Source organism: Methylobacterium sp. Ger2507 (assembly GCF_055231875.1).
Genome location: NZ_JBUYVC010000001.1, coordinates 4,293,177 through 5,097,982, shown reverse-complemented (window position 1 = coordinate 5,097,982; position 804,806 = coordinate 4,293,177). Strand labels below are relative to the sequence as shown.

Here is an 804,806-nt window from a genome sequence, read left to right as displayed (position 1 = left end):
GGTTCGTCCACGCCCATCCGCGTCGACCCACATTCCCTCGAAACGATCCCAGGTGGCGCGGGGTGGAGCAGCCCGGTAGCTCGTCAGGCTCATAACCTGAAGGTCACAGGTTCAAATCCTGTCCCCGCAACCAAACACAAAAGCCCGCCCCGGGAACAACAGGGCGGGCTTTTTTGTGTCTGGGACTGCGCTTCAGGCTAATGCAGCCAGGACGTGAAGAAATAAATCGCCAGGATCACCGGGATCGGAATACCGATCAACCACAGCAGACCGCCTTTCATCATGAGATGGTTCCCTCCTCACGCCTTGTTGTTCACCAACCAGGTGGTGCGGGAAGGAGTTCCACCTGCGGGGCTTCGTACTGAGGCTTGGCTATAGAGTTTCGCGCTGCGGCTTGCCGATGCGCTCATAGTAGTACGGAATCGGCAGGTAGGGCGCGAACCCGCCTCGGACCTGGATCTCGAGATCGTCGAGGATGACGCGGGTGATCCGCGGCAGGTCAAGGGCGCGGGCCTCGACGAAGGTGACCCAGGCCAGTTCCACCAGTTCGGATTCAGCCGAGACGATGCCCGGAACCTCGTGCGCGATGGCGGTCCGGTCGGCGGCGAAGAAGCGGGTATCGAAGCGCCGGGCGCGTCCGGGTGGCGTCACAGCCCGGGCGATGAAGCGTAGGGATTCGAGATCCGGCATCACCGCCGCCGCGCGAAACGCATCCCAGGTCCCCTCCGGGGTGGTCTCCGGCGGTCCGTATTCCCGAGTTCCGAGCAGCAGGCCGGTCTCCTCGTAGGTCTCGCGGATGGCCGCCAGGGCGAGGGCGCGCCCCAACCCGTTGCCCCCGCGCGGGACGCGGACCGCCAGCGCGTCGGACGCCCGCGCCGAGAGGGCACCGGCCACCGTCATGTGGCGATCGCACGGCTCGATCCGGCCGCCCGGGAACACGAACTTGCCCGGCATGAAGGCAAGCCCGGGATGGCGCCGGCCCATCAGAATTCTGGGAATGCGCCGGGTACGGTCGAGGATGATCAGAGTCGCGGCATTGCGGGGCCGGAGCGCTGGCTTGCGGGCGGGCGCCTCAGGCGGGGCCGAAGCCGGCAGCTCGGTCGGCACTGCGCCCGTCACCTGATCCATGCCGTGTCTCCTCGCCCTGCGGTTCGGTGCCCGCGCGCGGCACCGGTAGCTTGGCGAAGCCGTGCATGCCAAGCGCATATTGCAGGCCGACCACGGCGCCCTTCACAGGCTGCAGCAGCGCCAACGACCCAAACAGCGTCACCAGGGGCCAGAAGCTGAGCTGAAACCACAGGGGAACGTCGTAATTCATCTCGGTTTCGAGCAGGAAATACCCGACGATGTGACCGACGATGAAGATGACGATGTAGGGCGGCAGGTCGTCGGCCCGGTGATGCGCAAGTTCGAGATCGCAGACGTCGCAATGCGGCCGGACCTTGAGGAAGCGGCCGAAAATCCGGCCCTCGCCGCAATGGGGGCAGCGGCCGATGAAGCCGCGCGCCATCGCCCGCACCAGCGGGGTGCGTTCGTGGTGGCCCGGTTCGATTCCGTCCGTCATCTCGGCTCCTCGCATGACCCCGCAGACTAGCCCCTTCCGCTCAGCGGCGCGAGCCGCGGTGACGCGACCCGGTGCTGCGGATGCCGGGCGGGCGCCCGGGCGCGCCGGGCTTGCGGATGGCGCGGTTCGGCCCGGGGCGTGCGGCACGCTCCGGCCGGGCCTGCCCCTCGGACAGCAATTCGAAGCGCAGGGCCCCGGCCACGGCAGCGGCTTCCACCAATCGGACCTCGACCCGGTCGCCGAGGCGGTGGGTCTCGCCCGAGCGCTCGCCCACCAGGGCGTGCTTGGCCTCGTCGTGCCGGTAATAGTCAGCCCCGATGGTTGAGATCGGCACGAAGCCGTCGGCCCCGGTCTCGTCGAGCTTGATGAACAGGCCGGAGCGGGTCACGCCGGAGATCTGGCCGGTGAAGGTGGCGCCGACCCGGTCGGCGAGATGGTGGGCGATGAGGCGGTCGATGGTCTCGCGCTCGGCCGCCATGGCCCGGCGCTCGGCGGCCGAGATCTGCTCCCCGATCTGGTCGAGGGCCGCCACCGTGACCTCCGACGACAGGCCGTCCGGGCCGAGACGGCAGGCCGCGATCAGGGCCCGGTGGACGATCAGGTCGGCGTAGCGCCGGATCGGCGAGGTGAAGTGGGCGTAGCGACGGAGGTTCAGGCCGAAATGGCCGAGGTTCTGCGCCGCGTAGACGGCCTGGGCCTGCGAGCGCAGGACCACCTCGTTGATGAAGATCGCGTGCTCGGTCTCGGCCACCGTCCCGAGGATGCGGTTGAACAGGGCCGGACGCAGGATGCCTTCCTTGGGCAGCTTGATCCCGATGGAGGCCAGCACCTCGCCGAGCGCCCGCATCTTCTCCAGGGCCGGCTCGTCGTGGACGCGGTAGATCAGTGGCTGCTTGGCCTGCTCCAGGGTTTCGGCCGCGGCGACGTTGGCCTGGATCATGAACTCCTCGATGAGCCGATGGGCATCGAGACGGGCCGGCACCACGACGCGGTCGACCGCGCCGTCGGCCGTCAGCAGCACCTTGCGCTCCGGCAGGTCGAGGGCGAGCGGACCGCGGGCCTCGCGAGCCTCGCGCAGAGCCGCGTAGGCGGCCCAGAGCGGGCGCAGCACGGGCTCGAGCAGGGGAGCGGTGATGTCGTCGGCGAAACCGTCGATGGCGGCCTGGGCCTGGGCGTAGCTGAGCTTGGCCCGCGAGCGCATCATCACCCGGTGGACGCTGTGCCGGCGCTTCGCCCCATCGGCCGCGATGACCATGCGGACAGCCAGGGCCGGCCGGTCCTCGCCCTCACGCAGGGAGCAGAGATCGTTGGAGATGCGCTCGGGCAGCATCGGCACGACGCGATCCGGGAAATAGACCGAGTTGCCGCGCACCAGGGCTTCGCGGTCGAGGGCCGAGCCCGGGCGCACATAGGCGGCGACATCGGCGATCGCGACGGTGACGATGAAGCCGCCGGCATTGGCCGGGTCGGGATCGGGCGTCGCCATCACGGCGTCGTCGTGGTCCTTGGCGTCCGGCGGATCGATGGTCAGCAGCGGTTCGGCGCGCCAATCCTCGCGGCCCGCCAGGCCCACCGGCACCACTGCATCGGCCTCCGCCAGGGTGGCCGCCGCAAACACGTGCGGGATGTGGTGAAGGTGAAGCGCGATCAGGCTGACGGCCTTCTCCGACCCCAGCGACCCGAGGCGCTCGCGGACCCGACCCTGGGGCAGCCCGAAGCGGCTCTCGCGCTGGAGGCTGACGCTGACGAGGTCGCCATCGCGGGCCTCCCCCTCCTCGCCGGCCGGAATCGCGATCTCGCGCCCCTGTGCCCGCTTTTCGACGGGGATGATGCGTCCGCCGTCGGGACCGGCCCGGAAGATGCCGATGATCTCAGCCTTGTTCTTTCCCAGAACCTTGATGACGCGGCCGGTGTAGCGGCCCGGCTCACCGGCGCTCGCTTCGACGCGCAAGAGCACCCGGTCGCCGATACCGGGCGCCGGCTGGCCCGGACGCTTGCCGCCGCGCGGCGAGGCGACCGTGATCTTCGGGGCGGGGCCGTTGCCGACGTCCCACTCGGCCGGGCTCGCCAGGAACTCGCCGTCGCGATCCCGTGCGGTGATGTCGGTCAGAACCACCGGCGGCAGACGGCCGGACGGCGCCAGCCCGCCGCGCCCGCGCGCGATGGCGCCGTCCTCCTCGATCTCTTTCAGGATGCGCTTGAGACCGATGCGGTCGGCGCCCTTGATGTTGAAGGCCGCCGCGATCTCGCGCTTGCCGACCGTCTCGGTCGAGGCGGCGATGAAGGCGAGGATCTGCTCGCGGGAGGGGAGGCCGGCAGCGCCGGGATTCGGATTGATGCGTTTTGCCAAGGGATCCGGCTCGCTGCGCGGGCGCGAGGCCATACGCGGTAGAACGTGTCTCGCCGGGAGCGGAAGCGCCGCCCGGCTGCTCTTGCTAACATGGGCGCTGGACGCCGCCCCGGCAACGGCATCCGCGAGGGCATCGGATCCGCCGTCGACAGGATTCAGCCGGTGGCTGCCGACTTGCGCAGGTGCTCGACGGCCGCATCGACGTCGAAGCCGGGCGCCGTAATCTCGTCGAGGGTGAACGGAGACAGAGCCGGGAAGCCGAACTGCACCTGGTTCTCGGCCTCGCGATACTCCGGCGCCTCGGCATCGCGGACCGCCAGGGTCCAGAATCCCTCGATGTTGAGGCTCGCCACCCGCGTCGGTTCGGCGGCGAGCGTCGCCTGCACGTCCCGGGCGGCCGCCCGCCAAGCCGTGCTCGCGTGATCGTCCGACATTAGGGCGGCCCGCACCAGGGCGGCGAGCAGGGTGCGGATCTCCGCGCCGGGAGATTTGTGTGTCGTGGACGGATCGGGCGTGGCGGCGATGGTGGACATGGTGGACATGGTGGACATGGGGGCCTCGGCTCGGGTGGTTCGGGTCGGGCGTCACACGGGCAAGCCCTGCGCCAGGGCCTCGTGATTCCGGTCCCTGCGACAGCGGGTCATTCCCACGCTTGGGCCAAACCGGGTCCGTCTCAATAGGGCGTGCCCTTGGCGCGCTGCGCCCGAAGCGCCTCGGCGTACCAGACCAGCTCGTCGAGGAAGCGTTGGGCCCCCCTGGGCAGCCACTCATCCTGTGCGACGCCGGCCTCGTCGAGGGCCTTGCCGACGCGGGGGATGGGCAGCAGCGAGGGAATGCTCGATGCGCCGAGCTCGGCCAGCATGGCGCGCAACGGCATCGCCGCCCGCACGCCGCCATATTGCCCGGCCGAGTAGCAGACGATGCCGGAGGGTCGCCACGCATACTCCTCGAGGAAGTGGTCGAGGGTGTTCGCGAGGGCCGGCGGGATCGCATGGTTGTATTCGGCCGAGACGACCAGGAACGCATCGGCGCGGCGATACAGGGTCGCGAGGTCTTCGAGCACGGCCGGCGCGGTCCCCGCCGGGTATTCCTTGTACATCCGGTCGAGGAGCGGGAGGTTCAGCACGGCCGGGTCGACCAGCGGCGCCTCGATGCCGCGGCTTTCCAGGGCGGCGATCACGAAGCGGGCGGCGCGCAGGCCCTGACGGTCGGCGCGCACGGAACCGAGAATGACGGGGACGACGAGGGGCATCGGGATCTCCCTGACGGTTGCGGCCCATCGGTCCGCCGGATCGACGGCCGCGAGCGCTCTCGCTGATGGACCAAGATCGACCCGGTTGTGCAAGCCGAGCCGCGGGGCCGGCGATGCGCCGCCGCCGCCTTCAGGCTGACGCCTGTCGATGCCGCAGGGCTTCGACCACCACGGCGAAGGCGGGGGCGTGCTGGCGCTGGCTCGGATAGTAGAGGTGGTAGCCGGGAAACGGCTCGCACCACGGGTCGAGAACCCGCACGAGCCGTCCGTCCGCCACATCCGCCAGGACCTGGTCCTCCGGCAGGTAGGCCAGCCCGAAGCCGGACAGGGCCGCCCGCCGGATCAGGCGCAGGCTGGTGAACACCAGCTGGCCCTCGACCCGGACGTTGATTTCGCGGCCCGCCTTCTCGAACTCCCAGGGGTAGAACCCGCCCCGGGTCGGACGGCGCAGGTTGATGCAGCGATGGGCCGTCAGATCTTCCGGATGGGTCGGCCTGGATCGTCCGGTGAAGTAGGCGGGGGTGCCGACCACGGCCATGCGAAGATCGGGACCGATCCGCACCGCCACCATATCCCGCTCGATGTGCTCGCCGAAGCGCACGCCCGCGTCGAAGCGCTCGGTGACGATGTTGGTCAGGCTGCCTTCCGTGACCACCTCCACGGCGATGTCGGGGTAGTCCGGCAGCAATTTCGCAAGAGCCGGCCACAGCACGGTCTCGGCTGCGTGATCGGGTGCGGTGATCCGCACGAGTCCGGCCGGTTTGTCCCGCAGGGCGGTCAGTGCGGAGAGGCCGGCCTCGATCCCGTCGAGATGCGGCCCGATGCTGTGGATCAGGCGCTCGCCGGCCTCGGTCGGGGCGACGCTGCGGGTGGTGCGGCTGAGCAGGCGGATGCCCAGCCGCGCCTCCAGGTCGCGGATGGTCTGGCTGAGAGCCGGCTGCGACACGCCGAGCTGCGCCGCCGCGCGGGTGAAGCTGCGCTCGCGGGCGACTGCCAGGAAGGCGACCAGATCGTTCACGCTGCCGCGCGCCATTGATAACCCAGACTTATGAACCCATGCGGGTTTCAGCAGCTAATCGCTGATCCGCCGAGGCGCTAGGTCTCTTGCAGCATCCTCGGTCCCCGATCGAGGCGGAATCAGGAGACCCGCAGTATGACGATGAATCGAACCGGCGCTGACAACCGGAAGGTCGCGTTCGTGACCGGGGCGACGAGCGGCATCGGCCGCGCCACGGCGCTGGCCTTTGCCCAGGCCGGCATCAGCGTGGCGGTCGCCGACGTCGCCGAGGAGGCCTGCCGCGAGACGGCGCGGCTGATCGAGGCGACGGGTGCCCGGGCGATCGCCGTCCGGTGCGACGTGACGCGGGCGGACGACGTGCGGGCGGCCCTCGATCGGACCGTCGACACCTTCGGGCGGCTCGACTTCGCCTTCAACAATGCCGGGATCGAGCAGCCGGTGACTGCCATGGTCGATCTCAGCGAGGAGACCTTCGACCGGATCGCCGGGGTCAACCTGCGTGGCGTGTTCCTGTGCATGAAGTACCAGATCCCCCTGATGCTCGCGAGCGGGGGCGGCTCGATCGTCAACACCGCCTCGGGCGCCGGGGTGAAGGGCATCGCCGGTCAGGCGGCGTATTGCGCCGCCAAGTTCGGCGTCATCGGCCTGACCAAGGCGACGGCTCTGGATTATGCCGCGCAGAACATCCGGGTGAACGCCATCTGCCCGGGCATGATCGACACGCCGATGATGCAGCGCTTCACCGGAGGCACGCCCGAGGGCATCGCCCGGGTGATCGCGCAGGAGCCGATCGGCCGTATGGGCCGGCCCGAGGAGATCGCCTCCGCCGTACTCTGGCTGTGCTCGGACCCGGCCGCCTTCGTCATCGGGCATGCCCTCGTGATGGATGGGGGCCAGACGGTCTAGGGACCGCGCTGGAGCCGCCCGAACCAATCGATTCCCGAGCGGCGCACCGGGGCGCGGCGTCAGTACCGCGTCGTCAGCCGCGTCAGCCATTCGGGCGAGGCTTCGACGAGGCGGGTTTCCAGCGCCTTGTCGTAGCCGAGCACGATGGCGAGGCCAGTCACCACCAGGACAAGGCCGAGGGCGGCCTTGAGGCCCTTGCCGAGGCCCATCATCCGGTTGCGCCAGCGCACCAGCGTCGCGCGCGACAGGGTGCCTAGCAGGACCAGCGGCAGGGCGGCGCCGAGGCCGAACAGCACCATGGTGAGGGCGACGGACCCGAGATCGCGGCCCTGCGCGGCGAGGAGCGAGGCCGCCCCGAGGGTCGGCCCGACGCAGGGGCTCCAGACCGCGCCGAGGAGGAGCCCGACGCCGAACTGCCCGGACAGGCCCGCGGTGGAGAGGCCCCCGAAGCGGGCCTCGGTCCAGTCGCTCACCGGCCCGGCCGCGACCGCGAGCCGCGTCTGCGCCGCCGGCAGCATCAGCACGCATCCGAGCAGGATCATCAGAATCGCTGCGCCGGTGCGGAACAGGCCGGTGTCGAGGCCGAGGCCGAAGCCGATGGTGGCCACGAACAGCCCGATCGCCACGAAAGAGAGAGCGAGTCCGGTGGCCAGGGCCAGGGGGCCGTAGCGGTGCTCGGACGCGGCCGCGCCGAGGACCAGCGGCAGGAGCGGCAGCACGCAGGGCGACAGCACCGAAAGCAGGCCGGCGAGGAAGGCGAGTCCGAGGCCGTTGCCCATGGGGGTGCCCTAGAGGGTCTTCTCGACGAGGCCCTCGATCCATTCTGGCTGGGTCTCGCCGACCGAGCGGCCGGTCTCGGTCTCGCCCTTGAAGGCGATCAGCGTGCTCTGCATGCGGGCGTCGAACCGGCGCAGCACATCCTTGCGGGTGTCGAAATCGACCTCGAAGATCACCAGGTCCTTGAAGCGGGCCTGCTCGCCGAGCTTGGCCAGGATCGGCTTCTGAGTCTTGCAGATCGGGCACCAGGGGGCGCTCACCTCGATGAGGATCGGCTTGCCCGCTTTCTGCGCCGCCTCGAAAGCCTCCGGCGTGTAGGGCAACGCGTCGGCCGCGTGAGCCGGGACGGCGAGGCCCAGCGGAGAGAGGGACACGGGGGCGAGAGCCAGGAGCGCGAGGATCGAGCGGCGGTTCGGCATGGGTGGCGTAACCTTCGGCAGGGAGAGGGTGTGATTCTAGGGCCCGCCGCCCGTCTTCAGGGCGCGCGTCCAGGCGGCGTCGGGCCGGATCGCCCCCGTGTCATGCTTCTCCTGCCAGCCCTCGATCCCCGCCGGGAACCAGTGGACCGACCGGTAGCCCAGGGTGACGAGGCGCTTCCCCAGGTTCCAGCTGCCCCAGCAATCCGGGTGGCAGTAGGTGACCACGGGGCGGGTCCGGTCCCCTTGCGTCAGGGTCTCGATCCGCTCGGCCAGGGCGGCGGCGTCTTGGGCCGAGAGAGTTCCGGACCCGGCGCCCGGCAGCCAGATGCTGTCCGGGATCGCCCGGTGGATCGGCCGCCACAGGCGCCCCGGCGCGAGATCGCGCGGCGTCGGATCGGATTCCGAGACGTCGATCAGGAGGGTGTTGCCAGCGCCGATCAGGGCCTCGAGGGCCTCGGCGTCGATCACCGTGGCACCCGCCAGCGTCTTCGGCGTGTAGCCCTGCAGCGCGCCGTCCCAGTAGCCGGCGGGCTCGGGCACAGCGACGGGCGAATCCGCCGGCGCGGCGGCGCCCAGGAGGGTGGCGACCAGGACGAGGCCCGCGCGGCGTCGCAGGGCGTCAGTGACTGGCGGCCGGCACATCGAAGCTGCGCTCCCAGCGTCCACCCTGGTTGTCCTGCGTCACCACCGTGACCGGTCCCTTGCCGGCGGGCCGCAGGGCGAAATTGATCACCGGATTGGCCGAGATCGAGATATCGCCTTCCATGACGAAGACGTTCTGGGTGCCGTAGGTGACGCTGATCCGGTTGATGTAGCGGGCTGGCGTGTACTCGCGGCTGACCTGGTTCATCTGGAGCCCGGTGAAGTTGGGATGGCGGATCATCAGCGTCGCGGCGATCGGCTTGCCGGAATCGGTTGCGCCGGGAGAGGCCGCGCCGGAAGCCGGGTCGGCGAATTTCAGACGCATGTCGCCCATGCCCTTCATCGCCTCGTCGTCGGTCATGCCCATCGGGGCCGAGCACCCGCCCGACGCCTTCACGAACTGGGTGGTCTGGATCAGGGCGCCGTCCTGGGTCTCGGCCACCGCGTGGACGTTGCTGTAGGTGTTCACCCGGATGCGCAGCTTCAGTTCCTCCGGGTCGGCGGCGGGACCGAAGGTGAAATGCGCGGCCAGGGGCGCCGGGTTGTCGTCGATGACCAGGTAGAGGCCCTTGATCCGGTCCTTGTCGGTCATGGTCATCGTCAGCGGCACGAGCGCGGCGTCGTTGGCGCGGTCCGGCAGGTCCATGCGGACCAGGGGCTTTGCGGTTTCGACCGCGCGATCCCCGAAGAGCGATTGCCGCAGATCCTTCCAGCGCGCCTCGCGCTCGGCGACGTCGTCGCCGGCCGCGGCCCGGGCGGCGCCCGATGCCGCCAGCCCGGTGAGCAGCAGGCCGGCCAGGGCGGCGAAGGCGCGGTGGGACATCCGCATGGCGTGTTCTTCCTCGCACGATGGTGCAGGCTTTTTCGCCGGATGCGGCGGCCCTTCGGCGAATCTTACGCCAGGAGCGCGCGAATGTCCGCAGATCGGGGGTTCGGTGTGGCGATATCCTGCGCAAGTTTGCGTGACGACGGGTGACGCGCCCGCCTTACCCTCTCAGGGCTCGCGGTAGGCCCCGCCATTCTCCGCCGTCGCCGGAGCGTCGACGTAGCGGCCCTGGCTCGGAACCGCGATGCGGTCGAAATCCTGCGCCAGCGCGTCGAGGGCCCGACGCATGTCGGGACCCGCCAGCGGGCGTCCGTGCCCGGTGATCACCCGCTCGGGCTTGAGCGCCGCCAGGGTGTCGACGGAGCGCCGGGCGGCCGGCCAATCGGTGGTGAGGTACATCGGCGGGCCGTGCAGCTCGGGTTCCTGCATCATGACCGCGTAGGCGGATTCCTGGGCCGTTGTCACGAAGGCGTCGCCGACGATGAGCGACCGATCGGCTTCCCGCCACAAGGAGATGTGGCCGGGCGAATGCCCCGGGGTGTGGAGCCAGCGCCAGCCCGGCATCGACGGCACGCTGCCATCCTGCGGCAGGGCGTGCAGGCGTTTGCGGACGTCGACGGGGCGCGTCGGGTAGAGCGGCGCGATCCGTGCCATGACGCCGCCGCCCACGCTCGGGTCGGGCGCCGGATAGGCGGCGGACCCGTCGAGATAGGGGTGCTCCGCCGCATGGGCGTAGACCGGTGCGTCCCAGGCCTCGGCGAGATCTTCCAGCACCCCGACATGGTCGAAATGCCCGTGGGTGAGAACGATTGCCGCTGGCCGCGCGCCATTGCCAAAGCGCGCAGCGGCGGCCTTTTCGATCCGTCCCCGGGAGCCCGGGAGGCCGGCATCGATCAGCACCCAGCCGCGGTCGCCGGCGTTGGGTGAGCCGAACAGCACCACGTTGACGATGGCGAGGCGCCGATAGGCGAGATCGTCCGTCACCGCATGGACCTCGCCGGCCTCGTCCCCGTCGAGCCCCAGATCCTGAATGACGGCCTCCCGCGAGACCGGAACCTGCTGTGCCATGTTTGCTCTCCCGGGTTGATGCGAAGGGGACTCAGCGGAGTAGGGATCCGGCGAAGCGGCGATCCGGCCGATCAGCTCCGCAGCAGGTGAAGGCTGAAGCCGCCGCCCGTGCCGAGCCAGTGCGTCTCCGGATTCCAGCCACTTCCGGCCGCCAGGAGCGCGAAGACCTCGGGCGTGTACTTGTGCGAGGTGTCGGTGCGGATGCTGTCGCCGACGGCGAAGTCGATCCGGGTCGGGCCGAGTCGGACGCTGGTCGGCGCGGTCGCGGTCAGATGGGCCTCGACCCGGAACGGATGTTCACACAGGCGCACCTCGTGCCGAAAGGTGTCCAGGTCGAAGTCAGCGCCAAGTTCCCGGTTCATCCGAGCCAGGATGTTGCTGTGGAAGGCGGCCATGAGTCCGTCGGCCCCGCCATAGGCCGCCTGCAGCGCACCCCGCTCGATGGTCGGGTCGGCCCCGATCAGGAACAGGCAGGAGCCGAGGGCCTCCCGGGCGCGGGCCAGGAAGGCTCCGGCCTCGTCGGGCGTGAAATTGCCGATGCTGGTTCCGGGGAAGAAGGCCAGCACGGGCCCGCCCGACCTTGGCAGGGGGAGGCGGAACGGTTTGCTGTAATCGGCGCAGACCGCCTGCATGGCGACCTGCGGGTAATCCGGAGCGAGTCTCCGGATCGCCTCGGCGAGGTAATCGCCCGAAATGTCGACCGCGATATAGGCGGCCGGACGGTCGAGAGCGTCGAGCAGGGTGCGGATCTTGCGGCTGGCGCCGCTGCCGAACTCCACAACGGTGGCGCCCGGTCCGATCCGGGCCGCCACCTCCAACGCCACGCCCGGCAGCAGCGCGATCTCGCGCCCGGTCGGGTAGTAATCGACGGTGTGGCAGATGCGGTCGAACAGCTCGGACCCGGCTTCGTCCCACAGATACTTGCCCGGTAGGGTCCGGGGCCGTGTCTGCAGGCCCGCCAGGGCATCGCGCAGGAACTCGGCGCGGTCGGTGTCGGCGATCTGCGGGGCCGCCGCCATGCTCAGCTCCGCGTCGCCGTCAGGACGACGAGCGCGATGCGCTCGACATCGCCATAGGCCGGGTCCGCGAGTTCCTCGCCGTACTCGTCGGGATCGAACTCGCGATAGGTCCAGCTCAGGCCGGCCTCGGCGCAGAGGGCGGTTGCCGCTTCGCGGAAGGGGTCGCGCCCCTCGACGATGGCGGACCCGGTGAACAGCACGAGACTGCCGCCGGGAGCCAGACGTGCGCGGGCCGCCTCCACCACCGCCAGGGACAGGCCGGCCCCGAGAGGGCCGCCACCGTGGCGGTAGGCGCGGGCGCCGCGATCGATCATGAAGGGCGGGTTCGACACGATGAGGTCGAACTCGCCTTCGACGGCGGTGAGCATGTCGCTCCGGTGCAGGCGCACGTTGCCGACGCCCGCCGAGCGCGCATTGACCGCCGCCGCCCGCAGGGCCGCCGGGTTGATGTCGACGAGGGCGACCTCCGCGTCCGGCGCCCGTTTGGCGATGCAGATCCCGGCCGCTCCGGAACCGCAGCCGATATCGACCGCCCGCCGGACAGGGGCTTCGCGCTGCGCGAGATGAGCGACGACAGCCGCCGCAAAGCGCAGGGTGTCGGGGCCGAAGAACACCGCGTCGGCTGCGCTCGGCGGATAGGCCGAATGCAGGAAGAGTTCGCCGTCGAGGCTGGAGAGGCGGACGTTCGGGGTCCGGACGTCGCCCTTCGCCGAGACCGCTCCGGCACGCTCCAGGGCGGTCAGCACGACCTCCGGCAGGATCTCGGGCGAGAAGGGGCGGCTCCAGCCGAGCACGTCCCGCAGGTTTCGGGCACGGGCGTTCTGGGGCCGCGCATTGACATGCGCGTGGGTGGCGGGCGTGACCGTCGTGAAGCTGTAGCCGGTCTCGCGCACGGCCCGCACCAGGGAGGCGAGGCTGTCGGGATCGGTGTTCGGGAACGGGATGGCCTGGGCGGTGACGGCGTCCATGCCTTAACCCTCCACGCAGTCGGCGAAGAAGGCGCCCTTGCGCAGGGCGGCCAAAACCTCCGCGCCGTCCCAGCCGGCGGGCTTGGAACGGCGACGGAACGGGCAGGTCCAATCCTCGGGGACGGCCCGGCCGCTGAACTGGCGCGCGGCCGAGCGCTCGCCATGCCCGGCCAGCATCGGGTTGGGCGACCCCGCGAACGCGACATCGCGCTCGACGATGCTGTCGCGCAGTCGCTCGTAACGGCCCTCGGCCCGCAGACGCTGGAACTGGTCGTGCAGATTGAACACCAGGGCGGGGGCCGCGAAGCGCCGGGCCGGGCGGCTCGCGGCCGGATGCAGCCCGACGATGAAGAAGCCCTCGCCGCCGAGGCTCACCGAGAAGTGCGGATCTTCGGGATCGGCGGCGACGCGGTCGTCATGCGGCTGGCCGAGATGCCCGTCCCGGTCGGACAGGGCCTGGACCCGCGCCCATAGGTCGGTCTCGAACCCCTCCTCGGAGGTGGGTGCGGCGCCCTCGAACAGGACGGCGAAGCTGCGGAACATCTCCGGCGACTGGCGATAGCGCGAGATGAAGGCCAGGAGCGCGGCGTAGATCCGGGCATCGTCGGATGCCTGGCCGATGCCGCGCGCCACCACCACCGTCATGCCCCCGCGCAACAGGGCCGATTTGGCGCCGACACAGGGGAAGGGCCGATGCCGGATGAAGTCGCGGAACCGTTCCGCCAGGGGGTGATCCGTATCGACGGGAGGAAACAGCATGGCCACTCAAGATCAGGAACAACAACGCGATGCTGCCGGACGCGACTCACCGGTTCCAACGGCAAGCAACGCATGTGTTTTTCAAGACCAGGCTGGTACGGATGGAGCGGAGATACGCCTGCAGCCTCAAGTGAAGGTGCCACGATAGCCTCGTGTTCCCTGAAAAACCGTCGCAGGCATGCACCATGAGAGGACATGTCGCGGCTCGACGACGGCTCGCGCCACCTGGCGGGGTCGGATCACCAGAGCGAGAATTCGGTGGCGAAGTCGGTTGTCTTCAGGCGCGCGCAGATTTCGGGTTCGGTCCGGCAATCGGCGCGCGGGCGCAGCGCCAGGGTGCCGTTCGGCTCCGTGACGAAGCGAAGCTGCACAGCCGGATCGTCGCCCCGCGTGTAGGCAAGGCCGACCTCGAAGCGCACGAAGTCGAAGCGGTCGCGATCGGCATAGACGATCAGGTCGCGCGAGACGGATTCGCCGGGATTGAGGTCGGAGGGTTCGCCGCCTGCCTCGGTGGCGCCGGCGAACAGGCGGCTCTCGCGCAGGATCGCCTCGCCGGGGCCGTCGAAGGTGTAGGCGCGCGCCGTGGTGGTGCGGTCGGGCGCCGTGGCGCCGTCCCGCGTCTGCGCCTCGAAGCGCACGCGCACGCCGGTCACATTGTAGACGAGACCGAGCACGCGGACGCCGGTCTGGCCGACATTTCTGCGCATCACGGTGGAGCGGATGGCCACGTGCTGGCCGCGCTCGCCCGCCCGCACCAGGTTCGTGGTGACCGAGACGGCGGGCGGCTCAAGCGCCGGCTTGATCCGGGCCTCGTAGATGAAGGTGTAGACGGCCCAGGCCCCGGCCGCGAGGATCGCCAGGGTTTGCACCAGGGCATTGGCGCGCTCGAGGCGGTCGCCGCGCCGGAATCCGGTGTCTCCGGCGTCGTCCTTCGGCATTTCCTGTCCTGGTTCCCTCTCCGGCCGCTTCCCAGGCCCCCTGTCGGGGCGGCAAGCCGAGTGGATCGGTCATGGTTCCCCAGGACGCATCCATCTCCGGGCAGTGGCAACCTGAGACAGCACGGAGCCGAATCAGAACCGGGCGCCCGAAACGCGAGACGCCGGAGCCCCTCGCGGAGCCCCGGCGTCTCGGATCGTTCCGGGCGAGCCGGGCACGAAGCCCGGCCCGCGCGCTCTCAGAGCGAGTAGTACATCGTGAATTCGACCGGGTGCGGGGTCATCTCGTAGCGCATGACCTCGGTCATCTTCAGCTCGATGAACGAGTCGATCTGGTCGTCGGTGAACACGTTGCCGGCCTTGAGGAAGGCGCGGTCGCGGTCGAGGTTCTGCAGCGCCTCACGGAGCGAGCCGCAGACGGTCGGGATCTTCTTCAGCTCGCGCGGGGGCAGGTCGTAGAGATCCTTGTCCATGGCGGCGCCCGGATCGATCTTGTTGATGATGCCGTCGAGGCCGGCCATCAGCAGGGCCGAGAAGGCGAGGTAGGGATTGGCCATCGGGTCGGGGAAGCGAACCTCGACGCGCTTGGCCTTCGGGTTCGTGGTCCACGGGATACGGCAGGAGGCCGAGCGGTTGCGCGCCGAGTAGGCGAGCAGCACGGGAGCCTCGTAGCCCGGCACCAGGCGCTTGTAGGAGTTGGTCGACGGGTTGGTGAAGGCGTTGAGCGCCTTGGCGTGCTTGATGATGCCGCCGATGTACCAGAGGCATTCCTGGCTGAGATCGGCGTACTTGTCGCCGGCGAAGAGCGGCTTGCCGTCCTTCCAGATCGACTGGTGCACGTGCATGCCCGAGCCGTTGTCGCCGAAGACGGGCTTCGGCATGAACGTCGCGGTCTTGCCGTAGCTCTGGGCGACCTGATGGATGCAGTACTTGTAGATCTGCATGTGGTCGGCGAGCAGGGTCAGGGTGTCGAACTTCATGCCGAGCTCGTGCTGGGCGGACGCCACCTCGTGGTGGTGCTTCTCGACCTTCACGCCCATCGACTGCATGGCGGCCAGCATCTCGCCGCGCATGTCCTGCGCCGAATCCTGCGGCGGCACCGGGAAATAGCCGCCCTTGGTGGCGACGCGGTGGCCGAGGTTGCCGCCCTCGTAGTCGGTGAAGCCATTGGTCGGCAGCTCGGTCGAATCGAGCTGGAAGCCGGTGTGATACGGGTCGGAGCCGAACTTCACGTCGTCGAACACGAAGAACTCGGCCTCGGGACCGACATAGATGGTGTCGCCGATACCGGTGGACTTGAGGAAGGCTTCGGCCAGCTTGGCGGTGCCGCGCGGGTCGCGGCTGTAGGGCGCGCCGGTGGAGGGCTCGAGCACGTCGCAGACGATCGACATGGTCGAGGCCGAGAAGAACGGGTCCATGCAGGCGGTGGCCGGGTCCGGCATCAGCAGCATGTCGGATTCGTTGATGGCCTTCCAGCCGGCGATCGACGAGCCGTCGAACATCGTGCCTTCGGAGAACATCTCGTCGTCGATGAGGGAGACGTCGAACGTGACGTGCTGCCACTTACCGCGCGGGTCGGTGAACCGAAGGTCGACGTACTTGACGTCGTTGTCCCTGATTTCCTTCAGGACGTCGGCTGCTGTCTTGGCCATCCTCGGAGGTCTCCTTCATGTCTCGGCCCGTTGCGGCCGTGGTTTTGCCGCAGCGGGCATCGGCACGCCGCAGAGCGGAAGGGTATTGGGCGCCGAGCGTTTAGCGCAGCTACGGCGCCTCGGCCAGCGCAATTTCTCCGCGCCCGTGACTTGGCGGCTGTCAGAAGAGACGCAAAAACAGAAACTTAGATCTGTCTCTGGTGTTTCCGGGGTCGCCCCCGGGCCCTGTCTCCGGTCCTGGCTGCCGTCAGAGCGGCAGGAGCTTGCGCATCTGGACGCAATCGGCGGCGTCGCCAACCAGCTCGGCGGCGTCCCACCCGAAGCGTTCCCAGTCCATCGCCTCGTAGAAGCCCACCGCGCCCTGTGCCGCGTTCACGAACGGCGTGTGGATGCCGAGTCCCCGCGCCTTGGCTTCGACCTCCGCGCCCAAGCTGCGGCCGAGGCCTCGACCCCGGCGGTCCGGCGCGACGGCCACCAGCCGGACGATGCCGGTTCCATCGCGGCGATCGTCGAGGCGTACGACCCCCACCGCTTCGTTCCCGGAAGTCAGGAGGAGCGGATGGTGGTTGGCACGGCGGTCGTCGGGGTGGTTCTCGTCGTAGCCCGTCCGCCCGCGCGCCGTCCAAAGGTTGTCGCGCCGGAGGGTATGGTATCGGCGCCAGTCCGAGGGGCTGGTCACCGGATCGAGCCGGCAGGACGTCTCGGTCACGGGACCTGGCGCTCGCCGCTCAGATCGCGTCGGTGCCGGTCTCGCCGGTGCGGATGCGGATCGCTTCCTCGATGGTCGAGACGAAGATCTTGCCGTCGCCGATGCGGCCGGTCTGGGCCGATTTGCGGATCGCCTCGACGGCGCCCTCCACCAGCGCGTCCGACAGCACGATCTCGAGCTTCACCTTGGGCAGAAAGTCGACGACGTATTCGGCCCCGCGATAGAGTTCGGTGTGGCCCTTCTGGCGTCCGAAGCCCTTTGCCTCGATCACGGTGATGCCCTGGAGGCCAACCTCCTGCAGGGCTTCCTTCACCTCGTCGAGTTTGAAAGGCTTGATGATCGCTTCGATCTTCTTCATGCCGGGCGGGCCTGACCTCGATGCTGCTTGATCCATCGTTGGTATCATCGCCGTTCGGCCTTCGCCACGCCGATTTCTTCGGTGACGCCGGAAAACTGCACAAGGAATATGCACGCACCGCAAATCGTTTAGGCGATGAGCGAACCTGAGGCTGTCGCGTGAAGCCCAGAGGTGCATTCCAGAAGGGATTCCCCATGACCACCTTGCGACTGCTCAAGGTCGAGGCGATGCGCCGGGTCGATGCGGCCGCGATCGCGGGCGGAACATCCGGATTCGCCCTGATGGAGCGGGCCGGAGCCGCCGTGGCGGAGCGCGCCCGCGCCCTGGCCGGTGGGGGACTGCGCATCCTCGTCCTGTGCGGACCGGGCAACAACGGCGGCGACGGCTACGTGGCGGCGCGCCTCCTCGCCGAGGCCGGCCACCCGGTCGACCTCGCCGGGCTGGTGCCCCTTGGTGGTCTGTCCGGCGATGCGGCGCAGGCGGCCCAGGGCTGGAGCGGCCCGGTCCTGGACCTCTCCGCGATCGTCGACCTGGCGGCTTACGGCCTCGTCATCGATGCGCTGTTCGGCGCCGGTCTGGCCCGCGACCTCGAGGGCGAGACGGCCGCCTTGGTAGACCGCCTCGGGCAGGCGTCCTGCCCGATCCTCTCCGTCGACGTCCCGAGCGGAATCGATGGCGATTCCGGGGCCGTGCGCGGCGTCGCGGTGCGGGCGACCGAAACCGTCACCTTCGTTGCCCTGAAGCCGGGGCACCTGCTGCAGCCCGGCCGCGCGCATGGCGGCGACCTGCACGTCGCCGATATCGGCACCGGCCCGGCAGCGCTGGAGGCCGGCCTCGCCGGGGGAGCGCCGCTCTGGCGCAATGGACCTGGCCTGTGGGAGGCGGCGTTTCCGCGCCTGACCGCCGCGAGCCACAAGTACACGCGCGGGCACGCGGTCGTCCTGTCCGGGCCGGCCACCCGCACGGGGGCCGCCCGGATGGCGGCGCGCGCAGCGTTGCGGGTCGGGGCCGGCCTCGTCACCCTTGTCTCGCCGACCTCGGCGCTGGCCGAGAACGCCGCGCATTGCACCGCCATCATGCTGCGGGCCTGCGACAGCGCCGACGACCTCGACGACCTCCTGGTCGATGAGCGCCTCAACGTGGTGCTGGCCGGTCCCGGGCTCGGGATCGGCGCGGCCACCCGCGATCTGGTGGCGGTCGCCGCCGCCGCCGGGCGCGTCCTCGTCCTCGACGCCGATGCGCTGACGAGCTTCAAGGGCCAGCCCCACCTGCTCGGCGCCCATCTGGCCGATGGCGACGCTGCGGCGGTCCTGACGCCGCACGAGGGCGAGTTCGCGCGCCTCTTCGAGGGCACGGAAGCAGTCGACCCGGAGGCCGACAAGGTCGAGCGCGCGAGCCGGGCCGCCGCCCTGGTCGGGGCCGTCATCGTCCTGAAGGGTGCCGATACGGTGATCGCCGCCCCCGACGGACGCGTGGCGATCAACGATCACGGCACGCCCTATCTCGGCACCGCCGGCGCGGGCGACGTGCTCGCGGGGCTCATTGCCGGGCTGCTGGCCCAGGGGATGGCGCCGTTCGAGGCCGCGGCGGCGGGAGTCTGGGTCCACGGCGATGCCGGCCTGCGCCACGGCCCCGGCCTGATCGCCGAGGACCTGCCGGACATGATGCCGGCGGTGCTGCGCGCCCTCGTCCCGGTTTAAGTCACCTCGAACAGCGTCCACAGGCCGGTATCGAAGCGCTCCAGCACCGTCGCGCTGATCAGCCAGCGCCCGGGATTGTCGGCCTTGAAGGCGATGCGCGCGGTACGGCCTTCGAGAAGCTGGAAGGTGTCGAGCCAGTAGGGCTCCCAGCCGTCGTCGAGGGGGTGGAGCAGCCGGAACGCGTGGCCGTGCAGGTGCAGGGATTGCGGGAACGCGGTCTCGTTGCGGATGGCCAGCACCACCACCTGCCCGCGCTTCACCGAGAACAGCGGCGCCATTCCGGCCGTGCCGGGGGCGCCGTTGACCGCCCAGATCCGGGTGGGATCGCCGGTGTAGCTCGGCTCGGCGGCCGGCTTGTCCTTGTCGATCCGGGCGCCGCCCGTGAGGGTGATGTCGCGCCGGACGGCATTCTGCAGCTTGACCTCGGCCGGCAGCAACGGGTTGTCGCCGATCTTCGTGATCGGCGGCCGCGGCGGCGCGGCGGCCTCCGCGGTGAGGCCCAGAGTGGCGAGCGCGATGCCGTTGCCGATCAGCGCCGTGATCGCACCGGTGGTCCAGGCCTCGGTCGGCATGTCGAGCATCAGGTCGTAGCGGGTGCCGGGCGGGAACGGCAGGGTGGCGCGAAGGGGCTCGAAGGTGTCGGTCGGCTGGCCGTCGACCGCCAGCACGTAGACCTTCACGCCGTCGAAGCGGATGCGGGTCGCCCGCGCATTGCAGACGTTGCCGAGGCGCAGGCGCAGACGGCTGCCGGGCCGGGCCGTGATCGAGGCCGGGACCGGCACGCCGTTGAGGGTGACGAGGCTGCCGAGGCGGCCGGAACTCGCCGCGAAGGCCGGCTGGCCGAAGGGCAGCAGAGCGTCGGCGTCGTCGAGGCGCCAGTCCTGCATCAGCAGGGTCAGGTCCTGGTCGACGGCGGGCGGGGTCGTCTCCTCGACGACGAGGGCACCGGCGAGGCCGCGCCCCGAGGGCTCGCTGGAGCCGCCCACCACCAGGGGCCGAATCAGGAACGTGCCGGCATCGGGCGGTACGAATGCGTAGGTGAAGTCGCTCCCCGGGGCGATCGGCGCCTGGGTCACCCCGCCGACCCCATCCATGGGGTTCTGGTTGCGCACCCCGTGCCAGTGCAGGCTGAGGGGTTTGTCGGTCCGGTTCTCGACCTTGAGCCGGGCCGTCTCGCCGCGCCGGACCCGGACCACCGGCGGCGGCGCCTTGCCGTCGAACGACCAGACCGGCGTCGGGACGGCGGGTTCCGGCTTCAGCCGCAGCGTGTTCGGCGCGGCCGACAGGGTGCGAGCCGGGCCGTCGGTGGCCGGTGCGGGCGCGGACGGAGGTGCGGAAGGGGGAGACGTCTTCGTCCCTTGCGCCCGTGCGCCGCTCGGCAGCAGCGCCAGGGCCGCCACACCACCGAGCCAGGTTCGCCGCGAGGCCGAGACCGGATCGTTCGGGCCGAGCGATCGGGGGTTCGGCAGGGGATCTCGCAGCATAGAACCTCGCAGCATGAGACTTCGGCGGAAGACCGGGACGTCCGGGCAGCGCTTGTAGAATGCGGAATCGGCGGATGCCAATTCGGGGTCGCCCGGCCCGTCGCGGCGATCCGAACGGCCGCCTGATTTTTTTGCTGCGGCCCGTGGCGCGCGTGCTATAGGACCCCGCTCTGGCGGCGGAATGCGCGCTGGGCGTTGGCGCTTGCGGGCGTGGCGGAACTGGTAGACGCGCTGGATTTAGGTTCCAGTGTCGCAAGACGTGGGGGTTCGAGCCCCTCCGCCCGCACCAGTCCATCGCCGTCGGGAACGGATTGGCTCACAGCGATGGCCGGTCGGCCCGCCGCAGGGAGCCGGCCTTCAGCGGCGCGCAGTCCTGGCGCCGACCTCGTCGTGCCCGCCCGGGCGGGCCGCGGGGGACCGACCGAATTTGCGCGATCACACGGACGACAGCGGAAAGACGACCATGCAGGTGACCGAGACACTCTCCCAGGGACTGAAGCGCGAGTTTCAGGTCCTGCTCGCCGCGAACGAGCTCGAGGAGCGCCTGACCAGCGAGCTGTCGACCCTCAAGGACAAGGCCCAGATCAAGGGCTTCCGTCCGGGCAAGGTGCCTGTCGCGCACCTGCGCAAGCTGTATGGCCGCTCCGTGATGGCCGACGTGCTGCAGAACGCCGTCAACGAGGCGAACCAGAAGATCGTCACGGACAACAACCTCAAGCTCGCTCTCGAGCCGAAAATCGAGTTCCCCGGCGAGCAGTCGATCGTCGAGCGCGCCCTCGATTCGAAAGCCGACGTTTCGTTCAACGTCGCCCTCGAGGTTCTGCCGACCTTCGAGCTGGTCGACCTGTCCGACGTCAATCTGACCAAGCAGGTGGCCAAGCCCTCCGACGAGGAGGTCGACGAGGCCATCACCCGCATGGCGTCGTCCAACCGTGCGTTCGCGCCCCGCGAGGAGGGTGCAGCCGCCGAGACCGGCGACCGTGTCACCATCGACTTCGTCGGCCGCATCGACGGCACCGAGTTCGACGGCGGCAAGGGCGAGGGCATCGACCTGGAGCTCGGCTCCGGCTCGTTCATCCCGGGCTTCGAAGAGCAGCTCGTCGGCGCCAAGGTGGGTGACCAGCGGGTGGTCAAGTCGACCTTCCCGGAGGCCTACGGCGCCGCGCATCTCGCCGGCAAGGATGCCGAGTTCGACGTCACCGTGACGGCGATCCAGGCTCCGGGCGAGACCAAGATCGACGACGAGCTCGCGAAGAACTTCGGCATGGAGTCCCTCGACAAGCTGAAGGAGGCGGTCTCCACCGCCATCGGCAGCGACTTCGAGGCGCAGTCCCGGCGCAAGCTCAAGAAGGACCTCCTCGACGCTCTCGACACCAAATACGCCTTCGAGCTGCCTCCGAGCCTGGTCCATCAGGAGTTCGCCGCCGTGTGGGCCCAGGTCGAGCAGGACCTGAAGACCCGCGAGAAGACCTTCGAGGACGAGGGCACCACCGAGGAGAAGGCGACCGCCGAGTATCGCAAAATCGCCGAGCGCCGCGTCCGCCTCGGCTTGGTGCTTGCGCAGGTCGGTGAGACCGCCGATATCAAGGTGACGGACGACGAGGTGAACCAGGCGCTGATCGCCCGGGTGCGGCAATATCCCGGCCAGGAGCAGCAGGTCTGGGATTTCTACCGCAAGAACGCCCAGGCGCTCGCCGAGCTTCGTGCGCCGATCTTCGAGGAGAAGGTCGTCGATCACGTGCTCGCGCAGGTGACGCTCACCGAGGAGCCGGTCTCGAAGGAGGCGCTGTTCGCCGACGAGGACGACGCTTCGGCCGAGGGCGAGGCCAAGGCCGAGACGACCGAGTCGGCTTCGACCGGAACCGACGAGGGCCTGCCCGCCGTCGCCAAGGCCGACTGAGCCCGGCTGCTCCCACGAGGGCGGCGGGCTTGAGAGTAAGGCGATGTTCACCATCGCCGTAGTTCGCTGAAACGTCCGGTGCGCGCCCGATTCGCGGCGCGGCCGGACCCCTTGTAGCTGGGGCACGTGATGATGAGAGATCCGGTCGACTATTATAACAGCGCGCTCGTGCCCATGGTGGTCGAGCAGTCGAGCCGCGGTGAGCGTGCCTTCGACATCTACTCGCGCCTGCTGCGCGAGCGCATCATCTTCCTCACCGGTCCGGTGGAGGATTACGGCGCGTCGCTGATCGTGGCGCAGCTGCTCTTCCTCGAAGCCGAAAACCCGAAGAAGGAAATTTCCTTCTACATCAACTCGCCCGGCGGCGTGGTGACCTCGGGCCTGTCGATCTACGACACGATGCAGTTCATCCGCTGCCCTGTGACGACGCTCTGCGTCGGCCAGGCGGCGTCGATGGGGTCGCTGCTGCTGACTGCCGGCGAGCCCGGCCACCGCTTCGCCCTGCCGAACGCCCGGATCATGGTCCACCAGCCCTCCGGCGGCTTCCAGGGCCAGGCCACCGACATCCTGATCCATGCCCGCGAGATCGAGGCGCTCAAGAAGCGTCTCAACGAGATCTACGTGAAGCACACCGGCCGCGACTACGACACCATCGTGCAGGCGCTGGAGCGCGACAACTTCATGACGGCCGACGCCGCCAAGGAGTTCGGGCTCATCGACGAGGTGATCCAGAAGCGGCCCGAGCCCGCCGCCGCCTGATCACGGGCGCCACATCTCGCAACGACCGCCGGACTCGTCCGGTCCGGCGCGTCGTTACGAGGCGGCTGCATTTCGCCGCCCCGCCTTGATCCCGTCGCGGTCGCGTGCTTGCATCGCCAGTCTGATCGAAGCCGGCAGATGCGCGCAGGTGACTGTTTCTTTAGGCGGACGCCATTAAATTCGAAGGATGCGTGTGCGCCCCGGACCGGCGCCATGCCCGCGAACGGAGACCGATATGAGCAAGACTGGCGGCAACGACTCGAAGAGCACGCTGTACTGCTCGTTTTGCGGCAAGAGCCAGCACGAGGTCCGCAAGCTGATCGCGGGCCCGACGGTGTTCATCTGCGACGAGTGTGTCGAACTGTGCATGGACATCATCCGCGAGGAATCGAAGTCCTCCCTGGTGAAGTCGCGCGACGGGGTGCCGACCCCGAAGGAAATCCGCCGCGTGCTCGATGACTACGTCATCGGCCAGGATTTCGCGAAGAAGGTCCTCTCGGTCGCGGTCCACAACCACTACAAGCGCCTCGCCCACGCCTCGAAGCACAACGACGTCGAGCTGGCGAAGTCGAACATCATGCTGATCGGGCCGACCGGCTCGGGCAAGACGCTGCTGGCCCAGACCCTGGCCCGCATCCTCGACGTGCCGTTCACCATGGCGGACGCCACCACCCTGACCGAGGCCGGCTACGTCGGCGAAGACGTCGAGAACATCATCCTGAAGCTGCTCCAGGCCTCCGACTACAATGTCGAGCGGGCGCAGCGCGGCATCGTCTACATCGACGAGATCGACAAGATTTCGCGCAAGTCCGACAACCCGTCGATCACCCGCGACGTCTCGGGCGAGGGCGTGCAGCAGGCCCTCCTGAAGATCATGGAAGGCACCGTCGCCAGCGTTCCGCCGCAGGGGGGGCGCAAGCACCCGCAGCAGGAGTTCCTGCAGGTCGACACCACCAACATCCTCTTCATCTGCGGCGGCGCCTTCGCGGGCCTGGAGCGGATCATCTCGGCGCGCGGCAAGGGCACCTCGATCGGCTTCGGCGCGACCGTGCAGGCTCCGGACGACCGCCGCACCGGCGAGATCTTCCGCAACGTCGAGCCCGAGGACCTGCTGAAGTTCGGCCTCATCCCCGAGTTCGTCGGCCGCCTGCCCGTGCTGGCGACCCTCGAGGACCTCGACGAGACCGCGCTGAAGCGCATCCTGCAGGAGCCGAAGAACGCCCTGGTCAAGCAGTACCAACGCCTGTTCGAGATGGAGAATGTCGACCTCACCTTCCAGGAGGAGGCGCTGTCCATGGTCGCCCGCAAGGCGATCGAGCGGAAGACCGGTGCCCGCGGCCTGCGCTCCATCCTGGAGACCATCCTGCTGGAGACGATGTACGACCTGCCAGGCCTCGAATCCGTCGAGCAGGTGGTGATCGGCCCCGAGGTGGTCGAGGGCAAGGCCCGGCCGCTCTACATCCACGGTGACCGCAACAAGGAAGCCCCGGCCAGCGTCAGCGCCTGAGGCCCCGCGCGGGTCTCGTCAGGTCTGGGTCGAGCCTCGGGGCGGATGCTTGAAAACATCCGCCCCGATTTCCATCTCAGGCTCAGCGCGATGGCCGCACGCTCACCCACCGAGGTGCGGTGTCCCGCCACCAGCCGCATTCCTGAACACGGTCCTCCGAGGGACCGTTTCTTCCCAACACGCTTCCGACCCCCTCGCGGCCCGGTCGGCCCCTGGCAGGATGCTTGCTCCCTGGGAGGAGCGACTGCCCGGCGTCCATCATGAGGAAGTCCGATATGACTCAATCGAAATCGCGCCAGCCGGTCGTTCCGGGCTCGACGGGCTCTTATGCCGTCCTTCCCCTGCGCGACATCGTCGTTTTCCCGCACATCATCGTGCCGCTGTTCGTCGGTCGCGAGAAGTCGATCCGCGCCCTCGAGGAGGCGGTCCGCACTGACCGTCACATCCTCCTGGCGACGCAGATCAATGCCAGCGAGGACGACCCCTCGCCGGACGCGATCTACAAGATCGGCACCCTGGCCAGCGTGCTGCAGCTGCTGAAGCTGCCCGACGGCACCGTGAAGGTGCTGGTCGAGGGCGCCGGCCGCGCCAAGATCTCGCGCTTCACCAAGTCCGACACCTATTACGAGGCCGAGGCCGAGACCCTCACCGACGAACTCGGTGACAGTGTCGAGGCTGAAGCCCTCGCACGCTCGGTCATCGCCGAGTTCGAGAACTACGTGAAGCTCAACAAGAAGATCTCGCCCGAGGTCGTCTCCGCCGTCACCCAGATCGACGAGCCCTCGAAGCTCGCCGATACCGTCGGCTCGCACCTCGCGGTCAAGATCGCAGACAAGCAGGCGATCCTGGAGATCCCCACGGTGGCGCAGCGCCTCGAGCGCGTGCTGTCGCTGATGGAGAGCGAGATCTCCGTGCTCCAGGTGGAAAAGCGCATCCGGACCCGCGTCAAGCGGCAGATGGAGAAGACCCAGCGCGAATACTACCTCAACGAGCAGATGAAGGCGATCCAGAAGGAGCTGGGCGACTCCGAGGACGGCAAGGACGAGCTGGCCGAGCTCGAGGAGAAGATCGAGAAGACCAAGTTCACCAAGGAGGCCCGCGACAAGGCGGTGGCGGAGCTGAAGAAGCTGCGCCAGATGTCGCCGATGTCCGCGGAGGCGACCGTGGTGCGCAACTACCTCGACTGGATGCTTGGCATCCCGTGGGGCAAGCGCTCGAAGATCAAGAAGGATCTGCTCGGCGCCCAGGTCATGCTCGACGAGGACCATTTCGGCCTCGACAAGGTGAAGGAGCGGATCGTCGAGTACCTTGCCGTGCAGCAGCGGGCGAACAAGCTCACAGGCCCGATCCTGTGCCTCGTCGGACCTCCGGGCGTCGGCAAGACGTCGCTCGGCAAATCCATCGCCAAGGCGACGGGTCGCGAGTTCGTGCGTATGTCGCTCGGCGGCGTGCGTGACGAAGCCGAGATCCGCGGCCACCGCCGGACCTATATCGGCTCGATGCCGGGCAAGATCGTCCAGTCGATGCGCAAGGCGAAGACCTCGAACCCGCTCATTCTGCTCGATGAAATCGACAAGATGGGCATGGACTTCCGGGGTGATCCGTCGGCCGCCCTGCTGGAGGTTCTCGACCCGGAGCAGAACGCCACGTTCAACGACCATTACCTGGAGGTGGATTACGACCTGTCGAACGTGATGTTCGTCACCACCGCCAACACCCTGAACATCCCTGCGCCCCTGATGGACCGTATGGAGGTGATCCGCATCGCCGGCTACACCGAGGAAGAGAAGCTCGAGATCGCGCGCAAGCATCTGATCCCGGGCGCCGTGAAGAAGCACGGTCTCGACGCCAAGGAGTGGCAGATCGACGATGCCGGCCTGCTGATGCTCATCCGCCGCTACACGCGGGAGGCGGGCGTCCGCAACCTGGAGCGTGAAATCTCCAATCTGATCCGCAAGGCGGTGAAGGAGATCCTTATCACCAAGGTGAAGGCCGTCGCCGTCACCGAGGAGACCCTGCCGGTCTTCCTCGGCCCGCCGAAGTTCCGCTACGGCGAGATCGACGAGGAGGATCAGGTCGGCGTGGTGACGGGCTTGGCCTGGACCGAAGTCGGCGGCGAGTTGCTGACGATCGAAGGCGTCATGATGCCCGGCAAGGGTAAGATGACGGTCACAGGCAACCTGCGCGACGTGATGAAGGAATCGATCTCCGCTGCGGCGAGCTACGTCAGGTCGCGGGCCGTCGATTTCGGCATCGAGCCGCCCCTCTTCGAGCGTCGGGATATCCACGTCCACGTTCCGGAGGGGGCGACCCCGAAGGACGGTCCGTCCGCCGGCATCGGCATGGCGACCGCGATCATCTCGACGCTGACGGGCATTCCGGTGCGTCGCGACGTGGCGATGACGGGTGAGGTGACCCTGCGCGGTCGGGTGCTCCCGATCGGTGGCCTGAAGGAAAAGCTGCTCGCGGCTCTGCGCGGCGGCATCAAGACCGTCCTCATCCCCGAGGAGAACGCCAAGGACATCGCCGAGGTGCCCGACAGCGTGAAGAACGGGATGGAGATCATCCCCGTCTCGCGGATGGACCAGGTGCTGCAGCACGCCCTGGTCCGCGTCCCCGAGGCGATCGAATGGGAGGAGCCTGCCCCGAAGGTCCGTCCCGTGATCGCCGACGAGGAATCCGCGACGGTGATCGCCCACTAGGGCGCTCATGCTGACCCCTCCGGGGCTGAGCAGACCCTGATGCGACACGAGGCCTCGGCGGATACGCCGGGGCCTTTTCTCTGCTGTGAGGGCTGCGATGCAGGCAAGAGGGTTGCGCCCGATCCTCCGCTTCCGCTACGAAGCGGCGCATCGGGCGGTTAGCTCAGTTGGTAGAGCGTCTCCTTTACACGGAGAGGGTCGGCGGTTCGAGCCCGTCACCGCCCACCAGACACCTGTCGCTAGGTCTGCTGCCCCAGGAGGGGTGCAGGCGCGCACGTCATCGCGTAGGACTCTCGGGCGAGCGACGATTTCTGCAGGGGGGCATCCGTGAGCGACGAAGCCGGAACGGATCTGCAGCCCGCGCGGGGATTCCCGCCGCCCTGGATCGTGGTCGAGCGGGCCGAGAGCTTCTGCGTCGAGGACGGCGAAGGGCTTGCGGTTGCCTGGACGTACTTCTCCGACGATGCCGATCGGCGGGCCGCGACTGGGGTGATGACCCGGGACGAGGCGCAGCGCATCGCCAAGGCCATCGCGATGGTGCCCGAGATGCGGACGATCATCCGGTCCCTGCAGGATGGGCTGGCCGAGGCGGATACCGACGGCGCCTAGTCAGCCGCCGGTCATGACCAAGGCCCAGAAGCGCTTGTAGCGGGTGCCGGGTGCGTCCACCCGGGCGATGCCGACGCGCTTGAGTTGCGGCATCAGCATGTTCCGGTTGTGCTCGGGTGAATTCTTCCAGCGGGCCAGCACCTCGTCGAAGGTGGCCGAGCCGGCGCTGAGATTCTCGGAGGCGTAGGCGCGGCCGAACCCGGCTTCCGCCATCCGGGCATTGAAGGTGCCGCCGATCTCGTGGCTCAGGCGCCCGGCCTTCGCGTTGGAGGCGGCCTGATAGGATGCAGCCCGGATCAGGCTCGAATCGATCACCACCGGGCCGAGGCCGTGCTGGGCCCGGTAGCGTGAGATCGCGGCGGCAGCCGCCTGTTCGTCGAGGATCACCACGCTGGTCGGCTGATCGGGTGCGAGCAGGCTCGCCGGCGAGCCGCAACCGGCCAGCACCAGAAGAAGGGACAGGGCGGCGATCCGCGCGCCGGCCTCGGACCCGGAGAATCTCGACCGAGGACAGGGGCGGGGGGTGGCGTGAACGGATGTCGCGATTTCGGGGGCCAGAGTTTCGGACGGCATGGTTTGGGACGGGACTCGCGGCAGGCTTCGGGTGTGAAGGCCTTCCCGGTCCGATGCGGCGAAAACGCGGCGTGCTCCGAGTTGGGGCGCGCCGTCTCACGCCTGTGGTGCGTCGGCCACGGTCGGTGAAGCGATCAGATCCGCGTGCCGTGATCGCGGGGCGGCGCGCCGCAGCGCCAGGCCATGATGCGAAACTCGGGATGCGTGCCGATCCACTGGGCCAATTGCGGCTGGGCCACGTGCAGGCAGGCCGGGGCGTCCTCGACATCGAGGGCAAGCTTGCGCGACTCGCAGGTGTCCGGCGCGCGCGCGAGGCAGACAGTGAAATAGAGGAAGAAGACGCCCGACATCCGTCGCTCTCCGGTCCGATGACAGGAGAAGGGTAGCGCGGAGGAAGGCAAAAGCGAGAGAACCGTGTCGCGAACACGATGGCGCGGGCGACGGGACTCGAACCCGCGACCTCCGGCGTGACAGGCCGGCACTCTAACCGACTGAGCTACGCCCGCATCCTAGATTCGGAAGAGAAGTGACGTGGCGCGGGCGACGGGACTCGAACCCGCGACCTCCGGCGTGACAGGCCGGCACTCTAACCAACTGAGCTACGCCCGCTTGACGTCCCGCCCCGTTTCCGGCGGTGTCGGGGGTGTAGGTTCCGGGCCGGGGGCTGTCAAGCAACCGCGCGCCGCAATTCCGAGGGAATTTCCAGCTGCCGACGTTGCGCGGGATCCCGCCCCGGGTCTGGCGCAGGACATTGCCGAAACTTGGGCCGGGGCATGGCTCGCGGCATGGCCCAGAGCAGGGCCCGGAAGCTCGGCGCCAAACCCGGCATTGAACCCGCGTCGCTTTTCTGTCATAGCCCCCTCGCGTTGAACCGCCCGGCCGATAGGGCTGCCGTGGCGGTTCGTGCTGCTCCATCAGAAGCATCAACCGAGCGCATCTCTTCGATCCGAACCGGATCGGAGCCGCTGCGCGTTCAGGAGAGCCAAATGCCCAAGCTGAAAACCAAGTCGGGCGCGAAGAAGCGCTTCAAGATCACCGGCACCGGCAAGGTCATGTATGCCCAGGCCGGCAAGCGCCACGGGATGATCAAGCGGACGACGAAGCAGATCCGCAACCTGCGCGGCACCACCACCCTGTTCGAGGGCGATGCTGCCAACGTGAAGAAGTACTTCCTGCCGAACAGCCGGTAAGCCTTCACGACGCCGACACTGCTTTTTTCGTAATCCAGGAGAACACCCATGGCCCGCGTCAAGCGCGGCGTGACCAGTCACGCGAAGCACAAGAAAGTCCTCAAGGCCGCCCGTGGTTATTATGGCCGCCGCAAGAATACGATCCGGATCGCCAAGCAGGCGGTCGAGAAGGGCATGCAGTATGCCTACCGCGATCGGAAGAACAAGAAGCGCACGTTCCGCGCGCTCTGGATCCAGCGCCTCAACGCCGCGGTCCGGGAGCATGGTCTGACCTATTCGCGCTTCATCAACGGCCTGTCGATCTCCGGCATCGAGGTGGACCGCAAGGCCCTGTCCGAGCTTGCCATCCACGAGCCGGCCTCCTTCGCGGCAGTGGTCGAGTTGGCCAAGGCCGCCCTTCCGGCCGCCAAGGCCGCCTGAGGCGAGCCCGGCTCGCCCGCGAGCCGAGCGCCCGGTTCGCCCGAGCCGAGCGCTGTTCTTCACGAAAGGCGCGGCGCCCCCGGGGAGCCGCGCCTTTCGTCTTTTCGTACCACACGGGTGTTTTCCGGCTCCCCGCCGCTTGCATTGCGGGCGCCGCCCGGGAAAACCCTCGCCCCAGGCCGATCGAGCCCGCCCGGCCCTCTCGGGGTCGGCGCCGCAGCCGGTGAGTTGAATCGATGACCGATCTCGATACCCTCGAAGGCGACCTGCTGCGTCAGGTCGCGGACGCGTCCGACGAGGCCGCCCTCGATGCGGTGCGCGTCGCGGCCCTCGGCAAGAAGGGGTCGGTCTCCGAACTCCTGAAGACCCTGGGGTCGATGACGCCCGACGAGCGCAAGACCCGCGGTCCCCTGATCAACGGTTTGCGCGACCGGGTGCAGGGCGCCCTCGCCGCGCGCCGCGATGCGCTGGCCGAGGCGGCGCTGTCCGCCCGTCTCGCGGCCGAGCGCATCGACGTGACTTTGCCGGTGCGCGAGGCGCCGGAGGTACGCGGCCGCGTCCACCCGATCAGCCAGGTCATGGACGAGATCACGGCGATCTTCGCCGATATGGGCTTCTCGGTGGCCGAAGGTCCCGACATCGAGACCGACGACTACAACTTCACCGCCCTCAACTTCCCGCCCGGCCACCCGGCCCGCGAGATGCACGATACCTTCTTCCTGGCTCCAGACCGCAACGGTCAGCGCAAGGTGCTGCGGACCCACACCTCGCCGGTGCAGATCCGGACCATGCGGGCCCAGCAGCCGCCGATCCGGGTGATCTGCCCGGGCCGGACCTACCGGCACGATTCGGACCAGACGCATACGCCGATGTTCCATCAGGTCGAGGGACTGGTGATCGACAAGGCGGCCAACATCGCCAATCTGAAATGGGTGCTGGAGGAGTTCTGCCGCACCTTCTTCGAGGTCGAGTCGGTGAAGATGCGGTTCCGGCCGTCCTTCTTCCCCTTCACCGAACCGTCGGCCGAGGTCGACATCCAGTGCTCGCGCAAGGGCGGCGAGATCCGCTTCGGCGAGGGCACCGACTGGCTCGAAATCCTCGGCTGCGGCATGGTTCACCCCAACGTGCTGCGCAATTGCGGCCTCGATCCCGACAGCGTCCAGGGCTTCGCCTTCGGCGTCGGCATCGACCGGATCGCGATGCTGAAATACGGCATGCCCGACCTGCGCCCGTTCTTCGAGGCGGATGTGCGCTGGCTCGACCATTACGGGTTCCGGCCGCTCGACATCCCGAGCCTGGTGGCCGGTCTGACCAGTTGAGTCGACATTTTCGCGGCCCGATCCAGCCGGGCCTGCCTTCTCAATCCTGATGGGCGACCGATCACCCCGCGCGGCGTGGTCGTGGGACGCCGAGGGACGCAAGCAATGAAATTCACCCTCTCCTGGCTCAAGGACCACCTCGATGCCGAGGCCTCCCTGGAAACCATCGCCGAGACGCTGACGCGGATCGGCCTGGAGGTCGAAGGCATCGAGGACAAGGCCGCCAGCCTGAAGCCCTTCGTGGTGGCGCATGTCCTCACGGCCGAGCAGCACCCCAATGCCGATCGCCTGCGCGTGTGCACGGTCGACGCCGGCGATGGCCAGCCGCTCCAGGTGGTGTGCGGTGCCCCCAATGCCCGGGCCGGCATGAAGACGGTGTTCGCGCCCCCCGGCACCTACGTTCCGGGCCTCGACAAGACCTTGGCGGTCGGCACCATCCGCGGCGTTGAGAGCCACGGCATGCTGTGCTCGGGCGCGGAACTCGGCCTCGGCGAGGAATCGAGCGGCATCCTCGACCTGCCCGAGGACGCGCCCACGGGCCAGCCCTACGCCCTCTACGCCAAGCTCGACGACCCGGTGGTCGAGATCAACCTGACCCCGAACCGGCCGGATTGCACTTCGATCCACGGCATCGCCCGCGATCTCGCGGCGACCGGCCTCGGCGATCTCAAGCGGCCGCCCCAGCCGCCGGTCCGCGGGGAGGGCGCCTGTCCGGTGCCCGTCACCCTCGACTTCGCGGCGCCCGATGCGGGCCTCTGCCCTTACTTCACCCTGCGCCTCGTGCGCGGCGTCACGAACGGCCCGTCGCCCGATTGGATGCAGGCGCGCCTGCAGGCGCTCGGCCTGCGCCCGATCAACGCGCTCGTGGACATCACCAATTACCTGACCTTCGATCGCGGCCGGCCGCTCCACGTCTTCGATGCCGCCAAGGTGGCGGGCGGCCTCGTGGTGCGTCGTGGCCGGGACGGAGAGACGCTGAAAGCTCTCGACGGCAAGACCTACGCGCTGAGCGAGGATACCGTCGTCATCGCCGACGACAACGGCGTCGAGTCGATCGCCGGCATCATCGGCGGCGAGGCCTCGGGCTGCGACGCGTCGACGACCGATGTCCTCATCGAATCGGCCCTGTGGGACCCGGTGAACATCGCCCAGTCCGGCCGCCGGCTCGGAATCATCACCGATGCCCGCTACCGCTTCGAGCGTGGCGTCGATCCGGCCTTCACCCTGCCGGGCCTCGACCTCGCCACCCGCCTCGTGCTGGAGATCTGCGGCGGCAGTCCGAGCCAGCCCGTGATCGTCGGCGAGCCGCCGCAGACGGAGCGCGTCATCGACTTCCCCTGGACCGAGACCCGGCGGCTGGCCGGCATCGAGCTGTCCCGGGCCGAGATGAAGGTGTCCCTGGAGGCCCTGGGCTTTCACGTCGCCGGCTCGGGCGACCGGGTGAAGGTGCTCACTCCGTCCTGGCGCCCGGACGTGGAGGGCAAGGCCGACCTCGTCGAGGAGATCATCCGCATCGCCGGGCTCGACCGCATCGAGCCGAAGCCCCTGCCGCGTATCGAGGCGGCGGTGGGCAAGCCGGTGCTGACCGTGCTGCAGAAGCGCACGCGCCTCGCCAAACGGGCGCTGGCGAGCCGAGGCCTCGTCGAGGCCGTGACCTGGTCGTTCATCCCGCACGACGACGCGGTCCTGTTCGGCGGCGGCGGGGCGGACCTGGCCCTGGCCAATCCGATCGCCGCCGATCTCTCGGACATGCGCCCGAGTCTGGTGCCCGGCCTGCTCCGCGCCGCCCAGCGCAACGCCGACCGCGGCAGCGCCGACGTCGCCCTGTTCGAGGTCGGCCAGTGCTTCGCCGACGACCAGCCGGAGGGCCAGACCATCCGGGCCGCCGCCATCCGGCGCGGGACCGCGACCCATGCGGGTGCGGGACGCCACTGGGACGCGCGGACTGACGCCGTCGACGCCTTCGACGCCAAGGCCGACGCCCTGGCCCTGCTGGCCGCCTTCGGCATTCCCACCGGCGGCCTGCAGGTCGTGGCGGGCGGGCCCGGCTGGTTGCATCCGGGCCGGTCCGGCACGCTCCAGTTCGGCCCCAAGAACCCGGTCGGCTTCTTCGGCGAGGTGCATCCGCGCGTGATGAAGGCCCTCGACCTCAAAGGACAGCTCGTCGCCTTCGAGATCACCCTCGACGCCGTGCCGCTTCCGAAATACCGTCCCACCAAGGTGAAGCCCGCCCTCGGGCTGTCGGACTTCCAGCCGATCTCGCGGGACTTCGCCTTCGTGGTCGGACGCGATGTCGCTGCCGGCGAGGTGGTGAAGGCGGCGCAAGGAGCGGAGCGCAAGCTCATCACCGGCATCGACGTCTTCGACATCTACGAGGGTGTCGGCATCCCCGAAGGCTCGAAGTCGGTGGCAATCGCGGTCCGGCTCCAGCCGGTCGATCGGACCCTCACCGATGCGGAGATCGAGGCGGTGACCGCCCGCATCGTCGCCGAGGTCGGACGCAAGACCGGGGCGACTCTCCGCTCCTGACAGGACACCGCACGCATGCTCGATCCGGCTCTCGTCTCCGCGCTCTCGGCGGCCAAGCACCTCCCGGTCCGCGAGATGCGCGAGGCCCTGGCGGAGCCGGACCGGATCGCCGAAGCGGTGCTCGACGTCCTCGATCGGGCGGCCGGGCCGCCGGACCTCGCGGAGGCCGAGGCCGACCTGCTGTTCTGGGGCCTGCATGTCTTGGCAGCCGCGCGCGACACGCGGGTGTTCAAGCCGCTGGTGCGGCTGTTGCACGCCGACGGGGAGGCCCTCGACATCCTGATCGGCGACGCCGTGACGACGACGCTGGCCAAGATCCTGGTCAGCGTCTTCGACGGCGGGGTCGATCCGCTCTCCGCCCTGCTGGTCGACAGCACCACGGACGGCATGGTCCGGCACGAGGGCTTCGCCGCCCTGGCCTATCTGACGCAGACAGGCCGGATTCCGCTGCCGGTGGCCCGCGACCTGCTGGTCCGCTTCGACGACAAGCGGACCGCCGTGGAGGGGGATGTCAGCTGGGCCGGCTGGGAAGAGGCCATCGCCCTGCTGGGCCTGCGCGAACTGGAGCCCCGCGTCCGCGCCGCGCGCCGCGACGGGCGGCTGACCGACGAGTTCAGCGATCCACCCTGGTTCGCCAAGACCCTGCGCCACGCGGAGGCGCGCCCCGACGACCTCTCGCGCTTCGACCCGGAGCGGTTCGGACTGATCGAAGACCCGGTCGCGGCTCTGGCCTGGACGGCCGAGGATGTCGGCCAGCCCGTCCGCAACCCGTTGAAGAGCGTCGGCCGCAACGACCCGTGCCCCTGCGGCAGCGGCAAGAAGTTCAAGAAGTGCTGCCTCGACAAGGCGGCGGCCTGATCCGCCGCACAGGCGCGCTTGGTTCCGAAGACCAGACCGGGGCACTGTGCCTTGGTTAACCGGGCCTCGTTCAATCCTCACCTGTCGACGGACGGATTTAATCCCCGACGAAAGTAGGAAAATAGCAGCACAGGCGGGTGCGATTCAGCCCTTTCAGCCTTGGCTGGCCCCTTGTGCAGGGCAGCGTGACCGAACATATTTCGTCCTGAGGCGCCGCAGGGTGCCAGAGGTCCTGTGCGTGAGCCTCCTTCCGAAATCACACGCTGAGAGAGCTTCCAAGGGAAACTCCCATGGCATTCGATAACAGCCCCTTCCGGTACGGCGCTCAGCCGACCGGGTACGCCGGCAGCCAGGTCGAGATCGACCAGGGCCTGCGCAGCTTCATGCTCGGCGTCTACAACAACATGGTCGTTGGTCTCGGGATCTCGGGTCTCGTGGCGCTGGGCCTCAACATGGCCGCCGTTGCGCAGACGGCGGCCGGCGGCCTTGCCCTGACGCCTTTCGGCCAGCTGCTCTACACCAGCCCGCTGAAGTGGGTCGTGATGCTGGCGCCGCTCGCCTTCATCTTCATCTTCTCGATGCGGATGGACCGGATGTCCGCCTCCTCGGCGCGCCTGACCTTCTTCGCCTTCGCGGCGGTGATGGGCGCCTCGATGTCCTCGCTTCTGCTCGTGTTCACGGGCGCCAGCGTGGTGCGGGTGTTCTTCATCACGGCGGCGACGTTCGGCGGTCTCAGCCTCTACGGCTACACCACCAAGCGCAGCCTGTCGGGCATGGGCTCGTTCCTGGTGATGGGCCTGATCGGCCTCATCATCGCCTCGCTGGTGAACATCTTCCTCGCCTCTTCGGCGCTTCAGTTCGCGATCTCGGTGATCGGCGTCCTGATTTTCGCAGGCCTCACCGCCTACGACACGCAGAAGCTCAAGGAGATGTTCCTCTATAGCGGCGCCGATGCCGAGGGTGCGGCCAAGCTGTCGGTCAACGGTGCCCTGACGCTGTACCTGGACTTCATCAACATGTTCCAGATGCTGCTCTCGCTCCTCGGCGACCGCCGCTAAGCGAACCGAATCTCCGACGAAGAAAAGGCCCCGGTGGGACACCGCCGGGGCCTTTTTCATGTCGAACGGGTTGGTCCGGCTGACAACGTCTGGGGAGCAGCGCCCCTTGCCCTCGGTGTATCGTCCCCCGCGTCACACCGCGCGCAGGGGCGGCTCCAGCACGGCCAACACCCGGGCGAGATCGGTGCCACGCTTCATCACCAGCCCGGAGGCCGCCACCACCGCGTAGGCGCCCTGACGCCGGGCCAGCTTCGGGTCCTTCTCGACCCGGTACAGTGGCATCTCCGAGCTGCGCCGATAGATCGAGAACACCGCCTTGTCGCGGCGGAAATCGAGGGCGTAGTCGCGCCATTCCCCCTGCGACACCATCCGGCCGTAGAGATTGAAGATCACGCGCAGCTCGGCACGGTCGAAGGCGATCTGAGGGGTGACCGGCACGTTCGGGAAGGGGATGACCCGGGCGGCAGGCTCGGGCAATCGCGGATCGGCACCGGTTGTTTCGCTCATCGTCGCTCCTGTCCGGGGATTAATCCCTCATCATGGTGCCGTGCCTTCCCACCCGCAAGGGCGGCGATTCGGCCGGGCGCCGGCAAGACTCATCATCACGATTTTGCCGCCGTCAGGCCCAGGGTCGGCCTTGATGAGCGCCGATACCTGTGGCCGAAACTTCGTCGATCCCGTGCCGGTGCGGCGTCCGATCTTCACGGCTCCCCAGCTCCTCGGCCGGCGCCCGGGTCCACAGGACCGACATTCCAGAGGTTTCGAGACCCAAGGACTTCAGGCCGCCTCTTCGGAGCGCGGCCCTTTTTTTGAAGTTTGCCTGCGAAGCCCGCGCCGCGACGAAAATCTTCTGCCGCGGCGGCAAAGTCCGGCTAAGAAGACTGAAATGTACCGCGGGGACGGATCGTGGCCAGCTTCGATGCCGATTTTCGTGAGACGCTCACGACCTTGTTCGCCTGGCGCCGCGACGTGCGCCGCTTTCGGACCGACCCGGTGGACGAGACGCTGCTGCAGCGCTGCCTCGACCTGGCGGCCTTCAGCCCCTCGGTCGGCAACAGCCAGCCCTGGCGCTTCGTCCGCGTCAGCGATGCGGACCGCCGCGCCGCGGTGATCGCAAGTTTCGAGCGGTGCAACGCGGCCGCGGCCGAAGCCTATCAGGCGGAGCAGCGCGAGGCCTATGTGCGGCTGAAGCTCGCGGGCCTGCGGGAAGCGCCGGTGCACCTCGCGGTGTTCTGCGACGAGGCCACGGTGACCGGCCACGGCCTCGGGCGGGCGACCATGCCGGAGATGCTGCGCTACTCCGTCGTCACCGCCGTCCAGACCTTCTGGCTCGCAGCCCGCGCCCATGGACTGGGAGTCGGCTGGGTCTCGATCCTCGAGCCTGGAGCCGTCTGCAAAACGCTGGACGTTCCGTGTGCCTGGAGCCTCGTGGCCTATCTCTGCGTCGGGTTTCCGGTCGAGGAGCACGAAGACCCGGAGCTTGTCCGTCACGGCTGGCAGCAGCGGCTCGCATCCGGCATGACCCTGATCGAGCGCTAAGGACCGTTCGGATCAACGGAGTCAACGAAGTCTAAAGATGAACGCTCGGATTTAGCTTGATTGTGGTCGCGGGACTTTACCGCGCTTGCTGATTTCCGGGTCATACGGCACGCTCAGCACTTCGCTTTACCGGAACGAGACCTTGGATGCGCGATTGATGATCGGGCAAACGGTCACGCTTTCGGAAGGCACGGGTCATGGTTCGGCACGGCAGATGGGTTTTGGCGCTCGCAGGGGCGGTCCTCGGGGTGAACGGCGGGGAAGCAAACTTCCTGGTGGCTTCGGCCCAGGCGCGCGAGGTCGTCGCCTTTCATGAAGGCGTGATGCCCGGCTCGATCATCGTCCGCACCTCGGAGCGCCGTCTCTATCTCGTCAACGGCGACGGCACCGCGATTCGCTATCCGGTGGCCGTCGGCAAGCCCGGCAAACAGTGGAGCGGCGCCACCCAGATCGACGGCAAGTATGTCGAGCCGGCCTGGTCGCCGCCGCGCGAGGTCAAGCGCGACAACCCGCGTCTGCCCTCGGTGATCGCCGGTGGATCGCCGTCCAATCCCATGGGCGTCGCCGCCATGACCCTCGCGGGCGGCGAGTACGCCATCCACGGCACCAACCGGCCGAATTCCATCGGCACTTACGCCTCCTACGGCTGTATCCGCATGTACAACCAGGACATCACCGACTTGTATGAGCGCGTCTCGGTGGGCACGCAGGTCTACGTGACGCGCTGACTCCGTCGCGCGCCGAGCGCGCGGCGCGTCGAAACTGGCGCACGGCGCGTCGAAACAGGCGCGCGGCGCTGGCTGGATAAGCGTGCCGGCGCCGCCAGGGTACGCCGCTCCAGCCTTGCGAACGCCGCCCCTCTCTCAGATCCGACGAAGAGCGCCGTCCCGCCCAGCCGGATCGGCTCCGACGCGACCATCCGATCGACGAGGCGGTTCTCGATCGGCATCCGCGAATCCGACAGTCCCGAGACGCGCAGCGCGGCCGTTCGCCGGGCAAAGGTCCCCTGTGCGAAGCCATCGCTCCGCCATCTCGCGTAGGCGGTTCGAGGCCGCCCCTGGCGTGACGCCACCGGACGCGCGCTGGCGTCCGCCGCATCGCTGGACCCGTCACTTGCGCCCGCCGTGCCTGTCCCGACCCCGCCATTTGTGCGCGACTTGCGCAATTTCATTGACGAACTGCGCAAAATGCGCAGATGATTGTCGTCGTTCCGGGAGGAAACGTGTTCGTTGCCGATTGTTCGGCAGATCCGGGATGAAATCAGAATCAAAATTGCGCAAAATGCGCAGGGAGATCATCCGACATGCAGATCCCGATCAAACGGACCATCGAATCCGTGCCTGGCGGCATGATGGTCGTGCCGTTGCTGGCCGGCGCCCTGATCGCCACGTTCTTCCCCGGCACGCCGAAGCTGTTCGGATCGTTCACCGGAGCGCTGTTTTCCGGCGCTCTGACGATCCTGGCGGTCTTCTACGTCTGCATGGGCGCCAGCATCGATTTCCGCGCGACGCCTTACATCATGAAGAAGGGCGGCACCCTGCTGATCGTCAAGGTCGGCATCGCCATGATCCTCGGCCTGATCTTCGGGCAGGTGCTCGGCGAAGCGCCGGTGGCGGCCGGCATGTTCGCGGGGCTGTCGACCCTCGCCATCGTCGCCGCGATGAACGACACCAATGGCGGGCTCTATATGGCGTTGATGGGCCAGTACGGGCGCCCGCGGGACGTCGGCGCCTACACCGTGATGTCGCTGGAGAGCGGGCCGTTCCTCACCATGGTGACTCTCGGGGTGGCGGGGCTCTCGGCCTTCCCCTGGCAGACGCTTGTCGGTGCGATCCTGCCGCTGCTCGTCGGCATGATCATCGGCAACCTCGACCGTGAGATGCGAGCCTTCCTCAGCCGGGCGATTCCCGTGATGATCCCGTTCTTCGCCTTCGCGCTCGGGGCGGGCCTCGACCTGTCGAAGGTCTGGCAGGCCGGCCTGCTCGGCCTCGCCATGGGGGTCGCCGTGGTGGTCTTCACCGGCATCCCGCTGTTCTTCGCCGATCGCCTGACCGGGGGGACCGGCGTCGCGGGCGTCGCCGCGGCCTCGACGGCGGGCAACGCGGCGGCGGTGCCGGCGATCGTCGCCTCCGCCAACCCGGCCTATGCCGATGCGGCCGGGCCGGCGACCATCCTGGTGGCCGCCTGCGTCGTCGTCACGGCGATCCTGGTTCCGATCCTCACCGCCTGGGTGTCGCGGCGCTTAGGCGATCCCGAAGTGGTTGGCGCCGAAGTGGCTGGCGCCGAGGAGGCTACAGATTCCGCCGCCGCGCCGACCGTTGCCGGCCGCTGATGATGTCCGGCCGCTGGCTCATTCTCGCCGATGACCTGACCGGCGCCGCAGATTGCGCCATCGCGTTCGGGCGCCGCGGCCTCGCGGCCGCGGTGACCTGGGACGTCACCACCTCGGGCGATGTCTCCCCGGATGACTCCAGGCCCCTGCCGGTGCTCGCCTACGACGCGGACAGCCGCGGTCTGTCAGCGTCCGCCGCCGCCGAGCGCCATCGCGGCCTCCTCGAACGCTGGTTCGAACCGGACAGGGTTCTGTTCAAGAAGATCGATTCGACGCTTCGCGGACAACCCGCCGCCGAGACCGCCGCCACGATGGCCCACCTGATGGAACGGACCGGCGCCGCCTTCGGGATCTGCGCCCCCGCCTTCCCGGCGACCGGCCGAACCACGCTGGCGGGCCACGTCCATGTCGCCGGACGTCCCTTGGAGGATGCCGAGGTCTGGCGCCGGGACCACACCTACGCCAGTGCCAATTTAGGCTTCGTGCTGGGTACGGCCGAGATCGAGACGACGCTGGTTCCGCTCTCCGCCATCCGCAGCCCCGATCTCGCGTCCCGTCTCGCCTGCATTGCCGAGGGCGGACCGGGCGTGGCGATCTGCGATGCCGAGACGGACGGGGATCTGGCGCGGATCGCGGCGGCGAGCCTTGCCGTGGCGCCGGTTCCCTTCTTCATCGGCAGCGCCGGGCTGGCCCACGCTCTCGCGGACACCCTTGCGCCCGCCCCGACGGGGGCGGTCCACATCCCCCCGAGCCGATCCGGCAGCCTGATCGTCGTCGGGTCGCTCGCGGCGGCCTCGCGCGCGGCCATGCGAAGGCTTGCGGCGCAAGACCACGTCGTCCATCTGCCGGTCTCGCCCGATACGCTGCTCGGCGATCTGGCCGGCCGGGCCGATCTGGCCGCCCGCGTCGCCGCCGTAATCGCGGCGGGGGACGACGCCCTGGTGGAGATCGCCATCGGCGACGCCCTCGACATGAGCCTCGGACCGCGCCTTGCGCGGGCGCTCGCCGAGGCCCTCGATCCGATCGCGACGCGGATCGGCGCCGTCGCGGCGACCGGCGGCGAGACCGCCGCCGCGCTCCTCGCCCGCTTCGGCATCGACGGGATTCGCCTCGTCGACGAGATCGAACCCGGCGTTTCCCTCGGCCTGACCCTGGGCCGTCTCTCGATTCCCGTCGCCACGAAGGCCGGCGCCTTCGGCGACGCCGAGAGCCTCATCCGTATCAGCGAGCGCCTGCGCGCCGTCCGAACCCAAGGAAGCTTCTCATGACCCGTCCGACCATCGCGATCACCATGGGCGATCCCGCCGGCATCGGCCCGGAGATCATCATGAAGGCGCTGGCGCACGCGGATGTCCGAGCCCTGTGCCAGCCCCTGGTGATCGGCGATGCCGAACGTCTCCGGCAGGCCGGCCGGCTCGTCGGCACCGACATGTCCGTCGAGTCCCTGTCCGATGCCGGCGCGGCGGACTTCCAGAAGACGGCGGTTCAGTGCCTGGACCTCCAGGTCGTCCCCGCCGACCTGCCGTTCGGCCAGGTCTCCCCGGTCGCGGGCGAGGCGGCCTACCGCTACATCGAGAAGGCCGTCGAGGTGGTCCAGGCCGGGCAGGCCCAGGGCATCTGCACCGCGCCGCTCTCCAAAGAGGCCCTCCACGCCGCCGGTCACAAGTTTCCGGGCCATACCGAGCTGCTCGCGCATCTCACGGGTACGCCCGAAGTCTCCATGATGCTGGTTTCGCCCAAGCTCCGGGTCATCCACGTCACGACCCATATCGGGCTCATCGACGCCATCGCGAAGATCGAGCCCGGCCTGGTCGAGCGCGTGATCGCACGCGGCCACGGCGTCCTGGTCAAGGCCGGGATCGCCAACCCCAAGATCGGCGTCTGCGCGATCAACCCGCATGCCGGCGAGAACGGCCTGTTCGGCCGGGGCGAGGAAGCGGCCAAGATTACGCCGGCGATCGAGGCCTGCCGCGCCAAGGGCTGGGACGTGCGCGGCCCGCTGCCGGCCGACACCCTGTTCTTCCTGGCCGGACGTGGCGATTACGACATGGTGGTGGCGATGTACCACGATCAGGGTCACGGCCCGATCAAGGTGCTGGGCCTCGAGGCCGGCGTGAACATCACCGTGGGGCTGCCGGTGATCCGTACCTCCGTCGACCACGGCACCGCCTTCGACATCGCCGGGACCGGCATCGCCGACGAGCGCAGCCTGATCGAGGCCCTGCGTCAGGCCGTCGACCTCGCTCCGAAGGCGCAAGCCGCCTGAGACACGAGGCTTTCCGGCGGGGATGGCTGAAACCTCCTGGCCAGCGCCGCCGGGCTCAGCCATGACGCGGGACCGAAGGCCGGAGGACCGCCCCATGTCGATGCGCAGCCAGGAGCGCCGGAACCTGCTGCTGGAGGCCCTGAGCGTCGGCGAGATCGACGTCGACGAGGTCGCCCTGCGCCTGAACGTCTCCGCCTCGACGGTGCGGCGCGACCTTCAGCACCTCTCGGCCATCCGCGCCGTGCGCCGGACTTATGGCGGCGCGATCCTGGCGAGGCGCCCGCCGGAAACCACGCTGGCCGAGCGGCTCGCGGTGAACGGCGCCGAGAAGCGGGCGATCGCGCGGGCCGCCCTCGACCTGGTGGCGGATGGCGACACGCTGATCCTCGATGCCGGCTCGACCGTGGCCGCCTTCGGCCAGCTTCTCGCCAAGCGGCGGCTTCGGATCATCACCAACAACCTGGCGCTCCTGCCCTTCCTCACCGAGGCACCGGGGCTCGACCTCGTGGTGCTGGGGGGGGCGCTGCGGGCCACCAGCATGAGCACCATCGGACCGCTCGCGGTCGAAGCGCTGCGCTTGATGACGGCCGATCGCGCGATCCTGAGCGCGGACGGCGTCGTGGCGGGACGCGGCCTGTGCGAGGCCAGCCTGGATCAGGTCACGCTCAAATCGCTCATGATGCGGCAGGCCCGCGAGGTGATCGTGCTGGCCGATGCGAGCAAGCTCGGTCGGGCGGAGCAGACCGCCTGGGCGCCGCTCCCCCGGAACTGGACCCTGGTCACGGATTCGCACGAGCCGGCGGAGGAATTGCAGCGCCTCTCCGAAGCCGGCGCCGAACTGCGCATCGCGACCGCCTCCGTGACGTGAATCGGAAGCCTCCCGGGCGCTGGCGCCTGCGGCCCGAAGACCTCGTCTCCGCAACCCTCATCCCTGAAAGCCTTTCGCCTATGACGCGCGACACCCTTGCCCTCGGAATCATCGGCGCCGGCATCATGGGCGAGCGTATGCTCGGCGTTTTGTCCGGTCCGGATGCCGATCCGGATGCCGGGTCCGTGCGGGTCGCCGGGATCTGGGACCCGTCCGAAGCGGCGTTCGCGCGCATTGCCGCCCGATATCCGGCGGTTCCGAGGCTGGCGGATGCGGATGCGCTCATCGCGGCCAGCGCCTGCGTCTACGTGGCCTCGCCGCCCGCCTCGCATCTTGGCTATGCGCGCCGGGCCGCGGCGGCCGGCCGGAGCCTCTTCCTGGAGAAGCCGCTGGCCGTCGATGTGGCGGAGGCGCGCCGCTTCGTGGATGAGGCCGACATCCGGGGCGCGGTCAATTTCCCGTTTGCCGCCGCGCCGGCCGTCGCCACGCTCGTGCGCTGGATCGCCGAGGGTGTCGTCGGGACGCCGCGCCGCCTCACCATCGCGGTCGCCTTCGCGCAATGGCCCCGGCCCTGGCAGGCGGATGCGGTGAACTGGCTCGATGCACGCGCCGAGGGCGGTTTCACGCGCGAGGTCATCTCGCACTTCCTGTTCCTGGCCCGGCGTCTCCTCGGCCCTTTGGCATCGCTGGAGGGTCATGCCGACTTCCCGCAGGCCGGTCGGGCGGAGCGGGCGATCGAGGCGACGCTGTCGGCGGGCGGCGTCCCGGTCCGCCTTCGAGGCCAAGTCGGCGGAACGGACCTCGCCGACCACAACACCTGGACCCTGGAAGGCGACGCCGGCACCATTCGCCTGCGCGACTGGTCCATCGCCGAGCGGATGGGACCGGACGGGCATTTCGTAGCTGCGGAGGACGCGTTACCCAACGATCGCGCCCGGCTGATCGCCCTTCGGGGTCAACTGGACGGCGTCGTCCGGATGGCGCACGGCGAGCCGCATCCCCTCGCCACCTTCGCCGAAGCGCTGAACGTTCAGGAGATCGTCGAGAGCCTGATCGCCGCGTGAGCCCGTCCCCGGGAGACATCGACGGCCGGGATCGACGGGTCCGAACCGCCGGCACTCGCGCGCGGTCTTCAGGCCGGGACCGGGATGCGCAGGGGTTCGTAGGTGGCCCGGTAGCTGCGCGGCCCGATGACCGAGAGCAGCAGGTTCCGGGCCCATCCGGGCAGCTGGGCGGTGCGTGACAGCCGGTCGGTCATGGCCTGGACATGGGCCACGCGGGGCCGGCGCAGGGCCTCGTAGGCCGCGCCCACCGTGCTCCAATCCGTCCGCTCGGCCAGCAGCGCGGCGAGCACCAGTGCATCCTCGAGACCGAGGGCGGCGCCCTGGGCCCAGACCGGCGCGGTCGCGTGCGCGGCGTCGCCCACCAGCACCACGCGGTCCCGGGTCCAATGCGGAATCCGAACCTCCTCCAAAGGCGAGTGATAGAGCGCGCCCGGCCGGGCCAGGACTGCCTCGAGGGTGTCGCGCACGAGGCGTGGGAACGACGCGAAGCGAGCACGGGAGGCGGCCAGGTCCGGCCCCGGATTCGTGCTCGGCGCTTGGCCGGACGCGGAAGCGCCCGAGATCGAGATCCAGCCGTAGACCTCATTCCGATCGACCGGGATCATCAGGAACAACCCGCCCGATCCGGCCCACAGCGTCCAGGCGTCGAGGCCCGGGTTCGGCGCCATGAAGCGCCAGCTCGCCGGTGCCAGCATCGCCGCGCCGAGCGCCGCATCGCCGAACACGTCGCGGCGAACCCGGGAATGCACGCCGTCGGCGCCCACCAGGAGCCCTCCGGTCTCGACCTTCCCGTCCCGGCCCTCGACCGTGACGCCCCGCGGCTCCGGCCGCACTGCGCCGATGTCGAATCCCAGCCGGAGATCGGCCGGGGGAAGGTCGCGCGCCAGCAGGCGCAGAAGGTCGGCGCGGCGCAGGCAATGCGGACGCATCTCGTCTCCCCAGAACGCCACCTCGTCGACGGCGAAGAGGAGGCGTCCGCTCTCGGTGCGGTACTCGCGTCGCCGCACCGGCGAACCCACCGTGCGCAGGGCATCGCCCAGGCCGAGCTGCGCGAGGGCCTGGACCGCGTTCCCCGGCAGGTTGATGGCGAGGCCCGCATCGGCCGGCTCGTCGCGCCGTTCCAGGGTCAGCGTCGGAATGCCGTGCCTGTGCAGCGCCCGCCGGGTGGCCAGACCCGCGATGCCGCCCCCGGCGATGAGCACCCGACTCGTTGCGGTGTGGTCCATCCGGCCTCGCCTCGTATCCTGTGTCGTGCTCATTGCGGTCGTGCTGATCGGGGGTCGTGCTGATCGGGGGTCGTGCTGCTCAGGCGTCGTGCTGATCGCGACCGGGATGGCGTCAGGCGCAGGGCCATGCTGGCGAAGACACCGTCCCGGCGGATCAGCCCGTGCATCAAAGCCGCCCCGAGATGGGCCAGGATGAGGCCGAACAGGGCGTAGGCCAGGACCGTATGCAGCGGCCGGAGCCAGGCATAGAGGCCGGGATCGCGCGGCAGAATCGGCGGAAGCACCAGCGCGCCGGCGAGTCCGATCGGATACCCGGCCGCCGACAGCATCGCCCAGCCGATCAGCGGCAGCCCGAGCATCAGCCCATAGAGCAGGATGTGGGAGGCATGCGCCGCCTGCCGCTGCCAGCCCGGAAGGTCGGCCGGCAGGTCCGGCGGCGGATGGCGCCAGCGATTGGCGAGGCGCAGCACCGCCAGGACCAGGATGCCGATCCCGAGGGGGCGGTGCAAAGCCACGAGGGCCTGATAATGCGCCAGCGAGGTCACCATCGCGACGCCGATGAACAGCATCGCGAGGATCAGGCCCGCCATGGTCCAGTGCAGCAGCCGTGCCGGCCGGTTGAAGCGTGCGGGGTGGCTCACAATCCGGCTCCTGACGCGGGGGTGTCGTGGACGGCGCTGGGCGACTTCGGCTCGCCGGCGCGGCGCGTGAAGGATTGGGAATAAGCCGCCGAGCGGGCGCTGAGCAGCGGATCGTCCGAGCCCGCGATGCCGGCGGGCAGCACCAGGGGGTCGAAATTGACGTCGCGGCAATTGCCGTCGGCCTCCGCCTCCGTCGCGGTGACGACGACGCTCCCGAGATCGACGGTCGCGCGGTCGGAGGGCCAGGCGACCGTCGCGTCCGCCATGGGATCGCCCGTTTCGCCGAGCGTGGCGATGAGGTGCCAGCGCACGGGCGTCCGACGGACCGCGGACGCGAAGGCGTCGAACAGGAAATTCTTGTCCGCACGTGCGCTCTGGGCCGCGCTTTCGGCCGTGGCGGCCTGATCCGGCACGAACGCCCAGCGCACGGGCGTCTCCGTGCCGTCCCGGGCGACGAACCGGAAGGCGTTGAGGCTGCGGAAGGTGTCGTCGGCGAACCCGGCGGTGATCGTCCGCGCCTTGATCAGGGCGGCCGCCTTCGCGCTCTCGGGATGCCCCGCGAAGAACGCCTTCAGCGCGTCGGGGTTCGGCTTGCCCGTGCCCGGGTCCGGTTTGGCGGCGAGGAGCTGTTCGTAGAACGCCTCCGGGGTGCGGACCGGGAAGACCGGGATGTCGTTGTTACCGGTGCGCCATTCCTCGCCGTTGGGCAGGTGGAATCGCAGCGCGAGGCTGCGCACCGTGGTGGCTGCATCCGCCGCATAAGGCTGGCCGCCCGCCAGCGCGATGCGCCCGGTGACCGGCGTGACCTGCCCGGCGCCGAACAGCGACGCCTTCGACAGGCGCGCCCCCCGGCCGCTGCTCTCGAAGCGGCCGGCGAGGCAGAGCCCCTTGGCATGGTTGCGCCGGAATCCCGGATGCGGGCCGTTGACCCGCTCGAAGCGGTCGACGATCCGCGCCTGGTCCAGCGCGCCCGGCGAGAGCCAGCCGCCGACGGCGGCGAAGGCCCCGGCGGTGCCGGCGAGGAGGCCCCCGATGGCGCCGAGCCGGAGGAGGACGGCGCGTGGGGTCAAGCCCGGATCGGCGCCCGTGAGGTCGTTCAGGATGGACATGGCGGACCTTCAGATGGCCTTCGCGGTGGCGCGCCGGATCGCATCGGCGAGGGGGTGCAGGATTGCGGGATCGGCGGCTCCGACGAGGCTGTAGCCGAGCCCGTCGTGGGCCCAGGCGTAGCCGTTCGCGGCTGCCGTCGCGTAGGGCCGCATCGGCGCGTCGCCGGGCACCGACATGGGCCGCATCAGCATCACGAAGCGCGCGCCGTGGCCGTCATCGTACATCAGGAGCCCGGCCGGCCCCTGCGGCGTGGCAACGAGGCGCCCGCCCATGAGGCGGTAGCCGGCGCCGCTCAGGTCCGGCACGCCGACCGGCCGCTTGAGCCGGGCCGAGAACCAGCCCGCGATCTCGTCCCGGTTGGTGGCTGCCAGCTCGACCGGACGGGTGTGGTCGGGGGCATAGACCGCGTAGTTCATGCTCGCCGACTGAGCCAGGGCCTCGATGCCGGTCGGCACCGGCGAGACCGCCTCGCGCAGGCCCCAGCCTCCGGCCCCTCCGACCAGGAGCAGAAGCCCGGCCGCCATCGCGTGCCACGCCGGACGAGATGGATGGCGGCGCGCCTCGACGATCCGCGCCAGGTTCAGCCGGGCCGGCACCGGCTCGGCCGCGACAGGCGCGAAGGCGGCGCGCATCTCGGCGCGCAGGGCGACCAGACGCTCGACCCGTGCCCGCGCCTCGGGATGGTCATCGAGAAAGGCCTCGACCTCGCGCTGCCGGGCCGCCTCGAGCCGCTCGTCCACGAGGCCCTGGAGATCGTCTTCGCCGATCGGACGCATGGTCATTTCACCCTCCGCAGGAGCGGGCGCTTAGCCGGAACGGTCGCGTCGGCGCCGTCCATCAGTTGGATCATCCGGTCCCGCGCCCGGGACAGGCGGGACATCACGGTCCCGGTCGGGATGGCGAGGATGTCGGCGGTCTCGGCGTAGGACAGGCCCTCGACCGTCACCAGCAGGAGGACGCTGCGCTGCTCTTCCGGCAGGGCGTCGAGCGCGCTCATCAGGTCCCGGTGGCGCAGGCCGCTCTCCTGCGTCGGCGCCACCGCGAGGTTGGCCTCCGCGGTGTCCTCGATCGGCAGGTGGGCGCCGCGGCGGGCGCGTCGGCGCATCTGCGTCACCGCGAGATTGTGGACGATCGCGAAGAGCCAGGTCCGGGCGTCGCCATCGGCCCGGCGCTGGTGCCAGCGGCCGACGGCGTGCTCCAGGCAATCCTGCACGAGATCGTCGGCATCGGCCGGGTTGCGCAGCAGAGCCCGCGCGTAGCGGCGCAGGGCCGGAATCAGCGGCTCGATGAGGCGCATCATGTCCGTCATGTCCGGTCTCCTGGCATGGGCGGGGCTCCGCTTCGTTTCGGGCCGGACGCGCTTCGGAACCGGCTACGGGGGCATGGACGCGGCCGAGTCCCGATTATTCCACGCGCGCATCGAAATCTTTCTCGCATGCCTCGCGTCTTGCCCCTCGATGGTCTGATCTCGGATACGAAGTCCGAATTCTTTAGTGGCCGGTGGAATAAGCAACCGAACACATCGTCTGTCCGGCATCCCTGCTTGACGCTGTTGGATCAGGCAGGATCCACAGGAGGCCCGACATGACGATGTTCAAGACCGTTTCCGCCGTCGTTCTCGCATCTGCCGCCAGCATCGCGGCCCTGACCGGCGCCTCTCAGGCTCGGACCGTCCCGCACCCGACCGAGAGCCCGGCGATCACCGGCTCGATCCTGACGCCGCCGCGTTCGGCGGACTGGCTCGGCGGCCCGGACAGCGACAGCGGCAATGCCCGCAACCCCGCCCTGCCGGGCTACGCTCAGGCCCGCGGCCAGGAAACCGGCGGCCCCGCCCGTGAGCTGATCCCGAATTAGAACGCCCCGGTCCGGGGGCGATTGGGTCGCATCGGCCACGGACCGGGCGGCCCTAGCTCAGGGCCATGTCCCACATTGGCCCCCTCACCCGCGCCGCCGGCCTTGCCCGCCTCTCCGAATTTCTCGGGGGCGCGGGCGTGGCCTATGCGGCCGACCGCAACACCGACCGGGGGCCGGGGGCTGCGCCGACCACGTCGGCACTGTCGCCCTACCTGCGTCGGCGTCTCATCACCGAGGCGGAGGTCGTGGCGGCGGCCGACGCTGCGTTCGGCGACGGGGGCGCAGAGAAGTTCGTGTCCGAGGTGTTCTGGCGGACCTATTTCAAAGGCCACCTCGAAACCCATCCCTCCGCCTGGACCGACTATCGCGCACTGGTCGCGGACGGACATGCGCGGATGGCCGCCGACCCTGGTCTGCGGCGAACCTACGAGGCGGCGATCGACGGACGGACCGGCATCGACGGCTTCGACGACTGGGCTGGCGAACTCGTGGCGACGAACTGGCTGCACAACCATGCCCGGATGTGGTTCGCCTCGATCTGGATCTTCACCCTGCAGCTGCCCTGGGCGCTCGGGGCGGATTTCTTCCTGCGTCATCTGCTCGACGGCGATCCGGCCAGCAACACGCTGTCCTGGCGCTGGGTGGCGGGCCTGCACACCCGAGGGAAGCCTTATGTCGCCCGCGCGGAGAACATCCGCCGCTACACGGACGGGCGCTTCGATCCGGTCGGGCTCGACGAATACCCGGATGCGCTCGACGAGCCGATGCCGCCGCGCGAGGTTCCGCTGCCGCCGGCCGACACGGCGCCGGAGGGCGAGGTCGCCCTGTTGCTGCACCTCGACGATCTCCACCCGGAGAGCCTGCCGCTGGGGACCGCGCGAGTCGTGCGCATCGGCGGCCTGATCGTTCATGCCGATGCCGCCGCCGATCGGGTGAAGGCGGCGGACGACGCCGCGATGGCGGACGCCCTGTCCCGGGCGGAGGCCCATTTCGGGTGCGCGGCCGGTCCGGCCGGGGCCGATTGGGCCGGCGACCTCCCGGTGGTCACGGCCTGGGCGCCGGTCGGACCCTCGGCGGCGGCCCTGCCGGATGGCTGCCGCCGCGTCCGGCGCCCGTGGGACGAAGCCGCCTGGGCACGGTCGACGCGGGGCTATTCCCGCGTGCGGTCCGTCATTCCCGCCCTGCTGGGACGCTGAGTTCTCGCGCGCAGGCCGCGGAGGGGACGTGTCGGCAGTAGGGCACGTCCGACGCCGCCCTCAGGCTTCCGGATTGGTCCGGACCGAGAACCGGTCCCGCGCCGTGATGCGGTCCGCTACGAGGTCGTGGACCTCGCGCTGGTAGATCTCCCGGCACAGGAAGGCGCGCTCGACATCGAGGCGGTCCTCCGCGATGTCGATGTACCAGCAACGGCGTCGGCCGCTCCAGCGATAACTGCGGCCTTTCAGAACGTCCTTCTGGGCGATCGGCGAGCCGGCGGCCCAAACCCGCACCGTCGGCTTGCGGGCGGTCTCCAGCAGGCACGACAGGGCCAGGCGTTTAGAGGTCTTCAGCGGGGCGGCCAACAGGGCAAGCAGCGCCCGGCAATCGTCGATGGCGCGATGCCCTTTGTGGAAGACGCCGTAATCCATCAGCAGGTAGCCGAGCTTCAGGCCCTCGTGTCCCTCGTCGCGCCAGGGCACCTGATGGCAGGAACAGGCCCAGTTCTTCTCCGCGAAGACCGGCCAGCGGGTCTCGCACATCTGCCGGTCGAAGCTGGCGTTGTGGGCGATCACCACGGCGGCGTCGGCCACCATGGCGTGCACCGCCGCATCGTCGATGGCCTGCCCGGCCACGTCGGCGTCGCTGATGCCGGTGAGGCGCGTGATCTCGGGCGGGATCGGGCGCCCCGGGTCCTGGAGCTGGTTCAGGGTCTCGAGCACCCGGTAGACCCGCCCGCTGGCACCATACGCGAACTTGATCATGCCGAGTTCGATCACGGCATCGCGGCTGTGATCCACTCCCGTCGTCTCGGTGTCGACGATCAGGCCGATGAAAATCGGCTCGTCCGGCGGCTCGGCGCTGTCCACGAACGGCCTGATCTGGCGCAGCACCCGGTATGCCCCCGTGGTCTCGAGGGCATCCGCGATCGCATCGAAGGCGTGTGTCGGTTCCACGGCGTCCAGGCTCGGATGGTCTCCGGCCGCTCAGGCCGATGGGGCCGAGCGGGTTCGGCGGAAACCTAGGTGCAGAGCCGATCCGTTCGATAGCGGTTACGCCGCGAAATCCCCAGCAAAGTGCGAGGGCGGATGACGATGATCGGTGGTCCGTCCAGCAGGGTCGATGTCTTCGCAGGGTGGATCAGCGCTCAGGCTTGTCGAGGCCCAGGTATCCGTGCGCCTCCGCCGGCGTCATCGTCCGGATCGCCGCATCCGAAAACCCCAAGCTGCGAAGCGCGGTCCTCTGGCGATTGGTGATCATCAGCGAAATGGCGGGCGATGCGACGGCAGGTTCGGCGCGGAACTCCGGATCGTTGTCCTGTGCCCGGCGGCGGCGTTCCCCGAACACCGCGTCCGCTGTCTCGCGGTCCAGGAATCGGAACAGATCGTCATCCGATTCACCCGCCATCCGGTCCGCCCTCCCAGTCAATCGTCCTGTACCCATACCGGAGGTCGCAGCAAACCGGACGTCGATTCAAGCACGCGGGAGGACCGAGAGGACATGACGCGACGCCCACTCGACCGTCCGGCGGCCGGCGCAGGTCCGGGCTCCGTTTTAGAGAACCCGACCCCGCGCGGCCACGGCGACCGCGCGGGACCTTCAGGCCCTCAGCGGGCCGGCGGCGACGTGGCCTCGACGGCCGTGAAGGCTTCGAGGATGCGGTAGGTGTGCTCGGCACCTTCCGGCACCAGCCAGGAATCGCCGGGCTCCAGCAGGACCTTCTCGCCGTCCACGATCAGCTCGGCGCGGCCGGCGATGACGTAGCCGACGGTCTCGTAGGGGCGCTTCGCCATCGGCTTGTCGGCGCTCGGCGCCTCGTCGCGCCACATGCGCATCGCCACGGTCTGTCCCCGGGCCAGGGCGACCTCGCCGTGCGGGCCTTCGCCTGCGTTGTTGCTCGAAACCTTGGTGGCCATCGGGTTGTCCTTCGGTGCTGACGCGGTGGCCGGAACAACGGAGGGGGATGCCGGACGTTCCGGCGGCAACGCGTCCTCAGAAATCGACCGCGATGCCCTTGATCTCCCAATCGTCGTAGCGCACCGGCTCCAGCCCGCCGCGGCCCTGGCGCTCGCGCTGGGCCGCGATCTCGGCGGCGTGGGCATCGATGGCGTCCCGGCGTTCAGCCGCCTCGGCCAGCGCCCGAGCCGCCTCCGGCGTCAGGCGCCTGTTCGCCTCCGGCTGGGGCTCATCCGCGCGGTTTTCCGTCGGTTCCGGGCTCGTCATGGCTTGCATCTCGGTGTGGTGGGTGGAAGGGCATCGCAGACAGGTCCGCCGCGAGCGGGCTCAAGAATTCAGGAAGTGGCATTCATGGCGACAGGTCGCAATACGGATGCGCCGACGGCGCCGATCGACCGCACCGTCGCGGGCCTCGCCGCCCGTCAGGTCGCTCACAGCGCGGTGGCCGACCTCATCGGCAAGACCCGTGGCTTCGCCCTCGAGGACGCCCTCGCGCAGGCCGGCCGGAACGCCGGTCTCGACGCCGCCGATGCCGGGCTGGCTCGCGCCATCGCCACCGCCACCTTCCGGCGCCTCGGCTTCCTGCGCCGGGTCCTGGCCGAGCGCATGGCCCAGGGTCTGCCCGAGGATCAGCCGCGCCTCGTGGCGCTCCTGGCCACCGGGGCCGTGCAGATCCTCGATCTCAACGTGCCGGATCACGCCGCCGTCGATCTCGGCGTACGCCTCGCCAAGGCCGATCCGCAGCTCCAGCACCTCACCGGACTCGTCAACGCGATCCTGCGCCGGATCGTGCGCGAGCGCGAGGCGATCGTCGCCAATCCGGGCGACCCGCTCTCCGACAACACGCCGGACTGGCTCGCCCGGCGCTGGCGCGCGGCCTATGGCGACGAGACCGCGCGGGCCATCGCGGCCGCCCATCTCCAGGGCGCCGCCCTCGACATCACCGTACGGGGATCGGCCGCCGAATGGGCCGAACGCCTCGGCGGCGTCGCCCTGCCGACCGGCAGCGTGCGCCTGCACGAGGTCCGCTCCGCCGTCGCCGACCTGCCGGGCTATGCCGAGGGGCAATGGTGGGTGCAGGACGCCGCTGCCGCCCTGCCGGCGCGGCTCCTCGCGGTCACGCCCGGAGAGCGGGTCGCCGATCTCTGCGCGGCGCCCGGGGGCAAGACTGCGCAGCTCGCCGCCGCCGGTGCCTCGGTGCTGGCGGTCGACCGGTCGAGCCCGCGCCTGGAGCGTCTGTCGCAGAACTTCGCCCGGCTCGGCCTGGAAGCGGAGATCCGGGTCGGCGATGCCCTCTCGATGCCCGAAGAGGGCGCTTTCGACGCCGTCCTCCTCGATGCGCCATGCTCGGCCACCGGCACTCTCCGGCGCCATCCCGATGTGGCCTGGACCAAGACCGAGAGTGACATCAGCCGCCTCATCGGCCTGCAGAAGCGCCTGTTCGACAAGGCCGCCGCCCTCGTGCGGCCCGGCGGCCGCCTCGTCTACTGCACCTGCTCTCTGGAGCGGGAGGAGGGGGAGTACCAGGTCGCGACCTTCCTCACCCGCAACCCGGACTTCGAGCGCGTGCCGGTGCAGGCCTCGGAACTCGGCGGTTTGTCGGAGCCGATCGACGCCGCCGGCGACCTGCGCACGCTGCCGGCGCATCTGACCGGTGAGGCCCCGGAACTGCGCGGCGGCCTCGACGGGTTCTTCGCCAGTCGTCTGCGCCGGAAGGGTTGAGGATGCGTCCCGGCCGGATCGGAGGCGCCATCCGGGCGGCTGTCCGGTCGGGCGTCCTGTCGTGCGCCCTGGCGGGCGTTCTGCTGTCCTCCGTCACGGCGGCCCGGGCGCAGGTCGATCCGCGCATCCTGCCGCTCCACCCGGCCTATGCGCGCAATCCCACCTGCGCGCCGGTCGCGGCCACGATCCCGTTCGACGTCCATGAGGGCACCCGCGACGTCGCGCTGTCGCCCTCGCCGCGCGAGATGCCGCTGAACCAGGGCGAGAGCGCGATCTGCTTCGCCTACGCCACGGCCGACATGATCTCGCACCGGCTCGGGCGTCAGATCTCGCCCCTCGACGTGGCGACCAAGACCTACTTCGCCGATCCGGAACGCCTGACCGCGATCCCGGCCCTGCGCGCCCATCTGAAGGCCCATCCGAACTGGCGGGCCGACATCGCCTGGAGCCGCAACGCCGCCGAGATGTCCAACATCGGCAACCCCAAGCTGCTGCCGTACTTCGACAAGATCGAGGGTGGCGAGGAGGACACCGCCGCCCTGCTCTACAACATCGGCGGCCTGTGCGAGGATCGGGACCTGCCGTCCAACGACGGCTATCGCTACGCCGACCGGACCCTGCGGGCGCTGCGCTACCGCAGCCGCCTCGCGCCCCGGCCCCTGTGCTTCCGCAGCCTTGCCGGAACCGTGCCCCATCTGCGCGATCCCCGCACCGACACCTTCAACGCCGGCTGGATCGCCCACGTGGAGGCGCGCTGCCGCCGGGTCCCCTTGCCGGTGCCGCTGCTGCCGGTCTCCTATCGGGTCGCCGCCAATCAGGCGGAGTTCGCCGCCCTGCGCGAGGCCGGCCGGCCGCCGGGCCGCCGGGCGGTCGCCCGCATCCTGGCGATGATCGATTACGCCCTCGACCACGGCCGGGTGCCGACCATCGGCTACAGCTGGTACCTCCTGGAGGACCGCGACCCGAAGGACCCGGACCTGCACGCCGATCACGCCAGCCCCGTCATCGGCCGCCGCAAGGTCGGCGGCAGCTGCCAGTATCGGGTCCAGGACAACACCGGCGAATACTGCGCCCGGATGCGCGAGGGCATGCGCGAGGCCTGTGACAACGGTCGGGTCTGGGTCGATGAGGAGGCCCTGCGGCGCACGCTCTACAGCGTGACCTATCTTCGCTGACGGCGTCGCGTTTCGGCGCGGGAACCCAGATGCGGGTCCGGAGTGGACGAGGCCTGCGTCGGAGGGATGCGAGTCCCGGCTGGAGTTTGGCTGGGATCGGGGGAAACCGGTTATTCCGACAAGCCAAAGGAACCTGACGGACTCCAGTGCCTTGGAGCCGGGCGGTCAGAGCAGGCGCCGGTCCAGGCGCAGGATGCGGCAGGGCGCACCGGCCTTCGCCGCGGGGGCGTGCGGCGCGCGGATCAGCAGCGCTTCGGCCGATCCGAGGATGCGCAGCATCGACGAATCCTGGCGGTTCTCCGGATACACCACCGGCAACCGGTCGGGCGCCGTCTCGATGCGGGCGCGCAGGTAATCCTGGCGCAGGTCGTTCTCCGCGAGGTCGCAGCCGAGGATGGCCGGCTCCGAGGCATCAGCGGCCGCGTGCGGGTTGCCCAGGAGTGCCCGGATCGCCGGAACCACGAACAGCAGGCCGCACACCACCGACGCGACCGGGTTGCCGGGCAGACCGAGCACGGCCATGCGGCCGAGCCGGCCATGCATCAACGGTTTGCCGGGGCGCAGGGCCACGCGCCAGAAGCCAAGGTCGAGGCCCCGGGCGTGAAGGGCCGATTGCACGAGGTCGTGGTCGCCGACCGATGCGCCCCCGAGGGTGATGAGCAGGTCCGCCTCCGCCGCGACGGCACGGCCGATGGCATCGTCGAGGGCCGCCAGTGTATCCCCGGCGATCCCGAGGTCGATCGCCTCGGCGCCGGATTCCCGGACCAGGGCCGCGACGGCGAGGCCGTTGGAGGCGACGATCTGGTCCCAGCGCGCCGGTTCGCCCGGCGCCACGAGTTCGTCCCCCGTGGCCAGGATCGCCACGCGCGGGCGTCGCCGCACGGGCAGGACGGCGTGCCCCCCGGCGGCCGCGAGGGCGATGCGGCGGGGATCGAGGACGTCGCCGGCCTTGAGCAGGGGGTCGCCGGCCCGGAAATCGAGTCCGCTCGGGCGGATGAAGCGTCCGGCCGGCACGGATTCCCGTGCCGTCACGGTTTCGGGGGCTGCTTCGGCGTTCTCCTGGATCAGGATCGCGTCGGCGCCCTCCGGGACGGGCGCGCCGGTGAAGATGCGTACGGCCTCGCCGGCCCCCACGGCGCCGGCGAAACCGTGGCCCGCCGAGCTGGTGCCGACGAGCCGAAGGGCGACGGGCGCCGCGTCGAGGTCGGCGCTGCGCACCGCGTAGCCGTCCATCGCCGAGGCCGGGAAGGGCGGCTGCGTGCGTAAGGCGGCCAGATCGGCGCCGAGGGTCCGGCCGGCGGCCTGCCCGATGGCGATCGTCTCCGCCACGACGGGGCCGGGGATGCCGGCGAGAACCCGCGACAGGGCCTCGGCGACCGAGATCATGCCGGACCCCTTCCGACCTGAACCTTTGCCGCTCGGATCCTTGTCGCTCGGATCCTTGCCGCTCAGATCCTTGCCGCTCGATTTCCGGCCAGGCGCGTCCTGGCCGCTCAAGCGTGATCCTCGGCTCGGTAGGCGCCGGAGCGGCCGCCATCCTTGGCCAGCAAGCGGATGCCCTCGATCCGCATGCCGCGATCGGCTGCCTTCACCATGTCGTAGATGGTCAGGCAGGCGACGGAGACGGCGGTCAGCGCCTCCATCTCGACGCCGGTCGGCCCGAGCACCTTCACCTCCGCCGTCACGCGCAGGCCGGGCAGGCTGTCGTCGACCTCGCAATCGACCCGGACCTTCGAGAGCAGCAGCGGATGGCACAGGGGGATCAGCTCGTGCGTCCGCTTCGAGGCCATGATGCCGGCGAGCCGCGCCGTGCCGATGACGTCGCCCTTCTTGGCGTCGCCCTCGCGGATCAGCCGCAGGGTTTCGGGCAGCATGACGACGCTTCCCGTCGCGCGGGCGGTGCGGGTGGTCGCGTCCTTGTCGGACACGTCGACCATGTTGGCCGCGCCGGTGGCGTCGAGATGGGTGAGTTCGGCCATCGTCGCGTCCTCAGGCCTTCGCGTCGCCGAACAGCAGGCGCCGGGTGGCTGCCGTCACGTCGGCCTCGCGCATCAGGCTCTCGCCGACCAGGATGGTGTCGAGGCCGGCCTCCGCCAGGCGGACCACGTCGGCATGGCCGGCGATGCCGCTCTCGGCCACGGCGATCCGGTCGGCCGGCACGCCCTCGGCGAGGCGGATCGCGGTCTCGAACGAGACCTCGAAGGTCTTCAGGTTGCGGTTGTTGATGCCGACCAGCCGGGTGCCGAGCGGCAGGGCGCGGGTCAGCTCCTCGGTGTCGTGGACCTCGACCAGCACGTCCATGCCGAGATCGTGCGCGGTCTCCACCAGGGCGGCGGCCTCGTCGTCGTCGAGGCAGGCCATGATGACCAGGATGCAGTCGGCGCCCCAGGCCCGCGCCTCGAACACCTGATAGGGCTCGAACAGGAAATCCTTGCGCAGGACCGGCAGGGCGCAGGCGGCCCGCGCCTCGGTGAGGTATTCGGGCTTGCCCTGGAACGAGGGCGTGTCGGTCAGCACCGAGAGGCAGGTGGCGCCGCCGGCCGCGTAGGCGGCGGCGAGCACGGCCGGGTCGAAATCGGCGCGGATCAGGCCCTTCGACGGCGAGGCCTTCTTCACCTCGGCGATCAGCGCCGGGCGCTTCTCGGCGATATGCGCCGCGATCGCATCGGCGAAGCCGCGCGGGGGCGAGACGTCGGCGATGCGCTTCTCGAGCTTGGTCTGCGGCACCCGCAGCTTCGCCTCGGCGATTTCACGCCGCTTGTAGGTCTCGATGCGGGCGAGCACGTCCTTGCGCTCGGCGGGGGCGACTTGCGCGACGGACCCGGATTTGGGCTCGGACATGACGGGCTTTCAGGCGTGCGAGCGAAGGTTCGAGAGGCGGACCAGCCTGTGGAGTGTGGCGCGCGCGGCGCCGCTGTCGAGGGCCTGTCCGGCCCGGACGACGCCTTCCGCGAGGGAGCCGGCGGCCTCGGCCACCACCAGGGCGGCGCCGGCATTGAGCACGGCGATGTCGCGATAGGCGTTGCGCGCCCCGTCCAGCACCTCGGACAGGGCGGCGGCGTTGTGCGCGGGGTCGCCGCCCCGCAGGGCTTCGAGCCCGTGCAGCGGCAGGCCGACCTCGCGCGGATCGATGGTGAAACGCGAGATCCGGCCGCCCTCCAGCGCCACCACGGCGGTGGGGCCGGTCACGGTGATCTCGTCGAGGCCGTCGCTGCCATGTACGGTCCAGACCCGGTCACTGCCGAGTTCGGCGAGCACGCCGGTCAGCGGCTCGGCCCAGGCCGGCGACGAGACGCCGAAGAGCTGGCGCCGCACGCCGGCCGGGTTCGCCAGGGGACCCAGCATGTTGAAGATCGTCCGCGTCGGCAGCTCGGCCCGCACCGGGGCCACGTGGCGCATGGCGGCGTGGTGCGTCTGGGCGAACATGAAGCACAGGCCGGCCTCGGCGAGGCAGAGGCTCAGCTCGTCCGGTGCGAGGCCGATGCGGACGCCGAGCGCCGCGAGCACGTCGGCGGCGCCCGAGCGCGAGGTGGCGGCCCGGTTGCCGTGCTTGGCCACCGGCACGCCGCAGGCGGCGGTGACGATCGCCGCCAGGGTCGAGACGTTGTAGCTGCCCGAATGGTCGCCGCCGGTGCCGACCACGTCGATCGCGCCCGGAACGCTGCGCACCGGCACCATCCGCGCCCGCATGGCCTCGACGGCGCCGATGATCTCGTCCGGGGCCTCGCCGCGGACCTTGAGCGCCATCAGGAAGGCGCTGGCCTGGACCGGCGTGACCTCGCCCGAGAGCAGATCGTCGAAGGCCTGCCGCGCCTCGGCACGGTCCAGGCCCGCGCCGGTGGCGACCTTGGCGAGGAGGGGCTTGAAGGATTCCATGTGGCTCGGGCGTGACGGTCCGGCGCGGAGAACCGGAGTGATTCCAGACAGGCGACGTAACCCGTCAATGCACGCCGTCGCGGTCCTTGTCACGCGCCGCATTCCACGTGGCCGCGATATCCAGGAAATTCCGCAGGATCTGCGATCCGTGATGCGACAGGATGCTTTCCGGGTGGAACTGCACGCCGTGGACGGGGAGATGCGCGTGGGCGAGCCCCATGATCAGGCCGTCGGCCTCCGCCGTCACCGTCAGGTCCGTCGGGCAGCCGTCGCGCTCCACCACCAGGGAATGGTAGCGCGTGGCGTCGAAGGGGCCGTTCAGCCCCCGGAAGATCCCGGACGCCCGGTGCCGGATGCTGGAGACCTTGCCGTGCATCGGGGTGGGCGCCCGCACCACGTCGCCGCCGAAGGCCTGGCCGATGGCCTGGAGCCCGAGGCAGACCCCGAAGATCGGGATCTCGGCCGACAGGTCCTTGACCACATCGAGGCAGATCCCGGCCTCGTTCGGCGAGCAGGGGCCGGGCGAGAGCACGATCGCGTCGGGCCGGCGCGCGCGGATCTCCGCGATGGTGATCGCGTCGTTGCGCACCACGTCGATCGAGCCGCAGAGCGGGCCGATCAGGTGGACGAGATTCCAGGTGAAGGAATCGTAGTTGTCGATGACGAGGACGTCGGACATCGGAGCTTCGCGCGCGGGCATGGAGGCGGTGTGGCGCGAGTCCGGCGACCCGTCAACCGGTGCGCTATTGCCCCCGTCGCGCCCGGCTCGCGAACACCACCGCGTCCTCGGCCGCCCGGAACAGCGCCTTGGCCTTGTTGACGCATTCCTGCTGCTCGGAGGCCGGGTCGGAATCGTAGACGATGCCGGCACCGGCCTGGACGTGCATGCGGCCGTCCTTCACCAGGGCGGTGCGCAGCACGATGCAGGTGTCCATCTCGCCGCGCGCGCCGAAATAACCGATGCAGCCGCCATAGGGGCCGCGCTTCTCGCGCTCCAGTTCGTCGATGATCTCCATCGCCCGCACCTTTGGCGCGCCCGAGACCGTGCCGGCCGGGAAGCCCGCCGACAGCGCGGCCAGCACGTCGTGCTTCGGGTCGAGCTCGCCCTCGACGTTCGAGACGATGTGCATGACCTGGCTGTAGAACTCGAGGAAGAACGAGCCCGTCACCGTGACGCTGCCGATGCGCGAGACGCGGCCGACATCGTTGCGGCCGAGGTCGAGCAGCATCAGGTGCTCGGAACGCTCCTTCGGGTCGGCCAGCAGCTCGTCGGCCAGCGCCTGGTCCTCGGCCGGATCGGCCCCGCGCCGGCGCGTGCCCGCGATCGGCCGGATGGTGACGCGCCCGTCGCGCACCCGCACCAGGATCTCGGGTGACGAGCACACGAGCTGGAAGTCCTCGAAGTCGAGGTAGCACAGGAACGGGGCCGGGTTGGTCCGGCGCAGCGAGCGGTAGAGCGCCAGGGCCGGCAGGGTGAAGGGCGCCTCGAAGCGCTGCGACAGCACCACCTGGAAGACGTCGCCGGCGACGATGTACTCCTTCGCCCGCGCCACCATGGCGAGGTACTCCTCCGGCGTGGTGTTCGAGACCGGCTCGGGATGCGCGATGGCGCGCGGGTCGATCCGGGCCTCGACGGGCAGGGGGCCTTCGAGGATTTCGGCGACCCGCTCCAGGCGGTCGAGGACGGCTTCGTAGGCGGCACGCGCGGAGTTCCCTTCCGTCGGGCGTACCGGGCCGACGACCGTGATGAGGTCGCGCACCGAGTCGAACACCACCATGATGCGGGGGCGCACCAGGATCGCGTCCGGGACCCCGAGGGGGTCGGGGTTCGGCGAGCCGAGGGTCTCCATCGTCCGCACCATGTCGTAGCCGAGATAGCCGAACAGGCCGGCGGCCATGGGCGGCAGCGCATCGGTGGCGCCGTCCACCCCGATGGCGCTCTCGGCGATCAGGGCGCGCAGGCTGGCGAGGGGGTTCGCCTCTTCGGGCGTGAACGCCGACAGGTCCGGGCCGCGCGCCAGTTCCGCCCGGCCGTCCCGGCAGCGCCAGGCGAGGTCGGGGTCGAGGCCGATCATCGAGTAGCGCCCGCGCACGACCCCGCCCTCGACGGATTCGAGCAGGAAGGCCGTGCCGGAATGTTGCGCCCGCAGCTTCAGGAAGGCAGCGACCGGCGTCTCCAGGTCCGCCACCAGGGTCAGGTTGAGGAGGGTCGGGCGACCCGCCGCGTAGGTCTCCGCGAAGGCCGTGAAGGCAGCGTCTTCGGTCATTGCCGGCTCAGTACTCGCCGCCGCCGATCGCCCGGCGGACGGCCGCCTGGTTGACCGTGACGCCCACGGAGGTCTGCACGTCGCCGATATACTGGCCGAGCACGTCGTCGGCGATGGTCGGCTGGAAGCGCTTGGTGATGGCCTCGTCCTCCGGTGAGCCCGGCACGAAGGCCGGCATCGTCGCGGCCGTGACCTTGAACAGGGCGCGGCTCTCGCCGGCCTCGGCCGAGGCCGCCTTGTTCACCGGCGTGGCGAAGGCGCGGTTGACCACGTCGGCGGTCATGTCGCCCTGCGGCTGGTTGCGGGCGAGATCGGTCACGGTCTGGACGTTGAGTCCGGCTTCCGCCGCCACGGTCTCGACGGCCTCCCCCTTGTCGAGGCGGGCGGTGAGGTCCTTGGCCTTGGCGATGAGGCGGCTCTGCGTCTCGGCCGCGCGCCAGCGGGCGACGACCTCGTCGCGGACCTGGTCGAGGGGCTTGTCGTGGGCGCGGTCGATGTTGGTGATGTCGTACCAGACATAGCCGCCGGACTTGGTCCGCAACGGCTCGTTGTCGCTGCCCATCTCGGCCCGGAACAGGGCGGACAGGGTTGTGTCGCGGTCGGGGATGCCGTCCACGGTCTTGCCCTCCGGGTCGAGGCCCTGGGCGGTCACGGCCGGGATGGTGCGCAGCGGCAGGTCGCGCTCCTTGGCGATGTCGGCCAGCGGCTTGGTGTTGGCGCGCTGATCCTCGATGGCGTCGTGGGCCGCGTCGATCCCGCTGGTGGCCCGCTCGAGGGCGATGGTCTTGGCGATCTCGGCGGAGACGTCGGCCAGGGGCTTCACGGTCTCGGGCTCGATGGCGGTGACGCGCAGGAGCACCGTGCCGAAGCGGCCCTTCACGGGGGCGCTGACGCTGTTCACCGGCAGCGCGAAGGCGGCGTCGGCCACGGCCGGATCGAACAGCTCGGCCTTCGTCAGGGTGCCGAGCGACAGGTCCTTGGCATCGGCTCCGGTGCCGGCGGCCACGGCCTCGAACGGCTTCTCGCCGGCCTCGATCACCTTGCGGGCGGCCTCGGCGGCCGCGGCGTCCGGGAACACGATCTGCTGGATCGTGCGGCGCTCGGCCGTGCCGTAGCGGCCCTTCTCGGCGGCGTAGCGCTTGGCGATGTCCTCGGCGCTGACGGCCTCCGGCTTGGCCATCGCCTGCGGATCGAGGACCAGCAGGGTGACGGACCGGGCTTCGGGGGCGCGGAAAGCGTACTTGTTCTCCTCGTAATAGGCCTTCACGGCCTCCTCGCTCGGCGCCGGGATCTCGCCGGCCACGGAGGGCGGCAGCATCATCAGGGCCACGGAGCGCCGCTCGGTGGTGTAGCGATGCACCGCCTCGCGCAGGGCTTCGGGCACGTGGAGGTCGGCCGCGACCGCCTCGGCGAGCTGGAGGCGGGCCGCCACGGCGCGCTGCTCGCGCACGAAGGTGGCCTCGTTGATGCCGGCGCGCTGGAGCGTCTGGTAGAACAGGGCCGGCTCGAACTTGCCGTCCGCGCCCTGGAAGCTCTTCTCCTCCTGAATCGCCCGCAGAACCGCCGCATCGGGGATGCTCAGGCCGAGGGCCGCGGTCTGCTGGTCGAGGGAGGCCTCGCTGACGAGCTGCGCCAGCACCTGCCGGTCGACGCCGAGCCCCCGGGCCTGGTCCGGCGTCAGGGTGCGGCGGGTCTGGCTCTGATAGCGCTGAAGCTGGTTCTGGTAGGCGGTGCGCAGGGTCTCGGCCGAGATCTGCGCCTTGCCCACGGTAGCCACGCTGCTGGACGAGCCGGCGCGGAAGAACTCCTCGACGCCGAAGATCGCGACGCCCGCGATGAGGAAGGTGAAGACCACCGTGAGGATGATCTTGCCGAGCCAATGCTGGCTGGCCTTGCGCATGTTCTGCAGCATCGAACGTCCGGGTACCCGTCGGGTGGGCGTCGGGGGACGCCCGTCATTCCAGGGAAAGCCACCCGCGATAGACCATCCGGGCTGTCACCGCAAAGGGCGTCCGGCGTTTGCGCCGCCTCCGAGCCTCTGTTACGGGCGGCGCAATCGCCAAGCGAAGCCATTTCTCGCCACGCAAGGTTTTATTGCCAGGCGAAGCGATGCAGCGCCGAGCGAAGCCGCAGAAGCCGAAACCACATCAGTGAGGAACGGGATGACGAAGTCGGGGCGACGGCCTCTAATTGCCGGCAACTGGAAGATGAACGGCCTGCGCAGCTCGGTCGCCGTGGTCGAGGCGGTCCGCCACGGCCTGACGCCCGACCTTCTCGATACGGTCGACGTCCTGATCTGCCCGCCCTCGACGCTGATCGCATCCTGCGTCGCCGCGGCCTACGGCTCGCCCATCGCCATCGGCGGCCAGAACCTTCATGCCAAGCCGAACGGCGCCTTCACGGGCAGCATCTCGGCCGAGATGCTGGCGGATCTCGGGGCCTCCTACGTCATCGTGGGTCATTCCGAGCGCCGGGCCTACCATCACGAGACCGATGACGGCGTCCACGCCAAGGCGCTCGCGGCGCGTCGCGCCGGCCTGTGCGGCATCATCTGCGTCGGTGAGACCCAGGAAGAGCGCGAGGAGGGCCGGACCCTCGACATCGTGCGCGCGCAGCTCGCTATCGGCGTGCCGAAGGGCGCCACCGCCAAGGATACGGTCATCGCCTACGAGCCCGTCTGGGCCATCGGCACCGGCCTGACCCCGACCCCGGCCGACATCGCCGAGGTCCATGCCTCCTTACGCGAGATGCTGGGCCAGCTCATCGGCGCCGAGGCGCAGGCCGTCCGCATCCTCTACGGCGGCTCGGTCAAGCCGAGCAACGCGCGTGAGCTGATGGCGGTGGAGAACGTCGACGGCGCCCTGGTGGGCGGCGCCAGCCTCGTCGCCGACGACTTCCTCGGCATCGCCCGCGCCTACATGCGCTGAGGTCCCGATACGCCGAGCCGGAGCGCCGGACGTCCGCTCCGGCTCGGGATCGCCTTCACGGCACCGAAAATTTGGACGTGTGAACCCGATAGGCCCGGCTCGGCAGGGGAGGGCGGACATGTCCTGGACGTCGGATGCGGATCTGCACTGGTCCGTCGAGGAGGCCTGTGCCAACGCCCGACCTTCGCCGAACCAGATCGTGTTCGGGGGCTGGCTTCTGCGAGCCTCCGGCGGGCCGACCCGGCGCACCAACGCGCTGAACCCCCTGCGCGGCCGGCGCGACGATCCTGCGGCGGTAATCGCTGCGGCCGACGCGGTCTATCGCGCCCTCGGCCAGCCGCTGATCGTCCGCGTTCCCGATCTCGCCCCCGAGATGGATGCGGCCCTGGACCGCCTGGGCTTCCGGGCCGAAGGCGAGACCGACACGCTGTTCGCCGCCGGCGCGGCGTGCCACGCGCCCGCGCCGGCCGATCTCGTCCTCACGCCCGAACCCGATGCGGCCTGGTTCGCGGCGCAATCCGCCTGCGAAGGTCCCGTCTCCGCCCTCGCCGCGCAGACCTACCGGGCTTCGCTCGCCAGCCTCCTCCTGCCGCGCGTCTTCGCACGGCGCATGCGGGACGGGCGGCCGGCGGCAGTCGGCTACGGTGCCCTCGATCGTGGCCTACTGGTGCTCGAATCGGTGGTCACCCATCCGGAGCATCGCCGGGCGGGACACGCGACGGCGCTCGTCGCCGGCCTAATGGCCTGGGCTCGGGCGCGGCAGGCGGAGGGGGCCTGCCTACAGGTCGTCGCCGACAACGGTCCGGCCCGGGCGCTCTACGAAACCCTCGGATTCTCGCGTCGGTTGTACAGCTACCGCTACCGGCGCCGCGACTGAGCCGGCCGGCCGGGCGCCGGTTGGCGCAGGCAGCCATCTGGTGTATGGCCCCACGACATTGTCGGCGGCGCCAGGACTCTCCGGCCCGTGGCGCGCCCGCGTCCGACCCGATGCCCGACCGGGCTCGGGGCCGGCGCGCATATGGTGAAGATTCCGGATTTTCGATGCAGACCGTTCTGATCTCGATCCACCTCATCGTCGTCCTCGGCCTGATCGCCGTGGTCCTGCTCCAGCGCTCCGAGGGCGGTCTGGGCCTCGGTGGCGGCGGCAGCGGTGGGGTCGCGGGCTTCATGACCGGTCGCGGTCAGGCCAATGCGCTCACCCGCGCCACCGCGATCCTCGCCGCCCTGTTCTTCACCACCAGCATGGCCCTGGCGATCCTGTCGCACCGCAGCGCGGCGCCGCGCTCGATCCTCGACGGGACCGGCACCAGTCAGCCCGCGACCCAGCCGAATGCCGGCAACCTGCTCGACACCCTGCGGAACCAGGGCGGCGCGCAGCCGGGCACTCCGGCGCAGGTGCCCGAGACCGCGCCGGCCCAGCCGGCCGTGCCGCAGGCGCCGCAATCGCGCTGAACGTGTTGAGCCGGGGCGTTCGCCGCACCGGATGATTGTGAAGAGCGCGGCGTCCGAGGCATCGGGCGCCGCACAGCGTTCCACCGCCACGCCGAAACGAGTGTCTCACCGCGCCTGCGACCGCATGGCGGGGGACAAGCGTTTTTGTCGTTTGGCGAATCGTTCTCCCTTGTTTATGGACCGAGGCCCATGACGCGGTACGTATTCATCACCGGCGGCGTGGTTTCCTCGCTCGGCAAGGGCCTCGCATCGGCGGCCCTCGCGGCCCTGCTCCAGGCACGGGGCTACAAGGTCCGCCTGCGCAAGCTCGACCCCTACCTCAACGTCGATCCGGGCACGATGAGCCCGACGCAGCACGGCGAGGTGTTCGTCACCGACGACGGCGCGGAAACCGATCTCGATCTCGGCCATTACGAGCGCTTCACCGGCGTCGCCGCGACCCGGGCCGACAACATCACCACCGGCCGGATCTACCTCGACATCATCACCAAGGAGCGGCGCGGGGATTACCTCGGCGCGACGATCCAGGTGATTCCGCACGTCACCAACGCCATCAAGGACTTCGTTCTCGAGGGCAACGAGGCCTTCGACTTCGTGCTGGTGGAGATCGGCGGCACGGTCGGCGACATCGAGGGCCTGCCGTTCTTCGAGGCGATCCGCCAGCTCGGCCAGGAACTGCCGCGCGGCGCCACCGCCTTCGTGCATCTCACGCTGCTGCCCTACATCCCGTCCGCCGGCGAGCTGAAGACCAAGCCGACCCAGCACTCGGTCAAGGAGCTGCGCTCCATCGGCATCCAGCCCGACATGCTGCTGTGCCGCTGCGACCGGCCGATCCCGAACGACGAGCGGCGCAAGCTCGGCCTGTTCTGCAACGTGCGCGAGACGGCCGTGATCGAGGCCCGCGATGTGGATTCGATCTACGACGTGCCGCTGTCCTATCGCGAAGCCGGCCTCGACCGCGAGGTGCTGTCCCATTTCGACCTGCCCTCGCAGGACGAGCCGGACCTGTCGCGCTGGCGCACCATTTCCGAGCGGGTGAAGAACCCCGAGGGCGAGGTCTCCATCGCCATCGTGGGCAAGTACACCGGCCTCAAGGACGCCTACAAGTCGCTGACGGAGGCGCTGACCCACGGCGGCATCGCCAACCGGGTCAAGGTCAACCTCGAGTGGATCGAGGCCGAGGTCTTCGAGCGCGAGGACCCGGCACCGTTCCTCGAAGGCATCCACGGCATCCTGGTGCCCGGCGGCTTCGGCCAGCGCGGGGCCGAGGGCAAGATCCGCGCGGCCCGCTACGCCCGCGAGCGCAAGATTCCGTATTTCGGCATCTGCTTCGGCATGCAGATGGCGGTGATCGAGGCGGCCCGCTCGCTGGCCGGCGTCACGGGAGCGAACTCCACGGAATTCGGCGAGACCCCCGAGCCGGTGGTCGGCCTCCTGACCGAGTGGCTGAAGGGCAACGAGCTGGAGCGGCGCGCGGCGGCCGGGGATCTCGGCGGCACCATGCGGCTCGGCGCCTATCAGGCGAGCCTGCGGCCGGACACCAAGATCGCCGAGATCTACGGCACCACCGACATCTCCGAGCGCCATCGCCATCGCTACGAGGTCAACATGGCCTATCGCGAGTGCCTGGAGGCCAAGGGCCTGCGCTTCTCCGGCCTCTCGCCGGATGGCCTCCTGCCGGAGACCGTCGAGCATGTCGGCCACCCGTGGTTCATCGGCGTGCAGTTCCACCCGGAACTGAAGTCCCGCCCCTTCGAGCCGCACCCGCTGTTCGAGAGCTTCGTCGGCGCCGCCATGGTGCAGAGCCGGCTGGTCTGAGGCAGCGCGTGACCCGGCCGAAGGGCTCGGCGGCGACTCCGAGATCCGGCGGCGCGGAACATCCGCTCCCGCTCTGCCATTGACAGCGGCCCGAGGCGTTTAACCGCCTCTTCGGGAAGTCCCCGCACCGGAGCCGCCGCATGCCGCCGACCTTCACCGCCGAATTCGAGACCCGTCGCGACGCCGAGATGAGCGTGGAGCATCTCGTCCAGGAGCATGGGCTCGACCGGAAGGCGATCATCGTCGTTTCTGCGGGCGACCAGAACAGCGCCGGGGTCGAGCAGGCCGGCGCAGACCTGGAGGACGGCCGCAACAAGACCGAGACCGAGGGCGAGCCCGCCCTGACCGGTGCGATCCAGGTTCGCGTGGAGGCCGACGACGCCCAGCGCGGCGTCATCGACGAATCGTTCTCGACCTTCGGCGGCAAGATCCGCCAGGTTTGATCGGACGTTTGCGTCTGATCGGAGCCCCCGGTCGGGGGGCGCCCTCAGGCGGCGAGCTTGACCTCGACCGGGGCCACGGACGCCCGCGGTCCGAACAGGTGCTGATGCAGGGCGTTCGGGCAATGCGCCCGACCGGCCGCATCCGTGATGACGACCTCGGTCATCCCCGCCACCATCAGCGACCAGCCCTGCTCGACGGCGCCCAGGATCGAGCTGTGACGAAAGCTGAAGCGGCGCTCGGACACGCGCGCGCTGACGGTGAAGTTCACGGGGGATATCCTCATGTGATCGCGGCGCGGCCCGATCTGGGGCACGTGCGCCGATGAACGGATGAAAGGGCAGGGGAGGCGTCGGCGATCCGCAGGCCGGGTGCGGCTGCGAACAGATCGTGTGTGCCCTGCAATAATGGCTCTTGATTGACGAAGCCTGAGGAGAATCCGGCGGCCGGCGATTTCTTTTCAGGCCTTTTCGTGGCCCTGTCCGACGATGGCCCGCGTGGCCGCCAGCACGGCCTCCGGGTGCTGGTGGTGCAGCATGTGCCCGGTGCGCGCGAGCCCGCTGAAATGGGCGCCCGGAATGCGGTGGGACGCCCAGAGCCCGTGGCGCGGCGTGCTGACCACGATATCCGAATCACCCCCGAGGATTCGCACCGGCACCCGGCAGGTGTGATAGGCGAGGGCGCTCCGGATCAGGCCCGCCAGGAGGCCGGCCGCGTCCTCGCCCTCCGCCACCAGCTGCTCCGCGTTTCCCGCGAGCCCGAACGGATAGGCTTCGGCATAGGCCTGCGGCATCGTCCCGGGCAGGAACATGGCGTTCCACAGCAGCGGCAGCAGGGCCGGATCGGACGAGCGTTCGAGTAACCCCGACAGCCAGTTGCCGCCCGGCACCGCCCGGGGGCCGAACAGCAGATGTTCGAGGCGGGGTTCGGGGAAGCAGATCGGCGCCAGCGCCACAACGCCTGCGATCGTATCGGGGAATTGCAGCCCGTACGCGAGGGCGACGGCGGCGCCGAACGAGTGCCCGACGATCACCGGCCGCTCCAGGCCGAGGGCCGCGATCCCGTCCCGGATCAGGGCGGCCTGTCGCCAGGAATGGGCATCGGCTGGCCCGCTGCGCCGGCTGAAGCCGTGTCCCGGCCGATCGACGGCGATCACCCGGAACTGCCTGGCCAGCATCGGCACCGGGCCGAGCCACATGTCCTCCAGCGACATTAGCGTCCCGTGGATGACGACCACCGGCGGTCCCGCGCCGGTCTCCGCATAGGCGAGCGTCCGGCCGCCCCCAAGCTCGAGGGTGGAGCGCGGCACCAGGCGCGCGGCAACGGTGGGCGACAGCACCCCGATAGGGCTGGCGATCGGCTCAGGCTCGCTCACAACGGGCGCCGGCGCCGACGGCTCTGGCTGGCGACGAGGGCGGTCGCGGCGAGGCCGAGGCCGATGCGGATGGCCGTCGCGGCGGGATGCAGCGAGGCTCGGGTGTAGGTGCTGGTGCGCCGGACATAGCCCGGCTGGTCGCCATGGGCCTCGCCGTCCTGGCCCGGATTGTGGAGCGCCCCTTTCGGATCGCGCGGCGTCTCGCTGCGCTTTTGAAAGGCGATGATCGCCGGGGCCAGCAGGTCGTAGGCGCCGGGCGAGAATTCCTTGAGGCTGGTTAGGGCCTTGCCGCCGCCGCCGACCACGATGTCCCGCTCGGAGTGCACGGCGGCATGCAGGATCGCGTGCGCCACCTCCTCCGGCCGGTAGACCGGCGGCGGCAGCATCGGCTCGTGGTCCATGTAGTTGCGAGCGCGGTGCGGCAGCGGCGTATCGATTGAAGTCGGCTTGATCAGCGTCACCGAGATCGGCGCGCCCTCGTGGACCAACTCCATGCGCAAGGCGTCGGTGAAGCCTTTGATGGCATGCTTGCTGGCGCAGTACATGCCCTGGAACGGGAAGGCGAGATCGCTGGCGACGCTGCCGATGTTGATGAGACTTCCGCCGCGCTCGCGCAGGTGCTCCACCGCGATCAGCGAACCGTAGACAGTGCCCCACAGGTTGGTCTGGAGCAGGCGCTCGTGGTCGGCATCGGTGACCTTGCCGAGCGGTCCGTAGATGGTCAGGCCGGCGACGTTGACCCAGGTGTCGAAGCCGCCGAACGCCGCGATCGCCCGGTCGGCGATGGCCTGCACGTCGGCGCGCTTGCCGACATCGGCCGCGACGGCGATAGCGTGGCCGCCCTGGCTCTCGATCTCCTGCGCGATGCGTTCCAGGGTGTCCCCGCTCCGGGCCGCCAGCACCACCCGCGCGCCGGCCTGCGCCGCCATCCGGGCCGTCGCGAGACCGATTCCGCTCGATGCGCCCGTGATGACGATGACTTGGTCGCGCAGCTTCTTGCGATGGTGCATGGTGGTGGCTCCCCGGGTGGTCGGTTCGGATCGCCCGAACGCCTGTTGGTACGGTTACTCACCGAACGCCCGAGGGTTCTGTCGTGGAAGGGCCTGCGCGGTTTTCACGCGCGCGTTTTCCGGGGCTCGCCCGGGTGGGGCGGGACGGACCGGCTGGCAAAGGCGCGCGATAGGACTACCTTGCAACCTGTGACCGAGATCCTGTTCTACCATCTGCAGCACCGGCCCCTCGAGGCCGTCCTGCCGAACCTGCTGGAGCGCTCCCTGGAGCGCCAGTGGCGCGCGACGATCCAGGCCGCCAGCGAGGAGCGCCTTCAGGCCCTCGACGACCAGCTCTGGACCTACAGCGACGACAGTTTCCTGCCGCACGGGACCGATCGCGATGCCGATGCGGCGAGCCAGCCGGTGGTGCTGACCCTGAAGGACACCAACCCCAACGCGGCCTCGATCCGCTTCCTGGTGGAGGGGGCCGACCTGCCGCCGGATGCCGCCGGTTACGCCCGCATCTGCGTCCTGTTCGACGGGACCGACCAGGAGGCCCTCCTGCGCGCGCGCGCGCAGTGGAAGCAGGCCAAGGCAGCCGGTCACACCATTGCCTACTGGCAGCAGGACGAGGACGGCCGCTGGCAGAAGAAAGCGTGATCCGCTGTTCGGCCAATCGGCCCGGAGGATCTGACCCGGCGGCGCCTCCGCTTTCGGACTGCTTTCATCCTCACGCAATACAGCGCAACACCGCCCCTCTTCCCAGCGAACCTCGGGTTCGTGGAGAGGTCTTGGTAGTGCCACCACCCGTTGTCATCCCGGGGCCGCGCAGCGGAACCCGGGAACCAGAAACTGCAATTTTGCGGAGTCTTGCACGGTCAGCGGCGCTGGACTGCACGCCTCCGGCGCGCGCCTTCGGGTCCGGGTGCGCCTGCGCCGTCTCTTCCCCTGCGCCGTCTCCGAGTCGCTGGGTCGGGGCCGGTCTGACCCCGCCGCCGCATCGCCACCCGTCGCCGAGAGGATCCCCCATGAGACGACACGCCAAGAGACGACACGCCCTTAGAGGTTGCGCCATCGGCCTCGCGTCCCTGATGCTTGCCGCGCCGTCGCTCCAAGCCCAGCCTGCCCCGCAAGCCCAGCCTGCCCCGCAAGCCCAGCCCGCCCCGCAAGCTCAAGCGGCGGAAAAGGCGCAGCCGAGCGACAAGCCCGCAGAGGCGCGCAAAAGCCCGGACAAAGGCGCCGAGACGCGTGGCATCCCTGGCGGCAAGCTGCCAGCCGATGCCGTGACCGAGCACAGCGTCACCTTGCCGGGTGGCCGCGTCCTCGCCTTCACGGCCCGGGCCGGCAGCCTGCCGCTGGTGGACGAGGCGGGGAAGCTTCAGGCCGAGATCGCCTACATCGCCTACACGCTGAAGGGTCAGGATGGGGCGGCCAACCCGGGCGAGGGGGGGCGCCCCGTCACCTTCGCGCTGAACGGCGGGCCGGGTGCCGCCTCGGCCTACCTCAATATCGGGGCGATCGGCCCCTGGCGCCTGCCGGTGGAGGGCGCCAGCATCAGCCCCTCGGCGCCCATCGGCCTCGTACCGAACGACGGCACCTGGCTCGATTTCACCGACCTCGTCTTCATCGATCCCATCGGCACCGGCTACAGCCGCGCCGCCGACGGCGATGCCAAGCGCTACTGGAGCATCGACGCCGATGCCTCGGTGCTGTCCTCCGCCATCGCCCGGTGGCTGCGCACCAACGACCGCATGGCCGCCCCGAAGTTCTTCGTCGGCGAGAGCTACGGCGGATTTCGCGGCCCCCTGATCGCGGCGAAGCTCCAGGAGGAGATCGGGGTGGGCCTGTCCGGCATGGTGCTGCTCTCGCCCGTGCTCGATTTCGCCTGGCTGCAGGCGCCGCGCACCACGCCGTGGGGCCACGTCATCAAGCTGCCGTCCTTCGCCGCCGCCGCCATCGAGCGGGCGGGCGGCACGCCGACGCGCCAGACCATGGCCGACGCGGAAGCCTACGCCACCGGCCCCTATCTCGCCGACCTGCTCAAGGGTCCGTCCGACAGCGCCGCGGTCGCGCGGCTCGGCGACCGGGTCGGTGCCCTGGCGGGTCTCGACCCGGCCTTCGTCCGCCGGCAGGCCGGGCGCCTGTCGGGACAGAGCGTCCAGCGCGAGATCGGCCGCGACACCGGTCGGGTCGCCAGCGCCTACGACACCGGCGTGACCGGCTGGGACCCGGACCCGAGCGCGGCCTATTCAGGCTTCGAAGACCCACTGCTCACCGGGCTCCAGGCGCCGCTGACCAGCGCCATGCTGGCGCTCTACACCGAGAAGCTGAACTACCGGGTGCCGGACCTGCGCTACGAGCTGCTCAACAGCGCGGTGAACCGGGGCTGGACCTGGGGCGGCGGCCGCTCGGCACCCGAGGCGCTCGGTGCCCTGCGCGGCGTGCTCGCCCTCGACGGCAACCTCCGGGTGCTGGTCGCCCATGGCTACACCGATCTGGTCACGCCGTACTTCGCCTCGAAGCTGCTGATCGACCAGATGCCGGCTTTCGGCGGCGGACGCCTCGATCTGGCCGTGTACCCCGGCGGGCACATGTTCTATTCCCGTCCCGATTCGCGCGCCGCCTTCCACACGGATGCGGCGGCTCTCTTCGCGGCCGCGCTCAAGGCGCGCAACGCCGCGCAGCGCTGAGGACCTGTCCGTGCCTGCTTCCTTCCGCCCGCGTCTGCTCGCTTCCATCGCTGTGATCGCGCTCGGCCTCTCGGCCTGCACCAGCACCGAGGAGGCCCGCGCGCCGGCGCCCGCTCCTGCGCCTGTCCCGGTGGCCAAGCCTACCCCGGTGGCGAAGCCTGCCCCGGTGGCGACCTTCTCAGGGCCGGTCCTGACCCAGGAGGGGACCTGCACCGCCCCGGCCCCCGTAGGCGCGAGCGCCATCGAGATCGGCATCGGCGAATGCGATTTGGTTCGTCTGAAGGGCAAGCCGCCCACCGACGTCCTGGTCGGCGAGGGGCGTTCGGGACGCGAGGTGCAGGTGCTCTACAACGAGCCGGGCGCGAAGGAGCTGTACTTCTTCGTCAACAACCGTCTCGACCGGATCGTGAAGTGAGGCGCCGCCTCACCGTTCGGTGAGCTTCATCTCGATCCGGCGGTTGCGCGCATAGGCCTCCTCGGTCGTTCCGGCCTCGATCGGCTGGAACTCGCCGAAGGCGGCGGCGAGCAGGTGCTGGGGCGGGATGCCCTTGGCCACCATGGCCTGCACCACCGCGATGGCGCGGGCCGCCGAGAGTGCCCAGTTCGAGGGGAACTGCGACGACGCGATCGGCCGCGCATCGGTGTGGCCGTCGATGCGCAGCACCCAGGGAATGTCGGCCGGGATCTGCTTCGACAGATCGAGGATGGCTCCGGCGATCCGGTCGAGTTCCGGGCTCGCCTCGGGCTTCAGGCTGGCGGAGCCGGCGGGGAACAGCACCTCGGATTGCAGCACGAAGCGGTCGCCGACGATGCGGATGTCCGGGCGGTTGCCGAGAATCTGGCGCAGGCGCCCGAAGAAGTCGGACCGGTAGCGCGCCAGTTCCTGGACCTTCTGCGCCAGCGCGACGTTCAGGCGGCTCCCGAGATCGGCGATGCGCGCCTGACTCTCGCGGTCGCGATTCTCGGAGGCCGCCAGCGCATCCTCCAGCGCCGCGAGCTGCCGGCGCATCGCCGCGATCTGCTCGTTCAGAAGATCGATCTGCGACGCGGCCCGGGCCGTGTTGGCGCGCTCGGCCGCCAGCTGCCTGTCGACCTCGCCCTGGCGCCCGGCGGAGCCCTGCGCCGCCTCGGCCTCGGCCTTCAGGCGATCCCGCTCGGCCTGCGCGCCCAGAAGGGTGCTGCGCAGCGACGAGGCCTGCTCCTCCTGGGTCTTGCGGGTCGAGCGCTCCAGCGCCAGCAGGTCGGTGAGATCGGCGATCTGGCGATTGAGCCGGGTCAGTACCGAATCACGGCCGCTGATCTCCTGCGACAGGAAGAACTGCCCGACGACGAAGATCGTCAGCAGGAAGACCACCGCCAGCAGCAGCGTCGCCAGGGCATCGACGTAGCCCGGCCAGACGTTGAGGCTCCGGTCGCGGCGGACGCGGGTCGAGGCCATCTCAGTTCCGCTCGCGGGCCAGGCGCTCCAGCACCAGCTTCAACTCGCGCTCGCGATTCGCCTGGGCCTCGACCCAGTCGCGAATCATCTGCTGCTCGGCGCGCATGTGCTGGACCAGCCCCTGGATGCCCTCGGCCAGATTGGTCATCGCCTGCGTCGCCACCCGACCGTTCGCACCCTCCGCGACCACCGCGGTCAGCCGGTCGACGGCATCCTTGAGCTCCCGGGCATTGGCGGGGTCCTGGACCGGAAGCGGCGCGGCCTGCGGCTTCGCGAAGGCCGCGACCTCGACGCGACCCTGCGGTATATCGCCGGACAGCAGCCAGTCCTCCAGCTCGTTGTGGAAGCGGGCATGGGCCTGCCCCGCCTGCAGGTCGAGGAAGCCGATGATCAGCGAGCTCGCCAGGCCGAACAGCGAGGCCGAGAAGGCGAGACCGATGCCGGAGAGCGGCACCGCGAGCCCGTTCTTCAACTCGTCGAACATCGCCGCGGCCTCGCCGCCGCCCCGCATGGTCCGGATCACGGCGCCGACCGCGCTCAAGGTGTCGATCAGGCCCCAGAACGTGCCCAGCAGGCCGAGCAGGATCAGGAGGCCTGAGACGTAGCGCAGGATCTCGCGTCCCTCGTCGAGGCGCGCCGCCGCCGTATCGAGGAACGCGCGGGACGTCGGCAGCGTGACGCCGTCGTGCCGGGCCGCGATTGCGGGTGCCAGCGGCGCCATCAGCGGCGGCGCCCGGCTCGGGCTCTCGCCGGCCGCGACCGCGTTGACGTAGGCCGTCTCGCGGTAGAGCCGGATCACCTGTCCGAAGGCCAGCAGCACCGCGATCAGCAGGACACCGAGGATCAGCCCGTTCAGGCCCGGATTGGCCAGGAAAGCCGGCGTGATCTGCCGGAACAACACGAAGGCGAGGAAGCCGACGAGGATCAGGAAGACCAGCATCCGAACGAGGTAGATGCCGGGCTTGGCGATCGTCGCGGGTGCGGTGGGGGTCGCCATCGTTTCGGGCACACTCTTCGACGCGGAACTGGCAGCCCGCGCGCGGCGGACCTCGGGACGAACCCGGCGGCACATTGCAGGGTGGTTCGGCCCCGATCAAGTCGCGGGAGGCGCCATCCCGTGGAAGCGCACGGCGTTGCGGCCCCTAATCCCAGTCGCGCGGCCAGGTCTCTTCCAGGTGCGGACCGAGCCGGACGGCCGCGACGCTCCTGGCTAGGCCGGTGGCATCGTCGGTCTCGACCGCGATCCCGCACAGGGTTCCCTTGCCCTGAGCGGCCTCGAGGCGGGCGCCGGGCGTCTTTTGAAGGAAGCGGCGCAGCGGCTCGTCCTTCTGCATGCCGAGGATCGAATCGTAATCGCCGCACATGCCCGCATCCGAGAGGTAGGCCGTGCCGCCGGGCAGGATGCGGTGGTCGGAGGTCGGCGTGTGGGTGTGGGTACCGACCACGAGGCTGGCCCGCCCATCGAGGAAGTACCCGAAGGCCTGCTTCTCGCTGGTGGCCTCCGCATGAACGTCGACGATGATCGCGTCCGCCACCGCGCCGAGGGGGCAGGCGGCCAATTCCCGTTCCGCCGAGGCGAAGGGATCGTCGAGCGCATCCATGTAGATGCGCCCCATGACGTTGAGGACCAGGACGCGCGCCCCCTTCCGGGTCTCGACGACGGTGGCGCCACGCCCCGGCGTCCCCGCCGGATAGTTCGCGGGCCGGACCAGGCGGGTTTGGCGCTGGATGAACACCAGGGCTTCGCGCTGATCGAAGGAGTGATTGCCGAGCGTCACCGCATCGGCACCCGCCTGGAGGAGTTCATCGCAGATGGCTTCGGTGAGCCCGAATCCGCCAGCCGCGTTCTCGCCGTTGATCACCACGCAATCGAGGCGCCAGCGCTCGCGCAATCCGGGCAGGCGGTCCGTGATGACGGTCCGGCCGGGGCGGCCGACCACGTCCCCGAGGAAGAGAATGCGCATCGCGAAGGGTCAGGTCCGTATCAGCGGGATGGCGCCCGCTTCGGTCACGAGATGATCCAGGGGCTGGTCATGCGGCTCGGCGGGGACCTCGTCCACCGCCTGAACCGAGAAGGCGATTCCGATCGTGAGCACAGGCCCGTTACGCGACAGGCGCTCGATGGCCTGATCGTAGTAGCCGCGACCGTAGCCGACGCGATGGCCGCGCCGGTCATAAGCCGCCAACGGAACGATCAGGGCAGTGGGATCGAGCGGGGGCAGATCGTCGTGCGGTTCGCTGAGGCCGAACCGTCCGGCCACCAGGGCTTCGCCCTCGCGCCACTCCCGGAACACCAGTCCGGCGGGCGTGACCTTGGGCAGAGCGATCCGTTGACCGCGGGCAAACAGCAGGCGGGCGAGGGGACGCGGGTCGACCTCGCTGCGGATCGGCCAGAACGCTCCGACGATGGCGGCCTCAGCGAGGGACGGAATGCCCATGACGATGCCGGCGATCCGCTCGGAACCGATCCTTCGGTCCTCGGACGGCATGGCGTCGCGTCGGGCCAGGGCCGCGTTACGCAGAGCCGCTTTCCGGGCGGAGATCGCGATGTCGGGGGGGGAAGAGTCTGAGTGCGGAGCCACGTGAGCCGTTGGAGTGTCGATCCCGGGAAACCTACAGTGTAGGTGGGCGCCGTGTTGGCCAAGTCCAGGGACAGGGCCAGGGACAGCTCCCTTGGGAGTCGATAAGGCCCCGGGGAAAAGTTCTCCTGACGGACCCGGCAGCCCCGCATCCCCCATGTAGCGTCGGCAGGGGAATGGCGCCAGGGGGTGCGGTCGCGGTCCGTCGAAATACCGGCGGATCGGGGTCTCAGCCGGCGGAAACCAGGTGTGCCAGGCGTTCGATCCGGTCCGCGCATCGTTCGAGGCCCGCAGCCACCTGCGCCTCCTCATCGGCTCGAACCGCATCGGCGGATTCCACTCGGGCTCGCAGAGCGGCCGTCTCCTGTTGCAGGGCCGCGAGGCGCCCTTGCGCCTCCTGCAGTTCGTCGGCCTGCATCAGCGCGGCCATGACGTGCAGCCGCATGTCGCCGATCTCGCCGAAGGCCCGTCGCATCTCGGTGATGCGGGCGTCGAGGCCCTGCGCCAGCGCGGTCAGGTGCGCCTCCTCACCATCGGCGCAGGCCATCCGGTAGTTCTTGTCGTCGATGGTGACGTTGATCTGGGGCATCGGGCTTCGGAGTGATCGACCGTGACGCGTCAGGAGTTAGCGGCTGGCGCGCGAGGGCGCCAGCACACCCTCGACCGCATCGATCGCCTGGCCGAGCCGATGCTCGACATTCGCCGAGGTCGCCTCGACTTCGGCCAACCGGGCGCTCGCGGCGTCGAGTTCGGCTGCGAGCCGCGCTCTGTCCTCCCCCATGATCGCCAATTCGGTTTCCAGGTCGCTGGGATCGCGCTCCGCCTCGAAGCGCTGGGTCACCGCACCTTCCAGCCGTGTCAACACGGATTCGAGGCGTTGCAGCGCGTGGTCGATAGCCTGGCTCACGGACGGTCGCTCTTCATGGTCCACATCTTTCTCGCGGGTGCCGATCCGCTGTTTCCGCGGGGTGTGGAGCCGCAGATCCACTGACGGAGGGCTGTCGGAGGACCGGGTTCTGCATTCGCACAGCCACAGCGTACCCGCATGCAGTCGTCGATCCAGCCCTCCGAGTACGCCATGTGACCTTTGCCAGGATTTGTCACCATGTTAGAGACCGGCCGCTCGCAGACCGGTTATACGGCATCCCGAGACACTTACAGGCAGCTTGTCAGGAGATCCGGCGATAGCCCGGGTGATCCGAGGAGCCGCCTGATCAGGGTCCCGCCGCACGCTTCCTCCGGTCTCCGGCCGCACATGACGGCCTGCATTGGCGCGACAATTCATCTGTCGTTCAACCGGGGCGGGCTGAGAGCGGACGACAGATCGAGGCCTGCCCGTCGGGCGCGCCGCGACGATCAACATGCTGAAGGGTGCCGCGAAGCCGGCGCCCGAATTTGGGAAGGACTCACGCCGTGTCGGTGAAGGTTGCCATCAACGGGTTCGGACGCATCGGCCGCAACGTCCTGCGCGCCATCCATGAGGCCGGCCGCCAGGACATCGAGGTGGTGGCGATCAACGATCTCGGTCCGGTCGAGACCAACGCCCACCTGCTGCGCTTCGATTCGATCCATGGCCGGTTCAACGCCAAGGTCGAGGTCGATGGTGACTGCATCGTCGTCGATGGCAAGCGCATCCGGGTCACGGCCGTGCGCAACCCGGCCGAACTGCCGCACCGCGAACTCGGCGTCGATATCGCCCTCGAGTGCACCGGCATCTTCACCTCGAAGGACAAGGCCAAGGCCCACCTCGACGCCGGTGCGAAGCGCGTCATCGTCTCGGCCCCCGCCGATGGCGCCGACCTGACGGTGGTGTACGGCGTTAATCACGACCAGCTGACCGCCGACCACCACGTCATCTCCAACGCGTCCTGCACCACCAACTGCCTCGTACCGGTGGCCAAGGTGCTGAACGATCTCGTCGGGATCGAGCGCGGTTTCATGACGACGATCCACTCCTACACCAACGACCAGCCCTCGCTGGATCAGATGCACAAGGACCTCTACCGGGCCCGTGCCGCCGCGCTCTCGATGATCCCGACCTCCACGGGGGCTGCCAAGGCCGTCGGCCTGGTGCTGCCGGAGTTGAAGGGCAAGCTCGACGGGACCTCGATCCGCGTGCCGACCCCGAACGTCTCGGCCGTCGACCTCGTGTTCACGGCCAAGCGCCAGACCACGGTCGAAGAGATCAACAACGCGATCCGGGCCGCTGCCGATGGTCCGCTGAAGGGCGTGCTCGCCTATACCGATCAGCCCAACGTCTCGATCGACTTCAACCACGATCCCCACTCGTCGACCTTCCACCTCGACCAGACCAAGGTCATGGACGGCACCTTCGTGCGCATCCTGTCCTGGTACGACAACGAGTGGGGCTTCTCGAACCGCATGGCCGACACGGCTGTGGCCATGGGCAAGCTGCTCTGAGCCACGCCATCGTGTGCCGGATCGCCCGTTACGGACGATCCGGCGCAGTTCCAGGCAAGCGCGCTACAGGCTGGTGTTCCTGACATGACAGAGACTTCCCCTACCGGACGCGACTTCATCCCAGGTAACCCAGCGTCGCCGCCCTCGACGGCGGCGACCGGCCCGGGCGCGACCCCGCCCGTGGTGGTCGGCAAGGCGGAACCCCTGCCGGCCCAGAACGGCGCGCCCGGCGGCGACCAACTTGCCCGGATCGAGGACAAATGCGCCCGGATCGAGGACAAGTACGCCCGCTCCGAGGCCTTGCTCTCGCGGGTCGAGGAGAAGGTCGAGGGCGCAGCCGGCCGCATGAACGAGGCAGCCCGGCAGAGCGATCTCTCGGCCCTGCGTAGCGAAGTGCGCGCCATCGCCGACCGCACGCGCGGCCTGCCCGGCTCCGGCGCCTTGGTGTTGACTGCCGTGATCACCGCTGTGCTCACGGTGGCGCTTACCATCGCGGCGCAGCGCTTCCACCTTGACGCTCTGCTGCCCCCGCGCTGACCGCATCCCGCTCCGATCCTTCCAACGCTCAGGCCCCGATGACCGCTTTCCGCACCCTCGACGATGCCGGCCCGCTTCAGGGCAAGCGCGTGCTCCTGCGCGTGGACCTGAACGTGCCGATGGAGGCCGGGCGGGTCACCGATGCCACCCGTATCGAGCGGATCGTACCCACCATCGAGGATATCGCTGGCAAGGGCGGTCGTGTGGTGCTGCTGGCGCATTTCGGGCGCCCGAAGGGCAAGCCGGTGGCCTCCGAATCCCTGAAGCCGGTGGTCGAGACCCTGAGTCGAAAGCTTGGTCGCCCCGTCGCCTTCGCCGAGGATTGCGTCGGTCCGGTCGCCGCCGAGGCGGTCTCTCGCCTGAAAGACGGTGAGGTCGTGCTGCTCGAGAACACCCGGTTTCATGCCGGTGAAGAGAAGAACGACCGGGCCTTCACCGAGCAGCTTGCCGCCAACGGCGATCTCTATGTGAACGAGGCGTTCTCGGCCGCGCATCGTGCCCATGCCTCCACCGAAGGTCTGGCCCATCTGCTGCCCGCTTATGCCGGTCGCCTCATGCAGGCGGAGCTCGAAGCGCTGACCAAGGGACTGGAAGCGCCGACCCGCCCGGTGATCGCGCTGGTCGGCGGAGCCAAGGTCTCCTCCAAGATCGATCTGTTGCAGAACCTCGTTGCCAAGGTCGACATGCTGGTCATCGGCGGCGGCATGGCCAACACCTTCCTGCACGCGCAGGGCAAATCCGTCGGCAAGTCCCTGTGCGAGAAGGACCTCGCCGATACCGCCCTGCGCATCATCGAGGCGGCGAAGGCGGCCCAGTGCCGGATCATCCTGCCCGTCGATGCCGTCTCGGCCTCCGAGTTCAAGGCGAATGCCGCTCATGAGACCGTTCCGGTGGATGCCGTACCGGAGAGTGGCATGATCCTGGATGCCGGCCCGGCCTCGGTCGCCGAGATCAACGCGGCCATCGACGAGGCCGCGACTTTGGTCTGGAATGGGCCGCTCGGTGCCTTCGAGTTGACGCCCTTCGACGCTGCGACGGTCGCAGCCGCCCGGCACGCGGCCGAGCGCACGAAGGCCGGGAAGCTCGTTTCGGTGGCGGGCGGCGGCGATACGGTCGCGGCCCTCAACCACGCGGGTGTGGGCGAGACCTTCTCCTACGTTTCCACCGCCGGCGGCGCCTTCCTCGAATGGCTGGAGGGCAAGGCCCTGCCGGGCGTCGAGGCCCTTCGCGCGAAGGCCTGAGCGAACGGGGCGCGGCAGACCGGGCGTAGGCGGACGAGGCTCCCAGACGCGGGGCTGCCTCCCCGGATTGCTGTCCCGCGAGAGTTGCAACGGATCGCCAAAGGTCCGAAAAGACGAACCAAATTCGAATGACCGTGCGCTTCGGCGCAACAATTGACGGATCGCCTCGGCGGCGATCGTATCTGAGGAGAAATCCATGGCCCGCATCACCCTGAGGCAGCTCCTGGACCATGCCGCCGAGCACGAATACGGTGTGCCGGCGTTCAACCTGAACAATATGGAGCAGGGGCTCGCCATCATGGCGGCGGCGGATGCCACGGATTCGCCCGTCATCCTCCAGGCGAGCAAGGGCGCGCGCGCCTATGCCAACGACATCGTGCTGGCCAAGCTGATCGACGGTCTGGTTGAGATCTACCCTCACATTCCCGTCTGTATGCATCTTGACCACGGCAGCGACGAAGCGACCTGCGCCACGGCGATCCAGTACGGCTTCACCTCGGTGATGATGGACGGGTCGCTGAAGGCGGACGGCAAGACTCCGGCGGATTACAACTACAACGTCGAGATCACCCGCAACGTCACCAAGATGGCCCACTGGGCCGGCGTCTCGGTGGAAGGTGAGCTCGGCGTGCTCGGCTCGCTCGAGAGCGGGCAGGGTGAGGCCGAGGACGGCCACGGCGCAGAAGGCGTGCTCAGCCACGACCAGCTCCTGACCGATCCGGACGAGGCGGTGAAGTTCGTCGAAGCCACCAAGGTCGACGCCCTCGCGGTGGCGATGGGCACCTCGCACGGGGCCTACAAGTTCACTCGGAAGCCCGATGGCGACGTGCTGGCCATGAACGTGATCGAGGAGATCCATCGCCGGCTGCCGACGACCCACCTCGTGATGCACGGCTCCTCGTCGGTGCCACAGGACCTGCAGGACATCATCAATCAGTACGGCGGCGAGATGAAGCCGACCTGGGGCGTGCCGGTCGAGGAGATCCAGCGCGGGATCAAGCACGGCGTGCGCAAGATTAACATCGACACCGACAACCGCATGGCGATGACGGGCCAGATCCGTAAGATCCTGGCCGAGAACAAGGCGGAGTTCGACCCGCGCAAGTACCTGAAGCCCGCCATGGAGGCGATGACGAAGCTGTGCCGCCAGCGCTTCGAGGAATTCGGCACCGCCGGACAGGGCTCGAAGATCCGTCCGGTCTCCGTGGCGACCATGGCGAAGCGCTACGCCAACGGCTCCCTCGATCCGAAGATCGGGGCGGCGGGCTGAGGCCCGCGAAAGGACCCTCGATGTCGGAACCCCGCACCCGCCTCGCCCTGCTCAGCCCGCACCGGGTCGAGGCCGGGGACGCCGACGCGCTCGCTGCCGCGATCACGGCGGCCTGCGCGGCCGGCGATGTCGCGGCCGTCCTGCTGCGACTCGCCCCCGCTGACGAGCGCAGCCTCGTCAATCTGGTGAAGCGTCTGGCACCCGTGGCGCAGGAAGCTGGGGCCGCCGTTGTGGTGGCCTGCACGGGCTTTGCCGGCGATCTCGTCAGCGTCTCGGCACGCGGCGGGGCCGACGGCGTGCATCTCGACAAGGCGCGAGACGGCGATTTGCGCGACCTGCGCGAGCGCCTCGCCGATGGGCGCATCCTCGGCGCAGGCGGCCACGAACAGAAGCACGCCGCGATGGAGGCCGGTGAAGCCGGCGTCGACTACGTGATGTTCGGCGGTCTCTACGCCGATGGAATCGCGCCCGAAGCCGCGACGGTCATCGAGCGTGCGAGCTGGTGGACCGAGATCTTCGAGACGCCCTGCATCGCAGTCGCGCATACGCACGACGAGGTCGGCCCCATTCTCGAGACCGGAGCCGAATTTCTCGGCCTCGAGAGCGCGCTCTGGATCGGCGATCAGGCTGATGTGGGCGCGATCCAGGCCGCGGTCGGTCAGGCTCGGATCGCAGCGGCAGCTCGGGACGCCGCCTCGTGAAGCTGGCGCTCGGCTTCCTGGCCCTGGCGCTCTGCGGCTCCGAGGTCCGCGCCGCGTCCTCACTCTCGCCCGAAGCGGCCAAGCCCGCGACGCGCGAGATTTTCACGGCGCCCCTCAAGGAATTGCCGACGCCCTACTCGCCGAACGCCGCCCGGGTGGTGCCGTTCACGTCCAAGCCGAGCGACAAGCCGGTGGATACCGCCTTCGGCGCCTACCAGCGCGGACAGTATACCACGGCCTTCCGCGAGGCGACGAAGCGGATCGCCGCCGACCCCAAGGACGCGGCAGCGATGACGCTCTTGGGCGAACTCTACAACCAGGGGCTTGGCCTAAAGCAGGACCCCGTAAAGGCGGCCGAGTGGTATCGCCTCGCAGCGGCGCAGGGCGATGTCCACGCCATGGCCTCCCTCGGCCTGATGTCGATCGATGGGCGCGGCGGTGCCAAGGATCTGAAGGCCGGGCGGCAATGGCTGGAGAAGGCCGCCGACAAGGGTGACACCACGGCGGCCTATAACCTCGCCCTGATCCTTCTGGGGACCGGGACGGAACCCGATCAGGCGCGGGCTGCCACTCTGTTCCTCAAGGCCGCCGAGGGCGAGATCGGCGCGGCCCAGCATGATCTCGGCGTTCTCTACCTCCAGGGCCGCGGTGTCCCGAAGGATCCGACCCAGGCGGCCGAATGGTTCCGCCGGGCCGCCGATAACGGCGATCTCGCCGGCGAGGTCGAGTTCGCCATCCTGCTCTTCAATGGCATCGGTCTGCCCAAGGACGAGGGTCGGGCCGCACGCTACTTCCAGCACGCGGCGGCGCGGGGCAACGCCATCGCGCAGAACCGGATTTCTCGGCTGTTCGTGGTCGGGCGCGGCGTCCAGAAGAATCTGGTCGAAGCGGCGGCCTGGAACCTCGCGGCCTCCGCGCAGGGACTCTCGGACCCCTGGCTCGACGACAACCTGAAGACGCTGGATGCGGCCGAACGCAGCCGGGCAGAAGCCCTCGCCGCCGAGCGCGCCAGGGTGAACTAGCTTCACCCGGAGGACGCCCCCGCCATGACCGGGGGGTGAGTCCGCGCGCAAACGTGCTATGGCCGCGCGAAATCTCCCGGACTGCAGGGTCTTCGTACCCACGGTCCGGGCATCAACGTTCTTTGAACCGACTTGGACCTGCAGATCGATGATCAGCTCACCCCTCATGACCGTGATGGTCGACGCCGTCCGCAAGGCGGCCCGTGGCCTCAAGCGCGACTATGGCGAGATCGAGAACCTTCAGGTCTCGCGCAAGGGCCCGGGAAACTTCGTGTCGGCGGCCGACCGCAAGGCCGAGGAAGTCCTGAAGGACGCGCTGATGAAGGCGCGCCCCGGCTACGGACTGATCCTGGAGGAGACCGGCAACATCGAGGGTGCCGACAAGAGCCACACCTGGCACGTCGATCCGCTCGACGGCACCACCAACTTCCTGCACGGCATTCCGCATTTCGCGATTTCGGTGGGCCTGGAGCGCGAGGGTCAGATCGTGGCCGGCGTGATCTATGATCCGGCCAAGGACGAGCTGTTCGTGGCGGAGCGCGGCAAGGGCGCCTACCTGAACAATCGGCGCCTGCGCGTCTCCGGGCGGATCGACATGGCCGACGCCCTGGTGGCCTACGGCTCGCCCTATCTGGGCCGGGGGGATCACCCGAAGCTCCTGCGCGAGGTCGCGGCCGTGATGGCGGTGACCGGCGGCGCCCGCCGCTTCGGTTCGGCGGCCCTCGACATGGCCTACGTCGCCTGCGGCCGGTCCGATCTGTACTGGGAACGCGATCTGCAGACCTGGGACTTCGCAGCCGGGATCATCCTGGTGCGCGAGGCCGGCGGGTTCGTCACCAGCGCGGATGGCGGCGCCGAGCCGCTGGCCGCCCGCTCCGTCGCCTGCGGCAATGAAACCCTGCATGGCGAACTCGTGAAGCTCCTGCGACGTGCCAACGCCTGAGGGCACCGTCCCGTCGCGCTTCCCACTCCCTCGACAAAGGCCGCCCGCATGGAACCCCGCCGCCATATCGCGTTGAAGGATTCGATCCGCTCGATCCCGGACTATCCGAAGCCCGGGATCGTGTTCCGGGACATTACCACGCTGCTGAGCGATCCGCGGGCCTTCCGGCGCGCGGTTGATGCGCTCGTCCATCCCTTCGCCGGCGGCCGGATCGATCAGGTGGCCGGGATCGAGGCCCGGGGCTTCATCCTTGGCGGGGCCGTGGCGCACCAGCTGTCATCCGGCTTCGTGCCGATCCGCAAGAAGGGCAAGCTCCCGCACACCACCGTGTCGATCGCCTACGCGCTCGAATACGGGACCGACGAGATGGAAATCCACGTCGACGCCATCAAGCCGGGCGATCGGGTGTTGCTGGTGGACGATCTCATCGCCACGGGCGGCACGGCCTGCGCTGCGGTGAATCTGCTGCGCCAGATCGGGGCCGAGGTCGTGGCGGCCTGCTTCGTCATCGACCTGCCGGATATCGGCGGCGCGCAGAAGCTGCGCGATCTCGACGTTCCGGTGCGAACCCTGATGGAATTCGACGGGCACTGAAACGCCCGTGTTTCGCCCTCGAGTCGAGGGCGTGATTTCTCTGAAGCGAGCGGGAGCGCCGTCGCTCTTGAATCGAGTCCGAGAGACCGCCCGATATCCTGGACGGTCGCTCTCAGCAGGGGTACAGAATGGCGCGGGCTAAGCCGCCAAGCTGGCGAAGAGCCCTCGCCCGTCGGTTCCGCCCACGAGACCCTCCACGAAGTTCTCCGGATGCGGCATCAGCCCGAGCACGTTGAGCTGCTCGGAATAGATGCCCGCGATCGAATTCAGCGAACCGTTGCGGTTGGCATCCACCGTCAGGTTTCCAGCGGCGTCGCTGTAGCGGAAGGCGACCCGGCCCTCACCCTCGAGGCGGGCGATCGTGTCCGGATCGGCAAAGTAGTTGCCCTCGCCGTGGGCGACGCAGACGTCGATGACCTGGTCTTTGGTATAGGCCGAGGTGAAGCGGGTGTCGGCGCGCTCGACCCGCAGAAGCTGGCGGTGGCAGATGAAGCGCCGGTCGACGTTGCGCATCAGGACGCCCGGCAGAAGCCCCGATTCGCACAGGATCTGGAAGCCGTTGCAGATGCCGAGCACGAGGCCGCCGCGGGCCGCATGGGCGCGGACCGCATCCATCGCGGCCGCGCGGCCCGCAATGGCGCCGCAGCGCAGATAATCGCCATAGGAGAAGCCGCCCGGCAGCACCGCCAGATCGGTTCCGGCCGGCAGCTCCGTGTCGGCGTGCCAGACCTTGACGACGTCGGCGCCGGCCTGGGTGAGGGCCCGGGACACGTCCGCATCGCGGTTGGAACCCGGGAAGACGATGATGGCGGCGCGCATCAGGCGATCTCGATGGCGTAGTTCTCGACGACGGTGTTGGCGAGCAGCTTTTCGCAAGCGCTCTTCAGCGTCGCCTCGGCTGCCGCACGGTCGTCACCCGCGATCTCGACGTCGAAGACCTTGCCCTGGCGCACGCTATCGATACCGGCGAGACCGAACGAGGTCAGCGCCGCCTCGATCGCCTTGCCCTGCGGGTCCAGCACGCCGGTCTTCAGGGTGACGATGATGCGTGCTTTCATGGGGTCGAACTCATCTCGTGTCGGGGCACCCTGCCGATAATCGGGAAATGCCGGACAGGCAACGCGAAACGGCCCCGGAGGGGCCGTTCAGGGTCGTCGAAGCGATCGGATCGGTTCAGCGCGTCGCCGATTTGCGATCCCGAAGGGGCTCGATGGTGGTGGCGCGGCGCCAGAGCTGCAGCATCACCCAGGCGGCGAACAGGCTGAACACCGCCATCAGGACATGCCCCACGGTCTCGCCGAGATCGAACATACCGGCCAGGGCCCAGCCCGCCGCGATGGCGACCGCGAACACTTCCGTGCCGACGAGCACCATCATGCTGAGAATGGTGATGAGGTTGCGCGTGTTCAAAGCTGTCTGTCCCGTTGCGGGCGTCACGCCGAGAGACTCGGCGCTCCCATCAGAAAGGGCGACGTAGCGCGAACCGGGCTGGTCGCGCAACGTCGCCCCTGTTGACCCTTCGGGTCTTACGAGCAGCGATGTTCAGCGCGGCGCGCGCTTGGCCAGGATGCGCTGAAGCGTACGACGATGCATATTGAGCCGGCGTGCCGTTTCTGAAACGTTCCGTCCGCAGAGTTCGTAGACCCGCTGGATGTGCTCCCACCGCACCCGGTCGGCCGACATCGGGTTCTCGGGAGGATCGGCCCGTTCCCCCGGCTGTGCCATCAGCGTTCCATGGATTTCGTCGGCATCGGCGGGCTTCGCGAGGTAGTCGAACGCACCGAGCTTCACCGCGGTCACCGCGGTTGCGATATTGCCGTAGCCGGTGAGAATGACGCCGCGCGCTTCGGGGCGACGCTCCTTCAGGCGCGCGATCACGTCGAGCCCGTTGCCGTCGCCCAGGCGCATGTCGATCACCGCGAAAGCCGGCGGGCGGACGTCGACGAACGACACGCCTTCGGCGACGCTCTCGGCCACCTGGACTTCGTAGCCGCGCATCTCCATGGCGCGGGCGAGGCGCGTGGAAAAGGGCTTGTCGTCATCGACGATCAACAGCGTGCGGTCCGTAAAGGCCGCCAAGGGATCGTTGTCGGCAAGCTGCGCGATATCGGCACTCGGCGCCGTTGTTCCGGTATGCGTCAGCATCCGACGCTCCTCCGTCTGTCCTGAACCAATTGCGATCGGGTTTTCGTCTGACGTTTATATAGGTGTCGCACCGGTTTCGGTTAGGGGTTGCCCACGATTCAATTGCGCATGATGCAGCGCGATGGCGTCCCGCTCGAAGATGTGGCGTGCCCAGCTGATGCGGACGACTGCGCCGGTCGCCTCGTGTTGCGAGACGTTCGACAACGTCAACTGCGCCCCCGAGCGTTCGATCAGTGTCTTGGCGATGAAAAGTCCGAGTCCGAGCCCCGCACCCGTACTGTCCGGGCTGCGCGACCGATCCGGGCTGCGGGTGGTCACGTAAGGCTCGCCCGCCCGCAGCAGAACCTCGCTGGAGAAGCCCGGTCCGTCATCGCGGATCTCGAGCCAGACCCGTTCGAGGGTCCAGCGCGCCTCGATGATCACCCGCGACGTGGCGAAGTCGACTGCGTTGTCGACGATGTTGGCGAGTCCGAACATCACGCCGGGGTTGCGTCGGCAGGCCGGCTCCGAGCCTTCGCCCTGATTCGAGACGTCGAGAATGATCCCCATGGCGCGCTGAGGCTCCACGAGCTCTTCGACGAGGTGGCTCAGGCTCACCGTCTGCAGAATACCGGTCTCGTCGCTGTCGAGGGACGTCAGCTTGGAGAGGATGCCGCGGCAGCGATCGACCTGATCGCGCAGCAACGCCAGATCCTCGCGCACCGCCGGGCTGGCGGTCGTGGCCAATTGGCGCGTCAGCTCCTTGGTCACCACCATGATGGTCCCGAGGGGCGTTCCCAGTTCGTGGGCCGCCGCCGCCGCCAGGCCGTCGAGCTGCGACAGGTGCTGCTCGCGCGCCAGGACCAACTCGGTGGCGGCGAGTGCCTGGGCGAGCTGGCGCGTCTCCTCCGCCACCTTCCAGGCATAGACTCCCGTGAAGGCGGTTCCGAGCAGGATCGCGGTCCAGATGCCCGAGATGTAGAGGAACGGCAGTTCGAGCCGGCCGTCGGCGAACCAGGGCAGGGGGCGGTGAACCAGCGCCAGCAGGGTGGCGAGGCCGATGGCCAGCAGGCCGAGCGCCAGCGTCCGCTCCGGTGGCAGCGCCGTCGCCGAGATCAGGACGGGAGCGAGGAACAGGAGCGAGAAGGGGTTCTGCAGCCCGCCGGTGAGGAACAGCAGGGCGGCGAGCTGAACGATGTCGAAGGCCAGGAGCAGGGCCGCCGAATCGTCGCTGAGGCGATAGCTCGCCGGAAACCGGATGCGGAGCGCGAGATTGAGCCAGGACGAGGTGGCGATGACCAGGAAGCACCAGCCGAACGGAAGCGGCAGGCCGAGGCCGAACTGCGCTCCGACCACCGCCGCACTCTGCCCGGTAATGGCGAGCCATCGCAGCCGGACGAAAGTATCGAGACGCAGATGCCTGGCGTCACGGACGAAGCCGTTGGTGCTCATGTCGATCATGTCAGAAGAACGATAGGGCCGGGTTGTCTCGCGTCTATCCCTCTGGGGTCAGCAGATCGCTCTTGTCGACCGGGCATTTGCGCTAGTTCGGACCGGGTGGATCGGCGCCAAGCGAATCGCGGACGAGCCGGGCGGCGCACTTCGGCCCATGGAAGGCTCGTAAGACGCGCGGCCCGAAGGCGGGGGAGCAGATCATGAACCTGTCCTATTTCTGGTACGAAGCGGCCCGACTCATGACGGCGCCGGCGCGTCTGGCCGCCGACATGGCGCGGCACAGCCTGCAGAATCCGGCCAACCCTCTGGCCTATTCGCCCTATGCGCGCTCTATGGCGGCCGCTTGCGAGATGTTCGAACGTGTCACACGGCGCTACGGCAAACCGAGCTTCGGTTTCACCGGCACCATCATCGACGGCGTGTCGGTGCCGGTGAGCGAGCGCGTGGTGTGGGAGCGCCCATTCTGCCGAGTCGTCACCTTCGATCGCGGCTTCGTCCGCGGATCCGCCGAGCCGCAGCCCAAGCTGCTGATCGTGGCGCCAATGTCGGGCCACTATGCCACGCTCCTGCGCGGCACCGTCGAGGCGTTGCTGCCGCATCATCAGGTCTTCATCACCGATTGGACCGATGCCCGCATGGTGCCGCTCGCCGCCGGGCGCTTCGATCTCGACACCTACATCGACTATCTCATCGACCTGTTCCGCGACCTCGGGCCGAACCTGCACGTGATGGCCGTATGCCAGCCGGCCGTGCCGGTGCTCGCCGCCATCGCGGTGATGGAGGCGCAGGGCCACGCTCCGGTGCCGGATTCGATGACCCTGATGGGCGGCCCCATCGACACCCGGCGCTCGCCCACCGCCGTGAACTGCCTGGCCCAGGAGCGCGGCACCGCGTGGTTCGAGCGGAACTGCATCACGACGGTTCCAGCCGCCTATCCGGGCGTCTGGCGCAGCGTCTATCCGGGATTCTTCCAGCTCTCGGGCTTCATGGCGATGAACTTCGACCGCCACGTCAACGCCCATGCGGAGATGTTCGACCATCTCGTCACCGGTGATGGCGATTCGGCCGAAAGGCATCGCGAGTTCTACAACGAATACCTCGCTGTGATGGACCTCACGGCCGAATTCTATCTCCAGACCGTCAAGACGGTGTTCGTCGACCATGCCCTGCCGAAGGGGACGATGATCCATCGCGGCACGCGGGTCGATCTCGGCGCCGTGCGCAGCTGCGCCATCCTCTGCATCGAGGGCGAGAACGACGATATTTCGGGCGTCGGCCAGACCCAGGCCGCCCTCGACCTGACGCCGAACCTGCCGCCGGAACGCAAGGCCTATCACCTGCAGACGGGCGTCGGGCATTACGGCGTCTTCAACGGCTCGCGCTACCGCACCATCATCGCCCCGCGGATCGCAGCCTTCATCCGGGATATGGGGCGATCCGCGGGCGCCGCGGACGGGAACGGCGCGGCAATCGACGGAGCGGGCCCCGAAGCTCAGAGCTGAGGATTGCGGTGCGCGGATCGATGGCGGAGGCCCGCGACAGCGGTTAAGCTGGCGTCATGCGATTGGCGTTGCTGCGCGGGGCGGACCCGGATCACCTCGACATCGTACACGAGGGCGAGAGCCTGCGTGTCCTGCTGCGGCGTCGGCCGACGGCCCGCCGCCTGACCCTGCGCGTCTCCAGCGCCACCGGCGAGGTGGTGATGACCCTGCCGACCCGGACGTCGGTCGGCGTCGCCCGGACCTTCGCGGTCAGCCACGGCGGCTGGATCGCCGCACGCCTCGCCCGGATGCCCGAGAAGGTGGCCTTCACGCCCGACGCGGTGCTTCCAGTCCGCGGCGTCCCGCATCGGATCGTCCATCGCGACCAACGCAGCGGCATTACCCGCCTGGAGCATGCCGGCGGTGAGCCTGTGCTGTCCGTGGCCTGCGACGCGCCGCATATCGGGCGACGGGTCGGGGATTTCCTGCAACGGGAAGCCCGGCGCGACCTCACCGAGGCCGTCGCCCGGTATACCGAGGCCCTCGGGCAGGGGCCGACGCGCATCACCCTGCGGGATACCAGGAGCCGCTGGGGCTCCTGCACGGCCCGGGGCGAACTCAACTTCTCCTGGCGGCTCATCCTGGCGCCGCCGCTGGTGCTCGATTACCTCGTGGCGCACGAGATGGGTCACCTGCGCGAGATGAATCACTCGGCACGGTTCTGGACCCTCGTCGGATCACTCTGCCCGCACGTGGACGAAGCCGAGCGCTGGCTGAAGCGCAACGGAGCCACCCTCCACCGTTACGGCTGAGGCAGCCGCAAGCCTCAGCCTCTTGCGCGCAGGACGCGGCCGCGAACGACCTGCTCGGCCGGCCAGGTGGGGCGGGGATCGACGTCGCCGGGGTTGAGGGTGCGCGGCGCGACGTTATCGCAAACCTCGCGCTGGCGCAGGATCACCGGCTGGCCGAATTCGTCCCGTCTGCGGATGATGCCGCCGTCCCGGCAGAACCCCGCCAGCTCGGCGGCGTTTCCGGCCCGGCGTCCGCCCGGCGTCCGGGCGATTGGCCGGTGCTCGATCACCAGCGGACCGTCCCGGTTCAGCGAGCGTTCGATGTAGGTCGTCTCGCCCACGGGCAACGGCTCGGCGACGGCCGGTCCGGCGAAGACAAGAGTGGCGAACAGGAGTGGGGCGCGCAGTCGCATGGATTCGTCCGTTGGCGAGCAAGCTTGGCGGTCAAGCGTGGCGGTCAGCACTAGAGGCTGTACGCGCGGCGCGATAGTCGGTTCCCGTGGGCCGGCCTTCGCTTGACAGGCAATGGCCCAGCATGGTCGGAACACCCGTGTTTTCGGTTAACGGCTCGCGGGGCATCGGGCCAGACGAAAGGGTCGACGCGTGGGGTTTCGTGGAATGGTGCAGCGCGCACGCGGCCTGGTCGCCCGGGGTGTCGCGGCAGGCGCGCTTGGCGCGGCGATGCTGATCGTCGTCTTCGCCCCGCAGGGTGCCTCCGCCCAGGGCATGGTCCGAAACACCTTCGGCGATTGGCAGTTGCGCTGCGAGACGCCGGCCGGCGCGAAGGCCGAGCAATGTGCCCTGGTGCAGTATCTCGCGGCCGAGGATCGGCCGAACCTGACCCTCGTGGTCATCGTGCTGAAGACGGCCGACAATCGCGGCTACCTTCTGCGCGTCGTCGCCCCGCTCGGGGTCCTGCTGCCGTCCGGTCTCGGGCTGAAGATCGACAAGACGGATGTGGGCCGGGCCGGCTTCGTGCGCTGCCTGACCACCGGCTGCGTCGCCGAAGTCGTGATGGATGACGGCTTGATCAAGCAGTTCAGCGCTGGCGCGCAGGCGACCTTCATCGTCTTCCAGACGCCCGAGGAGGGTGTCGGCATCCCGCTCTCGATGAAGGGCTTCGGCCAGGGCTTCGACAGCCTGAAGTGATGCGCTTCACAGGGGGCGGGCGTGCGATGCCGGTTGGATTCGGAAAGCGTGCCGGGCAATCAAGTTGGATCTGGGCAATGGATCTGAGCAAACGCATGGATAAAAGCCGACGCGCGGGCGGGCCGCGTCTCGGGCTCCTCCTGGCGGCCGCTCTGGCGGCGAGCCTCGTCGGCGCCGACACGGCTCGGGCGGAAGAGGGCAACATCTTCACCAACATGTTCAAGTACGGGGGGACCACCGTGCCGCCGTCTCAGCCGGACGACAGCGACCCACCCTACTGCCCCACGGTGGCGGTGCCGGAGGGCGGCGCGGCGACCCAGGCCTATGGCGGCCGCAGCGGCGACAGTGCGAGCCTTCGCCATCAGGTAACGCTCGGGCGCCTCGCCCGCGAATGTGCGAGGCTCCAGGACGGATCGATCTCGGTCAAGGTCGGGGTCGAGGGGCACGTTCTGCTCGGCCCGCTGGGCAAGCCCGGCCGCTTCGATGCGCCTGTCACCATCGCGATCAAGGCGGGGGACAAGACGGTGACGTCGCGCGTTCACCGGGTGTCGGTGACGGTATCGCCCGGGGAGGCGCAGGGGCTGTTCTCCTTCGTCGAGGACAACCTCACGGTTCCGGCCGCCCTGGCGCGCGACTACGACATCGAGGTCAGGCTCGGCGCCGCACCGCAGCGTGCGGCACCCCGCAAGAGAAAGCCTCCCGTCGCCGCCGCGACGTCCGAAGACCGTGTCGCCACGCCCAACAAGGACGCGGCAGAGTGAAGAATGAACGCGTGCGGGGGATGTCCTGACCGAATTGGGTCGCTCCGTCGCCTTCACGCTCGATCCCACGCAGGATCCCGTCTTCAACCGGCGTCTCGGCCTCTCGGCGCCGGCGCGCGGACGCTGGATCGTGCTGACCTACCGCGGCGACCCGGTGCCCCGGCCGCTGTGCCCGCTTCTGCGCCTCACCCGTGACGACGGCCGCCGTGAAACCTTCGTGCTGCCGGCACCGGTCCAGGGCGCAGCCGTCTGGCTTGGCTACCTGCCGGCCGATTGCGCGGCGGTGGACCTCGCCATCGATGGGCGCGGCTTCGAGCTGGAACGGGTCGGCCTGCGCTCCGAGGCGAGCCTGTTCGGCGAGTGCCTGCGCAAGCGGCCCCTGCGCGCCATCGCGGCGGGCTATAACCGCCTGAGGCGCCACGAGCGGCGCTATCGCGACATCCTGCGCGGCAGCTGTGCCGTCACGCCGCGCGGAGCCTTCGATGCCTGGGCGAGGGACCGAACGCGCGCCGATCTCGGCCCCGTTCCGGCAGGCCCCACGCTGCAACTGATCCTTCCGGCCCGGCGCGAGGAAGGGGAACGGGTCGCCGAGACGATACGCAGCCTCCGGGCCCAGCGGTTTTCCGCGTGGCGCCTACACGTGGCCTGGGATCACGCGGGCGCCGATCCGATCCCCGCCGATGCCCGCATCGTAGAGGGCCGGTGGCCGACCGCAGGGTGTTTCGGCGATCTCGTCGGGCTGGCCGAGGTCGCGGCTCTGCTGACTCCCGGTGACAAGCTTAATTCGGACGCTCTCGCGATCCTGGTCCGCACCCTGTCGGACGCGCCGGCGTCGGAGATGATCTATGCCGACGCCTGCATCGGAGCCGGGACGCCCGAGAGCGCGCGACTGAAGCCGGACTGGAGTCCCGATCTCGCCCTCACCACCGCCTATATGGGCACACCCACGCTCTATGCCGGCGCGTTGCTGGAAAGCCTGCAGGCCCTGCCCCTGGACGCTCAGGACACGTTCCCCCTTCGCCTGGCTCTGAACGCCACCGGCGCGGTCTCCTGTGCACGGGTCTCGCATGTACCGCGAATCCTCTCGGAGGGAGAGGCGCCCGACTCGGATGCCGGGCAACGCCACGCCGCCGTTCTTCAGAGGTATCTCGACACGCACCGCCTCCCGGCGCGGGTCGAGGCCCATCCACGCGGCTTCGACCTCCTCTGGGCCCTGCCGGAGCCGCCACCCCTGGCCAGCGTGATCATCCCCTCGCGGGATCGTCTCGATCTCATCCGGGTCGCGGCGGATGGAGTGCTCAACGGGACGGCCTACCCGGCGATCGAGCTGGTCATCGTCGACAACGGCTCCGTCGATCCCGCCGTCCTCGCCTATTACGACGGCCTGAAGCAGGATTCGCGCGTCCGCATCCTGTCCCATCCGGGCCCTTTCAACTTCTCAGCGATGATCAATGCCGGCGTGGCCGCTGCGCGCGGATCGGTGGTCGTCCTCCTCAACAACGACGTGGCGGTCCTGCGTGAGGATTGGCTGGAGGTTCTGGTGCGGCAGGCCTGCCGGCCCGAGATCGGCGCGGTCGGTGCCAAGCTGCTCTACGCGGACGGAACCCTGCAGCATGCCGGCGTCGTGGTCGGTCTCGGAGGCAGGGCCGGCCACATCCTGCGTCGCCGTCCGGCGGACAGTCCGGGCGTCCTCGGCCGAAAGCGGGTGGCTCATGAGGTCTCCGCCGTGACCGCCGCCTGCCTCGCCGTCGAGCGGCGCAAGTTCGACGCCGTCGGCGGCCTCGATGCGGAGACCTTCGCCATCGACTTCAACGATGTCGATTTGTGCCTGCGCCTCGCCGCCGCCGGCTACCGCACGATCTGGACGCCCCGTGCCGTCATGGCCCACCTCGAATCGACCAGTCGTGGCCCGGCGATCGGCGCGGCCCGGCTCCGCTTCGAGCAGGAGGCCGAGCGCTTCGTGGCGCGCTGGGGCGGGACCATCCGGCACGACCCCTATTACCATCCGGCCCTGTCGCTCACGACTTTCGGGGAAGACCTTGAATAGGCCGGTGGCGGGCGAGGCGTCGCCCGCCCTGGCCTTCGCGACGGCCGCGCGGGAAGCGGCGCCTGTGCGCTGGCTGAGGGCCGCCGCGATCCTCGCGCGATCTCCCCGCGAGGCTGTCGCGATTCTGCGCGCACGGTTGGCGGGCAAGCGGGTCCGGGCGCGGCAGGCGAGAGCGGCCCTGTTCGGCCTCGATCATGGATCGCTCCAGGCTTCGCCGGCCGTCCAGGCGCGGCTCCTCGCCGGAACCGCGGCCGAGTCTGCCCGAACCGACGTCGCGGATGTGGCCATTCTCCTCCCGGAAGATTTGGCGCGGTGGGACGCTGCGGCGGCTTCTCCGGGCCTTGCGGCGGCTTGTCCGGGCCGTGCAGCGGCTTTGGCCCCAATCCTTGTCCTGACGGCACCGGGGCATGCCCTCGTGCCGGGCGCGACCGAGCGTCTGACTGAGCTTTTCGCACAGGCTCCGACGATCCAGCTCGTCTATGGCGACGCGCTGCTCGGGCCGGTGACCGGTGCCGCGACGCCGCTGCTGCGCCCTGCCTTCGATCCCGAATACCTGATGGCCGTGGACTATATCGGACCGGTCCTGGCGATCCGCCGAAGCGCCCTCGCGGCCATCGTCGGCCCGGACGACGCCGCCAGCGGGGCCTTCGAACTCGTGCTGCGCACGGCCCGGCATTTCGGGCGCCAAGCCATCGCGCATCTGCCCGGCATCCTCTCCCGAAGCGATCCCGCGGAGAGCCCTCCGGCCGGCGACCCGGATCAGGCCGCAATCCTGCGTCGAAGCCTGGACCGGAGCGGTGGACACGCGATCGCGATCACCATCGAGCCGGACGGCATCCGGCGGCTGTCGCATCCGCTGCCGGAACCACATCCCCTGGTCAGCCTGATCGTGCCGACTCGCGACCGCGTCGACCTCCTCCGAACCTGCCTGACCAGCCTGATCGACCGCACAGACTGGCCGCGGCTCGAAATCCTCATCTGCGACAACGACAGTCGCGAGCCCGAGACCCTGGGGTATTTCCGGGATCTGACGGCGCGGGGCGTGGCCCGGATCATCCCGTGTCCGGGCCCCTTCGACTTTGCCGGGATGAACAACGCGGCCGCCGGCGCCGCACGGGGCCGGGTTCTCGCCTTCATCAACAACGACGTGGAAGCGCTGCATCCGGACTGGCTCGAACGCCTCGTGCGCGAGGCCCTGCGGCCCGATGTGGGGGCGGTGGGCGCCAAGCTGCTCGATGGGCAGGGCCGGATTCAGCATGGCGGCGTGCTGCTCGGCCCCGGAGGCCTCGTCACGCATGCGCATCGCTTCTTTGCTGGGAATGCCTTCGGCTACCTCGCGGGCCTGCGGGCGACGCGCGAGGTCTCGGCCGTCACGGCAGCCTGCCTCGTCGTGGAGGCCGCCAAGTTCTCGACGGTCGGGGGCTTCGATTCAGCGGCTTTCGCGGTCGATTTCAATGATGTCGACCTGTGCCTGCGCCTCAACGCGGCCGGGTATCGCACCCTGTTCGTCCCGGGGGCGGTGCTGCGGCACGACGAGGCTGCGAGCCGGCGCTGGACGCTCGCTGCGCGTGCCCGCCACGGGCGCGAGGTCGTGGCCTTTCAAAAGCGATGGGGGCCGCTGCTGGCGCAGGACCCCCATTATCATCCCGGGTTCGACCCCGATCTCGGCACCTATGCCCGCCTGCGGCCAGGCTGGCCCGGGGCCGGCCCGATACGCGCGCGCTGAACGGGCCTACTGGACCAGGCGCGGGCCGCCGGTCTGGACCTTCTCGTTCTCGGACATGATACCAAGACGCTTGGCGACCTCGGTATAGGCCTCGATCAGGCCACCGAGATCCTTGCGGAAACGGTCCTTGTCGAGCTTGTCCGACGACTTGATGTCCCACAGGCGGCAGGAATCCGGGGAGATCTCGTCGGCGACGACGATGCGCATCATATCGCCTTCCCACAGGCGGCCGGTCTCGATCTTGAAGTCGACCAGACGGATGCCGACGCCGAGGAAGAGCCCGGACAGGAAGTCGTTGACCCGGATGGCCAGGGCCATGATGTCGTCGATCTCCTGGGGCGTCGCCCAGCCGAAGGCGGTGATGTGCTCTTCCGACACCATCGGATCGTTGAGCGCGTCGTTCTTGTAGTAGAACTCGATGATCGAGCGCGGCAGCTGCGTGCCTTCCTCGAGGCCGAGGCGCGTGGCGAGCGAGCCGGCGGCGACGTTGCGCACCACGACTTCGAGCGGAATGATCTCGACTTCGCGGATCAGCTGCTCGCGCATGTTGAGGCGGCGGATGAAGTGCGTGGGTACGCCGATGTCGTTGAGATGCTGGAAGACGAACTCGGAAATCCGGTTGTTCAGCACGCCCTTGCCGTCGATGACGTCATGCTTCTGCGCGTTGAAGGCGGTAGCATCATCCTTGAAGTGCTGGATGAGCGTTCCCGGCTCGGGACCCTCGTAGAGGACCTTCGCCTTGCCCTCGTAGATGCGACGGCGGCGGTTCATAGGCGTGTACCGTGGTTTGAGGAAGTCCATGGGCCGTGACTCCTTGCGAGCGAACGATGCGGAATCCGCGGCGTGGCGGCCAGAGAGAGAGGCCGGGCCGAGAGACACGTCGTACGTCGAAAGCCTCCGCGACCGTGGCGCAAACTACCCGAAGCAAGCTGGCAGCACAACGCGTTGGCCGGATGGGTCCCATGCCGCCTGGGGAGAGCCGGGCGAGCGATCGGAGGCTTTTCGCGCGCGGCCGATCGGAGCGTCAGGCTGATGGCGTCGGGGGAGCCGGTGCCGAGGGAGCCGGTGTCTTGGCCGGGAATCGGCACAGGTCGGTGATCGGACAGCGATAGCACTCGGGCTTGCGCGCCTTGCAGATGTAACGTCCGAAGAGAATCAACCAATGATGGGCGTTCAGCCGGTAGGGCGCTGGCACGATCGCCTCCAGTCCGGCCTGGACCTTGTCGGTGGTGGGCGCGACCACCAGCGGGATGCGGTTCGAGACCCGGAAGATGTGGGTATCCACCGCGATCGTCTCCTCGCCGAAGGCGACGTTGCGCACGACGCTCGCGGTCTTGGTGCCGACTCCCGGCAGCACCTCCAGCACCGCGCGGTCGCGGGGCACCTGTCCGCCATGGCGCTCCACCAGGAGGCGCGACAGCGCGATCACGTTCTTCGCCTTGGTGTTGAACAGCCCGATGGTGCGGATGAAGTCCCGCACACGCTCCTCACCCAGGGCCAGCATCGCCTCCGGGGTGTCCGCGATGGCGAAGAGCGGCGCGGTGGCGAGGTTGACGCTGCGATCCGTCGCCTGCGCCGAGAGCACCACAGCCACCAGCAGGGTGAAAGGGTTCTGGAACTCCAGTTCCGCCCGCGGTTCTGGGTTGGCGGCGCGCAGCCGCGAAAAGATCTCCGTGACCGTCTCGGGTCCCACCGGTTCGGGCGTTGCGGGTACCGCTGCGACGATCGGCGCGGCGAGGCGCGCGGAGATCGATGATTTCCGGGGTCTGGTCGGCTGTCGGCTCGGCATCTGCGCGTTATATTCCCTGCATGGCGAGCGGCAATCATCACGTTCCACGGATCGGCCGGCATCCGGACGGCCTCGATCCCGACAGCATGGATCGGCCCGTGTTCCAGGCCACCATCCGGCCGCACCAGTCGCTCGGCCCCGACGGCTTCCGCATCGTGATGGGCCTGTGTTGCGCCGTCTCCCTCGTGACCTCGATCGCCTGCGTGCGGGCGGGCTTTTGGCCTGTGGCCGGGTTCTTCGGACTCGACATGATCGCCCTGTATGTCGCCCTCAAGGCCAGCTTCCGGCGCGGACGCTCCTTCGAGGAGGTGGTAATCACCCCGATTGAAGTGATGCTCGCCCGCGTCACCCATCGCGGCGAGCGGCGGGAATGGCGCTTCAATCCCCTTTGGACCAAGCTGACCCGGGTCGAGGACGAGGAGTACGGCATGCAGAGCCTCACCCTCGAATCGCGTCGCGAATTCGTCGTGGTGGCGCGCGACGCCTCGCCCCCGGAGCGCGAGGTGATTGCGGAGGGTCTGACGCGCGCCCTCGCGCAGGTGAAGAAGGGATACTGAGATGGCTGCCGGCGGACGGGCCAGACTGGCGATGCTGGTTGCCGTCGGTGGACTCGGTCTCATGGGTCTCGCCCTTCCGAGCCTCAGCCTCGCGGGTCCCGCTTCGGCCACCCCCGCGCAAGCCCGAGTCACGGTCCGTTTCGTGGCACCGGAGCGCTACACCGATGCCGACGACCGGTACGGTTCGGGACCGGCCTTGCGCGGAACGTTGACCGAGATCCGCCGGATCATCGAGGCGTCTGCCCTCCGGGTGATGGGACGGGACGACACGCTCGTCGTCGACGTCCTCGACATCGACCGGGCCGGATTCGTGCGGCCGGACCTCAACATCCCCTCCGGCCTGCGCGTGGTCAGCGATGTGACGCCGCCCGCCATCCGCCTGCGCTACGATCTGCGCCGCGGGAAAAGACGGATCGCTTCCGGCGAGGAGCGCCTGACCGACATCAACTTCCTGTTCGGCGCGCGCGGCGCGGCGGCCACCGGCAGCTTCGGCTACGAGGAAGAGCTGCTGCGCCGCTGGGCCCGCGAGCGGCTGTCCGCCCGCGACGGCGCCTCCGCCCCGGGCCTGCGCCCGCAGTAGGACGCGGCGTCCTCCGGCCGTCCGTCTCATCCGCGTTCCGGTCCGCACATGACCAAAGCGTCATGTTGCCGCCAGCCTCGCGCAACGGTTGCGCTCCTACCGTCCCGGTCTTCGATCGCGGACGGAGGGCGCAGCATGAACGTGACCGGACAAGGCGGTTTCGTAATCCCGGGCGAGCCCCTATCACTCCGTCCCATGCGTCTGCTCATCATCGAGGACGACCGCGAGGCGGTCGCGTACCTGGTCAAGGCCTTCCGGGAAGCCGGCCACATCGCGGACCATGCCTCCGATGGCCTCGATGGCTACGCCATGGCGCAGGAGGGCGATTACGACGTGCTCATCGTCGATCGCATGCTGCCCAAGCTCGACGGCCTGTCCCTCATCCGCTCCCTGCGCGAGCAGGGGGTGACCACCTCCGTCCTCATCCTCTCTGCCCTCGGCCAGGTGGACGACCGCGTGAAGGGCCTTCGCGCCGGCGGCGACGACTACCTGCCCAAACCCTACGCCTTCTCCGAACTGCTCGCCCGAACCGAGGTGCTGGCCCGGCGCCGGGCCGGTTCGGGCGCGGCGGCGGAGGCGACGGCCTACCGGGTCGGCGATCTCGAACTCGACCGCCTGTCCCATCGCGTCACCCGGGCCGGACAGGAGATCGTGCTGCAGCCGCGCGAGTTCCGCCTGCTCGAATACCTCATGCGCCATGCCGGCCAGGTGGTGACCCGGACGATGCTGCTGGAGCATGTCTGGGACTATCATTTCGATCCGCAGACCAACGTCATCGACGTGCATGTCTCGCGCCTTCGCGCCAAGGTCGACAAGGATTTCGAGCACCCGATCATCCACACCGTGCGCGGGACCGGCTACGTGCTGCGGGTCGACGAGGGGCGCGGGAACGGCACGGCGCCGTGACGACGTTCGACGACGCCCCCGGCGGGCGCCTGCGCAACCTGTTCCGCACCACGGCCTTCAAGCTCTCCGTCGCCTACCTGCTGGTGTTCGCCACCTGCGCGCTGGCGGCTCTGGGCTACGTGGCCTGGAATGCGAGCCGGGTCCTCGACGACCAGATGGTCTCCACCATCGAGGCCGAGATCAACGGCCTGTCCGAGCAGTACAAGGTCGGGGGCCTGCGCCGACTGATCGCCGCGGTGGAGCGCCGGGCCGGCGAACCCGGGGCCTCCCTCTACCTCGTCACCAACGCGGCCGGCGAGCGCCTCGTCGGCAACATCGCGGCGCTTCCGACCGGTCTCATCGTCGATCCGGGGCAGACGGAAGCCGACTACGCCCGCAACGGAGGATCGCAGAGCCTCGATCACCGCGCCATCATGCAGATCTTCGTACTGCCGGGCGGTTTCCGGCTCCTGGTCGGGCGCGACGTCGAGGAGCGCGACCGCCTGCGCTCCGTCATCGGGCGGACCTTCGGCTCCTCGGTGGGTCTCGTCGTGCTGCTCGGCGTGGTAGGCGCCTGGTTCATCGCCAGCCGCGTGCTGAAGCGGGTCGATGCCATGACGGAGACCACCCGCCGGATCATGGCCGGCGACCTCGACGGACGCCTCGCGGTGGCGGGCAACGGCGACGAACTCGATCGCCTCGCGCGCAATCTCAACGCGATGCTGGAGCGGATCGGCGAACTGATGCGGGGCCTGCGCGACGTCTCAGACAACATCGCCCATGACCTGAAGACCCCGCTGACCCGCCTGCGCAACCGGGCCGAGGAGGCTTTGCGCAGCGCCGAGTCGCCCGAGGCGCTGCGTACCGCTTTGGAGGGCGTGATCGAGGAGAGCGACGGCCTGATCCGGGTCTTCAACGCCCTCCTGATGATCGCCCGCCTCGAAGGCGCGAGCGCCCGCGAGGAGTTCCAGGTCTTCGACGTCGGTGCGGTGGTGCAGGCGGTGGCGGAGCTGTACGAGCCCCTGGCCTCGGAGCACGGGCTCGCCCTCGTGGTGGTGACCGAAGGCGACCCGCTGACCCTGCGGGGCAGCCGCGAACTGGTCGGTCAGGCCGTGGCGAATCTGGTCGACAATGCCGTCAAGTACGGAGGTCCGGACGGCGAGATCCGCGTGTCGGCCGTTCGGACCGGCGACACCCTGCGCCTCAGCGTTTCGGATTCGGGACCCGGCATTCCGTCCGACGCACGGGGGCGGGTGCTCGACCGCTTCGTCCGCCTGGAAGAGGCCCGCTCGCAACCCGGATTCGGTCTCGGCCTCAGCCTCGTCAACGCGGTGGTGCGGCTGCATCAGGGGACATTGGCCCTCGAAGACCATGCCCCCGGCCTTTCCGTCGTGATAACCCTGCCGGCGGGAGACGCGGGAGGATAGGGCATGTCGCAGGGGGCCAGCACGCCGAGGGGCACCCTTCGGGCGCGTCTTACGGCCGCGCCGGTGCTGTCCGATCCCGAAAGTGCGGCCGCTCGGCTGGCCGATCTGGAGTCCACGCTTCCAGCCGGGTGCCTCGATGCCCCCTTACGGGCGCTGCTGGCGGGACTGGCCGACCACGCGCCGTTCCTCTGGCAACTCGTGCTGCGGGAGCCGGACCGCTTCGCCGCCCTGGTCGAGGCGGAGCCCGATGCGTCCCTCGCGGCGATCGTGGCGCGCCAGCGGGTGGCGGGGCGGAGCGGCGGTCTCGACGCCGTCGCGAAGGCCTTGCGGCGGAACCGGGCGGAGCATGCCCTGCTGGTGGCGCTCTGCGATATTGGCGGTCTGTGGCCCCTGGCGAACGTGACCCAGGCCCTGTCCGACTTCGCCGATGCCTCGGTCCTGGCCGCCGCCGACGCGATGCTGCTGCAGGCCGCGGCGGCGGGGCGTTTCCTGCCGCGCGATCCGGACGATCCGCAAGTGGGCTCGGGCCTCATCGTCCTGGCGCTCGGCAAGCACGGCGCGGGCGAGCTTAATTATTCCAGCGACATCGACCTCGTGGTGTTCTTCGATCCTGAGGTGGCGCCCCTGAAGGCGGACCTGCCGCCGACGCCGTTCTTCACCAAGCTGGCGCAGGGCATGGCCAAGCTGCTGCAGGAGCGGACCGCCGACGGCTACGTCCACCGCGTCGATTACCGCCTGCGTCCGGACCCCAGTTCGACGCCGGCGGCGCTCTCGCTGAACGCAGCCTACGTCTATTACGAGAATCTCGGGCAGAATTGGGAGCGGGCCGCCTACATCAAGGCGCGCGCTATCGCGGGCGATATCCCGGCGGGCGAGACCTTCCTGGCCAACCTGCGCCCCTTCGTCTGGCGCAAGTATTTCGACTTCGCCTCCATCGCCGACGTGCACGCGATGAAGCGCCAGATCCATGCCGTGCGCGGCCACGACACGATCGCGGTGGCGGGCCACGACATCAAGCTCGGGCGCGGCGGCATCCGGGAGATCGAATTCTTCGTCCAGACCCAGCAACTGGTCTTCGGCGGACGTCGACCGGAACTGCGTGGCCGTCGCACCGTCGCGATGCTCGACGGCCTGACCCGGGACGGCTGGATCGACGCGACCGCCCGCGACGATCTTACGGCGGCCTACGACTTCTTGCGCACGATCGAGCACCGGCTCCAGATGCTGCGGGACGAGCAGACCCAGCGCCTGCCCGCCGACACCGACGAACTCGACCGGTTCGCCCGCTTCGCCGGTTTCGCGACGCGCGAGGCTTTCGAGGCGGCGCTGCTTCACCACGCCCGCCGGGTCCAGGGCCATTACGCGCTGCTGTTCGAGGCTGAGCCCGACCTTTCCTCCGACGTGGGCGATCTCGTCTTCAGCGGGACGGGGGACGACCCGGCCACCCTCGCAACCCTGCGCAAACTCGGGTTTCGCGAGCCCGAGCGCGCGGTGGAGACCGTGCGCGGCTGGCATTTCGGGCGGCGCCCCGCCGTGCGCACGCCGCGCGCGCGCGAAGTGCTAACGGAGTTGGTCCCGGCCCTGATGCAGGCGCTTGGTGGCACGGCGCATCCCGATACGGCCCTCGACACCCTCGACCGGGCCTTCGCCCGGATGCCGGCGGCCCTCGAACTCCTGACGATCCTACGCTCGAACGAGCGACTTCGGCTGCTCTTCGCCGATCTCCTCGGTACGGCCCCGCGCCTCGCCGAGACCGTGGCGTTCAGCCCCCATGTTCTCGATGCGGTGATCGATCGCGATTTCGCCGAGGCCGAAACGGATGCCGGTGCCCTGGCGACGCAGTTCCGGGCGCGCCTGGGCAATCCGACCGATCATGAGGATTTCCTGGACCGGAGCCGCGACGCGGCGCGCCAATTACGCTTCCTCACCGGCGCGCGCCTGCTCTCGGGCGTCCTTTCTCCGGAAGAAGCCGGTCGCGCCTTCGCGGGCATTGCCGACGCGGTGATCGCCGCCACGGTGGAGCGCGTCTCCGCGGGCTTCTTCGCCGAGCACGGTGCGGTGCCGCAGGGGCGCTTCGCGGTCCTCGGTCTCGGCCGGCTCGGCTCGCGCCAGCTCACGGCCGATTCCGATCTCGATCTCGTGCTGGTCTATGATTTCGATTCCACCGACCGGATGAGTGCCGGGCCGAGGCCTCTGGACGCGGCGGTGGCCTACAACCGCCTGGCCCAGCGCATCGTCGCCGCCCTCACGGTGCCGACCCGCCGCGGGCATCTTTATGAGGTCGACCTGCGCCTGCGGCCCGGCGGTGGCCAGGGACCGGTGGCCGTGCAGTGGCGTGGCTTCCGAACCTATCAGGCCGAAGACGCCGAACTCTGGGAGCACATGGCTCTGACCCGGGCGCGTGTCATCGTCGGCGATGCGAGCCTCACGGACGATCTCGACGGGGAGATCCGCGCCCTCGTGAGCCGTCCGAGGCTGGCGGCCGAAGTCCATCGCGCGGTCCGGGACATGCGCCGCCTCGTGGAGGCGGAAAAGGGTCATCGGGGGGCCCTCGACCTCAAGCTCGCCCCCGGCGGTCTGCTCGATCTCGACTTCCTGGCCCAGGCCCTCGTGCTCGGGCAGGCGCATGCGACGCCGGATCTCATCGGACTCGGGGCCTGCGCGGTGTTCAGCCGCGCGGCCGATCACGGCCTGCTTCGACGATCGGACGCCGACCGGCTCGCGGAGGCCTACCGCCAGTTCGACGATGTCCTGCACTGGCAGAGACTGATGGTCGAAGGCGATCCGGCCGAGGCCGCGCCGGTGGCCCTGTCGCGACTGGCGGTGGCGATGGGGGCGCCCGATGCAGCGCGACTGGTCGCAGCCCTGGACGAGACTCGCGCCGAGGTGCGCGCCCTCTTCGACCGTCTGCTCGGTGCCGGCGCGGCGGACTGATCCGCCCACTCGACCGCAGCGGTCAGATCTGCTCGGCCTGGGGCTCCATGCGCCGGGCGGTGGCACCGGCCGCGTCGCGCAGGGAGGCGACGGTCTCCTGGGCAGCTTCGATCGACAGGCTCCGCAGGTGCTCCGGCGTCGGGATGGGCATCCGGACCAGCACGATGGTGCCGAGACCTTCCTGGGAGCGGATGCGCAGGCCGCCGCCGTGCAGCTCAGCCATGGAGCGTGCGATGGCAAGGCCGAGCCCGGAGCCCTTGTGGCTGCGGGTGAGATTGGTCTCGACCTGCTGGAACGGCGCGCCGAGGCGGCTCAGGTGGGTCTTGGGGATGCCGATGCCGGTATCCTCCACGAAGATGTGGACGTGGTCGCCGGCGGGACGCGCCTTGATGATGATCCGGCCGTCGCCGGCCGGCGTGAATTTCACTGCGTTCTGCACGAGGTTCGTGAGGATCTGGTGCAGGGCACGCTCGTCGGCCAGCACCGTCAGTGCCTCGACCACGTCGACGCAGACGGTCAGAGACTTGGCCCGGGCGGCGTCGCCGACCAGCTTCAGGGTGCCCTCGATGGCGCCCGCGACCGCGATCTCGCGTGGGGCGAGCTTCACCGTCTGCGCCTCGATGCGCGACATGTTGAGGATGTCGTCGATGACCGAGAGCAGGTAGTCGCCGCTCGACCGGATGTCGCGGCAGTAATCGGTGTAGCGCGGCGAGCCGAGGGTGCCATAGACCTCGCTCTCCATCAGCTCGGCGAAGCCCATGATGGCGTTGAGCGGCGTGCGCAGCTCGTGGCTCATATTGGCCAGGAACTCGGACTTCGCCTGGTTGGCGCCCTCCGCTTGGGCCTTCTGGTCGAGGTAGCGCTCCGCGAGATCGGCGAGCTGCTGGGTCTGGAGTTCGAGGGTGCGGCGCGAGCGCTTGAGGTCGCGAACCGTCTCGATCAGCTCGCGCTCCGACTGGACGAGCTGTTCCTGGTGGCGCTTCAGGTTGGTGATGTCGGTGCCGACCGAGACGTAGCCGCCGTCCTTGGTGCGACGTTCGCTGATCTGGAGCCAGCGCCCATCGGTCAGTTCGGCCTCGAAGGTGCGGGCGGTGGCGCCGCTCGGCTCGAGGTCGCGCAATTCCCGCCGCACCGGGGGCAGCACGCCCCGGCCCATGATCTCGGCGTAGCGCTTGCCCGGCGTGGCGTCCTCGGAGCTGAGCGCGTGCAGGTGGCGGAATTTCGAGTTGCAGAGGACGAGGCGGTTGCCGGTATCCCACAGCACGAAGGCCTCGGAGATCGCCTCGACGGCGTCACGCAGGCGCATGTCGGCGGTGGCGTTCAGCTCGGCGAGGTTGCGCTGCTCGGTGACGTCGAGGGCGATGCCGACGAGGTGGCGTCCGCCGTCGATGGTATCGGGCACGATCTCGGCCCGCATCCGCATCCAGACCCAGTTTCCGTTGGCGCCGCGGACCCGGAACTCGTGGTCGACGGTCGACTGGCTGGCGGCGAGGTGCCGGGCGAGGCTGTAGAGGTCGCCGTCGTCGGGATGCACGAGGGCGTTGACGTCGCCGAAGGAGAGAAATTCCCGCTCGCGGTGGTAGCCCAGCAGGGCGTACATCGAATCCGACCAGTAGATGCGCCCACGTGGGATATCCCAGTCCCACAGGCCGCATCGGCCGCGCCCGAGGGCCGTATCGAGGCGCTGCTTGATCTCCTCGCAGACCCGGTCGACGGCGTGGGCCCGGCGCGTCTGCAAGGCGTAGGCGATGCCGGTCCCGATGATCACCAGGGCGGCGGCCCCGAGCAGGATCGCCTGGTTGCGCATGCGCAGGGTCCAGGCGGCGGTGATGCCGGTGAGAGGTTGCAGCACCGCCACCTGGCCGCGCCCGCCCGGCAGGCTGCGCAGGGCCGCGATCACCACCGAACCGTCAGACAGGGTCACGGTCATCACGCCGGCGCTCTCGCCGAGGGTGCTGAGGGCCTGCATCTCGCCGAGATGCTCGGTGAGCGTCCGCCTCGGGCCGGGGAGGGGCGGATTCGCCGCCACGATGACGTCGTTGGGGGAAATCAGCAGGATCTGGCGCCCGGCATGGAGCAGGCCCGGCGGCAGCAGGGCGCCGAGATTGCGATGGGCCTCGTTCGCCTTGGCCTCGCCGTCGATGTCGATGTTCGCGAAGGCTGCCGCGGCGAGCCGGGTCACCGCCTCCACGTCGGTGGTCGCCGCGCGGATCACTTCCGCCCGCTGCGCCTGGAGCAGCATGGCCGCCACGGCGCCGAAGCAGATCAGGAATGTGGCGAACAGCGCCGGCAGGGCGAAGCGCAGCCAGGTCTCCGCACGGACGAACCGGACATGCGCGGCGTGTTGGGGCCGGTGGATGCCGAGAATCGTATCCGCACGCGCGGAGAGGGAAGCGGAATCCGCCTCCAGCATGAACGAACTCCGCAATTGGGATTGTCTGGCCTGGAGCGCGGATCAACCCGCGTTCCGAATCGTATACGATTCAACATTTCCGCCGGGGGTTTGTCCACGCGTTTTTTCCGGCCACGCTTGACTCCCCGCGCGAATCGAAGCGCGGAAATCCGTCTCCGATCCGTCTGAAAAACTGATTCCCGCCAAACACTTGCTAGCCGGCAAGCGTCCGCTGGAGGATGTCCGAAACGTCCCGTGACAGACCCGCAACACCCTGAATTTTCGTCAGCGCGGCCTTTGCCCGGTCGCGGCGTTCCGGCTCCATCATCCGCCACGATCCAAAAGCCGTCAGCAGGCGTGCGGCCACCTGCGGGTTGGTCGAATCGAGTGCCAGAACCGCGTCTGCCACAAGAGCATAGCCGGTGCCGTCCGGCCGGTTGAACTGAGTCGGATTTGCCATCCCGAAACTACCGATCAGGGACCGGACGCGGTTGGGATTGGTCATGGTGAAGGCCGGATGCTCCTGGAGCCGGCGGATGCGCTCCGGCGTGCCCTCGTCGGGAATCGTCGCCTGGATCGCCAGCCACTTGTCGAGGACCAGGGGCTCCGACCGGTAATCCGTGGCGAAACGCTCGAGCGCATCCTCGCGGGCCGGGCCGGAGACCTGGGCCAGGACCGCCAGGGCCGCGAGACGATCGGTCATCGTGGTGGCGGCCTCCATCTGGGCGAGGGCGAGACCGGTCGCGGCCTCGGGATCGGCCGCCGACATCAGGTCGAGGGCGGCGTTGCGCAACGCCCGCCGCCCGGCTGCCGCCGCATCGGGGCTGAAGGGCATGCCCGCCGGCTCGGCAAGCGCTTCGCGCAGGCCGGCGAGCCGGTCGCGAAGGCACGCTCCGAGGTGCCGCCGCAGGGCATGGCGTGCGCGATGGATCGCGTCCGGATCGATGTCCGCCGCGATCTCGTTGGCCACGTCGGCCTCGCTCGGCAGAGCGAGGATCAGGGCGGCGAAGGCCGGATCGGACAGGGCCTCGGCGTCGAGGAAGGCGGTGAGCGCGGTGCCGAGGCCCTCGGCGCCGGCGTCGGAGACCGTGCCCGAGCGCGATCCCTGGATCAGCAGCCGCATGGCCACGCCCTGGGCCGCCTGCCAGCGGTTGAACGCATCCGGGTCGTGGCGCAACAGGGTCAGCGAATCGGCATCGGTCATCTCGATCTCGACCCGGACCGGGGCGGAGAAGCCGCGGAACAGCGACGGCACCGGGCGTTCGCCGACGTTCGTGACGACGAGGGTGTCGGTGTGCCGTTCGAGCACGAACACGCCGTCCTCCATCCGGTCGCTCCGCGCCGCGACGAGGGGACCGTCCGGCCCGACGAGGCCGAGCCGGATCGGAATCACCAGGGGCGGGCTGTCGGACGCGCCCGGCAGGCTCTGCCGAAAGTCCAGGCGGTAGGTCCGGGCCTGCGGATCGTAATGCGCCTGCACCGCGACGCGCGGCGTGCCGGGGCGTTCGTACCAGCGCGCAAAGGCGCTGAGATCGCGCCCGGAGGTCGCCGCGAAAGCGGCGAGGAAATCCTCCACCGTGGCGGCCGTGCCGTCGTTGTCGGTGAAGTAGCGGTCCATCCCGGCCCGGAAGGCTTGCGCGCCCAGGAGCGTGCGCAGCATCCGTACGATCTCGGCGCCCTTCTCGTAGACCGTGGCCGTGTAGAAGTTGTTGATCTCGGTGTACTGCCTCGGCCGAACCGGATGGGCGAGGGGACCGGCATCCTCGGGGAACTGCCGGGCGCGCAGGGTGCGGACCTCGCCGATGCGATGGACGGCGCGCGAGCGCATGTCGGAGGAGAATTCCTGGTCGCGGAAGACCGTCAGGCCCTCCTTGAGGCAGAGCTGGAACCAGTCCCGGCAGGTGATGCGATTGCCGGTCCAGTTGTGGAAATACTCGTGCGCGATGATCGCCTCGATGGCCGCGTAATCCGCATCCGTCGCGGTCTCGGGCGAGGCGAGCACGTAGCGGTCGTTGAAGATGTTGAGGCCCTTGTTCTCCATCGCTCCCATGTTGAAGTCGGAGACGGCGACGACGTTGAATACGTCGAGGTCGTAGGCGCGGCCGAAGGCGGTCTCGTCCCAGGCCATCGAGCGCGCGACCGCGTCGAGGGCGTAATCGGCACGGTCGGCCTTGCCGGGTTCGACGTAGACGGCGAGTTCGACAATGCGGCCCTCGCTGGTGGTGAAGGGGCGCCGCACCAGATCGAGGCGCCCGCCCACGAGAGCGAAGAGATAGGCCGGCTTCGGGTGCGGATCGTGCCAAATCGCGAAGTGGCGCCCGGGACCGGCCTCGCCGCGCTCCACCGGGTTGCCGTTGCCGAGGAGCACCGGCGCCTCGTCGCGGTCGGCCTCGATCCGGGTGGTGTAGACCGCCATCACGTCCGGCCGGTCGAGGAAATAGGTGATCCGGCGGAAGCCGTCGGCCTCGCACTGGGTGCAGTAGACGCCGTTGGAGCGATACAGCCCCATCAACTTGGTGTTGGCCGTGGGATCGACCCGTGTGGCGATGCTGAGGGTGAACGGGCCGGCCGGGGGATGCACCAGCGTGAGGCTCGACGGGGTGAGGCTGTAGGCCTCGGGCGGAAGGGGCTGGCCGTCCAGGGCGAGGCCGACGAGGGTCAGGTCCTCGCCATCGAGCACCAGGGGCGCCCCGGGCCGCCCGGCCGGATTGGGATGGAGGGTCAGTTCAGCCCGCACCGTCGTCGCGCTCGGGTGGAGCGCCACGTCGAGAGCCACCGTCCCGATCAGGTAGTCGCTCGGGCGGTAATCCTCCAGGCGGATCGGGATGGGCGTTTCGGTGCGCATGCGGGGTCCTTCGGCTGCGGCGCCACTGTGCGGGCGGGGCGGCGCCGGCGCAACGCGCCGTCTGACAGGCGCGTTGACGCGCACCCACCTGGGGCCACATAGGCGCTATTCCTCGGAGAGCACCAACCCATGCGATTCCTTCACACCATGGTCCGCGTCGCCGACCTCGACCGCGCCCTCGACTTCTACGTCAACACCTTCGGGCTTCAGGAGGTGCGCCGCGTCGACAACGAGAAAGGCCGCTTCACCCTGGTCTTCCTGGCGGCCCCCGACGATGCCGGCACCGCCAAGGAGACCCAGGCCCCGGTCATCGAGCTGACCCATAACTGGGACCCCGAGACCTATTCGGGTGGCCGCAACTTCGGGCATCTCGCCTACGAGGTCGATGACATCTACGCCTTCTGCGCCAAGCTGCAGGCTGCCGGAATCACGATCAACCGCCCGCCGCGCGACGGCAACATGGCCTTCGTGAAGTCCCCCGACGGCATCTCGATCGAGCTGCTGCAGAAGGGGCCGGCCAAGCCGCCGCAGGAGCCCTGGTCCTCGATGGAAAACACCGGCACCTGGTAAGCTTCCAGCCTCCGACCGTGAGGGTTTGCAATCGCGAGAGCCGCCTGCACCGAAAGGTGCGGGCGGCTCTCGACCTTCGAATCAAGGCTCGGGCACGGGTGTGATGCCGAGTTGGCTGAGCTTGGCCGTCACGGTCTCGATCGGCCGACGCAGCTTCAGGCTCATCACCGAGACGGGGATGCCCTCGCGCGCCATCGCGGTGAGTTGCTGGACGGATTCGAGCGTCCAGGCCGTGTCGTTCGTCGCCATCGCTTCCTCCTGTTCCGAACGTCGTCTGCGGTGCGGGTCTGCCCGCCTCGCCCTTCGAGACGTGGCACTGACGAGGATGTGGACAAGGGGGCGGGCAAAGGGGCGGGCGAGCGGGCGGGCAAGTCCTCCTTCGAGATGCCAGCAAGCCGGGCGCCGGAAATCTCGCACCCCCGTGCGGAACATCGCGCCGGAAGTCCCCCGCGCCTTCTCACTCGGGCCTTGACCCTCGGCCCGCGCCCGGCGCACACCCGCGCCGGATCAGTCGGCCGGGCGGCCGCTCCGGGCCTCAGGCCCGGGGAGGAAAGTCCGGGCTCCATGGAGAGACGGTGCCGGATAACGTCCGGCGGGGGCGACCCCAGGGACAGTGCCACAGAGAGCAGACCGCCACGGATTGGCGTGAGTCGATCCGCGGTAAGGGTGAAAGGGTGCGGTAAGAGCGCACCGCGGACGCGGCAACGCGGACGGCACGGCAAACCCCACCGGGAGCAAAACCGAATAGGGGCGACACGGCGGGCCTCGCGGCCCGTTCAGGCCCTCTCTCCAGGCTCGTCGCCCGGGTTGGTTGCTCGAGGCGGTCGGTAACGATCGTCCCAGAGGAATGGCCGCCACGTTCGGATGCCGTCAGGCGTCCGGGCCCTACAGAACCCGGCTTAAAGGCCGACTGATCCACCTCGCGCTTTCGGGAGCTGCCCAAGAGGATACCGGCATGTCCGGGCTGCCGCGTCAAAATGCGCCGGACCGATTTCATGCGTGACGGCCGGGGTTCCGCCTCCGGGATCGTTCGTGCTCCGAGCCGGCGCAAGCATTTGGACGCCATGCCGTAAGTTATCGGACCGAATCCTTGGCGGAAATTTCGGTTTCAGATCAAGAACGAACCCTTCGAGCCGGATGACTAAGGATTTCGATCGGATACGATCGCGCCAGAACGCCTGGCATCCGAAATTGTCTTCCTGACCCAACGAAGGACTTGTTTCGGAAGTGCCAGAGACAGATGGAAAACATGGAATGAAGATCCGTCGTCCTTCAATTACATGGCGGAATCTATTGGTTTTATAAAATATTCAGGCAAAGAAATATTTAATTCAATTCCCGTATTTGGGCTTCCTCAAGTCGAGATTTGTTTCTTTCGACTATTGGCGGAACCGGTCCGAGGTTAGGCAATGGCTTTTCTGCGCGGGGTGATGATGCTGGCCGTCGGCATGGTGTTGTATGCGGGCGACGGAGCGACTTCGGCAGAATTGGACGATCTCAAAGCGCGTTACAAACGTCCGACCGCGATCCCGTTTCCGGAGGCCGCGCCCTATTCGCCGCAATTGGCGACGCTGGGCAAGATGCTGTTCTTCGATCCTCGTTTGAGCGGCAAGCAGAACCTGAGCTGTGCCAGCTGCCACAATCCCTCCTTCGGCTTCGAGGTCCCGGTCGCCGGTGCCATCGGGGCGACCAACACGCCGCTGGGCCGCAAGGCCCCGACCGTGCTGAACGCCGCCTGGATTCCGACCCTGTTCTGGGACGGGCGCGCGCCGGACCTCGAGACGCAGGCGATGGGGCCGATCACCGCGGATGCGGAGATGGACGGCAAGTTTCCCGAGATCATCGCCCGCCTGAAGGGCACGCCGGAATACGCGGCCTGGTTCGCCAAACTGTTTCCCGGCAAGGGCGTGACACAGGAGGCGATCCTCACCGCGATCGCGACCTATGAGCGGACGGTTGTGTCCGGGTGGGCCCCGTTCGACCGCTGGGTGGACGGCGATGAGGCGGCGATGGCGCCAGCCGCGCAACGGGGCTTCGCGCTGTTCAACGGGAAAGCCGGTTGCGCCGGCTGCCACACCGGCTGGAACTTCACCGACAACCAGTTCCACGACCTCGGCCTCCCGACCAAGGATATCGGGCGCGCGGCCTTCGAACCGGATGCGCCCCTGGCGCGCCATGCCTTCAAGACGCCGGGCCTGCGCAACCTGACCTACCGCGCCCCCTTCGGCCATGCCGGCCAGTTCGCCAACCTGGAGTCGATCGTCGACTTCTACGAGACCGGAGGCATCGTCCGCCCGTCGAAGTCGCCGCTGATGAAGCCCCTCCGGCTGGCGCCGGAGGAGCGCGCCGACCTGATCGCGTTCCTACGTTCCCTCACTGCGGAGCAGACCCGGACGGCGCTGCCGAATCTTCCGAACTGAAACCTGCCGAACGGCGCCTGAACCAAGTCCGATACGAGAGCCACCGCGATGTCGATCCGCTACACGATCCTGCTTCCGCTCCTCGGCTTCATGCTCCTGGCCGGTCTTCTCTCCGGCGTGACCGGCTGGGTCGGCCTCGGAGCGGTCGGCGACCTGTCCCTGCTCGGCTCGCGCACCACCGAGACCAACGAGGCGAGCCGCATCGCGCGTGACCGCTTCAACCGCGCCGAGGATCTGATCGCCCGCGTCAGCGCCATGACCGATCTGGTCGACATGGGCCCGATCAACCGCGAGTTCACAGCGGCGAGTGATCAGATCATGGCTCTCCTGGGCCGGCTCGAGGCTCTGGCCCAGTCCGATCGGATGCTGATCCTGGCCCGCAGCGCCCAGGCCGAGGCCCGGCAATGGCGCGCCGATGCGGAAGTCCTGCTCGGCCTCCGGCCCTCCGCCCAAGTCCCGACTCTGGAGCGGATGGCACAGGAGAACCAGCGCCTGCGGCAGCGTTTCGACGAGGCCGTCGCGCTGGCCGCCGAGGATGCGCGCGCCCAGATCCAGGCCACGCATGCCGGCACGGTCTGGAAGATCTGGGCCATGCTCGGCCTCGTCGGCGGCGTCGTCTTCGTCGGCTCCGGCACCGCGTGGTGGCTGGCCGGAACGCTGGCCCGTCCGCTGGAGCGCCTCACCGAGGACACCACCCGCCTCGCCAACGGCGACACCGACGTGGCCCTGGCGGCGACCCGGCGCCGGGACGAGATCGGCGACATCGCCCGGGCGGTGATGGCCATCCGCGACATGTCCCTGGCGGACGCCGCCGAGCAGCTCCAGACCACCGAAGCGGCGCGGCTGCGCGAGGATCAGGCCCGGCGCACCCTGCTGCGCGACCTCGCCGACCGCTTCGAGCGCTCGGTGGGCGGCATCGTCACCCACGTGGCCGAGGCGGTCACCGGGCTGCAGTCGTCGTCGGACACTATGCGGAGCGCGGTCGAGGGCACCGCCCTGCGCTCCACCAGTGCGGCTGAGGCCGCGCGGCAGACGTCCGGCAATGTTACCGCCGTGGCGGCCGCCGCCGACCAGCTCGGCTCGACGGTGGGGGAGATCGGGCGGCAGGTCGATCAGGCCAGCGAGATCTCCGCCGCCGCCGTGCAGGCCGCATCCCGCACCGGCGCGACCATGGCGGCGCTCTCCGCCGCCGCGACCCGGATCGGCGACGTCGTCGGGCTGGTCTCGACCATCGCCGGCCAGACCAACCTCCTCGCCCTCAACGCCACCATCGAGGCGGCCCGCGCGGGCGAGACCGGCCGCGGCTTCGCCGTGGTGGCGGCGGAGGTGAAGGAGCTTGCCTCCCAGACCAGCCGCGCCACCGAGGAGATCCGTCAGCAGATCGGGGCGATCCAGGCCGCCACCGGCGGCGCCGCGCTGGCGATCGAGGAGATCACGTCCCAGATCCACGCGATGAGCGGCGTCACGACGAGCATCGCCGGCGCGGTCGAGGAGCAGGGGGCCACCACGCAGGAGATCATGCGCAGCATGATGCAGGCCTCCTCCGGCACCGACCGGGTGACAACCGACATCTCCGAGGTCGCCCGTTCGGCCGACGCTGCCGGCCAGGTCGCCCAGTCTGTGGCGACCGCCGCCGATGCTCTCGCAGGTCAGTCACGGACCCTGCGGGCCGAGATCGAGAACTTCCTCGGCAACGTCCGGGCGGCCTGATCGCGATTGCTTGGCGACGACGGCCGAAGCCGCGTCCTCCGCGCGAGAAGTTCTGCCGCCTCGACGCCGACATCGAGGCGCCGGCGCGCATCCCGGATGTGCCTTTGACGCCCGATCCTTACGCTCGGTTAACCTTGCTGAGGTCTGATCGACGCTGGCCGCTTCCCCTCGGCCAGGTTCGTTGACGGCGCTCAGAGGCCCATGGTACCCCGATTCATCCCGTCAACGGCGAATTTCGGATCGACGGACGCAGCCTGTCCCAGGCAGGCCGGTGTCCGCATGCGCGGTCGCGTCTCGCGTCGACCCGGAGACGCCCCGTCTCTCCGAGCCGCGCCTGCGTGCTCCAGCCCCGTGGAAGGGACGCATGCGCCGCTTCACTCCCGTCGATTTCCGGCTCCGCTTCGGAGCGCAACGGCGGCACGCCGAGGCCATCCGATGATGCGTGCTCCTCGCGAAGCGCGGGTCCCGCGCGCCCTCGACGGCGCGCCGCACGTCCCCGTCCTCCTCGGTGAGGTGCTGGCCGCCCTCGATCTGCCCGGCCGCAGCCTCGCCGTCGACGGCACCTTCGGGGCCGGCGGCTACACCCGCGCGATGCTGCAGGCCGACCCAGGCGTTCACGTTCTGGCGATCGACCGCGATCCGGGCGCGATCGCGGGCGGCGCCCCCCTGGTCGCCGAGGCGGCCGGACGCCTGACCCTGGTGCCGGGCCGTTTCGGCACCCTTGACGCCTGCGTGGAGGGCGCCGGCCATGCGCTGGCCGATGCCGTGGTCCTCGATATCGGCGTGTCGTCGATGCAGATCGACCAGCCGGAGCGCGGCTTCTCCTTCCGCAACGACGGCCCCCTCGACATGCGCATGGAGCGCGCAGGCCCGAGCGCGGCCGACCTCGTCAACGAGTCCGAGGAAGCCGACCTCGCCGACATCATCTTCCATTACGGCGAGGAGCGCCGCTCGCGCGCCGTCGCCCGGGCGATCATCGAGGCCCGCCGCAAGGGGCGCATCGAGACGACCGCGGCGCTGGCCGACATCGTCGCCAGCGTGGTCTGGGCCGATCCGGCGAGCGGCATCCATCCGGCGACCCGGACCTTCCAGGGCCTGCGCATCGCGGTGAACGACGAACTCGGCGAGCTGGTCCAGGCGCTGCACGCCGCCGAGCGCATCCTGCGGCCCGGTGGCCGCCTCGCGGTGGTGACCTTCCACTCGCTCGAAGACCGGATCGTGAAGCAGTTCTTCTCGGCCCGCAGCGGCCGGGCGGCTCAGGCCTCCCGCCACCTGCCGAGCCTGGAGGCCCCGGCGCCCCGGAGCTTCGGCGCCGTCACCAAGGGACCGGTCCTGCCGAGCTCGGCCGAGACCGCCGCCAATCCCCGGTCCCGCTCGGCCAAGCTGCGCGCGGTGGAGCGCACGGACGCGCCCGCGCCCGAACCCTTGGCGGCCATCGAGACCTTGGCGGCGCTACCGGCGCGGACGGGTCGGAGCGGAGGGGCACGCCGGTGATCCGTTTGCTCAACCTCATCGCGGTGCTCGGGCTGATCGGCTCGGCGATCTACGCCTACTCGATCAAGTACGACACCCTCTACCAGGCGGGACAGGTCTCGAAGGCCCAGACCCAGCTCAAGAAGGAGCGTCAGGCCATCGCGGTCCTGCGCGCCGAGTGGCAATTGCTGACGCGGCCGGACCGGCTTCAGGCAGCGGTCGATCGCTATCTCGCCCTCGAGCCCATCGGCACCGCCCATCTGGGGCGCCTGGCCGACCTGCCGGCGCGTCCCGATCGCGGCGACGAGATCGGGCGGCTCCTCGCTGCCACGGCGACGCCCAAGGAGAAGCCGGTGGCCGCTCGCGGGTCCGATGAGCCGCGCATCACCGGCAGCATCACGCCCCGCACCACCACGACCAGAACTCCGACCACGCCTTCGAGGTAGTGCCCGTGTCCGAAGTCCCGACTCACGACGCAGCCGAGTCGACCGGCGCGCCCGCCCGCGGGGAATCCGTCGCGTCCGTGGAAACCGTCGCCCCCCAGGGGCCGGCCTCCGCGCCGGGCGCCGCCCAGGTCGAACGGACGGTACTCGAGCCCGCGCCCGAGGCACCGGCCGCACCGCCGGTGTCGCGGGCCGAGTGGGTGCTCCGGCACGCGAAGGCGATGTTCCACCTCGCCATCGAGCGGTCCTATACCCGCGTCGGGCTCGTCGGTCTCGCCTTCGCGCTGGTGTTCGCCACCATCGCCGGGCGCCTGATTTTCGGGGCGGCCTTCCCGGAGCCCGATAACGGCGATCGCCGGATCGCGGCGGCCGCCACGACGGCGATCCGCCCCGACATCGTCGACCGCAACGGCGAGATCCTCGCCACGGATATCCGCACGGTCTCGATCTTCGCGGAACCGCGCAACATCTACGACAAGGACGAGGCGGTCGAACTGCTCACCGCCGTGCTTCCGCAGATCAACGCCACCGAGTTGCGCGCCAAGCTCTCCACCAAGAAGGGCTTCGTCTGGGTCAAGCGCGAGATCACCCCGAAGCAGCAGGCCGAGGTCCACCGTCTCGGCATCCCGGGCATCGGCTTCCTGCCCGACCACAAGCGCGTCTACCCGAACGGCGTCGCCGCCGCCCACATCCTCGGTGTGACCAACCTCGACAACATCGGCATCGCCGGCATCGAGAAGTACATCGACAACCAGGGCAACAAGGCGCTCAACGATTTCGGCCTCGTGGCGAAGCAGACCGACCTCGCGCCGGTCCAGCTTTCCATCGACCTGCGAGCGCAGTTCGCGGTGCGCGATGAACTCGCCTGGGGTCTGGAGCACTTCAAGGCCAAGGCCGCCGCCGGCATGATCCTCGACGTGCAGACCGGCGAGGTGATCGCGCTCGCCTCCCTGCCGGATTTCGACCCGAACGATCCGGCCGACGCGCTCAACCCCGACCGCATCAACCGCATGAACGTCGGCGTCTACGAGATGGGCTCGACCTTCAAGGCGATGACCCTCGCGATGGCGCTCGATTCCGGCAAGTACAACGTCAACTCCACCTTCGACACCCGTGGCGGCGTGCTGAACTGGGGCCGCCAGAAGATCCACGAGTATCACGGCACCAACCGCGTCATCACCATGCCGGAGGTGTTCACGCACTCGTCGAACATCGGCTCGGCCAAGATGGCGCTCGGCATCGGCGTGCCCGGCCACAAGGCCTTCCTGAAGAAGATGGGCCTGACCGACCGCATGCGGACGGAACTTCCCGAGAGCGCCGAACCGCTGGTGCCGCCGCGCTGGACCGAGATCAACACCATCACGATCGCGTTCGGCCACGGCCTCGCGGTGGCGCCGATCCAGGCGACGGCGGCGGTGGCGGCTATCGCCAATGGCGGCTTCCTGATGACGCCGACTTTCCTGAAGACCACGCAGGCGGACGCCATGGTGAAGGCCACCCGCGTGCTCAAGCCCGAGACCAGCGAGGCGATGCGCTTCATCATGCGCCTCAACGCCGTCGAGGGCTCGGCCAAGAAGGCGTCGATCCCGTACTACTTCGTGGGCGGCAAGACCGGCACCGCCGAGAAGGTCATTCACGGCCGCTACGTGAAGAACCGCCTGTTCACGACCTTCATGGCCGCTGCCCCGATGAACAACCCGAAATACCTCTTCGTCACCATCATGGACGAGCCGCAGGGCCTTCCGGAATCCGGCGGTTACGCGACGGCCGCCTGGAATTCCGGTGTCGTTACCGGCCGTGTGATCGAGCGGGTCGCGCCCATCCTCGGCCTGCCGCCGCAATTCGATCCGCCGGTCAAGCCCTTCCCCCTCATGGTGAAACTCGGCGCCTATCACGCGACGCAGGTGGACGGGCGATGAGCGGGCCGACCCTCGGCTCACTGTTTCCCGAGGCCGAGGCGGCCTTCGCCGGCCTACCCGTCTCCGGGTTGACGGCTGATTCGCGCAAGGTCGCGCCCGGCATGGTGTTCGTAGCCGTACCCGGCACCGTGGCGGATGGAAGGCGCTTCGTGGCGCAGGCCGCGCAAGCCGGTGCCGTGGCGGTGGTGAGCGAGGGCGCGCGGCCGGCCGATCTCGACGGAGCCGTGCCCTACATCGCCGTCGCCGATGTGCGGCGCAGCCTCGCACGCGCCGCCCGCGCCTTTTCGGGCCGGCAGCCGGCCCAGGTCGTCGCGGTGACCGGCACAAGTGGGAAGAGTTCGGTCACGGATTTCGTGCGCCAGATCCTGGCGCGCCTCGGCGTCGAGGCGGCGAGCCTCGGCACGGTCGGCATCGTCACCAGCCGCGGCGCGATCTATGGCTCGCTGACCACGCCCGATCCCGTCACGCTCCACGCCACCCTGGCGCAATTGGCCGATGACGGCATCGGATACCTCGCCATGGAGGCGTCCTCCCACGGCATCGAGCAGCGACGCCTCGACGGCGTCGATCTCGCGGCGGTGGGCTACACCAATCTCGGGCGCGATCATCTCGACTACCACGCCACCATCGAGGACTACCTCGCCGCCAAGCTCCGCCTGTTCACGACCCTGGCGCAGCCCGGCATCCCGGCAGTGATCAACCTCGACGGCGCCTATGCCGACGTGGTCGTGGCGTCCGCCGCCGCGCGTGGGCTCGACATTCACACCACCGGCACCAAGGGTGACACGGTGCGCCTCATCGCGGCCCGCACCGAAGGTTTTCATCAGCACCTCACCCTCCTGGCGCCGGGCACCAGCGGCGTTCTTGAGGAATACGGCGTCCGCCTGCCCCTCGTTGGCGGCTTCCAGGTGGAGAACGCGCTGCTCGCCGCCGGTCTCGTCCTGGCGACTCCGGCCGGTCAGGCGGATCGCCCCGGCGTCATCGCCGCCCTCGAACATCTCACCGGGGTTCCGGGCCGGATGGAGCGGATCGGCGAAGTCAGTGGCGGGCTCTGCCTCGTCGATTACGCCCACAAGCCCGAAGCGCTGGAGGGCGTGCTGACGGCGCTGCGCCCGTTCGCGACCGGGCGCCTGCGGGTGGTCTTCGGCTGCGGCGGCGATCGCGATACGGGCAAGCGCCCCATCATGGGCGCCATCGCGGCACGGATGGCGGACGCCGTCATCGTCACCGACGACAATCCCCGCAGCGAGAACCCGGCCGCGATCCGCGCCGCGATCCTGGCCGCTGCCCCGGGAGCGATCGAGATCGGCGACCGGGCCGAGGCGATCCGGACAGCCGTGCGGGCGCTCGCGCCCGGTGACGTGCTGGTGGTGGCCGGCAAGGGCCATGAAACCGGCCAGATCGTGGGGTCACAGGTTCTGCCCTTCTCGGACCACGACGTCCTCCGGGCTGCGATCGCGGAACGCTCACGATGACCCAACCGAACCCGCTCTGGACGCAGGACGCCTTGGAGGCCGCCACCGGCGGGACCGTGCACGGCGCGCCGAGGGCCATCACCGGCGCCTCCATCGACACCCGCACGCTGCAGCCGGGCGACTTGTTCTTCGCCATCAAGGGCGAGGCACGGGACGGGCACGATTTCGTCCGCGCCGCCCTTGAGCGCGGCGCCGGCGCGGCGGTGGTCGCCGCCGAACGCGCGCCGGACTTCGCCGGGGCCGGTCCCGTCCTGGCGGTTTCCGGCAAAGCGTCCGGCTCGGGTGACGATCCCGTTCTCGACGCCATGCGGGCCTTGGGGGCCGCCGCCCGGGCCCGCAGCCGGGCCGGCATCGTCGCGGTGACGGGGTCGGTCGGGAAGACCGGCACCAAGGAAGCGCTGCGTCACGTCCTGTCGGCGCAGGGAATGACCCACGCCTCCATCGCCTCCTACAACAACCACTGGGGCGTCCCTCTGACCTTGGCGCGGATGCCCGCCGATGCGCAGTTCGGCGTGTTCGAAATCGGCATGAACCATCCGGGCGAGATCGTGCCGCTGACCGCCATGGTGCAGCCGGACATCGCCCTGGTGACCACCGTCGAGCCCGTGCACATCGAACACTTCGCCTCGCTCTCGGCCATCGCCGACGCCAAGGGCGAGATCTTCTCCGGCCTGAAGGCCGGCGGCACTGCGATCATCAACCGCGACAATCCGAGCTATCCGCGCCTGCTCGCCCATGCCCAGGCCTCCCGCGCGGGTCGCGTCATCACCTTCGGCGAGCATCCGGAGGCGGATATTCGCGCTCAGCGCATCGTCCCGCGCCCCGACCTCTCGGTGGTGGACGCGGTGGTGATGGGCATCCCCGTCACCTATCAGCTCGGCACGCCCGGCCGGCACACGGCGATGAACTCGCTCGGCGTGATGGCGGTGGTGCATGCGCTGGGGGCCGATCTCGCCCTCGCCGCCCTGTCGCTCGCCGCCCTGCGGCCGCCGGTCGGTCGCGGCGAGCGCACCGCGCTGGCGATCGGGGCGGGCGAGGCCTTCCTGGTCGACGAGAGCTACAATGCCAATCCGGCCTCGATCCGCGCCGCGCTCGCGACGCTGTCGGCCATCGAGACCGGCCCGCGTGGACGCCGCATCGCCGTGCTGGGCGACATGCTCGAACTCGGACCCGAGGGCGAAGCCCATCACCGCGACTTGGCCGGACCGGTGGAAGCGGCCAAGGTCGACCTCGTCTTCACGGCCGGTCCGCTGATGCGCAACCTCTTCGAGGCGCTGCCGGTGAGCCGGCGCGGCGCCTGCGCGGCCACCTCCGCCGACCTGCTTGAATCCGTGCTCTCGACCCTGCGCCCCGGCGACGCCGTGATGGTGAAGGGCTCGAACAGCATCCGCATGGGCCGGATTGTGGAAGCGCTCAAAGCCCGTTACGCGAACGCCCTAGCCGAACCGCCTCACGCCGCCGCGCGCTGAGGCGACCTTCATCACGGCCGGGGAGGGGACGCGTACCCCGTGCCTTCGGCCGAGTTTCGAACTGAACCACGGCCGGGTGCTGGATGCTGTATCTCCTGTCGGACTTGAGCGGCACCGTCTCCGCCCTTAACGTCTTCCGCTACATCACCTTCCGTACCGGCGGCGCGCTGTTCACGGCGGGCCTGTTCGTGTTTTGGTTCGGGCCGCTGATCATTTCGCTGCTGCGTCTGCGCCAGGGCAAGGGCCAGCCGATCCGCGAGGACGGCCCCCAGTCGCACCTGCTGACGAAGCGCGGCACGCCCACCATGGGTGGCCTGATGATCCTGGCCGGCTGCGTCGTGGCGATCCTGCTCTGGGCCAATCCGCGCAACCATTATGTCTGGGTCACCCTGGCGGTGACCCTCGGCTTCGGCGCCATCGGCTTCTACGACGACTATCTCAAGGTGACGAAGCAGTCGCACAAGGGCTTCTCAGGCAAGTTCCGCCTCCTGCTGGAAGCGGGTATCGCCCTCGCGGCCTGTGTGCTGATCTCGGTCTACTCGGCCCCGACCCTGCAGAACCAGCTCGCCTTCCCGGTGTTCAAGGACGCGCTCCTGAACCTCGGCTGGTTCTACGTGCTGTTCGCCGCCTTCGTCATCGTGGGAACCGGCAATGCCGTGAACATGACCGACGGCCTCGACGGCCTCGCCATCGTGCCGGTGATGATCGCCTGCGGCACCTTCGGCGTCATCGCCTACCTCGTCGGCAACGTGTTCACGGCCGGCTACCTGCAGGTGAACTACGTGCGCGACACCGGCGAACTCGCGGTGGTCTGCGGCGCGGTGATCGGGGCGGGGCTCGGCTTCCTGTGGTTCAACGCGCCGCCCGCGCAGGTCTTCATGGGCGATACCGGCTCGCTGGCGCTCGGCGGTCTCCTCGGCACCATCGCGGTGGCCACCAAGCACGAGATCGTGCTGGCGATCGTGGGCGGCCTGTTCGTGCTCGAGATGATGTCGGTGATCATCCAGGTCGCGTCGTTCAAGCTCACGGGCAAGCGGGTCTTCCGCATGGCCCCAATCCACCACCATTTCGAGCAGAAGGGCTGGAAGGAGCCGCAGGTCGTGATCCGGTTCTGGATCATCGCCGTGATCTTGGCGCTGGCCGGCCTCGCCACTCTGAAGCTGCGCTGATCCGCATGACGCCCGTCACCACCTTCGCCGGCCGGAAGGTCGCCTTGTTCGGCCTCGGCGGCTCCGGCCTCGCCACCGTGCGCGCCCTGATCGCCGGGGGCGCCGACGTGCTCGCCTGGGACGATTCCCCGGAGAGCACGGCGCGGGCGCGCGACCAGGGCATCACCGTCTTCGACCTGAACGAGGCCGACTGGACCGGCTTCTCCGCCCTGATCCTCGCCCCCGGCGTGCCGCTGACCCACCCCGTTCCCCACTGGACCGTCACGAAGGCGCGCGAGGCCGGCATCCCGATCATCGGCGATATCGAGCTGTTCGTCCGGGAGCGCCGCGCCCTTGCGCCGGGCGCACCCTTCGTCGCCATCACGGGCACCAACGGCAAATCGACCACCACGGCGCTGATCGCCCACATCCTGACGGCGGCCGGCCGCGACGTGCAGATGGGCGGCAATATCGGCACCGCGATCCTGTCCCTGGCGCCGCCGGCGCCCGACCGCATCCACGTGATCGAGCTGTCCTCGTTCCAGATCGACCTGACGCCGAGCCTCGACCCGAGCCTCGGCATCCTCCTCAACATCACGCCGGACCACCTCGACCGCCACGGCACCTTGGCCGACTATGCGGCGATCAAGGCACGGCTGGTGGCGGGGGCAGACCGCGCCATCGTCGGGGTCGACGACGATCTCAGCCGGGCCATCGCGGACGCCCGGACGGGGCCTTGCGTCCGCATCCATGTCGGAATGCCGGATGCCGATTTCGACGGCCTGTCGGCCCGCGACGGAACGGTGTTCGATGCGGACGGCACCCCGATCGCGGACCTCAACGGCATTGGGTCCCTGCGCGGGGCGCACAATTGGCAGAATGCCGCTGTGGCGGCCGCCTGCGTCCGGGCTCTCGGAATCAGCGATGCCGAACTGGTGGCGGGTCTCCGGAGCTTCCCCGGTCTGCCCCACCGCATGGAAGAGGTCGGCCGGCGCGGGCGCGTGCTGTTCGTCAACGATTCGAAGGCCACCAACGCCGATTCCACCGAGAAGGCCCTGACCGCCTTCCACGACATCCACTGGATCCTCGGCGGCAAGGCCAAGGAGGGCGGCATCGCATCCCTGGCGCCGCTGTTCGGCCGCGTCGCCCACGCCTATCTGATCGGCGCGGCGAGCGACGCCTTCGCCGCCACCCTGGAGGGCCGGGTGCCCTACACCGCCTGCGGCACCCTCGCGGTCGCCACCGCGAAGGCGGCCGAGGCCGCTGCGGCGTCGAAGGCGGCCGAGCCCGTGGTCCTGCTCTCGCCGGCCTGCGCGTCCTACGACCAGTTCCGAAGCTTCGAGGATCGCGGGGATCGGTTCCGGGATCTGGTGCGCGCGCTGACCTGAGGACAACCGCTTCTCGAAATCTCAATCATTCCCGCGCCTGATGGAGAGCAGGTAGCGCGCGCTCGCCCCGTCGGCGGCGCGGGGATGGGTTGAGTGCATGGCGTCCACGATGGCACCCGGCGCGGCGCGCTGGCAGGCGGGAGCCTGGGCCCGTATCCCCGTCCTCAGCGTCCTGCAGCGCCTCGCGACGCTTCTCCTCGTCGCCTTCATCTTCTTCGCCTGCTTCGCCTTTTCCGACACCTCGCCCTACGATGTCGTGGCGATCCCCACCATCGTGCTGTGGCTCTGCCTCGGCCTGCGCCTGCATCGGGGCATGGTGCCACTGCTCTGGCTGCTGATCCTCTACGTCAGCGCCATCACGGTGGCGCTGATGCCCTTCGTCGACCAGCCCCTGCCGGTGACCTGGACGATCCAGCTCGCCTATCTCGCCATCACCGGCGTGTTCTTCGCCATGCTGTTCTCCGACGACACCGAGGCGCGGATGGAACTGGCGCTCAAGACCTTCGTAGCGAGCTGCCTGCTCTCGAGCGCCTTCGGCATCGTGGGCTACTTCGGATTCATCCCGACCGAGGACCTGTTCTATAAGTACGGCCGTGCCTCGGGCACCTTCCAGGACCCGAACGTGTTCGGCTCGTTCCTGACGCTGGGCGCGCTCTACCTGATGCATGGCCTGCTGCTCGGTACCAGCCGGCGGCCGGTCCTCTCCTCCGCGATCCTGATGGTGATCGTGGCGGGCATCTTCCTGTCGTTCTCGCGCGGCTCCTGGGGCGGCACGCTGATCGCCGTCGCCGTGATGGTGGGCAGCGTCTACACCACCACGCCCTCGGCGCGCTTGCGCCGCCGCATCGTCATCCTGACGGTGCTGGCCGTGGCCGCCACGGCGGTCGCCATCGTGGGGTTGCTGTCGATCGGCGACACGGCCGAGATGTTCTCGAAGCGCGCGGCGGTCACGCAGGATTACGACACCGGCGAGACCGGCCGCTTCGGCAACCAGATGCGCGGCCTCGCCATGCTCCTGGATGAACCGCTCGGGATGGGGCCCCTGCGCTGGCGACTGATCTTCGCGCTGGAGCCGCACAACACCTATATCGGCAGCTTCGCCAATGGCGGCTGGTTCGCCGGCGTGACCTTCATCGGCCTCGTGCTGACCACCAGCGTGGTCGGCTTCCGGTTGATGCGCCGCGACACGCCCTACCGCCGCCACGCCCAGATCGTCTGGCCGGCCCTGCTGATGTTCTTCCTGCAGGCGGTCCAGATCGACATCGAGAAGTGGCGCCACGTCTACATGATGCTCGGCATGGTCTGGGGCCTGGAGGCGGCCCGCCTGCGCTGGCTCGCGCGCGAAGAGCGCGGCTGAGGCTGCGTTTCAGCCGCCCTCGGGCTTCGACGCGTCCGTTTCCGGCTCCCCAGTCTCCGAATCCTGACCTTCCGGCTCCGGGTCGGCCGTCCAGGCCGTGGCGAAGGCCGCGAGGTGGCGGGCATCCGCGAAGGCCAGGACGGTGACCGCCCGGTCGACCGGCATCGCGCCCGGATAGGGCGACAGCAGCACCTTCTCCTCGGAGAATCGGGCGCCCGGGGCGTGCTCGGCGAGCCAGGCTTCGGCCTCCGGGGAGAGGCGGCTCGGATCGGCCGCGTCACGGGCCCGCGAATCGCCACGCAGGACGAGGACATAGGAGCCGAGCGCCGGATTGCGCTGCTGCACCGCTTTGACGATGTCGAGAAACATGCCGATCGGGTCCCGGTTGTGCTCAGTGCAGTTTCACGCGCGACTCGGTGCGCCGGGTCAGCGCGCGAGCCACCGCGTCGAGGGTCGTCTTCACGGTGCCGTGCAGGGCCTGCTCGTGCATCTTGTACAGGGAACGGTACATCATGCGGGCGAAGAGCCCGGCAATGAACATGTTCTTGCCCTTGATGAACCCCATCAGGCTGCCGACCGTCGAGTATTCGCCCAGCGACACCAGCGAGCCGAAGTCGCGGTATTTGAAGGCTTTCAGCGGCTTGCCTGCCATCTTGTCGGGGATGATCTTGATGAGGTGCGTCGCCTGCTGGTGAGCCGCCTGCGCGCGGGGCGGGATCGGCGTATCCGACCCCTTCTCCACGAGGTAGGCGCAGTCGCCCATCGCGAAGATGTCCGGGTCGCGGGTGGTCTGCAGGGTCGGCGTGACCACGAGCTGGTTGTTGCGCGTGGTCTCGAGGCCGCCGATCTCGTGCAGGAACGGCGGCGCCTTCACGCCGGCGGCCCAGACCACGAGTTCGGAGGGGATGAAGCCGCCATCGGCGAGTTGCACGCCCTCGGGTCGGACCTCGGTCACGCGGGCGCCGGTGCGAACCTCGACGCCGATCTTGTCGAGCAGCACCATGACGTCGCGGGACATCCGCTCCGGAACGGCGGGCAGGATGCGGCTCGCCGCCTCGACGAGGGTGATCTTCAGGTCCTTGGCCGGATCGATGCGGTCGAGACCGGTCGCCGCCACGTGGCGGGTGGTGCGATGGAGTTCGGCGGCGAGTTCGGTGCCGGTGGCCCCGGCGCCGATAACGGTGACGTGGAGCTGGCCGGGCCGCACCGGTCCCGGCTGGGTGTGGGCGCGCAGCATCCCGTTCACGAGGCGCTGGTGGAAGCGCACCGCCTGGCTCTGGGTGTCGAGCGCGATGGCATTCTCCTTCACGCCGGGCGTACCGAAATCATTGGTGGTCGAACCCACCGCCATCACCAGGGTGTCGTAGGCGATCTCGCGGACCGGCGTGACCTCGCGGCCCTCGGTGTCGTGGCTGGCGGCCAGGTGAATCACCCGCTTGGTCCGGTCGAGCCCCGTCATCTCGCCGATGCGGTAGCGGAAATGGTGCCGGTGGGCGTGGTGCAGGTAATCGACCGCATGGTGCCCCACATCGAGGCTGCCGGCGGCGACCTCGTGCAGCAGCGGCTTCCAGATGTGGGTCCGCGCCCGGTCGACCAGGGTGACGTGCGCCTTCTGCGTCCGACCGAGCTTTTCGCCGAGCTTGGTCGCGAGCTGCAGCCCCGCCGCTCCGCCTCCGACGACCACGATGCGGTGCAGATTGTCCTCGGATTCGGCCGGTACCATGACGCTCACACCCTCGATCTTGTCGTCTTGTGTCGAAGTCTTGTCTGATGCTGAAATCTTGTCGAAACCTTGCGGCGGCGTGCCCCCGATGCGGAGCTACGCGACGAGATCCGAAAGCTTAGTTTAGAAGGATTAGAAACCGACCGCCATTCCTATCAGGCAGGGCTCCCCAGGAGAGAGGGCTGCCCAGGAGACAGGGCTGCCCAGGAGACAGGGCGACTTATCAGACCGGGGTGCCTCGCGAACCCGGTCCATGCGTCACGCCGGTGCGCCCGGCTGGCGCAGGGGATGGGCGCGGGCGAAGGCGTCCTGGGCCAGGCAATCCTCGGCGATCCGCTGCACCGTCGGGAACGGTGCCGTGTCGACGCCGAAGATGCCGGTGCCGACCCAGAGGCTGACGAGGCAGAGATCGGCATGGCTGACCGCATCGCCCTGGGCATAGCGGCCGGTGCCGGGCTCGCGGGTCAGGCGCGTCTCCAGGGTCTTCAGCCCGGTCGCCATCCAATGGCGGACGAAGCCGAGCATGCGCTCGCGCGGCAGGTCGTAGGTCTCCATCAGGAAGTTGCGCACCCGCGGCACGTAGAGCGGATGAGTGTCGCAGGCGACCACCTGGGCCAAAGACCGCGCCCGCGCCCGCGCCCGCGGATCGCTCGGCAGGAGCGGCGTCGCCGGGTGGATGTCCTCCAGGTAATCGAGGATCGCCAGCGACTGGATCAGCGGCGGCCCGTCGCCGTCGAAGAACGCCGGGACCGCTCCCTGCGGATTGATCGCAAGGAATTCCGGCTTGAACTGCTCGCCGGCATCGAGGTCGAGGAAGGTCTCCTCATAGGCGATCCCCTTGAGGTTGAGGGCGACGCGGACCCGGAACGCGGCGGCCGAGCGCCAATTGCCGTACATTTTCATGCGCGCACCGTTTCCTTGCTCCGCGGTTTCTTGTCCGTCTCTCGTGCGGGACGACCACACCCGACATCGCGCCGCCCCGCAAGTGCGTTCTGCCGGCCAGCATTGCGGGGCGTACGATTTGGCAGCGCCGTGTTCATCGCGCATAGACAGGCCCCGAGGCCCCCATCCTCGGACGGTGAGTGACGCGATGCAGATCGAAACGCCCTACCTGATGTTCCTCGGCGACGTGCCCGATCGGCTCGCCGCCAAGACCGCCTACGGCATCAAGGATTGGCGCCCCGAATGGTGCGTCGGTCAGCTCCGCCTGCCGGGCTGCGCCGCCGATCTCGGGATTCCCGATCTCACCCTGGCGGAAGCGGTGGCGCAGGGCTGCCGCACGATGGTCATCGGGGTCGCCAATGCGGGCGGCGTCCTGCCGGAGCATTGGATCGCCGAGGTGGTGGCGGCGCTGAACGCCGGTCTCGACATCGCCAGCGGGCTGCATGCGCGCCTCGGCGCGGTGCCGGCCATCGCCGAGGCCGCCGAGCGCAACGGCCGCCAGTTGCACGACGTCCGCCACACCGCGGAGACATTCGCCACCGGCAAGGGCACGAAGCGGCCCGGCCGCCGCCTGCTCAGCGTCGGCACCGACTGCTCGGTGGGCAAGAAGTACACCGTGCTCGCCCTGGAGCGCGGTATGCGCGAGCGCGGGCTCGATGCGGATTTCCGTGCCACCGGACAGACCGGCGTCTTCATCTCCGGGCGCGGCGTCGCCATCGACGCGGTGGTGGCCGACTTCATCTCCGGTGCCGTCGAGTGGATCGCCCCCGCCGCCGCGCCGGACCATTGGGACCTGCTCGAAGGACAGGGCTCGCTGTTCCACCCGTCCTTCGCCGGCGTCAGCCTCGGGCTGCTGCATGGAGCCCAGGCCGATGCCTTCGTGGTCTGCCACGAGCCGACCCGCACGACCATGCGCGGCGTCCAGCATCCGCTTCCCACCATCCGTCAGGTCATCGACCTGACGGTGCAACTCGGCAGCCTGACCAATCCGGACATCCGCCCGGTCGGCATCGCGGTGAACACCCAGGACCTGGAGGAGGGGGCGGCCCGCGCGCTGCTGGTCGACCTCGCCCGCGAGCACGATCTGCCCGCCACCGATCCGGTGCGCTTCGGCGTCGAGGCCATTGTCGACCGGATCGTCGCCGAATTTCCCCCCGCCATCACGGGGGCGAGCGCGTGACCCGGCGGCTCGACGTCGCGGTCGAGCGCTTCCCGATCGCGGGAGCCTTCACCATCGCGCGGGGCAGCCGCACCGAGGCGGTGGTGGTGCTGGCCACGATCACCGACCCGGAGGGCCGCATCGGGCGCGGCGAGTGCGTGCCCTATGCCCGTTACGGCGAGACCGTCGAGAGCGTCACCGCGCTGATCCGGGATCAGGCCGAGGCGATCGCCGCCGGAGCGACCCGGGCCGACCTTCTGCTTCGCATGACGGCGGGAGCGGCGCGGAACGCCCTCGATTGCGCCCTGTTTGACCTGGAGGCGAAGCAGCTCGGGCGGCCCGCCTTCGAGATCGCCGGCCTGTCGGCGCCGGCGGTCGCCACCACGGCCTATACCCTGAGCCTCGGAGATCCCGAGAGCATGGAGGAGGCCGCCCGCAAGGCCGCGCACCGGCCGTTGCTCAAGGTGAAGCTCGGCGGCGTCGGCGACCCGGAGCGCATCGCCGCCGTTCGGCGCGGAGCGCCGGATTCCCGTCTCATCGTCGATGCCAACGAGGCCTGGCGAGCGGAGACGATCGAAGCCAACCTGGCAGCCTGCGTCGCGGCCGGCGTCGGCCTCATCGAGCAGCCGCTGCCGGCGGGCGAGGATGCGCTTCTCGCCGATCTCGCCCGGCCGATCCCCATCTGCGCCGACGAGAGCCTGCACGACCGGGCCGGCCTCGACGCTCTGAGCCGGCGCTACGACGCCATCAACATCAAGCTCGACAAGGCCGGCGGTCTCACCGAGGCGGTGATGCTGGCGCACGAGGCGCGGGCGCGCGGCTTCTCGCTGATGATCGGATGCATGGTCGGCACCTCGCTGGCGATGGCGCCCGCCATGCTGCTCGCCCACCATGCCGACTACGTCGACCTCGACGGCCCACTGCTCCTGGCACGGGACCGGGAGCCGGGTCTGCGCTTCGACGGCAGCCTGATCCACCCGCCCGAACCCGCGCTGTGGGGCTGAAATCTCAGCCCTTCACGATGAAGCGCAGGGCGTAGACCAAAGCCGTGAAACTCACGAGGCTGAAGGCATAGAAGGCGACGAACCAGAGCAGCCGCTTGCCCGTCATCCGGGTCTTGGGCAGGGGCGCCGGATCGCTCAATGCCCGTAGCCTCCGATATCCTCGGCCACCTTTCCTCGGAAGACCCAGTAGGCGTAGCCCGTATAGGCGAGGGTCAGCGGCATCACCACGGAATACCCCACGAGGGCGAATTGCAGGGCGCTGACCGCGTTGGCGGCCTGCCAGATCGTGAAGTGCGGCGGCACGATGTAGGGGAACAGGCTGATCCCGAGGCCGAGGAAGCCGAGCAGGAACAGCACGATCGTCAGGAGGAACGGCGCCACGTCGCGCCCGCTGCGGATGCCCCGGAAGATGCCCCAGGCGACCAGGGCCGTCACCACCGGCACCGGCGCCACGTAGAGGATGTTCGGCCACGAGATCCAGCGCCACTGAATGTCGAGGCCGAGGAACGGCACCCAGGCGCTCACCACCGCCATCGACACGATGGTGGCGGCCAGGAACTGCAGGCTCTTGCGCCGGGCCCAGAACTCCAGTTCCCCGGAAGTCTTCATCACGCACCAGGTTGCCCCGAGCAGGCCGTAGCCGCAGACGAGGCCGATGCCGGTGAGCACGCTGAAGGGGGTCAGCCAGTCCATGGTGCCGCCGGCGAAGCCGCGACCCTCGACCTTGAAGCCCTGGACGAAGGCCCCGAGCACCATGCCCTGCGCGAAGGTGGCCACCAGGGAGCCGTAATGGAAGGCGTTGTCCCAGACGAACTGCGAGCGATCGGCCTTGAACCGGAACTCGAAGGCGACGCCGCGGAAGATCAGCGCGATCAGCATCAGGATGATCGGGATGTACAGCGCCGGCAACAGGATCGCGTAGGCGACGCTGAAGACCGCGAACAGGCCGCCGCCGCCCAGCACCAGCCAGGTCTCGTTGCCGTCCCAGATCGGGGCGACGGAGAGCATCATCCGGTCGCGCCAATTGCCCTTCCGTGCCGCCGTGAACAGGATGCCGACCCCGAGGTCGAACCCGTCGATCACCACGTACATCGCCACCGCGACCGCCAGGAGGCCGGCCCAGACGAGAGGCAGCCAGAATGCGGCACCCTCGTAGTCCATTCCGAAGCCGAACATCGTCTAGCCCCCTGTCGCCTCTCGCAACATGTACCGCATCAGCGGCCCAGCCGTTCCCCGCTTTCGCCGAGCCTAGCGCGATCGGCGTGGGATTGCGCGCCGCGCCACGGGACTTTTCGATCGATCTCCGCCAGCGTGTCCCGGGATGCCGGCAGCGGCGAGGCCGCCATCCGGGCGATCTCGGCCGCGCCCTCCCGAAGCGCCGTCTCGCGAAGCGCGTCCGGCAGGGCGCCCCAGACCGCAGCCGCGGCGAGAGCCGGGTCCGGTGCGGTCGGGCGACCCATCTCGGCGGAGCGCTGCAGCGCCAGCCACGACAGCACGCCGATGACCAGGCCGGCGCGGATGAGGAACGACATGGGTCCGGTCCGGGCGCGCACCGGCAGGGAGCCGGGCAGGCGCGCCCGAACACTCCGCGCTCACCGGTAAACACCCCCTGACGCCGGCGGGGTCGTTCGTCGAAATGGTAAACGCAAGCTTATCCAGGCATCGTTACGGCTATCTCAGCCTAGTGACCCGAAAACGACTATCGCACCGACCGATGATGGTTACGACCCGGAAAGCATGACGAGACAATAGGGCCGTCCTGCGCAAGACTCGCTTAAGTCGCGTCTGCGAGGTTCGGATCAGTCGAGTTTTCGTCGAGCCAAGGGGCGTCGGAGTGGCCGGTCAGGTCCGTCTCCGCGCTGTGCGTGTCGGTATTGCGTATCTACAGTGCCCTGGCGTCCCTCATTGATATCCGCCTCGCCGGACTCGTCCACGAGTCGGTGAGCGAGGAGAGCGGTGTCCGCTTCCGGCACGAGCGCTTTCTCGTGTCTCGTCTGGCCACCGGCCTGATGATGATGCTCTGCCTGCCGCCCTATCTCGTCCTGCGCGGCGTCCCGACCGGCATCGAGGCGCTCGCGATCGCGGGCCTGCTGCTGCCGATCTTCGCCGCGGTGCTGCTGTCGCGGACCGGAAGCCTGTGGCTCGCCCACGGGATCTCGTCGGCCGGTCTCACCGGGGTCGTGGTCTGCCTCGCCATGATGACGGGCGGCGCGGAATCGGCTGCCGCGATCTGGCTGGTGGCGATCCCCCTCGAGGCGGTGGTGTCGGGCTCGCGCCGGGCCACCCTGGCGGCCGCCATCGTGGCCGCCCTCGGTGCCCTCGCGGTGGCGCTGCTGCCGCCGCTCGCCGAGGGAACGCCGCTGCCGGAATGGTCGCGCGCCCTGGCCATGCCGGTCTTCGCCATCACGGCCATCGGCCACATCGCCGCCCAGGCCCTCGAACATTTCCGCCATGAGGGCCGCTGGCTCGCCCGGCTGCGCGACAACGAGCGGCGCGACCGGATGCTGCTCTCGGCGATCGACGACCTGGTGACCTGGCACGACGAGAACGGCCGCGTGCTCGAAGCCAGCGCCTCGGCCACCCGGTTCGTCGGTGCCGAGCCGACGCTGCTGCACGGCCACGGCCTGCTGGAGCGGGTCCATGTCGGCGACCGTCCCCTGCTGCTCCAGGCGCTCAGCGATGTCGCCGCCCACGGCCGCCCCGCCACCGTCCAGTTTCGCCTGCACCTCGACGCCGCCGCGATCCGCCCGGACGGGATGCGCGGCGAAGGGGTTCGCGGCGAAGGGGTTCGGGCGGACAGCCAGCGCGACGGCGCCCCGCGGGTGATCTTTGCCGAGATGCGCATCCACCGCATCGAGGGCCCGGCGACCGGCGTCAGCATTCCGGGACGGCTGCAGTCCAGCGTCGTCGCGGTAACCCGCGACGTGACCGAGCATCGCCGCCACTCCGAGGAACTGGAGCAGGCGCGGGCCGAGGCCGAGCGTGCCGACGAGGTGAAGAGCCGCTTCCTCGCCAATGTCAGCCACGAACTGCGCACCCCGCTGAATGCGATCATCGGATTCTCCGAGGTCCTAGCGGGGGAGGGCGGCCTCGCGACCGATCCCGAGCGGACGCGCGAATATGCCGGCATCATCCGCAATTCGGGCCAGCACCTTCTCGAAGTGGTCAACACCCTCCTGGACATGTCCCGGATCCAGAGCGGCCACTTCGACTACGCGCCGGATACGCTCGATATGCGCGCCCTGGTCGAGGCCTGCTGCGATCTCATGCAGCTGAAGTTCGATCAGGCCGGGGTGATCCTGGTGCGCGATGTCGGTCCCGTGCCGGTGGAGATCACCGCCGACCTGCGCGCCTGCCGGCAGATGTTCATCAATCTGCTGTCGAACGCGCTGAAGTTCACCCCGCGCGGCGGGCGCGTGGAAGTCGGCCTGCGCTGGTCCGGCCAGAACCTCGACCTGATCGTGGCCGATACCGGGATCGGGATCAGCGCGGCCGATCTGCCGCGTGTGGGCAGCCCGTTCTATCAATGCGCCGGTGGCTATGAGCGCACCCACGAGGGCACCGGGCTCGGCCTCTCGGTGGTTCAGGGTCTCGTCGGCCTGCACGGCGGCGCCATCACTCTGGAGAGCACCCGCGGGGAGGGGACCACCTTCACCGTCACCCTGCCGCGCGCCTGCCGGGTCGCCGGCGGCAGCATCCCGACCGCGGCGATCCGGGCTCGTCCGCGCCCGCCGATGGTCGGCGGCAGCCTCGTGGCGGCCGCAGGGGCCGGGCCGGTACCGAAGCGCCGGACCATGGGACTGTTCGAATCGAGCCCGGAGCCGGTGCGCGAGAGCTACGTCCCCCTGCGGCGGGCCGGATGAGCCGCCGCCCGGATCCCCGTCACGCCGAATGTGTCGGGCATCGCGCCATGCGGTGCCCGTATCCCGTTGCGATCCAGACCGAGGAGCCATGATGCGCGAGCCGCAAGCACGCCGCGACCAGCGAGAGATCGTCGTCCCGTCCCGGAGCCGCGAACCCCGCCCCGCCGGTCATCGGCGCCCGGCGGCCCGGGCTTCGGGCCGCTTCACGGCCTTCGGCGCCCTGGCCGCCGGTGCCGGCCGCGCCTTCCTGCGCCATCCGGGAGAAGTCGTCGGGGTCGTCGTCGTGCTCGGCGCCGTGTCGATGATCTGCCTGAATGCCCTCGGCTACCAGATGGGCCGGCACCCGGCGCCGATCTTCCCGAAGGTCGCCGCCAAGCCGGCCTTGTCCCGCGTGGCCGAGGCACCGAAGCCGGCGGTCCCGGCCGTGAAGCCGCCGGTAACGGCCTCCGAGGTCGCGCGCCCGGAGACGGTTCGGGCCGAGCCCGTGAAGGCGGAGGCGGCTCCCCGGACCCCACGCGACGGCATCGGCGATCTCATCAAGGCCGGCGAGCCCGCGGGCGCCGAGACCACCGCCTCGGTGGCGAGCCTCGGCGGCCTGTCGATCGCCCAGGCCCAGCGCGCCCTGGTCAAGCTGGGATACGGTCCCCTGAAGGCGGACGGGCTGATGGGGGCGAGCACCCGCGCGGCCCTCGAGCGGTTCGAACGGGACCGCAAGCTGCCGGTCAAGGGCGAGCCGTCCCAGCGGACGTTCCGCGAACTCGCGACCCGCGCCGGCGTGACCCGGGGCTGATCCGCCGGAAGGGCGTGCTATAGCCTCCGGCATGGCACGCCTGCGATCGGATTTCTGGGTCTCCGCCCATCTGCGCCGTCTCGGCATCGAGGGCATCGCCGCCGTCCAGCGCCGGCGCGGCTCGGCCGAGGCCGGAGCCATCTTCGTGAAGGTCGATCGCCTCGACGGCCGCGCCGATCTCTACGGCCCGGCCCCGCAATCCCTGGTCGATACGGAGGCGGATGGTGACCGGCGCTTCGTGTCGCTCCTGCAGGAGGCCATGCCGGCGGACGTGGAAGTCCGCCTCGGCAAGGAGCTGCGCTTCGACGACGATCTCTGGATCATCGAGATCGACGACCGCGCGGGCCGCCACTGCCTCGATCTCGCGGAATAGCCGGCGCTGCCTTCGTGCGGACCGGGCGGCCTCCCGATCAGCTCGACTGGCGCAGCCGGGTCGGCAGAAGGGTGCGCAGGGGCGGTCGCTCGGACGCGACCTGCTGCTGGCGCAGGCGCGGCGCGTCGGGGGCTGCGTAGGGCTGATGCGCCGTCGCGGCGGCGCGTTCCTGCGGCGTCCAGTCGAGGATCGCCGCCAGGACGTCGCGCGCGGCGGCGCGGGGCAGGGTCCGGAACAGCTTGACCAGATTGAACACTCGGTCGACCGAGCTGGCGACGGTCTCGTTCAGGGTCAGGTAGATGTACACCGCCTCCTCCTCGTGGAGGCCGGCCGCGCGCAGTGCCACCGTCAGCAATTCATAGCGCAGTGACGGGTCGGGGGTGGCGGTAAGAAAGCCCTTGGGCAGTCCGAGCAGCTGGGTGATCGCCCCGATGAAGCCGGAAATGTCGCCGCGGGCCGAGAACTCGGTGAGCACCGTACCCGCCTCGCGGGGTGCGGGCGGGAGCGGCCTCAGGGCTGCCGTGGCCATCATGGCGTGCCCGATCGCCTCGCGACGGGACTCGTCGGCGTAGAGGAACAGCGGGGCGACATCGGCATGCGCCAGGTCGCGCCGGGCCAGGAATACCCGGGCGAGATCGGGCCTGCGCCGGGCGCGCCCGACGAGGCGGGCCAGCATCTCGCTCGGCAGGTTCGCGGCCGGGTTCTGGGCCAGCGCCTTGTCGATGGCGGGATCGTCGCGGGCGATCAGTTCGGCGAGGGTGGCGCGGCTGAGATCGTGCCGGCTTGCGATGGCGGCGCCGATTTCGGCGCCATCGCTCAGGGCCGCGTCGATCATGGGCTGGATCAGGATGGGGGCGCCGGCGATGACGGCGTCCCGGGCGCCGCCGCCCCGGGCGATCAAGGCCGCCAGCAGGGCGGGCGGGGTGTCGGGAAACGGCGCGAGCTTGCGGGCGACCGCCTCGGCGGTCTCATCGTCCACGATCGGGATCAGGCCGCCTGCCAGGGAGGCGAACGACGACATCGTCTTCCGGTCGCGAACCGACGCGGACAGAAAGAGGTCCGTCTGGACACGAAGGATGACGGGTTTCAGATCGAGGTTGTCGAGACGCGACAATTCGATCAGGCCGGAGAGGTCCGGCGCATCGTCGAAAGATGGGGACATGGCACTTCGGTTACGCAGAACTCGCTGATCCCGAGGATTAGCGGAATTGCGTGAACCGACCTTTAAGCACGGCGCCCCGGGAGCGTCCCTGCTTGCGCCATCCTGCTCAGGTCATCCTTGCTTGTGCTTTCGTGGATTGGGCCATGTAATTGGGCCATGCGATCGGACCATGATCGCCAAGAAGCCCGACCGCGGGGCCGGGCTTCTGAAACCCGGCCCGGAGTTTTGGGCCGCCGAGGTTGATCCGACCCGCCGAGGTTGATCCGGCCCGCCGGGGCTTGTGAGGCCCGCCGGGGCTTGGCTATCCGGCCCGCCGGGGCTTGGCTATCCGGCCCGCCGGGGCTTGGCTATCCGGCCCGCCGGGGCTTGGCTATCCGGCCCGCCGGGGCTTGGCTATCCGGCCCGCCGGGGCTTGGCTATCCGGCCCGCCGGGGCTTGGCTATCCGGCCCGCCGGGGCTTGGCTATCCGGCCCGCCGGGGCTTGGTGGTGTCGCTCTGCGATTTCGGCGAAGGGAAAACGACCGGGGTCGCCGTGTTTCCGACGAGCGGACCGGAATCCGGCTTTGCCGCGGCTGCCGCCATTCCGGCGGCTACGGGCGCCGTGCCGTTGGGGGCACTCGACGGGAACAGCACCGTCGCGGTTCGAATCTCGGTCGACGTTTCGGACTTCGGCACCGGCGTTGTGGCCGGGGACGGCGTGGACGGGGCCGGGATGGTCCCGGGTGCCGAAAGCCTGCCCTCCGCCATGGCTGGGTCCGCCTTGGGCGCGGATTCGCCGTTCGCATCGCCCTGTGCCTCTTCGGGACCGGCGAGGAGTTCGGTCGGCGTCTTCCACACGAATGCGTCCAGGCGGCCGCTGACCGGCGAGACGGGAGCCCAGGTCTCGGAGGCGATGCCGTCGGCGATCCACAGCGGGTCGCGCGGTGCGTGGGCGGCGCGCGACAGCCACTCGCGGGCACGGCCCGAGCCGCTGCCGTGCTCGGCTTCCTCGATGCGCGCCATGGTCAGGCAGGTGCGTACGGTCGGACGGTCGGCCAGGAGCGGCGCCAGGGCATCGCGGGCCTGTCCGAATTCGCGAGCCTCGTAAGCCGCTTGCGCCATGGCGAGACGGGCTTCCGGGTGCCAGGAGGAGATCTTGGCCAGGGTTTCTGCCCGGGCCATGCGGTCGCGCACGGAATCGCCGGTGCGCAGGTTGAGGTAGGTCTTGGCGAGGTCCGGGTGCGGGCCGGTGCGCCAGGTCGCCTCGAGGATCTTGGCCGCTTTGCGCAGGTCGCCCCGTCGCACCATCAGGCGCGCCGCGAGAACCGAGGCCGGAACGAGATCCGGTGCGAGCTTGACCGCCTTCAGGACCCGCTCGGTGGCTGCTTCCGGCTCGCCCGCCTCGCGCTCCTGCGCGGCGGCGGTGAGCAGCACCGCGCGCTGGCGCCGGGCGGTGGTCTTGTCGATGAGGCCGAGGGAAGCGCGACGCTCAACCGTCTCGTTGGCGCCGCTCCAGTCGCCGTCGGCGCATTGCGCTTCGAGAACGGCCTCGTTGGCCCAGGTGACGCTGGGGGCGAGGCGGGCGGCCTCGGCCGCATAGGCGCGGGCGGAGGCATCGTCCTCGCGACGGCGTGCCTCGACGAAGAGGCCGCGCAGGCCGAGCACCCGTGTCTCGGGATCGTTGACCATGCGCTGGAAGGCCTGCTCGGCCGCCTCGCGATCGCCCGAGATCTGAGCGGCCTGCGCCTTCAGCAACAGGGTCAGCGGCTCGGCGCCCAGCAGGCGCTCGGCATCGCTGGCGTGCCGGCGGGCGGCCAGCGGATCGCCCGACCCGACCGCCACCATGCCACGCGACAGGGCCGAGAAGCCCTTGGCCCGGCGCCGGTCGCGCGAGCCGCGCACCAGGGTCTCCGGCAGGGTGATGAACCCGCGCACGATGGCCCAGATGAAGCCGATCACGATGGCGGCGATCAGGACGCCGATCAGCCCGATGGCGAGGCTGGTGGCCACCTCGTAGCCGTTCCACACGATGGTGACGGTGCCGGGATGGTCGGCGACCCAGGTCGCGCCGTAGGCGGCAACCGCGAGAAGGGCCAGGAAGGCGAGGGCGCGCCACATGAGATCAGAAGCTCCTGGGAGGGGCGTCGGCGGATCCGGCGACACCGAGAGTCGGGGGCGGGAGCGCGTGGCGCTCCCGCGCGAAATAGGTGAGGCCGCCGGTTCGATGGATCGGCGGCCGCCGGATCAACGGTACGCGCCGGTGGCCGGCAGGCCCTTGAAGGCGTCGGCAAGCAACCCCTGAGCCGCATCCGCAGCGGCAGCCCGCGACGTCAGCTTGGTGCCGAAGTCGCCCGCGACCGCCCGGTCGGCCTCGGGCAGGGCCGCGAAGGCGGCGGCCGCCTCCTTGATCGCGCCGCGATCGAGGGCGTCCTGGACCTTCGGAGTCTCGTCCGCCGCGGCCGCGTTGGCTCCGCCGCCGGTCGCCGGTGCATCGACCCGGCGCACCTGCACGATCGACTCGGCCATGCTCATCAGCTTGGTGCCGATGTCGCCGCTCTCGGCCACGGCCTTGCTCTGGGCCGCCCGGCGCTGTGCCGCGATCTTCTCGGCGATCGGCCGGAACTCGGCCGCCAGGGTCCGGGCCGTCGGCGCGCCCTTGTCGGCGAAGACCGCCACGGCGGTCAGGCGGGCCGGGTCGCCCGGCTCGAGTCCACGCAGCGCCGCAAGCGCGTCCGCGTAGGGCGCACCGGTGTTGAGGGCGGTGGCGATCCGGTCGGCCGAGACGACCCGGAGGGCCGCCTGCAGGGTCGCGGTCTCAGCCCGCTCCGAGACCGCCTTGTCGAGCCCGGCGATCTTTTCCGATTGGGCCTGAAGTTGGCGCTCCACGGCCTTCGCCGCTTCGGTCGCCTGGGTCTTGGCGGCGTCGGCCACTTTTTCGCTGGCCTGGGTCGCGGTCTGGACCGCTTCCGTCGCGGCCTGGACCCGCGCTTCGAGGGATTGCTGGAGCGCCGTCACCTTCTGGCTCAGGGCCTGCGCGGCCTCGGCATTGGCCTTGGTCCTGGCCTCGACGTCGCCCTGGAGCGCGGCGAGCTTGGGGGCGAGATCGGGGGTCGCGACCGGCTTCGGCGCGGCGTCGACTTTGCCTTCGATCGCCTTCATGCGCTGCTCGAGGGCGCCGATCTGCGGTGCCACGGCGGGCATCGCCGCCATCCGCGTCTCGCCGCCCTGGTCCCGCCCGGGCTCCTCCTGGAGAGCCGAGACGCGCTGGTCGAGGGCATCGAGACGGGCCGTCAGCTCGGCGGGTACGGCGGCCGGAGCCGCCGAACCCTCGGCGGGTGCGGTTGTCCCGCCCTGGGCCGCGTTGGCCTTCTCCAGGGCCTGACGCGCCGTCGACAACGCCTCGGGCACTGCCTTCAGGGCGGTCTCGTTGGCGGCCACGCGCTTGTCGAGGCCGGTGATGGCATCCTTGGGCGCCAAGGCGGCCACGCGCTGGTCGAGGGCGTTCAGCCGCGCGTCGTCGCCAGCGGGCAGCAGGCCGCTGCGGGCGACACCGAACAGGAGACCGGCGCCGACGACACCGCCGAGCAGGCCGGCGGTGGCCAGCGATCCGAAGCCCGGACGGCGCGCGGCAGCCGGCGCCGCCGCTGCGGCGGGGGGCGCGGGCGTGATGCGCGGCGTGGTGGAACCGGCCGGCTTCGGCGCCTCGCCCTTCGAGGGCTCAGTTTTCCAGGCGTTCGGCTTTCCGGCGTCCGGCTTCCCGGCGTCCGATTTGCCCGCCTCCGACGCGGATTTCGGATCGCCCGGCTTCGCCCCGGCGGCCTGGGCACCCGACGCGGCACCGGCCATCCCGGCCGCGACCGTGGCGGCTGCGGCGGGCTTCGCCGGCGGCGCCTGGTCGGGGAGGCGCTTGGCCTTCAGGTCGATGATCGGCCCGTCGGTGACGGACGAACCGGGACGCCCGCCGGGCGGCGTCGAGCCGAATGCACCGGACTTCGGCGCCTCGGGCTTGGCCGTGTCCGGCTTAACGGTGTCCGATTTACCGGCCTCCGGCTTCAGGATCTCGGCCTTGGCCGCTTCGGTCTTCACGGCGTCGGTCTTGGTGCCTTCCCCAACGCTCTCCCGGGCGGCCTCCGTCTTCGGAGCCTCACCCTTGGGGGCATCCATCTTCGGCGGCTCGGACTTCGGCGGCTCGGACTTCAGCGGCTCGAACTTCGGCGGCTCGGATTTGACGGGGCCGCCGGCGGACATGTCGGGCTTGGCCGACGCCTCGCCCTTCGGCGGCACGGGCTGGCCCGGCGTCGACGGCTTGGCGGGCTCGGGCGGCCGGTTGCCGGTGGGAGATCCCGGACGGTTGGCGTCGCTGTTGGGTGGTTTCACGGTTCAAGGCTCCCTTCCCGTCTCCCGCCGCCCGGCCACGCCCCGTTCGGCGCATCCGGCGCCCGGTGGGTCGTGGCTGGCGGCGCAGCTTGTTGCGCTCGTCCTAGCATCAGGGCCGCCGCCGGAGCGAGGCCCTTATCGGAATCCTGTTGGCCCGGAGGCCGGCAGACCCGCGAGGAGCGCGTCCTCGTCGGGTCGATCGGCCACGAAATGAACCGTGATCCCGGCCGACGCCAGGGGCACGGCCACGTCTGCCGACAAGCAGTAATGCATCAGAGCTGCGAAGGCTCCGCCGAGGCCGGCCGCCGTAGCGAGATCGTGCGCCGCCTGCGCACTGCGCCGCGAATAGTGAAGCACGGCGTCGAGCGCGTCCGCGCCGAGCGCCTCCGCCACGGCCTCCGGCAGCGCCGCCGCGATCCGTGCGGCATAAAGTTCGCGCGCTGCGAGCCGGTAGCCCGCGGCGATCAGGGAGGCCGCCGGCTCCGCCTTGCGCTCGGCGCCCGCCGCGTGAAGCAGGGTGGCACCCGGCTCCAGCACGGACCGGACCAATTCGGCGAGGGTGCGCGCATCGCCCGCCGCCACCCGGACATCGCGGAATCCCGCCTGCCTCGCCAGCGCCCCGGTCCGCGCGCCCACCGCGAAGATCGGGACCGCGCGCAGCCTGTCCCGGTCTTGCGCGGCGAGGGCCTGCACCGCGTTGGCGCTGGTGAGGATCAACCCGGCGAACGCGCCCTCGGGCAGCTGCGCCCCGGTCGGCATCACGGCCAGGACCGGCGCCACCAGGGGGCGATGCCCGAGCCCGGCGAGACGGTCGCCCGTCCGCGTCGCTCCCGGTTCCGGCCGCGCCACCCAGATCCGCATCCCGCCTCGCATGTCTCGAAAACCCGGATGCATCCAATGCCGGTCCGGCGCCGGGAGGCAACCCATCGTTGCCGCGACGGGAGGCGGGCGTTAGGGTACGGGCGACCGGACGGGCCGGCGCGACCACCTTCGGCGCGCGGTCCCGTGCCTCGCTGTCCCCTCTTGCCCGCATCCCCACCTGATTCCCGCCCGCGAAACGGAAACGACCCGCCGTCCATGATCGTCCTCGGCATCGAAACCACCTGCGACGAGACCGCGACCGCCGTGGTCATGCCCGGAGAGGGCGGCCGCGGGCGCATCCTGTCCAACGAGGTCCTGAGCCAGATCGCCGAACACGCGGCCTATGGCGGCGTGGTGCCCGAGATCGCGGCCCGCGCCCATGTGGAGGTGCTCGACCGGCTCATCGAACGGGCGCTCGGCAGCGCCGGGATGAGGCTGTCCCAGGTCGACGGCATCGCGGTGGCGGCCGGCCCCGGCCTGATCGGCGGCGTCCTGATCGGCCTCGTCACGGCCAAGACCTTGTCGCTTGTCGCGCGCAAGCCTCTGATCGCGGTCAACCACCTCGAAGCGCACGCGCTCACGGCCCGGCTCACCGATGGCATCGGCTTCCCCTATCTCCTGCTCCTCGCGTCGGGCGGCCACACCCAGCTCGTGGCGGTGAAGGGGGTCGGCGATTACGTCCGCCTCGGCACCACCATCGACGACGCCATCGGTGAGGCGTTCGACAAGGTCGCCAAGCTGCTGGGCCTCGGCTATCCGGGCGGCCCCGAGGTGGAACGGCTGGCCGAGACCGGCGATCCGGAGCGCTTCGCCCTGCCGCGCCCGATGATGGGGCGGCGCGAGGCCAATTTCTCCCTGTCCGGCCTGAAGACCGCCCTGCGGATCGAGGCCGAGAAGCTGGCCCCGCTCTCCTCTGTCGACGTGGCCGATCTCTGCGCCAGCTTCCAGGCGGCGGTGGTCGATGTGGTGGTCGACCGCCTGCGGGTGGCGATGCGCGACTTCGCCTCGGTGGCCGGCCATCCGACCGCCCTGGTGGCGGCGGGCGGTGTCGCCGCCAACGGGGCGATCCGCCGGGCGCTCACCACCCAGGCCGGCGAGGCCGGCCTCGCCTTCGTGGCGCCGCCCCTGGCCCTGTGCGGCGACAACGGCGCCATGATCGCCTGGGCGGGCATCGAGCGCCTGCGCCTCGGCATGGTCGACGACCTGACCGCGCCCGCTCGCGCCCGCTGGCCCTTCGCGGAGCCCAAGGCGGTTGCCTGAGGCCGAACGGGCGCGCTGGCGCGACCTCGTCGAGCGGCGCCTGCCCGAGGCCGTGCGGCCCGGCTGGCCGGTACGCGCCGATCACTGCTTCGCCCGCATCCTACTCGACAACACCTGCGGCGCACCCTGGCGCGAGAGCGTCAAGGCTCCCGCCTGGGCCAACCTGTCGGGCGACCAGCTCGGTGCCGCCATCGATCTCGGCGAGGCGGTGCTGGCGGGCCGGGCGGATCTCGGCTGGCTGAACCGACGCTCGCTGGCCCTGCGGGACAAGCTGCGGGCGCCTGGGCCGGACACGCCGACGATCGCGCCGCCGCCGGAACAGCTTCGCGACGGAGGCCTCGTTCTGCGCCGCTGGCAGGCGGGCGACGAATCCCGCCTCGCGGCCCTCAACGCCGATCCCGAGGTGATGCGCCATTTCCCGGCGCTCAAGGATGCAGCCGCCAGCGCGGCCGAACTGCGCTCGTTCGAGCGTCGGTTCCGCGTCGACGGGTTCGGTCCCTGGGCCGTCACGATCACGGGGGGCGCCTGCATCGGACTTGTCGGCGGCGCCCGGCTGATGCGGCCGATGCCGTTTCCCGGCGGCGATCGGCCCGGCGAGACCGTCGAGATCGGTTGGCGCCTCGTGCGCTCGGCCTGGGGCCAGGGCGTCGCGACCCGGGCGGCCCGGCTCGCCCTCGGCGATCTGTTCGGCCGCTGCGGCCTGTCCGACATCGTGGCTTTCACGGCCGAGGGGAACGTCGCCTCGCGGCGGGTCATGGAACGCCTCGGCATGCGGCCAGCGGGCGGCTTCGCGCACCCGGCCCTGCCCGAGGGGCATCCGCTCCGGGCGCATCGCCTGTATCGTCTGTCGGCGGTGGTCGGCGAAACGCCGGACCCGGGTGCTTGAAGAGGTTTTGCGCATGAGCGGGCTCGACACGGCGACCCACCGCGACTCCGGCCCCGGCCCTGACGTCGGCGTCGTGGGCGGCGGCGCCTGGGGCACCGCCCTGGCCAACGCGGCGGCGGCGGCGGGCCATTCCGTCACCCTATGGCTGCGCGACGCCGCCATGGCGGCGCGGCTGGAGCAGGCTCGGGAGAACGCGCGCTACCTGCCCGGCGTACCCCTGCACCGGCGCATCGTCGCCACATCCGATGCCGGCGCCCTGGGGGCAGCCCGAACCGTCCTGATGGTCACGCCGGCCCAGACCCTGCGCGGCGTGCTCACCGAACTCGGCGCGGCCTTCGCGCCGGGGGCCGCGATCGTGCTCTGCGCCAAGGGCATCGAGCGCGGCAGCGACGCCTTCATGAGCGAGGTGGCGGTGGAGGTGCTCGGCGTCTCGGCGCCGGTGGCGGTGCTGTCCGGCCCGAGCTTCGCCGCCGATGTCGCCCGCAACCTGCCCACGGCCGTGACCCTGGCGGCCTCGGATTCGCGCTTGGCGGCCCGCCTGGCCGGCACGCTCTCGGGGCCGACGCTGCGGGTCTATCACACCGACGACGTGCGCGGCGTCGAGATCGGCGGGGCGGGCAAGAACGTGCTCGCCATCGCCTCCGGCATCGTCGCCGGGCGCGGTCTCGGCGACAGTGCCCGCGCCGCCCTCATCGCCCGGGCCTTCGCCGAACTCATGCGCTTCGCCCGCGCCTATGGCGGCCGGCCCGAGACCCTGATGGGCCTGTCCGGCCTCGGCGATCTGGTCCTGACCGCCTCGTCGCCGCAATCGCGCAACTTCGCCTTCGGCGAGCGCCTCGGCGCCGGCGCCTCGCCCGAGTCGGCCTCCGGCGGCAAGCTCGCCGAGGGCGCCTTCACCGCCGCCGCCCTGGTCGATCTCGCCCGTAAGCGCAGCATCGAGATGCCCGTGGCCGAAGCCGTGGCGGCCATCGTTTCCGGCGGGGCCAGCGTGGACGGCGTCATCGCCGCCCTGCTGGCGCGGCCTTTGCGGGGAGAAGCCGAATGAGCCAGTACCCGATCCTGGCCTTCCTGGCCGGCACCGGCCGGGATGACCCCGGCAGAGACGGTGCCGGACGCACCCTGCGCGACATCCTGGCCTTCGACGACGCCCATATCGAGGGCGTGCACGATTACATCCAGTGGTGCTTCCCCCTGCACGAGGCGAGCCTGGCGGTGCCCGGCGCGCCGGTGCTGAGCCGGGCCGAGGCGGAGGCGATCCGAAACGATCCGGCGGCCCTGTCGGGTCTGCGCGCCGCCCTCGGGCGGATGACGCGGTTCTATGCCGAGACGGAGGGCTGGCTGCGCAGCAACGACCACAACCATCTGCGCATCACCCGCATTCTCTCGGCGGTGTCCGACCTTCTCGGTCCTGAGGCGGCGGCCGAGTTCCACGCCTTCGTCAACGCCCGCAACGTCGGGGCCGGCGCGCCGGTCAACGGGCCGAGCCTGCGCTACTGGGACAACGCCCTGCGCCGGGCCTGACGGCCACGTTGAGAAAAGCGCCGGGCCTGACGGCCACGCTGGTAAAGCGGGCGGGCCTGACGGCCACGCTTGTCTCGTGTATGGAGCCGGCGTCTCCGGAGAAGCGCATGGCCTATTGGCTCTACAAGTCCGAGCCCTCGACCTGGTCCTGGGATCAGCAGGTCGCGGCGGGGGCCACCGGCACCCACTGGAACGGCGTGCGCAACCACGTCGCCAAGAAACACCTGATGACCATGGAGGTCGGCGAGCGCGGCTTCTTCTACCACTCGAACGAGGGCAAGGCGGTGGTCGGCATCGTGGAGGTGATCCGGCCCTATTACCCGGATGATTCCGACGAGACCGGCCGGTTCGGCATGGTCGACCTGCGCGCCGTCGAGGCCCTGCCACGAGCCGTGACTCTGGAGGCGATCAAGGCCGAGCCGCGGCTCGCCGCCATGGTGCTCGCCAACAATTCGCGCCTCTCGGTCCAGCCCGTCACCGAGGCGGAATGGGCGATCGTCCGGGAGATGGGCGGCCTCGGCTGAGCGTCCGGGGGGACGCGGCCTTCAGCCCTGGCGCTGCGCCTGCGTCACCGCCACGTGGATCAGCTCCGCCAGCGTGCGCAGACCGAGCTTCTGGCGCATCAGCGAGCAGGCGTTGGTGATGGTCTTGTAGCTCACCGACAGGTCGCTCGCGATGGCGCCGTACGACTTGCCCTGGGCGAGGCGTTGCAGAATCTGCAATTCGCGTGGCGTCAGCTGGGTCTCGGGCGTGCGCTTCGGGTCGGTGCGCAGCATCGCCACTTCGGTGGCGAGGCGCGGGTCGAGGTAGGGCCGTCCGGATCGGACCCGCTGGAACGCCTCGAACAGCTCGCCCGAGGCGTGGTCCTTCAGCACGTAGCCGAGGGCGCCGGCTTCGAGCGCACGCGAGACGATCACCGGATCGTTGTGCATGCTGAAAACGAGGATGCGGACCGCCCGGTTGGCGTTGCGCATCCGCCGGATTAGTTCGAGCCCGGCAAGGCCGCTGCCCTGGAACGTCAGGTCACAGATCACCGTGGTGGGACGCAGGCGCAGGAAGCTGCGATAGGCCGCGACCACGCTGGTGGCCTCGATGATCCGTTCGATCCCCGCATCCTCGAGCACCCGGCGGCAGCCCTGGAGCACGATCGGGTGATCGTCGATGACGAGGGTCGGCGCCTCGGCGGTGGTGGCGATCGCGTTCATGCGCTGGGAATCGGACTCGGGTCGACGTCCCGCTCATCATCGAGCGGAATCATGATCCGCACAACTGCGCCGGGCTGGTCATTGTCAAGCCTGAACGTGCCCCCGAGGGCTTCCACCCGCTCCCGCATCCCCGAAAGACCGAGGCCGAGGCTGTGGTCGGCCGGGATGCCGGTGCCGTCGTCATGCACCGTCAGGCGCAGGACCCGGCCGACCGGCGCCGCCTCGTCGCGAACCTGCACGGTGACGTTCCGGGCCCCGCCGTGCCGCACGGCGTTGGTCATGCTCTCCTGCATGCAGCGGAATACGGTCAGGTCGGTCACGTCGCCGTAGCCGCGCGCCAGGCCCTCGAAGGTTCCGGCAAACCGAGTCCCGGTGTGGCGGCGCCGGAAATCGCGCAGCAGCAGATCGAGGCACTCGGTCAGCGGCACCTGCCCGAGGGCGTGCGGCCGCAGCCGGTTGAGCAGTTCGCGGTTCCGGGTCTGGACCTGACCGACGATGCTGGCGATGTCCTGGGCGCGCTGCTTCAGCCGCCCCCGGTCCGGTGGGGCCTCGGCCTCGGCCATGCGGACCACGGAGGCGGCGGTCGCCTCCAGGGCGAAGAGACAGGGGCCGAACTCGTCATGCAGTTCCAGCGCGGTGCGGCGGCGCTCGTCGTCCTGCGCCGACAGCAGCTGGCGGTTGAGCCGCCCGTTGGCGGCCCGGGTCTCCGCCAGCGCCTGGGCCACCCGGTTGAACCGGGTGGCGATGGCGGCGAGTTCGCGCGAGGCCGGCGGCTCCATCCGCACGGTGTAATCCTGCTGTTCGAGCTGGATCAGCCCCTCGGCGAGGTCGGTCAGCGGCGCCAGCACGCGGCCGAAGGCGACCGTGAGGGCGGCGAGCAACCCCAGGCTGAGGCACAGGCTGGCGAGCGACAGAGAGAGCGCATAGACCCAGACCTCGTCGATCTCGTCGTGCGGCTGGGTGGTGATGCGCGCGGTGCCGATGCGCTGACCCTGGGCCACGATCGGCAGGTCGTGCTCGCGAATCGCCGGGGCGATCAAGGCGGCGAACCAGGCCGGCGCCGCGTGCTGTTCGTGCCGGACCCGGCCGAGGCCGCCGGTGACGACCTTGCCGGCGGCGTCGAGCACCGTGACCCGGACGTGGCGCAGGTCGTGGATGCGCAGGTTCAGGGTCTGGAGGATGCCGGCCGGCGGCCCCGCCTGAGCGAGATCGATGGTATCCGACACCAGAAGCTCGACATTCGTCATCGCGGCCTGCATCTCGACCTCGACGGCGGAGCGGGCGTTGACGACGATCACCGCGCAGGACACCAGGGCGGCCAGGACATCGATCGCCAGCACCAGCACGATCATCCGGGTCCGTGTCGGCCAGGAGGCCCAGAACGGACGGCGGCCCTCATCCGCCGACGCTGCGGGCGAGGCGGCGTTGCGGTGGGTCAGGCCCCATCGGGACCGGGGCGCGGAGGCGGCGTCGTGAGGCATGGAAACCGGGGTTCGACCGTCGGACGGGTGGCGCGGAGCCGCCCCGCCCTGTGTAGCCGACCCGGAGCGCGATGGCATGGGGCCGATGCCGATGTCTGAACGGCCAGATCTTGACGGGGTCGCCGAACTCGTCACGGGCGCGCTGGCCGATCCCACGGCGACCTGGACCCTGGGCGGGTTCGGGGCGCTGGCCCGCTTCAGCCGCACCGGCGACGAAGCCGCGACCCCGCTTGCATCCGGACGCCTCGGCCTCGTCACCCCGCGGGGCGGCATCGCCCTCGACCCGGCCGGAGCGATCCCGGTCGCCTACGAGACGGCCTTCGCCGGGGCCTGGAGCCATGCCGTCGCCTTGTGCCGGCCGGCGACGCTCCATCCCCGGCCGGGGCCCCGCCCGATCGCCGAGGCGGGTCGCGACCCGAATGCACTCCGGCCCGAAAATCTTGGGGACAACTGGTTCGACCTCGGCCTCGACCTCCCCCAGGGGCGACTCCGCCTGCGCTCGGCCGATCCGGATGCGCTCAGAATCCTCCGCGCGGCGGTCGGCCGAAACCTTCGTGACGATCCCGAATTCTGGCGTGACCTCGACGCGATCCCGATGGTCGACCACGTGGTGATTACGCCCCTCGGCCGCATCGAAATCTTCGGCGGGTCGGCCAGCGCGTCCGACGGACCGCGCGTCTTTCTCGTGCCGAAGATGCTCGCCCTCGGGCGAACGCACCCCGCCACGGCCACGATCCCGGCCGGCCTGCTGCCGGTCGCTCTCCTGGTGCCGCCCCATCCCTGCGCCTCGCCGAAGCGGGCCTTCGATCCCGCTCGCCACGCGGCCTTCCAGGCGATCCTGGCCCGCTGGGGCGCGCCCGATCTCGTCGCCCTGAAAGCGCGGCTCGCCGCCGGCGAGGCTCCGGCGACCGGAACCACCAATCGCATCACCCGGAACATCGCCCGGGTGGTACGGCTCCAGGCCGAGGCGATGACGATTCGGCACGGGACCAAATTCTGATCTGAGAAGTTCTGGGTCGATACGCGTCGTTAAACCTCTTCAGGTTATTCAGATTCGCTACGTGTCCCGTCCTATCCTCTGCAAGGCGGAGGCTCAGGACATCTTCATGCCCCATTGCGCGGTCTTCTTCGTTGCACGCCGGTGCCGTTCGTCTGCGGTCGCCGCGCGGATCGCGTCGCGTGATCGACCGGCCACGGTCAACACCTATGTTCCCCAGCGTGCGAGATGTCTGAGACCATGATGTCCGTGACGATCGACCCTTCCGAGACGCGGCGCCCCGCGAGTCCGGCGCCACGCCAATCCCACGTGAACCTCCGCCTCGTGCTTCTGTCGAGCCTCGGCATCCTCGGCTTGGCGGGTTTCGGGGTGCTGGCCTTCACCACCCTCGGCGATCTCGCCGGCCCCCAATTCACCCGCCCGTCGCTGGCGAAGATCTCCGCCGCTTCGCCGGTGACCAAGCACTCCGCGTCCGAATGGCCGGACCTGCGCGACGGCGTTCCGGCACTGGCCCCGTCCCAGCCAAAAGCCGCCGCACCGGCCCCGACCCTCGCCGTCGCGGCGCCCGCGAAGGTCGAGCGTCTTCCGGCCGCAGCAACGCCTCCCGTGGTTCAGGCCGCCGTCAAGCCGCCGGAGCCGCCGTCCTTGCCGGCCTTGGCGCCCGTGGTTCAGGCCGTCGAGGTCAAGATCCCCGAGAAGCGGTTGGAAGTCGCCGCCACACAGAAGCCGGTCCGTCTACCGTCGATCGAGAACGCTGCGGTGCTGCCGCCGGCTCGTCCGGCCTCGCTGATTCCAGCGACGCGCACGGCCGCGATCATCGCGCCGCTTTCCACGGAGACGACCCGGTCACGGGCGACGAACGGCATCTTCACCGCGCTTCCGCCCGAGCGTGAGACAACCCCGCGCAAGCCCGTCGCCACCGCGGCCGCACCGCATGCCAAGCCTGCCGCTGCCAAGCCCGCCGCCGCCAAGCCCGCCGATGCTAAGATGGCGTCGGCCGCCGCGCCTGAGACGATGCCTGCCAGTGCAGCCGCCGAGGACCCGGAGCAGACGGAACTCTTCGGCCTGAAGGTGCCGTCCCTGGCCCCGGCCGGACGAAAAATCGCCGAAGGCGTCGAAGCGCTCGGGAACGCCGTGAAGAGCCTGCCCGATCACTTCTAAGGGCGATCGCCCGGATCTTGCTCTCACCGGGCGACTGATCTGGTCCCGGTCAGGACCGATGAGAACCCCGATCGAGTCAGCCGCCAAGCACCCACAGGGCGCCCATTTCGTATCGTACGAAGCCCTCGGCCCGGCATGCCTGATCGTCACCGGCAGGAGGCGCCCAATGGGCGCCTCCTGCCGGTTCAGCGAGGCGCGCGGCTGGTCCGCGGCTTCTTGGCGATCTCGCGCTCGTGGCGGGCGCCGCGCGGGCTCTTGAAGGACTTCGTCGCCTTCTCCTCGCGATCGGGCTCGCCGCCTTCGAGCAGCGGCTCCACCTGAATCTCGGGCGAACCGTTCTTGGCGAAGGTCTGTGCGAAGCGCGAGGCGGCACCGCCCCGGACCTCGAACTTGGTCTCACGGTCGAAAATCCGGATCGCTCCGATTTCCTGGCGGCCGATATTGCCGCGCCGGGTCAGCATCGGCAGGAGCCGGCGCGGATCGGCATTGTCGCGGCGGCCGAGATTGAGCCGGAACCAGACCGATGGTCCCTCGGCATCGATTCGCGCCGTATCGGCGGGATCGTAGACGGGCCGAGTCTTGCGCTCGGGGCCGGCGCCCGGATCGGTGACATCCTCGGGGGCCGGCAGGCGCGAGCGATAGATCCGCGCCAGGGCGGCGGCGAGCTCCTGAGGCGTACGCTGGCCCATCAGGGTCTCGGCCATCGCCAGATCTTCCTCGGCCGGAGCCTCGGTAAAGATCGGATCCTGCCACATGCGTTCGCCGTCGAGCCGGCGGATCTCGTCGGCGGTGGGCGGACCGGCCCACTCGAACGAGACCTTGGCGATCATCAGCATCTGCTCGGCCCGGCGCCGCTTCGAGGCCGGGATCAGCAGGAGGCTGGTGCCCTTGCGGCCGGCACGCCCGGTGCGACCCGAGCGGTGCTGCAGCACCTCCGCATCGTGCGGCAGGTCGGCATGGATCACCAGGCTGACGGTGGGGAGATCGATGCCGCGCGCGGCGACGTCGGTCGCCACGCACACCTTGGCTCGGCCGTCGCGCAGGGCCTGAAGAGCGGCGTTGCGCTCGCCCTGGCCGAGTTCGCCCGAGAGCGCCACGGCTGAAAAGCCGCGTTCGGTGAGCACCGCCTGGAGATGGCGCACCGCGTTGCGCGTGTTGCAGAAGATGATCGCGGTCGGCGCATCCATGAAGCGCAGGGTGTTGACCACCACATGCTCCAGCTCGCGCGGCACGACGCGGATGGCCTTGTAAGTGATGTCCGAGTGACCGCGCTCCTGACCCTTCACGGCAATGCGCAGGGCGTCGTTCTGGTAGCGCTCGGCGAGCGTCGCGATGGCTTTCGGCAGGGTCGCGGAGAACAGCAGCGTGCGCCGCTCCTTCGGGGTCACCGACAGGATAAATTCGAGGTCGTCGCGAAAGCCGAGGTCGAGCATCTCGTCGGCCTCGTCGAGGACCACGGCGCGCAGATCCTGGGTCGCGAGGTTGCGCCGCTCCAGGTGGTCGCGCAGGCGCCCCGGGGTGCCGACGACGATGTGGGCGCCGTCGTTGAGCTGGCGGCTCTCGCGACGCGGGTCCATGCCGCCGACGCAGGAGATGACGCGGGCGCCGGTCTCGGCATAGAGCCAGCTGAGTTCGCGCTCGACCTGAATGGCGAGCTCGCGGGTCGGCGCGATGACCAGGGCAAGGGGAGCACCGGCCGGGCCGAAGCGCTCGGCCCCGTCAAGCAGAGTCTCGGCGAAAGCGAGGCCGTATGCCACGGTCTTGCCGGAGCCGGTCTGGGCCGAGACGAGAAGGTCTCGGCCCTGGGCTGCCGCCTCGATGACGGCGCTCTGCACGGGCGTCGGGTCTTCGTAGTCGCGCGCGGTCAGCGCTCGGGCGAGCGGGGCCGGCAGGGTGGGGAAGGGCACTGTGACGGAAGCCTTAGGGGGCAAGCAGGCGAAACACGCGCCAGGGAGGGCTCGCGACAGGGCGCGATCGTCTCCGAGCCGACGGGATTCCGACCTCGAACGGTTACGGATGGTTCGCCTTGTAGCGGGAACTGGGTCGCAGCGCCATGACCGTGCGTGCATGCCCGATGCTGGCTCCGCGCGCGTCGGCGCCCGAGCAGTCGCGCGCCTCCGTGCTCAGGCAGTTGCCCGGTGATCATCGATCGCGATGACCCGAGGGTAAATGGCCCGAGGGTATCTTGTGCGGAGCGGATCGATCGGGCACCTGAGAGCCTGTACGGACGATGGGTCGAGGGCCAGCGTTCCGCACTCTGTCCCTGGCGTCGACATCGTTCTGGTGGACGTCTTCCCCGTCGATCTTCGCTTCATCGGCTGGCCGTGATGGAAATCCTTGTCGTCGGTGCCGGTATCGTAGGACTGGCCGTGGCCCGGGCTCTGGCGATCCGCGGCCATGCCGTGGTCGTGGCCGAGTCCGAGGCGTCGATCGGCACTGGCATCTCGGCCCGGAATTCCGAGGTGATCCACGGTGGGATGTACTATCCTCCCGGCTCGCTGCGGGCGCGCCACTGCGTGGCCGGGGCGGCGATGCTCATGGCCTTCTGCGATAGTCACGGCGTGCCCTATCGGCGTTGCGGCAAGCTCATCGTCGCCACCGACGAGTCGGAGCGAGCGGCCATCGCCACGATCCGCGACCGCGGTGATGCCAACGGCGTTCCCGGTCTGGCACTGATCGACGGCGCCGAAGCCCGCGTCCTCGAACCGAATCTCGCCTGCGTCGCCGCCCTGCACGCGCCGGGCACCGGCATCGTCGACAGCCATGCCCTGATGCTGGCCCTGCAGGGTGACCTGGAGGATGCCGGCGGGGCCGTCGCCTTCAGCAGCCCTGTGACTCGAATTCTCCGGATTCCCGAAGGCTGGCGTGTGACCGTCGCCGGCGAGGATCTGGTGTTCGACGCGGTGATCAACGCGGCCGGACTTGGCGCCCAGGCACTTGCCCAGCGGATCGAGGGCTATCCCAAGGTGCAGATCCCCCGTCAGGTTCTGGCGAAGGGCAGCTATTTCGGCTGCACCGGGCGACCGGCCTTCTCGCGCCTGATCTACCCGGCGCCCGTCGAGGGCGGCCTCGGCATCCACCTGACGCTCGATTTGGCCGGGCGCATGCGCTTCGGCCCCGACGTGGAATGGGTCGACCGCCTCGATTATGGGGTCGATCCCGCCCGCGCCGAGGCGTTCGCGCAGGCGATCCGACGCTACTGGCCGGGTCTTCCCGATGGGGTGCTGACGCCGGATTACGCGGGCATCCGCCCCAAACTGACCGGACCCGGTGAGCCGGCCGCCGATTTCCGTATCGACGGCCCGGCCGAGCACGGATTTCGCGGCCTGGTCCATCTCTTCGGCATCGAAAGTCCGGGCCTGACCTCAAGCCTCTCCCTCGCGGAGGACGTGGCCGACCGTCTCCTCAGGGCCGAAAGCCGCGATCTCGTCTAAGGACTGGTGGCTAAGCCTCCGGGACGAAACGGAGCGTTCCGGCGCGGCGAGTCGTTCCGCCGGTGTCGCTCGGATGGTTCACGCCGTCGAAGACCGGCATTTCGGGAAAGTCGAATGGGCTGACTCCGTCGAGGCAGGCCACGTTGACGCCGTACTGGTGCGGGTTCGATCGGCGTTGATGATGCGTATAGATCCCGCAGCGTGAGCAGAAGAAGTGCTGCGCTGCGCCGGTGTTGAACCGATAGCGCGTCAGCAGGTCCGCCCCTTGCAAGATCTCGACGCCGCCGCCCTCAGCCGAGACCACCGCGGCCCCGCGCATCCGACAATACGAGCAGGTGCAGCGCCGGATTGTGTCAAAGCCGTCGCTCAGCGTCGCCGCGAAGCGGACGCCTCCGCAATGACATTGCCCGAAAAATCGATCCGAACCATCCGGCATGTTGATTCGATCCTCGACCGCCGGACGCGATCTACACCCGCTCTCGGCTGTCGGACAAGACCATCACGAGGTCAGCTACCGAAGCGCTCGGTCCGGATCAGGGGCGGGTCCACCCCCGCATCGACGAGCAGGTCCGCCGTCCTCCCCACAAAGGCATTGCCGCCGCAGATGTAGACGTGACCGGGCTGTCCCAGCCGCTGGAGCGCTTCGCCGATCATGTTAGCATCGACGCGCCGGCCGCCGGCGCGAGTCAGGGTCAGCATCAGCGCGAAATGCGGTTCGTCCCGGGCACGTACGACCAACTCCTCGGCCGCGATCGCCTCAGCCGCGTCGCGCACCGAGTAAAGCAAAAGGGCCGGGACCTCGGGAACCGCCGCCGCACGGTGGCGCAGCATTGCCAGCAGCGGCACCACGCCGGAACCGCCGCCGACCAGAAGGAGCGGTCCGCCATCCTCCGGCCGCCAGACGAAGGCGCCGCCGATCGGCCCGCGCAGTTCGATCGTGTCGCCGACCTCCGCCACCGTCTCGAAGAAACCCGAGACCTCGCCCTCGGGCAGCCCCTCGATCATCAACTCGATGGTGCCGTCCGGGCTCGGCGCCGAGGCGATCGAGTAGCTGCGCTGGGCTTGATAGCCATCCGGAGCGGTCAGGCGTACGTCCACATGCTGCCCGGCCAGCACCGGCCGATCAAAGGCGACCTGGAGGCGATAGCTCTTCACGCGCCCGGTGACGGGCCGGATGGCCGTGAGGGTCGCGGACTGCCAGGGGAGGGGGCGCGCGGTCGGCTCAATCACCGGTAAAGCGCTGCTCGCGCCAGGGATCGCCATACATGTGATAGCCGCGCAACTCCCAGAAGCCGCCCTCGTCGCGCTGGGTGAAGCGCAGGCCCTTCACCCACTTGGCGCTCTTCCAAAAATACAGGTGCGGAACCAGCAGACGCGCCGGGCCGCCGTGGTCAGCTGGGATTGGCGCCCCGTCGTAATGGGTCGCGACCATACCTTTGCCTCCGACGAGGTCCCCCACCGGAACGTTGGTGGTGTAGTCGTCGTAGCCCTCGGCGAGCAGGAAGGCGGTCGGCGCGGCGATGCCCGCATCGGCCAGGATGTCATCGAAGCTGACGCCTTCCCAGGCCGTGTCGAACTTCGACCACTTCGTCACGCAGTGAATGTCGCCGCTCCAGCGTGTGCGCGGAAGGGCGGCGAACGCCTCCCAGGTCCAGGATTTCAGCGGGCGCGAACCCTCGCGCAGGGTGAAGGACCACGTGTCGAGATCGAGACGGGGATTTGGTCCGATCTGCAGGACCGGAAAATCCTCCGTGAGGTACTGCCCCGGAGGTAGGCGCTCCCGAGTCGCCTCCGGGGGTTTTCGCCCGGTGAAGCCGCGTGTGCTCATCCTGACCTCCCCTCCATCATTCCGCACGACTTGGGTACCAGCCCGGCGCTCAACCCTGGCGGACGGATACCATCGGCTCAGCGATCGCGCAGCACCAGCCACAGGGCATGGATGGTGCCGGGCAGGACGCCCATCAGCGTGAGCAGAATGTTGAGCAGAAACTGCAGGCCGATACCGGTGGTCATGAGGACCGCGATGGGCGGCAGGAAGATTGCGAGAATGATGCGGACGAGGTTCGACACGGTCGCTCCGAGAACAATGCGGTCGCAGGATCGCGGCCGCGACGGCCCAACCGCAACACGATCGCGGCGGACAGGTTCCCGCTGCGCTGGAACGACGGCTGGTTTTCTGCCGCAACGAGTACAGATTGCCGCAGTGAATCGTCTCCGTTGCTGATGTTCGGCCGGCTCTTCGCTATGCCGTGTGAAAACGCGGGCGATCCGCGTGCCGATCGCTTGGCTCGAGATCCCCGTGCTGGTCGAACTGTTTCATCTGCTCGTGACCCCCGTTCCCCTGCGCCTTCGGCGGCTGGGATACCTGCGGGAGAGCGTGCTGCTGCTGTCGCGCGGCCGGCGCTGCCACGCTGCCTGGGCGCCCCATCTTGCGGCGTCCCGGGCCGCGATCCTGGACGCCTGCGCGGGCCTAGATCAGACCCGCATCGCTGTCGTTCTCGGGTCGGGGCTGCTCCAGGACGTGCCGATCGCGGATCTGGCCCGCCGCTTTCGTGAGGTCCACCTTGTCGATGCGGTGCATCTGTGGCCGGCGCGCCGCTTGGTCCGACCTTATCCCAACGTCCGGTTGATCACTGCCGACCTGAACGCCGAGCCGGGCCGGGTCGATCCGCTGCCGGCGCTCTGCGGTGGCGCCGAGGTCGACTTCGTGGTGTCCGCCAACCTCCTGTCGCAACTGCCGATCCTGCCGCTCGACCGACCCGGCCTGTTGCCGCCCGATCTCGGCGGTCGCATCGTCCGGGCGCATCTCGAAGGCCTCGGGCGGTTGCGGGCACGCGTCTGCCTCCTCACCGACATCGAGCAGCTCGAGGAGGACCGGACCGGCCGGATTACCGACCAGATCGATCTTCTGCACGAGGTGCGCCTCGATCCTCCCGACCGGGACTGGATCTGGGAGATCGCGCCCTTTGGCGAGGCCGCGCGCCATCACCGCCTGCGCCATCGGGTTCAGGCCTTCCTGAATTGGCGCACCGCCTGACACGGCGTGCCAGCCCAAACGCAAGAAGCCGCCCGATCGGGGCGGCTTCCTGTGAGGTCTGTCGAAGGTCGCGCGACGCGCGGGTTTTATTCGGTGACGGACGACGGATCGTCACCGCCGACGCCGCCCTCGGGGGCTTCAGAGCCCTCGAAGCGGGCGCGGCGGCGCCGGCGCGGCTTCGGGGTCGCGGGCGTCCCCTCGTCGGAACCGCCGGGGCCGGTACCAGTGTTCTGGGATTCTGCCGAGGCTGCCGGTTCGGCCGTCCGCTCGACGGCCGGAACGGGACGCGGCGGCGTCATCAGGAAAGCCGGCAGGGCGGCGACGTCCTCGGGATTACCGACCGGTTCACGCTCCTCGCGACGCCGGCTGCGACGCGGTGCGGCATCGTTCGTCCGGCTCGCCCGAGGCGTCTCCTCGCGGCTCGAACTCGGCCGAGCCGCGTCCTGGCCACCGAACTCCGATCGGTTGGCGTCCTGACGCGGGGCCTCGTTCACCGGCTGATCGGTTCGCCCGTTTTCGTAGCGAGGCGTTTCGGACCGGACCGGGGCAGGGCGGTTGAAATCCTGGCGCGGCTGATCCTGCCGGCCCGCATCCTGGCGCCCGTAATCCTGACGCGGATTGTCTTGGCGCGCACCGTCCTGGCGGTTCTGATCCGGCCGGAAATCCTGTCGGTTGGAATCCTGTCGGTTGCCGTCCTGACGACCGAAATCGTCACGTCGGTTGTCCTGCCGGTTGGAGTCCTGCCGGTTGTCCTGTCGATTGTTGTAGTCCGGCCGGTTGCCATCGCGCGGGTTGTCGAAGCGCTGGGGGCGGTCGCCTCGATTGGCGAAGCGGTCGCGGCGGTTCTGCCGGTTGTTGTCCGAGCCGGAATCCTGCCGGTTGGAATCCTGTCGATTCGAATCCTGGCGGTTCGCGTCTTGCCGGTTGGAATCCTGCCGGTTGGAATCCTGTCGATTGTAATCCTGGCGGTAATTCTCAGCCCGCGTCTCCTGTCGCGCCTCCGGCCGGCCCTCGTAGGCCTGCGGCTGAGGCTGCTGACCCGGATCGCCGTATTCCTCGTTGTAGGAATTGGCACCGTAGCTGGAGGCAGCGTAGCCCTGCGGGGCGGCCTGACCCTCGTCGTCTCCCTCGTCGCCGTCGTCGTCGAAGCCGCGAGCGTAACCGCCCACCTGTTGACGGGTCTGTTCCTGAGCGCCCGAGATGATCCGGAAATAGTGTTCGCCGTGCTGGAAGTAGTTCTCTGCCGCCACCGGGTCGCCACTGGCCTGCGCGTCGCGGGCCAACTGGGCGTACTTGTCTGCGATATGCTGGGCAGTACCGCGAATCTTGACGTCGGGGCCGTTCGATTCGTAGGAACGCGTAAGCGGATTGGGACCTTTGGGGCGGTTGCGACCGCGCATCCGTCTATTCTGGTTTGGTCTCATCGGTCTCGATTGACCCTCGTTCGTCTCGGAGCGTCTGATGATGCGGCGGGTTCTGGGCGGTCACGACACCGCCTGAGGCAGGCTCGTCGCTGGCGCCGCGTGATCCGGGTCCGATGTGTCCGTGATCGCTTTCGCCGTGCTTTGCCGTCTCTGTCCGTTGACCAAGGCCCGCTCTGAGCGTCCAGGCGTCCTTCGGTTTTCAGGCACGAAGTTGACCAAGCTCCAGCGCGTCGTCCCGCGCGCACCAGCCTGATCGTGGGGAGATCTTCTAAGGGTGTCGCAGACCGAAGCCACAACCCGCCTTACCTCAGTCCATTTTGATGGACCGTTCGCGATCTGCCGGCGAGACTAGCCGTTCGCCGAGAGGTCAACAAGCGTTTTTTGTCCTCTCGCCGGGTGAGACCTCAGTTTTTCCGATTTTCACACCCTCCCGGCCGGTTCTGACCGTCTCGTCAGGGGTGAAGGTCACCACCCGGGCATGTCCAGCGAGGTCGTGAGTGATCCGCCCAATCCCGAGCCCGGCCTCGCGACCGAGAGTGGCCACCGCGTCCGCCTGGTCGTAGCCGACCTCGAAAACAAGTGCGCCGCCGGCAGCGAGCCCGGCCGGGCCGTCCGTGAGCGCCGCGATGATCGACCGGTAGGCATCGAGCCCGTCCGCCCCCCCGTCAAGCGCCACAGCCGGATCATGCTCACGCACCTCGACGTCGAGGTCCGGGATCGTCGCGCTCGGGATGTAGGGCGGGTTGGAGACGACGAGGTCGAAGGAGCCCGCGAGGGCTGCTGTCCAATCCGCCACCACGAAGGTGGCGCGGGCACCGACGCCGTGCGCCTGCGCATTCGCGCGGGCCTGAAGCAGAGTCGCCTTCGAACGATCGACGCCGATGGCGGTGCTGTTGGGAAGCTCGTTGAGCAACGCCACGAGAATGCAGCCGGAGCCGGTGCCGAGATCGAGGAGACGCAACGGCGTGCGGCGGTCGGGATGCAGCACCAGGGCCGTTTCCACCAGGGTCTCGGTGTCGGCGCGGGGAACCAGTGTCTCGGGGGCGAGCCCGAAGGACAGGCCCCAGAACTCCCAGGCGCCGACGATCCGGGCCACCGGCTCGCCCCCGAGCCGGCGATCCAGAGCAGCCGAGAGTTTGGCCGCATCGTCCGTTCCCAGGGGAGTCCGGCCCCTGAGGACGAGATCGGTCGAGGTCAGGCGCAGCACGTCGAGCAGGAGAAATCGGGCGTCGCTCGCCGCGATGCGTTGAGCGGCGAGCCGGTCGGTCATCACCCGCAGGGCCTCGGTCCGGCTCATGGCCGGATCGAACGGAGGCGCCTCGGCGTCGCCGACCCGTTCCGGCGCGGCCCCGTCCGTCATCGGTCCGAAGCAACGATCATCAGGCCATACCCTCGGCCGCCAGCAACTCGGCCTGATGCTCGGTGACGAGGGCGTCCACCAGTTCATCCAGGGCCTCGCCGGCCAGAACTTCCTCCAGCTTGTAGAGGGTCAGGTTGATGCGGTGGTCGGTGACCCGGGCCTGGGGGAAATTGTAGGTGCGGATGCGCTCCGAGCGGTCGCCCGAGCCGACCTGCGACTTGCGGTCGGCGGCGCGAGCGCTGTCCTTGGCGGTCCGCTCGGCGTCGTAGAGCTTCGCGCGTAGCAGCGACATCGCGCGGGCCCGGTTCTTGTGCTGGGAGCGCTCCTCCTGGACGAAAATCACGATCCCGCTCGGAAGATGCGTGATGCGGATGGCCGATTCCGTTTTGTTGACGTGCTGGCCACCGGCACCCTGCGACCGCATCGTATCGATCTTCAGATCCGCATCGTTGACGACGATGTCGACCTCCTCCGCCTCGGGCAGAACGGCCACGGTGGCGGCGGAGGTGTGGATGCGCCCCTGCGCTTCGGTGTCCGGCACCCGCTGGACCCGGTGGGCGCCGCTTTCGAACTTCAGGCGGGCGAACACGCCCTTGCCCTTCACCTCGGCGATGACCTCGCGATAGCCGCCGACGGTGCCCTCGCTCTCCGAGATGACCTCGACCTTCCAGCCCTTGGCGTCGGCATACTTGCCGTACATCCGGAACAGGTCACCGGCGAACAGGGCCGCCTCGTCCCCGCCGGTGCCGGCCCGGATTTCCAGGATGGCGCTTTTCTCATCGGCGGAATCCTTCGGCAGCAGGATCAGCTGCAATGCCCGGTAGGCGGTTTCCAACCCGGCCTCGGCCTCCGGCTTCTCGTCGGCGGCGAGCGCCCGCATCTCGGAATCGCCGCCGGGCTCGTCGATCAGCGCCTGGATGTCGGCCAGATTCTGCGCGGCGGCGCGATAGGCGTGGATCGCCGCGACGACGCCCTCCAGTTCGGACAACTCGCGTGACAATTGCACGAAGGTGTCGGAATCCGCCGAGCCGGCGCTCAGCGTGGCCGTCACGATGTCGTGGCGCGTCAGGATCGCGTCGAGGCGTTCTGCAGGAATAGGGGTCATCGCCCGTCGAAAACTCTCACCAGGAACAAGGGCTCGTCGGACCGGAAGCCAGATCGACGACGGGGTCGCGGCACGACCCAGTTAGATAGGAACCCCGTGCGCCTTCGCGAAGGCCGCCAGGGCTGGCCGCAGGGTGGCACCGTCGCCGGCCCGGGCCAGTTCGGTGTGGATCAGGTCGGAGACCGCGTTCACGTCGAGCCCCAGCACCATGGCCTTGACCGGGCCGATGGCGGCCGGAGACATCGAGAGGTGTCGGAAGCCGAGGCCGATCAGCGCCATGGCTTCCAGCGGGCGACCGCCGATCTCTCCGCACACGGTGGCCGGGCAGCCGGCCGCGGCCGCCCGCTCGGCGATGATCCGGAAGGCCCGCATGGCCGGAACGCTCAGGGTGTCGAAGCGGTCCGCGACGCGCCGGTTCTCGCGGTCGACCGCGAACAGGAACTGCATCAGGTCGTTGGATCCGACAGACAGGAAGTCCGCTGCCTTGGCGATCTCGTCGATCTGGAACAGCAGCGAGGGCACCTCCACCATCACGCCGAGCTTGCAGTCGCTCGGCAGGGCGTGGCCGTGGCGGCGCAGATGCGCCTTCTCGCGCTCGACGATGGCCTTGGCGCGGGTGAACTCGTCCACCGTTGCCACCATGGGAAACATGATCTTCAGCGGTCGGCCGCCCGAAGCCTTGAGCAGGGCGCGCAACTGAACCCGCAGCAGGGCCGGGCGGTCGAGCCCGATGCGAATCGCACGCCAGCCCAGGGCCGGATTCTCCTCCTCGAGAGCCGGCATGTAGGGCAGGATCTTGTCGCCGCCAATATCGAGGGTGCGAATGGTCACCGGAAGGTCACCGGTCGCGGCGAATACGGCCTCGTACAGCGTCTGCTGCTCGGCCGCCGACGGCATGCGTTGGGCCACCATGAACTGCAGCTCGGTGCGGAACAGGCCGATGCCGTCCGCGCCGGTCTCGTGCAGATGGGTCAGGTCGATCAGCAGGCCGGCATTGAGCTGCAGGCCGATCTTGGTGCCGTCGAGGGTGACGGCGGGCACGTCGCGCAGCGCCCGGTATTGTTCCTGCCGGCGGGCGCGCAGGCGCACCATCTCGGCATAGGCCGCCTCGATCTCGGGCCCCGGCCGGACCTGGATCTCGCCGGTGGCGCCGTCGACGATGATCGCGTCGCCAGCATCGCACAGGGCCGTGGCGTTGGCGATCTCACCGACCGCCGGAATGCCGAGCGCCCGGGCCACGATGGCGATGTGGCTGGTCGGGCCGCCTTCCTCCAGCACGACGCCCCGCAGGGCCGTGCGGTCGTAGTCGAGCAGGGCTGCCGGCCCCATCGAGCGGGCGACCAGGATCGCGTTCTCGGGCAGCACGCGCTGCGCCCCGTTGCCCTCGGCACCGATCAGGGTGCGCAACAGGCGGTTGGCGAGGTCGTCGAGGTCGTGCAGCCGGTCGCGCAGGTACGGGTCGCTCTGGCGCATCATCCGGGCGCGGTTATCCGACTGGACGCGCTCGACAGCGGCCTCGGCCGTGAGTCCGGAATGCACGGCCTCGCGCATCCGGCGCAGCCAGCCCTTGTCGTGCGCGAACATGCGCACCGTCTCCAGCACCTCGCGCGATTCCCCCGTGCCGATGCTGTCGCCGCGTTCGACCAGATCGTCGATGGCCGACCGGACCTCGCCGATGGCAAGCTCCAGCCGCTCGACCTCGCGCTCGACATTCTCGGCGATGAGCTTCTTGATGACGATGCGTGGCTCATGCAGCACCACGTGCCCGAGGCCGATGCCATCGGCGAGCGCCACGCCGCGCTGGCTCACCGGCCGGCGCGCCGCCGAGCCCGCGCCCGGCGCCAGGGCCTGAAGCTCGCCCGAGGCGATCATCTCCGACAGCACCATGGCGGTGGTCTGGAGCGCTTCGATCTCCTCCTCGGAATAGACCCGGTAGGTCTTGTTCTGAACGACGAGGACGCCGAGCGTGTTGCCGGCGCGCAGGAGCGGCACGCCGAGGAAGGCGTGATAGGCCTCCTCACCCGTTTCCGGTCGATACGAGAAGGCCGGGTGCGACTGCGCGTCGGAGAGCGACAGCGGCTCGGCCGTCTTGGCGATGAGGCCGACGAGGCCCTCGTCCGCCCGCATCCGGGTCAGGTGGACCGCTTCGCGGTTCAGGCCCTCGGTGGCAAACAGTTCGAGGATATTGTCATCGCTGAGCACATAGACCGAGCACACCTCGGCGATCACGTTGGCGGCGATCAGCGTGACGATGCGGTCGAGGCGAGCCTGTGGACTGACCGGCTCCGCCATCGCTTCGCGGAGGCGGCGCAGAAGCAGGCGCGGGCCTCCGGGCGCAGCGGGCATGGTCTCCTCGATCCGGCTTCGGCCGCGGGCTCCGGTCCGCGCGCAGGCGTGCGCGCGCTCCGGCTCGTCAGGCCTGGTCGAGGCCGTATAGCGAGTGGAGCGTGCGAACGGCAAGCTCCGTATAGGCGGCATCGATGAGGACGGAGAACTTGATCTCCGATGTGGTGATGGCCCGGATGTTGATGCCTTTTTCGGCCAGCGCCCGGAAAGCCTTGGCGGCGACGCCCGCGTGGCTGCGCATTCCGACGCCGATGGCCGAGACCTTCACCACGTCGGTGGCCCCCTCGATCTGGGCGAAGGCGATCACACCGCTCTGCGCGTCGAGGATCTTGCGGGCGCGATCGTAGTCGGCCGAGGGGACCGTGAAGGTCATGTCGGTGGTCGACTGATCGCCCGACACGGTCTGGATGATCATGTCGACGTTGATGTTGGCGTCCGCCAGGGGGCCGAAGATGGCGGCGGCGATGCCGGGGCTGTCCTTCACGCGACGAAGCGTGATCTGCGCCTCGTCCCGGGAGAAGGCGATCCCGGTGATGATCTGCTGTTCCACGATGTCGTCCTCGTCGCAGATGAGGGTGCCGGGCCGGGCATTGTCCGGCGGATCGAAGGAGGAGCGCACCGTGGTCGGCACGCGATGGACCATGGCGAGTTCGACGGAGCGAACCTGCAGGACCTTGGCGCCGAGCGACGCCATCTCGAGCATTTCCTCGAAGGTCACGCGCTCCATGCGCTTTGCCTTCTGCACCACGCGCGGATCGGTGGTGTAGACGCCGTCGACGTCGGTATAGATGTCGCAGCGCTCGGCCCCGATGGCGGCCGCGATGGCGACAGCGCTGGTATCGGAGCCGCCGCGCCCCAGGGTGGTGACCCGGCCGGTGGCCTCGTTCATGCCCTGGAAGCCGGCGATGACCGCGACTTCGCCGCGCTGGAAACCGGCATCGAGGCGCGCGCCGTCGATGCCCTCGATGCGGGCCGAGCCGTGCGCGTCCGAAGTCAAGATCGGGATCTGCCAGCCCTGCCACGAGCGGGCCTGGATACCGATCTTCTGGAGAGCGATGGCCAGGAGCCCGGCGGTGACGAGTTCGCCCGAGGCCACCACGGCGTCGTACTCGGCCTCGTCGTAGATCGAATTGGCGTCCTTAACCCAGGCGACAAGCTCGTTGGTCTTGCCCGACATCGCCGAGACCACGACGGCGACTTCGTAACCGGCTGCGACCTCGCGCGCCACGTGGGCGGCCACGTTGCGGATGCGCTCGACATTGGCGACGGACGTGCCGCCGAACTTCATCACCAGACGGGGCATGTTCTCACCAGATGGAGCCTGTCGCGTGCGCGACGCGTCGCAAGAGCCAGGGGTAGTGGCAAGAGCCAAGGATAGCGGCAGGAGCCAGGGGAAGCGCAACAGCTAGGGATTCGGCCGGTCTCGGGTCGAAATTTCCACGCCCCGTACCGCCTGCCGCGTCGCTTGGCTGCTGTACCGGACAGGGCTTCGGCGGGTACAAGGGCCGCCCGGGCGTGTCAACAAGGGGGTACGCCCACCCCGCACGAGACATGCCGAGACGATGACCGGACCCACAGGCGCCTCCATCGACCGCGACGAGGTCGCCCGCTTCGAGGCCATTGCGGCCACTTGGTGGGACGAGGCCGGCCCGATGCGGGTCCTGCACCGCTTCAACCCGGTCCGCCTCGCTTACGTGCGGGATGCCGCCGCCCGCCATTTCGGGCGCGACCCGAAGGCGCCTTTTCCCCTCGATGGCCTCGCCCTTGTGGATATCGGCTGCGGCGGCGGCGTCCTGTCCGAGCCGCTGGCGCGCCTCGGTGCAATGGTCACGGGCCTCGATCCGGCTCCCACCAACGTCAAGGTGGCCCAGGCCCACGCCGATGCCGAGGGCGTGCCGGTCGATTATCGGGCGCGCACCATCGAGGACGTGGTGGTCGGCGGCGAGCGCTTCGACATCGTGCTCGCCATGGAGGTGGTGGAGCACGTAGTCGATATGCCGGCCTTCGTGGCGCAGGCGGCCCGCGCGGTGAAGCCGGGCGGCCTGCTGTTCGCCGCCACCATCAACAGGACGCTGCGGTCCTACGCCCTGGCCATCGTGGGGGCGGAATACGTCCTCGGCTGGCTGCCGAAGGGCACCCACGACTGGGACAAATTCGTTCGGCCCGACGAACTCACCCGCGCCGTCGAGGCCGGCGGACTGCGCGTGACCGACACCACAGGCGTGGTCTTCAACCCGCTCGACGGCTCGTGGCGCCCGAGCCGGGACACCGCAGTCAACTACATGATCGCGGCGCAGCGCCCGGCCTGAACCTTCGGTCTGGCAAGGGGTTGGTCGGCGTATCCGCCGGGAGATCGCCGTTGCTCGAGAAAATTCCGCATGCCGTGGGCGCCGCCCTGTCTGGCCTTAAGGCCGGGCTGGACAGGACCGCCTACCGGACCGATTTCGCCGCGGCGCCGGAGGGCCTGACGCTCACCAGTCCCGCCTTCGACGACGGCGCTGCGATGCCGGCGCGCTTCACCGCGGACGGGGAAGGCACCTCGCCGCCGCTGGCCTGGACCGGCCTGCCCGCCGGCACTGCCCGCGTCGTGCTGCTCGTCGAGGATGCCGGAAGCCCGACGCCGAATCCCCTCGTCCACCTGATCGCCTGGGACCTCGATCCCGATGCGCCGCTATCGGAAGGCGCGGCGAGCCAAGCCGGTTCGTGTCTCGCTCTCGGCAAGAACAGCTTTCTGAAATCCGGCTGGCTGCCGCCCGATCCGCCCATTGGCCACGGGGCGCACGTCTACCTGTTCCAGACCTATGCCCTCGACCGGGCGCTGGATCTGCCCCAGCATCCCGGCCGAGGTGCCTTGCTGGAGGCGATGGCGGGACGCGTGCTTGCCAAGGGCTGTCTGGTGGGAACCTACGAACGCCCCTGACGGCCGCAGCGCCTGCACTCTGGATCGCGGTGCCTGCACTTTGGACCGCAGTGCTTGCGCAGGCCGCCGTGTCGGTGCAAGCGCCGATGCGAACATCAGGGAGGTGTGGGCATGAAGGCGCTGCTGTGTACCCGACTTGGGGGACCTGAGGATCTGGAACTCGCCGATCTGCCGGACCCGGTGGCCGGTCCGGGCGAGGCCGTGATCCGCATCACGCTGGCGGCGCTCAACTTCTTCGACACCCTGATCATCGCCGGGCGCTATCAGGTGAAGCCTGAACTCCCGTTCTCTCCCGGCGGCGAGGCCTGCGGCGTGATCGAGGCTTTGGGCGAGGGGGCCGAGGACTTTTCGGTGGGCGACCGCGTCATCGTCCACCAGAAGTTCGGCACCTGCCGCGCGCGGATCGCCGTCGCCACCCGGCACCTCACCCCCGTGCCGGACGGCGTCTCGGACGAGCAGGCCGCCGGGCTGACCATCACCTACGGGACCTCGCTCCACGCCCTGCGCGACCGCGCCCGGCTTCAGCCCGGCGAGACCCTGGCGGTGCTCGGCGCCTCGGGCGGCGTCGGCCTCGCGGCAGTGGAACTCGGGGCGATCCTGGGCGCCCGCATCATCGCCTGCGCGTCCTCGCCGGAGAAGCTCGCCGTGGCCGAGGCGCACGGCGCCACGATGGGCCTCGATTACGCCGCCGACAACCTGCGCGAGGGCCTGCGCCGCCTCACCGAGGGGGAGGGGGTCGACGTGATCTATGATCCCATCGGCGGCGACTACGCCGAGCCCGCCCTGCGCTCGCTCGGCTGGAAGGGGCGCTACCTGGTGATCGGGTTCGCTGCCGGTGACATCCCCCGCATTCCCCTCAACCTTGCCCTCCTGAAGGGCATCGACATCCAGGGCGTGCACTGGGGCGTCTTCGTCGAGCGCGAGCCCGAGGCGCATCGGGCCAACCAGGAGCAGTTGCTGGCCTGGGTGGCGGAGGGACGCCTGACCGCCAAGGTCCACGGCGTCTATCCGCTCGCCGAATACGCCGAGGCCCTGGGCATCCTCAAGCGGCGCGAGGCCGTGGGCAAGGTGTTGCTGCGGATGTGAACGGCACGCCTCTTACTCGTCAGTCCTGGCGCCCGTAACTGTGCGACCCTACCCAGGGGGCCGCCGCGCGACGCGCGTCGCTCCCGCTTTGACAGGGGGATCGCACAGGCGTGCTCCACGAGCCGGAAAGGCTCGTGGAGCACGCCGTCACCCCGGGGCCGCTCAGCGGAGCCCGGGACCCAGAAGCACTGGTATTGCAAGGCTTTCCACGGTCGGCGGCTCTGGATAGCCCACCGTCGGCGTCTCTGAATTCCGGGTTCGCCTGCTGCGCCCCGGAATCACGCGCGGTTCAGACGCAATCATCGCCCCACACAGGCGGAGCGAAGAGACGGCACCTCGGCTTTCAGCCCCTCAGAGCAGGCCCTGGGCCTTGGCCAGCGCCACCAGGTCGTGTTGGGGCCGGGCGCCGATGTGCTGGATGACCTCGGCGGCAGCCAGCGCACCGAGGCGGGCGCTGGCGACGTGATCGAGGCCGCGGGCATGACCGGCAAGGAAGCCGGCGGCGAACAGGTCGCCGGCGCCGGTGGTGTCGACGAGTTCATGCACCGGGGAGGCGGGGACCGATTGCACGTCGCCGCCCTGGATCACCAGGGCGCCCTCGGCCGAGCGGGTGACGAGGCCGAGCAGGTCCTTGCCGCGCGCGGCGCTCTCGTCGCGCAGCGCCCGGATCGCCGCATCGGCGTCCTCGGTCTCGTACAGGCTCTGCAATTCGGCCATGTTGGCGAACAGAATGTCGACGCTGCCGTCGCGGATCAGGCCCAGGAATTCCTCCCGGTAGCGTCCGACGCAGAAGGCATCCGACAGGGTCAGGGCCGCCGCGTTTCCGGCCTTGTGAGCGATAGTCACGGCCTTTCGGAACGCGTCCTTGGCGGCCGGCGGGTCCCACAGGTAGCCTTCGAGATAGACCACGCGGGCGGATGCCACCGTCGCCTCGTCCACATCGGCCGGGGACAGGCCCTGGCAGGCGCCCAGATAGGTGTTCATGGTGCGCTCGCCATCCGGCGTCACCAGGATGAAGCAGCGGGCGGTGGCCGGCCCGTCGGTGGCGGCGGCGATCGGGAAGCGGACGCCCGTGGCCTTGAGATCGTGGGCGAACAGGCCGCCGAGTTCATCGTCGCGGACCTTGCCGACGAAGCTCGTCCTGGCGCCCAGCATGGCGGCGCCCACCGCCGTGTTGGCGCCGGACCCACCCGACACGATGGTGGCCGGACCCATGGCGGCGAACAGGGACTCGGCCCGCGCCTCATCGATCAGTTGCATCGCACCCTTGGGCACGCCCTGGGCCGCGAGGAAATCCTCATCGGTCTGGGCGATCAGGTCGACGATGGCATTGCCGAGGACGAGGAGGTCGAGGGATTCGGACATCGGGCCGTCCAGTCTGGCGTGCGGGATAAAAACTGCGCTGCGCTGTGGCATCGCCCCTCGCGGGGGTCAACCCGCGGTCCGACGCCAAGGGTTCACTGGAAAATCTTGACCTCGCACTGGGCGTACTCGTTGCTCGCCTTCACGTAGTTGGTCAGAGCCTGGATATAGGCCTCCAGCTTGGGTCGGAACGCGGCGATCTCGACGTTGTAGGCCTTGATCGCGTCATTGTAGCTGTAGGCTTCCCAGCCCGGGCATCCACCCTTTGCGTCCAGGCAAGGCGGCTTGGCGGGCAGCGTCGGCTTGATCGGACGCGTCGCGGTCGACGGGGCCTCCGGCGGCGTGCAGGCCGCCGAAGCCGCATCGCTCATCAGCAGGCACCCGAGCGCGAACGCCCCGAGCGGGCCGCGGCCAATCCACTTGCGCATGCTGGGCGTTCCTTGCGTGTTGCTGGTTCGGTTCATGCCCGCGGGATGACGGGTCGACAAGCGCCACACTGGTAAACGCCTGTGCGCCGAGCCGACGCAACGCGTATCGGACCGGCTCGGCTTGTCATCGAGGGCATCCCGCTGGAACAGACCTGCCGCTGACGGGAATTTTCGATCGAAACGATCATCACGCAAAATTCTGGGTGCTCGGGGCTCAGCCGGCAGCCACCGGCCGGCGCGCGGGCATCGCCGCGGCCGACTCCGCGACCGGACCCGCAGCGGCTTTTCCGGATGCCCCCCGCCCCTTGCCGCCCAGGCCTACCCGCACCGCGTTGACCACCGGTACGCACAGCCCGAGGGCCAATACCCACCAAGCCGGTCGGATGGTATCCGGAACGTCGAGGTTGGCCGCAAGCACCAGGCTCGCTGGGATGCCGCTGGCCGCGCCGTACCAGGCTGCCTCGAGCAGGGCGGTCAGGAGAGCGGCCGCCAGGGCTAAGCCGAGCAACGTCAGCGGGTTGGTGGGCCACCGGAGCCGCTGCATGGCGCGATGGCCCATCAGCAACAGGAAGGCGCCGGTCCAGAACACCGGGTCGGAGACGTCGATCTTGGCCTGGAGATAATAGTGGATCAGGCCGAGGACAGCGATCGCGTAGACCATCCTGTGAAGGCGCGGCCAAGCCTTGCCGAGCCGGCGAATCATTCCGTCCGTCGAGGTGACGCCGAGCACCACGAGGCCGAGGAGCGCCACGAAGCCGATGGTCAGGTAGATCCGGGTCAGGATCTCCGTGACGACCTTGGTGAGCACGAAGTTCTGATCGACGACGTAGAGCATCAGGTGGATCAGCCCGTAGGCCAGCACGGTCAGCCCGAGCATGCGCCGCACCAGGATCAGCTTCGGCAGGTTCGCCACGCGCCGCAGGGGCGTCACCGCCAGCGACAGCATGAGGAATCGGACCGCCCATTCCCCGGTGCCGTGCAGCAGGGCGGTGATCGGCTTGGCCCCGAGCGCATCGGCCGCGTAGGCGCCCGCGAGCCAAAGGCCCGGCACCAGGGCGAACAGGAAGGTGGCGAGCTTCAGGCCGGAGACGCGACCGGCGCGGTCGCGCCAGGGCGCGGAGAAGGCGGGCGGGGCTGGCATGGCGATCCGGAATCGTTGATCGGTTGCGTGAAGAGATAGGGTCTGGGTGGACCCGGTGAGGCGGCGCGGCGTCGCAGGCAGGCAGGCGGGTCACGGCGATGCGACGGCACCAGGGACTCATTCGCCAGCGGCGCGCGCGGGTTACAGGCTGTGGAGGGCGGTGCGTCAGCCGGAACCTCTTCCCGTGCGGCGGCGGTTTCCGATTGCTATAAGCGCACCCCGCACCCGACCACGAAGCCGCTTCATGTCCGCAGACAACGCCGTCGACAGCCTCGAGACGATGACGCCGGAGGCGGCGCGGGCCGAGCACGCCGATCTCTCCGAGCGGATCGCTGAAGCCGACCGGCTCTATCACCAGGAGGACGCGCCCGAGATTACGGATGCGGAATACGACGCCCTGCGCCGGCGCCTGGAAACGATCGAGGCGCGGTTCCCGGATCTCGCCGGGACGGGCGCTGCCAGCACATCGGTGGGTGCCAAGCCATCCGAGAAATTCGCCAAGGTCCGGCATGCCGTGCCGATGCTCTCGCTCGGCAACGCCTTCGCGGACGAGGAGGTGACCGACTTCGTCGCCCGCGTCCGGCGCTTCCTGAACTGGCCGGAGGCGGAGCCGCTGGCCTTTACGGCCGAGCCGAAGATCGACGGGCTCTCGCTCGCACTCCGCTATGAGGACGGGCGCCTCGTCACCGCCGCGACCCGCGGCGACGGCGAGGTCGGCGAGGACGTCACCGCCAATGCCCGCACGGTGTCGGACATCCCGCAGCGGCTTGCAGGTCACGACGTGCCGCCGGTCTGCGAGGTGCGGGGCGAGGTCTACCTTTCGCACGCGGATTTCGCCGCCATCAACGCCCGTCAGGAGGCTGCCGGCAAGGCGCTGTTCGCAAACCCGCGCAACGCCGCGGCCGGTTCGCTGCGGCAACTCGACCCGGAGATCACCCGGTCGCGTCCGCTCAAGTTCTTCGCCTATGCGTGGGGCGAGGTGGTGCCGGCGCTCAACGGGACGCAGCATGGCGTGCTGGAGCGGTTCCGCGCCTGGGGCCTGCCGGTCAACGACCGGACGAAGCTGTGCCCCGACGCCGAGGCGATGATCGCGCATTACCGCAACATCGAGGCGGAGCGCGCCAGCCTCGGCTACGACATCGATGGCGTGGTCTACAAGGTCGACGACCTCGCATTGCAGCGCCGCCTCGGCTTCGTCTCGCGCTCGCCGCGCTGGGCGCTCGCCCACAAGTTCGCGGCCCAGAAGGCGCTGACGGTGGTCGAGGACATCGAGATCAATGTCGGGCGTACCGGCTCCCTCAATCCGCTGGCGAAGCTCAGGCCGGTGACGGTGGGCGGTGTCGTAGTGTCGAACGCCACCCTGCACAACGAGGGCTATGTCCAAGGTGTCGGGGCCGACGGCGAGCCGATCCGCGACGGGCGCGACATCCGGGTCGGCGACACCGTCGTGGTGCAGCGCGCCGGCGACGTGATCCCGAAGGTCATGGACGTGGTGCTGGAGAAGCGCCCGCCCGATGCGAAGCCCTACGCCTTTCCAACCCACTGCCCCGCCTGCCGCAGCCGGGCGGTGCGCGAGATTAACCCGCGCACGGGTAAGCCCGACGCCGTGCGACGCTGCACCGGAGGGCTGATCTGTCCCGCGCAGGGAGTGGAGCGCCTGAAGCACTTCGTCTCGCGCAACGGCTTCGACCTCGAGGGCTTCGGCCAGACCTATATCGAGGTTCTGTTCGAGGCCGGGCTGGTTCGCCAGCCGGCCGACCTGTTCCGCCTCGACTTCGAGCCTCTCAAGGCCGCCATCGTGGCCCGCCGCGAAGCCCTTTCGGCCGAGCGCCGGACGGAGGGCGCGCCGGCCCCGAAGAAGCCGACCAAGAAGAAAGGCGAGGAGGAGGACAAGGCAATCAAGAACCTCCTCGCCTCGGTGGAGGATCGCCGCAGCCTGCCGCTCAACCGGTTTCTCTTCGCACTAGGCATCCCGGACATCGGCGAATCCACCGCCAAGGCGCTGGCCAAACGGTTTTCCGACATGCCGGCGCTGATGGAGGGCGTTGCGGCTGCGAGCCGCGATCAGGCCGGACCGGACTGGATCGAGCTGTCCGCGCTCTCGCGCATCGGGCCGACCACCCGCGACCGGCTCCTGGAATTCGGTTTTCCCCGCGACGGGACGGTGGTTGACGCGGTCGAGGGGGACGAGGCGCAGCCGCAAGGCCATGTCCGCCTCTCCGCCCCCCAGCGCGCCAGCCTTGTGACCCATTACGGCGACGCGGATGCCATCGCGGCGGGCTTGGCGCGGGCGGCCGGGCAGCGCCCCGGCGATGCGTATCGCCACTTCGCCGACGATGGCGAGATCGGCCCGGTGGCGACGGATTCGCTGATCGCTTTCTTCGCCGAGCCCCACAACGACGCGGCGGTCCGGGCCCTGCTCGCCGAAGTGAAGACCGAGCCGATGGCGGCCCCGGCCTCCGCCACGGCCTTCGCTGGCAAGACGGTGGTGTTCACCGGCAGCCTCGAACAGATGACCCGCTCCGAGGCGAAGGCCACCGCCGAGCGCCTGGGTGCCAAGGTCTCGGGTTCGGTCTCGGCCAAGACCGACCTCGTGGTGGCGGGCCCGGGCGCGGGCTCCAAGCTGAAAGACGCCCAGAAGCACGGCGTCGAGGTCATCAGCGAGGAGGCATGGCTGGCGCTCGTCGCCAGCGCTTGAGCCGGGAATTGCGGGCGCCTAGACTCCGGTGATCATCTTTCCGAGAGCCTGGCTGCGTTCGGCCGGGACAGGCCCCCGCGACCCCCGCATGACCGTCATCGCCATCGATTTCGAGACCGCCAACGAGCGGCGCGACAGCGCCTGTGCCGTTGGGCTCGCCTGGATCGCCGGCGGCCGGGTGGTGCGGCGGGAATCCCGCCTGATCCGTCCGCCAGAGCTGCGCTTCTCGCCCGGCAACATCCGGGTCCACGGAATCGTGCCGGCCGACGTGCGCCACCGGCCGGACTTCCCCACCGTGATGGCGGAGTTTTTGCCTGACCTCGCCTCCGGCCTGATCCTCGCGCACAATGCCGGATTCGACATGGGCGTGCTGCGCGCCTCGCTCGCGGCTTATGGCGTGCAGCCGCCGGCCTTCGCCTATCTCTGCACCCTGCAGATCGCCCGGCGGGTATTTCCAGCGGAGGAGGGCTGCGGCCTCGGCAAGGTGGCGGCGCGCCTCGGCATCCGCTTCGAGCACCACGATGCCGGCGAGGATGCCTATGCCTGTGCCGAGATCGCGCTTGCCGCCGCGCGGCAGACCGGCGCGCCGGACGTGCCCGCCCTGGCGCGGGCGATCCACCTGCCGATCACTCGGTTGCCGGAAGGGCCCGATGCGGCCGCGCGCGCCCCGAGCCGCCCGGGCTCGCTTACGGACCGCGCCCGGATGGCGGCGGGTGCGCGCTCCGCTTCGTCGCCAGGCCTGCACTTCGCGGTGCGCGGCAGCAGCGGCAACCGCTACGCCGTCACCCTCGAGGATCGCAGCACCGGGCCGCACCTGCGCTGTACCTGCATGGCCGGGCGCTACGGCACTCGCTGCCGCCACGTGAAGGCTCTGCTCGATGGCGACATCACCGACCTTCTGTCGAGCAACCACGACGACGTCGCAGTGCTGCGGGTTCGGATGACGGCAACTTCATCGGGGTGAGGCGCGGCGTCCGCCTCACCCGTCGTGGGGTCCGCCCGGAGATATGCCGGGCGGTAGTCTGCGGCCTACGCCGCCTTCTTCGCCGCCGCGTCGCCATAGAACGTGCCGCCCCGGGCGGCCATGTCCAGGAGGTTTTGCGGCACGGCGAAGCGCGGGCCGTGCTTGGCTTCCAGCCCCTGCGCCAGCGTCACGAAGGCCTGCGCGCCCATGAAGTCGATGTAGGACAGGGCGCCGCCGGTGAAGGGGGCGAAGCCGAAGCCCAAAATCGAGCCGACATCCGCTTCGCGTGGATCGGTGACCACGCCCTCGCCGACGGTGCGGGCGGCTTCCAGGGCTTGCACCACCAGCAGGCGCTGCTTCAGCTCCATGAAATCCACCGCGTCGGGATCGACCTTGGTCGCCTGCAGGGCGGTGAGCCCGGGCCACAGGCGCTTCGGCGCGCCTTCGGGGTAATCGTAGAACCCCTTCTTGTTCTTGCGCCCCAATCGTCCCTCGCCCTCCACGAGGGTGGTGAGCAGCGCCTTCTGGGCCGGGTCGATGCTGTCGGCGCCGAGCTGCGCCTCCGTCGCCTTGACGATCTTCAGGGCGAGATCGACCGCGACCTCGTCGGTCAGCGAGAGCGGGCCGACCGGCATGCCCGCCTGGCGGCCGGCATTCTCGATCATCGCCGCCGGGATGCCTTCGTTGAGCATGGTGTGGCCCTCGAGCAGGTAGGCGCCGACGCACCGGTTGGCGAAGAAGCCGCGCGCGTCGTTGACGACGATCGGGGTCTTCTCGATCGCCCGGACGTAATCGAGGGCGGTGGCCAGCGCGGCGTCGCCGGTCTGGTCACCCTTGATGATCTCGACCAGCATCATCTTCTCCACCGGCGAGAAGAAATGGATGCCGACGAACTGCTCCGGCCGGGACGACGTCTTGGCAAGCCCGGTGATCGGCAGGGTCGAAGTGTTCGAGGCGAAAATCGTCTCCGGCCGGATCGCGGCCTCGACCTTGGCGATGACCTCGGCCTTGACCTTCGGGTCCTCGAACACCGCCTCGATGACGAGGTCGCAGGCGCCGAGATCGGCATAGTCGGCGCTGGTGCGGATGCGACCCAACAGGGCGTCGCGATCGGCGGTCTTGGCCCGGCCCTTGTTGATCTGGTCGGTGACGAGCTTGTGGGCGTAGGCCTTGCCCTTCTCGGCCGCCTCGATCGACTGGTCGACGAGCACCACCTCCATCCCGGCATTGGCGGAGACATAGGCGACGCCCGCGCCCATGAAGCCGGCGCCGACGACGCCGACGGTCTTCACCACCATGGCGGGCACGTCCTTCGGGCGGCGCGCGCCCTTGTTCAATTCACCCATCGAGAGGAACAGCGTGCGGATCATCGCCGCCGCTTCCTTGGTGCGCAGAATATGGGCGAAGTAGCGGCTCTCGACGCGCAGGGCCTGATCCATCGGCAGCTGCAAGCCCTCGTAGACCGAGGCCAGGATCGCCTTCGCGGCTGGGTAGTTGTCGTGCGTCTCGCGCCGATAGATGGCGTTGGCCGGGGGCCAGATCATCATGCCGGCCGGCGAGTAGACCTTGCCGGAGGGCGCCTTGAACTTCGGCTGGTCCCAGGGGGCTACGGCCGAGCCACCGGCGGCGATCCAGGCCTTGGCCCTGGCGACGATCTCGTCCCTGGGCGCGACCTCCTGCGCGAGGCCCATGTTCTTGGCCATCGCGGGGCGGATCTGCTCGCCCTTGAACAGCATCTGCAGGGCGTCCCCGGTCTGCATCAGGCGGGCCACCCGCTGGGTGCCGCCGCCGCCCGGGAACAACCCGACCTTGATTTCCGGCAGACCGACGCGGGTCTTCGGGTCGTCCGAGAGCACGCGGTGATGGCAGGCCAATGCCAGTTCGAAAGCGCCGCCGAGACAGATGCCGTTCACCGCCGCTGCGAAGGGCTTGCCGCAGGTTTCCAGCTTTCGGAATACCAGGGTGAGCTTGCGCGACTCGTCGAAGAAGTGGCGCATCGCCGCCTCCTCGCCACGTTCGGCCTTCAGCGCCTCGTAGGCGCGGCCGAGGCCCTGCAGCATCGTCAGGTCGGCGCCGCCCGAGAAGTTGTCCTTGCCCGAGACGATGACGCAGCCCTTGATGGCGGCATCCGCCACCACGGCGTCGATGATCTGACCCAATTCATCCATCACCGCGTCGGTGAAGACGTTCATGGAGCGGCCCGGCATGTCCCAGGTCGCCAGCGCGATCCCATCGGCATCGGTTTCGAGTCGGAAATTGGTGAGATTCATCGCTGATCCTCGGATTCGTGACCGGTGGGCGGCTTTGGCTTGCGCGCTTAAGCCAATGTCAAAACTTGCGGATGCATGCCGAATTGCCGGGGGGCATGCTGCTGGGACAGGACAAGACCATGACCGCTCGGATCGGCTGCAAGGGCTGCAGCGAAGGAGCCGAACTCGACTTCAGCTTTACCATGGCGTTCCAGCCGATCCTCGACCTCGCCGAACAGCGCGTCTGGGGCTACGAGGCCCTGGTGCGTGGCGCGGGCGGAGAATCCGCCGCCTCGATTCTCGGGCGGGTGACGCCCGAGACCGTCTACCGCTTCGATCAGGCGGCGCGGGTGAAGGCGATCGAACTGGCCGGGCGTCTGTTCCCGGCCGACGACGCGACCCGGCTGTCGATCAACTTCATGCCGAACGCGGTCTACGAGCCGGCGGCCTGCATTCGTTCGTCCCTGGAGGCGGCGCGCAAGGCCGGCTTCGCCCATGACCGGATCATGTTCGAGTTCACCGAGAACGAGAAGTTCCGCGACACCGCCCATGTCACCCGCATCGTGGCCGAGTACCGCCGCCAGGGCTTCCTGACCGCCCTGGATGATTTCGGCGCCGGCTTCGCCGGGCTGAACCTGCTGGCGAATTTTCAGCCCGACCTGATCAAGATCGACATGGACCTCCTGCGCGGCATCGACAGCGATCAGCGCCGCCAGATCATCGTGGCGGGCATCATCGGCATCGCCCGCTCGCTGGGCATTGCGGTGATCGCCGAGGGTGTCGAGACGGCGGCCGAACTCGACACCCTGCGGAGCCTCGGAGCGAATCTGTTCCAGGGCTACCATTTCGCCAAGCCCCATCTCGAAGCGCTGCCGCAGGTGTCCGGCTTCCCGGTGGCAGGCACCCCGAGACCCGCTTTGCAATGACCGGTTTGGCAATGACCGGTTTGGCAATGACCGGCTCTTCCGGGGGCGGGCTCCCCCGCGCGCAAGTGGCTTGAGCCGGCCATCGGGACGCCCGCCTTTCCGCCTCAGCGCGCCGGCATCGGCATCGGCGCGCCCGGCGCACCGGTGCCTTGCGAATCCCCGGCCGACGCGATCGCCAGCATGTTGAGGAGCTTGGTGACCGAAGCCTGCGAGACCGCCGTCACCGTGGAGGCCGGATCGGCGTTCACCGCCTGGAACTTCTGGTAGGTCTTGTCGCCGTAGATCTCGGAGAGGTGCTTCAACTCGTCGAGGCTGAACTTCTCCGCATAGGCCTTCGACAGGCCATCCAGCATGGTCTCGCGCTGCTTGTCGAACTCGGCGCGGATCTCCTTGCGGACCGCCTCGGCCTTGTCTTCCTTCATCGGCGCCACGGTCTTTTCGAGGGCCGCCGAGAAACCGACTTCCAGGTTCTTGAGCGTGGTCTTCTGAACCAGGTCCTTGGCAGCGGCGACCCGATCGGCCGCATCATCGGCGCGGGCGGCGATCGGCAGGCACAGGGCCGTGGTCAGGCAGAGGGTGGCGAGCAGGCGCGTCATCGTGGCGTGTCCTCGGAGTTTTTCGGAAGCTTCTTGCTTGTGAGCCCATCGTCGAGCGACGGCGGGCGCCGCCGTCTAACCCACTTGGCCCCCCTTGGGGAGGCGACTCCCGCATCCGCGTGGTCACGGCCCGGTGTTCGCCAAACCCGCCGCATCCCGGATCGCCGCCCCGCTCACACCCGTTCGATGATGGTCGCGGTGCCCATGCCGGCGCCGATGCAAAGCGTGACCAGGGCGCGCTCCTTGCCGGTGCGCTCCAGTTCGTCGAGGACGGTGCCGAGGATCATGGCGCCGGTGGCGCCCAGCGGATGGCCCATCGCGATGGCGCCGCCGCAGACATTGATCCGTGCCGGATCGACATCGAAGGCCTGCTGGAAGCGCAGCACCACTGCGGCGAAGGCCTCGTTGACCTCGAACAGGTCGATGTCGGACAGGCTCATGCCGGCGCGGGCCAGGACCTTCCTGGTCACGTCCACTGGCCCCGTGAGCATCAGGGCGGGGTCCGAGCCGATATTGGCGAAGGCGCGGATGCGGGCGCGGGGCTTCAGGCCAGCCGCGCTGCCGGCCTCGGCCGAGCCGATCAGCACCGCGGCCGCGCCGTCGACGATGCCGGATGAATTGCCGGCGTGGTGGACGTGGTTGACGGTCTCGACATCGGGATGCGCATCGACCGCGACCGCGTCGAAGCCGCCCATCTGTCCCATCTGGACGAAGGACGCCTTGAGCTGGCCGAGAGACTGCATGTCGGTCGAGGGCCGCATGTGCTCGTCGGTGGCGAGCAAGGTGATGCCGTTGATGTCGCGCACCGGCACCACGGCATCGGCGAAGCGGCCCTCGGCCCAGGAGGCGGCGGAGCGCTTCTGCGACTCGACCGCGTAGGCGTCGCAATCGTCCCGGCTGAAACCGTATTTCGAGGCGATGAGATCGGCCGACACGCCCTGGGGCATGAACCACGACTTGATCGCGATGGCGGGATCCACCGGCCAGGCGCCGCCAGAGGCACCGAGGCCGACGCGGCTCATGGATTCGACACCGCCGCCGATGGTCATGTCGTGCTGCCCGGCCATGACCTGCGCGGCGGCGAAGTTCACCGCGTCGAGGCCCGAGGCGCAGAACCGGTTGATCTGCACGCCCGGAACGTGATCGCCGTAATCGGCCACCAGGGCGGCCGCGCGGGCGATGTCGCCGCCGGCCTCACCCACGGGATCGACGCAGCCCAGGATTACGTCGTCGACGCGCCGGGTGTCGAGATCGTTGCGCTCCTTGAGCGCCCGCAGGGCCACTTCGGCGAGACGCAGGGCGGTCACCTCGTGCAGCGAGCCATCGGGCTTGCCGCGTCCCCGGGGGGTGCGGACGTGATCGTAGATGAAGGCCTCGGGCATGCGCGCTTCCCTCTGGGTCGCTCCGATCGGGCGACGGCATTCAAAATCGTTCTCGTATCTCCGTCATTCCGGGGCCGCGAAGCGGAGCCCGGAATCTAGAGCCGCAAACAGATCCAAGGTTTGCCGCGTCGGCGGTTCTGGATTCTGGGTTCGCTCTGCGAGCGCCCCGGAATGACGCGGTAGCCTGAAGGACTGTCGGTCCGGTCTAAAACGCCTCGGCGCCAAGCGCCATCGTCGTCTCGGCCCCGGCCTTGATCCGGACCAGCCGGGTCGCGGTCTCCGGCAGCATCCGTTCCATGTAGAAGCGCCCGACCACAAGCTTGGCGGCCATCGCCTCGGACGGCGCCTCGGCTTGGCGCGCCAGGGCGGCCTTGGCGATGCGGGCCCACATGTAGCCCAAGGCGACGAGGCCGAGCAGGTGCATGTAGTCGGTGGCACCCGCACCAGCATTGTCGGGCTTGGAGAAGGCGTTCTGCATGAACCACATGGTGGCGCCCTGCAGGTCGTTGAGCCCGGCCTGGAGCGGCGCGACGTAGGGCTTCATCGCCTCGTCCTCGCCGTGATCCTTGAGGAAGGTCTGGACCTCGCCGAGGAAGCTCATCATCGCCCGGCCGCCGTCCTTGGGCAGCTTGCGGCCGATCAGGTCCATGGCCTGGATGCCGTTGGCGCCCTCGTAGATCATGGCGATCCGGGCATCGCGCACGAATTGCGACATGCCCCATTCTTCGATGTAGCCGTGCCCGCCGAACATCTGCTGGGCCTCGACCGCGTTGGCGAAGCCGCGGTCGGTCAGCACGCCCTTCACCACCGGAGTCATCAGCCCCATGTGGTCTTCCGCCGCCTGGCGCTGCTTCTCGTCATCCGAGCGATGGCCGATATCGGCCTGCAGCGCGGTCCAGAGCACGAGGGCGCGGGCGGCCTCGTTGAAGGCGCGGATGCCCATCAGGGTCCGGCGCACATCGGGGTGGACGATAATCGGGTCGGCCGCCTTCTCGGGAGCCTTGGCGCCGGTGAGCGCGCGGCCCTGGAGGCGATCCTTCGCGTAGGCGACGGCGTTCTGATAGGCGACCTCGGACTGGCCCAGTCCCTGAATGCCGACCGCGAGGCGGGCCTCGTTCATCATGACGAACATCGCGTTGAGGCCGCGGTTCTCCTGGCCGACCAGCCAGCCCTTGGCGCCGTCGTAGTTCATGACGCAGGTCGAGTTGCCGTGGATGCCCATCTTGTGCTCGAGGGAGCCGCACGAAACCGGGTTGCGCTCGCCCACCGAGCCGTCCGCGTTGACCAGAAACTTCGGCACCACGAAGAGCGAGATGCCCTTGGTGCCGGCCGGGGCGCCTTCGATGCGGGCGATGACGAGGTGGATGATGTTCTCGGACAGGTCGTGCTCGCCGGCCGAGATGAAGATCTTCGTGCCGGTCAGGCTGTAGGAGCCGTCGCCGTTGGGCACCGCCTTGGTCTTGAGGAGGCCGAGATCCGTGCCGCAATGGGGCTCGGTGAGGTTCATGGTGCCGGTCCAGGCGCCCTCCACCATCTTCGGCAGGTAGAGCGATTTCTGCGCCTCGGAGCCGTGCACCTCCAGGGCGGCCATCGCGCCCTGGGTCAGGCCCGGATACATGCCGAGTGCCAGGTTGGCCCCCGAGGCGAATTCCTGGATCGCGCTGTTGAGGGTGTGCGGCAGGGCCTGGCCGCCATAGGCCTCGGGCATCGACAGCCCCATCCAGCCGCCCTGCGCGTAGGCGTCGTAGGCGGCCTTGAATCCCTTCGGTGTCGTGACGCTGCCGTCCGGATGCCGGGTGCAGCCCTCCCGGTCGCCGACGGCGTTCAGCGGGGCCAGCACGGTCTCGGCGAGCTTGGCGCCCTCGTTCAGCACGGCCTCCATCACGTCGGGAGAGGCGTCCGAGAAGCCGCGCAGGTTGTCGTAGCGGTGAAACCCGAGCACGTCGTTCAGCAGGAACAGGACGTCCTCGACCGGTGCCTTGTAGCTGGGCATCGCGCATCATCTCCCGGAAACCGCTGCGGTCCTGACCGACCTTCCGGCCGCCGGCGCACCTGATGGTTCATATCTAAACTATTCTTTGACGAGTGCAATGGGCATGAGCCGGGGCCGCGCACAGATGCGGAGTGCGAGCCGGTAGCGTTCCCCGGCTGTAAACCCGCAATCGACGGCATCTTAACCGGCTGTTTACCAAGACTACCAAATGTCACGGATGATGGATCTGACGTTAACCCGCCGTGTCGGTTCCAGCGGCGGGAGCATTCGCGGATCGAGCCATGGACTTCGCCAGTCAGGTTTGACGATGACACGCAACGCCACGCTCAACCTCGAAGGCTTCGATCCCGACGTTCTCGAGGCGGCGCGCGACGTCGCACGCCGCGCGGGCGTTCCGGTCGAGACTTGGATCGCCTCCATCGTCGAACCCGGCGCCCTCGTCGCGTCGCCGTCAGCCATCCCTTCCTCTGTCCACGTGCCGGCGCCCGAAAAGCCCCGTCAGGCCGAACCGGTCGACAGCCCGCACCCGATTCCACCGGCGGAGGAATCACCGGCGTCGCCCCCCGGCATGAACGCGGCCCTCGCGGAGATGATGCGGCGTCTCGACGGCATCGACCAGCGCATCGCCTCGGAGACCAAGCCGTCCCCGGACATCCAGGACTGGCCCCCCGCGCGGCCCGAGGAGCCCCGCATCGCTTCGGCCGAGACCGGTAGTCCCCCGGGCGACGCGATGGCCGAACGCCTCGCCGCGATCGAGCGCCGGATGAACGAACTCGGCGAGCAGATCGCCACGCCGCGTCCCCTCGGCCGTCGCGGCCGGCCGGCCGTCACCGAGGTCCGCGAAGCGGTCAGCGAGATCCGCCAGCGCCAGCGCGAACTCGCCGGTGGCGTCGTCGCATCCGCGCCGGTCGTCGCCCCCGAGCCCCGCTCCGACGCTGCAGTCGATTCCGTCGCCATCGCCGAGTTGCAGACAGAGACTCTGCGGCTGCGTGAATCGATCGGAAGCCTCGCCAGCGGCCGTGATGTCGGCGCCCTCGAGAAGGCGATGCACGCCCTCGCGGCCGACGTCCAGAAGGTCCAGGCCCCGTCCGACCTCGCCGCCATCGCGGCCCCCATCGAGGCCATCCGGGCCCAGGTCGAGCGCCTGGCCGAGGATGTCGCCGAGAACGTCCACGCCCGCGTCGCTGCCGATGTCGAGCGCCTGGCCGCCAAGATGGACGGCGTCGCTCCCGGCTTCGCCGAACAGGATGTGCTGGCCGGCCTGTTCCGCGAACTCGACGAGATCCGCCGCCTGATCGGGTCGCTGCCCGGGCTCGAGCGGATTCAGAGCCTCGCCGTCGGCCTCCAGTCGATCAGCAACCAGATCTCCCAGCTCCACGAGGGGATGCCGGGCGAGACCACGGGGCTTGCCGAGCTTCGTCCGCTCCTGGAGGAGATCCGCCTCGGGCTCCGGTCGCGGTCGGATGCCGGCATCGGCGAGCAGATCAAGAAGATGAGCGTCAAGCTCGATGCCCTCCGGGGCAGCGGCGAGACGGTGTCGTACAATGATTCCGACGCGATCCTTCATCGCATTGATGCCCTGGCCGAGACGGTCGAGCGGGTCAGCATCAACCCGGTCGGCGACCTGATCGGCCGCCTCGAAGATCTCGGGGCGACCCTGCGCCGACCCGCGATGCCGGACGAGAATCTCGCCTCCATCCACGGCATGCTCCACGAGCTGACCGTCAAGCTCGATCGCATCGGCACGAGCGAGGGTCCGCGCGACGAGGGCCTCGACGCCCTGGAGCAGCAGGTCCTGGCCCTGGCCGGACGCATCGACACCCGCGACGCAGACCCGGCGCTCGCCGGTCTTCAGCGGACCATGACCGACCTGCTCGATCAGGTCTCGGCCCTGCGGGCCGAGGCGCCGATCGAGGCCGCGGTGGAGCGCGCAGCGCGCAATGCCGTCGCCGAAACCATGGGGTCGGCGGCCGAAACCGGCGAAGTCGCCCTACTGCGGGCCAGCCTCGCCGACCTGCGCGCCCATCAGGTCGCGTCCGAGCAGCGGATGCAGTCGACGCTTACCGGCGTCTACGCGGCTCTGGAGCGTCTCGTCGGCCGCGTCGGCCCGACGGATGCGGAGATCGCGGCCCCCCGTTCGGGCAAGGACGCGCCGGACACGGAAACAACCGAGACCCTTGCCGCCGCCGCTGCGGCGAGACCGGTTCGGCGCCCGGCCGAGATGCGCGCCGGCCGCCCGGCCTCCGCCGGTCCCGACCTGCCGCTGGAGCCGGGAGCGGGACGTCCGGGCCGCGAGCGCCCCGCCGATCGGCTCGGCACCGACGAGGCTCAGAGCGCCGGCGACAGCGACATCAAGACCAGCTTCATCGCCGCGGCCCGGCGGGCCGCCCAGGCCGCCCAGGCCGAGGCTTCGGGACAGTCCGCAATCTCGGCGGCTCAGGCGCAGCGGGACAACACCCAGGCCTCCGATCCGCGCGGCCGTCTCGCGCGCTTCCGCAGCGGCATCGACCGCCGCCGCAAGCCGCTCCTGCTTGGACTGGCCGCCGTGGTGTTGCTGCTCGGCGCCCTCCAGGCCCTGACCGCCAAGAAGACCGCCGGCACCGATCAGCTCGCGGGCGAGCCCGTCGCGGCCGTATCCACACCCCAGGGTGGCCCCGCCGGCGTTGCCGCGAAGACCACGCAGGGCGCGGTCAACGCCGATGGGGTGGCGGCCGCATCGAAGCCGCAGGACGGCCAGGGCACGGCGGCGGCGATCCCCGATCCCCAGACCACGCAATCCCTCGGCGACAGTCGAGCGTCCCCCGAGAGTTCCGGCGCCAAGCCCGCGAGCCCGATCGGACCGGGCGCGGCCCGCCCCCCGCTGCCGCGCGTCGCCTCCATGGCAACCCTGTCCTCCGAGCTCGGCGTCGTTCCGGCAACCCTGAGCAAGCTGCGCCAGGCCGCCCTCGAGGGCGATACGGCTGCCGCCTACGATCTCGCCAGCCGGGCCAGCGAGGGCCGCGGCATGGTGCGCAACCCGGTTCTGGCCGGGAAGATCTACGAGCAGGTGGCCGCGAGCGGCTTCGCGCCGGCCCAGTACAAGCTTGGAAACCTCTACGAGAAGGGGATCGGCGTTACCCGCGACCTCGCACAGGCGAAACTCTGGTACGGGCGAGCGGCGGACCTCGGCAACGCCCGCGCCATGCACAACCTCGCGGTCATTCACGCCGAGAACCCCGCTGCGGCGGGCAAGCCCGACTTCGCCACCGCATCCGGCTGGTTCAAGCGCGCCGCCGCATTCGGCCTGCGGGACAGCCAGTACAATCTGGCGGTGCTCTATGCCCGCGGCATGGGCGTGCAGCAGGATCTGGTCCAATCCTACCTCTGGTTCTCCGCCGCTGCGGCGCAGGGCGACGAGGACGCCGGGAAGAAGCGTGACGACGTGGCGGCCAAGCTGGAGCCGAAGGATCTGGCCGCCGCCCGCGCCCAGGCCGAGGCTTTCAAGGCGAAGGTGCCGGAGCCGAGCGCCAACGCCGTTCCAGCGCCGGCCGTGACCGAGAACACCATGAGCCTTCTCGGAGCACCGCCACCGACCACGGCGATCCCGCCCGGCCGCCGGACCTGACGCTGCATCTCGCTTCCGAGCCCATGCTTCAGCCCGGCTGCCGCTGGGCGCACGCCACGGTGCCGGGTTCGGGGGGCCTGCGAGCTTCTGCCGCCGTCTCGCAATGCAGCGAACCGGGCTTTTCGGGCGTTGAAAAGTCGGTGATCCTCTAAAAGGAGACCGGTGACGGAGCTGCACGCCAGACCCGGCCCGGCTTTCCCATCCTGGTAAATCCACTCCGGAATCATCCATCCCGGAGATATCCATGCCGGAATACATGCCGCCGGTCGCGGCGTTCGGAAGAGCGGAGAACTGATGGCGCGCCTGACGTCGGTCCCACCGGCCGCCCTCATCCTGGGGATCGCCGGGCTGATTCCCTTCCTGGGGTTCGCGCTGCTCTCGGTCAGCGGCTCCGATGGCGGTCTCAGCACCATCGGCCTCAGCCCACGCCTCGTGCTCTCGACCTACGGCGCCGTGATCGCGTCCTTTCTCGGCGGCATCCGCTGGGGAGCGGCCGCCGCACGGAATTCCGGCAGCGCCGACTATGCCATCGCCATCCTGCCCTCGCTGATCGCCTGGGCGGCCTTGGCCGCACCGGCCCCCTGGGACCTGCGCATCCTCGGTATCCTGGTCCTGGCCTGGGGCTTCGTCGACCAGGACTTGCCCCGCCGCGGCCTGGTCCCGGTCTGGCTCGGGCGCCTGCGCCTCGTCCTGTCGGGCGTCGCTGGCGCGTCGCTGCTGATCGCGGCCTGATCGACCGGCCCCCGCCTCAATCCTTGCTGAGCATCGCCTTGCCGATGGCGAAGACGCGGCCGTCGCCGAGGAGATGGGCGGTGAAGCCGGCGGGAAACAGCGGCTCGAAGATCGGGTTGCGGACGTTGAGACCGCCCGCGTAGGCGCCGAAGGCCGGCATGATCATGCGACGGCCATCGGTGACGAAGCAGCGGCGGCGCACCGCCTGGCCGCGCATCGCGACCTTGCCGCAGGGGTGGAGATGCCCGGCGATCTCGCCCTCGGGCGCGTCGGGGGTCGGCTCGTGACGCAGGGTCAGCCCGCCGAGAATCAGCGTCTCGGCGTAGCGTCCGCCGACGCCCTCGCTCACCGCGTGATCGTGGTTGCCGGCGATCCAGACCCAGTCGCGCCCGTCCTGGAGCGCGGCCACCATGGCGCGGTCGCCGGGCTCCATCCGCTCGGGGCCGCGCGCATCGTGGAAGGAATCGCCGAGCGCCACGACGCAGGCTGGATCGAGGCGGACCACCGCCTCGTGCAGGCACGCCAGGGTTTCGCGGGTGTCGTAGGGCGGCAGGAACTGGCCCGAGCGAGCCGCGAAGGCCGAGCCCTTCTCCAGGTGCAGATCGGACACGATCAGGGTCCGGTGAGCGGCGAGCCAGAGACCGCCGCAGAGGTCGAGGGCCAGGGTTTCGCCGGCGAGGGTCAGGCCGGGGGCCTTCGTGGTCTTCTCAAGTCTCTGGCCGAGCGCCAAAACCGCATCCTCTGTCTTCGGGAAGGGGGGCCTCACCCGCTCAAGCCAGCGCTTCTTCAAGCAACTGCGCCTCGGCTTCGGCCAGGATCTCGTCCGCGCCCTCGCCGTAGACCCGTTCACGCCCGATTTCGAGCATCACGGAGACGGAGAGCGGCGAAACGCGATCGAGTCCCTTGTGGATGATTCGCCCCTGGATGCGCCTCAACATCATACCGAGGCGCTTCACGTCGAGGAGTCCGGTTGCCGCATCCTGGCGCGCGGCCCTGAGCAGAAGGTGGTCCGGCTGGTGCTTGCGCAGCACGTCGTAGACCAGATCGGTCGACATCGTGACTTGGCGTCCGGTCTTGGCCTGGCCGGGATAGCGACGCTCGATCAGACCGGCGATGACCGCGCATTGGCGGAAGGTGCGCTTCATCATGGCGGATTCGTCGAGCCAGGCTTCGAGGTCGTCGCCCAGCATGTCCTCAGCGAACAAACCCTCGAGAAAATCGGTTTCGCGCCCGATGCGCTCGCCGACATCCCGGTTGAGCCAGATCGCGATGCCGTAATCGTTGGCGGCAAAGCCGAGGGGCCGCATCCGCGCCCGCTCCAGGCGCCGGGTCAGCAGCATGCCCAGCGTCTGATGCGCCAGTCGCCCCTCGAACGGAAAGGCCGTGAGATAGAAGCGCCCGGCCCGCGGAAACGTCTCGACCAGCAGGTCGCGCGCGCCCGGGAGGATCGAGCGGCTGCGCTGCTGCACCAGATAATCGGCCACCTGCTTCGGCAAACGGTCCCATTCCAAGGGATCGGCAATCAGCGCCCGGACCCGGTCGGCGAGGAAGGTCGAGATCGGGAATTTGGCGCCGGCATAGGACGGGATAGCGGGGTCGGTGCCGGGACCGGCGCGGGTCGCCAGCGCCTCGTCCTCGGCGAGGCCCTCGAAGCGCAGGACTTCGCCGGCGAACAGGAAGGTATCGCCCGGGGTCAGGGTGTCGGCGAAGTCCTCTTCGATCTCGCCCAGCACCCGGCCGCCCTTCGGCAGGATCGCCCCGGGCTTGCCGCGCACCCCGCGCGCCAACCGGACCTTGACCTTGGCCGATTCGACGATGGTGCCGACGTTCATCCGGTACTGCTGGGCGATGCGGGCATCGCGCACCCGCCACAGGCCGTCCGGCCCCCGCAGGATCTTGGCGAAGCGCTCATAGGCGCGCAACGCGTAGCCGCCGGTGGCGACGTAATCGACCACTGCCTCGAAATCCTCCCACGACAACGTCGCGTAGGGCGCGGCCGAGGTGATCTCCTCGTAGAGCCGGACCGGATCGAAGGCGTCGGCGCAGGCCATGCCGAGGACGTGCTGGGCCAGGACGTCCGGGGCGCCGAGGCGGGCATCCGGCGTGTCCTGGGCGGCCGCTTCCACGGCGTCGAGGGCCGCCTGGCACTCCAGCATCTCGAACCGGTTCGCCGGCACGAGGTAGGCCTTGGAGGGCTCGTCCATGCGGTGATTGGCGCGGCCGATGCGCTGCATGATCCGGCTGGCGCCCTTCGGGGCGCCGATATTCACCACGAGGTCGACATCGCCCCAGTCGATGCCGAGGTCCAGGGTGGCGGTGCAGACGATGGCCCGCAACTGCCCGGCCGCCATGGCGGCCTCGACTCGCCGGCGTTGCGTCGCATCGAGCGAGCCGTGGTGCAGAGCGATCGGATAGTTCTCCTCGTTGATCCGCCACAACTCCTGGAAGGTGTACTCCGCCTGAAGCCGGGTGTTGACGAAGACCAGCACGGTCCTGTGCTGTCCGATGAGGTCGTAGATCGCGGGCATCGCCTGCCAGGCCGTGTGGCCGGCGAGCGGCAGGGTCAGGCCCGTGTCGAGCATGCGCAGGTCGGGCGCCGCGCCGCCCTTGACGACCACCAGTTCGGCCATGGCCGGCCGTGACCCGCCCTCCCTTCCGGGGCAGGGCGGTCGCGGAGCGACCGGGAGAGGGGCCGCGCTGATCCCTCCGGATGGGGTGGTGCTTCCCTCTCGCGAATCCACCCGTGGGTCACCCTCTCCCGCAGAGGGGGGAGGGTTGGGCGCCTGCGGGACCAGATAGCGACGCAGCTCGTCCGGCTCGCGCACGGTCGCGGACAATCCGATAGCGGTCAGGCCCGGACTGAGCCGATGCAGCCGCGCCAGGGCGAGGGCCAGCAGATCCCCGCGCTTCGAGGTCACCAGGGCGTGCAGTTCGTCGAGGACGACGCAGGACAGATTGGCAAACAGGTCGGCCGCCTCGCGATGGGCGATCAGCAGGGCGAGCTGTTCCGGTGTGGTCAGCAGGATATCGGGCGGACGCGCGATCTGCCGGGTGCGCTTGTGCGAAGGCGTGTCACCGGTTCGCGTCTCGACCTGGATGCCGAGCCCCATTTCGGCAACCGGCGCGTCGAGATTGCGCGCGATATCGACCGCCAGCGCCTTGAGGGGCGAGATGTAGAGCGTGTGCAATCCGGACCGCTTGGCCGAAGGCGGTCGCTCCGCCAGGGCGGTCAGGCTCGGAAGGAAGCCCGCCAGGGTCTTGCCCGCGCCGGTCGGCGCCACCAGGAGCGCCGAGCGCCCACCCCGCACGATGTCGAGCAGGTCGAGCTGGTGCGGACGCGGCGTCCAGCCGCGCGATGCGAACCAAGTCGCGAAGCGCTGCGGAAGCAGGGACCTAGCCGGGGGCTTGCTCAGGCCAGGGCCATCAGGAAGCGGTCGATCAGTTCGAGGGCGCGCTCCGTCATGGCCCCCGGATACCGGACGAAGACGTGGCATCCGCCGGCATAGATCGCCGTGTGCCCGCCATTGCCGGCCGCGGCCCAGCGCGCTGACATGTAGAGCGTGTCGTCGAGGAGCGGATCGTGGGTGCCCACCGTGAACAGCGCCGGCGGCAGGCCCTTCAGGTCCGCATAGACCGGCGACACGTCGGGTCGACGCCGATCGATGCCGTCGCGGACGTAGACGTCGGCGAAGCGGGTCAGGTCTTCGGTGTTCACCACCAGGCGCTGGTCGCCCCAGTTGCGCACGCTCGGGGTCAGCCCGAGATCGAAGAAGCCCGCGTTGAGGTTGGCACCCCGAAAGGCGCGCGGCAGCCCGTGCCGGTCCCGCAGGCGCAGCAGCACCATCACGGCGAGTTGCGCGCCGGCGGACTCGCCGCCGACGGTCAGCGCATTGACGCCGAACTCGGCGCGGCCCGGGCCGGCCAGCCACAGGGCGGCCGCCTCGCAATCCTCCAGGGCCGCCGGGTACGGGTGTTCCGGCGCCAGGCGATATTCCACCGACAGGCAGACGAAGCCGCACACGTCGGCGATGCGCTCGAGCCACGGGTCCTGCTCGTCGGCCGAGCCCCACACCCACCCGCCGCGATGGATGTGCAGGTAGGCGCCGCGCAGCTTCGTCCACTTCTTCGGATCGGGGCGGATGACGCGCAGCGCCAGGGGTCCCGCCGGTCCGTCGATGGTTAGAATTTCGGCCCGGGCGCTGCGGGGCATGGCCGGAGAGGCCTGGGTGCCCTGGCGGCGGCGGGCGCGGACCTCGGTGATCGGGATCGTCCAGGGATCGGCCTGCGCCGCATGCGCCGCCACGATCTCCTCGTTGAGACGCTTGGTCTCGGGATCGATCATCGCCGGATCGAACAGGGCGTGGTCGATCATGAATCGGTTCGTTTCATTGACGCGTCAGTCGGTAGGGCGAAAATCTGATCGTAAGATGGGACCGTGCATGGAGCGGTGCCATCCATCCCATGTGCGAAACCGCCTAACGCGCGCATACGCGATGGGTTTCGTCGGACCTGTGTCGCTTCCGTCACGGTTCCGCCGGCTTCCCCGCGTTGGACAGGCGGCACAGCCCCGTCTCAGGACAGACCGCATGACCCTCGACCACGATCCACGGCGCCCGCCGCCCTATCCGGGGCAACCCTATGCCGGCGCGCCTTTCCCGGCGCACGACCGACGCTCGGCTGTGCGGCGCTTCCTCGGCGGCTCACCGGCGGCCGTATTCCTGAAGCTGCTGTTCCTGTCCGTCCTGGTCGGTGCCGTGATGGCGATGCTCGGCGTCACGCCCGGCCTGCTGTTCTGGCACGCCTACGACGCGATGCGCCGCCTGATCGACCTCGGGCTCGACACCTTCCACGATTTCGGACGCTGGATCCTGGCCGGAGCGGTGGTGGTGGTGCCGCTCTGGCTCCTGTCGCGCTTCTTCGCGGTCTCGAAATAGGCTGGGCCGGCGCGTGAACGAAACAGGGGCCGGCGTTTCCGCCGACCCCTCGTTCCACCGAGCCCGTGAAAGGTCGCTGACGACCGGAGTCGATCAGCGCTGGACGATGACCTTCGCGCCGACCTTGGCGCGGGTGTAGAGGTCGGCCACGTCGTCGTTGGTCATGCGGATGCAGCCCGACGACACGGCGGTGCCGATGGTCTCCGGCTCGTTCGAGCCGTGGATGCGGTAGATCGAGTTGCCGAGATACATGGCGCGGGCGCCGAGCGGGTTCTCGATGCCGCCCTTCATGAAGCGCGGCAGATCGGGGCGGCGACGCAGCATCTCCGACGGCGGGCGCCAATCCGGCCACTCGCGCTTCATCGTGATGGTCTGAACGCCACCCCAGGTGAAGCCCGGACGACCGACGCCGACGCCGTAGCGCAGGGCCTTGCCGTCACCCAGCACGTAGTACAGGCGGCGCTCGGCAGTGGAGACCACGATGGTGCCGGGCGCGTAGCTGCCGGCGAAGGCGACTTCCTCGCGCTGGATGGCCGACATCTGCGGCACCGCCGAAGCCGGGCTCATCGGGTCGGCAGGCAGGGAGGCGTTGGCGGTCGGCAGGGCGACGGGCTCGTTCTGTGGACGCACCCGGATCACCAGGGCGTTGTCGAGCGGCTGCCGGGTCAGGGGGTCGATCTCGTAGGCGGCAGCGGGCGACGCCCACGCGCCCAGCGCGCAGACGAGCCCGGTCAGGGCGGGGGCGAAACGGCGCATCGGAGCCTCTCGAAGGCGAACGAAATCTATGGAAACGATCTGGAAAACTTGACGCACGCTACGGCGCGAAGTGTGCCCAAGACGTAAACGCTCACGCTTCAAAGCCAAGCTCTATTCGCACCGCAACGACGCTTGCGCGCGCGTCGTGATTTCATGGCAACACCGTGGCGTCGTTGCTGCTGCGCGAGGTGGCTCAGGCGGCGTCCAGGCCCAGATCGATGATCGGTGCGCTGTGGGTGATCCAGCCGCAGGAGATCAGGTCGACGCCCGACGCCGCGACAGCCCCGACGGTGTCGCGGTTGATCCGGCCGGACGCCTCGGCGATGGCCCGCCCGTCGATCATCGCCACGGCCTCGGCCAGTTGCTGCGGCGTCATGTTGTCGAGGAGCACCGCATCGGCGCCGACCGAGAGCGCCTGGGCCAACTGTTCCAGGGTGTCGACCTCGACCTCGATCTTGACCAGATGGCCCGCATAGGCCCGCGCCCGCTCGATGGCCGGGACGATCCCGCCGGCCACCGCCACGTGATTGTCCTTGATCAGCACCGCATCGTCGAGGCCGTAGCGGTGGTTGGAGCCGCCCCCGGCGCGGACTGCGTGCTTCTCCAGCGCCCGCAGCCCCGGCGTGGTCTTACGGGTGCAGACGATGCGCGCCTTGCCGTGGGGGCGGGCCGCCTCGACGAGCGACGCGGTGGCGGTGGCGACACCCGACATCCGGCACAGGAGGTTCAGGGCGACCCGTTCCGCCGTCAGGATGGCCCGGGCCGGCCCGGCGAGGCGGATCACCACATCGCCCGGCTTCACCCGGGCGCCGTCGCCGCGCTCGACGCTGACCGATACGCTCGGATCGATCAGCCCGAAGGCGATCGTCGCCGCATCGACGCCGGAGATGACGCCATCCTGGCGCGCCGCGATGACGCCTTCCAGCCGCGCGCTGGACGGGACGATCGCGTCCGTGGTGATGTCCCCCGCCCGGCCGAGGTCTTCGAGCAGGGCCGCCCGGACGATGGGCTCCACCATGATGTGGGGCAGGGGCACGAGGTTGGTGCGGTCGGCGTTGGTGCGGTCGGGCATGATCCAGCTTCCGAAGAGGGGAACGAGGCGCGCGACCGCCGCGTCGTGGCAGGGCGGAGCGCGCCGGTGTCAGGCGGCGACGACGTCCCGGCCCGGTTCGAGGGCGTCCGCCATCGTCCAGAGGTCCGACAACGACATCTCCGTGTGCGCCGGCGCCATCTGCTGGGGATGATCGCTGCGCCAATGCGCGCCGCGGCTCTCCCGCCGCGACAAGGCGGAAGCCGCGATCGCGAGGCCCGTCAGGGCCGCGTCGCAACCGGCCCTGGCCGCTGGCGCAAGATGGCGGACCGCCTCGGTGAGCCCGTCCGCGTCGCGCACCACGCCGGCCTGACGCTCCAGGATGCGGCGCAGAGCCTCGCGATCCGAGTCGACACGCCGCTCCATCGGTTCGGCGCGGGCATAACCCGGCGCCGCCACACCGGAGACCGCCTCGGCGATCCACGGCGCGAACGCCATCGCTTCGAGGAGGGAGTTGCTGGCGAGGCGATTGGAGCCGTGCAGCCCCGTCGAGGCGACCTCGCCGCAGGCGAACAGTCCCGGTACGGTGCTGGCTCCGCTGCCGTCCACCTTCACGCCGCCCATATGGTAGTGGGCGGCCGGTCGGACCGGGATCGCTTGTGTCCGCGGGTCGATTCCGGCCTCGGCACAGAGGCCGGCCACGGTGGGGAACCGCAGCGGCATCCGGGCACCGAGATCGCCCCGGCAATCGAGGAACACCCGGGCGCCGCGGGCCAGGGCCTGGAAGATCCCGCGTGCCACGACGTCCCGGGGCGCGAGATCGCCGCCGGCGATACCCGCCATTACGGGCGCGCCGGTCTCGTCGATCAGGCTGGCGCCTTCGCCGCGCAGGGCTTCCGTCGCCAACGGCATGGGATCGGCGCCGGTGGCGATGGCGGTGGGGTGGAACTGCACGAACTCCATGTCGCGCAGGATCGCCCCGGCCCGGGCCGCCAGGGCGAGGCCGCGCCCGGTGGCTCCCCGTGGATTGGTGGTCGAGGCATAAAGCGCGCCGACGCCGCCGGTCGCCAGAACCACGGCGCGTCCCGGCAGGGCGAAACGCGCGCCGTCGCGTTCGCAGATCACACCGGCCACGGCCCCGGACGAATCCCGCATCAGATCGCGGGCCGAGGCCGCCAGGACGGAGATGGACGCTGTCCGGCCGACCGTGCGCACCAGCGTCTCGAGCACGATCCGACCGGTGGAATCGCCACCCGCCCGCACGATGCGGCGCCGGGAATGGGCCGCTTCGAGTCCGAGGGCGAGGGCACCGGCGGCATCCCGATCGAACGGCGCCGCCAGTGCGACCAGCCAGTCGATCAGGCCGGGGCCGGCGGCGGCCACGCGCAGAGCCACGTCGGATTCCGTCAGTCCGGCGCCCGCCGCGACCGTATCCGCCGCATGGAGAGCCGGCGCGTCGTCATCGCCCATGGCGGCGGCGATGCCCCCCTGGGCCCAGCCCGTCGCGGTGCCGATCCCCAGGGGAGCGGCGGTGACGAGCGTGACGGGGCGCGGCGCGAGGCGCAGCGCCGTGGCGAGACCGGCGATCCCGGCGCCGACCACGATGATCCGGTCCGAGGCCGGCAGCGTGAAGGAGAACGGGGCGTGCGCGTTCATCGCGTCCGCACCGCGAGCATGCGTTCCACCGCCATCCGGGCGCGCTCGGCGAGTTCGGGCTCCACCGTGACCTCGTGCGTCATGGTCTCCAGGGCGTGGCGGATGTTCTTGAGGCTCATGCGCTTCATGTGCGGACACAGGTTGCAGGGCTTGATGAACTCGATGTCGGGATTGGCCGCCGCGATGTTGTCGCCCATCGAGCACTCGGTCACGAGCACCACCTGCTTGGGGCGCTTTTCCAGCACGAAGTTCATCATCATCGCGGTGGAGCCGGAGAAATCAGCCTCGGCGACGACCTCGGGCGGGCATTCCGGGTGGGTGATGACGGTGACGCCCGGATAGCTTTCGCGCACCTCGCGGATGTCGGCGGGCGTGAACTGCTCGTGCACCTCGCAATGGCCGGCCCAGGTCAGAATCTCGATCTCGGGCACCATCGCCTGGACGTTCTGGGCCAGGAACTCGTCCGGGATCATCAGCACGCGCGGTGCGTTCAGCGAGCGCACCACCTCGACCGCGTTGCCGGAGGTGCAGCACAGGTCGGATTCCGCCTTCACGGCCGCCGAGGTGTTGACGTAGGTCACGATCGGAACGCCGGGGTACTGGGCTCGGAGGCCGCGCACATCGGCTGCCGTGATCGAATCGGCCAGCGAGCAGCCGGCGCGCGTATCGGGAATGAGGACGGTCTTGCCGGGGTTCAGAAGCTTGGCCGTCTCCGCCATGAAGTGCACACCGGCGAGCACGATCACGTCGGCGTCGACCGTCACCGCCTCGCGGGCGAGCGCCAGGCTGTCGCCGACGATGTCGGACACCGTGTGGAAGATCTCCGGCGCCTGATAGTTGTGGGCCAGGATGACGGCGTTGCGGGTCTTCTTCAGTTCGAGGATCGCGGCGACATCCTCGGCCAGGGCCGGCCACTCGATCGCCGGGATATGACGGCTCACGCGGGCGTAGATGTCCGGCAGTGGGAAGCCGGCGGGGAGAGGTTGATTCGCAGGAACGCCCTGGCTCCCAGGAAGCCCCTGGAAAGTCGGCGTGATCGGGAAACTGGTCGCTGCCATTGCGCGTCCTCACTTATGCTCAATCTGAGCATTGTGCCGACTAACGTAGGCGGCGCCGGACCCGTTGTCCAGATATGCAGGGTTTGAGCATAACGTTTTTGCGGCGCGAAAATGACGCTGCACTGCAAATGTCATTGCGGCCTGTCGGGGGTCAGGCGGGGCGACGAACCGCGCGTAGACGGAACCCGGGGGCGGGGCGTTCGAGCAGGACTTCCCTCCGGAAGCGCACCAATCGGGCGGGTCGACCGGTCGCCCCGCTGTTGATCGCGTCCGTCTCTTCGACGAGTCCCTGCTGGGCCACGAGCCGTCGGAAATTCTGCTTGTGCAGGTTCGTGCCGGACAGGGCCTCGACGGTCCGTTGAAGCTGGAACAGGGTGAAGGTGGGCGGCATCAGCTCGAACACCACGGGTCGATACTTGATCTTGCCGCGCAAGCGCCCGATGGCCGTGGCCAGCACCCGGCGATGATCGAGGGCCATGGGCTGGCCCGTCGTTCTCCGGTCCCCGTCCTGCGCCTCGCCGGACTGGCCCTGGGCTTCCGGGATCAGCCCGGCCTCGAACAGGAGTTCGTAGCGCTCCAGCACGCGCTCTTCGTTCCAGGTGCCGCCGCACAGCCCGAAGGTCAGGGCGAGCCGGTCCTCGCGCCGGCGGCGCAACTTCGGATCGGTGGCCGTTTCCATCCAGGCCAGGAGCTTGGCCTCGATTTCGCCGAGCGATTCGGGACGGCCCTCCCGCCAATCCTCCCACGGCAGGTAGCGGTACCAGTTCCGCCAGGACGCCTCGGCCAGGCCCCCGGGGCGGACCTCGCGCACCAGGGCGAGATAGGCGACCGAGAGCGAGTGCAGTCCCCCGGCATCGTCCCCCTGCCGGTCGCGGTCTCCGAAGGTGTAGAGTTGCTCGACATAGCCGAGCCGCTGATGCGTCTGCCGCTCGACCCAGGCCCGCAGGCCACGCTCCAAAGTCGGGTGTTCCGGCACGAGCGGCCCCGCCGGCAGCCCATCGGAGCGGCCCTTCGCCTGCCCGCCGACCTGGACGGTGAGGGCGCGCGGTTCGCCATCGGTGGCCGCGATGATGACGGCCACCAGTCCCACGGCCGACGGATTGGAAAGAGCCCCCTCCTGGTGCCGCTGGGTCTCCTCCGCCGTGGTCACGCCGTCCGATCCTCGCCCGATCCGATTGGTCCGCAGTGCTCATCGCATATCGGGGACGCGTGATGAACGTGGAAAATCGACCGCGGACGGGCGGTCCCTGCGTGACCGGCCTTCGAGGACAGGATTCAGCCCTGAGGGCCGGGGAGCGCGCGGGCCGGGTTCCCGACGACGGTCGCACCCGGCGCGACGTCGCGGGTCACCACGCTGCCGGCCCCGACGATGGCGTGGTCGCCCACCGTGATCCCCGGCAGGATGATCGCGCCGCCGCCGATCCAGACGTTGCGACCGATCCGGATCGGCCGGGCGAACTCCAGGCCGGCTTCACGCGGACCCGGCTCCCGCGGGTGATCGGGCGTGAGGATCTGGACACCGGGACCGATCTGCGTGCGGTCGCCGATGCTAACGGGCGCGCAATCCAGGATGACGCAGCCGAAATTGAGAAACACATGCGCGCCGAGGCTGATGTGCAGCCCGTAATCGCAGTGGAACGGCGGACGGATCACCGCGCCCTCACCGACGGCGGCGAGGCGTTCGCGCAGGAGATCGCGTCGTATGGCGGGCGTTTCGGCGAGTGCCGCGTTGTAGCGCTGCATCCACGCCTTGCAGGCATGAGCGTCGGCGTGAAGCTCCGCGTCGTCCGGGTCGTAGATCTCTCCGGCCAGCATCTTCTGCTTCTGGGTTCGGCTCATGCGCGGATGCATCTCCAGGTCAGGCAGGATTGAACGCCAGCTGCGACGGAAAGGCTCCGCATCGCGGTGGGACCCCAGAGCTTCCGATGATCCGGTCCCGGTCCTACAATGCGGCATCGAGCGATGAAACGAGGACTCTCAGCGTGATCGGACGGGACGAAGCCATCGGCCGGGGGCGGCCGGTCGACCTGCGCCTCTACGGCCTTCTCGATACGGGGGTGTCCGGGCTGGATGGTTCGCGGCTGGCGGCGATGGCGGCTGAGGCGGTGCAGGGTGGCTGCACCCTGCTCCAGTACCGGGAGAAGGCGATCGGGGACGCGCGCGCGGCGCTGGGCCGCATCCGTGCGATCCATGCGGCCCTCACCGGTTCGGGCGTGCCGCTCCTCGTCAACGACCGCATCGATCTGGCGCTCGCCGCCGGGGTCGAAGGCGTGCATCTCGGCCAGAGCGACCTCCATCCGGCCGACGCACGCCGCCTGCTCGGGGGCGACGCGCTGATCGGCCTGACGCTGAAGACCGGCAATCAGGCCGACGAACTCTACCGCCTGCCCGTCGACTATGCCTGCATCGGCGGGGTCTTCGCCACGACGAGCAAGGACAATCCCGATGCCCCGGTGGGCCTTGACGGCCTCACCCGCATCGTGTTTCGCGCTCGGCTCGCCCGCGGCGCCGCGTTCCCGCTCGGCGCGATCGCGGGGATCGACGCCGGCAACGCGGCATCGGTGATCGCGGCCGGTGCCGATGGCATCGCGGTCATTTCCGCCCTGTTCGCGCGCGAGTCCATCGCCGACGAGGCCCGCCATCTTCGCAGCCGGGTCGATTCCGCTCTCGCCGCCCGCGGCGTGGCAGCCTAAGCTCCGCCGGCGCCGAGGACAGACCATGACACCCATTGCCGTCACCATCGCGGGATCGGATTCGAGCGGCGGCGCCGGCATCCAGGCCGACCTCAAGACCTTTGCGGCCCTGCGCGTCTACGGCGCCAGCGTGATCACCGCCCTGACGGCGCAGAACACGCGCGGGGTCCAGGCGATCCACGACGTGCCGGCGGACTTCGTCGCGGCGCAGATCGACAGCGTCTTCTCGGACCTCGCCGTGGGTGCGGTGAAGATCGGCATGCTGTCGCAGGTCGCGACCATCGAGGCGGTGGCGGCCGGTCTCGCCCGGCATGCGGGATCGATCCCGATCGTCCTCGACCCCGTGATGGTCGCCACCTCCGGCGACCGGCTGATCTCCGAGGCGGCGGTGGAGGCCCTGCGCCGGCACCTTCTTCCCCTGGCCGACCTTGTCACGCCGAATCTGCCCGAGACCGCGACCCTGATCGCCGAGCCCGATGCGACGAGCGAGAACGCGGCCGTCGCCCAGGGCCGTCGCCTTCTGGCGCTGGGCGCCCGCGCCGTCCTGGTGAAGGGTGGACACGGCGACGGTGACGAGAGCGTCGATCACCTCATGGGCGCCGACGGGACGCTCCGTCGCTTCGCGGCCCCGCGCATCCGGACCCGAAATACCCACGGCACCGGCTGCACCCTGTCCTCCGCCGTGGCGGCGGGGCTCGCCCGCGGCCTGTCGATGGTGGAGGCGGTCGCAGAGGCCAAGCGCTACGTCTCCGCCGCGATCGCGGCCGCGGACGGGGTCGCGATCGGACACGGGCACGGCCCGGTTCATCATTTCCACGCGGTATGGCGATAGCCGAAGCCTCGCGCGACCCTTGCGCCGACCCGCCGTTTGCGTTTGAAGTACCGTACAAGCGTCCGGTTAACGGAACGGGTGCGCGGAAGTCAGGGACAATGGACGACCAGTTGACGACGCCCGAGCGCGGGCGGCAGCGTGATATCCTCACCGGTGCGCAAGTGCTCTCGGGCCAGCTCGGCAAGACGATCCAGCGCCTGCGCAAGGCCTACAACCTGTCGCTGTCCGAATTGGCCGAGCAATCCGGCGTCGCGAAATCGATCATCAGCCAGATCGAGCGCAACGAGACCAACCCGACGCTGGCGACGATCTGGCGCCTGAGCCAGGCCCTCGACGTGTCGATCGAGCGGGTTCTGGCGACCAGCGACGAGGAACCCTTCATCGAGAAGACCTCGCGGGCCGATACGCCAATCCTGGTCTCCGACGACGGCAAGGTCCGCCTCGCCATCATCGGGTGGATCAAGACCGTCGAGTGGCTGCAATGGTACGACGTCGCGGCCGATTTCGGCGGCGTGCTCGATTCCGATCCGCACCAGCGCGGCTCGGTGGAATCCCTGACCGTGACGGCGGGACAGTTCGAGGTGGAGGTCGCCGGAACCGTCCAGCGGGCGCGCGCCGGCGAGACCCTGCGCTATCGCTGCGACCGTCCCCACACGGTCCGCTGCATCGGACCCGAGCCCGGCAAGGCGATCATGGTGGTGATCATGAAGGCCGCCGTGATGGAGTGATCGGGCGTAAGACGAGGCGCCGAGATCGCCTCAGCGTCCCGAATTCACCCAGGCGACCATATCGGCGAGCACCCGGGCCAGGGCCGCATCGAGGCCGACGGCCGCATTGGCCGCGTCGACCTTCGACACCGGCAGGCGTGCAGTGAAGATGCGGGCGGCCACCACCTTGCCAGTGCCCTCGGCGATGATCTTGGCGGAGATGTCGACCACGGCCTCGCCCGAACCGGCGGCGATGTCGAAGGCCCGGATCTCGCTGATCAGCTGATACTCGGCCGTGATCTTGTCGCCGGGCCGGCTCACCGATTTCAGACGGCCCGAATTCTCCAGGCTCTGGATCAGGCGGGCCTGGATCAGGCGTGGCAGGCGATCGGCCCATTGGCCGCCGCCCAGGAACGACAGGGCGCCGCCCGGCTCGCGCACGATGATGCGATCCGCCTCGAAGGGCTGGAGGCCGGTCGGCTCCGTCACGACGAACGAGCGCGCGGTCCCGCCAACGCGTCCATTCGGGGGCAGAGCGGCGAGGTCGAAGGTGAGCGGCACGGCGCCGCCTCCACACCCACCGAGACCGGCCGCCAGAAGCATCACGGCGAGCAGGCCGCGGGCCTGCGCGGGCGCCGCCCTGAAGCCCCTTGCCGTGTTGGTGATCGACATACGCATTCTGGAAAACCCATCGCTGCGCTGGAGCGCGGCGTGGCGGTAAACTAACCTAGCGCAGGATTGGTGGCGTGTGGCGCAGCACCGTCGGCTGCGGAAAACGCCGATCACCGGTTGCCGTTGTATTCCGGCAACGATGGCTTTCCGCCGAAGATCACCTGCGAAGGGTCGCGCTCGAGGCTCTTCACCGTTCGGTTCAGGGTGTTGAGCGTCCGCTGGCCATCGGTCGACAGGGCCTCGACCTCGCGCCGTCCCGTCCCGCTCAGGCGATTGAAGCTCGTGGCGATGTTGGAGGTGCGCTTGTCGAGGTTCTCGGACAGCGTGCGGAACGCGCGTCCCGCATCGCGAACCGAGATCGCGGCCTCGCGCACTTCGGTGAAGGTGCTGGTCCCGGCGGAGCCCGAGGCCGAACCGAGGAAGCCTTCCGCGCCCTTGAGCACCGCGTCGACGCGATCCGCGGAAGCGTTGAGCTTGGCGGCCAGGGAACGGGCGTCCTTCAGGGCCGCTTCGATGTCGCCGCTGCCGGCGGCGAGCGCGCCGGTGAACCGGTCGGTGTTGTCGATGACGCGATTGAGCTTCTGGCCGTCGATCGCCTTGACGAGACCGCTGACGGCGGGGCCGGCATCCGCCAGCGTCTTCGAAAAGGCCTCGACATTGGCCAGGGTGCGGTTGATCGCGCCCTCGTTGCCGGCAACCACCTTGTCGAGGCGCTGGAGCACGTCGTCGGCGCGTTGCGCGATCTGCTTGGCCGCCGCCATCATGTCCTGGATGTCGGAGCTGTCGGCGAAGATCGTCGGGATTTGATCGCCCGAGCCCGGCGTAAGGGCCGGCGCATCGGCGTTGCCGCCGGAAAGTGAGATCGTCGAGACGCCGGTCAGCATCGCCGAGTCGAGGCGCGCGCGGGTGTCGGCACGCAGGGGCGTGGTCCGCTCGACCTCCACGATGGCGACGACGCGGCGCGGGTCCTGCGGCAGAAGCCGCACATCGGTGACTTCGCCGACCTTGATGCCGTTGAAGGCCACGGTCGAACCCTTGGCGAGGCCTCCGACGCTGCCGGAGAAGACGATACGCACGGCCTGACGGACCTGGCTGCGGGAACCGCCCTGGAGCCAGAACACGAAGCCGAAGGCCGCCACCAGCACCGCGAGGGTGAAGGCGCCGATGAGGGCGTAGTTCGCGCGAGTCTCCATCGGATCAATGATACCTTGGCGGGATGGGTCTGGTGCGGTGCGAGGCCACACGCCGCGCGTCGCTGGTCTCAGGCGGGCGCATGATGCGGACCCTTGGTGACGACGGCACGTCCGCGTTTGCCATGAAAGTAGGAGCGCAACCAGGGATGGTCGCTCTCCAGCATCTCCTCGATGGTCCCCTGCGCGATGATCTGCCCATCGCCGAGGGCCGCGATGCGATCGCAGGCGGTGTAGAGGCTGTCGAGATCGTGGGTGACCATGAACACCGTCAGCCCGAGGGTCTGCTTCAGCGTCGCGACGAGTTCGTCGAACTCGCCGGCACCGATCGGGTCGAGCCCGGAGGTCGGCTCGTCGAGGAACAGGATCTCGGGGTCGAGGGCCAGGGAGCGCGCGAGGGCGGCCCGCTTGATCATGCCGCCGGAGAGTTCGGACGGCAGCTTGTCGGCCGCATCCGGCTTCAAGCCCACCATCTCGATCTTGAGGCGGGCGAATTCGTCCAGCAGGCGCTCGGACAGGTCCAGGTGCTCGCGCATCGGCATCTGGATGTTCTGCTTCACGGTCAGGGCCGAGAACAGGGCGCCTTGCTGGAACAGCACGCCCCAGCGCTGCTCGATCTGCCGCCTGCGGGCCACGGTCAGGCCATCCATGTCCTCGCCGAACACCTCGATGGTGCCGGCCCGCTTCGGAACCAGCCCCAGAATCGTCCGTGTCAGGACCGACTTGCCCTGGCCCGACGGCCCGACGAAGCCCAGGATCTCGCCGCGCCGGATGTCGAGGTCGAGGCCCTTCATCACGATCTTGCTGCCGAAGCCCACGACGAGGTCGCGGACCCGGATGATCGGCTCGGGCGCGGCGGCGCTCGCCGTGGCGGGACTGGCCGTGGTGGGAAGGGCCTCGGCGGGAAGGACCTTGCCGGGACTGGCCGTCCTGACGTTTGCCGGCGTGTGGGGGGCGGAAGCGGTCTGCATGGCCTCAGAAATCGATCGCGGCGAAGAAGACGGCAAACAGTCCATCGAGGACGATGACCATGAAGATAGACTTGACGACTGAGGCCGTGACGTGGCGCCCCAGAGACTCGGCCGAACCCTCCACGGCGAAACCCTCGATCGTCGCAATGATCCCGATGATGAGAGCCATGAACGGGGCCTTGATCAGCCCGACGGCGACGTGATGGAGCGACACGGCCGCCTGCAGGCGGGCCAGGAAGGCGTCCACGGTCATGCCGCCATAGAGGGAGGCCGTCAGGCCGCCGCCGGCCAGCGCCGCGAGTGACGCCAGGAAGGTGAGGATCGGCAGGCCGATGACCAGGGCGAGGATGCGTGGCACGATCAGGATCTCGATCGGGTCGAGCCCCATGACCCGCAGGGCATCGACCTCCTCGCGCATCCGCATCGAGCCGATCTCGGCCGTGAAGGCCGAGCCCGACCGGCCCGCCACCATGATCGAGGTGAGGAGCACGCCGAGTTCGCGCAGGATGAGCAGCCCGATCAGGTTCACCACGAAGCTCTGGGCTCCGAAGCGCTGCAACTGAAAGATGCCTTGCTGCGCGACGATGCCGCCCACGAGGAACGAGATCAGCACGATGATCGGCACGCCCCGGAAGGCGACCTGTTCGATCTGATTGATCAGCGCGGTGCCACGGAAGGTGCCGGGACGCGCGGCGACGCGGATGCAGGCGAGCACGACCTCGCCGAAGAAGGCGAGACCGGTGACGAGGTCCGACTTGGCGCCGACGACCCGCCGGCCGAGATCGTCCAGGAATCCGGCGATGCGCCCGCGCGACGCCGGGGCGGGCTCGGCGACCGGGAGCTTCACTTCGCTGAGGAGGATACGATGTTCCGGTGCGGCCCCGGCATAGGCGACGTGTCCGCCCGCGGCCTCGACTTCGGCCCGGGTCCGTTCGAGCACCCACGCGCCCAGCGTGTCGAGACGTGCCACGCGGCTCAGGTCTATGAGCAAGGTGATGCCCGGGGCGCTGGCGGCGATGCGGGCCGCTGCCCGTTCCACGGCCGCACCCTGGTCGGCGGTCCAACGTCCGGACAGGCCGATATGCCCGTTCTCGAGGAACGCGGCGTCGGCCACTTCCGGATTGGTCCTGATCTCGGCTCTACCCAATGACGCCGCACTCCCATGCCGCGATCATCTATCACCGCGTACGGTTACCGGACGGTCAAGGTTGATCCCGCGATCCGGTGTGCTGGCCCACAAACGTGGTGGTGTGAAGGCCGAAAGCGCGGGCGGATCGCGCGGCGCGTGCCACGAGGCACAAGCCGAGTCCGGCCAGCGGGGCCATCAGCGCGAAGGTGAGCGGGCCGCCTCCGGCCTGATAGGCGACCCCCGTCATCAGCGTGGCGGAGGCCGAGGCAAGGGCGCCGGCCGAGCTCACCGTGCCCTGCGCCCGGCCGCGCGCTCCGTCCGGTGCGAACCGGGACACCGCCGCCATGGCGCCGAGCTGGGTCGCCCCGAAGGTGAGGCCGTGCAGCATCTGCAGGACGATCACCGGCCCGAGCCGGTCGCCGAACCAGGCGAGGCCGAGCGCGCGCACCAGCGCGGCCCCGCCCCCAAGGGCGAGAAGGACGAACGGGTTGCGCCAGCGCGCCGGAAGGCGGCCGATCAGCGCGAACAGCACGATCTCCGATGCCACGCCGATCGCCCAGAGCGTGCCGATCCAGGCCGTCGAGATGCCGTGGGTCGTCCAGTGGATGCTCCCGAACGCATAGATCGCCGCATGGCTCGATTGGATCAGCGCGGCGGCCCCGATGGACAGCCACAGCACGCCGGGTAGGCGCGGGCGGCCACCGTCCGGGTGAGGCGGCGGCGTCGGTGGAGCATCGACACGCGCCAGCACCACGACCGCGGCGGCGATCAGCGCCAGGACGGTGAGCAGGAGCGGGACCGCCAGGCGCTCGCCCAGCGCCCCGAGGGCGGCACCGCCCGCGAAGTTCGCCAGCAGGAAGCCGATCGAGCCGGCCATGCGGATGCGGGCATATTCGAGGTGCTGGCTCCGCCGCACCGCGCTCAAGGTCAGGTAATCGATACTCGGCACCAGCGGCGCCGCCGCCACGGCATTGAGCGCGATCAGGAGCGCGAGCAAAGGCCATCCGATCGCTGCCCCCGCCGGCATCAGCACGTAGGTCGCCGCCAGGACGAGGCTCCCGACCAGGAGGATGCGAGGGGCCGCGATGCCCCGGTCGATGAGACCCACCAGCGGCGCGGTCGAGACGATGCGGATCGCGATCGGCAGAGCGAGCAGGGCGCCGATGACGGTGGGGTCGAGCCCGAGGGCGTTCAGCCAGACCGGCATGAACGGCATGGCGATGCCGATCTCCACGAAGACGACGGCGTACAGGACCGAGAGCCGGGCGGCGTTCGGCTCCGGATGGGCCTGGCGGGTGTCGGCAGAGGCGGTGTCGGACAAGTCGACCGGATCGGGGCGAGGGGGCCTGTGGATACGTCGCGTCAGGCGGAAGCTGCGTAAAGCCGGCGTTAAAACGATCCTGTCAACCTGCGGTGGCTTTGACCCAGGCACCACGTGCCGGTCACAGCACCGGCAAGGACGAGTGCTTGATGTCGAGTTCCCAATCGCTGACGTCGATCGACGTCTCCGAATACGACCGTATCGAAGCGGCGATGACCGAGAGCGAGCGTGGGCGCTGGTTTCTCGACGCCTACCTGCGCCGCAACCGCACCAGCGACACCGGAATTCTCCTCGACGCCATCGCCCGGCTCAAGGCTGCCGTGACCAGCGACCGGGACACCAGCCAGATCGGCCGGGTCCGCGGCGACCTGATGGACATGGCCCATGCCATCGCCCGCACGAAAGCCGAGATCGCGGCGATCAAGTCGCCCGATCAGGACCAGAGCAGCCTGGGCGGGGCTTCGGCGGCCCTCGACGCCATCGTGCGCTCCACCGAGCGGGCGACCTCGGACATCCTGAGTGCCGCCGAGAACGTCCAGGAAACCGCCTGGAACCTGCGCGAATCCGGCTCCGACGCAGCGGCCTGCGACGAACTCGACCGGCGGGCCACCGCGATCTACACCGCCTGCTCGTTCCAGGATCTCACGGCTCAGCGCATCGCCCGCGTCATCCACACATTGCGGTATCTGGAGGAACGCCTCGCCGCCATGATGGCGATCTGGGGCGATGCGCTCGATCCGGTGCCGACGGCGCCCGGCGGCTCCGCGACACCGGAGGTTCCGGCCGATCTCTGTCAGAGCGATGTCGACCGCTATATCGCGATGGACACCTCCGCCGCAGAACCGAGGGCGTCGACCCCCGTACCTCTGCCGGATGGACCGATGGCGGACGACATCGTCTTCCTGGAGGTGACCGATGCCGTCATGGAGCCCGACCGGGAGCCGGATGCAGTGGAGGTGCCCGATCTGGAAGCCTCCGATCTTGAAGCTTCCGATTTGAATGCCTTTGAAGCGGACGCTCCCGAGATGGATGCTTCCGAAGGAGACGCTCCCGACGTGGATGCCTCGGGTCTCAGCACCGGGCTTCCCGATGCCGCCGCCTCGTTCGACAAGCCCCTCGATGCCGATGAGGGGCGCGGCGACGCGCAGATCCGGCCGGACGCGGAAGACCAGCCGCAAGTTGCATCGGTCGACGATGTGGCCGACCGGATGAGCCCCCCCACGGTTCAGGTCTCGGAGAAGGCCCAAACCGATATCGCCACGGCCTTCGCCGAGATCGACGCGCTCACCGATGACGAGAAGCGGGCGCTGTTCTCCTAATCCGGAGAGGCCCGAGCGACGCGGCGTCGCGCGCCCCAACCAGCGCGCGCCTCGAAACCGGATGGCTGGTACAACGCCGCCATGGCCGCCCCTCAAACCCTCCACCTGCTGAAACTCTGCGTCGGCCCCGCCAGCATCGCGGAGCTGGAAGCGCGGATCGCACATCATCGCGAAGACGCGCTGCGCCAGGGGCGTGATCCATCGCCGGTGCACACCACCCGGATGGTGCCGACCCGGGCCACCGACATCGCCGGACGCGGCTCGATCTACTGGGTGATCAAGGGGACGTTGCTGTGCCGGCAATCGGTCACCGCCATCACGCCGTTCACCGATGCGGACGGCATCGGCCGGTGTCGGCTGGTCCTCGAGCCCGCCGTAACCGCCGTCTCGCCACGGCCGTGCCGGCCGTTTCAGGGCTGGCGCTATCTGAAGGCCGAAGACGCGCCTGCGGACCTCGATGCCGGCACCGCCGGGGGCCTCGCCGAGATGCCCGAACCCCTGCGCCGTGAGCTTGCGAGCCTCGGCCTGATCTGAAGGCCGCATCCCGGTTCTCGGCTCGAAAAACAGAAACCCCCACCGTCCCGGAGGAGGGTGGGGGCTGCCGCTCCCGGCCGTGCCTGATCGGGGCTCAGGCCCCGTCGAAGCGCCCGCTGGCATGGGCCAGCATGGTGTAGACCTTGCCGGTCTCCGAGGTGAGGTAGGCATCGGCCCGCGACGAGTCGCGGTCGTTCTTCGAGACATCCCCGAGCAGGCGCTCGAACTCGCCCACGTAGCGATCCACCGTGCGCCGGAAATCCGCGTCGCCGGCGTAGCGGCGACGGACCTCCTCGAAGGTCTGCCGACCCTGCGCCGTGTAGATGCGGCGGTCGAACAGGTTCGGCTCACCCCGGCGATAGCGCTCCCACAGGTCCACCGCGGTCTGGTGGTCGATCATCTTGGCGATGTCGCTGGAGATCGTCTCCAGGGCGGTCCGGCCGCGCTCGGCCGCATTCTTCTGCGCCTCGCCCTGCGGGGTCGGCGTCGCCTTCACGGTGGGGCTTTGCGAGCCCAGCCCTTGCGTGCCGAGCCCTTGGGTGCCGAGCCCTTGCGCGTCCGTCTCCGGGTCCGCGTCGTCGTCGAGGGAGGCGCGCGTCAGCAGGTCGGAGAGCCAGCCGCGGTTCTCGGACCCCCGCGCATCCGGGCGTGGGGCGGTGCCGGGACGAAGCACTTCGCCGGTCCGGGACGCCGGGGCGGAGACGACGTTGATCGACTGGCCGGGACGAGAGGCGGGCGCCGGCTTCGCCGGGGCCGGGGCCGGGGCCGACGCCTTGGCAGGCGCGACCTTTGTGGGCGCGGACTTGGCCGGCGCGATCTTGACCGGTGCGGACTCGGCCGGGACGGGCGCCGGGGCCTCGGGGCGTCGCGGCTCCGAGACTTTCGGTGCGACCGCATCCACCGCCCGCCCCGAGCTCTGCACCAGGGTGGACAGCTCGGTCAGGGCCTTGAGCTGCTCGGAGACCACGCGGCGCATCGCGCCGGTCGCCTCCTGCGTGTCGCGCGGGATCTCGAGGACGCCGCGCTGGAGATCGGCGCGGGTCGCGTCGAGCTCGCGCCGGATCTCGGCCGCCATCTCGCGCAGGCCCGAGACCGACTCGCCAAAGCGGCTGGAGGCCGTCTCCAGGACGGTCATCATCTGCTGCGAGGCCGCCTCGATCGCGGTCCGCACGGCCTGGGCCGTCCGCTCGCTCTCGGTGTCGGCTCCGGCGCGCAGGCCTTCGAAGGCCTGGGTGACGGTGGCGCCGGCGCCGGTCGCTGTCTCGGACAGGCTGGCCCCGAGGGCCTTCGTGCGCGCCTCGGCCGACCGCAGGGTCTGGCCGATCAGGGCGTCGAAGCGCGCGGTCTGCTCTTCCAAGGTCCCGGAGCGCTCCTCGATGCGCGACAGCACATCGGTGATGGCGCGCTCGCGCTCGGCGAGACGATCGCCCAGGCGCCCCTCGACGCTCTCGAGTTCGCCGGTGGCGCCCTTCAGCTGGCCCGCAGCGCCTTCGAGCTGGCCGACGGCCTGACGCAGGATCCCGGCCTGGTTGCGGCCGATCTCGTTGAGCGCGCGACCGCGATCGTCGAGGGATGCGGTCAGCTCCGCCGCATCCTGCAGCGCCCCTTCGGCGACCGCCTTGAGCTGCGCGACCTGCTCGGCCACGCCGGTGCTGGCGCGCTCGGTCTCGCTGGCGATCGCCGAAAGCCCTTCGCGAATGTCGGCGATGCGACCCGACAGGCCCGCCTCAATCCGCCCGAGGTTTTCACCCGTTCCGGCCAGCAATTCCCTGAGTCCGTCATTCGCCCCGTCGATCCGCTCCAGGACCTTGTAGAGGTCGCCGCGCATCTGATCGTTGGCGTTGGTGAGCGCCGCGATCGCCCGCGCCGCGCCGCCGTCGATGGCCGACAGCAGGGCCTCGGCGGAGGCCCGGGACTGGGCCGCCAGGGCGTCTGTCCGCTCGCGGATGGCTGCGACCAGCGGGGCGCCGCTCTCGTTCAGGGCCCGCTCGATGGCGTCGCCGCGCAGGGTCAGAGCCTCGGCCAGCTGCGCCGCCGGCCCGTCCACGATCTCGCGCAGGCGCTCCGACTGGTCGGTGAGCGCGGTGACGACGGCCTTGCCGCGTCCGTCCAGGGTGTCGAGGAGAGCGCCGCCGCCCTCCTCGATGGCGCGCGTGATCGTCTCGGCACTCTCGGCCAGACGCCGGGCGAGAGACTGCCCGCGGGCTTCGACCAGACCCGCCAGCGCTGTCGAGCGCCGGTCGAACGCCTCCGTCATGGCGCCAGTGCGGCTGTCGAGCAGGGACGCCACGGCCTCGTTGCGCTGATCGAGCGTCGCGGCCAGGGCCTGACTGTGGGCTTCGGCCAGGGTGGCGTGACGCGCGACACGCTCGTCGAGCGCCGTGAGCATCGCCGCGGTGCGCTCGTCGACCAGGGTCGCATAGGCATCCTGGCGATCGTCGAAGGCCGAGGCCAGGGCGTCGCCGCGCGAGGCGACGAGGGTCGCAAACACCTTCATCCGGCTGTCGATGCGGCTGGTGAAGGCGTCGGCGCGGCTGTCGACCGCTTCCACCAGGGCATTGCCCTGCGTGTCGATGGTGCGGGAGAGTTCGGTGGCCCGGGCTTCCACGAGGGCATCGAGGGCCGACAGGCGCTCGTCGAACAGCGTGGCGAGGGCGCGACCGCGGATCTCGGCCTGCTCCGCGAGACCGTCCGCCCGATGCTCCACGGTCTCGTCGAGGGTCCGCAACTGCGTATCGAACACCGAGGCCAGGTGCCGAACCCGCTCGTCGACCCGGTCGGTGAGCGTGCCGGTACGACCGTCCACGACCTGCGCGAGCGTGGTGAGGCGCTCGTCGAGGATCGCGACGAGAGTCCGGGTCCGGTCGTCCGTCTGGGCCACCAGGGAGGTGGCCCGATCCTCGACCAGATGGTCGAGATTGCGCAGCCGCTCCTCGAACAGCGAGACGAGGGTGTGGGTAAGGGCTTCGGCCTGCTGGCGCAGAGCGCGCGCCCGCTCGTCGACGAGCTGATCGAGGTGCTCGACCCGCGTGTCCATGAGCGAGACCAGCGCCTTGGCGCGAGCATCGACCTCGTCCGACAACGTGCCGGTGCGATGGTCGACCAGTCGGTCGAGGGCGCCGATCCGCTCGTCGAACAGCGTCGTCAGGCCGCGCGTCCGGGCCTCGACCCGATCGGTCAAAGCGTCCGTGCGGGTGTCGACCACCGAATCGAGGGTGCTCAGAACCTCGTCGAACAGGCTGCGCAGGCCATGGGTCCGCGCATCGAGGGCCTGATTCAGATGGGCGCCGCGACCGCCGATGATCTCATCCAGGGCGCCGATGCGTTCGGCCAGGAGATTGGCGAGGATCTCGGTCCGGTTCTCCAGGGTCTCGGTCAGGGCCGCGCCGCGGTGGTCGACGAGCTGGCCGAGGATGTTGATGCGATGGTCGAACAGGTTGGCCAGGGCCCGCGTCCGCTCGTCCACGGCCTGTGCCATCTCCCCGCTGCGGCGATCGGTGAGTTCGTCCAGGGCACCGATGCGCTGGTCGAAGGTCTCCGCCAGCGCCCGGGTGCGCGCCTCGACGGCGTCGGACAAGGTGCCGCCACGGCGATCCACCACTTCGTCGAGGTGTTCGATGCGCTCCTCGAAGAGCGTGGCCAGGGCCTGGGTGCGGGCCTCCACGGCCTCGGCCGCGCTGCCGAGGCTCGCCGTGATGGTGTCGACCAGGGCGCGGCCACGCTGATCGAGCGTGTCGTGCAGCGGAGTGAGGCGGTCGCTGAAGCTGGAGCCCAGGCTGTTAGCGTGGGTGTCGAGCAGAGCGCGGATCTCGCCGGTCCGGTCGTCGAGGAGCTGGTGAACGGTGCGAACGCCCTCGTCGAGCAGCGAACTGATGTCGAGGGTGCGGCGATCCAGGGTCGAGCCGAGGCGGCCTTCGCCGTCGGTGAGCTGGCGATCCGCCTCCGCCACCATCTCGCGCAGGCGGGCCAGGATCGACTCGCCGCGCTGCTCCAGCACCTCGCCGAGCGAGTTGCTGCCGAGATCGAACAGGCGCGCCAGTTCGGTGATCCGGCCGCCGAGGGCGCCGAACACGGCCCGGCCCTTCTCGTCGAGCTCCGAGCCCATCGCCGCCGTACGGGCGTCGATGAGGCGGACGAGTTCGTCGGCGCGCTCGGCGAAGGCCTGGCGGATGGCGCCGGCCTGGGTGTCGAGGGCCGTGTTGGCGCCGTCGGTCCGGGCGACGATCATGTCCACGAGTTCGCGGGTGCGGTTGGCGAGATCCTCGTCCACGGCCCGGGTGCGGCTCTCGATCAGGCGGATCGCTTCGAAGGCCTGCGCCCCGAAGGATTCCTCGATCAGGCGGCTGCGCTCTTCGAGCGCGGTACCGATCGCCTCCAGGCGCCCGAGCACGCCGGCATCGAAGCGCCCGGCCCCCTCCTCGAGGCGGCGGGACAATTCGAGGGTCTGCTCGTCGAGGCGGCGGGCGATCTCGGCGGAGCGCTCGCCGAGCACGTCGCCGAGATCGGCGCTGCGCTGCGCGAGATCGAGCGCCATGGTGTCGGCGCGGGCATCGAGGGTCTGGACGAGGTCGCGGCCGCTCTCGACCATGACGCGCGCCATCTCGGCGGTGCGCACGATCAGCGCTTCGTTGAGGGCCGTGGCGCGGCCGCCGAGATGGCCGTCGATCTGGGCCACCAGGTTGGCGAAGGTCTCGCCGATCTCGGTGGAGCGACGGTTCGAACGCTCCTCGAGGGCGCCGAGCTGGCTTTCCACGGCCGCCTGCGCTTCGCGCGTCCGCTCGGCGATGCGGTCGGCGACGGCGTTGCCCTGCACGGTGATGACGCGGTCCATCTCCTCCAGCCGCCCGGAGACGGATTCGGTGAGGGCGGCGGTGTCGCGCGAGATGCGGTCGGCGAGGATGTCGCCGCGGGCGATGGTTTCCTGGAGGGTGGCGAGCCGATCGTTGAGAACGCGGTCGATGGCCTGCACACGCGTCTCGGTGGTGTCGGCAAAGCTCGCACCGGTCTGGCTCAGCGCATCGTTGACGCGGGCCCCCTGAGCGGTGACGGCCAGCACGATGTCACGGCCGGTATTCGCGAGCTGGGCCTGAGCCTCCTGGGCCTGGGCGGCAATCAGCTCGCCGAGGGTCTGGCCATGGCTTCCGAAGGCGGATTCGACGTCGCGAACCCGGGCGGTGAGATCGCCGCCCAGACCATCGGCCGCACGGGCGATCAGGCCGGCCGCTTCCTCGGCGCGCCGGACCAGTTCGTCGTTGACCGCGTCGAGCGTGGTCCGAAGGGCCTCGATCGAAGCCGTCGCGCGGGCGCCCACGGCGCCGCCGACGCTATCGGCGGCATGGCGCAGGAGTTCGGCGGCCTCGGCCGTCCGAGCCGCCAGATCCGCCGAGGTGGCGGAAAGCCGGTTCTCGAAGATCTGAACGGCTTCGACGGTGCGGGCTTCGAGTTCGCCCGTGGCGCTCGCCGAGGCGCGACGCAGGGCCTGCGAGGCTTCGGTCGTGCTGGCGCCGAGGGAAACGGTGGTCTCTTCGGCGCTGCGCCGGAAGGTTTCGGCGGCCTCCGAGGTCCGGCTGCCGATCTGCTCGTCGAGCGTCGCGGCGGTCGAACGCAGGCTTTCGAGGGCGCCGAGGGTCCGCGTCTCGAAGGCCTGACCGAGCCCGCTCAGGGCGCCGTCGAGAACCTCCGTCGCCTCCTGGGTCCGATGGCGGATGAGATCGCTGACCCGATCACCCGTGGCGCCGAGGGTGGCTTCCAAAGACTGCCCCTCGACGGAGACCGTTTGATGCAGTCGGTTCGCGACCGACTCGATGCGGTTGGCCAGGGCGCCGCCATGCTGGTCGAGGCCGGTGGCAATGCCTTCGACGGACCGGAGCAGGGTTTCGCGCAGGGCGTCCGCCCGCGTGCCGAAGGTCTCCACGATGGCGCTCGCCGCGAGGGCCAGCCCCGCCTGCGTGTCGCGGCCGCGCGTCTCGAACAGGTTCGAGATTTCGGAGCCATGGACCGTGATGGTCTCGTGCAGACGTTCCGCCGCCGTCTCGATGCGTCCGGCCAGGGTCCCGCCGTGATCGTCGATGCCGGACGCGATGCTCTCCACCGACCGCATCAGGTCGTCGCGCACGCCTTCGGCGCGGTTCGCGAAGGTCTCGACCACGGCGCTCGCCGCCAGGGCGAGGCTGGCCTGGGCCTCGCGGCCCCGGGTCTCGATCAGGTCCGACACCTCGGTGCCCGCCGTCTCGATCTCGCTTCGCAGAGCGGCGCCGCGGGCGGTGATCTCCTGAGTCAGGGCCGCGCCGGTCTCGGCAAAGCGGGCGGTGATCTCGCCGCCGGTGTTGGAGAACTGCGCCGTCAATTCGGAGCCGCGCGTGAGGAACGCGTTTTCCAGGCCGCGGGTGGATTGCTCGAAGGTCTCGCGAACCTCGCCGCCCTGGCGGTTGAGGGCTTCGATGACCTCGGAGCCGGTCTGGGCCAGGGTACGGGCGACCTGCCCGGCGTTTTCCGCCAGCGTAGTGGTGAGGATGCCGCCGGTGCGCTCGAAGGCGCGGGTGACTTCCTCCGCCCGGGTCTCCAGGGACTGGGTCAGGGCCGTGCCGACCTCCGCGAGGCTGCCGCGCACGCCCTCGCTGGTCGAAGCCAGGCGCTGAACGAGATCGTCGCCACGGCCGGAGACCAGTTCGACGACGCGGTCGCCGGCCTCGCCGAGGGCCGCCGTGATCGCGTCGCCGCGCTCGCCGAGCGCCGAGGTGATCGCTTCGCCGCGCGCGTCCAGGGCGGTGGTGACCCGGTCGCCCGCGCCGTTCACCGCCGACACGATGCGCTCGGCGGCGCCGTCGAGCTCCGCCGTGAGGCTCTGATGCGTGCCCGTGATGGCCCCGCGGACGCGCTCGGCATTGGCGATGATCGATTCCCGCTGGGCGATCAGCTCGTCGACCAGGGAGCGGATGCGGATCTCGTTGTCGGAATAGGCACGCTCCAGGGTGGCGATCTCGCCGCGCACCAGGGTTTCGAGCTCGCCGGCGCGCGCCAGTGCCCGCTCGACGCCGTCACCGACCGCCGCCACCTCGCGACGGACCGTCTGCGACATGGTGAGCACCGCGTCGGTGGAGAAATTCTCGGGCTCCGCGAGCCGGATCGCGACCTCGCCCACGGCGCGGGCGACGAGGCGCATTTCCTGGGCGCGGACCGCCAGCATGGCCATGATGGCGAACAGGACGACGGGGCCGACCAGCGTCGTCGCCGCAACGGCGCTCTGGATCGCGGTCAGGCCCTGGAAGAAGCCGCGCAGATCACCGCCGGACTGGCTCCAGGCGAGACCCAGCAGGCCGGCGATCCAGAGCGCTCCGGCGCCCGCCGCGACGAGGTAGGGGGCGCCCGACGGACGGACACGCAGGGTCTGTTGCAGGATGCCGATGTTCTGCCGGTCGTCGTTGGCGACCATGGAGCGGTCGGGCGGCAGCAGGCCGCCCTCCCGGCGCGGCCGGTTCCGGTCCGGCGGCGGCAGGTCGGAAGCCAGGGGCTGGTCGAGATCGAGGCGGGGCGGAGCCAGGCGTCCGGTGGGATCGCGCAAAGGATCGCCGTCGCCGACGTCGGGGAGCCGCGGCTCGACCCGCGATGCGTCGTCGCCCTGGGCGAACGCGTCGAGGTTGAGAGCCTGCTCGATCGCCGACAAAGCCGCCTCGGCCGGGTCCTTGAGCTTCTTTTCCGTGGCCATACAACGCCTCGTTACGCGTATCCCGACCGCCGGCCGCACCCGGCGATCAAGGTTACTTTTACCAATTTACCAAGGAACTTTAGACTTCGGCACAGGGCTCGGATACCCGAGCCCGCCGCGGCGCCCAAAAAACCTTAACGGAATGGTTACCAAGCCAGGGGCCGGCGCCGCTCCGTCGTCTTTCCGCATGATGCCTCAACGCTTAAACGGAAGCGAACGGCCCCGAGCCTGAGCTGTGGATAGCCGGGAGGGCGCACAGGCGCGGTCTCGTTCGATCCCCGGAAGCCGAAGGACCCGACGTGCCGGATACCGACGCAGCGATGCTGATCGACCGCGAGTTCCTGGCGCGCCAGACTTTCGGGGATCTCGAACTCGCATCCGAACTGCTGGGCCTGTTCGCGGACCAGTGCCGTCGTCTCCTGCCGTTGATCGGTGAGGCGGCGCGTCCCGTGGGCGAGCGGGCCGATTTCGCCCACACCCTCAAGGGGTCGGCCCTCGGGGTCGGCGCCGGACGGGTCGCCGCGCGGGCCAGTGCCGTCGAGGACGCCCTGCGGGCCGGAGACGCCGCCGTCTCCACCGAGGCGCTCTCGGAAGCGGTGGCTGACACCCTCGCGGCGCTGCCGGCAACCTTCTGAAATCGGCACGCGGACGTCGCGTCGCGGAGGTCCGATGGAACGGGGCGGCCTCTGCGGCGTAAGCGCAAGAATCCTCAGCCGGCCGGCGAGCGCGCTTGCATTCGGAGGCCTGCCCCTTCAAGGCAGGCGATGCGCCGCACAACCGGCTGTTCTACGCGTTGTCCGAGCCCGGAGCCCCCGATGCCCAAGATCACCTACGTCGACCATGCCGGAACGGCCAGGACCGTGGAGGGCGACGTGGGATCGACCGTGATGGAAGCGGCGATCCGCAACAACGTCCCGGGCATCGATGCGGAGTGCGGCGGCGCCTGCGCCTGCGCCACCTGCCACGTCTACGTCGATGCGGCCTGGGCGGAGGTCGTCGGCCCCGCCGAGGCGATGGAGCAGGACATGCTCGACTTCGCCTCCGATGTGCGCGCGACCTCGCGCCTGTGCTGCCAGATCCGGATCACGCCGGACCTCGACGGGCTCAGCGTGACGACCCCGGCACGACAGGGCTGACCGGCCGGACCGCAAGGCTTTCCTGGAATCGCAGCAGATAGCCGTCCGGGTCCTGGATCAGGAACTGCCGGCAACCGACCTCCCGGGCTCCGACCCGATACCAGGCCTCGTGCGCCGGTCGGAAGAGCGGCCAACCGAGCGTTGCGAGGCGTTCGAGCATCGGGTCGATGTCGCGCATGGTGATCTGAAGGTTGATGCCGCGTCCGAACGGTCGGGCGAGCGGACCTGTTTCCCAGGCGCCGTTGATCCGGTTCAGCATCACCTGGCTTCCCGCGTGCTCGAGATAGGCGAAGCCGTTCTCGGGGCGCTGGTAGGCGATGTCGAAACCGAGGCCTTCGCACCAGAAGGCGAGGCTTCGTCCGAGATCCGTCACATCGAGTTCCGGGACGAGGGGGGCGAACCCGCCCTCCGGCATCCGGTCGAGCATCCGTCAGCCTCCCGCTCCCGAACCGATTCGACGTTCCGGCGTCACCCTATCGGATCAGCGCCCGCATGGCTGCGTCGATGCCCTCGAGGTTGAGGGGGAACATGCGGTCGCCCACCAGCCGCCGCACCATGCCGATCGACTGGGTGTAGGCCCAGTGCTCCGGCGGCACCGGGTTGAGCCAGACCGCCCTGGGGAACCGCTCGAGGATGCGGCCGAGCCAGACCGCGCCGGGCTCCTCGTTCCAGTGCTCGACCGAGCCTCCCGCCATGGCGATCTCGTAGGGGCTCATCGAGGCATCGCCGACGAAGACCACGCGATAATCCGGCGGGTAGGTCCGCAGCACGTCGAGCAGCGGCAGCGTCTCCTCGTGCCGCCGGCGGTTCTCGCGCCAGACCCGCTCGTAGGGACAATTGTGGAAATAGAAGTGCTCGACATGCTTGAACTCCGAGCGGGCGGCGGAGAACAGCTCCTCGGCGAGCGCCACGTGCCCGTCCATCGAGCCCCCGACGTCGAGGAACAGCAGAACCTTCACGGCATTGCGTCGCTCGGGCCGAAGCTTCACGTCGAGATAGCCCTTCGCCGCCGTCTCCCGGATGGTGCCGTCGAGATCGAGTTCCTCGGCCGCGCCGGTGCGGGCGAAGCGGCGCAGGCGGCGCAGGGCCACCCGCATGTTGCGGGTACCGAGTTCGACGGTGTCGTCGAGATCCTTGAAGGTGCGCTTGTCCCAGACCTTCACCGCGCGGAAGTTGCGGTTGCCGTCCTGGCCGATGCGGATGCCCTCGGGATTGTAGCCGTAGGCCCCGAAGGGTGAGGTGCCGCCGGTCCCAATCCACTTGTTGCCGCCCTGGTGCCGCTCGCGTTGCTCGGCCAGGCGCTGCTTGAGGGTCTCGAACAGCTTGTCCCAGCCGAGCGCCTGAAGCTCCGCCTTCTCGGCCTCCGTCAGGTATTTCTCCGCGAGCTTGCGCAACCAGGCTTCCGGGATCGCTGCGGGGGCCGTCGCCTCGCCGAGGGTTTCGAGACCCTTGAATACGGTCCCGAACACGCGATCGAACCGGTCGAGGTTGCGCTCATCCTTCACCAGGGCGGTCCGGGCGAGAAGGTAGAATTCCTCGACGCGCTTCTCGGCCAGATCCCGGTCCAGGGCACCGAGCAGGGTCAGGAACTCCCGGAGGGTGACCGGAACCTTGGCCTCGCGCAGGGCGGTGAAGAACTGGAGCAGCATGGGACGACAACGGAGGAAGCGATGCCCGGGGTCAAGGGGCCGCCCGGCCGGCGCGACGGGCCGACTGACATAGGTTAAACTGGGTATAACCCGGAATTTCTGTTGATAGCTCCTGTGGGAGGTTATTCCGGCGGAGAGGACTTGTCATCTGAATCGAACATCTTGGTCCCACGGTCTCGTGCAAGTCAGGGCAAGTCGTCAGGGCGCATGGTCTTTGGGTAGAGTAAAGGAGTGACCGACATGGCGCTCGCGCTGCGCTCGTTGAGCGATTTCAAACGGTTCCTGTCCGAGCCGGGCGCGACGATTCAGGTGGTGCGCAACACCTTCATCGATCGCCAGCCCGCCTCCTTCGCCGACGCCTATCGGGCCAAGGGGATGTACGAGCCGCGCACCATCCGGGCCGTCTCGAAGAAGGCGGCGATCTTCTCGGTCCAGGGCCACCCGACCACGATCTGGTTGTATTGGGACAAGGGCACGCGCAAATGGCGGTTCAACGACGATACGGTGACCATCCCGCTCGACACCGGTCTCGGGCCGCCCGACGAGATCGTGTATCGCTGTAGCTACGCGCCCGGCATGGACCCGAGCCTGAATCCGCCCGTGCGCCGGGCCAAACAGCGGACCCCGAAGCCGCCCGACGCCCTGAAGCCTGCCACTCCGAGACCTCCGCCCGCGCTCAAGACCGCTCCGGGCGGCACGTCGCCGTCGGCGGGCGCCACCGTGCTGCCGGCTCCCATGATGCCCCTGCGCGGGCAGGGCCGCCTGCTCTGAGTGATTCGTCCGCCCGCATGCGTCTCAGGCGCTCTTGATCGCGGGCTTGATGGCGGACTCGTCTGCGACGGCCGGCGTCTCCCGTCCCTCCTGGCCCTTGCCGACGGTGCGGCGCGCCCGGAACGCAGGACGGACCTCGGTCTCCTTCTTCCGCAACATCGCCCGGTACTCGTCGCGCCGCTCGTGGATCGAGGCGATCACGAGGCCCATCGGCACGCCGACATCGACGAGGACCGCCTCGGAGAGTTGCAGCGACGCCTCGATGGTCTCCGGGACCGCATCGTCCACACCCATTTCGTAGAGGGCGGTCGCGTGGCGGGCGTCGCGCGCCCGGGCCACGATGGTGATGTCGCGCCGCTCGGCCCGGGCCGCCTCGACCACCGCTTCGACGGCACGCGGCGTATCCAGCGTGACCACCAGCGCCCGCGCATTGGCGATGTCGCAGCGCCGCAGCAATTCGGGATTGGCCGAATCGCCGAAATAGACCGGGTTGCCGAGGCGGCGGTGTTCCGAAACCCGGGCGGCATCCGCGTCGAGCGCCAGGTACGGGATCTTGTGGCGGGTCAGCATCTCGCCGACGAGGCGGCCGACCCGGCCATAGCCGGCGATGATGACGCGGTTCTGCTGGCGATCGGGCACTGGTTCGGCCCGGGCGCGACCCAGCTGCGCGGTGGTGAACCGCTTACCGAGGCGCCGGCCGACGACCGCGAGGGCGGGAATCGCGATCATGGTCACGGTGGTGACGATGAGGGCGGCCTGTCCGACCTCCTCGGGCACGAGCCCACCGGCGAGCGCCCCGCCGATCAGCACGAAGGCGAACTCGCCGCCCGGTCCGAGCAGGAGGGCGGCCTCGATGGCCACCGATCGGGAGAGTTTGAGAAAGCGAGCGGCCGCGACGATCACCGCGCCCTTGATCAGGATCAGCGCCATCGCCAGCCCCAGCACGGCACCGGGCGCCGACATCAGATGGGCCGGATCGAGGTTCATGCCCACGGAGACGAAGAACACGCCGAGGAGCAGGCCCTTGAACGGATCGATCGTGGCCTCGATGGCGCGGCGATACTCGGTCTCGGCCAGCAGCAGGCCGGCGACGAAGGCGCCGAGCGTCATCGACAGGCCGGCCGCCGCCGCGGTCACGGCCGTGCCGATGATGACCAGGAGACAGGCCGCCATGAACAGTTCGGGTGACCGCGTCCGGGCGACGAGCTGAAACAGCGGCCGGAGGGCGAGACGCCCCACCACCACGATCACCACGATGGCGATGGCCGCTTGGCCCAGAGCGAGGGCCAGGGCGCCGCCCACGTCGGAGCCGTCGTTGCGGCCCAGCACCGCGATGGCGAACAACACCGGGGCCACCGCGAGATCCTGGAACAGCAACACGGCGAAGCTGGCGCGGCCCGCCGGCGTGTTCAGTCGCTTCTGGTCGGCCAGGACCGGCAGGACCACGGCGGTCGACGACAGGGCCAGGGCGAGGCCGACGATGATCGCGGCGGCCAGGGGAACCGAGAGCGACAACAGGATGGCGCCGATGACGGCCGATGAGGCCAGGACCTGGATCGAGCCGAGGCCGAAGACCAGGCGGCGCAGCGTCCGCAGGCGTTCCCAGGACAGCTCGACCCCGATCATGAACATCAGGAAGATGACGCCGAATTCCGCCAGATGGGCGATCTCCGACCGGTTCGCGATCGTGAAGGTCGAAACCCAGGGATACGTCTCGGCGAAGCGCCCGAGACCGAAGGGGCCGAGCAGGGCGCCGGCTCCGATGAAGCCGAGGACCGGGCTGATCCGCAGGCGATGGAACAGCGGCACCACCACGCCAGCGGTGACGAGGAACAGAATCGCTTCCTTGTAGGAGCCGGCGTGCACGTCCGTCATCGGTTCGAGATGTCTCCTGAAGCGCGGAACCGCCGGGCGGCGTCGCGGAGAGCGGCCGGGTTCCTCGCCGCACGGTTCTTCGCAGCACGATTCCTCGCAGGACCATGGCCGCTGGCGACCGGTCGACGCAACCGTGCACGGGGCGCGAAATCACGAATTGGCTGGCTGCGGCAATTGGAATGGGGGCGACCGTACCGTCGGCGTCTCTGATGCGGCGCAAAAACGGCACAATGCGCGCATAAGGCGAAGCGTTAACGAACGGTGAAGCGCGCGATGGCGCGTTTCGAGACACGAGTGCCCCATGCGAAAGACGCCGCCCAACCGGGACGTGCAGCGGGAAGCCCGCGAATGGCGCCGGGAATCCGAGCGCTGGACCCACGAGCGACACATCGAGAAGGGCTACCGCATCAAGTGGGGCTACGTCTCGATCGCCTACCTCGTCGAGTTCATGGTGATCGGAGCGTCGCTCTGGGGCGCCTGGCTGTTCGCGGGCGTCTACAGCGACGGTGATTCCAAGGCGTTCTACTTCATGCTCCTGGCACCGCTGGTCTATGCGGCGGTGGAGCTGTGTCGCGTCCCCCTCGGCATCCTGGCGCGGACGCAGCGCTCGTACGTGATCCGAATGCTGGCGATCGTCGGCATCATCTTCGCGGCAGGCGTGACCACCAAATCGGTGTCGCAGCTCGGCGAGATGATGTTCCACCCCCGCCTGATGGATGCCGCGAAAGCCAAGACGGCGCTCAAGGATGCCCAGGCCGATCGCGGGACGATCGACAACCGGATCGCCGCGGCCGATGCTCGGGTGGCCCAATATACGACGGAACTGGATCAGATCGAGAAACGCAGCGCCGAGAATGCCAGCCAGCTCGCCGGCCTGCCGCCGCAGCGCTGCGAACGCGTCTACGGCACCAACAGCCGGGGCCAGCGCTACTCGAACATGAAGTGCGTCACCGATCCGCGGACCGCGACCCTGAATGCCAGCGTCGCCAAGGCTGGTACGGACCGCGGCGCGGTGATGAAGCTGCTGGAGGACGCCCGCAAGGCGCGCGGCGAACTCGACCGCGGCGCCGCCGAGCGCAAGGTCGCCGATGCCGAGCAGGCTTACCGCAATTCGGTCAACCGATCGCAGCTGCATTCCTTCACCGCGATGGTCTACGGCGTCGATCCGATCGACGTGAGCGAGGCGCAGGTCCACGCCTTCCTGCGGATCTTCGTGTTCGTGCCGGCCCTCTGCGCCGCCTTCGCGTCGACGATCCTCGCCCTCTGCGCCGTGTCGGTGCGCAAGACCTTCATGGACGAGGACGATCTCGGCGCCACCGTCGATCCGGCGGCGACGCCCTACATGCTGGATTCGATCACGGACGCCCTACGCCAGGAAATGGCGCTGACCCAGCCGCGCCCCGTTCCGGAGGAAGCGGCGGTGCAGCCTGCGGCGGCTAGCGTCGCCCCGGTGGTGGCCCCGGCCCCGGCCCCGGCCCCGGCCCCGGCCCCGGCCGCAGCGCCGGGCGGCGCGGTGATCCCGATGGATCGGCGCCCGCCCGCCCAGGCCGTCAGCGCGGGAGCCGGCGCATGAGCATTCACACGCCCGGCACGCCGGAGAATGTCGTTCTCGCCCAGAGCGTGAACGGCCGCCTGCGGGCGGAAGCGCGGATCATCGCGGCGCGGGCCTTCCTGTTCCGCGCCCTCGGGGCAGGGGCCTTCACGCTCCTCGCCGGAATGGGGATCGGCGCGGCATCCTACGGCTACGCCTATATGAACCAGTTCGACTCGGCGGCCGAGAAGATCGCTGCCGCGATGCAGGCGGCCCTCTCGGATGTGACGCTGAAGACCAAGGGCGAGGTCACGCTGACCGACAACGTTCTGAAGCTCGAGGGCGGCCTGCCCAAGGCCGGCGGGGCTCCGACTCCGACCAAGGCCCAGCTCGGCGCCGATGCGGCGCCCGCCTCGAAGGCTCCCGTGAACACCACCTTCACGGTGTTCAAGCAGGTGCCCTACATGGATGGCCAGATCGTCACCGGCTGGAACTTCCGCGCCAACGAGGAGCAGCCGTTCCAGCAATATTGCTATTTCTCTCGCCGCCAGAACGAGCAGAAGGGCCAGGTCGAGATCAAGATCGACCTTGCGATGGATGGCAAGACCCTGCCGCAGCCGCAGAAATCGGACGTCAACCTCGGCATCCTCGCGTCGAACTGCGTCTGGCACGACGGCAAGACGCTCTGAACGGCAAGACGCCCTGAACGGCGAGACGCTCTCGGCAGCAAGCCGCTTGAGGCACCAAGATGCTTGAGATCGTCAGCGCTTCGAAACGGCTGATCTCTCAAGGCGCATCGTCCCATCTCGGCTGCGCCGGGTGCCTTGCGGGGATGGCGGCCGCGCACTAACCCGGACGTGTCCGCGTCCTGTTTCCGGCCCCCCTCCCGCGAGTTCCGCCATGCGCTTCACCGGCACCGCCGACTACGTCGCGACCTCCGACCTGACCACGGCGGTCAATGCCGCGATCGTGCTGGAACGGCCGCTCCTGGTGAAGGGCGAGCCGGGGACCGGCAAGACCGTCCTGGCCGAGGAGATCGCCAAGGGCCTCGGCGCTCCGCTGCTGACCTGGAACGTCAAATCGACGACCAAGGCGCAGCAGGGTCTCTACGAGTACGACGCGGTCTCGCGCCTGCGGGACAGCCAGCTCGGCGACCCGCGCGTGTCCGACATCGGCAACTACATCCGGCGGGGCAAGCTGTGGGAGGCCTTCACGGCCCCCGAGCGGCCCGTGCTGCTGATCGACGAGATCGACAAGGCCGACATCGAGTTTCCGAACGATCTCCTGACCGAACTCGACCGGATGGAGTTCCACGTCTACGAGACCGGCGAGACGATCCGGGCCGAGCGGCGCCCCATCGTGATCATCACCTCGAACAACGAGAAGGAACTGCCGGACGCGTTCCTGCGCCGTTGCTTCTTCCACTACATCACCTTCCCCGATGCGGAGACGCTGAAGGCCATCGTCGAGGTGCATTACCCCGGCATCAAGCACCGCCTCGTGGAGGAGGCTTTGCGCGTCTTCCTCGAGACCCGCGGGGTCCCCGGCCTGAAGAAGAAGCCCTCGACCTCCGAACTGCTCGACTGGCTCAAGCTCCTCGTCTCCGAGGACGTGACGCCCGAGACCTTGCGCGAGCGCGATGGCCGGAAGCTGATCCCGCCGCTGCACGGCGCGCTCCTGAAGAACGAGCAGGATGTCAGCCTCTTCGAGAAGCTCGCTTTCATGATGCGCCGGGATCAGCGCGGCGGCTGACGTCCAACGCCGTCGGGCATGGGCACGGCGCCGGACCAGGACGGGATTCTGGTTCTCGGCAGCCCTCGATCCCGGATCCCGTCCTCTCCTCGCGCCGAAAGCTGCTCCCCGCATGCGTCGCTTGATCCTCCTGCGTCACGCCAAGTCCGACCGCGCCCCCGGGGTGACCGATCTGGACCGTCCGCTCAATCCGCGCGGCCAGCGGGCCGCACCGCGCATGGGCGCCTACCTCGTCGCGGAAGGCCTGACCCCGGATGCCGTCGTCGTCTCGCCGGCGCTGCGCACCCGCCAGACCTGGGACGCCGTCCAGACCGTCCTGAAGGGTCCGGAGCCGAAGATCGTCGCGTCGATCTACGAGGCCCCGGACTCCGCGCTTCTCGCGGTGGTGCAGGCGACTCCCGACGAGGCCGGAAGCCTCCTGATGATCGGACACAACCCGGGGCTTCAGGAACTCGCACTGCGCTTGGCCGGCACCGGCGACAAAGCGGGTCGAAAGCGCCTGATGCTGGAGTTTCCGACCGCGGCCGTCGCGGTGATCGACTTCGACGCGGCACGCTGGAGCGCGATCGGCTCCGGCACCGGTCGCCTGGATCGGTTCGTCGCGCCGAAGGATCTCGACATCGACGATTGATTCCGGGCGGCCCGCAGTGGGAGCGGCTGCGCCAAGCGCGCGCGGTTGAACGGGTGCGGGCGGATTGAACCCTTGCCGTCGGATTGAACCCTTGCCGTCCGCCGCTCGTTTCACTGGTCCCCGGCAAGCTTCGCAGATCCCGTGCTCCTCACCACGCTTCTCGTTCTCACAACGTTGCTGCCGGGCCTCGAAGGGCCGGTGCGAAGCGTGTCGAAGAATGTCGCGAACTTGAGCGCCCGTTTGGCGCCACCTCCACGCGTCCTTCCGGTATACGAGGCTGAAACGCGCGTCGTTTCCAACTGGCAGTTCGAGGCCGGGGCCAGCCTCCAGCCGACGTCCCTCGCGCTCGTCGCGCGCTACGCCACCGCAGCCCCCGCCTTTGTGGCGCGCTGCGTCAAGCTGAACAACTACTGGTGCATCAAGCGCGCGCGCTGGTCCGGCGAAATCGGCGGTGACACCGAGGGGCATACGGGCTTCGCGACCGCCAGTGATGGGGCAGACGCCGCTGCGCAGTTACTGCGTCGTTACTATCGCGAATACGGACGCCGTACGGCCCTATCGATCGTAAGACGCTGGGCGCCGGCGGAATGTCGGATCGGCGGCGCTCCTCTTGCTGGACGTGTACCATCGACCAAGGTCGCCACCGACCTCGCACCGCGCGGCATCAAGCGAACGCTGCGGGCCCGGTTCCTGGCCCGGCATCCGCGCGGTGGCGCGTCGCGGCCCGCGAATACCAGTCGAGGCGGCCCGCTCCGCGTCCAGCCCTGGTCCCCCCTGGCTCGGATGGCCCGTCCGAAAGCGCCACAAAGCGGCTTATTGGTCAGGCACTCCGAGCTTCTCGTTAAGCCCTCCACACTGATTGCAAAGCCATCGGTCCTGCTCGTGGAACCCGCTGCCGTTCTCGGTCAGTCTGTGCCTGGCAACAGGGCGGCGGAGAAGGGGGCGATGAAGAAGAAGGGGCGCCTGACTCCGGTTTCTCCATCCCGTGTCGCGTCGGATATTGGGCTGCAAGAGCGTTTCGTGATCGAATCTGCTCAGCTGCCGCCGATCGTGGCAGGCTCTAACCTCCTGGATCTCAGCCCGCCCACACCGCTTTGCGGGAACGATGAGACGCGGATACGGAATTATGCCGCTCGGATCGCCGCAAGCGTCGGCCTGAAGGTCGAAGACGACCTCAAGCTCTTCGGTCCCGAGGGGCAGCCACTGATCAATCTACAGCCTGTCATGCTCGCCATGTCGAGCGTCGAACTTGGAACTCTGCGTGCCAGCCCAACCCTGGTGGGGGCTGCCATCGCTCGCATGAACGTGAATACACACTCGGCAATTGCGGTCTCGCCGCCCTAACCATACGAGCAACCAGGACCGTCTTCACGCCGAGTCTTGCGCTGATCGGGGCCGGCCGCCACCTCAACGCCACGCTCGGCGCTTTCTTCGCATCGCCGTCTCAGGAAGCACCGTTACGCCATGAACAGGTTGCCATGAACAGCTTTGCCGCGCGCGCGGGTTCCGCGGTCAAGGCCTTCGCCGAAGCGTCGAGTGATCTTCTGATCCAGCCGACCCTTCGGCTCGGCGTCACCGGACTGGCGCGTTCGGGGAAGACCGTGTTCACGACTGCGCTGATCCATCATCTCGTGGAAGCGCATGCTTTGCCCGCCTTCGCACCCGCGCATGAAGGGCGGCTGCGCCGGGCGCGCCTGGTGCCTCAGCCGGACGACGATATCCCGCGCTTCCCCTATGAGGAGCATTACGCAGCGCTGATCGAGCAGCGCCTGTGGCCTCGCTCCACCGACCGGATCAGCCAGTTCCGTCTGGCCATCGAGTACGAGCGCGCAGGCTCCTGGCGTTCCGGGCCGGGGACGTTGATGCTCGACGTGGTGGACTATCCGGGAGAATGGCTCCTCGACCTTGCGCTGATCGACCAGACCTACACCGCCTGGTCACGGGCGACGATTGCGGGCACACGGCGCAGTGGACGTGCCGCGATGGCTGGACCCTGGCTCGAAACCCTCAAGGGCCTCGATCCACTGGCGCCCCTCGACGAGGTCGTGGCCGAGCATGCCAGCACAGCCTTCAAGACCTATCTGTCAGCCTTACGGGCTGGCCCCGAAGCGGTCGCGACCACGCCGCCAGGACGGTTCCTCATGCCGGGCGACTTGGCAGGTTCGCCGGCGCTGACCTTCGCGCCGCTCGACCGTCTCCCGGAGACCTTGCCTTCCGACAGCCTCGCCGGGCTGATGGAACGTCGCTTCGAAGCCTACAAGGCGAAGGTGGTGGAGCCGTTTTTCCGGAATCACTTCCAGCGTGTCGATCGCCAAATCGTCCTGGTCGACGTGCTTGCTGCCGTCGACGCCGGGCCGGCGGCCCTCGCCGAACTGGAGGAAGCGCTGGACTCAGTGCTGCTCACCTTCCGCATCGGTCGCAACACCATCCTGTCGCGCCTGTTCGCGCCCCGCGCCGAGCGTATCCTGTTCGCCGCGACCAAGGCGGATCATCTGCATCAGACCAGCCATGACCGGCTCGACGCGTTGTTGCGGCTCCTGGTGTCGCGTGCGATGCGGCGAACCGAGGCGGCCGGCGCCCGGGTCGGGACGGTGGCACTGGCTTCCGTCCGGGCCACGCGGGAGACGACAATCCACGATGGCGACGAGAAACTCCGCGCGGTATCCGGGACACCAGAAGCTGGTGAAACGGTCGGCGATGACGTTTTCGACGGCCTGAGTGAAGCGGCGATCTTCCCGGGGGAACTGCCGCAGCGGCCGGAAGCGGTCCTGGAAGGCGCAGTGCCACCGGGTTCTCTGCGCTTCCCCCGGTTTCGACCACCCTTGGTGAAGGCCGATGCCCTCGGCCGGTCCGGTGACCTTCCGCAGATCCGCTTGGATCGTGCCATGCAGTTCCTCATCGGCGACAAGCTCGCTTAACGCTCGCCAGGACGCCCCGCCATGAGTTCGACCCAACGTCCCCGCGCCTTCCGAATTCCGTCCTCGACGACGGTCGACGCGGACGAGGGCGCGGTGCCACCGTCGCCGCACGTACGGATTGTCGACGAGCCGTTCGAGATCGTGGAGGCTGCCGATGGTGTCGCGGTGCCGGTGGCACCACGGAACCGGGCTCCGTGGCTCAGCCTGCTCCTGGTCGCTCTCGGTGGCCTCGTCTCCTTAGGGGTCGGCCTCTCGGTCGAGCGCATGATCGCCGATCTGTTCAGTGCTGCACCCTGGCTTGGCGGCGTGGCTCTGGTTCTGCTGGCGATCGCCGCGGTCGCGTTCCTGGTCATCCTCGCCCGCGAACTCTCCGGCATCTGGCGAGAGCGGCAGATCGAGCGGGTTCGGGCCAAGGCCGTCGCTGCCATCGCCACGCGCGATCATTCCTCGGCTCAGGCCGTGGTGCGCGACCTGTCGGCGCTCTACGCCGATCGCAGCGCTCTGAACGCCGGCAGGATTCGGCTCGATACGTTGGGCGACGCCATTCTCGATGTGGACGATCGGATCGGCCTTGCCGAGCACGAATTGCTCGCCCCCCTCGACCGACAGGCGCGCAACGCCATCGCATCAGCCGCGAAGCAGGTCTCGGCGGTGACGGCTCTGAGCCCGCGCGCCATCGTCGACGTCGCCTTCGTGGTTTTCGCCGCCGTCCGTCTCCTGCGCCGTATCGCAACGATTTATGGCGGGCGGCCTGGATTCCTGGGATTCCTCCGGCTCGCCCGCTCGGCCTTCGCGCATCTCACCGTCACGGGCGGCATGGCGGTGGGCGAAAGTATGGTCCAGCAAGTGCTCGGCCTCGGCATCGCGGCCCGCGTATCGGCGAAACTGGGCGAGGGAGTTCTTAACGGATTGATGACCGCCCGCTTCGGCCTCGCCGCTATGGCGGTGTGTCGGCCTCTGCCCTTCGTCCGGGAAGCGCCACCTCGCCTGACCGACGTGGCCGGCGAATTGCTCAGACCCCTCGCTGAATCCGAAAAGCCCTGAACATCAGAGGGATTTCAGGAAACCGGCGAGCCGCATCAGGCCTTCCGGCCATGGGCCATGTCCGCTGGCGACATTGATGTGGCCCGACTCGCCGGCATCGACGACCACCGCGCCCCAGGCATAGGCGAAATCCTCGGCCCGCTCGTAACTACAGTACGGGTCGTTTCGACTGGCAACCACAAGCGATGGGAAGGGAAGGGGCTCACGCGGAACGGGCGCGAAAGCCGTGACACTGGTGGGAAGGTTCGGCGTCATCTCCACGTCCGGAAACGCGACCAGAAGGGCTCCGCGAACGACACCGGGACGGAAATGCGGTGACGCCTGAACGGCTGCAACGACACCCAGACTGTGAGCGATCAGGATCACGGGACGAACTGCCGCATTCACGGCCTCCACGATCCGCGTACGCCATGCGTCGGGATCCGGGTAATTCCAGTCGTCCTGTACGATGATCCGCCCCGTCGAGAGCCGGTCCGCCCACCGCGCCTGCCAATGGTCGTCTTCGGACCCCGCATAGCCGGGCAGGATCAAAATTTCGCAATCGGCAATCTTCATGCAGTCAGTCGATAGTGGCTCTGCGAAGCGGCGTCGAGCCGAGATGCAGGCCCCCCCGACCGATTGCGTCACATCATGTCTCAAACGAAGACGAGGACAGCGCCAAGCGGCACTGTCCTCGTCTGAGGTTTAGAAGCGCGCCCGACGATCAGTTCGGCGCTGAAGTCCGATCGTGAGGGGTCGCCGAAGGGGTCTGATCACCCGAGCTGGCACGCTGGACGGCGGCATTCAGATTTTCAGGATCGAGTGCGCTCGCGACGAATTCGCGGCCGCGGTGGGTTACGTCACGGGCGTAACGCAGCCCCTGGTCGCGGACCTCATCCGCCCAGGGGCCGACATTCTGGTCCTCGGTTCGGGTTCGCGGCAGCAAGGCTCCGATCAGAAGACCGGCTGCAAGGCCGACGACGCCGACGAGAAGAGGATTCTCCGCCACGAAGTCCTCGACTGCAGACTTGCCGTCCTGGAGGCGAGCACTGCTGCGATCGCTCAAATCATTGACCCGGCGAAGTCCTTCCCGGTGCGTTTCCGAAGCCCATCCCCGTGCATCATCGTACACGTCCGAGGCGCGCTCCCGAAGGTCCTTTGCGGTGTCCGACAGACGATCGCGGGTGTCGCTCGCCGCGGTGGCAGCCCGATCCCGAAGGTCGCTTGCCCGCGCTGCGGCTTCGTCCGCCATGGACCCTTCATTGAAGCCACCCGTATGGATACTGTGAGTCTGGGTTCCCGTGTGATGGCTCGGGCTCGGGATGTCGTGCAAGGATCCTTCCGTTTGATGGCCGCGCGGCATCCCTGCGGCGAGAGCGATATCATCCGGAAGCGAACGATGCTGGTCGCCGGGTTTCTGGGTCGAACTCATGGGAAACTCCTGATGGTCGGCGATGGTCTCTGAGGATCGGGTCACGGTGCCCACGAGGAGCAGATCAGCGTGATCCTTGGCTCAGGACCTCAGATCTGCGTTTCGCTCGACAGGGAATGGGCCGGGCGCTGTGTCGGAAGGTCGGGATCGTAGACGCGGTCGGCTCCGGTCTTCGTGACCGGAAGACCTTCGACGGCGAGGCGTCCCCGCCGACGCACCGCCGGGGCGGTCTGGTTCGTCGACATCCGGTGGAGCAACCAACCGATTCCGGCTGCAATCAGTAGAACCGGGACCGGATTGCGCCGCACGGCTTCGAGTGCGCCATCATAGGCACCGCTCAGAGGAGTCTGCCGGGCATTGCCCAGCATCTCGTCGACGATGCTGGAGACCGATAGTCTGTCCTGGATCTGATCGATCGTTTGATCGAGGCGAGCCCGGCTCGCTTCGATATCCTTCTCGAGGTCGTTCAACGACTCGGTCATCCTGATACCCTTTCGGACAAGGTGCGGGCATCCTGGCGGACCTGACGGGAGGTACGAACGGGCGCGAGGGTCGACAGGGACATCGCGTTCTTGCCGAACAGAGCGAGAGCGACGGCCACGATCAGCAGGACGCCGCCAACGATAAGTGCCGCGAGGGCTTCCGATTGCACGACGGTGGCCAGCCATTTCACGAGCGCGTCCACTAGGACGAACAAGGCGACGACCCCAAAAACGGCGGCGCCGACCAGGAGTCCGAGCCCGATGAAGAGCGCGCGGACATTGCTCGTCATCTCGTTTCGGAAGAGGGCGATCTCCTTCCGAGCCAGTTCATTCGTTTCGCGCAGGGCATCGCCGATGAGGCCCTGAATACTGGATTGCGGACCGGTGGTCATATCCCGAACCTCACAGTCGATGGTGCGTCGGGTAGGTTTCGTTCAGGGGCGCAGCGCTCGTCGATTTAATGAAGCGCGCGACCACGAAACCGGTCAGGAAGGTGGCGACCGCCACCGCGACGGGAGAGCGGCGAGCGAACGCCTCAGCGTCCTCGTAGAACTCCGAGAAGCTGCGCTCCTCGATCGACGCTCCCAGGTGTTCCAGTCCGTCTGCGGCGCTGTCGAAGAAGGCGCGGATGTTGGGCTGAGCCTCGAAGGTCTTGCTCGACTCCCGCACGGACTTGGCGAGGTCCGTGACCGAACGGGCGGCGTCGCCTTTGCGCTGATCGACGTAGTCAGTGGCATGGGAACGGGCGGCATCGACGAAGCTGCGTCCGCGCTCGGCGGCGACGTCTGCGATCCCCTCGACATCGCCGCGCAGCGCTTTCCAGTCGGCCGTCGGGTTCACCGGCTCCGCACCCGTTGAGGGCCCTGGGGATTGATTTGCGGTCACGGAGACACTCCTCGGCACGGGTTGGGCAGATTACCAATTTGCCACGGTTCAACAGCCTCGGGAGAGGCAGGGTTCCGCTCTTCGTAACACCCTCGACAGCAAGAGCCTCAGCCGCCGTTCAGGTCGAACTCGTTAAACCGTCTAAGCTTGACCGTTGTAAACCGGCGGTCATGCATCTTATGCGCCGAAAGGCATCGCTGATCAGGGCGAGGTGAGGTTCAAGCTGCCGTTGTTCGCCGTGAACCCGAGGCATTCAGGCCTTGACCCAGATGCATCGAACGCGCTTGGCTGCATCGACGGATCGCGCTTGGCTTCCGCGCGTTCACCCAATGTATCATTTCGGTCGAACGCGCTTGTGCGTAAGACCCGTGAGGACCGGAGCCGGCTTCGTGGCACGTCTCGTCATCGTATCGAACCGCGTTGCAATCCCCGAGGAAGGGGGCAAGGCCGTGGCGGCCGGTGGTCTCGCCGTCGCCGTCAAGGAAGCGTTCACCGCTTACGAGGGGTTGTGGTTCGGCTGGAGCGGAAACGTCGTCGAGAACCCTTCGAGTGAGCCGACCCTGATCGACCGGGGGCATATCAGTTACGCCGTCGTCGATCTGTCACCCCAAGACCATCGCGAGTATTACAGCGGTTTCGCCAACCGCGCCCTTTGGCCGATCATGCACTACAGGCTCGGCCTCGGTGCATTCTCGCGCTCGGATTACGCCGGCTATCAGCGGGTCAACCGCATCTTCGCGCGCGCCCTGGCGAATCTCGTGGAGCCGGATGACATCATCTGGGTGCACGATTATCATCTTCTCCCCCTGGCTTCGGAACTACGTGGCCTCGGGATCGCAAATCCCATCGGCTACTTCCACCACATTCCCTGGCCGGCGGCCGACGTGTTCAACACGCTGCCGGCGAGCGGCGATCTGCTGCGCGGGATCGCCGATTACGATCTCATCGGTTTGCAGACCGATCCCGACGTCCACAACCTGACGCGTAATCTCATCGACGAACTCCGGGCGATTCCCCTCGGCGGCGGCTCGCTGATGGTGGATGGACGCCGTACCCGAATCCGCAGCTTCCCGATCGGCATCGATGTCGCTGGGTTCAAGGAAGCTGCCGAGAACGCTGGGTCGAACCGCACGGTTCGCGAAACGATGGCTGGATTGCGGACGCGAAAGCTTCTGATCGGCGTCGATCGGCTCGATTATTCGAAGGGCGTGCCTGAGCGGATGGAGGCCGTCGATCGGTTCTTCGCTTCCAACCCCGATCAGCGCGGTAACGTGGTCTATCTGCAGATCACGCCGAAATCTCGGACCGAAGTCCCCGAGTACGAAGATCTCAGCAGAGAGGTGAACGAGACCGTCGGGCACATCAACGGAACCCTCGGTGAACCGAACTGGACGCCGATCCAGTACGTCACCAAGGCCTATCCGCGCCCTGTCCTGGCGGGCCTCTATCGTGCGGCGCGGGTCGGGCTGGTGACGCCGATGCGCGATGGCATGAACCTCGTCGCCAAGGAATACGTCGTCGCTCAAACCGAGGAGGATCCTGGCGTCCTCGTGCTGTCGAAATTTGCCGGTGCCGCGCGACAGTTGCCCGAGGCTCTTCTGGTCAATCCCTACGACCGGTTCGAGGTGGCGGAAGCGATCCGGACGGCGCTCTACATGCCGCGTGGCGAGCGCCTGGAGCGGTGGAAGCCGATGTTGGAGCGCATGACGCGCGAGGATGTCGATTGGTGGGCCCGCAACTTCATGGCGGAGCTCGAGAATTTTCGGACGATCGAGCGTGAGCCACCTCGCACGGCGGCCGCTGCGGAATGATCATCCGGCGTCGTCCTTCGGCGCCTTGAACCCGGGACGGCACCAACTTCTTGATGGCTACGGATAACATGATCGGCGTCGAAGACGGCGTGCCGGCGCCGTTCGGCGCCCATTTCGATGGGCGCGGCGTCAATTTCGCGCTCTTCTCGCAGCACGCGACAGCCGTCGATCTCTGCTTGTTCGACCACGGCGAACGCCATGAGACGCGCCGCATCCGCTTGCCCTGTCGAACGGACGACGTCTGGCACGGCTACCTGCGCGGCGTCTTCCCCGGGCAACTCTATGGCTACCGCGTCCACGGACCCTGGGACCCTGCGAACGGTCATCGGTTCAATCCCGCCAAATTGCTGCTCGATCCCTATGCGCGGGATATCCAGGGACGAATCCGCTGGCACGATTCGCTCTACGGCCACCGGCGGGGGCTTCAGCGGCCCGACCAGATCGATCGACGCGACAGCGCGGCGTTCATGCCCCGGGGCATCGTGACTCCGCCTGAAGTTCCCGACCTCGCCGTCAGCCCAGTCCGGCGACCCTTGTCGCAGACCGTCATCTACGAAGCGCACGTCAAGGCCCTCACTCAGACCCACCCGGACGTTCCGGAAGCGGCGCGGGGTACCTACGCGGCCCTGGCCCACCCGGCGATCATCGAGCATCTGCTGAAGCTCGGCGTCACGGCGATCGAGTTGCTGCCGATCCAGGCCTTCGCCGACGATCGGTTCCTGGTGGAAAAGGGGTTGGTCAACTTCTGGGGCTACTCGCCGCTGAACTACTTCGCTGCAGACCCGCGCTATCGCGGGCCAGCCGGCATCGGGGGCCTGCGCGCCGCCATCCGGGAACTCGCAGCCGCCGAGATCGAGGTGATCCTCGATGTCGTCTACAATCACACGGCGGAGGCCGACCACAGCGGCCCGTCCCTGTCGTTCCGCGGCGTCGACAACGCCACCTACTACAAACTCGATCCGAGCAATCCTCGCGACACACTCGATTGCACCGGGTGCGGCAATACCCTGGACCTCGACCATCCGCGCGTCATGCAGTTGGTCCTCGATTCCCTGCGCCATTGGGTGACCGCTTACGGGGTTGCGGGCTTCCGTTTCGATCTCGCGAGCAGCTTGGCGCGCAACCCGCATGATTTCAGCGCAAAGGCCGCCTTTTTCCAGGCCGTCGCCCAGGACCCGATCCTGGCGCACGTCAAGATGATTGCAGAACCCTGGGACATCGGTGCCGGCGGCTATCAGCTCGGTGGTTATCCCCGAGGCTGGAGCGAGTGGAATGACCAATTCCGCGATAGCATCCGGGGTTTCTGGCGTGGGGATCGCGGAACGCTCGCAAAAGTCACACAGGGACTCTCCGGTTCACGCGAGATCTTCGCCGCCTCCGGTCGCTGGCCCCTCGCCAGCATCAACTTCGCGGCGTCCCATGACGGCTTCACCCTGGCGGATGTCGTCGCCTACGAGGAGAAGCACAACCTCGCGAATGGCGAGGACAACCGTGACGGACACGGGCATAACCTCTCTCGCAACTACGGAGTCGAGGGTGGAACCGACGACCTTGCCATTCTCAACCTGAGGAACCGCCAGAAGCGCAATCTCCTGGCGATGGTGTTCCTGGCTCAGGGTGTTCCAATGCTGCTGATGGGCGACGAGCGATCCCGCAGCCAAGGCGGCAACAACAATGCCTATGCGCAGGATAACGCCACCAGCTGGATGGATTGGGAGACCGATCCCGACCCGAGCCTCGCCACGTTCATCGGCAACCTCACACGGCTTCGCCGGGAGCAACCGGCGCTTCGCCGTCGGGCCTATCTCACCGGTGCGTTCACCGAGAGTGAATCCCTGCGCGACGTTCACTGGCTCGCGCCCCAGGGGGCAGAAATGGGGGATCAGGATTGGGTCGACCCTGAGCGCCAAACATTCGGGATGCAGATCGGCAATGATCTACCGCAGGCCGATCGGCTCCTGATCTTGGTGAACGCGGCCGATACGCCGTGCGACTTCACCTTGGCGCCGGTCATCGGCGGGCCGTGGACTTTGATCTTCGATACCACCCGTCAGGCTGGCTCCGTGCCCGCCGGACAGCCCCTGTTCCCAGTCGGCGCCGGCGTCCACCTCGAGGCTCAGGCGGTCTACGTTCTGCGGGCCCGCCCGGCATCGGCTTACCGGACTTAGGTCGGACAGCCGTCTTCTCGGCACGATTTTTCACCGGCTGAGCCGGTGAGGGAGCGATTCCGACCGCCTCTGCTGTGGGCTCCGGTCTGCTTGCAGAGAGATCTCGGACGCTCATGCGCCGGAAAGCTGTGACGTCCTGCGCTTCTTTGGTGACGCACCCCACCGCTGCTGCGGCGCCGAAATTTCGATTCCTGCGCAGCCATTGAAGAGGCGCGGGCGCGGTCATCCGCAGACCCTGATGGTCTACCAACCGGTGCGGCGCACAAGAGATCGATGCCAGATGGTTGTCGCTTCCGGGCCACGCTTCGTCGCGCGGTCGAAGCCGAAGGGAACAAGAGGCGGCGGCCCGGCTTCTGCAAGGTGCGACGGACGCTCACTGACCCCTGGCGAACGCGAGACACGGAAGATGACAGTCTGATGCGGCGCGCCCACAGCATGGCCTTCGGCAGCGAAGTGATGAAGGATGGCGTCCGGTTTGCCCTCTGGGCGCCGACGGCGAAGGACGTGGCCCTCGTCCTGGACGGAACAGATCACGCGATCCCGGATGCTGGCGAGGGATGGCGTGAAGTGACGGTGCCGGGGACCCGAAGCGGCGCGCGATACGGCTACCGCATCGATGGCGACCTCGTGGTGCCGGATCCTGCATCGCGTTTTCAACCGGACGACGTTTCGGGGCTGAGCGAGGTCATCGACCCGCGAGCCTATGAATGGACCGATTCCGACTGGACCGGACGTCCGTGGGAAGAGGTGGTCCTGTACGAGGTGCATGTGGGCACCGCGACTCCCGAGGGCACTTACGCGGCCCTTCAAGCCAAGCTCGACGATTTGCGCGACCTCGGCGTTACGGCGATCGAGCTTCTGCCGCTCGCCGACTTTCAGGGCACGCAAAACTGGGGCTACGACGGTGTGCTCCCCTATGCACCGGACGGTGTATACGGTCGTCCGGAAGATCTTAAGCGTCTGATTGATAAGGCCCATAGTCTTGGCCTGATGGTGTTTCTGGATGCGGTGTACAACCACTTCGGCCCGACCGGGAACTATTTGAACGCCTACGCGAAGACGTTCTTCACCGAGCGCCATCAAACCCCGTGGGGCGCTGGAATCAACTTCGACGGTGAGACGAGCGGTCGTGTGGTCCGCGACTTCTTCATCGAGAATTCGATCTATTGGCTGGAAGAGTTTCACTTCGACGGCCTGCGCTTCGATGCCGTTCACGCCATTCTCGATGATTCCGATAAGCATTTCATCGGGGAGCTCGCGGAGACCATTCGCGCTCGACTTCCAGGGCGTCACATTCACTTGGTGCTGGAGAACGAGGCCAACCAGGCCCGGTGGCTGGAGCGGAACGCCGATGGGCAGCCGATCCAGCACACTGCCCAATGGGCCGACGACCTTCATCATTGCTGGCACGTGCTGCTGACCGGCGACGATGCCGGCTACTATGCCAGCTTTGCCGACAAGCCGGTGGCGCATTTGGCTCGCTGCCTGTCAGAGGGCTTCGCCTATCAAGGGGAGCCGTTCCCCACGCTCGACAATCACCCGCGCGGCGAGCCGTCCGCTCACCTGCCTCCCTCGGCCTTCGTCACCTTCCTGCAAAACCATGATCAGGTCGGTAACCGGGCGTTGGGCGAACGTCTCAACACTCTCTGCGACCCTGAAAAGCTTGCGCTTGCCCGGGCTGGGCTGTTGCTCAGCCCCCAGATTCCCATGCTGTGGATGGGCGAGGAGTGGTCGGCGACGGCTCCATTCCTGTTCTTCGTCGATTTCGCGCCGGACGAAGACCTGAACAAAGCCGTCCGCGAGGGGCGGCGTCGGGAGTTCAAGAGCTTTGCAGCCTTTGCCGACGATACGTCGGTGATTCCCGATCCGACGGAGGAAAAGACCTTCACGGATTCCCGTATCGATTGGGCCGAGCGCTCCCAGCCTCCGCATCGCGCTGTGCTCGCGGACACGCGAAACCTCCTCCAGATCCGCCATCAATCCGTCGTGCCTCTCACCAAAATCCGCTACCTCGGTGCCAAAGTGACGCTCCCTCGGCCTGACGTCGTCGACTGCACGTGGAGATACGAGGGTGGCTTCCTGCGGTTCGTCGCCAATGTTGGGACGGACGACTTCGCGGTGGAGCGCGACGGCGGCCAAGTTATCTGGTCGAGCGGGACCGGAAACGGATCGATCGAACTCCCGTCCTGGACGGGTGTCTTCCTGACGGGTGTGAAGTGATGAGCCGCGACCTCGAACGCCTCGCCGACCTCCTCGGCGTCGCTGCCGGCTATACCGATGCCTTCGGGCAGCCCGTCGACACCTCGATCGAAGTTCGGCGCGGCATGATTGCGGCCCTGGGTTTCCCGGTCGGGTCGGACGCGGAGATCGCCGCGAGCCTTGCCGACGTCGAGGCCGTGCGCCGTAGCTTGATCCCGCCATTGATACCCGCGGAGGCACGCCGCGCTGCCAATGTGCCGATCCAAGTGCAAGGTGCCGCCGGAACATTGTCCTGGCGCCTCGAAGATGAGCGAGGACATCACCGCGAGGGTCGCGTCGCCGTCACGGGTCCGAGCTTCGAGCTGCCTCCCCTGACGCCCGGCTATCACCGTCTGAGCGTTCATCTCGGCGACCATCGGGCCGAGGCCTGGGTGATCTCTGCGCCGCAGCGATGCTGGCGTCCCCGGGCTTACGCAGACGAGGGCGCGCGGGACTGGGGACTGGCGGCCCAACTCTACGGATTGCGATCCCCCCACAATCTCGGGATCGGGTCCTACGTCGATGCCGGGCGCGCAGCGCGCGACGCCGGCCTGCGGGGCGCCTCGTTCCTGGGGCTCAGCCCCGTGCATGCGTTGTTCGCGACGGATCGCACCAAGATATCGCCCTACTCACCGTCGTCGCGGCTGTTTCTTGAGACCCTCTTCATCGAGCCCGGCGCGCTTCCGGGCTTCGTCGGGTCAAAGGCTGCGGAACTGCTTGCGTCGATGGCGGACCGGGTCGAGGCCCTGCGCGAGGCCAAGCTCGTCGAACATGCGGGCATCTGGGGTGTCCTTTCCCCGGTCCTGCGCGCTCTTTGGCAGGAATCGGCGGCGCGCGACGGCACGGATGCCCGGTTCGCGGCCTTCCGTGCGGCGGGAGGCAAGGACCTCGAAGCGCATGGGACCTTCGAAGCCCTCGCCGAGCATTACCAGGCGGACGGTGCTCAATGGCTCGGAGACTGGCCTGAGGAGATGCGCCGGAACGGCACCGAAGCGGTGCGCGCTTTCGCGTCCGAGCGGGCGGACGCGGTCACCTATCATATCTGGCTGCAATATCTGGCGGATCGACAGCTCGAAGACGCCGCCAACGCGGCATTCGCCACCGGCATGCGCCTGGGACTCTACCGGGACCTCGCCGTCGGCGCCGATCGCGGAGGCTCCGAGATCTGGTCGCATCCCGAGCGTTTCGCCAACGGCGTGTCGATCGGTGCGCCGCCGGATCTCCTTGCTCCGAAGGGCCAGGATTGGGGCTTGCCTGCCTTCCATCCGTTGGAGATGGAGCGTGACGGGCTCGCCGCCTTCCGCGCGCTGGTGGTGGCGAACATGCGCCATGCCGGCGCGATCCGCATCGATCACGCTTTCCAGCTCGCGCGCCTGTTCCTGATCCCGGTGGGACGTTCGGCGAAGGAGGGCGCGTATGTCACCATGCCGTTCGAGCCGATGCTCGCCGTCCTGCGCCTGGAGAGCCATCGGGCCAAGTGCCTCGTCATCGCCGAGGATCTCGGTACGGCCCCGGAGGGGTTCTCCGACGCACTGATGCTGGCTGGCATCCTGAGCTATCGTATCCTCGCTTTCGAGCGGGAGGAGGGTGGTCGCTTCAAGCCGCCGGCTGCCTACCCGCGCGACGCCCTGACGGCGATCACCACCCATGACCTACCGACCTTTGTCGGTTGGTGGCGGGGTGTCGATACCGATACACGGCAGTCCCTGGGCCTGTACGATGCCGAGCGCGCCGACGCTGAGCGTCGCGAGCGCGTGGAGGAGCGCGCCCGTCTGACAGAAGCTCTTGCCGGCGAGCAGTTGCTCCCGAGCTACGATCCGCCCGAGGCGGCACCCTTCGAGGCGGCTGCGCGCTATCTCGGCCGCGCGCCATCGATGCTGACGGCCGTGCAGTACGAGGACGTCGTCTCAGAACTGTCCCAGGCCAATGTCCCAGGCTCCACCGAGGGCTACCCCAATTGGCGGCGCAAGCTCGATCGCACGTTGGAGAGCATCGCGGCGCCGGGCGGCCCGCTGGCGAAGCTCGCGGCTTCGCTCTCGGCCGAGGAACGCGGCCCTCGGTCCGGTGCCGCACGGCTTGCCTCCGCACCACCGCGCGCGACCTACCGCCTCCAGTTTCACAAGGACTTCACGTTCGCGGACGCGGAGAAGATCGTCCCCTACCTCGCCAAACTCGGTATCAGCCACGTCTACGCGTCGCCGATCCAGAAGGCGCGTCCCGGCTCGACGCATGGATACGACATCGTTGATCATTCGACGATCAACCCGGAACTCGGTGGAGAAGAGGGGTTCGCACGGTTCAGCGACGCCCTCCACGGTGCCGGCCTGAAGCTCCTTCTCGATATCGTGCCGAACCACATGGGCGTTGGCGGTGCGGACAATCCCTGGTGGCTATCGGTGTTGGAATGGGGTGGCCTCTCACCCTCGGCCGAAGCGTTCGACATCGATTGGTCGCGCCTCGGTGCCAAGAACAAGCTCGTGGTGCCCTTCCTGGGCGACCGCTACGGCGAGGCCATGGAGAAGGGAACGCTGGAGCTGAAGTTCGACGCCGACAAGGGCGCGTTCAGCGTCTGGCATTACGAGCACGAATTCCCGATCTGCCCGCTGCAATACCCGACGATCCTGAATCGGTCGCTGGCGGCGCTGGGTGATATCGAGGATGCGGCGGCCCTGGAGGTTCTCGGGATCTCCGAACGTCTGCGCTTGATGGGCGAGGAGACCAACGACGAACGCCGTCGCGCCTTCCCGGCGGAAGCCGAAGAGCTGAAGGAACGCCTCGTCGAAGCCGTCGAAGCCTCGCCGGCCATCGCGGCGGCCATCGGGCGAACCCTGAAGCTGCTGAACGGCGCCAAGGGCCACCCGGACAGCTTCGGTCCGCTGCACCGGCTGCTGGAGCAGCAATCCTTCCGGCTCGCGCATTGGCGTATCGCGGCCAGCGACATCAATTACCGCCGTTTCTTCGACGTGAACGGTCTCGCTGGCTTGCGCGTCGAGAAGTCCGACGTGTTCCAGCGCTCGCACGAAACCATTTTCCGCCACATCGCGGCCGGACGCATCGACGGATTGCGCATCGATCACATCGACGGCCTCGCGGACCCTCTCGGATACGCCCGTGCCCTCCAGGCCGCCATCGGACCCGGCTTCTACGTGGTGGTCGAGAAGATTCTCGAGCCCGGAGAGCGCCTGCGCCCGTGGCCCGTGGCCGGCACCACCGGATACGACGTGCTCAACCATCTCGACGGCATCCTCGTCGACCAGGGCAAGCGCGCCGAAATTCGCAAGCTCTACGAGAGCCGGACGCAGTTCGACGAGCCGTACAAGTTCATGCTTCGGGCGGCGAAAGCGGAAATCCTGGAGATCAGCTTCGCCTCCGAGCTCGAGGTGATGACGTCCGATCTCAAGGCCGTGGCGGATGCCGACCGCCGCACCCGTGATTTCTCGGTCAACGCGATCCGGCGGGCGCTGATCGAGATCATCGCCCGCTTCCCGACCTATCGCAGCTACCTGCCCGGCGACCTCGACGAGAGCGATGTCGAGGACGAGGACGTCCGCCTGATCGAGACGGCCGTGAAGAAGGCCAAGCGCTGGAGCGCCTTGCCGGACCGCTCGGTCCACGACTTCGCCGCAGAGGCCATGCTCGGACGCATCGACGTGACGGGGCCGGGTCGGCCCGATCCCGAGGTGATCCTGCGCTTCCGCCGTCGCTTCCAGCAGCTCACCGGTCCGGTCATGGCGAAGAGCCTGGAGGACACGCTGTTCTATCGGTTCGCCGAACTGCTCGCTCTCAACGAGGTTGGCGGCGACCCGGGCGAGTACGGTATCGATGCCGAGCACTTCCATGCGCTTCAGGCCGCGCGGGCTCGCGACTGGCCGAACGCGATGATCACCACCGCAACCCACGACACCAAGCGTGGCGAGGATGCCCGGTCGCGTCTGCTCGCCCTGTCGGAACTACCCGAGGACTGGGCTGCGGCCTGGGACATCTGGACGACGCTTGCCCAACCGCATCTCACCGTGATCGACGAGGAAGCGGTGCCCGATGCCAACGATCAGTGGATGTTCTTCCAGGCCATTCTCGGAGCATGGCCGCTCGAACTGCTGGAACACGACGATGCCGGCGCCATCGAGGACTTCCGAAGCCGCCTGGACGCCTATGCCGAGAAGGCGCTTCGGGAATCGAAGCGTCGATCGAGCTGGGTCAACGTCGATGAAGGGTACGAGGGGGCCGTCCACGCTCTCTTCTCCAAGCTGATCGCGCCCGGCTCTGCCTTCCTGACACAGATGCGCCCCTTCGCCGGTCGTCTGGCCCACCTCGGCATGATCGCCGGTCTGGGGCGGACCGTTCTGAAGGTGACGCTGCCCGGCCTCCCGGATACCTACCAGGGCACGGAGTTCTGGGACTTCTCCTTCGTCGATCCCGATAATCGCCGCCCGGTGGACTATCCGGCCCTGTCCCGTGCGCTCGATCAGGAAACATCGGCGGTCGACCTGTTGGCGCATTGGCCGGACGGGCGCGTCAAGCAGGCGACGCTCGCCAAACTGCTGATGGACCGTGCCGCGCGTCCGAGCTTCTACGCGGATGCCGATTATCAGGCGATTCAGGGTTCGGGCCCCCGCGCGGATCATGTCATCGCATTCATACGTTCCGATGCGACAACGGGGGAGGGTGACCTCGTGGTCGCCATCCCGCGCCTGATTGCGGGGTTCGTCGGCGATGCGGTTTGGTCGAGCGAGCCTTTTGCCGGCACGAGCCTTTCGGTGACGCCGGGATCGGCCTGGGTCGATCTCGTGACAGGTGACGAGATCGTCTCGGATGACGGCCGGATCGAACTTGGACGGGCCTTTGCGCGTCTGCCCTACGCGGTCCTGAAGCGGACCCGCTGAGGATCGATTCAGTGCGTCCCGCAAGCGTGGGGCGCACTGCACGGATGAATACGGGGAAGCGTTCGGTCTTCGCCGTCACGGTTGCGCATCCTTCGGACTCGCCTCAAGCGCGTCCCCAAGTCCCTTCACGATGGGGCCTGGATGGTGATCGCAGGAACGAAATGGAGCACGCATGAACGCACCGAGCCCCGCCACGACCGCCGCCGCGCGGACCGCAGCCGGTCAGGTGCCGCTACCCGCCAGCCTTGCGCCGCGTGCAGAGGGGCCGCGGATTTATAACCTGTTCCCCCTCCTCGTCGGGCACGTCTCGGCGTGGACCGCAGAGCTTCCGCGCATCGCCGCCCTGGGATTTGACTGGGTCTATCTGAATCCCTTCCACCAGACGGGTGGCTCGCGGAGTCTCTACGCGGTGGCCGACCCGGACCGCCTCGACGAGCGTTTCCGCGATCAGGACGGCACCTCGGACGATGAGCAGATCCGTCGCTTCTGCGCCGCGGCCAGCGCGCAGGGCCTGAGTGTGATGACCGATCTGGTCATCAATCACACCGCCATGGATGGTCCCCTGGCTGCCCAGCGGCCGGATCTGTTCGTCAAGGATGCGGAAGGCAACATCGAAAGTCCCTACGCCGTCGATCCGGATGATCCGTCGAAGCGCACGGTCTGGGGCGACCTTGCCGAACTCGATTACCACGCGGAGGCATCGCGCCGGGAACTCACCGGCCTGTGGTCGGCCTACGTCAACCGCCTGCAGGATCTGGGCGTGCGGGGCTTCCGCTGCGACGCCGCCTACAAGGTTCCGGCGACCGTCTGGCGCGACGTCATCGCGGCCGCGAAGGCGCTGGAATCCGATTGCCTGTTCGCTGCCGAAACGCTTGGTTGCACGTTCGAGGAGGCTCAATCGACGGCCGGAGCGGGCTTCGACTATCTCTTCAACAGCTTCGCCTGGTGGGATCTGAAAGCCTCGTGGGCCCTCGAGCAATACGAACGTCTTCGCGTTATCGCGCCGTCGATCGCTTTTCCCGAGAACCACGATATGGCGCGTCTCGCGGCCGAGCTTGGCGATGATCCGACCCTCATCGCGATGCGGCTGAAGGCGCGCTACGCCTTGTCGGCGTTCTTCTCGGCCGGCGTGCTCATGCCGATTGGGTACGAGTGGGGCTATCGTCGATCCCTCCACGTGGTTGAGACGACCCCGGACACCCGTGAAACCGATACCGGGATCGACATTTCCGGATATGTCGCGGCGATCAACGCTTTGCGCGCGGAACTTCCCGCCGCCAATGTCGAGGGCGCCCAGGCCCGCATCTCATCGCCGGACGCGCCCTATGCGGCGCTGCTCCGCTTCGATACCGGCCACGGCGCATCGGCTCGCAGCGCCACGCTGATGCTCTACAATCCGACCGACACCTCCGTGGCGGTCGAGCCCGGTGTGTTGCTTGCCCGCGTGGGCGGCCGGCTCGGCGATTTCATCGACCGCACACCGGAGGTGGCACCGATCACGTTCCAGCCCGGCGTCGCCATGGCCCTTGCGCCCGGTGAGGTCAGGATCCTGGCCGCCGATCTCGCTGGGGCGATTCAGGCCCCGGAGCTTTCCACGCCCACGGGTGAAGGGCGGGTTGTGATCGAGGCCGTGATGCCCGAGATCGATGGCGGTCGCTCCCCCGTCAAGCGTGTCGTCGGCGAGAGTGTCCAGGTTACAGCCGACATCTTCAGTGACGGACACGAGATCATTGATGCCGAAATCCTGTCCCGCGTGGTCGGTCAAAGCGATTGGCGCGCCGATCGGATGGTGTTCGTGGACAATGACCGGTGGGGCGGGCACTTTCCGCTCCTCCGTAACGCCCGCTACGAGTTCACTATCCAGGCATGGCGTGACGGGTACTCGTCGTGGGTTCGCGATACGCTGAAGAAGCGCAATGCCGGCGTCGACGTCCGTCTCGAGACGATCGAAGGCGTGACCTTCGTGATGGGCGCGGCGGAAAATGCGCGGGGCTCCGACGGCGACAGGCTGAAGGCCCTCGTCGCAGATCTCGATGCGCAGGAAAGTGGCTCAGCCGCGCAGCTCGACCTGATGCTGGAGCCTGAGAACGCCAGTCTGATCCGCCGCCATGCACCGCGGATCAATCTCTCGCGCTACCCGGTGAACGTGCCGGTGATTGCGGACCGTCTCGCTGCGCGGTTCTCGGCTTGGTACGAAATATTCCCCCGCTCGCAATCGATGGATGTCAACCGCCACGGCACCTTCGACGATGTCATCCGACGGTTGCCGGAGATCCGCGAACTCGGCTTCGATGTGCTCTACTTCACCCCGATCCATCCGATCGGAAAGACCAATCGAAAGGGCAAAAACAACACCCTGACGGCTCTGCCGGGCGATGTCGGTTCGGTCTACGCGGTCGGTTCGGAGGAGGGCGGGCATGAAGCTGTTCATCCGGACCTCGGCACGCTCGACGATTTCCGTCGTCTCGTGGCCGCCAGTCACGCCTACGGCATGGAGATCGCCCTCGATTTTGCGATTCAGTGTTCGCCCGATCATCCCTGGATCAAGAACCACCCGGAATGGTTCGAGTGGCGCCCGGACGGGACGCTCAAGTTCGCCGAGAATCCGCCCAAAAAGTACGAGGACATCTCGAACGTTCACTTCTACGGCGGGGCACTGCCGTCGCTCTGGATCGAGCTGCGCGACATCGTGCTGGGGTGGGCCAAGCTGGGAGCCCGTATCTTCCGGGTCGACAATCCGCATACCAAGCCGATCCCGTTCTGGGAGTGGATGATCGCCGAGGTCAATGCCCGCTATCCGGATGTCATCTTCCTGGCCGAGGCCTTCACCCGGCCGAAGATGATGAAGAAACTCGCCAAGGCCGGCTACCAGCAGAGCTATACCTACTTCACTTGGCGTGACACCAAGCCGGAACTCATCGCTTATTCGACCGAGCTCGCAGGCGACATGGGTGAGTATTATCGCCCGAACTTCTTCGCCAACACGCCGGACATCAATCCGATCTATCTCCAGACGAGCGGACGTTCGGGTTTCGTCATACGAGCCACCCTGGCCGCGACTCTCTCCAGTGTCTGGGGCATCTACAACGGTTTCGAGATGTGCGAGGCCGAGCCCTATCCGGGGAAGGAAGAGTACCTCAATTCCGAGAAGTACGAGCTGAAGGCCTGGGACTATCACCGGCCCGGCAACATCCGCGATCACATCATCAAGCTGAACCACATCCGGCGCGACAATCCGGCCCTGTGGGATTTCCGGAACGTTACGTTCACGGGCGCTTACAACGATCAGATCATCGGCTACGCCAAGACCACGCCTGACGGCGACAACTGCATCTTCGTTCTCGTCAACCTCGATCCGCGGAACCGGCAGGAATGCACCTATGAGGTGCCTCTGTGGCTGCTGGGCCAGCCCGACGACGGCGCCGTCGAGGTCGAGGATCTGCTGCTCGGATACAAGTTCGAGCTGCGTGGGAAATCGCATCGGATCGCCCTCGATCCCGCCGAGCGTTCGACAGTGATCTGGCGCCTTCGGGCACCAACCCGGATCGCCTGACTCGCGTGGCGCCAACAGCAAAAAACCCGGCGATCGGATTCGATCGTCGTGGTATCGCCTCAGTGTCGGCGCCTACACACGCCGTGGACGGTACGCATGGTCGCCTCTTTCAAGTGGCCGGTGCGGAGACTCCGAAGACGCCCTTGAACTCGACGTATGAGGCAACGACGCGATGATCGATCGCAGCGATCCGCAATGGTACCGTGACGCCATCATCTACCAGATCCACGTCAAGTCGTTCTTCGACTCCAATAATGACGGGATCGGCGATTTCGAGGGCCTGACGCAGAAGCTTGACTATGTCCGTGACCTTGGCGTCACGGCGATATGGCTGATGCCGTTCTACCCCTCGCCGCTGCGTGACGATGGGTACGACATCGGCGACTATCGCGAGGTGAATCCGTCCTACGGGACGATGGAGGAGTTCCGGAAGTTCGTGGACGCTGCGCACGAGCGTGGCCTGCGCGTCATCACGGAGCTCGTCATCAACCACACCTCGGATCAGCATCCTTGGTTCCAGCGCGCACGGGAGGCGCCGGCCGGCAGCCCCGAGCGCGACTTTTACGTCTGGTCCGATACCGATACGCCGTACTCCGACACGCGCATCATCTTCCTCGATACCGAGGTTTCGAACTGGACTTGGGACCCGGTCGCCAAGCAATATTTCTGGCATCGCTTCTACAGCCACCAGCCCGATCTCAACTTCGACAACCCGGCCGTTCTGGAGGCCGTGATCGAGGTCATGCGCTACTGGCTCGACATGGGTGTCGACGGCCTGCGTCTCGATGCGATTCCCTATCTCATCGAGCGCGACGGCACGAATTGCGAGAACCTGCCGGAGACCCACACGGTCATCAAGGCGATCCGCGCCGCCCTCGATGCGAGCTATCCGGATCGGATGCTGCTGGCGGAAGCCAATCAGTGGCCGGAGGAAACCGCCCAGTATTTCGGCGACGGTGACGAGTGCCACATGGCATTCCACTTCCCGCTGATGCCGCGCATGTACATGGCGATCGCCCGCGAGGACCGGCACCCGATCACCGATATCATGCGGCAAACCCCGGAAATCCCGGAGGGCTGCCAATGGGCAATCTTCCTGCGCAACCACGACGAGCTCACCCTCGAGATGGTGACCGCAGAGGAGCGCGATTACCTGTGGTCGTTCTATGCCGCGGAGCGTCGCGCCCGGATCAATCTCGGCATCCGGCGTCGTCTTGCACCCCTGCTGGAGAACGATCGGCGCAAGATCGAGCTGATGAAGTCCCTCGTCCTGTCGATGCCGGGCACGCCCGTGCTCTATTACGGCGACGAGATTGGCATGGGCGACAACATCTATCTCGGTGACCGCGACGGTGTGCGCACGCCGATGCAATGGTCGCCGGACCGCAATGGCGGCTTCTCCCGCGCCAACCCGCAAAAACTGTTCCTGCCTTCGGTGCAGGACCCGATCTACGGCTTCGACGCCATCAACGTCGAGGCGCAGACCCAGTCGCAGACCAGCCTGCTGAACTGGACGCGCCGCATGATCGCGATCCGCAACAATTCGGTCGCCCTTGGGCGCGGCGGGATGCAGTTCCTGTATCCGTCGAACCGGAAGGTGTTGGCTTGGATTCGCGAGTTCGAGGGTGAGCGCGTGCTGTGCGTCGCCAACCTGTCGCGCGCGCCGCAGGCGGTGCAGCTCGACCTGTCGGAACTGCGCAATGCCGTGCCGATCGAGTTGACCGGAGGTTCCGAGTTCCCGGCAATCGGCGAGCTGCCCTATCTGCTGACGCTGCCGTCTTATGGCTTCTACTGGTTCTCGTTGAGTGCCGCGAATACCGGCACCATCGGTCCGCAGCCGGAACTGCCGGAGTTGTTCACGCTGGTGCTGACGGGCGGCATCGAGACCCTGATGGCGGGCCGCGAGCGGACCGCCTTCGAGCGTACGGTCGCGCCGCGCTTCATCGCCACCCGGCGCTGGTTCGCCGCCAAGGGCTCACGCATCAAGTCGGTTCAGGTCACGGACAGCGCGGCCCTGAAGGACAATGCCGGCGAGGCTCGGTTCCTTCTGCCGCGCGTTGCCGTCCATCTCTCGACGGGCGAGCGGCAGGATTATTTCGTGCCGGTCGCGGTCGACGAGGGCCGTGAGGAGGAGGCGATGCTGCAGCATGCCGTCGCGCGGGTTCGCCGCGGGCCGCGCACTGGCTTGCTGCTCGGCGCGGCCGCCTCGCCGTCCTTCGCCATCTCGATGATCGAGGGTATGCGCGAGGGACGCGAGATCGCCACCGAAACCGGGCGTCTGGTGTTCTCGACCACCTCGGCCTTCGATCCGGACATCACCTTCGAGGCCAGCGAGGTTCGCTCGCTGAATGCCGAGCAGAGCAACACGTCGATCGCCATCGGCTCGAAGATGATGCTCAAGCTCCTGCGGCGCCTGCAGACGGGTATCCATCCCGAGATCGAGGTCGGGCGCTTCCTCACCGAGACCGCGCATTTCACCAATACGCCCGCTTTGCTCGGCGTGCTCGAGCACGTCGATGCCAAGGGCACTCGGACGGCGCTCGCGGTGCTGCAGAAGTTCGTCCCGAACCAGGGCGATGCCTGGACGCTGATGCTGGAGGGCCTCCGGCGCGACTTCGACACGGTGGTGCTCGCGCCCGAGAGCGAGGCTCCGTCACCCGCCGAAGCCTTCGAGACGCATCTGCGCTGGGCGATCCTGCTCGGACGTCGGACGGCGGAGATGCACAACGCCTTCGCGGTCGAAACCGACGATCCGGCCTTCGCGGCCGAACCGTTCGACCATTCCGACCTGTACGCTCTCGGCGATGACACCCGTCGTCAGGCCGAGCGAGCGTTCCGCGGTCTGGATGCGCTCGCCGGACGCGCCTCGAACGCGGCCAGCACCGAATTGGCCGGACGTCGGCACGAGGTCGAGGCTGCGATCGAGACCCTGACCGCGCGGCCGCCGCTCGGTGCGATGAAGACCCGCATCCACGGCGACTACCACCTCGGTCAGGTGTTGGCGGCCGAAGACGACCTCATCATCGTCGATTTCGAGGGCGAGCCCTCGCGGCCGTCCGAGGAACGCCGCATCAAGTCGACGCCCCTGCGCGATGTCGCCGGTATGCTGCGCTCCTTCGCCTATGGGGCCGAGACAGTCACCCGTGGCATCGCCGCCCGCTTCTCGGATTCCGAGGAGAGAGCGCGACGCGCCTCGATCGCATGGCGCGACATGATCGATGCGGCCTACCTGGACGGGTATCGCGAGGCAGTTTCGGTGAGCCGGGCTGCTGTCACCGATCCGGAGACCGAGAGCCGGCTCCTCAAGCTCTCGATCCTCACGAAGGCGCTCTACGAAGTCGATTACGAAGCCAACAATCGTCCGGACTGGATCGAAATCCCCGCCCGTGGGGTTCTCAACATTCTGGATGAAATCAAGAGAGGCGTTTGAATGATGGGCATCGACGAGACGTTCGCGAGCAGGACCGGCCAGATGTCCGGCACCTCCGGATCGACGGACGTTACGCCCGTTGCCACCCGGTCGCCGCACGCAGCGGCGTCCGATACTGGGTCTCTGCACCCGGACGCCATCGCCGCCATCATGGCGGCGAACCACGGCGATCCGTTCTCGATCCTCGGCCCACATCAGGCCGGAACCGGACAATGGGAAGTGCGCGCGGTTCTGCCGGAAGCCAAATCCGCGACCCTTCTCGTCGGGGGGCAGCGGATTCCCTTCGAGCGCAAGCACCCGGATGGCTTCTTCGTCGCGCGCGTGCCGAGCGAGGGCCGTCCGCTCTACGAACTGATCGTGGAGACCTGGGATGGTGTCGAGCGCTCGCGCCATGATCCCTACGGGTTCGGATCATCGTTGCGCCAGGAGGATATCGACAATCTCCGTGAGGTCGGCAGCAATGTCACCTACCGCATCCTCGGCGCGCAGCTTCGCTCGGTCGATGGAATCGATGGCTTCCGTTTCGCCGTCTGGGCTCCGAATGCACGGCGCGTCAGCGTCGTCGGCGATTTCAACAACTGGGACGGCCGGCGCCATCCCATGCGCCTGTGGCAGAATGGCGGAATCTGGGAATTGTTCATTCCCGGTCTGACCGCAGGCGTTCACTACAAGTACGAGATTCGCGGCGCCGACGGGTCCGTCTTGCCGCTCAAGGCGGACCCGGTCGCCTTCGCGGCGCAGAAGCCGCCGGAGACCGCGTCTGTCCTTCAGGGGACGAATGACCCGGATTGGCAGGACGCGCATTGGATGGCGACCCGGGGCGAGAAAGACCCCCGCCATATCCCGATCTCGATCTACGAGGTGCACCTCGGCTCCTGGGCGCGGGTCGCCGAGGAGGGCAATCGCTACCTCACATATCGGGAATTGGGCGAGCGCCTGATCCCCTATGTGAAGGAGATGGGCTTCACCCATATCGAGATGCTCCCGATCACGGAGTTCCCGTTCGACGGATCGTGGGGATACCAGCCGGTCTCGCTGTTCGCGCCGACCAGCCGTTTCGGCACGCCGGACGATTTCGCGGCCTTCGTGGACGTCGCTCACGCGGCCGGCATCGGCGTGATGCTCGATTGGGTACCGGGGCACTTCCCGCTCGACGCCCACGGGCTTGGCCAGTTCGACGGAACGCACCTTTACGAGCACGCCGATCCGCGCCAGGGATTCCATCAGGACTGGGGAACCTACATCTATAATTTCGGTCGGACGGAGGTTTCGAGCTTCCTGGCCGCCAATGCGCGGTTCTGGCTCGAGCACTATCACCTCGACGGACTGCGCGTGGATGCGGTCGCGTCAATGCTGTACCTCGACTATTCGCGCCGGCAGGGCGAGTGGATCCCGAACCGCTACGGCGGCAACGAAAACCTCGATGCCATCGACTTCCTGCGCAAGACCAACGAGGCGACCTACGCCCATGCCCCCGGGACCCTGACGGTGGCAGAGGAGTCGACCTCATGGCCGGGTGTGTCACACCCGACCTATACCGGCGGTCTCGGCTTCGGCTTCAAGTGGAACATGGGGTGGATGCACGACACCCTGAACTTCGTGTCCAAGGAAACCATTCACCGGCGCTACCACCATCACGACCTGACTTTCGGTCTGCTTTACGCGTTCTCAGAAAACTTCATCCTGCCGCTGTCCCATGACGAAGTCGTCCACGGGAAGGGCTCGCTCCTCGGCAAGATGCCGGGGGATCGCTGGCAGAAGTTCGCGAACCTGCGTGCCTATTACGGCTTCATGTGGGGTCACCCCGGGAAGAAGCTCCTCTTCATGGGCTGCGAGTTCGGCCAGGAAAAGGAGTGGAACCACAACCAGAGCCTCGACTGGCATCTCCTGAACGATGGGATGCACCAGGGCGTCAAGGATCTAATTCGCGATCTCAACCACCTCTACACCGCGACGCCTGCCCTGCACGAACGCGACACCGAAGCGGGCGGATTCCAGTGGTTGGTGGCCGACGACCAGGACAACAGCGTGATCGCCTGGGCCCGCAAGGGTCGGGAGCCCGATGCGCTCGCGATCGTGGTGTCGAATTTCACGCCGGTGCCCCGTGAGGGCTATCGCATCGGCGTTCCCGCCTCGGGGTTCTATCGGGAAGCAATCAACTCCGATGCGGAGCGCTATGGCGGCTCGAACGTCGGCAATATGGGCGGTGTTCATGCGGAAGCGGTCGAGAGCCACGGTCAGCCTTTCTCCGTGACGCTGACGATTCCGCCCCTGGCGACCACGATTTTCGTGCGCGAGTCGGCTTAGACCGAAATCGGGCGCCGGCCTCGGGTCCTGGCGCCCGGCCGGCGTGTGACGTGTCGCTTCACGCGCCGGCGGACGAAACTCGAAGGGGAAGACCGCCTGCCGCCGGTCGGTTGCAACCAAATGAACAATCGTGTCCGGGCTGCTGAGGCGCCACCCGACGCGACCAACTGGGTGTGCCGCTCTGCGAGGGGCCACTTACCCTCGCCAACCGAGGGCGTGTGGCCGTGAGGAGGACGAGCGCGGAGACGATGATGATCGGGTCGAAGTCCTCGCCCAGGATCGCCGTCGCGGGTCCGTTGCCGAGAACTGGCGTCGTGGGGAGGCCAAGAGAAACCTCTGCCGCGGGCAACCGGCGTTTCCCGATTGTCATCGCACATAAGCTTAGCGCCGCTTAGGTTATTCTTCCCTGCGTTCGCGGATAGGTTGCCGATGCAGGTTGGACATCACGATGCGGTCTGTAGACTGAGCACGTCTGTCCGACGGGTTCAGTGAATGACCTGCCTCACGCGTGGGTTCATCCGACGATGTGACGAGGACGGATCGTTGCAATTCAGGAGGAACGAGGCGCGCCATGACCGATGACACCCCCGAAATCGCCCTGGTGCGGCTGTTCTTTCAACGCGTCAATGACGATCGCTTCGATGATGCAATCAACCTCCTGGCCGAGGATGTATTTTACCACAATATCCCGTTGCCGGAGATCCGTGGCCGGGAGAACGCGCGCAGCTTCCATAAGGCCTTCGGTGTCGGAAGCCGCATTCGCGTCGACTGGCAGATCCTGCGCATGGGGCAGGATGGCGATACTATTCTGACCGAGAGACTGGATTTGTTCATGGATCGGAACGGCGGCCGCATCACGCTCCCCACCATGGGCAGCATGCGCGTCAATGATGGAGCAATCAGGGAATGGCGTGACTATTTCGATCTGGCCAGCTTCGAGCAATAGGCCGCGGCCCTAGACGCATAATCCCTGACGTACCGCTCAGACGCCGGCGTGCGGCGCCTCGCGTTCCGACACAGAGAGCGCCGCAATCAGGCCGTTGAGCCTGGCGAGCGTCCGCCGGCACAGCAAGCTCTCGCAAGGTGATCGGTCCGCGCGCTGCCCCACTCGGACGTTCGATGCGGGTATCACGCGTCAATTTCCGTGACGCTACGTCTCAGAAGTCGATCCATTCAGATTGATAGACTGTTTAACGCGTCAAAATGTCGGTTGCGTGAAGGATTTTCCCTCGATTGGCCCCGATCCGCGTGCGGTTTGCGGTCCACTCATTGGACGCTCCCCGCGCAAGCGAGAACCGGCGAAGGGAGGTTCGCCGGTTCTCGCGTCGGTCCTTATCTGAAAGGGTCAGGCTGCGCGAAGTCGCAGGCCGACCGCGTTGCCGAATGCCCGCGCGTAGAGCGACGAGTAGTTCTGAGCGGCCTGGTCCCAGGTGAAGTCACGCGACATGGCGTGGCGCCGCATCGCGTTCAGGCGCTTCTTCTGCGCGAAGGTGTCGAAGGCGCGTCGGATCGCACCGGAAAACCCACGCGGCGACGCCTCTCCGAAGGTGAATCCCGTCACGCCGTCCTCGACCGTATCGGCGAGGCCGCCTGTTCGATGAACGATCGGAAGCGAGCCGAAGCGCTGCGCGTACATCTGAGCCAATCCGCAGGGCTCGAAGCGAGATGGCATGAGTAGAAAATCGCTGCCGGCAAACATGCGGCGCGCATCCTTTTCCGCGAAACCGACATGAACGCCGACGGATGACGGATGGCGGCGTGCCAGATCCCGCAAGGCGCCCTCGAACCGACCTTCGCCTTGACCGATGACCACCAGCTGGCCCCCTTCGGCGATGATCGACTCCGCAGCCCCCAGGCTGAGGTCGATCCCTTTCTGATGAACGAGCCGGGATACGATCGCGAAGAGCGGTCCTCGTGAGACGGCGAGCCCGAACTGACGGCGGACCGTCTCCGCATTGGCTCGCTTGCCCTTCCAGTCATCGACCTCGAAACGGGCTGCGAGATGCGGATCGGTGCGCGGATCCCAGCTCTCGTCGATGCCGTTCAGGATGCCGGCGAGGCGCCCCTGCGCCGCGCGGGTCCGCAGCAGGCCGTCGAGACCACACCCCGCTTCCGGTGTGATGATCTCCCGGGCGTAGGTCTGACTGACCGTCGTGACGTGGGAGGCGTAGTACAGGCCGGCTTTGAGGAAGGAGATCTGGCCGTAGAATTCCACCCCGTCCATCTGGAATGCGTCTTCCGGTACACCGAGGCGTGCCAAGCTTTCCCGCGGAAACACGCCCTGGTACGCCAGATTGTGGACCGTCAGGATGCTGGGCACCTGCACGCCGCCCCAAGCGAGATAGGCTGGCGCCAAAGCGGCCTGCCAATCGTTCAGATGAAGCAGGTCGGCCGCCCAGACCGGATCGATCCCACGGGCGATCTCCGCGGCGGCGAGGCTCAAGCGCGCAAAGCGAATATCGTTGTCGTCGAAGTCACCCTGCGCAGTGCCGTAAGGGGTCCCGTCGCGCTGATAGAGATCGGCGTTCAAGATCACGTAAACTTGAAGTCCGTCCCCGGTTTCGACGAGGCCGAGTTCGCAGGGGGGAACGCCGGCATGACCTGGCAGGTGGGCGACGACAGGAATGTGTTCGAACTGATCGACAACTTGACGATAGCCGGGGATCAGTACGCGGACGTCGTAATGCTTGCGGAGAGCCCTCGGAAGTGAGCCAGCAACTTCGCCAAGACCACCCGTCTTGACGAAATCGGCCATCTCTGGCGTGGCAAAAAGAATACGAGGCTGAAGATGATGGCGGGATCGGAGATAAGCGTGGGCGTCGAAGTGATCGGAGCGATCCGATAGGTTCATAAAATCGTTCCCGCGTCGAGCGGTGGGCGGGAACGGACAAGAAGAGCCCAGCATCGACGTTACCCTCGCGAACGCCCGAGAACAGCCTTTGTTCCGTTGCGTCGCACAATTCAGGCCAAGTTCAGAAGTTATTTTGAACCTGCCGATGGATTCGGAGGAATACGGGGTCTTTCCCCATCGGGTCCCCTTCGGATGGAAGCGATGCAGGCACCGGTCTTAAGAAGCGGTTCACGGTCATAGCGTGCCGCTCCGAGGTGGATCTCACGATCGTTCCCACCGTCTTTCGGCGATGCAAACGGGTTTGCGCACGCCGGCTTGATGCACTGCATCGACGATCGCCAGCGTGCTGGTTCTTGCAACCACGGTCGGGAATTCTGCCGCAAGAAAGGCCCCTGTCGGACGATCGATCCGCGTCGCTTCCGGTGCTCTGCCGTGCTGCCCGGCGCAGGCCCGCGTCCGGCACCGCTGACCTCGTTCAGACAATATTCCAACGTTGTGTCGTCTCATTCCCATGCGGACTAAGTCTTGCCGACGCAGCCGGGGTCTCGCAGTCTCGCACGTGCGGTCTGGCTGGAAGGCTGGAGATCGGCATGGGACTGGATCGGACGTCATAGGGGGGCTGGATGAGGGCATGCTCGGACAAGCCACCGTCTGCATCCTGAGGGCTCAATGTCGGCGCTGTGTCTGAACAGGTCCGGGGAACCCTAGATGGCCGGATGCGCGCGGTTCTTCTCGCGCGGTCGACGAAGTCGGGATGGATCATCGGACACCACGAAGGAACGAGGCCGCGCACAGAACGGGACGGGGAGGCGGCATGATGGCCACGGGCGTCGCGCCGAAGCATCTGTCCCCTGTGAACGGCTAAGATGGGGGGCTAGACACGTGTTGAATGACAAATTGATCCAACGGGATACTGGTGAGATCGGCGTACCGGTCGACGCCAGAGAAATGACCGGCCGAACGGAGAGGACGGGCGTCCCGGACCGCCGTTCGCCGACGGCGCGGCTTTCGGGCGATCCCGTCGCCGACCTGCGCGAGGCGATTCTCGCCAAGCTGACCTATGTCATCGGCAAGTCACCCCGGACCGCCCGCGACCGGGATTGGTTTGCGGCGACGGCCCTGGCGTTGCGTGATCGCGTCGTCGACGCGTGCATCGACGGTGAATCCAGCACCCCGAACAAGCGCGTCTATTATCTGTCGCTCGAGTTTCTCATCGGACGTCTTCTCTCCGACGCCATGAACAATCTCGGTCTCGTCGAGACAACGCGCGCGGCTTTGCGCGACCTCGGCATCGACCTCGGAAACGTGGAGGCGGCGGAGCCGGATGCCGCACTTGGCAACGGCGGTCTTGGACGCCTGGCGGCCTGCTTCATGGAAAGCATGGCGAGCCTGTCGATTCCGGCTATCGGCTACGGCATCCGCTACGATCACGGCCTCTTCCGGCAGACGTTGGAGGACGGCTGGCAGAAGGAGGCGCCCGAAACCTGGCTGGCCGAGGGAAATCCCTGGGAGTTCGCGAGGCCCGAGGCGACCTACACGATCGGATTCGGCGGCCATGTCACCATGTCGTCGATCTCCGAAGGGATGATCCGCCGCCAGTGGCATCCGGCCGAGACGGTGAGGGCCGTGGCACACGACGTGCCGGTGGTCGGATGGCGCGGCCGTCACGTCAACACCCTGCGCCTGTGGAAGGCCGAGGCCGAAACCGCCCTCGAGCTCGAGCGCTTCAACGGTGGCGACCATGTCGGTGCCGTGGCGGGTCGTGCGCGGGCCGAGGCCATCTCCCGCGTCCTGTATCCGAGCGATTCGTCCGCCGAGGGACAGGAACTGCGTCTTCGCCAGGAATACTTCTTCACCTCGGCCTCGTTGCAGGATCTCGTCCGCCGCCATGTCGTCGAGCGGGGCGACGTGCGGTCCCTCCCGGATCATGCGGCGATCCAGTTGAACGACACGCATCCGGCCATCGCCGTACCGGAGCTGATGCGCCTCCTGCTGGAGGACCATGGTCTCAACTGGGAGGACGCCTGGTACGTCACCACCCATACGCTCGGCTACACCAACCATACCCTCCTGCCCGAGGCGCTGGAGACGTGGCCGGTGGAACTGCTGGAGCGTGTCCTGCCGCGTCACATGCAGATCATCTATCTGATCAACTGGATGCATCTCGAAGAGCAGGGCAAGCAGGGCCGCGGCAGCGCCGAGCAACTGGCCGCCGTCTCCCTCATCGACGAGTCCCATGGAAAGCGTGTGCGCATGGGGCATCTCGCCTTCCTCGGCGCTCGCCGCGTAAACGGCGTTTCGGCCCTTCACACCGATCTCATGCGCACCACGGTCTTCAAGGAACTGCACGCCCTCGACACCGACAAGATCGTCAACAAGACCAACGGCATCACCTTCCGACGCTGGCTTCACAATGCCAACCCGGAGCTGACCGCGCTCGCCGTCGAAGCGCTGGGACCCGAGGTTCTCGACACGCCCGCACTCCTGTCGACGCTGGCCGATGTCGCTTCGGACGCGAATTTTCAATCGCGCTACAGCGCCATGCGCAGGGCCCGGAAGATCGCGCTCGCCCAGGTGGTCGCCGATCGCACCGGCATCGCGATCGATCCTTCGGCTCTGTTCGACGTTCAGATCAAGCGCATCCACGAATACAAGCGCCAACTCCTCAACGTGATCGAGACGGTGGCGCTCTACCAGGCCATCAAGGCCGATCCGAAGAAGGATTGGACGCCGCGTGTGAAGATCTTCGGCGGCAAGGCGGCGCCGAGCTATGTCCAGGCCAAGCTCATCATCAAGCTCGCCTGCGATGTCGCCAAGGTCGTCAACGCGGACCCGGACGTGGCCGGTCGCCTGAAGGTGGTCTTCCTGCCGAATTATTCCGTCAGCCTGGCCGAGACGATCATCCCGGCGGCGGACCTCTCGGAACAGATCTCGACGGCGGGGATGGAAGCCTCCGGCACCGGAAACATGAAGCTGGCGCTCAACGGCGCGCTCACCATCGGCACGCTGGATGGGGCGAACATCGAGATCCGCGACCATGTCGGGCCCGAGAACATCTTCATCTTCGGGCTGGATGCGGCCGGCGTGCAAGCGCGCCTCGCCGAGCCCGGCTATGCCGCTGCGGCCATCGACGCGTCACCGCGGCTCAAGGCAGCGCTCGACCTCATCGCGGGCGGGGCCTTCTCTCCCGAAGAACCCGCACGCTTCCACCCGATCGTCGAGGATCTGCGCCACAACGACCGTTACCTGGTGACCGCGGATTTCGACGATTACTGGCGGGCGCAGCGGGCCGTCGACGGAGCCTGGAGCAATCCATCGCTCTGGTGGCGGACGGCGATCCTCAACACGGCCCGGATGGCGTGGTTCTCGTCCGACCGTTCGATGCGGGAATATGCCGACGACATCTGGGGCATCCGCGTCCCTTGAGCCGCGTCCCCTGAGCCGTGTGCGTCCAGCCCTGCCACGCAGCGCTGGACGCGCAACCGCCGGATCGGCTCGTCAAACGCCACAGGGCGCATCCTTGCACGGGATGCGCCCTGTGGCGTTCAGGCTTCCGGATCGCGGCGCCGGTCAGATGCCGGCGTCGATCAGGATGGGATGACAGCGGGCGCCCATCTTGGCAGCCAGAACCTCGACCGCCCCGACCGTCGAGGCATCGCCGGCGACATGGACGACGTCCGTGCTGCGCAGCGAGGGCAGGTGCGCCGTCAGCGGACCGGGCCGCACTTCCGGGGGGCGTTGGCGGGTCCGGTCGGACACCGAAACGATCTGCGTGACTCCGGTGGCACGAAGCCAATCGAGCGCGGGGCGCATGTAGAGGTCGAGGGGATTGCGGGCACCGACGAGGAGAACGATGTCGCGGGCCGGCTCGATGTAACGAGCCGCATGCGCGATCGACCAGATCGGGCCGAAGCCGGTCTCAGCGGCCACAAGCACCAGACGTCCGCCGCCGGACCGGTAGAAGCCGCGCCCGACCGGGCCCTTGATTTTCACCGGCTGATCAAGCGCGAGGGCTTCGATCAGTTCATGCCCGAGGCCGAACCCATCCCGTTCCTGGCGGATGTGAAAAACGAGCTCGTTCAACTCGGCCGAGCCGTCGACGCGAAGGGTCGGGCTCAAGGTCACCGGGGCGAAGCCCGCGAAGGTGATCTCGACCCCGTGCCCCGGCTCCAGAGCCAGTCGGCGGGTGATCGTGACGACGACCTGGAAGGTCTGAGGACCGACGGCGGAGATCTCCGTCACGGTTCCGGCACGCTTCTGCACGGCGGCCGGTCGCGTCGGCAAGGCGAACCGTTGCGGTGGATCGATCGCGGCGGCGCGGGGCAGAGAGAGCTTGAGCGCCTCACCCCGATGCGCACGGCTCTGGGCGCGACGCGGGGCGGGGCCTGCACCCTGACCGCCGAGCCCCGGGGCAGGGGCGATCATTCCATCGGCAAGGGCTGCTTCCAGCGGCGTATCACCCGTGGATACGCGGACGGACTTGCCGTTGACGACGAGCGAACAACGGGCGCTCATGGTCGTCCTTCGTTGAGAGAAATAGAGAGGGAGAGGCTTGGCGGGGTCCGCGAACCGACGCGTCAGCGTAGTTCGGTCAGGAGATGATCGACGAGGGCCGCCCAGCGATCGCGCACGGCTTGCGCCTCCGGTGTGAGAGGCTCTGCGGCATCGATCCGGCTGATACAGGCGCGAAGCCGCTCGGCTTCGCGGCGCTCCGCGCCGAGAACCGCTTTCATCACCATGACTTCGGCCTTGAGCTGGGACGTCTCGGCGGAGGCCGAAACGCTCCTGCCCGCGGCCACGGCCGGGATGGACGTCGCAAGGGCCGGAGCGACGTCCTCGACGACGCGGATCGGACGCGCCATCAAGCGCCGAACGATGCCCGTGTCGATCTCATCGTCCACGATCCGCAACGCAGCTTGCGCCATCACGCCATCTCCTTCGGCTGGCTCATCGAGCTTCGCCGCCACTCTCTCGAGCGTGAAGGTGCCCGATCATGGTTAAAGGAGATTTAATTCGATCAGACGCATTTCGCGGAATTGAAATGCGGTTGTGATCAGGCTGCTTCTGGTGCGGCACCCAACAATTGTCGCGCCTGCAGCATCGACATCGGTTCACCGAAGGCGAAGCCTTGGGCGTATTCGCATCCGAGTTCGAACAGGACCTGTGTGTCCACTTCCGACTCGGCACCTTCTGCGACGATCGACAGGCCCAGCTCCTGTGCCATCTTGACGATCGAGCGCAGGATCGCCGTTTGCCCGGACGCGATCTGCCGCACGAACGACTGATCGATCTTGATGGTGTCGAAGGGAAAGCGCTGCAGGTAGGACAGGGCCGAGTAACCGGTGCCGAAATCATCGAGCGACAGACCGGCGCCGAGATCGTGAATCCGGTGCAGCATCTGGGCCGCGTATTCCGGGTTCTCCATCACCAGGCTTTCGGTCATCTCAAGCTTGAGCGAACCCGGGATGACACCGGACCGGGCCAGGATCGTCTTGACGTCGTGCAGCAGGTCGTGCCGCAGCAGCTGACGCGAGGACACGTTCACCGAGGCGAAGATCGGTGGCTCGACGTCGAGCGAGCGTTGCCAGGCGGCAAGTTCGAGCGCGGTCCGCTCCAGGGCGAAGATGCCGAGATTGACGATGAAGCCGCTCTCTTCGGCGATCGGCAGAAAGGTCGCCGGCGTGATGCGACCGAGTTTGGGATGGTCCCACCGCAGAAGCGTCTCGAAGCCCGCGACGGTCCGATCTTCCAGGCGCACGATCGGCTGGAACAGCACCTTCATTTCGTTGCGTTCCAGCGACCGGCGCAGATCCGCTTCCAGCATCAAACGGTCGCTGCGCTCATTTCGCATCGTGGCGCGGAAGACCTCCGTGCGATCTCCGCCGCCGCGCTTGGCCTGGATCATGGCCATCTCGGCGTTCTTGAACACCTCCTCCCGCTTGAGATTCGCCCCCCCCTCGTAGAGCGCGAGTCCTACCGACACCGTGAGGAAGATCTCCCGGTCGGCGTAGGTGATCGGTGTGGCGATCGCTTTGCGCAACATTTCGGCGAACGCCAGAATGCGATCGGGTTCGCGCTCGGACAGCAGGATCAGGGCGAACTCATCGCCCGCGACCCGCGCCAGGGTGTCTTGCGGCCGCAGCAGGCGCCCGAGCCGGCGGGAGAGCGTCAGCAGGATGGAATCGCCCGCCGAGAGACCGATCGCGTCGTTGATCGCCTTGAAGCGATCGATGTCGAGCACGATCGTGGTGGGGCGCAGGCGCGCATCCTGGCCCGCGAAGGCGAGGGCGGCATCGAGCCGGTCGTAGAACAATTCGCGGTTTGGCAGGCCCGTCAGACTGTCATGAACGGCATCATGGAGCAGCCGCTCCTCCGCGGTTTTCACCTCGGTGACGTCGCTGATGGTTCCGACGACACGGATGACCTCGCCGTCCGAGCCGATCACCGGGCGGGCTTTCAGGCGGTACCAGAAATACGGCCCGCCGGCGGAGCGGAGGCGAAAATCGTGAACGATCCGGCCGCGGCGCTCCTCAATGATCGTATCGAGGGCTGCGGAGTAGCGCTCGACATCGAACGGATGGACGAGGCCGAGCCAATTCGCGGCCGGACCTTCGAGCGTTCCGCGCTTGAGGCCGAGCTGCCCCTCCATTTCCTGCCCGGCGAAAACCCGGTCGCTCGACACATCCCAGTCGAAGACCACGTCCCCTGCGCCCGTGAGTGCGAGGGCGCGACGCTCCGTATCCGAGACGAGCGCATGCGTCAGACCACCGCCCGCGAAGGCGTGCTGCATCACCGTGAAGCCGATCAGCATGACGATGAGGACGAGGCCGCCGATCAGCGCGGGCTGGACGAGGTCACTGCCGATCTGCCCCGTAATGGCAAAGCCCGCCGCCACCACCCAGACCATGAGCAGGCACCAGGTCGGGATCAGCAGGATGGCTCGGTCATAGCCGTTATGCGCCGCGAGATAGACGATCAGCAGCAGCCCGACGCCCGCCACGGCCGCGATCGAGATGCGCGCGACGCCGGCCGCCACGGGCGGATCGAACACCGCAAGGCCGACGAGGCAGGCGAGAAACAGGAGCCAGATGATTGCCACGTGGCTGTAGCGGACATGCCAGCGGCTCAGGTTGAGGTAGGCGAACAGAAACACCAGCAGGGTCGCGCCCAGGACGGCTTCCGTCGAGGCGCGATAGACGCGCTCTGCGACCTCGGTGATGGGGAAGACGCGCTGCAGAAATCCGAAATCAATGGACGCATAGGCCAGCACGGCCCAGGCCAAGGACGCTGCAGCCGGGAAGATGATCGCGCCTTTGACGACAAAGATGATCGTGAGAAACAGAGCCAGGAGACCGGCAATGCCGATAATGATGCCCTTATAGAGCGTCAGTCCATTGGTCTTCTTGCGATAGGCTTCCTGGTCCCAAAGGTAGACCTGCGGGATGTTGGGTCCCTGAAGTTCGGCCACGTAGGTGACCGTCGCGCCGGGATCGAGCGTAATTACGAACTGGTCGGCTTCCGGGTTTTCGTCGCGTTCCGGCCGGATACCCTGACTGGCGGTGATCGCGGCGATGCGGGAGCCCCCGAGATCCGGCCAGATCACGCCCGAGCCGACGAGCCGGAAATGGGGCGCGACGAGGACCCGATCGACCTGCTCGTCGGTATCGTTGGTGAGCGCGAAGACCATCCAGTCCGGACGGGCGCCCGTGTCGCGGGCCTTCACGACGATGCGCCGAACGATGCCGTCCTTTCCGGGAGCGGTCGAGATCTGAATCAGATCGCCATCGGAGCGGTACCGCTCGATCATCGGTGTCAGATCGATCGCGGGTGCGTCGAGGGTCACCCGCACCGCCTCCACGGCGCACGCGGGCCCGCCCAGGATCAGAGCACCGAGGAGCGTCGCGACGAGAGCCGGAACGAAGGCGGCGAGGACAGAAGCGATTCTACGCAACGGGCGAGTGTTCCGGCCGGGCGAGGCATGATCGATGGAAGCAGGCGAAGGATTACGGCTCAGCTGTGCGTCCAGTCGTATCGGTGAGAACCTCGGCGAGCAAGGCGAGGAGCCGACCTGCGCGGAGACGTTCACCGTTTCCTAACCGTGACGCCATGCGGTTTCGATCGCCCGTCTTTGCGGCCAAAACAAGCCGCACGGGGCGGGCTCACCCCGCCTTCAAGGCCGCGCTGATCTGCTCGAGCCTCGGCAGCTTCTTGATCGGTCCGATCGCCGCCAGGGTCGGCGCCCCTTCGAGCAGGCGCTTGCCGGCCCTGCGCACGTCCTCGACGGTGACGGCATCGACCTTCGCGATCACTTCGCTGGCGGGGATGACGCGCCCCCAAGCCAGGATCTGGCGCGCATTGCGCTCGATGCGCCCGCCCGGCGTCTCGAGCGCGGAGAGGAGCGCGACCTTGAGCTGCGCCTTGGCGCGCGCGACCTCGACGGTGTCGGCCTCGGCAGCGGTCTTGATCGTGGTCTCGACGGTGACGTTCATCAGGTCGGCAAGATCGCCGCTGGAAGTCCCGGCGCCGATGCCGAACAGGCCGCAATCGTAGAACGACCAATGGAAGGACTGGATTTCATAGGCCAGGCCCCGCGTTTCACGCACCTCGTGCCAGAGGCGCGAGGTCAGACCGCCGCCGAGCACCTGGGCGAACATGTGGAGCGCGTAGTAATCGTCGTCGCGAAAGGAGATGCCCGGCAGTCCGAGGACGACGTTGGCCTGCTCCAGCTTCTTCTGCAGCCGCTTCTCGCCGCCGCCGTAGATTCCCGGCACGGTTTCGGGCGGCTGGCTCGCTTTCAAACCCCCGAAGTAGCGCTGGGCAGATTCGACGACCCGCTCGTGCCCGATCGCGCCGGCGGCGGCCAGCACGATCCGGTCCGGGGTGTATTCGCGCGCGAGATACGCCTCGATCGCGTTGCGGTCGAAGCTGTTGATGGTCTCGGGCGTGCCGATGATGGGACGACCCATCGGCTGATTCGGAAAGGCAGCCTCGGTGAAGGCCTCGTAGACGACGTCGTCCGGCGTGTCCTCGATCGCCGCGTATTCCTGCAAAATGACGCTCTTCTCGCGCTCCAGCTCGCCGGCATCGAACACCGAATCCGTCAGGATGTCGCCGATCACATCGAGGGCGACGCCGGCATCCTCGCCCAGCACACGCGCGGTGTAGCTCGTGCCTTCGGCGCTGGTGGCGGCGTTGATGTCGCCGCCCACATTCTCGATGTCTTCGGCGATGCGCCGGGCCGACCGTGTCTTGGTGCCCTTGAAGGCCATATGCTCGATGAGGTGGCTGAGGCCGCCCTCGTCGGCGCGCTCGTGGCGCGAGCCGGCGCCGACCCAGACCCCGAGGGTGGCGGTCGCCACGCCCGGCATCGCCTCGGTCACGACGGTGACCCCGTTCTCCAGCTTGGTGATCTTCAGGTCGGGAGAGGCGCCGTGCGTGGCGAAGTGCTGGTTCATGAGCGCTCAGGCTCCCCTGGTGATGCGGGCACGCTCGCGGATGAATGTCTCGACCGCAGCCTGATCGTTGGCCACGCGGGAGAAGCTTTCCGGGCGATCCATGAGATCGGCCAGATGCGGCGGCAGTTCCGGGCGCCGGCCACCGATCGCCTCAGCGACCGCGTCCGGAAACTTGGCCGCATGCGCGGTGGCGAGCGCTACCACCGGTGTCCGGGGATCGCTGCGGAGCAATCCGCGGGCCGCATGGACGCCGATGGCACTGTGCGGGTCGAGGACGTGGCCGGTCTCCGCATGGGTGCGGGCGATCTCGGCCTTCACGTCGGGCTCCGATACCGCCGTCGCATCGAATTCCGCGCGTACCGTCTGGAGCACACCCGGATCGAGCTGGAACCCGCCCGACTGCTTGAGACCGGCCATCAGGCGGCCCAGGCTGGACGAATCGCGCCCGAGGGCTTCGAACAGCAGGCGCTCGAAATTCGAAGAGATCTGGATGTCCATCGACGGCGAGGTGGTCGGATGAACGCCGCGGACCTCGTAAGAGCCGTGCTCCAGGGTACGGGCCAGGATATCGTTGGCGTTGGTTCCGATCATCAGGCGTTCGATGGGCAGGCCCATGCGCTTGGCGACCCATCCGGCCAGGATGTCGCCGAAATTCCCGGTCGGGACCGCGAAGGAGACCGGCCGGTGCGGCGCGCCGAGGGCGACGGCGGCGGTGAAGTAATAGACCGCCTGTGCGGCGACGCGGGCCCAATTGATCGAATTGACGCCGGACAGCCGGACCTCGTCGGCGAACTCGGCGTGCTGGAACAGCGCTTTGACGATGTTCTGGCAATCGTCGAAGTTACCGTCGATGGCGATGGCGTGGACATTGTGCGCCCCCACCGAGGTCATCTGCCGACGCTGCACCTCGGACACCCGGCCCTCGGGGAACAGGATGAAGACGTCGACCTGATCGAGGCCGCGGAAGGCCTCCACGGCAGCGCTGCCGGTATCGCCCGAGGTCGCCCCGACGATGGTCGCCCGCGCGCCGCGCGCCCGGAGCACGTGGTCCATCAGGCGTCCGAGCAGCTGCATCGCCACGTCCTTGAACGCGAGCGTCGGGCCATGGAAGAGTTCGAGCAGGAACAGGTTGTCGTCGAGCTGCACCAGCGGGCACACGGCCGGATGCCGGAAGGTGGCGTAGGAATCCTCAATCATCCGATCGAGATCCGTGTCGGCGATCTCCCCATCGATGAGCGGACGCAGCACGGTCTTGGCGGCGTCGGCATAGCGGACGCCCGCGAGACCCGCGATGGTCGGTCGGGCGATCTGCGGCCAGGTTTCCGGCACGTACAATCCGCCGTCGCGGGCGAGGCCGGCGAGCAGGGCATCGGAAAAGTTGAGGGGCGCCGCGGCGCCGCGGGTCGAAACGTGAAGCAAGGGGGCCTCCGGGAAGGCGCCCCGTCTACACGATGTCGACGGGCGTGTCGAAAGGGGCCACGGCGGTCAGGCCCGGCTGCCGGGCACTTTCAGGAGGCGGCAGCCGGTGATGCGCCACGCGCCGTCCGGCTGCTTCTCGAGACTGTACAGAGCAGCCCAGTCGACGCCGTCCTGATCCTGCAGGCTGACCCCGACGGAGAGACCGGCGTCACCCGCGTCCTCGATGCGGTCCACGCTGTAGCGCCGGGCGCGGTAGATCGCAGCGTAACCGTCCCGGACCATCGCCACGAAGGTGTCGGACGACGGGAACAGGCCTTGGATGGCGGGCGCGGCCTGGGCGTAGGCCGTGGCCGCATCGTCGCGCCGGAAGGCGTCGATCTGGCGCTCGACCGTCGCTTTCGCGGCCTCACGCGCCGCGTCGTCGGCGGCCTGCGCGAAGCGCGGCATCAGCAGGAGGACGGCTAGCAACAGGACGCAGCGCATGACCCACCCTCCGGATCGTGATCGACCCACCGGATGCTAGACCGGATCGTCGGGGCCGACGAAGCGGGTTCTGGCCCGCGCCGATCACGATCGTGCGGGCTGCGGATCTTCGTGGAGGCGCCGCCAGGCGAAGACGCCGAAGACGCCGACGAGGCATGCGGCGATGCCGAACCACGTGAAGGCGTATTGAAGATGGTTGTTCGGCAGGTCGACGCGCAGCTGCCCGCCCTTCGGCCACCCGCCCGGATTGGGCGTCGCATCGGCCTCGACCAGGTAGGGACGGGGATCGGCGATCCCGCGCGAGGCGCTGATGCCGGCGATGTCGCGATTGAACCATTCGTTGCGGACAGGGTCCGGCGCGGGAACGAACATCGTCCGCGGCTCCGAGCCGCGCAGGATGCCGGTGACGGTCGTCTCCCCCTCGATCTGTCCGGCGGCGCGGCTGGCGGGCGCCTTCAGGGCGGTCGGTACGAACCCGCGGTTGATCAGGACGGTGCCGCCCTCCGTCAAACCGAACGGCGTCAGAACGTAGTAGCCCTGCAGGGCCCGGCCCGGAACTTCGCCGGCCGCAAGGCCGTGGACCAGCGTCTCGGCCTCATGCCGGAAGGTGCCGGTGATCCGGACACGCCGGAACTCGTCCCGCGCCGGGTCCCAGATCTGAGGTCCCGGGAGGGGCGCCGGTGGCTCGACCTTCGAGCGCTCCAGGATTCGGGCGATCAGCGCCTCTTTCTCGCTCTTCCGTTCGAGCTGCCAGACGCCGAGGCCGAGGAGGATCGCGAGGCAGATCAGGGAGACGAGACCGGGCGCCAGGATGCTGCGCCAGGCACCGGGGCGGAGGGTCGAAGCCATGGCTAGCGGAAACGTCCCTGTTCGGCTTTGTTGGTATATTGCAGCGCTGCCAGGACACCTTTCAGAGGGCGCACCAGCGCGAGACTCAACCCGATCGACAGGGACCCGGCCACCAAGGCGTGAACCCAGATCGGCGGCTCGTAGGTGATCTCGAGCCAGAGGGCGAGGCCAACCACGATGATGCCGACGATCGACATGACGAAGAAGGCAGGTCCGTCCCCGGAGTTGAAGCTGCCGTAATCCAGTCCGCAGACCTCGCAGGACGGCCGGAAGGTCAGGAACCCGTCGAACATGTGCCCCTCGCCACAGCGCGGGCAGCGGCCCCGCAAGCCGACGGAAACAGGGGATGGCGTCGCCCGCGATGCGTCCAAAACTGCAACTCCTCGACCGACTGGATGCCGGTCATCACGATATGGGCAGCGGGGAGACAGCCGAAACGCCGGAGCCATGAAAAAGGGCGGCTCGCGCCGCCCCTTCAACCCAGGCATGCAGCCGGTGACCGGCTCAGGGACCGTCTTAGTGAGCCGCGTGTCCGACGCCGGCGCCCCAGACGTAGATGGACGCGAACAGGAACAGCCAAACGACATCGACGAAGTGCCAGTACCAGGCCGCAAACTCGAAGCCGAGGTGCTGACGGGTGGTGAACTGGCCGAGATAGACGCGATAGAGGCAGATCGCGAGGAAGATCGTCCCGATGATGACGTGGAAGCCGTGGAAGCCCGTCGCCATGAAGAAGGTCGACGAGTAGATGCTGCCCGAGAAGCCGAAATGCGCGTGGGCGTACTCGTAGGCCTGGCAGGCGGAGAACAGGACGCCGAGGGCGATCGTCAGCCAAAGGCCGTACTTCAGGCCCTTCCGGTCATCGTGCAACAGGGCATGGTGAGCCCAGGTGATGGTGGTGCCCGAGGTGAGCAAAATGAGCGTGTTCAGCAGCGGCAGGTGCCACGGATCGAAGGCTTCGATCCCCTTCGGCGGCCATGTGCCCCCGGTGAAGTCGATGCGCGAGGCCTGGATCGGATCGGCGGTGTAGAGGGCGGCCTCGAAATAGGCCCAGAACCAGGCGACGAAGAACATCACCTCGGAGGCGATGAACATGATCATGCCGTAGCGATGGTGCAGCTGAACCACGCGGGTGTGATCGCCGGAATTGGCCTCGTGAACGACGTCTTTCCACCAGGCGAACATGGTGTAGAGCACGCCGAGTGTGCCTGCGCCGAAAATGTAGGGACCGGGGGTGAGCGTGCCGATCTGGAGGCTCTTCATCCAGAACACGGCACCGAAGGCCATCAGGAAGCCCGAAAACGCGCCGATCAGCGGCCACGGACTCGGGGCCAGAATGTGGAAGTCGTGATTTTTGGCGTGCGCCTCGGCCATTGAACTGTTCTCCTACCCCCGACCGGAGGGCCGCTGCCGGCCCTCGATCCACTGAATGGCGATCTCGACCGGGTAGCCCCGGATTGTTGTGCCCCACCCTTAGCCAGGGTCGCGCGCTGTTGTCACGCTTGCGCGGTCAAAAATTCGACTTCGTCCCCGTGCCACCCGTTGTCGCAAGCGCGGCCGTAGGCTGGCCGTTCTTCGACGCGAAGTAGGTGTATGACAGCGTCATCTCGGAAAGATGCGCCGTGTTCGAATCCTTGCGGACCTCGGGGTCGATGTAGAACACCACTGGAAAGTCCATCGTCTCGCCGGGCTGAAGCGTCTGCTCGTTGAAGCAGAAGCACTGCACCTTGACGAAGAAACCGCCCATGAGGCCCGGCTGGACGTTGAAGGTCGCGATTCCCGTCGACGGGGTGGATCCGGTATTCTTCACCCGGAAGAACACGGTCTTGGTTTCACCGAGGCGCGCCTCGACCTTCGGCGACTCGGCCTGGAAGCGCCACGGCAGGGTCGACGACACGTTGGTGTCGAAGCGAACCACCATGCTGTCGTTAATTGCGGCCGCGGTCGGCGCGAGGCCGGTCCGGGGCGTGCCGTCGTAGCCGGTCGCCTTGCAGAACATGTCGTAGAGAGGCACCGACGCGAAGGCGAGACCGATCATGCCGAACGCGAAGCCGGCGCAGGCCACAGCCGTGATGCCGGCTCGGCGGCCGGGTCCGCGCGGCGGATGTCGGGGGTCGACCATCAGAGGCGTCTCCGTGTGTGACGCGATCAGATCGGACGGTTCAGGACCTGGGGCCCGAGCTTCGCGATCGTCAGCACGTAAAAGATGGTCACCAGCGCGAACAGGACGGCCGCGATCGCGATGGAGCGCTTGCGGCGGCGCTGTGCCTCCTCCGGCGTCAGGGGGCGGGGCGTACCGGGAAGGCCGGGTCGTTCGCTCACAGGCTCACCGCGCGGAACAATCCAAGGCTCTGCTCGGCGAGGAGGGCTGCGAACATGAGGAACAGGTGGAGGATCGAGAAGCCGAACATGCCCATGGCGGCCTTACGCTCGGGCTCGCCGTCACGGTTGCGGAACACGTGAAGGCTGAAGGCGAGCATGCCCAGGCCCCCGAGGAAGGCGGTGACCGCGTAGAGCCATCCGCCGAAGCCGAGGACGACCGGGGCGAGGCCGAGGGGGAACAGGACGGCCGAGTAGGCGATGATCTGGCGCCGGGTCGAGTCCGGGCCGGCCACGTTCGGCATCATCGGGATGCCGGCCTTGGCGTAGTCGGCGGACTTGATCAGCGCGAGCGCCCAGAAATGCGGCGGAGTCCAGATGAAGATGATCAGGAACAGCACCAGCGATTCGATGCCGATCGTGCCGGTGACGGCGGCCTGGCCGACCATCGGGGGGAGGGCGCCGGCGGCGCCGCCGATGACGATGTTCTGCGGCGTGGCCCGCTTCAGCCACATCGAATAGACGACCGCATAGAACACGATGGTGAAGGCGAGGAGCCCAGCCGCGAGCCAGTTCGACGCAAGTCCCAGCACCAGCACCGAACCCACCGACAGGACGATGCCGAACGTCAACGCCTCGTCGGGACGAATCCGGCCGTCCGGGATCGGGCGCTTGGCCGTGCGGGTCATGACCGCATCGATGTCGGCGTCCCACCACATATTGAGGCAGCCGGAAGCGCCAGCGCCGACCGCGATCATCAGGAGCGAGATCGATCCGACGACGGGCTGGATGTGGACGTTCGAGACCACCATGCCGACCAGCGCCGTGAAGATGACGAGCACCATCACGCGGGGCTTGAGCAGGGCGAAGAAGTCCGAAACTTCGCCGCCCACCGGCGACAGAACTTGCGGCTCGGCGCCAGCGGATAGGCTGTTCGACAGGCTCGTCATGGGTACCTGAAAGGGTTTCGTGCTCGGGGGGGCTTCGGATCGCGCCGTCTGGCGCCGCCCTTTGCGGGAGGTCACGGTCTCGTTCGATGGAGCGAGATCGGGGTCTCCGGGAAAGAGCGAGGACCGCTCGCGCGGCCCTCGCAATCCTTGAAGCGACTTCGTGTCTTAGTGGTGGCCCGGCTCGTCGATGATCCGGGGAAGGGTCTCGAACTGGTGGAAGGGCGGGGGAGAAGACAGCGTCCACTCCAGGGTCGTCGCACCCTCGCCCCACGGATTGTCGGCGGCGCGCTTGCTCGAACGGAGCGCCAGAACGACGCCGATGAAGAACACCACCATGCCGAGCGCGAAGATGTGCCCGCCCCAGGTGGAGACCTTGTGCCAGCCGGCGAACGCCTCCGGGTAGTCGGCGTAGCGGCGCGGCATCCCGGCGAGGCCGAGGAAGTGCATCGGGAAGAACAGGACGTTCGCGCCGATGAAGGCGAGCCAGAAGTGCAGCTTGCCGGCCCACTCGGGGATGATGTGCCCGGTCATCTTCGGGAACCAGTAGTAGACACCGGCGAAGATGATGAACACGGCACCGAGCGAGAGCACGTAGTGGAAGTGCGCCACGACGTAATAGGTGTCGTGCAGGTACTTATCGACTGCGGAGTTCGCCAGCACCACGCCGGTGACACCACCGACCGTGAAGAGGAAGATGAAGCCGACCGCCCAGTGCATCGCGGCCGTGAAGCGGATCGAGCCGCCCCACATCGTGGCGATCCACGAGAAGATCTTCACACCCGTCGGCACCGCGATCACCATGGTGGCGAAGACGAAGTACGACTGCGTCTGGAGGCTCAGACCGACCGTGTACATGTGGTGCGCCCACACGACGAAGCCGACGACGCCGATGGCGACCATGGCGTACGCCATGGCCAGGTAACCGAACACAGGCTTACGCGAGAAGGTCGAGATGATGTGGGAGACGATGCCGAAGGCCGGCAGGATCATGATGTAGACTTCGGGGTGACCGAAGAACCAGAACAGGTGCTGGTAGAGGATCGGGTCGCCACCGCCGGCCGGATCGAAGAACGTCGTGCCGAAGTTGCGGTCGGTGAGCAGCATCGTGATCGCGCCGGCAAGGACCGGGAGCGAGAGGAGCAGCAGGAAGGCGGTGACCAGCATCGACCAGGCGAAGAGCGGCATCTTGTGCAGCGTCATGCCCGGCGCGCGCATGTTCAGGATGGTGGTGATGAAGTTGATCGCGCCGAGGATCGAGCCGGCACCCGAGAGGTGCAGCGCGAAGATCGCGAAGTCGACCGACGGTCCCGGGTGGCCCGAGGTCGACAGGGGCGGGTAGACGGTCCAGCCGGTGCCGGCGCCGTTCGCGCCGGGCGCACCCTCGACGAAGAGCGAGCAGACGAGGCTCAGAAAGCCCGCCACCGTCAGCCAGAACGACACGTTGTTCATGCGCGGGAACGCCATGTCGGGCGCGCCGATCATGAGGGGCACGAACCAGTTGCCGAAGCCGCCGATCAGCGCGGGCATCACCATGAAGAACACCATGATGAGGCCGTGGCCGGTCACGAACACGTTGTAGGTGCCTGGATTGGCGAAGTACTGCAGGCCCGGCTCTTCCATCTCCATCCGGATACCGAACGAGAGGAACGCGCCCATGATGCCCGCGCAGAAGGCGAACAGCAGGTAGAGGGTGCCGATGTCCTTGTGGTTCGTCGACAGGAACCAGCGGGAGAAGAAGGACGGCATGTGGTGGTCGTGGGCATCGTGGTGCCCCGTATGTGCAGCGGCATTCGCCATGGATTGCAGACCTTAGTCCAGGTTTCTCGTGATCATCTCGAAGGAAGCGCCGGGCGCCGCTCAGGGCCCGGCCGCGCGGTCCGCGCCCTTACCGGGCGTCGGCGAACTTGGAAGGGTCGTCGATACGGGCGAACTTCGTCTTACCCTCGGCAAGCCACTTGGCGTAGGCCTCCTCGCTGACGACCTGGACGGTGATCGGCATGTAGGCATGACGCGCGCCACACAGCTCCGAGCACTGACCGTGATAGGTGCCCTCGCGCTCGGCCTTGAACCAGAACTGGTTCAGGCGGCCCGGAATGGCGTCGATCTTGAAGCCGAAGGACGGCATCGCCCAGGAATGCATCACGTCGGCGGCGGTGACCTGGATCTTCACGATCTTGTTCACCGGGACGACCATGTCGTTGTCGGTGCCGAGAAGCTTCGGCTGCTTATCCTCGTCGAGGTTGGCGTCGAAGGTGAAGCCGCCACCGTTCTCCACGGCCGGGTACTCGTAGGACCAGTACCAGGCATGGCCGATGACCTTCACCAGGACGTCGGCCTTCGGATCGGAGAGCTGGGTGCGGAGCAGGCGGAACGACGGGATCGCCACGGCCACGAGGATGAGCACCGGAACGATGGTCCAGGCCACTTCGATCATGGTGTTGTGGGTGGTCTTCGAGGGCGTCGGGTTGGCCTTCTCGCTGAACCGGAAGACGCAGTAGAGAAGCAGCCCGAGCACGAAGAGCGAGATGCCGAACGACAGCCAGTGCATGCCGTGCTCGAACGAATGGATGTCCCGTGCGTTCTCGGTGACGGCGACCTGACGGTCCATCTGCCACGGAACCGGCTGGCCGATGCCGGCAGCGAGCGAAGACGACGTAGAAACGAGGAACGCGCCGAGCGCGGCAAGCCCCCATGATGTCCGGTGTTGCGCCTGCGACGTCCGCATGTGCCTCTCTTGGCTCCCCGTGATAATGATCGCCGATGCCGCGCGTCTTGCTGGGTTTGGTCTAAATCGCAAGTGCATTTCGCGGATCGCGGGCCGTTCGCGGGTTTGAGCCCACGTCTGGCCGATTGGCGTGTCAGACCACAAGGCCGGGAGGTGTGCAACCGCAACAGCGTCGCATCACACGGCTTCTTGGACGCGACCTGCCGGTTTTTCCATCGCTCTGCGGTCGCATCGCCGATGATTCAGAGTGATGCCGTGGATGGCCGCGGAGATGCTACAGGCTCCCGGCTCGCGTGTTGAGGTGAGGTTTTCGCGTGATCGACCGGTTGGAGTTCATCCTCGCCCTGGCGCGCGAACGTCACTTCGGACGAGCGGCCCAGGTCTGCAACGTGTCGCAGCAGACCCTGTCGGCCGGCGTCAAGCAGCTCGAGGAACGGCTGGGCGTGCTCCTCGTGCAGCGCGGCTCCCGCTTCCAGGGGTTCACGCCGGAGGGCGAGCGGGTTCTCGAATGGGCACGCCGCATCGTCGGCGATGCCCGCGCCATGCGGGAGGAGGTCACGAGCCTGCGCCGTGGCCTGTCGGGAAATCTCCGGCTCGCCGCGATCCCGACCGCGACCCCCATCGTGGCCGCGTTGACGACGCCGTTCCGGGCCCGCCACCCGAACGTACGCTTCTCCGTGCAATCGACGACGTCCGGCGAGATCGGGCGCCTCATCGCCGACCTCGAGATCGATGCGGGCATCACCTACCTGGAGAACGAGCCGCTCGGCCGGTTGACTGCGGTCCCGCTCTACCGGGAGCGCTATCGTCTACTGACGGCCGTCGACGGCACCTTCGGGTCGCGGGACACCGTCACCTGGGACGAAGTCGCGAGCCTGCCGCTCTGCCTGCTGACACCGGACATGCAGAACCGCCGCATCATCGACCGGCAATTGCTGAAGGCCGGGACGGAATCCGCGCCTTTGCTCGAATCCAATTCGATGATCGTCCTCCTGACCCACGTGCGTACGGCCAAATGGGCGAGCATCATGCCGGCGGTTCTTGCGGATACCTTCCGGCTGAGCGACCGCGTCCGGGCGGTGCCGATCGTCGACCCGGATGTGAGCCACCTCGTCGGCCTCGTCGTCCCTGAGCGCGAGCCGATGACGCCGCTCTGCGCCGGCCTTATCGTGGAAGCCAGGAACGCGGCGACCGGCATCGAGCAGATGATCGACGACCTCTAGAAAAATTTGAGATGACTCGCAAAACTTTTCAGTCGCTATGGATTTTTGCGTTGCAGCATCGGTTTCTGACAAAAAATCGTTGTCGGCCGACCGAACAGGGCGATTGATCCTCGGGTGGCGATATACCACCTTGGAACCAGAACAAGATAAGTCTGGGTAGGAACAATGGTGCCGAACGAGCCCTGGAGCGAGCCCCGCGCCGCCGGGATAATCGCCGAACATGTCCACCTCGAGGGTGCGACGCTCCCCATCCTGCACGCCTTGCAGGAAACTTTCGGCTACGTCGACGAAGGGGCGGTTCCGCTGATTGCGGACGCTTTGAATCTGTCGCGCGCGGAAGTCCACGGCTGCATCACCTTCTATCATGATTTCCGCAGAGCGCCGGCCGGGCGACACCAGGTGAAGCTGTGTCGGGCCGAAGCCTGCCAGGCGATGGGATCGGACGCGCTGCACGCGGAGATCCTCGGGCGGCTCGGGATCGACTGGCACGGGACCACCCCGGACGGACAGATCACCGTCGAGCCGGTCTATTGCCTCGGCCTCTGCGCCAACGGTCCGGGCGCTTTGGTCGACGATGAGCCGGTCGCCCGGCTGACGGCCGATTCCCTCGAAGCTGCTCTCACGGAGGTGAAGTCGTGAGCATCACGATCTACGTTCCGCGGGATGCGGTCGCGCTCGGTCTGGGCGCCAATCGGGTCGCGCGCGCGATCTTCGCCGGCGCCGAACGCCGCGGCCTCGACGTCACCATCGTGCGGACCGGCTCGCGCGGGCTGCTCTGGCTCGAGCCGATGGTCGAAGTCGCGACCGACGAGGGCCGGGTTGCGTACGGGCCGGTCACGGTTTCCGATGTCGACGCTCTGCTGGATGCCGGGCTGGCGACCGGCGGCGACCATGCGCTTCGCCTGGGCGACCCGGAGAAGATCCCCTATCTGGCCCGCCAGCATCGTCTCACCTTCCAGCGCTGCGGCGTGGTCGATCCGGTCTCGGTCGACGACTATCGGGCGCATGGCGGTTACAAGGGCCTGGAAGCCGCGCTGAAGCTCGATGCGGCCGGCATCGTCGCCGAGGTGCGGGAATCCGGTTTGCGTGGACGCGGCGGCGCGGGCTTCCCCGCCGGCATCAAGTGGAACACGGTGATGCTGGCGCAATCGCACCAGAAATACGTGGTCTGCAACGCCGACGAGGGCGATTCCGGCACATTCGCGGACCGGATGATGATGGAGGGCGATCCCTTCAATCTCATCGAGGGCATGACCATCGCGGGGATCGCGACCGGGGCCACCCGCGGCTACATCTATCTGCGCTCCGAGTATCCCCAGGCCTTCGCGACCCTCAAGGAGGCGATCGCCAACGGGATCAAGGCCGGATTCCTGGGCGACAACGTCATGAACTCGGGAAAGGCCTTCCACCTGGAAGTCCGTCTCGGGGCGGGGGCCTATATCTGCGGGGAGGAGACGTCGCTGCTGGAGAGCCTGGAAGGCCGTCGCGGCATCGTCCGCGCCAAGCCGCCCATTCCGGCTCTGAAGGGCTTTCTCGGCCAGCCGACCCTCGTCAACAACGTGATGACCTTCACGGCGGTGCCCTACATCCTGGAGCACGGCGCCAAGGCCTATGCGGAGTACGGCATGGGCCGCTCCCTCGGCACGCTTGCGATCCAGCTCGCCGGCAACATCAAGCATGGCGGCCTGATCGAGTACGCGTTCGGCATCACGCTGCGTGAGATCATCGAGGATTTCGGCGGCGGTACGCAGAGCGGCCGTCCGGTCCGCGCCGTGCAGGTTGGTGGCCCGCTCGGGGCCTACTTCCCCGACCACCTGCTCGACACGCCGCTCGATTACGAGGCGATGGCGGCGAACAAGGGCCTCGTCGGACACGGCGGCATCGTGGTGTTCGACGACACCGTGGACATGGCCAAGCAGGCCCGCTTCGCCTTCGAGTTCTGCGCGGTCGAATCGTGCGGCAAGTGCACGCCCTGCCGCATCGGCGCGACCCGCGGCGTCGAGACCATGGACAAGGTCATCGCCGGAATCCGGCCGACCGAGAACCTCGCTGTGGTCGCCGACCTCTGCGATGTGATGACCGACGGTTCGCTGTGCGCCATGGGCGGTCTGACGCCAATGCCCGTCATGAGCGCGATCACCCACTTCCCCGAGGATTTCCAGCAGCGCGGACCGATGTCCGTCGCCGCCGAATAAGGAGGCGCGATCCATGGCCCTCATCAAAGAGATCGACTACGGCACCCCGATCCGGGTGAACGAGCAGACCGTGACGCTCACCATCGACGGGATGAGCGTGACGGTACCGGCGGGCACGTCCGTGATGGCGGCCGCCATGCATGCCGGCACCCAGATCCCCAAGCTCTGTGCTACCGATTCGCTTGAGGCCTTCGGCTCCTGCCGTCTCTGCCTCGTGGAGATCGAGGGACGGCGTGGCACGCCGGCCTCGTGCACGACGCCGGCCGAGAACGGCATGGTGGTCTCGACCCAGACGGACAAGCTGGCCAAGCTCCGCAAGGGCGTGATGGAGCTCTACATCTCCGATCACCCCCTGGACTGCCTGACCTGCGCCGCCAACGGCGACTGCGAGTTGCAGGACATGGCCGGCGCGGTCGGCCTGCGGGACGTGCGCTACGGCTATGACGGGGCCAACCACGTCAAGCCGACCTCCGAGCAGTACCTGCCGAAGGACGCGTCCAACCCGTACTTCACCTACGACCCGTCGAAGTGCATCGTCTGCAATCGCTGCGTCCGTGCCTGCGAAGAGACGCAGGGCACCTTCGCGCTGACGATCTCGGGGCGCGGCTTCGACAGCCGCGTCGCCGCCGGCCCGACCGATTTCTTCAACTCGGAATGCGTCTCCTGCGGCGCCTGCGTCCAGGCCTGCCCGACCGCGACCCTCCAGGAGAAGTCGATCATCGAGCACGGTCAGCCGGACCACTCGGAGATCACCACCTGCGCCTATTGCGGCGTCGGCTGCTCGTTCAAGGCCGAGATGCAGGGCACCCGCATCGTCCGCATGGTGCCCTACAAGGGCGGCAAGGCGAACGAGGGCCATTCCTGTGTGAAGGGCCGGTTCGCCTACGGCTACGCCACCCACAAGGACCGCATCACCAAGCCGATGATCCGCGACAAGATCACGGACCCCTGGCAGGAAGTCTCCTGGGAGGTCGCGATCGATCGCGCGGCGTCCGAGTTCAAGCGCATCCAGGCCAAGTACGGTAAGGATTCGGTTGGCGGCATCACCTCGTCCCGCTGCACCAACGAGGAAGCCTACCTCGTTCAGAAGCTGGTCCGCGCGGCCTTCGGCAACAACAACGTCGACACCTGCGCCCGCGTCTGCCACTCGCCGACCGGCTACGGCCTGATGTCGACGCTCGGAACTTCGGCCGGCACCCAGGACTTCGCGTCCGTGGCGCATTCCGATGTCATCCTGGTCATCGGCGCGAACCCGACGGACGGCCACCCGGTCTTCGCGTCCCGCATGAAGAAGCGCCTTCGCGAGGGTGCGAAGCTCATCGTCGCCGATCCGCGTAAGATCGACCTGGTGAAGTCGCCTCACATCAAGGCCGATTATCATCTGCCGCTGAAGCCGGGTTCGAACGTCGCCTTCATCAACTCGATGGCGCATGTCATCGTCACCGAAGGCCTCGTCGACGAAGCCTATGTCCGTGAACGGTGCGATCTCGGCGACTTCGAAGCCTGGGCGCGCTTCGTGGCCGACGAGCGTCATTCCCCCGAGGCGCAGGCCACCTATACCGGCATCGATCCGGCCGAGCTGCGCGCCGCCGCCCGGCTCTATGCCAAGGGCGGTGCCGCCGGCATCTATTATGGCCTCGGCGTCACCGAGCACAGCCAGGGTTCGACCATGGTCATGGGCATGGCCAACATCGCCATGGCCACCGGCAACATCGGCATGCTGGGCGCCGGCGTGAACCCGCTCCGCGGCCAGAACAATGTCCAGGGCTCCTGCGACATGGGTTCGTTCCCGCACGAGCTGCCGGGATACCGCCACGTCTCGGACGATGCCACCCGCGAGACCTTCGAGGCGCTCTGGGGCGTGTCCCTCGACCAGCATCCGGGCCTGCGCATCACCAACATGCTCGATGAGGCCGTCGATGGCGCCTTCAAGGGCATGTACATCCAGGGCGAGGATATCGCCCAGTCCGACCCCGACACGCACCATGTGACGGCGGGCCTGATGGCGATGGAGTGCATCGTCATCCAGGACATCTTCCTGAACGAGACCGCGAAATACGCGCACGTCTTCCTCCCGGGCGCTTCGTTCCTGGAGAAGGATGGCACCTTCACCAATGCCGAGCGCCGCATCTCCCGCGTGCGCAAGGTGATGCCGCCGCTGTCCGGCGTCGGCGATTGGGAGGGCACGATGCTGCTCTCCAACGCTCTCGGCTACCCGATGAACTACAGCCACCCGAGCGAGATCATGGACGAGATCGCGTCCCTGACGCCGAGCTTCTCCGGCGTCAGCTTCGCCAAAATCGATGAACTCGGCTCGATCCAGTGGCCGTGCAACGAGGCCGCGCCGCGCGGGACCCCGATGATGCATGTGGACCGCTTCGTGCGCGGTCTCGGCAAGTTCATGATCACCGAGTACGTGCCCACCGAGGAGCGGACCGGACCGCGCTTCCCCCTGATTCTGACGACGGGCCGCATCCTGTCGCAGTACAATGTCGGCGCGCAGACCCGCCGGACGGAGAACTCGCGCTGGCACGAGGAGGATGTGCTGGAGATTCACCCCTTTGACGCCGAGGTTCGGGGCATCGTCGATGGCGACCTCGTCGCCCTCGAAAGCCGGTCGGGCGATATCGCCCTAAAGGCCATCGTCTCCGAGCGCATGCAGCCTGGCGTCGTCTACACGACCTTCCACCATGCCAAGACCGGCGCCAACGTGATCACCACCGATTACTCGGATTGGGCCACCAACTGTCCCGAGTACAAGGTCACAGCGGTCCAGATCCGGCGGACGAATCGCCCGTCCGATTGGCAGGCGCGATTCTTCGAGGAGGACTTCTCGTTGACCCGGATTGCGACCCAGCTGAATGCGGCCGAGTGATCCGCAGGGCCTGACGGCGAACGAAGAGGACGTGCCGGTCGAGACTGCCCGGCGCGTCCCTACCCTGGTCGTCGCCTACGACGATCCGGAACCCCGGACCGGAACCCGTCCCCTCGCGGTCGAGATGCCGGTCAATCTCGTCTACGGCACGGTGCCCTATGCCGTGATGATGACGACGCCGGCCGACCTCGTGGATTTCGCCTACGGGTTCAGCCTGACCGAGGGCATCGTCGCCTCGGCCGACGAGATCCGCTCGGTACGGGTCGAAGCGGACACGGCGGAAGGCGGAATGCGCCTTCTCGTCGACCTGGTGCCCGGGCGCTTGCGCGAACATCTCTCCCGCAAGCGCGCCATGTCGGGACGTACCGGCTGCGGCGTCTGCGGGATCGACGATCTGGCCTCGCTGCCGAAGGCTGATGCGCCTCTGCACGGGGCCGGACAGGTCACGATCGCGGCGATCCAGCGGGCGCTGCTGGCCATGGGCGACGCGCAGGTGCTGAACGCGGAAACCCGGGCGGTTCACGCGGCCGCCTGGGCCGACCTCGACGGCACCCTCGTGGCCCTCCGCGAGGATGTCGGGCGCCACAACGGCCTCGACAAGCTGATCGGCGCCCTGATGCAGCGGGGGACTGATCCGGCGGACGGCTTCATCGTGATCACAAGCCGCTGCTCCTTCGAGATGGTGGAGAAGGCGGCGAGTCTCGGTGCCACGGTGCTGGTGGCGATCTCGGCGCCGACCTCTCTCGCCATCGACCGCGCCCGCCTGCACGGCATGACGCTCTGCGCCATCGCCCGCTCCGACACGCTGACGGTGTTCACCGGCCGCGAACGCCTCGTCCTATCCACGCTGCCCTGAAGGCGCGCGAATCTCGTTCCTTCGCGCATTCTTTCCTTCGCGAATCCCAGCCCTCACCGAATTCCGTGCCCCCGAGAGAGTTGCCGACCCCATGAGCGCCCTGACATCCGACCAGAAGCTGGTTCGCATGGCGAACCAGATCGCCACCTTCTTTCGGTCCTACCCGGACGAGGAGGCGGTCGCCGGCATTCACAAGCACATCGTGGCGTTCTGGACGCCGAAGATGCGCGCCGCTCTCGAGGCCTTCGGCCCGAAGCCGGAGAGCGGACTCGACCCGCTCGCGCTGCGCGCTCTTCAGGATACGCCACAGGCCGAGAGCCCGGTCCGTGCGGGCACCCGCGACCCTCATCTGCAGGGAGCGGGCGCCAGCGACGCCGGCTGAGCCCTTCGCGTCCGTGCTCCCGAAGGCTGGCGGGTTTCGAGTCCCGTCGGCCTGGGGCCTATTCGGGCTCCTTGGCGGTGGTGCCGGGAACGATCGTCGCGCCACCGATGACCCGGACCGGGCGCTTGGCGTCCGACGGAACATCCTTCCAGTTCTGCGCCACCGGCTTCTCGGGCGGCGGTGGCTGAACGGAGGCCGGCGTCAGGCTGCTGGGTGCTTCGACCTTGGGCGGTGTGGCTGCAGCTGATGCGGGAGCCCCGTCCGACTTCGGCTCGTTTTTCGCCGCCGCCGGCGGCACCTCCGAAAGCTTGGGCGAAAGCTTGGGTGCGTCCGGCATCGCGACGGGAGCGGCGGCCTTGGGCGGAGGGCTCAGGCGCACCACCCGTCGCGGACCCTCGGACTTCGGCTTCGCTTCGGACCCACGGGCATCGGGATTCAAGCCCATGATGTTGGAGTCCACCGATTCGGGTCGCGCCCGTCGGATAGACTGCTGTCGTTCGGCCGGATCGGGGCGCAGCCGACGCGCCGACTCCTGCGGGAAGGGGATATCCCCGGGTGGAATGATCCGCTCGGCCTCCCGGATCGGGCGGCGGGGGGACTCGTCCTCCTCGGTCCAGCCATAGCCCGGCGTCCGGCGCACGATTCGGGCGGGCGCTTCGGGGACGATGTCGAGACGCTGCCGTCCGAGAATCCGGCCGTCCCGCGCGTCGACGAACAGACGCAAACGGTCGCCATAGGGATTCGAGGCTTCGACGATATACGCCTGCCCGTCGAATCGCGGCCGCGTCACCGCCGTGAAGCCGCGGTCGTTGAGGCGCCAGACGACGGCCCGTGGTGGCAGGAGAATGTCGGGCTCATAGGCGTATTGCGCCCGCGCCGTGTCGGCGCCCGTTATCGTGATGAGAATCGCCAGGCCCGCGAATCGAGCACGCAGGGATGGGGATGCACGCATGGAAGTCCTGCGAGACGAAACCATCGATCTGAGATCCCGAGTGAGGTCGGTTCGGAGGCCTGCTGTTGGCGCAGGTCCTCCGCTCCACGATCCGCCAGGGTCCAGGGAACCCCGCATGCCGCTTGTGCTCGGCCCATTGGGTAGACAGCCGGATTGGGGCAAGATTGCGGGCTCGTCACCGATCAGGGATCGCAACGATGCAATGGTCGTGTCATCATCGTGGTATACAGCGGCATGGCGGCACCGACGCGCGCAGGGAACCATGCGCTGGAAAACCGCAGCGCGGGCACGGACGCGCTCTTGCTGGAGCCTTTAGAATCTGTCACTTTCTGCGGGTAGGACAGTAGAGCTGTCCCATTCCCGGCGGGATACCTGTCCGGAAGGCTGTGAGGATCTCGCTCAGGTGACGTTGCCGGCGACCAAACGAGATTCGAAGCCGGTCGCCATCGCGGCGATCCGGGCCCGCACGGCTTGAGATCAAGCCGGCGTCGAGCCCGCGAGTTGCGGGCGCTTCCTGACCGAAGAACCCGCCAAGAGCCGACGCTGTCGAGAGATGAAACCCGGATCCTTTCAGGATTTGGGCATGAAACATGCTCGCATGCGAGCAGGTCGGAGGCGAGAGATGGTGGACGTGGTCGCATCTTCTGAGTTCGGGGCACTCCAGGCGTCGGTTCCTGCGACCCGCGACGGTACCAATCCGCTGATCGTGCGTGATACTGCTCTGCCGAAAGCTCAGGGCCTCTATGATCCGGCCCGCGAAAGCGATGCGTGCGGCGTTGGTTTTGTTGCCGACATGCACGACCGCCGCACGCACGCCATCGTCCAGCAGGGTCTGCAGATCCTGAAGAACCTCGACCATCGTGGCGCCGTTGGTGCCGATCCAAAGATGGGCGACGGCTGCGGCATCCTTGTCCAGATCCCCCACGCCTTCTTCAAGGCAGAGTGCGAGGCCCTTGGCATCGCACTCCCGGAGCCAGGTCACTACGGCGTCGGTCAGTTCTTCATGCCCAAGGACGCGGAGGCGCGTTCGCTGGTCGAAGACATCGTGGAGAAGGCCCTCGGCGACGAGGGCCTGCCTTTCCTCGGATGGCGCGATGTACCGGTCGATCCAAGCGATCTCGGCGTCATGGTCAGAGAGACCGAGCCTTGCCACCGGCAAATTTTTATCGGCCGACCCGCATCGGTGTCCGAGGAAGACGCCTTTGAGCGCCGCCTGTTCACCGCTCGCAAGGTCATCTCGAACAAGGTCTACGGACTGAAAGACGAGCGCGCGAACACCTATTATCCGGTTTCGCTCTCGACCCGGACCATCGTCTACAAAGGCATGGTACTGGTCGACCAGCTTGGCGAGTATTACCGCGACCTTCAGGATGAGCGCTTCGTCTCGGGGCTCGCCTTGGTGCACCAGCGCTTCGCGACCAACACCTTTCCGACTTGGCGCCTTTCGCATCCCTACCGCATGGTCGCGCATAATGGCGAGATCAACACCCTGCGTGGCAACGTCAACTGGATGGCGGCTCGTCAGGCCAGCGTCGATTCGGAGCTGTTCGGCAACGACATCTCGAAGCTTTGGCCGATCTCCTACGAGGGTCAGTCCGATACCGCGTGTTTCGACAACGCTCTCGAGTTCCTCGTGCAGGGCGGGTACTCGCTCGCGCACGCGATGATGATGCTCATCCCTGAGGCCTGGGCCGGCAACCCGCTGATGAGCGAAGAGCGGCGTGCCTTCTACGAGTACCACGCCGCTTTGATGGAGCCATGGGACGGCCCGGCCGCCGTATGCTTCACCGACGGCCGGCAAATCGGCGCTACGCTCGACCGCAATGGTCTGCGCCCAGCCCGCTACCTCGTTACCGACGATGGCCTCGTGGTGCTCGCCTCCGAGATGGCCGTGCTGCCGATCCCGGACGATAAGATCGTCGAGTCCTGGCGCCTGCAGCCGGGCCGGATGCTGCTCATCGACCTCGAGAAGGGCCGGATCGTCTCGGACGAGGAAATCAAGAGCGAGCTCGCAGCGGCACACCCCTATGCCGAGTGGGTGAAGAACACGCAAATTGTCCTGGAGGACTTGAAGCCGGTCATCCCGCGTGCGTCGCGCTCGGACGTGTCGCTCCTCGATCGCCAGCAAGCCTTCGGATATAGCCAGGAAGACTTGAAGCTGCTCATGGCGCCCATGGCGGTGACCGGGCAAGAGGCAGTGGGCTCCATGGGCACCGATACGCCGCTTTCGGCGCTGTCGGACAAGCCGAAGTCGCTATACTCGTACTTCAAGCAGAACTTCGCGCAGGTCACCAACCCGCCGATCGACCCGATCCGCGAGGAGGCCGTAATGAGCCTCGTTTCGTTCATCGGCCCGCGTCCGAACCTGCTCGACATGGAGGGAGCCTCCCGCAAGAAGCGCCTCGAGGTCCGCCAGCCAATTCTCACCAATGGCGACCTCGAGAAGATCCGCTCCATCTCCCATTTCGAGGATCGGTTCGACACCAAGACCCTCGACATGACTTTCCCGGCAGAGACTGGCGCGGCAGCCATGGAGGGTGCCGTCGACCGCCTATGCGATCGGGCTGAGGTTGCCGTGCGTGGTGGCTATAACATCATCATTCTGTCGGACCGCGGCATAGGACCCGACCGCATTGCGATTCCGGCTCTCCTGGCAACGGCCGCCGTGCATAACTACCTGATCCGCAAGGGACTTCGCACCTCCGTCGGACTCGTAATCGAATCGGGCGAGCCACGGGAGGTGCATCATTTCGCGTGCCTTGCCGGCTACGGCGCAGAGGCGATCAACCCCTATCTCGCCTTCGAGACGCTGATCGCGATGAAGGATGAGTTCCCGCCGGACCTCACGCCCGACGAGATTGTCTATCGCTACATCAAGTCGATCGATAAGGGGTTGCTGAAAGTGATGTCCAAGATGGGCATCTCGACCTATCAGTCCTACTGCGGTGCGCAGATATTTGACGCCATCGGTCTGAACTCATCGTTTGTCGCGCGGGATTTCTTCGGTACGGCAACGACCATCGAGGGCATCGGCATGGCCGAGGTCGCGCAAGAGACTGCGCGGCGTCACACCGATGCTTTCGGTGACTCGCCGATCTATCGCACAGCCCTCGATGTCGGTGGCGAGTATGCCTACCGCTTGCGCGGCGAGAGCCACACCTGGACTCCGGATTCGGTCGCGACCCTTCAGCATGCCGTGCGCCTCGGCCTGCCCGATCGCTATCGCGAATATGCCCGGCTGGTGAACGAGCAAGAAAATCACCTTAAGACGATCCGCGGCCTGTTCCGCATCAAGCAGGCGGCAGAACTCGGTCGGCCGCCGGTGGACATCGATCAGGTCGAGCCAGCAGCCGACATCGTCAGGCGCTTCGCAACCGGTGCCATGTCCTACGGGTCCATCTCGAAGGAGGCGCACGAGACCCTCGCTATTGCGGTGAATTCGTTCGGCGGCCGGTCGAACTCGGGAGAAGGCGGCGAGGAGGTCGAGCGCTTCAAGCCGATGGCGGACGGCCGCTCGCGCCGTTCGGCCATCAAGCAGGTGGCTTCAGGCCGCTTCGGCGTCACAACGGAATACCTCGTCAATTCCGATATGATGCAGATTAAGGTCGCTCAGGGTGCCAAGCCCGGTGAGGGCGGTCAGTTGCCCGGTCACAAGGTCGACGCCAAGATCGCCAAGGTCCGCTACGCCACTCCTGGCGTCGGCCTGATCTCACCGCCGCCGCACCACGACATCTACTCGATCGAAGATCTGGCTCAGCTGATCTTCGACCTGAAGAACGTGAACCCCGAAGCGGACGTTTCGGTGAAGCTCGTCTCTGAAGTCGGCGTCGGCACGGTGGCTACCGGCGTCGCCAAGGCGAGAGCCGACCACATCACAATCTCGGGCTTCGATGGCGGTACCGGTGCCGCACCCCTGACTTCGATCAAGCACGCGGGCGGTCCCTGGGAGACGGGTCTTGCCGAGACCCAGCAGACTCTGGTGTTAAGCCATCTGCGTGGGCGCGTCGTGCTCCAGGCCGATGGCGGCATCCGGACGGGCCGGGACGTCCTCATCGCAGCGTTGCTCGGTGCCGATCAGTTTGGCTTCTCGACAGCTCCGCTGATTGCCGCCGGCTGCATCATGATGCGCAAGTGTCATTTGAACACCTGCCCGGTTGGCGTGGCGACTCAGGATCCCGTTCTGCGCAAGCGCTTCAAGGGAACGCCCGAGCATGTGATCAACTACTTCTTCTTCGTAGCCGAGGAACTGCGCGAACTAATGGCCTCCATGGGCTTCACCAAGCTCGAGGATCTCATCGGCCGGGCCGATTTCCTCGACACGCTGGAGGTGATCAATCATTGGAAGGCGCGCGGCCTCGATTTTTCAAAGCTGTTCCACCGTCCGGAGGTGCCCGAGCACGTCGCCATTCGCCATACCGAGAAGCAGAAGCACCCGATTGACACGGTTCTCGACCGTCGTCTGATCGCTGGCGCTCAGTCGGCTCTCGACGGGGGTGAGGCGGTCGTGGTGCAGGACGTGATCAAGAACTCGGACCGTACGGCCGGTGCCATGCTTTCCGGCATGGTTGCTAAGCGCTATGGCCACGAAGGCTTGCCAGACGATACGATCCGGGTCGAACTCGCCGGCACTGCTGGCCAGAGCTTCGGTGCCTGGCTGGCTGCCGGCGTGACCATCGTGCTCACGGGCCATGCCAACGACTATGTCGGCAAGGGGCTGTCCGGCGGCAAGCTAATCATCCGGCCATCCGACGCCTTAAAGGCACCGGGCTCACACCTGATCATGGCGGGTAACACGGTGTTGTACGGAGCGATTGCAGGAGAGGCCTACATCCGTGGTTCAGCCGGTGAGCGTTTCGCGGTTCGCAATTCGGGCGCCATCGCGGTGGTCGAGGGCATGGGCGACCACGGCTGCGAGTACATGACGGGCGGTGTCGTCGTGTCGATCGGCGAAACTGGACGCAACTTTGCGGCCGGCATGTCGGGGGGCATTGCTTATGTGCTCGACGAGGACGGCTCGTTCTCCGCCCGCTGCAACCTCTCCATGGTCGATCTGGAGCCTGTTGAGGAGGAGGACGATCTCATGCGCCGCTTCCATCAGGACGGTGACCTGGAGACGAAGGGACGCGTCGACATCCTCGCTGACATGTCCGGCCATGACGAAGAGCGACTGTCTCAGCTCATTACTAACCATCTGAAATACACCGGCTCTCCGCGTGCCAAGGCGATCCTCGATGACTGGGCCGGTTACCGTACCAAGTTCGTCAAGGTGATGCCGGTCGAGTACCGCCGGGCACTGAGAGAGATGGAAATGGCGCGGATGCCAGTGGCAGCCGAATAGGGTTGAATCTTAGGCCGGTACACGAGGCTACGAACCGGTAATCAGAACGGGCTTCCAGGCTGGCGGTCGGCACTAAGACGCAGTCTCGCACGGGTAACTAGAGGGTGGATCGGACGATACGGCCGATCAATCCTGTTCAATAGCGGAATAGGCCGATCCGGCTGCCTTCCGCGCGACGGATCAGACAGACTCGCGAAAGACAGTCAGACGATGGGCAAGGTCACGGGTTTTCTCGAATTTGACCGGCAAGAGCAGAAGTATCAGCTCGCCGCCGATCGCGTGCGGCACTTTCGCGAGTTCACGCTGCCGCTCGACGAACATGATCTGAAGAAGCAGGCGGCTCGTTGCATGGATTGTGGCATTCCGTTTTGTCATGGCCCAACCGGTTGCCCGGTTCACAATCAGATCCCGGACTGGAACGAACTCGTTTACCAGTCGGATTGGGAGGAGGCGGCGCGCAACCTCCACTCCACCAACAACTTCCCTGAATTCACTGGCCGCATCTGTCCGGCGCCGTGCGAGGAAGCGTGCACCCTGAATCTTGAGAACCAGCCGGTGGCGATCAAGACCATCGAGCAGGCGATTGCCGATCGTGCTTGGAACAATGGCTGGGTGAAGCCCGAGCCAGCGGAGCACAAGACCGGCAAGAAGATCGCGGTCATTGGGTCCGGTCCCGCGGGCATGGCAGCTGCGCAGCAACTTGCCCGCGTCGGACACGAGGTTCACGTCTTCGAGCGAGAGCCGAAGGCTGGTGGTCTGCTTCGCTACGGCATCCCCGACTTCAAGATGGAGAAGCGCCACATTGACCGGCGTGTGAAGCAGATGGAAGGAGAGGGCGTTCAATTCCACTACGGAGTGAATGTTGGAGTAAACAAGCCGCTCCACGAACTCTCCTCCGAGTTCGACGCTGTGCTGTTCGCTGGCGGAGCTGAGGATCCGCGCAATCCGCAATTGCCTGGTCAAGACCTTCAGGGCGTGCATTACGCCATGCCGTTCCTCGTACAATCGAACCGCCGTGTTGGTGCTGAGCCAATGCCGGGGAATGGCGAACCACCAATCCTTGCTACAGCAAAGAATGTAGTCGTGATCGGCGGCGGCGACACAGCCTCGGATTGCGTCGGAACCTCGTTCCGGCAGGGCGCCCTCTCGGTTACCCAACTTGACATTCGTCCGCGTCCGCCAGAGCGCGAGGATAAGCTTTCCGTTTGGCCCTATTGGCCTACCAAGATGAGAACCTCATCGAGTCAAGCAGAGGGTGCGGAGCGCGAGTTCCAGGCTGCGACGCTTCGCCTTGAGGGGAAGAAAGGCAAGCTGACCGGCGTGGTCTGTACCCGCGTCGATGAAAACCGTCAGCCAATCCCGGGAGGGGAATTTATCTTGCCTGCAGATCTCGTCTTCTTAGCGATCGGCTTCGCCGGCTCGATCCGCCAGGGGTTGTTGGAAGACTCTGGCGTTGCCATGGACAGGCGTGGCAACGTCACTGCCAACGAACTGGATTATCGGACTTCAAACGAGAAGATCTATGCGGCTGGTGATATGCGCCGTGGCCAGTCTCTCGTGGTGTGGGCGATCCGCGAAGGCAGGCAGGCTGCCCGTTCGATTGACGAGGCGCTGATGGGCGGAAGCATCCTGCCGCGTTGACATAGAAGAGCCTCGCTGTACCAATGATGGTGTTTCAGACAATGACGGCTCTGCCGACGCAGTCTGAAACATCTTTGATAATCTTGTCATTACCTCTTGAAAAAGATCAAGGTTGGACCTGCGCATTACAAAGCCGATGACGGAGCCGAAGATCAAACGTTATGATGGTCTGGGAGGAGGCTGAAGTCGGCTAGATCTTTGACTGAATCCGACTCCCGAAGGATTTCCATCTTGAGGGCAGCACTGCTGATGAAGAAAACTTGGGCGGCAAATCTAGCTGTAGGGCGAGGCGTTCGAGGGCGGTGAGAGCAGCGTCGGGATCGCGTCGGAAGCGGGTTCGTGCGACGCGGGCTTGACGCTTGGCGTCGCGGGATCTGCGCAGGTCGAGCCAGCGCGTCCGAACGAACCGGCCGAGATCGGGTCCGGACAGGACGTGCGCCCGGGTGCCGATGCTGGCCACGCGTCGGACGGACCCGCGCAGCACCGCTCCGGTCAAGGCCGTCTTGCGTCCGGTGGCTCGGCGCGCGTGATAGCGCTGCGAGCCGAACAGTTGCTCCAAGGCATTGGTGGTGCGGGGCAGACCGGGGACGTCTGCGGCATGGAACAGCCCGGGCCGATAACGCTGCGCGACCTTGCGGAAGGGGTCGAGGGCCACGCCGAGATCGACGACGCGTCGACGGTGGTGCTGCATTGCGGCGAGCAGGCCGTCGAAGCGCCGGCGGACCTTGGCACCTGTCTCCGCGGCGGGATTGGCCAGCAGACGGGCGGCATGCACGAAGACGAAGCCTTGGCTGACGGCCGGCCAGAGCGCGGCGGTACCGGCGAGCGCCTGCACGATCAGGAGCGCGAGCCGCGCAAGCGGTCGCTAGGCCCCCCTTTGGAGCGCACCCGTTCCAGGCTGCCGGCGACCTTCTCCCATCGCTCCTTCAACCGCAGCCCTGCCGCATCGCTCGGACACCTCGCAGAACCCCGTAATTGCGGGGTTTGGCCGTCGATTTGACGCCACTCGCAGCTTTGGCGTGATTGGACTGGCGTTCTGGTAATCTGGCGGTGGCCGTGAACGGGCTCAGGGGGCTATCCCGAGCGTCCCTCAGGCCGCCACCGGCCGGGTTTCGATCCAAAGGAAGCGCTTGAGGTTGTAGGCGAGGTTGGCGAGCCCGATCTTGGTCCGGGCTCGGGCCAAACCGATCGTGCGCACGAACAGGCCGAAGCGGCGCTTCTGCCCGGCGAAGACCGTCTCGATGGCCGAGCGGACCTTGGAGCGGGCGCGGTTGGCCTTGCGCTGCGCCGGCGTCAGATCGAGGCCGGGCTGCCGCCGAAAGTGGACCTTCGAGCGCCGGCCATTCTTGGCAAGATGCGCTTCGTTGGTCTTCGAGCGGTAGGCGGTGTCGGCCCAGACGTCGCTCGCCGTGTTGGTCGCGTCGAGGACGTTGGCCAGTTGTGCCCCGTCGTGGGCGGCCGCGCTGGTCACGGTGAAGCGGCGGACGAACCCGTGCTTGCGGTCGATCGAGACGTGGGTCTTGTAGCCGAACATCGGAACGGCGATCTCAACCTTGGCCCTGGTGCCGTCCGCCTTTGCGGGCCGCGCCTTGGCCCGCTTTAGGGTCCAGCGGGCATCGCGGTCTCATCTCGCGCGAGCTTTTTTGGTTTGGCCGCCCACGCGTCAGGGATCTTGCCCTCCCTGAGAGCCGCCTTCTCCGCATCGGTGTTGCGCTGAAGCGGAGCCGCGATGATCGAGGCATCGATGATCTGCCCCGACATCGCGAGGCAACCCTTACCCTTCAACCAGGCGTCGAAGGCGGCAAACAGCTCCTCGATCGCGCCGGCCCGGGTCAGGTGCTCCCGGAACAGCCACACCGTCTTGGCGTCGGGCACGCCATCCTCGAAGCCGAGATCGAGGAAGCGCATGAACGAGAGCCGATCCCGGATCTGGAACTCGGTGGCGTCGTCCGACAGCGTGTAGAGTGTCTGAAGGACCAGGATCTTGAACATCAGGACCGGATTGTAGGGCGGGCGGCCCCCCTTCGACCCATCGGACCGCTTCAGTGCGGTGGCCAACTTCGGGCGGAAAGCCTCGAAGTCGATCAGGGCCGCGAGCTTCACCAGCGGGTCGCCGTTCTCCGACAGACGCTGATAGCGCTCATCCAGATCGAAGAACCTTGGCTGACCCATCCGAGCCTCCCCAACGCCGACAGCATCAGGGAATCACGCCACCGCCCCGTACGGAAGGGGGTATTTCGAGGTGTCCTATCGGTATCTATCACGGAGCAAGCGGATGGAATGACCGGACGGATGACGGTATGGCCGAATCTTGATCGACCGCTAAAACCGTTATACCGTCAGGTACACAAGAGCCTTGACGGTATATCGTCCGGCCATACTGTGTTGAGATTAAAATGATAATTCATCTTCAGAGAGGATAATTTTGGTGTGACTGTATAGTCCTAGCCTATTACTGAGGAATAGCCCATTTTCAGGGCGTTATGCTGATGGATGCTGCTCTTGAAAATTTGAAACAGAAAGACAAATTGGTCAAGATTGCCGACCGTGACGTTATGTACGCACTTGTGCAGCCATCAGGCAAAATCGTGTTGCACTACAACTATCGCTTGAACGGTCGGCGTGAGACCGTCACGCTCGGACGATACGGCCCAACTGACCTTTCTCCGGCGCGGGCGCGCGAGAAGCTGATCGATGCAAAGCGAGCGATCCGCGAGGGGCGTTCTCCGGCCCATGAGAAGCAGCGCGAGAAGCGTCGCCTGGAGGAAGCCAAGAGCTTCGGCGAGTTTGGCGAGCGTTGGATGTAGGAGGCGAAAAATGGCCTACAGCACCAGAGCCATGCGGCGCGCGATCCTCGAGCGTGACATCCTCCCGACGTTCCGGAACCGCCGGCTGACGGAGATCGATCCGAACGATCTGCGGGCGATGTGCGCGAAGGTCAAAGGGCGCGGGGCGCCGGCTACCGCGGTTCATGTCCGTGACATCATCAAGCTGATCTATGCGTTTGCGATCATGCACAGCGAGAAGGTCACCAATCCGGCCGACGAGGTTGGGCCGGACTCAATCGCAACCTTCGTCCGCAAGGATTGCTCTCTTTAACCTGCGGAAATTCGGGTGATACTGGGGCAATTGGAACATGTGCCGACACTGCTCACGATGGTCCGCGAGAGCGAACTCCAGGATGCGACATGGGACGAGATGGATTTCGAGAACGCCGTCTGGTCAATCACCAAGGACCGGATGAAGCGCTTCAAAGCGCACAACGTCTATCTGCCCCAGGAGGCGATCGACATGCTCATCGCCCTGAAGACCTGCGCGAGTAACTCGAAATATCTGGTCCCTTGCGCTATGACGCCGATGCCCCGATGTCGCGGGCCACGTTCAACCGGATCACGACCGCTGTCGTGGTGGGCGCAAAAAAGGAGGGATTGCCGCTGGAGCCGTTCAAGGTTCACGATCTTCGGCGAACCGGCTCGACGCTTCTCAATGAGCTGGGCTTCAAAAGCGATTGGATCGAGAAGTGCCTGGCCCATGAGGACGGTCGTTCGTCGCGCGGTATCTACAACAAAGCCGAGTATAAGCATCAGTGTCGTCACCTGATGCAGGAATGGGCCAACCTCGTCGATGCCTGGGTGGTCGGTCAGAAGTATGCCACGGCGCTTTATCCGCCGTCGATGGACCTGCTGGTGCCGGAACCTACCGTGTAACCGGCCGGGTTTCCCTCAGATGGACGTCGAGAGACGGTGCACGTTTAACGGCTTTCGCATTTGAAGCCCGACGGCGCATCGCCAGTCAGGCTTCGACTTCCGCGAGATCCCATACGAAGCAGCGGAACGTCACATAGAACCTTTGTGAAAACTCATACCAACTTTAATTTATCAGCACTCATGTGCCCATTGGCGCAGTCCGATGGACATGATGCGCCAGGGCTGGGCGATAAGCTTGTTCCAAGCGTCGCAACACTGGTCGAGGATGTCGGCATAGGATTGGAAGATCCGGTTGCCGAGCCAGTTGTCGCGCATGAACTGCCAGAGGTTTTCGACTGGGTTGAGTTCGGGTGAGCGAGCTGGAAGAGGCAGCAGGGTGATGTTGCCCGGAATGCGCAGCTTCTTCGTGGTGTGCCAGCCGGCCTGATCGAGCAGGAGCACGGCGTGGGCACCCGGAGTGACGGTCGCTGCGATCCCTTCGAGGTGGTGGGTCACGGCTGCCGTGGTGCAACGGGGCATAACCAGGCCGGCTCCTACGCCTCGGGCCGGGCAGATCGCCCCGAAGATGTAGGCTGACTGCGTACGTTGATCCTTGGGGGCCGAGGGTCGCGTTCCGCTTGCCGCCCAACGCCGGGGCAGGGTATTTTTTTGCCCGACCCGCGCCTCGTCGCAGAACCAGATCTCTACGGGCTTGGCCCCGACAGCCTGCGCGATCTGCGCCAAACGGTCGGGGAAGCTTTTTTAAAAACAGCCGCGGCGTCCGGGTCCTGGGCGTGATGGCGCGGGCGGGCTGAGAGCGTGCGGTAGCCCATCGCCCGCAAGACGCGGCTCAGCGTCTGATCGGAGGCCGACACGCCGTGATCCTCGCATAAGATCCGGGCCAGATCGCACAAGCGCCAGCGGACCACACCGTGAGCGGCGGGCGGCGGCCCCTGTTCGATCAGGGCCCTGAGAACCTCGCGCTGGTCGGCATTCAGGCGCGGACGGGCACCCGGGGGCTTGCCGTCGATCAGCCCGTCCGGGCCATCGGCGTTGAAGGCCACCACCCAATCACGCACCGTCTGCAGCCCGATCCCGCCGATCGCGGCCGCCTCCGAACGCGAGCCACCCGCGGCAATTACAGACATCGCCAACAGGCGGCGGGTCTGGGCCGGATCACGTGACCCCTTGGCCAGACCGCGCAGGGCCTCGGCATCAAAAGCCGATCGCAGCGGCACCGGAGCAGCCATCGCATCCTCCTCAGGCTCCAAACCTAAGGACAGAATCGCCAGCCGGATGTCGATGCTACCCCGCGTGAGTCCTGCTCAGCGGGGCCGGGTATAACCGCAGTTTGACATGCGAAGAGCTTGAGAGGTCGCTACCACGTTGGAACATCGCGATAGATGGTCTTGAGAATGTCTTCTGGATTTTGTCCGAGCATGGAATTTCTATCGAAGACGGTCGTCCGTCGCGTAATCAAAAAAGCATCTAAAGTGGACGGTGATTTGGGCCTGCGCTATGGAGCCGGTACGCGTAGCTCGAATGTCTGCTGCGTCTCATCCGTCTCTCGCCACCATGGAAGAACCGCTCTATAAGCCGCGCTTTACGTGGGGTTTGTTGCCACGCGGAGCCGACCGAAAGGCGGAACGGAGAACGACCATGGCTGAGCGTTGGACACCGAAGACCTGGCGAAATCTGCCGATCCAGCAGGTTCCCGCTTATCCGGACGCCGCTGCCTTGCACTTGGTCGAATCGCAGCTCGCAAGTTTTCCTCCGCTCGTTTTTGCAGGGGAAGCTCGGAAGCTGAAAGCCGCCCTGGCGCGAGTCTCGTCAGGCGAGGCGTTCCTTCTTCAGGGCGGCGACTGTGCAGAAAGCTTCGACGAGCACTCCGCCGACAACATTCGCGATTTCTTTCGCGTATTCCTTCAGATGGCTCTGGTGCTTACCTTCGCAGGCGGCTCTCCCGTGGTGAAGGTCGGTCGTATCGCTGGTCAGTTCGCAAAGCCTCGCTCTTCGCCTACCGAGACGATGGATGGCGTGACACTGCCGAGCTACCGAGGTGACATCGTCAATGGACTGACATTCACGGAAGAGGCACGCGTTCCCGAGCCGCGCCGACAGCTTGAGGCGTACCGGCAATCTGCAGCGACCCTCAATCTTCTTCGGGCGTTTGCGACCGGCGGTTATGCAAACCTGGAGAACTCGCATCGTTGGATGCTCGGGTTTGTGAAAGATTCGCCGCAATCGTCACGATATGCTGATTGTGCAGAGCGGATGACTGAAACTCTAGACTTCATGCGAGCGATCGGCATCAACCCGGAAACACATCAGGAAGTTCGCACCACGGACTTCTATACAAGCCACGAGGCCCTCCTGTTGGGTTATGAAGAGGCTTTGACACGGGTCGATTCTACCAGCGGGGACTGGTATGCCACCTCTGGTCACATGTTGTGGATCGGCGATCGCACGCGCCAGCCCGATCACGCCCATGTCGAGTACGCTCGCGGCGTCAGAAATCCGATCGGCTTGAAATGCGGGCCTTCAATGACCGCAGAAGGTCTGATAACGCTGATTGACAAGCTCAATCCGTCGAACGAGGCGGGACGTCTTACACTCATTTGCCGTTTCGGGGCCGAGAAGGTTGGTGAGCATTTACCGGGTTTGATCCGAGCAGTTGAGCGCGAGGGGCGCAGCGTAGTCTGGGTTTGCGATCCGATGCATGGCAACACGATCTCCGCCGGAGGCTACAAGACTCGTCCCTTCGAACGTGTGATGCAGGAGATCGAGAGTTTCTTCGGCGTCCATCGTGCCGAAGGTACAGTCGCTGGTGGCATCCACCTGGAGATGACCGGGAAGGATGTGACTGAATGCACCGGTGGCGCCCGGGCTTTGACGGCGGAAGACCTACGTGATCGGTATCATACCTATTGTGATCCGCGGTTGAATGCCGAACAGGCGTTGGAAGTCGCGTTCCTTACGGCGGAACTCGTAAAGCGCGAACGCACGATGATTGAACGTCCGCGCCTTGATGCTGCTGAATAGTAATTGTGGTAGAACAGGATCGATCAGTCCTATTCGGTCTAGTCGATCCTTTTTTGAATCACTTGGAATCTCGAAGCATTGCATCGGCGAAATGATGCACAAGGCTTGCCTCCAGCTTTCCTGTCATGCTGGTTAGGATGGAAATCGCTTCGCGCGCTGGCATCGGCTCCTTGTAGGACCTTCGCTCGGTCAATGCCGAGTAGATGTCGCAGATCGTCAATAATCTGACTGTATCGCTGATCTCGTTGCCGATCAGACCATCTGGATAGCCGGAGCCATCGAGCATTTCATGATGGTGGCGCACCGCACCTAGGGTCATGGCGTCACATCCGCTCTTACAGAGGATATCATAGCCGATCACTGGATGAAGACGCATGATTGCTACTTCGTCAGCGTCGAGACGGCCGGGCTTGTTGAGGATTTCGAGAGGGATTTGTGCCTTCCCGACATCGTGCAAAAGTGCCGCTCGGATAAAGTGTTCGCGATCTTTGGCTCCAAAACCGAGATGCAAGACGAATTGTGCAGCCACGCCGGCGACGAGGAGGCAATGTTGATAGGTCGCGTCGTCGTGCGTCCACACAGTCTCTAACCACCGGGTCAACCCGTTTTTTTTCACGGCCGCAAGAATTGGATCAAGGCCTGCATCGACTTTGACGAGCGAGATTGGTCCGCCGGTCCGGACCCCTTCGAAAAGGTCGGTTAAAACTTCCCGTGCGCGCGATACATTTTGGATGATGGGGTGAGCGGGGACGTCATTCTCCCTCTCTGTGATTTCCGCGAGAAGAGCTTGAACGACAATATGCGGAGCGGTGTAAGCAGGGAAGCAAATAGTAGCGCCGAGGTCCCGTGCTTGACGGAGATCTTGATCTGTTGTCGACCGCAACAAACAAACAACCGGTATCGCGCTATCACCCTTCCGGCGTAGGACGGCCCGGAGTCGATTTGCCGCCTCGCGTCGACTCAGTGTCATGTCCGAGACAATGGCGCGGGGCGCCACGTCTAAAGGCTGCTCCTGACCACTGCTCAAGACTTCGCAGCGCCCAATCGTTTTGATCAGTGTTTCTAAAGCAACGCTACGGTCTGGCCGGTCGGTAAGTAGATAGATGGCACCATCCACCATGGCGTCCTAATTTCCCAGCTCAATTTTCAATTTCTGAATTGCTCATCGATTTGAGACGAACTGGTAAAAAATCTTATCAAATTAGCTAACCCCAAACATAAACAATAGAAAATGGGTCCGCTAAATTATGATGGAGCGAGTATATTTATATCGGTAAAATTTGATTCATAAAGTATGGTAGGGGTCTCCGTCTGTGATCGTATCCAGTAAATATACAAGAGTCGTTTTCAGAGTGTGAATCGTTTTGCATGCGCCGACACAAAAAATGATATTCCATTCAATCTGGCAACCTGGAATGTGCCAATAAAAATTGGTGATCAATAAATATAAAAACATATTAATTCAATGTAATATAGATATTTTATCTACAAAATTAAATATTTTATATCTATGCAAATTAGGTTTATAATGTTTTATGATTGATTTGTGTTACTTATACCGGTTATATGATTCGTAATATAATGACCACCAAGTTATACCCGCAGTAAAGTCCCTTCATTATTAAATAACGCAGTAGCAACATTGAAAATACATCGATTAATAGTAGGTAAAACCATTTATATTGTGGTCACGTCTTCGCCGGCGACATACGCTGCCCACGAAATTTCAGCGGTGGGCCACCACATACCGATGTTGCTTTTTGTTCACGTTACGTTGTGGTTCGGCATGGCCTAGTACGCCTCGCCGACATCCAAGTGATGCGCAAAAACCATGGTGCGGGTGAAGTTTCATTCTCACACGTCAATTCCTCGAACATCGCGTCCGCATCCTGTGAAGATCGCCATCATTGCGCATCTCAAGTTTCCGATCGCCCAACCATTTTCGGGAGGGCTGGAAATGCACACACATCTACTCGCATCTGCGCTTCAAGCCCGAGGACATGCGGTCACGTTGTACGCATCGGAGGGGTCCGTCGGTAGCTTCGCCCTTGTTCCGGTATGTGCGCCGACGGGTTGCGCGTTCGACGATGTCTCGGAGGCTCGCATCGATGCGACAGAGCACGCAGCTTACGTCCGGATCATGGATGCGGTCGCCGCAGAGGGCTTCGACCTCGTGCATAATAACAGCCTGCACTTCTTACCGCTTCTGCGAGCTGGCGAACTCCCGTGCCCCATGGTGACAGCCCTCCATACCCCTCCGTTCGAACCATTTGTTCGGGGTGTACGGGCGCGGGCGCGAGACATGGCGTTTGCTGCGGTTTCGCCCTCGCTCGCGCGGGAGTGGTACGATATCATCGGTGAGCCGCATGTCATCGGAAATGGTATTGATCTCAGCGCCTTCGCCTACTCCGCGCGCCCTTCGGGCGAGCCACACGCGATCTGGATGGGGAGGCTCGTTCCCGAGAAAGGAACGCACCTCGCGATCGACGCTGCTCGAGCTGCAGAGCTGCCGCTGAAATTTGCTGGTCCACGCTCGAATCCGGCCTATTGGGATGCGGAAATTGCCCCCCGGCTCGGAGACGACGTCACTTATCTCGGTCACCTCGGACACGGTGATCTCGCACGTTGCGGAGGAGAGGCCCACGTCGCTTTGTGTACGCCTCGTTGGGAAGAGCCTTTCGGGCTCGTGCTAGCTGAATTTCTCGCGTGCGGAACGCCGGTTGCAGCGTTCCGTCGTGGTGCAATTCCAGACATCCTGGATTCCTCGTGTGGGGTGCTGGCCGCTGCGGATGACGTTGCAGATCTCGGCCTTGCCGTGACGCGAGCGATACAGCTTTCGCGGACCGATTGCCGCCACCGAGCGGAGCAACTGTTCAATGCAGAGACGATGACCGATCGCTACGAGGGCCTTTATAGAAGCGAGCTTGAACGGATTCCGAAGGCCACGATCGCTGCCCGTGTCAGCAATGGCTGAGCTTGAAAGCTCTTTGGCGCGAGCTGTGGTGTGCGTGCCCGCTCGCAACGAGGCCGATACGTTGCCCCGCCTTTTGCGATCCCTTGATCGACAGAAGGGTGTCCGTGATGGCGCACGCCTGCGTGTCATCGTCGTGGCCAATAACTGTACAGACTCCACCGTCGAGACCTTAAAGGCTCTGTCAGCGCGCTCTGAGCTGGTTCATATCGAGTTGCGGGTTCTTGAGGTTACCATCCCATCGGAACAAGCACACGTAGGCACTGCGCGTCGTCGAGCTCTCGATGCTGGTATGGACTGGTTGGACCGGGACGGTGTCAAGAACGGTGTTCTTCTAAGTACCGATGCTGACGCGATCGCGCCGGAAAACTGGGTGATTTCCAACATGCGAGCGCTGCAGACAGCGGAACTCGTGGGCGGCCGTCTCGTCATTAACAGCGACTTAGCAACCGAAGACCCGCGTCTGAATCAAATCCATGCGGAGATTGAGCGATATTGGTATGCTGTTCGCCAACTCGAAGAGGTCCTTGATCCACCGTTTCACGATCCAGCACCCCGGCACGGTGATCATGTCGCTGCGAGCCTGAGCTTAGGTGCGGATTTATATCGTCGGGTTGGAGGCTTGCCGACGCTTCCCTACGGCGAGGACAACGCTTTGGTCTCGCGGGTGCGCTGGTTTGGCGGCCGGGTTCGGCATTGCCCAGACGTCTGGATTTCGGTCTCCGATCGCGGCGTTGGGCGTGTGATCGGTGGAATGGCCACAGAGATGATACGCCGCTCGCGTGTTGCCGACGGCCGTGAAGCCTATCTTCTGCCGGATGCAAACCATTGGCGAACCTTGATTCAGAGACGCCAGAAGTTAGCTCAATGCTTCGATGATCCTGTCCGCATGGTCCCAGCCTTGAAAGCGTTCGGGCTCTCTCAGGACGATGTCGCATCTCTCGATCTCGTAGAATGTCCCAACGCGATTGCGCTTGTGGAACGGGTCGAAGCCGCGATTGGGGAGGGAATTCCCCCAGCGGTTCCAGTGCCTCTGGAAATAGCGCTCGCAAACCTAGAGAAGATGCTGGCCGAACTTCGATCATTGTCCGACCCGCGAATGTCATGAGTAGGAGACCAATCGGCTATTATGTTCATCATCAGGGCGCTGGCCATTGGCAGCGTGCATGTCTGATCGCGAGCGCGCTTGACCGTCCTGTGACATTGATCGGAACGTTTGCCACGAATGACACAGAGGCCGCGCCTGTTCCCGTCCTCGATTTGCCGGACGATCGCGTTGGCGTGTCCTTTGACGGGCAAGACGGAGCAGATACCCGTCCCCTAGGTCTGCACTATGCACCTGTCTGTGCTGACAATGTCCGGACGCGAATGGGTCAGTTCGCTTCGTGGGTTGCTGAGGCCAATCCAGCTCTAATCGTCATTGACGTCTCAGTTGAAATCACCCTTTTCGCCCGCCTGATGTCTGTCCCGACATTGGCGGTTCGCCTAGCCGGAACGCGCAGCGATATGCCCCATCTGGAGGCTTTTCGCGCTGCCGATCGATTGCTGGCGTTTTTTCCGGTGGAACTCGACTCGCCTACAGCACCTGACTGGGTTCGTGCGAAAACATTTTACGCCGGCCTGCTCACATCGGAGAGGCCCACAACGCCAGCTGCAGACGAAGATGGTTCGATCTTGGTCATCTATGGGCGCGGTGGCGCTGGCGGTAGCCTGAGAGATCTGGCGGCCGCAGCTCGAGCGGTACCCGATCGTCCATGGCATGTGCTTGGGCCGACAAGTGGAAGCGCATCGGATTTGCCACCGAATCTCCACCATCACGGATGGGTTGCCGACCCGACTCCATTCATAGAGCGGGCCACTCTGGTCATCGGCGGTGGTGGCGATGGCGTGGTCTCCGCCGTCGCTGCAGCGGCCAAGCGTTTCATCTGCCTTCCCGAACCCCGACCTTTTGACGAGCAATTTGAGAAGTCTCTCGCGCTGTCAGACATGGGGGCAGCCATCCATTGTCCGATTTGGCCCAGCCCCGAAGCATGGCAGGAACTCGTCAGGGCTGGCCTCGACCTGAATCCAGCCGTGATTGGTGGACTTGCACGACCGGGCGCGATTTCGCGAACTGCTGCCTTCATCATGGAAGCGGCTGAGCGAGCCGACAAGAGGCGCCGTTAGGCCGAGGATCGCTGATTCAGAAAGGCTGGTCTGACGCAACACGCGCGGCGACGATCTCGTCCGCTGTCGGCAGGCGCAGAACTGTGATGGCATTGCGCCAATCGGGGTTAATCAAGCCGCAACCTGCGAAGCTATCGAGCCAGCCATCCATCGGCCAGAGCCCGTGCCGCGCTCGGAAGCGCGACGCGTTGCGGATAATGTCGGCAAAATACTGGAGGGGTGGATCGCAGGCGCCGTGGTGCTGGTGAAAGGCTTGTCCGCTGGCGCTGAACAGCACCGGAATACCCAGAGCATCGGCGCGAAAAGCAAGATCCGTATCTTCAGCGCCGTAGCCCTCGAAATCCTCGTCGAAGCCGTTCAGGCGATCGAAAGTGGCCGTCCGGACCCCGAAGGCGAGCGACCAGAACAATCCGGGATTGTCGCTGCGTGCCATTCCGTGGGCTGGAAAGTGTCGGACGGGATGAGGATGGCCCGCCGCCCGCAGTCCGACCTCGGTCCAGCCATCCATGACAGATCCAGCCGGTAAGTATCGGATTTCACAACAGATTAGGCCATCAGCCTCGCCCAGATCAGCGCTCAGCCGCGGGACGAGATCCGCCGAGGGGATGCAGTCGACGTCGAGGAAGATCAGGTTGCCGGTCGCAGCGGCCTGCCGTCCAGCATTGCGTGCCCGAGCCAGCGGCAGGCCTGGGCTGTTCAAGACGATGCGGCGAATTGGGAAGCCGTAATCAGGCAGGGGCGGGGGCTCGGCGCCCATTTCGACGACAACGCAGGCCTCAGGGTGAGGGCCCCGGGCAACGCCTTCGAGAAGGCGGGCGAGATGGGCGTCGCGACCCTTGTTCAGGGTGATGAGGGTGGTGCCGGCGATCACGGGGTGAGGCCGTCCATGGCGACAAAGATCTCGTAGGGACCAGTGAAACGCGCGATTATCTCGGGTTCGAGGCGAAACCCGGTGGGATCGTCGGCGATGAGATCGGTGGTTTGGGAGCGGTGAGCGCCGATTGCGGCCGTCTTGGCGGCGCGGTGGACTGTGACATCGACCCGGAAACCGGTCGGGCCGGGGCCGACCTCGGTTCCTTCGGGAAGGGTCCAACCCCATACAGGATAAGCGAAAATCCGGATCGGGCCGAGCGCTGGCCGGGCGAGGCGGACGAGGGCTGCGGAGGCCTGATGGTCGCAATGGGGATCATGTCCCCAGGTGACGCAGACGGCGCCGGCATCGGCGTCTTGGGCGATCGCGGCGATCCGCTCGGCAGCGTCTTCTGCCACCGGACCGGTGCTTGGGACCCCGGCATCGGGCAGGCGCAGGAAGGTCACGGCTTCCGCTGGAACGCCCAGTATACCAGCAGCGTCGACCAACTCCGTTTCGCGGAGGTCACGCAGTTTATCGGGGGGATACAGTGCCGAGTGCGTATGCGAGCCGCAGCCGTCGCTGACGATGACAATCCGCACGTCGCGTCCCCGGGCACGAGCCTCGGCGATGATGCCACCGCAGCCGAGGCTCTCGTCGTCCGGATGGGGAGCCACCACCATGAGGCCCTTACCGCCGATCAGAGCGTCAAGATCCGCGACCGGCAGGCGCTCGGCGGCGGCGAGGAAGGCATCGGCATGCATCGGTTGGCTCGAGGTCGGCGACAGCGTGAGCCGTCCCTTTAGCGGCGCCAGCCTGATCGGTGGCTGAACGGACCCATCACGCGACTCTTCACAGGGCCGTTCCGCTGTCTTCGGAGAAGCCAGCGATGCCGCCGGCGGTGGTCAACCAGATCTCCTCGCGCCGCGCCGCGATATGGGCGAGCGCCCGGCGCAGGGGACGCAGACGGTGCGGCTGGCCGACGATGTAGGGATGAAGCGCGATGCCCATGACGAGGGGGGCGGTGCGCGACTGCTCCAGCATCTCGTCGAAGGCCTCGACGAGGGCGTCGGCGAATTGCTGGCCGGTCTCCTTGCGCGCGACGATGGCGGGGATGTCGTTGAGTTCCTGGGGGTAAGGCACCGCCAGGATGCGGCCGCCGTTGCGGGTCGCGAACCAGGTCGGCTGATCGTCGTGGCACCAGTCGAGGAGGTAGCGGTAGCCGGCCTCCGCGAGGAGATCCGGGGTGAACCGGCTCTGCGAGATCCAGGGACCGAGCCAGCCCCTGGGGGCCTGGCCTTCCTGAGCGGTGAGGATGGCGGTGGCCTCGGCGATGAGGGCGCGTTCGTCGGCCTCGACGCGGTCGCCCTGGCGCTCGGCATTGGTGCGGCCGTGGCCGACGATCTCGTCGCCGCGCGCCCGGAAGGCCTCGATCAGCCCGGGGCAATCGGCGTAGAGGCGACTGTTGACGAGGACGCTCGCCGGCATCCCGAGCCCATCGAGGGTGTCCTTGATGCGCCAGGCCCCGATGCGATTGCCCCAGTCGCGCCAGGCATAATTGAGCACGTCCGGCTGCGGACCGCCGGGCGCCAGTTCAGCGCCGAGGCCGCCTCCGAAATCGAACCCCTCCAGATTGAGGGCCAGGTAAACCGCCAGGCGCTTGCCCCCCGGCCAGTCGTAGACCGGCCGGTCGGGCAGAGCGCTGTAGGCGTAGCGGCCGTGATGCGGCCGGGCGTTGTCGGTCATGGGGAATCTCGAACGGATCAGGAGAGGTCCAGCAGCGCAGGTCTGCGCGTCGACACCCAGTTCGTGGCGGCGTCGTAGGCGGCCCCGAGCTGCAGGCAGGCACGCTCGCCGTTGTTGGGGCCGACGATCTGGATGCCGGAGGGGCGCCCGGCCGGGTCGAAGCCGGCCGGCACGTTGAGGGCCGGCAGGCCGCTCATGGTCACGGGAATCGTCACCTCCATCCAGCGATGGTAGGTGTCCATGGTCCGGCCGCCGACGGTCCTGGGCCAGCGTTCTTCGATGTCGAAGGGGAACACCTGGGCCGAGGGCATGAGGAGGAAGTCATAGCGCTCCTGGAACCGGCGCACGGCCTCGTACCAGGCGGTGCGGCCCTCCTGCGCGGCGGTGACCTGATCGGCGGAGAGCGCCAAGCCGCGCTCGACCTCCCAGACCGCCTCCGGCTTGAGCAAATCGCGATAGGCCGGCTCGTCGTAGAGGGGTCGCAGGTTGGAAGCGGTCATCCAGGCACGCAGGGTCAGCCAATCGCGCCAGACCTTGGCCATATCGAAGCGTGGGCGGTCCCACTCCACCTTGGCGCCAAGCGCCTCGAAGGCCGACAGCGCACTGCGGTCGAGGTCAAGCACGCCCGCTTCGAAGGGCAGGTAGCCGCCGAGATCGTCGAACCAGGCGATGCGGGCGCCGGTGAAGTCCCGCTTCAGATCGTCGGCGAAGATCGCGGGGTCCTGCGTATTCGAGTACGGCACCCGCGCGTCGTAGCCGGCCTGGACGGAAAGCAGCAGGCCGAGATCCGCGGGCGAGCGCCCAATTCCGCCCGAGACGCCGAGTCCCGCCGTGAAGGCGTCCTTGGTCTCGATCGGGATGCGGCCGTAGCCGGTGCGCAGGCCGAACAGGTTGTTGAAGGCGGGCGGGTTGCGCAGCGATCCGGCATGATCGCTGCCATCGGCGACCGGCTGCATGTGGAGCGCTACCGCCACCGCCGCGCCGCCGCTTGAGCCCCCCGAAGTCTTGGTCGGATCGTAGGCGTTGCGGGTGGCGCCGTAGACCGGGTTGAAGGTCTGCGAGCCAAGACCGAATTCCGGCATGTTGGTTCGGCCGGTGAAGATCGCGCCGGCCTTGCGCAGGCGCTTGACCATGATCGAATCCGCCGCCGCGATCCGGTCGCGGAAAATCGGCGACCCTTGCGTGAAGGGCAGGCCCTTCACCGCATCGATGTCCTTCACCGCGTGGGGAAACCCGTGCAGCGGCCCGAGGAATTCGCCGCGCGCGGCTTGCACGTCGCGCTCTTCGGCGGCGGCCATCAGGTCGGCCCGGTCGCGCAGGGCCACGATGGCGTTGACGGTCGGGTTCACCCGGTCGATCTGGTCGAGACAGGCGGACATGACCTCGACGCAGGAGATGCGCCGGGCGTGGATCGCGGCCGAGAGGTCGACGGCGCCGAGGCTGAGGATGTCGTGGTCCGAAGCCGTGAGAGCCGCCGTTTTGGCCACGGCGATCGATGGGTCTGTGCTCATGCTCTGGCTCTGGAACGCGCCCGCGCGAAAAACCGGCCGTCAGGCCGGCAACCGCCGCTCCTGAAAGGCGTGGCAGGCCACACCCTCGACCAGGGTCGGGACCTCAGTGCGGCAGCGCTCGTTTGCGAAGGGGCAGCGCGGGTTGAAGGCGCAGCCCGTCGGGGGGTCGATCGGGTTCGGGATCTCGCCGGAGACGGGGATGCGCTTGCGCCCGGTGAGGCCGATATCCGGCACCGAATCGAGCAGCATGCGCGTGTAGGGGTGTTTCGGAGCACGGAAGAGTTCCCGTCCGTCTGCGATCTCGACCACCCGCCCGAGATACATCACCCCGATCCGGTTCGCCATGTGGCGAACGACGGCGAGGTTATGGCTGATGAACAGATAGGTCAGCCCGAGGCGGTCCTGCAGGTCGCGCATCAGGTTGAGAATCTGAGCCTGGACCGAGACGTCCAGGGCCGAGGTCGGCTCGTCGCCCACCAGGAACTCGGCTTCCGAGGCGAGCGCCCGCGCGATGGCAATGCGCTGGCGCTGGCCGCCGGAGAACTCGTGCGGGTATTTGACCCCGTCGTCGGGGTGCAGGCCGACGAGGCCGAGGAGTTCGCCGACCCGGCGCCCGATGGCGACGTCGCCCTGCAGGAGATTGAAGGCCCGGATCGGTTCGGCGATGATGTTCCGCACCCGCCAACGCGGATTCATGGACGCGTAAGGGTCTTGGAAGATCATCTGGATTCGGCGGCGCAGCCGGCGCCGGGCCGCGGCCTCGCGTGGATCGGTCATCGACACGCCGGTGATCCGCACATCGCCGGCGCTCGGCGGCAGCAGGCCCACCACCATGCGGGCGACCGTCGATTTTCCCGAGCCCGACTCGCCGACGAGCGCGAAGGTCTCGCCGCGGCGAATGGCGAAGCTCACGCCGTTGACGGCGCGCAGGATCTGCCGGGGCTGACGCTCGATGACCCGGTTGAGCCAGGGGCGAGATACGTCGAACGTGCGGCGCAGGCCTTCGATCACGACGTAAGGCGCATCGCCGGGGCGGGTGTCGGGCTGGGGCAGGGGCATGACGGGCGCGTTCATGCGGCGGAGGCCTCCGATCGGTCGTAGAGGTGGCAGGCCACCCGGTGCGCGCCGACCGGGATCGGATCGGGTCGCTCGACACGGCAGCGTCCGAAGACGGAGGGACAGCGCGGATTGAAGGCGCAGCCCGGCGGAATGTTGGAGAGGCGCGGCATCGATCCCGGGATCTGGGCGAGGCGGTCGGTGTCTTGAGCCAGCGTCGGGATCGCCCCCATCAGGCCCTTGGCGTAGGGATGGAGCGGGTTCTGCACGACATCGCGGACGGGGCCGATCTCCGCGATGCGCCCGGAATACATCACCGCCACCCGGTCGGCGGCTTCCGCGATCACGCCCATGTCGTGGGTCACCAGCATCACGGCGGTGCCGCGCTCGCTGCCGAGGCGCTTCAGGAGCGCGATGATCTGGGCCTGGACCGAGACGTCGAGGGCCGTGGTCGGCTCGTCGGCGATGATCAGTTCCGGCTCGGCGGCGAGCGCCAGGGCGATCACCACGCGCTGGCGCATGCCGCCGGAGAATTCGTGCGGGTAGCCGTCGATGCGCCGCTCCGGGGCCGGGATGCCGACCTCGGCCAGGAGATCAATGGCGCGATGCCGGGCCGCCTTCTCGGAGAGGTCGGTATGGGTGCGGATCGTTTCCACGATCTGCCGGCCGACCCGATAGAGCGGATTGAGGCTGGTGAGGGGGTCTTGGAAGATCATGCCGATGCGCCGGCCCCGAATGCGCCGCATGGCCTCCGGCGACAGGTTGTCGATGCGTTCCCCCTTGAGCAGCACCTGACCGCCGACGATGCCGCCGGGCGGATCGATGAGACCGATGACGGCGGAGCCGGTGACCGACTTACCGGCGCCTGACTCGCCGACCACGCCGAGGATTTCACCCGGCGCAATGTCGAACGAGACGTCGTCGATGGCGGTGAGCGTGCCGCGCCGACCCGCGAAGGCGACGCGCAGGTTGCGAACCGAAAGGACGGGCTCTGTCATGGCGTTGCGATCATTGCAGCTTCGGGTTCAGGGCATCGCGCAGCCAGTCGCCCAGCAGGTTGATCGCCAGGACGAGGCCGGCGAGCGCGAGGCCCGGGAAGGCGACGATCCACCACTCGCCGGAGAACAGAAAGCGGTTGCCGGTCCGGATCAGGGTGCCGAGGGACGGCATCGAGTCCGGCAGGCCGGTGCCGAGGAAGGACAGGGTCGCCTCGGTGATGATGGCGAGGGCGAGATTGATGGTGGCGATGACGAAGACCGGGCCGAGCACGTTCGGCAGGACATGCCGGACCATGATCACCGGCGAGGACAGGCCGATCAGGCGCCCGGCCTGGACATAGTCCTTGTTCTTCTCCACCAGCACGGAGGAGCGGACGGTGCGGGCGTACTGCACCCAGAACGACAGACCGATCGACAGCACGATCAGGCCGATGGCGGCATCGGTGTCCATCTGGCTTCCCAGCGCCGCCTTGGCGACGCCGTCGACCACCAGCGCGATGAGGATGGCCGGGAAGGTCAGCTGTACGTCGGCGATCCGCATGATCAGGGTGTCGACGAAGCCGCCGAAATAGCCCGCCACCAGTCCGAGCACGATGCCGAGGAATCCAGAGACCACGACCCCGAGCAGCCCCACGATGAGGGAGAGCCGGAGGCCGTAGAACACCGCCGAAAGGACGTCCCGGCCCTGGTCGTCGGTGCCGAGGGTGAAGGGCGCGACCCCGTCGGCGTACCAGAGCGGCGGCAGGTTCGAGTTGATCAACTCGAGTTCGGCCGGATCGTACGGATTCTGCGGCGAGATCCAGGGCGCCGCCACCGCCAGCACGACGAACGCCAGCGTGACCGCGAAGGCGCCCATCGCCAGCTTCGACCGGCGGAAGCTCGCATAGACGTCGGAATCGAGGAAGCGGGCCAAGGTGGAGCGCTTCGCCGGCATCGGTGGCGTGAGGGGAGCTTCCCGTGAGGTTTCCTGCACGGATACGCTCATGTGGCCCGTCCGGTGGAGAGGCGCAGGCGGGGATCGACGATGGTGTAGAGCACGTCCACCACAAGGTTGATGACGACGAAGATGGCGGCGACCAGCAGCAGGTAGGCCGCCATGATGGGGATATCGACGTTCTGCACGGCCTGGACGAAGAGCAGGCCCATGCCGGGCCACTGGAACACCGTCTCGGTGATGATCGAGAAGGCTATGACCGAGCCGAGTTGCAGGCCCGCGATGGTGATGACCGGCACCAGGGTGTTCTTCAGGGCATGGCCGAGATGGATCGAGCGGGTGGTGAGCCCCCGCGCCCGGGCGAAGCGGATGTAGTCCGTGCGCAGCACCTCCAGCATCTCGGCCCGCACCAGCCGCATGATCAGGGTCATCTGGAACAGCCCGAGGGTGACGGAGGGCAGGATCAGGGCGCGTAGCCCCGAGCCGGTGAGAAATCCGGTCGTCCACCATCGGAGGCGCACGGTGTCGCCGCGCCCGAACGAGGGCAGCCAGCCCAGCGTCACCGAAAACAGGAAGATCAGCAGGATGCCGATGAGGAAGGTCGGCAGGCTGATGCCGATCAGCGAGATGGCGAGGAAGACCTTGGCGAGCCACGTGTCCCGCCGAAGGGCGCAGTACACCCCCATCAGAATGCCGACGGTCAGGGCGAACAAAGTGGCGCAGAGGGCGAGTTCCAGGGTGGCGGGCATGCGTTCGGCCAGCAGCGCCGAGACCGGCTGGCGGAACTGGTATGAGGTGCCGAACTCGCCGCGCACGACGTTGCCGGCGTAGCGCAGGAACTGCACCGCCACCGGATCATCGAGCCCAAGATCCTTCCGGATGGCGACGCGCTCGGCATAGGGCGTGTCGACGCCGACGATCTGGTTCACCGGATCGCCCGCGAAGCGGAACATCGAGAAGGCGATCAGGCCCACCGCGAACAGCACCGCGATCGACTGGAGCAGGCGCTGGAGGATAAAAGCGATCATCGGTGGGTGCCTCGCGCGTCACCGAAAGGTTGATGTTCGTTCGCGTATGACCCGGACACACATTGATCCTCGACGCGGCCCTCTTCCCGAGCGGAACTCGGGCCTGCCCGAGATCCGTCGCGCTCGTGGGAAGGAGGTGGGGGTGGTTGGGCGACCCTCCGCCGACTGAGGCGAGCGGAGCCACCCCCACCCCTAGCCCCACCCCGCAAGGGGGAGGGGGACGCGTTCGGAACCCGCACCGCCAAAATGATCACGGCTGCTTCGAGACCCAGTACAGCATCAGCATGTTGTCAGGCCGCGCCGTGAGGGTGACCTTCTTGGAAACGCCCCAGGCGAGCGCCTGCTGGTGCAGGGGAATGAAGCCCCAATCGGCCTGGATGGTGTCGAAGCCCTCCTTGATCTCGGCATTGCGCTTGGTCTGGTCGGTCTCGGCCTCGACGGAATCCGCGAGGGCATCGACCTTCGGGTTGCAGTAATTGCCGAGGTTCCAATTGCCGCGGCCCGGCTTGGAGCCGTTCCGGCAACCGGCGATCTCGAACAGGATGTTGTGCGAATCCTGGGAGGAGGGGGTCCAGCCGACGAGGTAGAAGGAGGTGTCGTAGGCCGGTGCCAGCACCTTGGCGAAGTATTTGGCCTTCGGCTGCGCGTTGAGGTTCACCTTGACGCCGACCCGGGCCAGCATCGAGACCACCGCCTGGCAGATCGCCTCGTCGTTGACGTAGCGGTCGTTGGGGCAATCCATGCCGAGCGAGAAGCCGTCCGGATAGCCGGCTTCGGTCAGGAGCTGCTTGGCGCGCTTCGGATCGTAGTCGGGCCGCTTGAACTCGGAGGCGCGCGGAAACAGCACCGGTGCGATCAGCAGGGCGGAGGGCGCCGCTTGGCCCCGCATGACGCGCTTGGCGATGGTCTCCTCGTCGATGGCCCGGTAGAAGGCCTCGCGCACGCGCACGTCCTTGAACGGGTTCTTGCCCTTGACGTTCGAGTCCTTCAGCTCGTCGCGGGACTGGTCCATGCCGAGGAAGATCGTGCGCAGTTCCGGCCCCGCCATCACCGTCGCGGTGCCGCTGCCATTGACCCGCTGCGCGTCCTGCAGCGGCACCGGGTCGATCCAGTCGACCTCGCCGGAGATCAGGGCGGCGACGCGCGTGGCGTCGTTCTGGATGGTGGTGAAGACCGCCTCGTCGAGGTTCGACTCGATCTTGCCCCAGTAGTTCGGGTTCTTCTTGAACACCGTCCGCACGCCGGGCTGGTGCTCGGTGATGATGAACGGCCCGGTGCCGTTCTCATGCAGGGCGGCGTAGCTGGTGGAGGTGGCGCTCGGCAGAGTCGGGGCGACGGCGCCGTTCTTTTCGGCCCAGGATTTCGACATGATGTACCAGGTCGAGAACTGGTACAGGGCGATCGGATTGGGGCTCTTGAGTTTCATGTCGACGGTGTGGTCGTCGATCTTCACCCACTCGGCGTCCGACGGCACGTTGGTGGTGAAGTTCGAGCCCGGCGCCCGTACGCGCGTGGCCGAGAAGATCACGTCGTCGGCGGTGAAGTCGGAACCGTCGTGGAACTTCACGCCCTTGCGCAGGTGGAAGCGCCAGCGCGTCGGCTCCGGATTCTCCCACGATTCCGCCAGCATTGGCGCCAGCTTGAGGTCCTTGTCGCGGGTGATGAGCGAGTCGAAGACCGCACCATGCATCCCGATGGTGAAGCTTTCTTTCAGCGAGTAGGGGTCGAGGGACTTGATGTCGCCCTGGAAGGCAAAGCGGAAAACGTTGGCGGCCTCGGCCGGAGCGACGGTTCCGAGGCCGAGACACCCCGCCAAGGCGGTTGCCGACACGAACGCTTTCACGGTGGACTTCAACAAGGCAGGCATCCTTTTCAAGCCGACTTCCCACGCTGGCGTGAGCACCTTGGCACGGATCGGGCCAACCTCGAACGGTCTTTCGAATTCAATCCACTCCGATACGCCGCCGCGGATTTCACGCCCGGCAGCGCCTATCTGATTCGCGCAGTGATGCCCAAAAATCGGTCAATAGCCACGAAACGGTCAAGTCCCGCATCGCCAGCCGGATACCGCAGGGCCGACGGCCTCGTGGGAACGGCTGAACACGGCGAGGTCTGCACCGGTTGAACCGGCAGTCCCGATCGAACCGACGCTTTCAGGAGACCGGCCGCATGTTCGCCACCCGTAAGCCCCTCGACCAGCAAGTCATCGTCATCACCGGCGCTTCGAGCGGCATCGGCCTCTCCACGGCCCGGATGGCCGCAGCGGCCGGCGCCAAGGTGGTGCTCACCGCCCGCAACGGCGACGTCCTGGCGGAAATCGCGCGCGAGATCGAAGCGGCGGGCGGCGAAGCGACCCACGTGGTGGCGGATGTGGGCGAGCGCGCGCAGGTTCAGGCCGTGGCCGACCGGGCGATCCAGCGCTTCGGGCGCATCGACACCTGGGTCAACGATGCCGGCCTGTCGATCTTCGGGCGCCTGGAAGAGGTCAGCGACGCCGATCACCAGCGCCTGTTCCAGACCAATTTCTGGGGGTTGGTCTACGGTTCGCTGGTGGCCCTGCTGCACCTCAAGCGCTCGGGCGGCGTGCTGATCAACCTCGGCAGCGTCGCCTCCGACATCGCCTTTCCGTTGCAGGGCATGTACTGCGCCAGCAAGCACGCGATCAAAGGCTTCACCGATGCCCTGCGCATCGAGTTGGAGGAAGAGGGCGCGCCCGTGGCGGTCACGCTGATCAAGCCGGCCTCGATCGACACACCGTTTCCCCAGAATGCGCGCAACTACACCGACCACGAGCCGAAACTGCCGCCGCCGATCTACCGCACCGAGGAGGTGGCCAACGCCATCGTGCAAGCGGCGGTGCATCCCCAACGCGATATCTATATCGGCGGCGGCGGACGGGTGATGAGCGCGTCGAAGCGCATGGCGCCGCGTGCCTTCGATCGTATCGCACGGACGATGACGGCGCAGCAGCAGCGCGACGAACCCGCCCGCAACCGGGGCGGCGCGCTCTACGAGGCGGGCCTCGGCGGGCGCGTCGCCGGCGATCATCCGGGCTACGTGATGCGGCGCAGCTTCTACACCCGCTCCGCCCTTCATCCGCTGACCACGGCAGCCGTGGTGGCGGGCGTCGGGCTCGCGGCCGCGAGCCTGCTCGGCGCGGGGCGTCGACCGTGAGCGCCTGCGAGCCGAACCCCCTCCGCCCTCGGGCCAGTGGGACCGCCGTGTCGGGATGCATCCACGGGGGATCTCGCTGATGGCCGATCTCGAGCACACGCTGCAACGCTTTCAAAGCCTTATGCTGGCGGAGCAACCCGTCGATGTCGGCGAGGCCGAGGACGCGATCTGGGCCTATCTCGCGCAGGCTCAGGGGCTGAGCGCGCAGATCGGAGCCCTGGACCGGCTCCAGGCAGCGGTGACGCGGTGGGACAACCGATCGGTATTCCTGCCCCAGTTACGCGCCGCACTCGATCGCCATCGTGCGCGTCTCGCCGAGCCGTCGGCCTGAGGGCGCTGGGGGGTACTGGTCCCAGTCCTCGTGGCGCTTCGGGGGCTTGCCGAATGAAATTCGATTGCGACAGGGGAATGGCACTGGATCGTGCCGTTCCCCTGTGGCATTGCGATAGGGTTATCTCGGCGGTGCAGCATCGTGTGTTCGCCCGACACGGCAACGCGCGAGCTTGGCATGAACCTACACGCTGTTCATCGCTCGATCGCCTTCGCGAAACCATTCAGGACGGTTGAGACCGACATCATTTCACAGGATAGCGAGATCACTTTTCGTGGGCGCGGTCTCGCGACCCTCCGGGACGGACGCCTTCTGCTCACGGTCTGTCCGCTCTGCTCTCAAGCCAATACGACCCGTGGGACAACGAACGGCCAGTGCGCTTGGTGCGCCTACGTTCCCTCTCTGGCAGATGCCGAGCCGACCGCATCGACGCAGGCCACGGCCGACGACACCTGACGCGCCGGTGGTCACTGCGGATCAAACGAGGCGTGGGATGCTTGATGGAGCGTCTGGCTGACGGGCCGCTCGCAGTCTCGCATCCCGGGCGTTCGAATTCTAACGTTGCTCTTATCCCACGGACGCCTCCTCACCGTCAGTTCGACGGATTTCGGGCAGTTCGACGGATTTCGGGCAGTTCGACGGATTTCGGGATCGACAGCGCTGAACGTCCGGTCACTGCAGACGGGAAGGCGGGGCGGCCCCGCGAGACTTTTGTTCTCGTTTGCCGTGCCGGGATAACCGGTTTCCAGTGATCCCTGACAAACTCTAGGCTTTGGCGAACAGGCGCTCGTAGGTCGCTTCGGCAACCCCGTAGCTTTCGCCCGCCGCGACACGCAACTGAGTCCGATCCAGGATGGTGATGCGGCCGCGACGAGCGCGGATCGACCCAGCGCCTTCGAGATTCTGGACTGCCAGAGTCACTCCGGGGCGCTGTACGCCCAGCATCACCGCCAGCACCTCGTGCGTCAGGAGGAGTTCGTCGCCGTCGACGCGGTCGTGGCACATCAGCAGCCAGCGGGCGAGCCGCGCCTCGATGCCGAAACTGGCATTGACGAAGGCGGTCTGCCGGGCCTGGAACAGTTCGGCCTCGAGAAAGCGTAGCACTGGCTTGCGCAGGCCGGGCCCTTCCGCGATCGCTGCGGCCATGTCCGCCACCTCGATCGCCAGTGCTGACCCTGCAATCTGAACGATATGCTCGTAGGGCGACGTCTCCGCACCCAGCATCAGGGTCGAGGCTCCGATGAGGCCCTCCGGTCCGATCATCCCCACTTCGAGCCGGGTCGATCCGATCTGCATGATGATCGAAATCAGTCCCGATTCCACGAAGTAGACCCGATCGGGCGCCGTGTCGGGATGGACCAGGACTTGACGAACCGTCAACGCGGCCGGACGCAGCCGCGGCTGCAGCAACGTCCAGTCGCCCACCGAGAGCATTCGCAACAGACGGTTACGAGGTAAGATTTGCATTCGTAAAGGCCCGAGTCCTGCTCTCCTGGGGAAGAGAACAGAGCCCCACCCTCCACTGCGCGGCCATATCCAAAGATCAACATTAGATCAATGAAAGATGGTGATCTTCCAATCGGCGCATGAAAACGATCTTGGATAATCTGATAAACATAGGTTAAGTGTTTGAAATCATACAAATGCGTTGGCGGTGCTTACAACCGCTCGTTCCGCGAGTTAGAACGAGATTGATTGTGGGCGACCTATCTGCACGTGCGTGGCATGGAAGACCGTGACCTGGACTCTCTGGATCGACGACGCGCCTTGTATCGGCGGCGATCGCCTGGGGCTTCGCTCCGCCCGTTTTCGTCCCGGATCGCAGGGCAACCGCTCAGCCGCTGATCGCCGCACCTCGGGACTCGCGTAAGCGAAATCCGACACCCGTTGCCAAGATTACGGACACCGTCTTGTCATCACATTCCTCGACCCCGCCTCTCGACGCCATGAACCCGTTGATCCGGAAGCTCGAAGGGTTCGGTCCCCTCTCGGATCAGGACCGAGCCATCCTCACGAGCGTCAGTGCCAGCGGCCATCTGATCGGGCCCCGCGTCGACCTGATCCGGGAGGGCGACGCACCGGATGGCGTCATCCTCATCATGGAAGGCATTGCCTGCCGGCAGAAGCATCGGGCGAACGGCGCTCGGCAGATCACCGCCTATCTGGTGCCGGGCGACGCCTGTGACCTCGATGTGGCGCTGCTCTCGCGGATGGACCACACCATCACCACCCTGTCCGCCTGCCGCGTGGTGCGCGTTCCCCTCGACGTGGTGAAGCGCCTGATGGAGGAGCATCCGGCCATTGCGCGCTCGTTGCGGATGTCCACCCTGGTCGATGAGGCGACCTTGCGCGAGTGGCTGGTCAATGTCGGGTGCCGGTCGGCGATCGAACGCATCGCTCACCTGTTCTGCGAACTGCTGCTCCGGTTGCAGGTCGTGGGATTTGCGAGCGAGGACACCTACGAGTTTCCCGTGACGCAGCTCGACCTGGCCGACACGGTCGGCCTGTCGAACGTGCACGTGAATCGGTCGCTTCAGGAACTCAGGCGCCAGGGCGTGATTGAACTCAAGGGGAGGACCCTGAGGATTCTCGACCGTCAGCGACTGAAGTCGATCGCCGAATTCGATGCCAAGTACCTGCACCTGGGAACGCGGGCCGCAGCATGACCCTGAAACTTCAGCCCGTGCAGATTGCGACGGGCAGCAACGACCGCGAAAGCCGTCTGGTTTTCGAGGACGGCCGTCTCGTTGCCGTACTGGTCCAGCTCTCCAGCGAGCATGATTCCCATGCGGGTCACTGGTTCCTGGAGGCGGGGTTCGGACGCGTCGAGGATCCGCACGCGCCCATCTTCGCCGACCTCCGAGAGGCGCAGGCCTGGATTGCCCGACAGCTGGCGGATGTCGATCCCTCGTACTGACTGCACTCCGTCGCGCCGTGACGGCAAGACCTGAGAGGTCTTCCTGCAAGCCCCAGACGTTTTCTGAGCAGACATCGCGAAGACGATTGATGTGTGTGAATGCATCATCCGCGGGTCTGCGTCACGATCATTCCCGTTACCCCTTCATGGGTGTGACCGGGGTCTCGCCGATGCCTTACCCCCCGATTGTGTCGGCGAGACCACGCTCAAAACTCCTTGTATCGTCGTGGTTCAAGTATTATCATTCGTTTTCCATAATAGCTTAAGTTCGGTCAAGGCATCGCTTGAATACGTTTCAGCATGAATTCTTGTAGATGAACGCGTCGTACTGATCAAAACAACAATTGAAACATTTTTCAATCGCTGATTTCGATCTCAAAACATCTTTATCGTAATATTCGAAAACTGATCGTTTACTTCTCGGTGGCATCCATGGCTCGCGGACATGCTGTGCGTAGGCCGATGGAGCATCACGACCATGCGTTCGGTTTCGAGTCTCACGGCCTTTTCTTCGCCGGGCCCTGCGCCTTGCCGCTCCGAAGCCGCCGTCCTTGCCTCTTATCTCGACGTGGTCCGACAGGGATTTCTGCTGTTCGAGGGTGGGCGAGTGATCCTCTGCACGGACCCGGCCCGCGATATTCTCACCGCGTTCGATCTCTCCACCGATCCCACTGCCCGGTCGGCCCTTCGCACCCTGTGCCGCCTCCTCGCCCTTCATCCGCGTGCTCTCTTCGCGCAGGTACGGCAGGCCTTCGAACGCCACGAGCCGGTCGCCTTCGAGGTCGCACGTCCGGCGATGACGGTGGACATTCGATTGCATCCGGTCGGTTGCGGGAATGCCGCCGCCACGCGTTGGACCGTCACCCTCGAGGACGTCACCACCCGCCGTGCCGCCGAGGCTGCGGCCAGCAGCCATGCCCGCCTCGATCCGCTGACCGGCCTGCCGAACCGGCGCCATCTGCGCGAGCGCCTTGAGGAGGCGCTGGCGCGAGTTGGCGCCTCCGCCGCCAGCTGCGCCGTGCTGCTGGTCGATCTCGACCGCTTCAAGCCCGTCAACGACACCCTCGGCCACGCCATCGGTGACGCCCTGCTGGCGAAGGTCGGCGACCGGCTCAGCGCCACCCTTCGACCCGGTGACACCGTCGCGCGCATTGGCGGCGACGAGTTCGTCGTGGTCCAGAGCGCTCCCGCGAACGTCGAGGAGACGCGCGCCCTGGCCCGACGGATCGTCGATCTCGTCGGCCGCACCTACATGGTCGAGGGTCACCTTCTGACCATCGGCGCCAGCGTCGGTGTCGCTCTGGCTCCGGAGGACGGGATGGATGCCGACCGCCTCCTCAAATGCGCCGACCTCGCTCTCTATCGGGCCAAGCTCGAGGGGCGCGGGACTTTCCGTTTCTTCGAGGCGGAAATGGATGCGCGCATGCAGGCCCGCCGTCGCCTCGAACTCGACATGCGCCAAGCTCTGGGGCGGCGGGAGTTCACGCTGCATTACCAGCCGCAGATGAATCTCGGCAGTGACCGCCTGACCGGCTGCGAAGCGCTGCTGCGCTGGCAGCACCCGGAGCGGGGTACCGTTTCGCCGGCGGATTTCATCCCGCTCGCCGAGGAAATCGGCCTGATCGTTCCCATCGGTGAATGGGTGATCCGCCAAGCCTGTCGCGACGCGGCAACCTGGCCGGCACCGATCACCGTCGCGGTGAATGTGTCGCCGGCGCAGTTCAAGGGCGACCGGCTCGTGGAGGTGATCGTCTCGGCCCTGGCGAGCTCGGGCCTGCCGGCCGAGCGCCTGGAGATCGAGATCACCGAGGGCGTCCTGCTGCAGGAGAACGCGCGCACGCTGCGCATCCTGCATCGCCTCCGCGCCCTGGGAATCCGCGTCTCGATGGATGATTTCGGCACCGGCTACTCGTCGCTGAGCTACCTGCGGTCGTTCCCGTTCGACAAGATCAAGATCGACCGCTCCTTCGTGGCCGACATCACCCGCAAGCCGGACGGCGATGCGGTGATCCGCGCCATCGCGGGGCTCGGGCGTAGCCTCGGGATGACGACCGTGGCCGAAGGGGTCGAGACCGAGGACCAGATGCGACGCATCCGGGCCGAGGGCTGCACCGATGTCCAGGGCTACCTCGTCAGCCGACCGATCCCCGCCGAGGCCCTGCTCACGTTCTTCGCGAGCCGGGGTCAACACGGCCTTGCCCACGCGTAGGGCCTCGAACCACGACGCTCTCCCGCTTTCGGAAATCCGCCATGACCCAGCTCTATCGACTCGTCTATGCCAGCAAGAACCTGTTGGCCGTGCCGGAGGCCGAAGCGAACGCCGCCGTCAGCCAGATCCTCGCCGCGTCGCAGCGGAACAACGCCGCGGCCGGAGTGACCGGCGCCCTAATGTTCAACGGCGGCGCGTTCGCGCAGGTGCTGGAGGGGCCGCGCCAGGATGTCGAGCGCACCTTCGAGCGAATCCAGCGCGACGAGCGGCACGGCGACGTCACCGTCCTCGAATGCGGGCCGACCGAGGCCCGCGGCTTTGCCGACTGGTCGATGGCCTATGTCGGGCGAGCCACGGCGGGGGAGGCGCTATGGAGCGACCTCGGGCGCGAGAGCGGGTTCGACCTGTCACGGCTCGACGGCGATGCGATCTTCCGGATGCTGCACGGTCTGGTCCTGGAGGAGGAGGGACTGACTTCGCCCGCCCCGGCCTTCGACGCCGACCGGGTCCGCGCCGAGGTTTCCGAGCTTCGGCCTGACCTGCATGCGCCGCTCGAGAGGGGGGTCGTCGAGCGGGACGCTTCCGCCCTGGCGGTGCTGCGTCAGGCCCTTGCCGAGGAGCGTCGCCGAACCACTGAGCTGCGCGGTGCACTCGACGACGCGCGCATCGCTGAGGCACAGGCGCAGAATCGGTGCGAGTCGCTTTGTCGGGAGCGCGACCTGTGGGTCGAGCGAGCCCGCAGCCTCGCCGCCGCTTTGTGCCGGGAAGCCGAGGCGGTCCGCCGGGGCCCCGCGCCCGATCAGGATGCGGCGACCCGCGCCGCCTGACCGGGCGGCCGCTACACCTTGAAGTTCATCAGCAATGCGCCGGCCGCAGCCGAGACCGTGCGGGCACCAGTGGCACCGTAGGACGCCCCCTGGTCCTGCCGGACCTGCAACTGCTTCACGAAAGTGGCGAGCAGATCACCGGTGCTCTGGCCGGACGGACCGACCGTTGCGGATTCCGATGCCACCCGAGGCGCCCCATCCGTTTGGGACGGGTCGGGGTCGCCCCGCAGGACCGAGTTCAGGGTTCGGGCTTGGTCGCCGGTGAGCGCTCCGCTCTCGACTTGCCGGCCGATCAGGTCATCGATGCGCGTTCGCAGGCCGGACGGGTCCAGGCGCGCCGCCTCAGGGCCACTGCCGATGCCCTGCGTCAGCGCGGCATCGATCGAGTCGACCGCGGTGTTCAGGGCGGTCTGATCGGCGCTGCTGAGGGTGCCGGCTGCCGTCCGCGCCGCGATGTCCTCGTGTGCACGAAGGCGCGGCGATGGCGGAAATGTCCCGGCCTGTGCGGAGATCGACGTCATGTCCTGGCCCTGGCGGGACCTTATCCCATCCTCCTGATGGCGCGGATCCGGTTAATGTTCGGTGAGAAGCCGCCCCTGTGATTTGACGCACCGTGAGCCCGACCGATCAGCGAACGGCTTTTGCCGACCTTGTCTTCGGTGCGAAAGCCAGCCGACGAATTGTCTCCCAGCCTACCCCGGCAAGGGCAGCCCCCTCCCAGACGTGCGACAGCTGGTTCTCTTCGCAGGTCCTGTGTCTATCGCGGGACAAGACGCGTGCCGTCCGGGACCCCGAGGGCGGTGCCGAGGCGGGTGCGGCAGTGCTTGAGGCTCCGGAAGGCACGTCCGGAATCGCGGGCGAGCCGGATCAGGGCACCGACTTGGCCGGGCTGGCGCGCGACGGCGCCGAGAACGGCGAGGATATCGGGCTCACCGTTCGGCTTCAGGGCCGTGGCGGCGAAGGCCGGGATCGCCCGCTCGGCCGGGTCGCAAACGACCCGGAGAGCCGCGAACGGCAACCCGTGCGCCTGCGCGAAGGCCGCTGCCGCGTGCGATTCCATGTCGACCGCGGCGCAGGCGGTCGCAGTCCGAAGCGAGGCTTTCGCCGCGACGCTGAGCACGGCGGCATCCACCCCGGCGATGGCAGCGGTGCGGACCGATACGCCAATTCCCGCAAGGGCCCGTTCCCAGGCGGCCACGATGGCAGGATCGGCCGGGTAGCGTGCCTCGGCGGTGACGATGGCGCTCGCAATCAGGACGTCGCCCGGCTCCAGGTCGGGATCGAGACCACCAGCGATACCGATGCTGACGACCGCGCGGCATTCCGGGGATAGACGATCCGCCAGCATGCGACGCAGGCGTTCGGGATTCCCGCCCGCACCGATGGCGACAACGTCGTCGCCTGAGGCGAGGCGCGCCTCCTTGGCCAGCCCGGTCACGGCGAGTACGGGCTGTGCGCCGGATGCGGAGTTTGAAACCATGCCGTCACCCGACCTGTGTTGCCTTGGCGTTCATCGCTCGACGCCTTCGGATGCCGGATGGATCCGGCGAGGCCGGCGATCCGATTCCCGCATCCCGTTCGATGCTTATCGCTCCCTCACCCCTCTGTGAGTCGCGGGAACTCACCCCTCCGCGCTCTGCAAAGCAGAGCGCGGTTCACTTTGCACAAGCTCAATAGATTTCGGACAGGCTTGAGGTCCGCCTTGGAGGAGAGTGCGACCGTCGGTAGGGGAGGGCGCGATACAGCGGGAGACTCACCCGTTTCGCAGGATCAAGCCCCTGCCCAACGGGCACGCCGTCCGACCCATCGCTGCGCCCATCACATCCCGAAGGCGACCTTGCGGGTGTTGCTGCGCTGGAGGTTCCGGTAGCGGGCCATAGCCCAGAGGGGGAAGAACTTCGGGTAGCCGTGATAGCGCAGGTAAAACACGCGCGGGAAGCCGGTTGCGGTGTAGCGCTCCTCGGACCAGAAGCCGTCCGCGCCCTGAGTGCGGGTCAGATAGTTGATGCCACGCGTCACCGCCGGGTCATCGGCTTCGCCCGCTGCCATCAGGGCGAGCAGCGACCAGGCCGTCTGCGAGGCGGTGGAGTAGCCGGGCTCGAAAGCAGGGTCGATCTTGTAGGACGAGGCGTCCTCGCCCCAACCGCCGTCCGGGTTCTGGATGCGGATCAGCCAGGCGACCGCCTTGCGGATCTCCGGCGCAGCCGGATCGACGCCGGCGGCGTTGAGCGCGCACAGCACGGACCATGTTCCGTAGATGAAGTTCATGCCCCAGCGGCCATACCAGGAGCCGTCCTCTTCCTGGTCGTTCAGCAGGTAGGTGACGCCGCGATCGAGGGCCTTCGAGCTTTCCCGAGTCTCGCCAAGCTGGGCCAGCATCGAGACGACGCGGGCGGTGACGTCGGCCGTCGGCGGATCGAGCAGGGCGCCGTGATCCGAGAATGGGATGTGGTTGAGGTAATGGTGGTTGTTGTCCGCGTCGAAGGCAGCCCAGCCGCCGTCGCTCGACTGAAGACCCTCGACCCACTCGCGCGCGCGGGCGATGGCGTTGCCGTAATCCGGGACATCGGCGACGAGGCCGTGCTGGCGCGTGGCGCGATCCATCGCCATGACGACGACGGCGGTGTCGTCGAGGTCCGGAAAGTGCGGGTTCGCGTATTGGAAAGCCCAGCCGCCGGGACGCACGTTCGGCCGACCGGCCGCCCAGTCGCCCTTGATGTCGAGGACCTGGAGCGGCTTCAGCCAGTCGAGGCCTCGCCGGGCCTGATGTTCGGCATCCGGGCCGCCGGCTTCCAGCAGCGCGTGGCCAGCCAGCGCCGTATCCCAGACCGGGGATAGGCAGGGCTGGACGTAGGCCTCATGCTCCTTGACAACGACGAGCTTCTCGATCGCCTCGCAGGCGATCCGCACTTGCGGATGGTCCGCCGGGTAGCCGAGCACTTCGTACATCAGCACGGTGTTGACCATGGCGGGGAAGATTGCGCCGAGACCGTCGTCGCCGTTCAGGCGCTCGCTGACCCAGGCCACGGCCTTGTCCATCGCGCGCGCCCGGCGCTTCTTGGGGAAGTAGTCCTGTGTGACCTGGAGCATCCGGTCGATGGCCCCGAAGATCGGCGTCCACGGCCAGGTCGCGTGCGGGCTCCCGGGCCAGGTGCGGACGGTCTCAGGCGGAGCGACGAACAGCTCCGGAATGCCGATTCCGCGCGGGTTGCGGGCGCGCGGCTTCTTCGCCTGAATCACCAGCATCGGCACGATGACGCAGCGGGCCCAGTAGGAGACCTTGTCGAGGTGGAAGGGGAACCACTTCGGCAGGTGCATGATCTCGACGGGCATCACCGGCACGGCACGCCAGGGCACCTCGCCGTAAAGCGCGAGCAGGAACCGGGTGAAGACGTTGGAATTCGCGGCGCCGCCGCGGGACAGGATGGCCTCGCGGGCGCGGCGCATATGGGGCGCCTCGATCGAGTCGCCACTCATCTTGAGGGCGAAATAGGCCTTCACGCTGGCGCTCATGTCGAACGGCCCATCATGGACCAGGGCCCAGCCACCGTGCTTACCCTGTGTGCGGCGCAGGTAATTGCCGATCTTGTTTTCCAGCTCGGGCGCGATCTCGGTGGCGCGGAACTGGTGGAACATGATGTATTCGGACGGAATGGTCGCATCGGCTTCGAGCTCGAAGCACAGATGGCCGTCCTCGTGCGACAGCGCCGTCAGGGCCTGGGTTGCACGCACGACGCCACGATCGACGTCCTCGAGGGAGATCTCCTGCGTTTTCGGGCGCTGCAGCGCCTCGACCTTCCTGTATGCGTCCCGCATCGTCCTCGCCTCACAGGCCGCCCAGGCGGCCGCCTTATCTCACGCCGCGCCGCGCGCTCGTGCTTGTCCGCACGTGTCTGTCCTCTTGGCGAGGGCCAGCGCGGCGGTCGTTCCTGAACGGATGGCTCCCTCGATCGTCGATGGCAGGCCGGTCGCGGTCCAGTCGCCTGCCAGGACGAGATTTTCATGAGCCGTCACGGCGCCGGAACGCCGCGCGGCCTCGGCGGGCGTTGCCGCGAAGGTCGCCCGCTTCTCCTTGACGATCTGCCAGCTTGGCAGTTCGGGTGCAAGTCCGGTTAAAGTTACGATCTCCGACCAGATCTGACGTCCCAAATCCTCGCGCGGCACATCCAAGAGACGATCCGCTCCGCTGATGGTCACGGACAGACGATCCGGATAAGCAAACAGCCACTCCGTGATACCGTTCACCACACCCAGAATTAACGGCGCACCCGGCGGCGGGACCACAGCAAAATGCGCGTTCACGATCGAACGGTGGCTCTGCGGGGCCGGCAGGCCCGGCAGCAGGTCGCACGCGATCCACGGCGGCAGCGCGACGACGACCGCATCCTCCGGTGCCAGGGTGATAGTTTCGTCGCTGAAGACGAGGCCGTCGATGCGGCCGGCGCCGAGGACAAGGCTGCGCAGGCGGTGGCCGAAGCGCAACTCCGTCCCCCGCCGGGTGAGATAATCGATGGCGGGATCGACGAAGGCGGCCGACAGGCCACCGACTGCAACGAGGGGCCGGCACGCCTTGCCGCCGGCGCCCAGCGTCTCGCGCAGGATGGTGGCCGCAAGGCCGGTGTCACTTTCCTTCGGGTCGGTGTTCAGGGCCGCGAGCAGGACGGGGTGCCACAGCCGATCGTAGAGCGTGCCTTCGCAGGTCATGCTCTCGCCGATGGTGCCACCCTGGCCCGGCGCCTTGCCGGCCGCTGCCTTCAGGATACCGAGAGGCGCCAGGTAGTCGCGCGCTGCGGTGCCGGGCACCCGGCGGGAGGCCTGAAGCACCCACCACGGCACCCGGCCGGCATTGGGGCGCAGGGTCCAACGCTCGCCGGTCTTCAGGTCGGCGAAGGGAAACGCCGCTTCGTCCGGCCCGGACAAGGCACTCTCCGGGGCGCCGATCGTGCGCATGAAGGCGAGCGCCGAGGTATTCCCAGACAGCAGCAGGTGGTTGCCGTTGTCGATGGTAAGGCCGAGGGTCGGATCGTAGTACGAGCGGCAGCGGCCGCCAGCTTGCTTGGCCGCCTCGTGCACGACGACGCGCGCCCCGCGATCGACCAGCGAGACGGCGGCGGACAGCCCGGCGAGACCCGCCCCGACGACGTGGACCGTTCCGACCATCAGACGATCCCGTGCCGGAGGACGACGCCGAGAAGCACGAGCTTGCCGGGCTTGACCCGCGCCCGCGGCTTGGCCCAGCCCCGGGCCAGGACAGCGTCGAGGTAGAGCCGATAGGCCGCCGCCATCAGGCGCGGCGCCTTGGTGACCTTGCGCGGGCACTTCGCGATGATGTCCCAGGTCTTGGCGTAATGCGCCTCGGCCTCTCGGGCAACGGCGATGCAGACCTCGCCGATTCGCGGATGATCGATGGCGGCCTGGGGCGTCGGCGCGTTGAGACCGATGGCGGCCAGCTTCTCGCGCGGCAGGTACAGGCGATTGCGCGCGGCGTCCTCGTCGATGTCGCGCAGAATGTTGGTGAGCTGGAGGGCGCGGCCCTCGTGATGGGCGAGCGCGATGCCCTCTTGCTCGGACAGGCCGAAGATTCGGACGGAAAGGCGACCGACCGCGCTGGCGACCCGGTCGCAATAGAGGTCCAGGGTCGCCTCGTCGGGGGCGATAATGTCTTCGAAGGCATCCATTGCCATGCCGTCGATCACCGCCTGGAAATCTTCGCGCAGGAGGCCGTAGCGGCGGATGGGTACGACGAGGTCTTGCACCCGCGGCGTCGGGCGGCCGGCATAGAGTGCATCGATCTCGGCGCGCCAGCGGTCGAGTTCGGCGGCGCGGACGGGCGCGGGCCCGCCGTCGTCGGCGACGTCGTCGACAGCCCGGCAGAAGGCGTAGACCGCGTACATCGCCGCGCGGCGATCGGGCGGCAGCAGGCGCATCGCCGTATAGAACGAGGACGACTTTGCCGGGAGGGCGTCGACCTGGGGAGACGCGGTTTCGGCGGCGGGGGACAGGGTGGCGCTCATGCCCGGCTCTCCCGTGCCACTTTCGCGGCTTGAACCCGCAGCGTTCGGCCGCGCAGGGGACGACGCGCGAGGGTGGTGGCGATGCCGCCGAGCGCGGTCAGCGCGAAGGCGGCTTTGCCGTGGTGCACCTTCTCGCTCAGAGGGTCGCGCTCCATCAGGCCCCGGCACAGCACGACGGCGAGGCGGTGGATCGCAGCGATCTCCAGGCTGAGGCGCAGATCGGCGATGAGATCGGGCAGCACCGCGCCCTCCTCGAGCAGCCCCATGGTGCGCTCCGCCAGTTCCCGGATCGCGCCCCGGAGCGCCGGCGATGCTTTGTCGGCAGACAGCTCCGAGATCACAGCGCCATGCGCCTCGAGGGTCTCCTGCGGCAGGTAGACCCGATCGATGGCGCGAAAATCCTTCCCGCAATCCTGCAGGTGGTTGATGATCTGAAGGGCGGCGCAGATCGCATCGGACGGCCCCCAGACCACGCTGCGGTTTTCGCCATGCACGTCCAAGAGGAAGCGGCCGACCGGCATGGCCGAGAGGCGGCAATAGGCGATCAGCTCGTTCCAGTCGGCGTAGCGGTTCTTGCGCGCGTCGAGCCGGAAAGCCTCGAGGAGTTCGAGGGCATGCGTTGGGGGAAGCCCGCGCGCCGCCAGTTCCCGCCGCAGGGGCTCGGCAGCCGAATCGGTCGGACGGGTGCCCGTCAGGTCGTCGGCCAGGGCGTCGAGGAGTTCGATCTTCCGCTCCGGATTCAGACCGGTATGATCGGCGACGTCGTCGCCGGCGCGGACGAAGTCGTAGAACGCCAGGATCGCACCGCGATGCTTGGGATGGATCAGGTGCGAGGCGACGGGGAAGTTCTCGTCGCGATAGCCCTTGCCGGTCCGCGCCTCGGTGGCGGTGTGGATCGTCGCGCTCATGGCAGGCGTCCCTCCTGGCGGAACCAGGCGATCGCGTCGGACAGGCCCTGTGCGTAGGGCCGGGCGGTGTAGCCGAGTTCGGCCCGTGCCTTCGCGTCGGAGAAGAACATCCGGTAGCGCGACATCCGGATGCCGTCGATGGTGGCGAAGGGGGCCTTGCCGGTGAACCGCGCGATCTGCTCGGAGACGAAGGCGATCGGGTAGACCACGGCGCGCGGCAGGTTCACGGTCGGGGCTTTGCGGCCGACCATGCCGGCGATGTCGGCCAGCATCTGCGACAGAAGCACGTTCTCTCCGCCGAGGATGTAGCGCTCGCCGGTCCGACCGTGCCGGAGCGCCAGCAGGTGCCCGGCCGCCACGTCGTCGACATGGGCCAGGTTCAGCCCGGTATCGACGAAGGCCGGCATCCGGCCGAGCGCGGCTTCGAGGATGATGCGGCCGGTCGGGGTCGGCTTGACGTCGCGCGGGCCGATCGGAGTCGACGGATTGACGATGACCACAGGCAGGCCGTTGCGGGCCGCCATCTCCTCGACCACGCGCTCGGACACGACCTTGCTACGCTTGTAGGCGCCGATGGCCGTGCCGGGGGTCAGGGGCCGGGTCTCGTCCGCCGGAGTGCCATCGTCGTGCGGCTTGATGGTGGCGACGCTCGACGTATAGACGATCCGCTCGATGCCGGCGCGCAGAGCCTCTTCCATCAGGATGACGGCACCGTCGCGGTTGGTCGCTACGATCTCTTCCGGATCGGGTGCCCAGAGGCGGTAATCGGCGGCGGCGTGGATAAGATAGCGCTGCCCCTGGAGGGCCCGTGCGACGGCAGCGCGATCGCGCATGTCGCCCTCGACGATTTCGACGTCGGTCCAGGTCAGGTTGGTGCGCGGGGAGGTGGCCCGCACCATGATCCGCACGGGAAAGCCCGCCTTGCGGAAGACGTCGACCAGGGCCGCTCCCAGGAAACCGCTCGCGCCCGTGATGAGAACCGGGCCGGCATCGAACGGGCCGGAAGGGGTCGCCTGTGGCATTTCTCTCGTAAGGGTCTGAGGATCTTATGCGAGCGCCGGGCCCGAAGCGAACTTCGAACCCATGGATGGCGCGCTTTTGTCATCGAAATCGCTGCCGGACAAGCGCAACGGAGACACACCCGGGACGCAAAGCCCGGGCGGCCGTCATACGCCGGCAGCGGATCAGGCGAGGCGCAGGCGACCCGACTGCCCGGCCTTCCGTTCGGGCAGGGCGGCCTTGACGGTGTTGAGGATGCCGGCGGCGTCGAGGCCGGCCTCGGCGTACATCGCGTCTGGCGCATTGTGGTCCTGGTAGCTGTCCGGCAGAGTGAGCGTGCGGACCCGCACCCGGCCGGCATCGAGCGCACCGCGCTCGGCCAGCAGATGCAGCACCATGGCGCCGAAGCCGCCCACCGAGCCCTCCTCCAGCGTGACCAGAACCTCGTGGTTCGCCGCCAGGTCCAGGATCATCGCCGCGTCCAGCGGCTTGGCAAAGCGCGCATCCGCCACCGTCACGGCGATGCCCTCGGCCTCCAGCAGATCGGCCGCCTTCAGCGCCTCGGACAGGCGCGTGCCCAGCGCCAGCAGCGCCACCCGCGCCCCCTCCGGCGCACGCACGATCCGCCCCTTGCCGATCTCCAGCACCGAGCCGCGCTCGGGTAGGTCGACGCCCACGCCCTCGCCGCGCGGGTAGCGCAGCGCGATCGGGCCGGTGTCGTGCGCGTGGCACGTCGCCACCATGTGCACCAGTTCGGCCTCGTCCGAGGCCGCCATCACCGTCATGTTCGGCAGGCAGCACAGATAGGCCAGATCGAAGGCCCCCGCATGCGTCGCCCCGTCCGCCCCCACCAGGCCGGCCCGGTCCAGGCAGAAGCGCACGGGCAGGTTCTGCAGCGCCACGTCGTGCACGACCTGGTCGTAGGCCCGCTGCAGGAAGGTCGAGTAGATCGCCACGAACGGCTTGTAGCCCTCCGTCGCCAGCCCGCCCGCGAAGGTCACCGCGTGCTGCTCGGCGATGCCGACGTCGAAGGTCCGGTCCGGATGCGCCTTGCCGAACAGGTCGATGCCGGTGCCGCCCGGCATCGCGGCGGTGATCGCCACCACCCGGTCGTCGGCATCCGCCGCCTTGATCAGGCTCTCGCCGAACACCCGGGTGTAGGCCGGGGCGTTGGGCTTGGCCTTGGCCTGCACGCCGGACAGCACGTCGAACTTGACCACGCCGTGGTAGCGGTCGGCCGAGGCCTCGGCCGGCGCGTAGCCCTTGCCCTTCTGGGTGACGACGTGGAGCAGGATCGGGCCCTGCTCCGAGTCGCGCACGTTCTTGAGCACCGGCAGCAGGTGGTCGAGGTTGTGACCGTCGATGGGCCCGACATAGTGGAAGCCCATCTCCTCGAACATCGTGCCCGAGCCCACCACCAGGGAGCGGGCATATTCCTCGGCCGCGGCCGCGCGCTGGTAGAGTGCCTTGGGCAGGAGCTTGCCGAGCTGCTTGGCGGTCTCGCGCAGGGACTGGTAGGTGTCGCCCGAGGCCAGCCGCGCGAAATAGGCCGACATGGCGCCCACGGGCGGGGCGATCGACATGTCGTTGTCGTTGAGGATGACGATCAGGCGGGATTTGAGCGCGCCGGCATTGTTCATGGCCTCGTAGGCCATGCCGGCCGACATCGAGCCGTCGCCGATCACCGCCACCATGTTGCGGCGCTTGGGGGCGGGGGCGCCCTTGGCCTGGGCGGCCGCGTCGTCGAGGTCGCGCGCCACGGCCATGCCGAGGGCCGCCGAGATCGAGGTGGACGAGTGGGCCGCGCCGAACGGATCGTAGACGCTCTCCGAGCGCTTGGTGAAGCCCGACAGGCCGCCGGGCTGGCGCAGGGTCCGGATGCGGTCGCGCCGGCCGGTGAGGATCTTGTGCGGATAGGCCTGGTGGCCGACATCCCAGACGATGCGGTCGTCGGGCGTGTCGAACACGTGATGCAGGGCCACCGTCAGCTCGACCACGCCGAGCCCGGAGCCGAGATGCCCGCCCGTCACCGAGACCGCGTCGATCATCTCGGTGCGGACCGCATCGGCCACCGCCTGCAGCTCGCTCTCCGGCAAAAGCCGCAGGGCCGCTGGCTCGGACAGACCGTCCAGGATCGACGGACCCTCCGACAGCCCCGACGCGGACGCGGAGGACGCTGGCGAGGTTTCGCCCGTGGTTTCTTGCCGTGACACCGATGCACACCCGTTCGTTTGCTGAACATCGGTTCGATTTCGCCCACCCTCGCTGGATCGAGAGCCGGCCGATCATCAAACGATGCGTGCTCCGGTCTGAAACCGAAGCCATTCATTCGCACTTATAACGCCATTACGCAGCTTTGCCACGTTGCGGAACGTTTGTTCGCGTCCACAGCCTGGACCGACCTGCAATACGATTCCGCTGCACGGGGCCAAGCGGTGAATTCCGGATCGTGATTCGGCTGCGATGCTGGCTGGTACGCATGAACTCCGCTGGCTCTTGCGCACGAAGTCCGGCAGTTAATCCTCCGGTTCGTTCGGATCAACGGTGCGTTCCACTTTTCCCAGCCGCCGCTCGTGCCTTAAGGCAGGTTCATGGTTCTCCTTCGATCCCTTGGCAGCCTCGTGCTGGTCCTGGCCTGCTTGAGCGAGGCGGACGCTGCAGGGCGGCTTGAGCGCGATCCCGCCCTGGTGCTCAGACACCGGCCGGTGGAGCCCTTCACGTTCCCGAGCGAGCCCCCCGGACACTGCGGCGTCCAGGCTGGTCCAGGCCCGGCCGACCGATTGGTCTCTCCGTTCGACGGAACCCTCGGACGACCCTGCGGCTATCGCACCCGCATCACGCCCGAAGGAACCCGGAAAGTCCGCGTGTGCTTTTGACGGACCGGCGATGAGGAACCGCGCATGCGTCCGGGTGCTCATTGCCGGGATGCTGGCAAGCCACGGGACGGCGAAGGCTCGGGATTGCTCGGCCTTGTTCGCCGAGGGCCGACGCCCCGAAATCATCAATGTCAAGCTGGACCAGCGCTTGGTACCGCTGTGTTACGACGCATTCGCGGTGCTGCATTCCGGAGTGGCGCGGACACCACTCTACGCGGCCGAACGCCTGACGCGGGAAGGCGTATCGGCCGCGCGCGGCATCGACCGGATCGACGCCTTCCACGATGAGGACGCGCTGCCGCCCGATGATCGTGCCCTCCTGGAGGATTACGTCCGCAGCGGCTTCGATCGCGGTCACATGGCTCCGGCCGGCGACATGCCGACCGAAGCGGCCCAGGCACAGTCGTTCAGTCTTGCCAACGTGGTTCCACAGGACCGCGCCGTGAACCGGGGGCTCTGGGCCGCCATCGAGGAGAGCGTGCGCCTCCTCTCGACTCGCCGCGGAACGCTCTTCGTCGTCACCGGCCCGGTCTATTCCGGGGGTTCCGTCCGGGCGATTAACGGGCGGGTGCTGGTGCCGACGCAACTGTTCAAGGCGCTCTACGACCCGGCTACCGGAGAGGCGGGCGCCTATCTGGTGCCGAACGCCGACGACGCGTCCTGGCGCGCGGTGTCGCTGGATGTCCTTCGCCAGGAGACCGGGCTCGATGTTTTCCCGACGCTAACCGCCGCCGCCAAGGCAACGGCCATGGCATTGCCGGAACCCCGCGCCTATTCCCGGGGTCCGGCGGAAGGCGATGGGTCCCCACACCGCCGACGCCCGGACGCGGATTCTTTCGAGGCCTGGGCCAAGCGGGAGTTGCATCGTGCCCTCAGACGGCTCTGGCGCGACCTGATGCGTGCGATCTTCTAAACGGATGACAGGTTCGGACCTGATGGTCGAAATGGCTCCTCCGCGGCGCAGCGGGACGCCTTATGGATTCTGCTGAGGACAGGTTTCGATGTCGAAAGGGATAACGCCGACGGACACCTCCCGATTCGTGCCCTTTGCCGACGATGCCGCCGTGCAAACCATCGGCGGTCTGTCGATCGAGAACGGGACCGACCGGATCGGCATCCACGGAACTGTCGACCTGACGCGCGATGCCCCGGGCTTGGCGCGGGCGCGGGCGCTCGCTTCGACGCTTTCGGCGATCGTCACCGCGCTCGAGGCGGTCTCGCTGCCCGAAGAGACCGCAGATGGGGCGCGTTCGCCCGAGACGGTCAAGAATCCGTTCGCCTGATGTGGGTTCGACCGGCGGCGGCAGTTCCGTCGTGCGCTTTGTCCGGGTTCTTGCCGGTCCGGCGTCGCCCTGATACTCCGGCGCAACACTCTCACGCGAAGCGGTTCGACCACGGCGAGCGCCAGAGGTCCGGCCGCATCGGCGCATTCCGCGCGGTACGCCGACCGGCTCGAACAGGTGCCGGCGCGGGACCACGCACACGAGGATTCCGGGGGTCGAGGCGCAAGGCGCGCCGGGCCACCGACACGACAGGGATACCATCATGGCGCGCGAATTCATCTACCACATGAAGGGTCTGACCAAGACCTATTCGGGTGGCAAGAAGGTCCTCGATAACATCAACCTGTCCTTCTACCCGGATGCCAAGATCGGCGTTCTCGGCATCAACGGCTCGGGCAAATCGACCCTGCTGAAGATCATGGCCGGCATCGACAAGGATTGGACCGGCGAGGGCTTCGTCGCCCAGGGTGCCCGGGTCGGCTACCTGCCGCAGGAGCCGCAGCTCGACCCCAACAAGTCGGTCCGCGAGAACGTGATGGAGGGGGTTGCCGAAAAGCAGGCGCTGCTCGACCGCTACAACGAACTCGCCATGAATTATTCCGAGGAGACGGCGGACGAGATGACCGCGCTCCAGGATAAGATCGAGGCCGCCAACCTCTGGGAGCTGGATTCCAAGGTCGATCAGGCCATGGAAGCACTCGGCTGTCCCAGCGATGAGCAGCCGGTTGCAACGCTCTCAGGTGGCGAGCGTCGCCGTGTGGCCCTTTGCAAGCTGCTCCTGTGGGAACCGGAACTGCTGCTCCTCGACGAGCCGACCAACCATCTCGACGCCGAGACGGTCAACTGGCTCGAAGGCCACCTGCGCCAGTACCCAGGCGCCATCCTGATCGTGACCCACGATCGCTACTTCCTCGACAACGTCACGGGCTGGATTCTCGAACTCGACCGCACCCGCGGCTACCCCTACGAGGGCAATTATTCGGCCTGGCTGGTGCAGAAGCAGAAGCGCCTTCAGCAGGAGGGCCGTGAGGACATGGCCCGTCAGCGCGCGATCAACCGCGAGCAGGAGTGGATTGCCGCCTCGCCGAAGGCGCGCCAGTCGAAGTCGAAGGCCCGCATCACCCGCTACGAGGAGCTGGTGGCGAAGTCCCAGGACAAGATCGACGCCTCGGCACAGATCGTCATTCCGATCGACGAGCGCCTTGGCAACAACGTCATCGAGTTCGAGCACCTGAACAAGGCGTTCGGTGACCGCCTTCTCATCGAGGATCTGTCGTTCAAGCTGCCGCCCGGCGGCATCGTCGGCGTCATCGGCCCGAACGGCGCCGGCAAGACGACCTTGTTTAAGATGATCACCGGGGCCGAGACGCCGGACGGCGGCACCATCTCGGTCGGCGAAACCGTTCATCTCGGTTACGTCGACCAGTCGCGCGACGCCCTCGATCCGAACGCCACGGTCTGGCAGGAGGTCTCCGGCGGCAACGACATCATCTATTTCAACAAGCGCGAGATCAATTCCCGCGCCTATTGTGCCGCCTTCGCCTTCAAGGGCTCGGATCAGCAGAAGAAAGTCGGCACGCTCTCGGGCGGTGAGCGCAACCGCGTCCATCTCGCCCGGACGCTGAAGGGCGGCGCCAACGTGCTCCTGCTCGACGAGCCGACCAACGACCTCGACATGGAGACCCTGCGGGCGCTCGAAGAGGCGCTGGAGGATTATGCGGGCTGCGCCGTGATCATCAGCCACGATCGCTGGTTCCTGAACCGCATCGCCACCCATATCCTCGCCTTCGAGGGTGAGAGCCACGTCGAATGGTTCGAGGGCAACTTCTCGGATTACGAGGAGGACAAGAAGCGTCGCCTCGGAGCCGACTCGCTGATGCCGAAGAAGATCAAGTACAAGAAGTTTTCGCGGTAAGGCGAAGCTTCGGCGCCCGCCTGGATGGGACGGGCGCTTCTTCAGGCCTTGGCGCTCAGCGCCAGGGCCTCCCGCAGGTCCTGCGCGTCGGTCAGCTTCCGCCCGCGACGGCGAAGGGCCTTCAGCAAAGCCCGATCGGGGAACGGGCAATAAGGCAGGATCGGAACCGTCTCGCCGGCGGGTAGACGGCCCTCTGCGAGGTCGACAAGGACGCCGTCGAGCAGCACCCGCCCGTGCTCGTGCAGCCTGATGGCTGCCCGTGTCGCAGTGGTGTCGCCCGGAAGGCGCACGGCCTGCTGAGCCAGGATAGCCCCGGCATCGATCGTCACCGCGAGGCGGTGGATCGTGACCCCGAAGGCCGGCTCGTCCTCAGCCAGGGCGTGGATGGTCGGCACGGGGCCGCGATGATGCGGCAGCAGGCCCGGATGGACGTTCAGGCCGCCGAGCGGCGCTCGCATCAGGGTTGTGCCCGAGAGAATCTGATCGAAGTGGAAGGTGACGATGAGGTCGGGTGCATGCTCGGCAAAAGCCTTCGCCACCTCGGGTCCGTTGACGTCATCGACTTTGAGAGTAGGGATGCTCACCTGTCGGCAGAGTTCCCTGAGCGGCGTTGCACGCGAGGCAGGACCCGACCCCGTCAGGCGGCGCGTCAGGGGCGATAGCGGGGCCAGCAGATCGGGCAGGCCGAAATTGACGCCGAGATAGGGCAGGATCGCCGGACCGGAGCGCGTCAGGTGGCGCCTAACCTGTCCGACGAGGCCGCCGGAACTCGGCCGCTCCGCGTTGGAGAGGCCCACGAAGGCAATGTCGGCGGCGTGCTCGTCGACGAAGCGGCGTACGGCGCGGGCGTTCGGCAGGGCTTCCAGCACGAACAGGGCAATGCGCGGGCGAGTCACCGGTCGGCCCGGATCTTGAACGTGAAGCCGCTCATCCCGAGGCGCCGCAAAAATTCCGGGAGCAGGGCCGCGCCGCGCGCCGCTGCCGCGAGAATCCACGGGAAGGCGACGATGTCCTGGTTCCGGGCGAGACCCCGGGCGATGCGGCGGGCCGCATCTTCAGCGCTGATCTCCAGGGGACGCCAGCCCTGGTACTCCCCGCCCATCGCGGTCTTGACGTAGCCGGGCGTCACCACGTTGATGCGCACGCCATGCGGCTTCAGTTTCTCGCGCAGTGCCAGTCCGTGAGCGAGAAGCGCCGCCTTGGTGCCGCTATAGGCGGGTGCGTCCGGCAGCGGCGCGAAAGCGGCCAGGGATGAGACCAGTGCGATCTGCCCGTGTCCCCGGGCGCGCATCAGGCTCACGCAGGGCAAGGCGACGTTGAGAGCGCCGACGAGGTTCACGTCCACCGTTTCAAAGGCCATCGCCTCCGTCTCGACGTCGCCGCCGGGATCGCCGCCGTTGATCGCCGCATTGACGATGACGAGGTCGATGGCGCGACGCTGGTCCGCGGCCGTCAACCAGGTGGCCACGGCCTCACGCTCGCGGATGTCGAGGCGCTCGGTCTCGACCGCCGCACCCTTCGTGCGACAGGCCTCAGCGATCGCTTCGAGGCGGGAACGATCCCGGCCCTGGAGGATCAGGGTCGTGCCGGGGGCGGCGTAATGACGGGCGAGGGCCGCGCCGATTCCGCTCGACGCGCCGGTGATGAGGATGACGGGCATCGGGTCTGCTAGCCCGGCAGGCGCGACCGGATCAATAGACCGGCGCCAGTTCCTGGGGCTCGCTGGCCTGTTCTCGGATCGCACGCGCTGCATTGAGGGCGGCGGCCGGCAGCGTGGCCTCCAGGCGCGGGACGGTGCCAGTGATGGCGCGCTCGATGGCGGCGCGCGAGAAGAACCCGCCATTGACCTGAGAGCGGTGGAGCACGACGCGTCGGAAATCGGACATCAATTCGCTATCCGGCGATGTCGGCGCCGTCCAGAACGTGTTCAGTCCGCCCTGATGGGTCAGGCCGGGGAAGTTGTAGATCGCATTGCCGGCCGCACAGGTCGGGCGTCCGAGTTCCAGCGAGAGCATCCCGACCGTGCTGTTGACCAGCACGACGCCGCGGCTGCCGGCGATCAGGCTCGGAAGGTCGCCGCCATCGATGATGTCGAGGCGGTCGTTGACCCCGTGGCGCTTGGCCGAATGACGCGCGTATTTGCGCCAGTTGATCAGCCCGCTATCGAGGGGATGCAGCTTGATCAGCAGGCGCGTCGGCGCCGGCGCATGGGTCGCGAAGGACGCGATGGTGCGGTCCATGAACCCCTCGACCCCGAGGAAGGGGGAGTGGACGCGGATCTGGTAGTCGCTGTCGAGTTGGAGGGGTAACAGGAAGTAATCCACCCCGATGGCCGTATAGGCCTCGTTGAGACGCGCCGCTTCGCGACGAGTCTGAGCGCGCCGGGAGAATTTCCTGATCCAGCCGGCATATTCAACCGCGATGTGGTGCGGCCGGTGGCTGCGGAAATGCGGGAAGAAGTAGGGAAACCCGAAATTCGCGATGTTATAGGCGACGTCCCACAGGCTGCGCCGGGCCATGTCTCCGCTCGACGGCATCGCGCGGCCGGGCTGGGGCAGGCGCCGTGCGATCGCCCGGATCTCGTCCGCCGTCTTCGGTAGGGTCGAGTGGCCGTTCACGCCGCCGAGTTCGCAGGTGATCCAGTTGGGGCGCAGGTAGCCTTCTTCGAAGACGTGGAAGCGGACACCGAACGGCTGGGCCGCCGCAGTGGCGGCCACATGATAGGGCCGGCAATCCCCGAACAGCACGATATCGGTGATACCGTGCTCGCGGATGTAGGCCGCGACGTAGTCGCCCCACTTGGCGAAGGTCCCCCGGTAATTGTCCGAGGGGAGACGCCAGAACAGCCAGTCGCCCGATGAGAAGTTGATCCGGCGCACCCGGTGTCCGCGCGCCTGGAGGGCGCGCCCGAGTTCGGCGAAGAAGGGAGACGCGAGTCCCTGGAGGAAGAGAAAGGTTGCCTGTCCGTCGCGAGACATCGCTTGTCCTTCGCGAGCCATTGACTGACGTTCGCGAGGCGTGGCCTGTCCTTCGAGCGGCAAGGCCTCTCCGGAACGAGGCATGTCTGCGCGGGGCTGAAGCATTCTCGAGCGACGCCTGCTCCTGCGCCCGTTCGAACGCGGGCCACCGTGACGGCCGATTCCGTCGCACGCCTCAACCACCTCAGCAATTGGGCGCTCGTAGGGCCAATGACGAATTCCCCTCATCTGTGATCGCGCGGCAACAGCGCGTCCGGTGAACTTACCGGCCGAAATCCCGATTTGCTCCCGATCCATGTCCTATTCGGGCGGGAAGATGCTAAGGCAGCGGCCGGTTACGTCGGTCGAAAGCGTTCATGCCCCCGAACCTGCCGCCATCCTTTTTGTCCACAGGTTCGCACATCCGGTCTCTGAAATCGGAGATCACGGCTGCGACGGGCGTTCCCTTCGCACGGCGCTGGCGGCCCGGTGCGGCACCAGCCGTATGGGCGGATGGACTGCTCGATCGCGGGCTCAACATCCTCGACCACCCCGCCTGCACGATCGGCCCGGGGCCGCTGCTCTCACCCTACGACACGCCGGAAAGTGGCATGGCGAGCCTTCGCGTCCGGTACGCGGGAGGCGACCTCGGTGGCGGCATGCCGATCGACTCTACGGCCTTGCGCGAGGCCCAGACCTTCGGGCGTAATCGCTTCGCGCGCGATCATCGTATGGCTGCGGAGGTTCTGGCCGGGCTGACCGACCCTGCCCTCATCCTGGCCGAGGGTGCCGTCGCGCGCTCCGGCGCGCGGCTGACCGCCTTCGTCAAGCGCGTTTTGGCATCTGACCCGAAAGGCAGCTTCATCGTCGCCGGGTCAGGCGGCTGTCCGGCCCTGTCGATCAGCGAGACGACCCGGCTCCGGGTCATGGCGCGGCCGACCAATCCTTGGGCGCTTTTCGAACGGGTCCGCACCGTCTTCGTCGATGACTGGGCTTCGGCCGCCGAAGCGAGGCTGGCCGGATGCGCGGTCGCTCGACCGGGCGATGACGCGCCCGCTCTGACGGCCGCCGATCTGGTTGCGCTGCGCTATGGCGCCGGGGTGCATTACTTCGATCCCTGGACGCGTGCGCCCATCGCCCCCGCGGAGTGCTTGGCACGCGTGGCGTGGCTGCGAGACAGGTTCTGCGACAACGATCGGCGAACGGTCTTCGTCGGGATTTCGCGCTGGAAGCGTCCGGCCCTCGACGCATTCCTGGTCGGACCGGAGGGGGCGCCGCTTCACACCATGACGGCGGACGATGCGGTGGCGAAGGCCCGCCGGCACGGAGCCCAGGTCCGCGTCTGGGCGACCCGAATGCCGGAACGTCTGGAGCCACTCTGCGCAGGAGCCGGCGTGCCGCTCGCCCGCATCGAGGACGGGTTTTTGCGTTCCGTCGGCCTCGGTGCCGGCCTTGCCCCTGGGGCGTCGATCGTGATCGACGATCTCGGGATCTACTATGATCCGCGCACGGAGAACCGCCTCGCGGTGATCCTACGGACCGCGACCTTCTCGGCGGACCTCCTTGCCCGGGCCAAGGCTCTGCGTGACCTCGTCGTGGCGCGGCGCCTCACGAAGTACAATGTCGGCCTGTCCGATCAATCCGGGCCCTGGCCGAAGGACCGGCGCATTGTTCTGGTGCCGGGGCAGGTGGAAGACGACGCGTCGGTCCGGCACGGGTCGCCGGTCGTGCGCTCCAACCGGGCACTGCTCCAGGCGGCCCGAGCGCGAAACCCGGATGCGTTCCTGCTCTACAAGCCGCATCCCGATGTCGAGGCCGGGTTCCGCACGGGCGCGATCCCCGAGACCGAGGCGCTGACGCTCGCCGACCGGATTGTCGGCGGCCTGTCCATCGTCGACCTGCTCGATCGTGTCGACCACGTGGAGACGATGACGTCACTGGCCGGATTCGAAGCTCTCATCCGTGGCCGCTCCGTCGCGGTTCACGGACGCCCCTTCTATGCCGGCTGGGGCCTCACCGAGGATCTGGCGCCCGGGGCAGATCGCGGCCGGCGCCTCGCCCTCGACGAACTGGTCGCTGCGGCGCTCTTGCTCTATCCGCGTTATCTCGATCCAGTGGCGCTGAAACCGTGCTCGGCCGAACAGTTGCTGGACCGTCTCTCGGCGGCGCGGGATGCGGTCGGTCCATCGCGGCTGGCCCTGAGTCCAATGGCGATCCTGACGATGCGAGCCCGGTACTGGGTGGTCAACCCGATTGTGCGGCGCCTGCGCGCCAAGCGCGGAATCGAACGGTTCCGGGATCAGAGGCGCTGAAAGGCCTGATGACGCTGCTCTCTAGTTTCGCTCTCGCCGTCCTGCTCAGTCTTGCCATTGAGGCCGGGGAGGGCTCCGAGGCACGCCCAGTCAGCAGCCGACCTCGCGATCTGGCCATCCGCTGCGCCGGCTATGCCCTGGTGATGGGGTTCTGGTTTCAGTTCTCGTGGCGACCTTGGCTCGCCGGCTTCTCCTGCGTGCTGACCGTCGCCATTCTCACGGTGATCAGTCGCCTGAAACGCACCCTGATCGGCGAACCGCTGGTCTTCAGCGACTTCGCACTGTTGCAGCAGGTGCCGCGCCACCCGGAACTCTACTATACGCGACCACTCACCGACCCGCGCATGGCCGTGCCGATCGTCGTATCCCTCGCCCTCGTCGCCGCATGGTACGCGATCGAGCCCACGGTTCTGCCGGCTGAACCGAGCGTGGCTATCATTGCGATCCTGGCCCTGCCGCTTGTGCTGATCAGTGCCGTCGCCCTCGCCGGGGAGGGAGCAATGGCGGCAGCGCTTGCGCGCTTGTTTCCGGTGCCTGCGCTGGAGACCGATGTCGCTCGCTACGGACTGCCCGCGACCCTGATCGGGTATGCCCTGCGCTGGCGCACCGACCGTCGGACGGAGGTCGTAGCGAGGCTGCCGGTTGCGCGGACGCGCGCTGATGTCCCCGTTGTCGTAGTCATGCAGCTCGAATCCTTCGTCGATCCCGATCGTCTCGGCGGCCCCGCGCTGCCCCTGATGGACCTGATCCGTACGCGCGCCACCCAGTATGGCCGCCTGCGCGTCCCAGCCCACGGCGCCTACACGATGCGGACCGAGCACGCCTTGCTGACGGGATCGGACGCCGAGGACCTCGGGTTCGGCGTATATGATCCCTACCTGACCCATGGCGGTCGTGAGCCGACGAGCCTTTCCCTTCGAGCTCGGGATGCCGGCTTCGAAACCGTCTTCGTGCATCCCTTCCATCGTGACTTCTTCAACCGCGCCGAGGTGGTGACCCGCCTGGGCTTCGACCGCCTGATCATGGAGGATGCATTCGGTACGGCGGCGCGGATTGGTCCCTACGTGAGCGATGCCGCGATGGTGGAGCGGGTCCTGTCCGAAATCCGGGCTCGCACCGGCCCGTTGTTCCTGTTCGGCGTCACGATGGAGAATCACGGCCCGTGGAAGCCTGGACGCCTGCCCGGCATCGACGATCCTCTGGACCAGTACCTGACTCACGTGGGCCATACCGGCAGCGCCATGGAGACCCTGATCGCCGGGCTGGCGGAAGTACCGGCAACCCTGTGCTTTTTCGGCGATCACGCGCCGGCTCTCCCGAGCAGCCGCCCGGGTTTTGGAGGCACCGCGACCGACTACGCGATCTTCGAGTTCGGCGAGCCTCCGGCAGGGACCGAACCGGTCCGCCGGGATCTCACCGCCGCCGCACTCGGACGCCAGTTGCGCGACAGCCTGGAGCGATGACCGGTCGAGGCCACGCAACGCGGCACTTGAGCTTGGCCTTGCCTCCGTCGTGACGCATTGGTGATCGAGAGGACGGGTCATGGTGAGGTTCGGGTCGCACCGCAAAAGCAGTGCATGGTCCGTTAATCCGATCGCAGCGTTTTGCCGCTAACGTTGGACGCGGCCAGCGCCTGAAAGCGCACGTCCTGGTAAGGATCGCTTTGATAGGCGGACCTCACCCGGCAATTCGACAAGAGTAGAGTGGCGCCGCCCATGCGCCCCGCAGCCGATGGCCCTGCCATCCGGTCGCGAGCCGGATGGGCGACGGCCCGGACCGCACATGTGCGCGGTCCGTTCAGGAGAGTAATCATGCTTCGCAAGGCGTCCTTGGCCGTCCTGACGGCCTGTCTCGTCTCGGGCTGCTCGTCGCTTCTTCCCGGTGCCGGTCCGACGACGGGTGCGGTGGTGGACGGGGCCGACATCGCCACGAGCGAGGGGACCTTCGCGCGCTACGAGATCGTCGACCTGTCGGCGGCCACCATCGAGGCCCTGCGCGGACGCGCCCTCGACAGCCTGCTGGCCTCGTTCGGCGACCGACGGCCCTCCCTCGAACCCGTGATCGGGGTCGGCGACTACGTGGCCGTGTCGGTGTGGGAGGCGGGCTCGGGCGGCCTGTTCTCCGGGCCCCTGGTGGCCGACCGCTTCTCGGCCGGCTCCAAGTCGGCCCTCATCCCCGAGCAGGTGGTGCCGCGCGACGGAGCCATCAGCGTGCCCTATGCCGGGCGCATCCAGGTGGCCGGGCGCCGGCCCCAGGACGTGCAGGCGCTGATCGAGACCGAACTCGCCGGCAAGGCGATCCAGCCCCAGGTGCTGGTCTCGGTGACCAAGGCGGTGTCGCAGACCGTGACGGTGACGGGCGAGGTCGTGGCCGGCGCCCGCGTGCCGCTCTCGGGCAAGGGCGACCGCCTGCTCGACGTGGTCGCCACCGCCGGCGGGGTGCGCGCGCCGGTCAACGAGACCTTCGTGCGCCTCTCGCGCGGACCGCAGACCGCCACGGTGCCGCTGACCACGGTTGTGTCGAACCCGGCCGAGAACATCTTCCTGCGCCCGGGCGACACCCTGACCCTGGTGCGCGACCCCCAGACCTTCCTGGCGGTGGGCGCGCTGGGCAACGCCTCCGAGATCCCGTTCCAGGCCGAGGGCATCACCCTGGCCCAGGCCCTGGCCAAGGCGCGTGGCCTGTCCGACTTCCAGGCCGACCCGTCGGGCACCTTCATCTTCCGCTTCGAGCCGGCCGCGGTGGTGCGCCGCCTCAAGCCGGGCAGCCCGCTGCTGGGCACGCCCCTGGTGCCGGTGGTCTACCGCATCAACATGCGCGACCCCAACAGCCTGTTCCTGACCCAGGCCTTCCGCATGCGCAATCGCGATCTCGTCTACGTCTCCAACGCCCCCTTCACCGAGGTCCAGAAGGTCCTCTCCGTCTTCTCCACCGTCACCGCGCCGGTCTCGGCCGGCGCTTCCCTCTACGCGACGGCCCGGTAAGCCGGTCCCGGATACGAAAAAAGGGGGCGCTGAACGCGCCCCCTGCAGCCGAAACTCAATCGATTTCGACCTAGAAGTAGGACTTCAGAGTGCCGCGACGGCGAACGTCGAGGGTGGCGCAGTGGAACGAGCCGCCGAACGGTCCATAGGACAGGAACGGCGCCGGGATCGGGTCGAAGCCCCAGTCCTTGAGCGCCTTGATCAGCGTCGGCTGACTCGCATCCACGACGATCTTTTTCTCGTCCAGCGCCAGCACGTTGATCGAGGTCCAGGGCGAGCACATGGAGATCTTGCTCATGAAGCCCTCGACCGGGTCGGGGCGCGGCGCGATCAGCACGTCCCACTTCTTGAGCACGGCCGGCAGCTTCTCGACGTCGATGTAGTCCGGATTGACCAGCACCTTGCCGGGGGCCAGCGGCATAAAGGATGAGTCGATGTGCATGGGTTGCGGGCAACGGCTCTCGATCTCGTGGACCCGGAAGCCCGGACCGAGATGGCGCCGTAGCCACTCGATACCCATCAGGTTGGTCACGTTCGAGCGGGTTACGAACAGGTCGCGGCCGCACCGCACGAAGTCAGCCGCGTCGAAGACCGGCTCGAACTCGTTGACGGTGAACTGCATCGGCTCGCCGCCTTTGAGGTTCGGCACCCGGTAGTCGTAGTTGTACAGATCGTCGGTGAGCTGCGGACGCGGGGCTGAGGTCCAGCGCGCGCCATTGCGGAAATATTCCTTGAACAGCGACCGGTAGGCATCGCCCTCGAAGTAGCGCGAGCGCCAGCACATCGGGCTCTCGATGATCTCGTCGCCGATGACGAGGTACGGATCACGAGGGCAGGCGACGCAGAAGCCGCGGGAGGACCATTGGGGGGCCTTGAACTTGCGCGAGAAATCGATCGGGTCCGGACGGCGGATCTTCACTCCTTCGCCGGCCAGAATCGAGATGAAGTTGTCGAGCTCCTTCTGGGCGAGCTTCTTCATGAACTTCGGATAGCGGAAGCCCGAGGCGAACCTGTAGAACGGCTGAGCAGCCCGCGGCAGGTTGAAGATCACGGTCAAGTGGTGTGTCGGAATGGTCGCACCGTCCAGACTTCCGACAATGACCTCTTCCAGCGGATCCCATTCGTTCCAGGCCATCACCGGGGAACTTGCAGCGGGCGCACGCATGGCGCCGAAGCCGCCGCCGGCATAGCGCTCCATCTGCACGTCGTCGCGCACGACCTCGTCGGCCGTCATCTGTGATTCGCGGTCCATCTGATCCCGTTCCCCTGTCCGCCCGGGCGGCTGATTCTCGGGCTTTTCGACCTGCGCCGCTTTGGTCCCGACTGTGTCTCTCGGGTGATAGACAACGGTTCTCAAAGCTGCAACTTCCGAAGACATTCAACGTTTCCGGCGGTTTTTTGCGGTCGGAAACACGGCGGAATCTCGGTGTGATCCGCTGCACTGCAGGCCGAAAGGGGCCCATGAAGCGTCTCACGACATTGGCCCTGATCGCCGGTCTGTGCACAGTCGTCGGCCTGTTCCTGTCCTCTGGCCTGGAAGACGTCGCGGCCGCGGTCGTCAGCGCCGGTTGGGGCGCGCTGATCGTGGTTGTCGCCCGAGGTTTTGCCGTAGCCTGGGCCGGTCTCGGCTGGTTCGTGATCTTCCCGAAGGCGACGCGCCCGACACTGCGGGACTGCCTCACGCTGCGCTTCGTGCGCGAGGGTATCAACACGTTGCTGCCGGTCGCCCAGGTCGGCGGCGACTTCGTCGGTGCCCGTCTCCTGACCAAGCGCGGCGTCCCCGGCGGCATCGCCGGTGCGAGCATGTTCGTCGACCTGATGACCCAGGCGGTAACTCAATTCCTCTTCACCGTGGCGGGCGTCGTTCTCCTCGCCTGGATCGCGGGGGATGGCCCGATCGTCCGGACCGTGACCGGCGGCCTTGCCCTAGCTGCTCCCGCCCTCGGTGCCTTCTATCTCATCCAGCGCCGAAGCGGTCACAAGGTGATCCAGGCCTTGGTCAGCCGGTTCGCCGGCTCGCGCGAATGGCGCGCGCTCGGCGCTATCGACGTACTCTACGACAGCCTCAAACGACTTTACGGCCATCGCGGCCGTGTGGCCGGTGGTCTCGGCATTCACCTCATCGGCTGGTTCATCGGCACCGTCGAGGTCTACGTTGCCCTCCACTTCATGGGCTACCCTGTCAGCATCGTCGAGGCGGTGGTGATCGAGAGCCTGGCCCAGGCGGTCCGTGGCGCCGCCTTCGCGGTACCGGGTGCCCTCGGCGCCCAGGAAGGCGGCCTCATCGCCCTGTGCGCGATCTTCGGAATCCCGGCTGAGGCGGCGCTGGCCCTGTCCCTGGTCAAGCGCTTGGCGGACTTGCTCGTCGGGGTGCCTGGTCTCTTCGCCTGGCATGCTCTTGAGGGATCGAAGCCCGATCCGGTTATGGCACCGGAGCCCCAGAGCGAGCCTGGCTTGCGGCATGACCTCCTGGTCCCAGTGCTTGCCAATGATTTGGGTGGACGGCCCCGCACCGAACCCCAGCTCGGAGAACTCAAGAAGTGCGCCTGAAACGCGTTGCTGTCGCGAGCCTCGTCGCGGCCCACCTGCTCCTCGGCTCGGCCGCCCATGCGATCGACGATCCGGCCGCAACGTCGATCGGCAAGGTCTACGCGACCTTCGAAAGCGCCCTGAAAAGCGCACCGAAGGATGTCGGAGCCCGTGCGGCGACCATCGGCCCGACCCTGAGCGAGACCTTCGACTTTCCGGCGATGATCCGTCTGGCCACCGGGGCCAAGTGGAAGACCTTCACGCCCGAACAACAGGGTGCCCTCACGGACGCGTTCGGACGCTACTTCACCGCGACCTACGCCACCCGCCTCGCGCAAGCCTCCGGTGGCAAGTTCAGCGTAAAGCCGCAAAGCGAAGCGCGCGGTCCGAACCGCGTGGTTCAGACCGAGGTCGCCAACAAGGACGGCGATACCTCGCAGGTGGATTTCCTGGTCGGCCCGGAAAACCGGGTGCAGGACGTCTATCTCAACGGCAATGTCAGCGAGGTCGCGAGCCTTCGCGGCAGCTTCTCGGAGCCGCTGAAGACCGGCGGGGCGGATGGCCTTCTCACCTTCATGCGGGATCGCACCGCCGGCATGCTCGCCGTCAAACCAGCGCCTTAGAGTTGCGACAGAGACGCCCGGACTTTGTTCCTCCCGTACGACAAACGATTCGCGCCGCTCGACTTCGCGGCACTCTCACGAGCCCCGTGACCGAGCGATGCCCCTGATGGACCTGACTTGGCTCTCGCATCTCCTGCCGCTGATCGCCCTGGTCGGTTGCGTGTACGGACTGACTGCCGCTGCCTTAGCCGGGCGTTTTGCCCGCAAGGCAGCGCCGGCCCTGGGTGATGGGGCGCCGTCCGTCACGATCTTGAAGCCGCTCTGCGGAATCGAGCCAAACCTGTACGAGAATCTCGAGACTTTCTGCCAGCAGGCCTATGCCGCGCCCGTGCAGGTGATTTTTGGCGTTCAGAACGCTGCCGATCCGGCGATCGCCGTCGTCCGTCGTCTGCAGGCCGCCTATCCGGCGCTTCGGCTCGATCTTGTCATCGACGCGCGCCAGCACGGTTCGAACCGAAAGGTTTCGAACCTCATCAACATGTCGACCCGAATTTCCCACGAGATTGTGGTTCTTGCCGACAGCGACATGGTGGTGAAGCCCGACTACCTCGGCCGAATCGTCGGTGAGCTGAGGCAGCCGGGCGTGAACGGGGTGACTTGCCTGTATCATGGGGTCCCTGCGCATCGGGGGATCTGGGCCCATCTCTCCGCTCTCGCCATCGACGTGCAGTTCTTGCCCAACGTGGTGATGGGCACGTCGCTCGGCCTCGCACAGCCTTGCTTTGGATCCACCATTGCCTTCTCCACCAGGGCACTTGGCGAGATCGGCGGCTTCGAAGCCTTCCGCGACGACCTCGCCGACGACTATGCCATCGGCGAAGCGTTGCGCGCCAAGGGCGGGGTCGTTGCAATCCCGAGCTTCACCATTGGGCACACCTGCGTCGACACGGATCTGGCGAGCCTGTGGAGCCATGAGCTTCGCTGGAACCGCACCATCCGCAACGTCGATCCTGCCGGCTATGCCGGATCGTTCGTGACCCATGCCTTTCCGCTCGCCCTGATCGGAGCTTTGGTCCCGGATGCTGGAACCACGGCCCTGGCCGTGGCGGCCTTCGCCCTGGCGTGCCGGATCATCCTGTGCGTCCGCCTGGAGCGGGCCTTCGGCCTTGCTCCGCATCCCTACTGGCTGTTGCCGATTCGCGACATCCTATCCTTCATGAACTTCATCTGGAGCTTCGTCTCCGGTGCTGTGACATGGAAGGGCCATGATTATCGCGTGGTTGCGGACGGTACCTTGATCCCCGAGACGACGCTTGGGCGCGATGCTGGTGCATCGTCACTCTGACCTTCCGTTTATTCTCCCATTCAACTGTCCCCTGTTCTCGCTGAGGCCTTGAACCCCATGCGCACCCTCTTCCTGCAGGCTCCCACTTTCGACGGCTTCGATGGCGGTGCCGGTTCCCGCTATCAAGCCAAACGCGAGATCAAGTCGTTCTGGTACCCGACCTGGTTGGCCCAGCCTGCCGCCCTGGTGCCGAACTCGAAGCTGATCGATGCCCCGCCGCACAACATCAAGCTGAGCGAGATCGTGGCCCAAGCGCATGATTTCGACCTGGTTGTGCTGCATACCTCGGTTCCGTCCTTCAAGTCGGACGTGAAGACGATTGAAGCCCTCAAGGCCGAGAACCCGAAGCTCATCGCCGGCCTGATCGGCGCCAAGGTCGCGGTCGATGCCGCTGGCGCGATGGCCCAGGCCCCGGTGGTCGATTTCTGTGCCCGCAATGAGTTCGACTTCACCGTCAAGGAAGTCGCTGACGGCACCCCGATGTCCGAGATCAAGGGGCTGTCCTATCGCGATGCCAATGGCAACGTGGTCCATAACGAGGACCGCGAAATCATGACTGACATGGATCAGCTGCCGTTCGTCACGAGCGTGTATAAGCGCGATCTCCAGATGGAGAAGTACTTCATCGGGTACCTGAAGCACCCCTATATCTCGTTCTACTCGGGCCGTGGCTGCAAGTCGCGCTGCACCTTCTGCCTTTGGCCGCAGACGGTCGGCGGTCATACCTACCGCACCCGCTCGGTCGCGCACGTGATCGAGGAGATCAAGTACTGCCTGAAGGAGTTTCCCCAGACCAAGGAGTTCTTCTTCGACGACGACACCTTCACCGATAACCTGCCGCGCGCCGAAGAAATCGCCCGCGAACTGGGCAAGCTCGGTGTGACTTGGTCGTGCAACGCCAAGGCCAACGTTCCGCGCGATACCCTGAAGGTGCTCAAGGACAATGGCCTGCGCCTGCTGCTCGTCGGCTACGAGTCCGGCAACCAGCAGATCCTGAACAACATCAAGAAGGGTATGCGCGTCGAGGTCGCCGAGCGCTTCACCAAGGATTGCCACGATCTCGGCATCGCCATCCATGGTACTTTCATCGTTGGCCTCCCGGGCGAAACCCGGGAGACGATCCAGGAGACGATCGCGTTCGCCAAGCGCATCAATCCGCACACGATCCAGGCCTCGCTGGCGGCACCGTATCCCGGCACTTTCCTGTACAAGCAGGCGGTGGAGAACGGCTGGCTGGACGTCGCAAACGCGGAACTCGTCGACGAGAACGGCGTGCAGATCGCACCGCTGCACTACCCGCACCTGTCACATTCCGAAATCTTCGCGGCTGTCGAGGAGTTCTACCGGAAGTTCTACTTCCGCGCTCCGAAGATCGCCTCGATCGTTTCCGAGATGGTCCGTTCGCCCGACATGATGAAGCGCCGTTTACGCGAGGGTGTGGAGTTCTACCGCTTCCTCAAGGACCGTCAGACCAGCGCTGCAGCCTGAGCTCGACGCAGGTTCGATTCGATACCCAGACACAATGAGGCGGCCGGGCTGGAAAGCCCGGCCGTTTCGCGTCGTCGGGCTACAGCCCCTACCTTAGGGGGAGGGTCCCGCCTCCCGTTACCCGGAGTCGTCCTGTGAAGCGCTTGGTCGTTACCGCCGATGATTTCGGCCTGAGCCTTCAGGTCAATGAGGCGGTGGAGCAAGCGCATCGTGACGGCATCCTCACCGCTGCAAGCCTGATGGTATCTGCCCCGGCCGCCGATGACGCCGTGGCTCGGGCTCGGCGTCTGCCCTCCCTGCGCATCGGTCTTCACTTGGTGATGGTGGAGGCTTGGCCGACCCTGCCGCCTGAGCGTATTCCCGATCTCGTCACCCCGGACGGTCTGATCCGTAGCGATATGGAGCGACTCGGCCTCGACCTGGCCCTCAAGGCCTCGGTGCGGCGCCAACTCTCGGCTGAAATCGAAGCACAGTTCCAGGCCTTCCGCGCGACCGGCCTACCCCTGGACCACGTCAACGCCCACAAGCATTTCCACGTGCACCCGATCATTGCCGGTCTGGTGCTCGCAGCGGGTCGTCGTCATGGCATGCGGGCGATCCGGGTTCCGCGCGAGACCCGCGCGGTCCTGCGGGCGGCAGAGCCGGGCGCAAATCCGAAGCCCGCCCTCGACACAGCACCCTGGGCGGCCTTGCTGGCCGTACGGGCGCGCCAAGCAGGCCTCCTGATCCCCGACAGGACTCTCGGACTCGCCTGGTCCGGGGCGATGACGCCAGCCCGAGTGCAGGGGCTGTTGGCGCACCTGCCAGACGGATTGACCGAACTCTACACTCATCCCGCCACGGGGAGCGGGTTTCCCGGCGAGGCGCCGGGTTCTGCCTATGTGGCGGAGCGTGATGCGCTGGTCGCCCCCGAGAGCCTCGCGGCGGCCGCCGGCTTCGTAAGAGGGGGATTTTCAGACTTTCTCGCCTGAGGACAAATCAAGACTGATGGCGAACGAAGAATGGGCGCGGCGGGGACCCGCGCCCATTCTTCGTCTTATGGAATTTCCGCGCGGCCTACTTGGCCGAGACCGTTTCCGCGGCCTTGGCCCGGGTTACGGGCGGTAGAGCGGCATCGCCCTCGGGACGCTTCGGGTCGGGATGCTTCGGCGGCGGCCCGAGGAACGCCGGAACCACGAAGAAGGCTGCCACCAGGGTGAAGAACAGCGACAGCGCGAGAAGCTTGCCCATGCTGGCCGTGCCCGGATGGCTGGAGAGCACCAGTGAGCCGAACGCCGTGCCGGTGGTCAGCGCCGAGAAGAAGATCGCTCGCGTCAGGCTGGAGGCCAGCATGTCGGTCACGCCCGCCCGCCAAGCGATGACGTAGTAGATGTGGAAGGCCACGCCGACCGCCAGCATCAGCGGCATCGCAATGATGTTGGCGAAGTTCAGCGGCATCCCGACGATATGCAGGGCCATAAGCGTCCAGAGGGTTGCCAGCACCAGCGGCCCGAGGGTCATCGCAACGTCCCACGGCTTCCGAAGCGCCACCGACAGGATGATGAAGATCAGGACGAGTGCGGTGATCGCCGCCTGCAGGAAGGCGCCCAGAATCGTATAGCTCGACGACGTCGTGGCGACCGGCGCGCCGGTGGCATGCGGCGCGACACTCTGCACGTCCTTGGCGAAGTTCCGCAGCACCTGGTTGTCGTTGGCGTCCCCGCTTGGATGGACTTCGATGCGTGAACGTCCATCTGCGGCGATCCATTCGGCCTTCAACTTAGGCGGAAGGTTGTCGAGGGTGATCTTCTCCGGGTTCAGGAGGCCGGACAGACGCGAGAGCAGGGTCTTCAGATCCGTCGTCAGTGCAACGCTCGCCGCCTCGCGGGTCGCGACCGGAGCAGCTGCCAGTTTGTCGAGATCGGTCGCAAGCTCGCCCGCTGCCTTGGCGCCCGGAGCCGTGGAGCCCGCCGCGATACCGCGCAGGGCCGTCACCGCCTCCTTCATCGCCTTGACGTTGTCGGCATCGGTCGGCGGCGGCGGCTTGCGGCCGGGATTCAGGACCGGCCCCAGCAACTGTGCGGTCTCAGCGATAATGGCCAGTTTCTGGTCTTGGTCCGGCGGCACGAAGGTGTCGATGTCGATGACCTTCGCCACGGATTTCAACTTCAGCAGCTTCTCCGCAAGCGCCGGCACCGCGGCCGCCGAGGGTGCCATGACGTCGATGATGTTTGGGCTCGTCGCCGGGTCCTTGATCAGATCGAGATAGGTCGAGATCGATTCCACCTTCGGGCTGCGCAGATGCATCGGGTTGGAATCGAAGGGCAGCTTGAACAGCAGCGGGATGCCCGCGAGCGTGATCAACCCGACGCCGATCAGGATCGGCTTTCGGTTGCGGATGATCCACGGATCGACGCCCGCGAGCCAGGCGGTCTCCACCGGTTCGCGCTCACCCTTGGGCTTGAACACCGCGATGAGGGCCGGCAGCAGGGTGAGGCTGAACAGGTAGGCGACGATCATGCCGACGCCGGCGATGAGGCCCAGCTCCGAGACGCCTCGGAAGGCAGTCGGCAGAAAAGCGAAGAAGCCGGCGATAAGCGAGATGGCCGCCAGGGTCAGCGACCAGCCGACGCCCCGACCTGCCGCCCGCATGGCCGAGAGGAGGTCGGGCTGCTCGAACCGATCAGCACGGTAGCGAACGGCGAACTGGATACCGAAATCGATGCCGAGGCCCACGAAGAGCGCCGCGAAGGCGACCGAGATCGGGTTGAGTTCGCCGACCATCAGCAGGCCGAGACCCGCAGTCACGATGAGGCCAGCGAAGGTGGTGATCAGGACCGCGCCGATCAGCGGGGCCGAGCGGAGTGCAAGCCACAGGAACAGCACGATCGCACCGACCGTGACGCTGTAGTTCAGCAAAGCGTCCTCTGAGAGGGTGGCGAACTCGTCGTCAGCCACTGCGACGGGGCCGGTCAGACGCATGCGTGGACGCTCGGCGAATTCCGGGCCCCCAAGGGTATTGATCTTGAGTTCCGACGCGACCTTGCGCACCACCTCTGTCGCGTGGGCGCCGGGCTGTAGCGCGTTGTAGTCCAAGACGGGCTGGATCATGACGAACTTGCGCAGATCCGTGCTCTGCGTCTGTCCGTTGGAAAGCAGCATCTGCCAGGACATGCGCGCAGGCTCGCCGGCCAGGACCTTGCGCACGGTGGCGTCGATCTGGGTCATCGGCCGCTCGAGATCCTCGAGCTTGGCATCGCCACTCTTGATGCCGCGGGCGCCAAGGCCGAGAACGCGCATGATGCCGCGAAGGGACGGGTCGGCAGCCAACGGTCCGAGGAGGCCCTGCTGCTGGACGAGTTGCTCCGTGGTCTTGGTCAGCTCTTCCTGCGACATCAGCAGGAAACCGTTCTTCTCGTAGAAGGCGCCGCCGTCCGGACGGTAGACCGACTCGATCATGGTCTTGTGTCTGGCGATCGCCGCCGCGAACTCGGCCGCCGCCTCCTCGGCCTCCTCCGGCGTCTTGCCGTCGATGACGGCCACCAGGGTACCGGTCCGCTGCGGGAACGCAGCTTCATAGTTGATCTCGTCCTGACGCCAGGGGACATCCTTGTCGATCAACCGCTCGACATCGGTATTGATCTTGAAGAGATGAGCGGCCGCACCGGCGCTGGCAACGGTAATGAGTGCGACGAGAGCTATGACCAACCAGCGACGCTGGACGGAAAACGCGACGAGCCGTTCGATCACGAGTGTCCTACCTGCTTCAGCGATCTCATTCCGATGCAAGCACGCCGACTACCGGCGCTGCGGCCGACGCGGCTGCACAAGGGGAATCGATCTGTTCGATGCCGCCGGTTATCACCAGTCGCCGCGAATCCCGAATCTCAGCGTCCAGCGCCCCTAGGAAACCCAAGCGGGGCTCCCGGAAAGGCACTGATCAACCGAATCGCATGACATTGACGACATTACGTGAATGGCCGGTTCACCTATCGACCCAACGGCAGGAATGCAACGCAAACAAGGCGAGCGTTCCGGCTTGGAACCTTTTGTGCGATCTCGCACTGCGTCCTCGTCGCGTACCACGTCTGGATACGGACAGCTGATGCGCTTTCCCCACGGCCAAGCTGGGGCTCTGGCATGCGGCTTTCGAATAGGAATATGGGCATCCGATCGGGTTATAGGCGGTCTGTGATGGCGGGCTTCGGCACGAGAGTGCTGCATTCTGTGGCCGGATAGTTTCAGCTGCCGCCGAACTTGTCGGAACGGCGCCGTTTCGGGGCCTTTCGGGATGGTTCCAAGCTAGCTTGCTGGAATTTGGCCTTTTTTCACGCTAAGCAGCCCGATACATCGGGGCCAACAACAAGGAGCCGCGTCTTGGGCATCCCTATCCGGTACGTCGCGAAGATCGGCGGCTACATTCTGAAACAGCACCTCACCGGTCGCAAGCGCTACCCGCTCGTGATGATGATGGAGCCGCTGTTCCGCTGCAATCTTGCTTGCGCCGGTTGCGGGAAGATTGATTACCCGGACGAGATTCTGAACAAGCGCCTGCCGGTGGCCGACGCTCTCGAATCCGTGCGCGAGTGCGGTGCACCCGTGGTGGTGATCGCTGGTGGCGAGCCCCTGCTGCACAAGGATCTGCCGCAGATCGTCGAGGGCATCATCGCCCAGAAGAAATTTGCCATCGTCTGCACCAACGCGCTCCTCCTTGAGAAGAAGATCAAGGAGTATAAGCCCAGCCCGTACTTCACCTGGTCGATCCATCTCGATGGCGACAAGGAGATGCACGACCAGTCGGTGTGCCAGCGTGGCGTCTACGACAAGGCCGTGGCGGCCATTGCCAAGGCAAAGGAGATGGGCTTCCGGGTCACCATCAACTGCACCTTCTTCAACAACTCGTCGGCCGACAAGATCGCCAACTTCTTCGATAGCGTCACGAAGATGGGCATCGATGGCATTACGGTCTCGCCGGGCTATGCCTACGAGCGCGCGCCCGACCAGAAGCACTTCCTGAACCGCAAGGCGACCAAGGAGCTGTTCCGGGGTGTGTTCCGGCACGGCAAGGAGAAGGGTCGCGAGAAGTGGACCTTCCAGCAGTCGAGTCTGTTCCTCGACTTCCTGGCCGGTAACCAGACCTATCATTGCACCCCGTGGGGCAACCCGACCCGGACCGTGTTCGGATGGCAGAAACCCTGCTATCTGCTCGGCGAGGGGTATGCGGCGACCTTCAAGGAGCTGATGGAGGAGACCGACTGGGATTCCTACGGCACCGGCAACTATGAAAAGTGCGCCGACTGCATGGTCCATTCCGGTTACGAGGCCTCATCGGTAGTCGATTCCGTGAAGAAGCCTTGGAAGCCGCTGATCCATGCCATCCGTGGCATCAAGACCGAGGGCGACATGGCGCCCGAAGTCAGCCTTGAGAACCAGCGCCCGGCCGAGTTCGTGTTCTCGCGCAACGTCGCCCAGAAGCTGTCCGAGATCAAAGCTTCGGGTGTGGACACCAAGCGCGAAGCTCGCAACCGCACCGCAGCCTGATCCGCTCCACCTATGTCGAACGAGGAAACCCCGTCCTGCTCTGGCAGGCGGGGTTTTTCGTTTTGAACCGCCCTTGCGCAGGAGGGTCTGACGCCAGAGGGAGACAGGTGTAACTGAGGCGGGCTCGGAGCTTAGAAAGCCGAAATCCCGCGCTTGCGGGACGGAACGCCGAGCCCGCCGCCATCGGGAACGGCTGTCCGTGTCGTCGGTTCGGACGTCACCGGGACAGGCTGAGCAACAGGGGCTGTTGCGGCGGCTGCGGAAGGAACCTTGCCGACGCGCTCGATGCGGACCCCGACATAGTCGCCCCGCCGCCAGGCGACCCGGACGAGGCACAGAAAATCCCGGCCGATGATCCGCAGCATGAAGACCGGTGGAAGGTCCTGCTTGGCCCCGATGCAGATCCGGGCGCCGGATTTCGAGACGTCCTTGACGGTGCAGGGAATCTCGGTCCCGTCCCGGAACCGGATGGTGGCGATCCAATTGGTCGGGCTGCGCTCCTCGCGGCGCGGTACCGGCGCGTCCTGAGCCTGCTCCGAATGCTCCATGTCGGTCGTCAAAGCCCCATCTCCGCGATCGGCTCGCGCTCGAATTCTATAGGGCCGAGACTCTTTACAGATGGATAGTGTTTCTCGGGCAAGGCCGGTTTGACTGCGCGGGAAACGGCTCTCCCTTCACGTTTTCGCGAAACCCGGGATCGAAAGGCTTGACGATGGTCATTCGCAGCGGGCGAGCGTCCCGGCCTTTCGAAGTGCAAGTGACCGACGGATCTGGTTTCCCTGATAGCCCAATCGAGCGCTACAAGCGCGGAGATGCGGCGGAAGCGCCCCGGAAGCCTTGCCTTGCCGGCGCGAATCCTGATAAGGCAAGCGCCTTTCCGCGATGCATCGACACATCGCCGAGGCCGCCGTCAGGTGCCTCGTTCCCGAGACCCTATGGACAGGCGGCGGGCTGATCGCTCGACCGACGTGAGACCGATGAAGATTCGCAACTCCCTCAAGTCCCTCCGCGGCCGTCATCGCGACAACCAGATCGTGCGTCGCAAGGGCCGTGTCTACATCATCAACAAGACGCAGAAGCGCTTCAAGGCCCGTCAGGGCTGAAGGGTTTGCTGCCGCCCCCGAGGGGACGCGGCAAGCGCGCACGTTGACGTGGCGATGCGAGGCGAGGAAGCTTCGCCCATGTCGCCACACGATCCCGCCCGACCCTGCCTGAGAGCCGCGCTTGTCGCGGCTTTCTGCGTTCTCTCCGTGCCGCTCGTCCGGGCGGCTCCGGTCCGGGAGGCGGCGAAGCCGGAGAAGAGCCAGCCGCTTTCCCTGGACGACCTCTATGCTCGCCTGAAGGCCGCCGGCGACGATGCCGAGGCCAAGGGCGTCGCCCGCCTGATCGAGCAGCGGCTGGGCCGGTCCGGCAGCGCCACTGCCGACCTTCTCACGGAGCGGGCCCGCCAGGCGATGTCCGGCCAGGATCTTCCGCTGGCGATCGAGCTGATGGACCGGGCCACGACCCTGGAGCCCGGCTGGTCCGAGGGCTGGAATCGGCGCGCGACAGTGTTCTGGATGCTGTCCGATCCGTCGGCGGCCATCGCCGACCTGCAGCGTACGCTCGTTCTGGAGCCGCGCCACTTCGAGGCCTGGGCGGCCCTGGGGCGGATCTACCAGAGCCTCGACGACAAGGGCCGTGCCCTGGAGGCATTCCGGCGGGCATCGGCCCTTTATCCCCGCATGGACCGGCTCCAGACCGCCATCGACCGCTTGGCGCCCGACGTCGACGGTCGCGACCTGTAGCCCCCATGTTCCTCCTCAAGCTGATCGCCGGTCTCCTGGCCGGCGGCCTCATGCTGGCGCTGATCGCGGCCGGCATCACCCTGCTGATCTCGGCGCGCATCGATGCGCGCTATCCGCCGGCTGGCCCCTTCGTGGCGGTGACGGGCGGCCGCATCGCCACGATCCAGGCCGGCCCGAATCCCTCGGCGCGGGGCACCGTGGTGCTGCTGCACGGGGCCTCGGCCAATGCGGCCGATCCGATGACAGATCTCGGCCGGCGCCTCGCCGCCGAGGGGTTCCGGGTGGTGGCCCTCGACCGGCCGGGCTTCGGCTGGAGTGACCGCCCCGGCGGCAGCGCCCTGGCGACGCCGCGGGCGCAGGCCGCCGTGATCGCGGAGGCGCTGGCGAATCTCGGCATCGGCCCCGCCCTCGTGCTCGGCCATTCCTGGTCCGGAGCGCTGGCGACCGCCCTGGCCCTCGATCATCCGGATCGCGTTTCGGGGCTCGTCCTGGTGTCGCCGGCGGTGATGCCGCTGCCCGAGATGGGGCCGATCCCCTGGTACTACCGCCTTGCCCTGGTCCCGCCGGTGACGTGGCTGCTGAGCCGGACCGTCGCCACGCCGGTCGGTCTCTATTACTTGGGACCGGCCGGGCAATCGGTGTTCAAGCCGCAGAGCGCGCCGCCGGGCTACCTGGAGGCCAGCCGCGCCGCCCTCGTCCTGCGACCGGCGACGATGCTGGCCAATGTCCAGGACCTGATGGCGCTGCCGGCCGCGCTCCAGCAGCAGAGCGCCGCCTACGGGCGCATCGCGGTACCGACCGTGATCGTCACCGGCGACCGCGACGCCATCGTCCCGGCCGAGCGGCATGCCCGTCCGCTGGCCAGGCTCATCCCGGGCGCACGGCTCGTGGAGCTGCCCGGCATCGGCCATATGGTCCACGCGGTGGCGACGGAGGCGGTCGTCGACGAGGTGGTCCGCCTGTCCGAATCCGTCACCACTCACTGAGCCGCGCCGCCGCAACGAACCGGCGGCGCGGCTCCGTCATGAACCTCACGCCTTGGCGGCGTGCTCGCGGGTCACGAAGGCGATACGCACCAGATTGGTGGCGCCCGGCGTCCCGAACGGCACGCCCGCCACCACGATGATGCGGCCGCCGATCTCGGCGAAGTTTTCGCGCACCGCGAACTTGGCGGCGCGGAACGCCATGTCGTCCACGTCGCTGGCGTCCTTGGTGACGATCGGGTGCGTGCCCCAGCACAAAGCGAGGCGCCGGGCCGTCTCGCGCTTCGGGGTCAGCGCGATGATCGTCGCGTTGGGCCGCGATCGCGCGAGACGCAGGGCGGTCGAGCCGGAATGCGTCCAGGCCATGATCGCCGTGAGGTTGAGGGCGTCGACCATCTGGTGCGCCGCCGCCGCGATCGCGTCCGAGGCGGTGGCGTCGGGCTCCGAGCGCTGGGCCGTCAGGATGGTCCAGTACAGGGCGTCGCGCTCGACCTGCTCTGCGATCCGGCTCATCATCGAAATCGCCTCGATGGGGAACGAACCCGATGCGCTCTCGGCCGAGAGCATCACCGCGTCGGCTCCCTCGTAGACGGCGGTGGCGACGTCCGAGACCTCGGCGCGGGTCGGCACCGGGGCGGTGATCATCGATTCGAGCATCTGGGTCGCGACCACGACCGGCTTGCCCATGCGGCGCGAGGCGCGGGTGATGCGCTTCTGCACGCCGGGCACCTGCTCCAGGGGCATCTCGACGCCGAGATCGCCGCGCGCCACCATCAGGCCGTCGGAGATCTCGATGATCTCCTCGAGCCGGGTCAGGGCCTGCGGCTTCTCGATCTTGGCCATGATGAGCGCCCGGCCGGCCGCGACCTTCTTCACCTCGGCCACGTCCTCGGGACGCTGCACGAACGAGACGGCGATCCAGTCGGCGCCCGCCGCGAGGCCGGCCTCGAGGTCGCCACGGTCCTTCTCGGTCATGGCGGCGACCGGGATCACGGTGTCGGGGAGAGAGACGCCCTTGCGATTCGAGATCCGGCCGCCGACCTCGACGCGGGTCACGGCGCGGCCCTCGGACACCTCCGTCACGGTCAGCCGCAGCTTGCCGTCGTCGATGATGACCACGTGGCCCGGCTCCAGGGCGGAGAGGATCTCCGGATGGGGCAGGAACACCCGCGACACGTCGCCGGGGGTCGGGTCGCTGTCGAGCACGAAGGTGGCGCCGTTCGCCAGCATCGCCGCACCCTCGGCGAAGGCCGCCACGCGCAGCTTCGGTCCCTGGAGATCGACCAGGATCGCGATCGGGTGCTTCAGCTCCCGCTCGATCGTGCGGATCACCTCGATCTTCTCGGGCAGCTTTTCCCGGGGCAGATGGCTCATGTTGAGGCGGAAGACGTCCGCGCCGGCGCGAAACAGCTTCTCGATCATCTCCGGCGTATCGGAGGCGGGACCCAGGGTCGCGATGATCTTGGTGCGGCGTGAGCGTTTCACTGTGGTCTCCATCCCCGAAATCAGGCCTCGCCGGTTTCAGACGACCGGCGTTGAGCGAAGGGCCACAAGCACCGATGGGGCCGGCGCGTCAAGAACGCCGGGCCGCCCCCGAGCCCGGTCCAGGGGGTCGCGATGCGCTGCTGGCATGCGCGCGCGGCCCCGCCGCCGATCCCGGCGCGGGGTTTCACCGACGCGGGAGACGCGGGACGCCGCGAAACCACGAAGGGAAAACGAAGCCGGTCTCCCGGCGTCCCTGGGCGCGGCCCCGGAGGGTCGAACCTGTCACGTCACGGCGTCCTCTACGGCGTCGGCGACTCGGCTTATGGCGGCCCTCCTCCACGGTCCGTCGCCCCCTATTGGGAGGCGGCGGCCCCTGGCGGCCGGCTGATCATGGCCCACGGCCCCGTACCCGCCTCGTAGTGGGCGGGTCGTCCGTTGTCTGGAGGTGCCCCAGGTTTGCGGGTCCGGCCTGAAGAGGCCCAACCCGCGCCAAGACACCCTGCGTCGCGCGGCGCTGCCCGGGGCGATGGCGAAACCGGGCCATCGGCGCGGGCGCCGTCTCGTCCTCCCAAACCCCTCGACCCGGTCCGCCCAAGGGCCTCCCGTCGGGGGGAGGCGAGTGGCGGCAGGAAAGCACGAAATAGGAATATTGTCAATGTTTTTGTGGATGGACATTCGACGTTCTGCGCGGCCCTCCGCGCCCGGATTCACGACAGCCGGACTGCGGAAACGAGGACTTCGACGCGCGGTCTTGCCGGAACGGACCGGGATGGTATCGGACTTCAGGTCCCGACATCCACCGCACGGCTGCAAGATTCGGCATCGTTTCGGCCTCGTCCGTCCCAGTATCGGCGTGGCCCAGAACCGCCGGCTTTTCACGAAAGCCACGCCGCGTCGGCGGAGCTATGAATTCGGCTCAGAATGACCAATCGATTTTGAATGCGGCGCTTTGCTCATGATCCTTCGAGCATATCAGCTCAATAATAAGGCACAGCAGCGATCAGCTGCTAAAATATTCGCAGCACCGACAATTGCCACCTCAACGGGCACATGCAACTTTCGCGCAAGGCGTCTTGGCCCATGCCGTCGTCGATAACTCGAACTCGCGCTTTGCCGACTGAAATCTTCAGTCCTGACCGATCGCGAGCACTTCGCGGACTCTTGCAGCGAAAGGTTTCAGGATGGATCACGATACCATGCGGCGCGCGACCGCCGAGTTCTTCGGCACCTTCTGGCTCACCTTCGGCGGCTGTGGCGCCGCCGTTCTGTCGGCTGCTTTTCCGGAACTCGGCATCGGCTTCCTCGGGGTGGCCTTCGCCTTCGGCCTCACCGTGCTGACCATGGCCTATGCGGTCGGGCACATCTCGGGCGGCCACTTCAACCCGGCCGTGACCCTCGGACTCTGGTCGGCCCACCGCTGCGCGAACCGGCACGTGCTGCCCTATATCGTCGCCCAGGTGATCGGCGCCGTCGTCGCGGCCGGCGTCCTCTACGTGATCGCGTCGGGCAAGGCCGGCTGGGTCCCGAACGGGTTCGCGTCGAACGGCTACGGTGATCTCAGCCCCGGCAAGTACGGTCTCGCGGCCTGCCTGATCATCGAATTCCTGACGACGTTCTTCTTCCTCTTCATCATCGTCGGCACGACCTCGAAGGGCGCCGCCACGGGCTTTGCCGGCATCCCCATCGGGTTTGCTCTCGTCCTCATCCACCTGATTTCGATCCCGGTGACCAACACCTCGGTCAACCCAGCTCGCAGCACCGGACCCGCGCTGTTCGCGGGCGGCGAGGCCGTGATGCAGTTGTGGCTGTTCTGGCTCGCGCCGATCGCAGGCGCGATCGCGGCCGGCGCCATGGCCCGGTGGCTGTATGAGCCCGCCGACACCGTCAACACGACCGTCGTTGAGAAGCGGGCGACAGCCTGAGGGCGAACCATGGCGCGCGAGCCCTGAGCCGGCCCGCGAGCCGGTGAGAACGATCCCCCGGCCTGGCCGAACCTGACAGGGTGGGGCCGGACCGGGCCTCATCGCCACCAGGAGGGCGCAGGTGGCCCGAGCCGGGACGTCCGTCCCAGGGGCTCGCCGTTGCGACACGGGCTTTGGCCGCCTGTCACGGCGTCGGCGTCACCGGCTGGTTGGGGTCGGTGAGCTGGATGGTCCAGCTTTTCTGCTCGCCGGTGTCGACCTCGTAGAAGCCGTTGCGGTCGAGACCCCGGGCGAGACAATCCTCGACGCCGCGGATCGTGAACTCACGGTCCTTGGTGCACATCAGCGAGCGGCCGCTCCACTCGCCGCCGCGCGTGTAGTCGACCGCGTAGACGTAGTAGAACCGCGCCGCGAGGGCTCCCTTCACAAGCGTCTCGCAGACCTTGGGCGCGACGTCCCACCAGCCCTCCGTCACCCAGCCCTGCGGGTCGCGGTAGCCGAGCGCGATCCCGACCTTGCTGGCGGTCTGGTTGCACATGCGCAGGTCGGCGCGGGCCGGCACCGGCACGAGGATCGCCGCAAGGCACGTGACGGCGACCGTGCCAGCGACCGCGCGGGCGAGCCGGGCCAGCTGTCCGCGGCGTTGGTCGCCGTTTCCAGCCCGAAGCGCGGCAACCCAGGGCAGGACCCCGCCGGACGACGCCGCGACGCCGCTCCCTCTCCGGGAAGGAGAGGGCTGGGGTGAGGCGTGGGTCGTGTCCGGAGAATCCATACGCCTCACCCTGCCCGTTTCCGTCCAGGAGAGGGGACCCGAGGTGACCGTGGACCCATCGAAGACCCGGGACCGCCCGCCGGCGCACCTAGCCAACGAGGATGATGCGGCAATCGTTGACATTGGTGCGTGTCGGACCCGGCTGAACGAGGTCGCCGATGGTGGCGAAGAACTTCGTCGAATCGTTGTCGGCCAGCATCGCGGCGGGATCGAGCCCGGCGGCGCGGGCGCGGGCCAGCGTGGTCGGGTCGACCAGGCCGCCGGCCGGATCGGTCGCCTCGCCACGGCCGCCATCGGTGCCGTCGGTGTCGGCGGCGATGCCGAGGATGCCGGGGGCGCCGTCGAGCGCCAGGGCGAGCGCCAGGGCGTATTCCTGGTTCGGGCCGCCATGGCCTTCGCCCTTGATCGTGACCGTCAGCTCGCCGCCCGAGATGATGGCGACCTTGCGCCCGGCCGCCGCCATCTCGCGGGCCATGCCGGCGTGCTCGGCCGCGACCTCGCGGGCCTCGCCCTCGACGTCGGGTCCGAGCATCACCGGCTCGTAGCCGGCCGCGGACGCGGCAGCCGCCGCGGCCTCCAGGGCGTCGATCGGCCGGGCGATGATGCGGTACTCGGCCCGGGCGAAGGCGGGGTCGCCGGCCTTCGGTGTCTCGTTGGCGGGATCGTTGAGGAGCGCCTTGGCGGTCTCCGGCAGGGGGATGCCGCGCCGCTCGCAGATCGCGCGGGCATCGGCCAGAGTGGACGGGTCGGGTACGGTCGGGCCGGAGGCGATCACCGCCGGGTCGTCGTGCGGCACGTCGGAGACGGCGAGCGTCAGGATCGAGCGGGCGTTGCGCGCCATCATGGCGAGCCGGCCGCCCTTGATCCGCGACAGGTGCTTGCGCACGCAATTGATCTCGTTGATCGGCGCGCCCGAGCGCAGCAGGGCCTTGGTGATGGCCTGCTTCTCGGTGAGCGTCAGGTCGCCGGCCGGGGCGATCCAGTTGGCCGAGCCGCCGCCCGAGAGCAGCACCAGCACGTCGTCGTCCGGCCCCGCGTCGGCGGCGATCTTCAGGGTGTCGATGGTGGCGTCGATGCCGGCTTGGTCCGGCACCGGGTGTCCGGCTTCGACCATGCGAATCATCGGCGCCTCCTCGCCGTAGCCGTGGCGGGCGACCGCGAGGCCGACGATGCGGCTCGGATCGACGCCGTGCTCCTCCCGGTAGAACCGGCTCGCGACGGCCGCCATGCTGCCGCCGGCCTTGCCGGCACCCAGGATGATGAGGCGGCCCTGGCCGGGCGCCGGCAGGTGCGGCACGAGGCAGCGCGCCGGGTGGGCGGCGGCGATCGCCTCGTCGAGGCAATGCAGGAGCAGGGCGCGGGCGGTCTCGGTCGAGTTGGAGTCGGTCGAATTGGAGTCGGTCATGGCGTTTCCGTATTCCGGTGGTCGATCGCGAAGGCGGCCCGGTGGTTGTCCTCCGGATTGTTGTGCCCCCGGCATGGTGCCGGATTGTTGCCGTCGCGGCGCGATCCGCGATACGTGCTGTGCCCGACGCTCGCCGCCTCGGCAAGCCACGCATGACGGGTAGCCGTGCGTGACGGCGCATCCCCCGCGATGCGGCCGGGGCCTTGCTTCCTGCCGGCGAAACCGGTGCCGTTCGTTCCAACGCCGCCGCCCGCGCTCAACCGGACCCTGCCTTCCCATGCAGCCACCGCATCCCGTCGAGACCATCCCGGGCGATCCCGCCCGGGGCCTGCTCCTGATCTGCGACCATGCCTCCAACCACGTTCCGGCCGACCTCGACCAGCTCGGGGTGCCGGAGCACGAATTCGCCCGCCACATCGCCTACGACATCGGCGCCGCCGCGGTGACGCGCCGGCTGGCGGCGGATCTCGGCGTGCCGGCGATCCTGACCCGGTTCTCGCGCCTGATCATCGATCCGAACCGGGGCCGGGCCGACCCGACCCTGGTGATGCGCCTCTCCGACGGGGCGGTGGTGCCGGGCAATGCCCGCATCGACGAGGACGGCAAGGCCGAGCGCGTCCGGCGCTTCTACGCGCCCTTCGACGAAGCGATCGACGCCGGCATCGCCGAGGCCGAGGCCACCGGCAGGCGCCCGGCCATCGTCACCATCCACAGCTTCACGCCCTATTGGCGCGGCGTGCCCCGGCCCTGGGAGGTCGGCATCCTGTGGGACCGGGACGACCGCATGAGCGTGCCCCTGATCGCGGGCCTGCGCGCCGATCCGGCGGGGCTGACGGTGGGCGACAACGAGCCCTACGGCGGCGGCCTGCCCGGCGACACCATCGACCGTCACGCCATGGCGCGCGGGCTGCCGAACGCCCTGGTGGAGATCCGCCAGGATCTCATCGTCGGCGAGGCGGGACAGGCCGAATGGGCGACCCGCTTCGCGCGCCTGCTCCGGCCGATGCTGCCGATCGCCGCTTGACGGCGGGGCCGGGCCGCCCGACCTCAAGCCGACAAACGGAGACAGCGCACCATGACCGAGATCGACGCCGCCACCCGCACCGAACTCGAGGCCGCCGTGTTCCGGCGCCTCGTGGCCCATCTGCAGGCCCGGACCGACGTGCAGAACATCGACCTGATGAACATGGCCGGGTTCTGCCGCAACTGCCTGTCGAACTGGCTCAAGGACGCGGCCGAGGCCAAGGACCTGCCGATGAGCAAGGACGAGAGCCGGGAGGCGGTCTACGGCATGCCGTTCGCCGAGTGGAAGCGGCTGTACCAGTCGGACGCGTCCCCGGAGCAACAGGCGGCCTTCGCCAAGGCGGCGGCCGAGCCGCACTAAGGTCCCGGTAAGCTTGACGGCTTATCGAGGCGGTTCCGGCGCCCCGCACCGCGCCTCGCATGTCAGGGACTTGAAACCACCATGGCCGCATCCGCCGCACCCGCCGTCGACGCCTCCTCCGTCGCCGCCGACCAGCTGAAGAGCTTCATCGAGCGCATCGAGCGCCTCGAGGAGGAGAAGGCCGGCCTCGCCTCCGATATCAAGGACGTCTACGCCGAGGCCAAGGGCACCGGCTTCGACACCAAGGCCCTGCGCAAGATCATCTCCCTGCGCAAGAAGGACCATGCCGAGCGCCAGGAGGAAGAGGCGATCCTGGAGCTGTACATGCAGGCGCTCGGGATGGTCTGAGCCGGGACCGTCAGCGGAACAGGCGCAGACCGGCGCCGAGCAGGCCCAGCCCCGCGATCAGGAGCGTGCCGCCGGCCCATTCGAGGGCGACCCGGCGGCGCGGGTAGCTTTGCGCGACCAGCGCGAGGACGATCCCCGCCAGCAGGCACGTCGCGCTGATCGAAAACATCACGATCCCTGGTCCTCCGCACCGCCTGCAACGCCATCTCGCGAAAGACGGTTGCCAAATCCTCCCGATGTGAGGGACTCACACCTTGTCCCGAGCCAGCGGGGCGGCGTCATACACCATATGGGTGATGCGGGGGCGTTCCCCCGTCCGGAAACTACGTATAGCGCCGGATGTCTCCAATTCTGCGCGGCGCTGGAGCCCGATAAAACGCAGTCGTTCGGATCAAGACTTGTCGAAGCGCCAAGCGCTGCTTCATCCGCGCGAGGCTGGCGGACTCGAGATCAGAAACGGTCAGGACACGGGTCCGACGCCCAAGGTCCGGTGTCGATGCCGTTGCTCACGTCCATCGCGGCGTGTCCGGCCGCCATCAGGACAGATCGCCTTGCCGAGACGGATACACACGGGGATCGGCCGTATTCCCACCGGATAACACCAGAACGGCAGGGCGAAAGACTGTCCGGCGCCGACCAGGGCACGCGTCGCCGACTGTTCCACATGCCCGGGCGAGACAGGGACGGAGCGAACACCGCCCGTCCCGATCGTCCGATCGCGGACCGGACCCGGTCAGCGGGTGCCGGGAACGCCTCGGGTCGAGGACCCGGTGAAGCGGGTCGCGGCGAGGTCGTCGCCGGGGCTGCGAACCGAGAAGCGGGTGGCGACACCGGCCGGCCGCGCCACGACCGCACCGGGCGCGCCGTCGAGCTTGGCCTTCGCGTTCGCGAGCCTGACCGGCGCCGCGCGGCTGGCGGGCTCCGCGTCGGAAGCGGCGGCCGCGAACAGGGCGCGAAGTTGGGTGCGCGAATCGGCGTTGGCCGGCACCGGGATTGCCGCGGAGCGGCTCGGCGTGGACGAGGACGGCAGGTTGGCCATCCCGACGGCACCGAGGCTCGCCACCTGGACGGCCGGCCGCGACGGCGGCAGCGGCATGGTCAGGGCCGCGGTGACGGCTGCGAACTCCGCCGGACGCCGGGGCGGCAGGGGCAGGACGATATTCGCCTTCGCGGGTTCGGAGGCAGCCGCATTCGGCGCTTCGGCGGTCAGCAGGCTCTGGGCGTCGCGTCCGTCGCGACGGAGGAGGGCGCCGTTGAGGGTCTCGTCGGCGGCGGGCGCCGCGTAGGCGAGGGCGGCGCGAGCCCCGACCGCATCCTCGGGGTCGGCGCTCGCGACGACGACGGGGGAGGGCTTCGCCCTCATTCGCTCGGACGTCCGGTCGGAGGCCTTGGCGGCAACCTGGACCGGCGGCGCGGTCTCCTGCGTGCGGCCACCGCCGAACAGGCTGGCGAAGAAGCCCTTGATGCTCGGGCCGTCATCCTCGTCCATCTGCGCCACTTCGGTGACGCCGAGCACGGTGCCGCCCCGCTGCAGGATTTCGGCCCGCGCCATCTCGTAGCCGGGGAGGGGGCGATTGTCGCTCGGCAGGTGGACGGTCTTGCCATCCGGAAATAGGCGGGCCAGCTGATCGTGGGTCATGCGCGGCCAGGACCGGACCGAGCCGACGTCGAGATGGACGAAGGGAGAGCCGGAGCGCGGATACCAGCCGACGCCGCCGCGCTGCATCCGCATGCCAATGGCGCGGATCTGATCGATCGACACGTCCGGCAGGTAGAAATCCATGGCCTTGCCGAGCATGTGCTGGCTGTACTCGGCCACCATCTTCGAACGCCGCCGCAGCATCGCGTTGGTGCCGGGTGAGCGATAGGCCGACACGACGTTGATCGGCTCCTGCGAGCCCACCGAACGATAGGCCTCCCACACCGTGTCGAAGAGGCGCGGGTCCATCTTGGTCGGCTCTTCCATGCGCCAGTCGCGCAGAAGCCAGTTCAACTGCTCCAGGGCGGCGCGGTCGTAGCGGCCATCCCGTTTGAAGGTGACGGTCAGGCTTTCCTTCGTGTGAGTGTGATAGATCGAGAGGGTCCGGGTGTCGCCGTTGGCCACGGCATCCTGGGTACCACGGGTTCCGCCGACCACCGCGAGGCCGATGCCGGCCGCGATGACCGCGAGGCGCCGGAGACGCGCCGGAGCGGGGAAGCGTCGACGCGTGGTCTGACCGTGTCGCAGAAGCTTACCCACCGTTGTCTCACCCTCTCCCGATCGCATGCGGGGCACGGATCATGGTGAACGCAAGGTTGCCGAAAACCGTAAACGTCCGGTTATCGGGTCCTCGACGCGTCGTCGGTTCAGGCGTTAACGGCTAAGTCTCAACCGTGGCGAAATCGTGCCCGGCTGTGCGGAGACGCACACCCAGGCTTATGGTCCTGTCGTCAAGACTATTCGCCCGCGATGGGAATGACGTCGCCAAGATGTCGGCCGGTCGAAACGGTGCCGGCGCGGTCGATGAAACCCCGCTTCAGCATCGTCCCCGGCGCGTCGGGCCTACCACCAGCTGTTCAGGGGCCGGCCCGGACGCGGCGTCCACAGGTCGGGCTCGCCGAAATCGCCCGGAGCGCGGCCGGGATTCCCCCGCGCGGCCGATCCCGTCTCCGAGTTGACCTCGCGGACGCGCTGGCGCCGCGCCTCGGCCATCGGCTTCGGGGCGCCCGTGAGGGCGGGACCGGTCCGGCCGGTCACGGTCGGCTTCTGAGTGCCGCGACGTGCCTGATCCGGGCTCTTGCCCTCCTTCGCCTTGGCGACCAGGAGGCTGCCGGGGCTGAGGCCGAGGGCGATCTTCATGCGCGCATCGTAGCCGTAGAGATCCGGCAGGGTGCGCAGGCTCCCGGTCTCGTCCACCGATGCGGTGAAGTAGGCGAGGTGCACGGGCAGCTTCTCGGGCAGGCGGATCTGGCGCTCGCCCTTGCCGATGAGCTTCTTCAGGCGCTCGCTCGACCAGGCCTCGGGCAGGACCGCATCGGCGAAGCGGAAGGGGTCGTCGACGCGCACGCAGCCATGGCTGAGGGCGCGCTGGGACGACGAAAACAGGCTGCGGTTCGGTGTGTCGTGCAGGTAGACCGCATGGTTGTTCGGGAACATGAACTTGATGAACCCGAGGGCGTTGCGCTCGCCCGGCGGCTGGCGCACCGAGACGTTGCCGTTGCGATAGACCACCTCGTAGCCGCGCCGCGCCGCGTAGTTCGGATCGCGGGCGAGCCCGGGCAGGAACTCGTTCTTCAGGATCGAGGGCGGCACGTTCCAGGACGGATTGACCACCGCGTATTCCATCATCCCGGAAAAGATCGGCGTCGGCGATTCCGTCTTGCCGACGATGACCCGCGCCTCATCCCGCTGCCGGCCGTCCCGGATCACCCGCAGGCGGAACTCGGGGATGTTGACCAGGACGTAGTCGCGGCCGAGGTCGGAGGGCAGCCAGCGCCAGCGCTCCATGTTGACGATTAGCGCGGCCTCGCCGGCATCGGGCCGGGCGGCGGAGTCCGGCCGGGCGAGCGCCGCCACGGTCTGCGGCGTCAGATGGCCGTCGGGCGCCAGTCCGCGGGCGCGCTGGAAACCCGTGACGGCGGCGACCACCCGGGCATCGTAGGTCTGCGGATCGCCGGGACCGGCATCGAGGGTGCCGGCGGTCCGTGTCTCCAGGCCGAAGCGGGTGCGCAGGGCCGGCACCCGCGGATCGCTCATGCCGAGCTTCAGCACGGGACCGGGCGGCAGCTGGACGCTGGGGGCGGCCGGGGTCTCACCGTGCCCGCGCAGGGTCGCCAGCCGCGCCTTGAGGGCGAGGTAGCCGGGCTGAGCCGGATTGTAGCCCTGCAGCAGGGCGCCGGCCTGGGCTCCCGCGGAGGCGATGCGGCCGAGGACCGCGTCGGGCGCGGGCAGGTCGAGGGTCGGGGTGATCAGCCGGGACAGGCTGGCGAGGTGGATGCGGCCGCCGCGCGCGTCGCGGGCGTAGAGTACCACCGCGGCCGACAGCTTCAGGTCGGCCTCGGCGATCTGTGCCTCGGTGGCGCCCTGCGTGCCGAGGACCGGCACCGGGTAGGCCGAGGAGGTGAGGCCGTCCTCGCCGGCGGCGGCGAGGCGGGCGGCGGCGGATTTGGCCGCCGGGGTCAGGGCGCCGTCGACGATCCAGACCGGCTTGAAGGCGCCCAGTGCGTAGAAGGCCTGGATGGCCTCGCGCTCCTTCGTGGAGAGGCGTGGCAGAAGCGGTGCCGGATCGAGGAGCCGTGCGGCGACGGCCGCCCCCTGGGGATCGGCGGGGAGGGGCGGCGGCGCCTCGGCGACCGGTGCGGACGCGGCGGCGTCGGGAGCGGATTCTGTCGATGGGGCCGCAGCACCCGCCTGCGGCGCGGCCGGCTCGACCGCCGGGGCGGCCGCATCGACGGAGGCGTTTTTGACGACGGGCGCGTCGGCTGCTTCGGACGATTTGGCCTGGGCCGCTTCCGGCGGTTTGGCCTGAGCCGCTTCGGCCGATTTGGCCTGAGCCGTCACCTCATCGGAGGGCAGGGTCTGGGCCTGGGTCTGAGCCTGGGCCGTATAGCCGATGCAGCCCGCCAGCAGGGCGGACAGCGCAACGGAGGCGGAGCGCGAAACGCCCATGATGGCAACTCCTCAGGACCGACCCGGCAGGCCGATCGGATTAGGACAATCGGGCCAAGCGGGCGCGTGTGCAAATGCACCTGAGCCGTTGGGCCGTCCCGGGGCGATACGGGTGCGTCGACCCGCACGCCATGTCGAGACCTCAGGCCGCGGCCTCGTCGGCCTTATCGCCGTCCTCGAGGCCGAGGTCCTTGAGCTTGCGATAGAGGGTGGATCGGCCGATGCCGAGGCGGCGCGACACCTCGGACATGCGGCCGCGGTAATATTGCAGCGCGAACCGGATGATCTCCGCTTCCAGCCCTTCCATGGTCTTCATCTCGCCGGTCTCCTCGGCGACGAGGCTCATGGCGTGGGGATCGCGGACCTCGACCCGAACGATCTCACGCACCGGTTCCGGGGCGCCGTGCTGCACCATCGGCTGCAGCGGAGCGGCGGGAATCCGGACGTCGAAGCCTTCGACCTGTGCGGCGATCTGCGGAAATTCCGACACCGTCAGCTCGTCGCCATCGGCCAGCACCACCGCCCGGAACAGCGCGTTCTCCAACTGGCGGACATTGCCGGGCCAACCGTAACGGGTGAGCAGCGCCATTGCCTCGGGGGTGATGGCCCGGACGCGCTTGCCCTCTTCGGCGGCGAAGCGCGCGCAGAACGAGCGCACCAGATCGGGAATGTCCTCTCGGCGGGCGCGCAGGGGCGGCAGCGTCATGGGGAACACGTTGAGCCGGTAATACAGGTCCTCGCGGAAGCGACCCTGCTTGACGAGATCGAGCAGCGAGCGGTTCGTCGCCGAGATCAGCCGGATGTCGACGCGCACGCTGCGCTTGCCGCCGACCGGATCGACCTCGCCTTCCTGCAGGGCGCGCAGAAGCTTGACCTGGGCGTCGAGCGGCAGTTCGCCGATCTCGTCGAGGAACAGCGTGCCGCCCGAGGCTTCGACGAACTTGCCGACGTGGCGATCGGTGGCGCCGGTGAAGGCGCCCTTCTCGTGGCCGAACAGGGTGGATTCGACGAGGTTGTCGGGGATCGCGCCGCAATTGACGGTGACGAAGGCCTTGCCGCGCCGGTCGCCCGAGCCCTGGATCGCGCGGGCCAGCACTTCCTTGCCGACGCCGGATTCGCCCTCGATCAGGACCGGGATGTTCGATTTGGCCGAGCGTTCGGCGAGCCGGATCACCCGGTCCATGTCGGGGCTGCGCGAGGTCAGGTCCTTGAAGCTGAGGGCGCCGGAGGCGCGCCGGCGCATGCGGCGAACCTCTTCCTCGAGCTGATCGACCTTAAGGGCGTTCTTGATCGAGACCTGCAGCCGCTCGGCACCCGCCGGCTTGACCACGAAATCGACGGCGCCCGCCCGCATCGCCGTCACCACGGCATCGATTGAACCGTTCGAGGTCTGCACGATCACCGGAACGTCGAGGCCGGTCTTGCGCATCTCGGCCATCACCGCGAGGCCGTCGAGGCCGCCCGGCATGACGAGGTCGAGGAGCACCACGTCGATCGGATCGCCGGCGCGCAGGGTTTCGAGACCTTGCTCGCCGCTCTCGGCCACCTTGGCGTTGAAGCCGAGGCGCCGCACCATCGCCTCGGCGAGACGGCGCTGGACGGGATCATCGTCGACGATGAGGACCGTTGTCGACATGGGAGCGCCTCGCGTTTCGCAAGCGGAGGAGAGCGGGCGACACGGGTTCGCCCGGCTGCGCACCGCCGGTTTGTTTCGTTTCGAACCGTAGGGTGACCCAAGACCGTAAAGCCGCGCTTAACGACGATCAGACTTTTCGCGGTGAAGACCAGGGCGGGTGTGACCCTTTGCCGAATCCCCCCGGGAAAGCGCTGCAAGAGGCAGGATTCTCCTCACGCCGGATTGATCGCGCCCGCCGGGCGCTCGATATCAGCGCGTGGCACCGTCGAGTCGCCCAGGTCGTGTCGCGAAGAAAGAAACCATCATGCCGAGCCGAGCCGTCGCCCATGCCAGCCTGTCGGGCATCGTCGCGAATGCGGAAGGGGCCAGCGCGGCGCGGGCCGCCGCCCACGCAGCCGATCTCGGCGTGCTGCCCGAATGGGACCTGACCGACCTCTACGCGGGCATCGACGCCCCCGACTTCACCGCCGATCTCGCCCGCGCGGAGGCCGACTGCGCCCGGTTCTCGGAGCGCTATGCCGGCCGTCTCGCCGCGATGGCCTCCGCCCCCGACGCGTCGGCCCAGCTCGCCGAGGCGGTGGCGGCCTATGAGGGCATCGAGGACCTGCTCGGCCGGCTGATGTCGTTCGCGGGCCTCGTCTATTCCGGCGACACCACCGACGAGCGCCGGGAGAAGTTCTACGGCGACACCCAGGAGCGCCTGACCACGGCCTCCAGTCATCTGCTGTTCTTCGCCCTGGAGCTGAACCGGATTCCGGATGCGGAGATGGACTGGGCGATGGCCGACGGACCGCTGGCGCATTACGCGCCGTGGATCGAGGACCTGCGCCGGGAGAAGCCGTTCCAGCTCGACGACCGCACCGAGAAGCTGTTCCTCGAAAAATCCGTCACCGGCCGCTCGGCCTGGAACCGGCTCTTCGACGGCACGATCGCGTCGCTGCGCTTCCCCGTCCAGGGCGAGCAGCTGACCCTGGAGCCCACCCTCAACAAGCTCCAGGACCCGGACGGCACCGTGCGCAAGGAAGCCGCGGGCGCGCTCAGCGACGTCTTCCGGGCGAACCTGCGCACCTTCACGCTGATCACCAACACGCTGGCCAAGGACAAGGAGATCTCGGACCGCTGGCGCGGCTTCGCCGACGTGGCCGATGCCCGCCACCTGTCGAACCGCGTCGAGCCGGAGGTGGTCGCCGCGATGGTGGAGGCGGTGCAAGCGGCCTATCCGCGCCTGTCGCACCGCTATTATCGCCTGAAGGCCCGGTGGTTCGGCGTCGAGGCGCTGCCGTATTGGGACCGCAATGCGCCGCTGCCGAAGGTGGAACAGCGCACCATCCCGTGGACCGAGGCCCGCGACACCGTGCTGAACGCCTACGGGGCGTTCTCGCCGCGCATGGCCGACATCGCCCGCACCTTCTTCGACCGCAACTGGATCGACGCGCCGACCCGGCCCGGCAAGGCGCCGGGCGCCTTCGCGCACCCGACCGTCCCCTCGGCCCACCCCTACGTGCTGGTCAATTACCAGGGCAAGCCGCGCGATGTGATGACCCTCGCGCACGAGCTCGGGCACGGCGTGCACCAGGTGCTCGCGGGCCCGAACGGCGCCTTGATGGCGCCGACGCCTCTGACCCTGGCCGAGACCGCCAGCGTGTTCGGCGAGATGTTGACCTTCCGCCGCCTGCTCGCGGCGACCTCCAGCGTCTCGCAGCGTCGGGCGATGCTGGCCGCCAAGGTCGAGGACATGATCAACACGGTGGTGCGCCAGATCGCGTTCTACGCCTTCGAGCGCAAGGTCCACCTCGCCCGGGCGCAGGGCGAGCTGACCGCCGAGCAGATCAACGGCCTGTGGATGTCGGTGCAGGCCGAGAGCCTTGGCCCGGCCATCGCCCTGGATCCGGGCTACGAGCCGTTCTGGGCCTACATCCCGCACTTCATCCACTCACCGTTCTACGTCTACGCCTACGCCTTCGGCGATTGCCTGGTGAACTCGCTCTACGGCGTCTACGCCAAAGCCGAGGACGGTTTCGTCGAGCGCTACTTCGCCCTGCTGTCGGCGGGAGGTGCCAAGCCCTACGGCGAACTCCTCGCCCCGTTCGGCCTGGACGCCCGCGATCCGGGCTTCTGGCAGATCGGCCTGTCGATGATCGAGGGCATGATCGTCGAGCTGGAAGGAATGGAAGACGCCTAACGCCGCTTAGCTCTCGGCGCTTGACGCTGGACGATCTCCGCCTCCCGTTGTACGCTTCGTACAACGGGAGGCGGTTCGCGATGAAGCTTGAAGTCAAGAAGATCGGCAATTCGACCGGGCTGATCCTGCCGAAGGAGCTGATGGCAAAGCTCAACCTGTCCCAGGGCGACTGGCTGTCCGTCAGCGAAAATGCCGATGGTTCGATCCGTCTCTCTCCCCTCGACCCGACCTTCGAGAAGGGATTGGAGATCGCCGAGCGCGCGATGAAGACGTATCGGAATGCTCTGACCGAACTCGCCAAATGAGCGAGATCGTCTGGCTAACGAGCGATCTCGTTCAGGCCATCCACGCCCGTCAACTCAGGCTCTTTGGCGGCCCCGGAGGCCTTCGTGACGTAGGCGCACTCGAATCGGCCCTTGGTCGCCCGATCAACAGAGCGGCCTATGGTGAGACGGACCTCGCGGAATTGGCAGCGGCCTACGCATTCGGCATCGCCAAGAACCATCCGTTCATCGACGGGAACAAGCGAGCGGCTTTCCTGTCTCTGATTACGTTTCTCGGCTTGAACGGGATCGATTTCCTCGTCGAGGAAGCACAAGCCGTGGTGATGATCCTCGGCCTCGCCGCCGGCGAGATCGACGAGGCCGGGCTCACCCGCTGGATTCGCGACAACTGGCCGGAGGCGTAAGCGCGGGTCCGCGACCCATGAGCCCGCCGCCCTGGCAAGCGCGGGCGGCGCGCTTATCTCGGGAGAAGCCTCTCCCGACGAGTTGAATGATTCCGATGAGCGAGATCGATCGCGAAGCCAACCGCTTCTCCGCCCGTGCCGGCCGCTATGCCCGCGTCGGGGCCAATGTCGGCGGGGTCGCGGCGCGGATGGCCGGCGCCAAGCTGTTCGGCGGCAAGGAGGCCCCGACCAACGCGGCCGCCCTGGCCCAAGCCCTCGGCGGGCTCAAGGGGCCGATCATGAAGGTGGCCCAACTCCTCGCCACCGTGCCGGATCTGCTGCCGCCGGAATACGCCACCGAACTGCAGAAGCTGCAGGCCGATGCGCCGCCCATGGGCGCGGCCTTCGTCAAGCGCCGGATGATGGCCGAACTCGGGGCCGACTGGCAGTCGCGCTTCCAGGCCTTCGACCTGAAGCCCGCGGCTGCCGCCTCACTGGGCCAAGTCCATCGGGCGACGGCCCTCGACGGCACCCGGCTCGCCTGCAAGCTCCAGTATCCCGACATGCAGTCGGCCGTCGAGGCCGACCTGAAGCAGCTCGAGATCGCCTTCGCCCTGCATCGGCGCATGTCGTCCTGGCTCGACACGCGCGAAATCGCCAAGGAGATCGGTGCCCGCGTGCGCGAGGAGCTCGATTACGAGCGCGAGGCCAAGCACGCCGTGCTGTACGGCAACGTCCTGCGCGACATCGATGCCGTGCGGGTGCCGCCCATCCACAAGGATCTGTCGACGAAGCGCCTGCTGACGCTGGGCTGGCTCGACGGCGAGCGCATCCTGAACTTCGCCGAGTCGCCGGTGGAGATCCGCAACCGCCTCGCGCGGTCCATGTTCAAGGCCTGGTGGCATCCCTTCAGCCGGGCCGCTGTGATCCACGGCGATCCCCATCTCGGCAACTACACGGTGTTCTCGGAAGGCGGCGAGGCACAGGGTATCAACCTGCTCGATTACGGCTGCGTCCGCATCTTCCATCCGCGCTTCGTCGGCGGCGTGGTGGATCTCTACCGAGGCCTCCTGACCAACGACAATGCCCGTATCGTCCACGCCTATGAGACCTGGGGCTTCAAGAACCTCAACAAGGAACTGGTCGAGATCCTCAACATCTGGGCCCGCTTTATCTATGGACCGATCCTGGAGGATCGCACACGCACCGTCGCGGACGGCGTGAAGCCGGGCGAATACGGCCGGCGCCAGGCCTTCGAGGTGCATCAGGCGCTCAAGGCCCGTGGTCCTGTCACAATCCCGCAGGAATTCGTCTTCATGGATCGGGCGGCCGTCGGGCTCGGCGCCGTGTTCCTTCACCTGCGCTCGGAGCTGAACTACCACCGGTTGTTCGAAGCCGAGATCGACAAGTTCTCGCTTGCGGAACTCGAGACGCGCCAGGGCGAGGCCCTGACCAAAGCCGGGCTCGGGCTTCCGACCTGAATTGCGACCTGAACTGCGACCTGAATTGATGGTGCAGCGCAAAGGTGCTTGGCCGGCTTGAAAGCGCGGCCATAAAAAGGCGTTCGTGGCGAATGCGGGGCACGCATCTCGATTGCGAGCGACCTTGGCATGCGCTAAATCCCCTTGGAACAAATCAAGATGATACCCAAGGGGACGCCCACAAGATGGCCGATACCAAGACCGTGACCGGTGTGCATTACAGCCCGGCAATGGACGAGAAGACTCACGAGCAGACCTATCGCGGCTTCGTTCGTTTCGTCGAAATCGGCACCGGCGTGGTGCTGTGCTGGGTCCTCGCTCTCGCCATCGGCGGCATTCGCGAAGCGTGGCTGACCGCGATCTTCGGCGTGATCCTGTCCGGCGTCGCCGGCACCGTCGGCGCCCTGGCACCCGCCATCGGCTACAAGGCCCCGGCCGCCGTCGGCATCCTGCTGCTGCTGTACCTCTTCTTCGCCTGAACAACCTTGAATCTCTGACTGACTTTGCGGGTCGCCTTCGGGCCGTCCTTTAAGGAGCACTCCTGCATGCGCATCGCTGTATTGTCCGAAACCGATCCCGCGGAGCCGCGGGTCGCGGCGGTGCCAGAAACGGTCAAGAAATTCATCGGGCTCGGAGCCGACGTGACCGTCCAGTCCGGCGCCGGCCTGAAGGCCGGCGTGCCGGACGCCGACTACGAGGCCGCCGGAGCCTCCATGGCCGGATCGGCCTCCGAAGCCGCCGGGTCCGCCGACCTCGTGCTCAAGGTGCGTCGTCCCTCGACCGAGGAGATCGCCCTGTTGCCGCGCGGCGCCACGGTCATCGCCATCATGGATCCGTACGGCCACGAGGCCGAACTCGGGGTCATGGCGGAAGCCGGTCTCGATGCCTTCGCCATGGAGCTGATGCCCCGCATCACCCGCGCGCAGGTGATGGACGTGCTGTCGTCCCAGGCCAATCTCGCGGGCTACCGCGCCGTGGTCGACGGCGCCTCCGAGTATGGCCGCGCCATGCCGATGATGATGACCGCCGCCGGGACCGTGCCGGCCGCCCGCGTCTTCGTCATGGGCGTCGGCGTCGCCGGCCTCCAGGCCATCGCCACGGCGCGCCGGATGGGCGCGGTGGTCACCGCCACCGACGTGCGCCCGGCCACCAAGGAGCAGGTCGAATCCCTCGGCGCGAAGTTCGTCGCCGTGGAGGACGAGGAGTTCAAGCAGGCCGAGACCTCGGGCGGATACGCCAAGGAGATGTCGGCCGAGTACAAGAAGAAGCAGGCCGACCTCGTCACCACCCACATCGCCAAGCAGGACATCGTCATCACCACGGCGCTGATTCCGGGGCGTCCGGCCCCGCAGCTGGTGTCGGCGGCGATGGTCGCCTCGATGAAGCCCGGCTCCGTCCTGATCGACCTGGCGGTTGAGCGCGGCGGCAACGTCGAGGGTGCCAAGCCCGGCGAAGTCGTGGTGACAGACAAGGGGGTGAAGATCGTCGGCCACCTCAACGTGGCCGGCCGTCTCGCGGCGACGGCCTCCAGCCTCTACGCGCGCAACCTCTATGCCTTCGTCGAGACCCTGGTCGACAAGGACGCCAAGGCTCTGGCGGTTAAATGGGACGATGAACTCGTCAAGGCGACGAACCTGACCCGTGACGGCCAGGTCTCGCACCCCTCGTTCCAGACCCAATCCTGATCCCGCCGGAGGATACGATGGCTATGCTTCCCCCCGATCAGGCCGCCGAGCAGGCGCGCGCCGCCGCCGCCGCGGCCCGAACCGCTGCCGACATCGCGCAGCAGCACGCGCTCCAGGCCCAGAAATACGCAGACGGCATCGGCCACGGCCTCAGCGCCGTGACCCACGGCGCCGTCGACCCGACGGTGTTCCAGCTCGCGATCTTCGTGCTGGCGATCCTGGTCGGCTACTACGTGGTGTGGTCGGTCACGCCCGCCCTGCACACGCCGCTGATGTCGGTGACCAACGCGATCTCCTCGGTGATCATCGTCGGCGCGCTCCTGGCCGCCGGCGTTCCCTACATCGAGCACGGCACCGGCTGGGCCCGCTTCTTCGGCTTCGTCGGCATCATCCTCGCCAGCGTGAACATCTTCGGCGGGTTCCTCGTCACCCAGCGCATGCTCGGCATGTACAAGAAGAAGGCCTGAGACATGTCCCAGAACGTCTCATCCCTTCTCTACATCGTTTCCGGCGTCCTGTTCATCATGGCGCTGCGGGGCCTGTCCCACCCGACCACGTCGCGGCAGGGCAACCTGTACGGCATGATCGGCATGGGTCTCGCCATGCTCACCACCCTGGTCGGCCATCCGCCGGCCGGGCTCGGCGCCTGGGTCATCGTCATCCTAGGCCTCGCCATCGGCGGCGGTGCCGGCGCGATCATCGCCAAGCGCGTGCCCATGACTGCGATGCCGCAACTCGTGGCCGCCTTCCACTCCCTCGTCGGCCTCGCGGCCGTGATGGGCGCGGCGGCGACGCTCTACGCTCCGCAGGCGGTGGGCATCCTCGAGAACGGCCACATCCACAAGGAGTCGCTGTTCGAGATGGCGCTCGGCGTCGCCATCGGCGCCATCACCTTCACGGGCTCGGTCATCGCGTTCCTGAAGCTGGACGGCCGCATGTCGGGCAAGCCGATCATGCTGCCCCAGCGCCACCTCATCAATATCGGCCTCGGCATCGCCCTGGTGGTGCTGATCGCGATCTTCATCGGCAACGAAAGCAAGGCGGTCTTCTGGCTGATCGTGCTGCTGTCCTTCGCGCTCGGCGGCCTGCTCATCATCCCGATCGGCGGCGCCGACATGCCCGTCGTCGTGTCGATGCTGAACTCCTACTCGGGCTGGGCCGCAGCCGGTATCGGCTTCACCCTGGGCAACCTCGCGCTCATCATCACGGGTGCGCTGGTCGGCTCGTCCGGTGCGATCCTGTCCTACATCATGTGCAAGGCGATGAACCGCTCGTTCATCTCCGTGATCCTCGGCGGCTTCGGCGGTGATGCCGCGGCGGCCGGCGCGGGCGGCGCGGTGGAGACCCGTCCGGTCAAGCAGGGCTCGGCCGACGACGCCGCCTACATCATGAAGAACGCCGAGCGCGTCATCATCGTGCCGGGCTACGGCATGGCGGTGGCCCAGGCCCAGCACAGCCTTCGCGAGATGGTCGACATGCTCAAGAAGGAAGGCGTGGACGTGAAATACGCGATCCACCCGGTTGCGGGTCGCATGCCCGGCCACATGAACGTGCTGCTCGCCGAGGCGAACGTGCCGTACGACGAGGTCTTCGAGCTCGAGGACATCAACGGCGAGTTCCCGCAGGCCGACGTGGCCTTTGTCATCGGCGCCAACGACGTCACCAACCCGGCCGCCAAGACCGACAAGGCCTCGCCGATCTACGGGATGCCGATCCTGGACGTGGAGAAGGCCAAGACCGTGCTCTTCATCAAGCGTGGCATGGGCTCCGGCTATGCCGGCGTCGAGAACGAGGTCTTCTTCCGCGACAACACCATGATGCTGTTCGGCGACGCCAAGAAGGTGGTCGACCAGATCCTCAAGAACCTCTGAAACGCGGCGGGTCGGACGACCCGCCCGCGAAACCGAGGGGCCGGCGCGCGATCGCCGGCCCCTTTGTCGTTTCGGATGCAGCCGTGCGGCCCGGTTGCGGCTATGCTCCGGCCCGTGTCAGCCGCCCATGCCCTCGACGCGCCCCGCGCGTTCCTCGACGTCACCCGCTCGGTCCTCGGGCGGCCCTGGCGCGACCGCTGCGCCGATCCGGCGCTCCAGGCCTACGCCGCCACCATGGTGCAGGCGCACGCCCTGCCGGAGATGCTCGCCCGCGTCCTTGCCGGGCGCGGCATCCGTCCGGCCGAGGCCGAGGCCCACCTGCACCCGCGCCTGCGCTACCTGATGCCGGACCCCGACTGCCTCGTCGACATGCCGGCGGCGACGGATCGCCTCGCCCGCGCGGTGATGGCCGGCGAGCGGGTCGCGATCTTCGGGGATTACGACGTCGACGGTGCGGCCAGCGCCGCCTTGCTCGCCGGATACCTGCGCGGCCTCGGCCTCACCGTCCAGATCCACATCCCCGACCGGATCACCGAGGGCTACGGCCCCAACGTCGCCGCCGTCACCGCTCTGCACGCGGCCGGCGCCACCCTGCTGGTTACGGTCGATTGCGGGACCAGCGGCCACGCGCCCCTCGAAGCCGCCGCGGCGCTCGGCCTCGACGTCGTGGTGCTCGACCACCATGGCGCGCCTGAGCAGCTGCCGCCGGCCTGCGCCCTGGTCAATCCGAACCGCCTCGACGACCTGTCGGGGCTCGGCCACCTCTGCGCCGCCGGCGTCGTCTTCCTCACCCTCGTGGCGCTGAACCGGCGCCTGCGCGGGCAGGAAGGTCTTGTCGGCTCGCTGCCCGACCTCGCCGAATCCCTCGATCTCGTCGCCCTCGCCACGGTGGCGGACGTGGTCCCGCTCGCCGGCCTCAACCGCGCCTTCGTGGTCCAGGGCCTGAAGGTGATGCGGGCGCGCGGACGGGTCGGCCTCGCGGCCCTGCTCGATGCCGCTTCCCTGAGCGAGCCGCCGGAGGCCTGGCATCTCGGCTACCTCGTCGGGCCGCGCATCAATGCCGGCGGGCGCATCGGCGACGCTGCCCTCGGGGCAACCCTGCTGACCACCACCGACCCGGCGGAGGCCGCCCGGATCGCCGCCGATCTCGACCGGCTCAATCGCGAGCGCCAAGCCATCGAGGCTCAGGCCGTCGCGGCCGCGGAGGCGGAGATGGATCATGCCCTGAGCCTCGACCCGGAGCGGCCCGTCCTGGTCGCGGCCTCGGCCGACTGGCATCCCGGCATCGTCGGGCTGATCGCGGCCCGCCTCAAGGAGCGCTTCGGCCGCCCGGCCTTCGCCTTCGCCCTGCGCCCGGATGGGACCGCGACCGGCTCCGGGCGCTCGATCGCCGGGGCCGACCTCGGTCAGGCCGTGCGGTCGGCGGTGGAGGCCGGCTTGGCTCTCAAGGGCGGCGGCCACGCCATGGCGGCGGGCGTCACCCTACCGGGCTTCGACGTGAGCCGCTTCGGCGACCATCTTGCCGGCGCCCTGGCCGCCACCGTGGCGGAGGCCCGGTCCGTGGAGGCGCTGCTGGTGGACGGGGCGATGAGCGCGGGCGGCGTCACCGCCGAACTGGTCCGGACGATCCACCGGGCGGGGCCGTTCGGTTCGGCGGCGCCCGAACCCACCTTCGTCCTGGCGCGCCACCGCATCGTCGATGCAGCCGTCGTGGGCAACGGGCACGTCCGGGCCCGCCTGCGCAGCCGCGATGGCCAGGCCATCGGCGCCATCGCGTTCCGGGCGGCGCAGGGCCCGCTCGGACAGGCGATCCTCTCGGGACTCGGCCGCGAGGTCCATATCGCCGGCACGCTGTCGGTCGATACCTGGCGCGGGGCCGAACGGGCGCAGATGCGGATCTGCGATCTCGCGCATTTCGCGTGAGCGACGCGGTTGACTCGGACCCGACCCGTCATCATAAGGACGGCGCGCCGCCGGAAGGTGGCCGGTTTGGGGGAATGTCCCGAGCGGCAAAGGGGGCGGACTGTAAATCCGCTGCGTAAGCTTCGTAGGTTCGAGTCCTACTTCCCCCACCAAACCTGTCGAGATCCAGTCCCGATCCGGACTGTCTCGAACCTCGATGATCGGCTCGTCTGGTCATCGATGCGGGTGTAGCTCAATGGTAGAGCAGCAGCCTTCCAAGCTGAATACCCGGGTTCGATTCCCGGTACCCGCTCCACATCCCCTTGTTCCCGACGAAACCGTAATGAGCCAAACCGGGCGACCAGGTTTGCGCATGATTGCGTGCGCCCCACGCCGGACAGCATCCTGCACGCGTGGTCGCGGGTTGCCCCGACCATAGCCGGGATCGGGAGAACCCGGCTTAACGCGTCCCTCGCGGTTAAACCGCCTTGAGATGCCATCGCAGCGGCAGCGCAACCGCCGTGAGGCAGGCGATGCCGCCCGCCGGAAGCGCCACGAACCAGCCGACGCAGCGCGCGGCATCGTGACGGGTGATGATTACGCTCCTCAACGGTAGCCCGGCGCGTCGGCTGTCACCTTGCCACGGAACAGCCAGCAGACGTGAGCGGCGTGCTCCAGGATCACCGGCAGGAGCACGATCGTCCCGCCGAGGAGGACGCGCTGGCTGCTCGGGTGGGTGGCCGCCATAGGACAGCAGGAACAGGCTGCGCCGAACCAGGAACGGCATGACGTCGTCGCGCCGTAGGTGTTGGCGCAGTGACCTTAGCCGATGATGAATTGCGTCGGCGCCACGAGCGCGGCCATCTCCGACGAGCTTTGCACCTCGTCGCCGGCATTCTCACCCGAATCCCGGCACCATCCGGATGCGATCTCAGCCGCGACGATCCCGAGACATGGCAGGTCCGGCCCCGATCTCTCGACATCTGGAAGCCGGTGCGGGCTCGACCGACGCACGGAAGCTGCCATCGCGACACCCTTTTCGACGCGCTCAAACGACAATGCGACCGCAGATTTTGAGTCCTGGGAAGAAAGCGCTAATTAATCATAGCCGATATTGCGTAGTTTAATGTTGGAACAAACGCCAATGGCGGCCTTGTCATAGTTGTGGCGCTTCGTGCATTCTCAGATGACTAAATCAGATGGAGGATCACATGCCCGAATCTGCATTGTTTCAGGTCGAATACAGTGAAGCGAACGGGCAGATCAATCGTACATTTCTGCTTGCCGAGACCTTCGACTTGATTGATTCACGTGCGAAGATCGAGCAGCTCAAGCGGGCGGTCGAATGGATGCGTGAGGCGGCAGCCAAGGTCTGCGAAGAAGAAGTCGCTGTCCTTGCGCCTCAGGCGGCTTGTGAGTGGGGCGTGATCACCTCCACGGAAGAAAGTCGGCGCGTCCAGAAGCTTTGCGACGCGATTCGAGCCCTGCCGCTTCCCCTGTCGGACGATAGCAGTGCCCACGAAGGCGCCCAGAGGGTCGTCCTGGTCGAGGGAACATCGAACACCTTGAGCGTCGATCGTCTCTAAGCTGTTGGCTCAGAACTCCGCCTGCCGGACACGTATCCTCAGCAAGGGCTTGCGCTCGTCCCGCCAGGGCTGAGCGGGATGCGATATCGCCAGCGCGAAGCGTCTGGCGCTTCCCCCCAGATCTCTCCGGCCGACAACGGATCGAGGACAGCAATCCCTTCGCGTCTCCGTCGGGCGCACGGTTCGCGATGACAGAAGTCCCGCGGAGGTCGCGACCCCTGCGCCGCGGCCAATGATCCGACAGAAACACGGGCCTCCCGATTCATCATTATCCAAACCGAACCCGCACGAACTTTGCTCCGACGAGTAGGCTAGGATCGAGACCTTGGCACAGGACCGCGAATCGACATTTTTCGGGACGATCTGGCTCGTCGGATCCAACCTTTTTCGACTCGGGATGGCCTTTGCTCTCATTCCTGTCCTGACGCGGCTCCTGTCACCTGAAGATTACGGGCTCTTCAATCTCGTATTTCCGCTGATCATCACTCTCACCTGCGCTGCGGATCTTGGATTCTCTCCTGTCCTCGTACGATCCGTATCGAAGAATCCAGCGCAGGAAACGACGGTTCTTCTCATCAGTATTCTCGGTGGCGCCGTTATCTCGCTCATCTTGTTCGCCAGCAGCGAAGCGATCGAACGGCGGATGGGCCAGCCGGGCCTGAGCGTTCTTCTGCGAGAATGTACGATCGTTCTGGTGCTCGGCGCAGTCTGCAGCGCGCCCTTCGCTCGCTTGCAGCGGGAAGGGAAGATGCTTGGTTTTGCGATCGGCGACGTTGCGGGCGTCGTTCTCGGCGGCGTGGTGGCGATCGTCGCGGCCTGGAATGGTGCCGGCGTTCAGAGCCTGGTGCTTCAGCAAGCCGTTTCGATTATCGCGCGTTTATCGATCGCCGTGTTTATCGGAAAATTCGAAGTCGTTTTTGCCGTCGATAAAGAGTTTATTTACAGGAACGCCAAGTTTGCTTTCTATGCCTTCAATTCGATTGCGATGAATGTCATTACGAAGAGCGTCGACAGCCTGCTGATCGGATTTCTGCATGGGGCATATGCCCTGGGCCTCTATAGCATTGCGATGCAGGTCGTCCGGCTCCCCGAGTCCTTGGTGGTCGGTCCGATTTACACGACATTGCTGCCGGCGTTTTCCCGAGCGGTCAGGGAACGTCGGGATTTTGTGAATCTCTACACGGCCTCGATGTTCCTTGTTTTCTCCTTTTGCCTCTCGGCGCTGTGTGGGATCGGCCTCGTTTCAGCTGATATCGTGGCGCTCTTTCTGGGTTCGAAGTGGGAAGGTGCAGCGCCGATCCTGATGGTGCTCATCATCTATGCGTTCGGAAATTGCATCAACGTCGTTCAGCAGGCGGCTCTCCTGGGATTGGAAAACGCGAAAATCCCGTTCCAGATCTCATGTTTTTCGACGATTGGGGTCGTTGTCGGGATCTTGGTCGGATCAGAGTGGGGCGTTCTCGGAGCGGTGATCGGGGTAAGTCTGTCGAATCTCGCCACCGGCTTGGCAATGATGGTTGCCGTGTGTCGCCTCCTGGAAATACCGACCTCGACAGTTTTGCGGCAGGCCGTCTTGCCCCTCGCTGCGGCAGTCACAATGGCCATGTCGATCGTGATCTCGCGAGACCTGCTGCTCGCAGTCGATCCCTTCGTCAGGCTTGGAAGCTTGATATCGATCGGGGGGTCGGTCTTTATCTCGGTCTATCTTCTCGGAGGCGGGTATACAAAGCTGCAGATCGCACTCGGAGCTTTAAGGATCAGAGGTGAGATACCCGGCCATATCGACGTCGACGGATCTTCTCCCTCTCTGAGGCCTGCGCGCTCGTAACACGGCTCGTGCAGGGCAATCGGAGGGCCGGGATTCAGCACCCCGATATCCCTGAGATCGGCGCGTTCCCGAGCCACGGGGCGGTCGAGCCGAGTGGCTATCCGAGCGCTTTGCCAGAGCCTGCCCGATACCGGGACGGTGCTCGCTCGGGACGGGGTGCTGCAGGTCATCAGCCGCTCGCCACCAGAGCAGGGAGGGGCTGATGGTGGCGCCGAAGCTCGCCACCGCAATGGTCAGGGTTGCTCCGCAGCCGTCGATAGGCGGCGATGTCCCATCCGAGCCCGGAGACGCGACGGGGGCAAACATCAACTTGCCACGAGAGGCAGACAACTTCCGCATCGGTGAATTCGGCAAGGCGATCTCGGGCGCGTAGGACCGCCCATTACCGCCGCCGCCAACGCACTGGTTCCGTCAGATCGAATCCCGTGACGACGCTCCCGGTCCGAACGCGCCTACGTGCGTTGGTCCGGCACTTGCGCCACGTTGCAGGCATCCGCCTGAAGCCGCCAATCCGCCAAGCGGTGGGCTTGGCAGAACAGGGTTCTCCCGGTCACGACGGCAGAGTCCCGCGACGGGGCCGAGACGTGGATCGAGGACCGAGGGGCGACGCGTCGCTGGCGCGATATCGTCCGGGCCGCTTCGATCCGACGCCTCAGGCTGCCTTGATCAGTTTGCATTTGCCCTCCTGGGACCAGGGTCCTTGGACGCGGACCTCTGTGCAGAAGGCGTCGACAGCACGGGTGACACCGGGGAACCGCCCACCGAGCCGGTCGTAATCGTCGGCGATCAGGAGGCCTCCCGGGCGCAGAACCGGCCACCACGCGCGGAGATCCGCCATCACGGACGCCTCCTCGTGACCGGCGTCGAGATGGATCACATCGGCCGCCACGCCGCGCAGACGCAGCAACTCGGCCGCGTTCACGGAATCCAGCGGAAGCGGCAGGATGCGGTCGGCCAGCCCTTCGCGCAGCACGTTGGCGAGGAAGGTCCGGTACAGGCTCGGATAGCCATGCTCGGTGACGAGTTCGCCGAACAGCGCTGGGTCGGCCCAATGGTCGACGGCGCCGAGCCAGGTGTCGACCGCGATGACCGTTCCGTCGACGCCGTGCGCCGCCATGGTCCGGGCCATATTCAGGCTGCTCGCCCCCTTCCAGACGCCGATCTCCACGACCACGGCGGGGCGGAACTCGGTGATCGCCGCGTCGAGATAGGGATGGATGCTGCGCCAGCCCTGTAAGTCGAGGGGGCGCAGGTTGTCCGGTGGATTCGCGAACGGGTCGCGCCCGTGCCAGAGGGCATCGAGGAGGCGGTCGCGAGTGGTCGGGGGTTGGCTCATGAGGTCGGCTCGCGATGGAGGTTGCGCCGATCGGGGGGATCGGGCCTGAGGGATGGGGGTCAGCCGCGCGGCGCCCGCTTGGCCTGCGCGTAGAGGGCTTCGCAGCGCGACAGCCAGAGGTCGCGGGTGAACAGGCGCAGGACGCGTGCGTGCGGGACCATGCGCGGGATGGCGAGGGCCGCTACGACCGCCCGGGCGAGCGCCGGTCCGTCGCCATGGGGCGCAAGGCATCCCGCCTCGCCGACGACCTCCTCGGCGGCGCCGCAAGCGATCCCCGCCACGGGGACGCCGCAGGCCATGGCCTCGATCGCCACGAGGCCGAAGGGCTCGTCCCAGCAGGGCGTGAACAGGAAGACCGAGGCGCGGCCGATCTCGCGGGCCAGGGCGTCGCCGGCGAGGTGGCCGCCGTAGCGGACAGGGCCGCCGAGCCGTGGGGCGATCTGTGCGTCCCAATACGCCCGATCCTCGATCGGGCCGAACAGGGTCAGGGGGAGGCCGGCCTCTCGGGCCGCCGCCACCGCCCAATGCGGCCCTTTGACCGGCGCGATGCGCCCGGACCAGACCGCGCTGCCGTCGCCGCGCTCGCGATAGGGCCAGGCCGCCGGATCGACGCCGTTGTGGAGAACGGACACCCCTTCGGGCGGCGCATCGGGCCACCAGGCCCTGCCATGAGCCTCCGACGTCACGGTGATCCGGTGGCCGGGGACGAGGCTGTCCTGAACGAACCAGCGCAGGGCGTCGTACGGGGGCACGTGGAGCGACGTCACGGTCGGCACCGCGGCGAGGCGCCGGCGCTCCAGGGGCAGTCGGCTCAGGGAATTGTTGTGCAGCACGTCGAAACCGCCGGCCGCGATCCGGTCGCACGCTGCCGCGTAGCCGTCATCCACATGGGCGACGAGGCCGGAATCGGCCCGGTGCTCGCGCCCGGGGAAACTGCGCTCGTGATGCACCGGGATCACCGGGTCGATGGTAAATCGCGGGTCGCTGTCCCCGGCGGCGAACAGGACGACTTCGTGTCCACGCGCCATCAATCCCTCGGCAAGGACCCAGGCATGGGCTTCCATGCCGCCCGCGAACGGCGGGGCCACCGGATGGCGCAGATGGGCGAGGAGGGCGATCCTCACGCGGTGCGCGCCTGCGACGCCCCTTGTGACGATTCTTGTGACGACCCCTGCAACGATTCTTGTGACGTTCTTTGTGCTTCGAGGAAGCGGATGACGGAGGCCGCATTGCTGTAGGGCTGATGGCTCTGCTGGCCGGTCAGCGCAAGATCGCCGGCTTCGGGGCGGCGCAGGATTCGGATCGGCCGATCGGGGGTGTCGTCGATCAGGCCCATCACCTTGAACGCATAGAGCCAATGGCCCATCGTGCGGTATCCCCACTTGGCCTCGAACAGCTCCGCATTGCGCACCACGCTGTCGAGGTGGTGGACCGGAGGCATGTGGTGCGGATGGTACTGGTGATAGGCCAGTCCGCCCTTCATCCAGGCGATCGGGGTGCCCCGCTGGTCGAGGATCTTTCCGAAATCCGTGTCCTCGCCGCCGTAGCCCGTATAGCGCTCGTCGAAGCCGCCGGTGGCCAGGAAGGTGGCGCGCCGGATGGCGAAGTTGAGGGACCAGAAGCAGCGGTAATCCGGGCAGATCTCGAGGCCCGAGGCCGGGGGGCCGCGTCGATCGGAGTGGCGCTCGGCGACGCCCGCGAGGGTTTCATAGGTCCAGTCCCCCGTGGTGGCGCGCTCGGGCAGGTGGAGGACCTCGCCCATCAGCAGCCCGTCGAGCTCGCCAAGTCCCCGCGCATAGTCGGCGACGAGGTCGGGGGCCGGAATGCAGTCGACATCGAGGAAGACCACGGCGTCTCCCCCCGCCGCCGCGACGCCCTGGTTGCGGGCCGCCGCCAGGGGCAGTTCCGTGCCGGGTACCAGGATCTGGCGGACCGGAAAGCCGAATTCAGGCAGGTCGTAGGGCGCGTCCTGCATCACCGCCACGATGACCTCGACGGGCTTCCGGGTCTGGCGCTCCAGGCCCAGGAGCTGGTTGCGCAGGTGGGCGGGCCGTCCCTTGGCCAGGGTCACGACGGAAACGGTGGACATGGGGCGGTCTGACTCCGGGAGATTTCGAGGGCCGAGAAAAGCAGGCGCGTGACGGGACGTGGTCAGCCGGTGACGACATCGAGCGCCGGGCGCTCCGTCGCCCCGCGCCAGAGGTCGTCGGTCAGGCCCTCGAGCCAGCCGGCGGCGCGGGCGGCCGCGTCCGGCGCGTAGAGGCTGCGCAGGGGACCCGTGTCGAGGCTGCGCGCCAGGGCGAGAAGGTCGCGCCAGCCCTGCAGGTCACCGGGCCAGACCGGGGCCTGAACGGCGGCGCCAAGCCGGACCAGGGCCTCGGCCTTGCGGGTCTGCTCACCGAAATAGCGCCATTCCGGCATCACGATCAGGCGCCCGCCTACGCGCGCCACCTCGTGGATGGTGTTGTCACCGGCCGACGCCACCACGATGTCGGCGGCGGCGAGGTAGTCGGTCACCGAAGGCACCCAGCCGAGTTCGCGCAGGTTGGAGAAGTCGGTCTCGTGGCCCTCGCGGTGGGTCGGCCCGAGGGTGAGCCAGAGGGCGTCCGGGACCGCGCGGGCCGCCACCGTCAGGGGGGCGTAGGGCGTGCCGCTGCCGCCGCCGCCGGTCACCGCCACGACGATTTCACGCTCCGGATCGAGGCCGAGCTTCGCCCTCGCTTCCGCCCGACCCGGTACGCCGTCGACGCTGGTGCAGAGGCCGCCGCTATAGAAGGTCTTGGCGCGCAGATGGGCCGGGTAGTCGTCCTGCTCCATGCGCTCGTCGAAGGGTGCCAACATCCCGACGCAGGCCTCGTAGGCGCCGACATGGCCGATATCGGAGCGGTCGCCATGCATGCGGATCTGCACCGCCGGCACGCTGGCGATGCGCGACAGCAGGGCGATCTCCGCCGAGACGTCGACCACGAACAGGCCGACGTCGCGCTCGTCGAGATGATCGAGGATGCGCCGCATGGTCCGGCGCATCTCGGTCAGCCCGAGCGGCACGCAATGCATCACCTGCGGCGTCGGCTCGGCATAGAGGCGCACGGTCGGCACCCCGGCGCCGATCATGTTCGGGAGAGCCACGATCTCGATGTCGCGGGAAAACCCATCGAACAGCTGCGGGCCGGCGGTGAGCACCGAGACCGGCCGGTCACGGGAGAACTCGGCCGCCACCGCCATCGTACGGTTGGCATGGCCCCGTCCCTGGTGATGGACGAAGAACGCGATGGGCTTCTTCATGGCTTGGGATTCGCAAATCGTCAGGAGAACAGGGCGTCGGGCCGCAGGGCGGCGGCGATCTCGGCGGCGTCCGGGAGCCGGATGACCCGGATCGCGGGAGCCTCCATATCCCAGGCGATCAGTCCGGCGGTTTGGAACTGACCGAGCCAGTAGGTCATGCACCAGTGCCCGTGCGTTCGGTGAAAGCGCGCGGCATTGGCGAGGATCGGTTCGAAGTGCTGGAGAGGCGGCACGTGGACCGGATGGTGCTGGTGATAGGCGCGCGCTCCCGCAACCCAGAAGATCGGCAGGCCTCCGGCATTCAGGCGGACGGCGAGGTCCGTCTCCTCCCCGCCATACCCCGCATAGGCCTCGTCCATGCCCCCGACCGCCTGCCAGGCACGTGCCGGCAGCGCGAAGGACAGGCCCCAGAGCTGGCCGGGATCGGGCTCCCGTCGCAGACCCGCCGGCGGCACCGCCGGCCGGGCCGGATGTATCTGGCCGAGGCGGGCCAAGGCCGTTTCGTCGGACGCCGCCGCGAGGTCCAGCCCCGGCGGCAGATACAGGACTTCGCCGAGAAAGAGGCCTTCGCCCTGCATTGCCGCGTGCCGGTAGGCGTCCACCAGGGTGGGAGATGGAATGCAGTCCACGTCGAGGAAAAGCAGCAGGTCGCCGCCTGCCGCCTCGGCGGCACGGTTGCGGGCGGCGGCCAGCGGCATCGGTTCTCCCGCGACGAAGAGGTGGCGGACCGGACAACCCGGGTCGGGCAGGTCCGGGGCCGGCTCGGGCTGCATCCAGGCGATCACCAGTTCGCGTGGGGGCACCGTCTGTCGGGCCAGGCCCCGCATGAGGTTGCGCAGGCGGTCGGCCCGGCCCCGAACCAGCGTGAGTACGCTCGGCGAGAGCGGCGGCGATGCCTCAGCCGGCATCGGCCAGCATCCGGCGGAAATGGCCGACGCCCTCGATGATGCCGCGAGCGTGCGAGGTGCGGGCCACGTAGGAATGCTTCAGGGCCGCGTGGCTCGCCAGATCGTCGGAATAATTCGCCACGATGATCGCCTGGGACTGGGCGCGCAGCATCTCGACATCGTTCCCCGAATCGCCGGCGACGAAGACGGCTCGCCCGGGCAGGCTGTAGAGGTCGCGGACATGACCGACCGCCGTGCCCTTCGAGGCCGCCTGCGGCAGGACGTCGAGGTAGAGGCCATGGCTGTGGATCACGTTGGCGCGCAACCCCGCCTGCGCCAGGGCTGCGCGCACGGTCTGGACGGTTGCCGCATCCGCGAAATAGCTGAGCTTGTGCCCGCGCTGCTCCAGGGAGCCCTGCGGCATCAGCCCGTCGAGACCGGCGAGCGCAGCCGCCACCGCGGAACGCTCCCAGCCGGCGGATACGACGGCGCGCCAGGCCAGATCGGCCGTGTAGGTCACGCCGTTGGGGTCGAGATGGTAGATTTCCGAGCCCACCGAGGTGATCATCACCTGCGGTCGCGGACTGTCCTGCTGTTCGAGGATCGCCATCGCGCTGTGGAAGGAGCGACCTGTGGCGACGCCGAAGGCCAGGCCCGCCTGCCGGCTGCGCCAACGCCGGAAGATGCCGAGCGCCGCCGCGCAGCCTACCAGCGTGTTGTCGATATCGCACACCAGCAATTGGCGGGGCGCCGCCAGCGGCGGCTCGGGTGCCAGCAGCGCCCGCAACAGGGCGTGGTAGCGCGCGGCGTGCTGATCCCAGTCGTAGGCGGCCGCGGCGCGGGCGCCGCCCGCCACGCAGCGTGCGTACAGGGCGGGCTCGTCGAGGAGCCGCAGGCAGGCAGCCGCGATCGCGTCGGGCGCGCGCGGATCGACCAGAAGTCCGTTGCCGCAGGTCTCGACGATGTCGTTGGGGCCGCCGCTGTCGGTGGCGACCAAAGGTAGCCCGGACGCCGAGGCCTCCAGTAGCGTCAGGCCGAAGGGTTCGTTGAGGGCAGGGTTGACGAAGAGGCCTCCCCGCGCGCGCGCAGAGGCATAGATCGCCGGCACGTCCTCCGGACCGTGGGTCTTTGGATAAGCCACGCGGCCGTAGAGATCGTAGCGGTCGATCAGCATCAGGATCTCCCGCATGGTGTCGGCCATGTCGCCGTCGAGAGCGTCGATGTCCTCGCGCGTCCCGGCCATCAGCACCAGGTTGGCCCGGGCCTGAAGGATCGGGCTCTCTCCGTAGGCCCGCACCAGGGCGCCGAGGTTCTTGCGCGCCACCGGCCGGGCCAGAGCCAGGAGGGTGGGCTTGCCCGGGTCGCGCAGGAAGCGATCGATGGTGGCGTCCACGCGTGGCAGAGGCTCGGACGCCGCGAAGCGGGCCAAGTCGCTGCCCGGCGGCAGGACGCGGATGCGGCCGGGATCGTAAGCCGCATATCCGGCATACTGCACCTCGGCCTCGTCGCGGGAGGAGGCGATGACGAGGCGCGCGCGCGCCAGCGCGTCTTCCTCGGCGCCGATCCGGCGGGCGAGGTCCGGGTCATCCTCGGCGCCCGAACCCAGCATGGAGGCCTTGACCCGGCCCAGGGAGTGGGCCGTGAACACGAAGGGAATGCCGCACTCGGCCTCGACGATCGCGGCGACGGACGCGGCGTCGGCGTAGTGGGCGTGGATCATGTCGGGCGCGCGCGGCTGAAGGGCGATCCAGGCCATGAGGCTGCGCGCGAAGCTGGCGACCTCCGCGTGCATGTCCTCTTTCGCGCGGTAATCCGGTGACGCGCTCGCGAGCCGCACGAGCGTGACCTTGTCGGAGATCAGCTCTTCGGGCACGGCGTAATCAGGGCCGTGCGCGCCCTCGAACAGGCGCGTCGCCATCACGATCCGATCGAGGCCTATGTCCTGGGACGAGGCCGCTACCAGATCCAGCAGATAGCGAATGTGGCCTCCCGTGTCGGCGGTCAGGCCGAACACGACACCGCCGCCGCGCAGGCAGCCTTGCAGGGCGACATGTAAGATAAACATCAGGCCGCTAGCGACTCACGAACAATCGAATAAATGTATGTTAAAGTCGAGGAAGACGTTTTGATCCGTGTCGCCCAAGTCGCCCCGAACATTTTTCCCGTTCCCCCTGAGCATCATGGCGGTACGGAGCGGGTCATTCACGACCTAAGCACGGCACTACGAAGCCTGGGCGTGGAAATAACGCTTTTTGCATCATCCGACAGTGCGACAGACTTGCCGCGGGTCGGCGACAATCCAAGCCTCGCCGCCCTGGAGCGCCGTCACGGACGCGTCGCCCCCGGCGTCCCGGCGGCCCTGGACGCCCTGCAATTGGAAGCTTTGCGCCTGAGGCTCGACACCTTCGATATCGTGCATGGCCACGGCGAATTCGCGCATGCTGCGCTTCTCGGCGCACGCCGGCGCCACAGCCTGACCACCGTCCACTGGCGGGTGGACGAACTCGACCGGGCGCTGTTCTTCGCGGGGTTTCCCGACCTGCCGGTGGCGGCGATCTCGGCCGCGCAGGAAACCGGCATACCGGTCGCAAATCGTGCCGGGATCGTCCACCACGGCATCGCGCGGGATCGCTATGCCCTGCGGACGCAGCCCAGCGACCACGTCGCCTTCGTGGGCCGGATGACCGACCAGAAGCGGCCGGACACCGCGATCCGCGTGGCGCGCGCCGCCGGCATCCCGATCCGTCTCGGGGGCACCATCGACGTCGGCAATCCCGATTATTTCGAGGACCGGGTGCGGCCGCTCCTCGGCGACGACGCGACCTATCTCGGACCGGTGGACGATTCCCGGAAGGCGGACCTCCTGGGTGGCGCGCGGGCGCTGCTCTTCCCGATCGACTGGCCCGAACCCTTCGGACTCGTGATGATCGAGGCGATGGCCTGCGGCACCCCCGTGGTGGCCTGGAACCGGGGCTCCGTGCCGGAGATCGTCGAGGACGGCGTCACCGGGTTCATCGTCGGCTCCGAGGCGGAAGCCGTGGCGGCCCTCGGGAGGATCGACCGCCTCGACCGAGCCGATATCCGGCGCCGCTTCGAGGCGCGCTTTACCGCCGAACGGATGGCAGCCGATTATCTCGCGATCTATCATCGCCTGCTCGCGGCCTGATGCGCGTCGCCCTTCTCGCGTGGGATTACCCGCCGGCCCCGAGCGGATTGTCGACGGCGGCCCGGGAGATCGCCGAAAGCCTCGCGGAAGCGGGAGCCGAGGTCACGGTCTTCACGCTCGACCGGATCGGCCGTGACCGGATCGGCGGCGTGACGGTGGTGGGCGCCGCCCTGCCGCCCGGCGGCGGATTGGCCCGTCTGCGGCTCTGGGGCTCGGCCGGGCACCTCGCCGCGCCGCTGGCCTTTCGCCGCGTGGTCCTGGCCGACCATGCGCGCGTCCCCTTCGACATCGTCGAGGCGACGAACTGGTACGCTCCCGCCGTGATGCTGGCCGGGCGCCGGGACCTGCCGCTGGTGACCCGAAGCTCGACGCCGGCCGCCTTCACGCGGGATTCACGCGGCTCGCTGCGCGACCGCCTGGATGGCCGGAGCGCGGATGCCCTGGAGCGACGCCAAGCACGCGGCAGCGCCGGGCTCATCGCCAACACCGCCGAGCACGGGACGGTGATCGCCCGAGCCTATGGCCTGTCCGGCCGGCAGCCCGAGGCGGTGATCGGCCTCAGCCTTCCCCCGGAGATCCTGGCATCGGCGCGCTGCGCGTCCTACCCGGATGCGGACGGGCCGGTGCGCCTGCTCTTCGTCGGCCGGGCGGAGGCGCGCAAGGGCTTCGACGCGCTTCTCGACGCGGTCGCGATCCTCGGCGACGAGGCGGAGCGGGGTGCCGCTCCCGCCTTCCGGCTGGATCTGATCGGCGTGCCCCCGGAGGATCTGCCGACCGACTTGCCGGAGGCGGCGCGCGCGCGAATCCACGCCCGGGGGCGAGTGCCCGCCGCGGCTTTGGCGCAAGCCTATGCGGCGGCGCACGCGGTGCTCGCCCCCTCGCGCTACGAGAGTTTCGGCCTCGTCTACCAGGAGGCGCTGGCCTATGGCCGGCCCGTATTGGCCTGCGCCGAGGATGCGAGCGCCCGCGCCTTCGTGGGTGTGCCGGGAGCAGGTCCCCTGGCGCAGGAGGCCACCGGCCCGGCTCTCGCCGACGCCCTGCGCCCGCTCCTCGCCGATCCGGCTCTGCGCCGGGCCTATCGCAGCCGGGCGCTGGCGGCATCCGGCCGGTTCACCCGGGAGATCCTGGCTCGCGAGACACTCGCTCTCTACGCCGGGGCCATCGCGGCGGTCCGATTTCGCGTCGAGGGCTACGCGTCGGAAGACCCGGAGCCTTAATCGCGGTAGGGGCGCAGCAGCGCGGTTTCCTCCTCGGGGCGTCCACGCCCGGGGGCTAGGCGCTCATAGTGCCGCGAGCGCGCCAGGACGTGGGCTCGGTCGAGATGGTGCTCGATCGCCCCGTGCAGGCTGATCAGGCTCCGCGGCCAGCCGCCGTCGAGCACCGGCCGCTCGTGCACCCGCCCCGCATATCGCACGGACCGGTGGTTCAGTCGGTATTGCACATCCGGATAGACGTCCGCGAGGAGGCCGTCGACCCGGTTCCGGCGCGCCAGCCCGACCGAGACGACGTCCCCTGCCTCGGCCAGGGCCGCCAGAGCCGGCAGGCGCCGGCCGGCCTCGACGGCCAGGGTCTCGTCGGCATCGAGTTGCAGCATCCAGGGATGGCGGGCGAGGTCCTGCAGGGCATTGCGCTGGGCGGCGAAATCACCCGCGAGCGGCCGGGCTCCCACCTGGACGACCCCCGGCGGAAATCCGGCGGCGGGCACCACATCGGCTGGCCGCACCGGCGCATCGAGCAGAATCACGACGTCGTCGGTCCAGGCGGCATGGATCGCGAGCGTCGCCAGGACCGCGTCCAACGCGTCGGGGCGGCAGAGCAGGCCGAGGGAGACCGGCATCCCGACGGCCCGGTCGAGCCCGTAGAGTGCCGCCCGTGCGGCGTGTCGGCTATGGGGGTGGCGCAGGGCGGTCTGGCCCGCCGCGTCGCAGGGCCGGACACCACGGGCGTGGCCGGTCGCGGCGCTGCGCAGGGTGTAGAGGTCGAGGCCGTAGGGCGCGCGCGGGTCGGACTCGAAGATCGGGCCGGCCAGGCGCTCGGCCAGATGCGCGCGACACGCAGCGGGATCGGCCTCCGCCTCCAGCAGGAGGCCGCAGGAGCCGCAGGCCATCGGAAACAACCGGTTTTGCCCGTCGGGATAGACGAGGTGCCGGGTGCTTGGTCCGAGCATGTCGGCGCCGCAGACGAAGCATCGCCGCATCATCGGTCCCTGGCTCCTTCACCGAAGGGATTTTACCGTTGCTGGATGGATGTTTCCATCACTGAAGGGATCTTGCCATCACTGAAAGGATCTTGCCGCCACGGAAGGGATCTTGCCGGGCCGGGCCAGCGCCATACCTCGGTTGCTCCGCAAATCCCTGCCGCAAGTGATGGCTCAGGTCGACCCTCCGCACATGCTCGACCTGTCCTCTTCCGCACCGGGCACACTCGCCATCGTGGGCAATGCGCCGGGTCTCGATGCCGCCGCGGCGATCGATGCCGCCACCAGCGTGGTGCGTTTCAACAATGCGCCGGGCTTCGGCGGCCGGACCGGCCACCGGGTCACCCACCTCGCCCTGGTCAACCGGGGTGGACAGATGCGCGAATGGCTCGCCGACCCGCGCTTTCTCGATCGCCCGGTGGTCCGGCGCGCGGCGGCGTTCATCCTTCCATTTCCGATGCTGCCGGCCGAGCACAATCGGCCCGAACAGGTATGCTGGACCCGCAAGGCGATGGCGCTGCTCGCCCCCCTGGGCAAACCCGTTCACATCCTGCCCGAGGATCTGCACGAGGCGGCGCGGCGCGACCTGGCACCGGGTACCACGGGACGTCCGAACCCGAGCACCGGCTTTCTCGTGACGCGGGCGTTCCTGCAGGGTCGGCCCCTCCGGCACAGCCCGGCCGAAGTCTATGGCTTCGGCTTCGACGGCTGGCCCGGGCACCCATGGGCCGCCGAGCGGGCCTGGTTCCAGCAGGCTGAGACGGCCGGGCAACTCCGGCTCTTCCCCTGTTCTTCTTGACCGCATCGATCAGGATCACGCTCATCCGATGACGACTCTCATCACCGTCTTGAAGAGCGGCGGACGTTACGATGCGGCCTGGGTCGAGCGCCTGGCACGCGGCGTCCGCCGCCACGCCCCGGCCTTCGACCGCATCCTCTGCCTCACGGACCTTCCTCTCGCGGTAGCCGGTGTCGAGCGGGTGCCGCTCCGGCACGACTGGCCGGCGTGGTGGGCCAAGATGGAGGCGTTCCGCCCGGGTCTGACAGACGGGTTGACGCTGCTCTGCGACCTCGACACCGTCCTCACCGGGCCGGCCGATGCCCTGGCCGAGCCGGGCCTGGCCGCCATGGAAGACTACTTCCACAAGGGCCGCCTCTCCAGCGCCCTGCTGCGGTGGCACGGCGCCGAACTCGACTTCCTCTACGCCACCTTCGCGGCCGAGCCCGAGCGCTGGATGGCGGCCGGCTCCTGCGGCCCGGTGCCGAACGCCGTGCACGGCGATCAGGTCGTCATCGATCACCTGCTGCGCCGGGAAGGCCTCTGTCCGGACTTCATCCAGGAGCGCTCTCCCGACCTGCTCGACTTCTACGACCCGCGACGGGCCGAGCACGGTCCGGTGGTGATCTTCATCGGCCCTTCGAAGCCGGATACGGTGACCGGCCCCGTTCGGACGGCCTGGGAGAGCGCATAGCCATCGCGCAGCGACGAACCCGTCGGATTGCCGCGGCAGAAGGCCTCCGTCATGGGTGGCCAATCGAAGAGTCGCGGATGTCGCTCGGCCGGACAAGATCACAAGTTCAGAGGCCCATCACGGCCGACACCTTCAAAATTCACCTTCACATGTCGTCGAAGGCAACGCTCGAAGATTGAGCTACGAAACCGTTGATGACAAAAATTCGTCCTTTACTGGAACGATCCGGTGAAGCTGAGGCGGAATGCTACGAAAACGCCCACGGAATCCACGGGATGCTCCCGCTTTTCGCGGATCGGCTTGAACCGTCGGCAGCTTGTCACTGCGATACATCACCCGACAGCGGCGACATGACGTCGAACGAGGGGAAATGAAAGCCATGTCGGTCTCCGACGACGCAGTGTTCCACGGCGATGGATCGAATGTGCCGGGCGGCAATGACGATCGCTTCCAACGGCACATCCGCACGGCGTTGCTTCGCGAGACCCTGCACCTCGCCAACTTTTCGGCCGTCACGCAGGCCGCCGTGGTCGTGTCGCTCGCCTGGATGTTCTGGGATATCGCCCCGAACACCTATCTGATGGGACTCGCGATCAGTGTGACGTCCCTGTGCGCGGCGACCTTCGTCGCCACACGGCACCACCGGAGGCGGTTCCGCGATTGCGCGACCCCAACGGCGGTCCGCCGCGGCTTTCTCCTCGCGAAGGTGCTTTCCTTCGGCCTCGGGCTCGTCTGGTCGACGATGCCGGCGATGCTGCTTCCGTCGGTGGACAACGCCTATCGGATCGTGGTGGTCGCCGTCTGTGCCGGGCTGATCTCCGACGCCTACGTGGTCGGCCCGATTTTCTCCGTCGCGATCCTGCTCGTCGCTCCCGTCGTCGCTGGCGCGATCGTCGGATTGGCCGGAACGGACGCGCCGGTCGGCGGATACATCGCGGTTCTGCTGGTCATCTATGCGACGTTCGTGTTCATCAGCGCGCGCCGCATGTGTCGCCTCTCCCACCAGCGCATCCTCGACCGTCTCAAGGTGCAGGAGCAGAACGAGACCATCGGCCTGCTCCTCAATGATTTCGAGGAGGGGGCGAGAGACTGGCTCTGGGAGACCGACAACACCGGTCGCTTGCGGCATGCCTCCGGACGACTTGGCGAGTTGCTCGGTGTCGATGCCACCGGCCTGCACCATTGCACCCTTGCCGATATCCTCTATCGCTACGCGGACGGCCCCCAGGGCCGTGCGAAAATCGACGCGGTCGTCGCGGCGATCGAGGCGCGCGCGCCGTTCCGTGACCGGACGGTACGGCTGCGGACATCGGGCGGCATCCGCTGGTGGACCCTGAACGGAAAGCCCGTCCTCGACGAGTCGGGAACGTTTCAGGGGTATCGCGGTGTTGGATCGGACACCACGGCGGGCCGCGAAGCCCAGGCACGCATCACGTTCCTCGCCGGACACGACACCCTGACGGGATTGCCCAATCGTGCGGCGTTCCAGGAAGCGGTTCAGGCGCTCTGCGATGACGGCGTGTCGACGGGACGATGCGGCGCCCTGTTCTATCTCGACCTCGACGGCTTCAAGGCCGTCAACGACGAGCGCGGGCACGGAACGGGCGATCGGCTTCTGAAGGCCGTGGCTTTGCGCCTCACCGACCTCGCAGGGTCCAAAGCCTCGGCTTTCCGGCTCGGGGGCGACGAGTTCGCGCTCGTCGTTCCGGATACCAACCCGGAGGCTGCGGAGGCGCTGGCGACGCGCATCGTGTCCGCCCTGCGCCGCGCGTTCCAGATCGACTCCGTGCGCCTCGATATCGGCGCGAGCGTCGGCATCGCCTACGCCCCGGACGACGCCGTCGACCCCGAGAGCCTGCTCATGCGCGCCGACCTGGCGCTCTATTCCGCCAAGGCCGCCGGCAAGGGACGGTGGCAGGGCTTCGACCCGTCCTTGGAGGAGAAGGCGCTGCGCCATCGCCAGTTGGATGCCGACATGCGCGTTGCCCTCGCGTCCGACGAAATGGAACTGCACTATCAACCGCTCGTCGACATGCGGAGCGGGCGGGTCGTCGGCTTCGAAGCGCTGCTGCGCTGGAACAAGCCCGGCCACGGCTGGGTCTCGCCGGGCGAAGTCATCCCGATCGCGGAGGCGACCGGCTTCGTGGTGGAGATCGGCCGGTGGGCCCTGCGCCGGGCCTGCGCCGACGCCCGGCTGTGGGCCGACCTGCGGGTCGCCGTGAACATCTCCTCCATCCACGTCCGCATGCCGACGTTCCACGACGAGGTCGCCGCCATCCTCCGGGAAACCGGATTGGCGCCGGAGAACCTGGAGATCGAGATCACCGAATCCGTTCTGCTCGACCATGGACCCGCGGTGCTGGGCAACCTGAAGCGCCTGCGCGCCCTGGGCGTGCGGATTGCTCTCGACGACTTCGGCACGGGCTATTCCAGCCTGAGTTACCTGACCGAATTTCCGTTCGACAAGGTGAAGGTCGACCGGTCCTTCGTCCGTGACTTGCAGGGACGGCCCGAGAAGGTCGCCGTGGTCGAGGCGATCGCCCGAATGGCGCGGGCCCTGTCGATGAACGTGACGGTGGAGGGCGTGGAGACGCAGGCACAGCTCGACGTTCTTCGGGCCAAGCGCTGCGACATCGCCCAGGGGTTTCTCTACAGCCCCGCCCGACCGGCCGGCGAGATCACCGCCCTGATCGCGCGCATCGAAGCGCCGCCGCAGCCGGCGGGCGGGTGTGGCGGCGAGTTGGACCGCACGCGGACGCCGACCCTCTCGCTGGTCAGGCCGGTCAATGAACCGCCCGGGCGACCCGGATGGCCTCGCCAGCCGCTGCAGCGGCGTTTTCAACCACCGGCATGAGCGAAAACCTGTCATTTCGGTCGATCGTTGAAGTGCACGAAACGAGTGGTCGATTTCATCTCATTTCACGGCGATTTTATCTCGAATGATCAACAATCATCCTTGAAAGCCGCTTGGCTTTAAGTAGCGTCGCTGTGTAACGCCCTAGGGATTTTCGGCAGCCGCAGACCCCCGAGGAGGAGGCGGGTGACAGGAGAGGCTCCATTCGCCAGCCGGTGCCGGGCCAAACCATCCGAACACGCGCGACGACGTCATCGTTTCCTCGTCCCGGAGACTGGGCCACACCGGCGCGGGAACCGAGAAAGCCCCGATCGATGCCCCTTGAGACCGACGATGCGAACGTGGCCGAGAACTGGCTTGCCGCCATCATCGAATCCTCCGACGACGCCATCGTGTCGAAGACGCTGGATGGCTTTATCGCGACCTGGAACGCCGCAGCCGAGCGCCTGTTCGGGTATACCGGCCTCGAAGCCATGGGACGGCCGGTGACCATGCTGGCTCCGGCGGGCCGACGAGACGAGATGCCCGACCTCCTCGTCCGCATCCGACGGGGCGAACCCGTCGATGCCTACGAGACCCGGCGCCGGCACAAGGACGGCCGCATCATCGATGTTCTGCTGCGCGTCACGCCGATCCGGAACGGAAGCGGCAAGGTCGTCGGCGCATCCAAGGTCGTCCGCGACATCTCCGACCGCATCGCGGCCGAGCGCCGGCAGCGCCGCTTGAGCGACGAACTGAACCACCGCGTAAAGAACACCCTGATGACCATCCAGTCGATGGCCACGCAGACGCTGCGCCACACGCCGGACCCCGCTGCGTTCCGGCACGCCTTCGAGGCCAGGCTGGTCGCCGTGTCCCGCGCCCATGACCTGCTGGAGGCGGGACGATGGGAATCGGTCGAGCTTCGCGAGCTCATCGCAAGCAATCTCGCTTCCTTCGCGGATCGCGCCTGCATCACGATGGGCGGCCCGATGATCCGTCTCGGCCCCGAGGCCACCGTGACACTGGCTCTCGCCTTCAACGAGTTGACTCTGAACGCCATCGCCTCCGGTGCCCTCTCAAGACCCGAAGGCCGACTTTCCGTGACCTGGGAAATCCGGGCTTGCGGCGATGGGGGCGAACCGCGCCTGCACCTCGATTGGATCGAGCGCGGCGTGCGGATGCGCGCTGAACCCACACGGAGGGGGTTCGGACGACGCTTCCTGGAAGACGGGATGTGCCGGCAGCTTCAGGGGGATGTCACGCTGGCCTTCGAGCCGGAGGGCGTGCGTTGCCGTTTCGATCTGCTGCTCACGGCTCTCCAAAGCTCCGCGTTCGCCCCATGACGCCTCACCAGACCACATCGCGGCCAGTGATCTTGCGGCAAATGACATCCCGCCCGGTGACTCAGGCCTCGGTCATCCGGCAGCCAACGACCTGACACCCATGACACCGCACCCATGACACCGCACCCCAATGACGATGCGCCGACGAAAGGCGGTGAGGATGTCTGGGTATCCCTCGGCCTCGGCGATCCTGACCGGATCGCCGCGCTGGAGCGGTACCGTATCCTCGACACGCCAGCGGATGAGGCCTTCGACAGCCTCGTCCGGCTGGCCTCGCAACTCTGCGGAACGCCGGTCGGCCTGATCACCCTGGTGGCGTCGGACCGGCAGTGGTTCAAGGCTCGGGTCGGGTTCGAGCGCTCCGAGACGGGGCTCGACCGTTCGATCTGTATCCACACCTTGCCGGAGCCCTCCCTGCTCGTCATCCCCGACCTGGCCTTGGACCCACGCACCCAGGCAAACCCGGTCGTCACAGGCGAAGCGCCGATGCGCTTCTACGCGGCGGTCCCGCTGCGAACCCCATGTGGTTTCGGCCTCGGCACCCTGTGCGTCCTCGACCGGAAGCCCCGGGACGGCGGTCTCAGCGTTGCCCAGGAGCAGGTCCTGAGAACCCTCGGCATGCAGGTCATGGCCCTCATGGAGGCGCGACGAGCCCTGTGCAGCCAGGAAGAATCGGCAGCGCGGCTCCAGTCGAGCGAAGCGTTCCTCAAGGGCGTCCTCGCCGCGTCCCAGGATTGCATCAAGGTGCTCGACCTCGACGGCAGGCTCGCCTCCATGAACGAACCGGGCTTGCGCGCCATGGAGATCGACGATTTTGCCCCGTTCTCCGGGATGCGCTGGCCCCCACTCTGGTCGGGTCCGGATGAAGAACGGGCGGAGATCGCGCTCCGCACCGCCCGAGCGGGCGGCGTCGGCCGATTCGCGGGCTGGGCCGAAACCCGTCGTGGCCGACGGAAATTCTGGGACGTGATGGTCACCCCGATCAACGGTGTCGACGGGCGACCGGAGCGCATTCTGGCTGTCTCGCGCGATTTGACGGCGGCCAGGCTGGCGACCCGGAGACAGATGGCCCTGACGCGCCTCAGCGATCGCCTTCGGGGCCTCACGGACCCGGAGGAGGTCGGTTACCTGGCGTCGGAGACGGCCGGTCGAACCCTCGGCCTCTGCCGAGCGGCCTACGGCGTCGTCGACACGACGGCGAGCGGCATTGCCTTCGAGCGCGATTGGACCCTGCCGGGGCATCCCACTGTCGTCGGCAGCCATCGCTATGCCGATTACGGCCGTTACGTCGAGGATTTGCGCCGCGGCACGACCGTGGTGATTCGCGACATCGGCGCGGACCCCCGCACCGCGTCGCGCCGCGACGCGCTCGGGCACTACGGCATCGGCGCGCTCGTCAACGTCCCGGCGATGACCGACGGGCGCCTCGTTGGCGTCCTTTGCCTCCACGACGCGGAACCGCGTGACTGGACAACCGAGGAGGTCGCCTTCGCGGAGGCCGTCGCGGAGCGGGCGCGTCTGGCGATGCGCTGGATCGCCGCCGAGGAGCAGCAGCAACTCCGAACCCGCGAGATCAGCCACCGTTTCAAGAACCTTCTGGCGATCGTCCAGGCCATCGCCACGCAGACCATGCGCTCGGCCAACGACCTCACGGCTGCGAGCGAGGTCCTTGCCGGACGCCTTTCCGCGCTGGGGCAGTCGCAGGATCTGCTTCTCGACGGACAGATTGGCAGCAGTCCTCTCTTGGACGTGGTGAAAGCCGCTCTGCACCTGCATACGGAGGCCGTGTCGCGCTTCGACCTGTCGGGGCCGGAGGTCAGGATCGGTGGCAAAGTCACCCTGTCGCTGTCGCTGATGCTCCACGAGTTGGCGACGAACGCCGCGAAGTACGGCGCTCTCGCGAACGGCACCGGACGCGTCGTCCTTTCGTGGAACGTTCTCGGCGAGGACGATGCGGCGAGACTCCGCCTGACCTGGCGTGAGATCGGCGGTCCAAAGGTGGCGATGCCCTCGCGCAAGGGGTTCGGAAGTCGCCTGATCGAGCGCGGGCTCGCCGGTCAGGTCGGGGGCGTAGTGGAACTCTCCTATGACCCGACCGGCCTCGTCTTCTCGGTTGAGGCTCCCCTGGCGGCTTTTCAGGCCGAAGTCTGAAGCGCACGACATCGGACAAGCCCGAGCGAGGCAGGATCCGCTGAACCCGGGGAGCCTCTCCCGCGAGGATCGGAGCCGGCGCGGTTCCCGGCCCCCGATCGCGCCGGGTTCGGGCAAGGCTCGGCCATCCCTCGCCGATCTGCACGACGCCGGATCGACGAATGCGTGCGAAGGCCGGGTTTGCATAGATCACCGCGGGCCCCGGGCGTTCAGGCTCGATGCCCGTGAGAAGTCGAGGTCCGTGAACAAGGTCGACGTCGGATCACGCGGCGAAGAGGCGAACAAGGCCGATGAGACCCATGGCATGAATTCTTCCATGCCGGGCCGGCAGACGTCTCAACCAAGCTTCGGTGAGGGTTCTCATCCTCGGAAAGACCTGTTTCGAGCCCGGCGCGGGGACTTGAATTCAGAATTTGTGAAGTGATGAAGTTTCACAATGATGGAAGGTTCAGGACTGGTAACTGCAAATACCTCTGCGGCCTTTCCTGATGCGACATGGAGTATCCGATGTTTGAGTTCATGGGTCGGTCGCGAAATTTTGGCCGTGATTCTGCGATGCTCGACGGCTTGTGTCTGGCAGTGCTTGTCGTTGACGCGCAGTCGGTGATCAGAACAATGAACCCGGCCATGATCGACCTGCTTGGGACGGGCCGACCCGGCCTGTCGGGTTCGCGCCTCGATGATGTCTGTCGCGACGTCTCCGGTCAGCCGCTGATCCCGCCGGGCCTGCGCCACCGGCACAAAATTCTGGTCCGCTTCGACGGCCGTCATTTCGATGTGACCGCCACCCCCTTGCTCTCCGGACATAAGGTCTCGGGCTACGTCCTCGAATGGATCGATGCAGCCCCGCGCCTGGAGAGCGAAGACCGGTCGCAGCGCCTCGCGGCGGTCGAAGCGTCGCAGGCCGTCATCGCGTTCGCCCCGGACGGCACCGTGGTCTCGGCCAATCCGGCGTTCCTCGACATCATGGGCTACACCCTCGACGAGGTTCGCGGGCGCCATCATGGCCTCTTCGTCGAGGCCGGGTATCGGGACAGCCGCGCCTACGCCGCGTTCTGGGAAGGTCTGCGTTCGGGCCGAGCGGAAGTCGCGGCGTTCAAGCGTCTCGCCAAGGACGGCAAGGCGGTCTGGATCCAGGGTTCCTACAACCCGATCCGCAATGCGGCCGGCGTCGTCACGGGCGTGGTCAAGTACGCTACCGACGTGACGGCGCAAACGCTCGAGGCCAACGCCCTTCGGGGACAGGTGGATGCCATCCGCAAGTCGCAGGCGGTGATCAGTTTCGACCTCGACGGACGCATCCTCGAGGCGAACGCCAACTTCCTGGCCGCCGTCGGCTATGCGGCCGCGGAGGTCGTCGGCCAGCATCACGGCATGTTCCTCGACCCGGAGCATCGCGCGAGCCCCGAATACACCCGTTTCTGGGAGGCACTTCGCCGCGGCGAGCACCAGGCCGGGCAGTTCCGCCGCCTCGGAAAGAGCGGCCGCGAGGTCTGGATCGAGGCCAGCTACAACCCCGTGCTCGATGCCGACGGACGACCCGTCCAGATCACCAAGTTCGCCATCGATGTCACCGCCCAGGTCGAGCAGCGTGACAAGGTCAGGCGAATGGAGGAGGAATCGGCCAGGGACCGCGTCGCCGCCGAAGCGCGCCACAAGGCGGACCTCCTGCGCCTCGCCGACGGCTTCGAGCAGACGGTCGGGGCCGTCCTGGCCTCCGTCGCGTCTGCCGCCACGGAACTTCAGGCGACGGCTTCGAGCATGTCGGGGATCGCGACCGAGACCGCCCAGCAATCGACTGCCGTGGCCGCGGCGGCCAGTCAGGCCGCCGCCAATGTCGGTACGGTTGCGGCGGCTGCGGAAGAGCTCGGGGCTTCGGTCAACGAGATCGGGAGGCAGGTCGCCGGTTCCGAGCACCTTGCCGGCCAGGCGGTGGCGGAGGCACAGCAAACCGCGGACCTCGTCCAGGAACTCAGCGATGCCGTGCGCAAGATCGGGGACGTCGTCGCCATGATCTCGGCCATTGCGAGCCAGACCAACCTGCTGGCGCTCAACGCCACCATCGAGGCGGCGCGGGCCGGGGAAGCAGGGCGCGGGTTTGCGGTGGTCGCGTCCGAAGTGAAGGAACTCGCCAACCAGACCGCCCGGGCCACGGACGAGATCACGGGCCAGATCGGCCGCATCCAGGGGGCGACGGGCAGCGCCGTCAGCGCCATCGACGGCATCCGGCGCCGCATTCAGGAAATCAACGGCGTCGCGGGGTCGATCGCCGCAGCCGTTCAGCAACAGGGGGCGGCGACCCAGGAGATCGTGCGCAACGTGACGGAGGCCGCCACCGGGACGGGCGAGGTGACGAGCAACGTGTCGGGTGTCGCCCGCGCGGCCGAAGAGACGGGGGCCGCGGCCACCCAGGTCCTGACCGCCGCCTCGGACCTCTCGCGCCAGTCCGAGCACCTGGATGGCGAGGTCAGTCGGTTCCTTGCCAAGATCCGCGCGGCGTGAGGGGGCCATGACCGAGATGCTCATCCTCCCCGTCGATCTGTCCCCGAGCGGCATGAGTCGCTTGGGAGCCCAGCTCGAACGGGAGATCCAGGCCGGCAGGGATCTCGGCTCGCGCCACGGCCAGATTGCCTGCCTGTCCGAGGCGATCATGCGCTCGGTGGAAGGCTTGCGGGAGGCCGTGATCCTGCTTGCTGCCGACTTGCCGCCCGACGACCCGATGGTCTGTCAGCTCAGAGATGCGGCGGCAAACATGACGCGGCTTGCGAAGGCCGTCATGGATTACGCGGCCCTTCACGGCCCCATCACCAGACCCGGCACCTGACGCCGGACCAGACACGGGCGTTGGGCCAAAAATCGGTCGTCGGACATCGCCCCCGATGTGGGGTCCTTTCGCCCTGCATCCGGGTCGCCGCGGATCGCGCCGCATATCACGCCTCTGGATATCGAGAGCCGCGTGAGACGCTGTCGACACCAGGGGGGGAGGGCCGCCCCGTCTCCACCGCGCGTCGATGGGGGCGTGCCGGTCGATCCCGGACAGCCAGTGTCCCGCCGGACTGCGACCAAGTTTGGGACAACCGAGCCTCAGGCCTCCCGCACCCCAGGCTTCACCCCATCCTCGAACGTGAACTCGACCCCGGCCTTCTCGAGGGCACGGCGGACCGCGATGGCCGTATCGTTCCGGGTCCGGATGGACGAGTTCGGATCTTCCAAGCGATTGATGGTCGAGACCGAGACGTTCGACAATTGGGCAAGATCCTCCTTCGACAGTCCGGCAAAGGCGCGCGCTGCGCGAATCTGGCCCGGGGTCGGCAGCTCGTCACCCGGCGGAGGGGAGGCGGACGTGCCCCGGGGCGCGGAACTGCGGGCGGTACCTTCGGACGAGCCGTAGCGGTTGCGCCCGGGTACGTTGAGGCAGACGCCGACCCATTCCCGGACCGAGCCGTCCTTGTTGAGCACCGGTGCGCCGCGGGCATTGAACCATCGATAGATGCCATCGGCGCAGAGCACGCGGTACTCGGTGTTGTAAGGAGCGGTATGCTCGACGGCCGTCACCCAGGCCGCCTGGGTGCGGGGGCGGTCGTCGGGATGCACCGCGTCGAGCCAACCGAAGCCCTGCATCTGGCTATGGCTCTGCCCCGTCAGCGCCATCCACTGAGGCATCTCGCTCGGCTCGCCGTTGGCCTTGTTGATCCAGAACACCGTGGCGGTGGCGGCGATCAGCGCGTTGAGCCGGTCATGCCGCTGCATCAGCGCGTTCATGGTGTCGTGCTGCGCGGTCACATCGAACACCACGCCCATGCCGTGGCTCGGTGCGCCGTCCGGACCCAGAATGGCCTCGGCATGGTGGAGGATCCAGCGCTGGGTCCGGTCGGGCCGGATGATCCGGAACTCGCGACTGACCGGCTGGCCCGAGCGCAGCACCGCGATCTGGTCCCCATGCGTCGCCTGGTCTTCGGGATGGATCATGTCGAGACCGAAGCCGAAGGTCATCTCTGCGGCCGGATCGAGCCCCAGGATGCGGTAGAGTCCGAGAGAGAGATCCATCCGGTCGGCCCGAAGATCGGCGGACCAGAAACCCACCTTGCCCGTGTCCTCGATGAGCTTGAGGAAATGCCGCGACGAGAACGCCCGGGGCGCAGAGGCTATCCCGCCGGAATTGCCGGGCCGCATGAGTGAACGTGTCGGCATCGCTGGTCCTCGGATCGCCCACTCGCACCCGATCGGGGCATGAAATAGTTCAAGTCATGAATTTGGTGCTCGGACTCTTAAGAGAAACGAATTGGCCCACGCTGAAGTTGTAAATTCGCTGACGATGTCAGGGAAGTGCCTTTGCCGGATCCAGAAAGGCCGACATGGCGTAGAAAGTCCGTTGGCACGCGCACCGATCGCAAATCCGGTCGGGGCTTTGGGTGCGGAACCAGGAGCGTTTTAAGAATTCACTGGGCGGCTCCCACCGGTCCATCCCATTATGAAATAGAACCTTCCTGATTCTGGCGATCGATCGAAGCCGCCATGACGATGAAACGATAGATGCCATGACACTTGCACGATGCAGGCGGAATTCGCAGATCGGATCGAGGCTTCGTCAGCAGGGGTCGTCACCCTTCGTCGCATGATGGCGGCTCGTCCATCGAATGAAAGAAATGCTCGATGGTCTTCGGTAGCCATGCGCGGATTTCCAAGCTCAACGCGCTCGACGATTCTCAGGCGCTCATCGCGTTCGACCTCGACGGCAAGGTCGTCACCGCCAACAAGACCTTCCTGGACGCGCTGGGCTATCGTCTGGCCGAAATCCGGGGTCGCCATCATTCCATGTCCGTCGGTCCGGCCGAGCGGGAGGGCGACGATGATCGTCTTTTCTGGGAAGCCCTGGCCGCGGCGAGTTCCAGGCGGCCGCGTACAAGCGTATCGGCCATGGGGGCGGGAGGTCTGGATTGAGGCCAGCTACAATCCCCTGATCGGACCTAGGGGCAAGCTCAGCGGTGCGAGTCGGTGAGGCCGGTCGGGGGTTCGCCGTCATACCCGCCGAGGTGAAGAGCCTCGCGGCCCAGACCGCAAAGGCCACCGAAAGTATCGCTCGTCAGATCGCCGAGACGCAGTCGGCCGCGCACGTGGCCGCGACCGCCATTGCGGGCATCGGCGGAACCATCGGTGAGATCAATGCACTCTCGGCCGCGATCTCGACGGCCATTGAGCAGCAGGCGGCGGTCGCCGGGAAGATGTCCGCGAACATGCTGGCGATGATCAGCGCAGTCACCGAGATGAGCCTGAGTGTCGGGTTGACCGCCGCGTCGACTTGGGAGGTCGATGCGTCGATCCGCCTGGTTCGCGAGGCCTCGCGGAACATAACGGCGTGAGCGCCGCGCCGGACGGTTCCTGACGAGGAGCACGCCTGCCGTAACCACCGCGGACGCCGTGGTCCGCCTCCAACGTGACCCTGTCGAAGTGGCGATATCGGGAACACGGCTGACGGACGCTGAAGCGGGGTTAGACGGCCTCAGGGTCGCGATCATCCGTGCGCGCTGCAACAAATACACAAACGTTTTTGTGTCCCGCGGAAAGCATGAAATTCGTTCTTTCTGCGGAATATTGCTTCTAAAACCATTCAAATCTGGCAAATCATTGAACCGAGCGATGTAATCCCAGGAGACACGATGGGTGGAACCCTGCAGGCCCCGGCCTCGGTCGAGGATCCGAACGAGCTTGCACATGAGCGGTACAGCGCGCTTGTCCGCGCGGTCGCCACCGTCATCTGGACCGCGACCGCCGACGGGGGGACAAGGGTCGGATCGGACTGGACTGGACTGACCGGCCAGACATCGCGCGAGATGGCCGGCTACGGCTGGCTCGACGCCATCCATCCGGACGACCGGCAGCGAACTCGGGAGGCCTGGCGAACGGCGGTCCTGCATCAGGGCATCTACGACACCGATTACCGCATCCGGTGCGCGGACGGCGTCCACCGCTGGTTCAACGCACGCGGCGCCCCCGTCCTCGCCCGAGACGGCACGATCCGCGAGTGGGTGGGGGTGTGCTTGCCGATTACGGGCAGCAAGCGGTTCGAGGTTGACCGGGTCTCGGCGGAGGCCGGGCCTGGACGCCTGACGACGGAACAGGTGCGGGGCGCGCGGGCGATGCTCGGCTGGACCATCGAGCGCCTGGCGGAAGAGGCGGACCTGTCGCCGTCCACGGTTGCGCGCATCGAGGACGCGGCCCGCATCGACAGCGTGCGTCCATCAAAGGTCGATGCGGTCCGTCGGGCCTTCGAACGGAACGGCGTCATCTTCACCTGGACCACGGGGACACGCGGCGGCCTGTCCCTTCGCGCCGGATAGGCTCGACGACCCGATTTCCACAACGGCCAGCAAGGACCATCGTCCATTGATCGACATGGAAACGACGGAGGCGGTCAACGCGCCAACCGTGAGCGAGTCCACCTTCGTCAGCCGGAGCGGAACGGCGCTGGCTCTGCTGCTTCCCGCCGCCGGACCGCATCGTCACCCGAGGCTCTCGATCCCGGTCGGGATTGCCGCCTTCCTCGCCGCTCTCCTCGTGCGAAGCGTCATACACCCCCATCTCCCGCCGGGCTTTCCCTTCATCACGTTCTTCCCGGCCGTCATCCTCTCGGCCTACCTGTGTGGGGCCTATGCGGGCATCGTCTGCGCAACGCTGTCCGGGCTTGCAGCTTGGTACTGCTTCATGCCGGGCCAGTACGCGTTCGCACTGAACGGCTCCGTCATCACCGCCATGGCGCTCTATACCTTCGTTGTCGGCATCGACATCCTGTTGATCCACTTCATGCAGAGCGCGGTGGCAGACCTGATCAAGGCCGAAGTCGCCGGCCGGTCCCTCCTCGACCAGCGGCGGCGCCTCGTTTCCGAACTGCGGCGGGAGACCGAGCGCCGTCTGCTGCACGAGCGGATGGCCGACCAGTCCCTTCTGCTCGACCTCGCGCTGAAGGCCGCCGATGCCGGGACTTGGCACTACAGCGTGACCAGCGGGCGAGCCCTGTTGTCCGCCGAGATGGCACGCCAGCACGGCTTCGGCGACGACGAGATCGAGATCGACGTGAGACGGGACTGGCGGCCTCTCATCCACGCGGACGATGCGGACCGTACCCTGACCGACCTCGACCTCGCCATTGAAGCGCGCGGGACATTCGTGTCCGACTTCCGCATCCTCCGGCCCACGGGCGACACGCGCTGGCTGAGTTGTATCGGACGGGTCGTGGTCGGCGAGGGGGGCGATCCGGAATGGGTCGTCGGTCTGACCCTCGACGTCACAGCCCGGAAACTGGCTGAGCGTCGCAGCGAACATCTCGCGCGGCATGATCCGCTCACCGGCCTCGCCAACCGCATGCAGTTCCAGGAACGATTCCTCCAGGAGCTGGCGTTGGTCCGGCGCGGCGGGCCGCCATTCGCCCTGCTGTGCCTCGACCTCGACCGGTTCAAAGCGGTCAACGACACCCTCGGACACGCCGCGGGCGACACCCTGCTGACGATGGTGGCGGATCGGCTGCGCTCCGTCGTCCGGATCGAGGATACCGTGGCGCGGCTGGGCGGCGACGAGTTCGTCATCATTCAGACCGGGGCGGCCTGCACTGACGACATCGATACCCTCGCCGGCCGGATCGCCCAGGCCATCGAGGTGCCCATGGTCATCGAGGGGCACCCCGTCGATGTCGGGGTCAGCATCGGCATCGCGCTGGTCCCCCTGGACGGCGAGGACCCCGACACGGTCTATCGGATGGCGGACCGTGCTCTCTACCGCGCCAAGACGGACGGCGGAGGCACCCATCGTCGAGCAACGTAGGCGTTCCCCTCAGACGACCGGGTGAACCAGCGCGGCGATCCTGCCGATCACGTCCTCGATACCTGACGAACACGCGGGCCTGTCGCGCCACGACGACGCGGCGGGTTTGCGGAGGCCGGTCCCAGGCCTTAAGTCGGGGTTACGCGCCGGCGTCTTGCGGGCGAATCCCGTGGATTGTCATGGCCGTCGTCCTCGATCTTCTGCGCAATGACCAGCGCCCGCGCCACCCCGAGAAGGCGCATCGCCCGGACAAGCCGATCCAGCGCAAGCCCGATTGGATTCGCGTCAAGGCGCCCGGCTCGAAGGGCTGGGAGGACACGCGCAAGATCGTGCACGAGCACGGTCTGGTCACGGTCTGCGAAGAGGCGGGCTGCCCCAATATCGGTGAGTGCTGGGAGAAGAAGCACGCCACCTTCATGATCATGGGCGACACCTGCACGCGGGCCTGCGCCTTCTGCAACGTCCGCACCGGCCTGCCCGAAGGCCTCGACGCGAGCGAGCCCGACAAGGTCGCGGATTCGGTGGCAAAGCTCGGCCTGCACCACGTGGTGATCACCTCGGTGGATCGCGACGACCTGACGGATGGCGGGGCCGAGCATTTCGCCCGTACCATCCGGGCGATCCGGGCGCGCAGCCCGGCCACCACCATCGAGGTGCTGACCCCGGACTTCCTGCGCAAACTCGGCGCCCTCGAAATCGTGGTCGCCGCCCGCCCCGACGTCTTCAACCACAACATGGAGACGGTGCCGGGCAATTACCTCACGGTCCGCCCCGGCGCGCGCTACTTCCACTCGGTGCGCCTGCTTCAACGCGTGAAGGAACTCGACCCGACCATCTTCACCAAGTCCGGCATCATGGTCGGTCTCGGCGAGGAGCGGAACGAGGTGGTCCAGCTCATGGACGACCTGCGCTCGGCGGATGTCGACTTCCTGACCATCGGCCAGTACCTCCAGCCGACCAAGAAACACCACGCGGTGGTGCGCTTCATGCCCCCGGACGAGTTCAAGGGCCTGGAGACCACCGCCTACACCAAGGGCTTCCTGCTCGTTTCCGCAACGCCCCTGACCCGCTCCTCCCATCACGCCGGTGAGGATTTCGCAAAGCTGAAAGCGGCCCGTCTCGCCCGCATCGCCAACGCCTGAGTCTCGATGCCCTCATTTCGGATCAACCGCGCGGTGCGGCACTCGCCGCGCCAGATGTATGACCTCGTGGCCGACGTGGAACGCTACCCGGAATTTCTGCCGCTCTGCGAATCGCTGCGTGTGCTGCGGCGCCAGCCGGGGCCGGACGGCACGGAGGTGCTCGTGGCTGAGATGGGCGTCGGCTACAAGGCCATCCGCGAGCGCTTCACCACGCGCGTCACCCTTGACCCCGACAACTTGCGCATCGTCGCCGAATACATCGACGGTCCGTTCCGCCACCTGGAGAACCGCTGGGCCTTCAAGCCCGGCGAAGGCGATACCTGCACCGTCGATTTCTTCATCACCTACGAGTTCAAGAGCCGGACTCTTGGGCTGCTCATGGGCACGATGTTCGACCGCGCCTTCCGCAAGTTCACGGACGCCTTCGAGGCACGCGCCAACCGGGTCTACGGCGCGGTCTGAGCTGCACCGTCGATCCATCCGGCCGTCACGCCTCGACCATCCCGCCGGTCTGCCGTTCGAACAGGGCGCGATACCGGCCCTCCGGTCGGCCGAGCAGGTCCGCTTGGGTTCCGTCCTCGACGATGCAACCGCGATCGAACACCAGGATTCGATCGAGCGACCGCACGGTGGAGAGCCGGTGCGCGATGACGATGGCGGTGCGGCCGCGCATCAGGCGTTCCATCGCCTCTTGAATCAGTGCTTCCGATTCCGAGTCGAGGCTGGAGGTCGCCTCGTCGAGGATCAGGATCGGTGCATCGGCCAGGAAGGCACGGGCCAGGGCCACGCGCTGGCGCTCGCCGCCCGAGAGCTTGACGCCGCGCTCGCCCACCAGCGTGCCGTAACCCTTGGGCAGTCGGGCGATGAAGTCGTGCGCGTTAGCGAGCCGCGCCGCGCGGGCGATGTCCTCCGCCGAGGCGCCGGGACGCCCGTAAGCGATATTCTCGGCCAGTGACCGGTGGAACAGGACCGGCTCCTGCGGCACGATGGCGATGTGCGCCCGCAGGGAGGCCTGCGTGACCCCGGCGACGTCCTGCCCGTCGATGCGAACATGGCCAGACGTGACGTCGTAGAGGCGCTGCACCAGCTTGACGAAGGTAGTCTTGCCGGAGCCCGACCGGCCGACGAGCCCGACCCTCTGCCCCGCCGGGATCTGCACGGACAGGTCGCGGCAGAGCGGCGTCACGTGCCCGTCGTAGTGGAAGGTGACGCGGTCGAAACCGATCGTGCCGCCCTGCACGGTGAGAGGCGTGGCGTCCGGCCGATCGGCGACCCCGTAGGGCTCCGCGTCGAGGGCGACCAACTCCTCCATCTCGTTCACGCCGCGCTGCACCCGATTGATGTGATCGCCGATGTCGCGCAGGTAGCCGTGCACCACGAAATAGGTGGTCAGCACGTAGGCCACGTCGCCGGGCGTCGCATCTCCCGTCCACCACAGCCAGAGCGCGGTACCGACGATGGCGGTGCGGAGCAGGAGGAGCAGCGCGAACTGCGCCGTGATGCTCCAGGTGATGCGCATCCAGGTCCGGTGGGTGCGGCGGTTCCACTTGGCCAGGAGGCGGCCGAGGCGCGCATCCTCGCGGGCCTCGGCCCCGAAGGCCTTAACCACCGCGTTGGCCCCGACCGCATCGCTGAGCGCACCGCCGAGGCGCGAATCCCAGACGTTGGAGATCTGCGCCGCCGGAGCGATGACTTGGATGGCGAGCAGGACCACAACGGCGAGATAGACCAGGGAGCCGAGGCCGATCACCAGCCCCATGAGCGGCCATTGCACGCCGAGCAAGACCATGGTGCCCAAGAGCACCACGAAGGCCGGCAGCAATTCCAGCAGCAGCGTGTTGTTGAGGCCGTCGAGCGCCCACATCCCGCGGGAGACCTTGCGCACGGTCGAGCCCGCGAAGCTGTTGGCGTGCCAGTCGGTCGACAGGCGCTGGACCCGCTGGAAGCCGGCCTGCGCCACCGCCTGCATGGTGGACAGGCTCAACGGCACCACGAAGGTCCAGGCCACGTGGCGCAAGCCCAGGGTGAGGAGGCCGAGCCCGCCCATCGCCGCGAAGGCGACAAGGGCATCCCAGCGCCCCGCATCGCGATCGGCGGCCGAGAGGGCATCCACCAGCCGGCCGGCGAAGAGCGGCAGGAAGACGTCGGCGAGAGTCGACCCGACCATGGCCGCGACGAGCCCGAGCAGAAGTCCGGGCCGAGTGCGCCACTGGCGAACGAGAAAGGCGAGGACGGCGCGATAGGTTTGCGCGCCCTGAAGGCGGTCGAGGATCATGGAACGCGATCGCGGCGCGGGATGCGCGCCGGCTCCGTGAACGGCAGTCGGCCCCGGACGGGCCGGCCGAAAGGATGGACGAAGAGGATGAGGGAGACGGCCGCGACGCGCTCGGGCGCGTGGGTTCCGTCAGGCCGGCAGGCGCAAGAGGCGCGGGCGGACCGGGGCGGCGATCAAACCTGATGTCATGCAGCCTCCCCAAGGGTTCGAGAGCGAACCCGGCGCGGATCGATGCGCCGTGATACGCAGGCTGACGCCCAAGCGTGTCAGTTTCAAGACGCTGGGGCGAGACCGGGAGCGAGAATCGATTCGAGGAGACCGAGCGCATCGCCCACCGCCAGCCGGCGGATCTCGGTGCGGCCGAGATCGCCGTAGCGGCGCTCGAGGTGGCGCACGGTCGCGCCCGTCACGGCCAGGCCGAAATGCACGAGGCCCACCGGCTTGTCGGCGCTGCCGCCGCCCGGGCCGGCGATGCCGGTGATCGCCACCGCGACGGTGGCCCGGGACCGTGCCAGGGCGCCCTCCGCCATGGCGCGGGCGACCGGCGCGCTGACCGCGCCGTGGGCGGCGATGAGATCGACGGGCACGCCGAGGCTCTCGGCCTTGGCGGCGTTCGAATAGGTGACGAAGCCACGCTCCACCACGGCGGACGAACCTGGGATTGCGGTGAGCAGGCCGGCGACGAGGCCACCGGTACAGGATTCAGCCGTGGCGATCGTCAATTCCGCCGCCGCATAGGCGGCGACCAGCGCCTCCGCCCGAGCAAGCAAGGCGGGATCATCGATCACGAGCGGCGCTCGGCCGTCTCGTCGGCCGCGTTCAGTTCGGCGGTCACTTCGGGCAGCCGCACGGTGGCGGCAGCCTGCGCGGCCAGACCCTCGGCGCGACCGACGAAGCCCAGCTTCTCGGTGGTGGTGGCCTTGATCGAGACCGAACTCAGCGGCACCCCGGCGATCTCGGCGATGCGGGAGCGGATCGCCTCCCGATGGGCGCCGATGCGCGGGGCCTCGGCGAGCACGGTGATGTCGAGATGGTCGATCTTGCCGCCGCGCGCCCGAACCAGCTCGACCGCATGCGCTAAGAAGCGATCGGAGGAGGCGCCGCGCCACTGCTCGTCGCTCGGCGGAAAGTGGGTGCCGATATCGCCATCGGCGATCGCGCCCAGCAGGGCGTCGGTGAGGGCGTGCAGGGCGACGTCGCCGTCCGAATGCGCGAGCACGCCGCGATCGGCCGGGATCTTCACCCCGCCGAGCCAGACGTGGTCGCCGTCGGTGAAGGCGTGGACGTCGAAGCCGGTGCCGAGGCGGGTGACGTAGGTGGTCATGGTCTGTGCCTTGCTCAGGGCGGTGGGGTGTTGGCCGGAGAAGCCGCGATCGGCCTCGATTAGGTCGGCCGGCTGGGTGATCTTGCGGTTGCGCGGATCGCCTTCGAAGACGACGACGGAGAGGCCGGCCCATTCGGCGAGGGCCCCGTCATCGGTGAAGGCATGAAGGTCAGCCTCGGCCGCCCGGCGATGGGCGTCGCGCAAGAGGCCGTAGGTGAAGGATTGCGGCGTCTGAACAGCGCGCAAGCCCTCGCGCCGGGGCGTCTCGCGCACCCGTCCGCTGCCATCGCCGAGATCGTCCACGATCTTGATGGTGTCGGTGACGGCGATGCCCGGCACAGCGGCACGATGATCGCGGCCGGCCACCAGGGCCCGCTCGATGAGTGCCACGTCCACATGCGGGCGAGCCGCGTCGTGGACCAGGACGAGGTCGGGCGCCTGCGATCCGTCCAGCGCTTCCAAGCCGGCGCGAACCGATTGCTGGCGGGTGGCGCCGCCGGGAACCGGCGCGGCAAGTTTATCGCGGGTCGCGGCGTCGAGGTCGGCGAGGCAGGCGCGGTAAAATTCGGCCGCATCCGGCGCGATCACCGGCTGGATGCGGACGATGCCCGGATGGGCCGCCAAAGCCGTCAGGGTCCGGGTCAAGACGGCCTGACCGCCGACGCTGCGGTACTGCTTCGGGGTATCGCCGCCGATGCGGATGCCGCGACCGGCCGCGACGACCACCGCGGCCGCATTCCATGCGGTGCCGGACATGCGTATGCTCCCGCGCTTCGGGGGGTGAGGAACCGCGCACCTGCCGATCGCCACGCCCACGGGGCACCGCGCGTCTGCGATGCGTAGGCCTGGAAACCCGCCGATGGGGAGACCTGTCGTTTAAGCGCGGGAGAAGCTGAAATCAAATCCACCGAATCGCTTGCGCGCCGGGCGGATTTGTCTATTTGTTGAGCACAATGGCCACTGATGATTATTTAAGCTTCCTTCGCCCGGCGGAGGGTGAGCTCAGCATCGCAATCGATAAGGGTGAACGCCCGATACCGGTGCTGCTGGCGCCGCTTTCGGGTGTCACCGACCTGCACGTCCGGCGCATCGCCCGCCGGCTCGGCGCCAGCGCGGTGGTCTCCGAGATGGTGGCGGCCGCCGAACTGGCGCGCGGCGATCAGGAGGCCCAGCTGAGGGCCGAGGGCAGTGGGGTCGATCCGCACATCGTCCAGCTCGCCGGCTGCGCCCCGGAGCCGATGGCCGAAGCCGCCCGGATCGCCGAGGCGAACGGCGCCGACGTGATCGACATCAACATGGGCTGCCCGGCCAAGGTGGTCACCGGCGTCGCCTCGGGGTCGGCCCTGATGCGCGACATCGAGGGGGCGACCCGCATCCTCGCGGCGGTCCGGGGCGCGGTGCGCATCCCCGTGACGGTGAAAATGCGTCTCGGATGGGACCATGCCAATCTCAATGCGCCCGATCTGGCGCGCCGGGCCGAAGGGCTCGGGCTGAACGCCGTCACGGTGCATGGACGGACCCGGCAGCAATTCTACAAGGACCGGGCCGATTGGCGCGCGATCCGCGCCGTGGTCGAGGCCGTGGCGATTCCGGTGATCGCCAATGGCGACATCTCCACCCTGACCGAGGCGCGCACCTGTCTGGAGCGCTCCGGCGCTGCCGGGCTCATGGTCGGACGGGCAGCGGTGGGCCGGCCGTGGCTTGTCGGCGCCCTGTCGGCAGGCCTCGCCGGGCGCCCGGTGCCGACGCTGTCGAGCGCCGAGAAGGCCGCGCTGGCGATCGAGCATTACCAGGGTCTTCTCGCTCTCTACGGGCTGCGCATGGGCGTGCGCCACGCCCGCAAGCACCTCGCGGCCTACGCGGAGGCGGGCGGCGGGCTCGATGCGACAGCGCGGATGCGGCTACTCACCACCACCGACCCCGCGGTGGCGACGCACCTGCTGGCGCGCGCCTTCGAGACGCGGGACGCATGGGCGATGCCGGACACCAGCGAGGAAGCCGCATGAGCGCGGGCAAGCCGATATCCGGCCGGGGCGGCGGCCAGAAGCCCGAGGTCGTCCCGACCAACGAGGCGGTGATCAACGCCCTGCCGCTGCCGGTGCTGACGGTCGGAGCCAACGACCATATCCTGCACGTCAATCATGCGGGCGAGACGTTCTTCGATCATTCGGCCCGGCTGATGCAGCGGCGCCGCCTGTCCGACATCATCCCGTTCGCGTCGCCGATCATCGCCCTAGTGGCTGAGGTGCGTCGCCGCCGGGCCAGCGTCAGCGAGTACGGGGTCGAACTGGTGCAGCCGCGTTCGGGCCTGGAGCGCAGCGTCGACGTCTTCGCCACGCCCCTCGGCGACGACGAGGAGATCGTCGTGCTGATGCTCCAGGAACGCACCATTGCCGACAAGATGAACCGCCAGCTCACCCATCGGGGCGCCGCGCGTTCGATGGTGGCGCTCGGCGCCATGCTGGCGCACGAGATCAAGAATCCGCTCGCCGGCATCCGTGGGGCGGCGCAGCTCCTCGAGCAGTCCGGCAACGAGGACGACCGCCTGCTGACCCGGCTGATCTGCGACGAATCCGACCGGATCGTACGCATCGTCGAGCGGATGGAGCTATTCGGCGATGAGCGCCCGGTGGAGCGCGGCTCGGTCAACGTGCATGGCGTGCTCGACCAGGTGAAGCGCTCGGCCCAGTCTGGCTTCGCCCGCCATATTCGCTTCGTCGAGACCTACGACCCGTCGCTGCCGCCGGTGCTCGGCAATCGCGATCAACTCATTCAGGTCATCCTCAACCTAGTGAAGAATGCCGCCGAGGCGATCGGGGCCGATGCGGTCGATGGCGAGATCACCCTGTCGACCGCCTTCCGCACCGGCCTGCGCCTGCAGGTTCCAGGCTCGCGCGAGCGCGTGAGCCTGCCGATCGAGGTGGCGGTGCGCGACAACGGCCCTGGCGTCTCGGCGGATTTGCTGCCCGACCTGTTCGATCCCTTCGTCACGACGAAGGCGCAGGGTTCCGGCCTCGGACTTGCATTGGTCGCTAAGATCATCGGCGACCACGGCGGGATCGTCGAATGCGATCCGGTCCCGCGTCGAACCACCTTCCGCCTTCTTCTCCCCATGTCGAGCGCCCGCGACGGGCGCGAATCGTCCGCGGAGCTGTAGAGTCGCGTCATGCCCAACGGACACATCATCGTCGCGGATGACGACGCCGCCATCCGCACCGTCCTCAATCAAGCCCTGTCGCGGGCGGGCTACGAGGTCCGCTCCACCGGCAATTGCGCCACCCTCTGGCGCTGGGTCGCGGAGGGGGCGGGCGACCTCGTCATCACCGACGTGATGATGCCCGACGAGAACGTCTTCGACCTGCTCCCGCGCATCAAGCGCGTGCGCCCCGAGCTGCCGATCATCGTCATGAGCGCGCAGAATACCTTCATGACGGCGATCCGCGCCTCGGAGCGCGGCGCCTACGAGTACCTGCCCAAGCCCTTCGACCTGAAGGAGCTGATCGCGATCGTCGGACGCGCTCTGTCCCGCCCGCGCGGAACCGCGCCGGTCGGGGCCGATCCGGGCAACGAGGACATTCCGCTGGTCGGGCGCTCCCCGGCCATGCAGGAGATCTATCGGGCGCTGGCCCGGCTGATGCCGACGGACCTGACGGTGATGATCACCGGCGAGTCGGGTACCGGCAAGGAGCTGGTCGCACGGGCTTTACACGATTACGGCCGGCGCCGGACCGGCCCCTTCGTGCCCGTGAACATGGCCGCGATCCCGCGCGACCTCATCGAATCCGAGCTGTTCGGCCACGAAAAGGGGGCCTTCACCGGCGCGCTGGCGCGATCGGCCGGACGCTTCGAACAGGCCGAAGGCGGCACGCTGTTCCTGGACGAGATCGGCGACATGCCGATGGAGGCACAGACCCGCCTCCTGCGCGTGCTTCAGCAAGGCGAATACACCACCGTCGGCGGACGCGTCCCGATCAAGACCAACGTCCGCATCATCGCGGCCACCAACAAGGATCTGCGGGTCTCGATCCAGCAGGGCATCTTTCGCGAGGATCTGTTCTTCCGCCTGAACGTGGTGCCGCTGCGCCTGCCGGCCCTGCGTGAGCGCTCCGAGGACGTGCCCGACCTGATCCGCCACTTCTTCATCCTGGTGGAGCGCGAGGGCCTGAGCCGCAAGCAGCTCGATGGCGAGGCGATGGAGCGCCTGAAGCGCTATCGCTGGCCGGGCAACGTGCGCGAACTCGAGAACCTCGTCCGGCGCCTCGCTGCCCTCTACCCGCAGGAGACGATCACCGGCCCGGTGATCGAGGCCGAACTCGATACCCTCCCGCTGGCCCAGAGTCAGACGAATGGCACGGGCACCCCACGCAAGAGCAACGGTGAGTCCGAAACTTTGTCGGGCGCCGTGGAGCGGCATTTGGCCGACTATTTCAGCAATTATCGCGACACGCTGCCCCCGCCCGGACTCTACCACCGCATCCTGCGCGAGATCGAAGGGCCGCTGATCGGAGCGGCGCTCGCCGCCACGCGCGGCAACCAGATTCGCGCGGCGGAGCTGCTCGGCGTGAACCGAAACACCCTGCGCAAGAAGGTGCGGGACCTCGACCTCCAGGTGTTTCGCAACGCCCGGTGAGCACCAGAGACGCGGCGACGGCGAGTAATGCCTGCCCGTCGCTTTTCCACTTCAGCGAGGATCCGGACATCCGGGTCTTCGTACCGCGCCCGGTGCGGGTCGGCATCGACCGGGGAGCGGAGCGCGCCTGGCTGAACGGGGCTCTGGTCTGGGCGATCGATGGCGCCCACAGCCTGCTCTACCTGTTTCCGCGTGACTGCCCCAGGATCGTGATCTGGCCCACGGCCGAGACGTCGCCGGAGGACCGGGAGACGTGGTTCGGCGACGTCTCGGGCCGCGCGGTCGCCTATGTCGAGGAGGCCTGGGCGGACCGGATCGAGGCCGGCGTCCTCGAACGCTACCAGATGCCATTCGCAACGTTCGAACCCTCCGGCGAGGCCGGCACCTGGGTTTCACGCCAATCGGTCGTCCCGGACGGCCACGACACCCTGCGGGATCTGCCCGGTTCCATGGCGACGGCGGGCCTGGAACTCCGTATCCTGCCTCGCCTCACACTTCTGGCACCGATCTGGCGCTCGAGCCTCCATGCGAGCGGGCTGCGTCTGCGCAATGCGCGGGACTGGGTGACGCCTGAAGGCGGACCGCCGAAACCGATCGGTCCCGACCGTTAGACCGGGCGCTTCGAATGTACGATTGCATCTCCGTCTCTCGGCAAGCCTGATCGGTAAGCTTCATGCGGCACTAGGCGATCACCCTCGGATTGCTGCAAGGGGAGCACGCTCCTCCAGCCTGCGAAACGGGAACACTCCATGGCCATCGTCGAGACAGTGGCGGACCTCGAGACCATCTACGGTGCCTGGGACGCTGTCTCCGAGGCCTCCACCGCTAAGGTGGCCGACCACATCACGCCGCATTACCGCCGCTTCATCGAGGTCTCGCCCTTCGCGAGTCTCGCCACCGTGGGTCCGGAAGGCCTGGATTGCTCGCCCCGGGGTGACCGGCCTGGATTCGTACGCGTCGCCGATGCCCGTACGCTCCTCCTGCCGGATCGCCGCGGCAACAATCGGATCGACAGCCTGCGCAACGTCGTGCGGGACTCGCGGGTTGGCCTGATGTTCCTGATCCCCGGCATCGGCAATGCCCTACGGGTGAACGGACGTGCGGTGATCGAGGACGATCCGGCCCTGCTCGCCACGTTCGCCGTCGAGGACAAGGCACCCCGGACCGTGATGGTGATCACCGTCCACGAGATCTACTTCCAGTGCGCCCGCGCCCTGGTACGATCCGGCCTGTGGCGGCAGGAGAGCCACGTGGACCCGACGTCGCTTCCCTCACCGGGGCAGATCTTGGCCGAACGCAGCGAGGGCCGGGTGGGCGGCGAAACCTATGACAGAACCTGGGGCGAACGCGCCCGCCAGACGATGTGGTGAACGCGAGCTCTTGCTCATTTACCCAGCCAAAATCCTGCACCCAGCCAAAATCCTGGCTGATTCCCCGAGGAAGGCGCGGACGGGCTCCCCCATCCGCGCCTGTCCCAGCCTTAATCAAGCCAGCGCGGGCTTGCCGACTAGGATCGGAGCCTCGACTTCGCCGAGCCAGCGCCGACGCATCGGCTTGAGCACGAAGTAGGCGAGGATCGCGGTCAGCACATCGAGCGTGATGATGATCGCGAAGACCGGCAGCCACGAGCCCTGCACGGCATAGATCCAGGCCGCGATCGGGCCGCCGAAGAGCGAACCGATCCCCTGAGCCATGTAGAGGAAGCCGTAATTCGTCGTGGCGTGCTTGGTGCCGAAGGTGTCGGTGAGGATCGACGGGAACAGCGAGAAAATCTCGCCCCAGGCGAAGAACACGACACCGGAGAGCAGCGCGAACGCGTAGGCGTTCTCGCGGAAGACCAGCAGCAATGCGATCGCCACCGCTTCCGCCGCGAAGGCGATACCCATGGTGTTTTCGCGACCGATCTTGTCCGAGACCCATCCGAAGAACGGGCGGGTCAGACCGTTGGTGATGCGGTCGAAGGTCAGCGCGAAGGGGAGGGCGACGAATCCGAAGATGATCGCATCGGCCACGCCGAAGTCGCGGGCGAAGGAGGCGAAGTTCGCCACCACCATCAGGCCACCGGTCGACATCATCGTCATCATGACGAACATCAGCCAGAAGAGCGGCGTCCGCAGCATCACCCGCGGGGGCGTATCATGGACGCAGGTCGAGAGATTGACCGCCGGGGACGGCAGCACCTCACCGGCGCGCGGCGCGCGCAGGCCCAGGGCCGCCAGGGCCCCGATCGCCCCGAGCACGATGCCGAACACCGTGAGCGTGTGGCGGTAGCCCGAGGCGGTGAGCATGTCGCTGATCGGGAAGGTGCTCAGCATGGCGCCCATGCCGTAGCCGGCTGCCACGACGCCGACGGCGAAGCCGCGCCGGTCCGGAAACCACTTCACCATCAGGCCGACGATGCCGACATAGACGATGCCGGTGCCGAGGCCGCAGAACAGGCCGTAGGTCGCATAGACGCCCAGCAGGGTATCGACCCGGGCCGCCAGCACCCAGCCGAGGCCGGACAGGGCTGCGCCGAGCGCGATCATCAGCTTGGGGCTGAACCGGTCGATCAGGTAGCCCTGCACCGGCGAGAAGAAGGTCTGCAGCACGATCAGGATCGTGAAGGTCCACTGGATCTGCGGCAGCGTTGCGCCGGTGGTCGCGATCAGCGGTTTGGTGAACAGGGTCCAGACATATTGCGGACTGGAGATCGCCATCATGGCGACGAGGCCGAGGCCGAGCTGGATCCAGCGTTGGCGGGAGAGGTTCGTATCCATTATTCGCTCCTTGCGACGCGAACCGCTTCGCAAGGACGATGCCAGGTTGATGCGTGGTAAGTCTTTGCCACACAACGTGTTCGCGAAGAGGGCCTTTGGTTACAGCCCCTCCGAGCCTCCGTCCGATCGGGGATCGTGAACAGCGGCGATCGACCCGTTGCCCGGATGGCGGATCAGCATGCCAGCATGCCCGAGGGAGTCGATATAGGCGCCGCCGAGTTCCTCGATGTCGTGTCCGAGGCTGCGTAGGGCCGCGATGCAGGCCGGATCGAAGCGGTCCTCGACCTTTACGGACAGCGATTCCGCGCCCCAGGTGCGGCCGTAGAGAAGGCGGGGTGCATCGACCGCTGCGGCCGGGCTCATGCCGTAATCCGCGTAGCGGACGAAGATCTGCGACTGGAATTGCGGCTGTCCGTCGCCACCCATGCTGCCATAGGCCATGACGCGGCCATCATCGAAGCAGGCCAACGCCGGGATCAGGGTGTGGAACGGCCGACGGCCGGGCTCCAGCGGGTTCACCGCCTTCGGGTTGAGGGAGAACGAGGTTCCGCGATTCTGCCAGTGGATTCCGGTCTTGGGCAGGACGATTCCGGAGCCGTATTCCCAGTAGATCGACTGGATGTACGACACCGCGAGGCCGTCACGGTCGATCGCCCCCATCCAGACCGTATCGCCCTCTCCGGGGTTGCGCAGGGGCACCGACGCGGCGCGGCGCATATCGATCTGGGCCGCTTCGCGGTCGAGGGATTCGGGCGTCAGGAAACTGGCCGGGTCGACGTTCAGGCGATCGTAATCGGTGACGATCCGGTCGCGGATCGCGAAGGCCCGCTTCGTTGCCTCGATCAGCCCGTGATAATGCGCGGTGGTCTCCGGCCGGTCGATCCGCAGGCGATCGAAGATGCCGAGAATCAGCAGGGCGGCGATGCCCTGGGTCGGCGGCGGGAAGTTATAGAGCATTGCGTCCCGGCGGCGGATCGAGAGCGGCGTGCGCTCGCGGGGCGCGTAAGCCTCGAGATCGGCCCGGGTGACCGGGGTTCCGAGCGTCTCCAGGTCCGCGGCGATCTCGCGGCCGAGATCGCCGCGGTAGAAATCGTCGAGCCCCGCATGGGCGAGGTGATCCAGCGTCGCGGCCAGGGCAGGCAGCTTGCGGATCGCCCCGGCCGCGTAGGGCTTGCCGCCGTCGAGGAACGTCTCGGCGAAGTGAGGCTGGTCGTGCAGCGTATCGAGTTCCTTCGGCACGTAACGCGCTTCCGAGGGCGAGACCGCGACGCCGTCCCGGGCATGGCGGATGGCGTCCGCCAGCAGCGTGTTCAGGGGCAGGCGTCCGCCCAGAGCCTTCGACAGGTCGAGGGCGAGGCGCCAACCACCGATGGCACCCGCCACCGTCAGGGCCGCGTCGGGCCCACGCGACGGCAGCACCTCGTAGCCCTGCTCGCGGTAGCGCTGGATCGTGGCTTTGCGGCCGGCGGGACCGCAGGCCTCGATCCCGCGCACCCGGCCGCCGCGCTCGCGCACCAGCCAGAAGCCATCGCCGCCGATGCCGTTCATATGCGGGTAGACCACGGCGATCGCCGCGGCCATGGCGGTCATCGCCTCGATGGCGTTCCCCCCCTGCGCCAGGACGTGCTGCCCGGCCTGGGCCGCGAGACGGTGAGGCGCCGCAACGGCGGCCGTGGCGAAGACGGGCGTGTCTGACATTCTGATCTCTGCGCGATGACGAACGGAAGAATAATGTATTTTTACGCTACGACGAATGGGTGCGGACCCCGCTTCGGGCTGAGCGTTTGGCCGGCGCGCTGGTGGTTTGCGCAGCGATCCATGCCCCATCCGTATTAATTTCGCCACACTGTTGTGGCGACGCATCAGCCATGCCGTGGCTTCGATCTTCCAGCACTTCGGCCCCCTCTGCAGAGGGGGCGAGCCCTCCCGAGCCGGGGCAGGCCAACGGGTCCGACCGGCTCGAGAGCGCCGTGCGGGTGCCCCCGCGTGGCCCCGGGCTGATCGGCGCCCTGGTGGTGATCACAGCCCTGATTTCGGCCATCGCAACCTTCCTGATCCTGGCGGGGATCATTCAGGTCATCCGGACGCCGACCCTCGGGCTGACGCTGCTCGGCATCAACGTGTTCCTCGTCCTCGGGCTGGTGGTGATCATCGCCTGGGAGGCGCGGGTCTTCCTCTATGCCCGACGTACCAATGCGGCGGTGGCCCGCCTGCACACCCGCATCGTCGGCCTGTTCAGCATCATCGCGATCCTGCCTACGCTTCTGCTGGCGGTGGTGGCGGCGATGACCATCAATCTCGCCCTCTCCCTCGGCTTCACCGACCGCGTCCGGGACGTGGTGCTGAAATCGGTCGAGGTCGCTGACGCTTACCAGGAGAACCAGTGCCAGAGCCTGGCGCGCGAGATCCGCATCCTGACGGACGACCTGACCCGGGCACGCCCGAACTTCGACGTGAACCGGACGTGGTTCGAGAGCTTCCTGACCACGCGGGCCACCGCGCTCGGCCTGCCCGTGGCCGAGATCATGCGCGGCCCGACCGAGGTGGTCGCCCGGGCCAAGATCGACATCCTGAAGGACCGCCGCCTGCCCTCGGCAGCGGCCTTCGAAGACGCGGCGAAGTCCCCCGATCCGATCTGCCTGGTGCCGAACGAGGGCCGGGTCTTCGCCGCACTCCTGCGGATGCCGGCCTATGACGGTGCCGTGCTGCTGGTGCAGCGGGAGGTGAGCCAGCTCGCGGTCGAGTTTCCCGGCGTGTCGCGGGCGGCGGCGGCGGAATACCTGACCTACGACTCGTTGAAGCGCTCGATCCAGCTCACCTTCGCGCTGGTCTTCGTGCTTATCGCGCTGATCGCGCTGCTCTCGGCGGTGTGGTTCGGCCTCAACTTCGCCAATCGCTTCGTCGCGCCGATCCGGCGCCTCATCAACGCGGCCGATCAGGTCGCGTCCGGAAACTTCTACGCCCAGGTGCCGGCCCGGAAGAGCGACGGAGACCTCGCGCACCTGTCCGAGAGCTTCAACAAGATGACCCAGGAGCTGCGCCGACAGCACGACGGGCTCACGGCGGCGAGCGACCTCATCGACCGCCGGCGCCGGTTCACGGAGGCCGTGTTGTCCGGTGTATCGCCGGGCGTGCTCGGCGTCGACGCGGCGGGCCATGTCACCATCGCCAACCCGTCGGTGGAGCGCACGCTGGGGCTGACCGCCGACGAGATCGTCGGCAAGCCTCTGACCCAGGCCGTGCCCGAACTGCAGGCGCTGTTCCCGGAAGGCGGCGAGGCGCGCCTGCGCACCCTGCAGCAGCAGATCCAGCTCACCCGCGACGGGCGCGAGCGCACCGTGACGGTCCGGGTGACCAGCGAGCAGGCCCAGGGCGGTGCGCGCGGCTTCGTGGTGACCCTGGACGACATCACCGACCTCGTCGCGGCCCAGCGGACCTCGGCCTGGGCCGACGTCGCCCGGCGCATCGCCCACGAGATCAAGAATCCGCTGACCCCGATCCAGCTCTCGGCCGAGCGCATCCGGCGCAAGTACGGCAAGGTCATCACCACCGACAAGGATATCTTCGACCAGTGCACGGCGACGATCGTGCGTCAGGTCGACGAGATCAAGCGCATGGTCGACGAGTTCTCGTCCTTCGCGCGGATGCCCAAGCCCGCCATCGCCCGGAACGATCTCAGCGAGATCACCCGGCAGAACCTCTTCATGATGCGGGTGGCCCATCCCGATCTCGATTTCTCCTTCGCGGAGGAGGGCGGTCAGCCGATCCTGGCGGCCTTCGACATCCGGCTCCTGTCGCAGGCCATCACCAACATCCTGAAGAACGCCGTCGAGGCGGTTCAGGCGGTTCCCGAAGCCGATCTCGGCAAGGGCCGGGTCGATGTCCGCCTCGTGCCCGAGGACGGATTCGTGGTCATCGAAGTGACGGACAACGGCAAGGGATTTCCGGCCGAGGGGCGCCAGCGGCTGCTGGAGCCCTATATGACCACCCGCGAGGGTGGCACCGGCCTGGGGCTGGCCATCGTCAGCAAGGTCCTCGAAGAGCATGGCGGCGGGATCGAATTGAACGACAATCCGGAAGGCCGGGGCGGACGGGTGCGGCTGCGCGTGCCGCTCGAAACCTCTGGTGACGCCACCGACCCAACGACGCCGGGGGGCAAACCCTCCGTGCAGGATGAGAAGGGTGCCGCGCGGACGGCCCCCCCAATCGCGGAGATCCATTCATGAGCGCCGATATCCTGATCGTCGACGACGAAGCCGACATCCGCGACCTCGTCGCCGGCATCCTCGACGACGAAGGGCACCGCACCCGGACGGCCGGCGGTTCCGACGAAGCCCTGGCGGCCATCGAATCGCGCCGGCCGCATCTGGTCTTCCTCGACATCTGGCTACAGGGCTCGCGCCTCGACGGCCTTCAAGTGCTGGACCAGATCAAGGCCGGCCATCCGGACCTGCCCGTGGTGATGATCTCGGGCCACGGCAACATCGAGACCGCGGTCGCGGCGATCAAGGCGGGCGCCTACGACTTCATCGAGAAGCCGTTCAAGGCGGACCGGCTGATCCTGGTGGCCGAACGCGCCCTGGAGGCTTCTCGCCTCAAGCGCGAAGTCCGCGACCTGAAGGCTCGCTCGGGGCAGGCGAGCCGCCTCGTCGGCGCCTCCGTGGTCGTCAACCAGTTGCGCCAGACCGTGGAGCGCGTCGCGCCGACCAACGCTCGGGTGATGATCCTCGGCGCGCCGGGCTCCGGCAAGGAACTGTCGGCGCGCACGCTCCACGCCCTGTCGACCCGCGCCAGCGGGCCCTTCGTGGTCATCAACGCGGCCACGATCACGCCGGACACCATGGAGGCCGAGCTGTTCGGCGTCGAGGCCGGCGAAGGACGGGTGCGCCGCGTCGGCGCCCTGGAAGAGGCGCATGGCGGCTCCCTCTACATCGACGAAGTCGCCGACATGCCGCGCGAGACGCAGAACCGCATCCTGCGCGTCCTCGTCGATCAGAACTTCCAGCGGGTGGGCGGCACCGCCCGGGTTCACGTCGACGTGCGTATCATCTCGTCGTCCTCGCGCGACCTCGCCGAGGAGATCGCGGGCGGCCGATTCCGGGAGGACCTGTTCCACCGGCTCTCGGTGGTGCCCATCCGGGTGCCGTCGCTGTCCGAGCGGCGCGAGGACGTGCCGGAGCTGATCTCGTTCTTCATGGAGCAGATTTCGGGGGCCACCGGCCTGCCGCGCCGGCGCATCGCCGAGGATGCGATGGCGGTGCTGCAATCGCACGATTGGCCGGGCAATATCCGGCAGCTGCGCAACAACGTCGAGCGCCTGATGATCCTGACCCATACCGATCCGGATCAGGAGGTCACTTCGGAGATGCTGCCGACCGAGATCGGCGCCCTGGTGCCCACGACACCGAACGGCTCGGGCGGCGAGAAGCTGATGAGCCTCGCCTTACGCGAAGCACGCGAGATCTTCGAGCGGGAGTACCTGGTGGCCCAGATCGCCCGGTTCTCGGGCAACATCTCTCGCACGGCGGAGTTCATCGGGATGGAACGCTCCGCGCTCCACCGGAAACTCAAGTCGCTCGGCATCGGCCCCTGAGAACACGCGCGCGATGCACTTGCATCGGGGGCGGGATACACGTGTAATGTTGCGGGATCGGCATGTGACGTCGGGTGCGCCCGATTCGTGTCGAGACCAACGATGAGAACCCGCTACGACGGCGGGCGGCGATGCGAACCAAGGATAAGAAAAAATGGCGGGCGAACGCGCTCAGAACCTCCAGGACACGTTCCTGAACCATGTTCGCAAGAACAAGATTCCGCTCACGATCTTCCTCGTCAATGGCGTGAAACTTCAGGGCGTCGTGACGTGGTTCGACAACTTCTGCGTTCTGCTGCGGCGAGACGGTCATTCACAACTCGTCTACAAGCACGCGATCTCCACCATTATGCCGGGACATCCTGTTCAGCTCTTCGAGCCCGACGAAACGGCCCCCGACAAGGTGTGAGCCCAGCACATTTGATTGGCGCAGCAGTGAAACGTTTGTCGCGCCCTTGTCTGTGGCCGGCGAACGCCCATTGTCCTGAGGACAGGCCGAGCCTGACGACACGGTAAGACAGGGCGGATCAAAGGACTTGATGACTGAACCGATGACGGCCGGCGAAGCCCGGCTCCAGGCGATGGCCGCTCCCGAGGGTGACATCGCGGCGGCCACTCACACTCTCGTCGTCGGCCCCTATCTCGGCCGGGCCGCGGCGGCACGCAACACCACGGGCCACACGCCCGAGATCCTGCGATCCACCGATGCCCGCCTGGACGAGGCTGCTGGCCTCGCCGCCGCGATCGAGCTCGACGTGGTCGAGGCGATCGTCGCCCCGGTGCAGCGGATCCGCCCCTCGACCTATCTCGGCAAGGGCCGCGTCGAGGAACTCGCAGGCGTGATTCGCGCCCGCGAAATAGGCCTGGTGGTGATGGATTGCGCCCTCTCCCCCGTGCAGCAACGGAACCTGGAAAAGGCTTTCGGCTGCAAGGTCATCGACCGCACCGGGCTGATTCTCGAGATCTTCGGGCGACGGGCTTCGACCCGCGAGGGCACGCTGCAGGTCGAGCACGCGCATCTCGCCTACCAGAAGAGTCGTCTCGTGCGGTCCTGGACCCACCTCGAACGCCAGCGCGGCGGATTCGGCTTTCTCGGCGGCCCCGGTGAGACCCAGATCGAAGCCGATCGGCGCATGATTCAAGAGCGGATGACCAAGATCGAGCGCGAGCTCGACAGCGTGACCCGCACGCGCGGCCTGCACCGTCAGAGCCGGGCGCGGGTTCCGTATCCGATCGTCGCCCTCGTCGGCTACACCAATGCGGGCAAGTCGACGCTGTTCAATACCCTCACCAAGGCCCAGGTGATGGCGCAGGATATGCTGTTCGCGACCCTGGACCCGACTGCGCGGGCCACCAAGCTTCCGCATGGCGAGACCGTGATCCTGTCGGACACGGTCGGTTTCATCTCGGAACTCCCGACCTCGCTGATCGCCGCCTTCCGCGCCACGCTGGAGGATGTGATCCACGCCGACATCCTGCTCCACGTCCGGGACGTCTCGCACGGGGACAGCGAGGCCCAGGCGGAGGATGTGGGCTCCGTGCTGCGGGAGCTCGGGATCGAGACTTCCGCCGCGCGGATCATCGAGGTCTGGAACAAGGCCGACCTGCTCGACGGGGACGAGCGCACCCGCCTGCTCAACCTCAGCGGCCAGGGCCGCAGCGATCGCGACAGCGACGCGCCGGTTCTCGTCTCCGCGGTGACCGGCGAGGGCCTGGGAGTCCTGACGGCCCGGATCGAGGCGCGGATCGCGCGCCAGCGCTCGACCTTCGCGGTGGTCCTGCCACCGGAGGACGGCGCAGCCCTGCACTGGCTCTACGAGAACGCCGAAGTGCTCGATCGGCGCGAGGAGGAGGGCGGTACCATGCACCTCGCGATCCGCATTGCACCCGAGAAGGAGCCGCGCTTCCTCAACCGATTTGAAGGCGCCCGCCGTCTCAACCGGGTCGGCTGAGCGACCCGCACGGAACAGTCATGAAAAACGCCCGCGATCCCGATGGGTCGCGGGCGTTTTCCTATGCTTCGGACGGGATCGAAATGCCCGATCAGGGCTGCAGGACACCGTTAATGACGTGGATGACGCCGTTCGACTGCATGACGTTGGCAGTGGTCACGGTAGCGGTGCTGCCCTTGGCGTCGGTCACGTAGACCTTCTTGCCCTTGCTCTGAACGACGAGCGGCTCACCCTGGACCGTCTTCAGCTGCGCTTCGCCGCCGCCATCCTTGGCGAGCTTCATCAGATCCTTCGCGGTGTAGACACCCGGGACCACGTGATAGGTCAGGATCTGGGTGAGAGTAGCCTTGTTCTCGGGCTTCACCAGGGTCTCGACCGTGCCGGCCGGCAGCTTGGCGAAGGCGGCGTTGGTGGGCGCGAAGACGGTGAACGGACCGGGGCCGGACAGGGTATCGACGAGACCGGCAGCCTTCACGGCGGCGACCAGCGTGGTGTGATCCTTCGAGTTCACCGCGTTCTCGACGATGGTCTTCGAGGCGTACATCGGCGCACCGCCGACCATCGGATTCTTCGCGAGAGCCGGGGACGCGACGCCGACGGAGCAGGCGAGGACGACGGCGGCGAACGTTGACGCGATCGGGCGACGGGCGTGACGGTTGATCATGAAGCGCTTCCTCTGAAAACGGGTGCCCCTTCGAGGGGGTCTTGCTCCGTTACGGGATGCAACCGGCGAAAGTTTCAGGGACGCGCCGGCTTCCGATAGAAATCATCGACTCCAATGCCGTATCGGCGCCGGTTTCTCCGGGCGTTGCGGTGTCCGCCGAACATGCGAAAGCCCGCCCGACACTGAAGTCGGACGGGCTTTGCCTATGTCATGCAGCGGCGAAGCCAGGCCTCGCCGCCGATGTCCAGATCAGTACTTGCGGATGATCGGCGCAGCGACGGCGGCGACCGGGGTCGGCGAGTACAGCGGCACGATCAGGCGGCCCGAGATCTCGGTGCTGTCGAAGCTGGCAGCGCTACGAGCGACGGTGCGGGCGACGTAGACCTGACCGGTAGCGAAACCGAAGTCGTAGCCGACGAGGCCACCCATCAGGAACCGGCCGCGATCACCCTGAGCAGCGTTGATGAGGTTGCCGGCCTTGGCGCTGATGTCGAAGTTGTAGGTACCGTAGGCGATGGCGCCGATTTCGAACTTGCCGAACTTCTTGGTCGCGGTCAGGTCGAGGTTCAGCGAGTCAGACAGGGAGTAGGACTGCGTGAAGCCGCCGAGACCAATGTTGCGAACGCCACCGAAGTTGGAGGGCGAGTCGTAGATGTTGGCGGTCAAGTTGGCAGTCAGGTTGTAGCCGTCGCCAGTGTAGCTTGCAGCAACGCCGAACCGGTAAGTGTTCGATGAAAGCTGCGGAAGAACTGCACCACCGCCGGCGCCAGGACCAACGAAGTTCGGAGCAGCGAGAGCACCATTCCTCGTTGTCAGAACACCACGATCGCCGTTCAGCTCGTTGAGGTAGACACCGCCGAGCAAGCTGACGCCGAAGTTATTGCCGAGATCGAAGGCCCAGATGCCACCAACGAAGGTACCGACATTGATCGACAGGTCACGCAGGTTGGAGCCGCTCTTGCCGAAGGCGAACACGGTCGGGGGCGCAACGAGCAACTCGACGCGGCCGCCGAGCGGAACCAGCGGGGTCGACCAGACCAGCACCGGGATGTTCACCCCGACGTCGACCGGCGACGGGTTGTCGCGCATCTGGTACACGAAGGTATTCAGGGCGTAGATGCCCTCGGGCAGCGGCGCACCGGTGGCGAGGCCGACCTGCTCACCCGGAACCGTGGTGCTCTGCGCGTAGGAGGCGGTGGCAGTCATGCTGGCGGTGAGCGCGAGCGCTCCGGCAACGAGCCAGTTCTTCGACATCTTATTCATTCCTTCCCAAGGATTTCAGGCGTCCGCCACGCAGCCGTCCGAACCATTCTGCCGATGCGCCGCTTGTGTGCGGCTTGTTTGCAGTGGATCCGGCGGCCCCCCTTGCGGCCCGTTTTCAAGTCTCAACGTCGAGAACTATTCTACAGGACGCCGCAGAAGGACAGCGGAATGCTTGGAAACGGGGCAGTTCGACCCTGACCGTTGCTCAAAAGTCGCATTTTCGGTGCAGTGCAGCGGAAGGAATTGTTAACCATTTGAGCAGGTTGGCGCGGCTATTTGAGCGCCCGTGCGAGCCAGCATCGGCAAAATACCGCTGGGCTCTCAACCTGTTATGGTCTGGCTTGGGCGTCAGGAGCTTCCGGCAAAGGACCTTTGGCCAATGCGCAGTTGGCGTAGCCCCCGTACCCCGATTGGTGCGGTTGGGCTCGGCCATGACGCTGTGCCGAGCTGCTTTTGCCCCTCCGACACGGACGAATCAGGGCCGCCTTCCCCGGGTCATGCGCAAATCCGGGCTCGCAGTTCGTCTACTCGGCAGCGGCACGTCCCTTGACGAGAGCCGCAGCGGGACGGCGGGCCAGGACGTCGCGCAGGAATCGACCGGTATGGCTCGCGCGGGACTTGGCGATCTGCTCGGGCGTTCCTTCAGCCACCACGACGCCACCGCCGCCGCCGCCTTCGGGCCCCATATCGATGACCCAGTCGGCCGTCTTGATGACTTCGAGGTTGTGCTCGATGACCACGACGGTGTTGCCCTGGTCGACGAGCTCATGGAGCACCTCCATCAGCTTTGCGACGTCGTGGAAGTGCAGTCCCGTCGTCGGCTCGTCGAGGATGTAGAGCGTGCGCCCGGTGGCGCGCTTCGACAGTTCCTTCGACAACTTGACCCGCTGCGCCTCGCCGCCCGACAGGGTGGTCGCCTGCTGCCCGACCTTGACGTAGCCGAGACCGACCCGCGCCAGGGTCTCCATCTTCTCGCGGATCGTCGGCACCGCCTTGAACAGGTCGGCCGCCTCCTCGACGGTCATGTCGAGCACGTCCGCGATCGAATGGTCGCGATACTTCACCTCCAGGGTCTCACGGTCGTAGCGGCGGCCCTTGCAGACGTCGCAGGTCACGTAGACATCCGGCAGGAAATGCATCTCGATCTTGATGACGCCGTCGCCGGAGCAGGCTTCGCAGCGTCCGCCCTTCACGTTGAAGGAGAAGCGCCCGGCCTGGTAGCCGCGCGCCTTGGCTTCCGGCAGGCCGGCGAACCAGTCACGGATCGGCGTGAAGGCTCCCGTGTAGGTCGCGGGGTTGGAGCGCGGGGTGCGCCCGATCGGCGACTGGTCGATGTCGATGACCTTGTCGAGGTGCTCCAGCCCGTCGAGGCGTTCGTAGGGCGCCGGATGCTCGAGGGCTCCGTTCAGTGACTTCGCCACAGCCTTGTACAGCGTGTCGATGATCAGGGTGGATTTGCCGCCGCCTGAGACGCCCGAGATGCAGGTGAAGGTTCCGAGGGGGATGTCCACGGAGACGTTCTTCAGATTGTTGCCGCGGGCGCCGATCAGGCTCAGCGTGCCCTTTCGTCCCTTGCGACGCGCCTTCGGAACCCGCACGCTCATCTCGCCGGTGAGATATTTGGCGGTGAGCGAGTTCGGGTTCTTCAGAACCTCCGCGGGTGTGCCCTGGGCGATGATCCGTCCGCCATGGATGCCGGCGCCGGGGCCGACATCGACGATGTAGTCCGCTTGCAGGATCGCGTCCTCGTCGTGCTCGACCACGATCACGGAATTGCCGAGGTCGCGCAAGCGCTTCAGGGTGCCGAGCAGGCGTTCGTTGTCGCGTTGATGCAGGCCGATCGAGGGTTCGTCCAGCACGTAGAGTACGCCGGTGAGCCCGGAGCCGATCTGCGAGGCGAGGCGGATTCGCTGGCTCTCGCCGCCGGAGAGCGAGCCGGAGCCGCGCGCCAGCGTCAGGTATTCGAGGCCGACATCGATCAGGAAGGTCAGACGGTCGCGAATTTCCTTGAGGATGCGGAAAGCGATCTCGTTCTGCTTGTCGGTGAGCTTACCCGGCAGATCCGAGAACCAGGCATGGGCGTCGCGCACGGACAGCGCGGTGATTTCGCCCACATCCTGCATCGCGACCTTGACCGAGAGCGCTTCGAGCTTCAGGCGCTTGCCGCCGCAGGTGGCGCAGGGCGTCTCGCTCATGAAGCGCGCGATCTCCTCGCGGGAGGTATCGCTCTCTGTCTCCTTGTAGCGCCGCTCGAGATTCGGGATCACGCCCTCGAACGGCTTGTTGACCTCGTAGGCCCGCATCCCATCATCGTAGGCGAAGCGCACCGCCTCGTTCTGCGTCCCATAGAGGACGACCTCGCGGGCTTTGGCGGGCAGGTCGCTCCACGCGGTCGTGGTCTTGAACCCGTAATGGCGCGCCAGCGCGTCGAGGGTCTGTCCATAATAGGGCGACGTCGATTTCGCCCAGGGACCGACAGCGCCGCGTTTGAGGCTTAGCTTGGCGTCAGAGATGACGAGTTCCGGGTCGATCCGCATTTCATGGCCGATGCCGCCGCAGGTCGGGCAGGCACCGAACGGATTGTTGAACGAGAACAGACGCGGCTCGATCTCCGCGATGGTGAAGCCGGAGACCGGACAAGCGAAGCGCGACGAGAAGGTGATGGGCTCGCGCGGGGCTTCGCCCTCCGGCGCGTCGGCAAACTCGATCAGGGCGATGCCATCGGCCAGTTCCAGGGCGGTCTCGAACGAATCGGCCAAGCGCGCGGCGATGTCAGGCCGGACCACGATCCGATCCACCACAACGTCGATGTCGTGCTTGAGCTTCTTGTCGAGCTTCGGCGCGTCGTCGATGGGGTAATACTCCCCGTCAATGCGCAGGCGCTGGAATCCCTTCTTCTGGAACTCCGCGATCTCCTTGCGGTACTCGCCCTTGCGGCCTCGAATTACCGGCGCGAGCAGGTAAAGCCGGCTCTTTTCCGGTAGGGCCAGCACGCGGTCGACCATCTGGCTGACAGTCTGGCTCTCGATCGGCAGGCCAGTCGCAGGCGAGTAGGGAATGCCGACCCGCGCCCACAGGAGCCGCATGTAATCGTAGATCTCGGTGACGGTGCCGACCGTCGAACGCGGGTTCTTCGATGTGGTCTTCTGCTCGATCGAAATGGCCGGTGAGAGGCCGTCGATCTGATCGACATCGGGCTTCGACATCATCTCCAGGAACTGCCGCGCATAGGCCGAGAGCGATTCGACGTAGCGGCGCTGCCCCTCCGCATAGATCGTGTCGAAGGCGAGCGACGACTTCCCGGAGCCCGACAAACCGGTGAAGACCACCAGCCGATCCCGCGGGATCGTCAGGTCGATATTTTTCAGGTTGTGCTCGCGCGCGCCGCGCACCGAAATGACCCGCGCATCGCGCGCCGCCGCCCCGTCGAACAATGCCTCGATCTTGGCTTCGACCTTCTCGGCCTCGGCTTGCGATTTCTTGGCGGCGGCTTTGGCTTTGGCCATGGAGTCTCTTCGGAAGGTCTGCGGTGCGGGACCCGGCACGTCTCGGAACGACCCGTTCGCCGCATGTCGGGCGCAAGGCAACCGCGGGCAAGGCGCACACCGCGCATATCGGCTCTTCAACTAGAACAAAAAGCGTACAACCACAATATCGGCGGCCTCCGCGAGAGACCGAGCCGGATCAGGGGAACAGCAGTCGATCGACATGCCGGTTTCGTTGTCTCCGCTGCGCCGTCTCGAATCCGACGAATGCCAGATGCAGCCCAGTCTCCGCCTGACGCATCAGGGTCACGACCAGGGGTAAGGTCGGCGGCCCTTCCGGGGCTCCAGTTATGAGCGACCACACGGAAGACGCCAGGTTCTTGGAGGGAGCAACCCAGAGTTCGCGGAACGCAAACGGCTCATCATTACCAAATTTGTGTCAGATATGACCAAATTTTCATCATATGATAGCAATGCAACGCAACCTTTACCCGATGGATGAAACCATCGCTGCATCGTCTTGCAAGCAGGTTCGTCTGATGTCCGTCAGTTTCATTTCATCGCTGCGCTTCCGAATCCTGCTTGTTGCACTCGCTCCCTGTCTCGCCTTCGCGGTGGTGGTGGGTCTTGCCATCACCGAGCGGATGAGCCTGCGATCTCAGATGGTGCAGGTCGAGGATCTTGTCGGGATGGCGGGTCGGATCAGTGCTTTGGTGCACGAGACCCAGCGGGAACGTGGAGCCTCCAGTCTCTTCCTCGGCGCGAAGGGCACCAAGTTCCGGGCGGAACTGGATGCGCAGCGCTTGCGCACCGACGCAGCCCGGACGGCCCTCGATGCAGGGCGAGCCGGCATGGATGTCGGAGCCTTCGGCGCGGGCGTCGCTCGCCGGAGCGAAGCCTTGACCGCCCAGATCGCCGCCATTGGCCCGCATCGCGCGGCGGTCGATGGCCTAACGCGCACGCCGGCCCAGAACATGGCCGCCTATTCCGGCGTGATCGCCAGCGCCCTCGACCTCGTCCGCGAAGTTTCCCAGGTGGCCGCGAGTGCCGATCTCGCCGGTCGCATCGCCGCCTATTCGTCATTTCTCGCCCTCAAGGAACTCGCAGGCCAGGAGCGCGCCACCGCCTCAGCGATCTTCGGCGCCGGACAGACCGATCTCGCGGGGCATGAGCGCTTGGCGGGCCTGAGTGCAGGCCAGACCACCTACGAATCCCTGTTCCGCCTCGGAGCAGGTTCGGCCCAGGCAGCATTGCTCGACGGCGTCAAAACGGCTGCTCCGGCCCGCGAAGTCGAGCGCCTGCGTCGCATCATTCTCGACACGATCCCGGGAACGGCCTTGTCCTTCACCGATGCACCCGCCTGGTTCGGCGTCGCCACGCAGCGGATTGACAGCCTGAAGACCATCGAAGACCGGCTCACCGCCGATCTCGGGATGGCAGCCGCGGATGCCCGCGCCGAAGCCGAGCGCAGCGTCCTGCTGTGGGTCGCGGCCGGTATCGCGACGCTGGCTCTGTCTTGCGGGCTGGCCTACGCTTTCGGAACGGCCATCGCCCGTCCCCTGACCCGGATCGCCGGCGCGCTCACGGCGATTGGCCGCGGCGAGCAGGCCGGGGCAATTCCGCGGAAGGGAGCGCGCGAGGTCCGGGCGATCGCTGCGGCGGCCATCGATTTCGAGGCCAGCGTGACCGAGCGCCGCCGCATCGCCGGGGAGGCCGACCAGTTCGCCGCGAAGGCCGCTTCGGTCCGCCGGGCCGAGATGGTCGCGCTCGCCGATCGCTTCGAAGCCCAGGCCAGCGGCATCGTGGAGGCGGTTTCGGCCGCATCGAGCCAGCTCGAGACCGCCGCCTACGCCCTCAATCAGGCCGCGAGCGACACCTCGTCCCTAAGCCAGTCGGTGGCCACGGCGTCCTCCGAGACCGCCGCGACGGCCGATACGGTCGCGGCCGCGACAGAAGAGTTGAGCGCTTCGGTGCGGGAGATCGGCAACCGCGTCGAGACCTCGACCGCCGTCGCCGGCGAGGCGGAACGCGATGCCGGCCGGATGGCCGAGGATGTGAACCGTTTGGCGCTTGCCGCCAGCAGCATCGGGGAGATCGTCGGACTGATCACCAGCATCGCCGGGCAAACCAATTTGCTGGCTCTGAACGCCACCATCGAGGCCGCCCGCGCCGGCGATGCCGGGCGCGGTTTCGCGGTGGTCGCTAGCGAGGTCAAGAATTTGGCGGCTCAGACCGCCAAGGCCACGGAGGAAATCGCCGCCAAGGTCGCCGAAATCTCGCAGTCGACGGAGGCCTCGGTCACGGCCATCGGGGGAATCACCGAAGTGATTCAGCGCCTCAACCGGATCTCCGGCGACATTTCAGCCGCAGTCGATCAGCAGGATGCCGCGACGCAGGAAATCGCCCGGAATACCGTGCGAACCTCGGAGGGCACGCGCGCCGTGTCCGGCCACATTGCAGGTGTTCGCGAAGCGGCGGAAGCGGCGCGTAGCGGCTCTTCCCAGGTTCTATCGGCGGCAAGCGATCTGGCGCGTCAGGCCTCAGACCTACGTCGCGAGGTAACGGGCTTCCTGGCCAGCGTCAGGGCAGCGTGACCCTGCCGAAACTTTCAGTCCGGTCTAGCGAGCGGTCGTCCACGGATTGATCACCCGCATTGCCGTCAGTTCGGTCTTGGCTTGCGGTTCGGTATTGGCCGGCATGACCTTGCGCGCTTGCTGCATCATCTTCCGGGCTTGATCCGCCGGCATCGCTCCGATGGGCAGCATCATCGCTGTCAACTGGGTGCGCGTACGCCGATCGATGAAGTCGGACCGACCGATGCTGGCAAAATCGGCTGCCGTATGCCGGTCGTCAGTGCGGCCGACGAAGACCTTGGGTCCGTCCTTCATCACCACGATATCACCGGGCCGAAGCGTCTCGTCCCGCATGAAGGCAGCGGCCGGTCCGGCTGTCATGTCGATCGGAGTCTGGCGGTCCGTCACCTTGATCTTGAGGGGCTCCGATTTCGGCAGGGCCGCATAGCGGATCTTCGGACGCTGGCGCCCGGCATGGGCTGCCCGCCGAATGGAGCGTCGCGCCTGTCCGTAATCGAAATCCGGCGCGGGCGCCGGTGCGACTTGCTGGACGGGGCGGGCAGGCGCAAACAGCAGATCGAACAATCCACCTTCGGCGCTCTGGGCCTGGGCCGGCAGAGTCAGCATCAGCATGCCGAAAGCAGGGGCGATCACAGCGCGCGACGCAGCTGGCAGCGAGATCGTCGGCATCGAAGTCTCCGATGAGGGCGCCCGGCCGCGTGCCGAGATGATCCCTTAACAAAAGCACAACCTGAACAGTTCCAGGGTTTTCAAAACATGGTGAGGATGGCGGCAAGATCTCACGAGTATGGTTGCAAAGCCCCAACGAGAATAAAATCCGACGCTTCGTGCCGGGTCAGGAAACACTCCTGATGGTGGCTAGCGAACGTCTGATCCCGCGCCCTCATCAACAGGCGGCCAGCGCAGCAATCCTGGCCGCGCGGAACGCGGGGCGTTCGGGTTTTCTGCTCGGAGACATGACGGGGCTCGGCAAAACTCTGTCGGTCTGGTGCGCTGTCGCCGCCATGCCGGAGCGCGAGGTGCTGATCGTCTGTCCCAAAGGCGCGATGCCTCAGTGGCGGCGGACCATCGCCCTGTCGGGCCTCGCCGAGAAGGACGTGACCCTGGCGAACTACGAGCGGACCAAGGGCCTGATGGCGCCTCCGCCGCCGAGCAATCGGCGCTCGACCCGGGCCAGGAACAATGCGCTGGCCAAGCACGGGATGCCGAAACGCGCATGGTCCCTGGTGGTCTTCGACGAGAGCCACCGCATCCGCAATCCCTACGCCCAGCAGAGCCTCGTCTGCCGACAGATCGCGGAGGGTGCGGCCTTCACGATCTATCTCAGCGCTACAGCGGGCCAAGCCCCGCACGAACTCTCGTATCTCGGCCGTCTGCTCGGCGAGGCCGCCGGCCAGCCGACCGGGACACTGGCCGAGTTCCGCACGCTGATGCAGCATCTCGGCATCGGCCGTGCCAAGGGGCGCTGGACCAACTGGTCCTGGGAGGCAAACCCGCGCGACTGTACGATCATGGCCGACCTCCTGTTCAAGGGTGATCGAGCGATCGGGCTTCGGCGGCGACCGGGTGACATCGCCGGTTGGCCGGAGGTGCAGCGTGCCCTCAGCGCAGTCGCCCTCAGCCCCGCCGAGCGCCGGCTCTACGACTCCACCTGGCGGGAATTCCGCCGCGAATGGGGGCTGCTGGGTGGCAGTACCCGCAAGCCAGCGGGCTGGGCCGCCGACCTGCGCTTTCGCCAGAAGGCCAGCTTGCTCCGGGTATCGGGAACCACGGGCTTCGCCGACCTCCTGATGGAAGAGGGCCATGCGGTGGCGATCTCGGTCGCTTTCCTGGAGACGGCCGCCGCGCTGGTCGAGGCGCTGCGGACAGCCGGCTGGCGGGCGGAGACGATCACCGGCACCCAGTCGGGCGAGGCCAACGAGGCGGCACGTCTCGCCTTCCAGACCGGCGGGCTCGATGCCATCGTCTTTACCGTCACCGAATCGATCTCGCTCCACGCCGGCGAGCTGCCGGGTGGCGAGCGGCCCCGTGCTCTGATCGTCCACGACCTGCGCCACAGCGCGATTCAGCTCGCCCAGATTGAGGGCCGCTGCCATCGAGATGGGCAGAAGGCGACGATCTACTATGCCCTGGCCGAAGGCACCGTGGAGGAGAGCATCGCCACCACCGTCGTCGGTCGGATGGCCTCGATGGAGGCGATGGCCGGTGAGGACACCGCACTCCTCGATGCGATCGCCCTTGCCCTGTCCGAAACGCGGGATGCGGAAGCCGCCTGACCGAATCGCGGCTGGCTGGAACGGGATCGAACCGTCACGGTTGTGGCCTTCGAGGTCCGGCGCATGCAGGATGCTTCGGCCAACGAAAAGGACTCGCCCCGATGGCCCCACCGACGCCGAGCCTCGGACGCCTGATCAGCGAGGGCCTGCGCCACGGCGGAGATCTCGTGGGGCAGGAACTCGAACTGATGCGCCGGGAGACGGATGGCAACATCCGCGCCATCCTGGGCGTGTTCGCCTGCTTCGGTACAGCCGTCATCCTGCTGGTGGCTGCGTTGGCGATGGTGCTCGTGGCTCTGGTGAAGGGTCTGGCGGCTCTGATCGGGTCGGAAATCCTGGCGGCGCTGATCGTCGGTGCCCCGTTTGCGGCCGTTGCCCTGATCCTGATGATGCTCGGACTGCGTCGGATGGACCGCTCGAACCTGCTTCCGCGCCGATTCGAGCGTCAGATCGAGAAGGATGCCACCTTGATGACCGCCCGGAACGACGACTGAGCCTTACATACGAGGTCTGCCGGCCGGCGTCGCAGCACCGAGCAGAGCGTCCTTGTCGACGCCGAGCGCAGTTGCAATCTCAGCCAGCGCCACATGCTCGAGCTCGCTGATCCCGGCCTGATCGGCGACATCCGCCGCGATCAGGAACACGCTGGTCCGCTGGGCAACGTCCCGCTCGGCGATGGCCGAGACGAAGCTCAGGTTCTCCGCGCGCCCAGCCCGCGTCCGCGCGCGGGCAATGCCCTCGAACAGCTCCGATTCCAGCTTCAACGTGTCGTAGCCCCGCTCCAGGATCGGATTGGAACGCATGCCGGCGAGCGCTGCCTCGATCTCCTCCTCGTCGATTTCGTAATCCGCCAGGATCACATTGGCCGAGGCCGAGACCGCTGCCTCCATCAGGGGGCGGTCGCCGAGAAAGGCCCCCATGGTCTGGGAGAAACGCCCGACGAACTCTTGAAACACACCCATTCGTTTCCCCGAACACCTGGCGTTCCGCCTGCGTCGCCCTGGCTGGACCGTCGCATGGCAGATCGACCGCATCAAAAGCTTGGCGCCGCAGCGCTGTCAACGCACCCGCGGCCGGGACCTACGGACGCGCCGGCTTCGGCGGATACGCGTGAGTGGTGCCCTGAGGGTCGGTGACCCGCCAAGTCGTCCCGGCTCGCTCAAGGTAGTCCGGCCCCACCGGGACCTTGCCGTGCCCGCCGGGGATGTCGAGGACGTAGGTCGGCTGCGCGAGGCCGGACAGACCGCCCCTCAGGGTGCGGACGAGATCGCGCCCGGCCGCCAAGTCCGTCCGCAGGTGTCCGGTCCCCGGTGCGAGGTCGCCGTGATGCAGGTAGTACGGCTTGATCCGGTTCTCGACGAAGCGACGCATCAGGAGCGCCAAGGTCGCGGGATCGTCGTTGACGCCTGCCAGGAGGACCGTCTGGCTCACCATCGGGATCCCGGCATCCACCAGCCTCGCCACCGCCGCCATCGCCGCCGGAGTGAATTCCGCGGGATGGTTGGCATGCAGAGCCACGAAGACCGCGCCGCCGAAACGTTTCAGGGCGCCGATCAGGTCGTCGTCGACCGTGCCCGGATCGACGACGGGGACCCGCGTGTGAAAGCGCAGGACGCGCACGTGCGGGATGGCCCCGAGAGCGCCGGCGAGGTGTGCGAGGCGGCGCACCGAGAGTGCGAACGGATCGCCCCCGGTAACGACGACTTCCCAGATTTCCGGCCGGTCCGCGATGTAGGCGAAGGCTTCGGTGAGTTCGGCTTCGCTCAGGGTCCCCTGGCCCTCCGGGCCAACCATCTCGCGCCGAAAGCAGAAGCGGCAATAGACCGGGCAGACGTGCAGGGGCTTGAGCAGGACCCGGTCGGGATAGCGATGCACGAGGCCCGGCAGGGGGCTGTGGGCCGCGTCGCCGATGGGATCAGCGTCCTCCTCGGGCCGGGTCACGAGTTCTTCGGCCCGGGGCAGGAACTGCCGCGCGATCGGGTCGGCGGCATCGCACGGATCGATCAACTCGGCCATGTCAGGTGTCAGCGAGACGGCATAGCGCGCCGCGACGGCCTCCAGGGCCGAGAGATCGCCGGGCGCCACGAGGCCCGCACGGACGAGGGCGGCTGGACTGCGCAGGGCCGTCTTCATCGAGCTCCGCCCGCCACCGGCGTCCAGATCACATCCTCGATGTGGCGGGCATCGGTTGCCAGCATGACGAGGCGATCGAAGCCGAGGGCGATGCCACTTGCCTCCGGCATGATCGCCAGGGCTTCGAGGAAGTCCTCGTCGATCGGATAGGTCTCGCCATAGACGCGAGCCTTCTCGGCCATTTCCAGCGTGAAGCGCCGGCGCTGCTCGTCGGCATCTGTGAGCTCCCCGAATCCATTGGCGAGTTCAACGCCGCAGGCATAGAGCTCGAAGCGCTCGGCCACGCGGGGATCGTGTGGACTCGGCCGCGCCAGCGCCGCTTCGCTGACCGGGTATTCATACAGGATGGTCGGCCGCCCGATGCCCAGATGCGGCTCGATCCGCGCCACCAGCACCCGACTGAACAGATCGGCCCAGGTGTCGTCCTCCGCCACCCGGAGGTCTGCCCGACGCACCGCCCCGGCGAGCGCGTCGCGGTCGGTTGAACCGTCACGATCGATGGTGGCGAGGAGATCGATGCCGGCGCGCTCGGCAAATGCCTCGGCCAGGGTCAAGCGCTCGAACGTCGCGAACGGGTTGGCCTCCCGATCACGATGGCGCAACGTGCCGATGCCGGCGGTGTCGGCCGCGAGCGCCAGGAGGTCGGCGCAGTCCTGCATCAATTCCATGTACTCGGCCCCGGCCCGGTACCATTCGAGCATCGTGAATTCCGGATGGTGCAAGGGCCCGCGCTCCCGGTTGCGATAGACACGGGCGATGCTGAAGAGGCGCGGCTCACCGGCCGCCAGCAGCTTCTTGCAGGCGAATTCCGGCGAGGTGTGCAGGTAAAGCGGCTGACGCGCCCCGTCCGATCCGAGCGCCTCCGTGCTGAAGGCCGAGAGATGGGCCTCGTTGCCTGGAGAGATCTGGAGGGCGGCCGCATCGATCTCAACGAACTCGGCCGCCGCGAAATGCGCGCGGACAGCGGCGACGATGCGGTTTCGCGCCATCAGGGCCGGACGGCGGTCGGCGTGGCGATGCGGTGCCCACCAGGGGGAGGGGGTGTTCATACGCGAAAACTTTGCGGCCCGCACGGGAGGACATCAGGGTCTCGGGAGTGCCGCCTTGCGGTGCGACTGGCAACGGTGGCGCGGATAGGTTAGTGGCGGAGCCAAGATGTCGCTCCCGCGGAGGATTCCGCGTCGGGGCGCCGCGTCCGTTTTTTCAACGAACACAGCAGGACCAGACCCCGTGAAGGTGATCGCCTCTACGCTCCGCAAGGGCAACGTCGTCGACAAGGAGGGCAAGCTCTACGTCATCCTGACGGTCGAGAACATCCATCCCGGCAAGGGCACCCCGGTGACCCAGCTCGACATGCGCCGCATCACCGACGGCGTGAAGGTCTCCGAGCGCTACCGCACCACCGAATCGGTCGAGCGCGCCTTCGTCGAGGACCGGGAGCACACCTTCCTGTACGAGGACAGCGAGGGCTTCCACTTCATGAACCCCGAGAACTACGATCAGGTCGCGATCCCGAAGGACGTCGTCGGCTCCGCCGCGCCGTACCTGCAGGAAGGCATGGCCGTGATGGTCTCGACCCATAACGGCGTCGCGCTGACCCTGGACCTGCCGCAGCGCGTCGTTCTCGAAGTGACCGAGACCGAGCCGGCGATGAAGGGCCAGACCGCCTCGTCGTCCTACAAGCCCGCCATTCTCTCCAACGGCGTACGCACGGCCGTTCCACCCCACATCGCCGTCGGCACCCGCGTCGTGATCATGACCGAGGATGGCTCCTACGTGGAACGCGCCAAGGACTGACCGATTCCGGGAACGGCCCTCCGCCTCACGGGGCTGGGGCCGTTCCCTTAGCGGCCTCGTAGCAGGTCTGCGACAGGCTCTGGGCTCGCTGGCGCTCCGCCTGGGTGAAGCTTCGGGGCCGGTCGGCCCAGAGGTTCTCTCGCCGAAAGGCGTCCGAGACGCAGGCGGCGGCCCGGCTGCAGGCTGTGCTTTCGCCGCCAGTGGCAAGGCAGTTTCGTACGTAAAGCGCCCGAAACTCGGCGACACCCGCCTGCGGATGCGGTCCGGTCAGGGCGACGAGGCCCGTCAGCAGAGCCATCAGAATGGGCTGATGGATGAGGTAGATCGCCAGACTGTGGCGACCGGCCCAGCTCAGACCACGCCCGAACCAACCAGTCCCGGACCAGTCGGCCAATCGCGATCGGCCGACGGTGTCCCGCCCGTATCGGGCCAGCGCCACCCCCACCAGTACCATGCCGAACCAGGGAAACAGCGGCACGTAGTCGTTGGTCTGCGGCGTGCCGCGTCCCAATCCGATGAAGGACAGGATCGGCGCATCGAACGGACCGCCGGAGGCCCAAAGCGGAGCGGCGATCACGACGGCTGCTCCAGCGGCGGCCGCCCAGCCGGGCGCCTGCACGAAGGGCAGGGCCAGCACGCTCGAGGCCGCGATGCAGTGCAGGATGCCGAAAAAGATATAGCTTGATGGATCGGTGAGGTAGGTTGCGACTGTCACAAGGGCGGCCGCAGCCGCGATGCGGGCGAATCGCAGGCCGAAGCGCTTGGGTGCGAAGCGGCCGCCATTCATCAGAACGAGCCCGATGCCGACGAGCACGAGGAAGGTTCCGGCGATTCCGTGAGCGATCATGCGCCCCGGCGGCGTCAGGGCATAGTTCTCCGGCGTGAGCCGTAGAGCCCCGAGATCCCACGTGGCGTGGTAGAGCGCCATCGCCAGCAGTGCGAGGCCACGCGCGGCATCCAGAGCAGCGTACCGGAAGCGCGGCGCGACGGAGGTCAACAACCAGGATTTCATCGCAGAGGCCGTACCATCGAATGATGGCCTCCGCGACGACGCGACGATCTCCGGTCTCGACGGACGCTTTCGCGCAACAGCGCTAACGAAATTTCAGCTTTGCGCGCTCGATCGAAAAAATCCTGAGCCCCCGCCGGTCTTTGCGCCGGAAAATGGCAAGGTGCGCTGTTGCACGCGCACAGCCCTGCCGAACAATGCGGCATCGGGAAGCCGGCGGACGCATGAAACGGGCTTCCGCCGAGTCATGACTTTGTTAATCTCTGGCGCGGGTCGCGTGACGTGATTCGGTGTGGGTTGCTGACATGTCTGACGATTTCGGTTCAGGCCCGTTTGGGCAGCGTTCGTCGGGGGAGCAGGACGAGAACCGCTCCGTCGAAGGACAGAGCATCGATGCCCAGCGGCCCCTCGACCTCATGGAGGTCGCCGGTCGGATCAAATGGTTCGATGTCTCGAAGGGCTTCGGATTCATCGTCCCCGACGACGGCTCGGCCGACGTGCTTCTCCACATCACCTGCCTGCGTCGCGACGGGCACCAAAGCGCCAGCGAGGGCGCACGCGTCGTCGTGGAGGCCACCGAGCGGCCGCGCGGCTGGCAGGCTTTCCGGGTGATCTCGCTCGACCAGTCGACGGCGCTGCACCCCTCAGAGCTGCCGCTTCCGCGCACGCATGTCACGGTTACACCCACCAGCGGGCTCGAAACCGCGGTGGTGAAGTGGTTCAACCGTCTCCGCGGCTTCGGCTTTCTCAGCCGCGGCGATGGGACACCCGATATCTTCGTTCACATGGAGACGCTTCGCCGCTACGGGATCGCCGAACTCAAGCCGGGCGAGATGGTTCTCGTCCGCTATGGCGATGGTTCCAAGGGCAAGATGGCCGCCGAAGTCCGGCTCCTCGACGGCGCGCTGCCCGCCTCACACTGACGGATGGTCCGGTGCTCTCCAGACACGTGATCGACTGGCGCGATGGATGTCGCGCGCTCCTCGCCCTTGTGCTCCTCGCCCTGATCCTCGATCCAGCGGTGGCGCAGGATGCGCGTTCGGGACCGACCGAACCGCTGAGCATCGTGGGCCGCGAGGGACGGCACGTCTTCGCCGTCGAGGTGATGCGCACCGACGCGGAGCGTTCGCGCGGCCTGATGTACCGTCGCTCGATGGCGCCCGACCACGGCATGCTGTTCGATTTTCAGGCTTCCGCCCCGGTGGCGATGTGGATGAAGAACACCTACCTGCCGCTCGACATGGTGTTCATCCGGGCCGACGGCACCATCGCAAAGATCGCGGCAGATACCGAGCCGCTCTCGACAAAGGTCATTCCGTCGAACGAACCGGTGCTGTCCGTGCTCGAACTCAATGCCGGGACCGCGGCACGTCTCCGTCTGCATGCCGGAGACCGGGTGGAGCACTCACTCTTCGAGAAGCCGGCGCGCTAGCGTCGGTTCTTCCGGGTCCCACCCTCGAACACACCGAGAACAAAGGCTTGACGTCGCCGAGGTTTCCCATCAGTGTTCCCTTAATGTTCTGATCCATTTCGGGACTGCCACCAGGCAGCCGCGGGACTGGCGGCGAGGGGACATCATGTTCGATCTCACTTTAGACGACGCGTGCCGGCCGAGCCCGATCCTTTTCGAGAATGCGGACTGGCGTGTGGCTGCCGACGGTCTCGAGCATCGCGAGACCGGGTACTTCATCGCCCGAGAGGCGATTGGGATTCGGCGCGACAATCTTTGGGAATGGCCCCTGCACTTGGCCGAGAAGAACTGGTGCACGGTCCGCCTCTTCCGCGAGGCGTTCCTGGCTGCGATCGATGCCTTCGGCGTCGCGCGCGATGCCGATCTGGCGCAATCCTTCGCGGTCGCCTTCGGTTTCGTGGCATCGGGCGCTTCGCAAAAGAGCGAGGAGGACTTCGTATCGCTCGGGGATCTCGTGCGACCGAAATCAACGGTGAAGGGCACCTCTCGAAAACGCAATCCGGCCTCCGAGGGGCGGGTCATAGCGCGGCGGATGGGATTACCGGCGTCTCAGCGGATCGGCGAAACGAGCCGTCACCGTATCGCCCTCTAACGTCTGGTCGCTGCTGCTGCATGCCCTAGGTACTCGACGACGTCGAAATTCGCCGCGAGGATCTCATGTCGCAGACACCGGATCATGTTGAGGACAGCTCAAACCTCGAAGGTCTCGACGGCCTGCTGACGCCGCCCTTCTCGCGACGCGGCTTTGTCATGACCAGCTTGATGACCGGTCTGACCCTGGCAACCAGTTCGGTCGATGCTCAGGTCATCCACACGGATGCCGACTCGATCGAGGCCGGCGAAGTCAAGATCCCAGCCGTCGACGGTCCCATGCCAGGCTACCGAGCCATGCCGAAGGGCGAGGGGCCATTTCCGATCGTGCTGGTTATCGAGGAGATCTTCGGCGTCCACGACTACATCAAAGATATCTGTCGTCGCCTGGCTCAAGCCGGCTACTGTGCGGTCGCGCCTGAACTTTATGCGCGTCAGGGCGATCTTTCGACGATGACCGATGCGAAGGTGATCATTCGCGACATCATTTCGAAGACACCCGACGCACAGTGGATCGCCGACCTCGACTCAGCAGCCGCCTGGGCCATTTCGACGTCGCGTGGGGACCAGGGGCGGATCGCCGCCATGGGGTGGTGTCGTGGTGGGCGAGGCGTCTGGCTCTACGCCGCACACCGAAAGGACCTGAAAGCGGGAATCGCCTGGTACGGGCCAGTCGGGGGTGAGCGCACCGAGATCCAGCCGAAAACCGCATCGGACGTCGCCGCCGATATACAGGCGCCACTGCTCTGCCTTTACGGCGGTGCCGATGCCGGCATTCCGGTCGCGGCCGTGGAGGCTGCACGAGACAAGGCAAAAGCCGCAGGCAAATCGGTCGAGCTCGTCGTCTATCCCGAGGCACCCCACGGCTTTCACGCCGATTATCGGCCAAGCTATCGCGAAGCGGATGCCAAAGACGGATGGGCACGCGCCTTAGCCTTTCTGAAATCTCATGGCGTTGGCTAAAATCCTTAGAAAAGCGTGACGCTGAAAGCACAGGACGAGTCCGCAAGCCTCGATCCGGATATTCGGTTGGTTCCGCCACATTGACAGCGATGCGCCCCCATGGCGCAAGATTGCGCTTGGCCCGCCGTTCTGGCCCGAAGAGCGTACCGGACCCATGAGCGCTGTGAATTCGTCTGATGCACGTCCCGTAATCCTCGTCGTCGAGGACGAACCAGACGAGCGCTTCCTCGCGGCTGAGCTGCTCGAGGAAACCGGTTTTCGCGTTATCGAGGCCGAGACAGCCGAGCGCGCACTCGCGATCCTGAACGACCGGGGCGACGAAGTCAGTGTCGTCTTCTCTGACGTGCGCACACCCGGCCCGATCGGCGGCTTCGAGCTGGCCCGCATCATCGGCGTAACTTGGCCGCGTGTCCGGGTCCTTCTGACATCCGGGGATGCCGGCGATCAGCCGAGTGACTTGCGTGTTTCAGCGACTTTCATTCCGAAGCCGTGGCGAGCAGCCGACATTCTAGCCTGGGTGCAGGAAGCCGCCGGCCGAACCGATAGCAGCGTTTCCAGGCCTGACATCATCGGTTCGTCGGCCCCCGGCAACTGAAAATTATCTTAAATCAAGGGAAACATTGACGCAGAAGGCCGTTGTCCGGTTTCTGAAATCGAGAGGCCGAGCGATGGCCCGAAAGCCAGCGATGACCTTTGCGCAGTCGGTGAACGCCCAACGTCCGGATGAATTCTGGTCCTCGTTGACAGGCTTATCGGATGATTGGCTGCTTGCCACCATCGGACACAGTTTGCGGAACATCTATGAGCCGATGACGGATTCTGATCAGCCGAGGGATCTTCTGCAACTCGCCGTCCTGATTGAGGAGCGGGTCAGGGACATCGGTCGCTGAAGCCTTGCATTCTACCGGCCGGGTGCGGCGGGAATACCGCACTTGTCCGCTGCGACTTGACGTATGGTTCGGATCACATTTCCTCCGTGCTTCGCTAGGACCGGCTTTTCGAGCTTGGGACATGAGACGTACGGGCCTGCGTCACCGGATCAACCATGCGTCTGAACCTGAGTTTCGGTGTCGCCGCGATCAGCGCTGCCTGCCTCATCTCTCTGGCCACGCCGGTGATCGCTGCCACTCCGCCGAACCAACCGGCTGAGGGTCCCGGCGGGGTCGGCGATCGAGCTGCCGCGATCGTGAAGCGCGGTCTCGGCAAGGCGGGGTCTGGTAGCTTCGTGTTCTACAAGTCTGGTGACGCGCCGGCCCAGGGACGACCGGTCGTCATCCTCCTGCATGCTTGGGGCGCCCCGAACCCGCAGGCCTATGGGAGCTGGATCGACCACCTTGCGCGGACCGGGTCCCTGGTCATCTTCCCACGGTTCCAGGATCTTAATCGCACTCGCCCATCCGAATCGACCGCCATTGCCGAGCGCATCGTCAAGGCGACCCTTTCGGATCTGGCGGCCGACGCGGAGGCAAAGCCCGATGTGAAGCGTGTCGCCGTGATCGGCCATCTTGCCGGCGCACCCATTGCGGCAAACTTCGCTGCTGATGCCTTAGAGCAGGGCCTGCCCACTCCGCGGCTGGTATTTGCCGTGATGCCCGGCGGGATTGCCAGCGATGCGCGGGCGCGGGGCGTGGTTCTGCACGATCTCAGTCGGATTGCGCCGGAGACGCTGGTGGTCACCGTAATCGGCGATCGTGATGCCCGGGCCGCCGATCTTGCCGCTCGACGGCTGCTGCGGGATGCCAGCGCAGTTCCAGCTGAGCGTAAGCTGTTCGTGCGGGCGCTGTCGGATGACCATGGCTTTCCCGCCTTGGCCGCCACGCTGACCTCTCCAGCGGCGGTCGATTCCGCGTATGACGGGGCGGCGATCAAGCTCCCGCCTGAGCCGCCACGCGATCCGAAGCAGCCGGCCCCGCCCTTCAAGTGGTCTCCGGACATGGCGTTGACCGGCGAACAGACCACACTGGTTTCACAGATCAACAACGCACGGGCCGATAGCTTGGACTATTTAGCCTACTGGAAGACCTTCGACCTTGCCGCCGCTTCGGCGTTCTCCGGCACCGATGCGACAACCCTGAAGGGCAATCCTCGTTTCAGCGACATGGAACGCTGGGCCGATGGCTGGCCGGTGAAGCGCCTGGTCGTCGAAACCCCACGAGCGCCGGCTGTCCAGCCGACGGCATCGCAACGAACGCCTGCGGCGGCCGCCGATCGGCCCAAATCACAGCCGGCACGACGTCCCTGAATATTCCATATCGAAGTTCTTCGGCGGCACTCCACGCGCGCCGATAAAGCGTCGGTATTCAGTGGATGCCAAAATCCACCGACGCCGGCATGGGTTGCTGAAGTGCCGGCACAATCGCGAGACGTGGCGCAAGCTTTGCGTGACCTACGTCCGGATCGACCGGACAGGCCATCATGCCCGATTTCATCGCTATCCTTGGCGCGTCGACACTGTTCTGCGCCACAGTCATCGTGCTGAACGGCCTCACGAGAATGGCGATTCAGCTCAATTGTGCGACTGGAGATCTCGCCGAGAACGGATTGGCGCAATTTGGCGTGGCGATCGCCATCGCGGGGCTCGCCTTGCAGAGATCCTTTCGTCGAAAGGGTCTTGAAGGTCCGTTGTCGGGACCCGGCGAAAACCGTCGGACCTGATGAACGTTTTCGGCTTTTCGCGGCATGTTGAAAACGTGGCGATCCTGTGACGCGCGCAGGAACCGTCCAGCTAAGTTGGCGTTATGCTGTCATGAGGTCGCAGCCCATGCTGCACCGTACTTGTTCAAGGGGTGAGTCACATGCTCGGATGGGCCGTTACGTTCCTGGTCGTCGCCCTCGTCGCGGCGCTTCTTGGCTTCGGTGGTATTGCCGGCACCGCAATGGAAGCCGCCAAGCTGGTATTCTTCGTTGCGATCGTTCTGTTCGCCATTTCGGCCGTCATCGGCCTGATGCGCGGCCGTTCGCCGACACTCTAACGAGCCAAGCGGCGCGTTACGCTTCGCGACTCTGACGTGAAGGCCGCCCCAAGACGGGCGGCCTTTCTTATTTCGGCAACGGTCCAATCGAGAGATGTCCTCATCCCGACACTGAAACAGGTAATTGTGGGTCCACCATCACCTGGAGCTTAGGGTTCGGAAGGGGGAGAAGACGTGTCGAGCTGCGCGATCAGATCGCGGAAACGGTCCGGCACGGGTTGCTGAACGATGGTATCGTACATCGCGCGCAAATGTAGACCGATGCGTTTCTGGGTGTGATCGCTGAGGCCTTGTCCTGCCGACGAGGCGTCCGCCTTCGAGGTAGAACCTTCCGCCGAAGGCCCATGCCTCGATCCGTCATCATCCATACTAAGGTCCCCTTGGATGTCGACAAGCGACATCGCCGCGATTGTTTTGCGGCTTCACATAGGCCATGGCTGCACCTGCAACGCTGGTGTGAACAATCGGTTCCCGACCAGCGGAACGGAGCCCTGCATTCCGCGTTGTGGCGGAGGCGCCCGAGAGAACGGCAAAGCCAAGGGGATATAATGTCGACAGCTCAACTCGTCGTTCAGCATCTGCCGTACCTGCGCCGTTATGCGCGGGCGCTGACCGGCAGCCAGGTTGCTGGCGACGCTTACGTAGCGGCCACCCTGGAGACTCTCGTGAACGAGCCGGAGACGCTCGGTCGCAGCTCCAACGTGAAGGCCGACCTGTTTCGTGTCTTCACCCGAATCTGGAATTCGCTGTCCGTGAATGGCCAGAGCGAACAGGTGCAGCATGACCTTCCGGCGGAAGTCCGGCTCGGACAGATCACGCCTCTGCCACGCCAAGCCTTCTTGCTCTCCTGCCTCGAAGGGTTTTCCGAAGAAGACGCGGCGATCATTCTCGACGTCGACGTCAGCCAAGTCCGCGACCTCGTCGACGAGGCAGGCCGCGAACTTGCCGCTGATATGGCAACCGAGATTCTGATCATTGAGGACGAGCCTCTGATTGCCATGGATCTCGAGGCTTTGGTCGAAGGACTCGGCCACAACGTGATCGGGGTCGCGCGGACCCGGACGGAGGCTATCAAGATCGCGTCCGGTGGAACTCGTCCAGGTCTGATCCTCGCTGACATCCAGCTCGCCGACGGGAGTTCGGGTCTTGATGCCGTTAACGATCTCCTCAAGACCTTCGAGGTCCCGGTTATCTTCATCACCGCCTATCCCGAGCGCTTCCTGACGGGCGAACGGCCGGAGCCGGCGTTCCTCATTGCGAAGCCGTTCCAGCCTGCCAACGTCTCGGCCGTGATCAGCCAAGCCCTGTTCTTCCAGCAAAGCGCTCGGCGACGTGAGGCGAAGTCCGCCTGATATACCCCAGCCCCGGAACGTCGCGTTCGCGCTGGATCTCCCATCCGATCGCTCATCAACCCCGGTGTCCGCACCGGGGTTTTTTCGTTGCGGCGCGGGCCGCTGTCGCGTGGCGGGCCGGCATAAAAAAACGGGTCGGAAAATCCGACCCGTTTGGAAGGTTCCGGCCTGTGCACAAGGGGAATGCGGGGGAGGACCAGGCGGCCGGGTGCTCGAACAACGGCGTCGAGAACCGCAGGTTCCGAATGGGCCAGACCCTGCTGCATTTTTCTCCGCTGTGATGCGCTGAGGCCACAGCGTAAGCGCTCCTGCAGCCGATCTTTCGTTACTCCAGACAAAGCGATTTATTCGGCTAACGCCACGATACCCACGATCGAACGGTTAAGGAACCGTTGTGGCAGCGCCGCGTTACCGCATTAGCCTGTCAAGCTCCCTGTGGAGATTACGACGATGTTTCGCTCCGGCTTGTTTCTCAATGTGAGTGGGCCGGCTGCGCTGTTGACACTGCTGATACATCCGGCCCTGCGCCACAGCGCTGATCAGAACATCGTTCAACAGCGCTCAGTCATATCAGCGCCCGCCAATGCCAGCGGGGAGGCAATGTTTCCCCCGCGGACCGTACGTCCCGTTCACATCGCGTCGATACCGAATATTCGAGACCGGCCGATGCTTGTTGCACCCTCAATCGGTCAAACAGCAAGCGAACGGGACATCCCTCGTGTTCGGAAGCCGCTTCAGGAAGGTTGTGAACGCTCGATCAGCTCTCTGGCGGGCCCTGAGGCCCGCCGCATGGTACCTGGCCGGTGCATGACATGAAACGTTCGGCTGTCGTCCAAGGCTTCAACAAGAAACACCCCGTTCCATAGGAACGGGGTGTTTCTTGTTGCGTGGAACGGCTCGCGTGAAACGGCGTGCACCCTATTGAGGCTGCACGCCGTCCCGAAATTACTCGTCGCCGGGACGACCGGACCCACTGGACTGGCCGCCCTTACGGCCGGCATTCGATGCCAATTCGCGGTCCTGCGAAAACGAGCGCTTTTCTGCCGGGACGCTGCGGCCGCCCTTGCTCGCGATCTCTCGCTGCCGTTCGAGGTCCATCGATGCGAAACCTCGCTTCGAGGTGGAATTTCCTGATGCCATCAGTGCCTCCTCAGCTATGCGTTCACTGTCATCACAACCTTTGCCAATATCGATGGTTCCTCGTCTGATGGCTGAGCCGGCAGTTAGTACCGCCACCATTGGCATTTAATCCGAGCGTAACCATTGAACCTGCGTTGGGTGGTCTCAGCCCGTCGGCCGTAGGCCGGCGTCAGGGTTTCGCCAGCAGCGACCCCACTCGCCGGGGCTGGACAAAGCCTGTTTGGCCCGCATTGGATACATGACGATCGCGGCGTGCCCGCAAGGACGTCGCGCCGCTGGAGCCCGCCCTATGACCCTCGAAACCGAGGTTACGTCCCTTCGCCAGGTGCCGTTGTTCAGGGGTGTCGAGCCCTCGCGCCTCAAGTTGCTTGCCTTCACGAGTGAGCGAGTACATTTCGAGGCGGGGCAGCAACTCTTCGCGCGCGGCGACGCCGCCGATGCAGCCTACCTGTTGCTGGAAGGGTCGGCCGAGGTCGCGATAGAAGGGCCGCATGGTCCGTTCCGCCTTGCGCTCCTCGGCGCCAATGCCCTGGTTGGCGAAATGGGCATCCTGGCCGATCAGCCGCGCTCCGCCACGGTCGCCGCGGTAGAACCGGCCACCGCACTGCGGATCGACCGCACCGTGTTTTTGGAGTTGCTGGCTCAGTTCCCTCCGATCGCCATCGCAGTGATGCGGGAATTGGCCCTCCGTCTCGAACAGACCAATCAGCAGCTTGCCGAGACCCGGGGTTAGGCGGGGTCGGGGTAGCGTAGACCTGTCGATTCAGGCAGCCGGATAGGTGATGAATTCCATCAGGGACCCATCCGGGTCTCGGAAATAGAGACTGACGCCGGATCCGGCGGCTCCATTGCGCTCGACCGGTCCGAGTTCCACGGTTACGCCTTGCGACGCCAGATGGGCGGCGGCCTGCTCGATCGTCCCCGACCAGCGGAAGCAGAGATCGCTGTTGCCCGGCATGACAGGCCGCTCGGCGAGCGGGGCCGCACTCACGCCCGGCCCATGAACGTTCAGCTGCACCCCTCCAAAGCGGTAGGCGAACGCCGCTCCGCGCGGGATGAGTTCTGCGCCCATGACGTCACGATAGAAGGCATTGGACCGCGCCCAGTCGGTGACATGAATGACGCAATGGTCCAGGTGCACGGCCGGGGCGAGATCGGTCAGGAATGTGCCGGTGTCAAAATTTGCCAGCGTCTGCGTCTCGACCATGCGCGATCGTGCCTCGTTCCCAGGATGGGTAGTCCGATCATGCGAGGCCGCTTCCTTCGACGCAATGGCTCCAAACGCCGGCCGATCGTAGGCACCTCGAAAACGTCGCTTCCCGGCCCGACAGAGCGAGGACTACTTCCGGGAAGGTCAGCAACATCATGACTGCGGCGGGAATGACACAACGTCGGGCGGCCGGGAGGGGTAGTCAGGGGACAGTGCCGTCGCCCAACGCGTCGAAACGTGGAGTTGTCCATGCCGTCCCGCCGCCTCGTCCTCGGGCTGATCCTGATCGCACCCCTCGCCGCATGCCAGTCGCGCGGTCCCATGAATCTCGCGCAGGACGACGAGGCGGCCTGGTACACCGGAACGATGCCGGACAAGCCGTATGACGTGCCACTCGTCGACAAGAACCGGCTCGACCCAAAGTACCGACGTCAGGTGGTGTGGTACACCGGGCCGGAGAAGCCGGGCACGATCGTCGTCGACATCGATAACCGGCAGCTTGCCCTGGTGCAGGAAGACGGCTCCGCCGTGCAGTACGGCGTCGGCGTCGGCAAGCTGGGTTTCTCGTGGAAGGGTCAGGCCCGGGTCGGACGGAAGGGCGTCTGGCCTGACTGGAGCCCCACCACCACCATGGTGTCGCTCAATCCGGACCTGCCGCGCACCCGCAAGGGCGGTGTCGACAATCCCCTCGGCGCCCGTGCCCTGTACCTCTACCAGGGCAATCGTGACATCCTGTTCCGTATCCATGGCACCAACGAGCCCTGGAGCATCGGCGAGCAGATGTCTTCGGGGTGCGTCCGCATGCTCAACGAAGACATCGTCGACCTCTATGAGCGGGTGCCCGTCGGCACTCAGGTCCTCGTCAAGCGCAACGGCAAGTACCGAGTTTGAGGTCGACTGCGAGTCGTAGCTGACGGTCACCCTGGCGCCCTCATCGGATCTGCGGTGACCGGACGAACCCGGGAAAGCGTTTCATGACCTTCACGATTTCAAGCGTTCAACCAGTGATAGCGCTCGTAGCCGGCGTGTTGATCCTGATCATGCCGCGCCTGCTCAACTTTATCGTTGCGATCTATCTGATCCTGGTGGGGCTCATTGGCCTCGGCGTCTTCCGCTCGTTTGGATGATCGCCTGACGGCCACGTTACAGCCGGACCGAAGCGTCACGGTGTCGGCCCCTGAATGATCCATTCATCTTGCGTTGCAGCATGAGATGGTCCAACCCGCCGTGTTAGGCATGGGGCAGTGTTCACTCCTGCAAGCGGACGGATACAGATGGGCAAATGGGTCTACTCCTTCGGTGATGGCAAGGCCGAGGGCCAGTCGTCCATGCGCAACCTGCTGGGCGGGAAGGGCGCTAACCTCGCAGAGATGTCGAATCTCGGTCTGCCGGTTCCTCCCGGGTTCACCATCACGACCGAAGTCTGCACCTACTACTATGACCACGGGCAGCAGTATCCCGACGAACTGAAAAGTCAGGTCAAGGCCGCCCTGGACGCCGTCGGTGCGCTCACGGGCCGCGGCTTCGGCAATCCAGAGAACCCGCTCCTCGTCTCGGTCCGCTCCGGCGCCCGCGCTTCGATGCCGGGAATGATGGACACGGTGCTCAACCTGGGCCTGAACGACGTCACCGTCGAAGCCCTGGCGCACGGTGCCGGTGACCCACGCTTCGCCTACGATTCCTACCGGCGCTTCATCACCATGTATTCGAACGTCGTCCTCGGCGTGGAACACCACGCCTTCGAAGAGGCCCTGGAGCACTACAAAGAAGGCAAGGGCGTCAGCCTCGACACGGAGCTCGGGGCCGAGGACTGGAAGCACCTCGTCGGCAAGTACAAAGCCATCGTGAAGGCTGAGCACGGTTCCGACTTCCCGCAGGCACCGGAGGATCAGCTCTGGGGTGCCATCGGCGCGGTATTCGATTCCTGGATGATCCCGCGTGCCAAGAAGTACCGTGAGCTGAACAGCATCCCGGAGAACTGGGGTACGGCCGTCAACGTACAGGCCATGGTTTTCGGCAACATGGGCGACACGTCGGCCACCGGTGTTGCCTTCACCCGCAATCCCTCGACCGGCGAGCGCGCCCTCTACGGCGAGTTCCTGATCAACGCTCAGGGCGAGGACGTGGTGGCGGGTATCCGCACCCCGCAGGACATCACCGAGAAGGCCCGCATCGAGGCGAAGTCCGATCGTCCGTCGATGGAATTGGCGATGCCGGATTCCTACGCCGAGCTGGTGCGGATCTACGGTCTTCTCGAGAACCACTATCGCGACATGCAGGACATGGAGTTCACCATCGAGAGCGGAAAGCTCTGGATGCTCCAGACCCGCAACGGCAAGCGCACCGCCAAGGCGGCCCTGCGCATCGCCGTCGATCTCGCAGCGGAAGGCCTGATCACCGAGGAAGAGGCTATCGGCCGCGTCGAGCCCGCGGCTCTCGACCAGCTCCTTCACCCGACCATCGATCCGAAAGCCGAGCGCAAGGTCATCGCCGCCGGTCTTCCAGCTTCGCCGGGTGCGGCCACCGGTGAGATCGTCTTCAATTCCGAGGACGCCGAAGCCGCCCGCAAGGCGGAGCGCAAGTGCATCCTCGTGCGTGTGGAGACCTCTCCGGAGGACATCCACGGCATGCATGCCTCCGAGGGCATCCTGACAACGCGCGGCGGCATGACCAGCCACGCGGCCGTGGTGGCACGCGGCATGGGCAAGCCCTGCGTCTCCGGCGTCGGCTCGATCCGCGTCGACTACAAGGCGGGCACCCTCTCGGTCGCCGGGACCACCCTGAAAGCCGGCGACAAGATCACCATCGACGGCTCGACCGGCCAGGTCCTTCTCGGAGAGGTGGCGATGCTGGAACCCTCCCTGTCGGGCGAATTCGCCACTCTGATGGGGTGGGCCGACAAGGTCCGCACCATGAAGGTCCGCACCAACGCCGACACGCCGACCGATGCGCGCGCCGCTCGCAACTTCGGCGCGGAGGGTATCGGTCTGTGCCGCACCGAGCACATGTTCTTCGAAGGCGACCGCATCGTCGCCGTTCGCGAGATGATCCTCGCCGATGACGCGGAGGGCCGCCGGGCCGCCTTGGCCAAGATCCTCCCCTACCAGCGTCAGGACTTCGTCGAGCTGTTCACCATCATGTCGGGCCTGCCCGTCACGATCCGTCTCCTCGACCCTCCGCTGCATGAGTTCCTGCCTCATACCGACGAGGAGGTGCGCGACGTTGCCACCAGCACGGGGGTGTCGGAGGACAAGCTGCGCCGCCGCATGACGGAGCTGCACGAGTTCAACCCGATGCTCGGGTTCCGCGGCTGCCGCCTCGCCATCGCCTTCCCGGAAATTGCCGAAATGCAGGCGCGGGCGATCTTCGAAGCCGCCGTGCAGGCAGCCAAGGAGACCGGCGCACCCGTGACCCCCGAGGTGATGGTGCCACTCGTCTTCACCAAGATGGAGTTCGACATCGTCAAGGCACGCATCGACGCCATGGCGAAGGCCGTCGCTGCCGAAACGGGAGGCATCGTCGACTATCAGGTGGGCACGATGATCGAGCTGCCGCGAGCAGCCCTGCGCGCGGGCGACATCGCTGAAACGGCGGAGTTCTTCTCCTTCGGCACCAACGACCTGACGCAGACCGCGCTCGGCATCTCGCGCGATGACGCCGCGACCTTCCTGGGAGCCTACACCCAGAAGGGCATTCTCTCCGCCGATCCATTCATCTCGATCGATCAGGAGGGCGTCGGTGAGCTCGTGCGCATCGGCGTGGAGCGTGGGCGGGCGGTCCGGCCCGACATCAAGCTCGGAATCTGTGGCGAGCACGGCGGCGATCCATCCTCGATCGCCTTCTGCCAGGAGGTCGGCCTCGACTACGTGTCGTGCTCGCCCTACCGCGTGCCGATCGCGCGCCTCGCTGCGGCTCAGGCGGCCCTTGCCGCAAAGGCCTCGAAGTAAGCGGACGCTCCGGTCTAAGCTTTCCCGAAGCTTACGACATCCATCCGGGGCGGTCCGTGACCGTCCCGGGCGCCCAGCGCAGCGTTCCGTTCAACAAATTGTCGAAAACGCGGCGAACTGATTTCACGCGGGCACGTTCAGTGCTAGTGCCGATCCGTTGCGCGCAGGCCATCCTGCCCAGAGGGGCGGCAGCCAACGCGTGGGATCGCCGTCATGAACGATACCAGCCCACCCCCTTTGTTTCTCACTGAGAACTCCGTCGGCGTTCCACTTCCGCGAGCGGTGCAGCAGGTCTTTCTCTGGGTCGTCGCCAGCATCGGCGGGCTAGCGACCCTTTCCCTGTTCGTGTTCGCCGTCGCCACACAAAGCGGCGCCGATGCGGAACGCATCGCGAGTGCCCAGAATGGCGATCGCTCCGGGCTTTCGGCACTGGTCGGCAGTCTGGCGGCCACGCATGGACGACCCGGCTCGATCTGAGCGGCGGCCTTAACCGGTCCGCAACCATACCGCACGATAGTTCGATCGACCGGCTGGCATCCCGCGTGTGGGATGAACGACCGGACGGTAGGGCATCCTGGTGCGAGTCGGTTGCGTGGGTACGAAACGATCACGACGGACGTCGCATCTTCGTTGGCTGAGTGCCGCGATGACCCCGTGGGCGGCCGGCGTCGGGTTACTGGTGTCCTTCACGGCAACGGCCGGCACCGACATGGCGCCTGGCATTGCAGGCTCTCTTGCGCCACGCGCCCGGCTTCTTGCCACTGCATCACCGGGCGCACGCCTCTCCGGGACGGAGACCCGCACCCATCCGGCACGGCGGACGGCGAGCAGAGCAACCTTCGATCGCCCTGGCGAAACCGACAGAGAAGCGATTCTGGTTCGGGCCAGTCTGACCGAGATGAGTGGGGGATTGCTGCCGCCCGGCAACGCTGCACCGAGCCTCGACGTCGATGCGGGCTTCGTGCCGACACCGGATCTCGGACGCGTCCGGAGCCCGGAGGTAGAGGGTTCCGTCGTGGTCGTCGACGATGGCGCGACTCCGGCCATTCCACGCGCCGAAGCCTTGTCGTCCACCACGCCGGCGCCTGCCGACGCGACACCGATCGAAATCGCGGCCGCGAGCCTGGTGTTCCCGGGCCTGTCACCGCGGGCCGGACAGACCGATGGTGGGACATCGACCCCGGAGACCCTGCCGGACGTCGCGCGGCATCGCTACGCCGACCTGATTGGTGCCGATGCCAAGGATCGCGAGCAGCGTTGCCTCGCCGAGGCGGTGTATTTCGAAGCGCGCAGCGAATCCGACGAAGGCCAGGCTGCGGTTGCGCAGGTGGTTCTGAACCGGGTCAAAAGCGGGCTCTATCCGAGCAACGTCTGCGGTGTGGTGTATCAGAACCGGCATCGTTACATGGGCTGCCAGTTCTCCTTCGCATGCGAGGGCAAGTCCCTACGCATCACCGACGATGGTTCCTGGCAGACGGCCTCCCGCATCGCGAGCGCGGTGATCGACGGCCGCACTTACCTGGATGAGGTCGGCGGAGCGACCCATTACCATGCCGATTACGTAAGACCCGGCTGGTCGCGTCGCTTGAAGAAAATGGACGTCATCGGGCGGCATATTTTTTACCAGCTCAAGCGCGGACAAACCTGAAACTCGGTATTGTTCCGGGGCGTTTAACAGAAGCGGGGAAACACCTAAGTAGTCCTAAGCTTGGGTTAATTTTACCTTGAGTCTCGATAGAGCTTGATCGGACGGCAACTTGGCGGCCTCTGGGACGTCGAGAGGCGCGCGGGCTTCGCGCACCATCCCGTCCCGTAAAGCGTTTCGCGCCGAGGTACCCTCATGACCACGCCGGTCGCCCCCCGCCTTCTTCTCGCTGCCCTCGCGGGCGCCGTCGTGACCATCTCGTCGGCCCAGGCCGGTGGCTGCGGTGGCGCCGAATGCTACCGCCACGTCAACACGCCTCCGGTCTATGGTGCCGTCTCCGAGCGTGTTCTGGTACGGCCTGCCGAGACGATCTATCGCACGATTCCGCCGGTCTATGAGACCGTCTCCGAACGGGTCGTCGTGGCGCCGGGTGGCCGCGTCTGGCAGACTCGCCGCGATGCTTATGGCGCGTTGATCGGCTGCTGGGTCGACGTCCCGCCCCAGTACGCGGTGCGCCGCCGACGCATTCTGGTACAGCCCGCCCAAACCGTCCCGGAGACGATCCCTCCGGAATACGCCAGTGTCCGGCGCCGCATCCTGATCCAACCGGCACGGTCGGGCTGGGTGCCGGCGAATTACGGCCAGGGCGGCTATCCGGGCACCTACGGCCCCAGCCTCGCCGTCGGTTCCATTCCAGACGCCTTCGGCATCACCGGGGCCAGTTCGGCGGATGTCGGCGTCGGTCTCGGCTTCTCCTCCGGCAGCATCTACGACGGCTATTGAGCGGGCATCGGTTACAGCCGAGTCTCTGAAGGCGGACGCGCTCGGCGGCGCTTGATTCGGACAGGTGCCGCCACACCTCTGATAGAGGAAGCGGAGATACGCGATGGGTCACTTCAAGGCTTGGGTCGTCGAGAAGACGGAAACGGGCCAGTCCCTGACCTTCAAGGACTTCGACGAGGCCGACCTCATGGACGGCGACGTCACGGTGCGGGTGACCCACTCGACCGTGAACTACAAGGACGGCTTGGCGATGACCGGGCGCTCACCGGTCGTCCGGCGCTTCCCGATGATTCCCGGCATCGACTTCGCCGGCATCGTCGAGCACTCCGACCATGGCGACTATAAGCCGGGCGATGCCGTCGTGCTCACCGGCTGGGGCGTCGGCGAGAGTCATCTGGGGGCCTATGCGCAGCGGGCCAGGGTGAAGGGCGACTGGTTGGTGCCGCTGCCGGCGGGACTCAGTCCGGCTCAGGCGATGGCGATCGGCACGGCGGGCTACACCGCGATGCTCTGCCTGATCGCTCTCGACCACCAGGGGGTGACGCCGGACCAGGGGCCGGCGCTGGTGACCGGCGCATCCGGCGGGGTCGGATCGGTGGCGGTGGCACTGATGGCCCGGGCCGGATGGCATGTGATCGCCTCGACAGGGCGCGATGCGGAAGGCGAATACTTGCGCGGGTTGGGCGCGTCCGAAGTGCTCGATCGCGCCGAGCTGTCCAAACCGGGCAAACCGTTGGCCAAGGAGCGTTGGGCCGCCGCCATCGATGCAGTTGGATCGACGACGCTGGCCAATGTTCTGGCCAGCACGAAGGCGGATGGCGCGGTGGCCGCTTGCGGACTGGCGCAGGGCATGGATCTACCGACTTCCGTGGCACCGTTTATTTTGCGCGGCGTCTCGTTGCTCGGGATCAACAGCGTGACCACGCCCCAGCCGAAACGTCGCGAAGCCTGGGCGCGGCTGGCGCGCGAACTCGATCACGATAAGCTCGCGGCGATGACCCAGACGGTGCCGCTGCCCGGCGTCGACACCCTGGCGGAGGCCATTCTTGAGGGGCGGGTGCGGGGGCGGACGGTGGTGGAGATCGCCTGAGTATACCAGGAACGTCGTGTCGAGGTCGCGCGTTTTTGCACGCACAAGTCACGGAATACCATGAGCCAAGCATTTGTACGTGAGCGCGAGGGCGGCGAAGCCTTCGAGGATCTCCCCGACCGCCCGATCTCGTCGCATCCGAACTTCGTGACGCCGGAGGGCCTAGCCCAGATCGAGTCCGAAGTGGCGCGATTGCAGGCCGAGTTTTCGGCTCTGGAGCCGGGGGCCAAGGCCGACGAGGCGCGGGTGACCCGTGACCTGCATTACTGGACGGCACGGCTCGGGACGGCGCAGCTTGTCGAAGGTGAGACGGGGGAGGGCGCCCGCTTCGGGTCGACCGTGACGATCCTGCGCGAGGACGATAGCCGCCAGACCTTCCGGATCGTCGGCGAGGATGAGGCCGACCCGGCCAAGGGTTCGATCTCCTACGTTTCGCCGATGGCGCGGGCCCTGACCGGCAAGACGGTCGGTGACGTCGTCGAAGTCAACGGGCACGAGGCCGAGATCACCGAAATCGCCTGACGCCGTCTTCGCGGCAAAAACGCAAGAAAAAAGGCTCGGATTGCTCCGAGCCCTAGAAGGGAAAAGGCCATTGGGGGCTGAACTGGCCTTCGTGATGGATCAACACGCGGCCGCCCTCGCGGTTCCCGATGATTTTGAAAAAACTTCAGCGCGGGGCGGCGGCCCGGCGGAGCCGGTCGTTGATCGCCTCACCGAGACCCGTTTCGGCGATCGCCGCGACCGCGATGGTGTCCGCTCCGACGCCATCGAGCTGGCGCAAGGCCGAGAACAGGTGAGCCGCGGCTTCGGCCAGATCGCCGGTCGGACTGAGATTGATGCGGGCCCGCGCCCGGTCGGCGCCCGGTACGGGATCCGGTCCGAATAGCAGCACCGCCTCGTCCGGCGCCACCTCGGTCGCGTCGAGGCGCACCCGGGCGCGCGGCGCGTAATGTGAGGCGAGAAGGCCGGGGCCGACCGGTTGGGCCGCATCCCCGGCCGCCAGTCCGGCGAAGTCGAAGCCGAGATGCGCCACCAGGGCGGCCCGGGTGATGCCGCCGGGGCGCAGCAGGCGCGGTGTTCCGCCGAGGCACGCCACCACGGTGGACTCGACCCCGACCAAGCTCCGCCCGCCATCGACCAGGGCGGCGATCCGGCCGTCGAGATCTCCCAGCACGTGGCCGGCATCGGTCGGGCTCACGCGCCCGGAGCGATTTGCCGAAGGCGCGGCGACGGGGCGACCGACGGCCCGGAGGAGATTGCGGGCGACGGGGTGCGCCGGCACCCGCAGGGCGACGCTCGGCAGCCCGGCGCGGGCGAGATCGCAGACCCGGCAGGTGGGCGAGGCCGGAACGACCAAGGTCAGGGGGCCGGGCCAGAACGCCTCGGCGAGGCGTCGGGCATCGGCGTCGAAGATCCCCTCGGGAAGGGCTGCGTCGAGATCGGACAGGTGCGCGATCAGGGGATTGAAGCGCGGGCGCTCCTTGGCGGCGTAGATCCGCGCCACCGCCGCCGGATCGCCGGCATCGGCACCGAGGCCGTAGACGGTCTCCGTGGGGAAGGCGACGAGCCGACCCGCGCGCAGGAGCGCGGCGGCCCCGGCAACGCCCGCGGCATCGTCGCGAAGGCGACGGGTCGGCTCGGACGTGGCATCGGCGCCGATCGAGCCTTCGGGGATCGAGCCTTCGGGGATTGACCGCAGATCGTTCATATCTAAACTATCTTCGCTGTCGGGCGCGCGGTCCGGCCGGATTCGGGATTCGACCGGGCCTAGCGCCGGGTCGGGCCATGCGTCAAACACGGGGCGACACGCGTCGCTCTCAACCAAGGCGCGGGAGGAAACATCATGACGTATCGCGCCCCCGTCGCCGATATGCTGTTCAGCCTGCGCCACGTGGCCGGGCTCGAGGCGGCTCTGGCGTCCGGCCTTCATGGCGATCTCGCCGTCGCGGATGCCGAGGCGATCCTGAGCGAGGCCGGCAAGGTCGCGGAATCGCTGATCGCCCCCCTCAACCGGATCGGAGATCGCCACGGCACGCCGCTGAACGACGGCGCCATCACCACGCCGCCCGGCTGGCGCGAGGCTTACCAGACCTGGATCGCCGGCGGCTGGAACGGCCTGAGCGCCGACCCGGACCACGGCGGGCAGGGCCTGCCACTGGTGCTCAATGCCGCCTGCAACGAGATGTGGAACGCGGCCAGCATCGCCTTCGGCCTGTGTCCGCTGCTCACGGCCGGTGGCATCGAGGCCCTGGCGCAGCACGGCTCGGACGATCTGAAGACCCGCTACCTCGACAAGCTGGTCTCGGGCGAGTGGACCGCCACCATGAACCTCACCGAGCCGCAGGCCGGCTCGGACCTCGCGCTCTTGCGCAGTCGCGCCGAGCCCACCGGTGACGGACGCTATCGGATCGTCGGCGCCAAGATCTACATCACTTATGGCGAGCACGACCTGACCGACAACATCGTCCACCTCGTCCTGGCGCGCCTGAAGGATGCGCCGGCGGGCACGCGCGGCATCTCGCTGTTCCTGGTGCCGAAGGTCCTGCCGGACGGCAGCCGCAACGACCTGCGCTGCTCCGGCATCGAGCACAAGCTCGGCATCCACGGCTCGCCGACCTGCTCGATGGCCTTCGGCGACAACGGTGGCGCCATCGGCTGGCTGATCGGCGAGGAGAATCGCGGCCTCGCCTGCATGTTCACGATGATGAACTCGGCCCGCCTCAATGTCGGCCTCCAGGGCGTCGGCATCGCCGAGCGGGCCTACCAGCAGGCGCTGGGCTATGCCCGCGACCGGCGTCAGGGCAGGGCGCCCGGCGCTCCCGAGACCAGCCCCATCGTCGACCATTCCGACGTGCAGCGCATGCTGCTGACCATGAAGGCTTTCACCCAGGCCGCGCGCGGCATCTGCTACCTCACGGCCGCGGCCCTCGATGCCGCGCAGGGCCCGGAAGGGCAGGAGGCACATGACCGCGCCTCGCTGCTCACGCCGGTCGCTAAGGCCTTCTCCACCGACATCGCCAACGAGGTCACGTCGCTCGGGGTCCAGGTCCATGGCGGGATGGGCTTCGTCGAGGAGACCGGCGCCGCCCAGCACATGCGCGACGCCCGCATCCTGGGAATCTACGAGGGCACCAACGGTATCCAGGCCATCGACCTCGTCGCGCGCAAGCTGCCGCTCAATGGCGGCGCCACGGTGCGGGCGCAGATCGCCCGTTTGCGCCAAACCGCCGAGGGCTTCCTCAAGGATCCGGATCCGGCCTTCGGGAGCCTCGGCGCCCGGCTGCGGGCCGGGATCGAGAGCCTGGACCGGGCGACGAGCTTCCAGCTCAAGGCCCTTGCGTCGAACCGGCCCGAGGCGGCGCTGGCGGGCGCGACGCCGTACCTGCGCCTGTTCGGCCTGGTGCAGGGAGGTGCCTGCCTCGGTCGTCAGGCGCTCGCCGCCAACGCCGCCCGGAAGGCGGGGGACACCGATCCCGCCCATGCGGGCCGGATCGCGCTGGCCCGCTTCTTCGCCGACAACCTGCTGACCGCTGCCGGCGGCCTGGAAGAGAGCGTCATCGCGGGCGGTCGCTTCACCGAGGATGCCGGTCTTGCCCTGGCGAGCTGATCGGCGCGGCGACCGGGGCACCAATCCTCGAGACGGCGCAGAGACCCATCCACGCACCTCCGTTCCGTGACGAAACGGGGGCGCACACGCAGCGACGGCATCCGGGGGCAGCATGAGCGAGCACATCGCGATCGAGGATACGGCCGATGGCGTCCGCCTGATCCGGATCGACCGTCCGGAGAAGAAGAACGCGCTGACGGGCGCGATGTACGACACCATGCGGGAGGCTTTGGCCGGGGCCGACGCGACCGATGCGATCGGGGCCGTGGTCTTCGCCGGTGCGTCCGGGGCGTTCAGCGCGGGCAACGATCTCGCGGATTTCGTCGCCGGGGCGGGCAAGCCGTTCGGCGAGGCGCCGGCACTGCAGTTCATCCGCCAGCTCGCCCGCACCCGCACGCCGATGATCGCGGCGGTGGACGGGATCGCGGTGGGGATCGGCACGACCCTCACCCTGCATTGCGACCTCGTCTATGCCAGCCCGGCATCCCGCTTCCGCATGCCGTTCGTGGAACTCGGCCTCGTGCCGGAGGCGGCGTCGAGCTACCTGCTGCCGCGCCGGGTCGGCCTGCTCAAGGCCACCGAGATGCTGCTGCTGAGCCAGCCCTTCGACGCGGACGAGGCGCTCGGCCTCGGGCTGGTCAACGGGGTGATGCCGGCCGGGCTGCTGCTGGAGCACGCCCGGGCGCAGGGCGCGCGCCTCGCCGGGCTGCCGCGCGGGGCGGTGGCGGCGACGCGAGCCCTGATCCGGGGCGATCAGGCCGCCCTGGAAGCGGCCCTGGAGGCCGAGGCCGTCGCCTTCGAGGAGCGCCTGCGCTCGCCGGAGGCCCAGGCGGCCTTCATGCGTTTCCTCGGCCGGGTCAAGCCGGCGTGAGCCGGATTCCGGATCTTCGTGGAAAGGTCTGTCTCGTCGCCGGAGCCTCGCGCGGGGTCGGGCGCGGGCTGGCGCGCGGTCTCGGTGAGGCCGGCGCCACCGTCATCGTCACCGCCCGGTCGAGCGAGACGGGTCCGCGCACCGAGGGGCGGCCCGAGACCATCGAGGACACCGCCCGGGTGGTCGATGCCGCCGGGGGCGAGGGCCACCACTACCTGTGCGACCATACCAGCGAGCGCGCCGTCGATACCCTGGTCCATTGGACTCTGCGCCGGTTCGGCCGCATCGACGTGGCGGTATCCAGCGTCTGGGGCGGCAACGAGGGTTATGACGGGGAGCGCTACGGCGACGGCGCCGCCTGGGGCACGCCGTTCTGGCGCCGCTCGGCTGAGCCGCTGTCGGATTTCTTCGGAAGCGGCCCCTATCCGGCCCTGCTGCTGGCCCGCGCGGTCGCCCCCGCCATGGTCTCGGCCGGGGCCGGGCTGCTGGCCTTCGTCTCCTTCGACACCGAGCCCGCCTATCTCGGCGACATCTTCTACGATCTCACCAAGGCGACCACGAACCGTCTCGCCTTCGCCTGCGCCCAGGAACTGGCGCCGCACGGAGTCACGGCGCTCGGCCTGTCCCCCGGCTTCGTGCGGACCGAGCGGGCCGTCGACATCGGACATGCCGACCGGGCGACGGAGAGCCCGCTCTATGCCGGCCGGGCGCTCGCCGCCCTGGCGGCCGACCCGGCGATCGCCGCCCGGGCCGGGCGCATCCTCCATGCGGGCGATCTCGCCGCCGAATATGGCTTCACCGACGCGGACGGCACGCAGCCGGCCCGGTTTCAGATCCACGCCGAGGAGACCTGAATCATGAGCGATTCGCTGCAGGGCAAAACCCTGTTCATCACCGGAGCCTCACGCGGCATCGGCCTCGCCATCGCCCTGCGGGCGGCCCGCGACGGCGCCAACATCGCCATTGCGGCCAAGACCGATGCGCCGCATCCGAAGCTGGAGGGCACCATCCACACCGCGGCCGCCGCCATCGAGGCCGCCGGCGGCCACGCCCTGCCGCTGCTGGTCGATGTCCGCGACGAGGACAGCGTCGCCTCCGCGATCGCGATGACCGCCGAGACCTTCGGCGGCATCGACATCGTGGTGAACAACGCCAGCGCGATCGCCCTGACCCGCACGCCGCAGACGGAGATGAAGCGCTTCGACCTGATGCACGGCGTCAACACGCGCGGCACCTACATGGTCAGCAAATACGCGATTCCCCATCTCGCCAAGGCAGAGAACCCGCACATCGTCATGCTGTCGCCGCCCCTCGACATGGCCGAGAAGTGGTTCGCGCCGCACCTCGCCTACTCGATCGCCAAGTACGGCATGTCACTTTGCGTCCTCGGCCTCGCGGGCGAACTCCGGCGCCAGGGCATCGCCGTCAACGCCCTGTGGCCGCGCACCACCATCGCCACCGCCGCAGTGCAGAACCTGCTCGGCGGCGACGCGCTGATGCAGGCGAGCCGGACGCCCGAGATCCTGGCCGACGCGGCGCACGCGCTGTTCCGCCTGCCCGCCCGCGCGGTGACCGGTCGTTTCCTCATCGACGACAGCTTCCTGGCGGAGCAGGGTGTCACGGACTTTTCAAAATACCGGGTCACACCCGGCATTCCTCTTGCGCCGGACTTCTTCGTGCCGGATGCGAGCACACCGCCTCCCGGGGCCTTCGCCTGAGACATCCCGCGTGATCTTCATCCACCAGCCGGTCGCCGGCGCCGGGCAGACCCTGCTCGAGCGCCGTTCCCTCGAATTGCAGGAGCCGATTCCCGACGACACCGTCTGGCTCGACATGGTGCGGCCGAGCCGCGAGGAAGACCTGAAGGTCGAGGTCTTCATGGGCATCTCGGTGCCGACCCGCGAGGAGATGAAGGACATCGAGCCCTCCGAACTCCTCTACGTCGAGGACGGGGCGCGCTACATGACCGGGCGGGTGCTGAGCAAGGTCAGTGAATCCGAGGAGCCGGGCCTGGCCGGCATCACCTTCATCCTGCGCGGCAACCGCCTCGTCACGGTGCGCTACGAGGAGCCGCAGGCCTTCCGGATGTACACCCAGCGGGCCGGCCGCTCCACCGGCAACGGCCCCTCCGCCGTGCCCTCGGGCGAGACCATCCTGGCCGGACTGATCGAGACGGTGATCGACCGGGCGGCGGACGTGCTCCAGCTCCAGGGCGAGCGCATTGACCGGCTCTCCGGCAAGATCTTCGAGGAGAAGGAGGACCCGAGCGCCCGCAACACCGCACTCCAGGACACGTTGCGCGCGCTCGGCCGCCACGGCGACCTGATCTCCAAGCAGCGCGAGAGCCTCGTCTCGATGGAGCGCATCCTGCTCTCCTTGTCGGCGACCTACCGCACCGCCAAGGCGCCGCGCGAATTGCGCGAGGATGTGCGCTCGACCCTGCGCGACCTGCAGTCGCTGGAGGAGCACGCCACCTTCCTGTCCTCGAAGATCCAGTTCCTCCTCGACGCGACCCTGGGCCTCGTGAACCTGGAACAGAACAACATCATCAAGCTGTTCTCGGTGATGGCGGTGGTGTTCATGCCGCCGACCCTGATCGCCTCGATCTACGGCATGAACTTCAAGATGATGCCCGAACTCGACTGGGGGTTCGGCTACCCGATGGCGGTGGTCATGATGGTCGTGGCGGCGGTACTGCCGTACGTGTTCTTCCGCTGGAAGAAATGGCTCTAGCGAGTATTCGATGCATCCCGTTAAGAATGCTGAGGCAGTCTCGCATCATTCGGCGTGACCCAGGGACGGAGTTGCGCCACTGGGGCGACGTCCATGACCTTGAAGACCACAACCATCCGAACCCGGTTGGTTGCCAGCTTTACGATCGTCACGCTGTTCATCTTAACAATTGGCTGGATCGGCCTGTCCGGGGTCGACCGGATGAACAAACTTCTGACGGCGGTCCACACCAACTGGCTGCCGAGCGTGCAGATGAGCGGCCGGATCGACACCGCGCTGGCCCGCTACACCACCAGCCTGTTGCGGGCGACGCAGACCTCGGATGGCGGCGACCTCGCCAAGATCGAGGGCGACATGGCCAAGCGGCGCGAGCAGGTCGCCACCCTGTCCAGGTCGCTTGAGCCGCTGATCAGCTTGGAAGCGGAGCGCACCCACGTCGAGGCCTTCCGGCGCGAGGTCGCGAGCTTCTTCACCGCCGCCGACCGGATTCTCGCCGTCGCCCGCTCCGGGGGCCAGGGCGACGCCTATCGGCTCTACCTGTCGGACGGGGTCGAGCCGCGCCGGCGCGCCTCGACGGCCCTGGAGAAGGTCATCGAACTCAACGATGTCGGCGCGGCGCGGGCCGAGGCGGATGGCCGGGCCGTCACGGCGCAGACCGAGGCGGTCGCGCTTGGCGCCCTGGCGCTGGCGGTGGCGCTGGCGATCCTGCTCGCCGTGCTGATCATCCGCAGCATCGCGCGCGGCATCGACTCGGTGGTTCGGCCCATGACCGGTCTGACCGCGGGCGACCTCACCGTGTCCATCCCGCACCAGGGCACCGGGACCGAGATCGGCCGCATCGCCGACGCGGTCCAGGTCTTCAAGGACAGCCTGATCCGGATGAAGCGCCTGGAAGAGGAGACGGCCCTGGCCCGCGCCGGTGCCGAGGCCCAGCGCCGGCAGGCGATGCACGAGATGGCCGACGGGTTCGAACGCGCGGTCGGCGGCATCGTCGGCTCGGTCGGCCACGCGGCCGGGGAATTACAGGCGACCGCCCAGGCCATGAGCGGCACCGCCACCCAGACCGCGAGCCAGTCCGTCTCGGTGGCGGCGGCGGCCGAAGAAGCCGCCTCCCATGTCGAGACGGTGGCGGCCGCCGCCGAGGAACTCGGCTCGTCGGTCCAGGAGATCGGGCGCCAGGTCCAGGGCTCGGCCGAACTCGCCGGCGCGGCCGTGCGCGAGGCGAGCACCACCGCCGGACTGGTGCAGGAACTCAGCGGCGCCACCGCCCGCATCGGCGACGTGGTCAAGCTGATCTCCGACATCGCCGGGCAGACCAACCTGCTGGCCCTCAACGCCACCATCGAGGCGGCCCGCGCCGGGGAGGCCGGCCGGGGCTTCGCCGTGGTGGCGACCGAGGTCAAGGAGCTGGCGGGGCAGACGGCACGGGCCACCGACGAGATTGGCACCCAGATCGCCCGCATCCAGGGCGCGACGGCGGAGAGCGTGCGCGCCATCGCGGCGATCCGGGGCCGGATCGACGAGATCAGCACTGTCGCCACCACCATCGCGGCCGCGGTCGAGGAGCAGGGCGCGGCCACCCAGGAGATCGTGCGCAACGTCGCCGAGGCGGCAACCGGCACGGGCGAGGTCACGGCCAACATCGCGGGCGTGGCGGGTGCGGCCGAGGAGACCGGCGCGGCGGCGAGTCAGGTCCTGGCTTCGGCCTCGGCGCTGTTGCGCCAGTCGGAGCATCTCGGCCAGGAGGTCAGCCGCTTCCTCGCGAGCGTACGCGCCGCCTGAATCCGGCCGGGACCCGGGGACAGCCGGTCCCGGCCCTTGCCCATCGGCGCCGGATTGGGGATCGTCCGCCGATGTGTGGACGCTTCTTCATCGCCCAGGCCCCCGAGATCTTCCGGGCCTTCTACGGTTACCCCGAGGTGCCGAACTTCCCGCCCCGCTACAACGTGGCGCCGACCCAGCCCGTGCCGGTGGTTCTGTCGGAAGCCGGGCGCCGACAGTTCCGGCTGGTGCGCTGGGGCCTGTGGCCGAGCTGGGTCAAGGACCCGAAGGCCTTCCCCCTCGTCATCAACGCGCGGGTCGAGACCTTGGGCGAGAAGCCGACCTTCCGGGGCGCCCTGCGCCACCGCCGCTGCGTGTTTCTGGCCGACGGATTCTACGAGTGGCGCCGCGAGGGCACCGGCAAGTCCGCGACCAAGACGCCTTTCATGATCCGCCGGGCCGACAATGCGCCGATGGCGCTCGCGGGCGTGTGGGAGAACTGGCTCGGCGCCGACGGGTCCGAGGTCGATACCGCCGCCATCGTCACCACGGGTGCCAACGGCACGATGGCGGCGGTGCACGATCGGATGCCCGCGATCCTGGCGCCGGAGCAGGTCGAATCCTGGCTCGACAGCCGCGGCGTCGAACCGGATGCGGCCGTGCGCCTGTGCCGGCCCTGCCCGGACGACTGGCTGACCCTCGACCCGGTCAGCCCCCGCGTCAACAACGCCCGGATCGACGAACCGGACCTGATCGTGCCGCTCGCCTCACCCCATCCCGGCAGTCCCGAGCGCGGGCGGCCGCCGGCCGAGCAGCCGCGCTCCAGTGACGAGGATGCGCAGGGCGCGCTGTTCTGAATCGCATGCGCGGCCCATCGCCCGCCGGGGCGGCCGGGTGGGGCCAGCCATTGCGTCCGGGCCGCAAAGGCCGCATCGCTCATCGGATTCGCGGAATCAGCGGAACAGGTGGGGACAGTATGACGCCGGACGAGATCGAAACCCTGAACCGGGCCCGGGACAGCCTGGCCCGCCAGCGCGGTGCCCTCGCCAAGCGCATCGGCGCCAGCGACGTCGCGGCCCCCTCGGCCGCGGAGGACCTGACCCGCATCCTGCTGGCGATCGAGGCGGTGGACCGTGCGCTGGTCGATGCCGGCCGGCCCTACACGCCGCCCGAGCACTGACGGCGCCGGACATGGACGACACCAAGGACGCCAACGGCACCAAGCTGGCGGACGGCGATTCCGTCACGCTGATCAAGGACCTGAAGGTGAAGGGCACGTCCACCACCCTCAAGCGCGGCACCCTGATCAAGAACATCCGCCTGACGGACGATCCGGACGAGATCGAGTGCAACGCCGACAAGGTGAAGGGTCTGGTGCTGAAGACCCAGTTCCTGAAGAAGGCCTGACGGGCTTTCGCTCAGGTTGCGGTGGGCGGTCAGCGCGACGGGTCTCGGGCGAGCCCGGGACCCGCTGAGGCGAGCGACAGGTCGAACGTCGAAAACTACTCGTCCGACGCGCTCGGCGCGCGGGCCGGGGAGCGGGTGAGGCTGCGGATGGACCGCAAGGGGCGGCCGGACTTTTCCGCGATGGCGCGGTCCTGCTCCTCGATGAGCTGGCGGGCCGGCTCATCGCCGTCGAGCCCGCCGAGGATTTCCATGGGAACGCGCCGGTTCGAGGCGCGGGACTCGTCGTCGTAGAGGACGTCGAACAGGACGGAGCCGCGCTCCTGCGGTTTCGACTTGGTACGCTTGGCCATGACGGGACGATGCTCGGACTGGAAGGCGGGTGGAGGAAAATGCCAACGGCCACGGATGGGGGCGTGGCGGGTGCGCGTACATCCGGCGTCACCCTGGCCCTGCATCGTGGCCGTCTCCGATCGAGCGACGTGGGTCGCGACCGGCCTGGGCGGTAAATGGAGTCCGAATGCGCCTTTGGCAAGGCGAGCATGGGTGGAGCGATCGGCGTCGGTGCCGGGAGCTGGGGCAATCGGCGACAGGGCTCCCGCTTCGTCAGGTCCGCCCCGGCCCTGCGCTGTCCTCTGCGGAGAGGGTCTGGCACGATGCGTGCGCCGCTGGCGGCCAGGACCAGATTCCGGGGGACCGCATGACCGACCCACGCCCGCTGACGCGATTCTCCGTGGCTCCCTTGAGCGCGATGACCCGACATCTCGCCGCCGTGGCCTCCGGCCGGGCCGAGCCGGATCTCGTGATCACCGGGGCGCGCCTGCTCTCGACCTATTCCGAGCGCATCCTGCCCGACCGCGAGGTCTGGATCGCCGGCGGCCGGATCGCGGCGGTGCGGCCGGCAGGAACCTACCGGGGCGCGGCAGCGCGCAGGGACGTGCGCGGCGGCCTTCTGGCGCCGGGGCTGGTCGACCCGCACCTGCACATCGAGAGCAGCATGGTCACGGCCTGTGCCTATGCCGAGGCCGCGCTTCTCAACGGCACCACCACCATCGTGTGCGACAGCCACGAGATCGGCAACGTCCTGGACAAGGACGGCATCGCCTGGATGCTGGAGGATGCCCGCCAGGCCCCCCTCAACATCTACCTGACCGTGCCCAGTACCGTGCCGGCGACCTCGCCCGAGTTGGAGACCGCCGGCGGCGACCTCGACGCCGGCAAGATCGCGGCCCTGTTCGATGCCTGGCCGGAGGCGATCGGGCTCGGCGAGAAGATGGATTTCGTCGCCGTGTGCGAGGGCGACCCACGCGCCCACGCCATCCTTCAGGCCGCGCTGGAGCGGGGCCGCCCGGTCTCGGGCCACATCTACGGGCGCGCCTTCGTGGCGGCCTATGCGGCGAGCGGCGTCACCGACACGCATGAGGCCATCGACCGGGATATTGCCGACGATCTGCTCGAGGCCGGCCTGTGGATCTACCTGCGTGGCGGCCCGCCGACCACGCCCTGGCACAGCCTGCCCAAAGCCATCGGCACCATCCTGGATTACGGCGCCGCCGCCAAGCGCGTCTGCGTCTGCACCGACGACCGCGACGCGCAGGACCTCCTGGCCTACGGCCTCGATTGGGTCGTGCGCGAAGCGGTGCGGATGGGCATCCCGAAAGTGCAGGCCTGGGCGATGGGCTCGCTGCACCCCGCCACCCGCTACGGCCTCGACGGCGAGATCGGCGGCTTCGGCGGCGGCCGGCGGGCCGATCTCGTGCTCCTCGACGACGACCTCGTGCCGCAAGCGACCTGGTACGGCGGGGAATGCGTGGTCGAGAACCGCACGATCACGCCGCGGCTCGATGCGGCCCTGTCGCGGCCCTACCGCTACCCCGCTCCCGCCTACGCCACCATGCACCTGCCCGAGCCGTTGCCGGCACTGATCCCCGCGCTGCCCGAGGAGCCGTGTCGGATCAACGCGATCCGCACCACCTTGCCGGGTATCGAGCTGACCCACGAGGTCGTGGACCTCGTGCCGGGCGCCGACTGGGGCGCGACCCTGGCGCAGAACGACCTCTGCTTCGTGAGCGTGATCGAGCGCCACGGCCGCGCCGGCACGGTGGCACACGGCCTTCTGCGCGCCTTCGGCCTGAAGCGCGGCGCAGTCGCGAGCAGCGTCGGCCACGATTCGCACAATGCGATCGTCGCCGGCCTGAACGAGGCCGACATGCGCGTCGCCCTCGACGCCCTCGGCGCCATCCAGGGCGGCGTCTGCGTGGTGGAGGACGGCCGCGTCGTGGCGCTGGTGCCGCTGCCGGTCGCAGGGCTGTTGTCGGACAAGCGCGTCACCGTCGTGGCCGAGGAGGTGCGGGTGCTCAAGGCGGCCTGGGAGCGGGCAGGCTGCACCATCCCCTATATGGGCTTCAACCTGATCCCGCTCTCGGTCATCCCGGAGATCCGCATCACCGACAAGGGTCTCGTTCTGGTTCCGGCCATGCGGATCGTGCCGCTGTTCGAGGCCGCCTGAGGCGAATCCCACCGGCGACTCCCTTGCCGGCCGACCGTTCCGTCGGCGCGGGATCGCCGCGCGGGTGGGGGTCGCTGGCGCGAGATTGCATCGGGCGAGATTGCAGCGGGCGAGATTGCATCAGGACGGAACTCCCGCGCGCGTTGTCCGTTGTCAGGCAGGTCTCAACAGCCTCTCGTTCCTCCCAAGCTTTCACAGCCTGCCTGCCGGAACCGGCGCGCGGGCTGTTTTCTTGTCATGGGATCGTCCCGAACTTCGATGATAAGGTCGGAGACCGGAGCGGCTGAACACGGTCGCGGATTGTCGACGGAGTTGCCCCGATGCGTAGCCTGCTCACCCTCATCATCTTCGGCGCGATCGCGTTCGTGCTCGTCGGCATGTACGTGGCGCCCGGCCAGCCTGAATTGCGGACCTGGTACCTGCGCAACGCCTGCGAATACCTCGACAAGGTCTCGCCTCAGATCTGCGCACCGATGCGCAAGGCCGAGGTCGGGGTGCCGACCTGAACGCCGTCGACTGGGTCTTTCGCGATCGGCGCACCGGCGCGATCACCATTGCGCAGCGGCCGAACGCGCCGCTGCTGATCTTCGCGGCCTGCGCGCTCATCGACGGGATCGTTGCGCCGGAGGGCTCGTGGGGCATCGCTCTGCGCGCCGCCGGCGCCCTCGCCCTGGCCTATTGGGCACTCGATGAACTCCTGCGCGGCGTGAATCCCTGGCGCCGCGGCCTCGGTGCCGTGACCCTCGGGTTTCTGGCTTGGCGGATCGGGCAGCAGGTCTGGTGAGCACCGGTTGTCGGCATCCTGCTTTCCGTCGCGGCAAGTGGGGAGCCTTCAAGACAGCGGTGAGCCCCTAAGACAGCGGTGAGCCTTCAAGACAGCGGTGAGCCTTCCAGACGGCGGGGCTTGCATCAGCCAGTGCCCGCCCTCTTCGCCCGGCAACACCGGGACGACGGCTTGCGGAACTGCCGCGCTCCCCTATCATCCTGGCGGCGCGACGCGCGTAGGGGAGGCGGAGCATGACGTTCTTCATCGGGATCGCGGGACCTTGGTTCGTGATCGCCCTCCTTGAGATGATCGCGCTGCGAAGGGACAGCGACCTGGCGGCGGAGGGTTTGGCCCCGGCCGGTGCGTCGTCGTTCAGCGTTGCCCGCAGCGCCTACCTCGCCTAACTCGCTCGTTGACGGCGGCTCGCTCGGGCGGGCCGTCCAGCGAAGGCGAGGATCGACGTGCGGATAGCAGGCGAACAGGCGACCGGCGCAGCCCCGCGCCTCCAGGGCGTTCGGATCTGGCTCTACCTGCTCGCGGCGCTCGTCGTGGCGATGGTGGCGGTCGGGGGTGCGACGCGCCTGACGGGGTCCGGCCTGTCGATCACCGAGTGGCGCCCGGTCACCGGTGCGATTCCGCCGCTCTCGGCCGAAGCCTGGGCCGCCGAGTTCGACAAGTACAAGGACACGCCGCAATACCGCATCCTGAATGCCGGGATGGGCCTGTCGGACTTCAAGGTCCTGTACGCCTGGGAATGGGGCCACCGCCTGCTCGGGCGCATCGTCGGCCTCGCGTTTTTCCTGCCGCTGCTGTGGTTCTGGTGGCGCGGCGCCCTGACCCGCCGCCTCGGGCTCGGCCTTCTCGGGCTCGGCCTGCTCGGCGGCCTCCAGGGCGCGATCGGCTGGATCATGGTGGCGTCCGGGCTCCAGCCCGGCATGACCGCCGTGGCGCCGATCAAGCTCGCCCTCCACCTGACCACCGCCAGCCTGATCCTGGCCGGCCTCGTCTGGCTCGCGGCCGGCCTGCGCACGTCCGATGCGCCGGTCGAGGCCGTGGCGCCGCGCCTGCGCCGGACCGCCTCCGTGCTGATGAGCCTCGTGCTGTTGCAGATCTTCCTCGGCGGTCTCGTGGCCGGCTCGAAGGCCGGGCTGGTCTACAACACCTGGCCGACCATGGACGGTCACCTCGTGCCGCCGGTTTCGGAACTGTTCGCCGGAACGCCCTGGATCGAGAACTTCGTCGACAACCTCGCCCTGGTGCAGTTCAACCACCGCCTGACCGCCTACCTGCTGCTGGCGGTGGCGCTCTTCCACGCCCTCGACGCCCGGCGCTCGCTGCGCGGCTCGGCCGTGGGGCGGCGGGCAACCGGCGTCGCCGGCCTCGTCCTGGCGCAGGCGACCCTCGGCATCGCGACCCTGCTGCTGGCGGTGCCGCTCTGGGCGGCCCTGTCGCATCAGGTATTCGCCATGGCGGTGCTGACCATGGCGACGGTTCATGCGCGGCGGATGCAGGCGGTGCCCGCTCCCGTGCGGCTTGAGGCGCCGACGACGCTCTTCGGCTTCGAGGCCCTGGCGCCCCGGACCTGACCGGACGCGCGACACCTGCCATGTGCGGATCGAGACATCGCGACCGCAATGCAGCGAACCAGGGTTCCGCTCGTACGTTCGACCCCCGTCCCGGCGTCGCGCTGGCTTCCGGCCAGAAGCGACGCCCGACGATCCTGAAACGCGAGAGGACAAACCCTGCATGCTGGACGCCGAACCGTCACGTCCATCGTCGAACCCCTCATCGACCAGCGCGCCCGGCACCGGCGCGCAGCGCGATAGCCTCGCGCCGCCCGCGAAACGCTCGCACAAGCCGCAGATCTGGCTCGCCGTGGGTCTGACCGGCCTGCTCGGCGTCGTCTGGGCGGTGGCGATCGCCAGCCGCTATCCGGGTGTTCTCCCCGGCTGAACATTTTCCTGTTGATGGCCCGAACTCGGTAGTTGTCGCGTGGAACGCGGCAACAGGTTGAAGCGTAGCATCTGGTGAAAGACCGGAGGTCGGCGATGCTTTTAGCGGACGACGGACGCCCGACGGGAGTAACCTGGAACTACAGCCGGAACGAACTTCTGGCGGATGGCGCGGTCCACGTCGTCGGCGTGGCCCTCGGGGTCGCAGGCGCCATCGCCATCGTGGTGATCGCGGCGCTCTCGCCGCTCACCCTGGTCGAACGCGCCGGGGTGACGATCTACGCCGCCGGGCTCGTCTCGATGCTGGGGGTCTCGGCCACCTACAACATGTGGCCGGTGTCACGGCGCAAGTGGCTGCTGCGGCGCGCCGACCACGCGCTCATCTACCTGATGATCGCCGGAACCTACACGCCCCTGGTGGCGATAGTGGGCGCCGGAGAGGCGGCCTGGAGCCTGCTCGCCGTGGTCTGGCTGGTGGCGGCGATCGGCATCGCCCTCAAGCTGCTGCTGCCCGGCCGCTACGACCGCGCTTCCATTTGCCTCTACCTCATCCTCGGCTGGAGCGGCGTCATCGCCTACGATGCGGTGATCGGTCAGCTGTCCCCAAATGCGCTGGGGCTGCTGGCGCTCGGCGGCGTGCTCTACTCGGCCGGCGTGGTGTTCCATGTCTGGCGCAGCCTGCCGTACCAGAACGCGATCTGGCACGCTTTCGTGCTGGCCGCGACCGCCTGCCACTACGGAACGGTGCTGGCGACCGTGATGCAGGTCGGCGCCTGAGGGCGCCGGTGCTTCGGGGTGATGGGCCCGACGGTCACTTGCCGGAGCAGAGGCCCCGGTCGGCGAGGGTGCGGTGCTCGCGCGGATCGCAATCGGTCGACAGGAACGAGGCCCATTCGGCGGGACTGCCGTAGAAGGCGTTGCGGTCGACGTCGCCGCGCACGCCCGGCACCCGGCCGGTCGAGGTGAACTGCCACAGCATCCACTTGCGCTTGACGTAGCGCTGCTCAGGCTCGGCCGCGGTCGAACGGACCCAGTGCGGATAATCCGGCAGTTCGTCTTCGAGCACGTCCTTGTGGAAGGTGATGTCGGTGTAGATGATCGGGCGCTTGCCGGTGTAACGCTCCATCTCGTCGAGCATGTAGCGGATCATCGACAGGGCCTGGGCCTTGGGCAGCTTCTTCGGGCAGAGCTGGGAATGGCCGTTCCACTCGACGTCGAGGACCGGGGGCAGGGCGGTGGGATCGTTCGGGACGTTCTTCTTGAACCAGGCCATCTGATCCTGGGCCGAGCGGCACCAGAACACGAAGTGATAGGCCCCGCGCGGCACGCCGGCCTGGGCCGCCCCGTCCCAATTGGTTCGGAAGCGCTCGTCCACGTGGTCGCCGCCCTCGGTCGCCTTGATGAAGGCGAACTGGGTTCCGGCGGCCCGCACCGACATCCAGTCGATCGGGCCCTGCCATTTCGAGATGTCGATGCCCTGGACCGGGTGCTGCTTGGCCCGCGCCACGCCGGGATGCGGCTTGGCATCGCCCTTGGTGGGATAGAAGTCTGTGGTGCCGGAGCAGGCCGCGAGCGCAGACAACACCGCCACGGCGGCACCGCGCCGCAAGGTTTCGCGAAGAACCTGGAAACGGACCGGCTGGTTCTGGCGTGTCGGGACAGTCCCGTTCCTCAGCCGCATCGGTCCCCGATCCATCATTGACGCACGCACTCTATGGCTAAGGGATGGCCCGGCGCGGTTAACAGACCTTTGACGGCATTGCGGCGGATTTCCGGAAGTGGTGGTGAGACGGTCACATCCGTCGCGGACATCCCCGCTGGCCCCCAGGCGATGCGCCGCCTAAGTGCAGGTCGGACCTGCGGGTTTCGCCAGGGGAGAATCGGGTGAAGACCTTGTTCACCATCGGGTATGAAGGGCTGGATTCCGAGCGTCTGATCGCGGCTCTGCGCGATGCCGGTGTGGCGACCCTGGCGGATGTCCGGGCGGTGGCCAACTCGCGCAAGCGCGGCTTCTCCAAGAACGCCCTGCGGACCAGTCTGGAAGAGGTCGGGCTCGGCTACGCCCATGCCCGCGCCCTCGGCACCCCCAAGGCCGGGCGTCAGGCGGCCCGCGCGAACGATGCGAGCCTGATGCGCAGGATCTATTGCGAGGAAGTGCTGGACACCGCCGATGGCGGACTCGCCCTGGACGACCTCTGCGCCCTGGCGGCCCGGGCTCCGACCTGCCTCCTCTGCTTCGAGCGCGACCCGGCCCACTGCCACCGGCGCGTCCTGGCCGAGCGCGGCTTCATCAGCGTCGACCTGTTCGGCTGATCCAGCCCGATCGCCCGGGATGAATGCCGCCCCCGCGTCGCCACGACCCGGCTGCCCACGGTCGGGCCGTACCGCCGTTGACAATCTAGAGTTATGCGGCTCTGCTTCGTCGAAGAAGCACAGGATGTCGGAACGAGGATGACGCGCAAGGCGCTGGACCAGACACTCGGGTTCCTGCGATCGCTTGACCGGACTGCGAGCGTCGACGACGTTGCGCGCCTGCTGGTCACCGAACTCGCCGCCTTCGGCGTCGCCCACGCCATGGCCGGCACCGTGCCGGGGAAGGGCACGCCGGCGCGCCAGCAGCAATCCCACATCCTGGTCAACACCTTCCCGTCCGAATGGGGACGGCGCTACCTCACGCGGGGCTACGCCTTCCACGACCCGACCGTCCGCCACCTGTCGGAGACGAAGGTTCCGTTTGCCTGGAGCGATCTGCGGAGCCGCATCGGCGACGACAGCGAGGCGCGCAGGGTCATGGACGAGGCGGGCGAGTTTCGCCTGCGCGACGGCGTCACCATTCCGTTGATGACGCTGGAGGGTGGAACGGCGGGCTTCAGCCTCTCGGGCGAGCACCTGGCGATCGATCCCGACGACCGGCCGATGCTCCATCTCATCGCCACCTACGCCTTCGGCCACCTGCTGCGGTTGCGCGGGGAAGGCAGCCTTCCGCGCACCATCCGGCTGGCCCCGCGCGAGCGCGAGGCCCTGCAATGGGCTGCCGAGGGCAAGACCGACTGGGAGATCGGCGAGGTGATGGGGATCTCGACACATGGCGTCGATTTCCACCTGCGCTCGGCGCGGACCAAGCTCGGCACCACCAACCGCACCCAGGCCGTGGCGGTGGCGCTGCGGCGCGGGCTGATCCTCTGAGCCTCCGAGCTTTGGAAGCTGCAAGCCCTGGAATCTTAAAGTCTGGGAATCTTCGAGCCTTCAAATCTTCGAGCCTTGAAATCTCGAAGGCCGGCCGCGCGGAGCCGCATCCCCTACGGTTTCCCGTAGGTTTGTAACTGTCATCACCCTGTCAGAAACACCTCCAGGCCTGGAGGTTTCGAGATGATTCAGATCGTGACACCCGCGAACGCGCAGCGGTTTCGCGACGAGATGGAACAGGTCTGGCGCCTGAGACACGCAGTGTTCGTCGAGGAAAAACGCTGGACCGATCTGGCCAGGCCGGACGGCCGCGAGATCGACCAGTTCGACACGCCGCACGCGATCCATTTCCTCGCCCTGGAGGCCGGCAGGGTCATCGGCTACAGCCGCCTCCTGCCGACCACGCGGCCGCATCTCCTGTCGGACGTCCTGCCGCAACTCTGCGAGGGCGAACTTCCGCGCGGTCACGACACCTGGGAATGGACGCGGCAGGCCGTGGCCCGCTCGCACCGGGGCCGCGGCAAGGCGATCAACCCGGTCTCGCTGGCGCTGCTTTCGGGGATCGTCGAGTGGGGCCTGGCCAGCGGGGTCCGCCGCCTCGTGCTGCAGATGCCGACGCTCTACCTGCTGCACGTGGTGCAGCTGCACTTCCGCGCCCACCCGCTCGGATTGCCGCAAGCGATCAGCGGCGAAGACATCATCGCCACCACGGCGGAGTTCGACGAGCGCACGCTGGCGCGCCTGCGTCGCCTGACCGGCCGCTCCGGCTCCGTCCTGGCTCCCGATTATCCCTATCTCGCCGCCTGACGCGCGCTCTCGAAGGACCGACCACCATGGGGCAACGATTGACGGATTCGACGAGTCTGGATCAGACGATCCTGGACCCGTTCATGCCGAGCGAGACCGGCGCCGGCCCGACCGCCCACTCGGAGGCCGAACAGGCGCTCGATGCCCTGGCGGTCCAGTTCATCGCGGCGCGGGCGGTCATCGACAAGTCCGGGACGCCGATGATGCGGCGGCTGATCGATCTTCTGCTGTTCGAGATCGCCGTGGCGCTGGCCGATCCGGAAGAAGATCCGGCTCGGGCGCTCGATCCGGTCGCCTGATGCTGCGTCGGCGGCCAGTGGCCGACTAGCGCGCGCTGCCGCCGCGCATGCTGCGCTGGCGGCAGGTCCGTCCCATATCCTCGTAGCCGGCCGGGCAGCGGCGCACGCAGGCGCCGGCCGCGTATTTCAGCGGCGGGCGGCAGGCGCGGCTGAAGCGCTGCTCCTGGAACAGGTAGTCCTTGGCCGGACTCTGGGCCATGGCCGGAATGGCGAGGCCGACCGGGCCTGTGACCGCGACCATCAACAGGGCCAGGCGAGAGAAGCGGGTCATCGAACGTTCCCGGTTGTAAGGTCGGCCGTGCCTCGACGCGACATGTGAACAGACAACGCCGAAGCCGGCGGCCAGATCAAGGGCAACCGACATGTCGCCGCCGGGCGTTGTGGCAGCCGCCATAAGGCGCAGGATCGGCGAGCCCACCCGTCGATCGAGCGCTGGACCCGCGTCTGCGCGACGGGCCGAAGCACTCACGTCGCTTCTGTGTGGATCAGATTGGGTTCGGGGTGCGGTTCTCCGAGAACCCGGCAACCCTGATCGAACCGCGATGCACCAACTCTTCGTCGTCGATCGAAAGAGTTGGTGCGGCCAAGAGGACTCGAACCTCCACCCCTTGCAGGACTAGCACCTCAAGCTAGCGCGTCTACCAATTCCGCCATGGCCGCATCGTCAACGCACCGTTCCGTCACCGGGCCCGGAGGACCATCGCGCCGTAGCGGTGGGCTCTGGTGGGCTGCGGCGACCGATCTCTCGGGGCGCGGCGCAGCCAATAACAGACGGATTTCCGTCCGACAAGCGTCACGGTGGCGGGATCAGAGGAAATCGACGCCGCCGTCCAGGACCGGCACGGCGCCCTGGCCGATGGTGACGCCGGGCAGGCGCACCACGTCGGCCTTGCGGATCAGTTCGGTGATCTCGACGGAGATGCGGTTGCCGGTCACCACGATCTGTCCGCGCGCGATCGGGTGGTCGTTGGCGAGAATCTCGACCATATCGGACTCGGTGGCTTCGAGTTCGATCACCGCACCGCGGCCCATGCGCAGGAGCATGTGCAACGGCATGTGACTGCGCCCGAGCACCACCGTCAGGTCGACCTTCAGGTCTTCGAACACCGCCACGCGATCCGTCCTTCGTTCCGGGCCGGCCCAACCCGTGGTTCGGCCCTTCCCTCCACCTTCCCTGCGCGATGGTGAAATCTTGGTAAACGAAACCCTAATCGCGCCCCGTCTGGCGCTTCCCCCGGGGGATTTTCACGCCCTTTCGGACGGCGCGCCCGTGGCGTGGCGGATCAGCGACACCCCGGTGCCCTACGGTGACGCGGTGGCGGCCATGGAGGAGCGAGCCGAGGCGATCGCGGCGGGCCGCGCTTCGGAGCTGGTCTGGCTGCTCGAACATCCCCCCCTCTACACGGCGGGCACCTCGGCGCGGGCTTCCGACCTCGTCGAGCCGGACCGCTTTCCGGTCCACCGCACCGGGCGGGGCGGGCAGTACACCTATCACGGGCCGGGTCAGCGGGTGGCCTACGTGATGCTCGACCTCAACCGGCGCCGCCGGGACCTGCGGGCCTACGTGGCCGCCCTGGAGGCCTGGATCATCGCCACCCTGGAGGCCTTCAACGTGCGCGGCGAGCGGCGGGAGGATCGGGTCGGCGTCTGGGTCCGGCGTCCCGAAAAGGGGGCGGGCGTGGAGGACAAGGTCGCCGCCATCGGCATCCGGGTCCGACGCTGGGTGAGCTTCCACGGCATCAGCCTCAACGTGGAGCCGGACCTGTCGCACTTCACCGGCATCGTGCCCTGCGGCATCGCCGGGCACGGCGTCACCAGCCTGGTCGATCTCGGCCATCTCGTCTCGATGCCCGAGGTGGACATGCAGCTCCGCGCCGCCTTCGAGGCGATTTTCGGCCCAACGGTCGCGGCGGATTAGATCACCGGCACGCCCCGGCCCTTGGCGTGCTCCCCCGGCTCCACGTGGATGACGACGACGGAGCCCTCGATGGCGCTCTCGATCGCGGCCTCCAGGCGGTCGCAGATGGCGTGCGAATCCTGCACCGTCATCGCGCCCGGCACCACGAGGTGGAAATCGATGAAGGTCGCCTGCCCGGCATGGCGGGTGCGGACGTCGTGCGCCTCCAGGGCACCGGTGCTGTGGAGCGAGATCAGTTCGCGGATCTGCGCCACCATCTCGGTGGGCGCGGCCTTGTCCATCAGGCCGCTGACCGAATCGCGGATCATGCCCCAGCCCGACCACAGGATGTTGAGGGCGACGAGGCCGGCGATCAGCGGGTCGAGGATGGCGTATCCGGTCACCGTCACCAGGGCGACACCGACGAGCACGCCCGCCGAGGTGACCACGTCGGCCATCACGTGGCGGGCATCCGCCACCAGGGCCGGCGAGCGCCAGGCGCGGCCCCGGCGCAGCAGCGTCATCGCCCAGACGCCGTTGATCGCGGTCGCCACGAGGTTGACCGCGAGGCCGATGGCCGGCGCGTCCAGCATCTTGGGGTCGAGCAGGCCGAAGAAGGCCTCCCGCAGGATCAGGAGCGCCGCCACGATGATCAGCGCGCCCTCGATCACCGCCGAGAAATACTCGGCCTTGTGGTGGCCGTAGGGGTGATCGTCGTCGGCCGGGCGGGCCGCAACCCGAAGCGCGACCAGGGCGAACACCGCCGCCACCACGTTGATGATGCTCTCCAGGGCATCGGAATAGAGCGCGAGGCTGCCGGTAACCCAGTAGGCGGCGAATTTGAGGCCCATCACCAGGGCGCCGACGCCGGCGCTCAAGAGGGCGGCTTTCTGGGTGCGGTCCATAACGGTGTCCGGTCTCGAGCCGGATGCGGCGCGGCCGCCCGGTGCCGAGGCCTTAGCGCCCGTGGCCACGCCAAGGCCACGGCAAAGGTTGAACCCGCACCTGTACGATTGAGCCGGGGCTATGCCGTGCCGGGGTCGGCCGGACCCGGTTCGTCCAGATCCGGTGCCTTGGCGCGAGCCGCTTCGCGGGCCGCGAAGACCGCCCCCTGCGCCCGGGCGCGCTCGGCCTTGCGCTGATAGCTCCGGACCATCCAGTTCCAGCGCGCGCCGGCGGCCAGGGTGTCCAGGCGCAGGGCTTCCCGCGTCCAGTAATCCACAAGCTCCCCGTCGAGCGTCGTGCGCCGGGCCGTGATCTTGGCCCGGATGGCATCGGACCGGATATCGTCGCTTCTGTGCGCGTCGGTCATGGGGGCTCCGAATGGCGAGCATGGACGTCAGGGTCGAAAAGGGCGTTTACGGTGCGAACAGCCGCCGGACTGATCCAGCGGCCGGACAGCGAATTTCACGGAGAGGGCGGCACGCTTGTCGGCGCGACGGTGAGCGCGTCCGGATCTTGGGCGAAGCCGGCATCGCCCGCATCCGGGACCGGTGAGGAGGGGGTGCCGAACGGGCGGCTCGGATAGGCCTCCAGAAATTTCGCCCGCGCCTCCTCGGCATCCTCCGCCTTGAGGGTGATGCTCGCCCGATCCGGCAAGGGCCAGCGCGGGTCGGCGGGATCGCGGGGGCTCACGGCAAACCAGGCCATCCTGTCGGGTCTCCTCAGGTCTCGGTGTGGAAAGTGGCGGTGTGGAAAGTGTCGGTACGGACGCCCGTCGCGGGCGGCTCTCGTCTGAACAGGTCGGGCCCGCGCCGGTTCCGCCGGTGGCGCCCGACCACGCGTGACCCCATTGATCCGCGCCGCCAAACCGTGCTGTTGGCGGGCCATGCGCGTCGACCTCTTCGATTTCGAGCTGCCCGAGGCGAGCATCGCCCTGCGCCCGCCGGTCCCCCGCGATGCCGGCCGCCTCCTGGTGGTGCGCCCCGGCGATGCCCTCGAAGACCGCAAGGTGCGGGACCTGGCGCAGCTTCTGCGGGCGGGCGACGCCCTGGTCTTCAACGACACCCGGGTGATCCCGGCCCGCCTCGCGGGCCTGCGTCACCGGCCGGGTGCGCCGGGCCTGCGCATGGAGGCGATGCTGCACCTGCGCGAGGCGGCGGACACCTGGCGTGCCTTCGCCCGGCCGGGCAAGCGCCTCGCCGCCGGCGACCGGGTCAGCTTCGGCCGGCACGGGGCGAGCGAGCCCTGCGATCTCGGCGGCCTCGACGCGACCATCGCGGCCAAGGGGGAGGGGGGCGAGATCACCCTGCGCTTCGATCTGGCCGGCCCCGCCCTTGACGAGGCCATCGCGCGGATCGGCGACCTGCCGCTCCCGCCCTACATCGCCGGCAGGCGGCCCACCGACGCGCAGGACGCCACCGACTACCAGACCGTCTATGCCCGCGAGCCCGGCGCGGTGGCGGCCCCGACCGCCGGCCTGCACTTCTCCGACGCGCTCCTGGCCGACCTCGATGCCGCCGGTATCGCCCGCCACACCGTGACCCTGCATGTGGGCGCCGGCACCTTCCTGCCGGTGAAGGCCGACGACACCGACGACCACCGCATGCATGCGGAGATCGGCCGCCTCGACGCCGCCACCGCCGAGGCCCTGAACGCCGTGCGGGCGGGCGGCGGCCGCGTCGTGGCCGTCGGCACCACCGCCCTGCGCCTCCTGGAGAGTGCGGCCGATTCCGAGGGACGGCTTCACGCCTTCGCGGGACCGACCGAGATCTTCATCACGCCGGGCACCCGCATCCGCGCCGTCGATGCGCTGATGACCAACTTCCACCTGCCGCGCTCGACCCTGTTCATGCTGGTCTCGGCCTTCTCGGGGCTCGACACCATGCGGGCCGCCTATGCCCACGCCATCGCGTCCGGCTATCGCTTCTATTCCTACGGCGATTCGAGCCTGCTGTTTCCGGCGCGGGACTGACACGAGGGAACGCGCGGGGGAGGACGTGCCGAGCCGGAAAACCGGTGCTAAGACGGCGCCCATGTCCGAGCCCGCCGCACGCCCCGCGCCCGAAACCCTTCCGAGCGACTTCACCTTCCGGGTCGACGCCACCGACGGCGCGGCGCGCACGGGCGCGATCGCGATGCCGCGCGGGATCATCCGGACGCCCGCCTTCATGCCGGTCGGCACGGCCGCCACCGTCAAGGCGATGTATCCCGGACAGGTCCGCGACCTCGGCGCCGACGTGGTGCTGGGCAACACCTACCACCTGATGCTGCGCCCCGGCCCCGAGCGCATGGCGCGGCTCGGCGGCCTGCACCATTTCATGAACTGGCCGCACCCGATCCTCACCGATTCCGGCGGCTTCCAGGTCATGTCGCTCTCGGCCCTGCGCAAGCTCGACGAGCAGGGCGTCACGTTCCGCTCGCATGTCGACGGCTCGACCCACCACATGAGCCCCGAACGCTCGATCGAGATCCAGGGCCTGCTCGGCTCGGACATTCAGATGCAGCTCGACGAATGCGTCCGCCTGCCGGCCGAGCGCGACACCATCGCGCGCGCCATGCAGCTGTCGCTGCGCTGGGCCGAGCGCTGCCGCATCGCCTTCGGCGAGCAGCCCGGCAAGGCGATGTTCGGCATCGTCCAGGGCGGCGACCTGCCCGACCTGCGCGTCGAGAGCGCCCGTGCCCTCGTCGACCTCGACCTGAAGGGCTACGCCATCGGGGGCCTCGCGGTCGGCGAACCGCAGGCGGTGATGCTGGCCATGATCGAGACGGTGGAGCCGCACCTCCCGGCGGGCAAGCCGCGCTACCTCATGGGCGTCGGCACCCCCGACGACCTGATGCGCTCGGTGATGCGCGGCATCGACATGTTCGACTGCGTGATGCCGACCCGCGCCGGCCGCCACGGCCTGGCCTATACCCGCCACGGCCGCATCAACCTGCGCAACGCCCGCCACGGCGAGGACACCCGGCCGCTGGACGAGGCCTCGACCTGCCCGGCCGCCCGCGACTATTCCCGCGCCTATCTCCATCACCTCGTGCGCAGCGACGAGATCCTGGGCATGATGCTGCTGACCTGGAACAACCTGTCCTACTATCAGGATCTGATGGCGGGGATGCGTGCCGCCATCGCGCAGGGGCGGCTCGCCGACTTCTGTGACGAGACCCGCGCCGCCTGGGCCCGGGCTGAGGCCGAGCGCGCCGCGGCCTGACGGTCCGTTCCGGTCCTGCCGCCTCACCCGTCTCCTGGTCCAACCGCAAAGCCGGTTGACCACATACCGCCGACCCCCTATTGCGAGCCACGCCGTCCGAAACGGCCCGGCCCCCGAGAGGGCCGCATCACCCCTTCGGACGCGAGCGCGTAGCTCAGTTGGTAGAGCAACGGACTTTTAATCTGTAGGTCCTGGGTTCGAGTCCCAGCGCGCTCACCACATTCCCTTCCGTCACGACGACTTGAGCGATTTCTTCGTGGCAACCCGAACTGGTGTGCGGCTCACGCCCGCCGGTCCTGTCGCGACGCCTGATATGCGAGCAGCAGGCACCTGCGCCACACGGATCGGCAAGGATCTGTGCCCGGCCGCACGACAGTCCAGGCCGTCGATGGTGCGCCGGCGCGGACGTCGGGGCGTGCCCAGGGTCGGGCGACCTGAGCAAGCGGTGATCCGGTCGACGGCCGCTTTGTCCGTACCGGCTCGGCCTTCGCCCCCTCGCTTCAGCGTTCAGAACCGCGCTCACGGCCAGGTCTGCGCCGCCCCGCCGGATTGCATCCCACGCCAGCCGCCGCACACGCCGGTTTGGCGCGGCACAACGCTCCAGCGAAGTTCGACACGGGGCCGGTGAACAAGTCGAACGACTCCCGGTTAGCCGTAAGCTGCAGTTGTCGTGTGAAAGATTTGTTTTCTTCTGATGCAGTGCGGCAAACTGTGCTGCATTCGCATAGGCGTCTATCATACAGCAACCTATCGCGTGCCGATCTGATCTGAGCACGGGCGCAGGCCTGTGCGTGGAACCGTTCACCGCCCCAAAAAATCAATCATGGAGGATACTATGGCATCGATCTCAGGAACGAATGGCAATGATGTTCTGACCGGTACGACTGACGACGACATCATCCTCGGTCTCCTTGGAAACGATACCCTCTCGGACCCCGGCGGGTTCAACAGGATCGACGGTCAGGACGGCAACGATACGATCACGGGCGGTGCCGATCTGGACTTCATCGCGGGCGGTCCCGGGGACGATCTGATCCGTGGTGGAGCCGGCGCCGATCAGATCATCGGTGAAGCCGGCAACGATACGATCTACACCGAAGACGGCGACGATTATGCCGCCGGCAATCCGGGCGACGACATCCTCTACGGTGCTGCCGGCAACGACTTCCTCGTCGGCGAAGCGGGCCGCGATCAAGTCTTCGGTGAAGCCGGCAATGACTTTGTCGCCGGTGGCGATGACGACGATTCTCTCGATGGCGGCGACGGCGACGACCTCGTCGATGGCGATCTGGGCAACGACACCCTCGTGGGTGCGGCGGGCGACGATACCCTGTTCGGCGACTTCGGCGATGACCGGCTCGCCGGGGGAACGGGGACCAACATCCTCGACGGCGCTCAAGGGGCCGACACCGCCGTGTTCGACTATGCGCTTCCGAGCGGCGACGCCCTGGCGTCGGCCGGCGTTCTGAGCACGATCACCACGGCATCGGGGCTCGATACCATCAAGAACGTCGAAGTGTTCGAGTTCACGAACGGGAAGGTCGTGCAGGGCGACGGCAATGCTCTCGTCGACGATCTGTTCTACTTCAGCCAGAACCCGGACGTCTTCCAGGCCGGCACCGATCCCGAGGTGCATTTCGCCGCCTTCGGCTGGCAGGAAGGGCGGAACCCGAATGCGTTCTTCGACACCACGGGGTACCTGACGGCGTACCAGGATGTGGCCGCCGCAGGGATCAACCCGCTCGAACACTACCTCGCTTTCGGCTGGAAGGAGGGCCGCGATCCCTCCGCCGGCTTCGACACGCGGGGGTACCTGACCGCCAATCCCGATGTTGCTGCGGCCGGCTTCAACCCGCTTCAGCATTTCCTGGAGTTCGGAGCCGCCGAGGGGCGTCAGCCGGTCGTCGGCGATGGCGTCTTCCACGCCTGAAATCTGCGGCTTGGGTCCACGCGCTGCCCTGCGCGTGGACACGAATCGATGGAGATCGTGTCGCTGGCAACCACGCGCGCCGGGTGATCGCGACACGGTCTCCTCGTCAGAATCGACGGAGCGCGTCCGGGCTGCGCAGCCCAGGCGGTTCCGTATCCATATGCGCGACGCGGCGCAGGGCGCGATACGAGGTGCGGCGAACCGCGGCGCCGGGAGTCAGTTCGCGCGCTGCTCGATCGGGATCGGCGAGCGCAGGAAGATCAGAACGCCGCCGACGACGGACAGGGCGAGAGCGCAGGCGAACAGGAGGAAGAACCAGCGAGGCATAGCCCTGGATAGCACGCCGGCCACCGAAATCTGAGACCGACCCCGTGGGCACGACAGCTTTCCGGCTATCGCAGCACCCGCGCATGCGGATTGGTGACCGTAACCGGCTCCGGCGCCTCGCTCGGTTCGGCATCCCGAAGCCCCGCCCACAGCTTCCACTCGCCCCAGGCCGCGTCGAGGGCCGCGATGGCGGCGTCGCGGGAAGCCACGGTGGCGCCGCGCCGGAACGGGGCCGCGCCGATGTCGAGGTGCAGACCCCAGGTCCATTGCGCGGCCGGCGCCGGATCGTCGCTGATACAATCGACCCGCCCGACGATCAGGGCTCCGCTGGTGATGACGTAGGTTTCGCGCGGATGGTCTTCGAGGCGGGTGTAGATCAGCTTGGCCACGAATGCCGGTCCCTGGTTTGCAACGAAGGCCGGGCTAGTGCTTCGGCCGTCGAATGTCGACCGGCGGATTCCGACGGGTGTTCCATCGAAGACCGCTTCAGATCTTTCGGTAGCGGATGAGTCCGTCGATGCGCCCACACTCGGGAAGGGTTTGGTCGCGAGCGAATGCCGCCCAGAATGCGCGCAGATCGCGACCGGCGCGGTCGATCTCGGGCCAGGATGCGCCGGCTAGGTAGGCGGCGTCGCGCCAGACCGTTTCCGATCCGAACAGGAGGGGCAATTCGATGGCGTGGGCGGCACCGAAGGGATTGCCGGGCGCGCGCCAGTCGAGAGTGTAGCGATGGACCCGGCCGCCGGCCCGGGCGTGGCGCCGGGCGAAGCGGCGCACGGCCTCCGCATAGACCGTGTGGGTGATGAAGCCCACCAGACCGCGTGCCAGCAGCCTGCCGATCCCGGGCAGGCGCAGCCACGGCTGCAACACCGGAATCGTGGGCAGGAAGAAGCGGCCTTCTTCGGCCGTGTAGCCGATCAGCAGGTCGACCTGCGGCGCTGCCCGGTCCCAGGCCGCCGCCATCCCGGATTCCGGGGGCAGGGGGGCATGGCCGTACTGGGTTCCGAACGGCATGAAGCCCGCGAGGCCGAACCACCTCGCCCGTGCCGCGACGCGGCCTTGGCGCGCGAGCACCTGCGCGGTCGTCATGGCGCGCGTGACCGGCACCTGTGCCATGGCGGCGTTCATGCGCCGGCGGCGATGGCGGATGCCCAGCGGCGCGCTCTGGATAATAGCGCGGCGAAACAGCGTCCCGGCCTCCTCGGTCGCCATCAGGTGCGCCACCGCGTCTCCGCCGGCGGATTGCCCGAAGGCCGTGACCGCCTCGGGGTCGCCGCCGAAGGCCGCGATGTTGCGTCGAACCCAGCGGAAGGCGGCGATCTGATCGAGCAGGCCGAGATTGGCCGGGCGGCCCGCATCATCCCCGAGATAGCCGAACAGGCCGAGCCGATAGGTCACCGTGACGACGATGACCCGCTGCTCGGCCGCCAGTCGCGCCGGGTCGCCGCAGGGCGCATCGCCGGCGCCACAGATGTAGGAGCCGCCATGAATCCAGACCATGACGGGCAGGCGCTCCTGGGCGCCGCGATCGACCGGGCAGGTGATCGAGAGGCGCTGGCACGCCTCGTCCTGGGTGAGCGTGCCGAGAGCGCCGCCGAGGGCCTCCTCCAGGAACGGGATCGCGACCTGCGGGCAGGCCGGGGCCCATTCGGTAGCCTGAAACGGCTCGGTCCAAACCGGCACCGGCTCGGGAAGGGCGAAGCGCGCGGCCTGCGCGTAGGGAATCCCGGTGGCGCGCATGACCGCACCGTCGACCCGGGCCACCACCGGGCCACAGGGCGGGAAGAAGCGGCACGGCTCGCTCATGCGGGACCACGCGGGCTATGCCTCGGCAATCGCACAGGAAAAAACCCCGCCGGCGCGGGGGCCGGGCGGGGCTTCGTCGGGGTCACGGGCCGGCTCGCCTCAGAGGCGGGCGGTCTCACGCCGGTTGAAGGCGAGGGCGCACAGAGTCGCGACGGCGCCGGACAGCAGGTAGACGCCGACCCAGGACAGACCGAAGCGGCTCGACACGCCGAGGGCCACCAGGGGCGCGAATCCGGCGCCGATCAGCCAGGCGAGATCCGAGGTCAGGGCGGCGCCGGTGTAGCGGAAGCGCGAGCCGAGATTGGCCGTCACCGAGCCGGAGGTCTGGCCATAGGAGAAGCCGAGCAGGCCGAACCCGATCAGGACGTAGACGGTCTGGCCGAGTTCGCTGTCGCCGAACACGATGGGGGCGATGATGCTGGCCACCGCGAACACGGCGATCAGGGCGGCCGCGATGCCGACCGTGGTCCGCCGGCCGATGCGATCGGCCATGATACCCGAGACCACGATGGTGCCGGCCGCCAGGAACGCCCCGGAGCACTGCACCAGCAGGAACTCGCTGGCCGAGCGCGCGGTGAACAGGTGAATCCAGCTGATCGGGAACACCGTCACGAGATGGAACAGGGCGAAGCTCGCCAGCGGGACCACGGCGCCGATCAGCACGAAGCGTCCATGGGTGCGCAGCAGCTCCAGCACCGGCGTCGGCTCCAGCTCGCGCATCTGAAGCATGCGCGAGAATTCCTCGGTGGCGACGAGGCGGAGGCGGGCGAACAGCGCCACCACGTTGATGGCGAAGGCCACGAAGAAGGGGTAGCGCCAGCCCCAGTCCAGGAAGTCCTCGGTGCTGAGATTTCCGACGAAGAACGCGAACAGCGCGCTCGCCAGCATGAAGCCCACGGGGGCGCCGAGCTGCGGGATCATCGCGTACCAGCCGCGCTGCTTCTCGGGTGCGTTGAGGGCCAGGAGCGAGGCCAGACCGTCCCAGGCGCCGCCGAGGGCCAGCCCCTGCCCGAAGCGGAGGGCTGCGAGAATCCAGATCGAGAGGGCGCCGACCTGATGGTAGTTCGGCAGGAAGCCGATCGCCATGGTCGACCCACCGAGGAGGAACAACGCGATCGTCAGCTTGGCGGCACGCCCGTGGCGCCGGTCGATCTCCATGAAGATCACCGACCCGATCGGGCGGGCGATGAAGGCCAGGGCGAACAGCGCGAAGGCGTAGAGGGTGCCGGTCAGCGGGTCGGCGAAGGGGAAGAACACGCCGGGAAAGATCAGCACCGAAGCGATGCCGAAGACGAAGAAGTCGAAATACTCGGCGGCGCGGCCGATCACGACTCCGATGGCGATTTCGCCCGGCGCGACCGTGTGGTCGCTGGAAGCCTCGTGGGCGTCGCGTTCCAGCGACGACGAGGACGGCACTGCGTATTCTGCGCTCATCGAGAGGACCGGGCTCGCTTCATGCGTTCGGGGCCGGATCGGGCGCCGGAAAGCGCGCGGGGGCCGAAGGGGTTCGGACTACGTTTACGCCGCGTGATTCGTCTGCGTCAAAGCACGGCGTGACGCGCTCCACCGGGAACGCCGCGACCAAAAGGCACGACTCGGTTTCCCACGGAAAAAATCCCTTAGCACAGCTTAACTTACAACCGCCATGAGCGCAGCGCTGATCAGACGCGCCACGCGCGACTTGTCAGAGCCCTGTGTTGCGGCGCAGTGAGACGCAGCGCTTCCGTCCTCCCGTCCCAGGGGGGAACGGGAAGGTGCTCCTCCGAGATCGCGCCAGACGAGTCCATGCCCGTCAAATCCATGCCCGTCAAAATCCTTCGCACGCTCGTCCTCCTTCCGCTGTTCGGCCTGCTCTCCGGCTGCAACATGGTTCTGATGCAGCCGTCCGGTGACATCGCCGCGCGCCAGCGCGACCTGATCCTGGCCTCCACCGGCCTGATGCTGCTGATCATCATTCCGGTGATCGCCTTCACGCTGCTGTTCGCCTGGCGCTACCGCATCTCGAACAAGGACGCCGAGTACGATCCCGACTGGCATCACTCGACCCAGCTCGAAGTGCTGATTTGGTCGGCCCCGCTGGTGATCGTGATCGCGCTCGGAGCGCTGACCTGGATCAGCACCCACACCCTCGATCCCTACCGGCCCCTGAGCCGGCTCGACGCCGACCGCCCGCTGCCGGCGGGGGTCAAGCCGCTGACGGTCGAGGTCGTCGCACTCGATTGGAAATGGCTGTTCTTCTACCCAGATCAGGGTATCGCCACCGTCAACGAACTGGCCGCACCGGTCGACGTGCCGATCTCCTTCAAGATCACCTCAGCCACCGTAATGAATTCGTTCTTCGTTCCCGCTCTCGCCGGTCAGATCTACGCCATGGCCGGCATGGAGACCAAGTTGCACGCGGTGATCAACAAGGCCGGTGTGTATGAAGGTCTTTCGGCCAACTACAGCGGCTCGGGCTTCTCGCGGATGAACTTCAAGTTCCATGGCCTCGACCAGGCCGGGTTCGACGCCTGGGTCGCCAAGGTGAAGGCGGAGGGCCAATCGCTCACCCGCCAATCCTACATCGAACTGGAGAAGCCGAGCGAGCGCGAGCCCGTCCGCTACTTCTCCTCGGTCGAGAACGGCCTCTACGGCGCGGTGCTCAACATGTGTGCCATTCCCGGCAAGATGTGCATGAACGAGATGATGCACATCGACGCCATGGGCGGCGCCGGCAAGGAGAGCCACGCCAATCGCGAGCGGCTCGAATACGACAATCGCTACGCCGAGCAGGGCGTGGAGGCTCCCGCCGCCACCGTCGGTGGATCGGGTCGTGAGTCGCACAGCCCGGAGCAGCCCGAAGGCATGAAGCCGAAGAGCATCGCGCCCGAGGTGAAGCCGGGTTCGGCACCGGAACATTCCGGGCACGATCATTCCGGGCACGATCATTCTGGACCTGACCACGGCGCTCACCAGGGCCAAGGCGGCCCAGCGGGCGACGGCAAGGATTCGAAGGGTTCGGACTCGATCGCGCCCGGCCAACTGAATCGCTAATCGCGGACGCCTCTGTCGCCCGCCCCTCCATTCGGCACACTCCTCTGACGAGTAGGTCCCATGTTCTCCAATCCGGATCTCCAGAAGCTCCTGTTCGGGCGCCTGACGCTCGATGCCGTGCCGCTTCATGAGCCGATCCTCCTGATCACCTTCGTGATGGTCGGCATCGGCGGCGTCGCCGTGCTCGGCGCCCTGACGTATTTCCGCCTCTGGGGTATCCTTTGGCGCGACTGGTTCACCTCCGTCGATCACAAGAAGATCGGCATCATGTACATCGTGCTGGCGCTGGTGATGCTCCTGCGCGGCTTTGCCGACGCGCTGATGATGCGCGCCCAGCAGGCGATGGCGTTCGGTCCGAACGAGGGCTACCTGCCGCCGCACCACTACGACCAGATCTTCACCGCCCACGGCGTGATCATGATCTTCTTCGTGGCGATGCCGCTGGTGACGGGCCTGATGAACTTCGTGGTGCCGCTGCAGATCGGCGCCCGCGACGTGGCCTTTCCGTTCCTCAACAACTTCAGCTTCTGGATGACGGTGGCGGGCGCCGTGACGGTGATGGCCTCGCTGTTCGTCGGCGAGTTCGCCCGCACCGGCTGGCTGGCCTATCCGCCGCTCTCCGGCCCCGCCATGAGTCCGGGCGTCGGCGTCGACTATTACATCTGGGCGCTGCAGATCGCCGGCATCGGGACGTTGCTGTCCGGCATCAACCTGATCGCCACCATCGTGAAGATGCGGGCCCCCGGCATGACCATGATGAAGATGCCGGTCTTCACCTGGACCTCGCTCTGCACCAACATTCTCATCGTCGCCGCCTTCCCCATCCTGACGGCCGTTCTCGCGCTGCTGTCGCTCGACCGCTACGTCGGCACGCACTTCTTCTCGAACGACCTCGGGGGCAACCCGATGATGTACGTGAACCTGGTGTGGATCTGGGGCCACCCGGAGGTGTACATCCTCATCCTGCCGGCCTTCGGCGTATTCTCGGAGATCGTCTCGACCTTCTCGAGCAAGCGCCTCTTCGGTTACGCCTCGATGGTCTACGCGACCGTCGTGATCACGATTCTGTCCTACCTCGTGTGGCTGCACCACTTCTTCACGATGGGCTCGGGCGCCAGCGTGAACTCGTTCTTCGGCATCACCACGATGATCATCTCGATCCCCACGGGGGCGAAGATCTTCAACTGGCTGTTCACCATGTACAAGGGCCGCATCCGCTTCGAGGTGCCGATGCTCTGGACGATCGGCTTCATGGTGACCTTCGTCATCGGCGGCATGACCGGCGTGCTGCTCGCCGTGCCCCCGGCCGACTTCGTGCTGCACAACTCGCTGTTCCTGATCGCCCACTTCCACAACGTCATCATCGGCGGCGTGCTGTTCGGCATGCTGGCCGGCATCACCTACTGGTTCCCCAAGGCCTTCGGCTTCAAGCTCGATCCGTTCTGGGGGAAGATGTCGTTCTGGTTCTGGCTGACCGGCTTCTGGGTCGCCTTCATGCCGCTCTACGTGCTCGGCCTGATGGGCGTCACCCGTCGCGTCCAGCACTTCGACGATCCCTCGCTCCAAATCTGGTTCGTGATTGCAGCGTTTGGCGCCCTTCTGATCCTGTGCGGCATCGCCTCGTTCATCATCACCCTGGTGGTCAGCGTCATCCGGCGTGACCAGCTGCGGGATACGACCGGCGATCCGTGGGGCGGCCGGACCCTGGAATGGGCGACCTCGTCGCCGCCGCCGGACTACAACTTCGCCTTCACGCCGGTGATCCACGATCACGACGCGTGGTGGGACATGAAAAAGCGCGGCTATGCGCGTCCGCTCCAGGGCTTCAAGCCGATCCACATGCCCAAGAACACCGCGGCCGGCCTGATCCTCGGCGTGCTGAGCATCATCTTCGCCTTCGCGATGATCTGGTACATCTGGTGGCTCGCCGCCTTCAGCTTCGCGGCGATCGCGGTGGTCGCGATCGGCCACACCTTCAACTACAACCGCGACTTCTATATCCCGGCCGACGAGGTCGTCCGGACCGAAGCCCAGCGGACAGCCCTGTTGGCGGAGCACGTCTGAGACCATGGCAACCCAAGCTTCCGCTGCCATGAACTTCGAGTCGGGACGAAGCCCGTCGGTCGCGATCAAGGCGGTCGACCCGACGGACTTCTACGACGCCAAGGGCGAGCATCACCCGGAAGGGAGCACGATGCTCGGCTTCTGGCTCTACCTGATGAGCGACTGCCTCATCTTCGCGGCCCTGTTCGCCACCTACGCGGTGGTGGGGCGCAACTACGCGGCCGGCCCGTCGCCGAAGGATCTGTTCGACCTGCCGCTGGTGGCGCTGAACACGTCGATGCTGCTGTTCTCGTCCATCACCTACGGCTTCGCCATGCTGGAGATGGAGAAGGGCGACCTCAGCCGGGTGCAGATCTGGCTGGCCGTCACCGGCCTGTTCGGCCTCGCCTTCGTGGGCCTCGAACTCTACGAGTTCCACCACCTGATCCACGAGGGCGCCACGCCCCAGCGCAGCGCCTTCCTGTCGGCCTTCTTCACCCTGGTCGGCACCCACGGCCTGCACGTCAGCCTCGGTATCGTCTGGCTGGTGACGCTGATGGCGCAGGTCCACAAGCGCGGGCTGGTACCCGAGAACAAGCGTCGGCTGCTCTGCCTCAGCATGTTCTGGCACTTCCTCGACGTGATCTGGATCGGCGTGTTCACCTTCGTGTACCTGATGGGAGTCCTGCAATGAGCGCCGCGACGAAGGCAGGACACGACGACCACGGGCATGCACATGGCCATGCCGATGCCGGCAGCCACGGTTCGTTCAAGGATTACATGACCGGCTTCGTGCTGTCGGTCATCCTGACGGCAATCCCGTTCATCCTCGTGATGAGCAACGTGATCGGCAACAACCAGATCACCGGCATCGTCATCATGGGCTTCGCGGTGGCGCAGATCGTGGTCCACATGATCTACTTCCTCCACATGAACACGAAGTCCGAAGGCGGCTGGACCATCCTGGCGCTGATCTTCACCCTGACGCTGGTGATCATCACCCTCGCGGGCTCCCTGTGGGTCATGTACCACCTCAACACCAACATGATGCCGATGCACATGCACACGCGCTGATGCGCGTCGGCAAACCGGCGACGCGGCGCTCCGGCGTCGCGCTCGCCACCCTCTGCGTCGTCGGACTGGTCTTGATCGGCCTCCTGGCGGCGCTCGGGACCTGGCAGATTCAGCGTCGCGCCTGGAAGCACGCGCTGATCGCCCGGGTCGAAGCCCGGGTGCACGCAGAGCCCGTCGCGGCGCCGGGTCCGGCGATCTGGAACAGTCTGACGGCCGAGACGGACGCGTACCGGCGGGTTCAGGCCACGGGACGGTTTCAGAACGACCGGGAAACCCTGGTTCAGGCCGTGACCGAACTCGGTGGCGGCTTCTGGGTGATGACGCCGCTGCTGCGCCCCGACGGCACCACGCTTCTGATCAATCGCGGCTTCATCCCGCCGGACAGGCGCGATCCGGCCACGCGAGCCGAGGGGCAGACCGATGCGCCGGTCTCGGTCATCGGCCTCCTGCGCTTCAGCGAACCCGGAGGGGGCTTCCTCCGCAGCAATGATGCCGGCGCCGGGCGCTGGTATTCGCGCGATGTCGCGGCGATCGCGCGGGCGCGGGGCCTCAATGAGGCGGCCCCCTATTTCGTCGATGCCGATGCGACGCCGAACCCAGGTGGCTGGCCTGTCGGCGGGCTGACCATCGTGGCCTTCCCGGACAATCACCTCGTCTACGCGCTGACGTGGTACGTTCTTGCGCTGATGGTCGCGGGCGCGCTCGCGTACACGCTGGTCGATGCCCGCCGCTCGGCGCGGCGGAGATCGACCTGAACCACGGCTCTCCATCCGATTCCTGCCGGTGGGCGGCCGCTCGGATGTCTCAGGTGCCGAGCCCCGCGATCCAGGCCCTCGCGCGCTCCACGTCCGCCTGGGTCAGGCCATGCCCGCTCGGCAGGATCTCGTGCGTGACCGCGGCTCGGCCTGCGCGAAGCCGCTCGGCGAGCGCGCCGGCATTGGCCGCCGGAACGATCGGGTCGGCGGCGCCGGAGAGCAGGAGCACCGGTTTGCCCGCGAGATCGACCGGATCGGTCCGGGTGAGCGGCACCATCGGGCGCAGCAGGACGGCTCCCGCTAACACGTCGGGATTCAGGAGTAATAAGGCGGCGGCGATGTTGGCGCCGTTCGAGAAACCGACCGCCACCGGAGCGGCGAGCCCGTAGGCCGCGCGCGCCGCCGCGATGAACGCAGCGAGATCCGCCGCCCGATGCCGGAGATCGGCTTCGTCGAACACGCCCTCCGCCAAGCGCCGGAAGAAGCGCGGCATGCCGTTCTCCAGGACGGCGCCGCGCGGGGAGAGCAGGGCGGCTCCGGGCGCCAGCGTCCTGCCAAGGGGCAGGAGGTCGTTCTCGTCGCCACCCGTCCCGTGGAGCAGGAGCAGGGGCGGTGCGCCGGCGCCGGGCGCTGGCGCGAAGCGATGGACGAGGCCGAGGGCGGGCTGCGTGAGGGATGAGTTGGTCATGACAACCTCGCTGAAGCGATTGAGAATCGGCGCCCGCCCCGACTGTGGGAGCGGGCGCCGGGTTTTCGTCGCCCGGTGACGGAACCGGCGGGTGGATAGAATCAGGCCATCTCGGCCAGGCGGCCCTCGATCTGCGCCCGGTGCGGCTCAAGGAAGCCCGGGAGCTTGAGGGCTTGGCCCAGCGACGCCACCGGCTCGTCGATGGCAAAGCCGGGACCGTCGGTGGCGATTTCGAACAGCACTCCGCCCGGCACGCGGAAGTAGACCGAGCGGAAATACTGACGGTCCTTCTGCTCGGTGACGCCGAGACCGTACGAGCGGGTCAGCGTCTCCACCATCCGTGCCTGCTCCGCGTCGTCCGCGGCCCGGAAAGCGATGTGGTGGACCGAGCCGGCGCCCTGGCGACCGCGCAGGAATTCGCCCACCACCCGCAGGGTGACGAAGCCGCCGGTCTCGGCTCCGCTGCCATAGCGGATCGACAGACCGTCGCGGCCGGCTTCGCCGAAACCGAGCACGCCGGTCAGGATCGCCGCCGTCGCCTCGGCCTCCCGGAGCAGGAGCGTGACCCCGTGGAAGCCCCGGATGGCGTGCTCAGCCGGAACCTCGCCGCCGGTCCAGACCCCGCCGGCCTCCTGGGCGTCGGTTCCCACCAGGGCCAGGATCATGCCGTCCGGGTCGCGAAAGCGCAGAATCGGATCGCCGAAGGCCTGTGCCACGGTGTCGTGCGTGACGCCCTTCTCGATGAAGCGATGGGCCCACCAGCCGATGGCGGCGCGCGGGACTCGGAACGCGGTCTCCTGCGTCTCGCCGACGCCGACCCGCCCGGGTGCCGCGTGGGCAATGGGGAAGAAGGTCAGGATGGTGCCGGGGCGGCCGGTCTCATCGCCGTAATAGAGATGGTAGGTGCCCGGATCGTCGAAGTTGACGGTCTTCTTCACCAAGCGAAGGCCGAGCACGCGGGTGTAGAAGTCGGCGTTTCGGTCGGGGGCGCCAGAGAACGCGGTGACGTGATGGATGCCGGTGTGGGACATGGGACGAACTCCTCGCGGGCAGCGCCGCACCGGAAGCCCGGCCGTGCTGCGATGACCGGAAGATGCGCCTTGCCCTTCGGTTCGGAAATGGAAACGATGGAAACGCATCGTTTCGGAATACACCGCCATGAAGCTTCCTGACTTCGAAGCCTGGGCCGTCTTCGCCAAGGTGGTGGAGACCGGGTCGTTCGGGCGTGCCGCCGCGGATCTCGGGATCGCCAAAGGCACGGTTTCGAAGGCCGTCACCCGCCTGGAAGCCCGGATCGGGGCACGCCTGTTTCATCGCACCTCGCGCAAGCTCGCCCTGACGGAGGCCGGGGCCTCGGCGCGGGATGCGGCGGCCCGCATCCTGGCGGAGGGCGAGGCGGCCGAAGCGCTGGCGCAGGACGCCGCCGCGCAGATGCGCGGCCGGGTGCGCCTCGCCGCGCCGATGTCGTTCGGCGTGCTGCACGTGGCTCCGCGCCTGCCGGACTTCCTGAGTCGCCACCCCGGCCTCAGCATCGATCTGCACTTGAGCGATGACCTCGTCGACCTCGTCGGCGGCGGCTTCGATCTCGGCCTGCGCATCGCGTCCCTGACCGATTCGTCGCTGCGGGCCCGGCGCCTATGCACCGTCCACCGCGCGTTGGTGGCAACCCCCGCCTATCTCGCGCGCTTCGGCTGGCCGGCGCATCCGCACGACCTGTCGGATCATGCGTGCCTGGGCTACGCCTACCTGCCGACGCCGGATCGCTGGCGCTTCGTCGCTTCGGACGGTCGGGAGGCGGCGGTGGTGCCGAACGGTCCCTTGCGGGCCAACAACGCCGATGCCCTGGCGCCCGCCCTTCGGGCCGGGCTCGGCCTCGCGGTCCAGCCGGATTTCATGATCTGGGAGGACCTGCGCGACGGTCGCCTGGAGCGGGTCCTGCCCGACTGGTCGCCGCCGCGGATCGATCTGCACCTCGTGACTCCGCCGGGCGATCCGCGCCCTGCGCGGGTGACCGCGCTGATCGGCTTTCTGGCCAAGGCACTGTCGAACGCCCCCTGGTCGGACCCCGGCGGCTACGCACGCGGCGCTGCCGCGCCTCCGGCCTCCGCGGTGTGATCCGCTCGGGTCAGGTCTCGGTAATCTCCAGGATCAGTCCGCGCCCGCGCAGGACCTTGTCGATGCGCTGGTGCATGTCCGGACACGGACGGGTCACCCGAAGATGCACCGTGTCGCCCTTCGGCGTGCCCGTGACCCAGAGCCGGTAGCGCAATCCCTCGTCCCGAAGCTGCTCCAGCAGCCGCTCGGAGGCGATCCGGTTGGCCTCGTTGTTCATCGCGATGAGGCGTGCATCCATCTCGGTCTCTCCTGCTTGCCTGAGTGCAACGCGCGGCGACACGCTTTTCGTCCCGACAACCTGCATTCGTGGTGAAGTCGAAGCCGTCGGCCATCGACACCTGCCCCGGCCCTTCGGAACAGGGCCGCAGCGCCGAGGTTCACGCGGAGAGGATGCGTGTTCTCGGATTCGTGACGGCGGGAACGCGTCAGATCCAGCATCGGAAGGAGATCGTGATGAAACAGATCGTCGGCGCCGCCGCCGTGGCTGTGCTCCTGGCCGGACCGGCCCTGGCCCAATCGGTGGGCGAGAAGACGGGCATCAACGCGCTGATCGGCGTGAGCCCTTCCACGGCGGATTTCGTGACCCAGGCCGGGATCAGCGATCTGTTCGAGATCGAGAGCAGCCGGCTGGCCGCCGAGCGCAGCGATGAGCCGACCAAAGCCTATGCCCGTCAGATGATCACCGACCACGAGAAGACGACATCCGAGATGAAGGCGATGATCCAGGGGGGCAAGGTCCAGGCGACGGCACCGACCGCCCTGGACAGCACCCATCAGGCCCGGCTCGACAGCCTCAAGGCGCTTCAGGGCGACGCCTTCACCAAGCAGTACCACGCCGATCAGGTGACGGCGCACAAGAATGCCGTCGACCTGTTCCAGCGTTACGCCCAAGGGGGCGACAACGCCGAATTGAAGGCCTGGGCGAGCAAGACCCAGCCCGCGCTCGAGCACCACCTGAAGATGGCGCAGGATCTCGACAAGTAGCGGACGGCTCGCCGCGCCGGTCAACCGGCGCGGCCGAACGGTCAGAACACCTCGTCGGTGTGAACGTCGAAGCGGGCGAGGTGCGCGTAGCCGAAGTTGGTGGTGATCGCCACGTCGGTGGCATCGCGGCCGCGCGCCATCACGATCCGGCCGATGCGCGGCGTGTTGTGTCGAGCGTCGAAGGTATACCAGTTGCCGTCGAGATAAGCCTCGAACCAGGCCGAGAAATCCATCGGGTCGGGCACGGGCGGAATGCCGATGTCGCCGAGATAGCCGGTGCAGTAGCGCGCCGGAATGTTCATGCACCGGCAGAACGCGACGGCCAAATGCGCAAAATCGCGGCAGACGCCCTGGCGTTGCATGAAACCGTCCCAGGCGGTTCGGGTGGCGTCGGCGCACATGTAGTCGAATCGGATGCGGTCATGGACGTAATCGCAGATCGCCTGGACGCGACCCCAGCCCATGGGCGTTCCGCCGAACAGCGACCACGCGGTTTCGGACAGCTTGTCGGTGTCGCAGTAGCGGCTGCCCAGGAGGTAGACGAGCACCTCGTGGGGGAGATTCTGGACCTCGATCTGCTGCGCATGCGGGGCATAGACGTCGGGCAGGCCGGAATCCTGGACCACGAAATCGGCCGAGATCGTGAGGCGTCCGGGGGGCGTGACGATGCGGGTGCAGATGTTGTCGAAGTCGTCTCGGTATTCCTGCCAGGGGATCGGCGGATCGAAGTTGATCACATGCGGGGTGAGCACATCTGGCATCCGTGAGGGATGCACGCTCAACGCGAGGATCATGGGCGTCGGCTGAACCGATTCGAAGGCGATGTCGAACCCAGTCCTGATCTTCATGACAACCACCCGATCCTGTCGTGAACTATACGCTCTATGGTTCCAAACCGGGCAGCCTGGGGCGCACCCGGTCCTTCAACGCGCCACCTGCGGATCGGTCGCCCAAGGCTCCACGGCACTCGGCACGACTTCATCGACGTGGACGCTCACCGTCATGCCCAGATCATCCGCCGGAAACCCGAAGAACGACCCGTGCAGCGGCACGGCCTGACGCGGATCGCGTGCGACGGCGACGCGGATCAGGTCGCGATTTCCGACGATGCCGTTCGTCGGATCGAACTCGATCCACCCCGCACCAGGCAGGTAGACCTGCACCCAAGCATGAGTCGAGCCACCACCCACATGCCGGTCGCGATCCCCGCGTGGGTTGTAGAGGTACCCCGAGACGAAGCGGGCCGCCATGCCGAGGGCGCGCACGGCCTCGATCATCAACACCGCGAAGTCGCGGCAGCTGCCGCGCTTGAGCCGCAGCGTGGTGACCGGGTCCTGCACGCCCTTCTCGGAGCGCGCCAGATACGCGAAGTTGCGTCGGACGCTGCGCGTCATCTCGGCCAGGAGGTCCTGGGTTCCGATCCGTCCCGCCGGGGGGACGAAGCTGCGCGCCCAGCTATCGACCTCGTTGCGCGGGTCCGCGTATTGCCGCTCCATCGAGCGGCTGAGATCGGGGATGTCGTCGGCGCCGTAGCCGAACGGATAGAACGCCGCGTGCGGCGCGATCGGGAAGATCGGCGTCAGCTCGGGCGTGTGATCGAGGGTGATGGTGCACTCGAAGGTGAGCTGCGCCGCCCGCCCGGTGAACGACGCGACGGCCACGCAATTCCCGAAGACGTCATGGAGCCAGCGCAGCCCGCTCGGTTCGGGCGTGATCTTCAGGTTCGCCGAGATGAGGCGCTGATCGTAACTGTCGCGCGGCCGGAACAGGATGCGATGCTCACCGAAGGCCACCGGCTGTCGATAGCGATAGATGGTCAGGTGGCGGACGGACAGGATCGGCAAGGCGAGGGGCTCCACCACGCCGCGCGGCGTGGTCTGGTCGGCACGGACGCTGCGGGAAGCGATGCAAATCGTGCGCCGGGGAGCCTTATCAGGAAACGATGGGTTGCGGGGTGCTGGTCGCGAGATCGGCCTCGGTCAGCAGATCGAAGGGCCGCCACGGCTTCGGAATGAAGACCGCCTGGTCCGGCAGGCTGCTCGGACGCTCGGCCTTTCCGCCCGACGTCACCACCACACGGGCGGACGGCCACAGCAGCGCGATGGCGGAGGCCAGTTGCACCCCATCCATCGCCCCGGCAAGGCTGACATCGGCGAAGACCAGGGCGACATCGCCGCCGCGCTCGCGCATGACGTTGAGGGCGGCCTCGGCGCTATCGCACCCAAGCACGCCGAGTTCGGTATCGCTCAGGAGGGCCTCGGCCAGCGCGCGCGTGGCGGCATCGTCCTCGACCACCAGGGCGAGCTTGAGCGGCTGCGGCTTGGCCCGGGGCGCCGCTTCGGACGCGGCCGCAGGTTCGGACTGAACCTGGCGAATCAATGAGGCGAGGTGGTCGGGAATGCCCTCGGCGATCAGGTCGTCGTAGAACGAGGCCAGAGCCTGACCGATCCGGTCGAGGGACAGGCTCGGCGTCAGCGTGTCGCCGAGAGGAATCCGGCTCACGGACGACGAGCGATCCGCGTTGGTGCCTTTCGGGTCCGACAAGCAGGGCCTCCGCCGTTGGTGTCTCGGTGCGCCGCCACGAGCGGAGGCGCCGACATTAAAGCCCGGAGGTGACAGTCAGTTGCCGGAAATCATCCCTGGCCTGCGTTTGAGCCGGTACGGTGCCTCAATCCACCGCCGCATCGGCATAGGCCAGCACGCCGGCCATGGAACGGACGTCGCGATAGCGGGCGCCGCGGGTGCTCATCATGGTCTCGAACTTCTCGTGCACCTGGGCCACCGACAGGCTGGCCGCCTTGCGACGCCCGCGCTGGGCGGCGAAGAAGATCGTCTTGTTGGCGCGCGCCGGGCCCGGCAGCATCTGGGCGGCCGCCGCCTTCGGCTTGTCGACCACCGTGGCAAGGAAGTCCTCGGCATCGTCCGGCCCGAGGAAGTGGGCGAGGTAGACCTCGCCGAGGGTGAGTTCGCGGCCGATCCGCAGGGCGATGCGGGCGGCGTCGCGCTTCAGCATCTCGCCGGCGAGCAGGGCGGACAGGTAGGGGTCGCGCCGCATCTCGAGGATGCGCGTGCGCTCGGCCGGGTCCGACACGGTAGGCCGGCCGTTGTCGCCGGTGACCACGAGGGCCGCATCGGTGGCGAGACCGTATTTCGGTCCGAAGTCGCGCACCACGCCCAACCAGGTCCGCTCGATGAACTGGAACAGGCCGGTGGCCGAGGAGGTCTGTGCCTGCACTTCGGTCTTGAAGCTGGATTCCTTGTCGGCCACCGCCATCAGCAGCACCGGATCGGTCTGCACCGCTTGCGCCGCCCGGACGATCTTCTGCACGAGGTGGCGCCGGATCTTCATCGGGCCGAACTCGATGACCTCGTTCGGGTCGCCGATCGAACTTTCGGTGAGGAGGTAGTCATAGGACACCCGGTCGACCGCGTTGGAGCCGAGTTCGGTGTCGAGGTCGTGGACCGGCGCGAAGGCCGAGGACGCGGTGATCGCCGCCGGGGTGGGCGACACGGAGGCGGGCAGGGTGGCCGAGGCGGAGGCCTGAAAGATGACCGGCATCGGCTGGACGCGGGGGCGCGGCATCGCGATCTCGGTCATGGCCTGGGCCGACTGGACGACACCGGCCTCCGGACCGACACCGTAGGACAGGACCGCGCCGAGGCCGCCGGCCAGGAGCAGCATCGAGAGCACCGAGCGGGTCAGGGCCGGGCGGCTGCCGTGATCGTGGCCGACGCGTCCCGACAGGGTCAGCGCTTCGGAGCCGTCCGGCGCTGCGACGGAGCCGAAGCGCGGTGCGAGCGATCCTTTATGAGCCTGCGAGTTCTTGGCGAGGACGGTCCGCGACGATCCGACGTTTCGACCCTGCATCTGCTCGACCCAACCTCGTTCCCTGACCTGGATTGAGATTAGCTTGCGAGATGTGGCGACAACACGGCCCAGTTTGGGGCAATCCCGTGGCAAGTTTGCCTCAGTGTCGAGAGCGCTGGCACACACCCCGGCACGTTTCGGGCGCATCGCGCCAACGTGGGACTCAAACGCGAAAAGCGGCCCTGCTCACGCACGACCGCCCGACACTTCGATTCACAGAATGGTACCACTGCCCCGGCTCGAACGGGGGACCTCTTGATCCACAATCAAGCGCTCTAACCAACTGAGCTACAGCGGCACTGCGGGCGATCTATCCCGAGCCGCGCCGCATTTCAAGCCGCCTTCGGCCGATCGTCGGCAAAAGTGTGGATCTGTCCCGGCCTGTCAGGGCCATGCCTGCCCGGTTCAGCCATCGACGCCTCCATCGGCCGCAGGGTAAGGGGAGGCCTTGATGCCTCTCCGTCGCCGTCCGCGACCGCTTCCAGCCCGGCCCATGCCCCTGCGCAACCGCTCTTCCTCTTCGCCGGCTGCCCGACAGGTGCTCGTGCAGGCGCCGGGGCGACTGCGCGCCCTCGTGCGCGGCAGCGAAATCGGCCTCATCGTCCTGGCCGGCCTGATCGGATGCGCCTCCGGCCTGTCGGTGGCGGCGATGAACCGGGCGACGCAGGCGATGCGCGAGGTGCTGTACGGCCTGCCGCCGGGCATGCGCCTCAGCGCCGCTACGGATCTCTCGCCCCTGGCGATCCTGCTGGCGCCCGCCTTCGGCGGCGTCCTGCTCGCGCTGTTCACCCTCGCGCTGCGCTGGCGCCGGCGCCCCCGGCGCGCGCCGGTCGACCCCATCGAGGCCAACGCCCTGCACGGCGGGCGCATGTCCCTCAGTGATTCCACCGTGGTGGTGATCCAGAACACGATCTCCAACGGCAGCGGCGTCTCGGTGGGCATGGAGGCGGCCTACACGCAGTTCTGTGCCGGCGTCGCCTCCCGCCTCGGCCTGTCCTTCGAATTGCGGCGTGCCGACCAGCGCACCCTGGTGGGCTGCGGGGCGGCCGCCGCCATCGCGGCAGCCTTCGGCGCCCCCCTGACCGGCGCGTTCTATGCCTTCGAACTCATCATCGGGACCTATTCCATCGCCACCTTGACGCCCGTCGTGGTGGCCGCCCTGTGCGGCAGCGTCGTCGCCCGGGCGCTGGTGGCGCAAACCTCCCTCGTCACGGTCGACCGGGCCGACGCGATCACCACCACGGTGCTGACGACCCTCGACACGGTGCCGAGCCTCACCCTTGGGCTGCTCTGCGCCGGGCTCGGCATCCTGATCATGCGCGGCGTCACCCTGGTCGAGGCCGGCTTCCGCATCACCCGTCTGCCCGCGCTCTGCGCCCCGGTGGTGGGAGGCCTCTGCGTCGGCGGATTGGCGCTCCTGGCCTCGCCCCAGGTCCTGTCCGGCGGGCACGGGGCGCTGCACCTGCACCTGGAGGCGCATGGCAACGCCCTCGGCCTCTCCGCCCTCATCGTGCTGTTCGTCGCCAAGGCGACCGCCTCGGCGATCTCCATCGGCTCCGGCTTCCGCGGCGGCCTGTTCTTCGCCTCGCTCTTCCTCGGCGCCGTGGCGGGCGAGATCTTCGCGGTCGGGATGCCGCTGATCCTGCCCGGAACGGTGAATTTCGGCCTGACCCCGCTCGCCTACGCGGTGATCGGCATGAGCTCCCTGTCGGTGGCGGTGATCGGCGGGCCGCTGACCATGACGTTCCTCGCCCTCGAACTCACCGGCAGCTTCCCGATCACCGGCCTGGTGCTGGTGGCGGTGATCGCCTCCTCCCTGACCGTGCGCAAGACCTTCGGCTACTCCTTCGCGACCTGGCGCTTCCATCTCCGGGGCGAGAGCATCCGCAGCGCGCATGACGTCGGCTGGATCCGGACGCTGACGGTGGGCCGGCTGATGCGCCGCGAGGTCTCGACAGCCTCCATCGACCAGAGCCTCGCCAGCTTCCTGCGCAAGCACCCGCTTGGATCGCCCTCACGGGTGGTGATGGTGGACGGGGACGGCCGCTACGCCGGGATCGTGCTCGTGCCCGAAGCCCATGCGGCCCTCTTGGAGACGGAGGGGGCTTCGCCCGATCTCGCCAGCCTCCTGCGCCATCGCGACGATGTTCTGACCGCCGAGATGAATGCCAAGGCGGCGACGGCGGCGTTCGACCGGACCGAGAGCGAAGCCCTGGCGGTGGTGGAGGACCTGAAGACCCGCAAGGTCATCGGCCTGCTGACCGAGAGCCACACGCTGAAGCGCTACAGCGAGGAACTGGACCGCCAGCGCCGGGCGGTGCTGGGCGAGGCGACCTGACGCGCAGGCCGGGCGCGGAATAGGCAGGACCAGAACATGCCGGTGGGTGGCGGGCCGGGCGTGGTCACGAATCGGGATGGTTGCGGCGCCATCCGAAGATCCCGAAGGCGAGCAGACTCGCCGATCCCATCATGACGAGGCTCCAGCCCCAGTCGCTCGGCAATTGGCCGTCGACGGGGTGGCCGAACAGGCCGGAGGCCAGGACGAGGCCGAACCCCGTGACGGCGGCCGAGCACAGAAGGCCGAGGCTGATCCCGATACTGATCACGGTGGGTACCTTCATCGACGGATCACGGACGAACCGGGCCGGAAGCAGGGCGCGAGACGCCGAACGGGAAGATCCGCCCGGCGCAGGGGCCACCTCCGGCACGGATGCGAGCCGCACCCCCTCGGGAGGGGAAGCGGCTCACGGTCGTCCGGGATCGGACCCTTACTTCTTGACCGTCGTGCCGGTGGCGGCGGGAGCCGTCGCGGTTGCAGCCGGTGCCGGCGCAGCGGCAGCCGCGCCCTTCTGCGGCATGCTCACCATATCGACGATGTCGAAGCGCAGCCCGTCCTCCGCCTTCTTCAGGACGGCGTTGGCTTCATAGTACTTGCCCTGGTTGATCAGGGTCGCCGCCTGGTCGACATCGGTGGTGGTCTGATCGAGCGGCACCACCGCCAGGACGAAGTTCACATCGACGCCCGCGAGCTTGAGCTGGTCGATGGCGGCCTTGCGATCACCCTTCTCCAGGCTCTTGTTGGCGGTCGCCACCGCGGCGGCCTTGGCCGGCGACGCGACGAAGTCCTCGCCCAGGGTTAGCTGCCCGTCGACCGGTACCCAAGCGGTCTGCTTGGTCGATGGCTTGGCAGCATCGGAAGATTTGCTCGCCTCGGTGGCGGGTGCGGACTTCTTGGGCGTCGCGTGCAGATCGGCTTCCGCCTTGGTGAAGACCGACTCGTCCGTCTTCACCTTGGTGAGCGCCGCCTGAGCCTTGCCGATCAGGTCCTTGGCCTGGGTCGGATCGGCGTTGAAGATGGCGATCCGGGCGAGGTGCAGGTCGCGGAAGGCCTGGGCGCCGTCCTTGGACAGCTTTCCGACGTCGCGATCCGCCGTCTGCTGGGCCGCCGAGATCGGGGGAGCGGCCTGCGCGGCCGGCTTGTCGTTGGCGAAGGCCACGCCGCCGAGGAGCGATGTCGCAACAAGTGCGGCGGCAACGGTTCTGATGCGTTTCATGACAATACCTCCAGAAGGGAGCGGCGACCGAGTGTGTGTTGGAGGATTAGGGTCGCGCCAAACCTCTCTTCTGTGGTGATATTGATATCTCCCTCGCACCGTGTCACGTTAATTAATCGTCAGCATTCCGTCATCAAATCACCGTTGACAAACATGCTGATAAAGGAGCCGATCAAAACCAGTTTGATCTGAAACCCGCAGGCATAAAAAAAGCACGCGGTGCAGGAGCACCGCGTGCGATTTCGGTTGCCGGGCCGTGGCGCCGTCAGGCGGCCGAGAGCCGGGTCTTGCGCGTCAGCGCCTCCTCCACCGTCCCGTCGCCGTCGAGATATCCGTGGCGCTTCGGGTTCGGCATGATCAGCGAGGCGATGAAGGCGATGCCGAGCATCACGGTCACGTACCAGAAGAAGCTGCTCTCGGAGCCGATCTGCTTCAGGTACAGGGCTACCGCCTCCGCGGTCCCGCCGAACAGCGAGTTGGCGATGGCGTAGGACAGGCCGACGCCCAGCGCCCGCACCTGGGTGGGGAACAGCTCGGCTTTCACGATGCCGCTGATGCCCGTGTAGAAGCTGATCACAATCAGGCCGACCATGATCAGCGCGAACGACAGCACCGCGTTCTGCGTCGAACCGATGGCGGTCATCAGCGGCACCACCATCAGGGTGCCGAGGCCGCTATAGAGCAGCATGTTGGCCTTGCGGCCGATCCGGTCCGAGAGCCAGCCGAAGAAGGGCTGGATGATCATGTAGACGAACAGGGCTGCGGTGGAGATCTGCGAGGCAGTGACCTTATCGATATGGGCGGTGTTGAAGAGATACTTCGGCATGTAGGTGGTGAACGTGTAGAAGCTCAGCGAGCCGCCGGCCGTATAGGCCAGCACCACGCAGAAGGCGCGCCAGTGCTCGAACAGGGCGGCGAAGGTGCCGGAATCCTTCTTGGCCATGTCCTCCTTGGTGGCGGTCTCCTGCAGCGACGAACGCAGGTAGAGAGCGACCACGGCCGCGACGGCACCGATGACGAACGGGATGCGCCAGCCCCAGGCGGTGAGTTCCTGCGCGGTGAGGAAGCTCTGGAGGATGATCAGCACCAGCGAGGCCAGCAGCTGGCCGCCGATCAGGGTGACGTACTGGAACGAGGCGAAGAATCCGCGCCGGCCCTTCACGGCGATCTCGCTCATGTAGGTGGCGCTGGTGCCGTACTCGCCGCCGACTGACAGGCCCTGGATCATCCGGGCGAGCAGCAGCAGGGCGGGGGCGAGATGGCCGGCCGTCGCGTAGGTCGGCAGGACCGCGATCATCAGCGAGCCAGCGCACATCATCAGCACCGAGATCAGCATCGATTTCTTGCGGCCGAGGCGGTCGGCGATGCGGCCGAAGAGCCAGCCGCCGATTGGCCGCATGAAGAAGCCGACGGCGAAGACGGCGGCCGATTTCAGAAGCTGGCTGGTGTCATCCCCCTCGGGGAAGAAGACGGGCGCGAAGTAGAGGGCGAAGAAGGCGTAACAATAGAAATCGAACCACTCGACGAGGTTGCCCGACGAGGAGGCGACGATCGCCTTGATTCTGCGGCGGCTATCCGCCGCTTCGTCCGCCCTGTGCGTGAGTGTCCCCGGCCCACCTGTCATCCGTCTCGTCCCTGTGCTCTCGGCGTCGCCGGTCGGCGGCGTCTTTGGCGCGGACGTTACTCTGTGAGGCTGGTTTCACAAGCCCGCTCAGCGGGTTGGCGTACACCGACAAGATCAACGGTAAACTTGGCTGTGGAAGACCGATCGCTAAGCTTACGCAGCTCGTACAAATTGCCCGCGCGGCAAACGTCGTAAGATCAGATCAAGAAAAGGCGGAACGGTCTTTCGTAGAACTTCGTTGCGGAGGGCGACGGCACGGGACGGTGCTTCCCACAACGAGACTGGAAACGACCCCATGAGCAAGCTCTTCCGGAGCACGGTAGCGGCAACGGCCCTTCTTCTCGGCGCAACGACGGCGTTCGCGCAGGCCGGCCCGGGTGGTGGCGCGGGCGGTGGTGCCGCCGGCGGTGCAGGTGGTGGCGCCGGCATGGGCGCGGGTGGTGGCGCCGGAGGCGCGGGCATGGGAGGCGGCGGGATGCGCGGCGGGGCCGGTGGCGCTGAAACCGGGGCTGGCACCGGATCGCGCGGCGAGGCCGGCGGAGCCGGGGCGCGCGGGGCCGAGGGCGGTGCGGGTCCGCGCGGCGGCGAGCGCCCGGGACAGGCAACCGGCGAACGGGGCGGCCGCGAGACGGGTGGCGCTGCAACGCGGGACGGCACCGCCGACCGTGACGGCCGGGCAGACCGGGACGTGAAGGGTGATCGCGATGGCCGGGCGGATCGTGACGGCAAGGCGGAGCGTGACGGCCGGGCGGATCGTGACGGCAAGGCGGAGCGTGATGGCCGGGCCAACCGCGATGGAAAAGCCGATCGTGATGGCCGGGCCGACCGGGACGACCGCGGCGGACGGGACGGTCGGACGGATCGCGACGACAGGGGTGATCGGGGTGATCGGGGAGCGGTGCGCGGAGCCTATGGCCGTCTCGCGGCCCCGCAGCGCACGGAGTTCCGTCAGAGCGTGATCCGCCGTGGAGTTCCGCGTCTGGCCGCCGGCGTGTTCGCTCTCAGCGTCGGCACGGCCATCGCCCGCAGCTACACCCTCTACGACCTACCGCCGGACATCGTCCGGATCGCGCCCGAATACGAGGATTACCGCTACGTGCTGGTCGGCGACGACATCGTCATCGTCGATCCCGACACCTACGAGATCGTCGACGTGATCCGCGGCTGATTGTCGGTCGCACGCAATGCGGAGGCGGAGCTTCGCCTCCGCCTCTCACGGGTATCGCTCAGCGCTTGCGATCCAGCAGCCCGGAGACCACCCGGGCGGTGTAATCGACCATCGGCACGATGCGGGCGTAGTTCAGCCGCGTCGGACCGATGACCCCGACGACGCCGACGATCTTCTGCGAGCCGTCGCGGAACGGCGCCGCGATCATCGACGATCCGGATAGGGAGAACAGCTTGTTCTCCGAGCCGATGAAGATGCGCACGCCCTCGCCGCCCTCGGCGCGCGACAGCAATTCGATCACATCCTTCTGGGTCTCGAGGTCGTCGAAAAGCAGACGGATACGCTCGAGATCCTCTGCGGCGCGCAGGTCGTCGAGGAGGTTCGACTGTCCGCGCACGATCAGCTGGCGGGCATCCGAAGGGCCGACGCTGACGGCGAGACCGGCATCGACCAGCCGCTCGGTGATGGCGTCGAGTTCGCGCTTCATCACCTGGCGGCCGGATTCGATCTCGGCCCGCAGCGACCCGAGCGTCCGTCCCTGCAGGCGGGCGTTCAGGTAATTCGAGGCCTCCTGCAGGGCGCTGGCGGGCAGGCCGGGCGGCAGGTCGAGCAGGCGGTTCTCCACCGAGCCGTCGTCGGAGACCAGGACCACGAGAGCGCGGGTCGGGTCGAGACGCACGAACTCGATGTGCTTCAGATGCACGTTGGTCTTGGTGGTCAGCACCACTCCGGCCCCGCGGGAGACGCCGGAGAGCAGCATCGAGGCTTCGGCCAGCGCCGAATCGAAGGTGTGGCCGGACGCGGCCGCGCGCATCTGGGTCTCGATCCGCTCCTGTTCCTCGCGCCCGACATCGCCGACCTCCAGCATGGCGTCGACGAAGAAGCGCAGGCCCTGCTCGGTCGGCAGCCGCCCCGCCGAAGCGTGGGGCGCGAAGATCAGGCCGGAATGCTCGAGATCCGCCATGACGTTGCGGATCGAGGCGGGCGAGAGGGACATCGGCAGGATGCGCGCGAGGTTGCGCGAGCCGACGGGTTCACCGGTGGTGAGATAGCTTTCGACGATCTGACGGAAGATCTCGCGCGAGCGCTCGTTCAGCGCGCTGAGAACCTGCATCTGCTGCACAGTCGAAAAGGGGCGGGCGGGCTCGGTCACGATCCATTCCTGAGATGGGGAGTGTGACGTCCTCCACGGGTTAATACAATCCACCGCGCCGTCGCCAGGGCGGCCTCGGGCCGGAAAGGCGGCGCCGCGCCTTCACGAACGCGCGGCGCTGACAACGCACCGCTTCCAAACGCACCGCGGCACCGAAACGATGCGCCCGCCCTTTCCCACGCCGTCTGCCTCATAGGAAGCAGGACCGCGCCGCTGCCCAAAGAAACAGCTTGGCCATTTGCGACGATCCGGCCGGGTCGTGCGTTCCCGTATCCCGCGATTTGCCGGGCCCATCGTTCTCCGGCTCGCTCACCCATCGTGATCTGCATGGGTGCGTCGTCGGTGAACACCCGCCGGCGAATCGCTCAAGCCGAAGCCACCAGGAGGCAGAGACCCATGAGACACTCAGCTCGATCCGGCCTGATCAAGTCGTTCGCCATCGTTCTCGCGATGGTCGGCGCCATGCTGTTCGGCGCACCGCAGGGTGCCCAGGCCGCCCCCGCCATGGTGTCCACTGAGGTCGCCGCTCCCGCCGTCGGCCTCACCCAGGTGCAGTATGGCGGCCATTGGCGCCATCATCGCCGCGGCTTCCGGCACCACCACCATCACGGCCGCCACTTCGGCCATCACCATCGCCGCCATTTCGGCCATCATTACGGTCACCGCCGCGGCCATCACTTCGGTCATCGCCGCTACCGCTACTGAGCGCATTCGTGCCATGGGCCGCCCTTCGGAGCGGCCCTTCTCGGCCACGGGCCGCCCTTCGGGGCGGCCCTCTTCGTATGGGCCATCCCCCGTTCAACGGCAGGCCTCGCGTGACAGCCTCGCTTGCAGGCCCGGACCCGGGCCCGTAAAGCCCGCTCCCAACCCTGATTCTGGAAGGAGAGCGGCATGCGCCCCTCGAAGCGCGCGACCGACGAACTGCGCACCGTGACCCTGGAGCGTGCCATCTCCCGCCATGCCGAGGGCTCCTGCCTCGTCAGCTTCGGCGACACCAAGGTCCTGTGCACGGCCTCGCTCGAAGAGCGTGGCCCGGGCTGGCTGCGCGGCTCCGGCAAGGGCTGGGTGACGGCCGAGTATGCGATGCTGCCGCGCGCCACCCACGAGCGGACCCGGCGCGAGGTGAATTCCGGCAAGCCCTCGGGCCGCACCCAGGAGATCCAGCGTCTGATCGGCCGCTCGCTGCGCGCCGTCACCAACCTGCCGGCGATGGGCGAACGCCAGATCACGGTCGATTGCGACGTGATCCAGGCCGATGGCGGCACCCGCACCGCTGCGATCACCGGCGCCTGGGTCGCCCTGCACGAGTGCTTCACCTGGATGCGCAGCCGCTCGATCATCTCGGTCGATCCCCTCCGCGACCACGTGGCGGCGATTTCCTGCGGCATCTACAAGGGCAAGCCGGTGCTCGACCTCGACTACGACGAGGATTCCGCGGCCGAGACCGACGCCAACTTCGTCATCACGGGCACCGGCGGCCTCGTGGAGGTGCAGGGCACCGCCGAGGGCAAGCCGTTCTCGGAAGACGAGCTGCTCGAATTGCTGCGCCTCGCCAAGGGTGGGGTCCAGTCCCTCGTCGTCCTCCAGAAGCAGGCTATTGGCGTATGAGCGACCCTCGCATCCTCACGGGCCGCGTCGTCATCGCGACCCACAATGCCGGCAAGCTCGTCGAGATGCGCGAGTTGCTGGCACCCTTCGGCGTCGATGCGGTCTCGGCCGGCGAACTCGGCCTGCCCGAGCCGGACGAGACCGGAACGATGTTTGCCGAGAACGCCGCCCTCAAGGCGCTCGCCGCCGCGACGGCCTCGGGTCTGCCGGCCTTTGCCGATGATTCCGGTTTGTGCGTGAACGCGCTGGACGGGGCGCCCGGGCTGTTCTCGGCCCGCTGGGCCGGGCCGTCGAAGGATTTCTCGGGCGCCATGGCGCGCATCGCCGCGGAACTCGACAAGCGCGGCGCCACCACCCGGCGGGCGCATTTCGTCTCCGCCCTGGTGATCGCCTGGCCGGACGGCCACACCGAGACCTTCGAGGGACGGGTCTTCGGTGAACTCGTGGCTCCTCGGGGCGCGAGCGGCTTCGGCTACGATCCGATGTTCCTGCCCGACGGTTACGACCGCACCTTCGGTGAGATCTCTTCGGAGGAAAAGCACGGCGTCGACTGGCAGACCGGCAACGCCCTGTCGCACCGCGCCCGCGCCTTCGTGCTCCTGGCGCAGAGCTGCCTGCGGCGTCCTTGAAACCGGCGGCGGGATTGCCAAATCGCAATCCCGCGCGCACATCCGCCCCATGACGTGCGCCCCATGACCGAACCGACAGGCCCGGACCATCCGACCCGCGATGCCGGGTTCGGGGTCTATGTCCACTGGCCCTTCTGCGCTTCGAAGTGCCCCTATTGCGACTTCAACAGCCATGTGCGCCATGCGCCGGTGGACGAGGTCCGCTTCCTCAAGGCCTTCAGGGCCGAGATCGCCCATGTGTCGGCGCGCACGCCCGGGCGCACCGTGTCGAGCGTCTTCCTCGGCGGCGGCACGCCCTCCCTGATGCAGCCCGCCACCGTGGCGGGGCTCCTCGACGCCATCGGCGGGGCCTGGACCGTGGCACCCGAGGTCGAGATCACCCTGGAGGCCAATCCCACCAGCGTCGAGGCGGAGCGCTTTCGCGGCTACCGCGCCGCCGGGGTCAACCGCGTTTCCCTCGGCGTCCAGGCCATGGACGACGTCTCCCTGAAGCAGCTCGGACGCCTGCACAGCGCCGCGGAAGCCATGGCGGCGGTCCGGGTCGCCGCCGACCATTTTGAGCGCTACTCCTTCGACCTCATCTATGCGCGCCCGGATCAGAGCCCGGCCGCCTGGCGGGCCGAACTCGAGGGCGCCATCGCGCGGGCAGCCGAACACCTGTCGCTCTATCAGCTCACCATCGAGCCGGGCACGCCGTTCTACGGTCTCGCCGCCGCCGGCAAGCTAGTGCCGCCGGACGACGATTCCGCCCGCCTCCTCTACGACGTGACCCAGGAGGTCTGTGACCGCGCCGGGCTCTCCGCCTACGAGATCTCGAACCACGCCCGTCCGGGCGCGGAATCACGCCACAACCTGCTGTACTGGCGCTACGGCGAATATGCGGGCATCGGCCCCGGCGCCCACGGTCGCCTCGTCGGGGCGGAGGGCCGGATCGGCACCGTCACCGAGCGGGCGCCGGAAGCCTGGCTCGCCCGCGTCGAGCGCGACGGTCACGGCATCGTCGAGACCGAGACCCTGGCGGCCTCCGACCAGGGCGACGAATTCCTGATGATGGGCCTGCGCCTGCGCGAGGGTATCGACCCGCGCCGCTACGCGCTCCTGAAAGGCAGAGTCCTCGACCCGGCGCGGATCGACGGCCTCGTCGCCGACGGGCTGATCGCCCGACATGCGGGCGGCCGCATCGCCGCGACCCCGGCCGGGGCGCCGGTGCTCAACGCCGTGGTGGCCGCGCTCGCCGCCTGATCAGGTGCCCGAGGGCGTGAGGGTACGCGGGGCGGGACTGACGACGACCGGGGCGCCGGAGCGGATCTCGTAGACCGCCAGCGCCCGGTCGCTCGGGCCGTCCGGTCGGAACCGGAACGTCCCGTCGATCCCGGAGAAGCCCGACGGGTTGGTGAGGGTGGTGTCGGCGAAGCGCTGCGAGCCGAACTGGCGCGACAGGGCCGCCATCAGCGAAACGGCGTCGTACGCGAGGGTGGCGACGCGCGGCGGCACCGACCCGAACCGGGCCTGATAGCGCTGCGAGAAGCCGTTGAAACCCGCCGCGTCCGGTGCCGCGAACCAGCCGCCCTGGAGCGCCGGCAGGGCGAACACCCGGGGATCGTTCCAGACGGCGGTGCCGATCGGCCGGACCCGGGTGGGTGAGAAGTTCGCCTTGGTGAGGGCGGCCGCCACGGCCCCGAGACCGTCCGGGGTATCGGGCAGGAACAACGCGTCGGCCTGCGCCGCCGGGCCGGTGATGAGGCCGGACAGACGGCCGATGGCCGGGCCGGGATTGCCCGCGGGATAGCGCTCGATGGCGACCAGCCGGGCGCCCTTGCGCGCCACCGCCTCGCGGAACTGCGCCTCGACCGCCTGGCCGTAGCTCGTTTCCGGGATCACCGCCGCGAAGGATTTCCGACCCGCCGCCACCGATTCGTCGACCACCCGGTCCACCTCGGCCTGGGGCAGGAAGCTCAGCAGATAGGTGCCGCGCGCGGCGACGCCGGAATCGGTCGAGAAGGCGATCAGCGGTTTGCCGGCCGGCCGGATCACGCCGGCCGCCGCCTGGACGTTGGCGGCAAACAGCGGGCCGAGGACGAGTTCGGCCCCGTCCGCCAAAGCCGCCTGGGCCGCCTCGCGCGCGCCGTCCGGCGAGCCGCGATCGTCCTTCACCAGGATCTGCAGGTCGGGCTTCTGGAAATCCTCGATCGCGAGTTCGGCCGCGTTGCGCATCGCGGTGCCCACGGCGGAGCCCGGTCCGGAGAGCGGCACCACCAGCGCCACCTTGACGGTTCCGGTGCCGATCCGGCCCGCTGCCACGGCGCCGGGCACATCGGGGGCGACCACCTCGACCGGCGTGGTCGCCGGAGCCCGCCGGCTCACGCGCGCGCCGCCATCCGGCCCTCCGACGCAGGCCGAGAGCCCCAGAAGGGTCACGAGGCCCACCAGTCCGGATTGCAGCCTGTTCCCGCGCCCCATCGGAGGACCTCCTGTCGCCAGCCGACGCCCCACGCATAAAGTCTGAGGATCAAAAGTAAATGTGAGCCCCCCGTCACGGCGCATTCCGCTTGTGGGTCCGATCGTGGCAAGGTCGGTTCATGACGCAGAAGATCGACACCCGTACCCGTCGGCGCCGGGACGCGGCGGATGGCAAGCCGCCCGCCACCTTCACGGCCTTCGGCCTCGCGGCGGAGGCGGAATCCATCGAGCCGGGCCTGCACGTGGTGGCGACGCCGATCGGCAACCTCAAGGACGTCTCGTTCCGGGCGCTGGCGACGCTGGCCGCCGCCGATGCGGTGCTGGCCGAGGATACCCGCGTCACCCGCACGCTGCTGATGCATTACGGGATCACCACGCCCCTCGTGGCCTATCACGAGCACTCGAACGCAGCGGTGCGCGAGCGGATGGTCGCCCGGATGCAGGCCGGCGAAGCCCTGGCCCTCGTCTCGGACGCGGGCACCCCGCTGGTTTCCGACCCGGGCTTCAAGCTGGTGCAGGCCGCGATCGAGGCCGGCCTCAGCGTCACCCCCATTCCCGGTCCCTCGGCGGTGATGACCGCCATCGTGGCCGCCGGCCTGCCGACCGACCGGTTCTTCTTCGAAGGCTTCCTGCCGGCGAAATCCGGCGCGCGCTGCAACCGCCTCGAAGCCCTCGGGCAGATCCCCGGCACCCTCGTGCTGTTCGAATCCCCGCATCGGTTGCCCGAGATGCTGGTCGATGCCGTGGCGGTGCTGGGCGCGAGCCGCCCGGCGGCGGTCGCCCGCGAATTGACCAAGCTCTACGAGACGATCCGGCGCGGCAGCCTCGGCGATCTCGCCGCGCTCTACGCGGAGGAGGGAGCACCGAAGGGCGAGGTGGTGGTGATCATCGGCACGCAGGCCGAGGTGCCCGACGCGGCCGCAACCGACGCCGGCATCGACGCGGCCCTGACGGCCGCTCTGGCGCGTCACTCGATCAAGGACGCCGCCACCCTGGTGGCGGAGGAGACCGGTCAGCCACGCCGCGTCGTCTATGCCCGCGCCCTGGCGCTGGCCCGTCGCGACGATGCCTGACGGGCGATCCGAAGCGCATCGACGCGCCACCGAACGGCGCGGACGCATCGCCGAGACTCTGGCGTTGCTCGCCTTGATGCTGAAGGGCTATCGCCCCCTCGGTTCGCGCTTCCGCGCCGCCGGGGGCGAGATCGACCTGATCGTCCGGCGCGGCGACACCATCGCGTTCGTCGAGGTCAAGGCGCGGGGGACGCTGGATGAGGCGCGGGCCGCCATCGACGCCCGCAAGGTCGCGCGCTTCTCACGGGCCGCACGGGCCTGGATCAGCCGGCATCCGGCCGCCGGGGGCGCCACGTTCCGGGCCGATGCGATGTTCGTCGCGCCGGGTCGCTGGCCCCGTCACGTGACGGATGCTTTCCCGATCACGTAAGGTCAGGCCGATCGCGTGAGGTCAGGCGCGGGCGGCGGCGACGGCGGCCATCAGCGTCCGCTTGAGATCGGCCTGGCTAAAGGGCTTCTGCACCACCGGACGATCCCGGAATGGTTCGCGGATGCCGGCCCCGCCATAGCCGGTGGAGAACACGATGGGGAGGTTGCGCCCCACGATCGCCTCGGCCACCGGATAGATCGGCTCACCCGCGACGTTGACGTCGAGAATGGCGACCTCGAAACTCTCGTTCTGCGCCATTTCCAGGGCTGTCGACAGGCGCGCGGCCGGTCCGACGACGGTGCAGCCGAAATCCAGCAGCATGTCTTCGAGAAGCATCGATATCGCCGCTTCGTCCTCGACGACAAGCACGCGAGCCCCGTTGAGAAGGTCTTCGTCCACTTGAGCACTCACGCCGGGGCTTCTTCCCTTCGATTCGTTCGAAATTCCAGAACACCTTCAGGAAGGATGTTCAGGTCCTCGCTCCCACCGTGTGCCATTGCCGCCGAGCATCCCGAAGGATGAACGAACCCGAGAGACTGCGAGGCGCATGTTACGCCCCGGCACAGAGCGAGCCGTCGCCCGTTCCGCGAAGCGTGTCAAGCGTCCCGGGACGGCCGGATGCCCTCAACACGGCAGCAATGTTACGCTGTGATACATTTCGGACTCGCGTCGAACGCTCCCTAGGCAGGACACCCGCTTGTACCAACAACATAAGTTAATTGGATCATCCTTCGTCCGGAAGCTGACGCGACGCACCGTCATGACCGGCCTCGCTGCCTCGGGCTTGCTGGCGAGCGACGCGGGCCTGGGTCTCACCCCCTTGGTGGTCGCTTCGAAAAGCGACACCGAAGGGGCTCTGACAGGCGCGATGATCGCGCTGGTGCTCGAACGGCTCGGGCTTCCGGTGCAGCGCAGGCTCGGCCTCGGACCGACCTTGATCGTCCGGGCGAGCCTGCTGGCGGGGGACATCACGATCTACCCCGAATATACCGGGAACGGCGCCTTCTTCACCGGGACGGAGAGCGATCCGGCATGGAAATCGGCTGAGAGCGCCTACGACACCATCCGCCGGAGCGATGCGGAGCGGGGATTGGTCTGGCTCACGCGCGCCCCGGCCAACAACACCTGGCTGATCGCGGTCAACGGCGCTCTTGCGCGGCGTGAGCGCCTCGCCACCATGGTGGATTTCGCGCGCGCCGTCCGGGGCGGTCTCATCCGCCTCGCAGCCTCCACCGAGTTCGTCGAGAGCCCCGCAGCCTTGCCGGCCTTCGAAGCGGCCTACGGCTTCTCCCTGCCGCTCGACCGCATCATCAGCCTGCCGGGCGGCGATACGTCGGTGACCGCCCGCGCCGCCGCGCAAGGCATCTCCGGCGTGAATGCCGGCATGGTCTATGGCACCGATGGCGCCCTCTCGGCCCTCGATCTGACCGTGATGAGCGATCCCCAGGGCGCCCAGATCGTCTACGAGGTGGCGCCGGTGATCCGGCAGGCCGACCTGGCGCGCCATCCCGGGATCACACCCGCCCTCGCGCGGGTCTTTCAAAGCCTCGACGCCGCCACGCTGCGGCGCCTCAACGCCCGTATCACGGTCGACGGGGAGGTCGCCGAGGCCGTGGCGGCCCGCTACCTGTCCGAGACCGGATTGCTGCCGTGATGCCGGCCCGCTCGGCGACACCCCCCAACATCGGTTTCCGCTGGCTGCTGCCGATCCTCGCGACCGCCTTGGGTTTCGGCGCCCTCGTCCTGGCACTGACGGAGATGCCCCTCCTGAATCTCGCCGGGAATCGCTTGGCGCAGGGTCGGCCGCTCTTCGCCGGTCTCGTTCTCGGAGGGCTGCTTCCCGTGATCCTGGCCCTGAGCGGCCTCGCCCTCGGGCTCCTGATGGGGTCGAGGCGACGCGCTTCGGCCGGAGCCGCGATCGTGCTTCTCGCTGGCGCCGTCTTGGCCCTGGCCTACGGGCTCGGCGACGGCGCCGCCCGGAGCCTCGGGGGCCTCCCCCCGGCAGCGCGCGCCAGCCTCGGCCCGGGAAGTTGGTTCGCCGCCGCGCTGCTGATGACGGGCGTTGGCCTCGCGGTTCGGCGCGCCGACCGTCCGGGTCTCGGCTGGCTGATCACCCTCGGGGGCATCCTCGGCTTCGGTCTGCTGGCGAACAGCGGCGCCGTCGACGCCCTGTCGCTCGCCGTCGAGTATGCGGCCCGTCGGGAGGCGGTGAATGCGGCGATCGGCGAACACCTCATCCTGTCCGGCGCAGCGCTCGGCCTCGCTGGAATCGGGGCCGTCCTGCTCTCGTTGCCGCGCCGGGGGCAGGGCGTCGTCGCGATGGCGCTCACCGGCGTGCAGGTGATACCCGCCGTCGCCCTGCTGGGCGCCCTGGTGGCGGTGACGGCCGGACTCCTGCGCGCGCTTCCGGTCCTGCGCGATCTCGGCCTCTCGGCGCTCGGGCCGGCGCCGGCGATCGTCGCCATCGCGGCCTACCTGGCCCTGCCGCTCTGGCGCGGCCTCGCCCTGGCGCTGCGCTCCCCCGACCACGCGAGCCTGGAGGCCGCCGAGGCCATGGGACTCAGCCCCGGGCAGATCCTGATCCGCCTGCGCCTTCAACTCGGCGCGCCGATCCTGGTGGGCGCCCTGCGGGTCGCCGCCGTGCAGAGCCTCGGCCTCGCCACCCTCGGCGCATTGGTGGGAGCCGGCGGCCTCGGACGGATCGTCTTCGACGGGATGGCCCAGTTCGCGCCCGACCTGATCCTTCTCGGCGCCATTCCGGTGGTGGCCCTCTCGCTCGGGACCGAGCGCGGCCTCAGCGCCGTCGAAGCGGCAGCGCGCCGGCGGTGGCACGCGTGAGGATCAGCCTGCATCCCGCCCTCGGATTCGGCCTTTCCGGCCTCATCCTGGCTATCGCCAGCCACCCGGCCGTGGCGAGCCGCATCGCCGACGCGCTCGGCGAGCCCGCCCGTCGGCCGCTGGAGACCGTGCGCCTCTTCGATCTGGCGGGTCGGCACCTCATCCTCGCCGGAACCGGTCTGGCGCTGGTGGCGCTCCTCGGCATCGGCCTCGGCCTCCTGGTCACCCGCCGCTTCGCAGCGCCATGGCGTCCGGCCGTCGATGGCCTCGCCGCGGCGGCCCAGGCCGTGCCGCCGGTCGTGGTGGTGGCTCTCGCCCTGCCAATCCTCGGCTTCGGCGGGCCGCCGACGCTGCTGGCCCTCGTGGCCTACGGCATCATGCCGGTGCTGCGCGGCACGGTGGGTGCCATCGAGGGCGTGGCCCCGGAGGTTCGCGAAGCCGGCCGGGCGATCGGCCTGAACCGGTGGCAGGTCCTGCTGCGCATCGAACTGCCCCTGGCCGCGCCCGACCTCGTCGAGACCCTGCGCACCGCACTGGTGCTTGCCATCGCCACGGCCGCGGTCGGTGCCCTCGCGGGTGCCGCGACCCTCGGCACGCCCATCGTGGCCGGCCTTCAGAACCAGAACACCGTGGCGATGCTTCAGGGCACCGCCGCGACGGCAGCCCTGGCCTTCCTGGCGGATGCCGCGCTCCTGACGGCGGTCGCCCTGTGGCGCGCTACTCGTCCTTGAAGACCACTTCGGCGCCGCGCGTGACCCGGGTAGCGAGATCGCGGGCGTCCCAGTTGGTCAGGCGAATACAGCCGTGCGATTCGGTCTTTCCGACCTTCTCGGGCTCCGGCGTGCCGTGGATGCCGTAGGACGGGATCGACAGGTCGATCCAGACCACGCCGACAGGGTTGTTGGGGCCGGGCGGAATCGTGAACTTGGTCTTCGCCTTCACGCCGGCGAATTGGTATTTCGGGTCGTAGGTGTAGGTCGGCGCGTAGGCGACGCCCTCGACCTTGGCCGTGCCCGATGGCGCGGGCTTCTCCTCGCTGCCGATCGAGGCTGGATAGAACGCCACGAGCTTCCCCTCTTTGTCGAAGGCCCGCACGGATCGGCTTTCCTTGTCCACCTCGATGCGCGTCACGTCCTTGGGATCGCGCGCCTTCGGGTCGTCCGGGTTCGACGGATCGGTTTTGCTCTGGTCGGACTTGGTTTGCCGGGCCTTTGTCTCGTCGGACTTGGTCACGTCGGACTTAATCACGTCGGACTTGGTCACGTCGGACTTGGCCTGGTCGACCTTGTCTTGCCCGGCCTTGGCCTCCTTGCCCTTGCTCCCGGAATCCTTCGCGTCGTCCTCCTTGGCCGGGCGCTTCGATCCTATCTCCTCGCGTTTCCGCTTCTCTTCGGGCTTCGGCTTGCCGGTCTCCAGCGCGGGCACCGCCGCCACCACGATGACGGTCCCGGCCTTGTCGAAGGCGGCGTCGGGATTGAGGGCGGCGAGCAGGTCGGGCGACATGTGGAAGCGCTCGGCCAGCATCTCGCGCGGGCTGGTGTAGCCGAGCGCATCGAGATCGGCCTGGGCCTCCATCTTCGGCGGAATGGACTCGACATAGGGACCGGCCGCGTCGGCGTCGCTGATGGTGTATTCGGTCAGCACCGGATCGGGGCTGGTCGCCTGCAGCTTCTCGGCAAGCTCGGGCTTCACCCCGTTGCCGGGCTTCGACTCCTTGGCAGCCTCGAGGCCGTTGGCACTGGCGAAGGCGGCGAGCGCACCGCGCAGGTTGTCGCCATCGCGGCCGTCGATCGCTCCGGGCGAGAAATGCGCCCGGTCCAGCAGAATCTGAGCCTTGATCAGGGCCGGCTCCGGCCGCTTCGTTCCGCTCCGCTTCGCATTGTCGGTCTCGGCGGACCCATCGCCCCGGACCAGGGTCGCGGATTCCACCGCCTCGCGCGTCAGGCTGGGCGCTTCGCCCGTCTTCCTGTCGTCATCCTTCGGCGCGGCCGAAGCCGTGCTTCCCAGCAGAAGCAGAGTGAGAACGGCGAAGCCGCCACCGATCGATCGTCCGCCCTGAATCACCCGAAACTCCTGCACCGTCTTATGATTTGCGCAGGAGTAAGAGCGCTCGCCCCTTCGGCGTTCCGTCCGTCACTGACAGAGCCGATGGCCGGCGTTGCGCTGGCGCTCGTCGAGGTGGAGATGGTTGGCATGGGCCGCGTCCGAGCCGGGGCCGAGTACGGTGCGGAAGAAGTCGCAGGCGCGCCCACGCACCGCGGTCAGGAAGGTCGCCTCCGGCGTTCCCTCCGTCGCCGGCATCACCGAGATCGTGGCACGCCCGGCGAACCCGAATGCCATCACGTCGACGCCGTTGGCGAAGCTGTGCTCGCTCAGCTTGGCATCGGGATCGTGGTTCTGGCCCCGGCACTCGTAGGAGGTGCCGATCGACAGGCTTCTGAGGGGCTGGCCGAGGTCGCGCGTGGCGGCGACCTGAGCCTCCGTCGTCCAGCGAGCAAGAGCTTCGGCCGTCTCGCAGACCAGCGTCGCCGGGGGTGTCAGGGCGATCTCGTCGGCCAGGGCCGTCAGCTTCAGGGGCCGCGCCGCGCCGCATTGGCCGTTGGAGATGGCCGGCAACGCCTCGAAACGAGCTCCGAGGCGCTCCAGTCGGGCCCGGCAGGCGCTGTCTTCGAGGGGCGCCACCGTGACGGCGAGCGGCGACCCTGAAAGGTCGGCCGGACGCGGCGGCGGTACCGGGATCTCGCCGCTCTCCGTCGGCTTCACGGTCTCACCGGCTTTGGCGGCTTCGTCGGATGGACCGGCCTTGCCATCCTCCTTGACCGTTTGGGCCGGTCGGGCCGCGTCCGGTCCCGCCGGAGCGCTGCGCGAGAGTTCGGCCGGACGCTCGGGCGGACGCGGCGTCTCGCCCGTCGAAGCCGCAGGAGCCACGCCCGGAAGATCGACGGGCCGCGGAGGCGGGGCCGGCGGCGGCATCGGAATCGCGGTGGCGTCCGAGGGCACGCCCTTCTCGAGTGCCAGCGAAGGATGGAGCATCAGGATGAGGAGGACCGGGCTGACCCGGACGCCCGTCCAGAAGGCCGCCCTCGGGGAGCCGGTTCGGCAGCGCAGGCGCATCGCGTTTCCATCCTGGTCCGGCCGCTCCTTGATCGGAACGATCCATCGTACCGGCACGATCGTGGGCTTCTGGCCCTTCGACAAGCGCACAAAACCCACGCTTCGTCGCAAACGTCACCGAGCGGCGCCTTTGCGCCCGGCGCCCGCGTGCTTACCTTGAGTCGCGCGGCGCGACGCACTCCAGGCGACGCACCGTGCGCAACGCCGCGCGACGCACGAAGGAACGCGAATGACCTCTGGCACGCCCGACGCCACCCTCGACACCGCCGGCACCCCGGCGTCGATCGGGCCCTTCGCGGATCGGACCTGGGCCACGCCCCACGGCCTTCCGCCCTTCGAGCACATCGAGCCCGCCCATTACCTGCCGGCCTTCGAAACGGCCCTCGCCAGCCACGCGGCCGAGATCGTGGCGATCGCGGGCGAGACCGGCCCGGCCACCTTCGACAACACCGTCGGCGCCCTGGAGCGGGCCGGGCACGACCTCGACCGCGTCGCTTCGGTGTTCTTCAATCTCAGCGGCAGCCACACCAACCCGGACCTTCAGGCCGTCGAGCGCGCCATCACCCCGCGCCTGGCCCGCCACGGCAGTGCGATCTACCTCAACGCCGCCCTGTGGGCCCGCATCTCGGCGGTGGATGCCGAGGCCGAGCAGCTCGGTCCCGAGGAACGCCGCGTGCTCGATCGCTACCGGACCCGGTTCCGGCGCTCGGGCGCGGATCTCGCCCCCGACGCCAAGACCCGCATGGCCGAGATCGCCGGGCGCATGGCGGAACTCGGCACCACCTTCAGCCAGAACCTTCTCGCCGACGAGAGCGCCTTCGCGCTGCCGCTCGAGACCGAAGACGACCTGGCCGGACTTCCCCCCTTCCTGCGCTCGGCCGCCGCGTCCGCCGCGCGTGAGCGCAACAGCCCGCACGAGCATGTCATCACCTTATCGCGGTCGCTGATCGAGCCGTTCCTGGTGTTCTCGACCCGGCGCGACCTGCGCGAGAAGGCCTACGAGGCTTGGACCCGGCGCGGCGAGAACGGCGGGGCCACCGACAACCGCAGCCTCATCGCCGAGATCGTGGCCCTGCGGGCCGAGCGGGCCCGCCTCCTCGGCCACGACAGCTTCGCCCATTTCAAGCTCGCGGACACGATGGCGGGCTCGCCGGACCGCGCCATGGACCTCCTGCGCAACGTCTGGACGCCGGCCCACCATCGCGCGGCCGCCGAGCGCAACCGACTCCAGGCCCTGGTCCAGGCCGAGGGCCACAACTTCAACCTCGCCAAGCACGATTGGCGTCACTACGCCGAGAAGCTGCGGCAGGCCGAGCACGACCTCGATGAAAGCGAGATCAAGGCCTACCTGCCCCTCGACGGGGTGATCGCGGCGTCCTTCGATACGGCCGAGCGGCTGTTCGGCCTGCGCTTCGAGGAACTGCCGGACGTGCCGCGCTATCACCCGGACGTGCGGGCCTGGGCCGTGCGCAATGCGGACGGCTCGGAAGTGGGCCTGTTCCTGGGCGATTATTTCGCCCGCGCCACGAAGCGCAGCGGCGCCTGGATGAGCGCCTTCCGCTCGCAGGAGCGATTCAACGGCGACATCAAGCCGATCATCGTCAATGTGATGAACTTCGCCAAGGCGCCGGAAGGCGAGGCGACGCTGCTGTCCTTCGACGATGCCCGCACGCTGTTCCACGAATTCGGCCACGCCCTGCACGGCCTCCTGTCCGACGTGACCTATCCGCTGTTGTCCGGCACCGCGGTGGCGGGCGATTTCGTCGAGCTGCCGTCCCAACTCTACGAACATTGGCTGGAGCAGCCGGAGGTCCTGCGCCGGCACGCCCGCCACCACCGCACCGGTGAGCCGATGCCCGAGGACCTGCTGAAGCGCCTGCTCGCCGCCCGCACCTTCAACCAGGGCTTTGCCACCGTCGAGTACACCGCGTCGGCCATCGTGGACATGACCCTGCACCTGTCGAGCGCCGGCGAGGACGGCCTCGACGTGGCGGCGTTCGAGGCCGATGCCCTCAAGCGCATCGCCATGCCGGCCGAGATCGCGATGCGGCACCGGACACCGCATTTCGCGCATATCTTTTCGGGCGACGGCTACGCGGCCGGCTATTACAGCTACATCTGGTCGGAGGTGCTCGACGCCGACGCCTTCGATGCCTTCCGCGAAGCCGGGGACATCTTCCATCCGGAGACGGCGGCGCGCCTGCGCAAGTATGTCTACGGCGCGGGCAACCTGCGCGATCCGGGGGAGGCCTACACCGCCTTCCGGGGGCGGTTGCCGAGCATCGAACCGCTGCTGCGCCAGCGTGGCTTGGCCGCCTGAAAACAAGGTAACGGTTTCGTAAAGAAACAGCCTTAACCAATGCTTCCTGCCCCATCAGGAAGCTTTGGTCATGACGGATAAGGACCTCGCGGCGTCGGCGGAACCCTCGCCCGACACCCTCCTCAAGCAGGCGATCCTGGGCGCCCGCGCCACGGCCGAGCGCGCCGCCCGGCCCGTGGACACGGCGCCCGCGGTCGCGGCCCGTCCGGCCTTCCGGTTCGAACCGCGCCTCGCCGTCCTGGCCGCCGTCGCCCTCGGTGCCGGGTCTCTCCTGGGCGCCGGTGCGATGAGCCTGACCGCCCCGCGCGGCAGCGATGGCGCCGAGGTCCTGGTCCAGATCCGCCATCAGATCGACGCCGCTCGGACCGAATCGGACCGGCAGATCGAACGGCTGTCGAAAAGCCTCGCTCAGCTTCAGGAGGGCGCCGAGGCGGCGCGCTCGGAGGCGAAGACCCGGCACGCCAACCTCGCGGAGCGCCTCGGCCGCGCCGAGCAGAACATCACCGGGAAACTCGCCGCCACCGGCGATCGTCTGGAGCAGGCCGAGAAGGATCAGAGCGCCCGCCTCGCCGCCCTGACGACCCAGATCGAGAAACGCGCGGCGATGCCGATTCCGGGTCCGGCTCCCGCACCCCAGGCCGCCAAGGCCGCCGCAGCGGAGCCCACCGAGACCGGCACGATTCCGGACAGGCCGAAGCCGTCACCGACCGAGAACTGGGCCGTACGCGAAGTCTATGACGGGGTGGCCGTGCTGGAAGACCGTAAGCGCCGTCTCGTCGAGGTCGGACCGGGCGATACCGTACCGGGCGTCGGCCGGATCGACGCCATCGAACGGCGCGGCAAGACCTGGGTGGTGGTGACGAAGCAAGGCACCATCACGCCTCAGACGTGGTGAGGCCCGATCGGCATCCTGTCCGTCGGCACCAATGACGGACCCGCGCTCAGGACGCGTGGGTCTCGATCTCGGCTTCGGCGCTGCGCACCGGGAATCGCGGCTCGATGGTGAGCGGATCGGCGATCATCGAACCGCGCGCGGCGCGATTGCGGCCATGCGTCAGGGCTCGGGTCTGGGCCTCGGCGGAGGGATGCAGAATGGCCGAGAGGAAGGCGAAGCCTTCGAAATCGGAGTCGAGATTCTTGGCTTCGAACACTGGCATGGCGGTCACCGGACCTAAGGCCCTGCATGGCTCCCGAAAGGAAGCTGCAGACCCCGTCATTGGCAGATAATGGGGACATCGGCAATAAGTTCCGAAACCCATCCATTATTTACCGTTAATTCACCTCTGCACCTTGCCGAAGATGAAGGCGGTGCGGCAGCGCACCCATTACAGTGTTCGCTAGTTTTCGAAGATTTCGCCCGGACGACCGGCCACGTCGGTTTCGACGGCGAAGAGATGCCCCGCCATCGGGTCGATCGTGGCGTCGCGCCCACGCAAAGCGGTGGTGATGAACAGCGTCGTCAGGTCGGACCCGCCGAACGCGCATTTGGTCACGAGGGCGGTGGGAACCGGCAGGACGCGCTCGATGCGGCCATCGGGATCGTACCGGGTGATGCGCGATCCGCCGTAGTGGCAGACCCAGAGATGGCCGGATGCGTCCACGGTCAATCCGTCAGGCTTGCCCCATCCCGATTCGAACGCCGCGAACGGGCGGGGCGGGCCGATCCGGCCCTCGTCCCAGGTGTGGACACGGATCAGCCCTCCCGCGGTATCGGCCGTGTAGATGCGCGCGCCGTCCGGCGTCACCACCGGCCCGTTCGACACCGTCACGGCTCCCCCGAAGGCTTCGAGCCGGCCCGCATGCCATCGGTGAAACGTGCCGGTCGGCTTCTCCTCCGCTTCGTCCATGGTGCTGAAGTAGAGGGCACCGTCGGGACCGACATGGCCGCTGTTGAGGCGATTGCCCGCGTGATGGTCATCGGGGCGCACCAGCACCTCACGCCGGCCGCTTTCCAGGTGAAGCCGCGCCACACCGGACTTGAAGCCCGCGAGCAACGTATCGGGATCCGCCGTGAGCAGGGCGAAACCGAGTTTCTCCGGCTGCGGATGATGGTGCGTCGCGCCGGTCTCGGGATGGTGGCGCCAGATCGCGGGGTCCTCGACATCGACCCAGATCAGCATGCCGGACCGGGCATCCCAGGTCGCTTCCTCGCCGAGCTCGCAGCGGCAGGCGACCGCCACACGGGGGGTGTGCGGGTGGACGCGGGGTGTCGTCATCGTGTCGGGCTCCAGGCAGCGCGGGCGGGGTGTCGGGCGGTATGAGGCGGTGACGGGATCATCGCCGGAAGACGGTCAGGCCGTATCCTCCCGCAGCAGCTCCGTATTGACCGCGAAGGCCGCCATGGCACCCTCGGCGGCGGCGACCACGGCAAACTGCACCCGCCGCGAGGCATCGCCGGCCACGAACAGGCCGGGCACGTTGGTGGTCTCGTACTCGCCCGTGGGAACGACGCCCTTATGCGTCAGGTCGCACCCGAGCTGCGTGATCAGGTCGGAGGGTTCGCACGGCATCGGCATCAGGAAAACCGCGTGGCAGGGCAGGGTCGCACCGTCCGCGAAGACGAGGCGTTGCGGCTGCCGGCCGTCCCCCTCCAGGCGCCGGATCGCAGTCTCGACGATGCGGATATGATGCTGCTCCAGGCGCTCACGGTCCGGGTCCGAGAGAGGCGTCGCGTGGGCATCGGTGCAGAGGGTCACGTCCCGGCTCCACGCGGTGAGTTCCAGCGCCATGCCCCTGGCGGCCTCACCGTGGGCGTAGGCCACGAGGGGGTGATCGCGGTTCTCATATCCGTCGCAATAGGGGCAGGAATGGACGCCGTGACCCCAATAGGTGTCGAAGCCCTCGACGGAGGGCAGGGCCTGGTGCAGGCCCGTGGCGAGGATCAGCTTGCGCGTCGTCTCCCGGCGTCCGTCGGCGAGTTCGACGGAAAAGCCCTCGTCCCCGCGGCGTGCCCCGGTGACGGCGACCGCACGGTGCTCGACATTCGGATACCGGGCGAGGTCTTCCCGTGCCTGCGTCCGCAGATCCAGGGGCGGCGTCCCGTCCCGGGTGAACACGCCCCAGGTGCGGGGCGAGACCGCGTTGCGGGGCTCACCGGCGTCGCAGAGCAGCACATCGCGGCGGCAGCGGCCGAGGATGAGGGCTGCATTCAGCCCGGCAGGGCCGCCGCCGACGATGATGACGTCGTGCATGTGGTGTCGCTCCCCGATGTGAACTCACATCCGGTCAACGATCCGTGCTGCATCCCTGTTCGTTCGGCGGCCGCAAGTGCCGGGAAACCGTTCCACACCACCGACGCCGGATATGAAAAAGGGCGCTCGCGCGCCCTCGTTCCGGTCAGTCAGCCGAGAGGGGTCCGCCTCAGGCGGCCGTCGGGGCCTTCACGGGAATGCCCTTCTCGGCCAGGAACTGCTGCAGCTCGCCCGACTGGAACATTTCGCGGGTGATATCGCAGCCGCCGACGAACTCGCCCTTCACGTAGATCTGCGGAATGGTGGGCCAGTTCGAGAAGGCCTTGATGCCATCGCGGACCGCCATGTCGTCGAGGACGTTCACGCCCTTGAACGGCACTTCCAGGTAATTGAGGATCTGCACGACCTGGCCGGAGAAGCCGCACATCGGAAACTGGGGGGTGCCCTTCATGAACACGACCACGTCCTGGGACTTGATCTCGTTCTCGATCGTGGTGTTCGCGTCGCTCATGGGAAACCTCGTTGTCTGGGATTACGTGTCGTACCGGCTGAGTTCAGGATTTTGAGGCGGATTTCAAGATCGTCGACTCCGCGATTGTGCGCAAAGCGGCATCCACATCGAACGGCGTGACGAGGAGTTCGTCCGGCCCCAGCGGATATCGGGGCGGCAGATGGGGGAGAAGACTGTCGCCGTAGGTCGTCAGTCCGAGTCTCGCCTGCGCCTGAGCCAGGGTCCAGATCTTGCCCCGGTCCAGGCGCTGGCGCATCGACCGCTCGTAGCGGGTGGTCGCGGCGATCTGGAACGTCCCAGCCTCGTTGCGCCAATGCTCGACCACGAGGGTATCGGGGGCGGACAGGCGCTTGCGAAGTTGCCCGAGTGTCTGGGCAAGCAGGCTTTCCACGGCCTGGATCTGAGACCGCCCCACGCTCTCGATCTCCTCGGCGACGTTCTCCCAATCCAGGATGTTCGACAGGTCCGGCCGGCGCGCGAGTTCACGCAGGGTCGAGGCCTGCTGCTCGGCCCAGGTCACGATGTCGTCGTCGTAGAGGCTCGGCTGGTCCATTCGGCTGGTCCATGCGGTCCGCCGCCGGCGGCGACCTCAATCCTGCGGGACGCCGGTGGTCAGCGCAAGGGCGTGAAGCACGCCGCCCATGCGCCCCTGGAGGGCGCCGTAGACCATCTGGTGCTGGGCGACGCGGGTCTTGCCCTTGAAGGCCGCGGACAGGACCGTGGCGGCATAGTGGTCGCCGTCACCGGCCAGATCCTTGATCTCGATCCGGGCGTCGGGCAGCGCCTCGCGGATCATCGCCTCGATCTCGCGCGCATCCATCGGCATCGGGTTGGCTCCTGACGATCGGAATAAGGGGCTTCAGGCGGGAACGCCGGCCGGCTGGCTCGCCATATAGGCCGGCAGCCAGCCCTCGTGGGTTTCCCGAAGGTCGGCCACCGATATGGTCTCGCCGTGCGGCAGGGTCAAATGGTCGGTCCCGGTGACGCCGACGACGACGGCGGGAACGCCCTGCGCCGAGGCGCTGTAGAGAAGGTCCGGGGCGGTCTCGGGATCGACTGCCAGGAGATATCGGGCCTGATCCTCGCCGAAGAGGTAGGCGTGGGCCGGCATGCCCGGCGGGACCTGGGGCAAAGCGGCGCCGATGCCGCCGGCCATCGCCATCTCGGCCAGCGCCACGGCGAGGCCGCCATCGGAGAGATCGTGGACGGTGTCGACCAGACCTGCGGTGATCAGTCCGCGCACGAAGTCGCCATTGCGGCGCTCGACCGCGAGATCGACGGGCGGCGGAGCCCCTTCCTCGCGGCCGGCGATGACCGAGAGATAGACCGACTGGCCGAGCCAGCCGGCGGTCTCGCCGATCAGCACCAGGACGTCGCCGGCGCGCTTGAGGTCGATCGTGGCGTGGCGGGTCACGTCGTCCAGCACACCGACGCCGCCGATGGTGGGGGTGGGCAGGATGCCGACGCCGTTGGTCTCGTTATAGAGCGAGACGTTGCCCGAGACGACGGGGAAGTCGAGCGCCTTGCAGGCCTCGCCGATGCCCTTGAGGCAACCGACGAGCTGGCCCATCACCTCCGGCTTCTCCGGGTTGCCGAAGTTCAGGTTGTCGGTGATGGCGAGCGGGCGTCCGCCGACCGCCGTGATATTGCGCCACGCTTCCGCCACGGCCTGCTTGCCGCCCTCGACCGGATCGGCCTCGCAATAGCGCGGGGTCACGTCGGCGGTCATGGCGAGCCCGCGCGGGCCGTCCTCGACCCGCACGATGGCGGCATCGCCGCCCGGCTTCTGCACCGTGTTGCCGCCGATGAAATGGTCGTACTGCTCGTAGACCCAGCGCTTCGAGGACAAGTCGGGCGAGCCGACGAGGCGCTTCAGGGCCTCGGCGCTGCCCACCGTCTCGGGCACGTCGGCGGCGGCGATCACCGGCTGGTGCGTGTTGGCGATGTGCGGCCGGTCGTAGAGCGGCGCCTCGTCGCCGAGTTCCTTGATCGGCAGGTCGGCCATCACGACGCCGTCATGCTTGACGACGAAGCGGAGCGTATCGGTGGTGTGGCCGATGATCGCGAAATCGAGGCCCCACTTCACGAAGATCGCTTCGGCCTCCGCTTCCATGCCGGGCTTCAGAACCATGAGCATGCGCTCCTGGCTCTCGGACAGCATCATCTCGTAGGCGCTCATTCCGGTCTCGCGAGCCGGCACCTTCTCGATGTGGAGTTCGACGCCGAGATCGCCCTTGGCGCCCATCTCGACGGCCGAGCAGGTCAGGCCGGCCGCGCCCATGTCCTGGATCGCGATGACGGCGCCCGAGGCCATCAGCTCGAGGCAGGCTTCCAGCAGCAGCTTCTCGGCGAAGGGGTCGCCGACCTGCACGGTCGGGCGCTTCGACTCGGAGGCGTCGTCGAATTCGGCGGACGCCATGGTGGCGCCGTGGATGCCGTCGCGACCGGTCTTCGAGCCGAGATAGACGATCGGATTCCCGACGCCGGTGGCGGCCGCGTAGAAGATCGCATCGGTGCGGGCGAGGCCCACCGCCATGGCGTTGACGAGGATGTTGCCGTCGTAGCGCGGATGGAAGCCCATGGCGCCGCCGACCGTGGGCACGCCGAAGGAATTGCCGTAGCCGCCGATGCCCGCGACCACCCCTGAGACGAGGTGGCGGGTGCGCGGATGGTCGGGCGAGCCGAAGCGCAGGGCGTTGAGGGCCGCGATCGGGCGCGCGCCCATGGTGAACACGTCACGAAGAATGCCGCCGACGCCGGTCGTCGCGCCCTGGTAGGGCTCGATGAAGCTCGGGTGGTTGTGGCTCTCCATCTTGAAGACGCAGGCGAGGCCGTCGCCGATATCGATGACGCCGGCATTCTCACCGGGCCCCTGGATCACCCAGGGGGCCGAAGTCGGCAGGCCGCGCAGATGCTTGCGGGAGGATTTGTAGGAGCAGTGCTCGTTCCACATGGCCGAGACGATGCCGAGCTCGGTCAGGGTCGGGTCGCGCCCGATCAGGCCGCGGAAACGCGCGTACTCGTCCGGCGTCAGGCCGTGCTGGCGGACCAGTTCGGGGGTGATCGGAACATCGTTGCGGAACATGCGACCCTCTCGGCACGGCCCCCGTCCGGGTCCGGCCGTGCGTCACGGCTCTAAAGCGGAACGCCGCGCCCTGGCAACATGTGATCGCGGATCGAGCCGGTCCGAACCCCTAATCGGGGTCGGTTTCAGGGACCGCGCACCCCTTGGGTTGCTCCGTCACGTTGCGCCAGCGCCGGATCAGGCCGTGGACCGGCTCTGGCCCGGCCACGAAGACGATGTAGTCGAACGCCTCCGGGTCGCGGCTCGACATCAGCAGCTGGAAGTGCATGCGGAACAGGTTCCACTTGCGCCGCGCGATGATGCGCGGCTCGATCAGGTCCTCGATGCGGACATGGATCTCGACCGGGCGATGGGCACGGGGCGCCGGCAGCTTCGAGGCGCTGAGGGGATTGCGCTTGTGCACCGAGAGCCAGTCCCACTTCGCCCGCACGTCGAGCCAAACGATGGCATCCGAAGCCGCCACACGGGCGAGGGCGGCACGGGTCTCGATGGCGCGCGGATCGAGGGTGATCCACGGGATGACGCTGCCGATGCTCACGAACGACACCGGTGTCCCGCGCCGGCCGAACTCCGGATCCCGGGTCAGGACCCGGTCCAGGGCCTCGAGACCGAGGAAGCTGGAGGAGGAATGGCCGATCACCACGATCTCGGAGGCGCGGCCCTCGGCCCCCCGGATGATGTCGGCGAAGGCGTCCAGGCGGTCTCGCATCCGGGTGTCGGCGCCGCTGGCATGGTCATGCGTGAAGGCGGTGTCGTCGACGAGATGGGCCACGTAGAACGGCTTGCCGCGCGTCACCCGCATCAGCACGGCCAGAATGCCGTAGGCCAGGGGGGGCACGGCCAGGAGGACCCAGGGCCGGGCATCGACCGGTGCCAGCGCCGCCAGTCCGGCCGCCACCGCGAGGCTGAGGACGACGAGGAAGAGATAGATGAAGTGGACGCCGATGATCACGCGGGCGAAGCGCCGGGCTTCGCGCCGGAACGGCCGCAGGTAGCCGACCCGCAGCAGGCGGAGCCACAGCGCCGGGACCTCCCAGAGCCGCCGCCCGTTCGACCGGGGAAAGCGGGCGCGCACGATGTCGTCCCAGCGCAGCAGGGTGTATTGGGTCGGTGCGCCGTCGAGGGTCACGGTCCAGTCCAGGGCGAGGCCGTCCGACGTGCGCTCGGGGTCGCTCACCGTGATCGCCATGCTGCGGCGGACGGCGGCCAGCCGACTTTCCCGCCGGAACAGACCCCAATAGGTCTCGGGCTCACGCGGGTCGAAGCCCGGCATGTAGAAGACCTGACGGGGTTGCGTCGCGGTCGGCTCGGGCGGCTGGACGATGAGAGATCCCTCTGTCGGTTGATCCGGACGCATCAGGCCGTCGCACCCGGCATGTCGCCGCGGCTGGCTCCGGGATCGGTGCGATTCGCCGATTTCGGCCTCGGACCACCCCAGTCCCTACACGAGTCGCGACGAAACCAACGAGTCCGAAAGCGCATCAGGCGCCCGTTGCCGTTGCGTGCGCGAGGAATTCCGCGATGGCACCGACGAAGCGCTCGCCATAAGCCTCGCGCTTGCGCTCGCCGACGCCGTGGACGGTGCGCAGCGCGTAGAGATCGACGGGCTTGGTGCGCGCCATCTCGATCAGCGTCCGGTCCGGGAAGACCATGAAGGCGGCGATGCCCTCGGCCCGGGCGATGGTGGCGCGCAGGCCGCGCAGGTGCTGGAACAGGGCCTCGGTGGCCGGATCGAGATCCAGGCTCGCATCGTCGCGGGTCGCCCCGCGCTTGCGGTCGCGCGGTTCGGCCACCTTCGGCTCGGGATCGGGGCGCATCTGGATCGGTTCTCGGCCGAACAGGATCGCCTCGCCCTTGTCGGTGAGGGAGAGCCCGCCGAAACCGTCGCCGTTCTCGGTCACGGCGCCGGCCGCGAAGAGCTGGCGCAGCATCGCGCGCCAGGCGGCGATGGGCTTGTCGGCGCCGACCCCGAAGGTCTTGAGCGCCACGTGGCCGTTGCGCCGGATCGTGTCGGATTCCTTGCCATGGACCACGTCGCAGACATAGGCGGCGCCGAAGCGCTGGCCGGTGCGCACGATGGCCGAGAGCAGCTTCTGAGCCGGCACCGTGGCGTCGATGAGTGAAACGCCGCTGCGGCACAGGTCGCAGCGGCCGCAGGGCTCGCTCGCCTCGCCGAAATAGCCGAGGAGCGACTGGCGCCGGCAGGTGGCGCCCTCGCATAGCGCGATCATTGCCTCGAGCTTGCGCCGCTCGACCCGGCGGCGCTCGTCCGGCACCTCCTTCTCGTCGATCTGGCGCCGGCGCAGGGCCATGTCGTCGAGGCCGTAGATGGTCAGGGTGTCGGCCGGCAGACCATCGCGGCCGGCGCGACCGATCTCCTGGTAATAGCCCTCGACGTTGGAGGGCATGTCAGCATGGCAGACGAAGCGCACGTCGGGCTTGTTGATGCCCATGCCGAAGGCGACGGTGGCGGTCATCACGACGCCGTCCTCTTGCAGGAAGGTGTCCTGGTTCTTCATGCGCGTGCCCTGGTCAAGGCCGGCATGGTAGGGCAGGGCGTTGAAGCCGTCCTTGGCCAGGGTCTCGGCCAGCTGCTCGGTACGCTTGCGCGACGAGCAGTAGATGATCCCGCTCTCGGCGCGCCGGTGGCGCAGGAAGCGCTCGATCTGCCGGGTCGGATTGTCCTTCGGCGCGAAGGTCAGGCGGATGTTCGGCCGGTCGAAGGAGTGGACGAAGGCCTTCAGCTCGCGCCCGGCAGGGAACAGCCGCTCGGTGATGTCGGCCCGCGTCGCCTTGTCGGCGGTGGCGGTGAGCGCCACGGTCTGGACGTTGCCGAGGGCTTCGCGCGCCCGGGCGAGGTCCCGGTACTCGGGCCGGAAATCGTGGCCCCATTGCGAGACACAGTGGGCCTCGTCGACGGCGAGCCGCCGCACGCCGGCGCCCTTCAGGGCGTCCATCAGCCCTTCCATCATCAGCCGCTCGGGCGAGACGAAGAGCAGGCGCAGGTCGCCACTGCGGATCTTGCGCCAGGTCTCGCGCGACGTCGCCTCGGCGACCGAGGAGTTCAGGGTCGCGGCCGCAACGCCGAATCCCAGCATCTGCTGCACCTGATCGTGCATCAGGGCGATCAGCGGCGAGACCACGACGGTCAGGGACGATTCGACCAGGGCCGGCAGCTGGTAGGTCATCGACTTGCCGGAGCCCGTGGGCATCACGGCGAACACGTCGGTCCCGTCGAGGACGGCTCCGATCACCTCGTCCTGGCCGGGCCGGAAATCATCGTAGCCGAAGGTGGTCTTCAACGCGGCGCGAGCCTCGTCGAGGCGACTAGTCATCGGAATCCTGATCGTCTGTCGGAGTGAGACACGGCGGAGGCGGCCGCCGAAACGGCAAGGGCGGCAATCGCGGCGATCGCGCCGACAGGAGCCTTCCATGCCTCTGAACCATCCGGAGCGCCGAGGTCAATCACCGCGCGGGGGACTGGTCCGCGCAGGGCTCCGGGTCCGGATTTTCGCCGGGCCGGGTGGGGCATGCATGGCCCACCCCGCACCGGGCGGCACGGCGCGACCCGGGGCCTTTAAGCGGACGGAAAGATCCCTCCTCGATCCTGGCGGATGCGTTCGCCACCGGCGCGCGCATGTCCGGCATCCCCGTCGCGAGCCTCATCGAGCCATGATGGTCATCCCGTTTCTCGGCGTGTCGGGCGCTCTCGCGGCCGCCCTGGTGGGTCGGCGCTCCCTCGCGCTCGGCCTCTGGGGCGTCTCGCTCATCGCGCTCCTCCTGCTGTTTCGCCAACACGCCTCCGACGCGCTGAACCTAACCTTCTGAAAGCCGGATCCCGTGACAGACGCCCTTCTCACGCCGGTCGGGGCACGCGCCCTGAACGCCCTTGGGCTTGCCGGTTGCAGCGCCATTCTCCTTGTCGCCTTCGGCTATCAGGTGGTCGACGGCGAGTTGCCCTGTCCGCTCTGCATCCTCCAGCGCGCCGCCTTCGCGGCCGCCGGAATGGGCTTTGCCCTGAACGTCTGCCTCGGCGCACGCCCCGGGCACTACGCGATCGTCGTCCTGGGCTCCGTCGCCGGCTTCGGCATCGCCGCCCGGCAGACCCTGCTGCACATCGTGCCCGGCACGGGGGTCTACGGTTCGGCCCTGTTCGGGCTGCACTTCTACGTCTGGTCACTGATCGCCTTCGCGGGCCTGATCGTGGCCGCCGCGATCCTGTGCCTCTTCGAAGGTCAGTTCGCAGCGCGCGATCGACCGTCGAGCCGAGCCCGGATCGGGGGCTTCGGCCTCGCCAGCGTGCTCCTGTTCCTCGCGATCACCCTGGCCAATGCGGGCTCGACCCTGGCGGAATGCGGCGGTGGCCTCTGCCCCGACAATCCCACCCGCTATGAGTTCTGGGATTCGCTGCTCGGCCGCTAGGGAGACGTCGGGGCTGCCCGAACCCGCTGGCGGTGCGAACCGGCCCTCAGCGCAGGGCGATGGCGGCCGCGGCCCCCGCCATGACGATCGCCGAGCCCTGGTTGATCCGGCGGCGGGCGCGGCGGGCGGTGAAGATGCGCCGCGCCCGCACCGCCGCGAGGACGTAGAGGCCGAGCACGGTGCTCAGCACCATCACCAGGGTCACCGCCATCATCAGCAGGCCGCGCGCCGACAGATGGGACAGATCGACGACGCTCGGGAGCAGGGCCAGGAAGAACAGGATCACCTTCGGGTTGCCGAGGGTCATGGCGAGGCCGCCCAGGAACGCCCGGATGGTGTCCTGGCGCGAAGTCGTGGCGATCGCGGGGGCATCCACCGGGGCGGTCCAGGTCTTCCAGGCGAGATAAACGAGATAGAGGATGCCGCCGACCTTCAGGGCCAGGAAGATCGGGGCCGCGGCCTGCGCCAGGAGGGCGAAGCCGCCGGCCGCGATGGCGAACCAAGTCAGATCCCCCAGGATCATGCCGAAGACGAAGCCGGCGATGCCGCGGGACCCGCTGGTGATGACCCGCGCCACCAGGGCGGCGATGCCCGGGCCGAGGGAGGCTACGACCCCGGCATAGATCATCGCGAATAGGGCAAGGCTGGACAACGGCATGGTCGCACCGCGCGTCAGTCGCGGGCGATTCGCCCGTCCAGCACCCTTACCATGTCGGCCCGCCCTTCAAGCTCCCCGAACAGCGCCGGGTCGGCCCCCGTCATCCAGACCTGGCCGTGCAGGGCCTCCAGCGCATCGAACAGGCCGGCCCGCCGGCGGGGATCGAGATGCGCCGCGACCTCGTCGAGGAGGATCACCGGCGCGAGCCCGCTCATCGCCTGAACGAGCCGGGCATGAGCCAGCACGAGCCCGATCAGCAGCGCCTTCTGCTCGCCGGTCGAGGCGGTGGCGGCCGGTACGTCCTTCGGGCCATGGCGCACCACGAGGTCGCTGGTCTGCGGCCCGCTCAGCGTCCGGCCCGCCGCCCGATCGCGGGCGCGGCCCTGGCGCAGGGCCGAGCGGAAGCGGTCCTCGGCCTCGATCGCCGGCCACACCGCCACGAGGTCGTCGAGATCGCCCTCCAGGCGCAGGCCGGCCCAGGGGAAGGGCTGGGCGTCGTCACGGCTCTCGGCGATGAGCCGGTCGAGGCGCTCGGCGGTCTCGCGCCGGGCCAGCGCGACCGCGACGCCGAGTTCCGCGACCTCGCGCTCGACCGCATCGAGCCATTGGCCATCCGTCGGTCGCTCATCCAGCAGGCGGTTGCGCGAGCGCAGCGCCCGTTCGAGCGCGTTGACGCGGGCGCCGTGAGTGGCGTCGACCGCCAGCACCAGCCGGTCGAGGAAGCGGCGGCGATCGCCCGCCGGCCCCCGGAACAGGCCGTCGAGGTCGGGTGTCAGCCAGACCACCCGGAGAAATTCAGAGAAGGCGACCGGGGAGGGCGCGGTGGCCCCGTCGATCCGGCACAGGCGCGCGGCCCGGCCGTCGAAGCCGGGCGGTTCGTAGCCGGTCCCGATCCGGTGTTCGGTCTCGTCGCCCGACTGTGTCGCCCCAGCCAGCGATATGGACACGGCGAACCCGCCCGGCCCGCCGGTCCGCGGCATCGCCGACAGGTCGGCGCGGCGCAGGCCGCGTCCCGGCGAGAACAGCGAAATCGCTTCGAGGAGGTTGGTCTTGCCGGCACCGTTCTCGCCCACCAGGGCGACGAAGCGACGGTCGACCGCAAGGTCGAGGTCGGCGTGGTTCCGGAAGTCGCGGCAGATCAGACGGGTGAGACGCACCCGCCAGCCCTTAGCCGATCACCCGCATCCTGTCTCGCGCCGCGACGCAGGACGCGCCGATCACACCCGCATCGGCATCAGGACGTAGAGGGCGGCCGCGCCCTCGCGATCCTGGATCAGGGTCGGGGAACCCGGATCGGCCAGCTTGAACAGGGCGGTGTCACCCTCGAGCTGGCTCGTGATGTCGAGGAGGTAGCGGGCGTTGAAGCCGATATCGAGGGCGGGGGCGTCGTAGTCGACGTCGAGTTCCTCGGTGGCGCTGCCGGAATCCGGGTTGTTCACCGAGAGGGCCAGGCGGCCCTCTTGAACGGCCAGCTTCACTGCGCGGCCGCGCTCGGACGAAATCGTCGAGACACGGTCGACGGCCTTGGCGAAGACGTCGCGCTCGACCGTCAGGAACTTGTCGTTGCCCGAGGGAATCACGCGCTGGTAGTCCGGGAAGGTGCCGTCGATCAGCTTCGAGATCAGAACCACGCCGCTGGCGAACTTGAAGCGGATCTTGGCCGGCGACAGGTCGATCTCGACGCTTTCGCCGCCATCCTCCACGAGCTTGATGATCTCCGCCACCGCCTTGCGGGGCACGATGATGCCCGGCATGTCGCGGCTGCCCTCGGGCGCCTCGATCTCCACGCGGGCGAGGCGGTGCCCGTCGGTGGCGACGCCGCGCATGCGCAGGGTCCCGTCGACCTCGATGGTGTGGAGATAGATGCCGTTGAGGTAGTAGCGCGTCTCCTCGGTGGAGATCGCGAACTGCGTCTTCTCGATCAGGCGCTTCAGGTCGGACGCCGCGATCACGAAGCGGGTCGGCAGCTCACCGGCCGCCAGATCGGGAAAATCCCCCTCCGGGAGGGCGCCGAGCGAGAAGCGCGAGCGTCCCGACCGGATGGTCATCTGGCCGGTCTCGCCGCTGGTCTCGAGGGAGACCTGGGCGCCGTCCGGCAGCTTGCGAACGATGTCGTAGATGACGTGGGCGGGCACCGTGGTGGCACCGGCATCGACCACGTCGGCCGGAATGGTTTCCGTCACCTCGATGTCGAGGTCGGTCGCCCGCAGCTCCAGGCCGCCGGCGTCGCAGCGGAGCAGGACGTTGGACAGGATCGGAATGGTATTCCGGCGCTCCACCACGCGGTGCACGTGGCCGAGCGACCGAAGGAGGGCCGCACGCTCGACAGTGACTCTCATGGTCTGAACTCGTGGTCTCTCGTCGGACGTCGCCAGAACGGGCGCGATCGACGCGCTCCGGTTCCACGTGCGTCCTGGCACCGTGGCCGCTGAACTTGGCGAAGCCTCCCGGCGAACGCAAGTGCGAGAGGCCGGCTATCCCGCGGCGGATTCGGGGCGTCGCATAACGGCGCGACACCCCGGCACGCTCAATCCTGCAGCATGCGCTTCAGGAGCTCGACCTCGTCGTTCAGGACGTTGTCCTCGCCGATCAGCTTGTCGATCTTGCGCACGGCGTGCAGCACGGTGGTGTGATCGCGACCGCCGAAGCGGCGGCCGATCTCCGGCAGCGAGCGCAGGGTGAGCACCTTCGACAGGTACATCGCGATCTGGCGCGGCTTGACCACGGCGGCGGTGCGCCGTTCGGACAGGATGTCGGAGCGCGAGACGTTGTAGCGCGAGGCCACCAGCTTCTGGATGTCCTCGATCTTGATACGCTTGGGCTCGCGGTTCTTCACGAGGTCGCGAATCGCCGCCTCGGCGGTCTCCATCGTCACGGCCGCGCCGGTCAGGGTGGCGTGCGCCAGCAGCCGGTTCACGGCGCCCTCGAGGTCCCGGCCATTGGCGGTGATCGCCCGGGCGACGTAGGTCGCCACGGTGGGCGAGACTTCGAAGCTCGGATGCGAGACCTGCACGGCGGCGAGTCGCGCCGAAAGGATCGAGGTGCGCAGCTGCTCGTCGAGGGTGCCGATCTCGACCACGAGGCCGCCGGCGAGGCGCGAGCGGACCCGCTCCTCCAGGGCCTCCAACTCGGTCGGTGGACGATCGGAGGCCACCACGACCTGGCGCCCGGCATCGATCAGCGCGTTGATGGTGTGACCGAACTCCGCCTGGATCGACTTGCCCTGGATGAACTGGACGTCGTCGAGGATGAGGAGGTCGATGGCCCGCAGACGCTCCTTGAAGGCCAGGGCATTCTGGGTCTTCAGGGCGTTGACGAAGCCGTACATGAAGCGGTCGGCGGTGAGATAGATCACCCGGCGGCCGGATTCGCGGGCGGCATGGCCGATACCGTGCAGCAGGTGGGTTTTGCCCAGGCCGACACCGGCATGGAAGTAGAGCGGGTTGTAGAGCGCCCCCTGTCCGTCGTGCCGGGCGACGCGCTCGGCGGCGGCGTGCGCCAGGGCGTTCGAGCGGCCGACGACGAAGCTCGCGAAGGTCAACCGGTTGTCGAGGGGAGCGCCGTTGAGATCGCCGCCCGCGTCGCCGCGGGGCGCCGGATGGGTTTCACTGTCGGAGCCGACGCTCGATTCGCCGTGCGACGGCATCGTGTTGCCGGCGGCTTGCAGGCGGGCCAGCGGGCTCGCGGCGCTGCTGGTCTTCGGCGTGCTGGTGGCGGGACGCACGGCGGCGGAGGGGCCGCGCACCGACACGTCCAGGCGCGAGACCGATTCGACTTCGCTGCGGAAGGTGTTCAGCACCCGGTCGAGATAATGGGATTCGATCCAGCTCTTGAGGAATCGCGTCGGGACCGTGAGCCGGGCCGTGCCGTCGACGACCTCCACGAGTTCGAGCCGGGCGAACCAGCTGGCGAAGACATCTTCGCCGAGTTCGGCCCGCAGGCGCCGCTTCACCCGAGCCCAGGCGGCCACCGTATCGGGTCCGCTCACGCCGCTCATGCCCATCTCGGCATTGCCGGATACGCTACCGTCGACATGCATCATCGCTCTCCTCGTGCCGAGGACGGAGGGCCGCCACCGGTACGTACGCACACTTGACTGAAGTCGCGTCCCGCGAGGCATTCGCGAGACCCAGATCGCCACCCAAGAGTCAATCGACTCCGGGAGGCCTTTTGTCGATGAAGCAAGCCTATCAACAATAAGCTACGGTTCTCCTAACAGCGGGACTAACGGGGATAGCAAAAATTGCGGCAATTCCGACGCGGGTTACGTCCCCTGAGTCCAGTCGCGAATCCCACCTTGTGGATGATTCGATCTCGACTCGATGGTGCTGAGAATTTGTTGGTTCATCATGACACATCGTTAAGCTACACTCGCGGGACAGGCGTCGCAACAGAACAGATTCAAATGAGGGTTAACGCCTTCTTTCAGAAATTGTCCTGATTCGGGAGTCGCCGGCCGAGCATTCGTGACGAATTCCAACCAAGCGCCGCCGATGCGCGCAGCAGTGAAGCGCGACTGCTGCCAAGAGGCTCCGATCAACGCCGAACGCGCTTCCGGTTGACCGACGCCGAAAACGAAAAAAGCCCGGCATCGCTGCCGGGCTTTTTCAGTCGCGTCTGGAAGAAAGGTTTAGGCGGCGAGCGCCTTCACCCGCGCGGCGAGGCGCGAGACCTTCCGAGAGGCGTTGTTCTTGTGCACGATGCCGTGCTGAGCGGCCCGCATGATCTCGGGCTCGGCGGCGCGGAGGGCGGTCAGCGCATTCGACTGATCACCGGTGGCGATGGCCTCCTCGACCTTGCGGACGAAGGTGCGCATGCGGCTGCGACGCGAGCGGTTGACCGCGGTGCGCTTCGCAATCTTGCGGGTCATTTTCTTGGCCGACACGGTGTTGGCCATGGGGCATCCTCGTCACGTTTGAGGCGATCGCGACGAGCCCTCGGGCTGTGATGTCGGTGGATCGCGTGCAGGTTGTTCGGGCAATGGCGAAGCCGACGATCGCGGTAAGCGCGCCCGTCGGCGATGTGGGCTCTATAGACACGCGTTGCCGATCCGTCAACGGAACGTCATCGTGGCGTCGTCAGGCTTCCGGCCACCGAGGCCTGCCGAACCTGTCAAACAGCGGGGCGACGGATGGCGAACGAGGCGGACCAGGCAAGGATCGACCAGTATCGGCCGCTCTCGGGCATGGAGACGCCGCGCTTTGTCGGGCTCGCCAGCTTCATGCGACTCCCGATTCTCGCCCCGGCCGAGGCTCCGGGCCGAATCGATATCGGTCTCGTCGGCATTCCGTTCGACGGCGCCACCACCAACCGGCCGGGCGCACGCCTGGGTCCGCGCGGCGTGCGCGAAGCCTCCACCGGCACCCGCGCCCGCAATGCCGCCACGGGCATCGCGCCCTACGACCTCGCGGCCTGCGCCGATCTCGGCGACGTGCCCATCAATCCCATCGACGTCGGCGCGACCGCGCGCGCCATCGAGGCGTTCTACCGGCCTCTGGCGGAAGCCGGCATCGTGCCGCTCTCGGTCGGCGGCGACCACTTCGTCACCTACCCGGTGCTGCGCGCGCTCGGTCGCTCCCGCCCGGTCGGGCTCATCCACATCGATGCCCACAGCGATACCGACGACGCACAATATGACGGAACCCGCCTGACGCACGGCACGCCGTTCCGCCGCGCCATCGAGGACGGCGTCCTCGACCCGAGACGGATGGTGCAGATCGGGCTGCGCGGCAGCATCGATTCGGCGGACGAGCTCGACTGGGCCCGGGACCAGGGCGTCCGCATCGTACCCATGGAAGCGGTGATCGCCCGCGGGCTGCCGGAGGTGCTGGCGGAGGCTCGCAGCGTCGTCGGGACGGCGCCGGCCTATCTGAGCTTCGACATCGACGCCCTCGACCCCGCCTATGCGCCCGGTACCGGCACGCCGGAGATGGGAGGCTTCACCGCCCGGGAAGCCCTGCAGATCGTGCGGGCTCTGCGCGGGCTCGATCTCATCGGCGCCGACGTGGTCGAGGTCGCGCCACCTCTCGACCCGTCGGGGATAACGGCGCTGGCCGGAGCGACCCTCACCTTCGAGATCCTGTGCCTCCTGGCCGAGGCCATCGATGCACGCAGGACAAGAATGTTGCCGGCTGACACACGCCTGTCATGAGGCGACGCGATCACCCCACGGAAGCTTGACCGTGGAGTTCAACGATGGCGCATCAACGAATCTGGGCCGCACGCGCCGCTGGGCCACTCGTTGCATCCCTCACGATGGCCGGCGCCGCCTCGGCCCAGGCGATTCGCACCCCGAACATTACGTGGGCCGACACGGCGGTGTCGGTGCCGTTCAACGGTGCGACCTACGTCAATCAGGGTCTCCAGGGCGTCGGGCGCCTGTCCGCCGACACCCGCGATTTCCTGGGGGACTCCCTGGGCTCGTTCTCGTCCCTGGCGGTGGACCTGAGCACTTGGCGGCGCACCGGCGGTCGCTATGAAGGGACGCTCTACACGTTGCCCGATCGCGGCTACAACAACCCGGACGGCGGCGTGTTCTCCGACTATATCGGACGCCTCAACCGCTTCACGCTGACCTTCACCCCGGACCCGGGCGCGAACCTGCCGCAATCCACGGCTTCGCAAAGCCAGCTCACCTTGACCCAGACCGGCGGCATCGTCCTGACCGATGCGCGCGGTCAGCGCTTCAGCGGGCTCGATCCGGGGACCGGCACCACCACGCAGGTGGGCGCAGTGCTGCCCTCGGCCCCCACCGGTCCGAGCGCCGGCCGCATCAGCCTCGATGCCGAGGGCCTCGTGCGGAAGCTCGACGGTTCGTTCTACATCAGCGACGAGTATGGCCCGAATATCTACTACTTCACGGCCGCAGGGCAGCTGCTGGGGGTGCTCGGCATCCCGACGGCCCTCCAGCCGCGCACCGATGGACGCCTGAACTTCAATTCGACCAGTCCGCCGACCGATTCCGGACGCCGCAACAACCAGGGGCTCGAGGCGATCGCGCTGACGCCGGACGGGCGCGGCCTCGTTACGATCCTGCAGAGCGCGACGGTGCAGGATTCGGGCGCCGGCCAGCAGCAGCGCAACAACACCCGCATCCTCTACTACGACGTTTCGGGTACGCCGACGCCCACCGCCCCGACGCGCGAATATGTTCTCCAGTTGCCGACCTACCAGCAGAACGGCAACGGGAACGCCCCCAACCGGACGGCGGCCCAGAGCGAGATGCTGGCGCTCAACGAGACGCAGTTCCTGGTCCTGTCTCGCGATTCCAGCGGCCTCGGCACCGGCACCACCACGCCGATCGTCTACAAGAGCGTTCTCCTGGTCGACACGGCCCAGGCGACCAACATCGCCGGCGTGCCTTATGACGGCGTCACGCCGATCGCGCCGGGCGGCATCCTGCGCGCCGCCATCACGCCGGTGCAGACCACGGAAGTGGTCAACATGCTCAATCCGGTGCAGCTCGGCCGCTACGGGATGAACGTCAATACCAATCCCGCTTCGCAGACGACGCTGCCGGAGAAGCTGGAGGCGATGGGTCTCGTGCCCGTCCTGAGCGAAAAAGCCCCGAACGACTACTTCCTTCTCGTCGGCAACGACAACGACTTCCTCACCCGCCGGGGCGTGATCAACGGGCAGAGCTACGATGCCGGTCTGAACAACGACAACCTCCTGCTCGCCTATCGCCTCACGCTGCCGACCTACGTCGATCCGTATTCCCTCGCGATCATGAAGCAGAGCGCGCCGGTCGTTCTTCAGAGCCTCGGCGCCGGTATCCTCGGCTTCGCAGCGTCCGCGACCCGCAGCGTGCAGGACCACCTCTCGGCGCTGCGCCGTGCGAACGGTTCGGCCGGTCCCTGGGGCCAGGCCGGGGGCGCCTGGATCGGCGGTGATTTCGTCTTCGCCGACCAGCCGCGCAGCGGAGGCGTCGAGGTGGACCGTACGGTGGCGCAGGGCAGCGCCGGGATCGACCTGCCCCTCGCCGGCCCGTGGCGCGCCGGTATCGCCATCGGTGGCGGAGGCGGATCGGTGAGCCGCAACGCGGGGTTCCGGCAGGATCAGAACGCCTTCACGGCCTCGGCCTATGCGGGTTACTACGGCCCGGGTTTCTACGCGCAGGGAATCGTCGGCGGTGCGCCGATGGTCAGCTTCGATCGGATCCGCCGCCCCGCCGCCTACGGCCTGACCGGCACCGGCAAGACCTCGGGAAGCGCTTTCGCTGTCGACGGTGAAGTCGGAGTCCCCGTCGCTTTCGCGGATGTCCGCCTGACCCCGTTCGCCGGAATCACCCATCTTTCGGGCCGGGTCGAAGGCTTCACCGAAACCGGTGCAGCCGGCAACAACCTCGCTTATCGCGATCTCGACGTGGCCCAGACCTCCGCGCGCTTCGGCATCGAACTCGCATTCTATGGCTGGGGTGACCTCATCCCCTCGATCCGCGCCGCCTACAATCTCGCCACCGGACCAGGGAGCACCAGCGCCGACGTTCGGCTTGCCAGCGTCGAGAACGCCATGGCCGGCGCATCGCTGCAGGTGCCGTTCCTGCGTCGTGACCTCGTGACTATGGGTGGCGGGCTCCAAGGCAGTCTGACGGAGCAACTCGGCTGGCGCGTGGATTATCAGGCCGCCATCGGAACCCGCGGCGGCCTGGGACACGGCCTCACCGGGGGCTTGCGCTACCAATGGTGAGGAAGGGTCTCCTGCAAGTACGGGCAGGGGCTGCGTAGCCGGCAAGGTGGGACCTCACCGGTTGGAGGGGGCGGCGCATCCCCCGCGCCTGCGCCGCTCTCCTTCCTCGCAAACCCGGGGGCGGTGTCCACCCCCGGTACCAACGACGCGCGTCCAGCCGTGTGTCGACGGGATCGGGATGACGGCCGACACATATCGGAAGCGGCCCCGGACCCGTATTGGAAGGAGTCGGTCCCCTGGTCGAGAGCGAGGCGAGACCGCCTGGCCGGGAGGCCTCGCCTTCGAGGTCCTGTATCCCCCGATCGAGCCCGTCGCAGAGCGGTTGACGCGGCGCGTCCCGTCCGGGAAGGCTGCGCCGGCGATGATGCAGGAGACACGCTTGAGCGACGCCATCACCCTCTACCACGCGCCGCAGACGCGCTCGTCCGGCGTGCGTATCCTCCTGGAGGAACTCGGGGCCCCGCATCGTCTCGAGGTCATCGACCTGCGATCGGGGCAGGGACGGGATGCCGCCTACCTCCGGATCAATCCCCTCGGGAAAGTCCCGGCTTTGCGCCACGGCGAGGCGCTGATTACCGAGCAGGCGGCGATCTACCTCTACCTCGCCGACCTGTTTCCGGAGCGCGGCTTGGCTCCCCCGATCGGCGACCCGCTGCGCGGGCCGTACCTGCGCTGGATGGTGTTTCACGGATCGAGCTTCGAGCCGGCGGTGGTCGACCGGGCGCTCCAGCGTGAGGCCGGCCCCCGGGCGATGTCGCCCTACGGGGATTTCGATGCCGTCCTGAAGGCGGTTGTGGACGCCCTGTCGTCGGGACCGTGGCTTCTCGGCGAGCGGCACTCGGCGGCCGACGTTCTCTGGGGAGCCACCCTGGGATGGACGACGCGCTTCAAGCTCGTACCGGAGGAGCCCGCGATCATGGCCTACCTCGCCCGTGTCGCAGCCCGTCCGGCCGTTCTCAAGATGATGGCGGAGGACGCCGCTCTCTCGGCGAAGATGGAGGCGGCGCGGGCCTGACCGCGCGACCGACCGCGGAGGAACAACCGATCAGCGGAACGCTCAGCCGCGCGGCAGGGGCGTTCCGGTGCTGGTGATCGCCAGGTCGGACGCCGGTGCGGCGGGGCCGAAGGCGGCGATGAGGTGGACGCCGATCACCGGGCCGAACACCAGGGTCATCATCACGGCCATGATCAGCGCGACATTGGCATCGCCCGGCGCGGCGCGCCGTGGCTTGGAACGGCGCGCCTTGACGCGCACCAGTTTTGATCCGTCGATGCGGCGGAAGCTCAGGGTCCGCACCGGGGCGACGGCACCACGCAGACGCGGAAGGGCATTCGAGAAGGTCATCGGCTCACCTCATTCGACCGGGCCATCGCAGGCCGGTCGCGGGCGAGCCCGATCAAGCGATCAGGCGCGGGTCTCGCGGAGGGCCGTCGGCAGCGCGGTCCATCGACTACTGTCGCTGGGCATTAGGGTCGGGAGTTCCTGTGGAGCCGCATGGGCGAGCGGGATGTGCTGCACGTGCGAACGACGCCGAAATGATGCGGCAGGAGGCGTTAGTCAAGGCTTAACGCGCCGGCGCGCGATCGGCTCCGCAGGCTTTTGCGGGTCGCCGGAGCTCAGGCGTCGAGCAGGCCGGCGAAGTGCCGGATCAGGCGCCGGCCGACCTCGTCCTTGTCGAGGGTCGGCCAGGTTTCGACCGTGCCGTCGCGTCCGACGAGATGCACGGTGTTGGCGGTGCCACCCATGACCCCACCGGCCGGCGAGACGTCGTTGGCGACGATGAGATCGCAGCCCTTGCGGGCGATCTTGGCGCGGGCGTTGTCGAGGACCGTGTCGGTCTCGGCCGCGAAGCCGACCACGAGGCGCGGGCGCCCGGCCGTCCGCCCGGCGATGGTGGCGAGGATGTCCGGGTTCTCCACCAGGGCGAGGGGAGCCGGCGCGGTCCCGTCCTTCTTGATCTTCGACGCGCGGGTCTCGGCCGGGCGCCAGTCGCCGACGGCAGCGGCGAAGATGGCGAGATCGGCCGGCAGGGCGGCCTCGACCGCCGCCAGCATCTCGCGCGCGGTCTCGACCGGGACCACCCGTACACCGGCCGGGGCCGGGATCAGAACCGGCCCGGAGACCAGGGTCACGTCGGCCCCGGCGGCGGCGGCGGCGGCCGCGATGGCGTGGCCCTGCCGTCCGGAGGATCGATTGGCGAGGTAGCGCACCGGGTCGATCGGCTCATGGGTCGGCCCGGAGGTTACGAGAACGCGCTTTCCGGCGAGCGGTCCGGCGGGTGGTGCGCCCAGCGCGGATCGTCCGGCGAGGAAGCCGAAGCCTGCGGACGGCCGAGTCTCGGACGGCTGCGTTTCCGCCTCGGAGCCACCGGCCAGGAGCGCTTCCACCGCGTCGGCGATCTCGGACGGTTCGGCGAGGCGCCCCGGGCCGAACTCCGCCTCCGCCATGGCGCCGTCATTGGGGCCGATGACGCGGACGCCGTCGCCCTTGAGGGTCGCGAGGTTTCGCTGGGTCGCGGGGTGCTGCCACATCCGCACGTTCATGGCCGGTGCGATCAGGATCGGCAGCGTGGTGGCGAGGAGCACGGTGGCGGCCAGATCCGAGGATTCGCCGGTGGCCATCCGAGCCATCAGGCTGGCGGTGGCGGGCGCCACCACGATGGCGTCCGCATCCCGCGCCAGCTTGATATGGCCGATATCCGCTTCCTCGGCCCGGTCGAACAGGTCGGTATGGGCGCGCTCGCCGGCCAGGGCCGCCGCCGCCAGGGGCGTCACGAATTCCTGTGCCCCCTTGGTCAGCAGGGGTCGGACCTGCGCTCCGCGCTCACGCAGGCGCCGGATCAGGTCCAGCGCCTTGTAGGCGGCGATGCCGCCCCCGATCACGAGGAGGATGCGGCGGTTCTGGAGCGGGCGGGTCATGATCCGGAACCCCTTAAGGCAAAGCAATCAGGCCGGCGCAAAAGCTACCGGAAGGCCATCACCAGCGCACCGATGGCGATGCCCCAGAGGGCCAGCGTCGACCAGATCGCGCGTCGGCGCTCGGCCCGCGCGAAGGCGTCGAGGCTTTTGCCGTCGCCCGAGCCGGCCTCGTCGAGGCGTACCAGGATGCGGCGCAGGCGCTGGGCGAGGTCGGGGAGGTCCGAGACCACGTCGGTGATGGTGAGGGCGGCGCGGCCCAGACTCTCGACCCGTCCCACCGGCCCGAGGTTGCGGGCGATCCAGGAGCGCACCACCGGCTCGGCGCCGGTCCACATGTCGAGTTGCGGATCCAGGGAGCGGGCGACGCCCTCGACCACCACCATGGTCTTCTGCAGCATCACCAGCTCGGTGCGGGTGCTCATGTCGAACAGGGCGGTGATGTCGAACAGCAGGGTCAGCACCTTGGCCATCGAGATCTCGTCGGCCTTGCGCTGGTGGATCGGCTCGCCGATCGCCCGGATGGCCTGGGCGAAATCCTCCACCGAGTGGTGCGCCGGCACGTAGCCGGCCTCGAAATGCACCTGGGCGACGCGCTTGTAGTCGCGCAGGATGAAGCCGAGCAGGATCTCGGCCAGGAACCGGCGCTCCATGTGCCCGAGGCGGCCCATGATGCCGAAATCCACCGCCACCAGGGTACCGGTCGGATCGACGAACAGGTTCCCGGGATGCATGTCGGCGTGGAAGAAGCCGTCCCGGATGGCGTGGCGCAGGAACGACTGGATCACCGCCCGGCCGAGGGCCTTCGGATCGTGTCCGGCGGCCACGATGGCGGCGCGATCATTGAGGCGGATCCCCTCGATCCACTCGCTCGCCAGGACGTCGCGGCCGGTCAGCTCCCAGTCGGGCTTGGGCACGCGGAAATCGGCATCGTCTCGGGTGTTCTGCGCGAGTTCGGACATCGCGGCCGCCTCGAGCCGGAAATCCATCTCCATCATCACGGAGCGCGCCAGGATCTCGACCACCTCGCGCGGGCGCAGGCGCTCGGCCTTGGGCGACAGCACGTGCACCACCCGCGCCATGAAGCGCATGACCTGAAGGTCGCGCTGGAAGCGCTCGCGCACGCCGGGGCGCATGATCTTGATCGCCAGGACGCGCACGGCCCCCTCGTCGTCGAGGATATGGGCCTTGTGGACCTGGGCGATCGAGGCCGCCGCGATGGGCGGGCTGAACGAGACGAAGAGCTGTCCCACCGGCCGCCCGAGGGTGGCCTCGACCACCCGGATGGCGACGTCCTGCGGGAAGGGCGGAACCCGGTCCTGAAGCGTTTCCAGGTCGCGCGCCGCCTCCATGCCGACGATGTCGGGACGGGTGGCGAGGAACTGGCCGAACTTGACGTAGCTCGGACCCAGGCGGGTCAGGGCGCGCTGCAGGGGGCCGGCGCCGCTTCCGAGGCCCGGACGCTCCAACATCCGCCCGAGGCGCAGAGCGAAGCGGAGATGCGGCGGCAGCTCGGCGGAATCGACCAGCGCCAGGGCGCCCTCGCGGGCGAGCACGAAGCCGACCTGCGCGCCCCGGGCCAGGTGAACGACGGCGCCGAGCATCAGGACGCCCGGCCCGTCGTGAGAGCGACCCTCACGAGACCTTCCAGCCCGAATGGATCGCCACGATGCCGCCGGTCAGCGGCCGATGGCTGACATGGCGGAAACCCGCCGCCTCGATCATCCCGGCGAAGCGGCCGGGGGAGGGGAACTTGCGGATCGATTCCACGAGGTAGCGGTAGGAATCGGCGTCCCCCGCCACCTGCGCCCCGAGGCGCGGAATCACGTGGAACGAGTAGGCGTCGTAGATCCGATCGAGCACCGGCAGGTCGACCTTGGAAAATTCCAGGCAGAGGAAACGGCCGCCCGGCTTCAGCACCCGGTGCGCCTCCGCCAGGGCCTTGTCGATGCGCGGCACGTTCCGGATGCCGAACGCGATGGTGTAGGCGTCGAACTGCTCGGGCGGCAGCGGCAGCGCCTCGGCATTGGCGGTCACGAAATCGATCCGCCCCGTGAAGCGGTCGCCCGCCCGCTCGGCGCCGACCCGAAGCATCGCCTCGTTGATGTCGAGGACGGTGGTGTGGGTGGCGGGACCACCCGCCTCCAGGGCCCGGAACGCGATATCGGCGGTACCGCCAGCGACATCGAGGTGGCGGAAGGGCCGGTTGCGCGGGGGCCGCAGCATCGAGATCAGGTGCGACTTCCAGGCGCGGTGGAGTCCGCCCGACATCAGGTCGTTCATGAGGTCGTAGCGCTTAGCGACCGAGCGGAACACGTCGTCGACGCGCCCCTGCTTCTCGTCGAGCGCCACGTTCTCGAAGCCGAAATGCGTGCTCGCCGCCTCTTCGGACTGCGCGACCGACCGTTTGACCGAACTCATGGACCACCCTCTCGCGGACGCTCATAGCGAAACGTGGCCGAAATCGCCATCTGCCTTGCGGACGGTTTCACCATCGGCGAAGCCGCACATGATCTGGCGGTCCCGCCGCACAGGACCCGGCGGTCCCGCCGCATATGACCCGGTGGTCCCGCCGCACCTGACCCACGCCAACGCCGCACCGAGATCCCGATCCCGCCCATGCCCGAACTTCCGGAAGTCGAAACCGTCCGCCTCGGCCTCGCGCCGGCCCTGGTGGGGACCCGCTTCGCCCGAGTCGTCCTGCGGCGGCCGAACCTGCGCTTCCCGTTCCCCGCGCGCTTCGCGGAGCGCCTGGAGGGGCACAGGGTCACGGATCTGGCGCGACGGGCGAAGTACCTGGTGGCCACCCTCGATTCCGGCGAATCGCTCATCATGCACCTGGGCATGACCGGCCGCTTCGACGTGGCGTTACCCGACGGGCGCAACCTGTCGCCGGGGGACTTCTACCTTGAGGGCGCGCAGGGCAACGCCAAGCACGACCACGTGGTGATGGCGATGTCGAACGGCGCGACCGTGACCTATAACGACGCCCGGCGCTTCGGCTTCATGGACCTCGTCCCGACCGAGACGCTGTCGGCCAGCCGTCACTTCGCCGGGATGGGCCTCGAGCCCCTGAGTGCGGCGCTGACGCCGGAAGCCGTGGCGCGCCTGTTCCGGGGCAAGATCACGCCGCTGAAGGCCGCGCTCCTCGACCAGCGCCTGATCGCGGGCCTGGGCAACATCTATGTCTGCGAGGCTTTGCATCGGGCGGGACTCCATCCCGAGACGCGGGCCGGAGCCCTGGCCAAGCCGGATGGCACGCCCACACCGAAGGCGCGCCGGCTCGCCCGGGTGATCGGCGAGGTGCTGACGGAGGCGGTGGCGGCGGGCGGCTCGACCTTGCGGGACTACGCCCATCCCGATGGCGGCAGCGGCGCTTTCCAGCATGCTTTCCGCGTCTACGATCGTGTCGGCCATTCCTGTGGCGGCAAAGGTTGTACTGGTACGATCGAGAGGATCATTCAATCCGGACGGTCGACATTCTTCTGTGCAACCTGTCAGCCCCGATCCGCGGAATAACAGCGCAGGATTCCGCCGCTTCTCGTCGCTGATGACAACGAGGGATGTCGGACGTTAAACCTCATTTGATATTTCGCTGCGACCATGATCTCCGGCGAACGGAATTCCGGTTCTTTGGAAGACTGGGTGCCCAACCATAAGCTTACAGGTTTTGGCCCCATACAATCAGGTTGGGAACAGCGCGGGGAGGGCGCTGGGTCTGCCTGATCCGTGTCGCCGACCCCTCGGAATCCAGGGCGCGCATGTACCCCATCGCCAGCAACGAAGCGGACCGCCTGAAGGCGCTGCGGGACCTCGAGATCCTGGATGCCGAAGCGGAACCGCATTTCGACGCCATCTGCCGCACGGCAACGGCCCTGTTCGGCATGCCGATCTCCTACGTCTCGCTGATCGCGGAGGATCGTCAGCACTTCATGGCCCGGTGCGGTCTCGACCTCGACGGCACGGCCCGCGAGGGAGCATTCTGCAACTACGCCATCCTGTCCGATGCGGTGTTCGTGGTCGAGGATTCCTGGGAAGACGCGCGCTTCTCCGGCAGTCCCCTGGTCGTCGGGCCACCCCATGTCCGCTTCTATGCCGGCGCTCCGCTGATCGCATCGGCGGGGCACCGGGTCGGCATCCTCTGCGTCCTCGATACCAAACCGCGCCGGTTCTCCGCCGACGATCGCGCCCGCCTGCAGGATCTCGCCTCGGTGGTCAGCGCTCAGTTGAGCCTGCATCGGGCGAAGGCCAAGCTGCGCGAGCGCGAGGCGCATTACCGGCTGCTGGCCGAGAACAGCTCCGACATGGTGATCTGGGCCACCCTCGACACCGTTCGCCGCTACGTGTCGCCCGCGTCCCGAACCCTGCTGGGCTACGAGGCCGACGACCTCATCGGCACCCGTCCGATGGATCATGTCCATCCCGCCGATGCCGAAGCCTATGGCCGGCTTCTGAACGACCTCTGCGAGGCCCGCGTGACGCAGGCGGTCTCGACCCAGCGCTACCGGCGCAAGGATGGCAGCTGGATCTGGGTCGAGGTGAATTTCAACCTTACCTACGAGGCGGACGGTGAACGCCCCAACGGCTACGTGGCGGCGGCGCGCGACATCACGGCCCGCAAGGAAGCGGAGTTCCGGATCGCCCACATGGCGCGCCACGACGCACTCACCGACCTCGCCAACCGGACGCTGTTCCGCGAACGGCTGGTCCAGGAGCTGAGCATGAGCCAGCGCCGCTCCGCCAGCTTCGCCGTGCTGTGCCTCGATCTCGATCGCTTCAAGTCAGTGAACGACACTCTCGGGCACCAGGCGGGCGACGCTCTCCTGCGCGCGGTCGCGACCCGGTTGCGCGGCCTCGTGCGGGCCGAGGACACCGTCGCCCGGATCGGCGGCGACGAGTTCATGATCATCCAGACCGGCCCCGTGGTCGGCAGCAGCATCCGCAATCTGGCCCAGCGCCTGATCGAGGTCGTCGCCCAGCCGATCGATCTCGACGGGACCCGCGTATCGGTCGGCGTCAGTGTCGGCGTCGCCATGGCGCCTCAGGACGGCGCCGACCCCGACGTGCTGTGCCGCCATGCGGATATCGCGCTGTTCCGCGCCAAGGATGCGGGGCGTAACACCTTCCGGCTCTACGAAGCCGGAATGGATTTCGGGTCCGGATCGGCCACCGACTTCCGCCGGGTCGGTGACGTCCCGGCGGCGTGAGCCGACCCGAGCGGCGTCACCAGCCCCGGACGTCCTCGCCGGTCGGGCGCCGGCCCTGGGGTGTCAGGCCGTTGATCACCTGCGGCAGAACCTGGGAAAGTTGCGACAGGAGATCGTCGCGGTTGAGACCGGTTCGCTGCTGAAGGGTATCCACGGTGTCCGGTCCGAGCGCGTCCGCGAGCCGGTTGGGCTCGACCGGGCGGTTGCTGCCATGCCCGATCCATGACTCCATGACGTCGCCGAGTCCTCCGCGCTGGAAGCGATCGATCAGACCGTCGAGGCCCGACTGGCCGTCCTGTGGCTCGTGGTCCAGGCGGGCGTAGGGGCCTGCACCGGCGCTGCGATCACCCGATCCGCCGCCACGGTCTCCGGGGCCATCCAGCATCCCTGACAGATCGCTGAAATCGCCCCCGCGGCTCGGCGGCTGCGCATCCTCGTAACCGCCACGCCCGTATCCCGCGCCGCGTCCGCGATCCTGCCCTCCATCCTGGCCGAACCCACCGATATCACCCTCGTCGTTGCCACGGGGATCATGCGCCTCGCCGCGCCGGCCGCCGCCGAGCAGATCGCCGAGTCCCCCGGCCCCCTTCGACATCAGGAGCATCAGCAGCGCCTGCACGATCGGCGACATGGCGCCGCCCAGCATTCCTCCGGACGCACCGCCGGATGGGCCACCGCCAAAGCCGCCACCGTGTCCGCCACCGCGCTCCGGCTCACGTCCCTGACCTCCGCCGAGCACTTGGCCGAGTACACCACCGATGACTTGATCGAGCAGGCCCATGAGCGTTCTCCCCTATCCCGTGAATTGTGATCCGGGTCGCGCCCCCGGAAGCGGCCGCCGGTTCGCCTAGTCGCGTCGGCTGCCGCCGGTGCCGGCGCGATCCTTGGCGGGCAGATGATCGAGAGGATTGGTCCGTGCGCCCGGTTTGGCGCCAGCCGCGGTGATCACCGTGCCGGAGGAAATCGCGCTCGGCGGCGCGACCTGCCCGGTCGGCCGCGTGGCCGGAGCGGTGCCGTCGTTCGACGGCACGGTGGCGGGTGTCGGCTGGTCGTTGGGATTGGCCACTGTCTGGGCCGCCGCGGGCCGCAGGCTGGCCGGGGTGATGAGCATCCCGACGGCACCCGACACGGCCAGACCGGCCAGGAACAGCGAGGTCACACCGGAACCGGCGCGGGGCCGAAAGGGCGGACGTGGGCACTTGATCGTCGTCACGGGCGGTCTCCGGGGCGATGGTCTGAAGGTCTCAAACCAAGCCCCGGCGTCCCGAAGGGTTCCGGCCCCAGGGGCCACCATCGGCCAAGTCGACCGACAATCGCTCCGACGTTCAGCCGCGCTTGCGCCCGCCGCCGCCCTTGTATTTGGGCTTCTGTCCACCGAGTCCCTGCGTCGACCGTGCCTTCGGGCGCTCCTGCCATTGCGGCGGCGCCGATCCGACCGGTAGCTCGCGGTCGGTGCCCGGCCCCATATTGTCGAGCGTCGGCTTCGCGATCCGGCTCTGCTTGGCCCCGAAGCGCCCGGCCTCGCGCTCCACGTCGCCCTGTCGCGCCATGGGATCGTCCGAGACCAGGAGTTCCGTGGCCTGGAGGCGCTTGAGTTCGTCGCGCAGGCGCGCGGCCTCCTCGAAGTCGAGGTCGGCGGCCGCGGTCCGCATCCGTTTCTCGAGGTCGGCCATGACGGCCTTGAGGTTGTGACCGATGGTGACGGCGTTCTTGGCGAGCCCCGTATCCACCTGGACATGGTCGCGCTCGTAGACGCTGTCGAGAATGTCGGCGATTCCGCGCTTCACGCTCTGCGGCGTGATGCCGTGCTCCTCGTTGTAGGCGAGCTGCTTGGTGCGGCGGCGCTCGGTCTCGGCCATCGCCCGCTCCATCGAGCCGGTGATGTTGTCCGCATAGAGGATGCAGCGGGCATCGGCGTTGCGGGCGGCGCGCCCGATGGTCTGCACCAGCGAGGTCTCCGAGCGGAGGAAGCCCTCCTTGTCGGCATCCAGGATGGCCACCAGGGCGCATTCCGGGATGTCCAGGCCTTCTCGAAGGAGGTTGATGCCGATGAGGACGTCGAACGCCCCCAGCCGCAGGTCGCGGATGATCTCGATGCGCTCCAGGGTGTCGATGTCCGAGTGCATGTAGCGGACGCGCACGCTGTTCTCGTGCAGGTACTCGGTCAGATCCTCGGCCATGCGCTTGGTCAGCGTCGTCACCAGCGTGCGGTAGCCGGCCTGCGCCACCTCGCGCACCTCGCCGAGCAGGTCGTCGACCTGGGAGCGGGCGGGGCGGATCTCGATCACCGGGTCGACGAGGCCAGTCGGGCGGATGACCTGCTCGGCGAAGACGCCGCCGGTCTGCTCCATCTCCCACTTGGCGGGCGTGGCCGAGACGTGGATCGATTGCGGCCGCATCGCGTCCCATTCCTCGAACCGCAGCGGGCGGTTGTCGAGGCAGGAGGGCAGGCGGAAGCCGTACTCGGCCAGGGTCGCCTTGCGGCGGAAGTCGCCCTTGTACATGCCGCCGATCTGCGGAACCGTCACGTGGCTCTCGTCGGTGAAGACCAGGGCGTTGTCGGGCAGGTACTCGAACAGGGTCGGCGGCGGCTCGCCGGGCTTTCGTCCGGTCAGGTAGCGCGAATAGTTCTCGATGCCGTTGCAGGCCCCGGTGGCCTCGATCATCTCGATGTCGAAGGTGCAGCGCTGCTCGATGCGCTGGGCCTCGATCAGGCGGCCCATCTTGGTCAGTTCGTCGACGCGCAGCTTGAGTTCGGTCTTGATGCCCTTGATCGCCTGCTGGAGGGTCGGGCGCGGCGTGACGTAGTGCGAGTTGGCGTAGACCTTCACGAACTTCAGGTCGTTGATCTTCTTGCCGGTGAGCGGATCGAACTCGGTGATCGACTCGATCTCGTCGCCGAACAGCCCGATGCGCCAGCCGCGATCCTCCAAGTGGGCGGGCCAGAGTTCGATCACGTCGCCGCGCACCCGGAAGGTGCCGCGGGCGAAGTCGGACTGGATGCGCTTGTACTGGAGCGCCACCAGGTCGGCGATGAGCTGGCGCTGCTCGATCTTCTCCTCCAGCGACACCGTGAACGACATCGCCGTGTAGGTTTCGACGGAGCCGATGCCGTAGATGCACGAGACCGAGGCGACGATGATGACGTCGTCGCGCTCGAGCAGGGCGCGCGTCGCGGAATGGCGCATCCGGTCGATCTGCTCGTTGATCGACGATTCCTTCTCGATGAAGGTGTCCGAACGCGGCACGTAGGCCTCGGGCTGGTAATAGTCGTAATACGAGACGAAGTACTCCACCGCGTTGTCGGGGAAGAAGCTCTTGAACTCGCCGTAGAGCTGCGCCGCCAGGGTCTTGTTCGGTGCCAGGATCAGGGCCGGGCGCTGCGTCGCCTCGATGATCTTCGCCATGGTGAAGGTCTTGCCGGAGCCGGTGACGCCCAGGAGCACTTGGTCGCGTTCCGCCTTCTTCACGCCGTCCACCAGCTCGGCGATGGCGCGGGGCTGGTCGCCCGCCGGCTCGAACTCGGACTTGAGCGTGAAGGCCAAGCCGCCCTCGGATTTCTTCGGCCGGTCCGGCCGGTGCGGCACCCAGGTCTGGCCGTCGCGGAACAGCGGATTGCCCTCGGTGAGGAGGCGCGAAAGCGCATCCACCGTGGCCGAGACCCCGTCGGTGGCGAGGGAGCTGTCCCCATCATCCGCCAGACCTTCCGGCACCGGCCCGTCCTCGGGTGCGCGCAGGCCGAGGGCCTGGGCGAGGCGCGGGTCGACATCGGCCGCATCGCCCTGGGCGAACGTCGCCTGTGCGGCCTCGCCGAAGCCCATGCCGGTGGTCTTGTCAGGGGCGGGCGCCTTGTCGGAACCGGCTGCCTTGTCCGAACCAGGTGCCTTGTCCGAACCGGCTGCCTTGCCGGCTGCCGCGTTGGCTTGCCCCTTGCGCGCGGCCGGCTTCTTCGGCTGGCCGGGACGGGGCGGGGCCGGCGGTTCGATGGCCGGAAGACGGTTGCGGTTCAGCGCCGGGCTGAGCAGGGCCGCCAGATGCTCGTCGAGGGGCTGCAACTCGGGCTTCGACGCCTTCGAAGTGGCCCTTTGGGAATGGGACGTTCTGGCGCCCGCACGCTGGGCACTCGGGACCGGGTCGGACGCGTCACGGGGCTTCTTCGAGATCGGCATCCCCTGAGTATGGTTCCTGCCCCCCCGTTGGGAAAGAGCCGCGCCCGGATGATCTGATCGCCCCTGCGGCTTGGCCCGCCGCAGCGGCCGATCCGGGGCGATTTGGCGCGCCTCCCCGGTGTCGCGTTGCCTCGGCAGGGATGCGGTGGCGTGAAAGCAGACGAGCGGATGCAGGGGTGGATCGCGGCCCGCAGGCGCAGCCAATTCCTCGACTCTCGGCCGGGGCGCGATAGATCTCGACTGAAACAGGATTTCCGCCCGAACGCCTGTCGACCGCTCCAGCGCCAGAAACCCCCGAATCGAACAGCGGACACCCCATGGACCCCGACGCCCCGGCGAAGCCCGAACTCGATGCGGACACCCTGGCCTTCGCCGGCCGGGTCTTCCAGTACGCCCGCATGGGTCATGCGGACGAGTTGGCCGAGCTGTTCGGCCAGGGTCTCCCGGCGAACCTATGCAACGACAAGGGTGACAGTCTGCTGATGCTCGCCGCCTATAACGGGCAGGCCGAGACCGCGCGGGTGATCCTGGAGAACGGCGGCGACCCCGAACTCCCCAATGTGCGCGGACAGACGCCGCTCGCCGGCGCGGCCTTCAAGGGCGACCTCGATATCGCCGGGCTTCTCCTCGCCCACGGGGCGCAGGTGGATGGCACGGGCGGCGGCACGCGCACCGCCCTGATGACGGCCGCGATGTTCAACCGGACCGAGATGGTCGCGCTCCTGCTGCAGCACGGCGCCGACCCGGACCTGCGCGACGGCGCCGGGCTCACCGCCGCCGAGATGGCCCAGTCGATGGGGGCCGCCGACACGCCGCTGCAACTGGCCAAGGCTCGGCGCCCCGGCACCGCCTGAAAGGCTGGCGAGCGCAACGTCGCTCCAGGGAGGAAACCCCGATGAGACTCGCACGCCTGAGACCCGCACGCCTGAGACCCGCACGCCTGAGACTCGCACGCCTGAGACTCGCACGCCTGAGACTCGCACGTCCGGCCGTCATGGCCGTCCTCCTCGCAGCGGCAACGCCCTGGCCGGCGGTGGCGGCCGACGATTGGCCGATGTTCGGCCGCGACCACACCAACCAGCACTTCTCGCCGCTGACCGGGATCGACCGCGGCAACGTGACGTCGCTGCGTCCGGCCTGGATCTTCCAAACCGGCATCACCGGGTATTTCCAGGCGGAACCGGTGGTGGTCGGGACGACGCTCTACGTCTCCACCACGCAGAATCACGTGGCCGCCCTCGATGCCCGCGACGGCCGGGTGCTGTGGACCTACACCCACAAGGCCCGCACCGAGAAGATCTTCGGCCCGCCCTCGAACCGGGGCGTGGCGGTCTCGGACGGCAAGGTCTTCGAGGCCACGATGGACGGGCGGGTGATCGCTCTCGATGCCGCAACCGGCAAGGTCCTGTGGGACCACGAGGCGGTGCGCCCGGAGGAGGGTGAATCCGAGACCGCCTCGGCCCTGGCCGAGGGGCTGGGAGCCGGCACCGTGCAGGGGTCGAGCCGCCTCGGCTTCAAGATGCCGCCGCTGGTGGCCGACGGCCTCGTCATCGTGGGGGTGGCGGGGGCCGGCTACGGCCTGCACGTGGAAGACGCCAAGGGCGGCCTCGACGGCGGCGCGGTGGTGGGCATCGAGGGCGGCTACGGCCGCCGCGGCTGGCTCGCCGCCTACGACGCCGCCACCGGAGCCGAGCGCTGGCGCTGGTACGTCACCAAGGCGGACGGCTGGGAGGGGGATTTCTCCGCGACGACGCCGGACGGCGTCGCGCTTCATCGCGACATCGCGGCCGAGAAGGCGGCCGCCCCGATGCACCGGGAGGCCTGGCGGGTCGGTGGCGGCTCCCTCTGGATGACGCCGGCCTACGACCGGGACCTCGGGCTGATCTATGTCGGCACCGGCAACCCGGCGCCGCAGAATTTCGGTCTCTCGCGCCCGGGCGACAACCTCTATACCATGAGCCTCGTTGCCCTCGACGTCCGCACCGGGCAGCTGCGTTGGTACTACCAGCAGGTCCCGCACGACGAGTGGGGCTACGACGTGGCGAGCCCGCCCTTCCTGCTCGACCAGCCGACCCCACAAGGGCAGGTCAAGGCCGTGGCGCAGGGCTCGAAGACCGGCTGGCTCTACGTCCACGACCGCTCAACCGGCAAGCTCCTGACGAAGTCCGCGCCGCTGATCGCGCAGAAGAACCTCTACGCCCCGCCGACCGAGGCCGGCACGGTGGTGAGCCCCGGCCCCCTCGGGGCGATCTCCTGGCACCCGGTCGCCTACGATCCGCGCGCCGGCACCGCCTTCGCGCAGGTCCGGCACGGGGCCACGACCTACGTGGTGAAGACCGTGCCGGCGGCCGGCGACCGCCCGGCGATCCGCTACACCGAGACGACCGAGGCCAAGGGCGAGCCCAGCTTCAGCACCCTGACGGCGGTGGACCTCGCCAAGGGCGGCGCGATCAAGTGGAGCGTGAAGGGCGGCAGCCGCCTCTCCGGCGGCACGCTGGCCACCGCCTCCGGCCTCGTCTTCTCCGGCGAGGAGGACGGGCATCTCGATGCCCACGATGCCGGGACCGGCGCCGTCCTGTGGCGCTTCCAGTGCGGCGCGGGGATCGGCGGCCCGCCGATCACCTATGCGATCGAAGGCCGGCAATACGTCGCGGTGGCAGCCGGGGGCGCCTCCTTCACCAAGGGCTCGGGCTTCGGCACCGGCGACGCGCTGGTGGTGTTCGCGCTGCCGGACGGAGCGCCTGTTCGCCCGTGATCGGATGTGACATGACGGCGCGGGCGGCGCGCGGCTTGCGTGGGCCGCCCCTCGCAACCAGAGACTGCACCATGACGACCGACGCCGCCGAACCGCACCAGCCCGAGAATCGCGGGCCGCCGGTGGTCCGCACCATCGCCATGCCGGCCGATACCAATCCGGCCGGCGACATCTTCGGCGGCTGGCTGATGGGTCAGATGGACCTTGCCGCCGGCAACATCGCGGCGCGGCGCTCGCGCGGGCGCTGCGCGACCATTTCGGTCGAGGCCATGACGTTCCACCGCCCCGTGATCGTCGGCGACGAGGTCAGCATCTACGCCTGGATCGTGCAGGTCGGCCGCACCTCGATGCGCATCCAGGTCGAGGTCTGGCGGCGCGAACGCGAGGGCGAAACGACCATGAAGGTGACGGAGGGGCTGTTCACCTTCGTGGCGATCGGCGCGGACCGCCGTCCCCGGGTGATTCCGACCGAGTCCGCATCGGTCCCGGCGTGAATCGGTTCGGCCGATCGCGGCGCGCAATGCTCGGCGGTGCGCTCGCGTCGGGCGGTGCCCTCATCCTCGGCGAACGCCGCGCCTCGGCCGCCGCCCCGTCCTGGTCGGCCGACAGCCTCAACGCGGCGGCCGCCCGCACGGGCCTCGCCTACGGCGCGGCGGTGAACGGCGTGACCCTGCGCCAGAACCCCGCCTACGGGCGGGCGCTGGCGCGCGAGGCCGGCATTCTCGTGTCCGAAAATGCGATGAAGCTCACCTATGCGTGGCGGACGCCGGAGAACCTGGATCTCAGCTATGCGGACGAGGTCGCGGCATTCGCACGCGCCAACCGGCAACGCCTGCGCGGCCATACCCTGGTCTGGCACGAGGGCCTGCCCGCCTGGGTCGAGGCCCGGCTCCGGTCCGGCGAGGGCGAGGCCTTCCTGCGCCGCTGGATCGACGCCATGGCGGGGCGCTATCGCGGCCGGATCGAGGCCTGGGACGTCGTCAACGAGATCTGCGGGCCGCAGGACGGACGCGCCGACGGGCTGCGGCGCACGCCCTGGCTCGATGCGCTCGGCCCCGGCTACGTCGATCTCGCCTTCCACCTCCAGCACGCCGTCGCGCCCGACGCGGCGGGGGTCTGGAACGAGAACGACCTCGAACTCGATGCCGACTGGATCGATCAGCGCCGCGCCATGGTGCTGCGGACACTCGAGGGGATGCGCCGGCGCGGCGTGCCGATCCGCCGCCTCGGCATGCAGGGTCACCTCTACGCCAAGCATCCGCTGAACCAGGACAAGCTCCGGCGCTTCCTGGCCGAGGTCGCGGGCCTCGGGCTCGCCATCGAGGTGACGGAGTTCGACATCAACGACCGGACCTACCCGGCCGATCTCCCGGCCCGCGACCGGGCCGTGTCCGACCTCGCCCGCCGCTTCCTCGACGTGGTGCTGGACGAGGCGGCGGTCCTCAACGTGCTGACCTGGGACATCACCAACCGCAACACCTGGCTGAACACCAACCCGGAGCGCCGGCGCGCGGACGGCCTGATGCAGCGCGCCCTGCCGCTTGATGAGGCATTCGCGCGGACGCCGCTCTGGTCGGCGATGCACCGCGCCTTCTCGGACGCGCCGGACCACCGCAAGGCCCGCGACGCCCTGCGCAGCGCGTGACTCTCAGCGGGCGATCATCCGGGCCTGCTGCGGCCGGTCGCCCGCGTGCTGGCGCAGGAAGGCCGCCATCTCGGCAAGCTCCGGGGCCTTGGAGCGGAAGGTCACCGACAAGGCCAGCAGGGTGTCGGCGTGGTCGAGACCGGCATAGATGCGCTCCTGCACCGGCACCCGGGCGTCGCGAAGGCGGGCAGCGAGGTTGCGGGTGTTGGACGGCCGCACGGTGGAGTCGCCGTCGCCGCTGGCGAGGAAGGCGGGCGGGGAACGCGGACCCGCGAAGGTGATGGGTTGGGTCGCCGCCTTGTCGGGGGCCTCACCGAACAACTCTGTGGCGGTGCCGGCATCCAGCGGCAGGAAATCGTAGGGACCGGACAGGCCCGCGACGGCGCGGATCACGCGCGGATCGACGCCGGCCCGGCGCAGGTAGCTGGGATTCACCCCGAGCATCACCGCGTTGTAGGCCCCGGCGGAATGTCCCGCGAGGACGATCCGGCGCGGATCCCCACCGTAGGCGGCGATGTTCTGCTCGACCCAGGCCACGGCCTGCGCGCCATCGTCGAGGAAATCGGGGAAGCGGACCTCCGGATAGAGACGATAATCCGGCAGCACCGTCACGAAACCCTGGGCGGCCAGCGCCTGCCCGACGAAGGCATAATCTTCCTTCGAGCCATTCTTCCAGGAGCCGCCATAGAAGAAGACCAGCACCGGTGCGCCGGCCGCGCCCGCAACCGGCGTGAACACGTCGAGGCGCTGGCGCGGATGCGTCCCGAACGCCGCGTTCTTCAGGCTGAGACGGCCGCCCTGGTCTCGGGGTCCGATCGCGTCGAAGAAGGCGAGGGGCGAGCAGGCCGTGATCCCGATCGCGACGAGCGCGAGAGCGGCAAGGCTGGCAAGGACGGCAAGGACCCGGGTCATGCATCTCTCTGTTGGCGCGCGTGCCCCCCTGTGACAGGGCTGGCGCGGCGGATTCATGGCGCGATTGGGACGCCGGAGCGGTGCAGCGCCCCGATCAGGTCCTGAGTACGAGGCAGGCGCCGCCGACCTGGCGGATCTTGCCGCACAGGATGTCGGCCGCCTCGCGGCTCTGGGCCGGTATGCGGATGCGGTAGAAAGCGCGCGTACCGCGGCTGCGCAGACGTGTGCCGATGATCATCGGGCGAACATCGCCGATGACGCTTGTGTAGAGCTTCCGTGTCCGCGTGAAGCTCTGCAGCGCCAGGGCCTTCGAGAAGTTTCCGGCGAGCTGGATGCCCCAGGGCGCTGCCGGTCCCTCGTTGCCGCCCAACGCGAAGCGATCGCCGCGCGACGGAATCCGCAGGGCCGCCGTCACCTTCAGGCAGCTCGTCTCGGACTCGGCTTTGGAACCGGTCTCCCCTCTGGCCTTGGTGTCGGCCGATTTCGAGTCCGTATCCCGGTCCCGCGGCGGCTCGCCCTCGGGCATCTCGACCGCCGTTCCGGGTCGCCACGCCTCGGCGGGCGCACCCGTGATCGCCAGCACGTAGTTGCGCGTCTCCGTCGGCAGGCCGCCGGTGCCCGCGAGCCACGACGACACACGCCCGGGTCCACCGTTATAGGCCGCCGCCGCGAGGCCGAGATTGCCGAATTGCCGGTTCAGGTCGGCGAGCAGGTGGGCCGCGTGGGGAATCGCCTGCTCGGGATCGAAGGGATCGGTCAGACCGCGCTCCCGGGCCGTGCCGGGCATGAACTGCGCCACGCCCTGCGCGCCCACGGGGCTCACGGCGCTGACGCGGAACGCGCTCTCGCGCCAGATCAGCCGCGTCAGGAACGGCACGGGCAGCCCGCGCGCCTTGGCCGAGCCCTCGATCAGCCGGCACAAGGCCTGCTCCACGGTCTCGGTCGCCCCCTCGGCGGCGGCAAGGGCCGGACACGGCACGAACGCCGGGAGGACGAGGAGGAGGGCGGCGGGAAGGAATCTGAGGAACGCGGTCACCGCCGGGTTGTAGAGCGCGCGCGTCGCCGATCAATTCCCAGCGCGCGGAGACAAGGGCGGGGGTCGCGTCGATCCGCGTTCGCCGATCGGTGGCACCCACGCTATAACCCTGACGCGAATGCTTTCCGCTCCACCCCAGAACAGGCCTCGATGACCGCTACGCTCCTCGACGTACAGGACCTGTCGGTCGCCTTCCGCTCGCGCGAGGGCGAGACCCGCGCGGTGGACGGGGTCAGCTTCACCATCCAGCCGGGCGAGACCCTGGCGCTGGTCGGCGAGTCGGGGTCCGGCAAGTCGGTCACCGCCCTCTCGATCCTGCGTCTTCTCGACGGCAGCGCCCATCATCCCGGCGGCCGCATCCTGTTCAAGGGCCAGGACCTGCTGGCCCTGCCGGAGAAGCGCCTGCGCGGCATCCGCGGCGCCGACATCACCATGGTGTTCCAGGAGCCGATGACCTCGCTGAACCCGCTGCACACGATCCAGCGGCAGATCGGCGAGGTGCTGGAAGTGCATCGCGGCCTGTCCGGCCGCAAGGCGCGGGCGCGCATCCTCGAACTGCTCGAATTGGTCGGCCTGCGCGACGCCGAGCGCCGCCTGAACGCCTATCCGCACGAATTGTCGGGTGGCCAGCGCCAACGGGTCATGATTGCCATGGCGCTCGCCTGCGAGCCCGACCTGCTGGTGGCCGACGAGCCGACCACCGCCCTCGACGTGACGGTGCAGGCGCAGATCCTCAACCTGCTGGCCGACCTGCAGAAGCGCCTCGGCATGGCGATGCTGTTCATCACCCACGACCTCGGCATCGTCCAGCGCATCGCCGATACCGTCTGCGTCATGCTCGCGGGACGCATCGTCGAGGCGGGCCCGGTGGCGGAGATCTTCGCCCGGCCGCAGCACGACTACACCCGCCGCCTGCTCGCCTCGGAGCCGAAGGGCCGTGCCAACCCGGTGCCGGCCGATGCCGCGCCCCTGCTGGAGGCCGGCCCCCTCAAGGTCTGGTTCCCGATCCGCGAGGGCTGGCTGCGCCGGACCACCAGCCACGTCAAGGCGGTCGACGGGGTGTCCCTGCGGGTGCGGGCCGGCGAGACCGTGGGCGTCGTCGGCGAATCCGGCTCTGGCAAGACCACCCTCGGGCTCGCCCTCCTGCGCCTGACCGGTTGCGAAGGCCCCATCGTCTTCCTCGGGCGCTCCATCGCCGGCCTGCCGCCCGCCGCGATGCGCCCCGTCCGCCGCGACATGCAGGTGGTGTTTCAGGACCCCTACGGCTCGCTCTCGCCGCGCATGACCGTGGCCGACATCGTGGCGGAGGGTCTGGTGGTCCAGGGCGCCGTGCGGACGCGGGCCGAGCGTCACGCGGTGGTCGCGGGGGCGCTCACCGATGTCGGCCTCGATCCCGCAACCATGAACCGCTACCCGCACGAGTTCTCGGGCGGCCAGCGCCAGCGCATCGCCATCGCGCGCGCCATCGTGCTGAAGCCGAAATTCATCGTCCTCGACGAGCCGACCTCGGCCCTCGACCGCTCGGTCCAGGCCCAGATCGTCACCCTCCTGCGTGACCTCCAGCGCGAGCGCGGCCTCGCCTACCTGTTCATCAGCCACGACCTGAAGGTGGTGCGGGCGCTGGCGAACTACGTCCTTGTCATGCAGAACGGCCGGGTGGTCGAGGAGGGGCCGGCGGAGGCGATCTTCGCCGCGCCCAAGACGGCCTACACCCAGGCCCTGTTCGCCGCGGCCTTCGACCTGCAGAGCGACACCGTCGCCGACCCAATCCTGGCCTGAGGGGAGGGGGATGCCGCGCGCCTTCCTCATCGTCCTCGATTCCGTCGGCATCGGCGGCGCCCCCGATGCCGACCGCTACGGCGATTCCGGGTCCGACACCCTCGGGCACATCGCCGAAGCCTGCGCGCTGGGACGCGGCGACCGGGCGGGCCTGCGCGCCGGAGCGCTGACGCTGCCGCATCTCGGTGCGCTCGGGCTCGGCCTCGCCGCACGGGGGGCGACCGGAACGCTGCCGCCAGGACTCGATGCCATCGGCCCGGTGCAGGGCGCCTACGGCCACGCGATCGAGACCGCCGCCGGCAAGGACACGCCCTCAGGCCATTGGGAGATCACAGGCGTACCGGTCCGCGAGCCCTGGGGCTATTTCCCCGTCACGGTTCCGGCTTTCCCGGCCGCGCTCACGGACGCGCTGATCGCGCAGGCCGGCCTGCCCGGTATCCTCGGGGATTGCCACGCGGCCGGCACCGCCATCATCGACCGTCTCGGCGCCGAGCACCTCCGCACCGGCAAGCCGATCTGCTACACCTCCGCCGACAGCGTTTTCCAGATCGCCGCGCACGAGGAGAGCTTCGGTCTGGAGCGCCTCTACGCCACCTGCCGGATCGCCCGCGATCTCTGCGACGCCTACCGGGTCGGCCGGGTCATCGCCCGCCCCTTTGTCGGTACCGAGCGGGAGGGTTTCCGGCGGACCGCCCACCGCAAGGACTACGCCGTCGAGCCGCCCGGCCGCACGCTCCTCGACACGCTCGCGCAATCCGGCCGGTCCGTCGTCAGCGTGGGCAAGATCGGCGATATCTTCGCCCACCGGGCGACCGGGCGGGAGATCAAGCCTGCGGGCAACGCCGCCTGCCTCGACGCGGCGCTGGCGGCCTTCGCGAGCCTGCCGGATGGGGGACTCGTCTTCCTCAACCTCGTCGATTTCGACACCGACTATGGCCATCGCCGCGACGTCCCGGGCTATGCCGCCGAACTCGAAGCCTTCGATGCGCGCCTGCCCGAGATCCACGCCGTGCTCCGATCCGGCGACCTCTGCGTGATCACGGCCGATCACGGCAACGATCCGACCTGGACCGGGACCGAGCACACCCGGGAGCAGGTGCCGGTGCTGGCCTTCGGGCCAGCGGTCGCGCCGGGGCCGCTCGGGCGACGCGAGAGCTTCGCGGATATCGGCGCGACGCTGGCGCGGCATCTCGGCGTCGGGCCGCTGGCGGCCGGACGATCCTGGCTCGAATGATCTGCCGGCTTAAATGATATCCTGGCTCGACGTGATGCCACCCGAGGGAACACCATGAGGGACGAAGATGACGGCGCGCCCCGCAGGACGATTGCGCATCGGGTCGGGGAACCGCTCGATGCCCTGTCGGTGACCGATCTCGCGGAGCGGATCGCCCTGCTGACCACGGAGATTGCGCGGCTGGAGGCGGCCCGCGCCGCCAAGGAAGCCGCCCTCAAGCGGGCGGATTCGCTCTTCCGCCTGTAAGGAAAGTCTTTGCCTCCGCGCCATTTTCGGAAGGAATTTCGATTCTCCCCCAAATGGGGGATGATGCTCCTGCACCCCTGCGCTTCTATGCGACGCGTTGAGACACGTGAGGGTGGCGATGCTCGAGAGATGGACGATGGCTCCGTGGATGCGTCGGCGACTGGCTCGGCACGTCGAGCGGGGTTCGAGCGACCGAGTGATCGCCTGCCTGATCACTTCGGCGCTCACGCCCACCGCCGGGGAAGTTCCCGTCAGACCGGCTCTCGGCGGACCGGCCGCGGACTACGACCTCTCGAACGTCATCCTGTTCCGGGCGCTCGCCGTCCGGAATCCGACCGGCGCCGCGTCGCGCGCCCCGTGACCGCATCGCTCATCGGATCAGGCTGAACCCCGAGATCAGGCGAGCGAGATCGACCTGTCGGGTGACGCCGGTCTTGGCGAAGATCGCTTTGACCTGACTGCGGATCGTCTCGTGCGCGACCGATTGCTGGGCGGCCAGGAGCGCGATCGTAGCCCCGTCGGCGATGCCGCGGGCGATCCGGGCCTCGGCGGCGGTCAGGTCGAACAGGCCCGCCAGGAGTTCGGTGCCGGGAACCGGGCGCGGCAGGACGGGCGCCGCCAGCATCAGCATCGTTCCGCCGCCGAAGACGTCCTGGGCGAGGCCGCGCACCGGCAGCAGGTGCATCACCATCGCGGGGTTGTCGGCATCGGCCGGGACCGGGATCGAGCGGGCCGCGTTCGCCCGGCGGCCCGAGAGCACGTCCGACAGCAGGGCATCGGCGCCCGGATGGCTGAGGGTGACCCGGTCGCGCTGATCCCGGACCACCCGCGGCACCAGCCCGGCGAAGGCGGCGTTGCGGTTGTGCAATCGGCCGTCCGCGCCGAGGACGGCGGCCGGAAGGCCCAGCACCTCCAGGGCTTCGACCGCCGCACGGGCCCGTTCGAGCTTCAGCCGCGCCGAGACCAGGGCGGCGCGTCCGAGATGCGGCCGCAGGGTGTCGAGGACCCGCATCGCCTCTGCCGGAACCGGCCCGTCCACGAAGCGCCGCTCGATGCTGAAGATGAGCGTGTCGCCCGTCGAGAGCGGGCAAGCGGTCGCGGTTCCCCACCCGAGGCCACGCGGGCGCAGGAAGTGCTGGATCAGGACGTCCTGCTCCAACTCCTCGGGGGTGTAGACGTCCTGCTCGCGCACGAACCCGGCGTGGCGAGCGGCCAGAAGGCGCGCGGTCCGCTGGCCGGCGCTGCTCCAGCCCCCCGATGCAAAATCCGCCATGACTTGGTCGAGGGATTTCGAGTTGATCCAGCGGTGAGATCTCAGATCAGAGGCAATCAGAACGGTGCCTTGCGCACCGGCGATCCCGGCGAGCTGATCCAGCACGGAAGGCCAAAGTTCGGGAAGGACCGCCGCCTCGTAGATGAGATCCGTCAGGCTCTCGAAATCAATCTGCGCAGATCCCTCAGGCACGGCTCTTGATCCACCCCGGGACGATATTCTGTATTCTACCCAACATGAGTCTAGAATCTGCTTTTGAGCAAGGCGACTTGATGAGTCGATCCCGGCCCCGGACTTCGGTCGGGCCGGATCGCCGGCCCCTGCGTCGCGGAAGTCACGGCGACGTTCGCGGGTGAGGTCCTGCCCGGCGCTTGCATCATCGTCGCCCATTCATCTCGGCCTTTACATCTGTGTTGCCCATGGATGCGCCTGATCCGCGCAGCGGAAGCTGCCTCGAAAAACGGTTCCTCGTGGTAGGGGAGGGAGCGTGGGTTCGTGTGAAGGAACCTTGGGCCGGGCCGGCAGGTCATGTCGGTTCGGGCCGGGGGCGAGGAGAGTGGCGTGCGGCATTGGCGCGAGGGGCCGGGGGACCGGCGGAGCTACCACCACGGCAACCTGAAGGAGGCCCTGATCGAGGCTGCCCGCCGCTTCATCGCGGAACGCGGCATCGGCGGCTTCACCCTGGTGGATGCCGCCCGCCTCGTCGGTGTCACTCCGGCTGCCCTGTATCGCCACTTCCGCGGTCGGGAAGCCCTGCTCGAAGAGGTCGCGGGTCGGGGCTTTGCCGATCTCGCCGAACGTCTGGCCCGTGCGCTCACCGCCAAAGGAACGCCCCTGGAGCGGTTCACCCGGATGGGTGAGGCCTACCTGGCCTTCGCCGAAGAGGAGCCCGGCTATTATGCGGCGATCTTCGAGACCCGCGGCCTGAGCGCCGGCGTGCCGAATGCGGAGGCGAGCGTACGCCCCAGTCCGTTCGACCTGCTGGTGGACGCCCTGCAATCGACCTTCCCCGAAGGCTTCGGCGGCGTCGCACCCCGCTTCATCGCCCTGGAGGTCTGGGCCCTCGCCCACGGACTCGCCACCCTGGCGGCGTCCGGCCATCTGCCGAAAGGCGCCGGCATGCCGGACAAGTACGAACTGCTGCGTGCCGGCGTCCTCGCCCTCGTCCACGGGGCTGCGACCGGAGGGCGCGGAACCAGCGCAACGACCTGAGGGGCGACCCCTTGAAAGCAGCGCGATCCGTCCGCAAGTGAATGTCGTTCACATTTACATTGGAGTCGTGAGCCGTGAGTCTGTCTTCCTCCTCCCCCTTCACCTCCGGGAAGGTCTGCCGCAGCGGCCCCTTCCCCAAGCGGTCCCTGGAAATCGGCGCGATCGTCGTCGCGTTCGTCTATTGGTGGCCGCTCGCCGCCGCCTACATCGCCTGGAAGGTCGCGGGTTACCCTGCGCTCAGCGAACTGCGCGGCTTGGCCGGCCGCGGTGCCGCGTGGAACGCGGGCGCCGCGCGCTCGCGCTTCGCCGCCGCGTTCGAGGCCGCCAACGGCACGTCGACGGGCAATCTGGCCTTCGACGCCTACCGCCGCAGCGAGCTCGAGCGTCTCGACGCGCAGCGCCGCGCCCTCCAGGAGGAGAGCCGCGAGTTCGCCGACTTCGTCGAAGAGCTGAAGCGGGCCAAGGACCGCGAGCAGTTCGACGCTTTCATGCAGAAGCGCCGCAGCGCGGACACGACCCGCTCGGTCTGAGCGTCGTCTCCGGCGAGCGCTGAATACCGAGGGCTTCCGGTTCAGGCCGGGAGCCCTTTTTCACGGGCGCAATCCGTCCGAAGACCTCGCTCGCAATCCCGCGATGCTCTAGAAATCCGGTTTCGGTCTTGCCTCGGTCTCCCGCCGCTCAGGATCAGACCTCGGCTTGATGGAGATCCAGCGATGCAGGCAGCCGCCGCGACGGTCCGGGTGGTGGACCACCCCCTCGTGCAGCACAAGTTGACCCTGCTGCGCCAGCGTGAGCGCTCGACCAAGGGCTTCCGGCAGATCCTCAACGAGATCGGCATGCTGCTGGCCTACGAGGTCACCCGCGACCTGCCGCTGGAATCGGTGACGATCGAGACCCCGATCCAGTCGATGGAGGCCCCGCAGATCGCCGGCAAGAAGCTGGTGCTGGCGCCGATCCTCCGGGCCGGCGTCGGCTTCCTCGACGGCATGCTGTCCCTGGTGCCGTCGGCCCGGGTGGCGCATGTGGGTCTCTACCGCGATCCCGAGACGCTGGAGGCGGTGGAGTATTACTTCAAGGCGCCGTCCGACCTCGTCGACCGGACCGTGCTGGTGCTCGATCCCATGCTGGCGACGGCAAACTCGGCGGTCGCCGCCATCAACCTCCTGAAGCAGCGGGGCGCGCAGGACCTGCGCTTCGTCTGCCTGCTGGCGGCCCCGGAAGGCATCGCCCGCCTGCAGGCAGCCCACCCGGACGTCCCCGTCTGGACCGCCGCCATCGACAGCCACCTCAACGACCACGGCTACATCGTGCCCGGACTCGGCGATGCCGGCGACCGAATGTACGGCACCCGCTGAACTCCGCGCCACTCGCGCCCTTGCCAATCGGGATGCCGGCCGCAGATGACGGGGCTCCCTGGAGACACCCTGCGATGACCGCCAGCCTGCCCGAGACCATGCGTCAGATCCGCTACGCCGCAGCCGGCGGGCCGGACGTGCTCACCCTCGAGACGGTGCCGCTGCCGCAGCCCGGCCCCGGTCAGGTGCTGATCGAGGTCGTGGCCGCCGGCATCAACCGGCCAGACATCCAGCAGCGCGAGGGCAAGTATCCGCCGCCGAAGGGCGCCACCGAGATTCCCGGCCTCGAGGTCGCCGGTCGCATCGTCGGCCTCGGCGAAGGCGCGACGGGCTTCGCGCTCGGCGACGAAGTCTGCGCCCTGGTGATCAGCGGCGGCTATGCCGAGTTCGCGGTGGCCGAAATCGGGCAATGCCTGCCGAAGCCGACATCGCTCAGCCTCGTCGAGGCCGGCGGCCTGCCGGAGAACTACTTCACCGTCTACAGCACGGTGATCGAGCGCGGTCGCCTGAAGGCCGGCGAGGCCTTCCTGGTCCATGGCGGATCGAGCGGCATCGGCTCGACCGCGATCCAGATCGCCAAGCATCACGGCGCCCGCGTCTTCGCCACCGCCGGGTCGGCCGAGAAATGCGACTTCTGCGTCAAGCTCGGCGCCGAGGCCGCGATCAACTACCGCGAGGCCGATTTCGTCGAGGAGGTGAAGCGGCTCACCGACGGCAACGGCGTCGACGTCATCCTCGACATGGTCGGGGCGCCCTACCTCGCCAAGAACCTCTCGGCCCTCGCGATCGAGGGGCGTCTGGTGCAGATCGCCTTCATGCAGGGCTACAAGGTCGATGCCTTCAGCATGACGCCCATCATGATGAAGCGCCTGACCTTCACGGGCGCCACCCTGCGCGCCCGGCCCAAGCCCGAGAAGGCGGCGATCGCCGAAGGCCTCGCCCGGGATGTCTGGCCGCTACTGGAATCCGGCACGATCCGGCCCGTGATCCACGCCACCTTCCCGTTGGAAGAGGCACGAAAGGCCCATGAGCTGATGGAATCCAGCGCCCATCTCGGCAAGATCATGCTGGTGACCGGCCGCTGAGCCGGACCTAGACGGGAACTCCGCTCTCGACCCTCGCGTTTCAGACCCGAGCAACAATCACGAGCCCGGTTCCGTGGAATCGACGCTCGGGTCGAAACAGCGGTCTTCAGGGCCGTTCAAGCGAGGATCGCATGGCAGACAATCTACACGGCCAGGAAGCCCGGCAGGGCAAGCGCGGCAAGCCGGTGCTCTACGTCCTCGTCGCCAGCCTGGTGCTGCTCGCGATCGCGATCACCGGCCTGATGACGTGGCAGGGCGCGAATTCGCCGAAGGACTACGCCTCGCAGAGCCAGGATGCTTCCCGCCAGGAAGTGACGGGCTCGGTGAAGGGCGATTCGAACGCGACGTCGTCGTCGAATACCGGTTCGGTGCCGGCCTCGAACCCGGCCTACCCGGCTCCGGCCCAGCCCGCGGCCAACGGCAACAAGCAGTAGGACGAGATTCCCGTCCGTGCCGGTCCGCCTCAGCGGGTCGGCACGGGCGTTTCACCGCGATAATCGTAGAAGCCGCGCTTGGATTTGCGTCCGAGCCAGCCGGCTTCCACATATTTCACGAGAAGCGGGCAGGGCCGATACTTCGAATCGGCAAGTCCCTCGTACAGCACCTGCATCACCGACAGGCAGGTATCGAGACCGATGAAGTCGGCGAGCTGCAGCGGACCCATCGGGTGGTTCGCGCCGAGCCGCATCGCCGTATCGATGGACTCGACCGAGCCGACACCCTCGTACAGCGTATAGATCGCCTCGTTGATCATCGGCAGCAGGATGCGGTTGACGATGAAGGCCGGGAAATCCTCCGACATCGTCGAGATCTTGCCGAGCTTGGCGATGAAGGCCTTGGCCGATTCGTAGGTCGGGTCTTCCGTGGCGATGCCGCGGATCAGCTCCACGAGCTGCATCACCGGCACCGGGTTCATGAAGTGGATGCCGATGAAGCGCTCCGGCCGATCGGTCGATGCCGCCAGCCGGGTGATCGAGATCGACGAGGTGTTCGTCGCGATCAGGGCGTCCGGCTTCAGTGAGGCGCAGAGCGCGCTGAAAATCTGGCGCTTGGTCGCTTCGTCCTCGGTCGCGGCCTCGATCACGAGGTCGCAGGGCGCCAGATCGTCGAAGGTCTCCGCTGCGACGATGCGGGAGACGGCCGTCCGGCGTTGCTCGTCCGCGATGGTGCCCTTGGCGACCTGACGGGCGAGGTTGCCGTCGACCGTGGCGAGGCCGTTGTGGATGCGCGCCGGGTCCCGGTCGTTCAGGCGGACGTCCAGGCCGGCCATCGCGCACACATGGGCGATGCCGCTGCCCATCTGCCCGGCGCCGATGATGCCGACCGTCCTGATATCGATGCCCATCGTCTGCACTCGCACCCCTGAGGGCGTCCCCTCGTCGCCGACCGGGCCCCCCGCCCGGCCGCCCGGAACGACCGTGTCGCTTATAACGTCCTGCGGCGGCGGCGTCCTAGAGCAATTCCACCTCGCGCGACCACCCTTCGCCCGAGACGGCCGGTGCGAACAGCGCAGACCGGCCGTCTCGGGCGTTCGTCTCAGCCCTTGGCCTTGGCGATCTCGGCCTGCAGCTCGGGTACGATCTGGAACAGGTCGCCGACGAGGCCGTAATCGGCCACCTGGAAGATCGGAGCGTCCTCATCCTTGTTGATGGCGACGATGACCTTGGAGTCCTTCATGCCGGCCAGATGCTGGATCGCACCGGAGATGCCCACGGCGACGTAGAGATCGGGCGCCACCACCTTGCCGGTCTGGCCCACCTGCCAATCGTTCGGAGCATAGCCCGCATCGACGGCGGCGCGGGAGGCGCCGACCGCGGCTCCGAGGCTGTCGGCCAGAGGCTCGATCAGCTCCTTGAACTTGTCGGACGAGCCGAGCGAACGGCCGCCGGAGACGATGATCTTGGCCGCGGCCAGTTCCGGACGGTCGGACTTGGCGATCTCCTCGCCTTTGAAGCTCGACTTGCCCGACGAGGCGGCGGCCTGGACCGGCTCGATCGCGGCGGCCGCGCCGCCTTCGCCGGCCGGCTTGAACGCCGCCATGCGAACGGTGATCACCTTCTTGCCGGCGCCGGCCTGGACGGTCTGGATCGCGTTGCCGGCATAGATCGGACGCTCGAAGGTGTCGGGCGAGACCACGCTGATGATGTCGGAGATCTGCGCCACATCGAGGAGCGCGGCCACGCGCGGGAGTACGTTCTTGCCGGTGGTGGAGGCCGCGGCGACGATCACGTCGTAGGGCTCTGCCAGGGCGACGAGCAGCGCGGCGGTGGGCTCGGCGAGGAGGTGGTCGTAGGTGGCGTCCTCGGCCAGCAGCACCGTCTCGACCCCGTCGAGCTTAGCGGCGGCCTCGGCGGCCGGGCGGCTGCCGGCCCCGGCCACGAGAGCATGCACGGGAGCGCCGAGGGCGGTCGCGGCCGTCAGAGCCTTGAGGCTCGCGTCGCGGACGGCGCCGTTGTCGTGCTCGATGAGAAGAAGGGTGGCCATGGTGTGCGAACCTCGAAATCGATCAGCGGGAGGGTCCCGGACCCCGATCGCCCGCCGCAAACCTGCGGCGGGCCATAAAACCGATGGGTGGCGTCGGGCTCAGAGAACCGCGGCCTCGCCCTTCAGCTTCTGCACGAGTTCGGCCGGGGACCCGACCTTGATGCCGGCCTTGCGCCCGGCGGGCTCGACCGTCTTGAGCACGGTGACGCGCGGCGTCACGTCGACGCCGAGCGCGTCGGGCGCCAACTCCTCCAGCGGCTTCTTCTTGGCCTTCATGATGTTGGGGAGCGAGGCGTAGCGCGGCTCGTTCAGGCGCAGGTCGGTGGTGACGATGGCGGGCAGCGTCAGCGACACGGTCTGCAATCCGCCGTCGATCTCGCGGGTGACGTCGATCGAGCCCTCGCCGAATTCGAGCTTGAAGGCGAAGGTGCCCTGCGGCCAGTCGAGGAGCGCGGCCAGCATCTGGCCGGTCTGGTTCGAATCGTCGTCGATCGCCTGCTTGCCCAGGATGACGAGGCCGGGGGCCTCCTTCTCCACCAGGGCCTTCAGGATCTTGGCGACGGCGAGGGGCTCGACGAGACCGTCGGTCTTCACCAGGATGGCCCGGTCCGCGCCCATGGCGAGGGCGGTGCGAAGCGTCTCCTGCGCCTGCTGCGGGCCGATGGAGACGGCGACGATCTCGGTGACCTTACCCTTCTCCTTCAGACGGATCGCCTCTTCGACGGCGATCTCATCGAAGGGATTCATCGACATCTTGACGTTGGCAAGATCCACGCCCGAACCGTCGGCCTTGACCCGGATCTTGACGTTGTAGTCGACGACCCGCTTGACGGGCACCAGAACCTTCATGGCGTTCACTCTCCTCCGCGCGGACGGTTATTGTTCGATCAGGTCGGCGCGGCGCGCAAAGGCCCCCCGGCACAACCGAAGGTCTGGACCCTGATCATTGAAGCGGCGGACCGTAACGGCCTCATTTCCGCCTTGTCAACGCAAGGCTCCGCGCGCACGACCGCCTGTCGCGCAGGGCCCGGGGGCCGTGCTCTCAGCTGCGGCAGCTTACGGTCAGCGGTTCTGTCCCGGAACCCAGAGCACGTCGTCGGCCCCGTTGGCGTTCGCGGTGCGGCTTGCCACGAACAGGAAGTCCGAGAGCCGGTTGAGGTATTGCAGCGCTTCGGCCGAAACGATCTCGCCCTCGGTGGCGGCGAGCGCCACAGCCAGACGCTCGGCCCGACGGCAGACGGTGCGGGCCAGGTGCAGGGCGGCGGAGGCGGCCGACCCGGCGGGCAGCACGAAGGACTTTAGGGGTGACAGGTCGGCGTTGAGGGCGTCGATGTCGCGCTCCACCCGCTGCACCTGGGCGGCGACGATCCGCAACGGCTCGTATTGGGGCGGCTCGGCGCTCTCCGGCGTCGCGAGGTCGGCGCCGAGATCGAACAGGTCGTTCTGGATGGCGCCCAGCATGGCGTCGAGGCGCGGCTCCGCATGCAGCCGCGCGAGACCGATGCACGAATTGGTCTCGTCCACGGTGCCGTAGGTCTCGATGCGCAGGTCCGCCTTCGAGCGACGCTCGCCGCTGGCGAGCGCGGTCGATCCCTTGTCGCCGGTGCGGGTGTAGATGCGATTGAGCGTGACCACGATGACGTCCGATCCTGAGCGAGCCTGGCGGTGGGGCGGAACCTAGCGCAGAATTCGGCGCCGGGGAGTCTATGCCGGCGCGCGGGAGATTGCGCGGGCGCGAAGGAGCCCGCCGCAGACCCCCGCAAACGCAGAGGGCCGGCCCCGCTCTCGCGAAACCGGCCCCGGCAAGTCCGAAGGGACTGTCGGATCAGACCATGCGGCCGCTCAGAAGGTATAGCCGATCTTGCCGCCGAAATTGGTCAGGCCGCGATTGTTGGCGCAGAGGCCGGCATTCGACATGTGCTCGACCGTGGCCATGATGCTCCAGTGCTCGGTGAGCCGGAAGCCGAGGGCGGCCGCCTCGCGGAACAGCGGGTTGCAGCCCAGCGTGTTGAAGCCGGCCGGGGCGGTCGGCTTCGGTCCGGTGTAGCCGTTATGGGCGCCGGCGCCGAAGAAGCCCTCGAGGAACACCATGTTGTTCAGGGTCTGGGGGAAGAGGTCGACGGTCCAGGTCGCGCCGATATAGGCGTAGCTGGTGCGGCCGCCGAAATTGTAGCTGCCGCCCACCGTCGCCCGGGGCACGAAGGCCTGCCAGAACGGATCGATGCTGACGAGCGGCTTGGAGAATAGGATCTCGCCGTTAATGTTGCTGGTGTTGTGCTCGGCGCTGCCGGGGTCCTGCACGGCCCCGCCGATGCGGACCTCGGAGACGATGCTGAGCGGCTTCACCGGGCTGAGATAGGCGGCAGCCGGCGGCGGCGCGGACGGGAAGTCTGCGGCCTGGACCGGCAGGGCCGTGGCGAGCACGGCGGCAGCGGCAGCGAGGCGGAACGAGTGGGAATGCATCAAGACGGTTCCGGTTGAACCGGTCCTGTCTAGCACGCGCGATCGCGCGGGCGGCAGGCTCCAAGGCGAGCGGATCGCCGATAGCTGTGCGGTGAGGCTCACCAGCCACACCCCCGGGTTCCCGGACGCGACGGGGATTACGCGCCGGCCACAATCGCCGGGACGCGGAACCGCTTCAGGCCGAGCGCCACCAGACCACGCCCATGATGAGGATGATCGCCAGGAACTGCAGCAGCACGCGCAGGCGCATCAGCTTCTGCGACACGTTCGCGCTGCCGCCGCGCATCATGTTGAGGAGGCCGAGGAACAGCACCACCGCCACCGCCACACAGGCGAGGAGCACGAGAGAGTTGGAAGAGATCACGGGGTCAGGTCTCGCGTCTGTCAGGTCGGTTCGGTTCGGTTGGGGGCTGAGCCCCATATGGGCCGCGCCGTTGGCGCAGCCCAGGGGGCACAGATGCCCGGCGGGGAAGGCGCCCCGAATTCGGGGCGCCGGGTCAGTTCCGGCGCAGCAGGCGCTCGAAATAATCGAGTTCCTCGCGCGGGCGGCTCGGGTCGCCGAGCTTGCGGCGCAGCTCCTCCATGATGCGGCGGGTGCGCTGCACGGCGGATTCGTCCGCCGTCGGCACGCGGGCATTGCCGCTGGTCATGTCGCGGCCCTTGCTGGGGCGACCGAGGGGATCGTCGTCGCGATTGCCGGCCTGGCCCTGCTGGCTCGGCTTCTCGCCGCCCTCGCCCTCGCCCTCGCCTTTACCCTCGCCTTCCCCTTCCGCCATCTCCTGCATCTGCTTCTGCATGCCCTCGGCGCCCCGCTGCAGGCCTTCGAGAGCCCGACCCTGGGCGTCCGCGGCATCGCCGTCCTTGCCCTGGCCGAGAGCGCCCTCGGCCTCGCGCATGGCCTCCTCGGCATCCGACAGGCCGTCCTCGCCCTGCATGCCGAGGTCCTTCATGCGGCGCTGGAGGTCTTCAAGGCGCTCGCGCAGGGCCTGCTGGCGCTGTCCGGCGCCACCCTTCTGGCCCTCGCCCTTTTGGCCCTGCTGGCCCTGCCCCTGCTGGCCCTGCTGGCCTTGACCCTGCTGGCCCTGCTGGCCTTGGCCAGGCTGACCCTTCTGTCCCTCCTGCCGCTGGCCCTGCTGACCCGGCTGCGGACGCTGGCCGCGCTGGCCCTGCCCCTGCTGGCTGCGCTTGTCCTGACCGTCCTTGAAGGTCTCGTCGCGCAGGGCCTGCTGCTCGCGCGACAGCTTGTCGAGTTCGTCGGCCTGCTTGCTCATCTCGCGGCTGCTGGGGTCGGACTTGCCGCCCGGCTCGGCCGTCTGGAGATTTTCCAGGATCTCACGAAGCTGATCGAGCAGCCGCTGCGCCTCCGCCGTATCGCCGCGCTTCATGGCCTCGGCCATGTCGCTGAGCATCTTGTTGAGGTCGTCAGGCGTCACGGTCTTGGCGTTCGGATTGGGCGGGCGCTTCTCGGCCTGAGACTGGGAATCCTTGCGCTGACGCTCGGCCATGTTCTTCATGAACTTGTCGAGGGCCTGCTTGAGATCTTCGGTAAGCTTCTTGATCTCTTCGTCGGGCGCATTGCGCTCGATCGCCTGCTTGAGGTTGTCCTGTGCCGCGCGCAGGCTCTTCTCGGCGTCGGAAAGGTCGCCGTCCTCGATCTTCAGGGCCATCTCCCACAGAAGGTCGGCCACCTCCATCAGGGCCTCGTCGTTGCGGGCGGCCCGCAGGCGGCGGGACGCGGTCTTCAGCCCGAGGAAGACGCTGGGCTGAGGCGTGAACCGGTCCGGGGCGATCTGGAGCGCATCGAGGGCGGTCTGGACCCGCCCGCGGCTCTCGTCCGGCGCCGTGATCAGGCGGCGGCGCTCCTCGGCCAGCGCGCGGGCGAGGGGCTGCGCGAAGATCCGGGCCGGCAGGGTGATCTCGGCGGTGGGGGTGCGCCCCTCCTGGCCGGCTTCGTCCTTGACCACCAGGGTCAGGCGGACGCGGGCGCCCGACCAGGGATTGTCGGTGAGATCGACCAGGGTCTTGGTGTCGTGCTCGCCGGTCGCATCGGCCGGCAGCGCCAGGGCGATCCGCGGCGGCGGCACCAGGGAGCGGGTGTTGGCGAGGGGCTCGACCAGGCCCTCGGCGGCGCCGATGCCGTAATCGTCCTTGGCCCGGTAGGTCAGGTTGAAGGTCCCGCGCGCATTCACGTCCAGCGCACCGATGCGCTGCACCTCGGGCGGGGTGTCCGGGATGGTCTCGATCACGAGGTGCTGGGTCGGACCGCCGACCGTCGCGATGGTGAGATCAGCCGTCTCGCCGGTAAGCTGGAAGCGGTCCTCGCGCAGGTCCGCCTGCGGGGGCTTGCCGGGCAGTGCCTTCAAGCCGGCATTGGGCGTCAGCACGGCTTCGCCCTGGCCGGCGATGCGGACGATCAGGGTGGAATTGACCGGCGCGCGCAGACGCTGCCGGTCGCCGGTCATGGTCACCACCAGGGGCGGCAGCCGGGTGTAGAGCGGCGGGTCGATCCAGCCGTCGACCCGGAAGTTCGGCCCAGGCGCCGGGGGCGCCTGCCAGTCGAAGGCCCCGAGGATGCGCGGGCGCCACTCGGCGCCGGCCACGAACAGGCTCGCCACCGCGGCGACCATCAGGCCGGCCCGCAGGGCGAAGGGGTCGCGCCGCGCCATGGCGGGTCGCGGCGGGCCGGCCTTCAGGCCTGCCACGGCGGCGACGGCGCGGGCCTGATGCATGGCCCAGAGGGCGCGGGTGGCCGGGTCGGAGGTTCCGACCGCCAGGGTGTCGTCGATCGCCGCGGCGGGATGATGAGCCAGCGCGCCACCCTTGGCGGCAGCCTCGCGGTCGATCCGCGCCAGCGCCTCCCGGCGGGTGCCGGGCCGCAGACGCGCGAGCGGCAGGAGCACGGCCCCCAGCGCCAGTGCGAACAGAGCGAGGCCGACGATGCGGCCGAATGGCGGCAGGTCGAGCCAGAGCCCGAGCCACGACAGGGTCAGGAAGGCGAGCCCCACGCCGAAACCGCGCCACAGGATCGGCCAGGCCCGTTCCCACAGCCCGGCCACCTGCGACCGCGCGACGAGGCGGTCGAGCCGCTGCTGCGGCCCGGCACCGCCGGTCGCCTGTGCCTGCGGATTGCCCGTGGAGGTCGCCGGCTCGGCCTCGCCCATCGTGTCTGGCTCCTCGCGCGCCGCATCGGCGGCATGCCTGCCGATCAGGCTAGCATGGTGGAGGCGCCGTGCGGCGGGGTCAAATCAGCCCAGGGGAGGGGTCCTGTCGAAAGCGGTCCGATCGTTCGAGGGATCGATCTGAACCGGTCGTGCCTCTCGCGGGTTGCTGCCACGATTTTCAGAACGCCGGAAGGATGCCCGCCATGGTCGATGTCAAACCCCTCGTCGATGCTCTGGTCCGCTCGCGGCGCGGCAGCCTCGCGGCGACGGCGGCCCTCGGGGGCCTTGCCCTGGTGGCGGGTCTCGCGGCGCGGGCCCTGCGGGGGCCGGGCGCGCCGGAGGCGGCAGCGGCTCCCGCCGCCGACGCTTCGGCCCCTACGGTGGGCGAGGACGAGGCTCGTATCATGCTGCGGGCGATGGTGGCCGCCACCCTGGCGGACGGCCTGATCGACAAGGACGAGCGTCAGCGTCTCGACGCGGCGGTGCAGGCCTCGGGCTTGGCCACCGACGGAGCGGCGTGGCTGGAGGCCGAGATCGCCGACCCGGTCGATCTCGACGAGATCGGGGACGCCGTGAAGACGCCGGAACAGGCGGCGCGGATCTACGCCGCCGTCCGTCTCTCGGTGCTGGCCGACACCCTGCAGGAGCGCGAGTTCCTGAAGCGTCTCGCCGAGACCCTGGATGTCCCCGAGGAGGCTGTCAGCCGCATCGAGGGCGAACTGGCGGCGTGACGGTCAGGCCTGCGGGGTGAGCCAGCCGGGCACCCGGTCGAGGCCGATCAGGTCGTCGTAGCTCTGGCGCGGCCGCACCACCGCCGCGTCGGCGCCCCGCACCAGCACCTCCGGCACCAGCAGGCGCGAATTGTAGGTGCCGGCCTGGACCGCCCCATAGGCCCCGGCGCTCATGATGGCGATCAGGTCGCCGGGGGCGACCTCCGGCATCTCGCGAGCGAGCGCCACGTAGTCGCCGCTCTCGCAGACCGGTCCGACCACGTCGGCGACGAGGCGGGGCGTCTTGGGTGTCGGCTCCGTGACCGGGCGCAGGCCATGATAGGCGTCGTAGAGGGTGGGGCGGATAAGGTCGTTCATCGCCGCGTCGACGATGACGAAGGTCCGGCCCTCGGTGCGCTTCACATAGATCACCCGCGTGACCAGGATACCGGCATTGCCGGCGATCATCCGGCCGATCTCGAACACCGGGCGCAGGCCGAGCGGCGCGAAATGCGGGCGCAGGATGGCGGAGAGCGCGGCCGGCTCCGGCGGCGGGGCGTTGTCGTCGCGGTAGGGGATGCCGAGGCCGCCGCCGAAATCGATGTGGTGGAGCGGATGGCCCTCGGCCATCAGGTCGCGCGCAAGCCCCGCGAGCAGGCCGGCGGCATGGTCGAAGGGCGCCAGATCGGTGATCTGGCTGCCGATATGCATGTCGACGCCGGAGATGGCGAGGCCCGGCAGCGTCGCCGCATGGGCATAGACCGCCCGGGCTCGGCTCAATGGAATGCCGAACTTGTTCTCGGACTTGCCGGTCGAGATCTTGGCATGGGTGCCGGCATCGACATCGGGGTTGACCCGGATCGAGATCGGCGCGGTCAGACCGAGGCTGGTGGCCACGGCGGAGAGTTCGGCCAGTTCGGGCTCGCTCTCGACGTTGAAGCAGTAGATGCCGGCCTTGAGGGCGGCGGCCATCTCGCCGCGGGTCTTGCCGACGCCGGAGAACACGATGCGCTGCGGATCGACGCCGGCCGCCAGCGCCCGGCGCAACTCGCCCTCGGACACGATGTCCATCCCGGCGCCGAGGCGCGCCAGGGTCGTCAGCACGGCCTGATTGGAGTTCGCCTTCATGGCGTAGCACACCAGGGCGTCATCGCCCCCGAACGCTTCGGCGAAGACGCCGTAGTGACGCTCCAGCGTGGCGGTCGAATAGCAGTAGAACGGCGTCCCGACCTCCTCGGCGAGGGCGGTCAGATCGACATCCTCGGCCCGAAGACGGCCATCGCGATAGTGGAAGTGGTGCATCGGCCTGCCTGCGAGCGTCCCGACCGGGATCATCGTCCGGGCACGGCGCACCGCGAGGCGCGCCGCTCCGCACGGGGGAGGGGGAGGAGCTTGGTGACCCGCTTCTACAGCAGGGGATCGAGCAGGAAAGGCCGGTTGGGAACGACGTAGCCGCGTTTGGCGCCGCGGGTCGTCTTCACCGGTGCCTCAGCCCCGGAGCCCGGCACCGCCAGGGTGTCGAGTTCGTCGCCCGCCCGCACGGCCTCCGGATCCGGCGCCGCAGTACCGCCACCGAGGCCGACGCTCTGCGGCAGGGCGCGGGGGCTCGCGACGCCGGGCAGACCCGGGCGGGCGAACGAGCGCGCGGCCTCGGTGCCCGGCGGCGGCTCGAGCGCGCCGCGACGGCCGCAGGCCGAGGCGCCGAGCGCGATGAGACCGACCAGGGCGATCGTCGGCAGATGGCGGGCGGGGAGGAACATCAACGCTTGGCGATCCGAAACGCGGTGGCGGACAGCATAGCCGTTGCGGCATCGCGAGGCGAGCACGACGGCGACGCTGTCCCGCTTGGCGTTCGACGAGGCTCAGCCCTTCTTCTTGCCGTCGGTCTTCTGGTAGACGTCGATGGCGCGACGGCAATTCTCGGACAGCTTGGTCCAGTTGGTCTGGAAGCACTTGTCCAGGGCCGGATCGTCGGTGGCGAGATTGCCGCAATAGGTCAGGTAGTCGCCGGTGCAGTACTTCTTCAGTGTCTCGTTGCCCCGCTTGGTCTGGGGTGCCGCGGCCCCCTGCGGCTGGGCGGCCGGCTGAGCGAGGGCCGGCGCGGCCAGGATGGAGGCCGTTCCGGCGAGGACGAGGGCAAGCGACGTGAGCTTAAGGGCCATGATGGGCGCAGTCCGTCTCAAAAACAGGGAATGGGCGATCCGATGAAGCGCCGACATGGTCGAAACAAGGCGCGCGGGTGGTCGCCGCGTGGTCAGGCGGCTTTCTACGCCGCGATTTCCGGTCCGCGCAACGGCCGCCACGTTTTCCGGCGCACATGACGACGCCTCAGGCCGCCACATGGGTTTGGCGGCCGATCCGTCGGTTGATCCGGGTTCGTGGCCGAACCCTCAGTTGGTCTGGGCCGGGAGCGAGAAGGCCGAGGCCGGCGGCAGGCGCTCGCGCTGCATCAGGCCGTCGGCCACGTCCGAGATCCGGCGCCGGAGGTCGGCAGCCTCGCCGTCGCGGCGGGCCATCACCTCGGCGAGGGCTTTTTCGGCCGCCGCGAGGCTGGCCCGCAGGGTTTCGCGCTCGGCCACCAGCGCGGCGGTGAGATCCGTGACATCCCTGCCCGCATCGGCGGTGTCGGTCGCGCCGCCCGGCTGGACCGGCCCGGAGCGGAGGGCGATGAGGTCGTCGAGGACGTCCCGGTGGGCCTCCTCCAGCACCTGCAGCGTGGCGATGCCGAGGGCGGTGTCCTGGCGGGCCGTTTCGAGATCGCGCTCGACCGCGTTCAAGGTCGCCCGCGTCGCCGCGATCACCGCTTCGCGCTCGCTGAGGGTGGCGTCGCGCGCCTCCACCGTCCGGGTCAGGGCGGCGGCCTCCATCGTCCGTGCCCCGATGGCGGCGAGGTCGGCGTGGCGATGGGCGGCCACCGCCTCGACCTTCCGCTCCAGGCGGCGCTGGGCGACGGCGAATTGCGCCCGCAGGTAATCCTTCTCGGCCGCCACTTCGGTGATCGAGAGGGGCAGGCGTGCCTGCAGGCGGCGCTCGGACAGGCGGGCGGCCCGCGCGTTCACGGCGGGCAGCAGCAGCAGCGCGCACAGGCTGGCGGCGAGGAAGCCGAGCGCGAAGATCATCACGGTTTCGATCACGCGGTAACGCTCACCCAAGACGCCGTGGACGGGAACGGCGCCCGATGCGCCCGGCACCGTCGCCCCTGGGACGCCTGTTTAGCTCATTTCTCCCCGGGATGGGCAAGGCTCTCTCAGAAAGCCGAGGCGGCATCGGTGACCGACGGCAGGACTTCGGCGCAAACCACGAAGACGGACCCCCTATGCGCCGCCGCCCGGGCCGCTCGGGACGGTTCGGCACCTCGCCGGCTGCGACCCGCTGCCGCAGCGCCGGGCGTCCGGGTCAGAACGGGTTCCAGGTCGGTTTGCTGGTGAATTTCAGGTAGCCGATATTGATGCCGAGGCGGGCGCCGACACCGGTCCGGATCGGCACGACCACGATGTTGTCGGCCGTGACCGCCGTCATGCCGAAGCCGCCGACGAGGTAGGCCGATCCGTCGACGCCGCCGAAGCGGCGATACAGGCCCGAGACGGCCGGAAGATTGTAGACCAGCATCATGGTGCGGTCGCCGTCACCGCCGACATCGAAGCCGATCGACGGCCCCTGCCAGTAGATGCGGCGCTGTCCGGCATTGCGGGTGTAGAGCGTGCCCTCGCCGTAGCGGACGCCGCCCACGATGGCGCCGGACGCTTCCTGGCCCAGGATGTAGCCATTCGGCTCGCCCCAGCGGCGGGTCGCCTCCTCGACGAGTTTCGCCAGACCCCGCGACATCGACCCGAAGAAGCGGTGGCCGTTATCGACCAGCTCCTCCGGACGGAACGTGCCCGGCCCGCCTTCGACGGCGGCGAGCGCACGCGGCGACACACCGAGGAGCAGCGCGCCCGCGAGGCCGCCGACGAAACCGCGCCGCGTCGCGGGGCGGGGCGCTGAGAGGGCACGGGCGGCCCGATGGTTCGACGTCATGCCTCGTCCCTCCTGCTTATCCCTGCCGCCGATGCGAGGCGGTATCGTCTTGCTAACCGAGGCCGCGCTATCCATCGCGGGACAACCCTGGGGGCGGATGTCACCCCGTGTCGGTGCGCTCCGATCCCCGGCGAAGGCCGCAACCGGATCTGCCGACCGGTTCCGGCAACCGATTTTGGCGACCATGATGCGAAACAAAGCAACATGTGGTTAACACGCCGTCACTGGCTCCTCGCCGCCGCCGGCGTCGGACACCCGATCATCGCCCGGGCCGCCAGCCTGGTCGACCTGCCGGCCGGCCCGATCGCCCTGAACGGCTTCGATGCGGTCAGCTACTTCCTCGACGGACCCGAGGCGGGGCGCCCGGCTTACGAATGGGCCTGGCATGGCCGGACCTGGCGCTTCGCGCGCGCCGGAAACCTGGAAGCCTTCCGCCGCGATCCGATCGCCTACGCACCCCGCCTCGGCGGCTTCGATGCGGTCGGCATCCTGGACGGGCGCCTCGTCGACACGGACCCGCTGATCTTCGCGCGACTGTCGGGTCCGGACGGCGGCGATCGGCTCTACCTGTTCCGCAACGAAGCGCACCGGGCGCAGGCGATGGCCGATCCGAGCCTCGCCCCCCGGGCCGAGGCTCGCTGGCCGACCCTGCAGGATCAGCGCGACCGGAACCTGTCGGACTGAGCGCCGGGACGCGGGCTCAGACCCGGCTCTCGCCCTGGGCGGAGCGCCGCTCCGAAGGGCGCCCGGCCGGACTGCGCTCGGGCAGGACGAGGTTTTCGGCGTATCGGGCGTCGCCCAGGGCCGCGAACGGACCGTTGCGGTAGTTGCGGGTGTAATGGCCGTAGGTCATCGGCCGTCCGGCCGGCGCGACGACGCAGCCGCCCGCGACCGTGAGGATGTGGTCCCCGGCCGCCGTATCCCATTCCATGGTCGGGCCGCAGCGCACGTAGATGTCGGCCTCGCCGGAGGCGATCAGGCAGAACTTCAGGGCGGAGGCGGCCGAGCGGGTGGCACTCACCCTGAGAGCCCCCAGGCAGGCTTCGGTCTCGACATCGCCGTGGCGGTTGCTGCGCAGGGCGACGAGGCCCTTGTCCGGCATCGGCCGGACCCCGATGGGCAGCCGCTCGCCGAGGCGTCCGTCGTGGATCTCGGCCTCGAAGGCCTGCGCGCCCGCGCCCCAGACCCGGGCGAGGCCGGGAGCCGCGAGGGCGGCGGCGATCGGCCGATTGCCGGCGACCAGCCCGATATTGACGCTGTACTCGGCGTTGCCGGCAAGAAAGTCGCGGGTACCGTCGAGGGGATCGACCAGGAAGAACAGCGGCGCGGGCGGATGATCGTAGGTCGATTCCTCTGCGATCACCGGGATGCCCGGCCAGTGCCGGGCGAGTTCGGCGAGGATGAAAGCTTCGGATTCCGCATCCGCCTGGCTCGACGGCGATCCGTCGAGCTTGACCACGTGCGGACAATCGCCGCCGTGATGCCGTTTCAGGATTTCGCCTGCCCGGCAGGCAATTTCCATCAGGGTGGCGGCAATACGGTCGCGCGTCGGAGCATCAATCGACATAATACTGCCTATGATGCCCGTGCCACAGACCCTTGTCGACCCGGATCGCGACGGGCCGAGACGCTTTTCAAAGCAATCGGCGCCGTCTATCGGTGCCGTTCACGACCGGACGCGGCCCCGAAACGCCTGCGCGGAGCGCACCATGACCCCCCTCGATCTCGACGCCCTCGACCTGTCCGCCCTGCTGTGCTCGCGCGTCTGCCACGATGTGATCAGCCCGGTGGGCGCCATCGTGAACGGCCTGGAGGTTCTGGAGGACGAGAGCGACACCTCCATGCGCGAATTCGCCCTGGAGCTGATCGCCAAGAGCGCGCGCCAGGCCTCGGCCCGGCTGCAATTCGCCCGCATCGCCTTCGGCGCGGCCGGCTCGGCCGGAGCCTCGATCGATCTCGCCGACGCCGAGAAGGTGTCGCGCGGCATGTTCGTCGACGACAAGACGCAGCTCGCCTGGAGCGCGCCGCAGGCGCTCTATCCGAAGAACAAGGTCAAGCTGCTCCTCAACCTCGTGATGATCGCCCAGAGCGCGATCCCGCGCGGCGGCCTCATCGACGTGGTGGTGCGGGGCGACGGCGAGGCGCCGACCCTCGTCCTCAAGAGCAAGGGCTCGCATGCCCGCATCCCTGCTCATGTCGAGGCGATGATCGCCGGAACCCCGGAGGGCGGCACCGTCGACGCCCACGGCATCCTGCCGTTCTATGCCGGCCTCGTCTCCCGCGCGGCCAACATGGATGTGCGCTTCTCGATCGAGGGCGACACGGTGACGATCGAAGCGACGCCGAAATCCGTCGCGCCGGCCCCCGACGCCCATGCCCTGGCCCCGAAGGCCATCGAGGACGACCGTCCCTCGGATTCCGAGCCGCCCGAGACGGCCCTCGCCTGAGGCCGGGCAAGACCCCGGAAAAAGCCTGCCCCAAGGCGGATAGGCGGGAGATCAACAAATATTATCGCGGTCTCCCACTTTGATCCATGCGGTGAAACCCTTCCCTAACTGGTTCGGGTCCAAGCTCCGTCCTGCACAGACTGTAGTGCGCGTATGGACTGAGTACCCCTCATGGACGACTTGTTGCGTGAGTTCCTGACCGAGAGCGCCGAGCATCTCGATACGGTCGATGCCGAACTCGTCCGGTTCGAGCAGGATCCGAACAACCAGACGATCCTGCGGAATATCTTCCGCCTCGTCCATACCATCAAGGGCACCTGCGGGTTCCTCGGCCTGCCGCGCCTCGAAGCGCTGGCCCACGCCGCCGAGACCCTGATGGGTCAGTTCCGCGACGGCATGCCGGTCACCGGTCCCGCGGTCAGCCTCATCCTCGTCACCCTGGACCGCCTGAAGGCGATTCTCGGCGATCTCGAAGCCACCGGCACCGAGCCGACCGGCAGCGACGACGACCTCATCGGCGCCCTCGAGGTGATGGCCTCGGCACCGATCGCGCCGGCCGCTCCGGCGCCCGCCCCCGAGATCAAGCTGCCCGACCCCGTCATCCGCGAACTGAAGCCCGGCGAAGTCACCCTGGAGGATCTCGAGCGCGCCTTCATGGAGGCCGAGGGTCCCGATCCGTTCGACGCCCCCGTGGCGGCCGCACCCGAGCCCGTCGCTCTGGCACCGGAGCCCGAGGCGCCCGCCCCGATGCCGGTCCGGGCCGCCGAAGCCCCGGTGACCGAGGCGCCCGCGAAATCCGCCGATGCGCCCGCCGCCTCGGACGGCGAGGGCGCGATCGCGAAGGTCCAGACCATCCGGGTCAATGTCGACACCCTCGAACACCTCATGACGATGGTGTCGGAGCTGGTGCTGACCCGCAATCAGCTCCTCGAAATCGCCCGCCGGCACGACGATTCCACCTACAAGGTGCCGCTCCAGCGCCTCAGCCACGTGACGGCCGAGTTGCAGGAGGGCGTCATGAAGACGCGCATGCAGCCGATCGGCAATGCCTGGCAGAAGCTGCCGCGCGTGGTCCGCGACCTGTCGTCCGAACTCGGCAAGCAGATCGAGCTCGTCATGAGCGGCGCCGAGACCGAACTGGACCGTCAGGTCCTGGAGGTGATCAAGGATCCGCTCACCCACATGGTGCGCAACTCGGCCGATCACGGCATCGAGTCCTCGGCCGACCGCAAGGCCGCCGGCAAGCCGGTGCGCGGCACGATCCGCCTCTCCGCCTACCATGAGGGCGGCACCATCACGATCGAGATCGCCGACGACGGCAAGGGTCTCGACCTCGCCGCCATCCGCCGCAAGGCCGTCGAGCGCAAGGTCGCGAGCCAGGCCGAGGTCGAGCGCATGACCGATGCCCAGGTGGCGAAGTTCATCTTCCACCCGGGCTTCTCCACCGCCGCCGCCATCACCTCGGTCTCGGGCCGCGGCGTCGGCATGGACGTCGTCAAGACCAACATCGAGCTGATCGGCGGTGTCATCGACATCAACACCCAGCTCGGCCGCGGCACCACCTTCACCATCAAGATCCCGCTCACCCTCGCGATCATCGCCGCCCTCATCGTGAAGGCCGGCGAGCAGCGCTTCGCGGTGCCTCAGGTGGCGGTGCTGGAGCTGGTGCGGGTCGACAAGGCGACCGCGCAGAAGGTCGAGCGCATCAACGGTTCGCCGGTTCTGCGCCTGCGCGAGCGCCTGCTGCCGATCGTCACCCTGACGGGCGTGCTCGGTCAGGATCAGGCCGCCGACGCCGTCGATTCCGGCTTCGTGGTGGTGGCCCAGGTCGGCCGCCAGCGCTTCGGCATCCTGGTCGACGAAGTCTTCCACACGGAAGAGATCGTCGTGAAGCCGATGTCCTCGAAGCTGCGCCACCTGCCGCTCTTCGCCGGCAACACCATCCTGGGCGACGGCGCCGTCGTGCTCATCGTCGATCCGAACGGCATCGCCCAGCAGGTCAGCCAGGGCTCGCAGTCCGGCGCGATCCCGGTCGAGGCCGAGGTCGAGGAGATCGAAGCCGCCGATGCCAAGTCCACGCTGCTCGTCTTCAAGGGCGGCGCCGGCAGCTTCAAGGCGGTTCCGCTCTCACTGGTGACCCGTCTCGAAGAGATCGAATCGGCCAAGGTGGAATGGGTCGGCGGACGCCCGCTGATCCAGTATCGCGGTCGCCTGATGCCGCTGGTGCCGGCCGATCCGTCTATCGAGATCCGCAGCTCCGGCACCCAGGCCCTGGTGGTGTTCTCCGACGGCGAGCGGGCCATGGGCCTCGTGGTCGACGAGATCGTCGACATCGTCGAGGAACGCCTCGACGTCGAGATCGCCGCCGAGCGCTCGGACCTGATCGGCTCCGCCGTTCTGCGCGGCCGCGCCACGGAGATCATCAACATCGCCCACTTCCTGCCGCTCGCCTACGACGACTGGGCGCGCGGCCCGAAGAAGCCGGTCAAGCACAGCTCGACCCTCCTCCTCGTCGACGATTCCGCCTTCTTCCGCGACATGCTGAGCCCGGTGCTCAAGGCCGCCGGCTACAGCGTCATCACCGCCGCCAGCGCCGACGAAGCGGTGGCGACCCTGCTGTCGAACGGCCGCGTCGACGTGGTGGTGTGCGATCTCGAAATGCCGGGCCGCAGCGGCTTCGATCTCGTCGGCGCCATGCGCAAGGTCGAGGGTCGCGTCGCCAGCCTTCCGGTGATCGGCCTGTCCGGCACCATCGGGGCCGAAGCCATCGAACGGGCACGCACGCTCGGCATCGCCGATCTGGTGGCGAAGTTCGACCGCAGCGGGCTGATCTCGGCGCTGGCGGAGCTGGACGCGCCCAGCCTCGCCGCCGTCGCCGCCGCCGCCTGATCGCACAGCCCCCTTCGGAGTTCACGCCCATGATGCAGGCTGCCAACACCAATGCCTCGGATGCCGGCGGCACCCGTGATTTCGTCACCGTCTTCGTCGGCGAGACGATGTTCGGTCTCGCCATCGACCGGGTCCACGACGTCTTCATCCCGGCCGGTGTCACGCCGGTGCCGCTGTCGCCGCCCGAGATCGTCGGGTTGCTCAACCTGCGCGGCCGCGTGGTCACCGCCCTGTGCCTGCGCCGCCGCCTCAGCATGCCGGCCCGGACCGGCGACGCGGCCCAGATGGCCATCGGCCTGGAACAGGGCGGCGAGACCTTCGCGCTCATCGTGGACGGGGTCGGCGAGGTGCTGAAGCTCGGAGCCGAGACGCATGAGCCGGTCCCGATCAATCTCGATGCCCGCTGGCGCGACCTCACCCTCGGCGTGCACCGCCTCGACGGCCGCCTCCTCGTCATCCTCGACGTCGACGCCCTCCTGGCTTTCGGAACGACCGCCCGCACCGCCGGTGCAGCGTGAGCGCGCAAGGGGAGACTGAACCGATGAAAACCTGCCTCATCGTCGACGACTCCGCCGTCATCCGGAAGGTGGCGCGCCGCATCTTCGAGACCATGAACTTCCAGGTCGGCGAGGCCGAGGACGGCGAGAAGGCGCTCACCGCCTGCACCGAGACGATGCCGGACGCGATCCTGCTCGACTGGAACATGCCGACCATGGACGGCTACGATTTCCTGCGGGCGCTGCGGAAATCCCCCGGCGGCGAGAAGCCGAAGGTCCTGTTCTGCACCACCGAGAACGACGTCGGCGCCATCGCGCGCGCGCTCCATGCCGGGGCCGACGAGTACATCATGAAGCCGTTCGACCGCGACATCGTCACGGCGAAGCTGGCCCAGGTCGGGTTCGCCGTCGAGGCCGACGCGGCCTGACGCGGCCCCGGGCCGCGCCACGCGCCCCGTCCGGGACCCTCTTCCCCTCCGACCGATCTTCCGCGTCGCTCAAACCGTGAATTCATGATGGCCGCCACCGCACCGACCTACGCGTCGACCCATCCGGCCCCGCCGCCCCAGACGGGGCAGCGCGTCCGGGTGCTGATCGCAGACGATTCGGCGGTGGTGCGCGGGCTCGTCGCCCGCTGGATCGGGGAGGCCGGCTACGAGGTCGTCGCCACGGCCGCCAACGGTCGCATCGCCCTGGAGGCGATGTCGCGCCACGACCCCGACGTGATCCTTCTCGACATCGACATGCCGGAACTCGACGGCACCCAGGCCCTGCCGCTGCTGCTCGCCAAGAGCCCCGGCGTCCAGGTCATCATGATGTCGACCCTGACGACCCGCAACGCCGACATCTCGCTGCGCTGCCTCGCTCTCGGCGCCGTCGACTACATCCCGAAGCCCGAGAGCAATCGCGGCGTCACCACCTCGGACGCCTTCCGCACCGACCTGATCGAGCGGGTCCGCATCTTCGGCTCCGCCCGCGCTCGCAAGCGCGGCGCCTCCAGCGCGCCGATCCCAATCGCCCACGGCATGCCCGCCCCCGCGCCGGTCTCGGCCCTGCGGCCGACGTCGCCCCTGGTCCTGCGTCCGAAGGCCCGCACCGGCATCGCGCCCCGCGTCCTCCTCATCGGCGCCTCCACCGGCGGCCCGCGCGCCGTCGGCGAGGTGCTGGAGAAAATCGGCACCGCCACCCTGCGCCAGTTCCCCGTCCTCATCGTGCAGCACATGCCGCCGGTCTTCACCGCGGTGTTCGCCGAGCATCTCGGCGTCCGGACCGGCCTGCCGGCGGCGGAGGGCAAGGCCGACGAGCGCCTCCAGCCCGGACGGATCTACGTGGCGCCCGGTGGCCGGCACATGGGCCTCGGCGGCAGTCGTCAGGACGTGACGATCCGCCTGCACGACGGCCCGGTGGTGAATTTCTGCCGCCCGGCCGTCGACGTCCTGTTCCAGGATGCCGCCACGATCTTCGGGGCCTCCGCCCTGGCGGTGGTGCTGACCGGGATGGGCTCGGACGGCACCGGCGGCGCCCGCGCGCTGACCGAGGCCGGCGCCGCGGTGCTGGCCCAGGACGAAGCGACCAGCACCGTCTGGGGCATGCCGGGCAGCATCGCCAAGGCGGGCCTGGCCCAGGCCATCCTGCCGCTGGCGGAGATCGGCCCGGCCTTGCGCAATCTTCTGACGGGGCAGGGCGCATGACCGACGTCGAATTCGATTTCCTGCGCGCCTACCTCAAGACCCGCTCCGGCCTCGCCCTCAGCGGCGAGAAGCGCTACCTCGTCGAGAGCCGCCTCGGCCCGGTCTGCCGCCGGTTCGACATCGCCACCCTGGGCGCGATGGTGTCGGCCCTCAAGAGCAGCCGCGACGTCGCCCTGGAGCGTGCCGTGGTGGAGGCGATGACCACCAACGAGACGTTCTTCTTCCGCGACCGCACGCCCTTCGACCTGTTCCGCGACGTCCTGCTGCCGGAGGCCATGGCCCGGCGCGCCAGCCAGCGCCGCCTGCGGATCTGGTGCGCGGCGGCCTCCACCGGCCAGGAACCCTATTCCCTCGCGATGATGCTGCAGGACGCGGCGCCGCGCCTCGCCGGCTGGACCGTCGACATCATCGGCACCGACCTCTCCACCGAAGTGCTGGAGAAGGCGAAGGCCGGTCTCTACAGCCACTTCGAGGTGCAGCGCGGTCTGCCGGTTCAGTCCCTGATCAAGCATTTCGAGCAGGTCGGCGAGCAGTGGCGCATCTCCGCGTCCCTGCGGCAGATGGTGGATTACCGCCCGCTCAACCTGCTGCAGCCCTTCGACGGCCTCGGCACCTTCGACATCATCTATTGCCGCAACGTGCTGATCTACTTCGATGCGCCGACCAAGGGCGACGTCCTTGCCCGCCTGAGCACCAGCCTGGCCCCGGACGGAGCCCTGCTGCTCGGCGCGGCCGAGACCGTGATCGGACTGACGGAGAAGCTGGTTCCGAACGCCCAGCATCGCGGCCTCTACGTCCAGGCCGGCCGCGCCCCCGCCGCCCGGCCGGCGGCCGGCAGCATCCTGTCCCCTGCGGCCGGGTCTCCTGGCCTCCTGCCACCCGCCGCCCAGACGGGCGCGGCCGCAGCGCCGCCCCTGCGCCGGGTGGTCGGGCTCTAGAACAGCCCGGTTGCCGAAAGCCACGCCCCGCCGGGCCGTCGCTTCGTTCGTCGTGAACCAGAGCCGGATGCGGTGCGTGGGCAATTGCGGGCAACCGTGAATCCGCGCGATGGGGCCAGGCCCCGCGATCCTGTCGACGGCTGAACCGACCGCGCCCCGGAACCACAGCCCCTTGATCGCCACACACGCTGAGGTCCGGACACAAAAAAGGCCCCGCTCGCGCGGGGCCGTTTCACCGTCTGGCTCGGGTTCGTCAGACGGCGATGCGCTCTTCGCCCTCGTTGGGCTCGCGCAGCACGTAGCCGCGGCCCCACACCGTCTCGATGTAGTTCTTGCCCGAGGAGGCATTGGCCAGCTTCTTCCGAAGCTTGCAGATGAACACGTCGATGATCTTCAGCTCGGGCTCGTCCATGCCGCCGTAGAGATGGTTGAGGAACATCTCCTTGGTCAGCGTCGTACCCTTCCGAAGCGAGAGGAGTTCCAGCATCTGGTACTCCTTGCCGGTGAGGTGGACGCGGGACCCGGAGACCTCGACGGTCTTCTGGTCGAGATTCACGATCAGGTCGCCGGTGGTGATCACCGACTGGGCGTGGCCCTTCGAGCGGCGCACGATGGCGTGGATGCGGGCGACGAGTTCGTCCTTGTGGAACGGCTTCGTCAGGTAGTCGTCGGCGCCGAAGCCGAGGCCCTTCACCTTGTCCTCGATGCCGGCCATGCCGGAGAGGATCAGGATGGGGGTCTTCACCTTGGCGACGCGGAGGTTCCGCAGCACCTCGTAGCCCGACATGTCGGGGAGGTTCAGGTCGAGCAGGATGATGTCGTAATCATACAGCTTGCCGAGGTCGATCCCCTCCTCGCCGAGGTCAGTGGTGTAGGTGTTGAAGCTCTCGGACTTGAGCATCAGCTCGATGCTCTGCGCGGTTGCGCTGTCGTCCTCGATCAGAAGTACCCGCATCGTCGGTCCCCAGCCCAGCCGGCCGTCTGCAGCGTACGGGCAAGCCCCCGCTGTTCGTCCACCACCGGCCCGTGGCGGACGCTCCCTCGTCTATGACGTGAAACGCTATTCGTTAATCGTTAACAAACCCTGATTCCCGGACGCAAGCACCCAAATCACCCCAGGTGCCGGCCGCGCCTCGAACCGTTGACGGTCTGTTCTCACAAGACCGGTCACGGGTCGGATGCGAAGCCTCTGCAAATCGCCTCAAGTGCCTCGTCCGCAAGGACATGTTGCGCGCTGTCTCTCCGGCGCCACGACGCCGAAACGTCGTGTGGTCCGGAGAGAAATTTTTTAGGTTCCGGCTCAAGGCCGGCAGCCCGCTACAAGCCCGATGCCCACAGTGTTAAGGAGGGAGGTAAATGAATGGTTGAGAGATTCACCGATGACCCAGCCTGACCCTAGCGCCGCACGCTTGCGCCTGGCTGGAGCGCGCGGTGCGCTCGACGGCGTCGAGGTGCTGGAGACCTACGGACGGGTCGTGGCGATTCGGGGCCTGCTCATCGAGGTGGCGGGTCCGGTCGCGGCGATGCGCCTCGGCGGCCGCCTCGACATCGCCGTCGAGAACGGTCTCGGCGCCGTCCCCTGCGAAATCATCGGCTTTCAGGGTGACCGGGCGCTGGCGATGCCGTTCGGCTCCCTCGAGGGCGTCCGGCGCGGCTGCCCCGCCATGGTGCGCGACGAGGCCGCCGGCGCGGTCCGGCCGTCCTCGGCCTGGCTCGGGCGGACCATCGATGCCCTCGGCCGTCCGATCGACGGGCTGGGGCCGTTGCCGCCCGGCCCGGCGATCTATCCCCTGCGCGCCGATCCGCCCCCGGCCCACGCCCGTCGCCGCGTCGGTCCGCCCCTCGATCTCGGCATCCGCTGCATCAACACCTTCCTGACCATGTGCGCCGGCCAGCGCATGGGCATCTTCGCCGGGTCCGGCGTCGGCAAGTCGGTGCTGCTGTCGATGCTCGCCCGCTACACCGCCGCCGACGTGGCGGTGATCGGCCTCGTCGGCGAGCGCGGGCGCGAGGTCCAGGAGTTCCTTCAGGACGATCTCGGCGCCGAGGGCTTGGCCCGGTCGGTCGTGGTGGTCGCCACCTCCGACGAGCCGGCCCTGATGCGCCGCAACGCCGCCTACGTCACCCTGGCGATGGCCGAGTATTTTCGCGATCAGGGCGCGCAGGTGCTGTGCATGATCGATTCGATCACCCGCTTCGCCATGGCCCAGCGCGACATCGGCCTCGCCGCCGGCGAACCGCCCACCGCCAAGGGCTACACCCCCACGGTGTTCAGCGAGTTGCCGCGCCTGCTCGAGCGGGCCGGTCCCGGCACGGGGGAGGGGGCGATCTCGGGCCTATTCACCGTTCTGGTCGAGGGCGACGACCACAACGAACCGGTGGCCGACGCCGTGCGGGGCATCCTCGACGGGCATATCGTGATGGAGCGCGGCATCGCCGAGCGCGGGCGCTATCCGGCGGTCAACGTCCTGCGCTCGGTCTCCCGCACCATGCCGCGCGCCTGCGACCCGGAGCACCTGCCGACGGTGCGGCGGGCGCGGCGCCTGCTCTCGACCTATGCCGACATGGAGGAGCTGATCCGGCTCGGGGCCTACCGGGCGGGCGCCTCGCCGGAAGTCGACGAAGCGGTCGCCCTCATGCCCGAAATGGAGGCTTTTCTGGGTCAGGGTAAGGAAGAAGCAACTTCGATCGGCGAGGGTTACCGTCGCCTGGCAGAGATTGTCGGTGCCCCGTAAGGGGTCACCCCGACGTAATCATCCTGAAGCCGGGTCCGGTCGCGCAGTCCCCGCGCGCCGGCAGGCCGAGCGTTGCGTGGAGTGAACCCGTCCATGAAATCCCGTGACACGTTGATCCGGCTGCGACGCTTCCAGGTCGACGAGAAGCGTCGCCGCGTGACGCAGATCGAGATGATGAAGGCGGACTTCACCCGCATGGCGCTGGAGCTCGACCGCGAAGTCGCCCACGAGGAGAGCCGCGCCGGCATCTCCGATCCCGCCCATTTCGCCTACCCGACCTATGCCCGTGCCGCCGCCACGCGCCGGGACAACATGCGCCAATCGGCAGCCGCCCTCGAGGGCCAGCTCGCCGAAGCCAAGGCCGAACTCGGCGAGGCCTTCGAGGACCTCAAGAAGATCGAGATCCTCGACGACCGCGAGCGGACCGCCGAGCGCGCGGCCGAGGCCGCCCGCGATCAGGCCGCCATGGACGGGATCGGCCTCTCGCGCATCCGCGCCTGACCCCCGGTTTCGTGCCGGCCGCAGGCGCGAGCCGGCACGAAACCGTCATGATCCCGTGGGATGAGCCGGTCCTGCCAGGGCCAGACCGAACCTCGCTTGCGATGCGCCGCATCGTCGTGCAGGGAAAGGCCCGAACCAGGGGCGTGTCCGAACCACCATGAAGAAGATCAGCGATTTCATCTGGCCGATTATCGGCCTCGCCGCCGTGATCTGTTCGGGATACCTGCTCTACAAGGAACTGGCCGGCATCTCGATGGCCGAGATCAAGGGCAGCTTCGCGGCGATCCCGACGCATCGCTTCCTCCTCGCCGCCCTCTCGACCCTGGTCGCCTACGCGGCCCTGGCCTGGTACGACCGCATCGCCCTGCTGCATCTCGGCGTGCGCCACATCGGCTGGTTCTTCGTCTCGGTCTGCTCGTTCACCACCTACGCGCTGTCGCACAACATCGGCGCCTCGGTCTTTTCCGGCGCGGTGGTGCGCTATCGCGCCTACACCGCCAAGGGCCTGTCGGCCGCCCAGGTGGCGGTGCTGGTGGCCCTGTGCTCCTTCACCTTCGGCCTCGGCACCATCCTGCTCGGCGGCTTCGTGCTGACGGTCCTGCCCGACACCCTGACCCGCCTGAACGGCTACCTGCCGGCGATCCTGACCGACCCCGCCACCGCCCGCATCCTCGGCGCCGGCCTCCTCGCCTTCGTCGCCCTGTACGTGATCGGCTCGCTGCTGCACCTGAAGCCGCTGACCATCCGCACGTTCAAGCTCGAATATCCGCGTCCCCGCATCATGGCGCGCCAGCTCATCGCCGCTCCGCTGGAGCTGCTGGGTGCGGCCGGCATCATCTACTTCGCGCTGCCCGAGGCCGGCAATCCCGGCTTCCTCGTGGTGCTGGCGGTGTTCCTGGCGTCGTTCTCGGCGGCCCTGGTCTCCAACGCGCCGGGCGGCCTCGGCGTGTTCGAGCTGGTCTTCGTGGTGGCGATGCCCGACATCGCCCGGCCCTCGGTGATCGCCGCGCTCCTGGTCTTCCGCCTGTTCTATTTCTGGCTGCCCTTCCTGATCTCGGTCGTCGTGGTGCTGCTCTACGAGCGCAACCGCCTCGCCTCGGCCCTGCGCGACAAGCCGCACGATTCCGCCGCGCCCGACGCCCCCCTTACCGCCCCGGGCCTCGATGCGAACGCCCTCGAGCGCCGCATGGAGAAGAAGCCGGTCTGATCCCGCTTCGAACACCCCCGTCGCAGCCTTGTCCGGGGCCTGTCGCCGAGCGCCCCGACCGGGGCACCCGGCGGCAGGCCCTTTTCGCTGTCCCGACGGGTGAGGAGGGTCACACCGACCCCACGGTGCGCAGCCGGGCGCGCGGATGGATCTCGGCCTGGCTCATCACCGGCGTTTCGCGCCGGAAGCGCTCGATGATCGAGCGCACGAAGGGCCGGGCCTGGACCGAGGTGACCAGCACCGGCATCTCGCCCATGCGGGCGGCGGTCTCGAAGCGATCGCGCACGGTGTTGACGAATTCGGAGAGCTTGGAAGGCTGCATCGCGAGATAACGCTCGTCGCGCTCGCCCGCGATCGCGTCGAGGAAGGCTTGCTCCCAGGCCGGCGACAGGGTGATGATCGGCAGCATGCCGTCCGGCCCCTGGTATTGGGCGCAGATCTGGCGCCCGAGCCGGGCGCGGACGTGCTCGACGATGTCGCGCGGGTTCTTCACGTGCCCCGCCACCTCGGCGATGCCCTCGATGATCGCCCCGAGATCGCGGATCGAGACCCGCTCGGCCAGAAGGAACTGCAACACACGCTGGATGCCGGTGGTGCCGATCTGGCTCGGCATGACCTCCTTGAGGAGGTCGGCATGCTCCTTCGAGACCTCGCGCAGCAGCTTCTGGACCTCGACGTGGTTCAGGAGTTCGGAGACGTGGGCTTTGATGATCTCGGTGAGATGGGTCGAGACCACGGTGGCGGCGTCCACCACGGTGTAGCCCTTGAGCTGGGCCTGATCGCGCAGAGAGGCGTCGATCCAGGTGGCGGGCAGGCCGAAGGTCGGCTCCAGCATGTGCTGGCCGGGCAGCTGCACCTGCCCACCCATCGGGTCCATCGCCATGAACTGACCGGGGAAGATCTGGCCCGTTCCGGCCTCGATCTCCTTGACGCGGATCACGTAGGCGTTGGCATCGAGCTGGACGTTGTCGAGGATGCGGACCGACGGCATCACGAAGCCGAGTTCGGCCGCGAGCTGCCGACGCAGGGCCTTGATCTGGTCGGTGAGGCGGTCCTGCCCTTCCGGGCCGTTGACCAGCGCCAGCAGGGCGTAGCCCATCTCCAGCTTGAGATCGTCGAGCTTGAGGAGGTCGGTGACGGTCTCCTCCTTGGCGGCCTGGGCGGCGGCGACGGCGGAGGCGTCCATCGGCGCCCCGTCGGCGTCGAGGGGCGGCGCCTCGCGGGCGACCTTGGCGAAGTGCCAGGCGGCATAGCCGGAGGCGACGGCCAGGCCGAGGAACGGCAGCATCGGCATGCCGGGCAGGAGCGCGATCAGCACCATGACGCCCGACGACATGCCGAGCGCCTTCGGATAGTTCGCGAGCTGCTTGCCGAGCGCCTTGTCGGCCGAGCCCTTCACGCCGGCCTTCGACACCAGGATGCCGGCCGCCGCCGACACGATGAGGGCCGGAACCTGCGAGGCCAGCCCGTCGCCGATGGTGAGCAGGGTGTAGGTCTTGGCCGCCCCCAGGAACGGCATGCCCTGCTGGGCGACGCCGATGATGATGCCGCCGATGACGTTGATGAAGGTGATGAGCAGCGCCGCGATGGCATCGCCGCGGACGAACTTCGACGCACCGTCCATGGCACCGAAGAACGAGGATTCCTCCTCGAGGGCGCCGCGCCGGGCCTTGGCCACCTTCTCGTCGATCAGCCCGGCCGAGAGGTCGGCGTCGATGGCCATCTGCTTGCCCGGCATCGCATCGAGGGTGAAGCGGGCCGCCACCTCGGCGATGCGGCCCGAACCCTTGGTGATGACGACGAAGTTCACGATGATCAGGATCGCGAAGACGATGATCCCGATGACGAAGTTGCCCCCCATCACGAAATTGCCGAAGGCCTCGATGACGTGGCCGGCCGCCGCCGTGCCTTCGTGGCCGTGCCCGAGGATGAGCCGGGTGGAGGCGAGGTTGAGGGCGAGGCGCAGCAGGGTCGCGACCAGGAGCAGGGTCGGGAAGACCGTGAACTCGAGGGGATTGTCGATGAACAGCCCGGTCATCATGATCAGCACCGAGATGATGATCGAGACCGCCAGCAGGAGGTCGAGCAGGAACGCCGGCAGGGGGAAGATGAGCACCGTGAGGATGCCCATCACGGCGGTGGCGAAGAACAGATCGGTGCGCTTCGAGAGCGCGGTCAGGTTCGCCCGGTTGGGGATCGCGAAGCTCGCGAGATGCCCCAAGCTCCCCCCGAATCCCGCTGCCGGACCCGGCGTGGCGGCCGTCTCGCTCATCGTCACCCTCACGCCCCCAACGATCCGGGGACCAGGCAAGTTTTGCCGGGTTTAGGGTTAGCGAAGCGTTAACACCGGGCCAGACCGACCGTCCTGGGCCGGGATTATGAGGGACTGGAAGCCCTTGAACGCCGAGAAAGACCGGCGACGGACGCGCCCGGATTCGATGATACCGGGGCGCAGGTGCTTACCCGACGCGCGCAGGCAGGCCTGGCCCGTCTGAAAGCCTCGGCCTCTGGGTCTCAGGCCCGTACCTGTCAGGTCATGTACTTCCGCGTGACCACGGCGCCCGCGAACAGGGCGGCGGCGCCCGCTGCGATCAGGCAGATCATCAGAACGCGACGGGGCTGCTGCGCCGATTCCGGCTTCACCGGCGGGACGATCATGCTGAAGAACTCGATCTGCCGGGCGGCGACGATACGCGCCCGCTCGTTCGAGGCCAGCACCTTGGCGAAGTACTTCTCGGCCTCCATGCGGTCGGCATCGAAGGCCTCGAACCGGGTGAGGGCGTCGGCCAGCACCCGGCGCTGCTCCGGGTCCTCGCTCGCCGACTGGCGCTCGATCCGGGCGATGTTGTCGTCGAGGTCCTTGAGCTGGGCCTTCATGTCCTGGATGCGGCGCGTCTCAGGCGAGAGGTCGCGCTGGCTCTGGATGAGCTGGACGGCCAGGTTGATGCGGGTGGTCCGGAGTTCGCTGATGACCTTGAGATTGCTCTCGTTGGTCTTCTGCGCGTCGAGGACGCCGTCCCGGTTGCGCAGGGCCGCCACTTCGGTCCGGATCTTGGTCATCCGCTCCTCGGCCCGCTTCAGCTCGCGCGAGCTTTCCGCCACGGCATCGTCGCGGGCGCGGCTGCTCAGGGCGTTCACCATGCGCTCGCTCTCGGCCAGGATCGCGTTCGACAGATCGAAGGCTTCCTGCGGATCGAAGGCCGTGACCGTCAGGTTGATGATGCCGGAGCCGGCCTCGATCTTGGCGTGGACCCGCTCGTTCCAGTACTTCACCAGCTTCTCGACCGGCTTTTCCGGGTCGAAGCGGGATAAGTAGTCGATATCGGGCCGCGAGAACATCGCGCGCACCGAATGATGCTTCTCGATAGCCTCGATCATCGGACGGCTGACGATGTAGTTCATCGCGATCAGGCTGTCCTGCGCCACCATCTGGTGGCTCGGGGAACCCGAATTGGTCCCGACCTGATCGGGCGAGGCCTTCTCGACATTGCCGAGAGCCGGCCGGAGGGCGAAGCGCGATTCGATGACGTAGCGATCGGACGCGATGAGCCCGTAATAGACGATGGCGGCCAGGGTCGGGATCACGAAGCAGACCAGGAACAGCACCGGGATGATGGCGTCGGTCTTGACGTGGCTCTGATAGGAGCGAATGCCCTTCTTGCGGTCGGCAAAGCGGGAGACGCGCGCGATCTGCTTGAGGGATTCGGCCACCGCGTTGGACCGGTCGGCCGTGGTGAGCGGTTGTCCCTGCGGGTTGCGGATTTCGATGCTCATGCGCCCCGGTCGTCCCTCTGGGTGGGCGAAGCCACCGCCCCGTCCGTGTCCATTCATCATCGCCGCGGCGAAACCGTGACCGAACCGGCCCGGACGCGCGCTCACGCGTTCAGGCGGCGATAGACTTCGATGGCGTCGTTGATGTCCTCGTAGACGATCGCGCGCCCGTTGATGATGACGATCCCCTGCTGGCACCAGGTGCGCAGGGTGTCCATGCCGTGCGAGACCATGATCACGTCGGCATTCTCGCGCCGGGCCGCGAAGGCCTCCTCGCAGCGCTTCTGGAAACGGGCGTCGCCGACCGCCGTCACCTCGTCGATGAGGTAGCAGTCGAACGGGATCGCCATGCTCATGCCGAAGGCGAGCCGGGAGCCCATGCCCGACGAGTAGGTCTTGATCGGCACGTCGAGATAGCTGCCGAGTTCGGAGAAATCCTCGACGAATTCCAAGACCTTGCGGGGGTCCTCGCCGTAGATCCGGGCCACGAAGATGATGTTGTCGCGCCCCGTCATCTGCGGGTGGAAGCCGCCGGCGAAGCCCAGCGGCCAGGACACGCGCCGGTTGCGGATGACCCGCCCCTTCGTCGGCATCTCGGTTCCGGCGAGCAGCCGCAGGGAGGTCGACTTGCCGGCGCCGTTGATGCCCAGGATGCCGTAGCTGACCCCCGGTTTCAGGGTGAACGAGACGCGCTCCAGGATCGTGCGGCGGTGCCCGTCCGTCCGGTAGATCTTGGTCACGTTGTCGAAGCGGATCACGGCTGAGGAGGGCTCCCGACGGCGCGGCCGGCCCGATCGCGGGCGCGGACAGCACGTCACCGCGACGGGATCGCCGACAAAAGCGGCGAATCTGAGAAAGGGCACCCCGACCGGGCAGCGCCCCCCGCGCTCGTCCGAGGGAATTCCGAGGTCCCAATTCCAAGATCCTTCGGTCCCGATTCCGAGAAGAATCGGCAGCTTTGCCGTTCAGAGGCTTGCACGCCGCGGGTGCGGCTTGTACACGACGCCTCCCGGCGCCCTTGCGAAGCCCGGTCGCCCGAGCGGCGGCTGTGAGACGCAGGCCCGGGACCGGAGGGGTGGCCGAGTGGTTGAAGGCGCACGCCTGGAAAGTGTGTATACCGGAAACGGTATCGCGGGTTCGAATCCCGCTCCCTCCGCCAGATCCTCGTAACCCTCTGACAGCAAACGGTTTCGGCTCGCGATAGCCCGTGTGGCGTCGTCGTGTCCCGGGGATGCGACGCCGAGGGTGCGGCGCGCCTTGAATCGGCTGTCGCCCTGCGGTCGTCGGACCGTGCGCCTGCGGGTTCTCACCGCTCTCATGGCGAGCGTGAAGCCCCCCCGTCCAGGGCCGGACAGCGCTGGCGCCCGCCCCGTATCTCGGCGCGGCTCCGACAGTGGCGGCGTCCGGCTTTCACGATGCGTCTGGGCCGAGGCGCGGCGGCCGCAGCCGGACGGGTCTCGCAACCGGCCTCGACCCGCCTGATGCTGTCAAAAACGCGGCGAACTCGGCGCCAGCAACGGCACCGCACCGCCTCAGTCATGCCCGCCCCACAAGCCTTGAGCTCGCAACCAGAGCGCGAACTTGCAAGTCGATTTCCCGTCTTCGCAGGCTTCAACGGCGTATTTCAACCGCACTCTGCGATGCGATCCCGGGGCGATACTACGTAGGTGCGGCACAATCATGCGCCTGCGCAGTCCATCCGGACTGAACCCTGTCCAGATCTGCAAATTTTCTTAGGCTGAACCGATTTCCTCTTTCAAATATGGGCGCGCCGCCCTAACTTGGTTAACGAAACGTTTTCGTGGACGGGGCCGATGAACTCCCGGGAGGGCGGCTCGTGATCGGCGGCTTTCTGTGCCTGTAAGCAACTCAAGTTCCGGTTCTTTGCCAGAAATGAGAGGTCATTGCTTCGTCAACACTCGGTAGGACGTCGGCTGGATGAAGGTTGTTTGGATCAGCGGCCTTATTCCGCTCCCATTGACTGCCGGTGATCGGGTCTATTCCGCCCGTTTCGCAGAAGCCGTCGGCGCAGCCGGGGCAAACGTCTATCTCCTCGGTCTCAGTTCCGGAGACGGACCGGACGATGCGGACAGCCTCGGGTCGGACGTCATCTTGCTGCCCGTCCACACGGCGCAGCGCGGGCGGCCGCGCGCCGTCGTCAGCCGGCTGCCCATCGTCACGGCGCGCTGCTCGCCCAGGACCATCCGCAAACGGATGCTGCGCCTGCTGGCGGAGGAAGAGCCCGACGTCGTCGTGATCGACAATTATGCGGCGGGCTGGGTACTGCGGAAGCTCGCCTGCGTGCCCGAGAGCCGGTTCAAGCTCGTCTACATCGCCCATAACGACGAAGAGCAGGTCGCCCGCGACATCGCGCAGGCCTACCGAGGCAACACGCTGAAGAAGCTCGTCCTGGCGGCGAATGCGCTCAAGGTCGCCCATCTGGAGCGCAAGCTGCTCCACGCAGCGGACCTCGTGGTCACGCTCACGGGCAGGGATGCCGAGATGTTCAAGCCGCGCCTGGCGGGCGCCGATGTGCTCGTCGTGCCCCCGGGGTTCGCCGGAGAACGGGTGGCCGCGCGGCGGATCGATGCCGCGGTTCCGCGCCGGGTGGTGATGCTGGGCTCCCTGCGATGGCTGCCCAAGAAGATGAACGTCGCCGCCTTCCTGACCGCCGCCGACGCGATCCTGGCCTCGGCCGGCGTCGAGATGCATCTGGTCGGCGACGTCTCGGCCGCGTTCCGGGCCGAATGGGAAGGGCAACTCCGCGCGACCCGCTTCCTCGGCTTTGTCGAGGACGCGGAGCAGGTGATGGCGCAAGCCCGTCTGGGGCTCATCGTCGAGGCCGTCGGCGGCGGCTTCAAGCTGAAGGTGTTGGACTACATCTTCAATCGTCTTCCCGTGGCGGCCCTGGAGGGCTCGTTCGAGGGCGTTCCGGACGCCATCATGGACCATTGCCTGCTGGCCGGGGATGGCGCGGAGTTGGCCCGCCAGATCGTCGATGTCATCGACGACTTCCCGCGTCTGAACGCGATGCAGGAAGGCAGCTTCGCCGCCGCTTCGGGCACCTTCGACTGGAGCAAGAACGGCCGGCAGTTCCTGGACGTCCTCGAGTCCCTCGCCCCGGCCGGCCGGTACAGGGCTTCTTCGTCCGCCTCGTCTTCGGCCCGGTCTTCGGCCGGATCCTGATCCGGGCCGCCTGACGTCCCGATCCGCGAGCCGCAAGACGCCGTCGGTGGCCAGAGGTCAGGATGCGAGACGGCCCGGAAGCGCCCCGCCGCCACGGACCGCACGCCCGCGGCCCGTCCCGCAGGGGCCTCGACCCGGACTGGACAGACATTCGAAATCCGGCCTAGTCTTGCGGAAAGTCTGCCGCTAAGGGGATAAATCCCGGGCTTTATCCGACTTTTCAAATTGTCTCGGTGCGCCTCAGGCCACAAGGCGTGTGCAGATCCATGCATCTCACCTATCTGTTCGATCCCCTGTGCGGCTGGTGTTACGGCGCGAGTCCCGCATTGGCCTGGCTCGCCCAGCGGGAGGATGTCGAACTGCGGCTCGCGCCCACAGGCCTGTTCGCCGGCGATGCGGCCCACCCGATGGATGCGGCCTTCGCCGGCTACGCCTGGCAGAACGATCAGCGCATCGCGGCGCAGACCGGGCAGGTGTTCTCCGAAGCCTATCGCGCCCTGATCTTCGAGACCTCCGGCCTCGTGTTCGACTCGGCCGCGACCACCCTGGGCGTCGTGGCGATCGGGCTGACCGCGTCCGGCTCCGAGGCCGAGGGGCTGCAGGCATTGCAGCAGGCCCGCTACGTCGAGGGACGGGATACCGCGGACCGTTCCGTCGTGGCGGATGTGCTGACCCGGGCCGGCTTCGCCGAGCCTGCCGCACGGGTGACGGCGTCCGACGAAACGCTCCGCGACAGCGGCCGCCGCCGGATCGACGCCGCGCGCCGGATGATGGCGCAGTTCGGGGTCCGGGGTGTTCCCGCCCTCGTCATCGCGGACGGGCGCGGCGCCCGGCTGATGCCGAGCGGCATTCTGTTCGGCGACCGGGACGGGCTGGCCGCCGAGCTTCAGGCAGGATCAGGGGGATTATCATGACGCAGACCACCACGGCGCCCGAAACCGGATTGCGCTGGACCCACTTTCCCGCCGGGCCGGACGGCTTCTTTCGGGCCCCGGTCCTGGTCGAAGGGCCGACCGAGGCGATCCTGATCGATGGCGGGTTCACCTTTTCCGACGGTCGCGCCCTCGCGGAGGCGATCGCCGCCACGGGCAAGCGGCTGACCACGATCTATGTCAGCCAGTCGGACCCGGATTATTATTTCGGCCTGACGCCGGTCTGCCACGCCTTCCCCGAGGCGCGGGTGCTCGCCGCCTCGGCCACGGTGGCGGCCATCGCCGCCTCGGTCGACAAGAAGATCGCCGCCTGGGGGCCGCAGCTCGGAACGAACGGCCCGCAGACCCGGGACGGGACGGTGATGCCGGAGGCGTTCGACGGGGCTGCCCTCGCGGTCGATGGCGAGCGGGTGGAGATCGTGCCAGCCGCCGGTCTGCCCAACCGGCGCACCCTGTTCGTGCCGGCGCTGAACGCGGTGTTCGGCGGCGTCCTGATCTTCTCCGGCGTCCATGTCTGGACCGCCGACACGCAGAGCCCGAAGGCACGCGCCGCCTGGATCGCCGAACTCGATCGCATCGCCGCCCGCCGACCCGTCGTCGTGGTGCCGGGCCATCAGGTGCCGGACGCGGCGACCGACGCGTCAGCCCTCGCCTTCACCCGGGCCTACCTCCTGGCCTTCGAGGAGGAATTGGCCAAGGGCGGCGATGCCGCCGCGCTGACCGCGGCGATGCAGGCCCGGTTCCCGGGCCTCGGCATGGGCATCGCCCTCGACATCGGCGCCAAGGTCGCCACCGGTGCGATGAGCTGGGGATGAGGGTGCCTCGGCTCAGGTGGTGAGGACAGCCCGTCAGAAAGCGTAGCGCACGGTGCAATAGGGCATCCGCTCGGCGAGCAGGGCCTTGAACCGGGCGAGCCATTGGCCCTTCCAGCCGGTGCGGTAGCGCAGGTTGGCTCCGCCGCCTTCCGAGACCTTCGCCTCCTGGATGTCGGGGCGCCACAGCAGGTCCTCGGCCTTGGGGTGCCATCCGAGATTGACCGCGTGCAGGTCGGCATTGTGGGTCAGGAGGATGATCTCCGCCTTCAGCTGCGCCCGGGCCGCCGGCCCGATGCCGTCGTCGATCGCCTCGAACAGCGCCCGCCAATCCGCCTCCCAGCCCTCGTAGAGGATCACCGGCGAGAAATTGACGTGGACCTCGTAGCCGGCGGCGACGAAGTCGTCGATCGCGGCGATGCGCTCCGGGATCGGGGCGGTGCGGACATCGACGATGCGGGCGATGCGCTCCGGCATCAGCGAGAAGCGGATCCGGGTCTTGCCCTGCGGATCGTAGGCGAGGAGGTCGCGATTCACCGCCTTGGTGGCGAAGGAGGCCTTGGCGTTGGGCAGGTCGCGGAACAGGCCGACGAGGTCGCGCACGGTGTCGCTGACCATGGCGTCGACGGAGAGGTCGCCGTTCTCGCCGAGGTCGTAGACCCAACGCGCGGCGTCGATGGTGTCGGGCTCGGTCAGCGGCCCTTGGCGGGCGGCGTGGCGGGCGATGGCGGCGGCCACCGCCTCGACATTGACGAACAGCGAAATCGGGTTGGCGAAGCCCTTGCGCCGGGGCACGTAGCAATAGGCGCAGGCCATGGCGCAGCCGTTCGAGGTCGAAGGCGCGATGAAGTGGGCGCTGCGCCCGTTCGGACGCATCGCCAGACCCTTCTTCACACCGAGCACCAGCGTCGAGCGCTTGATCCGCACCCAGTCCTCGACCGACCCCGCATTGCCGTGCAGGCTCGGGATGTTCCAGTGCGAGGGCACCACGATGCGCTCGGCCGCGGGGAAGCGATCGAGAATCTCCCGACCCCGCGAAAAGTCCGGCACCGCCGGCTCGTGGTAGATGGTGCTGACGTCGAGGAGTTCGCGGGCGCGCGCCATGGGCTTTCGGGCTGTCGGGCTTTCCGGACCGCCGGCGGCCGATCCACAGCCCGGCAACGCGCCGCGACGGCGAGCGCTCCGTCGAAAGGGCGATCCGTCAGAAAGGCGATCCGCGCGCGACCCCTACAGGCGGGCCAGCAGTTCGGCCTTCTTGGCGTTGAACTCGGCCGCCGTCAGGATGCCCTTGCGCTGAAGCTCCGACAGCCGCTCGATGGTCGTCAGCACGTCGCCGGCCGGTGCTGCCGCGTGTGAATCGGTCGATGCCGGTTCGGGGGCGAACGGCTCGTGTGTGAACGGCTCGGGGGCAAAAGGTTCGGGCGTCGGAGGCCGCGTCCCGGCTTGCCCCTCGCCACGCTCGGCCCCGTCGAGGCGCCGCAGGGTCGCGAGGTCGATCGCGCCGGCCGGGCCGGAGAAGCGCAGGCTCGTGCCGCCGCCCTGCTGCTGCGAAACCCCGCTGATCAGGTGGTCGTCGGTGTCGTAGATGGCGACGCCGCTCTCGGTCTCGACCACGATGCGGCGCTGGGCCGGGAAATAGGCGTAGCGCATGCCGTTCTGCGACCCGGAGGTGGCCGGCGATCCCCATTCGGCGGGCCAGAACGGACCCGTGCCGCGTTGCGGCTCCGGCCGGTCTCCGCCGCGCGCGGGGTCGGACCAGCCCGTCGCCGGCAGCGCGGCCGCGAGGGTGGTGCACAGGGCATCGACCCGGGCCTTGAGGTCGGTGTTGAACATGTCGCCGATCATGGTCATGCCGGAGCCGGACCATTGCCCGAACCCGCCGAGATCCGGATGGTTGAACTGCGCCATCCGGCCGTGTCCGGCCTCGAGGGCGTGGACGAGGTGGCGCACGGCATCGAGGCTGACCCGGTAGCGGTCGGCGATGGCCTGCAGCCCGTTGGGACGATCCGTCATGCCCTGGTCTCCTCGCATGGGCGGCCCACGCCGGGCCGGATGCGGTTCAAGCATGACGCAAGCCGGCACGCGACGGAAGCCGGGAGGGCCGTTCGTACAACGCTTCCTGGTACAACCCGAACCGTTACCGTGCGGGTGCAAGAGTTTGCGCCGGGCACAAGAGTTTGCCCCGGGTGCAAGGGTCTGCCCCGGGCGCAAGGGTCTGCGCGAGGCGTACGGGTTCGGAGATCCCGCCCGGAGTCCGGCCGCACCGGCCCGCGGCGTTGCGCGTCGCAAAAAGATTTGCGCACCGGCGGACCTTCCGAGGAAGCGTGAGCGTTCCTGTCTCGATTTTCCGAGTCCGGGCGCCGCGCAGCGTCCGGCTCGACGCATGACCTGATCCTCGCCCGGAGCCACCATGGCCGACACGACGAATCCCGCCGACCGATCGATCCCGTACGGCCGCGCCAAGCGTTCGCGCATCAAGGAGGGCTCGCCCTATCCCCTCGGCGCGAACTGGGACGGCCTCGGCGTCAATTTCGCGCTGTTCTCCGCCCACGCCACCAAGGTCGAGCTGTGCCTGTTCGACGATGACGGCGTGAACGAGATCGAGCGGATCGAGCTGCCCGAGTACACCGACGAGATTTGGCACGGCTACCTGCCCGACGCGCGCCCCGGCACCATCTACGGCTACCGCGTCCACGGCCCCTACGAGCCGAAGGCGGGCCATCGCTTCAACCCCAACAAGCTGCTCATCGACCCCTACGCCAAGGGCCTCGTCGGCTCGATCACCTGGAACCCGGCGCTGTTCGGCTACCAGATGGAGACGGGCGACGACCTGACCTTCGACGAGCGCGATTCCGCGCCCTTCACCCGCCGGTCCCGCGTCATCGACCCGGCCTTCACCTGGGGCCGGGACCGCAAGCCGCACGTGCCGTGGGAGAAGACGATCTTCTACGAGACCCACGTGAAGGGCTTCACCAAGCTGCACCCGGCGGTGCCCGAGAAGCTGCGCGGCACCTATGCCGGTCTCGGCACCCCGGCGGTGCTCGACTACATCAAGAGCCTCGGCGTCACCTCGGTGGAACTCCTGCCGGTCCACGCCTTCGTGCAGGACGACTACCTGCAGGAGAAGGACCTGGTGAACTACTGGGGCTACAACACCATCTCGTTCTTCACGCCCGCCCGGCGCTATTCGGCGGTGCCGGACTTCGCCTTCTCCGAATTCAAGGAGATGGTGGCGCGCATGCACGGCGCCGGCCTCGAGGTCATTCTCGACGTGGTCTACAACCACACCGCCGAGGGCAACGAGAAGGGTCCGACCCTGTCGTTCAAGGGCGTCGACAACGCCTCGTACTACCGGCTGATGCCCAAGGAGCCGCGCTACTACATCAACGATACCGGCACCGGAAACACCTTCAACCTCTCGAACCCCCGCGTGCTGCAGCTGGTGACCGATAGCCTGCGCTACTGGGCCACCGAAATGCGGGTCGACGGCTTCCGCTTCGATCTCGCCACCATCCTGGGCCGCGAGCCGCACGGCTTCGACGAGGGCGGCGGCTTCCTCGACACCTGCCGCCAGGACCCGGTGCTGAACAACGTCAAGCTGATCGCCGAGCCCTGGGATTGCGGTCCGGGCGGCTACCAGGTCGGCGGCTTCCCGCCCGGCTGGGCCGAGTGGAACGACCGGTTCCGCGACGACGTGCGCGGCTATTGGCGCGGCGACGAGGGCATGCTGCCGGATCTCGCCGCCCGGCTTACCGGCTCGGCCGACAAGTTCAACAAGCGCGGGCGCAAGCCCTGGGCATCGGTGAACTTCCTCACCGCCCATGACGGCTTCACGCTGAACGACACCGTGTCGTACAACGAGAAGCACAACATGGCCAACGGCGAGGACAACCGCGACGGCCACTCGCACAACCTGTCGAACAATTATGGCGCCGAGGGCCCGACCGACGATCCGGAGATCCGCGCCATCCGGCTGCGCCAGATGCGCAACATGCTGGCGACCCTGTTCCTGTCGCGCGGCACCCCGATGCTGCTGGCCGGCGACGAGTTCGCCCGCACCCAGAACGGCAACAACAACGCCTATTGCCAGGACAACGAGATCTCCTGGCTCGACTGGGAGGCCGTCGGTCCGGAGGAGCGCGATCTCGCCGAGTTCACGCAGCGCCTGACCCTGCTGCGCGAAGCCCTGCCGATCCTCACTCGCGGACGCTTCCTCACGGGCGCCTACGACGAGGAGTTCGGGGTCAAGGACGTGACCTGGCTGAAGCCGGACGGCACCGAGATGTCGCCCGAGAACTGGACGCAAGGGGACGCCCGCGCCATCGCGGTGCTGCTCGACGGGCGCGCCCAGGCCTCCGGCATCCACCGGCGCGGCGGCGATGCCACCCTGCTCCTGCTCTACAACGCCTATCACGACCTCGTGTCGTTCACGCTGCCGGAATCGGTCGGCGGCGTCGGCTGGACCCGGCTTCTCGACACCAACCTGCCCGACAGCCAGGACGTGGTCAGCAAGCCGATCGGCGCCACCTACGACGTCACCGGGCGCTCGATGCTGATGTTCGTGCTCAAGCCCGAAGAGGTCGACGGCGTCGACGCCAGCGACATGGAGCGCTCCTACCAGCACGTGATGCAGGCCTTCGAGCGCGCCAACGTCAACAGCGTCCGCTTCGAGACCGAGCAGCGCTGACGCCAACCGGACCGGCCGCGCGCGCCCCGTCGCGCGGCCGCCTCACGCTCCCCCCGCGCGGCCGTCTTCGGACCGTCGCGGGGCCGGATCGCGCGTGCCGCCTCGCGAGACTGTCACCGCCGCGCGGTCCACCGAGGGAACGATGCGTCCGCCCAGTGTTTGTCGCGTGTTAGGCGAGGCCGGCGGGAGCCTCCTCCCGGAGCCTCCCGGTTTGATTGCGCGACCATGATCGAGACCCCCACCATCCCATCGACGGACGAGACCCTGTCGGCGGACAAGACAAGCGCGACCACCCGGCCCGCGATGGCGGCGGTCGGCCCCGACGCCGGTCCCGAGGCCGCGTTCTTCTTCGCAGCCCTGGCCGCTTCGCGCATGCCGATGGTGGTGAGCGATCCCCGCCTGCCCGACAATCCGATCATCTTCACCAACGACGCCTTCCTGGAGATGACCGGCTACGGTCGCGACGAGGTCATCGACCGCAACTGCCGCTTCCTGCAGGGGCCGGAAACCGACCGCGCCTCGGTGCGCGAATTGGCGCGCGGCATCGCCGCCCGCGAGAACGTGGCGACCGAGATCATCAATTACCGCAAGGACGGCACGCCGTTCTGGAACGCCCTGTTCGTATCGCCAATCTACGACGCGAGCGGGACGCTGGTGTACTTCTTCGCCTCGCAGCTCGACGTTTCGCGCCGGCGCGACGCCGAGGAAGCGCTGGGGCAGGCCCAGAAGATGGAGGCCCTCGGGCAGCTCACCGGCGGCATCGCGCACGACTTCAACAACCTGCTGCAGGTCATCGTCGGCTACGTCGACATCGTCGGCTCCGGCCTCGACGACCCCGAAGCCGACCGCCGCCGTCTGCGCCGCGCCACCGACAACATCCGCACCGCCGCCGAGCGTGCCACCACCCTGACCCAGCAATTGCTGGCGTTCGCCCGCAAGCAGCGCCTGGAGGGGCGCTCCGTGAACCTCAACGCCCTGGTGCAGGGCATGGCCGATATGGCGAGCCGCACCCTCGGCGAGACCATCAGCATCGGGTTCGACCTCAGTCCCGAGCTGTGGACCTGCCGGGTCGATCCGACCCAGGCCGAGGTCGCCCTGCTCAACATCTTCATCAATGCCCGCGACGCCATGCCGGAGGGCGGGCGCCTCACCGTCGCGACCGAGAACCACGTCATCGCCGACGATTCCGGGAGCACCCTGGCGCCCGGCCGCTACGTCACCGTCAGCCTCTCGGATTCCGGAAGCGGCATCCCGCCCCACGTGTTGGCGCGGGTGATGGACCCGTTCTTCACCACCAAGGAGGAGGGCAAGGGCACCGGCCTCGGCCTGTCGATGGTCTACGGCTTCGCCAAGCAGTCGGGCGGCGCCGCGCGGATCGAATCGGTGCTGGGGGAGGGCACCATCGTGCGGCTGTCCTTCCCGGCCGCCGAGCAGGAAGCGGCGGACCCGGCCCCGGCGGCGGCGCTCGATCCAGCCCAGGACGGCACGGGCACGGAGACCATCCTGATCGTCGACGACCGGGACGATGTGGCGGAACTGGCCCGCACCATCCTGCGCGACTTCGGCTACACCACCCTGATGGCGCAGAACGGACGCGAGGCCCTCGAGGTGCTCGACGCCGGCGGTCCCATCGACCTGCTGTTCACCGACCTGATCATGCCCGGCGGCATGAACGGCATCGCGCTGGGGCGCGAGGCCAAGCGCCGGCGCCCGGACCTCAAGGTTCTGCTGACCACCGGCTACGCCGAGGCGAGCCTGGAGCGAACCGATGCCGGTGGCTCGGAGTTCGATCTGTTGAACAAGCCCTATCGCCGGACGGACCTGATCCGCCGGGTGCGGGCGATCCTCGACGGACCCGGTCCCCTCGGCTGAGACGCCGGCCGGGTCCGTCCCACCGGAGTGCGTTCGGATGGCCCAGGGCGACAAGTCGAAATACACCGACAAGCAGATCCGCAAGGCCGAGCACATCGCCGAATCCTACGAATCGCGCGGAGTGCCGGAGAAGCAGGCCGAGGCGCGGGCCTGGGCCACCGTCAACAAGGACGACGGTGGCGGCAAGAAACCCGGCGGTTCCGGCCGGGGCCGGGCGACCGGGCACCCAGCCTCCCATCTCGGCGGCGAGACGGGAGGGAAAGCCTCCGCCTCCCGGACTGCGGAACAGCGCTCCGCTTCGGCCAAGAAGGCCGCCGCGACCCGCAAGCACAATGCCGAGGCGGCGCGTCACGCGTCGTGACAGGCGGCCAAGGGCCGATCGGCTGGCCGATTTACTCGGCGCCGTCATTCCGGGGCGCCACAGCGGCGTGCAATCCAGATCCGCCGATGGCGCGAAGTCCTGCACCACCTGCGTGTCTGGATCCCGGGCTCCGCTGCGCGGCCCCGGGATGACGCCGCGCTTCCCGTGAGTCTCCGGCAGGACCCTGTCGGCACGATGACCCCACCGGCAGAGACGAAAGAACGACCCCGCGCCCGCGTGAGGGCTACGGATTCGGCCGTCTCAGGCCATCGCGGTCTTCAGGTGCTGGTCGACCTTGTCGAGGAAGCCGGTGGTCGAAAGCCACTTCTGATTCGGACCGACCAGGAGGGCGAGGTCCTTGGTCATGAAGCCAGCCTCGACGGTGTCGATGCAGGTCTTCTCCAGGGTGGCGGCGAAGGTGGCCAAAGCCGCGTTGTCGTCGAGCTTGGCGCGGTGCGCGAGGCCACGGCTCCAGGCGAAGATCGACGCGATCGAGTTGGTCGAGGTCTCCTTGCCCTTCTGGTGCTCGCGGTAATGGCGGGTCACCGTGCCGTGCGCGGCCTCGGCCTCGACAGTCCGGCCATCGGGGGTGAGCAGCACGGAGGTCATCAGGCCGAGCGAGCCGAAGCCCTGCGCCACGGTGTCGGACTGCACGTCGCCGTCGTAGTTCTTGCAGGCCCAGACGTAGCCGCCCGACCACTTGAGGGCCGAGGCCACCATGTCGTCGATCAGGCGGTGCTCGTAGGTGATGCCGGCGGCGTCGAACTTCGCCTTGAACTCGTTCTGGAAGACCTCTTCGAACAGGTCCTTGAAGCGGCCGTCATAGGCCTTGAGGATGGTGTTCTTTGTCGAGAGATAGACCGGGTACTTCCGGTTGAGGCCGTAATTCATCGAGGCGCGGGCGAAGTCGCGGATCGAATCGTCGAGGTTATACATCGCCTGGGCGACGCCGGCGCTCGGGAACTTGAAGACCTCGCGCTCGATCACCGTGCCATCGTCGCCTTCGAACTTGATGGTCAGGCGGCCCTTGCCCGGCACCTTGAAGTCGGTGGCCTTGTACTGGTCGCCGTAGGCGTGGCGACCGACGACGATCGGCTGGGTCCAGCCCGGCACCAGGCGGGGCACGTTCTGGCAGATGATCGGCTCGCGGAAGATCACGCCGCCGAGGATGTTGCGGATGGTGCCGTTGGGCGACTTCCACATTTCCTTCAGGTTGAATTCCTTCACCCGCTGCTCATCGGGGGTGATGGTCGCGCATTTCACGCCGACGCCGTGCCGCTTGATCGCCTCGGCGGCCCGCACGGTGACCTGATCGTTGGTGGCGTCGCGGTGCTCGACGCCGAGATCGTAATATTCGAGGTTCAGATCGAGGTAGGGATGGATCAGCTTGTTCTTGATCTCGCTCCAGATGATCCGGGTCATCTCGTCGCCGTCGAGCTCGACGACCGGGTTCGCAACCTTGATCTTGTCCATCAGCAGCACGCCTTCCTGAGCCAGGATGTCCACCGGCTCCCCGCAAGGCGGATGCCGGTCCCGCGCCGTCCTTAGCCCGCGCGGTCCCGAGGCGGAAGCGCGGCAGCCCTGTCCCGGACCCGTCTTCGGCGCCTCCGCGCTGACAAACCTTTTGCCCTGTCAGGGAGCGGCGACGAGGCGCGCGATCTTGGTGGCCTGATCGAACATCGCGTTCAGCGCCTCCTGGATCTCGGTGGCCGAACTCGCAGTACGAAAGTAGCCCGGCGACGCGCATTTTTGCAGTGCTCCGGGCACCCCCGGGATCAGGTTGTTCACGATGTGATTTTCGACCCGAACGGGCTCGTACGGATGATCCGGCTTCGCGATCGGCACATACGGGATGTGGAGAATCGAGATGGTGATGCCCCGGTCCTTCAAAGGCTTGCACAGGGACGGATCGAGCAGTCCCGCCTGCGAATACGTAAATTTGGGCGCGTTGTAATACTGGTTGTTGTTCATCCCGTCCGTCACCACGAACACGTAGGGTAGCGCCCGCTTGGCGCTCAGGCCGTCGCCCACACTGGTGATCATGCGATTGACCACCGGAAAAACGTTCTCGTAATGCGTCCCGCCGCTCCCGCGCGGAACCGACGCGACGCCAATATCCATGTAATTCTCGAGATTGACCTTGGTCAGTGAATCCAGGTCGGAGGTCACGCCGGCAGCGGTTTCGAGCTTGCTCACGAACGGGTACAGGCCGATGCGGAACTGATTGTTCAGGGTCAGGTTGCTCTTAGCCTTGGCAATCAATCCCTGGACCGCGTTGCTCACCGTCGCGATGCGAAGCTCGACATTGTACTTCTTCGACAGAGCGAAGCCCTCGTAGCCCGGAAAATGGCAGGCGAAGGAGCAGTTGTTGGGGTATCCAAAATTCATATCGGGGTTGAGCTTGCCGAACTCGGTCTGCGCGACGGGCGAGGTCGGAAAGCCCATCGAGCCGGACGTATCGAGCAGCAGGTAGAAATCGACGTAGCTGCTGAGGGTCAGGCTGGAGACGGATTTTCCCGCGACCGCGACCGACGCCATATCGCCCAGGACCTTGCTGAACGGCGACAGGAAACTCGAGCCGTAGGTCACCTGAGCCGTGATGACGCCGCCGGTGCGGGTCACCGTCAGGTCCGGGATGAGCGGCAGGCTCGTGAGCATCGGCCCGGCATTGACCCGGAAAGCGGCGAGCCCGCGCGCCTTCGCCAGCGCCAGGGCCGATTGCGTCGGGTCATCTTCGCCCTTCGGATTCTGCGAAATGTAGTCCCGCGCCGTCGCGATGGCGGTGATGGTGGCGGCGTCCGCCGCGCGGTCGAAATGGGTCCGGTAGTTGACGCCGCGCATGTAATCGAGCCCGAGGCCCGTTATGCCGATCAGCGGCACCAGGCTGAGGGCGAAGATCAGGACGACGTTGCCGCCGCGATCGGCGCGCAGGCGACGCAGGCAACGCGTGAATCGGGAGAGGGGAGCGGCGATCATCGGGAGGGCCTCACGACGCAGGGCAGGCACGGGCGGTCGTCGTGCCGCCGCTCGGGTCGAAGGCGATCCCGGCGACGTAGCGCGGCGAGAGGTAGAAGGATTTGGCGATGCGGACGGAGCCGACCACGGATTGGGCGATCAGCGGCTTGTAGTCGAACACGACATCGGCCACGACGAGGAACCCCGGCCCGAAGGTGTCGTTCGGGAGCGTCGCCGGGCTCGGCCCCGCGGTGTTGGGGGCCGCGACCAGAACGTCGGTGCAGGAGCGCCCCTGACCCGACGTCCAGGTGACACGGGGGACGAAGGTGCAGGTCGTGGTGCAGCCGAGGGGGAGGGTCCGGAACTGGACGCCGGACAGCGACCATTTCAGCAGGGTCCAGACCGAGACGTTCTGCTCCCTGGCCGCCTTCATGGCCTCCGGGAACATCACGAGCTGGGCGCGCGAGATCGCCAGGATTTCGGTCTGGGTGATGCTGCCGGTGTCGTTGCGGGCGACGAGATCCGCCAGGGTGCTGGCGGCCAGCTCCACCTTGCGCATCATGATGATGTAGCGGACCAGGTCGAAGGTTACCGCCGACAGGATGATCATCACTGGAACGATCAGGGCGAACTCGACGATCGCGATCCCACGCCGGTCGGCGCGGAACCGCTTGAGGGTCCGGCGGCTCGTGAGACGTCGCAGGCTCATGCAGAGTCGCAGGCTGCGGAGTCGAAGGCTGCAGCGTCGAAGGCTCATGGCTGCCTCAGCATGGGACCTGGACGTTGCGCGTGGTGAAGGGCTCGTTGCGGAAGGCGATCGCCGCCCGCGCGTAGGAGACCTTCCCGAAAGTCGAGTCCGTGCCGAGATTGAGGCCGAGCCAGAGAAAGCTGAACACCGGCACCGGATAGAAGACCTGGATGTAGCCGTAGGTCCCCGGCGCGCCGGGGCAATACGGCGTCCGATCCTTGTCCATCACCACCGGGACGAGGCCGGTCTCCTCCGGGTTGATGAAGGCGGCAAATCCGCCGCCGGAGCCGGTCAGGGTCGTGGTCTGAAGGCTGGTGATGATCCGGTCGCACGACAGCCCGGCAATCAGCTTGGTGCAGAAGACCGTCTTGCGGAACCCGTTGGCGGTGGACGCGCCCTGCGTCAGCGCGCCGAGCATGACGGCACGGCTCGCATCGGCCGTCGCCTTCTCCACGGCCGCATAACAGAAGATATACAGGCCGCATTGAAGGATTTCGACGAAGACGAGCATGAACAACGGCATGACCATGGCGAACTCGACTGCTGTCGCGCCGCTGGCGGAGCGTCGAAATCCGTACAACCGTCTCTTGCACCGCGTTGCGAACGGCAGGACGGTCGTTGCGGCGCCAGTAGTCTGTCGATCCGGGTCTATAATCCGTGCCGTCATTGTGAGACCAGCGGGCTCCTTTGAATTCACTCCGACTATCCGCAGTCCGAATCCGTCTAGACCAGCAATGCGCGCCAAGCCTTAAGGTCGCATTACGCCGGTCGTCGAAGGTCGCGGTCATCGGCCAAGGCCGGCCCGATCTCCCGTATGCGCCCGCAATCCTGGTTCATGCCTGGATCAAGCCCGGACCACGGCCGGGCCAGGGCTGGGCCAGGGCTGGACATTGCCCGCAACAACCGGAATCTGCCGATCCGACGGTCGCCGGGCGCCTTTCGAACCGCCCGCGACCCCTGTCCGCCACCATCAGCGACGAGATCACCATGAGCGAACGCATCATCCTCCGGGCCGGCGAGGCCCTGGTCGCCGGCGGCCCGCCGAACACCGCCTCCGAGCCCGAAGTCATCATCGGCGAACTCGACGGTCCGGTGGGCACCGCGCTCGCCACCCTGACGGGCGATCAGGTCGTCGGCCACAGCCGCGTCTTCGCCCTCCTCAACACCGACATCATGGTGCGGCCGGTGACGCTGTGCGTCTCCAAGGTCAGCGTCACCGAGAGCAAGTACACCTCGATCCTGATGGGCACGGTGCAGTTCGCCATCGCCAACGGCGTGCTCGACGCGGTGCGGGCCGGCTACATCCCCAAGGAGAAGGCCAACGACCTCGGCATCATCTGCTCGGTCTGGCTCAGCCCCGGCGTGATCGAGGCCGAGACCGTCGATCACAAGGCTTTGTTCGACATCCAGCGCCGGGGCATGACCGAGGCGATCCGCAAGGCGATGACCAACGAGCCCTCGATCGACTGGCTGCTGGAGAACCAGGACAAGATCATCCACAAGTATTATCAGATGGGTCTCGACGGAAAGATCTGAGACGGACCACGCCCGGCCGGGCCGGCGGCGCTTTGCCGTCGCGCCCGGCTCGTGCGACAGGGCGCGGATGCCCGCCGCCCCACCCGCTGCCGACGCCATGACCCAACCAGCCTCGACCCAACCAGACTCGACCCAACCAGACCCGAACCCGCCCGCCGGCCCGGTCGTCATCCTGGTCCAGCCGCAGCTCGCCGAGAACATCGGCATGACCGCGCGCGCCATGGCGAATTTCGGCTTGTCGGAGCTTCGTCTGGTGGCGCCCAAGAACGGCTGGCCCAAGAAGGGCGTGCGCGAGGCGGCCTCCGGCGCCACCCACATCCTCGACGGCGCCTCCGTTCACGCCACTCTCGGCGAGGCGATCGCCGATCTGCACTACGTGCTGGCCACCACCGCCCGCGAGCGCGGGCAGATGAAGCGGGTCTACGCCCCGGACGAGGCCATGCGCGACGTGGCGGGGCGCACCGGCCAGCGCGTCGGCATCCTGTTCGGGCGCGAGCGTGCGGGCCTCGACAACGACGAGGTCTCGCTCGCCGACGCCATCGTGACCTTCCCGGTCGACGCGCGCTTCTCGTCGCTGAACCTCGCCCAGGGCGTCCTGCTGATGGGCTACGAGTGGCGCAGGGCCGCCGGCCTGTCGGCGCTGCCCTTCACCGGGGAGATGCTGTCGCCGCCCGCCACCCGCGAGGCGATGGCCTCCCTGTTCGCGTCCCTGGAGGAGGGCTTGGCCCGGGCCGGGTTCTATCCGCCCGAGAAGCGGGACATCATCGCCCGGAACATGCGCGACATGCTCCACCGCATGGCCATGACCGAGCAGGATGTGCGGACGATGCGCGGCGCTTTGCGCGCCCTCATGACTCGCAAGACAAACTGACGGCAACACATCCAAGAACAGGCGATCTTAACGGCGTCGCTATATTTGCATGGCAGCCTACAGCCCCATGCCTCTTCATCGTCTCACCACGTTCGGCGGCGAGTTCGCCTCCGCCTCCCGCGAAGCGGCGTTCCAGGCGGAGCGCCTGCCGGAGACGCTGCGGCACACGTGGGTGATCTTCCTGACCTGCATCGCGGTGAACGTGCTGCTGTTTGCCAACGATGCGAGCTTCATCAGCGGTCAGGACGGTCTCGGCGAGATGCTGGTGGCACGCCTTACCATCCTGTTGGCGACCCTGGGCGGGCTCGTCGCCCTGCCGCATATCCGGACGTTCGCCCGGCTGCAGCAGCTCCTCATCCTGTGGCAGGTGCTGGTGAGCGTGGCCATCGGCTGCCTCTGCGGGTCGCGGACGGACAACGCCGTCCTGGCGACCCTTCTGGTTCCCTCCGCCTTCATGCTCCTGCTGCCGCTGAGCTTCGCCTGGACGGCCATCGCCGGCAGCTTCTCCGGCATCGTCCTGCTGGCGGGATACCTGATGCCGCGATCCGCGCCCGCCGCGGGCATCGGCATGACGATCGAGGTCAGCCTGGCGATCCTGACGATCCTGCTGTTCGTCGCGCGCTCGAACCGCCTGAGGCGGCTCGAATGGGCTGCGGCCGGAGCCGAGCGCAAGGTGAGCGGCGAACTCGCGGAGAGCCGCGAGCTGTTCGAGGCGATGTTCCGGGCGGTCCCGGTGCCGATCGTCATGTCGAACGCCGCCACCGGACGACTCGTCAGCACCAACGATGCCGGATTCCGATTTTTCGAGATCGGCGCCGGTGACGTTCTGACCAATTACGGGACCCGGCATTTCCTCTCCCAGGCGGATCACCATCAGGTGCAGGAGATCCTGGGCCGCCAGGCGGTGATCCGGGACCGGGAGACCAGCATCGAGGTCCTCACGGGCGAGCGTCGCGACGTGCTCCTGTCGGTCGAGACGCTGCAGGTGGACGGGATCGTCTGCCACGTCTCCAGCCTCGTCGACATCACCAGCCGCAAGGCCGCCGAGGCGCAGATCCGCCTCGCCGCCAACCACGACGTGCTGACCGGCCTCGCCAACCGGGCCCTGTTCCAGGCGACGCTCGACACCGCCCTGGCGCGCGCCGCCTCCGAGGACGCGCAGGTCGGGCTCATCCTCCTCGACCTCGACGCGTTCAAGGAGATCAACGACACCCTCGGGCATGATTCCGGCGACGCCCTGCTCAAGGAGGTGGCCCGGCGGCTGTGTCAGGTGATCGGCCCCGACGATCTCGTGGCCCGGCTCGGCGGCGACGAATTCGTCATCCTCTCCTGCGGAACCGACGGGTCCGGCCGGAGCCGCATCCACGACGTCGCGGCGCGCATCCTCGACGCCCTGCGTCCCACGATGCCGATCGGCGGGCGGGTCGTCTCGCTCCGGGCGAGCCTCGGCCTCGCGCTCTATCCGGAGCACGCGCGCAACCCGGCGGACCTGTTCACCAATGCCGATCTCGCGCTCTACGCAGCCAAGGCCTCGGGGCGCAACCGCGCCACCCTGTTCGCGCCGGCCCTGCGGGCCAGCATCGAGGACCGGGTGACGGTGACCCGCGAGATGCGCGCGGCCCTGGAGATGGGCGGCGGACTCGTGGCCCATTACCAGCCGAAGATCGACATGCTGTCCGGGGCCGTGATCGGCTTCGAGGCTCTGGCGCGCTGGCAGCACCCGACCCGCGGGTTGCTCAAGCCCCGGGACTTCTCGGCCGTGTTCGACGACGGCGAGATCGGCATCGCGGCGAGCGACGCCCTGCGCCGGCAGATCATCGCCGACATCCTGCATTGGATCGGCCTCGGACTCGAGCCGGGCCGGGTCTTCCTCAACCTCGCCTCGGTGCAGTTCGCGCACGGCGATCTGACCCGGGGCTTCCTCGACGACGTCGACGGCGCCGGCCTCCCGCGCGCGCGGGTCGGGGTCGAGGTCACCGAGACCGTCCTGCTCGGCAGCCACGTGGACCGGGTCAGCAGCGTCCTGTCGGAATTGCACGCGGCCGGCATCCGCGTGGCGCTCGACGATTTCGGCACCGGCTACGCCTCGCTCACCCACCTCAAGCAGTTCCCGGTCGACGAGATCAAGATCGACCGCAGCTTCATCCAAGACCTGGGACGCAACACCAACGATGCCGCCATCGTCGCCGCCGTGCTGCAACTCGGCCGAAGCCTTGGGCTCGACATCACCGCCGAGGGGGTCGAGACGGCGGAGCAGGCTGGCTTCCTGCGCGACCACGGCTGCACCTTCGTGCAGGGCTACCTCCACGCCAAGCCGATGGCGGCAAACCGCGTCCCGGGTTTCCTGCGCAACCGCCCGGACCGGCGCGGCGACGAGGAAGCGGGAATCGTGCGCCAAATCGCCTGATCGGATCGTCGGCCAGGGCGCCCCGAACCGTCCAAGAGCGAAGGGGCTGACCCACCAAGTCGCTCAAGAATTCAGAAACCAAGTCATGATACGCGCTTCCACGAACGGATCATCAACCCCAGGTTGTATTCACCTCTATTGATCTTGAACGACAAATGATAATATAGAGGCAAGTATCATTGTCGAGTTTCCCGGCGCAATTCAAATGTACGTCGAAAATCTGGAATTTTCCTCTCGTTATTTTTTAGATCTGATCGAGAGCCAGGGGGTCAACGGCAGCTGGAGTTGGCAATTTGCCGAAAACCGGCACGTCTGGTCGCCGGGCCTGTTCCGCGTCCTCGGCCTCGACCCGCAGACCATCCGGCCGAGCTACGATCGCCTGGTCAGCCTGATCGATCCCCAGGACCGGGACACGGTGGAGACCGGTGTCGACCTGCTCCATGGCGTGACGCTCGGCCCTCAGACACTCCGCATCCGCCGACCGGACGGCGCGATCCGTGTGCTGTCGTCCCGGATCGAGATCTCTCTCACCCCGGACGGGCGCCCACGCGGGGCGGCCGGGGTCGTGCTGGACGTGACGCATCAGGAAATCCTGAGGGAGGCGCGCATGGCCGAGCAGCGCCGCCGCCGCGCCTGGTACGACGACCAGCGTATCCTGACGTTCTTCAGCGACCAGTCCCATCTGTTCACCTGTCAGGAGGAAGCCTCGGAACTGACCGGCCTCTCATCGGACGAAATCGCAGCCGACGCGTTCGTGACGATCGTGGCGGATGAGCGGGAGCATGCGCGGGCTGAGAATGCCGAGGCACTGGCGGCGGGAAGGGCCTTCCGGGTGACGCCCCACATGCGCATCGCCCGGCACGATCGGGCCTTGTTCGAAGCGTTCATCGTCCCGATCCGCGATGCGGGCGGAGCGATCCGAGAATGGGCCGGCATCACCCGGCCGATGGGCTCGAAGGCCTCTCCGGCCACCGAACTGCTTCTGGAGGGGCTCGAACAGGCTATCGACGGGCGCCACATGCGCGCCGCCCGTGCCCTGCTCGATTGGTCGATGACCGACCTCGCCCAGGCTGCCGGCCTGTCGCTGTCGACGGTCAAGCGCATGGAGGAGAATGTCGACGGCGCCGCGCCGGCGTCCCGCCACAAGGCGGTGGCGACCCTGCGCCGCTTCGGCATCCGCTTCTCCCTAATGGAGGGCGGCGTCATCGGGGTCAGCGCGACCTGACGCGCTCCGTCGGCCGGGGCACCCTGCCTGGGATAAGCCCCTCGGCCGCGTCGCGCCGGGGCCTGCATTCCATCGGCGATCAGGTGCCCGGCATGCTCCAGGGCGGTCGGCGCCGGCACCGTGTCGGGCCGGCCCCTGCGGCGGCCCGGTGGACGTTATGCGCCCGGGGCAAGAACAGCGTCAGGCTCTGACGAACATCGGCACCACTTCGCCATGGGTTCAACGCCGACCGCGTCGCGCGAATAGTTCGGCACCGACCGCCATCCGGTCTGATTTACATGTTTCGTACGCCCGATAACCGACTTAAAGTTGCATCATACGCGAATATGCTTTGTTCGATTTGACATTATACAATTTAAATATCATTTGTTGTTTTCCTTCGGTCGGACACCAATGAACGTCGACGATCTCGAATTTTCATCTGGACAGTTTCTGAACCTGATCGAGAGCCAGGGGGTCACCGGCACCTGGGGCTGGCGCTTTGCCGACAACCAGCACATCTGGTCGCCGGGCCTGTTCCGCGTCGTCGGCCTCGACGCCCAGAGCACCCGGCCGAGCTACGATCGTCTGGTCGGCCTGATCCATCCCGAGGATCGCGAGAGGATGCAGACCGGATTCGACCTGATCCACGGCGTGACGCTCGGCCAGCAAACCCTCCGCATCCTCCGTCCGGACAACGCAATCCGTGTCGTATCGGCCCGGACCGAGATCTACCTCGGGGCGGACGGACGTCCGCGCGGCGCGGCCGGCGTCGTGCTGGACGTGACGGATCAGGAGCGGCTGCGCGAGGCCCGCATCATCGAGCAGCAGCGCAGGCGAGCCCTGTTCCGGCAGACGCGGACACTGACCTTCTCCAACGATCCGGACTACGCGTTCTCGATGCCCCAGGAAGCCTCCGAGCTGACCGGCCTGCCGCTCCAGGACATCTCGGCAGATGCCTTCCAGTCGGTGGTTCGCGAGGAGCGCGAGCATTGGCGCGGGCTGAGCATCGAGGGCCAGCGCTCAGGGCTGGTGCATGTGACGAAACCCGTCCTGTACCTGGCCGGCGATGATCGCGGGCGCTTCGAGGTGTTCACCGTTCCGATCCGCGATGCGGCCGGCGTGGTGGTGGACTGGAGCAGCCTGACCCGCCCCATCGGATCGCACACACCCCTGGCCGACGACCGGCTTCGCGAGGGCCTTGAGCAGGCCATCGACGGGCGCCATCTGCGCGCCGCCCGCGCGCTTCTGGATTGGTCGATGACCGATCTCGCCCAGGCTGCCGGCCTGTCGCTCTCCACCGTCAAGCGCATGGAGGAGAACGTCGACAGGATCGCGAGCCAATCCCGACACCGGGCCATGGAAACCCTGCGCCGGTTCGGCATCCGCTTCTCCCTCATGGACGGCGGCGTCATCGGCGTCAGCGCGACATGAAGTGCTCGGTCGGCCGAACCTCGCGAGACGCAAAATCAGCGTCCGGCCCGGCAAACTCAGCGTCCGGTTCGGCAAACTCAGCGTCCGGATTGAAATGAGCGTCATCGACGCCGGCTCGCCTGGGTGTCGGCCTGCCCACCTTGCTATGGATAGTTCGTCCTGACCGAAAGATGCTTGAGTTCGTTCATGCAACTCTCGATTGACTGACGTAAACTTGTGTTACCGCGTGTTGATCCCGGACCGAAATCGTCACTATAGGTCGAAACTAGCTTTTGTTGGTTTTTGGCCCGAAACGCATGGACGTCGACGACCTCGGATTCTCATCCCGGTATTTCCTCACCCTGATCGAGAGCCAGGGTATGACCGGAACCTGGGGTTGGCGTTTCGTCGACCACCAGCACGTCTGGTCGCCGGGCCTGTTCCACGTGCTCGGCCTCGACGCCCAGAGTACCCGGCCGAGCTACGATCGTCTGGTCGGCCTGATCCATCCCCAGGACCGCCACAGGGTGCAGACCGGCGCCGACCTGAGGCACGGCGTGACGCTCGGCCAGCAGACTCTCCGCATCCTCCGACCGGACAAAACCGTCCGCATGCTGTCGGCTCGGACCGAGATCTATCTGGGAGTGGACGGACGTCCCCGTGGCGCGGCCGGGGTCGTGCTGGACGTGACGGATCAGGCGATCCTGCAACAGGCGCGTTTGACCGAGAAACGGCATCGGCGGGCGCTGTTTCTGGAAAAGCGCATTCTGACCTTCTCCAGCCATGAGACCAATCGGTTCTCATCGCAGGAAGAATCGTCGGAAATGACCGGCATTCCGATGAGTGACATCGCGACCGATGCGTTCGTGGCCATCGTGGACGAGGACCGGGAGCGTATGCGGGTCGAGAACGGAGTATTGCTGGAGGCCGGGAAGGCCTACCGGTCGGTCGCTCTCTTGCGCCTTGCCGGCAACAACCGCGGCCGCTTCGAGAGCTTCATCGTCCCGGTCCGTTCTGAGGGCGGGGATGTCCGGGAATGGGCCGGCGTCACCCGCCCGATGGGCTCGACCATGTCGCCGGTCGCCGATCAATTTCTCGAAGGTCTCGAGCAGGCCATCGACGGACGTCATCTGCGCGCCGCCCGTGCCCTGCTGGACTGGTCGATGACCCAGTTCGCCGAGGCCGCCGGCCTGTCGCTCTCCACCGTCAAGCGCATGGAGGAGAACATCGACGGGATCGCGCTGCAGTCCCGCCACAAGGCCGTGGCGACCCTGCGCCGCTTCGGCATCCGCTTCTCCCTGATGGAGGGCGGCGTCATCGGCGTCAGCGCGACGTAGCGCGCTGACGGTCGTGGCGAAGGGAGCGGCCTCAGCCGAGCTGAGCGAGGGCCTGCTCCACGTCGGCGATCAGGTCCTCGACGTTTTCGAGGCCGATCGACAGGCGCACCGTCTCCGGGCCGACCATGGCGGCGGCCTTGTCGGCGGGGTCGAGCTGGCGGTGGGTTGTGGTCGCCGGGTGGATCGCCAGGGATTTGATCTCGCCGATGTTCACGAGGTGCGAGATCAGCTTCAGGCTCATGATGAACGTGACCGCCGCCGGCTCGCCGCCCTTCAGCGCCACGGTGAAGATCGAGCCCGGACCCTGCGGCACATAGCGGGCCGCCATGGCCTCGCCCGCCTGGCCGGGCAGGGCCGGGTAGCTCACCCAGGCTACCGCCGGGTGGTCCTTGAGGAAGGCCGCCACCGCCCGGGCATTGGAACAGTGCCGCTCCATCCGCAGCGGTAGGGTCTCGATGCCGGTCAGGGTCAGGAAGGCGTTCATCGGCGACAGGCCGGGGCCGAGTTCGCGCATCCCGAAGACGCGGCAGGCCGACGCGAAGGCGAAATCCGGGAAGCGCTCCGTGAGCACGAGGTCGTCGTAATCGGCCCAGGGCTCGCTCATGAGGTTGTAGCGTCCGGGCACCGCCGCCCAGTCGAAGCGGCCGGCATCGCAGATCACCCCGCCGATGGTCTGGCCCGAGCCGCCGAGGAACTTCGAGGTCGAGTGGATGACGATGTCGGCGCCGTGCTCGATCGGCCGGATCAGGGCCGGCGACGCCAGGGTGTTGTCGACGACGAGCGGCAGCCCGTGCCGGTGCGCCACCTCGGCGATCCCGGCCAGATCCATCACGGTCGCGCACGGATTGACGATCGACTCGCACACGATCGCCCGGGTCTCCGGGGTGATCTGCGCCTCGAAATCGGCCGGGGTCAGCCCTTTGGTGAACTGGGGCTTGAGGTCGTAGCGCGCGTCGAGGCGATTCATCAGGCCGAGGGAGCCGCCGAACAGGCGCGAGGAGGCGACATAGGCCTCGCCGCTCTTCATCAGGGTCATCAGCACCATCAGCACGGCCGACTGGCCCGACGCCACCGCCACGGCGGCCTTGGCGCCCTCCAGGGCGGCGACGCGGCGCTCCAGGGCGGCGACGGTGGGGTTCGAGCCGCGCGAATACGAGAACCCGGTGCGGCGCAGGGCGAAGATGTCCGCCGCCTGCTGGGTGTCCTCGAAGACGAAGCCGTTGGTGAAGTAGATCGGCTGGACCCGCGCGCCGGTGGCGGGGTCGGGCGCGGCGCCGGCATGGATGGCCTGGGTCGCGAAGCGGTGGGTCTGGGTCTCGGTGGCCATCGGGGCCTCCCGTCTGTGAAGGGCGCGGTGAGCGGTCAGGCGGCGCGGTGGGTGAAGGCGCGCAGGGTCCGGACCAGGGTCGAGGGCTCGTAGGGCTTCGGGATGAAGCGCGCCCCGTCGGGCATGTCGTTCGGGCCGGGCGTGCCCATGCCGGAGACGACGAGGACGGGGATGGTGGGCCAGCGATGGGCCACGAGGCGGGCGAGCGCGAAGCCGTCCATCGAGCCGCGCGGCATGTCGACATCGGTCATCAGCACGTCGACGTCGCTGCGCGTCTCCAGCACCGTGAGGGCGTTGTCGGCGTGGCTTGCTTCCAGCACCTCGAACCCGGCATCCGCGAGGGTGTCGGCGGCTTCCATCAGGAGCAGGCCGTCATCTTCGACGAGGAGCACGACGGGGAGGTCTGGCTGGGGTTGCGTCATCGGCGGCCGGACGTTCTCGCGATACGGGGACGGTCGGGGCCTATTCCCCGCCGGCAGTGCCGTCAATAACGGGTGGTGTCGCGCATCCGTTTCGCCGGCGCGGTGACGCGGCGACCGGGCAACTCCGGCGCGAAGGCGATCGCCAGCGACACCAGCCCGGCCAGGATGGCGAGGAACGCCAATCCGTCGTTGATCGAGTCCACAGTGGCCCAGGCCGACATCATCGCCTCCGAGGGTCGCCGGACCAGGGTCCACCGCGCGTGGTAAAGGATGCGTTAACACGGCCGCCGCTCAAGCCGTCAGGGCCGCGTCGAGATCCGCGATCAAATCCTGTGGATCTTCGAGGCCGACCGACAGGCGCACCACCTCCGGCCCGGCCCCGGCGGCGATCCGCTGCGGATCGGTGAGCTGGCGGTGGGTGGTCGAGGCCGGGTGGATGATCAGCGAGCGGGTGTCGCCGATATTGGCCAGATGCGAGAACAGGGTCAGGCCGGAGACCAGCTTGACGCCGGCCTCGTAGCCGCCCTTGAGCCCGAGGGTGAACACCGCCCCGGCCCCGTTCGGCGTGTAGCGCCGGGCGAGCTGGTGGTAGCGGTCGGTCTCCAGCCCCGGATAGCTGACCCAGTCCACCGCCGGGTGGCCCTGCAGGAAGGTGGCGACGGCCAGCGCGTTGTCGCAATGGCGCTGCATCCGCAGCGGCAGGGTCTCGATGCCGGCGAGCAGCAGGAAGGCGTTGAACGGCGACAGGGCCGGCCCGAGGTCGCGCAGGCCGAGCACCCGGATGGCGATGGCGAAGGCGAAGTTGCCGAAGGTCTCGGCCAGCACCTTGTCGGCATATTCCGGGCGCGGGGCCGACAGCATGGGGAAGCGCGCATCGCCCGCCCACGGGAAGGTGCCGCCGTCGACCACGAGGCCGCCGATGGAATTGCCGTGGCCGCCGAGGAACTTGGTCGCCGAGTGCACGACGATGTCGGCCCCGTGCTCGAAGGGGCGGATCAGGTAGGGGCTCGCCATCGTGTTGTCGACGATGAGCGGGATGTTGTGGCGCCGGGCGATCTCGGACAACGCCGCGATGTCGGTGATCACGCCACCCGGATTGGCGATGGACTCGCAGAAGATCGCCTTGGTGCGGGGCGTGATCGCGCGCTCGAACGACGACGGATCGTCGGTCTGGGCCCAGACCACATTCCAGCCGAAGTTCTTGTAGGAATGGTTGAACTGGTTGATCGAGCCGCCGTAGAGCCGGTCGGCCGCGATGAACTCGTCGCCCGGCTGCATCAGGGCGTGCATCACCAGGAACTCGGCCGCGTGGCCCGAGGCCACCGCCACCGCGGCGGTGCCGCCCTCCAGCGCCGCGACGCGCTCCTCCAGCACCGCGTTGGTCGGGTTGGTGATGCGCGAATAGATGTTGCCGAAGGCCTCGAGCCCGAACAGCGAGGCGGCGTGCTCGGCATCGTCGAACACGAACGAGGCGGTCTGGTAGATCGGCGTCGCCCGCGCGCCCGTGGTCGGATCGGGCGCCGCGCCGGCATGGATGGCGCGCGTGTTGAAGCCGGGCAGACGATCGGTCATCGCAAAATCCTCCCGGGCCCGCCGGCCCGCACATGCGTGTCTTCTACGCCCCGCCAGAAGCCGGCGGAAGAGGCCGCAATCCGCTGAAACGAACGTTGGTTCTTTATGCCGGACGGGGGAGGGGGTCAAGGCGGGGGCGGGCGCCTTCCCTCCCCCTCGTGGGGAGGGATCGAGGATGGGGGTGGTTGGGCGACCCTCGTGCGGCGGAGGCTGGCGGAGCCACCCCCACCCCTACCCCCTCCCCACAAGGGGGAGGGGGACGCCCCAACCCACACACCAGCGCTATCCTGCCGGTCGCGCGTGCGCTAAGGCCGCGCGCATGAGCCACACAGCCCCCCGCCACACAGCCCTCCGCCAGCCCGCCAGCCGCCCGACCATGCCCAGCGACACCGTTCCGGCCGCCCGCATCCTCATCGCCAGCTTCGTCGGCACCGCGATCGAGTTCTACGACTTCTACGTCTATGCCACCGCCGCCGCGCTGGTGATCGGGCCGATCTTCTTCCCGCCCGGCGATCCGGCGGTGCAGACGCTCGCGGCCTTCGCCACCTTCTCGATCGCCTTCATCGCGCGCCCCCTCGGCGCCGCGTTCTTCGGGCATTTCGGCGATCGGGTCGGGCGCAAGGCCACGCTGGTGGCCTCCCTGATGATCATGGGCCTGTCGACGGTGCTGATCGGCTGCCTGCCCTCCTATGCCACCGCCGGATGGTGGGCGCCCTTCCTGCTCTGCGTCCTGCGCTTCGGCCAGGGCGTGGGCTTCGGCGGCGAGTGGGGCGGCGCGGCCCTGCTGGCGGTGGAGAACGCCCCGCCGGGCCGGCGCGCGCTCTATGGCATCTTCCCGCAGCTCGGGGCGCCGGTCGGCTTCATCACCGCCAATCTGGGCTTCCTCGGCCTCGCCCTGGCCCTGAGCCCGGCCGACTTCCAGGCCTGGGGCTGGCGCATCCCGTTCCTGGCCAGCGCCGTGCTGGTCGGCGTCGGGCTCTATGTCCGGCTGAAACTCACCGAGACCCCGGTGTTCAAGGCCGCCCTGGAGAAGGCGGCCCCCGAGCGCGTGCCGCTGGCGGTGATCTTCACCAAATACATCCGCGCCACCCTGCTCGGCACCTTCGCGATGGTGGCCTGCTACGCGGTGTTCTACCTCTCCACCGTGTTCGCCTTGAGCTACGGCGTCTCGACCCTCGGCTTCACCCGGCCGACCTTCCTGCTGTTCGAATGCGTCGCCGTGCTGTTCATGGGCCTCGGCATCCCGCTCTCGGGCTGGGCCGCCGACCGCTACGGTCGTCGCCCCGTCCTGCTCTCCGGCCTCGTCTTCACCGCCAGCCTCGGCCTGCTGATGGGCCCGATGCTCGGCAGCGGCCAGGGCGGCCTCGTCCTGGGCTTCCTGTGCCTCGGCCTGTTCGCCATGGGCTGGCTGTTCGGCCCCATGGGCGCCCTGCTGCCCGAACTCTTCCCGACCCGCGTGCGCTACACTGGCGCCTCCGTGACCTACAACCTCGCCGGCATTCTCGGCGCCTCCGCCGCGCCGTATCTGGCGCAGCGGCTGTCGGAATGGGGTGGTGTGGGTTGGGTGGGACTGTATTTGGCCGTGGCGGCGGGGATTAGCTTTGTGGCTGTGGCGTTGATGGAGGAAACAAAGAATGGCAGAATCTGAACGAATTTATTTAAAGACTTGATTTCTCCGTCTGAGTTGCACAAATTTCTGTGCGGTGAACTGGTTAAAATCACACGTTGGTAGATAGGTGGTGCTATCGAAGCGGGTACAATCTCAGCTTTCCAAACTTAGCAATATACCCTATTTTCGCTACGAACGAAAAAACAATCAGATTTAAGTCAAAGAAAAACAGTGGTTACGACCAACTGGTTGCAACAATGTCCTAAGAACCGAGATTCAGTTTGTCATCAGATCATAATTCCGTCCGATCAAGATTTAAGTCTTTCAACCACCTCGAAGAGTTCCGGATAGGAGCATTTCGAGGAGTTAGAGACATTCATCTGGATAAACTTAGTAAGTTTAATCTGCTAGTTGGTAACAACAACTGCGGTAAAACATCTGTATTGGAGTCTATTGCTGCCTTCTTAAGTCCGTCAGACATATTCCAATGGTCCGCTATTGCTCGAAACAGGGAAGTACGTCCTTCTGGATTGTTTGTAGATCAATCTAGTATTGTAGATGGCATCCGCTGGATGTTTCCCATAATCAATGCAGATGTATGGGGCCATGGGGATTCTGGAGAGATAGTCCTAGAAGGCACATCAAGAAATTCAACTAGTATACTTACCGCTACCTGTGAAGAAATGAGAGGCCTTATCCCAACTGAAATCCTCAAGAAAGTCGGTCCTTATCTTCGCTCGAGCGAGACGGAGGACGCTGTCGAAAATACTGGTTGGCATATAAATGTAAGGTCCGATTTTGCGACAGAAGATGGTACATTTCAAAAACAATCATATGAGTTTGATTTATGGTCACAACTTGGACTTCGATCGATCGAAAATTCTCGTCAAAAATCAAGGACAATACAATATCTTGCGCCGTATAGTCATCGCAACTCTTCTACTAGTTTGCGTCGCTTAACAGCCGCAAGCATCAAAAATAAACGCCCCGAAATCGATTGGCTTCTTAGAGAACTTGATCCAACAATAGCAGGCGTAGAGATCGTTACAAGCGAAGATGGCCGTTTTCCAAAAATTGCGATCCGATATCAATCTGGAATGCTACTTCCTCTCTCTATACTCGGCGATGGACTAAGACGCGCTCTGTCTATTGCGTTAGCTCTACAGGAATCAACAAATAGCATATTATTAATCGACGAAATCGAAGCTGCTCTTCACACAAAAGCCCTCGATCGAGTATACAGATGGTTAAGAGACGCATCCGAACATTACAATGTCCAAATTTTTTCTTCGACACATAGCTTGGAAGCGATAAATGCGATTTCGAAAATTACCGCGGATTCAACCCTCAATGATCTCAGTGCGTATAGTATCAATAAAGATCCTTTTCATTCGGTCAAGAGATATACTGGCGGGATGCTCTATCGTCTAGTTCATGAACGCGGCTTCGATATTCGGTAATTATGATGTCAAATCATTTGATAGTTGTCGAGGGCGCTCATGATGCGAGCTTTATTGGCATGCTGCTGAAAAAAAGAGGCTTTAAGTACAAAAAAATACTCAAAGAGGTCCCAGAATTCTGGAAGGCTCTAATTCCTACCCGTTTCCCAGCAGATGGGGTGTTATTAGATCGTGTTATGCGATTTCCCGACGTGTATATTGATGAAAAAGGCTCGGCCGTTGGACTTGTGACTTCCGGAAGTGATAGCAAACTTATTTCTACTCTTCGTGACGCATTGGAATTACTCGGACCGAATTCATTTTCCAGCATTGGGATATTTGCCGATATCGACAATCACGCCCCAAGTAAAAGGTTTGAAGACCTTTGTAAAGCAATTGAGGGGCTCAATGCTGCGGCTACAAATGAAGGAATACCAAATTTTCCGATTCAGGTTCCTGAAGAACTAGGAAAACTTCATGGAAATAACCCTAAAATAGGTATATACTTGTTTCCAGATAATAAAAATTCTGGATCACTGGAAACTCTGTTGCTTGGCTGCTCAGGCATTAATCATCCTGAGCTGTCTGAATATTCGACTAAATTTGTTGAAAGTATAGACAAAAACCTTCCTCTTGATGATAAGTATCTAAAATCACTACGTGCCGGCATGGGAAAATATAAATCGACAGCAGGAATTATAGCAAATCTGCTAAGTCCAGGGACAAGTTTAGCAGTTTCCCTATTTAAATCTGATTGGATAACCGGCATGGCAGCTGATCACCAAAATGTTAAAGCTGTAGATTGCTTTATAACCGCAATGCTTTTCCATTCGCAACATAAATAAAATAATTGTATCTAGCTATAAGTTTTTTCACTAGAGATTGATGGAGTGCTAGGTAGCGTTTACGAGATTACAATAATTAGATCGCCACCGCATTTATACGGCCGTTGCCTCAATCTTCGGGCACCGATCCATCACCACAACACACCCCGCCGCTTCAGCCCGCTTCGCCGCCGCATCATCCCGCACCCCAATCTGCATCCAGATGAACCGTGGCACCCAAGGCAAAGCCAGGGCCTCGTCCACCACCCCACCCGCCGCATCCGAACTGCGAAAAATCTCGACCATGTCGACGGGCTCGGTCAGGTCGGCGAGGCGGGCGATGACGGGCTGGCCCAGCAGGCTCTGCCCCGCGAGCCCGGGATTGACCGGGATCACCCGGTAGCCGCGCCCCAGCAGGAATTCCATGACGTGGTGGCTCGGCCGGGCCGGATTGGCCGAGGCGCCCACCAGGGCGATGCTGCGGGTCTCGGCGAGCACCCGGCGGATCAGGGCAGGGTCGTAGGCGTCGTGGTTCGGGCTCATCCCTGATCTTGTCGGGCATGCCGGAGCATGCTGCAAGGTGAAGCCTGTCCGAACACTGGGTCGAAACCTTGCCCGACACCTTGCCCCACACTTCGCCCGAACCTGCCTCCGCCGCCTCGCCCGCTCCGTCGCCGGACGCGCTGCCGCAAGCCCTGTCCCTCGCCGAGACCGTGGCCTTCCTCGACTCGGCCTTCCCGCAGATGAAGGCCGGCGGCCGGACCTATCACCTCGTGGAGGTCGGCCCCGGCCTGGCCCGGATGCGGATGGACCACCACGACCGCCATCTCCGCCCCGGCGGCACGGTCTCCGGTCCGTCGATGATGGCGCTGGCCGACTACGCCCTCTATGCGGCGATCCTGGCCAGCCTCGGCCCGGTGGCGCTCGCCGTCACCACCAGCCTCACCTTCAACTTCCTGCGCAGGCCCGGCCCCACCGGGCTGCTCGGCACCGCCCGCCTGCTCAAGCTAGGCCGGCGCCTCGCGGTCGGCGAGGTCCACATCACCGGGCCGGACGGCGCCCCCCTGGTCTGCCACGCGACCGGCACCTACGCGATCCCGCCGAATCGCTGAGGCCGGATCGCTGGCACCGCCGGAGGTTCAGCCGCCAAAGGCGTCAAGCGCATCGTGCAGGCGGCGGCGGAAATCCGCGCGGCGCCGCCCCAGCCGGGCGGCCTCGGCGGGGTCGCGGGTGGCACCCTCGGCCAGCGTCAGCGCACCTATCTGGTATGCCACATAACAGCACAGCATGACATCGATCAGGGCCGGATCGAGGGGTCGATTCCGTGTGACCTCGACGCGACCCTGCAGGTATACGCCGGCCTGTTTGGGCAGGTCGAACTCGACGATCGCGGCGGCCAGATCCCACGCGATATCCTGCGCCCCGATCAGGTCGTGCCCCGCCGCATGGTCGAGCGCGTCGGCCTTCAGGAGCCGCCCATCGGGCAGCGTCAGCCACTTCCAGGGCTGCATCCGGTTGTCGGTCTCGACCCGCCGCACCCCCCGCTCCAGCGCCGCGAGCCGCGCCTCCGACCACCGCTCCAGAGCCCGCGCCCGCTCTGCGCCCAGGGCCTCCCCGGCATTGTGCCGGGCCATCGCCACCAGCGTGGACAGGTCCGCCCCGGCCTCCGGCGGGGCCGGAAACGCCGTGGCCCGGAACGCCAGATAGTCGCCGATCCGGGCCATCCAGGCCTCCCCCTGGTCCGCCCGCAGGGGCACCGCCTCCCCGTGCCAGCGCTCCACCAGGAATCCGTGGCGCAGGCCCGCCACCTCCGGGATGAACCCGGCCGCCTGGAGCGCCCGGGCCGCCGCGTGCTTGCGCCGGGCCTCGAATCCGAGACCGGCGAATTTGATATGCCAGGTGGTGTTTCCCTGTCGCATCAGGAACTTGCGTCGTTCCTGCCAGGCATTCACCGGCGGCCATTCGCCCGGATCGGCCCAGAATTGACGGCGCCAGCTCCCGCCGGACATGTCCTCCAGGGGCGCCGCCTCACCCCCCACGAGGTCGGTGACCCAGGCCCCGAGCGCCTGGTCCGGCCGCTCCGGCGCACCCGCCCAGGCGTCGAACGACAGGGTCCGGCGGGCTATCCGCGCCCAAAGCCGGCGGTGCTCTTCCGAGGCCTGCGGCCCCGGCATTCCGTCGTGGCTCGGGAACAGGGTGACCCGATCCTCCGCCACCCCGAGGCGGTCGAGCGCATCGAGCACCGCCCCGAAGGAGCTGCCCGACAGGCCCGGCCCCTCGTCCACCACCGCCACATTCCGGGCCGCCCGGATCGTCGCCTCCACCGCCTCCGACAGGGCCAGGTGTCGCCGGAACGGGTGCCCCACCGGCCGCACCGTGAGCAGGCGCCGGCTGCCGATCCCGGCCGCCACCATGGCGGCGAGCGGCGCCCCGATGCTGCGCAGGCCGATCACCAGCGTGTCCGGCGCGAGCCCCGCAGCCCGCGCGGCGATCCCGTAAGTCTCTGGATAGATTGCGTAAAACGCAAAGCCCTCGGCCCATCGCGTGGCGATCTCCGGCGGTAGGGCCAGCCCGGCGAGGTCCGCCAGAGCCCCGTCGAGATCCGGCACGTCGCAGTAAAATCCGCCCGCCCAGGAGGCCAGGACCGCCTCGGCCAGCCGCAGGATCAGCCCCGTCGCGCCGTCCTGGGCCGGGGAGGGGGCATCGGTGCCGCGTACCGAAAGGTCAGCATCCGCAAGGCCTTGCAGCAACATCCCGGCCGCGATCAAAGCCGCCGCCAGGGCCTCGTGCCGGCGCAGGCCCTCGGCGTCTCGCGCCGCCCCGAGCCCGCCCGCGATCTCCGCGATGAGGTCGCGCGGGTCTTGGGCGCGGCCCCGCTTGCCGAAAACGATCACCGGTGGACGGCAGCGCTCACCCGCCCCGGCGCATAGCGGCGCACCATCGCGGCGCAGAATTCGGCGAACTCGTTGGGATCCTGGGGCGGACTGGTGTGGTGCGGCGCCAGTCCGCGATGCTCCGGCGTGAAGCAGAACGTCACTGTGACGTCGAAATCCTCCAGCGCCCGCATCTGCCGATCGAACCAATCGAGGGCGTTGGGGCGGAAGCTGTCGGCCCAGGACAGGCCGGTGCGCAGGTAGGTCACCCCGAGGCGCTTCATCCAGGCCACCGCCTCGTCCAAGCGGTGGTCCTCGTAGTGGAACCACTGGCACAGCCCCAACGCCGGGGTATGCCGGGCGAACGCCTCCAGGGCCAGCTTCGGCGTGCCGTCCTGGCGCAGCAAGCCCATGTGGAAATGGCGGTAGTAGGAGGAGCCCTCGGCCTCCCGATGGCGGGTGGTGGCCTCCCATTCGCGCGGCAGATCGTAGAGGCTGTACCAATGGATGCGCGGCGCCTGGCCGATCAGCAGCTCCGCCGTCCGGTCGACGCCCCAGCGCTGCACCTCCTCGGCGCCGAAGGTCGAAATGCCCACCTCCGAGACCCAGACCGGCAGGTGCGTCACCGCCCGGATCTCGGCGATCTTGGCCGGCCATTCGTGGACCTGCCAGAGGTTCCAATCGAGGGGAAAGCCGTGCACCGCCACGGCATCCACCGCATCGAGGGCGCCCGCCCGCTCCATGCGCCGGATGAAGCCCGGATCGATCGGAGAGATCCCGCCAAGCACCCGCGGCAGGCTCGGGTTTTCCGCCCGGATGGCATGGCCGGCGGCGCTCACCATCTCGGCGAACAGGCGCCACTCGGGGTCAAGCTCCGGGTCCCAATGGGATTTGTTGTTGGGCTCGTTCCAGAGCATCGCGGCTTCGATCACGCTGGGATCTCCTGTGCCGGGCGCGCCGGATAGACCGCCCCGGGCTCGGCCTTCTCCGCGCAACGGCAGAGATAGACCTCCTCCTCCGGGTGCCCCACGATGGCAAAGCCGCTCGCCCGCAGCATGGCCTCGGTGCAGGCGCGGTTGGGCACCCACCAGTTGGTCGGATCGCCCGCGTAGCGCTCCTCGATGAAGTGCAGCTTCGGGTAACCGGCTTCGGCGAAGGGCGCGGGTTCGAAGAAATCGTAGTCGCCGGCCACGGGCACCACCTCGCGCGAGCCGCGCTGCATCGACTGGAACACCAGCAGATCTTTCGCCACGGTCTCGCGGATGAGGTCCAGCGCCAGGAGCGGGTGCCGCAGGTGGTAGAGCACGCCCATGAACAGCACGACGTCGAAGCGCTCGCCCAGCGCCCCGACGTCGTAGACCGACCCTTGCGCGAAGGTGATGTCCTGTCCCGTCACCCGGGCGGCGAAGCGGGCCTGCGCCAGGTAGCGCGCATCGGAATCGAGGCCGAGCACCCGCGCCGCGCCCCGTCGTTTCATCTCGATGGCGTAGAAGCCGCCGTTGCAGCCGATGTCGAGAACGCTCTTTCCCGTCAGGTCAGCCGGAAGAGCATCGGCGAAACCGCGCCATTTGAGCGCCGGATAATCCCCGAGGAAATGGTTCGGGGCGGTCCAGACGCCGTCGAGATTCATGTTGTGGAACCACGGGCCGAGCGCGTCGATCTCACCCCGCAGGCGATCCTCGGATCTCATCATGGCGAACCCCTCATGTCAGGTGAGCCGTGCCGTTGAGGCTGCAAACCCGGCCGCCCCCGGGCCAGAGCTCGACCACGCTGATCGAAGCCGGCTCGACCACGAGGCGATCATAGGACGCGACGGAGAGCCCGAGGATATGCAGCAGGACGGCGCGGATGACGTCGCCATGACTGACCGCGATCAGGCATCCCTCCGGTCGCCCCGTCAGGACCGCCATGGCGCGAACCTGCGCCTCGCCCATGCTCTCGCCGCCGGGCGGACGGTTGTCCGCTCTGCGGGTGTTCCAGGCCTGCCAGCGTGAATCGGCAGCGAGATCGGCCAGGGGCCGGCCGGTCCAATCGCCGAAATCGATCTCGTCCAGGCCGGGCTCCTCGGCGATGCCCAGTTCGAGAGTCCTGGCGATGGGCGCCGCCGTCTCGAGCGTGCGCGCCCGCGGGCTCGACAGCAGCGCCGTCGCCCCGGTTCCGGTCAGAGCGGCACTGACGAGATTCGCCTCGCGCCGGCCCTGCTCGCTCAGACGAACGCCCTCCATCCGCCCGCACAGGATGCGGTTCAGCCGATCGTGACTGCCGTGGCGGACCAGGACGATCCGGGTCACGCCGCCTCCACGGCGGATGATTCCGGCTCGCCGGCGATGAAGGCGCGTGTGCGTGCCCGTGCTTCCGCGTCGGTGAATTGCTGCGGCGGCGCCTTCATGAAGTAGCTCGAAGGTCCGATCAGTGCCCCGCCGATCCCACGGTCGAGCGCCAGCCGAGCGCAGCGCACCGCGTCGATCACGATGCCGGCGGAATTCGGAGAATCCCAGACTTCGAGCTTCAGCTCCATCGACAGGGGCACCCCGCCGAAGGCCGTGCCTTCCAGGCGGATCTGAGCCCATTTCCGGTCCGTCAGCCAGGGCACGTGATCGCTCGGACCGACATGGATATCGTCGGGATCGAGGGGCACGTCGAGCTGGCTGGTCACCGCCCGGGTCTTCGAAATCTTCTTCGATTCCAAACGCTCGCGCTCGAGCATATTCTTGAAATCGGCGTTGCCGCCGAAATTGAGCTGGTAGGTGCGGTCGAGACGCACCCCGCGCTCGCGCATCAGGTTGGCGAGCATCCGGTGCACGATGGTCGCGCCGACCTGACTCTTGATGTCGTCGCCTAGGATCGGCAGCCCGCGCGCCTCGAACCGCCCCCGCCATTCCGGGTCTGAGGCGATGAAGACCGGTATGCAGTTCACGAAGGCGCAGCCGGCATCGAGGGCACACTGGGCGTAGTATTCCGTAGCGGCCTGCGAGCCGACCGGCAGATAGGAGACCAGCACCTGCGTGCGCGTGCGCTCCAGTTCGGCCGTGACATCGATGGCGGGATCCTCCGCCTCGACGATGTCCTCGCGCATGTAGCGCCCGAGCCCGTCGAGGGTCGGTCCGCGTTGCACCATGACGCCGGATGGCGGCACCTCCGCAAAACGGATCGTGTTGTTCGGGGGGGCACCGATCGCATCGGCAAGGTCGCGTCCCACCTTGCGGGTATTGACGTCGAAGGCCGACACCACTGCAATGTCGCGGACGTGAAAACCGCCGAGCGACACGTTCATGAGCCCCGGCACGGTCTCGGCCGGGTCGGCCTCGCGATAATGGTGCAGGCCCTGCACGAAGGATGAGGCGCAATTGCCGACCCCGACGAGGCCGACGCGGATCGAACCTGTGGTCATGCGCCGACCTCCTCCAGCAGATCAGGGCCTGCCGTCGTCACGACGCGCGCCGCGATAGCGCCGCGTAAGATCGCCTCCAGTTCCGCAGCGCGTTGCGCGGCGCTGTGGCGGGCAAGGACCCGCGTTCGGGCTGCCGTGCCGATGCGACGGCGAACCGCCTCCGGCTGCAGCCGCAGGATCGACAGCACGTCCTCAGGCTCCTGCGCCGTGATGATCTCGGAGCCCGGCGTCAGGATGGTGTCGAGGCCATCCCACGCGTCGCTGATGATGGTTGTGCCGATACAAGCCGCCTCGAACAGACGTACGCTCGGGCTGTAGCCCGCGCGGATCATGTCCCCCCGGGTGACATTCAGGGTGTAGCGGCTTGCCGCGTAGAAGTCCGGGTGCCGGTCAGGAGGCAGGTGCGCGATCCGCGTGACGTTCGCCGGCCAATCGATCCCATCCGGATATTGCGGCCCGGCGACGCAGAAACGGAGGTCCGGCGAACGGCGCGCCGGCTCGATCAGCAGGCGCTCCAGCGTTGGCTGGCGGTCGGGACTATAGGTCCCGAGGTAGGAGAGATCGTAGGCCACCTCACGCTCCAGCGCAGGATAGGCCTGCGGATCGACGGAGCAGTACAGGGCACGGGCGATCGGTGAGCCATAGACTTCCTCTAGGAGGCGGAGGGTCCGGCCACCGGTGAAGGACAGATAAAGGTCGTACTCCGCGATCTGGTGTGCAGCGAGGTAGGCGCAATCCCGAGCTTCGAGGCGTGCCAGTGTGACGGGCGTGTCGATATCGTAGAAGGCCCGAAGCCCACGGGCCCAATCGAAGATCCGGTCGCCGATGGCGATGCCGTCGGGCACGTAAGACCCGACAATGACCGCATCGGCCGATGCAATCGCCTCCCGGTGCTCCTCCAGCGCCGCAAGATCCGGATAGAGCGCGAAGCGGCAGAAACCTGGTTCAGCCAGATCGCGATGCTCCGCGTACCAGGGCACGTCGCGTTCCAGGAACAGCACGTCGTTGCCGCGGGCGGTAAAGGCTTTCAGAAGAGCGCGGTAGGTCGTGGCATGGCCGTTGCCCCAGGAAGACGACAGGCTCAGGCCGAGAACCACGAGGCGGAGAGGGCGGCTCACGCGACGCTCCGTGCCGGCGTCAGGGTGCCCTTCCGCTTAGCCTCGCTTCTTAAGATCGCGTCGACCTCAGCACCGCGCCGCGCGTAGGTGTGATCAGCGCTGATCCGGGCCTTCGCGCCCTCGCCAATCTGCCGCGCACGGGCCGGCGTCAAAGCCGCAAGGTGTTCGGCGACTTCGCGCCCGTCGCGCGCGACCAGTACCTCCTTGTCGGGCTCAAGAAACAGTTCGATCCCGTCCCAGGCATCAGTAATGAGGCAAGCTCCAGCTCCGGCTGCTTCGAACACACGGGTGGCCGGCGAGAAGCCCACCGCCGCCATGCTTTCGCGGGCGATGTTCAACACCGCCAGCGGCGTCGTGTTGAAGGCGTTGTGCTCCCGCGTGTAGACATGACCGTGGTGGTGCACATTGGTCGGCAGGCCTCGACTTTCCCAGCCACTTCCACCCAGCAGAAAGCGTCGACCCGGCAGCCGGATTGCAGCATCGAGGAAAAAGGCGTCGACCCGCGCCTCGCGGTCAGGCAGGCGGTTCCCCAGGAAGGCGAGGTCTGCGGCAAAACGCGGTTCGGGAGGAACCGGGTGGTGCGTGGAAGGATCGAGCGCGTTGTAGATTGGAATGCAGCGGCGCGCGCCAAACTGTTCGTAGGCGGTGATAACCGGCGGTCCGCCACCATAGGTCAGTACGAGGTCGAGTTCCGGCATAGCACGATGCAGCCCGTGATCGGGATTGCTGCGCATCTCGGCGAGGGTCGCTGGCGCGTCAACGTCCCAAAAAATGCGGATTGCCTCCGGTCGCGACGCTGCGATAACCCCCTGTAAAAGCTCGTCATCGAAGATCCCGACGCCGCTCGCCTTGACCACGACATCAGCCCCTGCCGCTTCCGCCGCCACGCTACGCATCGCCTCCAGCGTGGCAGAATAGACCTTCACTTCGGCATACGGCGGCGGATCGATGTCACGATGCTGCTGGCGATCAAAGGCATCGGGCTCGTAGAAGGTGATGCGATGGCCATACCGCGCGAGGTCGCTGAGCAGGCCACGATAATAGGTCGCTGCGCCGTTCCAGTAGGATGACAGGAGGCTGGAGCCGTAGAAGGCGATCTTCATGCGGATCTCTCCAGAGGTTCGATGCATATCCCGGGTGCGCGCAGGCCCGCGACGATGCCGAGCAACTCCGCGGCCCGATGCGCGCAGGTGTGACGCGCCGCGATGGTGGCGAGGCCGTTCGCCCGAAGGGATGCGCGCAAGGCCGGGTCTTCGCGAAGCGCCGTCAGGTGACGCGCCATCGCGGCTCCATCGCCGGCGACCAGATAATCGGTCCCCGGCCGAAAGAGGCCTTCCGTGTCATCCCAGGGCGCACAGGCGAGGGGAATACCGCAGGCCAGCGCCTCGAAGACACGGATCGTCGGGATACCTGGTAGATGCCGGACGTAGAAGCGACGCGGCACATGGATCGTGGCGAGGTGCTGCGCAAAAAGCGACGGCGCTAAAGCGTTCGGCGCCCAGCCGCGATAACGCGCGCCGTGGCGCTCCAAAGCTCGGATTGCCAGCCGCGGGTAGCGGACGCCAAAGATATCGAGGTTGAGGCCAGCATCGTTCGCCGGGGCGAAAAGGTAGGTTTCGAGTTCCTCGCTCCGCTCGTCATCACCCCAATTACCGATCCAGATCAAACCGGCCCGCACATTTTCGACGGCTGGAGGATGGAACAATCGGATGTCGGCGGCCTCATGCCAGACGAAAACACGCTTCCCCCATCCCCAATCCCGATAGACCGAGGCCAATGTCTCACCGAACGCGAGAACACCATCAAAGCCGGAAAGGTCGAAGCGACGCATCTCGTCAGGCGCGCTGACCGCGCGGTGATGGGTGTCATGGAACAAAAGCGTGTAGCGAGCTCCGCCTTTGCGCCGTGCGCCCAAAGCAGCGGCGAGTTCGGGAGCGTTCCATTCGTGAACGACGACGACATCCGCATCCGCAACGCGATCGACAACTGAGCCGACCTGAGGATAGATCACCGAGTTCAAGTCCGGATAAGCCCTGCGATACGCCTCCATTCCGGAGGATCCATGGTCGCGGATCAGGTTCTCCAGGCTCCAGGCGCCCTCCGGCTCGTAAGCTTCGACAGCATGCCCAAGGGCCATCAGTTCGCGCAGCACACCGCGGAGGAAGTGGGCATTGCCGTGGTTCCAGCATGAGGCGAGCGAGTGGGTGAAGTAGGCGATCCTCATGCGGCCGCCCCCGCCAGGGAACGGACAGGCGTTCCCGTCCAACATCCGCGGAAGACCGCGACTACGCCGCTCGTCATCGCGTCGACCCCGTAGCAACTGGAACGCGTGCGGGCTGCAGAACCCTGACGGAGACGTTCGTCGGGATCTTCGACCAGCCCCCGGATTGCCGCTGCCGCCCCCTCTGCATCCTCGGGATCGACGAACAGCGCGGCTCCCTTCCACAACTCACGAAAACTCGCGACATCGGAGAGTACCAGCGCGCATCCTGCGCTGGCCGCCTCCAGCACAGCGAGGCCGAAGGGCTCGTACCGCGCCAGCGACAGGAAGATCGGCCGCTCGCCGAGTTGGGCCGCGATGCCCTGATCGTCGAGACGACCGAGGCAATCGAGATGCATCGGCTCTACACGCTCACCGCCGGGGCTCTCCATCGGACCGGCCGCGCGGAGCGGCCAGTCGAGGCGCGCGGCCACCTCATCCAGGGTCTCCGCGTTCTTGGCACGATCCCACAGACGCCCCGCGGTAAAAACGTAGGGCTGGGGCGGGAGGGAGTGGCTGTGGCCAATGGGCGAGCGACGCCCATTGCGCACCACGAGCGGGCGCTCAGCCAAACCGTAGACGCGTTGCGTCGCCGCCGCGAAAGCGTGTGTCGGTGCCAGCAAGACATCCACAATGGCGCATCCCTCGGCTGTGAGATCGCGACGCCAAGCTAGGTCGGGGGGTAGAGGGCCGGTCTCGACGGCCTCCCACCATGTCCCCACGCAGGAATGACAGACGGCCACAATCGGGACGTGATAGTCCCGCGAGGCAAGCGCCGGAGAGTGAAGGTGAACGATGTCCGCGTTCAACGTCACAGCGAGACGTGCGAGAGCGGCTCCGGCCTCCCGCACCTCTGCAGGCGCTCTTGCCATCCAGTCGAGGGACAAACCGGTAGCGAAAATCCGACAGCCGCTGGCAGCCTCGGCGGCCAAGAGACGTTCGCGGCTTTGAACCGGCCCCAGCAAGGCGATCGTGACAACGAAGCCTCGTCGCACCAGGCCCTCACCGAGATCGAGACTGTATTGCCAGATTCCGCCCAGTGCATCGGCGGTCATCAGGATATGCGGATGATCCCTCAGCGGCATCCGCATACGGCCTCCAGCTCTCGAAGCGGCAGTGGCTGCTCCTCCTGGATGTCGCTGAAGCGCTTGAACTGCGCGAGGTAATGCGCATGGGCGCGCTCCCAAGCCTGGTCGTCGGGTTCTCCCCAGAGGCGTCGATAATCCGGCGAACTTGGGTAGGGATAGAGCGGCACCGGATCGTTGGCCCAAACACCGTCGCGGCGGAGCCGGTCGCGCCATTTACGGACCATCGCGGGATCATCGCCTGCCATGGCGATGAGATTGGCCTGGACAAAGGGAACGCTGCGCCGGGCATAGATCAGTCGCTCGGCGAGATCGTCGGTGGAGGCGCGACACTTCTTGTCGAGAGCAGCTCGACCAGCCTCGGTCAAGCTCTCGATGCCGGCCTCGATGGAGACACAGCCGGCAGCACCCAGGAGGTCGAGCATGTCGGGCTTCCAGAGATCGATGCGGGTCTGAACACCGAAGCGCACGTTCCGGGTAACCAGCGCCTCCAGCAGCAGCCTTTGCGGCAGGAAGATTTCATCGATGAAGTAGAGGTAAGTCACGCCCTGCGCGATCAGCCCATCGATCTCTTCGAGAACATGACCGTGATCGCGTCGACGATAAGCATCGCGAAAATCGATCTTCGCGCAAAAGCTGCAATGATAAGGGCAACCACGAGAAGCTTCGATCTCGGCGCCGGGCCCATCCGGTGGGCTGTCGAACCGGTGATGATGATGGGTATGGCGGGAGATCCAGCGGTCTGGCCAACGCAGAGCCGGCAGGTCCGTGAAACAGCTCGCGTGCGGGGGACCCGTCACCACGAGCGATCCGTTCTGGCGAAACGCGACCGCGGGTACCGCGTTCAGGTCCTCCGCATCGGCGAGGCGTGCGACGATTTCCTCACACTCCCCGCGCACAACGATATCGCACGCAAGCTTGTCGAGGGTGGGCCCCGGCGTCGTCGAGCCGTGCGGCCCAACTGCGACGGTGCGGCCGCCCCGGCCCGCAAGAACATCGAGAAAGCCACGCGGCACCCGCAACTCCGGCGGTGCACAGCGCCAGAACAGGTACGTCGGCGCGGTCGTGACAACAGTCAGATCTGGAGTAAAAGTGGCGACGCTTTCGGCGGCCTGAACCGCTGTCAGCGCGTCGAGATGAGCGTCGACGATCAGGGCTTCATGCCCAGCGGCCTTCAGCAACGCGGCACTGTAGCCGAGTTCCAGAGGCAGGTGCGGTGATCGGCACCCGAAGTAGATGCTGTTGCGATAGTCCCACGGAGGATTGACGAGAGCCACTTTCATTCGGCAGCACCTGCCAAGGGTGTCAGGACCAACGTCATCCCACGTTCTTCAGCGAGCCAACGCGCCAGATCGGCGATGCCGTCCCGCCAGTCCATGACGGCGCCGAGCCCGAGAGCCGTGCTCACGGCTCGCGTATCCGAGACGTAGTAGCGTTGGTCGCCCTGCCGCCAGGCACGGACATGGCGCTCGATGGGCCGATCGGTCAGGGCAGAGATGTGATCGAGGACCTGCAAAAGGCTGACGGCGTTGGGCGGGCCGCCCCCAAGATTGAAGGCACGCCCCTTGATCGCTTCGATGCGCGCTAGGGCCGAACGATACACCGCCACCGCATCACGTACGTGAAGGATGTCGCGCACCTGTGCACCGTCTCCGTAAAGCGTGATGGGCAACCCCTCCAAAGCGCGGATCAGGAAATGGGCAACCCAACCCTGGTCCTCAGTTCCCATCTGGCGCGGACCGTAGATACAGCTCATGCGGAACACTGCCGTCGGGAGGTTGAAGCTCCGGGCGTAGTCGAGCACGTACTGGTCCGCCGCACCCTTGGAGCAACCATAGGGCGTATGGAAGTCGAGCGGTCGCTCCTCGCCGATACCCCGCGCACGAAGAGCATGATCGACAGGCAAATAGGCGTCACCGAAACGGTCGAGAGCAATATCGGGCAGATCGCCGTAGACTTTATTGGTCGAAGCAAACAGGACCGGAATCCGACGGTCCTGCGCACGGATCGCCTCAAGCAGGTTGAGTGTCCCAACCAGATTCACCTCGGCATCTGTATGAGGCGATTCCAGGCTGGTCGTAACAGCAACCTGTGCGGCGAAGTGGAAAACAGCTGCGACTCCAACCACTGCCCGCTTCAAGGTTTCAGAGTCTCGGATATCGGCGGTGATCGATTGAATTAGACCCGGATGGCGGGCCTGAAGCCAAGCAAGATTGCGGGCCACCCCAGGCCGAACGAGCGCGTCATAGACCAGGACCGGCTGTCCATCGCGCGCCAACGCATCCGCGAGATTCGCCCCAACGAATCCCGCGCCGCCGGTGATGAGGACAGGACGGCCGGTCACGCCACCAACCCACGTGCTTCGAGCTCGCGCCGCGCTTCCGCGACCCGGTCTACGGCCTGCTGTTTTGCTACCCAGGCGGCGAGTTCGGCCAAGCCCGCGGCGAAGTCCTGTTGAGGCTGGAAGCCGAGCTCGCGCTCGATCCGGGTGATGTCGGCGATACAATGCCGGATGTCGCCGGAGCGAGCCTGCCCGGTCGTTTCGGGGATAATATCGGGACGCCCCATTGCTTGAGCGAGGAGGTGGGCAACGTCGAGTACGGAGCGATCCACGCCGCTACCGACATTGTAGACTTGGCCGGCAGCTGCGGGATGCTCAAGAGCCAGTACAAAGGCCCTCGCGACATCCTCCACATGGACAAAGTCCCGACGTTGCTCGCCGTCCTCGAAAATCATCGGCGGCTGACCGTTGTGGATGCGCGCCGCGAAGATCGCCAACACGCCCGTGTAGGGGTTCGAGAGTGCCTGACCTGGCCCGTAGGCGTTCCAAAGGCGCAGCGCCACGCCCTCCATCCCGTAGGCTGGCGCGAGGGTGAGCGTTAGGCGCTCCTGCATGTACTTCGTCAGGGCATAAACCGAGGCGAGAGCGGGCAGTTTGGTTTCAGGCGTGGGGACAGGCCGCATGGGACGTCCCTGCGCATCGAGCGGATCCCAAGGCTCGCCGGGCCGCCGGGAGCGGCGCACCGCATCATCCACCAGTGCACCGTCCACCGTGCGGTACAGCCCCTCGCCGTAGACACTCATCGAAGAGGCGACGACAACTCGCTTAACTGGTTGATTGATAAGCGCTTCGAACAGCACGGCGGTGCCGCAATCGTTGACGGAGACGTAGCGCTCCACCGCGTACATGCTCTGACCGACACCTACCTCAGCAGCGAGATGAACCACCCGATCAACGCCCTTGACAGCCGATGCGACGGCGCTGGCGTCGCGCACGTCGCCGATGATGACTTCGACTTCCTTCGGCAGGGCGCTGGTATTCCCGGAGGGGCCGTGGACCTGCTCGATCAGGCTGTCGAGGACGCGGATGCGATAGCCCCGCTCGAGAAGGGCCTTCGCAAGGTGGCGGCCGATAAATCCGGCTCCACCCGTGATCAGGATTGTTTCTTTCACGAAGCTGCTTTGCCCTAAGCTAGGAATCATGGCATTAACTTGCGTTATTTATCTTAAATAACAAAAGTTAATACTGTGATTTGCTGAGACAATGTCCCGTTTGTCGGACGGAATGCCTATTCATCGCGAGAACCGTGCCGCATCAGCTTTGTTCCTAAAGAATGGAGCCACCTCTGGGTTGGCTCGCGGACGGGGTGATGCGCGCGAAGGCGCACGGTTGTATTTTGAAGGGTCGTGTCGAGGTCACAGGGAAAATCGTCGGGTGCGTGATCGCGGTGGCCCGTCACCTGCGGAGCTGGTAGAGATCCGCCGCTGACCAGGGGAGACGACGATTTTCGACGACGCATGGGCGACCGGGCTGGGCCTCGTTGCCGTCTTCGCCCTGGTGCTCGCCAACGGTTTCTTCGTGGCCGCCGAGTTCGCCCTGGTTTCGGTGCGCAAGAGTCGGGTCGCCGAGCTGGTCACCGAGCGGCGCACCCACGCCGCCGCCCTCCAACGCGCCACCGACCAGCTTGATGCCTACTTGGCGGCGACGCAGCTCGGCATCACCATTTCGTCCCTGGCACTGGGCTGGGTCGGCGAGCCGGCGCTGGCGCACATCATCGTGCCGGCCTTGAGCTTCCTGCCGGAGCCGGTCGGCACCACCGCCGCCCACACCATCGCGGTGGTCATCTCCTTCATCATCATCACGTCGATGCACATCGTGCTCGGCGAGTTGGCCCCGAAGAGCCTCGCGCTTCAGCGCAGCGAGCGCACCGCGCTCGCGGTGGTGCGGCCCCTCGGCCTGTTCCTGTTCGTGTTCCGCCCGGCAATCCTGTTCCTCAACGGCCTCGGAAACGGCGTCGTCCGGCTGTTCGGCCTGCAGGCCGGGCACGGCGAAGGCTCGCTCCACTCCACCGCCGAGCTCAACCTGCTGGTTCAGGCGAGCCAGGAGGCCGGCCTGATCCGCGAGGCGCAGCAGGAGGCGGTCCAGCGCATCTTCTCGATCGGCGAGCGCCGGGTGCGCGATATCATGACCCCGCGACACGAGGTCGAGTGGGTCGATGCCGACGAGGAGCCCGACGCGATCCTGAGGTCGGTGCGGGAATGCGACCATGCTCAGCTGGTGGTCAGCCGCAGCGAAGTCGACGAGATCGTCGGGGTGGTGCGCAAGCAGGACCTGCTCAATCAACTCCTCGACGGCAAGCCGATCAGCGTCCTGGCGGCGACCCAGCCGCCGATCGTCGTACACGAGAGCATGTCGATCCTGGCGGTGCTGGAGACGTTCCAGGCCAAGCCCGTGCGGATGGCGGTGGTCGTCGACGAGTACGGCAGCCTCGAAGGCATCGTGACCCAGACCGACCTGCTCGAAGCGATCGCCGGCAACATCCCCGAGGTCGGCGACGAACCGAACGTGGTCGAGCGCGAGGACGGCTCGCTCCTCATCGACGGCATGATGCCGGCATCCCAGGCCTTCGACCGTCTCGCCTTCGCCGAGCACCCGGATTCCGACGATTTCACCACGCTCGCGGGCTTCGTGATCTTCCGCCTCGGCCGCATTCCCGGCACCGGCGACCACTTCGAGTCGCATGGCTGGCGCTTCGAGGTCGTCGACATGGATGGCCGGCGCATCGACAAGGTCCTGGCGACGCCGCTGACCTGATGCTCCGGTTCTGAGCCCCCAGTCCTGTTCCGCCGCTCCGGCGTTCAGGCCGGAACCGGACGGGTCCCGCGCGGCCGGGCCGTCAGGGTCAGCACGAGGGCCAGGAGCGCGATGGCGGAGCCGAACCAGGGCAGGCTGCCATAGCCGTAGCCGGCCGTGACAAGAGCCCCGCCGAGGGCCGCACCGCTGGCATTGCCGAGGTTGAAGGCCCCCTGGTTCAGGGTCGAGGCCAGGTTGGGCGCATCGGTTGCCGCTTCCACCACCCAGACCTGGAGGGGCGCCACGACGGCGAAGACCAGGGCGCCCCAGATCGGCAGAGTGATGACGGCGGGGATCGCCGCCTGCGCGGTGAAGGCGAACAGCGCCAGAACGGCCACCAGGGCCGCGAAGCTGCCGATGACGGTCGCCATCAGGCGCCGGTCGGCGAGGCGGCCTCCGGCGAGGTTTCCGACCGTCAGGCCGACTCCGAACAGCAGCAGGGCTCCGGTCACCTGCGTCGGCGTCAGCCCGCTCACATCCTCCAGGATCGGGGTGATGTAGGTGAACACCGTGAACAGGCTCACGGAGGCCAGCGTGCTGATCAGCATCGGCAGCAGCACGGGCCAGCGCCGGAGGGAGCGGAATTCGCCGGCAAGGCCGCCGCGCGAGCCCGGCATACCGCCCGGCACGAAGGCCAGGATCGCCCCCGCCGCCGCCACGCCGAGAACGAGGACGCCCCAGAAGGTGGCGCGCCAGCCGGCGACCTGGCCCAATGCCGTCCCGAAGGGCACACCCAGGACATTGGCGAGCGTCAGGCCGGCGAACATCAGCGCCACGGCCTGGGCCCGCTGCTCGCGCGGCACCAGGCTGCTCGCCACCACGGCGCCGATGCCGAAGAAGGCACCGTGCGCGAAGGCGGTGACGATGCGGGCCAGCATCAGGAGATCGTAGGTCGGGGCCAGGGCGCAGCCGAGGTTGCCCAGGAGGAACACCGCCATCAGGACGAGCAGGGCGGTCTTGCGGGGCAGACGTGCGGTGGCGATGGCGACGATGGGAGCCCCGACCGCGACGCCGAGAGCGTAGCCGGAGACCAGCAGGCCGGCGCGCGGAACGCTGACGCCGAAGCTCGCCGCCACATCCGGAAGAAGACCCATGATGACGAATTCGGTGGTGCCGATGCCGAAGGAGGCGGCCGCGAGGGCCAGAATCGGGCGGGACAACGTCGAGGAGCGGGACAGCATCGGTGCCTTGGGATGGGATCGGGGCGTGAAATCGGGATTCGGGCACGGGATCGGGCTGCACCGGGACGGCGCGAGACCGGATCGCTGCAGTGCAACGTCAGATCCAGGGGCTAACACGAGGCAGCCCGGACCAGCGATGCGTCGAGGTCAGGGAGCCCAAGCGTCGGCCGAATGCGATCCGAAAGTTCTGCTGGAACTCCTCCATCGCGGCCGGCATAGGCCACGCTGACGCGAGGGACCCGGCCATGAACACGGATGCAACGAACACCGGGCTGCACCCGGTCCTGGAGCGAAAGGCGGTGGCGGCCGTCGTCCTGGGCAATGCCCTCGAATTCTACGACTTCACCATCTACGCCTTCTTTGCGAAGTCGATCGGCGAGACCTTCTTCCCCTCGCAGAACGCCACCGACAGCTTGCTCGCCTCCCTGGCTCTGTTCGGCATCGGCTATGTCATGCGGCCCATCGGCGGCATCCTCATCGGGGCCTTCGCCGACCGGGCCGGGCGCAAGCCCGCCATGCTGATCACCATCGCGCTCATGGCGATCGGCATGGTGATGCTGGCGGCCGCTCCCGGCTACGCCACCCTGGGCGGCTGGTCACAGGTCATCGTCATCGTGGGCCGGCTCATCCAGGGGCTCGCTCTCGGCGGCGAGGTCGGCCCCTCCACCGCCTACCTGCTGGAGGCCGCGCCCCCGAAGCACCGCGGCTTCGTGGCGAGTTGGCAGATCGCCAGCCAGGGCTGCGCGGCCCTGATCGCCGGCCTTTGCGCCTCGGCCCTCATCTTCGCGGTCGGCGATGCCGCGATGGGCGACTGGGGCTGGCGCGTGATGTTCGCACTCGGCATCGGCGTGGTGCCGGTGGGCCTGATCATCCGCAGTCACCTGCCCGAGACCGCCGGCGAACGGGCCGATCCCGCCGCCGCTGCCTCGACCTTTGGCGTGGTGCGGCGTCTGGTGCGCGAACATGGGCGGCTCCTCGCGCTGACCTTCCTGATCATCGCGGCCTCCACGGTGTCCAATGCCATCGGCACCAACATGCCGGTCTACGCCCAGGCGACGCTGGGATTGACGGAGACGATCTCGACGGCGGTGCCGATTGCCCTCGGCCTCGCCTCCATCGTGTTTCCGCTCATCGGCGGCTGGCTCGCCGATCGGATCGGGCGGCGCGCGGTGTTGATCTGGCCGCGCGTCCTCATCGTCGTGCTGACCCTGCCGGCCTTCGTCTGGCTCGTGCGCGACCCGACAGGCCCCTCGGTCTACGCCGTCACCTTCCTGCTCTCCGCCCTTTCCTCGATCAATGCGGCGGCCATCATCGTGGCGATCCCCGAATCGCTGCCGCGCGCGGTGCGCAGTGCCGGCCTCTCGATCGTCTACGCCTTTTCGGTCTCGATCTTCGGCGGCAGCACGAACTACCTGGTGAACAAGCTCATCGCCTTGTCCGGCGACAAGCTGGCGCCGGCCTACTATCTCGTCGCCTTCAGCATCGTCGGAACCCTCGCGGCTTTCTGGATGCCGGAAACGCGCGGCAAGGACATGGAGTCCGACGCAGCGGCATGACCGGCAAGGCCCGTACTGTTTCGATCCGGTCGCGCCGATCCTGGCGTCGGCCGATCCGCATCAGCCCCGTCGGGTGCAGGGATGCGGTGTGGATCGCGCGACCACGATACTGTGGCCCAACTGTTTCAGTCCCGGTGCAAGGCCGGTGGCTATGCGGAATCTGGAAGAATCGCCCGAAACATGCCGGGCTTCGAACAGGACAAGGGCCACGGAGACCGAGTAAAGCTTGTCAGCCCAGCCGAGCCGGGGCAATCTGAGCTTGGCAATACGCATCACCCGCGCGACGCCGCGACGCTTTCGATCGAGCCATCCCGCAGGGTGGACCGACTGACCCGGGACTTCGAAGATCATGACCCTGACAGGTAGACGGGCGGATGCCGGCCAGACCCAGGATCTCGCTCCATCTCCCCAGCGAGCCGGATTTCTCGACCGCCGCGCGTTCCTGGTCGGCTCGGCCGTCGGCCTTGGAACCCTGGGGTTGACCGGTTGCGTGACACCCGATGGGATGGTCCTCGCCGAGGCAGCGAAGACCTACGGACCGATGCCGGACGAGAAATTTCCGATTCCGGCGACCGACATCAGCAAGGTCGATCCGAAATACTATCGCCGGACGGTTCGGTATGAGTCGAAGGAGGCACCCGGCACGATCGTCGTCGATCCGCGCAATTTCTATGTCTATCGCATCGAGGGGGACGGCGCCGCCACGCGATACGGCGCCAATGTCGGCCGCGACGGATTCCTGTGGAGCGGGGATGCCTATGTCGGCCGCAAATCCGAATGGGCGACCTGGACACCGCCCAAGGAGATGATCCGGCGCCAGCCGGAAGCCGCCCAATATGCCCGCGGCATGCCGGGCGGTCTCGACAACCCACTCGGCGCCCGCACGCTGCACCTCTACCAGAACGGCGCCTATACGCTCTACACGATCTACGCCAGCAGTGAGCCCGACACCATCGGCAGCGGCATCACCAGTGGCTGCGTCGGCCTGCTCACGCAGGACATGATCCACCTCTACGCGCGTACGCCGCTGAAGGCGAAGGTGGTCGTGCTGCCGGCCTAGGGTCTGTCGTTTTTGTTTGTCCTGTCGGGATGACCGGTTTCCCCGATCCCTGACAAACTCCAGAATATCTGTCCGCATCCATTCGAAGCGTCGGCCCACCTTCACGGGGCGCGCTATTCGGCCCGCATAAAGATCAGGCCGGCTCGAGCGTCCCTCGAGCCGGCCTGTCTGTTATGGCGAGGACCGACGTGATCTCTGCACCGTGCCGCTCGGGCGGGCAGAGATCGTCAGATCAGGCGTCGACCTTCTTACGGGGACCGCGACGCTTCTTCTCTGCGGGAGCGGCCTCGGCCTCGGCCTCGGGCTCCTCCGGGGGTTCGGCCGTCACGGTCTCTTCCGGCGCGCTCTTGGCGATGCCCTTGCGGCGCTGCTGGCCGAGGCCGAGGGCGCGGGCCAACTCGGAACGCTGCTCGGAATAGCTGGCCGAGGTCATCGGATAATCGGGCGCCAGGCCCCACTTGGCGCGATACTGCTCAGGGGTCAGTCCACGCAAGGTCAGGTGTCGGCGCAGGGTCTTGTACTGCTTTCCGTCCTCGAAGCTGATCAGGTAGTCCGACGAGATGGAGCGGCGGATCTCCTGCGGAGTCGCCTTTGGCGGGCCGGCTTCGGCAGCGGACGAGCCGCTGTTGGTCACGCCACGGATCGCCTCATGAACATCACTGAGGAGCTTGGGTAACTCGGCGCTTTGAACGTGATTGTTGCTGACGTAGGCCGAGACGATATCGGCCGCCAGGGTGATGAGCCGAGCTGAGTCGTTGTCTGTTTCATTCATGTGGCACCACCGATCTGCATATCTGTTGGAGTTGTCTTGAAGCGTAGGCTCAGATCTTTTTGCAAGCAAGATGTTGTATCAAAGATTGCGAGGTTTTCCCTCGGCGCGCTGTGGATCATTTGTCAATTTTTCGCGCATGGCCTGCACTGATGTGATCAATCGCGCCCCGGTTGACCAACAAGACTGTCACGTGTCCTGCGTGTGGAGACGAAGGGCGTGCACGACCTGTCCCGTTCCTGCTGAAAGGCAGCGTCGCCGCGCCGAGGACCACTGGCCGGTTCGGATCGACGCGTGGAGATCCTGGAAAGGCCGGTCCGCATGTCGATCGTCACGCTCCGGACGCGGACTATTCCACAAAGGAATTCGCGAAAAATCGATCTTTACCCCGAAGGTCTCACCATGAATCTCAATAAGAACATCGGACATTGCGTTTCATGCGATAAAACAAATTTATGGTGTTCGCAATGAAGCTGACCGCCTTTATGCCGCCGCGACGAGAAAAGCTTGGTTTGGAACGCAGTGATTCCGTTACGCGGCAGGCCGGAATCGATCCTGGCCAGATGGCACATCGATTTTGCCCGGTCGCCGTCTTGGCGCGGGCTGAATCACTCACGGATGGTTGATCAAACACCGGCGTTGCGAGGGATCAGCACTGAGGCGATGCTGGGTGCTGCACCGCAACTCTGCGGGCATCCTACGGAGAATGCAGCAACACGTGGAACCCGTGCACCTTCGACCGCCGGTACGGAGGAGAGTGGTTCGATCTCCGGGTCGGGCCGGAACGCGCGGCCCGAAGTATCGCGCAAGACGAACGGGCGGCCTCGACGCGTCGAGGCCGCCCGCGATGTCGGATCACGATCGCGTCAAACGTGGCTTGGCGGCACGATCCCGCGCACGGGCGTGCCCGCAGGCCTGCGGCGCGGGCCTGCGGGCATCGGGAACGGCCGATGCGCGCGCGAGTCAGTCGAGACCGAGCATCAGCCCGATATTCTGCACGGCTGCGCCGGACGCACCCTTGCCGAGATTGTCGAGGCGGGCGACCAGGACCGCCTGCCGATGGGTCTCGTTGCCGTAGACCCGCAATTCAAGGCGGTCGGTGTCGTTCAGCGCTTCCGGCTCGATGCTCTCGGTGCCGTCGGCCGGGACCACCCGCACCAGATCCTGGCCCTCGTAATAGGCCACCAGGGCCGCCTCGAGATCGGCGGCGCGAGGGGCTCCCGGCAGGGTGTCGAGGTGGAGCGGCACGCTCACCAGCATGCCCTGGCGGAAGTTGCCGACGGACGGGATGAAGATCGGCCGGCGGGTGAGCCGGGCATAGGTCTGCGTCTCCGGCAGGTGCTTGTGCCCGAGGCCGAGGCCGTAGAGCAGGAACGGCTCGCCCTGTCCGGCCTCGTAGGACTCGATCATGCTCTTGCCGCCGCCGCTATAGCCGCTGACCGCATTGATGCTGACCGGATGATCGGGCGGAAGGATCCCGGCCTCCACCAGGGGACGGATCAGCGCGATGGCGCCGGTCGGATAGCAGCCCGGATTGGCGACCCGCCGCGCCTGACGGATGGCCTGCGCCTGGGCCGGCGCCAACTCGGCGAAGCCGTAGGCCCAGGCCGGATCGACCCGGTGCGCGGTGCTGGCATCGAGAATGCGGGGGCCGCCGCCCGGCAGGGTGTCGGCCAGCGCCACGGTCTCCTTCGCGGCCGCGTCGGGCAGACACAGGACGACGAGGTCGACCGCCTCGAGCAGCGTCCGCTTGACGGCCGCGTCCTTGCGGCTCTCATGCGGGATACTCTTCAGGGTGACGCGGCCCTCGCGCTCGAGGCGCTCGCGGATGCCGAGGCCCGTGGTTCCGGCCTCGCCGTCGATGAAGATCGTGGGCTTGTGCCCCGCGCCGCTCTCGCTCATGGCCACCTGACATCCTTCTCGCCGCGTCGCTGCGGAATGATCCTGCGCCGACCTGCCGGAGCGACGTGGCCGGGACGCTTCCTCAAGTCAATGTCTTGGCCCCCGCGCGACTAACGCATGATGACAGTCGATCAAGCCTGTGTATCGCGGTCCCGGACCTGGAACGGGGCGCGCGACCGACCGGTTGAGGCATGACGAGACGTTCCATCGAGGTCATGCAGATGTCAGCCAGCGCGGAAAAGACCGATCCCAAGCTCTGGGACAAGGTGAAGAAGCAGGTTACGGACTCGGACAAGGGCGGCAAGCCGGGCCAATGGTCGGCGCGCAAGGCCCAAGCGGCCACCAAGGCCTACAAGGACGCCGGCGGCGGCTATAAGGGCAAGAAGTCCGAGGACAACCACCTGAAGCAGTGGACCGAGGAGGAGTGGGACACGAAGTCCGGCGAGAAGAGCGGCGAGACCGGTGAACGCTACCTGCCGAAGAAGGCCCGCGAGTCCGTGTCGGAATCCGAGTACGACCGCTCGACCCGGAAGAAGCAGGCTGATTCGGCCAAGGGCAAGCAGTTCTCCAAGCAGCCGGCCGACGTCGCGAAGAAGACCGCCGCGGCACGGAAATCGACCCATGCGGGATCAGGCCGGACCAAGGCGGACCTGATGAAGGCGGCCCGGGACAAGAACATTCCCGGCCGCTCGAAGATGTCGAAGGGCGAACTGGAGCACGCCCTGCACGCCTGACCGATCAGGCCTCCGACACCGTCAGGCGATCAAATCACCCCAGGAGGGCTTCCACAGGTTCTGGGGATCGATCACCACGATCTCCAGGCCGCCCTCGTTGGCGACGTGGACGGCCACCCCGAAGGCCTGCGCGATGGGCATGGCGCCGGTGGTGCTGAACAAGCGGCCGTCGGCGAGCTGGACCTCACCCGTCTGCGCGCCGCCGGTTTCCGCGAGGCAGAGGGTGACGGCGGAGGCGTCGGGCCGGGTGACGCGTCGGAAGGGCTTCGCCATGGGGATCCGTGTCTCTCTGCGGCGGCTCAAAAGGCGGCGGCTCAAAAGGAAAGGGCGGCCGAAGCCGCCCTGCCCAGATACATCGTGACGGAGCGCCTCAGCGCTTCGAGAACTGGAAGCTGCGGCGAGCCTTCTTGCGGCCGTACTTCTTGCGCTCGACCACGCGGCTGTCGCGGGTCAGGAAGCCCTCGCGCTTCAGCGGAGCGCGCAGCTCCGGCTCGTAGTAGGTCAGCGCCTTGGACAGGCCGTGGCGCACGGCGCCGGCCTGACCCGAGAGACCGCCGCCATGCACCGAGACGGTGATGTCGTACTGGTCGACGCGGTTGGCGATGGTGAGCGGCTGACGCAGGATCATGCGCAGCACCGGACGGGCGAAATACACCTCGACGGCGCGGCCGTTGACCACGACCTTGCCGGTGCCGGGCTTGATCCAGACGCGGGCGACCGCGTCCTTGCGCTTGCCGGTGGCGTAGGCGCGGCCCTGGGCATCGAGCTTCTGGACGTGGACCGGAGCGGCGTTCTCCGGCGACTCGACGTTCGCGCGGTTCAGGTCGGAGAGGGACTGAAGGGTCGCCATGATCAAGCGCTCACGTTCTTGCGGTTGAGGCTGCCGAGGTCGAGCGCCTGCGGCTGCTGGGCGGTGTGGGGATGCTCGGAGCCCTTATAGACCCGGAGGTTGCCCATGATCTGGCGGAAGAGGGGACCACGCGGGAGCATGCGCTCGACGGCCTTCTCCACGACGCGCTCGGGGAAGCGACCGTCGAGGATGAACTTGGCCGTGCGCTCCTTGATGCCGCCCGGGTAGCCGGTGTGGTGATAGTACACCTTCTGCTCGCGCTTGCGGCCGGTGAACTTCACCTTCTCGGCATTGATGACGATGACGTTGTCGCCGCAATCGACGTGGGGCGTATACGCGGGCTTGTGCTTGCCGCGCAGGCGCATGGCGACGATGGAGGCGAGCCGGCCGACGACCAGGCCCTCCGCATCGACGATGATCCACTTCTTGTCGACGTCGGCGGGCTTCAGAGAAAAGGTCTTCATCCCGTGGCGTTCCGTATGGTGTCTGAACAAAACGATGCGCCGCCGCGTGCGGGACGCGGCGGCGTTGACGGTTCCTCTAGGGACATGCATCGGATTCGTCAACCCGCTTCGTTCAGGTTTTGGGTCCTCGAAAACCCGAAAAGCGCAATTATTCGAAGCGTTTCGGGCATGCGGTACCCAAATACCGCAGGCCGGATCAGCGGTCCGCCTTCTCGCCCGCCGTGGTCAGGTCGATGTAGCGCAGCGTGGTCGGGCGCACGAGTTCCCGCACCTTGCGGGCCATCGCTTCCTCCTCGCGGAGCGATTGCTGGAAGCCCGTGAGGGCGGTCTGCTGCCCAGCCGCCTCGCCGATGGCGATCAGCGATTCGTAGGCGGCGATCTCGAAATTCTCGAAGGCGTGGTTGGCGTAGGCGTTCTTCAGGATCTCGTCCTGCGCCGGCGTATGGCCGAGGGCCATCGTGTTGCCGACGAAGCCCAGCACGCCCTCCTTGATGGTCGAGGGACTTTCCGAGAGGCTGTGCAAGGCCTCCTCGATCCGGGTACGCTGACCGTGGGTCTCCTCGATCCGGGTACGCTGACCGTGGGTCTCCTCGATATGGCGGCGCAGGGCCTGCTCCATTTCGGGATAGCGCTGCAGACGCTCGACCTGACGCTCCATGATCTGGAGCGCCTGCATCTCGAGCGCATGGGTATTCTTCAGGGCGGTCACGTAAATTTCGCGCGTATCGATGGTCACGTGGAAGATCTCCTCGTCGTCGCGAATGCATTCGCTGTCGTCACGAGAAGATCAGAAGCTGGGCTCCTGTTCCGCATAACGGGTTGGCATTTGTTATAGACCAGTCCGCGACAAAGCATCACCGAGACCGAACCGGTGCGATGTGGAGACGAACGGTCCAGCTTGCTTGACGCGCTCGCGCTTAGGCCGGTTTGAGGCGGGCCAGTTCCGCCTCGGCGGCGAGCGCCCGGGCCTTCCATTCGTCGCGCTCGGCCTCCGCGGCGCGCGCCGCGATCTCGGCCCGCTGCGCCTTTGCAGCCTGCGTGGCGGCCAGGGCTTGGGCTCGTTCGCGAGCGCGGGTCTCGCCAGCCATCTGCACCTTGAGGTCTCGCGGCGTGGCCATCGGGGCAATCCTGGGGGTAAGCGGGAATTCGGGCGGGGGCGCCGGTTCGGTGCCGTGCCTTCCCGCGCGGCGGCACCCGGGTCAAGCTCGGGCCGCGAAACACTCACACGCCGAGACACCGGAGGGTCAGCAGGTCGTCGAGGCTGAGATCCCGGCCGAAGAGCAGGGGACGCCAGACCGGAAGCGTCGCCAGGACAAGTCCGGCCGCGAGCGCCAGCCAGGGCAGGACCGCCTGCCAGGGCAGGCTCCCCCGCCAGGGGATGATCACCCGAAAGGTCCGGGGCGGCATCACGCGCGGGCATTCCGAACAAGAACGAACCCGACGATCAGCATCACGAGACCCCAGGCCAGGAAGCCGAGATCCCACGCGAGCCACTGCGTGGGCGGCACCCGTTCGTTGACGTGGTGGACGCCGAGGATCTGGTGGTCGATCAGTCCCTCGAGGGTGTTGAACAGGCCCCAGCCCATCAGAAGGGTCCCGGCGAACTGCCGGTTCGACCAGCGCAGGTGGCGCCGATGGGCGCTGCGCCACAGCAGGAACAGGCCGAGCACCACGAACACGTAGGTGGCGCTGTGGAAGATCCCGTCCCACAGGGTGTTGCGCTCGAGGTTCTCGATGGTGGTGATCGGGTACCAGCTGCTGAGCATATGGTGCCATTGCAACACCTGATGCAGGACGATGCCGTCGAAGAAGCCACCGAGGCCGAGGCCGAACAGCAAGCCGGCCGCGATGGGGAAGCGAGGCGCGTCCGGGCCGGGGACGGCGCTTCCGGGGCCAAGGGGCGAAGGGCTAACCGGAGCGGTCATGCGATGCCTCATCGGGGACGGGAGCCCGCGTCCGTCACGCCGGCGGCGCACGGGACACCAAGTGTTGGAAGCCGAGGACGATCGCGGCGAAGACCACGGCGCCGAGACCGGTCGCCACCGGCGCGAAATCGGGTCCGACGAGCACGAGGGACGAGCTGCGCCCCGACAGGGTGTCGGCGGCGGCGAGCAGGACGCCGCCGATGCTCTCGCCGACCAGGAAGCCGGACGCGATCAGAACGCCCCGGCGCCGGGCCAGGGTCTCGGCCTCGTCGGAGCCTGGCCCGGCGCGGAGCCGGCGGCGCGCCAGCCAGCCGATCACGCCCCCGACGGCGATCGTCACCACCACTTCCAAGGGCAGGTAGATGCCGATTCCCACCGTCAGGGCCGGGAAGGAAAGCTCGCGCCGGCGCAGGAGCGTCTCGATCACCACGAAGACGACGCCGAGGGCGGCGCCGACCAGCACCATCGTCCAGGGCAACTCACCGTGGACGATGCCGCTGGCGATCTGGGTCATCAGGGCGGCTTGCGGCGCCGGCAGGGCGTTGCCCGGCTCCATCCCGGGCCGGGGCAGCGCCTGCGCGAAGCCGTAGGCCTGATACAGCAGCGACAGCAGGGGGGCGATGACCAGGGCGCCGACCGTGACCCCGGCCATCAGGGCCACCTGTTGGCGCCAGGGGGTGGCATCGACGAGCTGCCCGGTCTTGAGGTCCTGCAGATTGTCGTTGGCGATCGAGGCCGTCGTCACCACGACGGCGGCGAGGAGCAGCGCCAGCCCGATGACGAAGCGGTCGCCCTCCGGCCCGGCGGAGCGCCCGATCAAGAGGGGGATCAGCAGCGCGGTGACCAGAGTGGTGAGAATGCCGATGCCGGAGATCGGGCTGCTCGACGAGCCGAGGAGCCCGGCGAGGTAGCCGCAGGCCGCCGCCATCAGGAAGCCGAACAGCACGGCGAACACGGTCGCGACCGCGACCACGGCGATGTGCAGCGCCCCGAGATCGGCACCCGAAGCGAAGATCCAGAACAGCCCGGCCAGAAGGGCGGCGAGGCCCAGGGTCGCGCCCGCCACCCAGGTGATCGGCAGGTCGCGTTCCTGGCGGGGGATCTCGGCGCCGCCCGTCCGCGCGCTCGCGAAGGCGGCCTTCATGCTGCCGGCAATCTGGCGGGCGAGACTCGCCACCGTCCAGAGGGCGCCGACCGCGATGATGCCGGCCCCGATCAGCCGGACCTGATCCGACCAGACCGCCCGCGCGGCGGCATCCGCGCCCGCGCCGGAGGCGGACCCCAACGCGGTGAGGACCGGCACGGCGACACCCCACGCGATGGCGACGCCGGTGAGAAGGGCGAGGCAGGCGCCGAGCCCGACGAGGTAGCCGACGCCGACCAGGGCCAGGGAAAAGCCGGTGCCGAACCGAAACAGCGCCGACCCGGCCGCCACGGTGGCGTGCATCCCGTCGGCCAGGACCCGGAAGCCCGTGGTGGACAGCCCGACGAGGCCCGCCAGCGCCGCCGCGCCGAGGAGCGGACGCAGGCCGCCGCGGGGCGCCGCATCGCCGGAGCTGTCGCCCGCGCGCAGCACCTCGGCTGCCGCCGTTCCTTCCGGGTAGGGCAGGCCGGCGCCCATCACCAGGGCACGGCGCAGGGGGATCGAGTACGCGATTCCCAGAAGCCCGCCGATCAGGCAGAGGCCGGTGGTCTGCCAATAGGGGAAGTCGCTCCAGTGGCCGATCAGCACGAGCCCGGGCAGCACCAGGATGACGTTGCACAGGGTGCCGGCCGCCGAAGCCTGGGTCTGGACGATGTTGTTCTCGAAGATGTTGGCGTTGCCCACCAGCCGCAGCACGCCCATCGACAGCATCGCAGCCGGGATGGAGGTCGAGAACGTCACCCCGGTCTTCAAGCCCATGTAGAGGTTCGCCGTCATGAACACGACGGTGATCACGGCGCCGAGGAGCAGACCACGCAGGGTCAGCTCCGCCGCGTGCGCCGGTGGGGTCTTCACGAAACGAAAAACTTCATGGAACGGCTCGCGGTGAGGGGTGGCCCGGTCGGCGGCGGAGCGGCGGAGGGGCAGAAGCGAGGGACCGAAAACCCGTGCACGCGGTCCTGAGTCACCGGGTCCGACCGCACGGCCCCGGCGCCGCCACGCCCCGACATGGTGCGGAACCCGGCTCGGCCTGCAAACCACATAGGTTACCGGGCGGACGGCCCGTGACAGGCAGCCACGGGCCTTCCCGAACCCGCCACCGAGGCAAGCTGCTCGATCGCGATCCTGATGGAACGCTCATGAAACGCGGCCGGACACCCGCTCGAATCCTCACGCGTCCGGGTGCAGTTCAGGCGGGCGGTCCCGAGGATGGATCGCGCAAGCCCCGAACGCCCATGCCCGCTTCGCTCATCCCTCCGGCCCCCGCGCTTCCGGACATCGACGGGGGCACGTCGTGCTTCGTCATCGGCCAGGACCGGCAGGGATGCTGGGTCGCCGCCGAGATCCACGGCCGCGCCGGAGGCCTGTTCCGCAGCCGCCAGGACGCGCTGCATTACGCGGTCGATGCCACGGCCCACCGGCCGGACGCAGTGCGGATCGCGGCCGACGGCGTCGAACTGCATCTCGGCGGGACCAGCGCCGTCGCCCTCGATCAGCGGGCCGGACCGCCCTCGTCGTCGGGGGCGCGCAGCCGGTAGCCCACGCCCGTCTCGGTGAGCAGGATCCGCGGGCGCTCCGGATCGGCCTCCAGCTTCTGGCGAAGCTGGCGCATGTAGACCCGCAGGTATTGCGGGTCGGACGAGGTCGAGACCGCGTTCATCAGCTGGGCATGGGTCAAGGCCTTGCCGGCATGCTGGACCAGGACGCGCAGGAAATCGTATTCCCGCGGGGTCAGCTTCACCTCGGCCCCGTGGACGCGGACGATGCGGCGCACGAGGTCGACGCTGAGGCCGTCGACCGCGAACACGGCGCGCTCGCCCTGGACCGCGAGCTGGTGACGCAGGGCCGCCCGCAGGCGGGCGAGGAGTTCGCCCATGCCGAACGGTTTGGTGACATAGTCGTCGGCGCCGAGATCGAGGGCCTCGACCTTGCCGGACTCGTCGTCGCGACTCGACAGAACCACGACGGGCAGGTCGCGGTGGTCCGCGCGGATGCGGCGCAGGAGATCGTGCCCCCGCATGTCCGGCAGGCCGAGATCGAGGATGATCAGCGCGATGGTCTCGCGCGCCAGAATGTCGAGGGCCGTGCGGGCGTTCGGCGCCTCGAACACGGTGTAGCCCTGCGTCGCCAGCCCGGTGCGGAGGAGCTTGCGGATGGGCGGCTCGTCGTCGACCACCAGGATGCCGAGGCTCATGCGGCGGATCTCATGTGGCGAATCTCATGCGGTGAGGCTCATGCGGTGAATCTCATCGGGCGCGACTCATGCGGCAATGTCCGGTGCGCGGCCGCCGTCGACCGGAACCGGCAGCACGAGAGTGAAGACGGCACCGGCGCGATCCGGGCGGTTGGCCGCGCTCAGGGTCCCACCCATCGCCTCGACGAAGCCGCGCGCGATGGCAAGGCCGAGGCCGGTCCCGGCCCGCACGCTGTCGGCCTTGCGCACCCGATAGAACTTGTCGAACACCCGCTCCTCCTCGCCCTCGGGCAGACCTTCGCCCTCGTCCAGCACCTGGAGGCGAACGCGCATCGGGCCGCCGGCGCACTCGGACATCACGCCGGCCGCGACCGTCACGGTCGAGCCCGCGGGCGCGTATTTCGCCGCGTTGTCCAGGAGGTTGACCAGCACCTGCTCGAACAGGACGGGATCGAGGCGGAGGGCCGGCAGGGCATCGGGAAGATCGAGCACCACCCGGTGTCCGCCGAGGATCGCGCCAAGACGGCGAAGGGCGGTGTCGACGATCTCGGCGACGTCCTGCGGCGTGAGGTTGGCCGCCACCGCGCCGGCCTCGAGCCGGGTCATGTCGAGCAAGTTGACGATGAAGCGGTTCAGCCGCTCGGATTCGGCGATGACCGTCGCCAGCAGGTCGACCTTGGCCTCGGGGTCCAGCACGGTGTCGAGGTCTCGCAGGGTGGTGGCTGCGCCGAGGACCGCGGCGAGCGGGGTCCGCAGATCGTGCGAGATCGAGGTGAGCAGGGCCTGGCGCAGCCGGTCCGTCTCGGCGTCGCGCGCCGCCCGCGCCAGGTCCTCCACCAGCCGGACCCGCTCGATGGCGAGCGCCCCCATATCCGCCAGGGCGTCGAACAGGCGGCGATCCTCGGGGGTCAGGATCGGCCCGGTGCCGTCGGCATCGAGGCCGATGACGCCGATGGGTCCGCGGCCGGTCCGTGCTGGCAGGAACAGGCGGCGGGCGCCCGGGAGGGTGTCGGCGCCGCGCCCCGCCGGCCGGTCGTTGGCGAAGGCCCAGCGCGCAGCCGCGAGATCGGCCGCGTCGAGCCGGTCCTCGGGCGGATAGCCGGCCCGCACCGCGATCGAATCACCCTCGGGCAGCAGCAGCACCACCCGCACCCGCAGCATCGTGGCGATCTGGGCCGAGGTGGCCCAGAGCACGTCGTCGAGGGTGCCGCAGCCCGAGAGCTTGCGGCTGAAGCCGTAGAGGCGCTCCGTCGCCCGCGCCCGGCGCTGGCTGATGACCGCGACCGTGCGGGCCCGCGCAGCGAGGTTCGAGACCAGAACCGCCACCAGGGTGAAGAGCAGGAAGGCCGCGACGTTGGTCGGGTCGGCGATGGTGAAGGTGTAGACCGGGGGCAGGAAGAAGAAGTTGTAGGCCAGCGAGGCGGCGACCACGGCGGCGAGCGAGGGCCACAGGCCGAAGCGCGCCGCCACCGCCACCACCGCCGTCAGCAGGAACAGGTCGGCGTTCTCGACTCCGAGATAGGGCTTCAGCGCCAGCGCGAGGCCGAGGCCGGCCAGCGTCGCCAGCGCGGCGAAGCCGTAGCCGGCCCTGTCGAAGCCTGTCCTGTCGAAGCCTGCCCCGTTGAAACCTGCCCCGTTGAAGCCTGTCCTGGCCGGAGCGGTCGCCACCGGTCTGGCGGAGGCAGGGGCAGCGGCCATCTCGCCGGCGACGACGTGGATGCTGATGACGCCGCTGCGCCGGACGAGATCGTGCACCACGGAGCCGTGGACCAGCTCGAACCACCATGACCGCGTCGCCTTGCCGACGACGATGTGGTTGACGTTGGCGGTGCGGGCATAGGCCAGCAGGTCGTCGGCGACCCGCCAGCTCCCCGGCAGGGTCACGGCATCGCCCCCGAGGCGGTCGGCAAGGCGCAGGGCCTCGGCGACCCGGTCGCGGTCGGCCTCGCTCGACCCGAGGCTGCGCGTGCCCTCCACGGTGACGGCGGTCCACGGCGCGTGCAGACGATCGGCGAGGCGTTTGGCGTAGCGCACCAGCCCGGCCGAGCGGGGGTCCTCGCTGACACAGACCATCACCCGCTCGCCGGCGCTCCACGGCCCCGCGATGGCGTTGGCCTGCATGTGACTGAGGAGTTCGTCGTCGACGCGGTCCGCAGTGCGGCGCAGGGCCAGCTCGCGCAAAGCGGTCAGATTTTCACGGACGAAGTAGTGCCGCAGGGCGCGCTCCGCATGGGCGGGCTCGTAGACCTTGCCGGCCTTCAGGCGCTCGATCAGGTCGGCGGGGTTGAGGTCCACCACCTCGATGTCGTCGGCCCGGTCGAGGATGACGTCCGGTACGGTCTCGCGCACCCGGATACGGGTGATCTGGGCCACGACGTCGTTCAGGCTCTCCACGTGCTGGATATTGAGGGTGGTGTGCACGTCGATGCCGGCATCGAGCAGTTCTTCCACGTCCTGGTAGCGCTTGGGGTGCCGCGAGCCCGGCGCGTTGGTGTGGGCGAGCTCATCGACCAGCGCCAAGGCGGGTCGCCGGGCGAGCAGGGCGTCGAGGTCCATGTCCGCGAGGGTGCCGCCCGAATGGCCGACCTGACGGCGCGGCACCACCTCGAAGCCTTCGACAAGGGCCTCGGTTTCGCTTCGACCATGGGTCTCCACCAAGCCGATGACGACGTCGGCCCCGGCCTTCAGACGCGCCCGCCCGATGGTCAGCATCTCGTAGGTCTTGCCGACGCCGGGGGCGGCGCCGAGGAAGACCTTGAGACGCCCGCGACCGGCCGCGTCCCGGCGTGCCCGGTCGAGCAACGCGTCGGGGGAGGGGCGCTGGCGCTCGCGTCCGTCCTCCATCATCGGGGCCATCTCATCCTGTGCATCGGTCCGACCGGATTATTGCCGGAGGCCGGCGTCCAAAGCGAGGTTCAACGCCAGGACATTGACGCGCGGCTCGCCGAGGAGGCCGAGGGTCCTGTCCTCGACCTGGGCGGTGACGAGGGCGCGGACACGGTCCTCGCTCACCCCGCGGGCGCGGGCCACGCGCGGCACCTGGAACAGGGCGGCCTCGGGCGAGATGTCCGGATCGAGGCCGGAACCGCTGGCGGTGACGAGATCGACCGGCACGGTCGCGCCGGGATTCTCCGCCGTCAGGGTCGCGAGGTCGCCCTTCACCCGCTCCGCCAGAGCCGCGCTGGTCGGGCCGAGATTGGAGCCGGCCGAGTTGGAGGCGTTGTAGGGCGACGGGACGGTCCGGGTCGCGTCGACCGGATCGGCGGCGACCGTCGCCGAGGGGCGGCCGTGGATATAGCGCGGGCTGGTGAAGGACTGGCCGATCAAGCTGGAGCCGACGACGGTCCCGTCGCGGGTGATCAGACTGCCGGCGGCCTTCCCGGGAAACAGCGCTGCGGCGAGTCCGGTCATGGCCAGCGGGTAGGCGAGGCCGGTGATCGCCGTGAGGAGGACGAAGAGGACGAGGGCAGGGCGAAACGAGGCGAGCATGGGAACCACTCGGGTTGGGAACGCGGGACGGGTCAGGCGAGGTGGAGGGCGTTCACGGCCAGATCGATCGCCTTGATGCCGACGAAGGGCACGAGGATGCCGCCGAGGCCGTAGACCAGCAGGTTGCGCCGCAGGAGGGCGGCGGCCCCGACGGCCCGATAGGTCACGCCCCGGAGCGCCAGCGGGATCAGCGCAACGATGATGAGGGCGTTGAAGATGATCGCCGAGAGGATCGCGCTCTGCGGCGAGGCAAGCCCCATCACGTTGAGCGCCTGGAGCTGCGGGTACAGCGTCAGGAACATCGCCGGGATGATGGCGAAGTACTTGGCCACGTCGTTGGCGATCGAGAACGTGGTCAGCGCCCCGCGGGTCATCAGGAGCTGTTTGCCGATGCCGACGATCTCGATGAGCTTGGTCGGATCGCTGTCGAGATCGACCATGTTGCCGGCCTCGCGGGCCGCGACGGTGCCGGTGTTCATGGCGACTCCGACATCGGCCTGAGCGAGGGCCGGGGCGTCGTTGGTGCCGTCGCCGCACATGGCGACGAGCTTTCCTTGCGACTGCTCCTTGCGGATCAGCGCCAACTTGTCCTCTGGCGTTGCCTGGGCGAGGAAATCGTCGACGCCGGCTTCCGCCGCGATGGCGGCGGCGGTCATGGGATTGTCGCCAGTGATCATCACCGTGCGGATGCCCATCTGGCGGAGTTCCGCGAAGCGCTCGCGGATGCCACCCTTCACGATGTCCTTCAGGTAGACGACGCCGAGGAGTTGCCCATCGCGGGCGACAGCGAGCGGGGTGCCACCGGCCTTGGCGACGTCCTCGGCGATGGCCTGGATCTCGCGCACGGTCTCGTCGGCGACGCTGGGGCTGTAGGCGAGTGCCGCGCTGGAGCCCCGCGTGGCTATCGGCTGCTGGGTTACCGAGGCGATGATGCTGTCGACGGCGCCCTTGCGGATGGACGAACCGTCGAGGTCGACGCCGCTCATCCGGGTCTGGGCGGTGAAGGGCACGAAGGTCGCGTTCAGGCTTCCCATGTCGCGCGCACGAATGCCGTACTTGTCCTTGGCCAGCACCACGATGGAGCGACCCTCGGGTGTCTCGTCGGCGAGGGAGGCGAGTTGCGCCGCATCGGCCAGATCCTGCTCCGACACGCCGCGGACGGGCCGGAACTCCGTGGCTTGGCGGTTGCCCAGCGTGATGGTGCCGGTCTTGTCGAGGAGGAGCGTGTCGACGTCGCCCGCTGCCTCGACGGCGCGGCCCGACATGGCGAGCACGTTGAAGCGCACCAGCCGGTCCATGCCGGCGATGCCGATGGCCGAGAGCAGCGCGCCGATGGTGGTGGGGATGAGGGTGACGAACAGCGCCACCAGCACGATAAGCGGGATCGACCCGCCAGCGTAGGAGGCGAAGCTCGGGATCGAGGCGACCGCGAAAACGAAGATGATGGTCAGGCCCGCGAGCAAGATGTTGAGGGCGATCTCGTTCGGGGTCTTCTGGCGCGACGCGCCCTCGACGAGGGCGATCATGCGGTCGACGAAGGTCGAACCGGCGGCGGCGGTGATGCGCACCCGGATCTCATCGGACAGCACCTGGGTTCCGCCAGTGACCGCGGACCGGTCGCCGCCGGATTCGCGGATGACGGGAGCGGATTCGCCGGTGATGGCGGCCTCGTTGACGGACGCGACGCCGAGGATGACCTCACCGTCCGAGGGGATGATGTCGCCGGCCTCGACGAGCACCACGTCGCCGACCTTGAGCTCGTTGCCGGGGATGGTCTCATAATCCCGGCCCGAGCCCTTTAGGCGCTTGGCCATGGTCTCGGTCCGGGTCCGGCGCAGGCTGTCGGCCTGGGCCTTGCCGCGCCCCTCGGCGATGGCCTCGGCGAAGTTGGCGAACAGCACGGTGAACCAGAGCCAGAGGATGATCTGGCCGGAGAAGGCGAGGTTGGCGCCGCCTGTCAGGACGTCACGGATGAACAGGACGGTGGTAAGCGCGGCCACGACCTCGACCACGAACATGACCGGGTTCTTGATCATCTTGCGCGGGTCGAGCTTGGTCAGGGCGCCGACGAGCGCCGGCCCGACGAGGGCGGCGCTGAAGAGGCTGGTGGAGTTTGGGCGGGCCATTGCGGTTGTCCGAATTGGATGGGGAGGCATCTCTGGCGGCGCGGGGGTACGCCGCCGATCGGGGCTCAGGGAGCCAGGGCGCGGCCCAGGAGGGCCGCCCCGGCCATGATGCCGAGGGCGCCGAGCAGGGTGAGCCCGAGCATGCCGAGGATGACGTCCGAGAGGCGGAGGTCACGGCGGTTCCGCTGCACCCGGTCCCAGGTCGGGGGACGGGGCCGGTGGGCGGAAAGCGCACGGCGGTTGGGCGACCGCCTCGGGGCGCGGTGAGGAAGCGAGAGGTGCTGCATCTCAGCCGCCCGCCGCGAAGGTCTGGCCAAGGCCGCCGGCGAGGTGCTCGACGATGGGCCCCAGCGCCAGCGCCGGGAAGAAGGTCAGTCCGCCGACGATGAGGATCACGCCCACCAGCAGGCCGACGAACAGGCCGCCATGCGTCGGGAAGGTCCCGGCCGAGGCCGGCACGGTCTTCTTCGCGGCGAGCGAGCCCGCGATGGCCAGCGCCGGGACGATGACGAAGAACCGCCCGAACAGCATGCCGAGGCCGAGCGTGGTGTTGTAGAAGGCGGTGTTGGCGGTGAGCCCGCCGAAGGCCGAGCCGTTGTTGGCCGCCGCCGAGGTGAAGGCGTAGAGGATCTCCGAGAAGCCGTGCGGGCCGGCATTGGCCGGTCCCGCGAGGCCGGCCGCGACCACGGTGGCCAGGGCGGTGAAGCCCAGCATCATGAGGGGCAGGCAGAGGATGGCGAGCATCGCCATCTTGACCTCGCGTCCCTCGATCTTCTTGCCGAGATATTCCGGCGTACGGCCGACCATCAGACCGGCCACGAAGATCGCCACAATGACGAAGACCAGCATGCCGTAGAGGCCCGCGCCGACGCCGCCGACGATGATCTCGCCGAGCTGCATGTTGATCATCGGGATCAGGCCGCCGAGCGCCGTGAAGCTGTCGTGCATGGCGTTGACGGCACCGCAGGAGGCGGCCGTGGTGACCACGGCGAACAGGGCCGAGGCGACGATGCCGAAGCGCAGTTCCTTGCCCTCCAGGTTGCCGCCGGTCAGGCCAAGCCCGTTCAGGACGGGGCTGCCCGCGCTCTCGGCCCAGTAGACGACCGTGACACCGGCGAGGAACAGCAGACCCATAGCGCCCAGGATAGCCCAGCCCTGGCGCTCGTCGCCGACCATGCGGCCGAAGACGTTGGTCATCGCCGCCCCGAGGGCGAAGATCGAGACCATCTGGACGAAGTTCGACAGGGCGGTCGGGTTCTCGAAGGGATGGGCGGCGTTGGCGTTGAAGAAGCCGCCGCCGTTGGTGCCCAGCATCTTGATGGCGACCTGGCTCGCCACCGGGCCGAGCGCGAGGGTCTGGGTCGCTCCCTCCAGTGTCGTCGCCGCGATGGAGGGTCCGAGGGTCTGGGGGACGCCCTGGGAAACCAGAAACAGGGTGTAGAGGACGCAGAGCGGCAGCAGCACGTAGAGGGTACCGCGGGTGAGATCGACCCAGAACGAGCCGATGGTGCGAGCCGAGGCGCGGCTGAACCCTCGGACCAGCGCGACCGCGAGGGCAATGCCGGTGGCGGCGGACAGGAAGTTCTGGTGGGTCAGGCCCAGCATCTGCGACAGATAGGACAGCGTGCTCTCGCCGGCGTAATTCTGCCAGTTGGTGTTGGTGACGAAGCTCGCCGCGGTGTTGAAGGCGAGATCCGGCGCCACGGTGCCTTGCCCGACCGGGTTGAGCGGCAATCCGTCCTGCAGGCGCAGCAGGCCGTACAGGGCCGCAAAGCCGAGGGCATGGAAGCCCAGCATCGAGAGGGCATAGGCGCGCCAGCCCTGCTCGCCCCGGGCATCGAGACCGGCGAGGCGGTAGAGCCCCCTCTCGACCGGGGCGAGCACGGGAGAGAGCAGGGTGCGCTCACCCTGGAAGACGCGCGTCATGTAGCCGCCGAGGGGCCTGACGAGCGCCAGCACGACCGCGCAGAACAGCGCGACCTGAATCCAGCCGTTGAGTGTCATGAAACGTCGTCCTGGAGGAGGATCCGGGGGGATCGCTTTGGGCGCGGCCGTCAGAACCGCTCGGGGCGGACGAGGGCGTAGGCGAGGTAACCGAGCAGCCCGAGGGTCACGAGGGCGCCGAGGGTCAGATCGAGGGTCATGGTGCGGGGCTCCAGGCAGCCGTGTCAGAGGCGTTCGCAGAGCAGCGCATAGCCGGCGGCCAGCCCGAAGAAGGCGAGCCCGGCGGCGAGGAAGACGATGTCGAGCATGGTACGTCCGATCCGGTCCGGCGGATCGAACGTGCGATGTCACGATCGATCCGGTCGGCCACCAGGATGGACGGGAATGGCGTTAGGGTTCGAGAGGGCGCGCGGTCCGATCTTATCAGGATCGCATAAGGATCGTGGCCCGACCGGGCGCGATGGGGCGAGCCTAAAGGCGCTTCGAGACGACGCCGAGGGCGAGAAGGACGTAGGCGGCGACGAAGAACCAGACCCTGAACTTGACGACGGTCGGACCGATCATCGGGATGCGCAGCGACAGACTGGCGATGGCCAGCCCGATCAGCACGAGGGACAGGAGGAACGTGAGGGTGTGCGGGGGCGAGAGCTTCAGCATGACGCGATCCTGCCGCGCCCGGGTTGAGAAGGCGTGAAACGCCGGGTCCTCCCGGCGGATGACACATCCGGAGACGGGTGGTAGATGGAGGCCGGCACCCCTGACTCCGTAGCTCAGCTGGATAGAGCAGCCGCCTTCTAAGCGGACGGTGGCAGGAACGCTGAACCGCCATTCCCCTCTGCAGAGCAGCCGCCACGCCTCTCCCGAAATTGGCCGGTAGCAAACCAGTAGCAAACGGGATCGGGGCTCGTTTCGTGTGATGGCCACCGTGGTGTCCATGGCCAATCGACCTCGCTCAGGGTACCACCGAAGCCACCGATTTGGGTGACGTGAGGGAACCGAGACGTCGATGATCGAGGCGCTTAGGCGATACCAATTCCGGCGTCGCGTACGCCTGTACCTCGGCGTCCTGCTCCTACCGAACAAGGAGCGTTCGGTCCGCCGCACGCTGCGCGACGATGTCGAGCGGTGGATCACCGAGGGCCGCAACCGGGGCTGGACGCCGCAATCCGTGGCCGCGGTGACGATGGCCGGGCATCTCATCCACGTCGTGCGGGACGACCTCACCCAGGCGCAGCGCGAGCGGTATCTCGACCAGCTTCGGACCGTCGGGCCGCGGGACCTGGTGGCCGAGATCCAATGGCTCCCCACCCTGAAGAATGGCGCCGGCGCGGACTGGGAGCCATTCGTGTTCCGATTCACCTACATGAACTGCATGCTCGCGTCGTGGCTGGTCCGGGACAAAACCATCGACCTCTTCACGAAGTCGATCTTCGTCACGGCGGTATCCTGGGCCCTCGCGGGCGCCGAACTCGAAAACATCTACCAGGAGGTCGCTGGGCTTGCCGACCGCATCGGCACCGCGCCACAGAGGTAGGATCGGGCGACGGGGGCGGACGTGCAGGGCGTGAACATATCGAGGGGCCTATTCCGGCTCTGGCTTGTCGCGACGGCCCTCTGGCTCGCGCTAGCAGCGACCATCGCCTGGGACGATGTCACTTCCGCGACCCGAGGGCGCTACCAGTACGCGCCCGAGATGAAGGAGGACGTGAAGCCCTGGGAGCAGTTCGACAACAAGAAATCCGTTTCCGAAATCTTCAAGAAGCCATCCGAGGCCAAGTGGCCAGCGAGCTTCGACAAAGTCGAATACCAATACCAGAAGGGATTCGACGAGAGCGTGACAGAGAAGACCTTAGAGCTTGTCGACTTCCCAGACGGCTCGTCGCTCTACCTCTACACCGCCTTCGGCAAGCCCGAGCAGGATCTGGTCGGGCGATGGTTCTGGGAGAAGCGCTGGGAGCGGCGCTTCTCGGCCCTGCGGAATGAGGGCGGGATCGCGCTGTTCGGCATCATCCCGCCGCTGTTGCTCCTGGCTCTCTGGTTCGTCGGCAAGTGGGTGTTCGTTGGGTTCAGACCAACGCCTCAATAGTCGTCTCGGACCTGGGGGGCTTGCTGTCATCCGATTGCTCGCATCGGCCACTGGACTCGACCGGCCAGGACTGTGAGAACCTCAGGTCACTGAAATCTCGAACGACCGGGCTTGGTCTTGATCACCCCTGAGCATGCGAAGGAGGCCATCTCGAATGCCTACGTCCATGCCCTCGCCGGCGCGGACGGGCTGAACCTGGCGGCCAAGACGACCTTCGACTACGGCATCGACGGGACGTTCCATCCGGTAAAGGATTTTGGCGGGAGGCTGATCCAGACCGCGTTCCCTGTCGACTTCCAGATGAAGGCCACGACGAAGTGGCGCCACGAGGACGACGTGGTTGTCTACGACCTTTCGGCCCGGGCGCACGTCATCCTCACGGACAGGGAAAGGACCCAGGCCATGGCCATCCTCATCCTGCTCTGCATGCCGCCCGACGCGTCCGATTGGGTCGTCGGGTCCGAGGAGCACCTGCACCTGCGGAACTGCTGCTACTGGTATCGCCCCGCGGGCCCGCCGACCGAGCGTTCGTCGAAGGTCCGCATCCGCATCCCGCGGTCCCAGGTGCTGACCCCGGCCAGCCTCAGGGACGTCATGCTGATGGCCCGTGAGGAGGCCATGGCATCATGACGGCGCCGGTCGACATCATCGAGGGCGTGCCGCTCGGCTCCCTGAAGCGGTACCTCGCCGTCACCGGCTGGAGGCGCTCGGTCCTGCGCGACGGCGCGGTCCTATTCGCCAAGGGTGACGGCGACCCGGTCGAGATCTTCCTTCCCGGGACGCAGCAGGTCCGTGACCTGCGGGAGCGGCTGACCTCGGCCCTCGTCACCCTCACGGACATGGAGCAGCGCCCGTTCGAGACGGTCGCCGCCGCCATCCGCGCGATCAGCTACGACCTGGTGCGGTCGCGCCTGCCCGACTCCGCGATCCGTCAGGACACCATCCGCCTCGGCACCGCGGAGACGTTCATCAAGCGGATGCACGGTACCCTGGAAGCGTCGGCGCACGCCGAGCTCCACGCCGGGCCGTTCTACCAGCGCGTCAGCTCCGTGGCCCAGCGCTACGCAAATGACTGCCGCTTCGGTCACACGTTCCGGGGCAGCTTCGGGTTCACCATCGAGTCCCCGGTCGGCTCGCGGACGCCGGACGAGGGGGACGTCCAGGCCCTCGCGATGGGCGAGGAGCTCGTCGCCCCGCCGCTGGAGAGGCTCGTCGTCCAGCGCCTCGCCCGCGGGCTGCGCACGGTCGAGGCCGCGATTGCGAAGGAGGACCCGACCCTGATCACGCAGGGGTACGGGACGGGCCTGAACGCGAACGCGGTCGAGGAGCTCACCGCCCTGGTGTCGGAGCCCCAGGTCAGCGAGGTGCGGTTCCAGATCCTGTTCTCGCCGGAGTGGGGCGTGCCGGCTGACCTCGGCGACGCGCCCGTCATGACCATCAGCCAGGCCCGCGGGGTGGGCATCCTCCAGGAGGCCGCGAAGGTCCTGCGGGCGGTCGACTACGACAAGCGGCGGACCATCATGGGCAAGGTCCGGACGCTGCACTCGATGGAGACGCCGGCCGACCTGTACAGCATCTCCGGCCTGCAGGACGTCATCGTGGAGTGGGTGAGCGACGAGTTCGGCACCCGGAACGTCCGGGTCTCCCTAGGGCCCGAGGAGTACCTCCAGGCTGTCCAGGCCCATACCGAAGGCCGCCGGATCTCCGTCTACGGGGAGCTCGACCAGACCCGGCAATGGCGCCTCGACAACGCCCGGGACTTCAGGCTGCTCTAGGGCAGGTCACATGAGGTCCTCAAACGGGTTGCCTTCGATGGGCACATCGACATGGACCGGGTCCAGGACGATTGGCTTGCCGGTTGCCAGGTCCTGCAGGACGCCGTCCGGGGGGATGATGCGGCTCCCGAGGATGACCGCGGCCTCCAACACCATGTGGCTGATCTCCCGCTCGCTGCCGTTGTACGGCACCGACAGGTGGTCCCTCAGGTAGACCCGCAGCCAGTCCGGATCGATCTGCGGACCGCCGTGCCGTTCGACCTCCTGGCACCACCGGACGTGTCCGTCGACCTTCGGTTGGTCCTTGAACCACTGCATGCCGAGGTCGGAGATGTGGACCTCGATGATGCGCAGGGCGTACTCGTGCGACGTGTCGGGCCGAACCTTGGCGCACATGAGGACCTGACGCAGGTCCGCGGCGAGCTCGGCCTCGGCGCGTTCAAGAGCCAGCCTGCGCTTTTCGAGGACCGCCTCGCGCTTCCAGATGGCATCGAGTCGCTTGTTCAGAGACCGGGTCTCAGCGGTCAGTTCGTCCTCTTCGTCGTCGTCGTACACGGTAACCCCCGGCGGCTGCGGTTTCACGTCACCGTAGCCGCCGGGGGTTACCGTCTACTCAATCGAGGCCTCGGGGAATTCTGCCCTCGGTGGCAGTCGATGCCATGAGGTAGTCTCGCCATGCCTGGTGGTGGACGGCCTCGGGCTTCACGCTAGGGTGCCGGTCACCCATGACCTCGGCGACCTTGTCGACCGGAGGGGGCGGCTTCCGGTAGGGTCCGACAACGTCCTCGACCGCCTCGCGAAGGCCGCGCAGGACGAAGCTCGTCATCGCCACCGCCTGAAGCTGGGCTTCCTTGGTTCCTGCGAACGCGGCGGCCGCGCTGACCATGCGCCAGTAGGCGTCCTCGGCCGGGCGGTTCCTCAGGAAGGCGCTGCGTCCATCCTCTCCGCCGAAGATGGCTGACACGCCTTCCCCGATACCAGCCGTCTCCGGGTGTTCCTCCCGGAACCGGGCCATCATCGCGAGCATGGCGAGGCCCTCGGTGTGCGCGAGCAGGTCGGCGGCGGCGAGCTCGATGGCGTCCCTGGCGGCGGCCAGCTTGGCCATCATCTCGTCGTTTGGTCTGGTCTCAGCCAAGGAAGGACCCCACTGCCGGCAGGTCAGAGTCGCGGCCGACGATGCCCTCGCGATTGACGACGTACCGGCGATGGAACTCGGCGGCGCTGAGCTCCGGGAGGCGCACTCGGCCGGGCGCGGGAAAGGCCGGGTCGGCCTCGCCCATGGGGACCCACTCGAACCGGGCTTGCCCCTTCGTGCGCGCCGGGTCGTCGCTGCCCCGGGCTTGGTCGATGGCCATGGTGATGAAGGGGGATGCCTCGGCCATGTCAGGCGGCCTCCTCGTCGTCCTCGGGCTCCTCGTACGGATGGCCATGGACCTGCTCGTAGACAGCTTCGACCATTCGGTGTGGCGGTAGACGAACGAGCCCAGCGTGAAGACGCCCGAACACGAGTAGGAGCCGCCTTCCTCGATGCCGAGCACCCGGCCGTAGAACTCGGGGAACCGGCGCGCGATCTGCTGGAAGATGGGCTCGGCGTCACCGTTCGAGGCGTCGAAGCGCATCTCGATCTCGCCCGGTTCGTCACGGATGAATTCGAAGCCATCCGCGTTGTAGCAGCTACCCCAGTTCTCGTAGGCCAAGTCCCGGCTTTGCCACTTGGCAAAGGTGTTGAAGCATAGACGAACAGGGGTTCCGTCGAAGCTGGAGTTGGTATTCTTGACGATGTGGTTGGCCTTGACGGCCGCGATGACCTCTGGCGGCCCAGTGAGCGTCACTCGGAGTGTGGTTGCGTTAGCCAAGTTCCCCTCCCGGAATCGGAAGGGGCCCCCAGCACCTGGCCGGGGACCCCTTCGTCTCGGCCCGCTCGGCAGGCCCCGGCGCCGCAGCGCATCCAATGGAGGGTACGGAGAAACCGCGATTCGTATAGTCGCCCGCGATTGCCAAACCGGGCGCGCGCCGTGCGGGCGGGCTAACCTCCGATGCCGCCCAACGTGCCCAACGCGCGCAGGGCGTCCTTGTCCTCATCAGGGATCAGGCTGACCTTGAGGTATTCCGCAACGTCACTCCACAACCGTGTAGGGTTGCCATTGAGGTATCCAGTAATGTGCCCGTCCACGATTGAGAAATGGTACTCGTAGTCGTGCGCCATCATGGGTGGGTCCCAAGTCGTCATCGGGAAATTCGCATCGTACGTGGCGTCATGCCAGGGTCTGTTTGCCGGCGTGCGCAGTCCACCGAACTCAATCAGGGTGGCGAAATGCGTGTCACGCTTGGGCAGGCGCACGAACCAAGCAGTCAGGGGACGCTGGATAAGGAGAGCCCGCGCCTTGTCGGTCCAGTCGGCCCGCTGCCACTGGAGGTCGCATTCGAGCTCAAGATTGGACGTCGTCATCCTCGCCTCCACTTTGTATCCGTGGATCGTGCGGGGGCGCCATGAGGGGCGGCGAATGGTCGGCATGGCTCTCTCCTGTGCCGGCATCCTGGGGGCGTCGGGTTACGACCGAGGGAATCCCGTGGCGCCTCATCGTGACAGGGTTTCCCCTGCGTTAAGCGGCGTCTGCTACGGTGGGGCGCATGCGGATCGACCTTGAATATCTGGACCCAGAGTTCTGGCCCCGTCCGGACGGCTGGACCGCCGTCGGACGCGTTGGGCACCAGGCGCTCGCGTACGACCCGGAGCGGCGCCCGCACCTCCTTATCGACGATGGCCCGGTGCCGCTGGACCCTGCCGAGGTCAACATCGCCCTGGTAGCCGCCGTCGACGAGGCCGGTATGCGCGTCTGGCCCGGGGGGTGGACCCATGCCCTGCCACTGGCCTTCGGCCTCAACCGGAGGACGACCCAGCGGGACCGCATCGAGAAGTCTGGCCTTCACCCGGGCATCCTCGTGGCCCTTGGCGACCTAGCGTCGTCCCCCGATCCCATCGGCGCCGGACTGCTGGCCTCCGCGCTTGCGCAGTACGCCGATCAGCACGGAAAGCACATCGGCGTGCAACAGGACCTAGACGACGCCGAGGAGGCCGCGGCGAACGTCATAGACACGCTCCGCCGTGTCCGTGTCGGGAGGTCGATCTCCAACAGGGACGGTGGACTCAAGTAACGGTCGCTTAAGACCTCGTCGCTTCGGTCGTCTGGTTAGCTGCGCAAAGGTCGGTCTTTACCGCCTGGGCGCCGCCGGAAGAACCGGAGAAGACCCGTGAAGACATGCAACCGCTCTGAGGCGGCCGAGCCTCTATCCGCGCATCACATCCTAAGCGGGAAGGCCGCCCCTCCCGACCGATCTGACCTGCATCCGTTCGTGCCGCTGTTCCTGTGGCTGGCCGCACGCTGCCCCGTGCCGCCGCGCGGCTGGAACGCGGATGACGACGTTTTCTTCTGTAACGGCTTGGCCAACCTGCTGAGCTCGGCATGCGCAATCGAGGACGCGTACAGTCACGGCACGTTTACGCTCGTGCACGTGCGCACCGCCGTGGAGACCCTCAGCCGAGAGTGTCGCGATCTCATCGAGCGCCTTGACCGCTACGACGGGTTCGACGCCGACATCGACATCGAACCGGCATCGACGGACGCGGCACGTCTCGGAAACTTGTGCGACGTCGGGCTGATCGCGTGCGGGGACCGCGACGCGCTGGCCCGTCAGGCGGCGAACGCGGAGATCTGCGTCGCACTAGGGCTCAATGAGTTCCTGCCCTTCGCCATCGGCGCCCGGGCCTACCTGGCGCAGGTCGACGAGCCCCGGACATCTCGTCCCGGGCGTCCCCTGCCGCTCATCCGCGAGTGCCTAGAACGGGGCCGCAAGATCCTGACGCGCGACCGCATGACAGCCGGTACCCGCGCGGAGACGCACGCCGAGGCCATCGACGACGACCGCGCCGGTGTCGTGCGACGTGCCCCCTCGGCGCCGGAGCCGACCCCCGAGCCCGAGGCGCAGTCGCCCGGCGTCGTGGTGTTCCCGAACTCGATTCTGGACAGCGTCGGCAAGGGCGAGAACGTCACGTCCGTGAAGCGGACCCTTGGCGAGGCCCTGGGGGCGCGCCTGCCGTTCGTCCCAGTCCCGGAGGATTGGGCAGCCTGGGAATCGCCGCTCGTGGCCCGATCCCCGTGGCTCGCGGCTGTCCCGCGCGCGCTCCGGGCGATGCAGGGCGGCCGAGGGCATTGGAGCCACACCGTGCTCTGCGTCGTCGGGCCACCCGGCTGCGGCAAGACCCGCCTCATCCGTGAGATCGCCCAGGCCTCCGGGCTCCACTACGTGCGGCTCAACGCAGAGGCTGTCGGGGACACCGCGGCCTTCGGTACATCGGTCAGATGGTCCTCATCCCAGCCTGGAATTTTCGAGCTCGCTCTTGCCCGAGCCCGGGCCGCGACGGTGTTCGTCCACTACGATGAGCTAGAGAAGGCTTCTGGAAGCAGGGAGACGAACAGCGGCAAGATCACGGATTTGCTCCATGGTCTTTGGGAAGCCGAGACCGCCGGTTCGTGGCGGTCGGTCTGGCTCGGCTGCCCGATTGACGTCGGGCACGTCGTCCACGTCGTCACGGTGAACAGCCTCGACGGGCTTCCGGCGTCGCTTGTCGACCGGATGCGGGTCGTCCGCGTCGAGGACCCCGGCCCCGGGCACCTGGCGGTCCTAGCCCCCCAGGTCGCCCGTGAGACCTGCCTCAGGCTCGGTCAGGACGAGCGGTTCGGGACCCTCGACGGTGACGAGATGGGCGCCCTGACCGATGCGTGGCGGGGCGGGTCGATCCGCCGGCTCCAGCACCTCGTAGCGGGGATCCTGCAGGCTCGGGAGGTCGGTCCCGCCGCCCTCCCGCGGCATTGATGGAGGGCGCCATGACAACGTCCTCTCCCAGTCTGGACCGTGTCCAGGAATGCCTCCGGACCGCCTCGCGCGAGCGGAAGGCGAGCATCCTGACGCTGGCCGCCGCCAGCATTGAGGTGCAGCGTATGCAGGAGGCCGTCCAGGCCGGCTGCGCGACGGACGACGGCCTGATGCGTGAGGCGGCCGCGCTGCTCGGAGCGGCCCTCTCGACCCCGTACCGGCCCCTTCCGGAGTGCCGCGATGTCGGCCTCTCCCGGCGCTGAAGTCCAGGCCTACTGGAACCGGACGCGCCGCACGTGGAGCGTCCGGCAGACCGGCATCGTCATCTGGCACCGGGCGTCCCTGAGCCTATCCCAGTGCGTCCTGCACGTCGGCGAGAGCGCCCGACAGCGTGTGCTCCGGACGGGCGACCGCGACGTCCATGCCTGGGTCCGCGGGACGCTCGCGGACCTCGCGATGCCCGTCGACGCCGTGCGCGTCGGCTACCGCCCGGTCGAGCCGGGCTTCCGCCGCCGGGACACCGGCGCAATCGTCACCGCGGCCGCCGCCGTCTGGTTCCTGGAGGATGGTTCATGTCACGCGCTGCTCTGACGCTCGCACTGCTGCTCGCCGCGGCTCCGGCGTCCTCGCATGAGGACGCATTCCCGTCAGAGGGTGACCGGTGGCTCATGAACCTCCAGGTCCCCTCGGGCGCCGCACAGGCGCGATTCGCCCGCCTCGTCGGGGAGCCGGACAAGCGCGGCGGGTGGGTCACCATCATCCGGTGCGGAACGGTCGATCTCCGGAGCGGTCAGGAGAGCGTCACGCTGCGCGCCGATGGCGTCGCATACCGGGGGCGGGCCGGGTACCTGGGGGGGACGTACGTGCCCGTCGGCGGCGGCCCCACGGGCGGGTTCACGGCGGCCAACCAAGTCGGTCTGGACGTCGACGTGGTCATGCCGGCACCGTGCCCGAGCGGCCGAGGCGCACTATCGTCCGGGGACTGACCGGGCGATCATCCCTGGGGAATCGGGGGCGTGGCGATGGACAGGGAATACGCGGCCACGATGATCTTGTGCGCGGTCGGGCTCAGCCTGTGCGCCTGGACGGCCTCCCACGTGCCGCCACGGCATGACGACGTGCTTTCGCAGCATGACGAAATGCTACGGCGAGCGCACACGGCAAGAATTAACCCGATTGGACCGTCCCAGCCGATTTATTTTCAGGTCCCGGTGGACCGCGTTCCCTGCCCCCCGCCCGGTCCGAAAGGGGGGGTGAAATACCCTGACCAGGGTCGTCGAGCCCACTCCAGGCGGCCTCCACGTGGGTCTGCGGGGGCCTTCCCCCTAAGGGGATGGCTTCATCCGCCCGATTTCACCAACAGGCATGGGGTGAAACTGTTGGTGATGAAGTCTCTAGTGTTGGGGGTTTAGGCGCCCTCACGAACCGCTTTGTGGGCCGTCCATCCAGCGATGAGGGCGGCGACCTCGCGGAAGACGTCCTCGAACCCGGACATCTTGAACCGGTCGTTGATCAGTGTGCTGTTCGCTTCGGCGTCCATGATGATGACGCACCCGGACGCGATGTGCGCCAGGTGCGGGAGCCTGCTGTCCGAGGCGCGGTCGACGGCGGTCTGGTACTCCAATGCGAGCTGGATCGCCGTGACCACCCATAGAGGATGAGGCGCGAAACTGCCCCATGAGCGGTAGTTGGATAGCGATTTCCGATGTGCAAAAGTGCTTAGTCGGATGAACCGGAGCAATCATGTCTGCCCGTACCCCTAAAGCCCCAAAATTTGAACTGCCTTTTGTATTTATTGATGCTGTACGCTCCGGACGCGTAGTTGTATTTTTGGGGGCTGGAGCATCAAAGGAATGCACCAATGAAAAGGGCGATAGACCTCCAAACGGAGATCAATTGAGAGATACTATGGCATTAAAGTTTTTTGGTAAGCCAATGCCAAAGCGATCTTTGATGTCAGTAGCTGAAATGGCGATTGGATCTGCTGAAGGTACAAGTATTGTTTTTGAGCATGTTAATTCTCAGTTCCAAGGTTATTCTACATCAGAAGCTCATAAAGCTCTCACAGATTTTTCTTGGAGAACCATCGCAACAACTAACTACGATACATTTGTTGAATCAGCTTATGGCGACGTGAAACGGAGACGCCAAACGCTGATACCTTTCGTAAAAGATGATGAGCCCGTCGAGCAAAGAATGATGGAGGCTTTAAATCCAGTTCAGTACTTAAAATTACATGGGTGCTTAAATCATAGGTTGGATAAAGATATTCCTCTGGTTCTAGCTTGGGAGCAATACACAACGTATGTACAAAATCGAACAAGGCTGTTTGACCGATTAAAGAGTATTGCAAAAGAATCACCTATTGTATTCATTGGCTACAGTCTTGCGGATAGCCACATCCGAGATCTTGTCAATCGCATTGAACCAAAGAGCAGGCCCCGGTGGTACATGGTAGATCCGGACGCTGAGCAGGAAGATATAAAGTATTGGGCGACTCGAAATGTAGAGGTGTTTGTAGCGCGTTTCGGGGACTTCATGGAAGATCTAAGCAAAAAAATACCGCCTTTAATGCGATTTTTACCTATAGTTCATGGAGCAGCCGAGTTTCCACTAAGAGATTATTATATTACGCAGACAGAGGAGTCAGATCAACTAAAAGCGTCATTCCAAAAAGATCTTACCTTGGTACATGCTACCATGCCTCATCCTGAACAAACCGCCGAACGCTTCTATTCAGGGTATGATACAGGTTGGGGGTGCATAATCCAAAGACTAGATGCAAAAAGGCGAATAACAGAAGATCTATTATTTAAATTAATACTTGAAAACACCTCTCCTGAGGGGCCCATGCTATTCATGGTCAGAGGGCCTGCAGGAGCTGGCAAAACAATCGTTCTGAAACGAGCAGCGTTTGATGCCGCAACGGCATACAAATCGCCTGTAGTGTGGCTTCAAGAGTCCGGCCAGCTACGAGCAGATATATTTCTAGAAATATGGGACCATATCCAAAAGCCCATATTCCTTATCATTGATCAAATTTCATTGCACGTCGACAAGCTTATTCCGTTCTTAAAAGTCATGAAAAATCGCAAAATACCTATAATGATTGCGGGGTCTGAGCGAGAAGCTGATTGGATAACCTATTGTTCTGGACTTGAAGATATAATTGCCCCGCAATTTATTCGAATGAAAGGGCTTTCTGCTGCAGAGGTTGAAAATCTACTTGACCTCTTGAAAAGACATTCGTGCCTTGGAGAACTTCAAGGCAAGCAACGTGCAGAACAAATCGCTGCATTTATGAAGCCGGAGCATGCGGATCGGCAGCTCTTGGTGGCCCTTCATGTGCTCACACGCGGAATGCCATTCGAAAAGATCGTGCTGGACGAGTATAATCGAGTTTTTCCGGATCAAGCGCGAAGGATGTATCTAGATATTTCTTCGATGAACCAGTTCGCAGTTCCGGTTCGTGCTGGTACTATATCAAGAATTTGTGGCATCGACTTTGATGATTATGAGAAAAGATTTTTTGACCCATTGATAGATATGATATCGACGGGAACGGACAATTATAGTGGCGACAAAATCTATAAAACGCGTCATCCGCGGGTTGCAGAACTGATTTTTCGTCAGGTCTGTGATACCGACAAGTCAAAAGTCGATCAGTTTGTAAGGCTAATTGAGGGGCTGGATGTAGGGTATACATCAGATGCCCGCGTCTTAGAGAGTATTTGCAAAGGAAGGGTACTCGCAGAGCATTTCAATAGCCCTGAGGGGGTTCGAGAAATTTATGAGGCGGCGATCACAGTCGCTCCAAAACAAAACTATCTATATCAACAGTGGGCGATCTTTGAGTCGAACCACCTTCAGGGCGATATCCTTCGGGCTGAATCCCTAGCGGAAATTGCCTCGGAAGCCGAACCCCGCAGCATGACATTTATACATACACGAGCGGAAGTCGCCAGGAAGAGAGCAAATCGCGAAAACTCAGTAGTGATGAAGGAGCAGCTCCGCCGTCAATCGAGGCAGTTACTTGATAGGATGCCGGTAAATGATAGATTTTCTCGATCAACATCCTGTAAATTATTAGTGGATGAGACAACAGAGCTTAGTGAGGAGCTGGAAGACGGTGAGAACGCAAGCCGTGACCGCTTTTTCGCAGAAAAACTTAAGGATACCGAAGCCTCTCTTGCTAGGGCGCAACAAGATTTTCCCGATGACGCGGAAATGTCGGAAGTAGAAGCTCGCTTGTGGAGCGGAATGAGAGATAAGGCGAAGGCAATGGCTGCCTTGGAAAGAGCCTGGAAGAAAATGCCCAAGGGTATGGGTACAGCTGTTCGCCTTGGAAAACTTCACGCCGCAACTGGCAAACCCGACAAAGAATATACCATCCTCCAGGAAGCGTTGGACAGATCACCTGACGACAAAGAGGTCCACTATGCTTTAGCAATGCATCTTTTGGCAAAAGACGAGCTAGATTTTGCAGCTGTGGAGCGCCATCTTAATAGTAGTTTCACAATGGATGATCAGAATTTTGAAGCTCGACATATGCTTGCGCAGTTTCTTTTTTTGAAGGGCGAAATTCCAAGATCGGAAACTTTGTTTCAGGATATATCTAGGCGGGCACCTAAAAGCTTTAGAAAGTTTGCGCCTAAGAACGACAACGCGATTACAGCACGCATACCGCCTCTAGCGGGAAGTGTAGACCAAGTTAGGGAAGGATTTTTCTTTATAAGAACAGGATCGTATCCTGCAAAAATATTTGCTCACCGATCTGAGTTTGACGACAGAGAAGTCGATGATATCGAGGCAGGTGTCGAAATTGATATGAGAGTTCGCTTCAATCGTAGTGGGCCAGTAGGGATTAATATTAGAAGGAGAAATGCCCCCCGGAGCTAGAACTTGTAATTTTTAATTTATTGTACCATCGGATGCCATGCTTGATGTCATAAAATCGACCACTGATATCTAAGCAGGCTCCGATGGTACGTACTGATCTGAAAGGTTCCTATTGCGCCCTCTTATTCGGTTGGTCAACGAGCCAATCGCACTTCGGGAACACGGCGATCGGTCGTGTCTATCGAAATTTTCCCCTACAAGCCCGAAATTTGATGCAAGAACTTATGCGGTGTCAGGCGTTCCATTGCTCGCCACCCGTCGGGGTCGGTCGCTGCTAAACCCGGTATATTCAAGGACTTTAGTGTGGATCGTCATCGAAGGATGACCCCTCCCACAATTCTGCTTAGGCCATTGCCAATTTGACTGAATTCGCCGTCGAGGTGGGCGCATAATAGGGGCCGATCTGACCCTACCCATATCTCAGATCTTTTTAATTTATTAAATACTTGGCGGGGCTTCGAATGGAATCATGCTTGAACGCCGATCTACAGCCTGAGCCAGTTGGCACGTATAACGCAAAGGTCGCCGATACCGTGGCGGCCTCGACTTGAGGCGGTCTATGGGATTAGCCCCTGAAAGCGGGATGTGCGTTCGCGACTGCGTCGCTTCGGTTGAAGCTGACGCCAATCATCATGCGTCCCGGTATAGCGGTGAAAAGACGGGCCCGGCCAGATCGGCGCGGGCCCAAGTTGGCTGCACCGAACCCATGTTCAGGTCGCGATGACTGTCTAAAGTTTAGCACACACGGCGATTCGCTGCCATCTCCGCGCTCATCGAGCTCGGTTCGTGACGAACATTTTAATCCGTGCCAACATCCGATCCAGTTCCCTGCGATACCCGGCCCGGCCTCTGGCGAAGCGGTTGACTAAACCCCAGCCACGTCGCCGCCCACGACCTCTCACTCACCGAAAACATGCCTGCTATCGTCCCAGACCTGCGCCCGCGTCAGCGTCATGATCGCCGCCAGAATGGCTTCGTTGATCTTGCTGAACGCCTGCAGTTGGACCCGGTGGCGATCAGCACCGTCCTGCACCTCTTCGTGTTACCGGGCGGCAGAGGATATGGGCGACAGCTCAGGCATGCCGGCATGGTGTGAGCAAGCCTGGCAAGGCAGGAAAGCACGGCGACGGCGCGCCGAGGCCCAGGGAGCCTCGCTGGCGTGCCGCTGATTCCGGACCGGGCCGAACCTACTGCGACGGAGGGACCTTACCAGGCGTGGCCGGGAGCGGTCATAGCGAAGCACCAATCGCCGCGCCATCCCGGCGGTGACGAGACCTTCGTCTGCCTCCTATGAAACGGCGCGTCAGCGCCTCCTAGAAGCCTTCCATCAACGGAACGCCTTATCCTCACGCGCGAAGCGAGGCCCTTGAGGCCTCGCGCCACGCGCGCCTTGGAAAGCTGCTGACCATCAATGAGAGCGGCGCCCCCAAGAGGGGGCTTTGCCCCGCTTCGCGCCCCATTCCTACGGAAGATGGGTACCCCTAACCCCTGACCCCGTTCCCTGAATGGCAAAGTTTCGTTACGTTACAATGACTTGTTGCACTATGCTGGGCTAAGGTTTATGATGCTCCAACCATCTGCTCGATGCACCCCATGCTGCCCCTCTCTCGAGCCCTCGCGACGACCTTGGTGCTGGCATGTAAGGCCACGGCATCGCTTGATCCACACGGCTCACGCGTCGATGCCAAGGGCGTCCGCATGATGCTGGTGCTTCTCTCGCGTGCCGCTTGCCGAGACGTGGACCCGGATGACTGGCGTTCCGCCCGCTTCGATTGGCGAGAAACAAAGGAACGACCGCACGAGCCGCTCGTCGTCGCCCGCAAGGCGTTGTGTCGTGACTACGGCTGCGTCGTGTTGGCCAGCGCCGTCAAGGCTTACGGCCGCGCTGCCCTGGTGCAGGCAACACTGAGCGGCGAGCCCGGCTTTGGCTTCGTCGTGCCGGTGCAGGTTGGCGTGCGCTCCGTCGCCGGGGGCCCGATCCGCCGGTCGCTCCACCCCAGGACTCAGGAACTACACCTTCGAATCGAGCAAACACTGGCGGCGGCTGCCCACCCTCTCTCCGACGCGTCGGACGACGGCGAGCCGCCGCCCTTCGTCTTCGATGCTCGTCCCTTGAAGCGGTTCCGATGTCGCTACAGCCCACTGTTGCTGCTCCGGGCGGCCGCCTGGCACGATCCGTACACTGCCATCCCGAAGGCGTGGAAACCCCGTCGGGTGAAGCGTGGCGACCTGATGTTAGACATCCCGGCGGCCGAGGTGCAGGCAGCGTTGGGCGTGACCGGCTTGGCGAAGGCGGCTCAGGTCGAGGCGAGCGTGCTCAAGCCGGCCGCGGCCGACTTTTCGAGGGTTGGCCTTATCCTGGGCTTCGAGTGGCTGCGGTCTCCCAAAGGCATTGCCTACGCGCTGCGGCTTCGGCTGCCGCACCCGGCGGAGGTGGTGCTACCGCGCCAGGTCCGGAAGGTCAGAAGGTCTCGACGAGCCCCGCTGCCTCAAGGAGAAAGTCCTCGTCCGGAGGGCCTTCGTGCGATCCCTCGGAGCCGCCCTCGACCGGCTCACTTGTACTAGCCTCGGCTTCGACATGGTCCGCGCGCCACTTGTGGCGGATTAGGATCGTCTGCACCTCGATATCGGTGTCCTTCATGATCGCGGCCCCGCCGTCGCTCATCCAGGCCGTGGCTCGCTTGACCCGGTTGATGGTCTCCTCGCGGTCGATGGCTTCCTGATCGAGGCGCTCCGCTCGGGTGCCGATCTCGGTCGAGACCTTGTCGCCACCTTCGGCCCGGGCATACCCCTGCTCCGGCTTGGCGCCCTGTGCCAGGACCTCAACGTCCTCGGCCTCGCGCCCGGCGGCGCGGTAGGCGTCTACGGTGTGGGAAACGAGGTTCGCCTCGCCAACCCAGGCTGGCATTTGGACGTCGAGCGGTACGCCATCGACCGTGGCGCGGACGGCGACCAAGCCCTTGGACCAACGGCCTGACACGTCCCGACCGAGCAGGCCCATTTCCTCAAGGACAGCCTGAGGCGCACCGCGCAGCCGGATGTCCGAGGCGGTGTCGGTGATCACCCCGGCGTCGGCGAGACCAGTGCGGCGGATGGTGTCGAAGACCGCGCCAAGGCGGGCCGGGTCCGCGATGTCGGCCAGCGAGATCACCTCATCAACGACGAACCCCGCGGGCAGGACCTTCGAGCCTGCGACCCACAGCGGCGCCTCGCCGAGGCGGTAGACCGGTCGGAGGCGGCCGGCGAACTGGCAGAGCTCCTCCTCGCGGAATTGCATCTGCACGATCCTGGCCCACTCTCCGGCGTGCTCCGTGACCTGCACCGATACGTCGCCACCGTCGCGCAGCGGATAGCTCCGGGTGACATAGGTCGGCCCAATCCGTTCTGGAGAGCCGCGTTCGTCCAGCACGAGGGAGCCGTCCTCCTTGTGCATGAGACCGTCGCCCCACCGGTCGATGGGCCACTCAGGGACCTCGTCGTCGTAGGTCAGGGCACCGACGAGGGCATCGATGATCCTCACCGGGAACTCGTGCCTCCCGATACTGAAGGCGGCGAGGTGCTCCCGGGCGAAGTCCAGGCCCCGCACCGCCCCGTAGTGGGCGAAGTCGACGTTGGGCGCCTCGGCCCAGCCTTCCTGGAGCGCGATGCGGACGGACTTCGGGGCACCCACGAGGACGCGACCGTTGCCGTAGAGGACTGAGGCCGCGGTCACGGCATGGCGCATGCGGGCGATAGCCGTGGCGACTTCTCGCTTGGACTTCGCGGCCCCCTTCTTCGTCGAGTCCCGCACCTCGGCCAAGTCCATGCGGAACCGCGAGGTAGCCCACGTGCTGTCGGCAAGCAGGACCGTACGCAAATTGAGGGAAGCGTCGATGGTCGTCACCTGCACGTCGCGGCCGCCGAAGAGCTTCGACGTCAACTTGGCATCGGCCGAGGCGTCGAGGAGCATCATCGGCGTCTCCTCGAAATTGACGTCCGCGCGCCAGGACAGACGGACCGTCTTGCCGCCGTCGAGGGCCTGAATGCGCATGTCGCGATCACCCCGGGAAAGGCGCCGGACGGGGAAGTCGACGCCACCGTTGAGGCTGCGGCTGACGGCATCGAGCTTGAGCCCTAGGAGGCGCTCCGAGATGACCGTCCAGAAACGCCATTCCTCGCGCAGGCACCGGCCCTTCGGACGCTGCGCCAGCGCCTTGATCCCCTTCAGGGTCATCAGGGGATGCAGCTTTTGTCCTGCGTCCTGGGCGCGGCCACAAACCTTGATCGCATCCTCGACCATTGCGGCTGCGCCCTGCGTGGCGAAGATCTCGAAGGCCGGGTCACGCCCGGCCCGCAGGGCGGCAGAGGCGATGCGCGCGACGGCATCGCGATGGACGGAGAGGTCCTCGCCCGACATGCCTAGATCGTGCCGCTTATACGTCCGCGGTGGAGCCCTGCTCTCATCGAGGACGGATACGGGGAACGTTGTGTGATGGAGGATCTCGCTGAAGGCGCGCTCGTCCCAGATCACGCCCGCAACGCGCTTCTTCATACCGGCGGGGAGCTGCGTCACCGAGAACGTCGAGGGAGCGAATATCACGTCGGCCATCATCAGGGCCTCGCGTGCCTTGATGACCGGGCAGACCTTATAGTGGGGGCAGAACTTCTCCTCCTTCCGCTCCCCGCCCATGTCGACCAGCGCGTGGCACAGGTTGCCGGTGGCGATGCCGGCTTTTGACAGAACGTCGAGCTCCTCCTTGCGCAGACAGCCCGCCCGCTCCTTGCCTTCGAGGATGCCGTACTTGATCCCCTGTGGCACGTCGCGCGCTGCGGCCAAGGCGTTCCGTAAGAAGACGTTGCGACCACCCGCCTTCTGCTCCTGGAAGCGCCGGACGCTCTCGCCGAGGTTTTCGTAGGACGGCTGCAAGAAGAAAATGGGGCCACCGACCGGCCCACGCTCTGCGATGTTTTCCGATATCACCCGAAGGGTGGTCGACGTCTTGCCGGCACCGGTGGGCGCGCGTAGGAGCTCCACCGGCGTCAGCGGGGCGTCTTTGCCCAGCCGCACGCCCTCGCGCACGGTCCGCATGAAGTGCTCGCATGGGCCGACGATGGCTTCGGAGACTCTCAGGGCCTGTACGAGCCTGGCCTCGTGCGAGATCAGAGCGCGCTCGGCCGCCTTCGTCGCGTTTGGCGGCGTGCGTTTCACGTCCTTCGGCAAGACTGCTTTGTTCACGGGAATCCAGGCTAAGTCGTCGCCCTCGGCGCGGGCGACGGCAATGGGGGAGCGGGCGGTCGCCTTGACCTGTCCCGTCGTCTCGTCCCGGTAGACCCCCTCGATCTCGATCTCGCCGCGGGTCAGCTTGGCGGCGGAGGAGTCGATGCGCTGGCGGCAGGCGCGGATGAGGGCGTCGTGGCTGGAGAACTTCTTGCCCATGCCCGCGAACGAGGCCTCGCAGTCGGCCTTTAGCTCGGCGGCGAGATGGTGGCAGCCCTCAACCGTTAGGGCCATGCTCGGGTTGCGGCAAACGTAGGCGTACGCCCGGGTGTGGATGTAGGTTTCCCTCCCATCGATGACCCGGCCCTTAGCGTCCCACTTGATCCCACCCATGGCCGTCGACTTGCCGGGCCGGACGAAGCCAGACGGGGTCATGTGGGCGGCATCAAGAAACACGCCGCCACCACCCTTGCCGCGCGAGAGGGCGTTCCGAAGCTGGGGGATGTGTACCCCGGCACTGTCGACGGCCGAGAGGAAAGCTTCGAGTTTGGCCTGCGTGACGAGGGGCGCATGCTCAGGTCCGTGCGTATCCGGACGCATCTTCCCGACCCACTGGAACACGGCGCTCGTTTTATGGTGCTGGCCGAAGATCGTGAGGGGCTTGGCGCGTGCCAGGACCTCGATGCCCTGGGCTTCTTCCTGGCCGTCGAGGCCCTCGACGCGGTGGGTGCGATTGCCGACGGGGTCGCTTAGGTCGTTTCGATAGATCAAGGCGATGCGCGGTGCGCGTCCGATGCGCCTAAACTCTGTCCGACCGAGGATCTGATCGGCAATCCTAATGACGGTCTCGGCCTGTTCGGCGCCCCCGACGTCGATGTCGATCGTAAACGCGTTGCCGCTTGCCGGGCCGTGGATCAGGGCCGTGTTGCACCGGCTGTCTGAGACGGCCATGTGCCGGACGTCGTCAAGTGTCGGTCGCGTGCAGACGTACGGCGCCCACAACAGAGCCATACGCGACTTCCCCCCGGCGAGCAGCGTGATCGGACCGCGTCGACCGGTGCGCTTCTGTCCCATGATGCTCCAGCCGAGTGCAAGCGCCTTGGGGGCCACGACGGCGAAGTCCTGCTTGGCGCGATCCAGCTTCCACGCATTTTCGCGGGCCCGCTGTTCCAGCACGGGGCGCAGGGCCTCCCGGGCGGCTTCCTCAGCGGCTCGCTCTTCGAATTCCGTGACGCGGACGATCTTGGCACCCGGAAAGTGGGCCAGTACGTCGCGGATGTGTGAGGAGATTGCTGGGGTGGTTGTCACGCTTCGTTACCGTGCGATGGGTTCATTCATTCGGCAGCAAGGCGAGGAATCTTTATCCGGCCTGCAACTCTCGCGAATTGCGAATCCGGCGCGTTCCTCGTCCGAATTAAGAGGTTAGCTCTCGGCTCAGAAATCCGCCACAGTGTGGTTCAGTCATCGTCGAGCGGCCTATTTCCTGGAGCAGCATTCATTGAATTCACTAAACTGCTTGGCAAGGGCCTGGGCGCTGATCGCGGTGTCCAGAGTTGACGCGGGGACACCGGATCTAGACTCGGCCTGCAAGCAAGGACGGCACTGTTCGTCCTTCGCGAGACGCTAAAATGCCATTACAACTTGAATTGCATAATTTCCGACGTACAAATCGATACGTTGGACCTCTTTCCGGGCGGAGGACCCTACGCGTGATCTCTTGCACAATGATGCGCGCACGAGAGCAAAATTATGTTCCAATAATCGTTATTTAATAGTAGGAAAATCTAAAATAATAGTGGCCCCAATAGGTTTGGATTGTCGCCAATGGCTAATCGAGGGCTCTCGTGAGGCGCAGTCTTAAAATCCCGTCGTCCTGGTTGGGGGGGCGACGCTCCCGTCGACCTGCGGGGACCGGGAATGTCATCACTTAAGGTGATCGAGAGCTGCAGCAGGGGAAAGTACGCTCATGAAGTTGACGGCACTCTTTTCGTAGCAGGTGGCGATGGCGCGCCACTTCTTGAGTGGTGCCTTACATGCCGCGGTGGGATAATGTCCGCATGATCGAGCCCATGCCCGCCAAGCTGCATCAGTCCCGCTCTGCTCGTCAAAGGGAGGATGCACGGGATCGTGCCCGGCGGTCCCGTGAGCGCCAGGCGAAAGCCACTGAAATGGGCGCCGCGCTCCTTCGGGCGGTCGCCTTCGAGGCCGGGCTTCAGAAGCGCGATGGGAAGGTCGTGGTTCGCGACGAAGCGCTCGATCTCGCGCAAATCGTGGCTACTGCTGCCTATATGATGCTGGGCTCGGGCGACGTCGAGGCGTTCAGACGCCGCAAGGTCGAGTTGGCCGAGCACCTAGCGTCCTACTCCGACTAGGGCGTCTCTGCAAAGGGTTCACGGCTGTGTGATGGCCCCTATGTGATCGGGATGGGCCGCTACGAACTGACCGATGCGCAGTGGGAGCAGATCGCTCAGCTGGTGCCTCCGCAGAGGCCGCGCACGGGCCGGCCAGCGGAGGATCACCGCCAGGTCCTGAACGGCATGCTCTGGATCTTGCGCACGGGCGCGCCCTGGGCGGATCTGCCGGCCCGCTACGGTGCTGTCGGGACCGTGTCGAGCCGGTTCTATCGCTAGCGCAAGGCCGGCGTGTCCGACCGGGTGCTGCCGTGCCTGCAGGCGCAAGCCGATGCCCGAGGCGAGCTCGACTGGGACCTGCACTTCGTCGACGCCACGGTGGTGCGCGCCCACCAGCACGCCGCCGGTGCCCGCCGGTCCGGCGCCATCGGGGTGTAAGGGCACGGTCGAGGGGATCGGTGAAGCGTCGAGCGCAGTCAGGGCGGATTCTCGACAAAGCTGCACCTGCGCGCCAAGGGCGGCGGTAAACCGATCACGGCGGTGCTGACGGCCGGCGAGCGCCACGAGCAGTTCGCCCTGGACGCGCTGATGGACAAGGAGGCGGTGCCACGCTCTGGCCGAGGGCGCCCACGCTTGCGTCCCCACCGAACCTGCGGGGACCGGGGCTACTCCAGTCCACCGGCCCGCTGCCGCCTTAGGCAGCGCCGGATCGAGCCAGTCATCCCGACCCGCAAGGATCAGCCGCGTCAGCCCGGCTTCGACAAGGCCGTTTACCGGGAGCGCAACAAGGTCGAGCGGCTGATCGGACGCCTCAAGCAATATCGCCGCATCGCCACCCGCTACGAGAAGCGGGCCACAAACTAACTCGCCATGGTCGCCCTCGGCATGACCATGCTCTGGCTCACATGACTTTGCAGAGACGCCCTAGAGCCGTTCCCCTTCGGATTGGGTCTGGAGTACCCGCCACGAACATCCGCAATGGGTGGATTTCCGCCAGTCCGCTTTCGGGTGGCGGATAGATCGAAGCGGATATAACCGCGGGGACCGCTTCCGACCCTGGCTGTGTCAAAACGCCGATGATGGTAGTTTTTTCCGGGATGATCGGAGGCTGGCATGGGACGGTTTGTGGTCGGTGCCGAGCGCCATCAAATGACGCTGTTTCCCGCCTTGTCTTGAAGATTGGATCGCCGAGGACAACCCGGTCCGCGTACTCGATGCCTTCGTTGAGGCGCTGGATTTTGGCACTCTCGGCCTGGCGGGCGTCGATGCGGCGGCGACGGGACGACCGGGCTACCATCCGGCCGCACTTCTGAAGCTCTACGTCTACGGATACCTCAACCGAGTCCCGTCGAGCCGACGTCTGGAGCGTGAAGCGGACTGCAACGTCGAGGTCATGTGGCTGACGGGCCAGCTGTCGCCCGATCACAAGACCATGGTCGAGTTCCGCCGGCAGAACGGATCGGCCATCGGGCGCGTCTGTGCCCGCTTCGTCGCGTTGTGCTGCGAGATAGGCCTGCTGTCCCAGCCAGCGGCCGACTGGTTACCGCGCCGCGATCCGGCGTCATGCCTAGCGGTCATCCCGACTTGGTCGTGCGCGGCATCGGCAACGTCCGACCGTGGCGGGAGTTTCCCGTGAGTCGAGATACCCAGCGCCGTGTCGCTGCCTTCAAACCCCAAGGAACACCATGTCCCGCGAGACCAGCATCCAAGCGACCGAAAAGTTCGGTGAACTCGTCAACGGCGGTCGGTTCGATGCCTTCCCCGAGGTCGTCGCCCCGGATTGCCACGACCACGACCCGGCGCCGGGCCAGCACATGGGTCCCGAGGGATACCAGGCTTTCTTCACGCAGCTCCGTTCCGCCTTCCCCGACATGCAGGTCGAGGTGAAGAAGCTCGTTGCCGACGGGGACAGCGTCGCCTTCGCCTACACGCTCACCGGCACGCACCAGGGCGACTTCAACGGCCACAAGCCGACCGGGAAGGCCATCAAGGTCCGTGGTATGCAGATCGGCCGCTTCGTCGACGGCAAGATGGTCGAGCGGTGGGGCTCATCCGACGAGCTCGGCATCCTCAAGCAGATCGGCGCCATCAAGGGCTGATGGAGGCTTCCGCGAAGGCGTCCCGGCCACGGGACGTCGTCAAGGTATGGCCCGGGGCGGCCCATCGACCGCCCCGGAGACTCAAGAGCGGATCGCTGGCTACCCGACCCCTCAGGCGCTTCGAGCCTGCTCGGGATGGCGGCCCTCCGCGAACTCCTCGACGATCTTGGCGCAGAAGGCCGGGAGGTCCTCGGGAGTGCGGCTCGTGACGAGCCCCTTGTCGCAAACGACTTCCTCGTCGACCCAGGTGCCGCCGGCGTTCTCGATGTCGCGCCGGACCGTGGGATAGGAGGTCAGCGTCCGTCCCTTCACGACGTCCGCTTCGATCAGGGTCCAAGGCCCGTGGCAGATGACGCCGACCGGCTTGCCTGCGGCGAAGAAGTCCCGAACGAACGCCACGACATCTTTGCTCGCCCGGAGCTTATCGGCGCCGACGCAGCCGCCGGGGATGACGAGCCCGTCGTAGTCCGCCGCTGACGCTCCCTCGATGATCCTGTCCACCTGGTAGCGTCCGGCCGGATCGAGGTCGTTGTTCACGGTCTCGGCCTCGCCGGCCTCCAGGCCGATGACCGTCACGGTCGCCCCGGCCTGCTTCACCGCCTCATGGGGCTTGGCGAACTCCGGCTCCTCGGTACCGCGCGGTGCGATCAGGATCGCGATCTTCTTGCCCTGCAAGCTCATGTCATCATCCTTCTGAATGTCGTCATTTAACGGAGGCGCTGTTCGCGCCGTTCCTCACGCCGGGATGCGGTCGATGCTGGCGGAATCCTCGGCCGCTACGCCGTTCTCGCGGTGGCGGAAGTCGCTCAGCGCCCGGTAGACCTGGAGGCGTGCCCGCATCACCGAACCGAGCGGCTGGTGCGCCGCGAGGCTGTGCGCCGGGCGGAAAGTCATCACCTCGTCGAAGTAGCGCACCCGATCCGGCGAGTAAGCGTCCTGACGCGGCAGGCGCAGCGTCGCCACCGTGCGGTAGGGGCTGACCGAGACCGGCCAGTCGACCGAGGCGTCCTCGATGGGCTGCCGCTCGGCATCCGCCCAGAGCTGCGCCTTCAGCTCGAACACTACCTCGTTCTCCCGGAAGAACGCGACGGTGGCGTGCCGGAAGCCGTCCTCGTCCTGGTGCGGGTCGAGCCGCCACTCGGACAGCGCACGTTGGGACTCGTTCGCGGGTACAGCCCCGAGCTTGGCAACGTAAACGCCGAAGCGTACCGGCGCCTGGCTGAAGTAGCTGTCGGCCAGCGGGTGGCTGTAGGGGTGCCCGAAGAAGTCGGCGAGCGCGCTCTCGGTGCCGAAGGCATGCAGCGCCTTGTTGAGGTTGCGCATGGTGGAGGACACCGCGCTCTTCACGCCCTCCGGCAGACCAGTCGACTTGCCGATGACAGTGCCGTCGCGCAGGAAGCCCGCCGCCGTACCGGACGGAAAGGTGGTCCCGGTCGCGAGGACGAAATCCTGGGTGTCGACCGCGTGGCCGGGCAGCTTCTCGCCAAGGACGTCGAAAACCTTGATCGACATTCCGCGGTGGGTTGAGACCCGGTCACTTAGGGTCTCGCCCGGTCCCTGAGCGAAGCGAACCGCGACGGGATGGGTGCCGGGAGTGGCGAACAACCCTTGAGCCAGTTCGGGCGGCAGGCCGGTCGCGATCGTCAACTCGCCAGTGACGCAGGCCGAACTCTTTGCATGGCTGGCCCGCACCGCATGGTGCTCGCGCCTCTCCACCGTCTCGGATTGCTGCGTCATGCCGGCGATGATGCCGTCAATCGTCTTCTGCTCGTCCGCAGCAGGCTTCTCGATGCCGGGGGCGTATAGAAGGTAGGTCATGGTCTTCCTCACGGTGATCGGTGAAATGAAGCGGACCGCGGCAGGAGAGAGGGCGGCGGACTCTGGGTACTACGTATTGAGTCTGAAACGAGATCCCGTTCCGAATATCGAGGGACGGCCGCGGACCGTTCCCGGATGACCTTGCGTCCATCGAAAGTCTGCCTGAGGTCGGCTGCGCCATGAGTTGGCTTCGAAGCGCTGCTTCGTTTTCTCGGTAATGGAAGACTGGACCATGGACCGGTTGCTGAGCGGAGGCGGCAAGCTCGGCTGAAATGCTTGACGACCCGGGGATGACCGCGAGCTTAGGTGAGCAACAAGCCGTTTCAGGGCGCATCCTTCCCGATCGTTTCAAGGATTACGCGCGCCGTCTCGGCAGGCTGATCCCAGTGCGGGAAGTGGCCGCAGCGCTCGAACCAGTGCAGATGGGCCGACGGGAATGCCACCTGGGCGCGTGCAGCCTGGCGCGGCAGCAGAAGGTGGTCTTGGCGGCCCCAGCCTATGGTGACAAGGCCGGGGGTCGTCACCGAACCCTGCTGCAACGGTCCGCGTGCCAGCTCACGCAGCATCGCATCGAACACCGGTGTGGCCGCCAGGCTTTGCAGTTCCGCTACGACAAGCTGCGGTGGCAGCACCCATGGACGGGCCGACAGTTGGGCTAGCAGCAGCGTACGGGTGACGGCGTGGCGTGACAGGCCGGGATGGAAGGGCCGCAGCAATCGCACCAGGTGTATCGATGCCGCGAGCGACCAGTGTAACCAGCGCGTTTCCCATCCGCGCCAGAAACCGCCTGGATCGAGCGCCACGCAGTGCCGACCGATGCCCCGCCGCGCCAGCTCCAGAACCAGCCGGCCCCCCACCGAACTGCCGACAAGGTCCGCTGTCGTCAGGCCTTTCGACTTCACGAAGCCGGTAAGCGCGTCCGCATAGGCCTCCACCGTCTGCCGGCCCGGGAGCGAGGCCGATCTGCCATGTCCCGGCAGGTCGACCAAGATCAGTTCGCGCGAGCCGCGCAATGCGGGCAAGAGCGGATCCCAGGTGCGGAGATTGGCCCCCAGCCCATGGACCATCAGTAGCGGCCGGCCCGTGCCGAGGCGTTCAGAATGTAGGGACATGACGGCATTGTCCTTCAATGTTCGCGCTGCAGTCCGAACATTGGTCCGTCGCAGATTTCGTCAGGCCGGGCGTGCCAGTCAGGTCCGCGGGTCGCCCATATTGGACGCTTCGAGGCCGCCTCGCCGGTTTGATAGCCAGCTAGGCGGCGCGGAGCCGACCGTACTTTGCAGTTTTGCGAGCGTCGGATGTCGCCGCGAATGCCCTACCGGAGTTCGCCAGGAGAGAGCTGCGCTTTCCAGGCTCGCGGAAACGAAGACGACACGTCCGTTCTCACTCAAATGCCGGCGTACCAAGCGTAGCCCTGGTCCTCCCAGTAGCCGCCCTTGCCATCGCCGAGGTGGGCGAAGCTCTCGACCACCTCGATGCGCATCACGTATTTCGCCTGCTTGTAGCCGAGGTTGCGTTCCACGCGCAGGCGCAGCGGGGCCCCGTTTGAGACCGGAAGCGCCTGGCCGTTCATATCGTAGGCGAGGATCGTTTGCGGGTGGAACGCGTCGACGAGGTCGATGCTCTCGTAATACCGGACCGGCGATCCGCCGCTGGCCGCGTCATCATCCGTCGCCTGCTGGCCGCCAGAGTCCTTCCTGCTCTCCCCGCTACCCGATTGTTTGGTCATGCTCGGGTTGGCGTTGCCGGCGGGAGCCTCGTCAGTCTCCTCACCGTCTCCCCCGCCTTCGAGTGCATTGCCCTGGTCCATGGTGTCGGCGCAGTGGAACACCACGTAGCGCGCCCCGGGCTTGAGCTTGGCCCGGGACAAGAGGTCAGCAAGCGGCACCCCGGTCCATTTGCCGATGGCGCTCCAGCCCTCGACGCAATCGTGCCGGGTGATCTGGGTGCGGGCGGGAAGCTTGCGGAGCTCGGCCAGAGAGAGCTTGAAGGGCGCCTCCACAAGGCCATCGACCTCCAGGTGGTACTTGGCGAACTTGCCCGTCGCCAGGGCCTTGTACGCCCTGTCCGGCGGGTCCTCGGTGCCGTTCGGCTTGAACCACGGCGAGATGTCGGTCTCGGCGTATTCCGGTGCCAGCGTCCGGTCGGTGAGCAGCAGGCGCTGCACGAACAGGTTGGCGTCCTCGCCGGTCTTGAGCGTGCGCTGGAACCACGCCGCGTTGCCGAGGCGGTCGCATCCGCCGAGCATGGCCGCAGCGGCCGTCGCGGACGCCCCCGTCAGGAGGGTGCGTCGGCTGGGAAAAGGGCTCATGCCCGACGCTCCTCCGGGGCGCCGGTCGGCTCGATTTGGTGCTCGATGACGAACCAACCGGTGAGCATGCCGCGCATGTTGTTCCAGAAGCCCGAGAGCAGGACCAGGGCGACGTGCACGACGACGAACAGGACCAACAGTGCCGCCACGACGAAGTGCACCGTGCGGGCCGACTGGCGCCCGTCGAACAGCGTCAGCAGGATGGGAAAGGCCGCGTCCATCGCCGGCGACATCGCGAGGCCGGCCAGGACCTGCACCGGCAGGAGCACGAACAGAACGACGAGATAGGTGAGCTTCTGAATGACGTTGTAGCGCTTGGCCTCGTCGCCCTGCGGGAAGCGCAGCGTCAGGTGCTCCCACACCGACGCGCCGAAATGACGGACCTGGTCGCGCGACGGGATCAGGCGGAATCGAAGCTGACCGCTGACCAGCCCGTAGAGCAGGTAGGCGAGGCCGTTCAGGACGAAGACCCAGGCGAAGAAAAAGTGCCAGGAGCGACCCCCGGTGAGGTCCTTGTCGCTGGGAAGCGTCGCCCAGGCGGGAAATCCACGGTCGGCCGGCTCGCCGTTGAAGCCCGTCGATGAGCCGAGCCAGCCCGTCGTTTCGAAGCCTTGTCCGAAGACCGTCGTCACCCCTTTGGGCGGATCGTCCTCCGTCGACGCCATTGCCATCAGCGGTGTGTCGAAGGTCGAGACCTTGCCCCAGTACAGGGCCGGGTGGGCGTTGAAGATCTGCAGGCCGCTCATGAGCAAGATCAGGAGGCAGACCGCATTGACCCAGTGCGTGATGCGGATGGCTACGGGATGCCTGAACATCCATCGGCGACGCTCGACCTCACAGATCTCGGGCGTAGAGCGGATCGGGTCAGTGCGCGCCAAACGGTCTTCCTCGAAGTCGTCGCCGTCAGGGTGGAGGCCCCTGCGTCGGGACCTCCGGAAGCGTCAACGGCTTGAAATCACATGCCGCGGTTCATCATGCGCTTCTTCATCATGCGGCGCTTCATCATCTGCTTCCGCATCATGCGCTTCTTCATCATCATCCGCTCACTGCGGTCCATGCGGACCTGGGTGACGCCGCTCTCGGACTGAATGCCGTTGACGGATATCGGGGCGGCCGTGGCCGAACCGGCGGCGAGGGCAATGCCGCCGAGGGCGGTCAAAGCGGTCAGCGCAAGGGTGAGCTTCTTCATAAGGGATCTCCTGTGGAGGTGAACATCTTATACAACCCACAGGGCAACAGAATTATTGTATCGTTGTTCCTCAAAAACAAGAAATGCCTTTTCTGTACTATGATATTTTTGCAATAGGCATTCGGTGCTCACATCAAGGCTTTTGGCCTGGGCGAAATCCTATTTTCGCACATCGATACGGAGCTGGTCCGCGACAAGTTTCAGCCCCCGGCAAGAATCTGCCGAGTCGGATCGCAACCTTGGACGAGAGGGCGACCCCGACCTGACGCCATCGAGGTCAACGGTATCGGGCTCACTTCTGCACCGGTGGCGGACCCTCTCCCACTTGCTGGAGAAGGCCCGCAGATGTGGTGCTACTGCCGACATCACGGATCGACGAACGACCGCTTTCGGCGGATGGCGTAGGGCGGTTCGTACGACGAGGTTGGGTCGGAGGCGGAATGTCCGCTTCAAGGCGACGACATTAGGCCTACTCCCCACCCAATCCGGTTTTGACGCTTGTCAGGCTATTATCAGACGGTGGGCACCCCGGGTAAGGCGCCGCGCTTTTACGGATACGGCCACGTGCCTACATATCACTCGTGCCTGTCCTCCTAGCGCTTGGCGCCGCCCTCTTGTTCGGTCTGGTGTTCGGCCCCCAGTGGTGGGTGCGCCGAGTGATGCAGCAACACGCCGCCGAGCGGCCAGACTTGCCCGGGACCGGTGGCGAGCTCGCCCGCCATCTGCTCGACATGGCGCGGCTAGAGCACGTCCTCGTCGAGATCGCGCCAGCCGACCACTACGATCCGGTCGCGAACGTCGTGAGACTGTCGCTGGGGAACCACGACGGCCGCTCGATCACGGCGGTCGCGGTCGCGGCGCACGAGGTCGCCCACGCACTCCAGCACGCGGCGGGGGACCGGCTTTTCGCGGCGCGGGTGAGGTTCTCCCCGGTCGTGCAGGGCTTTGAGTTCGCCGCGGCCCTGGTGATGATGACCGCGCCCGTGGTGCTCGCCTTCGTCCATTCGCCTGCCCTGCTCGCCGTGCAGATGGGGATCGGCATCGCGCTCCTTAGCGTTCGCGTCCTGTTCCACTTCCTGACGCTGCCGGTCGAGCTTGATGCGAGCTTCCGCCGGGCCCTGCCCATCCTGGAGACGGGTCGCTACCTCGACGAAGGCGACATGCCCGGCGCCCACACCGTACTGCGCGCCGCCGCCCTTACGTACGTAGCTTCGTCCCTCGTAGCGCTCGTAAACATTGCCCGCTTTCGACGGCTCCTCCCGTTCTAAATCGTCCAACGCGAGCGCCCCGTGTTCTGCCCCGATAACAAAAGCCCGAACGGGGATACCTGGCACCTTGGCCGGGTACCCGCGAACGGTGGCGCCTTCGTCATCCCCCAGCCCAAAGGTTCATCTGGGGGGCGACTCCGCTATATCGAGTATATCGAGCTCGGTGCCTTCCTCTGCGACGACAACGGCAAGCCCGAACAGCAGGCTCTGCTTCGCCTAATCGGGACCCTCGTAGACGTTCCTCCCTATGGCGGAGGAACGACGGCGATATGACCGCCCCCAGGATGTGGAACAAGCTCGTAGCCGCAGCCGTTCGGGAGCCGCGTCGACATTCGGGATCCCAGGGCCATACGCTTGCATGTCCACCCGCAGCCCACCCATGATTTCGATCCGCACCGTGCTGTGGACCGCCTTCGTAAGGACCCACTTCGCCGACGGAGCGTGATGTGGTGAGCGACAGTTTGGCCTTCCTGGCGGGCGGTGGCGAGGCCGCGCGCATGATTCGGGAGCGCGACTGGTCCGACCATCCGCTTGGCCATCCCGCGAACTGGTCCCCGGAGCTCCGCACGGCGCTCAGCCTCGTGCTCAACTCGCCGGAATCGATGATACTAGCCTGGGGGCCGGAGCTCACCTTCTTCTTCAACGATACCTACTTCCCGCTTCTCGGGCCACGCCTGGAATGGGCGATGGGCGAGCGCTTCGATGTGGTTTGGGCGGATGGCTGGGAGCAAGCCAAGCCAATCATCGACGCGGCTTTCGCCGGCCGAAGCCGACGCTTCGACGACCAGCCGTGGAGGCTCGACACCGACCGGGGCGAGGCCGATACTTGGTTTTCGTTCTCGTACTCTCGCGTGCTCGACCGCGACGGTGGCATCGCAGGCCTCTTCATCTTCACTAACGAGACCACTGCGCGCGTGCTGTCCGACCGGGCACTGCGCGAGAGCGAGGAGCATTTCCGACAGACGGTCGAGCTCAATCCGCAGGTACCTTGGACCTGCGATCCGGACGGCAACATCCTGTCCTACTCGAAGCGCTGGCTCGACCTCACCGGTCAGGCGGCGGGCGAGCCGGACGGCTCCGGCTGGATCGCGGCGGTGCATCCGGAGGATGTGCCCGGGACCCTCGTAGCGTTCTCTTCCTCGCTAGCATCGGGCGAGCCCGTGGACGTGGACTATCGCCTGCGGGTGGGAGCCACCGGCGGCCATCGCTGGATGCGAGCCCGCGCCTGGCCACGCCGCGACGAAGCCGGTGCCGTCATCCGGTGGTACGGCGTCGTCGAGGACGTGCACGACCGCAAGCTTGCGGAGGCATGCCTGCGCCAGATGAACGTAACCCTGGAGCAGCGTGTCGAAGAGGCGCTGATGCAGCGCAAGCTCTGGGCAGACGTCTTCGAGACCACGGACGCCATGGTGGGCGCCCTGGACATGGATTACCGCCTACTGGCTGCTAATCGGTCCTGGATCGAAGAGTTCGAAGCCGCGTTCGGAATGCGACCCCGGATCGGCGACGACATCGTCGGCCTTCTCGCCCGTAGGCCAGATCACGCCGCCGCCGTCCGGGCGACTTGGGGACGGGCCCTAGCCGGCGAGGAGTTCACGATCGTCGAGGAGTTCGGCGACCCTGATCGTAAGCGGACCTTCTACGAGCTGAAGTTCACCACGCTGCGCGACAACGAAGGCCGCCGGATCGGCGCGTTCCAATATGTGCAGGACATTACCGAGCGGCTGCGCGCTCAGGAGCGCCTCGGCCGTGCGGAGGAGGCCTTGCGGCACGCGCAGAAGATGGAGGCGGTTGGCCAGCTCACCGGGGGCGTAGCACACGACTTCAACAACCTGCTCACCGTCATCAAGTCGTCGGTCGAGTTCCTGCGGCGACCTAATTTGGCCGAGGAGCGGCGCGCTCGTTACCTGGCGGCGGTTGGTGACACGGTTGACCGGGCCGCCAAGCTGACGAGTCAGCTTCTCTCCTTCGCGAGACGGCAGGCGCTGAAGCCCGTGGTGTTTGACGTTGGAGAGCGTCTGCGGGGCGTCGCCGAGATGCTAAACGCGGTGACAGGGGCGCGCATTCGCATCGTCACCGAGGTGCCGGAGCTGCCCTGCCACGTCCGGGCCGATCTGAGCCAGTTCGAGACCGCGCTAGTGAACCTGGTGGTCAACGCACGCGACGCCATGGACGGCGAGGGTACGCTGACCCTTCGCCTCGCATGCGGCTCCGGGCTGCCGGGCATCCGCGGCCACGCGCCGGGCCCCGGGGTGTTCGCCGCACTGGCGGTTGTCGACGAGGGCGCGGGAATCGCCCTCGACCTGCTGGAGCGGATCTTCGAGCCCTTTTTCACCACCAAGGAAGTCGGCAAGGGCACTGGGCTCGGCCTCAGCCAGGTCATCGGCTTCGCCAAGCAGTCCGGCGGCGACGTCGACGTGGCGAGCGAGGTCGGTCGCGGCACCACCTTCACCCTATACCTGCCCCAGGTCGAAGCATCGGTGGCGGTGGAGGAAAGCAGAGCGGGGGACGCCAGGGCAGTCACCATCGATCACGGCCTGAACGTGCTCGTGGTCGAGGACAACCTCGACGTCGGACGCTTCTGCACTCAGCTCCTCCAGGACCTTGGCCATGGGACCTTCTGGGCGCAAAATGCCGAGGCCGCCCTGGCCGAAATGGATAGGGATCCCCGTCGGTTCGACGCGGTGTTCTCCGATGTGGTGATGCCAGGGATGGGCGGAGTTGAACTCGCTCGTCGCCTTCGTGCGAAGCATCCGGACATGCCGGTCATCTTGACGACCGGCTACAGCGGCGTCCTCGCTGGTGACGATAGCCACGGTTTCGACCTTCTCCGCAAGCCCTACTCTGCCGAGGATGTCGCCCGGGCCCTTGGCGAGGCCATCCGGCGAAGGTGGTAAGAGCTGTACGGGTGACCGTTACACCACCTTACGGGCGCGGACCTGGCTGCGACAGACGCCTAAGCGCCGGTCAGGACCAGGCGCAGGAAGCAGGCAGAATGGTCGCGACGGTGTCGAACTGGGACGCTCGCCGTCCGAGATGGTCGGGGCGTCGTTCCGACTGTCCATTCGGGCTCATTCATACACGGGCCAGCCGTCCCGTGCCATAGTATGACCAGGTAATGCGAACCCTCTTGATGGGAATGATATGACGAGAGGTGACGGCGAGGGACTGCCCGTTGACGGTCCAGGCTATGACTCGCCCACGGTGAATCGAATCGACGACATACCGCACGGCGTCGTTTGGCTTGACGACCGGGGCATCGTGCGTGCCGCCAACCCCGCCGCCGCAATCCTCTTCGTTCAGGCGAACGCAACCCTGGTAGGCCGGGACTTCTTCCGCGACCTGATGCCGGGAACCAACGTTCCCCGTGGACGCGGCCGCTTTCTCTCGGGCGTGCGCCGTGGGCGTCTCGACGTCGCCGCGCGCTTCGCCCTCGACCGTGCCGCCGGCCCGGTCCAACTCGACCTGCGCATGGCGTCGGTCGACGGTGCGGAGGGAGCGTCAATCGAGCTGATCCCGACCGAAAGGCCTGCTCCCCGTGATCCACGCCTGGGCGCCGCCGCTGTCGAGCGTCGTGAACGCGCTGAGCCGGTAGACGTCTCGGTCTGCGAACGCGAACTGATCCATATCCCGGGATCGGTCCAGCCCGGCGTCGTCCTCCTCGTCGCCAATCCTACGGACCTCACCATCCTCGCTCACAGCGCCAATGTCGCCGAGGCGTTTCCCATTGCAGGATCGTCGTTGCTCGGTCGGTCGCTGCACGAAGTCCTGCCCGACGGCTTCGTAGCCTGCATCAGCGAAGCCCTCGTGGAAGGGCGCATGACCGGTGGCCAAACCGTCTTGGAGCACATGTGTCTCGGCGAGGATGACACCGTCCCGTTCCTCGGCGTAGCCCATGCTCATGACGGTCGCGTCATTGTCGAACTGGAGGTCGTCCCGGAGCGACCCGACGATTTCCGGTCCACGCAGCGATCGGGGGCGGGCCCCGCTGTGTCCCGGTTGCGTGCCGCACGGAGCGTCGCCGAGGTGGCCGAGGCGACGGCGCGCGAAGTCCGTGCCGCCACCGGGTTCGAGAGCGTCCTGGTCTACCGCTTCGACGCCGATTGGAATGGCGCGGCCATCGCCGAGGACAAAGTTGGCGACTGGTCCCGCTCGCTGCTCGGCCTCCATTTTCCTGCCTCGGACATTCCCGCCCAGGCTCGCGCCCTTTACCTGCGCGCCCGGAGCCGGTTCGTTACCGACCGTGATGCCGAGCCCGTGCCGATCCTCGGCGATGCTGCGGGGGCCGATAGCCCGGTCGACCTCACATTTGCGCAGCATCGCTCGCTGTCGCCCATCCATCTGGAATACCAGCGCAATCTCGGCGTCAACGGCTCGATGTCGGCCTCCATCGTCGTTGACGGGGCGCTATGGGGCCTGCTGATCGGACACCATCGTCGTCCGCACTACGTGCCACCGGAGGCCCGGGCCACGGCCGCGCTGCTTGCCGAGACCCTCGCCATGCGGGTCCAGGAGATCGAGGGGCGGCGCCTCTGGGAGGCGCAGCAGGCCCATCTCGCCGCCGAGGGACGTCTCGTGCGCCAGCTGACCCGGTCCGACGACTACGTGGCTGCGCTGACGGCCGGTGAGACCACCATGCTCGACCTGTTCGAGGCGGAGGGAGCCGCCGTCGTAGCAGACGATGCCGTCACCGTGGTCGGCCGGGCACCAGAGCCCGAGGCTATCCGTACCCTCCGGGATTGGCTCCTGGGCGCTAGACCGACGGCCGAGGCCGGGTTCAGCACCCACGCCCTGCCCGCGGCCTATCCGCCAGCTTTGGCCTATGCAGACCGCGGCAGCGGCCTCGTGGCGGTCTTTGTCGACGAGTCGAGGCGCAACCTGCTGCTGTGGTTCCGACCCGAGGTCCCGAGTACCGTCTCCTGGGGCGGCGACCCCCGCAAGCCCGTGGCGCCCGGCAGCGGGTCGGCCGCCGTGTTGCCGCGGCGATCGTTCGAGCGCTGGATCGAGGAGCGCCAAGGCCTGTCGAAGCCCTGGGCGGAGTGGCAACTCTCCTTTGCCACTTCCCTCGCACAAGTCGTAGAGGGCGTCGTGCTACGCCAACGCCGTACCATCGTCGAGCTGACGGGACTGCTGGCGGACAAAGAGCGGGCCCTGGAGCAGAAGGACGTGCTGAGCCGGGAGATCGACCACCGGGTGAAGAACTCTCTCCAGATCGTATCGGCCTTCCTGCTGATGCAGCAGCGCCAGACCAGGGACCCGGAAGCAAAGCAGGCTTTCGCCGAAACTTCGGCACGGGTGATGAGCGTCGCGCGTGTCCACGACAGCTTGTACCAGGCAGAGAATATCGAGGACGTGGATCTCGGCCAGACTATTGAGAACCTCTGCCGCGACCTGTCCGGCATGGCGGGCGACGGCCATACCGTCGGCATCACCGCCGACGCCCGGGTAATGGTTCCCTACCGCAAGGCGGTGGCGCTCTCGCTCATTGCCACCGAGCTCGTCACCAACGCCTTCAAGTACGCCTCCCGAGATGCGGGCGGCAGCCATATCTCGGTCAGCGTCAGCGACCAGGGCGGTGGCCGGGTCAGGGTGCGCGTCTGCGATGACGGCGAGGGCCTGCCAGAAGGCTGGGCCGATCGGAAGCCGAAGGGCACGGGGCTTGGAATGAAGCTGGTGCGAGCCATGCTCGACCAGATCGACGCGACGCTTGAGGTGGCGAACGATCCGGGCGCCTGCTTCACCGTGCATGCGTGAGGCCCGGGATGTCGGCCGTGATCCCGACGGTAACCGTGCTCGAACGATCGCGTACGGGCCGGGGTCCCACCCCTGGCTTGCTTCGGCTATGGCCTCCGCAGCCGCCCGGGAACCGACCCACGGTCGCAGCCTGCGGTCCTTGAGCTCGAACCGGCAACACGGACCTGTACAGCCCCGGCGGTGACCCAACTTTGCCATCCTAAGCCCACACGGTGGCCCTCAACACGCTTCGAGCCCCCGCGCCGCAACTCCGCGATTACGTCGCGATCGATGCCGAAGCGGGTCCCTGCAGGGGCTACCTGCCCGTCATCGGAAGGTTGCTTGCTGCTTCAGTCCGGAAATTTCAAACGCGAGGTCAATGGCTACTCGGGTCGCCTGGCATAGCCGAGCCGGAAAGAGCTGTAGTCCAACTGAACGACTGCTTCTGGGAACCCGGAAGAGGCCTTGCTATGACCTATTTGGGTCGGGACCCGTCCGTCTGCTCTATGGCAGGGTTGGGTGGGTAGCGGCCTGGCTGCTTTCGGTGATTAATGTCTTTAATCAGACATAGGTCCTATCGACAGAGGCCTACCCCTCTGCTCAGCTACTCTCGTCGTCAAAGCCGACAATACTACGACGCTGCAGGAACTAGCGACCCATACCGGGGCGCTACTACACATGATGCGAACCCGGCGATTAATATCACCAACATTATGGTGGTCCTGCACTACGGCAGTGCTTATACGCCCGCTCTGGTGATAGCCGACCCAATGATCCGCTTCGGCGCACCAAAGTTACGTTCTAAATCAACTTAGAGTTATGACAGGGCCGCACGGCAATTTCCTGCGGCCCTGTCTTTTTCAGCTTACGAAATGAGGTCGGGTGGCCTTTAACCGGTGGCGGTTCATGGTCACGAGGTTTTGGCGCCGGGAGCATCCTCGACGGCATACCGAAGCCAGACGGTGCCGCCTTTCAGGGTCTCTGTATGGAGATGCCGAAGCGCCTTGCCGGCAGCCGGCCGCTCGTCGGGGTCACCATGGTATTCGAAGATGGTGGGCACGCCCGCAAGGCCGTCAAGCGCGGGCGAGACAAGCAGGCTGACCTCGTCAATCAGTCCGGCCTTCAGGAAGGCGCCGTTGATGATGCCGCCGCCCTCCAGCAGCAGGGTCCTCACGTCGAAGGTCTCGCCCAGGGTCGCCATTGCACCGACGAGGTCACGGCCGTCCGGACCGGCGAAGATGTAGGAGACCCCGTCCTCACGGAGCTCAGCCAGATAGTCGTCCGTGACGCCCTCGCCGAGGACCGCCACGATATGGTCCCCGCCTGCGTCGTCCCGGCCGTAATGCACCTTCCCGTGCGGGTCGATTGCGACAGCCAAGTCGCGACCGTTTCGCTTGCCGACATGAGTCTGGCGGAGGTCACCAGGAACGGTCTCGGGTTTGCGCGGATGCCCCTTGGCGATCTCGGCCATGGTCGTGCGACCCACGATCCAGCCCTCGGCATCCAGGCGCGCCGCGGTCTCGTCGTAGTACCGGTGAACCAGGTCCTGCTCGATGCCCGCGGCGGGAGGGGTCCAGCGGCTCGGGTGGAGCCGGCCGTCGATGGAGCTTCCCATGTGGCAGATGATCTTCGGACGCATCTCGCGAACTCACCTTTCCTCGGGTTACGGTCAGGTCACTCGCCGCGGTACTCGGCGTCCGTGACGTGCTCCATCCAATCGACGACCTTGCCGTCGAGCGCCTCCGACAACGCGATGTGGCTCATGCCTGCAGTAGGCGAGGCCCCATGCCAGTGGCGCACGCCGGGCGGGATGCGGACCACGTCGCCAGGCCGGATCTCCAGCACCGGACCGCCCTCGTTCTGGACCCGACCGAGCCCGGCGGTAACGATCAGGGTCTGACCGAGCGGATGGGTATGCCAAGCCGTCCGAGAGTTGGGCTCGAAGGTGACGAGGCCGCCCGACATTCGTGAAGGTGGCCTTTCCTGGATCATCGGGTCGACGCGTACGGTCCCCGTGAAGTTCTCCGGCGCGCCCCTTACGGAGGGCACGGTACCGCTGCGCTCGACGGTCACCGCCTTTTGCGAGGGACTGGCGGAGCAATGCCAGTTCATGCCGGTGGCGAGGGTCGCGGCAAGGACGAGCGAGGCGGTCCCGACGGGAATGTGCATGGCGGCGTCCTTGGCGCTTCTTTCAGGCCGCGTCGGGCATGCGGTCGAGGAGCTTGTCCAGCGTGATGGGATAGTCGCGCACGCGGACCCCGGTCGCGTTGTAGATCGCGTTCGCGACCGCAGGTGCGACGCCGACCAGCCCGAGCTCCCCGACACCCTTCGCCTTGATCGGCGACATCGTCGGATCGACCTCGTCGACGAAGATTGCGTCGAGGTGCGGGATGTCGGCATGGACCGGCACCTCGTAGCCGGCGAGATCGTGGTTGACGAAGAAGCCGCGCTTGGTGTCGACCGCCATCTCCTCCATCAGGGCGGCGCCCACGCCCATGACCATTCCGCCGATGACCTGGCTACGGGCCGTCTTCGGGTTGAGGATGCGGCCCGCGGCACAGACCGCCAGCATCCGCCGAACGCGGATCTCGCCGGTGTCCGCATCCACGCCGACCTCGGCGAAGTGCGCCCCGAATGTCTGCTGGGCGAACCTCTTCGACAGGTCGCCGAACTCCATGGTGTCCTCGACGACGATGTCGCCGGCCTTCGCTGCATTGCCGAGCGGCACGGCGCGATTGCCAAGGCGCACCTCGCCATCGGCGAAGATCGCGTCGGCCGAATTGAACCCCAGTCTCTGGGCCACCGCCTCGCGCAGCTTCACGCACGCGGCGTAGACGCCTGCAGTGACGGACGGCGCGCCCTGCTGGCCGCCCGAACCCGGCGACTCGGGAAAATCGGAATCCCCGAGTCGCGCGACGACCCGTTCGATCCCGACGCCCATCATCTCGGCCGCCGTCTGGGCGACGATGGTGTAGCTGCCGGTGCCGATGTCGGTCATGTCGGTATCGACCGTGACCACGCCCCGAGCATCGAGCCTCACGCGGGCACCGGACTTGGCAATCTTCGCGGCGCGGATCGCGCCCGCCATACCCATCCCGACCAGCCAGCGCCCGTCACGGACGCTGGCTGGCGCCGCCTTGCGTCGATCCCAGCCGAACCGGTCGGCACCGGTGCGGAGGCATTCCACGAACGGGCGCGTCGAGAACGGCATTTCGGGATGCTCGGGGTCGACCTGGGTGTCGTTCAGGACCCGGAACGCGACCGGGTCCATGCCAAGCTTTTCCGCCATCTCGTCCATGGCGATCTCAAGCGCCATCAATCCCGGGGCCTCGCCCGGGGCTCGCATCGCATTGCCCTCGGCGAGGTCGAGCACCGCCAGCCTCTGGCGGGTCATGCGATTGGCGCCGGCGTAGAAAGACCGCGTCGCGGCGGTCGACGGCTCGGTCCGGCCCCCGGCAAGGTTGCCGTTGAGGTTATCGTGACCGATGGCGGTGATATGGCCGTCCGTCGTCGCCCCGATCCAGATGCGCTGGACCGTCGCCGGGCGGTGGATGGTGGTGTTGAACATCATCGGGCGCTGCAGGGCCAGCTTGACCGGTCGACGCGCCACGCGCGCGGCCACTGCGGCAAGGGCGAGGTCGGTCTGCACGGTCCCCTTACCGCCGAACCCGCCGCCGATGTACGGCGACACCAGCCGGATCTTGTCCTTTGTGATGCCAAGGGTCTTGGCAAGGTCGCGAACGCCCCAGTTCATCTGCTGGATCGCGGTGTGGCAGGTCAGGCGGTCGCCGTCCCACGAGGTGATGGTGGCGTGCGGTTCCATCATCGCGTGCGCCTGATCGGGCGTCGTGTAGGTCTCGTCCAGCTTGACCGGCGCCGCCGCGAACGCGGTCTCGAAGTCGCCCACGCTGGTCTCGGGCTTACCCCCGAACTGGCCGGCCTTGGCGACCGGCGCCGTCGCCACCAACGCCGACAGGTCGAACGAACCTTCCGCCCGGGCATACTTTACCTTGACCAGGGCGGCGGCGGCACGGGCCTGCTCGAACGTCTCCGCGACCACGACCGCCACGGCTTGGTGGTAGTGATCGATCTCGGGCGCAGCGAGGAAACGCTGGACGTAGAACTCACCCTTGCCGAGCGTGCCCGCGTTCTCGTGGGTGACGATGGAGACGACACCCGGGGCGGCGTTGGCGGCAACGAGATCGATCGCGACGACGCGCCCCTTGGCGATGCCGGCACCGACGATGAAGCCGTAGGCCAGGTTCGCCTGCGGATCATGCCAGTCGGAAGCGTAGGGGGCGGTGCCGGTCACCTTGAGCGGACCGTCGACTCGGTCGAGCGGCTGCCCGACGACCTTGAGCCGGTCGATGGGGTTGATGCCGGCGGGGGTATCGAACTTCATGATCTCGCTCCTCGACCTACGGTTTCGGCGACGCTCATATCGTCGGACGTGCTCAAGCCGCGTCCGGCATGCGGTTCAGGAGCTTGTCGAGGGTGATCGGGTAGTCGCGGACCCGCACGCCGGTGGCGTTGTAGACAGCGTTCGCCACCGCAGCGCCGACCCCGCAGATTCCAAGTTCGCCGACGCCCTTGGCCTTCATCGGCGAGGACATCGGATCGACCTCGTCGAGGAAGAACACCTCCTGGTGCGGGATGTCGGCATGGACCGGCACCTCGTAGCCGGCGAGATCGTGGTTGACGAAGAAGCCGCGCTTGGTATCGACCGCGAGCTCCTCCATTAGGGCCGCGCCCACGCCCATGGTCATCCCGCCGATGACTTGGCTGCGGGCCGACTTCGGGTTGAGGATGCGTCCGCTGGCACAGACCGCCAGCATGCGGCGGACCCGGATCTCGGCCGTGGCCACGTCGACGCCGACCTCGACGAAGTGGCCGCCGAAGGTCGATTGCTGATGGGTCTTGTCGAGGTCGCCGAACTCGATGGCGTCCTCGGCCACGATGTCTCCGCCGGTAGCTGCCTGAGCGAGCGGAACGTTGCGATTGCCCGAGCGGACCTGCCCGTCCTCGAACACGGCATCGGCCGAGTTGAAGCCGAGCTTGCCGGCCACGGCCTCACGTAACTTCATACAGGCGGCGTATACACCCGACGTCGAGGAGTTGGCGCCGAACTGTCCGCCCGAGCCCGAGGAGACCGGGAAATCGGAGTCCCCGAGGCGCACGATGACCTTGTCGAGGGTGACCCCCATCATCTCGGCCGCCGTCTGGCCGATGATGGTGTAGCTGCCGTTGCCGATGTCGGTCATGTCGGTCTCGACGATCACCATGCCCTTGCCGTCGAGGCGGACGCGGGCGGCGGACTTCAGCACCATGTTGTTGCGGAAGGCCGAGGCCATCCCCATCCCGACGAGCCAGCGCCCGTCGCGGACCTGACCGGGCTTCCCCCTCTTGTCCCAGCCGAAGCGCTCGGCGCCCTGGCGCAGGCAATCGACGAGGCTGCGCTGGGAGAAGGCACGCTCGGGCTTCTCTGGGTCGACCTGGGTGTCGTTGATCTCGCGGAAGCGCACGGGGTCGAGCCCAAGCTTCTCCGCCATCTCGTCCATGGCGACTTCAAGCGCCATCAGGCCGGGGGCCTCGCCCGGGGCCCGCATCGCGTTGCCCTCAGGAAGGTCGAGCACCGCGAGCCTCAGGGCGGTCATCCGGTTCGGCGCGGCGTAGAGCAGGCGGGTCTGCAAGACCGCCGCCTCGGGACCGCCCTCGGGTAGGTCGCCCGACCAGCTCTCGTGGCCGATGGCGGTGATCTTGCCGTCCGGGGTCGCGCCGATGCGGATGCGCTGGAGCGTGGCGGGCCGGTGCGTGGTGTTGTTAAACATCTGCGGACGCGTCAGGGCGACCTTCACCGCCCGTCCGGCCGCACGGGCGCCCAGCGCCGCGAGGAGTGCCTCGGACCGCAGGAAGAGCTTGCCGCCGAAGCCGCCGCCGATGAACGGCGACACCAGCCGGACCTTCTCCTGCGGGACGTCCAGGGTCAGCGCGAGGTCACGCGTGCCCCAGGCGATCATCTGGTTCGAGGTCCAGACCGTGACCTTGTCCCCGTCCCAGGACGCGACGGAGGCATGGGGCTCCATCATCGCGTGGGCGTGGTCCGGCGTCTCGTAGCTCTCGTCGAGCTTGACCGGCGCCGAGGCGAACGCGCCGGCGAAGTCACCGACGGAGGAGGAGGATGGACTGCCCTGGACGTCGCCCGGGTCCTTCGCCCCGTCCTTCACCGAGGCGAGGTCGAAGGCGCCCTCGGTGGCGGTGTACTTGACCTTGACCAGCGCCGCGGCGGCGCGTGCCTGCTCGAAGGTCTCGGCGACCACCACGGCGACGGCCTGATGGTAATGCTCGATCTCTGGCCCGCCGAGGAGTTTTGCGGTGTTGAGCTTGCCCTTGCCGAGCTTGCCAGCGTTATCGGCGGTCACGATGGCGACGACGCCCGGGGCGGCCTTGGCCGCGCCCAGGTCCATCGAGGCGATCCGGCCCTTGGCGATAGTGGCGCCGACGACGACGCCGTAGGCGAGCTTGGCGTGCGGGTCGTGCCAGTCGTTGGCATAGGGGGCGGTGCCGGTGGTCTTGAACGGGCCGTCGATCCGGTCGGTGGCCTTCCCCACGACCTTGAGCCGGTCGATGGGGTTGGTGCCTGCGGGGGTGTCGAACTTCATGGATCAGGCCCTCGCCTCGGTCAGGACGGCACCGAGCGTGCGCTCGGCGAGCTTCAGCTTGTAGGCGTTGTCCTCGGTCGGCTTGGCCCCCGCGAAGACCTTGTCGGTCACCGCCTTGGCACCCCGCGGCAGGTCGGCCTCGGCAGCCTCGACGCGCCACGGGCGCGGCGCCACACCGCCGAACGCCACGTGCCCGGTCCCGTCCTTGCCGATCACGGCAGCGACGGAGACGAGGGCGTAGGCATAGGAGGCCCGGTCGCGGACCTTGCGGTAGATGTGCGTCCCGGCGACGGGCTTCGGCAGCGTCACGGCGGTGATCAGCTCGCCGGCCTTCAGCGTCGTGTCGAGTTCCGGCTTGTCGGCGGGCAGGCGATGGAAGTCCGCGACGGGGATCTTGCGGGTGGCACCCTTTGCGTCGACGGTCTCGACGGTGGCGTCGAGGACGCGCATGGCTACCGCCATGTCGCCCGGATAGGTCGCGATGCAGGCTTCGCTCGCACCGATCACGGCGAGCTGCCGGCTGACCCCGTCGATGGCCGAGCAACCGGACCCCGGCTGGCGTTTGTTGCAGGCCTGGGCGGTGTCGTAGAAGTACGGGCACCGGGTCCGCTGCAGCAGGTTGCCGGCGGTGGTCGCCTTGTTGCGGAGCTGTCCCGAAGCGCCCGCGAGCAGCGCCCGCGAGAGAACGCCGTAATCCTTTCGGACTCTGGCATCAGCGGCCAGATCCGTGTTCCGCACTAGGGCCCCGATCCGAAGCCCGCCCTCCGGCATCGGCTCGACCTTGTCCAGGCCGAGGCCATTGACGTCGACGAGGTGGGTCGGGGTCTCGATCTGCAGCTTCATCAAGTCGAGCAGGTTGGTGCCGCCGGCGATGAACTTGGCGTTCGGCGTGCGGGCGACGGCGGCGGCGGCCTCGGCGGGCGTGCCCGGGCGCTCGTACGTGAAGGATTTCATGCCTGCTTCCCCGCGACCTCGGTGATCGCCTCGACGATGTTGGAATAGGCGCCGCAACGGCAGATGTTGCCGCTCATGCGCTCGCGAATCTCGGCGTCGGTGACCTCGTAGGTCCCGTTGAGGTCGGCGCTGACGTGGCTTGGGATGCCGGACTTGATCTCGGCGATGACCGCGACGCTGGAGCAGATCTGGCCCGGGGTGCAGAAGCCGCACTGGTAGCTGTCGTGCTTCACGAAGGCGGCCTGCATCGGATGGAGGTCGCCCGGCTTGCCGAGCCCCTCGATGGTCATGACGCTGGCGTCCTGGTGCATGACCGCGAGGGTCAGGCAGGAATTGATGCGTCGACCGTCGACGATCATCGTGCAGGCGCCGCACTGACCGTGGTCGCAGCCCTTCTTGGCGCCGGTCAGGTGCAGGTGCTCTCGCACCGCGTCGAGCAGGCTGGTCCGGGTGTCGAGTTCGAGTTCGCGGCGCTCGCCGTTCACGGTGAAACCGACCTTGGCCCGGACCGGCTTTTCGGTTCCCGCGCGCGCGGCGCCAGCCGCAGATGGAACGGCGGCCAGGGCCGCCGTGGCTGATGCAGCCACCATCAAATCTCTCCGGTTCAAGTCGTAATCTCCAGGTCGTCCCATCTTGGTCTCCGAGCCTGCTGCAGGGGGGCGATGGCGCGACGGCCGCCCGTCGAGGGCGGGATGCCCGTGGAAACACACACACCTTGGATAGGCTCCAAGGTACGGCGTCACGTCTCGTTGATTAGTGCCTCCCAGTTACATAGGGTCATGAGCAACGCTTATGGATCGTCCGCGGCACGGTCCCGGACGATCTTGTCCACCCTGCGGAATGCGGTGAGGAACCGGCCTATGGCGCGCACGGACCTGACCGATCTGCTGTCCTTCGCGACGGTGTCGCAGGAGGGCAGCTTCACCCGCGCCGCGACGCGCCTGGGCGTCACGCAATCAGCCCTCAGCCACGCCCTGAAGGGCCTTGAGGCCCGGCTCGGCGTGCCTCTGCTGACCCGGTCCACCCGCGGCGCCGTGCCGACCGAGGCGGGGGAGCGCCTGCTGCGGATCGTGGGACCCCAGTTCGAACAGATCGATGTCGAGCTCGCCGCGCTCACCGAGCTCCGCGACAAGCCCGCCGGCACCGTCCGCATCACGGCGTCCGAGGACGCGGCGGCGACCGTCCTGTGGCCGGTCCTGGCGCGCCTGCTGCCGGACTACCCCGACATCAACGTCGAGATCGTGACCGAGCAGGCCCTGACCAACATCGTTGCCGAACGCTTCGACGCCGGCGTACGTATCGGCGAGCACGTCGAGAAGGACATGGTCGCTGTGCGCATAGGACCCGATATGCGCATGGCCGTGGTCGGGGCGCCGACCTACCTCAGGAAACGGGCGAAACCCAAGCACCCCGAGGACCTCACCGCCCACCGGTGCATCAACCTGCGCCGGCCGACCCGCGGCGGGTTCTACCCATGGGAGTTCGAACGGAAGGGACAGGCGCTGAATGTCCGCGTCGAGGGCCAACTCGTGTTCACCAGCCTACCCCTGATCCGGGAGGCGGCGCTCGCCGGACTCGGGTTGGCCTACCTGCCGGAGGACCACGTGGCGCAGGACGTGGCCGAGGGCAGGTTGGTGCGGGTGCTGAAGGACTGGTGCGAGCCCTTCCCGGGCTACCACCTGTACTATCCGAGCCGGCGCCAGCCCGCCCCGGCCTTCACGGTCCTGTTGGAGGCGCTCCGCCATCGCGGATGAGGGCGAGCCCTCCGCCTCAACGCGGGGAGAGGCGGAGCAGCCGGCCGTCCGCTGCGTCCGTGATCACCCACAGCGCGCCGTCCGGCCCCTGGGCGACATGACGGATGCGTTGATGCTGATCCTGGAGCAGGCGCTCCTCGCCGACGACCTTGTCGCCCTCGACGACGAGCCGGGCGAGGTGCTGGCCGGTCATCGCCGCCACGAATAGGTTGTTCCTCCATTCCGGGATCAGGTCGTCCGCGTAGAAGGTCATCCCGCCCGGACCGACCGCCGCCTCCCAGACGTAGCGCGGCTGGACCGTGTCGGGCATCTGGGTACGCCCGCCGTTGATCGGTGTGCGGTCGTAATTCGTGCCGTAGGCGACCAGCGGCCAACCGAAGTTCGCGCCGCGACCGACGTGGTTCACCTCGTCGCCGCCGTCCGGTCCGTGCTCCGCGTCCCATAGTTCGCCGTCCACCGGATTGATCGCCAGGCCCTGCGGGTTGCGATGGCCGTAGCTCCAGATCTCGGCCCGGGTGTGGTTCTCCGCATCCTGATCGCGGTCGAACGGGTTCCCGGGCGCCGGCTTGCCGTCGGTGTCGATGCGCAGCACCTTCCCGAGCCAGGAATAGGTCGACTGCGCCTCCGCCCGGGTAGGGAGGAAGAACCGTTCGCCCAGGGATACGAACAGGAAGCCCGCGCGGTCGAAGACGAGCCGCGAGCCGTAATGGGCGTGCTGGGCCACGGCGGGGTCGACCCGCAGCAGGACCGTCACGTCCTCCAGCCTGTACATCGGGGCCTGGTTGCCGCCCTTCGGCGGCTGGAGGCGGGCCTTCGCGACCACGACGCCGCTGTCGTGCTCGCCGCGGGGTTCGACGTAGGTGAAGTAGATCGTGCGGTTCCTGGCGAAGGCCGGGTCGGCGACGACATCGAGCAGGCCCGCGTCGCCCCCATAGACCACCGTCGGCACGCCGCTCACCCCCGCCACGGGCTTTTCGGTCGCCATGTCTAAGATGCGCATCGCCCCCGGCTTCTCGGATACGAGGAGCTTGCCGTCCCCAAGGAAGGCGAGGCCCCAGGGATGGTCGAGGTTCTCGGTTTTGACCTCGACCGAGATCGGCGTCCGCGTGACGACCGCGGGGGCCCGGACCTGTCCGTCGAAGGCCGGTTTCTGGTCGGGAGCCGTTGGAGCGTTGGTGCGGAGCGGCTGACCCGGGGTGACCGGCCCGTCGGGCGCGCGTCCACCCCTGTTCGGGAGGCCGACGCTATTGGACTGCTGGGCCGTGGCCGGTGCGGCGCACAGCAGGGACGTGGCGATGAGAATGCACGTACGGGTCTTGATCAACGAGGGCTCCGAGGTCGAATGGACGGATCGGTCGACCGCGCGCTGCGGCTTCCGTCTTGGTGCATGAAAGGACGAGGCATCAAAGGATCGTAAGGTGCCGGCGACGTGATTTCGGACCGGCCGGGGACCCACGGTGCATGGTCCGTGGGCTCCCCATCGGGGTCGACCGCGTCAGGCGACGGTCTGGCCGCCGTCGACCACCATGGCGTGGCCGATCACGAAGGCCGCCATGTCCGAGCAGAGGTAGAGCACCGCGGCCGCGATCTCCTCGGACTTGCCCATTCGCCCGACGGGCTCCTGCGCGATCACCCGTGCCAGGCCCTCCGGGGTGCCGCCGGTGAACCGCTGCATCATCGGGGTGTCGATGATGCCGGGGCAGACCGCATTGATGCGAATTCCATCCTTCGCATAGTCGAGGGCGGCGCTCTTGGTCATGCCGATCACGGCGTGCTTGGTCGCGGCATAGGCGGCCTGGCCAGCGATGCCCTTCACGCCCGCGCCGGAGGAGGTGTTAACGATGGCGCCGCCACCGTTCCTCAGCAGCAGCGGGACCTGATGCTTCAGGCAGAGGAACATCCCCCGCAGGTTGATCGCGACAAGGCGGTCGAAGTCCTCGTCCTCGATCTCGGACACCGGGGCCACCGGCTGCTCGATGCCGGCGTTGTTGAAGGCGAAGTCGAGCTTCCCGAAGGTCTGGATAGTCCGGTCGAGCGCGGCCTTCACGTCCTCGGACTTGCTCACGTCGCATCGCACCGCGAGCACGCGGCCACCGGCCTCCTCGATCAGGCGGGCGGTCTCAAAGTTGCCCTCCTCGGACACGTCGGCGACCGTCACGGCGGCGCCGGCCTTGGCGAACGCCAGGGCGGTGGCGCGCCCGATGCCGCTCGTCGCACCTGTCACGAAGGCGACCTTGCCGGTGAAGTCATGGGTCTGGGTCATCGGTATCTCCAAAAATCGGAATCTGCGGGATCACCGCGCGGCCTCGGGTGGCCCCACGGAAGGGTTCAGCGAGGCAGCGCGTAGGCCACTAGCTTGGTGCCGAGGCTGATGGTGAGCGGGGGCTTGCCGCCGGCCGCCACCACCACGAACTGGCGGCCGCTGACCGGGCTGCGGTAGGTCATCGGCGTGGCATTGCCGCCACCCGGAAGCCGGGCCTGCCAGAGCTCCCGCCCTGTCGCGGCATCGAGCGCCCGAAACGTGCGGTCCATGCTGGCGCCGACGAAGACGAGGCCGCCGCGCGTGGTAACCGCGCCGCCGGACACCGGCGTGCCAACCGTCAGCGGCAGCATCGACGGGATGTTGAACGGCCCGGTGTCACGGGCGGTCCCGAGGGGCTTGGACCAGAGCAGGCGCCCGCTCGACAGGTCGACGGCGGCGATCAGGCCCCAGGGCGGCGCGGTGCAGGGCACGCCGAGCGGTGACATGAACAGGCCGCCATACGCGCCGTAGGGCGTGTTCAGCATCGGCCGGTCGGCGTCGCCACCGGGGCTTTGCCCGTCCGACAGCTTCAGCTTGCGCTGGTTCGCCACCTCGCGGGTCACGAGCTCGACCCGGTCGGGGAACCGCATCCAGTTCGCGATCATGATGCCGCGATCGACATCGATGGAGGCGCTGCCCCAGTTGACGCCGCCGACCGAGCCCGGATCGATCAGGACGGGCTTGCCCAGCGTGATCGGGGTCAGGTGCCCCTCGTAGCGCGATTGCCGGAACAGGATGCGGCACAGCATCTGGTCGACGGGGGTCGCGCCCCACATGTCGGACTCCCGCAGGGTAGCGCCCCGGAAGGCCGGCAGGTCGAGGGAGGCGGGCTGGGTCGGCGACAAGCGCTCGCCCGGGCCGAGGTCTCCCTGCGGCGCCGGCACCTCGATGACCGGCTTGATCGGCTGCCCGGTCTCGCGGTCGAGCACGAAGATCTCGCCGCGCTTGGTCGGCTGGATAAGGGCGGGCCGCATTCCGGCCGCCGTGGGCATGTCGACCAGGGTCGGCTGCGAGGGGGTGTCGTAGTCCCAGATGTCGTGGTGGGTCGCCTGGAAGCGCCAACGCAGGCGGCCTGTCTCGGCGTCGAGGGCGATGACGGCGCTGGAGGCCTCCTCGTCGAAGGGCCGGCGCAGGCCGCCGAAGTTGTCCGGCGTGGCGTTGCCCATCGGCAGGTAGACGAGGCCGAGCGCCTCGTCGGCGCTGATCGGCGCCCAGCTGTTGGGCGAGGACGGCGTGTAGGTCTCGCCCGGCGGCGGTGCGCCGATGCGGTGGGGATGGCCGGGATCGAAGGCCCAGGACAGTTCGCCGGTCCGGGCGTCGAAAGCGCGGATCACGCCTGAGGGCCCGCCCCAGAACTGGCCGTCGGGGATGCCGCCGCCGACCACCGCCTTGCCGCGGATGATCTGCGGGGCCGAGCTCACGTAATACTGACCCGCGGGGTAGGTGCTGATCCCTTCGCGCAGGTCGACCCGTCCGCCCTTCCCGAAGTCGATACAAGGCTTGCCGGTGGCGGCATCGAGGGCGATCAACTCGGGGGCCTGGCTCGCCGCGATGATGCGGGTGGCGCACAGGCCCGTCGCGTCGGGCACGCGGTAATGCGCGACGCCCCGGCACGGCTTGCCCGAGGGCGGGGTGCCGTTCGACATGTCGTGGCGCCAGCGCTCGCGCCCGGTCTCGGCGTCGAGGGCCATGACGCGGTTGTGGCCGTCGCACAGGTAGAGGGCATCGCCGACCATGATCGGCGTCGCCTCCAGAGCGGTCGCCGGTCCGGGCGTGTCGGGACCGGTCTCGGCCTCCCACGCGACCTCCAGCTTGCCGACGTTCTGCGGGGTCAGGTCGGCAAGCGGGCTGAAGCGCGTGCCGCCCTGGTCGTTGCCGAAGCTCGGCCAGTCCTCGCCCGTGATGCGAGCCAGGGGTTGTGGCAAGGTACCGGGCGCGCGCTCGGCGACGCCGCGGCGCAGGATGGGCTCGGCCGGTGCCACCGGGTGCAAGGCACCGCCCGCGACCACGGCGAGGATCAGGGCCCCGGCGAAGGCCGGCCATCCCCATGCCCCGGTGAGCCTGCGGGGGCCGGCGATCCGGACGGGTGGCAACAGGAGCGCCAGTCCGAGGACGAAAGGCGCGAGCAGCCGTGGCAGGAGCTGCCAGGGGTCGAAGCCCACCTCCCAGACGGCCCAGGCGGTCGTCCACACCAGCATCGCGGCGAAGAGCGGTACGCCCATCGGATTGCGTCGCCAGACGAGGACGCCGCTCGCGAGGACAATGGCTCCAGTCAGCAGGTAGTACGGTGAGCCACCGTACCAAGCCAAGGCCGCGCCCCCGGCGCCGAGGGTGAGGCCGACGAGGACGAGAAGACCGGCGACCGCACGCCGCGTCCACACCGTCACGGGGCTGTCCCCGATTGCCGCGGCCCCGGACAGGGGCACCGGTTCGTTGGTTTTCATGATGGTGGGTTCCGTTGACGGAGCGGTGGCGGGCGTCATCGATGCGAGAAGAGCGGCAGCGCCTTCGCGAAGGCCCGGGCGTGGAAGATCGTGGAGCCCTGGCCGCCGGTGCCGTCGTTCGTGACGATGAGGAGCTCGTCGGTGCCGGGCCGCAGCGCCATGCTGGTGGAGCGCAGGTTGTGGCCGTCGTCGCGCCCCGGCAGCAGCACCTGCCCGATGGGAATGCCGTTGCGGTTGAACGCGAGGACGCGGCCCTGCCCGTAAAGGGCGACGTAGAGGTTGCCGTCGGAGTCCGTGCGCATCGAGTCGGGCGCCGGACCGGTGAAATGGTAGGCCACCGTGGTCCCGAGCGGCGTCGGCGTGGTCGCGTCCGCGAGGTCGACCCGGTGCAGCAGGTTGCGACCGAACTCGGTGACCCACAGGGTCTTGCCGTCCGGGCTCAACGCCACGCCGTTGGCCAGCGCGAGGTTCGGCAGGATCGGGGTGACGGTCTTGAGGTCCCGCGCCACGTAGTAGGCGCCCCCCTTCGGATCGGTGGAGGTGCCCCGGAAATCGGTGAAGTAGAAACCGCCCTCGGCATCGAAGACGAGGTCGTTGACCACGTATCCCGCCTCCGACGGGATGACGGTCCGCATGTCCGTGCCGTCCGGTCGGACCGAGACGATGGAGCCGCGCTTGAAGCCACCGGTGCCGGCGGCGAAGATGCGGCCGTCCCTGTGGATCGCGAGACCACCCAGGTTCAGGGCGTTCGCCGGAACGACCGTGGTCAGTCGCCTGTCCGGCGTCAGGCGCAGCACGCGGCCGGTGCCGGCATCGGTGAGCAGCAGGTCGCCGGCCCGGTCGAAGGACGGCCCCTCCAGGGGGATCCCTTCGTCGGAAACCTTGAACCAGGGCTGGGCGACCACGCTCTGCAAGTCCCGCTCGCCGGGCGGGATGGGCACCGGTCCGCGTGTCCGCGCATCGTAGGTCAGCTTGCCCGGCGCCTCGTCGGCCGATGGCGCTCCGACCGTGCCCGCGAGGCAGGCCGCAACGATGAGGGTGCGAGCCAGGGCCTGCCGTCCCGGCGTCCCGGCGGTCATCGGACGGCCTCGATGGTCACCTTGACCGGGCCGGCTTGCCGGAAGGCATCCGGGATGCGGCTCAGGCGGCCGAGGCGGACGAGCCCGCGCGAATATTCGAAATCCTCGTAGTAGATCGCGAGATTACCCCAGGGGGCATAGTAGGCGATGTCGCCGGGCTCCGGGTCGGCGCCCGACGGCTCGCCCTGGATGGACAAGCGCCTCGGCAGGTCGCCGATCTTCTCGGTGCCGTTGTGATCCTTCAGGGTCAGCGTGAGAGGCAGGAGCGCGCGGAAGGCGCGCGCGGCCTCGCCGGCTTCCAGGGTCACGGTGACGGTTTCGCCGGCGAGCCGGATGCGGATGCTTTCCGTCATGGGTGGCTTTCCGCTGGGAGATGATGAGGGCCGAGCGTCCGGGACGGGCTCGGCGCGAAGCACGGTTCCGCCGGAGAGGACGGCGGCCATTGCCACCGCCAGGAGCGTCGCGGCTCGGGTGGCGCGTTGCATGAAAAGGCCCGTCAATTCGAGGTGCGGCTGCCGTCGACCGGCCGTTGGCGCCAAGCGAGGGCCGCGACCAGGGCCGAGGCGCAGAGCGCAGCGGCGCTGACCGCGAAGGTGGCGCGGTAGCCGCTCGCGTCGTAGGCGAGGCCGCCAAGGGTGGCCCCGAGGGCGATGGCGAGTTGCACCACGGCGACCAGCAGCCCACCACCGGCCTCGGCCTCGTCAGGCAGCGCCCGGCTCAGCCAGGTCCACCATGCCACGGGTGCCGCCGTGGCCACCAAGCCCCATCCGGCGAGCAGGGCCGCCGACGCCACCGATGATCCGCCGACCACCGTCAGAGCGACGGCAATGGCCGCCATCACGAGAGGCATGGCGATGAGCAAGCTGAAGAGGCGTGTCTTGAGCAGGAACCCGATCAGGTAGCTTCCGACGAGACCCGCCGCGCCGGTGCCGAACAGGATCAGTGACAGCGTGGCCACATCCACGCGCGGCACCGTCTCCAGGAACGGGCGCAGGTAGGTGTAGAGGGCGAACTGCCCGAGGAAGAACAGCGAGACCGAGAGCATGCCCAGGGGCACCTGGCGCCGCCGCAGCACCCGGAACACCGTGCCGGAATTGGCCCTCCGGTCGGACGGCATTGCGGGCAGGCTCATGAAGAGCCAGGCCAGCGTCACGGCCCCCAGTGGGACGACGCAGAAGAAGGCGCCACGCCAGCCGATATAGGCCCCGAGGAAGCTGCCGAGGGGGGCGGCAACCGTGGTCGCCAGGGCGTTGCCGCCGTTGAGAAGGCCAAGGGCGCGCGGGAGCTCAGACTCCGGCACGAGACGCATGACCGTCGCGGTCGACATCGACCAGAAGCCGCCGATGACGACGCCGACGAGGGCGCGCCCGGCCATGAAGATCGCGGTGTTCGGCGCGAAGGCCACCATCAAGCCCGAGGCGATCATCAGGACGGTGAGCACGAGCAGGACGGTGCGGCGGTCGATCCCTCGCGTCGCCGTCGAGATGACGAGACTGGTGAGGACCGCGAACAGGCCCGAGACGGCAATGGCCTGGCCGGCATGCCCCTCAGTCATGTGCAGGTCGGCCGCGAGCGGCGTCAGCAGGCTAACCGGCATGAACTCGGAGGCGATCAGCGTCGCGACGCAGAGGGTCATGGCGAACACCGCGCCCCATCCGCGGGCCGGCGTCTCGCGAGCGAAGGCGGCATCGTTCGCGCAGGCTTGGTTCGGGTTCATGGGCACGCCGCCCCTTCCTGGGTGTTCGAGTTCGAGGGCGCGTCTCAGGCGCCGTACTGGCCGTCAGTGACCTTCTCCATCCAGTCGGCGGGGCTGCCGTTCAGCGCCTCTTGGATGGCCATGTGGCTCATGGCGGTGGTCGGGCCGGCGCCGTGCCAGTGCCTCTCGCCGGGCGGGAACCAGACGACGTCCCCGGGGTGGATCTCCTCGATGGGACCGCCCTCGCGCTGGACCCGGCCGCAACCCGCGGTGACGACCAGGGTCTGGCCGAGCGGATGGGTGTGCCAGGCCGTGCGGGCGCCGGGCTCGAACGTGACGAGGGCGCCGCTGGTGCGGGCCGGCTCGGTCGCGCCGAAGAGCGGGTCGATGCGGACCGTGCCGGTGAACCACTCGTCCGGGTCCTTGCCGGAGGGCTGCGAGCCCGCGCGTTTGATGTCCATGGCCATGCTCCGTCGTGATCGATGGGGCCGGGCGCGCGAAGGCCCCCGGCGATGCTGGATCGCAAACTAGCGTTTGGGTGCGAACCCGATTAGGTGCTCAAATGAACATGGGGTCATGAGCAGGGCTTATGGATGCTGCGTGAGAGCCTGAACGACCTGAGTGCCTTCGTCGCCGTGGCGCGGGCGGGCAGCTTCACGAAGGCCGCCGCGCAGCTCGGGGTATCGCAGCCGGCGCTGAGCCAGACGGTCCGGGCCCTTGAGGCGCGCTTGGGTATTCGGCTCCTCGCGCGCACCACCCGGAGCGTGTCGGCGACCGAGGCTGGGGAGCGGCTTCTCAAGGCCGTGGGGCCGCGCTTCGACGAGATCGAGGCCGGCCTCGTCGACCTTGCCGAGATACGCGGCAGGCCGGCCGGGACCATTCGGATCACCGCGGACGAGCATGCGGCGCGAACGGTCCTCTGGCCCGCCCTGCGACGCGTCCTGCCCGGGAACCCGGACATCAAGGTCGAGACCATCGTCGATTACGGCCTGACCGACATCGTCGCTGAGGGCATCGACGCCGGCATCCGGCTGGGGGGGACGGTGGCAAAGGACATGGCCGCGGTGCGGATCGCGCCCGACATGCGCATGGCCGCCGTGGCGGCTCCCTCCTACCTCGCGGGCCGTCCGGGTCCCCAGCGGCCGGAGGACCTCACCGACCATTCCTGCATCAATTTGCGTCTGCCGACGCTCGGGGGACTTTACGCCTGGGAGTTCGAGAAGGGCGGGCGGGACGTCCGCGTCTGGGTCGAGGGGCAACTCGTCTTCAACACGGTCACCCTGATCCTGGAGGCGGCGCTCGACGGGTTCGGGATCGCCTACCTGCCGCAGGACCAGGTGCAGGCCGGCCTGGACGACGGTCGGCTCACTCGGGTGCTGGATGACTGGTGCCCGCCATTCTCAGGCTATCACCTGTACTATCCGACCCTGTGCCGGCCTTCGCCGGCGTTCGTCGTGCTGGTCGAGGCGCTGCGCTACCGGGGATGAGGTCGCCGTAGGGCCGCTCACGTTCCCGTAGCGACGAGATGGTCTCGCAGCGCTAGGCCGTGCCTGTCCCGAAGCGCCGCCATCGCCTCGTCGGCAGCTCTTTGCCCGCTGTCGTGAGCCCCGTGGGCGGTTGTGAAGTCGAAGGGGTGCGTCGCCTCGCCGGCGAAGAAGAGGCGGTCCTCGTAGGACCGGGCCAGCTGGGCCCGTGCACCGGATCGCCCCGGCAGGGCGCAGCTATACGCGCCGCCGATGGAAGCCATACGGCTCCAGCACGTCGCCGCGAGCGGTCGGATCGCCGACGCCACGTCGCTGCCAAACAGGCTGGCCAACTCGGCCGACACGTAGGCGAAGCCGGCGGCCGGACCTTCCTCCTCCACAATGCGGGCGCCTTCTCCGCCAAGGAACGCCTCGATCACCGGCCAGCCGTTGGGTCGGATGGAGTAGGCGGCGGCCCTTGGGTCCTGCAGGTCGCCGTAGGCATGCGAGTCCGGCTCGAACGCGGCCTCGCGCCCGATCTCCAGGAAGACCTTCTCGTTGCGACCAAGCGGCAGGGCGGCGGCCGCCTCGCGCCACGGGTCGACCCCGGAGGGAAGGCGGATCGCGTCGCCGGCCAGGACCGCGGTCGAGACGGTGAGGATGGCGGCCCCGGCGCGGACGATGCCGGCGCGGGTGGTGACGACGACGCCGTCCGCCGTCAAATCGATCCGCTCGGCGGGGGTGGCGAGGCGCAGCGTCGTCGAGGACGGCAGGCTGGCGGCGACCAGCGTGCCGTAGCCGAGCGGCAGGTGCCAGTTCCGGCCGGTCGAGGCATCGTCGTAGGCCAGGTAGTCGGCTGCGGAGATCTGCTCGGGCGCGACGCCGCTCATGAAGCCGGCGATAGCCCGCACGTAGGCGTTCCAGGTGCCGCCGGGCTCAAGCGCGTCGCTCGCCCGGTCGCTGCCCGCCGCGGCCGAACGGAGCCGCTCCTCCCAGTCGCCGAACGCCTGTTGCGCCGCCTCTTGGGCGTCCTGGTCCTGGGTGATGCCGGGGTGGGCCTTCGTCCAAGGTGGCTCGCTGCGGTCGACCGGGAAGCCCGACGTTTCGGCGATGCCGACCCAGGCATTGCGGTCGCCCGAATGGAGCCATTCGCACCCGAGGTCGAGCGGGTACCCGTCGATTTCCTGCGTGTGCGCGCGACCGCCAAGGCGCGACGACGCCTCAAGCAGCAGAGCTGATGACCCGTGGGCCGCAAGCTGCCGGGCGGCACCGATGCCGGCGGCGCCTCCCCCTATGATGATGACGTCGAACGCGCTGCCCATGGGATAAAGGTGAGGTCGGCCAACACAGCTTCCAAGGTTCGTAAGCGCTATGTCCGGGCCTTTTCCCGACCCGGCGCGATGCGGGCGGGTTTCGAGCTCTATCGCGCCTTCCCGGTGGATGTGGAACGCAACAGGGACGACCTCAAGCGGGACGGAAAGCTGACGATGCCGGTACTTGCACTCCCCGGAGCGGCCAGCGCGTTCGCACCAATCACCGAAGGAATGATGCGCGAGGTGGCGAAGGATGTGACCTTCCGGCCCATCAAACGGGCAACCATTGGGTGCCGGAGGAGAACGCCAAGGCGCTCGTCAGCGCCATCACCGATTTCATGTAGGAAGGCTTATGTCCGCTTACGGGCGACGGAAGCGTCCGGCCGAACGACCATGTTGGGTCGCGAGCAGCATGTCTGTTCTTCGATGCTATGCCTGAGAGATGGACTTCGATCCCAGACGAAAGAGCGCATACTGAGTTGACCGGTCAGCGCAATCCGCCGTGATCAGTGAGTATCCGTTTTGGCTTTGGAATCTCCGGTGAGGTGTCGTTCCCGTTGTGCGCCTCCGTGTACCGCGCGAAGATTTGGTGAAGCGATTCTCGCTCCCGCGCCGGGGAGAACAGGTGCGCACGCATTCCGCCGTGTTCAAGCAAAACTTGAAGAAATGCAGGCTCCTCCTCGGCGCGCAGCAGCATTGCGGCCAGGGCCGCGTCGTCGCCAGTGGGGAAATAGCCCGGATAGTCCGGCCCGAGCAGGCCGCGGGTTCCGGATATGTCGGAGGCGATCACCGGCAGGCTGGACACTACGGCCTCGGAGATCACGTTGGCGCCGCCCTCCTGCAGCGAGCTCAGGACCATGAGCCGGCCGCGGGTCAACCAGCGCCGAGTCAGGGAGCCGGGTCGGTCGCCAAGCCAGGCGTAGCGCGGATTGTCCGCCATCTCGGCCTCCGCCCGGCTCGCCCAGGCCGCATCGTGCGCGCCTCCGAGATGGACGATGCGGATGCGAGACCGGGCGGGAAGGCGCCGGGCCGCCCGGGCGGCGCAGAACGGGTCCTTCTCAGCGCGCAGGTGTCCGACGACGAGGACCTCGAAAGCCTCGTCTGAGGCAGGCCAGCGCTCTCGGTGCGCCAGTGCGGACTGGAGCACAATGTCGACCTTGTGGCGGTATCGCTCGGGCAGGGCGGTAGGAACGAGGTCGTGCAGGCCAATTAGGCGGTCGGCCAGATCGAGTGAGCGTAGGGTCAGCTCGGGGTCCGCGTCGAGGTAGTGGTAGATGTCTGTTCCCGTCAGCGCGACAATCACCGGCCGATCGGGATGGCGCGCCTTGAAGCGCGCGATGGACGCGGCGCTGCGCCAGGCATGCAGCGCCACCATCAGGTCGACGTCCGGGTCGGCCTCGTACGTCGTCGCCACGTCGACTTGGTGTCCGAGATCGCCGAGGATGCGCGCCCAGCGCATCGCCGTCGTCCGGTTGCCGGCACGGGACGTCTTCGCCGCCGGCGTGATGAGGCTGATCTTCATGGATTCGACAGGATTCCGGGACGTTTGATGAGCGCACAAGTTACGGCCGCCGGTCTCGTGGCGATGCTGGAGGATGCCCGGTCGAGAACGCTTGAACTCGTGGCGGGTCTCGACCGTGACCGTCTCATGGGGCCGCGGCTCGATATCGTGAACCCCCTCCTGTGGGAAATCGGGCATCTCGCCTGGTTTCACGAACAGTTCATCCTGCGCGGCCTCGACGGGCATCCACCGCTGAACGCGGAAGCCGATGCGCTCTACGATTCCGCGCGGGTGCCCCATGGGACGCGCTGGTCAATCCCGCTAATGCCGCTGCCCGAGACGCTGGGCTACATGATGCAGGTCCAGGAAGCGCTGGTGCGCCGGCTCGACGGACGCGCGCCCACGCCCGAGGAGGCCGAGCTCTATCAACTCGTGACCTTCCACGAGGACATGCACGACGAGGCCTTCACCTACACACGCCAGACCCTCGGTTACCCGGCGCCGATCTTCGCCGCGTCAGCCTCGGTAGAGCACACTGGCTCCGGCTCCTGGCCCGGCGACGTCACCGTCGGTGGAGGCACCTGGCGGCTCGGATCCGAGCCCGGGGGCGGCTTCGTTTTCGATAACGAGAAATGGGCGCATCCGGTCGCCGTGGCGCCGTTTCGCATCGCCCGCGCTCCGGTGACGAACGCAGAATTCTCATCCTTCGTGGCGGATGGCGGCTACCATGAGGACGCCCATTGGGACGTGGAGGGCGTGCGCTGGCGCGACGACTACGGAGCCGCGCATCCGGTCTACTGGACGCGGGACGGCGCGAGGGATTGGATGATCCGACGCTTCGACCGCGAGGAGCCCCTCGCCCCCGACGAGCCGGTCGTTCACGTCAACTGGCACGAGGCCAACGCCTATTGCCGTTGGGCGGGGCGACGCCTGCCAACGGAGGCGGAGTGGGAAGCCGCCGCCGCCGGAGCACCGGCCAGCGACGGGACGCTCGGAGCGGGAAAGCGTGCTTATCCCTGGGGCGAGGCGGCACCGGCACCGGACCTCGCCAATCTCGACGGCGGTCATCTCGGCTGCGTCGATGTCGCCGCATATCCCGCGGGCGACAGCGCCTGGGGCTGCCGGCAGATGCTCGGCAACGTCTGGGAATGGACGGCGAGCCCGTTCCTGCCCTTCCCTGGCTTCGCGCCGGACGCCTACAAAGAGTATTCCGAGCCCGCCTTCGGCACCCGCAAGGTCCTGCGCGGCGGCGCCTGGGTCACGCGCTCGCGCATGGTCGACACCGCCTATCGCAACTTTTTCGGCCCTGAGCGTCGCGACGTGATCGCGGGCTTTCGAACGGTGGCACTCTAGCGTGCGGCGAACCACGCGTTCGCGACGGCCGCGACGAGGCGGAGCGCCGCCGTTGCACCGTTGGCCTCGCCCTTCTCGAAATCGCCGGCTTGACCCATCTGATTGGTAACGTGGGCGAAGCACAGCACCGCTCGTCCACGAGCCTGCGCGAAGGCGTAGAGCGCCGCGGCCTCCATCTCGACGGCAAGAATGCCCCGCTCGCGGGCCGCTGCGATGGCTGCCTGCGTCTCCCGGTAAGGTGCATCAGTCGTCCAGGTCGTGCCGCGTTCCACCGGCTCGCCGACGTCCGTCAGGGCCGGGGCCAGCGTTGCGACGAGTTCAGCGGGTGGCTGTGCGAACTCGGAGGCCGGGAGGTAATGGTAGCTCGTGCCCTCGTCACGCAGGGCCGCTTCAATAAGAATGAAGTAGGGTGGTGACCGCAACGGCGTGATCTGGCCGGATGAGGTGATGCTGATCAGGAGCTCGCATCCTGCGGCGAACATCTGCTCGGCCACCAGCACCGCGTAGGGTGCACCGACCGCACAGCCGATGATGCCGAATTCGCGTCCATCAGCCACGAAGCGGTGCAACTCGCTGTGATAGCAGGCCCAGTCCGGGTCGCGCTGCGCACCTCCCGTGGCCTGTAGGTGGCGGACGATGTCACCGTCCGGGTCGAGCACGCAGAGGGCGGGCACCCGGCCTTCCCCGAGACCACGCTGGCGCCTGGCCTCGCGCAGCAGGCTCTCGGGCGTGAACTCCGAGGCCGCCCCGTGCGCCTTGTCGCGCAGGATCGGGGCGGATTTGACGTCGCTCGGAGGTACCGCCACGCCTCAGGCCTCGACCCGGATCCCAGCGGGCCCGGCTTCGAACCGTCCGACGATCGCGGCATGCGCGAAGCCCGCGGCCCGGACCTGGGCGAGGATCATCTCCGCCCGTGCGGGCGTGCAGGTCACGAGCAGACCACCGGACGTCTGCGGGTCGGTCAGGATGTGGCGGCGCCAGTCCGGCAGATCCTCGGGCAGGGTGACGTGGTCGCCGAAGCTCGCCCAGTTGCGATGCGAGGCGCCGGTGACGAACCCGTCCCGCGCCAGCGCTTCGGCGCGGGGCAGGAGCGGGATCGCGCCGCCCTCGATGACGAAGGTCAGGCCGGCACCGCGCGCGAGTTCGAGCCCGTGGCCGAGGAGGCCGAAGCCGGTGATGTCGGTGATTGCGTGCACGTCCGCGTCACCCGCCAGATCCGCCCCGACCTTATTCAGCCGTGTCGTGGTGGCGACGAAGTCGGCGTAGCCGGAATCGTCTAGGGCCTCGCGCTTAATCGCAGCGGAATAGATGCCAACGCCGAGGGGCTTCGTCAGAATGGCGACGTCCCCGGCCTTCGCGTCCGCGTTGCGCCGGATGCGGGCGCGGTCGGCGAGGCCAATCACCGCCAAGCCGTAGATCGGCTCCGGCGTGTCGATCGAATGGCCACCCGCGATAGGAATGCCCGCCTCGGCGCAGGTCGCGGCGCCGCCCTTCAGGATCTTGGCGACAATCTCGGGCGCGATCTTGCCCACCGGCATGCCCAGGATGGCGAGCGCCAGAATCGGCTTGCCGCCCATGGCGTAGACGTCGGAGATCGCGTTGGTGGCGGCGATCCGGCCGAAATCGTGTGGATCGTCCACCATCGGCGTGAAGAAGTCCGTGGTGGCGATAAGGCAGGTCCCGTCATCGAGAGCCCAGACGGCTGCATCATCGGCGGTCTCGTTGCCGACGAGCAGGCGCTCGAACGGGCCGGCCACCGGCTGGTCGGCGAGGAGCGTGCGAAGCACTTCGGGGTCGAGCTTGCATCCGCATCCTCCGCCGTGAGCGAGGCTGGTGAGGCGAACCGGAGGCATGTCCATGGCTGAATCCTGTGGCAGCGGGCTTTTGACACTTGATGGTCTGGGGTGTCCTAACAGACAAGAGCGGGCCTACCAGACAAGAGAAGGCATCCGGTACAGGCGGCCCAAGCAGTCCGGCGGGCGCGACTGTGCTTCGGCGCGGTCGATGTGAAGTGCGCTGAGCCCGGCTTGCAGCGCACCGACTACGTCGATGGCCCAGGTGTCGCCGATGCCGAGCACCCGCTCGGGTACGACCGGCCGCTCTCGAAGATCGGCAGCCCGCTCCAAAGCCTGTTGGTAGATCAGAGCGCCGGGCTTGCCCGTCTCGATGACGGTGCCGCCGAGGGTGCGGTAGCGCTCCGCCACGAGGCCGGCAAAGCGCAGATGCGTCGTACCCACCATCAGGCTCGTGTCCGGGTTGGTACAGAGCAGGAGATGACCGAGGCGGAGCGCGCGGGCCAGGACCACGTCGAGATCGTCGTCTCGATCTGGATAGCCGGTGCACACGATCAGGTCGGCGGCCTCGACCCTGGTCAGGGTAACGCCGGTGCCGTCGAATAGGACGCGGTCGCGCGCCGGGCCGATGTGGTGGACCCGCTCCGATGCCTGCTCGTCCAGGAGGATGCGGGCAATGTCGGCAGCGGTGACGAGCGCGTCGTATTCGGGAGCCACGCCGCGTGACCGAAGCGTCTCGGCGAGCCGGGGGCCCGGTTCGGCGGAATTCGAGACGAGCACCACGGTCCCGCCGCCCGCACGGAAAGTCCGGAGCGCGGCGACGGCGGCGGGACGGATCTCGGTTGCATCGTGAAGCACGCCGAACACGTCACACAGCACGACCGCGTAGAGACCCTCGATCCGGCCCAGGCCCACGATGGTTTCGACCGCGTCAGCCACGCGCTTGAACGATCGTGGTGCAGGCGCTCTCGAGTTTCGGGAGTTCGCGGGCAGGCGCCATGCTGATCGCGAGCGGCTGGGATTCGCCGCGCACGATTGGGCAATAGGGGTCGACCTGATCGAGGCGCTCCATAAGGCGGCGGCGCCCGGCGCAGCCGCCGTGGCAGGAATCTTCGTGTGCGCAGCCCCGGCAAGGCTCGGGTAGGGCGCGGGCGGCCGCGAAGGGGGCCGTCTCGACGATGCCGCTGCCCGTCTCGCGCAGTGTTTCGAGGCTCTGGCCGGTGCCGCCCCAATACACGCAGGGCTGCACCGTGGCCCGCGGAGTCACCCGGACGGTGCCGACGCCACAGCCGCCCTTGCGCGCCGGCAGGCCGGCCATCGCCCGGACCAGGGGTTCGCCAATGGCGATAACGTCGGTCTCGGAGAACAGCCGCGCGAACCCGCTCCAGTATTCCTCGTAGGTGAGTGCGAAGGCGTCGGTGCGCACCGCTTGGTAGACGTTGATGCGCAGGGGCGCATCGAAGCCCCGGGCGATCGCGGCGATCTCATGCAAGCGATCGAAGTTGGTGCGCATCATCACCGCGATGAAGGTGACGCCGACGCCGAGCGCCCGACAGCGCGCGGCCTGCGCCATCACGAGGTCCCAGTTACCCGCACCGCGCTGCGCGTCCTGCTCCTCGCGGGTGGGATAGTCGATCGAGAACTCGACATCGGCGAAGGCCCGTACCGCGTCGTCGTTGATGACCGCGATCGAGTGCCCGTTCGAGGTGATCGTGAGCTTGATCGGCTCAGCCCGCAGTAAGTCGAGGAGCAGCCCGAACTGGGGATGCATCCCGTTCTCGCCGGTGCCGAGATTGACCGACCGAACCGGCAGGCTGTCGAGCACGGCGCGGACCTGATCGGGACCGAGCCGGTCTAGCCGGTCCGGATCGCGATAACAGAAGCTGCAGGCGAGGTTACATTCGTTGGTTAGTCCGATCCCGAGGGAGAAGGATGGGGCCGGGCCGGCTTGGAGCGCCGGCGGGAAGGCGGGCGTCGAGGACATCGGAGCCATGAATATTCTCCTGTCTAATCCTGACCGGCGATCCGGGATGACCGGTGTCGTGCCGCGGGACGTTACGGTACCCTTCGCACGGAGGAGCGTCCCGGTGACATCACATCTTCAGCAAGATCAGCAGCCCGCGCGCTGGAGCCCGTTCGCCGAGGCCTACGAGGCCGCATTTGAGCCCCTCACCAACGCCTTCGCCGACGCCGCCCTAAAGGCCCTCGACCTCGCGCCCGGCGGACTCTGCCTCGATGTCGGCGCCGGAACCGGCGGCGCCGCCCTGATGGCGGCGTCCCGCGGCGCGCGCGTCATCGCCATCGACGCGGCCGAGGGCATGGTCGCGCGCATCCGGGCGCGGGCCCGGGACGGCGCAAAGCCGGTGCGGGCGGCCGCGATGGACGCGCAGGCCCTTGCGCTGGCCGATGGCGCCTGTGACGCGGCCCTGTCAGTCTTCGGGATCATCCTCTGCCCCGATCCGGTTCGCGCCCTCCGCGAAATGGGCCGCGTGGTGCGCCCGGGTGGCCCGCTCGCGGTGGTGACCTGGACCGAGCCGCAGAACTACGAACTGGTGAGCCGGCTGATCGCGGCGGTGACGGCGGTTCGCGGCACCCAGGCGCCGCCCGCGGAGGGCCCGGCCCAGTTGCGCTTCCGCGAAGAGGCAACCCTTCGGGCCCTCTTCGGTGCGGCGGAGGTGCCCCTCGATCGCATCGTTCGCATCGAGGCGGATCTGCGTGCCAGGTCCGCAGCGTGGCTCGCAGAGCACCTCGCCTTCGCCCCCGGCCTCGCCGCGATGCTCGATGCGCAGGGCCGCGACCGGGAAGTGGTGCTAGCTCGCTTCGCGGAGGATCTGCGGCGGGACCAGGGCGACGGGCCGGTCGCCCTTCGGGCCGTGGCCTTCCTAGCCCTCGGCCGGGCGCCGGATCAGTACCGGACACCGGGCCTGTAACCCGGCGACCGCTCGGCGCGAAGAGATTCATCAACAGGGTTCGTCGGGCTTCGTACCGTCGCGCCCGCAATAGCCGTCAATTGATTGGACATCGGTGCCCGCGTGGCATCGTACAATGCCGCATGAGAGTCGGGGGACGGTCGATGCTGAGACGGACGTTGAGCGGGTCGCTGCTACTGGGCCTGGGATACCTGCTCGTGTCCGGCACGGCAGGAGCGCAGGAGCGCGCCAAGCCGGCCTTCATCTTCACCGGCATTCCCGACCAGGACGAGAGCCGCCTCGTCGAGCGCTTCGGCAAGGTCGCGACCTATCTCGAGGGCAAGCTCGGCGTGCCCGTGACCTACATCCCCGTGAAGAACTATCCGGCGGCGGTGACGGCCTTCACCAACGGCCAGGTCCAGCTCGCCTGGTTCGGCGGCTTCACCGGGGTGCAGGCCCGCAAGGCTTCGCCCGGGGCGCAAGCCATCGCGCAGGGCGCCGAGGACGCCGCCTTCAAGACCTACCTCATCGCCAACACCAAGACCGGCCTGACGAAGTCGGCGGATTTCCCGAGGGAGATCGCGGGCAAGACCTTCACCTTCGGTTCTCGGGCCTCGACCTCGGGCCGGCTGATGCCGGAATACTTCATCCGCCAGGCGTTCCCCGGCAAGACGCCCGAGGAGGTGTTCCCCCGTGTTGGTTTCTCCGGCGACCACAGCCGCACGATCCAACTCGTCCAGTCTGGCGCCTTCGAGGTCGGCGCAGTCGATTACTCGGTCTGGGACCTCGACACGAAGGCCGGCAGGGTCGACCCGAAGGAGGTCAGCATAATCTGGGAGAGCCCGCCCTTTCCCGACTACCAGTGGACCGTGCGCGGCGACGTCGACGCGATCTACGGCGCCGGCTTCACAGACAAGCTTAAGGCGGCCCTGATCGGCATCACCGATCCGGCCATCCTCGCCCCCTTCGCGCGATCCAAGTTCATCCCCGTGACCAATGCCGCCTACGAGCCGGTGGAGCGCGTGGCGAAATCCACGGGCCTGCTGGACTGAGCCGAGAGCGCGCCGCCGTGTCCCTCACCGAGCCCGAAGCGGAGATCGTGCTCTCGGGTGCCCGGGCGGCCTATGATGGCAGGCCGGTGCTGCACGGCGTGGACCTGACCATCCGCTCAGGCGAGCGGGTCGCACTGATGGGGCGCTCCGGCGCCGGCAAGTCCACCCTCCTCGGCCTGATCCACGCCCAGGCGCGCGCCCGCGTCGCCCTGATCCCGCAGGCGGCGGCGCTAGTCCGAACGCTGTCGGTCTTCCACAACGTCTACATGGGCCGGCTCGATCGGCGCTCGACCCTGCACAACCTGCGCACCCTGGCCTTCCCGGGCCGCGCCGACCTTGCTGAAATCCGCGCGGTGCTGGGCGAGGTCGGGCTCGCGGACGAGCTTCGGGCCAAGGCCGGCGCTTTGTCGGGCGGCCAGCAGCAGCGCGTCTCGGTAGCGCGCGCGCTCTATAACGGGCGCCCGATCCTGATCGGCGACGAACCCGTCTCGGCCCTCGACCGTCTTCAGGGCGGCCTCGTCCTCGAGCGGCTCGCCGCGCGCCACCGCACCCTGGTGCTGGCGCTTCACGACATCGCTCTGGCGCTCGCGCATACGGACCGGATCGTGGTCCTCGATGCCGGGCGGATCGTGCTCGATGCACCCGCCCGCCACCTCGACGAATCGGCCCTCGTGCCGTTCTACGGGCAGGCCGCGTGAACGCCCTTCGGTCGATCCCCGGCTGGGGCTACGCGGCGGTGACCCGCTGGTTCGTCGGAGGCGCGGTGGCGGCGCTGCTCGCCGCCGATCTCGCCGTTACCAGCCTCCACCCCTGGGCCGATCTCCAGCGCCTGCTTGGCGGCCTGATTCATCCCGACCTCCGCTCTGTCGAAGTTTGGAGCGTCGTCTACACCATCGCATTCGCCATCCTGGGGGTGACGCTGGGGGCTGGTGCCGGCTTCGTCCTGGCGATTCCCTTCGCGCGGTTCCGCAGCGTGCGCCTGCTCTGCGCGGGTTTGCGCTCGGTGCACGAACTGTTCTGGGCCCTGCTGCTCATGCAGGTGTTCGGCCTCTCGGCCACCACCGGCATCCTCGCCATCGCGCTGCCCTATGCGGGCATCTGCGCCAAGGTCTATTCCGAGATCATCGAGGAGGCGGACCTCTCGGCCCTGCGGGTGCTGCCCGAGGGAACCGGGGCGCTCTCCGCCTTCGCCTATGGCCGCCTGCCGGACGTTGCGGTGGCCTTCCGGCACTACACGCTATACCGCTTCGAATGCGCCATGCGCTCGACCCTGGTGCTCGGCTTCATCGGCCTTCCGACAATGGGCTTTTACCTCGAATCCGCCTTTCGCCAGGGCCGCTACGCCGAGGCCGGGGCCCTGCTCCTCGTTTTCTATGCCCTGATCGGCTCGCGCCGCCTCTGGATGCGGCTCTCGACTCTGCCCGTCCTTCTTGTCGCCAGCGTCCTTGCGCTTCCGAAGACCATCGGCACGACGAACTGGCTCGCCAGCCTCGGACGGTTCGTGAGCCACGACATTGTCCCGAGCCCGCTTCGCTCCGGCGCCCTCCTCGATCCCGAGACCTGGGCACGGATGGGAGCCTGGTTTCGGCCCATCCTCACGCAGCAGATCCTGCCCGGCGCGTTCCAGACCCTGGTCCTCGCGCAGGTGGCGCTGGTGGCCACTGCCATCGGTGCGCTGCTCCTGTTCCCCCTGGTCTCGCGCCGGTTCGCCGGGTCGATCGGCCAGCCCTTCGGGCGCGTCCTCTTGGTAGTCGTTCGCTCGACGCCGGAATACATGCTGGCCTACGTACTGCTCCAGTTGCTCGGCCCGTCGATGCTGCCGGCGATCCTGGCGCTGACGATCCACAATGCCGGCATCGTCGGCTACCTGATGGGCCGTCACGCCGACGGCCTGCCCTACCGGGTGGACGCGCCGTCCGGCCTGGATCTCTACGCCTACGAGACGGTGCCCCGGCTCTACGGGCAGTTCCTGGCCTACCTGCTCTACCGGTGGGAGCTGATCCTGCGCGAGAGCGCGATCTTCGGCATCCTCGGGGTGGCGACGCTCGGCTTCTATGTCGACGCCGCGATATCCGAGTTGCGCCTCGACGTCGCCGTGATGCTGATCGTCGCCACCGCCCTGCTGACGGCCGTGGTGGATGCCCTATCCCGGGCGCTGCGCCGGTCCTTGCGCCTCGCCGAACTGCCAACCCGCCTCTCGGAGCCCGTGAATGGTGCTTCGGCCGGACCGCTCCGTCCGGTCTGCTCCTGACGGACACGCCCCCCAATCCAGGATCAGGCTCATGCGAACCGACCCCTTCACCGACACGTGGGCCTTCTTCCTCGGACAGCAGAGCGACCAGCTCGGCCTCGGCCTCGGGCGCTGGCTCGTGGTCGCCGGCTTCGCGCTGCTGGTCATGGCCAGCGTCCTCATCGCGCTGCGCGAATGGATCGAGGATCCGACACAGCGCTCTGGACGCGATCTCACGATGTGGGTGCTGCGTGCCCTGGTCGGAGCCATGTGGTTCCAGGGCATGCTCTGGAAGCTGCCGTTCTTCTCCACCGAGAACGGCTTGTATTTCTGGACCGGCGAGGAGGTGACGAACGCCGCCTTCCAGATCCATCGCGATCTGGTCAAGAACGTCCTTCTTCCAACACCGAACTTCTACATCCTCGACATCTTCGTCTTCCTCACCGAACTCACCTTCGCGGCCTCCCTGCTCCTCGGTCTCGGCGTGCGGATCACCGGCGCCATCGGCGTGATGTTCGTGGCGCAGCTCTGGCTCGGCCTGTACCTGCACCCGCAGGAATGGCCATGGACCTACGTCTTCCTGGCCGGTCTCATGGGCCTGTTCAGCGTCTTCGGCGCCGGTCGCAGCCTCGGCCTCGATGCGGATCTGCGCCGCCGCTTTCCGCCGGGCCTGACCACGGGCTGGACGGCGCGCTTCGTGCGCTTCGCTACCTGAGAGCGCTCACCCGGCGGGGCGTCCCTTGCACAAGTTATTCGCGGGGACGTCTTTCGCCGGCGAGTCCGCGTGAGAGGCGCAGGAAGGTCGTGCCGATGATCCAGGCGGCGCGCAGTCCGACGCGCCAGTCGCCGGAGACCTTGGAGGCGCCGCCCTGCCGAGGCCGCTGCCCGACCGCGATCTCCTCGCAGCGCAGGCGCGCCGCGGCGACCCGCATCAGCATCTCGAGGTTCCAACCGTAGGTCTCGTCGCGCATGCCGAGGCGCGCCAGGGCGTCGCGACGGATGGCGCGGAACGGGGACATGTCGGTGAAGCGGGCGCCGTAGGTCAGGCGCAGCAGCCACCCGGCGAGGTGTCCGGCCACGATCTGCTGCGGGCTCATGGCGCCCGGCTCGCGCGCACCGCGGACTCGGGAGCCGTGCACGAAATCGGCGCGGCCCGTGCGGATCGGCTCGAGCAGGTCCGGGACGCGGTCGAGTCGGTCGCTGCCGTCTCCGTCGACGAACAGGACGATGCGGGTCTCCGGCGCCATCGCAGCGATGCCCGCCTGGATCGCCCGGCCGTAGCCGCGGCGCGGCTCCACGAGGACCCGCGCGCCGGCGCTCGAGGCACGCGCGGCGGTCGTGTCCCGCGAGCCGCCATCGACGACGATGACCGCGTCGGCCCCATACGCCAGCAGCCCGGCGACGACGCCCACGATCGCCGTCTCCTCGTCGAGGCAGGGCACGATCGCAGTGACGAAGGAGGTAGCGCTCATAGGCTCCAGCGCAGCCCGCAATTGCCGCAGGCCTGCGGCGGCGTGTCGGAGAGCAGCGCCGCGCGGAAATCAGTGTAGGCGACGCCGTTCCAGATCGCCCGCAGGCTGTCCTGCGTGGCGTCGCCCAGCGTGTAGTTCTCGTAGCCGCGCTGCGAGAACGGAGCGATGCAGCACGGAAGCGCCCGGCCATTCGCGGTGAAGTACATCACGTTCCAGGGTCGCCGGCAGAGCGACCAGGGCGACCCGTCGTCGTCGCGCTTCAGGCTCATGCCGGGCTCGCTCGCCGCGCCCGAGGCCGAGAAGGTGAGTCCAAGCTCGGCGGCCACCGCCTCGGCCTCCGCGAGGTAGTGAGCCTCATCCGCCTCCATGCGCTCGTAGAGTGCCTGGTCGGGCCGCGCCATGCCGATGGCATCCTCCTCGAAATAGACGAGGCGCTGCAGGTAAACCTCCTTCACGCCGGTCTCGGCCGCCACACGCACGAAGGCGGGAAGCTCGGGCAGGGTCTCCTTGAGGCCGGTGAGCCAAGCCGAGACCCGAGGCTTGGCGTGACCCTCGCGCTCCTGCATGGCCCGAAAGGCCCGGACGTTCTTCAGGATCCGCTCGAAGTAGTCCTTACCGCGCACCGTGATGTAGGACGCCCGCGTTGACGCATCGAGCGAGACGCGGAGCTCGTCGAGCCCTGCCTCGATCAGGGCGCGGCCGTTCTTCTCCGACAGCACCGTGCCGTTGGTGTTGAACAGGACGTAGGTGCCGCGATCCTTGAGGTAGCGGACCATCCGGGGCAGGTCTTTGACCAGCATTGGCTCGCCGACCCCGTGCAGCACGGCCCGGCTGAGATCCGGCACCTGGTCCACGATGCGCGTGAACAGCTCCCAGCTCATGTCGGCCGGTGGTTCAAGCTCGACATAGGTGCGCGGGCATGTGGTGCAGAGCAGGTTGCAGCGGTTCGTCACCTCCAGGTAGAGGCAGACTGGCGGTCGTTCGACGAAGGCTTCTACCGACTTCGGCGCCGCCTCGTGGTAGCGGCGCGGGTCGACAGCCGGGTGGGATGTGGCAGTGCCGCTTGTCATCGGTAGGTTCCCGATCGTCGCGTGAAGGCCGCCTGCGCCAGAGCGGCGGCCAAGACCAGGGCGGCGAGGATCGCCGAGCGGTCGTCGTAAGAGAGCTGCGGATCGCCGGGAACGACATCGTAGAGCACAAAGCCTCCCACCGTCAGAGCCCAGCCTGGAAGCGTCGCGGCGATGCTCAAGAACGGCACCGCCATCAACAGATACCAGGGGAATTCGGGCGAGAGCAGGAATAGTAACATCACGATCGAAAGATTGATGTCGCGCAGGCTCCGCTCTGGTGTGCGGTCCCTTCGGAAACCGGTTCTCAGGGCCAGGGCCGCCAGGATTGCAAGGCAGAGGCCGAGATAGATCCCGGTGTCGTGCGGCCATTCACCCGCGGAAAAACGCCAGAGCCGCAGCAGAGTGAAGCCCCAGCCAGAGGCCAGACCTTCCTCCTGAACGTAGCCTGTGGCGAGGAAGCCGAGCACGCCGCGTCCGACGGACAGGTAGGGCAAATAGGCCGCCGCGACGACGACGGGCACGAGCGCAATCATGCGCCAGTCCCACGGCCGCCACAGGCCCGGCAGGGCGATGAGGGCGAAGGGCTTGACAAGGGCCGCCAGCACGACGGCGCCCGCGCCCCCGTAGCGCCGTCCGACGATGAGGGCGAGCCAGAGGCCGAGCATCATCAGGGCGATCATCAGCCCGTCGACATGGCCCTGGCCGGCGATCTCCCAGACCGGCAGCGGGTGCCAAGCATAGGCCGCCACCCGCGTCGGCGGCTGTCCGGTGAGGCGCAGCAGGCCGATGAGCGCCAGCAAGGTCGCCCCCTCGCAGGCCACGAGCGCGAGCTTGATCGCGAGGGGGCTCTCCGACAGGCGGGTGACCAGAAAGAAGAACGCCTGCGCCACTGGAGGATAGATGGTCACCGCGTAATCGGCGCGGTTGATGAACTGATAGACCGCCGCCGGGCGTAGGGCTGCGAGCGCCGGATCGGCCGGAACGTAGCGATAGGGGTTGATGCCTGCGCCCTGCACGAGCCCGTCCCAGACGTAGCGGAAGACGTCCGTGGACAGGATCGGAGGCGCGGGCAGCGCGAGCATCCGCATTGCGAGGCCGGTGCCGACGATGACGACGAGCGCCCGGCGCCCCTCGATGCCCTCGAGGCGTGCGCCCAGAGCCGCGATCACCCCGCCGGCAACGACGAGCAGGAGGAAGGCGTTGTCGCCGAGGCCCTGGAGCACCGGCATCCCGAGGCCGACCAGCACGGTCCCGACGAGGCCGAGGAGGACGAGGCGCCGGTTAGGCCCCGCGACTGCGATCATGCCTCCGGCCATTCCGCCAGCATCGCGCGGGTCTCTTTGGCCGGTCCACCGATGAGGCCAGGCGGTGCAAAGGCCGGCGGCGTTCCGGCGACCTCCGCCTGCAGTACCCGGAACGTCTCCAGGTCGTCGATGTCGTACCAGAGCGGCAGCATCTCGACCGCGAGGGCGATCCCGGCAGCCCGTTCCAGAGTCAGGCGCAGTACCTCGCCCGTGCTCCAAGGGATTTCGGCGAAGAGTTCGGGGTGATCGCGCTTCAGCCCGATCAAGGTGTAGCCTCCATCGATTGCGGGCCCGAGCACGACCAAGTCACCCGGTCGCCGCAGAGCCGTGATCGCGGTCGTGAGGAGCGCCACTGGCAAGGTCGGGGAATCGGAATTGATCAGCACGACGCAGTCATGGCCTGCCTCGCCCAGCAGCCGCTGCACTGCCGAGCCGAGGACGAGTCCAAAATCATTGCCGTCCTGGAGGAGGAGCCGAAAGGAAGGCGGTAGGATCTCCTCAAGCTCCGCCTCGCTTCCGGCCGGCGCGTAGACCCCATAACCCTGGCTTCCCAAGGCGTCCGGGACTGCGAGTACAGCCTGGGCGACATCCTTGAGGAAGCATCCGGAGAGGCGGGCCGCGCGCTCCGCCCCGAGAAAGGCGGCGAGCCGTGTCTTGGTTCGGCCAGGATGCGGGGCCTTGCACATGATCCCAAGCGCTGCGCTCATGCGTCCTTGACTCCCACCCATCTCCGCACCGACGTCATTCGAGCGCGTTAGATCTGGTACGCTGCGTGCCGGGCGAAAACAGACGGCATCCGTTGCAGGAAGCCAAATCACAAAGTCAGGTCCAACGGCTTTTATCTGTCGTAAGCCTGACGCGGGGTGACAGACAGCGATCAATCGTTGGAACTTCGGGGTGGGTACCTGCTCTGCTAATTTTAACGCACCTCCGCCACGTTAGCCGGCACGCTTGAAACTCCGCGGCTCGCTTCTTACAGAGCAGTCGAAGCGAGTTTTTATTCTCGGTCTCCCAACGCCTGAAACTGTCTGCTCTGGAACCATTTTAGAAGAACCGACAACGACTGGTTTGGGTCGGGACGGGGCCGTCCGCCCTAGGATCGGATCGGGTGACTTTGCGATGGTTCGCTTCTGATCGGAATGTGACGGAAACGACGGCCCAGAGTTGTCGCAGCGCGTCTCGAACACGACTGAAGTCCTTCGAGCACTGCGATCGCCCCGTTATAGGGCCTGCGTTGCCGCCCCTTTCGCGCGGCCGATGAACAGGATCCGGCCCGTCGGGCGACCGATGGGCGAGCCCTCCTCGGGCTCCAGCGTGATCTCAAAAAGCTGCCCGTCGCCGATGGCTTCCAGCCGCTCCGGCGGCAGACGGATCGCTCCGCCGGGAGGCAGCACGCCGAGGGAGACCGGACCGCGCGCCTGATCCCACAGGGTCCAGAGCTGCAACGCGCGCCCGCTTCCCGGCCGCACGTCAGCCAGCGGCAGGGACCGCACGGTGCCGTTCTCGGCAACCTGGATGAGCCATCCCGGTCCGCTCTCCTGCCCGGAGGCGTCGCGACTCTGCAGGATCGCGTAGAACCGCGTCGGGCTCTCGGCCGGCGCCGGGACGCGGCTCGGCAGGATCGCCAGAAGGATCGCGGCGGCCGTGGCGAGCCCCGTGGTGGCCCGCCACAGCGCAGGGCTCCGCCACGCCGCCCTCAACATCCCGCCTCGCGGCCGTGTGAGGGCGGGCGCTGCGGTCGAGCCGAGCGCCTGCCGGCGCGTCGCGAGGGCCTGCTCGATCCGCGCCCATTGCGCCGGATCGACATCGGCCTTCCCGACGGCCGCGGAGGCCGGCAGCAGCCGCTCTTCCCAGAAGGCGATGCGGCGGGCCAGATCCGCATCCGAACCGAGGGCCCGCTCGACCTCCGCCGTGGCTGCCGGGTCGAGCAGGCCGAGGACGTATTCGCCCGCCAGGACGTCGCGGTCTTCCGGCTGACTCGGGATCATGACAGGCAATCCTTCAAGGCGATGAGGCTGCGGCGGACCCATGCCTTCACGGTCCCAAGCGGTGTCCCCAATCTCTCGGCGATCTCGGACTGCGACAGTCCATCGACATAGGCGAGCAGGATCACCGCCCGCCTGTCTGCGCCAAGCTGCGCGAGGCAACCCTGGAGGCGTCTCCCGTCCTGCGATGTCGCCAGGATGGCGAACGGATCGGGCGCGTCGTCCGCGATCTCTGTCGCCGCGGCCGCGTCGAGGTCCGTCTCACGGCCGACGACCCGGACGTGTTTGAGCGCGCGGTGCCGCACGATGCTGGTGATCCAGGCACGGCCCGCGCCGCGGCTGCGGTCGAAGGTGCCGGCGCGCTCCCAGATGTCCATCATGGCATCGTGCAGGACATCGGCCGCAACATCACGCCGCCGCACGATCCTGAGCGCGACGGCGAGCAGGAACCCGGCCTCATGGTCGTAGAGACGCCGCAGCGACGCCGGATCCCCACGGGCGCAGCCTTCCAGCTCGGAGGCGTGATCGAACGGCTCCATGACCTTCCCGGCGATTGGAAGGACCGGCCGCCGGGCCGGTCCCGTAGTGGCGGAGCGATGCTACATCTTGGGGAGAATGGCGATGTCACGGACCTTACCGGACACGCCGGTGATCTTGGCGGCCATCTCGCCCTTCCCGGTCGCGAGGTCTACCTTGTAGAGCGTGTCGCCGGCCATGGCCCAGGCCTGATTCCCGCCCTGGCCATCGGACAGGATGTCGAAGGCCACGGCCTCGCCCGACATGCCGAGCATGCCGACGGTGTTCAGGATCCCGTCATTCGGCGGAGCCTGCTTCAGCAGCGCGCCGGCAGCGTCGATGTCGAACAGGGCCGTCTCCTTCGTGCCCTTGAAGGCATTGGTGTAGGCGCCAGCCGTCACCTTCGGGGTCTTGCCCTTCATGGTGTCGGTCTCAGCGAACTTGAGCTGGCCGTCCTTCGTCACCTTGCCGTCATCGACATTGGCGCGAAGGTTGGTGCCGTCCGAACCAATAATGCGCAGGCGGTCGGCGACGGGATTGAAGTCGACCGTTGCCGCGGTGCCGGCGGCCAGCATCGTGTCGAGCTTCGACTTGGCCGTAGCCTTGCCGGACATCGGATCGATCGTGACGACGCTGCCATCCGAGATCACGGCGTAGAGCATGCCGTCGGCCGGCCGCACGTCGATGCCGAGGACGCTGCCGCCGATCCCGGTGATCGTCACCGTCTTCGTGACCGTCTTCGCGGCCGTGTCGACATGCGCCAGCGTGGCATCGCCGACGAGGGCCGCGACGGTCTCGGCACGCGCGGCGGTTCCAAGGCCGGTGCCGGCCAGCAGGGTAACGGCGATGAGGCTCAGTCGCATGGCGTTCTCCATCTGCCGCGAAGGCGGCATCGACAGCGCTAGCCATGAGCCGGAGGATCAGATGCAGCGGATGTCAGGTTTTTTCGCCCTCAAGCGACCGTCCGCTTTCAAGAGCCACTCCAAGTGTCGGCTACGACGTAATTGGGTCGAGACCCGCTGGTCTGCTCTACGACTTGGTTGGATGGCTTTCTGCCCGTCTGCTTCCGGACGCCCGATACATCGAAGGGGACATAGCCGTGGAGACCGGTCACGACCCTTTGCTTAGGCAAGAAACGCCTGCTTGCAGGATGTTGGGTGCATCGGAACCTCGTAGCCCAAACGGGCAGGAAAGGGTCGGGGTGGTTTGTACTGCAGCATGCCTATAACCTAGGGTTGAGCAACTCTTCACGATGACGCGTAGCGTCACTGAGCCAATCGACCCCTGGTTCAAAACTGCTAGATGATAGAAGGGCAGGGGGGGGACGAGGTTTGTCGGTCATCGAGCGCCACAACACCAAACAGACTGGGTCGGGTGACACCGCCATGGTTCTCGCCCATGGCTTCGGGTGCGATCAGAACATGTGGCGGTGAGTGGCACCTGCCTTTGAGGACCGCTACCGCACAATCCTGTTCGACCATGTCGGCGCAGGCGGCTCGGACCTCTCAGCCTATGACCCGGCCAAATACGCCTCGCTCGAAGGCTATGCCGATGACGTCGTAGAGCTCTCCCGCGCCCTCGGCGTGGAGCGCGGCATCTTCGTCGGCCACTCGGTGAGCGCCATGGTCGGCATCCTCGCCTCGAAGAAAGCACCCGAGCTGTTCGCGAGCCTGGTCCTCGTCTGTCCCTCTCCTCGGTACGTCGACGACGGCGACTACGTCGGTGGCTTTACCCGACCGCAGATCGACGAGCTCCTCGAATTCCTCGACAGCAACCACATGGGGTGGTCGCAGGCCATGGCACCGACCATCATGGGCAACGCGGACCGCCCGGAACTCGGAGAGGAGCTCACCAACAGTTTCTGCCGCACCGACCCGGAGATCGCCAAGCGCTTCGCCCGGACGACCTTCCTGGCAGACAACCGGGCCGACCTGCAGGGCGTCACGGCGCGCTGCCTGGTCCTCCAATGCTCGGAGGACGTGATCGCCCCCCGGGAAGTCGGCGAGTACGTGCACCGCAACCTGCCGGGCAGCGAACTCGTCCTGCTCGACGCGAGCGGGCATTGCCCCAACCTGAGCGCGCCGGAGGCGACTGTCGCGGCCATCAAGGCCTTCCTTTGAGGCCGATGACGTGGAGGAGGTGACGCCTATCGCTCCGGCTCAAGCAGCCGACGACCTTGAAGACCTGTTCGAGAACGCGCCCTGTGGTTACGCCTCGGCCCTGCCGAACGGACGCCTGTCTAGGGTCAACCGGACGCTCGCGACCTGGACGGGCTACTCGGCCGAGCAACTGGTCGGGCGTCGCTTCCTCGACCTCCTGAACATCGCCGGCAAGATCTACTACGAGACCCACTTCGCACCGCTGCTGCGGATGCAAGGCTTCTTCAACGAGGTCGCCCTCGACCTCGTGCGCGCGGACGGGACGGCGCTGCCGGTCCTGGTCAACGCGGTGGTCCGTCGGGACGAAGCCGGCGAGCTCCGGTTCATCCGGATCACGGTGTTCAACGCCTCCGACCGAAGGCGCTACGAGCGCGATCTGCTGGACGCCCGGCGCATGGCAGATCAGGCCTCGGCTGCGCTGCAGGACCTTAACCTGACGCTTGAGGCTCGGATCGCTGAGCGGACAGCGCAGCGCGACCGGGCTTGGCGCCTGTCGCAGGAACTGCTCGTCGTTGCGCTTCCGGACGGGACCTTCGAGAGCGTGAACCCAACCTGGAACGAGCTTCTCGGCTGGCGGGAGGAGGAACTCGTCGGCGCCTCATTCGTGGAGCGAACCCACCCGGGCGACCTTGATGCGGCGCAAGCCGCGTTGATGCAGGTCCTGACGAGGCCTTTAGCGGTCCCACACGAATCCCGCTTCCGGCACAAGGATGGCTCGTATCGCTGGTTCGCCTGGACGGCAGCGTTCGAAGATCATCGTATCTATGCCTCGGGTCGGGACATCACGCTCGAACGGGAGCAGGCCGACGCCCTGCGCCAGTCGCAGAAGATGGAAGCGGTGGGCCAACTGACCGGAGGCCTCGCGCACGACTTCAACAATTTGCTTGCGGGCATCTCGGGGTCGCTGGAGATGATGCAGAACCGCCTGCAGCAGGGCCGGTTCAACGATGTCGAGCGCTACATGGCGGTAGCCCAGGGTTGCTCGAAGCGCGCTGCCGCCCTGACGCACCGCCTGCTGGCGTTCTCCCGCCGCCAGACGCTCGACCCCAAACCCACGGACGTGAACCGGCTCGTTGCCGGCATGCACGAGCTGGTCCAGCGCACGGTCGGACCGGGCATCTCGGTCGAAGTGGTCGGTGCGGCCGGCCTCTGGCCCGCCCTCGTCGATCCCCCACAGCTTGAAAACGCGCTGCTCAACCTGTGCATCAACGCCCGCGACGCGATGCCGACTGGCGGGCGCATCACCGTCGAGACGGCCAACGGGTGGCTCGACGAGCGCGCCTCCCGCAAGCTTGACATGCCCGAGGGGCAGTACCTGTCGCTGTGCGTGACCGACACCGGCATCGGCATGAGCAAGGACGTGATTGCGCGCGTGTTCGAGCCGTTCTTCACGACCAAGCCCATCGGCGAGGGCACGGGGCTCGGCCTGTCGATGATCTATGGGTTCGCCCAGCAATCCGGCGGGCAGGTGCGGATCTACTCCGAGGTCGGCGAAGGAAGCACGGTGTGCATTTATCTGCCGCGCCACTACGGCGAGGTTGATATCGACGATCCGACCGCCAAGCTCGCTGTTTTACCTCGTTCCGAGCAGGGCGAGACGGTGCTGGTGGTCGATGACGAACCGTCCGTACGGATACTCGTCACCGACATCCTGGAGGACCTGGGCTACACGGCGATCGAAGCCGGTGATAGCGCGGTCGGCCTCAAGGTGCTGCAATCGAACGTGCGCATTGATCTGCTGGTCACGGACGTCGGCCTGCCCGGCGGCATGAACGGACGGCAGATGGCCGATGCAGCCCGCGTGTCCCGCCCGGACCTCAAAGTGCTGTTCGTCACCGGCTATGCCGAGAACGCGATCCTCGGAAATGGCCACCTTGCCCCGGGCATGGCGGTGATGACTAAGCCGTTCCCAATCGAGACCATGGCTGCACGCATCCGCTCGATGATCGAGGGACAGCGCTAGAGAGAGTCAGGGCACCTCGACCCTCTCGGTAAGACTGGCCAGTCTGCTCTACGACTGGGTTGGGTGGATTTCACCTGATCCGCTTACGGAGAGCGGATGCAAGGAAGCGGACATAGCCGCTGAGACCGCTCGCGACCCTTAGAAGACCTTTGGCGAGTCCGCTCCGGCAGATTTCCGACATGTCGGATTAGGAGTCGATCTTCTCTGGAATCTCCAACAGGTCGTCGAATTCGAAGCCGAGATGCTTGTGGTACTTTCTAGATTTCAAAGGCCGAACAAACCATGCGTAAGAGCAAGCGAAAACTCTGTCCAATGCTCTTGCGCGATGCTGATGCTCGGGCTGAATCTCCGTGGTTTATATTCAGACTGATATTTTGCGATTGAAGGTGACCATCGCTTCACGTTCGAGCTTCAAGCTCCCATCAATGAACGCCTGCGTTATGAGCTCAAGGTTGCGGGACGAGCGGGCCTTATCAGCAGTAGAAAGTGCGCTCTTCACGCCAGTAGCATCGAGTTCCGTGCAATAGGCGGGTGTTCCTGGCTGGAAACGCCAGGACTCGGATATAGGGCCTGCGTCCACCACATCGAAGCCCGTTTCATCGACAAGGCGCGATACGACGGATTTGGCAGCCGCATGATCTCCAGCGATCGGTATGGCCAGTCTGGAAACAGAGCCACTTTCCGATCCAGCTTCGGTGAGAGTAAAGGACAGAAGTGCGTTCCAGGCTTTTACAAGAGGCCGCCCGACTTGCTCGCTGCTCCAGACGGTTTCCAGCTTTCCTTCGTTCACTTCTTTGATCATTCCGTCGCGCATCGGGTAGTAGTTGGACGTGTCGACGATAATAACTCTCTCCGGAACATCAGCGAGCACCGGCGCGAGTTCTGGATTTCGAGCAAACGGCACGGAAAGGATGATCACATCGACATCTTTGACGGCATTGTCTCGGGTTACCGCAGCGATCGTCGTACCGTCAACGATCTCCTTTAGTGTTTCTGGTCCCTTCGAGTTGGCCAGCTTCACGTCATGGCCGGCCTTTTCCAAGATCTGAGCCAGAGTTGCCCCGATATTTCCTGCGCCGATGATGCCGATTTTCATTAGATACTCCGATCATGAGGGTTGCCTCGCCGTCAGAAATATCGATTGCTGGATGGATCACAAGAACCCACCAAAAAGTTTGGTACCCACCGAAAGGTAAGCTCATGGACCGTGACTGCCAGAATCAGGATCCTAAGCAGCAACTCATCTGGGCAGCGGCAACGAGAGAGACGCTCCGGGTGCTTGAAGGGAAGTGGAAGATCGCAATCATCGTCCAACTCTTCGCAGCGAGAGCACCAGTGCGTTTCTCAGAGCTTGAGCGGCGCATCGAGGGCGTGAACCAAAAGATGCTGATCCAACAGCTCAAGGAATTGGAGAAGGAAGGCATCTTGACGCGGACTGTCTATCCCCAGGTTCCACCGAAGGTGGAGTATACGCTGACCGACAAAGGATACGCGCTTGGCCCCTCGATTAAAGCATTGGTCAACTGGGCATTGGAGCAGGGACCAGTGAAATCCGAGCTCACCGAGCCCGACTTGGCTGAATAGGAGCGTCTTCTGGCTCAAAGCCAGAGTCTGCTTTCCATCCCCAGCCGAGGTGGGGGACGGCCATCGAAAGGCCGCTTCCGAGAAGCGCCGATGGCTGTCGGTACGGCTGGCATGGGTCGAGACCGGCCGGTCTCCTCTACGGCCGGGTTGGGTGGATTTCTGCCCGTCCGGTTTAGGATTTAAAAGATAGAAAAGCTGACGCTGGCTTTGAGAGCGGCGCAAGGCAGCCTCGCGCCTTCAACGAACCTTGACGTCCGATCATCCCGAAGGTCTCTACTTCGAGGGCGGTCAGACCAGAGAAGGCCCGGTGGTTACAACACCCTGGAAGCGGGATTACTCATGAGCCTTGGGGGGCTCCTGGCCGACATCGGACATCGTCCCGGCCTGGCGTTGAGGGGGAACCATCAGAAGGCGTGGCTCGACGACCTCCTGCATAGGCTCGCCATGGGCCTGCTCTGAGCGCCACGGGCGTCTCGCACGCGCGACCCTACTGCAGCGGAGTGAACGGGCTCATAGTGGCCACCGTCGGGGCCGGGAGCGGCACGTCGACGGAGCAGCGCAAGCCTTCGGACGCGAAGTCGAGGGCGAGCTTTCCGTCGAGCTCCCGCTCGATGCTCACCGCGATGAGCCGGGTGCCGAAACCGCGCCTCGTTGGCGGCGGCGACGCCGGACCCCCGTCCTCAACCCAGTCCAGCCGCAATCGCCTCGCATCGCCTTCGGTCCTGACCACGCGCCAGGTCACGCGGATCTCGCCGTCCGGCACCGAGAGGGCTCCGTGCTTGGCGGCGTTGGTGACGAGCTCGTGCAACGTCATCCCGAGGGAGAGGACGTGGCGCGGCGGCAGGTCCACATCGGGTCCGTCCACGACGAAGGTCGCGTCGCCACCCCGGTAGGGACCGAGCTCGTTCTCCAACACCGCCCGCAAGGGGGCGCCCGACCAGTCGTCCCGCGTCAGGAGGTCGTGGGTCTTCGACAGGGCGAGGATGCGCGCCTCAAGCCGCTCGCCTGGCGCCTCGCCGCCGCGCGTCGATTGCCGTGCCAGGGCCTGGACCGTGGCGAGGGTGTTCTTCACGCGATGGTTCAACTCGTGCAGCATCGTCACCTGACGCTCCTGCATCGCGCGACCGTTGCGGACCTCGTCGCGAAGGTCGGCCTCGTTGCGTTGAAGGCTTCCGGCCATCGCGTCGAGCTTGCTGCCGAGGCGGCCGAACTCGTCGGCGCCGTCCAACCCGGTCCGGGCGGCGAGGTCTCCGGCCTGCCATTTCGATGCCGTCCGGAGCAGGCGGTCGAAGGGGCGCCGGATGAAGGCGCGCCCCGCCAGGAACGCGGCGGCGACGGCCAGAACCGCACCCAGCGCGATCAGCACCACGCCCCTGCGGGTGGCGGCGTCCACGTCCGCGAAGGCAATCTGCCGGTCGCGGCCGACCGTCACCCAGGCCGAAGACGCCGCGCCGCCGGGCTTGGCATTGGCGAGGATGCGTTCGCGTCCGTCGATGCCGAAGTCGACGCGGACACCCTCGCCACGACTCATCACGATGCGCTGTCGATCCGGCGGCACCGGTTTTCCGACCCAACCAGTCCCGTCGGGATAGCGAACCAGGATGATGCCGTCCTGGTCCGCCACCGTCACGGACGTGCTGGGAAGTCTCAGGTTGCGCCTGAGGTAACCGTCGAGCCACCCGAGGTCGACGGCGACGGCGAGCACGCCGACCGTGCGCCCCTCCGCGTCGGGCAGCGCTTGGGCGAAGTGCAGCGAGTCCCTGCGGGAGGCGTTGCCGCGAGCATAGGTCCCCATCACGAACGTGCCCTCGGCGACGGCGCGACGCTGGTAGACCCGGTCGGGTACGGCGTAGGAGCCGGGCGCGGACCCGAGGCTGTTGCACACGACGGTCCCGTCCGACCGGGTCAGCGCGAACACCGCGAATTGCGGATTGTCGCGCACGGCCCGGCGGAGGTACTCGGTGCAGCCCGAGGGCTCCATCGCCCGGACCGCCGGGTCCTGAGCCAGGAAGTTGAGGGCTTGGCGGGCCGACTCCGCGACCTGCGAAAGGTCCTCGGCGACGGTCCGGGCCGTCGCCATCGTATCGGCGCGCACGACCTCGTCGCGCGAGGTGCGCAAGGCGTGCTCGTTGTAGCCCTGGATCGCCAATGCGGGCGCGAGGGCAAGCAGCACGAGGAGCAGGATGCGGGTCGTCAGGGACATGGGGCGCCGGCCGCTTCCGGAAGGGTGAAGCGGAAGGTGGTGCCCTGGTCGGGAGAACTCACGACGGTCAATTCGCCGCCTTGGCGCTCCACGAGGTCGCGGCACAGCAGGAGCCCCAACCCGCTCCCGCGCTCGCCCGCCGTCCCGTTCGTCGTGCTGCGCCGGTCGAGCCGGAACAGGTCGGCCACCTTTCCGGCGGGCATGCCGACACCGGTATCAGAGACCGTGATCTCAATGCCGCTCCCGGTCCGCTGGCCGGCGACCGTGATGGTGCCGCCCGGCAGGGTGAACTTGACCGCGTTGCTCACGAGGTTGCGCAGGACAGTAGCCAGCATGTCCCGCTGCGCGCGGACCGTGGTCCCCTGGCAGTCGATGGACAGGGTCAGACCCTTGTCGGCAGCCGCCTCGGCGGCGCCCTGCATCACTTCCGCCCCCACCGTGCCGAGGGCGACGTCGGTAATCGTCACCGCCATCGTGTCCATCTGCAGGCTCGCCCAGGAGAACAGGCTCTCCAGCAGGGCGTAGGCTTGCGTGGCGGCGTCGTTGATGCCCTTGGCACGACGCTCGATGGAGGCGTGGTCGCGCGTCGCCACCGCCTTCCCCAGGACCTCCGACAGGCCGAGCAGCGACTGGAACGGGTTGCGCAGGTCGTGGGCGATGATCGAGAACAGCAGGGTCTTCTGCCGGTTGAGGGTATCGAGCTCCAGCGACTTCGCCTCGGCCTCGCGCCGAGCCTCGTCGAGCTTCGCCTGGAAGCCGCGGCGCGCCTCAGCGTACCGGATCGCCCGAGCCAGGCTCGACGGCGTCGCCTCCGCCTTGGCGAGGTAGTCGAGGGCGCCGGCCCGCATCAGCCGGAATGCCAGGTCCTCGTCCGCCTCGCCGGTCAGCATCAGCACGGCGTGACCCTCGCCCGGGAGGGCGAGGAGCGAGGCGAGGAGGTCGAAGGTGTCGACGTCCGGCAGGCGGTAGTCGAGCAGGATGCAATCGAACGCGCCCTCCCGCGCCAGCCGCAGCCCGGTCGTGCCGTCGGGCGCCTCGGTCAGGTAGTGCTTCAAACCCGACTTCTTCAGGGCGCGGCGCACGGACGTCCGGTCGACGGCGTCGTCGTCGATCAGCAGGATGCGGGTGGGGGATTCCACGTGTCTGCCGAGCGCTATTGCGGGAACTCGACCACCTTCCAGAAGTGCTCCAGCATGGAGACCGCCTCCATGAAGGTGTTGGCCGGATCGCGCTTGACGATGTAGCCGGCCACGTTGTGCCCGTAGGCCCGCATGCGGTCCTCGTCCGCCTTCGAGGTGGTGATCATGAACACCACGGCGGTGCGTAGGTCCTCGTCGGCCCGGATCTCCTCCAGGAACTCGATGCCGTTCATGCGCGGCATGTTGAGATCGAGCAGGATCAGGTGGGGCTTCGGGAGCTTCTCCTTGCCGTTCTGGCCGCGCAGGTACTCCAGCGCCTCGATGCCGTCGCGGGCGACCGTGATCGGGTTACCGATCTTGCTCTTCTTGAAGGCACGCTTGAGCCCCTGAACGTCGACCTCGTCGTCGTCGACCAGCAGCAGGTTAACCGTCGAACCCATCAGCCCCCCCCTTCGCGCCGTCCCGCGGCCACGTGAAATGCACCGAGAGGCCACGCCCCTCCCGGCCTTCGTTCAGCCAGACCTTGCCACCCTGGCGCTCGACGAGTTTCCTGACGATGGCCAGACCCATGCCGCTGCCCTCGACCTCGTCGCGGGGCCTCAGGGTCTGGAACATGCCGAACACGCGCTCGCGGAACTGCTCCGGGATGCCGGCACCGTCGTCCGTGACCACGAACTCTACCATATCGCTCATCGGGTGCGCATCGACGCGGACGCGACCGTCCCCCGGATGGTCGTGATGCTTGATCGCGTTGCCGATCAGGTTCTGGAGCGCCTGGGTGAGCGGGGCCTTCGCCGCGTTCAGCGTCGGCAGGTCGTGGGCGGCGACGATCTCGAACCCGTCGGGTGGGCTCACCAGCACGGCGAGTTCGTCGACGAGGGCCTTGGTGTCGACCTGCGTGAAGGCCACGTCGGCACGTCCGGCCCTTGAGTAGGCCAGCAGGTCGTCCAGCAGGCTCTCCAGGCGCCGGACCCGGCTCTTGAGGAGCTCCATGTTGGTTTGGACGTCGCCTGTCAGGGCACCTTCGAGGTCCTCCTCGATCCAGCCGACGAGGTTCTCGATGCCGCGGAGCGGCGCCTTGAGGTCGTGCGAGGCGACGTAGGCGAACTGCTCCAGTTCCTCGTTCGTGCGGCGCAGGTCGCGGGCCTTGCCGGCCAGACGTGCCTCCATGCGCTTGCGGTCGGTGATGTCCGTGTTGGTCCCGTACCAGCGGATGACTCGCCCCTCCGCATCGCGAAACGGGTTGGCGAGCGAGAGGAACCAGCGGTACTCGCCGGTGGCGCTGCGGAGGGGGAAGGTGTCGTTCCACGGCTCGCCGGCCTTGAAGGCGTGCGAGATCCGCTCGACGACCCGGTCAACGTGATCGGGATGGTGGACGGCCTTCCAGCCCCATCCCTTCATGGAATCAATAGTCGTGCCCGTGTAGTCGTACCAGCGCTGATTGTACCAGAAGATGTCGCCATTCGCGTCCGCGATCCAGGACATCTGCGGCAGGGTGTCTGCGAGGTTGCGGAAGTCGGACGCGTCCGGAGCGATCGGCGTCGGCGCCACGGCGTCTGTCATGGCGTTTCCCTTGTTTGGTGGCTCACCGGCGTCCGCTCGCGGTCGAACGTGTAGAGCACGTCTTTTCGCGTCCTCGGTGCCCTTGTCCACCCGCGTCGGTGATCCGCATCAAGGGATCCACCGGAGGATCCCATCGCACGACGACCGCGCCTGTCTCGGCCGGCCCGGTCCCCCAGGCGGCGGACAATGTCCGTCCTGGCTGCGGCGGGTTCGATAACGCAAGTGCCGCTCCAGCCATGCGACGGAAACGCGGAGTGTCGGCGGCCTAGACCGAAACCGGATCGCCCGGGAAGGCCGCGGCGACGCATGCGCCCTCGGGTCCGTCATTCGGCAGCCTCCGGGGCCGGGGCGGCGGTCCGTCCGGCGCGTCGCCGGCCGGCAAGCTCGACGGGGGGCAGCCCGACGATGTCGTAGGTGGCCGAGGCGATGCCGATGCCAGCGGCGTCGAGGCCCACCAGCATCTCGCGGCTCATGGCGTCCTTGGCGCCTCGGATCTGGTGGGTGCCGAGGATGAAGCGGACGGTCAGCTCCAGCCAGTTGTCGGTGATCCGGAAGAACACGCGCGGCTCCAGGTCGATGGGCTCGACACCGAAGCGGTTCTGCAGGTTCGCCTTGGCCTCGTCGGTCATGACGTTCGTATCCAGGGCGTGCTTCTTCGCTGCCGAGAGCATGATCGCCTCGACCTTCGCCCTGTCGGCCTCGTAGGTGATCGGGATGGACATCTCCTCCCAGATGAACGGGAAGTCGCGGGTGTAGTTGAACACCGGCTCGGAGAAGATCTGCGCGTTGCTCACCGTGACGATGCGACCGGTGAACTGGCGGCTGCGCACCCACATGGCCGGGCTGCTGCCCTGCACCGCCGGCGGCTGGCCCATCTCCATGATCGTGGTCTGGATGAAGCCGAGGCGGAGCACGTCGCCGCGCACGCCGCCCATGGTGATGCGGTCGCCCACGGTGAAGGTCGAGCCGCGCAGGATCACGAAGTAGCCGGCGACCGAGGTGACGACCTGCTGAAGGGCGAACGCGAGGCCGGCGGACATCAGCCCGAAGGCGGTGGCGAGGCGGGCGGGATCGTTGAACCAGATCGAGAGCAGGCCGAGGACAAGCAGCACCGCCGCGAGAAGGCTGATGCCCTGGCGCGTCCAGAACTTGGTCTGGAGCGTGGAATGGTCGGTGCGGTTCAGGACCAGCCCGACGAACGCCCGAAGGCCGATCCCGCCCCCGACGATCACCGCGATGAAGATCAGGGAGAGCAAGAGCTTCCGCCCGTTTTCGGCATTCACGCCGACCCAGTCGATTCCGAGGAAATGCACGCGTTGGTCCTTCGTGTGGTCTAGGACGCGGTCGCGTCCGAGCCTAAATGTGACGGACCGCTATCGCGAAGTCCGGTCTACGGATGGGTGGGTGTCGTCGGCCGATCAGCTTGTCGGAGACGGCGTCAGCGCGACCGCCTCCATGGCACCGGCGTCGGCGATGGCCAGCTTGCCGCGAACGGTCAGGTCGCTGACGAAGGCGAACTGGTCGCGCATGTCGAACGGGTAGGCGCGCAGCTTGTAGTGCGTGCCCCAGGGCTCCTCGTGCAGCACCACGCGGACCGATTTGCCGTAGTTCAGGTACGGGCTGGTCAACGCCACGTCCGTCAGCAAGGCGCGCACGAGGGCTCCGTCATGCCGGGGCAGCAGGTAGAAGTCGGCGACGCACTGCAGGGTCCCGGCGCCGTCGTTCGCGTTGGTGATCCGGTCGGTCCAGATCGTCGAGTGCGGAACCGTGACCGCGTTGTCGTCGGGTGTCTGGAGTAGGATCGCGCGCAGCCCGACGTTGCGCACCTCGCCGTAGTCGGAGCCGACCTTGACCCAATCTCCAGGCCGGTAGGGCCGCTCGACCAGGGCCACAACCCCGGCGATCAGGCTGCTGACGTAATCCTTGAAGGCGAAGCCGATGGCGACGCTGGCCGCACCGGCGATGACGAGGAAGTTCTGCAGCGTGATGTTGAAGACGATGGGCACGATCCAGACGATGGCGAGCATCATCAGGACCAGCCGGGCGATGGGCACGGCCGCCAGGAGGTAGAGCCTCAATCGGCTCGGGCCGCGTTCGGCGAGGTAGGGGAAGGTGCTGCGCACCAGCCAGATCGCCGCCCATGTGCCGACGACGATGAGCCCGATCTCCCAGAATCGGATGTCCTGGAGGCTGTGGACGAGCTGTACGCCGCCGTCATGGACGTCCTGTGCGGTGGCCATGTCGTTCAAACCCGTCCCACGGGAAATCCTGCCGCTTCGAGGCCGTCCCGGATCGCCGGGTAGGCCGCCGCCCGACAGCCGAACCGGTCGCCCTTACGTTCCAGGAAGCCCGCCCTGAGCAGGACGGGCACGACGTTCGGGTCCGCCACGCCTGGGAGGACGAGCAGAAGTTCCTCGCGGGTCAACGGCCCGTGTATCAGCAGCGCGTGCAAGGCATGGAGGGCGGTGCCGTCGTCCGTACCTGGGAGAAGGTACTCGTCGAGGGCGGCCACCCAGAGGGTCTGCTCGCTGGCATCGCCATCCGACATCGCGGCCTTCGCGTCCTCGGCGACGTCAGCGTCGTCACCCGTACGCAGGCTGCGCCGCCAGAGGTGCCAGGCGACCCAGGGTATGCCGAGGCTGCGCCCGGCCAACTTGCGCAGGTAGTCGTTGCGAAGCGTACCCGCCTCGTCGACCGCGAGCACGTCCTCGCCGTCGGCAGGCAGGCGGAACCGCATCGCCCCGGTGGCCTCGGAGGTCGAGAGCTGGACGAACCAGCCATGCAGGCGGACGGCGTCGAACGGCTTGATCGTCACGGCATCGGGCAGAAGGGCGTCGGCGCCGGCCGCCTTGGCGAGGAACGACCAGGCCCAGGCGTTGCAGCCGACGACCACCGGTCGATCCAGTCCGTCGATGGCCGCGAGGAGCGCGCGCACGGCCCTCAGGCCTTCCCGATGCCGCAGGAACCAGTCCTCCAGCCTGGGGATGACCAGGATCCCCGACCCGATCATGTCCGGCAGGATGGGCTGATTGGCGGCGACGAGCGATTGCCGCGAGGGCGGCGCTAGGACCTGGTGTCCCGCCTCCGACGCCCAGGTCTGAATGACCGCGTTCTCGTCGCAGGGCGGCAGCACCACCGTCAGGATGTGTGATGCGCCAGGCTGGCGATCCAACCACTTGCCGACGGTTGCCCCAACTTCGGCGAGGACCGGTCCGCAGGCGGGGGGAGCCACGACCTCGTCGAGACGCCTCAGGGTTGCACGGTGCAGCTTATCGTCCGCGATGAACGGCTCGGACTTTTCGCGGTGAAACAGGGCGATAAGCCGCCCGAGGTACCTCCGGGCGACCTCATCCCTGGGGACAGGTGGCGTCTGGGCATCGTCGAGTGGGATCAGGAACGCAGGGCCTTCAGTCTTCGACATCGGCGCGCGGCAGTCCACTCCAAGGTCGTCGACAACGTGAACCGCCCAGGTTCGTTGCCGGTGCCGCTGGCATTCACCGGTCACGAAGTAGGCACCTTCGGCCCGGAACTACGACCTGAAGGACGGCGAAGGGTAGGATGCCACCGAGGGCAAATGGCACATCCAACGCCCTTCTCGGGACTGGGTGCCCTCGACGCCGGGTCCCCGACTACGGGCGCTGCCGCTATCGACTGGTTGCCGGTGCGTCCTCCGCTTGCAGGCCTCTAAGAGGAGCGTCGATGGTGCACATGACACCCGTCGCCGGATAGGAGAGATCCACCTCGCCGCCGAAGTTGCCGGCAAGTCCGCGCCCGATCAGCCTAGAACCGAAACCGCTCCGTGTCGGCGCCTTCACGACGGGACCACCTTGCTCCAACCATCGCAGGGCGCAGTGCGGCTCGCCGCCATCCTCGCGAAGCGTCCACTCGACCGAGACCTTGCCCTGGGCCGTCGAAAGGGCCCCATACTTGGCCGCGTTGGTCGCGAGCTCATGCAGCATCAGCGAGAGGGACATCGCCGCCTTCGACCCGATGGTGAAGGTGGGTCCTTTGAGGACGAACCGCCCCGGATTGTCCCGGTGCGTCTGCAAGGCGCTCTCGATCAAGGTCTCGATAGGTGCCGACCCGATCTCTCCGCCAAGCAGGAGATCGTGCGACTTGCTGAGCGCGATCAGCCGACCGGCGAGGACGTCCTTGGCCGCATTCAGGTCGGTTGCCGTGCGCATGGTCTGGGTGGCGATGGACTGGACCATCGCCAGCATGTTCTTCATGCGGTGGCTCAGTTCGAGGTTCAGGGTTCGCTGACGTTCCTCCGCCTCGATCCGTGCCAACGCCGCGCGGGTCCGGTCCGCGATGTTGTTGGCGAAACTGATCTCCTCGCCCGTCCAGGCGTATGGCTTGGCCTTCAACGCGAACAGCAGTGCGACGAACCGACCGTGCTCCATGAGCGGCAAGTTCAAAAACGAACGCACGTGGATGGCCGCGAGGGCTTCCGCATCATTCGCCGTCCGAACGTCGTTTGCGACGTCGTCGATGATCACGGCATGGCCGGACTTCAGGTTCTCGATGTACGAGCCGTAATCCCGGAACGAATGCACCCCGCCGATGCCCGGAATGCTCGGAGCGGTCCAGCCGTCACCGACGGCGATGGTTTCCCGGTCGTGGTCCACCGCCCCGTACCCCGCATGGGATAGCCCGAGGGTGCGGCCAAGGATCTCCGCAGCCACGCAGGCGATCTCCCCCGCATCGTCCGAATTGCGTAAGCGGTCGCCGAGCTCCGCCAGGGCGGCACGCCGAGTCTCGGCCTGCTTGCGGTCCGAGACGTCGATGAACATCGCGGCGAAACGATTCTCCGCTTCACGGTATGCGCGAACCTCGAACACGCGCCCGAGCTGCGGCACCGAAATCTCGAAGACCTCGGGAGTGCCGGTGTCGACCACCCGTGCGTAGGTTTCGATCAGCCAGTCGGGGATGTCGGGAATGGCCTCGCGCAGGGTCCGGCCCACTGTCTCGACAGGGAGGCCAGACTGCGCGGCGAAGGCCGGGTTGATCTCCACGAACCGGTAGTCCGTGGCCTTCCCGTTCGCGTTGCGGATGATTTCGCCGCTAAAGAAGCCTTCCTGCATGCCCTCGAACAGGCCGCGCCAGCGCTTCTCGCTTTCGACGATGCGCTGCTCGGAGGCGCGCTGGGCGGTGACGTCGCGCGACACCACCAGAAGCCGCTCCGGCCGTCCATCAGCGCCGCGGATCGGTGTGACCTGCACGTCCCACCACTTCGCCGTGCCCTTGAGCGTTTCGGCCGGGGCCTGGAAATGGCCGGTGCCGCCGGCCAACGCCGCCCAGAATGCCGCCTTTGCGTCCATTTGGGCCTGTCCCTTCCAGAACCCGGTCCAGTCACAACCCTTCACCTGGTTGAAGTCGTCGGCCTCCATGACGGCCAGCCCGCCCTCGTTCATGAAGGTCAGCCGTGCGTCGGGATCGAGCACCTTGATGCAGTCGGCCGAGGAGGACAGCACGCCGCGCATGAACGCGGCGTCCGCCTGCTCCTTGGCCGCGGCGTTCCGTTGCTCCGTGCGGTCGCGCAGGATCTTGAGGAAACCCTCGTGCCTGTCGTGCTCGTCCCTTAGGGGCATCATCTCGCCGTTGGCCCAGAACCGGCTGCCGTCCTTTCGAACATGCCAGCGCTCGTCGGCGCCCCGCCCGGACAGCAGGGCCAAGGCCATTTCCTGCTCTGGGACGCCGTTCGCGACGTCCTCGTCAGTGAAGAAGGCATGGGCGGGCTTGCCACGCATCTCGGCCTCGTCCCAACCGAGGATACGTTCGGCGCCCGGGGACCAGCTCGTCACCATGCCGGCGAGATCCAGTGAGACGATGGCGTAGTCGAGGGCGCTCTCAAGAATCGCCGTGTTGCGCCGGTCGGTCTCACGACGTTGGCGCAGGGACCGGCGTAGCTCCAGGGTCGTCATGACCTGATGCGCGAGGGTGCGAAGCACGAACGCTTGGGAGGGCGTCAGCTTGTTGGGCTTGGTATCGAGCACGCACAGCGCCCCGAGGGCGACGCCGTCGGCAGTTCGCAGCGGAGCTCCCGCATAGAAGCGGACTTCGGGTCCGCCGGTCACCAGGGGGTTGTCCGACGTACGCGCGTCGAGGGTCAGGTCCTCGATCTCGAACACGTCGTCCTGCTGCACGGTGTAGGCGCAGATCGATTGGGACAGCGGCGTCTCGTTCCGTCCGAAGCCGGTCTCGGCCTTGAACCATTGGCGTTCGCCGTCCAGGAGCGAGATCAGCGACACGGGCATGCCGCAAGTTTCCGACGCCACCCTGACGATGTCGTCGAACTCGGTCTCGGCGGGCGTGTCGAGGATGTCGTAGCTCGCCAGTTCGTGCCGGCGAAGTCCATCGACCTGTTTGTTGCCTCCCGCCATGGCCCTCCAGCCGACTTCCGATGCTGTTGCGGCCTACTGCCGACCGAAAAGCGGTCTGCCGTTAAACGCCTCACCGCACAATGGTATTCGAAGGTTCTGGAGCGTCTCCGTGCGACGATGGCCGGATCTTTCGGGAGCGGTTCGTCCAGAGTGCTACGCCCCCGTAGGTGGTGGTTCTCGGCGCCAGCCCAAGACCGCCGCTACTTCTTGAGGGACTCGGGATGTTTTTCCGACGGCAACGTATTGCGGACATGGTGCCGGACAACCGAGGGACTGAAGGGCTTCGCGATGAACGTCGCCCCGTCCGGCAGGTCTCCGCGTTCGGGTCGTACGTGGCCGGAGGCCACGACGATGGTGATGTGCGGCCACAACTCGGCGGTCCGACGCGCGAGGTCGAAACCGTCACCATCGCCCGGCATCTGCACGTCCGTGAACAGCAACTGCACCTTGCCGTGGTGCTCGTCGAGCACCCTGATCGCCTGGGCCACGTTCATCGCCTCCAGCACCGCGAAGCCCGCATCCTCCAGGATATCGGTAGCATCCATCAGGATCAGGGCGTCGTCGTCGACCACGAGGGCGAAGGGCGCATCGGAAGGGCCAGGCAGGGTCATCAAGGGGTAAGGCCAACCTCGTCCAGAGGTTGCCGGGTAACATAAGTTTGTTTTGGCGTCGCTTGCCGATTCACGGCGCACTGTCGTGGGGACCGAAGCCTCGACATGCTGCGCGGATACGAGCGGGTGAACGACAGGGTCTATCCCGATGGTACTGCGCACGTCGGCGAAAGCCGCTTTCCTGCATGCACGCTCATCGCATCGGCCGGGACATTTCAACTGGGATGCTCAAGAAGGGCAACTTATCGAGCTAACCTGTGTTGCGATCTCATGACGACGAAGCGCTCCATGAAAGCCACTGCCGTGCTCGTCGTAGAGGACGACGACCTCGTGCGCCTCTGCGCCGTCGAAATGCTGGAGGATGCCGGTTTCGAGATCGTCGAGGCACGGCATGCCGACGAGGCTTGGTTCATCCTGCATGAGCGCTCCGACATCGGGGCACTTTTCACCGACGTCGACATGCCGGGTTCTATGTGCGGTGTCACCCTGGCCGGGCGCGTACACGACGCCTGGCCCGATATCCGCCTGGTCGTAACCTCGGGGCGGCAACGTCTAGTCGACGGGGACATCCCCGACCACGGCTTGTTTGTCCCCAAGCCCTACAGCGCGGACCAAGTCATCGACGCGATCCACCACGCCACCTGATCGACCACCGGGAAACTTTTGACCGTCGGTGGGTGTACGACGCCCGGTCCCTTCCCTGACATGGCCTGTCTTCGTCCCTAGCCTGCGGGGAGGAGGAGGACCCGAGCCGGAACTGCGGTCAGCCCACGGGCTTGCAGCACCTGACCAGTGCTTGGGCCGGCTGGAGAGAGTGTCTTTTCGGGCGATAGCGAAACGCACCATAGGCTGCTCGAAGCCTTCAAAGATGCCCAGGGCAAGGGCGATGGATCCTTCGAGCAGGCCGCGACGAGCGCTTTCAAGCATGTGTTCGACCACTTGGCTCGATTGAACTTGCGAGTCTCACTCGGAGGGGCGGAGGGCGAGTATCGGCAGCTGAAATCCGACGAGAGCGCGACCCTTCGTTAGCCAGTATACTCGGCGGCCTTCCGGGGCGCCGGGCTCGATTGGGACTGGCGACGAGACTTCCAGCGAAATCCGCTAGATGCGAAAGGTCGTGGGCCGACGACAGCCACGTTTGGAAGCGCGAACGTTCCTGTCCCTTCGATCGTTGAGGCTTGCCTTGCGAGCTCCCCACGTTCGCGGACGTGGAGCCCATGGATGCCCGTGATAGCCAGGACCGAATACTCGACGGCACAGACCCCTTTGCCCTCCGCGGCCGGCGATGGGCCAAAGACAGGGTTCTGGGCGCTGACACTCGGCTCGGTCGGCGTGGTCTACGGCGACATCGGCACCAGCCCGCTCTACGCCCTGAAGGAGTCCTTGCACGCAGCCGCCGGAGGGGGGCACGTACCGACCCGCGAGATGGTCTTCGGCGTCGTCTCGCTGATCCTCTGGGCGCTCATCCTCATCGTTACGCTCAAGTATGTGCTGTTGGTGATGCGGGCCGACAACGACGGCGAGGGCGGCACGCCTTCCCTGGTCGCGCTGGCCCAGCGCGCGCTGGGCCATTCCGGCGGGTTCGTCATCGTGCTGGGCATGGTCGGCGTTTCGCTGTTCTTCGGCGACGCCATCATCACGCCGGCCATGTCGGTGCTCTCGGCGGTGGAGGGGCTGAAGCTGGTGACCCCGGCCACCGATCCGTACGTCCTGCCCATCAGCCTCGCCATCCTGATCGGCCTGTTCGCAGTCCAGAGCCACGGGACGGCGCGGGTGGCAACCTTCTTCGGCCCCCTCACGGCGTTCTGGTTCATCGTCATGGCGCTTGGCGGCCTGAGCCACCTCGTCGACGATCCGAGCATTCTGGGTGCGCTCAATCCCGCCTACGGCATTTCCTTCATCCTGAGCCACGGCACGGCCGGCCTGCTGGCGCTCGGTGCCGTGTTCCTCGCTGTGACCGGGGCGGAGGCGCTTTACGCAGACATGGGACACTTTGGTCGCACGCCGATCCGCGCGGCCTGGTTCGGGCTGGTGCTGCCGGCGCTCGCGCTGAGCTATCTCGGCCAGGGAGCCATGCTGCTCGCCCACCCGGAGCGGGCCGAGAACCCGTTCTTCCTACTCTATCCGTCCTGGGCGCTGCTGCCGATGGTGCTGCTCGCCACGGTGGCGACGGTTATCGCCAGCCAAGCCGTGATCACCGGCACTTTCTCGATTACACAGCAGGCGATGCAACTCGGTCTGCTGCCGCGTATGCGCGTCCTGCGCACATCCGAGACCGAGAAGGGGCAGATCTACATCCCCCGGGTGAACTGGTGGCTGCTCGTCGCGGTCGTATTCGTCGTGGTGCTGTTCAAATCATCGAGCGGCTTGGCGGCGGCTTACGGCATCGCGGTCACCGGCGACATGGTGATCACCGCCTGCCTGCTCTTCGTCGTCGCCTGGAAGGTCTGGCGCTGGTCGCCTGCGGTCGCGGCCGCGGTCATCGCGCCGTTCCTGCTCATTGAGGTGGTGTTCCTCTCGGCCAACGCTCTCAAGATCCTCCATGGGGGCTGGGTACCGCTGACCATCGGTGCCGCCCTCGTCACAGCGATGTGGACCTGGCGACGTGGTTCGGCTCTGATCGCCGAGGAGATCCACCGTCGGCGCGTGCCGCTGTCCGAATTTACGCAAATGGCCGAGACCGGCTCGATCCAGCGGGTGCCGGGAACGGCGATGTTCCTGAGCGGTACCCCCGGTGATACCCCGGGGGCCCTGATGCACAACGTCAGGCACAACCGCGTGCTGCACGCGAACAATTTCATCCTGCACGTCGTCACGGAGGACCTGCCGCGGGTGGCCGACGCCGAGCGCGTCGCCGTGAAGAAGCTGTCCGACGCCTTCTCTTGCGTGACAGTGCGTTTCGGGTTCACCGAACTGCCCGACCTGCCGCGCGCCCTTGCCGCTGCGGGCCTGGGCAAGGGCGACCTGTCTTACTTTCTGACGCGGCGCGTGCTGGTCGCCTCGCCGGAGACCGGCATGCCGGTGTGGCAGGACAGGCTCTACATCTCGATGGCCCGTGCGGCCACGGACGCGTCCCGCTACTTCCGCATCCCGGTCGACCGGGTTGTCGAGATCGGTGCCCGGATCGACATCTGAGCACGGTTGCCCGCCGCACCGATTGACCGGTCGAGGATCAGAGGAGCGCGACGATGGCCTCGGTCCGGCGCATCATCAATCCTGTCGGCGGCTTCACGGCTAGCTTCGAGGTGTCCCTCCGGCGTCCGTGCGCCTGAGATGCCGAAAGGACATTCCGGGTCGTCCACCTCGTCCTCGTCGAGCGGCGACAGCGCCACATCGCGACGATCTACGACACCGTGACCTGGGCTGCCTGGCTGCAAACGCCGGGGGAATGCCAGAAACGGCGAGCGCACCCTCACGGTTTCGCTCGCTCTCGCAAACCGCATCCCGGCCAATCGCGGGGAGGCCGCCGTGCCGGGGCCTTCTTGGAACGCCCGACGCACCGGCAGTCCAGGCTTGTCGAAGCTATCGCCGTCCGCGAAGCGACTGCTTTGGGCTATAGAATACTATAACCGAACTGCGACGCCTTACGTCAGCAACGAAGCATTCCTCCGCTATTGATTGAAGCTCAGGCTTACGTCCGCTTTTGAGCTGAGTTCGCAGCGGCTTCTACGACCAGGTTGGGTCGGGACTGGCCGGTCCGCTCAACGACTGCGTTGGGTGGATGAACGAACCCGCGCGCGCGGGATGGGTGGCAGCTTCGAGATTTTCGGATTGAGACGAGCGCCCTGCGCTGATTAAGCGTCGCCCGGCCTGGGCGGAAGATCGTGGCTCCCTTCATCCGAGTGGAGCCATCCCATGACCGTCCTTGCCGTTCCCGCCGCAGCCGTCGGCTCGCTGCGTCAGCGCCTGACCGACGACATGACCCTGCGTCGGTTCTCCCGTGAGACGCAGCGCAACTACATCCGCGATGTCGGGCGTCTGGCGACGTTACTGCGGCGCTCGCCCGACACGGCGACCGTCGACGACCTGCGCCGTTTCCAGATCGCGCAGCAGGAGGTCGGCCTCGGGGTGCCGACGATGAATGCCATCGTCTCGGCCCTGCGGTTCTTCTTTGTCCATACGATCGAGCGGCCCAATCTCACTCGCAGGCTGGTCCGCCTCCACCATCCGCGCCCACTGCCCGACGTCCTGAGCGCCGACGAGGTGCGCCGGCTGCTCGGCGCCACGGTCTGCCTCAAGCATCTGGCGGCCCTGTCGGTGGCCTATGGCGCGGGATTGCGCGTGGCCGAGGTCGCGGCGCTCAAGGTCGGCGATGTCGACTCGACGCGCATGCTCCTGCGGGTCGAGCGTGGCAAAGGCGGCCGCGACCGCAACGCAATGCTGTCCGCCGATCTTTTGGGTCCCGGGGCAAAGACACGACCGCCGCGACCGTCGTCGCGACCTTCAACTTGCTCGCGAATAAGGTAGTGAAGGGCACGGTGTCGTTCGCTACCAATGCGACCACGCCGACCTTCACGACGACCGGGGGTGGCTACGTCGGCGTCAACGTCGGGGACGTCGTCAGCCTCCTGGCACCGACGACCCAGGATGCCAACTTGGCGGACCTGGTGGGCTACATCGCCCTTCAGTGAGGGCGTGCGTGCATTCCTGACGATGCGTTACGCAATCCTGGCGACCCGTTACAATGAACAGGAGTAACGGGGCGCTTGAATTGGCACGTTCGCCCCCCTGCAGGCCTCGGGACGACTTCAGGCGCACGTATCCACAGGCGGCCAGGAGTTAGGTAACCACGAACAGCGAGGGACTCTCGACATCCAACCGGGGATCCCCGATCTCCTGGGTACACCACCCGAGGAGGCCGCCCCGATGTCCATCAGCGCTCACCGCATCGCGACCTCTTTCGAGGCCCCCATCATGTCCACGGCGCTGGCCCTGGGCAGCATTTTGGTCGAACAGCACCAGGCCTATGGCACGGCGAACGCCATCCGCGCGCAGACCGCCCAGCGCCGTGCCGTCCGCCTCGCTCGTGAGCAGGCCGTCGCCCGTGAGGCTGCTGCCCGAGACCTCGATGCGCAGTGCCGGGATGCCCTCCTGCGCCGGGCAATCGCGCGTCGAGGCCGTACCACGGCATGACGTCATGCTTTCGTGTGCTGACGAAATGCTACGGCGTGCGCACAGGGCAAGAATCAACCCGGCTGAGGCATCAATCACGCGTTCGTAACCAATTAATTTCGGCAGCAAAAAGCCCGCCCTGGTCGCCCGGGGCGGGCTTCGTCGTGTGGGCCGGATAGCGGGTCTCAGGCGGCCCGGCGGGGGGCGTCGTCCACGAGAAGGTCATCTAAAATGGCTTGGAGGTGCGCCCGCTGCTCGAAGGCGTTCGTCGCCGCCGCGGAGGCCGCGTGGAGCCGTCTGTTCTCGATGGCCACATACTCGGACGGGGACGGCGGACGCGGCAGGCCCGGCATCAGGCGCTCACCAAGGAGATGCTGTCCGATGGCTTCATTGCCGGCCCGCGATAGCGCGACGCCCTGGTCCACGGATAGAGCGTCGAGGTACGCCCGGGCCGCGTCGTCAAGGCAGCGCGCCTCCGGAGTGTCGTCCCCGAGAAGATAATGCAGCGCCCCCCGGCCCCAGGCCTCGGCGGTCGACGGCTCCGTGGGGGCGGCCGGCCCGGGCTGTGAGAGCTCCGCCTGCTGCTCGGCGATTGCGGCGGGGATCGGGGGCACAGGGGCCATGACGGCCCGGACGGCCCGGAATATCCATCGTCCACTCTCAAGCACGGCGACAATTACGACTGCGGCCATCGCGGCCAGGACACGGGCCACGAACTGAAAAGCTTTGAGCATTGGGGGTCCCTCCCTTCCTGTGGAGCCCCAGGTTGCCGCGCACGTTCGCATCCCACAAACCGTGACGTGCGGGGCGCACGTCACGCGACCCCGCAGGCCTCCGCCTCCTCAAACGTCGTCGCGCGAACCCATACTTGCCTCGGCGACGCTCGCACGCAGGCCGCGACGTACTCCTGCCCGCACCAGTCTAGAAGCGTGTCCGCTTCGACTCCGTGCCCCAGGCCGAGCGTGTAGCGAACGGGCGTCGGCGTTAGGAGCGTCCGCCTGACACGTCGCTCCCAAGCCCGGCGCCGGGCCCCCGCCGGGTCCAGCACGTCCTCAGCCTCGAACTCGGCAATCGGCACGCAAGCACCCGCGAGGATGCGAAGCGCCCTGTCGGGATAACGACCGTTGGTGCCTAGGACGACGAGGACCGTGCCGTCGGGCAGCCCGCCGAGGTCGTAGTGCCCCCCGCGGCGTGAGCGTGTCTGTGCCCCGGTGGTGCGTCCGGACGACGGTGTGCTCGACCGGCCTCAGGCGCTCCCCGGCCTGCAGCGCACCGCCCGCGTCAAGGACCGCCCGGTGAAGGATCTCCCAGGGGGCGAGGGCGTGCGTGAAGGATCGGGCGAGGGAGTCCATGCCCAATCCTACCTCGCCGCAGGCCCAACGCAAGGATTGCCTGCAAGGATAGGAAATCTACTTCTCACCATCTCAATGGCTTAGGCGCTGTGTAGTCCCGTTTTCACGAAACGAATCGGTTAAACACAATTCTTCTAGAAAGTAGAAAAAATAAATATACTTGCAGAACCGGGGCTACTTGCCTACTTTGATCGCGTCGAGCGCGTTTCGCGCGTCGGAGGCATCCCGTGAATGAGCTTGAGGTCAGGGCGCTACTGCAGCGTCGCGTCGATGAACTGAAGGGTCGGACCGCTTTCTCGCGGCGCTACGGCGTGTCGCCATCGTATCTGCGGGATGTGCTGGCGGGAGACCGCACGCCGGGCCCTGCGATCCTGGCCCCCCTTGGTCTTCGCAGAGTGGAGGCCGAGGCCCGCTACGAGGAGGTCACCCGTGGCTGACACGAATCGCGAATACACCGCCGATCTGATTGACCTGACGACCGCCCAGACCCGCGTCCGCCTCGGCGAGGTCATGACCGCCTGCCGGGTCCGGGCCGACGAAATCGGGGGTTTCCAGGGGCAAGGCTTGGCCGACCAAGTTGCGAGCGCCGAACGCAAACTGCGGCTCGCGGCGAGGGAGCAGATCAAGCACCTCGCGGAGTGCCTCGTCACGTACGGCACGCCCGTCCTGGACGCCGAGCCGGCCGCCGCGGCTCCCAAGGTCGTCCCCGCGGAGCCAGCACCCGCTCCCGTCCCGGAGGCAGCCCCGACGCCGGTGGCGCCTCAGGGGATACGTCTTCCGCCGCTGCCGCTGCGCTCCATGCCGCCGAGGAGGTCCTGATGGCGCGCTTCACCGAACGCCAGGCCCGGCTTCGGCTCGCCCGGGCAATCGAGGCCGCGGGCTCCCAGGCTGCATTCGCCCGCGGGCTCCCACTCACGCTCAAGTCGGCGGGGACGGCGGTGAGCCGGTCCGTGCGTGGGCAGTACCCCGTCCACCCCGCCATCCTCGCGGTGCTCGGGCTGCGCCGCGACGAGGCCGGCGAGATCCACGACGACGCACCATCGAGCAGCTTTCAGTTCGTCGCCGTCATGGCATCCGGAGAGGCCGGCGTCGCCGCCGCGGTCGCTCTCCTAGGCGCGGTTTTGGGAGGTCAGCATGAGTAAGGCACGGGCTCGGGACATCCTCGCCGGGGAGGTCGCCGCATCGGGAAGGCGGCCTGCCATGGATGTGGCGGAGCGCATGCTCGTTCGGCTTGAGGCCGCCGATCTCGTCGTCGTGCACATAGCCCAGGCTCGCGCATTCCAGGCGCTCGAAGCGCTCGACCTCGTGCTCGACCTCACAGCCGACGCGGCCGAGATGGGCGCCTTCGCCGAGCACATCGGAATCGAGGATCCTGCGGACTTGATCGCGGCCTGCACCAGGGTCCGCGAGGTCCTCGACGGGTCTCGCGTGGCCGAGATGATCGAGGACTACCGCGCCTATCGCCCGGCGACCGCCTCCGCCTGAGGCCGCCCCCGTCGCGCGCCCGGCGGCAGGGGCGCCCCTTACCGAATCCCGCAACCCAGGTTTCATTAGGAGCGTCCCATGCGGCGCAAGGACCGTGACATCATCAGCGACGCCCTGTGGGTCGCCTTCGAGCGCGGAAGGGTAGGGTCCGGCCTTGGAGCCGGGGAGCCCCGGGATCTCATTCAGGCCCTCGACAAAGCCGGTTTCGAGATCGTCCGGAAGGCATCGGACAAGCCCGACGCGATCAAGGAGGCCGTCCGTCTTGGCAACTGGGAAGGCGTCAGTTTCCGCCAGGTCCAGGCGTGGCTTGCGGCATGCCAGTCTGGCTTCCTGTCCAGGGACGCGGTGATCCGTGCAATGGGCCGCGACCCGGCCGACGTCGACCGCAAGATCGCCGAGGAGCGCCTGCGGGCGCGGAACCTCGGGGCTACGCACCCGGCCGACTTCCCAGTCATCCTCGGCGCGATGGAGCGGCCGTGGACGGTGGACGAGCCCGAAGTGGGTTCGGTGGGCATCATGAACTCGTGCACGACCACCGACGGCGTGACGACCACTCGGACTGCCCGACTGGAGCCCGGCGGTCATGAGACCGAGACGGAGAAGGCCGCACGCTGGGGCTCGGTGGTGATCGCGCAGATCCTGGAGGACGGCAGTGCCCGGCAGATGGAGGCAGGCGTCGACGCGGCCGCCAAGGACGCTCTGGCACGGCTCAAGCGGGACCGCGGCCGAATGGCGTTCGAGGACATCGACCGCACCCCACCATCGGCGGCAGTTCACTCCGACCACCTCGTGGCGACGTGGGTCCGGTCGCTCGGTGATGCGGTGGAGTGGTGCGAGGCGCGCCTGGGTCCACGCAGGCTGGTCACGGTCACTCGGTTGCGGCGCCCGCTGTCCCGGGCCGAGATCGAGGACCTCAACTTTCGCATGGAGATGATCGGACAGATGCGGGGCGTCGTCGGAACCGACTACAGCGGATGGGAATGCCTCGAACTGAAGGTCGAGGTGCGCTTCGACTTCTACATCACCACCATCGGCTGCGAGTACACGCCCCTCGACCTGCCCGCGCGGAAGGCCGCCTGATGCGCGCCCTCCTGTCTGTCACCTGCGGCGGCCCCGGGCGGGTCGCCATCAGCGCCGGCGCCATCGTGCTCATCGCGTTCGTGCTCGCCGGGTACGGTTGGGACCTCGCCCGGTCGGCCTGGGTCGCCTTACTCGCCGGGTGGGCCTTCCTGAGCGCGTTCGCCACGCTGTCCCTGATTGGGGCCACCACCGGCGTGACCGACGACACCGTCCCCGCGACCAAGGAGGCCGACCGTGGCTGAGCCCTCCAACATCTCCGACGCCCCGTTCGACGGCGCCGCGACCTGGGCGACACTCACGCCGGAGGTGCAGGCTAAGATCGGGGCCTACGCTCTCGAAGCGGCTGTTGCCCGCGGCATCTCGGAGCATGCCGATGGCCCGGCGCAGCGGGCAGCCGAACAGGCCGAAACCGAGGCCAGCTACATGCTGCAGGAGATCGTCCTCAGCGCCGGGGGCCTCCACGACCGCCGTTGGATCGACATCGTCGACGGCGGCGAGCGGTTCCGCATCCCCTCGGTCGTCGGCCTCGTCTGCCAGGCCTGCGGCTGTTCGGAGAACGACGCCTGCGAGGAAGGCTGCGGGTGGGCCACGGAGACGCGGTGCACGGCCTGCGTGGAGCACGGGGAGGCCGCCCATGCCCCGCTGGCCCCCTAAGGCTCCGCCCATGGAGACGCACGCCGTCGTCGAGCGCGTCTCCGGGCGAATCGTGAGCCGTCACCTCAGCCTGCAGGAGGCCCGGGGCGCGTGGGCATACCAGGCGTACGAGGGTCGGCTCCCGGGCGCGCGGCTCACCCCGTGGGCCCACAAACATTTCATCCGACGACTGCCTCAGGCCGAGCGTCGGCAGTCGGATTGAGATTTCGCCGCGGAGGCACTTGTAGCTCTCCGGGCCGAGGGGCAGAATCCCATTCAGAGCAGGCATTGCCGCTCTCACGCCGGAGTACCGCAGATGACCCAGAACACCGCTACGGCTACGTCTCCAATTGTTGAAGTCGCGCTTGCGATGGGCTTCGAGCCCGAGGCCGCAGGACGCTTTTGGCTCGCCGACGGCAGTCTCGGCTTCGCCGTCGAGGGCGACACGGCCCGCCTCCTCGACAGGGAGGGCAGGCCAACTCAATACGCGCTGGGATGGGGCGATGCCGCGCACGTCCTCGTCGCTTACGAGGACGAAGACGCTTCCGATCTCATGAACTCCTGGGACCGCTACGCGAACGCCAACGATTCCCGGTACCAACCAGACGCCGGCTACGACGATTGATCGCTCAGTCGCCGGGGCCTCGTGCCCCGGCCTCCAGCCGGTCGCCTTTTAGGGGCGTCCCGCCGGGGGCCGGATAGTCCACCCCCACCTGGGCAGGCCATGCCGCCCATCAGCCGGAGTACCGCCTGTGACCAAAACCCACGTCCTCAGCAGAGCCCTGGCCCGTCGCGAGCGGGACCAGCTATTCGCTGCATTCTCCGCCAATCTCCTCGGCGACGATTCCATTCTGTTTCACGCCACGACAGTCGATGATGCGTGGGAGCACATCCCGGGCACCGGCCTCGACTTAGTCATCCGCACCGGGACGACGGACGACGCTTACGCGGCGTGGGAGCGCCATGCCGAGGACGCCGGCGCCGTCGGGGAGCACCGCGTCCTTCTGACGTACGTGGCCCCCGCCACGGAGGACGAGCCGGCCACGGAGCGCGAGCTCCTTCGGCGGATCGACTTGGACATGATCGCACTCATGGACGAGCTCGGCGACCTCTACGACGAGGACGTTCGCCTCGGCCTTGCCGTCCCGCACGCGTTCTGAGGGGGGGCATCATGGTCGTTAATTTCACCGCCCGCCGCCGCACCGCCGGTGCCGAGGGCGTCACTGACGCGTTCCGCGGTGTCCGCACCGTCGCCGAGGCCGAGCGCCTGGTCGCCGAGCTTTCATCCTCGTGCCACCGGCCCCGGCCGTCGTGGTACGCGGAGGACCGCCCCGGGGACCGCTACGCCGCCACGCTCGGGTCAGGGGAGGTCCTGGCGTGGGCGCAGTTCTCGGCCGAGGAGCCCCTGGAGCTCATGGCCTGGGGCAGCGAGTTTCAGGGCAGCATCATTTGGAGAGAGCATGGACCGGGATCTGCTCACGCGCGCGGGTGAAGCGCTCCGGGCGGGCGAGGACTGGCGCCGACCGCTCGCTCGCCTGCTGGGCCCGTTCCACCCCGATGGGCCCAGGGACGAGATCGACCCAAGGATGGTGAGCCGGTGGGCCACCGGTCAGATGGAGATCCCCGGGTGGGTCCAGGAGGCGCTGGCAAGGCTGACGCGGGAGACGGGCGAGCGGCTCCTGGACGTCGCCGACGAGCTCGATGAGGCGCCACGACCCCGAATCTGACGAAGAAGGCCCCGGTGATGAGCCGGGGCCTTCTTCTATTCGTCCTCGGGCTCCTTTGCGTGCATGCGCTCGTCCGGCAGGGTGGTCGTCTCGGCCAGCCGCTCCCGGATATCCGGCAAGCGGACAGGCCTGTACGACCAGGCATCGACGCCGACGTCGCAGGACTGCGTCGTGCCGGGAAGCTTGCCGTGGGAATGGCCGTAAAGGTGCAATGCGCCCTTCCACATGCCGTTCCACGTGCGCATCGAATAGTGATTTAGTACGACGCGGGTGCCGTCCACTCGAATGGAACGCTGCTCCACCGGCTCGCTCGCCCACGGAAGCTTCAGCACGCGTTCCTTATCGTGGTTCCCCCCGATGAGGTGCTTCTTGCCCTTGAGCTTGGCGAATGCTTCCTGGCACTGTTCTTCGCTGAAGTTCATCGCGAAGTCGCCGAGGAAGAACACGTCGTCGCTTGCGCGAACGCGGCTGTTCCAAGCGAGGATCAGGGCCTCGTTCATCTCCTCGACGGAGGCGAACGGGCGTCCTTCCATCCGCAGGATGCCACGGTGGCCGAAGTGCGTGTCGGCCGTGAACCAGGTGGTCTGGCCGTTGAAAGTCAGGTGCTTCGGCTTGGTGTTCATAAAGGCAGCCTCCTGTCAGGACAGGGGGCTGCGCACGCGGCGCTACGCCCCCGGGGTATGGGTCTCGTCGGTGGGGCGTATCGAGCGTTTCACGGCGTGCCTCGTCGTTCGTGTGGGCCAGGGATCGCAGCTCAGGATTCCGGTCGTCAAGGCGGGATTCCCGGCGTGGTTAAGCGTTTCCTGGCCGGGTGGGAGGGGCCACTTCTTCACCGTTCGCGCTGCCCAGGTGAAGGAATGGCCTAGGGGCACAATCCACTCCCAATCGTACGGGTTGGAGATACGACGTGCCCCTCACCCCGGCGGCGTCCGGTCTGGCGGCCGGTCATGGGCAAGGTCATCGTAGACCGCACGGCACCAGGGCACGTACTGGCTGGGTCCATGCTTCCCCCACGGTTTCGGGCGTGGGCATGACCGGGCGATGGCCATCAGCAGCGCGTCGAGGCTGCCCCTTGGACTGAGGCGCTCAATCAACCGCTCGGTGCCGTAATCGCCCCGCCGGTGAGGGCACCACCGGCAGGTCACCTTGACCCGCCGGTAGGGGAATTCGGCCAGCGTCTGTGGTTCGCGCATCCCGTCCTTGCCCGTTGACCCGCCCGCGCTGTTCCCTATCTGTTCCTCATGGGGAGGCGGTCAATGCACGGACTCGACGACATCACATTCGCGGCAGCGGGCGAAGAGCGGGATGCCCTATGGCGGTCCATGGAGCAGGACGTTGCGGAGATCCGACGCGGCGGCCGGGGCGTCATTCGAGCCGAGCGTCCGGCCGATCTCGCGCGGGCCCTCGGCCGTGACAGGCGGGCTCAAGCGACGTTCGCCGCCCCGGCTGGTCGGCGCCGCTGACGCCACGTGCGCCCCTCCGCGTAGGCCTTAGCCGAGGCCAGTCGGCGGCGCTCGCTCTCGGCCGCGAGATCCTTCACGCCGCGCTGCTTCAGGTTCTTCTCGACGAGGGCCGCCTTGAGGGTGAGCTCGTCGGGGAGGATCAGCTTGAGCCTCTCCGCCCACACGGCCTGCTGCCACGCCTCCATCGCCGGGGCCTTTAGGGCGAGCATTTGGTCGAGCGTGTATCTCCGGGTCATGCCGGAGTCGTCGCGGACCTCCAGGAGATCCGAGTTGGCGTGGTCCAAAACCATCCCGACGGCGTGCGTGGGAATGCCTAAGTCGCGCTGGCAGACCGTCGCGAAGGCGCGCCGAACGTCGTGGGGTGATGCCTCGACCTCGGGCATTGCGGCTACGGCGTGCGTCAGCGTGTCGGCCGACATGTGCCCGGGCCCGGGCTGCCCGTTCCGCCGCGGTCGTACCGCCGGGAACATCCACTCCGACCTGGCGACGCCCCGCAACTCGGCCTCCTCGCGCGAGAACGCCAGGTACGTCTGAACCCTCCTCCAGACCTGGGGCGGGAGGGGGAGGGCATGCGAACCGTGGCGCGGGTCGTCCTCGGTCGGCTCGCCCTGGGCGATCTTGCGGTGTCCCTCCCACCACACGCCCCATCCCTCCCGCTCGGGCCACGGCTCGAACTCGTCGACACGGGCCCGCACGACCGACAGGCGGCGCTGGGCGGTATAGATGAGGAGCTCGATGGCGGCGCCGACCGAGTCCGACAGGACGCCGTGTTGCGCGACCGCGAGCATGCGGGCGACGGCCGGCAGGCGCGGATACCGGCGCTTCGGCTTCGAGCCCATCTTCGGCGCCCGGAGCCCGTCCATCGCCGTGCCGGTCACGCCCGACCGCTGCATCCGGCCGGCATCGCCCATCCAGGCCCAGCAGCGCTTCGATACGCGGACGATGTCCCGGGCGGTCGACCGCTTCCCCTCGGCCACCAGGAGCTCCACGACGGCGGCGACGTCGGCGGGCGTGATGCGGGATACGAATCGCGCGTCCAGGGTGCGCATGGCCGGGCCGCCCATGACACCGAGATAGTTCCGGACGGTCGCCGGCCGGAGCAACTTCGCCTCCGCCTCGCGCCGGAGCCAGGCGCCCCACTCGTCCCGGGCCTCGGCCAGCGTCCAGGTCAACGGGCCCTTGTCGCGCGGCATGAACGCCGGGACCTCGACGTCCCCCTTGGCCGTGAAGGCGGTGCGCTTGAGCTCGATCCACTCCTCGGCAGGGATGCCGTGTCCGGCCTCGACGTGGCGCCGGACGTCGCCGGCGACCGACCGGGCCTGCGCCAGGGTCCAGACCTTGGCGTCGCCGAGGACGATGCGCAGCGGCTTGTCCGCGTACCGGAACCGGATAGACCACGCGGCCGCCGTCGGGGTGAGGCGCAGCGTGAGACCGGGGCATCCGCCGTCCGTGACGTCCCGGGCTGCGGCCCCGGTGTCCCGGGCGTCCTTGATCAGGGACTCGATGCCCTTCGAGGTGAGTGTTTCGGCTTTCCGTGGCATGGCGCGCTCCGCTGGAGCGTTTGCTCTAGCGAATAGCAAACCCGTAGCAAACCGGGTCCTCGCTACCCACCCCCCGATGCCGATTGCGTACCCCGGCGCGGGGGTACCCAAATCCCCTTCGGGGAGACTGTTTTCAGGCCCTCCGCAGAGGGGAAAGCGCAATGGCGAGAGTCTGTTGATGACAGGCCGATAGGGGGGTGTTACGAGGGTTTTGGCGCATGACTCCGTAGCTCAGCTGGATAGAGCAGCCGCCTTCTAAGCGGCAGGTCGTTGGTTCGAGCCCAACCGGGGTCGCCATCCCCTGATCTGCGATGTCCGGCTCGTCCCCAGATCCGAAACCCGCGATGCCTGTTCTCCGCAGATTGGCCGGAGGTTGCGGCACGGCGGCTCGCGACCGAAGCCGATCATCCGATGGGCGGATTCCCTACGGCCGAGCTGTGTATAACAAAATCCAGTCGGCATGCCTCAAGCCAGGCGAACGGCGCCGTGACACCGCATGCTCCCGCCCTTATCGGGCGTCATGGACCTTCAGAGGTGCCGTCAGCCTTCGTGCCTGACCCACAATTTGGTCCAAGTGCCTAGCTATGCTGTTCAATGCACGCCAATCAGGACCGGACATGCTGCCACCGACCTCACCCATCTCCACCAAACGGAGCGATCTGGCGGTGTACGCGGAGGTCATTCGCGCCCTGATGCTACGCGACATGCGCACGCGGTTCGGCGCGTCCTACTGGGGCTACGTCGTCGTCGTTCTATGGCCCGTGGCGCACATCTTTCTGATGGTTGCTGTCATGTTGTTCCGCAACATGCCATCCCCGATGGGAAACAACCCGATCCTGTTCGTTGCGACCGGCGCCGTTCCAGCTCTAGTTTTTCAGTACACGTCGCGCGAAGCGATGAAGGCAATTCTCGTCAATAAACCGTTGATGTACTACCCACAGGTAAAATCCTTCGACATTATGATCGCACGGTTCATTGTTGAAACCGTAAAAGGCTTCCAGGGCTTGCTGATCATCATCGGGATACTTTTGCTGCTAGGCGTTGACCCCATACCGGAAGATCCGGCCCGGGCGATCGAAGGCTATCTCATGGCCCTTCTCCTGGGACTTGGCATGGGTGCCATCAACATCGGCATCATGTCATTCTTCCCTGGATGGCTATGGGGATATATTGTATTCACCATTTCGATATACATGAACTCCGGCGTGTTTTTCTTACCGCATATGCTTCCGAACGAGATCTATGAAATTCTCAAATGGAATCCGGTGGTCCAGATCATCGAGTGGGTCCGACTCGCCTACAATCCCTCGCTCGGAATCACGGTCGATTATTTCTACGTCATGGCTTGGGGTTCGGGATCTCTCTGCCTGGGCTTGCTCATGGAACGCACCGTCGTCCGTCGATTCCAGTAATTCGGCCCGTTTCTGCAAACGGATCATGGTGCGGCTGAGCATCCGCCGTTGCGCCTAAATCGCACGGCCAGGCCTTCCAAGCCCGACGCGCGCAACCTCCACCGCCTTTCGGACTTCACCGCCTATCGGATTTCACCGCCTATCGGACCTGGGCGCCGAGGGTGCGGCGGGCGACGATCAGAGACAGGAGGATGTTCAGCGTGGCGATCGCCAGCAGAATCTTCAGCAGGAGATCGAGTCCGAACCAGGCGGAGAGGGTGCCGCAGACCAGCGGCGTCGCCGCTTGTCCCAGAAGCGGCATCCGCGCCAGACGGCCCATCACCGCGGCGTAGTCGCGCTGACCGTAGAGCGACAGGGGCAGGGTGCCGCGCACGACGGTGCGCATGCCGTTGCCTGCGCCGTAGAGCACGATCGCGAGCCATGCCAAGGCGGGCGCAACGGCCAGAAGCAGGAGCCCGAGGCCGACACATCCGCTTGACACCAGCAGGGCCCAGGCGGGATGGGCCCGTCGTCCGAACACGAGTTCGAGGATGCGGGCGCCCACCTGCGCGGGTCCGATCAGCGTGCTGAGCGCAACGGCGGTGCCGGCCGTCAGGCCCTTCGCCTGAAGCAGGAGGAGCAACTGCACCGAGACCGCCGTCATGATCACCGCCGCGCTGGTGAAGGTGACGGCGAGGATGCGCTCGCCCGGCAAGCGACAGGGGGCTGCCGGCTTGCCCGGAGCAGCATTCGCGGCGGGCGGCGAGGGCTCGGTCCGGGTCCCGGCCGGCAGGGCAAAGGCGAAGAGCGGCACCACCAGGACGACCGCCAGCGCGGCGTAGACGACACAGGTCAGGCGCCAACCGAGCGCATCGACGAGAAAGCTCGTTGCGGGCCAGCATAAGGTGATGGCAAAGCCGGACGCGATCGCGATCTGGGTCATCGCGCTCCGCGCCGCTGCGCCATAGGCCTGCCCGATCGCGGCAAAGAGCGGATCGTAGAGGGCACCGGCCATGCCAAGGCCGATGACCACCCAGGCGAGCAGGAAGGCCGGCAGGTTGGGCGCGAGGGCGAGGCCCACCTGCCCGAGCGCGAGGGTCAGGGTGCCGGCGATCAGCACCGGGCGACCGCCGTGCCGGCGGATCCTCCGCCCGACCCAGGGCGAACACAGCCCCGAGACCAGGATTGCCAGGGACAGGGCGCTCACCACCACGCCTTGAGGCCAGCCGGTCGAGCCCACGATGGGGTCGGCCACCACCGCCATCAAGAAGAAGGACCCGCCCCACAGGACGATCTGGGTGAAGCCCAGCGCCATGTTTCCGGCCAGCGTCGGCGCGCGCGGTGCAGGGCGCGGTTCTGCAGTTCCGGACGTCACGCGCTGTGGCCGCTCATGAGGAGTGTTTCGTGAGAGGAAGAGATTGGACGGAAACGGACAGGGCCGCCTCGGATCGAGGGTGACGCCCTCGGCCTGCATAGACGAGCGGCCAGCGGGGTCGCAAATGCGCCGTCAAGCCCCGCGCTGGCCTCCGGATGAGGGCCAAGTCCCGGGCCGACGACATCGCTCGCGTTCGGAATTTGGTCGTTGGACAGCGCCAGTATTTCGGCTTGGAACCGGATCGCAGCCATGACGCGGTCCAGGCCGACAGCCGGTTTCGTTTGCGAACATAGCTGTGTAACTTGGTATCCCAGGATTGCGACCGGAGGCTCCATGAACCGTCTGACCGAGCGGGGTGGCCCGGAGCGAAGAACAAGCACCGAGACATCGGCCGTGGAGAGCCGCCGCGCCGCGATCGTGGCGGCCATCCACCAACGCGGCTTCATGACGATCGAGGCCCTGGCGAGCCAGTTCGCCGTCACGGTCCAGACCATCCGGCGCGATCTCAACGAGCTCAGCGCCGCGGGCCGGCTGGAACGCTACCGCGGCGGCGGCGGCCTTCCGTCCAGCGTCGAGAACATCGACTACGCCGACCGGCGCACCACTCTGTTGTCCGAGAAGGCACGAATCGGCCGGCTCGCCGCAGGCCGGATCCCCTCGCACTGCTCGGTCTTCCTCAACATCGGCACCACCACCGAGGCCGTGGCACGGGAACTGGCGCAGCACGACGACCTCAGCATCATCACCAACAACCTCAACGTGGCCATCGGCCTGGCGGCGACCACCGCCTTTCGCATCGTCGTGGCGGGCGGCACCATGCGCAACCGCGACGGGGCGGTGCTGGGCCAGCTCACCTGCGACACCCTCAGCCAGTTCCGGGTCGATGTCGCGGTGATCGGCATCAGCGGCATCGACGCCGACGGGGCGCTCCTCGATTACGATTACGAGGAGGTGCGGGCGACCCAGACCATCCTGCAGCATGCCCGCCAGACCTTCCTGGTGGCGGATCACACCAAGTTCAGCCGTCGTCCCATGGTGGAGGTGGGCCGCCTCGAACAGATCGACACCCTCTTCACCGACCAGTTGCCGCCGCCCGAAATCATCGCCCTGATGGAGCGCCACGGCGTGACGCTGGCCGTGGCGGGAGCGGACGAACCGTAACGAACGTCAGTTTTCGCTTGCGAAAATCACGGCGCAAAGCAATATTCTTCCGACTCGAGCAACAGACGCGAGTCGGAGGAGAACCATGACGACAGTTTCGAACGTACGGGGGCCGGGGGTCCCCTACGATCTGCTCGTCATCGGGGGGGGCATCAACGGCACCGGTATCGCCCGCGACGCCGCAGGGCGCGGTTTGTCGGTCCTGGTCTGCGAACGGGGGGATCTGGCTGAATTCACGTCGTCTTCCAGTACGAAACTGATCCATGGCGGCCTGCGCTACCTCGAATATTACGAGTTCCGCCTGGTGCGCGAAGCCCTGGCCGAGCGGGAGCGCCTGCTGCGCCTGGCGCCCCACATCATCTGGCCGCTGCGTTTCGTGCTGCCGCACGACGAAGGGCTGCGTCCGGCCTGGATGCTGCGGGTCGGCCTGTTCCTGTACGACCACCTCGCCCGCCTGCGGACGCTGCCGGGGTCGACGATGGTTCGATTGCGAACATCGCCCCTGGGCGCCCCGTTGCAGGATCGGCTGAGCAAAGGCTTCGTTTATTCCGACTGCTGGGTCGAGGACAGCCGCCTCGTCGTGCTCAATGCCATGGATGCCCGAGCGCGGGGCGCCGAGATCCGCACCCGCACCGGCGTCGAAACGGCCCGACGCATCGACGGTACCTGGACGGCGACGCTGCGCGACGAGGCTTCCGGACAGACCGAGACCCTTCGGGCCAGGGCCGTCGTCAACGCCGCCGGTCCCTGGGTCAGCGAGACCCTGGGCACGACGCTGGGCGTCAACAGCCGCGCGGCGGTCCGGTTGATCAAGGGCAGCCACATCGTGGTGCGCAAGCTCTACGAGGGCGATCAGGCCTACATCCTGCAGCAACCCGATAAGCGCATCATCTTCGCAATTCCCTATGAGCGCGACTTCACGCTGATCGGCACCACGGACGTTCCCTACGAGAAAGAGCCCGGACCGGTGGCGATCTCCGACGAAGAGACGCGCTATCTGTGCGACTGCATCAACCGTTCGTTCACGACATCCATCGGTCCCGGGGATGTGGTGTGGAGCTATTCCGGCGTGCGCCCGCTCTACGACGATGCGGCAGCCAACGCCTCGGCGGTGACCCGCGACTACGTGCTGGACCTCGACGATTCGGGCGGGCAGGCCCCCGCGCTCTCGGTCTTCGGCGGCAAGATCACAACCTATCGGCGCCTGGCGGAGCACGCCATCGAGAAGATCGCACCGCATTTCCCGAACCTGAAACGGCCCTGGACCGGGGATGCCATCCTGCCGGGCGGGGGGATGCAGGAGGCCGATTTCGACACCTTCCTGGCGGCGTTCTCCCGCGAGGCCCCGTTCCTGCCGACCGAGACCGCCAGGCGCCTTGCCCGGGCCTACGGCACCGAGGCGCGCTCCATCGTCAAGGGCGCGCGCAGCCTTGCGGATCTCGGGGAAGCCTTCGACGGCGGTCTGACGGCGGCGGAGGTCGACTATCTCGTCCGAGTCGAGTGGGTGCGAACCGCCGAGGACATCCTGTGGCGGCGCTCGAAGCTCGGTCTGCGCACCGGCCCGGACAGCGCCGCACGTCTCACCGCCTACTTGAGCCGCCGGGCCGAGGCGGCCTGAGACGGCCTTCGACACGTCGGAACCGCAGAGACATCGAAACCAAAGGTACCGGGAAACCCAAGACACCAGGAAACCCAAGGCACCAGGAAACCAAAAATACCGGGACGGAAGACCCGGAGCAGCACGAACAGAACCACCCGCTGCCGTCCGGAAGCCGGCCTGAAGACCGGCCCGGGACACGAGCGCGCACCCGTCCGAGGGAGGAAGACAGCCATGACCCAGTATGTCGGCGCCATCGACCAGGGCACCACCAGCAGTCGCTTCATCGTCTTCGACCGGGAAGGACGCCTCATCGTCTGCAAGCAGCGGGAACACGCACAGCTCTATCCGAGGCCCGGCCATGTCGAGCACGATCCGCTCGAAATCTGGCGCAACACGCAGGACGTGATGCGTGACGCCCTCGACGCGGCCGGCCTGACGCCGAAGGATCTGCTCTCGATCGGCATCACCAACCAGCGCGAGACCACGCTGATCTGGGACCGGCGCACCGGCGAACCGCTGCACAACGCCCTGGTCTGGCAAGACACCCGGAACGACCGGCTGGTCACCGAGTTCGCCAGGGACGGCGGACCCGACCGCTTCCGGGCGCTGACCGGCCTGCCGCTGGCGAGCTACTTCTCCGGCCTGAAGCTGCGCTGGCTCCTCGATCACGTGGACGGCGCGCGGGAGAAGGCCGAAGCCGGGGACGTCCTGTTCGGCAACATCGACACCTGGCTCGTGTGGAACCTGACCGGCGGCCCCGAGGGCGGCCTTCACGTCACCGACGTGACCAATGCCAGCCGGACCCAGCTTATGTCCCTCGAGACCCTGGCCTGGGACGACGGCATGCTGGCGACCTTCGCCATCCCGCGGGCGATGCTGCCCGACATCGTCTCCTCGTCCCAGGTCTATGGCGAGACCCGCGTGCCCTTCACGGGCGTGCCGATCGCCGGCATCCTGGGCGACCAGCAGGCGGCCCTGTTCGGCCAGACCTGCTTCCAGCCCGGCGAGGCCAAGAACACCTACGGCACCGGCTGCTTCGCCCTGATGAACACCGGCGAAAAACCCGTGCCCTCCACCTGCGGCCTCGTCACCACCCTCGGCTACAAGCTCGACGGACAGCCGGCGGTCTACGCGCTCGAAGGCTCGATCGCGATCACCGGCGCCCTGGTGCAGTGGCTGCGCGACAACCTGCACATGATCCAGGACAGCGCCGAGGTGGAGCGCCTGGCCACCACCGTGGAGGACAATGGCGGCGTGTACTTCGTGCCCGCTTTCTCCGGCCTCTACGCCCCGCACTGGAACGAGGGCGCCCGCGGGCTGATCATCGGCCTGACCCGCTATGCCAATCGCGGCCACATCGCCCGCGCCTGCCTGGAGGCCACCGCTTTCCAGACCCATGAGGTGCTGCAGGCGATGGAAACGGATTCGGGCATTCCCGTACGCGAGTTGCGCTCGGATGGCGGCATGGTCGCCAACGTCACCCTGATGCAGTTCCAGGCCGATATCCTCGACGTGCCGGTGGTCCGCCCGAAGGTGGCCGAGACCACGGCCCTGGGGGCCGCCTACGCCGCCGGCCTCGCCACCGGCTACTGGAAGAGCACCGACGACCTCGTCCGCAATTGGGGCGTCGACCGCCGATGGGAGCCCAACATGGAGGCGGCCCAGCGCCGGCGCATCACCGCGACCTGGAAGCGGGCGGTGAAGCGCGCCTTCGACTGGGACATGCAGGACGATTGAGGCGGGCGCCGCAGGCAGGCCCGCGCGATCGCGCGCTCACGGATTCCCTTACAGACCACGTCGGAGGACACGCCATGACGTCGCCATTCCTGGGCGAACTCTTGGGCACGATGGTGCTGATCATCCTCGGCAACGGGGTGGTGGCGGGCGCGCTCCTGCGCGGCTCGAAAGCGTTGGGTGCCGGCTGGATCGCCATCACCGCCGGATGGGCCTTCGCCGTGCTGGCCGGCATCTTCGTCGCGACCGCAGCGGGCAGCCCGGATGCCCACATCAACCCGGCCGTCACCCTCGCGGCCGCCATCACCTCGGGCCGCTGGGACACGCTCGTCACCTACGTGCCGGCCCAGATGATCGGCGCCTTCCTGGGGGCCACCGTGGTCTGGCTGCACTACCTGCCGCATTGGGCCGTCACCGCGGATCAGGGCGCGAAGCGGGCCTGCTTCTGCACCGACCCTGCCATTCGCCACCCCATCGCGAACTGGGTGAGCGAGATCGTCGGGACCTTCCTGCTGATCCTCATCGTCGGCGCCCTGCTGTCGCGAAGCGTGGGCGCGGCGGGCTCCATTCCGACGGGGCTCGCGCCCTACCTGATCGGTATGGTGGTGTGGGGCATCGGCCTGTCGCTCGGAGGAACCACGGGCTACGCGATCAATCCGGCACGCGACCTCGGTCCCCGTCTCGCCCACGCGATCCTGCCCATCGCCGGCAAGGGCGACTCGGATTGGGGTTACGCGCTCATCCCCGTCGCCGGTCCGGCCATCGGGGCGACGCTCGCCGCCCTGGTCGTGCTGGCGATCGGGTTCTGAGGCGGGACGGGCTGGATTTCCGGGATGGCCTGGATCTCCGGAACGGCCTGGATTCCTTGACCGGCCTGGATTTTCTGGCGCCGCCCCTACCTTGAGGCGCAGCGGCGTCCCGGCTCGTGCCAGGAACGGGTTTCGCCGATGGAGCATTACGGCCGTCCATGATCTCCACACCGTCACACCTCCCCGCCGACGCGCAGACCGTCGCCCTCGCGGGGATCGGAGGCGATCTCGGCGGCCGTATCGCAACGGCCCTTTTGGCCCGCGGCGTCCAGGTCCGGGCGCTGGTGCGGAGCGGCTCCACGGCCCCCGTGCCCGGCGTGACGGCGGTCTCGGTCGACTACGCGGATGCGGCCGCCCTCGTAGCGGCCTGTCGCGGCGCGGACTGCGTCGTCTCCGCCCTCAACGGCCTGGAGCCGGTCATCCTCGACGCCCAGGGGCGCCTGCTCGACGCGGCGGTGGCGGCCGGGGTGCCGCGCTTTATTCCGTCGGATTTCTCCCTCGACTTCACCGGCACCCAGCCCGGCGACAATCGCAACCTCGACCTGCGCCGCGCCTTCATGGCGCGGGTCGACCGAACCCCGATCCGTGCGACCTCGATCCTCAACGGGGCCTTCGCGGACCTGCTGACGGGGGACGCCCCGATCGTGCTGCAACGGCCGCGCAAGGTCCTGTACTGGGGCGATGCCGACCAGCTCTTCGACTTCACCACGAAGGACGACGTCGCGCGCTACACCGCGTCGGCCGCCCTCGACCCCGCAGCGCCGCGCTTCCTGCGCATCGCCGGAGACGTGGTGACGGCCCGCGAACTGGCCGCGACCATGTCCGACCTGACCGGCAGACCCTTCGGGCTGTGGCGGGCCGGGGGACTCGGTCGGCTCGGGCTGCTGATCCGCGTGGTGCGCGCTCTGACCCCGGCAAGCGACGCCGTCTTTCCGGCCTGGCAGGGCATGCAGTACCTGCGCGACATGGCGAGCGGGCGGGGCAAGCTGGCGCCGCTCGACAACGGTCGCTACGGGACGGTGTCCTGGACCGACGCCCGCACGGTGCTGGCCCAGGGTCTCTGATCGGCCTCGCGTCGGCCCTTCGGAGCCCGTCCGATCAGGGGTGGTGCGGGTTCGAGGGGCCGGGATGACACCGGACCGATGTCGTGCCTGTCACGTCGGAGTTTTCCATTCCCCGCCAAGGCCTTCCATGCCGCGGCCGTCATAATCCTTGTCCGAAAGCTTGGACGCGCCTGACGACTTACCGGATGAACGCCGGCATGTTTCGAAATATTATTTTCGAAGACTTCGACTTTTTTGCCAAGCAAAACACCATTGCTTCGCAAGCCGCAATCCTGAAAGAAGCCATCGCGCGACACGTGACCGCCCAACCTCAAAACCTCACTTAACATCAGCGAACGACACGATCCCGTGTCGGCTGACCATGGTGCGCCGGACACACGAGACTGAATTTTACTGGATCTCGGCCGGCCGGGTTCATTAATCCGACATGACGTGATTGGATGTTGCAGCGTCGCTCTCCCGGCGCGTCCAGGCGGCATCGGCACAGGCTCGATGCGCAATCACAGTGTCGAAGGCCCCGTGTGGCGCCGGCCCGGTTGTGGCCGCGCAGGCCCGGGGCCGTTTTTTGAACAGGGCTTGCATGCGCATCGAGGCTCGATTCGGTCTGATCCTCGCCTTCTGCTTCGCCCTGGGCGTGGGCATCGCGGGCTACATCTCCTTCACCCTCGAGTTCCGCCAGGCGCAGGAGGAGATGCAGGAGAAGGCCAGCGTTCTCCTCACCATCGCCCTGTCCGTGCGCCGCTACACGGCGCAGGAGGTGGCGCCGCTGATCAAGCAACTCGACGACAAAGTCCATTTCCATCCGCAATCGGTGCCGTCCTACGGCGCGCAGAAGACCCTGGCCGGGCTCCAGAAGGAATTTCCGGATTACAGCTATCACGAGCGGTCGCTCAATCCGACCAACACGGCCGACCGCGCGGCCGATTGGGAGGTCGGCCTGTTCCGGGCGTTCCAGGAGAACCCGGCCCGGACGGAGCTCTCGGGAGAGACCGGGACCGCGACCGTCAAACGCTTCTATGTGAGCCGGCCCCTGCGGCTGACCGACCCGGCCTGCCTGGAATGCCACTCCACCCCCGAGGCGGCACCGGCCGCCATGGTCGCCAAGTACGGGGCGGGCAACGGCTTCAACTGGCAACTCGGGGATGTGATCGGCATCCAGCTCGTCGAGGTCCCCAAGAGCCCGATCGTGACGCGCGCCCTCAACGGGGTCCTGACCACGGTGGGGTCCCTCGTCTGCGTCTTCGTCCTGACGACGGCCATCTTCCTGCTGCTGCTGCGCCACTACGTGACGGGGCCGCTGGAGACCATCACCGGCGTGGCCCAATCGGTCAGCCTGAACCTGGGGCCGGCGCCGCAGCGGCGCGGCCGGGAGCTCGACGGGCAGTTCCACGATCTCGAACGCTCCATCACGCGGCTGAAGACCAGCCTCGACGCGGCGACGCGCTCGTCGCGCCCGCGCTCCGACGCCTGACGGAACCGGCGGCCCCATGTCCACCCTCGTCTTCATCGCGCTGGCGGCCCTCGTCTGGCTGCTCGACTTCACGGTGGCGCCCGACGACGGCCTCGCCAAGACTCTCCTGCCCGCCCTCGCGACGGGTCTCAGCGCCCTCGCCTTGGCCCGGCTGCTCGAACGGGCGCTCCTGCGCCTGCTCGCCGCGCGCGCGCGTCTGGGGAGTCATTCCGACCGGCTGCACACCATGCTGGCCATGGTGATCTATGCAGCGACCGCGCTGGGATGGCTGCATTACGCCCTGGGTCTCAACGTCACCAGTCTGCTGGCGACCTCGGCCGTCGTCACCCTGATCCTCGGCCTGGCTCTCCAGGCGACCCTTGGCAACCTCTTCACCGGGCTCTCTCTCGAACTCGAACGCCAGCTCCGGGTCGGCGACTACATCTTCAAGGGCCCGATCGAGGGCGAGGTCGTCGCACTCAAGTGGCGCTCGGTGTTCCTCAGGACGAGCAACAACACCCGCATCGTCCTGCCCAATAACGGGCTGACGACGGATGCCGTGGAGATCGTCCCCGGTGGGCAGCCGTCCCGACACACGGTCTTCTTCGCGGTCCGCTCCCACGTCCCGCCGATGGATGTGCTGGCCGTGACCGAGGATGTGCTCCGCAGCGGTGTGCCGAAGATCCACCTGGAGTTTCCGCCCTCGGCGGTCCTGGTGGGTCCCGATCCGGAACGCGGCTTCCTGCGCTACGGCGCCCGCTACTACACGCTGGAATGCCTGGAGCGGAGCAACATCGCCTCGAACCTGCAGGTCCGCCTCTGGTATGCCCTATCCCGCAAGGGCATTGCGATGGCGGGCTGGGGCGTTCCGCCTCGGGACGACGGGCGCCTCGTCGCCCCCTTGCCGCGCCTCGCCCAGGATCTCGTCGCCCGCCTGTTGCCCTTCGGCGAACGCCGGAGCTACGGTCCCAGCGAAGAGATCGCCCTGGGAGGCGGCGCGGCCCTCCTCCTGCGCGGCTCGGCGCGCGAGGAACGCGAGGCGCGCCTCGACGCGGAACGCGCTCAGCTCGCCCGTCTGCTGGATGACGGGCCGGACGAGCACGGCACCGTCCAGATGGCCGCAGCGCCCCTCGCCGTCATCGGGGAGCGCGCCGCCCGTCATCTCGGGCCTTACGCTTACGCCCTGGCGCACGGCTATGCCACGCGGACCGACGACCCGCGCCTGCTGCACCTCGCCCTGGCGAGCCATATCCAGGACGAACCCGACCGAGAGGTCTTCCTGGCCGAGGCGCCGCGCCACACCTCCCGCCGGCTCGAACCCGGCGCCGGCATCGGCTTCGCGCGCCTGCTCGCGCCGTCGACGCCCGGCAACGGTCGGATCGTGAGCAACCGTCGCTGCGAGATCCTGCACCTCTCGGCCGCCGCCCTGGGCGAGGCCATCGACCGCGCGGTGATCACACCAGCCGATCTCGCCGCCCACGACGCCGATCTTGCCGCGCACGATGTCGATCTCGCCGCGCACGATGTCGATCTCGCGCGCCGGCCCATCGATCCCGGCATCGCCCCGCCGGACGGGATGCCGGCGAACGCCCCGGCGTCGCAGGGCGATGCACTGACGAGGGTGGACATCCACTGAACCTCGCGGATCTGGGTGCGCGGAGCGGAAATTGTGGGCACGAAGAGCCGCGCGCGCCGTGGTCCCATCTTCGATACGCGGCAGATACGCGGGCGGAGAGACGGCCCTCGAAGCGACCCCAGCCTCGGCTCAAGCATTCCTCTACGCCGCAGCCGTCATGATTCTCGTCCGAAGGCTTGAACGCGCCTGATGACTTACCGGATGGGCTTTCGGGCCGAGTTGCGGCTCGAGACGAGCCGCAGGGCCGCCGGGGCGGGCCTGCCGGCCAGGATCGCCGCCGCCTTGCGGTGGAGTTCGCCGTCCTGGAACGGCTTCTGGACGATGCGGTCGGCGCCGACCTCGCCCGCCTGCATCAGGGCGGTGGTGTCGGCGTAGCCGGTCACGAACATCACCGGAAGGTGCGGCCAGCGCCGCCGGATCTCGCAGGCCGCCTCGGCGCCGTTCATGCCCGGCATGGCGAAGTCGAGCACGATCAGGTCGACGCAGGGATCCCCCTCCAGGGAGGCGAGGGCGGCGAGGCCGGAGCCCGCCTCGCGGACCTGATAGCCGGCCTCGAACAGGATGGTGGTGGTGACCTCGCGGACCGCGCTGTCGTCGTCGACCACCAGCACCACGGGCCGGTCCCCTGCGCTGCGCTGCGCGGCGCAGTCGATCCCCGGAGCCGGACTCTCGGCGGCGTCGGACCCGCCCTCGGCACGCGGAAGGTAGACCCGGACGGACGTTCCCTCGCCAAGCCGAGTGTCGATGCGGACGCCGCCGCCGGACTGCTTGACGAAGCCGTAGACCTGAGCGAGGCCGAGGCCCGAGCCCTTGTCGACCGCCTTTGTGGTGAAGAACGGCTCGAAGACTCGGGCCAGGACCTCGGGGGCGATGCCGGTGCCGGTGTCGCTCACCGCCAGCATCACGTACTCGCCGGGGGCCGGCTCCTCGGCGCGGGTCGGAGCCGGGGTCAGGCTGACATTGGCGGTCTCGATGGTGAGGCAACCGCCCACCGCCATGGCATCGCGGGCGTTGATCGCGAGATTCAGGATCACGAGTTCGATCTGCGTCGCATCGACGAGGGCCGACCACAGGTCGGATTGCAGCGTCATCTCGATCCGTACCGCCCCGCCGATCGAGCTCTGAAGCAGGTCGCGCATGGAGGAGACGGTCTGGTTCAGCTCCACCGGCGTCGGCTCGAGACGCTGCCGCCGCGAGAAGGCGAGGAGCTGGGCGGTGAGGCGAGCGCCCCGGTCGGCGGCTCCGCGCATCATCGTCAGGCGGCGCTGCGAGCGCTCGTCGTTCACCACCCGCTCCAGGAAGGCGATGTTGCCGGAGATCACCGTGAGGAGATTGTTGAAGTCGTGGGCAACGCCGCTGGTGAGCTGCCCGACCGCCTCCAGGCGTTGGGCCTGCCGCAGGGCTTCCTCGACCCGCTCGCGCTCGACGATCTGGCGATGCAGCTCGGCATTGCTGGCCGCGAGTTCGCTGGTCCGGGCCTCGACCCGCGCCTCCAGGGTCTCGTTGAGGTGGCGCAGGTCGCGCAGGGCGCGCTCACGCTCGGCATAGGCGCGCGCCTCGGCGAGCGCCCGCATGATGGTGCGGGGCAGGCGGTCGAGGCGCTGTTTGGTGACGTAATCGGTGGCCCCGCGCTTCAGGGCCTCCACAGCGACATCCTCACCGAGCGTCCCGGATACGAACACGAACGGGATTCCGGGGCAGCGGGCGCGGGCGATCGCCAGGGCGCTGAGGCCGTCGAAGGTCGGCAACACGTAATCGGCCAGGATGAGGTGGTGCTCGCACCGGTCGGCCGCAGTGGTGAAGTCGGCCGCGGTCATCACCCGGTCGAGGTCGTAGGGGTGGCCCAGATCGTCGAGCACCGCGCCGAGCAGTTCCGTGTCGAGGTCGCTGTCTTCCAGGAGAAGGATTCTCAACGGCTCCGATCCGAAGCCGTCCTGCATCTCCCGATCCGGATCACGCTGCGTCACGTGTTCGATGGCCATCCTCCTCCACGGTGCGGCGGCGGCTCGTTCAGCACCGCCCAGAACACGCCGAGATCCTGGATCGCCTCGAAGAATTCCGTGAACCCAACAGGCTTGACCACGAAAGCGTTCACGCCGAGATCGTAGGACCGCACCAGATCAGTCTCCTCGCGCGAGGATGTGAGCATCACCACCGGGATCGCGCGGGTTCGGATATCGCCCTTGACCTGGGCCAGGACCTCCAGGCCGTCCACCTTCGGCAGCTTGAGGTCGAGAAGCACCACCGCAGGATCACGGCTGTCCCGCATCTCGTAGGCGCCGCGGCGGTACAGAAAATCCAGGGCCTCGGCACCGTCGCGACAGATGACGATCTCATTGGCGAGCTGGCTCTTCTCCAGCGCCGCGAGGGTGAGTTCGATGTCGTTGGGATTGTCCTCGACGAGGAGGATCGGCTTCAGGTCCGCCATGGCTCAGCGTGCTTCCCTCGAATTCCTCGGCGAACGGGACCTGCCCCCGGCATTCGGATTGGGGACCGGAGTCGGTGTCGGAAGGGTGAAGTAGAAAGTCGCGCCAGCATCCACCGCACCCTCGGCCCAGGTGCGGCCGCCGTGGCGCTCGACGATGCGGCGGACGTTGGCAAGGCCGATGCCAGTCCCCTCGAACTCTTCGACCCGGTGAAGGCGCTGGAACACGCCGAACAGCTTGCCGACATAGGCCATGTCGAACCCGACGCCGTTGTCGCGGACGAAGAACACCGCCTGACCGGAGGGGGCGCCTTCCGGATCGAGGCCGGTCGTCGGCGCCTCGAGGCGCCCGATCTCGATCGTCGCCTCGGCCCGGTGCCGGGTGTACTTGATGGCGTTCGAAAGCAGATTCTCGATGACGAGGCGCAGCATCACCGGGTCGGCATGGACCCGGCCGAGCGGCCCCACCGTCCAATGGATGGTCCGGTCCGGTCCGGCGTCCCGCAGGGTCGAGCGGCGAACCTCTTCGACCAGGGCATTGAGGTCGCCCGTGACCGGGTTCAGGGCGTTGCGGCCCATCTGCGAGAAGCGCAACAGGTTGTCCACCAGGGTGCCGGCCGAGAAAGCGGCCTCCACGATGGTGTCGATGTAGTGCCGGCCCTTCTCGGACAGGCGGCTGCCCTCGCGCGAGCGCAGCAGCTCCGAATAGCCGACGATGTGCCGGAAGGGCGCGCGCAGATCGTGGCTGACCGAGTAGGAGAACGCCTCCAGCTCCTTATTGGAGCGCTGCAGTTCCTCGCTGAGGGAGGCGAGTTCCTCCGCCCGGCGCAGCACGATGCCGAGCACGGAGGTCCGAAGATCCTTCACTGCGTCGGTCTCGGCACGGGACCAGGGCAGGGAGCGGCCCTGCAGCGTCTCTTTCCAGGTCTCGAAGGATTTGCGCGGGTGCAGGCGCTGCGGCCCACCGGCCGGATCAGGCACCGCCGCCTTGGTGGGATCACCGCCCCACTTGACGGTGCGCACCACCTCCGGCCTGAACCACAACACGTAGCTGGCGTATTTCTGCGAGATCGAGATCGCCAGGAGGCCGCTTGCCCGCGCGGCGAAGGCCCGCGCCGGAGGATAGGCCTCGCCGAGGAAGTCGGTGACGACGAGATCCGCACCGCCGGGGCCGCTGGACAACCACTGGTAGATCGCCCGAACCTCGGGTTCCTGCGGGGTCGCCCCAATCAGCCGGCAGCTGTCGGAGGTGATCACCGCCGCTCCGGAGGCGCCGGCCAGGGCCAGCACGTCGTCGGGATGCTGCAGCAGGCCGTCGACGAAGTTCTCCTCCTCCGCCATATAGCCCAGCAGCTGGGCCTGGATCGCCCCCAGCCGCAGGCGCTGCTCGGCCTCGGCACCGCGCTCCTTGGCGGCGAGCTGCAGCGCGAAGATGCGGGTGAGGAAGTCGCAGGCGTTGCGGGCCTGAAGAGGCACCCGGCGGGCCTCGCGATTGTGGCAGGAGATCAGGCCCCAGAGCGCACCGTCGACCAGGATCGACACCGACATCGAGGCCATCGTGCCCATGTTGCGCATATATTCGACATGCACCGGCGAGACGCTGCGCAGGATCGACTGGCTGAGGTCGAGGGGCTCAGCGTCGGCGAGCGCGGCCTCCCGCAGGATCGGCACCGGCCGATAGCCCGCATCCGGGATGATCCGCAGGCGATTGCGACGGTAGAGTTCCCGCGCCTGGGCCGGAATGTCGGTCGCGGGGAAGCGCAGGTCGAGATAGGAGGGCAGGGCGCCGTTCCCGTCCTCGGCGATGACGGTACCGTGCCAGTCGCGATCGAACCGGTAGACCAGGGTTCGGTCGAAGCCCGTGATGTGGCGGATGTCGACCGCCACGAGATCGCACAGCTCCGCCACCGAGGCGGCCTCGTGCAGGCCCTCGACGAAGCGGCTGAGGCGCGGATAGAGCGCGTCCAGGCTGTGCTCGGAGGCGAGCGCGTTCGGGACCGCCTCGAATTCGAGGACGGCAAGATCGCTCGCAGCAGGATCGCCCGCAGCAGGATCGCCCGAACCCAAATCGCCCGGACAATGAACCGCGAGATCGTAGGCCCCGAGACCTTCGGGTGTTTCCAGCGTCACGGTGCGCAGATATTGCGCGCCGTCGCGCGCGCTCTCGCCAAAATCCCGCGGCAGAAGCCCGTCCAGGCTCGGGAAGACTTCGGCGAAGCGGCGTCCGAGCACCCGTTCGATCCCGCCCGGCACATTGGCGCTCGCCTCGACGATCCGACCGTCGGCAATCCGGAAAGCGATGAGGAACCCGTGAGGCTGGATCGTCCCGAGCCGGTGAATCGGCTCTCGGTCGCAGGCCGTCAGGGCCTCGGCCGGTGGCGATTCTAAGGTCAGGCTCAAGACATTCGCTCCCTGCTGACAGCCCCGCCGTGCCGACCCGGAATGCGGTGCCTACGCGGATCGGCCGGCAGGCGCAACGCACTCCGTTGTGTCGGGTACATAACATTGCGCGATCCGTCGCATCGCGTAATCCGGCCTATCCGTGAGCCGTACGAACCACGATCCGCAGGGCCTCGCTCCCCCCGCCTCATCGGCGGGCCCGGCCCCCGGCGACCGGGAGGCCTGCGCCAGCGGTCGACATCGGACCGGATCGCTCTAGCTTCCCCGCACAGAAGGCAGGAACCCGGCAGGAACCCGGAAGACGGGGACCGGTCGAACCCATGCAACCGAGGGGGGAACAGGATGGCCAAGCCCGATCGCGTGGACCCTTCTCCGCCGGACCTGCTGCCGCCGTGGCGCACCGAGGCGCGCGCGGCGCTCCAGGCGGAGGCGCGGGCCTTCGCCAGAGACGTCGTCATGCCACTGGCCGACGAACTCGACCCGCAGAAGGCGGAGATGCCGCGGACCCTCATCGACCGGATGGCGGCCAAGGGCTGGTTCGGCATCACCATTCCGGCCGAGCAGGGCGGCCTCGGCCTCGGGGTGTTCGAGTACTGCCTGGTATCCGAGGAACTGGCCCGCGCCTGGCTCTCGGTCGGCAGCATCCTGGCTCGCGGCCAGGGTCTCGGCACCCAGACTCTCGATCCGGAGCGGCGCCGGAGCCTCCTCGAGAAATCCGCCCGGGGTCAGTGGATCGGCAGCATCGCGCTGTCCGAGCCGACGGCGGGCTCCGATCTGGCCGGCGTGCAGACCCGGGCGGTGCGCGACGGCGACACCTGGGTCCTCACGGGAACCAAGCGCTGGGCGGGCTTCGCCAAGGCGGCGGACTTCGTCGAGGTTCTGGCCCGTACCCGCGACCCGGAGCCCGGCGAGCCGCGCTCGGCCGGTTTGGAGCCTTTCCTGGTGGTCAAGGAGCCCGGGACCTTCCCGCCCGGGATGACCGGACGGGTGATCGACAAGATCGGATATCACGGCTTCCTGACCTTCGAACTCGATCTCGACGGCGTGCGGGTGCCGGAGAGCGACCGTCTGACCGGGCTCTACGGAGACCAGGGCGCGGATGCGGATTCGGGTGGCTTCGCCTCGGTCCAGCGCGGCCTCAACATCGCGCGGGTGCACACGGCGGCCCGCGCGGTCGGCGTCGCCCGGGCGGCGCTGAAGGACACCCAGGCCTACCTGCAGGAGCGTGAGCAGTTCGGTCACCCGATCGGCGATTTCCAGGCCCTGCGCTTCGCGCTCGCCGACATGGCGGCCGATATCGCGCAAGCACGCGCCTTCTGGAACCAGGTCGCGCATCTGCTCGATGCCGGCGAACCGGCGGAGAGCGAATCGGCGATGGTCAAACTCGTCTGTACCGAGATGGCCGTGCGGGTGACCAACCAGGCGATGCAGCTCCATGGCGGCAACGGCTACACCACGGAGCGCCGGGTCGAGCGCTACTGGCGCGACGCGCGGCTGACCACGATCTTCGAGGGCACCAGCGAAATCCAGCGACGCATCATCAGCGACCGGATGCTGCCCAAGCCCTGACACGCGTGACGCGGCGCTGACGAACCCCGACGGGTGTCAGCGCCCGCCCATCACCAGACGTAGCTTGTCGGCGAGATCCTCGCGCCGATACGGCTTGTTGAGGAGCGGCAAGTCCACGGGGACACCCTGCTCGCCGAGCGCCGAGCCGGTATAGCCGGAGGCGAGCAGCACCCGCAGGCCGGAACGCAGCGTCCGGGCATGGGTGGCGAGTTCAACCCCGTTCATGCCACCCGGCATCACCACGTCCGAGAACAGGATGTCGATCCGCTCCGGCCCCTTCAGGCGGTCCAGCGCCTCGGCCGCATGCGTGGCGGTGAGGGTGCGGTAGCCGAGTTCGGACAGGCTCTCGACCGCCATCTCCAGAACGGCCGCCTCGTCCTCGACCACCAGAACGACCTCGCCCTCCACCGCCCGGCGCAGAGGCAGGAGTGCGTCGGTGCGCAGGCTCGCGATTGCGGGCTCGGCCGAGCGCGGCAGGTCGATGGTGATGGTGGTGCCCTGGCCGGGCGCGCTCGTGACGCGGACCTGACCGCCGCCCTGGCGGGCGAAACCGTAGACCTGGCTCAGGCCGAGGCCGGTGCCCTTTCCGACATCCTTGGTGGTGAAGAACGGCTCGAACACCCGCGCGGCTGTGGCCGCATCCATGCCGAGGCCGGTATCGATGACGCAAACGCGGACATAGTTTCCCGGCGTCAGGTCGGACAGGGCGCCGCGGCGCTCCGGCGTCACGGCGAGGTTCTGGGTCCGGATCGTCAGGGTGCCACCGCCCGGCATGGCATCGCGCGCATTGACCGCGAGGTTGAGGATGGCGCTCTCGAACTGGCCGGGATCGAGGCGGACCGGATCGAGAGCCGCGTCGAGGTCGAGGATCAGAGCCACGGTCTCGCCGACCGCGCGCTGAAGCAGGCCCTGGAAGTCCTTCAGCAGATGGTTGGGATTCACGGTCTCGGGCCGCAGCACCTGCCGCCGCGAGAACGATAGCAGTTTCTCGGTGACCTCGGCCCCGCGTCGCGCCGCGGTCATCGCCGAGGTCGCGAGGCGCTCGACGCGCTGCGCGTTGTCCGGTCGGCGCACGATCATGTCGAGATTGCCGACGATCACCGTCAGGAGGTTGTTGAAGTCGTGGGCGACACCGCCGGTGAGTTGGCCGATCGCCTCCATCTTCTGCGACTGATTCAGGCGCTGCTCGGCCTCGCGCCGATCGGTGGTGTCGATGACCACCCCCGCCAGGGTGGCGGGACGGCCGTCGGCGCCGCGATAGAGGCGGCCGCGCACGTCGATCCAGCGCTCGGCGCCATCGCCGGCTCGGGTGATCCGGCACTGGAAGCAGAGCGTGGACTCATCCTCGGCCCGTGCCAGGGCGGCCTCCACCAGGGCGCGGTCCTCAGTCACCACATGGCCGATGAAGTCGGCGAGGCCCCAGCGCGGCAAGAGACTGTCGTAGCCGAAGATGCGGTCGTGGCGCAGGGTGCGCCGGGCCTGTCCGTTGGCGAGATCGAGGGTCCAGTCGCCCATGTCGGCGGCCTCGAGCGCCACCGCGAAGTTGTCGCGTGCGATCTCGAGTTCCGCCCGCTGGCGCTCGCTCGCCTCGGCCGCCGATTCGGCGGCGCCGTACAGAACGTCGACCTCGCGCAGATAGACCCCGAGGACGATGATCCCGGCCATCAGGGCCTCGAGCCGCCCGGCGAACCAGCCCACCGTGCCGCGCGCCGCCCCCACGAGGGTGATCAGGTTGTCGAACACGAGGAGCAGCAGCGAAACCGCGAGCCAGAGCTGGAGCACGCTGCGCAGGCGCGTCGTCCAGCACAGGGTGGCCAGCGCCGCAACGGTCAGGACAACGACTCCGGGGCCGATGCCGGAGGTTGTCAGAAGCCAGTACTTGTCGCCCTCGACGCTGCGCGGCAGGTAATCGACATAGTCGGTGATGATCCAGGTCAGCGCGGCGACGACGGCCGTCACCGCCAGGGCTGTCAGGCCGCCGACCCGGGCGACGCGATGGCTCGGCACGGCGCGCGGGCGCTGATCGCCCTCCATGATCGCATACGGAAGCGCGAAGAGCGGTGGCGCGAGATGCCACAGGGTCCAGAGCCAGGTCGTTGTGCCGGGACCGGACCCGATGATCCGCCCCGGGCCGAACAGGCCCGGAAAGGTCAAGAGCTGTATCGCGACGATCTCGGTGGTGCAGAGGCTGCCGGCGGCCAGTACCAGGAGCGGGACCGAGCGGGTCCGCCTGAACTGCGCGAAGAACAGGCATGTGGTGACGGCGTAGACCGTGATCAGCGCCGCCTGATAACTGGGAACGAAGCCCGGCATCGCCCCGATGGGATCGGCCGCGATGGGCAGGAGCGCGAGGGTCAGGACACCGAAAGCAAGAGAGACGACCGCCGCGAATCGGGTCTGGAGGCGCGTCGGTCCGGCATCCGCGAAGGTCGAGAGGCCTGAAACACCAGCGTTTTTCGGCACGGTCTACCTCCTGGCCGCACGTCACAGGCGAATCGCCCGGCCGCCAGGACCAAAGCTGGTGTACCACCGATGAGCTTGGTCGCACACGGTCCGGGCAACCCCGGATGTCCGTCGATTATTTGAAAGAGGACACGCTGTTGCTACGCGGCGACAGGCTGTTGCTACGGGGCGAATGCCATGGCGCAGATCCCCACCGACCACGAATCGCGTTTCATGCATGTTTCGAGGCGGAATTCGAAAAGACGAACACTTGATATGCAAACCTTGGTATAATGGCGTCGACCAAAGGAATCACATCGATGATCCGCTGTATAATATCGCGCCTCTCCAGGTTGGCTAGGATGTGAGCACGAACCGAGGACTGGCGACACGAAGTGTTCAGTCCACGGGTCGCCATCGAAACCACTATCCAACCGGAGACATCCCATGATCAAGCAACTCGCCACCCTCGCGGTTCTCCAGCTCGGCCTCGTCGCCCCTGCCTTCGCGACGCCGATGCATCACCCGGTCGCCACCCGGCAGGGCGCCGATATCGCCACGACCGGCTCGCTCCCGACCGAAAGGGCGCCGCAGGCCGGCCGAAGCCTCGACAGCTCGGCCAAGGGCGGCAACGCCGACGAGACCAATCATGCGGTCCCGAATTTCGGCACGACGTCCGGCGGCCCCGCCTTCTGACTCCCGTCCAGTCCGGCCCGCCGCCGCGCGGCATCTCCAGGGAGACCGACCATGAACCTGCTCGTCCGGCCCTTCCTCGCAGCCGCCCTGGCCCTCGGGTCGACGGCACCCTTCGCCCAGACCTACACACCCCCGGCGGGGCTCGCCGCCGCCGGGGCACCGGGGGGCCAGACCGCCCGAACCCCGGCGACACAGGATCGGGGGGAGGGCGCCCCGCGCCGCCATCACGGCCTCCTGCGCACCCACCCGTGACGGGAAGCGAGTCAGGGATCCGGATGTAGGAAGGCGTGGACCGCCTGGACAACCACCGAGCCCTCGCCGACGCCGGAGGCGACCCGCTTCACCGAGCCCGCCCGGACGTCGCCGACGGCGTAGAGGCCGGGCACGACGGTGGCGTAGGGCGACGTGGCCGGTAGCCCGTCCCGGTTCATCCCCGTCGGCACGAAGCCCTTCGGATCGAGGGCGAGGCACTCCGCCAGCCATCCGGTGTTCGGCACCGCGCCGATCATGACAAAGATGTTCCCGATCGGCCGGGTCTCGCCGAGGCCGGTCGACCGGTCGCGCCACGTCACCGACGTCAGCGTATCGTCGCCGTGCAGCGCCTCGATCTCGGTCCGGGTATGCAGGGTGATGCGCGGCGACGACGCGATCCGACGCACGAGATAGTCCGACATGGTGGCGGCCAGCCCGTCCGCCCGCACCAGGAGATGGACGTGCGCCACGGTGCGGGACAGGAACATCGCGGCCTGACCGGCCGAGTTCCCGCCGCCGACCACGATCACCTCGGCGCCCGTACAGAGCTGCGCCTCCATGGCCGTGGCGGCGTAATGAATGCCCTGGCCCTCGAAATGGGCGTAGCGCGGCAAGTCCAGCCGGCGATAGCGCGCCCCCGTGGCAGCGATGACCGCACGGGCCGGGACGCTTCCGCCGTCCTCCAGGACCACTCGGAAGGCCGAACCGCCGCAATCGAGCTGCGCCGCCATGCGGGAGATCGCGAGCCGCGCCCCGAATTTCTGCGCCTGGACCTGGGCCCGACCGGCGAGCGCCTGGCCCGAGATGCCGGTGGGAAAACCCAGATAGTTTTCGATTTTCGAGGAGGTCCCGGCCTGCCCGCCCGGGGCCATCCCCTCGATCACGATGGTGTCGAGTCCCTCTGAGGCAGCATAGACGGCGGCCGCGAGGCCCGCCGGACCGGCGCCGATCACCGCAACGTCGTAGATGCGGCCCGGGTCGAGGGCTTCCGTCAGGCCGAGCGCATCCGCCAGGGCCGCGTTCGAGGGATTGCGCAGCACGGCCTCGCCCGGGGCGATCACCACCGGCAGGTCGGCTGCCGTGAGGCCGAACCCCTGGAGGGCGTGCCGGGCCTCGGGGTCGAGGGCGATGTCGAGAATGCGGTGGGGATAGGCGTTGCGAACGAGGAAGCGTTCGAGACGCAACGTTTCACGGTGATGGCCAAGGCCGATCAGCACCACGCCGCCCCGTCCGTGCCGGATCAGTCCGACCCGGCGCAGGATGAACGCCCGCATGATGATCTCGCCGATATCCGGCTCCGCCGTCACCAGGCGGCGGAAGTCGCTGCGCGGGATGCGGACCACCCACGTCTCCACGGCGGCCCGGCCCGAAACCAGGATCTCGCGATCGTTGAGCAGATCGAGTTCGCCGGTGAACTGGCGGGCGGTGTGCACGGTGAACACCGTGGCGGCCCCCGCATGATCGGTCTCGAACATGTCGACCTGACCCGAGAGGACCAGGAAGAAGTCCACGCTGCGCTGGCCGCGCGAGAACAGCAGCGTCCCGGCCGCAAGGATCTCCTCGGTGCCATAGGCGGCCACCCGCTGCGCCATTTCCGCACTCAGGTGGGGAAAGGTCTGCGCGGAGCGATCGTCGCCCCCGGCGTCCGGTGCCACATCCGTGGACGCCGAATCTTGGGGCGCCGAATCTTGGAGCGCCGAATTCGTGTCGGTCACGTCAGCGCACTCCGTGTCTTCGAACGCGGTGTTTTAGATCCGGCGGGGCGCTCGGGCCACGCCTGATCCGCGCGCCGTCCCGCCGGGTCGGTGCGAGCAATGCTGGACGACGGCGTCGCGTCGCGCTTGTCCGATCGCGCGTCGTTTTGTACGGAGCCGCCCCCATCGAGGCGTGGGGTGATCCGACGCGGAACGCGCCCGGACACAGGGATTGGATCGTCCAATCTGCAAGCGGAACATGCAAGATTCGCAGTCCTGTCTGGATCGAGGACAGGGGGTCGGCTGCCGGTCCCGGCAAGCCCGGGAGGAACGGAGCGAACGCATGCGGACGCAGACCCGAAAGGCGCGGAGCCGTGTGCCGTGAAGGTTGTGCGTCGAGCCCGGCTGTCGTCGGCCGTCCCGAGCCGACGGAGACGCACGCTCGTCCCGAGCAGGCTCGCGAGGTTTCGATGGACGCGCGCCTCGTAGCCGGTCCATCCGCTCTCGGCACCGGCGACGAAGGCCGCAGACGCCTGAGAGGCCTCGGCGCGCTCGCGCTCGGCTGTGCGGCGGCGCTGTTCCTCATCGATGCGTTCACCCCGCTGGAGGGGGCGGTGGCCGTCCTCTACGTCGTCGTCGTGCTGATGGCGGCGCGGGCCTTCGAGCGGAATGGCGTCATCCGGGTGGCGATCGGCTGCCTGATGCTGACGGCGGTGGCCTACCTGCTGTCGCACGACCCGCTCGACCGCGATTCCGCATTGCTGCGCGCCTTCGTCAGCCTCGCGGCGATCGGGGTGAGCACTCTGCTGGTGCTGCGCAACCAGGCGACCGCCACCATCCTGGCCGAGCAGGCCGAACTGCTCGAACTCACCCACGACCCGATCTTCGTGCGCGCGCCGAGCGGGATCGCGACGTTCTGGAACCGGGCGGCGGAGGATCTCTACGGCTGGCGCCGGGACGAGGTTCGGGGCCGGCGGGTCCACGCGCTGCTGCGCACCGTCTTCCCGGACGGGGAGGCGGCGATCCGGGCCGAATTGATGCGAACCGGGCGATGGGAGGGCGAGCTGGTCCAGTCCGTCCGGTCGGGGGCCAAGGTGGTGGTCGAGAGCCGCTGGTCGCTCCAGCGCGATGCGCGCGGCGAGCCGGTCGCGATCCTGGAGACCAATACCGACATCACGGAGCGCCGCCGCGCACACGCAGCCCTGGTGCAGAGCGAGCGTCGCTACCGCACCATCTTCGACAGCGCGCGGGTCTCGATCCTGCAGCAGGATTGGCGAGCGGTCCGGGCGGCCCTCGATGCGCTCCCGGCCGAGACGCGCGCAACGCTCGGGACCTATCTCGACGGGCATCCCGAGATGGTTCGCTCCCTGCGCCGCAGCGTCACCATCGTCGAGGCGAACGCGGAGATGCGGCGCCTGATCGGAGCCGGGGAGGAAGCGGCGCCCCCCCGCACCCTCGACGCGTACCTGCCCGACGACGAGCCGACCTTCGCCGCTTCCCTGGCCGCACTCGCGCGCGGCGACGCGTTCTTCGAGGGCGAGACGGCGATCCGGACGCTGTCGGGCGCACGGGTGCCGATCCTGTTCGGCATCACCTTCCCCTCCGAGCCCGGCGGGTTCGAGTGCGTGCTGGTCTTCGCGGTCGACATCACCGAGCGCAAGCAAGCCCAGGAAGCACTCCTCGCCGTCCAGGCCGAGCTGGCTCACGCCGCGCGCGTCACCACGCTCGGCGAACTGACTGCCTCGATCGCCCACGAGGTGAACCAGCCCCTGGCGGCGATCGTCACCAATGCCGAGGCGGCCCTGCGCTGGCTTCGACGGGACGTTCCAGACCTGATGGAAGCCGCATCGGCCCTGCGCCGGGTCGTGGCAAGCGGCACGCGCGCGGGCGAGATCGTGTCCCGCATCCGCACCTTCCTGGCCAAGGCACCGCCCCCGCGCGACTGGATCGACCTGCGCGAGATGATCGACGAATCGGCCCAGTTGCTGGAGCGTGAATTGGCGCGCAGCGGCGTGCGCCTGATGCGCGAGCTGGCATCCGATCTGCCCGCCATCCTGGGCGACCGGGTGCAGGTGCAGCAGGTGCTGATCAACCTGATGATCAATGCCGTGCAGGCCATGGCGACGGTCGACGACCGTCCCCGTCGTCTCATCCTCCGGGTCGCAGCGGACGCAGCAGCAGTCCGCGTCACCGTGGCGGACAATGGCGCGGGCATCCCGGATGAGGTCATCGAGCAGGTGTTCCGACCCTTCTTCACCACCAAGCCCGACGGGATGGGCATGGGGCTGGCGATCTGCCGCTCGACCATCGAGGCCCATGGCGGTCGCCTCTGGGTCTCCGGCCACGAGGGGCCAGGCGCCGCCTTCCACTTCACGATCCCCACGACGCCCGGGAGGCGTTCATGAGACGCAACGGCGCAACGGAACCCGCCCGACCTCCGGCCGCGCCGCCCACGGTGTTCGTGGTGGACGACGACAGCGATCTCCGGGACGCACTCTCGGGCCTCCTGCGCTCGGTCGACCTGCCCTGCCTCAGCTTCGGCTCGGTGACGGATTTCCTCGCCGCGCCACGCCCACCGGGCGGGGGCTGCCTCGTGGTCGACGTCCGGTTGCCGGGGGTGAGCGGCCTCGACTTCCAGGATCAGATGAGCGCGCTCGGGATCGACCTGCCGATCATCCTGATGACCGGGCACGGCGACATCCCGATGTCGGTGCGGGCGATGAAGGCCGGAGCGGTGGATTTCCTGGCCAAGCCCTTCCGCGAGCAGGACCTGCTCGACGCGATCGCAGCCGCCCTCGCGCGCGATTCGCATCAGCGCAGCGCCCACGCGGCCCTGGACGGCCTGAAAGGCGATTACGCGACCTTGACGCCGCGCGAGCGCGAAGTGATGGCGCAGGTCACCGCCGGTTTGCTCAACAAGCAGGTCGCGGGCAATCTCGGGCTCAGCGAGATCACGGTGAAGATCCATCGGGGCCAGGTCATGCGCAAGATGAAGGCGCGGTCGCTGGCCGATCTGGTCCGCAGCGCGGAAGCCCTCGGCATCTCGCCGGGCCGAGATCGACCGGGAGCGTCATCGCTGTCGCCGCGACGGTCCCCGAGGATGGAGGGCGAGCCCCCGGCCTGACGGCAAACCTCCGTATGATTCCCAGCGGCGATGCCGAAGCCCATATCAGAGCATGGGCCAACGCCTCCGGATCGCCGTGACCGGGCAGCAAACCCCGGGGTCAAGCCATGCCAGCAGTGCCGGTGATCGCCATCGTGGACGATGACGAGGAGGTGCGGATCGCCACCGGAAGCCTGGTTCGCTCCCTCGGCTACACCGCCCGCATCTACGCCTCCGGACGCGCCTTCCTCGAATGCCACGACGCGCCGGTGCCCGACTGCGTCCTCACCGACGTGCAGATGCCTGGAATGTCGGGCCTGGAGATGTACCAGGGCCTGCTCGCCCGCGGCTCGACCGTGCCGGTGATCTTCATGACGGCGTTCCCCACCAACCGCCTCCGCGACACCCTTCTGGCTGCCGGCGCCAGCGACTTCCTCAAGAAGCCCTGCGACGGGGCCGAGATCATCCGGTCCCTGCACCGCGCCCTGCACACCGGGACCCGATCCACCTGAGCCGCTCCTGCCGGACGGAATCGCGCCGCGACGCGCGCCCCAGTCAGGTGGGAATCCGTTGCCCGTCCCAGGCAAAGACGCCGCCCGAATCCGGGGGATTCAACCCGTCGAGCACCGCCAGGAGGTGGGCCGCGCTCACCTCCGGCGTGAACAGACCCGGAGCCCCGGCATCGGGCCGGAACGGCCGGGACAGGCCGGTCGCCACCGTTCCGGGATGGAGGCCGGCCACGATCGCGTCGGGATGGGTGCGCTTCGCCTCGATGGACAGGGTCCGGAGGATCTGGTTCAGCGCCGCCTTCGAGGCACGATAGGCGTACCAGCCGCCCAGGCGATTGTCGTCGATCGACCCTACCCGCGCCGACAGGGCGGCGAAGACGCTGCGTCCGCTCCGGGGCAACAGCGGCAGGAAGTGCTTGGCCACCAGGGCAGGACCGATGGTGTTGACGGCGAATACCGTCGCCATGGCGGCCGGGTCGAGGGTGCGGATCGCCTTCTCGGGTACCAGTCCACTCTGATGCAGGAGGCCCGTGGCGACGATGACGAGCCCAACCGGCCCGCAGCGCGCCACGCGCTCGGCCGCGGCAGCAATCGAGGCCTCGTTGGTCACATCCACGCAGCCGTAGCGGACCGGTTCGGGGACGACGTCCCCCAGGGCGGCTCCCGCACGGGACAGGGCGAAGACGCTAGCGTGCTCCCCACCCAGCGCGAGAGCGCCGACGAGCGCGCGGCCGAGCCCCCCGGAGGCACCGATCACCACAGCGCTGGCCATAGCTTCATTTACCCTGTCAATTTTGCTGGAACCGTTCGGACACCTTCGACGTTTCGGGGCGGAATCCGATGCGTCTCGAGCAGGTCCGGGGAGCTGGTGAGACGCTATGGCTGCACAGGCTCCAAGGGTAGATGAATGAGTACATCCTCGGCGTCGCACCCGGGTTCTGCACGGTTTCATCGTATTCGGCATCGCGAACGGGCCGCGCCGCGCGCGGCGGGTCCGGTGAGTTCGGTGGGGAACGCACAACGCCCGAAATTTGTGGTGCCGGAGCCCGTGGGATGGAACCCACAACACTTGTTCGAGGCCCCAGTGGGCGGAACCGGCACTTTCCATCCGGTTCTTCGGCCTCGCTGAGCATCAGGCTCTTCCAGCCTGGGTGGATCGCCACGAGCGGCAAGGTTGATGGAGTTCACGAGAGACGCGACAGGATTTCGCCGCGTTTGTCTGACACTGCGTTCTCCTTATCGTGCGTAGAAAATCGATTTCCCCTCAACGCCTATGAACAAGCACACCGACAGTGCAGCAGTTCATCAAATGACACACTTCTAGCCTATTATCGTTACAACAGAGATTCGGCCCTCGGAAGCAATCGGACAATCAATCAAAACTGTCGATTGTAAGCCGCCTCGGTATAAAAAGTGGCAGCATTGTTCATCACCTGCTCTGACATTGCCTCTCTGTCCCAAAATACGCCTGCACGTATTTTTTTATGGTGCGGCCAGCGGCGTGTTTCTGCTATGGGACCCGCAACAGCGCTCCCGAACGTCCAAAAATGGCGCGAAATTCCTAAATTCGATGTGGCACGAATTTCGCTGAAATTGGCCAACATCTGATTAACTGCTGTTCGAAAGGACACCGATATGAAACGGGATGATTACGTGGCGGCAGAACAATCGAACCTTGCGTTTCCTCTCAGCCAGACCCAGTCTCGTCACATCGGTTTGGCGGCAAAGCGCAGTGTGGATGTCTCGATCGCCCTGATCACCCTGTTCCTTCTGCTTCCGCTGATGGCCGTTCTTCTGGTCGCGGTCTGGGCTCAAGATGGTAAATCGCCCATTTTCCGTCACCGCCGCATCGGCCTCGGCGGACGGACCTTCGATTGCCTCAAGATCCGGTCGATGATGGCCAATGGTGATGCCCTGCTTCAGGAGCATCTTGCGCAAAGCCGCTCTGCACGTGCGGAATGGGACGCAACCCACAAGCTCACAAACGATCCGCGGATCACCCCGCTCGGTCATATCCTCCGCAAGACCAGCCTCGACGAGTTGCCCCAGCTGATCAACGTTCTGAAGGGCGAGATGAGCTTGGTCGGTCCCCGGCCCATCGTGCAGGCAGAGGTTGCCCGTTATGGCGCCGCCTTCCAGACCTGCTTCTCAGTCACGCCCGGCGTCACCGGACTGTGGCAGGTCTCCGGTCGCAGCAACTGCTCCTATGCCGAGCGAGTCGAGATGGACCTTGCCTACGCCCTGGACTGGTCGTTCTCACGCGATCTTTCGATCCTGGTCCGCACGGTCCCGGCCGTGCTCGCCCAGCGCGGAAGCCGCTAAGCGCGCCCCGCCCGATCGCGCCGATATCTCATCTGCGAGATGTCGCATCCGCGCGATCGGATGTTCCATACCCCTCGCCATCCCGCCTTGGACGGTGACGGAACGGCGAACCGGGCCGCGTGAACGAGGGACGCGAACCCGATTCGCCGGCCATCCCTCGCATGGGGGCGGGCAGGGGACGGCACGACACGCTTGCGCGTTCGATGTTGCTCGGGTGTTTCAATTGCAGCCGTTGCAGATCCCGCTGGTGATCTCCGAATCCTTCTTCTGCTGCGGCGTGCGGCGTTCCTTCTCGGCGGACATCTCAGGCCCCGCGGTACTGCCCGGGGGCTTGGTCCGCCCGACGCTCGACGTGTTGGGTGCGGTCTTGGTGGACAGGGCTCCACCGCCCGTCCCGGTCTGAGCCGGGATTTCCGCTCGCGCCGATCGCGTCCCAATGATGGCGAGCGGCAGAACCAAGGCGAGCGCAGCCTTGATCAGCACAATCTTCGTGGCCATGAACCTTTCTCCTTTCGCGCGCCAACCGCGCGCGACGGATCGGTTCAGGCAGGCCCGGAGCTCGGGCGCTTCGAGCCTGCGGCGACATCTACCAGCGAATGGTCACGGAGCCCGTAATGCGGCGGCCATCACCGTAGTTGCAGCCGGTATAGCCGGCGAGCAGCGCGCAGGTCCCGACATAGACCCG

General features: G+C 67.7%; 719 protein-coding genes, 12 tRNA genes, 2 other RNA genes and 6 pseudogenes (1 of these 739 only partly in view). 372 read left to right on the top strand and 367 right to left on the bottom strand.

Annotation, left to right across the window (positions count from 1 at the left end; all coding sequences use genetic code 11):
• The first annotated feature begins 56 nt into the window (after positions 1 to 56).
• Positions 57 to 133 (top strand) — tRNA-Met (locus ACV7NL_RS23580).
• A 239-nt stretch (positions 134 to 372) separates the two neighbouring features.
• Here ACV7NL_RS23580 and ACV7NL_RS23575 read toward each other — a convergent pair.
• From ACV7NL_RS23575 to ACV7NL_RS23550, 6 genes are all read right to left on the bottom strand, one after another.
• Complete coding sequence (locus ACV7NL_RS23575; RefSeq protein WP_463357029.1) at positions 373 to 1,128, bottom strand: NUDIX hydrolase; 756 nt, start codon at positions 1,126 to 1,128, stop codon at positions 373 to 375.
• The gene (locus ACV7NL_RS23570; RefSeq protein WP_056486256.1) at positions 1,073 to 1,564 is read right to left on the bottom strand and encodes a DUF983 domain-containing protein; all 492 of its coding nucleotides are present in this window, start codon (positions 1,562 to 1,564) and stop codon (positions 1,073 to 1,075) included. The genes ACV7NL_RS23575 and ACV7NL_RS23570 overlap by 56 nt, the downstream gene beginning before the upstream one ends.
• A gap of 40 nt (positions 1,565 to 1,604) precedes the next feature.
• Positions 1,605 to 3,914, bottom strand: coding sequence for a ribonuclease R (rnr, locus tag ACV7NL_RS23565; protein ID WP_463357028.1), 2,310 nt, complete (start codon positions 3,912 to 3,914; stop codon positions 1,605 to 1,607).
• Positions 3,915 to 4,069: 155 nt separating this feature from the next.
• Positions 4,070 to 4,465, bottom strand: coding sequence for a hypothetical protein (locus tag ACV7NL_RS23560; RefSeq protein ID WP_348528139.1), 396 nt, complete (start codon positions 4,463 to 4,465; stop codon positions 4,070 to 4,072).
• A 122-nt stretch (positions 4,466 to 4,587) separates the two neighbouring features.
• Positions 4,588 to 5,166 (bottom strand): NADPH-dependent FMN reductase, encoded by a 579-nt coding sequence (locus ACV7NL_RS23555; RefSeq protein ID WP_056486259.1) that lies wholly within the window; start codon positions 5,164 to 5,166, stop codon positions 4,588 to 4,590.
• A 130-nt stretch (positions 5,167 to 5,296) separates the two neighbouring features.
• Positions 5,297 to 6,199 (bottom strand): LysR family transcriptional regulator, encoded by a 903-nt coding sequence (locus ACV7NL_RS23550; protein WP_056486262.1) that lies wholly within the window; start codon positions 6,197 to 6,199, stop codon positions 5,297 to 5,299.
• A gap of 126 nt (positions 6,200 to 6,325) precedes the next feature.
• Here ACV7NL_RS23550 and ACV7NL_RS23545 point away from each other — a divergent pair, with 126 nt between their 5' ends.
• Complete coding sequence (locus ACV7NL_RS23545) at positions 6,326 to 7,090, top strand: SDR family oxidoreductase (protein WP_200935900.1); 765 nt, start codon at positions 6,326 to 6,328, stop codon at positions 7,088 to 7,090.
• Between the two features lie 59 nt (positions 7,091 to 7,149).
• Here the strand turns inward: ACV7NL_RS23545 and ACV7NL_RS23540 are convergent, their stop codons facing one another.
• The 12 genes from ACV7NL_RS23540 to ACV7NL_RS23485 all read right to left on the bottom strand — a co-directional run bounded on the left by ACV7NL_RS23540 (position 7,150) and on the right by ACV7NL_RS23485 (position 17,222).
• Positions 7,150 to 7,869 (bottom strand): cytochrome c biogenesis CcdA family protein, encoded by a 720-nt coding sequence (locus ACV7NL_RS23540; protein WP_056486268.1) that lies wholly within the window; start codon positions 7,867 to 7,869, stop codon positions 7,150 to 7,152.
• A 9-nt stretch (positions 7,870 to 7,878) separates the two neighbouring features.
• Complete coding sequence (locus tag ACV7NL_RS23535; protein ID WP_056486271.1) at positions 7,879 to 8,286, bottom strand: thioredoxin family protein; 408 nt, start codon at positions 8,284 to 8,286, stop codon at positions 7,879 to 7,881.
• Positions 8,287 to 8,322: 36 nt separating this feature from the next.
• A complete protein-coding gene (locus tag ACV7NL_RS23530) occupies positions 8,323 to 8,928 on the bottom strand; it encodes a rhodanese-like domain-containing protein (RefSeq protein ID WP_082504176.1) in 606 nt (201 codons plus the stop codon).
• Complete coding sequence (locus ACV7NL_RS23525; RefSeq protein WP_463357203.1) at positions 8,906 to 9,751, bottom strand: quinoprotein dehydrogenase-associated SoxYZ-like carrier; 846 nt, start codon at positions 9,749 to 9,751, stop codon at positions 8,906 to 8,908. The genes ACV7NL_RS23530 and ACV7NL_RS23525 overlap by 23 nt, the downstream gene beginning before the upstream one ends.
• A 171-nt stretch (positions 9,752 to 9,922) precedes the next feature.
• Positions 9,923 to 10,822 (bottom strand): MBL fold metallo-hydrolase, encoded by a 900-nt coding sequence (locus tag ACV7NL_RS23520; protein ID WP_463357027.1) that lies wholly within the window; start codon positions 10,820 to 10,822, stop codon positions 9,923 to 9,925.
• A gap of 71 nt (positions 10,823 to 10,893) precedes the next feature.
• Positions 10,894 to 11,841, bottom strand: a complete 948-nt coding sequence (egtD, locus tag ACV7NL_RS23515) for an L-histidine N(alpha)-methyltransferase (protein WP_463357026.1) — start codon at positions 11,839 to 11,841, stop codon at positions 10,894 to 10,896.
• Between the two features lie 2 nt (positions 11,842 to 11,843).
• Positions 11,844 to 12,809 (bottom strand): methyltransferase, encoded by a 966-nt coding sequence (locus tag ACV7NL_RS23510; RefSeq protein ID WP_463357025.1) that lies wholly within the window; start codon positions 12,807 to 12,809, stop codon positions 11,844 to 11,846.
• 3 nt (positions 12,810 to 12,812) lie between these two features.
• Positions 12,813 to 13,568: a guanitoxin biosynthesis heme-dependent pre-guanitoxin N-hydroxylase GntA gene (gntA, locus tag ACV7NL_RS23505; RefSeq protein WP_463357024.1), complete on the bottom strand. Its 756-nt coding sequence runs from the start codon at positions 13,566 to 13,568 to the stop codon at positions 12,813 to 12,815.
• A 239-nt stretch (positions 13,569 to 13,807) separates the two neighbouring features.
• On the bottom strand, positions 13,808 to 14,506 hold the full coding sequence (locus tag ACV7NL_RS23500; RefSeq protein WP_463357023.1) for a hypothetical protein: 699 nt from the start codon (positions 14,504 to 14,506) through the stop codon (positions 13,808 to 13,810).
• Between the two features lie 236 nt (positions 14,507 to 14,742).
• On the bottom strand, positions 14,743 to 16,155 hold the full coding sequence (glnA, locus tag ACV7NL_RS23495; protein WP_056188895.1) for a type I glutamate--ammonia ligase: 1,413 nt from the start codon (positions 16,153 to 16,155) through the stop codon (positions 14,743 to 14,745).
• Between the two features lie 247 nt (positions 16,156 to 16,402).
• Positions 16,403 to 16,864, bottom strand: a complete 462-nt coding sequence (locus ACV7NL_RS23490) for a GNAT family N-acetyltransferase (protein WP_463357022.1) — start codon at positions 16,862 to 16,864, stop codon at positions 16,403 to 16,405.
• 19 nt (positions 16,865 to 16,883) lie between these two features.
• Positions 16,884 to 17,222 (bottom strand): P-II family nitrogen regulator, encoded by a 339-nt coding sequence (locus ACV7NL_RS23485; protein WP_003600526.1) that lies wholly within the window; start codon positions 17,220 to 17,222, stop codon positions 16,884 to 16,886.
• A 194-nt stretch (positions 17,223 to 17,416) separates the two neighbouring features.
• Here ACV7NL_RS23485 and ACV7NL_RS23480 point away from each other — a divergent pair, with 194 nt between their 5' ends.
• A complete protein-coding gene (locus ACV7NL_RS23480) occupies positions 17,417 to 18,922 on the top strand; it encodes an NAD(P)H-hydrate dehydratase (protein ID WP_463357021.1) in 1,506 nt (501 codons plus the stop codon).
• Here the strand turns inward: ACV7NL_RS23480 and ACV7NL_RS23475 are convergent.
• On the bottom strand, positions 18,919 to 20,406 hold the full coding sequence (locus ACV7NL_RS23475; RefSeq protein WP_463357020.1) for a multicopper oxidase family protein: 1,488 nt from the start codon (positions 20,404 to 20,406) through the stop codon (positions 18,919 to 18,921). The two genes, ACV7NL_RS23480 and ACV7NL_RS23475, sit on opposite strands and share 4 nt — an antisense overlap.
• A 204-nt stretch (positions 20,407 to 20,610) precedes the next feature.
• Between ACV7NL_RS23475 and ACV7NL_RS23470 the strand changes: the two genes are divergently transcribed.
• From ACV7NL_RS23470 to ACV7NL_RS23440, 7 genes are all read left to right on the top strand, one after another.
• Positions 20,611 to 20,695: transfer RNA gene (locus ACV7NL_RS23470), tRNA-Leu, on the top strand.
• A gap of 174 nt (positions 20,696 to 20,869) precedes the next feature.
• A complete protein-coding gene (gene tig / locus ACV7NL_RS23465; RefSeq protein ID WP_056188885.1) occupies positions 20,870 to 22,306 on the top strand; it encodes a trigger factor in 1,437 nt (478 codons plus the stop codon).
• A gap of 132 nt (positions 22,307 to 22,438) precedes the next feature.
• The gene (locus ACV7NL_RS23460; protein ID WP_026176059.1) at positions 22,439 to 23,065 is read left to right on the top strand and encodes an ATP-dependent Clp protease proteolytic subunit; all 627 of its coding nucleotides are present in this window, start codon (positions 22,439 to 22,441) and stop codon (positions 23,063 to 23,065) included.
• Positions 23,066 to 23,300: 235 nt separating this feature from the next.
• Complete coding sequence (gene clpX / locus ACV7NL_RS23455) at positions 23,301 to 24,572, top strand: ATP-dependent Clp protease ATP-binding subunit ClpX (protein WP_055955375.1); 1,272 nt, start codon at positions 23,301 to 23,303, stop codon at positions 24,570 to 24,572.
• A 275-nt stretch (positions 24,573 to 24,847) separates the two neighbouring features.
• Positions 24,848 to 27,274: an endopeptidase La gene (gene lon, locus ACV7NL_RS23450; RefSeq protein WP_056188882.1), complete on the top strand. Its 2,427-nt coding sequence runs from the start codon at positions 24,848 to 24,850 to the stop codon at positions 27,272 to 27,274.
• 152 nt (positions 27,275 to 27,426) lie between these two features.
• Positions 27,427 to 27,502, top strand: a tRNA-Val gene (locus ACV7NL_RS23445).
• 99 nt (positions 27,503 to 27,601) lie between these two features.
• Positions 27,602 to 27,883 carry a hypothetical protein gene (locus ACV7NL_RS23440; protein ID WP_244477029.1) on the top strand — a complete coding sequence of 94 codons (282 nt, stop codon included), beginning with the start codon at positions 27,602 to 27,604 and terminating at the stop codon, positions 27,881 to 27,883.
• Here the strand turns inward: ACV7NL_RS23440 and ACV7NL_RS23435 are convergent, their stop codons facing one another.
• The 4 genes from ACV7NL_RS23435 to ACV7NL_RS23420 all read right to left on the bottom strand — a co-directional run bounded on the left by ACV7NL_RS23435 (position 27,884) and on the right by ACV7NL_RS23420 (position 29,065).
• Positions 27,884 to 28,456 carry a CAP domain-containing protein gene (locus ACV7NL_RS23435; RefSeq protein WP_082504178.1) on the bottom strand — a complete coding sequence of 191 codons (573 nt, stop codon included), beginning with the start codon at positions 28,454 to 28,456 and terminating at the stop codon, positions 27,884 to 27,886. It lies immediately after the preceding gene.
• 134 nt (positions 28,457 to 28,590) lie between these two features.
• Positions 28,591 to 28,806 carry a hypothetical protein gene (locus ACV7NL_RS23430; RefSeq protein WP_056188881.1) on the bottom strand — a complete coding sequence of 72 codons (216 nt, stop codon included), beginning with the start codon at positions 28,804 to 28,806 and terminating at the stop codon, positions 28,591 to 28,593.
• A gap of 79 nt (positions 28,807 to 28,885) precedes the next feature.
• A tRNA-Asp gene (locus tag ACV7NL_RS23425) sits at positions 28,886 to 28,962 on the bottom strand.
• A 26-nt stretch (positions 28,963 to 28,988) separates the two neighbouring features.
• Positions 28,989 to 29,065 (bottom strand) — tRNA-Asp (locus tag ACV7NL_RS23420).
• 377 nt (positions 29,066 to 29,442) lie between these two features.
• Here ACV7NL_RS23420 and rpmI point away from each other — a divergent pair.
• From rpmI to ACV7NL_RS23390, 6 genes are all read left to right on the top strand, one after another.
• The gene (gene rpmI / locus ACV7NL_RS23415) at positions 29,443 to 29,646 is read left to right on the top strand and encodes a 50S ribosomal protein L35 (RefSeq protein WP_018044555.1); all 204 of its coding nucleotides are present in this window, start codon (positions 29,443 to 29,445) and stop codon (positions 29,644 to 29,646) included.
• A 48-nt stretch (positions 29,647 to 29,694) separates the two neighbouring features.
• Complete coding sequence (rplT, locus tag ACV7NL_RS23410) at positions 29,695 to 30,066, top strand: 50S ribosomal protein L20 (RefSeq protein ID WP_056188878.1); 372 nt, start codon at positions 29,695 to 29,697, stop codon at positions 30,064 to 30,066.
• 236 nt (positions 30,067 to 30,302) lie between these two features.
• Entirely contained in the window at positions 30,303 to 31,385 is a 1,083-nt protein-coding gene (gene pheS / locus ACV7NL_RS23405) for a phenylalanine--tRNA ligase subunit alpha (RefSeq protein ID WP_247635890.1), read from the top strand.
• A 105-nt stretch (positions 31,386 to 31,490) separates the two neighbouring features.
• Complete coding sequence (gene pheT / locus ACV7NL_RS23400; protein ID WP_463357019.1) at positions 31,491 to 33,914, top strand: phenylalanine--tRNA ligase subunit beta; 2,424 nt, start codon at positions 31,491 to 31,493, stop codon at positions 33,912 to 33,914.
• Between the two features lie 15 nt (positions 33,915 to 33,929).
• Complete coding sequence (locus ACV7NL_RS23395; protein ID WP_056188863.1) at positions 33,930 to 34,772, top strand: DUF1186 domain-containing protein; 843 nt, start codon at positions 33,930 to 33,932, stop codon at positions 34,770 to 34,772.
• A 290-nt stretch (positions 34,773 to 35,062) separates the two neighbouring features.
• On the top strand, positions 35,063 to 35,830 hold the full coding sequence (locus ACV7NL_RS23390; protein WP_056188862.1) for a Bax inhibitor-1/YccA family protein: 768 nt from the start codon (positions 35,063 to 35,065) through the stop codon (positions 35,828 to 35,830).
• A 132-nt stretch (positions 35,831 to 35,962) separates the two neighbouring features.
• Here ACV7NL_RS23390 and ACV7NL_RS23385 read toward each other — a convergent pair whose 3' ends face one another.
• The gene (locus ACV7NL_RS23385; protein WP_056188858.1) at positions 35,963 to 36,337 is read right to left on the bottom strand and encodes a DUF2794 domain-containing protein; all 375 of its coding nucleotides are present in this window, start codon (positions 36,335 to 36,337) and stop codon (positions 35,963 to 35,965) included.
• 399 nt (positions 36,338 to 36,736) lie between these two features.
• Here ACV7NL_RS23385 and bluB point away from each other — a divergent pair, with 399 nt between their 5' ends.
• On the top strand, positions 36,737 to 37,369 hold the full coding sequence (gene bluB, locus ACV7NL_RS23380) for a 5,6-dimethylbenzimidazole synthase (RefSeq protein ID WP_244477030.1): 633 nt from the start codon (positions 36,737 to 36,739) through the stop codon (positions 37,367 to 37,369).
• 197 nt (positions 37,370 to 37,566) lie between these two features.
• Positions 37,567 to 38,097 carry a L,D-transpeptidase gene (locus tag ACV7NL_RS23375; protein ID WP_463357018.1) on the top strand — a complete coding sequence of 177 codons (531 nt, stop codon included), beginning with the start codon at positions 37,567 to 37,569 and terminating at the stop codon, positions 38,095 to 38,097.
• A gap of 381 nt (positions 38,098 to 38,478) precedes the next feature.
• Here ACV7NL_RS23375 and ACV7NL_RS23370 read toward each other — a convergent pair whose 3' ends face one another.
• Positions 38,479 to 38,667: a hypothetical protein gene (locus ACV7NL_RS23370; protein ID WP_463357017.1), complete on the bottom strand. Its 189-nt coding sequence runs from the start codon at positions 38,665 to 38,667 to the stop codon at positions 38,479 to 38,481.
• A 5-nt stretch (positions 38,668 to 38,672) separates the two neighbouring features.
• On the opposite strand from ACV7NL_RS23370, the gene ACV7NL_RS23365 reads away from it, so the two are divergent.
• The 5 genes from ACV7NL_RS23365 (at position 38,673) to ACV7NL_RS23345 (ending at position 43,899) form a co-directional block, all read left to right on the top strand.
• Positions 38,673 to 39,701 (top strand): 2-keto-3-deoxygluconate permease, encoded by a 1,029-nt coding sequence (locus ACV7NL_RS23365; protein WP_463357016.1) that lies wholly within the window; start codon positions 38,673 to 38,675, stop codon positions 39,699 to 39,701.
• Positions 39,701 to 40,969, top strand: a complete 1,269-nt coding sequence (locus tag ACV7NL_RS23360) for a four-carbon acid sugar kinase family protein (RefSeq protein ID WP_463357015.1) — start codon at positions 39,701 to 39,703, stop codon at positions 40,967 to 40,969. Before ACV7NL_RS23365 ends, ACV7NL_RS23360 begins: the two co-directional genes overlap by 1 nt.
• A complete protein-coding gene (pdxA, locus tag ACV7NL_RS23355; RefSeq protein ID WP_056188845.1) occupies positions 40,966 to 41,967 on the top strand; it encodes a 4-hydroxythreonine-4-phosphate dehydrogenase PdxA in 1,002 nt (333 codons plus the stop codon). Before ACV7NL_RS23360 ends, pdxA begins: the two co-directional genes overlap by 4 nt.
• A 94-nt stretch (positions 41,968 to 42,061) precedes the next feature.
• Entirely contained in the window at positions 42,062 to 42,835 is a 774-nt protein-coding gene (locus tag ACV7NL_RS23350) for a DeoR/GlpR family DNA-binding transcription regulator (RefSeq protein WP_463357014.1), read from the top strand.
• 80 nt (positions 42,836 to 42,915) lie between these two features.
• Entirely contained in the window at positions 42,916 to 43,899 is a 984-nt protein-coding gene (locus ACV7NL_RS23345) for a Gfo/Idh/MocA family protein (protein WP_463357013.1), read from the top strand.
• Between the two features lie 68 nt (positions 43,900 to 43,967).
• Here the strand turns inward: ACV7NL_RS23345 and ACV7NL_RS23340 are convergent, their stop codons facing one another.
• The 5 genes from ACV7NL_RS23340 to ACV7NL_RS23320 are packed head-to-tail and all read right to left on the bottom strand — an operon-like array spanning position 43,968 to position 48,185.
• Positions 43,968 to 45,125, bottom strand: a complete 1,158-nt coding sequence (locus ACV7NL_RS23340; RefSeq protein ID WP_463357012.1) for an FAD-dependent monooxygenase — start codon at positions 45,123 to 45,125, stop codon at positions 43,968 to 43,970.
• A gap of 29 nt (positions 45,126 to 45,154) precedes the next feature.
• Positions 45,155 to 45,766 carry a cytochrome b gene (locus ACV7NL_RS23335; protein ID WP_463357011.1) on the bottom strand — a complete coding sequence of 204 codons (612 nt, stop codon included), beginning with the start codon at positions 45,764 to 45,766 and terminating at the stop codon, positions 45,155 to 45,157.
• Positions 45,763 to 46,875 (bottom strand): catalase family peroxidase, encoded by a 1,113-nt coding sequence (locus ACV7NL_RS23330; protein WP_463357010.1) that lies wholly within the window; start codon positions 46,873 to 46,875, stop codon positions 45,763 to 45,765. Before ACV7NL_RS23330 ends, ACV7NL_RS23335 begins: the two co-directional genes overlap by 4 nt.
• A gap of 9 nt (positions 46,876 to 46,884) precedes the next feature.
• Positions 46,885 to 47,658 carry an anti-sigma factor family protein gene (locus ACV7NL_RS23325; protein ID WP_463357009.1) on the bottom strand — a complete coding sequence of 258 codons (774 nt, stop codon included), beginning with the start codon at positions 47,656 to 47,658 and terminating at the stop codon, positions 46,885 to 46,887.
• Positions 47,655 to 48,185: a sigma-70 family RNA polymerase sigma factor gene (locus tag ACV7NL_RS23320; RefSeq protein ID WP_056188831.1), complete on the bottom strand. Its 531-nt coding sequence runs from the start codon at positions 48,183 to 48,185 to the stop codon at positions 47,655 to 47,657. The genes ACV7NL_RS23325 and ACV7NL_RS23320 overlap by 4 nt, the downstream gene beginning before the upstream one ends.
• A gap of 275 nt (positions 48,186 to 48,460) precedes the next feature.
• Between ACV7NL_RS23320 and ACV7NL_RS23315 the strand changes: the two genes are divergently transcribed.
• Positions 48,461 to 48,730, top strand: coding sequence for a hypothetical protein (locus ACV7NL_RS23315; protein WP_463357008.1), 270 nt, complete (start codon positions 48,461 to 48,463; stop codon positions 48,728 to 48,730).
• 65 nt (positions 48,731 to 48,795) lie between these two features.
• A complete protein-coding gene (locus ACV7NL_RS23310; RefSeq protein WP_463357007.1) occupies positions 48,796 to 49,926 on the top strand; it encodes an FAD-binding domain-containing protein in 1,131 nt (376 codons plus the stop codon).
• A 60-nt stretch (positions 49,927 to 49,986) separates the two neighbouring features.
• On the opposite strand, the gene ACV7NL_RS23305 is transcribed toward ACV7NL_RS23310, so the two are convergent.
• The 4 genes from ACV7NL_RS23305 to ACV7NL_RS23290 all read right to left on the bottom strand — a co-directional run bounded on the left by ACV7NL_RS23305 (position 49,987) and on the right by ACV7NL_RS23290 (position 52,150).
• The gene (locus ACV7NL_RS23305; protein WP_056486345.1) at positions 49,987 to 50,883 is read right to left on the bottom strand and encodes a 3'-5' exonuclease; all 897 of its coding nucleotides are present in this window, start codon (positions 50,881 to 50,883) and stop codon (positions 49,987 to 49,989) included.
• A 184-nt stretch (positions 50,884 to 51,067) separates the two neighbouring features.
• The gene (locus ACV7NL_RS23300; protein ID WP_056188817.1) at positions 51,068 to 51,334 is read right to left on the bottom strand and encodes a hypothetical protein; all 267 of its coding nucleotides are present in this window, start codon (positions 51,332 to 51,334) and stop codon (positions 51,068 to 51,070) included.
• Positions 51,335 to 51,534: 200 nt separating this feature from the next.
• Positions 51,535 to 51,843 (bottom strand): cupin domain-containing protein, encoded by a 309-nt coding sequence (locus ACV7NL_RS23295; RefSeq protein WP_056188814.1) that lies wholly within the window; start codon positions 51,841 to 51,843, stop codon positions 51,535 to 51,537.
• A 76-nt stretch (positions 51,844 to 51,919) separates the two neighbouring features.
• Positions 51,920 to 52,150, bottom strand: coding sequence for a DUF1674 domain-containing protein (locus ACV7NL_RS23290; RefSeq protein ID WP_056188810.1), 231 nt, complete (start codon positions 52,148 to 52,150; stop codon positions 51,920 to 51,922).
• An 84-nt stretch (positions 52,151 to 52,234) separates the two neighbouring features.
• Here ACV7NL_RS23290 and ACV7NL_RS23285 point away from each other — a divergent pair, with 84 nt between their 5' ends.
• Positions 52,235 to 53,605: an RsmB/NOP family class I SAM-dependent RNA methyltransferase gene (locus tag ACV7NL_RS23285; RefSeq protein WP_056486347.1), complete on the top strand. Its 1,371-nt coding sequence runs from the start codon at positions 52,235 to 52,237 to the stop codon at positions 53,603 to 53,605.
• 2 nt (positions 53,606 to 53,607) lie between these two features.
• Positions 53,608 to 54,780, top strand: coding sequence for a hypothetical protein (locus tag ACV7NL_RS23280; protein ID WP_056486350.1), 1,173 nt, complete (start codon positions 53,608 to 53,610; stop codon positions 54,778 to 54,780).
• A gap of 165 nt (positions 54,781 to 54,945) precedes the next feature.
• On the opposite strand, the gene ACV7NL_RS23275 is transcribed toward ACV7NL_RS23280, so the two are convergent.
• The 7 genes from ACV7NL_RS23275 to ACV7NL_RS23245 form a co-directional block, all read right to left on the bottom strand.
• Positions 54,946 to 56,166: a molybdopterin molybdotransferase MoeA gene (locus tag ACV7NL_RS23275; protein WP_056486695.1), complete on the bottom strand. Its 1,221-nt coding sequence runs from the start codon at positions 56,164 to 56,166 to the stop codon at positions 54,946 to 54,948.
• A 107-nt stretch (positions 56,167 to 56,273) separates the two neighbouring features.
• Positions 56,274 to 56,759 (bottom strand): cyclic pyranopterin monophosphate synthase MoaC, encoded by a 486-nt coding sequence (gene moaC / locus ACV7NL_RS23270; protein ID WP_056188801.1) that lies wholly within the window; start codon positions 56,757 to 56,759, stop codon positions 56,274 to 56,276.
• 10 nt (positions 56,760 to 56,769) lie between these two features.
• Entirely contained in the window at positions 56,770 to 57,621 is an 852-nt protein-coding gene (trpC, locus tag ACV7NL_RS23265) for an indole-3-glycerol phosphate synthase TrpC (RefSeq protein ID WP_463357006.1), read from the bottom strand.
• A gap of 9 nt (positions 57,622 to 57,630) precedes the next feature.
• Positions 57,631 to 58,656 (bottom strand): anthranilate phosphoribosyltransferase, encoded by a 1,026-nt coding sequence (trpD, locus tag ACV7NL_RS23260; protein ID WP_463357005.1) that lies wholly within the window; start codon positions 58,654 to 58,656, stop codon positions 57,631 to 57,633.
• A gap of 64 nt (positions 58,657 to 58,720) precedes the next feature.
• Positions 58,721 to 59,335, bottom strand: coding sequence for an anthranilate synthase component II (locus tag ACV7NL_RS23255; protein ID WP_056486698.1), 615 nt, complete (start codon positions 59,333 to 59,335; stop codon positions 58,721 to 58,723).
• A 64-nt stretch (positions 59,336 to 59,399) separates the two neighbouring features.
• Complete coding sequence (gene trpE, locus ACV7NL_RS23250) at positions 59,400 to 60,923, bottom strand: anthranilate synthase component I (protein WP_463357004.1); 1,524 nt, start codon at positions 60,921 to 60,923, stop codon at positions 59,400 to 59,402.
• 7 nt (positions 60,924 to 60,930) lie between these two features.
• Positions 60,931 to 62,835: a peptidylprolyl isomerase gene (locus tag ACV7NL_RS23245; protein WP_056188787.1), complete on the bottom strand. Its 1,905-nt coding sequence runs from the start codon at positions 62,833 to 62,835 to the stop codon at positions 60,931 to 60,933.
• A 250-nt stretch (positions 62,836 to 63,085) separates the two neighbouring features.
• Between ACV7NL_RS23245 and tpiA the strand changes: the two genes are divergently transcribed.
• From tpiA to ACV7NL_RS23220, 5 genes are all read left to right on the top strand, one after another.
• Positions 63,086 to 63,850 (top strand): triose-phosphate isomerase, encoded by a 765-nt coding sequence (gene tpiA / locus ACV7NL_RS23240; RefSeq protein WP_056188784.1) that lies wholly within the window; start codon positions 63,086 to 63,088, stop codon positions 63,848 to 63,850.
• Positions 63,851 to 63,968: 118 nt separating this feature from the next.
• The gene (locus tag ACV7NL_RS23235) at positions 63,969 to 64,727 is read left to right on the top strand and encodes a GNAT family N-acetyltransferase (protein WP_463357003.1); all 759 of its coding nucleotides are present in this window, start codon (positions 63,969 to 63,971) and stop codon (positions 64,725 to 64,727) included.
• Between the two features lie 164 nt (positions 64,728 to 64,891).
• Positions 64,892 to 65,302: a preprotein translocase subunit SecG gene (secG, locus tag ACV7NL_RS23230; RefSeq protein ID WP_056188778.1), complete on the top strand. Its 411-nt coding sequence runs from the start codon at positions 64,892 to 64,894 to the stop codon at positions 65,300 to 65,302.
• 189 nt (positions 65,303 to 65,491) lie between these two features.
• Positions 65,492 to 67,120, top strand: coding sequence for a CTP synthase (locus ACV7NL_RS23225; protein WP_463357002.1), 1,629 nt, complete (start codon positions 65,492 to 65,494; stop codon positions 67,118 to 67,120).
• A 140-nt stretch (positions 67,121 to 67,260) separates the two neighbouring features.
• Positions 67,261 to 67,563, top strand: a complete 303-nt coding sequence (locus tag ACV7NL_RS23220; RefSeq protein ID WP_056486365.1) for a hypothetical protein — start codon at positions 67,261 to 67,263, stop codon at positions 67,561 to 67,563.
• Between the two features lie 44 nt (positions 67,564 to 67,607).
• On the opposite strand, the gene ACV7NL_RS23215 is transcribed toward ACV7NL_RS23220, so the two are convergent.
• The 3 genes from ACV7NL_RS23215 to ACV7NL_RS23205 form a co-directional block, all read right to left on the bottom strand.
• Positions 67,608 to 67,832, bottom strand: a complete 225-nt coding sequence (locus tag ACV7NL_RS23215; RefSeq protein WP_056188769.1) for a hypothetical protein — start codon at positions 67,830 to 67,832, stop codon at positions 67,608 to 67,610.
• 189 nt (positions 67,833 to 68,021) lie between these two features.
• A complete protein-coding gene (locus tag ACV7NL_RS23210; protein WP_463357001.1) occupies positions 68,022 to 68,936 on the bottom strand; it encodes an alpha/beta fold hydrolase in 915 nt (304 codons plus the stop codon).
• A complete protein-coding gene (locus tag ACV7NL_RS23205; RefSeq protein WP_463357000.1) occupies positions 68,933 to 69,946 on the bottom strand; it encodes an SDR family oxidoreductase in 1,014 nt (337 codons plus the stop codon). Before ACV7NL_RS23205 ends, ACV7NL_RS23210 begins: the two co-directional genes overlap by 4 nt.
• 189 nt (positions 69,947 to 70,135) lie before the next feature.
• On the opposite strand from ACV7NL_RS23205, the gene ACV7NL_RS23200 reads away from it, so the two are divergent.
• The 3 genes from ACV7NL_RS23200 to ACV7NL_RS23190 all read left to right on the top strand — a co-directional run bounded on the left by ACV7NL_RS23200 (position 70,136) and on the right by ACV7NL_RS23190 (position 73,033).
• Positions 70,136 to 70,588, top strand: a complete 453-nt coding sequence (locus ACV7NL_RS23200) for a DNA polymerase III subunit chi (RefSeq protein ID WP_463357202.1) — start codon at positions 70,136 to 70,138, stop codon at positions 70,586 to 70,588.
• Between the two features lie 368 nt (positions 70,589 to 70,956).
• On the top strand, positions 70,957 to 72,618 hold the full coding sequence (locus ACV7NL_RS23195; protein WP_463356999.1) for a S10 family peptidase: 1,662 nt from the start codon (positions 70,957 to 70,959) through the stop codon (positions 72,616 to 72,618).
• A 10-nt stretch (positions 72,619 to 72,628) separates the two neighbouring features.
• Positions 72,629 to 73,033: a hypothetical protein gene (locus ACV7NL_RS23190; protein ID WP_463356998.1), complete on the top strand. Its 405-nt coding sequence runs from the start codon at positions 72,629 to 72,631 to the stop codon at positions 73,031 to 73,033.
• 9 nt (positions 73,034 to 73,042) lie between these two features.
• Here the strand turns inward: ACV7NL_RS23190 and ACV7NL_RS23185 are convergent, their stop codons facing one another.
• The 7 genes from ACV7NL_RS23185 to ACV7NL_RS23155 form a co-directional block, all read right to left on the bottom strand.
• Positions 73,043 to 74,056 carry a peptidoglycan -binding protein gene (locus ACV7NL_RS23185; RefSeq protein WP_463356997.1) on the bottom strand — a complete coding sequence of 338 codons (1,014 nt, stop codon included), beginning with the start codon at positions 74,054 to 74,056 and terminating at the stop codon, positions 73,043 to 73,045.
• Position 74,057: 1 nt separating this feature from the next.
• Positions 74,058 to 75,053, bottom strand: coding sequence for a flagellar motor protein MotA (locus ACV7NL_RS23180; protein WP_463356996.1), 996 nt, complete (start codon positions 75,051 to 75,053; stop codon positions 74,058 to 74,060).
• A 145-nt stretch (positions 75,054 to 75,198) separates the two neighbouring features.
• Positions 75,199 to 76,020, bottom strand: a complete 822-nt coding sequence (locus tag ACV7NL_RS23175; protein ID WP_463356995.1) for a TIGR00282 family metallophosphoesterase — start codon at positions 76,018 to 76,020, stop codon at positions 75,199 to 75,201.
• A gap of 9 nt (positions 76,021 to 76,029) precedes the next feature.
• The gene (locus ACV7NL_RS23170) at positions 76,030 to 76,638 is read right to left on the bottom strand and encodes a 5-formyltetrahydrofolate cyclo-ligase (RefSeq protein ID WP_463356994.1); all 609 of its coding nucleotides are present in this window, start codon (positions 76,636 to 76,638) and stop codon (positions 76,030 to 76,032) included.
• Positions 76,628 to 76,785: non-coding RNA, 6S RNA (gene ssrS, locus ACV7NL_RS23165), on the bottom strand. The genes ACV7NL_RS23170 and ssrS overlap by 11 nt, the downstream gene beginning before the upstream one ends.
• 79 nt (positions 76,786 to 76,864) lie before the next feature.
• Complete coding sequence (locus ACV7NL_RS23160; protein WP_463356993.1) at positions 76,865 to 77,224, bottom strand: cell division protein ZapA; 360 nt, start codon at positions 77,222 to 77,224, stop codon at positions 76,865 to 76,867.
• Positions 77,225 to 77,260: 36 nt separating this feature from the next.
• Positions 77,261 to 77,542, bottom strand: coding sequence for a DUF4164 domain-containing protein (locus tag ACV7NL_RS23155; RefSeq protein ID WP_082504217.1), 282 nt, complete (start codon positions 77,540 to 77,542; stop codon positions 77,261 to 77,263).
• Between the two features lie 506 nt (positions 77,543 to 78,048).
• On the opposite strand from ACV7NL_RS23155, the gene gap reads away from it, so the two are divergent.
• From gap to ACV7NL_RS23115, 8 genes are all read left to right on the top strand, one after another.
• Entirely contained in the window at positions 78,049 to 79,056 is a 1,008-nt protein-coding gene (gene gap / locus ACV7NL_RS23150; protein ID WP_056188743.1) for a type I glyceraldehyde-3-phosphate dehydrogenase, read from the top strand.
• Between the two features lie 84 nt (positions 79,057 to 79,140).
• On the top strand, positions 79,141 to 79,593 hold the full coding sequence (locus ACV7NL_RS23145) for a hypothetical protein (RefSeq protein ID WP_056188740.1): 453 nt from the start codon (positions 79,141 to 79,143) through the stop codon (positions 79,591 to 79,593).
• 38 nt (positions 79,594 to 79,631) lie between these two features.
• Positions 79,632 to 80,834, top strand: coding sequence for a phosphoglycerate kinase (locus tag ACV7NL_RS23140; protein WP_463356992.1), 1,203 nt, complete (start codon positions 79,632 to 79,634; stop codon positions 80,832 to 80,834).
• Positions 80,835 to 81,030: 196 nt separating this feature from the next.
• The gene (gene fba / locus ACV7NL_RS23135) at positions 81,031 to 82,104 is read left to right on the top strand and encodes a class II fructose-bisphosphate aldolase (protein WP_056188733.1); all 1,074 of its coding nucleotides are present in this window, start codon (positions 81,031 to 81,033) and stop codon (positions 82,102 to 82,104) included.
• A gap of 20 nt (positions 82,105 to 82,124) precedes the next feature.
• Positions 82,125 to 82,805: a thiamine phosphate synthase gene (locus tag ACV7NL_RS23130; protein ID WP_056486391.1), complete on the top strand. Its 681-nt coding sequence runs from the start codon at positions 82,125 to 82,127 to the stop codon at positions 82,803 to 82,805.
• Positions 82,802 to 83,827, top strand: a complete 1,026-nt coding sequence (locus tag ACV7NL_RS23125) for a tetratricopeptide repeat protein (protein ID WP_463356991.1) — start codon at positions 82,802 to 82,804, stop codon at positions 83,825 to 83,827. The genes ACV7NL_RS23130 and ACV7NL_RS23125 overlap by 4 nt, the downstream gene beginning before the upstream one ends.
• A 148-nt stretch (positions 83,828 to 83,975) precedes the next feature.
• Complete coding sequence (locus ACV7NL_RS23120; RefSeq protein WP_056188728.1) at positions 83,976 to 84,770, top strand: inositol monophosphatase family protein; 795 nt, start codon at positions 83,976 to 83,978, stop codon at positions 84,768 to 84,770.
• A 48-nt stretch (positions 84,771 to 84,818) separates the two neighbouring features.
• Entirely contained in the window at positions 84,819 to 85,364 is a 546-nt protein-coding gene (locus ACV7NL_RS23115; protein ID WP_056486397.1) for an adenine phosphoribosyltransferase, read from the top strand.
• 138 nt (positions 85,365 to 85,502) lie between these two features.
• Here the strand turns inward: ACV7NL_RS23115 and purQ are convergent, their stop codons facing one another.
• The 5 genes from purQ to ACV7NL_RS23090 form a co-directional block, all read right to left on the bottom strand.
• The gene (gene purQ, locus ACV7NL_RS23110) at positions 85,503 to 86,183 is read right to left on the bottom strand and encodes a phosphoribosylformylglycinamidine synthase subunit PurQ (protein ID WP_056486404.1); all 681 of its coding nucleotides are present in this window, start codon (positions 86,181 to 86,183) and stop codon (positions 85,503 to 85,505) included.
• On the bottom strand, positions 86,183 to 86,422 hold the full coding sequence (purS, locus tag ACV7NL_RS23105; RefSeq protein WP_056188721.1) for a phosphoribosylformylglycinamidine synthase subunit PurS: 240 nt from the start codon (positions 86,420 to 86,422) through the stop codon (positions 86,183 to 86,185). Before purS ends, purQ begins: the two co-directional genes overlap by 1 nt.
• Positions 86,423 to 86,537: 115 nt before the next feature.
• Positions 86,538 to 86,774 (bottom strand): hypothetical protein, encoded by a 237-nt coding sequence (locus tag ACV7NL_RS23100; protein WP_056188718.1) that lies wholly within the window; start codon positions 86,772 to 86,774, stop codon positions 86,538 to 86,540.
• Between the two features lie 132 nt (positions 86,775 to 86,906).
• Positions 86,907 to 87,509: an ActR/PrrA/RegA family redox response regulator transcription factor gene (locus ACV7NL_RS23095; protein WP_056188715.1), complete on the bottom strand. Its 603-nt coding sequence runs from the start codon at positions 87,507 to 87,509 to the stop codon at positions 86,907 to 86,909.
• A gap of 54 nt (positions 87,510 to 87,563) precedes the next feature.
• The gene (locus ACV7NL_RS23090; protein WP_463356990.1) at positions 87,564 to 88,949 is read right to left on the bottom strand and encodes an ActS/PrrB/RegB family redox-sensitive histidine kinase; all 1,386 of its coding nucleotides are present in this window, start codon (positions 88,947 to 88,949) and stop codon (positions 87,564 to 87,566) included.
• A gap of 194 nt (positions 88,950 to 89,143) precedes the next feature.
• Here ACV7NL_RS23090 and ACV7NL_RS23085 point away from each other — a divergent pair, with 194 nt between their 5' ends.
• Positions 89,144 to 90,445: a polyhydroxyalkanoate depolymerase gene (locus ACV7NL_RS23085; RefSeq protein ID WP_463356989.1), complete on the top strand. Its 1,302-nt coding sequence runs from the start codon at positions 89,144 to 89,146 to the stop codon at positions 90,443 to 90,445.
• Positions 90,446 to 90,501: 56 nt separating this feature from the next.
• Complete coding sequence (locus ACV7NL_RS23080; RefSeq protein WP_056188703.1) at positions 90,502 to 91,236, top strand: M48 family metallopeptidase; 735 nt, start codon at positions 90,502 to 90,504, stop codon at positions 91,234 to 91,236.
• A gap of 14 nt (positions 91,237 to 91,250) precedes the next feature.
• On the opposite strand, the gene ACV7NL_RS23075 is transcribed toward ACV7NL_RS23080, so the two are convergent.
• Complete coding sequence (locus tag ACV7NL_RS23075) at positions 91,251 to 91,628, bottom strand: hypothetical protein (RefSeq protein WP_056486417.1); 378 nt, start codon at positions 91,626 to 91,628, stop codon at positions 91,251 to 91,253.
• A 205-nt stretch (positions 91,629 to 91,833) separates the two neighbouring features.
• On the opposite strand from ACV7NL_RS23075, the gene ACV7NL_RS23070 reads away from it, so the two are divergent.
• The 4 genes from ACV7NL_RS23070 (at position 91,834) to ACV7NL_RS23055 (ending at position 96,898) form a co-directional block, all read left to right on the top strand.
• Positions 91,834 to 92,364 (top strand): invasion associated locus B family protein, encoded by a 531-nt coding sequence (locus tag ACV7NL_RS23070; RefSeq protein ID WP_156376246.1) that lies wholly within the window; start codon positions 91,834 to 91,836, stop codon positions 92,362 to 92,364.
• Between the two features lie 95 nt (positions 92,365 to 92,459).
• Entirely contained in the window at positions 92,460 to 93,125 is a 666-nt protein-coding gene (locus ACV7NL_RS23065; RefSeq protein WP_463356988.1) for a hypothetical protein, read from the top strand.
• A gap of 34 nt (positions 93,126 to 93,159) precedes the next feature.
• Entirely contained in the window at positions 93,160 to 95,172 is a 2,013-nt protein-coding gene (locus ACV7NL_RS23060) for a glycosyltransferase family 2 protein (RefSeq protein ID WP_463356987.1), read from the top strand.
• Positions 95,173 to 95,176: 4 nt separating this feature from the next.
• Positions 95,177 to 96,898 carry a glycosyltransferase gene (locus tag ACV7NL_RS23055; protein ID WP_463356986.1) on the top strand — a complete coding sequence of 574 codons (1,722 nt, stop codon included), beginning with the start codon at positions 95,177 to 95,179 and terminating at the stop codon, positions 96,896 to 96,898.
• A gap of 6 nt (positions 96,899 to 96,904) precedes the next feature.
• Here the strand turns inward: ACV7NL_RS23055 and purC are convergent, their stop codons facing one another.
• Together purC and nth are read right to left on the bottom strand one after the other, a co-directional pair.
• Positions 96,905 to 97,699: a phosphoribosylaminoimidazolesuccinocarboxamide synthase gene (purC, locus tag ACV7NL_RS23050; RefSeq protein WP_055955211.1), complete on the bottom strand. Its 795-nt coding sequence runs from the start codon at positions 97,697 to 97,699 to the stop codon at positions 96,905 to 96,907.
• 223 nt (positions 97,700 to 97,922) lie between these two features.
• On the bottom strand, positions 97,923 to 98,687 hold the full coding sequence (gene nth, locus ACV7NL_RS23045) for an endonuclease III (RefSeq protein ID WP_463356985.1): 765 nt from the start codon (positions 98,685 to 98,687) through the stop codon (positions 97,923 to 97,925).
• Positions 98,688 to 98,707: 20 nt separating this feature from the next.
• Between nth and ACV7NL_RS23040 the strand changes: the two genes are divergently transcribed.
• The 5 genes from ACV7NL_RS23040 to ACV7NL_RS23020 all read left to right on the top strand — a co-directional run bounded on the left by ACV7NL_RS23040 (position 98,708) and on the right by ACV7NL_RS23020 (position 105,070).
• Entirely contained in the window at positions 98,708 to 99,244 is a 537-nt protein-coding gene (locus ACV7NL_RS23040; protein ID WP_056486426.1) for a DUF2244 domain-containing protein, read from the top strand.
• A gap of 1 nt (position 99,245) precedes the next feature.
• Entirely contained in the window at positions 99,246 to 99,824 is a 579-nt protein-coding gene (locus ACV7NL_RS23035; RefSeq protein ID WP_463356984.1) for a DUF3016 domain-containing protein, read from the top strand.
• Between the two features lie 195 nt (positions 99,825 to 100,019).
• Complete coding sequence (locus ACV7NL_RS23030) at positions 100,020 to 100,730, top strand: response regulator transcription factor (protein WP_056486429.1); 711 nt, start codon at positions 100,020 to 100,022, stop codon at positions 100,728 to 100,730.
• Positions 100,727 to 102,136, top strand: coding sequence for a HAMP domain-containing sensor histidine kinase (locus tag ACV7NL_RS23025; RefSeq protein WP_463356983.1), 1,410 nt, complete (start codon positions 100,727 to 100,729; stop codon positions 102,134 to 102,136). Before ACV7NL_RS23030 ends, ACV7NL_RS23025 begins: the two co-directional genes overlap by 4 nt.
• 3 nt (positions 102,137 to 102,139) lie before the next feature.
• A complete protein-coding gene (locus ACV7NL_RS23020) occupies positions 102,140 to 105,070 on the top strand; it encodes a bifunctional [glutamine synthetase] adenylyltransferase/[glutamine synthetase]-adenylyl-L-tyrosine phosphorylase (protein WP_463356982.1) in 2,931 nt (976 codons plus the stop codon).
• Between the two features lie 22 nt (positions 105,071 to 105,092).
• Here ACV7NL_RS23020 and ACV7NL_RS23015 read toward each other — a convergent pair whose 3' ends face one another.
• Both ACV7NL_RS23015 and pepN read right to left on the bottom strand, forming a co-directional pair.
• On the bottom strand, positions 105,093 to 107,483 hold the full coding sequence (locus ACV7NL_RS23015) for a PAS domain-containing sensor histidine kinase (RefSeq protein ID WP_056188682.1): 2,391 nt from the start codon (positions 107,481 to 107,483) through the stop codon (positions 105,093 to 105,095).
• Positions 107,484 to 107,676: 193 nt separating this feature from the next.
• Positions 107,677 to 110,307: an aminopeptidase N gene (pepN, locus tag ACV7NL_RS23010; RefSeq protein WP_463356981.1), complete on the bottom strand. Its 2,631-nt coding sequence runs from the start codon at positions 110,305 to 110,307 to the stop codon at positions 107,677 to 107,679.
• A gap of 129 nt (positions 110,308 to 110,436) precedes the next feature.
• On the opposite strand from pepN, the gene gloA reads away from it, so the two are divergent.
• Positions 110,437 to 110,877, top strand: coding sequence for a lactoylglutathione lyase (gene gloA, locus ACV7NL_RS23005; RefSeq protein ID WP_056188675.1), 441 nt, complete (start codon positions 110,437 to 110,439; stop codon positions 110,875 to 110,877).
• An 81-nt stretch (positions 110,878 to 110,958) separates the two neighbouring features.
• Here the strand turns inward: gloA and ACV7NL_RS23000 are convergent, their stop codons facing one another.
• The gene (locus tag ACV7NL_RS23000; RefSeq protein WP_200935899.1) at positions 110,959 to 111,126 is read right to left on the bottom strand and encodes a hypothetical protein; all 168 of its coding nucleotides are present in this window, start codon (positions 111,124 to 111,126) and stop codon (positions 110,959 to 110,961) included.
• 258 nt (positions 111,127 to 111,384) lie between these two features.
• Between ACV7NL_RS23000 and rnpB the strand changes: the two genes are divergently transcribed.
• The 11 genes from rnpB to ACV7NL_RS22945 all read left to right on the top strand — a co-directional run bounded on the left by rnpB (position 111,385) and on the right by ACV7NL_RS22945 (position 125,679).
• Positions 111,385 to 111,795: RNase P RNA component class A (gene rnpB, locus ACV7NL_RS22995), an RNA gene on the top strand.
• A 512-nt stretch (positions 111,796 to 112,307) separates the two neighbouring features.
• On the top strand, positions 112,308 to 113,297 hold the full coding sequence (locus tag ACV7NL_RS22990) for a cytochrome-c peroxidase (RefSeq protein ID WP_463357201.1): 990 nt from the start codon (positions 112,308 to 112,310) through the stop codon (positions 113,295 to 113,297).
• A gap of 48 nt (positions 113,298 to 113,345) precedes the next feature.
• On the top strand, positions 113,346 to 115,007 hold the full coding sequence (locus ACV7NL_RS22985) for a methyl-accepting chemotaxis protein (RefSeq protein WP_463356980.1): 1,662 nt from the start codon (positions 113,346 to 113,348) through the stop codon (positions 115,005 to 115,007).
• 435 nt (positions 115,008 to 115,442) lie between these two features.
• On the top strand, positions 115,443 to 116,501 hold the full coding sequence (gene rsmH, locus ACV7NL_RS22980; protein WP_056188669.1) for a 16S rRNA (cytosine(1402)-N(4))-methyltransferase RsmH: 1,059 nt from the start codon (positions 115,443 to 115,445) through the stop codon (positions 116,499 to 116,501).
• Positions 116,498 to 116,926 carry a cell division protein FtsL gene (gene ftsL, locus ACV7NL_RS22975; protein ID WP_056188666.1) on the top strand — a complete coding sequence of 143 codons (429 nt, stop codon included), beginning with the start codon at positions 116,498 to 116,500 and terminating at the stop codon, positions 116,924 to 116,926. Before rsmH ends, ftsL begins: the two co-directional genes overlap by 4 nt.
• A gap of 77 nt (positions 116,927 to 117,003) precedes the next feature.
• Positions 117,004 to 118,842, top strand: a complete 1,839-nt coding sequence (locus ACV7NL_RS22970) for a peptidoglycan D,D-transpeptidase FtsI family protein (protein WP_156634297.1) — start codon at positions 117,004 to 117,006, stop codon at positions 118,840 to 118,842.
• Positions 118,839 to 120,317, top strand: a complete 1,479-nt coding sequence (locus ACV7NL_RS22965) for a UDP-N-acetylmuramoyl-L-alanyl-D-glutamate--2,6-diaminopimelate ligase (protein WP_056188664.1) — start codon at positions 118,839 to 118,841, stop codon at positions 120,315 to 120,317. The genes ACV7NL_RS22970 and ACV7NL_RS22965 overlap by 4 nt, the downstream gene beginning before the upstream one ends.
• The gene (locus ACV7NL_RS22960; protein WP_463356979.1) at positions 120,314 to 121,786 is read left to right on the top strand and encodes a UDP-N-acetylmuramoylalanyl-D-glutamyl-2,6-diaminopimelate--D-alanyl-D-alanine ligase; all 1,473 of its coding nucleotides are present in this window, start codon (positions 120,314 to 120,316) and stop codon (positions 121,784 to 121,786) included. The genes ACV7NL_RS22965 and ACV7NL_RS22960 overlap by 4 nt, the downstream gene beginning before the upstream one ends.
• 83 nt (positions 121,787 to 121,869) lie before the next feature.
• Positions 121,870 to 122,955 (top strand): phospho-N-acetylmuramoyl-pentapeptide-transferase, encoded by a 1,086-nt coding sequence (mraY, locus tag ACV7NL_RS22955; RefSeq protein WP_056188657.1) that lies wholly within the window; start codon positions 121,870 to 121,872, stop codon positions 122,953 to 122,955.
• Between the two features lie 5 nt (positions 122,956 to 122,960).
• Entirely contained in the window at positions 122,961 to 124,322 is a 1,362-nt protein-coding gene (murD, locus tag ACV7NL_RS22950) for a UDP-N-acetylmuramoyl-L-alanine--D-glutamate ligase (protein WP_463356978.1), read from the top strand.
• Between the two features lie 97 nt (positions 124,323 to 124,419).
• Entirely contained in the window at positions 124,420 to 125,679 is a 1,260-nt protein-coding gene (locus ACV7NL_RS22945) for an O-antigen ligase family protein (protein ID WP_463356977.1), read from the top strand.
• Positions 125,680 to 125,688: 9 nt separating this feature from the next.
• Here the strand turns inward: ACV7NL_RS22945 and ACV7NL_RS22940 are convergent, their stop codons facing one another.
• From ACV7NL_RS22940 to maiA, 3 genes are all read right to left on the bottom strand, one after another.
• Positions 125,689 to 126,048 (bottom strand): hypothetical protein, encoded by a 360-nt coding sequence (locus ACV7NL_RS22940; protein WP_056188649.1) that lies wholly within the window; start codon positions 126,046 to 126,048, stop codon positions 125,689 to 125,691.
• A gap of 22 nt (positions 126,049 to 126,070) precedes the next feature.
• Positions 126,071 to 127,402 carry an NAD(P)/FAD-dependent oxidoreductase gene (locus tag ACV7NL_RS22935; protein ID WP_056188646.1) on the bottom strand — a complete coding sequence of 444 codons (1,332 nt, stop codon included), beginning with the start codon at positions 127,400 to 127,402 and terminating at the stop codon, positions 126,071 to 126,073.
• 258 nt (positions 127,403 to 127,660) lie between these two features.
• Positions 127,661 to 128,305 carry a maleylacetoacetate isomerase gene (maiA, locus tag ACV7NL_RS22930; RefSeq protein WP_463356976.1) on the bottom strand — a complete coding sequence of 215 codons (645 nt, stop codon included), beginning with the start codon at positions 128,303 to 128,305 and terminating at the stop codon, positions 127,661 to 127,663.
• Positions 128,306 to 128,492: 187 nt separating this feature from the next.
• Here maiA and dgcN point away from each other — a divergent pair, with 187 nt between their 5' ends.
• Both dgcN and dgcA read left to right on the top strand, forming a co-directional pair.
• Positions 128,493 to 129,524 carry an N-acetyltransferase DgcN gene (gene dgcN, locus ACV7NL_RS22925; protein ID WP_056486463.1) on the top strand — a complete coding sequence of 344 codons (1,032 nt, stop codon included), beginning with the start codon at positions 128,493 to 128,495 and terminating at the stop codon, positions 129,522 to 129,524.
• Entirely contained in the window at positions 129,521 to 130,507 is a 987-nt protein-coding gene (dgcA, locus tag ACV7NL_RS22920; RefSeq protein WP_247636072.1) for an N-acetyl-D-Glu racemase DgcA, read from the top strand. The genes dgcN and dgcA overlap by 4 nt, the downstream gene beginning before the upstream one ends.
• 4 nt (positions 130,508 to 130,511) lie before the next feature.
• On the opposite strand, the gene ACV7NL_RS22915 is transcribed toward dgcA, so the two are convergent.
• From ACV7NL_RS22915 to ACV7NL_RS22905, 3 genes are read right to left on the bottom strand one after another with little or no spacing between them, the layout of a single operon-like run.
• Positions 130,512 to 130,646, bottom strand: coding sequence for a hypothetical protein (locus tag ACV7NL_RS22915; protein WP_274533567.1), 135 nt, complete (start codon positions 130,644 to 130,646; stop codon positions 130,512 to 130,514).
• Positions 130,643 to 131,683, bottom strand: a complete 1,041-nt coding sequence (gene cydB, locus ACV7NL_RS22910) for a cytochrome d ubiquinol oxidase subunit II (RefSeq protein ID WP_463356975.1) — start codon at positions 131,681 to 131,683, stop codon at positions 130,643 to 130,645. The genes ACV7NL_RS22915 and cydB overlap by 4 nt, the downstream gene beginning before the upstream one ends.
• Before the next feature lie 38 nt (positions 131,684 to 131,721).
• Entirely contained in the window at positions 131,722 to 132,039 is a 318-nt protein-coding gene (locus ACV7NL_RS22905; RefSeq protein ID WP_463356974.1) for a hypothetical protein, read from the bottom strand.
• Positions 132,040 to 132,372: 333 nt separating this feature from the next.
• Here ACV7NL_RS22905 and ACV7NL_RS22900 point away from each other — a divergent pair, with 333 nt between their 5' ends.
• The 3 genes from ACV7NL_RS22900 to ACV7NL_RS22890 all read left to right on the top strand — a co-directional run bounded on the left by ACV7NL_RS22900 (position 132,373) and on the right by ACV7NL_RS22890 (position 135,533).
• Complete coding sequence (locus ACV7NL_RS22900) at positions 132,373 to 134,370, top strand: sensor histidine kinase (protein WP_463356973.1); 1,998 nt, start codon at positions 132,373 to 132,375, stop codon at positions 134,368 to 134,370.
• Between the two features lie 91 nt (positions 134,371 to 134,461).
• Positions 134,462 to 135,160, top strand: coding sequence for a peptidoglycan-binding domain-containing protein (locus ACV7NL_RS22895; RefSeq protein WP_056486731.1), 699 nt, complete (start codon positions 134,462 to 134,464; stop codon positions 135,158 to 135,160).
• Between the two features lie 31 nt (positions 135,161 to 135,191).
• Positions 135,192 to 135,533 (top strand): DUF1491 family protein, encoded by a 342-nt coding sequence (locus ACV7NL_RS22890; protein WP_056188623.1) that lies wholly within the window; start codon positions 135,192 to 135,194, stop codon positions 135,531 to 135,533.
• A gap of 37 nt (positions 135,534 to 135,570) precedes the next feature.
• On the opposite strand, the gene ACV7NL_RS22885 is transcribed toward ACV7NL_RS22890, so the two are convergent.
• The 4 genes from ACV7NL_RS22885 to ACV7NL_RS22870 form a co-directional block, all read right to left on the bottom strand.
• The gene (locus ACV7NL_RS22885; RefSeq protein WP_463356972.1) at positions 135,571 to 136,695 is read right to left on the bottom strand and encodes a DUF2336 domain-containing protein; all 1,125 of its coding nucleotides are present in this window, start codon (positions 136,693 to 136,695) and stop codon (positions 135,571 to 135,573) included.
• Between the two features lie 462 nt (positions 136,696 to 137,157).
• Positions 137,158 to 138,792, bottom strand: a complete 1,635-nt coding sequence (locus ACV7NL_RS22880) for a heme biosynthesis HemY N-terminal domain-containing protein (protein ID WP_463356971.1) — start codon at positions 138,790 to 138,792, stop codon at positions 137,158 to 137,160.
• 126 nt (positions 138,793 to 138,918) lie between these two features.
• Entirely contained in the window at positions 138,919 to 141,051 is a 2,133-nt protein-coding gene (locus ACV7NL_RS22875) for a COG4223 family protein (protein WP_463356970.1), read from the bottom strand.
• Positions 141,052 to 141,186: 135 nt separating this feature from the next.
• Complete coding sequence (locus tag ACV7NL_RS22870; protein WP_463356969.1) at positions 141,187 to 141,912, bottom strand: uroporphyrinogen-III synthase; 726 nt, start codon at positions 141,910 to 141,912, stop codon at positions 141,187 to 141,189.
• A 216-nt stretch (positions 141,913 to 142,128) separates the two neighbouring features.
• Between ACV7NL_RS22870 and tsaD the strand changes: the two genes are divergently transcribed.
• The 5 genes from tsaD to ACV7NL_RS22845 all read left to right on the top strand — a co-directional run bounded on the left by tsaD (position 142,129) and on the right by ACV7NL_RS22845 (position 146,103).
• Positions 142,129 to 143,172 (top strand): tRNA (adenosine(37)-N6)-threonylcarbamoyltransferase complex transferase subunit TsaD, encoded by a 1,044-nt coding sequence (tsaD, locus tag ACV7NL_RS22865; RefSeq protein ID WP_056188606.1) that lies wholly within the window; start codon positions 142,129 to 142,131, stop codon positions 143,170 to 143,172.
• Positions 143,165 to 144,058: a GNAT family N-acetyltransferase gene (locus ACV7NL_RS22860; RefSeq protein ID WP_247636080.1), complete on the top strand. Its 894-nt coding sequence runs from the start codon at positions 143,165 to 143,167 to the stop codon at positions 144,056 to 144,058. The genes tsaD and ACV7NL_RS22860 overlap by 8 nt, the downstream gene beginning before the upstream one ends.
• 13 nt (positions 144,059 to 144,071) lie before the next feature.
• The gene (locus ACV7NL_RS22855; protein WP_247636081.1) at positions 144,072 to 145,103 is read left to right on the top strand and encodes an NAD(P)H-dependent glycerol-3-phosphate dehydrogenase; all 1,032 of its coding nucleotides are present in this window, start codon (positions 144,072 to 144,074) and stop codon (positions 145,101 to 145,103) included.
• Positions 145,100 to 145,579: an opioid growth factor receptor-related protein gene (locus ACV7NL_RS22850; protein ID WP_463356968.1), complete on the top strand. Its 480-nt coding sequence runs from the start codon at positions 145,100 to 145,102 to the stop codon at positions 145,577 to 145,579. Before ACV7NL_RS22855 ends, ACV7NL_RS22850 begins: the two co-directional genes overlap by 4 nt.
• Before the next feature lie 107 nt (positions 145,580 to 145,686).
• Positions 145,687 to 146,103, top strand: a complete 417-nt coding sequence (locus ACV7NL_RS22845; RefSeq protein WP_463356967.1) for an EVE domain-containing protein — start codon at positions 145,687 to 145,689, stop codon at positions 146,101 to 146,103.
• 21 nt (positions 146,104 to 146,124) lie between these two features.
• Here ACV7NL_RS22845 and ACV7NL_RS22840 read toward each other — a convergent pair whose 3' ends face one another.
• Positions 146,125 to 146,784 (bottom strand): response regulator, encoded by a 660-nt coding sequence (locus tag ACV7NL_RS22840; protein WP_056486500.1) that lies wholly within the window; start codon positions 146,782 to 146,784, stop codon positions 146,125 to 146,127.
• On the bottom strand, positions 146,781 to 148,265 hold the full coding sequence (locus ACV7NL_RS22835; RefSeq protein WP_463356966.1) for an ATP-binding protein: 1,485 nt from the start codon (positions 148,263 to 148,265) through the stop codon (positions 146,781 to 146,783). Before ACV7NL_RS22835 ends, ACV7NL_RS22840 begins: the two co-directional genes overlap by 4 nt.
• Positions 148,266 to 148,356: 91 nt before the next feature.
• Here ACV7NL_RS22835 and ACV7NL_RS22830 point away from each other — a divergent pair, with 91 nt between their 5' ends.
• Complete coding sequence (locus ACV7NL_RS22830) at positions 148,357 to 149,265, top strand: DUF6925 family protein (RefSeq protein ID WP_463356965.1); 909 nt, start codon at positions 148,357 to 148,359, stop codon at positions 149,263 to 149,265.
• A gap of 237 nt (positions 149,266 to 149,502) precedes the next feature.
• Complete coding sequence (locus tag ACV7NL_RS22825; RefSeq protein WP_463356964.1) at positions 149,503 to 150,423, top strand: hypothetical protein; 921 nt, start codon at positions 149,503 to 149,505, stop codon at positions 150,421 to 150,423.
• Positions 150,424 to 150,608: 185 nt separating this feature from the next.
• Here the strand turns inward: ACV7NL_RS22825 and ACV7NL_RS22820 are convergent, their stop codons facing one another.
• Entirely contained in the window at positions 150,609 to 152,330 is a 1,722-nt protein-coding gene (locus ACV7NL_RS22820; protein ID WP_247636085.1) for a DEAD/DEAH box helicase, read from the bottom strand.
• A gap of 420 nt (positions 152,331 to 152,750) precedes the next feature.
• On the opposite strand from ACV7NL_RS22820, the gene ACV7NL_RS22815 reads away from it, so the two are divergent.
• Complete coding sequence (locus ACV7NL_RS22815; protein ID WP_463356963.1) at positions 152,751 to 153,857, top strand: NAD(P)/FAD-dependent oxidoreductase; 1,107 nt, start codon at positions 152,751 to 152,753, stop codon at positions 153,855 to 153,857.
• 10 nt (positions 153,858 to 153,867) lie between these two features.
• On the opposite strand, the gene ACV7NL_RS22810 is transcribed toward ACV7NL_RS22815, so the two are convergent.
• The 4 genes from ACV7NL_RS22810 to ACV7NL_RS22795 all read right to left on the bottom strand — a co-directional run bounded on the left by ACV7NL_RS22810 (position 153,868) and on the right by ACV7NL_RS22795 (position 155,927).
• Positions 153,868 to 154,293 (bottom strand): GFA family protein, encoded by a 426-nt coding sequence (locus ACV7NL_RS22810; RefSeq protein WP_463356962.1) that lies wholly within the window; start codon positions 154,291 to 154,293, stop codon positions 153,868 to 153,870.
• 71 nt (positions 154,294 to 154,364) lie between these two features.
• Positions 154,365 to 155,120, bottom strand: a complete 756-nt coding sequence (locus ACV7NL_RS22805; RefSeq protein ID WP_463356961.1) for an FAD-binding oxidoreductase — start codon at positions 155,118 to 155,120, stop codon at positions 154,365 to 154,367.
• Entirely contained in the window at positions 155,080 to 155,685 is a 606-nt protein-coding gene (locus ACV7NL_RS22800; RefSeq protein WP_463356960.1) for a sulfite oxidase-like oxidoreductase, read from the bottom strand. Before ACV7NL_RS22800 ends, ACV7NL_RS22805 begins: the two co-directional genes overlap by 41 nt.
• 77 nt (positions 155,686 to 155,762) lie before the next feature.
• Positions 155,763 to 155,927 (bottom strand): YqaE/Pmp3 family membrane protein, encoded by a 165-nt coding sequence (locus ACV7NL_RS22795; protein ID WP_082487210.1) that lies wholly within the window; start codon positions 155,925 to 155,927, stop codon positions 155,763 to 155,765.
• A 229-nt stretch (positions 155,928 to 156,156) separates the two neighbouring features.
• Between ACV7NL_RS22795 and ACV7NL_RS22790 the strand changes: the two genes are divergently transcribed.
• On the top strand, positions 156,157 to 156,894 hold the full coding sequence (locus tag ACV7NL_RS22790) for a hypothetical protein (protein ID WP_463357200.1): 738 nt from the start codon (positions 156,157 to 156,159) through the stop codon (positions 156,892 to 156,894).
• Between the two features lie 86 nt (positions 156,895 to 156,980).
• On the opposite strand, the gene ACV7NL_RS22785 is transcribed toward ACV7NL_RS22790, so the two are convergent.
• The 5 genes from ACV7NL_RS22785 to ACV7NL_RS22765 form a co-directional block, all read right to left on the bottom strand.
• Positions 156,981 to 158,294, bottom strand: coding sequence for a DUF4167 domain-containing protein (locus ACV7NL_RS22785; RefSeq protein ID WP_463356959.1), 1,314 nt, complete (start codon positions 158,292 to 158,294; stop codon positions 156,981 to 156,983).
• 391 nt (positions 158,295 to 158,685) lie between these two features.
• A complete protein-coding gene (prmC, locus tag ACV7NL_RS22780) occupies positions 158,686 to 159,678 on the bottom strand; it encodes a peptide chain release factor N(5)-glutamine methyltransferase (RefSeq protein ID WP_463356958.1) in 993 nt (330 codons plus the stop codon).
• A gap of 19 nt (positions 159,679 to 159,697) precedes the next feature.
• The gene (gene prfA / locus ACV7NL_RS22775) at positions 159,698 to 160,783 is read right to left on the bottom strand and encodes a peptide chain release factor 1 (protein ID WP_056188570.1); all 1,086 of its coding nucleotides are present in this window, start codon (positions 160,781 to 160,783) and stop codon (positions 159,698 to 159,700) included.
• Between the two features lie 81 nt (positions 160,784 to 160,864).
• Positions 160,865 to 163,129 carry a phosphoenolpyruvate--protein phosphotransferase gene (gene ptsP / locus ACV7NL_RS22770; protein WP_056188567.1) on the bottom strand — a complete coding sequence of 755 codons (2,265 nt, stop codon included), beginning with the start codon at positions 163,127 to 163,129 and terminating at the stop codon, positions 160,865 to 160,867.
• 67 nt (positions 163,130 to 163,196) lie between these two features.
• Positions 163,197 to 164,432, bottom strand: coding sequence for an aspartate kinase (locus ACV7NL_RS22765; protein WP_463356957.1), 1,236 nt, complete (start codon positions 164,430 to 164,432; stop codon positions 163,197 to 163,199).
• A gap of 259 nt (positions 164,433 to 164,691) precedes the next feature.
• Here ACV7NL_RS22765 and ubiG point away from each other — a divergent pair, with 259 nt between their 5' ends.
• From ubiG to ACV7NL_RS22750, 3 genes are all read left to right on the top strand, one after another.
• The gene (gene ubiG / locus ACV7NL_RS22760) at positions 164,692 to 165,438 is read left to right on the top strand and encodes a bifunctional 2-polyprenyl-6-hydroxyphenol methylase/3-demethylubiquinol 3-O-methyltransferase UbiG (protein WP_463356956.1); all 747 of its coding nucleotides are present in this window, start codon (positions 164,692 to 164,694) and stop codon (positions 165,436 to 165,438) included.
• 50 nt (positions 165,439 to 165,488) lie between these two features.
• Positions 165,489 to 166,049 (top strand): YbhB/YbcL family Raf kinase inhibitor-like protein, encoded by a 561-nt coding sequence (locus tag ACV7NL_RS22755; protein ID WP_463356955.1) that lies wholly within the window; start codon positions 165,489 to 165,491, stop codon positions 166,047 to 166,049.
• Positions 166,050 to 166,160: 111 nt separating this feature from the next.
• The gene (locus ACV7NL_RS22750; protein ID WP_463356954.1) at positions 166,161 to 167,135 is read left to right on the top strand and encodes an NADPH:quinone oxidoreductase family protein; all 975 of its coding nucleotides are present in this window, start codon (positions 166,161 to 166,163) and stop codon (positions 167,133 to 167,135) included.
• Positions 167,136 to 167,486: 351 nt separating this feature from the next.
• On the opposite strand, the gene ACV7NL_RS22745 is transcribed toward ACV7NL_RS22750, so the two are convergent.
• The 3 genes from ACV7NL_RS22745 to ACV7NL_RS22735 all read right to left on the bottom strand — a co-directional run bounded on the left by ACV7NL_RS22745 (position 167,487) and on the right by ACV7NL_RS22735 (position 170,066).
• Positions 167,487 to 168,500, bottom strand: a complete 1,014-nt coding sequence (locus tag ACV7NL_RS22745) for an adenosine kinase (RefSeq protein ID WP_463356953.1) — start codon at positions 168,498 to 168,500, stop codon at positions 167,487 to 167,489.
• 92 nt (positions 168,501 to 168,592) lie between these two features.
• Positions 168,593 to 168,925 carry a hypothetical protein gene (locus ACV7NL_RS22740; protein ID WP_463356952.1) on the bottom strand — a complete coding sequence of 111 codons (333 nt, stop codon included), beginning with the start codon at positions 168,923 to 168,925 and terminating at the stop codon, positions 168,593 to 168,595.
• Between the two features lie 214 nt (positions 168,926 to 169,139).
• On the bottom strand, positions 169,140 to 170,066 hold the full coding sequence (locus tag ACV7NL_RS22735; RefSeq protein WP_463356951.1) for a protein-methionine-sulfoxide reductase heme-binding subunit MsrQ: 927 nt from the start codon (positions 170,064 to 170,066) through the stop codon (positions 169,140 to 169,142).
• A gap of 244 nt (positions 170,067 to 170,310) precedes the next feature.
• On the opposite strand from ACV7NL_RS22735, the gene ligA reads away from it, so the two are divergent.
• Positions 170,311 to 172,764 carry an NAD-dependent DNA ligase LigA gene (gene ligA, locus ACV7NL_RS22730; protein WP_463356950.1) on the top strand — a complete coding sequence of 818 codons (2,454 nt, stop codon included), beginning with the start codon at positions 170,311 to 170,313 and terminating at the stop codon, positions 172,762 to 172,764.
• An 88-nt stretch (positions 172,765 to 172,852) separates the two neighbouring features.
• Positions 172,853 to 173,728: a 3'-5' exonuclease gene (locus ACV7NL_RS22725; RefSeq protein WP_056188541.1), complete on the top strand. Its 876-nt coding sequence runs from the start codon at positions 172,853 to 172,855 to the stop codon at positions 173,726 to 173,728.
• 65 nt (positions 173,729 to 173,793) lie between these two features.
• Here ACV7NL_RS22725 and ACV7NL_RS22720 read toward each other — a convergent pair whose 3' ends face one another.
• Positions 173,794 to 175,998, bottom strand: coding sequence for a 3-hydroxyacyl-CoA dehydrogenase NAD-binding domain-containing protein (locus ACV7NL_RS22720; protein WP_463356949.1), 2,205 nt, complete (start codon positions 175,996 to 175,998; stop codon positions 173,794 to 173,796).
• A 119-nt stretch (positions 175,999 to 176,117) separates the two neighbouring features.
• On the opposite strand from ACV7NL_RS22720, the gene ACV7NL_RS22715 reads away from it, so the two are divergent.
• On the top strand, positions 176,118 to 176,903 hold the full coding sequence (locus ACV7NL_RS22715; protein WP_463356948.1) for an EAL domain-containing protein: 786 nt from the start codon (positions 176,118 to 176,120) through the stop codon (positions 176,901 to 176,903).
• Positions 176,904 to 177,007: 104 nt separating this feature from the next.
• Here the strand turns inward: ACV7NL_RS22715 and ACV7NL_RS22710 are convergent, their stop codons facing one another.
• The 3 genes from ACV7NL_RS22710 to ACV7NL_RS22700 all read right to left on the bottom strand — a co-directional run bounded on the left by ACV7NL_RS22710 (position 177,008) and on the right by ACV7NL_RS22700 (position 180,874).
• Entirely contained in the window at positions 177,008 to 177,499 is a 492-nt protein-coding gene (locus ACV7NL_RS22710) for a DUF2059 domain-containing protein (protein ID WP_056486560.1), read from the bottom strand.
• A 173-nt stretch (positions 177,500 to 177,672) separates the two neighbouring features.
• Positions 177,673 to 178,881, bottom strand: coding sequence for an acetyl-CoA C-acetyltransferase (locus ACV7NL_RS22705; protein ID WP_056486562.1), 1,209 nt, complete (start codon positions 178,879 to 178,881; stop codon positions 177,673 to 177,675).
• A 205-nt stretch (positions 178,882 to 179,086) separates the two neighbouring features.
• Positions 179,087 to 180,874, bottom strand: a complete 1,788-nt coding sequence (locus tag ACV7NL_RS22700; protein WP_463356947.1) for an acyl-CoA dehydrogenase C-terminal domain-containing protein — start codon at positions 180,872 to 180,874, stop codon at positions 179,087 to 179,089.
• Positions 180,875 to 181,181: 307 nt separating this feature from the next.
• Here ACV7NL_RS22700 and ACV7NL_RS22695 point away from each other — a divergent pair, with 307 nt between their 5' ends.
• Both ACV7NL_RS22695 and ACV7NL_RS22690 read left to right on the top strand, forming a co-directional pair.
• Complete coding sequence (locus tag ACV7NL_RS22695; RefSeq protein WP_463356946.1) at positions 181,182 to 184,478, top strand: hypothetical protein; 3,297 nt, start codon at positions 181,182 to 181,184, stop codon at positions 184,476 to 184,478.
• A gap of 294 nt (positions 184,479 to 184,772) precedes the next feature.
• Complete coding sequence (locus ACV7NL_RS22690) at positions 184,773 to 185,210, top strand: DUF3429 domain-containing protein (RefSeq protein WP_056188523.1); 438 nt, start codon at positions 184,773 to 184,775, stop codon at positions 185,208 to 185,210.
• A gap of 16 nt (positions 185,211 to 185,226) precedes the next feature.
• Here the strand turns inward: ACV7NL_RS22690 and pdeM are convergent, their stop codons facing one another.
• The 3 genes from pdeM to ACV7NL_RS22675 all read right to left on the bottom strand — a co-directional run bounded on the left by pdeM (position 185,227) and on the right by ACV7NL_RS22675 (position 189,582).
• Positions 185,227 to 185,940, bottom strand: a complete 714-nt coding sequence (gene pdeM, locus ACV7NL_RS22685) for a ligase-associated DNA damage response endonuclease PdeM (RefSeq protein WP_463356945.1) — start codon at positions 185,938 to 185,940, stop codon at positions 185,227 to 185,229.
• A gap of 40 nt (positions 185,941 to 185,980) precedes the next feature.
• Positions 185,981 to 188,491 carry a DEAD/DEAH box helicase gene (locus ACV7NL_RS22680; RefSeq protein WP_463357199.1) on the bottom strand — a complete coding sequence of 837 codons (2,511 nt, stop codon included), beginning with the start codon at positions 188,489 to 188,491 and terminating at the stop codon, positions 185,981 to 185,983.
• Between the two features lie 128 nt (positions 188,492 to 188,619).
• The gene (locus tag ACV7NL_RS22675) at positions 188,620 to 189,582 is read right to left on the bottom strand and encodes an alpha/beta hydrolase (RefSeq protein WP_056188515.1); all 963 of its coding nucleotides are present in this window, start codon (positions 189,580 to 189,582) and stop codon (positions 188,620 to 188,622) included.
• 214 nt (positions 189,583 to 189,796) lie between these two features.
• Between ACV7NL_RS22675 and ACV7NL_RS22670 the strand changes: the two genes are divergently transcribed.
• Positions 189,797 to 190,144, top strand: a complete 348-nt coding sequence (locus ACV7NL_RS22670; protein WP_056188512.1) for a DUF6460 domain-containing protein — start codon at positions 189,797 to 189,799, stop codon at positions 190,142 to 190,144.
• A gap of 93 nt (positions 190,145 to 190,237) precedes the next feature.
• On the opposite strand, the gene ACV7NL_RS22665 is transcribed toward ACV7NL_RS22670, so the two are convergent.
• The 6 genes from ACV7NL_RS22665 to ACV7NL_RS22640 form a co-directional block, all read right to left on the bottom strand.
• Entirely contained in the window at positions 190,238 to 190,900 is a 663-nt protein-coding gene (locus tag ACV7NL_RS22665) for a L,D-transpeptidase (RefSeq protein WP_056188509.1), read from the bottom strand.
• A gap of 193 nt (positions 190,901 to 191,093) precedes the next feature.
• Entirely contained in the window at positions 191,094 to 191,972 is an 879-nt protein-coding gene (nadC, locus tag ACV7NL_RS22660; protein ID WP_056486572.1) for a carboxylating nicotinate-nucleotide diphosphorylase, read from the bottom strand.
• A 69-nt stretch (positions 191,973 to 192,041) separates the two neighbouring features.
• Positions 192,042 to 193,586 (bottom strand): L-aspartate oxidase, encoded by a 1,545-nt coding sequence (locus ACV7NL_RS22655; protein WP_463356944.1) that lies wholly within the window; start codon positions 193,584 to 193,586, stop codon positions 192,042 to 192,044.
• Positions 193,583 to 194,644 (bottom strand): quinolinate synthase NadA, encoded by a 1,062-nt coding sequence (gene nadA, locus ACV7NL_RS22650; RefSeq protein ID WP_463356943.1) that lies wholly within the window; start codon positions 194,642 to 194,644, stop codon positions 193,583 to 193,585. Before nadA ends, ACV7NL_RS22655 begins: the two co-directional genes overlap by 4 nt.
• Positions 194,645 to 194,795: 151 nt before the next feature.
• The gene (locus tag ACV7NL_RS22645) at positions 194,796 to 195,794 is read right to left on the bottom strand and encodes an NUDIX hydrolase (RefSeq protein WP_463356942.1); all 999 of its coding nucleotides are present in this window, start codon (positions 195,792 to 195,794) and stop codon (positions 194,796 to 194,798) included.
• Positions 195,795 to 195,919: 125 nt separating this feature from the next.
• The gene (locus ACV7NL_RS22640; protein ID WP_056188496.1) at positions 195,920 to 196,483 is read right to left on the bottom strand and encodes a sugar O-acetyltransferase; all 564 of its coding nucleotides are present in this window, start codon (positions 196,481 to 196,483) and stop codon (positions 195,920 to 195,922) included.
• 143 nt (positions 196,484 to 196,626) lie between these two features.
• On the opposite strand from ACV7NL_RS22640, the gene thiE reads away from it, so the two are divergent.
• The 3 genes from thiE to ACV7NL_RS22625 all read left to right on the top strand — a co-directional run bounded on the left by thiE (position 196,627) and on the right by ACV7NL_RS22625 (position 198,897).
• Positions 196,627 to 197,337: a thiamine phosphate synthase gene (thiE, locus tag ACV7NL_RS22635; RefSeq protein WP_247636105.1), complete on the top strand. Its 711-nt coding sequence runs from the start codon at positions 196,627 to 196,629 to the stop codon at positions 197,335 to 197,337.
• Positions 197,338 to 197,362: 25 nt separating this feature from the next.
• On the top strand, positions 197,363 to 198,169 hold the full coding sequence (gene thiD, locus ACV7NL_RS22630; protein WP_463356941.1) for a bifunctional hydroxymethylpyrimidine kinase/phosphomethylpyrimidine kinase: 807 nt from the start codon (positions 197,363 to 197,365) through the stop codon (positions 198,167 to 198,169).
• Positions 198,170 to 198,267: 98 nt separating this feature from the next.
• Positions 198,268 to 198,897: a helix-turn-helix domain-containing protein gene (locus ACV7NL_RS22625; RefSeq protein WP_056188490.1), complete on the top strand. Its 630-nt coding sequence runs from the start codon at positions 198,268 to 198,270 to the stop codon at positions 198,895 to 198,897.
• A 30-nt stretch (positions 198,898 to 198,927) separates the two neighbouring features.
• Here the strand turns inward: ACV7NL_RS22625 and ACV7NL_RS22620 are convergent, their stop codons facing one another.
• From ACV7NL_RS22620 to ACV7NL_RS22600, 5 genes are all read right to left on the bottom strand, one after another.
• Positions 198,928 to 199,548: an ABC-type transport auxiliary lipoprotein family protein gene (locus ACV7NL_RS22620; RefSeq protein WP_056188488.1), complete on the bottom strand. Its 621-nt coding sequence runs from the start codon at positions 199,546 to 199,548 to the stop codon at positions 198,928 to 198,930.
• 110 nt (positions 199,549 to 199,658) lie between these two features.
• Positions 199,659 to 200,741, bottom strand: a complete 1,083-nt coding sequence (locus ACV7NL_RS22615; protein ID WP_056188485.1) for an MlaD family protein — start codon at positions 200,739 to 200,741, stop codon at positions 199,659 to 199,661.
• A 68-nt stretch (positions 200,742 to 200,809) separates the two neighbouring features.
• Positions 200,810 to 201,532, bottom strand: a complete 723-nt coding sequence (locus tag ACV7NL_RS22610) for an ABC transporter ATP-binding protein (protein ID WP_348528145.1) — start codon at positions 201,530 to 201,532, stop codon at positions 200,810 to 200,812.
• Between the two features lie 181 nt (positions 201,533 to 201,713).
• Positions 201,714 to 202,823, bottom strand: a complete 1,110-nt coding sequence (locus tag ACV7NL_RS22605) for an ABC transporter permease (RefSeq protein WP_244477034.1) — start codon at positions 202,821 to 202,823, stop codon at positions 201,714 to 201,716.
• Positions 202,824 to 202,911: 88 nt separating this feature from the next.
• Complete coding sequence (locus ACV7NL_RS22600) at positions 202,912 to 204,159, bottom strand: MFS transporter (protein ID WP_463356940.1); 1,248 nt, start codon at positions 204,157 to 204,159, stop codon at positions 202,912 to 202,914.
• Between the two features lie 149 nt (positions 204,160 to 204,308).
• On the opposite strand from ACV7NL_RS22600, the gene ACV7NL_RS22595 reads away from it, so the two are divergent.
• Positions 204,309 to 205,478: a hypothetical protein gene (locus ACV7NL_RS22595; protein WP_463356939.1), complete on the top strand. Its 1,170-nt coding sequence runs from the start codon at positions 204,309 to 204,311 to the stop codon at positions 205,476 to 205,478.
• A gap of 81 nt (positions 205,479 to 205,559) precedes the next feature.
• Entirely contained in the window at positions 205,560 to 206,012 is a 453-nt protein-coding gene (locus ACV7NL_RS22590; RefSeq protein WP_056486589.1) for a DUF1489 family protein, read from the top strand.
• Positions 206,013 to 206,106: 94 nt separating this feature from the next.
• On the opposite strand, the gene ACV7NL_RS22585 is transcribed toward ACV7NL_RS22590, so the two are convergent.
• Positions 206,107 to 213,717, bottom strand: a complete 7,611-nt coding sequence (locus ACV7NL_RS22585) for an apolipoprotein A-IV repeat region-like domain-containing protein (protein ID WP_463356938.1) — start codon at positions 213,715 to 213,717, stop codon at positions 206,107 to 206,109.
• A gap of 320 nt (positions 213,718 to 214,037) precedes the next feature.
• Here ACV7NL_RS22585 and ACV7NL_RS22580 point away from each other — a divergent pair, with 320 nt between their 5' ends.
• Both ACV7NL_RS22580 and ACV7NL_RS22575 read left to right on the top strand, forming a co-directional pair.
• Entirely contained in the window at positions 214,038 to 214,352 is a 315-nt protein-coding gene (locus ACV7NL_RS22580; RefSeq protein ID WP_463357198.1) for an Hpt domain-containing protein, read from the top strand.
• Between the two features lie 180 nt (positions 214,353 to 214,532).
• Positions 214,533 to 214,853 carry a 2Fe-2S iron-sulfur cluster-binding protein gene (locus ACV7NL_RS22575; RefSeq protein ID WP_056188467.1) on the top strand — a complete coding sequence of 107 codons (321 nt, stop codon included), beginning with the start codon at positions 214,533 to 214,535 and terminating at the stop codon, positions 214,851 to 214,853.
• On the opposite strand, the gene ACV7NL_RS22570 is transcribed toward ACV7NL_RS22575, so the two are convergent.
• Together ACV7NL_RS22570 and ACV7NL_RS22565 are read right to left on the bottom strand one after the other, a co-directional pair.
• The gene (locus ACV7NL_RS22570) at positions 214,822 to 215,280 is read right to left on the bottom strand and encodes a bleomycin resistance protein (RefSeq protein WP_463356937.1); all 459 of its coding nucleotides are present in this window, start codon (positions 215,278 to 215,280) and stop codon (positions 214,822 to 214,824) included. The genes ACV7NL_RS22575 and ACV7NL_RS22570 overlap by 32 nt on opposite strands.
• 46 nt (positions 215,281 to 215,326) lie before the next feature.
• Positions 215,327 to 216,502 carry a vWA domain-containing protein gene (locus tag ACV7NL_RS22565; RefSeq protein WP_463356936.1) on the bottom strand — a complete coding sequence of 392 codons (1,176 nt, stop codon included), beginning with the start codon at positions 216,500 to 216,502 and terminating at the stop codon, positions 215,327 to 215,329.
• A 240-nt stretch (positions 216,503 to 216,742) separates the two neighbouring features.
• On the opposite strand from ACV7NL_RS22565, the gene ACV7NL_RS22560 reads away from it, so the two are divergent.
• Positions 216,743 to 217,273 carry a hypothetical protein gene (locus ACV7NL_RS22560; protein WP_244478502.1) on the top strand — a complete coding sequence of 177 codons (531 nt, stop codon included), beginning with the start codon at positions 216,743 to 216,745 and terminating at the stop codon, positions 217,271 to 217,273.
• 24 nt (positions 217,274 to 217,297) lie between these two features.
• Here the strand turns inward: ACV7NL_RS22560 and ACV7NL_RS22555 are convergent, their stop codons facing one another.
• Positions 217,298 to 219,148 carry a cation:proton antiporter domain-containing protein gene (locus tag ACV7NL_RS22555; RefSeq protein WP_247636260.1) on the bottom strand — a complete coding sequence of 617 codons (1,851 nt, stop codon included), beginning with the start codon at positions 219,146 to 219,148 and terminating at the stop codon, positions 217,298 to 217,300.
• Positions 219,149 to 219,449: 301 nt separating this feature from the next.
• On the opposite strand from ACV7NL_RS22555, the gene ACV7NL_RS22550 reads away from it, so the two are divergent.
• The 7 genes from ACV7NL_RS22550 to ACV7NL_RS22520 all read left to right on the top strand — a co-directional run bounded on the left by ACV7NL_RS22550 (position 219,450) and on the right by ACV7NL_RS22520 (position 227,024).
• Complete coding sequence (locus tag ACV7NL_RS22550; RefSeq protein WP_463356935.1) at positions 219,450 to 220,721, top strand: ATPase; 1,272 nt, start codon at positions 219,450 to 219,452, stop codon at positions 220,719 to 220,721.
• Positions 220,718 to 221,368 (top strand): hypothetical protein, encoded by a 651-nt coding sequence (locus tag ACV7NL_RS22545; RefSeq protein WP_056486603.1) that lies wholly within the window; start codon positions 220,718 to 220,720, stop codon positions 221,366 to 221,368. Before ACV7NL_RS22550 ends, ACV7NL_RS22545 begins: the two co-directional genes overlap by 4 nt.
• Before the next feature lie 211 nt (positions 221,369 to 221,579).
• A complete protein-coding gene (locus tag ACV7NL_RS22540) occupies positions 221,580 to 222,431 on the top strand; it encodes an AAA family ATPase (RefSeq protein WP_056188445.1) in 852 nt (283 codons plus the stop codon).
• 112 nt (positions 222,432 to 222,543) lie between these two features.
• Positions 222,544 to 223,062, top strand: a complete 519-nt coding sequence (locus ACV7NL_RS22535; protein WP_056188441.1) for a SixA phosphatase family protein — start codon at positions 222,544 to 222,546, stop codon at positions 223,060 to 223,062.
• A gap of 141 nt (positions 223,063 to 223,203) precedes the next feature.
• Positions 223,204 to 224,406 (top strand): hypothetical protein, encoded by a 1,203-nt coding sequence (locus ACV7NL_RS22530; RefSeq protein ID WP_463356934.1) that lies wholly within the window; start codon positions 223,204 to 223,206, stop codon positions 224,404 to 224,406.
• A 134-nt stretch (positions 224,407 to 224,540) separates the two neighbouring features.
• The gene (locus ACV7NL_RS22525; protein ID WP_463356933.1) at positions 224,541 to 225,980 is read left to right on the top strand and encodes a YcjX family GTP-binding protein; all 1,440 of its coding nucleotides are present in this window, start codon (positions 224,541 to 224,543) and stop codon (positions 225,978 to 225,980) included.
• A 21-nt stretch (positions 225,981 to 226,001) separates the two neighbouring features.
• A complete protein-coding gene (locus ACV7NL_RS22520) occupies positions 226,002 to 227,024 on the top strand; it encodes a YcjF family protein (protein WP_463356932.1) in 1,023 nt (340 codons plus the stop codon).
• A 3-nt stretch (positions 227,025 to 227,027) separates the two neighbouring features.
• On the opposite strand, the gene ACV7NL_RS22515 is transcribed toward ACV7NL_RS22520, so the two are convergent.
• The 5 genes from ACV7NL_RS22515 to ACV7NL_RS22495 form a co-directional block, all read right to left on the bottom strand.
• Positions 227,028 to 227,579, bottom strand: coding sequence for an RBBP9/YdeN family alpha/beta hydrolase (locus ACV7NL_RS22515; protein ID WP_463356931.1), 552 nt, complete (start codon positions 227,577 to 227,579; stop codon positions 227,028 to 227,030).
• A 148-nt stretch (positions 227,580 to 227,727) separates the two neighbouring features.
• Positions 227,728 to 228,435 carry an ElaB/YgaM/YqjD family protein gene (locus ACV7NL_RS22510; RefSeq protein WP_082504224.1) on the bottom strand — a complete coding sequence of 236 codons (708 nt, stop codon included), beginning with the start codon at positions 228,433 to 228,435 and terminating at the stop codon, positions 227,728 to 227,730.
• A gap of 89 nt (positions 228,436 to 228,524) precedes the next feature.
• Complete coding sequence (locus tag ACV7NL_RS22505) at positions 228,525 to 228,917, bottom strand: DUF3618 domain-containing protein (protein WP_056188424.1); 393 nt, start codon at positions 228,915 to 228,917, stop codon at positions 228,525 to 228,527.
• Positions 228,914 to 229,309, bottom strand: coding sequence for a phage holin family protein (locus ACV7NL_RS22500; RefSeq protein ID WP_056486622.1), 396 nt, complete (start codon positions 229,307 to 229,309; stop codon positions 228,914 to 228,916). The genes ACV7NL_RS22505 and ACV7NL_RS22500 overlap by 4 nt, the downstream gene beginning before the upstream one ends.
• 10 nt (positions 229,310 to 229,319) lie before the next feature.
• The gene (locus tag ACV7NL_RS22495) at positions 229,320 to 229,802 is read right to left on the bottom strand and encodes a hypothetical protein (RefSeq protein WP_056188418.1); all 483 of its coding nucleotides are present in this window, start codon (positions 229,800 to 229,802) and stop codon (positions 229,320 to 229,322) included.
• A gap of 389 nt (positions 229,803 to 230,191) precedes the next feature.
• Here ACV7NL_RS22495 and ACV7NL_RS22490 point away from each other — a divergent pair, with 389 nt between their 5' ends.
• From ACV7NL_RS22490 to ACV7NL_RS22455, 8 genes are all read left to right on the top strand, one after another.
• Entirely contained in the window at positions 230,192 to 231,613 is a 1,422-nt protein-coding gene (locus tag ACV7NL_RS22490; RefSeq protein ID WP_056188935.1) for an alpha,alpha-trehalose-phosphate synthase (UDP-forming), read from the top strand.
• Between the two features lie 68 nt (positions 231,614 to 231,681).
• The gene (gene glgX / locus ACV7NL_RS22485) at positions 231,682 to 233,781 is read left to right on the top strand and encodes a glycogen debranching protein GlgX (RefSeq protein WP_463356930.1); all 2,100 of its coding nucleotides are present in this window, start codon (positions 231,682 to 231,684) and stop codon (positions 233,779 to 233,781) included.
• A gap of 417 nt (positions 233,782 to 234,198) precedes the next feature.
• On the top strand, positions 234,199 to 236,001 hold the full coding sequence (treZ, locus tag ACV7NL_RS22480; protein WP_463356929.1) for a malto-oligosyltrehalose trehalohydrolase: 1,803 nt from the start codon (positions 234,199 to 234,201) through the stop codon (positions 235,999 to 236,001).
• A complete protein-coding gene (locus ACV7NL_RS22475) occupies positions 236,001 to 240,902 on the top strand; it encodes a malto-oligosyltrehalose synthase (protein ID WP_463356928.1) in 4,902 nt (1,633 codons plus the stop codon). Before treZ ends, ACV7NL_RS22475 begins: the two co-directional genes overlap by 1 nt.
• A 172-nt stretch (positions 240,903 to 241,074) precedes the next feature.
• On the top strand, positions 241,075 to 244,455 hold the full coding sequence (locus ACV7NL_RS22470; RefSeq protein ID WP_463356927.1) for a maltotransferase domain-containing protein: 3,381 nt from the start codon (positions 241,075 to 241,077) through the stop codon (positions 244,453 to 244,455).
• Between the two features lie 172 nt (positions 244,456 to 244,627).
• A complete protein-coding gene (gene treS / locus ACV7NL_RS22465) occupies positions 244,628 to 247,885 on the top strand; it encodes a maltose alpha-D-glucosyltransferase (RefSeq protein ID WP_056188401.1) in 3,258 nt (1,085 codons plus the stop codon).
• A complete protein-coding gene (gene glgB / locus ACV7NL_RS22460) occupies positions 247,886 to 250,192 on the top strand; it encodes a 1,4-alpha-glucan branching protein GlgB (RefSeq protein WP_463356926.1) in 2,307 nt (768 codons plus the stop codon). It begins immediately after the preceding gene.
• Positions 250,193 to 250,763: 571 nt separating this feature from the next.
• The gene (locus ACV7NL_RS22455; RefSeq protein WP_463356925.1) at positions 250,764 to 251,138 is read left to right on the top strand and encodes a limonene-1,2-epoxide hydrolase family protein; all 375 of its coding nucleotides are present in this window, start codon (positions 250,764 to 250,766) and stop codon (positions 251,136 to 251,138) included.
• A gap of 399 nt (positions 251,139 to 251,537) precedes the next feature.
• Here ACV7NL_RS22455 and glgA read toward each other — a convergent pair whose 3' ends face one another.
• Positions 251,538 to 253,043, bottom strand: a complete 1,506-nt coding sequence (gene glgA, locus ACV7NL_RS22450) for a glycogen synthase GlgA (RefSeq protein WP_463356924.1) — start codon at positions 253,041 to 253,043, stop codon at positions 251,538 to 251,540.
• Between the two features lie 948 nt (positions 253,044 to 253,991).
• Here glgA and ACV7NL_RS22445 point away from each other — a divergent pair.
• Positions 253,992 to 256,469, top strand: coding sequence for a glycogen/starch/alpha-glucan phosphorylase (locus tag ACV7NL_RS22445; RefSeq protein ID WP_463356923.1), 2,478 nt, complete (start codon positions 253,992 to 253,994; stop codon positions 256,467 to 256,469).
• Positions 256,470 to 256,613: 144 nt separating this feature from the next.
• On the opposite strand, the gene ACV7NL_RS22440 is transcribed toward ACV7NL_RS22445, so the two are convergent.
• The 14 genes from ACV7NL_RS22440 to coxB form a co-directional block, all read right to left on the bottom strand.
• Positions 256,614 to 257,558, bottom strand: coding sequence for a ferredoxin reductase domain-containing protein (locus ACV7NL_RS22440; RefSeq protein ID WP_056188389.1), 945 nt, complete (start codon positions 257,556 to 257,558; stop codon positions 256,614 to 256,616).
• A 62-nt stretch (positions 257,559 to 257,620) separates the two neighbouring features.
• Positions 257,621 to 257,968, bottom strand: coding sequence for a hypothetical protein (locus ACV7NL_RS22435; protein WP_056188386.1), 348 nt, complete (start codon positions 257,966 to 257,968; stop codon positions 257,621 to 257,623).
• A 128-nt stretch (positions 257,969 to 258,096) separates the two neighbouring features.
• On the bottom strand, positions 258,097 to 260,994 hold the full coding sequence (locus ACV7NL_RS22430; RefSeq protein ID WP_056188383.1) for a sensor domain-containing phosphodiesterase: 2,898 nt from the start codon (positions 260,992 to 260,994) through the stop codon (positions 258,097 to 258,099).
• 208 nt (positions 260,995 to 261,202) lie between these two features.
• A complete protein-coding gene (locus tag ACV7NL_RS22425; RefSeq protein WP_056188381.1) occupies positions 261,203 to 262,498 on the bottom strand; it encodes a M16 family metallopeptidase in 1,296 nt (431 codons plus the stop codon).
• A 6-nt stretch (positions 262,499 to 262,504) separates the two neighbouring features.
• Positions 262,505 to 263,917, bottom strand: coding sequence for a threonine synthase (gene thrC, locus ACV7NL_RS22420; RefSeq protein WP_463356922.1), 1,413 nt, complete (start codon positions 263,915 to 263,917; stop codon positions 262,505 to 262,507).
• A 66-nt stretch (positions 263,918 to 263,983) separates the two neighbouring features.
• On the bottom strand, positions 263,984 to 264,400 hold the full coding sequence (locus ACV7NL_RS22415; RefSeq protein WP_247636244.1) for a DUF4864 domain-containing protein: 417 nt from the start codon (positions 264,398 to 264,400) through the stop codon (positions 263,984 to 263,986).
• Positions 264,401 to 264,484: 84 nt separating this feature from the next.
• Positions 264,485 to 265,249, bottom strand: a complete 765-nt coding sequence (locus ACV7NL_RS22410; protein ID WP_056188372.1) for an SURF1 family protein — start codon at positions 265,247 to 265,249, stop codon at positions 264,485 to 264,487.
• A 2-nt stretch (positions 265,250 to 265,251) separates the two neighbouring features.
• Entirely contained in the window at positions 265,252 to 265,620 is a 369-nt protein-coding gene (locus tag ACV7NL_RS22405; RefSeq protein ID WP_056188367.1) for a DUF983 domain-containing protein, read from the bottom strand.
• 145 nt (positions 265,621 to 265,765) lie between these two features.
• Positions 265,766 to 266,623, bottom strand: coding sequence for a cytochrome c oxidase subunit 3 (locus ACV7NL_RS22400; protein ID WP_463356921.1), 858 nt, complete (start codon positions 266,621 to 266,623; stop codon positions 265,766 to 265,768).
• A gap of 136 nt (positions 266,624 to 266,759) precedes the next feature.
• Positions 266,760 to 267,371: a cytochrome c oxidase assembly protein gene (locus ACV7NL_RS22395; RefSeq protein WP_056188361.1), complete on the bottom strand. Its 612-nt coding sequence runs from the start codon at positions 267,369 to 267,371 to the stop codon at positions 266,760 to 266,762.
• Between the two features lie 26 nt (positions 267,372 to 267,397).
• Positions 267,398 to 267,571, bottom strand: a complete 174-nt coding sequence (locus tag ACV7NL_RS22390; RefSeq protein ID WP_056188357.1) for a hypothetical protein — start codon at positions 267,569 to 267,571, stop codon at positions 267,398 to 267,400.
• Positions 267,568 to 268,518: a heme o synthase gene (locus ACV7NL_RS22385; protein WP_463356920.1), complete on the bottom strand. Its 951-nt coding sequence runs from the start codon at positions 268,516 to 268,518 to the stop codon at positions 267,568 to 267,570. Before ACV7NL_RS22385 ends, ACV7NL_RS22390 begins: the two co-directional genes overlap by 4 nt.
• A gap of 165 nt (positions 268,519 to 268,683) precedes the next feature.
• The gene (gene ctaD / locus ACV7NL_RS22380) at positions 268,684 to 270,315 is read right to left on the bottom strand and encodes a cytochrome c oxidase subunit I (protein WP_056188350.1); all 1,632 of its coding nucleotides are present in this window, start codon (positions 270,313 to 270,315) and stop codon (positions 268,684 to 268,686) included.
• Positions 270,316 to 270,403: 88 nt separating this feature from the next.
• Complete coding sequence (coxB, locus tag ACV7NL_RS22375) at positions 270,404 to 271,243, bottom strand: cytochrome c oxidase subunit II (RefSeq protein WP_056188348.1); 840 nt, start codon at positions 271,241 to 271,243, stop codon at positions 270,404 to 270,406.
• A 314-nt stretch (positions 271,244 to 271,557) separates the two neighbouring features.
• Here coxB and ACV7NL_RS22370 point away from each other — a divergent pair, with 314 nt between their 5' ends.
• The 6 genes from ACV7NL_RS22370 to ACV7NL_RS22345 all read left to right on the top strand — a co-directional run bounded on the left by ACV7NL_RS22370 (position 271,558) and on the right by ACV7NL_RS22345 (position 278,774).
• Positions 271,558 to 272,466: a LysR family transcriptional regulator gene (locus tag ACV7NL_RS22370; RefSeq protein ID WP_056188346.1), complete on the top strand. Its 909-nt coding sequence runs from the start codon at positions 271,558 to 271,560 to the stop codon at positions 272,464 to 272,466.
• 165 nt (positions 272,467 to 272,631) lie between these two features.
• Positions 272,632 to 273,105, top strand: a complete 474-nt coding sequence (locus ACV7NL_RS22365) for a formate dehydrogenase subunit gamma (RefSeq protein WP_056188344.1) — start codon at positions 272,632 to 272,634, stop codon at positions 273,103 to 273,105.
• Entirely contained in the window at positions 273,102 to 274,661 is a 1,560-nt protein-coding gene (locus ACV7NL_RS22360; protein WP_056188341.1) for a formate dehydrogenase beta subunit, read from the top strand. The genes ACV7NL_RS22365 and ACV7NL_RS22360 overlap by 4 nt, the downstream gene beginning before the upstream one ends.
• A 13-nt stretch (positions 274,662 to 274,674) precedes the next feature.
• Complete coding sequence (gene fdhF / locus ACV7NL_RS22355) at positions 274,675 to 277,536, top strand: formate dehydrogenase subunit alpha (RefSeq protein ID WP_056188338.1); 2,862 nt, start codon at positions 274,675 to 274,677, stop codon at positions 277,534 to 277,536.
• Positions 277,523 to 278,392 (top strand): formate dehydrogenase accessory sulfurtransferase FdhD, encoded by an 870-nt coding sequence (gene fdhD, locus ACV7NL_RS22350; RefSeq protein WP_463356919.1) that lies wholly within the window; start codon positions 277,523 to 277,525, stop codon positions 278,390 to 278,392. Before fdhF ends, fdhD begins: the two co-directional genes overlap by 14 nt.
• Positions 278,393 to 278,483: 91 nt before the next feature.
• A complete protein-coding gene (locus tag ACV7NL_RS22345; protein WP_056188332.1) occupies positions 278,484 to 278,774 on the top strand; it encodes a formate dehydrogenase subunit delta in 291 nt (96 codons plus the stop codon).
• A 58-nt stretch (positions 278,775 to 278,832) separates the two neighbouring features.
• Here the strand turns inward: ACV7NL_RS22345 and ACV7NL_RS22340 are convergent, their stop codons facing one another.
• Positions 278,833 to 279,726: a hypothetical protein gene (locus ACV7NL_RS22340; RefSeq protein ID WP_463356918.1), complete on the bottom strand. Its 894-nt coding sequence runs from the start codon at positions 279,724 to 279,726 to the stop codon at positions 278,833 to 278,835.
• A 622-nt stretch (positions 279,727 to 280,348) separates the two neighbouring features.
• Here ACV7NL_RS22340 and gltB point away from each other — a divergent pair.
• Both gltB and ACV7NL_RS22330 read left to right on the top strand, forming a co-directional pair.
• Positions 280,349 to 285,064 (top strand): glutamate synthase large subunit, encoded by a 4,716-nt coding sequence (gene gltB / locus ACV7NL_RS22335; RefSeq protein ID WP_463356917.1) that lies wholly within the window; start codon positions 280,349 to 280,351, stop codon positions 285,062 to 285,064.
• Positions 285,065 to 285,274: 210 nt separating this feature from the next.
• Positions 285,275 to 286,705, top strand: a complete 1,431-nt coding sequence (locus ACV7NL_RS22330) for a glutamate synthase subunit beta (RefSeq protein WP_463356916.1) — start codon at positions 285,275 to 285,277, stop codon at positions 286,703 to 286,705.
• Positions 286,706 to 286,895: 190 nt separating this feature from the next.
• Here the strand turns inward: ACV7NL_RS22330 and ACV7NL_RS22325 are convergent, their stop codons facing one another.
• Both ACV7NL_RS22325 and ACV7NL_RS22320 read right to left on the bottom strand, forming a co-directional pair.
• Positions 286,896 to 287,540, bottom strand: coding sequence for a hypothetical protein (locus tag ACV7NL_RS22325; protein WP_463356915.1), 645 nt, complete (start codon positions 287,538 to 287,540; stop codon positions 286,896 to 286,898).
• A 255-nt stretch (positions 287,541 to 287,795) separates the two neighbouring features.
• Positions 287,796 to 288,877: pseudogene (locus ACV7NL_RS22320) on the bottom strand (IS5 family transposase).
• A 311-nt stretch (positions 288,878 to 289,188) separates the two neighbouring features.
• Between ACV7NL_RS22320 and ACV7NL_RS22315 the strand changes: the two are divergent.
• Positions 289,189 to 290,412: pseudogene (locus ACV7NL_RS22315) on the top strand (tyrosine-type recombinase/integrase).
• A 171-nt stretch (positions 290,413 to 290,583) separates the two neighbouring features.
• Here the strand turns inward: ACV7NL_RS22315 and ACV7NL_RS22310 are convergent.
• Positions 290,584 to 291,641 (bottom strand): IS630 family transposase gene (locus ACV7NL_RS22310; RefSeq protein WP_463356914.1). Its coding sequence is split into 2 segments (ribosomal slippage): positions 290,584 to 291,149 and positions 291,149 to 291,641, totalling 1,059 coding nucleotides; the frame shifts between segments, so codons are not numbered across the junction.
• Between the two features lie 409 nt (positions 291,642 to 292,050).
• Here ACV7NL_RS22310 and ACV7NL_RS22305 point away from each other — a divergent pair.
• Complete coding sequence (locus ACV7NL_RS22305; protein WP_463356913.1) at positions 292,051 to 293,433, top strand: class II 3-deoxy-7-phosphoheptulonate synthase; 1,383 nt, start codon at positions 292,051 to 292,053, stop codon at positions 293,431 to 293,433.
• Between the two features lie 58 nt (positions 293,434 to 293,491).
• On the opposite strand, the gene ACV7NL_RS22300 is transcribed toward ACV7NL_RS22305, so the two are convergent.
• A complete protein-coding gene (locus tag ACV7NL_RS22300) occupies positions 293,492 to 294,553 on the bottom strand; it encodes an HD-GYP domain-containing protein (RefSeq protein WP_463356912.1) in 1,062 nt (353 codons plus the stop codon).
• Between the two features lie 771 nt (positions 294,554 to 295,324).
• Between ACV7NL_RS22300 and ACV7NL_RS22295 the strand changes: the two genes are divergently transcribed.
• From ACV7NL_RS22295 to ACV7NL_RS22285, 3 genes are read left to right on the top strand one after another with little or no spacing between them, the layout of a single operon-like run.
• Positions 295,325 to 296,407 carry a glycosyltransferase family 4 protein gene (locus ACV7NL_RS22295; protein WP_463357197.1) on the top strand — a complete coding sequence of 361 codons (1,083 nt, stop codon included), beginning with the start codon at positions 295,325 to 295,327 and terminating at the stop codon, positions 296,405 to 296,407.
• On the top strand, positions 296,400 to 297,512 hold the full coding sequence (locus tag ACV7NL_RS22290) for a glycosyltransferase family 2 protein (RefSeq protein ID WP_463356911.1): 1,113 nt from the start codon (positions 296,400 to 296,402) through the stop codon (positions 297,510 to 297,512). The genes ACV7NL_RS22295 and ACV7NL_RS22290 overlap by 8 nt, the downstream gene beginning before the upstream one ends.
• Positions 297,509 to 298,570, top strand: coding sequence for a glycosyltransferase (locus ACV7NL_RS22285; protein WP_463356910.1), 1,062 nt, complete (start codon positions 297,509 to 297,511; stop codon positions 298,568 to 298,570). Before ACV7NL_RS22290 ends, ACV7NL_RS22285 begins: the two co-directional genes overlap by 4 nt.
• Positions 298,571 to 298,586: 16 nt before the next feature.
• Here ACV7NL_RS22285 and ACV7NL_RS22280 read toward each other — a convergent pair whose 3' ends face one another.
• The 9 genes from ACV7NL_RS22280 to ACV7NL_RS22240 all read right to left on the bottom strand — a co-directional run bounded on the left by ACV7NL_RS22280 (position 298,587) and on the right by ACV7NL_RS22240 (position 308,560).
• Complete coding sequence (locus tag ACV7NL_RS22280; protein WP_463357196.1) at positions 298,587 to 299,438, bottom strand: glycosyltransferase family 2 protein; 852 nt, start codon at positions 299,436 to 299,438, stop codon at positions 298,587 to 298,589.
• On the bottom strand, positions 299,438 to 300,184 hold the full coding sequence (locus tag ACV7NL_RS22275) for a PIG-L deacetylase family protein (RefSeq protein WP_463356909.1): 747 nt from the start codon (positions 300,182 to 300,184) through the stop codon (positions 299,438 to 299,440). Before ACV7NL_RS22275 ends, ACV7NL_RS22280 begins: the two co-directional genes overlap by 1 nt.
• An 88-nt stretch (positions 300,185 to 300,272) precedes the next feature.
• Positions 300,273 to 301,166, bottom strand: a complete 894-nt coding sequence (locus ACV7NL_RS22270) for a polysaccharide deacetylase family protein (RefSeq protein ID WP_463356908.1) — start codon at positions 301,164 to 301,166, stop codon at positions 300,273 to 300,275.
• Positions 301,167 to 301,183: 17 nt separating this feature from the next.
• Positions 301,184 to 302,677 (bottom strand): amidase, encoded by a 1,494-nt coding sequence (locus ACV7NL_RS22265; RefSeq protein WP_463356907.1) that lies wholly within the window; start codon positions 302,675 to 302,677, stop codon positions 301,184 to 301,186.
• A 39-nt stretch (positions 302,678 to 302,716) separates the two neighbouring features.
• Positions 302,717 to 303,736 (bottom strand): ABC transporter ATP-binding protein, encoded by a 1,020-nt coding sequence (locus ACV7NL_RS22260; RefSeq protein WP_463357195.1) that lies wholly within the window; start codon positions 303,734 to 303,736, stop codon positions 302,717 to 302,719.
• A gap of 11 nt (positions 303,737 to 303,747) precedes the next feature.
• Entirely contained in the window at positions 303,748 to 304,731 is a 984-nt protein-coding gene (locus tag ACV7NL_RS22255; protein ID WP_463356906.1) for an ABC transporter ATP-binding protein, read from the bottom strand.
• A gap of 10 nt (positions 304,732 to 304,741) precedes the next feature.
• Positions 304,742 to 305,665: an ABC transporter permease gene (locus tag ACV7NL_RS22250; RefSeq protein ID WP_463357194.1), complete on the bottom strand. Its 924-nt coding sequence runs from the start codon at positions 305,663 to 305,665 to the stop codon at positions 304,742 to 304,744.
• A gap of 47 nt (positions 305,666 to 305,712) precedes the next feature.
• Positions 305,713 to 306,693 (bottom strand): ABC transporter permease, encoded by a 981-nt coding sequence (locus ACV7NL_RS22245; protein ID WP_463356905.1) that lies wholly within the window; start codon positions 306,691 to 306,693, stop codon positions 305,713 to 305,715.
• A gap of 250 nt (positions 306,694 to 306,943) precedes the next feature.
• Entirely contained in the window at positions 306,944 to 308,560 is a 1,617-nt protein-coding gene (locus tag ACV7NL_RS22240) for an ABC transporter substrate-binding protein (RefSeq protein WP_056481149.1), read from the bottom strand.
• A 302-nt stretch (positions 308,561 to 308,862) separates the two neighbouring features.
• Here ACV7NL_RS22240 and ACV7NL_RS22235 point away from each other — a divergent pair, with 302 nt between their 5' ends.
• Both ACV7NL_RS22235 and ACV7NL_RS22230 read left to right on the top strand, forming a co-directional pair.
• Positions 308,863 to 309,867, top strand: a complete 1,005-nt coding sequence (locus tag ACV7NL_RS22235) for an SDR family oxidoreductase (protein WP_463356904.1) — start codon at positions 308,863 to 308,865, stop codon at positions 309,865 to 309,867.
• A gap of 79 nt (positions 309,868 to 309,946) precedes the next feature.
• Positions 309,947 to 310,198, top strand: coding sequence for a hypothetical protein (locus tag ACV7NL_RS22230; RefSeq protein WP_056481153.1), 252 nt, complete (start codon positions 309,947 to 309,949; stop codon positions 310,196 to 310,198).
• A gap of 765 nt (positions 310,199 to 310,963) precedes the next feature.
• On the opposite strand, the gene ACV7NL_RS22225 is transcribed toward ACV7NL_RS22230, so the two are convergent.
• On the bottom strand, positions 310,964 to 311,578 hold the full coding sequence (locus ACV7NL_RS22225) for a Crp/Fnr family transcriptional regulator (RefSeq protein ID WP_463356903.1): 615 nt from the start codon (positions 311,576 to 311,578) through the stop codon (positions 310,964 to 310,966).
• A 530-nt stretch (positions 311,579 to 312,108) separates the two neighbouring features.
• Between ACV7NL_RS22225 and ACV7NL_RS22220 the strand changes: the two genes are divergently transcribed.
• From ACV7NL_RS22220 to ACV7NL_RS22205, 4 genes are all read left to right on the top strand, one after another.
• A complete protein-coding gene (locus ACV7NL_RS22220) occupies positions 312,109 to 312,864 on the top strand; it encodes a Crp/Fnr family transcriptional regulator (RefSeq protein ID WP_348528120.1) in 756 nt (251 codons plus the stop codon).
• The gene (locus tag ACV7NL_RS22215; protein WP_056481159.1) at positions 312,861 to 313,115 is read left to right on the top strand and encodes a hypothetical protein; all 255 of its coding nucleotides are present in this window, start codon (positions 312,861 to 312,863) and stop codon (positions 313,113 to 313,115) included. The genes ACV7NL_RS22220 and ACV7NL_RS22215 overlap by 4 nt, the downstream gene beginning before the upstream one ends.
• A gap of 478 nt (positions 313,116 to 313,593) precedes the next feature.
• Positions 313,594 to 315,324 carry a putative bifunctional diguanylate cyclase/phosphodiesterase gene (locus tag ACV7NL_RS22210; RefSeq protein WP_056481161.1) on the top strand — a complete coding sequence of 577 codons (1,731 nt, stop codon included), beginning with the start codon at positions 313,594 to 313,596 and terminating at the stop codon, positions 315,322 to 315,324.
• Between the two features lie 41 nt (positions 315,325 to 315,365).
• On the top strand, positions 315,366 to 316,151 hold the full coding sequence (locus tag ACV7NL_RS22205) for a BLUF domain-containing protein (protein WP_056481163.1): 786 nt from the start codon (positions 315,366 to 315,368) through the stop codon (positions 316,149 to 316,151).
• An 11-nt stretch (positions 316,152 to 316,162) separates the two neighbouring features.
• On the opposite strand, the gene ACV7NL_RS22200 is transcribed toward ACV7NL_RS22205, so the two are convergent.
• From ACV7NL_RS22200 to dxs, 8 genes are all read right to left on the bottom strand, one after another.
• Positions 316,163 to 316,672, bottom strand: coding sequence for a hypothetical protein (locus ACV7NL_RS22200; RefSeq protein ID WP_056481165.1), 510 nt, complete (start codon positions 316,670 to 316,672; stop codon positions 316,163 to 316,165).
• Positions 316,673 to 316,908: 236 nt separating this feature from the next.
• Positions 316,909 to 317,631: a phosphorylase gene (locus tag ACV7NL_RS22195; protein WP_056481167.1), complete on the bottom strand. Its 723-nt coding sequence runs from the start codon at positions 317,629 to 317,631 to the stop codon at positions 316,909 to 316,911.
• Positions 317,632 to 317,969: 338 nt separating this feature from the next.
• A complete protein-coding gene (gene shc, locus ACV7NL_RS22190; protein WP_056481169.1) occupies positions 317,970 to 319,967 on the bottom strand; it encodes a squalene--hopene cyclase in 1,998 nt (665 codons plus the stop codon).
• 39 nt (positions 319,968 to 320,006) lie between these two features.
• Positions 320,007 to 321,311 (bottom strand): hydroxysqualene dehydroxylase HpnE, encoded by a 1,305-nt coding sequence (hpnE, locus tag ACV7NL_RS22185; protein ID WP_463356902.1) that lies wholly within the window; start codon positions 321,309 to 321,311, stop codon positions 320,007 to 320,009.
• Complete coding sequence (gene hpnD / locus ACV7NL_RS22180) at positions 321,311 to 322,165, bottom strand: presqualene diphosphate synthase HpnD (protein ID WP_463356901.1); 855 nt, start codon at positions 322,163 to 322,165, stop codon at positions 321,311 to 321,313. The genes hpnE and hpnD overlap by 1 nt, the downstream gene beginning before the upstream one ends.
• Positions 322,162 to 323,073, bottom strand: coding sequence for a squalene synthase HpnC (hpnC, locus tag ACV7NL_RS22175; protein WP_463356900.1), 912 nt, complete (start codon positions 323,071 to 323,073; stop codon positions 322,162 to 322,164). Before hpnC ends, hpnD begins: the two co-directional genes overlap by 4 nt.
• The gene (gene hpnA / locus ACV7NL_RS22170; protein WP_247637311.1) at positions 323,070 to 324,095 is read right to left on the bottom strand and encodes a hopanoid-associated sugar epimerase; all 1,026 of its coding nucleotides are present in this window, start codon (positions 324,093 to 324,095) and stop codon (positions 323,070 to 323,072) included. Before hpnA ends, hpnC begins: the two co-directional genes overlap by 4 nt.
• 162 nt (positions 324,096 to 324,257) lie before the next feature.
• Positions 324,258 to 326,204, bottom strand: coding sequence for a 1-deoxy-D-xylulose-5-phosphate synthase (gene dxs / locus ACV7NL_RS22165; RefSeq protein ID WP_463357193.1), 1,947 nt, complete (start codon positions 326,202 to 326,204; stop codon positions 324,258 to 324,260).
• Positions 326,205 to 326,997: 793 nt separating this feature from the next.
• Here dxs and ACV7NL_RS22160 point away from each other — a divergent pair.
• The 3 genes from ACV7NL_RS22160 to ettA all read left to right on the top strand — a co-directional run bounded on the left by ACV7NL_RS22160 (position 326,998) and on the right by ettA (position 330,146).
• The gene (locus ACV7NL_RS22160) at positions 326,998 to 327,861 is read left to right on the top strand and encodes a DNA/RNA non-specific endonuclease (protein WP_463357192.1); all 864 of its coding nucleotides are present in this window, start codon (positions 326,998 to 327,000) and stop codon (positions 327,859 to 327,861) included.
• Between the two features lie 88 nt (positions 327,862 to 327,949).
• A complete protein-coding gene (locus ACV7NL_RS22155; protein WP_463356899.1) occupies positions 327,950 to 328,231 on the top strand; it encodes a hypothetical protein in 282 nt (93 codons plus the stop codon).
• A 262-nt stretch (positions 328,232 to 328,493) separates the two neighbouring features.
• Positions 328,494 to 330,146: an energy-dependent translational throttle protein EttA gene (gene ettA / locus ACV7NL_RS22150; protein WP_056183671.1), complete on the top strand. Its 1,653-nt coding sequence runs from the start codon at positions 328,494 to 328,496 to the stop codon at positions 330,144 to 330,146.
• Positions 330,147 to 330,187: 41 nt separating this feature from the next.
• Here the strand turns inward: ettA and ACV7NL_RS22145 are convergent, their stop codons facing one another.
• The 3 genes from ACV7NL_RS22145 to ACV7NL_RS22135 are packed head-to-tail and all read right to left on the bottom strand — an operon-like array spanning position 330,188 to position 333,124.
• Positions 330,188 to 331,042: a formyltransferase family protein gene (locus tag ACV7NL_RS22145; protein WP_463356898.1), complete on the bottom strand. Its 855-nt coding sequence runs from the start codon at positions 331,040 to 331,042 to the stop codon at positions 330,188 to 330,190.
• Positions 331,039 to 331,806 carry an SDR family NAD(P)-dependent oxidoreductase gene (locus ACV7NL_RS22140; RefSeq protein WP_463356897.1) on the bottom strand — a complete coding sequence of 256 codons (768 nt, stop codon included), beginning with the start codon at positions 331,804 to 331,806 and terminating at the stop codon, positions 331,039 to 331,041. The genes ACV7NL_RS22145 and ACV7NL_RS22140 overlap by 4 nt, the downstream gene beginning before the upstream one ends.
• Before the next feature lie 31 nt (positions 331,807 to 331,837).
• Positions 331,838 to 333,124, bottom strand: coding sequence for a capsule biosynthesis protein (locus ACV7NL_RS22135; RefSeq protein WP_463356896.1), 1,287 nt, complete (start codon positions 333,122 to 333,124; stop codon positions 331,838 to 331,840).
• A 590-nt stretch (positions 333,125 to 333,714) separates the two neighbouring features.
• On the opposite strand from ACV7NL_RS22135, the gene ACV7NL_RS22130 reads away from it, so the two are divergent.
• From ACV7NL_RS22130 to ACV7NL_RS22120, 3 genes are all read left to right on the top strand, one after another.
• Entirely contained in the window at positions 333,715 to 335,415 is a 1,701-nt protein-coding gene (locus ACV7NL_RS22130) for a capsular polysaccharide export protein, LipB/KpsS family (protein WP_463356895.1), read from the top strand.
• 8 nt (positions 335,416 to 335,423) lie between these two features.
• Positions 335,424 to 336,878, top strand: a complete 1,455-nt coding sequence (locus ACV7NL_RS22125) for an LTA synthase family protein (protein ID WP_463356894.1) — start codon at positions 335,424 to 335,426, stop codon at positions 336,876 to 336,878.
• Positions 336,879 to 337,226: 348 nt separating this feature from the next.
• The gene (locus ACV7NL_RS22120) at positions 337,227 to 338,399 is read left to right on the top strand and encodes a polysaccharide biosynthesis/export family protein (RefSeq protein WP_247634588.1); all 1,173 of its coding nucleotides are present in this window, start codon (positions 337,227 to 337,229) and stop codon (positions 338,397 to 338,399) included.
• 70 nt (positions 338,400 to 338,469) lie between these two features.
• Here ACV7NL_RS22120 and ACV7NL_RS22115 read toward each other — a convergent pair whose 3' ends face one another.
• Positions 338,470 to 339,651: an amidinotransferase gene (locus ACV7NL_RS22115; protein WP_247634587.1), complete on the bottom strand. Its 1,182-nt coding sequence runs from the start codon at positions 339,649 to 339,651 to the stop codon at positions 338,470 to 338,472.
• Positions 339,652 to 339,860: 209 nt separating this feature from the next.
• Between ACV7NL_RS22115 and ACV7NL_RS22110 the strand changes: the two genes are divergently transcribed.
• The 5 genes from ACV7NL_RS22110 to hpnK all read left to right on the top strand — a co-directional run bounded on the left by ACV7NL_RS22110 (position 339,861) and on the right by hpnK (position 345,295).
• Positions 339,861 to 340,949, top strand: coding sequence for a flippase-like domain-containing protein (locus tag ACV7NL_RS22110; RefSeq protein WP_247634586.1), 1,089 nt, complete (start codon positions 339,861 to 339,863; stop codon positions 340,947 to 340,949).
• Entirely contained in the window at positions 340,940 to 341,551 is a 612-nt protein-coding gene (locus ACV7NL_RS22105) for an MlaC/ttg2D family ABC transporter substrate-binding protein (protein ID WP_463356893.1), read from the top strand. Before ACV7NL_RS22110 ends, ACV7NL_RS22105 begins: the two co-directional genes overlap by 10 nt.
• A gap of 106 nt (positions 341,552 to 341,657) precedes the next feature.
• A complete protein-coding gene (gene hpnI, locus ACV7NL_RS22100; protein WP_463356892.1) occupies positions 341,658 to 342,836 on the top strand; it encodes a bacteriohopanetetrol glucosamine biosynthesis glycosyltransferase HpnI in 1,179 nt (392 codons plus the stop codon).
• Positions 342,837 to 342,893: 57 nt separating this feature from the next.
• On the top strand, positions 342,894 to 344,324 hold the full coding sequence (hpnJ, locus tag ACV7NL_RS22095; protein WP_056180889.1) for a hopanoid biosynthesis associated radical SAM protein HpnJ: 1,431 nt from the start codon (positions 342,894 to 342,896) through the stop codon (positions 344,322 to 344,324).
• Positions 344,325 to 344,458: 134 nt separating this feature from the next.
• On the top strand, positions 344,459 to 345,295 hold the full coding sequence (gene hpnK / locus ACV7NL_RS22090; protein WP_463356891.1) for a hopanoid biosynthesis-associated protein HpnK: 837 nt from the start codon (positions 344,459 to 344,461) through the stop codon (positions 345,293 to 345,295).
• A gap of 85 nt (positions 345,296 to 345,380) precedes the next feature.
• On the opposite strand, the gene ACV7NL_RS22085 is transcribed toward hpnK, so the two are convergent.
• Entirely contained in the window at positions 345,381 to 348,053 is a 2,673-nt protein-coding gene (locus ACV7NL_RS22085) for an MMPL family transporter (RefSeq protein ID WP_463356890.1), read from the bottom strand.
• 627 nt (positions 348,054 to 348,680) lie between these two features.
• Between ACV7NL_RS22085 and hpnH the strand changes: the two genes are divergently transcribed.
• Positions 348,681 to 349,844 (top strand): adenosyl-hopene transferase HpnH, encoded by a 1,164-nt coding sequence (gene hpnH, locus ACV7NL_RS22080; RefSeq protein ID WP_463356889.1) that lies wholly within the window; start codon positions 348,681 to 348,683, stop codon positions 349,842 to 349,844.
• A gap of 131 nt (positions 349,845 to 349,975) precedes the next feature.
• Here hpnH and ACV7NL_RS22075 read toward each other — a convergent pair whose 3' ends face one another.
• Entirely contained in the window at positions 349,976 to 350,404 is a 429-nt protein-coding gene (locus ACV7NL_RS22075) for a PilZ domain-containing protein (RefSeq protein WP_463356888.1), read from the bottom strand.
• 417 nt (positions 350,405 to 350,821) lie between these two features.
• Here ACV7NL_RS22075 and ykgO point away from each other — a divergent pair, with 417 nt between their 5' ends.
• From ykgO to ACV7NL_RS22060, 3 genes are all read left to right on the top strand, one after another.
• Positions 350,822 to 350,947 carry a type B 50S ribosomal protein L36 gene (gene ykgO, locus ACV7NL_RS22070; protein ID WP_055886195.1) on the top strand — a complete coding sequence of 42 codons (126 nt, stop codon included), beginning with the start codon at positions 350,822 to 350,824 and terminating at the stop codon, positions 350,945 to 350,947.
• Between the two features lie 78 nt (positions 350,948 to 351,025).
• Positions 351,026 to 351,631 (top strand): tetratricopeptide repeat protein, encoded by a 606-nt coding sequence (locus ACV7NL_RS22065; protein ID WP_156376004.1) that lies wholly within the window; start codon positions 351,026 to 351,028, stop codon positions 351,629 to 351,631.
• 5 nt (positions 351,632 to 351,636) lie between these two features.
• Positions 351,637 to 352,617 carry an alpha/beta fold hydrolase gene (locus tag ACV7NL_RS22060; RefSeq protein ID WP_463356887.1) on the top strand — a complete coding sequence of 327 codons (981 nt, stop codon included), beginning with the start codon at positions 351,637 to 351,639 and terminating at the stop codon, positions 352,615 to 352,617.
• Between the two features lie 45 nt (positions 352,618 to 352,662).
• On the opposite strand, the gene pyk is transcribed toward ACV7NL_RS22060, so the two are convergent.
• The gene (pyk, locus tag ACV7NL_RS22055) at positions 352,663 to 354,099 is read right to left on the bottom strand and encodes a pyruvate kinase (RefSeq protein ID WP_056180953.1); all 1,437 of its coding nucleotides are present in this window, start codon (positions 354,097 to 354,099) and stop codon (positions 352,663 to 352,665) included.
• A gap of 1,181 nt (positions 354,100 to 355,280) precedes the next feature.
• Here pyk and aqpZ point away from each other — a divergent pair.
• On the top strand, positions 355,281 to 356,021 hold the full coding sequence (aqpZ, locus tag ACV7NL_RS22050) for an aquaporin Z (protein ID WP_056180871.1): 741 nt from the start codon (positions 355,281 to 355,283) through the stop codon (positions 356,019 to 356,021).
• 184 nt (positions 356,022 to 356,205) lie between these two features.
• Here aqpZ and ACV7NL_RS22045 read toward each other — a convergent pair whose 3' ends face one another.
• The 3 genes from ACV7NL_RS22045 to ACV7NL_RS22035 all read right to left on the bottom strand — a co-directional run bounded on the left by ACV7NL_RS22045 (position 356,206) and on the right by ACV7NL_RS22035 (position 358,458).
• Positions 356,206 to 356,652, bottom strand: coding sequence for a DUF1036 domain-containing protein (locus ACV7NL_RS22045; protein WP_056180951.1), 447 nt, complete (start codon positions 356,650 to 356,652; stop codon positions 356,206 to 356,208).
• Between the two features lie 229 nt (positions 356,653 to 356,881).
• Entirely contained in the window at positions 356,882 to 358,198 is a 1,317-nt protein-coding gene (locus ACV7NL_RS22040; protein WP_463356886.1) for a glycerate kinase type-2 family protein, read from the bottom strand.
• Positions 358,195 to 358,458, bottom strand: coding sequence for a hypothetical protein (locus ACV7NL_RS22035; protein ID WP_463356885.1), 264 nt, complete (start codon positions 358,456 to 358,458; stop codon positions 358,195 to 358,197). Before ACV7NL_RS22035 ends, ACV7NL_RS22040 begins: the two co-directional genes overlap by 4 nt.
• A gap of 17 nt (positions 358,459 to 358,475) precedes the next feature.
• On the opposite strand from ACV7NL_RS22035, the gene ACV7NL_RS22030 reads away from it, so the two are divergent.
• The 3 genes from ACV7NL_RS22030 to ACV7NL_RS22020 all read left to right on the top strand — a co-directional run bounded on the left by ACV7NL_RS22030 (position 358,476) and on the right by ACV7NL_RS22020 (position 359,930).
• The gene (locus ACV7NL_RS22030) at positions 358,476 to 359,222 is read left to right on the top strand and encodes an N-formylglutamate amidohydrolase (protein ID WP_463356884.1); all 747 of its coding nucleotides are present in this window, start codon (positions 358,476 to 358,478) and stop codon (positions 359,220 to 359,222) included.
• Positions 359,223 to 359,273: 51 nt separating this feature from the next.
• A complete protein-coding gene (locus ACV7NL_RS22025; RefSeq protein WP_056180861.1) occupies positions 359,274 to 359,582 on the top strand; it encodes a DUF1244 domain-containing protein in 309 nt (102 codons plus the stop codon).
• Positions 359,583 to 359,663: 81 nt separating this feature from the next.
• Positions 359,664 to 359,930 carry a DUF2312 domain-containing protein gene (locus ACV7NL_RS22020; RefSeq protein ID WP_056180857.1) on the top strand — a complete coding sequence of 89 codons (267 nt, stop codon included), beginning with the start codon at positions 359,664 to 359,666 and terminating at the stop codon, positions 359,928 to 359,930.
• A 10-nt stretch (positions 359,931 to 359,940) separates the two neighbouring features.
• On the opposite strand, the gene ACV7NL_RS22015 is transcribed toward ACV7NL_RS22020, so the two are convergent.
• The 4 genes from ACV7NL_RS22015 to ACV7NL_RS22000 form a co-directional block, all read right to left on the bottom strand.
• Positions 359,941 to 360,102: a hypothetical protein gene (locus ACV7NL_RS22015; RefSeq protein ID WP_156633846.1), complete on the bottom strand. Its 162-nt coding sequence runs from the start codon at positions 360,100 to 360,102 to the stop codon at positions 359,941 to 359,943.
• A gap of 561 nt (positions 360,103 to 360,663) precedes the next feature.
• Positions 360,664 to 362,169 (bottom strand): peptidoglycan L,D-endopeptidase MepK, encoded by a 1,506-nt coding sequence (locus ACV7NL_RS22010; protein ID WP_463356883.1) that lies wholly within the window; start codon positions 362,167 to 362,169, stop codon positions 360,664 to 360,666.
• 303 nt (positions 362,170 to 362,472) lie between these two features.
• Positions 362,473 to 364,578: a L,D-transpeptidase family protein gene (locus ACV7NL_RS22005; RefSeq protein ID WP_463356882.1), complete on the bottom strand. Its 2,106-nt coding sequence runs from the start codon at positions 364,576 to 364,578 to the stop codon at positions 362,473 to 362,475.
• A gap of 142 nt (positions 364,579 to 364,720) precedes the next feature.
• A complete protein-coding gene (locus ACV7NL_RS22000; RefSeq protein WP_056180849.1) occupies positions 364,721 to 366,214 on the bottom strand; it encodes a sigma-54-dependent transcriptional regulator in 1,494 nt (497 codons plus the stop codon).
• Positions 366,215 to 366,518: 304 nt separating this feature from the next.
• On the opposite strand from ACV7NL_RS22000, the gene ACV7NL_RS21995 reads away from it, so the two are divergent.
• The 11 genes from ACV7NL_RS21995 to ACV7NL_RS21945 all read left to right on the top strand — a co-directional run bounded on the left by ACV7NL_RS21995 (position 366,519) and on the right by ACV7NL_RS21945 (position 376,318).
• Complete coding sequence (locus ACV7NL_RS21995; RefSeq protein ID WP_463356881.1) at positions 366,519 to 368,396, top strand: M3 family oligoendopeptidase; 1,878 nt, start codon at positions 366,519 to 366,521, stop codon at positions 368,394 to 368,396.
• Between the two features lie 80 nt (positions 368,397 to 368,476).
• Positions 368,477 to 368,701, top strand: coding sequence for an AbrB/MazE/SpoVT family DNA-binding domain-containing protein (locus ACV7NL_RS21990; protein WP_463356880.1), 225 nt, complete (start codon positions 368,477 to 368,479; stop codon positions 368,699 to 368,701).
• Positions 368,698 to 369,084 carry a type II toxin-antitoxin system death-on-curing family toxin gene (locus tag ACV7NL_RS21985; protein ID WP_056481298.1) on the top strand — a complete coding sequence of 129 codons (387 nt, stop codon included), beginning with the start codon at positions 368,698 to 368,700 and terminating at the stop codon, positions 369,082 to 369,084. Before ACV7NL_RS21990 ends, ACV7NL_RS21985 begins: the two co-directional genes overlap by 4 nt.
• A gap of 95 nt (positions 369,085 to 369,179) precedes the next feature.
• A complete protein-coding gene (locus ACV7NL_RS21980; RefSeq protein ID WP_463356879.1) occupies positions 369,180 to 370,544 on the top strand; it encodes an ABC1 kinase family protein in 1,365 nt (454 codons plus the stop codon).
• Positions 370,545 to 370,729: 185 nt separating this feature from the next.
• Entirely contained in the window at positions 370,730 to 371,023 is a 294-nt protein-coding gene (locus ACV7NL_RS21975) for an aa3-type cytochrome c oxidase subunit IV (RefSeq protein ID WP_056180837.1), read from the top strand.
• Positions 371,024 to 371,089: 66 nt separating this feature from the next.
• Complete coding sequence (locus tag ACV7NL_RS21970; RefSeq protein ID WP_463356878.1) at positions 371,090 to 372,229, top strand: Re/Si-specific NAD(P)(+) transhydrogenase subunit alpha; 1,140 nt, start codon at positions 371,090 to 371,092, stop codon at positions 372,227 to 372,229.
• A gap of 17 nt (positions 372,230 to 372,246) precedes the next feature.
• Positions 372,247 to 372,696, top strand: coding sequence for a proton-translocating transhydrogenase family protein (locus ACV7NL_RS21965; RefSeq protein WP_056180833.1), 450 nt, complete (start codon positions 372,247 to 372,249; stop codon positions 372,694 to 372,696).
• A 3-nt stretch (positions 372,697 to 372,699) separates the two neighbouring features.
• Positions 372,700 to 374,100, top strand: a complete 1,401-nt coding sequence (locus tag ACV7NL_RS21960; protein ID WP_056180830.1) for an NAD(P)(+) transhydrogenase (Re/Si-specific) subunit beta — start codon at positions 372,700 to 372,702, stop codon at positions 374,098 to 374,100.
• A 102-nt stretch (positions 374,101 to 374,202) separates the two neighbouring features.
• On the top strand, positions 374,203 to 376,023 hold the full coding sequence (gene recJ / locus ACV7NL_RS21955; RefSeq protein ID WP_463356877.1) for a single-stranded-DNA-specific exonuclease RecJ: 1,821 nt from the start codon (positions 374,203 to 374,205) through the stop codon (positions 376,021 to 376,023).
• Positions 376,024 to 376,091: 68 nt separating this feature from the next.
• Positions 376,092 to 376,175 (top strand) — tRNA-Tyr (locus ACV7NL_RS21950).
• A gap of 69 nt (positions 376,176 to 376,244) precedes the next feature.
• A tRNA-Gly gene (locus ACV7NL_RS21945) sits at positions 376,245 to 376,318 on the top strand.
• A gap of 290 nt (positions 376,319 to 376,608) precedes the next feature.
• Here the strand turns inward: ACV7NL_RS21945 and ACV7NL_RS21940 are convergent.
• Positions 376,609 to 376,749, bottom strand: a complete 141-nt coding sequence (locus ACV7NL_RS21940; RefSeq protein WP_463356876.1) for a hypothetical protein — start codon at positions 376,747 to 376,749, stop codon at positions 376,609 to 376,611.
• Positions 376,750 to 377,213: 464 nt separating this feature from the next.
• Between ACV7NL_RS21940 and ACV7NL_RS21935 the strand changes: the two genes are divergently transcribed.
• The 3 genes from ACV7NL_RS21935 to ACV7NL_RS21925 all read left to right on the top strand — a co-directional run bounded on the left by ACV7NL_RS21935 (position 377,214) and on the right by ACV7NL_RS21925 (position 379,789).
• A complete protein-coding gene (locus tag ACV7NL_RS21935) occupies positions 377,214 to 377,588 on the top strand; it encodes a hypothetical protein (protein WP_463356875.1) in 375 nt (124 codons plus the stop codon).
• A gap of 325 nt (positions 377,589 to 377,913) precedes the next feature.
• Complete coding sequence (locus tag ACV7NL_RS21930) at positions 377,914 to 379,416, top strand: oligosaccharide flippase family protein (protein ID WP_463356874.1); 1,503 nt, start codon at positions 377,914 to 377,916, stop codon at positions 379,414 to 379,416.
• A 202-nt stretch (positions 379,417 to 379,618) separates the two neighbouring features.
• Positions 379,619 to 379,789 (top strand): hypothetical protein, encoded by a 171-nt coding sequence (locus ACV7NL_RS21925; RefSeq protein ID WP_463356873.1) that lies wholly within the window; start codon positions 379,619 to 379,621, stop codon positions 379,787 to 379,789.
• A gap of 279 nt (positions 379,790 to 380,068) precedes the next feature.
• On the opposite strand, the gene ACV7NL_RS21920 is transcribed toward ACV7NL_RS21925, so the two are convergent.
• The 6 genes from ACV7NL_RS21920 to ACV7NL_RS21895 form a co-directional block, all read right to left on the bottom strand.
• On the bottom strand, positions 380,069 to 380,752 hold the full coding sequence (locus ACV7NL_RS21920) for a class I SAM-dependent methyltransferase (protein ID WP_463356872.1): 684 nt from the start codon (positions 380,750 to 380,752) through the stop codon (positions 380,069 to 380,071).
• 59 nt (positions 380,753 to 380,811) lie between these two features.
• Positions 380,812 to 381,876: a glycosyltransferase gene (locus tag ACV7NL_RS21915; RefSeq protein ID WP_056183410.1), complete on the bottom strand. Its 1,065-nt coding sequence runs from the start codon at positions 381,874 to 381,876 to the stop codon at positions 380,812 to 380,814.
• The gene (locus ACV7NL_RS21910; RefSeq protein WP_463356871.1) at positions 381,873 to 382,841 is read right to left on the bottom strand and encodes a glycosyltransferase family 2 protein; all 969 of its coding nucleotides are present in this window, start codon (positions 382,839 to 382,841) and stop codon (positions 381,873 to 381,875) included. Before ACV7NL_RS21910 ends, ACV7NL_RS21915 begins: the two co-directional genes overlap by 4 nt.
• A gap of 62 nt (positions 382,842 to 382,903) precedes the next feature.
• Positions 382,904 to 384,037 (bottom strand): glycosyltransferase, encoded by a 1,134-nt coding sequence (locus tag ACV7NL_RS21905; RefSeq protein WP_463356870.1) that lies wholly within the window; start codon positions 384,035 to 384,037, stop codon positions 382,904 to 382,906.
• A gap of 20 nt (positions 384,038 to 384,057) precedes the next feature.
• On the bottom strand, positions 384,058 to 384,945 hold the full coding sequence (locus ACV7NL_RS21900; protein ID WP_463356869.1) for a glycosyltransferase family 2 protein: 888 nt from the start codon (positions 384,943 to 384,945) through the stop codon (positions 384,058 to 384,060).
• Positions 384,935 to 386,989: an HAD-IIB family hydrolase gene (locus ACV7NL_RS21895; RefSeq protein WP_463356868.1), complete on the bottom strand. Its 2,055-nt coding sequence runs from the start codon at positions 386,987 to 386,989 to the stop codon at positions 384,935 to 384,937. The genes ACV7NL_RS21900 and ACV7NL_RS21895 overlap by 11 nt, the downstream gene beginning before the upstream one ends.
• Before the next feature lie 60 nt (positions 386,990 to 387,049).
• On the opposite strand from ACV7NL_RS21895, the gene ACV7NL_RS21890 reads away from it, so the two are divergent.
• Positions 387,050 to 388,090, top strand: coding sequence for a glycosyltransferase family 4 protein (locus tag ACV7NL_RS21890; RefSeq protein ID WP_463356867.1), 1,041 nt, complete (start codon positions 387,050 to 387,052; stop codon positions 388,088 to 388,090).
• Positions 388,090 to 389,307: a glycosyltransferase family 4 protein gene (locus tag ACV7NL_RS21885; RefSeq protein WP_463356866.1), complete on the top strand. Its 1,218-nt coding sequence runs from the start codon at positions 388,090 to 388,092 to the stop codon at positions 389,305 to 389,307. Before ACV7NL_RS21890 ends, ACV7NL_RS21885 begins: the two co-directional genes overlap by 1 nt.
• Here ACV7NL_RS21885 and ACV7NL_RS21880 read toward each other — a convergent pair.
• Positions 389,304 to 390,287 carry a glycosyltransferase family protein gene (locus ACV7NL_RS21880; RefSeq protein ID WP_463357191.1) on the bottom strand — a complete coding sequence of 328 codons (984 nt, stop codon included), beginning with the start codon at positions 390,285 to 390,287 and terminating at the stop codon, positions 389,304 to 389,306. The two genes, ACV7NL_RS21885 and ACV7NL_RS21880, sit on opposite strands and share 4 nt — an antisense overlap.
• Positions 390,288 to 390,480: 193 nt before the next feature.
• Here ACV7NL_RS21880 and ACV7NL_RS21875 point away from each other — a divergent pair, with 193 nt between their 5' ends.
• The 7 genes from ACV7NL_RS21875 to ACV7NL_RS21845 all read left to right on the top strand — a co-directional run bounded on the left by ACV7NL_RS21875 (position 390,481) and on the right by ACV7NL_RS21845 (position 400,913).
• Positions 390,481 to 391,086: a hypothetical protein gene (locus ACV7NL_RS21875; RefSeq protein ID WP_463356865.1), complete on the top strand. Its 606-nt coding sequence runs from the start codon at positions 390,481 to 390,483 to the stop codon at positions 391,084 to 391,086.
• 28 nt (positions 391,087 to 391,114) lie between these two features.
• Positions 391,115 to 391,759: a hypothetical protein gene (locus tag ACV7NL_RS21870; protein ID WP_463356864.1), complete on the top strand. Its 645-nt coding sequence runs from the start codon at positions 391,115 to 391,117 to the stop codon at positions 391,757 to 391,759.
• 379 nt (positions 391,760 to 392,138) lie between these two features.
• Positions 392,139 to 394,613 carry a putative bifunctional diguanylate cyclase/phosphodiesterase gene (locus ACV7NL_RS21865; RefSeq protein ID WP_463356863.1) on the top strand — a complete coding sequence of 825 codons (2,475 nt, stop codon included), beginning with the start codon at positions 392,139 to 392,141 and terminating at the stop codon, positions 394,611 to 394,613.
• A 314-nt stretch (positions 394,614 to 394,927) separates the two neighbouring features.
• A complete protein-coding gene (locus ACV7NL_RS21860; protein WP_463356862.1) occupies positions 394,928 to 395,938 on the top strand; it encodes a sensor histidine kinase in 1,011 nt (336 codons plus the stop codon).
• A gap of 114 nt (positions 395,939 to 396,052) precedes the next feature.
• A complete protein-coding gene (locus ACV7NL_RS21855; protein WP_463356861.1) occupies positions 396,053 to 398,089 on the top strand; it encodes a GAF domain-containing protein in 2,037 nt (678 codons plus the stop codon).
• 627 nt (positions 398,090 to 398,716) lie between these two features.
• Positions 398,717 to 400,591, top strand: coding sequence for a methyl-accepting chemotaxis protein (locus ACV7NL_RS21850; protein ID WP_463356860.1), 1,875 nt, complete (start codon positions 398,717 to 398,719; stop codon positions 400,589 to 400,591).
• A gap of 7 nt (positions 400,592 to 400,598) precedes the next feature.
• Positions 400,599 to 400,913: a hypothetical protein gene (locus ACV7NL_RS21845; protein ID WP_056183390.1), complete on the top strand. Its 315-nt coding sequence runs from the start codon at positions 400,599 to 400,601 to the stop codon at positions 400,911 to 400,913.
• A 260-nt stretch (positions 400,914 to 401,173) separates the two neighbouring features.
• On the opposite strand, the gene ACV7NL_RS21840 is transcribed toward ACV7NL_RS21845, so the two are convergent.
• Positions 401,174 to 402,280, bottom strand: a complete 1,107-nt coding sequence (locus ACV7NL_RS21840) for a PAS domain-containing protein (protein WP_463356859.1) — start codon at positions 402,278 to 402,280, stop codon at positions 401,174 to 401,176.
• Positions 402,281 to 402,742: 462 nt separating this feature from the next.
• On the opposite strand from ACV7NL_RS21840, the gene ACV7NL_RS21835 reads away from it, so the two are divergent.
• The 6 genes from ACV7NL_RS21835 (at position 402,743) to ACV7NL_RS21810 (ending at position 407,508) form a co-directional block, all read left to right on the top strand.
• Positions 402,743 to 403,030 (top strand): PAS domain S-box protein, encoded by a 288-nt coding sequence (locus ACV7NL_RS21835; RefSeq protein WP_056481501.1) that lies wholly within the window; start codon positions 402,743 to 402,745, stop codon positions 403,028 to 403,030.
• A gap of 92 nt (positions 403,031 to 403,122) precedes the next feature.
• Positions 403,123 to 403,449 carry a hypothetical protein gene (locus ACV7NL_RS21830; RefSeq protein WP_244476854.1) on the top strand — a complete coding sequence of 109 codons (327 nt, stop codon included), beginning with the start codon at positions 403,123 to 403,125 and terminating at the stop codon, positions 403,447 to 403,449.
• Positions 403,450 to 403,746: 297 nt separating this feature from the next.
• Complete coding sequence (locus ACV7NL_RS21825; RefSeq protein WP_056183382.1) at positions 403,747 to 404,427, top strand: PAS domain-containing protein; 681 nt, start codon at positions 403,747 to 403,749, stop codon at positions 404,425 to 404,427.
• A gap of 88 nt (positions 404,428 to 404,515) precedes the next feature.
• Positions 404,516 to 405,904 carry a diguanylate cyclase domain-containing protein gene (locus ACV7NL_RS21820; RefSeq protein ID WP_162241301.1) on the top strand — a complete coding sequence of 463 codons (1,389 nt, stop codon included), beginning with the start codon at positions 404,516 to 404,518 and terminating at the stop codon, positions 405,902 to 405,904.
• A 179-nt stretch (positions 405,905 to 406,083) separates the two neighbouring features.
• Positions 406,084 to 407,046, top strand: coding sequence for a lipoyl synthase (gene lipA, locus ACV7NL_RS21815; protein WP_463356858.1), 963 nt, complete (start codon positions 406,084 to 406,086; stop codon positions 407,044 to 407,046).
• A 6-nt stretch (positions 407,047 to 407,052) separates the two neighbouring features.
• A complete protein-coding gene (locus ACV7NL_RS21810) occupies positions 407,053 to 407,508 on the top strand; it encodes a type II toxin-antitoxin system RatA family toxin (RefSeq protein ID WP_056183375.1) in 456 nt (151 codons plus the stop codon).
• 25 nt (positions 407,509 to 407,533) lie between these two features.
• On the opposite strand, the gene ACV7NL_RS21805 is transcribed toward ACV7NL_RS21810, so the two are convergent.
• The 3 genes from ACV7NL_RS21805 to ACV7NL_RS21795 all read right to left on the bottom strand — a co-directional run bounded on the left by ACV7NL_RS21805 (position 407,534) and on the right by ACV7NL_RS21795 (position 411,401).
• On the bottom strand, positions 407,534 to 409,321 hold the full coding sequence (locus ACV7NL_RS21805; RefSeq protein WP_463356857.1) for an ABC transporter ATP-binding protein: 1,788 nt from the start codon (positions 409,319 to 409,321) through the stop codon (positions 407,534 to 407,536).
• A gap of 272 nt (positions 409,322 to 409,593) precedes the next feature.
• Positions 409,594 to 410,109, bottom strand: coding sequence for a CinA family protein (locus tag ACV7NL_RS21800; RefSeq protein WP_463356856.1), 516 nt, complete (start codon positions 410,107 to 410,109; stop codon positions 409,594 to 409,596).
• Positions 410,106 to 411,401, bottom strand: a complete 1,296-nt coding sequence (locus ACV7NL_RS21795; protein WP_463356855.1) for a bifunctional 2-C-methyl-D-erythritol 4-phosphate cytidylyltransferase/2-C-methyl-D-erythritol 2,4-cyclodiphosphate synthase — start codon at positions 411,399 to 411,401, stop codon at positions 410,106 to 410,108. The genes ACV7NL_RS21800 and ACV7NL_RS21795 overlap by 4 nt, the downstream gene beginning before the upstream one ends.
• A 197-nt stretch (positions 411,402 to 411,598) precedes the next feature.
• On the opposite strand from ACV7NL_RS21795, the gene dusB reads away from it, so the two are divergent.
• The 5 genes from dusB (at position 411,599) to ACV7NL_RS21770 (ending at position 416,645) form a co-directional block, all read left to right on the top strand.
• Positions 411,599 to 412,651: a tRNA dihydrouridine synthase DusB gene (gene dusB / locus ACV7NL_RS21790; RefSeq protein ID WP_463356854.1), complete on the top strand. Its 1,053-nt coding sequence runs from the start codon at positions 411,599 to 411,601 to the stop codon at positions 412,649 to 412,651.
• On the top strand, positions 412,648 to 413,802 hold the full coding sequence (locus tag ACV7NL_RS21785) for a two-component system sensor histidine kinase NtrB (RefSeq protein ID WP_056183484.1): 1,155 nt from the start codon (positions 412,648 to 412,650) through the stop codon (positions 413,800 to 413,802). The genes dusB and ACV7NL_RS21785 overlap by 4 nt, the downstream gene beginning before the upstream one ends.
• A gap of 9 nt (positions 413,803 to 413,811) precedes the next feature.
• Entirely contained in the window at positions 413,812 to 415,275 is a 1,464-nt protein-coding gene (gene ntrC, locus ACV7NL_RS21780) for a nitrogen regulation protein NR(I) (protein ID WP_463356853.1), read from the top strand.
• Positions 415,272 to 415,886 (top strand): DUF6886 family protein, encoded by a 615-nt coding sequence (locus ACV7NL_RS21775; RefSeq protein ID WP_463356852.1) that lies wholly within the window; start codon positions 415,272 to 415,274, stop codon positions 415,884 to 415,886. The genes ntrC and ACV7NL_RS21775 overlap by 4 nt, the downstream gene beginning before the upstream one ends.
• Before the next feature lie 138 nt (positions 415,887 to 416,024).
• Complete coding sequence (locus ACV7NL_RS21770) at positions 416,025 to 416,645, top strand: pyridoxamine 5'-phosphate oxidase family protein (RefSeq protein ID WP_056481530.1); 621 nt, start codon at positions 416,025 to 416,027, stop codon at positions 416,643 to 416,645.
• Between the two features lie 114 nt (positions 416,646 to 416,759).
• Here the strand turns inward: ACV7NL_RS21770 and oxlT are convergent, their stop codons facing one another.
• Both oxlT and ACV7NL_RS21760 read right to left on the bottom strand, forming a co-directional pair.
• The gene (gene oxlT, locus ACV7NL_RS21765) at positions 416,760 to 418,034 is read right to left on the bottom strand and encodes an oxalate/formate MFS antiporter (RefSeq protein ID WP_463356851.1); all 1,275 of its coding nucleotides are present in this window, start codon (positions 418,032 to 418,034) and stop codon (positions 416,760 to 416,762) included.
• Between the two features lie 99 nt (positions 418,035 to 418,133).
• The gene (locus ACV7NL_RS21760) at positions 418,134 to 419,732 is read right to left on the bottom strand and encodes a gamma-glutamyltransferase family protein (RefSeq protein ID WP_463356850.1); all 1,599 of its coding nucleotides are present in this window, start codon (positions 419,730 to 419,732) and stop codon (positions 418,134 to 418,136) included.
• A 170-nt stretch (positions 419,733 to 419,902) separates the two neighbouring features.
• On the opposite strand from ACV7NL_RS21760, the gene ACV7NL_RS21755 reads away from it, so the two are divergent.
• The 4 genes from ACV7NL_RS21755 (at position 419,903) to hflX (ending at position 425,579) form a co-directional block, all read left to right on the top strand.
• The gene (locus ACV7NL_RS21755) at positions 419,903 to 422,260 is read left to right on the top strand and encodes a sensor histidine kinase NtrY-like (RefSeq protein WP_056183338.1); all 2,358 of its coding nucleotides are present in this window, start codon (positions 419,903 to 419,905) and stop codon (positions 422,258 to 422,260) included.
• On the top strand, positions 422,257 to 423,627 hold the full coding sequence (gene ntrX / locus ACV7NL_RS21750; RefSeq protein ID WP_247634541.1) for a nitrogen assimilation response regulator NtrX: 1,371 nt from the start codon (positions 422,257 to 422,259) through the stop codon (positions 423,625 to 423,627). Before ACV7NL_RS21755 ends, ntrX begins: the two co-directional genes overlap by 4 nt.
• A 154-nt stretch (positions 423,628 to 423,781) precedes the next feature.
• Entirely contained in the window at positions 423,782 to 424,036 is a 255-nt protein-coding gene (gene hfq / locus ACV7NL_RS21745; protein ID WP_056183333.1) for an RNA chaperone Hfq, read from the top strand.
• A 130-nt stretch (positions 424,037 to 424,166) separates the two neighbouring features.
• Positions 424,167 to 425,579: a GTPase HflX gene (gene hflX, locus ACV7NL_RS21740; RefSeq protein ID WP_056183331.1), complete on the top strand. Its 1,413-nt coding sequence runs from the start codon at positions 424,167 to 424,169 to the stop codon at positions 425,577 to 425,579.
• 91 nt (positions 425,580 to 425,670) lie between these two features.
• On the opposite strand, the gene ACV7NL_RS21735 is transcribed toward hflX, so the two are convergent.
• From ACV7NL_RS21735 to uvrA, 3 genes are all read right to left on the bottom strand, one after another.
• Positions 425,671 to 426,243 carry a fasciclin domain-containing protein gene (locus tag ACV7NL_RS21735; RefSeq protein ID WP_082503755.1) on the bottom strand — a complete coding sequence of 191 codons (573 nt, stop codon included), beginning with the start codon at positions 426,241 to 426,243 and terminating at the stop codon, positions 425,671 to 425,673.
• A 249-nt stretch (positions 426,244 to 426,492) separates the two neighbouring features.
• Complete coding sequence (locus tag ACV7NL_RS21730) at positions 426,493 to 427,497, bottom strand: transporter (RefSeq protein WP_463356849.1); 1,005 nt, start codon at positions 427,495 to 427,497, stop codon at positions 426,493 to 426,495.
• Between the two features lie 533 nt (positions 427,498 to 428,030).
• On the bottom strand, positions 428,031 to 431,012 hold the full coding sequence (uvrA, locus tag ACV7NL_RS21725) for an excinuclease ABC subunit UvrA (protein ID WP_463356848.1): 2,982 nt from the start codon (positions 431,010 to 431,012) through the stop codon (positions 428,031 to 428,033).
• A gap of 518 nt (positions 431,013 to 431,530) precedes the next feature.
• Here uvrA and ACV7NL_RS21720 point away from each other — a divergent pair.
• Positions 431,531 to 433,585, top strand: coding sequence for a methyl-accepting chemotaxis protein (locus tag ACV7NL_RS21720; protein ID WP_463356847.1), 2,055 nt, complete (start codon positions 431,531 to 431,533; stop codon positions 433,583 to 433,585).
• Positions 433,586 to 433,609: 24 nt separating this feature from the next.
• Here ACV7NL_RS21720 and ACV7NL_RS21715 read toward each other — a convergent pair whose 3' ends face one another.
• The gene (locus tag ACV7NL_RS21715) at positions 433,610 to 434,254 is read right to left on the bottom strand and encodes a hypothetical protein (protein WP_463356846.1); all 645 of its coding nucleotides are present in this window, start codon (positions 434,252 to 434,254) and stop codon (positions 433,610 to 433,612) included.
• Between the two features lie 182 nt (positions 434,255 to 434,436).
• Here ACV7NL_RS21715 and ACV7NL_RS21710 point away from each other — a divergent pair, with 182 nt between their 5' ends.
• Positions 434,437 to 435,861 carry an SNF2-related protein gene (locus ACV7NL_RS21710; RefSeq protein ID WP_463356845.1) on the top strand — a complete coding sequence of 475 codons (1,425 nt, stop codon included), beginning with the start codon at positions 434,437 to 434,439 and terminating at the stop codon, positions 435,859 to 435,861.
• A 101-nt stretch (positions 435,862 to 435,962) separates the two neighbouring features.
• Positions 435,963 to 436,355, top strand: coding sequence for a phage holin family protein (locus ACV7NL_RS21705; RefSeq protein WP_463356844.1), 393 nt, complete (start codon positions 435,963 to 435,965; stop codon positions 436,353 to 436,355).
• A 3-nt stretch (positions 436,356 to 436,358) separates the two neighbouring features.
• Here the strand turns inward: ACV7NL_RS21705 and ACV7NL_RS21700 are convergent, their stop codons facing one another.
• From ACV7NL_RS21700 to epmA, 3 genes are all read right to left on the bottom strand, one after another.
• A complete protein-coding gene (locus ACV7NL_RS21700; protein WP_056183320.1) occupies positions 436,359 to 436,823 on the bottom strand; it encodes a hypothetical protein in 465 nt (154 codons plus the stop codon).
• Between the two features lie 118 nt (positions 436,824 to 436,941).
• Positions 436,942 to 437,994: a lysine-2,3-aminomutase-like protein gene (locus ACV7NL_RS21695; protein ID WP_463356843.1), complete on the bottom strand. Its 1,053-nt coding sequence runs from the start codon at positions 437,992 to 437,994 to the stop codon at positions 436,942 to 436,944.
• Positions 437,991 to 439,043, bottom strand: coding sequence for an EF-P lysine aminoacylase EpmA (gene epmA / locus ACV7NL_RS21690; RefSeq protein ID WP_463356842.1), 1,053 nt, complete (start codon positions 439,041 to 439,043; stop codon positions 437,991 to 437,993). The genes ACV7NL_RS21695 and epmA overlap by 4 nt, the downstream gene beginning before the upstream one ends.
• Before the next feature lie 181 nt (positions 439,044 to 439,224).
• Between epmA and efp the strand changes: the two genes are divergently transcribed.
• Positions 439,225 to 439,791, top strand: a complete 567-nt coding sequence (gene efp / locus ACV7NL_RS21685; RefSeq protein ID WP_463356841.1) for an elongation factor P — start codon at positions 439,225 to 439,227, stop codon at positions 439,789 to 439,791.
• Positions 439,792 to 439,816: 25 nt separating this feature from the next.
• On the opposite strand, the gene ACV7NL_RS21680 is transcribed toward efp, so the two are convergent.
• The gene (locus ACV7NL_RS21680; protein WP_463356840.1) at positions 439,817 to 440,791 is read right to left on the bottom strand and encodes a DUF1624 domain-containing protein; all 975 of its coding nucleotides are present in this window, start codon (positions 440,789 to 440,791) and stop codon (positions 439,817 to 439,819) included.
• Between the two features lie 314 nt (positions 440,792 to 441,105).
• Here ACV7NL_RS21680 and ACV7NL_RS21675 point away from each other — a divergent pair, with 314 nt between their 5' ends.
• The 9 genes from ACV7NL_RS21675 to ACV7NL_RS21635 all read left to right on the top strand — a co-directional run bounded on the left by ACV7NL_RS21675 (position 441,106) and on the right by ACV7NL_RS21635 (position 446,797).
• Entirely contained in the window at positions 441,106 to 441,723 is a 618-nt protein-coding gene (locus ACV7NL_RS21675) for a cold-shock protein (RefSeq protein ID WP_056481558.1), read from the top strand.
• Between the two features lie 11 nt (positions 441,724 to 441,734).
• Positions 441,735 to 442,232 carry a DUF192 domain-containing protein gene (locus ACV7NL_RS21670; protein ID WP_463356839.1) on the top strand — a complete coding sequence of 166 codons (498 nt, stop codon included), beginning with the start codon at positions 441,735 to 441,737 and terminating at the stop codon, positions 442,230 to 442,232.
• Between the two features lie 145 nt (positions 442,233 to 442,377).
• Positions 442,378 to 442,863 carry a hypothetical protein gene (locus ACV7NL_RS21665; RefSeq protein ID WP_056183303.1) on the top strand — a complete coding sequence of 162 codons (486 nt, stop codon included), beginning with the start codon at positions 442,378 to 442,380 and terminating at the stop codon, positions 442,861 to 442,863.
• A 65-nt stretch (positions 442,864 to 442,928) separates the two neighbouring features.
• Positions 442,929 to 443,825 (top strand): dienelactone hydrolase family protein, encoded by an 897-nt coding sequence (locus ACV7NL_RS21660; protein ID WP_463356838.1) that lies wholly within the window; start codon positions 442,929 to 442,931, stop codon positions 443,823 to 443,825.
• 154 nt (positions 443,826 to 443,979) lie between these two features.
• Positions 443,980 to 444,420: a response regulator gene (locus ACV7NL_RS21655; RefSeq protein ID WP_056481564.1), complete on the top strand. Its 441-nt coding sequence runs from the start codon at positions 443,980 to 443,982 to the stop codon at positions 444,418 to 444,420.
• Between the two features lie 91 nt (positions 444,421 to 444,511).
• On the top strand, positions 444,512 to 444,715 hold the full coding sequence (locus ACV7NL_RS21650; protein WP_463356837.1) for a hypothetical protein: 204 nt from the start codon (positions 444,512 to 444,514) through the stop codon (positions 444,713 to 444,715).
• A gap of 155 nt (positions 444,716 to 444,870) precedes the next feature.
• Complete coding sequence (locus ACV7NL_RS21645; RefSeq protein ID WP_463356836.1) at positions 444,871 to 446,067, top strand: alpha/beta hydrolase; 1,197 nt, start codon at positions 444,871 to 444,873, stop codon at positions 446,065 to 446,067.
• A gap of 173 nt (positions 446,068 to 446,240) precedes the next feature.
• Positions 446,241 to 446,480, top strand: coding sequence for a hypothetical protein (locus ACV7NL_RS21640; RefSeq protein WP_247634530.1), 240 nt, complete (start codon positions 446,241 to 446,243; stop codon positions 446,478 to 446,480).
• Positions 446,481 to 446,620: 140 nt separating this feature from the next.
• Positions 446,621 to 446,797 carry a DUF1328 domain-containing protein gene (locus ACV7NL_RS21635; protein WP_003599466.1) on the top strand — a complete coding sequence of 59 codons (177 nt, stop codon included), beginning with the start codon at positions 446,621 to 446,623 and terminating at the stop codon, positions 446,795 to 446,797.
• Between the two features lie 149 nt (positions 446,798 to 446,946).
• Here ACV7NL_RS21635 and ACV7NL_RS21630 read toward each other — a convergent pair whose 3' ends face one another.
• Positions 446,947 to 447,165, bottom strand: coding sequence for a NepR family anti-sigma factor (locus ACV7NL_RS21630; RefSeq protein WP_463356835.1), 219 nt, complete (start codon positions 447,163 to 447,165; stop codon positions 446,947 to 446,949).
• A gap of 180 nt (positions 447,166 to 447,345) precedes the next feature.
• Between ACV7NL_RS21630 and ACV7NL_RS21625 the strand changes: the two genes are divergently transcribed.
• Positions 447,346 to 448,149, top strand: coding sequence for a response regulator (locus ACV7NL_RS21625; RefSeq protein WP_055953119.1), 804 nt, complete (start codon positions 447,346 to 447,348; stop codon positions 448,147 to 448,149).
• A gap of 945 nt (positions 448,150 to 449,094) precedes the next feature.
• Here ACV7NL_RS21625 and ACV7NL_RS21620 read toward each other — a convergent pair.
• Entirely contained in the window at positions 449,095 to 449,289 is a 195-nt protein-coding gene (locus tag ACV7NL_RS21620) for a con-10 family general stress protein (protein ID WP_055953126.1), read from the bottom strand.
• Positions 449,290 to 449,578: 289 nt separating this feature from the next.
• On the opposite strand from ACV7NL_RS21620, the gene ACV7NL_RS21615 reads away from it, so the two are divergent.
• The gene (locus ACV7NL_RS21615) at positions 449,579 to 450,022 is read left to right on the top strand and encodes a cyclic nucleotide-binding domain-containing protein (RefSeq protein ID WP_056190397.1); all 444 of its coding nucleotides are present in this window, start codon (positions 449,579 to 449,581) and stop codon (positions 450,020 to 450,022) included.
• 30 nt (positions 450,023 to 450,052) lie between these two features.
• Here ACV7NL_RS21615 and ACV7NL_RS21610 read toward each other — a convergent pair whose 3' ends face one another.
• Complete coding sequence (locus ACV7NL_RS21610; protein ID WP_463356834.1) at positions 450,053 to 450,496, bottom strand: VOC family protein; 444 nt, start codon at positions 450,494 to 450,496, stop codon at positions 450,053 to 450,055.
• Between the two features lie 252 nt (positions 450,497 to 450,748).
• Here ACV7NL_RS21610 and ACV7NL_RS21605 point away from each other — a divergent pair, with 252 nt between their 5' ends.
• The 8 genes from ACV7NL_RS21605 to greA all read left to right on the top strand — a co-directional run bounded on the left by ACV7NL_RS21605 (position 450,749) and on the right by greA (position 458,486).
• A complete protein-coding gene (locus ACV7NL_RS21605) occupies positions 450,749 to 451,390 on the top strand; it encodes a L,D-transpeptidase (protein ID WP_463356833.1) in 642 nt (213 codons plus the stop codon).
• A gap of 83 nt (positions 451,391 to 451,473) precedes the next feature.
• Positions 451,474 to 451,626, top strand: a complete 153-nt coding sequence (locus tag ACV7NL_RS21600) for a DUF3096 domain-containing protein (protein ID WP_082508141.1) — start codon at positions 451,474 to 451,476, stop codon at positions 451,624 to 451,626.
• A 147-nt stretch (positions 451,627 to 451,773) separates the two neighbouring features.
• Positions 451,774 to 454,446, top strand: a complete 2,673-nt coding sequence (gene ppdK, locus ACV7NL_RS21595) for a pyruvate, phosphate dikinase (RefSeq protein WP_463356832.1) — start codon at positions 451,774 to 451,776, stop codon at positions 454,444 to 454,446.
• A 213-nt stretch (positions 454,447 to 454,659) separates the two neighbouring features.
• A complete protein-coding gene (locus tag ACV7NL_RS21590) occupies positions 454,660 to 454,923 on the top strand; it encodes a hypothetical protein (protein ID WP_463356831.1) in 264 nt (87 codons plus the stop codon).
• A gap of 169 nt (positions 454,924 to 455,092) precedes the next feature.
• Positions 455,093 to 456,094 carry a cell wall hydrolase gene (locus ACV7NL_RS21585; RefSeq protein WP_463356830.1) on the top strand — a complete coding sequence of 334 codons (1,002 nt, stop codon included), beginning with the start codon at positions 455,093 to 455,095 and terminating at the stop codon, positions 456,092 to 456,094.
• A 192-nt stretch (positions 456,095 to 456,286) separates the two neighbouring features.
• Positions 456,287 to 456,874 (top strand): hypothetical protein, encoded by a 588-nt coding sequence (locus tag ACV7NL_RS21580; RefSeq protein ID WP_463356829.1) that lies wholly within the window; start codon positions 456,287 to 456,289, stop codon positions 456,872 to 456,874.
• A gap of 103 nt (positions 456,875 to 456,977) precedes the next feature.
• Complete coding sequence (gene acuI, locus ACV7NL_RS21575; RefSeq protein WP_463356828.1) at positions 456,978 to 457,964, top strand: acrylyl-CoA reductase (NADPH); 987 nt, start codon at positions 456,978 to 456,980, stop codon at positions 457,962 to 457,964.
• A 60-nt stretch (positions 457,965 to 458,024) separates the two neighbouring features.
• Entirely contained in the window at positions 458,025 to 458,486 is a 462-nt protein-coding gene (greA, locus tag ACV7NL_RS21570; protein ID WP_463356827.1) for a transcription elongation factor GreA, read from the top strand.
• Positions 458,487 to 458,631: 145 nt separating this feature from the next.
• On the opposite strand, the gene ACV7NL_RS21565 is transcribed toward greA, so the two are convergent.
• A complete protein-coding gene (locus ACV7NL_RS21565; RefSeq protein WP_463356826.1) occupies positions 458,632 to 459,672 on the bottom strand; it encodes an L-threonylcarbamoyladenylate synthase in 1,041 nt (346 codons plus the stop codon).
• A gap of 135 nt (positions 459,673 to 459,807) precedes the next feature.
• Here ACV7NL_RS21565 and ACV7NL_RS21560 point away from each other — a divergent pair, with 135 nt between their 5' ends.
• From ACV7NL_RS21560 to ACV7NL_RS21520, 9 genes are all read left to right on the top strand, one after another.
• On the top strand, positions 459,808 to 461,571 hold the full coding sequence (locus ACV7NL_RS21560) for an acyl-CoA dehydrogenase (RefSeq protein WP_463356825.1): 1,764 nt from the start codon (positions 459,808 to 459,810) through the stop codon (positions 461,569 to 461,571).
• A 112-nt stretch (positions 461,572 to 461,683) separates the two neighbouring features.
• Positions 461,684 to 462,442 (top strand): enoyl-CoA hydratase-related protein, encoded by a 759-nt coding sequence (locus ACV7NL_RS21555; protein ID WP_056481607.1) that lies wholly within the window; start codon positions 461,684 to 461,686, stop codon positions 462,440 to 462,442.
• The gene (locus ACV7NL_RS21550; RefSeq protein WP_463356824.1) at positions 462,439 to 463,296 is read left to right on the top strand and encodes an SDR family NAD(P)-dependent oxidoreductase; all 858 of its coding nucleotides are present in this window, start codon (positions 462,439 to 462,441) and stop codon (positions 463,294 to 463,296) included. The genes ACV7NL_RS21555 and ACV7NL_RS21550 overlap by 4 nt, the downstream gene beginning before the upstream one ends.
• 3 nt (positions 463,297 to 463,299) lie before the next feature.
• Positions 463,300 to 464,160: an SDR family oxidoreductase gene (locus ACV7NL_RS21545; RefSeq protein ID WP_463356823.1), complete on the top strand. Its 861-nt coding sequence runs from the start codon at positions 463,300 to 463,302 to the stop codon at positions 464,158 to 464,160.
• 10 nt (positions 464,161 to 464,170) lie between these two features.
• Complete coding sequence (locus tag ACV7NL_RS21540) at positions 464,171 to 465,175, top strand: magnesium transporter CorA family protein (protein WP_056190372.1); 1,005 nt, start codon at positions 464,171 to 464,173, stop codon at positions 465,173 to 465,175.
• Positions 465,176 to 465,268: 93 nt separating this feature from the next.
• Positions 465,269 to 466,957 carry a methyl-accepting chemotaxis protein gene (locus ACV7NL_RS21535; RefSeq protein WP_463356822.1) on the top strand — a complete coding sequence of 563 codons (1,689 nt, stop codon included), beginning with the start codon at positions 465,269 to 465,271 and terminating at the stop codon, positions 466,955 to 466,957.
• Positions 466,958 to 467,028: 71 nt separating this feature from the next.
• Positions 467,029 to 467,793 carry an SOS response-associated peptidase gene (locus ACV7NL_RS21530; RefSeq protein WP_463356821.1) on the top strand — a complete coding sequence of 255 codons (765 nt, stop codon included), beginning with the start codon at positions 467,029 to 467,031 and terminating at the stop codon, positions 467,791 to 467,793.
• 119 nt (positions 467,794 to 467,912) lie between these two features.
• On the top strand, positions 467,913 to 468,116 hold the full coding sequence (locus ACV7NL_RS21525; protein ID WP_056190366.1) for a hypothetical protein: 204 nt from the start codon (positions 467,913 to 467,915) through the stop codon (positions 468,114 to 468,116).
• 11 nt (positions 468,117 to 468,127) lie between these two features.
• Positions 468,128 to 468,343: an alkylphosphonate utilization protein gene (locus tag ACV7NL_RS21520; protein ID WP_056190364.1), complete on the top strand. Its 216-nt coding sequence runs from the start codon at positions 468,128 to 468,130 to the stop codon at positions 468,341 to 468,343.
• 95 nt (positions 468,344 to 468,438) lie between these two features.
• Here the strand turns inward: ACV7NL_RS21520 and ACV7NL_RS21515 are convergent, their stop codons facing one another.
• A complete protein-coding gene (locus ACV7NL_RS21515; protein ID WP_056190362.1) occupies positions 468,439 to 468,693 on the bottom strand; it encodes a hypothetical protein in 255 nt (84 codons plus the stop codon).
• Between the two features lie 347 nt (positions 468,694 to 469,040).
• Between ACV7NL_RS21515 and ACV7NL_RS21510 the strand changes: the two genes are divergently transcribed.
• The 6 genes from ACV7NL_RS21510 (at position 469,041) to trhA (ending at position 474,344) form a co-directional block, all read left to right on the top strand.
• Entirely contained in the window at positions 469,041 to 470,849 is a 1,809-nt protein-coding gene (locus tag ACV7NL_RS21510) for an adenine deaminase (RefSeq protein WP_463356820.1), read from the top strand.
• A gap of 320 nt (positions 470,850 to 471,169) precedes the next feature.
• The gene (locus ACV7NL_RS21505) at positions 471,170 to 471,355 is read left to right on the top strand and encodes a hypothetical protein (protein WP_463356819.1); all 186 of its coding nucleotides are present in this window, start codon (positions 471,170 to 471,172) and stop codon (positions 471,353 to 471,355) included.
• 511 nt (positions 471,356 to 471,866) lie between these two features.
• Positions 471,867 to 472,019, top strand: a complete 153-nt coding sequence (locus tag ACV7NL_RS21500; protein WP_200935836.1) for a hypothetical protein — start codon at positions 471,867 to 471,869, stop codon at positions 472,017 to 472,019.
• A 57-nt stretch (positions 472,020 to 472,076) separates the two neighbouring features.
• Entirely contained in the window at positions 472,077 to 473,201 is a 1,125-nt protein-coding gene (locus tag ACV7NL_RS21495; RefSeq protein WP_463356818.1) for a COX15/CtaA family protein, read from the top strand.
• Positions 473,202 to 473,361: 160 nt separating this feature from the next.
• Positions 473,362 to 473,568, top strand: coding sequence for a hypothetical protein (locus tag ACV7NL_RS21490; RefSeq protein ID WP_056190354.1), 207 nt, complete (start codon positions 473,362 to 473,364; stop codon positions 473,566 to 473,568).
• Positions 473,569 to 473,663: 95 nt separating this feature from the next.
• The gene (gene trhA, locus ACV7NL_RS21485) at positions 473,664 to 474,344 is read left to right on the top strand and encodes a PAQR family membrane homeostasis protein TrhA (RefSeq protein WP_463356817.1); all 681 of its coding nucleotides are present in this window, start codon (positions 473,664 to 473,666) and stop codon (positions 474,342 to 474,344) included.
• 34 nt (positions 474,345 to 474,378) lie between these two features.
• On the opposite strand, the gene ACV7NL_RS21480 is transcribed toward trhA, so the two are convergent.
• Positions 474,379 to 475,248, bottom strand: a complete 870-nt coding sequence (locus ACV7NL_RS21480; RefSeq protein WP_463356816.1) for a glycoside hydrolase family 25 protein — start codon at positions 475,246 to 475,248, stop codon at positions 474,379 to 474,381.
• A 212-nt stretch (positions 475,249 to 475,460) separates the two neighbouring features.
• On the opposite strand from ACV7NL_RS21480, the gene ACV7NL_RS21475 reads away from it, so the two are divergent.
• The 4 genes from ACV7NL_RS21475 to ACV7NL_RS21460 all read left to right on the top strand — a co-directional run bounded on the left by ACV7NL_RS21475 (position 475,461) and on the right by ACV7NL_RS21460 (position 477,859).
• Positions 475,461 to 475,880 (top strand): DUF488 domain-containing protein, encoded by a 420-nt coding sequence (locus ACV7NL_RS21475; protein WP_463357190.1) that lies wholly within the window; start codon positions 475,461 to 475,463, stop codon positions 475,878 to 475,880.
• 138 nt (positions 475,881 to 476,018) lie between these two features.
• Positions 476,019 to 476,753 (top strand): autoinducer binding domain-containing protein, encoded by a 735-nt coding sequence (locus ACV7NL_RS21470; protein WP_056190441.1) that lies wholly within the window; start codon positions 476,019 to 476,021, stop codon positions 476,751 to 476,753.
• A gap of 183 nt (positions 476,754 to 476,936) precedes the next feature.
• Positions 476,937 to 477,560: an acyl-homoserine-lactone synthase gene (locus ACV7NL_RS21465; RefSeq protein WP_056190347.1), complete on the top strand. Its 624-nt coding sequence runs from the start codon at positions 476,937 to 476,939 to the stop codon at positions 477,558 to 477,560.
• Positions 477,561 to 477,643: 83 nt separating this feature from the next.
• Positions 477,644 to 477,859 carry a hypothetical protein gene (locus ACV7NL_RS21460; RefSeq protein WP_056482688.1) on the top strand — a complete coding sequence of 72 codons (216 nt, stop codon included), beginning with the start codon at positions 477,644 to 477,646 and terminating at the stop codon, positions 477,857 to 477,859.
• A 25-nt stretch (positions 477,860 to 477,884) separates the two neighbouring features.
• Here ACV7NL_RS21460 and ACV7NL_RS21455 read toward each other — a convergent pair whose 3' ends face one another.
• From ACV7NL_RS21455 to ACV7NL_RS21445, 3 genes are all read right to left on the bottom strand, one after another.
• Positions 477,885 to 478,130, bottom strand: a complete 246-nt coding sequence (locus tag ACV7NL_RS21455) for a hypothetical protein (protein ID WP_463356815.1) — start codon at positions 478,128 to 478,130, stop codon at positions 477,885 to 477,887.
• Positions 478,131 to 478,434: 304 nt separating this feature from the next.
• Positions 478,435 to 478,519: transfer RNA gene (locus ACV7NL_RS21450), tRNA-Leu, on the bottom strand.
• 147 nt (positions 478,520 to 478,666) lie between these two features.
• On the bottom strand, positions 478,667 to 478,972 hold the full coding sequence (locus ACV7NL_RS21445) for a FliM/FliN family flagellar motor switch protein (protein ID WP_056190342.1): 306 nt from the start codon (positions 478,970 to 478,972) through the stop codon (positions 478,667 to 478,669).
• 157 nt (positions 478,973 to 479,129) lie between these two features.
• Between ACV7NL_RS21445 and lipB the strand changes: the two genes are divergently transcribed.
• On the top strand, positions 479,130 to 479,777 hold the full coding sequence (lipB, locus tag ACV7NL_RS21440) for a lipoyl(octanoyl) transferase LipB (RefSeq protein ID WP_056190340.1): 648 nt from the start codon (positions 479,130 to 479,132) through the stop codon (positions 479,775 to 479,777).
• Here the strand turns inward: lipB and ACV7NL_RS21435 are convergent.
• The 3 genes from ACV7NL_RS21435 to ACV7NL_RS21425 form a co-directional block, all read right to left on the bottom strand.
• Positions 479,774 to 480,661 carry a cation diffusion facilitator family transporter gene (locus ACV7NL_RS21435; protein ID WP_056190338.1) on the bottom strand — a complete coding sequence of 296 codons (888 nt, stop codon included), beginning with the start codon at positions 480,659 to 480,661 and terminating at the stop codon, positions 479,774 to 479,776. The two genes, lipB and ACV7NL_RS21435, sit on opposite strands and share 4 nt — an antisense overlap.
• Before the next feature lie 119 nt (positions 480,662 to 480,780).
• Complete coding sequence (locus ACV7NL_RS21430; RefSeq protein ID WP_247634509.1) at positions 480,781 to 481,068, bottom strand: hypothetical protein; 288 nt, start codon at positions 481,066 to 481,068, stop codon at positions 480,781 to 480,783.
• 95 nt (positions 481,069 to 481,163) lie between these two features.
• Entirely contained in the window at positions 481,164 to 481,406 is a 243-nt protein-coding gene (locus ACV7NL_RS21425; RefSeq protein ID WP_056481623.1) for a hypothetical protein, read from the bottom strand.
• A 178-nt stretch (positions 481,407 to 481,584) separates the two neighbouring features.
• Here ACV7NL_RS21425 and queA point away from each other — a divergent pair, with 178 nt between their 5' ends.
• The 5 genes and pseudogenes from queA to ACV7NL_RS21400 all read left to right on the top strand — a co-directional run bounded on the left by queA (position 481,585) and on the right by ACV7NL_RS21400 (position 485,834).
• Complete coding sequence (gene queA / locus ACV7NL_RS21420; protein WP_463356814.1) at positions 481,585 to 482,670, top strand: tRNA preQ1(34) S-adenosylmethionine ribosyltransferase-isomerase QueA; 1,086 nt, start codon at positions 481,585 to 481,587, stop codon at positions 482,668 to 482,670.
• A gap of 61 nt (positions 482,671 to 482,731) precedes the next feature.
• Positions 482,732 to 483,904: a tRNA guanosine(34) transglycosylase Tgt gene (gene tgt / locus ACV7NL_RS21415; RefSeq protein WP_463356813.1), complete on the top strand. Its 1,173-nt coding sequence runs from the start codon at positions 482,732 to 482,734 to the stop codon at positions 483,902 to 483,904.
• A 143-nt stretch (positions 483,905 to 484,047) separates the two neighbouring features.
• A tRNA-Lys gene (locus tag ACV7NL_RS21410) sits at positions 484,048 to 484,123 on the top strand.
• Positions 484,124 to 484,727: 604 nt separating this feature from the next.
• Positions 484,728 to 485,267 (top strand): annotated as a pseudogene (locus ACV7NL_RS21405) (calcium-binding protein); the annotation flags it as partial.
• Between the two features lie 51 nt (positions 485,268 to 485,318).
• Positions 485,319 to 485,834: a hypothetical protein gene (locus ACV7NL_RS21400; protein WP_463357207.1), complete on the top strand. Its 516-nt coding sequence runs from the start codon at positions 485,319 to 485,321 to the stop codon at positions 485,832 to 485,834.
• A gap of 392 nt (positions 485,835 to 486,226) precedes the next feature.
• On the opposite strand, the gene ACV7NL_RS21395 is transcribed toward ACV7NL_RS21400, so the two are convergent.
• The 3 genes from ACV7NL_RS21395 to ACV7NL_RS21385 all read right to left on the bottom strand — a co-directional run bounded on the left by ACV7NL_RS21395 (position 486,227) and on the right by ACV7NL_RS21385 (position 489,401).
• The gene (locus ACV7NL_RS21395) at positions 486,227 to 486,550 is read right to left on the bottom strand and encodes a hypothetical protein (protein ID WP_463356812.1); all 324 of its coding nucleotides are present in this window, start codon (positions 486,548 to 486,550) and stop codon (positions 486,227 to 486,229) included.
• Positions 486,551 to 486,647: 97 nt separating this feature from the next.
• Entirely contained in the window at positions 486,648 to 487,967 is a 1,320-nt protein-coding gene (locus ACV7NL_RS21390) for a carboxylesterase family protein (protein ID WP_463356811.1), read from the bottom strand.
• Between the two features lie 99 nt (positions 487,968 to 488,066).
• A complete protein-coding gene (locus ACV7NL_RS21385; protein ID WP_056190324.1) occupies positions 488,067 to 489,401 on the bottom strand; it encodes an MFS transporter in 1,335 nt (444 codons plus the stop codon).
• Positions 489,402 to 489,752: 351 nt separating this feature from the next.
• Here ACV7NL_RS21385 and cyoA point away from each other — a divergent pair, with 351 nt between their 5' ends.
• From cyoA to ACV7NL_RS21360, 5 genes are read left to right on the top strand one after another with little or no spacing between them, the layout of a single operon-like run.
• Entirely contained in the window at positions 489,753 to 491,000 is a 1,248-nt protein-coding gene (gene cyoA, locus ACV7NL_RS21380) for a ubiquinol oxidase subunit II (protein WP_463356810.1), read from the top strand.
• A gap of 60 nt (positions 491,001 to 491,060) precedes the next feature.
• Positions 491,061 to 493,064 carry a cytochrome o ubiquinol oxidase subunit I gene (gene cyoB / locus ACV7NL_RS21375; RefSeq protein WP_056481641.1) on the top strand — a complete coding sequence of 668 codons (2,004 nt, stop codon included), beginning with the start codon at positions 491,061 to 491,063 and terminating at the stop codon, positions 493,062 to 493,064.
• A gap of 28 nt (positions 493,065 to 493,092) precedes the next feature.
• On the top strand, positions 493,093 to 493,737 hold the full coding sequence (gene cyoC / locus ACV7NL_RS21370; RefSeq protein ID WP_056190319.1) for a cytochrome o ubiquinol oxidase subunit III: 645 nt from the start codon (positions 493,093 to 493,095) through the stop codon (positions 493,735 to 493,737).
• The gene (cyoD, locus tag ACV7NL_RS21365) at positions 493,734 to 494,117 is read left to right on the top strand and encodes a cytochrome o ubiquinol oxidase subunit IV (protein WP_056190317.1); all 384 of its coding nucleotides are present in this window, start codon (positions 493,734 to 493,736) and stop codon (positions 494,115 to 494,117) included. Before cyoC ends, cyoD begins: the two co-directional genes overlap by 4 nt.
• Positions 494,117 to 494,872 carry an SURF1 family protein gene (locus ACV7NL_RS21360; protein ID WP_463356809.1) on the top strand — a complete coding sequence of 252 codons (756 nt, stop codon included), beginning with the start codon at positions 494,117 to 494,119 and terminating at the stop codon, positions 494,870 to 494,872. Before cyoD ends, ACV7NL_RS21360 begins: the two co-directional genes overlap by 1 nt.
• Before the next feature lie 49 nt (positions 494,873 to 494,921).
• Here the strand turns inward: ACV7NL_RS21360 and ACV7NL_RS21355 are convergent, their stop codons facing one another.
• Together ACV7NL_RS21355 and ACV7NL_RS21350 are read right to left on the bottom strand one after the other, a co-directional pair.
• Entirely contained in the window at positions 494,922 to 495,560 is a 639-nt protein-coding gene (locus tag ACV7NL_RS21355) for an alpha/beta hydrolase (RefSeq protein ID WP_463356808.1), read from the bottom strand.
• Between the two features lie 101 nt (positions 495,561 to 495,661).
• The gene (locus ACV7NL_RS21350) at positions 495,662 to 496,591 is read right to left on the bottom strand and encodes a ring-cleaving dioxygenase (protein WP_463356807.1); all 930 of its coding nucleotides are present in this window, start codon (positions 496,589 to 496,591) and stop codon (positions 495,662 to 495,664) included.
• A 127-nt stretch (positions 496,592 to 496,718) separates the two neighbouring features.
• On the opposite strand from ACV7NL_RS21350, the gene ACV7NL_RS21345 reads away from it, so the two are divergent.
• Positions 496,719 to 497,675 carry a LysR family transcriptional regulator gene (locus ACV7NL_RS21345; RefSeq protein ID WP_463356806.1) on the top strand — a complete coding sequence of 319 codons (957 nt, stop codon included), beginning with the start codon at positions 496,719 to 496,721 and terminating at the stop codon, positions 497,673 to 497,675.
• Between the two features lie 10 nt (positions 497,676 to 497,685).
• Here ACV7NL_RS21345 and ACV7NL_RS21340 read toward each other — a convergent pair whose 3' ends face one another.
• Positions 497,686 to 497,913 (bottom strand): hypothetical protein, encoded by a 228-nt coding sequence (locus tag ACV7NL_RS21340; protein WP_056190306.1) that lies wholly within the window; start codon positions 497,911 to 497,913, stop codon positions 497,686 to 497,688.
• A 215-nt stretch (positions 497,914 to 498,128) separates the two neighbouring features.
• Between ACV7NL_RS21340 and ACV7NL_RS21335 the strand changes: the two genes are divergently transcribed.
• On the top strand, positions 498,129 to 498,659 hold the full coding sequence (locus ACV7NL_RS21335; protein ID WP_056482693.1) for a DUF4142 domain-containing protein: 531 nt from the start codon (positions 498,129 to 498,131) through the stop codon (positions 498,657 to 498,659).
• A 41-nt stretch (positions 498,660 to 498,700) separates the two neighbouring features.
• Here the strand turns inward: ACV7NL_RS21335 and ACV7NL_RS21330 are convergent, their stop codons facing one another.
• The 5 genes from ACV7NL_RS21330 to ACV7NL_RS21310 all read right to left on the bottom strand — a co-directional run bounded on the left by ACV7NL_RS21330 (position 498,701) and on the right by ACV7NL_RS21310 (position 502,825).
• Positions 498,701 to 499,507, bottom strand: coding sequence for a transglutaminase-like domain-containing protein (locus tag ACV7NL_RS21330; RefSeq protein ID WP_056190303.1), 807 nt, complete (start codon positions 499,505 to 499,507; stop codon positions 498,701 to 498,703).
• A gap of 75 nt (positions 499,508 to 499,582) precedes the next feature.
• The gene (locus ACV7NL_RS21325) at positions 499,583 to 500,503 is read right to left on the bottom strand and encodes a transglutaminase family protein (protein WP_056190432.1); all 921 of its coding nucleotides are present in this window, start codon (positions 500,501 to 500,503) and stop codon (positions 499,583 to 499,585) included.
• Positions 500,504 to 500,591: 88 nt separating this feature from the next.
• Complete coding sequence (locus ACV7NL_RS21320) at positions 500,592 to 501,122, bottom strand: response regulator (protein WP_056190430.1); 531 nt, start codon at positions 501,120 to 501,122, stop codon at positions 500,592 to 500,594.
• 205 nt (positions 501,123 to 501,327) lie between these two features.
• A complete protein-coding gene (locus tag ACV7NL_RS21315) occupies positions 501,328 to 502,527 on the bottom strand; it encodes a transglycosylase SLT domain-containing protein (RefSeq protein WP_056190301.1) in 1,200 nt (399 codons plus the stop codon).
• Positions 502,528 to 502,748: 221 nt separating this feature from the next.
• Positions 502,749 to 502,825, bottom strand: a tRNA-His gene (locus tag ACV7NL_RS21310).
• A gap of 195 nt (positions 502,826 to 503,020) precedes the next feature.
• Here ACV7NL_RS21310 and ACV7NL_RS21305 point away from each other — a divergent pair.
• On the top strand, positions 503,021 to 504,865 hold the full coding sequence (locus ACV7NL_RS21305; protein WP_463357189.1) for a chloride channel protein: 1,845 nt from the start codon (positions 503,021 to 503,023) through the stop codon (positions 504,863 to 504,865).
• A gap of 64 nt (positions 504,866 to 504,929) precedes the next feature.
• On the opposite strand, the gene ACV7NL_RS21300 is transcribed toward ACV7NL_RS21305, so the two are convergent.
• The 3 genes from ACV7NL_RS21300 to ACV7NL_RS21290 all read right to left on the bottom strand — a co-directional run bounded on the left by ACV7NL_RS21300 (position 504,930) and on the right by ACV7NL_RS21290 (position 507,705).
• The gene (locus ACV7NL_RS21300) at positions 504,930 to 505,148 is read right to left on the bottom strand and encodes a hypothetical protein (protein ID WP_056481656.1); all 219 of its coding nucleotides are present in this window, start codon (positions 505,146 to 505,148) and stop codon (positions 504,930 to 504,932) included.
• A gap of 147 nt (positions 505,149 to 505,295) precedes the next feature.
• Positions 505,296 to 506,081: a YfdX family protein gene (locus ACV7NL_RS21295; protein ID WP_463356805.1), complete on the bottom strand. Its 786-nt coding sequence runs from the start codon at positions 506,079 to 506,081 to the stop codon at positions 505,296 to 505,298.
• A gap of 265 nt (positions 506,082 to 506,346) precedes the next feature.
• A complete protein-coding gene (locus tag ACV7NL_RS21290; protein ID WP_463356804.1) occupies positions 506,347 to 507,705 on the bottom strand; it encodes an MFS family transporter in 1,359 nt (452 codons plus the stop codon).
• 295 nt (positions 507,706 to 508,000) lie between these two features.
• Here ACV7NL_RS21290 and ACV7NL_RS21285 point away from each other — a divergent pair, with 295 nt between their 5' ends.
• On the top strand, positions 508,001 to 508,873 hold the full coding sequence (locus tag ACV7NL_RS21285) for a DUF1236 domain-containing protein (protein ID WP_463356803.1): 873 nt from the start codon (positions 508,001 to 508,003) through the stop codon (positions 508,871 to 508,873).
• 58 nt (positions 508,874 to 508,931) lie between these two features.
• On the opposite strand, the gene hrcA is transcribed toward ACV7NL_RS21285, so the two are convergent.
• Positions 508,932 to 509,987 (bottom strand): heat-inducible transcriptional repressor HrcA, encoded by a 1,056-nt coding sequence (gene hrcA, locus ACV7NL_RS21280; protein ID WP_200935846.1) that lies wholly within the window; start codon positions 509,985 to 509,987, stop codon positions 508,932 to 508,934.
• 435 nt (positions 509,988 to 510,422) lie between these two features.
• Between hrcA and ACV7NL_RS21275 the strand changes: the two genes are divergently transcribed.
• The 4 genes from ACV7NL_RS21275 to hemW all read left to right on the top strand — a co-directional run bounded on the left by ACV7NL_RS21275 (position 510,423) and on the right by hemW (position 513,505).
• On the top strand, positions 510,423 to 510,731 hold the full coding sequence (locus ACV7NL_RS21275) for a hypothetical protein (protein ID WP_463356802.1): 309 nt from the start codon (positions 510,423 to 510,425) through the stop codon (positions 510,729 to 510,731).
• A gap of 186 nt (positions 510,732 to 510,917) precedes the next feature.
• A complete protein-coding gene (gene rph, locus ACV7NL_RS21270) occupies positions 510,918 to 511,634 on the top strand; it encodes a ribonuclease PH (RefSeq protein WP_463356801.1) in 717 nt (238 codons plus the stop codon).
• Positions 511,631 to 512,263, top strand: a complete 633-nt coding sequence (gene rdgB, locus ACV7NL_RS21265; RefSeq protein WP_463356800.1) for an RdgB/HAM1 family non-canonical purine NTP pyrophosphatase — start codon at positions 511,631 to 511,633, stop codon at positions 512,261 to 512,263. The genes rph and rdgB overlap by 4 nt, the downstream gene beginning before the upstream one ends.
• Before the next feature lie 63 nt (positions 512,264 to 512,326).
• Positions 512,327 to 513,505 carry a radical SAM family heme chaperone HemW gene (hemW, locus tag ACV7NL_RS21260; RefSeq protein WP_463356799.1) on the top strand — a complete coding sequence of 393 codons (1,179 nt, stop codon included), beginning with the start codon at positions 512,327 to 512,329 and terminating at the stop codon, positions 513,503 to 513,505.
• On the opposite strand, the gene ACV7NL_RS21255 is transcribed toward hemW, so the two are convergent.
• Positions 513,506 to 514,723: a penicillin-binding protein activator gene (locus tag ACV7NL_RS21255; protein ID WP_056481677.1), complete on the bottom strand. Its 1,218-nt coding sequence runs from the start codon at positions 514,721 to 514,723 to the stop codon at positions 513,506 to 513,508.
• A 119-nt stretch (positions 514,724 to 514,842) separates the two neighbouring features.
• Here ACV7NL_RS21255 and rsmI point away from each other — a divergent pair, with 119 nt between their 5' ends.
• Together rsmI and ACV7NL_RS21245 are read left to right on the top strand one after the other, a co-directional pair.
• A complete protein-coding gene (gene rsmI, locus ACV7NL_RS21250) occupies positions 514,843 to 515,796 on the top strand; it encodes a 16S rRNA (cytidine(1402)-2'-O)-methyltransferase (RefSeq protein ID WP_463356798.1) in 954 nt (317 codons plus the stop codon).
• Positions 515,789 to 516,166, top strand: a complete 378-nt coding sequence (locus ACV7NL_RS21245) for a YraN family protein (RefSeq protein WP_244476859.1) — start codon at positions 515,789 to 515,791, stop codon at positions 516,164 to 516,166. The genes rsmI and ACV7NL_RS21245 overlap by 8 nt, the downstream gene beginning before the upstream one ends.
• Positions 516,167 to 516,187: 21 nt before the next feature.
• Here ACV7NL_RS21245 and ACV7NL_RS21240 read toward each other — a convergent pair whose 3' ends face one another.
• Positions 516,188 to 516,577: a response regulator gene (locus tag ACV7NL_RS21240; RefSeq protein ID WP_056190273.1), complete on the bottom strand. Its 390-nt coding sequence runs from the start codon at positions 516,575 to 516,577 to the stop codon at positions 516,188 to 516,190.
• A 349-nt stretch (positions 516,578 to 516,926) separates the two neighbouring features.
• On the opposite strand from ACV7NL_RS21240, the gene ACV7NL_RS21235 reads away from it, so the two are divergent.
• The 3 genes from ACV7NL_RS21235 to ACV7NL_RS21225 are packed head-to-tail and all read left to right on the top strand — an operon-like array spanning position 516,927 to position 519,735.
• A complete protein-coding gene (locus ACV7NL_RS21235; RefSeq protein WP_463356797.1) occupies positions 516,927 to 517,820 on the top strand; it encodes a glycine betaine ABC transporter substrate-binding protein in 894 nt (297 codons plus the stop codon).
• On the top strand, positions 517,820 to 519,004 hold the full coding sequence (locus tag ACV7NL_RS21230; RefSeq protein ID WP_463356796.1) for an ABC transporter permease subunit: 1,185 nt from the start codon (positions 517,820 to 517,822) through the stop codon (positions 519,002 to 519,004). Before ACV7NL_RS21235 ends, ACV7NL_RS21230 begins: the two co-directional genes overlap by 1 nt.
• The gene (locus ACV7NL_RS21225; RefSeq protein WP_463356795.1) at positions 518,992 to 519,735 is read left to right on the top strand and encodes an ABC transporter permease subunit; all 744 of its coding nucleotides are present in this window, start codon (positions 518,992 to 518,994) and stop codon (positions 519,733 to 519,735) included. Before ACV7NL_RS21230 ends, ACV7NL_RS21225 begins: the two co-directional genes overlap by 13 nt.
• Here the strand turns inward: ACV7NL_RS21225 and ACV7NL_RS21220 are convergent.
• On the bottom strand, positions 519,722 to 521,068 hold the full coding sequence (locus ACV7NL_RS21220; RefSeq protein ID WP_463356794.1) for a L,D-transpeptidase family protein: 1,347 nt from the start codon (positions 521,066 to 521,068) through the stop codon (positions 519,722 to 519,724). The two genes, ACV7NL_RS21225 and ACV7NL_RS21220, sit on opposite strands and share 14 nt — an antisense overlap.
• A 69-nt stretch (positions 521,069 to 521,137) precedes the next feature.
• A complete protein-coding gene (locus tag ACV7NL_RS21215; protein ID WP_463357188.1) occupies positions 521,138 to 522,037 on the bottom strand; it encodes an extensin-like domain-containing protein in 900 nt (299 codons plus the stop codon).
• A gap of 310 nt (positions 522,038 to 522,347) precedes the next feature.
• Between ACV7NL_RS21215 and ACV7NL_RS21210 the strand changes: the two genes are divergently transcribed.
• Together ACV7NL_RS21210 and ACV7NL_RS21205 are read left to right on the top strand one after the other, a co-directional pair.
• Positions 522,348 to 524,438 (top strand): M3 family metallopeptidase, encoded by a 2,091-nt coding sequence (locus ACV7NL_RS21210; RefSeq protein WP_463356793.1) that lies wholly within the window; start codon positions 522,348 to 522,350, stop codon positions 524,436 to 524,438.
• A gap of 70 nt (positions 524,439 to 524,508) precedes the next feature.
• Positions 524,509 to 525,333, top strand: coding sequence for a hypothetical protein (locus ACV7NL_RS21205; RefSeq protein WP_463356792.1), 825 nt, complete (start codon positions 524,509 to 524,511; stop codon positions 525,331 to 525,333).
• Between the two features lie 46 nt (positions 525,334 to 525,379).
• Here ACV7NL_RS21205 and ACV7NL_RS21200 read toward each other — a convergent pair whose 3' ends face one another.
• The 9 genes from ACV7NL_RS21200 to recQ form a co-directional block, all read right to left on the bottom strand.
• A complete protein-coding gene (locus ACV7NL_RS21200; protein WP_056190259.1) occupies positions 525,380 to 525,595 on the bottom strand; it encodes a hypothetical protein in 216 nt (71 codons plus the stop codon).
• A gap of 180 nt (positions 525,596 to 525,775) precedes the next feature.
• Positions 525,776 to 526,654 carry an SMP-30/gluconolactonase/LRE family protein gene (locus tag ACV7NL_RS21195; protein ID WP_463356791.1) on the bottom strand — a complete coding sequence of 293 codons (879 nt, stop codon included), beginning with the start codon at positions 526,652 to 526,654 and terminating at the stop codon, positions 525,776 to 525,778.
• A gap of 75 nt (positions 526,655 to 526,729) precedes the next feature.
• Positions 526,730 to 527,629, bottom strand: coding sequence for an NAD(P)/FAD-dependent oxidoreductase (locus ACV7NL_RS21190; protein WP_463356790.1), 900 nt, complete (start codon positions 527,627 to 527,629; stop codon positions 526,730 to 526,732).
• Positions 527,630 to 527,798: 169 nt separating this feature from the next.
• Positions 527,799 to 528,140, bottom strand: coding sequence for a Grx4 family monothiol glutaredoxin (gene grxD, locus ACV7NL_RS21185; RefSeq protein ID WP_056190252.1), 342 nt, complete (start codon positions 528,138 to 528,140; stop codon positions 527,799 to 527,801).
• 43 nt (positions 528,141 to 528,183) lie between these two features.
• Positions 528,184 to 528,693 (bottom strand): DUF29 family protein, encoded by a 510-nt coding sequence (locus ACV7NL_RS21180; RefSeq protein ID WP_463356789.1) that lies wholly within the window; start codon positions 528,691 to 528,693, stop codon positions 528,184 to 528,186.
• Between the two features lie 36 nt (positions 528,694 to 528,729).
• Complete coding sequence (locus ACV7NL_RS21175) at positions 528,730 to 528,966, bottom strand: BolA family protein (RefSeq protein WP_056095688.1); 237 nt, start codon at positions 528,964 to 528,966, stop codon at positions 528,730 to 528,732.
• A 33-nt stretch (positions 528,967 to 528,999) separates the two neighbouring features.
• Positions 529,000 to 531,225 carry a phosphoribosylformylglycinamidine synthase subunit PurL gene (purL, locus tag ACV7NL_RS21170; RefSeq protein ID WP_247634481.1) on the bottom strand — a complete coding sequence of 742 codons (2,226 nt, stop codon included), beginning with the start codon at positions 531,223 to 531,225 and terminating at the stop codon, positions 529,000 to 529,002.
• Positions 531,226 to 531,334: 109 nt separating this feature from the next.
• Positions 531,335 to 532,498 carry a hydrolase gene (locus ACV7NL_RS21165; RefSeq protein ID WP_463357187.1) on the bottom strand — a complete coding sequence of 388 codons (1,164 nt, stop codon included), beginning with the start codon at positions 532,496 to 532,498 and terminating at the stop codon, positions 531,335 to 531,337.
• A gap of 208 nt (positions 532,499 to 532,706) precedes the next feature.
• Positions 532,707 to 534,560, bottom strand: a complete 1,854-nt coding sequence (gene recQ, locus ACV7NL_RS21160; protein WP_463356788.1) for a DNA helicase RecQ — start codon at positions 534,558 to 534,560, stop codon at positions 532,707 to 532,709.
• Positions 534,561 to 534,897: 337 nt separating this feature from the next.
• Between recQ and ACV7NL_RS21155 the strand changes: the two genes are divergently transcribed.
• Together ACV7NL_RS21155 and ACV7NL_RS21150 are read left to right on the top strand one after the other, a co-directional pair.
• A complete protein-coding gene (locus ACV7NL_RS21155) occupies positions 534,898 to 535,053 on the top strand; it encodes a DUF5993 family protein (RefSeq protein WP_200941014.1) in 156 nt (51 codons plus the stop codon).
• A 12-nt stretch (positions 535,054 to 535,065) separates the two neighbouring features.
• Entirely contained in the window at positions 535,066 to 535,647 is a 582-nt protein-coding gene (locus tag ACV7NL_RS21150; RefSeq protein WP_463356787.1) for a disulfide bond formation protein B, read from the top strand.
• Positions 535,648 to 535,693: 46 nt separating this feature from the next.
• On the opposite strand, the gene ACV7NL_RS21145 is transcribed toward ACV7NL_RS21150, so the two are convergent.
• From ACV7NL_RS21145 to rpsT, 5 genes are all read right to left on the bottom strand, one after another.
• A complete protein-coding gene (locus tag ACV7NL_RS21145; protein WP_463356786.1) occupies positions 535,694 to 536,305 on the bottom strand; it encodes a LysE family translocator in 612 nt (203 codons plus the stop codon).
• Positions 536,306 to 536,319: 14 nt separating this feature from the next.
• Positions 536,320 to 537,462 carry a DNA replication/repair protein RecF gene (gene recF, locus ACV7NL_RS21140; protein ID WP_463356785.1) on the bottom strand — a complete coding sequence of 381 codons (1,143 nt, stop codon included), beginning with the start codon at positions 537,460 to 537,462 and terminating at the stop codon, positions 536,320 to 536,322.
• A 60-nt stretch (positions 537,463 to 537,522) separates the two neighbouring features.
• Complete coding sequence (gene dnaN, locus ACV7NL_RS21135; protein WP_056190240.1) at positions 537,523 to 538,644, bottom strand: DNA polymerase III subunit beta; 1,122 nt, start codon at positions 538,642 to 538,644, stop codon at positions 537,523 to 537,525.
• A 188-nt stretch (positions 538,645 to 538,832) separates the two neighbouring features.
• The gene (dnaA, locus tag ACV7NL_RS21130) at positions 538,833 to 540,344 is read right to left on the bottom strand and encodes a chromosomal replication initiator protein DnaA (RefSeq protein ID WP_056481720.1); all 1,512 of its coding nucleotides are present in this window, start codon (positions 540,342 to 540,344) and stop codon (positions 538,833 to 538,835) included.
• 591 nt (positions 540,345 to 540,935) lie between these two features.
• The gene (gene rpsT / locus ACV7NL_RS21125) at positions 540,936 to 541,202 is read right to left on the bottom strand and encodes a 30S ribosomal protein S20 (RefSeq protein ID WP_056190238.1); all 267 of its coding nucleotides are present in this window, start codon (positions 541,200 to 541,202) and stop codon (positions 540,936 to 540,938) included.
• Positions 541,203 to 541,436: 234 nt separating this feature from the next.
• Here rpsT and speB point away from each other — a divergent pair, with 234 nt between their 5' ends.
• From speB to ACV7NL_RS21110, 3 genes are all read left to right on the top strand, one after another.
• Positions 541,437 to 542,456, top strand: coding sequence for an agmatinase (gene speB, locus ACV7NL_RS21120; protein ID WP_463356784.1), 1,020 nt, complete (start codon positions 541,437 to 541,439; stop codon positions 542,454 to 542,456).
• Positions 542,457 to 542,500: 44 nt separating this feature from the next.
• Positions 542,501 to 544,993 carry an esterase-like activity of phytase family protein gene (locus ACV7NL_RS21115; protein WP_463356783.1) on the top strand — a complete coding sequence of 831 codons (2,493 nt, stop codon included), beginning with the start codon at positions 542,501 to 542,503 and terminating at the stop codon, positions 544,991 to 544,993.
• Between the two features lie 364 nt (positions 544,994 to 545,357).
• Positions 545,358 to 546,008: a glutathione S-transferase family protein gene (locus tag ACV7NL_RS21110; RefSeq protein ID WP_247634598.1), complete on the top strand. Its 651-nt coding sequence runs from the start codon at positions 545,358 to 545,360 to the stop codon at positions 546,006 to 546,008.
• Between the two features lie 42 nt (positions 546,009 to 546,050).
• Here ACV7NL_RS21110 and ACV7NL_RS21105 read toward each other — a convergent pair whose 3' ends face one another.
• The 4 genes from ACV7NL_RS21105 to ubiE form a co-directional block, all read right to left on the bottom strand.
• Positions 546,051 to 546,338: a hypothetical protein gene (locus ACV7NL_RS21105; protein ID WP_247634473.1), complete on the bottom strand. Its 288-nt coding sequence runs from the start codon at positions 546,336 to 546,338 to the stop codon at positions 546,051 to 546,053.
• Positions 546,339 to 546,610: 272 nt separating this feature from the next.
• Positions 546,611 to 547,912 (bottom strand): bifunctional phosphopantothenoylcysteine decarboxylase/phosphopantothenate synthase, encoded by a 1,302-nt coding sequence (locus tag ACV7NL_RS21100; RefSeq protein ID WP_463356782.1) that lies wholly within the window; start codon positions 547,910 to 547,912, stop codon positions 546,611 to 546,613.
• A gap of 44 nt (positions 547,913 to 547,956) precedes the next feature.
• Positions 547,957 to 549,513, bottom strand: a complete 1,557-nt coding sequence (ubiB, locus tag ACV7NL_RS21095) for a 2-polyprenylphenol 6-hydroxylase (protein WP_463356781.1) — start codon at positions 549,511 to 549,513, stop codon at positions 547,957 to 547,959.
• Positions 549,514 to 549,544: 31 nt separating this feature from the next.
• On the bottom strand, positions 549,545 to 550,330 hold the full coding sequence (gene ubiE, locus ACV7NL_RS21090; RefSeq protein ID WP_056190227.1) for a bifunctional demethylmenaquinone methyltransferase/2-methoxy-6-polyprenyl-1,4-benzoquinol methylase UbiE: 786 nt from the start codon (positions 550,328 to 550,330) through the stop codon (positions 549,545 to 549,547).
• A 198-nt stretch (positions 550,331 to 550,528) separates the two neighbouring features.
• On the opposite strand from ubiE, the gene mutM reads away from it, so the two are divergent.
• Together mutM and ACV7NL_RS21080 are read left to right on the top strand one after the other, a co-directional pair.
• On the top strand, positions 550,529 to 551,428 hold the full coding sequence (gene mutM / locus ACV7NL_RS21085; protein ID WP_463356780.1) for a bifunctional DNA-formamidopyrimidine glycosylase/DNA-(apurinic or apyrimidinic site) lyase: 900 nt from the start codon (positions 550,529 to 550,531) through the stop codon (positions 551,426 to 551,428).
• A 242-nt stretch (positions 551,429 to 551,670) separates the two neighbouring features.
• Complete coding sequence (locus ACV7NL_RS21080; RefSeq protein WP_463356779.1) at positions 551,671 to 553,116, top strand: diguanylate cyclase domain-containing protein; 1,446 nt, start codon at positions 551,671 to 551,673, stop codon at positions 553,114 to 553,116.
• Between the two features lie 16 nt (positions 553,117 to 553,132).
• Here the strand turns inward: ACV7NL_RS21080 and ACV7NL_RS21075 are convergent, their stop codons facing one another.
• The 3 genes from ACV7NL_RS21075 to uvrB all read right to left on the bottom strand — a co-directional run bounded on the left by ACV7NL_RS21075 (position 553,133) and on the right by uvrB (position 557,285).
• Positions 553,133 to 553,897 carry a YidB family protein gene (locus ACV7NL_RS21075; RefSeq protein WP_463356778.1) on the bottom strand — a complete coding sequence of 255 codons (765 nt, stop codon included), beginning with the start codon at positions 553,895 to 553,897 and terminating at the stop codon, positions 553,133 to 553,135.
• Between the two features lie 66 nt (positions 553,898 to 553,963).
• Positions 553,964 to 554,329, bottom strand: a complete 366-nt coding sequence (locus ACV7NL_RS21070) for a hypothetical protein (RefSeq protein WP_244476864.1) — start codon at positions 554,327 to 554,329, stop codon at positions 553,964 to 553,966.
• A gap of 112 nt (positions 554,330 to 554,441) precedes the next feature.
• Complete coding sequence (uvrB, locus tag ACV7NL_RS21065; protein ID WP_463356777.1) at positions 554,442 to 557,285, bottom strand: excinuclease ABC subunit UvrB; 2,844 nt, start codon at positions 557,283 to 557,285, stop codon at positions 554,442 to 554,444.
• 317 nt (positions 557,286 to 557,602) lie between these two features.
• Here uvrB and ACV7NL_RS21060 point away from each other — a divergent pair, with 317 nt between their 5' ends.
• Complete coding sequence (locus ACV7NL_RS21060) at positions 557,603 to 558,139, top strand: ankyrin repeat domain-containing protein (protein ID WP_463356776.1); 537 nt, start codon at positions 557,603 to 557,605, stop codon at positions 558,137 to 558,139.
• Here the strand turns inward: ACV7NL_RS21060 and ACV7NL_RS21055 are convergent.
• Positions 558,054 to 558,281: a pentapeptide repeat-containing protein gene (locus ACV7NL_RS21055; RefSeq protein ID WP_463356775.1), complete on the bottom strand. Its 228-nt coding sequence runs from the start codon at positions 558,279 to 558,281 to the stop codon at positions 558,054 to 558,056. The two genes, ACV7NL_RS21060 and ACV7NL_RS21055, sit on opposite strands and share 86 nt — an antisense overlap.
• Here ACV7NL_RS21055 and ACV7NL_RS21050 point away from each other — a divergent pair.
• The 3 genes from ACV7NL_RS21050 to ACV7NL_RS21040 all read left to right on the top strand — a co-directional run bounded on the left by ACV7NL_RS21050 (position 558,280) and on the right by ACV7NL_RS21040 (position 561,685).
• The gene (locus ACV7NL_RS21050) at positions 558,280 to 560,040 is read left to right on the top strand and encodes an outer membrane protein assembly factor BamB family protein (RefSeq protein ID WP_463356774.1); all 1,761 of its coding nucleotides are present in this window, start codon (positions 558,280 to 558,282) and stop codon (positions 560,038 to 560,040) included. The two genes, ACV7NL_RS21055 and ACV7NL_RS21050, sit on opposite strands and share 2 nt — an antisense overlap.
• A 71-nt stretch (positions 560,041 to 560,111) precedes the next feature.
• Positions 560,112 to 560,534, top strand: a complete 423-nt coding sequence (locus ACV7NL_RS21045) for an acyl-CoA thioesterase (RefSeq protein WP_056190217.1) — start codon at positions 560,112 to 560,114, stop codon at positions 560,532 to 560,534.
• Positions 560,535 to 560,560: 26 nt separating this feature from the next.
• Positions 560,561 to 561,685 carry an endo-1,4-beta-xylanase gene (locus tag ACV7NL_RS21040; RefSeq protein ID WP_463356773.1) on the top strand — a complete coding sequence of 375 codons (1,125 nt, stop codon included), beginning with the start codon at positions 560,561 to 560,563 and terminating at the stop codon, positions 561,683 to 561,685.
• Between the two features lie 3 nt (positions 561,686 to 561,688).
• Here the strand turns inward: ACV7NL_RS21040 and ACV7NL_RS21035 are convergent, their stop codons facing one another.
• Together ACV7NL_RS21035 and ACV7NL_RS21030 are read right to left on the bottom strand one after the other, a co-directional pair.
• The gene (locus ACV7NL_RS21035) at positions 561,689 to 562,597 is read right to left on the bottom strand and encodes an alpha/beta hydrolase (protein ID WP_463356772.1); all 909 of its coding nucleotides are present in this window, start codon (positions 562,595 to 562,597) and stop codon (positions 561,689 to 561,691) included.
• 94 nt (positions 562,598 to 562,691) lie between these two features.
• On the bottom strand, positions 562,692 to 563,633 hold the full coding sequence (locus ACV7NL_RS21030) for a lytic transglycosylase domain-containing protein (protein WP_463356771.1): 942 nt from the start codon (positions 563,631 to 563,633) through the stop codon (positions 562,692 to 562,694).
• Between the two features lie 150 nt (positions 563,634 to 563,783).
• Between ACV7NL_RS21030 and ACV7NL_RS21025 the strand changes: the two genes are divergently transcribed.
• From ACV7NL_RS21025 to ACV7NL_RS21010, 4 genes are all read left to right on the top strand, one after another.
• Positions 563,784 to 565,412 carry an ABC transporter ATP-binding protein gene (locus tag ACV7NL_RS21025; protein WP_463356770.1) on the top strand — a complete coding sequence of 543 codons (1,629 nt, stop codon included), beginning with the start codon at positions 563,784 to 563,786 and terminating at the stop codon, positions 565,410 to 565,412.
• A gap of 10 nt (positions 565,413 to 565,422) precedes the next feature.
• Positions 565,423 to 566,646, top strand: a complete 1,224-nt coding sequence (locus ACV7NL_RS21020; RefSeq protein ID WP_463356769.1) for a phosphopentomutase — start codon at positions 565,423 to 565,425, stop codon at positions 566,644 to 566,646.
• Positions 566,647 to 566,700: 54 nt separating this feature from the next.
• Complete coding sequence (locus ACV7NL_RS21015; RefSeq protein WP_463356768.1) at positions 566,701 to 566,892, top strand: DUF1192 domain-containing protein; 192 nt, start codon at positions 566,701 to 566,703, stop codon at positions 566,890 to 566,892.
• 148 nt (positions 566,893 to 567,040) lie between these two features.
• Positions 567,041 to 567,253: a hypothetical protein gene (locus ACV7NL_RS21010; RefSeq protein WP_056481757.1), complete on the top strand. Its 213-nt coding sequence runs from the start codon at positions 567,041 to 567,043 to the stop codon at positions 567,251 to 567,253.
• A 9-nt stretch (positions 567,254 to 567,262) separates the two neighbouring features.
• On the opposite strand, the gene ACV7NL_RS21005 is transcribed toward ACV7NL_RS21010, so the two are convergent.
• Positions 567,263 to 568,357, bottom strand: coding sequence for a helix-turn-helix transcriptional regulator (locus ACV7NL_RS21005; protein ID WP_082503764.1), 1,095 nt, complete (start codon positions 568,355 to 568,357; stop codon positions 567,263 to 567,265).
• 369 nt (positions 568,358 to 568,726) lie between these two features.
• Between ACV7NL_RS21005 and ACV7NL_RS21000 the strand changes: the two genes are divergently transcribed.
• The 5 genes from ACV7NL_RS21000 (at position 568,727) to ACV7NL_RS20980 (ending at position 572,251) form a co-directional block, all read left to right on the top strand.
• Entirely contained in the window at positions 568,727 to 569,377 is a 651-nt protein-coding gene (locus ACV7NL_RS21000; RefSeq protein WP_056190417.1) for a TetR/AcrR family transcriptional regulator, read from the top strand.
• Positions 569,378 to 569,451: 74 nt separating this feature from the next.
• Positions 569,452 to 569,907, top strand: a complete 456-nt coding sequence (locus ACV7NL_RS20995) for a DUF2852 domain-containing protein (protein WP_056190199.1) — start codon at positions 569,452 to 569,454, stop codon at positions 569,905 to 569,907.
• Positions 569,908 to 570,090: 183 nt separating this feature from the next.
• Positions 570,091 to 570,732 (top strand): uracil phosphoribosyltransferase, encoded by a 642-nt coding sequence (gene upp / locus ACV7NL_RS20990; protein WP_056190198.1) that lies wholly within the window; start codon positions 570,091 to 570,093, stop codon positions 570,730 to 570,732.
• A 74-nt stretch (positions 570,733 to 570,806) separates the two neighbouring features.
• On the top strand, positions 570,807 to 571,817 hold the full coding sequence (locus tag ACV7NL_RS20985; RefSeq protein ID WP_056190196.1) for an NAD(P)H-quinone oxidoreductase: 1,011 nt from the start codon (positions 570,807 to 570,809) through the stop codon (positions 571,815 to 571,817).
• A 131-nt stretch (positions 571,818 to 571,948) separates the two neighbouring features.
• On the top strand, positions 571,949 to 572,251 hold the full coding sequence (locus ACV7NL_RS20980) for a flagellar basal body-associated FliL family protein (protein WP_056190194.1): 303 nt from the start codon (positions 571,949 to 571,951) through the stop codon (positions 572,249 to 572,251).
• Between the two features lie 29 nt (positions 572,252 to 572,280).
• On the opposite strand, the gene ACV7NL_RS20975 is transcribed toward ACV7NL_RS20980, so the two are convergent.
• From ACV7NL_RS20975 to ACV7NL_RS20945, 7 genes are all read right to left on the bottom strand, one after another.
• Positions 572,281 to 573,162, bottom strand: coding sequence for a 3-hydroxybutyryl-CoA dehydrogenase (locus tag ACV7NL_RS20975; protein WP_463356767.1), 882 nt, complete (start codon positions 573,160 to 573,162; stop codon positions 572,281 to 572,283).
• Positions 573,163 to 573,353: 191 nt separating this feature from the next.
• Positions 573,354 to 574,301, bottom strand: a complete 948-nt coding sequence (locus ACV7NL_RS20970; RefSeq protein WP_056481766.1) for an electron transfer flavoprotein subunit alpha/FixB family protein — start codon at positions 574,299 to 574,301, stop codon at positions 573,354 to 573,356.
• Between the two features lie 99 nt (positions 574,302 to 574,400).
• A complete protein-coding gene (locus ACV7NL_RS20965) occupies positions 574,401 to 575,150 on the bottom strand; it encodes an electron transfer flavoprotein subunit beta/FixA family protein (RefSeq protein WP_463356766.1) in 750 nt (249 codons plus the stop codon).
• Between the two features lie 213 nt (positions 575,151 to 575,363).
• Entirely contained in the window at positions 575,364 to 575,936 is a 573-nt protein-coding gene (locus ACV7NL_RS20960) for a cob(I)yrinic acid a,c-diamide adenosyltransferase (RefSeq protein WP_463356765.1), read from the bottom strand.
• A 207-nt stretch (positions 575,937 to 576,143) separates the two neighbouring features.
• Complete coding sequence (locus ACV7NL_RS20955; protein WP_082503765.1) at positions 576,144 to 576,764, bottom strand: acyloxyacyl hydrolase; 621 nt, start codon at positions 576,762 to 576,764, stop codon at positions 576,144 to 576,146.
• 175 nt (positions 576,765 to 576,939) lie between these two features.
• Positions 576,940 to 577,125 (bottom strand): twin transmembrane helix small protein, encoded by a 186-nt coding sequence (locus ACV7NL_RS20950; protein WP_056190414.1) that lies wholly within the window; start codon positions 577,123 to 577,125, stop codon positions 576,940 to 576,942.
• A gap of 136 nt (positions 577,126 to 577,261) precedes the next feature.
• On the bottom strand, positions 577,262 to 579,925 hold the full coding sequence (locus tag ACV7NL_RS20945; RefSeq protein ID WP_463356764.1) for a TIGR02302 family protein: 2,664 nt from the start codon (positions 579,923 to 579,925) through the stop codon (positions 577,262 to 577,264).
• A gap of 203 nt (positions 579,926 to 580,128) precedes the next feature.
• Here ACV7NL_RS20945 and ACV7NL_RS20940 point away from each other — a divergent pair, with 203 nt between their 5' ends.
• Entirely contained in the window at positions 580,129 to 580,656 is a 528-nt protein-coding gene (locus tag ACV7NL_RS20940) for a DUF533 domain-containing protein (RefSeq protein ID WP_056190182.1), read from the top strand.
• A 3-nt stretch (positions 580,657 to 580,659) separates the two neighbouring features.
• On the opposite strand, the gene lysA is transcribed toward ACV7NL_RS20940, so the two are convergent.
• The 5 genes from lysA to ACV7NL_RS20915 all read right to left on the bottom strand — a co-directional run bounded on the left by lysA (position 580,660) and on the right by ACV7NL_RS20915 (position 584,652).
• Positions 580,660 to 581,937: a diaminopimelate decarboxylase gene (gene lysA, locus ACV7NL_RS20935; RefSeq protein WP_056190180.1), complete on the bottom strand. Its 1,278-nt coding sequence runs from the start codon at positions 581,935 to 581,937 to the stop codon at positions 580,660 to 580,662.
• Positions 581,938 to 582,041: 104 nt separating this feature from the next.
• Positions 582,042 to 582,395: a hypothetical protein gene (locus ACV7NL_RS20930; RefSeq protein WP_056190178.1), complete on the bottom strand. Its 354-nt coding sequence runs from the start codon at positions 582,393 to 582,395 to the stop codon at positions 582,042 to 582,044.
• Positions 582,396 to 582,497: 102 nt separating this feature from the next.
• The gene (locus ACV7NL_RS20925; protein WP_056190176.1) at positions 582,498 to 582,797 is read right to left on the bottom strand and encodes a hypothetical protein; all 300 of its coding nucleotides are present in this window, start codon (positions 582,795 to 582,797) and stop codon (positions 582,498 to 582,500) included.
• Between the two features lie 228 nt (positions 582,798 to 583,025).
• Positions 583,026 to 583,769 carry a hypothetical protein gene (locus tag ACV7NL_RS20920; RefSeq protein WP_082508137.1) on the bottom strand — a complete coding sequence of 248 codons (744 nt, stop codon included), beginning with the start codon at positions 583,767 to 583,769 and terminating at the stop codon, positions 583,026 to 583,028.
• A 262-nt stretch (positions 583,770 to 584,031) separates the two neighbouring features.
• Positions 584,032 to 584,652 (bottom strand): DUF1134 domain-containing protein, encoded by a 621-nt coding sequence (locus ACV7NL_RS20915; protein WP_056190172.1) that lies wholly within the window; start codon positions 584,650 to 584,652, stop codon positions 584,032 to 584,034.
• A gap of 204 nt (positions 584,653 to 584,856) precedes the next feature.
• Here ACV7NL_RS20915 and ACV7NL_RS20910 point away from each other — a divergent pair, with 204 nt between their 5' ends.
• Positions 584,857 to 585,336 carry a hypothetical protein gene (locus ACV7NL_RS20910; protein ID WP_247634450.1) on the top strand — a complete coding sequence of 160 codons (480 nt, stop codon included), beginning with the start codon at positions 584,857 to 584,859 and terminating at the stop codon, positions 585,334 to 585,336.
• Positions 585,337 to 585,352: 16 nt separating this feature from the next.
• Here ACV7NL_RS20910 and ACV7NL_RS20905 read toward each other — a convergent pair whose 3' ends face one another.
• Positions 585,353 to 586,219: a 3'(2'),5'-bisphosphate nucleotidase CysQ family protein gene (locus ACV7NL_RS20905; RefSeq protein ID WP_463356763.1), complete on the bottom strand. Its 867-nt coding sequence runs from the start codon at positions 586,217 to 586,219 to the stop codon at positions 585,353 to 585,355.
• 142 nt (positions 586,220 to 586,361) lie between these two features.
• Here ACV7NL_RS20905 and chpT point away from each other — a divergent pair, with 142 nt between their 5' ends.
• The 6 genes from chpT (at position 586,362) to ACV7NL_RS20875 (ending at position 593,114) form a co-directional block, all read left to right on the top strand.
• Positions 586,362 to 587,099, top strand: a complete 738-nt coding sequence (gene chpT, locus ACV7NL_RS20900; protein ID WP_463356762.1) for a histidine phosphotransferase ChpT — start codon at positions 586,362 to 586,364, stop codon at positions 587,097 to 587,099.
• A gap of 171 nt (positions 587,100 to 587,270) precedes the next feature.
• Positions 587,271 to 589,988 carry a hybrid sensor histidine kinase/response regulator gene (locus tag ACV7NL_RS20895; RefSeq protein ID WP_463356761.1) on the top strand — a complete coding sequence of 906 codons (2,718 nt, stop codon included), beginning with the start codon at positions 587,271 to 587,273 and terminating at the stop codon, positions 589,986 to 589,988.
• A 32-nt stretch (positions 589,989 to 590,020) separates the two neighbouring features.
• Positions 590,021 to 590,506 carry a chemotaxis protein CheW gene (locus ACV7NL_RS20890; protein ID WP_463357186.1) on the top strand — a complete coding sequence of 162 codons (486 nt, stop codon included), beginning with the start codon at positions 590,021 to 590,023 and terminating at the stop codon, positions 590,504 to 590,506.
• A 23-nt stretch (positions 590,507 to 590,529) separates the two neighbouring features.
• Complete coding sequence (locus tag ACV7NL_RS20885) at positions 590,530 to 590,913, top strand: response regulator (protein WP_056481788.1); 384 nt, start codon at positions 590,530 to 590,532, stop codon at positions 590,911 to 590,913.
• 87 nt (positions 590,914 to 591,000) lie between these two features.
• A complete protein-coding gene (locus ACV7NL_RS20880; protein WP_443136790.1) occupies positions 591,001 to 592,176 on the top strand; it encodes a protein-glutamate methylesterase/protein-glutamine glutaminase in 1,176 nt (391 codons plus the stop codon).
• A complete protein-coding gene (locus tag ACV7NL_RS20875; protein WP_463356760.1) occupies positions 592,173 to 593,114 on the top strand; it encodes a CheR family methyltransferase in 942 nt (313 codons plus the stop codon). The genes ACV7NL_RS20880 and ACV7NL_RS20875 overlap by 4 nt, the downstream gene beginning before the upstream one ends.
• 253 nt (positions 593,115 to 593,367) lie before the next feature.
• On the opposite strand, the gene ctrA is transcribed toward ACV7NL_RS20875, so the two are convergent.
• Positions 593,368 to 594,069, bottom strand: a complete 702-nt coding sequence (gene ctrA, locus ACV7NL_RS20870) for a response regulator transcription factor CtrA (protein ID WP_019903129.1) — start codon at positions 594,067 to 594,069, stop codon at positions 593,368 to 593,370.
• Between the two features lie 424 nt (positions 594,070 to 594,493).
• Between ctrA and fliI the strand changes: the two genes are divergently transcribed.
• The 3 genes from fliI (at position 594,494) to ACV7NL_RS20855 (ending at position 597,557) form a co-directional block, all read left to right on the top strand.
• Positions 594,494 to 595,849 carry a flagellar protein export ATPase FliI gene (gene fliI, locus ACV7NL_RS20865; RefSeq protein ID WP_463356759.1) on the top strand — a complete coding sequence of 452 codons (1,356 nt, stop codon included), beginning with the start codon at positions 594,494 to 594,496 and terminating at the stop codon, positions 595,847 to 595,849.
• A 93-nt stretch (positions 595,850 to 595,942) separates the two neighbouring features.
• Positions 595,943 to 596,350: a flagellar export protein FliJ gene (fliJ, locus tag ACV7NL_RS20860; RefSeq protein WP_056190161.1), complete on the top strand. Its 408-nt coding sequence runs from the start codon at positions 595,943 to 595,945 to the stop codon at positions 596,348 to 596,350.
• A 157-nt stretch (positions 596,351 to 596,507) separates the two neighbouring features.
• Positions 596,508 to 597,557: a lysylphosphatidylglycerol synthase domain-containing protein gene (locus tag ACV7NL_RS20855; protein WP_247634446.1), complete on the top strand. Its 1,050-nt coding sequence runs from the start codon at positions 596,508 to 596,510 to the stop codon at positions 597,555 to 597,557.
• A gap of 109 nt (positions 597,558 to 597,666) precedes the next feature.
• Here ACV7NL_RS20855 and flhA read toward each other — a convergent pair whose 3' ends face one another.
• From flhA to ACV7NL_RS20840, 3 genes are all read right to left on the bottom strand, one after another.
• Entirely contained in the window at positions 597,667 to 599,829 is a 2,163-nt protein-coding gene (gene flhA / locus ACV7NL_RS20850) for a flagellar biosynthesis protein FlhA (RefSeq protein ID WP_056481797.1), read from the bottom strand.
• Positions 599,830 to 600,086: 257 nt separating this feature from the next.
• The gene (locus tag ACV7NL_RS20845) at positions 600,087 to 601,331 is read right to left on the bottom strand and encodes a KpsE/RkpR family capsule polysaccharide export protein (RefSeq protein WP_056481800.1); all 1,245 of its coding nucleotides are present in this window, start codon (positions 601,329 to 601,331) and stop codon (positions 600,087 to 600,089) included.
• Positions 601,332 to 601,432: 101 nt separating this feature from the next.
• Positions 601,433 to 602,086 carry an ABC transporter ATP-binding protein gene (locus tag ACV7NL_RS20840; RefSeq protein ID WP_056190152.1) on the bottom strand — a complete coding sequence of 218 codons (654 nt, stop codon included), beginning with the start codon at positions 602,084 to 602,086 and terminating at the stop codon, positions 601,433 to 601,435.
• A 311-nt stretch (positions 602,087 to 602,397) separates the two neighbouring features.
• Between ACV7NL_RS20840 and ACV7NL_RS20835 the strand changes: the two genes are divergently transcribed.
• The 4 genes from ACV7NL_RS20835 (at position 602,398) to ACV7NL_RS20820 (ending at position 606,261) form a co-directional block, all read left to right on the top strand.
• Positions 602,398 to 602,487, top strand: a tRNA-Ser gene (locus tag ACV7NL_RS20835).
• A gap of 779 nt (positions 602,488 to 603,266) precedes the next feature.
• Positions 603,267 to 604,514, top strand: a complete 1,248-nt coding sequence (locus ACV7NL_RS20830) for a glycosyltransferase (RefSeq protein ID WP_463356758.1) — start codon at positions 603,267 to 603,269, stop codon at positions 604,512 to 604,514.
• Positions 604,515 to 604,780: 266 nt separating this feature from the next.
• Positions 604,781 to 605,428, top strand: coding sequence for a DsbA family protein (locus tag ACV7NL_RS20825; protein WP_463356757.1), 648 nt, complete (start codon positions 604,781 to 604,783; stop codon positions 605,426 to 605,428).
• On the top strand, positions 605,425 to 606,261 hold the full coding sequence (locus ACV7NL_RS20820) for an MBL fold metallo-hydrolase (protein WP_247634443.1): 837 nt from the start codon (positions 605,425 to 605,427) through the stop codon (positions 606,259 to 606,261). The genes ACV7NL_RS20825 and ACV7NL_RS20820 overlap by 4 nt, the downstream gene beginning before the upstream one ends.
• A 33-nt stretch (positions 606,262 to 606,294) precedes the next feature.
• On the opposite strand, the gene ACV7NL_RS20815 is transcribed toward ACV7NL_RS20820, so the two are convergent.
• Together ACV7NL_RS20815 and ACV7NL_RS20810 are read right to left on the bottom strand one after the other, a co-directional pair.
• On the bottom strand, positions 606,295 to 607,362 hold the full coding sequence (locus ACV7NL_RS20815; protein WP_056190145.1) for a spore photoproduct lyase family protein: 1,068 nt from the start codon (positions 607,360 to 607,362) through the stop codon (positions 606,295 to 606,297).
• A gap of 123 nt (positions 607,363 to 607,485) precedes the next feature.
• On the bottom strand, positions 607,486 to 608,271 hold the full coding sequence (locus ACV7NL_RS20810) for an SHOCT domain-containing protein (protein WP_056190143.1): 786 nt from the start codon (positions 608,269 to 608,271) through the stop codon (positions 607,486 to 607,488).
• A 397-nt stretch (positions 608,272 to 608,668) separates the two neighbouring features.
• On the opposite strand from ACV7NL_RS20810, the gene glgX (ACV7NL_RS20805) reads away from it, so the two are divergent.
• From glgX (ACV7NL_RS20805) to ACV7NL_RS20795, 3 genes are all read left to right on the top strand, one after another.
• Positions 608,669 to 610,945, top strand: a complete 2,277-nt coding sequence (gene glgX, locus ACV7NL_RS20805) for a glycogen debranching protein GlgX (RefSeq protein WP_247634441.1) — start codon at positions 608,669 to 608,671, stop codon at positions 610,943 to 610,945.
• A gap of 303 nt (positions 610,946 to 611,248) precedes the next feature.
• Entirely contained in the window at positions 611,249 to 612,817 is a 1,569-nt protein-coding gene (locus tag ACV7NL_RS20800) for a histidine kinase famiy protein (protein WP_463357185.1), read from the top strand.
• 37 nt (positions 612,818 to 612,854) lie between these two features.
• Positions 612,855 to 613,178 (top strand): plasmid stabilization protein, encoded by a 324-nt coding sequence (locus ACV7NL_RS20795; RefSeq protein ID WP_463356756.1) that lies wholly within the window; start codon positions 612,855 to 612,857, stop codon positions 613,176 to 613,178.
• A gap of 261 nt (positions 613,179 to 613,439) precedes the next feature.
• On the opposite strand, the gene ACV7NL_RS20790 is transcribed toward ACV7NL_RS20795, so the two are convergent.
• From ACV7NL_RS20790 to ACV7NL_RS20775, 4 genes are all read right to left on the bottom strand, one after another.
• The gene (locus ACV7NL_RS20790) at positions 613,440 to 614,651 is read right to left on the bottom strand and encodes an NADP-dependent isocitrate dehydrogenase (RefSeq protein WP_056482733.1); all 1,212 of its coding nucleotides are present in this window, start codon (positions 614,649 to 614,651) and stop codon (positions 613,440 to 613,442) included.
• A 159-nt stretch (positions 614,652 to 614,810) separates the two neighbouring features.
• Positions 614,811 to 616,154, bottom strand: a complete 1,344-nt coding sequence (locus tag ACV7NL_RS20785) for a TadE/TadG family type IV pilus assembly protein (RefSeq protein WP_463356755.1) — start codon at positions 616,152 to 616,154, stop codon at positions 614,811 to 614,813.
• Positions 616,155 to 616,164: 10 nt separating this feature from the next.
• A complete protein-coding gene (locus tag ACV7NL_RS20780) occupies positions 616,165 to 616,842 on the bottom strand; it encodes a TadE/TadG family type IV pilus assembly protein (RefSeq protein WP_463356754.1) in 678 nt (225 codons plus the stop codon).
• A gap of 55 nt (positions 616,843 to 616,897) precedes the next feature.
• Positions 616,898 to 617,548 carry a TadE/TadG family type IV pilus assembly protein gene (locus ACV7NL_RS20775; RefSeq protein ID WP_463357184.1) on the bottom strand — a complete coding sequence of 217 codons (651 nt, stop codon included), beginning with the start codon at positions 617,546 to 617,548 and terminating at the stop codon, positions 616,898 to 616,900.
• A gap of 320 nt (positions 617,549 to 617,868) precedes the next feature.
• Here ACV7NL_RS20775 and ACV7NL_RS20770 point away from each other — a divergent pair, with 320 nt between their 5' ends.
• The 6 genes from ACV7NL_RS20770 to ACV7NL_RS20745 all read left to right on the top strand — a co-directional run bounded on the left by ACV7NL_RS20770 (position 617,869) and on the right by ACV7NL_RS20745 (position 625,649).
• Complete coding sequence (locus tag ACV7NL_RS20770) at positions 617,869 to 618,417, top strand: formaldehyde-activating enzyme (RefSeq protein ID WP_055952093.1); 549 nt, start codon at positions 617,869 to 617,871, stop codon at positions 618,415 to 618,417.
• Between the two features lie 97 nt (positions 618,418 to 618,514).
• Positions 618,515 to 619,288, top strand: coding sequence for an RNA methyltransferase (locus tag ACV7NL_RS20765; protein WP_463357183.1), 774 nt, complete (start codon positions 618,515 to 618,517; stop codon positions 619,286 to 619,288).
• Positions 619,289 to 619,355: 67 nt separating this feature from the next.
• A complete protein-coding gene (locus ACV7NL_RS20760; protein WP_463356753.1) occupies positions 619,356 to 621,695 on the top strand; it encodes a putative bifunctional diguanylate cyclase/phosphodiesterase in 2,340 nt (779 codons plus the stop codon).
• Between the two features lie 205 nt (positions 621,696 to 621,900).
• Positions 621,901 to 622,920, top strand: coding sequence for a PAS domain-containing protein (locus tag ACV7NL_RS20755; protein ID WP_463356752.1), 1,020 nt, complete (start codon positions 621,901 to 621,903; stop codon positions 622,918 to 622,920).
• A gap of 393 nt (positions 622,921 to 623,313) precedes the next feature.
• Entirely contained in the window at positions 623,314 to 624,333 is a 1,020-nt protein-coding gene (locus ACV7NL_RS20750) for a PAS domain-containing protein (RefSeq protein WP_463356751.1), read from the top strand.
• 296 nt (positions 624,334 to 624,629) lie between these two features.
• Positions 624,630 to 625,649: a PAS domain-containing protein gene (locus tag ACV7NL_RS20745; protein WP_056481835.1), complete on the top strand. Its 1,020-nt coding sequence runs from the start codon at positions 624,630 to 624,632 to the stop codon at positions 625,647 to 625,649.
• A gap of 31 nt (positions 625,650 to 625,680) precedes the next feature.
• On the opposite strand, the gene ACV7NL_RS20740 is transcribed toward ACV7NL_RS20745, so the two are convergent.
• The 4 genes from ACV7NL_RS20740 to ACV7NL_RS20725 all read right to left on the bottom strand — a co-directional run bounded on the left by ACV7NL_RS20740 (position 625,681) and on the right by ACV7NL_RS20725 (position 628,970).
• Complete coding sequence (locus ACV7NL_RS20740) at positions 625,681 to 626,976, bottom strand: O-acetylhomoserine aminocarboxypropyltransferase/cysteine synthase family protein (RefSeq protein WP_056190125.1); 1,296 nt, start codon at positions 626,974 to 626,976, stop codon at positions 625,681 to 625,683.
• Between the two features lie 35 nt (positions 626,977 to 627,011).
• Positions 627,012 to 627,398 carry a response regulator gene (locus ACV7NL_RS20735; protein WP_056481841.1) on the bottom strand — a complete coding sequence of 129 codons (387 nt, stop codon included), beginning with the start codon at positions 627,396 to 627,398 and terminating at the stop codon, positions 627,012 to 627,014.
• A 62-nt stretch (positions 627,399 to 627,460) separates the two neighbouring features.
• Complete coding sequence (locus tag ACV7NL_RS20730) at positions 627,461 to 627,622, bottom strand: hypothetical protein (RefSeq protein WP_156376018.1); 162 nt, start codon at positions 627,620 to 627,622, stop codon at positions 627,461 to 627,463.
• A gap of 67 nt (positions 627,623 to 627,689) precedes the next feature.
• A complete protein-coding gene (locus tag ACV7NL_RS20725; RefSeq protein WP_056481844.1) occupies positions 627,690 to 628,970 on the bottom strand; it encodes an O-acetylhomoserine aminocarboxypropyltransferase in 1,281 nt (426 codons plus the stop codon).
• 376 nt (positions 628,971 to 629,346) lie between these two features.
• On the opposite strand from ACV7NL_RS20725, the gene ACV7NL_RS20720 reads away from it, so the two are divergent.
• The 3 genes from ACV7NL_RS20720 to ACV7NL_RS20710 all read left to right on the top strand — a co-directional run bounded on the left by ACV7NL_RS20720 (position 629,347) and on the right by ACV7NL_RS20710 (position 632,863).
• The gene (locus ACV7NL_RS20720; RefSeq protein ID WP_463357182.1) at positions 629,347 to 630,618 is read left to right on the top strand and encodes an MFS transporter; all 1,272 of its coding nucleotides are present in this window, start codon (positions 629,347 to 629,349) and stop codon (positions 630,616 to 630,618) included.
• 242 nt (positions 630,619 to 630,860) lie between these two features.
• Entirely contained in the window at positions 630,861 to 632,039 is a 1,179-nt protein-coding gene (locus tag ACV7NL_RS20715) for an AAA family ATPase (RefSeq protein WP_463356750.1), read from the top strand.
• 2 nt (positions 632,040 to 632,041) lie between these two features.
• Complete coding sequence (locus tag ACV7NL_RS20710; RefSeq protein ID WP_463356749.1) at positions 632,042 to 632,863, top strand: DUF3226 domain-containing protein; 822 nt, start codon at positions 632,042 to 632,044, stop codon at positions 632,861 to 632,863.
• 93 nt (positions 632,864 to 632,956) lie between these two features.
• Here ACV7NL_RS20710 and ACV7NL_RS20705 read toward each other — a convergent pair whose 3' ends face one another.
• Positions 632,957 to 633,385: a CoA-binding protein gene (locus ACV7NL_RS20705; RefSeq protein ID WP_463356748.1), complete on the bottom strand. Its 429-nt coding sequence runs from the start codon at positions 633,383 to 633,385 to the stop codon at positions 632,957 to 632,959.
• A 200-nt stretch (positions 633,386 to 633,585) separates the two neighbouring features.
• On the opposite strand from ACV7NL_RS20705, the gene ACV7NL_RS20700 reads away from it, so the two are divergent.
• Positions 633,586 to 633,954, top strand: a complete 369-nt coding sequence (locus tag ACV7NL_RS20700) for a PaaI family thioesterase (RefSeq protein WP_463357181.1) — start codon at positions 633,586 to 633,588, stop codon at positions 633,952 to 633,954.
• A gap of 27 nt (positions 633,955 to 633,981) precedes the next feature.
• On the opposite strand, the gene ACV7NL_RS20695 is transcribed toward ACV7NL_RS20700, so the two are convergent.
• Genes ACV7NL_RS20695 through ACV7NL_RS20640 form a run of 12 tightly spaced genes read right to left on the bottom strand, consistent with a single transcriptional unit; the run spans position 633,982 to position 647,022 of the window.
• Positions 633,982 to 635,736 carry a hypothetical protein gene (locus ACV7NL_RS20695; protein WP_463356747.1) on the bottom strand — a complete coding sequence of 585 codons (1,755 nt, stop codon included), beginning with the start codon at positions 635,734 to 635,736 and terminating at the stop codon, positions 633,982 to 633,984.
• On the bottom strand, positions 635,733 to 636,647 hold the full coding sequence (locus tag ACV7NL_RS20690; RefSeq protein WP_056481852.1) for a glycoside hydrolase 5 family protein: 915 nt from the start codon (positions 636,645 to 636,647) through the stop codon (positions 635,733 to 635,735). Before ACV7NL_RS20690 ends, ACV7NL_RS20695 begins: the two co-directional genes overlap by 4 nt.
• Entirely contained in the window at positions 636,644 to 637,408 is a 765-nt protein-coding gene (locus ACV7NL_RS20685; RefSeq protein WP_056184614.1) for a TIGR04290 family methyltransferase, read from the bottom strand. Before ACV7NL_RS20685 ends, ACV7NL_RS20690 begins: the two co-directional genes overlap by 4 nt.
• A 10-nt stretch (positions 637,409 to 637,418) precedes the next feature.
• Positions 637,419 to 638,006: a histidine phosphatase family protein gene (locus ACV7NL_RS20680; RefSeq protein ID WP_463356746.1), complete on the bottom strand. Its 588-nt coding sequence runs from the start codon at positions 638,004 to 638,006 to the stop codon at positions 637,419 to 637,421.
• Entirely contained in the window at positions 638,003 to 639,106 is a 1,104-nt protein-coding gene (locus ACV7NL_RS20675) for an inositol-3-phosphate synthase (RefSeq protein ID WP_463356745.1), read from the bottom strand. Before ACV7NL_RS20675 ends, ACV7NL_RS20680 begins: the two co-directional genes overlap by 4 nt.
• Positions 639,103 to 640,224 carry a CgeB family protein gene (locus tag ACV7NL_RS20670; RefSeq protein WP_463356744.1) on the bottom strand — a complete coding sequence of 374 codons (1,122 nt, stop codon included), beginning with the start codon at positions 640,222 to 640,224 and terminating at the stop codon, positions 639,103 to 639,105. Before ACV7NL_RS20670 ends, ACV7NL_RS20675 begins: the two co-directional genes overlap by 4 nt.
• Positions 640,221 to 641,327, bottom strand: coding sequence for a CgeB family protein (locus ACV7NL_RS20665; RefSeq protein WP_463356743.1), 1,107 nt, complete (start codon positions 641,325 to 641,327; stop codon positions 640,221 to 640,223). The genes ACV7NL_RS20670 and ACV7NL_RS20665 overlap by 4 nt, the downstream gene beginning before the upstream one ends.
• Positions 641,324 to 642,448 (bottom strand): CgeB family protein, encoded by a 1,125-nt coding sequence (locus tag ACV7NL_RS20660; protein ID WP_463356742.1) that lies wholly within the window; start codon positions 642,446 to 642,448, stop codon positions 641,324 to 641,326. The genes ACV7NL_RS20665 and ACV7NL_RS20660 overlap by 4 nt, the downstream gene beginning before the upstream one ends.
• Entirely contained in the window at positions 642,445 to 643,575 is a 1,131-nt protein-coding gene (locus tag ACV7NL_RS20655; RefSeq protein WP_463356741.1) for a glycosyltransferase family 4 protein, read from the bottom strand. The genes ACV7NL_RS20660 and ACV7NL_RS20655 overlap by 4 nt, the downstream gene beginning before the upstream one ends.
• Positions 643,560 to 644,852: a TIGR04295 family B12-binding domain-containing radical SAM protein gene (locus ACV7NL_RS20650; protein WP_463356740.1), complete on the bottom strand. Its 1,293-nt coding sequence runs from the start codon at positions 644,850 to 644,852 to the stop codon at positions 643,560 to 643,562. The genes ACV7NL_RS20655 and ACV7NL_RS20650 overlap by 16 nt, the downstream gene beginning before the upstream one ends.
• A complete protein-coding gene (locus tag ACV7NL_RS20645) occupies positions 644,849 to 645,913 on the bottom strand; it encodes an NAD-dependent epimerase/dehydratase family protein (protein WP_463356739.1) in 1,065 nt (354 codons plus the stop codon). The genes ACV7NL_RS20650 and ACV7NL_RS20645 overlap by 4 nt, the downstream gene beginning before the upstream one ends.
• Positions 645,910 to 647,022 (bottom strand): NAD-dependent epimerase/dehydratase family protein, encoded by a 1,113-nt coding sequence (locus ACV7NL_RS20640; protein WP_463357180.1) that lies wholly within the window; start codon positions 647,020 to 647,022, stop codon positions 645,910 to 645,912. The genes ACV7NL_RS20645 and ACV7NL_RS20640 overlap by 4 nt, the downstream gene beginning before the upstream one ends.
• 385 nt (positions 647,023 to 647,407) lie before the next feature.
• On the opposite strand from ACV7NL_RS20640, the gene ACV7NL_RS20635 reads away from it, so the two are divergent.
• A complete protein-coding gene (locus tag ACV7NL_RS20635; RefSeq protein ID WP_056184594.1) occupies positions 647,408 to 648,664 on the top strand; it encodes a hemolysin family protein in 1,257 nt (418 codons plus the stop codon).
• Positions 648,665 to 648,708: 44 nt separating this feature from the next.
• On the opposite strand, the gene ACV7NL_RS20630 is transcribed toward ACV7NL_RS20635, so the two are convergent.
• A complete protein-coding gene (locus tag ACV7NL_RS20630; RefSeq protein ID WP_056184591.1) occupies positions 648,709 to 649,884 on the bottom strand; it encodes an MFS transporter in 1,176 nt (391 codons plus the stop codon).
• A gap of 245 nt (positions 649,885 to 650,129) precedes the next feature.
• Here ACV7NL_RS20630 and ACV7NL_RS20625 point away from each other — a divergent pair, with 245 nt between their 5' ends.
• Together ACV7NL_RS20625 and ACV7NL_RS20620 are read left to right on the top strand one after the other, a co-directional pair.
• Positions 650,130 to 651,440: an MFS transporter gene (locus ACV7NL_RS20625; RefSeq protein WP_463356738.1), complete on the top strand. Its 1,311-nt coding sequence runs from the start codon at positions 650,130 to 650,132 to the stop codon at positions 651,438 to 651,440.
• A 349-nt stretch (positions 651,441 to 651,789) separates the two neighbouring features.
• Positions 651,790 to 652,500 (top strand): L,D-transpeptidase, encoded by a 711-nt coding sequence (locus ACV7NL_RS20620; RefSeq protein WP_463356737.1) that lies wholly within the window; start codon positions 651,790 to 651,792, stop codon positions 652,498 to 652,500.
• 232 nt (positions 652,501 to 652,732) lie between these two features.
• Here the strand turns inward: ACV7NL_RS20620 and ACV7NL_RS20615 are convergent, their stop codons facing one another.
• The gene (locus tag ACV7NL_RS20615; protein WP_056184585.1) at positions 652,733 to 653,272 is read right to left on the bottom strand and encodes a Ros/MucR family transcriptional regulator; all 540 of its coding nucleotides are present in this window, start codon (positions 653,270 to 653,272) and stop codon (positions 652,733 to 652,735) included.
• A gap of 960 nt (positions 653,273 to 654,232) precedes the next feature.
• Entirely contained in the window at positions 654,233 to 655,171 is a 939-nt protein-coding gene (gene argC, locus ACV7NL_RS20610) for an N-acetyl-gamma-glutamyl-phosphate reductase (protein WP_247636473.1), read from the bottom strand.
• A 221-nt stretch (positions 655,172 to 655,392) separates the two neighbouring features.
• On the opposite strand from argC, the gene ACV7NL_RS20605 reads away from it, so the two are divergent.
• Positions 655,393 to 655,905 carry a hypothetical protein gene (locus ACV7NL_RS20605; protein WP_056184638.1) on the top strand — a complete coding sequence of 171 codons (513 nt, stop codon included), beginning with the start codon at positions 655,393 to 655,395 and terminating at the stop codon, positions 655,903 to 655,905.
• 21 nt (positions 655,906 to 655,926) lie between these two features.
• Here the strand turns inward: ACV7NL_RS20605 and ACV7NL_RS20600 are convergent, their stop codons facing one another.
• From ACV7NL_RS20600 to ACV7NL_RS20565, 8 genes are all read right to left on the bottom strand, one after another.
• On the bottom strand, positions 655,927 to 656,178 hold the full coding sequence (locus tag ACV7NL_RS20600) for a hypothetical protein (protein WP_463356736.1): 252 nt from the start codon (positions 656,176 to 656,178) through the stop codon (positions 655,927 to 655,929).
• A gap of 97 nt (positions 656,179 to 656,275) precedes the next feature.
• Positions 656,276 to 656,755, bottom strand: coding sequence for a 30S ribosomal protein S9 (gene rpsI, locus ACV7NL_RS20595; RefSeq protein ID WP_056184579.1), 480 nt, complete (start codon positions 656,753 to 656,755; stop codon positions 656,276 to 656,278).
• Positions 656,756 to 656,757: 2 nt separating this feature from the next.
• Entirely contained in the window at positions 656,758 to 657,219 is a 462-nt protein-coding gene (gene rplM, locus ACV7NL_RS20590; RefSeq protein WP_463356735.1) for a 50S ribosomal protein L13, read from the bottom strand.
• 196 nt (positions 657,220 to 657,415) lie between these two features.
• Positions 657,416 to 657,955, bottom strand: a complete 540-nt coding sequence (locus tag ACV7NL_RS20585) for a ferritin-like domain-containing protein (RefSeq protein WP_463356734.1) — start codon at positions 657,953 to 657,955, stop codon at positions 657,416 to 657,418.
• 181 nt (positions 657,956 to 658,136) lie between these two features.
• On the bottom strand, positions 658,137 to 658,337 hold the full coding sequence (locus ACV7NL_RS20580) for a hypothetical protein (protein WP_056184573.1): 201 nt from the start codon (positions 658,335 to 658,337) through the stop codon (positions 658,137 to 658,139).
• Positions 658,338 to 658,440: 103 nt separating this feature from the next.
• Positions 658,441 to 658,626, bottom strand: coding sequence for a hypothetical protein (locus ACV7NL_RS20575; RefSeq protein ID WP_463357179.1), 186 nt, complete (start codon positions 658,624 to 658,626; stop codon positions 658,441 to 658,443).
• Entirely contained in the window at positions 658,626 to 659,144 is a 519-nt protein-coding gene (locus ACV7NL_RS20570) for a DUF2243 domain-containing protein (RefSeq protein ID WP_463356733.1), read from the bottom strand. Before ACV7NL_RS20570 ends, ACV7NL_RS20575 begins: the two co-directional genes overlap by 1 nt.
• A 34-nt stretch (positions 659,145 to 659,178) precedes the next feature.
• On the bottom strand, positions 659,179 to 661,143 hold the full coding sequence (locus tag ACV7NL_RS20565) for an OPT family oligopeptide transporter (RefSeq protein ID WP_463356732.1): 1,965 nt from the start codon (positions 661,141 to 661,143) through the stop codon (positions 659,179 to 659,181).
• A 380-nt stretch (positions 661,144 to 661,523) separates the two neighbouring features.
• On the opposite strand from ACV7NL_RS20565, the gene ACV7NL_RS20560 reads away from it, so the two are divergent.
• Positions 661,524 to 661,826: an RAG2 PHD domain containing protein gene (locus tag ACV7NL_RS20560; RefSeq protein ID WP_338011506.1), complete on the top strand. Its 303-nt coding sequence runs from the start codon at positions 661,524 to 661,526 to the stop codon at positions 661,824 to 661,826.
• Here ACV7NL_RS20560 and ACV7NL_RS20555 read toward each other — a convergent pair.
• From ACV7NL_RS20555 to ACV7NL_RS20520, 8 genes are all read right to left on the bottom strand, one after another.
• Positions 661,781 to 662,482, bottom strand: a complete 702-nt coding sequence (locus ACV7NL_RS20555; RefSeq protein WP_056184566.1) for a response regulator — start codon at positions 662,480 to 662,482, stop codon at positions 661,781 to 661,783. The genes ACV7NL_RS20560 and ACV7NL_RS20555 overlap by 46 nt on opposite strands.
• Before the next feature lie 66 nt (positions 662,483 to 662,548).
• Positions 662,549 to 665,329, bottom strand: a complete 2,781-nt coding sequence (locus ACV7NL_RS20550; RefSeq protein ID WP_463357178.1) for a DUF4118 domain-containing protein — start codon at positions 665,327 to 665,329, stop codon at positions 662,549 to 662,551.
• Positions 665,330 to 665,365: 36 nt separating this feature from the next.
• Positions 665,366 to 665,971, bottom strand: a complete 606-nt coding sequence (locus ACV7NL_RS20545) for a K(+)-transporting ATPase subunit C (protein ID WP_247636477.1) — start codon at positions 665,969 to 665,971, stop codon at positions 665,366 to 665,368.
• 32 nt (positions 665,972 to 666,003) lie between these two features.
• Entirely contained in the window at positions 666,004 to 668,097 is a 2,094-nt protein-coding gene (gene kdpB, locus ACV7NL_RS20540) for a potassium-transporting ATPase subunit KdpB (protein WP_463356731.1), read from the bottom strand.
• 65 nt (positions 668,098 to 668,162) lie between these two features.
• Positions 668,163 to 668,288: a hypothetical protein gene (locus ACV7NL_RS20535; protein WP_463356730.1), complete on the bottom strand. Its 126-nt coding sequence runs from the start codon at positions 668,286 to 668,288 to the stop codon at positions 668,163 to 668,165.
• Positions 668,289 to 668,385: 97 nt separating this feature from the next.
• Positions 668,386 to 670,101: a potassium-transporting ATPase subunit KdpA gene (kdpA, locus tag ACV7NL_RS20530; RefSeq protein ID WP_463356729.1), complete on the bottom strand. Its 1,716-nt coding sequence runs from the start codon at positions 670,099 to 670,101 to the stop codon at positions 668,386 to 668,388.
• 50 nt (positions 670,102 to 670,151) lie between these two features.
• Positions 670,152 to 670,241: a K(+)-transporting ATPase subunit F gene (locus ACV7NL_RS20525; protein WP_056184556.1), complete on the bottom strand. Its 90-nt coding sequence runs from the start codon at positions 670,239 to 670,241 to the stop codon at positions 670,152 to 670,154.
• Between the two features lie 271 nt (positions 670,242 to 670,512).
• Positions 670,513 to 670,698 carry a hypothetical protein gene (locus ACV7NL_RS20520; RefSeq protein ID WP_463356728.1) on the bottom strand — a complete coding sequence of 62 codons (186 nt, stop codon included), beginning with the start codon at positions 670,696 to 670,698 and terminating at the stop codon, positions 670,513 to 670,515.
• Between the two features lie 349 nt (positions 670,699 to 671,047).
• On the opposite strand from ACV7NL_RS20520, the gene ACV7NL_RS20515 reads away from it, so the two are divergent.
• The 4 genes from ACV7NL_RS20515 (at position 671,048) to ACV7NL_RS20500 (ending at position 673,902) form a co-directional block, all read left to right on the top strand.
• Entirely contained in the window at positions 671,048 to 671,575 is a 528-nt protein-coding gene (locus ACV7NL_RS20515; RefSeq protein WP_463356727.1) for a hypothetical protein, read from the top strand.
• Positions 671,576 to 671,605: 30 nt separating this feature from the next.
• A complete protein-coding gene (locus ACV7NL_RS20510; RefSeq protein WP_463356726.1) occupies positions 671,606 to 672,127 on the top strand; it encodes a hypothetical protein in 522 nt (173 codons plus the stop codon).
• Between the two features lie 117 nt (positions 672,128 to 672,244).
• Positions 672,245 to 672,757 (top strand): DUF4365 domain-containing protein, encoded by a 513-nt coding sequence (locus tag ACV7NL_RS20505; RefSeq protein WP_463356725.1) that lies wholly within the window; start codon positions 672,245 to 672,247, stop codon positions 672,755 to 672,757.
• Positions 672,754 to 673,902, top strand: coding sequence for a hypothetical protein (locus ACV7NL_RS20500; RefSeq protein WP_463356724.1), 1,149 nt, complete (start codon positions 672,754 to 672,756; stop codon positions 673,900 to 673,902). Before ACV7NL_RS20505 ends, ACV7NL_RS20500 begins: the two co-directional genes overlap by 4 nt.
• Before the next feature lie 6 nt (positions 673,903 to 673,908).
• On the opposite strand, the gene ACV7NL_RS20495 is transcribed toward ACV7NL_RS20500, so the two are convergent.
• The 4 genes from ACV7NL_RS20495 to ACV7NL_RS20480 all read right to left on the bottom strand — a co-directional run bounded on the left by ACV7NL_RS20495 (position 673,909) and on the right by ACV7NL_RS20480 (position 676,417).
• Positions 673,909 to 674,484 (bottom strand): hypothetical protein, encoded by a 576-nt coding sequence (locus ACV7NL_RS20495; RefSeq protein WP_463356723.1) that lies wholly within the window; start codon positions 674,482 to 674,484, stop codon positions 673,909 to 673,911.
• 31 nt (positions 674,485 to 674,515) lie between these two features.
• A complete protein-coding gene (locus ACV7NL_RS20490; protein ID WP_463356722.1) occupies positions 674,516 to 675,010 on the bottom strand; it encodes a hypothetical protein in 495 nt (164 codons plus the stop codon).
• A 19-nt stretch (positions 675,011 to 675,029) separates the two neighbouring features.
• Positions 675,030 to 675,758 carry a hypothetical protein gene (locus ACV7NL_RS20485; RefSeq protein WP_463356721.1) on the bottom strand — a complete coding sequence of 243 codons (729 nt, stop codon included), beginning with the start codon at positions 675,756 to 675,758 and terminating at the stop codon, positions 675,030 to 675,032.
• Positions 675,759 to 675,928: 170 nt separating this feature from the next.
• On the bottom strand, positions 675,929 to 676,417 hold the full coding sequence (locus ACV7NL_RS20480; protein WP_463356720.1) for a hypothetical protein: 489 nt from the start codon (positions 676,415 to 676,417) through the stop codon (positions 675,929 to 675,931).
• Positions 676,418 to 676,533: 116 nt separating this feature from the next.
• Between ACV7NL_RS20480 and ACV7NL_RS20475 the strand changes: the two genes are divergently transcribed.
• The 5 genes from ACV7NL_RS20475 to ACV7NL_RS20455 all read left to right on the top strand — a co-directional run bounded on the left by ACV7NL_RS20475 (position 676,534) and on the right by ACV7NL_RS20455 (position 679,763).
• The gene (locus tag ACV7NL_RS20475) at positions 676,534 to 677,058 is read left to right on the top strand and encodes a hypothetical protein (protein ID WP_463356719.1); all 525 of its coding nucleotides are present in this window, start codon (positions 676,534 to 676,536) and stop codon (positions 677,056 to 677,058) included.
• A gap of 96 nt (positions 677,059 to 677,154) precedes the next feature.
• A complete protein-coding gene (locus ACV7NL_RS20470) occupies positions 677,155 to 678,777 on the top strand; it encodes an AAA family ATPase (protein WP_463356718.1) in 1,623 nt (540 codons plus the stop codon).
• Positions 678,778 to 678,788: 11 nt separating this feature from the next.
• On the top strand, positions 678,789 to 679,040 hold the full coding sequence (locus tag ACV7NL_RS20465) for a hypothetical protein (RefSeq protein WP_463356717.1): 252 nt from the start codon (positions 678,789 to 678,791) through the stop codon (positions 679,038 to 679,040).
• Positions 679,018 to 679,368, top strand: coding sequence for a hypothetical protein (locus tag ACV7NL_RS20460; RefSeq protein WP_463356716.1), 351 nt, complete (start codon positions 679,018 to 679,020; stop codon positions 679,366 to 679,368). Before ACV7NL_RS20465 ends, ACV7NL_RS20460 begins: the two co-directional genes overlap by 23 nt.
• Positions 679,350 to 679,763: a hypothetical protein gene (locus ACV7NL_RS20455; RefSeq protein ID WP_463356715.1), complete on the top strand. Its 414-nt coding sequence runs from the start codon at positions 679,350 to 679,352 to the stop codon at positions 679,761 to 679,763. The genes ACV7NL_RS20460 and ACV7NL_RS20455 overlap by 19 nt, the downstream gene beginning before the upstream one ends.
• Positions 679,764 to 680,185: 422 nt before the next feature.
• On the opposite strand, the gene ACV7NL_RS20450 is transcribed toward ACV7NL_RS20455, so the two are convergent.
• Positions 680,186 to 680,425, bottom strand: coding sequence for a hypothetical protein (locus ACV7NL_RS20450; RefSeq protein WP_463356714.1), 240 nt, complete (start codon positions 680,423 to 680,425; stop codon positions 680,186 to 680,188).
• A gap of 95 nt (positions 680,426 to 680,520) precedes the next feature.
• Between ACV7NL_RS20450 and ACV7NL_RS20445 the strand changes: the two genes are divergently transcribed.
• Positions 680,521 to 683,676 (top strand): P-loop NTPase, encoded by a 3,156-nt coding sequence (locus ACV7NL_RS20445; RefSeq protein ID WP_463356713.1) that lies wholly within the window; start codon positions 680,521 to 680,523, stop codon positions 683,674 to 683,676.
• 898 nt (positions 683,677 to 684,574) lie between these two features.
• On the opposite strand, the gene ACV7NL_RS20440 is transcribed toward ACV7NL_RS20445, so the two are convergent.
• On the bottom strand, positions 684,575 to 684,709 hold the full coding sequence (locus ACV7NL_RS20440) for a hypothetical protein (RefSeq protein WP_463356712.1): 135 nt from the start codon (positions 684,707 to 684,709) through the stop codon (positions 684,575 to 684,577).
• A gap of 560 nt (positions 684,710 to 685,269) precedes the next feature.
• Between ACV7NL_RS20440 and ACV7NL_RS20435 the strand changes: the two genes are divergently transcribed.
• Entirely contained in the window at positions 685,270 to 686,241 is a 972-nt protein-coding gene (locus ACV7NL_RS20435) for a hypothetical protein (RefSeq protein ID WP_463356711.1), read from the top strand.
• On the opposite strand, the gene ACV7NL_RS20430 is transcribed toward ACV7NL_RS20435, so the two are convergent.
• Both ACV7NL_RS20430 and ACV7NL_RS20425 read right to left on the bottom strand, forming a co-directional pair.
• Positions 686,138 to 690,181: a hypothetical protein gene (locus ACV7NL_RS20430; protein ID WP_463356710.1), complete on the bottom strand. Its 4,044-nt coding sequence runs from the start codon at positions 690,179 to 690,181 to the stop codon at positions 686,138 to 686,140. The two genes, ACV7NL_RS20435 and ACV7NL_RS20430, sit on opposite strands and share 104 nt — an antisense overlap.
• A gap of 615 nt (positions 690,182 to 690,796) precedes the next feature.
• A pseudogene (locus ACV7NL_RS20425) lies at positions 690,797 to 690,901 on the bottom strand (IS5 family transposase); the annotation flags it as partial.
• A 29-nt stretch (positions 690,902 to 690,930) separates the two neighbouring features.
• Here ACV7NL_RS20425 and ACV7NL_RS20420 point away from each other — a divergent pair.
• The 4 genes and pseudogenes from ACV7NL_RS20420 (at position 690,931) to ACV7NL_RS20405 (ending at position 693,323) form a co-directional block, all read left to right on the top strand.
• On the top strand, positions 690,931 to 691,245 hold the full coding sequence (locus ACV7NL_RS20420) for a hypothetical protein (RefSeq protein ID WP_463357206.1): 315 nt from the start codon (positions 690,931 to 690,933) through the stop codon (positions 691,243 to 691,245).
• 51 nt (positions 691,246 to 691,296) lie between these two features.
• Positions 691,297 to 692,088, top strand: a pseudogene (locus ACV7NL_RS20415) (IS5 family transposase).
• A 249-nt stretch (positions 692,089 to 692,337) separates the two neighbouring features.
• Positions 692,338 to 692,743, top strand: a pseudogene (locus ACV7NL_RS20410) (transposase); the annotation flags it as partial.
• A gap of 166 nt (positions 692,744 to 692,909) precedes the next feature.
• The gene (locus tag ACV7NL_RS20405) at positions 692,910 to 693,323 is read left to right on the top strand and encodes an ester cyclase (protein WP_463356709.1); all 414 of its coding nucleotides are present in this window, start codon (positions 692,910 to 692,912) and stop codon (positions 693,321 to 693,323) included.
• Positions 693,324 to 693,434: 111 nt separating this feature from the next.
• On the opposite strand, the gene ACV7NL_RS20400 is transcribed toward ACV7NL_RS20405, so the two are convergent.
• The 6 genes from ACV7NL_RS20400 to ACV7NL_RS20375 form a co-directional block, all read right to left on the bottom strand.
• Entirely contained in the window at positions 693,435 to 694,004 is a 570-nt protein-coding gene (locus tag ACV7NL_RS20400; protein ID WP_463356708.1) for a type 1 glutamine amidotransferase domain-containing protein, read from the bottom strand.
• Positions 694,005 to 694,058: 54 nt separating this feature from the next.
• Positions 694,059 to 695,141 (bottom strand): catalase family protein, encoded by a 1,083-nt coding sequence (locus tag ACV7NL_RS20395; RefSeq protein ID WP_463356707.1) that lies wholly within the window; start codon positions 695,139 to 695,141, stop codon positions 694,059 to 694,061.
• 323 nt (positions 695,142 to 695,464) lie between these two features.
• The gene (locus ACV7NL_RS20390) at positions 695,465 to 696,253 is read right to left on the bottom strand and encodes an alpha/beta fold hydrolase (protein ID WP_463356706.1); all 789 of its coding nucleotides are present in this window, start codon (positions 696,251 to 696,253) and stop codon (positions 695,465 to 695,467) included.
• A 275-nt stretch (positions 696,254 to 696,528) separates the two neighbouring features.
• On the bottom strand, positions 696,529 to 697,452 hold the full coding sequence (locus tag ACV7NL_RS20385) for a molybdopterin-dependent oxidoreductase (RefSeq protein ID WP_463356705.1): 924 nt from the start codon (positions 697,450 to 697,452) through the stop codon (positions 696,529 to 696,531).
• A complete protein-coding gene (locus ACV7NL_RS20380) occupies positions 697,449 to 698,267 on the bottom strand; it encodes a cytochrome b/b6 domain-containing protein (protein ID WP_463356704.1) in 819 nt (272 codons plus the stop codon). Before ACV7NL_RS20380 ends, ACV7NL_RS20385 begins: the two co-directional genes overlap by 4 nt.
• A gap of 140 nt (positions 698,268 to 698,407) precedes the next feature.
• Positions 698,408 to 698,641: a hypothetical protein gene (locus tag ACV7NL_RS20375; protein ID WP_463356703.1), complete on the bottom strand. Its 234-nt coding sequence runs from the start codon at positions 698,639 to 698,641 to the stop codon at positions 698,408 to 698,410.
• Between the two features lie 581 nt (positions 698,642 to 699,222).
• Here ACV7NL_RS20375 and ACV7NL_RS20370 point away from each other — a divergent pair.
• From ACV7NL_RS20370 to ACV7NL_RS20360, 3 genes are all read left to right on the top strand, one after another.
• The gene (locus ACV7NL_RS20370; RefSeq protein ID WP_247636757.1) at positions 699,223 to 699,909 is read left to right on the top strand and encodes a zinc metallopeptidase; all 687 of its coding nucleotides are present in this window, start codon (positions 699,223 to 699,225) and stop codon (positions 699,907 to 699,909) included.
• A gap of 449 nt (positions 699,910 to 700,358) precedes the next feature.
• Positions 700,359 to 702,806 (top strand): PAS domain-containing protein, encoded by a 2,448-nt coding sequence (locus tag ACV7NL_RS20365; RefSeq protein ID WP_463356702.1) that lies wholly within the window; start codon positions 700,359 to 700,361, stop codon positions 702,804 to 702,806.
• Between the two features lie 247 nt (positions 702,807 to 703,053).
• Positions 703,054 to 705,663: a histidine kinase dimerization/phosphoacceptor domain -containing protein gene (locus ACV7NL_RS20360; protein WP_463356701.1), complete on the top strand. Its 2,610-nt coding sequence runs from the start codon at positions 703,054 to 703,056 to the stop codon at positions 705,661 to 705,663.
• Positions 705,664 to 706,552: 889 nt separating this feature from the next.
• Here the strand turns inward: ACV7NL_RS20360 and ACV7NL_RS20355 are convergent.
• From ACV7NL_RS20355 to paoA, 6 genes are all read right to left on the bottom strand, one after another.
• Complete coding sequence (locus tag ACV7NL_RS20355) at positions 706,553 to 707,281, bottom strand: RibD family protein (protein ID WP_463356700.1); 729 nt, start codon at positions 707,279 to 707,281, stop codon at positions 706,553 to 706,555.
• Between the two features lie 35 nt (positions 707,282 to 707,316).
• Positions 707,317 to 707,715 (bottom strand): (R)-mandelonitrile lyase, encoded by a 399-nt coding sequence (locus tag ACV7NL_RS20350; protein ID WP_463357177.1) that lies wholly within the window; start codon positions 707,713 to 707,715, stop codon positions 707,317 to 707,319.
• Positions 707,716 to 707,833: 118 nt separating this feature from the next.
• A complete protein-coding gene (gene paoC / locus ACV7NL_RS20345) occupies positions 707,834 to 710,044 on the bottom strand; it encodes an aldehyde oxidoreductase molybdenum-binding subunit PaoC (RefSeq protein WP_463356699.1) in 2,211 nt (736 codons plus the stop codon).
• Positions 710,045 to 710,096: 52 nt separating this feature from the next.
• Positions 710,097 to 712,301 carry an aldehyde oxidoreductase molybdenum-binding subunit PaoC gene (gene paoC, locus ACV7NL_RS20340; RefSeq protein WP_463356698.1) on the bottom strand — a complete coding sequence of 735 codons (2,205 nt, stop codon included), beginning with the start codon at positions 712,299 to 712,301 and terminating at the stop codon, positions 710,097 to 710,099.
• A 3-nt stretch (positions 712,302 to 712,304) separates the two neighbouring features.
• A complete protein-coding gene (locus ACV7NL_RS20335; protein ID WP_463356697.1) occupies positions 712,305 to 713,255 on the bottom strand; it encodes an FAD binding domain-containing protein in 951 nt (316 codons plus the stop codon).
• A complete protein-coding gene (gene paoA / locus ACV7NL_RS20330; RefSeq protein WP_463356696.1) occupies positions 713,252 to 713,845 on the bottom strand; it encodes an aldehyde dehydrogenase iron-sulfur subunit PaoA in 594 nt (197 codons plus the stop codon). The genes ACV7NL_RS20335 and paoA overlap by 4 nt, the downstream gene beginning before the upstream one ends.
• A gap of 270 nt (positions 713,846 to 714,115) precedes the next feature.
• Here paoA and ACV7NL_RS20325 point away from each other — a divergent pair, with 270 nt between their 5' ends.
• The gene (locus ACV7NL_RS20325) at positions 714,116 to 715,009 is read left to right on the top strand and encodes a LysR family transcriptional regulator (RefSeq protein ID WP_463356695.1); all 894 of its coding nucleotides are present in this window, start codon (positions 714,116 to 714,118) and stop codon (positions 715,007 to 715,009) included.
• Between the two features lie 16 nt (positions 715,010 to 715,025).
• On the opposite strand, the gene ACV7NL_RS20320 is transcribed toward ACV7NL_RS20325, so the two are convergent.
• From ACV7NL_RS20320 to ACV7NL_RS20290, 7 genes are all read right to left on the bottom strand, one after another.
• The gene (locus tag ACV7NL_RS20320; protein ID WP_463356694.1) at positions 715,026 to 716,333 is read right to left on the bottom strand and encodes a PQQ-dependent sugar dehydrogenase; all 1,308 of its coding nucleotides are present in this window, start codon (positions 716,331 to 716,333) and stop codon (positions 715,026 to 715,028) included.
• 171 nt (positions 716,334 to 716,504) lie between these two features.
• Positions 716,505 to 717,272, bottom strand: a complete 768-nt coding sequence (locus ACV7NL_RS20315) for an SDR family oxidoreductase (protein ID WP_463356693.1) — start codon at positions 717,270 to 717,272, stop codon at positions 716,505 to 716,507.
• 65 nt (positions 717,273 to 717,337) lie between these two features.
• Positions 717,338 to 719,755: a membrane-bound PQQ-dependent dehydrogenase, glucose/quinate/shikimate family gene (locus tag ACV7NL_RS20310; protein ID WP_463356692.1), complete on the bottom strand. Its 2,418-nt coding sequence runs from the start codon at positions 719,753 to 719,755 to the stop codon at positions 717,338 to 717,340.
• A gap of 35 nt (positions 719,756 to 719,790) precedes the next feature.
• The gene (locus tag ACV7NL_RS20305; protein ID WP_463356691.1) at positions 719,791 to 720,834 is read right to left on the bottom strand and encodes an SMP-30/gluconolactonase/LRE family protein; all 1,044 of its coding nucleotides are present in this window, start codon (positions 720,832 to 720,834) and stop codon (positions 719,791 to 719,793) included.
• Positions 720,831 to 721,187: a cyclophilin-like fold protein gene (locus tag ACV7NL_RS20300; protein WP_056455071.1), complete on the bottom strand. Its 357-nt coding sequence runs from the start codon at positions 721,185 to 721,187 to the stop codon at positions 720,831 to 720,833. The genes ACV7NL_RS20305 and ACV7NL_RS20300 overlap by 4 nt, the downstream gene beginning before the upstream one ends.
• 143 nt (positions 721,188 to 721,330) lie before the next feature.
• Complete coding sequence (locus tag ACV7NL_RS20295; RefSeq protein WP_463356690.1) at positions 721,331 to 722,551, bottom strand: MFS transporter; 1,221 nt, start codon at positions 722,549 to 722,551, stop codon at positions 721,331 to 721,333.
• Positions 722,552 to 722,595: 44 nt separating this feature from the next.
• Positions 722,596 to 722,991 carry a (R)-mandelonitrile lyase gene (locus tag ACV7NL_RS20290; RefSeq protein ID WP_463356689.1) on the bottom strand — a complete coding sequence of 132 codons (396 nt, stop codon included), beginning with the start codon at positions 722,989 to 722,991 and terminating at the stop codon, positions 722,596 to 722,598.
• 132 nt (positions 722,992 to 723,123) lie between these two features.
• Here ACV7NL_RS20290 and ACV7NL_RS20285 point away from each other — a divergent pair, with 132 nt between their 5' ends.
• Positions 723,124 to 724,017: a LysR family transcriptional regulator gene (locus ACV7NL_RS20285; protein WP_056433050.1), complete on the top strand. Its 894-nt coding sequence runs from the start codon at positions 723,124 to 723,126 to the stop codon at positions 724,015 to 724,017.
• Positions 724,018 to 724,034: 17 nt separating this feature from the next.
• Here the strand turns inward: ACV7NL_RS20285 and ACV7NL_RS20280 are convergent, their stop codons facing one another.
• Both ACV7NL_RS20280 and senB read right to left on the bottom strand, forming a co-directional pair.
• Positions 724,035 to 725,315, bottom strand: coding sequence for a flavin monoamine oxidase family protein (locus tag ACV7NL_RS20280; RefSeq protein WP_463356688.1), 1,281 nt, complete (start codon positions 725,313 to 725,315; stop codon positions 724,035 to 724,037).
• A 478-nt stretch (positions 725,316 to 725,793) separates the two neighbouring features.
• Entirely contained in the window at positions 725,794 to 726,828 is a 1,035-nt protein-coding gene (gene senB / locus ACV7NL_RS20275) for a selenoneine biosynthesis selenosugar synthase SenB (protein ID WP_463356687.1), read from the bottom strand.
• Between the two features lie 27 nt (positions 726,829 to 726,855).
• Between senB and senA the strand changes: the two genes are divergently transcribed.
• A complete protein-coding gene (gene senA / locus ACV7NL_RS20270) occupies positions 726,856 to 728,160 on the top strand; it encodes a selenoneine synthase SenA (protein ID WP_463356686.1) in 1,305 nt (434 codons plus the stop codon).
• On the opposite strand, the gene ACV7NL_RS20265 is transcribed toward senA, so the two are convergent.
• From ACV7NL_RS20265 to ACV7NL_RS20250, 4 genes are all read right to left on the bottom strand, one after another.
• Entirely contained in the window at positions 728,157 to 728,966 is an 810-nt protein-coding gene (locus tag ACV7NL_RS20265) for a nucleoside phosphorylase (protein ID WP_463356685.1), read from the bottom strand. The genes senA and ACV7NL_RS20265 overlap by 4 nt on opposite strands.
• Positions 728,967 to 728,969: 3 nt before the next feature.
• Complete coding sequence (selD, locus tag ACV7NL_RS20260; RefSeq protein WP_463356684.1) at positions 728,970 to 730,019, bottom strand: selenide, water dikinase SelD; 1,050 nt, start codon at positions 730,017 to 730,019, stop codon at positions 728,970 to 728,972.
• Positions 730,020 to 730,088: 69 nt separating this feature from the next.
• Positions 730,089 to 730,892: an HAD family hydrolase gene (locus tag ACV7NL_RS20255; RefSeq protein ID WP_463356683.1), complete on the bottom strand. Its 804-nt coding sequence runs from the start codon at positions 730,890 to 730,892 to the stop codon at positions 730,089 to 730,091.
• Positions 730,885 to 731,946, bottom strand: a complete 1,062-nt coding sequence (locus tag ACV7NL_RS20250; RefSeq protein WP_463356682.1) for a radical SAM protein — start codon at positions 731,944 to 731,946, stop codon at positions 730,885 to 730,887. The genes ACV7NL_RS20255 and ACV7NL_RS20250 overlap by 8 nt, the downstream gene beginning before the upstream one ends.
• A 94-nt stretch (positions 731,947 to 732,040) precedes the next feature.
• Between ACV7NL_RS20250 and ACV7NL_RS20245 the strand changes: the two genes are divergently transcribed.
• From ACV7NL_RS20245 to ACV7NL_RS20225, 5 genes are all read left to right on the top strand, one after another.
• Positions 732,041 to 732,883 (top strand): class I SAM-dependent methyltransferase, encoded by an 843-nt coding sequence (locus ACV7NL_RS20245; protein WP_463356681.1) that lies wholly within the window; start codon positions 732,041 to 732,043, stop codon positions 732,881 to 732,883.
• Positions 732,884 to 733,026: 143 nt separating this feature from the next.
• A complete protein-coding gene (locus tag ACV7NL_RS20240; protein WP_463356680.1) occupies positions 733,027 to 733,914 on the top strand; it encodes a putative selenate ABC transporter substrate-binding protein in 888 nt (295 codons plus the stop codon).
• Positions 733,915 to 733,931: 17 nt separating this feature from the next.
• Positions 733,932 to 734,612: an ATP-binding cassette domain-containing protein gene (locus ACV7NL_RS20235; protein ID WP_055950203.1), complete on the top strand. Its 681-nt coding sequence runs from the start codon at positions 733,932 to 733,934 to the stop codon at positions 734,610 to 734,612.
• Positions 734,609 to 736,165, top strand: a complete 1,557-nt coding sequence (locus tag ACV7NL_RS20230) for a PhnE/PtxC family ABC transporter permease (protein WP_447703195.1) — start codon at positions 734,609 to 734,611, stop codon at positions 736,163 to 736,165. The genes ACV7NL_RS20235 and ACV7NL_RS20230 overlap by 4 nt, the downstream gene beginning before the upstream one ends.
• A 31-nt stretch (positions 736,166 to 736,196) precedes the next feature.
• Positions 736,197 to 736,859 carry a DoxX family protein gene (locus ACV7NL_RS20225; RefSeq protein ID WP_463356679.1) on the top strand — a complete coding sequence of 221 codons (663 nt, stop codon included), beginning with the start codon at positions 736,197 to 736,199 and terminating at the stop codon, positions 736,857 to 736,859.
• Between the two features lie 34 nt (positions 736,860 to 736,893).
• Here the strand turns inward: ACV7NL_RS20225 and ACV7NL_RS20220 are convergent, their stop codons facing one another.
• From ACV7NL_RS20220 to ACV7NL_RS20190, 7 genes are all read right to left on the bottom strand, one after another.
• Positions 736,894 to 737,616: a glycosyltransferase family 2 protein gene (locus tag ACV7NL_RS20220; RefSeq protein WP_463356678.1), complete on the bottom strand. Its 723-nt coding sequence runs from the start codon at positions 737,614 to 737,616 to the stop codon at positions 736,894 to 736,896.
• A complete protein-coding gene (locus ACV7NL_RS20215) occupies positions 737,613 to 738,686 on the bottom strand; it encodes a radical SAM protein (RefSeq protein WP_463356677.1) in 1,074 nt (357 codons plus the stop codon). Before ACV7NL_RS20215 ends, ACV7NL_RS20220 begins: the two co-directional genes overlap by 4 nt.
• A complete protein-coding gene (locus tag ACV7NL_RS20210) occupies positions 738,683 to 739,990 on the bottom strand; it encodes a glycosyltransferase 87 family protein (protein ID WP_463356676.1) in 1,308 nt (435 codons plus the stop codon). The genes ACV7NL_RS20215 and ACV7NL_RS20210 overlap by 4 nt, the downstream gene beginning before the upstream one ends.
• Positions 739,987 to 740,697 (bottom strand): TIGR04282 family arsenosugar biosynthesis glycosyltransferase, encoded by a 711-nt coding sequence (locus ACV7NL_RS20205; protein WP_463356675.1) that lies wholly within the window; start codon positions 740,695 to 740,697, stop codon positions 739,987 to 739,989. Before ACV7NL_RS20205 ends, ACV7NL_RS20210 begins: the two co-directional genes overlap by 4 nt.
• Positions 740,698 to 741,210: 513 nt before the next feature.
• Positions 741,211 to 741,978: an anti-sigma factor gene (locus ACV7NL_RS20200; RefSeq protein ID WP_463356674.1), complete on the bottom strand. Its 768-nt coding sequence runs from the start codon at positions 741,976 to 741,978 to the stop codon at positions 741,211 to 741,213.
• Complete coding sequence (locus ACV7NL_RS20195) at positions 741,975 to 742,514, bottom strand: sigma-70 family RNA polymerase sigma factor (protein ID WP_463356673.1); 540 nt, start codon at positions 742,512 to 742,514, stop codon at positions 741,975 to 741,977. Before ACV7NL_RS20195 ends, ACV7NL_RS20200 begins: the two co-directional genes overlap by 4 nt.
• A gap of 60 nt (positions 742,515 to 742,574) precedes the next feature.
• On the bottom strand, positions 742,575 to 743,354 hold the full coding sequence (locus tag ACV7NL_RS20190; RefSeq protein ID WP_463356672.1) for a DUF4394 domain-containing protein: 780 nt from the start codon (positions 743,352 to 743,354) through the stop codon (positions 742,575 to 742,577).
• 570 nt (positions 743,355 to 743,924) lie between these two features.
• On the opposite strand from ACV7NL_RS20190, the gene ACV7NL_RS20185 reads away from it, so the two are divergent.
• A complete protein-coding gene (locus ACV7NL_RS20185) occupies positions 743,925 to 744,611 on the top strand; it encodes an alpha/beta fold hydrolase (RefSeq protein WP_463356671.1) in 687 nt (228 codons plus the stop codon).
• A 10-nt stretch (positions 744,612 to 744,621) separates the two neighbouring features.
• Positions 744,622 to 746,613 (top strand): hybrid sensor histidine kinase/response regulator, encoded by a 1,992-nt coding sequence (locus tag ACV7NL_RS20180; protein WP_463356670.1) that lies wholly within the window; start codon positions 744,622 to 744,624, stop codon positions 746,611 to 746,613.
• A 361-nt stretch (positions 746,614 to 746,974) separates the two neighbouring features.
• Here the strand turns inward: ACV7NL_RS20180 and ACV7NL_RS20175 are convergent, their stop codons facing one another.
• Positions 746,975 to 747,709, bottom strand: a complete 735-nt coding sequence (locus tag ACV7NL_RS20175; RefSeq protein ID WP_463356669.1) for an NADPH-dependent F420 reductase — start codon at positions 747,707 to 747,709, stop codon at positions 746,975 to 746,977.
• Positions 747,710 to 747,813: 104 nt separating this feature from the next.
• Here ACV7NL_RS20175 and ACV7NL_RS20170 point away from each other — a divergent pair, with 104 nt between their 5' ends.
• Entirely contained in the window at positions 747,814 to 748,197 is a 384-nt protein-coding gene (locus tag ACV7NL_RS20170; protein WP_463357176.1) for a winged helix-turn-helix transcriptional regulator, read from the top strand.
• A gap of 487 nt (positions 748,198 to 748,684) precedes the next feature.
• Here ACV7NL_RS20170 and ACV7NL_RS20165 read toward each other — a convergent pair whose 3' ends face one another.
• The 9 genes from ACV7NL_RS20165 to ACV7NL_RS20125 all read right to left on the bottom strand — a co-directional run bounded on the left by ACV7NL_RS20165 (position 748,685) and on the right by ACV7NL_RS20125 (position 760,096).
• The gene (locus tag ACV7NL_RS20165) at positions 748,685 to 750,400 is read right to left on the bottom strand and encodes a sensor histidine kinase (protein WP_056452886.1); all 1,716 of its coding nucleotides are present in this window, start codon (positions 750,398 to 750,400) and stop codon (positions 748,685 to 748,687) included.
• Positions 750,391 to 751,539 (bottom strand): ATP-binding response regulator, encoded by a 1,149-nt coding sequence (locus ACV7NL_RS20160; protein WP_463356668.1) that lies wholly within the window; start codon positions 751,537 to 751,539, stop codon positions 750,391 to 750,393. The genes ACV7NL_RS20165 and ACV7NL_RS20160 overlap by 10 nt, the downstream gene beginning before the upstream one ends.
• Positions 751,540 to 751,553: 14 nt before the next feature.
• Entirely contained in the window at positions 751,554 to 751,979 is a 426-nt protein-coding gene (locus tag ACV7NL_RS20155) for a response regulator (protein ID WP_018042937.1), read from the bottom strand.
• Positions 751,963 to 753,102, bottom strand: a complete 1,140-nt coding sequence (locus tag ACV7NL_RS20150) for an ATP-binding protein (protein WP_463356667.1) — start codon at positions 753,100 to 753,102, stop codon at positions 751,963 to 751,965. Before ACV7NL_RS20150 ends, ACV7NL_RS20155 begins: the two co-directional genes overlap by 17 nt.
• 323 nt (positions 753,103 to 753,425) lie before the next feature.
• Positions 753,426 to 754,415, bottom strand: a complete 990-nt coding sequence (locus ACV7NL_RS20145; protein ID WP_018042939.1) for a mechanosensitive ion channel family protein — start codon at positions 754,413 to 754,415, stop codon at positions 753,426 to 753,428.
• Between the two features lie 105 nt (positions 754,416 to 754,520).
• Entirely contained in the window at positions 754,521 to 755,342 is an 822-nt protein-coding gene (locus ACV7NL_RS20140) for a mechanosensitive ion channel family protein (RefSeq protein WP_463356666.1), read from the bottom strand.
• 5 nt (positions 755,343 to 755,347) lie between these two features.
• Positions 755,348 to 756,523, bottom strand: coding sequence for a hypothetical protein (locus tag ACV7NL_RS20135; RefSeq protein ID WP_056452898.1), 1,176 nt, complete (start codon positions 756,521 to 756,523; stop codon positions 755,348 to 755,350).
• Positions 756,524 to 756,746: 223 nt separating this feature from the next.
• Positions 756,747 to 759,485, bottom strand: coding sequence for a PAS domain-containing protein (locus ACV7NL_RS20130; RefSeq protein WP_463356665.1), 2,739 nt, complete (start codon positions 759,483 to 759,485; stop codon positions 756,747 to 756,749).
• A gap of 200 nt (positions 759,486 to 759,685) precedes the next feature.
• Positions 759,686 to 760,096: a response regulator gene (locus ACV7NL_RS20125; RefSeq protein ID WP_018042943.1), complete on the bottom strand. Its 411-nt coding sequence runs from the start codon at positions 760,094 to 760,096 to the stop codon at positions 759,686 to 759,688.
• A 270-nt stretch (positions 760,097 to 760,366) separates the two neighbouring features.
• On the opposite strand from ACV7NL_RS20125, the gene ACV7NL_RS20120 reads away from it, so the two are divergent.
• The 5 genes from ACV7NL_RS20120 to ACV7NL_RS20100 all read left to right on the top strand — a co-directional run bounded on the left by ACV7NL_RS20120 (position 760,367) and on the right by ACV7NL_RS20100 (position 765,229).
• Positions 760,367 to 760,741, top strand: coding sequence for a response regulator (locus ACV7NL_RS20120; RefSeq protein WP_056452906.1), 375 nt, complete (start codon positions 760,367 to 760,369; stop codon positions 760,739 to 760,741).
• A gap of 576 nt (positions 760,742 to 761,317) precedes the next feature.
• Positions 761,318 to 763,231: a potassium transporter Kup gene (locus ACV7NL_RS20115; protein ID WP_463356664.1), complete on the top strand. Its 1,914-nt coding sequence runs from the start codon at positions 761,318 to 761,320 to the stop codon at positions 763,229 to 763,231.
• Between the two features lie 720 nt (positions 763,232 to 763,951).
• Positions 763,952 to 764,563 carry a tyrosine-type recombinase/integrase gene (locus ACV7NL_RS20110; RefSeq protein WP_463356663.1) on the top strand — a complete coding sequence of 204 codons (612 nt, stop codon included), beginning with the start codon at positions 763,952 to 763,954 and terminating at the stop codon, positions 764,561 to 764,563.
• Positions 764,564 to 764,574: 11 nt separating this feature from the next.
• Complete coding sequence (locus ACV7NL_RS20105; protein ID WP_463356662.1) at positions 764,575 to 764,727, top strand: hypothetical protein; 153 nt, start codon at positions 764,575 to 764,577, stop codon at positions 764,725 to 764,727.
• Positions 764,728 to 764,962: 235 nt separating this feature from the next.
• Positions 764,963 to 765,229, top strand: a complete 267-nt coding sequence (locus tag ACV7NL_RS20100; protein WP_463356661.1) for a hypothetical protein — start codon at positions 764,963 to 764,965, stop codon at positions 765,227 to 765,229.
• Between the two features lie 164 nt (positions 765,230 to 765,393).
• On the opposite strand, the gene ACV7NL_RS20095 is transcribed toward ACV7NL_RS20100, so the two are convergent.
• Positions 765,394 to 765,831, bottom strand: a complete 438-nt coding sequence (locus tag ACV7NL_RS20095) for a hypothetical protein (protein ID WP_463356660.1) — start codon at positions 765,829 to 765,831, stop codon at positions 765,394 to 765,396.
• Positions 765,832 to 766,787: 956 nt separating this feature from the next.
• Between ACV7NL_RS20095 and ACV7NL_RS20090 the strand changes: the two genes are divergently transcribed.
• From ACV7NL_RS20090 to ACV7NL_RS20040, 11 genes are all read left to right on the top strand, one after another.
• Positions 766,788 to 766,997, top strand: a complete 210-nt coding sequence (locus tag ACV7NL_RS20090; RefSeq protein WP_463356659.1) for a helix-turn-helix domain-containing protein — start codon at positions 766,788 to 766,790, stop codon at positions 766,995 to 766,997.
• Positions 766,990 to 767,379 carry a hypothetical protein gene (locus tag ACV7NL_RS20085; RefSeq protein ID WP_463356658.1) on the top strand — a complete coding sequence of 130 codons (390 nt, stop codon included), beginning with the start codon at positions 766,990 to 766,992 and terminating at the stop codon, positions 767,377 to 767,379. Before ACV7NL_RS20090 ends, ACV7NL_RS20085 begins: the two co-directional genes overlap by 8 nt.
• Complete coding sequence (locus tag ACV7NL_RS20080) at positions 767,379 to 767,702, top strand: hypothetical protein (RefSeq protein ID WP_463356657.1); 324 nt, start codon at positions 767,379 to 767,381, stop codon at positions 767,700 to 767,702. The genes ACV7NL_RS20085 and ACV7NL_RS20080 overlap by 1 nt, the downstream gene beginning before the upstream one ends.
• On the top strand, positions 767,695 to 768,045 hold the full coding sequence (locus ACV7NL_RS20075) for a hypothetical protein (RefSeq protein WP_463356656.1): 351 nt from the start codon (positions 767,695 to 767,697) through the stop codon (positions 768,043 to 768,045). Before ACV7NL_RS20080 ends, ACV7NL_RS20075 begins: the two co-directional genes overlap by 8 nt.
• A 78-nt stretch (positions 768,046 to 768,123) precedes the next feature.
• Entirely contained in the window at positions 768,124 to 769,125 is a 1,002-nt protein-coding gene (locus tag ACV7NL_RS20070; protein ID WP_463356655.1) for a hypothetical protein, read from the top strand.
• Positions 769,125 to 769,367, top strand: a complete 243-nt coding sequence (locus ACV7NL_RS20065) for a hypothetical protein (protein WP_463356654.1) — start codon at positions 769,125 to 769,127, stop codon at positions 769,365 to 769,367. The genes ACV7NL_RS20070 and ACV7NL_RS20065 overlap by 1 nt, the downstream gene beginning before the upstream one ends.
• Complete coding sequence (locus ACV7NL_RS20060; protein ID WP_463356653.1) at positions 769,360 to 769,779, top strand: hypothetical protein; 420 nt, start codon at positions 769,360 to 769,362, stop codon at positions 769,777 to 769,779. The genes ACV7NL_RS20065 and ACV7NL_RS20060 overlap by 8 nt, the downstream gene beginning before the upstream one ends.
• A 295-nt stretch (positions 769,780 to 770,074) precedes the next feature.
• Complete coding sequence (locus tag ACV7NL_RS20055) at positions 770,075 to 770,383, top strand: hypothetical protein (RefSeq protein WP_463356652.1); 309 nt, start codon at positions 770,075 to 770,077, stop codon at positions 770,381 to 770,383.
• A 127-nt stretch (positions 770,384 to 770,510) separates the two neighbouring features.
• Complete coding sequence (locus ACV7NL_RS20050; RefSeq protein WP_463356651.1) at positions 770,511 to 770,918, top strand: hypothetical protein; 408 nt, start codon at positions 770,511 to 770,513, stop codon at positions 770,916 to 770,918.
• A gap of 11 nt (positions 770,919 to 770,929) precedes the next feature.
• Positions 770,930 to 771,250, top strand: coding sequence for a hypothetical protein (locus ACV7NL_RS20045; protein WP_463356650.1), 321 nt, complete (start codon positions 770,930 to 770,932; stop codon positions 771,248 to 771,250).
• Positions 771,219 to 771,485, top strand: coding sequence for a hypothetical protein (locus tag ACV7NL_RS20040; RefSeq protein WP_463356649.1), 267 nt, complete (start codon positions 771,219 to 771,221; stop codon positions 771,483 to 771,485). Before ACV7NL_RS20045 ends, ACV7NL_RS20040 begins: the two co-directional genes overlap by 32 nt.
• Before the next feature lie 35 nt (positions 771,486 to 771,520).
• Here the strand turns inward: ACV7NL_RS20040 and ACV7NL_RS20035 are convergent, their stop codons facing one another.
• From ACV7NL_RS20035 to ACV7NL_RS20025, 3 genes are all read right to left on the bottom strand, one after another.
• Entirely contained in the window at positions 771,521 to 772,108 is a 588-nt protein-coding gene (locus ACV7NL_RS20035; RefSeq protein ID WP_463356648.1) for a metallophosphoesterase, read from the bottom strand.
• A 291-nt stretch (positions 772,109 to 772,399) separates the two neighbouring features.
• Complete coding sequence (locus ACV7NL_RS20030; RefSeq protein ID WP_463356647.1) at positions 772,400 to 772,678, bottom strand: hypothetical protein; 279 nt, start codon at positions 772,676 to 772,678, stop codon at positions 772,400 to 772,402.
• 230 nt (positions 772,679 to 772,908) lie between these two features.
• Entirely contained in the window at positions 772,909 to 774,489 is a 1,581-nt protein-coding gene (locus ACV7NL_RS20025; RefSeq protein WP_463356646.1) for an integrase arm-type DNA-binding domain-containing protein, read from the bottom strand.
• Positions 774,490 to 774,709: 220 nt separating this feature from the next.
• Between ACV7NL_RS20025 and ACV7NL_RS20020 the strand changes: the two genes are divergently transcribed.
• Both ACV7NL_RS20020 and ACV7NL_RS20015 read left to right on the top strand, forming a co-directional pair.
• Positions 774,710 to 774,786 (top strand) — tRNA-Arg (locus ACV7NL_RS20020).
• 320 nt (positions 774,787 to 775,106) lie between these two features.
• Positions 775,107 to 775,901 (top strand): ABC transporter permease, encoded by a 795-nt coding sequence (locus ACV7NL_RS20015; RefSeq protein WP_463356645.1) that lies wholly within the window; start codon positions 775,107 to 775,109, stop codon positions 775,899 to 775,901.
• Between the two features lie 139 nt (positions 775,902 to 776,040).
• Here ACV7NL_RS20015 and ACV7NL_RS20010 read toward each other — a convergent pair whose 3' ends face one another.
• A complete protein-coding gene (locus ACV7NL_RS20010; RefSeq protein ID WP_463356644.1) occupies positions 776,041 to 777,195 on the bottom strand; it encodes an MFS transporter in 1,155 nt (384 codons plus the stop codon).
• A 393-nt stretch (positions 777,196 to 777,588) separates the two neighbouring features.
• Between ACV7NL_RS20010 and ACV7NL_RS20005 the strand changes: the two genes are divergently transcribed.
• The 8 genes from ACV7NL_RS20005 (at position 777,589) to ACV7NL_RS19970 (ending at position 786,709) form a co-directional block, all read left to right on the top strand.
• Entirely contained in the window at positions 777,589 to 778,416 is an 828-nt protein-coding gene (locus tag ACV7NL_RS20005; protein ID WP_463356643.1) for a DeoR/GlpR family DNA-binding transcription regulator, read from the top strand.
• Between the two features lie 85 nt (positions 778,417 to 778,501).
• Positions 778,502 to 780,034, top strand: a complete 1,533-nt coding sequence (gene glpD, locus ACV7NL_RS20000) for a glycerol-3-phosphate dehydrogenase (RefSeq protein ID WP_463356642.1) — start codon at positions 778,502 to 778,504, stop codon at positions 780,032 to 780,034.
• A 213-nt stretch (positions 780,035 to 780,247) separates the two neighbouring features.
• On the top strand, positions 780,248 to 781,753 hold the full coding sequence (glpK, locus tag ACV7NL_RS19995) for a glycerol kinase GlpK (RefSeq protein WP_463356641.1): 1,506 nt from the start codon (positions 780,248 to 780,250) through the stop codon (positions 781,751 to 781,753).
• A 74-nt stretch (positions 781,754 to 781,827) separates the two neighbouring features.
• On the top strand, positions 781,828 to 782,559 hold the full coding sequence (locus tag ACV7NL_RS19990; RefSeq protein ID WP_463356640.1) for an MIP/aquaporin family protein: 732 nt from the start codon (positions 781,828 to 781,830) through the stop codon (positions 782,557 to 782,559).
• A 158-nt stretch (positions 782,560 to 782,717) separates the two neighbouring features.
• Entirely contained in the window at positions 782,718 to 783,623 is a 906-nt protein-coding gene (locus ACV7NL_RS19985; protein ID WP_463356639.1) for an NmrA family NAD(P)-binding protein, read from the top strand.
• 83 nt (positions 783,624 to 783,706) lie between these two features.
• On the top strand, positions 783,707 to 783,949 hold the full coding sequence (locus tag ACV7NL_RS19980) for a hypothetical protein (RefSeq protein ID WP_463356638.1): 243 nt from the start codon (positions 783,707 to 783,709) through the stop codon (positions 783,947 to 783,949).
• Between the two features lie 254 nt (positions 783,950 to 784,203).
• Positions 784,204 to 785,094: a Tll0287-like domain-containing protein gene (locus tag ACV7NL_RS19975; protein WP_056481936.1), complete on the top strand. Its 891-nt coding sequence runs from the start codon at positions 784,204 to 784,206 to the stop codon at positions 785,092 to 785,094.
• Between the two features lie 16 nt (positions 785,095 to 785,110).
• A complete protein-coding gene (locus ACV7NL_RS19970; protein WP_056481939.1) occupies positions 785,111 to 786,709 on the top strand; it encodes a mechanosensitive ion channel family protein in 1,599 nt (532 codons plus the stop codon).
• Positions 786,710 to 786,903: 194 nt separating this feature from the next.
• Here the strand turns inward: ACV7NL_RS19970 and ACV7NL_RS19965 are convergent, their stop codons facing one another.
• The 3 genes from ACV7NL_RS19965 to ACV7NL_RS19955 are packed head-to-tail and all read right to left on the bottom strand — an operon-like array spanning position 786,904 to position 791,534.
• Positions 786,904 to 788,691, bottom strand: coding sequence for a hybrid sensor histidine kinase/response regulator (locus ACV7NL_RS19965; protein ID WP_082503776.1), 1,788 nt, complete (start codon positions 788,689 to 788,691; stop codon positions 786,904 to 786,906).
• Positions 788,673 to 789,137 (bottom strand): response regulator, encoded by a 465-nt coding sequence (locus tag ACV7NL_RS19960; RefSeq protein ID WP_056184535.1) that lies wholly within the window; start codon positions 789,135 to 789,137, stop codon positions 788,673 to 788,675. The genes ACV7NL_RS19965 and ACV7NL_RS19960 overlap by 19 nt, the downstream gene beginning before the upstream one ends.
• Positions 789,138 to 789,140: 3 nt before the next feature.
• Positions 789,141 to 791,534, bottom strand: a complete 2,394-nt coding sequence (locus ACV7NL_RS19955) for an ATP-binding protein (RefSeq protein WP_082503777.1) — start codon at positions 791,532 to 791,534, stop codon at positions 789,141 to 789,143.
• Positions 791,535 to 791,876: 342 nt separating this feature from the next.
• On the opposite strand from ACV7NL_RS19955, the gene ACV7NL_RS19950 reads away from it, so the two are divergent.
• On the top strand, positions 791,877 to 793,103 hold the full coding sequence (locus ACV7NL_RS19950; RefSeq protein ID WP_056481942.1) for an acyl-CoA dehydrogenase family protein: 1,227 nt from the start codon (positions 791,877 to 791,879) through the stop codon (positions 793,101 to 793,103).
• A gap of 36 nt (positions 793,104 to 793,139) precedes the next feature.
• Here the strand turns inward: ACV7NL_RS19950 and ACV7NL_RS19945 are convergent, their stop codons facing one another.
• Positions 793,140 to 795,566, bottom strand: a complete 2,427-nt coding sequence (locus ACV7NL_RS19945) for an MASE4 domain-containing protein (protein ID WP_463356637.1) — start codon at positions 795,564 to 795,566, stop codon at positions 793,140 to 793,142.
• 426 nt (positions 795,567 to 795,992) lie between these two features.
• Here ACV7NL_RS19945 and ACV7NL_RS19940 point away from each other — a divergent pair, with 426 nt between their 5' ends.
• Both ACV7NL_RS19940 and ACV7NL_RS19935 read left to right on the top strand, forming a co-directional pair.
• Positions 795,993 to 796,241, top strand: a complete 249-nt coding sequence (locus ACV7NL_RS19940) for a hypothetical protein (protein WP_463356636.1) — start codon at positions 795,993 to 795,995, stop codon at positions 796,239 to 796,241.
• A 51-nt stretch (positions 796,242 to 796,292) separates the two neighbouring features.
• Complete coding sequence (locus ACV7NL_RS19935) at positions 796,293 to 796,493, top strand: hypothetical protein (protein WP_056481950.1); 201 nt, start codon at positions 796,293 to 796,295, stop codon at positions 796,491 to 796,493.
• Positions 796,494 to 796,504: 11 nt separating this feature from the next.
• Here the strand turns inward: ACV7NL_RS19935 and ACV7NL_RS19930 are convergent, their stop codons facing one another.
• Complete coding sequence (locus ACV7NL_RS19930) at positions 796,505 to 798,208, bottom strand: FAD-dependent oxidoreductase (protein WP_463356635.1); 1,704 nt, start codon at positions 798,206 to 798,208, stop codon at positions 796,505 to 796,507.
• 449 nt (positions 798,209 to 798,657) lie between these two features.
• Here ACV7NL_RS19930 and ACV7NL_RS19925 point away from each other — a divergent pair, with 449 nt between their 5' ends.
• The 3 genes from ACV7NL_RS19925 (at position 798,658) to ACV7NL_RS19915 (ending at position 801,802) form a co-directional block, all read left to right on the top strand.
• Entirely contained in the window at positions 798,658 to 800,592 is a 1,935-nt protein-coding gene (locus tag ACV7NL_RS19925; RefSeq protein WP_463356634.1) for a PAS domain-containing sensor histidine kinase, read from the top strand.
• Positions 800,589 to 801,311, top strand: coding sequence for a response regulator transcription factor (locus ACV7NL_RS19920; RefSeq protein ID WP_463356633.1), 723 nt, complete (start codon positions 800,589 to 800,591; stop codon positions 801,309 to 801,311). Before ACV7NL_RS19925 ends, ACV7NL_RS19920 begins: the two co-directional genes overlap by 4 nt.
• Before the next feature lie 107 nt (positions 801,312 to 801,418).
• Positions 801,419 to 801,802 (top strand): response regulator transcription factor, encoded by a 384-nt coding sequence (locus ACV7NL_RS19915; RefSeq protein WP_463356632.1) that lies wholly within the window; start codon positions 801,419 to 801,421, stop codon positions 801,800 to 801,802.
• Positions 801,803 to 801,845: 43 nt separating this feature from the next.
• On the opposite strand, the gene ACV7NL_RS19910 is transcribed toward ACV7NL_RS19915, so the two are convergent.
• Both ACV7NL_RS19910 and ACV7NL_RS19905 read right to left on the bottom strand, forming a co-directional pair.
• On the bottom strand, positions 801,846 to 802,571 hold the full coding sequence (locus tag ACV7NL_RS19910) for an SDR family NAD(P)-dependent oxidoreductase (RefSeq protein ID WP_463356631.1): 726 nt from the start codon (positions 802,569 to 802,571) through the stop codon (positions 801,846 to 801,848).
• A gap of 604 nt (positions 802,572 to 803,175) precedes the next feature.
• Positions 803,176 to 803,403 (bottom strand): hypothetical protein, encoded by a 228-nt coding sequence (locus tag ACV7NL_RS19905; RefSeq protein WP_463356630.1) that lies wholly within the window; start codon positions 803,401 to 803,403, stop codon positions 803,176 to 803,178.
• Positions 803,404 to 803,434: 31 nt separating this feature from the next.
• Here ACV7NL_RS19905 and ACV7NL_RS19900 point away from each other — a divergent pair, with 31 nt between their 5' ends.
• Positions 803,435 to 804,121 carry a sugar transferase gene (locus ACV7NL_RS19900; protein WP_082503780.1) on the top strand — a complete coding sequence of 229 codons (687 nt, stop codon included), beginning with the start codon at positions 803,435 to 803,437 and terminating at the stop codon, positions 804,119 to 804,121.
• 219 nt (positions 804,122 to 804,340) lie between these two features.
• Here ACV7NL_RS19900 and ACV7NL_RS19895 read toward each other — a convergent pair whose 3' ends face one another.
• Positions 804,341 to 804,619, bottom strand: a complete 279-nt coding sequence (locus ACV7NL_RS19895; protein ID WP_463356629.1) for a hypothetical protein — start codon at positions 804,617 to 804,619, stop codon at positions 804,341 to 804,343.
• 88 nt (positions 804,620 to 804,707) lie between these two features.
• On the bottom strand, positions 804,708 to 804,806 hold the 3' end of the coding sequence (locus ACV7NL_RS19890; RefSeq protein ID WP_463357175.1) for a TonB-dependent siderophore receptor. The gene runs 513 nt beyond the window's last position; the window shows 99 of its 612 coding nt (coding positions 514-612); the start codon falls outside the window, past its right edge; its stop codon occupies positions 804,708 to 804,710.

What these genes read in the sequence shown, in the direction of transcription:
- ACV7NL_RS23575 (WP_463357029.1), bottom strand. Translation starts at nt 1,128, where the DNA reads ATGGATCAGGTGACGGGCGCAGTGCCGACCGAGCTGCCGGCTTCGGCC.
- ACV7NL_RS23570 (WP_056486256.1), bottom strand. Translation starts at nt 1,564, where the DNA reads ATGACGGACGGAATCGAACCGGGCCACCACGAACGCACCCCGCTGGTG.
- ACV7NL_RS23560 (WP_348528139.1), bottom strand. Translation starts at nt 4,465, where the DNA reads ATGTCCACCATGTCCACCATGTCCACCATCGCCGCCACGCCCGATCCG.
- ACV7NL_RS23555 (WP_056486259.1), bottom strand. Translation starts at nt 5,166, where the DNA reads ATGCCCCTCGTCGTCCCCGTCATTCTCGGTTCCGTGCGCGCCGACCGT.
- ACV7NL_RS23550 (WP_056486262.1), bottom strand. Translation starts at nt 6,199, where the DNA reads ATGGCGCGCGGCAGCGTGAACGATCTGGTCGCCTTCCTGGCAGTCGCC.
- ACV7NL_RS23545 (WP_200935900.1), top strand. Translation starts at nt 6,326, where the DNA reads ATGAATCGAACCGGCGCTGACAACCGGAAGGTCGCGTTCGTGACCGGG.
- ACV7NL_RS23540 (WP_056486268.1), bottom strand. Translation starts at nt 7,869, where the DNA reads ATGGGCAACGGCCTCGGACTCGCCTTCCTCGCCGGCCTGCTTTCGGTG.
- ACV7NL_RS23535 (WP_056486271.1), bottom strand. Translation starts at nt 8,286, where the DNA reads ATGCCGAACCGCCGCTCGATCCTCGCGCTCCTGGCTCTCGCCCCCGTG.
- ACV7NL_RS23530 (WP_082504176.1), bottom strand. Translation starts at nt 8,928, where the DNA reads ATGTGCCGGCCGCCAGTCACTGACGCCCTGCGACGCCGCGCGGGCCTC.
- ACV7NL_RS23525 (WP_463357203.1), bottom strand. Translation starts at nt 9,751, where the DNA reads ATGTCCCACCGCGCCTTCGCCGCCCTGGCCGGCCTGCTGCTCACCGGG.
- ACV7NL_RS23520 (WP_463357027.1), bottom strand. Translation starts at nt 10,822, where the DNA reads ATGGCACAGCAGGTTCCGGTCTCGCGGGAGGCCGTCATTCAGGATCTG.
- egtD (WP_463357026.1), bottom strand. Translation starts at nt 11,841, where the DNA reads ATGGCGGCGGCCCCGCAGATCGCCGACACCGACCGCGCCGAGTTCCTG.
- ACV7NL_RS23510 (WP_463357025.1), bottom strand. Translation starts at nt 12,809, where the DNA reads ATGGACGCCGTCACCGCCCAGGCCATCCCGTTCCCGAACACCGATCCC.
- gntA (WP_463357024.1), bottom strand. Translation starts at nt 13,568, where the DNA reads ATGCTGTTTCCTCCCGTCGATACGGATCACCCCCTGGCGGAACGGTTC.
- ACV7NL_RS23500 (WP_463357023.1), bottom strand. Translation starts at nt 14,506, where the DNA reads ATGCCGAAGGACGACGCCGGAGACACCGGATTCCGGCGCGGCGACCGC.
- glnA (WP_056188895.1), bottom strand. Translation starts at nt 16,155, where the DNA reads ATGGCCAAGACAGCAGCCGACGTCCTGAAGGAAATCAGGGACAACGAC.
- ACV7NL_RS23485 (WP_003600526.1), bottom strand. Translation starts at nt 17,222, where the DNA reads ATGAAGAAGATCGAAGCGATCATCAAGCCTTTCAAACTCGACGAGGTG.
- ACV7NL_RS23480 (WP_463357021.1), top strand. Translation starts at nt 17,417, where the DNA reads ATGACCACCTTGCGACTGCTCAAGGTCGAGGCGATGCGCCGGGTCGAT.
- ACV7NL_RS23475 (WP_463357020.1), bottom strand. Translation starts at nt 20,406, where the DNA reads ATGCTGCGAGATCCCCTGCCGAACCCCCGATCGCTCGGCCCGAACGAT.
- tig (WP_056188885.1), top strand. Translation starts at nt 20,870, where the DNA reads ATGCAGGTGACCGAGACACTCTCCCAGGGACTGAAGCGCGAGTTTCAG.
- ACV7NL_RS23460 (WP_026176059.1), top strand. Translation starts at nt 22,439, where the DNA reads ATGAGAGATCCGGTCGACTATTATAACAGCGCGCTCGTGCCCATGGTG.
- clpX (WP_055955375.1), top strand. Translation starts at nt 23,301, where the DNA reads ATGAGCAAGACTGGCGGCAACGACTCGAAGAGCACGCTGTACTGCTCG.
- lon (WP_056188882.1), top strand. Translation starts at nt 24,848, where the DNA reads ATGACTCAATCGAAATCGCGCCAGCCGGTCGTTCCGGGCTCGACGGGC.
- ACV7NL_RS23435 (WP_082504178.1), bottom strand. Translation starts at nt 28,456, where the DNA reads ATGCCGTCCGAAACTCTGGCCCCCGAAATCGCGACATCCGTTCACGCC.
- ACV7NL_RS23430 (WP_056188881.1), bottom strand. Translation starts at nt 28,806, where the DNA reads ATGTCGGGCGTCTTCTTCCTCTATTTCACTGTCTGCCTCGCGCGCGCG.
- rpmI (WP_018044555.1), top strand. Translation starts at nt 29,443, where the DNA reads ATGCCCAAGCTGAAAACCAAGTCGGGCGCGAAGAAGCGCTTCAAGATC.
- rplT (WP_056188878.1), top strand. Translation starts at nt 29,695, where the DNA reads ATGGCCCGCGTCAAGCGCGGCGTGACCAGTCACGCGAAGCACAAGAAA.
- pheS (WP_247635890.1), top strand. Translation starts at nt 30,303, where the DNA reads ATGACCGATCTCGATACCCTCGAAGGCGACCTGCTGCGTCAGGTCGCG.
- pheT (WP_463357019.1), top strand. Translation starts at nt 31,491, where the DNA reads ATGAAATTCACCCTCTCCTGGCTCAAGGACCACCTCGATGCCGAGGCC.
- ACV7NL_RS23395 (WP_056188863.1), top strand. Translation starts at nt 33,930, where the DNA reads ATGCTCGATCCGGCTCTCGTCTCCGCGCTCTCGGCGGCCAAGCACCTC.
- ACV7NL_RS23390 (WP_056188862.1), top strand. Translation starts at nt 35,063, where the DNA reads ATGGCATTCGATAACAGCCCCTTCCGGTACGGCGCTCAGCCGACCGGG.
- ACV7NL_RS23385 (WP_056188858.1), bottom strand. Translation starts at nt 36,337, where the DNA reads ATGAGCGAAACAACCGGTGCCGATCCGCGATTGCCCGAGCCTGCCGCC.
- ACV7NL_RS23375 (WP_463357018.1), top strand. Translation starts at nt 37,567, where the DNA reads ATGGTTCGGCACGGCAGATGGGTTTTGGCGCTCGCAGGGGCGGTCCTC.
- ACV7NL_RS23370 (WP_463357017.1), bottom strand. Translation starts at nt 38,667, where the DNA reads ATGATCTCCCTGCGCATTTTGCGCAATTTTGATTCTGATTTCATCCCG.
- ACV7NL_RS23365 (WP_463357016.1), top strand. Translation starts at nt 38,673, where the DNA reads ATGCAGATCCCGATCAAACGGACCATCGAATCCGTGCCTGGCGGCATG.
- ACV7NL_RS23360 (WP_463357015.1), top strand. Translation starts at nt 39,701, where the DNA reads ATGATGTCCGGCCGCTGGCTCATTCTCGCCGATGACCTGACCGGCGCC.
- pdxA (WP_056188845.1), top strand. Translation starts at nt 40,966, where the DNA reads ATGACCCGTCCGACCATCGCGATCACCATGGGCGATCCCGCCGGCATC.
- ACV7NL_RS23350 (WP_463357014.1), top strand. Translation starts at nt 42,062, where the DNA reads ATGTCGATGCGCAGCCAGGAGCGCCGGAACCTGCTGCTGGAGGCCCTG.
- ACV7NL_RS23345 (WP_463357013.1), top strand. Translation starts at nt 42,916, where the DNA reads ATGACGCGCGACACCCTTGCCCTCGGAATCATCGGCGCCGGCATCATG.
- ACV7NL_RS23340 (WP_463357012.1), bottom strand. Translation starts at nt 45,125, where the DNA reads ATGGACCACACCGCAACGAGTCGGGTGCTCATCGCCGGGGGCGGCATC.
- ACV7NL_RS23330 (WP_463357010.1), bottom strand. Translation starts at nt 46,875, where the DNA reads ATGTCCATCCTGAACGACCTCACGGGCGCCGATCCGGGCTTGACCCCA.
- ACV7NL_RS23325 (WP_463357009.1), bottom strand. Translation starts at nt 47,658, where the DNA reads ATGACCATGCGTCCGATCGGCGAAGACGATCTCCAGGGCCTCGTGGAC.
- ACV7NL_RS23320 (WP_056188831.1), bottom strand. Translation starts at nt 48,185, where the DNA reads ATGACGGACATGATGCGCCTCATCGAGCCGCTGATTCCGGCCCTGCGC.
- ACV7NL_RS23315 (WP_463357008.1), top strand. Translation starts at nt 48,461, where the DNA reads ATGACGATGTTCAAGACCGTTTCCGCCGTCGTTCTCGCATCTGCCGCC.
- ACV7NL_RS23310 (WP_463357007.1), top strand. Translation starts at nt 48,796, where the DNA reads ATGTCCCACATTGGCCCCCTCACCCGCGCCGCCGGCCTTGCCCGCCTC.
- ACV7NL_RS23300 (WP_056188817.1), bottom strand. Translation starts at nt 51,334, where the DNA reads ATGGCGGGTGAATCGGATGACGATCTGTTCCGATTCCTGGACCGCGAG.
- ACV7NL_RS23295 (WP_056188814.1), bottom strand. Translation starts at nt 51,843, where the DNA reads ATGGCCACCAAGGTTTCGAGCAACAACGCAGGCGAAGGCCCGCACGGC.
- ACV7NL_RS23290 (WP_056188810.1), bottom strand. Translation starts at nt 52,150, where the DNA reads ATGACGAGCCCGGAACCGACGGAAAACCGCGCGGATGAGCCCCAGCCG.
- ACV7NL_RS23285 (WP_056486347.1), top strand. Translation starts at nt 52,235, where the DNA reads ATGGCGACAGGTCGCAATACGGATGCGCCGACGGCGCCGATCGACCGC.
- ACV7NL_RS23280 (WP_056486350.1), top strand. Translation starts at nt 53,608, where the DNA reads ATGCGTCCCGGCCGGATCGGAGGCGCCATCCGGGCGGCTGTCCGGTCG.
- ACV7NL_RS23275 (WP_056486695.1), bottom strand. Translation starts at nt 56,166, where the DNA reads ATGATCTCGGTCGCCGAGGCCCTGTCGCGGGTTCTCGCCGGCATCCCC.
- moaC (WP_056188801.1), bottom strand. Translation starts at nt 56,759, where the DNA reads ATGGCCGAACTCACCCATCTCGACGCCACCGGCGCGGCCAACATGGTC.
- trpC (WP_463357006.1), bottom strand. Translation starts at nt 57,621, where the DNA reads ATGTCCGAGCCCAAATCCGGGTCCGTCGCGCAAGTCGCCCCCGCCGAG.
- trpD (WP_463357005.1), bottom strand. Translation starts at nt 58,656, where the DNA reads ATGGAATCCTTCAAGCCCCTCCTCGCCAAGGTCGCCACCGGCGCGGGC.
- ACV7NL_RS23255 (WP_056486698.1), bottom strand. Translation starts at nt 59,335, where the DNA reads ATGTCCGACGTCCTCGTCATCGACAACTACGATTCCTTCACCTGGAAT.
- trpE (WP_463357004.1), bottom strand. Translation starts at nt 60,923, where the DNA reads ATGACCGAAGACGCTGCCTTCACGGCCTTCGCGGAGACCTACGCGGCG.
- ACV7NL_RS23245 (WP_056188787.1), bottom strand. Translation starts at nt 62,835, where the DNA reads ATGCTGCAGAACATGCGCAAGGCCAGCCAGCATTGGCTCGGCAAGATC.
- tpiA (WP_056188784.1), top strand. Translation starts at nt 63,086, where the DNA reads ATGACGAAGTCGGGGCGACGGCCTCTAATTGCCGGCAACTGGAAGATG.
- ACV7NL_RS23235 (WP_463357003.1), top strand. Translation starts at nt 63,969, where the DNA reads ATGTCCTGGACGTCGGATGCGGATCTGCACTGGTCCGTCGAGGAGGCC.
- secG (WP_056188778.1), top strand. Translation starts at nt 64,892, where the DNA reads ATGCAGACCGTTCTGATCTCGATCCACCTCATCGTCGTCCTCGGCCTG.
- ACV7NL_RS23225 (WP_463357002.1), top strand. Translation starts at nt 65,492, where the DNA reads ATGACGCGGTACGTATTCATCACCGGCGGCGTGGTTTCCTCGCTCGGC.
- ACV7NL_RS23220 (WP_056486365.1), top strand. Translation starts at nt 67,261, where the DNA reads ATGCCGCCGACCTTCACCGCCGAATTCGAGACCCGTCGCGACGCCGAG.
- ACV7NL_RS23205 (WP_463357000.1), bottom strand. Translation starts at nt 69,946, where the DNA reads ATGCACCATCGCAAGAAGCTGCGCGACCAAGTCATCGTCATCACGGGC.
- ACV7NL_RS23195 (WP_463356999.1), top strand. Translation starts at nt 70,957, where the DNA reads ATGAGACGACACGCCAAGAGACGACACGCCCTTAGAGGTTGCGCCATC.
- ACV7NL_RS23185 (WP_463356997.1), bottom strand. Translation starts at nt 74,056, where the DNA reads ATGGCCTCGACCCGCGTCCGCCGCGACCGGAGCCTCAACGTCTGGCCG.
- ACV7NL_RS23180 (WP_463356996.1), bottom strand. Translation starts at nt 75,053, where the DNA reads ATGGCGACCCCCACCGCACCCGCGACGATCGCCAAGCCCGGCATCTAC.
- ACV7NL_RS23175 (WP_463356995.1), bottom strand. Translation starts at nt 76,020, where the DNA reads ATGCGCATTCTCTTCCTCGGGGACGTGGTCGGCCGCCCCGGCCGGACC.
- ACV7NL_RS23160 (WP_463356993.1), bottom strand. Translation starts at nt 77,224, where the DNA reads ATGCCCCAGATCAACGTCACCATCGACGACAAGAACTACCGGATGGCC.
- ACV7NL_RS23145 (WP_056188740.1), top strand. Translation starts at nt 79,141, where the DNA reads ATGACAGAGACTTCCCCTACCGGACGCGACTTCATCCCAGGTAACCCA.
- ACV7NL_RS23140 (WP_463356992.1), top strand. Translation starts at nt 79,632, where the DNA reads ATGACCGCTTTCCGCACCCTCGACGATGCCGGCCCGCTTCAGGGCAAG.
- fba (WP_056188733.1), top strand. Translation starts at nt 81,031, where the DNA reads ATGGCCCGCATCACCCTGAGGCAGCTCCTGGACCATGCCGCCGAGCAC.
- ACV7NL_RS23130 (WP_056486391.1), top strand. Translation starts at nt 82,125, where the DNA reads ATGTCGGAACCCCGCACCCGCCTCGCCCTGCTCAGCCCGCACCGGGTC.
- ACV7NL_RS23120 (WP_056188728.1), top strand. Translation starts at nt 83,976, where the DNA reads ATGATCAGCTCACCCCTCATGACCGTGATGGTCGACGCCGTCCGCAAG.
- ACV7NL_RS23115 (WP_056486397.1), top strand. Translation starts at nt 84,819, where the DNA reads ATGGAACCCCGCCGCCATATCGCGTTGAAGGATTCGATCCGCTCGATC.
- purQ (WP_056486404.1), bottom strand. Translation starts at nt 86,183, where the DNA reads ATGCGCGCCGCCATCATCGTCTTCCCGGGTTCCAACCGCGATGCGGAC.
- purS (WP_056188721.1), bottom strand. Translation starts at nt 86,422, where the DNA reads ATGAAAGCACGCATCATCGTCACCCTGAAGACCGGCGTGCTGGACCCG.
- ACV7NL_RS23095 (WP_056188715.1), bottom strand. Translation starts at nt 87,509, where the DNA reads ATGCTGACGCATACCGGAACAACGGCGCCGAGTGCCGATATCGCGCAG.
- ACV7NL_RS23090 (WP_463356990.1), bottom strand. Translation starts at nt 88,949, where the DNA reads ATGATCGACATGAGCACCAACGGCTTCGTCCGTGACGCCAGGCATCTG.
- ACV7NL_RS23085 (WP_463356989.1), top strand. Translation starts at nt 89,144, where the DNA reads ATGAACCTGTCCTATTTCTGGTACGAAGCGGCCCGACTCATGACGGCG.
- ACV7NL_RS23080 (WP_056188703.1), top strand. Translation starts at nt 90,502, where the DNA reads ATGCGATTGGCGTTGCTGCGCGGGGCGGACCCGGATCACCTCGACATC.
- ACV7NL_RS23075 (WP_056486417.1), bottom strand. Translation starts at nt 91,628, where the DNA reads ATGCGACTGCGCGCCCCACTCCTGTTCGCCACTCTTGTCTTCGCCGGA.
- ACV7NL_RS23070 (WP_156376246.1), top strand. Translation starts at nt 91,834, where the DNA reads ATGGTGCAGCGCGCACGCGGCCTGGTCGCCCGGGGTGTCGCGGCAGGC.
- ACV7NL_RS23065 (WP_463356988.1), top strand. Translation starts at nt 92,460, where the DNA reads ATGGATAAAAGCCGACGCGCGGGCGGGCCGCGTCTCGGGCTCCTCCTG.
- purC (WP_055955211.1), bottom strand. Translation starts at nt 97,699, where the DNA reads ATGGACTTCCTCAAACCACGGTACACGCCTATGAACCGCCGCCGTCGC.
- nth (WP_463356985.1), bottom strand. Translation starts at nt 98,687, where the DNA reads ATGCCGAGCCGACAGCCGACCAGACCCCGGAAATCATCGATCTCCGCG.
- ACV7NL_RS23040 (WP_056486426.1), top strand. Translation starts at nt 98,708, where the DNA reads ATGGCGAGCGGCAATCATCACGTTCCACGGATCGGCCGGCATCCGGAC.
- ACV7NL_RS23035 (WP_463356984.1), top strand. Translation starts at nt 99,246, where the DNA reads ATGGCTGCCGGCGGACGGGCCAGACTGGCGATGCTGGTTGCCGTCGGT.
- ACV7NL_RS23030 (WP_056486429.1), top strand. Translation starts at nt 100,020, where the DNA reads ATGCGTCTGCTCATCATCGAGGACGACCGCGAGGCGGTCGCGTACCTG.
- ACV7NL_RS23020 (WP_463356982.1), top strand. Translation starts at nt 102,140, where the DNA reads ATGTCGCAGGGGGCCAGCACGCCGAGGGGCACCCTTCGGGCGCGTCTT.
- ACV7NL_RS23015 (WP_056188682.1), bottom strand. Translation starts at nt 107,483, where the DNA reads ATGCTGGAGGCGGATTCCGCTTCCCTCTCCGCGCGTGCGGATACGATT.
- pepN (WP_463356981.1), bottom strand. Translation starts at nt 110,307, where the DNA reads ATGCGCACCGAAACGCCCATCCCGATCCGCCTGGAGGATTACCGCCCG.
- gloA (WP_056188675.1), top strand. Translation starts at nt 110,437, where the DNA reads ATGCGATTCCTTCACACCATGGTCCGCGTCGCCGACCTCGACCGCGCC.
- ACV7NL_RS23000 (WP_200935899.1), bottom strand. Translation starts at nt 111,126, where the DNA reads ATGGCGACGAACGACACGGCCTGGACGCTCGAATCCGTCCAGCAACTC.
- ACV7NL_RS22990 (WP_463357201.1), top strand. Translation starts at nt 112,308, where the DNA reads ATGATGCTGGCCGTCGGCATGGTGTTGTATGCGGGCGACGGAGCGACT.
- ACV7NL_RS22985 (WP_463356980.1), top strand. Translation starts at nt 113,346, where the DNA reads ATGTCGATCCGCTACACGATCCTGCTTCCGCTCCTCGGCTTCATGCTC.
- rsmH (WP_056188669.1), top strand. Translation starts at nt 115,443, where the DNA reads ATGATGCGTGCTCCTCGCGAAGCGCGGGTCCCGCGCGCCCTCGACGGC.
- ACV7NL_RS22965 (WP_056188664.1), top strand. Translation starts at nt 118,839, where the DNA reads ATGAGCGGGCCGACCCTCGGCTCACTGTTTCCCGAGGCCGAGGCGGCC.
- ACV7NL_RS22960 (WP_463356979.1), top strand. Translation starts at nt 120,314, where the DNA reads ATGACCCAACCGAACCCGCTCTGGACGCAGGACGCCTTGGAGGCCGCC.
- mraY (WP_056188657.1), top strand. Translation starts at nt 121,870, where the DNA reads ATGCTGTATCTCCTGTCGGACTTGAGCGGCACCGTCTCCGCCCTTAAC.
- murD (WP_463356978.1), top strand. Translation starts at nt 122,961, where the DNA reads ATGACGCCCGTCACCACCTTCGCCGGCCGGAAGGTCGCCTTGTTCGGC.
- ACV7NL_RS22945 (WP_463356977.1), top strand. Translation starts at nt 124,420, where the DNA reads ATGGCGTCCACGATGGCACCCGGCGCGGCGCGCTGGCAGGCGGGAGCC.
- ACV7NL_RS22940 (WP_056188649.1), bottom strand. Translation starts at nt 126,048, where the DNA reads ATGTTTCTCGACATCGTCAAAGCGGTGCAGCAGCGCAATCCGGCGCTC.
- ACV7NL_RS22935 (WP_056188646.1), bottom strand. Translation starts at nt 127,402, where the DNA reads ATGGTACCGGCCGAATCCGAGGACAATCTGCACCGCATCGTGGTCGTC.
- maiA (WP_463356976.1), bottom strand. Translation starts at nt 128,305, where the DNA reads ATGAAAATGTACGGCAATTGGCGCTCGGCCGCCGCGTTCCGGGTCCGC.
- dgcN (WP_056486463.1), top strand. Translation starts at nt 128,493, where the DNA reads ATGCAGATCGAAACGCCCTACCTGATGTTCCTCGGCGACGTGCCCGAT.
- cydB (WP_463356975.1), bottom strand. Translation starts at nt 131,683, where the DNA reads ATGTTCGGCTTCGGAATGGACTACGAGGGTGCCGCATTCTGGCTGCCT.
- ACV7NL_RS22905 (WP_463356974.1), bottom strand. Translation starts at nt 132,039, where the DNA reads ATGTCGTTCCTCATCCGCGCCGGCCTGGTCATCGGCGTGCTGTCGTGG.
- ACV7NL_RS22895 (WP_056486731.1), top strand. Translation starts at nt 134,462, where the DNA reads ATGCGCGAGCCGCAAGCACGCCGCGACCAGCGAGAGATCGTCGTCCCG.
- ACV7NL_RS22890 (WP_056188623.1), top strand. Translation starts at nt 135,192, where the DNA reads ATGGCACGCCTGCGATCGGATTTCTGGGTCTCCGCCCATCTGCGCCGT.
- ACV7NL_RS22885 (WP_463356972.1), bottom strand. Translation starts at nt 136,695, where the DNA reads ATGTCCCCATCTTTCGACGATGCGCCGGACCTCTCCGGCCTGATCGAA.
- ACV7NL_RS22880 (WP_463356971.1), bottom strand. Translation starts at nt 138,792, where the DNA reads ATGTGGCGCGCCCTCGCCTTCCTGGCCCTTCTCGCGGTTGCCGCCTAC.
- ACV7NL_RS22870 (WP_463356969.1), bottom strand. Translation starts at nt 141,912, where the DNA reads ATGCGGATCTGGGTGGCGCGGCCGGAACCGGGAGCGACGCGGACGGGC.
- tsaD (WP_056188606.1), top strand. Translation starts at nt 142,129, where the DNA reads ATGATCGTCCTCGGCATCGAAACCACCTGCGACGAGACCGCGACCGCC.
- ACV7NL_RS22855 (WP_247636081.1), top strand. Translation starts at nt 144,072, where the DNA reads ATGAGCGGGCTCGACACGGCGACCCACCGCGACTCCGGCCCCGGCCCT.
- ACV7NL_RS22850 (WP_463356968.1), top strand. Translation starts at nt 145,100, where the DNA reads ATGAGCCAGTACCCGATCCTGGCCTTCCTGGCCGGCACCGGCCGGGAT.
- ACV7NL_RS22845 (WP_463356967.1), top strand. Translation starts at nt 145,687, where the DNA reads ATGGCCTATTGGCTCTACAAGTCCGAGCCCTCGACCTGGTCCTGGGAT.
- ACV7NL_RS22840 (WP_056486500.1), bottom strand. Translation starts at nt 146,784, where the DNA reads ATGAACGCGATCGCCACCACCGCCGAGGCGCCGACCCTCGTCATCGAC.
- ACV7NL_RS22835 (WP_463356966.1), bottom strand. Translation starts at nt 148,265, where the DNA reads ATGCCTCACGACGCCGCCTCCGCGCCCCGGTCCCGATGGGGCCTGACC.
- ACV7NL_RS22830 (WP_463356965.1), top strand. Translation starts at nt 148,357, where the DNA reads ATGTCTGAACGGCCAGATCTTGACGGGGTCGCCGAACTCGTCACGGGC.
- ACV7NL_RS22825 (WP_463356964.1), top strand. Translation starts at nt 149,503, where the DNA reads ATGATGTCCGTGACGATCGACCCTTCCGAGACGCGGCGCCCCGCGAGT.
- ACV7NL_RS22815 (WP_463356963.1), top strand. Translation starts at nt 152,751, where the DNA reads ATGGAAATCCTTGTCGTCGGTGCCGGTATCGTAGGACTGGCCGTGGCC.
- ACV7NL_RS22810 (WP_463356962.1), bottom strand. Translation starts at nt 154,293, where the DNA reads ATGCCGGATGGTTCGGATCGATTTTTCGGGCAATGTCATTGCGGAGGC.
- ACV7NL_RS22805 (WP_463356961.1), bottom strand. Translation starts at nt 155,120, where the DNA reads ATGGCGATCCCTGGCGCGAGCAGCGCTTTACCGGTGATTGAGCCGACC.
- ACV7NL_RS22800 (WP_463356960.1), bottom strand. Translation starts at nt 155,685, where the DNA reads ATGAGCACACGCGGCTTCACCGGGCGAAAACCCCCGGAGGCGACTCGG.
- ACV7NL_RS22785 (WP_463356959.1), bottom strand. Translation starts at nt 158,294, where the DNA reads ATGCGCGGTCGCAACCGCCCCAAAGGTCCCAATCCGCTTACGCGTTCC.
- prmC (WP_463356958.1), bottom strand. Translation starts at nt 159,678, where the DNA reads ATGACGGACGGGGCCGCGCCGGAACGGGTCGGCGACGCCGAGGCGCCT.
- prfA (WP_056188570.1), bottom strand. Translation starts at nt 160,783, where the DNA reads ATGACCCCTATTCCTGCAGAACGCCTCGACGCGATCCTGACGCGCCAC.
- ptsP (WP_056188567.1), bottom strand. Translation starts at nt 163,129, where the DNA reads ATGCCCGCTGCGCCCGGAGGCCCGCGCCTGCTTCTGCGCCGCCTCCGC.
- ACV7NL_RS22765 (WP_463356957.1), bottom strand. Translation starts at nt 164,432, where the DNA reads ATGCCCCGTCTGGTGATGAAGTTCGGCGGCACGTCCGTCGCCAATGTC.
- ubiG (WP_463356956.1), top strand. Translation starts at nt 164,692, where the DNA reads ATGACCGGACCCACAGGCGCCTCCATCGACCGCGACGAGGTCGCCCGC.
- ACV7NL_RS22750 (WP_463356954.1), top strand. Translation starts at nt 166,161, where the DNA reads ATGAAGGCGCTGCTGTGTACCCGACTTGGGGGACCTGAGGATCTGGAA.
- ACV7NL_RS22745 (WP_463356953.1), bottom strand. Translation starts at nt 168,500, where the DNA reads ATGTCCGAATCCCTCGACCTCCTCGTCCTCGGCAATGCCATCGTCGAC.
- ACV7NL_RS22740 (WP_463356952.1), bottom strand. Translation starts at nt 168,925, where the DNA reads ATGCGCAAGTGGATTGGCCGCGGCCCGCTCGGGGCGTTCGCGCTCGGG.
- ACV7NL_RS22735 (WP_463356951.1), bottom strand. Translation starts at nt 170,066, where the DNA reads ATGCCAGCCCCGCCCGCCTTCTCCGCGCCCTGGCGCGACCGCGCCGGT.
- ligA (WP_463356950.1), top strand. Translation starts at nt 170,311, where the DNA reads ATGTCCGCAGACAACGCCGTCGACAGCCTCGAGACGATGACGCCGGAG.
- ACV7NL_RS22725 (WP_056188541.1), top strand. Translation starts at nt 172,853, where the DNA reads ATGACCGTCATCGCCATCGATTTCGAGACCGCCAACGAGCGGCGCGAC.
- ACV7NL_RS22720 (WP_463356949.1), bottom strand. Translation starts at nt 175,998, where the DNA reads ATGAATCTCACCAATTTCCGACTCGAAACCGATGCCGATGGGATCGCG.
- ACV7NL_RS22715 (WP_463356948.1), top strand. Translation starts at nt 176,118, where the DNA reads ATGACCGCTCGGATCGGCTGCAAGGGCTGCAGCGAAGGAGCCGAACTC.
- ACV7NL_RS22710 (WP_056486560.1), bottom strand. Translation starts at nt 177,499, where the DNA reads ATGACGCGCCTGCTCGCCACCCTCTGCCTGACCACGGCCCTGTGCCTG.
- ACV7NL_RS22705 (WP_056486562.1), bottom strand. Translation starts at nt 178,881, where the DNA reads ATGCCCGAGGCCTTCATCTACGATCACGTCCGCACCCCCCGGGGACGC.
- ACV7NL_RS22700 (WP_463356947.1), bottom strand. Translation starts at nt 180,874, where the DNA reads ATGCCCAGCTACAAGGCACCGGTCGAGGACGTCCTGTTCCTGCTGAAC.
- ACV7NL_RS22695 (WP_463356946.1), top strand. Translation starts at nt 181,182, where the DNA reads ATGACACGCAACGCCACGCTCAACCTCGAAGGCTTCGATCCCGACGTT.
- ACV7NL_RS22690 (WP_056188523.1), top strand. Translation starts at nt 184,773, where the DNA reads ATGGCGCGCCTGACGTCGGTCCCACCGGCCGCCCTCATCCTGGGGATC.
- ACV7NL_RS22675 (WP_056188515.1), bottom strand. Translation starts at nt 189,582, where the DNA reads ATGATCGACCACGCCCTGTTCGATCCGGCGATGATCGATCCCGAGACC.
- ACV7NL_RS22670 (WP_056188512.1), top strand. Translation starts at nt 189,797, where the DNA reads ATGACCCTCGACCACGATCCACGGCGCCCGCCGCCCTATCCGGGGCAA.
- ACV7NL_RS22665 (WP_056188509.1), bottom strand. Translation starts at nt 190,900, where the DNA reads ATGCGCCGTTTCGCCCCCGCCCTGACCGGGCTCGTCTGCGCGCTGGGC.
- nadC (WP_056486572.1), bottom strand. Translation starts at nt 191,972, where the DNA reads ATGCCCGACCGCACCAACGCCGACCGCACCAACCTCGTGCCCCTGCCC.
- ACV7NL_RS22655 (WP_463356944.1), bottom strand. Translation starts at nt 193,586, where the DNA reads ATGAACGCGCACGCCCCGTTCTCCTTCACGCTGCCGGCCTCGGACCGG.
- nadA (WP_463356943.1), bottom strand. Translation starts at nt 194,644, where the DNA reads ATGGCAGCGACCAGTTTCCCGATCACGCCGACTTTCCAGGGGCTTCCT.
- ACV7NL_RS22640 (WP_056188496.1), bottom strand. Translation starts at nt 196,483, where the DNA reads ATGAGCCGAACCCAGAAGCAGAAGATGCTGGCCGGAGAGATCTACGAC.
- thiD (WP_463356941.1), top strand. Translation starts at nt 197,363, where the DNA reads ATGACACCCATTGCCGTCACCATCGCGGGATCGGATTCGAGCGGCGGC.
- ACV7NL_RS22625 (WP_056188490.1), top strand. Translation starts at nt 198,268, where the DNA reads ATGGACGACCAGTTGACGACGCCCGAGCGCGGGCGGCAGCGTGATATC.
- ACV7NL_RS22620 (WP_056188488.1), bottom strand. Translation starts at nt 199,548, where the DNA reads ATGTCGATCACCAACACGGCAAGGGGCTTCAGGGCGGCGCCCGCGCAG.
- ACV7NL_RS22615 (WP_056188485.1), bottom strand. Translation starts at nt 200,741, where the DNA reads ATGGAGACTCGCGCGAACTACGCCCTCATCGGCGCCTTCACCCTCGCG.
- ACV7NL_RS22610 (WP_348528145.1), bottom strand. Translation starts at nt 201,532, where the DNA reads ATGAAGGGCCTCGACCTCGACATCCGGCGCGGCGAGATCCTGGGCTTC.
- ACV7NL_RS22595 (WP_463356939.1), top strand. Translation starts at nt 204,309, where the DNA reads ATGTCGAGTTCCCAATCGCTGACGTCGATCGACGTCTCCGAATACGAC.
- ACV7NL_RS22590 (WP_056486589.1), top strand. Translation starts at nt 205,560, where the DNA reads ATGGCCGCCCCTCAAACCCTCCACCTGCTGAAACTCTGCGTCGGCCCC.
- ACV7NL_RS22585 (WP_463356938.1), bottom strand. Translation starts at nt 213,717, where the DNA reads ATGGCCACGGAAAAGAAGCTCAAGGACCCGGCCGAGGCGGCTTTGTCG.
- ACV7NL_RS22580 (WP_463357198.1), top strand. Translation starts at nt 214,038, where the DNA reads ATGCTGATCGACCGCGAGTTCCTGGCGCGCCAGACTTTCGGGGATCTC.
- ACV7NL_RS22575 (WP_056188467.1), top strand. Translation starts at nt 214,533, where the DNA reads ATGCCCAAGATCACCTACGTCGACCATGCCGGAACGGCCAGGACCGTG.
- ACV7NL_RS22570 (WP_463356937.1), bottom strand. Translation starts at nt 215,280, where the DNA reads ATGCTCGACCGGATGCCGGAGGGCGGGTTCGCCCCCCTCGTCCCGGAA.
- ACV7NL_RS22565 (WP_463356936.1), bottom strand. Translation starts at nt 216,502, where the DNA reads ATGCTGCTCCAGTTCTTCACCGCCCTGCGCGAGGCCAAGGTTCCGGTC.
- ACV7NL_RS22560 (WP_244478502.1), top strand. Translation starts at nt 216,743, where the DNA reads ATGGCGCTCGCGCTGCGCTCGTTGAGCGATTTCAAACGGTTCCTGTCC.
- ACV7NL_RS22555 (WP_247636260.1), bottom strand. Translation starts at nt 219,148, where the DNA reads ATGACGGACGTGCACGCCGGCTCCTACAAGGAAGCGATTCTGTTCCTC.
- ACV7NL_RS22550 (WP_463356935.1), top strand. Translation starts at nt 219,450, where the DNA reads ATGCGAAAGACGCCGCCCAACCGGGACGTGCAGCGGGAAGCCCGCGAA.
- ACV7NL_RS22545 (WP_056486603.1), top strand. Translation starts at nt 220,718, where the DNA reads ATGAGCATTCACACGCCCGGCACGCCGGAGAATGTCGTTCTCGCCCAG.
- ACV7NL_RS22540 (WP_056188445.1), top strand. Translation starts at nt 221,580, where the DNA reads ATGCGCTTCACCGGCACCGCCGACTACGTCGCGACCTCCGACCTGACC.
- ACV7NL_RS22535 (WP_056188441.1), top strand. Translation starts at nt 222,544, where the DNA reads ATGCGTCGCTTGATCCTCCTGCGTCACGCCAAGTCCGACCGCGCCCCC.
- ACV7NL_RS22525 (WP_463356933.1), top strand. Translation starts at nt 224,541, where the DNA reads ATGAACAGCTTTGCCGCGCGCGCGGGTTCCGCGGTCAAGGCCTTCGCC.
- ACV7NL_RS22520 (WP_463356932.1), top strand. Translation starts at nt 226,002, where the DNA reads ATGAGTTCGACCCAACGTCCCCGCGCCTTCCGAATTCCGTCCTCGACG.
- ACV7NL_RS22515 (WP_463356931.1), bottom strand. Translation starts at nt 227,579, where the DNA reads ATGAAGATTGCCGATTGCGAAATTTTGATCCTGCCCGGCTATGCGGGG.
- ACV7NL_RS22510 (WP_082504224.1), bottom strand. Translation starts at nt 228,435, where the DNA reads ATGAGTTCGACCCAGAAACCCGGCGACCAGCATCGTTCGCTTCCGGAT.
- ACV7NL_RS22505 (WP_056188424.1), bottom strand. Translation starts at nt 228,917, where the DNA reads ATGACCGAGTCGTTGAACGACCTCGAGAAGGATATCGAAGCGAGCCGG.
- ACV7NL_RS22500 (WP_056486622.1), bottom strand. Translation starts at nt 229,309, where the DNA reads ATGACCACCGGTCCGCAATCCAGTATTCAGGGCCTCATCGGCGATGCC.
- glgX (WP_463356930.1), top strand. Translation starts at nt 231,682, where the DNA reads ATGATCGGCGTCGAAGACGGCGTGCCGGCGCCGTTCGGCGCCCATTTC.
- treZ (WP_463356929.1), top strand. Translation starts at nt 234,199, where the DNA reads ATGCGGCGCGCCCACAGCATGGCCTTCGGCAGCGAAGTGATGAAGGAT.
- ACV7NL_RS22475 (WP_463356928.1), top strand. Translation starts at nt 236,001, where the DNA reads ATGAGCCGCGACCTCGAACGCCTCGCCGACCTCCTCGGCGTCGCTGCC.
- ACV7NL_RS22470 (WP_463356927.1), top strand. Translation starts at nt 241,075, where the DNA reads ATGAACGCACCGAGCCCCGCCACGACCGCCGCCGCGCGGACCGCAGCC.
- treS (WP_056188401.1), top strand. Translation starts at nt 244,628, where the DNA reads ATGATCGATCGCAGCGATCCGCAATGGTACCGTGACGCCATCATCTAC.
- glgB (WP_463356926.1), top strand. Translation starts at nt 247,886, where the DNA reads ATGATGGGCATCGACGAGACGTTCGCGAGCAGGACCGGCCAGATGTCC.
- ACV7NL_RS22455 (WP_463356925.1), top strand. Translation starts at nt 250,764, where the DNA reads ATGACCGATGACACCCCCGAAATCGCCCTGGTGCGGCTGTTCTTTCAA.
- glgA (WP_463356924.1), bottom strand. Translation starts at nt 253,043, where the DNA reads ATGAACCTATCGGATCGCTCCGATCACTTCGACGCCCACGCTTATCTC.
- ACV7NL_RS22445 (WP_463356923.1), top strand. Translation starts at nt 253,992, where the DNA reads ATGACCGGCCGAACGGAGAGGACGGGCGTCCCGGACCGCCGTTCGCCG.
- ACV7NL_RS22440 (WP_056188389.1), bottom strand. Translation starts at nt 257,558, where the DNA reads ATGAGCGCCCGTTGTTCGCTCGTCGTCAACGGCAAGTCCGTCCGCGTA.
- ACV7NL_RS22435 (WP_056188386.1), bottom strand. Translation starts at nt 257,968, where the DNA reads ATGGCGCAAGCTGCGTTGCGGATCGTGGACGATGAGATCGACACGGGC.
- ACV7NL_RS22425 (WP_056188381.1), bottom strand. Translation starts at nt 262,498, where the DNA reads ATGAACCAGCACTTCGCCACGCACGGCGCCTCTCCCGACCTGAAGATC.
- ACV7NL_RS22415 (WP_247636244.1), bottom strand. Translation starts at nt 264,400, where the DNA reads ATGCGCTGCGTCCTGTTGCTAGCCGTCCTCCTGCTGATGCCGCGCTTC.
- ACV7NL_RS22410 (WP_056188372.1), bottom strand. Translation starts at nt 265,249, where the DNA reads ATGGCTTCGACCCTCCGCCCCGGTGCCTGGCGCAGCATCCTGGCGCCC.
- ACV7NL_RS22400 (WP_463356921.1), bottom strand. Translation starts at nt 266,623, where the DNA reads ATGGCCGAGGCGCACGCCAAAAATCACGACTTCCACATTCTGGCCCCG.
- ACV7NL_RS22395 (WP_056188361.1), bottom strand. Translation starts at nt 267,371, where the DNA reads ATGGTCGACCCCCGACATCCGCCGCGCGGACCCGGCCGCCGAGCCGGC.
- ACV7NL_RS22385 (WP_463356920.1), bottom strand. Translation starts at nt 268,518, where the DNA reads ATGACGAGCCTGTCGAACAGCCTATCCGCTGGCGCCGAGCCGCAAGTT.
- ctaD (WP_056188350.1), bottom strand. Translation starts at nt 270,315, where the DNA reads ATGGCGAATGCCGCTGCACATACGGGGCACCACGATGCCCACGACCAC.
- coxB (WP_056188348.1), bottom strand. Translation starts at nt 271,243, where the DNA reads ATGCGGACGTCGCAGGCGCAACACCGGACATCATGGGGGCTTGCCGCG.
- ACV7NL_RS22365 (WP_056188344.1), top strand. Translation starts at nt 272,632, where the DNA reads ATGGTGCCGAACGAGCCCTGGAGCGAGCCCCGCGCCGCCGGGATAATC.
- fdhF (WP_056188338.1), top strand. Translation starts at nt 274,675, where the DNA reads ATGGCCCTCATCAAAGAGATCGACTACGGCACCCCGATCCGGGTGAAC.
- fdhD (WP_463356919.1), top strand. Translation starts at nt 277,523, where the DNA reads ATGCGGCCGAGTGATCCGCAGGGCCTGACGGCGAACGAAGAGGACGTG.
- ACV7NL_RS22345 (WP_056188332.1), top strand. Translation starts at nt 278,484, where the DNA reads ATGAGCGCCCTGACATCCGACCAGAAGCTGGTTCGCATGGCGAACCAG.
- ACV7NL_RS22340 (WP_463356918.1), bottom strand. Translation starts at nt 279,726, where the DNA reads ATGCGTGCATCCCCATCCCTGCGTGCTCGATTCGCGGGCCTGGCGATT.
- gltB (WP_463356917.1), top strand. Translation starts at nt 280,349, where the DNA reads ATGGTGGACGTGGTCGCATCTTCTGAGTTCGGGGCACTCCAGGCGTCG.
- ACV7NL_RS22330 (WP_463356916.1), top strand. Translation starts at nt 285,275, where the DNA reads ATGGGCAAGGTCACGGGTTTTCTCGAATTTGACCGGCAAGAGCAGAAG.
- ACV7NL_RS22305 (WP_463356913.1), top strand. Translation starts at nt 292,051, where the DNA reads ATGGCTGAGCGTTGGACACCGAAGACCTGGCGAAATCTGCCGATCCAG.
- ACV7NL_RS22300 (WP_463356912.1), bottom strand. Translation starts at nt 294,553, where the DNA reads ATGGTGGATGGTGCCATCTATCTACTTACCGACCGGCCAGACCGTAGC.
- ACV7NL_RS22290 (WP_463356911.1), top strand. Translation starts at nt 296,400, where the DNA reads ATGGCTGAGCTTGAAAGCTCTTTGGCGCGAGCTGTGGTGTGCGTGCCC.
- ACV7NL_RS22285 (WP_463356910.1), top strand. Translation starts at nt 297,509, where the DNA reads ATGAGTAGGAGACCAATCGGCTATTATGTTCATCATCAGGGCGCTGGC.
- ACV7NL_RS22275 (WP_463356909.1), bottom strand. Translation starts at nt 300,184, where the DNA reads ATGCATGCCGATGCCTTCCTCGCCGCCGCCGAGCGCCTGCCGGTCGCG.
- ACV7NL_RS22270 (WP_463356908.1), bottom strand. Translation starts at nt 301,166, where the DNA reads ATGACCGACAACGCCCGGCCGCATCACGGCCGCTACGCCTACAGCGCT.
- ACV7NL_RS22265 (WP_463356907.1), bottom strand. Translation starts at nt 302,677, where the DNA reads ATGAGCACAGACCCATCGATCGCCGTGGCCAAAACGGCGGCTCTCACG.
- ACV7NL_RS22260 (WP_463357195.1), bottom strand. Translation starts at nt 303,736, where the DNA reads ATGCCCCTGCCCCAGCCCGACACCCGCCCCGGCGATGCGCCTTACGTC.
- ACV7NL_RS22255 (WP_463356906.1), bottom strand. Translation starts at nt 304,731, where the DNA reads ATGACAGAGCCCGTCCTTTCGGTTCGCAACCTGCGCGTCGCCTTCGCG.
- ACV7NL_RS22250 (WP_463357194.1), bottom strand. Translation starts at nt 305,665, where the DNA reads ATGCCGGCGAAGCGCTCCACCTTGGCCCGCTTCCTCGATTCCGACGTC.
- ACV7NL_RS22245 (WP_463356905.1), bottom strand. Translation starts at nt 306,693, where the DNA reads ATGATCGCTTTTATCCTCCAGCGCCTGCTCCAGTCGATCGCGGTGCTG.
- ACV7NL_RS22240 (WP_056481149.1), bottom strand. Translation starts at nt 308,560, where the DNA reads ATGCCTGCCTTGTTGAAGTCCACCGTGAAAGCGTTCGTGTCGGCAACC.
- ACV7NL_RS22235 (WP_463356904.1), top strand. Translation starts at nt 308,863, where the DNA reads ATGTTCGCCACCCGTAAGCCCCTCGACCAGCAAGTCATCGTCATCACC.
- ACV7NL_RS22230 (WP_056481153.1), top strand. Translation starts at nt 309,947, where the DNA reads ATGGCCGATCTCGAGCACACGCTGCAACGCTTTCAAAGCCTTATGCTG.
- ACV7NL_RS22215 (WP_056481159.1), top strand. Translation starts at nt 312,861, where the DNA reads ATGACCCTGAAACTTCAGCCCGTGCAGATTGCGACGGGCAGCAACGAC.
- ACV7NL_RS22210 (WP_056481161.1), top strand. Translation starts at nt 313,594, where the DNA reads ATGCGTTCGGTTTCGAGTCTCACGGCCTTTTCTTCGCCGGGCCCTGCG.
- ACV7NL_RS22205 (WP_056481163.1), top strand. Translation starts at nt 315,366, where the DNA reads ATGACCCAGCTCTATCGACTCGTCTATGCCAGCAAGAACCTGTTGGCC.
- ACV7NL_RS22200 (WP_056481165.1), bottom strand. Translation starts at nt 316,672, where the DNA reads ATGACGTCGATCTCCGCACAGGCCGGGACATTTCCGCCATCGCCGCGC.
- ACV7NL_RS22195 (WP_056481167.1), bottom strand. Translation starts at nt 317,631, where the DNA reads ATGGTTTCAAACTCCGCATCCGGCGCACAGCCCGTACTCGCCGTGACC.
- shc (WP_056481169.1), bottom strand. Translation starts at nt 319,967, where the DNA reads ATGCGGGACGCATACAGGAAGGTCGAGGCGCTGCAGCGCCCGAAAACG.
- hpnE (WP_463356902.1), bottom strand. Translation starts at nt 321,311, where the DNA reads ATGGTCGGAACGGTCCACGTCGTCGGGGCGGGTCTCGCCGGGCTGTCC.
- hpnD (WP_463356901.1), bottom strand. Translation starts at nt 322,165, where the DNA reads ATGAGCGCCACCCTGTCCCCCGCCGCCGAAACCGCGTCTCCCCAGGTC.
- hpnC (WP_463356900.1), bottom strand. Translation starts at nt 323,073, where the DNA reads ATGAGCGCGACGATCCACACCGCCACCGAGGCGCGGACCGGCAAGGGC.
- hpnA (WP_247637311.1), bottom strand. Translation starts at nt 324,095, where the DNA reads ATGCCACAGGCGACCCCTTCCGGCCCGTTCGATGCCGGCCCGGTTCTC.
- ACV7NL_RS22160 (WP_463357192.1), top strand. Translation starts at nt 326,998, where the DNA reads ATGCTGGCAAGCCACGGGACGGCGAAGGCTCGGGATTGCTCGGCCTTG.
- ACV7NL_RS22155 (WP_463356899.1), top strand. Translation starts at nt 327,950, where the DNA reads ATGTCGAAAGGGATAACGCCGACGGACACCTCCCGATTCGTGCCCTTT.
- ettA (WP_056183671.1), top strand. Translation starts at nt 328,494, where the DNA reads ATGGCGCGCGAATTCATCTACCACATGAAGGGTCTGACCAAGACCTAT.
- ACV7NL_RS22140 (WP_463356897.1), bottom strand. Translation starts at nt 331,806, where the DNA reads ATGCCCGTCATCCTCATCACCGGCGCGTCGAGCGGAATCGGCGCGGCC.
- ACV7NL_RS22135 (WP_463356896.1), bottom strand. Translation starts at nt 333,124, where the DNA reads ATGTCTCGCGACGGACAGGCAACCTTTCTCTTCCTCCAGGGACTCGCG.
- ACV7NL_RS22130 (WP_463356895.1), top strand. Translation starts at nt 333,715, where the DNA reads ATGGCGAGCCTTCGCGTCCGGTACGCGGGAGGCGACCTCGGTGGCGGC.
- ACV7NL_RS22125 (WP_463356894.1), top strand. Translation starts at nt 335,424, where the DNA reads ATGACGCTGCTCTCTAGTTTCGCTCTCGCCGTCCTGCTCAGTCTTGCC.
- ACV7NL_RS22120 (WP_247634588.1), top strand. Translation starts at nt 337,227, where the DNA reads ATGCTTCGCAAGGCGTCCTTGGCCGTCCTGACGGCCTGTCTCGTCTCG.
- ACV7NL_RS22115 (WP_247634587.1), bottom strand. Translation starts at nt 339,651, where the DNA reads ATGGACCGCGAATCACAGATGACGGCCGACGAGGTCGTGCGCGACGAC.
- ACV7NL_RS22110 (WP_247634586.1), top strand. Translation starts at nt 339,861, where the DNA reads ATGAAGCGTCTCACGACATTGGCCCTGATCGCCGGTCTGTGCACAGTC.
- hpnI (WP_463356892.1), top strand. Translation starts at nt 341,658, where the DNA reads ATGGACCTGACTTGGCTCTCGCATCTCCTGCCGCTGATCGCCCTGGTC.
- hpnJ (WP_056180889.1), top strand. Translation starts at nt 342,894, where the DNA reads ATGCGCACCCTCTTCCTGCAGGCTCCCACTTTCGACGGCTTCGATGGC.
- ykgO (WP_055886195.1), top strand. Translation starts at nt 350,822, where the DNA reads ATGAAGATTCGCAACTCCCTCAAGTCCCTCCGCGGCCGTCATCGCGAC.
- ACV7NL_RS22065 (WP_156376004.1), top strand. Translation starts at nt 351,026, where the DNA reads ATGTCGCCACACGATCCCGCCCGACCCTGCCTGAGAGCCGCGCTTGTC.
- ACV7NL_RS22060 (WP_463356887.1), top strand. Translation starts at nt 351,637, where the DNA reads ATGTTCCTCCTCAAGCTGATCGCCGGTCTCCTGGCCGGCGGCCTCATG.
- aqpZ (WP_056180871.1), top strand. Translation starts at nt 355,281, where the DNA reads ATGGATCACGATACCATGCGGCGCGCGACCGCCGAGTTCTTCGGCACC.
- ACV7NL_RS22040 (WP_463356886.1), bottom strand. Translation starts at nt 358,198, where the DNA reads ATGACCGACTCCAATTCGACCGACTCCAACTCGACCGAGACCGCCCGC.
- ACV7NL_RS22030 (WP_463356884.1), top strand. Translation starts at nt 358,476, where the DNA reads ATGCAGCCACCGCATCCCGTCGAGACCATCCCGGGCGATCCCGCCCGG.
- ACV7NL_RS22025 (WP_056180861.1), top strand. Translation starts at nt 359,274, where the DNA reads ATGACCGAGATCGACGCCGCCACCCGCACCGAACTCGAGGCCGCCGTG.
- ACV7NL_RS22020 (WP_056180857.1), top strand. Translation starts at nt 359,664, where the DNA reads ATGGCCGCATCCGCCGCACCCGCCGTCGACGCCTCCTCCGTCGCCGCC.
- ACV7NL_RS22005 (WP_463356882.1), bottom strand. Translation starts at nt 364,578, where the DNA reads ATGGGCGTTTCGCGCTCCGCCTCCGTTGCGCTGTCCGCCCTGCTGGCG.
- ACV7NL_RS22000 (WP_056180849.1), bottom strand. Translation starts at nt 366,214, where the DNA reads ATGTCGACAACGGTCCTCATCGTCGACGATGATCCCGTCCAGCGCCGT.
- ACV7NL_RS21995 (WP_463356881.1), top strand. Translation starts at nt 366,519, where the DNA reads ATGCCGAGCCGAGCCGTCGCCCATGCCAGCCTGTCGGGCATCGTCGCG.
- ACV7NL_RS21990 (WP_463356880.1), top strand. Translation starts at nt 368,477, where the DNA reads ATGAAGCTTGAAGTCAAGAAGATCGGCAATTCGACCGGGCTGATCCTG.
- ACV7NL_RS21985 (WP_056481298.1), top strand. Translation starts at nt 368,698, where the DNA reads ATGAGCGAGATCGTCTGGCTAACGAGCGATCTCGTTCAGGCCATCCAC.
- ACV7NL_RS21980 (WP_463356879.1), top strand. Translation starts at nt 369,180, where the DNA reads ATGAGCGAGATCGATCGCGAAGCCAACCGCTTCTCCGCCCGTGCCGGC.
- ACV7NL_RS21975 (WP_056180837.1), top strand. Translation starts at nt 370,730, where the DNA reads ATGGCCGATACCAAGACCGTGACCGGTGTGCATTACAGCCCGGCAATG.
- ACV7NL_RS21970 (WP_463356878.1), top strand. Translation starts at nt 371,090, where the DNA reads ATGCGCATCGCTGTATTGTCCGAAACCGATCCCGCGGAGCCGCGGGTC.
- ACV7NL_RS21965 (WP_056180833.1), top strand. Translation starts at nt 372,247, where the DNA reads ATGGCTATGCTTCCCCCCGATCAGGCCGCCGAGCAGGCGCGCGCCGCC.
- ACV7NL_RS21960 (WP_056180830.1), top strand. Translation starts at nt 372,700, where the DNA reads ATGTCCCAGAACGTCTCATCCCTTCTCTACATCGTTTCCGGCGTCCTG.
- recJ (WP_463356877.1), top strand. Translation starts at nt 374,203, where the DNA reads ATGCTCCGGCCCGTGTCAGCCGCCCATGCCCTCGACGCGCCCCGCGCG.
- ACV7NL_RS21940 (WP_463356876.1), bottom strand. Translation starts at nt 376,749, where the DNA reads ATGGCGGCCACCCACCCGAGCAGCCAGCGCGTCCTCCTCGGCGGGACG.
- ACV7NL_RS21935 (WP_463356875.1), top strand. Translation starts at nt 377,214, where the DNA reads ATGCCCGAATCTGCATTGTTTCAGGTCGAATACAGTGAAGCGAACGGG.
- ACV7NL_RS21925 (WP_463356873.1), top strand. Translation starts at nt 379,619, where the DNA reads ATGGTGGCGCCGAAGCTCGCCACCGCAATGGTCAGGGTTGCTCCGCAG.
- ACV7NL_RS21920 (WP_463356872.1), bottom strand. Translation starts at nt 380,752, where the DNA reads ATGAGCCAACCCCCGACCACTCGCGACCGCCTCCTCGATGCCCTCTGG.
- ACV7NL_RS21910 (WP_463356871.1), bottom strand. Translation starts at nt 382,841, where the DNA reads ATGTCCACCGTTTCCGTCGTGACCCTGGCCAAGGGACGGCCCGCCCAC.
- ACV7NL_RS21905 (WP_463356870.1), bottom strand. Translation starts at nt 384,037, where the DNA reads ATGAAGAAGCCCATCGCGTTCTTCGTCCATCACCAGGGACGGGGCCAT.
- ACV7NL_RS21900 (WP_463356869.1), bottom strand. Translation starts at nt 384,945, where the DNA reads ATGCCGGCTGAGGCATCGCCGCCGCTCTCGCCGAGCGTACTCACGCTG.
- ACV7NL_RS21895 (WP_463356868.1), bottom strand. Translation starts at nt 386,989, where the DNA reads ATGTTTATCTTACATGTCGCCCTGCAAGGCTGCCTGCGCGGCGGCGGT.
- ACV7NL_RS21885 (WP_463356866.1), top strand. Translation starts at nt 388,090, where the DNA reads ATGCGCGTCGCCCTTCTCGCGTGGGATTACCCGCCGGCCCCGAGCGGA.
- ACV7NL_RS21880 (WP_463357191.1), bottom strand. Translation starts at nt 390,287, where the DNA reads ATGCGGCGATGCTTCGTCTGCGGCGCCGACATGCTCGGACCAAGCACC.
- ACV7NL_RS21875 (WP_463356865.1), top strand. Translation starts at nt 390,481, where the DNA reads ATGCTCGACCTGTCCTCTTCCGCACCGGGCACACTCGCCATCGTGGGC.
- ACV7NL_RS21870 (WP_463356864.1), top strand. Translation starts at nt 391,115, where the DNA reads ATGACGACTCTCATCACCGTCTTGAAGAGCGGCGGACGTTACGATGCG.
- ACV7NL_RS21865 (WP_463356863.1), top strand. Translation starts at nt 392,139, where the DNA reads ATGTCGGTCTCCGACGACGCAGTGTTCCACGGCGATGGATCGAATGTG.
- ACV7NL_RS21860 (WP_463356862.1), top strand. Translation starts at nt 394,928, where the DNA reads ATGCCCCTTGAGACCGACGATGCGAACGTGGCCGAGAACTGGCTTGCC.
- ACV7NL_RS21855 (WP_463356861.1), top strand. Translation starts at nt 396,053, where the DNA reads ATGACACCGCACCCCAATGACGATGCGCCGACGAAAGGCGGTGAGGAT.
- ACV7NL_RS21850 (WP_463356860.1), top strand. Translation starts at nt 398,717, where the DNA reads ATGATCGACCTGCTTGGGACGGGCCGACCCGGCCTGTCGGGTTCGCGC.
- ACV7NL_RS21845 (WP_056183390.1), top strand. Translation starts at nt 400,599, where the DNA reads ATGACCGAGATGCTCATCCTCCCCGTCGATCTGTCCCCGAGCGGCATG.
- ACV7NL_RS21840 (WP_463356859.1), bottom strand. Translation starts at nt 402,280, where the DNA reads ATGCCGACACGTTCACTCATGCGGCCCGGCAATTCCGGCGGGATAGCC.
- ACV7NL_RS21835 (WP_056481501.1), top strand. Translation starts at nt 402,743, where the DNA reads ATGGTCTTCGGTAGCCATGCGCGGATTTCCAAGCTCAACGCGCTCGAC.
- ACV7NL_RS21825 (WP_056183382.1), top strand. Translation starts at nt 403,747, where the DNA reads ATGGGTGGAACCCTGCAGGCCCCGGCCTCGGTCGAGGATCCGAACGAG.
- lipA (WP_463356858.1), top strand. Translation starts at nt 406,084, where the DNA reads ATGGCCGTCGTCCTCGATCTTCTGCGCAATGACCAGCGCCCGCGCCAC.
- ACV7NL_RS21810 (WP_056183375.1), top strand. Translation starts at nt 407,053, where the DNA reads ATGCCCTCATTTCGGATCAACCGCGCGGTGCGGCACTCGCCGCGCCAG.
- ACV7NL_RS21805 (WP_463356857.1), bottom strand. Translation starts at nt 409,321, where the DNA reads ATGATCCTCGACCGCCTTCAGGGCGCGCAAACCTATCGCGCCGTCCTC.
- ACV7NL_RS21795 (WP_463356855.1), bottom strand. Translation starts at nt 411,401, where the DNA reads ATGTCCGGCACCGCATGGAATGCGGCCGCGGTGGTCGTCGCGGCCGGT.
- dusB (WP_463356854.1), top strand. Translation starts at nt 411,599, where the DNA reads ATGGCCACTGATGATTATTTAAGCTTCCTTCGCCCGGCGGAGGGTGAG.
- ACV7NL_RS21785 (WP_056183484.1), top strand. Translation starts at nt 412,648, where the DNA reads ATGAGCGCGGGCAAGCCGATATCCGGCCGGGGCGGCGGCCAGAAGCCC.
- ntrC (WP_463356853.1), top strand. Translation starts at nt 413,812, where the DNA reads ATGCCCAACGGACACATCATCGTCGCGGATGACGACGCCGCCATCCGC.
- ACV7NL_RS21770 (WP_056481530.1), top strand. Translation starts at nt 416,025, where the DNA reads ATGGCCATCGTCGAGACAGTGGCGGACCTCGAGACCATCTACGGTGCC.
- oxlT (WP_463356851.1), bottom strand. Translation starts at nt 418,034, where the DNA reads ATGGATACGAACCTCTCCCGCCAACGCTGGATCCAGCTCGGCCTCGGC.
- ACV7NL_RS21760 (WP_463356850.1), bottom strand. Translation starts at nt 419,732, where the DNA reads ATGTCAGACACGCCCGTCTTCGCCACGGCCGCCGTTGCGGCGCCTCAC.
- ACV7NL_RS21755 (WP_056183338.1), top strand. Translation starts at nt 419,903, where the DNA reads ATGCCGTGGCTTCGATCTTCCAGCACTTCGGCCCCCTCTGCAGAGGGG.
- ntrX (WP_247634541.1), top strand. Translation starts at nt 422,257, where the DNA reads ATGAGCGCCGATATCCTGATCGTCGACGACGAAGCCGACATCCGCGAC.
- hfq (WP_056183333.1), top strand. Translation starts at nt 423,782, where the DNA reads ATGGCGGGCGAACGCGCTCAGAACCTCCAGGACACGTTCCTGAACCAT.
- hflX (WP_056183331.1), top strand. Translation starts at nt 424,167, where the DNA reads ATGACTGAACCGATGACGGCCGGCGAAGCCCGGCTCCAGGCGATGGCC.
- ACV7NL_RS21735 (WP_082503755.1), bottom strand. Translation starts at nt 426,243, where the DNA reads ATGATCAACCGTCACGCCCGTCGCCCGATCGCGTCAACGTTCGCCGCC.
- ACV7NL_RS21730 (WP_463356849.1), bottom strand. Translation starts at nt 427,497, where the DNA reads ATGTCGAAGAACTGGCTCGTTGCCGGAGCGCTCGCGCTCACCGCCAGC.
- uvrA (WP_463356848.1), bottom strand. Translation starts at nt 431,012, where the DNA reads ATGGCCAAAGCCAAAGCCGCCGCCAAGAAATCGCAAGCCGAGGCCGAG.
- ACV7NL_RS21720 (WP_463356847.1), top strand. Translation starts at nt 431,531, where the DNA reads ATGTCCGTCAGTTTCATTTCATCGCTGCGCTTCCGAATCCTGCTTGTT.
- ACV7NL_RS21715 (WP_463356846.1), bottom strand. Translation starts at nt 434,254, where the DNA reads ATGCCGACGATCTCGCTGCCAGCTGCGTCGCGCGCTGTGATCGCCCCT.
- ACV7NL_RS21710 (WP_463356845.1), top strand. Translation starts at nt 434,437, where the DNA reads ATGGTGGCTAGCGAACGTCTGATCCCGCGCCCTCATCAACAGGCGGCC.
- ACV7NL_RS21705 (WP_463356844.1), top strand. Translation starts at nt 435,963, where the DNA reads ATGGCCCCACCGACGCCGAGCCTCGGACGCCTGATCAGCGAGGGCCTG.
- ACV7NL_RS21700 (WP_056183320.1), bottom strand. Translation starts at nt 436,823, where the DNA reads ATGGGTGTGTTTCAAGAGTTCGTCGGGCGTTTCTCCCAGACCATGGGG.
- ACV7NL_RS21695 (WP_463356843.1), bottom strand. Translation starts at nt 437,994, where the DNA reads ATGAAGACGGCCCTGCGCAGTCCAGCCGCCCTCGTCCGTGCGGGCCTC.
- epmA (WP_463356842.1), bottom strand. Translation starts at nt 439,043, where the DNA reads ATGAACACCCCCTCCCCCTGGTGGGCACCGCATCGCCACGCCGACCGC.
- ACV7NL_RS21675 (WP_056481558.1), top strand. Translation starts at nt 441,106, where the DNA reads ATGTCTGACGATTTCGGTTCAGGCCCGTTTGGGCAGCGTTCGTCGGGG.
- ACV7NL_RS21665 (WP_056183303.1), top strand. Translation starts at nt 442,378, where the DNA reads ATGTTCGATCTCACTTTAGACGACGCGTGCCGGCCGAGCCCGATCCTT.
- ACV7NL_RS21660 (WP_463356838.1), top strand. Translation starts at nt 442,929, where the DNA reads ATGTCGCAGACACCGGATCATGTTGAGGACAGCTCAAACCTCGAAGGT.
- ACV7NL_RS21655 (WP_056481564.1), top strand. Translation starts at nt 443,980, where the DNA reads ATGAGCGCTGTGAATTCGTCTGATGCACGTCCCGTAATCCTCGTCGTC.
- ACV7NL_RS21650 (WP_463356837.1), top strand. Translation starts at nt 444,512, where the DNA reads ATGACCTTTGCGCAGTCGGTGAACGCCCAACGTCCGGATGAATTCTGG.
- ACV7NL_RS21645 (WP_463356836.1), top strand. Translation starts at nt 444,871, where the DNA reads ATGCGTCTGAACCTGAGTTTCGGTGTCGCCGCGATCAGCGCTGCCTGC.
- ACV7NL_RS21640 (WP_247634530.1), top strand. Translation starts at nt 446,241, where the DNA reads ATGCCCGATTTCATCGCTATCCTTGGCGCGTCGACACTGTTCTGCGCC.
- ACV7NL_RS21635 (WP_003599466.1), top strand. Translation starts at nt 446,621, where the DNA reads ATGCTCGGATGGGCCGTTACGTTCCTGGTCGTCGCCCTCGTCGCGGCG.
- ACV7NL_RS21630 (WP_463356835.1), bottom strand. Translation starts at nt 447,165, where the DNA reads ATGGATGATGACGGATCGAGGCATGGGCCTTCGGCGGAAGGTTCTACC.
- ACV7NL_RS21625 (WP_055953119.1), top strand. Translation starts at nt 447,346, where the DNA reads ATGTCGACAGCTCAACTCGTCGTTCAGCATCTGCCGTACCTGCGCCGT.
- ACV7NL_RS21620 (WP_055953126.1), bottom strand. Translation starts at nt 449,289, where the DNA reads ATGGCATCAGGAAATTCCACCTCGAAGCGAGGTTTCGCATCGATGGAC.
- ACV7NL_RS21615 (WP_056190397.1), top strand. Translation starts at nt 449,579, where the DNA reads ATGACCCTCGAAACCGAGGTTACGTCCCTTCGCCAGGTGCCGTTGTTC.
- ACV7NL_RS21610 (WP_463356834.1), bottom strand. Translation starts at nt 450,496, where the DNA reads ATGGTCGAGACGCAGACGCTGGCAAATTTTGACACCGGCACATTCCTG.
- ACV7NL_RS21605 (WP_463356833.1), top strand. Translation starts at nt 450,749, where the DNA reads ATGCCGTCCCGCCGCCTCGTCCTCGGGCTGATCCTGATCGCACCCCTC.
- ACV7NL_RS21600 (WP_082508141.1), top strand. Translation starts at nt 451,474, where the DNA reads ATGACCTTCACGATTTCAAGCGTTCAACCAGTGATAGCGCTCGTAGCC.
- ppdK (WP_463356832.1), top strand. Translation starts at nt 451,774, where the DNA reads ATGGGCAAATGGGTCTACTCCTTCGGTGATGGCAAGGCCGAGGGCCAG.
- ACV7NL_RS21590 (WP_463356831.1), top strand. Translation starts at nt 454,660, where the DNA reads ATGAACGATACCAGCCCACCCCCTTTGTTTCTCACTGAGAACTCCGTC.
- ACV7NL_RS21585 (WP_463356830.1), top strand. Translation starts at nt 455,093, where the DNA reads ATGACCCCGTGGGCGGCCGGCGTCGGGTTACTGGTGTCCTTCACGGCA.
- ACV7NL_RS21580 (WP_463356829.1), top strand. Translation starts at nt 456,287, where the DNA reads ATGACCACGCCGGTCGCCCCCCGCCTTCTTCTCGCTGCCCTCGCGGGC.
- acuI (WP_463356828.1), top strand. Translation starts at nt 456,978, where the DNA reads ATGGGTCACTTCAAGGCTTGGGTCGTCGAGAAGACGGAAACGGGCCAG.
- greA (WP_463356827.1), top strand. Translation starts at nt 458,025, where the DNA reads ATGAGCCAAGCATTTGTACGTGAGCGCGAGGGCGGCGAAGCCTTCGAG.
- ACV7NL_RS21565 (WP_463356826.1), bottom strand. Translation starts at nt 459,672, where the DNA reads ATGAACGATCTGCGGTCAATCCCCGAAGGCTCGATCCCCGAAGGCTCG.
- ACV7NL_RS21560 (WP_463356825.1), top strand. Translation starts at nt 459,808, where the DNA reads ATGACGTATCGCGCCCCCGTCGCCGATATGCTGTTCAGCCTGCGCCAC.
- ACV7NL_RS21555 (WP_056481607.1), top strand. Translation starts at nt 461,684, where the DNA reads ATGAGCGAGCACATCGCGATCGAGGATACGGCCGATGGCGTCCGCCTG.
- ACV7NL_RS21545 (WP_463356823.1), top strand. Translation starts at nt 463,300, where the DNA reads ATGAGCGATTCGCTGCAGGGCAAAACCCTGTTCATCACCGGAGCCTCA.
- ACV7NL_RS21535 (WP_463356822.1), top strand. Translation starts at nt 465,269, where the DNA reads ATGACCTTGAAGACCACAACCATCCGAACCCGGTTGGTTGCCAGCTTT.
- ACV7NL_RS21530 (WP_463356821.1), top strand. Translation starts at nt 467,029, where the DNA reads ATGTGTGGACGCTTCTTCATCGCCCAGGCCCCCGAGATCTTCCGGGCC.
- ACV7NL_RS21525 (WP_056190366.1), top strand. Translation starts at nt 467,913, where the DNA reads ATGACGCCGGACGAGATCGAAACCCTGAACCGGGCCCGGGACAGCCTG.
- ACV7NL_RS21520 (WP_056190364.1), top strand. Translation starts at nt 468,128, where the DNA reads ATGGACGACACCAAGGACGCCAACGGCACCAAGCTGGCGGACGGCGAT.
- ACV7NL_RS21515 (WP_056190362.1), bottom strand. Translation starts at nt 468,693, where the DNA reads ATGGCCAAGCGTACCAAGTCGAAACCGCAGGAGCGCGGCTCCGTCCTG.
- ACV7NL_RS21510 (WP_463356820.1), top strand. Translation starts at nt 469,041, where the DNA reads ATGACCGACCCACGCCCGCTGACGCGATTCTCCGTGGCTCCCTTGAGC.
- ACV7NL_RS21505 (WP_463356819.1), top strand. Translation starts at nt 471,170, where the DNA reads ATGCGTAGCCTGCTCACCCTCATCATCTTCGGCGCGATCGCGTTCGTG.
- ACV7NL_RS21500 (WP_200935836.1), top strand. Translation starts at nt 471,867, where the DNA reads ATGACGTTCTTCATCGGGATCGCGGGACCTTGGTTCGTGATCGCCCTC.
- ACV7NL_RS21490 (WP_056190354.1), top strand. Translation starts at nt 473,362, where the DNA reads ATGCTGGACGCCGAACCGTCACGTCCATCGTCGAACCCCTCATCGACC.
- trhA (WP_463356817.1), top strand. Translation starts at nt 473,664, where the DNA reads ATGCTTTTAGCGGACGACGGACGCCCGACGGGAGTAACCTGGAACTAC.
- ACV7NL_RS21480 (WP_463356816.1), bottom strand. Translation starts at nt 475,248, where the DNA reads ATGCGGCTGAGGAACGGGACTGTCCCGACACGCCAGAACCAGCCGGTC.
- ACV7NL_RS21470 (WP_056190441.1), top strand. Translation starts at nt 476,019, where the DNA reads ATGACGCGCAAGGCGCTGGACCAGACACTCGGGTTCCTGCGATCGCTT.
- ACV7NL_RS21465 (WP_056190347.1), top strand. Translation starts at nt 476,937, where the DNA reads ATGATTCAGATCGTGACACCCGCGAACGCGCAGCGGTTTCGCGACGAG.
- ACV7NL_RS21460 (WP_056482688.1), top strand. Translation starts at nt 477,644, where the DNA reads ATGCCGAGCGAGACCGGCGCCGGCCCGACCGCCCACTCGGAGGCCGAA.
- ACV7NL_RS21455 (WP_463356815.1), bottom strand. Translation starts at nt 478,130, where the DNA reads ATGACCCGCTTCTCTCGCCTGGCCCTGTTGATGGTCGCGGTCACAGGC.
- ACV7NL_RS21435 (WP_056190338.1), bottom strand. Translation starts at nt 480,661, where the DNA reads ATGGACCGCACCCAGAAAGCCGCCCTCTTGAGCGCCGGCGTCGGCGCC.
- ACV7NL_RS21430 (WP_247634509.1), bottom strand. Translation starts at nt 481,068, where the DNA reads ATGACCGACGCGCACAGAAGCGACGATATCCGGTCCGATGCCATCCGG.
- ACV7NL_RS21425 (WP_056481623.1), bottom strand. Translation starts at nt 481,406, where the DNA reads ATGGCCTGGTTTGCCGTGAGCCCCCGCGATCCCGCCGACCCGCGCTGG.
- queA (WP_463356814.1), top strand. Translation starts at nt 481,585, where the DNA reads ATGCGCGTCGACCTCTTCGATTTCGAGCTGCCCGAGGCGAGCATCGCC.
- tgt (WP_463356813.1), top strand. Translation starts at nt 482,732, where the DNA reads ATGTCCGAGCCCGCCGCACGCCCCGCGCCCGAAACCCTTCCGAGCGAC.
- ACV7NL_RS21390 (WP_463356811.1), bottom strand. Translation starts at nt 487,967, where the DNA reads ATGAGCGAGCCGTGCCGCTTCTTCCCGCCCTGTGGCCCGGTGGTGGCC.
- ACV7NL_RS21385 (WP_056190324.1), bottom strand. Translation starts at nt 489,401, where the DNA reads ATGAGCGCAGAATACGCAGTGCCGTCCTCGTCGTCGCTGGAACGCGAC.
- cyoA (WP_463356810.1), top strand. Translation starts at nt 489,753, where the DNA reads ATGCCCGTCAAATCCATGCCCGTCAAAATCCTTCGCACGCTCGTCCTC.
- cyoB (WP_056481641.1), top strand. Translation starts at nt 491,061, where the DNA reads ATGTTCTCCAATCCGGATCTCCAGAAGCTCCTGTTCGGGCGCCTGACG.
- cyoC (WP_056190319.1), top strand. Translation starts at nt 493,093, where the DNA reads ATGAACTTCGAGTCGGGACGAAGCCCGTCGGTCGCGATCAAGGCGGTC.
- cyoD (WP_056190317.1), top strand. Translation starts at nt 493,734, where the DNA reads ATGAGCGCCGCGACGAAGGCAGGACACGACGACCACGGGCATGCACAT.
- ACV7NL_RS21360 (WP_463356809.1), top strand. Translation starts at nt 494,117, where the DNA reads ATGCGCGTCGGCAAACCGGCGACGCGGCGCTCCGGCGTCGCGCTCGCC.
- ACV7NL_RS21355 (WP_463356808.1), bottom strand. Translation starts at nt 495,560, where the DNA reads ATGACCAACTCATCCCTCACGCAGCCCGCCCTCGGCCTCGTCCATCGC.
- ACV7NL_RS21350 (WP_463356807.1), bottom strand. Translation starts at nt 496,591, where the DNA reads ATGTCCCACACCGGCATCCATCACGTCACCGCGTTCTCTGGCGCCCCC.
- ACV7NL_RS21345 (WP_463356806.1), top strand. Translation starts at nt 496,719, where the DNA reads ATGAAGCTTCCTGACTTCGAAGCCTGGGCCGTCTTCGCCAAGGTGGTG.
- ACV7NL_RS21340 (WP_056190306.1), bottom strand. Translation starts at nt 497,913, where the DNA reads ATGGATGCACGCCTCATCGCGATGAACAACGAGGCCAACCGGATCGCC.
- ACV7NL_RS21335 (WP_056482693.1), top strand. Translation starts at nt 498,129, where the DNA reads ATGAAACAGATCGTCGGCGCCGCCGCCGTGGCTGTGCTCCTGGCCGGA.
- ACV7NL_RS21330 (WP_056190303.1), bottom strand. Translation starts at nt 499,507, where the DNA reads ATGAAGATCAGGACTGGGTTCGACATCGCCTTCGAATCGGTTCAGCCG.
- ACV7NL_RS21315 (WP_056190301.1), bottom strand. Translation starts at nt 502,527, where the DNA reads ATGCAGGGTCGAAACGTCGGATCGTCGCGGACCGTCCTCGCCAAGAAC.
- ACV7NL_RS21305 (WP_463357189.1), top strand. Translation starts at nt 503,021, where the DNA reads ATGCCCCTGCGCAACCGCTCTTCCTCTTCGCCGGCTGCCCGACAGGTG.
- ACV7NL_RS21300 (WP_056481656.1), bottom strand. Translation starts at nt 505,148, where the DNA reads ATGAAGGTACCCACCGTGATCAGTATCGGGATCAGCCTCGGCCTTCTG.
- ACV7NL_RS21295 (WP_463356805.1), bottom strand. Translation starts at nt 506,081, where the DNA reads ATGAAACGCATCAGAACCGTTGCCGCCGCACTTGTTGCGACATCGCTC.
- ACV7NL_RS21290 (WP_463356804.1), bottom strand. Translation starts at nt 507,705, where the DNA reads ATGACAGGTGGGCCGGGGACACTCACGCACAGGGCGGACGAAGCGGCG.
- ACV7NL_RS21285 (WP_463356803.1), top strand. Translation starts at nt 508,001, where the DNA reads ATGAGCAAGCTCTTCCGGAGCACGGTAGCGGCAACGGCCCTTCTTCTC.
- hrcA (WP_200935846.1), bottom strand. Translation starts at nt 509,987, where the DNA reads ATGCAGGTTCTCAGCGCGCTGAACGAGCGCTCGCGCGAGATCTTCCGT.
- ACV7NL_RS21275 (WP_463356802.1), top strand. Translation starts at nt 510,423, where the DNA reads ATGAGACACTCAGCTCGATCCGGCCTGATCAAGTCGTTCGCCATCGTT.
- rph (WP_463356801.1), top strand. Translation starts at nt 510,918, where the DNA reads ATGCGCCCCTCGAAGCGCGCGACCGACGAACTGCGCACCGTGACCCTG.
- rdgB (WP_463356800.1), top strand. Translation starts at nt 511,631, where the DNA reads ATGAGCGACCCTCGCATCCTCACGGGCCGCGTCGTCATCGCGACCCAC.
- hemW (WP_463356799.1), top strand. Translation starts at nt 512,327, where the DNA reads ATGACCGAACCGACAGGCCCGGACCATCCGACCCGCGATGCCGGGTTC.
- ACV7NL_RS21255 (WP_056481677.1), bottom strand. Translation starts at nt 514,723, where the DNA reads ATGGGGCGCGGGAACAGGCTGCAATCCGGACTGGTGGGCCTCGTGACC.
- rsmI (WP_463356798.1), top strand. Translation starts at nt 514,843, where the DNA reads ATGACGCAGAAGATCGACACCCGTACCCGTCGGCGCCGGGACGCGGCG.
- ACV7NL_RS21245 (WP_244476859.1), top strand. Translation starts at nt 515,789, where the DNA reads ATGCCTGACGGGCGATCCGAAGCGCATCGACGCGCCACCGAACGGCGC.
- ACV7NL_RS21235 (WP_463356797.1), top strand. Translation starts at nt 516,927, where the DNA reads ATGACCGGCCTCGCTGCCTCGGGCTTGCTGGCGAGCGACGCGGGCCTG.
- ACV7NL_RS21230 (WP_463356796.1), top strand. Translation starts at nt 517,820, where the DNA reads ATGCCGGCCCGCTCGGCGACACCCCCCAACATCGGTTTCCGCTGGCTG.
- ACV7NL_RS21215 (WP_463357188.1), bottom strand. Translation starts at nt 522,037, where the DNA reads ATGCTCCATCCTTCGCTGGCACTCGAGAAGGGCGTGCCCTCGGACGCC.
- ACV7NL_RS21210 (WP_463356793.1), top strand. Translation starts at nt 522,348, where the DNA reads ATGACCTCTGGCACGCCCGACGCCACCCTCGACACCGCCGGCACCCCG.
- ACV7NL_RS21205 (WP_463356792.1), top strand. Translation starts at nt 524,509, where the DNA reads ATGACGGATAAGGACCTCGCGGCGTCGGCGGAACCCTCGCCCGACACC.
- ACV7NL_RS21200 (WP_056190259.1), bottom strand. Translation starts at nt 525,595, where the DNA reads ATGCCAGTGTTCGAAGCCAAGAATCTCGACTCCGATTTCGAAGGCTTC.
- ACV7NL_RS21195 (WP_463356791.1), bottom strand. Translation starts at nt 526,654, where the DNA reads ATGACGACACCCCGCGTCCACCCGCACACCCCCCGTGTGGCGGTCGCC.
- ACV7NL_RS21190 (WP_463356790.1), bottom strand. Translation starts at nt 527,629, where the DNA reads ATGCACGACGTCATCATCGTCGGCGGCGGCCCTGCCGGGCTGAATGCA.
- grxD (WP_056190252.1), bottom strand. Translation starts at nt 528,140, where the DNA reads ATGAGCGACGCGAACACCACGATCGAGAACGAGATCAAGTCCCAGGAC.
- ACV7NL_RS21180 (WP_463356789.1), bottom strand. Translation starts at nt 528,693, where the DNA reads ATGGACCAGCCGAGCCTCTACGACGACGACATCGTGACCTGGGCCGAG.
- ACV7NL_RS21175 (WP_056095688.1), bottom strand. Translation starts at nt 528,966, where the DNA reads ATGCCGATGGATGCGCGCGAGATCGAGGCGATGATCCGCGAGGCGCTG.
- purL (WP_247634481.1), bottom strand. Translation starts at nt 531,225, where the DNA reads ATGTTCCGCAACGATGTTCCGATCACCCCCGAACTGGTCCGCCAGCAC.
- ACV7NL_RS21165 (WP_463357187.1), bottom strand. Translation starts at nt 532,498, where the DNA reads ATGCCGGGCTTCGACCCGCGTGAGCCCGAGACCTATTGGGGTCTGTTC.
- recQ (WP_463356788.1), bottom strand. Translation starts at nt 534,560, where the DNA reads ATGACTAGTCGCCTCGACGAGGCTCGCGCCGCGTTGAAGACCACCTTC.
- ACV7NL_RS21155 (WP_200941014.1), top strand. Translation starts at nt 534,898, where the DNA reads ATGATGGTCATCCCGTTTCTCGGCGTGTCGGGCGCTCTCGCGGCCGCC.
- ACV7NL_RS21145 (WP_463356786.1), bottom strand. Translation starts at nt 536,305, where the DNA reads ATGCCGTTGTCCAGCCTTGCCCTATTCGCGATGATCTATGCCGGGGTC.
- dnaN (WP_056190240.1), bottom strand. Translation starts at nt 538,644, where the DNA reads ATGAGAGTCACTGTCGAGCGTGCGGCCCTCCTTCGGTCGCTCGGCCAC.
- dnaA (WP_056481720.1), bottom strand. Translation starts at nt 540,344, where the DNA reads ATGCATGTCGACGGTAGCGTATCCGGCAATGCCGAGATGGGCATGAGC.
- rpsT (WP_056190238.1), bottom strand. Translation starts at nt 541,202, where the DNA reads ATGGCCAACACCGTGTCGGCCAAGAAAATGACCCGCAAGATTGCGAAG.
- speB (WP_463356784.1), top strand. Translation starts at nt 541,437, where the DNA reads ATGGCGAACGAGGCGGACCAGGCAAGGATCGACCAGTATCGGCCGCTC.
- ACV7NL_RS21115 (WP_463356783.1), top strand. Translation starts at nt 542,501, where the DNA reads ATGGCGCATCAACGAATCTGGGCCGCACGCGCCGCTGGGCCACTCGTT.
- ACV7NL_RS21110 (WP_247634598.1), top strand. Translation starts at nt 545,358, where the DNA reads ATGCAGGAGACACGCTTGAGCGACGCCATCACCCTCTACCACGCGCCG.
- ACV7NL_RS21105 (WP_247634473.1), bottom strand. Translation starts at nt 546,338, where the DNA reads ATGACCTTCTCGAATGCCCTTCCGCGTCTGCGTGGTGCCGTCGCCCCG.
- ACV7NL_RS21100 (WP_463356782.1), bottom strand. Translation starts at nt 547,912, where the DNA reads ATGACCCGCCCGCTCCAGAACCGCCGCATCCTCCTCGTGATCGGGGGC.
- ubiB (WP_463356781.1), bottom strand. Translation starts at nt 549,513, where the DNA reads ATGCTCGGCGCCGTCGTTCACCTGGCCCGGGGCGCGCAGGTCGGCTTC.
- ubiE (WP_056190227.1), bottom strand. Translation starts at nt 550,330, where the DNA reads ATGAGTTCGGTCAAACGGTCGGTCGCGCAGTCCGAAGAGGCGGCGAGC.
- mutM (WP_463356780.1), top strand. Translation starts at nt 550,529, where the DNA reads ATGCCCGAACTTCCGGAAGTCGAAACCGTCCGCCTCGGCCTCGCGCCG.
- ACV7NL_RS21080 (WP_463356779.1), top strand. Translation starts at nt 551,671, where the DNA reads ATGTACCCCATCGCCAGCAACGAAGCGGACCGCCTGAAGGCGCTGCGG.
- ACV7NL_RS21075 (WP_463356778.1), bottom strand. Translation starts at nt 553,897, where the DNA reads ATGGGCCTGCTCGATCAAGTCATCGGTGGTGTACTCGGCCAAGTGCTC.
- uvrB (WP_463356777.1), bottom strand. Translation starts at nt 557,285, where the DNA reads ATGCCGATCTCGAAGAAGCCCCGTGACGCGTCCGACCCGGTCCCGAGT.
- ACV7NL_RS21060 (WP_463356776.1), top strand. Translation starts at nt 557,603, where the DNA reads ATGGACCCCGACGCCCCGGCGAAGCCCGAACTCGATGCGGACACCCTG.
- ACV7NL_RS21050 (WP_463356774.1), top strand. Translation starts at nt 558,280, where the DNA reads ATGGCCGTCCTCCTCGCAGCGGCAACGCCCTGGCCGGCGGTGGCGGCC.
- ACV7NL_RS21055 (WP_463356775.1), bottom strand. Translation starts at nt 558,281, where the DNA reads ATGACGGCCGGACGTGCGAGTCTCAGGCGTGCGAGTCTCAGGCGTGCG.
- ACV7NL_RS21045 (WP_056190217.1), top strand. Translation starts at nt 560,112, where the DNA reads ATGACGACCGACGCCGCCGAACCGCACCAGCCCGAGAATCGCGGGCCG.
- ACV7NL_RS21040 (WP_463356773.1), top strand. Translation starts at nt 560,561, where the DNA reads ATGCTCGGCGGTGCGCTCGCGTCGGGCGGTGCCCTCATCCTCGGCGAA.
- ACV7NL_RS21035 (WP_463356772.1), bottom strand. Translation starts at nt 562,597, where the DNA reads ATGACCCGGGTCCTTGCCGTCCTTGCCAGCCTTGCCGCTCTCGCGCTC.
- ACV7NL_RS21025 (WP_463356770.1), top strand. Translation starts at nt 563,784, where the DNA reads ATGACCGCTACGCTCCTCGACGTACAGGACCTGTCGGTCGCCTTCCGC.
- ACV7NL_RS21020 (WP_463356769.1), top strand. Translation starts at nt 565,423, where the DNA reads ATGCCGCGCGCCTTCCTCATCGTCCTCGATTCCGTCGGCATCGGCGGC.
- ACV7NL_RS21015 (WP_463356768.1), top strand. Translation starts at nt 566,701, where the DNA reads ATGAGGGACGAAGATGACGGCGCGCCCCGCAGGACGATTGCGCATCGG.
- ACV7NL_RS21010 (WP_056481757.1), top strand. Translation starts at nt 567,041, where the DNA reads ATGCGTCGGCGACTGGCTCGGCACGTCGAGCGGGGTTCGAGCGACCGA.
- upp (WP_056190198.1), top strand. Translation starts at nt 570,091, where the DNA reads ATGCAGGCAGCCGCCGCGACGGTCCGGGTGGTGGACCACCCCCTCGTG.
- ACV7NL_RS20985 (WP_056190196.1), top strand. Translation starts at nt 570,807, where the DNA reads ATGACCGCCAGCCTGCCCGAGACCATGCGTCAGATCCGCTACGCCGCA.
- ACV7NL_RS20980 (WP_056190194.1), top strand. Translation starts at nt 571,949, where the DNA reads ATGGCAGACAATCTACACGGCCAGGAAGCCCGGCAGGGCAAGCGCGGC.
- ACV7NL_RS20975 (WP_463356767.1), bottom strand. Translation starts at nt 573,162, where the DNA reads ATGGGCATCGATATCAGGACGGTCGGCATCATCGGCGCCGGGCAGATG.
- ACV7NL_RS20970 (WP_056481766.1), bottom strand. Translation starts at nt 574,301, where the DNA reads ATGGCCACCCTTCTTCTCATCGAGCACGACAACGGCGCCGTCCGCGAC.
- ACV7NL_RS20965 (WP_463356766.1), bottom strand. Translation starts at nt 575,150, where the DNA reads ATGAAGGTTCTGGTGCCCGTCAAGCGGGTCGTCGACTACAACGTCAAG.
- ACV7NL_RS20955 (WP_082503765.1), bottom strand. Translation starts at nt 576,764, where the DNA reads ATGCATTCCCACTCGTTCCGCCTCGCTGCCGCTGCCGCCGTGCTCGCC.
- ACV7NL_RS20945 (WP_463356764.1), bottom strand. Translation starts at nt 579,925, where the DNA reads ATGGGCGAGGCCGAGCCGGCGACCTCCACGGGCAATCCGCAGGCACAG.
- ACV7NL_RS20940 (WP_056190182.1), top strand. Translation starts at nt 580,129, where the DNA reads ATGGTCGATGTCAAACCCCTCGTCGATGCTCTGGTCCGCTCGCGGCGC.
- lysA (WP_056190180.1), bottom strand. Translation starts at nt 581,937, where the DNA reads ATGCACCACTTCCACTATCGCGATGGCCGTCTTCGGGCCGAGGATGTC.
- ACV7NL_RS20930 (WP_056190178.1), bottom strand. Translation starts at nt 582,395, where the DNA reads ATGTTCCTCCCCGCCCGCCATCTGCCGACGATCGCCCTGGTCGGTCTC.
- ACV7NL_RS20925 (WP_056190176.1), bottom strand. Translation starts at nt 582,797, where the DNA reads ATGGCCCTTAAGCTCACGTCGCTTGCCCTCGTCCTCGCCGGAACGGCC.
- ACV7NL_RS20915 (WP_056190172.1), bottom strand. Translation starts at nt 584,652, where the DNA reads ATGACGTCGAACCATCGGGCCGCCCGTGCCCTCTCAGCGCCCCGCCCC.
- ACV7NL_RS20910 (WP_247634450.1), top strand. Translation starts at nt 584,857, where the DNA reads ATGTGGTTAACACGCCGTCACTGGCTCCTCGCCGCCGCCGGCGTCGGA.
- ACV7NL_RS20905 (WP_463356763.1), bottom strand. Translation starts at nt 586,219, where the DNA reads ATGTCGATTGATGCTCCGACGCGCGACCGTATTGCCGCCACCCTGATG.
- chpT (WP_463356762.1), top strand. Translation starts at nt 586,362, where the DNA reads ATGACCCCCCTCGATCTCGACGCCCTCGACCTGTCCGCCCTGCTGTGC.
- ACV7NL_RS20895 (WP_463356761.1), top strand. Translation starts at nt 587,271, where the DNA reads ATGGACGACTTGTTGCGTGAGTTCCTGACCGAGAGCGCCGAGCATCTC.
- ACV7NL_RS20890 (WP_463357186.1), top strand. Translation starts at nt 590,021, where the DNA reads ATGCAGGCTGCCAACACCAATGCCTCGGATGCCGGCGGCACCCGTGAT.
- ACV7NL_RS20885 (WP_056481788.1), top strand. Translation starts at nt 590,530, where the DNA reads ATGAAAACCTGCCTCATCGTCGACGACTCCGCCGTCATCCGGAAGGTG.
- ACV7NL_RS20880 (WP_443136790.1), top strand. Translation starts at nt 591,001, where the DNA reads ATGGCCGCCACCGCACCGACCTACGCGTCGACCCATCCGGCCCCGCCG.
- ACV7NL_RS20875 (WP_463356760.1), top strand. Translation starts at nt 592,173, where the DNA reads ATGACCGACGTCGAATTCGATTTCCTGCGCGCCTACCTCAAGACCCGC.
- ctrA (WP_019903129.1), bottom strand. Translation starts at nt 594,069, where the DNA reads ATGCGGGTACTTCTGATCGAGGACGACAGCGCAACCGCGCAGAGCATC.
- fliI (WP_463356759.1), top strand. Translation starts at nt 594,494, where the DNA reads ATGACCCAGCCTGACCCTAGCGCCGCACGCTTGCGCCTGGCTGGAGCG.
- fliJ (WP_056190161.1), top strand. Translation starts at nt 595,943, where the DNA reads ATGAAATCCCGTGACACGTTGATCCGGCTGCGACGCTTCCAGGTCGAC.
- ACV7NL_RS20855 (WP_247634446.1), top strand. Translation starts at nt 596,508, where the DNA reads ATGAAGAAGATCAGCGATTTCATCTGGCCGATTATCGGCCTCGCCGCC.
- flhA (WP_056481797.1), bottom strand. Translation starts at nt 599,829, where the DNA reads ATGAGCGAGACGGCCGCCACGCCGGGTCCGGCAGCGGGATTCGGGGGG.
- ACV7NL_RS20845 (WP_056481800.1), bottom strand. Translation starts at nt 601,331, where the DNA reads ATGAGCATCGAAATCCGCAACCCGCAGGGACAACCGCTCACCACGGCC.
- ACV7NL_RS20830 (WP_463356758.1), top strand. Translation starts at nt 603,267, where the DNA reads ATGAAGGTTGTTTGGATCAGCGGCCTTATTCCGCTCCCATTGACTGCC.
- ACV7NL_RS20825 (WP_463356757.1), top strand. Translation starts at nt 604,781, where the DNA reads ATGCATCTCACCTATCTGTTCGATCCCCTGTGCGGCTGGTGTTACGGC.
- ACV7NL_RS20820 (WP_247634443.1), top strand. Translation starts at nt 605,425, where the DNA reads ATGACGCAGACCACCACGGCGCCCGAAACCGGATTGCGCTGGACCCAC.
- ACV7NL_RS20815 (WP_056190145.1), bottom strand. Translation starts at nt 607,362, where the DNA reads ATGGCGCGCGCCCGCGAACTCCTCGACGTCAGCACCATCTACCACGAG.
- ACV7NL_RS20810 (WP_056190143.1), bottom strand. Translation starts at nt 608,271, where the DNA reads ATGACGGATCGTCCCAACGGGCTGCAGGCCATCGCCGACCGCTACCGG.
- glgX (WP_247634441.1), top strand. Translation starts at nt 608,669, where the DNA reads ATGGCCGACACGACGAATCCCGCCGACCGATCGATCCCGTACGGCCGC.
- ACV7NL_RS20800 (WP_463357185.1), top strand. Translation starts at nt 611,249, where the DNA reads ATGGCGGCGGTCGGCCCCGACGCCGGTCCCGAGGCCGCGTTCTTCTTC.
- ACV7NL_RS20795 (WP_463356756.1), top strand. Translation starts at nt 612,855, where the DNA reads ATGGCCCAGGGCGACAAGTCGAAATACACCGACAAGCAGATCCGCAAG.
- ACV7NL_RS20790 (WP_056482733.1), bottom strand. Translation starts at nt 614,651, where the DNA reads ATGGACAAGATCAAGGTTGCGAACCCGGTCGTCGAGCTCGACGGCGAC.
- ACV7NL_RS20785 (WP_463356755.1), bottom strand. Translation starts at nt 616,154, where the DNA reads ATGATCGCCGCTCCCCTCTCCCGATTCACGCGTTGCCTGCGTCGCCTG.
- ACV7NL_RS20780 (WP_463356754.1), bottom strand. Translation starts at nt 616,842, where the DNA reads ATGAGCCTGCGACGTCTCACGAGCCGCCGGACCCTCAAGCGGTTCCGC.
- ACV7NL_RS20775 (WP_463357184.1), bottom strand. Translation starts at nt 617,548, where the DNA reads ATGACGGCACGGATTATAGACCCGGATCGACAGACTACTGGCGCCGCA.
- ACV7NL_RS20770 (WP_055952093.1), top strand. Translation starts at nt 617,869, where the DNA reads ATGAGCGAACGCATCATCCTCCGGGCCGGCGAGGCCCTGGTCGCCGGC.
- ACV7NL_RS20765 (WP_463357183.1), top strand. Translation starts at nt 618,515, where the DNA reads ATGACCCAACCAGCCTCGACCCAACCAGACTCGACCCAACCAGACCCG.
- ACV7NL_RS20760 (WP_463356753.1), top strand. Translation starts at nt 619,356, where the DNA reads ATGCCTCTTCATCGTCTCACCACGTTCGGCGGCGAGTTCGCCTCCGCC.
- ACV7NL_RS20755 (WP_463356752.1), top strand. Translation starts at nt 621,901, where the DNA reads ATGTACGTCGAAAATCTGGAATTTTCCTCTCGTTATTTTTTAGATCTG.
- ACV7NL_RS20750 (WP_463356751.1), top strand. Translation starts at nt 623,314, where the DNA reads ATGAACGTCGACGATCTCGAATTTTCATCTGGACAGTTTCTGAACCTG.
- ACV7NL_RS20745 (WP_056481835.1), top strand. Translation starts at nt 624,630, where the DNA reads ATGGACGTCGACGACCTCGGATTCTCATCCCGGTATTTCCTCACCCTG.
- ACV7NL_RS20740 (WP_056190125.1), bottom strand. Translation starts at nt 626,976, where the DNA reads ATGGCCACCGAGACCCAGACCCACCGCTTCGCGACCCAGGCCATCCAT.
- ACV7NL_RS20735 (WP_056481841.1), bottom strand. Translation starts at nt 627,398, where the DNA reads ATGACGCAACCCCAGCCAGACCTCCCCGTCGTGCTCCTCGTCGAAGAT.
- ACV7NL_RS20730 (WP_156376018.1), bottom strand. Translation starts at nt 627,622, where the DNA reads ATGATGTCGGCCTGGGCCACTGTGGACTCGATCAACGACGGATTGGCG.
- ACV7NL_RS20725 (WP_056481844.1), bottom strand. Translation starts at nt 628,970, where the DNA reads ATGACCGATCGTCTGCCCGGCTTCAACACGCGCGCCATCCATGCCGGC.
- ACV7NL_RS20720 (WP_463357182.1), top strand. Translation starts at nt 629,347, where the DNA reads ATGCCCAGCGACACCGTTCCGGCCGCCCGCATCCTCATCGCCAGCTTC.
- ACV7NL_RS20710 (WP_463356749.1), top strand. Translation starts at nt 632,042, where the DNA reads ATGATGTCAAATCATTTGATAGTTGTCGAGGGCGCTCATGATGCGAGC.
- ACV7NL_RS20705 (WP_463356748.1), bottom strand. Translation starts at nt 633,385, where the DNA reads ATGAGCCCGAACCACGACGCCTACGACCCTGCCCTGATCCGCCGGGTG.
- ACV7NL_RS20700 (WP_463357181.1), top strand. Translation starts at nt 633,586, where the DNA reads ATGAAGGCCGGCGGCCGGACCTATCACCTCGTGGAGGTCGGCCCCGGC.
- ACV7NL_RS20685 (WP_056184614.1), bottom strand. Translation starts at nt 637,408, where the DNA reads ATGATGAGATCCGAGGATCGCCTGCGGGGTGAGATCGACGCGCTCGGC.
- ACV7NL_RS20675 (WP_463356745.1), bottom strand. Translation starts at nt 639,106, where the DNA reads ATGACCACAGGTTCGATCCGCGTCGGCCTCGTCGGGGTCGGCAATTGC.
- ACV7NL_RS20665 (WP_463356743.1), bottom strand. Translation starts at nt 641,327, where the DNA reads ATGAAGATCGCCTTCTACGGCTCCAGCCTCCTGTCATCCTACTGGAAC.
- ACV7NL_RS20660 (WP_463356742.1), bottom strand. Translation starts at nt 642,448, where the DNA reads ATGAGGATCGCCTACTTCACCCACTCGCTCGCCTCATGCTGGAACCAC.
- ACV7NL_RS20655 (WP_463356741.1), bottom strand. Translation starts at nt 643,575, where the DNA reads ATGCGGATGCCGCTGAGGGATCATCCGCATATCCTGATGACCGCCGAT.
- ACV7NL_RS20650 (WP_463356740.1), bottom strand. Translation starts at nt 644,852, where the DNA reads ATGAAAGTGGCTCTCGTCAATCCTCCGTGGGACTATCGCAACAGCATC.
- ACV7NL_RS20630 (WP_056184591.1), bottom strand. Translation starts at nt 649,884, where the DNA reads ATGCTGTCCCGCTCCTCGACGTTGTCCCGCCCGATTCTGGCCCTCGCG.
- ACV7NL_RS20625 (WP_463356738.1), top strand. Translation starts at nt 650,130, where the DNA reads ATGAACACGGATGCAACGAACACCGGGCTGCACCCGGTCCTGGAGCGA.
- ACV7NL_RS20620 (WP_463356737.1), top strand. Translation starts at nt 651,790, where the DNA reads ATGACCCTGACAGGTAGACGGGCGGATGCCGGCCAGACCCAGGATCTC.
- ACV7NL_RS20615 (WP_056184585.1), bottom strand. Translation starts at nt 653,272, where the DNA reads ATGAATGAAACAGACAACGACTCAGCTCGGCTCATCACCCTGGCGGCC.
- argC (WP_247636473.1), bottom strand. Translation starts at nt 655,171, where the DNA reads ATGAGCGAGAGCGGCGCGGGGCACAAGCCCACGATCTTCATCGACGGC.
- ACV7NL_RS20605 (WP_056184638.1), top strand. Translation starts at nt 655,393, where the DNA reads ATGTCAGCCAGCGCGGAAAAGACCGATCCCAAGCTCTGGGACAAGGTG.
- ACV7NL_RS20600 (WP_463356736.1), bottom strand. Translation starts at nt 656,178, where the DNA reads ATGGCGAAGCCCTTCCGACGCGTCACCCGGCCCGACGCCTCCGCCGTC.
- rpsI (WP_056184579.1), bottom strand. Translation starts at nt 656,755, where the DNA reads ATGGCGACCCTTCAGTCCCTCTCCGACCTGAACCGCGCGAACGTCGAG.
- rplM (WP_463356735.1), bottom strand. Translation starts at nt 657,219, where the DNA reads ATGAAGACCTTTTCTCTGAAGCCCGCCGACGTCGACAAGAAGTGGATC.
- ACV7NL_RS20580 (WP_056184573.1), bottom strand. Translation starts at nt 658,337, where the DNA reads ATGGCCACGCCGCGAGACCTCAAGGTGCAGATGGCTGGCGAGACCCGC.
- ACV7NL_RS20575 (WP_463357179.1), bottom strand. Translation starts at nt 658,626, where the DNA reads ATGCCGCCCCGGACCTTTCGGGTGATCATCCCCTGGCGGGGGAGCCTG.
- ACV7NL_RS20570 (WP_463356733.1), bottom strand. Translation starts at nt 659,144, where the DNA reads ATGACCGCTCCGGTTAGCCCTTCGCCCCTTGGCCCCGGAAGCGCCGTC.
- ACV7NL_RS20560 (WP_338011506.1), top strand. Translation starts at nt 661,524, where the DNA reads ATGCCCGCTTCGCTCATCCCTCCGGCCCCCGCGCTTCCGGACATCGAC.
- ACV7NL_RS20555 (WP_056184566.1), bottom strand. Translation starts at nt 662,482, where the DNA reads ATGAGCCTCGGCATCCTGGTGGTCGACGACGAGCCGCCCATCCGCAAG.
- ACV7NL_RS20550 (WP_463357178.1), bottom strand. Translation starts at nt 665,329, where the DNA reads ATGATGGAGGACGGACGCGAGCGCCAGCGCCCCTCCCCCGACGCGTTG.
- ACV7NL_RS20545 (WP_247636477.1), bottom strand. Translation starts at nt 665,971, where the DNA reads ATGCTCGCCTCGTTTCGCCCTGCCCTCGTCCTCTTCGTCCTCCTCACG.
- kdpB (WP_463356731.1), bottom strand. Translation starts at nt 668,097, where the DNA reads ATGGCCCGCCCAAACTCCACCAGCCTCTTCAGCGCCGCCCTCGTCGGG.
- kdpA (WP_463356729.1), bottom strand. Translation starts at nt 670,101, where the DNA reads ATGACACTCAACGGCTGGATTCAGGTCGCGCTGTTCTGCGCGGTCGTG.
- ACV7NL_RS20525 (WP_056184556.1), bottom strand. Translation starts at nt 670,241, where the DNA reads ATGACCCTCGATCTGACCCTCGGCGCCCTCGTGACCCTCGGGCTGCTC.
- ACV7NL_RS20520 (WP_463356728.1), bottom strand. Translation starts at nt 670,698, where the DNA reads ATGCTGAAGCTCTCGCCCCCGCACACCCTCACGTTCCTCCTGTCCCTC.
- ACV7NL_RS20515 (WP_463356727.1), top strand. Translation starts at nt 671,048, where the DNA reads ATGATCGAGGCGCTTAGGCGATACCAATTCCGGCGTCGCGTACGCCTG.
- ACV7NL_RS20500 (WP_463356724.1), top strand. Translation starts at nt 672,754, where the DNA reads ATGACGGCGCCGGTCGACATCATCGAGGGCGTGCCGCTCGGCTCCCTG.
- ACV7NL_RS20490 (WP_463356722.1), bottom strand. Translation starts at nt 675,010, where the DNA reads ATGATGGCCAAGCTGGCCGCCGCCAGGGACGCCATCGAGCTCGCCGCC.
- ACV7NL_RS20480 (WP_463356720.1), bottom strand. Translation starts at nt 676,417, where the DNA reads ATGCCGACCATTCGCCGCCCCTCATGGCGCCCCCGCACGATCCACGGA.
- ACV7NL_RS20475 (WP_463356719.1), top strand. Translation starts at nt 676,534, where the DNA reads ATGCGGATCGACCTTGAATATCTGGACCCAGAGTTCTGGCCCCGTCCG.
- ACV7NL_RS20465 (WP_463356717.1), top strand. Translation starts at nt 678,789, where the DNA reads ATGACAACGTCCTCTCCCAGTCTGGACCGTGTCCAGGAATGCCTCCGG.
- ACV7NL_RS20460 (WP_463356716.1), top strand. Translation starts at nt 679,018, where the DNA reads ATGTCGGCCTCTCCCGGCGCTGAAGTCCAGGCCTACTGGAACCGGACG.
- ACV7NL_RS20455 (WP_463356715.1), top strand. Translation starts at nt 679,350, where the DNA reads ATGTCACGCGCTGCTCTGACGCTCGCACTGCTGCTCGCCGCGGCTCCG.
- ACV7NL_RS20445 (WP_463356713.1), top strand. Translation starts at nt 680,521, where the DNA reads ATGTCTGCCCGTACCCCTAAAGCCCCAAAATTTGAACTGCCTTTTGTA.
- ACV7NL_RS20435 (WP_463356711.1), top strand. Translation starts at nt 685,270, where the DNA reads ATGCTGCCCCTCTCTCGAGCCCTCGCGACGACCTTGGTGCTGGCATGT.
- ACV7NL_RS20420 (WP_463357206.1), top strand. Translation starts at nt 690,931, where the DNA reads ATGATCGAGCCCATGCCCGCCAAGCTGCATCAGTCCCGCTCTGCTCGT.
- ACV7NL_RS20405 (WP_463356709.1), top strand. Translation starts at nt 692,910, where the DNA reads ATGTCCCGCGAGACCAGCATCCAAGCGACCGAAAAGTTCGGTGAACTC.
- ACV7NL_RS20400 (WP_463356708.1), bottom strand. Translation starts at nt 694,004, where the DNA reads ATGAGCTTGCAGGGCAAGAAGATCGCGATCCTGATCGCACCGCGCGGT.
- ACV7NL_RS20395 (WP_463356707.1), bottom strand. Translation starts at nt 695,141, where the DNA reads ATGACCTACCTTCTATACGCCCCCGGCATCGAGAAGCCTGCTGCGGAC.
- ACV7NL_RS20390 (WP_463356706.1), bottom strand. Translation starts at nt 696,253, where the DNA reads ATGTCCCTACATTCTGAACGCCTCGGCACGGGCCGGCCGCTACTGATG.
- ACV7NL_RS20385 (WP_463356705.1), bottom strand. Translation starts at nt 697,452, where the DNA reads ATGAGCCCTTTTCCCAGCCGACGCACCCTCCTGACGGGGGCGTCCGCG.
- ACV7NL_RS20380 (WP_463356704.1), bottom strand. Translation starts at nt 698,267, where the DNA reads ATGTTCAGGCATCCCGTAGCCATCCGCATCACGCACTGGGTCAATGCG.
- ACV7NL_RS20375 (WP_463356703.1), bottom strand. Translation starts at nt 698,641, where the DNA reads ATGAAGAAGCTCACCCTTGCGCTGACCGCTTTGACCGCCCTCGGCGGC.
- ACV7NL_RS20360 (WP_463356701.1), top strand. Translation starts at nt 703,054, where the DNA reads ATGACGAGAGGTGACGGCGAGGGACTGCCCGTTGACGGTCCAGGCTAT.
- ACV7NL_RS20355 (WP_463356700.1), bottom strand. Translation starts at nt 707,281, where the DNA reads ATGCGTCCGAAGATCATCTGCCACATGGGAAGCTCCATCGACGGCCGG.
- paoC (WP_463356699.1), bottom strand. Translation starts at nt 710,044, where the DNA reads ATGAAGTTCGATACCCCCGCCGGCATCAACCCCATCGACCGGCTCAAG.
- paoC (WP_463356698.1), bottom strand. Translation starts at nt 712,301, where the DNA reads ATGAAGTTCGACACCCCCGCAGGCACCAACCCCATCGACCGGCTCAAG.
- ACV7NL_RS20335 (WP_463356697.1), bottom strand. Translation starts at nt 713,255, where the DNA reads ATGAAATCCTTCACGTACGAGCGCCCGGGCACGCCCGCCGAGGCCGCC.
- paoA (WP_463356696.1), bottom strand. Translation starts at nt 713,845, where the DNA reads ATGGTGGCTGCATCAGCCACGGCGGCCCTGGCCGCCGTTCCATCTGCG.
- ACV7NL_RS20325 (WP_463356695.1), top strand. Translation starts at nt 714,116, where the DNA reads ATGGCGCGCACGGACCTGACCGATCTGCTGTCCTTCGCGACGGTGTCG.
- ACV7NL_RS20315 (WP_463356693.1), bottom strand. Translation starts at nt 717,272, where the DNA reads ATGACCCAGACCCATGACTTCACCGGCAAGGTCGCCTTCGTGACAGGT.
- ACV7NL_RS20310 (WP_463356692.1), bottom strand. Translation starts at nt 719,755, where the DNA reads ATGAAAACCAACGAACCGGTGCCCCTGTCCGGGGCCGCGGCAATCGGG.
- ACV7NL_RS20305 (WP_463356691.1), bottom strand. Translation starts at nt 720,834, where the DNA reads ATGACCGCCGGGACGCCGGGACGGCAGGCCCTGGCTCGCACCCTCATC.
- ACV7NL_RS20300 (WP_056455071.1), bottom strand. Translation starts at nt 721,187, where the DNA reads ATGACGGAAAGCATCCGCATCCGGCTCGCCGGCGAAACCGTCACCGTG.
- ACV7NL_RS20295 (WP_463356690.1), bottom strand. Translation starts at nt 722,551, where the DNA reads ATGAACCCGAACCAAGCCTGCGCGAACGATGCCGCCTTCGCTCGCGAG.
- ACV7NL_RS20290 (WP_463356689.1), bottom strand. Translation starts at nt 722,991, where the DNA reads ATGGACATCAAACGCGCGGGCTCGCAGCCCTCCGGCAAGGACCCGGAC.
- ACV7NL_RS20285 (WP_056433050.1), top strand. Translation starts at nt 723,124, where the DNA reads ATGCTGCGTGAGAGCCTGAACGACCTGAGTGCCTTCGTCGCCGTGGCG.
- ACV7NL_RS20280 (WP_463356688.1), bottom strand. Translation starts at nt 725,315, where the DNA reads ATGGGCAGCGCGTTCGACGTCATCATCATAGGGGGAGGCGCCGCCGGC.
- senB (WP_463356687.1), bottom strand. Translation starts at nt 726,828, where the DNA reads ATGAAGATCAGCCTCATCACGCCGGCGGCGAAGACGTCCCGTGCCGGC.
- senA (WP_463356686.1), top strand. Translation starts at nt 726,856, where the DNA reads ATGAGCGCACAAGTTACGGCCGCCGGTCTCGTGGCGATGCTGGAGGAT.
- selD (WP_463356684.1), bottom strand. Translation starts at nt 730,019, where the DNA reads ATGGACATGCCTCCGGTTCGCCTCACCAGCCTCGCTCACGGCGGAGGA.
- ACV7NL_RS20250 (WP_463356682.1), bottom strand. Translation starts at nt 731,946, where the DNA reads ATGGCTCCGATGTCCTCGACGCCCGCCTTCCCGCCGGCGCTCCAAGCC.
- ACV7NL_RS20240 (WP_463356680.1), top strand. Translation starts at nt 733,027, where the DNA reads ATGCTGAGACGGACGTTGAGCGGGTCGCTGCTACTGGGCCTGGGATAC.
- ACV7NL_RS20225 (WP_463356679.1), top strand. Translation starts at nt 736,197, where the DNA reads ATGCGAACCGACCCCTTCACCGACACGTGGGCCTTCTTCCTCGGACAG.
- ACV7NL_RS20220 (WP_463356678.1), bottom strand. Translation starts at nt 737,616, where the DNA reads ATGAGCGCTACCTCCTTCGTCACTGCGATCGTGCCCTGCCTCGACGAG.
- ACV7NL_RS20215 (WP_463356677.1), bottom strand. Translation starts at nt 738,686, where the DNA reads ATGACAAGCGGCACTGCCACATCCCACCCGGCTGTCGACCCGCGCCGC.
- ACV7NL_RS20210 (WP_463356676.1), bottom strand. Translation starts at nt 739,990, where the DNA reads ATGATCGCAGTCGCGGGGCCTAACCGGCGCCTCGTCCTCCTCGGCCTC.
- ACV7NL_RS20205 (WP_463356675.1), bottom strand. Translation starts at nt 740,697, where the DNA reads ATGAGCGCAGCGCTTGGGATCATGTGCAAGGCCCCGCATCCTGGCCGA.
- ACV7NL_RS20200 (WP_463356674.1), bottom strand. Translation starts at nt 741,978, where the DNA reads ATGATCCCGAGTCAGCCGGAAGACCGCGACGTCCTGGCGGGCGAATAC.
- ACV7NL_RS20195 (WP_463356673.1), bottom strand. Translation starts at nt 742,514, where the DNA reads ATGGAGCCGTTCGATCACGCCTCCGAGCTGGAAGGCTGCGCCCGTGGG.
- ACV7NL_RS20190 (WP_463356672.1), bottom strand. Translation starts at nt 743,354, where the DNA reads ATGCGACTGAGCCTCATCGCCGTTACCCTGCTGGCCGGCACCGGCCTT.
- ACV7NL_RS20175 (WP_463356669.1), bottom strand. Translation starts at nt 747,709, where the DNA reads ATGAAAATCGGCATCATCGGCGCAGGAAATATCGGGGCAACTCTGGCT.
- ACV7NL_RS20170 (WP_463357176.1), top strand. Translation starts at nt 747,814, where the DNA reads ATGGACCGTGACTGCCAGAATCAGGATCCTAAGCAGCAACTCATCTGG.
- ACV7NL_RS20165 (WP_056452886.1), bottom strand. Translation starts at nt 750,400, where the DNA reads ATGTCCCTGACGACCCGCATCCTGCTCCTCGTGCTGCTTGCCCTCGCG.
- ACV7NL_RS20155 (WP_018042937.1), bottom strand. Translation starts at nt 751,979, where the DNA reads ATGGGTTCGACGGTTAACCTGCTGCTGGTCGACGACGACGAGGTCGAC.
- ACV7NL_RS20150 (WP_463356667.1), bottom strand. Translation starts at nt 753,102, where the DNA reads ATGACAGACGCCGTGGCGCCGACGCCGATCGCTCCGGACGCGTCCGAC.
- ACV7NL_RS20140 (WP_463356666.1), bottom strand. Translation starts at nt 755,342, where the DNA reads ATGGCCACCGCACAGGACGTCCATGACGGCGGCGTACAGCTCGTCCAC.
- ACV7NL_RS20135 (WP_056452898.1), bottom strand. Translation starts at nt 756,523, where the DNA reads ATGTCGAAGACTGAAGGCCCTGCGTTCCTGATCCCACTCGACGATGCC.
- ACV7NL_RS20130 (WP_463356665.1), bottom strand. Translation starts at nt 759,485, where the DNA reads ATGGCGGGAGGCAACAAACAGGTCGATGGACTTCGCCGGCACGAACTG.
- ACV7NL_RS20125 (WP_018042943.1), bottom strand. Translation starts at nt 760,096, where the DNA reads ATGACCCTGCCTGGCCCTTCCGATGCGCCCTTCGCCCTCGTGGTCGAC.
- ACV7NL_RS20120 (WP_056452906.1), top strand. Translation starts at nt 760,367, where the DNA reads ATGACGACGAAGCGCTCCATGAAAGCCACTGCCGTGCTCGTCGTAGAG.
- ACV7NL_RS20115 (WP_463356664.1), top strand. Translation starts at nt 761,318, where the DNA reads ATGCCCGTGATAGCCAGGACCGAATACTCGACGGCACAGACCCCTTTG.
- ACV7NL_RS20110 (WP_463356663.1), top strand. Translation starts at nt 763,952, where the DNA reads ATGACCGTCCTTGCCGTTCCCGCCGCAGCCGTCGGCTCGCTGCGTCAG.
- ACV7NL_RS20100 (WP_463356661.1), top strand. Translation starts at nt 764,963, where the DNA reads ATGTCCATCAGCGCTCACCGCATCGCGACCTCTTTCGAGGCCCCCATC.
- ACV7NL_RS20095 (WP_463356660.1), bottom strand. Translation starts at nt 765,831, where the DNA reads ATGGCCCCTGTGCCCCCGATCCCCGCCGCAATCGCCGAGCAGCAGGCG.
- ACV7NL_RS20080 (WP_463356657.1), top strand. Translation starts at nt 767,379, where the DNA reads ATGGCGCGCTTCACCGAACGCCAGGCCCGGCTTCGGCTCGCCCGGGCA.
- ACV7NL_RS20075 (WP_463356656.1), top strand. Translation starts at nt 767,695, where the DNA reads ATGAGTAAGGCACGGGCTCGGGACATCCTCGCCGGGGAGGTCGCCGCA.
- ACV7NL_RS20070 (WP_463356655.1), top strand. Translation starts at nt 768,124, where the DNA reads ATGCGGCGCAAGGACCGTGACATCATCAGCGACGCCCTGTGGGTCGCC.
- ACV7NL_RS20065 (WP_463356654.1), top strand. Translation starts at nt 769,125, where the DNA reads ATGCGCGCCCTCCTGTCTGTCACCTGCGGCGGCCCCGGGCGGGTCGCC.
- ACV7NL_RS20055 (WP_463356652.1), top strand. Translation starts at nt 770,075, where the DNA reads ATGACCCAGAACACCGCTACGGCTACGTCTCCAATTGTTGAAGTCGCG.
- ACV7NL_RS20045 (WP_463356650.1), top strand. Translation starts at nt 770,930, where the DNA reads ATGGTCGTTAATTTCACCGCCCGCCGCCGCACCGCCGGTGCCGAGGGC.
- ACV7NL_RS20040 (WP_463356649.1), top strand. Translation starts at nt 771,219, where the DNA reads ATGGACCGGGATCTGCTCACGCGCGCGGGTGAAGCGCTCCGGGCGGGC.
- ACV7NL_RS20035 (WP_463356648.1), bottom strand. Translation starts at nt 772,108, where the DNA reads ATGAACACCAAGCCGAAGCACCTGACTTTCAACGGCCAGACCACCTGG.
- ACV7NL_RS20030 (WP_463356647.1), bottom strand. Translation starts at nt 772,678, where the DNA reads ATGCGCGAACCACAGACGCTGGCCGAATTCCCCTACCGGCGGGTCAAG.
- ACV7NL_RS20025 (WP_463356646.1), bottom strand. Translation starts at nt 774,489, where the DNA reads ATGCCACGGAAAGCCGAAACACTCACCTCGAAGGGCATCGAGTCCCTG.
- ACV7NL_RS20015 (WP_463356645.1), top strand. Translation starts at nt 775,107, where the DNA reads ATGCTGCCACCGACCTCACCCATCTCCACCAAACGGAGCGATCTGGCG.
- ACV7NL_RS20010 (WP_463356644.1), bottom strand. Translation starts at nt 777,195, where the DNA reads ATGGCGCTGGGCTTCACCCAGATCGTCCTGTGGGGCGGGTCCTTCTTC.
- ACV7NL_RS20005 (WP_463356643.1), top strand. Translation starts at nt 777,589, where the DNA reads ATGAACCGTCTGACCGAGCGGGGTGGCCCGGAGCGAAGAACAAGCACC.
- glpD (WP_463356642.1), top strand. Translation starts at nt 778,502, where the DNA reads ATGACGACAGTTTCGAACGTACGGGGGCCGGGGGTCCCCTACGATCTG.
- glpK (WP_463356641.1), top strand. Translation starts at nt 780,248, where the DNA reads ATGACCCAGTATGTCGGCGCCATCGACCAGGGCACCACCAGCAGTCGC.
- ACV7NL_RS19990 (WP_463356640.1), top strand. Translation starts at nt 781,828, where the DNA reads ATGACGTCGCCATTCCTGGGCGAACTCTTGGGCACGATGGTGCTGATC.
- ACV7NL_RS19985 (WP_463356639.1), top strand. Translation starts at nt 782,718, where the DNA reads ATGATCTCCACACCGTCACACCTCCCCGCCGACGCGCAGACCGTCGCC.
- ACV7NL_RS19975 (WP_056481936.1), top strand. Translation starts at nt 784,204, where the DNA reads ATGCGCATCGAGGCTCGATTCGGTCTGATCCTCGCCTTCTGCTTCGCC.
- ACV7NL_RS19970 (WP_056481939.1), top strand. Translation starts at nt 785,111, where the DNA reads ATGTCCACCCTCGTCTTCATCGCGCTGGCGGCCCTCGTCTGGCTGCTC.
- ACV7NL_RS19965 (WP_082503776.1), bottom strand. Translation starts at nt 788,691, where the DNA reads ATGGCCATCGAACACGTGACGCAGCGTGATCCGGATCGGGAGATGCAG.
- ACV7NL_RS19960 (WP_056184535.1), bottom strand. Translation starts at nt 789,137, where the DNA reads ATGGCGGACCTGAAGCCGATCCTCCTCGTCGAGGACAATCCCAACGAC.
- ACV7NL_RS19950 (WP_056481942.1), top strand. Translation starts at nt 791,877, where the DNA reads ATGGCCAAGCCCGATCGCGTGGACCCTTCTCCGCCGGACCTGCTGCCG.
- ACV7NL_RS19940 (WP_463356636.1), top strand. Translation starts at nt 795,993, where the DNA reads ATGATCAAGCAACTCGCCACCCTCGCGGTTCTCCAGCTCGGCCTCGTC.
- ACV7NL_RS19935 (WP_056481950.1), top strand. Translation starts at nt 796,293, where the DNA reads ATGAACCTGCTCGTCCGGCCCTTCCTCGCAGCCGCCCTGGCCCTCGGG.
- ACV7NL_RS19925 (WP_463356634.1), top strand. Translation starts at nt 798,658, where the DNA reads ATGGACGCGCGCCTCGTAGCCGGTCCATCCGCTCTCGGCACCGGCGAC.
- ACV7NL_RS19920 (WP_463356633.1), top strand. Translation starts at nt 800,589, where the DNA reads ATGAGACGCAACGGCGCAACGGAACCCGCCCGACCTCCGGCCGCGCCG.
- ACV7NL_RS19915 (WP_463356632.1), top strand. Translation starts at nt 801,419, where the DNA reads ATGCCAGCAGTGCCGGTGATCGCCATCGTGGACGATGACGAGGAGGTG.
- ACV7NL_RS19910 (WP_463356631.1), bottom strand. Translation starts at nt 802,571, where the DNA reads ATGGCCAGCGCTGTGGTGATCGGTGCCTCCGGGGGGCTCGGCCGCGCG.
- ACV7NL_RS19905 (WP_463356630.1), bottom strand. Translation starts at nt 803,403, where the DNA reads ATGTTGGCCAATTTCAGCGAAATTCGTGCCACATCGAATTTAGGAATT.
- ACV7NL_RS19900 (WP_082503780.1), top strand. Translation starts at nt 803,435, where the DNA reads ATGAAACGGGATGATTACGTGGCGGCAGAACAATCGAACCTTGCGTTT.
- ACV7NL_RS19895 (WP_463356629.1), bottom strand. Translation starts at nt 804,619, where the DNA reads ATGGCCACGAAGATTGTGCTGATCAAGGCTGCGCTCGCCTTGGTTCTG.